The following is an 851865-nucleotide window of genomic DNA, read 5'->3' as shown; positions in this document are numbered from 1 at the left end:
GTGAAGCGGCGGAGTGATCCAGCCGTGGAGGTTGTGCGAGTGAGAATGCAGGCATGAGTAGCGAATCAGAAGTGAGAAACTTCTGCGCCGGATGACCAAGGGTTCCTGGGCTAGGCTAATCCGCCCAGGGTAAGTCGGGGCCTAAGGCGAGGCCGACAGGCGTAGTCGATGGATAACGGGTTGATATTCCCGTACCCGCTGTGATGCGCCCATATCGAATCCAGTGATACTAAGGGTCCTTAACCCCTGCTGTCCTTCGGGATGGTGGTGAGGGTGAACGCCTGGCCTGATCTGGTAGTAGGTAAGCGATGGGGTGACGCAGGAAGGTAGCCCATCCCGGGCGATGGTTGTTCCCGGGGTAAGCATGTAGGGCGGCAGATAGGCAAATCCGTCTGCCATGTAGCCTGAGATGTGATGCCGAGCCGATTGTGGTGAAGTGGGTGATCCTATGCTGCCAAGAAAAGCCTCTAGTGAGTGTCGTAGCGGCCCGTACCCGAAACCGACTCAGGTGGTCAGGTAGAGAATACTAAGGCGTTCGGGTGAACTGTGGTTAAGGAACTCGGCAAATTGCCCCCGTAACTTCGGGAGAAGGGGGGCCTCTGTTGGTGTAGGAGTTTTCCTCCGAAGCTGGTGGAGGCCGCAGTGGCCAGGGGGAAGCGACTGTTTACTAAAAACACAGGTCCGTGCGAAGTCGTAAGACGATGTATACGGACTGACGCCTGCCCGGTGCCGGAACGTTAAGGGGACCGGTTAGTGTGCCTTCGGGTATGCGAAGCTGAGAACTTAAGCGCCGGTAAACGGCGGTGGTAACTATAACCATCCTAAGGTAGCGAAATTCCTTGTCGGGTAAGTTCCGACCTGCACGAATGGCGTAACGACTTCCCCGCTGTCTCAACCACAGACCCGGTGAAATTGCACTACGAGTAAAGATGCTCGTTACGCGCAGCAGGACGGAAAGACCCCGGGACCTTCACTACAGCTTGACATTGGCGTTTGGAGCGTCTTGTGTAGGATAGGTGGGAGACTGGGAAGCCTCGACGCTAGTTGGGGTGGAGTCATTGGTGAAATACCACTCTGGTCGTTTTGAACGTCTAACCCGCGCCCGTGTATCCGGGTGGGGGACAGTGTCTGGTGGGTAGTTTAACTGGGGCGGTTGCCTCCTAAAGAGTAACGGAGGCGCCCAAAGGTTCCCTCAGCCTGGTTGGTAATCAGGTGTCGAGTGTAAGTGCACAAGGGAGCTTGACTGTGAGACTGACGGGTCGAGCAGGAGCGAAAGCTGGGACTAGTGATCCGGCATCGGCTTGTGGAAGCGGTGTCGCTCAACGGCTAAAAGGTACCCCGGGGATAACAGGCTGATCTTCCCCAAGAGTCCATATCGACGGGATGGTTTGGCACCTCGATGTCGGCTCGTCGCATCCTGGGGCTGGAGTAGGTCCCAAGGGTTGGGCTGTTCGCCCATTAAAGCGGTACGCGAGCTGGGTTTAGAACGTCGCGAGACAGTTCGGTCCCTATCCGCTGCGCGCGCAGGAGACTTGAGAGAGGCTGTCCCTAGTACGAGAGGACCGGGACGGACGAACCTCTGGTGTGCCAGTTGTTCCGCCAGGAGCACGGCTGGTTGGCTACGTTCGGAAGGGATAACCGCTGAAAGCATCTAAGCGGGAAGCTCGTCTCGAGATGAGGTCTCCCACCCTTTGTGGGGTAAGGCTCCCGGTAGATGACCGGGTTGATAGGCTGGAAGTGGAAGCGCGGTAACGTGTGGAGCTGACCGGTACTAATAGGCCGAGGACTTGTCCATAGATGTTCGCGTCGACTATGCGATTCAGAGACTGCAAACAGTCCTGCCCGCTGTGATGGTGGGTGGCTGGTTGTGTGTTTCATAGGGTTACGGCGGTTATAGCGGTTGGGAAACACCCGGTTACATTCCGAACCCGGTAGTTAAGCCTTCCAGCGCCGATGGTACTGCACTCGGGAGGGTGTGGGAGAGTAGGACGCCGCCGGACAATTTTTTGTGAGGAAGGGCTACCCCTTAACAGGGGTGGCCCTTTCTTCGTTTTTGGGGGTTGTTTCCGCGGTTGATTGGGGTTGTGGCCGCCGCTCGCGGCTGGTGGTTGTGGCCGGGGGCGGGGTTGTGGGTCGCCGGCCGGGGCTGGTGGTGGTGTTGTGTCGGCGATGGTTTGTGTGGTGGGTGTTTTGGGGGGTCCGGTGGGGCCCCTTTTTTGTTTTGGGGCTGTTTCTTCGGTGGGGTGGTGATGTCGGCGGGGTGAGGGTGCTGCTGTGGTGGGGGGGGATATTGAGGGCGGCGATTGCCGGCACCGGTCCCGAGAACCTGGTGGCGGGTGTGGGGTGCCGCGGCTGGTGTAAGGCGTTGGCGTAGGCGGCAATGGCGTGGATGGGGGTGTCTCTGCCGTGGGTCGTGTTGCTGTGGGGCGGGACGCGAGGATGGCTGCTCAGATCCGGTCGTGGTGGGTTATTGGAGCGAATGGTTGTCTGGTGACTTGCCAGTGACCGATACCCCGTGGATGCAATATCGTGCCGATCATGAGCCTTCCGACGCCGATGGAACCGAGGGACCCAAAGGAGATGCGGGCCTCGCATGAGGATCGCGACCGGGTCGCCGATGCGCTGCGGGTGGCCGCTGGGGATGGCCGGCTGACCATGGAAGAGCTCGAAGAGCGGCTGGAGGCGGCTTTCGCCGCCCGAACCTACGCGGACCTGGCGCCGCTACTGGGTGATCTGCCCGGGTATGGCTCGGGTGCGCTCGCCACCCTGAACCAGGCGCTCGCCGTTCCGCCAGTGCAGCCCAAAGATGTCGTGCACGTCAAGCGGGTCGGCGGCAGCGTCAGATATGAGGGGGTCTGGATCGTCCCGAAGAGGCTGGATCTGGACATGCGTGGAGGTTCGGTGCTCCTCGACTTCACCCGAGCGACGGTCGCGGGTACGACCACCGAGGTGAACGTGCGCATGCGCGGAGGGTCGCTGCGCATCATCGTCCCGCCGGGCTATGCCGTGGACGCCAACGAGGTGAGTATGCTCGGCGGCTCCGTGCGCGACCGGTCCGCCAAGAACGCGCCGCCGGACGTGCCGATCGGCCACCAGATCATCGTGGCCGGCGAGATCGCGGGTGGCAGTGTGGACATTCGCCCGCCTCGTCGCCCCGGCCGGCTGCGCCGCATGATCGGCCGGTCCACCAGGTAGCGGCGCTCAGCCCCGGGCGGGGACGGCCGGCCGTCGTTACGCCGCATCGCGGGGCCGGCGGGCCCCGCGTCCCCCGCATGCTTGGAGTCCGAAAGGAAGCTCAGCTGGAGATCAGGCGGTAGCCGACGCCGCGGACGGTTTGGATCATTTGGTCGTCCACGTCGCCGAGGCGGGCGCGGAGGCGCTTCACGTGGACCGCGATGGTGTTCGTGGACATGGCGTCGGAGGCATGCCAGACGTGTCGCATGATCTGTCCGCGGGTCACCGTACGGTCGGCGTTGCGCATCAGGTAGTGCAGGAGCTCGAACTCTCTGAGGGGGAGATGCACGATCTTCCCGCTGACCTTGACCTGGTAGGCGGTGACGTCCAGCGCGACGTTGCCGATCGTCAGTACGGTCCGCTCGATCTCCTGGCGCCGGAAGGCGGCCTGGACGAGGGGGAGTAGTTCGGGGGCGCGGTACGGCCGGGCCACGCAGGCTGTCGCCCCCGCGGCGAGGGCGAGTACGGCCTGCTCGGCATCGCTGCTGAAGTCGATGCCGAGCAGGACCGGTACGGCCCGCGCCAGCCGTACGGCGCGGACGAAGTCGAGCGGGCCGATGATGGGGAGCGAGGCGCTGATCAGGACGGCGTCGGGCTGGAGGGCGCCCGCCTGGAGCAGCGCCTGGGCGCCGTCGGCCACGCCGGCGACCTCGACGCCTTCGGGTTCAAGAGCTGCCGTGAGTTGCCGGATCAGGTCGTTGTCCGGATCGGCCACCAGGAGTATGGGTGCCGACCGAGTGTCCCCCACCACTGCGGGTACCGTCACCCGGGTTCCTCCACTTCGTTCCGTTCCGTTTCACGAAGAAGCCGGACCGCGCCCAGATTCGGGCCGGGGTCAGCCGAAACGGCCGGTGATGTAGTCCTCGGTCGCCTTCTCGCCGGGGTTGGTGAAGATCTTGGACGTGTCGTCCATCTCGATGAGCTTGCCCGGCTGGCCCTGGCCGGCCAGGTTGAAGAACGCGGTCTTGTCGCTGACGCGGGCGGCCTGCTGCATGTTGTGCGTCACGATCACGATCGTGTAGTCCTGCTTGAGCGACGAGATGAGGTCCTCGATCGCGAGCGTGGAGATCGGGTCGAGGGCCGAGCAGGGCTCGTCCATGAGCAGGACCTGCGGGCGTACGGCGATGGCCCGGGCGATGCACAGACGCTGCTGCTGGCCGCCGGAGAGGCCGGAGCCGGGCTTGTTGAGGCGGTCCTTGACCTCGTTCCAGAGGTTGGCGCCCTTGAGGGAGGACTCGACGATGCCGTCCAGCTCCGACCTGGAGAACCGCCCGTTGAGCCGGAGGCCGGCGGCGACGTTGTCGTAGATGGACATCGTCGGGAACGGGTTGGGCCGCTGGAACACCATGCCGATGGTCCGGCGGACGGAGACCGGATCCACGTTGGGACCGTAGAGGTCCTGGTCCTCCAGGCGGACCTTGCCCTCGACGCGGGCGCCGGGGACGACCTCGTGCATCCGGTTGAGCGTCCGCAGGAAGGTGGACTTGCCGCACCCGGACGGGCCGATGAACGCCGTCACGGTACGCGGCTCGATGGTCATCGTGATGTCCTCGATGGCCTTGTGCGCCCCGTAGTAGGCGTCGAGTCCGGAGACCTCGATCTGCTTGGCCATGTCCTAAGACCCTCTCTTCGCGGGCGAGCGCCACCACGCGATGAGGCGCGCCACCAGGTTGAGCAGCATGACGATCAGGATCAGGGTCAGTGCCCCGGTCCACGCGCGGTCGATCGCCGTGTCGGTCGGCCGTCCCGCCTGGTCGAAGACGTACAGGGGGAGGCCCATCTGCGGCCCGTTGAACGGGTTGTTGTTGATGGAGTCGGTGAAGAAGACGGTGAGCAGCAGCGGGGCGGTCTCGCCGGCGACGCGGGCGACGGCGAGCATCACGCCGGTCACGATGCCGGTGAACGCGGTGGGCAGCACGACCTTGACGATGGTGCGCCATTTCGGGACGCCCAGCGCGTACGACGCCTCGCGCAGGTCGTTCGGCACGAGGCGCAGCATTTCCTCGGCCGACCTGACCACCACGGGCATCATCAGGATGGACAGCGCCATCGCGCCGGCGAAGCCCGAGAAGGGCATGCCGAGGGCGAGGACCCAGAACGCCAGCACGAAGAGGCCGGAAACGACTGATGGGACGCCGGTCATGACGTCCACGAAGAAGCTGATCCACCGGGAGAGCCGGCCGCCGCTGCCGTACTCCACCAGGTAGACGGCGGTGAGCAGACCGATCGGCACCGCGATGAGCGAGGCGAAGAGGACCTGTTCCAGGGTTCCGATGATCGCGTGGTATGCGCCGCCGCCGGCGTCCCTGGCTCCGATGTTGCGCATCGAGTGGGTGAGGAACTCCAGGTCGAAGCGCGCCAGGCCGTTCTTGACGACGAGCCACAGCACCGACAGCAAAGGGACGACCGCGATGGCGAACGCGAGATAGACCAGCGCCTGGACGACGCGGTCCTTCACCCGGCGGCTGGTCGAGATGGGCTGGATGCCCGTTTGGACAGTGGTCATGCGGCCCTCGCGAACTCCTTACGGCGGGCAATGATCATGCGGGCGCCCATGTTCACCACCAGCGTGATCAGGAAGAGGACGAGACCGGACGCGATCAGCGCGCCACGGCCGATGGCGGTCGCCTCGCCGAATCCGTTGGCGATGTTGGCGGCGATGCTGTTGCCGTTCGGACCGAGGATCTGGAACGAGATCCCGAAGGTCGCGGGGAGGATGAGCGCGACCGCGATCGTTTCGCCCATGGCCCGTCCGAGGCCGAGCATCGCCGCGCTGATGATGCCGGGGCGGCCGAAGGGCAGCACCGACATCCGGATCATCTCCCACCGGGTGGCCCCGAGGGCGAGCGCGGCCTCCTCCTGCATCTTGGGCGCCTGGAGGAACACCTCGCGCGAGATCGCCGCGATGATCGGCAGGATCATGATCGCCAGCACGATGGATGCGGTCAGCATGGACTTGCCGACGACCTGGTCTCCGCCGAACAGCGGGATCCAGGCGAAGTACGTGTTCAGGAACTCCGACGGGCCGCGCATGAACGGCACCAGGAAGGTGACGCCCCACAGGCCGTAGACGACGCTGGGCACCGCGGCCAGCAGGTCGACGACGTAGCCGAGGACGGCGGCCAGGCGACGCGGCGCGTAGTGGGAGATGAACAGCGCCACGCCGATGGCGACCGGCGTCGCGATGATCAGCGCCAGGAATGAGCTGAGCACGGTTCCGAACGCGAGCGAGGCGATGCCGAACTGCGGCTCCACCGCGTTGGGGGTCCAGATCTTCTCGGTCAGGAAGTTCGCGGTGTTCGCCTGGAGCGCGGGGATGGCTTTGACGACCAGGAAGACGCCGACGGCCGCCATGATCGCCAGGAGGACGACGCCCGCTCCGGTCGAGGCGAAACGGAACGGCACATCGCCACGGCTGCGCCGGAAGGCGGACCGGCGCACGGCCGGTCCGCCTTCACGTGTAGGTGATGTCGTGACCATCTGGTTAGGAGATCGCCTCGACGGCGGTGCGAACCTTCGTGAGCAGGGTCGCCGGGAGCGGGGCGTAGCCGAGGCCGGTGAGCGCCTGCTGGCCCTCGTCGCTGGCCGTGTAGGTCAGGAAGGACTTGACCAGCTTGGTGTCCTCGGCGGACAGGCCCTTCTCGCAGGTGATCTCGTAGGTCACCAGGACGATCGGGTACGCGCCCGCGGCCTTGGTGGCGTAGTCGATCGACAGCTTCAGGTCGTTGCCGGTGCCGACGATCTCGGCCGACTCAACGGTCTTGGCCGCGCTCTCCGGGGTGAGCTCGACGAACTCACCGGAGCCGTTGGCGACCTTGGCCTTCTGGAGCTGCGAGTTCTCCGCGTACGCGAGGTCGACGTAGCTGATCGAGGCCTCGGTGCTCTTCACCGAGGAGGCGACCCCGTCGCTGCCCTTGGAGCCCTGGCCCTTGGCCTCGGCCGGCCAGGCCTTCGCCGGCTCGTACGGCCAGTCCGCCGTGGTCTTGAGGAACTTGGTGAAGTTGTCGCTGGTGCCCGACTCGTCCGAGCGGTGGAACGCCTGGATCGCGGTCGAGGGAAGCTTGGCGTCCGGGTTGTCGGCCTTGATCGCCGGGTCGTCCCACTTGGTGATCTGGCTGTTGAAGATGCCGGCGATCGTCTTCGGGGAGAGCTGCAGCCCGTCGACACCCGGGAGGTTGTAGACGACCGCGACCGGGCCGGTGACCATCGGAAGGTTGATCGCCTTGCCGGTCTTGCAACGGGCGTCGGCCTGCGCCGGCTCGCCCTTGTCGTCCTTCAGAGCGGAGTCGGAGCCCGCGAAGGCCACGGTGCCCTGGACGAACGCCTGGACGCCCGCGCCGGAACCGCTGGGCTGGTAGTTGAGGCTCACCCCCGGGTTCGCGGACTGGAAGGACTTCTTCCACTCCTCGATGGCGGGGCCCTGTGCGGAGGAGCCGGCCGCGTTGATGGTTCCCGACAGACCGCCGGCTGCGGCGGAGGAGCCGGCAGCGGGCGCACCACTGTCGGCGTCGGTGTTGTTATCAGTGCCGCACGCAGCGAGCGAAAGCACGCCGGCGATGGCGGCCGCGGCGAGCCGGCCTGCATACTTCACGGTTATGTCCTCCCACTTTGCTCTTTCAACAGGTAGGACGGTAAAGAGCCAAGGTGACTTAATCCCCCGTTAAAGGTGAACGGGTGGTGAACGGCCACAGTCGCTCTTGTGCCGATTCCCGTGGGGACACGGCGAGCTGGGACGATGAGCACATGAAGCGCATCTGCCTGGTCTGCCTGGGCAACATCTGCCGCTCGCCGATGGCGGAGTTCGTGCTCCGCCGCACGCTGGAGAAGCACGGCCTCGAGGTCGAGGTCGACAGCGCGGGCACCGGTGGCTGGCATGTCGGCGAGCCCATGGACGAGCGGGCGCTGGCGACGCTGGCCGAGGGCGGGTATGACGGCTCCACACACCGGGCCAGACGGTTCGACCCCGTCTGGTGCGCCGAGCGCGACCTCGTCCTGGTCATGGACGCGGAGAACCTGCGCGCCGTGCGCGGGATCACCCCGCCCGACGCGGATGTGCGGCTGTTCCGCTCCTTCGACCCCGCCTCGCCCCCGGGGGCGGAGGTGCCCGATCCGTACTACGGAGGCGGCTCGGGCTTCCGCGACGTGCTCAGGATGGTCGAGGCCGCCTCGGAAGGGCTGGCGACGTATCTTGCAGATCATTAGGGACCTGGGCTCCAGCCACGCCTGGACGCTGCACGAGGGCGAGATCGACGGCCGCCGGGTCTTCGTCAAGCGCGGCGCGGACTTGGCCTCCGAGGCGGCCGGGCTGCGCTGGCTGGCCGAGGCGGGGGCGGTCGCTGTACCCGAGGTCATCGAGGCCGGTGACGGCACGCTGGTCCTGGAGTGGATCGAGCCGGCGCACGCGAGCGCCGCCGCGGCCGAGCGATTCGGCCGCGAGCTGGCGGAGCTGCACCGCGCGGGCGCGCCCGATTTCGGCGCGCCATGGCCCGGCCACATCGCCGAGCTGCCCATGGACAACACGCCCGACCCGGACTGGCCGTCCTTCTATGTGCGGCGCCGCGTTCTCCCGTTCGTACGGCTGGCACGGGACGGCGGGGCGCTGACGGCCGCGGACGTGAAACTGATCGAGGAGGCGTGCGACCTCATCCCGGAGGTTTGCGGCCCCGCCGAGCCGCCGAGCCGCATCCACGGCGATCTCTGGAGCGGCAATGTGCTCTGGACGGCGTTCTCCGGCGGGTCCGGCGCGGAGCGGGCCGTCCTCATCGATCCGGCCGCGCACGGCGGGCACCGGGAGACGGACCTTGCCATGCTCGCCCTCTTCGGCGCGCCGCATCTGAACACGATCCTCGCGGCGTACCGCGAGGCCGCGCCGCTCGCCGACGGGTGGCGCGAGCGCGTGCCCATGCACCAGTTTCACCCGCTGCTCGTCCATGTCTGTCTGTACGGCGAGGCCTACCGCGGCAGCCTGCTGTCGGCGGTGTCGCAGATTCTCGCCCTGTGACCGGCGTGAAACGACGCCCTGACAGCTGAACCGGGATCAGTCCCGGTTCAGCAGCTTGAGCACCTCGTCGTGCAGCCGGCCGTTGGTGCAGACCATGCTGCCGGCCTCCAACGGGTCGTCGCCGCCGACGGCGGTGCAGGTGCCGCCCGCCTCCTCCACGATCACGGTGAGCGCGGCCATGTCCCAGGGCGACAGCTCGGGCTCGGCGGAGATGTCGACCGCGCCCTCGGCGACCATCATGTGCGACCAGAAGTCGCCGTACGCCCGCGTGCGCCAGACCCCGCGCATGAGATCGAGCATGTTGTCGAGCCGCCCCTGCTCCTCCCAGCCGGTGAGGCTGGAGTAGGAGAACGACGCGTCGGCGAGCCGGCCCACGCCCGAGACCGCGCAACGGGTGGCCTTGGTCAGGTTGCGGCCGGTCCACGCGCCGCCGTCCCTGACGGCCCACCAGCGGCGGTTGAGCGCCGGGGCGGAGACGACGCCGACGACGACCTTGCCCTCCTCCATCAGTGCGATGAGGGTGGCCCAGACGGGGACGCCGCGCACGTAGTTCTTCGTGCCGTCGATGGGGTCGATCACCCACGAGCGCATGCCGTACCCGGTCTTGCCGAACTCCTCGCCCACGATGGCGTCGCGCGGCCGGGCCCGGCGCAGGGTGCCGCGGATGGCCTCCTCGACCGCGCGGTCGGCGTCGCTGACCGGCGAGAGGTCGGGTTTGGTGTCGACCTTGAGGTCGACCGCCTTGAAGCGGCGCATGGTGATGTCGTCGGCGGCGTCCGCCATCACGTGCGCGAGACGCAGATCGTCGCTGTAGCCGGTCACGGGGACCCACGCTATCGCGTCCCGCGCCGGTCACATCAGATCAGGGATCGCCCCAAAATGTACTGCAGAGTAACATTCCGCCATGGATATCGGCGCTTTCATGCTCGACAGCGTGCCCTTCGCCCGGTTGCTCGGCATCTCCTTCGACTCGGTCGGCGTGGGGACGGCGACCGCCCGCCTGCCCGACCGCGCTGACCTGCACAATCACGTCGGCGGACCGCACGCGGGCGCGCTCTTCTCGCTGGCGGAGTCGGCCTCGGGCGCGGCCATGCTGTCAGTCTTCGGCGACGAGCTCTCCCGGGCCGTTCCCCTCGCGACCTCGGCCGAGATCCGCTACCTCAAGCTGGCCAAGGGAGAGGTGACCGGCACCGCGACGCTGCGGGCCGACCGTGCGGAGGTCGTGGCCCTGCTGGACGAGGGGAAGCGGCCCGAGTTCACCGTCGCGGTGGCGATCAGGAACGCCGACGACGTGGTCGTCTCCGAGGTGGTCGTCTCCTGGACCCTGCGCCCCAACCGTCAGCCGTAGCCTGATCGGCGGAAGGCCTCCGGTGTGGTGGAAACGTCCACCACACCGGGCACCAGAGTCCGCCCGGGCGCGTAGTGATAGATCGGAACGGTGTGATCGGTGGTGAGCTCCTCGTTCTTGGCCACGCCCGCGTTCTGCACGTCCAGAGCCACCCAGATCTTGGTGCGCTCGCCCAGGTTGGCCGTCTTGATCGTGACCGCGCAGGCGCTCATGGTGTTGGCGTAGTAGAGGTCAGAGCGCGTCGTCGCCGCCCTCACGGCTGGTGAGCAGCCGGCGCAGGGACTCCAGCCGGGTGGGATCGGCGTGCCCCTCGGCCACGAAACGGTCGAGGGCGCACCCGTCGCCGAGGTGCGTGCACCCCTTGGGGCACTCGACGGTCGCCTCGTTCAGGTCGGGGAAGGACGCGAGCACGGTCTCCACATGCACGTGCGCCAGGCCGAAGCTGCGCACCCCGGGCGTGTCGATGATCCAGCCGCCCTCGGGCAGCTCCAGCGCCACGGCCGAGGTCGAGGTGTGCCGGCCGCGACCGGTCACCACGTTGACGTGCGAGACCGCCCGCCCGGCGGTCGGGACGAGCGCGTTGACCAGCGTCGACTTGCCGACCCCCGAATGGCCGACGAGCACGCTGATCCGGTCTTCCATGTGGCCGCGCAGCTCGTCCAGCTGTCCGCCCTTGCTCACCACGACGTACGGCACGCCGAGCGGGTCGTAGAGCGCGACCAGCTCGTCGGCGGGCGCGAGGTCCGCCTTGGTCAGGCAGAGCAGCGGATCGATGTCGGCGTCGTACGCCGCGACCAGCAGCCGGTCGATCATACGGGGGCGCGGCGGGGGATCGGCCAGCGCGGTGACGATGACGAGCTGGTCGGCGTTGGCCACGACGGGACGCTCGATGTCGTCGGTGTCGTCGGCGCTGCGCCGGAGCATCGAGCGGCGCTCCTCCACCCGGACCACCCGGGCGAGTGTGTCCGGACGGCCGCTCACGTCGCCGACGAGGGCGACACGGTCGCCGACCACGATGCCCTTCCTGCCCAGCTCGCGCGCCTTCATCGCGACGACGGTGACGTCACCCACCAGGCAGGTGTAGCGCCCGCGGTCGACGGCCACGACGAACCCCTCGACGGCCTTCTCGTGCGCAGGGCGCAGCCGGGTCCGCGGCCGGGACCCCTTGCCCGGCCGGATCCTGACGTCGTCCTCGTCGTAGTGCCGCTTACTCAGTCTGTCCGTCCCTCTCGTGCGCCCGCGCTCCCGGCGCGGGTACGGCGTGCCCCGGTCACCGCGTGCCGGTGGCGTCCGTCGTGTCCGTAACGTCTCCCGAGCCGGCCAGCATGTCGGTCCACATGCGGGCGAAGTCCGGCAGGGTTTTGCCCGTGGTCGCGATGTTCTCCACCTCGACCCCCGGCACCGCCAGGCCGATCACCGCGCCGGCCGTGGCCATCCGGTGGTCCTCGTAGCTGTGGAAGACCCCGCCCGACAGCGGGCGCGGCCGGATCTCCAGGCCGTCGTCGGTCTCGCGGGCGTCGCCGCCGAGCCGGTTGATCTCGGTGGCGAGCGCGGCGATCCGGTCGGTCTCGTGCCCCCGGATGTGCGCCACGCCGGTGATCCGCGACGGGCCGTCGGCCAGCGCGGCGAGCGCGGCGATCGTGGGCGTCAGCTCGCTCACCTCGTGCAGGTCCGCCTCGATGCCGCGCACCCGGCCGGTGCCGGTAACACGCAGCCCTTCCGGCGTGCGCGCCACGTCCGCGCCCATCTCGGCGAGCAGCTCGCGGAGCAGGTCCCCGCCCTGCGTGGTCTCCTCGGGCCAGTCCGGCACGGTGACCGCTCCGCCGGTGACGAGCGCGGCCGCCAGGAAAGGCGCGGCGTTCGACAGGTCGGGCTCGACGACGACGTCCCGTGCCGCGATCGGACCCGGCTCGACCCGCCACACGTCGGGCGCGGAGTCGTCGACCTCGACCCCCGCCTCACGGAGCAGGTGCACCGTCATCGCGATGTGCGGCATCGAGGGGACCGGAGGCCCGCTGTGCCGTACGGTGACGCCCTTCTCGAAGCGCGGCGCGGCCAGCAACAGGCCGGACACCATCTGCGAGGAGACCGAGGCGTCCAGCACGACCTCGCCGCCCGTGATCGGCCCGCGTACGGTGAACGGCAGCGCGTCCGCGCTCACGCTCGCGCCTAGGGCGCGCAGCGCGCCCAGGATCGGGCCCATCGGCCGCTTGCGGGCGTGCGGATCGCCGTCGAAGAAGACCTCGCCGTCCGCGAGCGCCGCGACCGGCGGCACGAACCGCATGACGGTGCCCGCCAGGCCGACGTCGATCGAGGCGCCGCCCCTGATCGGGCCGGGGGTGACCGCCCAGTCCACGCTCGACACGCTCTCGTTCGACGCGGTCATCTCCGCGCCGAGCGAGCGCAGCGCCGCGACCATGAGGTCGGCGTCCCTGCTGCGCAGCGCGAGCCGTACGGACCCGGGGGCCTCGGCCAGCGCGGCCAGGAGCAGCACCCGGTTGGTCACAGACTTCGAGCCGGGCAGGCGGACCGTCGCGTGGATCGGCCCGGTCGCTACGGGAGCAGGCCACAGAGGCTGGGTCGGCATGGCTGAAAGCCTACCGGCAGGCCCGGGCCGCGTCGGGGTGCCGTTCGGCGGCCTGGATGGTGCAAGGTGGGGGGTATGTGCGGAAGGTACGCGTCCACCCGCAAGCGGGATGAGCTCCTGCAGGAGTTCGAGGTCGAGCTCGACACGGGCGAGGAGATCGGCCCGGATTACAACGTCGCACCGACCAAGCAGGTCTACGCGGTGATGAGCCGGGTGCCCAAGGAAGAGAGCACGGAGCGGCCGGTACGCCAGCTCAGGGTGGTCCGTTGGGGACTCGTGCCGAGTTGGGCCAAGGACCCGTCGATCGGATCGCGCATGATCAACGCCAGGGTGGAGACCGTCGCGGAGAAGCCGGCCTTCCGCAGGGCGTTCGCCTCGCGCCGCTGCCTGCTCCCCGCGGACGGCTTCTACGAGTGGATGAAGGCGCCCGAGGGGGCCAAGCCCGCGAAGCAGCCGTACTTCATCCATCCGGAGGACGGCGGCGTCATGGCCATGGCGGGGCTGTACGAGTTCTGGAAGGACCCCTCGCGCGCCGACGACGACCCGCTCAAGTGGCTGTGCACCTGCACGGTGATCACGACCGACGCCGAGGACGGGGTCGGCCACATCCACGAGCGCATGCCGATGATGATCGAGCGGGAGAGGTGGGCCGAATGGCTCGACCCCCGCGTGAGCGACGCGAGCCGGTTGCTGGTCCCCGCGCTCGCCGGGCGGCTGGCGGCCTATCCCGTCTCGACCGCGGTCAACAACGTCCGCAACAACGGTCCCGACCTCGTTGAGCCGCTCAAGGACGACGGCGACCGGGCCGTGCTCTTCTGAACGAGGAGTGAAAAGGCCGCACCAAGCGGGCATCCACTGAAGAAAGGGAGGCCGCGGGCTCCCTTCCGCAAAACCCATGACCCCGCCGGACGGAGTCGCCCACTTCTTACGGAAAGGCGGGCGGACGGACCTCGGCCGACGGGTCAGGCCGTACGGGTCACCCCTTCTTGCGGGCGCTGGCCACGAGGTGGATGCCCACCGTGTCCTCTTCCTCCGGCCGGGTCGCCAGCTCGGTGCGTACGAGCCGGGTCAGGGAGTTACCGCCGGAGGCGAGCACGTGATCGACCGTGGACGGCGACAGCACCGTGCGCGGCCGCACCCACTCCACCTCCAGCCCGGCGGCCGTCAGCAGCTCGCGGAGCTGGACGCTGGTGAAGCAGCGGGTGATGCTCCCGTCGGGCCAGGGCACAAGCATGACCTCGCCGGTCTGGCACAGGTGCGCCCAGTAGTTCTGCTCGGCGAGGATCGCCATGCCGAGGACCAGTGAGTCGACGCACACCAGCGTCCGCCCGCCCGGCTTCAGCACGCGGGCGACGTCCTCGATCACGGACTCGGCCATGATCTCGACCGAGAGGGCGCGCTCCTCCGCGATCACCGCGTCCACGCAGGCGTCGGGGAGGAAGCCGAGATCGTCGGCCCGGACCTTCTGCACGTGGCCGGACGCGTCGCGCAGCCACGGCTCGGACAGCCGTCGGAAGTCCATCACCTGGATGACCCGATGTCCCGCCCGTGCGGCCTGAGCCGTCCAGCGGCCGCGGCCGCCGGACAGGTCGAGCAGCAGGGAGGGGCGTTCGGGCAGCCATCGGCGGAGCTGTTCGGCGACGACCGCGTGATAGAAGGTCCAGTACGGCCCGAGCGCTCCCGAGCCGTTGAGTTCGTTGGCCGGAATGGGCAGCACGAGCGGCTCCTGGACTATGGCTACCTCAGAAAGCGACATGAGATAGCGGAAATCGGTTTCCGGGCTACCAGCCGGTACGTAGGTCCTTCCCCAAAGAGGGGTGTTCGTACCGCGAAAACGTACCGGGAACAGACTCTACGCCCGCCCTGTTGCAGTTGTGCATGAACGCGTTGCTCGCGCCCCTGGCCCAGGGGGAAGGCGCCACTACCCTGCCGGTATTCTCGGCTACGTACGGCGTCCTAGAGGGGGTGGGTCCGGTCTCCAAGACAGCTGAGGAGACTCTGGAGCAGCGCAGCGAGCGGTTCGAGCGCGACGTCATGCCGTATCTCGACCAGTTGTACTCCGCCGCGCTCCGGATGACCCGGAACCCCGCAGACGCCGAGGATCTTCTCCAGGAGACCTTCGCCAAGGCATTCGCCTCGTTCCACCAGTTCCAGGAGGGCACCAACCTCAAGGCCTGGCTCTACCGCATTCTGACGAACACGTTCATCAACAGCTATCGGAAGAAGCAGCGGGAGCCCAAGCAGGCCGGGACCGAGGAGATCGAGGACTGGCAGCTCGCCAGGGCCGAGTCGCACACCTCGACCGGGCTGAAGTCGGCCGAGGTCGAGGCGCTGGAGCACCTGCCCGACAGCGACGTGAAGGACGCCCTCGCCGCGCTCCCCGAGGATTTCCGCATCGCGGTGTACCTTGCCGATGTCGAGGGCTTCCCGTACAAGGAGATCGCCGACATCATGGGGACCCCCATCGGGACCGTGATGTCGCGGCTGCATCGTGGTCGGAGACAACTGCGAACACAGCTTGAGGACTACGCGCGCGCTCGCGGCCTGGTGCGGGACGAGGAGGGGCGATGAGCTGCGGCGACCACCACGACACCGACTGTGGTGAGGTTCTTGACCGGGTCTACAGCTACCTCGACGGCGAGCTGGACGACAGCAGGCGGGCCGAGATCCGTCAGCACTTGGAAGAGTGCGGGCCCTGTCTGGAGGAGTACGGCCTGGAGAAGGTCGTCAAGCAGCTCGTCGCCAAGCACTGCGGCTGTGATCCCGTGCCCGGGGACCTGCGCGACAAAGTCCTCGCCCGCATCGCGCAGGTACGAGCCGAGCTGGCCGATTAGGATCACCCCGTACACCTGACGAAGGGGCGGGAATGCGCGTACTGGTCACCGGCGGGGCGGGATTCATCGGCTCGAACCTCGTCGACCGCCTGTTGGCCGACGGGCACGAGGTCGCGGTGGTGGACGACCTGTCCTCCGGGAACACCCGCAACCCCGACGCCGCCCTGCACACGATGGACGTGCGGGACCCCGCCCTCGCCGAGACGGCCGGGGCGTGGCGTCCGGAGGTGGTCTGCCACCTGGCGGCCCAGATCAGCGTCCGCAAGAGCGTCGCCGACCCGCTGCACGACGCCCGGGTGAACGTCGAGGGCACCCTCAACGTCCTGGAGGCCGCCCGCCGCAGCGGCGCCCGCAAGGTCGTCTACGCCTCCTCGGTGGCCGTGTACGGCAGGCCCGCCGCCATCCCGGTGCCCGGGGACGCGCCCACCGACCCGCGCTCGCCGTACGCCGCTTCCAAGCTGAGCGGCGAGGTCTACCTGTCGGCCTACAGCGCGCTGCACGGGCTCGAATACACCACACTCGTGTTGTCCAACGTGTACGGCCCGCGCCAGTCACCCGAGGGCGAGGCCGGGGTGGTCGCGATCTTCACGGACGCGCTCCTCGCCGGACGCCCCACCATCCTGTACGGCGATGGCTCGCAGACACGGGACTATGTCTTCGTCGAGGACGTCGTGGACGGCTTCGCCCGCGCGTGCGGCTCCGCCGGGAACGGGCGCAGGTTCAACCTCGGCACCGGCGTGCAGACGACCGACCGCGAGCTGCACGCGTTCGTCGCCGCCGCGGCCGGCGCACCCGACGAGCCCGGCCTGGCCCCGGCCCGCCTCGGGGACCTGCCCGCCATGGCCGTCGATCCCGAGCCGGCCCGCGAGGGCCTGGGCTGGCGTCCCCGCACCGATCTCGCCACCGGCCTCAAGGCCACCGTCTCCTGGGCGCTGTCCCGCTCCTGAAACCGTTGCTGCTGAGACCGACGGGGTTTGCCGGGCCGGCGTGACGGGCACGTCACCGAGTTCCGGACGGTCGACGGCCGAACAGCCAGAGCCGGCGTTGCCGCCCCACCACGCGTGACAGCGGGAGGCGCGGGCGCGCGGGTGTGTCTCGAACCACCGGGCGAACCAGGGCGAATGCGCACAGCGTGATTGGTTGGTCACGGTTTGGCTGCGGTTCGCCGAGCTATCTGACCGGGCGCGCGGGCTTCTGTAGCCTGTGGGCGGATTTCGATGTGGAGGCAGCGATGTTCAACAGAGTGGCCACCAAGTTGCTGGCGGCGTTGATGCTGCTCACGCCCATGGTGGTGTTCGTGGCCGAGACCGGCGTGATCTCCGGGATCTCCTGGACCTGAGCCGCGAGGTGGCCGCATGCGGGAACTGCCGTGGCCGGCGAAGGTCTACTTCGTCGTACTGAACGCCGCCGCCGTCGCGCTGGTGGTCGAGAGCGCCGTCACCCCTGGGTGGTTCGACCAGGCCGAGCTGCCGACGCTCGTCGTGCTGGCGCTGCTCTTCCTGGTGTGTGAGTCCGTGCCCACGGTGCTCAACGTGCCGCAGGCCGCGATCTCGGTGAGCTTCTCCGCCGCGCTGGCGGCCGTCGTGCTCGTCGGCCCCGAGGGAGCGGCGCTGGTCGGGCTCATGGCGGTCGTCAGCGTGCGGCCCGGCCTGCCGGTGGTGAAGCGCCTCTTCAACGGCGCCCAGTTCGTGATCTGCGGATACGCCGCGGGTGTGGCGTTCGAGCTGGCCGGCGGCACCCCCGGCCTGCCGCGCGAAAACGACTTCCCCGGGGTGGTCGTCCCGTACGGCGCGGCAACGGCGGCGTTCGTGCTGATCAACTTCGCGCTGACCGCGGTCATCCTGCTGCTGGCCGAGGGCGTGGGGAAGGACCAGGTGCCGCTCCGCGGCACGGTGCAGATCCTGGGGTCCTATCTCGGCTACGCGACCTTCGGTCTGCTGATCGCCGGTCTGTGGGCGACCGTGCAGTCGATCTCGGCGGTGCTGGTCCTGATCCCACTGTTCGTGGCCCGCTGGGCGTTCGGGCACTATCACGCCCAGCAGCGCTCCTACGACGCGACGATCGCCGCGCTGTGCCAGGCGGTCGAGACGAAGGACTACTACACCCGGGGCCACTGCACCCGCGTCTCGCGGGCCTCGTCCATGATCGCCGAGGAGATCGGCATGGGCACCGAGCGCCTGCGCGCCATCCGGTACGCCGGGATGCTGCACGACGTCGGCAAGCTGGGCGTGCCGACCAAGGTCCTGCAGAAGGACGGCAAGCTGACCGAGGAGGAGTTCGCCGCTATCCAGCTCCACCCCATGCGCGGGCTGGAGATCGTGCACGGCATCGACTTCCTCGACGAGGCGTTCGCCGGGATCATGCACCACCACGAACGGCAGGACGGCAAGGGCTACCCCATGGGGCTCGCCGGGGACGAGATCCCCGAGTTCGCCCGCATCATCGCGGTGGCCGACGCCTTCGACTCGATGACGTCCGACCGGGCGTATCGGAAGGCGAAGTCGATCGAGGAGGCGGTGGCCGAGCTGCGCAAGGGCGCGGGCACCCAGTTCGACCCCGTCATGGTGAACACCTTCATCAAGGCGCTCGACCGGCACGGCTGGGAGCCGCCGCGCGCGGTGTCCGCGCCACCGGGGCCCGCGGTGGCCGCGGCCAAGGACCACGATGATCCCACCATGCCCATCCAGGTCATCTCGGAACGCTGAGGGCGAGGAATCATGACCGCCGCCAGGGCGATGCGCGGGCTCGATTCGGGCCAGTTGCTGTTGATCTGCGCCGCCGGGATGCTCACGGTGGCCGGGATCTCCCACACGGCGGCGGGCGGCCCGGTCGATCCGCAGGTCGCGATCGGCTTCGGCGCGCTGATCGCGGTGGGCGAGCTGGCCAGGCTCACCATGCCGGGCAACCGCGAGGTGGCGCCCATCTCCACCGCCGCGGCGATCGGCTACGCGCTCCTGCTCGACGTGGGCGGCCAGCCGGCCCGTCAGTCCGCGCTCCAGGTCGTCGCCGTCATGTCGGTCGGGATGATCGCCGGGGCGTTGCCGCACCTCGCCGTGGGCCGCCCGCCGCGCCTGGACGCGATCGCCCGGAGGCTGCTCGCCGGATCGCTGCTGGCCTTCGCCTACCGTCCGCTGGCCGGTTCGCTCCGCTCGATCGCGATAGACGGCAACTGGTGGCCGGCGCTCGGCGTGATGGCGGCCCTCGTCGGGCTCATGCTCACGGCCGACGTCGTGATCGCCGCCATGCTCCGGGCCGAGCAGGTCAGGACCGCCTTCGGTGTCGCCGTACGCGACGAGCTGCGGATGGCCGCGCCGCTGGGCGCGGCGGTGGCCGCCTCGGGGACGCTGCTCGCGCTCGCCGCGCACAGCATGAACATGACGGCGCTCCTGGTGTTCGCCGCGCCGCTGCTGGTGACCCAGGTGGCGTTCCGCAAGTACGCGGGCATCCGGGCGACGTACCTGCAGACGGTCCGGGCGCTGAGCCGGGTGACCGAGGTCGGAGGGTACGTCGAGCCGGGGCACTCCCGGCGGGTCAGCATGCTGTCGGTCGCCGTCGGCAGGGAGCTCGGCATGCCGGAGCCGCAACTGCTCGAACTCGAGTACGCCGCGCTCATGCACGACATCGGGCAGCTCTCCCTCAGCGACCCGATCCCGGGCGGGGCCACCGTCCTCACCGATCCTGCGCAGGCGAAACGGATCGCCGAGCTGGGCGCGGAGGTGATCAGGAAGACCGGCGTGCTGCACGGCGTGGCCGAGATCGTCCGCCGCCAGTGCGACACGGTGGACCACTCCCCGCCCATGCCCAGCCGGGTCATCAAGGCCGCCAACGCGTACGACGACCTGGTGGGGGGATCACCCGACCGGGACCGGGCGGCCGCGGCGCTGGAGCGGCTCAGGTTCGGCGTCGGCACCGAGTACGACCCCGCCGTGGTCGAGGCGATGGCCCGGGTGGTGGATCGGCTCACCGGGACGACCCGCTTGTAGCGCACCTCGCACCGGATCGGCCTGGAGCCGGGGCGATGGCCGTTGTTTTTGTGCCGACCCTACAGATTCCCCGTGCGCGTTCAGTCGGAATCAAGCGCAGGGGATCAGAGGGGCACCGCCGTAGGGTTGGCTGCGTGTTCGAGTCAGTTCTTGTCGCCAACCGCGGCGAAATCGCCAGGCGGGTCATCCGCACGGTCAGGCGCATGGGGCTGCGCGCGATCGCGGTCTATTCCGAGGCCGACGCGGACCTCCCCTTCGTGCAGGAGGCGGACGAGGCCGTGCTGCTCGGCCCGGCGAGCCCCGCGCAGAGCTACCTGGACGTGGAGAAGGTGCTCGACGCCGCCCGCAAGTCCGGCGCGGCGGCCGTCCACCCCGGCTACGGCTTCCTTTCAGAGAACGCCGACTTCGCCCGCGCGGTCATCGACGCGGGCATGGTCTGGATCGGCCCGGCTCCCGAGGCGATCGTCCAGATGGGCGACAAGATCAACGCCAGGAACCTGATGGAGAACGCCGGGATCCCGGTGGCCGCGGGCACCCGCGAGCCGGTGACCACGCTGGAGGACGCCCTGCGCGCGGCCGAGGAGGTCGGCTACCCCCTCATGGTGAAGACCGCGGGGGGCGGCGGTGGCATCGGCATGGGCGTCGCCTACGACGACGAGTCCCTGACCAAGGCGTTCGAGCAGGCGTCCAGGGCGGCCGCGCGATTCGGGGGCGGTGCCGCGATCCTGCTGGAGCGCTACATCGAACGCGCCCGCCACGTCGAGGTGCAGATCCTCGGCCTGGCCGACGGCACGGTGGTCGCGCTCGGCGAGCGCGACTGCTCGGTGCAGCGGCGGCACCAGAAGGTCGTGGAGGAGAGCCCGTCCCCGGGCATCACGCCCGAGCTGCGCGAGCGGATGCTCGCGGCGGCGGTGCGCGTCGGCGAGGCGGTCGGCTATCGCGGCGCCGGCACGGTCGAGTGCCTGGTCGACGCGGACAAGCAGGACTTCGTGTTCCTGGAGATGAACACCCGGCTCCAGGTGGAGCATCCCGTCACCGAGCTGGTGACCGGGAGCGATCTGGTCGAGCACCAGCTCCGCATCGCGGCCGGCGAGGTCTATCCCGTCGAGGTCGCTCCGCGCGGGCACGCCATCGAGTTCCGGATCTACGCCGAGGACCCGAAGCGGTTTTTCCCCGGACCTGGGAAGATCTCAGTCTGGGAGGAGCCGTCGGGCGAGGGAATTCGGGTCGATTCTGGATATGTCGCGGCAAACACCGTCACGCCGTTCTACGATCCGCTGATAGCCAAGCTCTGCGTTCACGCCGCCACCCGCGCGGAGGCGCTGGAGCGCGGCCGCGCGGCCGTCGCGGCGTTCCGCGTCGAGGGGCCGAAGAACAACCTGCCCTTCTGCGCCGAACTCCTGGACCACCCCGAGTTCGCGAGCGGGGACTACGACACCGGGCTGGTGTCCCGCATGCGGTCGTGACGCCGCGGGCCTGGTCGTGATGGACGCCGGTCCGGCGAGAGCGCCGGTCCGGCGAGTGGAATGACTGAAGAGGAGTTGTGGTGGCGGAAGTACGCGCCGAGATGGTGGCGAACGTCTGGAAGATCGTCGTCTCCGAGGGCGACACCGTGGCCGAGGGTGAGACGCTCGTCATCCTGGAGTCGATGAAGATGGAGATCCCGGTCATCGCCGAGGACGCGGGCGTCGTCGCCCAGCTCAAGGTCGCCGAGGGCGACGTCATCCAGGAGGGCGACCTGATCGCCGTCATCGAGTAGGCGCGAGGGTCAGAGCGCCGCGAGGAACCGCTCCCGGTCGACCACCACCCGCTCGATCCTCCCGGTGGCGACCAGCCGTCCGGTCTTGTCGACGGCGGTGATGGCGAAGCCGAGCCGCCTGCCGTCCACATCGGTCAGCTCGGCGGAGATCTCGACGTGCATGCCGACGGGGCTGGGGACGCGATGCTCCAGCTCGACCCGCGTGCCCACCGAGGTCTGGCCCGGCTCCAGGTAGCGCTGGACGGCCTTGACGGTGACCCCTTCGGCGAAGGAGAGCAGCCGCGGCGTGCCCAGGACGGGCACGTCCCCGCTGCCCACCCTGATTGCGGTGTCCTCTCGCTCCACCATGATGAGGATGTTGGCGCGCAGACCAGGAGCTAGCGTCATATTTTCCAGCCTAGTAGTCGTACGCTCGAAGGCCGTGAGCGAGTTCTGCCACCATTGTGGTGGACAGCCCGGCGAGGGAGACTACTCGGTCTGCGTCGCCGCCGTGCCCTGAGACGCCGCGCCACCCTCGTGGCGTCGCAGGTGCCTGGTCGCCCAGGTGAACCGGCGCGGATGGTCCGTCCGTTGTACTGAGCACGGGATCACTCGCGCGTAGGCTCCCGACAGGCGGGCTTCCGTGACCCGGGTGTGACATTCCCGAGACACGGGTCTGCTTGGTTGGACAACTCCGGGGAACTTGAGGGGGTATTGGGCACATGGTGGCCCAGGGGATGACGCTGGCGGGGCGCTACCGCTTGGACGCCCGGATCGGCGCCGGTGGCATGGGCGAGGTGTGGCGTGGTGAGGACACCGTTCTCGCGCGCACCGTCGCCGTCAAGGTGCTGCTCCCCGGAAGGCTCGACGACCCCGGCTTCGCCGTCCGCTTCCAGGGTGAGGCCCGGGCGATGGCGACCGTCAACCACCCCGGCGTGGTCGACGTCTACGACTACGGCGTGACCGACGTCCCCGGGGACGGGCCCACGGCCTACCTCGTGATGAAGTTCGTGGACGGCGAGCCGATCGACCGGCTGCTCACCCGCCTCGGCCGGATCGGCCCCGAGCCGGCCATGGAGCTCATCGCCCAGGCGGCGGCCGCCCTGCATGCCGTACACGAGCGCGGCATCGTCCACCGGGACGTCAAGCCCGGCAACCTGCTTGTCCGCTCGGACGGCACGCTGATGCTCACCGACTTCGGTATCGCGCGGGCCGACGCGGCGAGCCGCCTCACTGACGCGGGCATGGTCCTCGGCACCGCCGCGTACTGCGCGCCGGAGCAGGCCGAAGGCCAGCCTGTCACGCCCGCCGTGGACATCTACGCCCTCGGAGTCGTGGCGTACGAGTGCCTCGCGGGACGGCGGCCCTTCGACGGCGAGTCGCCGGTGGCGATCGCGCTGCAGCACATCCGGGACGAGCCGCCGCCGCTGCCGCGGGACGTGCCCCCGGCCGTGCGCATGGTGGTGGAGCGGGCGCTGCTCAAGGACCCGGCCCGGCGCTGGCCGGACGCGGCCTCGATGAGCGAGGCGGCGCGCAGGTCGGTGCTGCCCGATGCGCGGCAGCCCGCCCACCCGCAGTTCCCGCATGACACCGGCGCGGCGCCTGGTGGGCTCGACCTCGGTGGCCCGGCTTCGGACGGCTACTCCCCGGCCACCGGGGGATATTCCCCGGCCACGGGCGGCTACGGACCGGCGACCGGCGGATATTCCCCGGCCACGGGCGGGTACGGTCAGGCGACCGGCGGGTACGCGTCGGCCGACTACCCGACCGAGGCGGACCGCGCGTACGGCGCCGAGGCGTGGGAGGACCGTCCGGCCGCCCCGGGGACGGCCACCACGCCGGGGCCGAGGGGGTCGCGCCGCAGGAAGAGCCGGAAGGCCCCGATCGCGGCGGGCGCGGCCGGGCTCGCCGTCTTCGCCGGGCTGGCGGCGCTCGGCATCAACGCCCTGGCCGCGTCCGGCGACGAGCAGGTCAACCCGTCCTCGTCCGAGTCGGTGACCTATGAGACGGAGACGCCGACGACCGCCCCGTCGCCGCCCAGGGGACGGCAGCGCACCAAGACGCCCACGCCGACCGTGCAACCGCCGCCGACCACCGCGACCCGGCCGCCGCGCCCCTCGCCGTCACCGTCGGCGACGCCGACCCCGTCGCCCAGCCCTAGCCCCAGCCCGAGCGACGAGCCGATGGAGAAGGTGCCCTCGGTCATCGGGCTGACCGAGGAGAAGGCGACCGCCAGGCTGAGGAGCCTCGGGTTCAAGGTCAGGGTGAGCTCAGCCGGCGGCGACGGGATGTGCACGAAGGTCACCGGCCAGGACCCGAAGGGCGGGGAGGAGGCCCCCGAGGGCGCCACGCTCAAGATCGTGATCACCAAGATCCCTTGCGCGGCGCCGAGCCCGAGCCCGTCACCCAGCCTGTCGCCCTCGGCCACCCCGGACCCCAGCCCGTCGCCGCGCTAGATCACTAAATCCCGGTCGTGTTGCGCGGGTAGGCGACCGCGGGGTCGGTGGCGATGTTCACCAGGTACGGCACGCCGGAGTCGAAGGCGCGCCGCAGCGCCGGCCCGATCTCCGAGGGCGACGTCACCAGCTCGCCGCCGCCGCCGAGCGCGGTCACGACCTGGTCGTACCGGCACTGCGGCTGGAGGTCGGCGGCCACGTCGTAGCCGTACAGGAGCTGCATGGGGTGCTTCTCCAGACCCCACATGCCGTTGTTGCCGCAGATCATGACGACCGGCAGCCGGTGCCGGACGAGCGTGTCCACGTCCATCAGGGAGAAGCCGGCCGCGCCGTCGCCGAGAAGCAGCGCGACCTGGGAGGAGGGGCGGGCGAGCCGGGCGGCGATCGAGTAGCCGAGGCCCGTGCCCAGACATCCGTACGGGCCGGGGTCGAGCCAGTTGCCCGGGTTGCGCGGTTCGACGTACTTGCCGGCGTAGGACACGAAGTCGCCGCCGTCGCCGATGACCACCGCGTCGTCCGCGAGGATCTTGCCGAGCTCGCCGTAGATGCGCATGGGGTGGATCGGGTCGGCGTCGGAGGCGAGCAGCTCGGCGTCCCCGGCGATCGCCGCGGCGGACGCCTCGGCCAGCGTGGCCACCCACGGCGCGTACGCCTTCGGATCGACACCGGCGGTCGAGCAGGCCGCGGCGAGGCCCCAGAAGGTGAGGGAGAGGTCTCCGGCGGCGGATCCGGCCAGGCCGACGTGCGTGGCGAGCTGGGAGGCCGCGTCGGCGATGTGGACGACCTTGGCCAGGGGAGCGCCGTCCTTGCCGCCGAACCAGCCGTATCCGAGGCGGAAGTCAAGCGGCGTGCCGACAACGATGACCAGGTCGGCCTGCCCGAAGGCGCGACCCCGGGCCCGGGTGACGAGCAGCTCGTGCCCGGCGGGGAGGATGCCCCGGCCCTGCCCGTTCGGGATGACCGGCAGGCGGTACTCCTCGACGAAGTCGCGCGCGGCCTCCTCGGCGCGGTCCATCCACACGTCGGAGCCGAGGACCAGAACCGGCCGCTCGGCGGCGGCGATCAGCTTGGCGATGTCGGCGAGCGCGTCGGTGTCCGGCTCCAGCGGCGACGGGGAGAGCGTCTCGGTGTCCCGCGCGGGCGACGGCGCGAACAGGTGGTCCATGTAGAAGTCGACGAAGACCGGGCCGCGGTGCGGGGCGAGCGCCGTCCGGAAGGCCATCTCGACGTCCTGGCCGATCGTCTCGGCGCCGGAGCCGGTGAACGCGAGCTTGGAGATGGATTCGAACAGCGGCGGGTGGTCCATCTCCTGGAGCGCTCCGGAGCCCCAGCGGGACTGCGGCGCCCGGCCGCCCATGACGACGACGGGGGAGCCGTTGAAGTGGGCCGTCGCCACGCCGGAGACGCCGTTGGTGATGCCGGGGCCCGCGGTCAGCACGGCGAGGCCGGGGCCCCGGGTGAGCCGGGCGGTCGCCTCGGCCGCGAAGACAGCACTCTGCTCGTGCCGTACGTCCAGGATGCGCATGCCCTCATGCACCGCGCCGTCGTACAGGGGGAAGACGTGCCCCCCGGACAGCGTGAACATCGTCTCGACGCCGTAGGCCTTGGAAACGGCGACCGCGACGTCGCCCGCGTGCTTCGCTGCTGACTCCATGCCGGGAAACCTACCAGCCAGTCACATAGGGGGATAGATGAGTCGCCCCTGCCCGCTGGGCCGCGAATCTACACCTGAAACCGCGCTCTCCGCGGGCCTGGAACCCCCTTCGGCCGCCGCCTCCAGAATGAGAGGGACGGCCTACGTCACGGGGTGAGCCGGAGCGTCGATCGGAAGCGGGCCGGGTTGAACGTGCCGCCGAGAGTGGGGCCGAGCCCCGCCCTCGCCACGCGGGCGAACGCGGTGCGGTCGAGCGCGCCCGCGCCCTCGGGCAGCGCGCCGGCCAGCGGTCGCGCGGCGAGCATCTCCAGGTCGCCGATGTTGTGGCGCTCCGCGAGCCCCGGCTCGGCGGGCCAGCTTCCCACGACCACACCGGCCGGCTCGACGCCGCGGGCCGCCATCACCTCCAGCGTCAGGGCGGTGTGGTTCAGCGTGCCGAGTCCCGCCCGCGCGACCACGAGCACCGGGGCGTGCAGCAGGTGCGCCAGGTCCGGCAGCGTCCAGCCTTCGTCGTCGAAGCGGACGAGCAGGCCGCCCGCCCCCTCCACGATCACCAGCCGGTGCGACTCGGCGATCTCCCGGATCCGCTGGGCCGACTCCGCCAGGGAGACCGGCGGCAGGCCCGCCTCGCGCGCCGCGGCGGCAGGGGAGAGCGCCGCGGGGAAGCGGGCGAACTCGAACGTCGTCGTGACCCCCGAGAGCCGGATGACCTCGTCGAGGTCGCCCGGCTCGTCCGGCGCCACGCCGGTCTGCGCCGGCTTCACCACCGCCACCGCGACTCCGCGCTCCCGCGCCAGTACGGCCACAGCCGCGGTGACCACCGTCTTGCCCACCCCGGTGTCGGTGCCGGTGACGATGAGGATGCTCATCAGCCAACCCTAGGGGCTGGGCCTGCGCAGACGCGTGACGAACTTGTAGCGGTCGCCGCGGTAGAGCGACTGGGCGTACTCCACCGGGTGGCCGTCCGCGTCGAAGGCGTGCCGGGTGAGCAGGAGCATGGGCAGCCCCACGTCCACGCCGAGCACCTGGGCGTCGTACGGCGTGGCCAGGACGGTCTCGATGACCTCCTCGGCGTCGGTCAGCCGCACGTTGTAGGCGTTGTGCAGCGTCTCGTACAGCGACGAGTGGGCCTCCAGCTCCCGCCGCAGCCGCGGGAACCTGCGGGCGGACAGGTGCGTGGTGTCGATCGACATCGGCTCGCCGTTGGCGAGGCGCAGCCGGTGGATGCGCAGCACCCGGCCGCCCGGGTTGATCGCCAGCCGCCGGCTGAGCTGCTCGTCGGCGGTGATGTAGCTGATGTCCAGGATCTTGGTGTCCGGTTCGAGGCCCACGGTGCGCAGGTCCCCGGTGTAGGACGTGAGCTGGAGCACCTGGGCGACCTTGGGCTGGGCGACGAACGTGCCCTTGCCCTGGATGCGCAGCAGGCGGCCCTCCACCACCAGCTCCGACAGCGCCTGGCGCACGGTCGTCCGCGAGGTCACGAACCGCACGGCGAGCGTGCGCTCGGGCGGCAGCGCGCTGCCCGGAGGCAGGCTCTTGGTGAGTTCCAGGAGGCTCCGCTTGACGTCGTAGTACTTCGGGACTCTCGGCGCGTCCTCGGACAGCTCGGTCACGATGCCTCCCTCACGACGTCATCGATGGTTCGCCGGCTCACATGCCCACCTTCCGTTCGACCACGGCGGTGAGCGCCCGCCTGATCACCGCGAGGTCATCGGACCCCAGATTGGCCCGAGCGGTCAACCTCAAAGACGACCTCCCGTGGGGCACCGATGGTGGGCGGAAGCATCCCACGCGCACGCCGAGTTCCGCACACAGGGTCGCCGCGGAGACCGCGTCGCCGGGCCGGCCGAGCACGATCGGGACCACGGCGGCGGCCGGGTCGGCGGTCTCCAGGCCGAGCTCACGCGCCACCGCGGCGAGCGTCCGCGCCATCGACGACGCGCGTTCCGGCAGCTCAGGCTGCTCCTCCAGGATCTCGACGGCCTGGAGCGCGGCGCCCACGCAGGCGGGGGCGAGCCCGGTGTCGAAGATGAACGACCGCCCCGTGTCGATCAGCGTCTCGACTACCTCGGGGGCGCCGAGCACCGCCCCGCCCTGAGATGCGAGCGACTTGGAGAGCGTGACGGTTCTCACAATACGAGCATCCCTCGCGAGCCCCGCCGCGTATACCGCGCCCCGGCCGGATTCGCCCACCACGCCGAGCGAGTGCGCCTCGTCCACCAGGAGAAGAGCGCCGTGCCGGACGGCCGCCGCATGCAGGGCGGAAAGCGGCGCGAGGTCGCCGTCCACGGAGAAGACGGCGTCGGTGACGACGACGGCGTGCTCCTCGGCGCGCTCGCGCAGGGCCGCCTCCACGGCCGCCACGTCCCTGTGGGGGGTGACCACCACCCGGGCCCGGGACAGGCGGCAGGCGTCCACGATGGAGGCGTGGTTGCCCGCGTCGGACACCACCAGGCCGCCGCGGGCGAGCGCCGTCACGGCCGCCAGGTTCGCCAGATAGCCCGAGGAGAAGACAAGGGCGCGTGGAGCGCCGGCGAAGGCGGCGAGCCGGTCCTCCAGCTCCGCGTGCAGCCACGTCGATCCCGTCACGAGCCGTGAGCCGGTCGAGCCGGTGCCCCACTCCTCCGTCGCGCGTACGGCCGCCTTGACCAGACGGTCGTCCCGGGACAGGCCGAGATAGTCATTGGAAGCCAGGTCGATCAGACCGTCGTGGTCGGGGGTGCGCGGGCGCAGGGCGCGCCGCAGGCCCGCCGCCTCCCGGTCGGCGGAGGCCGCGCGCAGTCTGTCGAGTGGCCTACTCATGGGTGCATCTTTGCAGGTCGGGCGGGTGGATTCGCTTTCGGGCCGGTTCGGGACGCATGATGCAGAGGTGCCGACTCTCAGCGACATGGTGTACCGCCGAACCACGCTCGACGCCGCGGGCATCGAGTGGATGCGCTCTCTCGTCTCCGACTGGCAGTTGCTGGCCGACCTGTCGTTCGCGGACCTCATCCTGTGGATCCCGCGTAAAGAGGGAGCCGGCTGGGTGGCCGTCGCGCAGATGCGGCCGACCACCGGGCCCACCGTCTATCACGACGACATCGTCGGCATGGTCGTGACCGAGGGGGAGCGCCCCCTGATCGACGTCGCCTGGAACGAGCACCGGATCTGCCGCGAGGGCGACCCGGACTGGTCCAGCGGGGTGCCGGTCCGGGAGGAGACCATCCCCGTACGGCGCGGCCTCGACGGCGAGTTCATCGGCGTCATCCAGCGCTCGACCAACCTGTCCTCGGCCCGTACGCCGTCCCGGCTGGAACTGACCTATCTGCAGAGCGCCTCGGACATGGCCCAGATGGTGGCCGAGGGCAGGTTCCCGTTCCCGGAGGAGGAGCCGACCCTCGTCCGCTCGCCCCGGGTCGGCGACGGCCTGCTCCGGCTCGACCGGGCGGGCCGGGTGACGTACGCCTCGCCCAACGCGCTCTCGGCGTACCGGCGGCTCGGGCTGCAGGCGGACCTGGTCGGCGCGGAGCTGGGCCGCACCACGGCGGATCTCTGCTATTCGGACGAGCCGATCAACGAAGACCTGATGCACGTCGCGAGCGGCCGGGCCCCGAGGGAGACCGAGGTCGAGCGCGGCGGCATCGTCGTGCTGCTGCGGGCGATCCCGCTCGTGGTCGGCGGCGGCCGAATCGGGGCGCTGGTGCTGATCCGCGACGTGACCGAGCTGCGCCGCCGCGAGCGCGAGCTGCTGACCAAGGACGCCACGATCCGCGAGATCCACCACCGGGTGAAGAACAACCTGCAGACGGTGGCGGCGCTGCTGCGGCTGCAGGCCCGCAGGCTCGGCAACCCCGAGGGGCGCGAGGCGCTGGAGGAGGCGGTCAGGCGGGTCGGGTCGATCGCGATCGTGCACGAGATTCTGGCCCAGATGCCCGAGGAGATGGTCGAGTTCGACGACATCGCCGACCGGGTCGTCGCCATGACCGCCGAGGTTTCGGTGGCGCATGTGACGCCCAAGCGGATCGGCAGCTTCGGCGTGCTGCCGGCGGCGGTGGCGACGCCGATCGCGATGGTGCTCACCGAGCTGCTGCAGAACGCGGTGGAACACGGCTTCTCACACGCGAGCGGGAGCATCCAGGTGCTCGTGTCGCGGGACGCGGATCACCTGGAGGTGGTGGTGGCCGATGACGGAAAGGGCCTGCCCACCGATTTCGACCTGGAGGCGACGACGAGCCTTGGATTGCAGATCGTCCGCACGCTTGTGGTCGGCGAGCTGTCCGGACGGTTGTCCATTGCGCCGCGCGAGGGCGGCGGGACCGAAGTAATGATCAGCATTCCCGTACAAACGGGGTAAGGGCCGCGTCCTTCGGACGCGACCCTCGCCTTTCATGTGACCGAAACAACAGTGAAAAGAGAGCGCTGTTGTATTTGGCGCTATGCGAGATCTTCAGTGCGGGACCTCTGGGGGAGAAATTCAGACGTTCGCGCGGGCGCGGGCGCGGGCCGTCCGGCGCTTGAGCGCGCGCCGCTCGTCCTCACTCATCCCACCCCAGACGCCGGCGTCCTGACCGGACTCCAGCGCCCACTTGAGGCACGACTCCATGACGGAGCACTGCCGGCATACCTGCTTCGCCTCTTCGATCTGCATGAGCGCGGGGCCGGTGTTGCCGATCGGGAAGAAAAGCTCGGGATCCACGTCACGGCAGGCAGCGCGGTGGCGCCAGTCCATGCGTTCCACTCCTTCGTAAGTGGAGCCTCCGCGGCTCCTGACCGTCAACTTTGTGAAGTCTTTCACTAACTGCTGCGAACGTGCTCCCGGAACACGGGTAGTCCGGGATGGGTTCGTTGATCGCCGGGACCTCCAGGGAGCGGTGGCTTCCGGAAAGGTCCTACGTTCCGACGTCGAAATCAGCTTTTCAGGGACGCCAAGACCGCACAAGAGGTTTGGGAGAAGGTTTTGCCGGTTATGGCTGTCGGATTCGTCACACTATGACGGCATGTAACGGGCTAGACGAGGACTTGTAATGCGTCCGGGATAGACCGGAAAAGCACCCGTTCACGTTCTCCCAGGTAGTCCCCGTCCAACTGGAAGGCGATCGGACGGGAGGCGGAAAGGGTGAACTCCTCCTCGTCGTGAGCCTGGACCAGGTGCCGACCCGTCGGCAGGCCCGACCGCTCCCCGATGATCTGCCGTACCAGGCTGACGACCGTGCTCAACCGCATCTTCCGCAGCGCCAGCAGGTCCAGCCCGGTCTCGAACCCGGCCCACGGCGTCGGGTTGATCGGGTGGGACCCGGCGAAGGTCCACGGCGCGGTGTTGGACACGATCGCGATGAAGATCCGGCTCTGCGGCGCCTGCCGCGGACGCTCCAGCACCATGGCCGGACGGCGGCGATCGGTCAGGAAGTAGTGGTTGATCGCCGTCTTGACGTACAGGGCGGGCGTCGCCTTGCAGCCGGCACTCCGCAACCCCTCGACGGCCCGGACGACCTCGGCGTCGTACCCGAGCCCAGCGCAGAATGTGAAATAACGCGACCCGTGCGGGCCTGTCGGCGGCACTGCCCCCGCGTCGCCGTGTGAAACATCGTGGTCCCAGACGGCTTCGCCGAGCCCGATCGTGCGCCGGCGGCCGTCCCGCAGCGCCTCGAGGGCCGCTCCGGTCGCCTCGACCGGGTTGTTGGGCAGCCCGAGCGCCCGCGCGAACACGTTCGCGCTCCCTCCGGGGATCACGATCAGCGTGGGCCGCTCCGACGCCGGCGCGGAGGGCTGCCCGCGCAGCAGGCCGTTGGCCGCCTCATTGATGGTGCCGTCGCCGCCGAGCACGGCGACGGCGTCGAACCCCTTGGCGTGCGCCGTCCCCGCGATCATCGCCGCGTGCCCTCGGTAGCCGGTCTCCTCGACGGTCAGGTCCATGGCCGCGCCGAGCGCCCTCATCAGAACGTCACGCGTGCGATGGTTGGTCGAGGTCGCCTTGGGGTTGACGACAAGGAGAGCCCGCATGCCCTGAAGGGTAGAGCACGAACCATGCCCTACCGCCCAAGTTGTTAGTGTTGGCCGCTGTGAGCAGCCGACCCATGACCCTGACCGTCGCCTCCGCCGTCGTGGCCGTCGAGGGCCTCGTCTCCCTGATCCTCGGCGGCTACGTCGCCGTCGAGACGCTGATCGGGCAGCCGAGCGACATGACGACTTCCATCGCCGTCGCGGCCTTCGGGGTCCTGGCCGGCCTCGGCCTGCTCTGGGTCGCCTGGGGGGTTCTCCAGGTGCTGCGCTGGAGCAGGGGGCCGGGTGTGCTCACCCAGATCTTCGCGTTGCCCGTGGCGATCACGTTGATCCAGTCCCAGCAGTACACCTACGGGGTGCCGCTGGTGCTGGCCGCTGTGATCGCCCTGGTGACGCTCCTCGCCCCGCCGTCCACGAAGGCGCTGATGGGCGAGGACGGACCGCACGCGTCCTGAGCCGGACGGGCCAGGGAGGAAGCCCCTCCCTAGTCCTCGGCGGTCAGGCCCTCGCGAAGCTGGGCGAGGGTCCGGGCGAGGAGACGGGACACGTGCATCTGCGAGATGCCGAGCTCCGTCGCGATCTGCGACTGCGTCATGTTCCCGAAGAAGCGCAGCAGCAGGATGCGCTTCTCCCGAGGAGGCAGCCGCTCCAGCAGCGGCTTGAGGGACTCGCGGTACTCCACGCCTTCCAGCGACTCGTCCACGATGCCGAGCGAGTCGGACACTGCGGGCGCGTCGTCGTCGCCGGAGTCGGGCGCGTCGAGGGACACGGTGGAGTAGGCGTTGGCCGACTCCAGGCCCTCGAGGACCTCTTCCTCGGTCATCTGCAGGTGGGCCGCCAACTCGGCGACCGTGGGCGCGCGGCTCTCCCGCTGCGACAGCTCGCTGATCGCCTTGGTGAGCGACAGCTTCAGCTCCTGAAGCCGGCGCGGCACCCGGACCGCCCAGCCCTTGTCGCGGAAATGCCGCTTGATCTCTCCGACGATCGTGGGGGTCGCGTAGGTGGAGAACTCGACGCCGCGGCCCAGGTCGAAGCGGTCGATCGACTTGATCAGGCCGATTGTGGCGACCTGGGTGAGGTCGTCGAGCCACTCGCCCCTGTTGCGGAACCGGCGGGCGAGGTACTCCACCAGCGGGAGGTGGAGTTCGACGAGTTCGTCGCGGATGCGCTGACGCCTCGGATCGTCGGCCGGCAGCTCGACGAGTTCCCCGAAGAGCGCGCGGGCACGCACGCGGTCGGGCACCGCCGAGTCGCCCGAGGCCATGGCACGCGTCCTCTCCGTCACGCCGGCCTCGCTGCGCCTCGGCGCTTACGCAGCACGATCGCCATGTGATCGGGGGAGTCGGAGATGGCGTCCACGTCGTCGGCGAGCGCGGTGAGCACCATCCAGGCGAAGTCGTCGCGCTTGGGAGTGGTCACTCCGACCGTGTTGACCTCGACCCGGACCGTCATCTCCTCTCCGGTGAGCTCGAACTCGGCGACCAGATCGGTGCCGGGCACAGCCTGCCGCAGGAGCATCGCGCAGGCTTCGTCCACCGCGATGCGAAGATCCTCGATCTGGTCGAGGGTGAAGTCCAGCCGGGCGGCCAGCCCGGCGGTAGCTGTACGCAGCACTGACAGATAGGCGCTCACGGCGGGCAGCCGGACACTCACAGCGTCGCGGATCCCGGCCAGATCCACCGCAGGCGTCTCGGTTTCCTCGGTCACGTTCCTCCTCGCCCCATATCGAGCCGGCGCACTGCCGCTCACTGCAACCTACCGCCACTCGACCACGTTTGCTCGGCTTGGACGCGCCGATTGTCGCGATCTTGGAGGTCGTCACGGGGGAATCTCACGGTTCGGACGGCCCGGAAATACCGGACCCCGCGCGGTCGTGGACCGGGCGGGGTCTGGACAGTCTCAGGCTCAGGCGGCCTTGGTCTCCCAGAAGATCTTCGCGATCTCGTCGATCTTGCCCAGGAGCTCGTCGGCCTTCGCCACGTCGACGGTGCCCTTCGCACCGGCGGCGCCCGCGAGCTTGGTGGCGTCCCAGAACAGCTGGTGAAGCTGGGGGTACTGCTCAAGGTGCGGCGGCTTGAAGTAGTCGGTCCACAGAACCCAGAGGTGGTGCTTGACCAACTCGGCGCGCTCTTCCTTGATCGTGAGCGCGCGGGCGCGGAACACCGGGTCCTCGTTGTCGGCGTACTTGGCCATGATGGCCTTGACCGACTCGGCCTCAATGCGGGCCTGGGCGGGGTCGTAAACACCGCACGGCAGGTCGCAGTGGGCGGACGCCTCGTGCTTGGGCCGCAGCAGTCGTGCGAGCATCGGAATCCTTCCTTAATGCTGTGACAGCACTGTCCAGGTACCGACCTTACTCGTCTTGGAAATCTACGTGTGGAGGGGGATGTGCTCACCACGGTCCGCGTCGTCGGTGACTCGATGCTGCCCGTTCTGCGTCCCGGGGACTGCCTGCTCATACGGCGCGGCGCCGCCGTGCGGGAGGGCGACCTGGTGGTGGCGCGGCGGCCGCACGGCCTGATCGTCAAGCGCGCGTTCCGCCGTACCAGCGAGGGCTGGTGGCTCGAGAGCGACAACCAGAACGCGCCGGGACGGCGGGACAGCTGGGACTTCGGCGCGGTGCCGGAGTCCGACATCGTCGGACGGGTGGTGCTGCGCTACTGGCCGCGCGTCGCCTTCCGCCTCGCCGTGCCGCGCTTGCGCGCCCGGTAGTTCGCGACGTTGACGCGGTTGGCGCAGCGCTCCGAGCAGTAGCGGCGCGACCGGTTCGACGAGGTGTCCAGGTAGGCGTTGCGGCAGAGCGGCGCCTGGCAGATGCCGAGCCGGTCCATGCCGAGGCTGGTGACGACCGTCGCCAGGCCCATGACCGACCCCACGGCGAGGGTGTCGGCCACCCGTCCGCCCTCCGTCAGGTGCATGTGCCACGGCTGGTCGTCGTGGCCGGAGATCTGCGGGTGCACGGGATGACGGACGAGGAGGCCGTTCAGCCGCTCGACCGCGTCGGCCCCGTCGCCCCTCGCCGCGGACTCGAAGACGCCCGTCAGCTCCTCACGCAGCTCGCAGATGGCGTCGAGATCTCGGCGGTTGGCGCGCGCGGCGGCCTCTTTTCGGCCGGTTTCGGCGAGCAGTTCACGCAGGGAATCGAGGGATCTCAGCCGGTCGTGCTCGTTGACAAGGAGTACGGCGAGCTTGGCATATGAGGTGAAGTCCACGTGCGACCCACGGTTGTAAGTGATCAGACCGGACATCGAGTATTACATGCCGCGGCTACTGTTGCATACGCAATAAAACTGACACTTTGTTAACCCTCGCGCCTCGAGGGCCGCCATCTCATCATGTGGCACAATCAAACAACGGGTGACCCCCGTACCCCCCAAAGAGACGACCGTCAACGGCGACGGCCGCCGGGCGGCTACCGAAGCCCGGGCTGGACCGCTCTTGCGGCGTCTACCGAAGGAACTCCTCGTGACACTGGGGTCGCTGTGACTATTACTCCCGCTTCTCTGGAAGCTCTCGACGTCGATCCTGCGTTCGCCCTGCACCGCGGCGGCAAGCTCGAAGTCCGCTCCACCATCCCGGTCCGTGACGCTGACGATCTGTCCCTGGCGTACACGCCGGGCGTCGCCCGGGTCTGCACCGCCATCGCCGACAATCCCGAGCTGGTGAACGACTACACCTGGGTGTCGAACGTCGTCGCGGTGGTCTCCGACGGCACCGCGGTCCTCGGCCTCGGCGACATCGGCCCGGCCGCCGCGATGCCGGTGATGGAAGGCAAGGCGCTGCTGTTCAAGGAGTTCGCGGGCGTCGACGCCGTGCCGATCTGCCTCGACTGCACCGACGTGGACGCGCTGGTCGAGACCGTGGTCCGGCTCGCGCCCTCGTTCGGCGGCATCAACCTGGAGGACATCAGCGCCCCGCGCTGCTTCGAGGTCGAGGATCGGCTCCGCTCGCTGCTCGACATTCCGGTCTTCCACGATGACCAGCACGGCACGGCCATCGTCGCCCTCGCGGCGCTGCAGAACGCCGCCCGGCTGACCGGCCGCTCTCTGGGGGACCTGCGCGCGGTCATCGCGGGCGCCGGCGCCTCCGGCGTGGCGGTGACGCGCATCCTGCTGGGCGCGGGCATCGGTGACGTCGCGGTGGCGGACTCCAAGGGAGTGATCTACACCGGGCGGGACGGCCTCAACCCCGTCAAGGAGGCCCTGGCCAGGGACACGAACAAGGCCGGATTCACCGGCTCCACCGAGGAGGCCCTCAGCGGCGCCGACGTTTTCATCGGCCTGTCGGGCTCCACGGTGACCGAGGAGGCCATCGTGTCGATGGCTCCGGACGCGATCGTCTTCGCGCTGTCGAACCCGACGCCGGAGGTTCACCCCGAGGTGGCCCGGCGGCACGCGCGCGTGGTCGCGACCGGCCGGTCCGACTTCCCGAACCAGATCAACAACGTGCTCGCCTTCCCGGGCGTGTTCCGCGGCGCCCTCGACGTCCGGGCCAGGACCATCACCGAGAACATGAAGGTGGCCGCCGCCACCGCGCTGGCGGCCGTGGTCGGGGACGAGCTGTCCGAGGACTACGTGATCCCGTCACCGTTCGACCCCCGCGTCGCGCCCGCCGTGATCGCGGCCGTGGCCGAGCAGGCCCGGCTGGACGGCGTCGCCCGCCGCTGACATCGAAACGGGGGCCCGGCCATGTGGCCGGGCCCCCGTCTCATGTCCGTCGTTCCCAGAAGGGAGCGCGGAGGATGGCCGCGTTACTTCGTCTCGGTGATCCCGATCGAGCCGTCCTTCTTGACCAGCGAGCCGGACCAGAGGGAGAAGCCGGCGCGGTACACGCTGTAGGTCTCACCGTCGAAGTAGGCCGAGGTGATCATGTCGCTGCGGTGGTTGCCGTCGGTGTCGCCACCGAGGCTGGTCACGCCGTTGATGTAGCCGAGGCGACGGTTGCTGTTGTACTTGAGGATCCAGGGGCCGCCGGAGGAGCCGCCGGTCATCGAGCACTTGAGGCCGATCTGCTCCTCGACCTTCACGCTGCTCTCGACGATGGGGTAGACGGGCTTGCCGTAGCACCACTTCATCTTCTGGCCGGTGAAGACGTAGTTGCCGTCGTCGTGCGGCGCGGCCGGGTAGCCGAAGGCGAAGACCGGCTGGCCGACCTTCTGGTTGTACGCGAAGCCCTGGCCGCCGGCGTTGGCGCCGAGCGGGCCGAGGTCGACGAACGCGTCCTTCTTGGCGTCGTACCCGATGCCGTTGTAGACCGTGACGAACGCGTAGTCGCGGTCGAGGTCCTCGTAGACGTCGAAGTCGTAGTGCGTGAACGCCTGCTTGCCGACGTAGACGCCCCACGGGGCCCTGCCGTCGTAGTAGCCGGGGACGAAGACCCACTTGCTCACGGTCTGCCGGTTGGTGTCGATGTCGTAGACGCAGTGGCCGGCGGTGGCGACCATGTTGCGGTACTGCGACTGGATCGCCGACGCGGAGCAGGCGTAGAGCTCGTCGTCGATGACGAAGAACGCGCGGCCCACGGTCTTGGGCAGGTTGACGTTCTTGGACTTGCCGGCGGCCTTCTTCTCGTCGCCGATCGCCGGCACGACGCCCGGCTTGCCGTCGGCGGCCGGTCCGCCGGTGGAGACGTGCTTCGGCACGCGCTTGTGCTCGGCGCCGTATGCCTTGGCGGCCTTGAGGTTGGCGCCGCCGTCGGTGGTCCAGAAGTCGATGATGTCCGCGGCGTTCGCGGGGGAGGCGAGCTTGGCCTTCGACACGGTGGACGCGGCCGTGGCGGGGGTGACCAGGGCAGCGGCCAGAAGGCCGGTGGCGGCGAGGCCGCCCAGGGGGAGAAGCAGCTGCTTCTGCATGAGGGTTCGCTCCTTGCGCTGATGAGGGCCGCTACTGCGCCCCTATCGTCAGTAAAGGGATGGTAAAAAACCTACAGCACCCAATTAGGGGCCCTCATGTCCCGATATATGCGGAGCGGTTTGTTACAGAATGTTGATCTCGTTCGCGCCGTCACGGAAGACGCCGCCGGGCACCGCGTCGGAGCGGACCTTCCGGGCCGCGACGTAGACGCTGAAGAGCTCGCTGTCGAAGTAGGGCGACACGGCGGCGCCGCCGGACGTGGCGATGGCGACACCGTTCAGATAACCCAGCCGTCCGGTCTTGCGGTAGCCGATCAGCCAGGACGAGCCATCGGTCGTCCGGGACGACTTCAGGCCGAGCAGAGCGTTCGCGCGGATGGACGGATCCTGGAGCCGGAACGTCGCGCCGCGCACCGGCGGCGCGGAGTGTCCGAGTATGACGGTCCTGCGGCCGATCTCCTGGTTGTAGGCGAGTCCCTGGCCACCGACGCCGTCCCCGAGCCGGCCGCCGTCGGCCAGCTTGATGACGCGTCCCGGGGCGCGCGAGGGCTGCGGCGCGAGGCCGTTGTGGACGGCGACGAAGGCGTAGTCGCGGTCGAGGTCCCGGTACGTCGCGAAGTCGTGGTGGGTGAACGCCTGCTTCCCGGCGTACACGCCGAAGGGGGCCGCGCCCGGCTGGTAGCCGGGGATGAAGATCCATTTCCGCATCGGCGCGCCGTCGGTCTCTATGTCGAAGACGCAGTGCCCGGCGGTGGCGACGAGATTGCGGTGCGGGCCCTGGACCGAGGTGCCCGAGCACCAGTGGGGCTTGTCGTCGGATCCGACGAAGAAGACCCGGCCCGTGGTCCGGGGCAGGTTGACGTTCTTGGAGGCGGCGGTGCGGTTCCCGTCCTGTGCCGTCCGGTCCGGATCGGTCGTGTCCTGGGCCGGCTTGCCGCCGTCCGGTTTCGCGCCGTCCGGTTTCGCGCCGGGGGTTTTCCCGGCCGCGGTCTTTCCCTGCCCGGCCTTCTCCTGCGCCGACCCGCTGTCGGCGGGTCGTACGCCGCCCGGCTTGCCGTCCGGCGCCGCGCCGCGCTCCGTCTGCCGCGCGCTCACCTTGAGGCGCAACGCGTACGGCGTCGCGGCGGCGAGGGCGCGGCCGTCGCCGCCGAGCCAGTACGCCAGCACGGACGGGACCTGGGCCTCGGTGGCGAGGGGGCGGGTGGCGGCGATGTCGTACGCGTGCGCGGGCGCGCCGGAGGTGACGAGCGTGGCGGCGCAGAGCGCCCCGGCGGCGGCCGCCGTACGCGTGGCGGCCAGGACGACGCGCTTCACGGACGCTCCTCGCGCTCTCTGCGTGGACGCCCGCAGCGCCCTTTGCCTCGGTAAAAAGGAAGATTACCGTTCATTTGCCGTGGCATGGCACAAAACCTGGCTGCGCGCCAGGCCCTGTGCTCAGGCGGTCGGAGCGTGCCGGACGAGATCGTGCCGGGCGCGCGACACGGGTCGCCCCGGTAGTGGCCCGGGATGAAGACCCACGTGTCGAGGGTGGCCTTCCGGACCCGCGTAGTGGTCGGCGGCGGGGCCTTCCACCGACGACTTTCCGCTGACATAAGAACGGATGGCGGTTGCGGTCGCGCGAGGCTGGAAGAGTTTCCACTTCAGTAAGGACCGGGGGCGGGTGGTCAGGCCCGTCGATGATGGTGGAAGGGTTTCCGCCGGCAGGTGCAGCGCGTGGCGTGGCGCCGTTGAACGAGGGCCGTTATTTCGCAATTTCCTCGCTGAGGCGGTGGAGGTTTCGCCGCGAAGAATCGTCGGCGACGTAGCGGTTGTCGGCGCCGGCTCGCCGATGCTTCGACGAAATGACGTGAGCTCGTGGAAGAGGTGTGGAACGGGGCCGCCCTCCGATCCCACGGCCGGCCTTTCGCCGAGTTGTCCCTGCTGGCACGGGCACTTGGCCCTCCGTCCGGGCCAGGTCCGGAGGAGCTTGAACAGCTCCTCGACACCCCTGCGGCTCGCTCACGGATACCAGCCCCGCCCGCGTGGGATGGCCGGGATAAAAGGCCGGGGACGTCCTTGCCGCGTTTCCTGTGGCGCTTCTCGTGCTTTCCGGTGGAGGCGCCGCAGAAAAGGCACAGGGCCCGGCTGGAGAGCCGGGCCCTGCGGGTGATGCGATTGTGAGAGCAGGGTTTGGACCCCTGTCTCGGATCGCCGTGTTTCCGCGAGCGGAAATTAGGCGATCGAGCCGGACCAGTTGTTCTTGGCCGCGTTGTAGACGCCGGCCAGCTCGCCGTCGAAGTACGGGGAGAAGCTGGTGTCGTAACGGTTGTTTCCGTCGGTGTCGGAGACGCCGATGGTGACACCGTTCAGGTAGCCGACGCGGCGGCCGTTGTTGTAGTTCACCAGCCACGCGGAGCCGAGGGCGCCCTCACCGGTGAACGACGACTTGGTGCCGACGAGCTCCTCGCCCTTGATGGCCGGAACCTGGACCGCGAAGGTCTTGCCGTAGGTCCACTTGAGGGTGTGGCCGGAGTAGGCGTGGTTGCCGTCCGGGTGCTGCCCGCTCGGGTAGCCGAACACGAAGACCGGCTTGCCGACCTTCTGGTTGTAGGCCAGACCCTGCCCGCCGACGTTCGCACCCAGAGCACCCGCGTCCACGAACTTGAAGACGAAGTAGTGCTGGAACTCCTCGGTGCGGTTGCCGTTCTTGTTGAAGTCGTCGTAGTCCGGGCCGTACACGGAGGCGGTGTCACCGATGAAGGTGTCCCAACCGCGGTACTGGTCGTAGACGTCCTTGGTGACCTCCTGCCAGCCACCGATGTTCGCCCAGCCCGTGCCGCCGTTGTCCGACTTCTTCGGCACGTCGTTGCCGTGCGGCACGCCGTCGTGGGGCGTCTTGAGGCCGTTGTAGACCGTGACGAACGCGTAGTCGCGGTCAGCGTCCTCGTAGACGTCGAAGTCGTAGTGGGTGAAGGCCTGCTTGCCCACGTAGATGCCGTACGGGGTCTTGCCCTGGTAGTAGCCCGGGACGAAGACCCAGTAGTCCATCGTGGCCTTGTTGGACACGGTGTCGTACACGCAGCTACCCGCGGTCGCGACCAGGTTCTTGTAGGCCGACTGCACGGAGGTGGCGGTGCACCAGTGGTTCTCGCCGTCGCCACCCTTGAAGAACACCTTGCCGGTGGTCTTGGGCAGGTTGACGTTCTTCGACTTCGAGACGGTCTTCTTCTCGTCGCCGATGGCCGGCACGATGCCGGGCTTGCTGTCGGCAGCCGGGCCGCCCTTGGAGACGTGCTTGGCGACGGCCTTGGTCTCGGTGTTGTACGGCGTGGCGCCCTTCAGGTTCGCCGAGTCCTCGGCGTACCAGTAGGCCACGATGTTCTTCGCCGCGATGCCGGTGGAGGCGAGCGGCTTGCTGGCGACGTCGCCGGCGGCCTGGGCGGGGGAGGTCAGGCCGGCAGCCAGCATGCCGGTGGCGGCGACGATACCGCCGAACGCGAGAGCGCGCTTCATGGGGGGAACTCCTTGGTCTGTCGTGGGGCGCCTCATGCGCCCCATGCGTCAGTAAAGGACTGCGGGAAAGATACAGCCGCGCTCTTCCGGCGTGGAAGCGACTTCAACCGGGCCATTCCGCCGCCCACTCGGTGTAATTGTTCCGTTACCTTCTTGCGGAAGGCGGTCTTTTGCCCGCCGGATGGCATATGGGCAGATCAAGAGTGAAGCGCTCGCTTTGGTGATGATGTGACGCCACGGCCAGGGATCATGGACCGTGTGACCTAAATCACATCCTTTGGATGGCACCGAACCGACGTGTGGTCACGTCTAAGGGCCTCCGGAACGGCGAAGGCCCCGGGGCGGACGCCCCGGGGCCTTCAGTTGTCTGGAGCATACAGAGTGGGGAGGCGGCGCGCCCGCCGTTCCACTCAGGCGTCTCCAGAGAAAGGCACAGGGCCCGGCTGAAAGCCGGACCCTGTGTGAGTCAAGCGGTTGGGGCAGGGTTTGGACCCCTGACCCGTGACCACCTGGTTCCCGCAGGCCGGGAACTAGGCGATCGAGCCGGACCAGTTGTTCTTGGCCGCGCTGTAGACGCCGTAGGTCTCGCCGTCGAAGTACGGGGAGAGGCTGGTGTCGATCCGCTTGTTGTTGTCACGGTCGGCCACCGCGATGGTGACACCGTTCAGGTAGCCGACGCGGCGGCCGTTGTTGTAGTTGAGCAGCCACGCGGAGCCGAGCGAGCCCTCGCCGGTGAAGGAGGACTTGACACCCTGCAGCTCCTCGCCCTTGATGGCCGGCGCGGTGGCTGCGAAGGTCTTGCCGTAGCTCCACTTGAGGGTCTTGCCGGAGAAGGCCTGGTTGCCGTCCGGGTGGGCGCCGCTCGGGTAGCCGAACACGAAGACCGGCTTGCCGATCTTCTGGTTGTAGGCCAGGCCCTGGCCACCGACGTTGTCGCCGAGGCGACCGGCGTCGGTGTACTTCCACACGAAGTAGACCGTGTTGCCGTTCTCGTCCTTGTCCTCGTAGTAGCCCTTGCCGTGGCGGCCCTTCGAGGTGTCCGCCGCGACGTAGGCGTCGTACGTGGCCTTGTCGACCTGCTGGAAGCCCGCGTACTGCTTCCGCTCGTCGCGGGACATGCCCTTGAAGTCCTTGAAGCCGCCGGCCGGGAACTTCAGACCGTTGTAGACGGTCACGAACGCGTAGTCGCGGTCGCCGTCCTCGTAGACGTCGAAGTCGTAGTGGGTGTAGGCCTGCTTGCCCACGTAGATGCCGAACGGGGTCTTGCCCTGGTAGTAACCCGGGACGAAGACCCAGTGGTCCATCGTGGCCTTGTTCGACTCGGTGTCGTAGACGCAGTGACCCGCGGTCGCGACCAGGTTCTTGTACCCGGACTGGACCGAGGTGGCGGAGCACCAGTGCGGCTTCTTGTCCGCGCCGATGAAGAACACCTTGCCGGTGGTCTTCGGGAGGTTCACGTTCTTCGACTTGGCGGCAGCCTTCTTCTCGTCGCCAATGGCCGGGACGACGCCGGGCTTGCTGTCCGCAGCCGGACCGCCGGTCGAGACGTGCTTGGCCGAGACCTGGGTCTCGACGTTGTACGGCGTGGCCTGAACCAGGTTGGCGGCGTTCTCCGCCGCCCAGAACGCCACGATGTTCTGCGCGGCGATCTTGTTGGCGGCCAGCGGGGTGCTGGCGACGTCGCCGGCGGCCTGGGCCGGGGCGGCGAGGCCGGCGGCCAGGAGGCCGGCGGTGGCGACGAGGCCACCGAATGCGAGGGTGCGCTTCATGAGGGAACTCCTTGCGCTGTCGTGGGACGCCTCTTGCGTCCCATGCGTCAGTAAAGGGATGACCGGAAAGATACCGGCGCGATCTTGCGTGGCGAAAGCTGTCGGGTTGCAGTGGATCGCCTCGCAAAGTGCGGAGATCTTTTCGTTACCTTACGTTCGAATCTGATCCAGAAGATCGGGTGATCTTCATCTCCGCAGATCAACGCCGCAATCCGGGGCGAGATCGTCGCGGCGAAGTCGTTACATCGATAGACCCTGAAAAACCGCTGTGTGATGTAAAACACATTTCCGACATGGCACCGAAGTAGCCCCTCTCGCGTCTAACGCGCCCCTGAGGGTGCGACGCCTCCGGGGGTGGTTCGCCGGATCCTCATTCGAACGGGGCTCGTCGCACTCTGTCGGGGCGCTGTCGGGGCTCTGATTGTGATCAGCGGTCGCGGAAGGTGGCCTATTTGATGCTGTCCAAAACTGCGGGGAAGGAGGCGTCTCCGGTGGCGAATCCCCAGCGGGCGGGCTGCCCCGGCGACGATCGAGCCGACTCTCGGAGGATGGTGCCCTCGTCCGGGCTGTCCGGAATGCCGCGACTTTAGGTCCTGCGTCACCGTCCCCGGCGGAGCCGCCGCTCCTGTCGGGAAGAACCGCCAGGGCGTAGAGGGACCGACGGGACGTTCCTCGGCGGACAGAGACCGCGACCGCCACGGTGATCGCGAAGCGGTGCCATGGCCGTGGGGTTCAGGGAACCTGGCGAGGCTGGTGAGTCGCAGTGCTTGGCCGCCGCTCGGTGGCGCGGTGCGCCGCTGACATCGCGGCCGCTCATGGGTGCGGCGGCAACTGCCGCGACGTAGTCGTGGCGACAGCGCGCGCGACCCTCCAAGGCGTGATCGCGGCGAACTGGACCTGGTCAGCATCGATGGCTTCCGGGCAAAACGAAAGGGCCCGGCTGGAGAGCCGGGCCCTTTCGATGAAGCGAGGGTGAGAGCAGGGTTTGGACCCCTGCTCTCACGGGATCGCCGTGTTCCGCGAACGGAGACTAGACGATCGAGCCAGACCAGAGGTTCTTGGCAGCGTTGTAGACGCCGGCCAGCTCGCCGTCGAAGTACGGGGAGAAGCTGGTGTCGTAACGGTTGTTGTTGTCGGTGTCGGAGACGCCGATGGTCACACCGTTCAGGTAGCCGATGCGGCGGCCGTTGTTGTAGTTCAGCAGCCAGGAGGAGCCGAGGGCGCCCTCACCGGTGAAGGAGGACTTGGTGCCGACGAGCTCCTCGCCCTTGATGGCCGGGGCCTGGACCGCGAAGGTCTTGCCGTAGGTCCACTTGAGGGTCTGGCCGGAGTACGCGTTGTTGCCGTCCGGGTGCGAGCCGCTCGGGTAGCCGAACACGAAGACCGGCTTGCCGACCTTCTGGTTGTAGGCCAGGCCCTGCCCACCGACGTTGGCGCCCAGGGCACCGGCGTCGACGAACGAGCGGACGTAGTACTTACCGTCCTCGACCGGAAGCTGGACCCACGGCTTGTACTGGTCGTACTCCGCCTTGGAGACTTCCTTCTTCCCGATCTCCGGGTTGCCGTTCAGCGCCTTGATGCCGTTGTAGACGGTCACGAAGGCGTAGTTGCGGTCGGCGTCCTCGTAGACGTCGTAGTCGTAGTGGGTGAACGCCTGCTTGCCGACGTAGATGCCCCACGGGGTCCGGCCCTGGTAGTAACCCGGGATGAAGACCCAGTTCTCGAGGGTGGCCTTGTTCGCCTCGGTGTCGTAGACGCAGCTACCCGCGGTGGCGACCAGGTTCTTGTAGGCCGACTGCACGGAGGTGGCGGAGCACCAGTGCGGGTTCACGGCCTTGACGTGGAACTTGCCGTCAGCGCCCTTCTCCCACTTGAAGCCGTCGGAGAAGAACACCTTGCCGGTGGTCTTGGGCAGGTTGACGTTCTTGGACTTGCCGGCGGCCTTCTTCTCGTCGCCGATCGCCGGCACGATGCCCGGCTTGCTGTCCGGAGCCGGGCCGCCCTTGGAGACGTGCTTGGCGACGACCTTGGTCTCAGCGTTGAACGGCGTGGCCGCGATCAGGTTGGCGGCGTTCTCCGCCAGCCAGAAGGCGGCGATGTTCTTGCCGGCGACCTTGGTGGTGGCCAGCGGGGTGCTGGCGACGTCACCGGCGGCCTGAGCCGGGGCGGCGAGGCCGGCGGCCAGGAGGCCGGCGGTGGCGACGAGGCCACCGAAGGCGAGGGTGCGCTTCATTGGGGAACTCCTTGGGCTGTCGTGGGGCGCTTCTTGCGTCCCAGACGTCAGTAAAGGGATGGCCAAAACATACAGCGCGATCTTGCCGTGGAAACCCCCCAAACCATCGCCTTGAGACGACGCGGAACGGCGAGATCATCCCGTTACTTGGCTGACTCGACGAAAGGCGATTAGTCAGGTTTCGGACGCTCTTGTTTTCGCTGCTCGTCGCCCTGTCGCGAGATTCCGCGGTCGAGGTCTCTGTGAAGCGGCGCCGGGGCGTCTCGGAAAGCCTGTGGTGTAGATCACAGCGAATCCGGGGCACCGTATCGACGTGAGTCGCGTCTAAGCGCGAACTTCGGCCGATCTCTGTTGCCGGTCCGAATTTGGATGATCACTCAGTGCGATGATTTGCGCCCCGAAGTAGTCCGCATCGTCGGCCCGGGCGACTGCACTGCCGGGCTGCCATTCCGGCGGGCTCATGCGGCCGGGGCCGAGGCACGTCATCGTTCGTTTCCTGAAACGCCAAAAAGGCCCGGCCGGTGGCCGGGCCTTTCTGAACGAACTAACCGACAGGCTGCTTACTTGGGCGGCGCAGGCGACTCGCTGGCGCGCGGGATCGCCGGCGACTCGAACGGCGTGGCGATCGAGCCGGACCAGAGGTTCTTGGCCGCGTTGTAGACGCCCGCCAGCTCACCGTCGAAGTACGGGGAGAAGCTGGTGTCGTAACGGTTGTTGTTGTCGGTGTCGGAGACGCCGATGGTCACACCGTTCAGGTAGCCGAGACGGCGGCCGTTGTTGTAGTTCACCAGCCACGCGGAGCCGAGGGCGCCCTCACCGGTGAAGGAGGACTTGGTGCCGACGAGCTCCTCGCCCTTGATGGCCGGGGCCTGGACCGCGAAGGTCTTGCCGTAGGTCCACTTGAGGGTCTGGCCGGAGAACGCCTGGTTGCCGTCCGGGTGCTGCCCGCTCGGGTAGCCGAACACGAAGACCGGCTTGCCGACCTTCTGGTTGTAGGCCAGACCCTGACCACCGACGTTGGCACCCAGGGCGCCCGTGTCCTCGAACTTCCAGACGTAGTACTTCAGGCCGACGTGGCAGCGGAACTCCTCAAAGTCCCAGTCCTTGAACCACTTCGGGAAGTTGTCGTAGGTCTCCTTGGAGACCTCCTGCCAGGCGCCGGGCACGTCGGAGAACTTCTTGATCCCGTCGTGCGGCATGTTGAGGCCGTTGTAGACCGTGACGAACGCGTAGTCGCGGTCAGCGTCCTCGTACACGTCGTAGTCGTAGTGGGTGAAGGCCTGCTTACCCACGTAGATGCCGTACGGGGTCTTGCTCTGGTAGTAAGCGGGCACGAAGACCCAGTTCCGCATGGTGCTGGAGTTGGACTCGGTGTCGTAGACGCAGTGACCCGCGGTCGCGACCAGGTTCTTGTACGCGGACTGCACCGAGGTCGCCGTGCACCAGTGCGGCTTGCCGTCGGCGGCCCGGAAGAACACCTTGCCGGTGGTCTTGGGCAGGTTGACGTTCTTCGACTTGGCGACGGTCTTCTTCTCGTCGCCGATCGCCGGCACGACGCCCGGCTTGCTGTCCGGAGCCGGGCCGCCCTTGGAGACGTGCTTGGCGACGACCTTGGTCTCGACGTTGTACGGCGTGGCGTTGATCAGGTTGGCGCGGTGCTCGGCGAACCAGTAGCCGACGGTGTTCCAGGCGGCCATGCCGTTGGTGGCGAGGGCGTCGCTGGCGACGTCGCCGGCGGCCTGAGCCGGGGCGGCGAGGCCCGCGGCCAGCAGGCCGGCGGTGGCGACGAGGCCACCGAAAGCCATAGTGCGCTTCATGGGGAACTCCTTGGTCTGTCGTGGGGCGCTTCTTTTGCCCCATGCGTCAGGAAAGGGATGCCGAAAAGATAGCCCAGCCGATCGCCATAAGAAAGACCTAAAAATGGCTTTCCGGGAGGCCTGGCGGCCTTTCTTTGAAGATGACACGGCGAAAGAGTCCGTGTCGTCCGATCACCATTGGGCCAGGGGTGCGTTCCCGCAGATGGAGGCGTATAGAGGCACTTCTTCCCATCGTTGTCGTCTCCATGCAAAGGTATTTGTCAGACTGTGTCTGTGAGCTAAATCACGGGATTATCGGCCCGTTGGTCGGTAGTGAAATTCGGACAGTGTCGTTTTGTTGCCAGGGCTGGTTTACCTCGCGGCCCGGAAACTTTTGCAGAAATGATCGGAGGCCGTGGCCGATGTCTCGGACCTGTCGATAGGTGTTGACTGGGTCTCGGTCGCCGAGTTCGAAAGCGGGCGGTGTTTTTAGGGTCCGTCACAAATTGGAATGCAACAAAAAACGAAAGGGCCCGGCTGGAGAGCCGGGCCCTTCGATGAAACAGGTATGGATCAGGGTTTGGACCCCTGTGAGAGAAGGGTTTGGACCCCTGCTCTCGTTAGACCGCTGTGTTTCCGCAGAGCGGAGACTAGGCGATCGAGCCGGACCAGAGGTTCTTGGCGGCGTTGTAGACGCCGGCCAGCTCACCGTCGAAGTACGGGGAGAAGCTGGTGTCGTAACGGTTGTTGCTGTCGGTGTCGGAGACGCCGATGGTCACACCGTTCAGGTAACCCACGCGGCGGCCATTGTTGTAGTTCACCAGCCACGCGGAGCCGAGGGCGCCCTCACCGGTGAAGGAGGACTTGGTGCCGACGAGCTCCTCGCCCTTGATCTCCGGGGCCTGGACCGCGAAGGTCTTGCCGTAGGTCCACTTGAGGGTCTGGCCGGAGTAGGCGTGGTTGCCGTCCGGGTGCGAGCCGCTCGGGTAGCCGAACACGAAGACCGGCTTGCCGACCTTCTGGTTGTAGGCCAGGCCCTGCCCGCCGACGTTGGCGCCCAGGGCGCCGGTGTCGGCGAACTTCCACACGTAGTAGTGCGTCTTGCCGTCCTTGATCTCCACGCCCGCGAGACGGGTCGGGTAGTTCTTCAGGTTGGCCATGTACTCGGCCTCGGGGACCTCGGTCGCGCTGAGCTCGTAGGAACGGCCGTCCCCGGCGAGCTTGACACCGTTGTAGACGGTGACGAAGGCGTAGTTGCGGTCCGCGTCCTCGTAGACGTCGAAGTCGTAGTGGGTGAAGGCCTGCTTGCCGACGTAGACGCCGAACGGGGTCTTGCCCTGGTAGTAACCCGGCACGAACACCCAGTAGTTCAGCGTGGACTTGTTGGACTCCGTGTCGTAGACGCAGCTACCCGCGGTCGCGACCAGGTTCTTGTACTGCGACTGAACCGAGGTCGCGGTGCACCAGTGCGGGTTGACGGCCTCGTAGCGGGGCTTCTCCTTGGTGCCGACGTTCTTGAAGCCGTCAGCGAAGAACACCTTGCCCGTGGTCTTGGGCAGGTTGACGTTCTTCGACTTGGCGACGGCCTTCTTCTCGTCACCGATGGCCGGCACGACGCCCGGCTTGCTGTCGGGAGCCGGGCCGCCCTTGGAGACGTGCTTGGCGACGACCTTGGTCTCGGCGTTGTACGGCGTGGCCGCGATCAGGTTGGCCGCGTGCTCAGAAAGCCAGAAGGCCGCGACGCTCTCCGCCGCGACGCCGGTGGAGGACAGAGGGGCGGTGGCGACGTCACCGGTGGCCTGGGCCGGAGCGGCAAGGCCAGCGGCCAGGAGGCCGGCGGTGGCGACGAGACCACCGAAGGCGAGAGTGCGCTTCATTTGGGGAACTCCTTGGGCTGTCGTGGAACGCTTCTTGCGTCCCATGCGTCAGTAAAGGGATGGGGGAACCATACAACCGGCGGAGTCCCCTTAAAACCGGCATAAGCCAGCATTTCTCGGCGGGTTAGGTCACCTCGTCGATCATGACCTGGTCGGCCGTCCGGCGAGTGAGGCGAGGCTGTAGATATCGCCGCAGCTAGATGATCCTTTGGTGCTAGTTGCTGCGACACGTCCGCCATTTCGCTACTGCGACCCCACAAGTCTCCATGTGACGCAAATCACACAGGATGGACTCAGGTTGGACCTTTCGCCTCGCCGCCCCTGACTCCGCCAGACAGGACTGTCAATGCGTTGAGCTGCGGTTTTGTGAACTGACATTGACATTCAGCTGTCATTCAGGCGCGACCCGCCCACCGACGGCCCACTTCATTCCAAATGGCGCAGAATGCCGCTAAACGGACAGTGACGTCTTGCGGCTGGTAGCGGTTTACCGGTCTATCTATAAATTTCATGAAAAAGGGCCCGGCTTGGGAGCCGGGCCCTTCTCTCGCGTCAGGCGATGCTGCCGGACCAGACGTTCGCGGCGGCCTTGTAGATGCCGTAGAGCTCACCGTCGAAGTACGGCGAGACGCTGGTGTCGATCCGGTCGTTGCCGTCGGTGTCCGCGACACCGCTCGTGACGCCGTTCAGGTAGCCGATGCGGCGCGCGCTGCTGTAGTTGAACAGCCAGGCCGAGCCCGAGGAACCTTCACCGGTGAAGGAGGACTTCACGCCCACCAGCTCCTCGGCCTTCACCTCGGGCGCCTTGGCGGCGAACGTCTTGCCGTAGCTCCACTTGAGCGTCTTGCCGGAGTACGCGTAGTTGCCGTCCGGGTGGGACCCGCTCGGGTAGCCGAAGACGTAGACGCTCTTGCCGAGCTTCTGGTTGTAGGCCAGGCCCTGGCCGCCGACGTTGTCGCCGAGGCGGCCGACGTCGGTGAACCTGACGACGTAGTACTTGCCGCCCGTCGACTTGCGGATGTACGGACTGTACTTGTCGTAGGTGGCCTTGTTGACCTCCTGCCAGTTCCACTCCGCGGTGTCGAACCAGCTCGTGCCCGAGCCGGCCTTGAGGCCGTTGTAGACCGTCACGAACGCGTAGTCGCGGTCGCCGTCCTCGTAGACGTCGAAGTCGTAGTGCGTGAACGCCTGCTTGCCGACGTAGATGCCCCACGGCGCCTTGGCCTGGTAGTAGCCGGGGATGAAGACCCAGCGGTCCAGGGTGGCCTTGTTCGACTCCGTGTCGTACACGCAGTGGCCGGCCGTGGCCACCAGGTTGCGGTACTTCGCCTGGAGGGACGTGGCCGAGCACCAGTGCGGCCGGCCGTCGGAGCCGGTGAAGAACACCTTGCCGGTGGTCTTGGGCAGGTTCACGTTCTTGGACGTGCCGGATCCGCCCTTGCCGATCGGCGAGATGAGGCCGGGCTTGCTGTCCGCGGAGGGGCCGCCCTTGGAGATGTGCTTCGCCACCACCTGGGTCTCGTACGGCGAGGCGTTGACCAGATTGGCGGCCTTCTGGTTCAGCCAGAAGGCGACAACGTTCTTGGCGGCCATCCCGCTGGCGGCCAGCGGGTCGGTAGCCGTGTCGCCAGCGGCCTGGGCGGGTGCCACGAGGGTGCTGCCGATGAGGCCGGCGGCGGCGAGCCCCCCGAGAGGGAGAACCAGGCGCTTGACTCGGGTGTTCATGGAGCTCCTTGCGCTGTCGATAGACGCGAGAACGTCACATCCGTCAGTAAAGGGATGGTCAAAACACTACATGCGAGATCTTGCGGTTCCCGGCCATGTTGTGGACGGTTTCTCCGGCGGAGGAGCCGTGACGTTTCCGTGATTTTCCACAACCGGTGTCACTTGCGAGATCATTTCGTGATGTATGCGCTGGTGATCGGCTGGTGACGATCCGAGGTTTCGGTCCCGATCTCGAGATCATTTCGCTCGGCTGTGTGACGTAAATCACACAAATCCCCCGGCACCGATCGTCTGAAGATCACGTCTAACTTGCCCCAGAAGGGAAGGAATTCCTAGCCCGAGGGGTGGCTCTTCGCAACTGCCGGGAACGGTCCCCGCGTCGCACGCACGCCCCGCGCCACGGGTTGTCTGGCGCGGGCTCATGGTCGGGCGTGTTCACGCAGCGCCGTGCGGCCGCTGATTGCGATGGACGCGCAGCGGCAGAGGTGTGCGCACTGGAACGCCCCCGCGTACTGGCTGACGCCGGCGCTGCGGGGGCGAAATGGAGTGGCGGCGGAGGAAAGCTCCCGTGGGGCCGCCGGCCGCCCGATCAGGGCGGCGCGGCGGGAGATGTCAGGAGGTGGCCTGGCGTGCGGCCTGGAGGTAGACGCGCTGGGCGATCGTGTTGAAGTACGGCGTGGAGACGGCGTCGACCTTCCCGTCCCCGTTCAGGTTCCAGGTCAGGCTGGTCACACCGTTGATCCAGCCGGTGTGCTTGACGCTGTCGTAGCCGATCACCCAGGGGCCGCCGCTGGCCCCGGAGGTGAAGCCGCAGCCGGCCAGCCGTACGCCGTGTTCGAGCTGCCAGGTGGGCGCGCTGACCGTCTTCTTCTCGGTCGCGTTCGAGCAGGTCTTGAGCTCCTGCCCGTTGTACGGCCGGCTGCCGTCCGGGTGGGCGCCCGCGGGGTAGCCGAACACCCGGACATTCAGGCCGGAGCTCTTGTTCCAGGCGAAGCGGAACGCTCCCACCCGGTCCTCAAGGGGGCCCACGGAAACCGAGCGATACTTCACCTTGCCCGCCTCGGTGTACGGCTGCCAGGTGAAGCCCGGATAGACGGTGACGAACGCGTAATCCCGGTCGAAGTCGCCCTGCCCCTGGAAGTCCTGGTGCATGTAGAGCGTGTGCCCGACGAAGATGCCCGCGCTCGTCGCTCCGTTGGCGTACGACGGGATGAAGATCCAGTTCTCGACCGGCTTGTCCCGCGCGAGGGAGTAGGTGCAATGCCCCGCCGTCGCGACCAGGTTCTTGTACGCCGAATGCACCGCCGACGCGGAGCACCAGTACTCCTTGTCGTCGACCTTGAAGAAGACCTTCCCCACCATGGGCGGGGCGTCGGGCGTGGGGGCGATGGCCGGGGCGCGGAGAGGGGCCGACGCCTTGCCCAGCTCCGCCGCCGACGTGGTGGCCGAGGCCGTGGGGGACGGCTTGGTCTTCGGCTCGTAGCTGCTCGCCCGCTTCAACCGATCCGGGCTCCAGTACGACGCGACCTTGAGCATGTCCGCCTGCGTGGCGGCCAGGGCGTAGGAGCTGACATCACCCTTCAGGGACTTCGGTGGCACCGACGCGGCCACAGCGGCGGCGGGTGTGGCGGGCACCGGGACGGAGAGCACGGCGACCGCGCTCGCCGCGGCGAGGCCGCCGACGAGGCCGGATGTGAGTCGCCGAAACACTGTCTGCCCTTCTTCTTGGGTGGTAAGGGGTGATTTTTCCAGATCAGCATAGAGCACGCGAAGCTTCGTGACCTGGTTGTTATGAAACTGATGGAACCGATGGTATTCGCGAGACGTCAGATTTCGCCAGCGGCGCGGAGTGGGCGCTTGATCCGAGGGGGTCGGCCGGACAGGCTGTCGTCAGCCGAATCCGGGGGATTGACATGAGGCCACTTCTCGCACTTCTCGCCTTCACGACTGTCGCGATCAGCCCTGCGGGCGCCGCCGTCGCCGCCACCGTCCCACCTCCGTGGGGGCCGGACGCCAACGCCGACGTACCGGTCACCAGGGTCCACCCTATGAAGCCGCGGACCAAAGCGTTGGTGGTGACCGTGGCCAAGGGGCAGGCCGGGACGCCGCCCCAGCGCTACGCGTTGCTGAACTGCTCCTTCACGCGCGGCACGCACCCGGCGCCCAGCAGGGTGTGCCCGACGCTGGAGAGGGTCGGCGGGGATCCCGCCAAGCTCCAGCCCGATCCGGCCGTCGCGTGTCCGATGATCTTCGACCCGGTCACGGTGACGGCTTACGGGATCTGGAACGACGCCTACATCAGGTTCGAGCGCACGTACGGCAACTCCTGCCAGCTCCGCGCGACGACAGGTGCCATCTTCGCCTTCTGAGCGAGCCGCCGTGCGTGAAAGGGGTCCGGCACCGCCCGCCGGGCCCCTTTGCCGTGTCCGGGGCCGACCGCGTCCGGGGCGTGCGCGATCTTGATAGGTGAACGGAGTAATGTTCGGGCATGTTCGCCGTAACCGCCACGCAGACCGATCCTGACAACCCTCTCAAGGGGCTGACGCTCGGTGAGCGCCCTGATCCCACGGTCCCCGACGGCTGGACCACGGTCACCGTCAAGGCCGCGGCCCTCAACCACCACGACCTGTGGACGCTCAAGGGCGTCGGCGTCCGCCAGGACCGTCTGCCCATCATCCTCGGCTGCGACGCCTCGGGACTGGACGAGAACGGCAACGAGGTCATCGTCCACTCGGTGATCGGGACTCCGGTGAACGGGGACGAGACGCTCGACCCCCGGCGTACGCTGCTCTCAGAGGTTCACGACGGCACCTTCGCCGAGAAGGTGGCCGTCCCGAAGCGGAACCTCGTGCCCAAGCCGGCCGCGATCTCCTTCGAGGAGGCCGCCTGTCTGCCCACCGCTTGGCTGACGGCCTACCGGATGCTGTTCGACAAGGCCGCGCTGGAGCCGGGGTCGACGGTGCTGGTCCAGGGGGCGGGCGGAGGGGTGGCGACCGCGCTCATCGCGTTGGGACGCGCCGGCGGCTTCCGGATCTGGGCCACGAGCCGCTCGGAGGAGAAGCGGGCGCGGGCCCTCGAACTCGGCGCGGACCAGGTCTTCGAGAGCGGGGCCAGGTTGCCCGAGCGGGTCGACGCGGTCATGGAGAGTGTCGGCGCGGCGACGTGGGACCACTCGCTCAGCTCGCTGCGGCCCGGCGGCCGGATCGTGATATGCGGAGCGACCAGCGGCCTGGTCGCGCCCACGCAGCTCGCCCAGGTCTTCTTCCTGCAGCGCTCCATCATCGGCTCCACCATGGGGACGAGGGAGCAGCTCGCCAGGCTGGCCGTCTTCCTTGAGCAGACCGGCGTCCGCCCGATCATCGACCGCGTGCTCCCGCTCACGCAGGCGGAGGAGGGGTTCACCGCCATGCACGAGGGCGACGTCTTCGGGAAGATCGTCTTTACCGTGTGATCTCTCGGTCCGCGCTCGGCCCAGGTGAGATCTGCCCAAACGTGATCCGCCGGGCGGGGAGGGGCGTTCCCGAGGGGGCGGCACGGCGCGATCAGGTCGCGTGTGGCCGCTCTCGGGGACGCCCCGTTCCCGTTCCCCGGTGTGCGGAGAGCCGGAAGGGGGAGCGGCGTAGCCGCTCACCTGAACACTGAGCAGGCCCGGTGGGGGGTGTGCGGGCAGGAACGGGTTGCGCCAGCCGTACATGGCGGTGCTCAGGAGCGGAGCGTGTCGCGGATGCGGGCAGCGGCCTCGTCCAGGATCGTCCGGCACTCGTCGAGGGCGTGCTCGCTGATCCCTTCCTGATGAGCCTCACGCTGGACCTGTGCGACGAACTCGGCCAGCATCTGCCCGAACTCGGCGTCCGCCCGGCCGTGGGACGGGGGCGGACCCGCCAGGGACCAGGTTTCCGCCCAGATGCGGTCCCATTCACGCTGCCAGCGTTCGGCCTCGGCGCGCCACTGCTGCGTGTGGCGCTTCCACTCCTCCTTCTGCTGCTGGCGCTGACGCTTCCATTCGTCCTTCTGCTCACGCCAGGTGTCGCGGGTCTCCCGCCTGCCGGTCTGGTTGATGTCCTTGGCCATCTGGGTCAGTTCGTGCCGCAGCGAGCGGACCGTCTGGCGGACGTCCTCCTTCACCTCGCGGGCGATGTCCTGCACCGAGGCGGTGATCTCCTGCTCCAGCTCGGCCAGCTCGTCGAGGCGGTTGTTCAGCTCCGCCCGGCCCTTGTCGGTGAGTGTGAAGACCTTCTTGCCGTCCACCACCTCGTGGGTGACCAGGCCCTCCTCCTCCAGCCGGGCGAGCCGGGGGTAGATCGTGCCCGGAGACGGCGAGTACACCCCGAGGAACCGGTCCTGGAGCAGCCGGATCACCTCGTAGCCGTGCTTGGGGCTCTCTTCGAGCAGCTTGAGCAGGTACAGCCGAAGTCGGCCATGCCCGAAGACGGGACTCATGCCCACTCTCCGTTCCGATGGTTCGCGGATTCCTTGCTGAGCAGCGTGACGTCGCCGGAGATCGTGGTCGCCGTGACCGAGGCCATGCCGCCGCCGATCCGTCCGGTGAGCGTCTTCGCTCCCGGCCGGTCGTTGCTCTCCAGGTGCGGGAACGCCGCGTGGAGGTCGCCGGAGGCGGAACGCAGCGCCACGTCGGTGTCCACCGACTGCGGGAGCCGTACGACGATGTCGCCGGACACGCTGTTGAGCGTGATGTGGCCGGTCGGGGTGAGTTCGAGGTCGGCGGTGATCCGGCCGGAGACCGTGTTGGCGCGCAGCCGGTGCGGCTTTCCGTTGGCGACGGTCAGCTCGCCCGAGACGCTGGTGAACGAGAGATCACCGGCGAGGCCGCGGCTCTCCACCGAGCCCGACATCGTCTCGGCGCTCACATCGCCGGTCACGCCGTCCAGGACGATCTCGCCGGAGACGCTCTTGACGTTGGTACGTCCCTCGAAGCCGGCCACGACCGCGGACGCTGAGATCACGCCGACCTGCACCGGGCAGTCCTTCGGCACGGTCAGCGTGGCGACGGTGACGCGCTTCCCGGGGCGCAGCCAGCCGAGGACGCCGTCCCAGGTGAGGTCCTTGTACGCCACCGTGAGCCGGCCGTCCTCGTCGTGCGTGACCACGAGGGGCGGGGTGCCGGTGTCGCTGACCTCCAGCGTCGGCGGGCCGTCACTGGCGAGCACAGTCAGTTGCCCGGCCACGATGCGCACGCTCAACTGTGACACGGGCCCGAATGTGAGCTGCCCGGGTTTCTCGATCAGCCAGTGGGACATGGCCCGCCCTTTCGACGTGATGTTTCGCCGCCTCTGTGGGATCGGCGACCAACCCTCACAAGACACGATATGTCGTGTCTGCCGAAAGTCAAGATGTATCGCGTTTTGTCGCCTTCGCCGGAGCTGGATCCTTACGTGAGATGCGTCCCGTCCCGCGGCCCGGCCGACCGGGCCGCGGGGAGGGCCTATTCGTCCTCGTCGTCGAGGCGGGCGAGCCAGGTGGCCAGCCGCTCGATCGGGGTCTCGAACTCCGGATTGAGATCGACGAACTCGCGCAGCCGCTCCGCGAGCCAGCGGACGCTGACCTCCTCGTCGCCGCGCCGGTCGGCGAGCTCTTCGATGCCCCTGTCGGTGAAGTACATGTACCTCGCTCCTGATCGTCTCCATAAAGGGGAAGTCCCCCGCGGACCGGCCGTGGGGGACTTCTCTCGGGATGCCGTGGGCCCGGACGACTAGCCGAAGATCTCCTTGGCGATCGCCGCCAGCTCGGCGTCGTGCGCCGAGTGGGAGCCGGTCGCCGGCGACGAGTTCGCCGGACGGGAGACCCGGCGCAGCTTCCGGCCGTCGAGCAGCTCGGGCCGCTCGGTCAACTTCAGCGTGAGGTACGGCCACGGGCCCATGTTGACCGGCTCGTCCTGCGCCCAGATCAGCTCGGCGCTGCCGGAGTAGCGCGCCAGCTCCGCCTTCAGCGGGTTCTCCGGGAACGGGAAGAGCCGCTCGATGCGGACGATCGCGACGTCGGTCCGGCCGGACTTCTCCCGCGCGTTGACCAGGTCGTAGTAGACCTTGCCGGAGCACAGGACCACCCGGGTGACCGCCGCCGGATCCACCGTCGTGTCGCCGATGACCGGCCGGAACGAGCCGGTGGTGAACTCCGACGTCGCCGAGGCCGCGCCCTTGTGCCGCAGCAGCGACTTGGGCGTGAACACGATCAGCGGCCTGCGCCGGTTGGACAGGACCTGCCAGCGCAGCAGGTGGAAGTAGTTCGCCGAGGTGGTCGGCTGGGCGACGGTCATGTTGTCCATCGCGCACATCTGGAGGTAGCGCTCGATCCGGGCCGAGGAGTGGTCCGGACCCTGGCCCTCGTAACCGTGCGGCAGCAGCAGCACGACCGACGACCGCTGGCCCCACTTCTGCTCACCGGACGAGATGAACTCGTCGATGATCGACTGGGCGCCGTTGGCGAAGTCGCCGAACTGGGCCTCCCAGCAGACCAGGGCGTCGGGGCGCACCACGCTGTAGCCGTACTCGAAGCCCATCGCGGCGAACTCGCTCAGCAGCGAGTCGTACACGTAGAACTTCGTGGTGCCGTGGTTGAACGTCTTCAGCGGGGTGTGGTCCTCGCCGGTGACCCGGTCGACCAGGACGGCGTGCCGCTGGCCGAACGTGCCGCGGCGGGAGTCCTGCCCGACGAGACGGACGGGGTGGCCGTCGATCAGCAGGCCGCCGATGGCGAGCGCCTCGCCGGTCGCCCAGTCGATGGCGTCGTCGGTGATCATCGTGCCGCGGCGCTGCAGGATCGGCGTCAGACGCGGGTGGACCGTGAAGCCCTCGGGCAGGTTCAGCTGGGTCTCGATGACCCGCTTGACCGTCTCCTCGGAGATCGCCGTCTCGGTGTCCTCGTGCGACCACGGGATCACCTCGTCCGCCGGCGGCTTGACGACCGCGCCCGGCTCCAGCGGCTTCTTGGCCGCCTCGCGGGTCTCGGTGAACGCCCGCTCGAGCTGGTCCTGGTAGTCGCGCAGCGCCTGCTCGGCCTCTTCGACCGTGATGTCGCCGCGGCCGATCAGGGCCTCGGTGTAGAGCTTGCGGGTGGACCGCTTGGCGTCGATCAGGTCGTACATCAGCGGCTGGGTGAACGAGGGGTTGTCCGTCTCGTTGTGACCGCGACGCCGGTAGCAGACCATGTCGATGACGACGTCCTTGCGGAACGTCTGGCGGTACTCGTACGCGAGCTCGCCGACCCGGACCACGGCCTCGGGGTCGTCGCCGTTGACGTGGAAGATCGGCGCCTGGATCATCCGGGCGACGTCGGTGGCGTAGACCGAGGACCGCGAGCTGGCCGGGCTGGTGGTGAAGCCGACCTGGTTGTTGACCACGATGTGGACGGTGCCGCCGGTGCGGTAGCCGCGGAGCTGCGACAGGTGCAGCGTCTCGGCGACCACACCCTGGCCGGCGAACGCCGCGTCGCCGTGCACGAGCACCGGCAGGACGGTGAAGCCCTCCTCGCCGCGCTCCAGCAGGTCCTGCTTGGCGCGGACGACGCCTTCGAGGACCGGGTCGACCGCCTCCAGGTGCGACGGGTTGGCCACCACCGAGGCGGTGATCGTGCTGCCGTCGGGGGCGACGAAGTCGCCGGTCGCGCCGAGGTGGTACTTCACGTCGCCCGAGCCGTGCGCGCTGCGCGGGTCGATGTTGCCCTCGAACTCGCCGAACACCTGGGCGTAGGACTTGCCCACGATGTTGGCCAGCACGTTGAGGCGGCCGCGGTGGGCCATGCCGATGACGACCTCGTCCAGGCCCTCGGCCGACGCGGCGCTGATCACCGAGTCGAGCAGCGGGATCAGGGACTCGCCGCCCTCAAGGGAGAACCGCTTCTGGCCGACGTACTTGGTCTGCAGGAAGGTCTCGAACGCCTCGGCCGTGTTGAGCCGACGCAGGATGTGCAGCTGCTCGTCGCGGTTCGCCTTGGCGTGCGGCTTCTCGATCCGCGCCTGGATCCAGGCCCGCTCCTCGGGGTCCTGGATGTGCATGTACTCGATGCCGACGGTGCGACAGTAGGTGTCGCGCAGCACACCGAGGATGTCGCGCAGCTGCATCAGCGGCTTGCCGCCGAAGCCGCCGGTGGCGAACTCGCGCTCCAGGTCCCACAGCGTCAGGCCGTGCGACTTGATGTCGAGGTCGGGGTGCTTGCGCTGGCGGTACTCCAGCGGGTCCGTGGCCGCCATGAGGTGGCCGCGCACCCGGTACGCGTGGATGAGCTCCAGGACGCGGGCGGACTTCGCCACGTCGTCGTCGTGGGTGGCGGAGATGTCCTTCACCCAGCGGACCGGCTCGTACGGGATCTGCAGCGACTCGAAGATGTCGTCGTAGAAGCCGTTCTCGCCGAGCAGCAGCTGGTGGATCCGGCGCAGGAAGTCACCCGACTGGGCGCCCTGGATGATCCGGTGATCGTACGTCGAGGTCAGCGTCATGACCTTGCTGATCGCCAGGCGGTTCAGCGTGTCGACCGAGGCGCCCTGGTACTCCGCCGGGTACTCCATCGCGCCGACGCCGATGATCGCGCCCTGGCCGGGCATCAGGCGCGGCACGGAGTGGACCGTGCCGATCGTGCCGGGGTTCGTCAGGGAGATCGTGGTGCCCTGGAAGTCGTCCACGCCGAGCTTGCCGGCGCGCGCCTTGCGTACGACCTCCTCGTACGCGACCCAGAACTGGCGGAAGTCGAGCGTCTCGGCCGTCTTGATCGACGGGACGAGGAGCTGGCGGGTGCCGTCGGCCTTCTGCACGTCGATGGCGAGGCCGAGACCCACATGCTCGGGCTTGACGAGGACCGGCTTGCCGTCGACCTCGGCGTAGGAGTAGTTCATCTCCGGCATCGACTGCAGCGCCCGCACGATGGCGTAGCCGATCACGTGGGTGAAGGAGATCTTGCCGCCACGCCCGCGCTGGAGGTGGTTGTTGATGACGATGCGGTTGTCGATCAGCAGCTTCGCCGGGACAGCGCGCACGCTCGTCGCCGTCGGGAGCGCGAGCGACGCCTCCATGTTGAGCGCCGTGCGAGCCGCGGCACCGCGCAGCTTCTCCTCGGCGGCTCCGGCCGGGACGGGCGCCGGAGCGGCCGCCTTCTTCTCCGGCTTCTCAGCCCTGGCCGGCGGCGCGGTGGGCGCCTTCGCGGGGGAGGGGGCAGGGGTGGGAGGAGCGGCAACGGCGGTGGCGCCGGCGGCCGCGGGGGCCTTCCCGGTTCCGTTGTAATCAGCGAAGAAGTGCCACCACGCCTTGTCCACTGACTCGGGATCCTGCAAGTACTTCTGGTACAACTCGTCGACAAGCCACTCGTTTTGCCCAAAGCTTGCCAGCGGGTTAGTCCGCGACGACTCAGACGACACGGCGGAAATCGCCCTCTTCCGCAGATCGGCGTTGATGATAGAGAACTCGTCCAAGGCTACTCGCCCGGGACAGGGGGTGCGCCCGTCCGGTCGCAGGTCCCGGCCTATCCTCCCAGGACTGACCAAACAGGTCACGCCCGGGTAGCCCATCTGGGTGATGAGCCGATGCTTACCGCATGGTCATATCGGTGTTACCGGACCAGGCGGGACGCGATCCGAACACAGGGAGTGATCTCCTCCAACCGGGCCGTCAGCTCGTCTCCGGCGGCCGTCAGCTCGTCCAGCGAGAGCGGCTCCAGGCGTTCGAGGAGGAACAGGGCGTCCACGGTGTCCTCCGTGATGCGGGTCCGGACGCACTGCCGCCAGTTCCACCTGCGGCAGGTGACGCCCTCGTCGTCCCGCCAGACGACCTCGCCGATGCCCGGGTCGCCGAGGGCCTCGTCGGACGGCTCGTCGCCCGCGGCCCGGACCAGGCGCGCCGCGCCCCGGTAGTGGGCGAGGTCCTCGCCGCCGATCGGCAGGCCGTGCCGTACGGACACGGCGTTGTAGGCGTCGACCACCAGGTTGATCTCGGGGAGCGGCATCCGCCGGATCAGCGCGTCCACCGAGGGGCGGGTGCGCTGCGGCTTGGCGCCGAACGCCCGGTAGGCCGTACGCCACGCCTCGATCTTCGGGTCGTCGAGCTCGGGCGCCGCCTCCGCCGCCGCGTCCAGCCAGCCGCGCGACCGCTCGTCACTGGGGCCGTTGCCCAGGCCGTACGCGCAGACGGTCAGGACGGCGAAGTCCGGCCGCAGCTCGCGGACCGCCTCGTCCACCCGGATTGCCTCGATCATGCTGTACAGCCTACGTGCCACGGGGCATCCCGCCCGCCGTGGCATAGCGCAATCAATTGCTCGCGAAGCGTGACATCTCTTGGTCGGCGATGCGTACGGTAAAGGCTATGGAGCACGGGAAGCGGCCGCGGGCCAGGCACGCGGGAGATCCGGTGGGCATCGAAGAGGGGGACGGTCGCATCGTCATCCGGCGGCACCGCAGCCGCTTCGACGACGTCGTCGGCACGCTGCCCGGCTTCACCGAGGCCATGGACGTCGAGGCCGAGCGCGACGGCTGGGACTGATCTGGCCTGTTTCCGGCGCTGGTACGGCCGCCGCCCCGCGGACGGGGCGACGGCCGGGCCGGGGGATCAGGCGCAGGCGGCGCCGTTCAGGGTGAACAGGTCGGGGACGGGGTTGGCGCCGGGGGCGGCGACGAACGCCGAGATCCACGCGAGGGGCGCGTTCCAGTTGATCGTCAGCTCGTTGGTGGACCACGACTCGATGTCGTCGATGTGGCAGAACTGCGGCTCGCAGCCCTTCAGCTTCGCCTGCGCGACCGGGTCCTGGACGCCGGAGTCGAGGCCTCCGGCGAGCGTCCCGGGCGGCGGGTTCGGCAGGTCGGCGTTGAGCGAGTGGGCGTACCACCGGCTGTGCTGGTACAAATCGCAAAGAGATATTTGCAAAGTTCTCTTTGTAATGTTAGATCTGAAGCATGAACGACTCCTTCCATGTCACCGATCCACGCGCGCTCAAGGCCGTGGCCCACCCGCTCCGCGTCCGCCTCCTCGGCGCGTTGCGGAGCCAAGGGCCCGCCACGGCCACCGAGCTGGCCGCCATGTTCGGGGAGAGCTCCGGCTCGACCAGCTACCACCTGCGACAGCTCGCCAAGTACGGCTTCGTCGAGGAGGACAGCGAGCAGCGCGACCGGCGAGAGCGCCGCTGGCGGGCGGTTCACGCGTACACGTCGTGGAGCAACCTTGAACTGGCCGGAACGCCCGAGGGGCGCGAGGCGGTCGCCTTCATGCGCCGCAGGCAGCTCGAGCTGCTCAGGTCCGGTGTCGAGGCGTTCGACCGGGACAGCGCGTCCTTCGGCCCGGAGTGGATCGAGGCGGCCGGCATGTCCGACGACATCGCGCGGCTCACGCCCGCCTCGGTCGCGACGCTCTACGCGCGGGTCTCCGCCATGGTCAAGGAGCTTGAGGAGCACGACAAGGACGCGCCCGACACCGAGCGCGTGTCCGTGTTCGTCAGCGCCCACCCGGTGCGCGGCTATGTGGGGTGACGTGGTGAGCGCGGCGAGCGCGCGGAGGCGGTACGCCCTGGTCCAGTTCCTGATGTGGCTGCCGCCGGGGCTCATGATGGCGCCGATGGTGCTGCTGATGTCCGCCAGGGGGCTCGACCTGGGCGAGATCGGCCTGGTGGGGGCGGTGTACTCCGTCACCATCGTGGTGCTGGAGCTGCCGACCGGCGGGCTCGCCGACGTCGTGGGGCGCCGCACGGTGCTCGCGGTCGGCACCGGCTTCAGCGCGGTCGGCCTCGTCGTGATGGCCCTGGCCGACTCCGTGTGGCTGTTCTTCGTGGCCTCGCTGTTCAAGGGCGTCGCGCGGGCGCTGTCCAGCGGCCCCGCCCAGGCCTGGTACGTCGACGCGCTGCACGCGGCCGAGGGGCCGGACGCCGATCTCAAGCCCGGCCTCGCCGTGGGCTCCGCCGCGAGTTCGACGGCCCTGCTCGGCGGGGTGCTCGCGGGCGGTCTCGTGCCGCTGGTGCTGCCCGGTGACGAGGTGCTGCGGCTCTCGGTCCCGGTGTGGTGCGGCGCGGTCGCCGCGGCCGCCGCGCTCGTCGCGGTCGTCGTCGCGATGCCGGAGCCGCGTCGCTCGACATCGCGCGGCGGCCCCGCGCGATCGCGCGCGGCGGCGCGGTTGGGGGAGATCCTCACGGACGTCCCGCTGACGATCCGCGACGGCTTCCACATGGCGGTGCGCGACCGGGGCCTGGCCCGGCTGCTGCTGGTCTCGGCGGCGGGCGGGATGATGCTGGCCGCCATTGAGACGCTGACGCCGGTGCGGCTGGCCGAGCTCACCGGCCGGCTGGAGTCGGGGAGCACGGTCTACGCGTTCGTGGCCGCCGTCGGCTTCGCCGCGAACGCCGTCGGAAGCTCGGTCGCTCCGCTCGTGGCCCGGCTCCTCCGCACGTCCACCCGCGCCGCGGTCGCCGCGATCGCGGTGGCCGCCGCGTCGCTCGGCGGGCTGGCGGCGTCGGTCGCGCTGTCCGGCACGGCGGGCATCGTCGCGGCGGGCGTGGCGTACTTCCTCGTCTTCGCGGCGCTCTCCGTCGAGGAGCTGGTCCGCGGCGAGCTGATCCATCTGCGGGTGGAGTCGGCCCGGCGCGCCACGGTGATGTCCGTGGACTCCCTCCAGCTCCAGTTCGGCGGCCTGCTGATCACGCTCGGGCTGGGTCCGCTGACCACCGGCCTCGGCATCGGCGGCACCTGGGCGGCCGTGGCCGTCCTGATCCTCGTCTCGTCCCTCCTGTTCGTACGGCTCCCGGCCCGTCGGGTGGTCCCCGTACCCGCCCCGACTAGAACTTGATTCGGTAGCCGGGGCAGAATCGTTCCGGCGAAAGGGGCAGTGCCGATGAGCAAGCCGATGGTGACCGCGGCGAACGAGCAGCAGCGTGCGGCCTGGAACGGAGGGGCGCTGCCCGAAGTGGAGCGGGTGCGGCCCGGACTCTGGTCGATCCCGGTGCCGATCCCGATCAACCCGCTGCGGTACGTCCTGGTGTACGCGATGGAGTTGCCGGACGGCGTCGCGGTCATCGACGCGGGGTGGAACACCGACGAGGCGTACGAGGCGCTCTCCGCCGGCCTCGGCGTGGCGGGATACGCGATCACCGACATCAAGGCCGTGCTGGTGACGCACATCCACCCGGACCACTACGGCCTCGCGGGACGGCTCCGGGAGGCGTCCGGCGCGTGGATCGGGCTGCACCCCGAGGACGCCCGGCTGGTGCACGACCGCTACGACGAGCCGGGCATCAAGGAGCTCGCGGACCGGGGGCGCGAGTTGCTGCTCCGCTGCGGCGTGCCGGACCTGACGGCCCAGGAGCTCGCCGGGGCGTCGATGATGATGCGCAACTACGTCTCGACGGCCGTGCCGGACCGGCTGATCGAGGACGGCGAGCGCCTCGACCTGCCCGGCTGGAACCTGAAGGCCCTCTGGACGCCCGGTCACTCGCCGGGCCACCTGTGCTTCGTCGAGGCCGACCGCAAGCTGCTCTTCTCCGGCGACCATGTGCTTCCCCGCATCACGCCGCACGTGGCCGTCCACCCGCAGTCGGCGGCCAACCCGCTGGCGGACTACCTCGACTCGCTGCGGAGCGTCGGCAAGCTGGACGTGGACGAGGTGCTGCCCGCCCACGAGTACCGCTTCCTGGAGCTGTCGGAGCGGGTGGACTACGTGATCGGCCACCACGAGGAGCGGCTCGCCGAGGTCGCGGCCGTGCTCAAGGCGGCGGACGGCGTGACCTGCTGGGAGCTGGCCACCCGCCTCACCTGGTCGCGGCCGTGGGAGACGATCCCGCTGTTCATGCGGCGCTCCGCGACCAACGAGACCCTCGCCCACCTGGTGTGGCTGGAGGTCAGGGGCCTGGCGACCCGGGTCGCGGGCGAGCCCGACGTATGGCTTTTCGCGGAAGACCAGTAGGGGTCCACGGACCTCGGCCGGTCGGTCACTTCGCCGGAACGACGCCCCGTCAGGCGAGCCGTACGGCGCCGCGTCCGACGGCGAGCGGCAGGTCGAGGACCGTACGGATGCCCGGCGGCGCGGCGCACACTGAGGCGATCGAGTTGACGGCGTGCGCCGCCGCCCCGGCCAGGCCGTGCTCCACCTCGTCGATCGCCACCGCGATCGAGGGACGGCCCTGGATGTGGACGGCGAAGCCCGGCGGGGCCCAGCGCGACACCCGAGTGGCGTCCGCCTTGTAGACGCACTCGACGGTCATGAGGGGCCGTCCCCTGACCAGGCCGCTGAAGACCCACCGGGACGCGCAGACCGTGCCCGGCCGCACCACTCCCGCGGCGATCTCGAACTCGTCGGCGGCCAGGTCGTATTCGTCGCTCTCCTCGACGTCGTCGAGATCGACGCCGAGCGCGTGCGCGACGAGCTGCACGCTCTCGGAGAACAGCGCCCGCTGGAACGCCCGGAACGGCCGGACGGTCGCGGCGTAGTCCTTCGGCTCGCGGGCGAACCCGATCAGGTCCGTGACGATCTGGCGGGACGGATGGCCCCGGTAGTCGGACGACTCGCGCACGTAGATGTGGTCGATGCGGCCGGACAGCCCGCTCAGCGCGAGCGGCAGCAGGTCGCTCATGAACCCGGGGTTGATGCCGGTGCCGTGCAGCGACGTCCCGCCGCGCGCGCACGCCGCCTCCAGCCGCTCGACCAGGCGCGGGCCGTGCGCGCGGGGGTAGACGAATCCGGCGGTGGTGATCACGTTCTTGCCGGAGGACAGCAGGGCGCAGACGGCCTCCACGTCGCTCGCCGGATCGCCGCCGAAGTAGGCGGCGGGGAGCGGCATGTGCAGCACGCAGTCGGCGTCGAGCGCGAGGATCTCGTCGACGTCGTCGGTGCACCGGACCCCGGTGGCGCCGAGGCCCACCAGTTCCCCCGCGTCGACCCCGACCTTGTCCGGGTCGTAGACGAGGACCCCGGCCAGCTCGAAGTCCGGCCTGTTGATCACATCGCGGAGCGCGTACCCCCCGACTGCGCCGGTGGCCCACTGGACCACGCGCAGCGGTGGAGATGAGGGCATCGGGGGCCTCCCGTCAGGTGTGCCGTCGCTTTCACCCATGCCCGTGCGGGATCAAGGACTATAGCAGAAATTTACTGAGTCGATCACTATCTGCAACGGCAGATTGTCGTCTGATGTCCCTTACGGGAGGGGGAGTTATTGTTTGCACGGGAACCAGAATGTTGTTCTCTTCGGAAGGGTGGGACGGGATGTCCGATCTCAGGTTCGACGGGAAGGTCGCCGTTGTCACCGGCGCGGGCCACGGGCTCGGTCGCTCGCACGCGCTCCTGCTCGCCGAGCGGGGCGCGAAGGTCGTCGTGAACGACGTGGGCGGCGCGCTCGACGGCAGCGGCGCCTCGACCGGCCCGGCCGCGGAGGTCGTCGAGCTGATCATCAAGAACGGCGGCGAGGCGGTCGTGAACGCGGACAGCGTCGCCACCCCGGAGGGCGCCCAGGCCATCGTGCAGGCGGCACGCGACGCCTTCGGCCGGATCGACGTCGTCGTCAACAACGCCGGCATCCTGCGCGACAAGTCCTTCGGGAAGATGAGCGTCGAGGACTTCGACGCGGTTATCGCCGTCCATGTGCGCGGGGCGTTCCTGGTGAGCCGGGCCGCGTTCCCGCACATGAAGGAGCAGGGGTACGGCCGTATCGTCAACACCTCGTCGCCGGCGGGGCTGTTCGGCAACTTCGGTCAGGCCAACTACTCCACCGCGAAGATGGGGCTGGTCGGCCTGACCAAGACGCTCGGCATCGAGGGTGCCCGCGCCAACATCAAGGCCAACGCGATCGCGCCGATCGCCTGGACGCGGATGACCGAGACGCTGCTCCCGGCCGAGTTCGAGGCCAAGTTCACCCCGGAGCGGATCAGCCCGCTGGTCGCCTACCTCGCGCACGAGAGCTGCGAGACCAGCGGAGAGGTGTTCTCCGTCGGCGGCGGCCGGGTCGCCCGCGTCTTCGTCGCCGAGGGCCCCGGATGGCGGGACGACGCGATCACCCCCGAGGCGGTGCGCGACAACTGGGAGGCCGTCATGGCCGAGGAGCCGTACCTCCGGCCCACCACCCTCGGACAGCAGGGTGGCGCCTCGATGCAGGCGATGTTGTAACCCCGGCCTTCGCCGGATCTCCTCCCGTATCGGAAAGCTGTAACCCCGGCCCTGGCCGGATCTTCTCCCGTATCGGAGAACGGCCGGGTTCGCGGCTCCACGCCGTGACCCCGGCCCGCCGCCGGTCTCCTCGCGCGTCCGAGGCGGCCGGTTTCGCGGTCCCGCCCCGGCTCCCGCCGGTCGACCGGCGGGAGCCGGGGCGCGCTCAGCCGCCGGCCGACTTGAGGCGGTGGATCTCGGCGGCGGTGCTGTGCTCGGCCGCTCTGACGAAGCGCAGCACTGCGGCGAGTTCTTCGTCGGTGTAGCCGCTCACGTCATCCCGCGTTCGTTCGATCAGCCCCGCGTAGGCGGCCCGCACTCTGTCGAGGCCTTCCTTGGTGGGCTCGATGAGGATCCGCCTGCGGTCGCCAGGAGCCGGCACGCGGCGCACGCAGCCGGCGGCGACCAGCCGATCGATCATGCGCGTGGCCGAGCCCGTGGTGATGTTGACCCGCTTGGCCAGTGCTCCCGGTGTCGTGGGGCCCTGCTGGTCCAGCACGTACAGGCATTGCACATCGGTGTCGGAGACACCCAGGCTGGCCGCCACGACGTTGTTGAGCTGGACCACCAGGATCGCCCAGCTGGGCACCGCGGCCGTGATGAGCTCGTCGAGTAGTGCGCGTCTGTCCTGGTCGGACCCCGTCATCGTGGCTGTACCCCACTTAAGTCGCTGCTTTATGCAGTAATTCCGTGCTAGCGTTTGCTGCATAGAGCAGTAGTTGGCATCGTTACTGCTGTTCTATGCAGCAATGATATCGCATTCGTCCGATCCTGGAGTGCAGGCTCAGCGTGATCACCACTTCGTCCCGCCGCCACAGCGGCGCCACTCCCACCCCTCTGTCCGGAAGAGCCGCGGCCGTCGTCCTGGCCGCGGTCCTCATCGCCTCCTTCATGGAGCTGCTCGACGCCACGATCGTCAGCGTGGCGGCCCCCCAGATCGCCGCGGACCTGGGCGCCGGCGAGGCTGCCCTGCAGTGGACGCTCGCCGGGTACACCCTCGCCGTCGGAGCAGGTCTGATCACCGGCGGCCGCGTCGGCGACCAGTTCGGACGCCGACGGGTGTTCCTCCTGGGACTGGGCGGGTTCATGCTGGCTTCGGCCGGCTGCGGGCTGGCGGCATGCGCGTCGCGCAGGGTCTGGCCGGCGGACTGATGATCCCGCAGGTGTTCGGCGTGATCCGCGCCTCGTTCGCGCCGGAGGCGCGGGGCAAGGCGCTCGGCGTCTACGGCGCCGTGCTGGGCCTGGCCTCCGTGGCCGGTCCGCTGCTCGGCGGGGTCCTGACCGAAGCCGACCTGCTGGGCCTGGGCTGGCGGGCGGTCTTCTGGGTCAACGTGCCGATCGCGATCATCGGGCTGATCATCGGGATCCGCTTCCTGCCCGAGTCCACAGCGGCGGGCGGCGCCCGCCTGGATCTGCCCGGCGCGATGCTCGCCGCCGCTGCCTCGGTGCTTTTGCTCCTGCCCTTGGTGCAGGGCCGCGAATGGGGCTGGCCCTGGTGGGGGTTCGCCATCCTCGCCTCCGCGATCTTCGTCGCCGCCCTGTTCCTCCTGCGTGAACGGCGGCTCGCCGCACGTGGCGGTCAGCCCATCCTCGACCCCGCCCTGCTGCGCGTGCGCGCCTTCGCCGGCGGCCTGTCGGTGAGCCTGCTGTTCTTCGGGGCGATCGGCTCCTTCTTCCTCCTGCTGTCCCTCTACCTGCAACTCGGCACCGGCCGCACCGCGCTCGAGACCGGCCTGGTGATCCTGCCGTACGCCGTCGGCTCGATCGTCACCTCGGGCGTCGGCGCCCAGCTCGCGCACCGCGCCGGCCGCGCCCTGATCGTCTCCGGCGCCCTGGTCCTGGCCGCGTCCCAGGTCGTCCTGCTGCTGCTCGTCCGCGGCGGCGCCGCTCCCTCCTTCTGGGCCCTCGCCGCACCGCTGTTCCTCGGCGGTCTGGGACTGGGACTCACCGCCCCGTCCCTGATCAACGTCGTCCTCGCCGGCGTGCCGGGTAAGGACGCCGGCGCCGCGGGCGGCGTTCTCACCACCGTCACCCAGCTCGGCAACGCGCTCGGCGTCGCCGCCCTCGGTGCCGTGTTCTTCGCCCGGGTCGAAGGCTCCTTCACCGGCGCAGCCACCCCCCTCGCCGCCTACGGGGATGGCCTGACCGCGATCCTGCCGTGGCAGATCGCCTGCTACGTCGTCGCGGCCGCCCTGATGTTCCTCCTCCCCGCTCGCGCGCACGCGCCGCACGCATGACAGCGAGATCCACCACTGAGGGAGAGCCGATGACCGCCGCGCCCGATGCCGCCATCGACCCGTTCGCGATCACCACCCGCGGGCTCACCGAGCCCCATCCCGGCCGCGCCGCCATGCGCACGGCGGGTCCCATCGTCCGGGCCCAGGCCCCGGCCGGCGGCCCGGTGTGGATCATCACCGATGACGTGCTCGCCCGGGAGGCCCTCGTCCATCCCCGCATCGTCAAGGACCCCGCTTTCGCCCCTGCCGACTGGGAGCCGCGCCTCGCGGGGCTCGAACCGGCCGCCGCCGTCCAGCCGTCACTCACGACGTTCGACGGCCCGGCACACACCCGCCTGCGCCAGGCGCACGCCCCGCTGTTCACCGCCCGGCGCATGAGTGACTACGCCGAGAGGGTCGCCGCGATCGCCCGCTCCCTGCTGGCCGGCGCGGCCGGCGAGACCGGCGAGGCGGTGGACCTGACGGCGGACTTCACCACCCGGTTCCCGCTTACCGTGATCTGCGACCTGCTCGGCGTCCCGCTCGACCGCGTCGATCAGGCCATCGCCGCCTGCCGCCGCATGTACAGCGGTGACCCCGAGGAGGTCGGCAAGGCGATGGCCGCCTTCACCGACCTGGCCGCCGCCGCGCTGGAGGAGGGCCGCCACGGCCTCGCCGTCGAGCTCCGCGACCGGGTCCCCGGCGAGATCACTCGATCGCAACTTCACTACCTGCTCTTCACCCTGATCTACGCCGGGCAGCTGACCACCGACCCGTCGCTGGGCTTCCTGCTCGCACGTTTCTTCGGGGAAGACCACGCTGCGGCGGACGGGACCGCGGTCGAGGACCTCGTTCGCGACACGCTGCGCGAACACGCGCCGGCGCCCTTCACCCTCTGGCGCTTCACGTCAGCCGAGATCGACCTCGCCGGGCTGAGGCTCCCCGCCCGCTCTCCGATTCTCATCGACATCCAGGGCATCAACACCGACCCCCGGCGCTCGATCGGCCCGGACCTCACCTTCGGCGCGGGTCCCCACTATTGCACCGGCGCGCACGTGGCCCAGGTTCAGCTGCGCGTCGTCGTGGACGTGATCCGGGCCGACTTCCCCCACGCGAGGCTTGCCGTGCCGTACGCCGAGCTCCTTCAGGCCGACTTCGGCGGCATTCAGGGGAGCAGGCTGACCACCCTTCCGGTGCGCCTGCGCGGCTGAGACTTTTGCAGATTTCAACGAAAGTTATGCGGCCTACGTAGAAAAGGTCTTCACAGTTCCGCAGAAGAGGGGTAAGTTCGCGCCATCTCACTCCGATGCGGAGGCTTCGTGAAGCGCATGCGGCCAGAGAACGCGCACCAGGCGATGTTGTTGCGGCTCCTGCGGGAGGGCGGACGGTCCCGGGCAGAGCTGGGTGACGTGGTGGACCTGTCCAGGTCCAAGCTGAACGTGGAGCTCGACCGGCTGATCGAGCTGGGCCTCGTCGAGCCGGACGGGCTCGCCGAGTCACGCGGCGGTCGGCGGTCCGGCAAGGTACGGCTGTCGCGGCAGACGCGATTCGCCGGGATCGACATCGGCGCGACGTCGGTCGACGTCGCGGTCACCGACGGCGAGCTGAACGTCCTCGGGCATCTGAGCGAGCCGTGCGACATCCGGGAGGGCCCGGCCGTCGTGCTCGATCGGGCGGTCACCCTGCTGGGCAAGCTCCGCGAGCAGGGCCTGTACAGCCAGCTCCACGGCGCGGGCATCGGCCTGCCGGGCCCGGTCAGCTTCCCCGAGGGCGTCCCCGTCGTCCCGCCGATCATGCCGGGCTGGGACCGCTACCCGGTCAGGGAGGCGGTCAGCGAGGAGCTCGGCTGCCCGGCCCTGGTGGACAACGACGTCAACATCATGGCGCTCGGCGAGCTGCACGCCGGGCTGGCCCGGCAGGTCGGCGACTTCCTGCTCGTCAAGATCGGCACCGGCGTCGGCTGCGGCATCGTGGTCGACGGCAAGATCTACCGCGGCGTCTCCGGCAGCGCCGGCGACATCGGCCACATCAGGGTGGACGACGACGGCCCGATCTGCGCCTGCGGCAACTCCGGCTGCCTGGAGGCGTACTTCGGCGGCGCGGCGCTCGCCCGGGAGGCGACGGCCGTCGCACGGTCGGGCGGCTCGCCGTACCTGGCGGAGCGGCTCGCGGCGGCCGGGGAGCTGACCGCGCAGGACGTGGCGGTCGCGGCGGCGCAGGGGGACGCCGCGGCGATCCAGATCATCCGCGACGGCGGGCGGCGGGTCGGCCAGGTGCTCGCCAGCCTGGTCAGCTTCTTCAACCCGGGGCTCGTCATCATCGCCGGAGGCGTGGCCCGGCTCGGGCACGTGCTGCTCGCGGAGATCAGGAGCGTCGTCTACCGCAGGTCGCTGCCGCTGGCGACCGGCAACCTGCCCATCGTGCTCTCCGAGCTCGGCGACGCCGCCGGGATCGTCGGCGCGACCCGGCTCATCAGCGATCACGTCTACTCGGCCGGCTAGCCGGCCGTCCCTTCCCATCGCCGACTCCCGACGAACGCGCACCGCGTACGCGTAACGCCCCACCGCAGCAACTGGAGGCACCATGCCGGCGTCACCCCCCGACACGGCACCCCTGCTCACCATGCGGGGAATCGTCAAACGGTTCCCCGGCGTACGAGCCCTGGACGGCGTCGACCTCGAGGTCAGGGCGGGCGAGGTGCACTGCCTGCTCGGCCAGAACGGGGCGGGCAAGTCCACGCTCATCAAGATCCTCTCCGGCGCGCACCAGCCCGACGAGGGCGAGGTCCTGCTGGGCGGCGAGTCCGTACGGCTGGCCACCCCGACGGCGGCGATGCGGCAGGGCATCGCGACCATCTACCAGGAGCTCGACCTGGTGGACGGGCTCTCGGTCGCCGAGAACATCCTGCTCGGCCACGAGCGGGCCTCGTTCGGGTTCACCCGGCGCGGCGAGAGCAACCGGATCGCCGCGGACCTGCTGCGGCGGCTCGGGCACGGCGAGATCCCGCCCGGAACCGAGGTGGGACGGCTGCCCCCGGCCGCCAAGCAGATCGTCAGCATGGCCCGCGCGCTCTCGCACGACGCCCGCCTGATCGTCATGGACGAGCCGTCCGCCGCGCTCGCGCACGACGAGGTGGCCAACCTCTTCCGGATCATCCGCGAGATCACCGCCCAGGGCGTGGCCGTGGTCTACATCTCGCACCGGTTGGAGGAGATCCGCGAGATCGGCGACCGGGTCACCGTGCTCAAGGACGGCCGCACGGTCGCGGTGGGGCTGCCCGCCACGACCCCCACCGGCCGGATCGTCTCGCTGATGACCGGCCGTGACGTCGAGTACGTCTTCCCACCGCGCCCGGCGCCCTCCGGAGAGCGGCCCGAGGTGCTGCGGGTGGAAGGGCTGACCGTGCCCGGGGTCTTCTCCGACGTCTCCTTCTCGGTCCGTGCCGGAGAGATCGTCGGGCTGGCCGGGCTGGTCGGGTCCGGCCGCTCCGAGATCCTGGAGGCCGTGTACGGCGCCCGCCGCGCGTCCGGCCGGGTCCTGCTCGACGGCCGCGCCGTGCCACCCGGCCGGACGGCCGCGTCCGTACGGCTCGGCATGGGCCTCGCGCCGGAGGAGCGCAAGGCGCAGGCCCTGCTGCTCGACCAGAGCGTCACCCGCAACATCACGCTCGCCGGGCTCGGCCGGTACGCGCGGGCCGGCTGGATGGACCGGCGCCGTGAGGCGGCCGAGGCGGCCCGGCTGGCCGAGGCCCTCGACATCCGGCCGCCCGATCCGCGCCGGCCGGTGAAGACGCTCTCCGGCGGCAACCAGCAGAAGGCCGTGCTGGCCCGCTGGCTCGTCGAGCCGCGCAGGCTGCTGCTGCTCGACGAGCCGACCCGCGGCGTGGACGTGGGCGCCCGCGCCGAGCTGTACGCCGTCATCCGGCGGCTGGCCGACGAGGGCGTGGCGGTCCTGCTGGTGTCCAGCGAGGTGCCCGAGGTGCTCGGGCTCGCGGACCGGGTGCTGGTCGTCCGCGAGGGCCGGATCGTCCACGAGGCCCCCGCGGTGGAGCTCGACGAGCACCGCGTCCTCGACCTGGTCATGGTTTCGACGAACGAGGAGTCCCGCGTTGACTGAGGCGACCCCGACAAACGTGGCGAGAAGGCCCTTCCTGGGGAGGATCGGGGAGGTGCCGCACGTCGGCCTCGTCGCCGCGCTCGTCCTCCTGGCGATCGTCGGGCTGGCGACCCGGCCGGAGAACTTCGCCACCTCCTCCAACCTGGTGAGCATCCTCGCGCTCGCCTCGACCATCGGCGTGATCACGGTCGGCATGACGTTCGTGATCATCGGGGGCGGCATCGACCTGTCCGTCGGAGCGGTCATGGCGCTCTCCTCCGTCTGGGCCACCACCCTGGCCACCCAGTCGTACGGCCCGGCGGTCATGATCCTTTGCGCGGTCCTGGTGGGGACGGGGGCCGGGCTGGTGAACGGCTTCCTCATCGCCTACGGCCGGATGGTGCCGTTCATCGCCACCCTCGCGATGCTGGTGGCGGCCCGGGGACTGGCCCAGCGCATGTCCGGCCAGCGGACCCAGCTGGTGCAGCAGGCCAACACCGCGATCGTCGAACTGTCCACCACCCGGGTGCTCGGGCTGCCGCTGCTGGTCTACGTCTTCGCCCTGGTGGTGGCGCTCGGCTGGATCCTGCTCAACCGGACCACCTTCGGCCGCCGGACGTACGCCGTGGGCGGCAACCCCGAGGCGGCCCGGCTGGCCGGCATCGACGTCCGGCGGCACACGATGCTGCTGTACGGGCTGTCCGGCCTGTGCTGCGGGATCGCGGCCGTCCTCATCATGGCCAGGACGACCACCGGATCCTCCACGCACGGCGACCTCTACGAGCTGGACGCCATCGCCGCCGTGATCATCGGCGGCACCCTGCTCAGCGGAGGCCGGGGGACCATCATCGGCTCGATCCTGGGCCTCCTGATCTTCACCGTGATCACCAACCTGTTCATCCTGAACGGGCTCAACACCAGCGACCAGCTCATCGCGAAAGGCCTGATCATCGTCGTCGCCGTGCTGATGCAGCGGCGCGGCGCGCTCACCGGCACCTGACCCCCTCCCTTCCGACAGCGTCCAGGGCCGGGAGCGACGACTCGCGGCCCCGGCCCGGCACGCCCTCGATGACCTCTTCTTCAGCCAGCCATTCGCCCACCCCCCAAGGGCGAGCCGCCCTGGGGCTCCACGAACAAGGAGATTCGATGACCCAGACCCCTGGTCGCCGGGGATTCCTCCTCGGCGGTGCCGTACTCGGCGCGGGAGCGCTCGTCTCCGCCTGCACCAGCAACGAGCCGGCCGCGCAGCCCAGCGCGGCGGCGGCCGCGGCGACGACCGAAGCCGCCGCGGGCGGCAATGACCAGCCCGGCACCCAGGTGACGATCGGCTTCTCCGCGCCCGCCGCCGACCACGGCTGGATCGCGGCCATCGCCAAGAACGCCGAGGCCGCCGCCAAGCAGTACTCCGACGTGGTGTTCAAGCCGGTCGAGCCGACCAACGACATCAACCAGCAGATCTCCGCCGTGGAGTCCCTGATCCAGGCGAAGGTCGACGTCCTGGTGCTGCTGCCGAACGACGGCCAGCAGCTCAACCAGGTCGCCCGGCAGGCCATGGACGCCGGCATCCCGGTCGTCAACCTCGACCGGGTCTTCCCCGACAAGCTGTCGTACCGGACCTGGATCGGCGGCGACAACTACGGCATGGGCGTCGCGGCCGGGCATTACATCGGCAAGACGCTCAAGGAGAAGGGGGTGTCCAATCCGGTGATCGTCGAGATCCAGGGCATCGCCACGCTGCCGCTCACGCAGGACCGCAGCAAGGGCTTCGCCGACGCGCTCAAGAGCTACGGCTTCAGCGTCACGGCCAAGCAGGACGCCCAGTTCACCGTCGAGTCCGGCACCGAGGTCGCGGCGAACCTGCTGCAGGCGCACAAGAAGATCGACGCGATCTGGAACCACGACGACGACCAGGGCATCGGCGTCCTGGCGGCGATCAAGGAGGCGGGTCGCAGCGAGTTCATCATGGTGGGCGGCGCGGGCTCGGCGAACGCCATGCGGGAGATCCAGTCCGGCTCCGGCGTGCTGGCCGCCACGGTGACCTACAGCCCGACGATGGCCTCGTCCGCGATCAAGCTGGCCCGGCTCATCGCCCAGGGCAAGGGCATGTCCGACCTGACGGAGAACCAGGTCCCGCAGTCGATCACCCTCGCCTCCGAGACCGTCACCAAGGACAACGTCGCGACCTACCTCCCGCTGGGGTTCGAATCGTGAAGCCGCTGATCGGGGTGGGCCTGGTGGGTTACGCGTTCATGGGACGCGCGCACTCCCAGGCCTGGCGGAACGTAACTGCCTTCTTCGACCTGCCGGTGACGCCGTCGATGGCGGTGCTCGCCGGCCGGTCTCGGAAACGCGCCACGGCGGCCGCGGCCGAGCTGGGCTGGGCCGCGGTCGAGACGGACTGGCGCGAGCTGGTCCGGCGCGACGACGTGCAGCTCGTGGACATCTGCACGCCCGGCGACTCGCACGCGGAGATCGCGATCGCCGCGCTGGAGGCGGGCAAGCACGTGATCTGCGAGAAGCCGCTCGCCAACACCGTGGCCGAGGCCGAGGCGATGGCCGCGGCGGCGTCGGAGGCGGCGGCGCGCGGCGTGCGCAGCATGGTCGCCTTCAACTACCGCCGGGTGCCCGCCCTCGCGCTGGCCAGGAGGTTCGTCGCCGAGGGGCGGCTGGGCGAGATCCGGCACGTCCGCGCCCAGTACCTCCAGGACTGGATCGTCGATCCGGAGTTCCCGCTGGTATGGCGGCTGCGCAAGGAGCAGGCCGGCTCGGGGGCCCTCGGGGACATCGGCGCGCACATCGTGGACACCGCCCAGTTCGTGACCGGCCAGATGCTGACCGGCGTCTCGGCCATCACCGAGACGTTCGTCAAGGAACGCCCGCTGGCCGAGGACGCCGACGGGCTCTCGGGCGGGAGCCGTACGGGCGGGCGCGGGAAGGTGACCGTCGACGACGCGGCCCTGTTCATCGGCAGGTTCGACGGCGGGGCTCTGGGTTCGTTCGAGGCCACCCGCTTCGCCACCGGGCGCAAGAACGCCCTCCGGCTGGAGGTCAACGGCTCCCTGGGCAGTCTGGCGTTCGACTTCGAGGCCATGAACGAGCTGTGGTTCCACGACGAGACCGAGCCCGACGCCGGGTTCCGGCGGATCCTCGTCACCGAGCCCGGTCACCCGTACCTGGAGGCGTGGTGGCCGCCGGGGCACGGCCTGGGCTACGAGCACACCTTCACGCACGAGGTGCGCGACTTCCTCGCGGCGGTGGCCGCCGGGACCGACCCGTCGCCCTCATTCCAGGACGGCCTGCGGGTGCAGCGGGTGCTGGCCGCCGTCGAGGAGAGCGCGGCCAACGAGTCGCGCTGGACCCCGCTGTAACCGCCCTCGACATCCCTTGAAATTTCCCGACATCACGTGACATCACATGAAATCCCGTATTGGGAGGAACGAAGATGACGCGACCGATCACGTTGTTCACCGGGCAATGGGCCGACCTCCCCTTCGAGGAGGTGTGCCGGCTCGCCGCCGAATGGGGATACGACGGCCTGGAGATCGCCTGCTGGGGCGACCACTTCGAGGTGGACAAGGCCCTCTCCGACGACACGTACGTGGACCGGAAACGGGAGGTCCTCGCCAAGCACAACCTCGGCGTGTGGGCCGTCTCCAACCACCTCGTCGGGCAGGCCGTCTGCGACCACCCGATCGACGAGCGGCACAGGGGCATCCTGCCCGCGCGCGTGTGGGGCGACGGAGAGCCGGAGGAGGTGCGGCGGCGCGCGGCCGAGGAGATGAAGGACACGGCGCGGGCCGCGGCCAAGCTCGGCGTCTCCACGGTGGTCGGCTTCACCGGTTCGTCCATCTGGCACACCGTGGCGATGTTCCCGCCCGTCCCGCCGTCGATGATCGAGGCGGGCTACCGGGACTTCGCCGACCGGTGGAACCCCGTCCTGGACGTCTTCGACGAGGTGGGCGTGCGTTTCGCGCTTGAGGTGCACCCCAGCGAGATCGCGTACGACTACCACACGACCGTGCGGACGCTGGAGGCCGTCGGCCGCCGCCCGGCGTTCGGGCTGAACTGGGACCCGTCCCACATGGTGTGGCAGCAGGTCGACCCGGCGGGGTTCATCCTCGACTTCGCCGACCGGATCTACCACGTCGACTGCAAGGACACCAAGGTCCGGGTGGGCGACGGCCGCCGTGGCCGGCTGTCGTCCCATCTGCCCTGGGCCGACCTCCGGCGCGGCTGGGACTTCGTCTCGACCGGGCGGGGCGACGTGCCGTGGGAGGAGTGCTTCCGCGCGCTGAACGCCATCGGCTACGACGGCCCGGTCTCGATCGAGTGGGAGGACGCCGGCATGGACCGCCTCGCCGGGGCTCCCGAGTCCCTGGAGTACATCCGGCGGCTGAACGCCATCACCCCGCCGGAGGCGTCCTTCGACGCCGCGTTCTCCTCCGAGTGACCCCTGCTCGGTGAGTGGCCGCCGGGTTCGTTCCGGCGGCCCGGGACCTGCCCGCCGGCCTGGTCCGCCACCGAGTGCGCCCGCGGCGCCGTAAGGCCCGTCCGGCACCACCGGGTGCCGGACGGGCCTCGGTCGCCGGCGTTCAGTCCATGATCACGATCTGGCGCAGGACCTCGCCGTTCTTGAGCGCCGCGACGGCGTCGTTGAGGTCGGACAGCTTGATCCTGGAGCTGATCATGCTCTCCAGGTCGAGCTTGCCCGCCTTGTAGAGACCGGCGAAGAACGGGAAGTCGTGGCGCACGTCCGAGCCGCCGTAGAGCGAGCTGAGGACGTTCTTGCCCTCGAAGAGCAGGTTGAAGGCGGTCAGCGGCACCGTGTCGTCCATGGCGCCCGCGCCGACGATCACCACGTCGCCGCCGCGCCGGGTGGCCTGCCAGGCGGTCATGATCGCCGCCGACTTGCCGACCACCTCGAAGCCGTAGTCGAAGCCCTGGCCGCCGGTCAGCGTGCCGAGCGCGTCCATGAGCTGGTCCGGCGTGATCGCGTGCGTGGCGCCGACCTTCTTCGCCAGCTCGTGCTTGGACTCGAGCGGGTCGATCGCGAGGATCGTGCTCGCCCCCGACAGCCGGGCACCCTGGATCACCGAGAGACCCACGCCGCCACAGCCGACGACTGCGACGGTGGAGCCCGGACGCACCTTGGCCGTGTTGATCGCCGCGCCGACGCCGGTGGTGATGCCGCAGCCGATCAGCGCGGCCGCCTCGTACGGCACCTCGGGGTCGACCTTGATCGCACCCTGCCAGGGGACGACGATCTCCTCGGCCCAGGTGCCGCAGCCGGCCATGCCGAACGCCGGGGTGTCGCCGCCGTACCGGAAGCGCGCGTCCGTGAAGCTCTTCATCACGAACGTCATGCAGAGATGCGGCTGGCCGCCGATGCAGTGGGCGCAGTCGCCGCAGGCGGGCGTCCAGTTGATGATCACGTGGTCGCCCGGCTGGACCGAGGTCACGTGGTCGCCCACCTCGACGACCTCGCCCGCGCCCTCGTGCCCGGGGATCACAGGCAGCGGCATGGGCAGCACGCCGGAGAGCACCGACAGGTCGGAGTGGCACACGCCGGTCGCCTTGATCTTCACGCGGACGTCCGTGGGGCCGACCGGGGCGAGCGTGAAGTCGTCACGGATGTCCAGCTTGTCGTCGCCGACCGCGTGCAGCAGAGCTCCGCGCATTTGACCTCCTGGGGGGTTACTCGTCTTCGAGCGATAGGGCGGCTTTGGGACAGGAACGGACCGCGTGCCGTACGCGGGCGAGCATCTCCGCGGGCGGCTCGGGTAGCACGACGAGCAGCCGGTCGTCGTCGTCGAGTTCGAAGACCTCGGGGGCCAGCCCGGTGCACACCGCGTTGGCCTCGCACACCAGCTCGTCGACTTTGACCTTCAATGGATCTCCTTGGACGGGGGCCGCTGTTCCGGGGGGCGGGGAGGGATCACCCGGAGCCTTGGCCCGGCACCGCGGCGAGTTTCCGGTGATCCCAGGAGACCACCCGGGTCGGCTCGACGACGTAGCCGACGCGCTTGCGCCCGGTCTGCTCGACGTACGCCCGGAGCGGCTCGACGTCGTCCATCCGGGTCATCCGCCGGGTGACCTCCATCCCGATGCCGAGGACGCCCGCCGGGTCGTCGACCCGCCGGGCCACGCCGTACAGCATGACGCCGCGCAGCTCGGCGTAGTCGTCGCCGTCCTCGATCAGGCAGGTCACCCGCGGATCGCGTTCGATGTTGCGGGTCTTCTGGGCCTTGCCGTACGTCCAGAACGCGATCTTCCCGTCGACCAGGCCGTAGAACATGGTCACCATGTGGGGGGTGCCGTCGGGGTTGATGGTGCCGAGCTGGAGCTTGCGGGCTTCGCCGAGGAGTCCCGCGACCTCCTCGTCGGACATCGCGATCCGGGAGCGCTGGTTCACGCTGCAAAGTAGAACACGTTCCATCATGCCGGACAAGGGGACTCCCGAACCTTGTTCCGGTCTATCTGGGCTAGGCTCCCTGGCTTGCAGGCGACAGCCGTACAAGAAGGACGAACCATGCGGAAGGTGGCCGACCGGTGAACACCGTCACGATGCCCGCGGATATGCGATACGCGGCAGAGCGCGCCAAGGGGTTCATGCCGCCGGAAGAGGGTCTCGTCCTCTTCGAGCTCGCCCACGCGTACGGCTCGCGCGGCCCCATCTGCGAGATCGGGACGTACTGCGGCAAGTCGGCGGTCTATCTCGGCGCCGGCGCTCGCGCGGCCGGGTCGGTCGTCTTCACGGTGGACCACCACCGCGGCTCCGAGGAGATCCAGCCGGGCTGGGCCCACCACGACCCCACGCTGATGGACCCGTGCTTCGGGAAGATGGACTCGCTGCCGTTCTTCCGCCGCACCATCGCCACGGCCGGCCTGGAGGACGAGGTCGTCGCCGTCGTGGGCGCCTCCGAGACCGTGGCCCGGCACTGGAACACCCCGCTGGCCATGCTCTTCATCGACGGCGGCCACTCCGAGGAGCCCGTGACCCGGGACTACGAGGGATGGGCGCCGCACGTGATCGAAGGCGGCGCGCTGGTCTTCCACGACATCTATCCCGACCCCGCGACCGGAGGGCAGGCGCCGTACCGGGTCTATCTGCGCGCCCTCGCCTCGGGCGCCTTCACCGAGGTCCGCGCCGAAGGCTCGCTGCGCGTCCTCGAACGCGTCGCCCCGGGCATCTGACGCCCGGGCACGACCCTAGGCACGGGCGTGTTCGCAGCCGCAGTCGTCGGTGATGTGGATGTCGTACGCGCCTGCGGCGCGGAAGATCGAGGCCCCCGCCGTGGCTCCGGACAGCGCGTCGGCCGCGAGGATCACCGCGGCCGCCGTGTAGGCGGAGCGCTCGTGCGGGAAGTGCTTCTCGTTCACGAACTGCCAGCCCGTCCAGTACGAGCCGTCCTCGTGGCGCAGGTGCTGCATGTCCGCGAAGACGCGCAGGGCCCGCTCACGGTCGCCCATCGCGTCCAGGGTCAGCACCAGCTCGCAGGACTCGGCGCCGGTCACCCAGGGCTGGTCGGAGACGCAGCGCACGCCCAGCCCCGGCACGACGAAGGTGTCCCACTCCTCGGCGAGACGCTTGTCGCCCGCCGGCCCCCGTACGGCGCCGCCGAGGACCGGGTAGTACCAGTCCATCGAGAAGCGGCTCTTGTCGGCGAACGCCTCAGGATGCGCGGCGAGCGCGTGCCCCAGCTGGTCGGCGGCCAGCTCCCAGTCGGGCTGCGGGTCGCCGAGCCGCTCGCCCAGCAGGACGCCGCAGCGCAGCCCCTGGTAGATCGACGACGAGCCGGTGAGCAGTGCGTACGCCGCGGGAACGCCGTGCGCGTCGCGTTCCCACACGATCTCGCCGCGGGCCGTCTGCAGCTCGACGACGAAGTTGAGCGCCCGGCTGACCATCGGCCACGCGGAGGCCGCGAACGCCTCGTCGCCGGTCACGAGCAGGTCGTGCCAGACCCCGACGGCGACGTAGGCCGCGTGGTTGGACTCGCCGCCCCTCTCGACCGCCTCTCCGTTCACGACCTTCATCGGCCAGGAGCCGTCCCGCCGCTGGTGGCGGGCGAGCCAGCCGTACCCCCGGCGGGCCTCGTCCCGCAGCCCGGCCGCCGTCATGGCCATCAGGCACTCGACGTGGTTCCACGCGTCGATGTGGCCCTCGGGCCACGGCACGCCGCCCTCGTCGTCCTGGACCGCCGCGATGCTGCGTGCTGTGGCCACCACCTGATCCGCCGTTATCACTCCCGGGACGGCGGGGACGCTCATACGGGCTTCCGGACGTAGACGACCACGCTCTTGCCGATCAGCGGATTGAGCAGGGACTCCGCGATCCGGGTGGCGGCGGGACGCTTCATGATGTCCCACACGAGAAGCTCGTGGTACGCCTTCGCCAGCGGGTGGTCGTCGTTGTTCACCCCCACCGCGCATTTGATCCACCAGTACGGCGAGTGCAGGCCGTGCGCGTGGTGGTGGGAGCCGATCTCCAGCCCGGACGCCTTGAGCTTGGCCTGCAGCTCCGCCAGCGTGTAGATCCTGATGTGCCCGCCGGGCGCGGTGTGGTAGTCCTCAGACAGCGCCCAGCAGATGCGCTCGGGCAGGAAGCTCGGCACGGTGATGGCGGCCTGTCCGCCGGGCTTGAGCACGCGGACGATCTCCCGCATGGCGGCCGTGTCGTCCGGGATGTGCTCCAGCACCTCGGCCGCGATGACCCGGTCGAAGGACGCGTCGGGGAACGGCATGGCGAGCGCGTCGCCGACCACGGTCTCGCCGGAGGCACCCGGGGGGATCTGCCCCTCCTTGTCCATCGCGGAGAACATCGCGGCGACGCTTTCGAGCTCGGCCGCGTCCATGTCGAACGCCACCACGTCGGCGCCCCGGCGGAGCACCTCGAAGGCGTGCCGGCCGCCGCCGGCGCCGAGGTCGAGAACGCGGTCGCCAGGCCCGACGGGCAGCCGGTCGAAGTCGACGGTCAGCACTCCTGCCTACCTTTCCTGATCATGGGGGCATCCGGTCCGGCTTCGGGAACAGGCGCGGGCACGGGACGGGGGACGGGGACGGTTGCGCGCGGCGTGGTCCTAGGACGCGACGGCCGTACGGGCGGCGATGGCCTCGCGGTAGGCGTCGACGGTGCGCTGGGCGACGACCGGCCACGCGTAGCGCTCCATCACGCGGTCGTAGCCCTTGCGGCCGACCTCGGCGCGTTCCTCCGGCGAGTCGAGCAGGCGGCGCAGCACGGCGGCCAGCTCCTCGGGGTCGCCCGGCGTCACCTGGACGGCGGCGTCCCCGACGACCTCGGGCAGCGCACCGGTCCTGGAGGCGACCAGGGGCGTGCCGCAGGCCATGTGCTCCACCGCCGGGAGGGAGAAGCCCTCGTACAGCGAGGGCACGACCGCGACCTCGGAGGTGGCGATCAGCTCGGCCAGCTCCTCGTCCGAGATGCCGTGCAGGAACCGGACCCGGTCGTGCAGGGAGAGCTCGGCGACCAGCTTCTCGGTCGGCCCGCCGGGGGTGGGCTTGCTGACCACGGTCAGGTTCACCTCGCGCTCGGTGGCGAGCTTGGCGACCGCGCGCAGCAGCGTCGAGACGCCCTTCATGGGGGAGTCGGCGCTGGCGACGGCCACGATCGAGCCGGGCCGCTTCGGCAGGTGGGGGCGGGGGTGGAAGAAGCGGGTGTCCACGCCGAGCGGGATCAGCCGCATGTTGGACTGCGGCACGTTGAAGTCGCGGTGGATGTCCGCGAGGGATGACTCGCTGACGGTGAGGATCGGGCTGAGCCGGGGGGCGACGATGCTCTGCATACGGACGAATCCGTACCAGCGGCGCATGGAGAGCTTCTTCCAGCCTTTGGCGGCCTGCAGCTCGATGCGCCGGTCCACGCTGATCGGGTGGTGGATGGTGCCGACGACGGGGAAGAGCTTCTGGATCCCGAGCAGGCCGTAGCCGAGGGTCTGGTTGTCCTGGACGACGTCGAAGTCGCCCTGGCGCTTCTTGAGCTCGCGGTAGGCCCGCAGGGTGAAGGTGAGCGGCTCGGGGAAGCCGGCCGTCCACATCGTGGCCACTTCGAGCGCGTCGATCCAGTCGCGGTACTCGTGGAGCTTCGGCGTGCGGAACGGGTCGGCGTCGTCGTAGAGGTCGAGGCTGGGGACCTTGTTGAGGATGACGCCCTCGTCGAGCTCGGGATACGGCTGACCGGAGAAGACCTCGACGTGGTGCCCGAGGGCGACCAGCTCGCGGCTGATGTGGCGCAGGTACACCCCCTGACCGCCGCAGGTGGGCTTGCTGCGGTAGGACAGCAGCGCGACTCGCAGGCTCTCCGCCAAGGGGCACCCCTCTCCAGCTGTGCCCCCCTTGGGGCTGCCATAAAGATGACCTTAACCTCCGGACCCTACCAAGGGGGAGTGGAGGTGAAATTGGTCTCTCTTCGCGACTTCACCGGGCGCGAAGTGCGCAGTTAGCTTACCCGAATGCGGTTCGGTGGAACAGGTTCTAGTCTGCTGTCCGTGTCGCGACTGCGCTCAGATGGGGTCAGAGCGGTACATTCGCCTCTCATAGCTGCTTTCTCCGCTATCTCTGCGGACTTCGGAGAATTCGGGTGCCCCCCGATGCGAGGAGGATCCTTGGCCAGGCGTGCGCTGATCACTGGCATCACCGGCCAGGACGGCTCTTATCTCGCTGAACACCTGCTGCATGAGGGATACGAGGTCTGGGGGCTGGTGCGCGGCCAGGCGAACCCGAGGGTCTCGCGGGTGCGCCAGCTGCTGCAGGACGTCCAGCTCGTACGCGGTGACCTGCTGGACCAGGGGTCATTGATCTCGGCCGTGGAGAAGGTCCAGCCCGACGAGGTGTACAACCTGGGCGCGATCTCGTTCGTCCCGATGTCATGGGAGCAGGCGGAGCTGACCGCCGAGGTCACCGGGATGGGCGTGCTCCGCATGCTGGAGGCCATCCGGGTCTGCTCGGGGATCACCGCGGCCCGTGGCGCCGGATCCGGCCAGATCCGCTTTTATCAGGCTTCGTCCTCAGAGATGTTCGGCCAGGTGCGCGAGACTCCACAGAACGAGCGCACCCCGTTCCATCCCCGCTCGCCGTACGGCGTGGCCAAGGCGTACGGGCACTTCCTCACCCAGAACTACCGCGAGTCGTACGGCATGTACGCCGTGTCGGGCATCCTGTTCAATCACGAGTCGCCGAGGCGTGGAGCCGAGTTCGTGACCCGCAAGGTCAGCCTCGGCGTCGCGCGGATCAAGCTCGGCCTGGCCGGCGAACTGCGGCTCGGCAACATGGAGGCGCGCCGCGACTGGGGCTTCGCCGGCGACTACGCCCGCGCCATGCACATGATGCTCCAGGCGGCCGAGCCCGAGGACTACGTGATCGGCACCGGCCGTACGCACTCGGTGCGGGAGCTGGTCGAGGCGGCCTTCGGCGCGGCGGGCCTGGACTGGGAGCAGTACGTCGTGTGCGACCAGGCCCTGCACCGCCCGGCCGAGGTGGACCTGCTCTGCGCCGACCCGAAGAAGGCCAGGACGCAGCTCGGCTGGGAGCCGACGGTCTCGTTCGAGGAGCTTGTGGCCATGATGGTGGAGGCCGACGTCGCCCTCCTCGCCGGAGGCGGCGACCCCCACCAGGACTCCTCCTGGCCCTGATCTCAGGGGATGACCCGGCGCTCCCGCCCCTGAGGAGCGCCGGGCCCGCTGTCAGCGCAGGTGGACCGGCAGCGACTTGATGCCGTTGATGAAGTTGGACCTGAGCCGGGCCGCCTCGCCCGCCTGGCCGATCTTCGGGAACCGCTCGGACAGGACCTCGAACAGCACCCGGAGTTCCAGCTTGGCCAGGTGGTTGCCGAGACAGAAGTGCGCTCCGCCGCCGCCGAACCCGATCTGCGGGTTGGGGTCACGCCCGATGTCGAAGACGTCCGGATCGGCGAAGACGCCGGCGTCGCGGTTGGCCGAGGCGTAGAAGATCACTACCTTGTCGCCCTCGGCGATCTTCTGCCCGCGGATCTCGGTGTCCGCGGTGGCCGTACGGCGGAACAGGTTCACGGGGGACACCCAGCGGACGATCTCGTCGGCCGCGGTCCGGGCCATCGCCCGGTCGGCCACCAGCCGGGCCCACTGCTCCGGATGCTGGAAGAACGTGAGCATCCCGCCGGTCGCCGCGTTGCGGGTCGTCTCGTTGCCCGCGACGATGAGCAGCAGGACGAACAGGTTGAACTCGTCCTCGGTCAGCACCTCGCCGCCCTCGTTCGGCTGGATGAGCCGGGTGACGATGTCGTCGCGCGGATCCTCCCTGCGGGCCGCCGCCAGGCTCCCGGCGTACGCGTAGACCTCGGCCGCGGCGGCCTGCCCCTCCTCGGGCGTGGTCGCGTAGTCGGGGTCCTCGGCCCCGATGAGCCGGTTGGACCACTCGAAGATCTTGTCCCGGTCCTCGACCGGCGCGCCGAGGAGCTCGCAGATCACGTACAGCGGCAGCGGCGCGGAGATGTCCGTGACGAAGTCCAGGTCGGACTTGCCCTCGGCCTCGTCGACCAGACGGTGGCAGATGTCGCGGATGTGCTCTTCGAGCAGGGAGATCACGCGGGGCGTGAAGCCGCGGTTGACGAGGGAGCGCCTGCGAGTGTGCTCCGGCGGGTCCTGGTTGAGCATCATCATCCGCTGGAGTTCCCGCTCCTCCTCCGGCAGCTCGTTGAAGAGCGCCAGGCGGCGTGCCGAGGAGAAGAGGTCGGAGTGCCGGGAGACGTGCACGACATCCTCGTGCTTGGTCACCGCCCAGAAGCCCGGCCAGCCGAGTTCGGCGTCACCCTCGTGCCAGAACACCGGGGCGTTGTCCCGCAGCCATTTGAGCTGCTCGTGTGGCACGCCGTGCCGCGCGTAGTAGTCCTGGTCGACGACGTTGATTTGCACAGGAGTCACCTACTGGGGAGATGTGGCCTGGAGGTCGGGGATCGTGTCGGCGGGGGTGCGATCGGCCGCGCGCATCATGGGAGTTCGATCCCAATCAAACGCTTGGCGGATATTCTTTCTGGAACGTGTTCTATTACGCGGTGCTCTGCCCGTCAAGGAAGGGCGCCAACCGCGACGCCCGTACCGGCAGGCCGTACGGCTACGGAGATCTGATGGTTCGGCAAGGCCGGCAGCGGCGGGCCGGAGCGGAGTCGAGCACATGGAGGGACGGCGATGGGGGCGGCGTCGAGCTGGACGATGCCATGGCATGGCATGGCCGGAGCGGGAAGGGCGAGCTGAACGCTTCCGCGTGGTGATCGGGCGCGATCGCCTGGCGGCGCTATGTGATCTCCACCGTATATACGGCTTCGGTTAAGCCGGGTGCAAACGGCGGGGAACTTCGGGTCGGGTATCCCAAAATCGCCGCCGGTCGAGGTGTGTCGGGACGAAATTGCACGCGTTCCCCGTGGTCCGATGCTCGCGGTCGGCGGCGGCATTGGGACGCCGACCGGTCTCATGCCGATCACCGCTTCCCGTGGTCGCGCGCCGGCGCGCCGGAGAGGCGGTCCCACCTTCTGGGAGACATTCTGTGATCAAAGGTCCTGTTCGCGCCATCATGGCCGCGGCAGGGGTCTTCGTCGCCACCGCGGTGACCCCGTCCCTGCTCGAAGGGCAAGCCGAAGCCGCCCGCCAACCCGTTCTATTCGAGGAGCCTTTCACCGGCGCGACTGCCGATCCGCGTTTCGTCGCTTTCGGGTCGGCATGTCTGACCGGGGCACCGCGTAACGGGGTTCCTCCCATCGGCGCGCACGAGCTGGGCGGTTGCCGTTCCGACCCGCATGGACCGGTGCCACCGGGCAACGCGGCGCCGTTCGGGTTCCTGCAACTCACCGACGCGCACCTCGACCAGCGCGGCGGCGTCATCTTCGACGCGCCCATCCCGTCCAGGGACGGGCTGGACCTGACCTTCGAGCAGTGGCAGTACGGGAGCGACACTCTCGTGCCGGCCGACGGCATCAACTTCTTCCTGGCCGAGGCCGGTCGTCAGATCGCGCCCGGCGGCTTCGGCGGCAGCCTCGGATACGCGCAGCTTCTCCCGGACGACGATCCCGCCAACCCGTTCCTCCCGGGGGTGCCCGGGGGGTACATCGGAGTCGGGCTCGATGTGCTGGGCAACTACTTCGGCGACTGGGAGCATCGCGGGAACGGATGCCCCCCGGGGGAACGCTCACCGGCCGGCACGATCTTCCGTGTCCCCGCGCCCGGCCTGAACATGGTCACGGTACGCGGCCCCGGCGAGGGAGTCGAAGGGTACTGCTTCCTGACCGCCACGACCTCGAACTTCTCCGACGTCGGACCGTGGCCGTCCACCCTCCCCGGCAGCCTGCAGGGGCCGACGACCGCGGTCTCGAACAACCCGCAGCAGGCGGTGGAGGATCTGGAGCCGAGCCGGCGTACGGTGCACATCCGCATCACCCCGTCGCCCGACCCGGTCGTGACGGTGGCCATCGACTTCAACGACGGCAACGGCTTCCAGCCGGTCCTCGCCTTCGACGCTCCGGAGCCGGTTCCCGCGAACTACTCCTTCGGCTTCACCGCCTCCACCGGGCTGTTCAATGACGTACATCTGATCAGGAACCTCCGGATCGCCACCGTGGTGCCGCCGGAGCCCGAGCCGGAGCCCGAGCCCGAGCCAACGCGGCCGCCGAGGCCGCCGCTGACGCCGGAGGAGAAGGCAGCGGCAGCGGCCGAGGCCGCCGCTGCTGCGGCAAATCGTCCGAGGCACAGGCCGGTTCAGACCCGGGCCAAGCAGTCCCAGCACCAGTCGCACCGGGCATCCGGGCGACAGAACCAGCACAACCGGAACTCCTCCAGGAGCCGGTCACGCGGCTGAGGTAGACACCGAGGTCATAGGGCGGACGCGGCCGGTATCCGGCGACGTCCGCCCGCGCCGTCTCTCCCCGCGCCTCGTGGGTGAGAAGCCCGACCGGGCGGGTTTTCCACATCCCTCTGGTTATCCCCAGAACCACTTTCGGTCTCCTGCGGCCGGGCCGCCGGCTCCGATGCTGGGCCTCGATGTCGATCGGACCCAGGAGGAGCACATGATCCCCGTCATGCTCGCCGTCAAGCTCGGCACCGCGGCCATCGCCGGAGTGACCGTCACCGGCCCCGCGACGGAGACCGCGAAGGTTTCTGCGCGTGACACGCCGGTCCCGAGCCTCTGCGGTCCACCTGGGCCGCCACGTGGGCTCGAGAGCGGCACCTGGTCGCTGGAGGGCGCGACCGGCCGATCGCGGTACGGCGCTCGTAGTCGGCGGCCGGAAGAAACCGACGGCCGGCGTGGAGGCGACATCCGGACGGAGACCGCTTGGGCGGCAGGCGCCGGGGTCGCGGGCGCGGTCGGCATCCGAACCGCGGTGCCGATCTGGCGCTCAACCGGCGACGGGCCTCTCGTCGGCGGTTGGCCCCCGATCGGAGCGAGCGGTGAAGCCCTCGTTCGTTGGATCGAGCGCTGGGTGGCCCTGGCCCACACGGAGCTGTGGACACGGCAGGCGCAGCACTCCGCGGCTCTGCCCGCAGGCGCGACGACGGCCGTCGGGGAACAGCGGGCCGAGGGGGAGGAGTCGCTCCTCGGTGTCGCCGGCTCCACCCGTCCGGACCAGTTCGAGGACTGTGCGGAGACCCCCGGTGAGGCAGCGGCGGACGGCACGGCGACATCGGGAGCTCCGCCCGTGAAGGCCGGAGAACTCGGTCCGAAGGCGACCGGCACCCAGGGCGAGCCGGCGGTGGCGACGCGCGGTGATGTCGCGGTCAAGGCGGCGGAGAGCTGGCTCGGCACGCCATACACGTGGGGTGGCGGAGCGGCCGGTGGCCCGAGCAAGGGAGTCGGCAGAGGTGCGGCGCGGGTCGGATTCGACTGCTCCGGCCTTGTGATGGCGGCATGGGCCAAAGCAGGGGTCGAGCTCGGCCACTACACGGGCACGCAGTTCCGGCAGGGCAACAGGGTCGCTCTCGATGAGGTGCGCCCGGGCGATCTCATGTTCTTCGGAGGGAGCCGGGGCGACCCGACTCACGTGGGCTTGTACGCCGGGGGTGGCGCGATGATCCACGCCCCGAAGACGGGTGACGTCGTCAAGAAGGTGGACGTTCTCGGCTCCCGTCACTACATGACGACTTTTCGCGGCGCGGTCCGCCCCGCCTGACGCCCTGCCCGGGAAGCCGGTGCCCTGGGCGGAGCGAGAGTCAGGGCACCGGAAACCCGGACCAGGAGTCAGGAACCGGGGGTGGGGAGGAAGGGGGCCGGAAGCGTGGAGATCGAGGTCGGAAGTGGAGCGGCGAGGGCCGGAAGTGGAGACGTTGGGGATGTCACAGACGTTCGATGATCGTGGCGGTGGCGAGCGCGCCTCCGGCGCACATGGAGATCAGCGCGGTGGACGAGTCGGACCGCTCCAGCTCGTGCAGCGCGGTGGTGATCAGTCGGGAGCCGGTGGCGCCGACCGGATGCCCCAGCGCGATCGCACCGCCGTTGACGTTGACGCGGTCCATGTCGGGTCCGTGTACGGACGCCCACGACAGGACGACGGAGGCGAACGCCTCGTTCACCTCGAACAGGTCGATGTCGCTCGCCGTCATCCCCGTCTGCGCGAACACCTTGGCTGTCGCGTCCACCGGCCCGTCCAGGTGGTAGTAGGGCTCGCTGCCGACGAGTGCCTGGGCCAGGATCCGCGCCCGCGGACGCAGGCCCTGCCGTGCGGCGGCCTCCTCGCTCATGAGCAGCACGGCCGCCGCGCCGTCGGAGATCTGCGACGACGTGCCGGCCGTGTGCAGCCCCTCCTCGCCCAACACCGGGCGGAGCCGGGCGAGCCCCTCGACCGTGGTCTCGCGCAGCCCCTGGTCCCTGATGACGGTCTGGTTCTCGTCGGTCGGCTGTCCGTCCCCGTCGAGCACGGGCGCGACCACCGGGAGGATTTCGCGCTCGAACCGGTTGTCGGCCCATGCCTTGGCGGCCAGCCGCTGCGATCGGGCACCGAAGGCGTCCAGACGTTCACGGGTGATGCCGCGCCGCTGCGCGATCCGCTCCGCGGCCTGGAACTGGTTGGGAAGGTCGACCGACCAGTCGTCGGGCCGGGGCCGGGCGGGCTGCACGTTGCTCATCAACGGCTGCCGGCTCATCACCTCGACGCCGCAGGCGATGCCCACCTCGATGACGCCGGCCTGGATCATCGCGGCCACGAGGTGAACCGCCTGCTGGGACGATCCGCACTGGGCGTCGATCGTCGTCACGCCGGTCTGGTACGGCAGGCCGGCGTAGAGCCAGGCGTGTCGGCCGATGTGCCCGCCCTGCTCGCCCGCCTGGGTCACACAGCCCGCGAAGACCTGGCCGACGATCGCGGGGTCGATGCCGGACTTCTCGACCAACCCCTTGAGAGTGGTCGCCAGCACGGCCTGCGATTTCAGGCCGGCGAGCCAACCGTTCCGCTTCCCGATCGGAGTGCGTACCGCCTCGACAATCACCGGCGTGCCCACGGGGACCTCCTCCGTTTCAGAACCTTGTTCCAGTTCGGGACTGTAACTGGTTCCACATTTCGGTGGAAGGTCGGGGCCGGTCCGGTGAGCGGCCCGTGCCGAGCGGCGGACGTACGGCGCCGGCCGCCGAACGATCTCCGCGGGTCACCGGCCGTTTCGGGCAGGAGGGGGAGTGGGCTAGAAGTCCATCAGCAGACGAGCGGAGACGATTTCGAGCCGATGCTGGATCTGCTCGTAGGTCCGCAGCCCCCGAAGCATTTCGAGCAGCTCGTGGACCCACACGCTGGCGAGCGAGTTCGCGAGGGTGAGCTGGTCCTCCGTGGCCAGCTCGACGGTCAGTCCCTCTCCGGCGACGCGGAGCAGGAGCCTGGCCATCCGGTCGCCGAACGGCGTCTCCACCTCGGTCATGATCAGCGACCGGAGCAGCGCGTCGGCGAGCTCCGGCTCGCGCATCAGTCCCCGGGTGGCGCGCATCAGGACGTCGACGGCGCGCCCCGAGGCGGTCGGCGCGCTTGGCGGCCGGCGCTGGATGCTCGACTCCAGCAGATCGATCTCCTCGCCCACGACGGCCACGACGAGATCCATCTTGGACGGGAAGTAGCGATAGAGCGTGCCAAGCGCGACGCCCGCCCGCTCGGCGACGGTCCGCATCTGCATGGCCTCGACGCCGCCGCGTGATGCGAGGGCGGCCGCGGCCTGCACGATGCGCTTGCGCCGCTGGAGCTGACTACGGGTGCGGGCGCCGGGGGTGGTCGCGGCGGACGGGTGGTTCTCCACGCTGGCTGCCCCTTCCGGGACCGGCGTCGCGGCCTCGATGACGGCATGCGGACTACGCATAAGAACACGTTATCTGACTTCTTCCCCCTCCTGGACGGTTACTCACCAGTCACAACGAAGCTCGGTCTTGCATGACTTTCTTGGTGCCGTCGGATGCCCTGACAGATCAGAAAGAGCGCGCTCTGGACACGGATTAGAGCGTGTTCTACTTTGCGGGGGAGTGGCTGTGGAGGAGGCGACGGCCGGAGAGGTCCAGACAACCGCGCTCGGACAGCACCACCCACCATGATCCGGTTCGCTGACACGTTCGCCATCCGACGACCCCTGGAGATCCGATGGACTTCAATCTGGACGAGACGCAGACGGAGTTGCGCACCCTCGCGGCGGACGTCCTCGACCGCGCCGCGACCCACGCCGAAATCGAGGCGCACGAGGCGTCCGGCCTGCCGTACGACTCGAAGATCTGGGCGGCGATGGCGCAGGCCGGACTGCTGGGCGTGTGCCTGCCGGAGGAGGCGGGCGGCGCGGGGCTCGGCCCGATCGAGATGGCGGTGATCCTCCGGGAGGTCGGCGCGCACGTCGCTCCGGTGCCGGCGCTGTCCAGCCTGGTCGCCGCGCTCACCATCGGCCGGTACGGCACCGCCGCGCAGAAGGAGGCCCTCGCCCCCTTGGCCGAGGGGACGGCGATGCTGACGGTCGGGCTGCGCGAACCTGGCGCGGGCTTCGCGGAGCCGCCCGCGACGTCCGCCAGGGACGGTCGCATCACCGGGCGGATGAGCATGGTGTCCCACGCCGCCGCCGCGTCACGGATCCTGGTGCCCGCCCACGTGGAGGGGGCGGGCGTCGGGTTGTTCCTGGTCGATCCGGCCGCGGTCGCCGTACAGGACATGCCGCTGTCCACGGGAGAGCCGGGTGCGATGATCGCCATGGACGATGTGCCCGGCGAGCCCGTGGGAGAGGCGGACGGCCGCGCCTACGAGGCGCTCCGGCTGCACGCCCTCGCCGGGATCACGGCGACCGCCTCCGGGGTCCTCGCGGGCGCGCTCAGACTCACCACCGACTACATCAAGACCCGCAGGCAGTTCGACCGGGCTCTGGCCGAGTTCCAGGCCGTGAGCATGCAGATCGCCGACGTCTACATCGCGGCACGGACCGTCGACGTGGCCGTCTGGTCGGGAGTGTGGCGGCTGGCCGAGGGGCTGCCCGCCGAGGAGGACCTGGCGATCGCCGCGTACACCGCGTCGGACAGCGTGGTGCGGGCCCTGTACACCTGCCAGCACCTGCACGGAGGCATGGGGCTGGACGTGACCTACCCGCTGCACCGTTACTTCGCCTGGAGCAAACACGCCGCCAACCTGCTCGGCGGCGCGGAGGCCCAGCTCGACCTGATCGGAGCCCTGGTCTGATGTTCATCGAACTCACACGGGAACAACGCCGGATCCGCGACGAGCTGCGCGAATACTTCGCGGGCTGCATCACCCCGGATGACCGCGAGAAGATCTCGAAAGATCCGTTCGGGCCCGCGTACATGGAGCACTGCAGGAAGCTCGGCCGGGACGGCAAGCTGGGCCTCGGGTGGCCCAAGGAGTACGGCGGAGGCGGCTACGGCCCGCTGGAACAGCAGATCTTCGCGAACGAGATCGCCCTCGCCGAGGTGCCATATCCGATCATCACGGTCGGCACCGTGGGCCCGACCCTCATGCAGTACGGCACGGCCGAGCAGAAGGAGTTCTTCCTCCCCCGCATCCTGGCGGGCGAGTGCCACTTCGCGGTCGGATACAGCGAGCCGGAGGCGGGCACCGACCTCGCCTCGCTGCGGACCACGGCGGTCAGGGATGGCGACCACTACGTGGTGAACGGGCAGAAGATCTTCACCTCGGGGGCGCACCACGCGCAGTACGTCTGGCTCGCCGCCCGTACCGACCCCGCCGCGAAGAAGCATCGGGGGATCACCATGATGATCGCCGACTGTGCCGACCCCGGCTTCTCCTGGACACCGATCATCACGATGGACGGCCGGCACCATACGAACGCGACGTACTACAGCGACGTCCGCGTTCCGGTGGACATGGTGGTCGGGGAGGTCAACAAGGGCTGGGACCTGATCGTCAACCAGCTGAACCACGAGCGGGTCACGCTCGGCCCGGCGGGGCACATCGGTCACACGTACGTCCGGTTCCTCCGGTGGGCCAAGGAGAAGTCCGGCCGCGACGGCAGGCCCCTGATCGAGAACCCGGCGGTACGGCGGGCGGTCGCCCAGGTGTACGCGTACTTCCGGACCAATGAGCTGCTGAACTGGCAGGTGGCGGCCAACATGGACCTCGGGTGGCTGGGCGCTCCCGACGCCTCCGCCACCAAGATCTACTCCTCTGAGCGGATACAGGAAGCCGGCCGCATCGTCGGCGACACCCTCGCCCGGTACGGCGACCCGGGCGACGAGGAGACACGCGACCTGATCGAACGTGTCGATCGCGGTGTGAAGGGCGGCCTCGTCCTCACCTTCGGCGGCGGGGTCAACGAGGTGCAGCGGGAGCTCATCGCGATGCTCGGCCTCCAGCTCCCCAAGCCGCCCCGCTGAGCGCCCCGTCGTCCGGCCGCTCCGCCCGCCCCTTGGGCACGGAGGCCGTCTACAAGATCTACGCCGAGTCCTTCAGGGGGCCGGCCCCCTGGCCCCGGTCCAGGAGGAGGCCAGGGCCGGGGTCAACGCCGTGCTCGCCTGACGTCACATCTTGTGCAGGAAGGCGGTCCACTGCTGCCAGAACAGGGAGTTTCTCGTGGTGACGAACGCGTCCCTCTGCAGTTTGAGGCGGTACAGCGTGTCGAAGAGCGCGTCGCTGCCCTGCATGTTGCCGAAGTTCCGCCTCGATATCAGGCCCAGGTAGACCTTGAGCGCGGTCGCGTGGCCCTTGGCCTCGGCGATGAACTGGAACAGCGACCAGCCCAGCGAGTAGTTGAACGAGCGGTACTTGTCATCGTAGAAGTGCTCGTTGTTGGGCAGGTCCGCGCGCAGCAGGCCCTTGGCCAGGCCGTCACGGATCACCCACCGGTCGGCGGCCGCCGGGGTCCCGCGGCTCTCGATGTAGCGGGCGAAGCCCTCGACGGCCCACCGAGGCGTGGACAGGCTCAGCCCCGTGCCGGCGGCGCCGCCCACCGGGCCGAGTTCGATGTCGACCGGCTGCACCACCGTGGAGATCGCATGGGTGATCTCGTGCTTCATCACCCCCAGCGGGTTGTCCGCCTTGATGGCCATCTGCATGTTGACCACGATGCGGGAGCCCACGTAGTTGCCCGTGGCCTCGATCTTGTCGGCGGTGGCGCCGTGCAGGGGGATCTCCACGCCCTCCGACCAGGTGGGCGTGCCCGCGCCGAACCACTTCTTGTAGCTGGCGGGCCTGGCGGTCAGGAACAGGGCGAAGCCGGCGGGCGCCGGGTTGCCCAGCCAGTCGCGGCGCACCTCGGCGCTGGCCCTGGTGGCGACCTTGGCGTAGGTGGCGAAGTCGGGCACCGATCCGTCCGTGACCAGCACCACGTCCCCGCGCTTGGCGACGGTCAGCGGGGTCAGCTCCCACGGCGAGTCGTAGGTCGTCCCGCGGCCGTCGGTGTCGGGCCCGATGTCGACCAGCGTGTACTTCCCGTTCATCATCGCGAACAGGTAGATGAAATCGCTGGCGCTGCTGTCCCTGTCGACGCTGGCGATCTTGGAGAGCATGCGGACCTTGAAGCCGTCGGCGCCCTGCGGCAGCGTCTTGGTGTGGCGCTGGGGCTCGGCGACCAGCGGGCCGCTGCCAGGTCCGCTGGACAGCTGCAGGGTCTCCCACTTGAACTTGCGCAGGTTCGCGAAGTGCAGCTTCTGGCTCGCCATCAGCGCGGCGTTGGACGTGTCGACGTCCGCGAGCCAGGCCTGCTCGTCACCGGAGCGCAGCGCGGCGTTGCGGCGTTCGATGAAGCGCTTGACGTCGGCCTGCATGTCCGTGGCGTCGCGCGTCTTCTCCACCCCGGTCAGTACGCCGGGTAAGCGGCACCCGCCCAGCAGGAACACCGATCCGGTGAGCGTGAACAGGGCACGACGACGTGTCAGCACGTAGACCTTCCTCCATGGACGCCGATGGTCGGGCAGCAAATCAGGCAGTGGAGATCTACGGCTGCACTCGAACGAGGTGAAGATTAGCTGAGTGATCCGCGGCCGCGCCACCGAGTTGGAGTCACCAATGGCGCCTTCCGTGCCGTGGCGTCGTAGGCGTCGGTGGCCGTGCTGTGCCGCCGGCTCTCGCGGCGGTCTTTCGCGGGTCAGGGAGTGACGAAGGTCTGCATGGAGAAAAAGACGAGCATGGCGATCGCCACGCAGATCAGGAACCCGATGACTTCCCAGGCCCAGTCATAGTGACGCTCGCGGCGCCGGTGCGCCTTCCTCCTGGTCTGGTTCGCCTCGGCCGCTGCTTTGGCCGCTGCTTTGGCTGCGGCCTTGGCCGCCTTGGGTGTCGCCGCGGTGGCGTCCTCGGTCTCCGAGTCGGCCTTCGCTATGGACGGGGCCGCCGGGGTCGTCGTCTCAGCCGCGCTCTCCGCGACCTTGGCCGCCTGCTCGGCGGCGCGCCGCTTGGCTCGCCTGCCGCGCGGAGCCGCCGTTCCGCCGTCGGTCGTCGTGGCGATCTCGGCCGGCTCGGTGAGCTGGGCCGGGGCGGGCTTCCGCTCCGCGACACCGCTCGCGGCGGTGACCACCACCTCGGCCTCGGGCATCGGGGAGCCGGACAGGGCCGGGAGGGCCGACGTGGTGGACGTCTCCTCGGCGGAGCGGAACGCGGCGAACTGCAGCGTTTCGGCCGACATGACGGATCCCGCCGTGTTGGACGCCGGAGAAGTCGCCTCGGGCCGTACCGGAAGCGGCGCCTCCGCCGGAGACGGGACCATCGGCTCAAGCTGGGCCGGGAGCCGGGACTCGGTCCGTGCCGGGAACAGTGGCTCGGACTGGGCCGGGAGCCGGGACTCGGTCCGAACCGGGAACCGCGCCTCACGTCGAGCCGGGAGCTCGGACTTCGTACGGACCTGGAAGAGAGGATCGGCCGGGTCGACGCGTCCCGACTCGGTCCGTGCCGGAAACGCCGGCTCGGGGGTAACAGGGGGCGCGGTCTCGATCGGTGCCGGGAGCACCGCCCCGGACGCCGGAGTCGAGCCGGAAGCGGCTGCCCGGTTCGGTGCCGCCGAGGTTCGGGGTGAGTCCCAGATCGAGCCGGAAACGGCTGCCGGATCCGGGGCCGAAACCGTCTCCGTCCCCTGATCCATAGGAACGTCCGCGTCCGTAGGGGCGTCGGCGGGCTGGGACGAGACGGCGCGGCGCTTGCGCTCGGTGAACGCCGCCAGCAGCGAGGGACGCAGCCGGGGCATCGGCTCGGTCGTCGCCTCGTGCTTCGACCGGCGCCCCGGCTTCGGCGGTACAAGGGCCTCGGCGGGGAGCACGCAGGTGTTGGTCACCTGGTTGGGGTCGGTGAGCGGCAGCGGCCACGCGGGCGTGGTGGGCCACAGCTTCCGCGTCGGCAGCGTCGTCGTCGGGGTGGCGGCGGTCTCGTCGACCTCCTCCACCGGCAGGGAGGAGAGAACCCGGGCGCGCATCGCGGCGGCCGGGCGACGCCAGGGCAGCCGGGCCAGGACGTCCTCGATCGGCGAGACGACGATCGCGTCGTAGACTTCGGCGACGCCCACCGGCACGTACGGGGCCGACCGAGCCGCGGTCGTCGCGGTGATGAGAGTCTGGGAAAAGCGGCGGCGCGCGCTGAGTGTGAGCTCGGCCGCGGTGTCGGTGGCGACCTCGAACACCCAGGAGAGCTCACTGGTGGTCAGGCCGCAGACGGCGGACAGCAGGAGGACTTCCCGCTGGTGGGGACGGATGTCCCGGAAGACCCGCTCGATCAGCGCGGTGGCCGGGTCGGCGACCGAGTCGACGGCCGGGAGCGCGTAGCTGACGTCCCGGCGGTAGATCTCGCGCCGGGCCAGCGCGTACAGCGCGGCGCGGGCGGGGGAGGGGTCGGTCGGCACGCCCGTGAAGATGGACACAACGGCGTCGGCGGCGGAGCTGGTCTCGCCGAGCTGGTCGTGGCAGTAGGCGAACAGCCCGGCGGCGTGACGCTCGTAGAGCTCGGCGATCAGCTCACTGCGGGAGCGCTGATCAGTGAGCGGTGTTGTCACTGCCGGTTCCTCTGAGGTTGGTGCGAGTGCGGAGAGTGTAGTCAATCATGCCAAGACGTCACGGGGCCACCGCGGCATTCCCAAGGCCCTTTGATAGATATTTAGTAAGTAATTTAAGAGATCAATCATCCGTTCCATTTCCTCCAGAGATGGGACATGGCGGGCGAGATGTCCCGCATAAGCTGGCTGAGGGGGATCATGTGGCTGAGCAGAGCTCAGGGGAACGGTAGGGGCCTCGGGGTTGTTGACGTGATCGCAAACTTCCGGAGGACGAGGTTCCTGTGATCACATTTGAAGGCGTCACCAAACGCTACGACGACGGGACGGTCGCCGTGGACGACCTCAGTCTTGAGGCGCCCACAGGAGCGATCACGGTGTTCGTCGGGCCGTCGGGATGTGGCAAGACGACCTCGTTGCGGATGATCAACCGGATGATCGACGCCACGGGCGGCCGGATCCTCCTCGACGGCCAGGACGTGCGGCAGATCGACCCGCCCACGCTGCGCCGGGGCATCGGATACGTCATCCAGCAGGCGGGCCTGTTCCCGCACCGCAAGATCGTGGACAACGTCGCGACCGTGCCGTACCTGCTCGGGTGGGACAAGAAGCGGGCCCGCGCCCGCGCGATGGAGCTGCTCGAACGGGTCGGCCTGGACGCCGGACTCGCCCGGCGGTATCCCTTCCAGCTCTCGGGAGGCCAGCAGCAGCGGGTGGGCGTGGCCCGGGCCCTCGCCGCGGATCCGCCGGTGCTGCTGATGGACGAGCCGTTCAGCGCCGTCGATCCGGTCGTCCGGACGAGCCTGCAGGACGAGTTGCTCCGGCTGCAGTCCGACCTGCAGAAGACGATCGTGTTCGTCACCCACGACATCGACGAGGCGATCAAGCTGGGCGACACGGTCGCCGTCATGCGCGTCGGCGGCCGTCTGGCCCAGATGGCCGGGCCCGCGACGCTGCTCACCGAGCCCGCGGACGACTTCGTCCGCGAGTTCCTCGGCCGTGATCGGGGCATCCGCCGGCTGTCGTTCATCCCCGCCAAGGACATCCGGCTGGCCGCGGTCCCCGCCGACCTCGCGCTGGACGCCTCCGGCCACCCGCTCGGCTGGCGGACCACGGGCGGGCTCCTGCCGTACGGGACGTTCAATCCGGAGCGGGACTCGCTGCGCGCTGCGCTGGACGCGGCCCTGCTCGCGGTCAACGGCACGGCGGTCGCGGTCGACGAGGACGGCCGGGCGATCGGCGTCGCCACGCGGGAGGCGCTGGACGAGGTGCTCGGCCAGTACGCCGCGCGCCACACGACGCCGGCCCCGGGAGACTCGCGGCCCGAGGAAGCGCACCGGACGTCGGCGGCTGCCGCGCCGGGATCGGCCCCGGAGGTGCCGGCGGAGGCGTCGGGGCCCGACGGGCACGCGCCACCGGATCCCGGGCCGGGCGATCACACCGACGGGGAGGGTCCGCGTGGGTGACGAACCCTTGGTGCGCTGGGACTGGATCTGGCGCAACTGGGACACCGGCCGGCCGGACAGCATCCTCGCGCTGCTGGAGTCGCACATTGTCATGGCGTTCCTGCCCGTGCTCTTCGGGCTGTTGCTGGCGGTGCCCCTCGGCCTGGCGTGCGCCCGCTGGCGGTGGCTCTATCAGCCCACGGTGAGCGTGATGAACGTGGTCTACTCGCTGCCGTCGATCGCGATCTTCATTGTGATGCTCGCGATCACCGGCCTCGGGCAGGCGACGGTCATCGTGCCGCTGACGTTCTATTCGCTGGCGATCCTCATCCCGGCCGTGGTGGACGGGCTCACCTCGATCCCGGACCACGTGCGGAAATCCGCGGTCGCCATGGGGTTCACCCCGCTGCGCCGGCTGGTGCGGGTCGAGCTGCCCCTGGCCGTACCGGTCGTGCTCGCGGGCCTGCGGGTCGCCACCGTCTCCAGCATCAGCCTGGTCAGTGTGGGCGCGCTCATCGGCCAGGGCGGGCTCGGCTACCTGTTCATCGACGGGTGGCAGCGCCAGTTCACCACGCCGATCGTGGTCGGCATCGTGGCGACGGTCCTGCTCGCGGTCATCGCGGACGGCCTGCTCGTGCTGGCGCAGCGGCTGCTGACCCCGTGGAGGCGGGCGTGAACTGGCTGATCGACTTCTTCTCGAACCCGGCGAACTGGTCGGGGCCGGGAGGCATCCCCGCGCGCCTGCTTGAGCACCTGGAGTTCTCCGTGGTCGCGCTGCTGCTGGCGGCGGCTGTGGCGATCCCGCTCGGGCTCTGGGTCGGGCACACCGGCCGCGGCTCGTTCATCGTCGTGGTCAGCGCGAACGCCGCCCGGGCGCTGCCCACCCTCGGCATCCTTGTGCTGGTCGTGCTGCTCGTGGGGGTGGGCAGCACGTGGCCGGTGCTCATCCCGCTGGTCCTGCTCGCCGTCCCGCCCATCCTGGTCAACACGTACGAGGGCGTGCGGGGTGTGGACCCCGATCTGCGGGACGCCGCGTACGGCATGGGCCTGCGCGGGCCGCAGGTCCTCTTCAAGGTGCTCGTGCCGGTCGCGCTGCCGCTGATCCTGCTGGGCCTGCGCCTCGCGGCGATCCAGGTCGTGGCGACGGCCACGGTGGCGGCCTACGTGGGACTGGGCGGGCTCGGCCGCTTCATCATGGACGGCCTCGCGACCAAGAACTACACGATCACGATCGGCGGCGCCTTCCTCGTCGTCGCGCTGGCCCTGGCGGCCCAGGCCGGGTTCACGCTGCTCTCGCGAGTAGCGGTCTCACCCGGCGTCCGGCGGGTCCGGTAATCTATACTTTACCCCCCAATTATGAAGGGAATAGTGATGAAACGCCTTCTCAGTACCGTCGCGGTCGTGGTGACCGCGGCGCTCGCCTTGACCGCCTGCGGCGGCGGCGGGTCCGACCCCCTGTCCTCCGCCACCGCGTCCGCGACTCCGGGAGAGGCGAAGAAGGTGGTCGTGGGCTCCTTCAACTTCCCCGAGAGCGTGCTCCTCGCGTCGATCTACGCCCAGGGGCTCCAGGCCAAGGGCGTCACCGTCGAGGAGAAGCCCAACATCGGCAGCCGCGAGATCGTGTACGGCCAGATCAAGACCGGCGGCCTGACCGTGTTGCCTGAGTACGTCGGATCGCTGCTCGCGTTCGTGGACAAGAACAGCACGGCCAAGACCAAGGACGACATTCTTGCCGGGCTGAAGACGGCGCTTCCCGCGGAGTTGGAGGTCCTGCAGCCCGCCGACGCCGAGGACAACAACTCGCTGACGGTCACCAAGGAGACCGCGACGAAGCACAACCTGACCACGATCGAGGACCTGGCCAAGGTGTCCAAGGACTTCGTCGTCGGCGGCCCGCCGGAGTTCAAGGAGCGCCAGGAGAAGAACTTCGCGGACGCCTACGGTCTGGAGTTCAAGGAGTGGAAGCCCACGGGTGACGCGACCGCCGACGCGATCAAGAGCGGCGCCGTCCAGGTGGGCAACGTCTTCACCACCGACCCCAAGATCCTGCTGAACGACCTCGTCTCGCTGCAGGACACCAAGAACGCCTTCGGCGCGGACAACATCGCGCCCCTCGTCTACAAGCCGGGCGTGAACGACACCGTCACTTCCACGCTCGACGCCATCTCCGCCAAGCTCGACACCGCCACCCTCGTGACGCTGATGAAGCGGATCTCCGTCGACAAGGACGACCCGCCGGTGGTCGCCAAGGACTGGCTCTCCCAGAACGGCCTGGTCTGACCCAGGGCGCTCTCCCGTGGCGGCCGCCCGCGTTCCCGGTCCACCGGCGACGCGGGCGCGCCCGGCGGGGAGATCGGCCGGAGGCATAGGCTCTGACCGCAACGATCGGACGAGGTCGCGGGAGCGCGTGGTGGGCGAGTTCGTCGAGGCGATGGGGCAACTGGCCGCCGGCGTCTCGGTGGTCACCGTACGGGAGGACAGGGACGACGTGGGGGCCACGGTCTCCACGCTGATGTCGGTGTCGCTCGATCCGCCCCTCGTCCTGGTGAGCATCGCCTCCGAGAGCTACCTCACCGAGATGCTGCTGCGCCGGGACCGCTGGGCGGTCACCGTCCTCGCCGACGGGCAGCAGGCGATCGCCTCCCGCTTCGCCACGCCGGGCCGTCCGAGCGCCCGGTTGCTGCTGGCCGGCGCGCCCCACCACCGCGGGCCGCACAGTGAGGCGCTGATCGTGGACGGCGGTGTAGCCGCGTTGGAGGTGGAGACGTCCCAGGTGGTTCCGGCCGGAGATCACATGCTCTTCATCGCCTCTGTGGTGGCGGTCGACTACATCCATCCCGGGAAGGCCCCGTTCGTACGGCTCCGCGCGCGCTATCGGCCGGTGTCCTGATCTCGCTCACCCACCCCGGGTGTGACCTGCCCGTTTGGCGATGAATGCCACTTTGGTCCGGATCGCTGTGGCATGATCGAACGTCGATCGACGACCCACTTTTCAATCGACGACACGCTTTTCAATGGATGGTGCCACGGTGACGACAGCCAATCCTCCGGTCATCGTTGGCCGTTATCGGTTGATCCGTCCCCTTGGCCAGGGCGGGATGGGAGCCGTCTGGGAGGGGCACGACACCGTCCTGGACCGGCCGATCGCGGTCAAGGAGGTCATCCTCCCGCCCGGAGTCGGCGACGAGCAGCGCGCCGAGCTGATCGAACGCGCCACGCGAGAGGCGCGGACCGCCGCGCGGCTCAACCACCGGGGCATCATCGCCATCTACGACGCCGTCCAGCAGGACGACCGCCCGTGGATCGTCATGGAGCTCGTCCCGTCGCGGTCGCTGGACGACATCGTCACCGAGGACGGTCCCCTGCCCGCCGCCCGGGTCGCCGAGATCGGGCGCGAGGTGCTCTCCGCGCTCACCTGCGCCCACGCGGCCGGCGTCATCCACCGCGACGTCAAGCCCGCCAACATCCTGGTCGGGCGGGACGGCCGGATCGTCCTCACCGACTTCGGCATCGCCACGTTCGAGGAAGACACGTCGCTCACCAGGACCGGGATGGTCACCGGGTCGCCCAGCTTCATCGCCCCCGAGAGGGTCACCGGGACGCAGGCCGGGCCCGCCTCCGACCTCTGGTCACTCGGCGCGACGCTGTACGCGCTGCTGACCGGCAGGTCGCCCTTCCACCGGGACAGCGCGATGGCGGTGCTCGGGGCCCTCATCAGCAACGAGCAGGCCGACCTCGGCCAGGTGCCGCCCGAGGTCCGCCCCGCCCTCGCCGGGCTGCTGGTCAAGGACCCGGCGTATCGCGTCGGCGCGGAGGAGGCGGACCGGCTGCTGGCCGCGGTCGCCGGCCCGATGCCGGGCGGTCCGATGCCCGGCCCCGCGCCCGGTGGCGCGGTGCCCGGCGGCTTCGGGCCGTACGGCGGTGCGCCGGGTAACCGTGTTTCCGGTCCCTCGGCGCCCGGGATTCCCGTCCCCGGCGGCGCGATGCCGGGAGGTCACGCCCCACGCGGTGCCATGCCCGGCGACCGCATCTCGGGACAGTCCATGCCCGGGCTCGCCGTGCCGGGCGGTCCTCCGGCCGGAGGATTCGCGCCCAACGGCGGTGTGCCGGGCGATCGCGTCGCCGGGCCCTCGATGACCGGGCTTCCGATGCCCGGAGGCCCCGGGCCGGGCCGTACCCCGCCGGGAGGGCCGATGCCCGGCGCCGGGCGCGACGGAGCCTGGCCAGGGGGCGCGCACCCGCAGCACGCGCCTTCCGGACCCGGACCGAGGCCGCACCCCATGGGGTCGCCGACGCACCCGGCGTGGCGCGCGCGGACGTCCGGGTGGGGCCTGGGCCACTGGGCGCTGCTGGCCGCGGCTGTCGCCGTGGTGCTGGCCGTGGTGACGACGGTCGCCTGGAACCTCCTCGATGCCGCGACGGCGGATGGCGGGGTGGGCAACGACAATGCGTCAGCCGCGACGTCCACGCGGCCGTTGCCCCTCCAGCCGTTCTCCTCCGAGGAGGGGTGGAGCATCCGCGTGCCCAAGTCCTGGACGAACGGCCACGGCGAGTACGGCGTGCAGGGATGGTCGGACCCGAAGGGCCGCGCGGTCCTCACTGTGCAGGTGCTCGGCGGCGGCAGCGAGCCCATGGCGTACCTCAGCAAGCTGGAGCAGACTCTCAAGGCCAAGGGCGGCAACAAATACCGGCGGATCGATATGCGCGAGCTGTCCCTGGAGCCCGGTCAGGCGGCCGAACTGGAGTTCACCGCCTTCACCGCCAATCCCGACCCTGAGACCATCGAGCTCAAGGGCGGCTATCGCGAGGTCCAACGGGTGATCACCGCCGGGCCGTCGCGCTGCTACCTCCGCTGGCAGGTACGCGTGAAGAACTGGGACGCCTTCAAGCCGACGATGCAGTCCGTGTTCAAGTCGTTCAACCCCCCCGACTGAGCAAGCGCGTCCCCACTCGACGTCGTCAGCGGGAGGTGAACCGCTCCGCGCATGAGCCGATGGTCGCCGTCAGCCGACGGCGAGAACGCATCGGCGGCTGAAGGACAAGTACGGGTGTGAGGTCCCGATCGCGTGCCGCCGTACCGGCTTGTGCCGGGGCACCGCTCCGCCGGCCGCGCATCGCGGACGGCCGTCCCGATCTGATTCTGTGAGGTGGAAGTGCGCGTTTTCCTCGCCGTGGTGAGCAAGGTCAGGGCTCCGACGGGGTTCCTCGACCAGGTGATCCGACACGCGGAGAGCCTGGTCGACCAGTTCTTCCCGGTGCCGCCGGACACCGTCGCCGCCGTGGAGCGGCGATTTCCGGGGGCCGTGTTGCTCGGCTGGGGGAACGAGGGGGAGAGCGGCACCCGGCCGCCCCTGATCACGGCGACGGATTCCCGGGCCATCGGCGTCACCGGAACCCTGCTTGAGTGGAGCGCGACGCGTGATCTCCTCGACGCGTCATCGATGGGGGACACCGCCCACCGGACGCGGGGATGCTTCGCGGCGCTTCGCGTCGGGCCCGGGGAGATGACGGCGGTCACCGACATCACGCGGGCGTGCGGAATCTTCTACGCCGAGACCCCGGAACTGCATGTCGTGGGGACCCGCGCGCTGCTCGTGCACCTGATCGCACGCGGCGGCCGGCCGGTCAGGTGGGATGCGCCGGCCCTCCAGTCGATGGTGCGGCAGGGCTACTTCCTGTCCGACGAGACGCCCTTCGAGGGGGTACGCGCGCTGCCGCCGGCGACGACGCTGGAGATCCGCGACGGGGTCCGGACGGTCACCTCGGTCCCGTTGCCCGAGTCGGGACCCGTACCGTCGTCCCGCCGGGCCATGCGGGGTGCGATCGAGGGGCTCGCCGAAGCGCTGCTGGAGACGGTCCGGCCGCTCACCGACCAGGTGAATCTCGCGCTCACCGGGGGACGGGACAGCCGGCTCATGGCGGCCCTGCTCCACGCGGCCAAGGTCCCGTTCCGGGTGACGACCAACGGTCTGGACGACCACCCCGATGTGGTGATCGCGCGGCAGATCGCCGCGAAACTCGGGGTCGAGCACACGGTGATCCCGCCGAAGCGCACGGAGCAGCGGGACGCGGTGCTGGTGGAGCACCCGCTCCGCCGTACGTTCGAGGTGCTGCGCACGTGTGAAGGCATGACCTCCGCCTACGAGACCATCGTCGAGTACCTGCCGTACAGCTCCCGGCTGACCATGTCCGGGCAGAGCGGCGAGATCCTGCGCGGCGGGTTCCTCTACAGCCAGGGCAATCCCGCGCCCCAGGCGATGCGCCGCAGAGTGGACGCCTTCTTCCTGAAGGACGAGCACCTTTTCACGGAGGAGGCCAACGCGCACGCCCGGGACCTCGCCGCGCCCTGGCAGGAGCGGGCCGCGGCCGACCCCGCGCGGGTTCTCGACCACTTGTACGTCACCTATCGGGTGGGCAGGTGGCACGCGGCGGCACGCGCGGGATCCCTGAGGAGGGGAGACGCCGTGCAGCCTTTCCTCGACAACCGGGTGGTGGCCGCCGCGCTCGCGCTCGATCCGATGTGGCGCCGCTCGGAGGAGGTCGTGCACGAGCTGATCGGCATGTTCGCCCCGGAACTGCGGCGGATTCCGATCGAGGGCACCGAATGGAGGTTCAGGGCCGAGCGCGCTCCCTCCCGGTGGGAGTCCCTGCTCGCCCGGCGGCGGACACCCGCCCCGGCGACGCAGAAGGGCGCGGCGGTGCAGAAGGGCGCGACGAAGAAGAAGGGGGCGGCCGGCTGGAACTGGCGGACCAGCCCCGGCGAGCGGCTCACCGCGGTCCTGCGCGAGGGCGTGCTGGACGGCGACGTCCTCTGGGACATCGTCAGGAAGGACGCCGTCGAGGAGATGTTCGCCGCGCCGGCGGTCAAGCAGCCCGCCCTCGCCTGGAATCTCTACACGGTCGGCGCGATGCTGTCCGAGCTGTACCCCGGCAGCGCGCCGGACGGCTTGGACCCCGTCGAGGTGCTCATCCCCCGGTAGGGCGCTTTGCCGGCGGGCCGGGGGTGCGGACCCCGGCCCGCCCGCAACGTCAGCGGATGGTCCACCCGCCGGGGAGCATGAGCGGGCCGTACGCCGGGAGGCCGAGCTCGGCGGCCATGCGGGCCATCGGCCCCCACGCCTCCAGGCGGATCCTGGCGGCGGCCGACCGGTCCTCGCTCGACTCCGGCGGACGCAGCCGCTCAAGAGGGTGCATCCGCGGATATGTCCTGACCGGCGCGTCCACGGCGAGCCCGGCCTTCTTCCTGGCCAGGGCGAGGGCGTCCTCCAGGCCGCCGAGCTCGTCCACCAGGCGGCCCTCAAGCGCGTCGGCCCCGGTCCAGACACGTCCCCTGGCCAGCTCGTGCGCCCGGTCCCGGTCCAGCCCGCGTCCCTGCGCCACCTTGCCCACGAAGTCCTCGTAGATGCGGTCGAGCCAGGCGTTGACCCGGTCCCACTGCTGCCCGGAGAACTCGCGCGTGGGGGAGAACATGCCGGCGTTGGCCCCCTCGACCACCGTCTCCGTGACCACGCCGATCTTGTTCAGCAGGTCCTCGACGACCGGCTTGCCGCCGAACACGCCGATGGATCCGGTGAGCGTGCCGGGCTGGGCCACGATCACGTCGGCGGCCATCGACACGAAGTATCCGCCGGAGGCGGCGAGGTCGCCCATCGAGACGACGACCGGCTTGCCCGCCTTGCGCGCCAGCACCACCTCGCGCCAGATCGCGTCCGAGGCGACGTACGACCCGCCGGGGCTGTCCACCCGGAACACGATCGCCTTCACCCTGTCGTCCCGGCGGGCCGAGCGCAGCGCGGCGCAGATCGTGTCGGAGCCCATCGAGGTCCCGCCGCCGAGCGGGGAACGGCCGCTGCGCCCCAGGCGGATCGCGCCGAGGCCGTGGACCAGGGCGACGACGGGCTCGCCCGGGTGCGGGAGCTTCTTGGGCAGCGGGCCCCTCGCGTACCGGGCGACGTAGAGCAGGTGGGCGTCCCCGACCGTCTCGGTGTACACCTCGTCCCGATATTTCAGGGCATCGACGAGACCCGCCTCCAGCGCCTCCGCCCCGACGAACGGTCCCTGGTCGATCAGCTCGCGGACCCGCTCAGGGGTGAGGGAACGCGCGTCGGCGATGCCCTTCACGATCTGCTCGGTCACCGACTCGGCGATCCGGGTCACGGACTCGCGGTGCGCGTCGGTCATGTGGTTCTTGGTGAACATGTTGGCCGCGGTCTTGTACTCGTACCGCTGGCCGAGCTGGTACTCCACGCCGGCCTTGGCCAGCGCGTCCCGTACGAACCGCTGCTCCAGCGAGATGCCCGTCAGCCCGAGGTCGCCGGACGGCTGCAGGTAGACCCGCTCGCACGCGCTGGCCAGGTAGTACGGCACGGTGCCGGCGGCGAACTCCCCGAAGGTCTCGGCGAACGCGACGGTCAGCTTCCCGGCGGCGCGCAGGTGGAGGAGGGCGGTCCGCAGCTCCTGGACCATGGCCAGCCCAAGCGGGTGCCCGCCGATCTTGACGATGACCGCGCGTACCCGGGAGTCCTGGCGGGCCCGCTTCAGCCCGGAGAGCACGTCGGCCAGCCGCGCCTTGCGCATGGACAGGATCGCGCCCAGCGGATCGACCGGCGGCCCTTCGGTGAGGCCCTCGGTCAGGTCGAGTTCGAGGATCAGCGGTGCGGTGCGGCGCTGCCGCAGCCGGTCGACCGTATCGAAGATCGCTTTCGTCGCGTCCATAGTGCCACCATAAGTGACGGTTCTGGAGGTCCGGCGGGGTCTTGTCCCGTTCCTTCGGGTTTGCTCAGCTCTCCTCGTCCTCCCCGGTACGGCGCAGCCAGACGGTCGCCAGCGGGGGCATGCGGAGCCGCGCCGAGCAGGGGAGGCCGTGGTGCGGCTCCTCGACCGCCTCCACCGCGCCCATGTTGCCGACGCCGCTCCCCGCGTAGTCGTACGCGTCGGTGTTGACGACCTCCTCCCACCTCCCGGGCGTGGGCAGGCCGAGGCGGTAGTCCTCGTGCGGCGCCCCCGAGAAGTTGGACACGCAGGCCAGCACCGAGCCCGACCCGTCGTACCGCAGGAAGGAGAACACGTTCCCCTGGGCGTCGTCGGCGTCGATCCACCGGAAGCCGGCGGGGTCGCTGTCCAGCGCGTACAGGGCGGGCGTGTCGCGATAGGCCCGGTTGAGGTCGCGGACCAGCCGCTGCACCCCCTGGTGGAAGTCGAAGTCGAGCACCCACCAGTCGAGCCCCTTCGACTCCGACCACTCCGACCCCTGGCCGAACTCGCCGCCCATGAACAGCAGTTGCTTGCCTGGATGCGCCCACATGAAGCCGTACAGCGCGCGGAGGTTGGCGAAACGCTGCCACTCGTCGCCCGGCATCTTGCCGAGCAGCGACCCCTTCATGTGGACCACCTCGTCGTGCGACAGCGGCAGCACGAAGTTCTCCGAGTACGCGTACATCAGCGAGAACGTCATCTGATGGTGGTGGTACTGCCGGAAGATCGGCTCATGCGCGAGGTAGGCCAGCGTGTCGTGCATCCAGCCCATGTTCCACTTGAAGCCGAAGCCGAGACCGCCCAGGTGGACGGGGCGCGAGACGCCCGGCCAGGCGGTGGACTCCTCGGCGATCGTCACGATGCCGGGGACCTCGCGGTAGCTGACCTCGTTCATCTCCTTGAGGAACTCGATCGCGTCCAGGTTCTCCCGGCCGCCGTAGATGTTCGGCGTCCACTCGCCCTCGCGCCGCGAGTAGTCGAGGTACAGCATCGAGGCCACGGCGTCGACCCGCAGCCCGTCCACGTGGAACTCCCTGAGCCAGTAGAGCGCGTTGGCCACCAGGAAGTTGCGCACCTCGTTCCGCCCGAAGTCGAACACATAGGTGCCCCAATCCGGGTGCTCGCCGCGGTGCGGGTCCGCGTGCTCGTACAGCGGGGTGCCGTCGAAGCGGGCCAGCGCCCACTCGTCCATCGGGAAGTGCGCGGGCACCCAGTCGACGATCACTCCGATGTCCGCGCGGTGCAGCTCGTCCACGAGGTGGCGGAAATCGTCGGGTGTGCCGAAACGCGATGTCGGCGCGTAGTAGGAGGTGACCTGGTACCCCCACGAGCCGCCGAACGGATGCTCCGCCACCGGCATGAACTCCACGTGCGTGAAGCCCATCTCCTTGACGTACGCGACCAGCTCGGAGGCGAGGTCGCGATAGGAGAGGCCGGGCCGCCACGAGCCGAGATGCACCTCGTAGACGCTCATCGGCTCGGCCACCGCGGTGCGCCCGGCCCGCTCCGCCAGCCACGCGTCGTCACGCCACTCGTACGCGGACGTCTCGACGATCGAGGCGGTCGCCGGAGGGATCTCGGTGTGGCGGGCCATGGGGTCGGCCTTCTCACGCCACACCCCGTCCACGCCGAGGACCGCGAACTTGTAGTGGGTGCCTGCGCCGATCTCCGGGACGAACAGCTCCCACACGCCGGAGCGGCCGAGCGAGCGCATGGGATGCCCGGCGCCGTCCCAGTGGTTGAAATCGCCGATCACCCGGACGCCGAGCGCGTTCGGCGCCCAGACGGCGAACGCGGTGCCGTCGGTGTCCTCGTGGCGCAGCACGCGCGCCCCGAGCACCTCCCACAGCCGCTCGTGCCGTCCCTCGGCGATCAGGTGCAGGTCCACCTCGCCCAGCGTCGGCCAGTGCCGGTAGGGGTCCGCCGTCTCGTGCGGCGGAGCCCCCGGATAGGTGATCCGCAGCAGATAGTCCGGGATCTTGTCCAGACCCGGGACGGTCACCTCGAACACACCCGAGGCGACGTGGCGCATCTCGTACGCTCTGCCGTCCACGAGGGCCTCGACCTTCTCGGCGAGGGGGCGCAGCGTCCGGATCGTGACGCCGTCACGCTCCGGGTGCGCGCCGAGGATGGAATGTGGGTCGTGATGTGCGCCGCCGGCCAACCGCTCGAGATCCATTCTCTAACCCTGCCCCGCACCGCGCCGGACACCCATCCCCACGCGTGAAAGATCCGTGTTCTGTGCGTCCCGGTGGGCCGGCCCACGCGGCTTCCTGGGACTCCTGCAAGGCAGCCTGACCGTTCGCTACGGTTTCGCCGCGCGTAGTCGGACGATTGTGAAGAGTGAGGCCGGTGGTGCCGCCTCGGCTGCCGGTAGTATTTCCGGTACTACCAAGGGTAGGGTCGCTGGCGTGACAAGGAAGCTGTCCATCTCGGTGCCGGACGAGGTCGCCGAGGCGATCCAGGAGCTGGTCGACGCCAAGAAGGCCGATTCCGTGTCCGCGTTCCTCACCTCGGCGGCGATCAAGGAGATCGACCGGGCGTCCATGTCGCGCGTGGTCATCGACGCCGCGCTTGAGCGGGCCAGGGAGAAGGACCCGGAACGGTTCGAACGCTCCCGGCGCAAGATCGCCGAGTGGTTCGGGCAGGCCGACGGTGCCTAGTGGGCTGTCCGGGCTGGTGCTCGACCACACCGCGGTGCTCGCGCTGGCCCATGACAACCCGGACTTGGTCCACGTCGTGGATCAGGCGTACCGCACCGCCACGTCCCTCCTGGTGCCCACGACGTCGCTGGCCACCGCCTTGCTCGACGTCCAGGAGATCCACGAGCTGAACAACATCCTCACCATGCTGGATCGGATCACGGTCCTGTACGACGAGCTCTCCACCCGCCGCGCCTACAACATCCATGTCCGGATGTACGGCGAGGACGTGGTCAAGCCGGAGCACCGGCTCTCGTTCGGGCATGCCGCCGTATGCGCGACGGAACGGAACTGGCCCGTGCTCACCGCGGACGACGCGTCGTGGGGGTTCGCCGGACGCGAGGTCTCTCTGCTCATCGTTGAGATCTGAAGGCGGCGAGGGGGATCGGGAGCCAGGACGGGCGGTTGCGCGCCTCGTAGACCACCTCGTAGACGGCCTTGGACAGCTCCAGCGCGCGCAGCAGCACGGCGTCGTCGGCGGTGATCCGGCCCCCGCCCTCGGAATAGCCGGCGAGGAAGGCGGCCCGGTTGCGCGCCGACCACACATCGGCCCGCTCCTGCAGCGCGGCGCCCTCCGGGTGCCCGGCGAGCAGGTGGCGCGCCGCGTAGTCGAACGAGCGGAGCATCCCCGCCACGTCCCGCAGGGGCGAGTCCAGCCCGCGCCGCTCCGAGAGGGGCTGGCCCGGCTCGCCCTCAAAGTCCAGGACGACCCAGTCGCTCGGCGTCCGCATCACCTGGCCCAGGTGGTAGTCGCCGTGGACCCGCTGCACGGCCACCGTCCGCCCCAGATCGGCCAGCCTGTCGTACGCCGCGTGCGCCACCGACGCGTGCGCGGCGAGCTGGGGCACCTCGGCCACCGCCTCGTCCAGACGGCGGCGCAGCCGCTCGGCCATCCGCTTGACCTCGGGCGTCTCGATCACGCCGGTCGGGAACGCCGTCCCCAGCTCCCGGTGGACCTCCGCGGTGGCGATCCCCAGCCGGGACGCCTCGGCGGCGAAGTCGCCGCCCGCCTCCTCGGCGCTCACCTCGGGCGCGGACGCGTACAGGTCGCGGACGCTGGTCAGGGCCATCGCCCAGCCCTCGTTGGCGTTGGCGAGGAACTCCTGCATGATCGCCAGCGTGGTGGTCTCGCCGTCCAGCTCCGTGTCGATCCAGCCGTACGGCCGGGCGACGTGCGTGGAGCCGGCCGCGGCGAGCGCGCCGACCACCTCCAGCTCGGGGTTGACCCCCGGGGTGATCTGCCGGAACAGCTTGAGGATGTACCGGTCGCCGTAGACGAGCGAGGTGTTCGACTGTTCCGCGGTCAGCACCAGGCTGCGCAGGGAGGTGTCGATCTCGACGTCGGGGACGCGGTGGAAGGCGAGCTCCTCCTCCCGGCGGAAGGACTCCATCGCCTCCAGCAGGATCCGGGTCAGCTCCGCGTCGTGCGCCGCGTCGTAGGCGGCGCACTCGTCGCCGTCCCGTTCCCATGGCCCGATCAGTGCGTGTTTGAGCCGGTCGGGCAGGTTCGACCGCAGGCCGACGAGGACCTGGTACCGGGTGCACCGCTCGCCCTGCCGTACGGACAGGATGAGGTGCAGCAGGCTCGGATCGCCCGTCACGATGTCGGTGCGGTGTTCGATGGACAGGTCGTCGATCGCGCGCCCCTTGCCGGCGAACCACCGCTGCCCGGTGATCCAGCCGGCGAGGAGCTCCTGGAGCGAAGTCGTCATGCCTCCTTGGTGCCGACCGCGTCCTTCTCGGCCGCGTCGGGGGGTACTGGAAGGGTGAACCAGTAGAAACCATGCCCAGGAAGCGTCAGAAGATACGGGAGTTCGCCGACTGCCGGGAACGGGACGCCGCCCATGCACTCCACCGGCGTGGATCCCTCGAACCTGCGCAGGTCCAGCTCGACCGGCTGCGGGAAGCGGGACAGGTTGTTGACGCACAGCACCCGGTCGTTGCCCAGCTCCCTGATGAACGCGAGGACGCTGGGGTTGGAGGAGTTCAGCTCGGTGAACTCGCCGAGGCCGAACACCGCATGGCGCTTGCGGATCTCGATCATGCGCTTGGTGAAGTGCAGCAGCGAGCTGGGGCTCTTCTGCTGCGCTTCGACGTTGATCGCCTGGTATCCGTAGATCGGGTCCATGATCAGCGGCAGGTAGAGGCGGCCGGGGTCGCAGGTCGAGAAGCCGGCGTTGCGGTCGGGCGTCCACTGCATGGGCGTGCGTACGCCGTCCCGGTCGCCCAGCCAGATGTTGTCGCCCATGCCGATCTCGTCGCCGTAGTAGAGGACGGGGGAGCCCGGCAGGCTGAGCAGCAGTGCGGTGAACAGCTCGATCTGGTTCCTGTCGTTGTCGAGCAGCGGCGCGAGGCGGCGCCGGATGCCCACGTTGGCGCGCATCCGGGGGTCCTTGGCGTACTCGGAGTACATGTAGTCGCGCTCTTCGTCGGTGACCATCTCGAGCGTCAGCTCGTCGTGGTTGCGCAGGAAGATGCCCCACTGGCAGTTCTCCGGGATCTTCGGCGTCTGGGCGAGGATCTCGGAGATGGGATAGCGCGACTCCCGCCTGACCGCCATGAAGATGCGCGGCATCAGCGGGAAGTGGAAGGCCATGTGGCACTCGTCGCCGCCGGTCACCGGGTCGCCGAAGTACTCGACCACGTCGGCGGGCCACTGGTTGGCCTCGGCGAGCAGCACCCGGTCCGGGTAGAGCCGGTCCACCTCGGCTCGCACCCGCTTGAGGTACGCGTGGGTCTGCGGCAGGTTCTCGCAGTTCGTCTCGTTCTGCTCGAAGAGGTACGGGATGGCGTCCATGCGGAAGCCGTCGATGCCGAGGTCGAGCCAGAAGCGCAGGACCTCCAGCATGGCCTCCTGCACGGCCGGGTTGTCGTAGTTGAGGTCCGGCTGGTGGTGGAAGAAGCGGTGCCAGTAGTACTGGCCGCGCACCGGGTCGTACGTCCAGTTGGACGACTCGGTGTCCACGAAGATGATCCGGGCGTCCGGGTACTCCTCGTCGGTGTCGTGCCAGACGTAGAAGTCGCCGAACGGGCCCTCCGGGTCGTGCCGCGACGCCTGGAACCACGGGTGCTGGTCGCTGGTGTGGTTCATGACGAGGTCGGCGATGACGCGGATGCCGCGCTTGTGTGCCTCGTCCACCAGTCGGATGAAGTCCCCGAGGTCGCCGAAGTCGGGCAGGATCTTCATGAAGTCGGCGATGTCGTACCCGCCGTCCCGCAGCGGCGACTCGTACAGCGGCAGCAGCCAGAGACAGTCGACCCCGAGCCACTGCAGGTAGTCGAGCTTCTCGATCAGGCCGCGGATGTCGCCGGTGCCGTCCCCGTTGGAGTCGGCGAAGCCGCGGATCAGCACCTCGTAGAAGACCGCGCGCATGTACCAGTACTGGTCACGCGGCTTCTCCGGGGAGAAGGTGTTCGGGATCGGCTCGCCCAGGGCGTGCACCGAGCCGGCGGCGGGCTGTTCCACCGGCTCCTCGCTTGTCGTGGGGTCGCTTCGCTCAGTCAACTGTTGACTCCCCGGATGTGCGTCGCCGCGCTCATGGACGGTGAGGGGGCCCGCTGCGCAGCGTGAAGATGTGGGCAGGATGGACGTGCGGGTCGAGCCGCACGTAGTTGGACTGCCGCCAGCGATACGACTCGCCCGACAGCTCGTCGTCCACGACGAACTCGGCTTGCCAGTCGAGACCGAGGGCCGGCATGTCCAGGTGGACCGTGGCCTCGTGCGTGTTTTGCGGATCCAAATTGACGACGACCAGGACGACATCGCCTATTCCGTGCCGTCGTGTGGCCGTGTCATAGGCGCCGGGCAGTCGCTTTGAGAAGCAGATCAGCGCCGGCTGGTCGACGTTGTGAAACCGTAGGTTACGCAACTCCTGGAGTGCCGGGTGGGCTCTTCTCAACAAATTGAGCCGTGTGATGAACGGCGCGAGGCTGCGCCCCTCTCGCTCGGCGCCCACCCAGTCGCGGGGCTTGTACTGATATTTCTCGCTATCGAGGTATTCCTCGCTGCCGGGGCGGACCGGGGTGTTCTCGGCGAGCTCGTAGCCCGCGTAGACACCCCAGGTCGGCGACATCAGCGCCGCCAGGACCGCCCTGATCTTGAACGCCGGAACGCCGCCGTGTTGCAGGTATTCATGCAGGATATCCGGCGTGTTGACGAACAGGTTGGGGCGCAGGAAGTGCGCCGTCTCCTGGGACAGCTCGGTGAGGTACTCCTCGATCTCGGGCTTGGTGTTCCGCCAGGTGAAGTAGGTGTACGACTGGTGGAACCCGACCTTGGCCAGCGTCTGCATCATCGGCGGGCGGGTGAACGCCTCGGCGAGGAACAGCACGTCGGGGTCGGTGCTCGCGATGTCGGCGAGCAGCCGCTCCCAGAAGTTCACCGGCTTGGTGTGCGGGTTGTCCACCCGGAAGATCCGCACCCCGTGATCCATCCAGTGCCGGACCACCCGCTTGACCTCGGCGTAGAGCCCCTCGGGGTCCTGGTCGAAGTTCAGCGGATAGATGTCCTGGTACTTCTTCGGCGGGTTCTCCGCGTACGCGATGGATCCGTCGGCCCTGATGTTGAACCACTCCGGGTGCTCCTTCACCCAGGGGTGGTCGGGGGAGCACTGCAGGGCCAGGTCGAGCGCGATCTCCATGCCCAGCTCGCGCGCCCTGGCGACGAAGTCGTCGAAGTCCTCCAGGGTGCCGAGGTCGGGGTGGATCGCGTCGTGCCCGCCCTCCTCCGAGCCGATCGCCCATGGTGACCCCGGCTCGTACGGCTCGGGCGTGAGGGTGTTGTTGCGGCCCTTGCGGTATTGGTGGCCGATCGGGTGGACGGGCGGCAGGTAGACGACGTCGAACCCCATCCGGGCGATGGCCGGCAGCCGATTCCCCGCGGTCTTGAAATTTCCGGATTTGGGGGTGGCGCCCTCCGTGACGACCGCTCCCTCCGACCGGGGGAAGAGCTCGTACCACGATCCGAAAAGCGCCCGGCGCCGGTCCACGATCACCCGGTTCCTGCCGGATCTGGTGACCAGGGCCCGCAACGGGTGCGACGCGATCAGCGCCGCCGTCTCCGGAAGCTGGACGACCGAAAACCTGGCCCGCGGGTCCAGGTTGTCGTCGCGGAGCCGCGCCGCGATCGCGAGGAACGCCGCGCGGTGGCCGCACGTCCCGCCGTCGTCCACGCCCGGGCACTCGGCCGGCCGTACGCCGCGGGCGGCCCGGTCGAACAGCCGGGCGCCCTCCTCGCACATCAGCTCGGCGTCCATGTTGCGCGGGATCTTGATGCCGGCGTCGTGCAGCCAGGTGGCGATCGGATCGCCCCACGCCTCGACGCGGAACTGCCACATGCCCTCGTCGGGGAGCTGTACCTCCACGACCCAGCGGTCGGTGCCCGGCGCCGGCTCGCGCATGGGCAGCAGCCGGCCGGGGTTCCCGTCGGGGTCGATCAGGACGACCCCGGCGGCCACGGCGTCGTGCCCCTCGCGGAACACGGTGGCGCTGATCTCGAAGGTTTCGCCCGCGGCCGCCTTGGCGGGCCAGCGCCCGCAGTCGACGACGGGGTGGATGTCCAGGATTGGGATTCGTCCGATCATCGTCATTCACGTTAGCGACGGCACACCCGGTGCCGCCGGAGTTCCAAGGCAAGCGTCGATCTGTGGTTCTTCAAGGTGTTCTGTGTCATTCGGTGCATCGCGGTGGGAGTAGCCGGAGGGGCCGCTCCTACAGGGGGGTGCCCCAATGGCCCCCTTTTACCCGCGGGGAGGAGAGATCGCACCCGGTGTTCGTTCCTTTACCCGTGGTGCCTCGATTCCGGACAGGCCTGCCGCACGCTCGCAACGGAGATCACCGGCAGACTGGCGACTTGGTGATGTTTGAGGCGGTTTCTTAATGGTGAGAGCGGTAAGGAGCGTCTGACAAACGCCGCCCTGTGGCGAGCGCCGTACCGGCCGCGCGTGGCGGGGCGTGGGTTTGCCGGACGTGACCCGGGAGTGCCGGGCGGGCGTGGCGCGTGGCGCCGCCGATCCGCCGGGCATGACCAAGTGTTATGGCGCTCCCGCGCCTGGGAGGCGCTTTCGTGGACACGAGTGTTTTGGTCGCGCGCCGTGGCGCTGAGTAACTAGGGTCTGGCCCCGTGAGAGCAATCCGCAGGTTCACCGTCCGCACCGTCCTCCCTCCCGAGCTCGCGCCGCTGGGCGAGCTGGTCCACAATCTGCGCTGGTCATGGCACCCGGAGACGATGGATCTGTTCGCCGAGGTGGATCCCGAGGTCTGGGAGCGGGTCGGTCACGACCCCGTCGCGCTGCTCGGCGCGGTCGAGGCCGACCGGCTGCGCGCCCTCGCCCAGGACCGGCGGTTCCTCCGCCGGCTGGCCGACGCCTCGGACGACCTTCGCGAGTACATGACCGCTCCGCGTTGGTACCAGTCGCAGGACGGCGCGCCCGCCGCCATCGGCTATTTCTCGCCCGAGTACGGCATCGCCGCCGCGCTCCCGCAGTACTCCGGCGGCCTCGGCATCCTGGCGGGCGACCACCTGAAGGCCGCGAGCGACCTCGGCGTGCCGATCCTGGCCGTGGGGCTGCTCTACCGGCACGGCTACTTCTCGCAGTCGCTCTCACCCGAAGGCTGGCAGCTGGAGCACTACCCGTCGCTCGATCCCGGCGGCCTGCCGCTCACCCTCCTCAAGAACCGGGACGGCTCCCCGGCCAGGATCAGGCTCGGCCTGCCCGGCCCGCGCACCCTGCACGCCCAGATCTGGGTGGCCCAGGTCGGGCGGGTGCCGCTGCTCCTGCTCGACTCCGACGTCGCCGACAACGACGCCGCGGCCAGGGACGTGACCGACCGCCTCTACGGCGGCGGCGGCGACCACCGCCTGGTGCAGGAGCTGCTCCTCGGCATCGGAGGCGTCCGCGCCCTGCGGGCGTACTGCCGCATCACCGGGCATCCGGAGCCCGAGGTCTTCCACACCAACGAGGGGCACGCGGGCTTCCTCGGCCTCGAACGCATCCGCGAGCTCACCGAGGCCCGGCTCTCCTTCGAGGAGGCGCTCGAGGCGGTGCGCGCGGGCACCGTGTTCACCACGCACACGCCGGTTCCGGCGGGGATCGACCGGTTCCCGATGGAGATGATCGCCCGGCAGTTCGGCGGGGCCAACGCCTGGCCGACGGTGAACGTCGAGCGCATCCTGGAGCTCGGCGCCGAGCCGGACGCGGTGGACGGCGAGAAGGCCGTCTTCAACATGGCGGTCATGGGCATGCGGCTGGCCCAGCGGGTCAACGGCGTGTCGTTGCTGCACGGCGGGGTGAGCCGGGAGATGTTCCACGGCCTGTGGCCCGGGTTCGACATCGACGAGATCCCGATCGGCTCGATCACCAACGGTGTGCACGCCCCGACGTGGGTCGGCCGCGAGGTGATGGAGCTGGCCGACCGGGAGCTGCCGGGGGTGGTCGAGACGGGCCAGGGCTGGGACGCGGTGCAGAAGCTCTCCGACCACGAGATCTGGGACATCCGCGGGCGGCTGCGGGCCCGGCTCGTCGGGGAGGCGCGCACGCGCATCAGGCGCTCCTGGCGCGAGCGCGGCGCGTCGGACGCCGAGCTGGGCTGGACCGACGAGGCGCTCGACCCGGGCGTGCTGACGATGGGCTTCGCCCGGCGCGTGCCGTCCTACAAGCGCCTGACGCTCATGCTGCGCGACCCCGACCGGCTGCGCGCGCTGCTGCTGGACCCTGAGAAGCCGGTGCAGATCGTGATCGCCGGCAAGGCTCACCCCGCCGACGAGGGGGGCAAGAAGCTCATCCAGCAGATCGTGAAGTTCGCCGACGAGGAGGACGTGCGGCACCGCATCGTCTTCCTGCCCGACTACGACATGGCGCTGGCCCAGTTCATGGTCACCGGCTGCGACGTCTGGATGAACAACCCGCTGCGTCCCCTGGAGGCGTGCGGCACCTCGGGCATGAAGGCGGCGCTCAACGGGGGTCTCAACCTGTCCATCCGGGACGGCTGGTGGGAGGAGTGGTACGACGGCAACAACGGCTGGGCCATCCCGACCGCCGACGGCGTCACCGACCCCGAGCGCAGGGACGAGCTGGAGGCGACCGCGCTGTACGACCTGATCGAGCGCGAGGTCGCGGACCGGTTCTACGACCGGGCCGCGGACGGGCTGCCGCGGCGCTGGATGGAGATGGTCAAGCACACGCTGACCTCGCTCGGGCCGAAGGTTCTGGCCGGGCGGATGCTGCGCGACTACGTTGTCGATCTCTACACCCCGGCCGCCGGTTCGGCGCGGACCCTGTCCGAGGACGGCTTCCGGGACGCCAAGGCGTTCGCGGCCTGGAAGCTGCGGGTCACCCGCGCCTGGCCGGGTGTCCGGGTGGAGCACGTCGAGGCGTCCGGCATCGGCGACACCCCCGAGCTCGGCGCGACGCTCGAACTGCGCGCCACGGTCGCGCTGGGCGAGCTGTCGCCGGACGACGTGGCGGTCCAGGCGGCGTACGGCCGGGTCGGGGCGCACGACGAGCTGATCGACCCCGCGTGCATCACGCTGGCGCTGGAGTCGGTGGGCGACGACGGCCGGGCGCACTGCGTCGGCACGCTGCCGCTGGACCGGACGGGCGCCTTCGGCTACACGGTGCGGGTCGTGCCGCACCACCCGCTCATGGTCTCGCCGGCCGAGCTCGGCCTGATCGCCGTGCCGGAGGAGCCTGTGGGAATGACCAACGGCACCCTCCGCTGACCTTCCCTGACCGGTACGGCCGGCATCCGGGCGCTCCCCGCGGGCTCCACGCCCGCAGGAGGCAAACTGGATGAATCGAACGAACCGGTCCTGGGGGGATCATGAACGGTTGGACGTTCGAGGGGCAGCCGTCCGCGCTGGGGGGCGCGGCGGTGACGCTGGTCGAGGGCAGCTCGTTCTGCGTGTCCGACCGGAACGGCGACATCGTTCCGGGTGGCGCCCAGGGCGTCTACCACGCCGACACCCGGCTGCTCTGCCGGTGGGAGCTCCGGGTGGACGAGGCTCCGATCGAGCCGTTGCAGGTGTTGCCGGCCGAGCCGTACCACGCGGTGTTCCTCGGCCGGACCCGGCCGCGTCCCGGCCGCGCGGAGAGCAGCCTGCTGGTGCTGCGCGACCGGTACGTCGGCGGCGGGCTGCGCGAGGACATCACGCTGCGCAATCTCTCCGACGAGGCGGCCGGGTGCGTGGTCGAGCTGCACGTCGCCTCGGACGTGGCCGATCTGTTCGAGGTCAAGACCGACCGGGTTCACCATGTCCCCGACATCGACGTCACGACCAGCCCGGACGGCGTGCGGATCTACTCCATGAGCCGGGGCAGGGGGGTGGCGGTCCTCTCCGCGGGCGTGCTGGCCGTACCCGGCCTGCTGACCTTCCGGGTCGTCGTGCCCGCGCGGGGCGAGTGGCTCGCCGCGGTCCACGTGAACCCGATCATCGAGGAGGAGGAGTCGCAGGCCTGGTTCGCCGCCCTCGAACGGGCGGAACCGGCCGTACGGCGGGCCGACTGGGAGCGGCAGGTCCCGGAGGTCGTGACGTCGGACGCCTTCCTCACCCAGGCGGTGCGCGCCGCGCGGGAGGACCTCGGGTCGCTCCGGCTGTTCGAGGCCGAATATCCGGAGGATCCGCCGTCGATCGCGGCGGGCGCCCCCTGGTTCATGACCCTGTTCGGTCGTGACTCGCTGCTGGCCTCGTGGTTCGCGCTGACGCTGGACCGGTCGCTCGCGCTCGGCACGCTGCGCCGGCTGGCCCGGCTGCAGGGCACGCGGGTGAACCCGCTGACGGAGGAGGAGCCGGGCAAGATCCTGCACGAGCTGCGGTTCGGCGTGGCGACGCCCACCTCGCCGCTCGGCGGGAACGTCTACTACGGCTCGGTCGACGCGACGCCGCTGTTCGTGATGCTTCTCGGCGAGCTGCGCCGCTGGGGGCTGCACCGGCAGGAGGTCGAGGAACTGCTGCCGCCCGCCGACGCCGCCCTCGCCTGGATCGAGAACTACGGTGGCGCGGACGAGTTCCTCTGGTACTGCCGCAAGACCGACCAGGGCCTGATCCACCAGGGGTGGAAGGACTCCTTCGACGGGGTCAACTTCGCCGACGGCACGCTGGCCCGGCCGCCCATCGCGCTCGCCGAGGTGCAGGGGTACGTGTATTCCGCCTACATCGCGCGCGGCCACTTCGCCCACGAGGCGGGCGACACCGAGACGGAGCGGCGGTGCAAGGAGCGCGCGCAGCGCATCCGTGCGGCGTTCAACGAGCGGTTCTGGCTGCCGGACCGCGGCTACTACGCGATCGGGCTCGACCGCAGCGGCGTGCCCATCGACAGCCTCGCCTCCAACATGGGCCACTGCCTGTGGACCGGCATCGTCGCGCCGGAGCGGGCCCGGATCGTGGCCGGCCACCTGATGTCGGACGCGATGTTCAGCGGGTTCGGCGTCAGGACGCTCTCCACGGACATGGCCGCGTACAACCCGATGAGCTATCACAACGGGTCGGTCTGGCCGCACGACAACGCCATCGTGGCGGGCGGGCTGATGCGCTACGGCTTCGTCGCGGAGTCCCAGCGGGTCATCACGGCCGTCCTCGACGCGGCCAAGGCGTTCGGGGGGCGGTTACCCGAGCTCTACTGCGGGTTCGACCGCCGGGACTTCCCCGTGCCGGTGCCGTACCCGACGTCGTGCTCGCCGCAGGCGTGGGCCGCGGCGACGCCCATCCACATGTTGCGGACCCTGCTGCGGTTCGACCCGTGGGTGCCGTACCGGAAGCTGTGGATCGACCCGGCGCTGCCGGAGGGGTTCGGGGCGCTCAGCGTCATCGGCCTGCGCATCGCGGGGACGCGGGTCGACATCGAGGTCGGCGAGGAGGGCGTCGCCCGGATCACCGGCCTCCCGGAGGGCATCGAGATCATGCGCGAGGCGCGCTCCCCGATCAGCGCGATGGTCGTGAACGCCTGACAGCAACGGAGGCGGGAGATGGAAGCGTGCAATCCGCAGCGGAAGGGACACAGATCCGCCCCTCTTCGGATCGCCATGATCGCGCCGCCCTGGTACGAGGTCCCGCCGCGCGGTTACGGGGGCATCGAGTCGATGGTCGCCGACCTGGTCGCCGGGCTCGTACGGCACGGCCACCAGGTGACCCTGATCGGCGCGGGGCGGGGAGTGGACCTGCGCACGTACGAGCAGCCGCCGTCGCAGCGGATCGGGGACCCGGTGCCGGAGCTGCTGCACGCGGCCAAGGTGGAGCGGATGCTGGAGGACCTCGTGGTCGACGTGGTCCACGACCATTCGCTGGCCGGCCCGCTCGGTGCGGGGAGCCGGGCCGCGCCGACGGTGGTCACCTGCCACGGCACGGTCACCGGCGAGATGGGCGACTACTACCGGGCGCTCGACGCGAGCGTCGCGCTGGTCGCGATCTCCGCCGCGCAGCGCGCCCGCGGCGCGCACCTCGACTGGGTGGGCCGGGTGCACAACGCGGTCGACGTCGAGTCCTTCCCGTTCCGCGATCTCAAGGAGGACTGGGTCCTCTGGCTCGGCCGGTTCAACCCGGACAAGGGGCCGCATCTCGCGATCGAGGTCGCCCGCGCCGTGGGCCGCCGCATCATCCTGGCGGGCAAGCGCTCGGAGGAGATCGAGCACTCCTATTTCGAGGCGTACGTCAAGCCGCGGCTCGGCCAGGGGGTGCAGTACGTCGGTGAGGCGGACGCCGAGCTGAAGCGCGAGCTGCTGTCCAAGGCCCGCTGCCTGCTCTTCCCCCTCCAGTGGGAGGAGCCGTTCGGCATGACGATGATCGAGGCGATGGCCTGCGGCACGCCGGTCGTGGCGCTCGGCCGGGGGGCGGTCCCGGAGATCGTGGTGGACGGGGTGACCGGGTTCGTCCGGGGCCGGCTGGCCGAGCTGCCCGCGGCGGTCGAGGCGGCGGAGAGCCTGGACCCGGGGGCCTGCCGCGCCCACGCCGCCCGCCACTTCGACGTCCCCGTCATGGTCAGGGGGTACGAGCACGTCTACCGGCGGGTCGTCCAGGGCTGCCAGGCCGGATCACCCCGCGATCTTCCGTTGGCCCGGTCGTAGGGTGGTCACGCCACGGGAACGTGTGGCGATGCGTGTCGGCTAACCGAAGGGACGACGGTGTCATGGGCGAGTTCGTCAGCGTTGAGATCAGCGACCAGATCGCGACCATCCGGCTCGACCGGCCCAAGATGAACGCCCTGAACCGGCAGGTCCAGGAGGAGATCGCCGAGTGCGCCCGGGTCGTGGACGCGGATCCGATGGTCGCCGCGGTGATCATCTACGGTGGCGAGCGGGTGTTCGCGGCCGGCGCCGACATCAAGGAGATGGCCGGCATGTCCTACGCCGACATGGCGCTGCACTCCAGGGCGTTGCAGTCCTGCTTCACCGCCGTCGCCGCGATCGGCAAGCCCGTCGTCGCGGCGATCACCGGGTACGCCCTGGGAGGCGGTTGTGAGCTGGCCCTGTGCGCCGACTTCCGGGTGGCGGGGGAGAGCGCCAAGCTGGGCCAGCCGGAGATCACGCTGGGCATCATCCCCGGAGCGGGCGGCACCCAGCGGCTGCCCCGGCTCGTCGGCCCGGCCAAGGCCAAGGACCTGATCTACACCGGCAGGCACGTGGACGCGGCCGAGGCGCTGGCGATCGGCCTGGTGGATCGGGTGGTCCCGGACGACGAGGTCTACACCGCCGCGCTTGAGCTGGCCGCGACCTTCGTGGGCGGCCCCGCCGTGGCGATCCGCGCCGCGAAGCAGGCCATCGACCAGGGCCTGGAGACCGACCTCGACACCGGCCTGGAGATCGAGCGGCTGCAGTTCTCCGGTCTGTTCGCCACCGAGGACGCCAAGGAGGGCATGGGGGCGTTCGCGGAGAAGCGCCGCCCGAAGTTCACCGGCCGCTGACCGGAAAGCCGGGACCGCGCCCGTTCGCCTGATAGGGGAGCGGGCACGGAACCGCGCGAAAAATGGCGCGATAGTCGGCGCGGGCCGGCAAATAAATAGACTCCGAAAATTGCCAGACTTTGCCGCTATGGTGTCGGTTTATGCGGTTCATACGCGCACTGATCCCTGCCCGGCTCCGACGGGCGGCGCGCTCCCGGATAGACGCGCGGTACGTCACCAAGACAGAGCATCGCAAAGACGTGAAGGACGCTCTGTGGGAGGTCCAGCTGCTGCGCAAGGAGGTCGCGGCGCTGCGCGGAGAGGTCGACCAGATGAGGAAGGCGATCATCACCCCGCCCAAGGCCCCCACGCCCGATCCCAAGGGCGCCGACGCGCACCGGCTGGCGACCGAGACCGCCGACGCCCTCGACCGCCTGCTGCAGAACGAGATGCTCGTGTGGCAGGCGATCGACGCGCTCCGGGCTGAGCTGCGGACCGAGTCGCGGGCCCGGGAGACCGTGGCCGCGGACGTGGAGTAGCCGGTGCGTGTCACCTGGACGGCCGGGGAGTCGGCGCGGGACGGCGCGGGCGGATCGGACGACGGCGGGGGCGAGCGCGTCTGGCGGCTCACCTTCCTGCTCGACCCCGAGGACGCCACCACCGGCGTCTGCACCGACGGCCAGCGGATGGAACTGCGCACCAACTCCTGCCACGTACGGCTCCCGCCCGCCGGCCCCGCCGCGCCGTACGCGGGCCGTGGTGAGCCGTACGTGCACCCGGACCTGCTCGCGGCGGCGGCCTGGACGATGGCGGCGCCGTGGACGCGGCGGCGGGTGACCTTCGACCGGGCGATCTCCCCGGAGCTCGCCGAGGCCATTTCGGATGGCTGGGGCGTCGAGGCCGGGCCGGTCGGCGAGCGGCCGCGGACGGGGAGCCGGCTGGCGATCTCCTACAGCGGCGGCGCGGACTCCGTCGCGGTGGCCGCGATCCTGCCCGACGCCCCGCTGGTTCACTTCCAGCGCATCAGCCACCCCCGCGTCCCGAACCGGTGGACGCACTACCGCTCCGACGTGCTCGCCCGGCTCGCCGCGCGGACCGGGCGCGAGCTGACTGTCGTACGATCCGACCTGGAGTTCCTGCTCGCCAGTCCCCGGCCGGGCTATCCGGAGCATCACGCGGTCGCGGCGGGCGCGCTCCTTCTCGCCGACGAACTGGATCTGGGCGGCATCGCCATGGGCTACGAGCTGGGGTCCCGCTGGCTGGGCGGCGACAGATACCTGTGCAGGTACACCCCCGACAATCCGATGTGGGCGCCGGAAGGGAGATGGGGCCGGGTGTTCGACGCCGCCGGGCTGCCGGTCGTGCTGCCGGTCGGCGGCGTCAGCGAGGCCGTGACCATGCGCGTCGCGCTCGAATCCGAGCTCCGCGACCTGGTGCGCTGGTGCCTGCGCGGCTCCGGCGACGGGCCCTGCGGCACCTGCGGCAAGTGCCTGTACAAGGAGCTGATCCAGGCCGCCGTCGAGCGCCGCCCGCTTGCGACCTCGGTCACCGCGAAGGGCGCCGTCGCCCGGAAGTGGCAGGAGTCGCCGCCGTACGGTGGGCAGGAGATGATCGAGTACGGCTGCGCGCGGGTGCCCGGGATCGAGAGCACGCCGTTCGCCCGCGCCGCCGAGCTCCTTGGCGCGACGGAGGAGTCCACCCGCTGGCTGGACCACTGCTACCCGCCGGCGATCGAGGAGATCCCGGAGCCCTGGCGTGAGCGGGTCGCCGCGTACATGGAGGGTGTGGGATTGATGACCCCGGACGAGTGCGCCCGGGTGGAGAACTGGGGGATCGGGTGAAGATCTATCTGTCCGTCGACATGGAGGGCGTGACCGGGCTGACGGACCCGGAGGAGATGCACGCGGGCGGCCGCGGATACGAGCGCGGCTGCGAGCTGATGACCGGCGACGCCAACGCCGTCGTCGCGGGCGCCTTCGACGCCGGAGCCGAGTCCGTGCTGATCAACGACGCCCACGGCTCGACCAAGAACCTGCGGATCGACCTGATCGACCCGAGGGCGACGCTCATCCGGGGGCCGGGCAAGCCGCACCGGATGGGGCAGGGCCTCACGCCCGACTTCGCCGCCGCCTGCTTCGCCGGGTACCACGCGCGGGCGGGCGTCCAGCACGGTGTGCTCAACCACACCTGGATGGGCAAGGAGATCCAGAACGTCTACCTGAACGGCGAGATCTGCGGGGAGACCCGGCTGGTCGCGGGGTTCGCCGGGTCGCTGGGCGTCCCCGTCGCGCTGATCACCGGTGACGAGGCGGTGTGCGAGGAGGCACGCGAGCTGCTCGGCGACGTCGAGACCGTGGCCGTCAAGAAGGGTGTGGACCGCTTCTCCGCCGAGCTGCTGCCGCCCACGGTCGCCCAGGCCCGCATCAGGGAGGCGGCGACGCGGGCGATCGGCAGGCTGGCCGACTTCCGGCCGTACATCGTGGCTCCGCCGTACACGCTGGGGGTCGAGTGGAACTCGACCGCGATCGCCGCGGGCTGCGGGCTGGTGCCCGGCACTCGGCAGGTCGGTCCCCGGCACACCGAGTTCAGCACGGACGACTACCACGAGATCATGGCGCTCTTCGGCATCTTCGCCATGATCGCCGGATCGGTCGCGTGCGGCAGCGGCATCTACGGCTGAGGCAGGCGGCGTGACGACGACGGACAGCGGCGCGCCGAACGGCCGGGACGGCTCGGGCGGCTCGGACGGCGGTTCGGGCGGAGGCTTACCCGGCGGGCCGGGTAAAGGATCGCCGGGCGGCTTACCGGGCCGCGGGGGGAGGGGCCGCACCCTCACCCGGCGCGGGCTCCTCGTCGGTCTCGGCGCGGCCGGCGGCGCGGGCGCGATGTACGCCGCGATGGGCGCGCTCGGCCTCGCCCCCGACCGGCAGACCAGGGACTACACCCCGCCCCGAAAGTCCGACTTCACCTTGAACGGCCGGGCCGGGGCCACGGTCGTGATCCTCGGCGCGGGCGTCGCCGGGCTCGCCTGCGCGTACGAGCTGGGCAAGGCGGGCTACGACTGCACGATCCTGGAAGCGCGCGACCAGGTCGGCGGGCGCAACCTCACGCTCCGGCGCGGCGACCGGCTTCCCGAGATCTCCGGGAAGACCCAGGAGGCGACGTTCGGCGAGGGTGTCTACTTCAACGCGGGCCCCGGCCGCATCGCCCAATGGATGATCACCCTCGACTACTGCCGGGAGCTGGGCGTCCCGATCGAGGTGTTCGTCAACGAGAACCCCAGCGCCTACGTCTACACGAGCGGGATGCGGGCCCCGCTCCGGGCGCGCACCGCCCGCGCGGACACCTACGGCTACATCAGCGAGCTGCTGGCCAAGGCGACCCACACCGGCGCGCTCGACCGGCGGCTGACCGCGCAGGACAAGGAGCTGCTGCTCGATTTCCTCTCCGCCTTCGGCGACATCGGCGACCGGTACGCGTACACGGGGACCGGGCGCAGGGGCGAGCCCGCGGGCTCGCCGCCGTCCCTGAGCGAGGTGCTCGGCTACCGGATCGGGCGGTCGGTGAGTTTCGGGCTCGCCTACGACCAGGCCATGCCGATGCTCCAGCCCGTGGGCGGCATGGACGCGATCGTTACCGGGCTCGTCAAGGCGGTCGGGGCGGACCGGATCCGCACCTCGGCCCCGGCCACCCGGATCACCAACCGCCCCGACGGCGTCGAGGTCGCGTACAAGGGCGGGTCGATCCGGGCGGACTACTGCGTCGCCGCGCTGCCGCCGCACATCCTCGCGCGGATCCCCGGCAACCTCGACCGCCGCACTGTGGACGCCCTGTCCACGCCGAAGCCGCTGCCCTCGGGCAAGATCGGCCTGGAGTACCGGACCCGCTGGTGGGAGGAACAGGATCACATCTACGGCGGCGTCACCGAGACCGACCTCGACGTCCAGCACATCTGGTACCCGTCGTACGGCTTCCACGGCCGGAGCGGCCTGATCGTCGGCTACTACAACACCGGAGCCGCCGCCGAGCTCTACGGAGGGCTCGCCCACCCCGAGCGGGAGCGGCGCGCGCTCGCCCAGGGCACGAAGATCCACGGCGGCAAGTACGGCCATGGGCTCCGCTCCAGCGTCTCCATCGCCTGGCATCGGCAGCCGCACATCGAGGGCGGCTGGGTCGGCTGGCCGTCGTACGAGGGCGGGTTCGCGCACCTGCAGAAACCCGACGGCAGGGTCTACTTCGCCGGGGACTGGCTCACCCATCTCGTCGCATGGCAGGCCGGATCGTTCGAGTCGGCCCGTAATGTGGTCACCCAACTGCACGACCGTGTGTTGAAGGAGTCGTAGATGCTCGACTGGGTGCCCGCCGCCGACCGCGTCGACCTGCTCGCCGCCCCCGTGGCGGAGACGGCGCCGCAGACCGGCGTGGAGCTGAAGGTCGCCGAGATCGATCCCGAACTGTCCGACACCGCCGCGTTCTGCGAGCGGTACGGCGTGGCCCTTGAGGACTCGGCCAACTGCGTCATCGTCGCGGGCAAGCGCGGCGGCGAGGTCCGGTACGCCGCCGTCATGATCCTCGCCGACGACCGGGCGGACGTGAACGGCGTGGTGCGCCGCCACCTCGACGTCCGCAAGGTCTCCTTCGCCCCGCAGGCGGAGGCGGTCGCGCTGACCGGCATGGAGTACGGCGGCATCACCCCGATCGGCCTCCCCGCGGACTGGCCGGTGCTGGTGGACGAGAAGGTGACTCAGCGGGACTTCATCGTGATCGGCAGCGGCGTGCGGCGCTCCAAGCTGGCGTTGTCCGGCAAGGCGCTGGTCGAGGCGACCGGCGCGGAGGTGCTCCCCATCGCCCTCTGACCGTTCCCGCGCGGATTTTGTGCCGGCGCGGGAAACCTGATGCCGCCGCCATACGTTGTCATGACCAGGAATGTGGCGCGTTGGTTCAGTCATGGACGGTGCTTTAGTCGGTATGGTGCTTACGCCATGAATCAGGACGACCGACTGGGCCCCTACCGGCTGCTACGGCGGCTCGGTGAAGGCGGCATGGGCGTGGTCCATCTCGCCCTGGATCCGCACGGGAGGCAGGTGGCCATCAAGGTCCTGCGCCCGGAGGTCACCCAGGACGACCTCGCGCGCAGGAGGCTCTCGCGCGAGGTCGAGACCATGCGGCGGGTGCGCAGCCCGCACATCGCGGAGGTCCTCGACGCCGACGTGACCGGCCGTCGGCCGTACATCGTGACCCGCTACGTGCCGGGCCGCCCGCTCGACGAGCTCGTCAAGCAGGACGGCCCGCTCCCCGTGGACGCCCTGCTGCGGGTGGGAGCCGGCGTGGCCGAGGCGCTCGCCGCCGTCCACGGGGCCGGGGTGATCCACCGCGACCTCAAGCCGGGCAACGTCCTCATGCTCGACGGGCGTCCGGTCCTGATCGACTTCGGCATCGCCCAGGGCGTCGACGCGACGCGGCTCACCCAGACCGGGATGTTCATCGGCACGCCCGGCTACCTCGCGCCCGAGATCATCGAAGGGCACGAGGCCGGGCCCGAGGTGGACGTGCACGCCTGGGGCGGCACGCTCCTCTACGCCGCCACCGGCCTGCCGCCCTTCGGCAAGGGCACACTGGAGATGATCTTCTACAACATCACCTCCGGCAAGGCCAACGTGAGCGCGGCCCCCGCGCTGATCCAGCCGGTGCTGCGCGCGGCGCTCCAGCGCAACCCGGCCAGGCGGCCGACCGCGGCCGACCTGAGCCGGCAGGTCACCCAGCTCATGCCGCGCGCCGGCAGGGTGCGCGTGCCCGACGAGATCTCCACGGTGCCGAACGTCGACGAGACGACCGGCCGTTCGATGCCCGTCACAGGTGCCGCCATGCGGCCGGCGCGTCCCGCGGAGGCCCGGCCCGCGCCACCCGCCGACCCGGTGGAGACCCAGCCCGCGCCGCCCGCGAATCCGGTGGCGACGCCGCCCGCCCAGCCGCCCGCGGAGGAGTTCGTCTCGCTGCTCGACCAGAGCGCGTCGCCCGGCGGGGCCGGCGACCCGTTCCCGACCGTGCGGGTGACCGGCGACGACCTGCGCCGGGCCGGTCTGTCCGCCACCGGCGCGCCTGCCGCGGACGACGCGCCCACGCGGTACGCGCCGCCGACGGGCCCGGCCACGACTCCGCCTCCCGCGGCGGCGAGCCCGGCGGCCCCGCCGTCCGGGACGCCCTGGGCGCCCACGCCCGCGACCGGCGAGACCGACGTGCCCACCCGCCGCGTGCGGCCCGAGGAGTTGCGCGGCGCGAACGGCCCGCAGGCGCTCTTCGAGCAGGCGCCCGAGATCTACGAGCAGACGCCGCAGGTCGGACAGCCGCATCCCCCGCCCTTCCAGCCGACCATGCGCGTGCCGCCGCCGCCGGTGGCCGCCGCCGGCTCCGCGCCCGCCACGCCGCTCCAGCGCTCCAAGGCGTACGGCGTGGCCGCCGCGATGCTGCTCCTCCTGGCGGTCGCCCTCACAGTGATCGCGCCGCTGCTCGTCACGGTGCTCGTGCTGCCGATCACGATCCTGCTCCGCGCCGCCGACATCGCGCAGCCCCAGCTGAACGCGCGCAGGCCGCCCGCGGCCGCGGCGACGGACGTGGTGCGCGTGCTCGGTCGGCCCGACGCGTTGCTCAAGTCGGTCGGCATCACGATCGCGCTGGTGCCGTACGCGCTGATCCTCGGTCTTCCGGTGACGCTGCTGCTCACTGTGCTCGTCACCAAGATGTCCACGCTCGACGCGCTCAGCTGGGGGATCGCGGTGGCACTCTGGACGGTATGCGCGGGGCCGGGAGTGGAGGGTCCGAGCAGGCAGGTGCGGCGCACGATCGCGTCGCTGCTGCCGACGAGAAGTGCGGCGACGGCGCTGGCTTGGGGGGCCGGAGCGGTCGCCGCGGCGGTGACGGCGATTGCGCTCACCGGGCTGATGGGTAAACAGACAGGGGGACACTTCATGGGTCCCGTCAACGTGCCCTCGGTGGTGCAGGACCTGAACCAGTTGCGTAACAAAGCAGGGAATCAGTGACGGGGGACGGACATGTCGGCGACTGAGGCTCCGGAGCGGATCGGCCCTTACCGGCTGCTTCGCCAGCTCGGCGAGGGCGGCATGGGGGTGGTCCACCTTGGCTTGGACGAGGAGGGGCGCCAGGTCGCGGTCAAGGTGCTGCACCAGCACGTCGCGTCCGACCTCAAGGCGCGCGACCGGCTCACCCGCGAGGTCGAGACCATGCGGCGGGTGCGCAGCCCGCGCGTGGCCGAGGTTCTCGACGCGGACCTGATCAGCGACACGCCCTACATCGTGACGCGGTACGCCCCCGGGCGCACGCTGGAGCAGGCCGTCCTCGAAGACGGCCCACTGCCGGATGACGACGTCATCCGGCTGGCCCGCGGCCTGTGCGAGGCGCTGGTCGCCATCCACGCCGCCGACGTCATCCACCGGGACCTCAAGCCGGCGAACGTGATGCTCGTGGGCGGCGAGCCGCTGGTGATCGACTTCGGCATCGCCCACCTGGTGAACGCCACCCGGCTGACCCAGACGGGCATGTTCGTCGGCACCCCCGGCTACCTCGCGCCCGAGATCATCAGAGACACCGAGATCACCCAGGCGGCCGACGTCCACGCGCTGGCCGCCACCGTTTTCTTCGCGGTCTCCGGCAAGCCGCCGTTCGGGTCGGGCACGTTCGAGTCGGTCTGCTACAACATCCTCGAAGGCAAGGCGCAGATCGATCTCGCGCCGGCGTGGCTGCACGACTGGATGCAGAAGGCGCTGGCCACCGACGCCACCACCCGTCCCACGGCCTCGTCGCTCCTGCGGCTGTCCCGGGCCCTCGACCCGTCCGTCACGGTTCTGCGCGAGGTCGCCCGCGACGGCGGCACCAAGATCCTCGACGCGTCCGCGCTCAACGGGAAAACGCCGGTGGACGGCACCCGGATGCTGGACGACGCCGCCGTCTCGGCCGCGCAGGGCAGGCCGTCCGCGGGACGGGACGACGACAGCTACTCCGACCTGCTGCCCCCGGTGAACTACGTCGAGCCGGAGCGGACGCGCAGGGAGCCGCGTCAGCCGAGGCAGGCCCCCGCCATCGTCCCGCCGCCCCTCAACGGGTACCCGCCGGGGCAGCCGCCGCCGTACCAGCCGGGGCCGTCCTACCCGCCGCCGTTCCCGGACCAGAGGGTCGCCGGCTATCCGCCGCCTCCCGCCACGGGCGCCGGGCCGCAGGTCGCCCCGCCTCCGCACGTCGCGCCGCCCGCCACCCAGACCGCGCCTCCCGTCCCGACCGGCCCGTCCGCGCAGGCCCGGCCGTACGCGCCGGAGCAGGAGCGGCCGCGCTACCGCACCGGGCACCCGATCCTGGCCGGGCTGCTGCTCACCGTCCTGGTGGCGCTGGCGTGCGTCCTGCCGGTGACCGTGAGCCTGTTCGCGATAGTGGCCGCGCTCTGCCTCCGGGTGGCGCACTATCTGCTCGGCGACCTCGCCGCGCGCCGGTCGGTACGCGGCAGCAGCGGGGCCGACCCGATCCTCGCCGTGCTGGGCACGCCGTGGGCGCTGATCAAGTCGGCCTTCGCGACACTCGTGCAGGTGCCGCTCGCCGCGATGTTCGGCATGTGTGTGTGGGGCGTTCTGGTCTACATGGGCAAGATGGGCACGGATCCGGCCGCGGCCTACGCGGCCGGCGCCTTCGTGGCCGGACTGTTCGTGCTCCCCGGCGGAGGCGCGCCGCGCAAGGCGGTCGCCCGCGCGCTGACCGGCGCGATCCGCAGCCCCGGCGCGGGCATGGTGGTCGCCCTCGTCGTCGGCACGGTGGCGTTCTTCGCGGTCATGACGGCGCTCTCCGCCGGCCCGTCCTGGGTTCCGTGGCGCCCGCCGTCCGTGGCCATCGACGACGTCGTCGGCAGCCTGAAGGCAAGGGGCCAGGACACCGTCGTCAACTTGATCGGCGGACTGATCGGGGACATCACGAAAAGGATCGGTGGGGCAGTTCTCCCTTTCTAGACCTAACCAGTCCTTAGAGAGTCCTTTGGGACCGGCCGGGCACCATGGAATGGGGGGGCGAAGGGAGCGGGATGGGGTCGCCGAACGGTGGACAGCTCGGGCCGTATCGCCTGCTATCCCAACTCGGGGCGGGCGGATTCGGCGAGGTTCACCTGGCGCTCGACACCGAGGGAAGGACCGTCGCCGTCAAGGTCCTCCACCCGCACGTCGCGGCCGACTCGCTCGCCCTCACCCGGCTGGCCCGCGAGGTCGAGACCATGCGCCGGGTGCGCGGGCCGCACATCGCCGAGGTCCTCGACGCCTCCCTGAGCGGGCAATATCCGTACATTGTGACGCGGTACGTCCAGGGCCGCCCGCTGAGCTCGGTGCTCGCCTCACACGGCCCGATCCAGGGTGAGGACCTGCTGCGGCTCGCGCGCGGCCTCGCCGAGGCGCTGGAGTCGATCCACCGCGCCGGCGTGGTCCACCGCGACCTCAAGCCGGCCAACGTGATCCTCGCCGACCACGAACCCTTCGTGATCGACTTCGGCATCGCCTGCGCCCAGGACGCGGCCTCGGTGACCGCGTCCGGTGCCGTGGTCGGCACCCCCGGCTACCTGTCCCCCGAGGTGCTGGAAGGCGCTGAGGCGGGGCCGGAGGCCGACGTGTTCGCCTGGGCCGCGACGCTCGCCTTCGCCGCCTCGGGGCGGCAGCCGTACGGGAGCGGACCGCCGGCGGCCGTCGCGTACCGCGTGGTGCACCATGAGCCGGACCTGTCGGGCGTGCCGGACTGGCTCGCCCCCCTGCTGCGGGAGGGTCTTCAGGAAGACCCGGGATCCCGGCCGGTCGCCGCCGAACTGGTGGCGCGGCTCGACTCGATCGCCCCCTCGGTCGCGGCCGCCGCGCCGCCCACCCCGGCGCCGCTGCTGGCCGCCCCCATACCCCACGACAGGGGGCCGGACAGGTACGACGGGGGGCCGTCGCGCAGGCATCACGCCGACCACGTCAGGGACAGGGACGCCGTGCCGACCGCGATCTCCGGCGAGACGACCCGGGAGTGGAAGCCCCGGCGGGTGAACAACCGGCTCAGATCGGTGGAGGAGGCACGCGCCCGCCACCGGGAGCGGATCCGCAGACGCTGGGTGATCGGCACCGGCGTCTTCGCCGGGCTGATCGCCGCCGCGGCGAGCCAGTACTTCCCCGAGGTCTCCCTCCTGATCCTCGTGCTGTACGGCCTGGGCGTGCTGATCGACGCCGGGTTCGGGCTGCTGGCGAAGTCGCGGACGAGAGTGCTCGTCGATCTGGCCGGCGGGGCGGGCGTGGTCGCGCTGTGGGCGGTGCTGAGCAGCGTCTTCAGCCCGCTCACCCTGCTGCTCGCGGTGGGCGGCGTCCTCTTCCTCCTCACGATCATCGCGCTCGCGAGTTGATGGGGCTTGGGGTGCCAGTACCCCGCCAAGGGTCGTGGAACAAAGTTCGGTAAGGTGAGAGAGCGGGTCGTCCGGTGATGAAGAGCACACCGGGCGGGGCCGTACATCCTGGAGGTTTGCAGCGAAACTACCCGCGGGTAACATGTGGAAGCATCGGGCGCCCCGCTCGCGCCCGAAGCACCCGATGTAATCCAGCTCACGGGTACCTGGCAGTCTGAGCGGGGACGCGCATACCCCATGCGCGGCCAGCGTAGAGCCGTACGGAAACGGGAGGTCGGCCACCGGCCATGAACATCGTCGTCTGCGTGAAGCAGGTCCCCGACACTGCGACCGAGCGTAAGTTGAGGCCCGATGACAAGACGCTCGACCGGGACGCCGTCGACGGCGTCGTGAACGAGCTCGACGAGTACGCGGTCGAGGAGGCGCTGCGGCTCAAGGAGGCTCACGGTGGTGAGGTGACCGTTCTCACCATGGGTCCCGCCAAGGCCACCGAGACCATCCGCAAGGCCCTCGCGATGGGGGCCGACAAGGCCGTCCACCTGAGCGATGACGCGCTGCACGGCTCGGACGCCCTGTCCACCTCGTACGCCATGGCCCAGGCCCTGAAGAAGATCGGGTTCGACCTGGTCATCCTCGGCTCTGAGTCCACCGACGCCCGCACCGGCGTGCTGGCGGCGATGCTCGCCGAGCGGCTGGGCGCCCCGCAGCTCACGCTGGCGCGCAAGGTCGAGGTCAACGGCTCCGCCATCGCCATCGAGCGGATCACCGACTACGGCTACGACAAGGTCGAGGCCACGCTCCCCGCCGTCGTCTCGGTCGTGGAGAAGATCAACGAGCCGCGATACCCGTCCTTCAAGGGCATCATGGCCGCCAAGAAGAAGCCGGTCGAGGCGCTCGGCATCGCTGATGCCTCCGTCGACGCCTCCGCCGTCGGCCTGGCCGCCGCCTACAGCGAGGTGGCCGAGTTCGCCGCCGCCCCGCCGCGCGCCGCGGGCACGATTGTCAAGGATGAGGGCGACGGCGGGGTCAAGGCCGCCGACTTCCTCGCGTCGAAGAAGTTCATCTGAGGGGCCCCGAGATGAGTGAGATCCTGGTTCTCGTCGAGCACGTCGACGGAGAGATCAAGAAGGTCACCCTCGAGCTGCTGACCCTGGCCCGCACGCTGGGCGAGCCGTCGGCGGTGTGGGCCGGCCCCGGCTGCGGTGACGCCGCCAAGGCCAAGCTGGCCGAGTACGGCGCGGACAAGATCTACGTCGCCGACAGCGACGAGGTCGTGAACTACGTGGTCGCCCCCAAGGCCGAGCTGCTGGCCCGGCTGGTGGCGGACAAGTCGCCCGCCGCCGTCCTCGTGGCCTCCACCATCGAGGGCAAGGAGGTCGCCGGCCGGCTCGCCGTCAAGACGGACTCCGGTGTGATCACCGATGCCGTCGGCCTCGGCGAGGGCTTCGTCGCCGACCAGTCGATCTTCGGTGGCGGCGTCAACGTCCGCAGCCGCGTGACCAAGGGCACCCCGATCGTGGCGGTGCGTCCCAACTCCACCGCTCCCGTCGCCGCCGCCGGCGCGGGCGCCGAGGAGAAGGTCGAGGTCGCCCCGTCCGAGGCCGCCCGTGCCGCGAAGATCGTGGAGCGGGTGAAGGAGGAGAAGGGCGCGCGTCCGGAGCTCACCGAGGCCGCGATCGTGGTCTCCGGTGGCCGTGGCGTCGGCTCCGCCGAGAACTTCGCCATCATCGAGAAGCTGGCCGACTCCCTCGGCGCGGCGGTCGGCGCCTCGCGTGCCGCCACGGACGCCAAGTGGTACCCGCACCAGTTCCAGGTCGGTCAGACCGGCAAGACGGTGTCGCCGCAGCTCTACATCGCGGCCGGCATCTCCGGCGCCATCCAGCACCGGGCCGGCATGCAGACCTCGAAGACGATCATCGTGGTCAACAAGGACCCCGAGGCCCCGATCTTCGAGATCGCCGACTTCGGCGTGGTGGGCGACCTCTTCCAGGTCGTGCCGCAGCTCACCGAAGAGATCGAGAAGCGCAAGTAAGCTCCACGAGATCTACGAGCTCGACGGAACGGCGCCGCACGCATCGCGTGCGGCGCCGTCGCCGTAATGGCCCCGTTCGTTCCGTGTTCCACTGCCGCACGCCGGGATCCCCGCAGGGTGTCGAGCGCGCGGGACCTCAGCGGGCGGAGCGCGGGGCGGCTCCCAGGGCGCCCGCGACGACGCCCGCCATGGCCGCGCCGCCGAGGAGGGCCGGGCCGTGCAGGTCCGCCAGTACGGCGAGCACGAGCCCCGTCGCCACGACGATCGCGGGAAACACCGGGAGCGGCAGCCGGTTCCGATGGGCGATCAGTTGCGCTCCCGCCGCGCCGATGACCGCCGTGGCGACGATCACGGTGACGGAGCCGGTGAAGATCCCGCCGACCAGGAGCAGGGCGTAGAAGGCCGCCACGGATCCGGCGAACCGGTCCGCCCGCCCGAGCGCGACGGCCACGGCCAGCCCACCGGCCAGGCCGCACACCCCGATGGAGTTGCCCGCGTCCACCAGGCCGAGCCACGTGCCCGCGGCCTGCCCCGCGGCCGCGCCCGCCAGATAGCAGGCGATCCAGCGGACGGGCCCGAGGGCGCGTTCGGCGATGACGCCGAGCACCAGGAGCGAGACGAGGTTGAAGGCGGCGCCGACCGGGCCGCCGCCCTGGACCAGGAGCGAGGTCCCGAGCCGCCACCACTCGCCGTCCGCGATGCGGGCGGGATCGCGCCGCAGCGCGGTCTCCAGCGAAGGGAGAGCGAACTGCAGCAGGCTCGGGACCGCGGTGACGGCGAACGCGGCCGCCGTGGCAGCGGGGAACTTCTTCACGCTCGAAAGCGTGTCAAAGTCCCCGCGGATCCGGCAGGGGGAGATGCAGTCATCTCCCCGGGACAAATGTCACTCAGGCCGCGACCGGCAGCCTCTCCTCGGTCTCCATGCGGAGCTCGGCGGGAGCCGTGCGGGCCCTGGAGAGGAAGCGGGTCGCGACGGCGATCAGGACGCCGAGGACGACCGCGGTCACCATCGCCACGCGCAGGGACGTCGCGCCGGACAGGAAGCCGATCACCACGGGGCCGAGCAGCAGTCCTGCGTATCCCATGGCCCCAGCCTGCGCGATCGCCGGGCCGGGGGTGTCGGTGACGGTCCCCGCCAGCGACATGGCCATCGGGGAGATCGTCGCCACGGCGATGCCGACGAAGAGCATCGCGGACAGGGCGACGACCGCCGACGGAGCGACGACGACCACGGTGAAGGTCGCCGCCGTGGCCAGCCCGGAGAAGCCCATCAAGCCCGCCGCGCCGAACCGCATCCTGAGCCGGTCACCGGACAGGCGCCCGAGCAGCATGCCCGCCTCGAAGATCGGGTAGCCGAGCGCGGCCAGGGACTCGGGCGCCATGAGGGTGTCCCGCAGGAACAGGCCGTTCCAGTCCGCGACCACGCCCTCGACCATGAACGCGCCGAAGGTGATCGCGCCGAGCAGGTAGACGATCCTCGGCATCCGGCGGCGCGGCCCCTGCGCCTCCTCGGCGGTGACCCGGTCGGCCAGGTACGTACGGCTCAGCGCCACGGACACGGGCAGCGCCAGCGCGGCGACGATCGCCAGGTGCGCGGTCAGGGACAGGCCCGCCGCGATGGCGGCGGTGCCGACCAGACCGGCCGAGATCGCCCCCACGCACCAGCCCGCGTGCATGCCGCTCATCAGCGGCCTGCCGTACGCGCGTTCGACGGTCGACCCCTGGGCGTTCATGGCGATGTCGACCGCGCCGAAGGCCATGCCGAACATGAAGGCGGCCCCGACGAGCAGAGGGAAGGACGGGGCGAGCCCGACCAGCAGCAGCGTCGCCGCGCACAGGGGAGCGGCGACGCGCAGCACGCCTCCGCTGCCCGCTCTGGCCATGATCCCGCGCATTGACTGCATGGCCAGCAGCGCGCCGAGACCCCACGCGAGTAGCGCGAGGCCGACCGACGACTCGGGGATGCCGAGTTTGTCGGTCAAAGCGGGGATACGCACAGTAAACGTCCCGCAAAGCAAGCCGCCGAGCACGAAGGTGAGGATCGCCCCCCAGCGGGCCGTCCTCAAAGCGCGGGTCATTACAGGCTCCTATCTCAGTTGCGCGGAGGTCTCCAGGGGAGGAGAGCGTCGCGAGTTCCGGGTTCCAGGGGATGGAAGGGGTGGGGAGTGCGGCCATGGGCCGGATGGGTCAGGCGGCCCGAGATCGTTCGGGGTCCGCCTTGACGCGCGTCCAAGAACGTTCAATCACGTTCAGGTTCGAACGCGTTTACGTGCGTTCGAGCGCGCGGTGGAATGCGGGCGAACGTCGTCCGGCCTCGATCGGGGATCGAGGCGGGCGCGGTTCGCCGGTGGACGGCTGGAGGGGGTTAGAGAAGGTCGAGCAGGCGGCGGCGCAGCTCGGTGTACTCGAGCAGATCCGGCACGTGAGTGGCGACGTCCCAGATGCCCTCACAGGCGAGCCGTACGATCCGGGACATCCCCGGGTCGGGCTCACGGTCCAGGTCCTGGCTATGCCAGCGGGCCATCGCCTCGCGTAGCGGCACGAGGAGCGTGGGGTCGCCCGCCGCGCCGGTCACCACGGCCCATCGTCGGAGCCGGCCACTCTCGACGGCCTGGAAGGTCGCTTTGAGATAAGCCGTGGTGTAGTCGCTCTCGCTCTGCGCCTCGATGAGCGCGTCGAACTCGGCGATCAGCCGCTCGATCAGGCCCTTGATCAGGGCTTCTTTGGTGCCGAAGTGATAGAGAAGGCCGCCTTTGCTGACGCCGGCGCGCTCAGCCACCGCGGCCAGGGTGAGGCCCTGGGCCCCCTGGTCGCAGAGCAGGCTCTCCGCCGCATCCAACAAGTCGTCTCTTCTCACTCTGGTTACTGTACCGTCTGGACGGTTCAGCTGGCAATCCGGGGGGTGGCCTTGCCAGGGGCGCGGTTAGGCTTAGTTGGCTGAGGACAGATCGGGAGGGGTCGTGGGAACCGCCTATCTTGACCATGCCGCCACCACGCCGATGCTGCCCGAGGCAGTGGAGGCCATGACCGCGCAGCTCGGTCAGGTCGGCAACGCCTCGTCGCTGCACGCGTCCGGTCGCCGCACCCGCCGGGTGGTGGAGGAGTCGCGGGAGACCATCGCGAGCGCGGTGGGCGCCCGGCCCAGCGAGGTCGTCTTCACTTCGGGAGGCACCGAGGCGGACAATCTGGCGATCAAGGGGCTGTTCTGGGCGCGGAAACGCCGGCGCGTCCTGATCAGCGCGATCGAGCACCACGCCGCCCTCGACCCCGCCCACTGGCTGGGTGACCGGCACGGCGCCGTCGTCGAACTGCTGGAGGTCGACGAGCGCGGCCTGGTCCACCCCGAGACACTGCGCGCGGCCATCGCCCGCGACCCCGGCGACGTGGCCCTCGTCAGCGTGATGTGGGCCAACAACGAGGTCGGGACGATCCAGCCGATCCAGGTCCTCGCCGCCATCGCGCACGACCACGGCATCCCGTTCCACACCGACGCGGTGCAGGCGCTCGGCCAGTTGCCCGTCTCGTTCGCCGAGTCGGGGGTGGACGCCATGACGATCTCCGGGCACAAGGTGGGCGGTCCCATGGGCGTCGGGGCGCTGCTGCTGGCCCGGGGCATCGACCCCGAGCCCGTGCTGCACGGCGGCGGCCAGGAGCGCGACGTACGCTCAGGGACGCTCGACGCGCCCGCCATCGCGGGTTTCGCGGCGGCCGTCGAGACCGCGGTCAAGCACCGCGAGGTCACCGCCGAGCGGCTCACCGCCCTCCGCGACGACCTGATCGAGCGGGTACGGCAAGCCGTGCCGGACGTCATCCTCAACGGCGATCCGGTGAACCGGCTGCCCGGAAACGCGCACTTCTCGTTCCCGGGGTGCGAGGGCGACGCCCTGCTCATGCTCCTGGACGCCAAGGGGGTGGAGTGCTCGACCGGCTCCGCCTGCTCGGCGGGGGTGGCTCAGCCGTCCCACGTCCTGATCGCCATGGGGCAGGACAGCGCGCGCGCCCGCGGCTCGCTGCGCTTCTCGCTCGGGCACACCTCCACGAAGGCGGACGTGGACCGCCTCGCCGAGGTGATCGGCAACGTCGTCGAGCGCGCCCGCCGCGCCGGACTCACCTGAGCACCTCACTCATCACGGCACCCAACCACCACGCCCCGAGCCCGCGCGAGCACCATCCAGCGTCACGGCGCCCAACCATCGCGCTCGGGGCGCGGCGGTGTCTGGACTGAGGAGCGAGTGGGCCCGCGCGAGTGCCTGTGATCATTACGGCGCCGGACCATCACGCTCGGGGCGCGGCGGTGTCTGGACTGAGGAACGAGTGGGGAGCGAGGGACGAGCGACTCCGAGTGACGAGGGAAGACATCGACTGAGGGCGCCCCGAGCCCGCGCGAGCGGAGCGAGCGCAATAGACGCAGTGACGAGGGAAGACATCGACTGAGGGCGCCCCGAGCCGCGCGAGCGAAGCGAGCGCCATAAGCGCTGTCAGGTCAGGAAGTGCGCGACCGCGCTCCATGAGGGGTCGCTGTCGGCGTCGATCCAGGTTTGGCCCTCGTCCCAGCCGGACACCAGCTCCTGGATCCGGCTGGCGGCGTCGCTCGCCGGGTCGGCGTAGACGTGGAGTACTCGGGTGCCCTCCGCGCTCAGGTGCGCGACGAGAGCGGCACAGCCGTCCGCCTTGAGCCGGGCACTCAGCCGCTCCTCGAAGTCGCGCAGCGCGTCGAGCGAGGCGCCTGTGGGCTGCCCGTTCTCGTCGGCGTTCACGTACGGCAGCGTGACGCCGATGTGCTGGTCGAAGAGCGGGTGATCGACCGGACGGAGCGGGTAGAGCGCGGCGGCGGTCAGAGGGCGGCCGCCGGCGGTCTGGCCCTCCAGCAGAGCCCACTGCTCGTTGCGGAAACCGTCGGCGACGTCGGCGACCACGGCGGGGAGGTGGATCGCGGGGATCGCGTCGATCGGCTCGAACTCGGCCGCCACGATGTCGCCGACCCAGCGGGCCACCTCGTCCTCGCCGAGCAGCCGGTCGAGGGCGAGAAGGGTGACGTCCATCCGTGTCTCGTCATCCACATCCGGAAATATCGGATGAAATGCCGAAACGTCCACGCGAGGTGTCCCCGGTGGCACCCGCAGGCCGAGCACCAGCCGGTCGATGCCGAACGGCCGGCCCGCGACCTGCGTTGTGAACTCCGCCGCGAGCGGATCAGCCTGGCGCGACGGATGGAACTCCCACTCGGGATCGGCAGGCGCAGCCAGCGCCCACCGATGGGCGAAGGAGCGCAGCTCGGGGTCGCCTGCGGCACTGACCACCAGGGCGCGCGGTGCCGTGAGCCCCGCGACGATCTCCCAGACCAACGACGGGTGCAGCGCGGCGACGGCCCCGCCGATCGTCTCGTCGAGGCGCGCGGTGTCTCCCGCCTCGACCAGTGCGTCGATCTCGGGACGGGCGTCCCGCCACCAGGTCCAGAACTCCGTTATGGCCTCGGCCGGGTCCACCGGCTCGCTCTTGCGGCCGAACAGTCGCATGACCGCCGATCTTTTCAGGTCCCCACGCCGGGTGCCAACGCGGGAGCTGTGTCTATTTGCGCTCGCTCCGCTCGCGCGGGCTCGGGGCGCCTTGAGTCGATGTCTTCCCTCGTCACTCGGGGCTTCGTCCCTCAGCCCGCTCGTTCCTCAGTCCAGACACCGCCGCGCCCCTCTGCGCTTATTGGCCTCGCTTCGCTCGGCGGGCTCGGGGCGCCTTGAGTCGATGTCTTCCCTCGTCACTCGGGGCTTCGTCCCTCAGCCCGCTCGTTCCTCAGTCCAGACACCGCCGCGCCCCGAGCGTGATGGTTGGGCGTCGTGATGATTGACGGCGCTCGCGCGGGCTCGGGGCGCCCCCTAGCTGTCGTGTGTGCGGCCGATCGAGGGGGCGTCGGAGGCGGGTAGCCTGAAGGCCTATGGCTCTTCGTGTGCTGGCCGCCATGTCCGGCGGCGTCGACTCCGCGGTGGCCGCCGCTCGCATCGCCGAGGCAGGCCACGACGTCACCGGCGTCCACCTCGCCCTGTCGTCCAACCCGCAGTCCTACCGGACCGGCGCGCGGGGCTGTTGCACGATCGAGGACTCCAGGGACGCGCGGCGCGCGGCCGACGTGATCGGCATCCCCTTCTACATCTGGGACATGGCCGAGCGGTTCCACCGCGACGTCGTCGAGGACTTCGTCAACGAATACGCCGCCGGCCGTACGCCGAACCCCTGCCTGCGCTGCAACGAGAAGATCAAGTTCGAGGCGGTGCTCGATCGGGCGCTCGCGCTCGGATTCGACGCGGTCGCCACCGGTCATTACGCGCGCCTGGTCGACGGTGTGCTCAGCCGGTCGGTCGATCCGGCCAAGGACCAGTCGTACGTCCTCGGCGTGCTCACCAGGGAGCAGCTTTCCCACGCGATCTTCCCGTTGGGCGACTCCACCAAGGCGCAGGTGCGCGAGGAGGCCGCCCGCAGGGGGCTGACGGTGGCCGACAAGCCGGACAGCCACGACATCTGCTTCATCGCCGACGGCAACACGCGGGCCTTCCTCGCCGACCGCCTCGGGTCCGCCGAAGGGCCCATCGTCGACGCGCTCTCCGGTGAGGTCGTCGGCACCCACGCGGGCGCGTACGGCTACACCGTCGGGCAGCGCAAGGGCCTGCACATCGATCGTCCGGCGTCCGACGGACGGCCCCGGTACGTGCTGTCGGTCGAGCCGGTCTCGAACACCGTGACCGTCGGCCCGCGCACCGCGCTCGAGGTCACCTCGATCGTCGCGACCCGGCCCGTCTGGAACGGCCCTTCGGGCGAGCCGCGAGAGCCGATCGCCGGCTCGGTGCAGTTGCGCGCGCACGGCGAGGTGTACGGCTGCCGCGCTCAGCTCTCCGGCGCCGACCTGCACATTCACCTGGACGCCCCGGCCACGGGGGTCGCCGCGGGCCAGGGCGCCGTGCTGTACGACGGCGACACCGTGATCGGCTCGGCCACCATCGCCTCGGCGTCCTGAGTCCCTTCACCGGACTCCAGAGGACGTATGGCGCGGCCGCGGGCCGCATGGCGGTCCGGTGCGAGCCGTCTTGTCCCGTGTGCCCGAGGAGAGAGTCGGCCGGGCACACGGGCGGGGCGGGCTACGGCCGCTTCACGCCAGGTCGACGGACTCGCCGACGGGAACGCGCCGGATGTCGGCCTTCTGCTTGTCTGCCTCGGCGCCGAGCCAGCCGTCGATCAACTTCTGGCCGAACTCGTTCACCAGCCCGTCGTGCGTCGAGTACGCCCGAGCCGGACGCACCTCGCGCAGGTACTCCACCGTCTCCCTCAGCTTGAGCCAGGGCGCGTTGGTGGGGACGAGCAGGGTCGGCACCTCCACGCCCGGCGAGGTCAGCGCGTCACCGGGGTAGAACACCTCCTCGTCGACCAGGAAGCCGACATTCTGGACTACCGGAATGTCCGGGTGGTTGAGGGCGTGCCATTCGCCGATCACCTTCACGCCGAACCCGGCCGTGGTGAACGTGTCGCCGTCCCGCACCACCTGGACCTTCGCCGGGATCTCGCCGAACTGGTCCGCCACCGCCTGGCAGGTCCAGATCTCCAGATCCGGGCTCGCGGCACGCAGCAGGTCCGTGTCGACGTGATCGAAGTGTTCGTGCGTGATGAGGACGGCGTTCGCCCCGTCGAGGAGCCCTTCCCCGCTGAAGGCGCCCGGGTCGATCACCAGGGTCGCGTCGTCCTTCTCCAGCCGCCAGCAGGCGTGGCCGAGTTTGGTGAGTCTCATCGCAAACCTCCGAGGAAACCTCCGCCTTCGGGCGGAGGAGGAATTGGACTCCCTGCAGGGCGGGACAAAGGTAGACGATCCGCCATAAATCGAACAGGTGTACGATTCATGGCTGATCGCGTGACAGGGTGTGCGGCATGGCGCAGATCGTGAAGCGGGCCTACAAGTACCGCTTCTCCCCGACCCCCGGGCAGGTCGCCGAGACTCCTGCAGCGCCTTGTTGTAGACCAGGCGCACACACCCGAATGTCCGGGCAAGACTGTATGTCCGGCAGTGGGAGTGCGCCTGCGGCGTGGTCCACGACCGGGACGTGAACGCAGCAAAGAACATCTTGGCCGCCGGGCTGGCGGACAAGTAAACCGCCTGTGGAGCTGGGGTAGGACCTCAACGAGAGACCTCTCGGACGGGGCGCCCGGCGGTGAAGCAGGAAGCCTGACCGGTGACGGTCGGAATCCCCCTCGTTTGTGAGGGGGAGGATGTCAACCTCCCTAAGCTAATGGCGTGAACGACTTCCCTTGGGCTGAGGCAGCCGCCACCGGCGTCGGCTCGCATCCAGGAGACGACCACGTCGAGGCGCTCCGCGTGGTCTTCGGCGAGCTGTCGATGCCGTACCTGCCCGAGCTGCCGGGCCGGGGCGTCGGCGCGGACATGATCGGCAGGACGGCGTCGCTGCTGGTGGAGCTGCCCGTGGAGGTGCAGCCGTCCGGGTGGCGGTTCGCCGACCGGCCGGGGCGCGACCTCAAACGCGCTCGCGACCACCTCTCGCGCGACCTCGACGCCCTCGAAGAGGTCGCCCAGGGCTACACGGGCCCGTTGAAGGTCCAGGTCTGCGGGCCGTGGACGCTGGCGGGCGCGGTCGAGCTGCGGTACGGCGACAAGACGCTCGCCGACCCGGGAGCCGTACGCGATCTGGTGGACTCACTCGCCGAAGGCGTGGCCGCGCACGTGGCGGAGGTGCGCAGACGCGTGCCCGGCGCGGAGATCGTTCTGCAGGTCGACGAGCCCGGCCTGCCCGGCGTGCTCGCCGGAACGGTGCGGACCGCGTCCGGATTCGGGCGGCTGCCCGCGGTGGAGCCGGCGTCCGTGGCCGAGCGGCTCAAGACGGTGCTCCGCGCGGCCGAGTCGAACGGCTCCGCCCCTTTCCCGATCGTCCACTGTTGCGCCCCGAACGTCCCCTTCAAGGTCCTGCGTATGGCGGGTGTGCGTGGCGTCTCGCTCGACGCGGCGCTGCTGCGCCGCCGGGACGAGGACCACATCGGTGAGGCCGTGGAGGCGGGCATCGCGTTCCTGCTCGGGGTCGTTCCCGGGACGGACACCCGGCTCCCGGACATCGGCGTGGTCGCCAGGCCCGCGACGGAGCTGTGGCGGCGGCTCGGCTTCCCCCCGGCGCGGCTGGCCCGGCAGGTGGTGCTCACCCCCGCGTGCGGGCTGGCGGGAGCGTCCCCGGCGTACGCGCGCGCGGCGCTCGCCACCTGCGCGAAGGCGGCCCGGGTGCTGCGTGAGGACCCGGGCGAGTAGTCGTTCTCCAGGGTGATGACGCGCCGGGGTGGAGCCCCGCCGGGAAGGTATGAGCACGCCCTGTGCTCCCGTAGCGTTCTTCCAGGGGTCGTGACGAGGGGAATTGGCATGGACGCCGAGGTCGAGGGCGCGCCGGCGGCGGCGCGAGAGCGGCACGCGGAGCTCGCCGAGCTGGCCGAGGACGCCAACTGGCGTTACTACGTGCTCGACTCGCCGACCGTCAGCGACGCTCAGTACGACGCGTGGATGCGGGAGCTCAGGGAGCTGGAGCAGGAGCATCCCGATCTGCGTACGCCCGACTCGCCCACGCAGAAGGTCGGGGCGCCGATATCGACCGAGTTCGCCGCCGTCGAGCACCTTCAGCGCATGGAGAGCCTGGACAACGCGTTCGACGACGACGAGCTCACCGCCTGGCAGGCGCGGGCCGAGCGGCTGGCCGAGGCCGACCCCGCGCCGTACCTGTGCGAGCTCAAGATCGATGGCCTCGCGGTCGCGCTGCTGTACGAGAAGGGACGCCTGGTCAGGGGCGCCACCCGGGGAGACGGCCGCACCGGCGAGGACGTGACGCCCAACGTGCGCACCGTGCGGGGCGTGCCGCACCGGCTGACCGGCGACGACGTGCCCGATCTGGTCGAGGTGCGCGGCGAGGTGTTCCTGCCGGTCGAGGGGTTCCGCCGGCTCAACGAGCAGCTCATGGACGCGGGGAAGGCGCCGTTCGCCAACCCGCGCAACTCCGCCGCGGGCTCGCTGCGGCAGAAGGACCCCCGGGTCACCGCCCAGCGCCCGTTGCGGATGATCGTCCACGGCGTCGGCAAGTGGGAGGGCGCCGAGCCGCCGGTCACCCAGTCCCATATGTACGACCGGCTGAAGAGCCTCGGGCTCCCGGTCAGCGACCGATACCGGGTGGTCCGCGGTCTCGACGAGATCCGCGAGTTCGTCAAGTACTACGAGGAGCACCGGCACGACCCCGAGTACGAGATCGACGGCGTGGTGGTCAAGGTCGATCGGGTCGCGGTGCAGCGGGAGCTCGGCTCCACCAGCAAGTCGCCTCGGTGGGCGATCGCGTTCAAGTACCCGCCGGAGGAGGTGACCACCAAGCTCCGCGACATCCAGGTGGGCGTCGGGCGCACCGGTCGCGTGACGCCGTACGGCGTGATGGAGCCGGTGGTGGTGGCCGGGTCCACGGTCGAGCGGGCCACTTTGCACAACGCGTCCGAGGTGGTCCGCAAGGGAGTGCTCATCGGCGACACCGTCGTGCTGCGCAAGGCGGGTGACGTGATCCCCGAGATCGTGGGGCCGGTGGTGGATCTGCGTACGGGGGACGAGCGCGCGTTCGTCATGCCGACGCACTGCCCCGAGTGCGGCACCGAGCTCGCCTACGAGCGGGAGGGTGACGCCGACCTGCGCTGCCCCAACACCCGCGCCTGCCCGGCCCAGCTCCGCGAGCGGGTCTTCTTCGCGGCGGGGCGCAACGCGTTCGACATCGAGGGGCTGGGATACGTCGCGGCCACCGCGCTCACCCAGCCGCTTCCGCCGCAGGAGCCGCCACTGCGCACCGAGGCCGACCTGTTCGACCTCACCGTCGAGCGGCTGCTGCCGATCAAGTCGGTGGTCCTCGACCCGGACAGCGGGCTGCCCAAGGCCGATGCCGAGACCGGCGAGCCCAAGGTGGTGTCCTTCTTCGCCACCGTGTCCGGCGCGCCGAGCAAGAACGCGGAGAAGATGCTGGAGGAGCTGGAGCGGGCCAAGGACCAGCCGCTCTGGCGGGTGTTGGTCGCGCTGTCCATCCGGCACATCGGCCCGCCGACCGCGCGCGCCCTCGCGGCGGAGTTCCGGTCGCTCGACGCCATCGCGAAAGCCTCGGAGGAGGAGCTGGCGGCGGTCGAGGGCATCGGTCCCCGCGTCGCGGCCGCCATCAGGGAGTGGTTCGAGGTTGACTGGCACCGCGAGATCGTGGACAGGTGGCGGGCCGCGGGCGTCCGCATGGCCGACGAGCCTCCGGCCGATCAGGGCCCGCGCACGCTTGAGGGCCTCACCTTCGTGGTCACCGGCACGCTCGCCCGGTTCACCCGGGACGAGGCCGGCGAGGCCATCACCAGCCGGGGCGGCAAGGTGGCCGGCTCGGTGTCGAAGAAGACCGGCTTCGTGGTGGTGGGCGAGAATCCCGGTTCCAAGTACGACAAGGCCGTGAAGCTCGGCGTGCCCATCCTCGACGATCAGGGGTTCCAGGTTTTGCTGGAGCAGGGCCCCGAGGCGGCCGAGGCGGTCGCCAGACGCGGCGAGGGCTGACCGCTCCGCCGCCTCCACCGCGCTCGCCGCCTGCGCGGCCAAGACCGCGAGGTTTCCGACGGGCTGCTGTCGTTCATCGCTCCCTGCCACCGGGAGAACATCAAATTCTTCGGCTTCAATGACGTGGACATCGAGGCCGAGCTCGCCACGCTCGACGATGGCCGGCGTCCGCGCTTCTCAATAGAAAGATGATCGATATATATTGATCACATGAAATCGATGCAAGAGCCCACTTTCCTGATCCTGACCGCGCTCGCGGCCGGTCCGCAGCATGGGTACGGCATCATCGCGGATGTGGAGCGCATCTCCGGCGGCCAGGTACGCCTGCGCGCCGGCACCCTCTACGCGGCTTTCGACCGTCTCCAGGCGGAGGGTCTCATCGCCGAAGATCGCGAAGAAATCGTGGACGGCCGAGTGCGGCGCTACTACAAGCTCACGGGTGACGGCACGAGCAGGCTGGCGGCCGAAGCCGAGCGGATGCGCAGACATGCGCGCGCGGCAACCGTACGCCTGCGCGCCCTCGGGTCGGGAGGGACGGCATGAACCTGCTCGAAGCCCGCTACCGTCGCCTGCTGGCCTGCTACCCCCGCGATCACCGAGCGCGGCACGAAGAGGAGATGATCGGCGTCCTGCTGGCAGGGGCGCGGCTTGGCCAGACTCGGCCGGCCCCCGCCGACACGGTCGACCTGCTGTGGGGGGCACTACGCGTTCACGCTCGGCGGGCCTTTGGCAGTGTCTCGGCACCCACGTGGCGGAACGGGGCGGTCCTCGCCGTGGCACTGTGGCCATTTCTGATGCTGGTCGATGCGCTGGCGACTGCACTGTTAGTGGCGGCCGAGTCCCTGCACAACGTGGGCATTGTCGCGCTGCGGTCGATCTCGATCTCGTTAGTGGCCGAGCAGGTCGTGATCGCAGCCGTGCCCGTGCTGGCCGTGCTGCTCGGCCGCCGGTGGATCGCCGTACTCGGCGCGGTCGCGTTCGTGTTGCATCAGGCCGCCCACCCGAGCCTGCTGGGTCTGGACACGCTGTTCCTCCCGAACTACGGTCCTGTTCTGCTGGCCAAGCTGGTCGTGGTCGTCATCGCCTTCGTTCCCGCAGTGCACCGCGCGGTCAGGCGCATCCCCCGGCGCGCCTTCCTGCTCTGGGGGCCGCTCGCTCTGGTAGGGCTGACTGCCAGCAAGGCCATCGTGCGCTGGGTGGATGTCATCGCCCACCAGGACATCGTGACCTGGAAACCTGTGCCATGGCTGATCGCAGTTGCGCTGGCAGCCGGATATGCGTCCCGATCCGCCGTGGGCCGGCGGGCAGCGCTGCTGCTGTTCCTGCCCGCCGCAGCCCTCGGTGACCTTGGGGACCTGCCGTTCGTACCCACCTCCACGGCCCTCGCGCAGATCGGCTGCGCGGCCCTGGCCTTCTCGGCCGGGATGGCATTGGCCTGGTGCGCCGTTGGGGCCGCTTGGCATGATCTCCAGCCTGGCCGACCACGCGTGTGAGCCCCCACTGCGCAGGAGTACCTGGCCGTCGTGCCGCCTGGTGGTTCGCGGTGCTCGCGCTCTCGGCCGCCGACGCGCCATCTGGGGGGCACCGGCGGCCGAGGCGCCGTCGTGGCGGGCCGAATCAGTTCGCGGTGCAGGTGACCGAGGGAACGCCGGCCGTGCCCGACGAGGTGCCAGTGAAGCCGAAGGTGGTCGCCGTGTTCGGGGCCAGGGCGCCGTTCCAGCCCAGGTCCGTCACGGTGACGGCCGATCCGCTGCCGGACAGCGAACCGTTCCAGAGCTGTGTGATCGACTGGCCGTTGGCGTACGTCCAGGTGACCTTCCACCCGCTGATCTGCGCTGTGCCGGTGTTCTTCACCGACACCTCGCCCTGGAAGCCGCCCTGCCACTGGTTGACCAGCGTGTACGACGCCGTACAGGCCTTTCCGGCCGGCGGCGGGGACGGGGAAGTGCTCGGTGAGGGGCTCGTGGGCGGGCTGGGGCTGGACGACGGGCTCGGGGACGCGCTGGGCGAGGGGCTCGGGCCGCCCGTGGGCGGGGGAGCGGCCATGGCCAGGTCGTACGCCCGCTGGGGCACGAACTGCCCGGCGCCGGCGATGCACCCGTCCGCCTCGCCCGGGGGCTTGACCCAGAGGTAGGCGGCGATCGCGGAGTCGCCGGTGTCGATGGTGCTCCAGGTGCCGGTGGCCCGTCCGGCCGGGTCGCACCATTCGCTGCCGCTCGGGCCGTTGCCGTTGCGGCCGGTGTCGATGACCGCCTTCAGTCCGGAGGCGCCGGTGGCCGCGATGACGCTCTTGGCGTAGCTCACCAGGCCCGGCGTCGAGCGGTAGTTGGAGACGTTGAGGGCGATGCCGTCCGCGCTGCTTCCGACCTCGGCGCCGTTCAGCCGGGACGCCAGCTCGGAGGCGGAGAGCCATGCGTCGTGGCCGCCGTCGAAGTACACCTTGACCTGGGACGACGTGGCCTTGAACTTCTTGCCGGCGTACGCCATGGATGCCTTGACCTCGGCCTGCTGGGCGATGCTCATGCAGTTGGACATGATCGAGAGCGCGTCCGGCTCAAGGATGACGGTGGCCGGGCGTCCGCCGAGCCCCGCCGCGATCTGGTCGATCCACGCGCGGTACGCCGTGTGGTCCGGAGCGCCGCCCGCGCTGGCGCCACCGCAGTCGCGGTTCGGCATGTCGTACACGACCATGATCGGGATCTTCCCGGTCGCGGCGGCGGCACCGACGTAGGCGTCGACCTCGGTGCGTACGGTCGAGGGGTTGTACGACGCGAACCATCGCCCCTGCGGGGCGGCGGCGATCCGGTCCCTGATCACGGCGGTGCGGCTGTCGCCGGGGTTGGCCGCCACCCACTTGGCCGCGCCGGTCTGCGGGTCGACGTAGAACGCGGAGCTATCGGCCTGGGCGGCGGACGAGGCGAAGACGGCGGTCCCCGTCGCGACGGCCGCGGCCGCGGCGAGAACTGCCGCCATCACGGGCCTTTTACGAGACATGGCTACTCCATCCCGATTGTTTGGGAGCGCTCCCACGAATCCCCTGGATGGTACGGGCGGGATGGGGCGGCGAGGGAAGACCTTCCGCGCCCGCTCGGGACACCTAGCCTGAAAAGCCCAGGCAGTCGGACGGCCCTCCTTGGCGGCGATGTGAAACATTCACCCGCAAGTCGTGCATCTCATACTGCATGCCGCGACACGCAATGAAGCGCAAGAAATCCGTAGTAACGGAACGTGCCCAACCGGTTTCGCGAAGTGGCCCAGAGGCCGTACCCTCCCATAGTGGCCTCTTGGGGGGTTTGTTACCGATGACTGCAGCTTCCCGTAATCGCGCGCCGGCTTCCGCGATGCCGTCTTCACGCATCCCCGTTCCGGCCGGGATCTCGCTGCCCGCGAACTCGCCCTCCGGGGGGCGCGGTTCCTCGTCCGCGACGGGTTATCCGGCGGACACCCGCGACACCGGCCCCCGCCCCGGCTCGCCGCTGTGGAGCTACCTCGCCGGGGTCACCGCGATCGGTTGCACCGCCCTGGTCGTGGCCCAGATCCGCCTGGGGCTGGACGAGCTCGTCCAGATCGGGGGCACACCGCTGTTCTGGATGCTGGCCGCCCTGGTCGTGCTGGGAGAGCTGCGCCCGGTCATGGTCAGCTCGTCGACTCTGGTCGGGGGCACCCCCACGTCCACGATGTTCACCTTCGCCGTGCTGATGCACTACGGCCTGCCGATGGCGGCGCTGCTGCAGGCCGTCGCGGTGATCGTGAGCGGCCTGGTCAACCGCCGGGCCTGGCATCGCGTGGCGTTCAACATCGCGCAGGTGACGCTCGCCTGCACCGCCGCGGCCGTGATGCTCGGCCTGTTCGGCGTGCGTTCCACTCCTCTTCTGCCGTGGACGCCGCGCGGCGGGGACATCCCGGCCATCGTCGCCGCGGGCCTCGCCTACTTCGCGGTCCGCGCGCTTCTCGTCTCCGCGGCGGTCGCCCTGCACGAGCGGCGGCCGGCGCTCCGCGTGATCAGGGCCTCGATCGGGCCGCAGGCCCTCGTTTACGGCGCGCTGCTCGGGCTGGCACCGTTGGTGGTCGTGGTCATGTCCCACTCGCCCGCGCTGGTCCCGCTGTTCGTGGCTCCGCTGGCCGCGGTCTACTTCACCGCCACCATGTCCATGCGACGCGACCACCAGGCCATGCACGACGGCCTGACCGGGCTGCCGAACCGCAAGATGTTGATCCTGCGCACCGAGGAGGCGCTGGCCGAGGCCCGCGAGCGGGAGCGGGTCGGCCTGCTGCTGCTCGACCTCGACCGGTTCAAGGAGGTCAACGACACCCTCGGGCACCCCGTCGGAGACCGCCTGCTGCAGATCGTGGCCCACCGGCTCACCCACAGCGTCCGCCCGGGCGACGTCGTGGCCCGGCTCGGCGGCGACGAGTTCGCCGTGCTGCTGCCGTCCATCCGGGACGCGCACGCGGCCAAGGAGGTCGCCTCGCGACTCCGCGTCGCGCTCACCGAGCCGGTACGGCTCGAAGGCATGACCTTCGACCTGGACGCCTCGATCGGCATAGCGCTCTTCCCCGACGACGCGCCGGACTTCGAGCTGCTGCTCCAGCGCTCCGACGTCGCCATGTACCTCGCGAAGGAGGGCCGCACCGGCGTCGAGTTCTATCTCGCCGACAAGGACCGCAACTCGCCCGAACGGCTGAGCCTGCTCGGCGACCTGCGGCGGGCGATCGACACGGACGAGCTGGAGCTGCACTACCAGCCGAAGGTGAGCCTCGACGACGGCCACGTGGAGGGTGTGGAGGCGCTGCTGCGCTGGTGGCACCCGGTACGCGGCCCGATCTCGCCCGGGGAGTTCGTCCCGCTGGCCGAGCAGTCGTATCTCATGCGCGAGCTCACCAAGCACGTCATCGATCAGGCGCTCGACCAGGCGGCCGAGTGGTGGCACGCCGGGCTGGATGTGCCGATCTCGGTGAACGTCTCCGCGCGCGACCTGCTCGACTCGGGCCTGCCCGACCAGCTCGAAGCGGGGCTGGAACGGCTGGAGCTGCCCGCCGAGGCGATCCGCCTGGAGGTCACCGAACGCATCCTGATGACCGACCAGGCGTACACCGCCGACACGATCCGCACGCTGGCCGGGATGGGCGTGCAGCTCGCCCTCGACGACTTCGGCACCGGCTATTCGTCCCTGGTGCGGTTGCAGCGCCTGCCCGTGTCGGAGGTCAAGATCGACGGTTCGTTCGTACGGCGGCTGGCGGAGTCACCCGATGACGAGCGGATCGTGCGCTCGATCATCGACCTGGTGCGCTCGCTCGGGCTGCGGTCGGTCGCCGAGGGCGTCGAGTCCGGCGACATCGCCGCCCGGCTGCGCGACATGGGATGTCACGCGGGCCAGGGCTGGTGGCTCGCCGAGCCCATGCCCGCCGACGAGACCACGGTCTGGCTGCGCGCCCGGCTCAGCCCCGCCTTCACCAGCCGTCCCAGAGGCGTCGCACGGCTCACGCCCGGCGGCTGAGCCGGGTCCGATGACCGGCGCGTCCGTCCTGGCGGGAGGGGAGCGGGAGGGCCGGCGGCGAGGGCGCCCACGGGTCCCCGGCGGACGCCCTTCCGGGCGTGCGGAGGGCCGGCGTCGTCGGGCCGACGGCGCGCGTCGGTCTGTGGACAACGTCGGGCACGCTTGGTGACGAGCTCTAGGATGGCAGTGTCCACTCTCCATCCAGAAACGGGTTCGACGACTCATGTCCGCCATAACCCGCGACGAGGTCGCTCACCTCGCACGGCTGTCCAGGCTGGCGCTGGCCGACGAGGAGCTCGACCACTTCGCCGCCCAGCTCGACCAGATCGTCGCCGCGGTGGCCCGCGTCGCCGAGGTCGCCGCCGACGACATCCCGCCGTCCTCGCACGCGCTTCCGCTGACCAACGTCTTCCGTCCGGACGAGGTCCGGCCGAGTCTGACGCCTGAGCAGGCTCTTTCCGGCGCGCCCGCCGTGGAGGACGACCGCTTCCGCGTTCCCCGGATCCTTGGGGAGGAGGCATGACCGAGCTGCTCCACAAGACGGCCGCCGAGCTGGGCCGGCTGATCGCCGCGCGTGAGGTTTCCGCCGTCGAGGTCACCCAGGCCCATCTGGACCGCATCGCCGAGGTCGAGCCCAAGGTCAACGCGTTCCTGCACGTGGATCCCGAGACCACGCTCGCCCAGGCGCGCGCGGTGGACGAGCGGATCGCCGGCGGCGAGCGGCTCGGCCCCCTCGCGGGCGTGCCGGTCGCGCACAAGGACGTCTTCACCACCACCGACATGCCCACCACCGCCGGCTCCAAGATCCTCGAAGGCTGGCGCCCGCCGTACGACGCGACGGTGACGAGCCGGCTGCGCGAGGCGGGGCTGGTCATCCTGGGCAAGACCAACCTGGACGAGTTCGCCATGGGCTCCTCCACGGAGAACTCGGCGTACGGACCGACCCGCAACCCGTGGGACCTCTCCCGGATCCCCGGCGGCTCGTCGGGCGGCTCGTCGGCCGCGGTCGCCGCGTACGAGGCGCCCCTGTCCACCGGCACGGACACCGGCGGCTCGATCCGCCAGCCGGCCGCGGTCACCGGCATCGTCGGCATGAAGCCGACCTACGGCGGCTCGTCCCGGTACGGCCTGATCGCGTTCGCGTCGTCGCTGGACACGCCCGGCCCCTTCGCGCGCAACGTCCTGGACGCGGCGCTGCTGCACGAGGCGTTCTCCGGGCACGACGTGATGGACTCGACCTCGATCCACGCGCACGTGCCGCCGGTCGTGGAGGCCGCCCGCCAGGCCGACATCGCGGGGCTGCGCGTCGGCGTGGTCAAGGAGTTCGGCGGCGAGGGCTACCAGCCGGGCGTGCTCGCCCGGTTCCACGAGGCCGTCGAGCTGCTCGAGTCCCTCGGCGCCAAGGTCGTCGAGGTCTCCTGCCCGTCGTTCGGGTACGCGCTCCCGGCGTACTACCTGATCGCCCCCTCCGAGTGCTCGTCCAACCTGGCCCGCTTCGACGCCATGCGGTACGGCCTGCGTGTCGGCGACGACGGCACCCGCAGCGCCGAGGAGGTTATGTCGATGACCCGGGCGGCCGGGTTCGGGCCCGAGGTCAAGCGGCGCATCATGCTGGGCACCTACGCGCTGTCGTCGGGCTACTACGACGCCTACTACGGGCAGGCGCAGAAGGTCCGCACGCTGATCTCGCGCGACTTCGACGCTGCCTTCCACCAGGTGGACGTGCTGGTCTCGCCGACGACGCCGACCACGGCGTTCCCGATCGGCGAGCGGGCCGACGACCCGATGGCGATGTACCTCGCCGACCTGTGCACGATCCCGACCAACCTGGCCGGCAACGCGGCGATCTCGGTGCCGTGCGGCCTGGCCGACGAGGACGGCCTGCCGGTCGGCCTGCAGATCATGGCCCCGGTGCTCGGCGACGACCGCTGCTACCGGGTCGGAGCCGCGGTGGAGAAGGCGCTGGAGGACCGCTGGGGCGGCTCGCTCCTGACCAAGGCGCCCGCGCTGGAAGGACTGGGTTACCAGCATGGCTGATACTGAGACGCTCATGCCGTACGACGAGGCGCTGGAGCGCTTCGAACCGGTGCTGGGGTTGGAGACGCACGTCGAGCTCGGCACCGAGTCGAAGATGTTCTGCGGCTGCCCGACCGAGTTCGGGGCGCCGCCGAACACGCACGTCTGTCCCGTCTGCCTGGCGCTGCCGGGCTCGCTCCCGGTCGCGAACGCCGAGGCGATCGAGTCGACCATCCGCATCGGCCTCGCGCTGAACTGCACGATCGCTGAGTGGTGCAGGTTCGCCCGGAAGAACTACTTCTATCCGGACATGCCGAAGAACTACCAGATCAGCCAGTACGACGAGCCGCTGTGCACCGACGGCTACCTCGACGTCGTCGTCGACGGCCAGACCGTGCGGATCGAGATCGAGCGGGTCCACCTGGAGGAGGACACCGGCAAGTCGACGCATGTCGGCGGGGCCACGGGCCGCATCCACGGCGCCGACTACTCCATCGTGGACTACAACCGGGCCGGCATCCCGCTGGTCGAGATCGTCACCAAGCCGATCCCCGGCACCGACCGGCTCGCCCCCGAGGTCGCCCGCGCGTACGTGACGGAGCTGCGGGAGCTCATGCGCGCGCTCGGCGTGTCGGACGTGCGCATGGAGGAGGGCTCCCTGCGCTGCGACGTCAACGTCTCGCTCATGCCGCGCGGCGCGTCGGAGTGGGGCACCCGCACCGAGACCAAGAACGTCAACTCGCTGCGCAGCGTCGAGCGCGCGGTCCGCGGCGAGATCGAGCGCCAGGCGGCGATCCTCGCCGACGGCGGCCGCATCATCCAGGAGACCCGGCACTTCCACGAGGACACCGGACGGACCACGTCCGGCCGTTCCAAGGAGGAGGCGCAGGACTACCGTTACTTCCCCGAGCCCGACCTGCTGCCCATGGCCCCCGACCCGGAGTGGGTCGCCTCGCTCAAGGCCGAGCTGCCCGAGCTGCCCTCGGTACGGCGCGGCCGCCTTCAGGCGGAGTGGGGAGTGTCCGACCTGGACATGGCGGCGATGCACAACGCGGACGCCATCGACCTGGTCGAGGTGACCGTGGCCGCCGGGGCTCCCGCCGCCGACGCGCGCAAGTGGTGGATGGGTGAGCTGGCCCGTCGGGCCAACGAGGCCGGCAAGCCGCTCGCCGAACTGCCGATCACGCCGGCGGAGGTCGCGCGGGTGACCGAGCTGGTCGCCTCGGGCGCGCTGAACGACAAGCTGGCCCGCCAGGTCCTTGAGGGCGTGCTCGCCGGCGAGGGTTCCCCGGACGACGTCGTCGCCAAGCGCGGCCTTCAGGTCGTCAACGACGAGGGCGAGCTGCTGGCGATCATCGACAAGGTTCTCGCGGAGAACGCCGACGCGGCGGACAAGGTCCGTTCCGGCAAGGTGGCGGCTGCGGGCGCCCTGGTCGGCGGCGTGATGAAGGCCAGCCGGGGCAAGGCCGACGCCGCCCGGGCCCGCGAGCTCATCCTGGAGAAGCTCGGCGTCTCCTGACGCCAGGCCACTGGTCTGGAGCCGGCCGGGTCTGGCTCCAGACCGGTCAGGGCACGCGCGGTGGGGACCCCGACGCTTGGGACGCCGACGCTTGGAGGGCGGCCGCGATGACCGACGGCCGCCTCCGTGACGGCCCTACGCCACTGATCCCTCAGGCTGAGGCGGGCTGAGTGCTCGTCGCCGATCTCCGAGTCTTGTCATCTGATTTCCGGCATGTTCAGGAGAGGGTGCTTTAGGGTTAACTGAGCGGAGATGCCCCTGGGCCGGAGGAGACTTAGGCGTGCGGAACGCGGAAGCGTCCATCGGACCGCCGACGGATCCGTTCGCGGCGGCGCCTCCGCCTGAGTCCCCCAGAAAGCACCCGGTACGGCCCGCGTCCGGAACGCTGCCCCCCGGGGTGTCGGCCGACATCTTCGGCGGATCGTCCGCCGCGCCTCCTGGGCTGCGAAGCCCCGACAACCCGAACGACCTGAAGAGCCCGAACTCCTCGAACGGGCCCGGTGTCCCGGCGCCCGCTGTGGCTCCGGCGGTCCAGCCGTGGCCGGTGGCGGATCGCCCGGCGCGCGAGGAGCCGCCGCCCCGCACCGACCCACCCGAACCGGAGCCGGGGCCGGGCTCGCGCCGGAGACTTCTCAAGTTCGGCGTGCCTGCCGTGCTCGCCCTGCTGTTGCTCGCCTATCTGGTGCCCGCCGCGCTCATGGCCGGTCGAGTACTGCCCGGCACCACCGTCCTGGGCGTCGACATCGGAGGCCAGACGGAGGCGGAGGCCGTACGGATCCTGACGAAGAGGCTGTCCGGCCTGGCCCGTACGCCGGTGATCGTGAAGCGGGGCCTGGAGCGTGCCTCGGTCAACCCGGAGCAGGCGGGGCTCTCCCTCGACGCGGAGGCGACGGTCCGGCAGGCGTCGGGGGGTTTCCCCAGCCCAGGAGCGGTCTGGAACGCTCTGACGACCGGTCACGAGATCCCTCCGAAGATCGTGGTCAATTCGTCCCGGCTGGAGATCGCGGTCGCCAGGGATGTCGCGTCCGTCTTCGCCGCGCCCGCGCGGGAGGGCGGCGTCGAGTTCAAGGGGCTGACCCCGGTCCCGATCTACCCGAAGGCGGGTCGGCAGATCGACCAGGCCAAGGTCGCGGCCGACATCCGGCGGGCGTACCTCAACCCGGACGCGATGGTCGAGGTGGAGGTCGGGGCGGACGAGCCCAAGGTGACGCGGGCGGAGGTGCGCCGCGCGCTCGCCTGGGCGAAGCGTGCGGTCGCTGCCCCGGTCACGGTCACGGCCGACCGGGGGGCGGTGCAGATCTCCCCTGAGGCCATCGCCGCGAATCTCACGTTCACCGTGGACCGGGGGCGCGAGTTGCGGCCCGTCTTCGACGTGGGCCGGGCGCTGGACGGCGTGCAGGACCGGCTCATCGACCCCCGGCGGCTGCCTCGCGACGCCACGTTCACGATCATCGGTGGCAAGCCCACGCTGGTACGGGCGAAGGCCGGCCACACGCTGAACACGGCCCGCCTGTCCTCGGACGTCGTCAAGGCGATCACGGCGGGGAGCCGTACGGTGCGGGCCTTCGTGACCACGGGCCGGCCGGGCGTGACCGATGACGAGGCGCGCCAGATGGGGATCAGAGAGCGGGTCGGCAACTTCACCACGTCCTTCGCGTGCTGTCTGCCGCGGGTCACCAACATCAAGACCGCGGCGCGCGCGCTCGACGGCCAGCTGGTCCGGCCGGGGGAGTCGTTCTCGCTCAACGGGTTCCTGGGCAGGCGGGAGCCCACCGGAGGGTATGTCGGCGGCGCGGCGCCGACGCGGACCCGCGGGACGGCCGGGGCCGACGTGGCCGGCATCTCGCAGGTCGCGACCACGCTGTTCAACGCGGCCATGCGTGCCGGGCTGGAGGACGTGGAGCACACCCCGCACGACCACCACATCAGGAACTACCCCCCGGGCCTGGACGCGGCGGTCTCCTATCCGGGACCCGACCTGGAGTGGAAGAACGACTCGCCCTACGGCGTGCTGGTACGCGCGAGCGCCACGGACACCTCGGTGACCGTCGAACTCTGGAGCACCAAGCGGTACGAGGTCGAGTTCTCCGATCCGGTCCGGTCCCAGCAGGTCAACCCCGAGGTCCGTACGGTCGAGGGGCCCGGCTGTGTGCCGGTGGCCGGTCAGGCCGGGTTCACCGTCGAGGTCACCCGTACGCTCCGGCAGAACGGCAAGGTGGCCGGCCGCCAGACGTTCACGACCACCTACGCGCCGGAGACGACGGTCGTCTGCGCCGCGGCCCGCTGACGGCCCCTGGCCCGCTCCCACTGCGCCTGAGGGCCGCCAGGATGGCCGACGAGAAGATGACCGCCCTCCCACCCGCACTCTCTCGGCTCATCTCTTAGGGGGCCGGGGGTGCAGTGGGCGGAGCCCCCTACGATCTCGTTGGCTTAGCTATGAGCGGACGCGCTTGGTTGGCAGCCATGCAGTCAGGAGTGGCGCCAAGGTGCTGATCAGTGGGGCGCCGAAGATGCACAGGGTCCGTTCCCAGGGGTGGCCGAAGGTGCCGGTGGTCATGTCCTCGGACAGGAAGATGTAGTAGTCCCCATCGGGAAAGATCTCGACTGGCCAGCGTGGATGATCGTCTGTGGCTTGGCGGTGGGGCCAGAACCACCAGGCGGGGTGTTGCCAGTCGAGCACGAGCAGTCGCTGTGACGGGGCGAAGGTCCGGGTCATGGCCAGCAAGCCGAGGGCGTTGACTGCGTCATGGGCTGCCGCGAACTGGGCCGGCTTGCTGGTGAAGATGGGGGCCAGGTCGATGGTTACCGATGGAGTCGGCTCGTTGATTGCGGGTTCGCGGGACTGGTTGGGGCGAAATCTGAACCGGGCGTCGAATGGCGCCCAAAAGTCCTCGTAGTGGTCCAGATCGATCTCTTGCCAGGCCGGAAAAGTCACAAGGTGACCATAACTGGCGGATGCTGGCGAAATCGGGGTGCGCTTGAGCGCCCGTGCTGGAGTTTCTCCGCCTGGGGGAATGCGGTCGCCTCGTCGTAGGTCTGGCCAGTGGTCAGGCAGTGGTGGACGATGCCGAGCATGCGGTCGAACAGGTTGCGTTGCGCCGCGGCGTGGCGGTCACCATGTTCTGTGTAGCCGCAGCTCGTCGGCTCCCACGGGCCACCTGATTCTGCGTCAGGCCGGGTTCGAGGTGATCGAGTTCGAGGGCTTGGACCACATCGCTGGTCTGGCCACGGCTGATGTGATCGCCCCGAGGTTGTCCGCCGCCCTGGCCGCGGCGGGCTGGTAGACGCCTGGCTGACCCGATCTCGGGGCTTGCTCATAGCTACTTTGGGCTCATCGCACGGACCTGAGTGGAGGGCCGTTTCCGTCGGTGAGCCGGCGGGTTCCCCAGTGGCGGGCAATGATCAAGGCGGCCCCGGGGCGCCCATCCGCGGGGTGGTCAGACGTTGAGGGCGGCCCGCAGGGCGGTGGCGTAGGCGCGGGGGTGGGTGGTGTTGCCGTTGTGTCCGCCGGGGAACTCGCGCAGCCGCGTGCCGTGCAGGTCGGCCAGCGCGGTGGCGCATGTGCGGTCGAAGACGGTGTGCGGTGTGGTGCGGCCGACCGCCGGGACGATGCGGGTGGGCGTCTCCTTCAGGGCGGCGACATCGAGGGTGTCGCGGATGACCGCGGTGAAATCGTGCTCGATGAAGAAGGCGAAGTTGCGGACCCGCTGCGGGGTCATCGGCTGCGGGGTGAGGCCGGGTTCGGCGTCGGGGCTGGAGCGGTCGATGCCGAGGACGTCGGCGATCATCGCCAGAGCCGCCGGCAGGCCGTCTCGCCGGTGGATGTGCTGGATCTCTTCCAGTTCGCGTTCGTGGTGGGCGCGCTGCTCGGCGGGGAGCAGGCGCGGGCTGACCGTTTCGTGGGCGACGAGCGTGCTGATCTGTTCCGGGTACCGGACGGCCAGGTGGAAGCCGATGGAGGCGCCGAGGCTGCAGCCGAGCATGAGCACGGGCCGGTCGGTGAGCTCGGCCAGCAGGCGGTGGACGTCGTCGGCGTGCTGGGCCAGTGTCACGCCCTGCGCGGGGTCGTCCAGGGTGCTGCGGGACAGGCCGCGGCGGTCGTAGGTCACCACGGTGTAGTCGTCGGCGAGCTGGTCGACCAGGTCCGTGCTGCGTCCGGCGTCGCCCTCGCCGCTCTGGGAGATGAGCAGCATCGGGCCGGTGCCGTGGACCTCGTGGTAGAGCGTGGCGCCGGGCACGCGCAGCAGGCCGGTCGTCGTGGTGGCGGTCATGGACATCCCTTCGGGTCGGGCCGGTACGGCCGGGTCGTGATCGACCATAATCCATCATTTTAGATACATCAAGACTGATGTATCTGTCTTGATATATCTTGGGGGCATGAACGGAGTCGAGCTGTTCCTGCTGGGGCGGACCCTGATGAAGATCGGTGAGGAAGCCCTGCCCACCGAGGGCATAGGGCAGCACTCCACCAGCGTCCGGACGGTCCTGATCGTGGCCACCGATGTGCGCGCCCACCCCGGCAGCGCGGTGGGCGAGATCGCCGTCAGGACCGGTCTGCCGCAAAGCGCCGTGTCGGCGGCGGTCGCCCGGCTCCGCCAGGCGGGTGCCGTGGTCACCGAGCCCGACTCCCGCGACCGCCGTCGGCTCCTGATCCGCCCCGCCCCCGATGCCTCCCCACGCGTGGCAGAGGTCAGATCGGCTCCGATCGACGCCGCGCTGGTGACCGCCCTGGGCGCCGACGACCCGGAACGCGTGGCCCGGGTCGTGGCGCTCCTCGACGAACTCGCGCGGCACCTGAGCCCACAGGCGCTCGCCCGTCTACGCGGCTGAGGTCTCCGGCCACTGGAGCGGCGTCCGCGGCGCCTCCCGCCGGCCCGTGAAGGTCTCGGGCGGGTCAGTGAGTCGGGATGACGAGGATGCGGTCGTCGCCGGGGCGAGGGGTGCCCCTGCCGTCCTTGTTGCTGGTGGTCACCCACAGGCTTCCGTCGGGAGCCCTGGTGACGGCCCGCAGCCTGCCGTACTCCACAGTGAAGCGGGCGATAGGCCGCCCGACGGCGCCGTTCCCGGTGAGGGGGATCTGCCAGAGCCGGCGGCCGCGCAGCGCCGCCGCCCACAGGGATCCGTCGGCGTACGCGAGACCGGACGGCGACGCCTCGGCGGGGCGCCAGGTGAGCAGCGGGTCGGTGAACCGGCCCTTGCCGCCGAAGCCCTCGACCACGGGCCAGCCGTAGTTGTGGCCCTTCTCGATCAGGTTGAGCTCGTCCCAGGTGTCCTGGCCGAACTCCGTGGCGTACATGCGCCCCTGGGGGCTCCAGGCCATGCCCTGGACGTTGCGGTGGCCGTACGTCCACACGAGCGTCCCGAACGGGTTGCCGGGCGCGGGCTTGCCGTCGGCGGTCATCCGGAGGATCTTGCCGCCGAGTGAGTTCCGGTCCTGCGCCATCTCGCCCTGCCCGGTCTCGCCGGTGGAGGCGTACAGGTAGCCGTCGGGGCCGAACTCCAGCCGGCCGCCGTTGTGGATCCGGCCCTTCGGGATGCCGGTCACGATGGGGGTGGCGTCGGAGAGCCCGCCGTCGTAGCGATAACGAACGATCCGATTGTCATCATTTGCCGTGAAATAGACGAAGATGAGGTGATCGTCGGAGTATCGGGGAGAAACGGCGACGCCGAGCAACCCGCCCTCACCCTCGGCGGACACCCCGTCGATCACCCCCACCGCGCTGCTGCGTCCCTGGGGTGTGACGCGGAGCAGCCGGGCCGTGACCCGCTCGGTGACCAGGGCGTCGCCGCCGGGCAGGAACGCGACCCCCCACGGCACCGCCAGGTCCTTCACGAGCGTCCTCGGCGTGCCCGGAGGCCGGGCCTGCGCCGTGCCCGCCGGAGGCTCCGTGGCCGCCCCGCCCCTCGCCGCCCCGGTCGCCTGACCGCCGGAGGGCCCGGCCCCGTCGCCCATGCCCGCAGCAGGGGCGCAACCTGCCGCGATCGCGGCCACCAGCAGCGCGCCGACCACCGATCTCGACAATCTCGTACTACCCATCGTCGCGACCTCCTCAGTCCCCATACTGGTGCCCGAATTGGCGGGTTCCCTTAAGTTGGTCCCGTGAAGATCTGGGTCGCATCGGAGGACGTCGCCGACGGGCTGTCCGACCTGCAGGGGCTGGACATCGCGGTTTACGACGGCAGGGGACCGGTCCCCGCCGGGGTCGGCGAGGTGGAGGTGTGGGTGCCGCCGCTCGTGCCGGTGAAGGACGTCCCCGGCCTACTGGCCCGCATGACGAGCCTTCGGCTGATCCAGACCGTGACGGCCGGCGTCGACCCGTACCTGCCGCACCTGCCCGCCGGCGTCACCCTGTGCAACGCCCGCGGCGTCCACGACGCGGGGACCGCCGAGTGGGCCGTGGGTGCGATGATCGCCTCACTGCGGGACTTCCCCGCCTTCGCCGCCGCCCAGATGCGCGGATCCTGGACCTGGCACTACACGGGGGTCCTCGCCGACTCGACCGTCCTCATCGTCGGGTACGGCTCGATCGGCGAGGCGCTGGAACGGCGCCTTTCCGGCTTCGAGGTGGAGATCGTCCGGGTGGCCAGGAACGCGCGTCCGGGCGTACACGGGCTGGACGAGCTCCCCGAGCTACTGCCCAGCGCGGACGTCGTCGTGCTGCTGGTCCCGGCCACGGCCGACACGGCGGGCATGGTCGACGCGAGGTTCCTCGCCCGGATGAAGGACGGCGCGCTGCTGGTGAACGCGGCTCGGGGCTCGGTGGTCGACACCGACGCGTTGCTCGCCGAGCTGCAGAAGGAGCGGCTGCGCGCCGCGCTCGACGTGACCGCCCCGGAGCCGTTGCCGTCCGACCACCCGCTGTGGACCGCTCCCGGGGTCTTCATCACGCCGCACGTGGCGGGCAGCACCCCCGCCTCCCTCCGCCGGACGCGGACGCTCGTCCACGACCAGATCGCGCGGTACATCTCCGGCGAACCTCTTAAAAACCTCATCACGGGGCTCTACTGACCCGCGAAGGATTCCGGAAAGTGGCTGCCCCGTGACCTGCGGTCCGTACGGTGAGATCATCGTGCAGCTGGTTATCGGATCGGTGACGACTCGGCCGTTGTCGTCGCCCCGAACGGCGGCGGTGCGCAGACTGGCGACGTGACAGGGAGAGTAAAGCCGAGTCGATGGCGGGAGGGACTGCGTGACTCGCAGGCGTGACCCCAGGGTCCCGCTCACCGCCGTGTCCGGTCTTGGCGCGGCGGCGGTCGCGGCCGTCCTCATCGCCGGGGGCGCGTCGTCCGCGGTGGTCGCCGTGGTGGGTGTCGTCACCGGCCTGCTCGCCTTGGTCTCCTTGGTGCTGGCCTCCTCGCGGGTCGCGCCCGGGCAGCGGCGGCGCGCCGCCGCCTGGCGCTGGCTGGAGGCCGGCTCCGTGACCTGGCTCGCCGGCATCGGGCTGAGACCGGTCGCCGACGGCACGCCGTTCGTGCTGACCTTCGCCGACCTGCTGCTTCTGTTCAGCTCGTTACTCCTGATGATCGGCTGTGCCCTCACGGCGAAGCCCCCTCCGTACAGCAGGGGCGTGGTCAGGCAGGTCACGGACGCCTTCCTGACCGCGGCCTCGATCTTCGCCGTGGCCTGGGTGTGGTTCCTCGCCCCGATCTTCCACGGCATGGACGACGCCACCACGATCTTCTCCACATTGGCGCTGCCCGTCGTCTGCCTGCTGGCGACCTCCGGCGTGGCGCCCGCGATCATCGGCTCGCGGGCCGCCGACCGGTCGATCGGCCTGGCCGGCGTCGGCGTGCTCGGCGCGATCACCGTCGCGGAGTTCGCGACGGCGGTCGCCAGGCTGGACGGCGACGCGCCGTCGCTGGCCGTGAGCCTGGTCGCCCCCGTCGCGTTCCTGATCCTCGCCGCCGTGCCGTGGGTCGAGGTGCGCCGCCGCCGTCCGCTGCCCAGCGCGCTGTCGGCCGTCATCCCGCTGTTCCTCGTCGGTGTCGCCACGGTGGCGGTCGCCTTCCACGCGTTCACCGGGGACCGGGACCGGGTCCTGCCCGGCCTCGGCGCGGTGATCGTCCTCGTGCTCATCGGCAGGCTGATCCTGCTGGTGGTCGAGACGGCCGGGATGCGCCGCCTGGTGGACGTCGGGGAGCGGCAACTGCGCCGCCTCGCCGAGAACACCGGTGACGTGGTGCTGCTGTGCGACCACGACGGCGTGATCCGCGAGATCGGCTCCAGCGTGCGGAAGACGTACGGCTATCGCTCCGCCGACCTCGTCGGGCGGCCGCTGGTCGACTACATCCACCCCGAGGACGTGCCCACCATCCAGGTCCTGCTCCGGCGGCTCGACAACGACGGCGAGGCGGTGCTGGAACGCCACGAGAGCTGCCGGATCGCCTGCCGGGTCCGCGCCTCGGACGGCACCTGGCGGCCCGCCGAGTCGGTCGCCACCCGCCACGTGCGCAAAGAGGACCTGATCCTGGTCGCCGTGCGCGACGTCAGCGACCAGGTCGCCCTGCGCAACCAGGTGACCCACCTCACCTTCCACGACGGGGTCACCGGGCTGCCCAACCGGGCGTACTTCGAGGAGCGGGCCCGCGAGGTCCTCGCCCGCCCCGGCGGCGGCCGCACCGCCGTGATCTTCCTGGACCTCGACGGGTTCACCGGCGTGAACGACTCGGTCGGCCACGCCAGCGGCGACTACCTGCTCGGCCAGGCCGCCCGCCGGCTGCGGGCCGCCGTACGCGCCGACGACACCCTCGCCCGATGGGGCGGCGACGAGTTCGCCGTGCTGCTCGAAGGCGGCTCCTCAAGCAGCACCGACGCGCAGACCGCGATCGACCTGGCCGAGCGGATCGTCCGCGCCGTCTCGTCCGAGCCGTTCCGCGTCGCCGACCGCGACATGCCGCTGACCGCGAGCGTCGGCGTGGCCTTCGCCGAGGACGGCGTGCCCGCCGGAGACCTGCTGCGGAACGCCGACGTCGCCATGTCACGGGCCAAGGAGATGGGCGGGCGCCGGGTCGAGGTGTTCGCCGCGCACATGCACGCCGACGTCGTACGCCGCCTCGAACTCGCGGCCGACCTGCGGCGCGCGCTCCAGGAGAACCAGTTCGCCGTCGAGTACCAGCCCGTCGTCGATCTCGCCACCTCGCGGGTCACCGCCGTCGAGGCGCTGGTCCGGTGGTGGCGCGGCAGCGTGTTCGTGCCGCCCGAGCAGTTCCTCGGCCCCGCCGAGGACACCGGGCTGATCGTGCCGCTCAGCGAATGGATACTCAAAGAGGCCTGCCGTGAGGTGGCCGGCTGGCGGGAGTCCTCCTGGGACATCGGACTCTCCCTCAACCTGTCGGCCCGGCAGATCACCGCTCCCCGGTTCGTGGAGACGGTGTCCGAGGCGCTGGCCGAGAGCGGGTTGCCCGCCAGCGCCCTCACCCTCGAAGTGATCGAGGAGATGCTCGTCGAGGACGCCGAGGACACCGTGGCCAAGCTGTCCGAGCTGCGCGCCCTCGGTGTCCGGCTCGCGATCGACGACTTCGGCACCGGCTACGCCTCCCTGGCCTTCCTCCGCCAGTTGCCGGTGGACATGATCAAGATCGACCCGTCCTTCGTCTCAGGACTCGGATGTGACGAGACTCTCACTCTGCTCACGCGCACGATCGTGCGCCTCGGCCACGACCTCGGCCTGATCGTCGTCGCCGAAGGCATCGAACGCCCCGAGCAGCTCGAACTTCTCAGAGAGATGGGCTGCACGCGGGGCCAGGGCTACCTCGTCGCCCGCCCCATGTCCGCCCGCGGGGTCGACCACCTCATGCGCACCACCCTCCAGAACACCGCGTAGCTGTGTTTGACCGCCGCCCCCGAACAAGCGAGCACCATTGATCACGGCGGCCTCAACCATCACGCGAGGGGCGCGGCGGTGAAGTACCCGACGAGCGAGTGGGCGAGGTACGAGCCCCGAGCGAGGAGGGCACGAGCCGACTTCGGGCGCCCCAGGCCCGCGCGAGCGCCAACATTCATTACGGCGCCGAACCGCTCTGCGAGGGGCGCGGCGGTGTCTGGACTGAGGAACGAGTGGGGAGCGAGGGACGAGCGACTCCGAGTGACGAGGGAAGACATCGACTGAGGGCGCCCCGAGCCCGCGCGAGCGAAGCGAGCGCCGATAGACACGGTTGGGTGTGCGGCGGGACGAAATTGATCTCATATAGTGAGATCGGTGTCCGAGATAATTTGACGAGGGGCGCGCGCATCGGACATCGTGTAGCCATGCATCGCAGTGGGATTCTTGTAGTACTTCGCAGGCGCGCGGCCTGACGAAGCACTCGGTCCTGCGCGCGCCCCAGATCCGCATTCGCGGTCGGGGCATTTTTTATGCCAACACACAGACAGCTCAGCCACAAGGAACGAGCCGATGACCGAAGAGATGACAGGTGCCCAGGCCCTCGTGAGGGCGCTGGAGCACGTCGGGGTCGACACGGTGTTCGGGATCCCGGGCGGCGCCATCCTCCCGGCCTATGATCCCCTCTACGACTCGACCAAGGTCCGGCACGTGCTTGTACGCCATGAGCAGGGCGCCGGCCACGCGGCCGAAGGGTACGCGCAGGCCACCGGCAAGGTGGGGGTCTGCATGGCGACCAGCGGGCCGGGGGCGACGAACCTGGTCACCGCCATCGCGGACGCGTACATGGACTCGGTGCCGATCGTCGCCATCACCGGCCAGGTGGCGACGCCGATGATCGGCACGGACGCCTTCCAGGAGGCGGACATCTCCGGCATCACGATGCCGATCACCAAGCACAACTTCCTGGTCACCGACGTTGCGGACATCCCCAGGACGATCGCCGAGGCGTTCCACATCGCCTCGACCGGCCGTCCGGGCCCGGTCCTGGTCGACATCGCCAAGGACGCGCTGCAGAAGACGACCACCTTCTCGTGGCCGCCGGTCATGCAGCTCCCCGGCTACCGCCCGGTCACCCGTCCGCACTCGAAGCAGATCCGTGAGGCGGCGCGGCTGATCGCGGAGTCCAGGCGGCCCGTCCTCTACGTCGGCGGCGGTGTCCACAAGGCCAAGGCGGCGCCCGAGCTGCTGCGGCTGGCCGAGCTGACCGGCATCCCGGTGGTCACGACGCTGATGGCGCGCGGCACCTTCCCCGACAGCCATCGCCAGCACATGGGCATGCCGGGCATGCACGGCAGCGTCTCGGCCGTCGGAGCGCTCCAGCGCAGCGATCTGCTCATCGCGCTGGGCACCCGCTTCGACGACCGGGTGACCGGCGAGCTGTCCAGCTTCGCGCCGAACGCCAAGGTCATCCACGCGGACATCGACCCGGCCGAGATCTCCAAGAACCGGCACGCGGACGTCCCGATCGTGGGCGACTGCCGCGAGGTCATCACCGACCTGATCGCGGCCATCGAGCACGAGCACGCCGAGGGGCACAAGGGCGACTACGACGAGTGGTGGACGCTGCTGGACGGCTACCGCACGACCTACCCCCGCGGGTACGAGGAGTTCGCCGACGGCTCCCTGGCCCCGCAGTACGTCATGGAGCGGCTCAGCGCCATCGTCGGGCCGGACGCGTACTACGCGTCGGGCGTCGGGCAGCACCAGATGTGGGCGGCGCAGTTCATCGGCTACGAGAAGCCGGGAACGTTCATCAACTCCGGCGGCGCGGGCACGATGGGCTTCGCGGTGCCGGCCGCGATGGGAGCCAAGATGGGCAGCCCCGAGTCCGTCGTGTGGGCGATCGACGGCGACGGCTGCTTCCAGATGACGAACCAGGAACTGGCCACCTGCGCCATCGAGGGAGTGCCGATCAAGGTCGCCGTCATCAACAACGGTAACCTCGGCATGGTTCGTCAATGGCAGACCCTCTTCTACAACCAGAGGTACTCCAACACCGACCTGCAGACCGTCCGGCGGATCCCGGACTTCGTCAAGCTGGCCGAGGCGTACGGTTGTGTGGGGCTGCGTTGCGAGCGCCCGGAGGACGTCGACGCCACCATCCGCAAGGCCATGGAGATCAACGACGTTCCCGTCGTGATCGACTTCGTCGTCCACCAGGACGCGATGGTCTGGCCGATGGTCGCCGCGGGCACCAGCAACGACGACATCAAGTACGCCCGAGACATGGCGCCGAAGTGGGAGATCGAGGACTGATGAGCACGCACACGCTGTCGGTGCTGGTCGAGAACAAGCCCGGCGTGCTGGCGCGGGTCGCCAGCCTGTTCTCCCGGCGAGGCTTCAACATCGACTCGCTTGCCGTCGGGCCGACAGAGCACGACGACATCTCCCGGATGACCATCGTGGTCAGCGTGGAAGAACTCCCGCTGGAGCAGGTCACCAAGCAGCTCAACAAGCTGGTGAACGTCCTAAAGATCGTGGAGCTGGACACCGCGCAGTCGGTGCAGCGTGAGCTGATGCTGATCAAGGTGCGGACCGACGCGGACAGTCGGACCCACGTCCTGGAACTGGTCAACCTGTTCCGCGCGCGATGTGTCGACGTCGCGCCGGACGCGGTGACCATCGAGGTCACCGGCACGTTGGACAAGCTGGAGGCCTTCGTGCGGGTTCTTGAGCCGTACGGCATCAAGGAGCTCGTGCAGTCCGGCATGGTGGCCATCGGCCGCGGTGCCCGTTCCATCACCGATCGCTCGCTCCGTGCGCTGGACCGCACTGCATAGCCGAGAAAATCACTGAAAGGCAAGCAAGTGACTGAGATCTTCTACGACGACGACGCCGACCTGTCGATCATCCAGGGTCGGCACGTGGCCGTCCTCGGGTACGGCAGCCAGGGTCACGCGCACGCGCTGAGCCTGCGCGACTCCGGGGTGGACGTGCGCGTCGGTCTGCTCGAGGGCTCGAAGAGCCGCGAGAAGGCCGAGGCCGACGGGCTGCGTGTGCTCACGCCGGCGGAGGCCGTGGAAGAGGCTGACCTCACCATGATCCTCGCGCCGGACCACGTCCAGCGTGACCTGTACGCCCAGCACGTGCAGCCGAACCTGGTCGAGGGCGACGCCCTGTTCTTCGGCCACGGCTTCAACATCCGCTACGGCCTGATCGAGGCGCCCGAGGGCGTCGACGTCGCCATGGTCGCCCCGAAGGGCCCGGGCCACCTGGTCCGCCGCCAGTTCTCGGCCGGCCGCGGCGTGCCGTGTCTGGTCGCCGTCGAGAAGGACGCGACCGGCAACGCCTGGCCGCTCGTCCTGTCGTACGCCAAGGGCATCGGCGGCACCCGGGCCGGCGCGCTGAAGACGACCTTCACCGAGGAGACCGAGACCGACCTGTTCGGTGAGCAGGCCGTCCTCTGCGGTGGCGTCTCCGAGCTGATCAAGGCGGGCTTCGAGACGCTGATCGAGGCGGGCTACCAGCCCGAGGTCGCGTACTTCGAGTGCCTCCACGAGATGAAGCTGATCGTCGACCTGATGTACGAGGGCGGCATCTCGAAGATGTACTGGTCGGTCTCCGACAACGCGGAGTTCGGCGGCTACACCCGCGGCCCGCGCGTGGTCAACCAGGAGACCAAGCAGGAGATGCGCCGCATCCTGGACGAGATCCAGAACGGCCAGTACGCCCGCGAGCTGGTCGAGGAGTTCGACTCCGGCCAGGCCAACTTCAACAAGTACCGCGAGGAGCTCTCCGGCCACCCGATCGAGCAGACCGGTGCCAAGCTCCGTCCGATGATGAGCTGGCTCAAGTCCCAGTAGTCCGGATTACATGAATCGGCGCCGTCCCCGTCACCGGGGGCGGCGCCGACTCGTTTCAGCGTCGGGGCCGGCTCAACACTGGACCGGCTTGCGCCAGGAGCATTCGAGGCCGTCGTCCTGGGCCGCCGTCTCCGCGCGCAGCGTCGGCGCCGCCCCGTCCACGGGAGCGGTACGGGTGAACTGGGCCAGCCGGATCGCGATCCGGTCCTCCAGGTCGCGGGGCGCGCCGGAGAGATAGCCGTTCGTCAGGATCGAGAAGACCAGCGGTTCGCCCTCGGCGCTCGTGACGTATCCGGAGAGCGAGGTGACGCCGGTCAGCGACCCCGTCTTCGCGTGGACGTTCCCGGCGGCGGGCGTGCCGCGCATGCGGCTGCGCAGGGTCCCGCCGACGAACCGGTCCGCCTCTCCGGCCACCGGCAGCGCGTCGTACCAGGTCGTGAACCATGGCTTGTCCCTGAGCGAGACGAGCAGCGACGCGAGGCTCGACGGGGTGAGCCCGTCCATCCTGGACAGGCCGGAGCCGTCCCGCAGGAGCAGCGTCTGCACGCCGTTGGCCTTGGCGAACGACTCCGTCACGTCGAGGCCGGCCGCCCAGGTGCCCGCGTCGGAGACCTTGCGGCCCATCGCCTTGGTCAGGATCTCGGCGTGCATGTTGTTGCTGAGCTTCATGAAGGGGGTCAGCAACTGGCTGAGCGGCATGGACTCGTGCTCGGCCACGGTCTTGGCCCCGGCCGGGGTCGCGCCGTGGACGGTCGGGCCGATCACGCGCACGCCGTGGGCGGCCAGCCCCTTACGGAAGAGGGAGGCGGCGTAGAGCGTCGGGTCCCACACCGTCACCCACTCGTTGTACTGCTCGGACACGGTTCCGGTGACCACGACGGTGTTCCCGCCGTGCTCGCGCTCCACGAGAACGTCGGTGTCGGCGCCGGTCATCGCCTTGTTCACGATCTTCATGTAGTCGGTGTCCGGCTTCGTCGTCACCTTGGCCGGCTTGCCGGGACCGGCGCCGGGGCTGACCGACACGATGACCGTTCCCGCGTCGTAGTCGGTGTCGGGGGACGCCGTCAGCGCCGATATCTGGGCCGAGTAGTAGTACGGCTCGTCGTCCCACGCCCAGTCCGTGCCGAGGCGTACCTCGTCGAACCAGGTGTCGTCGGCGACCAGTTGACCGGTGACGACCTTGACCCCGGACGCGGCGATCTTGGCGGCGAGCGCGTCGTAGTCGGCGGCGAGTATGGTCGGGTCGCCGGTGCCGCGGAGGTAGATGTCCTTGCCCTTGGTCAGGACCTGGGTGCCGAACCGGTAGTCCGGGCCGAGCGTCTCCATCGCGGCAGAGGAGGTGAGCAGCTTGGTGTTGGAGGCGGGGGCGAACAGCTTGCCCCCGTCGAGCGTGTACAGGTCCTCGCCGGTGGTGGCGCTGCGCACGACCACGCCCGAGCGGGCCATCGTGAGCCGCGAGTCGCTGAGGATCTCGTCGATGTCGTGGACCAGGTCGGCGACGCCGGGGGCGGGGTCGAGCGCGTGGGCGGGGATCCCCGAGCCCGCGACGCCGCTGATCAGGACCAGTGAGGTCAGCGTGATCGAGGTTCGTCGTGATAAGCGCAAGATCACTCCAGACTGAGTGGGGCTTTCCGCGATCATGAGGAACCCAGCGAGCGTCATCAATACGGAAATATGCGTATATCGGGGGGGCTGGAGCCGAGCGTCCCGGTATGCGGGCGCGCTGGAAGCGGGGCGCGTCAGGCGGAGCTGGAGACCAGGAACGTGCAGTCGCCGAACGCGATCTCGTCCCCCGGACGCACCTGCGCGGGGCCCACGAGCCGCCAGCCGTTCAGCCGGGTGCCGTTGAGCGAGCCCAGGTCGACCAGGAGCCAGGCGTCGTCCTCGGCGCGGCGCAGCTCCGCGTGCATGCGCGAGACCGTCACGTCGGACAGCACCAGATCGCAGGCCGAGCCCCGGCCGACGAGGTAACGGATCCGGCTGTCGGCGGGGAGGGCGAGCCGGGGCAGCCGGGGGCGGCGCCAGGCGGACTCGATCCTGGTGGTGAGGTCCGACACCGAGGAGACCGCCTCGGTGATGCGCCGGCGCCAGCGGCCCCGCTGGGGCAGGTCGGAGACGAGATCGTCCAGCTCGCCCCTGTTGCGCGCCCGCAGCGCCATGTCGACGCGCCCGACGAAGGTCTCCATGGAGAGCCGCCCCTCGGCGGCGCGGTCGCGGAGCTCGCTGAGTGCACGCTCGCGGTCCCCATCGGACGCGCGAACCGGAGGGTGGGACGAGCTCATGTCAGGAGTATCCGCTGGGGGACACGAGGTGTCCAGCAGACCCTCACATTCCTGGCCTTTTCGATTAGCTTGCCGTTCGATCATGGGAAGGTGGCGGGTGGGGTCGGTCAGCTCCGGGCGAAGTCCTGCGTCCAGTACGGCCCGCCCGCCGCCGCCTGGCCCACGCCGATGTGGGTGTAGGCGCAGTTCAGCACGTTCGTCCGATGTCCCGGGCTGTCCATCCAGCCCTTCACCACCGCGGCGGCGGTCGAGTAGCCCTTGGCGATGTTCTCCGCCGCCGCGGTGAAGGCGAAGCCGGACGCCTTGATGCGCCGGCCGAAGTCGCGGCCGTCCTGCGAGGTGTGGCTGAAGTAGCCCTTCGCCGACATGTCCGCCGAGTGCGCGTAGGCCGCGCCGCGCAGCCGGGCGTCGTGCGTGAGCGGGCCGCAGCCGGCCTTGGCCCGCTCCGCGTTGGTCAGCCGTACGACCTCGTTCTCGAGCGCGGTCCCCACGGTGGGGCCGCCGGAGCCCTTGGCGCCGTCGGGATCGGGCGCGCCGCAGGCCAGGCGGGCCTGCCGGGACTTGGCGAGGTGGCCCCGGCCGTCCGTGACGACCGTGACGTACGTGCCGGGGGCGCAGGCGAGGCCGATCGTGAGCCGGCCGTTGCGGACGGATGTGGAGCCGCTCTTCACCGTCCGGTCCGGGCCCGGCAGCACCTTGACGATCCGGACGCGGACCCGGGTCCGCTCGGCGCAGCCGGTGCGCGTCGCCGCCGCCCGGATCTGCCCGTTCGGGGTGAGCCGCGGCGTGTCGGCGGCGACGCGGCAGTCGGCGCGGGTGGCCGTCGCGCCGGCGGGGGCGGCGGTCAGCCCGACCGCCGCCATGCTTCCGAGGCCCACGATGGCCAGGGCGGTCTTTCGCACGGTTCCTCCAGTGTTGGGGGTTACGACCTGGATGGAAGCAGCATTATGGACGCCCTTGAGGGTGTGATGACCGATAAACGATGGTCTTCGTAATTTCAGGCGTAGCGCGTAACTAGTCGCTTTGGTCCGGATTTTCGCTGGTCGCTGGCGTGTGGACCGATCCCGCTTCCCGGTGAAAGTCGGGTTGTCAAACGCATACTGAGTATGCATACTCAGTATGCATGACGATCCGGCACGGCCTCCTGGCGCTGCTCACCCAGGGGCCTCGGTACGGGTACCAGCTCCGCGCGGAGTTCGAGGCGTCCACAGGGGCGACCTGGCCGCTCAACATCGGCCAGGTCTATACGACGCTGTCGCGGATGGAACGGGACGGGCTGGTCGCCCCGGGCGAACAGGACGAGCAGGGCCGCGTGGTCTACAGCATCACCGACAAGGGCCGGGCGGACCTGGAGCGGTGGTTCGCCACGCCCGTCCGCCAGGCCGACCGGCCGCGCGACGAGCTGGTCATCAAGCTGGCCATGGCGATGACCGCTCCCGGGGTCGACGTCGCACGGGTCGTGCAGGCCCAGCGCTCCGCGACCATGCGAACCCTGCAGGAGCTCACCCGGGCCAAGCGCGGGGCGGGCGGCGCCCAGCGGCTCGTCCTCGACTCGATGATCTTCCAGGCGGAGGCCGAGCAGCGCTGGCTCGCGCACTGCGAGGCCGTCCTCGCCGCATCCCCCAAGGAGGGCGCATGACTTCACGTGATCCAGATCCCGACGCTTCCGCCGACGTCGTCGCGCGGCTCGTCGAAGTCACCCGGCAGCACGGCGACGGAGCGGGGGCCGTACGCGCGCTCAAGGGGGTGAGCCTCGACGTGGCGGCGGGAGAGCTGGTCGCGGTGATGGGCCCCTCCGGGTCGGGCAAGTCCACCCTGCTCAACCTCGCCGGCGGCCTCGACCGGACCACGTCCGGGAAGGTCGAGGTTGAGGGCGTCGCGCTGTCCGGGCTGTCCGCCGCCGACCTCGCCGCGCTGCGCAGGCGGCGGGTCGGATACGTGTTCCAGGACCTCAACCTCATCCCGTCGCTGACCGCCGCCGAGAACGTCATGCTCCCGCGCGAGCTGGACGGCGTCCGTACGGGGAGGGCGCGTCAGGAGGCGCTCGCCGCGCTGGAAGAGCTCGGCGCGGCCGACCTGGCCGACCGTTTCCCCGAGGAGATGTCGGGCGGCCAGCGGCAGCGGGTGGCGATCGCCCGGGCGCTGGTGGGCGAGCGGCGGCTGCTCCTCGCCGACGAGCCGACCGGCGCGGTGGACACCCTCGTGGGCGACGAGATCCTGGGAATTCTCCGGGGCCGGGCGGACGCCGGAGCCGCCGTCCTCGTCGTCACCCACGAGCCCAGGTACGCCGCCTGGGCCGACCGGGTGGTGTTCCTGAAGGACGGGGAGATCGCGGACGCGGCCGAGGCGGGGCTGGTGAGCGCCCGATGAGCCGCCCGCTCGGCGCACCCCGAGAGCGTCGCCCCGTCCCGGTCACGGGTGGGGAGGCGGCATGAGCGCCGTCCGCGCCGCCCTGCGGATCTCCCGCCGCGACATGTGGCGGGCCAAGGGTCGCAGCCTCCTCATCTTGGTCATGATCGGGCTGCCCGTTCTCGCCATCACCGCAGCCGCCGTATACACGTCCACCAGTGATCTCGATCCGCGCGAGCGGCTCCGCTGGGAGTTGGGATCCGCCGCCGCGCTGGTGACCGACACCGAGATGGCCGGCCCCGTCAGGCAGAACGCCGAGCGACCAGAACTGCTCACGGAGTTTTCTGGCACGACCCGGCCTCCCCTGGCGAAAGCCGAGATCGAGACGGTGGCCGGTCCCGGCGCCCGCGTGATCCGGTCCTTCGAGGGCTTCGGGGAGTATCAGGAGCGCGACGGCTACCGGGACGCCTGGATCAGCGAGGCGGACGCCCGTGACCCCGTCACCACGAGCAGGTTCCACCTTCTCGACGGCCGGTTCCCGCAGACGGAGGACGAGGTCGCGGTGAGCGACGTCGTCGGCGTGCCCGTGGGGAACGTCCTGCGTGTGACCAGGGACGGCATCGCCAAACGGGTGGTCGGTGTCGTGCGGGCGTCCCCGCCCAAGGTCAGTCACAACGTCCGGCAGATCATCACCCTGCCCGGCGCGCTGCTGGACGGCGTTTCCCACCAGAGCCGCTGGTTGATCGAAACGCGGCAGCCGGTGACGTGGGATCGGGTGCGGCAGGCGAACGACAAGGGGCTCACTGTGCTGTCGCGGGCCGTGCTCGACAATCCTCCGGCAAGCGCGGACGGGCAGGGCGATCTTGGGGGCTCCCCGACCTGGAATGAGACGCTGGTCGCCGCGGTCCTCGTGACCCAGGTCGTCCTGCTCGCCGGACCGGCCTTCGCGGTCGGGCTGCGTCGGCGGCGCAGGGAGCTGGCGCTGATCGCCGCCCAGGGCGGCTCGGCCCGTCACCTGAAGCTCATCGTGCTCTCCGACGGCCTGGTCCTGGGCGCGGGCGCCTCCGTGCTCGGGGCGGTCCTGGGTGTGGGCGTCGCCCGTGTCATCGTCGCCGCGGCCGGCCAGTGGCCCGATGGGGAGTTGGGGCCGTTCGACGTTCCGGTCGGGCTGGTCGCCATCATCGTCGCGCTCGGCACGCTGAGCGGGCTGGTAGCCGCGATCATGCCCGCCGTACAGGCGGCGCGCTGGGACGTGGCAGCGGCCCTCGCCGGGCGGCGTGACACCAGGCGCGACCGTGCCGGGCGACCGCTGCCGGGGACACTCGTCGCCGTGCTGGGCGTCGCGGCCCTCGTGTGCGCCGCGTGGAGCGGGCGGCTGGACGCCTTCATCGCCGGGGCGCTGCTCGGTCAGCTCGGCCTGGTGATGATCATGCCGTGGCTGATCAGGCGGATCGGTCCGCTCGCCGGGTGGCTGCCGCTGCCGCTCCGGCTGGCCGTACGCGACGGTGTCCGCAACCGCGGACGCACCGCCCCGGCTGTCGTGGCGGTCATGGCGGCGGCGGCCACGTTCGGCATGATCGTGGTCTCGTGGGACAGCAGCGCTGCCCGGAACGAGCAGCGCTATCGGGGCCCGTACGCGCAGGGGACGACCGCGATCTACGGGGCCGAGGTCACCGAGGAGTCGTGGCGGACGATCCGGGGCATCGCGGCGAAGACGTTGCCCGGCGTGCCGCTGGTCGAGGCCTTCACCCCCGTCGACGCGAAGGGGGAGCCGCTCCGCACTGAGCTGCAGGAGCGGGGGTGCGACGGATGCGGGTGGTACAACGCGTGGGGCGACCTGCCCCTGGGCGGGCCGGATCTGCTGCGCTACCTGCTGGGCCGTACGGACCCGGAGGCGGAGGCGGCGCTGGCCGCGGGCCGGGCCGTCGTCTTCAACCCCGCGGGCGTGCGGAACGGCGAGGTCGCGCTCACCCTGCCTCCGCTATCTCCGCAGCGCGGGATCACGGACGCGGAGCCGGCCCGGGTGTCCCTGCCCGCGACGTTCGTGCGGGTCGACGGTCCGACGACGGTCGCCGGAGTGGCTCCGGTGTCCGCGTTCACCTCACGCGGGTACGCGGTGCGGCTCACCCATCTCCTCGTCGATCCCCAGGTCAGGCGGCTGACGCCGGCCGAGGTACGGCGGCTGGACGGGCCGGTGCGGGCGGTGACGGCGAAGGTCGCGGTCGCGTCCGAGCGCGGCCCGGATAACCGGGGACTGCGCGCACTTCATCCGTTCATCATCGCGGCCGCGCTGATCGCGCTCGGCGCGACGTTCAGCGCGACGGCTCTCGCGGCGGCCGACTCCCGCGGAGACATGGAGACGCTCTCCGCCCTGGGAGCACGGCCGCGCACCCGCCGGGCGGTGGTCGCGGGACAGGCGGCCTTCATCGCCGGTCTCGGTGTACCTGTCGGCCTGCTGGCGGGGCTGGGGCTCGCCGCCGTCGAGTCCGCGAAGGTGGCGGTCATGTTCCAGGGAATGCCTTCTGAGATGGCGCCCAATGGGTATCGGTTCCCGGATCCGGGACTCGTGCTGGCCGTGCCGTGGGCGCAGTTCGTCGCCGTGGCGGTGGGCCTGCCCCTGCTGGCCGCCCTGGTGGCCGGACTGTTCGCCCGTACGCGGGTAAAGGTTTCGCGGCGGGTGGCATAAGACCCGGTTTCGCCGGAGTGGTGGCCCTGGTCATCCTGCTGACCGGGGCCATCTGCGGCGTCCACGCCGTCGCGGCGGCCACCCGCCTGCCGGGCGCGCTGGAGGCGGGGCCGTTCCTCAGGAGGGCGAAGGGGCGGTCGCCCGCGCCATGCGCTCGGCGCTCAGGTCGTACTTCAACGTCATGATCACGCCGGCCAGGGCGATCAGCGCCGGGACGACGGTCAGGCCGACGATCACCGCGGTGTGCGCACTGGACGGCTGGGTGACCGGGTTCGCCGGATCCGAGGAGATGAATCCCCCGATCGTGAGCACCGCGCCGTAGACCGTCACGCCGAACGCCTGTACCGCGCTCTCGACCGCCGTCCACAGGCCGGTGAAGACGCCGCCGCGGCGCTTCCCGCTCACCGCGCCGTCGTACGCGATGACGTCGGCGAGCATGGAGAACCCCAGAAGCTGCAACCCCGCGTAGCCGACCCCGACCAGCACCACGCACAGGTGCGCGTACAGCGCGCCGAACAGCGGCGTGGCGACGGCCAGCAGCGCGCCGACGGCGAACAACCCGCCGGAGAGGAGCATCGCGCCCCGCTTGTCCAGCCTGCGGGCGAGCCACACCCACAGCGGCATCGTGACCAGCATCGGACCGACCAGCGCGGCGAATAGCGTGCTCGTCGCCCCAGCGTTCTTCAGCGTGTACGCGGCGAAGTAGGGCGCGCCCGCGAGCATCACGCCCGCGGCCAGGGTCTGCGCGCTGCACAGGGCGAGCAACCACAGGAACGGCTTGGACGTGCGGGCGGCGGCGAGCTGGCCCCGCAGCGTGCCCTCGGCCTCCTGCTGACCGGTGAACGGAGCGCGGGCGGTGCCGAAGAACGAGCCGAACATGGACACCAGCAGGACCGCCGCGAAGATCAGTCCCATCTGGCGGTAGCCCTCCACGGACTTCCCGGCGATGGCGGGCGCGAGGATCCCGCTCATGGCGATCGCGATCGCGACGAAGACCATCCGCCACTGCAGCAGCGACGTCCGCTCGTGGTAGTCCGAGGTCATCTCGGCCGGCATGGCCTTGTACGGCACCTCGTACAGCGCGTATCCGGTGGCCGCCACCACGAACACCACCCCGACGAAGAGCGCGGCGGGGACGCCGGTCAGCGGCGGCCCGATGAACATCAGCCCGAAGGACAGCGGCAGGATGATCGACCCGGCGAGCATCCACGGGCGGCGCGGCCCCCACCGCGAGACCGTACGGTCCGACCACTGGCCGACCAGAGTGTTGATGACCAGGTCCCAGGCCTTGGGCAGGAAGACGATGATCCCGGCGAGCAGCGCGGGCACCGCCAGCACGTCGGTCATGTAGATGAGCAGGAGCAGGCCGGGGATCGCGGAGAAGTTGGCGGTGCAGAACGACCCGACGGCATAGCCGAGCCGAACGCCACGGGAGACGGTCAGGGGGGTGGGCGTCGCCGCCGGGGAGATCATGGCGTCATTCAAGCCGAGCAAACGCCCGGTCGGAAGATGCGCGCGGGAACGAAAAGGCGTCAGTCGGGGCCGGTCCGGGCGAGCGCCCGGACCGGCCCCGAGCCCAGGCCGGGCGTACGCCCGCGCACGCCGCCGCACCGTCGACGCCGCCGCGTGCCGAGGCGCGACGGCGACCGACCGTGCGAGCCGTCCGGCGGCCAGATCCCATCACCCGAGCCTGGGGGGTTCGAAGATCAGGCTCGGGAAACGGGACCTAACCGCGGGTGTCCGCGCAGACGACGTGCGCGGCGACCTCGATCATCCGGCGTTCCGTGTGGGCGTCGGCGACCCGGGCCATGAGCACCGGCGCTCCGCTGGCCGCGAGCTGGGGCAGCCGGGCCCGCACCCCGCGATGGATGTCGCGCACGATGTCCTCGGCCGCCGACGCGTGCACCTTGACGTGCAGCATCAGCCCGGTCGAGCCGGAGACCGTCCGCGCCTCGGAGATCCACACGTGGTGGACGAGCGGCAGGTCGCGCAGGATCTCCGCGAGCGCCACCCGCATCGCGGGCAGGATCGGGTGGCTGGTCCGGCGATAGCCGGGGTCGACCACCTGCATCGCACCGGACAGGTGCTGCCGGGGCGCGGGGATCCAGGCCGGCGAGATCGGGCCGGGCGCCGGCGCGGAGACGGGAGTGGGCGCGGGATCGGGGTCGGGAGCGGGAGGCGCCTGCGTCACCTGCGCCCGCGCGACGGTGGCCATCGCCCCCGTGGCGTACGCGTTGGGTGTCGAGGCGGATCTCGATCCGGACAGGGCGTGGGCGGCTCCGCTGCGCGCCGAGACCAGATAGCGCTGAAGGTCCTCGATGGGCACGGCGGCCGCGTGAGGGCCGGCGGCGTCGATCACGATCTCGCGCACGCCGGTGACGCGCTGGATGTCGAGGATGGTCTCGACGTCACACGCCGAAAGGGCGTGGCCGCCTCGATGCCGGGCGTAGGTCGCCGGTGCGGTGTAACCGAGCAGCACGCGCTCACCGCTCTGCGTCGTGCCGAGCACGACGGAACGGTCGGGCCGGACGGCTACCAGGATTCCCCATTCGGCAAGGGTCGCGAGCAGGCGCTGCGGGCTTCCGTGCTGCGCGAGCACGTCGCCGAGAGACGGGTTCCCGATGCTCATAGGCTGAACGATAGGTAGCGAACCATGGCTTATCAGGCTAATCGTGAAGAATGCGTGCAATCAATACCAAGATAGAGCCTGTCTGGATGGGATCGGTCCATCTTGGGTAAAGCCGCCAGTTGGCGAACACATGAGTGAATCTTACGATGCCCGCGAGTGCCGCTAGCTGGACCGTCTCGTATGCCGGGCGTTCGTGAGAGCTTTCACAAGCCCGGATAGACTCACGCGTGTCCGTGCAGCCGCACTTTCCTAAGGATCGCCAGTGAACAAGCCCGTCGTCCTTGTCGCAGAGGAGCTGTCCGAAGCCGGTCTGGCCGTGCTTGGCGCGGACTTCGAGGTCCGTCACACCGACGGTTCCGACCGATCCAAGCTGCTGCCCGCGCTCGCCGACGTCGACGCGCTGATCATCCGCAGTGCCACGCAGGTGGACGCCGAGGCGATCGCGCACGCGCCCAAGCTGCGCGTCGTGGCCCGCGCCGGGGTCGGCCTGGACAACGTCGACGTCGAGGCGGCGACCAAGGCCGGTGTCATGGTCGTCAACGCTCCGACCTCCAACATCACCAGCGCCGCCGAGCACACGGTCGCGCTGATCCTGGCCAGCGCCCGCAACGTCGCCCAGGGCCACGCCGCCCTCAAGGGCGGCGAGTGGAAGCGGTCCAAGTACACCGGCGTCGAGCTCGACGAGAAGGTCGTCGGCATCCTCGGCCTCGGCAAGATCGGCCAGCTCGTCGCGCAGCGTCTGCAGCCGTTCGGCGTCGAGCTGATCGCCTACGACCCCTACCTGCAGCCGGCCCGCGCCGCGCAGATGGGCGTCAAGCTGGCGTCCCTGGAAGAGGTCCTCCAGCAGGCCGACTTCATCACGGTGCACCTGCCCAAGTCCAAGGAGACCGTCGGTCTCATCGGCGACCGCGAGCTGCACATGGTCAAGCCGTCGGTGCGCCTGATCAACGTCGCGCGCGGCGGCATCATCGACGAGAACGCGCTCTACTCCGCTCTCAAGGAGGGCCGCGTCGCCGGCGCCGGCATCGACGTGTTCTCCAAGGAGCCCTGCACGGACAGCCCGCTGTTCGAGTTCGACCAGGTCGTGGTCACCCCGCACCTCGGCGCGTCCACCCACGAGGCGCAGGAGAAGGCCGGCACCCAGGTCGCCCGCAGCGTCAAGCTCGCCCTGGCCGGCGAGTTCGTCCCGGACGCCGTCAACGTCCAGGGCGGCGCGGTCGCCGAAGAGGTCAAGCCGGGCCTGCCGCTGACCGAGAAGCTCGGCCGCATCTTCACCGCCCTCGCGGGCGAGGTCGCCGCCAAGCTCGACGTCGAGGTACGCGGCGAGATCGCGGCGCAGGACGTGCGCGTGCTCGAACTGGCCGCCCTCAAGGGCGTCTTCACCGACGTCGTCGAGGACACGGTGACCTACGTCAACGCCCCGCTGCTCGCCAAGGACCGCGGCACCGTGGTCGAGCTGGTCACCAGCGGCGAGAGCCCCGACTGGCGCAACGTCATCACCGTCCGCGGTGTACTCGCCGACGGCCGCACCGTCTCCGTCTCCGGAACGCTCTCCGGCCCCCGGCAGATCACCAAGATCGTCGAGGTCAACGGCTTCGCCATGGAGATCGAGCCGACCGACCACCTGGCGTTCTTCACCTACACCGACCGTCCCGGCATCGTCGGCATCGTCGGCCGCGTGCTCGGCGAGCACGGCGTCAACATCGCCTCCATGCAGGTCGCCCGCGGTGAGAAGGGCGGCAAGGCCCTCACCGCGCTGACCGTCGACTCGGCCATCCCGGGCGACGTCATCGACCAGATCGTGGCCGCGGTCGGCGCCGACAGCGGCCGTACGGTCGACCTGGAGGACTGACCCGCCGTCCCGGAACAGCATCACACGAACCCGCTCCACCCCATGGTGGAGCGGGTTCGTTGTGTTTATGGCGCTCGCTTCGCTCGCGCGGGTTCGGGGTGGTTGTCTCGAATATTGAGATACTAGGTCGTCCTACGAGATTCTGGGGTAGGCTTTCGCACATGACGCGCCAGGTGTCCGTACTTATCACCTGCCGCGGCGGGGCCTGACCTAGGTCGGCCGACCCGCCGCGGTGTGTGGCGCTGCGCCGGTCGTGACTTCCCTTTCCGCCTTGAGGCGCGCGATCCGCGTCCTCGGCGGCGCCCTGATTCCGGATCCGCGACCGGATTCCGTTCAGTCCCGTTTCCGCAACGTACGAATGAGACTGTCATGTACGACATGTATCCCTGGAACAGCCCAGAAGACGTCCGCGACGAGGCCGCCGACGCGCTGCAGACCGCGCTCGACCGCCGTGACAACGGAGGGTCTCCGCAGCGCTGACCGCACCGGACCGCCGTGAGATCGGGGGGTCCCCGCAGCCGACCCCCCGGTGCTCACGTGGCGTTGCCGCGCCGGGCCAGAGAGTCGATGGCGACCGCGAGGGCGAGGACCGCGGCGGTCACCATGTACCGCACGGAGGAGTCGACGCTCAGCAGGAACATGCCGTTGGTGATCGACTGGATGACCAGGATGCCGAGCAGCGCCGCGTACGTCCGCCCCCGGCCGCCGAACAGCGACGTGCCGCCGATGACCGCGGCGGCGATCGCCATGAGCAGGATGTCGCTTCCGCCCGATCCCTGGTTGACGGCCGACAGGCGGCTGGCCGACAGGATGCCGCCGAAAGCCGCCAGCACGGACGACAGCACGAACGCCAGCACGCGGATCCGTGTCACGTTGATGCCCGCCCGGCGGGCCGCCTCGACGTTTCCTCCCACCGCGTACATCCACCGGCCGAACGTCGTGTGACGAAGGATCAGGTCGAGGACCACCACCAGCGTGCCGAAGATGACCAGCAGGAGCGGAACGCCGCGGTCCGCGGACATCACGAGCACGGCTCCCGCCAGTACGACCGCGAGGCCGCCCACCCTGGCGGACAGCCACCACATGGCGGTCACCGGGAGTTCCGCCGCGACCCTCCGTCGCCTGCTGATCACCCCTGACGCCGCGTAGACGGCCACCAGCCCCGCGGTCAGCGTCCAGGCCGCCCAGGCGGGCAACCACGTGTCGCTCAGCTTCGCGACGAATCCGTCGAAGGGCAGGTTGATGATGCCGCCCGATCCCAGCAGGTAGAGCAGCAGGCCCTGCCAGCCGATCAGGCCCGCCAGCGTCACCACGAACGACGGCATCCGGATCCGGGTGAACATCAGCCCGTGCAGAAGTCCGACGAGAGCTCCCGCCACCAGGGCGGCGAGGATCGCGAGGAGCGGATTCCAGTGCAGCCGTTCGGACAGGATGGCCATGACAACCGCGCACAGGCCGCTGACGGAGCCGGCGGACAGGTCGATCTCGCCGAGCAACAGCACCATGATGATGCCGAGCGAGATAGTCCCGGTCGCCGCCATCTGGAGGGCCAGGTTGGTGAGGTTCTCCGAGGACAGGAAGTGCTCGTTGAGCGATCCGAAGACGATCGCGATCACGATCAGCGCGCCGGCCACCGGCCACGCGCCGAGGTCCCCGTGCCGCAGTCGTTCGACGGCTTCCTTCGGTGTGTACGGCTTGCGCACCGGCGCCGTGGGGTTCGTCATGCTGCGGCTCCGGTGATCGCGGCCACGATCGCCTCCTGAGAGGCGTCGGCCGTACGGAACTCGCCGGCGTTTCTGCCCAGGCGGAGGACCACGACGCGGTCGCTGACCGCGCGCAAGTCGGCGAGGTTGTGGGAGATGAGTAGCACCGCCAGGCCGCGCTCGCGGAGCCGCCTGATGAGGTCGAGGACCTGGGCGGTCTGCTCGACCCCCAGGGCGGCGGTCGGTTCGTCGAGGATGACGAGCCGTGGCTCGCCGATCAGCGCGCGGGCGATGGCCACGGACTGGCGCTGGCCGCCGGAGAGCATGGCCACCGGCACCCGGATGTCGCGGATGCGCACGTCGAGCGAGGTGAGCAGGTCACGCGCGGATCGTTCCATCTGGATGTGGTTGAGGAACGACAGCCTCCGTCGCTCGGATCCGAGGAAGAGGTTGGCCACCACATCGAGGTTCTCGCACAGCGCGAGGTCCTGGTAGACGGTCGAGATGCCCAGCCGTTGAGCGTCGTGAGGGTTGCCGACGTGCACCGGCTCGCCGTCGATGCAGAGTCCGCCCGAGTCCGGGCTGACGGCGCCCGAGATGATCTTTACCAGGGTCGACTTCCCCGCGCCGTTGTCCCCGACCAGGGCCACCACCTCGCCGGGAGCGAGGTCCAGGCTCACCCCTTCGAGAGCCTGGACCGCGCCATATCGCTTGGATATGGCTCTCGCCGAGATCATCTACTGGATACCCGCCTTGGCGCACGCGTCCTTGAGCTCGGGCGTGCAGACGTCGGACGCCTTGTAGAAGTCGTCCTTGATGATGGTGTCGGCGATCTTGTCCGCGGTGACCGCGACGGGGTCGAGCAGGAACGACGGGATGTCCGCCGTGCCGTTGTTCACCTTGTCGGGCGCCGCCGGCTTCTCGCCCTTGGCCAGCGCGACCGCGAGCTCCGCCGACTTCTCCGCCTCCGCCCGGATGTTGAGGTAGATCGTCATGTACTGCTCGCCGCCGAGGATCCGCTGCACGGCCGCCAGTTCGGCGTCCTGCCCGGTGATCGGCGGCATGGTCTTGTACCCGGCCCGCTTCATGGCGGCGATGGCGCCGCTGGCCATGCCGTCGTTGGCGGACAGCACGCCCACGATGTTGTCGCGGCCGATCGCCGTGATGGCCTGCTCCATCTCCTGCTGTGCCTTGTCGGGGCTCCAGTCGGGTGTGTCGAACTCCCGTCCGATCTTGACCTTGCCGTCGAGGACGTTGTGCGCGCCCTTCTTGTAGTCGGCCGAGCTGGGGTCGGTGGGCGAGCCGTGGAGCATCACGATCTCCCCCTTGTCCGCCGTGCCGTTGGCGTTGAGCGCGTCGAGCAGTGCCTGGCCCTGCATCTCGCCGACGCGGACGTTGTTGAACGAGACGAAGTACTCGTAGTCGATGCCGGAGATCAGCCGGTCGTAGGCGATCACGGGGACCTTCTTCTGCTTGGCCTGGTTGACCAGCGGAGCGACGGCCGCGGCGTCCACGGCGTCGAGCACGAGTACGTCGGCCCCCTGCGTGAGGGCGGCCTCGACCTGCTGCTGCTGTTTGACGGCGTCCTGGTCGGCGTTGGAGTAGAGGATCTTGCAGTCGGGGCACAGCTCTCCGACCTTGGCCTCGAACAGCGGACGGTCGAACGCCTCGTAGCGCGTCGTCTTCGACTCGGGCGTGAACAAGGCGATGGTCTTGCCGGCGCCGCCCGCCTTGGCCTCGGACGGGTTCGTCTCCGTGGTGGAGCTGTTACCGCAGGCAGCGCCGAACAGAAGCGCCGCGACGGAGATGGCCAGCATTCCTCGTCGCATCGGAACGGGATTCCTTTCTATGACCCCGGGGGTTGATAAGTAAGGTAATTTACTATCAGCTCTATAGCCAGGGGTTGCGGAGAGATCACGTCACGGAGGAGCGGAATGGTGCGGGGCGATCCACTGGTGATCAACTGGCCCGCCTTCCGCAGTGGGCATGCCACTCTGGGGAATGTGCTGAGCATGGGCGGCGGGACCGCCAACACGACCAGCCTGCTCCGCGTGATGAACGAGCGCGCCGTGTTCGCGGAGATCTTCCAGCTCGGTAAGGTCTCCCGGCCGGAGCTGGCCCAGGCCACCGGCCTGTCCAAACCGACGATCTCGGTCGCCCTGGCGGATCTGGAGCGTGCCAGGCTGGTCCGCACGGTCGGGCTGCGTACGGGCAACGCCGGTCGTGCCGCTCTGCTTTACGAGATCCGCCCGCAGGCCGGCTGGGTGCTGGCCGTCGACATCGGCCGCGCCTACGTACGACTCGCGCTGGCCGACCTGGTGGGCGAGATCGTCGCGCGCAGGGACGAGCCGTCCCGGGCCGAGAGCTACGACGCCCTGCTCGCCCAGCTCTCCGGGATGGCGGCCGAGCTCACCACGGAAGCCGGTCTCACCCCCGGGGACATCACGCTGGCGGTCTTCGGGATGCCGGGCATCCACGACAAGGAGACGGGCGCGCTGCGCGTCGCCCCCAACCTGCCCGGTTGGGAGCTGCCCGGCGCGGTGGAACGGCTCGCGGAGGTCACCGGGTCCCCATACATCCTGGAGAACGACGTGGACCTCGCCGCCGTGGGGGAGGGCACGTACGGCCTGGGCGAGGGCGTTCCCCATTTCGTCTACGTCTCCGTCGGCACCGGCATCGGCATGGGCGTCGTCATCGACGGCAAGCTCTACCGAGGCTCGCGAGGGGCGGCCGGGGAGATCTCGTATCTGCCTGTCGGCGAGGGCGATCCCCGAGCCGACCCCGGACGTGGCATGTTCGAGTCGGTCGCGTCGGCCGACGGCGTGATCGCCGCGGCCGCCCGATTGGGTATGATCGCGGCCACCGCCAAAGACGTCTTCGACGCGGCCAGGGCGGGCGACGAGACCGCGCTCAAGGTCGTCGCCATCGAGGCGGATCACGTGGCGCACGCCCTCGCCGGGATCATCGCCGTGCTCGACCCGGAACTGGTCGTGCTCGGCGGTGGCATCGGAGCCCAGGCGGCCGATCTGCTCATCGGCCCCGTGACCGAGCGCCTTCCCGTTCTGGCGGCGTTGCGCCCGCCCCGGATCGAGGCGTCCACGCTGGGTGTCGACGCGGTTCTGCTCGGCGCCCTGGCGTTCGGTCTCGCCACGGCCCGTGACCTCGTCTTCGAGCGCGCGGTGGCGGCGACGCCGCCCGGATAGTGAGACGCTGTGTTCGATCTTCGAGACGGGCCGGTAAGGTACACGTATGGATTCGAGCAACATCCGTCTGGCAGTGATCCCGGGGGACGGGATCGGCACCGAGGTCGTCGCCGAGGGACTCAAGGTCCTCAACGCGGCCGGTGTCAAGGTTGAGACCACCGAGTACGACCTGGGAGCGAAGCGTTACCACGCGACCGGCGAGGTCCTTCCCGATGCCGTGCTGGACGAGTTGCGCGGCTATGACGCCATCGTGCTCGGCGCCGTCGGCGACCCGAGCGTTCCTCCGGGCATCCTGGAGCGCGACCTTCTGCTCAGGCTTCGGTTCGAGCTCGACCACTACGTGAACCTGCGCCCGGTCAAGCTCTTCCCCGGCGTGGAGACCCCGCTGGGCAAGGCCCGCCCCGAGGACATCGACATGGTCGTCGTCCGCGAGGGCACCGAGGGTCTGTACGCGGGAGCCGGCGGCACGCTGCGTCGCGGCACTCCGCACGAGATCGCGACCCAGGAGTCGCTCAACACGGCCTACGGGGTCGAGCGGGTCGTCCGCTACGCCTTCGAGAAGGCGGCCCAGCGGCCGCGCAAGAAGCTCACCCTGGTCCACAAGACCAACGTCCTCACCTACGCGGGTGACCTGTGGGCCCGTACGGTCGCCCGGGTCAGCCAGGAGTACCCCCAGGTCGAGACCGACTACTGCCACATCGACGCCGCCTCGATGTTCTTCATCACCCAGCCCGAGCGGTTCGATGTGATCGTCACCGACAACCTCTTCGGCGACATCATCACCGACATCGGCGCGGCGGTGGCCGGTGGCATCGGCCTGGCCGCCAGCGGCAACATCAACCCGGACCGGACCGCGCCGTCGATGTTCGAGCCGGTCCACGGCAGCGCCCCCGACATCGCGGGCCAGGGCAAGGCCGACCCGACGGCCACCATCCTGTCCATCGCCATGCTCCTCGACCACCTCGGCCTCACCGCCGCCGCGGAGAAGGTCGAGCGGGCGGTCGCCGAGGACCTCGTCGAGCGCCAGGGTGCCCGGGCCACGAGGCAGACCCGTGAAATCGGCGACGACATCGCCTCCCGAGTAGCCGGCTGAGCCGGGCCGCTCACCCCGTCTTTGCGCATGGCGGCCTGGTTAGGGCCGCCATGCGCTTTTTCGTACCCTCTTTTATGCCTAAGGTTTCCCGTAGGTCGCACAATGAATGTGCGACATAGAGAGAAGGATCGCGGCACATGACCAGCCAGCTCAGCTTCGACGTGCAGCTCAACCAGCAGGCCCGGACCGCGGCCGAGCGTGAGCAGGTACTGGCGAACCCCGGCTTCGGGCAGACCTTCACCGATCACATGATCTCCATCGACTACACCGAAGGCCGCGGCTGGCATGATGCGCGGCTGGAACCGTACGGGCCGTTGGTTCTGGACCCGGCGACGGCGGTGTTCCACTACGCCCAGGAGCTGTTCGAGGGGCTCAAGGCGTACCGCCAGGCGAGCGGGTCCGTCGTGTCGTTCCGGCCGAACGCCAACGCGGCCAGGTTCAACAAGTCCGCCCAGCGGATGGCGATGCCCGAACTGCCCGAGGAAGTGTTCGTCGAGTCGTTGGATCTGCTCGTCCAGACGGACAAGGAGTGGGTGCCGACGACCGAGGGGCACGGCCTGTACCTGCGGCCGTTCATCATCGCCACCCAGGTCGGGCTCGGCGTGAACTACCCGTCGAAGACGTTCCGCTACATGGTGATCGCCTCTCCCGCCGGGCCGTACTTCTCCGGCGGGATCAAGCCGGTCTCGGTCTGGCTGTCCACGGAGTACACCCGCGCCGCTCCCGGAGGCACCGGCTTCGCCAAGTGCGGAGGCAACTACGCGGCGGCCTTCGTCGCCCAGCGCCAGGCCGTCGAGCAAGGCTGCGACCAGGTCGTGTGGCTCGACGCGCACGAGCACCGCTACGTCGAGGAGATGGGCGGGATGAACATCTTCTTCGTCTTCGGCGACCGGCTGCTCACCCCCTCGCTCACCGGGACGCTCCTGCCCGGCGTGACCCGTGACTCGATCCTCACCTTCGCCGCCGACCTGGGCCTGAAGGCCGAGGAGGGCCGGCTCTCCATCGAGGAGTGGCAGGCCGGGTGTGAGTCGGGCGAGCTGACCGAGGCCTTCGCCTGCGGCACCGCCGCCGTGGTCACCCCGATCGGCAGCGTCAAGGGCGCCGACCGCTCCTGGACGATCGGTGACGGCACCCCCGGCCAGGTCACCCAGAAGATCCGCGAGGAGCTCATCGGCATCCAGTACGGCACCCGCCCCGACACGCACAGCTGGATCCACAAGGTCTGCTGACGCGGTCGCAGGCGCGCCATAAACGCGCGCCCGACGGCTCTGAGTACGACATGACAGGAGCCCGGCGACCTCACCCTCGCCGGGCTCCCTGGCGTACCTCCATCAGGCGGAGTGGAACGTACGGCTGCATCCCCTCCAGGTGGACGGCACAGCGCGATTGGCGCGACACGTAATGTAATCGCAAAGCTGGCCGTGTACCTGGAGTTCCGGGATGTCAGATCTTGCGGATGAGGGTGAGGCCGTCGGCGACCGGGAGCAGGGCGGTCGTCACTCGATCGTCGCTCGCGACGAAGTCGTTGAACTCCCGCATCGCCGGCACGTTGCCGCCCGCGCCGGGGTCCACGATCGCGCCCCTCTGCAGGGTGTTGTCCACGCAGATCATCCCGCCGGGGGCGAGCCGGGCCAGGATCTCCTCGTAGTACGCGCGGTATCCCCGCTTGTCCGCGTCGATGAACGCGAAGTCGAAGCTCGCCTCCTCGGGCATCGCGCGCAGCGTGTCCGCCGCCGGCCCGAGACGCAGCTCGATCTTGTGGGCCACGCCCGCCTTCTCCCAGTGGCGTCGCGCGACCGACGTCCAGTCCTCGCTCACGTCGCAGGCGATCAACCGGCCGTCCTCGGGCAGGCCACGGGCGATGCAGATCGACGAGTAGCCGGTGAACGTGCCGACCTCCACGGCCCGGCGGGCGCCGCTGACCTGCACGAGCATGGTGAGCAGCGTCCCCTGCTCCGGGGCGATCTGCATGACGGCGTCGCCGCCGGTCAGCCTCGCCGTCTCCTCGGCCAGGTTGAGCAGTACGTCGTCGGGCGGGGTGGTGTGCTCGACGGTGTACGCGGCGACGGCAGCGTCGACAAAGTTCTCGGCCTTCATGGCATCACCTTAGTTCCACGCCCAGCCGGAGATCCGAGATCCCGTCGGGCTTGGCATCTTTCCAGCTCACATAGGGTGTAAGTCGTAACACAAGATTGATGTCTCGGATCGTGAGACGAATGTACCGGCCGGGTCACGGCATGTGGCAGACTTCAAGGCACCATGTTCTACGGTCTGCTCATTATCGGCAGGCGCGCTGGCTGACATCAGGACAACGCCAGCGCGCAGACCTCTCACGTCCGTGAGGGGTCTTTTGTGTTTTCCGGCACAGAACGAGCGATGAGCGCGCGCGGCGAGGACCACCCCGCGAAGGAGAAACCAAGAAATGGCCGATGACCGCTTCCACGTGTACGACACGACACTGCGTGACGGGGCCCAGCAGGAAGGCTTGAACCTCACGGTCGCCGACAAGCTGGCCCTCGCTCGTCATCTGGACGGCCTCGGTGTCGGCTTCATCGAGGGTGGCTGGCCAGGCGCGAACCCGAAGGACACCGAGTTCTTCCGGCGGGCTCAGACAGAGCTCGACCTGAAGCATGCGCAACTCGCCGCGTTCGGCGCGACCCGCCGGGCCGGAGTGAAGGCCGCCGACGACCCTCTGGTGGCCGCGTTGCGCGAATCCGGCGCACCCGTTGTGACACTCGTCGCGAAGAGTCACGACAGGCACGTTGAGCTGGCCCTCCGCACCACGCTCAAGGAGAACCTCGCGATGATCCGCGACACCGTCTCCCACCTGCGTGCGGAGGGCCAGCGCGTCTTCCTCGACGCCGAGCACTTCTTCGACGGCTACGCCTCCAACCCGGCCTACGCACTGGAGGTCCTCCGTACGGCGGCCGAGGCCGGGGCGTCCGTCATCGCTCTCTGCGACACCAACGGAGGGATGCTCCCCGACGAGCTGGCCGACGTCGTCCACGCCGCCGTCTCCACCGGCGCGCGCGTCGGCATCCACTGCCACGACGACACCGGCTGCGCCGTCGCCAACACGCTGGCCGCCGTCAAGGCCGGCGCCACCCACGTGCAGGGCTGCGCCAACGGGTACGGCGAGCGCTCGGGCAACGCCAACCTGTTCACGGTTGTGGCGAACCTCCAGCTCAAGAAGGGGTTCGACCTCGTACCCCCGGAGTCGCTGCGGGACATGACCCGCATCGCGCACGCGATCACCGAGGTCACCAATGTCACGCCCAACTCACACCAGCCGTACGTCGGGACGTCGGCCTTCGCGCACAAGGCGGGCCTGCACGCCTCGGCCATCAAGGTCGACCCCAACCTCTACCAGCACATCGACCCGTCCAGGGTCGGCAACGACATGCGCATGCTCGTCTCGGACATGGCGGGCCGGGCCTCGGTGGAGCTCAAGGGCAAGGAGCTGGGCTACGACCTGACCTCCGACCAGTCCCGCCAGCTTGTCGAGCGCGTCAAGGAGCTGGAGTCACGCGGGCACACCTTCGAGGCCGCCGACGCGTCCTTCGAGCTGCTGCTGCGCGACACCGTCACCGGCGAGCGCCGGCGCCACTTCTCCGTCGAGTCCTGGCGGGTCATCGTCGAGCGCCGCCCGACCGGCGAGGTAGCGAGCGAGGCCACGGTCAAGCTGCACGCCAAGGGCGAGCGGATCGTCGCCACCGGCGAGGGCAACGGCCCCGTCAACGCCCTCGACAAGGCCGTACGGCTCGCGCTGGAGAAGCTCTACCCGGAGCTCGCCGGGGTGGAGCTCATCGACTTCAAGGTCCGCATCCTGGAGGGCACCCACGGCACCGACGCCATCACCCGGGTGCTCATCACCTCCAGCGACGCCACCGGCGACTGGTCCACCGTGGGCGTCGCCGAGAACATCGTCGAGGCGTCCTGGCAGGCCCTGGAGCAGGCTGTCACCTACGGACTCCTCCGCGCCGGTTACAGCGCCTGATCGCGCTCGCTGTGTCTATTGGCGCTCGCTTCGCTCGCGCGGGCTCGGTGCGCCTTGAGGCGATGTCTTCCCTCGTCACTCGGGGTCGCTCGTCCCTCGCTCCCCGCTCGTTCCTCAGTCCAGACACCGCCGCGCCCCGAGCGTGATGGTCCGGCGCCGTAGTGATTGTTAGCGCTCGGCGGGCTCGGGGGCCTCTTTAAGGCGGTGGTGGGGACCTCGTCTGAATCTCCCGTCGTGAAGGTGGCGGGGGATCAGACGAGGTCGGAGCCGGAGATCTTGAAGCTGGTCGGGCCGTCGGAGGTGTGGACGATCACCGAACGGCCCGAGCAGCTCACCTCGGGCTTCGCCGTGCCGGGCACGACGATCGTGAGCAGTGACGAGGCCGCGGGCGAGATCACAGCCGGGGCGGCGACCTTCTTCATGTAGGCGGGGGAGATCCACCCCTGGTAGGGGTTGGTCTGGCCGCGGACCACCTTCTGGCCGCCGATCGGCTTGCATGAGGGCAGGGCGAGCTGCACCAGCGTCGCCCGCCACGACCCCTCGCCGACCACGACGCGGCCGCCGCCGTTGGAGTACACCTTCAGCGACGGGTCGAAGTGCCACAGATTGCGCACCTTGCCGCCGCCCGTCGTGTCCAGCACCGCCATGACGTCCTGGTCGTGGTTCACGAGCACCGCCCTGGTACGGCTGACGCCGTACGCCTTGTCGGTCAGCGTGAACGACTGACGGTCCTTGCCGATCGAGCGGCGGACCAGCGACGTCGGCGTGCGGCCGTGGAACGGCTTCCCCACGACGACGGGGATGTTGTGCGCCTCGGGTGTCATCGTCCAGCGCCGGTACGGGGTGTTCTCGTAGGAGTGGAACCCCGCCTCGGTCAGCACGTCACGGCCCTGGGCGTAGTAGGTCACACCCAGGTGGTCCTCATGGCCGTGGAACTTCAGGCCCGGCCCGAACCTGATCGAGTAGTAGGCCGACTGCGGATCGCCCCAGGCCGTACGGCCGAAGACGTAGCCGGCCTTGAACACCTGCACGGTCTCGGAGGAGTGGGCGAACCCGGCGGGCTGGACGTCCGGCGCGCCGTCCCCGAGCGGCACCATGTACCCGTTGGGCTGCGTGGCGGCGCTGATGTGCTTGGGCAGGCCGTCCCAGCGTTTGGCGAGGTCGTCGGGCACCTTGAGGCCGCAGTCCTTGATGGTGTCCGTCGCGACGCGCAGCCGGTCGTGCACGTAGATCGCGTACCGCGGGGCCTGTTCCCTCAGCGATCCCTCGGAGTCGATGTCGAGCTTCATCGACTTGACCATGCGGGAGAGGGCGAGGTCCTTCCAACCCTTCTGGTTGTAGCGGCAGCCGATGCGCAGGAGGCCGATGTCCTGGTCGAGCCCGTGGTTGTGCCCGGCCTTGTAGAGGCGCGGGTCGGCCAGCAGCTTCGCGTGTACGGCGAGGCTGTTCTTGAGCCAGGCGTCGGGGACGTACCTGCTCAGGCAGACCAGCGCGGGGGCGCGCAGCGCGGTCGGGTGGTCGCTCCAGGCGTACTTGTTGGTGCTCCGGCCGCCGTAGGGGTTCTTCTCGACCCAGTCCTTGGCGATCTCGGTCGCGCGGGTGAGGTATGCCTGCTTGCCGGTGGTCTCGTAGTCGGCCACCAGCCGCCCCATCCACCGCAGTGACTGGAACACCATCTGCCACGACCGGCTCTTGTACGGGTCCAGCTTCCAGTCGATCTTTGCGCCGATCTTGACGGCCGGGCGGTCCAGGAAGGAGAGCTGCCCGCTCATCACGTCCTCGGAGGTCGGCGTCCCCGGCAGCCAGTCCCCCTGGCACTCGGGCGTACGGGTGGGGGTCTCGGCGGACTGGGAGGCCTCGGCGGGCACGGCGGCGAACGCGCCGCCGGTGAGGGCCAGCGCGGAGATCAGACCGAGGGCTCGAGCGCGGGTACGCACGCAAGATCCTTCCGGGGCACGGACGGGAGAGGGTGATCATGCTGGCCGAATGCCCGTTATCGGTCAAGTCGTAGATGGTCATTGTTAGCAGGATGTAAGGGGCATGCCGCCCGGCCCGCGCGACCCGATGTGTTCCGTCCGGTGCGGGGGATCTGTGCGCGACTTGCCGTGAACCCGCTGGACGCTTGACCTCATACAGGGACGGTCCGGGAAGGAGTCCCAGAAAGGAGGAAGCCATGATCAAAGGTGCGCACTGGCTGCTGTACAGCCACGACCCGGACGCCGACCGGGCCTTCCTCCGAGACGTGCTCGGACTGCGGAACGTCGACGCCGGGGGCGGCTGGCTGATCTTCCGCCTGCCGCCCGCCGAACTGGGGGTGCATCCCACCCGGGACCGGCCGATGTTCGACCTCTACCTGATGTGCGACCGGATCGCCGACACGGTCCGCGAACTGACGGCCAAGGGCGTGACGTTCACCCGGGAGGTCGGTGACGAGGGGTACGGCCTGGTCACCGGGTTCCGCCTGCCCGGCGGCGCCGAGATCGGCCTGTACGAGCCCCGCCACCCCACCGCCGTATAGGCGCGTCTAGTGGCCCGTCACCGAATCTTGGACGGGTAATTGATCTCCGGTGGTGAACCCGTCAGGCTGGCTACCTCTTCAACGTTGGGAGGTGGTCGTGGCTCGCCGACCGGAAGTGTTCGTCCGGCCGTTAACCATGGAGGAAGGCCGCAAGCTGCAGCGGATCACGCGGAGCGCGAAGGATCCGGTCAAGCTGCGGCGGGCGATCGTGGTGATGATGTCCGGCCAAGGCCAAAGCGTCCCGGACATCACCTCGTTGATGCAGGTCAGCGACGACTACGTGCGGGATGTCATCCACGCCTTCAACGAGAAGGGGTTCGACGCACTGGACCCAAAATGGAGCGGGGGCCGTCCGCGAGCGATCAGTAGCCAGGTGCGTGAACACATCTGCCTGATCGCCAAGACGGTCCCCGCCGAATGGGGCATCACCGGACACTCCACCTGGAGCCTGCGCACCCTGGCCGAGCACCTCATCACTCGCGGGGTGGTGGCGGCGATCAGCCGCGAGCACCTGCGGCGAATCCTCCGTAAAGGCGGGGTGAGCTGGCAGACCACCACGACGTGGAAGTCCTCCACCGACCCGCACTTCATCGCCAAGATGCAGCGCGTCCTGGACCTCTACGATCACCCGCCCGCCGATGGGCGGGTGATCTGCGTCGATGAGTTCGGGCCGTTGAACCTGATGCCTCGAAAGGGCAAGCGGTGGCGGCCGGCGGGTTCACCGGCCCGGCTGCGTGCCACCTACAACCGCTACAACGGCGTCATGCACATGATCGCCGCGCTCGACCTGGCCACCGGCAAGCTGTACTACCGGATCCGCAAGCGCAAGCGCTGGCGCGAATACCTGTCGTTCCTCAAGACGTTGCGGGCCCGCTGGCCTGGCGAGAAGCTGTATGTGATCGCCGACAACTACTCGCCGCACAAGCATCCCCAGGTCCGCACCTGGGCTGCTGACAACGATGTTGAGCTGGTGTTCCTGCCGACCTACGGCTCCTGGTTGAACTGGATCGAATCAGAGTTCGCCGCGCTGCGCTACTACGCGCTGAACGGCACCGACCACCGCACCCATGACGAGCAGAACGCGGCGATCGGCGCTTACGTGCGCTGGCGCAACGCCCGAGCCGAGCCCAAGACCAACTTCGCTGCCAGCTCACCGATCAGAAGCTGGACGAGTTACCCGGCCAAGGTTGCGTGACGGGCCACTAGTCGCGCTTGGGCGAGGCGCTCTGCACGACCTCGAAGGACCAGATCTCGGACGCGGACGCGGCCGGACCCTGGCCGTGCCCGTGACCCTGCCCCGGCCCGTGCCCGTGACCGTGACCGTGGCCCTGCGCGCCGGCCTCGGCGGCGGCCTGCGCGTGGCCGGACTGGAAGGCCCGGCTGCTCTGCCAGCGCTGGAAGTCCTCCTCGCTGCGCCAGCGCGTGTAGACCATGTACCGGTCCGTGCCCTCGACCGGCCGGAGCAGCTCGAACCACTCGAACCCGTCGGCCGCCTCCACCATGCCAGCGCGGTTGGCGAAGCGCTGCTCCAACTCCTCGCGCATCTCCGCGCTCACCGTCAACACGTTGATCTTCACGACCGACATCGCGGGCTCCTCCCGTGGATGAATTCCGACACGGCCACACTACGAGCCGTGCGGTTCGCCCCCGGGACGCGCCACGGCCTTCCATCCCTCGGGGTGCCACAAGCCGGGGGAGAGGTACGTGAGCAATCGGCAAGCGGCACTAGCCTTGTGACCGTGCGTATCGCGAGGTTCTCCAAAGGCGACGGTGTCGCCTTCGGCGTGGTTGAAGAAGGCGGCGAGGTCGTCGCCAGGGTCGACGGGCACCCCTTCGGCGGTGTCGAGTTCGCCGGGGACAGATATCCGCTCGCCGAGGTCAGGCTCGTCGCGCCGATGCTGCCCAGCAAGATCGTCGCAGTCGGCAAGAACTACGCCGACCACGCGCGCGAGATGGGAGGTGAGGCGCCGGAGGAGCCGCTCATCTTCCTCAAGCCGAGCACCTCGGTGGTCGGCCCCGGCGAGGCCATCGCGTACCCGTCGAAGCTGTCGCAGCGGGTCGACTACGAGGGCGAGCTGGCCGTGGTCATCGGGCGGCTCTGCCGGGACGTGCCGGTGGAGCGGGCGCATGAGGTGATCTTCGGGTACACCTGCGCCAACGACGTGACCGCGCGCGACCTGCAGCAGCGGGACGGCCAGTGGAGCAGGGCCAAGGGCTTCGACACCTTCTGCCCGATCGGCCCGTGGATCGAGACCGACCTCGACCCGGGCGACCTCGCCCTCACGACCAGCGTGAACGGCGAGCTCCGGCAGAGCGCGCGCACTTCGCTCCTGCTGCACGACATCCCGGCGCTCGTCGCGTACGTGAGCGCCGTCATGACGCTGCTGCCCGGCGACGTCATCCTGACCGGCACCCCCGCCGGCGTCGGGCCCCTGTCCGTCGGTGACGAGGTCAGCGTCGGCATCGAAGGAATCGGAACTCTCACCAACCGGGTGATCTCTCGTGACTGACCTGCGTGTCCGCTTCGCGCCCTCGCCGACCGGCATGTTCCATGTCGGCGGCGCCCGTTCCGCGCTCTACAACTGGGCGCTCGCCGAACAGTCCGGGGGCACGTTCGTGCTCCGCATCGAGGACACCGACGCGGCGCGCAACCGGCCCGAGTGGACCGAGGGCATCATCTCCGCGCTCGCCTGGATCGGCATCAGCGGCGACTCCCCGCACTTCGAGGGCCCCTACTTCCAGTCCGCGTACGAGGCGCAGCACCGCGAGGCGGCGGCCAAGCTCCTCAAGGACGGCAAGGCCTACCACTGCACCTGCACGCGTGACGACGTGAAGGCCAGGACGGGCTCGGAGCACCAGGGCTACGACGGCTTCTGCCGGGACCGCGGCCTCACCGAGGGCGCGGTGCGGTTCCACACGCCGGACGAGGGCGTGACCGTGGTGAACGACCTGGTCCGCGGGCGGGTCGAGTTCCCGAACGCGGCCATGGAAGACTTCGTCATCGTGCGCGCCGACGGGTCGCCGCTGTTCAACCTCGCCAACGTGATCGACGACATCGAGATGCGGATCTCCCACGTCATGCGCGCGGAGGAGCACCTGTCGAACACGCCCAAGCAGCAGCTCCTGTGGGAGGCGATGGGCGCCACGCCGCCGGTCTGGGCGCACGTCCCGGTCATCGTCAACGAGAAGCGGCAGAAGCTGTCCAAGCGGCGCGACAAGGTGGCCCTGGAGTCCTACCGCGACGAGGGATACCTTGCCGAGGCGATGGTCAACTACCTCATGCTGCTCGGCTGGGGCCCCGGCGACGACCGCGAGATCATGCCGTGGTCGGAGATGATGCCGATGTTCCGTCTGGAGGACGTGAACCCGTCCCCGGCGTTCTTCGACGAGAAGAAGCTGCGCGCCTTCAACGGCGAGTACATCCGGGCGCTGCCCCTCGACGTCTTCATCCAGCGCTGCGACCCCTGGCTCGACCCGAGCTGGGACCGGACGACCTTCGCCCGGGTGGCGGAGCTGGTCCAGACCCGCATCGCGGTGCTGTCCGAGGTCACCGCGAACGTGGACTTCCTCTTCCTGGAGGTCCCCGTTCATGACCAGGCGTCGTGGGACAAGGCGATGAAGCCGGGCGCGACCGAGATCCTCAACGACTACGCCGAGCGGCTGCAGGACGTGAACTGGGACCCCGAGTCGCTCAAGACCGCTCTGGAGGAGGTCGGCGCCGCGCACGGCCTCAAGCTGGGTAAAGCGCAGGCGCCGGTCCGCGTGGCCGTCACCGGCCGTACGGTCGGCCTCCCGCTGTTCGAGTCGATCGAGGTCCTCGGCCGCGAGCGCTCCCTGGAGCGGCTGCGTACGGCTCTGTCGAAGCTCTCCTGAACGCGGCGGCCGGCCGGCTATCCGGTCGGCCGCCGCGTCAGCGTCATCGTGAGCGCCAGCGAGAGGGCCGCCCCGGCGGCCATCGCGAGCCAGAGGCCGGTGACGCCCAGCGACGAGGAGCTCAGCAGCGCGGCGAGGGGCAGCTGGACCGCGAAACCCGCCAGCGTGGCGGTGAGCAGCCTGCCGCCCCTTCCGCTTGCCTGGAGCGCCCCGCCCATGGCGATGAGCCCGCCGAACGGCACCAGATAAAGGCTCATGCACCGCAGGAACCACACGGTCGCCCCGGCCACCGTGGCATCGTCGGTGAAGAGGGCGGCCGCCGGCACCGCACACATGTTGAGGATGAGCGCGGTGACGACGCCGGCGGCCAGGCCGAGCCGCAGTGATGTGCCGGTGGCGGCGCCACCACCTCGCGCCGTCCGGATCATCGCCGCCTGGCGCAGCGCGTAGAAGGCCATCGTCCCGGCCAGCATGATCTTCAGGCCGATGCCGTAGCCGGCCAGCGCGGGAACGCCGTGCGCGCCCACCAGGCCGGTCATCGCCATGCCGGTCAGGCTGCGCGCCAGGAAGTCGCCGGACATCGGCAGGCCCGTGCGCAGGAGGTCCACGCCGTCGGCTCGGTTCACCATGCGGTGCGCGCGCGGCGGCCGTTCGCGTGGCAGCCGTCGCACGAGCAGGGTGGCCGCCACCGCCAGCGTTACCAGCCGGGCCAGGACCGTGGCCAGCGCGGCGCCACGCACCCCCAGGTCGAAGCCGTAGATGAGCAGGGGATCGAGCCCGATGACCAGCGCGTTGCAGAGCAGCGCGGTCCGCATCGGCGTCGCCATGTCGCCGAGCCCCTTGAATATCCCGTCCACCAGCGTCTGAGCGAAGAAGACCGGGACCGCGGGGAGCGACACCAGGAAGAAGTCCGAGACGAGGGCAACGGTAGCGGCGTCTCCGGTGAAGAGCCGCGCCAGCGGTTCGCGGAAGAGAACGCCCGGCACGGCCACCACGAAGCCGAACAGCGCCCACAGGACCCACGCGGTACGAATCACCGGCGTGAGAGGTGATTCGCCCTCCCGCCTGCCGACCAACACGGTCGTGCCCGTCGTGAGGGCCAGGATCACGCCCAGGGCCAGGTGCTCGGTGGTGGTGGCGATCGTGACGGCGGCGACCGCCGTACTGCCCAGCCCCGAGACCCACAACGTGTCGATCAGGCCGACGGCCACGACAGCGGTCAGCAACTCGACGTAGACGGGCAAGGCCAATCGGATGAGCTTCATTCCATACCTCGATTCGAGCTATATCGATTAGAGGTATAGCGATACGATGCGCCCATGGCAAGCGGGGAGCTGGCGCTGGCGATCCTCGGCTTCCTCAACGAGGAGCCGATGCACGGATATGAGCTCAAGCAGCGGATCGCGGGGCTGAGCGGGCATGTCCGTCCGGTCAGCGACGGCGCGCTCTACCCGGCGATCACCCGGCTGGAGAGGTCGGGCCTGGTCGACCGGCGCGAGGAGGAAGGGGCCGCCGCGGCGCGGCGGCATGTGCTCTCACTCACCGGCAAGGGCCGGGAGGAGCTGTTCCGCCGGCTACGCGAGCCGTCCGACCTGGAGATCAGTGACCAGTCGCGGTTCTTCGCGCTGCTGACGTTCCTGTCGGCGCTTCCCCGGGAGGACCAGGTAACGGTGCTCCGGCGGCGGCTGGACTTCCTGGAGGCGCCCGCGAGCTTCTTCTACCGTTCGGGAAAGCCGGTCAGGGCCAGGGAGGTCGCCGACCGCTTCCGCCACGGCATGCTGGTCATGGCCCGCGAGATCGGAGCCGTGGAGAAGGCCTGGCTCAAGAGCGCCATCGCCGATCTCGCTGAACCAGGCCCCGGTCCGGCCGAAATCCCCGACCCATCTCCCGACCTGTCCGTACGCCATCCGTGAGCGCGCTCGCTGAGCCGTGCGAGCCCGGCGATCGGAGATCCAGGCGATCACAAGGGCTCGCGGCGTGACGGGACCGCGAGCCCACGCGTGATCAGGTACGGCGTCAGAGAAGGCCGCGGCGGGCGAGCAGGGGCTCGATCTGCGGGTCACGGCCCCGGAAGTCGCGGAACGCCGTCAGGGCCTCCACGCTGCCGCCCTTGGACAGCAGCCGCTGCCGGAACCGGTCGCCGTTCTCCCGGCGCAGCCCGCCGTTCTCCTTGAACCACTCGACCGTGTCGGCGTCGAGGACCTCGCTCCAGATGTAGGAGTAGTAGCCCGCGCTGTAGCCGCTCGACCAGATGTGCGCGAAGTAGGTGCTCCGGTAGCGCGGCGGCACGGCGGGCAGGTCCACGCCCGCGTTCCGCAGCGCCTCGGCCTCGAAGGTCTCGGCGTCGCCGCCCGTGTAGGAGGTGTGCCAGGCCCAGTCCAGCAGGGTCGCGGCGAGGTACTCGACCGAGGCGAAGCCCTGGTTGAACTTCTGCGACTCCAGCATCCGGTCCACGAGCTCCTGCGGCATGGGCTCGCCGGTCTCGTAGTGCTTGGCGTAGTTCGCCAGGATCTCCGGGTCGGTCGCCCACATCTCGTTGACCTGCGAGGGGTACTCCACGAAGTCCCTCGGCACCGCCGTACCGGAGACCCGGGGGTAGCGGACGTCGGAGAACAGGCCGTGCAGGGCGTGGCCGAACTCGTGGAACATCGTGTTGACCTCGTCGAAGGTCAGCAGGGTCGGCTCGCCCTTGACGATGTTGAGGTTGTTGACCACGACCGGGCGGGTGCCGTCCAGGTCCGACTGCTTGACCAGGCTGTTCATCCAGGCCCCGCCGCGCTTGGCGGCGCGGGCGAAGAAGTCCCCGAGGAACAGGCCGAGCGGCGAGCCGTCCTCGTTGAACACCTCGAAGACCCGGACGTCCGAGTGGTAGCCCTGCAGGTCCGCCCGCTCCCGGAAGGTGAGGCCGTACAGCCGCTGCGCCGCGTAGAAGACGCCGCGTTCCAGGACGCTGTTCAGCTCGAAGTAGGGGCGCATCCGGGAACTGTCGATGTCGTACCGGGCCTTGCGCACCTTGCCGGCGTAGAACTCCCAGTCCCACGGCTGGATCGGGTGCCCGGCGATCTCCTCCAGGTCGGACTGCTCCTTGCGGGCGTTGGCCACGGCCGGCGGGACGAGCCGGCCGAGCATCTCGGTGACCGCCTGCGTGGATCCGGCCGTCTGGTCCGCGAGGACATACTCGGCGTGGTTGGCGTAGCCGAGCAGCTTGGCCCGCTCCTCGCGCAACGTGGCGATCCGAGTGATCAGCTCGGCGTTGTCCGCCCCGCGGCCGACGGACGCCTTGTGGATCCGCTCACGCAGCTCCCGGTGGGTGAGCTCGGCGAGCGCGGGCTGGCGGGTGGGCAGGGTGAGGGTGACCAGGTAGCCGGCGTCCAGCCCCCGCTCCTTGGCGGTCTCCTGGAGGCCCTGTACGGCGTCGGGGGAGAGCCCGTCGAGCTCGGCGACGTCCTCGACGGCGACCGCCCGCGCGTTGGTGTCGGCGAGCAGGTTCTGGTGGAAGGTGGTCGCGAGGGTGGACAGCTCCTCGTTGAGCTCCCTGAGCCGCGCCTGCTCCTCCTCGCCCAGTTCGGCTCCCGCCCGGATGAAGTCGGTGAGGTAGCGGTCGAGGAGCCACTGCTGCTCCCCGTCCGCCGCCTGTACGGCCCGGATGCGGGCGAACAGCCGCGGGTTCAGGTGGATGGCGTCGCCGTGCGTGGACAGCTTGGGCGTGATGTCCTTCTCGATCTCCTGGACGCCCGGCGTGGCGTCGGAGGACGCCTGGTTGAAGAAGACCGTCGAGACCCGGTCGAGGAGCCGGCCGGACCGCTCCAGAGCCTCGATCGTGTTCTCGAAGGTCGGCGGCTCGGAGTTGTCCGCGATCGCCGCGATCTCGGCGAGATGCTCGGCCATCCCCTGCTCGAACGCCGGGACGTAGTGCTCCTCCCGGATCTCCTGGAAGGGAGGCAGTTGGTACGGCAGGGAGCTGGGGCTCAGAAACGGGTTCGCCGTCTGGGACATCGGGGGCTGCTCCTCATCGCTGTTCTCGACGCTGGTGGCTCTTCTCAGCCTGGCACAGCAGGGTCGTGAGCAGCGATGAGGAGCCACGCGGGCAATCGTTTTGGTGGTGAGCCGCAAGCTGGGCTATTCTTTCGGAGTCGCCAGCGAGCCCCAAGGGGCAAGCGAAACGATGGGGTATAGTGCAATTGGCAGCACGACTGATTCTGGTTCAGTTAGTCTAGGTTCGAGTCCTGGTACCCCAGCTGCATCCCTCCTTCGGGAGATGCTACGGATTCGGGTTCCCCCCGGTCCGATCACAGTGTGTACGGTCCCGTCGTCTAGTGGCCCAGGACGCCGCCCTCTCAAGGCGGTAGCGGCGGTTCGAATCCGCTCGGGACTACCACACACTGCGAGGTCCCGTCGTCTAGTGGCCCAGGACGCCGCCCTCTCAAGGCGGTAGCGGCGGTTCGAATCCGCTCGGGACTACCTTTTCTCCACCCCCGGAACATTCGTTCCGGGGGTTTTTCGTTTGTCGTGGTTCCATCTCCGGATCCCAGCGCGGTTGACTGGACAGTGCCGCTATCCAATAATTGGAGAGCTGGACTATCTAATTGGAGGTGTGTGGGGATGTTCACACTGCTGTCGGACGGCCGCGATGAGGTCGTCCCGGGTCTGACCGTCCCGGCCGGAGAGAAGGTCCTCGGCTGGGAGCGCAAGCCGCACGGCTGGTGCCTGGGGGACGCCTGCATACCGGCCTTCCGGGCCGCGGCCGCCGAGACCGCCGCCGGCACCGACCTGGTCGCGTTCGCCGGGCTGCTCGGGCGCGGCGTCGTGGTCGACCACGATGAGAGGCTGATCGCGGTCGGTGACGCGCGGATGATCAGTCCCGAGGAGGCTCCGGAGTTCGAGCTGGACGGCTTCCGTCTCGACGGCCTCCGCGGCACCAAGGTGGCGCTCGTCTTCTGGGCGTCGTGGTGCGGCTGCCGCTACGACCTGCCCGCCTGGGAGCTGCTGCACCGCGAGCTGTCCCCGGACGGCTTCAGCGTGGTCAGCGTCTCACTCGACCGGAACCGCGATGACGCCGCCCCGTGGATCGAGGACGTGACCCACCCGGCGCTGGTCGACACGGAAGGCGCCGTCGCCGAGATGTACGGCGTCATCAACGTCCCGACCGTCGTGTGGATCGACGAGGAGGGGCGGGTGGCCCGGCCGCAGGACACCATGACCGCCACCGACACCTTCCGCGAGATGAACGGGCTCTCCTCCGAGGCCGCCACGGCGGCCCTGCGCCGGTGGGTCGTCGAGGGCGAGTCCGGTCTGTCCGAGCAGGCCGTACGGGAGCACCTGCGCCTCCCGACCGAGGAGGAGCGGCTGGCCCGGCTGCACGCGCGCCTCGCCGCCTGGCTGTTCCGCCGCGGACGCGCGGACGCGGCGCGCGGGCACGCCCGCCGGGCGGCCGAGCTGGCGCCGCACGACGTCGCCATCCGCCGGGGGCTGATGCCGCTCGACGGTGTGGATCCGTTCGGGGACGGCTACTTCCGGCTTCGCGCCGAGCTTGAAGCGAGTGGGACGCCGATTTACCGGCCGCTGCCCGACTGGGCGGGGGAGCGGTGACGTGATGGGGCGGGTTGCGGTGCGCGGCACCTGGGTTCCAAAATCAGACTCATGACCACGACACTGCGCTCGCGCACGCACAGCTGGGCCCCGCCGACATTGCCGGGGGACGTCGCGGAGTTGAGCGGCCTGGAGTTCCTCCAGGCCATGCTCGACGGCCTGATCGCCGCTCCGCCGATCGCCGGCACGATGGGTTTCACGCTGCTGAAGGTCGAGCCCGGGGCGGCGATCTTCGAGGGGGAGACGGGAGAGCACCAGTACAACCCGATGGGCTCCGTGCACGGGGGCTACTTCGCCACCCTGCTCGACTCGGCCCTCGGATGCGCCGTCATGACCATGCTCCCGGCCGGGACGGCCTACACGACCACCCAGTTGAACGTGCACATGGTCCGCCCGGCCTTCGCGCACACCGGGCTTCTGCGGTGCGAGGCGAAAGCCCTCCATGTGGGCCGGAGCGTCGCGACCGCCGAGGGGCGGCTGGTCGGCTCGGACGACGGCAAGCTGTACGCGCACGGCACGACGACGTGCGCCGTTTTCGCGATGCGCTGATGGTCCCGCCGCCGGGAACGGGGACCGGCTCCGGGCGGCGGTCGTCGCGGACATGACAAGGGGACACGACCCCGCCGGATCGTGTCCCCTTCTCCGTGCCCTTCGGGGGCCGTGGACGCCGCCTAGCCGCGCGACCGGGCCTTGAAGAGTGCCCGCTTGGCGGCCTTGCCCACCTGCTTGTCCGGATGGGCCTCGGCGACGGCTTCGAGCAGCTCCTCCAGGTGCGGGTGCGGCACCTTCCAGATCACGTCGAGCAGGCCGATGATCTGCTGCGCGGGGCCGATGTCGTGCAGGCTGCTGACGAACTCCGCGCGGCCGAGGCCCGCCGAGATCGTCCACATGTCGAGGATGAGCCAGTGCGTGTCGGCCTGGGTGGGCTCAGGCGCGTCCTCGACGTCCAGCTGGGCGAGGTGCGTCGCGGCGTACGGCCGGAGCGAGGGCACCTTGAGCGCCTCGGTCCAGGCGGGCACGGCCACCTCGCCGAGGGCGCCGACCAGGCTGGCGGCCTGCACCCGGACCAGGGCGTCGGCCTCGTCCTCCGCGGCGGCTTCGAGCAGCTCGGTGGCGGCCCGGGCCGGGTCACGCAGGTCGAGCCAGGCGGCGAACTCCGCGTCCGCCTCCTCCTCCGGCAGGTCGGCGCTCAGCGTCAGCAGGTCGAGCGCGGTCATCGCGTCGATGGCGGGCCGGGCGTCGATGTCGATGTCGGCGTCGTCCACCATGTGGACCACGCCCTCCACGCCGAGAGGCGTGAGGCGCACCTCGTCGCCCTCGACGGTCACCATGCCGTAGCCGGTCAGCCAGGCGAGCACCGGCGCCAGCGGGTCGCCGGCGGCGGTCCAGGCGTCGGCGCCGAGATCGTCGTACTCGCCGGTCGCCTCGGCCAGCTCCCCGCGCAGCTCTCCGAGGGAGCGTGAGCCGCCGTTGACCAGCACGCGGACCAGCAGCGCGCGGGTCAGCCCCGACAGGGCGAGGGTCAGATCGTCGTCGTCCAGCTCGGGGTCGCCGTAGTCGATCGAGTGGAGGCCGAGCAGCCAGGCGTCGAGCACGTCGTCGTCGTCCTCGAACGGCCAGGCGGCGGTGTCGGGGTCGACGCTGACCGTGTCGTCATCGTCAGGGGCGAGGAACTCCAGGTCGATGGCGAGGTTCCAGAGGTTCCACAGCGACTGGGCGTCGCTCAGCCCGACGCTGAGCACCGCCTCCTTGACCTCTTCCTCGGTGAGCAGGGTCTCCTCGCCGACCTTGCGGCCGGAGCCGACCCAGAGCGCGAGATCGCGGGCCTGGGCGATGAGCGTGACCTCGCGGGCCGCCGCCGCCAGCTCGGTGTCCGGACGCAACCGGATCGTGGGCAGGTCGGCGATCTCGTCGGCGAAGGGTTCGAAGTCGCCGAGGCTCTCGTCCTCGTCGTCCTCGAACTCGTCCTCCTCCTCGTCCCAGTCGCGCTCGGCGAGCACGTCCTCCATCGCCTCGATGAAGTCGTCCTCGATCTCGTCGAGCTCGGACAGGAGGACGTCCACCGAGGCCGACCCCGTCGCCAGGCGGCCGGTCTCGGACAGGAACGTCAGATAGGACCGCAGCGCGGGGACCATGCCGTCGGCGGCCTCATCGGGGTCCTCGACGACCTGCGGAATGCGCTCAAGCAGGACGGCGCGCAGGTCGCCCGCCTTCCACAGCCCCACGTTGTCGCGGACATCCAGGCGATGCCAGAGAACGGCCGGGCCGACCAGGTCGGTATCGGTGCCCGGAGCGTTGGCGGGAGCCCAGAGGATGAACTCCTGCAGCAGTGGACGCAGTTCAGCGGCGGCTGCCTCAATGCGGTCTGTCACCCCGCCAGCCTAGGGCTAACCGGGCATGCTCTCTAATCAGTTAGCGCGTCGCATCGCCTCGGTGATCCGTTCCGCGGCGGCAACGACGGGGGCGGCGTGCATCCGGCCCGGCGTGCGGGTGAGCCGCTCGATCGGTCCGGACACGGAAACCGCGGCGATGACCTTGCCGCCCGCGCCCCGGATGGGGGCCGAGACGCTCGCGACGCCCTGCTCGCGCTCTCCCACGCTGTGCGCCCATCCTCGCCTGCGTACGCTGGCGAGCGTGGCGGCGGTGAACTTCGCGCCGCGCAGGCCGCGGTGCAGCCGGTCGGGCTCCTCCCAAGCGAGCAGTATCTGCGCGGCCGAGCCCGCGGTCATCGGCAACGCGGACCCGACGGGTACGGTGTCGCGCAGGCCGCTCGCGCGCTCGGCGGCGGCCACGCACACGCGCTCGTCACCCTGGCGCCGGTAGAGCTGGGCGCTCTCCCCGGTGAGGTCGCGCAGATGGGTCAAAACGGGCCCGGCGACGGCGAGCAAACGGTCCTCGCCGGCGGCCGTGGACAACTCTGAGAGCCGGGGTCCCAAGACGAAACGCCCCTGCGTGTCGCGGGAGACGATGCGGTGGTGCTCAAGGGCGACGGCGAGGCGGTGCGCCGTCGGCCGGGCGAGGCCGGTCGCCTGGACGAGCTGCGCCAGGGAAGCAGGCCCCGCTTCCAGGGCGTTGAGAACGAGGATGGCCTTGTCGAGAACTCCGACTCCGCTAGAGTTGTCCATCCCCCGATACTGCCGTCTCGCGATCCGAGACGCAAACCACAATAGCCCGGATTACCCGGTAGGCTTGTCCATATCCCGATATTTCCGTCTCATGATGAGAGACGTCGGGAGGTCGAACGCAAGGAGGCGTCACAACCATGGGTCGCACACTGGCCGAGAAAGTCTGGGAGCAGCACGTCGTGCGGCGTGCCGACGGCGAGCCGGACCTGCTGTACATCGATCTCCACCTCATCCACGAGGTGACCAGCCCGCAGGCGTTCGACGGCCTGCGCATGGCGGGGCGTACGGTGCGGCGGCCCGATCTCACCATCGCGACCGAGGACCACAACGTCCCGACCGTGCTCGGCCCGATCTCCGACCCGGTGTCGCGCACCCAGGTCGAGACGCTGCGCAAGAACGCCGCCGAGTTCGGCATCCGGCTGCACCCCATGGGCGACGCCGGCCAGGGCGTGGTCCACATCATCGGCCCGCAGTTCGGCCTGACCCAGCCCGGCATGACGATCGTCTGCGGTGACTCGCACACGTCCACGCACGGCGCCTTCGGCGGCATCGCGTTCGGCATCGGCACCTCCGAGGTCGAGCACGTGCTGGCCACCCAGACGCTGCCCGCGTACCGGCCGAAGACCATGGCCATCGAGGTCACCGGCGAGCTGCCGGTGGGCGTCACGGCCAAGGACCTGATCCTCGCCATCATCGCGAAGATCGGCACCAGCGGCGGCCAGGGCTACATCGTCGAGTACCGCGGCGAGGCTGTCCGCAAGCTCTCCATGGAGGGCCGGATGACCGTCTGCAACATGTCGATCGAGGCGGGCGCCCGGGCCGGCATGATCGCTCCGGACGAGACGACCTTCGCCTACCTCAAGGGCCGCCCGCACGCGCCGGCCGACGAGGCCTGGGACGCGGCCGTCGAGTACTGGAAGAGCCTGCGCACCGACGACGACGCCGTCTTCGACAAGGTCGTGGAGATCGACGCCTCCACGCTGACGCCGTTCGTCACCTGGGGCACGAACCCGGGCCAGGGCGCTCCGCTGGGCTCGGCCGTCCCCTCGCCGGAGGAGTTCGACGACCCGATCGAGCGGTCCGCCGCCGAGCGCGCCCTGGAGTACATGGGTCTGACCGCCGGGACGCCGCTGCGTGAGGTCCCCGTGGACACCGTCTTCGTGGGCTCCTGCACCAACGGCCGGCTGGAGGACCTGCGCGCCGCCGCCGACATCCTGCGCGGCCGCACGGTCGTCACCCGCACGCTGATCGTGCCCGGCTCCATGCTGGTCAAGAAGGCCGCCGAGGAGGAGGGCCTGGACCAGGTGTTCAAGGACGCCGGCGCCGAGTGGCGTGAGGCGGGCTGCTCGATGTGCCTCGGTATGAACCCCGACACGCTGAAGCCGGGTGAGCGCAGCGCGTCCACCTCCAACCGCAACTTCGAGGGCCGTCAGGGCAAGGGGGGTCGCACCCACCTGGTGTCCCCGCAGGTCGCCGCCGCGACCGCCGTCACCGGCAAGCTGACCGCTCCCGCAGACCTGGCCTAGGCCCTTTTCGAGGAAGACCACCGATGGAAGCCTTCACCACGCACACCGGCAGGGCCGTCCCCCTGCGCCGCAGCAACGTCGACACCGACCAGATCATCCCGGCCGTCTGGCTCAAGCAGGTCAGCCGTACCGGCTTCGAGAACGGGCTGTTCGCCGCCTGGCGGGAGGACCCGTCCTTCATCCTCAACAACCCCGCCTACCAGGGCGCCTCGATCCTGCTGTCCGGCCCCGACTTCGGCACCGGCTCCTCGCGGGAGCACGCCGTATGGGCGCTGCAGCAGTACGGCTTCCGCGCCGTGATCGCGGCCCGCTTCGGCGACATCTTCCGCAACAACTCGACGAAGATGGGCCTGCTCCCGGTCATCCTGCCCTCGGAGGTCGTGGAGCGGCTGCAGGCCGCGGCCGAGGCCGACCCCACCGTCGAGATCACCGTCGACCTTGCCGAGCGCGAGGTCAGGCTGGGCGCGGAGTCCTGGTCCTTCGAGATCGACGACTACACGCGCTGGCGGCTCATGGAGGGCCTGGACGACATCGGCCTGACCCTGCGTCACGCCGACGACGTCGCGGTGTATGAGAATGGACGGCAGCCATGGCTGCCGACGACTGTCTGAACGAGCTTCAGCTAGAGGACGACTACCTGGCGCGGGGGTTGCGTGAGGCGCACCGCCGCGTCCGGGCGATGGATGTACCCCATGAAGAGCGGACCCGCCTGACACACAGGCTGCTTGCCATCTGTAACGTGGCGAAACAGGACATGGAGCATGCAATCGCCCGGCTTGATGCCTTCATCGCCTATCTGGACGGCGAAGCCGACACGCCGAGTGGGCGAAACGCATCGCAGGGTGATTGAGTCCCATGCACGAGTCCCCTAATTTCAAGCGCGTAAGGGGGAGGAACCAATGAACAAGAAGGAACTCGTCGACGCGATCACGGATCGCGTCGGTGACAAGAAGACGGCCACCGAGGCGGTCAACGCGATCCTTGACGCCATTCAGCACGCCGTCGCGAGTGGGGACAAGGTTTCCATCACCGGGTTCGGCGCGTTTGAGATGGTCCACAAGCCTGCCCGCACGGCTCGGAACCCTTCGACCGGCGCGCCGATCAAGGTCGAGGAGAGCTGGGGGCCCAAGTTCCGCCCCGGAAACGACTTCAAGGAGCTCGTCAACGCAGGCGGGAAGAAGTCGGCCAAGAAGTAGCGGCGGTTTTCGGTTGAGGACGGCGTCCGGATGATCCGGGCGCCGTCCTGCTTTTCCCCGCCCCAAGCCCGCGCGAGCGCCAACATTCACTACGGCGCTGAACCATCACGCTCGGGGCGCGGCGGTGTCTGGACTGAGGAACGAGTGGGGAGCGAGGGACGAGCGACCCCGAGCGACGAGGGAAGACATCGACTGAAGGCGCCCCGAGCCCGCGCGAGCGAAGCGAGCGCAATTCAGTAGGGCATGGGGAAGGTGGAGAGGGTGACGTAGGTGATGCGGTCGCCGTCGAGGAGGATGTTCACCCGCTGGCCGGTGCGCAGCAGCCGCAGTGGGCCGGCGTCGAAGGCGGCGGTGTCGAACGGCAGCTCGGTGCCGTCGTCCAGGAACACCGACCCGCAGCGGGTCGCGTCGTCGAAGGTCTTCACCGTGGCCTGCACCTGATCAGCGTACTCGTCCCGACGCGGGGCGGATAATGCGTCGCCGCGAGGTGGGCGGGCCGGGCGGGGGTGGCGGAACGCGCCCGTACTGAGGCTCTTCGGGGTTGGCGCGCCGCCGCCCCGGCTCAGCTCGCGTCGGGCGGCTCTTCCACGTAGGACGCGAGGCCGCGCAGGATGATGTCGAGTCCGAGTTCGAAGCGGTAGTCGTTGGTCTCGTCCACCATGAGGTTCGCCACCGCGAGCATGTTGGGGAACCGGTCGGGCGGGAGCGCCCCGAAGTACGCTTTCATGTCGTCGCGGATCTCGCTCCATGACTTGACGTCCTCGCCCTCGTAGCGCTCCCGCCAGATGGCCTCCTCGGCGACGAAGCCGTCGATGTAGGTCGAGAGCATGTCTCCGGCGATGGCGGCGACGCGGTCGGGCAACCCGGTCGCGCGCAGCAGGGCGAGCAGCCTCTCGACATGCGGCAGGAGCTCGGGGGTGAACGGCGTCTGCCCCATGGAGATGCGGGCCATGTCGCGGTGGTGCTGCATCCGGGTGCGGCTCTCCCGCGCGAAGTTCTTGAGCTGCTCCTGCCAGTGCTCGGGGTCGTGCTCCGGTAGCTCGAAGCCGTCGAAGAGCCGGTGGTACATCAGCTCCAGCAGCTCGTTCTTGTTGTCGACGTGCGCGTAGAGGGCGGAGACCGTGACGCCGAGCTCGGAGGCGACCCGGCGCATGCTCAGCCCGTCGAGCCCCTCCTGGTCGAGTACGACGAAGGCGGCGTCGACGATGCGCTCGCGGGTGAGGGGGACGCGCGCCCGGGCGGGGCGCCTGCGCGCTCGCTCCCAGGGCGGTGTGGGCATGTCGCGCTCTGTCATGTGGCCTCCCGCCGCACATGGTAGTGAACATCGCTCACCAGGACCGAACGGCGATCGGGAACGAGATATATCTTGTGCGCCACACAGAGGCGATATATCTTGAGAACACCGCACGTTTCCAATGAACGATGTTCGATGATAGAACAGCGATCTGTTCAACTGAACAGTGTTCTCACTCTCACTCCTGGAGGAAACCATGACCACATCCGACGAGGCGGTGGCATCCGCACCGCCCACCCACGAGCCGGCGCCGTACAGATGGCGTTGGGCCGCTCTCTTCGTGATCCTCGCCGCCGAGGTCATGGACCTCCTCGACGCGATGGTCACCAACATCGCCGGGCCGACCATCAGGGCCGAGATCGGCGGCAGCGAGAGCACGCTTCAGTGGCTCGGCGCGGCGTACACGCTGGCCATGACGACGGGGCTGCTCACGGGCGGCCGACTGGGCGACATCTTCGGGCGGAAGAGGATGTTCGTCATCGGCGCCGGGGGATTCGTTCTCGGGTCGCTGCTGTGCGCCGTCGCCCAGTCGCCCGAGACGCTCATCTCGGCGCGCGTGGTCCAGGGCCTGTTCGGGGCCGTCATGCTGCCGCAGGGGCTGGGGATGATCAAGGAGATGTTCCCGCCCAAGGAGATGCAGTCCGCCTTCGTCCTGTTCGGCCCGGTCATGGGCCTGGCCTCGGTCGGCGGCCCGATCCTCGCCGGCTGGCTGGTGGACGCGGACTTCTTCGGCACCGGCTGGCGCATGATCTTCCTCATCAACCTGCCGTTCGGCCTGGCCGCGCTCGCCGGGGCCCTGCGCTTCCTGCCGGAGTTCCGCTCGCCGCACCCCCTGCGGTTGGACATCCCCGGCGTCGTCATCGCGTCGCTGGCGGCGGTTCTGATCGTCTTCCCGCTGGTCCAGGGCCGGGAGAACCACTGGCCGGTCTGGTCATTCGTGATGATCGGCGCGTCCGTCGTCGCCTTCGTGTTCTTCGGCTGGTTCGAGTCGCGTAAGAGCCGGGCCGGGGGCGACCCGCTGATCGTGCCGAGCCTGTTCCGCAAGCGCGCCTTCACCGGAGGCTTGCTGACCGGCATCGTCTTCTTCTCCGGCATGGCCGGGTTCATGCTGGTCTTCAACTACTACACCCAGATCGGGCTGGGCTACTCGCCGATCAAGGCCGGCCTCGCCGGAGTGCCCTGGTCGGTAGGCATGATCCTCGGCATGGGCATCATGCAGGCGGTCAAGCGGTTCGGCCGCAAGGTCCTGCACGGCGGAGCGCTCGTGATGGCTCTCGGCGCGGCCGGCGTCTACCTGACCGTCGACCTGGCCGGGATCGGCGTCACGCCGTGGCAGCTCGCGCCCGCCCTGATCGTGACCGGCATCGGCATGGGCCTGCTCATGGGCCCGTTCTTCGACATCGTGCTCTCCGGCGTCGAGCAGCACGAGACCGGCTCGGCCTCCGGCACGCTCACCGCGGTGCAGCAGCTCGGCAACGCGTTCGGCGTGGCCCTGCTCGGCACGGTCTTCTTCGACCTGCTCGGCCCGGTCCCCACCGGCACGAGCTTCGACCACGCCATGAAGGTCACGCTGTGGGTCGTGGTGGGCATGCTGCTGCTCACGTTCGTGGTCGCCTTCCTCCTGCCGAAGTACGCCCGCGAGGAGGACGCCCTCGAAGCGGAGCAGGCGAAGGAGGCCCTGTCCGCCTGAACTGAGATGCCCGTTCGATCACATCCGATCACATCCGGGAACCGTCGTCCGTGTGGCCGCGCGATCACCTCTCCGATCGCGTGGCCACGCCCGTTTCCCCATCCCGCCCGTACGGCGCGGCGCCGGTGATCGGGGGCCGGATCCGCGCGACCACGGCCGAAGTGGTGGCGGGCAGGCCCAGGGCGAGCGCCTCGCGCAGGTCTTCCACCGTGTCCACGTCCCTGCGGACGGAGGCGATGTCGTCCATGACCAGTTCCTTCGCTCCGCCGGAGAGGTGCCGGGCCTTCGACTCGCCGCCGAAGCGGGGCCGGAAGGGCACACCCGGCTGTACGCCGTAGAAGGTGGTCCCGACATCGGCCGCGTCGGGCACGAACGCCTGGTCGAACTCCTCGGCGGCCGCGAGGACCCGTTCCAGCTCCGCGGGGCGCAGCGCGGGCAGATCCGCCTGGAGCGCCCCGACGGCGTCGTCCGGCGCGAGCCGGACGGCCTCGGCGGCGCCGAAGCGCAGCGCGGTGTTGAGCCCCCGGTCGGGGTCGGTCACCACGTGGGCGCCCAGCGCGGCCAGCCGTTCCGCCGGAACCGGGTCCGCGGTGACGACGATCACGCGGTGGACGCGGGGGCAGCTCAGCGCCGCGGACACCGTGTCACACGCCAGCGCGACCGCCAGGTCGGCGCGGTACGGCCCCGCCGCGCCCGCCAGGCGGGTCTTCGCCCTGATGATGGTCTTCACCGGCACCACGAGGGTCCATCGTGTGAGCTGCATAACGTAAGCTTCCCGCCTCGACAGCGCCCGGAGCCAACCGGGAGACTTGGGGCACCCGCCGCCGGGAGCGGCGGATCAGTACGTGGAGGAGCGAGTGAGCGGACGACGGGGCGCGATGACGCGCGCCCGTGTTCCCGCCGGGAGGGGCGCGCGCAGCCGGCGCGGCGCGCCGTGGTTCCCCGTCCGGCCGGCACACGAGGAGTAGAAATGAAACGCCGTAGCCGTCCCTCCTGGTTCTGGGAATTCCTGGCCGTTCTGATCGTGAAGCCGCTGTCGCTCCTGCTGACCAAGCATGTCTGGCGCGGAGGGGAGTTCGTGCCCCGCTCCGGAGGTGTGATCATCGCGGCCAACCACATGTCGTGGTCGGACCCCCTCCTGCTCTCGCACTACCTGTACAACAACGGGCGCTGGCCGGTGATCCTCGCCAAGTCGGGGCTCTTCAAGATCCCGGTGCTCGGGCGCGTCATCACCCGGTGGCTGACCATCCCGGTTCACCGGGGCAGCACCGAGGCCACCCAGTCCCTGAAGACCGCTGAGCAGCGGCTCCGGGACGGGGGCTGCGTCATCTTCTATCCCGAGGGCACGATCACCCGCGACCCGGACATGTGGCCCATGGTGGGCAAGACCGGCGTGGCGCGGCTGGCGCTCGTGACCGGCGCGCCCGTGATCCCGGTCGCCCACTGGGGCGCCCACGAGCTCCTGCCGTACGGCGAGAAGAAGCCGCGGCTGTTCCCCCGCAAGACGTTCCGGGTGTTGAGCGGCCCGCCCGTCAACCTGTCGAAGTACCAGGGCCAGCCGATGCGCGGCACCGTCCTGCGCGAGGCGACCGCCGACATCATGTCCGCCATCACCACCCAACTCGCGGAGATCCGCAAGGAAGAAGCGCCGGAAATCCCGTATGACCCGAAAAACGCGGCTCACTCCTGACGAGCGCGTACGGTGAGAAGGGCGACGCGCGGGGAACGGGCACGACCGGCGAGCGGGCAGCGAGGCCGGCGCGGCGAGCGGCGAGTGGAACGGCCGGCCGGGAGACGAGGCCGTCTCGCCGGATTACGAGGAATGGTGAGCGAGCGGTGAGCAGGGCTGTCGTTTTCGGTACTGGCTCGTGGGGGACCACGTTCGCGATGATCCTCGCGGAGGCGGGCACCCCGACGATGCTGTGGGGGAGACGGGCCTCGGTCGTCGACGCGATCAACGAGAGGCATGAGAACCCGGAGTACCTCCCCGGGCTGCGGCTGCCGGAGAGCCTGCGCGCCACCACCGATCCGGTGGAGGCGATGGAGGGGGCCGACTTCGTGGTCCTCGCGGTGCCGGCCCAGACGCTCCGCGACAACCTTGCCGCGTGGAAGCGGTACCTCCCGCCGGACGCCGTTCTGGTCAGCCTCATGAAAGGCGTCGAGCGGGGCACCTGCAAGCGGATGAGCGAGGTCATCTGCGAGGTCGCGGGCGTGCCCCCCGAGCGGGTGGCGGTGGTCTCGGGACCGAACCTCGTCCCCGAGCTCGCCCAGCGGCAGCCCGCCGCCGCGGTGGTGGCCTGCTCGGACGAGGAGGTCGCGCGGCGGCTCCAGGACGCCTGCCACCTGCCGTGGTTCCGCACGTACACCAACCCGGACGTCGTCGGTGTCGAGCTCGGCGGCGCGGTGAAGAACGTGATCGCGCTCGCGGTCGGCGTCGCGGCCGGCATGGGGCTGGGGGACAACGTGACCGCGATGCTCATGACCCGCGGCCTCGCCGAGATCGCCCGGCTCGGCGCGGCGCTCGGGGCCGACCAGCACACGTTCGCCGGCCTCGCCGGCATGGGCGATCTGGTGGCGACGTGCAGCTCCCCGATGTCCAGGAACCGCACCTTCGGCGAGAATCTGGGGCGCGGGATGACCTTGGCCGAGGTCGTCGCGGTGACGAAGCAGACCGCCGAGGGAGTCAAGTCGTGCGAGTCGGTTCTTGAGCTGGCGAGGAAGCACGACGTGGAGATGCCCATCACCGAGGTCGTGGTCGGCGTGGTCCACGACGGGATGGCCCCGTCCGAGGCGGCGATGCTCCTGATGTCGCGTACCCCGAAACCGGAGCGCTACGGCGTGTAGCCCCATGAGGCGCGGGCGCGGGAGACTCGTGGAGAACTCCCGCGCGGTCCATAGCCGGCGGACGCGGAAGACCAGATCATGGACGTGACGCGGGCGCTCGACACCATGCGCTCGAACGGTTACACCCGGGCCTGACAAGCGGGTTCCCCGTCCGGAAGCGGTACATTCGAGCATCATGAACGAGCAGCGCGAGGTGCCTTCCCGGCCGATCCGAGTCGCCGTCGTCTTCGGCGGGCGCAATTCCGAGCACGCGGTGTCGCTGATGGGCGCGGGCAGCGTGATCGGCGCGATCGACCGGTCGAAGTACGAGGTCATCCCGGTCGGCATCGCTCCCGACGGACGCTGGGTCCTGGTGTCCGAGGGGCAGAGTTACGCGATTGAAGACGGCGATCTGCCGGTCGTCGGCGACTCCGGCACGGCGCTCGCTCTGCCGTCCGACTCCGGGTCGATCATCGCGCTCGACCCCGGGCAGATCCCGCGCTCCCTCGGTGAGGTGGACGTGGTCTTCCCGATGCTGCACGGGCCGTTCGGCGAGGACGGCACCATCCAGGGCCTCCTGGAGATGGCCGGGGTGCGCTACGTCGGCTCAGGCGTGCTGGCGAGCGCGGTCGGCATGGACAAGGCGTACATGAAGCTCGTGCTCAAGGCGGCGGGGCTGCCGGTCGGGCCGTTCGTCGTCGTCCGCGACCGCGACTGGCGCACCGACCGCGGGAGGGTGCTCAAGGAGGTCGAGGAGCTCGGCTGGCCGGTGTTCGTCAAGCCGGCCCGCGCCGGATCCTCACAGGGCATCTCCAAGGCGCACGACCTGGAGTCGCTGGAGGCCGCCATCGACGTCGCCCGCGAGCACGACCCCAAGGTGCTGGTCGAGGCCGCGATCGTCGGCCGGGAAATCGAGTGCGCCGTGCTCGAGTCCCTCGGCGACGCGCCGCCTAAGGCGAGCGTCCCCGGCGAGGTGCTGGTGCGGGGCGAGCGCGAGTTCTTCGACTTCGAGGCGAAGTACTACCCCGACCAGATGGAGCTCGCCGCGCCCGCCGACATCCCGGCGGAGACCGCCGAGGAGGTGCGCGCGATGGCCGTGCGGGCCTTCGAGGCGCTGTCGTGCGAGGGGCTGTCCCGGGTGGACTTCTTCTACACGCCCTCCGGTGAGCTCATCCTCAACGAGATCAACACGATGCCCGGCTTCACGTCGCTCTCGGTCGCGCCGCAGCTCTGGGCCTCGACCGGCCTGCCGTACGCGGAGCTCGTCGATCACCTGATCCGGCTCGCGCTCGAACGCCCCGCGGGGCTGCGCTGAGCCGGATCGGTCACTCGGGGATGGACGACTTGATCGGGCCGGCCAGATCCACCATGACGTCTCCGGGAACGTGCTTCCCGGAGATCGTCACCTCGACGTACGCCGCGCGGTTGATCGCGGTGAACAGCGCCGGGAGCTGGGGATCCTGGTACCAGGTGACGCCGTCGAGGTCGGTCGCCTGGTCCGTGGCGGCCATCGAGGCGGGCCGCTCCACTCCGCACCGAAGGGCGATCTCGCCCGCTCCCCACACCGCGACGTACGGCGAGGGCGGGTCACTCTCCACCCGCTCCACGCCGTCGAGCCGGTTGGGGAGCGCGGTGGCGAGCTTCTGGCACGCCGCGGCCGCGGGGCCCTCCGGCTTCGGCGGCTCCACCCGCACCGCGCCGGAGCAGGCGGAAAGGGACAGTACGGCGAGCAGCCCGGCCGCCAACGCGGCCGCCGGCCGGGCCGGAGGGATCAGTCTTCGCATCTCTTCCCAGGTCAGATGTGCACGATCGGACATGTAAGAGTACGCGTGATGCCCTCGACAGCCTGAATCTGGGCCACCACCAGCTTGCCCAGCTCGTCGACGTTGCGGGCCTCGGCCCGGACGATCACGTCGTAGGGACCGGTGACATCCTCCGCCTGGGTGACTCCCGCGATCCCGGCGATCTGGCCGGCCACATGGGCCGCCTTGCCGACCTCGGTCTGGATAAGGATGTAGGCCTGCACCATAACGCCCTCCGGATAGAGATCAGTGCCGGAGCGTACCGTACCTCGAATGCACTAGGGGTGTGCCATCACAGTCGGAGATCTTGGCGAATTCGGTGTAATCGGACGTATCGCTGGGCGATTGCCGCAGGGCGCGGCCGTGCTGCTCGGACCTGGAGACGACGCCGCCGTTCTGAGCGCGCCGGACGGGCGGGTCGTCGTAAGTACGGATCTCCTAATCGAGGGTAGGCACTTCCGTCGCAATTGGTCCAGTGGCTATGACATCGGCCGGAAAGCGGCAGCCCAGAATCTTTCCGATATAGCGGCTATGGGGGCCGATCCGACGGCGATCTTCGTCGGCCTGGGGATGCCCGCCGACGTCACCACCGACTGGCTGGACGCCCTCACCGACGGCTTTCGGGACGAGTGCGCGCTCGTCGGCGCGAGCGTGGCGGGCGGGGACATCTCCCGCTCCGACACGGTGGTGCTCGGTGTCACCGCGCTCGGCGACCTCGGCGGGAGACGGCCGGTGACCAGGTCGGGCGCCCTCCCGGGGGAGGTCGTCGCGGTCGCGGGCCGTCTCGGCCACGCCGCGGCGGGACTGGCGCTGCTCCAGGCCGGCCGGGTGGGCCCGGACGTCGTTTCCGGCCCGTCGGGTCCGCCGGAGGGGGTGCCGAGGGGCGGTGCGGAAGGCCGTGCGGTCGCCGGGGACGGTGGGATCGAGCAGCTGCTGTCGGCTCTCGTGGACGCCCATCGCCGTCCCCGCCCCTTGTACGCGTGCGGTCCCGGCGCGGCCCGGCTCGGCGCGACGGCCATGCTCGACGTGAGCGACGGGCTTCTGCAGGACCTCGACCACATCGCGGAGGCGAGCGGTGTCCGGATCGAGCTTGACCCCGGCGCCTTCCCCGTCGGCCCGGCGCTCGCCGCGGCCGCCCGCGCGCTGGGGGCCGACCCGCTGGAGTGGATCCTCACCGGAGGGGACGACCACGCGTTCGCCGCCGTCTTCCCCTCTGACGTACGCCTCCCGGAGCCGTGGCTGGTGATCGGCCGGGTCACGGAGGGCGAGGGGGTCCACGTCGCCGGGCGCGCCGACACGTGGGGCGGCTGGGACCATTTCCGTAATTCGCACGATTGATCGGGAAGCGTCGGGGGCGGTTCGCCCCGCCCGCGCACCGTATGGGCAAGGGTGGGGAAATGTCCTGGTTTGATAGGGGCATGACCTCCACTCCCGCGCGCGTCCTCACCATCGCCGGTTCCGACTCCGGCGGCGGCGCCGGCATCCAGGCCGACCTCAAGACGATGCTGGCTCTCGGGGTGCACGGCATGAGCGTGATCGCCGCGGTGACCGCGCAGAACTCGCTCGGCGTCCAGGGGTACTGGGAGCTGCCGGAGGAGGCGGTCCGGGCACAGCTCGACTCCGTGCTCGGCGACATCGGCGTCCAGGCCGTCAAAACGGGGATGCTGGCCTCGCCGGTGCTCGTGGAGATGGTCGCCCGCACACTCGCCGGCGTGGCGGCCCCCGTCGTGGTCGATCCGGTCGGCGTCTCCAAGCACGGGGACTCGCTGCTCGCGCCCGAGGCGGTCGAGACCCTCAAAGAACTGCTGCTGCCGGTCGCGACCGTGGTCACGCCGAACCTCTGGGAGGTCGAGCAGCTCACCTCGGTCAAGGTCGAGAACGAGGACGACCTGCCGCGCGCGGCCGAGGCGGTGCTCGCGCTCGGGCCGCGCTGGGCGCTCATCAAGGGCGGCCACCTGCCCGGCGACCCCGTGGACCTGCTGACCGATGGAGACCGGAGCTACCGCTTCGCCGCCGAGCGCCTCGACAACCGCCACACGCACGGCACCGGGTGCACGCTCGCCTCGGCCATCGCCTCCCGCCTCGCCCTCGGCGACGACCTGCCCGAGGCCGTACGGCAGGCCAAGGAGTACGTCACCGGCGCGATCGCGCACGGCTTCCCGCTCGGCGCGGGCATCGGCCCCGTCGACCACGGGTGGCGCTGGCGAATCGCCTGACCGGCCGGATGTGACCCGCGCGGGCGCCCGAGCGACCCGGAGCAGGGGCGCGGGCAACGCGAAAGCCCGCCACCGGATCGGTGACGGGCTTCGAAAGAAGTGAGGTCAGCGGGTGACCTTACCTGCCTTGATGCAGGAGGTGCACACGTTCATCCGCTTCGGCGTCCCGTTGACCGTCGCACGCACGGTCTGGATGTTCGGGTTCCAGCGGCGGCGGGTGCGGCGGTGCGAGTGGGAGACGTTGTTGCCGAAAGTCGGCTTCTTAGCGCAGACGTCGCAGACGGAAGCCACGGTCATCGCTCCTTCAGATCAGTCGAATCGGCCCGGTCCGCTGAGAAGCGGCTCATCCGAGCGTGCCGGGGCAACCGGCTGGCCACACGAGGATATCCGATGTCAGCCGTTGCACGCCAAACGGGATCCCGGCGAACGGGGATAATCTCGTAGCGACCAACGGTAGCGCATCTCGGCGGCGCCACGCGTGCGGGTCACCGGACCGAGGGGGCGACGTTCATGCTTGAGGTGCTCGACCCGCCCGCCGTACGCCGCTGGTCACGCCGGTGCGCGGACGCGCTCGGCCGGGCCAGGGCGGAGATAGACGCACTCAACGTGTTCCCCGTCCCCGACGGCGACACCGGGACGAACCTGCACCTCACCGTGCTCTCCGCGGCGGAGGCGCTGGACGGCCTGCCCGGCGACGCGGGGCGCGACCGGACCTGGCAGGCACTCGCCCAGGGGGCGCTGCTCGGCGCCCGGGGTAATTCGGGAGTGATCGTCAGCCAGGCGATCCGCGGGCTGGCCGAGGTGCTCGGACGCGCCGACGGGTGCGGAGCCGACCTGCGCCGGGCGTTGGCGCGGGCCGCCGAGATGGCCAGGGCCGCCGTGATGCGGCCGGTCGAGGGCACCGTGCTGACCGTTCTGTCCGCCGTCGCCGAGGCCGTGCGGCACGCCTCCGACGACCTCGGCGAGGTGGCGCGGATCGCGGCGGAGGAGGCGCGGAGGGCGCTGCGCCGCACCACGCGACAACTCGACGTGCTGGCCAGGAACCACGTGGTCGACGCGGGCGGCGCGGGCCTGGTGATCATCCTGGAGGCCCTGGCCGAGGTGGTCACCGAGGCGTTCAGCGAGCGGCACGAGGTCCCCGCCCCGGCGGCCGGGCGGGCCCCGGTCGAGGAGGCGTGGGAGAAGACCCGCGAGGCCACGCCGGGCTACGAGGTGATGTACCTCCTGGACGCGTCCGAGGAGGCGGTCGGCCGGCTCAGGAGCGAGCTGGACGCGCTGGGCGACTCCCTGGTGATCGTCGGCGGCGACGGCCTCTGGAACGTCCACGTGCACGTGGACGACGCCGGCGCCGCGATCGAGGCGGCGATCGCCGCCGGGCGCCCGCACCGCATCCGGGTGACCCACCTCGGCGGCCGGGTCCACGAGCCCGCACCGGCGCGCGGCGTGGTCGCGATCGCGGCGGGCGACGGCCTCGCCGCGCTCTTCCGGCGGGCCGGAGCCGTCGTCGTACGGCGCGAGCCCGGCGCCGCCCCGCCCCTCGCCGCGGTGCTCGCGGCGATCAGGGAGGCGGGCGGCGAGGTGGTGGTGCTGCCGAACGACAGCGGCGCGCACGCGGTGGCCGTGGCGGCCGCAGAGGTCGCCCGCGAGGAGGGGCTGACGGTCAGCGTGCTGCCGACCAGGGCGTCGGTCCAGGGGCTCGCCGCGCTCGCGGTGCACGATCCGCTGCGCCGCTTCGACGACGACGTCGTGGCGATGACCGATGCGGCGGGACACACCCGGCACGGGCACGTGTGGGTGGCCGACCGCGAGGCCGTGACCAGTGCTGGGCTGTGCCGTCCGGGCGACGTGCTCGGCGTCGTCGACGGCGACGTCGCCCTCATCGGCGCCGATCTCGCCGACGTGGCGGTGCGGGTCGCCGACCGCATGATGTCGTCGAGCAGCGAGCTGGTGACGCTGGTGACCGGCGCCGTCTCCGCCGCCGCCCCGGAGGAAGCCGTGCGGAACCATCTGGCGCGGGTGCGCCCGGACGTCGAGGTGGTCGTCTACGAAGGGGGACAGGGCGGCTACCCGCTGCTCATCGGCGTGGAGTGACGCCCCGGGGCGTCACCGGGGGGCAGGGCGGGCGCCCAGGTGATTTCTGTCGGTCACCGGCGGTAGAACTTATCTTCGTGACCGCGCGTCTTCCGGCCGTCGCGCCTCGCCTGCCGGGCGGGCGGGGCGTCGGGCCGCGCGCGGTCGCGGCGCAGGACACGATCCCGTCACGTGAGGGGGGCGCATGACGAGGTTCGACGAGCCGCTGAAGCGCGCGCTGGGCCGTACGGCCGGCCCGCTGGAGCGCGCGCTCGGCATCGCCACCGTGGGGGAGCTGCTCCGCCACTACCCACGGCGCTACGCCGAGCGCGGCGAGCTGACGCCGATCTCCTCGCTGCAGCACGACGAGCACGTCACGGTCGTGGCCCGGGTGGCGGCGCTGCAACGGCGGCCGATGAAAAACCGGCAGGGCACCTGGCTGGACGTCGAGGTGACCGACGGTCAAGAGCGGCTGCACCTCGCCTTCTTCGGCAAGGGCGCCTTCGTGGCGGAGCAGCGGCTGACCCCCGGCACCGAGGCGATGTTCTCCGGCAAGGTCAACGTCTTCCCGCTGCAGGCCGGCCGGCGCCGGGTCTCCCTCACCCATCCCGAGTACGAGACGGAGGAGATCGAGGACGTGGCCGAGTTCGCCGCCGCGCCGGTGCCGATCTACCCCTCCGCGCAGGGGCTGGCCACGTGGACGATCCGCCGGGCCGTACGCACCGTGCTCGACGTGCTGGCGCTGGACGACCCGCTCCCGGCCGAGATCAGGCACCGGCACGATCTTCCCGAGCTTGAGGTGGCGCTGCACCACATCCACCGGCCGCGGAGCCAGGCCGACATCTCCCTGGCCCGCGGGCGGCTGAAGTTCGACGAGGCGTTCCTGCTCCAGTCCGTGCTGGCCAGGCGCAGGCTGGCGGCCTCCGCCTGGCCGGCCCGCCCGAGGCCGGGGCGTCCCGACGGCCTGCTGCGCGACTTCGAGGGGCGGTTGCCGTTCGAGCTGACCGAGGGGCAGCGCCGGGTCGGCGAGGAGATCGCCGCGGACCTGGCCCGCGAGCACCCCATGCACCGGCTGCTGCAGGGCGAGGTGGGCGCGGGCAAGACGGTCGTCGCGTTGCGGGCGATGCTCCAGGTGGTCGACTCGGGCGGGCAGGCGGTGCTCATCGCCCCGACGGAGGTCCTGGCCCAGCAGCATCACAGGTCGATCATCGGGATGCTGGGAGATCTCGCGACCGGCGGCATGTTCGGCGGCACCGGCGTGACCCTGCTGACCGGCTCCATGGGCGCGGCGGCGCGGCGGAGCGCGCTGCTCGACGCCGCCTCGGGAGCCGCGGGCATCGTGGTCGGCACCCACGCGCTGATCCAGGAGCATGTCCAGTACGCCGATCTCGGCCTGGTCGTGGTGGACGAGCAGCACCGCTTCGGCGTGGAGCAGCGTGACGCGCTCCGCGAGAAGGGCGGCGGTGGCCGTCCCCACGTGCTGGTCATGACCGCCACCCCCATCCCGAGGACGGTCGCGATGACGGTGTTCGGCGACCTGGAGGTCTCCACGCTGTCGCAGTTGCCGTCCGGCCGCGCGCCGATCACCACCCACGTGGTGCCGGCCGCCGAGAAGCCGCACTTCCTCGACCGCGCCTGGGAGCGGGTGCGCGAGGAGGTCGGGCTCGGCCGCCAGGCGTACGTTGTCTGCCCCCGCATCGGCGACCAGGAGGGCGACGAGGGCGATCTCGGCAAGGAGGACGACGAGCGCAGGCCGCCGCTCGCGGTGCTCGAGGTGGCGGAGATGCTGGCCGAGGGCCCGTTGCACGGCATGCGGGTCGGCGTCCTGCACGGCAAGCTCCCCCCGGAGGAGAAGGACGCGGTGATGCGCTCCTTCACCAAGGGCGAGATCGACGTGCTCGTGGCCACCACGGTGATCGAGGTCGGCGTCGACGTTCGGAACGCCTCGGTCATGGTCATCATGGACGCGGACCGGTTCGGCGTCTCCCAGCTGCACCAGCTGCGCGGCCGGGTCGGGCGGGGCGGTCTGCCGGGGTTGTGCCTGCTGGTGAGCGAGGCCGCCGCCGGCACCCCGGCGCGTACCCGCCTGGACGCGGTGGCCGCCACCCTCGACGGCTTCGAGCTGTCCCGGGTGGACCTGGAGCAGCGTCGCGAGGGGGACGTGCTCGGGGCCGCGCAGTCGGGCCGCAGGTCGTCGCTGAAGATGCTGCAGCTGCTCCGCGACGAGGACGTGATCCAGGCGGCGCGAGAGGAGGCGAGCGCGCTCCTGACGGCCGATCCCGAGCTGGCGGACCATCCGGTCCTGCGGGCCGAGCTCGACGCCCTCCTGGGCGATGAGCGCGCCGAGTTCCTGGAGAAGGCGTGAACGACGACGGCGTGAACGGAGAGGCGCGAGAGGCGTGAGAGGCGTGAACGGCCCCGCCCGAGCGCTGATCGCGAAACGCGGCGGCCGATGGCCGCGCGCATAAGAATGACCCAGGGCCCAGCCTTGGGACGGCCTCCCCCCGAATGCCGTCCCCGGCTGGGCCCACCCTCGGGTCAGGTGCCGAGGGCGCCGGCGTGCGGAAGGGCTCACGACCACGCCGGCCGGCCTTCCCCTGGGTCACCTTGAAGGCCGCAGACTCATCATGCGGAACGCGGAGGCCGTGCGATACCGCTCTTACCCATTCGTCGCCCCCGCTTGCCCACTCTTGACCGCTCCCGATCCGCCCGGGGCCGCCCGGTGCGGGCGCACCGCCGTCCCGGACCCCCTTCCCGGAGCGGGACAATGAACAGATGACGCGGGTCATCGCAGGCAGCGCAGGAGGACGCAGGCTGGCCGTGCCACCGGGCAGGGGCACCAGGCCGACGAGCGATCGTGCCCGGGAGGGGCTGTTCTCGACAGTGGGGTCGCTTTTGGGATCGTTTGACGGGACCAGGGTCCTCGATCTCTACGCCGGGTCGGGGGCGGTCGGCCTGGAGGCGCTGAGCAGGGGCGCGAGCCACGCCCTCCTCGTCGAGTCGGACGCCAAGGCCGCACGGACCATCAGGCAGAACATCGCCACTCTGGGCCTGCCCGGAGCCGTGCTCAGGGCGGAGAAGGTCGAGCGGGTCTTGGCCCAGGGGTGTGCCGAGCCGTACGACTTCGTGTTCGCGGACCCGCCCTACTCCGTCGGCGACGAGGCCGTCACCCGGGTGCTGGAGGCGCTGCGCTCCGAAGGGTGGGTCGGCGAGGGCACGCTGGTCGCCGTCGAGCGCGAGTCCAGGGGGAAGGACCTGGTCTGGCCGCCGGGTTTCGAGGAGGACAGGGTCCGCCGTTACGGGGAAGCGGCCGTTTGGTACGGTCACGCAGCCGGGAACCCGTAAACCTGGGGGTGCGCCTTGCGTCGCGTCGTATGCCCGGGGTCGTTCGACCCCGTGACCAACGGACATCTGGACATCATCGGCCGGACCTCCCGGCTGTATGACGAGGTCGTCGTGGCCGTGTTGATCAATATTGAGAAGGCCGGCCTGTTCACCGTGGACGAGCGGATCGAGATGCTCGAGGCGGTGACCAAGGAGTACGGGAACGTCCGGGTCGAGAAGTTCCACGGGCTGCTGGTCGACTTCTGCCGCCAGAACGACATCCCGACGATCGTGAAGGGCCTGCGGGCGGTCAGCGACTTCGACTACGAGCTCCAGATGGCGCAGCTCAACTACCGCATGTCCGGTGTGGAGACGCTGTTCATGTCCACCAACCCGGAGTACTCCTTCCTCTCGTCGAGCAGACTGAAGGAGATCGCACGGTATGGTGGGGACGTATCCGGCCTGGTCCCTGACCTCGTCCAGCGGCTGCTCATCGAGCGGCTCAGGGGCTGACCAGCTGCTGGTATCCTTTCTATCCGGCCTTGCACGACGGCGGTGATTCGTCATGCCTAACGAGAGCAGGATGACTCTGCACAGCCTCGACCCCCGAGCCCCATGGGTGATCTCCACTCACGACCTGGGACGGCGACCGGGGTCGATGCGCAGGATCAGCCCGGTTCTTCCGGCACCGGCGGACCTCGCGGTCGGAATGATCGGCGTTCCCAAGAACGCCGACGTCGAGCTGGACATCCGGCTCGAGGCGGTGATGGAAGGTGTGCTCGTCACGGGCACGGCGCGGGTTCCTCTCAGTGGAGAGTGCTCGCGTTGCCTGGATCCGCTGACCTCGGAGATCGAGGTCGGGTTCCAGGAGCTTTTCTTCTACTCGGCGGAGGACGCCGGAGAGGACGACTTGCTCCTCGACGGCGAACTGCTCGATCTCGAGCCGATATTCCGCGACGCGGTGGTGCTCGCACTGCCGCTGAGCCCGATGTGCGGTGAAGACTGCCCCGGTCTCTGCGCGGAATGCGGGGTCAAGCTGGCGGAAGCCGGCCCGGACCACGGGCACGAGCGGATCGACGCGCGCTGGGCGTCGCTGCAGGGTTTGGTTGTGGACAAGAAAGACGATCAGGAGGGTTGACGTGGCCGTCCCCAAGCGGAAGATGTCGCGGAGCAACACCCGCGCCCGCAGGTCCCAGTGGAAGGCCGCCGCGGTCGCGCTCGTGAGCTGCCCCCAGTGCCGCTCGCCGAAGCGCCCGCACGTGGCGTGCCCGAGCTGTGGCACCTACAACCGTCGTCAGGTCATCGAGCCGTCGGCCTGATCGCGCGACAAGCGGAGCGGAACGCCGGCCGGGTCGTCAAGACGCCCCGGTCGGCGTTACCTTGCTTTCAGCGCGTACGGTGGCGGGCGGAGGCACGACGGCAGGCGGACGTGCCCGCGGCCGTGGTGGACGCCGGGAGGCCCCGATCAGCGGGGAACCGGCGCCCACCACGTCTTCGGGCTTATCACCGGACCAGTCACCGTGCGGCCTTGCCATGCACAGGTGAACAGGAGGAGCGGTGGGCGCAGCGATGAAGCCGGTAGCAGTCGAGATCGCCAGAGACGAGCTGGCACGCGAGATCGGCGTGGCACTCAGCACGGGCATCCTGGAGCGGGCGCTGACGCACCGGTCCTACGCGTACGAGAACGGTGGCCTGCCCACGAACGAGCGCTTGGAGTTCCTGGGGGACTCGGTGCTCGGGCTGGTGGTCACCGACACATTGTTCCGGGGGCACCCGGATCTTCCTGAGGGGCAGCTCGCCAAGCTGCGCGCCGCCGTGGTCAACATGCGCGCCCTCGCGGACGTGGCGCGCGGCCTGGACCTCGGGAAGTACCTCCGCCTCGGCCGGGGCGAGGAGGGCACCGGCGGGCGGGACAAGTCCTCGATCCTCGCCGACACCCTGGAGGCGCTGATCGGTACGGTCTACGTCGACAAGGGCCTGGACGAGGCGTTCCGCGTCGTGCACCTGCTCTTCGACCCGTTGATCACGCGGTCGGCCTCCCTGGGGGCGGGCCTCGACTGGAAGACCTCGCTGCAGGAGCTGACCGCCGCCGAGATGCTCGGCGTGCCGGAGTACCACGTCGCGGAGAGCGGCCCCGATCACGCGAAGTCGTTCGTGGCCACCGTCCGGGTCGGCGGCACCGAGTACGGCACCGGCGCGGGACGGAGCAAGAAAGAGGCGGAGCAGCAGGCCGCGGAGGCGGCGTGGACGGCGATCCGCGCCGTCCGCGAGGCCAAGGAAGGCGCCGGGCTCGGCCAGGGCTGAGCCGCGCTCCGGCACAGGTGAGTTGAGGGGACGGAATGCCTGAGCTGCCCGAGGTCGAGGTCGTCAGGCGCGGCCTCGAACGCTGGGTTTCCGGCCGGACGATCGCGTCGGCCGAGGTGCTGCACCCGCGCGCGGTGCGCAGGAACGCGGGTGAGCTCGCCGACCAGCTCAAGGGGCGCGAGATCCGTTCCGCCGAGCGGCGCGGCAAGTACCTGTGGCTTCCCCTCGGTGACGAGGGTGCCGAGCCTGGCGGGCCCGAGGGAGAGGCGGGGGAGGCCCTGCTCGCCCATCTGGGCATGAGCGGCCAGCTCCTGGTGATCGAGCCGGACGCCCCGCTGGAGAAGCACCTCCGGGTCCGGATCGGCTTCGCCGACGGTGGGTCCGACCTGCGGTTCGTCGACCAGCGCACGTTCGGCCACCTCCTTGTCGCGCCCCTGACGGCGCCCGAGCCGCCGTCGCGCGGCGGGCGGGTCCGTCCGGTGCCGGAGCCGGTGGCGCACATCGCGCCCGACCCGTTCGAGGACGTGTTCGACGAGGCGGAGTTCGCGGCCCGGCTACGCCGCCGTCGTACCGGGATCAAGCGGGCGCTGCTCGACCAGTCGCTGATCAGCGGGGTCGGCAACATCTACGCCGACGAGGCGCTGTGGCGGGCGCGGCTGCACTGGGCCCGGCCCACCGAGTCGCTGTCCACGAAGAAGATCGCCGAACTGCTCGGTGCCGCTCGCGCCGTGATGAGCGAGGCGCTCGACGAGGGCGGCACGTCCTTCGACAGCCTGTATGTGGACGTCAACGGCGAGAGCGGCTACTTCGACCGGTCGCTCGCCGTGTACGGGAGGCGGGACGAGCCCTGCCGCCGCTGTGGCACCCCGATCAGGCGGGAGGCGTTCATGAACAGGTCCTCCTACAGCTGCCCCCGGTGCCAGCCGCGCCCGCGAGACGCCCATCCCTGAGTCCGCGCCAGAGACCTCCGGGATACTGTGAGTCATGATCCGGTTGACGGCGTGGGTGCGCGGACGGGTGCAGGGTGTGGGGTTCCGCTGGTGGACCCGGGCCAGGGCGCTGGAGCTCGGACTGGCCGGTTGGGCGACGAATCTGTCGGATGGCAGGGTTGAGGTCGTGGCCGAAGGCCCACGGGAATCATGTGAGTCGCTCCTCGGGCTGCTCAGAAGCGGTGACACGCCCGGGATAGTGGACGGCGTTACAGAACGTTGGAGTGACGCAAAGGGCGGTTTGGTGGGTTTTGTCGAGCGATAGCCCTTCCTTCGGGCGTCGCAAATGCGGTATATTTACATGCCGAGAGTGTCGATCGGTGCGTCTGTGTGAAGCGTTCAACTTGACCGCCTCCAATACCGGTGCGACCCTTGAGAGGAACCACGCGCACCCCTCCCGCGGCATGAAGTGCGCGAACCAGTCTGGTCACTCAGCGTGGAGGACCCTTTACTATGGCGAAGGCTCTACTCGGCCACGTCGGCGGTCCTGATCCTCGGATGGTCTCCGAAATGCGCCGCCTCCAGCAGCGCATCCGGGACCTGGAGGCAGAACTCACCCGGCTCCAGGCACAGAACGACGCGCTGGCGGCGCAGTCTCGGGATGAGGCACTGGTCCGGCTGGAAGATCGCGAGCCGGCCCTCACCTGAGGCCGGAGGAATCACCGTCAGGGACGCCTGCCAAAGGCGTCCCTTGTCATTTGTGTAGCCCAATGCATTTTTGCGGCCGGTATAAACGCATTCGTCCCGATAGGCCTTCCCGTCGACGGTTCGATAATCCCGGTTCCGTACAAAATTGTCCCCAGGGGTATTCCATATCGGGCCCGTCGCGCGGCCCCCGGCACCGCTTCGGGTGATATCCGCTGCCTCCCGTCCCAGGGGACCGGTAGTCTTCCGGCAAAGCTGGGCAGGGAGGGGGCGGGTCGTTGTATCTGAAGACCTTGACCCTGCGCGGCTTCAAGTCCTTCGCCTCCGCGACCACCCTGCGGTTCGAGCCCGGCATCACCTGCGTGGTCGGCCCCAACGGCTCCGGCAAGTCCAACGTGGTCGACGCCCTCGCCTGGGTGATGGGCGAGCACAGCGCCAAGTCGCTGCGCGGCGGCAAGATGGAGGACGTCATCTTCGCCGGCACCTCCAGCCGGCCGCCCCTCGGCCGGGCCGAGGTCACGCTCACGATCGACAACTCCGACGGTGCGCTGCCGATCGACTACACCGAGGTGACGATCAGCCGCCTCATGTTCCGCTCCGGCCAGAGCGAGTACGCCATCAACGGCGACACCTGCCGGCTCCTCGACATCCAGGAGCTGCTCTCCGACTCCGGCATCGGCCGTGAGATGCACGTCATCGTGGGCCAGGGCCAGCTCGACCAGGTCCTGCACGCCGGCCCCGAGGACCGCAGGGCGTTCATCGAAGAGGCCGCGGGCGTGCTCAAGCATCGCAAGCGCAAGGAGAAGGCGCTGCGGAAGCTCGACGCGATGCAGGCCAACCTCAACCGCGTGCAGGACCTCACGACCGAGCTGCGCCGCCAGCTCAAGCCGCTGGGCCGCCAGGCGGAGATCGCCCGCAAGGCCGCCGTCATCCAGGCCGACCTGCGCGACGCCCGCCTGCGGCTGCTCGCCGACGACGTCGTCACCCTCCGCGAGATCCTCGAACGCGAGGCCGCCGACGAGGCGGCCGTACAGGCCCGGCGGGCCCAGGTCGAGGCCGACCTCGGGCGCGACCAGCGGCGTGAGGCCGAGCTGGAGGCCGTGGCGGCCGAGGCCCAGCCGCGGCTCACCGCCTCCCAGGAGACGTTCTACCGGCTCTCCGCCCTGCGGGAACGGCTGCGCGGCGTCGAAGGGCTCGCCCTGGAGCGCGAACGGCACGCCGCCGACGCGGCGTCGATCGAGCGGCGCGGCCGCGACCCCGAGGAGTTCGAGCGGGAGGCCGCCGAGGTCCGCGAGAAGGAGCGCGTCCTCTCGGAGGAGCTCGACGAGACGCGCGAACGGCTGTCGGCCGCGGTGGAGATCCGCGCCGAGGCCGAGGAGGCGCTGAGCCTGGAGGAGCGCAGGCTGGCGGCCGCCGCCCGGGCCGCGGCCGACCGCCGGGAGAGCCTGGCCCGGCTGCGTGGCCAGGCCGAGTCCGCCAGGAGCCGGGCCAGGGCCGCCGGAGAGGAGATCGGCCGGCTCTCCCGCGCCCTTGACGAGGCGCGTCTGCGGGCCGAGCACGCCCAGGCCGACTGTGACGCCCACGAGCTCGACGAGCCCGCCGCCGACCCGGCCCTCGCCGCCGAGCTGAACGGGGCCGAGGAGGGCGTGGAGATCGCCCGTGCCGCCGTCGAGTCGGCCAGGGCGCTGGTGGACGAGGCCAAGGAGGCCGTCGAGCGGGCCAAGGAAGCCGTCGCCGGTCCCCGGGCGGCGGTCGCCGCCGCCACGTCCGCGGTCGCCGCGGCCCGCGCCGCCGACCAGGAGTCGCAGCGCGCCGTCGCCGCTCTCGACGCCCGCCGCGAGACGCTGGAGATGAGCCTCGCCCAGGGAGCCGACGGTGCCGCCGCGCTGCTCGGCGCGGGCATCCCCGGCGTGCTCGGCCCCATCGCGACCATGCTCGCCGTACGCCCGGGAGCAGAGGCGGCCGTCGCCGCCGTGCTGGCCGCCGACGCGGTCGCCGTGGCCTCGCTGGAGGGGGCCGTCGCCGCGCTCGAACACCTGCGGGACGACGACGGCGGGCGGGCCGGGCTGCTGATCGCCTCGACCGACCACGAACGAGGCAAGGCGCGTCCCCCCGTGCCCATCGCCGGCACGGTCTGGGCCGCCGATCTCGTCACCGCGCCGGACGAGCTGCGCGCCGCCGTCGACGCCGTGCTGTCAGGGGTTCTCGTCGTCGAGGACCTCGCCGCCGCGCGCAAGGTCGTGGAGGGCCATCCGGGCATCCGGGCCGTCACCCGGGCGGGCGACCTGCTCGGTGTGTACGAGGCCGGCGGCGGCTCCGGCGACGGTGGCTCAGCCCTGCAGATGCGGGCCGCGCTCGACGAGGCGACCGTCGATCTGGAGGCCGCCCGCGCCACCGCGGAGGAGAACGCCGAACTTCTGGAGCAGGCCGTCGCCGCGGAGGCCGAGGCCCAGCTCGCGCTCGAGGCGGCGCAGGCGCGCGTGAACGAGGCCCAAGCCGGGGTCAGCGCCGTGCAGAACGCCGTCAACACCGCGCAGAACGGCCTCAACGCGGCCCAAGGTGTGCTGGACCGGGTCCGGTCCAAGCAGCGGGACGCCGACCGCCGGACGGCGGACGCGGCCAAGCAGCTCGCCCGGCTGGAGGCCGCCGTCAAGGCCGCCCATGACGAGAGCGCCCGGTTGGCCAAGTCCGTACAGGACGCCGAGGAGGCCCGGCAGGCCGCGGAGGCGGACGCGGCCGAGATGGAGGAGCGGCTGGCCGAGGCCGAGTACGCCCAGGAGCTGGAAGCCGAGCCCACCACCGAGAGGCGCGACGAACTGACCGCCGCCTGCGGCGTGAGCAGGCAGTCCGAGATGGAGGCCCGGCTCGCCGTACGCACGGCGGAGGAGCGGGTCAGAGGCATCGCCGGGCGCGCCGAAGGGCTGCTGCGCGCCGCGCAGCGCGAGCGCGAGGACCGCGCCCGGGCCGCCGCGCAGCGCGAGCGGCGGCGCAGGCAGGCGCAGATCGCCGCCGCCGTCGCGCGGGCCGCGCAGGCCGCGCTCACGGCGCTCGTCGGCTCCATCGACCGGGCGGCGGCCGAGCGCGACGAGGCCGAGCGGGCCCGCGGCGAGATCGAGGCGGAGCTCAAGACCGTGCGGATCCGCGTCCGGGAGCTCGGCGGCGAGCTGGACCGGCTGGTCAACCGGGCGCACGGAAGCGAGATGGCCCGCACCGAGCAGCGGCTGCGACTCGAACAGCTTGAGCAGCGGGCCTTCGACGAGTACGGCGTCGAGCCGGAGGCCCTGGTCGCCGAGTACGGCCCCGCGGTCCCGGTGCCGGGCGAGCCGCCGATCCCGTACGTCCGCGACGAGCAGGAGAAGCGGGCCAAGACGGCGGACCGTCAGATGACGCAGCTCGGCAAGGTCAACCCGCTCGCGCTTGAGGAGTTCGCCGCGCTTGAGGAGCGCCACGCGTTCCTGACGTCCCAGCTCGAAGACCTCAAGAAGACGCGCCGGGACCTCCTCCTCGTCGTCAAGGAGGTCGACGACCGGGTCGAGCAGGTGTTCTCCGCGGCGTACGAGGACGTGGCCCGCGAGTTCACCGAGATCTTCGGACGGGTCTTCCCCGGCGGCGAGGGCCGCCTCCTGCTCACCGACCCCTCCGACATGCTGACCACGGGGGTCGAGGTCGAGGCCCGCCCGCCCGGAAAGAAGGTCAAGCGCCTGTCGCTGCTGTCCGGCGGCGAGCGGTCGCTCACCGCGGTCGCCTTCCTGGTCGCCATCTTCAAGGCGCGCCCCTCGCCGTTCTACGTGATGGACGAGGTCGAGGCGGCCCTGGACGACACCAACACCCAGCGCCTGCTGACCCTCTTCGAGGAGCTGCGGGAGAACTCCCAGCTCATCGTCATCACGCACCAGAAACGCACCATGGAGATCGCCGACGCGCTGTACGGAGTCTCCATGCGCGGCGACGGCGTCACCCAGGTGATCAGCCAGCGCATCCGCGAAGCCCTCTGAAGATGCGGCGGTTGAGCGGGGCGTGCTGGAGCATCTGGGGGCGTCTGGAAAACTTGAGCGCGTGGAAGGTTACCTCGGCATCATTGTGATGGTCGTCGTCATCGCCGTACTGGCGGTGGGCGGCCTGTTCCTGTTCCGGCCCAGAGCCAAGGACCTCCCTCCGGTGGAGGCGCCGCCGGAGCCGCAGATCCCGGACCTGAAGGTTCCTCCGCAGGAGGGCCCGGTCGACCGGGAGGGCGGCACCATCACCACCCTTCCTCCGCCCGAGGAGGAGCTGCTCAAGGCGCCCGAGATCGAGGTGCCGCCGCCCTCGGCCGGCCGTATGGTGCGGCTGCGCACGCGCCTGTCCCGCTCCCAGAGCGTGCTGGGCAGGGGACTCCTCGAACTGCTCTCGCGCGACCGGCTCGACGACGAGGTCTGGGACGAGATCGAGGAGATCCTGATCACGGCCGACGTCGGCGTCGCGCCGACGCGGGCGATGGTCGAGGAGCTGCGGACCAAGGTGAAGGTCCTCGGCACGCGTACTCCGGAGGAGGTCCGCGGCCTGCTCAGGGAGGAACTGCTCAAGCAGATCTCGCCCGACCTGGATCGCACTCTGCACACCAAGTCGCCGGCGGGACGGCCCGCCGTGCTCCTGGTCGTCGGCGTGAACGGCACCGGCAAGACGACCACGACGGGCAAGCTGGCCCGCGCCCTGGTGGGCGACGGCAACACGGTCGTCCTCGGCGCCGCGGACACGTTCCGGGCGGCCGCGACCGACCAGCTGCAGACCTGGGGTGACCGTGTGGGCGCCGCCGTCGTACGCGGCCCCGAGGGCGGCGACCCGGCGTCCGTCGCGTTCGACGCGGTGGCCAAGGGCATCGAGGACAGCGCCGACACGGTCATCATCGACACCGCCGGACGGCTGCACACCAAGACCGGCCTGATGGACGAGCTGGGCAAGGTCAAGCGGGTGATCGAGAAGAAGGCCGTGGTCGACGAGGTGCTGCTCGTCCTCGACGCCACGACCGGCCAGAACGGCATGCGTCAGGCCCAGGTGTTCGCCGAGGCGGTGAACATCACCGGCATCGCCCTGACCAAGCTCGACGGCACGGCCAAGGGCGGCATCGTCATCTCGGTCCAGCGCGAGCTGGGCGTGCCGGTCAAGCTGGTCGGCCTGGGCGAGGGGCCCGACGACCTGGCGCCCTTCGACCCCGAGGTGTTCGTGGACGCCCTGCTGGGCGACTGAGCCTCGCCGAGACGGGCGGGATCGACGGCACCGTCCGATCCCGCCCGTCTTTTGCACTTTGTGATACGTTCGACGGCGCTGTGCGCTACCGCGAACTGAGGAGGTGAGACCGATCAACGCTGTGACAGGTCGGGACTCCCTCCCTCGCATGGCCTAGGGAGTGCCCGCAGAAGGCATCCCGAAAGGCTGAAACGCTATGCGCTTCACCTCTGAGACGTCGTGTGACGGTGTCTCCGAACAACTCTTCACCCTCGGTGAGATTCCCGGCGTGCTGTGGACGCCAGAAGGCGCCGCCGGTACGCGTCCCCTTGTCTTCATGGGACACGGCGGCGGTCAACACAAGAAGGCCCCCGGCATCGTGGCCCGTGCGCGCCGCTTCGTGGCCGAGTGTGGGTTCGCGGTGGTGGCGGTCGACGTGCCCGGCCATGGCGACCGGCCGAAGGACGAGGAGTACAACCGGATCGCGACCGAGAACCAGGCTCGCGCGGACGCCGGAGAGGATCTGGCTCCGCTGATCGCTGGGTTCCAGGCGCTCGTAGCCCGCCAGACTGTCCCGGAATGGCAGGCGGTCCTGGACGCGGTCCAGCAAGCCGAGCACGTCGGGGCTGGTCCGGTGGGCTACTGGGGCGTGTCGTTGGGTTGCGGACTCGGCGTTCCGTTCGTTGCCGCCGAACCCCGGGTCCGCGCCGCGGTGCTGGGCCTGGGCGGGGCGCAGGCATCGGCGGAGGCCGCCGCGAGAATCACCGTCCCGGTGGAGTTCCTGCTGCAGTGGGACGATGAGCGGATGCCGCGGGCCCAGGGCTTGGCGCTGTTCGACGCCTTGGCCTCGGCCGAGAAGACGCTGCATGCCAACCCCGGCAAGCACGTCGAGATCCCGGCATTCGAGCTGGACAGCACGCTGCGGTTCTTCGCCCGGCACCTCGGCTGATACTGCCGCCTGCGGTGCGACGCGCCGATCTGGATCCGCTCCCGATCGGCGCGCTCGCAACACTGGGGACCGGTCAGGTCTCCTCGTCCATGAGCAGGAAATCGGGCCGCGAACGGTCCCATTCCGGCGCGTCCAGCGTGTTGAGCGCCGCGAGGATCCGCTTCTCCTCGTAGACGAAGTGGGTCTCCATCAGCGCGGCGAGACTGTCCAGCTCGCTGCGCAGTACGACGGGGTCGGTCTCTCGGCCCAGGCCGTCGAGGAGGGCCTGTAGTCGCGTGAGGGAGTCCTCCACGAGCTGATGGTCGCGGCGCAACTCGTCCAGCACGGGGCGCAACTCGGGGAATCGCTCCGCGAGCACGGGGAAGGCGCCGCCGTCCTCGCCGACGTGGTGTCGCTGGAGGGCGGTGCAGAAGGTCAGGCAGTGGGCTCGCAGATCGCGGGGGCGGGTGCCTCCGGCGAGATAGGCGTCGACGTCCTCGCGGAGGGCGGCGAGCTCCTCCCGGAGCCAGAGGTGTACTTCGATCAACTGGTTGCCGAACGCCGCCAGGCGCTCGTGAGATGTTTCCATGGTGGTCCCATGTTCCGGCGCCTCCATGTCCTCGGCGATCTCCTTGCCGGGTACACCGCGACGCAGGCACGGACTACATCATGATCGCGGCCGCCGGTCAAATCGCCCGAACGTGACCAGTCGTCCGGCGCCCCGAGCCCGCGCGAGCGCCGTCGATCGTCACGGCACCCAACCATCACGCTCGGGGCGCGGCGGTGTCTGGACTGAGGAACGAGTGGGCCCGCGCGAGCGCCATCGATTGTTAAGGCGCCGGACCATCACGCTCGGGGCGCGGCGGTGTCTGGACTGAGGAACGAGTGGGCTGAGGGACGAGGCCCCGAGTGACGAGGGAAGACATCGCCTGAGGGCGGCCCGAGCCCGCGCGAGCGGAGCGAGCGCAAATAGACACAGTGACGAGGGAAGACATCGCCTGAGGGCGGCCCGAGCCCGCGCGAGCGGAGCGAGCGCAAATAGACACGGCCATGCCCCGGTTGCGCAGTTGTCATGATTTATCGGGAAATGACCATTACCAGCCTAGGTCTTGTGACCTGACGTGGTCCGTGTTGACATGGGCGTCGTTCCTCAGACGAGATCAGAGAGGCCCTGATGAAGAAGGTCGTTGTTCACAAGCCCGGCACGGTCCAGCTCTCCGGCCAGGCCAGCGCCAAGCACCACGCGTGAGCGACCGGCGAGACCTGCCGCCGTACGGCATGGTCTCGCCCTTCCGGGGGCGACGAGGGGAGCGCGTGTGCGTCATCTGTGGGTCCAAGGGCGGCGCTGGAACGGGGAACGTGACATACCCCCGCTCGTGGCTCCCCCCGTCGTCGTCGGTGTGACGGCCGGTCCGGCGCACGGCCGGTCGGCCGACCGCCCGGACGGTGGGACGGGTTCCGATCGGACCTTCCAGGGGATCCGTCCCGTCCCCGACGATCAGTCGGCCGTGCCCGGCCACAGGGCGGCGCCGTACACGGTCGCGAGCGCGCTGCTCCACGCGATCGTCCCTGGGGCGCGAAAGGAACTCGTCGACGCACACGACATCGAGATCCGCGCGGCGGCCCCCGGGTTGAGGGACGTTGTGCCGGCCGTGCGAGGGTCGCTCGCGGCGCACCTCCCCAAGGCGGAGCGGATCCTCGTCCCCGCGCCGCGCCGTACGCTCCGGCTCGCCAACGGGCTGGCGGAGTTCGTCCACGACCACCTCAAGGAGGTGGGGCCCGCCGCGCTCGTCGTGGAACGCGCCGACGTGGCCGACGAGACGGACCAGGAGTTCCTCGCCGTCCTGCTCCGCAGGATCGACCCCGCGCTGCTCACCGTCGTCGTCTGCGCCGAGAGCGCGGACCCCGTTCTCACCGCCGCGCTCAAGCGGCATGCCCTCCCCGTGCCGGACGGCGGTGCGACCGTCGCGGGAGGGAGCGGTCAGGAGGAGCACCACAGCTACCACGAGAGCCGGAGCGGGGACGAGCACGGGCCGGAGGTGGTGGAACGCTACTTCACCGAGGGCTTCCACCACGCGGCGGCCCGGCTCGGTGTGCGGGCGCTGGGCGGGGCCCACGCCGAGGCCGACCCGGACGCCGATCCGGACGCCTGGTGGTCGCTCGTCCACCGCACCGCGGGCGCGCTCGCGGCCGTCGAGCGGGAGGATGAGGCGCGGGCGATCCTGGACCGGGCCCGGCGGGAGAGCGCCGACCCCAAGAACCGGGCCACCGCCGCGTACGCGACCGCGATGCTGCTGATGCGGCATCACGACCCGGCGGCGCGTGACGTGGGCGAGGCGCTGTCGTGGATCGACGAGGCGGTCGCGATCACCTCGTCGCTGCCCGACCGCAGGGAGCGGGCCTTCCACCTGAGCTTCGACCTCAACGGCAAGGCGCTGGTGGTGATGCGCGCGGGGCGGCCGGAGGAGGCGCTGCGGCTGGTGGAGCAGGCGATCGAGCTCGCCGACCGCGACCTCGATCCCGGCGAGCACCCCATCCACCGGCTGGTCCTGCGGGCGAACCGGGGGCAGCTGACCGCGATGCTCGGCGACCCGGAGTGGGCGCTGGCCGACCTGGACGCGGCCGTCGCGGCCGACCCGGGATATCCCGACTACTACATCAGCAGGGGCAACCTGCTGCACCGGCTCGGCCGCCCGCAGGACGCCGTCGCCGACTACGAGACGGCCATGCGGGCCGGGCCGCCGTTCCCCGAGGCGTACTACAACCGGGCGGAGATCAGGTTCCAGGCCGGAGACCACGCGGGCGCGCTGGCCGACCTCGACTACGCCCTCGAACTCGACCCGGGGTTCGCCGACGCGTACGCCAACCGCGCCGGGCTGTTCGTCGAGTTCGGCGAGTACGGCAGGGCCCGCGCGGACGCGCTCCAGGGGCTCGCCCTCGACCCGCGCAACGCGTACCTGCTGTGTGTGCTGGGGCAGGTGGAGGCGGCCGAGGGCAGGCACGCCGAGGCGAGGAAGGCTTTCGACACGGGGCTGCGCCACGATCCGGCGCTCGCCGCGCTCTGGGTGAGCCGCGGGATCCTGGCGTTCGAGACGGGCGCGCCGGAGGACGCGGTGGCCGACCTCACCCGGGCGCTCGAATGCGGGGACGATCCGGCCGTACGGTTCAACCGGGCGGTGGCGCTCCGGGCGCTCGGCCGCGACGAGGAGGCCCGGGAGGACCTCCTGCGGGCGGCCGAGCTCGCCCCGGAGGACGAGGACATCCGGCGGGAACTGGCGGCCGTCAGGCCCGATTTGCCGTCCCGATCGGCACCACCAGGGGAGTGCCCGCCACCGGATCAGTGATGATCTTGGCGTTCAGGCCGAAGACCTCGGCCAGCAGCTCCTCGGTCAGCACGTCGGCGGGCGGGCCGGCCGCGATCACCCGGCCGTCGCGCATCGCCACGAGCCGGTCGGCGTACCGCGCGGCGAGGTTCAGGTCGTGCAGCACCATGACCACCGTCTTGCCCGCCTGCGCGTGTAGCTGATCGACCAGCTCCAGCACCTCGATCTGGTGCGCCAGGTCCAGGAACGTGGTCGGCTCGTCGAGCAGGAGGAGTCCCGTGCCCTGGGCGAGGGCCATCGAGATCCACGCCCGCTGCCGCTGCCCGCCGGACAGCTCGTCCAGCGGCCGGTCGGCGAGGTCGAGCAGGCCGGTACGCTCCAGCGCCTCGGCCACCGCGCTCTCGTCGTCCGGCGACCACTGGCGGTACCACGTCTGGTGCGGATGCCGTCCGCGGGCCACCAGGTCGGCGACCGTCAGCCCCTCGGGCGCGGCGGGCGCCTGCGGGAGGACGCCGAGGAGCCGGGCCACCTCGCGCGACGGCATCCGGTCGATCCGCTTCCCGTCGAGCAGCACCTGGCCGCCCAGGGGCTTGATCAGCCGTCCCAGGGCGCGTAGGAGCGTGGACTTGCCGCAGCCGTTCGGGCCGATGATCGTGGTGATCGTCCCGCTCTCGATGCCGAGGTCGAGCCCGTCCACGATCACCCGGTCGCCGTAGCCCAGGCGGATGTCGACGGCTTCCAACCGCGTGTTCACGAGCGTGCCTCCCGGCGGGCGCGGATGAGCAGATAGATCAGGTAGGGAGCCCCGAGTACGGCGGTGACCACGCCGACAGGCAGTTCCACCGGCGCGAAGAGGCTGCGCGCGGCGAGGTCGGCGGCCGACGTCAGGACGGCGCCGGTGACGGCGGACACCACCAGCGGCGGCTGGGCCACCCCGGCCAGGCGCAGCGCGATCTGTGGCGCCGCCAGGGCGACGAACGCGATCGGCCCGGCTGCGGCGGTCGCGACCGCCGCGAGCAGCACGGCTCCGAGCAGCAGCACGGCGCGGGCCGCGTTCAGCCGGACGCCGAGCCCGGTCGCCGTCTCGTCGCCGAACCTGAGCGCCGACAGCACCCGGGTCCCGGCCAGGCAGAGCGGCACCAGCACGACCAGCGCGTACGCCACGGGAGCGACGTGCTCCCAGCCGCGCCCGTTCAGCGAGCCGCTGATCCACACCATCGCGCGGGAGCTGTCGTTGACGTCGCCGGTCGTCATCAGCCAGTACTTGACGTTGGTGAACACGGCGGCGACGCCGACGCCGACCAGGACCAGGCGGTACCCGTCCAGCCCGCGCCGCCAGGCGAGCGAGTAGACGATCACCGCACCGATCAGGCCGCCGGCCAGCGCGGCGACGGGGATGCCGACACCGGCCAGGGCCCCGCTGGCCCCGCCGTACACGGTGCCGCTGCCGACGATCACCGCCACCACGGTCACGCTGGCTCCCGAGGTCACGCCGAGGATGTCGGGGCTGGCCAGCGCGTTGCGCGCGATCGACTGGGTGATCGCGCCGGAGAGTCCGAGCGCGGCGCCGACCAGCACGCCGGTCAGGGCGCGGGGGAGGCGCAGCTCGACCACGACGAAGTGGTTGCCTCCGGTGCCGGTCAGCGACGCGACGATCTCGCCCAGGGACAGCGGGAAGTCGCCGATCCGCAGGCTGAGCGCGACCAGGACCGCGATCAGCGCGAGCCCGGTGAGCCCGGCCGCCACGCCGCGCGGGCGGACCAGCCAGGAGATCTTGCCCGCCCGGTACGGCCGGGCATGCGGGAGCCGTACGCCGGTCACAGCCGCACCGGCTTCCTGCGGCGGACCAGCGCGACGAAGAACGGGGCGCCGATCAGGGCGAGCACCACCCCGGCCTCCAGCTCGCCGGGCCGGGCGACCACTCTGCCGACCACGTCCGCGAGCAGCAGCGCCGCCGCGCCGAGCAGTCCCGAGTACGGCAGCAGCCACCGGTGGTCGGGGCCGGAGAGCGCGCGGGCCAGGTGGGGGACGATCAGGCCGACGAACGCGAGCGCGCCGCACGCGGCCACCGCCCCGGCGGTCAGCAGGGTCACGGCGGTGATGCCGAGTGCCCGGGTCGCCGTGACGTTGCGGCCGAGGGAGCGCGCGACGTCCTCGCCCAGGGAGAGCGCGTTGAGCCCCGGCGCGTTCGCCAGCGCGAGCACCAGTCCGGCGGCGATGAACGGCAGGACCTGCCAGGCCACGCCCGCGCCCCGCCCGGCGATGGAGCCCGCCTGCCAGAAGCGGAAGACGTCCATGGCCTGCTCGTTCACGAGAACGAGTCCGGAGGTCAGCGCGTACAGGAAGGCGCTGACGGCGGTTCCGGCGAGCGCGAGGGTGAGGGGGCTCGGGCCGCCTCGGCCGCCGACGGAGCCGATCGCGAAGACGCCGACGCTCGCGACGAGGGCGCCGGCCAGGCCGAACCAGATGTAGCCGTACAGGTTCGAGACGCCGAACGCGATGATGGCGAGGACCATCGCGAAGGCCGCGCCCTGGGTGACGCCGAGCAGTCCGGGGTCGGCGAGCGGGTTGCGCGTGTGCCCCTGCATGAGCGCGCCGGCGACGCCGAGCGCGACCCCGGCCAGCAGGCCGAGGGCGGTGCGCGGGACGCGCAGTGTGCGGACGATGATGTCGCTCTCCGTCCCGCCGGGCGACCAGAGGGCGTGCCACACGTCGCCGAGCGGCACCGACTTGGCGCCGATCGCGACACTGAGCACGGCCCCGGCGAGCACCGCCGTGAGGAGCGCCGCGAGGACGCCCGCCCGCCGGCGTCGCGGGCGCAGGGCACTCATGGGTACGTGATCCCTCTCTCTGTCGCTTGACCGGGACGAGTATGTCAGGCTTAGGTGAGCCTTAGCTAATTTAGGGCCCCCTTACCTAAGAAAGGCCGGGTTTTTGATGAGAGCGCTTCGCGCCTTGGGCGCCGGGATCGTGCTGGCCATGGCGGTCGCCGCCTGCGGCTCGTCCACCACCGCGACCGACCCGGGGAACGCGAGCGGGACGACGGAGGCGACGTCGGCCGCGCAGACGGGGTACCCCCGGGTGGTCGAGCACGCCATGGGCAAGACCGAGGTGAAGGCGCAGCCGAAGCGCGTCGTCGCGCTCGACCAGAGCTTCGTCGACGCCGTCCTGACGCTGGACACCGAGGTCGTCGGCTACACGCAGTACCGGTCGATCGAGGAGAAGCTGCCCGACTATCTGCGGCCGGTCCTGGCCAACGCGGCGAACGCGGTGCCGGTGGGCACGCTGGAGGCGCCCAGCCTGGAGAAGATCGCCGAGCTCAAGCCGGACCTCATCGTGTCGGCCAAGGTCCGCCACGAGGCCCTGTACGACAAGCTCTCGGCCATCGCCCCGACCGTTTTCAGCGAGACCACCGGCGCCATCTGGAAGGACAACCTCCGCCTGGTGGGCAAGGCCCTGGGCAAGGAGGACCTCGCCGAGCAGCGGATCAGCGCGTACGAGGCCCGCGCCGCCAAGATCGGCGAGGAGATCAAGGAGAAGAACGGCGGGAAGATGCCGACCGTCTCCATCGTCAGGTTCGCCGGCGAGCCGACGGTCCGGCTCTACGTGGAGAACTCCTACTCCGGGGTCGTGCTCAAGGACGTCGGATTCCCCCGGCCGGAGGGGCAGCCGACCGTCACCGACACGATCATGGTGGAGATCAGCGAGGAGCGCATCGCCGACCTCGACGCCGACCACATCTTCGTGAGCTCGTACCAGGACCCGGCGGCGGACGAGACGAAGAAGAAGTTCACCGCCAACCCGCTGTGGGGCAAGCTCAAGGGCGAGAAGCACGACGTCTCCGACCAGACGTGGATGTCGGCGGTCGGCATGCAGGGCGCGCATGTCATTCTCGACGACCTGGCCGCGGCCTTCGGCGTGGACCCCGCCCGGCAGGCCTGAGGTCCGGCGCGTACGCCTACGCGAGACGCCGGCCGGGGGCGATGCGACCTGGCCGGAGTCTCGCGTAGGGGGGCGGGGCGGGGAGCGCGTGGGTTATGCGGGGGCGTGGAAGGCGCGCAGCTCCTCCAGGTGCGGCGCGATGTCGATGCCCTGGCGTTCGAGCCAGCCGTCGTCGCCGTAGGTGTCCCGGTAGCGTTCGCCGCCGTCGCAGATCAGCGTCACCACGCTGCCCCGCTCACCCGCCGCCCGCATCTCCTTGATGATCTGTACGGCGGCCGCCATGTTGGTCCCGGTCGACCCGCCCACGTCGAGGCGGGTGACCTCCTTGACCCACCGCATGGCGGCGATCGACATCGCGTCGGGCACCTGGGTCATCCGGTCGATCACCGCGGGCATGAACGACGGCTCGACCCGGGGGCGGCCGATGCCCTCGATGCGGGAGCCCGTCCCCGGACGCTCCTCGCCCGCGACCCAGGAGGGGTAGAACGCGGAGCCCTCGGGGTCGGCCACGCAGAGCCGCGTCTGGTGCCGCCGGTACCGGATGTAGCGCCCGATGGTGGCGGACGTGCCGCCGGTCCCCGCGCTCACCACGATCCACGCGGGCTCCGGATGCCGTTCCAGGGCCATCTGGTTGAAGACGCTCTCCGCGATGTTGTTGTTGCCCCGCCAGTCCGTGGCCCGCTCGGCGTAGGTGAACTGGTCCATGTAGTGGCCGCCGGTCTCCTCGGCCAGCCGCCGGGACTCCGCGTAGATCGCGCAGGGGTCGTCCACGAGATGGCACTTACCGCCGTGGAACTCGATGATCTCCCGCTTCTCCGGCGACGTGCTCGCCGGGATCACCGCGATGAACGGCAGGCCGAGCAGCCGGGCGAAGTACGCCTCGCTGACCGCGGTGGAGCCGCTGGACGACTCGATGATCGTGGTCGTCGGGCCGATCCAGCCGTTGGCCAGGCCATACAGGAAGAGGGAACGAGCGAGTCGATGCTTCAGTGAACCGGTCGGGTGGACCGACTCGTCTTTGAGGTAGAGATCGACGCCCCAGTGCGGAGGGAGCGGGAAGACATGCAGGTGCGTGTCGCAACTGCGGTTCGCGTCGGCCTCCACGGCCTGGATGGCGTCCGCCGCCCATCGACGGATGCCCGGGTCGTGCCGTTCCACGTATTCCATGCCATAACCCTAGCTAGTGAGGTTTGCCACAATTTCTACAGGATCGAGTAATGAGTGTTATTGTAATGAGACTTAGACGGGCCGCACGTGACTTCGCCGTGCCGGCCCACGTCCGCGGTGACCCCTCTGACCAGGCACGACCCTTAACACTTCGCTTACGAGTCCCCTGCAACGATGTCGAGCGACGTAACAGGTCCCGGGCGCCCGCATGGGTTCACGCCGGAGGGGTAGCGGGGGAGCAGTTTCGCGTAGGGGGATGGAAATGATCACGATGACCGATGAGCAGCGCCAGGCATGGTTCGAACGCGATGTCGTCCCGGTGACCGGTCAGCTTTACGCCTCCGCCATGCGTCTCACCCGCAACCAGGCCGACGCCGAGGACCTGGTCCAGGAGACGGTGGCCAAGGCGTACACCTCCTACCACCAGTTCCGTGAGGGCACGAACCTGAAGGCGTGGCTGCACCGGATCCTGACGAACAACTTCATCAACGACTACCGCAAGAAGCAGCGTTCGCCCAAGCTGTCCGCCGCCGAGGAGATCGAGGATTGGCAGCTCGCCGCGGCGGAGTCGCACATGTCCACCGGTTTGAAGTCCGCGGAGACCGAGGCGCTTGAGCAGCTTCCGGACAGCGCCGTCATGAACGCCCTGCGCGCCCTGCCCGAGGACTTCCGGGTCGCGGTCTACCTCGCCGACGTCGAGGGGTTCGCGTACAAGGAGATCGCCGACCGGATGGGCACCCCCATCGGCACCGTGATGTCCCGGCTGCACCGGGGCCGCCGCCAGCTCCGCGGCATGCTCGCCGAATACGCCCGCGAGGAGGGCGTCGTCCGCGTGCCCGTCGCCGCCTGACCGCACCCGCCGGCTGGGCCTTCGCTGCGGTCGCTCCCTTCCACTCCGCTCCCTCGATCCCGGTGAACGTTTACGGAAACGCATTAGGTGTGTGGCACGGCGATCAGCGCCACCGCGCTGAGCGCGAACCCCACCCCCGCGATCTGCACCCGGTTGAGCCGTTCGTCCAGCACGTACCGCGCGAGCAGTAGCGTGCTCGCGGGGTAGAGCGACACCAGCACGGCCACCAGGCTGAGCATCCCGCCGCGGGCCGCCAGCAGGTAGAGGATGTTGGCGGCCATGTCGAGCACGCCGGCCGCGATCGTCACCGGGAGTGCCCCCGGGATCGGGCGCAGCGTCCGGCGCGAGACGAGCGCCAGCAGCACGACCAGCGAGATCGACGCGATGCGCGCCCCGGCCAGCGGCCACAGGCCCGAGCCGGCCGGGGCCAGCTTGAGCAGCACGAAGAACCCACCGAAGCCCGCGCCTGACGCGAGCGCGCTCACGATCGGGCCGAGCCGGGCGCGGGACGGGCCGGCGGCGGAGTCGCGGCTCACGAGGAGCACGGCGAGCAGGCCGAGCGCGATCCCGACCATCGCGGTGACGGACGGCCGCTCGCCCTGGATCAGCCCGAACAGCACGGGGACCGCCATGGAGGTGGTCGCCGTCGTCGGCGCGACCACGGACATCATCCCCGACGCCAGGCCCCGGTAGAACAGAACGATGCCGGCGGCCCCGGCCACGCCCGAGGCCATGCCCCACAGCAGCGCCGCCGGGCTCGCCTCCCCGGGCAGGACGGGCATGAGGGCGCAGACCAGCACCAGCCCGCCGAGCTGGGAGATCACGACGACCGCGAGCACGCGGGATCGTCGCGTGGCCAGCCCGCCGAAGAAGTCGGCCGTACCGAAGATCACTGCACACGCCGTAGCGAGCGCCACTGCCGTCACCGCGCACCTCACAGTTCACTGAATTGCACTGTTCATACAACATGTTGAGTGCAACAGATTGCAAATCAGATTCACTAGGCTGTACCCATGCCGGATCTGGAGACGATCAGCGCGGCCATCGCCACCAACGTGCGCGGGCAGCGCGCCCATCGCGGGATGACACTCGACGAGCTCGCGGCCCGGTCGGGGGTGAGTCGCGGGATGCTCATCCAGATCGAGCAGGGCCGGACCAATCCCAGCATCAACACGCTGAGCAGGATCGCCGAGGCTCTCGGGGTCACGGTCGGCCGGCTCGTCGAGGTGTCCGAGACCCCCGTCGTCCGGGTCGTCCACGCCGCCGACGTGGTGACCTTCCGCCACGCGAGCGGGGGCGAGGCGCGGCTGCTGGTGGGCGCGGACGCGCCGGCCATCTGCGAACTGTGGGACTGGCGGCTCGGCCCCGGCGAGCACCACGACGGCGACCCGCACCCGGCCGGCACCCGCGAGATGCTCAGCGTCCTGGAGGGCGAGCTCACCCTCACCGTGTACGGCAAGAGCCACACGGTCGGGGCCGACGAGGCGGTCGTCTTCAGCGGCGACCGGCCGCATCGCTACGCGAACGAGGGGGACGGCCCGCTCCGCTTCATGATGGCCGTCATCGAACCCCGCGAGCAGGCCGACCAGCCTTATTGACGGTTCCGCCTGGCCGGCCGCGAACGACTCGCGTCGTGCCGTGATGCCGGGTTCTGGTTCTGGGTGGTGGCCGTCGTAGAGCAGCGGCGAGGTGACCGATGCTGAGCGGCTGGTCAGGGCGAGGCCAGCGCCTCTGTAGGGGCCAGGCGGCTGGCACGGATGGCGGGGTAGAGACCGGCCAGGCTGCCGATCAGCAGGGTCGCGACCAGGGCGCCGGCCGGCGCCCAGACGGGGATCACCATCGGCAGGGCCTGGATGGCCGTGTACACACCGGTCACCGCGGCGCCCAGGAACAGGCCGCCGAGGCCGCCGAGGCCGGACAGCAGCAGCGCTTCGGTCAGGAACTGGATGCGGATCTGCCCCCGCGTAGCGCCGAGTGACCGGCGCAGCCCGATCTCGGCCTTGCGTTCCAGGATCGAGATGATCATGGTGTTGGCCACGCCCACGCCCCCGACGACCAGGGCGACCGCGCCGAGGCCGAGCAGCAGGCCGGTCAGCGCCCGGTTTGTCGCCTGGCGAGCGGCGAGCACGTCGGACGGCCTGGACACGTTCACCTCGCCGGGCACCTGAGGTTTGGCGGTGGCGGCCAGCACGGCGCGCACCGCTTCCACGGCCGAGTCCTCGGTTCGGGTGTAGATCGTGGTCGGATGCCCGTCGAACGACAGGTACCTTGCGGCAGCGGGCCAGCCGATCAGTGCGGAGGAGTCCAACTCCGGCGCGAGCGGCACCGCGTCCAGCAAGCCGATGACGGTGAACCAGTGTCCGCTCAGGTACACCTGCCGTCCCAGTGCCGTGACGCCCAGCCGTTCGGCCGCCGTCGAGCCGAGCACGACGGCCGGGTACCGGGCCGTCGCGGCGTTGAGCCAGGTTCCTCGCGCCACGGTCGCCCCGATGAGATCGGGGACGGTGAGCTCTGTGGCGACGACGGCGATGCCGCCGCTCTCGGCGGCAGGGATCCGATCGTGACGGTACACGTGCGCGTCGGGCAGCAGCGCGGTGGCGGCGGCGCCCGTCACCGGGCGGATCCTGCGGATCATGGCCGCCGCTTCCTGCGGCAGCTGCGCCTGCTTCCCGAAGACGGTCTGGCCCGGCGCGACCGTGAGCAGGTTGGTGCCGAGCCTGGCCAGGGTCCGGTCCAGATCGGCTCTGCTGGAAGCGGAGATCCCGACGACGGACACCATCGCGGCGATCCCGATGGCGATGCCGAGGGCCGACAGGAGGGCTCGCAGCGGCCGGGTGCGCAGCCCGGCCCCGCCCACCCTGATCACGTCCCTGGCCGACAGCGCCGTCATGGCAGCACCCGCCCGTCCCGCATGCGCACCTGCCTGGGCAGGGCGTGCGCGATCTCCAGGTCGTGCGTGATCACCACGATCGTGGTCCCTGACGCGTTCAGCTCCCGTAGCAGCGCGAGCACGCCCGCGCCCGCCGCCGAGTCGAGGTTGCCCGTCGGCTCGTCGGCCAGCAGCAAGACAGGCCTGCGCACGGCCGCCCTGGCGATGGCCACGCGCTGCCGCTCGCCGCCGGACAGCTCGTGCGGCCGGTGCCGTACGCGATGGCCGAGGCCCACCTGGTCGAGCGCCTCCAGCGCGCGGGCGCGCCGCTGCCCGAGCGGCACCCCCGCATACAGCAGCCCGTCGGCCACGTTGTCCAGCGCCGACGCCCCTGTGGTCAGGTGGAACTGCTGGAACACGAACCCCATCCTGGTGGCCCGAAGCTCCGACAGGGCACGGTCCGGCAACGCGGCCACGTCCTGGCCGTCGAGGTGCACCCGGCCGCTGGTCGGCCGGTCCAAGGTGCCGAGGACGTGCAACATGGTGGACTTGCCCGACCCGGACGGACCGACGATGGCCAGCAGCTCGCCCTCCTCGATCTCCAGCCAGACGTCATCCAGCGCGATGACACCACCGGGGTAGGCCTTGGTGACGCCCTCGAGTCGCGCGATCATGTCGGCATCCCCACCTTCAGGCCGGCGGTGAGTCCCTGTCCCGACACCTCGACACGCCCGCCGGCGAACAGTCCCGTCCGGACCGGAACGATCCGGCCGTCCGCGAGCTCGACGCCGTACCCGCCCTCGGACAGTGCCAGGAGCGCCGCGACCGGCACCGTGAGGACGCCCTCGCGCACCTCGGAGACGAGCGTCACATCGACCGCCGCCCGGTCGTAGCCGACGGCCCCGATCGCCACGGTCAGCTCCACTTTCGTGGTCGTGCCTCCCTGATCGGAATTGACTACGAACTGCGCGGTCGCGACCTTTCCCTGGACCGGCTCGCCGGCCGGTGTCTTGACCGTCGCCGTCGCGCCGATCTTGGCCAGCCGGTATTCGGTCTCGTCCAGCCGTACGGTGACCAGGTGCTCGGTCCCGGTGACAGTCAGGAGTGGAGAGCCCGGATGGACGAGCGTCCCAGGCCCTGAGGTCTGGTCGTTGACGCGGATGGCGTCCGGCTGGAAGACGACCCGGCCGAACTCGACCATGCCGGTCTGCTTGACGCCGAGGTCCTTCTGCCACTTGCGTACGGCCTGCGCGATCTCCTTGCTGAATACGTCGTCAACGGTGAAACCGCGATAGCCGAGTTCGCGCAGGTTCTCTGCCAGCTGCCGGACATCGGCCCCTCGCACGCCGGACCGCAGCGTCCGGTAGGCAGGCACCTTGCCGTACAGGAGCACGGTGGGGACCTGGTCGACCTTGAACAGCACGCCACCGCGACGGACCGTCGAGCCGACGGCGGGGAGCGCGGTGACCGTGCCGGGAGCGGCCGCGGCGAGCGGGCGCTCGCGGCCGTAGCCCACGATCCCCGTGGCCGTCGTGGTGTCGGCCAGGTCCTGCTTGGTGACCTCGGCGACGGCGGCGGGCGCGGCGTCGCGGGTGGCCGGTTCGTCGCCGCGCCCGCCGAGCACGATCACCGCGATGGTGGCGCAGCCCGCTGCAAGGATCAGCAACCCGGCCGCGATCCGGCCGGTCATGCCGTGCGGCACTTTTCCATCGCGGCCTTGAACTTCGGGTCGTCAGGGCTGGCTCCGAGGGCTCCGAAATCCAGCTGGAGCCTTCCGCTGGGGTCGGGGTCAGGGAACTTGGGGTATCCGTTCTCGCGCATGCACTTTGCCTGCTTGCGCGCGCTATCGAGATCTTGAGTACTCGGTTTGCCTCCCTGTCCGCCGGGGAGGAGGTGACCGCACTTGGCCATCGCCGCGTCCATCTTCTCCTTCTCGGCGATGTCGCTGCTGACCTGGAAGCGGCCGTCGGTCGGGTCCTTGATGTCGATGCCTTCACCTCGCATGCACCGGGCGAAGGCCACCTCTCCGTCACCGGCGGCCGAAGGGCTCGCGGCCACGTTCGCCGTGGCGCCGCTCGCGGTGGCGACCCTGGGCTCGGGTTGGGCGCCGCAGGCAGTCAGGGGGAGGCCCACGGCGAGGAGCGTGATCAGCGTCTTCGTCTTCATGGCCCCGGAGTTCATCGCAGAGCCGATTACCGTGGCGTTAGCGCGAACGTTAACCGTGGCGATACACACAACCGGATAGAACTTCTGAGCGTGCGTGTTCTGATCGTTGAGGATGAACCGGTGCTGGCCGACGGCATCGCCGAGTGGCTGCGTCGCGACGCGCTGGCCGTTGACGTGGTCAACGACGGTGGCTCGGCGCTGGAGCGGCTGGAAGTGAACGACTACGACGTGGTCATCCTTGACCGTGATCTTCCTGCCGTCCACGGCGACGACGTGTGCCGATCGATTGTGGAATCGACCTCACGAACCCGTGTTCTCATGCTGACCGCTGCTGCGGCCGTACGGGATCGGGTGGCGGGCCTCCAGCTCGGCGCTGACGACTACCTGTCCAAGCCGTTCGCACTGGCCGAGTTGTCGGCCAGAGTGCAGGCGCTGCTGCGGCGCACCGGGCACATCACGCCTCCGGTCCTCAGCCGCCGTGGCCTCCGGATGGATCTGGCCAGGCGGGAGGTTTATCGCGACGGGCGTTACGTCGCGCTGTCGCGCAAGGAATTCGCCGTACTCGCCGAGTTGCTGCGCGCCGATGGGGCGGTGGTTTCGGCCGAGGACCTGCTGGAGCGGGCCTGGGATGAGCACACCGACCCGTTCACCGGCGTCGTGCGGGTGACGATTCTGAAGCTGCGCCGCAAGCTGGAGGTCCCTGTGATCGACACCATTCCTGGAGTCGGGTACCGCATCGCATGAAGAAGCTCACGATCAGGGCCAGACTGACCCTGGTATACGCGGCGTTCTTCCTGGTGGGCGGAGTGGTGCTGCTCGGCGTCACGACCCTGCTGGTGTCCCAGCAGGTGCCCTCGGCCATCAGCGGCAAGCACGTCCTGTCGTCCACGCCGTCTGGGCCGCCGATGGACGAGGGCCGGCAGATGCTGAGCGAACGGATCCGTACGGTGACCACCACGTCCCTGATATCGCAGGGCGCGATCGGGTTGCTGCTGGTCGGCGCGGCCTCGGTCGGGTTCGGCTGGCTGGTGGCGGGCCGAGCGCTGCAGCCCCTGCACCGTGTCACCGAGACCGCGCGGCGGCTGTCCGTGGGCGCGGGGCGGGGACTGCACGAACGGATCGTCATGGACGGCCCGCAAGACGAGGTACGCGACCTGGCCGACGCCTTCAACCTGATGGTGGAGCAACTGGACGCGGCCTTCGACGGACAGCGCAGGCTGGTCGCCAACGCCTCGCACGAGTTGCGCACCCCGCTGGCCATGAACAGGACGCTGGTGGAGCTCGCGGTCAGCAGGCCGGGTGCCTCGGAGGACTGCATCCAGCTCGGCACGTCGTTGCAGACCGTCAACGAACGGCACGAACGGCTGATAGACGGCCTGCTCACACTGGCCGACTCCGAGCACGGCATCACCGAGCGCACCCCCGTCGACCTGGCCGACATCGCCGGCCACGTCTGCGACCAGCTCGGCGTGCCCTGCGACGGCGCGGCCGCCGCGATCACCAGAGGCGATCCGATCCTGCTCGAACGGCTGGTGCAGAACCTGGTGGAGAACGCCGTCGAGCACAATGTGCCCTCCGGGCTCGTCTCTGTGACCACGGAGACTGTCGGCGAGGACGTGGTGCTGACCGTGGCCAACTCGGGGCCCATCGTGCCGCACTACGAGATCGAGTCGCTGTTCCAGCCGTTCCGGCGGCTCAACCGCGAGCGTACCGGTGGCGGGAGGGGATTCGGCCTCGGCCTGTCCATCGTGCGCTCCATCGCCCGCGGTCACGGCGGCTCGGTGACGGCCGTCCCTCGCGACGGCGGTGGCCTGGTGGTGACCGTACGATTGCCGGGCCCAGGCACCGCCTCGCCGCGAGAGGCCGTGTGACGCACGACGACCCGGCGGCGAAGCCATCGCCGAAGTCACCGGCGTCCTGCCTCACCCCGCCGCACCCACTGAGCGGCTTCACCGACAAACCGCCAAATACCGCTGGGGTGACTCGCGCCATCAAGCCATCAAAGTCGCAGATGTCGGTCATCACCCTTTCGGTGGTGACGGTGGGGTGGGGGAGCTTTGTCATAGCGTGATGAAGATGGTGGTGTGTGGGCGTTTGGCCGCCCCATTTCCTCGGGAAGTCATCCAGAGTGCGACTCACGGGGATCTCGACGGAGATGCCCGTAGCAACGGTCAGGCCAATATTCCTGCGAGGTAACGGGCTGGAGCCCCATGATTACTCCATGAGTTCTCCGGTCCTCGAACAAAAACTATTGATCCGTCCTTTCCGTGCCCTTCTGCGGCCACGGAGTGTGAGCGATGGCTGAGCCCGCGGACGCGATGGCGAAACTGCACGCCGAGCTCGCCGCCCTCGGCGTTTCCGACGCGTACGAGATCGGCGACGGCGTCACGCTGTCGGTCTGGATCGGCCTCGTGGTGAGCTATCGCGACGGGTTTTACCGCTGGCAGGAGGCCTCCGTGAAACGCCGTCACGTGGGTAGTGACCCTTCCGGATGTGCCATCCGGGTGGCCCGTAGATATGCCGATCTCCGAGCGAACGTGCCGCCCTGGTGGGAGGACCTGGCCAGGGTCATACGGGGGGACAAGGCCAGGGGATATCCCTGATCCCCGCCAGCTCGGGGGGAACACATGCGGGTCGGCCTCACCTGTCTGGCACTGCTGCTGGTGTCCGGATGCGGTGTCCTGTTGCCCCGCCCGTCGGCCGGGCCGCGCCCCGCCCCGACGCCCCGTCCGACCGGCCCGACCGGCGCGCAGCCGTCCCCGGCCCCCTCGTCCTCGCCTTCTTCCGCACCGAGCGGCACGCCCCGGCCGCCGCAGCCTCGCCACATCTCGTGCGCGCACGTCAAGTGCGTGGCCCTGACCTTCGACGACGGGCCGGGGAACTACACCTCGCACGTCCTCGACGTGCTCGCCAAGCACTACGCCCGGGCGACGTTCTTCCTGGTCGGAGAGATGATCCACAAGGAGGACCAGCCGGTGCTGCGGCGCATGGTCGCCGAGGGGCACGAGCTGGGCAACCACACGTGGGACCACCGCGATCTCACCTCGCTCAGTGACGCGGCGCTCAAACACGAGGTCGTCAGTACGGAGCGGCTGGTCAAAGAGGTGACCGGCGTTCGTATGCACGCCTTACGGCCGCCGTACGGAGCGACCGACCGCAGGGTGGCCGGTGAGGCGAAGCGGCTCGGGCTCGGACAGGTTCTCTGGGCGGTCGACACCCTCGACTGGCGCGACCGGGTGCCCAAGCTCGTCGTCCAGCGCAGCACGGCCGCGAAACCAGGACAGATCGTCCTGATGCACGACATCCACAAGACGACCGTGGAAGCACTGCCGCGCCTGCTGAACGTGTTCGACAAGAAGGGATTCACGTACGTGACCGTGTCCGAGCTCTTCGGCGATCTCAAGCCGGGAAAGCGGTACTCCGACCGATGAAGGGCTACGACTTCGAGGGGCCCGCGCTGGAGTTGGGCGCGCTGGTGGCGGACGGGCGGGCCGACCCCGCGGAGAAGATCAGGATCCCGCTCGGGATGATGAACCGGCACGGCCTGGTCGCCGGCGCCACCGGCACGGGCAAGACCAAGACCTTGCAGATGATGGCCGAGCAGCTCGCCGCGCAGGGCGTTCCGGTGTTCCTGGCCGACGTGAAGGGCGACCTGTCCGGCCTCGCCTCGCCCGGCGCGCCCTCCGACCGGGTGAGCGCGCGGGCCGCCGAGATCGGCCAGCCCTGGACCGGGAAGGCCTGCGCCACCGAGTTCTTCTCGCTCGGCGGCATCGGCGACGGCATCCCGTTGCGGGCCACGACGACCGCGTTCGGGCCGACGCTGCTGGCCAAGGTGCTCGGGCTGAACGAGACCCAGGAGTCCTCGCTCGGACTGATCTTCTACTTCGCTGACCGGCACGGCCTGCCGCTGCTGGACCTGAAGGACCTGGTCGCGGTCATCCAGCACCTCACCGACAACCCGGAAGAACTGAAGGGCGTCGGCGGGCTCGCCCCGCAGACCGCCGGGGTGATCCTGCGCGCGCTGATCAACTTCCAGGCGCAGGGGGCGGAGGCGTTCTTCGGCGAGCCCCAGTTCGACACCCGCGACCTGCTCCGTACGACGTCCGACGGCAGGGGAGTGATCTCCGTCCTCGAACTGCCCGCCGTACAGGACCGGCCGCGGCTTTTCTCGACCTTCCTGATGTGGCTGCTCGCGGACCTGTTCGAGGGGCTGCCCGAGATCGGCGACCCGGACAAGCCCACGCTCGTCTTCTTCTTCGACGAGGCGCACCTGCTCTTCGACGGGGCGTCCAAGGCGTTCCTGCAGGCGATCACGCAGACCGTGCGGCTGATCCGCTCGAAGGGGGTCGGCGTCTTCTTCGTCACCCAGACGCCCAAGGACGTGCCCTCCGACGTGCTGGGCCAGCTCGGTTCGCGCGTGCAGCACGCGCTGCGCGCCTTCACGCCCCAGGACGCCAAGGACCTGAGGGCGACCGTGTCCACCTTCCCCGCGTCGTCGTACAACCTGGAGGAGCTGCTCACCCAGCTCGGCATCGGGGAGGCGGTGGTGACCGTGCTGTCGGAGACGGGCGCGCCCACCCCGGTCGCCTGGACCCGGCTGCGCGCCCCGGAGAGCCTGATGGCCCCCTCGGACCCCGCCGTGGTCCGGCAGGTCATCGCCTCCTCCTCACTCCTCCCCAAGTACGGCACGGCAGTGGACAGGGAATCGGCGTACGAGATGCTGAACGCCCGGCTCGCCCCGCCAGCGCCCGCCCCCACGGCACCCGCCGAAACGCCGGAGCGGTGGCGGGAGAGGCCCGAGGAGCCACGGGAACGCCGCGGCGAGGCGCGGGAGCGGCCGGGGGAGAGGACGCCGCTTGAGGGGGTGCTCCGCTCGCCCGCGCTGCGGTCGCTGGCGCGTTCGGCGGCGTCCGCCCTCGGCAGGGAGATCACGCGGTCGATCTTCGGCACCGCCCGCCGCCGCCGCTGAGCTCCACCGCGCCGCCGGTTCCGGGTCCGACGCCCGCGATTTCCGAGGCCCGTTCCCCACCGGGTTGTACGGCTCGCGCGGTGGCGCGAGCCGTACCGGATTCACCGGGTCATCAGCAGCGCCAGCGCTCCGATGAGCAGCCAGGCGCCGATCTGTGTGGAGCACACGATCGCGGTGGCGAACTTCATGGCGGGATTCCCCCTCTCGGTGGGAGGCGCCGGGCCCCGTGGCGCTCTCCTCACGTTGATGGTGCCGCCGGCCTCTTGCGCTCTGCTTGGCGGTGACTTGGGGTGTCAGCGGAGCACGCCGCAGGCGATGCGGTTGCCCGTGTCGCCGGCTTTCAGGGTGGTCGCGTCCGCGCCCGTGGTGCCCGTCGTGTCCGCCGGATGGGTGTAGCGGGAGGGGATGTTCCCGTAGTTGTCCGGCAGCGCGTGGATGACGACGGCGCTGCCGTCCGCGTCGGCGAGCTGCGCGACCCGGAACCGGTCGGTGACGAAGGAGGCGCGGGCCGTGCCGTTCTGGCCCACGAGCAGCGCGGGCAGGTCGCCGTCGTGGCCGCCGTGCCCGCCGTGGCCGCCGGGTGTGGCGAGGTCGAGGTGCGCGCCCGCCGTGGCGAACGGGCTCCCGGTCGCCGGATCCACGGCCCTGGCGTCGCACCTGCCGGTGGTATGGACATGGAAGCCGTGGAATCCGGCCGACAGCCCCCAGACGCTCACGGTGATCCGGGTCGCCTGACCCTCGTCCTCGACGCGCAGCACGCCGACCCGCTTGCCGGCCGCGTCACGCAGCGTCGCGTCGAGTGGTCGGGCGATGTGGCCGGGCGCCGCCTCGGCGGCGGAGGATCCGATGACCGCCGTGCCGAGCGCGAGCGTCACGGCGAGCGCGAGGTGTGTCCTTCCGGGCATGGTCTCTCCCCTGCTTCGTGCGATGAGCGTCCTTCCGATTACCTTGCGTTACGAAGGAAACCACGCCTGACCCGTGCCCGGGGCGGGAAACGGCTCCGGGAACGCGAACGCCCGCCCCGGAACGACTCCCGTATTGGGAGCCGGCCGGGGCGGGCGTTTCGCTGTGATCAGTTGGAGCGCTTGGCCCGCGCGGCGGCCCGGCCGCGGATGGCGGCGTCGAGGACCACCTTGCGGAGGCGGACGGTCTCGGGCGTGATCTCCACGCACTCGTCCTCGCGGATGAACTCCAGCGCCTGCTCCAGCGACAGAACGCGCGGCGGGATGACCTTCTCGGTCTCGTCCGCCGTGGAGGAGCGCATGTTCGTGAGCTTCTTCTCCTTGGTGATGTTCACGTCCATGTCGTCGGACCGCGAGTTCTCACCGATGATCATGCCTTCGTAGACCTCGGTGGTCGGAGAGACGAACAGCGTGCCGCGCTCCTGGAGGTTCAGCATGGCGAACGCGGTGACCGGGCCGGAGCGGTCGGCGACCAGGGACCCGTTGTTGCGGGTGCGCAGGTCGCCGAACCACGGCTCGTACGACTCGAAGACGTGGTGGACCAGACCGGTGCCGCGCGTCTCGGTGAGGAACTCGGTACGGAAGCCGATCAGGCCGCGGGCCGGGACCACGAACTCCATCCGGATCCAGCCGGTGCCGTGGTTGGTCATGTGCTCCATGCGGCCCTTGCGTACGGCGAGGAGCTGGGTGACGGAGCCGAGGTACTCCTCGGGGCAGTCGACGGTGAGCCGCTCGACCGGCTCGTGCGTCTTGCCGTCGATCACCTTGGTGACGACCTGCGGCTTGCCGACGGTCAGCTCGTAGCCCTCACGGCGCATCTGCTCGACCAGGATGGCCAGGGCGAGCTCGCCGCGGCCCTGCACCTCCCAGGCGTCGGGCCGGTCGGTCGGGAGCACCCGCAACGACACGTTGCCGATCAGCTCCTTTTCGAGCCGGTCCTTGACCATGCGGGCGGTGACCTTGGAGCCCTTGACCTTGCCGACCAGCGGGCTGGTGTTGGTGCCGATGGTCATGGAGATCGCGGGCTCGTCCACGGTGATCAGCGGCAGCGGGCGCGGGTCGTCCGCGTCGGCCAGCGTCTCGCCGATCATGATCTCGGGGATGCCGGCGATGGCGATGATGTCGCCCGGTCCCGCCTCCTCGGCGGGCTTGCGCTCCAGCGCCTCGGTCATGAGCAGCTCGGAGATCTTCACCTTCTGCACGGTGCCGTCGGTGCGGCACCAGGCGACCTGCTGGCCCTTCTTGATCGTGCCCTGGTGGACCCGGCAGAGGGCGATCCGGCCGAGGTAGCTGGACGCGTCCAGGTTGGTGACGTGCGCCTGCAGCGGTGCGGTCGGGTCGTATACCGGGGCCGGGATCGTCGAGGTGATCGTCTCGAACAGCGGCTCCAGGTTCTCGGAGTCGGGCATCTCGCCGTCCTGGGGACGGTTCAGGGATGCGCGGCCCGCCTTGCCGGACGCGTAGACGATCGGGAAGTCGATCTGGTCCTCGGTTGCGTCGAGGTCCATGAAGAGCTCGTAGACCTCGTCGACGACCTCGGTGATCCGGGCGTCCGGCCGGTCGACCTTGTTGATGCACAGGATGACCGGCATCTTGGCCGACAGCGCTTTGCGCAGCACGAACCGGGTCTGCGGCAGCGGACCTTCGGAGGCGTCGACCAGCAGCACGACGCCGTCCACCATGGACAGGCCCCGCTCCACCTCGCCGCCGAAGTCGGCGTGGCCGGGGGTGTCGATGATGTTGAGCGTCATGCCCCCGTGCTTGACCGCGGTGTTCTTGGCGAGAATGGTGATGCCCTTCTCGCGCTCGAGGTCGTTGGAGTCCATGACACGCTCGTCGACGTCCTGGTTGGCCCGGAACGCCCCGGACTGCCACAGCATGGCGTCCACCAGCGTGGTCTTGCCGTGGTCGACGTGCGCGATGATCGCGATGTTCCGCAGGTCGTCGCGGCTGTTCAATGGCATAGTGGAGTCTCGCTCTGGTTCGTTGGGGCTGTCCGTCCGCGTCCCGGGAACCGGCTCGTGTCCCGCCGCGAGACGTCTGGCCGCGAGTGCGACCTTCAGATTTTAGTTGATGCGCGTTACCGCCGCGCGCCATGGTCGCACGATTTGGCACATACCCACGCTCGCCGCTGATAGTTTCACTGATGAGAGTCTCACGGATGATGGTCTCATTCATGAGCATATGAGGGCGTGGTGGGCGTGGTGCACGGGTTCATCGGCCGACAGCGGGAGCTCGCGCGACTCCACCGCTGGCTGGGAAAGACGGCGGCGGGTGGCGCGATCGGCCGTCCCGGGCGGGCGCTGCTCCTCAGAGGACGGCGGCGGGTGGGGAAGTCCCGGCTTGTGGAGGAATTCGTCGAACGTTCCGGCGTTCCTCACCTGTTCTTCACCGCGTCAGGACGGCCGATGGGTGAGGAACTGCGATTGTTCGCCGCCGAGGCGGCGGCCTCCACTCTCCCGGGGGCGTCTCTCTTCGATTCCGTGACGCTCGAATCGTGGGAGGCGGCGATGCGGCTGCTCGCGGCAGCCCTGCCCCAGGACGGGCCGGGCATCGTCGTCCTGGACGAGCTTCCGTACCTGATCTCCGGTGATCCGGGCTTCGAGGGGACCTTGCAGAAGGTCTTCGACAGAGAGCTTTCGCGGATGCCGGTGCTGCTCATCGGCATCGGCTCCGACCTCTCGATGATGGAGGCGCTCAACGACTACGGGCGGCCCTTCCACCAGCGCGCGACGGAGATGGTCCTGTCGGCGCTGGATCCGGCGGACGTCGGCGAGATGCTCGGACTCGGGGCAGCCGACGCGTTCGACGCGTATCTGGTGTCCGGTGGCCTGCCCCTGATCTGCGACGAATGGCCGAGCGGCGCCTCGCTGTGGGACTACCTGGCGGAAGCGGTCACCGACCCGACGTCCGCGCTGGTGGTCAGCGGTGAGAGATCACTCGCCGGAGAGTTCCCTCCGGAGGCCCAGTCCAGGGTCGTTCTCAACGCGATTGGTACGGGGCAGCGGACTTTCGGATCCATCGGCAGGGCCGCTGCGGGGGTGTCCCATGCCACGCTGAGCAGAGCGCTCCAGCTTCTCCTGGAGAAGCGGCTGGTCACAGCCGAGCTTCCGCTCTCGTCCCGGCCGTCCAGGGAGACGAGGTATCACGTCGCCGACGTCCATCTCCGCTTCTGGCTGGCTTTCATCTGGCCGGGGCTGCCGGAGATCGAACGCGGCAGGGGAGACCGGGTGCTCCACCGGATCCGCGCGTCGTGGACGTCATGGCGGGGTCTGGCGATCGAGCCGACCGTACGGGAGTCGTTGCGGCGCATGCCGGAGGGAACCCTCCCCACGGGCACGAACGCGGTCGGCGGGTACTGGACCCGTACAAACGATCCCGAGATCGATCTGGTGGGCGGCGACCGCGAGCCGATCTCAAAGAAGATCACCATGGTGGGATCGGTGAAGTGGCTGGAGGATCGCCCCTTCGACTCCCATGATCTGGCCGAGTTGGTCGTGCATCGGGCGAAGCTGCCCGGCGCGGACTCGGGTGTCCCGATGTTCGCCGTGTCACGCAGTGGCTCCGCGACCTCCGGGGTGACCGTTGTGGGGCCGGAGGAGCTGCTCCAGGCGTGGCGGAGCTGAGAAGTCGTGTGCTCCCGGACCGGGGGTGATCCCGCCTCTCCGAGCACGATCGGGGGAGGCGGGCTGTGGGAAACCTGCGGGAATCGCTGTCGGAGGCCGCGGTTACAGTTGGCTGATATGACCTTCGCTCCGGCCTTCGCGGCGATGCTGCGCACGTCGGACGGTGTGCGGATCGACGCCGCGCACACGCCCAACGACTCCCTCGACCTCGGCATCGTGATCGCCCACGGGTTCACCGGATCCTGGCGTGCCCCCTGTACGCGCCGCATCACGCACGTCCTGTCCCGGTTCGGCGGGGTGCTCTCCTTCGACTTCCGCGGCCACGGGCGCTCCACCGGCGAGTCGACGGTCGGCGACCTGGAGGTGTTGGACCTCGAGGCGGCCGTCAAGCACGCCAGGTCCATCGGCTATCGGCGGGTCGTCACCGTCGGCTTCTCCATGGGCGCCGCCGTGGCCGTACGGCACGCCGCGCTGCACCGGGGCGTGGACGGCATCGTCGCGGTGAGCGCGCCCGCGTGGTGGTACTACCGGGGCACCAAGCCGATGCGCCAGGTCCACTGGGCGATCGAGCGCCCGGAGGGCCGGCTCGCGGCGCGGTGGGTCAAGCGGACCAGGATCGCGTCCGGGCGCTGGGACCCAGTGCCGCTGCCGCCGTTCGAGGCGGCCGCGCTGATCACCCCCACGCCGCTGCTGATCGTCCACGGCGACGCGGACCCGTTCTTCCCGCTCGACCACCCGCACGAGCTCTACGGCAACGCCCGCGACCCGAAGGAGATGTGGATCATCCCCGGGTACGGTCACGCCGAGGCCGCGGCCACGCCGGACCTGGTGCGAAAAATCGGTTCGTGGATCGTGCGAACCAAACCCGTATAACGGTCGTCTACCAGAGTTGTGCGGATCAAAACCCTCGGGAGTGGTCCAATCCACCGATTAGGGGTGATCGGTGCGCACCATTGTGTAGTCATGGTGTGGCCCAGCGTCGCGGGGGCGCGCTGGGCGGGCCTCCCGGTCCCGTACGGGCCACGCGGCGCGCGAGGGAACACCTCGCGCGCCGCGCGCCGTACGGGATCGGTGGGGTGTCTCCCCGGCCCGGGGAGGCCGCCTCAGCCGAGACGGGCGATCGACTTGTACTCCAGGTAGGCCGACAGGCCCTCGGGGCCGAGCTCCCGGCCGAGGCCGCTCGCCTTGTAGCCGCCGAAGGGTGAGGACGGCTCCATCGTGTTCATCATGTTGACGCCGTAGGTGCCGGTGCGCACCTGGCGGGCGACGTCCATGCCGTGTTCGGTGTCCGCCGTCCAGACCGACCCGGACAGGCCGTAGTCGCTGTCGTTGGCGATCCGGATCGCGTCCGCCTCGTCGTCGTACGGGATCACCGCCAGGACCGGGCCGAAGATCTCCTCGCGGGCGATGCGCATGTCGTTGGTGACCCCGGCGAACACGGTCGGGGCGACGTACCAGCCACGATCGAACGGCCGATCGAGGCCGCCGATGACGGCCTTGGCGCCCTCGTCGAGGCCGGTCCTGATGTATCCCTCGACCCGCTCCTGCTGCCGCTTGGCCACCAGCGGGCCGATGCCGGTGGCGGGGTCGGCCGGGTCGCCGACCGGCTGGCCGGCGACCATGTCGGCCACGGCCTGCACGATCTCGTCGTATCGGTTGCGTGAGGCGAGGACGCGGGTCTGCGCGACGCACGCCTGGCCGTTGTTCATGAGCGAGGCGATCGACAGGAAGCCCATCGCGGAGGGCAGGTCGCAGTCGTCCAGGATGATGGCGGCGGACTTGCCGCCGAGCTCCAGGCTGCACCGCTTGAGCTGCTCGCCGCAGATGGCGCCGATGCGGCGGCCCGCCGCGGTGGAGCCGGTGAAGGCGACCTTGTCCACGCCGGGGTGGGAGACCAGGTGCTCACCCGCCTCGCGTCCGGCGGCCACGATGTTGACGACGCCGTCCGGGATCCCGGCTTCCTTGATCATCTCGGCGAGGAGGTAGGAGTCGAGCGGTGTCTCGGGGGCGGGCTTGACGACGATCGTGCAGCCCGCGACGAGCGCGGGGGCGAGCTTGGTCATGATGACGAACTGCGGGACGTTCCACGGCACGACGGCGGCGACGACGCCGACCGGCTCGCGGCGCACCGTGATGGGCCCGAACATGCCGGGCCGCTCGTCCTCGACGGCGTAGGTGGCGCCCAGCTCGGCGAAGTACTGGAGCATCCCGAGCGGCTGCGGGGCCTGGGCGAGCTGGGAGAAGGTGATCGGCGACCCCATCTCCAGGGTGATCACCTCGGCGATCTCGTTCTGCCGCGCCGCGTAGATCTCGGCGAGTTTCCCGACGACCGCGGCGCGCTCGGCCATGCTCATGCGGGGCCACGGCCCGTTGTCGAACGCCTCGCGCGCGGCGGCGACGGCGCGGTCCATGTCGGCCGCGGTGCCGTCGGGGACCCGCCCGACCACCTCCTCGGTGTGCGGGGACACGACGTCGATGGTCCCGGTGCCCGCGGGGGCCACCCAGTCGCCCCCGATGAAGAGTTTGTCGTGCTGAAGCATGGTGGTCCGCCTCCTGGTCGGGCGCGCCTCATTTGAGCGAATGCTTGGTTGGTAGACAGTCTGTGTGCCGTGGCGTCGCAGGACAAGTACCCGGCCGCCATTGGGACCGAATCATGTTCTGTCAGGGCTGGCAAGGCACTCCATATCCGGTCAAGTCCGGCAAACGCCTTAAAGCCGGACAGGATCCCCCGTTCAGGTGGCAACTATCAAGATCACCTTCTATAGTTTCGGACCGTCAGCAGGGGGGGATCACGTGCAACCGGGGCGCTGGGTCGGCCTGGCGGTGGTGTTCACCGCGCTCCTCGGCGCGCTCGCCATTCCCGGTGCCCAGGCCGCGCCGGACGAGCAGGCCAAGCTCAAGAAGCTCCGTGAGGAGGCCGCCGAGCTCACCAAGGCGTACCGCGGCGAGATCGTCAGCCTTGAGGACACCCAGAAGCTCGCGGAGAACTCCTCCGGCCGGGTGGCGCGGCTCAAGCGCTCTTTGGCCGCTGCCGAGCGCAAGCTGACGATGTTCGCCCAGACCGCGTACATGGGCGGAGGGATCGACGACTCCCTGCTCCTGATGCCGCAGGCCGACCTCGGCGCCTCCTCGATCGTCTCGTACCTTTCCAGCGAGAAGACCGAGCGGGTCACCTCGATCAAGACGCTGATCGCCGAGGAGAAGAAGGCGGCGAAGGACGCCGACGGGAAGATCGCTCAGCTGGAGCAGCACATCAAGGAGCTGAAGGCCAAGCAGCACGAGGTCGAGCAGAAGCTGGCCAAGTTCGGCTTCCAGGTCCCCGGCTCGTCGTCCGGCCTGACCCAGCGCCTGATCACGCTGCGCGCCGAGGTCATGCAGACGTTCCCGATGCCGTTCAGTGTGGGCTGCCTGCGTGTCGGCGACCCGGGGGAGCACGGCAAGGGCCGGGCCTGTGACTTCATGATGAGCGGCGGCGGCCGGATGCCCGACGCCGCGGCCAAGGCGCGCGGTGACGCCCTGGCCAAGTGGTGCATCGACAACGCCGACAAGTACGGGATCATGTACATCATCTGGCAGCAGCGCTTCTACGACATGCGTACCGGCGCGGGCTGGCGGATGATGTCCGACCGCGGAGGCATCACCGCCAACCACTACGACCACGTCCACGTCTCCGTGCTCTGATCCCGCGTACGGCATGTGCCGTGCCGGCGGCTCCACGGGGGGCATCCGAGGACGGCCGCGTGGAGGCGCGGCTCCGGATGCCGCGCGGGTCACCCGGCGATCAGCCGCTTCAGCCAGTGGTAGCTGGCCTTCGGGGTGCGCTTCTGGGTGGCGAAGTCGACGTGGACCAGGCCGAACCGCTGGTGGTACCCCTCGGCCCATTCGAAGTTGTCGAGCAGCGACCAGACGAAGTAGCCGCGGACGTCCACGCCTTCGGCCTGGGCCTGCCTGACCGCCGCGATGTGGCCGTCGAGGTAGTCGATCCGCTCCTGGTCGTCGATGCCCTCGTACGAGCAGCCGTTCTCGGTGATGTAGACGGGCGGGAGCGCCGCGCCGTACCTCGCCTTGAGGGAGACGAGCAGCTCGCGCAGCCCGTCGGGGACGACGGGCCAGCCGAACGCCGTGGTCGGGTAGCCGGTGATGCCGGCGTCGTCGAACGGCAGCGCGTCGGTGGAGGGGGCGGCGACGCGGGTGGGGTTGTAGTAGTTGATCCCCAGGCCGTCGAGCGGCTGCCCGATCGTTTCCAGATCCCCGTCGTGGATGAAATCCAGCTCTTCCACGCCGAACGCCGAAAAATCGGGATATGAGGCGGCGAAGAGCGGGTCGTTGAACAGGCGGTTGTGCAGGGCGTCGTACGCCTCGGCGGCGGCGAGGTCCTCGGGAGCGTCCGAGGCGGGCCACACCGGCGTGCAGTTGTTCGTGATCAGCACCTGCTCCGCGCCGTTCGCCCGCAGCGCGGACACGGCGAGGCCGTGGCCGAGGAGCTGGTGGTGCGCCGCGGGGAGGGCGTCGAGGAACAGCGTCCGGCCCGGCGCGTGGACGCCGAGGGCGTATCCGAACGTCATGTGGACGAACGGTTCGTTGAGGGTGATCCACATCGGGACCCGGTCGGCCAGCCGCTCCGCCACGATGGCCGCATAATCCGCGAAATATTGGGATGTATCGCGGTTGAGCCAACCGCCCTCGTCCTCCAGCGCCTGGGGGAGGTCCCAGTGGAACAGCGTCAGCGCGGGGGTGATCCCCTTCGCGCACAGGCCGTCCACCAGCCGGTCGTAGAAGTCGAGCCCGGCCTGGTTGACCGCGCCGCGCCCGGTGGGCTGGATCCGCGGCCACGCGACGGAGAAGCGGTACGCGTTGAGCCCCGCGTCGGCCATCAGCGCGACGTCCTCGGGCCAGCGATGGTAGTGGTCGCAGGCCACGTCGCCGGTGTGCCCGTCCCGGACCCGGCCGGGTTCGTGCGAGAACGTGTCCCAGACCGAGACGCCGCGTCCGTCCTCGGAGACCGCGCCCTCGATCTGATAGGAAGCGGTAGCCGTACCCCAGAGGAACATTGTCACCCTTTCGAATATGAGTGACGCTCATGTTAACGCGCAGGACATCCGGGCGGTAGAGAATGGGCGAATGACGAACGCCGCGGGTGGAACGCTGCGCCGCCGCCCCTCCCAGCGCCGCAGCCTCGAACGGGTCGAGCGGATGCTGGACGAGTGTGCCCTGTTGCTCGACGAGGTCGGCTACGAGCAGCTCACCACCAAGGAGGTCGCCCGCCGGGCAGAGGTGCCCATCGGGACCTTCTACCAGTTCTTCCCCGACAAGCAGGGACTTGTCCGGGCGCTCGCCCTGCGCAACCTCGACGCCTTCCTCGACCGGTTGGCCGCCCGGGTGGCGGGGGTCGCCCTGCGGGACTGGACCGAGGCCGTGGACCTGTTCATCGACGAGTTCGTCGCGATGAAACGGACGACGCCGGGCTTCGGGGTCGTCGACTTCGGCGAGATACTCACGACGCCCGGCGGCCCCCCGCTGCCCGAGACCCGGCGGATGCTCGACCGGGCCTTGGAGAACAACGTCATCGTGGCCGACCGGCTGCGCTCGCTTACCATCGAACTGCTCGGCGCCCCCAGGAACGAGGGGCTCGGCCGGGTGTTCATCGTCGCGGTCGAGGCGGCCGACGCCGTGCTCAAGCTCGCCTTCCGCGCCCATCCGCAAGGCGACCCGGACCTGATCGCCGAGTGCAAGCGCCTGGTCCGCCGCTACCTGTCCGAGCACCTCTCCGAGTCGGTCGTGGACGCCTCCGAGTCCGCCGGCCGCGCGTCCGAGGGTCCGGCCGAGCCGTCCGCCGAGCCGTCCTCCTAGGGCAAGACCCGCGAGCCGGCTTCCGCGCCGGAGATCAGGCGGGCTCGTCCAGCCGGGCGCGCAACGCCGGGTCCAGGTCCACCTCGACCAGCAGCTCGTCGAGCTGGGCCGCCGAGCTGGCCCCCACGATCGGCAGGATGCCCTGGGCGCGCAGCCAGGCCAGCACGACCTGGTTGCGGGTCGCGCCCAGCTCGCGCGCCACGCCGTCCAGAGCGGCGAGCCGCCGGGCCGTCCCGGGGTGGTCGTACAGTTCCGGCAGCGGCTTGGCGGTGTACGCGCCCGAGAGCAGCGACGAGTAGACCCAGAGCGTCAGGTCCGGCTCCGAGCGCACGTAGTCCAGGGTCTCCTCGGTCACCTGGACGTGACCGCCTTCCGGCAGCCGAACGCCCGGACGCGGGCGCAGGTAGGAATGCCGCAGTTGGAGGCAGGTGTACGGCGTCCGGCCGAGGTCGGCGGCGATCCGCCGGGCGCGCTCGACCCGCCAGGCCGGATGGTTGCTCGCGCCGAGCACGCCCACCTTGCCCGAGGCCGCCAGCTCGCCGAGCGCCTCGACGGTCTCCTCCAACGGGACGGAACGGTCCTCGATGTGCGCCCAGTAGATGTCGAGGCGGTCGAGGCCGAGCCGGCGCAGGCTGCCCTCGGCCGCCTCGCGGACGGTGGCCGCGGAGAGGCCCTCGGCTGAGTCGAGCGTGGTGTCGCCGGGGACGGTGGGACGCGCCCCGCACTTGGTGCTCACCGTGATCCGGTCGCGTACGCGGCGCGAGGCGAGCCACCGGCCGACCGTGCGCTCGCTCTCGTCCCCGGTCGCTCCTGGAATCCAGAAGGAGTAGTTGTTCGAGGTGTCCACGATCGTGCCGCCGCTCTCGGCGAACCGGTCCAGGATCGCGAACGAGGTGGCCTCGTCCACCGTGGTGCCGAACGGGAGGGCGCCCAACGCGAGTTTCATGGCGTACACGCTGCACGCTGGAGCGCACTCCAGCGCAACCGGTCGGACGACGACGCCGATGGCCGTGATCTCGAAAGACGTGCCCGGTCCCCGCGCTGGGCGGGGGAGATGTCGGTCATGCGCGGAAGTCGCCCGCGTGGTCTCGCGCCCAGGTCGCGAAGGTGCGCGCGGGGTGCCCGGTCAGCTCCGGCACGGCCCGGGTCGGCTCGACGGGAACGCCGTCGCTGGACTGCCACCAGTCCAGGAGGGAGTCGGCGTAGGAGGCGGGGATGTGCTCGGCCATCTCCTGCTTCCATTCCTCGCGGGTGACCTGCCGGAAGGGGAAGGGCCGGCCGGTCACCCGGCTCAGGATGTCGAGCTGCTCGGCGAAGGTCAGCGACTCCGGACCGGTCAGGGTGTACGGGCGTCCGCCCAGGCCGGGATCGGTGAGCACGGCGAGGGCGGCCTCGGCGATGTCGGCTTCGTGGATCGGGTCGCTGTGGGCGCCGGGGAAGGGCAGGCTGATCGGTCGGCCCGACCGCAGGCTCCAGCTCCACGCGAGCGCGTTGCTCGCGAACGCTCCCGGCCGCAGCGATGTCGAGTGGAGGGAGGAGGCGTCGAGCGCCCTTTCCACATCCAGGTGCGACGTGGCCAGTGGGCTCTTCTCGGCGTCCGGGGCGAGGACCGAGGAGGAGGACAGCAGCACGATGTGCTCGACGCCGGCGGCGGCGGCCTCCTCGGTGAACGCGCCGATGTGGGACGGCTCGGCGTAGAGGAAGACCGAGGTCACGCCATTGAGCGCGGCGGCGAAGGTGGACGGGTCGGTGAGGTCGCACCGGATGGTCTCCGGGCCGGCGGGCCGGCTGGACGCGGCGCGGACGGCGAGCCCGCGCTCACGCAGCAGGCCGATGAGGGTCCGGGCGACGGCGCCGCGGCTCCCGGTGACGAGAACGGTCATTTCGGTGACTCCTTTTCCGTGGTGGCCCGCCGGGGCCCTGCGCGGCCACGGGGGCGAGGACACACGTATCCCCGTTTGCGAAGCCGAATAGAATGCGAACGTGACGCAGATGCTTTGTCGCACACAATGTGTGTGAAGAAGTATCTGTGCGACGAAGGTAAATTTGAAGCATGGAGGTGCCGGGTGTCAAACCGGGCGGAGTTGCTCGCGCGCGTCGTGGAGGAGAGCCAGCGGCATTACGCCGCCTACAGCCTGTTCAACCAGGCGATGGCCGACCGGATCGGGCTGCACCCCACCGACGTGCAGTGCATCGCGCTGCTCGACCTGGAGCCCGGTCCGGTGACGACCGGGGAGATCGCCCGGCTCACCGGCCTGTCGTCGGGATCGGCCTCACGGCTGGTCGACCGCCTGGAGAAGGCGGGCTTCGTACAGCGGCAGCCTGACCCGCACGACCGCAGACGGGCGCTCGTCGCCCTGGCTCCCGACGCGGCCGCGCGCACCGCGGAAGCTTGGGAGGTCCCGGGCAAGGCGTTCGGCGCGGCGCTCGAGCGCTACACGGTCGAAGAGTTGGGGATCATCGCCGACTATCTCCACCGGACCGCCGAAGTGGGCCGTGACCAGGCTCGACGGCTGACCGTCGAGGCGGGGTAGCCCGCCACGACGCCTCAAGGTGCCCCGGGCGCCATGTGCCGCGCCTCGGCCCGGTCGGCTTGACCTGGAGCACACTCCACGTGCCACGATCGGAGGCGTGACCGCCTACACACCGGGACAGGCCGCCGAGGAGACCGGGTTCAGCCTGGACACGCTCCGCTATTACGAGCGCATCGGGCTGCTGGAGCCGATCGAGCGCAACGCCGTGGGGCAGCGCCGCTTCAGCGACGGAGACATCGGCTGGCTCGGCATGATCCGCTGCCTGCGGGACACCGGCATGCCGATCGCCGAGATGCTGCGCTTCGCCGAGCTCACCCGTGCGGGCGAGCACACGATCAGCGACCGGATCGCTCTGCTCGCGGCGCACGACCAGGCCGTCGAGGACAAGATCGCCGACCTGCGACGGCAGCAGGGGGCGATCCAGTACAAGATCCAGTTCTACAGGGACGTGCTGGCCATCCCCGACGGGCTCTGCGAGCGCCAGGACGAGCCCGCCTCCTGACCGGGGGAGGGCGCTCCGGGGTTCGATCCGTGGCTTGATGACTGGGGCGCCCGGCCCGCGGCGGCGTCCGCCGTCCCCGGGCCGGGCCTTGCCTCGGGCGATGTGCTCAGGTGGTGGCGGTCACGCGGTACGCCTCGGCTTGGAGGTTGTACAGCTCGGCGTAGATGCCGGAGAGCGCGATGAGCTCGTCGTGCGTGCCGTGCTCGGCGACCTGCCCATGGTCGAGCACGTAGATCCGGTCGGCGTAGCGGACGCTCGCCAGCCGGTGCGTGATGAGGAGCACCGTGCGCCCGTCGGCGTGCCGCCTGATCCGGTCGAAGAGCGCGTGCTCGGCCCGCGCGTCGAGCGCGGCTGTGGGCTCGTCGCAGATCAGCAGCGGCGCGTCCCGGTAGAAGCCACGCGCGACGGCGATCCGCTGCCACTGGCCGCCCGACAGCTCCTGGCCGTCCTTGAACCGCTTGTCGAGCAGCGTGTGGTAGCCGTGCGGCAGCTCGGCGATGACCTCGTCGGCCCCGGCCACCTCTGCCGCCCGGCGTAACGCCTCCTCGCCCTTCTCGGTGCCCATCGTGATGTTGTGCCGCGCGTTGAGCGGCCAGTGGCTGTGGTCCTGGGCGATCACCGCGATCTGTCCGCGCAGCAGGTGCGGGTCCACCCGGCTCAGGTCGGTGTCGTCCCACAGGACCCGGCCCCCGTCCGGGAGGTACAGGCCGGCCAGGATCCGGGACAGGGTGGTCTTGCCGGAGCCGTTCTCGCCGACGAGGGCGACGACCTCGCCGCGGTCGATCCGGACCGACACGCCGCGCAGGGCCGGCTTCTCCGCCCCGGGATAGTGGAATGTGACGTCCTCGGCGGCGATCCGCTCGAACGTCTCCGGCGGTGCCTCCTGCCGCTCCCGCGTCCGCTCCGTCTCGGCCGCCGCGCAGAAGTCGACGAAGTCGGTGAAGTAGAGCCCGTTCTCATAGAGCCGGTTCACCGCGTACAGCAGGTTCGAGAGCGAGTTCTGCCCTGAACGGATCGCCAGCACGGCGGTGCCGGCCACGGCGAGCGGCACCGCGCCGAACGCGAGGAGCAGCCCGAGCGCGACATAGATCAGGGCGGTGCCGAGGCCGCCCAGCGCCTCGCCGAAGAGGCGGGCGAACGTCTGCCGCCGGGCCAGCGCGACCAGGACCGCCTGCTCGGCGCGGGCCACCTGGTCGTAGACCCGGAGCAGGAAGCCCCGCATGGTGAAGGAGCGGACCTCAGCCGCGGTGGGCCGCACGGCGAGCAACTCGCTGACGATCCACTTGCGGCGGTAGGTGGGGACGAGCGACAGCATGGTGGTGTAGCGCATCCGGGCGGAGCGGACCGTCGACCACGCGTCGGGCAGGACGGCGATGACGAGCAGCGGCAGCAGCGCCGGGTGGAGGACGCCGAGGACGCCGACCGCGGCACCGAGGCCGATCGTCGCGGTGAGCACGTCGATCGCCGAGTCGACGACCGCGTCGGAGGAATCGACGCCGCGGACGCGGGCCCGCTGCAGGCTGTCGTGGAAGTCGGAGTCGTCGAAGCGGACCAGCGGGACGTCGCTGGTCACGCCGTAGAGCCGTTTCTCGGCGATGCGACTGACCTGGGGTTCGAGCCGGCTCTGCGCCCAGTTGGCCCCCGCCTGGAGGCTGGTGCGCACCGTCGCCGCCGCGCCGACGGCGAGCAGCGCGGGCAGCGCCGCGCGCACCCGCTCGGGCGTCGGCCCGGCCGCCAGGAGCGCCTGCAGCACGCCGGTGGTGGCCAGCAGTCCGAACGCGGTGAAGACGCCGGCGAGCAGGCTGAGGCCGATGGTGGCGGCCGTGTCCCGGCGGCTCGCCTCCCAGGCCATGCGTACGGCCTGGACGATCAACGCGGGCAGCCTGCGCGCGATGGTGAAGAAGCCGATGTCGCGCATCGTGTCGTCGTGCGCGTGCCAGAGATTGGCGCTGAGGTCGGCGAAGTCCGGAAGGTCGTCCGGTGACTCCGGCTGCCCGCCCGGCCCGGTCGCCGCAGGCGGTTTCCCGTCGTGTGTCGTGTCCGCTGTTCCGGTGGTTTCGGCGCTGTGCGGCGTGTCGGCCGTTCTCCCTTCGTGCGCTGCCTCCTCGGACCGGGCGCGCGGCGGCGCTTCGGCCGCCTGCTCGCCGGGCTCCAAGGAGGACCCTGATCCTGATGTGGGGCCTGTCTCCGGGCTCGCCCCTGCGCCCGCCCCCCGCGACGTCACAGTCATGGCAGTCAGTGTGACGAACGTCACTGACATTTCCCATCGGCGGCGGGTCGCCAGGAACACGACCCCGGAGACAGGCGATTCCCTCCGGTGCGCTGTATGCGGAGACGTTATCCGCGCGTAGCCGAAGTTCCCTTGACGCCCGACGGTGCGAGGTGGGTTGATAAAGGTTCTTGCTGACAACGTTGTCAGTGCTCGGGGGTAAGGATTTTCGACGACCACACACCCCGAAGGGATGTGCGATGAGGCGACGGTGGTTGGCGGCCGTGGCGGTCTCGATGGCGGGTCTGCTCACCCTTACAGCCTGTGGAAGCGGAGACAAGGCGGCCGGTGACGGGAAGTCCGGGCAGAAGAAGGTCGAGGTCTTCTCCTGGTGGACCGGCCCCGGCGAGGCCGATGGTCTGAAGGCCATGCGAGAGATCTTCGAGAAGAACAACTCCGACTTCACGTTCTATGACGCCGCCGTCGCGGGCGGTTCCGGTGACCAGGCCCGTGCGCTGCTGGCCAGCAAGCTCCAGGCCAACCAGCCCCCGGACACTTTCCAGGGCCACGCGGGCGCCGAGCTGCAGGGATACATCAAGGCGGGCAAGCTGGAGCCGCTGAACTTCCTCTATGACGAGCTCAAGCTGAAGGACGTGCTGCCGCAGGAGCTGATCGACCAGATCTCGGTCCAGGGTCAGGTCTACTCGGTGCCGGTGAACATCCACCGGTCCAACGTCCTCTGGTTCAACCCGTCGGTCCTCAAGGAGGCCGGGATCTCCGCGGCGCCCACGACGATCGACGAGTTCATCGCCGATCTGGACAAGGTGAAGAAGACCGGCAAGATCCCGCTCTCCATCGGCTCCCAATGGACCGCCGTCCACCTGCTGGAGAGCGTCCTGCTCGGCTCGCTCGGCACCGACGCGTACAACCAGTTGTGGACGGCGAACGCCGACTGGTCCGGCGCGAACGTGACGAAGGCGCTGGAGAACTTCAAGACGATCCTGTCGTACGCCGGGACGCCGCAGGAGGACTGGCAGCCGGCGGCCAAGCAGGTCGCCGACGGCGCGGCCGCGTTCAACGTCATGGGTGACTGGGCCTACGGCTACTTCCACAACCCGGCCCCCGGCGGCCTCGGCAAGACGTCCAAGACCGACTTCGACTGGGCCGCCTCTCCCGGCACGGACGGCACCTTCATGTGGCTGTCGGACAGCTTCACCCTGCCCAAGGGCGCTCCCAACCGGGACGGCGCGGTGGCATGGCTGAAGGTCGCCGCCAGCAAGGAGGGCCAGGACGCCTTCAACCCCAAGAAGGGTTCGATCCCGGCCCGTAAGGACGCCGACAAGTCGCTCTACCAGGACTATCTCGCCTGGGACCTGGAGCAGTGGGCGAGCGACAAGCTGGCGGGCTCCATCCAGCACGGCGTCGTCGCGAACGACGCCTGGCGCGCCGCGATCAACGACGCGGTCGGCCTCTTCCAGCAGGACCACGACGTCGCCAAGTTCCAGCAGGCGCTGGCCGACGCCGCCAAGAACAGCGGGCAGTGACCTGACCTCCGTACGGCGCGCGCCGGCTCCGGCTCCGGCTCCGGTCCGGCGCGCGCCGCGGTCTCGTCGCTCGCGGAGCACATCGGACGCGCCGCGGCCCACGGGCGGGCGCGTCCTCGACGTTGAGAGGTGCAATTGAGACGGGTGCGCAGGTGGCTGCCCGGTCTGCTCCTGGTGTCGCCGTCGATCGTCGCCATCGCGGTCTTCGTGTACGGCCTGCTCGGCTGGAACTTCAAGGTCGCGATGAGCGATCAGCACGACGAGATCTCCCAGGGGAGCTTCGTCGGGCTGGAGAACTTCACCGGCATCTGGGATCAGGAGCGTTGGGGGATCTCGGTCCGGCACGCGATCGTCTTCACGGTCGTCTTCGTCGGCGGGGCGCTCGTCCTCGGCTGGTTCCTGGCCTTCCTGATGGAGAAGGGCATCCGCGGGGAGGGCGGGTTCCGGGCGGTCTACCTGTTCCCCATGGCCGTCTCCTTCATCGCCACCGGCGTGGTGTGGCGGTGGCTGATGAACAGCGGCACGGGGGAGCAGGCGGTCGGGTTGAACAGCCTGTTCAGCCATCTCGGGCTGGGCTTCCTGGAATGGCAGTGGTTCCGCGACCCGGACTGGGGGATGGCCGCGATGGCGATCCCCGCGATCTGGCAGATGTCCGGATATGTCATGGCGTTGTTCTTGGCGGGCTTCCGGGGCGTGCCCGACGAGCTGCGCGAGTCCGCCCGGGTGGACGGCTGCGGCGAGTGGCAGGTCTACCGGTACATCGTGCTGCCGATGCTGCGCCCGGTGACCCTGTCGGCCCTGATCATCCTCGGGCACATCTCGCTGAAGGTCTTCGACCTGATCGTGGCGGTGTCCGGCAAACAGATCATCACCGATGTGCCGGCGGTCTTCATGTGGACGGCCGTCTTCGACTCGCACGACCCGGCCAAGGGGGCCACGATCGCGGCGTACATCGTGCTCTCGGTCGCCGTCTTCGTCATTCCGTATCTGGTGTGGAACGCGCGCAAGGGAAACAGACCATGAGCGAGCGAGTCGACGGACGCGGCGTCGAGTCGCCGCGCGGGGAGGAGTCATGAGCGTCGCGCAGGAGGTCGTACGGCGGGCCGACCCGGTGGCGCGGGCCCGGCGGCGGGCGGCGCTCGCCCGGTGGGTGCGGCCGGCGCTGCTGTTGGTCTTCGTCGTGGTGTTCCTGATCCCGGTCTACGTGCTGGTGGTGACCAGCTTCAAGCCGCTCTCGGAGGCCGACCCCTCCCAGGCGTGGAACCTGCCGAAGGTCTGGACGACCGAGGCGTGGAGTGTGGCGTGGGAGAAGCTCCAGCCCGGCGTTGTCAACAGCCTGCTGCTCGCCGTTCCGGGGTCGGTGATCTCCGCCGTCCTCGGCTCGATGAACGGGTACGTGCTGTCGAAGTGGCGGTTCCCCGGCGCCGACCTGGTGTTCACCCTGTTCCTGTTCGGCATGTTCATCCCGTACCAGGGCGTGATGATCCCGCTGGTCCAGCTCATGGTGAATCTCGGCGACGCGCTCGGCGTCCAGCTCTACGGCGGGATCCCCGGGCTGACGCTCACCCACGTGGTGTACGGCATCCCGATCTGCACGCTGATCTTCCGGAACTACTACGTGACGATCCCGGACGAGCTGGTCGAGGCGTCCAGGGTGGACGGCGCGGGCATGCTCCGGACGTTCTGGTCGATCATCCTGCCGGTGTCCGGCCCGGCGTTCGCCGTCGTGGTCATCTGGCAGTTCACGTCGATGTGGAACGACTTCCTGTTCGCCGTCTTCCTCACCGCGCCCAGCTCGTGGCCGACGACGGTCATGCTCAACAACATCGCGGGCGCGCAGACCGTGCCGTACAGCCAGCAGATGGCGGCCGCGATCCTGGCGTCGATCCCCACCATGATCGTGTACGTGCTGCTCGGCCGGTTCTTCATGCGCGGCCTCATGGCGGGCGCGCTGAAGGGCTGAGCCCCGGCTCGGACGGGGGATTCGAGGGCTCGCGGCACCATGAACGGCCCATGGCCGCGCGCTTGGCGCGGCCATGGGTTGAGCGCGCTCAGCTTTCGGCGATCCGCTTGCGGTACACGTCGTAGGCGGGCTTGGGCTGGTAGCCGCTGGTGGTCAGCCCGAGTTGGGCGGTCGGCTCAGCGCGGGCGGAGTCGGCGTCACGGAGACCGACCAGCTCGTAGTGGGTGACGTTGTAGCGTGTGGCCGCGGCGGCCACCGTACGGATCATGATGTCGAGCCGGGAGGCCTGGTCGTCGGGCGTGCGGTCGGGTCCGGTGGGGGTGCCGTTCTCGGCGACGTGAATGGGCACGTCCGGGCCGAGGTGGGCGCGGGGCATGCTCTGCTCGCGCAGATGGCGCAGTGCGTGCTCGGTGAGCCCGGCCAGGGCGGGTTCGGGCACGGGAGAGAAGGCGTCCGGGTAGAGCCCCAGGCCCACGTAGTCGACGTGAGCCGCGAAGTCCGCGGGTGCGAGGGCCTCCAGGTGCGCCCAGAACTCCTCGTCGCCGCCGAGGAACTCGGGTGGTTCGGCGACGGAGAAGCCGATCCGGACGTCACGGTGCCCGGCCGCGTCGAGCAGGCGGCGGGCGTGGCACGTCCCGGTGGTGAGGGCGTCGAGGACTCCGGGGGAGCTGCCGTCGATCCAGGGCAGCTTGAAGTTCGGCTCCAGGGTGATCTGCAGGAAGCGCGCGATGGCCCCGTATCGATGAACGGCCTGCTCGATGAAGGCCAGCCACCCGTCGAGGTCGCGCTCGGTGGGCAGGTAGCACAAGACCAGGTCGAGCCGGCGGTTCCCTGTGCTGTACCACTGGTCGGGCATGGTCAGCTCGCGCATCCGCCGCTCGGGCGCCAGGATCTGTGCCTTTTCGGGGTCTGCGGGCGTTCCCAGGAAGTGCACATATTCGCGGACGACGAAGGGCCGTCCGCCGCTCAGGCCGCCGACCAGGTCGTCGATGGCCGCGGGGTCGTCCGGCGGGCCCGCCGTAGCGGCCACCTGGTGGGCCGCGTAGATGCCGTACGTCAATCCGCTCATGCCTGTCCCTCCGCCGGCCATGCCAGCTCGCCGTCGTCGATGCGCGTGATCAGCGCGCGGATCCAATCGGCTTCGGCGCGTAGTTGGTGCAGGATGAAGTCGACCTCGATCATGGTGATCTCGGGCAGGCCGGGGTCGCTCGCCCGTTCCAGCTCCGCGATCCGCTCCTCCAGCGACTCCTGCCGCTCGCGCAGTACGTGTGGGGCCTCGGCTCGGTCGAGCGCGCCGAGATAGGCCAGGGCGTCCACGAACGCCGAGGTGGTCACCTTGGCCTCGCGGATCTGCCGCCGCACCCGTTCCTTGAAGACGTTCCAGCCCTGATCGGTCAGGGCGTAGACGGTACGCGCAGGGCGGTTGCCCGTCTGCTCGACGCCGGTCGGGCCCACCCATCCGGCCGCCTCCAGCGACCGTACGAGCGTGTAGACGGAGCCGCTTTTGGCGTTCAGGTACGGATAGCGCTCGTTGAGCGCGGCCGCCAGCGCGTATTGGTGCATCGGCTGCTCCACCAGGAGGCCGAGCAGCCGCAGGGTCAGTGGATTGTCCACCGCGGTCAAGGGCATGCCCGAATACTATCATTCGTATACGGCTATATGTATCGAAGTGGCGCGGCCCGCACCCCGGCGCGCGATCCTTATCTGCTCCAGCACACGCTGGAAGTGCGGGCTGTCCCCAAGCTGACCAGGGCTGATGATGCGGGCCGGCGGACGGCACCTCAGGCGGGGGGTCGCTCGCCCGATCCGCGTACGACGAGGCGGGTGGGCAGCTCCAGCCGCTGCGGCGGGCCGCTCTCGCCGGACAGGCGGCGGAAGAGCAGCTCCGCCACCGCCCGGCCCATGCCGACCGGGTCCTGCGCGATCACCGTGATGCCGAGCAGGTCGGCCGGCTCGAAGTCGTCGAAGCCGACGATGGCGACCGGCCCGGCCGACGACGCCCGGCCGGCGGGCGTGGGCCCCGCTGATTCGGCGAGGGCGCGCAGGGTGGCGACCGTGATCTGGCCGTTCCCGGTGAACAGCGCGGTCGGAGGGTCGGCGAGCCGGAGCAGGCGCCGCAGGTCGGCCAGTACCCGCGCCTGGTCGGGCCGCCCCATCGCGACCAGCCCCTCGTCGTACGGCAGGCCGGCCGCGGCGAGGGCTTCCCGGTAGCCGCGCAGCCGTTCGGTCGCCGTGAAGATCGACGGCGCGTCGGCGAGGAACGCGATGCAGCGGTGCCCGTGGGCGAGCAGATGCTCGGTGCCGGTGCGGGCGCCGCCGGCGTTGTCGCAGACGACCGTGTCGGCGTCCGGACCCGCGCCGGGCGGCCGGTCGGCGAACGCCACCGCGATGCCGGCCTCGACCTCGGGGGTGAGGTAGTCGTGATCGGTGCCCGCGGGCACGATGATCAGCCCGTCCACGCGCCGGGCGCAGAAGGCGAGCACCAGCTCGCGTTCGCGTGCCGGGTCTTCACCGGACGAACCGGTGAAGACCAGGCAGCCCTCGTCGAGCGCGATGTCCTCGACCGCCCTGCTCAGGCCGGAGTAGAACGGGTCGGCGACGTCCTCGATCACCAGGCCGATGCTCGCGGTGCGGCCGCGGCGCAGCGTCCTGGCGCCGTCGTTGCGCCGGTAGCCGAGGCGCTCGATGGCGGCGTGGACCCGCTCCGCCGTGGAGGCGTTCACGCCGGGCTCGTTGTTGACGACCCTCGACACGGTCTTGAGCGCCACCCCCGCGGCGGCGGCGACGTCGTTCATGGTCGGGCGACCGCGTCTCGTCTCTGACACATCCGGATCATCCCGCATTTCAGAGATGGTGACAACGTTGTCAATCCGGGTCACGCCGCCGATGACGGTGATCGGCGCGGAATTGCGTATCTTGATCGACGTCACGGACGAGATCGCCGCCGGGTCGGCGGCGTGCGCGGAAAGCGAGCGGGTCATGGAGGAAGCCATGGGGAAGCGGGTGCTGGTCGAGCGGCGCAGTACGGACCGGATCGCCCCGCCGCTCGGCATGTACAGCCACGCGGCGCGCGTCTCGCCGGCCGGCGCCGTCCTCCACATCGCCGGGCAGGTCGGCAACGCCCCCGACGGAACGATCGCCCCGGACGCGTACGGGCAGACCGTCCAGGCGCTGCGCAACATCGCCGCCGTCATCGAGGACGCCGGGGGGACCCCGGCGGAGGGGCTGGCCTCGCTGTTCACGATGGTCACGAGCCGGGAGGCGCTTCCCGACGTGCGTCGCGGCATCGGCGAGGTCTTCGCCGAGTGGTTCCCCGAGGGGGACCATCCCGCCAACTCCCTGTGCGTGGTGGCCGGGCTGGCCCGTGAAGACCTGCTGGTCGAGATCGCCTCCGTGGCGGTGGTGCCGGGATGACGCCCGAGCGACACCGCCGGCGAGGTCGACGCGATCTCTCTTGCCTCTTGATCGAGAAGGTCGGATAGTTCCTGTGCCGGGCGATCGGCCGGTGTATGCGTAGACCCACTGGGCAAGAGGTGAAATGTCATGACAACAGGCACCGTGCGGGACGCGACATTCGACGTGCTCCGCAGTACAGGCATGACGACGATCTTCAGTAACCCGGGATCCACCGAGGTCCCGCTGCTGGCGGGGCTGCCCGAGGACCTGGAGTTCGTGCTCGCCCTGCACGAGGGGTCCGTCGTCGGCATGGCCACCGGCTGGGCGCTGGCGCGGGAGCGTCCGGCGCTCGCGCTCCTGCACACCACCGCCGGGCTGGGCAACGCGGTCGGTGCGATCGCGACCGCCCGGGTGAACCGCGCGCCGATCGTGGTCGTGGTGGGCCAGCAGGACCGCCGGCACCTCGCCCTCGAACCCTTCCTGGCCGGGCGGCTGCACGGCCTGGCGGGGGACTACCCGGTCTGGGTGGACCAGCCGGCCCGCGCCCAGGACGTGCCGGGCGCGATCGCCCGCGCGGCGCACGAGGCGGTCACCGGGCGCGGCCCCGCGCTGGTCGTCGTCCCGATGGACGACTGGGCGGCCGACTGGGAAGGCACGGTCCTGGCCGCGCCCCAGGTCGTGGCGCGGCCGACGGCGGTGGACGACGCCGACCTCGCGCCGCTCGTCGCCCTGATCGAGGCCGCCGAGTCGCCGGTCATCGTCTCCGGAGCCGGCGCGGACTCGCCGCGGGTCTGGGAGGGGCTGGTCGCGCTCGCCGAGCGGCTCGGCTGCCCGGTGTGGCAGGAGTCGTTCGGGGCCCGGGCGGGCTTCCCCCAGGACCACCCGCTGTTCGCCGGGATCCTGCCCGCCGGGCGGGCCGGGCTGCGCGCCGCGCTCCGGCGGCACGACGCCGTCCTCGCGGTCGGAGCTCCCGTCTTCCGCCAGTACCCGTACGAGCCGGGGCCGCTGGTCGAGCCCGGCACCCGCGTCGCGATCGTCAGCGACGACCCGGCCGAGGTCCACCGCAGCCCCGCCGAGCTGGCCTTCCTGGCCGATCCGGGCGTGGTCGCGGCCCGGCTCGCCGCGCTGCTGCCGGCCCGGCCCCGCCCGGCGGAGGGCGTCGTGCGGGCGGCCGCGGCGCCGTCCCGGCCGGCACCGGGGGAGCCGCTCCGGGCGGCCCACGTCATGCACGAGCTCGCCCTGCGGCTCCCGCCGGAGGCGGTCGTGGTGGAGGAGACCCCGTCGTCCCGGCCGGACCTGCACCGGCTGATGCCCGCGCGGCGGCCGCTCGGGTTCCTCTCGGCGGCCATGGGCGGGCTCGGGTTCGCCCTACCGGCGGCGGTGGGGCTGCGCATGGCCGCGCCGTCCCGGCCGGTCGTGGCGGTGGCGGGGGACGGCTCGGCGATCTACGGGATCCAGGCGCTGTGGAGCGCCGCGCACTACGGCGTCGGCGCGCTCTTTGTCGTGCTGGCGAACGGCCGGTACGCGGTGATGGACCGGCTGGCGGAGAAGAACGGCGCGGGAAAGGCGCCCTGGCCAGCGTTCACTGAGGTCAGCCTGTCGGCGATGGCCCGTTCGTTCGGCTGTCCGGCGACCCGGGTGGACTCCTACGACGACCTGGTGGCGGTCCTCGACGAGATCGTCCCCGACCTGGGTTCCCGTACGGAGCCGCTGCTCCTGGAGGTAACGGTCATCCCTGATACCGAGTTTCGTCCTTAGGGGGCTTTTTCATGGCATTCACGGACTCGAAGGTCGGGACGGGATCGGTATTCACGCACGCCCAGTGGGTCACCACGCAGGAGGGCGGCACGGAATGCCCGTTCTGACATGCCCGGCATGAATAGGGAACGTTCGGCCGGGCCGGGCCGGGTGCTGCTGATTGTGGGGTTCGTCCTCGCGGCGCTGAACCTCCGGCCCGCGCTCGCGGGCGTGTCACCGCTGCTCAGCGACATCATGCGGGATCTCGGGCTCACCCCGGCCGCGGGCGGCGCGATCACCACGATCATGGTGGCCTGCCTCGGCCTGCTCGCGCCGCTGGCCCCCGCGCTCGCCGGGCGGATCGGCCTGGACCGCACGCTGCTCGTCGGCCTGATCCTCCTCGCCGCCGGGGTGATCCTGCGCAGCGTGGACGGCCTCGCCGCCCTGTACGGCGGATCCGCCCTCGCCGGGGCCGCCATCGCGATCATGAACGTCGCCATGCCGGCGATCGTCAAGCAGCACTTCCCGTCCAAGGTCGGGCTCTACACCGCGGTCTACGTCTCGTGCCTGGTGGCCGGAGCCGCCGGGGCCTCGGCCGGTATGGTCCCGCTGGCCGGCGAGTACGGCTGGCGGGCGGCGGCCGGATCGGCGGCGGTGCTCGCGGTCGTCGCCGCCGTGTTCTGGGCTCCGCAGGCGTTCCGCCGCCCGTCGATCAAGAAGGCGCCGGCCGGGCACCGGCCGCACCTGACGCTGCTCGGCAGCCGGATGACGTGGTTCGTGACCGCGTTCCTGGGCCTGCAGTCGCTGACGTTCTACGTCATGCTGGCCTGGCTGCCCACGATCTTTCAGGACGCGGGCCTCCCCGCCGACGAGGCGGGATACCTGCTCGGCCTGACGAACCTGGCCCAGATCGCGGCGACGCTGACCGTGCCCGCGCACGCGGGCAACGCGCGGTCGCAGGTGCCGCACATCGTGGTCGCGGTGCTGCTCACCGCCGCCGGGTACGTCGGGGTGCTGCTGGCCCCCGCGACGGTCCCCTGGCTGTGGATGATCATCCTCGGCCTGGGACAGGGCGCCGCCATCGCGCTGGCCCTGCTCATCATCGCGCTGCGCGCGCCGGATCCGGCCTCGGTGACCGCGCTCTCCGCCGTCGCCCAGTCCAGCGGGTACGCCCTGGCCGCGGTCGGCCCGATCCTGTTCGGCCTGCTGCACGAGGTGTCCGGGACCTGGACGCTGCCGCTGCTCGTCGGCCTCGGCGCGTGCGCCGTCCAGCTCCTGTTCGGCTGCCTGGCCGGACGCCCCGAGGACCGCCGGGCTCAGGCCGGATCGAGCGGACGCAGCTCGTCGGCGTAGCTGACCGACAGCCGGCGCATCATCCCGTCGTCGCCGATGGAGTACTGCCCCAGACGCCACAGGGGCGGCGAGTAGGCGTGGATCGACACGCTGCCGTGCTCGACGCCGGTCAGCCGGTGGATGTGGTCCGGCCCGAAGGAGAACGAGTCGCCCGCCGTGACGGTCGTCTCCAGGTGCCGGCCGCCGATCCTGGGGTTGCTCTCCTTGAGGGTGCCGTTCACCACCCGGACCGCGCCGGAGGAGACGTCGTGGTCGTGCCACCCGGTGTCGTCCTCGGGCCGCCAGCACAGCAGCCACACGTCCACGTACGCGTCCCGATGGAGCGAGGCGTAGTGGCGGCCGCCGCCCTCGCTCCCCTCGAAGCCGAGGTGCTCCTTCCACAGCTCGGGCCGGGCGGCGAGGTCGTCGACGAGCGCCGCCAGCTCCCGGCGGTCCAGCGCGCGGGCCGGCAGCCGCTCGTAGGGCGTGTCGCTCCCGGCGACCTGGGCTGTGGGCGTGCTCATGGCTGCGGTTCCTTTCCTGTCGGCGCCGTCGGGGGCAGCGGCGGTCGGGTGTGTGGTCGGGGGCGCTCGTGGGTGTGCTGGTGCGTGTACTGGTGCGTGTGCTGTTCGGGGTGCCGGTGGGCGCGTGGCAGCGGCTCCGGGCGCGCCGTCGGCCGCGCCGCCGCGTCACGCGAGCCGTCCAGCAGGCGCAGCGCGTTCGCCGTGCCGACGGCGTGGCGGGCCGCGGCGCCGAGGTCCGGCCACGCGGCCTCCGCGTACGGCTGGTCCGATCCGGTGACGATGACGTCGATGCCGAGCTCCCGGATCATCGCGTCGACGGCCCGCGGCCCGTAGGAGGACGTCTCGACGAACACGTCCGGGTCCACCCGGCCGCGGCCGGGTGCCCCCCGGTTCATGGCGCGTTCCGAGTGGAGCGGAGCCAGCCCGGCGAGCAGGGCGAAACAGACCCGCAGGGTGGGATGCCGGGGGCGCCCCACGGCTCGGAACGCGTACCAGGCCGCGTGCATCTGCTGCACGTACGGCACGACCGGGGCCCACCAGGGCGGACTCCCGGGCGGGGCGGCGGCCGGTCCCGGATGGACGAACAGCGGGAGCCCGCGCTCGGTGAGCACGTCGAGCAGCGGGGCCGCGGCCGCGAAGCCCGCCGCGTCCAGCAGCGCGGTGGCCGGGAGCTGGAGCCCGACGAAGCCCTCGTCCAGGGTGCGCGACAGCCGTACCGGATCGGGGTCGGTCACCGGGGCGGCGGCCCAGGCGCGGAACGGGGCGGGCAGCGCCCCCGCGTGGTAGGCGTCGATCAGCGGCCACGCCTCGTCCGGCGGCAGGTGCTCGATCCCGAGCGGGCTGGACAGGGAGACCAGGGCGAGATCCAGCCCCGCGGCCCGCTGAGCCCGGACGGCCGGGTCGTGGTCCGCCGGGTCCACCTCGTACGGCGGCTCGCCGTCCAGGAGGAGGGTCCAGCCGTCCAGGCGGGGCGGTGCGGTACGGCGGCGCAGGGCGTCGACGAACGGTGGCGTCCAGAGATGCTGGTGGACATCGATGCTCATCCTCACCCTCCCGGCTTCACGTTATTCCCTACCCATAATAAGGGTTATTGCGACCGGGGTGGCGGATGCCGAGTGTGTGCCGAGGTGAGACGGCCGCGCCGCCCGGCGACCGAGGAGCGGTCGGGGCGGCGCGGGCCGGTGATGCGGGGGGCGGGAACGGAGAAGAGGTGAGGCGGGCCGTCAGTCGTTGACGCGGAGGATCAGCTCCAGGATCCAGCTGATCACGCCGATGAGGATCGCGCCCCAGAAGGCGGCCATGAACCCGCTGACGTGGAACGGCAGTTTGAGCTGCTCGGACGCCCAGCTGGTGAGCAGGAGCAGGCCGGCGTTGACCACCAGTGCGAAGAGGCCGAACGTGAGCACGTAGAACGCGCAGCCCACGAACTTGATGACCGGCTTGATGACCGCGTTCACCAGGCCGAAGATCAGCGCGACCGCGAGCAGCGTGCCGATCTGTTTGGAGGTGGTGTCTGCGGTGAGCACGATGCCGTTCACCAGCTTGGTGGACGCCCACAGTGCGGCCGCGACGATCAGAACCTTGATGATGACCTTCACGCAAACGAGTCTTCCACGCCAGGGCGCGCCGTGGGCATGTCTGGGTTTCGGCAAAAGCCGACGGGGCTCGTCATTGGAGGGTTGGGAGGCGTCCGTTCCGCTGCAAAGAAGGTCGTCGCGTCGCGCCCGGGTGAGGAATGGCCCGTTTCTAACCGGACATCGAGCATTAATTGCCGCAAATCTGGGGAAATCACCTCGATGGGGGTGGGGAGGATGGACGTGGAAGAACTTGAGGGGCTGTCCGCCCGGGAGCTGCACGATCGCGCCGTCCGCTATGCCGTACGACACGGTGACCTCGGATTCCTCTGGCGTCTGCTGAAGGCGATTCCGGCGGCGGAGGCGGCCAGCGGAGATCGCGAGGAGACGGCCAACGACCTCAGCCGGGTGTCCGCGCTGCTCAGCGATGCCATGGCGGCGGGAGAGGGTCGTCTCGGAGAGGCGTTGCGTCCCGTCTACATCGCGTACCTCGCCGAGCACCCTGACGCGTGACTATGGGCGAGGGCCCGGCCGTCGGTGCATGATGGCGCCGTGGCCGACACACGTGTCCTCGTCGTGGACGACGAACCAGGGGTGCGCAACGCGGTCGCCCGCGCGCTGCGGCTGGAGGGATACCAGGTCGCCGGCGCGGCCGACGGCGTGACCGCCCTCGCCTCGATCATCGGAACCCACCCTGACCTGGTCGTCCTCGACGTGATGATGCCGAACATGGACGGCCTGGAGGTCTGCCGGAGGCTCCGCGGGAGCGGCGACCGCACCCCCGTGCTCATGCTGACCGCCCTCGGCGGCGTCGGCGACCGGGTCGTCGGCCTGGACGCGGGGGCCGACGACTACCTGATCAAGCCATTCGCGCTGGAGGAGCTGTTCGCGCGGGTGCGCGCCCTGCTCCGCCGTACGGCGCCGGCCGGGCCGGTCACGCGGTACGCGGACCTGGTGCTGCTGCCGGAGAACAGGCAGGTCCGGCGGGGCGCGCGCGTCATCGACCTGACGAGGACCGAGTTCGCGCTGCTCGACCTGCTCATGTCCAACGGAGGCCAGGTGCTCACCCGCGAGATCATCCTTGAACGCATCTGGGGATACGAGTTCACTCCGGGTTCCAACTCCCTGGAGGTCTACATCCGCTATCTGCGGCGGAAAACCGAGGCGTGCGGGGAGCCGAGGCTGATCCACACCGTGCACGGCCTCGGGTACACGCTCAGGGAGCAGTTGTGAAGATCCGCTGGCGGCTCGCCCTCGCCTCGGCGCTGGCCGCGGCGATCAGTGTGATCGTCGCCATCGTCGCTGCGTACTTGATCACCTGCCGGAGGGTCGAGAGCGCGCTCGGGAGCTACGACGCGTGGCCGGATCGGCCGCCGACCGGGGCGCTGGCCGCTTTGGGGGACGTCGACGATCTCGGCTGGCCGTTCCTCGCCGCCGCTCTCGGCGGGCTCGTGCTGTCGGGCGGCCTGGGCTGGATCGCCGCGTACACAGGGTTGCGGCCGGTCGGCACCCTGAAGGACGCCGCCGAGCGGGTCGCCACCACGCGCGACCTCACGACCCGCATCAAGGTCGGCAAGGACGACGAGCTGGGCAGCCTGGCCCGCAGCTTCAACACGATGCTCGACGCCCTGGAGCGTTCCGCCCGGGCGCAGAAACGCCTGGTCGCGGACGCGTCACACGAGCTGCGCACCCCCTTGACCGCGCTCCGGACGAACGTCGAACTGCTGATCAGGGGCGGTCTCACGCCGGGGGACCGCGATGAGATCAGCAAGTCGGTGACCGCCGGTCTCGAGGAGTTGACCGTGCTGATCTCCGACGTGGTCGAGCTGGCCAGGGACGAGGAGCCGGCCGCGCTGGTCGAGGACGTGCGTATCGACGAGGTGATCGCCCGAGAGGTGGCACGGGCCTCCGCGCACTGGCCGTCCGCGTCGTACCGGGTCTCGGTGCAGCCGGCGGTGGTGCGGGGCGTGTCCGATCGCCTGTCCCGGGCGGTGGCCAACCTGCTCGACAACGCGGGCAAGTACAGCCCGCCGGGAAGCGCCGTCGAGGTGCGCCAGGTCGGCGGCGTGGTGACCGTACGCGACCACGGGGCGGGGATCGCCCCCGAGGATCTGCCGCATGTCTTCGACCGGTTCTACCGGGCGCCGCGCGCGCGGTCCAGGCCCGGGTCGGGGCTGGGGCTCGCCATCGTGCGCCAGGTCGTGGACAGCCACAGAGGCAGCGTCTCGGCGAGCGCCGCCCCCGGCGGGGGCACGCTGGTCCGGCTTGACCTCCCCCTCCACAGGGTCGACCTCCCCGTGCGCGAGCCCGACGTCCCCCTCCGTGAGGGCGTATAAGCGCCCTGAGTGCCGTTTCCAAGGGGAGGCGGTGGGTCTTGCGTGGCCTTGTCGAAGGCCGCCGACCGAGGTGGAAACCCCACCGTGACATGACCCGCTCGTGGTGTGGCCGTCGGTACTGTGGAAGCAGGTCAAGGGGGCCATGGCTCCACCGATAAGACTTTTGCCGATAAGGACGCGGAGGGGGAACCGCGTCCAGACAGCGGGAACCGCCGGTGCCTTTGGGGAGGGTATCCCGGGCGGACCGCTTCAGTCGGGGCCGGGTAGTTGGGGGACTGCCCGGCCCCGACGTATGTCCGCCGTCGGTTCTCCTCCCGCACCCCGCCCCAAGCGGCGCTCGACCGGGACCGCCCGGGCTGACAGCGCGCGGGATCCCGGCACTGCGGCTTTCACCCGATCTGCGCGCTCGACGAGTGCCGGCGGCCGGTGCGGCTCCGGGGTCAGTACCGCACCCGGCTGGTCCTGGAAACGTTCTTCCTCAGCTTTCACCTGGGTACCTCCCGCCCCATTCCTGTTATGTTCTCGCCCGCTCCGTCGGGCCTTTTCCTGTTTGCTCGTTCTGATGTCGCGAGGGCCGCCAGTGCGCGGCCTTTTCGCGTTTCCCGGCCGGACCGCCGCCATGCGGCGGGCGGCCTTCGCGTCGCGATCTCGTACGGCGAAGCCCTTGCCGGCCGCCTCTCGCCGGTCGGTCGCCGTCGGTGACGTCCCTCGTCAGCGTCTTGATCGCTCCTCGGAGGGCCACGTTCCGGCGCTCTCCACTCTCGTGATGGCCCGCGCCCGCGCTCCGGGCGCAGGACTGGGGCGCGCAATGCCGCCGTTTTGCCTGGCGGCGCGGGAACACGCTGGTCGGCGCTTTACCTTATGGAAGCTCCCTTTGCCATTCGCCCGCGCGGAAATCCCGGTATACGCGCGGTTTCCGGCACATGGACGTGGCTGGCATTAGATCGTTTTTAGCCAACGTGGTAGATCTTTTGCCGTATTTGCGTGCTTTCGTTTGCTTTGTCATGTCTTGGTGTGTAGTGTCCATATTGCTGCCGACCGGTGGCTGGACTTTCAGAAGAGGAGACCTTGCGGGAGATCCCCGCCTGACCTCCGAATCCGGGTCCTCACGGCCCGTCCGCCCGACGCGATCATCGGCCCTCAACTGATGGACGCGTACAGCGCACGAAATGTGCATCTCAGTGGCGATCGACATCTCTCGACCCGCTCCGCGCCCCGTGCCTGGCCCGCCCTTGACCTAGCAGGCCTGATACACGACGCACGCGGCCGTCCCCTGTCGTCTCACGAAAGATCTCGATTTTTCATGAACACGCTGTTTGGCCTGCGCAAGAACCGGAAGCTGACCGCTCTGACCGCCGTCGCCGGCGCCGCCTTCGTCGGTGTCAGCGCGTTCGGTGTCACCGCGGCCAACGCTGCCCCCGCAGCGGTCGCCCCGGTGAAGGCCGCCCACACCTCCCAGGTCGCACAGGCTCCGGAGATGGAGCAGGCGATCTTCCATGGCAGCACCAAGGGTTCGTACTTCTGGGACGACGCCTCCGGTCGCCAGGGTGACACCGGCCTTCCCGCCATCGGCAAGCCGATGCAGAAGGGCCTGTTCTCCAGCCCGAGCTGGCCGCTCGGCACCGAGGGCTACATCATCTACAAGGGCAAGAAGGCCAAGTTCTTCATCGGCGACCGCGGCCCCGGTGTCCCGTCCGAGAGCGGCGTCATGCTCGACATCGATGGCAAGACCTTCGCCGAGCTGACCGGTGGCTCGTGGAACACCAACACGCTGACCGTCGAGAACAACGGCGACGAGGGCCACATCGAGATCGACTACGTCGTCACCAAGTGGGGCAAGGGCCCCGGCACCAAGGGCGCTCCCCAGCCCTTCTCCTCCGGCGCGTGGAGGGGCTGATTCAGTCCCGTTCGCCGGTGATCCCCTGAAGCTTGGCGCTCCCCGGGTCGTGGTCCGGGGAGGCGGCAACGAATGTGCGTGACGCCGTGGAGACTGCTAAGGTTACGAGCGTTCGCAGGCGCCGCTAGCTCAGTTGGTTAGAGCAGCTGACTCTTAATCAGCGGGTCCGGGGTTCGAGTCCCTGGCGGCGCACAGAACGAAAGCCCAGGTTGGCATAGCCGACCTGGGCTTTTCTCGTCTGTCGACCACCATGGCGAAAGCAGGGGCTGCGGGCCTCCGTTGATCGCTCGGGACGCGAGTCGCGGACCCGGCCGGCTGTCTGGTGTGGCCGGCTTCGGGAGGGGCCGGTCCCCGTGTCGCGTTCGGACGCGGGGACCGGCGAGAGGTCAGCCCAGCCGCTGCCAGAGCGCCGGGGTGTTCGGCGGCTCCCATCCGGTGAGAGCGGTGTGCGCCTGGAGGCAGCGGTAGCTCGCGCCACCGTAGGTGACCTGGTCGCCCGCGTTGTACGCGGTGCCGGCCGCCCAGGTGCCCGCCGGTGTGGTCGGGCTCGTCGACGGGCTCGGGCTGGGGCTCTGGCTCGGGCTCACCGTGGGGCTCGGGCTGGGGTCGGGGCCGTCGCCCACCTGCAGGTCGATGCAGGAGTAGAAGGCGTTCGGGGTGTCGGCGATGTTCCAGATGGCGAGGACCTTCTGCCTGCCGGTCCGGCCACCGAGGTTCACGTTGTGGGTGACCGTGGCGCCCGGCTGGCGGCCCCCGTCGTCGAACACCGCGACGCGGGTGCCGCCGATGTAGTACTCCCACGTGCTCGTGGCGTGGCGGGCGGTCAGCACCCAGTCATCCTGACCCTTCCACGGACGCCACACAGGCGTGAAAATTTGAGCGGGCTGCTCGCCGACGCCGGTCATAACGTGGGACACATCGATCCCGTCACTCAGTCTGGCGCTGGGGCCCCGACCTTGATGGGTCACGCACTGTTTGCTTCGAGCACGCCGGTCAGAATGTTCGGCTCCCGACCGAGGCCCCCGAGCAGCCCGCCACCACCCCCGGCCGACAAGGAGCGATCACCCCATGGCGATGAGAGAACCCGTGGAAGTCCCGGATGAGGAGCATGAACATCTCATCGAACGAGTCGCGGCGATCGATGTGGCCAAGGCGTTCGGCAAGGTGTGCACGCGGATACCGCACCCGTCCACGTCCGGACGCCGGGTGACCAAGGTGTGGGACGTGGAAGCCACCATGAACGCGGTCACCGAACTCAGCGACCGGCTGATCGAGTTGGGCGTGGAGAAGGTCACCGTCGAATCGACGGGCGACTACTGGCGGATCTGGTACTACGTGCTGGAGGCCCGGGGACTGAACGTGCAACTGGTCAACGCCCGTGACGTCAAGCACCTGCCAGGCCGGTCGAAAACCGACAAACTGGACGCGGTCTGGTTGGCCAAGCTCACCGAGAAAGGCCTGGTTCGGCCCTCGTTCGTACCCCCCAAGGAGATTCGGACGCTGCGTGACTACACGCGGATGCGCAGCGACCTGACCGCCGAGCGGACCCGGTACTGGCTACGGCTGGAAAAGCTACTGGAAGACTCCCTGATCAAGGTGTCGGCGGTGGCCAGCACACTGACCACAGCCTCCATCCGGGACATGATCGAAGCGCTCATCGCAGGAGAACGCAATCCACGGGTGCTGGCCGAGCTCGCCCGCGGCAGGATGCGCGCCAAGATCCCAGCACTGGTCGAAGCGCTCACCGGCCAGTTCGACGACCACCACGCCGAGATCGCGGCGCTGCTACTGGCCCAGATCGACGGTCTGGATGCGCAGATCGGCAAGCTCACCGCCCGAATCGAGCAGCTTCTAGACGATCTGCCTGCCGCGCAGCCACATCGCGCCTCGGGCGACAGCGGCCGGGACGGGAATTCTTCCACGAGCCCCAGTCACCATCCCGAGATCACCACGGCCAGTCAGCCGATGCTGTCGGCCGTGGAACGGCTCGATGAGATTCCCGGCATCAGCCCGGCGGTCGCTCAAGTCATCCTGGCGGAGGTGGGACTGGACATGAACCGGTTCCCCACCGCCGGCCATCTGGTGTCCTGGGCGAAACTATGCCCGCGAACGATCCAGTCCGGCGCCAAGAGCCCCACTGGCGGCCGGACCGGCAAGGGCAACCCCTACCTCAAGGGAGTCCTCGGCCAAGCCGCGGCCGTGGCTGCCCGGACCGATAGCTTTCTCGGCGAACGCTACCGGCGCATCGTCAAACGCCGCGGCAAGCTCAAGGCTCTGGTCGCCGTCGCCCGGTCGATCCTGGTCATCATCTGGCACCTGCTCGCCGACCCCACGGCCAAGTACTTCGACCTAGGAGCCGGGTACCACGCCGACCGCGTGAACAAGGACAAGAGGATCCGCACTTACGTCCGGCAGCTCGAAGCACTCGGTCTGACCGTCACCCTGACCTCGGCCGCCTGACCCATACCGCTGTGGCAAACCCCGAACCGGCGATCACCGGCGGGGTTCGCTGCCGCGCGCTGGCTGAGGTGGATCATTTTCCGGTCAGTTGAACTGAACGCTGTTCCCCACGCGGGTGGTCGGCCACGCCTTGCTCTCGTCGTCGAGCTGGGCGAAGCGGGCGTTTCCGCCGCTGCACGACCGTAGGCCCTTGGGGCCCTCCACGCTCTGCGGCTCGTAGATGATCTCGCCGCAGTTCGCGACGCGGCCCTCGGCGCACATGGCCTGCCTGCTGGGCGGCGACGACACGTAGCCGTGGGCCAGGGCGGGGGAGGCGAGGAAGAGCGTGCTCCCGGCGGCGATGATCGCCGACGAGAGGAAGATGACCGCTTTGCGCATGTCACACTCCTTCATGCTGGGGGTTAACCCTTAACATAAAGGAAAGTTTCTTAACAATAACGCCTTCGTTACCCCATCTCCAGATCGTTGTCGAGGGGCGGAGGGCCCTTCTTGATCCCGAAATGAGCCGGGCGGACGGGGCTCTCCCGCGCTCCGGCTCGCACGCTCCGGCGCCGGTGGCCAACGGACGTCGGCCACCGGCGCGAGATCGTGGTGTTCCGTTCAGAGGGCGATCTGCACTCCGGCGTACGCGAGCACACCGATGAGCAGCGATGAGGCGAACCCGAGCACGAGCGCCCGCGGTCCGGTACGCCGCAGCGAGGCCAGGTGGACGCCGGTGCCCAGGCCGAACATCGCCGCCGCGAGTAGCCACGTGTCGAGCGTCTTGATCGCGTCGAGGGCCGCAGGAGGCAGCAGGCCGGTGCTCCGTACGGCGACCATGGCGAGGAAGCCGACCACGAACAGCGGCACGATCGGCGGGCGCGCGCCACCCTCGACAGCGGTGCCCGCCCGGCGGCGCGCGACCCCCACGCCCGCCAGGAGCGGAGCCAGGAGCGCGACCCTGGTCAGCTTGACGACCACGGCGGCGCCCAGGGCGCCGGGTACGCTCGCGGCCGTCGCGACGACCTGGGAGACCTCGTGGACGCTCGCCCCGGCCCAGGCTCCGAACGCACCCGGATCGAGGCCGAGCGGCCCCCGGAGGAGGGGCAGCAGAAAGATCGCGAGCGTGCCGCAGATCGTCACCAGGCCGATGCCGGTCGCCACGTCCTCCTCGTCGGTGTCGGAGACGCTGTTCATCGCGGCGATCGCCGCCGCGCCGCAGACGGCCGTGCCCGTGGCGATGAGCAGCGACTGGCCGGGCGGCACGCCCATCCGGCGGCCCAGCCAGCGGGTGCCGAAGAACGTCGCGAGGGTGCTGACGACGACGGCGCCGAGCATCGGCCCGCCCAGCCCGAGCACGTCCGAGACCGCCAGTTGGAGGCCGAGCAGGACCACCCCGGCGCGCAGGACCCGTTTGGCGGCGAACCCCGTGCCGGCGCGGGCGCTCGGACGGATCAGCCCGGTGTTGGCCGCGACCACGCCGAGCAGGATGGCGCCGGTGAGGGGCCCGATCGCGGGGACGATCCGGTTGATCAATATGGCGAGCACGACTGCGGCGACGGTGAGCGCGAGCCCCGGCAGCAGCGGGGCGAGCCGCGAGCCGAGCGTCCGAGGCACTGCCGGTTCATCGGTGAGCAACTTTCCTCCACTCTCGTTGTGCTCACCACCCTCCCGTCGCAGGTGGCCGCTCGCTAGCCGCGAGATGGCGACGGGTCCATAGGATGTTTCTATGAGGCTGAACAACTGGCCCGATCTTGAGGCGCTCGCCCTGCTGGTCACGGTGAGCGAGCTCGGAGGGGTCGGCCGCGCCGCCCGCCAGCTCGGCATCTCCCAGCCGTCGGCGAGCAGCCGTCTGCGGACCCTGGAGCGGCGGCTCGGCGTGCCGGTGCTCCAGCGCCTGCCCATCGGCTCGCGGCTGACCGCCGAGGGCCAGATAGTGGTCGACTGGGCGCGTGAGGTGCTCGCCGCGGCCGACGCCCTGATGACCGGGGTCACGGCGATGCGGCGCGAGCGCGGCGCCGCCCTCCCGGTGGCGGCGAGTATGACCGTCGCCGAATATCTCGTGCCGGGCTGGCTCATCGCCCTTCGCCCGATCGAGCCGGACGTCACCGTGGGCCTGCAGGTCGTGAACTCGGCCCGGGTCGCCGAACTCGTGCTCTCCGGCGAGGCCGAGGTCGGCTTCGTCGAAGGACCCTCGCTGCCGGTCGGCCTCGCCTCCCGGCTGGTGGGCCGGGACCGCCTGGTGGTCGTTGTCTCGCCCCGGCACCCGTGGGCCCGCCGCCGTACGCCGCTGCGTCCCCGCGAGCTGGCGGCCACGCCCCTGATCGTCCGGGAGCCCGGGTCGGGCACGCGGATCACGTTCGAGACGGTGATGGCGCGCTACGGACCGCTCGCCGAGCCGCTCCTGGAACTCGGGTCGAACTCCGCGGTGAAGGTGGCGCTCGCCTCCGGCGCGGGCCCGGCCGTGCTCAGCGAACTCGCCGTCGGCGACGAACTGGCCGAGGGCAGGCTGGTGGCCGTCGCGCCCGAAGGCGTCGATCTCCAGCGGAAGCTGCGGGCCGTCTGGATCGAGGGGCGGCGGCTGGACGGTCCGGCGCGGTCGCTGCTCACCCTCGCCGCGCGCGGCGCCGCCACTCGTCGTCCGTCCGGATCCTGACCCTCCATCGCGCCGGTCCGGGCGGGACGGCCGGCGCGGTTCGACCGGCCGTCGCCGGGGTATTCGAGATCAGGCGTGTTGTCCACACGCGGCTTCCCGCGTGACGTCCGTCGCCCGTCGAAGGCTGGATCTGCCCCCCGGCGACGTCTGATCGGCGCCGTCCCGGCCGGGCCGTACGGGCGCGTGCGGGTTCGATCGGCGGTGCTGCGGGGGTGACCGGTTGGCCGGGTCGGCACGGCGTGAGGCGGCGCGTAGGGGGCCGCTTCGCGCATGGCTGATGGAGGGCCTCCAGCAGGAGGATCTGCGGGCCCTGGGGCCGCACGGCTCGCACTCCCCGGAGAAGCAGTACTCCTGGTGGCGCGTCATGTGCCTCACGGGGGTGGACTACTTCTCCAGCCTCGGTTACCAGCCCGGCATCGCCGCACTGGCGGCCGGGAGCGTCTCCCCGGTGGCCACCATCCTGCTCGTGCTGCTGACGCTGCTCGGCGCGCTGCCCGTCTACCGCCGGGTGGCCGTCGAGAGCCCGCATGGCCAGGGCTCCATCGCGATGCTGGAAGGGCTCGCGCCGCGCTGGTGGGGCAAGCTGGTCGTGCTGGCCCTGCTGGGTTTCGCGGCCACCGACTTCGTCATCACGATCACGCTGTCGGCGGCCGACGCGTCCGCGCACATCCTGGAGAACCCCTTCGTCCCGCGTGCGCTCTCCGGCCAGCAGGTCGCGGTCACGATCTTCCTGCTGGCTCTGCTCTCCGCCGTGTTCCTGATGGGCTTCACCGAGGCCATCGGCGTCGCCGTACTGGTGGTCGGCGTCTACCTGGTCCTGAACGCCGTCGTGGTCGTGCGGACGATTCTGTACATCCTGGCGCATCCCGGCCTGATCGTGGACTGGGAGCGGATGCTCACCGTGCAACACGCCAGTCCGCTGGGCCTGCTCGGCGTGTCGCTGCTGGTGATGCCCCGGCTGGCGCTCGGTCTGTCCGGATTCGAGACGGGCGTGGCGGTGATGCCGCTCATCAAGGGCGACCTGCCGGTACGCATCCGCGACGCCAAGCGGCTGCTGACCACCGCCGCGCTGATCATGAGCGTGTTCCTCATCTGCAGCAGCTTCGCCACGATCATCCTGATCCCGGAGAAGGAGTTCCAGCCCGGCGGCAAGGCCAACGGCCGAGCCCTGGCCTACCTGGCGCACGCCTACCTCGGCAACGGCTTCGGCACGCTGTACGACGTCAGCACCATCGGCATCCTGTGGTTCGCCGGCGCCTCCGCGCTGGCCGGCCTGATCAACCTCGTGCCGCGCTACCTGCCCAGGTACGGCATGGCCCCCGACTGGACCCGCGCCGTGCGCCCGCTGGTCCTCGTCTTCACGGTCGTCTCGTTCGCCATCACGCTCGCCTTCGGCGCCAGTGTGGACGCCCAGGGAGGCGCGTACGCCACCGGCGTGCTGGTGCTGTTCCTGTCCGCCGGCGTCGCCGTCACCGTGGACGCCTACCGGGCCGGACGGCGCGGCCGCACCCGGGTCTTCGGGCTGATCACCCTGGTCCTCGCGTACACGCTGGCGGACAACATCCGCGGGCGCCCCGAGGGCGTGAAGATCGGGGCGCTGTTCATCGCGGCGATCATCGTGATGTCGCTGATCTCGCGGGCCACTCGCTCCACCGAGCTGCGGGTGTCCGACGTGCGTCTCGACACGCTCGCCCAGGAGTTCATCGCCGATTCCACCGGCGAGATCCATCTGATCGCGAACGACCCGCGCCGCCGCGACCAGGCGGAATACAACGCCAAGCTCCGTGAGCAGTGGTACACGCACCGGCTGCGCAGCTCGGAGCCGGTCATGTTCGTCGAGGTCACCGTGCAGGACGCGTCCCAGTTCCGCAGCGAGCTGCGGGTCAGGGGGGACGTGCGCTACGGCCACCGGATCCTCCGCATCGAGAGCGCTACGGTGCCGAACGCCCTGGCCGCGCTCCTGCTGTACATCCGCGACCGCACCGGCGAGGTGCCGAACATCTACTTCCACTGGGGTGAGGGGAACCCGGTGCTCGCGATGCTGCGCTATCTGGTCTTCGGCGGCGGTGACGTGCCCGGGATGACCCGCGAGGTGCTGCGCGAAGCCGAACCGGACCCGGCGCGCCGCCCCCATGTCCACGTGGGCTGATCCATGGGTTGCCGGCCGTAGGAAAGACATCAACTTTCTCTCGAGGAACGTATATAAAGCATCAAGATCCCCGAAAAGCCGCAAATATCGCGATTTCCTGATAGAGGCAATCGGTGAGGATGGTGCGGTACGGGCCGTGCGGCGCGATTCGGTACGGGCCGAGTGGCGCTGCCCGCGACCGGCCGCGTCCGCCGCCAGGGCGAACCAGGCGGTGACCCGCCACGACCTAACCTGGTTCTGAAGGCGTAAGGAGATGAGGCACATGGCGCGTGGGCGGCTCCGGATCTACCTCGGCGCCGCTCCCGGAGTCGGCAAGACCTTCGCGATGCTCGGCGAGGGCCGCAGGGCGCAGGAGCGGGGCCGGGACGTGGTCGTCGGGCTCGTCGAGACGCACGGCCGCGCCCGCACGGCCGAACTGCTCGACGGCATGGAGATCATCCCCAGGAAGGCCCTCGTCTACCGGGGGATGACCCTCACCGAACTCGACGTGGACGCCGTCATCGCCCGCCGTCCCCGCGTGGTCCTGGTCGACGAGCTCGCCCACACCAACGTGCCCGGCTCACGCACCGCCAAGCGCTGGCAGGACATCGACGAGATCCTCGACGCCGGGATCGACGTCGTCTCCACCGTCAACATCCAGCACCTGGAGTCGCTCAACGACGTGGTCCAGGAGATCACCGGCATCCCCCAGCGCGAGACCGTCCCCGACGAGGTCGTACGGCGGGCCGACCAGATCGAGCTGGTCGACATGTCGCCCGAGGCGCTGCGCCGCAGGATGGCGCACGGAAACGTCTACCCGCCGGAGAAGGTCGACGCCGCCCTGTCGAACTACTTCCGGGTCGGCAACCTGACCGCGCTGCGGGAGCTGGCCCTGCTCTGGGTCGCCGGAAAGGTCGACGAGCAACTCGACCGCTACCGCGCCGAACACGGCATCGCCGGGACATGGGAGGCCCGCGAGCGCGTCGTCGTCGCGCTGACCGGCGGTCCCGAAGGCGACACCCTGGTGCGCCGGGCCACCCGCATCGCCGCCAGGAGCAAGGGCGCCGACCTGCTCGCCGTACACGTCACGAGGGCCGACGGGCTGGCCGGGCAGGACCCGGCGAGCCTGGCCAGGCAGCGGGCGCTGGTCGAGAGCGTCGGCGGCACCTACCACCAGGTCGTCGGCGACGACGTCCCGCGCGCGCTGCTCGACTTCGCGCGCGGGGTCAACGCCACCCAGCTCGTGCTCGGCGCGTCCCGGCGCGGACGGCTGGCGCAGCTGTTCTCCCGCGGCGTCGGCGTCACCACCACCGCCCTGTCCGGCTCCATCGACGTCCACATGGTGACGCACGAGGAGATCAGCAAGGGCAGGACCAGGGGCTCGCGGTCGCGGGCCGCCCTCACCCGCAGGCGACGGGTGGCGGGCTGGGTCCTCGCCGGGCTCGGCATTCCCGCGCTGAGTGCCCTGCTGGTGCCGTTCCGCGAGGAGCTGACCCTCCCGAGCGAGATCCTGCTCTTCCTGCTCATGGTGGTCGTGGTGGCGCTCGTCGGCGGCATGTGGCCGGCGATCACCGCGGCCGTGGTCGGGTTCGCCCTGCTCAACTGGTACTTCACGCCGCCCGTCTACACCTGGACGATCTCCAGCCCGGAGAACCTGCTCGCGCTGGCGATCTATGTGCTGGTCGCGGCCATGGTCAGCGCCGTCGTGGACGTCGCGGCCCGCCGTACGAGAGAGGCGGCCCGAGCGAGCGCGGACGCCGAGGTGCTCTCCACGCTCGCCGGGCACGTGCTGCGCGGAGAGGCGGCCCTGCCGTCCCTGCTCGGCCGGCTCCGGGAGACGTTCGGACTGACCTCGGTCACCCTCCTCGAACGCCGCGGCGGCCGGCAGCCGGCCGCGGGGGACCAGTCCGACCCGGATGCCTGGCGCATCGTCGCCACCACCGGAGGCCCGCCGTGCGCCTGCCCCGGTACGGCCGACACCGACGTGGTCATCGACGACGACCTGGTGCTCGTCGCGCGTGGCCGGCTGCTGGACGCGTCCGACCGCAGGGTCCTGGAGGCGTTCGCGGCGGAGGCCGCCATCGCGCTGCGGCAGGAGCGGCTGGAGGAGGAGGCCGAGCAGGCCCGGCCGCTCGCCGAGGCGAACAAGATGCGCACCGCCCTGCTCGCCGCGGTCAGCCACGACCTGCGCACCCCGCTCGCCTCGGCCAAGGCCGCGGTCGAGAGCCTGCGCAACACCGAGATCGACTGGACCGACGAGGACCGCGCCGAGCTGCTGGCCACCGCCGACGAGTCCTTGCTCAAGCTGGACCGGCTGGTGGCAAACCTGCTCGACATGAGCCGCCTCCAGGCGGGCGCGCTCGGGATCGCGCTGCGGCCGACCGCCCTGGAGGACATCGTGCCTCGGGCGATCGACGATCTCGGGCCGCTCTGGGACCGCGTCGACGCGGACATCTCGGTCGAGTTGCCCGAGATCACCGCCGACCCCGCCCTGCTGGAACGCGTGCTGGCCAACCTGATCGCCAACGCCGTGCGTTACAACCCCCCGGAGGAGAAGTTGCTGATCAACGCCAGCAGGCACGGTAGCCTCGTGGAGATCAGAGTCATCGATCGCGGCCCCGGCATCCCCCCTGAGGCGCACGACCGCGTCTTCCTGCCCTTCCAGCGCCTCGGCGACCGGGACAACCACACGGGTGTCGGGCTCGGGCTGGCCCTCGCGCGCGGGCTGACCGAGGCCATGGGCGGCACGCTGGTGCCCGAGGAGACACCCGGAGGAGGGCTGACCATGACCGTCACGCTGCCCATCGCCTGGACCACGGTCGCCGAGTACGCCTCCGGACACGAACATGCCCCACGCGGCGTCACCCCCGATGGCACTCCGGGGCCCGATGGCGGCACCTCCTCCACGTCCGGTGACGTGCCCGCGGCGGAGCGCCGATGACCAAGATCCTCATCGTCGACGACGAGCCGCAGATCCTCCGCGCGCTGCGCATCAACTTCGCCGCCCGGCACTACGAGGTGGCGGTCGCCGCGGACGGCGGCTCCGCGCTGCGCCAGGCCGCCGACTGGCATCCCGACCTTGTCGTACTCGACCTGGGCCTGCCGGACATCGAGGGCATCGACGTGATCCACGGCCTGCGCGGGTGGAGCCAGGTGCCGATCATCGTGCTCACCGGCCGTGTGGGCAGCGCCGACGCGGTCAGCGCCCTCGACGCGGGGGCTGACGACTACGTCACCAAGCCGTTCGGCCTCGACGAACTGCTCGCCCGAGTCCGCGCCGCCACACGCCGTGCGGCGGCGCAGCAGGCCGAGACCCCGGTGGTGCGGATCGGCGACCACACGATCAACCTGGCCGACAAGACGATCTCGAGCGGCGTACGGCTCACCCCGACGGAGTGGCACCTGCTGGAGATCCTGCTGCGCAACCCCGAGAAGCTGGTCAGCCAGCGTCAGATGCTCACCGAGGTGTGGGGCGCCACGTATGTGACGGCGACGCACTACCTCCGGCAGTACATGGCACAGCTCCGCCGCAAGCTGGAGCAGGATCCCGCCCACCCCGTGCACCTCATCACCGAGCCCGGCATGGGCTATCGCTTCCGCCCCTGACCGGTGACCGGTGACTGGCGGACGGCGGTGCGTTCCGTTCGCGATCGGAGGCCGGCGGCAGGGCCGGTGGCCACTCCGTCACCTGTCGGAGGTGGGAGGCGGAGCCGACGTATGAGATCGTGACGCTTGTGCGTGCGCCCAGGGCGAGAACGGAGAGCGGTCCAGCCGCCCCACCCGCGACTGTGACGGCCGGCCGAGCTCGGGCCGGATCTCGCCTCGCGTCGTCCTCGGCGGATCTCCTGCCTCGCCCGGCCGGGCCGTACGAGTCAGGCCGGAACCGCGTCGACGTCGGCGACGATGACGCTGATGTTGTCGGGGCCGCCCGCCTCGTTGGCCAGCTCGATGAAGTGACGCACGGCCTCCTCCCGATCGGCGACCGTGGTGAGCACACGATGCAGCGTCTCGGGATCGAGCACGGCGGTCAGCCCGTCGGAGCAGAGCAGATAGCGGTCACCGGGGTGCGCTCCGCGAAGCGAGAGGTCGGGGTCGGCCAGGCCGCTCGTCTCCACCGCACGCAACAGGAGGGACCGGTTGGGATGCTTCGCCGCCTGATCGGGGCTCATCCGGCCGTCGTCCACCAGAGACTGGACAAGCGTGTGATCACGGGTGATCTGGTACAGAGCGCCATCACGCAGCATGTACGCCCGCGAGTCGCCCACGTGGGCCAGCGCGAAGCGGGAGCCGTCCCAGAGCATCGCGGTGATGGTGGTGCCCATCCGCTCAAGGGCCGGATCGTGAACCGCCAGATCTCGCAACCTGCGGCTCGCCTCCTGCACCGCCTCGTCGAGGGCGGCGACGGCGTCCTCGGGGAAAGGCCCTTCTTCCAGGAGGGCGAGGGCGGAGATCGCCGCCGCGCTTGCCACCTCTCCGTGGCCGTGACCCCCCATCCCGTCGGCGATGGCGAGCAGTCGCTCGCCAGCGTGGAACGAGTCCTCGTTCTTCTTCCGGGAACGTCCGACGTCGGATCCCGCGGCGTAGCGAAGTCGGTTGTGCGTCATGCTTTTGAGTAAAGCACTGGTTGAATGACTTCACAAGCTCCAGCTAAGCTTGCTGTCATGAGCCACGACGCCACAGTGAACGCGGGCGACATCGCCCGCCTAGCCGACGTCGGGAGGGCCGCGGTGAGCAACTGGCGCCGTCGGTATGAGGACTTTCCCCACCCGGTGGGCGGCACCGCGTCCAGCCCGCTGTTCTCGCTGCCCGAGATCGAGGAGTGGCTGCGCAGGAACGGCAAGTCCTTCGAGGTGTCGCTGGGCGACCGCGTCTGGCAGGGGCTCAGGGCCGCCGTGGACGACCTCCGGCTGGGCGAGCTGAGCGGTTTCGCGGGGGCGTTCCTCCTTTACGCGCGACGGGATCCCGACGGCTGGCGCCGGCTCGCCGCCGCTCCCGACCTGGTCGTACGGCTGCCGCGCGAGGTCGCGGCGGCCACGGCCGACCTTCCGGTCCGGCCGGGGAGCATCCTGGAGGACGCGCAGCTCATCCGGTGGATCGCGGATCTGTCCGCGCTCCACGGACCCGCCACCGCGTTCGAGTTCGTCTGCGAGCGCTACGTGGAGGCGCACACCCGGCGGCTCGCGGTCACGCGGGGCGAGGTGGCGTCGCTCATGGGGCGGCTCGCGCGCCGGGCGTGCCCCGAAGGAGGCGCGATCCTCGACCCGGCGGTCGGTGTGGGAACGCTCCTGCTCGCCGTCTCGGACACCGCCGTCCTCGACGGCGCGCCGCCCGGTGCGCCGCCGGTGCGTCTGCTCGGCCAGGAGATCAACGAGACCTCCGCTCTGCTCGCCTCGCTGCGGCTCCTCCTGCGCGACGCGAACGCGCGCGTCGTGGCGGGCGACTCGTTACGGCACGACGGATTCGAGGGCGAGCGGGCGGACGTGGTGCTGTGCGACCCGCCCTTCAACGAGCGGGCGTGGGGCCACGAGGAGCTGATCGGCGATCCACGCTGGGACTACGGCGTGCCCCCGCGCGGCGAGCCGGAGCTGGCCTGGGTCCAGCACTGCCTGGCCCACGTGCGTCCCGGCGGCCTGGTGGCGATCCTGATGCCCGCCGCGGCCGCGGCCCGGCGTTCCGGCCGTAGGATCCGCGCGAACCTGCTCCGCGCCGGAGCCCTGTGCGCGGTCATCGGCCTGTCCGCCGCCGGGCCGGATCTCTGGCTGCTGCGCCGGCCGGAGGCGGGGGCGCCCTCCCCGGCGTCGATCCTGCTCGCCGACGCCTCCGACGACCTCTCGATCGTCGAGTCGGCCTGGTGGACCTACCTGGCCGACGCGGGTTACGGCGGCACGAGTCCTACGGCCGGCGAAGGTGCCGCCGGCACGGACACGGCCGGTCCCGCTGCGCCGGAAGCCGCCCGACGCGGGCGGTCCGCCGGTTCGGTGGCCGAAGGCCGGACGTCCGGTGGCGTTGCGAGGCAGGCCGCGGCGGTGGCCTCGGCAGGCGAGTTGCCGCGCTCTGCCCGGATCGTACGGATCATCGATCTGCTCGACGACGAGGTGGACGTCAGCCCGGCCCGGCACGTCTCCTCACGTGGCGACGCGCAGCGTTATCCCGCCGCCGGGCGCAGGCTCCGCGACCTCGCCGAGGTGCTGGCCGAGGCGGCGGGGGCGCTGCCCGACCTGGAGGTGCTGTCCGGGCGAGTCGGCCTCCCCACGACCGCCATCACCGATCTGGCCAAGGCCGGGATGGTGACGGTGCGGCATTCGGTGCTGAAAACCGCGGACAGCGGAGATCTCAACGTATTGACCGCCGACGACCTCGCCCGAGGCGGGACGCCGTCCGGTCGCTCCGGCAGTGAGCCCGGCATCGTCACGGTGGCGGCCGGAGACGTGGTGGCCTCGACGACGACCGCACGCGTGATCCACCAGCCGGGCGCCGTCCTCGGCCCGCAGCTCTCGCTTTACCAGGTGGATCGGTCCCGGCTCGATGCGGACTTCCTCGCCGGATTCCTGCGGTACGCGGCCGCCCGGGCGCACCCGGGAGCCAGCCGCGTCGACGTCCGCCGGGCTCGCGTCCCCCGGCTCCCGCTCGTCGAGCAGCGGGCGTACGGCGCGGCCTTCCGGCGGCTCGCCGAACTGGAGGACGCGATCAGGGAAGTGGCCGACGCGGGCGAGGCGTTGATCCGGCTGGGGTTGGAGGGGCTGGTTGACGGCCGTCTACGACCGCGCGCGTGAAGGTGTAGCTTTTCCCGAAAGTCCGACGGGAGGGGCGGATGGTCATCGGTGACCGGTATGAGCTGGACGACCTTCCCCTCGGCCAGGGCGGCATGGGGGCCGTCTACGGCGCCCACGACAGGCGTCTCGACCGCAAGGTGGCGGTGAAGTTCCTCCGCTTTCCGGGTGGTCATGACGAGGAGCTGGAGCGCCGGTTCATCCGAGAGGCGCGCATCCTCGCCCGCCTGGAGCATCCGGGCGCGCCCGTCCTCTACGACTTCGGCACGTACGATCAGCGCCTCTTCCAGGTGATGCAGTTCATCGAGGGCGTCACGGTCGCCGACCTGGTCAGCGAATATGGCCCACTCCCGGTCCCGTGGGCCGCGGCGATCGCCGCCCAGGCGTGCGCGGTGCTGACCGCGGCGCACGTGCTGTCCATCTGTCACCGTGATCTCAAGCCGACGAACCTGATGCTCTGCCCCGACGGCAGCGTCAAGGTCCTCGACTTCGGCCTGGCGATGCTGCGCGAGTCGGACGGCGCCCAGTTCACCCGGGTCGGGCAGATCCTCGGCACCCCCGCGTACATGTCGCCGGAGCAGATCCAGCGCGGCGTCGCCGGCCCGAAGAGCGATCTTTACGCTCTCGGCTGTGTCCTGCACGAGATGCTGACCGGCAAGCCGCTGTTCACGGGGCCGACCGAGTATGCCGTGTTCGACAAGCAGGTGAAGGAACGCCCGCCGTCGGTGCCCGACGTCCCGGTCGAGCTCGACCGGCTGATCGCCGAGCTGCTGGAGAAGCAGCCGGAGAATCGTCCCGCCGACGCCGTCACGCTCTACGAGCGACTGCAGCCTTTCTCCGTCGACCTGCCCATGCTGCCGGGCTTCCTGCACCCGCCCTCAGTGCCGAGTCCCGGCCGTATGTACGCGCGCATGGTCGGCCGCGTCCGCTGACCCAGGCCTCGGCCAGCGTCGGCTCCCCGCCCCGTTGGGACGCTCGATCGGTTCGGGCGGAATCGCGTGGCCGGGGCGAGGGGTGAGATCAGGCCCGCGGCGGCTCGCCGGTCGCTGTCCGGCCACGTGTACGGCTCCGCGTCGGCCGGGGCGGAGCCGTACGTGCATCCGGTGGCCGTCGAACCCGCATGAGCTGCGCTCATATACGTCGGGGTCGGACCGGAAACCAGGGATGGAAACACCCGGAACCCCGATCCGCGCCCCCCGCCGGGATGACACAAGATCACTCGCGCGACGGACGCCCGGCCAGGTGCCGCCCGCCTAGCTTGCTCGGTGCAACGGGGCGCATCAGGTGCCCCCGTACGGGAGAAAGGCGGGGATACGTATGAGCAAGACGCGTACCACCCTCGACGACATCGCGGCCTTCGGTCCGGAGCTCGACGAGGGTCAGCTTCTTCAGGTGAGCGGTGGCGCCAAGAGCCAGGTCATCGAGATCTGCGGCAACCACACGCACACCTCCGGCGACAGCAACTAGTTCGCCGCGGGGGCGCGACCGCGTCGCGCCCCCGTCCGGACCCCCGCCGATGATCCTCGTCCTGACCTCTGACGGAGATGAGCACGCCGACCGGGTCGTGAAACCGCTCATGACCGCGGGCGCGGATGTCGTCGTCTTCGATCCCGCCTCCTTCCCGACCGCCGCCACCCTCGAGATCAGCCACTCCGGGGACGGTTCGACCAGCCGGATGTTCGGCCGCGCGGGCCGCCGCCTCGTCCTCGACGAGTTGACCGCGCTCTGGTACCGCAGGCCCCTCGACCCGGTCGCGGATCCGAGGGTCGCCGCCCGCGACTACGTGGAGGAGGAGTGCCGCGTCATGGCCGAGAGCCTCTGGGACAGCCTCGGCTGCCTCACGGTTCCCGGCTCCCGGCCGGTCATCGACCGCGCGGCGCGCAAGCCGTACCAGCTCGAACTGGCCAGGCGGCTGGGCTTTGAGCTTCCCGCGACGCTGGTCACGACCGACCCTGAGAGTTTTCTCGACTTCTACGACCGGCACGAGGGCCGTGTGATCACCAAGCCCGTGCACGGCAACCAGCTCGAAGCGGAGGGAGAGCGGTTCGGCCGGTTCGCGGCCCCCGTCACCCCTGTGGACGTCGCCTACGCGGACGCCCTGCGCTTCTGCCCGGTCATCGTCCAGGCGTACGTGCCCAAGCGGGTCGAGATACGCGTGACCGTGGTGGGCAGGAAGGTCTTCGCCGCGGAGATCCATTCCCAGGTGAGCAACCACACCCGGTACGACTGGCGACACTACGACCCCGGCGCGACGCCCATCCGGGCGCACGACCTGCCGCCGGAGATCTCCCAGCGGTGCCTGGACCTGGTCGAGCGGCTCGGGCTGGCCTACGGCGCGATCGACCTGATCCTCACGCCGGACGGCCGCCATGTCTTCCTGGAGATCAATCCGAACGGCCAGTTCCTCTGGATCGAGGACGCGACCGGGCTGCCCATCGGCGCGGCGGTCGGCGAGCTGCTCATGAGCGGAGTGACGTGGTGACGGACGGACGGATGCTCGCCGAGGCGATCGACATGCTCGGCGCCGGTACGGCCGGGCACGACCTCGATGGCTTCAGGGCGCGGTACCCGGGGGCGCGGGTGCGGCTGGTCGCCCAGCGTGAGGAATATGACGGATCGCTCCATCACGCTCTGCTCATCAAGGAACGCGACGGCGCCACGATCTCCCTCTCATGGTGTCCCGACCGGGCGTTGCCCTGGCCGCTGCGCGGTGTCCACCGGGCCGGTGAGCACCTGCTGCTCCGGGTCAACGGTGTCGAGACCCCGGTGGCCAGGGCGATCGCCTGCCTGGACTTCATCTGGGACGAGTCGCGGCTGGCCGACCGCCTCGTCACCGACAGCCTCGTACGTGAGGTGCTGGAGGAGGAGCCCGAACCGCTGACCGACGCGGAGCTCCAGGGGGCGATGGACGCGTTCCGCCGGGCGCGTGGGCTGCTGACCGGCGGCGCGGTCCGGGCGTGGATGGATCGCAACCACATCTCCCACCACGAGCTGGAGGAGCTGGTCGTCCTTGAGGCGTCCGTGGCCAGGCTCCGGTCGCGGGTGGCCGCCGGCCGGGTCGAGGACTGGTTCGCCGCGCACGGTTACGAGTTCGACGTCGCCCGCGTCGCGCGGGTGGAGTTCACCGAAGGGCCGCGCGTGCCGGCCGCCGACGGGTTCCTCGACGCCGCGGAGCGGGCTTTCGCGGACGGCATGGCACGGCCGGGCGAGGTGTTCGCCACGCTGCGCAGAGGGGAGCTGAGCCCGGAGACGGCCGGCCGGGTCTTCGGAGCCGCGCCGGGGACGGTCACCGGTCCTTTCGCGACGGAACACGGTCACCTGCTGATCAAGGTGCTGGCCGTGGAGCCCGCCGTTCTCGACGGGACCGTGCGCGACCTCGTCGAGCGCCGGATCTTCGCCGAATGGATCGAGCGGCGCAGGAGCACGGCCAAGATCGAATGGTTCTGGGGGACCGCGGACCGGACCGCCGCGTCCGGCTCTTCCGGCGTCGCGAACTCGACCGGTACGGCCGGGCGGGCCGGCACATGACGGGACTTCCGTACCGGGAGAAGGCGGTTCACCACCACATGGCCGCCCGGCGGCGCGTCGAGCGGCCGTACCGGATCTCCAGGAGGCTCCTGGTCGGCCTGTGGATCTACGTCGGGCTGCTCGCGACGGCGATGGCGGCCGTGGTGCTGATCGGCGTCCTTCCCGCGCTCGGAGCCGGGCGATGAGGCGCGGGCGGGTACCGGTGATCAGGCAGGCCACGATGGCCGACTGCGGCGCCGCCTGCCTGGCGATGGTCCTCGGACACCACGGACGCCGCACGACCGTGCGCGAGGTCGGCGAGCACGTCCAGGTGTCGCGGGACGGGCTGAGCGCGTCGGCCATCGCGGAGGCCGCCAGGTCGTACGGTCTGCGCGTCAAGGCGTTCTCGCTCGCCCCCGAGCAGCTCGACGCGGTGCCCGGGCCCTTCATCGTGCACTGGGAGTTCAACCACTTCCTGGTCGTCGAGCGCTGGCGCCCGGACGTCGTCGAGGTCGTCGATCCCGCCTCCGGGCGGCGCAGGCTCACGCCGGAGGAGTTCGACGTCGGGTTCACCGGGGTCGTCCTGGCCTTCGAACCCGGCCCCGAGTTCGACGTCCGGGGTCCGCAGCGCCGCCCGTGGCGCCGGGACCTGGTCCGCGCCCTGCTGGCCCGCCACCGAGGCCTGCTGCTCCAGGCGTTGTTCGCGTCCCTGCTGCTGCAGGGCGTCACCCTCGTCCTTCCCCTGCTCTCCGGGCTCGTCGTCGACGAGGTACTTCCCGGAGGGAACCGCTATCTGCTGCGGATCCTCATCGTGGGGCTCGGCTTCGTGGTGCTCATCCAGGCGATCCTCATGTACCTCCGTACGGCCGTGCTGCTCATGTTGCGGGCGCGGGCGGACACCCAGTTCACGGCGGGTGTGGTCGGGCACCTGTTCACGTTGCCCTACCGGTTCTTCACCCTCAGGGGGACGAGCGACCTGGTCATGAGCACGCAGAGCGCGGCCAGCCTCCGGGCCATGCTCTCCGGCCAGGCGCTCTCCGCGCTGCTCGACGGTCCGATGGCCGCGGTCCTCATGACTCTGGTCCTCCTGGGCGATCCCGTGCTCGGGGGATGCCTGCTCGCCGTGGCGGTCGTCCAGGTCGCGCTGCTGCTGGCCACCCGGAGGCGGATCGCCGACCTGACCGGGCGCGAGCTGACCGCCGCCGCCACGACCCAGGGCCGGCTCATCGAGTCCATCGGAGGCATCGAGACCATCAAGGCGTCCAGCGCCGAATGGCGTGCCATGGAGCGGTGGTCCAGGATGTTCACCGCCCAGATGAACGCCGACGTGCGTCTCGGCCTGACCCGCGGGGCCCTGGATGCGGTCCTGTCGGGGATCAGGATCCTCGGTCCCGCGCTGCTGCTGCTCGTGGGCGCGTCACGGGTGCTCGACGGCGAGCTGACTCTGGGCACCATGCTCGCGCTCAACGCGCTGGCCATGTCCACCCTCACCCCGCTGACCTCGCTGCTGACCAGCCTGCAGGAGCTCCAGGAGGCAGGGGCGCACTTCGAGCGGCTGGCCGACATCGTCGAGGCCGAGCCCGAGCGGAGAGGCAGGAAGCGGCCGCACCTGCGCGGAGAGGTGGTCCTCCGGGATGTCGGATTCCGCTTCGACCCGCGCTCCCCCTGGACGGTCAGGAACGTGTCGCTCGCGGTCGGACCCGGGCAGAAGATCGCCCTGGTGGGCAGTTCCGGGTCGGGCAAGAGCACGCTGGGACGGATCCTGCTGGGCCTGTACCAGCCGGTCGAGGGTGACGTCTGGTATGACGGGATGCCTGCGTGGGACATCGACGCGCGCTGGTTGCGCAGCCGCTTCGGCGTGGTCACCCAGGAGCCGCACCTCTTCACCGGGACCATCAGGGACAACATCGGCCTGGCCGTTCCCGACGCCTCGCTGGAGCAGGTGGTGGCGGCGGCCCGGATGGCCTGCGTCCACGACGACATCATGGCCATGCCCATGGGGTACGAGACGATGCTCACTGAGGGCAGCGGCATCTCCGGCGGGCAGCGGCAGCGGATCGCGCTCGCGCGGGCGCTCCTGCCCCAGCCCAGGGTCCTGCTGCTCGACGAGGCGACGAGCCATCTCGACACCGCCGCCGAGGCCGCGATCGAGCGGAACCTCGCCTGGCTGACCCAGACCCGCATCGTGATCGCCCACCGGCTGAGCACGGTGCGCGACGCCGACCAGATCCTCGTCGTCGAGAGGGGCCGGATCGTCGAACGTGGCACCCACGACGAGCTGATGCGGTACGGCGGCCGGTATGCCGCCCTGACCGAGCGGCAGACCATCCGCTGACCAGCCGATTCGCCGCGCGGGCGAGGCCCACGCGCTGGAAGTCCCGGTGGGTGCGCGCCTATGCATCAACGGCGCGAACTTCCCAATAGTTCCCATTATTCGCATTGAATTCATGCTGACTTTTATTGCGGCTTTACGCAATAATTGCAGTTGTCTCTGGGGGCCGGGATAACGGTGGGAGTCAATGGCGCGGTTCGTCGATGCGGTGCTGGAGTTTCCGGCGGTGCTGTTCAGCTTCATGCTGATCGTCGTCATCGTCTATTGGGCGCTCGTGCTGCTCGGCGGACTCGGGATGGAGCTCCCCGACGATTTCCTCGCCGGTCTCGGCCTACGGGGAGTGCCGGGCGCCGTGGCGCTGTCGCTGCTGGTCGTGGTCGCCTGGTTCGTCAGCCTGGTCGGCGTGGTGCTGGCGGAGGGGCTTCCCGCTCGGTGGGCGGTGCTCGTGGTCGCGCTGCTGGCCGGATGGCTCTGCGCCCGTCTGGTCGCGCGGGCGAGCCGCGCCCTGTTCCCCGCGGTGGCTTCGCCGTCCCGGGCCGATTTCGTCGGCCGCATGTGCGTCATCCGCACGGGACGGGTCGGGCACGACTTCGGTCAGGCCGAGGTCACGGCCGATGACGGCTCCTCGGCCCTTGTGCAGGTGCGCCAGACCGGAGACGAGGATCTGCGTGCCGGCAGCTCCGCTCTGATCTTCGACTATGACCCGGAGGGCGAGTTCTTCTTGGTCATGCCTTACGACCTTCAATAGCAGGGATCTTCGATGGTGGATGTGATCAGCACCGGGACGGGCGTGCTTCTCGCCGTTCTCCTTCTTGTCGTCATTGGCGCGGTCGTCGTCGTGAGCCGCCTCTATCGCAAGGTCGAACAGGGCATGGCGCTGATCGTCTCCAAGACGCGGCGGGTCGATGTCACCTTCACGGGCGCCGTCGTGCTTCCCGTTCTCCACAAGTCGGAGGTGATGGACATCTCCGTGAAGACCATTGAGATCACGCGTACCGGGCATGAAGGGCTGATCTGTCGCGACAATATCCGGGCCGACATCCGGATCACGTTCTTCGTACGGGTCAACAAGACGGTCGAAGACGTGATCAAGGTCGCGCAGGCGATCGGCACGGTACGCGCGAGCGACGAGACGACCTTGCAGGAGCTGTTCAACGCCAAGTTCTCCGAGGCGCTCAAGACGGTCGGAAAGCAGCTCGATTTCGTCGATCTCTATACCAAGCGCGACGAATTCCGGGACCAGATCATCAGGGTGATCGGAACCGACCTGAACGGCTACAGCCTGGAGGACGCCGCGATCGACTTCCTGGAGCAGACCCCGCTCGCCCAGCTCGACCCGGCGAACATCCTCGACGCGCAGGGCATCCGGAAGATCACCGAGCTGACGGCGATCGAGCACGTGCGCACCAATGAGTACCAGCGCAACGAGGAGAAGGAGATCACCCGCCAGAACGTCGACGCGCGGGAGGCCATCCTCGAACTGGAGCGGCGGCAGGCCGACGCCGAGGCCAAGCAGCGGCGCGAGATCGACACCGTGCGGGCGCGGGAGGAGGCCGAGACGGCCCGGGTGCAGGCGGAGGAGCGGCTCAAGTTCGAGGCGGCCAACATCCGTACGGAGGAGCAGCTCGGCATCCAGCGCGAGAACCGCGAGCGGGAGATCCAGGTCGCGGGGAAGAACCGCGAGCGGGTCATCGCCATCGAGAGCGAGCGGATCGAGAAGGATCGCCTGCTGGAGGTGATCTCCCGCGAGCGGGAGACCGAGCTGTCGCGCATCTCCAAGGACAAGGAGCTCGAAGTCGAGCGGCGGGCCATCGCCGAAGTGACCCGCGAGCGGATCGCCGTGGAGAAGACGGTCGCCGAGCAGGAGGAGAACATCAAGCGCCTGCGCGTCGTCGAGGAGGCCGAGCGGGTCCGTCAGGCGCTGGTGATCCAGGCGGAGGCCGAGGCACAGGAGAACCTGGTCAAGGACATCAAGGCGGCCGAGGCCGCGGAGCAGGCCGCCGCGTTCAAGGCGCGCGAGGAACTCGTCCTGGCCGAGGCGCGGCAGCAGGCGGCCGAGCTCGACAGCCAGGCCAAGATCCGCCTCGCGGAGGGGCTGCGGGCCGAGGCGGCGGCCGCCGGGCTCGCCGAGGTGCAGGTACGTGAACGGGACGCCGAGGCGATCGAGAAGGTCGGGCGCGCGGAGGCCGCCGTGGAGCGGGAGAAGGGCCTGGCCGCGGCGCTCGCCGTCGGCGAGCGGCTCAAGGCGGAGGCCGAGGGCGAGCAGGCGAAGGCCCGCGCCGCTGCCGCCGCCGTGGGCGAGAAGCTGAAGGCGGAGGCGGAGGGCCTCAAGGAGAAGGCCGAGGCCATGGCGGCGCTCGACGAGGCGAGCCGGGGCCACGAGGAGTACCGGTTGCGGCTGGAGGCCGAGAAGGAGATCCGCCTCAAGCACATCGACGTCCAGCGGGAGATCGCGGACGCCCAGGCGACCGTGCTCGCCGCGGGCCTGGAGAAGGCCGACATCGACATCGTGGGCGGCGACACCGTCTTCTTCGACCGGCTGATGAACTCGATCACGGCGGGCCGGAGCGTGGACGGCTTCGTCGAGAACTCCGCGGTGACGCGGGCGCTGGCCGGGCCGTACCTGGACGGGACGGCGAGCCTGCCCGCGGACCTGCTGCGCCTCGTCGGCTCGGTGGACACCGCCGACGTACGGAACCTCACGCTCTCGGCGGTGCTGCTGAAGCTGATCAACGCGGGTGGCCCGGACGCGGGCAAGCTCCAGGATCTGCTGAGTGCCGCCCGCAGCCTCGGCGTCGCCGACCGGTCGCTCTCGGCCGTCGCCGCGGCGACGGGTACGGCGGCCGGCCCAAGAACCGGTGCACCGGCCGAAGCCGGCTCGGCGCCGGCCAACTCGGCGAAGCACTGACGGTGCGACACGGCACCGCGGACCACGTGACGCGCCCACGACAGCGCCCACGAAAGCACTGATGAGCACACCGATGAGCACACCCATGAGCACACCCATGACCGCACCGGCGAACGCGGGCGGCACACCGGCGGAGGCCGGGACCGGGCCGTCGGCCGCGCCCGCCGAGCTGGACTCCAGCACGTACGAGGTGCTGCGGGACAGGCTGGCCACGCAGGCGAAGGAGCTGCTGCGCCGGACCGAGGAGCTGAACGCGCGGCGGCTGGAGGTCTTCGGCGGAGCGGATTTCCGCCTGCTCGGCACCGCCCGCGTCCGCACCGAGAACAACTGCGTGCCCCGCGACAGCGTCTCGCTCGGCGAGGTCATGCTGTTCGGCTACAACGTGTTCATCGGGCTGAAGTCGGGGACCACTCCCCGGGACGTCTTCTCGTTCCACCGGTTCACCCGGGACGGGGACACGTTCCGGTTCGACGAGGTGCCGGGGCTGTTCGACGACCCGGCGTTCGAGCGGGACTTCGCCGAGCTGTACCGCTACTACAGCGAGACCAGGCTGTTGCAGCTCCGGCGGCTGGAGGGGCGGCTGCTGGCCGTGTTCCAGACCGGGCCGCAGGACATCCGGGTCCTGCGGTGGAGCGTCGCGACCGACGGCACAGTCCGCTATGTCGACAATCGGGGCGAACGCGACCACGTCTTCCCGCCGTCGCACGACTTCGAGTGGATCGAGACCACGCGGGACGACCACGTCCTCGGCCGCCATCCGCACATCTCGATCGAGGACGAGGTGTTCGTCGAGACGGTCGGCGGCGACCTCACCATCAAGATCGAGAACAACACCGAGACCGGTGAGGGCATCTACCGGGAACCGGTCGTGGAACCGCTGCAGAGCCTCGCCGACGCCGACGTCCACTACGCCAGGGTCGGGCCGCTGATCCTGCTGCGCGTACGGCCGTACAACGAGAAGGAGTGGCGCCACCTGGTGTTCAACACCAGGACCAGGAAGGTCGAACGCCTCGACGGCATCGGGCAGGCCTGCCAGCGGCTCCCCGAGGACCAGGGGATCATCTTCCCCGGCGGATACCACCTCACCACCGGCGCCGTGAAGACCTTCGACCTCGACGTCGCCGAGCTGGAGTTCGAGCGCGTCATCCGCTCGCCCAACGGCGAGGACGTGCTGTACGTGTTCCACGCGCGGGCGGAGGGCCGGTCGCTGCTCCTGCCGTACAACGTGATCCGCAAGGAGGTGAGCAACCCGATCACGTGTCACGGGTACTCGCTCTTCGAGGACGGCACGCTCGTGTACTTCCGGACGCCGGCGCCGGTCGCGGGCGAGCAGGGCCGGACGGTACGCGAGGAGCCGACCCGGGTCCACCTGATGCAGATCTGGCAGACGCCGTACGTGTCGGACGTGTTCGAGGCGGCCCGGCCGGTGGGCACGGGGCCGCTGGAGCGGATCGGCAACGCCGACCTGGTGCGCGGGATCTCCGACTGCCTCTCCGTCGTGCGGATGGCCGACGCGATGGAGCCGTCCGTTCCGGTGTTCGAGGGGCTCATCGCGGCGTGCGTCCGGATCGCCGACCAGTACCACTGGCTGGACGAGCACGACCTGCGCTCCGGTGTCGGGGCGGTGCGGGCGACCGCCGAGCAGGTGCTCGACGAGTTCGAGCGGGTCGAGTCGCTCACCGCGCAGGCCGCGGCCGCCCTGGACGAGGCCGCCGAGAACGTCGCCCTTCTCGCCCGGCAGGTGCGCGGAGAGGCGCCGGCGTCGGCGGGCGAATGGGTGGCGCGGCTGGCCGAGCTGCGCCGCGCCCAGGGCCGGCTCGCGACCCTGCGGGAGGTCCGCTACGTCGACGTCGAGCGGCTGGACGCGCTGGCGGGCCAATTCGACACCGAGATCGCGGAGGCCGCGCGGAGAGCGGTCGAGTTCCTCCGGGGTGCGGACGCGTTCACCGGATATCACGCGGACGTGGACCGGCTCACCGCCGAGGCGCAGGCGATCGGGACCGTGGCGGAATCCGGCCCCGTGGCCGAGCGCCTGGCCGGGCAGACCGAAGGCCTTGAGGTCCTGACCGAGGTCGTGGGCGGGCTGGACATCGCGGACGCGACCGTACGCACCGGCATCCTGGAACGCGTCGCCGAGGTGCTCGCGGGGATCAACCAGGCGCGGGCGACGCTCGCCGCGCGGCGCCGCGAACTGCTCGCGGGCGAGCAGAGAGCCGAGTTCGCCGCCGAGTTCGCCCTCCTCGGCCAGGCCGTCAGCGCCGCGCTCGCGCTCGCCGGCACACCGGAGAGCTGCGACGAGCAGATGGGGAGGCTGCTGCTCCGGCTGGAGGACCTGGAGTCCCGGTTCGGGGATTTCGACGACTTCGTGGCCAAGCTGGAGGCCAGGCGCGGGGACGTCTACGAGGCGTTCTCCTCGCGCCGCCAGACGTTGCTGGACGCCCGGGCCCGGCGCGCGGAACGGCTGGTCGCCTCCTCCGGCCGCATTCTGGAGAGCGTCCGCAGGCGCGCCGGGAGCCTCGGCTCGATCGACGAGGTGAACACGTACTTCGCCTCCGACCCGATGGTGGCCAAGCTCCGCGCGGTCGCCGACGAGCTGCGGTCCCTCGGCGACCAGGTACGCGCCGACGAGCTCGACGGGCGCGTCAAGGCGGCCCGCCTCGACGCGGGGCGGGCGCTGCGCGACCGGATCGACCTGTACGCCGACGGTGGCGAGACGATCCGGCTCGGCCGCCACCGGTTCTCGGTCAACACCCAGCCCATCGACCTCACCATGGTCCCGGTGGACGGGCGGATGGCGTTCGCGATCACGGGTACCGACTACCGGTCACCGGTGGACGACGAGGCGTTCCACCGCACCAGAGCGTTCTGGGATCAGGTACTCGTCTCCGAGTCACCCGAGGTGTACCGCGCCGAGCACCTGGCCGCGTCGATCCTCGACCTGGCCGAGTCGGCCTCCGGCGGCGGTCTGACGCTCGACGAGCTGCACGCCGCCCTCGCCGGAGGCGGGCTGCCGGACCTCGTCCGCCGCCTGGCCGAGACGCGGTACGACGAGGGGTACGAGCGCGGCGTCCACGACCACGACGCCGCCGCGATCCTCGGCGCGCTGCTCCCGGTGTACGCGCGTGCCGGGCTGCTGCGTTTCCCGCCGTCCGCGCGGGCCGCCGCCCAGCTCTTCTGGACCTTCGGCGCGGGTGAGGCCCAACGCGAGGCGTGGACCACCAGGGCCAGGTCGCTGGCCAGGGCGCGCTCCTTGTTCAGGCGCGGGGCGGACACGTCCGGCGCGCCGGACGCCCCGGCGGTCGACGGCGACGCCGTACGGGACCACGGCGACGCCGTACGGGATGACGGGGTCGCGGTACGGGATGACGGGGTCGGCGGCGCGATCGGGGAGCTGCGCGCGGAGTTCGCGTCGGCGATCGCCGCCTTCCTGCGCGACCGGGGCGTACGCCTGGACGACGCCGAGCCGGCCGGGGACTACCTGTTCGACGAGCTCGCCGCCTCAGAGGCGGGATTCACGACCGGCCCGCTCGCCCGGCGGCTGGTCGAGCGGTTTCGCGAGGCGCTCGGCGGGTCGGCCGCGCAGTTCGACGCCGAGCTCCGGGCCCTGGGCGACGACCTGGCCGCCAGGCACCAGCTCGTCATGGCCTGGCTGACGGCGTTCCTCGGCACGTCTCCCGATCTCGTGTCGCCGCTCCGGTCGGGAGCCGTACGGCGAGAAGGCGGCCGGCCGGGCACGGCGGCGGACGTGCGCGCCGGAGATCTCGCCGAGGCCGTCGCCGTCCTGCTCTGCGACCTGCCGCGACGCGAGGCGTCGATGTCGCTCACGGTCACCGTGGAGGGGCTGCTCGGGGCACACCCCCGGCTGAACGGACGGACCCTGACGCTGCGCCTCGACGAGGTCCTGGCCCGGACCCGGCGGTTCCGGACCGAACGGGTGCCCGCCTACCGGGCGTACCAGAAGCGGCGCGGCGAGCTGCTCGACCGGGAGCGGGTCCGGATGCGGCTGGACGAGTACCGGCCCAAGGTGATGAGCGCGTTCGTGCGCAACCGGCTCCTCGACCAGGTCTACCTGCCGCTGATCGGCGACAACCTGGCCAAGCAGCTCGGCGCGGCGGGGGAGGGACGGCGCACCGACCAGATGGGCCTGCTGCTGCTCATCTCGCCGCCCGGGTACGGCAAGACCACGCTGATGGAGTATGTCGCGAGCCGGCTCGGGCTGATGTTCGTCAAGATCAACGGCCCGGCGTTGGGGCACGCCGTCACCTCGCTCGACCCGGCGGACGCGCCGAACGCCACCGCCCGGCAGGAGATCGAGAAGGTGTCGTTCGCGCTGGAGTGCGGGAACAACGCGCTGCTCTACCTCGACGACATCCAGCACACCTCGCCGGAGCTGCTGCAGAAGTTCATCTCGCTCTGCGACGCCCAGCGCCGGATGGAGGGCGTCTGGAACGGCGGCACCCGGACGTACGACCTGCGCGGCAAGCGCTTCGCCGTCTGCATGGCAGGCAACCCGTATACGGAGTCGGGGCAGCGGTTCCGCGTCCCGGACATGCTGGCCAACCGGGCCGACGTGTGGAACCTGGGCGACGTGCTCTCGGGCAGGGAGGACCTGTTCGCGCTGAGCTACATCGAGAACGCGCTCACCTCCAACCCCGTTCTCGCGCCGCTGTCCACCCGCGACCCCGTGGACATCGAGCTTCTCGTACGGTTGGCGCGCGGCGACGCGGACGTGCGGGCCGACCAGCTCGCCCATCCGTACCAGAAGGTCGAGCTCGACCAGGTCACGGCGGTGTTGAGCAAGCTGACCCGGATCCAGCGGGTGGTGCTCGGCGTCAACCAGGCGTACATCGCGTCGGCGGCGCAGGCGGACGCCTCGCGAACCGAACCGCCCTTCCGGCTGCAGGGGTCGTACCGGAACATGAACAAGCTCGTGGAGCGGATCGTCCCCGTAATGAACGACGCCGAGGTCGAGGCGCTGATCGACGACCATTACGCGGGTGAGGCGCAGACACTGACGTCCGAGGCCGAGGCCAACCTGCTCAAGCTGGCCGAGCTGCGCGGCAGGATGAGCGACGAGCAGCGACGGCGCTGGGCCGAGGTCAAGGCCGGATATCTCCGCGCCCGTGCGCTCGGCGGCGACGAGGACGACCCGATGGTCCGGGCCGTCGGCGCCATCGGGCTCCTCGCCGACCGGGTGGGCGGCGTCGAGCGGGCCATCGACCGCACGACCGCCCACCCTCGATGAGCCTGGGCCGGCCGCCCCGCCCGCGTGAGGACCGCCCCAGCCGCCTCGCTGGGGCGTCGTGGGCGGCCCTCGTCTCTCTCAGGCGCGCCAGGCGGTGAGCACCTGGTCGATGCGGTCGCGGATGCGGTCCCGCGCGTCCTGCCGGGGAACCCCGGCCATCAGCAGGCGGTCGTAGTCGGTGTCCAGGTGGCGTACCGAGGCGACGACGGCCAGGGTGACGGCCCGCTCGTCGAGCACGCGGGCCGCGGCCGTGCGGCCCACGCGCCCGCTGCCGCGCAGCCCTGCGTGCAGGGCGATCGTCTCGGCGCGCTCCGGCGGGCACCCGGGGAACAGCCGCCGGATCTCGGCGGCGAGCTCGGCCTGGAACTCGACGTCTCCCGCTTCGCGCCGCAGCCGGTCTCGCTCGCGGCGGCGGAGCCGTACCTCCTCGTCGGCGAGGCACTGCTCCTCGGCGCGGGCCAGCGCCTCCTCTTCGACGAGGATGCCCTGCCGTTCGAACCGCTTTCTGCGGCGGTTGAACCGGACGACCACCGCCGACAGCACGCTCTCTTTCTTGGCCCGGCGGCTCAGCGCCGCGTTTCCGGCGGGCAGGAAGGCGAGATGGTCCATGTCCGCGCAGGTCAGGCAGTGTGGCCGGTCGTCTTCCATGATGTGGTGCGGCCCGGTGTCTCCACAGCCCGCGCAGGTCCATGGTTCGAGGGGCGCGACGACCGTCAGGTCCGGCGGCTGCGCCTCCCGCTCGGCGAGCCGCTTGCGCCGGGCCTCGCTCAGCTCCGGAGAGAACCAGTGGACCCGGAACGCGCGCTCCGCCTCCTCGCCGCCGTCGACGGTGAAGCGCAGCGGGCGCCGGTCCCGGCCGCCCGACACGTATGTGGACTCGCCCTGGACCAGCCCGCGCGCCAGCGCCCACTCGCGGAGGAGCGCCACGGCGTCGGCCATCTTGGCCGCGTTCACCGCGGTCACCCGCTCCAGACTGTCGGCCCGCCCCTGCCGCCACGTCTCGACGTCCCTGATATAGGACCACCGCAGGCCGGTGATCACGTCGATCGCCGTCACGTGCCCCCGCAGGGTCAGCGCCTCATGCGCCGCCCGGGCCACGCGCCCGGCCAGCCTGCTCCCCGTCGCCTCGTCGTTTCCCACCGCACAAGGGTGCCGCATCCCCAGACCGTACGGCGCCGCACCGGCCGAGCCTGTGGATAACGGCGGTCCTCAGCGCACGCTGCGGTACAGGTCCCGGGCGAGGGCGGTCAGCCGGGTCGCCGACGAGCCGTAGGACGCGCCGGCCGGTTGGGTGGTCAGCACCACCATGATGAACCGGTCGCCGATCACGCCGGTTGTGTGGAGCACGGGACGGCTGAAGTCCACCGCGTTGCCCCGCCGCAGACTCGCCGCACGACCTGTCGTAAGGCCTGCCGCGCGACCCGCGGTGAGATCCGACCTGAGACCCGCGGTGAGACCTGCGGTGAGATTCACCGCGAGACCCGCTGGTCCGGTCGTGACGGCGGTGAGATCGGTGGCGCTCGCCCCGATCGTGGCCGGGCCCGCCGCGCCCCTTGGCGCCATGCCGGTCGAGGAACTCGCGGAGCGTACGCATTTGACCGGCGGCACGGAGCCGTACCCCGACCAGCCCTGCTTGACCGCCCACGGGCGGGGGACACCGCGCGGGATGCCGAAATACTGGTCAAAACCGTCCGTCGCGCACTGTTGCGCCTGGCGCAGGTGGCCCATCACAGCGTCGCGTACGCGCGGCTGCGCCGTGTCGAGCAGGTATCGGTAGACCCGGGCGATGTCGAGGGCGCTGATCGCGGTGTATCCCCAGAACCCCGGCTTGGCGGCCGGGGGCGGCGCGGTGTCGGTCAGGCCGATCTTCCGGGACATGCGCTGGACGATCTTCCCCTGGCCGCCGCGCCGCCACAGCGCGGTCGCGGCGTCGTCGTCGCTGCCGCGCAGCATGGTGGCGAGCAGCGCCGCGTCGGCGGCCGGGATCGCGCCCTTCCGCCGTTCGAGGTAGTCGATCGCGATGAGCACCTTGACCACCGAGGCTGACCTGAACCGGTGATGGACCTGGCGATTCGCGATCACCTTGCCCGCCTGCCGGTCGAAGACGACGTAGCCCGCCGTCACCCCGGACGGCACCCGCACGGGCTGCGGCGCCGCGGCCGCGGCGGGCGCGGTCGCGCCCACGACGAACTGCGCGGCCGCCAACGGGGCGGCCAGGGAGACGGCCGCCCTCGTGAAGCGCTTCATCGGATCTCCTTGCGCGGGTTTGTCCAGGTCAGGGGGTGTTCTTCTCCGGGACGACGAGGAACGGGTCGAGCAGGCCGGGGAGGCCCGCCGCCGCGAGGTCGATCGCCTCGCTCATCGCCACGTCCGAGACACCGTAGCCCTGCCTGCCGGCCGCCGTGGTCGCCGTGAGCGTGGCCAGCCCCGCCCGGCGCTGGAAGAACGACCGGGTGACGTTCCAGCCGATGATCCCGTCGCGTTCCAGGGCGACCCGCCTGCGGACCAGCGATCCCCAGCGGGTGACCAGGTACTCGGGGGTCATGGCGTGCCCCAGGCTCCGGTAGCGGTCGGCCGCGAGCAGTGCCGCGAGCGGGAGGCACGCCAGGGCGGTGATCCAGGTCCAGGCCGGCACGCCCGCCCACTCCCACAGCGCCAGGAGCGCCAGCACGGCTAGGGCGTTCACGCCGAGCGCGCGGGTGAAGCGGCGGCGCAGCGCCGCGGGACCGTGCGGGACGAGAGGGACCGTGATCGGCGACGCCTCACCCGAAGACGCCTGACCAGAAGACGACTCACCTGGCGACGCCTCGCGCGGGGAGGCGGCGCCGGACGGACCGGGGGCGAGGATTACCTCGGCGAGCCGCTCGACCTCGGCGACCGGCGCGGGCGGCAGGAGCATCGAGCCGCCGCGCTGCGCGCCGCGCCCGACCCGCAGGCCGGTGGTCACCGCGATCAGCCGGGCCCCGCGTACGGCCCGCAGCAGCAGCGGCTCGCTGACCTCCACGCCGCGCAGCCGCCGCTCCTCGATCGTGGTCGCCCGGGCCGTGACGAGCCCCCGTGTGACGTGCAGCGTTCCCCCGGAGTGCCGGGTCAGCCGGAACCCCCAGAACGACAGGACGTACCCCAGCGTGGAGGCGACCGCCACGAAGACGATCAAGGCGACGACGGACGCCGTGATCGCGGTCCACACCGGGATGTCGGTGAACCATGCCCAGCCGTCGCGCAGCGCGCCGACCTGGCGCAGGTCCACGCCACCCTCGTTGATCAGCCGCGACAGGAATCCGGCGACGACGCCGATCGCGACGATGCCCGAGAGCGTGAACGGGGCGTACCTGATCCAGCGCGGCCGCAGCCGGGCCAGCTCGGTCTCCTCCTGCCCGGCATCCCAGGCGGGCGCCGCTCCGGTGGGCCACGCGTCGTTCCGGTGGGCGGCGGCGGTGACCGGCGCGGCGTCCCCGCGCGGATCAGCCGGTGATCCCCAGCTTGCGCCGTGCGGACCGGTCCCGGTCGCCGCATGTCCCGTGCTCGTGAGCGCGTCCGTCTCCGCCCACGAGGCCTGGCCGGAACCGGGGCTCGCGGCCGGATCGCCGTCCGCCGGGCCGGTCACCACGCCCGCCGAGGTCGCCGCGTACGGGCCGGGGGCGCCGGTCAGCGCTTCGCCGGCCCGCGCCGCCGCCGCGGGCCGGCGGTGCAGCAACTCCTCGCGCAGGTGGGCGGCCTCGGCCATGCCGAGCGCGTCGAGCTTCACCGCCCCGCCGCCCTTCTGGTCCGAGCGGCCGGTGCCGATCTCGACCCGCGCCAGCCCGAGCACGCGGTGCAGGATGTGCGAGGTGACGTCCACGGAGCGCACCCGGTCGCGGGGGACCGTCACCACCTGCCTGCGGAAGAGGCCCTTGCGCACCTGGACGTGCTCGTCGGTGATCCGGAACGTCGTGGTGAACCACTGGAGCACGCCGATCACGACCATCAGCCCCAGGGCGCCGAAGCTCAAGATGTGACCGGGGATGCCGCCGCGCGACCCGGCCACGGACAGCCCGAGCAGCGCGGGCACCGCGCGCACCGCCACATGGAACGGGTGGACGGCCAGCATCCGCGGGTGGAGCCGCCGCCACTCCTCGCCGCCGTCGCCGTTCACGTGGCGTCACCGGCGGTGGCCTGCGCGCTCGCGGTCAGCTCGTGGACGATGCGGTCGGCGGTCGCGCGGTCCAGGCCGCCGATCTTGATCGGGCCGGCCGCGGAGGCGGTGGTCACCGTGACGTTGGCCAGCTTGAAGAGCTGCTCCAGGGGGCCGCGCTCGCTGTCCACGGTCTGGATGCGCGAGACCGGGGCGATCCGCCACTCCTGCTTGAACCACCCGGACAACGTGTACACGGCTTCCGGCGTGGTCTCCCAGCGGTGCACGTGGTACCGCCACCGGGGCATGACGATCAGGTGCGCGGCGGCCAGGACCGCGGTGACGCCGAGCGCCGAGATCCGCAGCGTGCGCTGATCACCACCGTCGGCCACCATCCAGGCGACCTGCCCGCCGATGAACACCAGCCAACCCAGGCACGCCCGTACGGTCCAGTACCAGATCGCGGTACGGCTCACGCGGTGCAGCGGGGGACGGAGGGTGGTGGGGGTTTGCACGCTTATTACTCTGCCAGATCGCCCACCGCCGCATGCCGGTCAGCTCCACGTTCTCGCAGGACAAATGTCATGCGCGGGGCGGCAGCGTCGGTGTGATCGGGCGGGGCCGGTCCGCCGGGTTCGCGGTGTGCGACGGCGAGACGGCGAGGCGCTCCAGCGCCACGTCGATGGCCATGTCGAGCTGGCTGTCCACGCCCAGCGCGTACTCCCGGGGTGTGATGTCCACCTCGACGTCCGGGTCGGTGCCATAGTTCTCGATGCGCCAGCCGACGTCGTCGAACGCGAAGGAGAACTCCGGCTGCGTGGTCACCGTGCCGTCGGCCAGGTGGTGCCGGGGCCAGATGCCGACGACCCCGCCCCAGGTCCGCTTGCCGATCAGCGTCCCGAGCTTGAGCAGCTTGAACGTGTGGCAGAAGATGTCGCCGTCCGATCCCGCCCACTCGTTCGTCACCGCGACCAGCGGCCCGCGCGGCGACTCCGGCGGGTACGGCTCGGGCACGCCCCAGCGTGGGAAGTCGTACCCGAGCCGCCGGCGCGAGAGCTTCTGCAGCAGCAGGGCGGACACGTTGCCGCCGCCGTTGAAGCGGACGTCGACGATCAGCCCTTCGCGGTCGTACTCGGCCAGAAAACCGCGGTGGAACTCGGCGAAGCCGTGCGGCCCCATGTCCGGGATGTGCAGATAGCCGACCCTGCCCCTGGTCCGCTCGTGGACCAGGTTCCGGTTGGCGGTCACCCAGTCGCGGTACCGGCCGGGCGTCTCGTCCGCGAGCGCCCGTACGACCACCGCCCGGGTCTCACCGTCGCGTTCGACGGTCAGCTCCACCTCCTCGTCGGCGAGATTGACCAGGAGCTGGTTCGGCGTGGTGTGGGCGCCGAGCGGCTGCCCGTTGATCGCGATGATCGCGTCGCCGGGCCGTACGTTCACCCCGGGCCGGGTGAGCGGCGAGGTCGTGTCGGGGTCCCAGCGGTCGCCGGAGACGATCCGGGCGATGACGTGGCGCCCGTCGCGGTAGGACCAGTCGACGCCGAGCTTCCCCTGCCAGTAGTGCGGCCGCTCGCGGTACTCCCCGCCGGTCTCGTACGCGTGCGAGGTGCCGAGCTCGCCGAGCAGCTCCCACAGCAGGTCCGAGAACTCGCCCCGCGTGGTCACCCGGTCGACCAGGGGGAGATAGCGGTCATAGACGGCGTCCCAGTCGATGCCGGCCATGTCCTCGTCCCAGAAATGTTCGCGTTGCAGCCGCCACGCCTCGCGGAACATCTGCCGCCACTCCGCGTCCGGGGCCACCGAGACCTTCACCCGGTTCAGGTCGATCCACCCGCTGGTACGGCTCGGTGTGTCGTCGTCCGGCGGCTCCTCGCCCGCCTTGAGGACCCGCAGCCGGTCGCCCGCGCGGTAGAGCAGCGTGCTGCGGTCGCGGCCGAGCTGGAAGTCGGTCAGGCCGCTCACGAGGACCTCGGCCTTCTGCTTGGCGAAGTCGTAGCAGCGCAGGGTGGCGGGTCCGCCGAGTGTGGGGAACGTCGTGTAGACGACCTTGCCGTCGAGCCCCGCGACCCGGCCGTACCGGCCCTCCGGCAAGGGGAAGGAGATGATCCGGTCGGTGAGCCCCGCGGTCTCGATGACCAGCGGCGCCGGGGCCTCCTCGGCCTCGCCGCCCGGTTCCTCCGAAGCCCGGCCCGCGTTTTCCGCCGGTGTGGCCGTGGGTTCGGAGAGCGGACGGGGCTCGGGCACGAACGGCGACGGCACGTCCGAGCGCAACGCGATCGCGTACGGCCGCGTGCCGAGCGGGAAGCCGAGGTCGAACTGGAGCTCGTCGTAGACGGGGGTGAACGCCCGCTGCCCGATGAAGTAGAGGTAGCGGCCTCCCGGATCGAACGACGGCCGGTGGTCCACCAGCAGCGGCAGCGTCGCCATGAACGTCTCGCCGGTCTCGGCGTGGAACAGCTTGATCGCCGTGGCCTGCGCGGAGATCGGGCAGGCGTAGGCCAGCCACGACCCGTCGGGCGACCACTCCGGGTCCTCGATCGCCCCGAACAGGCTGGCCTCCACCTCGGTCACGCGTACGCCGAGCTCGTCGGCGAGGTGGGCGAGATCGACGACGAGGAGCTCGTTGCGGTGGTTGGTGACCGCCACCCGGTCGCCGGTCGGGCAGACGGCGAGCCGGTTCACCCGCCCGGTGTCGGCGGAGTCGAGCCGGATCGGCTCCGTCTCGCCGTCGGCCGCCAGGATGACCAGCACCTCGCGGTCGCCGTCGTCGCTGGCCGCCGCGATCAGCCGCCGATTGTCGTTCAGCCAGGTCAGGAAGCGGTAGCGGACGCCGTCCTGCACGCCGTGGCGGCGTACCGGCCCCTCCCAGTTGGCGAAGGAGAACGCCTTGCCGCGGGTGGTGATCGCGAGCCCGCTGCCGTCGGGGTTGAGCGTCGCGGTGTCCAGGTATTCCGCCGCCGAGACGAACCTGCGGTTGCGCTGGGTGCGCGAGCTGCCGAGCAGTACGTCGACCTGCCGCGCCTCGCCGTCGGACGGGTCGAGCAGGTAGACGGCGCCGTGGGCGTGGTAGACGAGGCAGCACCCGTCCGAGGACAGGTTGCGCGCGTAGTAGTCGCCGTGATCGGTGTGCCGTCGCAGGTCCTCGCCCTGCGGAGTACAGGAGTAGACGTTGCCGATCCCCTCGTGGTCGGACAGGAAGTAGATCCGGTCGCCGACCCAGCAGGGCGAGGCGAGGTTCCCGGGAAGCTGGACGAGCCGCTGGAACGCCCCGCGCCCGGTCGGGTCCACCCACAGGTCGCCCACTGTGCCGCCCCGGTACCGCTTCCAGCGCGCCGGGTCGGCCGTGTTGCGCCCCAGCACCATGCCGCACCGCCCCTGGCCCGGGGTGGGCGGGCCGTACGAGATCGTCCCGGCCGGGCCGTACGGCAGGCGTTCGGGCACGCCGCCGGGACGGACGCGGTGCAGCCACCGGTAGCCGTCGAACGGCTGGCACTCGTCGCTCGCGTAGACGACGGCGCCCGAGGGGTCCCAGCCGGTCACCACGGAGCTGGCGCCGTGGAAGGTGATCCGCCGGGTCGCCCCGCCCTCCGCGGGCATGACGTAGACCTCTTCCGGCCCCTCCTCGCGCCCGACGAAGGCGATGCGCCCCCCGTCGGGGGAGAACCGGGGGTACGTCGCCTCCGCCAGGCCCGCGGTCAGCCGGAAGGCGCGACCGCCGTCCGCGTGGACCATCCACAGGTCGTCCTCGCAGGCGAAGACGATGACGTCGCGAAAGATTGTCGGAAAGCGGAAGTACCCAGACATGCCGCCTCGTCGGGTGTCGCGGATGTGTCCGGATGGTCACGCCGTGAACCTGGCGGGCGGCGCCGGCGCGGGCGTGGCACGTCCGGGGCCGGGCCCGGATCGGGTGGCCCGGCCCTTCGGTCAGCTATTGGTTCTGCGGTTATTCGTTCTGAGTCGTCGGCCGCTCGTCCATGGAGCCGGTCGATCCGGACGACTTCTTGGACTGCTTGGCCGAGCGGGCCTGCTTGATGGCCGACTTCTTGGCCTTGCCCGTCGACTTCGCGGCCTTCTTCTTAGGTGTTTCAGCCATAATTCCCCCGTTTGGGCCATGATGCGAGCACATGTCCGCATCAACGCGATTGATACCCAATTCGGTTATTTGTCACCCCGTGACGAGGTTTGCTGACTCCAGGCCGGGCAGAGGTGCGGCATACGAGGCCCGACGAGCGCTGGGACAAGCCGATCCAGGTCGCGCGAGGGGCGCGGCGGTGTCTGGACTGAGGAGCGAGTGGGGAGCGAGGGACGAGCGACTCCGAGTGACGAGGGAAGACATCGACTGAAGGCGCCCCGAGCCCGCGCGAGCGAAGCGAGCGCAAATGAACCTCGTCTGAGGGGGCAGAGATGACGACCAGGGAGATGGGGGTCGACCCCCGGGAACTCGACGACGACGATCTCTTTCGCGAGATGCGCCATCTCCACGAGACCCGGACCGACACCCTCCTGCACGGATCCGACGACGCGCTGGAGCACCACACGATCCGGACCAGGCAGCTTGAGGGGGAGTACCTCAAGCGCTACCCCGAGCGGGACGTGGATCCGGAGCGCCTGCGCAGCGGAGCACGGCTGAGGTGAGCCGCCATGAGCAGAACGATGACAGGTCGGAGGGCGCGCGGCCGCGCCGGTGACGCCCCCGTCCGGGTCGCGGAGGCCCCCTGGCCGCTCGCCGACGTGCAGAGCGTGTACGACGACGACATGCGCGTGTACGAGACCGTGGCCGCGCTGGGCGTGGACCGGCGCCCGGCCACCGTCGCCGAGATCACCCGGCTCGCCGACCTCCCCGAAGAGTTCGTACGGCAGAGCCTCGATGTCCTGGTGGCCGACGGATGGTTGGTGCGCCGCCAGGGCGTCTACCTGGTGGGGCCCAACGACTGGAGCCTGGAGTACTGAGTCGCGACGCTGAACGCGGGCGGTGAATCCCGGCGTGACCACTGCCGACACGGCGAAGCCGCCGCACCTCGCGGAGTGCGGCGGCTTCGGTGCGGACGGGTGTCCGCGAGGGGAGAGCCCCCTTTACAGGGGAGCCTGTGACGGGAGAGCTCTGTGCTGCGGGGAGGCTCCGAAGACGTCGGAGTCGCCGACGTCAGCTGCAGGCGCTGGCGAAGGCCGCGCCGGCCTCGGTGACCTTCTTGGCGAAGTCGCCGACCTTGGTCGCGGCGTCGGCGGCCTTCGGGTCGATCTTGAGGGCGCCGAAGGAGTCGCCGAACTTCGTCAGCGCGCTCTGCAGGTCGCCGTCGGCCTTGCCGGCGATCTCCTTGAGCTTGGCCGCGAAGTCCGAGCTCGCCTTGTTGAACCCGTCGAAGTTCGTGCCGGCCGAGGCCATCGCGCCCTGGTAGTCCGTCATCGCCTTGGTGGTCTCCGCGCAGAGCGCCACCTTGTCAGCGCCTCCGCCGCAGGCCGAGGTCAGGGCGAGAACCGCGGACGCCGCGACGACGGCGAGAGAGTTCCGGACGATGCTCATTGATTGCCTTCCTAGTGATCTTTGAGACGGGGAGCGACGTTAGGGACGTCCCCTTGCAGGTCACTTACAACCCGCTTACAAAAGCAGAAGATCGTAAAGTACCGGTGTTGCCGGACCTATGCTTGCGCCCATGACGCGACGACTTGCCGAAGTTGCCAAAAAAGTGGGGGTGAGCGAGGCGACGGTGAGTCGCGTGCTCAACGGCAAGGCGGGCGTTTCGGACGCGACGCGGGAGGCGGTGCTCACCGCGCTTGACGTGCTCGGATACGAGCGGCCCACGCAGCTCCGCGGGGAGCGGGGCCGCCTGGTCGGCCTGGTGCTCCCGGAGCTGCAGAACCCGATCTTCCCGGCGTTCGCCGAAGTGGTCGGCGGCTCCCTCGCCCAGCAGGGGTTCACGCCCGTGCTCTGCACCCGTACCGTCGGCGGCATCTCGGAGGCGGACTACGTCGATCTCCTGCTGCAGCAGCAGGTGTCCGGCGTGGTCTTCGCGGGCGGCCTGTACACGCAGGCGGGGGTGGTGCACGAGCACTACCTCAGGTTGATCGACCGGCGGCTGCCGACGGTCCTCGTGAACGCGGCCGCCGACCACTGGGAGTTCCCCCGCGTGTCATGTGACGACTCGATCGCCGTCGAGCAGGCCGTGGGCCACCTGCGGTCGCTCGGGCACGAGCGTGTCGGCCTCGTCGTCGGCCCGCCCGACCACATGCCGTCCGTACGCAAGCTGGAGGCGTTCCGGGCGTCCGGCGGCGAGCTGGTCGAGCACACCATGCACTCGCTGGAGGGCGGCCACGCAGCGGCGGCCAAGCTGCTCGCCCGGGATGTGACGGGCATCGTCTGCGGCAGCGATCCGCTCGCGCTCGGGGTGGTCCGGGCCGCCCGCCGGCAGGGGTTGCGGGTGCCCCAGGACGTGTCCGTGGTCGGCTACGACGACTCCGCGCTGATGACGTGCGTGGATCCGCCGCTGACGACGATCCGGCAGCCGATCGAGGCGATGGGCCGGGCCGTGGTCGAGCTGCTGGTCAACCAGATCGACGGGACCGCGGTCGCGACCGGCGAGCTGCTCTTCGAGCCCGAACTGGTGGTGCGCGCCTCCACGGCCCGCCCCCGCGCCGCCGCCGGTTGACCGCCTGATTCACCCTGCGCCGCCGGTCGGCTCGGCCGGGGCGACCGTGGCGGTCGCTCCGGCCGGACGCGTACGCTGCGCAAGCGAACGCAAATTCTTACGCGAATTGTCGTATGCTTGCGTTCATGACACGACGGCTTGCGGAAGTGGCCAAGAAGGTGGGCGTGAGCGAGGCGACGGTCAGCCGCGTCCTCAACGGCAAGCCCGGCGTGTCCGACGCGACCAGAGAGGCCGTGCTCACCGCCCTCGACGTGCTCGGGTACGAGCGGCCCTCACGGCTGCGCGGGGAGCGGGGCCGCCTGGTCGGCCTGGTGCTCCCGGAGCTGCAGAACCCGATCTTCCCGGCGTTCGCCGAGGTCGTCGGCGGCGCGCTGGCCCAGCAGGGATTCACGCCCGTGCTCTGCACCCGTACGGTCGGGGGCGTCTCGGAGGCCGACTACGTCGATCTGCTCCTCCAGCAGCACGTGTCCGGCATCGTCTTCGCCGGCGGCCTGTACGCCCAGGGCAATGCGTCACACACGCACTACGAGCGGGTGCGGGAGCGGGGGCTCCCCATCGTGCTGGTCAACGCCGCCGTCGAGCACCTGCGCTTCCCCCAGGTCTCCTGCGACGACGTGGCCGCCGCCGAGATGGCGCTCGCCCACCTGCTGGCCCTCGGCCACCGTCGCGTCGGCATCCTGCTCGGCTCGCCCGACCATGTGCCGTCCCGGCGCAAGCTCGCCGCGTTCCGGGCGTTCGCGGAGGAGAAGGGGCTGGAGCTGGCCCCCGAGCAGGTCGAGCACGCGTTGTTCTCGATCGAGGGCGGCCACGCCGCGGCGGCCCGGCTGGTGCGGCACGGCGTCACCGGCATCGCCTGCGCCAGCGACGTGCTGGCCCTCGGCGCGATCCGCGCCGCCCGCCGGGCCGGGCTGTCGGTCCCGGGGGACGTCTCCGTCGTCGGCTACGACGACTCGGCCCTGATGAACTGCGCCGATCCGCCGCTGACGACCGTGCGCCAGCCCATCGAGGCGATGGGGCGGGCCGCCGTCGAACTGCTCGTCTCGCAGATCCGCGCGGGCGCCGTCCCGGGTGACGAGCTGCTGTTCGAGCCCGAGCTGGTCGTCCGCTCCTCCACGGGACCCGCGCCGGCCGACCCCGCCTGAGCCTGGTCTTCTCTCCCGCCCGCGTGGCCCGCCCGCGTGGCCCGCCCGCGTGGCCCGCCCGCGTGGCCCGATCCCGCATGGGCCGGTCCCGCCTGGTCCCGTCACGTCGGCCGATCCCGCCCGGGTAACCCCCTGGTCCGGGCCCGATGCCGCCCCTTCCCATGCCGCCGGCGATCGACGGGACCTGCCGTGGAGATTCGCATTGCTGTCACTTTTTTGCATCAGACACACCAGAGTCTTGCTCTTATATGTGTCGCTTTGTATGTTTCAGGCAAATGTCCGGCTCGTGGCCGTTCGATGAGACGGTGGGCGAGCGGGGGCGCCTAGACGGGTCGTGGTGTGCCGTTCCAGGAGGGAACAAGATGAAATCCCGCAACCTCTCGATACTGCTGGCGGCAGGCATCACCCTCACCGTCGCCGCCTGTGGCAGCGGCGGTGACGACGCGAAGGACAGTGCCAAGCCCGGCGCGTCGGCCGGGGCGGACGCCCCGGTCACGATCACGGTCGGCTGCAAGCCTCCGAAGAACAACGCCAAGGAAGCGGCCCAGTGGGACGCGGACGTCGCGGCGTTCCAGAAGCTGCACCCGAACATCACGGTCGAGGGCAAGGACGCGTTCCCCTGCATCGTGCCGGAGACGTTCCAGGCCAAGCTGGCCGGCGGGCAGATGGAGGACGTCTTCTACGTCTACTACACCGACGTCCAGAAGATCATCGCGGCCGGCCAGGCGGCGGACGTCACGCCGTACCTCGACAGCGTTCCCGCGCTGAAGAACATCCGCCCTGACGTCATGAGCGTCTTCAAGAGCGGCGACAAGATCTACGGCCTGCCGAGGGTCAACTACTCGACGGGTCTCGTCTACAACCGCAAGCTCTTCACCCAGGCCGGTCTCGACCCCGACAGCCCGCCCAAGACCTGGGCCGAGGTGCAGGAGGCGGCCAAGAAGGTCGCGGCGCTCGGCCCCGGCTACGTCGGGTACGGCGAGTACAGCGCCGGCAACACCGGCGGCTGGCACTTCACCTCCTCCATCTACGGCCGCGGCGGCGACATGGTGACGCCCGACGGCAAGAAGGCCGCCTTCAACAGCCCCCAGGGCAAGGCCGTCCTGGAGAACCTCAAGCAGATGCGCTGGACCGACAACAGCATGGGCACCAAGCAACTGCTGCGCTGGGAAGACCTCATGCGGATGATGGGCAGCGGCAAGCTCGGCATGATGATCGGCGCTCCCGACGTGGTCAAGGAGGTCAACAACACCTTCAAGGGCAAGTTCGACGACTACGGCGTGGCAGGGATGCCGGAGGCCACGTCCTCCCTCAGCGGCGGCGACGGCTACATGTTCAACCCGAAGGCCACCCCGGACCAGATCAAGGCCGGTCTCCAGTGGCTGGAGTACAAGTTCCTGACGCCCGGCCAGGGCCAGTTCAACTACGAGCGGGCCAAGGCGGACGGGCTGCCGGTCGGACTGCCGGACATCGACCTGTTCGGCAGCGCCGAGCCGGGCCAGAAGATCCAGGAGCTGCGCAAGCAGTTCGCGACGATACCCGTGGAGCACTTCCAGAGCTACGTCGACGCGAACGCGGCCGTCCAGTTCAAGCTGGAGCCGCCGAAGGCCCAGGAGATCTACGCGGTGCTCGACACGGCGATGTCGGCAGTGCTGACCAGGCAGGACGCGAACGTCGACCAGCTGCTCGCGGACGCGCAGAAGAAGGTCGACAACATCCTCGCCAAGTCGAGCTGACCTCGGCTCCGGGGCGTCGCCGACGCGCGGCGCCCCGGTGGTCACGTCGATTCAGGAGTCAAAACCGATGACCACAATCACCGTGCGGAGCTCGCGGCGGCGGGGCCGGGAGGCGATGAGGCGTGCCGTGCGCCGCAACCTCACGGCGTACGGGTTCCTCTGCGGGGCGCTCGTCTGCTTCGCGTTCTTCTCCTGGTACCCGATGATCCGGGAGTTCCTGCTCAGCTTCCAGAAGACGAACTTCGTCGGGCCGCCCGAGTGGGTGGGGCTGGACAACTTCCGCACGGTGACGGAGGACTCGGCGTTCGGGCCGGCCTGGATCAACACCGCGATGTTCACCCTGCTCGCGCTGGTCGCCGGATACGCCGTGCCGTTCGTGATCGCGCTGGTCCTCAACGAGCTGCGGCACGCCAAGGCGTATCTCAGGGTCGTCGTCTACCTGCCGGTGATGCTGCCGCCGGCCGTCGCGGTGCTGCTGTTCAAGTGGTTCTACGACCCGGGTCCCGGGCTGTTCAACCAGATACTCGACGCCGTCCACCTGCCCACGCTGAGCTGGCTCGACTCGACCACGACGGCGCTGATCTCGCTGGTCATCGTGTCCACGTGGATGAACCTCGGCACCGGCACGCTGATCTACCTCGCGGCGCTGCAGAGCATCCCCGGCGAGCTGTACGAGGCGGCGGAGCTGGACGGTGCCGGGCTGCTGCGCCGGGTCTGGCACGTCACGATCCCGCAGACCCGGCTGATCCTCCTGGTGATGCTGCTGCTGCAGATCGTCGCGACCATGCAGGTCTTCATCGAGCCGTACCTGCTGACCGGCGGCGGGCCGGAGAACGCGACCGTCACCGTCGCCTACCTCATGTACCAGTACGCCTTCAGCTTCGGGAACTTCGGCGGCGGCGGTGCGCTGGGCCTCATGCTCATGATCGTGCTGATGGTGTTCTCGGCCGTCTACCTGCGCGTCTCGCGGGACGACAAGAACTGAAGGGGAGTGGCACCGATGTCGAACCGCACGGCCGAGGCGTCCGGCGCCGACGTCCGCCCGGACCGGCGGGCCCCGCTCGGGCCGCCCGCGCCGGTACGGAGGAAGGGACGCCGTCGTCCGGGCAGGGCGGGGGAGCGGCGCGAGGTCCGGGGCCTGGTCTCGCCGTACACGCTGACCACCACCCGCGGCCGGATCGTCTACTGGACGGTCCTGGTCGCCGTGGTGACGGCGTTCACCGCGATCTTCGTCTTCCCGCTGTACTGGATGGTCACCAGCGCCCTGAAGTCGCCCGAGGAGATCGCCCAGATCCCGCCCTCGCTCTTCCCGGAGAAGATCGACTTCGGGGTGTACAAGGAGGCGTGGGACCAGCTCGACCTGGGCCTCTTCCTGCGCAACACGGTCGTCTACGCCGCCGGGGCCTGGCTGTTCACGCTGGCCTTCGACGTGTCCGCGGCGTACGCGCTGTCGAAGCTGCGGCCGGTGCTCGGCAAGGCGGTGCTGGCCATGATGCTGGCCACCCTGATGATCCCGCCGATGGTGATCCTGCTGCCCGCGTACCTGACGGTCAAAGAGCTGCCGATCCTGGGCTGGAACCTGCTGAACACGCCCTGGGCGATCTGGCTGCCCGCCGCCGCGAACGGGTTCTTCATCTTCCTGCTCAAGCGGTTCTTCGACTCGATCCCGCGTGAGCTGATCGAGGCCGCCGAGATGGACGGCGCCTCCCCCGCGCGGATCCTCTGGTCGATCGTGCTGCCGGTGTCGCGGCCGATCCTCGGCGTGGTCTCCATCCTGTCGGTGGTGAGCGTCTGGAAGGACTTCGTCTGGCCGCTGCTCGTGCAGCCGGACACCGACAAGATGCCGATCAGCGTCGGCATCTCCTCCCTTTCCGCTCAGATGCCGCAGAACGTTCTCATGGCCGCGCTCGTCATCGCCAGCGTCCCCGCCATCGTGGTCTTCCTGTTCTTCCAGCGCAGCATCATGGCCGGCCTCACCGCTGGAAGCCTCAAGGGCTGACACGGTCGAGCGTCCGCCGGTTCACCCATTTGTGTAAGGAGTTGTGTTCAGCATGTCCGGCAATGCCTCTCGGGGGACCACTCCACAACCCGAAGAAGAATGGTGGCGCGGCGCCGCGATCTACCAGGTGTACCTGCGCAGCTTCGCCGACGGAAACGGCGACGGCACCGGAGACCTGGCGGGGCTGCGGGCCCGCCTGCCGTACCTCGCCGATCTCGGTGTGGACGCGATCTGGCTCAACCCGTGGTACCCGTCGCCGATGGCCGACGGCGGGTACGACGTGGCCGACTACCGGGGCATCGAACCGGTCTTCGGCACCCTGCCGGAGGCGGAGGCGCTGATCGAGGAGGCGCACGCCCACGGCATCCGGGTCATCATCGACGTCGTGCCCAACCACGGATCCGACCGCCACGCCTGGTTCCAGGAGGCGCTGGCCGCCGGTCCCGGTTCGGAGGCCAGGAAGCGGTTCTGGTTCCGCGAGGGCGACGGCGACACCCCGCCCAACGGCTGGCGCTCCATCTTCGGCGGGCCCGCCTGGACCCGCGTCCCGGACGGGGAGTGGTACCTGCACCTCTTCGCTCCCGAGCAGCCGGACTTCAACTGGGAGAACCCGCGGGTCCGCGCCGAGTTCCTGGACATCCTGCGGTTCTGGTTCGACCGCGGCGTGGACGGCTTCCGCATCGACTCCGCCGCCGTGCTCCTGAAAGACCTGGACAGCGTGGAGGAGTCCTACACCGACCACGACGGCGTCCACGACATCTACCGGGAGTGGCGGCGGGTCTGCGACGAGTACCCGGGCCGCGCGCTCATCGGGGAGGTGTGGCTGCCCGACCAGGAGCGATTCGCCCGGTATCTCCGGCCGGACGAGCTGCACACCGCCTTCAACTTCGACTTCCTCTCCTCCGCCTGGGAGGTGGGGGCGCTGCGCCGGGCCATCGACCTGACCCTGGCGACGCACGTCCCGCTGGGCGCCCCCGCGACCTGGGTGCTGTCCAACCACGACGTCGCCCGCCCCGTCACCCGGTACGGCAGGGCCGACACGTCCTGGGACAACGCCGACCGCAGGGACGGCGCACCGCACGACCCCGAGCTGGGGTACCGCCGGGCCAGGGCGGCGGCGCTGCTCGCCATGGCCCTGCCCGGCAGCGTGTACGTCTACCAGGGCGAGGAGCTGGGGCTGCCGGAGGTGGAGGACATCCCGGGCGAGCTGCGCGAGGACCCCATGTGGCGCCGCTCCGGGCACACCGTGCCGGGCCGGGACGGATGCCGTGTGCCGCTGCCCTGGTCGGGCAGCGAGTCGCCGTTCGGGTACAGCACGGGCGAGCCGTGGCTTCCGCAGCCGGCCGCGTGGAAGGACCTCACGGTCGAGGCGCAGCGGGCCGATCCCGGGTCGATGCTGTCGCTGTACCGGGCCGCGCTGCGCCTCCGCCACGAGCGGCTCGGCGACGGCGCCATGACCTGGCTGCCGCTGGGCGACTCCGTGCTCGCCTTCACCCGCGACACCGGCGTGACCTGCGTCGTCAACCTCGGCCCCGACCCCGTGCGGCTGCCGCCGCACGAGGCGGTGCTGCTCGCCAGCGGGCCGCTCGACGGCGACCTCCTGCGCGCCGACACGGCGGCCTGGCTGGTCTGAGGCACGACGGGCGAAGGGCCCGGACGGGAGCGATCCCGTCCGGGCCCTTCGCCGTGGAGCGGCGTCAGGCGGGGAGTCGCCGGGCGGACGCGGCTGATTTTTGGGTCTTGACGATGGGCGGCCCGGCTGGTGCCATAGCAGCAAAAGTTAGGAAGCTTTCCTAACCTTCGCCCTGTCCTGGCCGCGCGGCCCCCCGTCCCCCCGCCCGGACGCGAGTCGTCCGGGCCTGACCGATCCCCGGGTCCGTACCGGCCCCGGCGCACGCCTCCAGCCGATCCTCGTCACGCACACAGGATGAGATGAGATGCGCATTCGACCATTGATCATCGTCGCGGGACTGCTGCTTCCCCTGGCCACGGCCCATCCCGCCGCCGCGGCGACGACCGTCTACCAGGCCGAGGACGCCACGCTCTCCGGGGCCTCGGTGGCCACCAACCACACCGGATACACCGGGACCGGATTCGTCGACTACGTCAACGCCGCCGGCGGCTACGTGCAGTGGTCGGCGTCCTCGGCCGCGGCCGGCCCGGCCACGCTGACCCTCCGGTACGCCAACGGCACGACGACCGCGCGCCCGATGGACATCGCGGTCAACGGGACCACGGTCGCGACCGGCGTGTCCTTCGCGGGGACCGGGAGCTGGGACACCTGGGCCGACAGGTCGGTCTCGGTCACCCTCAAGGCGGGAGCCAACACCGTCCGGGCCACCGGGACCGGCGCGGACGGCGGGCCGAACGTCGACAAGCTCACCGTGGTCAGTCAGGACGGCGGCGGCACCGGCCCGGCCGTGCCCTTCGGCAGTCACCAGTTCGCGTACGCGGCCGGGACGCTGCGCCCGACGGGCTCCCAGGCGACGCTCGACCAGAAGGTGATCGACTACTACACCACGTGGAAGTCCGCCTTCATCCGGCAGAACTGCGGGAACGGCTGGTACCAGGTGATCTCGCCGGACGCCGACCACCCCTACGTCGCCGAGGGACAGGGCTACGGCATGGTCGTGGTCGCCACCATGGCCGGGGTCGACTCCAACGCGAAGACGATCTTCGACGGGATGGTCAAGTACATGCTGGCCCACCCGTCCGTGCACAACCCCAACCTGCTCGCGGCCGAGCAGGACTCCTCGTGCAAGAGCGTCAACGGCTCCGACTCGGCCACCGACGGCGACCTGGACGTCGCGCTCGGCCTGCTGCTGGCCGACCGGCAGTGGGGGAGCTCCGGGACGTACAACTACAAGGATCTGGCCGTCAAGCACATCAACGCGATCAAGGCCAACGAGGTGAACCCGACGACCCACCTGACGCTGCTGGGCGACTGGAGCACCTCGGGCGACTCGCTGTACTACGTCACCCGCTCGTCCGACTGGATGATCGACCACTTCCGGGCGTTCAAGAAGGCCACCGGTGACAGCGCGTGGGACACGATCAGGACGGCGCACCAGAACCTGATCACCTCCCAGCAGGCGAATTACGCGTCGAGCACCGGCCTGCTCGCGGACTTCGTGGTCAACACGAACACCACACCCAAGCCCGCGCCGGGCAAGGTGCTGGAGGACGCGAACGACGGCAAGTACTGGTGGAACGCCTGCCGTGACCCCTGGCGCATCGGCGCCGACGCCGTGACCAGCGGCGACAGCGCGTCCCTGGCCTCCGCCCGGAAGATCAACACGTGGATCAAGAGCAAGACCGGCGGCAACGCGAACAGCATCGGCGTCGGGTACGCGCTGAGCGGCTCACAGATCAGCAGCGGCAGCGAGCCCGCCTTCTTCGCCCCGTTCGCGGTGACCGCGATGACGGACCCGGGCAGCCAGGCGTGGCTCGACGCGCTGTGGACGAAGATGGTCAACACGTCGTTCTCGTCCAACGACTACTACTCGGCCAGCATCCAGCTCCAGGTCATGATCCTGGCCTCCGGCAACTACTGGCTGCCGTGACCCGGCCGGCCTGAGGTCCCGAGCTCGAACCGTTCCCGGCAAGGCGTCCCGTCTTGCCGGGAACACCGTGTTTCAGGCGCGTGTTCCAGGCGCGGGTTCCAGGCGCGGGTTCAGGCGAGGGAGCGGGTCAGCGCGGTGTGGACGTCGTCGACGGCGCCGCCGAGCCGGCGCATGAGCGGGACGGACAGCATGCCCTCCCGCAGCCGGTCGTCCAGCTTGGTCCGGACGTGCGCCACGCCGTTGACGTCGCGCCCGTTGACGGAGTTGTGCAGCACCTGCTTGAGGTCCAGCGCCGCGTCCGGGCTGATCTCGGCGTCGGCCAGCCCGTCGGCGAGAACGACGTCGAAGCGGGCGACGGCGCGGTCCAGGGGGACCCGCCCCGAGGTGGCGAGCGGCAGCGCGGACACGTCGCGCTCGCGGCCCGACGTGCGGCCCGACGTGCGGCCCGACGTGCGGCCCGACGTGCGGCCCGACGTGCGGGCGACGGGCGACGCGACGGCCGGCGTCGGCGCGTCCGTCGTCGGCCGGGCGGCCACGATGCCGCTCCCCGCCGCGCCCAACTGCGACCACATCAGGACGCCGACCGCCACCGCCCCGGCCGCGGCGGCCGCCCCCCATCCCCGGCGGCGGTGCCCGTCCGGGGCCTGTCCCGGCGCGAGTGACTCGGCCACCTCGGCTACCTCGTCCGCACTCGGCCGTTCGGCGGGGTCGGGGGAGAGGCAGCGGCGGCACAGCTCGCCGATCTCGGCGGGCAGGCCCGCCACGTCCGGCACCGGGGGCGGGCCGTCGCGCCGTGCCGCCTCAATGCCCTCCCAGGTCGTCTCCGGGTACGGCGGGGCCCCGGTGAGCATCTCGTAGAGCAGCACGCCCAGGGCGTACACGTCCACCGCCGGGTCCGCGGTCATCCCGCGCAGCCGCTCGGGGGCGACGTACGGCGGCGTGCCGAAGTCGGCCACGAGATGGTCGTCGGCCTCGCCGGTGAAGGCCGCGATGCCGAAGTCGAGCAGCTTGGCCCCGTCCGGGGTGAGCAGCACGTTCTCCGGTGTGACGTCGCGGTGGACGATGCCGCGCTCGTGCGCGGCGGCGAGCACTCGCGCCAGCCGGGTCGCGATCAGCGTCGCCTCCGCCCAGGGCAGCGGTCCCTCGGTGACGCGGTCGGCCAGCGAGCGTCCCTCAAGGAGGCGCATGACCACGTACGCGGCGAGGCGGCCGCCGTTCGTGACGGTCTCGCCGTAGTCGTAGACCTCGATGGCGTCCGGGTGGATCAGCCGGGCGGTCGCCCTGGCCTCGCGCCGGATCAGCTCGCGGCCCGGGTGGTCCCCGTCCAGCGCGCCGTCCAGCACCTTGATCGCGACGGTGCGCTGCAGGGACTGGTCGAAGGCGCGCCAGATGACCGACATTCCGCCCGTCGCGATCCGCTCCTGCAGGAGGTAGCGGCGGGTCAGGACGTCGCCCTCGCGGAGCTCAGGACGATTCACGAACCACCAGTTCCGTGGGCAGCACCGGGTCGCCCTCGGACACCCTGGCCTCGGCCACCGAGGCGAGGAGCAGCTTGGCGGCGAGCGAGGCGAGCTCCTCGACGGGCTGGCGGACGGTGGTCAGGGTGGGGGAGGTGTGCCGGGCGATCGGCGCGTCGTCGAAGCCGACCACGGCGACGTCGTCCGGCACCTTGCGCCCGGCGCGGCGCAGCGTCTGCATGGCCCCGGCCGCCATGACGTCCGACGCGGCGAAGACGGCGTCCAGGTGCGGCGCCCGTTGCAGCAGCCACTGCATGGCGTGCGCGCCGGAGGCGTGGCTGAAGTCGCCGTACGCGACCGGCGGGTCGGCGACGCCCGCGTCGCGGAGCGTCTGGCGGAACCCGTCCAGGCGGTCCCTGGCGGCGGGGAGCGTCGGGGGGCCGGCGATGGTCGCGATGGCCCTCCGGTTGCTCAGCAGGAGGTGCTCGGCCGCCTGCCGCCCGCCGTCCTGGTTGTCAATGTCGACGTACGGCAGCTCGACGCCGTCCGGGGGACGGCCCGCGCAGCGTACGGGGATGCCCGAGGCGGCGAGGGTGACCGCGAGCGGGTGGCGCGATCGGGCGCTCACCAGGAGCACCCCGTCCACCGCCCCCGCGACCAGCGGCGGGGCGGCGATCGCCGTGGTCGCGGGTGTGGCGGTCATGACGACCATCGGGACGCCGTGCGCCGCCAGCGTGTCCTCGCAGGCGGACAGCAGCCTGGCGTAGAAGGGCTCGCTGAAGAGTCGCGGAGTCTGCTCGCAGACGACGGCGGCGATGATCTGGTCGGTGCGCCTGCCCCCGGAGCCGCGGGGCGCGCGCCGCCGTACGTAGCCGAGGCGGGACATGGCGTCGTGCACCTGACGGCGGGTGGAGGTCGTCACGCGGACCGAGCCGGTGAGGACCCGGGACGCGGTCGCCGGAGAGACGCCGGCTGCGGCGGCTACCTCCGCGAGGGTGGGAAGATCGGCCATTCCGTCTCCTCGGCCCGAAGTGTTACGGCTTGGGAGCGCTCCCAACGGAACGTATCACTGTTTCGTGCGTGTCAACAGAGGTTTCATCCGTATGAAACCTTTCGGAGTATTCGACCCCCGTTCGATATGGTCAGGGGCCTGCTGTCCTGTTGTTTTCGCGGCAGTTCGGTGGCAGTTCAATAGCAGTTCAGCGCGGGATTTCGCCGTGGAGAACGCGAACGTATTCCGGCGAACGGCGATGATGAAAGCGGGTTGACCGGCGACTTGACCATCAATGGTCGAACTGAGTGACGAAGGGCTGCGTGCTCGTCGCGGTAGGGTCCTTGACAACGAGATCACGGACCGGCGGACGCCTCTCTTTCGGTCTGTACCATTCTGGCCCCGCTGAGAAAGGTTCCTTCCGAGTGACCAGCTTTAGCCGGATCGTCCTGCCGGTCGCCGCGGGCGCGGTCGCGCTGACCATGCTCGCCGGGTGCTCCGGCTCCGGAACGGACGCCGCGGCTCCGTCCCCGTCGGCTTCGGCGGCGTCCGACGCCGTGGCCGCGTCGCCGTCGGCCGTCGCCTCGGACACGCCGTCCGCGGCCGGGGAACCGTCCGACTCTCCCTCCGAGTCTCCGTCCGATGCCGGGGACCCGGGTGACGCGGCGGGGCACAATGACGCGGACATCTCCTTCGCGAAGACGATGATCCCGCACCATCTGCAGGCCATCGACATGGCCGGGCTCGCCCGGACCCAGGCCGGCGACCAGTGGATCAGGGACCTCGCCGCGAAGATCACCGAGGCGCAGGACCCGGAGATCCGGACCATGAAGGGATGGCTGGACGGCTGGGGCGAGGAGCCCCTCCCGCGTGACCACGCGATGCCGGGCATGCTGGCCAAGGCCGATATCGCCAAGCTCGCCCAGGCCGACGGCTCCCCGTTCGACCGCCTCTTCATCACGCTGATGATCAAGCATCACCAGGGTGCGATCAAGATGGCCGAGGAGGAGATCGCCTCCGGTGCCTTCGCGGACGCCAAGGCGATGGCCAAGACGATCGTCGGCACGCAGAAGGCCGAGATCAAGGAGATGAAGGGCTACCTCGCCAAGCTGAAGTGACGGGCCGGCCCGCCTCGCTTTGAGCGCGGCCGCGCCTCCGGCGGTCCGTCGTGCTTCGCGCGACCGGCCGTCACCGGCGCGTGTGATGCGTATCGGCCTCAACCACCTGGCCTATTTAAGCGTCCGATATCTGCATAAAGTCGGCGCAGTGCGACCAGGAGAGTGACCGACGTGGAGTTCCGCCTGCTCGGCCCCGTGTCCGTGATCAGCGACGACGGGACCGTGCTCGACACCGGGCCGGCGCAGCAGCGGGCCGTGCTCGCGCTCTGCATGCTGGCCGTGCCCCGGCCGGTCAGCGCCGCCCGGATCGTCGACGCGCTCTGGTCGGGGGAGCCGCCGCCACGGGCGGTCAACACCGTCCAGGCGTACATCTCCAAGCTGCGCCGCGTCTTAGAGCCGGGGCGCACCCGGAGAGACAGCCCGTCCGTGCTGGTCAGCACGCCCGGCGGGTACGCGCTCGCCATGCCCGAGGACGGTTACGACCTGGGCCGGGCCAGGGACCGGATCGCCGAGGGGCGGCGGCTGCTCGGTGGCGGTGAGCAGGCCGCCGGCGCGCGGGAACTGCGGCGGGCGCTGGCCGAATGGCGCGGCGACCCCCTCTCCGGATTCGAGGACGAGCCCTGGGCGCGAGACGACGTCACCCACCTGGCCGAGCTGCGGCTCACCGTCGTCGAGGACGCGTCCGAGGCCGAGCTTTCCCTGGGCATGGGGCCGGAACTCGCGCCGGGACTGGCCCGGCTGCTGCTCGCCCATCCGCTGCGTGAGCGGCTGCGCCGGATCACCGCGCACGCGCTCTACCAGGCGGGACGGCAGGCGGAGGCGCTCGCCGTGCTCGCCGAAGGCCGCCGGATGCTCGTGGACGAGCTCGGCCTCGACCCCGACCCCCGTTCCCGGGAGCTGGAGCGGCGGCTCCTCTCCCAGGACCCCGCCCTCATGCCGGACCGTGTCGTGGTGACGGTGGCGGCGGACGAGTCGATCGGCCAGGCCCCGTGGGCGGGGAGGGCCGCGCCGACCCGGCTGATCGGACGAACGGTCGAAACCGAGGTGCTGCGCCGCGCCATCGCCTCCCCCGGGCACCGGGTCGTCCTCGTCGCCGGGGAGCCGGGCATCGGCAAGACCAGCCTGGCCGAGGACGCGGCCCGCCACGCCCCCAGGGCCGTCTTCGGCCGCTGCTGGGACGGCACCGGCGCCCCGCCGTACTGGCCGTGGGCGCAGGCGGTCCGCGAGCTGACCGGCCGGGGCGGCGAGCTGGCCGAGATCACCGACGCGACCGGAGAGTTCGCCCTCTACGAGGCGTTCGCCCGGCTGGTCGGCGGCCACGGTCCCGTGCTGGTCGTCATCGACGACCTCCAGTGGGCGGACGCCTCGTCGCTGCGACTGCTGGAGTTCCTGGCCGCCACCCGGTCGTGTCCGGAGCTGACGGTGGTGGCCACCTATCGCGACACCGAGGTCGGCGAGCCGCTCGCCAGGGCGCTGTCGACCCTCGTACGGCTCCCGCACGTCGAACGGGTCACCCTCGGGGGCCTGCCGGAGAAGGCGATCGCCGAATACCTCGAACGGGCGGGGGCCGACGCCACGCGGGCTGCCGAGGTGGCCAGGCAGACCGGAGGGAACCCGTTCTTCCTCGGCGAGGTGGTCCACCTCGGCGCGGACGCCCCGGGCGCCGTCGCCGACGTGCTGCGCGGCCGGATGGCCACGATGCCGCCGGGCGCGGCCGAGGTGCTCTCCGCCGCCGCCCTCCTGGGGCGTGAGGCCGAGCTCGGCGTCCTCCTCGACGTCGTGGACACACCGCGCGACCAGGTGCTCGACGTGCTGGACGCCGCCGTCCAGGCGCGGCTGCTGACCGAGCGCGGGCTGGTCTACCGCTTCGCCCACGACATCGTCCGGGACGTGCTCAGGGACGGGCTCGCGCCGTTGCGGCGTCGCCGCCTGCACGCCCGCGTGGCCGCGGTGCTCGAACGGCGCGGCACCCACCTGGCGGAGCTCGCCCACCACTACCGCGAGGGCCTGGTGATCACGGGGATGGCGGCCAAGGCCATCGAGTACGCCCGGCAGGCGGCGGCGCACGCCACCTCCCAGTTCGCGTACGAGGACGCCGCCGACCACCTGCGCCACGCGGTGCTGCTGACCGGGCGGCTCCCGGTGACCGACCTGGCGCTGAAGTGCGACCTGCTCCTCGACCTGGCGGACGCGCGGGCCGCGGCCGGCCTGACCACCCTGGTGCGCGCCTCCCTGGAGGAGGCCGCCGAGATCGCCGAGTCGCTCGGCGACGACGAGCGACTCGCCCGTGCCGTCCTCGGCTTCTCCGACCCGCTGGCCTGGGCGATGTATGAGGAGTGGGCCGCCGGAGACGCGCTCATCGGGCGCATCGAACGCGTCCTGCGCGCCCACGCCGGCGAAGGGTCGCCCTGGCGCTCGCAGCTCCTCGCGGCCGCGGCCGTCACCGGCTACTTCTCCCGTCCGGTGCCAGAGAGCACGGCCCTCGCCCAGGAGGCGGTGCGCGAGGCACGGCGGACGGGGGACGATCGCGCGCTGCTGCGCGGCCTCAGCGCGTACGAGATCCTCTCGCGGGGTGTCGCGACGCACGCCGAGCGCCAGGCGGTCATCGACGAGATGGCGGAGGTGGCCCGGCGCACCGGCGACCCGGTGTCTGAGTGGCTGGCCCGCGAGGCCGACTACGTCGAGCTGGTCAAACAGGGCGACGACGAGCGGGCGGGGCCGCTCCTGGAGTGGCTGCGCGAGACGGCGCGGCGGGTCCGCCAGCCTGCCCTGCTCAGCCTGGCGGCGTGGCTCGCCGCGATCCGCGTATACCTGCGGGGCGATCTGGAGGGAGCGCTCGCCGAGGCCGAGGAGGCGGCCCGGGTGCATCCAGAGGGCGCGCTCGGCAGGGACGACGTGGCCGTACGCGAGCAGGTCTTCCGTTTCCTGCTGCTACGGGCGCGCGGGGAGGCGACGGCGGCGCTCACCTTGGCCGACCGGATGCTCGCGGGCCGGCCGGGCCAGCCGGGCTGGCTGGTCCTGAAGTGCGTCGCCCTGCTCGACGCCGGCGGGCGCGCCGAGGCGGCGGACGTCCTCGCGGAGCTGGCGCGCGGGGATTTCGCCGCCGTCGAGGGCGATCTCGCCTACCGGTACATCCCCGAGTCGCTGAGCGAGGTGTGCGCGGAGCTGGGGGACGCCGCCGCGTCACGGGCGCTCTACGCGCGGCTCGCGCCGAACGCCGGGCGGCTACTCGGCTGGTCGGTGGCCGACCTTTGCCTCGGACGGCTGGCGCTGGCGTTCGGCGATCAGGAAGCCGCGGTCCGGCACCTTACGGCGGCCCGCGACCTGGTCGCCAGGTCGGGAGCCGTGCTGTACGAGCCCCGGGTGCGCGAGCTGCTCGCCCAGGTGTGCTGACGCGCGGGCGAGCAAGCGCGCGCCAAGGTGTGCGTGCCTGCGGTCTGTCGCGCGCCGTCCATGATGGAAGGGGTGACGCCCGCTGAGAGCGGGCTCGTGGAAGCGAGGTTCACATGACCGATTCCCGGCCGCATTTCTGGGCGGAGGGTGTCGTGGCTTCGTGGAATGACGAGGAAGGGCTCGGCATCGTCAGGTCCGGCGACGTGCCCGGCGACGTGTTCGTCCATTTCTCGATGATCTCCCAGCGAGACGCCGGGTACCGATCCCTCACGTCAGGCGAAACCGTCTACTTCACCTGGGAGGCGTTTCCCCAGGACGGTTGCCGGTTTCGCGCCATCGAGGTGCGTCGTCCAGGGGCCGGCCCGGATCATTCGCGCGCCGGAGAGTCGCGTGTGGGAGGGACCCAGACCGATGACGGCGCCTACGTCAGCCGGCTGCGTATCGAGTTCGACCACCCCGGCGAACCGTAACGCACCACCCGCCGCCCACCTCGTGCTGCTCACCGTCGCGGCGTCCTTCGGCTAGGTCGTCTTCCCCTTGGTCACCGCGGTCGCCACCATGGCGGGCGTGCTGGCACCGGTGGTCACGGGGGCATTGGTACAGCGAGCGGCGGATCCGGCCGAGGGATACGGCACGGTGTTGACCGTCGCGGGACTGCTCATGCTGGGGGGAGGCGCGCCGGCCGCGCTGGCCGTCCGCCCGGAGCTGGACAAGGAAAGGCTGGCTTCCCGATGAACATCACCGAGTACGCCGACAGCGTCTGGCGGGGCGAGCTCCCGGACAGCATCGTGCACACGGGACTCGCCGGGCAGGGCTTCGTCGAGGTCGCCGACGGTGTTGGCTTCCGCAGCGGGTTCGGCAACACGATCGCGGTACGCGAGGGCGGGAAGGTCACGCTCTTCGACACCGGCAACCCCTTCGACGCGGACCGGCTGCACGCCGAACTGCGGGCGTGGACCGACGAGCCGGTGACGACCGTGATTTATTCGCACGGGCACATCGACCACGTGTCGGGCGTGGGCCCGTTCGACGCGGAGGCCGACGCGGCGGGGCGGCCCAGGCCCACGGTGGTGGGGCATGAGGCGATCCCCGCCCGTTTTGACCGGTACATCCTCACGAGCGGCTACAACGCGGTGATCAACCAGCGGCAGTTCCAGACGCCGGACCTGACCTGGCCGACCGAGTACCGCTACCCCGACGTGACGTACCGCGACGAGCTGGCGGCCGGGCCCGTGGAACTCTTCCACGCCAAGGGCGAGACAGACGACGCGAGCGTCGGGTGGGTGCCGTCGCGGCGCATCCTGCTCCCTGGCGACCTGTTCATCTGGGTGAGCCCCAACTGCGGCAACCCGCAGAAGGCGCAGCGCTACCCGCGCGAGTGGGCCGTCGCGCTGCGCCGGATGGCCGCGCTCGGCGCGGAGACCATGCTGCCGAGCCACGGCGCCCCGATCTTCGGCGCCGACCGGGTCGAGCAGGCGCTGACCGAGACCGCGGAGTGGCTTGAGGCCATCGTCGAACGCTCCCTGGAGATGCTCAACGAGGGGGCCAGACTGGACGACATCGTCCGGGCCGTACGGCCTCCGGCGCGGCTGGCGGACCGGCCCTACCTGCGGCCGCACTACGACGAGCCGGAGTTCGTGGTGCGCAACATCTGGCGGCTGTACGGCGGCTGGTACGACGGCAACCCCGCCCACCTGAAGCCCGCGCCCGACGCCGTGCTCGCCGCGGCCGTGGCCGAGCTGGCGGGCGGCATGGAGCGGCTGTGCGACGCCGCGCTCAAGGCGCTGGCCGACGGCGACCAGCGGCTGGCGGGGCACTTCGCGGAGATGGCCGTACAGGCCGCGCCGGACGACCCAGGGGCGCACCTCGTGCGCGCCCGGGTGTACGCCGCCCGCGCGGCGTCGGAGGCGTCCCTGATGGCGAGGGGCGTGTTCGCCTGGGCGGCCGAGGAGTCACGGAAGGCCGCCGGAGGCGCCTGACCGGGAAGCGGCCCGGAACGACGGCCCGGAACGACGGCCCGGCAGCTGGACCCACCGGCTTCGCGCCACTCCCTGGGAAAACCAGGACACATGTCTTTAACATCGCCGAACTGTCGAAGTCCCCCGAGGGTGGGAACGATGGCGTGAGTGAACGAGGGCAGAGAGATTTGGCCGGGTGCCCCCTATCCGTTAGGGGCCGCCTACGACGGGGCAGGCACCAACTTCGCGCTCTTCGCCGAGGTCGCGGACAAGGTCGAGCTCTGCATGTTCGACGAGGACGACGCCGAGGAGCGGGTGCCGCTCACCGAGGTCGAGGGGTTCGTCTGGCACTGTTACCTGCCCGGCGTCGGCCCCGGCCAGCGGTACGGCTACCGCGTCCACGGCCCGTACAACCCGGCGCGGGGGCAGCGGTGCAACCCCGCCAAGCTGCTGCTCGACCCGTACGCGAAGGCGGTCGAGGGCGCGGTCCGCTGGGACCAGGCGGTGTACGGCTACCGCTTCGGAGAGCCGGACAGCCGCGACGGCAGCGACTCGGCGCCGTACATGCCGCGCGCGGTCGTGACGAACCCGTTCTTCGGCTGGGGACACGACCGGCCGCCGGCCACGCCGTACCACGACACGGTGATCTACGAGGCACACGTGCGCGGGCTGACGATCCGCCACCCGAGGATCCCGGAGCGGATCAGGGGCACCTACGCCGCGCTCGGGCACCCGGAGATCATCGACCATCTGACCGGGCTCGGGGTGACCGCGATCGAGCTGATGCCGGTCCACCAGTTCGTCACCGACCATGTGCTGGAGAAACGCGGCCTGACCAACTACTGGGGATACAACACCATCGGGTTCTTCGCCCCGCACAACGAGTACTCCAGCTCGGGCCAGCGCGGCGAGCAGGTGCTGGAGTTCAAGGCGATGGTGAAGGCCCTGCACGAGGCGGACATCGAGGTGATCCTCGACGTGGTCTACAACCACACCGCCGAGGGCAACCATCTCGGGCCGACGCTGTCGATGCGCGGGATCGACAACGCCAACTACTACCGCCTGGTGGAGGACCACCCGGCGTACTACATGGACACCACGGGCACCGGGAACAGCCTGCTGATGCGCAGCCCGCACGCGCTGCAGCTCATCATGGACTCGCTGCGGTACTGGGTCAGCGACATGCACGTGGACGGCTTCCGCTTCGACCTCGCCTCCTCCCTCGCGAGGGAGCTGCACGCGGTGGACCGGCTAAGCGTCTTCTTCGACCTCGTCCAGCAGGACCCCGTCCTCTCGCAGGTCAAGCTCATCGCCGAGCCGTGGGACGTCGGGCCGGGCGGCTACCAGGTGGGCAACTTCCCGGCCCGCTGGACCGAGTGGAACGGCCGCTACCGCGACACGATCCGCGACCTGTGGCGCGGCGAGCCGGCGGCGCTGCCGGAGTTCGCCTCGCGGCTGACCGGGTCGAGCGACCTCTACCAGGACGACAGCCGCCGCCCGGCCGCCTCGATCAACTTCGTCACCTGCCACGACGGGTTCACGCTCCAGGACCTGGTCTCGTACAACGTCAAGCACAACGACGCCAATGGCGAGGACGGCAGGGACGGCGCGGACGACAACCGGTCGTGGAACTGCGGGGTCGAGGGGCCGGCCGGCGGGCCGGTCCAGCGACTGAGGGAGCGGCAGAAGCGCAATCTCCTCGCCACGCTGTTCCTCTCCCAGGGCGTGCCGATGCTCTCGCACGGCGACGAGACGGGCCGCACGCAGGGCGGCAACAACAACGCCTACTGCCAGGACAACGAGACGAGCTGGGTGGACTGGTCGGACACCCGGGAGAACCGGCTGCTCCTGGACTTCACCCGGCGGCTCTCGCGGTTGCGTCGCGACCACCCCGTCTTCCGCCGTCGCCGGTTCTTCTACGGCAGGCCGGAGCGCGGCTCGCACGACGAGCTGAGCGACATCGCCTGGCTGACGCCGTCCGGCACGGAGATGACGGACCAGGACTGGCACAACGGCTATGCCCGGGCGCTCGCCGTGTTCCTCAACGGCGACGCCATCACCGAGCCGGACCGGCGTGGGCGGAAGATCACCGACGACTCGTTCCTGCTGCTGTTCAACGCCCACCATGACGTCATCCGGTTCACCGTCCCGACCGGCTTCGGCGAGATGTGGACCACCGCGCTCGACACGGCGCGGCCGGTCGTCGCCGACTCGCGTGTCTGCCGGGCCGGTGAGGAGGTGCCGGTGTCCGGGCGTTCGGTGCGGGTTCTGCGCCGCGCGGGATGGCCTGGCGGTGACGTGGTCGCGCCGTCAGTATGAGGACGAAGCCAGGGAGTTACGGATCAGGCGAGCGGCCGGTCCACGTGCCGTCCCGGCCCCCGGACCGCCCGGCACGAGGCCGGAGACACGGCGGGAGGGCCGCGCCGGCGTGGCCGGGCGCGCCCGGCGGGATCCGCGGAACACGACCGGGCCGGAAGACCCGACGAAGGGTGGTGCCGTGACCTCGACGTACCGACTGCAACTGACCCCCGACCTCGGATTCGCGGAGGCGGCCGAGCTGACCGGCTATCTCCGGGAGCTCGGCGTCGGCGCCCTCTATCTCTCGCCGGTCCTGCAGGCCGTGCCCGGGTCCGCGCACGGATACGACGTCACCGACCACGCCGCCGTACGGGCCGAGTTCGGCGGCCTCCCGGCCCTGCGCGCCCTGGCCGCGCGGGGCCTGCCGCTGGTCGCCGACGTGGTGCCGAACCACATGACCGTGCCGGTCCCGGAGTCGGGGAACGCGGCGTTGTGGGCGGCGCTCCGGGACGGGCCGGCCTCGCCGTACGCCCGGTGGTTCGACCTGGATTGGCCGGTGGCGCTCCCCGTGCTCGGCGACGACGTGGGCGACCTGTACGGGGGTGGGACCGGTAACGAGGGCGGGGCGGGGTGCGATGGGTTCTCCGTGGACGGCAACGTGCTGCGCTATCACGAGCACGAGTTCCCGATCAGGCCGGGCACCGAGGGCCTCCCGCTGCCCGAGTTGCTCAGGGCCCAGCACTACCGGCTGACCGGCTGGCGCGACAGCCCCGGTTACCGGCGGTTCTTCGACGTCTCCTCGCTGATCGGCCTCCGCGTGGAGGACCCGGAGGTCTACGACGCCACCCACGCGGTGATCCTCTCCCTGCTCGACGGGGGCGTGCTCCACGGCCTCCGGGTGGACCACCCGGACGGGCTGGCCGACCCGCGCGGCTATCTCCGGCGGCTGCGGCCCCGCGTGCCCGGGCCGCTGTGGGTCGAGAAGATCCTGATCGACGGCGAGCGGCTGCCGGAGCACTGGCCGTGCGACGGCACGACCGGCTACGACGTGCTCAACATGGTCACCCGGCTGTTCGTGGACCCGGCCTCCGCGGAGCAGCTCGTCAAGACGTTCGCCCGCCACACCGGCGTGACCGAGGACTACGAGACGGTGCGGCACACGGCGAAGAAGCACGTCATCGAGCTGTTCTTCCGCGGCGAGGTCGACCGGCTCATGGCGGCCCTGCTCGGCGCCCGGCCCGAGACCGGCGGTGACGCGGACGCGCTGCGCGAGGCGGTGGTCGAGCTGCTCGCCGCGATGCCGGTCTACCGGGCGTACGTCGATCCCGGCGAGCCGCCGCCGGTCGAGTCGATCCGCGTCGTCAGGGGCGCGGCGCGGGAGGCGGCCGCGCACGCCGACCCCGCGGCGGTCGCGCGTGTCGCCGACCTGGTCCTGTACGGCCCGCCCGCGGCGGTGACGCGGTTCCAGCAGACCTGCGGTCCGGTGATGGCCAAGGGGGTCGAGGACACCGCGCTCTACCGGTGGTTCCCGCTGGCCGCGCTGAACGAGGTCGGCGGCGAGCCGGACCGGTTCGGCGTGTCCGCGGCGGAGTTCCACGCGTTCTGCGCCGGGCTGCCGCCGCGCACGATGACCACCCTGTCCACCCATGACACGAAACGCTCGGAGGACGTGCGGGCCCGGTTGGCGGTGCTGTCCGAGATGCCGGATGAGTGGGCCCTCGCCGTCGACTCCTGGGCGGCGGAGGTGGCGTTCGACCCCCGGCTCGACTACCTGGGCTGGCAGACGTTGATGGCGTCCTGGCCGATCAGCGTCGAACGTTTCACGAAATATCTGCTCAAAGCGGCACGGGAGGCCAAGACGGCGATCTCCTGGCAGAACCGCGAACCCGGCTACGAGAACGGCGTCAGGGAGTTCGCCCAGCGGGCGATCGACGTCTGCGGCGGGTCGGTGGCTGCCTTCACGGCGGTCGTGGACCGGTACGCCCGGGTCAACTCGCTCGGCCAGAAGGCCGTCCAGCTGATGATGCCGGGCGTACCGGACGTCTACCAGGGCAACGAGATCACCGACTTCTCCCTGGTCGATCCGGACAACCGGCGGCCGGTGGACTTCCGCCGCCGCCGGGCGCTGCTGGCCGAGGTGCTCGCCCCCGGGGCCCGCCCCACCACCTGGGAGGGCCAGAAGATGCTGGTCACCGCCACCGCGCTGCGGCTCAGGAGCCGGCTCGACCCGGCCGCGCCGTACGCGCCGCTGGAGGCGGGCGAGCACGCGGTCGCCTTCGCGCGCGGCGACGAGGCGGTGGTGGTGGCCACCCGCCTGCCCGTGGGACTCGAACGGCGCGGCGGCTGGGGAGGCGAGACCCTCACGTTTCCCCGGGGCCGGTGGCGCGATCTGCTGACGGGACACGAGCACACCGGGCGCGTCCCGATGGGGCACCTGCTGTCCCGGTATCCGGTCGCGATCCTCGGGCGGTGACCTGTGAACGACCCCACGTACGACCCCATGCACCACCCCATGTACGACACGGCGGAGCACAAGGACGGGAGAGGCATGTTCGAGGTCTGGGCGCCCGAGGCGGAACGCGTGGAGGTCGAGTCGGGAGGCGTCCGGCGGGTCATGACGGCGGGTCCGGGCGGCTGGTGGCGCGGCACCGGCGCGGAGCACGGCGCCGACTACGCCTTCCACGTGGACGGGGAGGGCCCCTTCCCCGACCCGAGGACGCGGCGGCAGCCGTACGGCGTGGAGGGGCCGAGCCGGGTCTACGACCACGACCGGTACACCTGGAGCGACCAGGACTGGCACGGTCGCGACCTGCGCGGGTCGGTCATCTACGAGCTGCACGTCGGCACGTTCACCCCGGAGGGCACCTTCGCCGCCGTCGCGGAGCGGCTGCGGCACCTGGTGGACCTCGGCGCCGACTTCGTCGAGCTCATGCCGGTGGCCCCGGTCCCCGGCCGGCGCAACTGGGGGTACGACGGCGTCGACCTCTACGCGGTCAACGAGGTGTACGGCGGGCCGGACGGCCTGAAGGACCTGGTCGACGCGTGCCACCGGGCCGGGATCGGCGTGATCCTCGACGTGGTCTACAACCACCTGGGCCCGTCGGGGAACTACCTGTCGGCGTTCGGGCCGTACCTGCACGGGTTCAAGGGGTCGTACTGGGGCGACGCGATCAACCTCGACGGCCCGGGGTCCGACGAGGTCCGGCGGTACTTCATCGAGAACGCGCTGCAGTGGCTGCGCGACTACCACGTCGACGGCCTGCGGCTGGACGCGGTGCACGCGCTGCACGACCGGCGAGCGACGCACTTCCTGGAGGAGCTGTCGGCCGAGGTGGAGGCGTTGTCCACGAACCTCGGACGCCCGCTCACGCTGATCGCCGAGTCGGACCTGAACGACCCGCGCCTGGTCACCTCGCGCGAGGCGGGCGGACTCGGGATGCACGCGGCGTGGAACGACGACGTCCACCACGCCATCCACGCGGCGGTGACGGGGGAGCGGCACTCCTACTACGCGGACTTCGCCGACCTGTCCGCCCTGGCCAAGGTGCTCACATCCGGATATTTCCATGACGGAACCTATTCGTCGTTCCGTGGGCGGACCCACGGCAGGTCGGCGAACGGGGTTCCCGGCTACCGGTTCGTCTGCTGCGTGCAGAACCACGACCAGATCGGCAACCGGCCGCTCGGCGACCGGGTGGAGCCCGAGCAGCTCTGGGTCGCCGCCGGGCTGCTGCTGACCGCGCCGTTCACGCCGATGCTGTTCATGGGCGAGGAGTGGGGGGCCACGACGCCGTTCTACTTCTTCACCGACCACCACGACCCGGAGCTCGCCGCGGGCGAGGCCGAGCGGCGCAGGCGCGAGTTCGAGGGGTTCGGCTACGACTGGAAGGCCCCCGACCCGCAGGACGAGACCACCTTCCTGCGCTCCAAACTCGACTGGAGCGAGATCTCCGAGGACGGGGGGATGTCCCTGCTCGGCTGGTACCGCGACCTCATCGCGCTGCGCAAGACGCACCCCGACCTCGCCGACCCGCGCCTGGACCGGGTCAGGGTCCGCTTCGACGAGGAGCGCCACTTCCTCGTCATGGAGCGCGGCTCGCTGCGCGTCGTGGCCAACTTCGGCTCCTTCCCCATCCCGGTACGGCTCTCGCCGGGGGCCAGGCACGTGCTGCTCGCCTCCGACGACGCCGTCGGGGTCATGGGCGGCGATCTCTACCTCCCCGCCCAGTCCTTCGCGGTCGCGCAGATCTGATCCCGGCCGTCCCCGGGACGCCGGACGCTAGGACGGGCGGTCGTCGTGCGCGATGAGGGCGAGCTGGACGCGGTTCTCCAGGCCGGTCTTGGCGAGGATGCGGGAGACGTAGCTCTTGACCGTGCCGACGCTCATGTGAAGCTCGGCCGCGATGTCTCCGTTGGACATGCCCCGCCCGACCGCCGCGGCGACCTCGCGCTCGCGGCCGCTGAGCCTGGACAACAGCCTGTGGGCGTCGTCGCGGCGGCGGCTCTCCGTCTCCGGCGCCAGGTGGGCGATCAGACGCCGGGTCACGTCGGGCGACAGGATCGGCTCGCCGGCCGCGACCCGGCGGACCGCGTCCACGATGCCCTCCGGCGGGGTGTCCTTGAGCAGGAACCCGCCGGCCCCGGCACGCAGCGCGCCGAAGACGTGCTCGTCGGCGTCGAACGTGGTCAGCATGACGACGTGCGGCGGGTCGGGCCGCCTCCGCAGCAGCCGGGTGGCGTCGATCCCGTTCAGGCCCGGCATCCGGATGTCCATGAGCACCACGTCGGGCGCGTGGGCGTCGACCGCGGCCGCGACGTCGGCGCCGTCGGCCACGCCGCCCACCACGACCAGTTCGTCGGCGCCCTTGAGCATCAGCGTCAGCCCGGCTCTGACGAGCGGGTCGTCGTCCACGATCAGCACGCGTATGGCGCTCACGCCGGCCATGGTAGCCAGACCGTCAGCCGGAACTCGCCGTCCTCCGCCCCCGCCCGCTCGACCCGTCCGCCCGCCAGCTCGGCCCGCTCCCGCATCCCGGCCAGGCCGGCGCCCTCGCCCTGGCCCTCGCCCCGGGGAGCGTCCACGACGGGGTTGCGCACCTCGATGGTGAGTCCCCGGTCCGGCCCGCCGTCGAGGCGGAGGGTCACCGGCCGGGTCGGCGCGTGCTTGCGGGCGTTGGTGAGGGCTTCCTGGACGATCCGGTAGGCGGCCCGCGCCGTCGCGCCCGGCAGGTCGGGCACGCGTACGCCGCCGTCGTCCATCTCGACCGTCATGCCGGCCCGCCGTACCTCGTCGACCAGGGCGGGCAGGTCCGGTTCGGCCAGGACGGGTGCTTCCCGCAGCACCGAGATGACCTGGCGCAGCTCCTGCAGCGCCTGGTGCGCGTTGGAGCGCACGACCGTGGCCGCCTCGACCACCTCCGCCGGGTCGGCCCGCGCGTTGAATTCCAGCGCTCCCGCATGCAGCGCCAGCAGCGACAGCCGGTGCGCCAGCACGTCGTGCATCTCGCGCGCGATGGCCAGGCGTTCCGTGTGGCGGGCCCGCTCCGCGCGCCGCCGCTGCTCCTCCTCGGCCCTGCGGGCCTCCTCCACGAGCGACAGGACCAGCCGGCGGCGGGCCCGCAGGAGCATCCCCCAGCCGGTCAACGCCACCCCGAACAGCACCGCGACCAGCGCCCACACCGGATACGGCGCCAGCCCCGGCGGCCGCAGCCGGAACCGGGCCAGCGTCGCCGCGACGTAGGCCGCGCCCACCCCGAGCGCAACCACCGGGCGCCGGTACAGGGCGGCCATCAGCGTCGCGATGCCCGCCGCCACCGACGCCGAGGCCGCGGGCACCGACAGCGCCACGGCTGCCAGCGCCGTCGCGACCGGCCACCGGCGCGACCGCAACAGCGCCAGGGACGCCGCCGCGCCGCCGGCCACGTCCGCGACCAGGTACCAGGTGGGCGCCGTGCCGAGGTCACCTGCCACGACGACCGCCGCCGCGGCCGCCGCGCAGGCGAAGGTGCCCATCCGGGTCGCCCGGTCCCATCGGCTTCTGGCGGGGCCCGGCCGTACGTCTGCCACCACGGACGCCCAGCGTAATCAGGGCGGCCCGCCGACGGGAGTGACCAAAGTCGATGCCGAGATGTCACCTGGGTTGCCACGGACGGGACCCGGGGCGGCAGCCGCGAGCCCCGGGCGCGGACCACCCTGGCCGCATGACGACGAACCGGACCCGCGGCCGCTGGGCCGCGCTGCTGCTCGCGGTGATCACACCGCTCGTCGCCGAGTTCACCCTCGGCAACCCGCCACCGCGCATGGCCTGGCTCCTGCTGCTGTGGATCCCGATCTACGGCGCCGGCATCGTCCTGGTGCGCGAGCTGGTACGTCGCGCCGGGACGGGCTGGGCCGGGGTGCTGCTGCTCGGCGCCGCCTACGGCATCGTCGAGGAGGGCTTGGCGCTGCAGGCGCTGAGCAGCCCCACGATCTACGGCGCCGCCGGGTGGGCGCCCCGGATCCTGGGCGTGAACAGCGCCTACACCGAGCTGCAGCTCCCCTACCACGCGGTCTTCAGCGCCGCGATCCCGATCCTGCTGACCGATCTGATCGTCCCGTCCCTGCGTGACCGGCCCTACCTGGGCAGGGTCGGCACCTGGCTGGCCGGCGCGGTCTTCGTCCTCGGCGCGTTGTTGCTGCGGGTGACCGTGGTGACCTCCATCGACCCCGGATACCAGGCGCCGCCGGCGATGCCGGCGGGCTGTGCGGCCGCCGTGGTCCTGCTGACGGTGGCGGGCCTACGGCTGAAGCCTCGTCCGGGAATGTCCCCGGCCGGGCCGCCCCAACCGGTGGCGGCCGGGGTGTTCGGCGCGGTGGCCGCCTTCGGATACCTGGCGTTGCTGTTCCCCTTCGGCGGCGCGACCCAGCCCGCCTTCACCCACGGCGGATGGGTGGTCGTTCCCATGACGGCCGCGGCCGCGCTGGCCGTGGTCGCGGGGTGGCTCCTGCGCCGCTGGACGGCCGGCGGCCTGTGGACGGACCGGCACAGCCTCGGCCTGGCCGCCGGTGCCCTGGTCGCCCACACCGCGTTCGGCCTGATCTCCAACGCCGACACGGTGGCCGACCGGATCGGCCTCGCGGTCGTCGGCGCGGTCATGGTGTGTCTGCTCGCCCTGCTGGCCCGCCGGATCCGCCGGCCCCGCGCCGCCGCCCCCGGCAGGCCGTAGCGGCGTCCGACGCGGCTCCGATCGCGTCGGGTCAGCGGCGCGGTCCAGAGGTGTCTGGATAAATCGGGTGCTTTCCGGCGGGCCGTACGGGAATCTGGTCGCCATGCAGGCCACCGTGACCGTGACCCCGGCACAGCTTCCCGACGTGCTGCTGCACGTCGCGGTCGCGCGACCAGTGTTCCTCTGGGGAGCGCCCGGCATCGGGAAGAGCTCGCTGGTCCAGGCGTTCGCCGCGTCACTCGGGCTGGACTGTGTCACGCTGCTCGGCACCCAGCTCGCGCCGGAGGACCTCATCGGCGTGCCCCAGATCGTGGACGGCCGCAGCCGCTTCGCGCCCCCCGAGACCATCGCCAGGGACGAGCCGTACTGCCTGTTCCTCGACGAGCTCAACGCCTCGGCGCCCGAGGTGCAGAAGGCGTTCTACTCGCTGATCCTGGACCGCCGCATCGGCACGTACGAGCTGCCCGAGGGGTCGGTCGTCATCGGCGCGGGCAACCGGGCGGCCGACAACGCCCTCGCCAGGCCGATGGCGTCCGCCCTGGTCAATCGCATGGTGCACGTCCACCTGCGGGCGTCGGTCGACGACTGGCTGAAATGGGCGGCCGACCACGGCATCCACCCGTGGATCGTCGGCTATCTCACGCAGCGCCCGGACCACCTGTGGAGCGCCCCGCCGAAGGTGGAGGAGCCGTTCTCCACGCCGCGCGGCTGGCACATGCTCTCCGACGCCCTCCACTCCTACGGCCAGGGCATCGACGACGACATGCTGGGCGTGCTCGCCCACGGCACCCTCACCGCCGCGCACGCTTCGGCGTTCCGGGCGTACGTGAAGACGGTGCGGCACGCCTACGACCTGGACGCCGTGCTCAAGGGCGACGCGGGCTGGCCGCGCGACCCGGAGAACCGCGACCTGCTCTACTTCCTGGCCGAGACGTTCCGCGCGCGCCTCATCCGGGGGCTGCCGAGATCGAAGGAGCACGCTCCGCCGGACGGGAGGCAGCTCGCCTACCGGGCCAAGACGCTGCTCGTCGAGCTCGCCGAGATCTCACTCGAATGCGCCCAGCTCGTCATCGCCACGGGAGACGACGGCGCTCCGGTGCTGCCCTCGTGGTTCCTCGTCGAGGTCAGCCGGGACCTGCCCCGGCTCGCCGCCGCGCGGAGCTGACGTGGCCCGGCGCGCGAAGAAGGCGGACCCCTGGCGCGACGCCGTGCACAAAGGGTGGGACCTGATGGCGGCGCACCCGCTGTTCGGGACGCTGCGCGGCTACCTGTACGAGGCCCGGGACGGCGAGCTGCCCAAGGACGCGTGGGCGTACATCACGGCGGGCGGCAATGTGCACCACCACCCGAAGAGGCGGGCGGACCCGGCCGAGTGGGCCTGGGTGTTCGCCCACTGCCTGCTGCACGCCGGGTTCGGCCACCTCGACCCCCGCTCGGCCGCCGCCGAGGACCTGGGGCCGGACGAGGTCGTGCGATGGAACGGGCCGAGACGCGCGCCCTCGGCCGCCTACCGCGCCGCGTGCTGCCTGGCCGTCGACCGGTTCCTCCACACCCTGAAAATCGGCCGGCCGCCGGAGCCGCTGCCGCGTCCGCTCCCGGAGGAGGACGAGCGGACGCTCGCCGCGCGGTGGCGCGTCACCGGGGTGCCCGCCGACTACCGCACCACGGGGTTCCCGGACTTCTTCGCCGGTTCGGAGCAACTCGCCATTCGGCTCGACTTCCCACGCTCGTTCGCGATCGGGGTGTCGGCCGCCGCCACCCTGGCGATCGAGGTCGCGGGCGGCGCCAGGAGCTCGCTCGCCGACGGCGTCAAGAAGCCGTGGGACGTCGCCCTGGGTTGGTTCGTGTCGTCGTACCCGCTGCTGGGCGCGCTCGCGACCGGCATGACGATCGTCGCGGACGCGGACCTGACCCGCTCCTGGGACATCTCGATCGCCGCCGTCAACGCCCAGGCCGCCGAGATCTACATCAATCCGCTGGTGACGATGACGACGCACGAGTGGCGGTTCGTGCTGGCGCACGAGATGCTGCACGCGGCGCTGCGGCACGGCGACCGGGCCGGGTGGCGTGATCCGTACCTGTGGAACGTCGCCTGCGACTACGTCATCAACGGCTGGCTGGTGGAGATGGGTGTCGGGACGATGCCGGAGGGGCTCCTCTACGACCCGTCACTCAAGGGGCTGTCCGGCGAGGTCGTCTACGACCGGATCGTCGGAGACCTGCGCCGGATGCGCAAGCTGGCCACCCTGCGCGGGCGCGGGGTCGGCGACGTGCTGGGCGAGCCGCTGCCGCGTCCCGGGGCTCCGGGACGGTACGTCGACCTCGACGACTACTACCGGAACGCGCTCGCGAGCGGTCTCGTCTACCACCGCGGCACCGGCCGCGGCGACGTCCCCGCCGGCCTCGAGGAGGAGATCCGCGCGCTCGACCAGCCCCCGCTGCCGTGGGACGCCGCGCTCGCGCGCTGGTTCGAGGAGCACCTGCCCGCTGTCGAGCGGCGCCGCTCCTATGGCCGCGCCTCGCGGCGGCAGTCGGCCACGCCGGACATCCCGCGCCCCGGCTGGACCCGTCCCGAGGAAGTCGTGCGGCGGGCCACCTTCGGCGTCGTGCTGGACACGTCCGGCTCGATGGACGCGAAGCTGCTCGGCAAGGCGCTGGGCGCCATCGCCTCCTACGCGATCGCCAGGGACGTGCCGCGTGCCCGCGTGGTGTTCTGCGACGCCGCGGCGTACGACGCGGGATATCTCGCCGTCGAGGACATCGCCGCGAAGGTCCGCGTACGGGGCCGGGGCGGCACGGTCCTCCAGCCCGGGATCGATCTGCTGGAGCGGGCGGACGACTTCCCGGCGGACGGGCCGATCCTGGTGATCACCGACGGCGCGTGCGACGTGGTGCGGATCCGCAGGGAACACGCCTTCCTGATCCCCGCCGCGGCGTTCCTGCCGTTCCGCCCGAGAGGGCCGGTCTTCCGGATGACCTGACACCCGGGGGCGGGCACGGAACCGCGCCGCACCCGAACCGGTGGGCGTCTCGCCAGGGGTCTTACTGACGGGAGGCCCGCTCACTAGGATCCCGTCCATGGGTGAGAAACCGAACGTCGTTCTGTCGGGTCCTGTCCCCGGTGCTCCGGCACGGGTCGCCGGGCCGTTGCTGGTCCTCTTCTGGGCGTGCTCGGTGGTTCACCTGGTCGCGGGGCTCGCCGGGCTCGGCCTGGTCGACCCGGTGACCAAGGCCCTGTTGATGCCGCTCCTCGCGCTCTGGGTGCTCGCCAGGCGCGGCCCCGGGATCATCGTGGCGGCTCTCCTGGCCTCCACCGCGGGGGACATCGCGCTGGAGATCGACGGGATGTTCGTTCCCGGCATGGGGTTCTTCGCCGTCGCGCACCTCTGCTACATCACCTTCTTCGTGCGGAAGCGGCCCGGGTTCCGGACCTCCGCCGCATCCGATTCGGTGGGCCTCGGCGGAACGTCTGGGCGCCGACCGGTCCGGTGGTGGATGCCGGTGGCGGCCTACGCGGTGGTGTGGGCGGCCTTGGTCGCGTTCCTCTGGCCCGGACTCGGTGCGCTCCAGATCCCGGTCGCCGCGTACTCCCTGGTGCTCACCGCCACCGCGGTCACCTCGTCGTGGTACGGGCCGCGGGCCGGGGTCGGCGGCGGGTTGTTCTTCCTGTCGGACACGCTCATCGCGTTCGGGATCGCCGACCTCGATTTCCCGTACCGGGGATTCGTCATCATGGCCACGTACATCGCCGGCCAGTATCTCCTCGCTTCCGCCGTCGTACGCGGGGGAAGATGGGAACCCGTGAATTCCGGGTGAGTTCTCGAACGGGTTGTCGAGGGACATCGTGTGGGGCGGGGGTCTCGGTCCGCGCGAGGGCGAGAAGTACCCCGTTTGAGCTGTAGGCGGGAAATAACATCTATTGCCTGATTCGAGCGGGCAGGGATGATTTCGTGCATGCGCGCTCGTATGCGAAGGCTCATTCGTCCGCGCCGCCCCGCCGATGGATCCCTGGTGCGAAACCGTGAGTTTCGACTGCTGTGGCTCAGCTTCACGATGTCGGTGGCGGCCGATCAGATCTTCCCGGTCACGGTGACCATCGCGGCCCTGAACTCGGGTGGGACCGCATCGACCGTGGGCGCGATATTCACCGGCCGGTGGATCGCGCTGATCCTTTTCGCGTTGCTCGGCGGGTTGTGGGCGGACCGGCTGCCCCGCCGGACGGTCATGATCGTCTCTCTCGGCTTCCAGTGCTGCGCGGTCGCCGTCGGGCTGCGCGGCGACGCTCCCGCGCCGCTCCTCGCCGTCCTGGTCTTCCTCGTCGGGGCCGCGGAGGCGTTCCACCGGCCCGCGTACCAGGCGTGCCTGTCGTCCGTCCTCACCCCCGAGCAGCGCCCGACGGGCGTCGCGATGGGCGCGGTCTCCTGGCGGATCGGCGCCATCGTCGGGCCGGGGCTCGGCGCGTACGTGGTGACCGTCTGGTCTCCCCGGGTCGGGTTCTTCGCCGTGCTGGCGGCCTACGTGCTCGGCCTCCTCCTGCTCCTGCCGCTGCGGGAACCCCCGGTCGCCGCCGCCCCGCGTTCCTCGGCCGTACGGGAGATCGCGGACGGCCTCTCCGAGGTGCTGCGGCGACCCTGGGTGACCGGCGTCATCATCGCCGTCGCGCTCCAGCTCATGCTCACGGTCGCGCCCACGCAGGTCCTGCTGCCCCTGGTCTCCCGTGACACGTTCGGCGGCGACGCCGTGTACGGCACCGCCCTCGCCCTGCTCTCGGTCGGCGGCCTGGCGGGTGGTGTCGTCAGCATGAAATGGAAACCCGGCCGGGCCGGGTTGACCGGCGTCATCGGGCTCGCGCTGTACGGGGCCGTGCCGCTCGCTCTCATCTGGCCGGTGACGCCGGAGTTCCTGTACGGCTGCTACATCGTCGCCGGGCTCGGGCTGGAGATCTTCGCCGTGCAGTGGGTCATGAACCTGCAGCGCGAGATCCCTCCGGAGCGGCTCGCCCGGGTCACGTCGGTGGACTGGCTGGCCTCCTCCGTCATGATGCCCCTCGGGCTGGCGCTGACCGGTCCGGTCAGCGCGGCGATCGGCCGGTCGGCACTGCTGGTGATCGGCACGGTCGGCGGATTCGCCGTGCCACTCGCCGCTCTCTTTTTCCGTGGAATGACGCGTTTCCACAGCGACGTCGCTCCGGCCGCCCCGGACGGGGCGGAGGAGGCGACGCCGACATCACTCAAAGCGCCCTGACGAAGAGCTCGAAATCGGCGGTAAATCAGATCTTTCCCTTACGTGGCCGGTGATCTACTCTGACATCCGCGTCGGCCGCTAATTGGTCGGCAATGTCAATCAGGTGTGCGAAAAGAGGAAGCTCGTGAGCGAACTCAGGGACCTCGACGAGAACAAGCCTGCGGAAAACACCTCAGCCGAGGAAGCGGTCAAGATCGAGATCCGCCGGCTCGACCGGCTCGAAACCACCGTACGGATGAGCAACTCCACGGGAAACTGATCCCGTATCGCAGGCGGAGCCACGAGCGGAGGCCTTTCCGGCGCCCGATCGCGGCTCTCCGCGTTTCCTGGATCCCGTATGCCTTTATCTGACTTTCGGCGCGCCTTTTCCTTTCTTATCCGACCATTTCTTGGGGTGTCCGTGTCTTTTTTCCGGCTTCATCGTCGGCGTCCTCCGGCGTACGAGCGGGCGGGGAAATGGGAAAGCGCGCGGACCGCGTCGTGGAAAGCGCATGGAGACGGTGTCCAAGTGGCATGAGAGCGGTTTCACATCTTTACGGGAGGCCCGATTGCGGTTGCCGAGAATAAAGCCCGAGCATGCGGCCTATCGCCTTGACGACGGCCGGATACGCATCGGAGGCGACATCTACGGGCTGGCCCATGAAATCAACGACCCCCACGGCTGGGTGTGGACGGCCATCGAGGCGATGAACGGCACGCGCACCTGCGCGGACGTCGCCGAGGTGGTGCGTGCGGGCTTCCCGGAACTGACCCGGCACGACGCGGTGGCGATCGTCGCGCAGCTCGTCGGCACCGGCCACGTCGAGGACGCGGGAGCGACGGAGGCCCCCGAGCTGAGCCGCCGGGAGCGCGAACGTTACAGCCGGGGCCACGCGTTCTTCCGGTGGGCCGATCTCACCCCGCGCGAGCGCGGCTGGGACGCCCAGCTCAGGTTGCGCCGGTCGCGGGTGCTGCTGGTCGGCGTCGGCGGCGCGGGGGCGTCGGTGGCGCTGGCCCTGGCCGCCTCCGGAGTGGGAGCCCTGCATCTGATCGACGACGACCGGGTCGAGCTGTCCAACCTCAACCGGCAGCTCATCTTCGCCGAGGACGACATCGGCCGCCCCAAGGTGGAGGTCGCCGTCGAGAGGTTGACGACGCTGAACTCCGACATCGAGGTGTCCGGCGTGCCGGCGCGTGTCCGGGGCGAGGGAGACCTGGCTGACCTGCTGCCGGGGTTTGACGTGCTGGCGCTGTGCGCCGACGAGCCCAGAGGCGAGGACGGCATCCGCGTCTGGGCCAGCCGGGCCTGCTTCGCGGCGGGGGTCCCGTGGGTGGGCGGCGGCTACAGCGGCCCTCTCGTCACCACGGGCGTCTTCGTGCCGGGGCGAGGGGCCTGCTATGAGTGCATGCAGCGGATCGAGGACCGGAAGCGGACGGACGCCGCGTACCGTCCTGTCGATCTCGGGGGACCGGGCGCCATCGCCACATCGGCGGGGTTGTGCGGCAACCTCGTCGCCCAAAGCGTCCTTCGCGTCATCACCGGCGTGCCCCCGATCACCGCCGGCTTCATCCAGGGCACCAACCTCATCGCCCCGCAGCAGCCGATCTACGCCGAGTTCCCGCGCGGTGAAGCGGGGTGCTCCGTATGCACGCGGTGACCGGAGCGTCCCGCGTGCGGCTGCACCCGCTCCGAACGCGCCGCGACGGCGACGACTGGATCGTCGGACGGGTCGAGACCGGGGATTTCGTCTCTTTTCCGGACATCGGGCAACGGGTCATCGAGTTGCTGGCCGAGGGCGGGCCCATCGACGCCGTGGCCGCACGCGTCGCGGCCGAGACCGGGACCACCGTCGACGTGGCCGACTTCGTCACGGCTCTGATCGACGTCGGCTTCGTCGCCGAGATCGACGGACGGCCCACCGGCGACACCGAACGGGAGAGCCCCTCGCTGCCCTGGCTGAAGCCGCGCCATGTCCGGTGGACGCTGAGGTCGGGGGTGCACGCCGGGCTGGTGGCGCTCATCCTCTGCGGGCTGGCCGCCCTCGCCGTACGGCCGGAGATCATGCCGAGCCCGAGCATCATGGCCTGGAGCGAGTTCGGCACCGTCTCGCTGGTCTCCCAGATCGCCATCGCCTGGTCCCTGGTGATGCTGCACGAGCTCGCCCACCTGTGCACGGCGCGGGCCGCCGGGGTGCCCGGGCGGATCACCCTCGGCTCGCGCCTGCAGTTCCTCGTGGCGCAGACGGACGTCTCCGGCGTCTGGGGCGAGGAGAAGCGGGTCCGGATGACCGTCTACCTCGCCGGAATGGCCCTGGACGCCGCCATCGCCGCCGCCGGATTTGTCCTGTTGTGCGTTGTGTCGCCGGAGGAGGGCGCCCACACCGGCCTCTCCATCGTCGTGCTGACGCAGATCGACGCGATGAGCTTCCAACTCCTCATCTTCATGCGTACCGACCTCTACTTCGTGGCCCAGGACCTCGCCGGGTGCCGCAACCTGTACGGCGACGGCGTGGCGTACGGGCGGCACCTGATCGCCCGCCTGCTGGGCCGGGGCGGCGCGAACCCGCTGGCGCGCTTCTCCCGGCGGGAGCGCTTCGCGGTGCGCCTCTACACGATGCTTCTCGTGCTGGGCACGGTGGTGTGCCTGGCGGTCGCGACGACGATCGTGGTGCCGGCCCTCTCGGCCATCGCGATGCCCGCGATCGGCACCCTGCTGGACGGTGGCGAGGGGGCGGCGGTCGTCGACGCCGTGATCGTGGTCGCGGTCCTGGCCGGGGTCCAGGGGCTCTGGGTGCGCACGTGGTGGCGCAGGCACGGGTCCAGGGTCAGGCGATGGTTCGCCTCGGTCGTCGTGGTCCTGGCGGCTCCCATCCGGGCCGGTGGCGCCCGCCCGGCTGTGGATGAGCCGGAGTTTTCCACAGAGCGGCGTTCGGTTGAGTCGGGCCACCGCGCGTGACCGCAGGCTGGGGTCTCCAGGAGCGACAGGAGGACCTCATGAAGATCACCTATCCCGTCCCGGCCGAGACCACCTCGGTGTTCGTCGTCGCCGCCGATCGGCGGCCGGCCGATCTGGGCGCGGCCGTCCCCTGGCGGACGGGCGGGCCGCATCGGAAGGCGGCCGCCCGGGCGATCGGCACGCCCCGGCTGGACCTGCGGACGTTCCCCGCCGCGCAGTCACCGTGGCGGCGCACGAGTCTTGGTGACGAGGGGCGTGCCGCGCTCCACGCGGCCCGTCATCACATCGTGGTCACCGCCACCGCGCCCGTCGCCGGGCAGCCCGAGGCGGCGCAGGTCGCCAGGGCGGTGGCCCGCGGCGTCGCCGACACCTGTCGCGGCGTGATCGTCGACGTCCGCACCGGTGGCGTCGTGCCGCACACGGGATGCCAGGCGGAGCCGGGCGAGTTCCACCTTGAGGACGACTGGCTCGGCTGGAGCACGGACGTCGGCTCCGGCGGTTCCTGCCCGCCCTGCGATCCGGCGGGCAGCGGCGCCTGCACCTGCCTCACCGTCGCGACACGCGGGCTCCGGAGGTTCGGCCTGCCCGAGATCATGCTGGAGGGGGCCGCCTGCGTGCACGGTCTCTGCACCGTCTCCGTGCTCCGCAGCGTGGCGCGGTGTCTGCTCCCCGGGCATCTCGCGTGGAGCGCCGCGAGCCCCAAGGCGAGGTGCCGCTCGATCGGCGAGCACCTGTGGATAGGCGGCGCCGAGTCCGCGCGCGTCTCCGGCGCCCCCGATCTCGGCCGGCGACCGTTCCGGGTACGGCTCGGCAGTCGCGCCGACGGCTCCTGCCTCAGCATCGGCCCGCCGTCCGGCTTCGCCGGAACGCTCAATGACTGGCTCTGCCGCACTCCAGGCTTACTCGCCGCCTAGTCGTCACCGGCTGCACCGGCTGCACCGGCTGCATCGTCTGCGCGAGGGCGAGCGGGGCGCAGGGGTGAGGAGGGCGGGGGTGAGCGGGGGCGCGGGGAGTGCGCGAGGGGCCGGCCGTTCGCGGCGTGCGGGTTGAACGTGTCGAGGTCGCCTACGGGTTCCCGGCGAGACCCCGAGTGAGGCGGGGCGACCGGAGGCGGAAGGAGGTGGGGAACGCTGCCGGTCGCTCGTACGTCTTGTGGGATATGACCTCTTTTGACGCTCTTGACGAAGAGATCCGCGACGCCAGGGAGCGGGCCCGTCGCTGGGAGCGGCTGACCCGGCAGCGCGCCACTCTCGCCGGGCAGATCGACGAGGTCGCCCGGTTGCTCGCCGAGCTGGAGCGGCAGCTCGCCAAGGAGGATCGGGACGTCGTCAAGCTGGAGCAGGGCGGGTTCTTCGCCTCGCTCTTCGGCACCAAGGAGGAGCGGCTCGCCCGCGAGCGCGCCGAGGCGGAAGCCGTCCGGCAGCGCGTCCACGGGCAGCGCACCCGGCTGGAGTGGCTGGGCGCCGACCTGCGTACCGCCGAGGCGAGCCTCGCCGAGGTGGCGAGCGCCGACGGCGAGCTCAACGGGCTGCTCGCCCGCAAGGAGCGGATGCTGCTCGACTCCGACGACCCGCGCGGCCGGCAGCTGGCCGGGATCGCCGAGCAGCTCGCGCACGTCGAGGCGGATCTGCGTGAGCACGAGGAGGCGCGGCACGCCGGGATGGCGGCGGCCAACGGGGTCGGGCACGTCCTGCGCTCCCTCGGCGGGGCGCGCGGCGCGTCCACCTGGGACGTGCTCGGCGGCGGCACCATCGCCGACATGGTCGAGCACGGCCATCTCCGGAACGCCGACCAGGCGGCCTGGCAGGCGCAGCGAGCGCTCGACGTGTTCTCCCGCGAGCTGGCCGACGTCGGAGTCGTCGCGCACCCCCGGCTTCCCAAGGTGGACACGCGCTGGTTCGCCGACATGGTCTTCGACAACGTCATCGTCGACGTGTACCGGCATCAGAAGATCACGCGGACCGGCCAGGAGGTTCAGGAGGTGGCGCGCTGGATCGACGGCATGCTCGGCCAGCTCGCCGCTCAGTGCGAGGAACTGTCGCGGCAGCGGGACGCCCTCGCCACCCGCCGCGAAAACCTGCTCGAAGCCTGACGCCTCGCGTTCAGCCCAGGCCGGGAACGCCGCACAGACCGCACGCCCCGTCTGGGCCCACCTCGACCCGTACGGCCGCTCGGAGCCCGGCGTGTCCAACCACCTCCACCTCGGCCTGCCCGAGGTCGCGACGCCGGGACGACGGCACCGCGAAGGTGCTTCTCAGGTGGTGACCGGGGCGTCGGCGATCCAGGAGCCGTGGAAACCTGCCGGGACGGCCCGGGGCAGGTCGACGGCCGCTACCGGGGGTGCGGCCAGGTCCGCGGCGTCGAGCACCAGAAGCTGGGAGGCGCTGCCGTCGTGCCGGGTGGTGATCGACAGCAGCCAGCCGTCGTCCTCCCGGCGCGGACCGGTGGTGGCAGGTACGAAGACCGCCTCTCCGACGTAGATGCCCGGCTCCAGACGGTGACTGCTGACGCCGCCGCCGACGAGGTCGTATTTGACGATCGCGGAGTCGTCGCTGGTGTAGAGGTAACGGGCGGCACGGCCGACCCGCTCGTCGTCCAGTGTCGGGAACTCCACCGCGCGGTCGTCGAGCGGCTGCTCGGTGACGGTGCCGGCGGTGGGATCGAGAGTCCAGCGGTGGAGCCGCGCCGCGCCGTCGGGGGAGGCGGCCGCGGATGCGGCGGGGCCGGCCGGGTTCGCGGCGCCGCCCGCCATCCGCCAGACGGCGGTGAAGTCGGCACGGCTGTAGCGGACGGCGTCGAGTATGATACGCCCGCTGTCGTCCTCGTGGGCGTTGCCCACATGGAAGACGTAGCAGGGGGCGATGTCGAACCAGTGGACCGGGGCGTCGGGACGGTCGTGGCGCATGACCCCCAGCCGGGCGCCGTAGCGGTCGTCCCACTGGTAGGGCATGGTCGTGCCGACCAGATGCGGTTGGAAGGTGACCGGCAGGTCGAGCCAGACGACGTGGTGCTCGGTGACGGCGAAGTCGTGCATCATGGTGCCGCCTGGGACCGTGACCTCGCGGCTGTGTACGAGCGCGCCTGATGCGTCCAGCCGGTGGTATGTCAGGTACGGCGGGCGCACCCCATAGCCGAAGAAGTGCAGGTCGCCGGTCACGGGGTCCTGTTTGGGGTGGGCGGTCATGGCCGTGGTCAGCCGGCCCTCGAAGTCCACGGCGCCGACCGTGTCGAGGTCGGGGGTGATCTGGTGCGGCAGGCCGTTCTCCACCAGGGCCAGGATGCGTCCGGCGTGCTCGATCACATGCGTGTTCGCCGACGCCACCGCCAGGTCAGGGCGACCGTCGGGCCGCACGTTCGGTCGACCGGCGAGCTTGCCGGTGCGCACCCAGCGGTTGCGGTACCACTCGGCCCGGCCGTCGCGCAGCCGGACACCGTGCACCATGCCGTGTCCGATGAACCAGTGGCTGGATCGTTCGCCGGGCAGCGGGTTGGGGCCGTTGCGGAAGTAGCGGCCGGTCAGTTCCGGCGGCAGCGCGCCTGACACGGGCAGGTCGACGGCGTCGATCTCGTCGGGCACGGGAGTCAGGTAGGACATCTCAGCTCCTTCGTGAGGTCCCCCCGAGTGTCCACGTATCCAAATGGATATGTCAATTTGGATAGGTAGAGTGGAGTGCATGGCATTGCGATACGCCCTGCTCGGCCTCCTGTCGGAACGGCCCGCGAGCGGCTACGACCTGGCCAAGGCGTTCGAGGGCGAGCTTGGGTCCTACGCTTGGCACGCCGGATACAACCGCATCTATCCGGAGCTGGCGCGCCTGGTCGACGAGGGGCTGATCGAGCACGCCGATGAGGGGGCCAGAGGCCGCCGCACTTACGCGGTTACCGAGGCGGGGCGCACCGAGTTGCGCAACTGGCTGCTGACGCCACGCACGGGCGGCGCCGTCCGCAACGAGCCGGTGCTCAGGCTCTTCCTGCTGTCCGCGCTCGACCCCGAAGACGCCCGTAAAGTGCTGCGCGACATCGCCGACAGCAGCGAACGCCAGATCGCCGAGCTCGGCGAAGCGATGGCGGGGGACACACCGGTCTCACCCGATGGACGGCTCCCCTTCGGCTGGCTCGCCGCCGGCTACGGACTCCGCCAGTACGAGGCGGCTCACGACTGGGCCCTGTGGGCGCTCGGCGAGCTCGACAAGGTCACGCGCCGATCTCCCACGTCACACCCTTAGTGCCCGGGCGCACCGGCAAGTGGGCGCGGTACGCCGAGGTCGAGGGAGCTTCCCGGCGTTTCTGCCGCCGGTGGTGGTGAACTCGCGGTGATTTCCGGGGCCGACGCCCTTGCCTCGCCGCGCGAGGGCGAAGGAGAACATGTCGTCGTGGACGACACCGGGAGCGGCTGCCGTGGTCGCCTTCGGCGGTGAGCCGCCGGTCTGCCGGGGTCTTCTCCCGGATGTCCTCGCGGTCGAGCCGGGCGGCCGGCGCCGGCACCGCGAACGCTCATCGCACGGACCCCGAGCGGAAGGCCGGGGACGGGTGGAGTGCGTTTCCGGGTTGTTGGGCTGACCGTTGTGGTGGGTCAGCCGGGGGAAAGCGGAGTGGCGGGGGAGAAGCGGAGTGGACGGCGCGCCCAGTGTCGTGCTGAGCGCGCGTGCTCACTTCTCAGCGGTTGTGAGCCCGATGCCGGGCTCGCAGTGTGTGCTCAGTGCGCGTGGTCGTCGTGGTCGTGCTCGTCCTCGTCTTCGAGGATGCCGTCCGACGGCTCGACGCCGAGCATCGCCTCGCGGGGCTCCACGTCGGTCACGTGCTCGACCAGGCCGAGGACGTGGTCGGGCTCGATCAGCCACTGGAGGGCCGCCGCACCCGTGTCGTCCGCGTTGACCAGCTCGATCTGCTCCTGACGCTCATCGTCGTCAAGCTCGGCGTCCGGGTGGCTGATCTCCGCCAGGGCCGCCGCCTGCAACGCCTTAACATCCTGAACCTCGACCACCAGGTCGACCGTCAGTCGGAGGTAGCGTCCGGTATCCGTTTCATCGCTCATGGTGGTTGATCCTAGTGGCAGCGGTCAGGGGAGCTTCCACTCGACAGGGGCGGCGCCCTGCTGTACGAGCAACTCGTTGGCACGGCTGAACGGGCGAGACCCGAAGAACCCGCTCCGCGCCGAAAGGGGGCTGGGGTGCGCCGACTCGATGCACGGCACCTGGCCGAGCATGGGGCGCAGGTTCCGGGCGTCACGGCCCCACAGGATGGCCACCAGCGGGCCGCCCCGCTCGACCAGCGCGGTGATCGCCCGCTCGGTGACCTGCTCCCAGCCCTTGCCCCGGTGCGAGGCCGGCTTGCCGGGCATCACGGTCAGCACCCTGTTGAGGAGCAGCACTCCCTGCTCGGTCCACGGGGTGAGGTCGCCGTTGCCGGGCTTCGGATAGTCGAGGTCGGCCATGTACTCCTTGTAGATGTTCACCAGGCTGGCAGGCAGCGGGCGGACATCGGCGGCGACGGAGAAGCTCAGGCCGATCGGGTGGCCGGGCGTCGGATAGGGATCCTGGCCGACGATCAGCACGCGGACCTCGTCGAGGGGCTGCTGGAACGCGCGGAGCACGTTGGCCCCGGAGGGGAGATACTGCCGTTCTTCGGCGATCTCCTGCCGGAGGAAGTCACCCATGGCGGAGATCTGCTCAGCGACGGGTTCGAGGGCCGTGGCCCATCCGGCTTCCATGATTTCGTTTAAGGGACGCCCTGCCATGGTGGGGAAGCCTATCGGCTTTTCGGGATCAAGGATGAAGTGTCGGTACAACCGCTCGGGCGACAAATCTCTCGGCACGGCAGGGGCCCGGGCGCGTGCCCACCCCTGAGGGGCACGCGTCCGGGCCATACGAGCCGTCCGAGCCGCGGCCGCGGCTCCGGACCGCACGTCACCGGTCCGGAGCCGCCGCCGTCGCTTCGGGGCCTTACTTCACCGATCCGGCGAGCAGGCCCTGGACGAAGTACCGCTGGAAGGCGAAGAAGAGCACCAGCGGGATGATCAGCGACAGGAAGGCGCCGGGCGCGAGGATGTCGACGTTGGTGCCGAACTGCCGCATCTGGGACTGCAGGGCCTTGGTCATCGGCTGGTTGGCGCTGTCGGCGAAAACCAGGGCCACCAGCAGGTCGTTCCACACCCACAGGAACTGGAAGATCCCGAGCGACGCGATCGCCGGCTTGGCCAGCGGGAACACGACCGTCATGAAGATCCGCCACTCCGGCGCGCCGTCCATCCGCGCCGCTTCCAGGAGCTCGCGGGGGATGCCCACGAAGAAGTTGCGCAGCAGGAAGATCGCGAACGGCAGGCCGAACGCCACGTGGAACAGCACCACTCCGAGGATGGAGCCGAAGATGTCCAGCGCGCCGTACAGCTTGGCGATGGGGATCAGGGCGATCTGGACCGGCACCACCAGCAGGCCGATGACCACGAGGAAGATGGCGTCCCGGCCGGGGAAGTCGATCCAGGCGAACGCGTACGCCGCCATGGCCGCGATGCCGATGACCAGCAGCGTCGCGGGCACGGTGATCAGCACCGTGTTCCAGAACGACGAGGTGAACCCGGAGGCCAGCAGATTGCCGTAGTTCTCGAAGGTGACCTGGGCCGGCTTGGTGAAGAGGGTCCACCAGCCGGTGGAGTTGTTCTCCTTCTCGCCCCGCAGCGAGACGACCAGCAGGCCGAGTGTCGGGACGAGCCAGAACACCGCGATGAGGACCAGGGCCACCTGGAGCAGGCCCCCGCCGATCCGGTCGACGAGGCGCCCGAGGAGGCCGCGCTGGATCGCACGCGCGTGCCCCGCCTCGGTCAGGGTTGTCATCGCTCGTCCCTCCTGAACCGCCGGATATTGAAGATCATGAACGGCAGCACCAGGATCAGCAGGAAGATGGCGAGGGCGCTACCCATGCCCTGGTTGCCGCCACCGCCGAACGACACGCGCCACATCTCCAGCGCGATCACGTTCGCCTGCGGTTGCACGGAACCCGGCGCGATGATGAACACCAGGTCGAAGACCTTCAGCACGTTGATGACCATCGTGACGAAGACCACCAGCAGGACCGGTGCGAGGAGCGGCACCGTGATCCGCCGGAACACCTGCCACTCGGTGGCCCCGTCGATGCGGGCGGCCTCCAGCGCGTCCCGCGGGATCGCCGAGAGCCCGGCCGCGATCAGCACCATCGCGAACCCCGCCCAGACCCAGATGTACGCGCCGATGATCGCCGGAGTGATCAGGGTCGGGCCGAGCCAGGTGAGGCCGTTGAACGGCGCCTCGAAGTTCGACTGGGGAAGCCGTACGTCGTAGGAGCCCGCGGGCAGGTCGGAGAAGTAGAAGGTGCCGTCGGCGGCGGTCTCGGTGGTGGCCTTGACCTGGCCGCCCGCCACCGCCTCCACCGTGATCCCGGCGAGGCCCTTCTCGTCGCCGTCGATCTGGTTGACCGTGCCGCCGCCTCCGCGTACGACGTCGAGCCAGACGGTCCCGCTGAGGCCGGCCGCGCTGGCTGCCTTGGCCGGCGCGGCCTTCTCGACCGCGTCCGGCTTGAGGCCGACGAGCGGGATCAGGACCTGCTGGCCGGGCTGGACCGGCTGCCGGGTGACGACGTCGCCGTCCTTGAGTACCGCGGGGGCCTCGTCGTTCTCGCGGGGACGGGCCCCGGGATAGCCCTGGCCGCTGCTGAAGGTGTCGTGCACCGTGGTGATCACGGCGTTGGCGACGCCCTTGTCCGGGTCCTGCTCGTAGACGAGCCGGAAGATGACGCCGGCGGCGAGCAGTGAGACCGCCATCGGCATGAACAGGATGAGCTTGAACGCGGTCGCCCAGCGGATGCGTTCGGTCAGCACCGCGAAGATCAGGCCGAGCACGGTCACGATCAGCGGGGCCACCACGACCCAGATGATGTTGTTCCTGATCGTGGTGAGCGTGCTCGAGTCGCTGAAGATCGCGGCGTAGTTCTCCAGGCCCACGAAGCGGTCGCCGGCCGCGTCGAACAGGCTCCGGAAGATCGAGAAGATGATGGGGTAGATCACCCAGGCGGCCAGCAGCAGGAGCGCCGGGAGCAGGAAGAACACCGCGATCTTGGGCGACGGGCCGAGCCGCGCCGCGGCAGTGCCGGCGGCCGTGGGGCGGGGGGCCGTCGCGGTCTCGGTGTCGGTGTCGGTGTCGGTGTCGGTGGCCGGGGGCCGCGCGACGCCGGGTTCAGTCTCTGCCGGTCCGGGGGAGCCCCCGGCGACGTCGTCGCCGGGGGCCTGCGGGCCGTCCAACCGTTCGGTCACGGCCTTCTCCCCTTACTTGGTGTAGGCCTTGGCGGCGTCCGCCTCGAGCTTCTCCTGGATCCCCTTGATGTCCTTGGGGTTGCGCAGGAAGTCCTGCAGCTGCTTCCACTCGCCCTTGCCGTCCGTGCCGCCGAAGGCGCTCGGCGCGAGGTCGGACATGTCGTAGCGGACCGCCTCACCCGAGGAGATGATCGTCTCGGCGAGCTTCTTGGTCAGCTCGTTCGGGTAGTTGTCGGGCGAGACGTTGCGGTTCGGGGAGAGGTAACCCGGCTCCTTGGCCCAGACCTCGCCGCCCTCCTTGGAGGCCAGGAACTCCAGCAGCGCCTGCGCGCCCTTGGAGTCCTTCATGACCACGCCGACGTCGCCGCCGAGCACGACCGGAGCGGTGTCCCCGACCTTCGGGAACGCCATGATCTTCGCCTCTTCGCCGACCTGGGCGCCCGACTGGCCCACGGAGGCGGCGACGAAGTCGGCCTCGATGACCATCGCGGCCTTCTTCTGGCCGTAGACCTGGGTGACGCAGGTCGGGAAGTCGGTCTGCAGCGCGCCGGACGACCCGCCGAGCATGAAGTCCTTCTTGCCGAAGATCTGGGCCATCTTCTCCAGCGCGGTGGTGACCGACGGGTCGGTCCACGGGATCTCGTGCTTGGCCAGCTTGTCATAGTTCTCCGGGCCCGCCGAGGACAGGTAGACGTTCTCGAACAGGTCGGTGAGCGTCCACCCGGAGGCGGCGCAGAGCGCGAACGGGGCGGTGCCGGAGTCGGCCAGCGTCTGCGCGGTCTTGCCGATCAGGTCGTCCCAGGTCGCGGCCTCCTGGACGCCCGCGTCGTCGAAGGCCGACTGGCGGTACCAGACCAGGGACTTGTGCGCCGCCTTCACGAGCACGCCGTACACCTTGCCGCCCGCGGAGCCGAGCTCCTTCCAGTACGGCGTGTAGTTCTGGTCGATCTGCGACAGGACTTCGGGGGCGAGCGGCTTGAGCGCGCTCTGGTCGGCGTACTGCTGCACCAGGCCGGGCTGCGGCAGGATCGCCACGTCCGGCGGGTTGCCGCCCTCGATGCGCGGGCCGAGGTAGGCGCCGGTGTCCTCGCCCGTGGAGGCGTAGGTGACCTTGGCGCCGGTCTTCTCCTCGAACGCCCTGAGGACCTTCTCGAAGCTGGCCTGCTCGTCACCCGTCCACTTCGCCGCGACCTCGATGGTGGTGCCGGCGAGGGGCTTGGCCTCCGACGAGGCGGCGGCGTTTCCGGTGGTGGCGGGCTCGGACGGGGAGCTGCTGCACGCGGCTGCCGCGAGGGCGAGGGCGGCGGCCACACCGATCTTGAGCGGGGGGAGTTTCCGCATTGTCTATCCTCCGGTCTGAATGACCTCGCCGAGCTGCTGTTTCAGCTCGGTGACTGTTTCGTCGACGGGTTTGCCGAGGGTGAGCGCGCTGGAGACGGCGCTGGAGATGACCAGGCTGAGCTGGTTGTAGTCGGCGGTGACCGGCCTCGGCCGCGCTGAGAGGATCGCCTCCTTGAGCACGGGCAGGTACGGGAACCGCTTGATGAGCTCCGGATCGTCGTAGAGGTCGGCCCACACCGGGGGGAACGACCCCTGGGCGAGGACCAGCCGCTGGCACTCCGGTCCGGTGAAGTAGCGGATGAAGTTGAGAGCCGACTTCTGCCGCTTCGAGTACGCGCTGATGGCGAGGTTCTGCCCGCCCAGCGTGCTGGACCCCGGGCCGGTGCGGCCCGGGAGCCGGGTGACCTGGAACTTGCCGGCCACGGCGGAGTGCGTGGCCGGGCCGTACGCGTGCGGCCAGTTGCGGGTGAAGAGCAACTCGCCGCGTTGGAAGGCGAGCCGCGACTCCTCCTCCTTGTACGCGAGCGCCTCCTGGGGGATCCACCCCTCCTTGAGGCCGTCGACGAGGAAGCTGAGCGCGGTCCGGGCGGTGTCCGGGTCCATCGTCACGGTCCGCGCGTCCGACGAGAGGATCGTCCCGCCGGCCGAGTGGACCGCTTCCGTGAAGTTCACCGTCAGTCCCTCGTACGTCAGGAACTGACCCGCATATCCACCTATGTCATATTTCTTCCCCAGGCGCTTGGCCTGATCGCGAAGCTCCGCCCAGGTCGTGGGCGGTTTGAGGTGCTCCTTCTTGAGGAGGTCGGACCGGTAGTACAGCAACCCGGCGTTGCTCGTGAACGGCACGGCCCACAGCCGGTCCCGGTAGACGGCGGTGTCCACGACCGGACGCAGCAGCTTGCCCATGGGGAAGAGGCCGCGGTCCAGCGGGACGATCCACCCGGCGTCGGCGAACTCCGCCGTCCAGACCACGTCCAGCCCGAGCACGTCGTAGCGGTCGCTGTGCGCCTGGAGGTTGGCCACCATCTGGGCGCGCTGCTCGTCGGCCGCCTCCGGCAGTTCGAGCAGCGTCACCCGTTCGGCGGGATGGGTCTGGTTCCACCGGTCGAGCAGCGGCCGGAGGTACGCGGTCGTGTCGCGGCCGATGGCGAGCGTGATCGGACCGGTGCCCCCGGTGCCGTCTCCCTGCGCGGGACCTGGCTCGCCGCCGAACCCGGAACATCCCGCGAGCAGCAGGGTGGCCAGGAGCAGACAGCCGCGGCGAACCACGTGACCTCCGGATTAAGTCCGAGTTACATACGTGTTAGGTAGGTGCATGCATGTTATGCATAGCGATAATGTGGGCGTCAACGGGTGTATCCAGTCCGCTCGGTAACGTTCCGGTCACTACGCTCTGGGAGGTGTGCGCGTGCGGCTGCCGCTGCTGGCGCTCCTCGCGAAGGAACCTGCCCACGGCTACGAACTGAAGCATGCTCTCGAGAAGACGTTCGGAGACGCGTACCCGTCGCCGAACATCGGCCAGATCTACGTCACGCTCGGCCGCCTGGAGAAGGACGGCTTCGTCCGCGCCGTGGACGTCGAGCAGGTGAACCGGCCGAACAAAAAGGTCTACTACCTCACGGCCACCGGCCGCGAGGCGCTGGACAACTGGGTCGACGAGCCTACCGAGGGGCCGCGGGTGCGGGACGAGTTCTTCATGAAGCTCGTGCTCGCCCCGCTGACGGGCATCGCCGACCGGATGACGCTGGTCAACCGTCAGCGCCGCCACTACCTCTCGCTGATGCGGGACCTCAACGAACTCGCCGAGCGCACCGATCCGGAGAATCGGGTGGCTCTGCTGCTGATCGAGGGCGCCATGCTCCATCTGCAGGCCGACCTCGACTGGCTGGAACGCTGCCAGGAGGAACTTCCCTGATGCCCCCCACACCCCCCACACCCCCCACGCTCCGAACCTTCCGCGCATCGCGTACGCCTGAGAGGGGCCGGTCGTGACCGGCGCCCCCGCGATCAAGGCGATCAACCTCGTCAAGATCTACCAGTCCGGCGGCGTCCCGGTTCCGGCCGTCCGCGGCATCGACATGCGGGTCGAGAGCGGGGAGTTCGTCGCCATCATGGGCCCGTCGGGTTCGGGCAAGTCCACTCTCGTCCACATGCTCGGCGGGCTCGACGTCCGGACGAGCGGGGAGATCTGGCTGGACGGCACCCGCGCCGACACTCTCTCCGAGAGCGGGTGGGCGCTGCTGCGGCGGCAGAAGGTCGGCTTCGTCTTCCAGTTCTTCAACCTGGTCGCCAACATGACCATCGCCGACAACGTCGAGCTGCCCGCGCTGCTCGGCGGGGCGTCTCCCCGCCAGGCCCGGGAGCGGCGCGAGTACCTCCTCGGTGAACTGGGGCTCACCGAACGGGCCGCGGCCGCTCCCGCGCAGCTCTCCGGCGGCGAGCAGCAGCGGGTCGCGCTGGCCCGCGCGCTGGCCAACCAGCCCCGGCTGCTCCTCGCCGACGAGCCCACCGGCAACCTGGACAGCCGCAACACCAAGGACGTGCTGCGCCTGCTGTCCGACGTGCACAAGAAGGGCCAGACGATCGTCCTCGTCACCCACGACGCGCGGGTGGCCAGCATGGCCGACCGCGTGGTCAGCCTCCTGGACGGCGAGATCGTCGACGACGGCGCCCTGCCCAGGACGCGCCGCCGCCCGATGGGCACGGTCGGCGACGTCGTCGAGCTGCGAGGCTGAGGCGTGCGGGCGGAGCTGCGCTGGATCCGCGCCGACCTGCGGGCGCGCCGGGGGCAGGCGCTGCTCACGATCCTCACCGTCGCCGGGATCGTCACCGCGCTCATCACCGCCGCCACCCTGCTCGAAGACGGCACGAACCCCTGGCGCGGCCTGTTCACCCGGGGGAACGGCGCGCACATCTGGATCCACACCAAGGACACGCCCGACGTGGTCGCCCTGCGGTCGCTGGACGGCGTCACCGACCTCGCCGGGCCGTACCGGAGCGCGCCGGCCACCTTGGCCGCGCACGGGCGCAAGGTGCCCATCGCCCTTCAGGAGACGCCCGCCGCGTTCCAGGCCGTCGCGCGCCCGCTGCTGCGCGAGGGGCGCTGGCTTGACGTGCGCGACCCGGACGCGGTCGTGGTCGAGCGGTCGTTCGCGCGCGAACTGGGGCTGCGGCCGGGCAGCCCGTTCCCGGTCACCGGCCTGAACGGCGCCTCGCACGCGCTGGTGGTGGCCGGGCTGGCCGAGAGCGGCGACCAGGGTTTCTACCCCGACTGGGCTCCGGGCCTGGTCTGGACGCTGGCCGGGACGCTCAACGTGGTCGAGCCCGCCGCCGGTCGCACCGAGAGCGTCATCGGGTTGCGGCTCACCGACCCCGACGACACCGACCTCGTCGTGCAGCGGGCGGTCACCGTGCTGGACAACCAGGTGCAGCGGGTCTCCACCTGGCGCGAGGTGCGGGCCTCGATGGAGCTCGACAACCGGCTGCTCGGCCTGCTGCTCGCGCTGTTCGGCGTCGCGGGCCTGGTCGCCGCGGCCCTCGCCCTCGCCAACGCCACCGGCGGCCGGGTGCTCGGCCAGGTACGCGACATCGCCACGCTGAAGTCGCTCGGGTTCACCCGGCGCCAGGTGACCTGGACCCTGGTCGCCGAGCACGGCGTCCTCGGCCTGCTCGGGATCGTGCTCGGGCTGGTCGCCGGCCGGTTGATCACCGTGTACGCGCTGCCGGACACCGTGGTCGTCCCGCTCTCGCCCGGGCCGTTCGCCGCGATCGCCCTCGGCACGGGGCTGGTGGTCCTGGGCTCGGTCTGGGTGCCCGCCTGGGGCGGCGGCCGGACGCCGCCGATCCCCGCCACGCCGGCGGCGCCCCCGAGCGGCCACCTGTCCCGGCTGGCCCGGCTGGCCCTGCTCGTACGGCTGCCGCCCGCGCTGGTGCTCGGCGCGCGGGACGCGTTCACGCGCAGGACGCCGGCGCTGCTCACGGTGTGCGGGGTGGCCATCCCGATGATGATGATCGCCATCGGGCTCGGCTGCTGGGCGACGCTCGACGACTTCATCCGCCATCCCGAGCGGGTCGGCCAGGCGGCCGCGCTGACCGTACGCCCGGGAGACCTGGCGGCGGACGAGGCGCAGCGGCGGGCCGCGGCCGACCCGGACGTGGCGGCGGTCTATCCCGGAGCCGAGCCGGACGCGCTCGTGCCGTGGCAGACCAGGACGGTGCGCACCCGGGCGCTCGGCCGGTCCGCCGACCCCTATCCGTTCCCCGTCGTGGAGGGACGGATCTACCGGGACCAGGGCGAGGCGGTGGCCGGGCAGGGGCTGCTCGACCTGCTCGGCGTCCGCATCGGCGACCGGGTGCGGATGACGATCGGCGGCACCCCGCTGATCGTCAGGATCGTCGGCCGGGTCGTGGAGCCGGAGCACGACGGCGAGGTGCTGTCGTTCGGCCTGGACAGCCTGGCGGCCAAGGACGCGGTGCCGCAGTTCTACAACATCGTGCTGCGCGAGGGCGCCGACCCCGCCGAGGTGCGGACCCGGCTCCTCGGCATGTCGCTGGAGGTCTCCCCGGTGGTGAACCCGGCCGAGCGGCTGGCGATCATCAGGGTGATCATCATCGCGCTGGTCGTCGTGCTGGCGCTGATCGGCCTGGCGAACCTGCTGACCGCGAGCGCGCTCGGGCTGCGCGACCACGCGCCGGACCTCGCGGTGCTCAAGGCGATGGGACTCACCCCGCGCCAGGTCATGGCGACGCTGATGACCGGCACCGGCCTGCTCGCCGTCAGCGGCGTGGTCATCGGCACCGCGGCGGGCGCGCCGCTCGCGGCCGTGCTGATCGATCTGGAGGGCCGGGAGAGCGGTGTCGGAGCGGGGATCGGTCGCGCTCCCACACCGGGGATGCTCGCCGCCTCCATGCTGGTCGCGGTGGGCGCGTCCCTGCTCGTCACGCTGATCCCGGCCCGCCGGGCGGCGCGCGCCCGGGTTCCGCACAGCGCCCGCTGACCCTCCGTACGGCCCGCTGGACGCGTCGCCGAAGGCGACGATCAAGGGGGTTGCAAGCGGTCCGTCGCAGACTGTGCCAAACGCAGCCTGAGAGGATCTTTGCGATGGTCATCCCCCACGCCAGATCCGGCGGCCCGACCGCCGGCGCAGCCGTCCCTCCGCAGCTCTCTGCCGGCCGCCGGAGGCGGCCGAAGGTGACGCGAGCCGCACTCGCCCTGATCCTCCCGATCGCGGCCGCATCCATGATCAACGGCGGGGTCGCGGAAGCCGCGGCCCCGCAATGGCGGATCGTCCCGGGCACCACTCTCGGGCCGCACGGCAGTGGCCTGGTGGAGGTGGCGGCGACCGGCCCGGGGGACGCCTGGGCGGTGGGGTACGCCTGCACCGTGGAGAAGCACGTGCCGTGTCCGGCGATCGCGCGCTGGAACGGCGTTCAGTGGAAGAACGCGACCATGCCCGCCTACCGCTATCCGGCCGGGTACGACTCGGACATCTACACGTTCGACGCCGTCAGCGCGGCGTCCGGCAACGACGTGTGGGTGGTGGGCAATGGGCGCAGCGTGCGGGTCGGGCACTGGAACGGCGGGAGCTGGAGCATGTACCGGCCGTTCGGCGTGGCCGAGGACCCTGCTGGCTAACTTGTCTCAGGCCGCGAGAGCGAGTTCTGCCAGTTCGAGGCGGGCAAGGTGGCCGGTGCGGGTCCGATCGAGTGGGTGCCCGTTCCACCAGGCATCCAGGCGGATGAGGTTGAGCGCCACGGCGGAGAAGACGTGTTCGAGGTGGACCTTCGCCAGGCCCCGATAGCGGGCCCGGCGAACACCGGTGACCGCGACGGCCTGGCGCATGGTGCCCTCGACTCCGGCGCGGAGCTTGTATTTGTCCTGCCACTCCTTGCTGGTCTGATCGACACGGGCCTGGTCAAGAGCTTGTTGAAGTGGGCGGGCGCGGATGGTGAGCTGGCGTCCACCCTTCTTGGCCGAGGTGCACAAGGAGCGAACCGGACACGGCCGGCAGACCTCGCCGCCGAACTTGACCACGATCGCCGCGGTCTCGCGCTGAGTGCAGGGACTCCACGAGGAACTCGCCTGCCCTTGCGGGCAGATGACCTGCTCAGCGTCCCAGTCGATGGTGAACGCCGAGCGGTCGTAGCCGGCGGCGGCACGGGCTTGCGATGAGTGATCAAGCAGAACCGGGGTGACCAGCGCGATATCGAACCTCTTGCGCGCACTCACGAGGATTTCCGCGGACGGGTAGCCGGAATCGAGGTAGTGCTCGGCCGGCAGCAGCCCACGTGCCGCGAGCATCTGGTGGATCTTCTCGGTCATCTGGTTGTCGGGGACGGTCGCGTCCGTGGTGGCCACGTTCGTGATCAGGTTGGGCGGCACGATGTTCTCGCCGTTCTCGCCGTTCTCGCCGGGGGTGGGATGGCAGGTCTCGCTGATGTGGACCTTGTAGCCGTTCCAGAACAGGTCCTCGCCCTTGGCCGCCCACCGGGCATCCATGTCGTAGGGGGAAGTCAGCCGCCATCTGCCGGGCGGCAGTCCCTCTCCGCCGTCTTCGAGGGGCCGCCGCCGCTTGACCACCTCCCGCCCGCCTCGACCGGTGATGCGCACATAGTTTTGAACCAGCATGACCCGCAGCGCGTCGACAGCGGGCAGGTTCCGCAGCCAGACCGGGGAGAACGGCGCGTACACCGCCTCCAGCAGCACATACCCGTCGGTGCCGTAGGCGACCGCCAACTCCTCCCGTTTCGACTCCGAGGTCGGCAGCCGCCAGGAATCGACGCGGGCCCGGTAACGCTGCGCCCATCCGGGCAGCTCCAGGACCCTGCTCGTCCAGCCCGGATCAGCGGCCGAGATCGCCTCCAACGCGGCGCGCACACACTCACCGGCCAACTCCAGCCGGTTCAGATCCCGAACCGCGCTGATCACGTGGGTGGAGTCGGTCCGCTGCTTACCACCCGCCCTCACCAGGCCTTTCTCGCCCAGCTTGGCGAGGAGAAGGTCCAGGGCCTTCTCCTCCAAGCCGTGCTGGAGGACCCGGGTACGGAACTCACTCAGCACAGACGCGTCGAACCCGGGATCATCCAGCGCTAATCCGAGAGCGTATTTCCAGCTCAGGTCCATCCTCACGGTCTCGGCGGCTTGGCGGTCGGTGAGGTTGTCCACTCGCTGCAGCACCGTGATCAACGCCAGCCGTCCCGGTGACCAGCCTGGCTTGCCCTCGATCCCGAACGCGACCGCGAACTCCGCGTCGGCGAACAGTTCTCCCAGCTCATCACGGACTCGGACCGGCAATGGCTTCTCGCGTTTACCGCGATGCATCGCCTGGATCGCTGCCGCGATCTGCGGGTCGGGATCCGGCCACGGCCTCGGCTGCATCGACACCGACCACTCCATCCGCGGCCGGATGAGGGGAGAAACGGCCGCGCACGGCATGATCTCGGGCTATAACAGCTCAGGTCACGGACCCGACACCCGCGTGTCGCGAGTTAGCCAGCAGAGTCGCCGAGAACTACAAACTGTCCGACGTCGAGGTCGCTCGGGGACGGGTGTGGTTCGCCGGGACCACCAACGACGACCGCGGCATCATCCTGAGCTGGAACGGGCGCACGGGGTTCACCAGCGAGTCCATCCACAATGGCACCCTCGCTGCGGTGTCGGCCCGCAGCAGGACCGGCGAGATCTGGGCGGTCGGCCACTCGCGGAACACCGGCGGGCCTCTCGTCGTGCGGGGGACCGGGAAGGCCGGCGCCATGGACTGGAGGGAGATCTCCGTCCCGGCGACACCCGAGGGCAGTCTCACCCAGGTCTGGCCGATCAGCGCCGACGACGTCTGGGCGATCGGCCACATCGGCGCCGGCACCGGCGATCAGCTCACGATGTCGCAGCCGCTCGTCCTCCACTACGACGGCAGGTCATGGAGCCGGGTGCCCCTTCCGGTGAAGAAGGGCCGCCTCACCAGCGTCACCGCCGACGCGTCCGGAGACATCTGGGTGGCCGGCATCGACGCGTCCCATCCGAAGCAGGCCCTCTTCCTGCGGCGGTCGCGGGGCGGGTGGAGCGCGACGTACGGCCCCGACTTCCGGTTCGGCGAGGTGCGCGGGGTGTCCATCACCCGGATCCCCGGCTCGAACGGCATGTGGGCCGTGGGACGCGACGGCGACGGTGACGGCGGGAGAGACGGGGAGAAGACGACCACCCTTCGGTACGGCTGATCGCCGGACCCCGCCCGGCCGCGTGAGCGGCCGACCAGGGCTATGCGCGGCCGGGCCCCCTTCGCGGGCCCGGCTGCGCCTCACATCCGTCCGGGAACGGCGGTCAGGGGCGGATCGAGAACCAGTAGAACCCGTGGCCCGGCAGGGTCAGCAGGTACGGCCGCTCGCCGATGACGGGGAAGGGGACCCCGCCGCGGCATTCGATCGGCGTCATACCGGCGAACCTGCGCAGGTCGAGCTCGACCGGCTGCGGATGCTTGGACAGGTTGTTGACGCACAGCATCCGGTCCTCGCCCTCCTCACGGAGGAAGGTGAGCACGGCCGGGTTCGGCGACCACAGCTCGATGTAGTCGCCGGTGCCGAACACCGGGTGCTCCCGCCTGATCTGCAGCATCCGTCGGGTGAAGTGGAGGAGCGACGACTCGCTCTTGATCTGCGCCTCTACGTTGACCGACTGGTAGCCGTAGATCGGGTCCATCACGGCGGGCAGGTACAGCCGGCCCGGGTCCGCGTTGGAGAACCCGGCGTTGCGGTCCGGGCTCCACTGCATCGGCGTGCGGACCGAGTCACGGTCCTCCAGCCAGATGTTGTCGCCCATGCCGATCTCGTCACCGTAGTACATGACCGGCGAGCCCGGCATGCTCAGCAGCAGCGCGGTGAACAGCTCGATCTGGTCCCGGTCGTTCTCCAGCAGCGGGGCCAGCCGGCGCCGGATGCCGAGGTAGGCCCGCATCCGCGGGTCCTTGGCGTACTCGGCGTGCATGTAGTCGCGCTCTTCCTCGCTGACCGTCTCGAGCGTCAGCTCGTCGTGGTTGCGGAGGAAGATGCCCCACTGGGCGCTCTCCGGCAGCTTCGGCGTGCGCGACATGATTTCCGTGATGGGTTCCCGGTTCTCCCGGCGCACGGCCATGAAGATGCGCGGCATCAGCGGGAAGTGGAACGCCATGTGGCACTCGTCGCCGCCGGTCGTCGGGTCGCCGAAGTACTCGACCACGTCCTCGGGCCAGCCGTTCGCCTCGGCGAGCAGCACCCGGTCCGGGAAGAGCCGGTCCACCTCGGCCCGCACCCGCTTGAGGTACGCGTGCGTCTCGGGCAGGCCGGAGCAGGACGTGCCGTCGCGCTCGAAGAGGTACGGCACGGCGTCCAGCCGGAACCCGTCCACGCCCAGGTCGAGCCAGAAGCGGAGCACTTCCAGCATGGCGTCCTGCACGGCCGGGTTGTCGTAGTTGAGGTCCGGCTGGTGGTGGAAGAACCGGTGCCAGTAGTACTGGCCGCGCACCGGGTCGTACGTCCAGTTGGACTCCTCGGCGCCGATGAAGATGATCGGCGCGTCGGGGTAGCGCGTCGGGTCGTCGGACCAGACGTAGAAGTCGCCGAAGGGGCCCTCGGGGTCGTGCCGGGACGCCTGGAACCACGGGTGCTTGTCGCTGGTGTGGTTCATGACGAGGTCGGTGATGACACGGATGCCGCGCTCGTGCGCGGCCTCGATCATCTTGATGAAGTCACTGAGATCGCCGAACTCCGGAAGGATCTTCAGGTAGTCGGAGATGTCGTACCCGCCGTCGCGCAGCGGGGACTCGTACAGCGGCAGCAGCCAGAGGCAGTCGATGCCCAGCCACTTGAGGTAGTCCATCTTCTCGATGAGCCCACGCAGGTCGCCGGTGCCGTCACCGTTCGAGTCCTTGAAACCGCGGACCAGCGCCTCGTAGAAGACCGCCCGTTTGTACCAATGGGGGTCTTGGGAGGTGAAGTCCTCGATCTCGGGGGTGGGCATGAGGGCGCCGAGGCTGAGCCCGGCGGTCTCGCGAGCCGGCACGGGGGCGTGTCGGCTCGTGGATCCAGCGACCGGCGGTGCAGCCGGGATGAGGTTGCTGGGCGCCGTGACCTGGGGGGACAGGTCGGCGGCAGCCTCGGAAACGGGTTCCGGGCATGGCGAAGCAGCGTTCATCTGGTCTCGCTTGATGAAGAAGGGGTGGGGGTGGCCTGGTCACACTCCGCAGCTGTATGCCAGCTCATGCCATATACATAACAAGAAACTACCATCAGCCAGGGTTTGACAAGGAGTCGTTACCTTGTCCTGACAAGTGCTTTTCGTCTGTTGCCGTCTGGTCGCGCACGGTTATCTCGCTGTCGCCCGCAGAGTCGCCCGCGGAGTCGTGCGCGGGCGACGGCGGGGCCGCCGGAACGGGGTCGGCGGCGGACGAGACGCCGAGGTGCGGCGCGGGTCAGCCGAGGTTCCCCGCCCACGGCGGCGTGAGGTCGCCGAGGACGTCCTCGTAGTCGGCCAGCCAGGTGCCGAACAGCACCAGGCCGCGCAGCCAGAACCGGGAGTTCCATGAGCCGAACGACGCCAGCGCGTCCGGCCCCTCGGCCACGACGTCCAGCATCTGGGGCGACATCAGGCCGGGGATCGTCGCGGCCTTCAGCAGCATTCGGTGGTTCCACTCCCGGGCGACCGGGCCGTTCGAGCGCAGCGGCACCCGGCGGTGCGGGAGCGCGCCGTTGGTGGACGGCAGCGTCGCGACCTTGAGGTTGGCCGCCCGCAGGATCTCCCGGTAGAACTTGCCCCCCTCCTTGCGGGTGACGGGCACCGAGAGGGCCGCGTCGAAGAACTCCGGGTGCAGGAACGGGAACACCGGCGTGGCCTCCGGGCCCACCAGGTTGACCGGGGAGCGGGCGATGCCCCGGGCGGTGCGCGTGTGCAGCACGCTGAGCGGCAGCTCGGAACGGTGGCCGTGCAGCATCGAGGTCGCCCGGGTGAAGGCCGCGCGGACCCTGCCGTCCATCCAGCCGAGCGCGGCCTCGCCGAGGACGGGCATGTGCGGCTCGCCGGTCGCCAGCGCGGCCAGGAGCGCCTCGCGGCGGGAGGCGCCGGTCCCGGCGTCCACCGCGTCGGCGGTGATGAGGAAGTTCTTCATCAGCGGGCCGCCGGCCAGGCCGTCCACCACCGGCCGCCCCGCCGCGTGGACCTCGCGGGCGAACGGGGAGTACCAGGCGTGGTGGCTGGTCAGGTACTCCAGCCGTCGCGCCGCCCACAGCGCCTCTTCCGGGTATTTTTCGGGATATTGCGGGATAATTCGATGCGCCAGGCCGAGTTCCCGCGTGATGTAGCGCGCGAAGTCGATGTCGTTGTCCAGCCCGTCGTCCGGACTGGTCGTCCACGACTCGACGTCCATCTCCCTGGCCACCGCGACGCTCGCCAGCAGCCGCGAGTCGTACCCGCCGCTCACCGGGACCAGCACGCGGTCGTACGGCGCGAGGGCGTCGTGCAGCAGCGCGACGAGGTCGCCGCCGGTCACGCCCCGGTCGAACGGCTCCTCACGCACCCAGCGCGGCGCCCGCCGGTCCACCCGCATCCGCCGATCGGTCCGGGACCAGATCAGCGCGGACGCCCCCGGCAGCCGCTTGACCTGCCGGTACGGGGTGTCCTCAAGCAGCGGATAGGTCAGCTTGAGAATGGCGGCCCAGGCGTCCCAGTTCACCTCGTACGGCGTGCGCGCCAGGGCGAGCAGCGGCTCGATCAGGCCCGCGAAGTAGATCACGTCGCCGTCGGCCAGGTAGTAGACGTCGTCCAGGCCGAAGGCCCCGGTGTGCAGGATCACCTCGTCCGGCTCGTCGATCAGGCCGGGCGTCTCGTAGGTCTCGGCCGCGGACAGCCAGCCCGGCCGGGCCCCCGTCCCGGCGGGCACGCCCGGAAGCCCGCCTCCCGGAGCGGCGCTCGCCGTCAGGCGGCCGCCCCAGGCGAAGGCGGCGTGGCCGGAATCGCCCGCCTGGCCCCGCTCCCCGCTGTCCGCCGCGTCTGTCCCCGTGTCGTACGGGCGGATGGGCGCGGAGGTGAGGAGGGCCGCGTCCGGCGTCCGGTGGACCAGCCGTACGGCCGGGCCCGAGCGGGCCAGCACGTCCAGCCTGGCTGGATCGAAGGGCCCGATGGCACCACACACGTACGGCCTGGCCTGGTATCGCGGCCACTCACCTTTGCGCACCGTTTGCCCTCCTTCTACTTCGACGGGAGAGTCTACGGATTTAGGCCACCACCCAACGACGCGCGAAACCGCGCGGCCCGCCCATCCGCCGCCCTGGCGGGCTCACCGCCCGGCGACCTCCCACAGCGCGCCCACCGGCATGGCCCGCAGTTTCGGCCCGAAGAGGAGCCGGCGGGGGAATCTGCGTTCCCTCCCTTCGGGTTTTGTCGGTAGCTGCCGATAGCGTGGCGATCTCGTTACTGAACGTGGGAGGTGGGAGTGCGCAGGTCGTACAAGTTCTTGCTGCGCCTCACCGGCAAGCAGGCCGCCACGCTCGCGCAGTGCTTGGAAGATCACCGGGTGTTGTACAACGCGGCGTTGGAGCACCGCCGTACCGCTTACGGCAAGGCGGGCGTGGCCGTCCGCTACGGCGACCAGTCCGGCGAGCTGAAGCACATCCGCTCCGACGACCCCGCCGGTCAGGGCCGCTGGTCATTCTCCTCCCAGCAGGCCACGCTCCGCCGCCTGGACAAGGCGTTCGCCGCGTTCTTCCGTCGCGTCAAGGCCGGGCAGAAGCCGGGCTTCCCCCGATTCAAAGGACGCGGCTGGTTCGACACTGTGGAGTGGCCGAAGGACGGTGACGGCTGCCGATGGGACTCCCAACCGGAGCACCCGAGTGCGACCTTCGTCCGCTTGCAGGGCGTTGGGCACGTCCGCGTCCACCAGCACCGGGCCGTGAGGGGTCGGGTGAAGACGATCGCGGTGAAACGGGAAGGCAACCGCTGGTACGTGGTCCTGTCCTGCGATGACGTGCCCGCGCAAACCCTGCCCGCGACTGGCGCGGTCGTCGGCCTGGACATGGGCGTCGCCTCGCTCGTCACGACCAGCGACGGCGAGCATGTGGCCAACCCGCGCCACCTGCACGCGTCCGCCGATCGTCTCGCGGCGGCACAGCGGGCACTGGCACGCAAGAAGCGGGGCTCCAAACGCCGCCGCAAGGCCGCCGCACGTGTCGCCGCCCTGCACGCCAAGGTCCGCCGCCAGCGCTTGGACGGCACGCACAAGGCCGCGCTCGCCCTGGTCCGTGAATACGGCGTGATCGTGCATGAGGACCTGCGGATCGCGAACATGACCCGCTCGGCCACCGGCACGATCGAAGCCCCTGGCCGGAACGTGGCACAGAAGTCCGGGTTGAACCGGAGCATCGTGGACGCGGGTTGGGGGGTGTTCCTGACGGTCCTCGCGCACAAGGCTGAAAGCGCCGGTCGAGAGCTGATCGCAGTCGATCCCGCCAACACCTCCCGCACGTGCGCCCGCTGCGGGCACTGCGCGAAGGAGAACCGCGTCACCCAAGCCGAGTTCGCGTGTACGGCGTGCGGGCATACCGCGCACGCTGACATAAACGCGGCGATCAACATTCTCAGGGCGGGGCTTGCCCTTCGTGAGGCTGCGAGAGCGGCTTAGCGAGAAGCCGCTCGCTTCAGGGAGCGGAGGAGTCACGAGTACGAATCCCTCAAGTGGCCGAAGGGCGAGATGGCCGCTGGGCGTGTGGACGGATAGTCGCCGGGGGTGTGGCGAGATGGTCGCTACTTGCGTGGACGATTCGTCGCCGGTGTCGTGGACGATTTGCCGGCGGGTCGTGGCCGGATTCGCGGGGTATGTCGTGGTGCTTCGCCGGTAAGTTCATGATCGGCGGGATCTTGGGAGCTATGGAGCGCTTCGCGACGGTTCGGGGAGCTGAGATCGATCCAAGTGATCTGCGAATATTGTGGCTCCCGCCTTTTCGGACTACCGCGGAGTGACCCATGAGCGAGACGAGCGACCTCGAGAGCGTCAAACGCGCATTGGCGCAGGCCGTCGAGGAGGCCGCGGGGGCGGCGGAGCTGTCCCGGCTGCTCACCGAGTACGAGCGGCGGCTCGACGAGGTGGCGCGCTCGGAGGCCGAGGCACTGACGCGGATGCGCGAGGCCGAGGTGCGGGCGCGGAGGGCCGAGCGGCAGAACACGCAGCTCGCCAAGCAGCTGGCCGAGCAGCGCTACCAGACCGAGGTCGCCACCTGGAAGCTCGCCTCGGTGCAGGACAGTCGCTGGCTCAAGCTCGGCGACGCCCTGCACACCAAGAACCCCGGCACGGTGGCCCGGACCCTCAAGGAGCCGGTGAAGAAGCGGCCCGCGCCCAAGCGTTCCGAGTTCAAGCCGGAGCTGCCGGACGTCGGTGAGCCCCCCGCGACGCCGGCCGCGCCCGACCCGCGCGCGCCACAGGTCTCCGCGCCCATGGTCGACGGCTTCGAGGTGCCCAAGGGGCCGCTGGCCCGGCCGTACCTCACCGTGGCGTCGATCGTGGACCGGCAGACCGAGGCGCTGCTGCGCTACGAGTGGCGGCAGGTGACGAACTTCGGCCCCGAGAACTGGGCCGCGATGCTCGACCAGCACCAGCCGCACCTGCTCTTCGTCGAGTCCGTACAGCCCGGCCCGCGGCAGGGCAACGGCGGGCGCTGGCTGGAGGCCCTGGCCGGGGAGTCGCGGGCGCTGCGCGACCTCGTGGAGGCGTGCCGCAAGCGCGGCGTCAAGACCGTCTTCTGGCACTCCGCCGGCGCCGTCTCCCGCGCGGTGCCGGCCGCCGAGCACTTCGAGTACGTGCTGACGGCGACCGAGGCCCGGGTCAGGGAATGGAAGGCCGCGCTGCGCCACGATCGCGTCGGCGTCCTCCCGCTGGCCGTCCAGCCGCGCATCCACAACCCGATCCCCGCGATCGGCGGGCGCACCTCCGACGTCTTCACGCTCGGCCCGGTGGCGCTGCCGGTGCCGCCCGTCGAGGTGAGCGAGCCGGACCAGGCCGGCGCGGCGCCGCGGGCGGAGGCCGCCGAGCCCGCCCCGGGCGGCCGCGCCTGGCAGCCGCTCCCCGGGCAGGACGACGACAAGACGTCCTACGACGACGTGCTGACCGCGTACCGGCGGGCCGGGCTGGTGGTCGCCGTGGCCGACGCGGACGCGCGGGTGGTCGCGGAGATCGCCGCCTGCGCCACGCCCGTGCTCAGGCTGGCCGCGGGCGTCAAGCCCGAGGTGACCGTGGCGCAGGCCGAGGCGCTGCTCGCGGACGCCGCGGGCCTCGAACGCGAGGCCCACCTGGGCTGGCGGCGGACCGTTCCGGTCACGCCGCTGCTCGACCCGATGTTCGACGTGGTCGGGCTGCCCAACGTCCGCAACACCGGCACCGTCTCGGTCATCGCGGCCGTCCAGGGCGCGGCCGAGCTGGAGCACCTTCTGGACCAGATCGCGCGCCAGGCCCACGTGCCGGGGCAGCTCGTCATCGTGGCCGAGGGACTGGACGCCGGGCTGGTCGAGAAGAGCGCACGCCAGATCCTCACCCCGCTCCAGACCTCCGCCGAGGCCACCCCGGGGCTGTCGCTCCCGCAGGGCGTGGCCGTCCTCCAGGACCTCGTCGTACGGGTGCCGGACGCCCCGATGACGCGCGGCGCGGCGCTCGACCGGGCGCTGCGGATGGCCGAGGGCGACTACGTCGCGGTCTTCGACCCCCGCGACGTGTACGGCCAGCATTACCTGTCCGATCTGATCCGCTACTTCGGCTCGACGGAAACCGAGATCGTCGGGAAGGCGTCGTTCTACGCGCACCTGCCCGAGGTGGGGGCCACCCTCCTGCGCCAGCCGGGCGCCGAGCACAGGTTCCTGCCCGAGATCGGCGGCGGGACCCTGCTGGGCCGCCGCCAGGCGCTCGCCGAGCTCGGCTTCGCCGACGTCTCGGACGACTGGGACGAGACGCTCATGCGTCAGTGCCGGGCCGACGGGGTCCGGGTGTACTCGGCGGACCGGTACTCCTATGTCTGTGTGCGCGAGTCCGCCGTCGGCCGCCTGCTCGGCTCCGCCCAGCTCCAGGGCTACTTCCCCGTCGAGCCCCTCGCCCTGATCTAGGTCGGCCCCGCAACCGGGGATTTCGACCGGCATTAGGCTGCCGGGATGACTCCTGACCAGCTCGCCGAGCTCCTCGGGGCGCCGCCCGCGCCATGGGGATCGTGGGCGAGTGAGGCGGTCTACGGCTCGCCGGTCGCGTTCCGGGCCGCCTCGGGGCGGCCGCCGCGCGAGGTCGCCGCGGAGATCGCGGAACGGCTGCGCGAGCACCGCGGGATTCAGGAGGTCAGGGTACGGCCCGACGGGCTCCTGCTGATCGCGGTGACGGCGCCGGGCGAGGTCGCCGGTGAGATCGTGCGGAAGGGGCCGCCGGAGATCCGCGAGCCCGCCGCGCTCGCCCCGGACTTCCCCCGCACGTGGGACAACCCCGGGTTCGTCGTCCGGTACGCGTACGCGCGGGCGGCGGCGGTACGGCGCTGGGCGCGCGATCTCGGCGTCCCCGAGGAGGGGTTCCGGCCCGAGGCGCTGGACGATCCACGCGAGCGCGCCGTGCTGCGGCTGCTCGCCGAGCTGCCGAGCCGTATGACGAGCCGCGACCCGGCGTGGGGGACGTACGCGGGGCAGCTCGCGCTCGCCTACCACGACGCGCACGAGCACTGCCCGGCCGTGCCGTGGGGAGATCGGCCCGCGGGCGACGTCCACACCGCCCGGCTCCGGCTGGCGGCCGCCGTACAGGCCGTCCTGGCCGCGGTCGTGGCGCCCGCTCTGCCCGAACGACTGTGACGGCGTCCGGTGCCGGCTTCACCCGTCCTTCCACAGTCGTGCACCGCCGTCACGACCGTGGCCGGAGCGGAGGCGATCGGGGGAACACCGCAGGGGAGGGCGCTCCCGGGCCGCGGAAAAGGAGGTTCACTATCTTCGGGGCTTTGCAACGAATTTTTCGTTGGAACGATGATATTCCTGCATTTCATATGGTCATCTGTCTCGCCTATCGGTCATCCGTCTCGCCGTGCCGGTGGGGTCGGATAGCCTCGTTCGGGTGAGCCGATTCGCCCATTCCGCCGGTGACGGGCACGCCGAAGCGCTGCCCGAGGTACGTCCACCGCACGCCCCCACAGATCTGAACGCCCTCGATCCGGCGATCTGGACGCGAACGTCCGGCCGCATCGACGGTGCGATCACGATCGGCGGCGTCGACGTGCGCGATCTGGCGGCGCAGCACGGCACGCCGCTCTACGTGGTCGACGAGGAGGACTTCCGCTCCCGCTGCCGCGACTACCGCGCGGCGTTCAGCGACGGCCAGGTCCACTACGCGGGCAAGGCGTTCTTGTGCCGGGAGATCGCCCGCTGGATCCAGCAGGAGGACCTCGGCCTCGACGTGTGCAGCGCGGGCGAGCTCGCGGTCGCGCTGAGCGTCGGCTTCCCGCCCGAGCGCATCACGATGCACGGCAACAACAAGTCGCTCGCCGAGCTGGAGCGGGCCGTCGATGTCGGGGTCGGCCACATCGTGGTCGACTCGTTCGAGGAGATCGCCCGGCTCGGGTTCCTCGCGGAAAAGTACGGCACCCGTCCCAAGGTCATGATCCGGGTGACGGTGGGCGTCGAGGCGCACACGCACGAGTTCATCGCCACGGCGCACGACGACCAGAAGTTCGGCCTCTCGCTGAACAGCGGCGCGGCGGCGGAGGCGGTCCGGCGCATCCTGGCGCTGCCCCAGCTCGAACTGGTCGGCCTGCACTCCCACATCGGGTCCCAGATCACCGACACGGCCGGATTCGAGGTGGCGGCGCGCCGCCTCGCCGCGCTGCTCGTCCAGGTCAAGGAGGAGCACGGCGTCGTCCTGCCCGAATTGGACCTCGGCGGCGGCTACGGCATCCCGTACGTCCAGGGCGACGACGTCCTGGACGTGAAGGAGCTCGCGGACAGCCTGCGCGACATCATCATCAAGGCGTGCGAGGCGGCCGGCCTGCCCGTGCCCCGGCTGACCGTCGAGCCGGGCCGGTCCATCGCCGGGCTCGCCGGCGTGACGCTCTACGAGGTCGGCACGGTCAAGGACGTCGAGGGCCTGCGCACCTACGTCAGCGTGGACGGCGGCATGAGCGACAACATCCGCACCGCGTTGTACGGCGCGGACTACACCGCGACGCTCGCCTCCCGTGAGAGCGAGGCCGAGCCGATGCTCTCCCGCCTCGTCGGCAAGCACTGCGAGAGCGGCGACATGGTCGTGCGCGACCTGTGGTTCCCCGCCGACCTCGCGCCGGGCGACCTGATCGCCGTGGCCGGGACCGGCGCGTACTGCCGCTCGCTCGCCAACAACTACAACTACCTGCCCAAGCCGGCCGTCGTGGCGGTGGCCCACGGCCAGTCGCGCGTCATCGTGCGCCGGGAGACCGAGGACGACCTCCTGAGGGGACAACTGTGACCAAACCGCTGAAAATCGCGCTGCTAGGCTGCGGGGTCGTCGGCTCGCAGGTCGTCCGGCTCCTGCGCGAGCAGGAGAGCGATCTCGCCGCGCGCGTGGGCGCCCCGCTCGAACTCGCCGGGGTGGCGGTGCGCAAGATCGGCCGCAAGCGCGACACCGAGATCGACCCGGAGCTCCTCACCACGGACGCCGAAAGCCTGGTGACCCGTGACGACGTCGACATCGTGGTCGAGGTGATCGGCGGCATCGAGCCGGCCCGGTCGCTGATCCTGTCCGCGATGGCCTCGGGCAAGTCCGTGGTCACCGCCAACAAGGCGCTGCTCGCCGAGGACGGCGCGACCATCCACCGCGCCGCGCGCGAGAACAACGCCGACCTCTACTTCGAGGCCAGCGTCGCGGGGGCGATCCCGCTGCTGCGCCCGCTGCGGGAGTCGATGGCCGGTGACCGCGTACAGCGGGTGCTCGGCATCGTGAACGGCACCACGAACTACATCCTCGACAAGATGGACTCCACCGGCGCGTCGTTCACCGACGCCCTGGAGGAGGCCCAGGCGCTCGGCTACGCCGAGGCCGACCCGACCGCCGACGTCGAGGGCTTCGACGCCGCGGCCAAGGCGGCGATCCTCGCGGGCATCGCCTTCCACACCCGGGTCACCGCGGCGGACGTGTACCGCGAGGGCATCACCGAGATCACCGCGGCCGACGTCGCCTCGGCCAAGGCGATGGGATACGTCATCAAGCTGCTCGCCATCTGCGCGCGGTCCGACGACGGCGGGTCCGTGGGCGTCCGGGTCCACCCCGCGATGATCCCGAGGTCCCACCCCCTCGCGGGCGTCCGCGAGGCGTACAACGCGGTCTTCGTGGAGGCCGAGTCGGCCGGGCGGCTGATGTTCTACGGCGCGGGCGCGGGTGGCGCGCCCACCGCCTCGGCGGTGCTCGGCGACATCGTCGCCGTCGCGCGCAACCGCATCGCGAACACCCGGGGCCCCGAGGAGTCCACGTACGCGGATCTGCGGGTGCACCCGATGGGTGACAGCATCACGCGGTGCCACGTCTCCCTCGACGTGGCGGACAAGCCGGGCGTCCTCGCCAGGGTGGCCGAGATCTTCGCTAAGCACGACGTCTCCATCCAGACCGTCCGCCAGGAGGGCAGGGGCGACGACGCCCAGCTCGTCATCGTCTCCCACCGGGCCACCGACGCCGCGCTCCAGGCGACGATCGGGAGCCTGCGTGAGATGGACATCGTCCGCGCGGTCGCCGGCGTCATGCGGGTCGAAGGCGACGAGGCCCCGTAAAGAGGCCCCGTAACGAGGCCTGTAACGGGGCTCTCCGGCATCTCCTGCCCCTCGGGCCTCTCAATTCCGATATATCTGGGAATGTGAGGCGCGAGGGGCGCGCCCGTAGGCCGGAAGGCCGGACACCGCGGGGACGTGAGATGCGCAGAACACTGTGGGCGACACTCGCGCTCTCCGCTCTCGCCGCCTCGGTGTTCGCGGGGCCGGTCGCCCGGGCGGAGTCGCGTCCCGCCGTCCAGGCCGCGAGCCGCCCCGCCGTCGCGGCGGGGATCGCGGCCGCCGCCGTACCGGCGGTCAAACCGACGGCGAAGCCCGGGAAGAGCCCCAAGCCGAGGCCCGCGCGACAGCCCACGACGGTCGTCGCGCTCACCTTCGACGACGGCGACCGCAGCCATGCCGTGGCCGCGAGGCTGCTGGAGAAACACGGGCTGCGCGGCACGTTCTACGTCAACAGCGGCGATCTCGGGATGTCGGGCAAGCTCTCCCGCCGCCAGGTGACCGAGATCGCGAAGGCGGGCCACGAGATCGGCGGCCACACGGTGGACCACGAGCGGCTGACCGACCTCGACCCCGAGGAGCAGGCGGAGACGATCTGCGCCGATCGTCGCGCCCTCCTCGGAACGGGCCTCCAGGTGCGGACCTTCGCCTACCCGTACGGCGCGGTGGACGCTACCGCCCGGCAGGCCGCGCGGGACTGCGGCTACAACGCGGCGCGGACCATCGGCGGCATCGCCCAGCGGCCGTGCCGCGACTGCGTCGTGGCGGAGCCCGCCCGGCCCGAGCGGCCCTACGAGATCCGCACGCCGGGATCGGTCCGCGAGAGCACCACACTGGCGGCCCTGAAGGGCTACGTGATCCGCGCCGAACAGGGCGGCGGCGGCCTGCTCCCGCTGGCCTTCCACAAGGTGTGCGCGCGAGGCTGCGGCACCTTCTCGGTCCGTACGGACGTGCTCGACGGGTTCCTCGCCTGGCTGGCCAAACGTGAGGGGCACGGCACGGCCGTCCGCACGCTCGGGGACGTCACCGGGGGCCGGGTGCGCCCCGTCCCCGCCGATCCCGCCGCCCCGTAACACGGAGATGTCAGGTTGCGGGGGGTTCGGGGCGGTCGCGGAGCAGGCGGCGGGCCTTCCTGATCGCCCGGCGCACGACCGTCAGGTCGCGCTCGCGCCGCAGGCGGACCGCCTCGACCCGCCACCGCTCGGCCTTGCCCCGCCACCGGGCGGTGTCCGCCTTGCCCTTCGCGGCCTCCTTCCGCAGCCGGGCGACCTCCTTCTCCAGCGCCGTCAGGCGTGACTTCAGCCGTCCGCCGTCGATCTTGCGCTGGACGGCCAGCGCCTTCCAGTGGGCGGCCTCGGTGTTGCGGCCGCTCCGGGGCGGCCGGTCCGCCGGGTCGAGCCGGGTGAAACCCCAGGTCTCCCCGTCGAGCCACTCCACGCCGAAGGTCTCGTGGATCACATCGTCGAGGTGCTCGCCGTCCTCGGCCAGGCGCGCCGCCCGCGCGACGGACGACGTCCGTTCCAGGCGGGCGCACAACACGCCGCCGGCGTCCTCGTCCAGAGCCACGCACAGCAGCCCGAGGTCGCCCTCCTCGGCATACTTGATCAGCCGGTCGAGCGTGTCGGCCGCGACGCCCCAGCCGGGCGGACAGACCAGCCGGAACGGCGCGGGAGCCGCCGACGCGGGGGCGGAGGCGGCGAACCCGACCCGCCCGTCATGCGCGTAGCGGCCCCGGACGAGCCGGAGATCGAGCAGTGGGTCGTCCAGCGGCGCCCGCCGCCCGTCGTCCAGCGCGTCCCACGGGCCGGTCACGGTGACCTGGACATCCGGGAGCGTGCTGACGAGCGCGGCGTCCACGGTCCCCGCCACGCTCTCGTAGCCCGCCGCCGACGCGTTCACGAGCACCTCGACGTACGGCACGAGCCACTGCCGGCCGCCCTCGACCCGCAGGAAGCGCCGGTAGGGGATGCGGTCCGCGACGAACGGTGAGTTGTACCGGCGGACCTCGTCCCCGCGCCGCATGGCGGTCGGCGTGCCGAGATGCCAGCTCCGCGCCGCCCGGTCCGGCACGAACACCGCCCCCGCCTGGGTGAGGCGATATCCCAGCTCGGTGTCCTCGGCGAGGACCAGCGACGTGTCCAGGCCGCCCGCCGCGCGCAGCAGCCCGGCGGGGAGCGAGGCCGTCGCCCCGACGTGGACGCGGTGCAGGACGGAGCTGGGGGCGGTCCTGAACCCGTCGTGCTCGTCGACGAGGTCCTCCCACCAGTCGTGCGCCGCGCTGGACGGCAGATCGAACAGCGCGTCCGCGTTCCGCGCCTCCACCGCGCTCCGTACGTCCGAGGGGGAGGGCAGCCCGTCCGTCACGTCGGCGAACCGCAGTGTCCCGAGGACGACCAGGTAGTCGGCCAGGTGATGCCACCGCATGTGCGTCTCGACGTGCACCCGGTACGGGACGATGTCCGCGTCGATGCGATGGATCACGTCGCCCTCGGCGAGGGCCGTACCGGTCGCGAGGGCCCAGGCGATGCCCCACCCCCCGGGACGGGCCGGCACGAGGCGGGTACGGCTCGGCGCGATCGGGGGCACCCGCAGCGGCGCGCCGCTGCCGTCGTCCACGACGATCACTTCCAGGAGGTGGTCGGGGTAGCTCTGCCCGGCCAGCGCCGCCAGGGTGAGATCCAGCTTCTCCTGGCCGTTCCGGGCGGGGATGACCACGCTGACCGACAGGTGGGGCTCCCACTCGCCCGGCGCGGGCACGTCGAGGACCGCGTAGTCGTTGCGCCGGATCCGCGGAGCGCGGCCTGTGAACGGCGCCGACGGGGTCATGACGCGCCCTCGGGGAGCTCCATGAGGGCGCTCGGCCGGAAACCGCGCCACTGCCGCTTGTTCCTGCGCAGGAAGGTGCCGATCGGCTCGCGCCAGGTGTGCTGGGACGCCGGACCGCGCCGCAGCACGTACCCGAGGCCGTGGGTGCGGTACACCTGCCCGCCCGCGCTCTGCACGGCGTGCTGGAACTGGGTGTCCACGGCGCGGGGGAGCGGGCGGAAGCCGCCGACCGCGTCGAACGCCGCCCGCTCGGTGAAGATCGTGCCGCCCGCCACGAAGTTGGTGATCTGCTCGGTGACCTGGTCGCGGCGTACGGTGACGTCGATCGCCGCGAGGTGGACGAACTCCAGGGCCGCGCCCAGCACGTTCGCGCCGGTGTACGAGTGGGCGAGCAGCAGGTCGGCCAGGAAGTCCGGGCCGTACCAGTCGTCGTCGTCCATCTTCAGCAGGAACGAGCCGGACGCGCGGGCCGCCGCCCGGTTGAGCAGCGCCCCGAACGCGAGCGATGCCGCCCCCTCCACGACCGTGATCGGCCGCTCGAACGAGGCGACGGCCGGGGCCACGGACGGATGATCGCGCGGGATCCCGTGCAGGGCCAGGACGACCTCCAGTTCCGCGTCGCGCTGCCGGGCCGGCTGGCCGAGGGCGAAGGGCACCATCTCCGGGCGGCGGGTGGTCAGCAGCACGGACGTGAGCGGCCGCTGCCGGGCGGGGGCGCCGAGCCGCTCCCATCGGGCCTCGACGCCGTGGTCCCGGAGGGCGCGCCTGCGGAGCAGGACGCTGTGCTCCTCACGCCGCAGGTCGTCCTCCAGGTCCTCGGGCGTGACCGCGCGGAGCAGCCCGATGAGCCCGTCGCCGAGCGCCCCGGCCCACGGAGGGATCTCGCCGGCCAGCATCGGGACGCCCGCCGCCGCCAGCGAGGCGACCACCCGTGCGGCCGCGATCGGCCCCGTGTGGCCGTTCCGCCAGTCGATCCGCAGCCCGCGCAGCTGCCTGAGGCGGGCGACGTCGGTGACGGTGACGCACCCCGACGCGGCGAAGCGGGTGAGCACCTTCCCGTCGTGGACGGCGTTCCAGCGGCCGTCGGCCAGTTCGAGGCGGCCGACGCCCAGCGTGGGCGTGGTGACGAAGCCCATCGGATTGACCGACCGGTCGTCCACCGGGGGAAGCGACCGGACATCGTTCACATGTACGGCAGGCCGCCTGTTCGCGGCCTGCGTACCGACGGCCAGAGGCGCGGCCCCTCCGGGCTCGCCGAGGCGTTCCCAGCTCAGCTCCTCCAGGGCGGGGAGATCCACCACGGGCCCGTCCCCCTCCCAGGCGGGCAGGCCGTCCGGGAAGGAGGTGCGGAGCACCACGTCGCCGCCTGGAGCGCCGACACGTACGGGCAGGGGACCGCCCGGCTCCACCGGGGACGCGTTGGGGTCCCCTGGCCGCCAGTGGGCCGCGCCCGGCCCGGCCAGCGCCGCCACGGGGGCGGCGATGCCGTCGAGGCGGTTCCCCGCGAACGCGCGGGCGGTCGCGGCCACGGTACGCCCGGCCGGGGTCGCGGCGGAGAACCTCGCGTCCACCGCCCACGCGCCGCTCGCCGGCCGGTGGACTCTCAGCTCCGTGAGGGCCCGCCAGCGGTGGGCGGGCGTGAGTGACGGCGCGGGCGCCGGGTACCAGTACGGGGTCTCGGCGGTGACCACGATCACCCGTTCGGCGCGGGGCAGCAGCGTGTGCAGGGTTGCGGCCCGGCGCAGATCCGTCGGAGTGCGCGCGAGCACGAGGACCTCAGTCATCTCCTCGTCCGGCGGCGGAGCCGCCCCACCCGGCGGCGTCCCGGGGCTCTCCGGAGACAGGGCGCGCCGGGGGTCGCCGTCGAGGTCCACGAGGTGCCGGACGCCCGTGACGGCGAGGCTCTCCGGTGACTCCACTCCGACGCAGTACACGGCGACCCGCCGCCCCGCGCCGCGCCGTACGGCCTCGCCGATGATCCGCTCGAACATCACCGCCGCCTGAACCTCCGGCCGCGAACACCGCGAACACCGCGAACACCGCGAAGGCCGCGAACACCGCGAACACCGCGAAGGCCGCGAAGGCCGCGACCGGCGTCGGCCGCCTCCGTGTCATGGGCGTGCCGGAGTTCGGCCTCCAGCCGGGCCACCTCGGCCCGCAGCCGTGTGGCCTCGGAGCGCCACCTGGTCGCGCTCGCCCGCCACTTGGTCGGGTCGCCGCCCACCGGCTCGGCGTTCTCGTCCCGCACGACGCCGAAATCCTCCGCCGCCACCCAGATCGACCCGTACATCTCGTCCACCAGTGCGTCGGGGGCGTCGGCGCCCGGGAAACGGGCGGCGCGGGAGAACGCGGCGGTCCGTTCCAGCCTCAGCGCCGACACGCCCGCCGCGGTCTCCTGCACGATCGCCGACACGAGGCCGTACCCCCGGCGTTCGGCCAGCTCGACGAGCGACGCCAGGGAGTCGGGGCCGAGCACCCATCCGGCGGGGCAGGTGACCCGGAAGGGCGTGGGCGCGCAGCTCTCCGCCGCCGCCCGCGCGAAGCGCACCCTCGGCTCGTGCTCGTACAGGTTGTACGCGAGCCGGGTGTCGAGCATCGGCTCGTCGAGCGAGGCCCGGCGGCCCAAGGGCAGCTCGTCCCACGGGCCGAGGAGCACCACCGAGGTGTCGGCCACGGTCCCCGCCAGGGCGGCGTCCACACTGGCGCGCACCTGCTCGTACGTCGCGCCGTGCGCGTCGATCACCACCTCGACGTAGGGCACCGCCCAGTGGCGGCGGGGATGACGGCGCAGCCAGCGCAGGTCGGGGATCAGGTCGCCGAGGAACGACCAGTTGTGCCGGTGGACGTCGGCCTCCCGGCGCATGACCGTGGACGTGCCGAGGTGCCACGCCCGGGCCTCGGGGTCCGGGATGAAGACCGCTCCCTGCTGCGCGAGCCGATATCCGAGGTCGGTGTCCTCGGCCATGTTCAGCGACGTGTTCACGCCGCCCGCCGCCTTCAGCAGCCACGCGGCGACCGACGTTGTCGCGCCGGAGTGCAGCCGGTACGCCCCGGCGACCTCGTCGCGCAGCTCCCGCGTCGTGCCGAGCACCTCGGCGGTCCAGCCGTGCGGCCGCGCCTCCTCGAAGGCCGCCGCGTCCTCGTACGTCCCGGAGAAGACGGCCTCGGGCGCGGGCGGCGGCACGTCGTCGGCGACGAACCCCACCCTCCCGTGGACCACGGCGTAGCTCGCCAGGTGGTGCCACCGCAGGTGCGCCTCGATGTGGTCCCGCGCGAGGATCATGTCGGAGTCGACCCAGTGGACGACGTCCCCGCCCGCCGCCTCCGCGCCTGTCTGCCTGGCCCAGCCGCGTCCCCACCGGCCCTCGGGCACGCGTACGATCCGGGTCGCCTCGGGGGCGATGCGGGGGACGCGGAGCGCCGGGTCGCTGCCGTCGTCGGCGACGACGACCTCCGTCAGATCCCGGGGGTAGGTCTGCGCGGCGAGCCCGGCGAGCGTCCGGTCCAGCGCCTCCTGGCACTCGTACGCGGGGATGACGACGCTGACCGTCAGCCGGGGCTCCCAGGCGCCGAGCGCCGGGGGACGCAGGGTGCCGTAGTCGTTGCGTCGAACGCGCGGCATATCCGGAATTGTCATGGCGTGGCGCGGGTGAGTGTCACGAGCCCCTTGTCGGCCTCGTGCTCCACGGCTTCCAGGGGGAACTCGTCCAGCCAGCGCCGGACCGCCGCCCGCTCGTCGGCGCGGGCGGCGTCGTCGACGAGGATGCGCACGTCCTTCGCGCACCGGTCCAGCAGGGCGGGGACGGCCGGGTAGCGCGCCTGCGGTCCGGTCGCGCCGGGCGGGCCGTCCACGAGGAGCAGGCCGATCCCGTCGAGATCCCGCGTGGCGTCCTCGTCGTACCAGCTCCAGGACTCGGCGCCGTGCCGCCAGGGGCGCAGCGGGGCGTGCCGCACCTCCACGATGTGGGACAGTCCGTGGGCGCGCACCAGGTCGCGGGAGAGCGCGTAATAGCGCTCGTCGTGCTCCAGGGAGACGACCCGGCCGCCGCCGTAACGTTCCACGGTGTAGCCGAGCCAGACGGTCGACGAGCCGCTGCCGCACTCGACGACCAGCCGGGGCCGGTGCTCGCAGATGTGGCCGACCAGCCGGCGCAGCAGGTCGGGCGAGGCGGCCCACCCTCTCAGCTCGGGCAGCGGCGCCCGCGGCTCGATCAGCGACCGGAGATCGACGTACGCCTCGACCTGGCGGTACCCCTGCCGGAACTCCCTGGTCAGGGCCTTCTCGACGTGGTCAAGCCGGGTGCCGACGAGCGCGCCGGCGTCGCCCACGGCCTTCTCGATCTCCTGCCGGGCCAGCGTCGCGTTGACGCGGTCCTCCCCGAGCGAGGTGAGGATCGCGCGCAGGTCCTCCTCGCGGCGCGGGCCGCGCGCCTCGGCCGCCGCCGCGACCTGCTCCAGCCGCTCGGTGACGCTCCCGAGGGCGTTCGCGACCTTGGCGAGGGCGGCCTCCTGGCGCTTGACCCGGCCGTCGATGCGCAGCGCCTTCCCGTCCACGCGGCGTACGGAGAGGGCGACGAGGAACATCAGGCCGGTCGCGCAGATCAGGAGGCCGAGGGTCAGCCCGGCGAGGATTTCGACGATCTCCAGCAGGATCAGCACGGTCAACGCCGCCAGCGTCAACGCGCCGACCGCCGCGGCGGCCACGATGAGCCGACGGGTGGTGGGCATTCGTTGTCTACCTCCGTGGTACGTCCCGACGGCTCACCTGCGAGCGCGGGGCATCTCCCCGGATTCGCCCGCGCCGGCGTCAGGAGGACCTCGGCGGCGGTGCCGCCGCGCGCGTGTCGCGCGCCCTCTCCCCGCCTCGTGGCGCGTCCGTCCGGATCCGCTCGGGCGGCGGATCCGCGGAACAGTACCGAAATGGTCTACGGGACTGTTGTAGTCACGACTTCAGTGGAATTGTGATGATCACCGAACATTGCGGAATCTTCCGAGCTTCGGCGTATATGTATGGTCTAGCGATGTTTCGTAGGTAAACCATGGATAATTCCTGAAAGTTTCCTGATAGGACGGTCATGACGAGCCCTCAGGGGTTCCTGAGCAGTGCGGACGCGGAGCCGGCGCAGGCCACATGGGACGGAAACCGGTGGACGATCGCCGGAACGCCCTTCCCCGAAGAATCGCCAGGGGAGGCGGTGGCGCCGCTGCGCGCACACCAGAGCGTGCGCCTCGCCTGGCCCGCCGGCATTTTCGCCCACGCCGCCCCCACACCCGACGGCGAAACGCCGAATGACGCCGACGCCCGCCGATCTCTCGACGCCGTGCTGACGCTCGCGGCGGCCGGGGTGCCGCTGCACGCGGAGACGGTCCCGCGGTGGCTCGCCGCCGACGATCCCGCGCTGGCCGAGCTGCTCACCTCGACCGGCTGGCTCGAACCGGAGACCGACACGTCCGGGGTCTCCGTGGCCGCGCTCCGCCGGGAGGAGCACAGCGTGCGGCTCCGCCGCCACGCCCTCGCCGCCCGTCGTACGCGGGCGACCGTCAGCGTGATCATGGCCAGCAGGCGGCCGTCGATGGCGGGCTGGGCACTGGCCCAGATCGCCCGGCAGCGGCACGTGGACGTCGAGGTCGTCTTCGCCGCCCACGGCTACCCCGCCGACGTCGTACGGCGGGCCGCCAAGGGGCTGGACATCCCCGTCGAGGTGATCGAGGCGGTCGGCGACACGGTGTTCGGAGACGTGCTGAACGAGGCCGCGCGCCGGGCGAGCGGGGACCTCCTCGCCAAATGGGACGACGACGACTGGTACGGCCCCGAGCACCTCGCCGACCTCCTGCTCGCCCGCTCCTACTCGGGCGCGGACATCGTCGGCACGACGGCCGAGTTCTTCCATCTCGAACCGCTGAACCTCACCATCCGGCGCACCGACTACAAGAGCGAGGTCTGGAACCGGCACGTCGCGGGCGGCACCATCATGCTCGACCGCGCCGTGTTCACCGGCTTCCCCTCGGTGCCGCGCGCGGTGGACGAGGGGATGCTCACCGCGGCCGACGCGGCGGGAGCCCGCATCTACCGGACGCACGGCCTCGGCTACATGCTCAGGCGCTCGACGGCGGACCGGCACACCTGGCGGTTGCCGCTCGCCCACTTCCTGAAAGTCGCGACCAACCAATGGCGGGGCGTGCGGCCCAGCCACATCCTGGAGCCGGCCCATTGATGGAAACGCCCGTAAGCGCCCCCCGGGTCAAGGGGAACGACTATTCCCTCCTCACACCCGCTGAGATCGGCTCCTGGACGCCCCGGCTGTCGGTCAGCGTCGTCATCCCCGCGTACGGCGGGCAGGACAAGCTCGACCTCGTGCTCGCCGCGCTCGCCGTCCAGACCTATCCGGCGGAGCTGACCGAGGTCGTGGTCGTGGACAACGGCACCTCCCCGCCGCTGCGCCTCCCGGAGCTGCGGCCCGCCGGCACCCGGCTGATCAGATGTGAGGCGCCGGGCCGGGCCGACGCCAGGAACGCCGGGCTCGCCGCGTCCGGCGGGGACGTCGTCCACTGGCTGGACTCCGACGTCGTGCTGGAGCGGGACGCCGTCGAGGCGCAGATGCGCTGGCACCACCTCGCCCCCTACCTCTCCGTGACCGGATATCTGCGGTTCAGCGAGGCGCGGCCGCCCCGGCCCGCGCAGATCGCGGACGCCGCGGAGCTCGCGCCGTTCTTCGAACCCGCCGAGCCGCACTCCTGGATCGTCGATCTCGTCGGGCGCACGGACGGCCTGCGCGACGCGCGCCGGGCCTTCAGCCTGCACGTCGGGGGATCGACCTCGGTCAGCCGGCGGCTGATCGAGATGACCGGTCCGATGGACACCGGCCTCATGCTGGGCCAGGACACCGAGATGGGATACCGCCTGGCCCAGGCGGGCGCGGTCTTCGTCCCCGAGCCCCGCTCCCGGGCCTACCATCTCGGCCCCACGATGCGGATGCGCGACATGGACCGGGTCACCCGGGTCAGCCACGCGTTCATCCCCGACCGCGTCCCGCAATATCGCTGGCTCCGCTCCCACCCGGCCCGCCAGTGGCTCGTGCCGTACGTCGAGGTCGTCGTGGACGGCGCGGGCGCCTCCTACGAGGACGTGCGGGCCACGGTGGACACCGCCCTCGCCGGCACCGTCCCCGACGTGGGCGTGGTGGTGACCGGGGTGCCCGAGCCGGAGACCCGGGAACGGCGGGCGCCGCTGACCGACCCCTCCCTCGACCTGACGCTCGTCCACGGCATCTACGCCCACGAGGCGCGCGTACGGTTCACCCCGTCGGCCGCCCCCGCGCCGTTCCGGTTACGCGTCCCGGCGGGGTGGGCGCTGGGGGAGGACACCCTGGCGACGCTCGTCGACCTGATCGAGGAGCGCGGGCTGGGCCTGGTCGGCCTCCTCCTGTCCGAGGACGGCGACGGCCCCGGGGGAGGGGTGACGGTCGCGCGTCTGGAGCGTACGGCGGCGTTCAACCGGGCGACCTTCGTCCAGGAGCCCGGAGCGGCCGGACGGGCGGTCGGCGCCGGGAGAAGCGACGGGGAAACGGAGGCGCTGGACGACGCCGTGGCCGAGATGTTCGGCGCGGTGTGGATCGACGGGGCCCCCGTCGGCCTCCTCCCGGCGGACCAGGCGCCGGTTCCCGCCGGGCGGCGCAGCGCCTACCGGGCGAGGGCCGAGGCGCAGGCCGAGGCGGCCAAGCTCGCCAAGGAGGTCGAACGGCTGCGCGGCCAGGTGGGGAAGTGGCGCGACGAAGCCGCCAAGTGGCGCAAATCCACCGTGGAACTGCGCCGCGAGGTGAGCTCCCTGCGCAAGGAGGTCGGCACGTTGCGCCGCAAGCGGGGCATCAAGGCCATCGTCCGCCGCGTGATCTACCGCTAGTCAATGGCGGCGGTGTGGAAAGCCCCCTGGGTCCTCTGGTGATCCGCCCTCGGCCCCCAGGCCAGGGGGCCGGACACCGCTCGCACCTCACGGAGTGCTGGAGGCGCTCTGGCGCCCCGCAGGCGGGCAGATGTCGAGATAGGGGACGTCGATCAGATAGCGCCGCCATTCGGCTGGAGCGAGCGTGCGGCCCGCACGCTCGCACACGACCTCGGCGACCTGGTCCTCCGCCACCGGGATCTCCGACAATGTGCCCCGCCGGTCGATCGCGATCAGCCGGCGGCCGTCCGCGGTGAAGGCGAGGCCCTTGGCGGCGTCGCCGACGAGAGGGACGGCGGCCACAAGGCGCTTGGTCTCGACGTCCCACACCTGGACGAGCCCGCTCCTTCCGGACGTACCGATGACATTCGCGTCGTCGCCGTACGCCGCGACGAGGCTGCCGTCCGGGCTGAAGGCGAGGCTGACCGCGCTGATTCCCAGCGTTCCCCGCAGTGCCGGCGGGACCGGGGCGTACTGCTGGGTGTCCCAGAGGACGAACGTCCCCTCGCCGCCGCTGACGGCCACCAAGGGGCCGATCGGGCTTGTGGCGACGAGCCCGGCCGCACCGATCGTGGGGAAGCCCAGGTCGACCGGCCTGCCGGTGGCCGCGTCGAAGATCCTGCCGACGTCGGAGACCACCGACTTCCCGTCGCCGGTGTAGGCGACAGAGCCGATCGGCATGCTCAGTGGCACCTTCCTGATCGGTCGGCCGCTGCCGGCGTCGAGCTCCCAGAGGCGATAGACCGGCCGGCGTCCTCGCTGGAGATGCGCGAGCACCACGAGGAGCCTCTTGCCGTCCGCGGTGAAGGTGGCATCCGTCACCGCGTCGCCGTCCGGAACGGGCGTCCGCCATCGCAACCTGCGCGTGGCGACGTCCCAGGCACGTAGCAGATCGTTCCCCGAGATCCCGGTGACCACGGTGCGCCCTGACCTGTCGAAGACCACATCCCCGTTGGAGAACTCGGTGCCGGGCAGGACGCCCGAGTATCGGCGCGCTCGCACATCCCAGATCCGCAGCGGGGACTCGCCGTTCCCGTCGGTGGTGACGACCCAGCGGCCGTCGGGGCTGAGCCGCGGCTCCTCACCGATTCGCCGCATCGTGGACGTGGAGACGGGGGACCGCACGTCGAGGCTGACGACCTCGTCGTCCTGCAGGTAGCGGATGGTCCGTCCGTCGGGGTCGACCCAGACGTCGGACGGCACGCCTTCCGTGCGATAGCTGAAGAGCCGCGCGCCCGTCGCCACGCTCCACAGTCTGATCGACGCGTCGGCGAAGCCCACGACCAGCGTGCCATCGGCGCTGAACCGCACGCCCTTGTGCACGGCCCGGTCGACTTCGGCAGCCGATCCGTCCTCCGCCCAGGCCCACCACGCGGTGTCGTCCGCCCCCGGCGCCACCGGCACCGCCTCGCCCGTCGCCACATCGAATCTGGTGAGTTCGGCGCCGGCGCACAGCAGGTATCTGCCATCCCGGCTGAACGTGACGAGCGTGCCGCAGTCCTCGGGGAAGCGGGTGTCCTTCCCCAGCCCGGGCAGCCGGCGCACCTCCAACCCGCGGAGGCCCACACCCGCCACCATCCGGCCGTCCGGGGCGACGACCACGCTGTTCATCTGCCTCAGCGGGGTCTGCACGATCCTGCCGGTGCGGACGTTCCAGAGGACCGCGTCCTCGCTCTCCAGCTTGATCGCCACGATCGACTCGTTGCCGCCGAAGGCCGGCACCGCGCTCGCCCAGTCCTTGACGGGGTGCTCCGCGCGCTTCGCGCCTGTCATGGTGTCCCACGCGGTGACCGAGCGCTCCGTGACCACCACGAGCAGCTTCCCGCTCGGGCTCAGCTCGGCGGCGAGGGGCACGATCCTCGCGCCCGGCCATTTCCAGAACGCCCGGCGCCTGCCGGTGCGCACGTCGTAGACCGCCGTGCCCTCCTCACTGGCGCTCACCAGCGTGCGCCCGTCCTGGCTCACGGTCCGCACTCCGATGCCCTTGGCCGGCGGCTGCCGGAAAACGGCTCTCTCCGGACGGTAGAGCGAGGCCATCAAGCTCGCCCTGGTGTCGGCACCGGGCGCGAGACGCCAGCCGGCCACGCTCAACAGCATCGCCTTGACCGCGTCCGTGGTGCGCAGCCGGTCGGCCTCCGCGGCCACCTGCCTGCCGATGGCGATGTCGCGCCGGTCGTCGGCGAGCCCGCTCTGCCGTACGGCCACGCCGCCCGCGGCGAGGGCCGCCACGAGCAGCCCCGCCAGTGCGATCGTGGTGAGCCGGCGCCGGCGGGCCCGTTTCCTGGCCAGTGAGGTGCCCGCGGTGAGGAAGTCGCGCTCCCGCTGGGTCAGCGACAGGTGCTTGCGCCGGGTGGCGGCCCAGCTCAGTGCGCCCTCCAGGCGGCTGCCCTGCAGCAGGTCGCCGTCCCTGCGGCCGTTCTCCGCCCAATACCGTGCCGCGGTGGCGATCTGGCCGAGCAGGGCCAGCCCGTCACGGTCGGCCTCGACCCACATCCGCAGCCGGGGCCAGGCCCGCAGCAGCGCCGGGCGGGTGAGCCCCACGGCGCCGTCCTTCTCGCTGACCAGGTAGGAGAACACCCGCAGGATGTGCTCGACGGCCGTGGCCTCGCGCTCGGGCCGCCCCTCGATCAGCTCCTCCCTGGGCGCCAGGCGGCCTGACTCACGCCCGTCCTCGCCGATCGCGACCAGCCGCAGGAACACCTCGGGCGCCAGTTCCCGCTGCTCAGGGGCGAGCGCGCCATAGGCGTCCTCGGCGATCGTGCCCAGTGCTGGATCTGCGGTGTCGGGCACATGCACGCCCCTGGCCGTACGGGTGCCCTCCGCCATGAGCCCGGGGATGTCGCCGCCGTAGCCGCTGACCAGCGCGAGAAGCAGGCCACGAGAGGTCGGGCGGGCCTCGGGATCCTTCTCCAGCGCGGCCTCCACCAGCGGACGCATGCTGGGCGGGATGGCGCTCAGGTCCGGGTGCAGCGACAGCACCTTGTGCATGACAGCGCCCAGGGTGTCCGCCCTGAACGGGTCCTCGCCGGTGGCCGCGAACACCATGATCGCGCCCCAGGCGAACACGTCGGCCTTCGCGTCGGCGCGTTGGCCCGTGAAGACCTCCGGCGCCATGTACGTCGGCGTGCCGGCCACCTGGCCCGTCGCGGTGAGCGACATGTCGGCCGTACGCGCCACGCCGAAGTCGATCACGCGCGGCCCGTCAGGGGAGAGCAGCACGTTGTCGGGCTTGAGATCGCGGTGCAGGACTCCGGCCTCGTGGATCGCGGTCAGCGCGGTGACGATGGCCGTGCCGAGCCGGTGCAGGTCGTCACCGGTGAACCGGCGCCCTGCCGCACGCAGGCTCCGTCCCTCGACATATTCGCTGACGATGTAAGGCTTGCGCGCCTCGAGATCGGTGTGGAGGACGCGCGCCGTGCAGAAGGAGGCGACGCGCCGCGCGGCGGCGGACTCCCTGGCGAGCTGCTCACGCGTCCGCTCGTCGCCGGACGCATGCAGCACCTTGATCGCGACCCGGCGCCCCTCGCCGTCGTAGGCGTCGTAGACGACGCCCTGACCGCCCTCTCCCAGCCGCCCCGCCAGCCAGTAGTCACCGACGTGCTGGGGATCGCCGGGCAGCAAGGATTTCACAGCGGGTTGGATGCGGATCATTCCCGCAATGTTCCCCGCCTTCGGACCGGGGTTGTCACGGCGAACCCCGCCCGGGGCCGTACGGCCCCGGGCGGGGGATGGATCAGCCGAGGGGGACGCAGATCGCGTAGAACTCGACACTGATCGCCTTCTTCATCGGGTTCACGGCGACGAAGTCCCACGCGTCCTGGACGCCGCCGGGATCGTCGCGCGTGCTGCCGGGCGCGCTGACCGGGAAGGCCACCGGCTTGCGCGGGTCGTGCGCGCCGTGGAAGGCGTGACCGCCGCCCATCGCGCGTCTGCCCTTCCCGCACACCACGTTGGTGTCAAGGATTCCGCGGCCCGGGACCTTCCGCGTCTCCTTCACCACGGTCACCTCCGACCCGCGGAGCCCGCTCGACCCGCCGCTCTGGTCTGCCGAGGCGATCCCGCCCAGCGCGAGCGCCCCTATCGCCAGCACCCCGACTCCGGCGCCGATCAGTGCGATCTTCCTGCCCGGATGCCCGAGAAGCTCCATGTGATCCCCCTTGTCGATCTCATACGCACGCGGTTCGGCCGCCGGCGCCGTCGCGTCCGGCAAACGTTCCGATCATGAACCGTTAGATGCGGGGTTCTCCCGGATTGTTCTCGCGTTCGCCCCTCGGGTCAGTTCGCGCAGTGAGGCGCCGTCGATATCGCCGACCCCCGGTACGGTGATCTCCGCGCATGATGATCTTTGAATGGCAACCTAAGGTTGCCAAACATGGAGCCATCGGAATTACTCACACAGGCGCGGTCACGGTCGATCGATCCGGTGACCCCCTTGAGACCTCTCCGCCGCGATCACGCTGAGCGTCGAGCTGAGCCGTGACACGGACGCCCTGTACCGGTCCGTGGGGAAGTTCTCCAGCTCCGAGAGGATTACGCGGCGGCCCCGCTACGCATGGACACAGGCCGGAACGCTACGGATGAATCCGGTAGTGGGTCCGGATGGCGGTGCGCAGCCGCCGGACCCACGAGCGCTTCGCGCGCGGGCGCGCGGCGGGCCCGCGCGCCTCGGTGAGGCCCGCCATCGCCGACCTCATGTCCTTCTGAGGGGCCGCGGCCTGGACGGGGGCGGCCGGTGGTTCCGCCGCCGAGGGCCAGAACGCGTCCGCCGGGCTGTGCCGTACGCCGTGGGTCTGCCGGATGACGTCCGCGCGCGGCTCGCCCGGGCGGGCCAGCCGGAGGGCCCGTCCCACGGCCTCGGTGCGCTCCACGGTCGCGGTTCGGCCGTCCGGGAACGTGACGACGAGCATGCCGATCCGCTCGTCGAGCACCGTCTTGACCATCCGTTCCAGCGTCTCCGGCGCGAGCGGGACGTCCACCGGCCCCGAGTAGCGGAACGGCACGGGTGTCGCGCTCGGCGGCACGTCCTCGGCCAGCCGTACCCGGGGGTCGTCGGCGAACCCGGTCCGCAGCATGCGCAGATCGAACCCGGGCGCGGTCAGCACCGGATGGCGGCCGGACGGCAGCGCCGACCACGGCGCCACCAGCGTGACGGCGACGTCGGGCAGCGACCCGTCGAGCGCCGCGTTCACCGCCGCGCGGGTGACCCGCTCGCTCGCCTCGGCCACGCCCAGGACCACCTCCACGTACGGCACGCGCCAGCCGCGGCCCCGCTCCTTGCGCAGGTCGCGGCGGAGCGGCACGCGATGGGCCAGGTAGGGCTCGACGGTCCGCACCGTCGCCCCGCGGTCGCGCTGCTGCGCGGGCAGGCCGAGATGGACGGCGCGGGCCGTGAGATCCGGCACGAAGACGGCGCCCGCCTGGGCCAGCCGGTACCCCAGCTCGGTGTCCTCGCCCCGCTGGACCTCGGTGTCGAAGCCGCCGACGTCAAGGAAGAGCGTCCGGTGGAGGGACAGGGTGGGGCCGGTGCAGACGTGGTAGGGGTTCTTGCTGCTGCGCATCCCGTCCAGGCGGAGGATCGTCATCTCCGTCGTGCTGGGGATGGTCTTCTCGGGGTCGAACAGGCGGGTCAACGTGTCGCCGGTCACGGCCTCGTGCACCTCGGCGGCCGTGACGGGGCTCTCCTCGATGAACCGTTTGCCGCCGATCGTGACGAGAAAGTCGGTGAGGTGGTGCCAGCGCAGCAGGGCCTCAAGATGATCGCGGTGGAGGATCATGTCGGCGTCGACACGCTGCACGACGGTCCCGTCGGTGGCGGCGACGCCGGTGTTGACCGCGTGTCCCGGTCCCCAGCCGTCCGCGGTCGTGACGATCCGGGTGTTCTCCGGGCGGATCTGCGGTAATCGCAGCGGCAAGGCGCTGCCGTCGTCCACGATGACGACCTCTGTCAGATGGGCGGGGTAGGTCTGCGCCGCGAGCGAGGCCAGGGTGAGATCGAGCCGGTGCTGGCCGCCGTACGCGGGGATGATCACGCTGACCGGCACTTCCGGACGCCAACCGCCGATCGGCGCGGGGGCCAGGGGGGAATAGTCATTGTGCCGAATCCTCGGCCGGACCTCGTCGCCCGCCACGTGCCCCTCCTCGGTTGTCACCTGTCAAGTCAAGTCAGGGGATCGACCCTAGCGAAGTGAACTTGTAGTTCGCTGAGAGCGCGAAGCGCTGCTTGTCCCGCTATATCGGGCTCATGTCCAGAAATGTGTCCATAAGCTGGACGGTGGATCCCGCAGGTAGAGCGGTTGGCCGTAAACTCGATGGCCAATACCGCAGGTGGGCCCGTGTGGCGGAGCCCGCGTAGAAGGAGCGATCATGACCAGGGCTTGGCGTGGCCTCATCGAGGAGTACCGTGACCGGCTTCCGGTGACCACCACGACGCCCGTGGTCACCCTGCTCGAAGGCGGCACGCCGCTCGTGCCCGCCAGGCGCGTCTCCGAGATGACCGGCTGCGATGTCTATCTGAAGGTCGAGGGGCTCAACCCGACCGGCAGCTTCAAGGACCGCGGCATGACCATGGCCATCAGCAAGGCCGTGGAAGACGGAGCGCAGGCCGTGATCTGCGCCTCCACCGGCAACACCAGCGCCTCGGCCGCCGCCTACGCCGTACGCGCCGGGCTGACCTGCGCGGTGCTCGTGCCGCGCGGCAAGATCGCCATGGGCAAGCTGGCCCAGGCGCTCGTCCACGGGGCCCGGCTGCTCCAGGTCGAGGGCTCCTTCGACGACTGCCTGGAGATGACCAGGAAGCTCGCGGAGAACTACCCCATCGCCCTGGTCAACTCGGTCAACCCGTACCGGCTGCAGGGGCAGAAGACCGCGGCGTTCGAGATCGTCGACACGCTGGGCGACGCCCCGGACGTTCACTGCATCCCCGTCGGCAACGCCGGCAACATCTCGGCGTACTGGATGGGCTACAAGGAGTACGCCGCGGACGGCATCGCCACGAAGACCCCGCGGATGCTCGGCTTCCAGGCGAGCGGCGCCGCGCCCATCGTCAACGGCGCCCCGGTCACCCACCCGCACACCATCGCCACCGCGATCAGGATCGGCAACCCCGCGTCCTGGAAGCTCGCCGAGGCGGCGCGGGACGAGTCCGGCGGCGACATCCAGGCGGTGACCGACCGCCAGATCGCGGCGGCGTACAAGCTGCTCGCGCAGAGCGAGGGCGTCTTCGTCGAGCTCGCGTCGGCGGCGAGCGTCGCGGGCCTGCTGCAGGCCCACGAGCAGGGGCTGCTGACCCCGGGCCAGCGGGTCGTCTGCACCGTGACCGGCAACGGCCTCAAGGACCCCGACTGGGCCATCTCCGGAGCGCCCGCCCCGGTGACGATCCCGGTCGACGCCTACGCGGCGGCCACCGCGCTCGAACTGGCCTGACCCTGAGCAGTCGCGTGAACGGTGCCGGCCCCGCCCGCGCCGTTCACGGCCGCGTGCCGCGCGCCCTCCCCGTGGCGGCTGCCCGGGGACTCCATCTCACGAGGAGTTCGATGACAGGTAGCAGCAGCGTGGTCGTCCGGGTTCCGGCGACGAGCGCCAACCTCGGTCCCGGATACGACACCCTCGGCCTGGCGCTCGACCTGTACGACGAGGTCGAGGTCACGCTCTCCAACGACGGCGTGACGGTCGACGTTGAGGGACAGGGCGCCGGGGAGGTGGACCCGGGCGAGGGACATCTGATCGTCAAAACCATGCGGGCGACGTTCGACCGCATGGGCGTTCCGCAGCCGTCCGGCGTCACGCTCCGCTGCCGCAACCGCATCCCGCACGCGCGCGGGCTCGGCTCGTCCTCCGCCGCCATCTGCGCGGGCATCCTCGCCGCCCGGGCGCTCGCGCCCGCCCTCTCCGGCACGGCCGACCTGCCCGGCATGCCGGACGACGACGCGTTCGCGCTGGCCACCGAGTTGGAGGGCCATCCCGACAACGTGGCGCCGTGCCTGGCCGGCGGGCTCACCATCGCGTGGACCGAGCGGTCCGGCACTCCGCGTATGGTGAAACTGCCCCTGCACGAGGACGTCCGGCCGGTCGTGTTGATCCCGCCCTTCCGGTCGTCCACGAAGGAGGCGCGCGGGCTGCTGCCGAATGAGGTGCCGCATTCCGACGCCGCCGTCAACGCGGGGCGGGCTGCGCTGCTCGTCGCGGCGCTGACCCGGATGCCGGAGCCCGGCCTGCTTCTCGCCGCCACCGAGGACCGCCTGCACCAGGACTACCGCGCGCCTGCCATGCCGCAGACCGCTGACCTGGTACGACGGCTGCGCGCCGCGGGTGTTCCCGCGGTCGTCTCGGGGGCGGGTCCGACGATCCTTGCCTTTTCGACATCGGACACCGAGGATTTGATCGCACCAGAAGTGGGTACGGACTGGCTCATCCAGCCCTTGAACGTCGACCTGCATGGTGCGGGCGTTCAGTTTCCCGAGACACGCTGATGCCTCTTAGACCTCCAGGGAATAGCCGTGCGCGCTGGTGATGTTAGGCTGATAGCCGCACCAGATGCCCCCATGTTGGGTGCGTGCTTGTCATTCGCACATCGCTGCACTTCGCTCCGCGTCCTTCGACGCGGGCAGGGCGATTTTCCCGAAACCGTTTCCTCCCGTTGCCCCGATCGGCGCGGCGAGAGGTGGGGTTCTCGGAGGCATGCGCGTTCGAACCATTTCGACATCTGGCAGCTCGCGAATCCGGAGCGTCACCAACACCTGAGATTCGCGAAGCCCGACCCGGTCTGTCCCGCCGGGTCGCACCACCGGGACACCAGGACGCACGAGTCCGGTGCCCGACCCCTGGGAAGGACCCTTAGTTGAGCGACACCACCGAACTCCTCTCCGACGGCCAGGCCGCCGGCGACACCCCCACCACTGCCCCGGCTCGACCGCGTCGTCGCTCCGGCACCGGCCTGGCCGGCATGGTGCTGCCCGAGCTGCAGGCCATGGCCACCGGTCTCGGCATCACCGGGATCGGGCGGATGCGCAAGAGCCAGCTCATCGCGGCCATCCAGGAGAAGCAGGGGGCGACGGGAGAGGCGCAGGCGGAGCCGAAGCCGGCCGCGGAAGCGCCGGCCGCCGTCGCCGAACGCCCCGCTCGTGGTCGCAGGGAACGGTCCCGCGCCGCCGCGCCCGCGGCCGTGGTTGAGAGCCGCGAGGAGCAGCCCGTCGCCGAGCGCGTGGACAGCGCTCCCGCCGCGGCCCCCGCCGTCGCCGCCGCCTCCAGCGCCGTCACCGCGAGCGCTCCCGCCGTCGCGGACGCCCCGGCGGTCACCGAGCCCCAGGGCGACGCCCAGAACGAGACGCGCGGCGACAGCCGTGGCGAGCGCTCCGACCGTCGTGAGCGCCGCGGCCGCGGCGACCGGCGCGAGCGTTCCGACCGCTCCGCCGACCGCGACAGCCGTACGGACCAGCGGGCCGCCGACGCGGGCGACGCTCAGACGCGCGGCCGTGACCAGCAGAGCCGTGACGGGCGCAGCGACAGCCGCGCCGAGCGTGGCGAGCGCGCCGAGCGTGGCGACCGCGCCGAGCGTGGCGAGCGCGCTGACCGTGGCGACCGCGCCGAGCGCGGTGACAGCCGTGGCGACCGTGGTGACAGCCGTGGCGACCGCGCTGACCGTGGTGACAGCCGTGGCGACCAGGGCGACGACGCCCGGGGCCGCCGTGGCAGGTTCCGCGAGCGCAACCGCCGTGGCCGCGACCGCTTCGACAGCAACGAGCCCGTGATCAGCGAGGACGACGTCCTCATCCCGATCGCCGGCATCCTGGACATCCTCGACAACTACGCGTTCGTCCGCACCAGCGGCTACCTGCCCGGCGCGAACGACGTGTACGTGTCGCTGGCGCAGATCCGCCGCAACGGCCTGCGCAAGGGCGACGTCATCACCGGCGCCGTCCGGCAGCCGCGCGATGGCGAGCGGCGCGAGAAGTTCAACGCGCTCGTCCGCCTAGACACGGTCAACGGCATGGAGCCGGAGCAGGCCCGGCAGCGGCCCGACTTCAACAAGCTCACGCCGCTCTACCCGCAGGAGCGCCTGCGCCTGGAGACCGAGCCGAACGTCCTCACCACGCGGATCATCGACCTGGTCTCGCCGATCGGCAAGGGCCAGCGCGGCCTGATCGTCTCGCCGCCGAAGGCCGGTAAGACGATGGTGCTGCAGTCGATCGCCAACGCGATCACCCACAACAACCCCGAGTGCCACCTGATGGTCGTCCTCGTGGACGAGCGTCCGGAAGAGGTCACCGACATGCAGCGGTCGGTGAAGGGCGAGGTCATCCACTCGACCTTCGACCGTCCCGCCGAGGACCACACCACGGTCGCCGAGCTCGCCATCGAGCGGGCCAAGCGCCTGGTGGAGCTCGGTCACGACGTGGTCGTGCTGCTGGACTCGATCACCCGCCTCGGCCGCGCCTACAACCTGGCCGCGCCCGCGTCGGGCCGCATCCTGTCCGGTGGTGTGGACTCCACCGCGCTGTACCCGCCGAAGCGCTTCTTCGGCGCCGCCCGCAACATCGAGAACGGCGGCTCCCTGACGATCCTCGCCACGGCGCTGGTCGAGACCGGCTCCAAGATGGACGAGGTCATCTTCGAGGAGTTCAAGGGCACCGGAAACATGGAGCTCAAGCTCAACCGGTCCCTCGCCGACAAGCGGATCTTCCCGGCGGTGGACGTCGACGCGTCCGGCACCCGCAAGGAAGAGATCCTCATGTCGAAGGACGAGCTCCAGATCGTCTGGAAGCTGCGCCGGGTGCTCCACGCCCTCGACATGCAGCAGGCGCTGGAGCTTCTCCTGGAGAAGATGCGCGAGACCAAGTCGAACGCCGAGTTCCTGCTCCAGGTGCAGACGACGACGGTCAGCAACGGCCGCGACTGAGTTCCTGTACGGCGAAACGCCCCGGGTGGTTCCGACCACCCGGGGCGTTTCCCTTTCCGGGCGACGCTGTGGTTGTGGGATGTGTCAGGAGAGCCGCGGCGAAGGGGCGGTCCGGCCGCCCTCCGCCGGCGAGGGGTCGCCCCCGGGCCGGGAGCAGACTCCGAGCCGGTGCGTCCGGCGGTGAGGTACTTGACGTTCTTGCGCTGCCCGAGGATCCGGCCCGCCTCGCCGTACGCGGTGACGGTGACGTCGGGACTGTCGACGACAGTCGAGGGTTCGGAGCGAGCGAGCCGGATGAGGCTGTCCGACCGGCCGGCCACGAACTCCGTGAAATCGTCTCGTCTGCTGGGGTGCAAAGGTTCTCCTCGGGTCTCATCACCCATGGGGACGAGCGCGAGGTCCCGGTTCTATGGCGTGCTCGCCTCCGGGCATGAAAAAGCCCGCACGGTGTGAACCGTGCGGGCCTTTCCCGGTGCTGTACGGCTTGCGCCAGGGGTTGGTGACGCGAGGCGTGCAGATCCCCTGAGCCGCTACTTGACCGTGACGAGCTTGTAGTTGGAGTAGGAGCCGTAGGTCGAGCTGGTGCCCGTGGCCGACAGACGCCAGTAGCCGGTGTACTTCGGCTTGACGGTCTTGCTGAACTTACCGCTCGAGTTGGAGCCGACGTAGCCCACGAACGACCACTTCGAGGAGCCCTTCTTCTTGAAGTAGAGCTTCATGATCTTCTTGTTCCACCCGGTGGAGCCGCGGTAGACCTTGCCGGAGAGCTTGGTCGTCTTGCCCTTCTTCACCTTGGTGGGCGAGGCGGTCATCTTGATCTTCGACGTGGCCTTGGAGGAGCCGGACTTCCTGACCTCGAAGCCCTTGACGAAGCTGTAGGTCTTCGAACCACGGGTGACCGTGATCTTCAGCTGCCACGAGCCGGTCGAGGTGCTGTAGTCGAAGGCGGCCGAGTCGTGGTACGACTTGCCGTCCGTCTCCAGGCCGGTGCTGAGCGAGAAGTAGTCGTCGTAGCTCTTGCTCTCCAGCCGGACGTCGGTGACCTTCTCGTCGCCCGACTTCTCCAGCTCGAACGCGACGAAGACGTCGACTTCCTTGCCCGACTTCAGCGTGACGGGGTTCGGCGAAACGCTCGCCCCGTTGACCCGCGTCGCGGCCTTGACCTCGAAGGTCGTTTCCTTGGAATCAACCGGCGTGGTGGCGCCGTCGGGCGTCACGGTGACCTTGAGGGTCCACTTGCCACTGGCGGTGGTCGGCTTGTCGCTCGACGAGACCGGGATGGTGCCCTTGACCTCAACAGGACTTGCCGGCGGCGTCGGGGCCGGCGTGCTGTTGGCCAGATCGGTCAGCTGGGTGACCGTGGCGGCGTGCCCGGCGCTGCTGGTCTGCTCTCCCTCCTTCCAGAACTCCGCCTTGATGGTCGGCGCCTTGGTGGTGCCGCCATAGGGGTTGTTCACCTTGATGACGAAGGGGATGGTGTCGCTGCCCGTCGGCGGGATGAATGCCACCGAGGTGTCGACGGTAACGGAGGCGATGTCGGCCGCAGTCGCGCGCGCGGCGGCGCTCAGGGCACTCGCGGGGGAGGCTACGGTGATGGCCGCACCGGTAGCGAAGAGTGCTGCCCCCGTTGCGGCCGCTACTGCAAGCCGCAGGCTCTTCCTCATGGATACCCCTAACATTGGTAAAATTGAGGGAAAAGTCGGGTTATGGACACCGGAGCTTAGTGGTGCCTGTGAGGTGCGTCCACCCGGATGGTGAGGATGCTCCTCATTTACTGAGCCCTTTCCCGGATGTTCCACAATGTTGGGATATGGGCCACCAGCTGGGAACTCGAGAGTTATCCACATCCCGGGGTGTCCCTAGGGCATTCCGCCAAGCGTCACAGAAACTGATCTTCGACGCCGAAAGTGGCAAAGGACACATCACGCCAGGTCGACGGCGCTCCACTTTCCGGCGTCTCCCGCGGCGTCTGGTCAGGCCGCCTACCAGAGGTCGTGAGGACCCGGGAGAGCCGGGTCGCGTGATCCGCCGACATCCCGGCGGACGCCTCGTGTACAGGCGGGGAATAGTCGGCGGCGTGGAGCGGTTTCCTGATCTGGCACACTGGTAGCCGAACCGCAGCGGTACCGGTTCCCGCGCGCGCGTCCGTGTGCCCGACGCGCGCAAGCCTGCACGGGCGATCCTGCATGGTGAACAAGCGACCCGGCGACCGCGCCTAGCGTTAGGACTGAACAATGAAGGCCGAGATTCACCCGGACTACGTCGTCACCCAGGTGACCTGCACCTGCGGGAACAGCTTCACCACCCGCAGCACCGCCAAGAACGGTGTCATCCACGCCGACGTCTGCTCCGCCTGCCACCCGTTCTACACGGGCAAGCAGAAGATCCTCGACACGGGCGGCCGGGTGGCGCGCTTCGAGGCGCGCTTCGGGAAGAAGGCCCAGAAGGGCCAGTAGCTCTTCACAGACGCCGGCTCGGACCGCTTCTTTCGATTTCGACTAGAGGCGTGCCCGGGTCGGCGTTCTTCGTGATGGAGGCCGAATCCCGAAAGCCGTACCCAAGGAAAGGAGCGCGCGGTGAATCTTGACGAGATCATCAGTGAGTACGCGGATCTGGAGTTGAAGCTCGCCGATCCCTCCGTGCACGCCGACCAGGCCAAGGCACGGACATACGGCAAGCGCTATTCGACGCTCACGCCCATCGTCACGACGTACCGCGAGCTGGAGGGTGTCCGGGAGGACATCACTGCGGCGCGGGAACTGGCGGCGGAGGACTCGGCGTTCGCCGACGAGGCCGCCGAGCTGGAGGGCCGCATCCCGGCGCTGGAGGAGCGGCTGACGCACCTCCTGGTCCCGCGCGACCCGAACGATGACAAGGACATCATCATGGAGATCAAGGCGGGTGAGGGCGGCCAGGAGTCGGCCCTGTTCGCCGGCGACCTCCTGCGGATGTACCTGCGATACGCCGAGCGCGTCGGATACAAGACCGAGATCATCGACGCTCAGCACTCCGACCTCGGCGGCTACAAGGACGTCACGGTCGCGATCAAGGGCAGAGAGGGCGTCTGGGCCCGCCTCAAGTTCGAAGGCGGCGTCCACCGCGTCCAGCGTGTCCCGGTGACCGAGTCCCAGGGCCGCATCCACACCTCGGCCGCGGGCGTGCTCGTCTACCCCGAGGCCGAAGAGGTGGACGTCCAGATCGACGCCAACGACCTGCGGATCGACGTCTTCCGGTCGAGCGGCCCCGGTGGCCAGAGCGTCAACACCACCGACTCCGCCGTCCGGATCACACACATCCCGACCGGCGTGGTCGTGTCCTGCCAGAACGAGAAGAGCCAGCTCCAGAACAAGGAGTCGGCGATGCGCATCCTGCGGGCCCGCCTGCTCGTGATGGCCCAGGAGGAGGCCGAGGCGGCGGCCATGGCCGAGCGCAAATCCCAGGTGCGTACGGTCGACCGATCTGAGCGGATCCGCACCTACAACTTCCCTGAGAATCGCATTTCCGACCATCGGGTGGGCTTCAAGGCCTATAACCTCGACCAAGTCCTGGACGGGGACCTGGACGCGGTGATACAGGCATTGCTCGACGCCGAACTGGCGGAAAAGCTGGCCGCCCATTCGTAAGTGGACCTATGACCTTCCTGCTGGACGAGATAGCACTCGCCACCGCCCGGCTCGCCGAGGCGGGCGTGCCGTCACCGCGAACCGACGCCGAGGAGATCGCGGCCTTCGTGCACGGCGTGCCGCGCGGCAGGCTGCACACCGTCAAGGACGCGGACTTCGACGCCCTTTTCTGGGAGGGCATCGCGCGCAGGGAGGCCCGGGAACCGCTGCAGCACATCACCGGCCGGGCCTACTTCCGCTACCTCTCCCTCGAAGTGGGCCCCGGTGTGTTCGTCCCCCGGCCCGAGACCGAGGTCGTCGCCGGCTGGGCGATCGACCGGCTGCGCGAGATGGACGTCGCCTCACCCGTCGTCGTCGACCTCGGCACGGGATCCGGCGCCATCGCGCTGTCGATCGCGCAGGAGGTGGCGCTCGCCCAGGTCCACGCCGTCGAGGTCGACCCTGTGGCGTACGGCTGGGCCAAGCGGAACATCCTGGAGCACGGCCAGGGCCGCACGATGCTGCATCCGGAGGACCTCACCGACTGCCTGCAGGAACTGAACGGCAAGGTCGATCTGGTGATCTCCAATCCGCCGTACATCCCGCCGGGAGCCGTCCCGCGCGACCCCGAGGTACGCGACTACGACCCGTCGCGCGCCCTGTACGGTTCCGGACAGGACGGCCTCGACGAGGTCAGAGCGGTCGAACGCACGGCACGGCGGCTGCTGCGGCCGGGCGGGTTCATGGCCGTCGAGCACGCCGACGAGCAGGGCAATGCCGTCTACTGGCTCTTCTCCGAGGACAACGGCTGGCGTGACGTACGGCTGCGCCAGGACCTCACCGGGCGGGACCGCTTCGTCACCGCGCGCCTCGGGCAGGAATGAGAGCCGTGCCGTACCTGAGAAGGAGATGGGACGCATGAGCAGTAGGCGCTATGACTGCGCGAACCAGGGCGAGCGCACCTCCGGGTTGATCGACGCGGCGTCGGCCGTACGGGGGGGCGAGCTGGTGGTGATGCCGACGGACACCGTGTACGGCATCGGCGCCGACGCCTTCACCCCGTCGGCCGTGACCGCGCTCCTGGAGGCCAAGGGACGCGGCCGCGACATGCCGGTCCCTGTGCTCGTCGGCACGGTGCGCGCGGCGACCGCCCTGGTCGAGGAGTTCGGTCCGTACGGGCAGGACCTGGTGGACGCGTTCTGGCCCGGCCCGCTGACGTTGATCTGCCGGGCCAACCGGTCGCTGTCGTGGGACCTCGGCGACACCAAGGGCACCGTCGCCCTGCGGATGCCGCTGCACGCCATCGCGCTTGACCTGCTCAAGGACACCGGCCCCATGGCGGTTTCGAGCGCGAACCGGTCCGGTGCCGCGCCCGCCACCACCGCTGAGGAGGCGGAGGCACAGCTCGGCGACTCCGTCGCCGTCTACCTCGACGGCGGCAAGTGCGCCGACGACGTGCCCTCCACGATCGTGGACCTGACCAGCGCGGTGCCCCGTGTGCTGCGCAAGGGGGCGCTCTCCGTGGAGAAGCTGCGCGGTGTGGTGAGCTACATCGCGACCAGCGACTGACTCAACAGCAGCAAACCGGGTCAATCATGCCGTCTGGCTATCGAAGGCATGTCGGGCTAACGTCGCGGTTACGGTAAGTGCGCCGATGTCTTCGTGGAGGCGTGCCCATGCCCAAACTGGACGGGATGGATCCGAAGCTGGTCCGCGAACTGCTGGCCCACGTCAAGCAGGCCGCGAAGCGGATGGACGACATCGAGGCCCAGATCATCCGGCTCACGCGCGCCGCCGGCGTCGCCGTGCAGACGACCCACCGTCCCGCCCAGGTGGCGGACGCCTGCGGCGTGATGGTGAAGGACGTGGCCGCCCGGCTCGACCTCCTGGAAAAGAGGGAGAAGCAGTCGTCCGGGGCGGTCAGGCCCTCGTCGTCGTCCTCGGGCGGCGAGCGCGACATCACGAAACCGGCGGACGACCCCAAGGACGACACCGCCAAGAAATCCGAGTCGGACAAGGACTCGCATTCAGGCAAGGGGTCGGACTCGGCCAAGGGGTCCGACAAGGGGTCCGATAAAAGCTCTGACAAGGGCGCGCACGGCACATCCGAGGATTCGCCGCACAAGAAGGCAAAGTCTCCGGACCATGACACGTCCAAGGGGGCCGACGCCGAACGGGACATCACGCGGCCGGCGGACGACCCCAAGGACGGCGCAGCCAAGGACTCCAAGGACTCGGGCCGCGAATCCGGCGAGGAGACCGCCAAAGAGCACGGGAAAACGTCCGGCAAGGAGTCCGGGAAGGACGCCGGGCACGGGTCCACCGGCAAGGAGACGGACGGCCGGGGAAGCGCCGAGAATCCCGGCAAAGACCCCGGGAAGGCCAAGGAACACGCGCCCAAGACCGGCGGATCCTCCGGCGGGAGCAAGGCGACCGAAGAGCCGGTCCGGGTGGACATCGCGTCGAAGGACGTCGCCCCGAACACCACCACCGCCCCCGCCCCGAAGGTCGCCGTCGACAACCCCCATCCGGACGCCGTCTACGGCACCTGGACCGGCACCGACGCCGGAGGCGCGTCCACCGGCACGACGGGTGCCGGACATGCGTCGGCCGGGACAGGAACCGCGGGTGTCGGAGATACGTCCGCTGGGACGACGGGTGCCGGACATGCGTCCACCGGGACGGCCACCGGCGCCCCCGGGGCGGGAATCACCAGCACGACGGCAGACGGCGGCTCCGTGGGGTCGACAGGAGACGCGTCCACGAGCGCGACCGGCACCCCGGCGACGGGTACGGCCTCCGCAGGCACCGGCTCTGGGGTGATTCCCGCCGCCACGACCGACGGTGCGGCCACGAGCACGGCCGGGGGCGTACCGTCCGGCAGCACCGGGACACACGCGCCAGGCGCGCCCCTCAGCGGTGCCGACGGCGCGTCCACCGCCGCATCCCCCGCGTATGGCGATGGCGGGGCTGAGGTGCGGACGACCTCCTATGGCGAAACGGCAGCGGGCCCCGGAGGCGATGCGGGCGTCCCGGCTGCCGGCCAGCCCGGGGACGCGTCGGCGGGCACGGCCTCAACCGCCCCAGCCGCCACCGGCGGCGGTGCGGGTGCGGCCTCATCCGCGGGCGGCACAGGTGATGCCTGGGGGAGCTCGATCATCGGCACGACCGGTGACGCGTCAGCTGCCTCCTCCACGGGGGCGGCGACCACGGCCTCCGGCGATACCGGGACAGCGTCGCACGGCGTCTCCGGCGGCGTGGGCGGCGCGGGGACGGCGACGCAGGGCGGCTCCGCCGGCAGCGGCGGTCCGGCCGTGGGCGGCGCGGGGGCGACCCCGGGTGTCTCCTCGGGTGAGGGGACCGCGGTAAGCGGTGGAGCGCCCGGAGCCCCTGGTGCGACCGCGGGTGGCGGTGGCGGGGCGGCTGGCGGGGCGGCCGCGGGTGTCTCCGCCGGTGACGCCCCGGCTGTCACGGGCGCGGTGGCACACGGCGCCGACGGAGGGGGCGGAGCTTCGGTCGCCGGCGTGGGGCATTCACGGGACGATTCCCTCATCATCGACACGCCGTGGAAGGACCATCCGGACGACATCGATCAGACCGCCGGGCGGCAGGTGATCGTCGTGGATGGCGTGAAGGTCGTCTCCACGCCGATGAACCACGTCGCCGACGCTTCGCTCATCTCGGTGGACGGCAGCGCCGGAACAGGGGGCACGGGAGCTCACGGGGTCGGAACGCAGGGGAGCGGCGCTCACGCGGCGTCCGGTACGTCGCCCGGGCCGCACCCCGACGGTCCGCCGGGATTCGTCGAGCCCCTGGAGCCGACCCGGCAGAGCGTACGTCATGCGGGGCTGGCCCCCGGAGATCCTCTCGGAGACTACGTGGGAACGCCGGAGGACAACGTCACGGAGGATCCGTTCGCGACGGGTGGCGGTGACGCCGTTCACGGCACGCCGGACTCCGTGGACGCGGCGAGAGAGAAGGCCAAGGGAGGAAAGACGTGATCTATGGGGATCCGCCCGCGCCCACACCGCTCCAGCCGGGAGAGACGCCGCCCGCGCCGTCGGCCACGGATCTGCTCGCGCCCGGCGGCCAGCACACGACGTGGGTGTTCAACCCCGAATATCAGCGGCTCGTCGATCTCTGGCTCCAGGTTCTGCCGCTCATGGAACAGCTCACCGGATCTCTGGACAAGCCGCATCAGATGGCACGGAGCGCCGACGTCTGGGACGCCCCCGTGGCCAAGCGGTACGTGGACGACGTGACCGAGTGGCGCAACCGGCTGGCGATGTACCGGCAGGCCGTGCTGACCGCCATCAGCGACCAGGCCGCCGACACGCCGCGGTGGATTCCTGGGGGCGTCGGCGCGCCGCGCGCGTTCTCCTGACAGCTCGCCGCCGGGCAACGCCATGTCGGCCCGCCTTCCCCTGAGCCGGGCCGGCTCCACCCAAGCGGGTCACCGAAGCCGGTCGTCCTAACGACCGTGGCCGCCGTCACCGGCCCGGGTGTCCACGGCCCGGAGGAAACCGGAGCGCCCGAGGTCACCTGGAAGAAACCAGGTGCGCGTAGACGATCACATTGTCGAGGTAGTGTCCGCTTCCCCGGTCGAACGTTCCACCACAAGTGATCAGTCGCAGACCCGGGAAATCTGTCATTCCATACACTTTGGCCGTCGGAAAACGATCCTTTCGTGCGCTTTCTAGGGAATCGACGCTAAATGTGGCCTGTGTCCCGTCCTGTCGGGACACCTTCACGGTGTCGCCCGGCCGCAGGTCGCCGAGGCGGAAAAAGACGCCCGGCCCCTCCTTTGAGTCCACGTGCCCGACGATCACGGCCGGCCCGGTCGCTCCTGGCGTGGGGCCGAGCCGGTACCAACCTGCCTCGTCCACCCGGGAGAGCGGCGGCACCTCCAGCGTGCCGTCCGGGTTCTTGCCGAGCGTCATGAGGCTCGTACGCACGCCGATCTGCGGGATTTCCAGTCGTACGGGAGGCGAGGCGGGCATCGCCTTCGCGGTCGGCCTCTCCGGTCCGGCGGCCGTCGGCGCCGCCTCCGCGGTGGCGGCACTCCGGGGCGGAGCGGGTGGCGGAGACGGGCCGGCGGCGGGGGAGCAGCCGAGCGTGAACGCGGCGACGGACGCGGTGGCCAGGGTGAGAGCCGCGACTCCGCCCGCACCCCCGTGTCGCATCAAAATGCTCCGTTTTTGATCGTTTGCTGTGATTTAAGCAACACGACAGCATTTTGTCCCATAAGTCACAAATGTACCTTTAGGATCGTATGGAACGGTCTATAGAGCTTGTTCGGGACGGTCAGTGATGGTTCGGGTGGGTACCCGGCGCGCCCCTCATCAAATACGGCGCCTCGGCACCGAGGCGCGCGCGCACGGCGACCCCGGCCGGCATCGGGCCTCCTCGCGGGCAGGCGGGGCAGGCGGAGGCCACGACCTGCCCCCGGTGGACATCTCCGAGATGCGGGTCATCGTGCTCGTTCCCGCGCACAACGAGGAAGACCAGATCGCGGAGACCATCCAGTCGCTCCACCTCCAGCAGCGCAAGCCCGACACGATCATGGTCATCGCCGACAGCTGCACCGACGCGACCGAGGAGATCGCCCGATCGTACGGCGCCGAGGTGATCAGGACGGTCGGCAACCGGCACAAGAAGGCGGGTGCGCTCAACCAGGTGCTGGAGATGCTGCTGCCGGACCTGGACAGCCGGCACGCGGTGCTCGTCATGGACGCGGACTCGGCGCTCCATCCCGGGTTCATCCACAATGCGCTCGTCAGGCTGGCGCCGGGGAAGCTGGCCGCGATCGGCGGCACGTTCACCGGCAAGCCCGGGGGCGGCCTCGTGGGCATGTTCCAGCGGAACGAGTACGCCCGCTACGCCCGGGACGTGCGCAGGCTCCAGGGGAAGGCTCTGGTGCTGACCGGTACGGCGACGCTGTTCCGCGCCCTCGCGCTCAAAGAGGTCGTGTCCGCCCGGCGCGCCGGCCGCCTGCCCGGACGCGACCAGGTGTACGACGTGCGCGTCCTGACCGAGGACAACGAGCTGACCCTGGCCCTGCTGCACCTGAGGTTCCGCATCCTCTGCCCTGCCGAGTGCACACTCACCACAGAGGTCATGGAGACCTGGGCAGACCTCTTCAAGCAGCGTCTCCGGTGGAAGCGTGGCGCGCTGGAGAACCTCATGGACTACGGCTGGACGCGGGTGACCCTGCCCTACTGGGGGCGCCAGCTCCTGTCGCTCGTCGGCATCATCGTGATCTTCGCCTATCTCGGCGTGACCACATGGTCGATCGTCGTCGCGGGCGGACCGATGATTCATCCCCTCTGGCTGGCCGTCACGGTCATCTTCGTGATCGAGCGGATCGTGACCGTCAGCAGCAGGGGTCCCAAGCAGATGGCGATCGCGAGCCTGCTGCTCGTTGAAATGGTTTTCGACGTATTCCTGCAGATCGCTCAGGCGAAAGCCTTCTGGGACGCCGCATGGCGTAGAGAAAGGAAATGGTAAATGTACAACAATCCCCCTGTCGGCGGTGTGGCCGCCGGTTTCGGAGGCGGCGCGCTGTCGGCTCCCTTTGTCGGCGGGAACGCTTTCTGGATCGCACTGGGTGCCTTTACTCTGGCCTCCGCGGCGGTCGCGATCAAGCGGATCATCCCGAAGCGGGAGTCATGATCGCCGTTCGGTAATAGCCGGCTGCGTGTTCACGTAAACGGCCCGCCGCGGTGATCCCATGACGCTTCGCCGCAATTTCCCCGATATTCGGTAGAGCTTCCGTAAAGCCGGTTGGGGGCAGTCGTGGCGGGCAGGTCCGGGCTTACCGTTGAGAGAACGGTCATTTCTGCGATGTGAGCCCGGTCGATGAATGAGACGCACCCGTTCTACGGACCCGATTTCTCCCAACTGGCGCGGCAGGATCCCGAGGTCGCGCAACTGCTTCTGGACGAGCTCGCCCGGCTGCGCGGCGGGCTCCAGCTCATCGCGGGCGAGAACTTCACCTCGCCCGCCGTGATGGCGGCCCTCGGCTCCACGCTCACCAACAAGTACGCCGAGGGGTATCCCGAACGGCGGTACTACGCCGGCTGCGAGGTGGTCGACCAGGCCGAGCGGCTCGCCGTCGACCGGGCCAGGCGGCTGTTCCGCGCCGATCATGTGAACGTCCAGCCCCATACCGGGGCCTCGGCCAACTTCGCCGCCTACGCCGCGCTGCTCAAGCCCGGCGACACCGTGCTCGCGATGGCGCTGCAGCACGGCGGCCACCTGACCCACGGGTCCAAGGCCAACTTCTCCGGCCGATGGTTCGACGTCGTCTTCTACGGCGTGCGCCGGGACAACGAGCTGATCGACTACGACGAGGTCCGCGACCTCGCGCTCAGACACCGCCCCAAGCTGATCATCTGCGGCGCGGCGACGTACTCCCGGCTGATCGACTACGCGGCCTTCCGGGGGATCGCCGACGAGACCGGGGCCTGGTTGCTGGTGGACGCCGCGCACACGATCGGGCTGATGGCGGGGGAGGCCGTCCCGTCCGCGGTGCCGTACGCGGACGTGGTCACGTTCACCACCCACAAGACGCTGCGCGGGCCGCGCGGCGGCGGCATCCTCTGCACCGCCGAGCTGGCGCAGCGGATCGACCGCGCGGTCTTCCCTTTCGCCCAGAGCGGCCCGCTGATGCACGCGGTGGCGGCGAAGGCGGTCGCGTTCGGCGAGGCGCTGCGGCCCGAGTTCCGCACGTACGCCGCGAGGGTCGTGGAGAACGCGGCGGCCTTCGCCGAGGCGGTCACCACCGAGGGGTTGCGTCCCGTCTCCGGCGGTACGGACACGCACCTGGTTCTGCTCGACGTCCGCGGTGCGGGCGTGACGGGGGCGGAGGCGGAGGGCCGCTGCGAGGAGGCGGCGATCATCCTCAACCGCGGCGCCGTCCCGTACGACCCGGAGCCACCCACCATCACCTCGGGCATCCGGATCGGCACGTCCTGTGTGACCACCCAGGGCATGGGACCGGGGGAGATGAAAGAGATCGCCTCAGCCGTCGTGCAGGCAGTGTGCAAGCCTGGTGCTATAACGTCAGTGATCGAACGGGTAAGGGCGCTGACCGCCGCGCATCCGGCTTATCCCGGCGAATGAGGCGCTTCGCGGCCTTTTCCCGTCACAACTGGTCCGCCCAAGCGAGAAACTAGGTCCGTGCGCGAATATCTGCTCCTGGCGCTCGTCACGGCCGCGGTCACCTACCTGCTGGTGCCTCCGGTCCGGGTGTTCGCACTGCGCATCGGCGCGGCGCCCGAAGTGCGGGACCGGGACGTGCACACGGTGCCGATCCCGAGGCTGGGGGGCCTGGCGATGTTCGGCGGGATGGCCGCCGGACTGCTGCTCGCGACACACCTGCCTTACGTCGGGGCGCAGCTCGCCACAGGTCAGGCGGGGCAGACGGTGACCGCGCTTCTGGTGGCGGGCGGCGTGATCGTGCTGACCGGCTTCCTGGACGACTGGCTCGGCATGGACGCGCTGGTCAAACTGGGTGGTCAGATCGCGGCGGGCGGCCTGCTCGTGTACTTCGGGATGTACCTGCCCTGGCTGCCGCTGCCCAAGGACATGGGCGGCTCGACCGGGCTCGACCCCAACCTCCGCACCATTATCACGATCATGATCGTGGTGGTCGTGATCAACGCGGTCAACTTCGTGGACGGCCTGGACGGCCTGGCCGCGGGCATCGTCGGCATCGGCGCCCTGGCGACCTTCGCCTACTCCATCGCTCTCTCGCAGAGCAGCAGCGGGTCCCGCATCAACGTCACCGCGGCCATCGCGGCGATCCTGATCGGCATGTGCCTCGGCTTCCTGCCGCACAACTTCAACCCGGCCAAGATCTTCATGGGCGACACCGGGGCGATGCTGATCGGGATGCTCCTGGCCACGTCGCTCATCACGATCATCTCGTCGGTCGACTCGGGCGCTCTCGACCGGATGAACAAGTTCCCCGTGGTGTTGCCGCTGCTGCTACCGATCGCGGTGATGGTTCTCCCGTTGCTGGACCTGGTCATGGCGGTGGTCCGCCGAACATCCGCCGGCCTGTCCCCGTTCGCGCCCGACCGCGGCCACCTGCACCACCGGCTGCTCGACATCGGGCATTCCCAGCGCCGCAGCGTGCTGATCATGTACGGCTGGACGTTCCTGTTCTCATTCACGCTGGTCGGCCTGTCGATCGGCGGTGTACCGCTGATCCTGTTCCCGATCACCGTCGTGCTGGCGATCGCGGTGCTCATCCTGATGGCCTCGCCGCGGTGGCGCTCGCGCAAGGGCGAGCGGCGGCGCGGCAAGAACAAGCCCGGAGGCGGCGGCGCGAGCGGGCCGGGCGGCGGTCAGTCCTCCGCGTTCGGCGCCGACCCCTCCGATCCGGGTACGGCGGAGGCCAGCGCGACGAGGCACGCCCGCGCCACCACCCTCTGACCTCCGTACCGAACTCCTGGCCGTGGCGCCGCGAACTGGCAGGTAAAGGCAGCCCCCGCTGAGCTTGTGATAGCTTTCACTAGCAGGGATTCCACATGCTGGAATCTCTCTGGAAGCAATCGCTCGCTTGACAACCGGTTCATGGAGTTCCGATGCAGGCCAACGACGTGCGCGTGCTCAAGGGCGCCGCCCTCCCCACCCTCGCGGTGGGCCTGGTCGCCGTGGTCGTCGCGGTGATCCTCGCCGGTGTCCAGGGCGCGATCGGCGCGTTCATCGGCATCGCTCTGGTCGCGGTCTTCTTCACCGTCGGCCTGGTCGCGGTCTCATGGGCCGGCCGGATCTCGCCGCAGATGATGATGCTGGCCGCGATCGCGAGCTACGCGGTCAAGGTGCTGGTCATCATGGCTCTGCTCAAGGCCTTCGAGGGCGCGACCGCGTTCAGCCCCCGTGCGTTCGCGCTCACCGTCGTCGCGTGTACCGTGGCCTGGACGGTGGGCGAGATGCGCGGCTTCATGAAATTGCGGCTGCTTTACGTCGAGCCCGAGGCCCGGGTGCCCGGGCAGGGAAACCCGTGACCGGCGTCATGGCGCAGTCCGATATGACTAGTCCGGTCCCTGCCTGCTATCGTCGTGCCCGCGATGAGCGAAAAGGAGCGCAGCCCCGAACAGGACGGCCGCGACTTCGCCAACGCCGCCTGGTCGATTCCCAGCTACCTCATCTCGGGAATGATTATCTGGGGCGGCTCCGGCTGGTTGCTGAGCCGATGGTCGGGCGTGCACGCCTTCTTTCCGATCGGAATCATCATCGGGGTAGTGCTCGCGATCTACCTCGTCTACCTGAAGTACGGTCGCTGAACTCAGCTGACGGTCATCCCTCTGGGCAAGCCATCCTGATCCATCTCCACGTTGAAGGGAACGCCGCGTGAGCGCGCTGACGGTTCTCGCCGCCGACGAGTTCAAGGCCCCGGGGCTTGAACTGTTCGAATTCCCCCCGCTCTGGGACGGGGCTCCCTTCTGGCTGACGAAGCCGGTGCTGCTCGCTCTCCTGAGCTCGGTGGTCGTCATCGGTTTCTGCTGGTCGGCCTTCGCCAACCCCAAGCTGGTGCCGCGGGGCGTGCAGAACATCGGTGAGATGGGCTACACGTTCGTGCGCGACCAGGTGGCCCGCCCGTTCCTGGGCAAGGACGCCGACCGCTACATGGGCCTGCTGCTCAGCCTCTTCTTCCTGGTCTGGATCTGGAACCTGATGGGCGTCGTCCCCGTCCTCCAGTTCCCGGTCGCCTCGCACATCGCCTTCCCCATCGTGCTGGCGGTGTCCGTCTACGCGCTGAAGATCTACCTGGGCATGAAGCACCAGGGCGCGCTCGGCTACTTCAAGAACATGATGTTCCCGCCCGGGCTGCCCAAGCCGATCTACTTCCTGCTGGCTCCGATCGAGTTCCTCTCGAACATGATCGTCGCCCCCTTCACGCACGCGGTGCGACTGTTCGCGAACATGTTCGCCGGTCACATCATCATTGCGTTCTTCAGCATGGTGGGCTTCTGGTTCCTCTTCGAGAAGCTGACCCCGCTCGGAGCGCCGGTGGGAGTGCTGGGTGTCCTCTTCACGATCGCCATGACCGGCTTCGAGTTGTTCATCCAGTTCCTGCAGGCCTTCCTGTTCGCGCTGCTCGCCGCCATGTACATCGGCGGCTCCCTGCACGCCGAGCACTAAGACCCCTTCCCGCCTAGTCCAGACCGGTGACACCCTGCACCGGCCGTCCAGTAAAGGAAATGCAATGAGCGTTCTCGCTGAGGTCTCCGGCAACATCGGTTCGATCGGTTACGGCCTGGCGACCCTTGGCCCCGGCATCGGCGTCGGCCTCATCTTCGGCAACGGCCTCCAGGCCATCGCGCGCCAGCCGGAGGCCTACGGCCTGATCCGGCAGAACATGCTCCTCGGCTTCGTTCTGGTCGAGGCCCTTGCGCTGATCGGCCTCGTTGCGCCGTTCATCTACTGACGGACGAAAGACCCCTGACGGAAGGCTGCATCCATGAAAGCGGCAGCTACGCTTCTCGCGGCTGAGGGCAACAGCCCGATCATGCCGCACCTCTACGAGCTCGTCGTCGGCGTCTTCTCGTTCCTTCTCGTCCTCGTCGTCGTCGGGAAGATCCTGACGCCGCGCATCCAGAAGACGCTGAACGAGCGTACGGAGGCGATTGAGGGCGGCATCAAGAAGGCCGAGGACGCTCAGGCCGAGGCCCAGCGCACGCTGGAGCAGTACCGCGCCCAGCTCGCTGAGGCTCGCCAGGACGCGGCCCGCCTGCGGGAAGAGGCGCGCGAGCAGGGCGCCCGGATCAAGACCGAGCTCCGCGAGGAGGCGCAGGAAGAGGCGCGTCGCCTCGTCCAGGCGGCTCACGCGCAGATCGAGGCCGACCGGCAGCAGGCCATGGCGCAGCTGCGCGGTGAGATCGGTCGCCTGTCCACCGAACTCGCCGGCCGCATCGTGGGTGAGTCCCTGGAGGACGAGGCCCGGCAGCGCCGTGTCGTCGACCGGTTCCTCGAGCAGCTCGAGGGAACGCAGGCGGTTCGCTGATGTCGCGGCGAACCCGACGCGCTGAGCGCGGCGAACGAGGGGCGGTGATCGGCCGATGAGAGGTCTGAGCAGGGCTTCGCTCGCCGAGGTCGAGGAGCGGTTCAACGCTGTTGCCGGCTCCGCCGACCTCGGCACGCTCGCGGACGAGCTCATCGCGGTCGCCGGCCTGCTCGATCGCGAGCACGGCCTGCGCCGCAACCTTTCCGACCAGGCCCGCCCGGCCGCGCAGAAGGCCGACATCGTGCGGTCTCTGCTCTCGGGCAAGGTGAGCACGGCCACGCTGGAGACCGTGGTCGCCGCCGTCGAGGCCAAGTGGTCTCGGCCGGGCGACCTGGCCGACGCGCTGGAGCGGCTCTCCGTGATCGCCGCTTCCGCCGAGGCCGAGGGCCAGGGTCGTCTCGACGACGTCGAGGACGAGCTCTTCCGCTTCGGGCGGATCCTCGCGGCCAACCCGGAACTGCGGCGCACGGTGAACGACGCCACCGTTTCGGGCGACCGCAAGCGGGAGCTCCTCGGCTCGCTGCTGGCCGACAAGGTCGCGCCGACGAGCCTCCGGCTGGTCACCCAGCTCGCGGCATACCCGCGAGGACGTAGCCTGGAGTCGGGGCTCGACGAGTACGGCTGGATCGTCGCCCAGCAGCGGGAACGTCTGGTCGGAGTGGTGCGCAGCGCCATTCCGCTCGACGCGACCCAGAGGCAGCGCCTCGCCGCCTGGCTGCGTACCACGTACGGACGTGATGTCCACCTGAACGTCGAGGTGGATCCCAAGGTGCTCGGTGGCTTCTCGATCCGGATCGGCGACGACCTGATCGACAACACCATCGCAGGACGTATCGAAGAAGTACGCCGCCGGTTGGCCGGCTAGGCGAATAGGGAGACAGAAGAGAGATGGCGGAGCTTACGATCCGGCCGGACGAGATCCGGGACGCGCTTGAGCGCTTCGTCCAGGCGTACGAGCCGGAAGGCGCCGCGCGCGAGGAGATCGGGACCGTCGTCGACTGTGGCGACGGCATCGCCCATGTCTCCGGCCTGCCCTCGACGATGGCGAACGAGCTGCTCGAGTTCGAGGACGGCACGCGTGGCCTGGCACTGAACCTGGACGTCCGGGAGATCGGTGTCGTTATCCTGGGCGACTTCAGCAAGATCGAGGAAGGGCAGCAGGTTCGCCGTACCGGCGAGGTCCTCTCCGTTCCCGTCGGTGACAACTTCCTCGGCCGCGTCGTCGACCCGCTGGGCAACCCGCTGGACGGCAAGGGCACGATCGAGTCCGAGGCCCTGCGCGCCCTGGAACTGCAGGCCCCCTCGGTCGTGCAGCGGCAGCCGGTCAAGGAGCCCCTTGCCACCGGCATCAAGGCGATCGACGCCATGACCGCGATCGGCCGCGGCCAGCGCCAGCTGATCATTGGCGACCGTGGCACCGGCAAGACCGCGATCGCCGTCGACACGATCATCAACCAGAAGGAGAACTGGCTCTCCGGCGACCCGTCCCGGCAGGTCCGGTGCGTCTACGTCGCCGTCGGCCAGAAGGGCTCCACCATCGCCCAGGTGAAGGGCCGCCTCGAGGAGGCGGGCGCGATGGAGTACACCACCATCGTCGCCGCTCCGGCGTCCGACCCCGCGGGCTTCAAGTACATCGCGCCCTACACGGGTTCGGCCATCGGTCAGCACTGGATGTACCAGGGCAAGCACGTCCTGATCATCTTCGACGACCTGACCAAGCAGGCCGACGCCTACCGCGCCGTCTCGCTGCTGCTGCGCCGTCCGCCGGGCCGCGAGGCGTACCCGGGTGACGTCTTCTACCTGCACTCGCGTCTGCTGGAGCGCTGCGCCAAGCTCTCCAACGAGATGGGTGGCGGCTCGATGACCGGTCTGCCGATCATCGAGACCAAGGGTAACGACGTGTCGGCGTTCATCCCGACCAACGTCATCTCCATCACCGACGGCCAGGTCTTCCTCGAGACCGACCTGTTCAACGCCGGTGTCCGCCCCGCCATCAACGTCGGTGTGTCGGTCTCCCGAGTCGGTGGTTCGGCGCAGACCAAGGCGATGCGGAAGGTCGCCGGTACGCTCCGTCTGGCGCTCTCCCAGTACCGCGACCTCGAGGCGTTCGCCGCGTTCGCCTCCGACCTCGACGCCGCGTCCCTGGCGCAGCTCGAGCGCGGTCAGCGCCTGGTCGAGCTGCTCAAGCAGCCGCAGTACAGCCCCTTCCCGGTCGAGAAGGAGGTCGTCTCCATCTGGGCCGGCACCACCGGTGAGCTGGACGACGTCCCGGTCGAGGACATCCGCCGCTTCGAGAGCGAGTTCCTCGACTATCTCTCCGGCAACAAGGGTGTGTTCGACAGCATCCGCGAGACCAAGGAGCTCTCGGACGACACGATCACGGTCCTCAAGGACGCGATCACCGAGTTCAAGAAGGGCTTCACGACCTCGTCCGGCGAGCTGCTGGTCAGGGACGTGCCGGTCGAGGCGCTCGAGGCCGGCGAGGTCGGCCAGGAGAAGATCGTCAAGCACGTCCGCAAGTCCGAGAAGAAGTAACTCATGGGTGCCCAGCTGAGATTGCTGCGGCGGCGGATCTCGTCGGTCAAGTCCACCGCGAAGATCACCCGTGCGCAGGAGCTCATCGCCTCGTCGCGCATCGTCAAGGCGCAGCAGCGCATGCAGGCGGCGGTGCCGTACGAGCAGGAGATCACGCGGGCGGTGTCCGGCGTCGTCAGCAACACGGCGAGCGTCGACCACCCGCTGACCGTCGAGAAGGAGCAGCCGCACAGCGCGGGCGTGCTGATCGTCACCAGCGACAGCGGGTTCTGCGGCGGTTTCAACGCCAACGTCCTGCGTGAGGCTGAGGCGCTGCGCGGGCTCCTGGAGGAGCGCGGCATCCAGGCCGTGCCGTTCGTCGTCGGCCGCAAGGGTGTCACCTGGCACACCTTCCGGAACCGCGAGATGGGCGGCCACTGGGACGGCTTCTCGCGGCGGCCGTCGTACGCGGACGCCAAGATGATCGCCGACACGCTGATCGAGTCGTTCAAGGAGGAGAACGGGATCGACGAGATCCACATCGTCTCCACCGAGTTCGTCTCGATGCTCACGCAGAACGTCGTGGTCAGGCGGATCCTGCCGCTGGAGGTCGTGGAGTCGGAGGCAGAATCCGACGACACGATCCCGCCGTACTTCGAGTTCGAGCCGAACGCCGCGGAGGTGCTCGACTCGCTGCTCCCGCGGTACGTGGAGTCGCGTATCTTCAACGCGCTGCTCCAGTCGGCGGCGTCGGAGGAGGCCTCGCGCAGGCGGGCCATGAAGTCGGCGACCGACAACGCCAACGAGCTCATCCGCGTGTTCACCATGCAGATGAACCAGGCTCGGCAGGCTGAGATCACCCAGGAAATCAGCGAGATCGTCGGTGGCGCCAACGCGCTCGCTGACGCCGCAGCGGGGAAAGAGTGAGTAACCACAATGACTGTTGAGACCGCCGTGGCCACCGTTGGTCGCGTGGCGAGCGTCAAGGGTCCCGTCGTCGACGTGGAGTTCTCCGTCGAGGCGATGCCGGACATCTACAACGCGCTGAACGTCGACGTGACCATCGGCGGCGAAACCAAGACCCTCACCATGGAGGTCGCCCAGCACCTGGGTGACAACGTGGTCCGAGCCATCTCGATGCAGCCCACCGACGGCCTCGTTCGCGGCGCCGCGGTGACCGACTCCGGTGCGCCGATCTCGGTGCCGGTCGGCGACGTCGTCAAGGGCCACGTGTGGAACGCCCTCGGCGAGTCCCTCGACGTGCCGACCGCGTCGCTCCAGGTGACCGAGAAGTGGGGCATCCACCGTCCGTCCCCGGCGTTCGACCAGCTCGAGTCGCGCACCGAGATGCTGCCGACCGGCATCAAGGTCATCGACCTGCTCACGCCGTACGTCAAGGGCGGCAAGATCGGTCTGTTCGGCGGCGCGGGCGTCGGCAAGACCGTTCTGATCCAGGAGATGATCCGCCGCGTCGCGCTGAAGTTCTCGGGCACCTCGGTGTTCGCGGGCGTCGGCGAGCGCACCCGTGAGGGCAACGACCTCTGGCTGGAGATGGACGAGGCCGGCGTTCTCAAGGACACCGCCCTCGTCTTCGGCCAGATGGACGAGCCGCCGGGCACCCGTCTGCGGGTCGCGCTGTCCGCTCTGACCATGGCGGAGTACTTCCGCGACGTGCAGAAGCAGGACGTGCTGCTGTTCATCGACAACATCTTCCGGTTCACCCAGGCCGGTTCCGAGGTGTCCACCCTGCTCGGCCGTATGCCGTCCGCGGTGGGTTACCAGCCGACCCTGGCCGACGAGATGGGCGTTCTCCAGGAGCGCATCACCTCGACCCGTGGTCACTCGATCACCTCGATGCAGGCGATCTACGTGCCCGCGGACGACATCACCGACCCGGCGCCGCACAACGCGTTCGCGCACCTCGACGCCCAGACGGTGCTCTCGCGTCCGATCTCGGAGAAGGGCATCTACCCCGCGGTAGACCCGCTCGACTCCACCTCGCGGATCCTCGACCCGCAGGTCGTCGGCGACGAGCACTACGCGGTGGCCCAGGAGACGAAGCGAATCCTGCAGAAGTACAAGGAGCTGCAGGACATCATCGCCATCCTCGGCATCGACGAGCTCTCCGAAGAAGACCGGGTCACGGTCAACCGGGCCCGCCGCATCGAGCGGTTCCTCTCGCACCCGATGTACGCCGCCGAGGCGTTCACCGGCCAGCCGGGCGAGTTCGTTCCGCTGGACGAGACCATCGCCTCCTTCAAGGGCCTCTGCGCGGGTGAGTACGACCACCTGCCCGAGCAGGCGTTCTTCATGGTCGGCGGCATCGACCAGGCCATCGCCAAGGCGAAGGAACTCGAGCGCTAAGACGCCTCCGACGCCTGTACGGCTCCGCGTGAGCCGTACAGGCGTCTATCGAAAGGGAGCCCTGAAGTGGCAAAGCTTCGCGTTGGCGTCGTGTCGCCGGAACGTGAGATCTGGTCGGGCGAGGCCGACATGGTGATTGCGAAGACCGTGGACGGCGAGATCGGTATTATGCCGGAACACGCTCCCGTACTCGGGGTCCTCGTCGAGGGCGGTGTTCTTCGCGTCAAGCGCGGTGGCGAGAGCGACCTCGTCGCCGCGGTTCACGGCGGGTTCATCTCCGTCGCGAACAACGATGTGTCGATCCTGGCCGAGGCGGCCGAGCTCGGCTCCGAGGTCGACGTGGCCGCCGCGAGGGACGCGCTCCAGCGGGCGCAGTCCTCGATCGAGGCCGGCCAGGAGGACGCGGACATCCGTCTGGCGGCCAAGCGTGCCAGGGCCCGGCTGCGCGCAGCCGGGGAAGAGGTCTGATTCTTTTCTGAAGGAGGGCGGCGATGGTGGCGCTCGACGTTTTCGCCGGCGTTTCCCTTGTCGCTGCCCTCCTCGTCGTACGCGGTTTCGCCCTGGCCATGAGCCGGGGCAACGTCGTCTGTCGGGTACGTACGGGAAACCAGGGCTGGAAAGCCGGGGTAGCCCGCTACACCGGGGGAGAGCTGCACTGGATCCCGTTCTTCGGACTCCGCCTGAGGCCGCGCCACGCAATCGCGAGGCGCGGCCTTACGGTTTCCCGGCGCAGGCGTCTCGGCAGCGGCGAGGGGCCTGAGGGCTACTGGGCGGTCGAATGCTCCGCCGAACGCGGCCCGCTCGCCCTCGCCATGAGCGAGGACGCCCTCACCGGCTTCCTCGCCTGGATCGAATCCGCCCCGCCCAGCGCCTACCTGGACGCTGCTTAGGATTGCCGCGCCTCCGGCGCGGCGGGCTCGGTGCGCCTTCAGGCGATGTCGTCCCTCGTCACTGTGTCTATTTGCGCTCGCTTCGCTCGCGCGGGCTCGGGGCGCCCTCAGTCGATGTCTTCCCTCGTCTCTCGGGGTCGCTCGTCCCTCGCTCCCCACTCGTTCCTCAGTCCAGACACCGCCGCGCCCCGAGCGCGTGATGGTTGGGTGCCGCATCAGTTGCTCGTCTCCATGCTTCGGAGAGTGCGGGCATCGGCGGGACGCGTGAACATCCACCACATCCACACCTGGGCGGCCACCAGCAGTGGCGTGAGCACCAGCAGCGCGGGGGTGAGCAGAGCCAGCGTCGCGGGGTCCGCCGTGGACTGAGCGAGCGGCAACCGCAGCCCGGCGAAGACGCACAGCAGAGCCATTCCACCTGAGGTGAGGGCGAAGGTCACGCCCGCCCCCGAGGTTCCGGACAGTCCCCGCGCGCGGGTCCGCAGGCGTCCGCGCAGCCGCAGCGCCGCGAAGGCCAGCCCGTGTGTGGCGAAGAGCACGGCGATGGCCGGGATCCCCAGCAGCGCGGCGGGCTCCGTGAGGGGACGATCGACGACCCCGGAGAGGAAACCGGCGAACATCCACCCCCAGCTCAGCACCACCGTCCAGCTCCCGGCCACCACGGCGGTGTCGCACATGGCGCGCCAGGCGGCCCGGTCGACCCGCCCGCGTGTCCACAGCCCGACGTCCCGGACGATCCAGCCGATGAGCAGCGCGACGACGACGGGGTACAGCCCGCTGAGCAGCCTCCCTTCGAGGAGGGGGAAGGCGCCCGTGAGGACGCCCGCCACGGCCACCAGCCAGACCTCGTTGCCGAGGAAGAGCGGCGTGATCGTGGAGAGGACCCGGCGGCGCTCGTCCGCGGTGCGCCCGAGGTAGGGAAGCAGCATTCCGACGCCGATGTCCGCGCCGCCGAGGACGAAGTAGCCGACGGCGTAGAAGGCGAGAAGAAGGATTTCCATGTCTGTGCTCCGTATCGATGGCCGGACGAGCCTCAGAAGGCGATGACAGGCGCCGGTTCCGCCGGCAGAGAGGTACGGCCGATCGCGACGGCGTCCGGCCCACGGCGGGCGTGGCGGGCGAGCAGCCAGGTGTTGAGCACGATGAGCACGCCGAACAGCGCGCCGAACGCGATCAGCGACAACCGCACCGCCGCCGGGGACACGTCCGACAGCGCCTGCTCCGTGGTCAGCAGCCCGTACACCACCCACGGCTGCCGGCCCACCTCGCGGAAGACCCAGCCGGCGAGCATGGAGACGAAGGGCAGCGGAATCATCGCGGTCAGCAGCACGTGCCACAGCCGGAACCGGCGCACCGCTGCGGGGACCATCATGAGCAGGAAGTTCGCCATCGACGTGAACAGCAGCACGGCGAAGACCAGAAGCATCACGAAGGCGCCGCCCATGACCAGCCCGGTGGGCGGGAGGTAGTCACCCGAGCCGTGCGTCGCCGTCATCTCGGCCTGCAGCCGCGTCATCAGCTGGGTGTCGCCCTGGTACGCGGCCAGCTTCGTCGGCTGGAGGAGGCCGAACTGGAGGCCTCCGAACGAGGCGGTCGCCACCACCGCGGGCAGTGTCACGGACACGCCGATCCGCAGCGACTTGCGGAAGAACTCCTGCTCACCGGTCCGCCTGCGCAGGTGGTAGGCGCTCACCCCGGCCATGAAGCACGCGGCCACCACCAGCGAACCGCAGAGGATGTGCAGGAAGGCCCTTACGGCGGCGGGGTTGGTGAGCACGGCGGCCGCGTCGGTGAGCTGCAGCACGCCGTCCACGACCCGGTAGCCGACGGGGTTCTGCAGGAACCCGTTGGACACCAGGATCCAGTACGCCGAGGCGTAGGCGGTGATCGTGACCACCCAGAGCGCCGCCAGGTGGGCCCACCGGTTGAGCCGGTTCCAGCCGAAGATCCAGATCGCGAGGAACGTGGACTCGACGAAGAACGCCATGAGCGTCTCCATCGCCAGGGCCCCGCCGAACACGTTGCCCGCGAAGTGGGTGAGGCCGCTCCAGGTCAGGCCGATCTGGAACTCCATCACCAGGCCGGTGACGATGCCCATCGCGTAGTTGATGACGTACAACTGTCCCCAGAACCGCGTCATCCTCTCGTGCACGGGGCTGCGGGTCAGGGTGACCCAGGTCTGGACGACGGCCACCAGCGTGGCCAGGCCGATCGTCAGCGAGACGAAGAGGAAGTGGGATCCCGCCGTCAGGGCGAACTGCAGGCGGGCGAGGTCGAGCGTGTCCATGAACACAGGCTTCGGGTACGGCTCGCCGCCGCGCGTCCCGCCTGAGTGGGCAACGGCCGTACTCCGGAAGTCGCATGTCGCCGCGAGCCGTACTCCCCGGGTTGTGGCCAGGTGCCGGTCAGCCGGCGAGCCACCTCGGGGTGACCATGCCCGCCTCGTAGGCCAGCACCACGAGCTGGGCGCGGTCGCGGACGTTCAGCTTGGTCATGATGCGGCTCACGTGGGTCTTGGCGGTGGCCGGGCTCAGTACCAGCTCGGCGGCGATCTCGTCGTTGGACAGGCCCGCGGCGACCAGGGACATCACCTCGCGCTCACGCTCGGTCAGGCCGTTGAGCTCGGGACCGGGTTCGGGGCGCCGCACCCGGCCGGCGAACTCGGAGATCAGGCGCCGGGTGATCGACGGGGCGATCAAGGCGTCGCCCCTGGCCACGACCCGTACCGCGTGGATGAGCTCGATCGGCTCGGTGTCCTTGACCAGGAAGCCACTCGCGCCCGCGCGGAGCGCGCCGTACACGTAGTCGTCGAGGTCGAAGGTGGTCAGGATGATGACCTTCACCTCGGCCAGGCGCGGGTCGGCGGCGATCCGCCTGGTGGCCTCCAGACCGTCGAGCTCGGGCATACGGATGTCCATCAGCACGACGTGCGGGCTCGTCTCGCGGGCGAGCCGCACCGCCTGCGCGCCGTCGGCGGCTTCGGCGACCACCTCGATGTCGTCCTCGCCGCCGAGGATGGACCGGAAGCCGGCCCGCACCAGGGTCTGGTCGTCGGCGAGAAGCACGCGTATCACGGGGGGTCCTTTCAGGGGGACGCGGGTTGTGTCGGGATGCGGGCCAAGACGCGGAAGCCGCCGCCGGGACGAGGTCCGGCCTCGAACGAGCCGCCCAGGGCCGTGGCGCGCTCCCGCATTCCCTTGAGGCCGAAGCCGCCGCCGGACATCTTCTCGGCGGATGCCTCCACGTCGTGTGCCGTCGCGTCGCCGGACATGCCGTTGTCGATCTGTACGGTCACATCCTCCTCGCCGTAGTGGATGGTGACCAGGGCGGCGGCCCCGCCGGAGTGGCGGGAGACGTTGGTGAGCGCTTCCTGCACGATGCGGACCGCCGCGAGGTCGACCTCGGCGGGCAGGTCCCGTGCCTCGCCCACCAGTTCGGTCCGCACGGTGAGGCCGGTCCGCTCGATCAGTTCGTGCACGCGGGCGAGGCTCGGCGCCGGAGCGACCGGGGACTCCTCGTCGACCTGGCGGAGCACGCCGAGTGTTGCCCGCAGTTCCCGGAGCGCCTCCTTGCTGGTCTCCTTGATGGCGGCCAGCGCGGGCTCGGCCTGTTCGGGCCGCTCCTTGATCCGATGGAGGGCGGCGCCCGCCTGGACGTTGATCAGGGAGATGTTGTGGCCGATCACGTCGTGCAGTTCCCTGGCGATCCTCAGCCGCTCCTCGACGGCCCGGCGCAGCGCCTCCTCCTCCCTGGTCCGCTCGGCCTCGGCCAAACGCCTGCGGGCTTCCTCCAGGTAGGCGTGGCGGTTGCGCGTCACCCCGCCTATGGCCACGCTCGCCACCATCCACCCGGCGAGCAGGAGGAACTCGCTGTCGTCCAGGTGGCGGTTCGGGCCGAGGACCTCGCCGTAGCCCATCATGAGCAGCCCGACCGCGGCCACGGTGATCGCCGCGGCGAGATGTCCCAGGTCGGCGGCCGTGTACAGGGCGACCAGGACGGCCAGGAAGAGCGGGCCGTCCAGCGCCGCGAACGGGTAGTACAGGCCGCACGCCGCAGTCACCGCGACAAGGACCGGCACCGGGTGGCGTCGGCGGAACAGCAGCGCGGCGCAGGCGACGAGCGGAAGGAGCACATCGGCGAGGCGCGGTGTCACGTCCCGATTGACGATCCAGGTGACGGCTGTCCCGGCGAGGACGCCGGCGCTCACCAGGACGGTGCTGATGGTGCTCGCCGTGATCCCCCGAAGCTCTGAAATCACCACGAACGCACCCTAGAGCATCGCTCGTGGAGTGCCCACGGGGTCTGCCGGTCGCCTGCTCGGACGCGTGAAAGGCACGTTCAGCGCGTAGCGCCGGGGGTCCAGAGGATCTCGTCGCCGTCGGCGGCGATCCGGCACAGGATGAACATCAGGTCCGACAGCCGGTTGAGGTATTTCGCGGTCAGCGGGTTCACGTCGTCGTGGGCCTCCAGGGCGGCCCAGGCGGACCGCTCGGCCCGGCGGACGACCGTACGGGCGACGTGCAGGAGCGCGACGCCGGGGGTTCCCCCGGGCAGGATGAAGCTCCGCAGTGGCTTCAGATCCGCGTTGAACCGGTCACACTGCTCCTCCAGCCACGCGATGTAGGACTCCTCCACCCGCAGCGGGGGGTACTCCGGGTTCTCCTTGACGGGGGCGCACAGGTCGGCGCCGAGGTCGAAGAGCTCGTTCTGCACCCGTCGGAGGACGGCCGGGATGTCGTCGGGCAGCCCGCCGATCGCCAGCGCGACGCCGATCGCGGCGTTGGCCTCCTCCACGTCGGCGTACGCCGCGAGCCGTGGATCGGTCTTGGACGTGCGGCTCAAGTCCCCGAGTGTGGTGGTCCCGTCGTCGCCGGTCTTCGTGTAGATCTTGGAAAGAACGACCGGCTTGTCGTTGTCAGCACGCGTCATACGGGCCAGCGTAACGGTGCGCCGCCCGCCGCTCGGAGGCGCGATCCTCCGTCTCGGCCGGCCTTCTCGTGACCGCGTTCTCGCGCCCGGGCCGGACGCCCCCGCCAGTTGGTCATGCGTGACCAGGGCCGACGAATTATCGGTATCGCTTACCGATGGCCATACGGATTTCCACGCGGCGGCGCGGAGCTTAGCGTCTGGCGGCAATGAGGCGCGAAACGGTTCGCTCACCTCTTCGTCATGTTCTTTCACCCCCCGATTCCCCGTCCCGTCACCGCGTGACCCCTCGGCCCGCGCCCGCAGGCGCGCGCTCAGCGGTGGCCGGCCCGGGGAATCCGCCGAAAGGAGCACGACAGCGTGAAGCGCTTACTCGCGGCCGCCGTCGGCGTGGCTACCGCCGCGTCGGTGGCTTTGCTGGCCTCCCCCGCCGGCGCCGCCGCCCCACCGGGCCCCTCGAAGGACCGGTACAAGGCCCCTGAGCGGATCGCCGCGGACCCGGCGACGGTCGCCGCGGCAGATCCGGCGTCGCTCGCCGCGGCGGTGGCGGACAAGGCCGTCGCCAGCGGGATCGACGAGCTGAGAAGGGGACCCGACGAGGCGTACCGCCGTATCGCGGTGACGCCGAGCGCGGGCGACATGTACTTCGTCGCCTACGAGCGCACGTACAAGGGACTGCCGGTGGTCGGCGGCGACGCGGTCGTCGTGACGGACGCGGCCGGGCACGTCCGCGACACCGTGGCGGCGACGGGGCCGAGCGCGGCCGACGTGCCGACCAGCCCCAAGATCAGTGCCGCGCGGGCCACCGACGTGGCGAAGTCCAGACTGTCCCGCGTGGACGACTCCGCCGAGCCCCGCCTGGTCGTGCTGGCGTGGGGCGACGGGCCGCGGCTCGCGTGGGAGGCGACCGTTTCCGGCCTGGCCGACGGCAAGCCCAGCGTCCAGCACGTCTTCGTGGACGCCAAGACCGGCAAGGTCGCCGACTCCTACGACCTGGTCCGCGAGGGCACCGGCAACGGCTACTACTACGGCCAGGTCACCATCGGCACGAGCGGCTCGGGCAGCTCGTACTCGATGACCGACACGAGCCGGCCCGGCATCCAGTGCGGCGGCCAGACCGGTTCGGCCTACACCGGCACGGACGACGCGTGGGGCAACGGTTCGGGCACCAACCTGGAGACGGCCTGCGTGGACGCCCTCTACGCCGTGCAGCGCGAGTGGGACATGCTGCGCGACTGGCTGGGCCGCAACGGCATCAACGGCTCCGGCCGGGGCTACCCGGCCCGGGTCGGGCTGAGCGACGTCAACGCGTACTGGAACGGCAGCTACACCAATTTCGGGCACAGCCAGGACAACGCCCGGCAGGCGACGACCATCGACGTCGTGGCGCACGAGTTCGGCCACGCGATCTTCCAGACGACGCCGGGTGGCGCGGGCTCGGGCAACGAGAACGGCGGGCTCAACGAGGCCACCGGCGACATCTTCGGCGCGCTGACCGAGCACTACGCGAACGACCCGAACGACCCGCCGGACTACCTGGTCGGCGAGAAGGTCGATCTCGTCGGCAGCGGGCCGATCCGGAACATGTACAACCCGAGCGCGCTCGGTGACCCGAACTGCTACTCGTCCTCGATCCCGAGCACCGAGGTCCACTCGGCGGCCGGGCCGCTGAACCACTGGTTCTACCTGCTCGCCGAGGGCAACAACCCCGGCGGCGGCAAGCCGTCCAGCCCGATCTGCTCCGGCGGGCCGTCGTCGGTGACCGGCGTCGGCATCCAGAACGCCGGAAAGATCTTCCTGGGTGCGCTGAACCGCAAGACGTCCACGTGGCGCTACACCGACGCGCGCGCCGCGTCCGTGGCGGCCGCGATCGAGTTGTTCGGCGCCGGCAGCGCCGAGTGCAACACCACCAAGGCGGCGTGGAGCGCGATCAGCGTGGCGGCGGCGTCGAACGAGCCCGCCTGCGGCACCACCACCGGCGACTTCTCGCTCACGCTCACCCCGACGTCGGGCAACGCGCAGCCCGGCGGGCAGGCGACGGTCACGGTGAACACGCAGACCACCTCGGGCTCCGCCCAGACGGTCGCCCTCTCCGCGTCCGGTCTGCCGAGCGGCACCACGGCGTCCTTCAACCCGTCGTCGGTGACCTCGGGCGGCTCCTCGACGCTGACGCTGTCGGTCGGCGCCGCCACCGCGCCGGGCTCGTACCAGATCACGGTGACGGGAACCGGCTCGACCGCGCACAGCGCCACCTACAGCCTCGTGGTGGGGCAGGAGCCGGGCGGCAGTGACCCGCCGGATGTCAGCGTCACCAACGTCAAGGGCCACCTGACGCAGTTCCAGAGCATCGCCACGAGTAACGGCGGCACCCGCAGGTCCACCACCAACGGCTACCTGCAGTCGGTGCAGTACGTCGAGGACAAGCTGAAGGCCGCGGGTTACACCGTGACCAGGCAGAGCTGCACCTCGCGCTGCACCAGCGGCGCCGGTCCGAACCTGATCGCCGACTGGCCGGGCGGTGACGAGAGCCAGGTCATCATGTCCGGCGCCCACCTCGACAGCGTCTCGGCCGGCCCCGGCATCAACGACAACGGTTCTGGCTCGGCCACCCTGCTCGAGGTCGCGCTCACCCTGGCGAGCAAGAACCCCAGCCTGGCCAAGCACGTGCGGTTCGGCTGGTGGACCGACGAGGAGCAGGGCCTGAACGGCTCGGCCTTCTACGTCAGCTCGCTCAGCTCCACCGACCGGTCGAAGATCAAGGTCTACTACAACTACGACATGGTGGGCTCGCCCAACGGCGGCTACTTCATCAACAACATCACCACCGCCGGCGCGCAGTACCTGAAGGAGTTCTACGACAAGCTGAACCTCCAGCCCGAGGAGAACACCGAGGGCGCCAACCGCTCCGACGACGCCTCCTTCCGGAACGCGGGCATCGCCAGCTCCGGCGTGGCGGCCGGCGCCAGCTACACCAAGACGGCGGCGCAGGCGGCCAAGTGGGGCGGCACCGCGAGCCGGGCGTACGACTCCTGCTACCACGCCTCGTGCGACACCACGAGCAACATCAACGACACCATCCTCGACCGGGCGGCTGACGCGGCCATGTACGCGGTCTGGAAGCAGGCGGCCGGCACCGGCACGCCGCCGACGCGGGACTTCTCGATCTCCGCGAACCCGGCGTCCGGGACGGTGAAGGCGGGCGCGCAGGCCACCTCCACGATCGGCTCGGCCACCACGGCGGGCACCGCGCAGACGGTGAACCTGTCCGCGAGCGGTCTGCCGACCGGGGCCTCGGCCTCGTTCACCCCGCAGTCGGTGACCTCGGGCGGTTCGTCCACCCTGACGATCTCGACCGCGGCCACCACACCGGCCGGCTCCTACACCGTGACGGTGACGGGCGTCGGCGAGACCGGCACCCACACCACCACGTACGCGCTGACCGTCCAGAGCACCACGGACAACAGGACGTTCACCAACAACACGCGCGTCGCCATCCGGGACTGGTCGAACGCGCAGAGCACGATCATGTCCACGGCGTCGGGCGCGGCGGTGTCGCCGGTCAAGCTGTCCATCACCATCAGTCACCCCTGTGCCGAGGACCTGGACATCTGGCTCCGCGGCCCCAACGGCACCTGGTACCTGGTGGACGCGTACGGCGGCACGACCTGCACCCCGTACGGCACCAGGACCTTCTCGGTCCCGGTGAGCCAGAACGCGTCCGGCACGTGGGTGCTCGACATCGAGGACGTCTACCTCGGTGACCAGGGCTACCTGGACTCCTGGAGCATCACTGTCTGACCGCGGTCAGTAGTCGGGCCCCGGCCGGTCGTCCGGCCGGGGCTCGCGCACGTCGTTGCGGGTGCGCACGCCGAGCTTCTGCAACACCCGGGCGACGTGGGTGTCCACCGTGCGGCGGGACAGGAACAGCACCTCGGCGATCTCCCTGTTGGTACGGCCCAGGGCCACCAGCCTGGCCACCTCGGCCTCCCGGGGGGACAGGACGCCCGCCCTCCTGGTCCGGCGCGCCGGACCGGCCGCGCCGATCTCCCGCAGCAGGCGGCGGCAGCGGGCCGCGTCGCGGGTGGCGTCCAGCGCCGTGTACCGCTCGGCCGCGCGGGTGACGAGGGCGGCGGCCTCCTCGCGCTCGCCGAGGCCGAGCCGGGCGCCCGCCTCCGCCTCCGCGGCTCGCGCGGCGGCGTGCGGGCGGGGCATCCCCTCGTAGGCCGACTTGGCCCGCGCGTAGTGTCCCGCCGCCTCGTCGCGTCGTCCCTCGTGCTCGGCCAGTCCGCCGCGGGCCAGGTCGAGCGCCGCGTGCGCGGACGGCGCGGTCCTGCCGTCGACGCCCGCCGCCAACTCGGACACCAGATCGGCGGCCTCGTCCGCGCGTCCGGCCTTGAGCAGCGCCGCCATCGCCTGCGGGACGACCTGGTCGCCCCACACCCACAGGCCCTTGCGGCGCAGCCGGCCCACCGCCCATTCGGTCTCGGCCAGGGCGGCGTCCAGCGCGTCGCGGGTCAGGTGCAGCTCGATCAGGCCGGCGGACGCCGGCGCGGTCACCGGCAGGTATCCGGAGTCGGGGTCGCGCACGCCGGTCGCGTCGAGCTGTTCCCCGGCCTCCTGCCATTCACCCCTGGCCAGGGCGAGCATGCCGAGCACCAGCCGCGCCTCCACGGCCAGCAGCGGCGCCTCCACCGTCATCTCCACCGCCGCGACCGCGCGCTCCCGCAGCCCCTCCACCCGTCCGGTGAGCCAGTCGAGCCTGATCGACGACATCTCCACCAGGTACACCGGGTAGAGCGCCCCGCTCTCGTCGGAGATCCTCCTGCTGCGCGCCGCGTACTTCTCGGCCGCGCCGTAGTGGCCGAGCGCCGTCGCCGCGTCGCACAGGTTCGAGTACGCCCGCGCCGCCTGCCTGCGCACCGCCGCCGACGGATGGTTCTCCGGCAGCGCCGAGGCCAGGGTGAACGCGTGGGGTGAGCCCACCAGCATGGCCAGGGTGACCTTGTTGGCGTGGACGGCGGCGGCCAGCTCGGGATCCTGGTCCTCGCCGGACGCGAGCAGCCGCTCCGCCTCGTCCATCCACGCCTCGTGGATGTCCAGCGGCTCGCCGCCCCACGCGGGCAGCCCCAGCAGGGCCAGGCCGCGGGCGGCCAGGTCGGGCCGGTCGTGCAGCTCGGGCAGCGCGGCCAGGATCTCCTGCCGTCCCGCGGCGTTCGCGCCGGCCTGGTTCGCCAGCAGCACGCCCAGGTTGAGCCGCGCCTCGCTGCGGACGTGGCGGGACAGGAAGCCGTCCGACAGCAGATGCCGCAGCAGCCGCACCACCCGCCGGTACGACAGACCGACGGCGGCGATCCTGCTCAGCCGCAGCGCGAGTGGGCCGCGGGCGTCGCGCGGCAGTTTCGGGTCGGCCAGCATGCCTTCCAGCACCTCGACCGCCAGGGGCACGTCGCCGACGGCGGCGGCGTGATCGGCGGCCGCCGCGCCGTGGCGCCGCCAGGCGGCCAGGTCGCCCGCGTGCCTGGCGTGGTAGGCGAGCCGTACCAGCGGCGGCGGATCGAGCGCGGAGAGCGCCGTCATCGCCCGCCTGTGGATGGGCCGCCGGTCCGGCCCCGGGATCGCGTCGTAGGCGGCCTGCTGGGCGAGCGCGTGCCGGAAGCCGTACTGGCCGTCGGGGTGTTCGAGCAGGACGCCCGCCCGCAGCGCCTCCGACAGGCCGCTCTCGTGCGCGTCCGCGTCCGGGCCCTCCGCGCCGGCCACCGCGGCGAGCAGCGGCTCGTCGGCGGCGAACCGGAGCACGGCCGCCGCGCGGACGGCGCGCAGGGCGGCGGGGGAGAACCCGGCGAGCCGCTCGGCCATCGCCTCGCGCAGCAGCAGCGGCACGGGGATGCGGTCGAGCACCTCGGGCGCGTCCTCGCCGCCGGGTAACCGGCCCGTGTCGTCGAGCAGGGAGCGCACCACCTCCTCGATCACGAACGGCACTCCGGCGGTGCGCTCGTGCAGCCGGGTGGCGAAGTCATTCGGCACCGGGGCGCCGCCGAGCAGCGCGCTGGTCAGGCTTCCCACGGCCTCGACGTCGAGCGGGGCCAGCGTGATCACCTCGCTGCGCACGCCGGGCCGGCGGCGGTAGGCGCGCCCGAACGGCAGGCCGGGCACGGGGAGGTCCTCCCTGCGGAACGTCACCACCAGCGCCAGGCCCTCCGGTGGCTGGCCGGTGAGGAAGCAGAGCAGGTCCCGGGTGCCGTCGTCGGCCCAGTGCAGGTCCTCGACGACGAGCGCGGCGGGTGCCGCGGCGGCGAGCAGCGCGTGCACCGCGCGGAACAGCCGGTGCCGCTCGGCGCGCGCGTCGTCGAGCGGCGGCGGCGAGGGCGCGGGCGGCAGGTGCCCGGTGAGCTCGGGCAGGTATCCGCGCAGCGCCCCGGTCACGGGGTTGAGCCGGTCGCCGGCGGGCAGCGCGGCGGCGGCGTGGCGCAGCGCGTCGAACACCGGGCCGTACGGGAACGGCTCCCTGAGCTGCTGGCAGTGGCCGAGCAGCACGGTGCGGCGGTCGGCGCGTAACCGCTCGATCGCCGTGTGGACCAGGCGGGTCTTGCCGATGCCTGCCTCACCCTGCACCAGGATCACCGCGGGCGGGCTGCCGGCCGCCTGGAGGAGGGTCCGTAACTGGGCGTCGCGGCCCACCTGGGCCAGGGAGGCAGGGCCGGTCATGGGCGGCTCCGTAACAGCGCGGGTTTACTCCCCGTGTCGGAACTCAGTTATCCAATATCGATCAAGCATGGTCAACCCTCGCGTATCCCCGTAAGCCCGGTCGGTGCCGGGTCCTGCGACGTTCCGGCGTGAACCCGCTCAGACGCTCGGACCCGCCTTCTTGACACGGGCGCCCACGTAGCCGCCCGCCTGATGGGTGGCCGCTTCGTCGTCGCCGGCGTGCGCCAAACGGGCCAGGAACGACCACATGACATATGTCATCCGGAAGGTTTGATATCGACGTCTACAGGCGTCCGGCGGAGCGCGAAATGATCTGTCACATGTTGGAGACGCAGGAACTGCGCAAGACTTTCGGGACGGGCAAGGTCGCCCTGGACCGGGTGAGCTTCGCCGTACGGCCGGGCGAGATGTTCGGTTTCGTCGGCGCGAACGGCGCGGGCAAGACGACCACGATGCGGATCGTGATGGGCGTCATGCAGGCCGATTCCGGTGAGGTGCGATGGAAGGGCGCTCCGCTGGGTTTCGCGGAGCGGCGGCGGTTCGGCTACATGCCGGAGGAACGCGGCCTGTACCAGAAGATGCGGGTCGCCGATCAGGTCGAATACTTCGGGCGGCTGCACGGGCTGTCACCCGCGGCGGCCAGGAAGGCGGCCGGCGACCTGGTGGAGCGGCTCGGGCTCACCGAGCGCACGAAGGACGCGGTCGAGTCGCTGTCGCTGGGCAACCAGCAGCGGGTGCAGCTCGCCGTGGCCCTGGTCCACGACCCCGACGTCCTCGTCCTGGACGAGCCGTTCTCCGGGCTCGACCCGCTGGCGGTGGACGCGCTGGCCGAGGCGCTGCGCGAGCGGGCCAGGAGCGGCGTGCCGGTGATCTTCTCCAGCCACCAGCTCGAACTCGTGGAGCGGCTGTGCGACTCGGTCGGCATCATCTCCGCCGGGCGGATGGTCGCGAGCGGCACCGTGGACGAACTGCGGGCCGCCGAGGGGCGCAAGCTGCGTGTGATCGTCGCCGATCCCGAGCCGGGATGGGCGCAGGACCTGGCCGGCGAGCTGACCGTCGAGGGCGGTCGCGAGGTGCTGGTCACGCAGGACGACGACGACCAGCGCGTGCTGCGCGCCGCGATGCGCGCGGGACGGGTCGAACACTTCGGGGTGGAGCGTCCGACGCTCACCGAGATCTTCAAGGAGGCGGTGGCGTGAACGGATTGTTGCTGGTGGCCGGGCGGGAGATCCGGACCCAGGTGCGGTCGAAGTCGTTCGTCATCAGCCTCGTCATCTCGGCGCTGCTGGTCGGGGCGGTCGCGTTCGCGCCGAAGATCCTGGGTGGCTCGGACTCATTCAAGGTGGGCGTGGTCGCCTCCCAGCGGCTGCAGGTGTGGGGCGACGCCAAGGTCGAGTGGAAGGACTACGCCGACGAGGCCGCGGCCAAGCGGGCCGTGCTCGACGGCGACGTGGACGCGGCGCTCGTCGGCGGCACCAGGGTGCTGACCGACGGCCGGATCGACGACCAGCTCGGGCTGCTGCTGCAGAGCGCGCACCGCGAGGCCCAGATCGGCGCCGCCGGGGTCACGGTCACCCCGCTCGCCATGCAGTCCGTCGGCGCGGACACGCGCTACCAGAAGACCCGCACCGGCATCGCGGTCGTGCTGGTGGTCATCCTGTTCATGCTGGTCATCGGTACGCCGATGATGGTCGCGATGGGTGTGGTCGAGGAGAAGAGCAGTCGGATCGTCGAGATCCTGCTCACGTCGGTTCGCCCCGTGCAGCTCCTCGGCGGAAAGATCCTGGGGCTGGGGGTCGTCGGCCTGATCAACCTGGTCGCCGCCATCGCGGCGGGGTTGGTCGGCGCGCTGGCATCGGGACTGGCGGTCGACTTCCCGCCGGGGATGGCCGGCATCGTGGTCGGCGTGGTGGTGTGGTTCGTCCTCGGCTACCTCTTCTTCGCGGCGTTCGCCGCCATGCTGGCCTCGCTCGTCTCGCGGCAGGAGGAGGTCGGCAACGTCCTGACACCGATGACGATGACCATGATGGTGACGTACGGCGTGGCCTTCTACTCGACCTCCGACCCCACCGGCACCGTGGCCACGATCGCGTCGTTCGTCCCGCCGTTCTCGTCGATGGTCATGCCGGTGCGGGCGGCCGCGGCCGAGGTCCCCTTCTGGCAGGTGGCGGTCTCCGCCGTCGCGATGGCCGCCGCGGCCGTGGCGGTCGCGCTGCTGGCCGCGCGGATCTACGAGCGGGCCGTGCTGCGCACGGGCGCGCGGGTGCGGCTTCTTGACGTGGCCAAAGGTCGATAAAGTGGAGTAAATGGTGGCTGAGGGACTGAACCGGGCGCGCAAGGTCGTCCGATGGACGTTGAACGGGACGCTGATCCTGGTCTGGTTCCTGGTTGCCGTGACGACGGCGGCGGCGTTGGGTCTGGGAATCCTCACCTGGCCCCGCGCCCTCCTCGCCGTCGCCGGGCTCGTCGCCTTCAGCGTTTTCTTCTTCCGCATCACCGGCGCGGTCCTGGCCCACCGCTACCCGGTGCGCGACGTCGTGGCCGCCGGCGCCCTGTCGCTGGGCGTCACGATCGCCGGCGGCTCGCAGATGACCGGGTGGGGGTTCGTGCCGCTGGCGTGGCTGTCGCTCGCCGCGATCGGCGTGCCGCGCCGGGTCGCGGTGCTGCTCGGCGCCGGCACCGCCGTGGTGGTGGCCCCGTTCGGCGTGCTCGGGGCGCTGGCCGGCACGGATCCCAGCATTTCGCTGGACACGACCACCACGGCCGGCGGGGTGGTCGGCGTCATCGTCTACTACCTCGTGATGTGTTCACTCTTCCCCTGGACGAACCGGCTCTGGGTGTGGATCTACCGGCTCGCCGAGGAGGCCCACGCCGGACGGGAGGCCCAGGCGCGGCTGGCCGTCGCCGAGGAGCGGCTGCGCTTCGCCCGCGACCTGCACGACCTGGTCGGCCACCAGCTCTCCGCCATCGCGGTCAAGAGCGAGCTCGCCGTACGGCTCACCGGCGCGGACGCCGACGCGGCCAGGGATGAGATGGCCGAGGTTCGCGGCCTGGCCCGGACGGCGTTGCGTGAGCTGCGGGAGACGGTGCGCGGCTACCGGCGGCTCGACCTCGACGCCGAGCTGACGACGGTGCGCGGGGTTCTGGAGGCGGCCGGGGTGACCTGCCGCCTGCATCTGCCGCATCGGGAGGTGCCGGAGGAGGTGGCGCCGGTGTTCGCGTGGGTGGTCCGCGAGGCGGCGACGAACGTGCTGCGGCACAGCTCGGCGTCGCGATGCGACATCACGGTGCGGCACTCGGACGAGGAGGCGGTGCTGGAGGTGCGCAACGACGGCGCGGCTCACCGGGCGGAGGACGTCGGAAGCGGCCTGGCCGGGCTGGGCGAGCGCATGGCGGCGGTCGGGGGCACGCTGGAGGCGCGGCCCACGGGATCGGGCGAGTTCGTCCTGCGCGCGGTCGCCCCGCTGCCCGTGGAGGTCGGGGCATGATCCGCGTCCTGCTCGCCGACGACGAGCGGCTCATCCGGCAGGCGATCGCCATGCTGCTCGGCCTGGAGGCCGACATCGAGGTCGTCGCCCAGGTCGGTAGGGGCGACCTGGTGGCCCAGGCCGTACGGGAGCACGAACCGGACGTGCTGGTGCTGGACGTCGAGATGCCGGGGATGGACGGGTTGTCCGTGGCGGAGAGCCTGCCCGGCCGGGCGATGCTGATCCTGACCAGCTTCGGGCGGCCCGGATACCTGCGGCGGGCGCTCGCGGCCGGGGTGCGCGGATTCGTGCCCAAGGACGCGTCGGCCGAGGAGCTGGCCCGCGCCATCCGGAAGGTGCACGCGGGCGGCCGCTACCTCGATCCGGAGATGGCGGCCGCCGCGATGACCGCGGGGGAGAACCCGCTGACGGAGCGGGAGCGCGACGCGCTGGCCCTGGCGGGCAAGGGCGCGTCGGTGGCGCGGATCGCCGCCGAACTGCATCTCACCGAGGGGACCGTCCGGAACTACCTGTCCAGCGCCATCAGCAAGCTGGGAGGGGGAAACCGCATCACCGCGATCCGCGTCGCGCAGGACATGGGGTGGATCTGAGGCCCGCGCCCGGGCTCCTGCGTCGCGCTCGCCGATGTCAAGGGTGGAACGAGCTGCGGAAGATGTGGATCGCCGTGGCGACGAGCCGGTCCACGGGGGGAGCGGGGTCGCTCAGCACCCACTCGATGAGCAGCTCCGTGATGGCCCCGATCACGCCGAGTGCGAGCAGGTGGGACTCCAGCGGGGGGCGGTGCTGCACGTCGTCGACCGCGCGCTCGATCACCTTGCTGAACTCCAGCACGGAGCGCTGCCGGGCGCCGCTGAGGACGTCGCCCGCGCGGCGGACCTCCACGTGCATCACGCGGGCGCGCCGGGCGTCCTTCGTTACAAACCGGACGTACTCTCCGATGCCGGCCACGATGCGGTCGTCCAACATGGGCGGCGCCTGCTCGATGGCCGCCGACACGGAGGCGAGCGTCTCCTCCACGCATCGGTCGTAGACCGCGCGCATCAGGTCGTCGCGCCCCGAGAAGCACTCGTAGAACGCCCGGTTGGAGATGCGGGCGGTCGCGCACAGCCGCTCGATCGTCGTGCCGTGGAAGCCTGGATTGGCGAACAGCGTGTACGCGGCCGTGATCAACCGCTCTCTTCGGTCGGCCAGCCGTTGCTCGGCTGACATCCCCCGGTATTCGCGTCCCGCCACTACTTCACCTCACGCCGTCAATGACCCCCCAGAAGGAACCATTATGGACGCAAGATCCTTTATGCGAAAGTATCTATAAATTAGCGCTTTCGGCCGCCCGAAAGGAAGGACATTTACTTGACAAGCTGGTCAATTCACCCTTGTATTCGATCGTGATTCACCCTTTTACGGGGCGTAACGACGGTCAGATGAGGCCGCGGCCGAGCGCGGTGGTGACGGCCGCGGTGCGGTCGGAGACGCCGAGCTTGGCGAAGACGCGGAGCAGGTGGGTCTTCACCGTCGCCTCGCTGATGAACAGCTCGGTCCCGATCTCCGCGTTCGTCAGCCCTCGGGCCACGAGCGAGAGCACCTGCGCCTCGCGCGGCGACAGGGACTCGGCGACGGGCGCGCGCATGCGCGTGACGAGCTTCGTGGCGACGGACGGGGCCAGCACGGTTTCTCCGCGCACCGCCGACTCGACCGCGCCGAGCAGGTCGGCGCGAGAGATGTCCTTGAGCAGGTAGCCGGCCGCGCCCGCCTCGACCGCCCGCACGATGTCCTGGTCGGTCTCGTACGTGGTCAGCACGATCACCCGGCTCTCCGGGCGTTCCGCCAGGATCAGCCTGGTCGCGTCGACCCCGTCGCCCGACGGCATCCGCAGGTCCATGAGGATGACGTCCGGCCGCAGATCACGGGCGCGTACGACGGCCTCCTCGCCGGAGCCGGCCTCCCCGACCACGTCCACGCCTGGGGCGGACTCCAACATGCCGCGCAGGCCCTGGCGTACGACGGGGTGGTCATCCACGATCATCAGGCGGATCACGGAACGTCACTCTCCTTCTCGGGAATCGGCGGCGGCGCCGGGTCGGGCAGGGTGACGGTCAGCGTCGTCCCCGATCTGGTCGCCGTGCGTCTCGCCGGTCCTCTCGCTGGGCCGGCCACCGCGTCGGTCATGGAGCCGGTCTTCGGGGGCGTCGTCCCCGAACCGGTCACGTTCAACGCACCGCCCTCCTGCTCGACGCGGCTCCGCATGGCGCGCAGGCCGTACCCCGAGGTCGGGCCGGGGCCGAGCCCGCGCCCGTCGTCGCGGACCACCAGCGTCACCTCGGCCGCACCGTACACGAGGCGGACCTGGACGGCCGACGCGGCGGCGTGCTTGCGAACGTTGGCCAGGGCCTCCTGCGCCGCCCGGACCAGCACCACCTCGCTGTTGGCGGGCAGCGCGCGCGAGACGCCCTCGACCGCGAAGGACGCCTGGACGCCCAGCTCCTCGCCCAGCCGGGTGGTGAGTCGCCGCAGCGCCTCGTCCAGGGTGGACCCGTCCAGCGGGACCGGGCCGAGCGCCGCGACGAGGGCGCGCGCCTCCGCCAGGTTCTCCCTGGCGGTCTGTACGGCCAGCGCCAGATGCCGTGACCCCGGCGCCGCCCCCGGCTGCGACTCCGCGGCCTGGATGAGCATGATGATGCTGGTGAACCCCTGGGCGAGGGTGTCGTGGATCTCCCGGGCCAGCCGTTCGCGCTCGGTCAGCGCGCCGCGCTCGGCGGACAGGCGGGCGACCTCGGCGCGGCTGGCGGACAGCTCCTCGATGAGCCGCGCGCGTTCGGTGCTCTCGGTGATGATGCGGCTGATCCACGACCCGAGGACGCCGGCGAACGCGACGCCGATCAGGACGATGCAGACGAACCCGAGCTTCGCGGCGGTGCCGTACGCCGCCAGGAACATGCCCACGGGGCCGATGTTCAGCGCCAACAGCACCGCGACGGCCCGCCGGTCGCGCAGGAGCATGAACACCTGCGGGCAGAGCGCGAACAGCCCGATGGCCGCCGACGTCGTGATGATCGTGGCCGGGACGAAGGTCGCGATCATCACGCCCACATAGAGCAGGCCGCGGCGGTCGCGGGCGCCGCGTTCCCCGATCGCCGGGCGGCCGAGGAGCAGGTACCCGGCCGTGCAGCAGCCGAGCAGCGCGAGCGCGACCGCCCTGGTGACCGCGGTCAGGTCGTCGTCCGCGAACACGAGCGCGACCGTGGCCGCCAGCACCAGGGCGTAGAGCAGCTCCCAGCCGTGGAACGCCTTCCACGCGTGGCCGGCGCCGGGCGGGCCGTCCTCACAAGGGACGGCGATGCCCTCGGCGGAGAAGCGCCGGTCCCGGCGCCGGAACGCGCTCATCCGTCGCGACGGCCCTTCCAGCGGAAGGTCGTCAGGCACAGCACCAGACCCCCGATCACCCAGGCGGTGAGGATCAGGGCCACTCGGTCCAGTTCGTACGACTTCGTCAGCTCAAGCGAGGCGCCGTCGGCTCCGAGGAACACCGCGCGGAACCCCTGGCACATCCACTTCAGCGGGAACACCGAGGCGATGTTGATCAGCCACTCGGGCATCTGGGTGAACGGGATGAAGACCCCCGAGATGAACTGCAGCACCACGAACGGCATGCTGATGACCGCGGCGGCGCTCTTCGCCGAGCGGGGCAGGCTGCTCACCGCAGTGCCCAGCAGTGCCGCGCCGGTGACCCCGAGCAGGAACACCCAGGCGAAGGTCACCCAGCTCGACACCTGGCTGGGCAGGTCCAGGTCGTACATCAGGACCCCGATGGCCAGCAGGATCACGACCTCCAGGAACGCGATCACCAGCACGTTGATGATTTTGCCGATGAAGTAGGCGCTGCGCGGCATGGGCGTTCCGGCCAGCCGCTTCAGCGTGCCGTCGTCGCGGTCGCCCGCGATGCCGATGCCGAGGCTCTGGAAGCCGGCGCCCATCACCCCGGCCCCGATCAGCCCGGCGGTGTAGAGCTGCGACACGGTGACCCCGGACCCCTCCAGGGGGCCGGCGAAGATCGACCCGAACAGCATGAGCAGGATGATCGGGAAGGAGAAGGTGAACACGACGGCGTCCTTCTCACGGAAGAACATCTTCGTCTCCACCGCTCCGCGGGACAGGCCGAGCTTCAGCGCGGAGGGCATCGCGCGCGTGGCGGCCGTACTGGGGGCGGTGCCGGTGGCGGTGTCAGTCACGGGGGGCCTCGATCAGCTTCAGATAGATGTCTTCAAGCGTGGGGCGGTGAACAGCGAGGCCGGGGACCTCTCCGTCGTAGCGGCGGCTCAGCTCCACGATCGTCTTGGTCGGCGTGCTCGTCTCGACCGAGCCCTCCTCCCAGGTCACGACGGCCTTCGCGGTGTCCCGGCCGCCCAGCGTCGCGGGCTCGCCCTCCGCGACGATCCGGCCGCCCGCGATGACCGCGACCCGGTCCGCCAGTGCCTCGGCCTCGTCCAGATAGTGGGTGGTCAGCACGATCGTGCTGCCCGTTTGCGCCAGTCCCTCGATCAGCCCCCAGAACTGCCGCCGGGCCTCGGGGTCGAAACCGGTGGTGGGCTCGTCCAGGAAGATCAGCTCCGGGTTGCCCAGGATGCCGAGGGCGACGTCCACTCGCCGCCGCTGCCCTCCGGAGAGCTGGCGGACCCGCTTGTTCGCCTTGTCGGAGAGTCCCACGGCGGCGATCACCTCGTCGGGGTCCCTCGGGTTCGGGTAGTAGCCCGCGAAGTGGCGCACCGTCTCGAGCACGCTCAGCTCGGCGGCGTCGTTCGCGGTCTGCAGAACGATGCCGATGCGGGAGCGCCATTCCCGGGTCGGCCGGCCCGGGTCGACGCCGAGCACCGAGATCTCGCCCGCGTCCCGCTTGCGGTACCCCTCAAGGATCTCCACGGTCGTCGACTTGCCCGCCCCGTTGGGACCGAGGAAGGCGAAGACCTCGCCCCTCCTGATGTCGAGGTCGATGCCCTTGACCGCCTGGACGTCGCCGTACCGCTTGGTCAGCCCGCGGACCTCAATAGCGTTTGTCACGCCTTCAAGGATCTACCGGCGCTTTACGTCAGGACACCCCTGGACGACTGAATCCTGGTGTCCACCGTTCGGTGGACACCGGACGTCAGAAGAGTGTGGGATTCTCCGGCTCGATGCCGCGCAGCGCGTCGTAGTCGAGGGTGACGCAGTCGATGCCACGGTCGGTGGCCAGCACGCGGGCCTGGGGCTTGATCTCCTGCGCCGCGAAGATGCCCTTGACCGGGGCGAGCAGCGGGTCGCGGTTGAGCAGCTCCAGATAACGGGTCAGCTGCTCGACGCCGTCGATCTCGCCGCGGCGCTTGATCTCCACCGCCACCGTGCCGCCGAGGTGGTCGCGGCAGAGGATGTCCACCGGGCCGATGGCCGTCATGTACTCGCGGCGGACCAGCGTCCAGCCGTCGCCCAGCGTGGTGATGTGCTCGGCGAGCAGCTCCTGCAGGTGCGCCTCGACGCCGTCCTTCTGGAGCCCCGGATCGACGCCCAGCTCATGGCTGGAGTCGTGCAGCACCTCCTCAATGGTGAGGATGAGCTTCTCGCCGGTCTTGCCGTGGGTCACCGTCCAGGTGCCGTCGTCCTCGCGCAGCTTGCACGGAGGGTTCATCCAGTTGAGCGGCTTGAACGCCCGATCGTCCGCGTGGATGGAGACGCTGTTGTCCGCCTTGATCAAGATGAGGCGGGGCGCCATGGGCAGATGGGCCGTCAGCCTCCCCACGTAATCCACGCTGCACCGCGCGATGACCAGCCGCATAGCGGCCAACCCTACCGGTCGCGCCGCCTGCCCTCTGCCGGATCGGCCCCCTCTGCGAGACTGACCCCATGGCGCAGACGTTTGAGACTGTCGGTGTGGTGGGACTCGGCACCATGGGTGCGGGGATCGCCGAGGTCTTCGCCCGGTCGGGCCGCCGGGTGATCGGGGTCGAGGCCGACGATGTGGCCCTGGAGCGCGGTCGCGGCCACCTGGAGCGCTCGACCGGCAAGGCCGTCGCGAAGGGCAAGCTCACCGAGGACGCGCAGCGCGAGATCCTCGGCCGGGTCACCCTGACCACCTCCCGTGCGGACCTGGCCGACGCCGACCTGGTGATCGAGGCGGTCCCGGAGATCATGGAGTTCAAGCGCGTCCTGTTCGCCGACCTGGACCGCGTCTGCAAGCCGTCGGCGGTGCTCGCCACCAACACCTCGTCGCTGTCGGTCACGGCGATCGCCGCCGGCACGTCCCGGCCCGGCCGGGTGATCGGGATGCACTTCTTCAACCCCGCCCCGGTGATGAAGCTGGTCGAGGTGATCCACACCGTGGTCACCGACGACGGTCTCGCCGACGACATCGCCGCGCTCGCCCGGAGCCTCGGCAAGACCCCGATCACGGCCGGCGACCGCGCCGGCTTCGTGGTCAACCGGCTGCTGCTCGGCTATCTCAACCACGCCTGCGTCCTGCTGGAGGCGGGCGTCGCCGGCCGCGACGACATCGACGCCGCCATGAAGCTGGGCGTCGGGCTGCCGATGGGGCCGTTCACGCTGCTCGACCTGATCGGCCTGGACACCTCCTACGAGGTGTGCGAGGTCCTGTTCCGCGAGACCCGCGACCGGCGGCACGCGCCCGCGCCCGTGCTGCGCGAACTGGTCACCGCGGGGCTCCTCGGCCGCAAGACCGGCCGCGGCTTCTACTCCTACGGCGAAGCCGCCCCCGCCACACCCGAGGCCCGCCAGGCGGCCTCCGTGTCCACGGTCGGGATCGTCGGCGGCGGGCCGGAGGCGGCGACGCTCGCCACGGCCGTCGAGCGCGCCGGGTTCAAGCCCGTGGTCGCCGAAAGCGCCGACCTGACCCCGGTCGGCGACGCCGACGTGGTCCTCGCCCTGTCCGACCGCCCCGTCGTCGAGCTCGCCGTACGGCTGCCGCACCCCGAGCGGCTGGCCGGGCTGCACCTCGTCGGCGACGGCGTGGCCGAGGTCGCCTCCACCGTGCTGACCTCGCCGGAGACCACCGCGGCCGTACACGACCTGGTGCGGATCCTCGATCGCACCCCGGTGATGTGCGGGGACCGGGCCGAGTTCGTCGTCAACGCCCTGCTGTACGCGTATCTCAACGACGCGGTCCGCATGCTGGAGTCGGGGTACGCCTCCGCGGGCGACATCGACACCGGGATGCGGCTCGGCTGCGGATATCCGGCGGGGCCGCTGGAGATGCTCGACGCCATCGGCCTGGAGGCGGTCAGGGACGGGCTGCGCGCCCTTTACGCGGAGTACCGCGAGCCGGCGTTCGCCCCCGTGCCGCTGCTCGACCAGCTCGTCACGGCCGGCGTGCGCAGCATCCGGGAATACGCCGGCTGACCACTCGTTCTGACTGACATGACCCCCGTCGCGCCTTTCCTGCCCTCTGCCCTGCCGTACCCTTCCGTCCGTACGCGTCCCGAGTGGGCCGCGCGCGTCCGCGAGGAGGCCCGGTGAGCCCGCGCCGCGCCCGCCGTTCTGACGGCTCCTCGCGCCCCTCACGGCGTCCCGGGAACGGCGGACGCGGAGGAGACGGGGCCGACGACGAGGGCCTGGGCTTCGCCGGGCGGTTCGGCATCGGCCAGGTCGAGGAATGGCCCGACGGCGAGTGGCAGGTGCGGCGCATCATCGGCGGGGCGGCGGACAAGATCTACCGCTGCCCCGGTTGCGACCAGGAGATCAGGATCGGACTCGCGCACCTCGTCTCCTGGCCCAACTGGACCGGCGGCGAGAACGAGCGGCGCCACTGGCACACCGCCTGCTGGCGCAACCGGGTCAAGCGCGGCCCCGGCCGCACCCGCTACTGACGGCCGCGGCCGTCGGCGGGGTTTCACGGGCTATTCAGAAGAACTGTGCAGGAGGTTTGGCGATGGTGGCGGAGATCCGGGCGTCGACGGTGCTGCCCGCGCGGCGGGAGGACATCGAGCTGCACACGGCCGACGGGCTGACGCTGGTCGGTGAGATCGCGCTGCCCGAGGACCGGCCCCCCGCGGCCACGCTGGTCTGCCTGCATCCGCTGCCGACCCACGGCGGCATGATGGACAGCCATGTGCTGCGCAAGGCGTCGTACCGGCTGCCCGCGCTGGCCGACCTCGCGGTGCTGCGCTTCAACACCCGGGGCACCACCTCGGACCGGGGGACGTCCGAGGGCGCCTTCGGCCATGGTCAGGACGAGCGGTTCGACGTGGCGGCGGCCCTGGAGTACGCCGAGTTCCACGACCTGCCCCGCCCGTGGCTCGTCGGATGGTCGTTCGGCACCGAGCTGGCGCTGAAGTGGGGCCGGGACCCGCTCGTCGAGGGCGCGATCCTGCTCTCGCCGCCGCTCCACCGCGCGACGGACGCCGACCTGGACGCCTGGGCGGAGTTCGGCCGGCCCCTGGTCGCGCTGGTGCCGGAACACGACGACTATCTGCGGCCCGACGAGGCACGTACGCGGTTCGCCCGGGTGCCGCAGGTCGAGGTGGTCGGCGTCGAGGGCGCCAAGCACCTGTGGGTGGGCGAGCCGTACGTGCGGATCGTGCTCGACGAGATCGTCAAGCGGGTGAACCCGGCCGCGGGCCCCCTGCCCACCCAGGTCTGACGGAGCTCGTAGCCGGCATCGGAAGGCCGGCGGCCGGGCCCACTGGTCGAGCGAGCAGCGGGCCCGGGGCCGCTGCCGGACGAGGACGGCGTCTGAAGCGCGGACCGTTCGAATCGCGGGTGTCGTGCACCAGGGCGTCGGTTGGACCGCCGCCCTGGTCATCGTCGTCGTTCTGATTCCGCTGCGATCAGGAGCGCTGACCGGGCTGGTTCACGATCGCGGCTTCCAGCTGCGCGGTCAGGCTCACCGTGCCCGCCTTGAAGGTCTCCTTACTGCCATCGGCCCGCTCGTGTGTCCGGTCCTGCAGCCGCGTCGAGTTGGTGCCCAGATACCGGAAGGTCTGCGGGTCCAGGACGAGCGATTGCCGTGCCCCGTCGTTGTCGAGGCTGAACGCCACGCCTCGCCGTCCGTCGGCGACGGGCACGTCCTCGGTCATGGTGATGCCCTTGATCGTGGGCAGCGCGCGGAAGAGAGCGGCCCGCACCTCGGGGGCAAGCCACTGCTCGGCGATGAGCTGGTTGATCTCCATGAAGAGGATCTGCGGCGGGACGTGGCCGTTCAGTTCCTGCGGCCCCCGGCGGTCTTCGTCGAGGATGGCCGCCTTGATCCTGGCGATCACCCCAGCCGGGGTGACAGGAGCTTTGGCCAGCTCAGCCGGGTCGAAGACCGCGCTGCCCTGGAACATCAGCTTGCCGCCCTGGTACCAGGCCGACCGCTTGCCGTCCACGCTGGTCCACCGTTCCCAGGTGGCGTGCCGGTCCCGGTCGACGTCGGCTTCGACGCCGTCCAGCTGCAGTTCCTTGGTGTAGAGCCACTGAGCGGGGCCCGGCGCGGGCGTCGGGTCGCTCTCGGCCGCGCCGGCGGCACGCTCGCCCAGCTCGGCCACGCTGGCCACCGTCGCCATGCCCTGCTGGTCCCTGAGCGTCACGACGGTCCCGCCGACGACCAGGGCCAGAGCCGCCGCCACCGCGATCCGCCAGCCGAACCTTCTCGCGCCGGACGTGGCCGACTTGCGTGCGGCCTCCGGTTCGTGGATCGCTGTCATCAGCCGCGCTTTGGCAGCAGTCGCGGCGTTGTCAGTCATCGCCGGGGTGTTCCGGCGAAACTCCTTCAGTTCGTTCACTGCTGCTCCTCATCCCCTAGCACGTTCCTGGCCTTCTTCCGCGCCCGGTGCAGCCGTGACCGCACAGTCCCCACAGAAATGTCCAGCGCCCGCGCCACCTCCTCGTACGACATGTCCTCCCACGCCACCAGCAGCAGCACGTCTCGATGCCCGCGTGGCAGCGACGCCAGCGCCCCCGCCAGCTCACGGTCCCTGCCCTGCGCCGTCACCCGGCGCGTCACGGTGTCGTCCAGTGCCTCAGGCAGAGGGTCCACGCCGGTGCGGCTCAGCGCCCGCAGCAGCCGCTCCTCCTGTCGTCGATGTCTGGCGATCAACGTGGTGGCGATTCCGTACAGCCAGGGCCTGGCCAGCGCGAACGACGTGTCATACGTCCCGCGCCTGCGAAAGGCCGCCAGGAACGTCTCGGCCACAATGTCGTCGGCGGCCTGCGCGCCCAGCCGCCGCGCCGCGTACAGATGGATCTGCTGGGCGTAGCGGTCGAACAGCGCCGCGAACTGCTCTGGGTCGTGCGCCGAACGACGGATCAGTTCTCCGTCGTCGATCTCGACCGTCTCAGCACTCAACGCCTCTCCTTCGTGAGTAGGTATTTCACCGTGCTGTCTCCCGAAGGGCGTCACCGAGTTCCCCAAAGCCGTGACACGCGGAGATGTGATGCCGCCGTCCGCAGGCGGCCAGGTATATGCGCTACCACTCGGGCTCCGCTTGCAGAGATGGGCGTCACCAGGTGGTGCCGGGCAGAACCCCGCCGAGCGGAGTGCGTGTCCATCTGTGGCCGCCCCTCGCTGGCGTGGACGGCACCATCCCGTGGAGTTGTCCGTGCGGTGGGCCGACCGGCGAGGACATCGCCGGTCGGGGCCACTGGGAGTTGCGTATCCCGATCGCGTACATGCCGGAGGTCGAAGCGCTCTGACCTCGCCGGGCCTGGCGGGTCGAGAGCGGGGTCGAGTCCGCGGCTGAGGTCGGCCGGTCTCAGGTGGCCATCGAAAGGCCGGCCATTGGCCAGAGGATCGGTCGGGGGCGAAGGTCCGCCGTCCGTGCGCGGCGGCGGGCCGCGCGCCAGCGCGGCCCTTGATCCCTATAAGAACAATTCGGCAACGCCGACAGAACTCCAGTGCGGGGCGCTCACCGTTCTCGCTTCCTGCCCATCGCTAACAGCACAACGCGAAGGAGCAACCACAGGAGGCCGGCCTGCATCAGCCCGCCGGCGGTTGCGACGATGAGCGGCAGAACGTTCTGCATCCACGACGGCCCGACCTCGGCGTAGCAGAGTCCAGTCGCCTGGCAGAGATCGAGCAGGACGGTGCCCAGCGGGTAGGTGGCGGGACCTACGAACAGGAACGCCAGCCCGTTTCCTCCTCCTCGGATGAAAGACGGCAGGCTGAGAGCGGCGAGCCCTATGATCACGACGGCATACGCGCCTGCAAGGAACTCGGCCATGCTGAGAGGCCCAGGGGGATCCGACTTCGCCAAACTCCACACTCACGCGACGCCAGGAAACGGAGATCAGGCCACGAGCCTATGTGATCTATGGTCTCTGGGGCTTGCGGCGGTCGGCTGCTGCCTGCCGGGCACGACGCCAGGACCGTCCTGCGCTGGGACGGATACACCTGGGTGATCGTCCAGAAGCTGCCCGGTACGGCCGGGAGCCTTGCCGTCACCGCTGACAACGACGTGTGGGTCTTAGGCGACTACAAGGCCTGGCACTACAACGGCGCCACCTGGTCGGATCAGAGCGTCTCCTTTTCCGCCTACCGAGTCAGCGCCCGCTCCGCCTCCGACATCTGGGCCCTCGACGGCGACACCTCCTCGGTGCACCACTTCGACGGGAAGCTCTGGACCCGGGTCGACGTGACTGCGGCGCTGCCCAAGGCTCCGCCCCCGTCCGACGATTTCCCGCCCGACCCGACCGGTCCTCGGCTGACCGCCATCACCGCCGACCCAACCGGCATCTGGATCACGGGGGAGATCGGGGCGTCGTCGTTCCTGCTCTCCCAGACCGGTTCCGGCTGGCACAGCGAGGACACCTCCGCGAAGGCCGGACGCATGATCCGTGACCGCCCACCCGTCCCCGACGGCAAGGGCGGCCACTGGTTCTTCGGCTCCACCGACATCAACGGTGACGACTCCGCCCTCGCCCACCGCGCCCCCTCCGGCCACTGGACCAAGGTTCCGTCCGGCGGTGAACTGACCTCGCTGTCGGCCGTCCCCGGCGGCCCGCTCCTGGCCACCGGAGTGATCGGCAAAGCTTCAGGCGTCTTCCGTAACCTTCCTTGAAGAGGACCCTGCAGAAGCAACCAGTCGGACGTGACTTGACAGGTTAGGCAGATCGGATGTCTTAGCTTGATCTTTAACCTCACCCGTCGGTCGGCTGGGCGAGATGGCGGCGGCCTTTGGCGTTCGCCGGACAGCAGAGCGGCCCTGGCGTGATCATGTGCGTTGCTGAAGCACCCATGATCACCAACCAAGGCCGTAAGGATGAGTTTGCTAGACGATCCCGCCCGCGTCGAGTCGCTGACCGTGTTGTCCCGGTTCCGAACCGACCTGTATGACTGCTTGACCGCTCGGGCAGACGCGCTGTTCGAGCTCACCGACGCACTGCTGTGCGCCGACGGCGCGGTCAGATCTCTAGTCGATCTGACACTGACGCCCGAACACCGGCGCGGGCACGGCGCCCTCTACGACGGGCTGAACTGCGGCCGGATCGAGGAGAACCGGCTGCGTGCCGTCCTGACCGACCTGCCGATCCCCAAGACCGTCGACGGTCGGATCGTACTGGTCGTGGATGTCAGCCCCTGGCTGCGCTCAGACGCACCGACCAGCGCGGAACGCCTGTTCTGCCACGTCTACGGCCGCGGCAAGAATCAGGCCCAGCTGATCCCGGGCTGGCCGTACTCCTTCGTCGCGGCGCTGGAACCGGGCCGCACCTCCTGGACCGCAGTCCTGGACGCGGTCCGCCTGGGGCCGACGGACGACGCCACAGCGGTGACCGCCGACCAACTCCGCGCGGTCGTCGGACGTCTCGTCTCAGCTGGACACTGGCAGGCCGGCGACCCGGACATCCTGATCGTCATGGATGCCGGCTACGACGTCACCCGGCTCGCGTTCGTCCTGGCCGACCTGCCCGTCGAGGTGCTCGGACGGATCCGCTCCGACCGCATCCTGCGGCTGCCCAAGCCCTCCCGGCTGCCTGGCGCCATCGGCCGCCCGCCCAAACACGGCCCCGAGTTCGCCCTGGACAAACCCGCCACGTGGCCCGAACCTCAGCACACCACGACCACCGACACGACCCGCTACGGCACGGCGCGTTCCAGTAGTTGGGACCGGCTCCACCCCCGCCTCACCCACCGGACCAGTTGGCTCGACCACGAGGGCGAACTCCCGATCATCGAGGGCACCTTGATCCGGCTGCAGGTGGAGCATCTTCCCGGGGACCGTGACCCCAAGCCGGTGTGGTTGTGGTCCTCGGCCACCGGCATCACCGCCGCCGACGTCGACCACCGCTGGCAGGCGTTCCTGCGCAGATTCGATATCGAGCACACCTTCCGGCTGTTCAAACAGACCATGGGATGGACCGCCCCGAAGATACGCGACCCCGCAGCGGCCGACCGCTGGACCTGGCTGGTCATCGCCGCCTACACCCAGCTACGCCTCGCCCGCCCCCTCGCCGTCGACCTGCGCCGCCCTTGGGAGAAGCCCGTCGCGCCAGGACGGTTGACGCCCGCCCGGGTCCGGCGCGGGTTCCGGAACATCCGCGCGAACACCGCACTGCCCGCCAGCGCGCCGAAACCTAGCAAGCCCGGCCCCGGCCGGCCGCCAGGCTCCAAGAACCGCAGACCGGCACCCCATCACGACGTCGGAAAGACCAGCAAACGAGACCTCACCATGACCGCCCGACAACAGCGCACAGGTTAAAGATCAAGCTTAGAGCCTGTTAGCGATCGGTTTGGGTGGGTTGGCGTGTCGGCTCTGGAGACAGAAGAGGGCCACTTAAGCATCTGTGAACAGGCTCTGATATCCGGGCCGGATGCCACCGTGGGCGCCGAAGCGGTATAAACAGGAACAGTAGAGCTATGTTCTGTTCCAGTGGAGGCACCGTGCAGGCGTTCGATCTCTCGGGCAAGAAGGCGTTCGTCACAGGGGCGTCCCGCGGCATCGGCAGGGCCATCGCCCTCACGCTCGCCGAGGCGGGCGCGGACGTCGCGCTCGTCTCCCGATCCGCCGAGAGCCTCGCCCAGGTGGCCAAGGAGATCGAGGACCGCGGGCGCGCGGCCCACGTGATCCCCTGCGACGTGACCGACCGCGACGCCGTGGCGGGCGCCGTCCAGGCCGCGATCGAGGCGTTCGGCCACGTGGACGTCGTCGTCAACAACGCCGGAGGGTCGAGCTTCCTCGCCGAGTTCAAGGACCTGCGGCTGACCGGCTGGGACAAGACCATGCGGCTCAACCTGGACTCGGCGATGGCCGTCCTGCACGCGTTCGCCCCGCACCTGCTGGAGCGCGGCGGCGGGTCCGTCATCAACGTCGCCTCCGTCGCCGCCAAGGGCGCCCCCTTCCTCGCGCCGTACGGGGCGGCGAAGGCGGGGCTGGTCGCCCTCACCAAGACCCTCGCGGTCGAATGGGCGTCCCGGGGCGTACGGGTGAACGCGTTGTGCCCGGGCTGGACGGCGACCGAGCTCAACCGCAACCTGTGGGAGGACGAGAACGCGAGCAAGGCCACCATCAGCGGCGTCCCGATGGGCCGCTGGGGGACCGCCGAGGAGATGGCCCAGCCCGCGCTGTTCCTCGCCAGCCCGGCGTCCGCGTACATGACCGGCCAGGTGCTCTTCGTCGACGGCGGCCAGACCGCGTTGTCCTGACCGCTCGCGCACTCGACGTGACAGCGTGGGCCGACAGGCCATGGACGGCGATCGCGGGTTACGTTGGCCAGATGCGGCTCTACTCGCGATCAGCCGGTTCCGGGACACCCGTGGTCCTGCTCCACGCCTTCCCGTTCTCCTCGGCGATGTGGCAGGCGCAGCGTGAGGGGCTGGCGCGCGCCTGCACGGTGATCACTCCAGACCTGCGCGGCTTCGGCGGCTCACCCCTCGGAGACGACGCGCCCTCGCTCGACGTCATGGCCGACGACGTGGCGCGGCTCCTCGACCGCGAGGGGATCGAGCGCGCCGTGGTCGGCGGCCAGTCCATGGGCGGGTACGTCACGATGGCCTTCTGCCGTCGCCACGCCGACCGCCTGCTCGGCGTGATCCTCGCCGACACCAAGGCGGCGGCCGATCCCGCACCCGCGAGGGAGAACCGCGAGCGGATCGCCGCGGCGGTCCTCCGGGACGGTCCGGCCATCCTCGTGGACGAGGTCCTGCCGCCGCAGCTCGGCGCCACGACCGCGCGGCGCAGGCCCATGGTGTCCGGCCGGGTACGCGGCCTCGTCCAGTCCGCGCCGCCTCCGGCCGTGGCGTGGGCGCAGCGCGCCATGGCGGCCCGCCCGGACTCCTTCGACACGCTCCGCGCCCTGACGGCGCCCGCGCTGGTCATCGTGGGCGACGAGGACGAACTGTCCCCGCGGGCCGACGCGGAGGCGATGGCCGAGGCCGTGCCCGACGGCAGGATCGCCGTCATCCCCGAGGCGGGCCATCTGTCCGCGATGGAGAACCCCGAGGCGTTCAACCACGCCGTCGCCGACTTCGTCCGCTCCCTGCCCTGAACTCGGGCATGGCGAAGGGCATGGTGTGAAGCACGCTCCGCGGTTCCAGGCGTCCTGGCCCTGCTGGAGGAGGCTGCGGATCCCCGCGACACCGGGTGGGGAGAGCGGAGGTCGACGTGGGAGTCGGCCGGTTCGGTGCCCTTGCGGAAGCGGCGTCTCAGCCGTGGGTCGCGTTGGCGGCGCGGTGCCGCGAGGGGGTCGTTCCGTACCGGCTGACGAATGCCTGGCGGAGCGCCTCGGCCGTGCCGAACCCGCACCGGGCCGCCACGCGGGTGACGGGCAGGGCGGTCGTGGCCAGCAGGTGGGCGGCCGCCTCGGTCCGGGCCAGGCGGACGAAGCGGCCGGGTGACTGGCCGAGGTGGGTGAGGAAGAGCCGGGTGAGGTGCCGCACGCTGACGCCGGCGATCGAGGCGAGCGTGGCGGTGGTGAGGTCCGCGTCGAGGTTCGCGGTCACGTGCCCGACGACCCGCCTGACCACGTCGTGCTCGGCGGGTGACGCCGCGGTGAACATGCTGATCTGGGCTTGGTTGCCCGGCCGCTGGAGGTAGGTCACCAGGGCCCGGGCCACCTGCCGGGCCAGCCCCGCTCCGTGGTCCTCCTCAATGAACGCGGTCATCAGGTCGAGGGCGCTGGTCACGCCGGCGGCGGTGGAGATCGCACCGTCCCGAATGTAGATCGGATCGGCGTCCACGGTGACGGCGGGGTGGTGGGCGGCGAGTTGCTGGGCGAACTGCCAGTGAGTGGTCGCCCGCTTGCCGTCGAGCAGTCCCGCCGCGGCGAGCACGCTCGCTCCCGTACACACGGAGGCCACCCGGCGGCTCTCCCGCGCCAGCCGGCGTACGTTGCCGACAATCACCGGGTCCTCGGCGGCGCGCGTGTGGCCCCATCCGCCGGACACGATCAACGTGTCGATCGGGCCGATGGTCCGCTGCAGTGAGCCCTGGCTGTGCAGGGTCAGCCCCGACTGGCACGCGATCGGCTGCCCACCCGGGCTGACCACCGAAATCTGGTACGGCGGGCTCACCGAGCCGATCCGGTTGGCCATCTCCAGGCTGGTCGTGATGCAGGCGATGTCGAGCAATTCGGCGCCCTCATAACCGACCACGACAACCCGCCGCTCTGCCATCTCTGGATGGTAGGTCTGATCGGGTAGGCATCCCAAGTTTTCGGACATACTCTCCATGGGCGCTCGGCAGGGAAGTGGCCGGCCGGACAGGCTCGGGGTCATGACACATCCGATGCTTGATGACCGCAGGCCCGCTGCACGCCGGTCGGCTCCGCTGCCCCGCGTCGTGAGGGCGCTGGTGCGCCGGTGGCCGACATGGCTGGGAATCGCCTGCGCGTTCCTCTTCCATGTGGATGATGGACGAGCAGCCGGCGTCTTCGTGTTCGTCGCCGCGCTCGCCTATCTGACGACAGCGGTTCTGGACCGGCCTCGTTCCGCCTGGTTGACAGTGCTCGGGCTGACCGTCGTGGCGGTGGTCAGCCAGGTGCTGGGCGTCGGCTACGCCGTTGTGCTGGGCCCCGCCGCGCTCGTCATCTCCGTGATCGGCCTGGTCCGGGGGCAGCTACGCAGGCCGGGACTCTTCGCACTGCAGGCGCCGGCCATGCTGGTCTTCGGCGCCGTCGTACTGGCCGCCGCGCACGCGGGTTGGGCGCTGGGGAGCGCCGTGATGGCCGCCGCTCTGATCGCGCACGGGATCTGGGACATCTTCCACTTGCGCGCGAACCGGATCGTCTCTCGGTCCATGGCGGAATGGTGCGCGATACTCGACCTCCTGCTGGGCGTCGGCATCCTGGTCCTGCTGTGAATGACGACGCGGTCGTCGGCGGGAGAGCCCGGCCGGGAGAAGCGCTGGAGTCGCGAGCACGTTTCCGGCCGGACCGCACGTCCCGGTTGAGGGCATGCGGGGCAGGTCCGTTGGGCGAAGCGGGGGCTCCGGACGGCGGCGGGTCTGGAGCGCCGGTGTGGCGATGAGCGAGGGGCGGACGCGGCCGACGGGGTCACCGTCCAGGCCTGCGTCCCCTCCCTCTGCTTTCCTCCCTCAAGGAGCTCGCGGAGGCAATACTCCGCGTTGGCTCCATGTCGCTACCTTTGCAGTGCGACACCACGATTGTGATACAAACATGTGACCTGATCCGGCCAATGACCGGAACATGCCACGGAGGTGCCACGTTGTGGGACGCCATCGGCCTGGACATCCTCGAAGAACGGATCTACCGCCTGCTGCTCCGTGACCCCCGCTGCTCCGTCGAGGAGTGCGCGCGGCGGCTGGAGGCATCGCCTGACGCGGTCCGCGCCTCGGTGGACCGGCTCATGGAGCTCGGCCTGTTGGAGTCGGCCGAACGGCGCGGCCTGCGCGCGGCCGACCCGAGGATCGGCCTCGGCGGGGCGATCCGCCGCCGCCGCGCCGAGCTTGATCGGCTCAGCCTGGTGGCCGACGAGCTGGCCGCCGACTTCCAGGAGGGGCTGCTGCGCGCCGACCCGGAACGGGTGATCGAGGTGGTCGAGGGCAGCGCCGCCGCGAGCCGCCGGGTGGGGGAGCTGCTGGCCGGCGCGTCCAAGGAGGTGCTCGCGCTGGACGCCCCGCCGTACGCCGCATCCTCGGGGACGTCGATCAGCGCCGAGGAGGCGGTGCTGGCGCGCGGCGTGCGCTGTCGCGCGATCTACTCCTCCGCCGTGCTGGATCTGCCTGCCAAGCTCGACGAGATCCGGCAGATGATGAGCCTGGGCGAGCAGTCGCGGGTCCACGCCAACCTGCCGATCAAGCTGGTCCTGGTCGACGGCGTGACCGCCCTGCTGCCGCTCACCGGCAAGGAGGAGGGCGTCCACTTCACCTCCGTCGTCGTACGGCACAGCGCCCTCACGGACGCCCTCGTCGCCCTGTTCGAGACGCTGTGGCGCGAGGCGGCGCCCCTGGCGGGGGCCCCGTCCGTACCGGCTCTGGACGCGGTGGACCGGCAGATCCTGGAGTTGCTCGGGGTGGGGATGAAGGACGAGGCGATCCTGCGGCACCTCGGCATCTCCGAGCGGACGCTGCGGCGCCGGATCGCCTCGCTGCTCGGCCGCCTCGGCGCCACCGGCCGTTTCCAGGCGGGCGTCCAGGCCGCCCGCCGCGGCTGGATCTGAGGGCTGTGTCTATTTGCGCTCGCTTCGCTCGCGCGGGCTCGGGGCGCTGTGAGGCGATGTCTTCCCTCGTCACTCGGGGCCTCGCCCCTCAGCCCGCTCGTTCCTCAGTCCAGACACCGCCGCGCCCCTCGCGTGGTGGTTGGGCGCCGTCATCATTACGGCCCCCAACCATCACGCGCGAGGGGCGCGGCGGTGAAGTAACCGAGGGAACGCCCGGAGCGAGGAACGAGTGAGGACGTGACGAGGGCACGAGCCGACTTCGGGCGACCCGAGCCTGCCGAGCGAAGCGAGGCCAATAAACACAGTAGGGCCCGGCGGAGGTGATCCGCCGGGCCCTGCTCATGGTGTCGCCATAGCCGTCGACTGCCCCGTTAGCGCCGGGTGTTACTCCTGCCACCACTCGGCGTCGTCGTCGGCCTTGCCGTTGGTCTCGACGGGCTTGGCGACCGAGACCGGCTTGTCCGCGCTCGGCGCGGCGGACAGCGCGGGCTTGGCCGGGGCGGCCGCGACCGGCGCCGGCTCGGCGTCCATGCCCGGCAGCGGGGCGCCGCCGAGGAGCTGCCGAAGCTGGGCGAGGTGGCTGGTGATGCTGTCGCGCTGGCGGGTCAGCTCGTCGACCTGGCGCTGCATGGAGGTGCGGGTGCGCTCGGCCTCGTTCTTGGCGTCGGTCACGATCGACTCGGCGCTGGCCTTGGAGTCGGCCACGAGCTGGTCGGCGTTCTTCCGCGCGTTGGCGAGGAGCTGCTTGGCGTGCGAGTCGGCCTCGCGCCGGGTCTGCTCGGCCTGCTGGGTGGCCTTGCTGGCCCGCTGCTCGGCCGTCGCGGCGCGCTGCTCCGCCTCGGCGACGAGCTTCTGCGTGTTGGCCTGGGCAGTGGCGTGGCGCTCGGCCTCCTGCCGCTCGGCCTCCTCGCGCCGGGAGGCGAGCTGGATCTCGAACTCCGCCTCCTCCTGGGCCCGCTTGGCCTCGGACTCCTCAAGGACGCGCTGCGCCTGGGCGCGCATCTCGTCGGCCTGGCGCTTGGCGGTGGTGAGCACCTCGTCGCGCTCGCGCTTGGTGGAGGCCCGGAGCTGGGCGACCTCGCGCTCGGTGGTGGTGCGGAGCTTGGCGATCTCCCGCTCGGCGTCCGCCCGCTTCTCCGCGACCTCGTGGTCGGCGGTGGCCCGGACCTTCGCGACCTCGCGCTCGGTGGTCGAGGTCAGCTCGTCGGCCTCGCGCTTGGCGGTCGCGCGGATCTCCTCGGCGTCGCGCTCGGCCGTGCTGCGCATGTCCTCGGCCTCGCGGGCGGCGAGGGCGCGCTTCTCGGCGGCCTCGTTCTCGGCGGCGGCGCGCATGTCGGCGGCGTCCACCTTGGCCTGCGCCTTGATCTCGTTGGCCTCCGACCTGGCGGCCTGGACGAGCTCGGTGGCCTGTTCCTCGGCAAGACGAAGCAGCTGCTCAATGCGGGCGCCGAGACCGGAATAGGTCGGACGCTCCTGCTCCTGCAGCTGACGCTGCGAGTCGGAAAGCTCCCGCTGGAGCCCGCTCACCTGTTCACGCGCCTGACGCAGTTCTGTGTCGAGCGTCTTCAAGTGGTCGTGGACCTGGTGCCGGTCATAGCCGCGGAGCACCACGTCGAATTCCCGAGAAGGGGCGTCTTCAAAGAAATTGTTGAGTTGGGCGTCGATGTCGGACTGCATGAGGCTCGATCCTGGGTTGTCGAGACGGCTACACGGGCCGGACGGGGGGTTCGGACAGCCGAGGCGGGGTCCATCACGGGTCCTCGTCCGGTGATACGCCAGCGTACTCCGGTACTGCCGCGTTGGCCGCCCTCTCCGGCTTTATGTGCGACTTGTTACGTGTGAACCTTTCTTGCGTTCAGTGGGGTCAATGCCGCGCCGTCTCGACCAGCTCCGTCAGGACTCCTCCCACGTCTTTCGGGTGAAGAAACGCGATTGAGGCGCCCATTGAACCGTGCCGCGGACGCTCGTCGATGAGTTTTATGCCCTTTGCGGCGATATCCTGTAGAGCTTGCGTGACATCGGCCACTCCATAGCCAATGTGATGCATGCCCTCGCCGCGCTTCGCCAGGAACTTGCCGACGGCGGTGTCGGGGTGGAGCGGTTCCAGCAACTGCACGTACGACGCTCCGCTCGGCGCGTCGGCGACGTGCAGCATCGCCTCCCGGACGCCCTGCTCCTCGTTCACCTCTCGGCTCACGACGGTGAGCCCGAAGGTCGTCTCGTAGAACTCGATCTTCTCTTCGAGGTTGTGGCAGGCGATGCCCACGTGGTCGATCCTGAGCAGCATTTCCTCACTCCTCCGCGTCTGCGGTCCGCGCTCTCGCCACTTTGCCAGGTCCGGGAGATGTGGGCGACCACCATGGCGATCACTCGGACACTCCTGGGTATCGTGACATCGTCGCCCAGATCCCGTGATGGAGGCCCCATCCCATGTCCGGTTCCGTGATCGTCGCAGGAGCTCGTACGCCCATCGGGCGGTTGCTCGGTTCGCTCGCCGGCCTGTCCGCCGTCGACCTCGGCGGCATCGCCATCAAGGCGGCGCTTGAGCGTGCAGGCGTCGCCCCCTCAGACGTGCAGTATGTGATCATGGGGCAGGTGCTCCAGGCGGGCGCGGGGCAGATCCCGTCCCGGCAGGCCGCCGTGAGGGCGGGCATCCCCATGACCGTCCCGTCGCTGACGATCAACAAGGTGTGTCTGTCCGGGCTCGACGCCATCGCGCTGGCCGATCAGCTCATCCGGGCCGGCGAGTTCGACATCGTCGTCGCCGGCGGCATGGAGTCCATGACCAACGCGCCGCACCTGCTGCCCGGCCTGCGCAAGGGCGTCAAGTACGGCCCGGCCGGCGTCGTCGACTCCATGGCCCTCGACGGGCTCACCGACGCGTTCGACCAGCTCGCCATGGGTGAGTCCACCGAGCGGCACAACGCCAGGTTCGGCATCACCCGCGAGGAGCAGGACGAGTTCTCCGCCCGCTCGCACCAGCTCGCGGCCAAGGCCACCAAGACCGGCGTCTTCGACGACGAGATCGTGCCGGTCACCCTGCCGGGCCGCAAGGGCGGCGAGCCGATCGTGTTCTCGGCCGACGAGGGCATCCGCGGCGACACCACGGCCGAGACGCTCGCCGGGCTGCGGCCCGCCTTCGCCAAGGACGGCACCATCACGGCGGCCTCCGCCTCCCAGATCTCCGACGGCGCCGTCGCGGTCGTCGTCATGTCCCGGGCGAAGGCCGAGGAGCTCGGCCTGGAGTGGCTGGCCGAGATCGGCGCGCACGGCAACGTCGCCGGTCCGGACAACTCGCTGCAGTCCCAGCCCGCCAACGCGATCAAGCACGCGCTGGCCAAGGAGGGAATCACCGCCGACGACCTCGACCTCGTCGAGATCAACGAGGCGTTCGCCCAGGTCGTGCTCCAGTCCGTCAAGGAGCTCGACGTCCCGCAGGACAAGGTCAACGTCAACGGCGGCGGCATCGCCCTCGGCCACCCGATCGGCGCGTCCGGCGCGCGGATCGTGCTGACGCTCGCCCACGAGCTGAGGCGGCGTGGCGGCGGCGTGGGCGCGGCCGGCCTGTGCGGAGGCGGCGGCCAGGGCGACGCCCTGATCGTCCGGGTGCCCTCCCGCGACTGATCCGCGGCCTCTCCACCGCCCATTCCGCGGTCTTCCCCGTCTTTCCGCCGCCTCTTCGTGTCCGCCCCGCGGCCCGGCGCGCGCCGTACGCGCCGCCGGGCCCGCCTGAGATCGCGTGTCTAGGCTTGAACCGCGGGCGGCGAGCGATGCGGAGGTTGCCATGGACGTCGGGACGCTCGTGGCGGACGCGCGGCGCGGGCGGCCGCGGGCGGTCGCCCGGCTGATCACGCTGGTCGAGAACGCCGCCGCGGCCCCGGGCGGCGACGAGCGGCTGCGCGAGGTGATGGCGGCGTTCGCCACCGCGACCGGCCCCGAGGCCGAGGGCGGCCGCGGGCCGTACGGCGCGCGCGTGATCGGGCTGACCGGCTCTCCGGGCGTGGGGAAGTCGACCTCGACCGGCATGCTCATCCGGGCGTTCCGCAGGCGCGGCCGGCGGGTGGGCGTTCTGGCCGTGGACCCGTCCAGCCCGTTCACCGGCGGCGCGCTGCTCGGCGACCGGGTGCGGATGCAGGAGCACGCGACCGACCCCGAGGTCTTCATCCGGAGCATGGCGAGCCGCGGCCACCTCGGCGGGCTCGCCTGGGCCACCCCGCAGGCCCTGCGGGTGCTGGACGCGGCCGGGTGCGACGTGATCCTGGTCGAGACCGTCGGCGTCGGCCAGGCCGAGGTGGACGTGGCCCGGCTGGCCGACACCACCGTCGTCCTGCTCGCGCCGGGGATGGGCGACGGCATCCAGGCGGCCAAGGCCGGCATTCTCGAGGTCGCCGACGTGTTCGTCGTCAACAAGGCCGACCGCGACGGCGCCCAGGCCCTGGTCCGCGAGCTGCGGAACACGGTCGCGCCCCTGCGCGGACCGTGGCGGCCGCCGATCGTCTCCACTGTGGCGTCGAAGGGCGAGGGGGCCGACGACCTGATCGCCGCGCTCGACAAGCACACCGCGTACCTCGACGAGTCGGGGGAGCTGCGCCGCCGCCGGCTGGCCCGCGCACGGGACGAGATCGAGACCATCGCGCTGGCGCGGCTGCGCGCCCGGTTCGCGGCCGAGGGCCGCGAACGGCGGCTCGACCGCCTCGCGGAACGCCTGGTGGCGGCCGAGACCGACCCCTACACCGCCGCCGACGAGCTGCTCGCCGACCTCGGCTGAGCCGTCCGGCGGACGGTCAGGGTTCGGAGGAGTACTGGATCACGACGTCGGTGAAGCCGAGCGTCGTCAGCATGCCCTCCAGCATCGACCGGGTGTTCTGGTCGGCCCGCGCGCGCAGGTCGCTGGACGTGGCCGCTTCGGCGATCTTCTTCTCGGCCAGTACGTACAGCTCCTGCTGGTTCTGCGGCGAGGACGAGAGGAAGTCCGACACGCGGTCGAGCAGGCCGCGCTGCTGGGCGAACACGTACGACCGCCCGTTGTCCAGGTTGGGCTTCTCCAGCTGGGCGTGCGGGAGCCGTACGGTGACGGAGGTGCGGTCGGGGGAGACGGTGATGGCGTCCTTGGCGAGCGCGCCGAAGTCCACGTAGGCGTCGACGTTCCCCGCGCCCACGAAGAGGGTCCTGGTGCCCTTGATGGCGTCGGGCAGGAAGGCGGCGTCCTTCTCCAGATCGACGACGACCTGGAAGTTCCCGGTGGCGGCCTCGAACCGGCTCAGGTTGTGGATCGACCGCAGCAGCACGGGGCCGCTGCGGTCGAAGGTGCGCTCGCCGAACGGGTCGAGCCAGGAGAAGGCGAGCCGCGCGCCGACGACGAGGATCAGCACGACGAAGAGGAACCCGGCCAGCCACCGCCAGCCGCGCCGGGAGCGCCGGATCGGGGGTTCTGGGACCGGCGAGCCCTCGGGGGCTTGAGTCTGGCGGTTCACGGAGGGAATCTTCCCGAGATCGGCCCGAGTCTCACCTTCGCGCGGCATGTCGTGATCCGCCGGGTTCAGCGGACGCGGGAGCGCCGCCGGGCCGTCTCGCCCGCCCCGGGAGTGGGGGTCTCGTGGCGCGACGGGGCGGTGTCCTCGTGCTCGTACGGGGGGTTCATGGGGTAGCTGGGAGCGGCGGGGGGCTCCCGCCGGACGTCTCCGCCGAAGTAGCGGCTCTGCAGCCGGCAGGTGGCGAAGTCCGTGAAGAACATCCGCAGCCAGTCGCGGCGCTGCGTCTCGGTCAGCCGGGCGAACCAGGTGGCGGCGTGCCGGTGCTCGGGCAGCGGACCCGAGGGCAGCGGCTCGTCGCGCAGCCAGGCGACGACGATCGCGCGATATCCGCCGGCCGGGGAGCCGGGGCACGGCCGGGCCAGCCCTTCGACGAACTCGGACGCCGCCCGGTCCGCGTACCCGGCGTCGAGGTCGTCGACGTGGATGGGCACGACGCCCTTGCCGGCTTCCTCCGTGTCGGAGCGCGACCGCTGCTCCACCCGGTTGAACGCGGCGGGAGTGCCGGCCAGGCGGGCCGCGATCGTGGTGAACGTGCTGCCCAGCTCGCCGAGCCCGCCGCGCATCCCCGGATGCACGCACACGACGATCGGCCACTCCTGGCAGGTGTAGGCGATGTTCTCACTCGCCGCGACCTCCTGCGGCTCGCCCAGCAGCCGGGCCACCCCCGTGCCCGCGGCGAGCAGCGCGATCAGCGCGGCGGCCAGCGCGAGCGTCTGCCGGGTGATCAGTGCCGCCCATCCCAGCAGGATCGCGGTGGTGATGCCGACCAGCCACAGGGCCTGGTCGGTGAACGCCGCCGCCGGCATCATCCGCAGCGCGTCGTACGGGTCGTGCACCGCCGGCGCCAGTCGGTCGGCCCAGGGCGCGCCGCCGGCGAGCCACGTGAAGAGCGCGTACGTGCCGAAACCGGCGGCCAGCGGCGCGACGGCGACCGGGGCCACCCAGCCGACCACCCAGCCCGCGACCACATAAAGGGAGAGACCGGCGGCCCCCATGGCGACCCCGCCGGGAAGCGGGCCGTCGCCCTCCCCGGTGATCAGGGCGCGGACGGCGAGCACGGTCATGGTGGCGCCGAAGGCGCCCACCACGACCATGAGGATCGCGAGCGGCGGCCGTACCGCCTGCCACGTCGTGAGCGCGCGCAGGCGGTCGGCGCGGCGGCGGCGCGCCGCGACCCACGCGGCGAAGGCCGCGGCGACCGGACCGGTCAGCCGGAGCGACCCGATGACCGCGACCACGATGTTGTCCCAATCCATGACGCCTGGAATGAGGACGCTCCACGCGCTGACGAGCCCAAGCACGAGCAGCACGGCCAAAAGCACGACCGCGCCCTGCTTGAGTTCCTCGCGTGAAACGCCTTTTCGGCTATCCACGGCCGGGCGCGGCCCCCGGCCACGCCCAGGGCCGTGCGCGGCGCAGCGTCCGCGCCGTCACCTGCTTGTTGACCATCGAAAAACCCCCCGTGCGGGTGGGCGGCGGCGCGGACCGCGCCGGTCCCCGTGGCGCTGGTCGCAGGGCGCGCCCGCCGTCGCCTGCCGACTAGCAGACTTGGCTCGCGTTGCCCTCCGGGTTTGCCGCCGCCTCACCTTTTGACGTGGCAACCATAACGGAGCGTGATGTTTGACGCCGGAGTTCTGGGGTCAAGGAATCAATTTGGTTACACAGCGTACGCAGCGCAAACGGGACTAAGGTCGCGCTAACGTATCGCTGTGTTCATCTCGAAGCCGCTCAACCTCCCGTTCGACCCCATTGAAAGGGCCGCCGAGAGCTGGCGAGCGAACTTCGGGCCGTCCTCCGCGATGGCCGCCGTAACTTCGATCATGAGAGCCCACCAGATACTCCTGGCGCAACTGGACGCGCTGCTCAAGCCGTACGATTTGACCTTTGCGCGCTACGAGGCGCTGGTGCTGCTCACGTTCAGCAAGGCGGGCTCGCTGCCGCTCTCCAAGATCGGCGAACGGCTCATGGTGCATCCGACGAGCGTGACCAACACGGTGGACCGCCTGGAGCGGGCCGGGCTCGTGCGCCGGATGCGCAACCCGCGCGACGGGCGCGGCGTGCTCGCCGAGATCACCGACCGGGGCCGCGATGTCGTACGGCTCGCCACCGCCGATCTGATGGCCGCCGACTTCGGCCTCGCGATGTACGGCGAGAAGGAACTGGGCGAGATGTTCGACCTGCTGCGGATGCTCAGGGTCGCCGCCGGGGACTTCGCCGACTGAGACCCAGTCGGGGCCGGACGGCCTCCCGGCTGCCCGGCCCCGACGCCCCGACGCCCCGACGCGCCGGCGGACCGTGCGGTCCGCCGGCGGTCACAAGAGGGGCGCGGCCTATCGGCGGACGGCGTTCAGGGCGTCGACGATGCCCTTGCCGTAGAAGCCGTTGCCGCCCGTGCCGCCCTCGCACGTGTGCGTGTCGGTCACGGTCGAGCCGGACGGCAGGTGCCGCGTGTAGGTGAACGCCGCCGGGCTCGGGCAGGCCATGGGGGTGGCCGAGTCCAGCAGGATCCGCTCCACGGCGGCGGGGTCCATGGCCAGACGGGCCGGGCGCCGAGGGTCGTGCTTGCCGTACTTGCTGATGATCAGAGCGGCGACGCCGACAGCGCGCGGCGAGGCCATCGACGTGCCCTGGAGGTACTGGTAGTAGCCGCAGGTGGAGCCCTTGCAGTCCTTCACCACGTAGGGGACGGTCGGCTCGCCGTTCTCGTCGATCTCGCCGTTGGCGACGGCGAGCGCCTTCGGGTACGCGGCGAGGGTCGCCTTGCTGATGTCGCGCGTGTCGTCGGGCGTGTCGTACACGTCGCCGCCGGGAGCGGCGATGTGGACGAAGCCGTTGCCGTAGTTGGAGAAGTACGCCTTCCGCTTGCTGACGCCGGTCGACGCGACCGAGATCACGTGGTTGCCCTGGCCGGGCATCGACTTGCAGCCGGCCGGCGTGATCGTGCGGGGGTACGGCGCCCGGCCGGGCACGCTCGCGAAGTCCGGGCTGGTCGTGTCGACGTTGGTCTTGGTGTAGTCCATCGCCTCGTTGCCCGCCGCGCTGATCAGGGTCACGCCCCTGTTGTGCGCGTAGTCGAGCGCCCGCTGGGTCGCCTTGATGACGGTGGCCTGCTCGAGCTGGTTCTCGGGGGAGTCGGCCGGGTTGTCCACGCAGTTGAACAGCCACGGGTCGACGTAGTAGCTCATGTTCACCACGTTGATGCCGATGTCACCCGCGTAGGTGAGCGCGTCCACGGTCGGCTGCAGGAAGAAGTAGCCGGAGTCCTGGCCGGCCCGGATGTTCACGATCGTGACATTGGGGGCCACGCCCGAGACGCCGAGCTTGTTGATCGGGGACGCGATCGACGACGCGACGTGCGTGCCGTGGCCGTCGTCGTCCACGTCCACGGGGTCGACGCAGGACGCCACCTCGCAGGGGCCGTCCACCTCGTTGCCGTCGGCGTCCGTGGGGATGTCGACGGTGAAGTTGCGGCTCAGCGCCTTGCTGAAGTTGGGGGCGATGTCCGGGTGGGTGCCGTCCACTCCGGTGTCGATGATGCCGACGAGCACCCGCTTGTCGCCGCGCTCGTACTTGTGCGCCTCGTTCGCGTGGATCTGGTCAAGGTCCCACTGCAGATCGCTGAGCGGCTCGTTCGTGGGCTTCTTGCCCCTCTTGGCGTGTGCCGCGTCGGCCCTGCCCTCCTTCTCGACCGCCTTGGACTGGATGGCCCTGACCACGCCCGCCTGGAGCTTGGCGGTCTTGGGCGCGACGCCGACGGCGCGGTTGCGCGCCACCCCTTCGATCGCGGAATCGTCCCTGATCGCGGCGACGAATCCGCTGTTGGTCGTGGTGACCGTCGCCACGCCGACCGCCTCGTTGACCTTGACGATGGAACCGCCCGCGGCCTCGATCGCCTTCTGGGCGTCGGCCGCGTTCGCGCCTTCCTTGTAAAGGACGACGTACTCGGTCTGCACGGCCGGCTCGGCCGTGGTGCGCACCGCCTGCGCCGGCGACGCCAGCGTGGCCGCGGCGAGTGCCGCGGCCGCGGCGACGACAATGACGCGCTTCACATCCACCTCCATGGGGAGATCAACCATGCGCGTCTCATATTTCGGTAACGACGGCCCCTGTCATAGATCCGTGTTGCATTGCGGCCAAGGTGTGACCTTTGGCGCTGCGGTTACCCGAGTGGTGGTGCTATGGCGGGATTTAGTAGGACGTCCTAGTATTTTTCTGATGGGGGTGGGCACATGAACGCGGACGAGATCGAGGCCGGACGCGCCCGCTGGCAGGCGCGGTACGACGCGGCGATGGCACGCGGCCCCCGGAAGGAGCACCGGACGCTGTCCGGGCTGGAGGTGGCGCCCGTCTACGGGCCGGAGGGCGACGATCCCAGGTACGAGCGCATCGGCTGGCCGGGGGAGTACCCCTACACCCGAGGCCTGTACGCCACCGGATACCGGGGACGCCCCTGGACGATCCGGCAGTTCGCCGGGTTCGGCAATGCACGCCAGACCAACGAGCGCTACAAGATGATCCTCCGCAACGGCGGGGGCGGCCTCTCCGTGGCCTTCGACATGCCGACCCTGATGGGCCGCGACTCCGACGACCCGCGCGCCCTCGGCGAGGTGGGCCACTGCGGCGTCGCCGTCGACTCCGTGTCCGACATGGACGTGCTCTTCGACGGCATCCCGCTGGGCGAGGTGACCACCTCGATGACGATCAGCGGCCCCGCCGTACCGATCTTCTGCATGTACGTGGTCGCGGCCGAGCGCCAGGGCGTCCCCGCCGCGCGGCTGAACGGGACGCTGCAGACCGACATCTTCAAGGAGTACATCGCCCAGAAGGAGTGGCTGTTCCCGCCCGAGCCCCACCTGCGGCTGATCGGCGACCTGATGGAGTACTGCGTCGCCGAGATCCCGGCGTACAAGCCGCTGTCGGTCTCCGGCTACCACATCAGGGAGGCCGGGGCCACGGCCGCGCAGGAGCTGGCCTTCACGCTCGCCGACGGCTTCGGATACGTCGAGCTCGGGCTCTCACGCGGGCTCGATGTGGACGTCTTCGCCCCCGGGCTGTCGTTCTTCTTCGACGCGCACATCGACTTCTTCGAGGAGATCGCGAAGTTCCGCGCCGCGCGCCGCATCTGGGCCCGCTGGATGCGCGATGTGTACGGCGCCCGTACGGAGAAGGCCCGGTGGCTGCGGTTCCACACCCAGACGGCCGGCGTCTCGCTCACCGCCCAGCAGCCGGACAACAACATCGTCCGTACGGCGATCGAGGCGCTCGCCGCGGTCCTCGGCGGCACCAACTCGCTGCACACGAACGCGCTGGACGAGGTGCTCGCCCTGCCCTCGGAGAAGGCCGCCGAGATCGCGCTGCGCACCCAGCAGGTGATCATGGAGGAGACCGAGGTCGTCAACGTCGTCGATCCGCTGGGCGGCTCGTGGTACGTGGAGGCGCTCACCGACCGCCTGGAGGCCGAAGCGGAATCCATTTTCACGAAAATTCGGGACTTGGGGGGTGACGGCGCGATGACGTCCGGCATCCTGCGCGGGATCGAGGACGGCTGGTTCACGACCGAGATCGCCGAGTCCGCCTTCGACTACCAGCGCAAGCTGGAGAAGGGCGACAAGAAGATCGTCGGCGTGAACTGCCACACGTCCACCGTCGAGCAGCCGCTGGAGATCCTGCGGATCAGCCACGAGGTCGAGCGGGAGCAGCGTCGCGCCCTCGCCGCCCGCCGTGCCGTACGCGACCAGGCTGTCGTGGACGCCGCCCTCGCCGCCCTCGTCGCCGCCGCCCGATCGGACCGGAACATGATTCCGCCCATGCTGGACGCCGTACGGGCCGAGGCCACGCTCGGCGAGATCTGCGCCGCCCTCCGGGAGGAATGGGGCACCTACTCCGAGCCCGCGCGCTTCTGACGCGGTTCCCGCCGCCCGCGCGCGCCCGCCGCGACAGGGCTGTCGCGGCCCCGTCATGGAGCCGTTCCGCGCTGGGCGGAGCCCCCGGGCGCCCCGAGGAGGCACGGTTGGCATGGAACAGCCACGCGCGTACGGCAGGATTGGACTTATGGCAGCGGACTTCAACCGACCTGGATCGCTCTACGGCGCCGTGGACCTCGGCGCGCGCAAGCAGGCTCTGGAAGCGCAGGCGCGGCGCGAGACCGCCGCGCGTAACCCGGACGCGGCGGCGGCCACCGTCGTCGAGGTCACCGCGGCGACCTTCACAGCCGACGTCGTCGAACGCTCGATGAGCGTTCCCGTGATCGTCGAGGCCACCGTGCCGCGGGCCGAGCAGGTCCAGCAGTTCAGCCAGACGCTGGAGAAACTGGCGGCGGAGGCGGACGGCGCGTGGATCCTGGCCCGCGCGGACGTCGAGGCCAACCCGGAGCTGGCGCAGGCGCTGCGGATGCGCGCCGTGCCGACCGTCTACCTGGCCGTCCAGGGGCAGCTCATGCCCCTGTTCGAGGGCCCGCTCTCCGAGCCGCAGCTGCGTCAGGCGCTCACGCAGGTGTTCGAGCAGCTCGGCGTCGAGCTGGCCGCCCCGGGCGGGGCGGAGCAGCCGGCGGAGCCGCCGCTCGACCCGGACCTGGCCGCCGCGGACGAGGCCGTGGAGCAGGGCGACCTGGACGCCGCCCAGGCCGCGTTCGAGCGGCTCCTCGCCCGGGAGCCCGGAAACCCGGAGGCGAAGATCGGCCTCGCGGGCGTGGGGCTGGTGCGCCGCACGCAGGGTCTCGACCCGGCGGACGTGCTGGGCCGGGCCGCCGAGCAGTCCGGCGACGTCGGCCTCCAGACCCAGGCGGCCGACCTGGAGATGCTGGCCGGCGACGTGGACGCCGCCTTCGACCGGCTCATCCGCGTCGTACGGCGCAGCGCCGGAGACGACCGGGACCGGGCCAGGGTGCACCTGATCGGCCTGTTCGACACCCTGCCCGGTGACGACCCCGCCGTCTCCAAGGCGCGGCGCAACCTGGCGAGCGCGCTCTTCTGACCATGTCGGCCCGTTCCGGCCCGTGCCGTCTCCGGCGCGGGCCGGTCGGATGTGCCCCGGCCGGGGCGCTCGCCCGCGCGGAAGCCTTCGTCGCGACGTCTCCGTGACGCCGTGTCCCCGAAGGAGCGGATGCATCCCGCCGGGACCTGTAATGTGTGGACACTGGTGCGTCCCCGGCGCCGTCACGGACCGACAACGTCACGGTCTCCGGAGACGCGCATGCGCAGACAGCACATGACAACAGGAGCGTATTCACGTGGCCACCGTGCCGAGCGTCTCGTACTCGATCACCGTTCGTCTTGAGGTGCCGGCAGGCGGCAAGGCCGTCAGTCTCCTCACCCACGCGGTGGAGAGCGCCGGTGGTGTGATCACCGCGCTCGACGTCAGCACGGCCGGTCACGAGAAGCTCCGCATCGACGTGACCTGCGCCGCGAGGGACACCGATCACGCGCAGGCCCTGGTCGACGCCCTCGGCACGGTCGAGGACGTCGCCATTCACAAGGTGTCCGACCGCACCTTCCTCATGCACCTCGGCGGCAAGATCGAGATGCAGTCGAAGGTCCCGCTGCGCAACCGCGACGAGCTCTCCATGGCGTACACGCCGGGTGTGGCGCGGGTCAGCATGGCCATCGCGCGCAACCCCGAGGACGCCCGCCGGCTCACCATCAAGCGCAACTCGGTGGCCGTGGTCACCGACGGCTCGGCCGTCCTCGGCCTCGGCAACATCGGCCCGGCCGCGGCGCTGCCGGTGATGGAGGGCAAGGCGGCGCTGTTCAAGCGGTTCGCGGGCATCGACGCCTGGCCGCTCTGCCTCGACACCCAGGACGTCGACGAGATCGTGCGCACCGTCCAGCTGATCGCCCCCGGCTTCGGCGGCATCAACCTGGAGGACATCTCCGCGCCGCGCTGCTTCGAGGTCGAGCGGCGGCTGCGCGAGCTCCTCGACATCCCGGTCTTCCACGATGACCAGCACGGCACCGCGATCTGCGTGCTCGCCGCGCTGACCAACGCGCTCAAGGTGGTCGGCAAGGAGATCGGCGACGTCCGCGTCACGCTCGCCGGAGCGGGGGCGGCCGGGACGGCGGTCCTGCGCCTGCTGCTCGCCGGCGGCGTGCGCCACGTGGTGGTCTGCGACTACCTCGGCGCCGTCCACGAGGGGCGCGACGACCTCGACGAGTCGCTGCGCTGGATCGCCGAGCACACCAACGCCGAGGGATACAGCGGCGACCTGCGCGGCGCGGTCAAGGGCGCCGACGTCTTCATCGGCGTCTCCGCCCCCGGCATCCTCACCGGTGACGACATCGCGTCCATGGCCGAGGGCTCCGTGGTCTTCGCGCTCGCCAACCCCGAGCCGGAGGTCTCGCCCGACGACGCCAGGGAGCACGCGGCCGTGGTGGCGACCGGCAGGTCCGACTACCCGAACCAGATCAACAATGTGCTGGCCTTCCCCGGCGTCTTCCGCGGCCTGCTCGACGCCCAGGCCAACGTGGTCACCTCGGAGATGCTGCTCGCCGCCGCGAAGGCGCTGGCCGCCGTCGTGACGGACGAGGAGCTCGGCCCCAACTACATCATCCCGAGCGTCTTCCACCCCGACGTGGCGGGCGCGGTCGCCGCCGCCGTGCGGGAGTCGGCGGGCGGGCGGGCCCGCGGTTTCACGGAGGCCTGACCGGCCCCCGGCGGGCGCCGGATCCGCCGGGAAAGACGAAGTCGATGCCCGGGGCGGCGTGCGTGATTCCCGCCTTCTCCCTCATGATGGAGGGTATGGCGGAAGGGATCTACGTCGGTCGGCTGCTCGTCGCGACGCCACTGCTGGAAGACCCCAACTTCCGGCGCAGCGTCGTCCTCATCCTCGAGCACGACGAGAGCGGCGGCTCGCTCGGCGTCGTGCTCAACCGCCCGAGCGAGATCTCGGTGACGCAGGTGCTTCCTTCGTGGGACGCGCTGGTGACCGGCCCCTCCGTGCTCTTCGAGGGCGGCCCGGTGCAGACCGACAGCGCGCTGGCGCTCGCCGCCGTGCAGAGCGGCGGCGATCCGCTGGGCTGGCGTCGGCTGCAGTCGGGCCGGTCGGCGGCGTACCGGCTGGGCACGGTCGATCTCGACGCGCCGCCCGAGATCCTCGCCGGGGAGATCTCGCAGATGCGCATCTTCGCGGGGTACGCGGGCTGGACGTCGGGCCAGCTGCGCAATGAGGTTGAGGAGGGGGCCTGGTACATCGTCGACTCCGAGCCGGGCGACACCTTCCACGCCGACCCGTCGGAGCTCTGGCGTGCCGTGCTGCGCCGCCAGCAGGGGGAGCTCTCCTTCGTGGCGACCTATCCCGACGACCCCGAACTGAACTGACCGCGGAGCGGTACGGGTGAACGCGCGGGAGGCCGGACGCGCGGGGAGCGCGCCCGGCCGGTGCCCGGCCCGGTCAGCGCCGGGTCAGGCGGCCGTGCAGCTGAGGGACGGCGTGCCGTTCGCGCCGTCCGGGCCGTTCCGTGAGCCGAGGAAGCCGAACGTCGTGCTCGCCCCGGCGCCCAGGTCGCCGTTGTAGCTCACGTTCTTCGCGGTGACGCTCGACCCGCTCGACGTGATCGTCGCGTTCCAGGACTGTGTCACGGTCTGGCCGTCGGCGTAGGTCCACTTCACGGTCCAGCCGCCGATCGGCGCGCCGCCCGCGGCCACCGTGACCTCGCCCTGGAAGCCGCCCTGCCACTGCCCGACCACGGTGTACGACGCGGAGCACGCCCGCCCGCCGCCGGTCGGAGAGGCCGACGGGCTCGGGGACGGCGAGGGGCTGGCGGACGGCGAGGGGCTGGGGGAGCTCGACGGGCTCGCCGAGGGGGAGGGGCTGGGCGTGACGCCGCTGTAGACCGTGGCCTCCTTCGCCGTCTCCCCGATGCCGTTCGCGCCGTTGAACAGGCGCTGTCCCCAGGAGGTGAGCTGGCTGACGTTGAAGTTCGTCACCTGGTCGAGGTACTCGACACCGCCGCCGTTGCCGCTCCACGACCAGCCGAGGTAGCCGATGCCGCGCGCCTGCGCCTGCGCCATGATCGTGTCCTCGTCGGGGTCGCCGTCGGAGTGCAGGTTGCCGAACTCGCCGATCACCAGCGGCAGCCCGGCCGTCTGGAACGCCTGCAGGTAGGCGGTGATCTCGGCTGCCGTGTCGAAGACGCCGTACATGTGGATGGAGAAGACGGTGTTCTTCTGCGGGTCGGCGGCGAAGACGGTCGCGGCGGTGTCCCGCATGACGAAGCCCCAGTCCTGGCCCCAGTTCGGCGCGTCGACCATGAGCATGTGCTGGAAGCCCGCCGCGCGCATCCGGCTGATCGCGTTGGACGTCGCGGTGGTTCACGCGGAGGCGTTGTTGTTGCCGTACGGCTCGTTGCCGATGTTGATGACGACGTGGTTCTCCTGGCCGGCCAGGACACTCTTGAGGCCGATCCAGTAGTCGACTGCCTGGTCCAGGGTGTAGGCGCCGCTCTGCTCGCCGTACCCGGTGGTGTCGTGGTTCTCCAGCACGCAGATCAGCCGGTTCTGCTTGCAGAGGGCGATGACGTCGGAGACGTCGTTCGCGCTGTTGGCGGTCCACCGGCCGCCGCTCAGGACCACCCGTACAGTGTTGGCGCCGAGAGACTTGATCCCGGCGAAGGAGCCGGTCTGGCTTGGGAACCACGTGTGGGCGTGGCTGGTGCCGCGCATGATGAACTGGCTGCCGTTGGCCTCGTAGATCTTTCCGCCGCTCACCCGGAGGCCCACCGCGGCCTGCGCGGGCGCGGTGAAGGAGAGCAGCGGGATCAGGAGCGCGGCCAGGGCGGCGGCCGCGGCGGCGAATCGTGTACTCATGACCCACCTTCGATCGTGTCCTATGGGAGCGCTCCCAGGACGATAGGCGCGGGCCCTACGCCCGTGCAGGCGACGCGGGGCCGAGATCGAGGGGACGGAGGCTGGCCAGCGGGATCGGGGCGGCCGCCGATGAACGGTACATTGATCGAATTTCTGCGGAGAGGCCGAGCCGGGGCCCAGGGCCCCTTGGCCGGCCTCTCAGCGGTCCCAGCCGGGACGCAGGCAGCGCTCGGCGACGGCGAAGATCCGCTCCATGCGTTCGAGCAGAAGCGAGAGGTCGTCCGGGCCGTGTTCCAGGAGGACTCGGTTGATCGTGGCGAGGACCGACACCACGAACTGGGTGTGCAGATCGTCCACGCCGGTGCCGCGGCGGCGCGCGACCTCCTCGGCCAGCCGCCGTTCGCCCTGGGCGATCAGGCACATCTGCCCGGCGATCAGCGACGGGGTCTCCTCCATGAGCCGCCCCACCTTGACTAAGCGGTCGACCGTGGCCGGATCGCCGTCCCGCATCGTGGCCAGGGCGGTGCGCATCGCCCCCGTCACCGCCTGGTACGGTGACTCGTCCGCCGGCCGGGCGGCCAGCTCGCTCTCGAAGATCTCCTGGCCGTCGTGGCACGGGGAGAGCACGACCTCCTCCTTGGACGCGAAGTAGCGGAAGAAGGTCCGCGGCGAGACGTCCACGGCGGCCGCGATCTGGTCGACCGTCGTTATGTCGTACCCGTGTGTTAGGAACAGGTCGAGGGCAGCGTCGATCAGCGCGATCCGGGTCTTCTGCTTTTTGCGTTCCCGCAGACCCATGGTTGTCACCTTCACGAAACCCTCGTTTCATAATCTGCCACATGGCACCGTATGCCGGAAAAAAGAGTTTGTCATCTGTCATGAGGTGACATAAGTTACTCCGGTTGTCTTCTCTGGATATGGGGGGTCTCGATCATGGCTCAGGCGTTAGCCGTACAACCAGACGCGTCCGCGGGGAGCGGCAAGAGTCATCCGTGGATGACGCTGCTCGCGGTCTCGCTGGGCGTCATCATGGTGATGCTTGACGGCACCGTGGTCTCGATCGCGAACCCCGTGATCCAGGCAGATCTGAAGGCGTCGCTCTCTGATCTCCAGTGGGTGACCAGCGGCTATCTGCTCGCGCTGGCGGTCTTCCTCATCACCGCCGGCAAGCTGGGCGACCTCTTCGGCCACAAGCGGATCTTCCTGATCGGCGTGGCCGGCTTCGCGTTGACGTCACTGGCGATCGGCCTCAGCGGCTCGGTCGGCGCGCTGATCGCGCTCCGCGTGCTGCAGGGTCTCTTCGGTGCGATGCTGCAGCCCGCCGCGCTCGCGCTGCTGCGCTCCGCCTTCCCGGGTGAGAGGCTCAACATGGCGATGGGCGCGTGGGGAGCGATCATCGGCCTGTCCAGCGCCGGCGGTCCGATCATCGGCGGCCTGCTCGTGGAGAACGTGAGCTGGCAGTCGGTCTTCTTCATCAACGTGCCCGTCGGCGTCATCGCGCTCGCCGTCGGTCTGTGGGTGCTTCAGGAGAGCAGGGCGCAGACGCTGTCGCGGGTCGACTGGCTGGGCGTCGTGCTGTTGTCCGGCACGATGTTCTCGCTGGTGTGGGCGATCATCAAGGCCCCCGAGTGGGGCTGGGGCGACCCGTGGACCATCGGGTTCATCGCCGCGACCGTGGTGATCGGCGCGATCTTCCTGTTCTGGCAGTCCCGCGCGCGGGAGCCCCTGCTGCCGCTCAGCCTGTTCCGGAACGTCTCGGTCTCCATCGGCACCGGTCTGATGATCATGGTCGCGTTCTCGATGTTCGGCGCCATGTTCTTCCTCACGTTCTTTTTCCAGGGCGTGCACGGGCTGTCCCCGATGGACTCCGGTCTGCGGATGCTGCCGATGAGCGCCGGCATGATCGTCGCGTCGCCGCTCGCGGGCGTCCTCATCGGGAAGCTCGGCCCGAAGATCACCATCGCGGGCGGCATGCTGGTCACCGCGGTCGCGATGTTCCTGATGTCCCGGCTGGGCATGGACGCCGCGTTCATCGACACGGCGATCCCGTTCGTCCTGCTCGCGTTCGGCCTCTCGCCGGTCTTCGTCGGCGCGACCGAGATCATCGTGGGCAACGCGCCGGAGGACCTCAGCGGCGTCGCCGGCGGTGTGCAGCAGTCGGCCATGCAGGTCGGCGGCGCGCTCGGCACCGCCATCCTGGGCGCCGTCGTGTCGTCGAAGGTGGCGGAAATGTTCGTCGGCAACCTCGGTCCGGCCGCGTCGGGGATCTCGCCGAAGGATCTCGCCCTCATGGAGAAGGCCGCCGCCGTGGGCGTGGCCCCTCAGGGGCTTCCCGAGCCGATGGGCAGCCTCATCACCAAGGCGGCGCACCTGTCCTTCATGGAGGGCCTGCACCTCGGTTTCACCGTGAGCACAGGCGTCGCCGTCCTGGCCGCTCTCCTCGCCCTCTTCGTGAAGGCGGGCCGCAAGACGGAGGGCGCGCCCGTCCACGTGGGCTGACCCCGTCCCGCACCGTGCCGGCCACCCAGTGTGTGGCGTTCCTCCCAGGTGTGGCGCCTATCCGCCCCGCCGGTCCTCCCTCTCCCGGGCGGACCGGGCGGGGCGGTTTCCTTTCCCGCGTAAAATCGGTACTCGTGAGCGGTACGAAGATTCTTCCCGAGAGCGATGTCACTCCGAGGCTCTCGCACGGGGACGGCGACCACGAGCGGTTCTCGCACTACGCCGACAAGAACAAGATCACCGAGAGCATGGTGACCGGCACGCCGATCCGCGCCCTCTGCGGCAAGATCTGGGTGCCCAGCCGGGATCCGAAGAAGTACCCCGTCTGCCCGGAATGCAAGGAGATCTACGAGGGGCTGCCCAAGGGAGAGCCCTCCGACGAGTGAGTGTCGATCCGGGATGACCGCTCCCGGTGCGGCTAGCGTCAGCTGTCTGTCTGACCAGTCGTATCGGGGGAGCGAATGGCCCGGCGCGTGCTCGCCGTCTCTTTGGCATGTCTGTTCACGGTGTGCGGGTTTCCCGCCGAGAGCCGAGCCGGGTCCACCGGAGCCAGAGATGTGTGCCGGGCTCGGGCGCACCATGACGCCCCCGCCAGACTGGCGGAGCCGCGCGCTCCGGACACCCGGCAGATCCGCCGGATGTCCGCCGACCTTCACCGCCGCCTGGCACAGGTGAAGGCCACGAGCCGGAGCGGGCAGGTCCGGAAGGCCGTCGAGGTCATCACCGTGCCGCTGTGGGTGCACGTCATCAAGGACGGCGCGTTCGGCGCGCCGGACTCCGCGGTCCGCCGGCAGGTGGACGCGCTCAACGCCGCCTACGGCGGCAAGGTGGGCGGCGCCGACACCGGTTTCCGCTTCGACCTCAAGGGCATCACCCACACCGCCAACGCCCAGTGGTTCCGCGATCCCGTCGCGCACGAGGATCCGATGAAGCGCAAGCTCCGGACCGGCGGGCCGGAGACGCTGAACCTCTACGTCGGCCAGCTCAGCCAGCTCGTTCTCGGATACGCCACGTACCCGTACTGGTACAGGAACGAGCCGAAGCTCGACGGCGTGGTGATCGACTGGCGCAGCATGCCCGGAGGGCCGCTGGTCAACTTCGACCGTGGCTACACCGCCGTACACGAGATCGGCCATTGGTTCGGCCTGCTGCACACCTTCGAGAACGGCTGCAAGCCTCCGGGTGACTCCGTGGACGACACGCCTCCGGAGGCGTCACCCAGCCCCGGTTGCCCCGCGCGCAGAGACTCCTGCCCCTCCCCAGGTGACGACCCGGTCCACAACTTCATGGACTACGGGTACGACCGGTGCATGTACGAGTTCACCGCGGGACAGGCGGCCCGGATGCATGAGATGTGGGACACCTACCGCCGGTCGCGGGCCTGAGCCTGCCGGCGGCGAATGCCGGGATCCCCGTTGACGGGCGGCCGCGGGCATGACTAACTCCTGAGCAGCGCTCGTGCCGCCGGGCGCGGTTCAGGAGGCGCCGTGGACGAGGAATGGGCGCGCCGGGTGTGGCCGCCCTCCGACCAGGACGACACCGTCCGGCCCGACCCTCCGCGCGGCGGTGCCGTCCCGCCCGGCGCCGGTCCGGATGCCGCCGAAGGTGGTGGGACTGGGGGAGCCGGGCAGGGCGCCTTCTTCGACGACGACCTCGGCGAGAGCCTGCCGCCGTCGGCCAGCCGGTACGGCACGCCGACCCCGCCGCCGCGCCGCATGCCCCGCTGGCTCGTCCGCCTCATCGTCGGCACCCTCGCCTCGGCGGCGGCCGGCCTGGTGATCGGCGTGCTGGTCGTCACCGTCATGGGCGGCGCTCCCGCCGGTACGGTCGACGACCCGCTGGCCCGGGTCGCGTACGACCTGCCTCCCGGCTGGCGGGAGGGCGTCGTCGCTCCGGTCACCGGGTTCACGTCGGTGGCCGTCCACGAGGGGCAGGCCACGGTGATGGTCCGGCGTGGCGAGCGGGCGGACCCGGCCGACCCCCGCCCGGCGGTGGTTTCCCTGACCGATATGTACGGCCGGCTGCTGCTCCGCGGCGACAAGATCGACGTCGTGGACGACCGGGCGGTGACCGCGGGCTCCCGCCGGGGCTACACGCGTGCCCTGCGCGCGGACTACCGGGACGCCGTGAACCAGCCCGCCTTCCTCCGCGTGACATTGCTCGTGGACGCCGAAGGCACCAGCACCGTGCTCCTGGGGCTCGCCCACCCCGACGAACCGGTCGCCCGCGCGGAGATCGACGCCGTCATGGCCGCCGTACGCTGACGGATTTCCCCTCGTCCGGCATTCGGGCGGACGCGAGCCGCGGCCACACAACCGGCGCCCATCGTGATCATCGCCCCCAGCGCCGCCCATGAGGGGTGACGGCCCCCGCATCCGGCGTCGCCGGGCAGGTGGGGCGGTTGGCACGGACGACTGTGAGGCATTTCTCAGCGCCGCGGGCGCCGTAGCACAGCGGGACAATCGCCGCCAGGATCTCGACAGGTCGGCACGTCTTGTCGGTCGGGCGGGCTACTCTGAGGTCACTGTGAGGGAGCGAACCGATAGATACAGCATTGTTCCAACGGGATGGGGGAGGCGTCGTTGAGCGTATCCGCCGCATCGCATCTCTCGCCCTCCTATCCCGACCGCGCCGCCTGGGGCACCGCGCCCAAGCTGCGTGCCTGGCAGCAGGAGGCGTTCGACCTCTACCTCCGGCGTGAGCCGAGGGATTTCCTCACTGTCGCGACGCCGGGCGCGGGAAAGACCACGTACGCCCTGCGGATCGCCAGCGAACTGCTCTCGCGCGGCGTCATCAAGGCCGTGACCGTCGTCACCCCCACCGAGCACCTCAAGCGGCAGTGGGCCGACGCCGCCAGCCGGGTCGGCATCGCCATCGACCCCGAGTTCAAGAACAGCCAGGGCGCCACCTCGCGTGACTTCACCGGCGTCGCCATCACGTACGCCCAGGTCGCGATGCACCCGGCGTTGCACCGGGCGCGCACCGAGGCGCGCAAGACGCTGGTCATCTTCGACGAGATCCACCACGCGGGCGACGCGAAGTCGTGGGGTGACGGCGTCCGAGAGGCGTTCGAGCCGGCCACCAGGCGGCTGTCGCTGACCGGCACGCCGTTCCGTTCCGACGACAGCCCGATCCCCTTCGTCACGTACGTCGAAGACGGCGACGGCACGATGCGCAGCGCCTCCGACTACTCCTACGGGTACGGCCCGGCGCTGCGCGACGGGGTCGTGCGCCCGGTCATCTTCCTCGCCTATTCCGGTGAGATGAAGTGGCGGACGCGGGCGGGCGACGAGATCGCCGCCACGCTCGGCACCCCGCTGACCAAGGACCAGCTCTCCCAGGCGTGGCGGGCCGCGCTCGACCCGAAGGGCGACTGGATCCGCCAGGTCATCCACGCGGCCGACCGGCGGCTGACCGAGGTGCGCCGAGGCGTCCCCGACGCCGGAGGGCTCATCATCGCCTCCGATCACGAGTCGGCCCGCGCGTACGCCCGGCACATCAGGACGGTGGCCGGCGAGGGGGCCACAATCGTGCTCTCCGACGACCCGGACGCCTCCAAGAAGATCAAGGAGTTCACCGCCTCCCAGGCGCGCTGGCTGGTCGCGGTCCGCATGGTGTCGGAGGGGGTGGACATCCCCCGGCTCGCCGTCGGGGTCTACGCCACCAGCACCTCCACGCCGCTGTTCTTCGCGCAGGCGGTCGGACGTTTCGTCCGGGCCCGCAAGCGAGGCGAGATGGCGTCCGTCTTCGTGCCCAGCGTTCCGGTCCTGATGGGCCTGGCCGCCGAGATGGAGGAGGAGCGCGACCACGTCCTGGGCCGTGCGCAGGCCGAGGACGGGCTGGACGACTCCCTGCTCGAACGCGCCCAGCAGGAGCGCAACCAGCCGGACGCGCTCGGGGACGAGCTGCCGTTCCAGACGCTGGAGGCGTCCGCGACGTTCGACCGGGTGCTGTTCGACGGCGGCGAGTTCGGCACCGCGGCCGCGCCCGGCTCTCCCGAGGAGGAGGACTTCATCGGCCTCCCCGGGCTGCTTGAGCCCGACCAGGTGGCGTCCCTGCTGCGCAGGCGGCAGGCCGACCAGCAGGCCGCCAAGCGGCGGAAGGGCGCTCCGGAGCCCGCGCCCGCCCTCGCCCCGCACGAGCAAATGCAGGAGCTGCGCAAGGAGCTCAACGGCCTGGTCGGCGCGTGGAACCACCGCACCGGCCAGCCGCACGGCGTCATCCACGCGGAGCTGCGCCGCTCCTGCGGCGGGCCGGCGATCGCGCAGGCCTCGGCGGAGCAGATCAAGGAACGCATCGCCATGATCAGAAAGTGGGCCACCCAGCGGAGGTGAGCCCCCGCTCCTGATCGCGGCGAACGGTGTCTGTGGGGCCGGGTTCCGTACGGCCCGCCCCACAGCCTCGTGACGGCGGCGGCTACGGCGTCACCACGGCTCGCATCCGGTGGGGCGGCACGGCCTCACCGGCATCCATGCCGCCGTCCATGGCGGGCGGCAGGCGACGTCAGCCGTTCGACGGGCGTTTCTCCGGGATGCGGTGGCCGGTGCGGCCGTCGACGGCCAGCAGCCGGACGCCGGGGCGCAGCGGCGGCATGAGCGTCAGGTCGAGCGCCGCCCGTCCTTCGGCGACGTGTACGGGCAGCGTCCGGGCCTGCCGTCCCTGGATGTCGTCGCCGCGCGCGGGCCCCTCCTCCAGCCAGATCCGCAGCTGGCGGCCGGCGCGCCGGAAGGTCACCGTCGCCGTCCCGCACTGCTGGGGCGCCGCCGTCCAGTAGATCGTCATGCTCCGCACGCCTTCGTGCCCGCGCCGCTCCGGCCGTACGAACTCGGGGGCGGGAGCGCGGGTCGCGCAGGCGGGGGAGGCGGACGCGGACGGCGTGGGGGTGTGCGCCACGACGTCCCCGGACTCTCCGGCCATGCCGTGCCTGGCCATCTCGTGCGACGGCTGGTCCGTCCAGGCGACGGCCAGTGTGGCCGCCTCCAACGTCGCCAGCGTCAGCACTCCGGTCAGGCGGGCGAGCCTGGTCTGGTCGCGACCGAAGAGCCGCCAGATGCAGATGGGAGTGAGGACGAGCCAGGACAGGCCGAGCAGGAACGCGAACATCGACGCCGCCAATCGCGAGGAGTTGTCACTCTACGTAACACACCTCTCGCGCTTCGTGCGGGCCAAATTGAACATTCGCTCGCCATCCCCGCCTGTACGCCCCGCGGAAAGCCGGGGGAGACGAGCGCCTCGACGCGCCCCGCTTTCAGGGGGCTCAGGGGGCGGCCAGGAGGGCCTCCGTCCGCGGGGCCAGGGGCTCCGGCCGCGGGCCGGGGAGGTCAGCGGCGCACGATCGGGGTTCCGGTGAGCCGCACGCCGGCCTCGGCCATCTCGGCCAGCCCGGCCTCGGTCGTCTCCGGCGCCACACCCGCGGTGAGGTCGAGCAGCACCTGTACGGCAAAGCCCTGGCGGGTACCGTCCACGGCGGTGGCCCGTACGCAGTGATCGGTGGCGATGCCGACGATGTCCAGCGCGTCCACGCCGTGCCGGCGGAGCCAGCCGGCCAGGGTGGTGCCGTCGTCGGCGACGCCCTCGAAGCCGCTGTAGGCGGCCGCGTGGGCGCCCTTGCTGAACACTTCCTCGATCGGGGCGATGTCGAGTGACGGGTGGAATCCCGCGCCCGCCGTGCCGGCGACGCAGTGCGCCGGCCAGGTGTCCACGTAGTCGGGCCGCTCGGCGAAGTGGGGCCCGGGGTCGACGTGGTAGTCGCGGGTCGCCACCACATGGTCGTAGCCATGCCGTCGCGCGTACCGGCTGATCGCGGCGGCCACCTCGGCGCCGCCTCCCACCGCGAGGCTGCCGCCCTCGCAGAAGTCGTTCTGCACGTCCACGATGATGAGCGCGGATTTCATGCAAAACAGAGTAAAGCGACCGCGAGGGGACCGGCGTCGTCCTCATCCGCCGGTCCCCCCGGGATCAAGTGAAGATAGTAGGGATCGCGGGGTCTCCGGGGGAGAGGCTGTGCGCCATCGTCGGCAGCTCCGCCACCGTCGCGCGATGCCGCGCCCGCGCGTCCTCCAGTGGCTCGCGGCCCACGACCTCGCCGTCCCGGACGAGCTCCGCGAGCAGCGGCCGATGCCTGCCCTCCACCGGCTCGCCCGTGACGATCTCGGCCACGGCCGTGCCGTCCTCGACCGCGCGGTAGGCCCACTTGCGGCCACCCTTGCTGGGCTTGCCGACCGACTGCTTGGCCACCGGACGCAGCACTCCGCCGGCGTCCTCGCGGGCGACCAGCTTGTAGACGAAGTTCGCGGTCGGGTGGCCGGAGCCGGTCACCACGGAGGTGCCCACGCCGTACCCGTCGACGGGGGCGGCGGCGAGCGCCGCGATGGCGAACTCGTCGAGGTCGCCGGTCACGACGATCCTGGTCCGGTTCGCGCCGAACGCGTCGAGGATCCGCCGCACGTCCAGGGCGACCTCGGCCAGGTCGCCGGAGTCGATCCGCACCGCGCCGAGGTCGGGTCCGGCCAGCTCGACCGCCGTACGCACCGCCTTGGCCACGTCGTACGTGTCGACGAGGAGGGTCGTGCCGACGCCGAGCGAGTCGAGCTGGGCGCGGAAGGCGTCCTCCTCGGAGTCGTGCAGCAGCGTGAACGCGTGCGCGGCGGTGCCCGCGGTCGGCACGCCGTACAGGTGCCCGGCCATCAGGTTCGAGGTGGAGCCGAAGCCGCACAGGTACGCGGCGCGGGCGGCGGCGACGGCGGCGAGCTCCTGAGTGCGGCGGGAGCCCATCTCGATGATCGGCCGCCGGCCGGCCGCCTGGACCATGCGGGAGGCGGCCGAGGCGACCGCGCAGTCATGGTTGAGGATCGACAGGATCACGGTCTCCAGCAGGACCGCCTCGGCGAACGTGCCCTCGACGACCAGGACGGGTGACCCGGGGAAGTAGGACTCGCCCTCGCGGTAGCCGTACACCTGGCCGGTGAAGCGGTATCCGGCGAGGAACTCCAGCGTGCGCTCGTCGACGACACGGCCGGCGCGGAGGAACTCCAGCTCCTCGTCGCCGAACCGGAAGTTCTCCAGCGCGTCGAGCACGCGGGCCGTCCCCGCGACCACTCCGTATCGCCGGCCTCCGGGCAGGCGACGGGCGAACACCTCGAAGACCGCCCGGCGGTGCGCGGCTCCCCCGGCGAGGGCGGCCTGCAACATGGTCAGTTCGTAGTGGTCTGTGAGCAAGGCGCTGCTCATGGTCATCTGCACGTGTCGAGACTACGGCGGGTGTGGTGCAGGATGGTTACGTGGGTGCTACCGCTCCGATGGAGGTCGAACGTCCGTCGATGGACGTACGGCCGGATCTGCCGTGGCTGACGATTGTCTGGAATGATCCGGTCAATCTCATGTCGTACGTCACATACGTCTTTCAGACGGTTTTCGGCTACCCACGCCAGAAGGCGGAGAAGCTGATGATGGACGTGCATCACAAGGGCAAGGCGGTGGTCGCCAGCGGCAGCCGCGAGGAGATGGAGCGCGACGCCCAGACCCTGCACTCGTACGGCCTGTGGGCCACGGTCCAGCGGGACAGCTGATGGGTGTGGCGCGTGCGGGGCGGCCCCGAAGGTGTCGGATCGGTGGCGGGCGAGGAGTTCGTCCGCCGTACGGTGAACGGAGTGACGGGTGAGCACCGGCTTCACGCCCGCGGGCGAGGGTGTGTCGATCGTCCTCGACTCCGGAGAGGTGGCGGTTCTCGCGTCGCTCGTCTCCCAGATCCTCACCCTGGTCGAGCCTGGAGTGACGGGTGAGGACCCGCTGGAGCGGGCGCTCGGCATCGGCTCGGGCGAGGTCCCCTCCGATCCCGTGCTCGCCCGGCTGTTCCCCTCGGCGTACGCCGAGGACGACAAGGCGTCGGAGGAGTTCCGGCGCTACACCGAGGCGACGCTGCGCGACGGCAAGCGGGCCGACGCGCAGACGCTGCTGGACACGGCCGAGCCCGGCGTGGTGAAACTCACCGCGGAGCAGGCGGGGGCGTGGCTGCGCGCGCTCAACGACGTGCGGCTCGCGCTCGGCATCCGGCTGGAGGTCACCGAGCAGATCCACGAGGAGATGGCGGAGATGTCGGAGGAGGATCCGCGCTACCCCGCTCTCGCGATCTACGAGTGGCTGACCTACCTCCAGGACACGCTCGTCCGTGCCCTATGGTGAGGCCATGCTGACCATCGCGCGCGAACTGGTGGACAAGATCGTGGCCCATGGGCGGGCGGATCACCCGGACGAGGCGTGCGGCGTCATCGCCGGCCCGGTGGGCTCCGACCGGCCGGAACGGTTCATCCCGATGGAGAACGCCGAGCGCTCCCCGACGTTCTACCGCTTCGACTCCATGGAGCAGTTCCGGGTGTGGCGGGAGATGGACGACAGGGACGAGGAGCCGGTCGTCATCTACCACTCCCACACCGCGACGGAGGCGTACCCCTCGCGCACCGACGTGTCGTACGCGTCCGAGCCGAACGCGCACTACGTGCTCGTCTCGACGGCCTCGGAGGACGACGTGGAGTTCCGCTCCTACCGGATCGTGGAGGGTGTCATAACGGAGGAGCCAGTCAAGATCGTGGAGGCGTACGGCTAGACTGGCGTCATGCCTTTTGATGACGTCCGCCCCGGGCTGTCGTCGGCTGTCCTCCCGGGCCTGGTGTGTCCCGGATCTCCCGTGCAGAAGTTCCTCTTCGCGCACACCCCTTCTGTCGTCGTCTACGACTGTCGCTGAGTTCCGTTCCGCAGCGGAATCGCCGCCTGCCCGCCTCCGTTCCAATGAGGTGGGCTGTTCACCATGACGACCACTGATCAAGGAGACTGACCCGCGATGGCCATCGAGATCCGCATTCCGACCATCCTCCGCACCTACACCGGCGGCGCCAAGGCCGTGGACGGCACGGGTGCCACCCTGGAAGAGTTGATCGGCGACCTTGAGTCGCGTCACCCGGGCCTGCGGGACCGCCTGGTGGACGACTCGGGGCTGCGCCGCTTCGTCAACGTGTACCTCAACGACGAGGACGTCCGGTTCCTCGGCGGACTGAGCACGCCGGTCGCCGACGGCGACACGGTGACGGTGCTGCCCGCCGTCGCCGGCGGCGCCCGCTAGGCGAGAGCCGTACCAGCATGCGTTTCGACTCGCTGATCGACTCGGTCGGCCGCACGCCTCTGGTCGGCCTGCCGCGCCTGTCCCCCTCGGACGACGTGCGGATCTGGGCCAAGCTGGAGGACCGCAACCCGACCGGGTCGATCAAGGACCGCCCCGCGCTGTGGATGGTCGAGCAGGCGGAGAAGGACGGCCTGCTCACCCCCGGCTGCACCATCCTGGAGCCGACCTCCGGCAACACCGGCATCTCGCTGGCCATGTCCGCCCGGCTCAAGGGATACAAGCTGATCTGCGTCATGCCGGAGAACACCTCCGAGGAGCGCCGCCAGCTCCTGCGCATGTGGGGCGCCGAGATCATCTCCTCGCCGGCGGCGGGCGGCTCCAACGAGGCGGTCCGGGTCGCCAAGGGGCTCGCCGCCGAACATCCCGACTGGGTGATGCTCTACCAGTACGGAAACCCCGCCAACTGGCGCTCCCACTACGAGTCGACCGGGCCGGAGATCTTCGCTGATCTGCCGACGGTCACCCACTTCGTGGCGGGCCTGGGCACCACGGGCACGCTCATGGGCGTCGGGCGCTACCTGCGGGAGAAGGTGCCCGACATCAAGATCGTCGCGGCCGAGCCCCGGTACGGCGAGCTGGTCTACGGCCTGCGCAACGTGGACGAGGGGTTCGTCCCCGAGCTCTACGACGCCTCGGTGCTGACCACCCGCTTCTCGGTGACCTCGGCCGACGCGCTGCGCCGGACCCGGGAGCTGCTCGCGACCGAGGGGATCTTCGCCGGCATCTCCACCGGATGCGCCCTGCACGCCGCCCTCGGCATGGCGCGCAAGGCCGTACAGGAGGGGGAGCGGGCCGACATCGTGTTCATCGTGGCGGACGGCGGCTGGAAATACCTGTCCACCGGCGCCTACGAGGGCACCCTCGACGAGGCGGAGGATCGGCTCGAAGGCCAGCTCTGGGCCTGAACCCCTGGACGGCGTTTCGCTGATCTTCACGTCGGCGGGGATCCGTGAGACCCGCGCCGACACGTGACCGAGGGCCGGTTCCGATCTGATCGGAACCGGCCCTCGACGTTTTCCCAGGCCCGAACGGGTCAGTTGAACAGGACGCGGAGCGTGAAGCCGGCGTTCTCGCCGGAGATCCGGCCGCTGAGGCCCACCGCCCGCAGCACCTGGAGGTTGGCCCGCTCCTCGGCCTGCAGGTCGCCGAGATAGAACTCCTCGAACCGGTCGAGGTCGGCGTACAGGCCGAAGGTGGCGTTGTCGGCGCCGGGCACCGCCAGCCGGAACGCCTCTTCGTCGCCGAGGGCGCCATCGGTGGAGAGCGTCTTCGCGTAATCCTGCGAGGTCGCCACGACCAGCTTGCCGTCCCCTTCGGCCTTGACAAGCTCGGGCGCGACCCCGCCCTCGGCCGCGGACGACTCAAGCTTGGTCAGGACCTCGCGTGCCTTGGCCGGGTCGGTCCGCAGCACCACGCCGGCGTTCGGCTGGTCGCCGGTCAGGCCCTCACGGTCCACCGCCACGGTGGCGCTCTCGCCGAGCAATGTGACCAGGTCGTCCGGCAGCTTGATGCCGTACTTCTCGGTGGACTGGGTGAGGGTGCGACCGTCGGCGGTCTCCTCCACCGCCGTCCGCAGCTTCGCCCACTGCTCGCGCACCATGTCGCCCAGGCCGGAGACGCCGAACGCGGCGGCGGTGGTGGCGGGCAGCTCGCCCAGCTTGACGGGCTTGACGTCGGTCTCGGCCGGCTTGAGGCCGGTGCCGCTGACGAACCCCGTCAGCTCGGCGTAGTCGTCCCCGAACCTGAGGGCTCCGGTGAACCGGCTGTTCCGGACCAGTTCGGCCGCGGCTCCGTTCTGCGCCTCGCTCTTGGCGATCGCGCCCAGGTCGGCCCAGAAGGACAGCACGCCGGGCTCGCCGAGCGCGTCCGTGTCGCCGGCGAACCGCTCGTTCTCCGACAGCGGCGCCGCCTTCGCGTACTGGTCGGCTTCCGCCTGGCTGCGAGCGAGGATCGCGTATCCGTCGCGGAAGGCGATGCCCGACCCGCTCTCCTTCGTGCCGGCGCCCAGCTTGTTCAGGCCCGCGCGCGCCGCGGCCTCGTCCTTCACCTGTACCGCGAGCGCGACGCTCTCGCCCGCCCGGTCCTCGGAGGTCTGGGGCAGCACGGCGAAGCCCACGCGGTCGCCCAGCCAGGGCTCGACGTCCTTGGCGTAATCGACCCCGTCGAGCTCGCCGCCTGCCTCGCGGAGCACCTTGAACAGGGACTCGCGGGGATCGTCCCCGGAGAAGACGTCCTTGGTAACGGAGAACTTGCGCGCGATGCCGAACAGCGCGACCTTCTGGTTGGCCGCCGGGTCGAGGTCGAGCCGCAGGTAGCCGATGGCGTTGCCGGGAAGCACGTCGTGGGGCTGGGTTCCGCCGCCGCTGAGCACGCCGGCGGCCCACACGCCGCCTCCGCCGACGACGCACACGAGCACCGCCGCGACCAGCGCGATGATCCAGCCGCGGCCGCGCTTGGCGGCGACCGGCGGGCCGGGCGGCGTGGTCGGCGGGCCGAGCTCCTCCGGGTGCGGCCACTGCTGGGTGTGCCCGTCGCCGAAGGGCTGCTGCTGCGGGTACGGCTGCGGCCTCTGATTGGGGGTTGTCCGATCGGGATCCTGGCCGTGAGGGAACGGCGGGATATCGGCAGGCATCTCTCTCTCACATGTCCGGTGACAGTGGGCAACTCTCAACGTAAGTAGCAACCGTAGCGAAATGCGTGCAGTTCGGTTGACCCGAAACAGGGCGGATGTCGAGGAGCCGTTAAAGTACTGATTACTAGAACAACATTCGGGAAGCGGGGGCGCGGTGACCAAGTTCGACGAGGCGACGCAGGCGATCAAGGTGGACGACACGACCTACGACGTCTGCCTGGACGACGGATACGCCATCGGCGGCCCCCTCAACGGCGGCTACCTGATGGCGGTCATGCTGCGGGCGGTGACCGACTCCTCGCCGCACCCGCACCCCGTCTCGACCTCGGCCCAGTTCCTCAAGCCCATCCCGCCCGGACCGGCCACGGTCAGACTGGAGCGCCTCAAGACGGGCCGGACCGCCGCCATGACGCGCGCCACCCTCGTCCGGGACGGCGAGCGGTACATCGAGATCCTGGTCACCACGGCGACGCTGGACCCGCAGGCCGCGCCCCACTGGTCGGGCGCGCCCCAGGTCGCCATGCCCGATCTCGCCGACTGCCTGCGGCTTCCGCCGCCGAAGCCGGAGTCGAACATGACGCTCGGCGCTCAGGTGGACCTGCGGTTCGATCCGAGCTCGATCAGCTGGCTGCACGGCGCCCCGAGCGGACGGCCCGAGTCGCGGGCGTACTTCCGGATGGTCGAGCCGCAGGATCCGGACCCGTACATCATCGCGCTCGCCGTGGACGCGCTGCCGCCCGTCGTGTTCTCGGCCGGCGGCCGGGGGTGGGCGCCGACCGTCGAGCTGACCTGGTACCTGCGGGCGCTGCCCGCGCCCGGCTGGCTGACCGTGCTCGGCAGCGGCAGGCTGGTCAGCGACGGCTGGTTCGACGAGGAGATCGAGGTGTGGGACTCGGCCGGCCGCCTGGTCGCCCAGTCCCGCCAGCTCGCCCGCGTCGGCCGCGGCTGAGCCGGGGGCTGTGTCATGGACCCCCTGCTGCTCCGAGTGTGAGGCCCACGACGGCTCCGCCGCCCGAGCGGTTGGCGGCGAAGGGGGCACCGCCGTGGCGGTGTGCGACGTCCTTGACGATGGCCAGGCCCAGGCCGGAGCCGGGCAGGTCGCGGGTGGCGATCGCGCGGTAGAAGCGGTCGAAGACGCGCTCCAGGTCGTGCTCGGCGATGCCGGGGCCCCGGTCGCGGACCTCGATCCGGCCGGCCTCCATGACCAGCTCGATCGGTTCGGTGCCGTCAGGGTCGAACTTCGCGGCGTTGTCGAGCAGGTTGGAGATGGCGCGCTTGAGTGCCACCGGGCGCGCGGTGACCACGGCGGGGGCGGCGCGTACCCGGATCTCCCGCCCGCTGCGGCGCCTGGCCATGGCCGCCGCCTCTTCGGCGACGTCGGCCAGCTGGATCTCGACCGGCTCTTCGCCCTCGTGCTCGCCGGCGGCCAGCTCCAGGAGCTCGTCGACGAGGGTGGTCAGCTGGCGCGACTCCTGGGTCAAGTCCCGTAGGAGGTTCTCCCGCTCCGGCGGCGGCAGCTCGCCCAGGCGGGGCAGGATCGCGATGTTCGCGCGCAGGCTTGTGAGCGGCGTACGCAGTTCGTGCCCTGCGTCCTGGACCAGACGTTGCTGGTCGTGCTTGGCGTGGGCGAGACGGCCGAGCATGTCGTCGAAGGAGCGGCCGAGCCTGCCGATCTCGTCCTCGCCGGTGACCGGCACGGCCACCTCCAGCTTGCCGGTGGAGGCGACCTCTTCGGCGACGGCGGTCAGCCGGATCAGCCGCCGGGTGCTCCTGCGGGCCAGCCACCATCCGCCTACCGCCGCGATGACGACGACGGCCCCGGCCAGGAGCATGACACGCCGGCCCAGCTGGGCCAGGAGCCCGTCGGTGTCGCTGAGCCGCTGGGTGATTCTGATGGCACCACGGCCGTCGCCGAGTGGCATGGTGGCGGTGCGGTAGCGCACGCCGCCGATGGTGAACTCGCCCCGAGGCCCGTAGCCGGGCTGGCGGTCGGTGCCCGGCCGGTCCAAGGGGAGCGGGGCAGGGCGCTGCGCGGCGGACTCGGGACCCAGGATCTGGATGCTGATCCGGGCGGCCCGGAACAACTTGGGCAGCAGGTTCTGGCCGGGGTTGTCGGTGATGAGGTCGTCGGCCGCGAAGCGTCCCTGCCGCACCTGGATCCGCAGGTCGCTGACGATCCCCGCGAAGAGGGCCTTCTCGTCGGCGCGCACCATGTCGGCGGCGGTGTCGTAGCTCAGTCCGCCGACGAGCACGATGACCAGCGTTCCCATGGCGGCGAAGCCAAGCGCCAGAGTGGTGCGCAGGCTGCGACGGCTCATGGTCGCCTCAGGGCGTAGCCGACCCCGCGCACGGTGTGGATCAGCGGCGGCCGCCCGGGCACGTCCAGCTTGCGGCGCAGGTAGCCGACGTAGACGACGAGGTTCTTGGCCCCGGGGCCGAAGTCGTAGCCCCAGATGCGCTCGTAGATGGTGGTGTGGCTGAGCACGATGCCCTGGTTGCGGGCCAATAGTTCGAGCAGGTCGAATTCGGTGCGGGTGAGGGCGAGCTCGCACGGGCCGCGCCAGGCACGCCGGGCGGCGGGGTCCACGCGCAAGTCGCCGACCTGGATGACGGCGCCGTCCTGGCCGTGCCCGGCGCGACGCAGCAGCGCGCGCAGGCGGGCCAGCAGTTCGAGGGGTTCGAACGGCTTGGGCAGGTAGTCGTCCGCGCCGGCGTCCAGGCCGGCCACCCGGTCGGAGGTCTCGACCCTCGCGGTGAGCATCAGGATCGGCGTCTGGTCGCCTTCGGCGCGCAACACCCGGCACACGCCGAGCCCGTCGACGCCCGGCATCATCACATCCAGCACCAGCACATCAGGGCGGCGATCATGTGCGGCGGCCAGGGCCTGGACGCCGTCGGCCACGGCGATCACCTCGTACCCTTCCAGGCGGAGGATGCGCACCAGGGAGTCCCGGATGGGCCGGTCGTCCTCAGCGAGCAGCACGGTGTAGGTCACCACCGAATTGTGGCAATGACAGCACGTTTGTCGGTGATTTCTTGCCATCCTCTTGCCTTGCTCACGTGGTGCTGTAGCCCGGCCCGGCCACGCTGATGTGCCATGACAATGGACGACAACGCGGGAGAGCCCGTCATCCGGGTCGAGGGCCTGCGTAAGGAGTACGGCAGTGCGGCGGCACTGGACGGAGTCTCCCTGGAGATCCGCGCGGGGGAGTCCGTGGCGGTCATGGGCCCCTCGGGCTGCGGTAAGTCGACCCTGCTCAACATGGTCGCGGGCCTGGATCGACCGACCTCGGGCACGATCCTGGTGCACGGGCAGGATCTGGGCCGGCTGGACGAGACCGGCCTGGCGCTGTTCCGGCGCCGGCAGATCGGCATGATCTTCCAGTTCTTCAACCTCATCGACGACCTGCCCGCGCTGGACAACGTCGCTCTGGCCGCGCAGCTGACCGGCACCCCGGCCAGGCAGGCGCGCCTGCGCGCACTGGAGTTACTCGAGGAACTCGGCGTGGCCGGGCGCCGCGACAACTACCCGGCGACGCTGAGCGGGGGCGAGCGTCAGCGGGTAGCGGTCGCCAGGGCTCTGATGAACCGCCCTGCCCTCCTGCTGGCCGACGAGCCGACAGGAGCGCTGGACAGCGGCTCCGGCCGGCAGGTGATGGACCTGCTGATCGAACTCAACCGGCTCGGCCACACCCTGCTGATCGTCACCCACGATCCGCAGCTGGCCACCCGCTGCGCCACCCGGCTGGTCGAGTTCGCCGACGGCAGGGTGGTGCGCCAGAGCGCCCTGGAGACGACCCCATGAGCGCGGTGTGGCAGGCCGCGCGCGCGGCGGTACGGCGGCGCAGACTCCAGACCGTGGTGATCGGGCTGGTCGTGCTCGCTTCCAGCACCACCAGCATGCTCGCTCTGGGGCTGCTCGACGCCGCCACCTCCCCCTTCGACAAGGCATTCGGCCAGCAGAACGGTGCCCACGTGGTCGCCGTCTTCGATACCGCGAAGGTCTCGCGCGCCGAGTTGGAGAAGACCACCCGGCAGGAGGGCGTCGAGGCCGCGGCCGGTCCTTTCGACCAGTCGATCATCGTCGTCCCCAAGGGCTCGCCCGCCGTGCCCGCCGGACCTCTCGTCGTAGCGGGCCGGGCCGACCCCGCAGGTGCCGTGGACCGCGTCGAGGTCGTCCAGGGGCGCTGGCCCTCCGCCCCCGGAGAGATCGCCATCAACCAGGGCTTCAACGTCCCACCCAAGCCCGGCGCCCTGGGATCGAAGCTCAAGCTGCCCGGGGGAACGTCACTGACCGTCGTCGGCTTCGCCACCAGCATGAGCCGATCCGCCGGTGCGTGGGTGCTCCCCGAGCAACTTGCGCTCGCCCCGGCCACCAGCCAGATGCTCTACCGCTTCGCATCGGCGGCGACGGAGCAGCAGATCCGCACAAGCCTGGCCACCATCACCGCGGCGCTGCCGGAGGGGGCCTTGAGCAGCTCTCGCTCCTATCTCTCCGTCAAGGCGGCCTTCTCCGGCCAGAGTGAGGACTACCTGCCCTTCATGACGCTCTTCGGCGTCCTCGGACTGGTGGTCGCGGTCCTGATCGTCGGCAACGTGATCAGTGGCGCGGTCATTTCGGGGTTCAGGCACATCGGCGTGCTCAAGGCGCTGGGCTTCACCCCCAACCAGGTGGTCGCGGTCTATCTCACCATGGTCTGCCTGCCCGCCGTGGCCGGCTGCGTCCTGGGAATCACGCTCGGCGCCCTGCTGACCAAACCCGTTCTGCAGGCCGCCTTCGAGGGCATCGAGACCGGCACTGCCACCATCGGGATCAGCGCCTGGGTTCCGATCGGCGTCCTGATCGCCATGCCCGCGCTGGCCGGCCTCGCCGCACTGATCCCCGCACTGCGGGCGCGCCGGCTCTCGGCCACCCGCGCCCTCAACGCGGGCAGCGCGCCGCGCACCGGCCGCGGGCTGCGGGCGCAGCGCCTCCTCGGCGCGACCCGACTGCCGCGTTCCCTCAGCCTGGGCCTGGGCCAGCCGTTCGCCCGCCCTGGACGCTCCCTCATGGCCATGGGTGCCGTCACCGTAGCTGTGACCACGGTGACCCTCTCCACCGGCCTGACCAGCACACTCGTCGCCTTCGCCGAAGCCGGCGGCACCGGCGCGGCCACCGAGTTCTACGTGCGCGCCGGCAGGCCCGGACTCGGGCAGCCGACGCGGAAGCTGAGCGACCAGGAGACCGAGAAGATGCTCCGCGCCCTGCCCGGCACCCTCAAGGTCACCGCGGGCGTCTTCGTCGGCGTGGACCTGGCCGGCTACCAGCAGCAGCCGCTCGACGTGCAGTTCCTGCGCGGGGACACGCCCAGCCTGGCCGACCAGATAGTCAAGGGCCGCTGGCTGGAAGGACCGGGCGAGGTCATCGTCCCGCCGGCATTCCTGTCCCAGCGGGGCCTGAAGATCGGCGATGAGATCACCCTGACGCTCAAGGGCAAGCAGGAACCGGCCACCATCGTCGGAGAGGTCATGGACGGCGGGCCCCGCTTCATCTGGTCCTCCTGGCAGACGCTGGCAGCGCTCGCCCCGAAGATCCCAGCCGACCTCTACCACGTCCAGCTCAAGCCCGGCGCCGACCCCAAGGCCTACGCGAAGGCGGTCCGATCCGCCGATCCCGGACTGCGTGCAGAAATCGACGCGGACCTGGGCGAGTCCATCAGTACTCCCACTGTGGTCGGTTTCGCCTCGATCTTCACCGTGCTGCTCACGCTGGTCGCGGCGCTCGGCGTCTTCAACACCGTCCTGCTGAACACGAGGGAGCGTCGCCGCGACCTGGGCATGCTCAAATCGATCGGCATGACGCCGCGGCAGGTCACGGTGATGATGACGGCCTCCATGGCGCTTCTGGGCACAGTGGGAGGGCTGCTCGGCATCCCCATCGGGATCGCCGGACACCGCATCGCTGTGGACAGTGTCGGCTCGATCGTCTTCCCCGAGTCAGCGAAGGCGGTCTGGCATGTGCCGCAGCTGGCCCTGTTGACCCTCGCGGGCCTGGCGATCGCCGTCCTCGGCGCGTTCGCTCCCGCGCGGTTGGCGGCGCGCCTGACGATCTCCAAGGTGCTCCACACGGAGTAGCCGCTACGCGAAGCCACCCGGCGCGAAACCCACCGGCGGTGTGAGCATTCTTACCCTCAGCGAATCGCCGCCGGTCCCCTAACCTTGGGACTCATGCCGGAGAACAGCAGGCCGATCGGGATCTTCGACAGCGGGGTGGGCGGCCTCACCGTCGCCCGCGCGATCATCGATCAGCTCCCGCACGAGCCCATCGTGTACGTGGCCGACACCGCGCGCCAGCCGTACGGGCCGAAGGCGATCGCCGAGGTCCGCAGGTACGCCCTGGAGGTCATGGACCACCTGGTCGAGCACGACGTCAAGATGCTCGTCATCGCCTGCAACAGCGCCAGCGCGGCCGTGCTGCGCGACGCGCGCGAGCGGTACGACGTACCGGTGGTCGAGGTGATCCAGCCGGCCACCCGGCGGGCCGTACGCGCCACCCGCAACGGCAAGGTCGGGGTGATCGGCACGCGGGCCACGATCGCGTCGATGGCCTACCACGACGCGTTCGCCGCCGCGCCCGACGTCGAGCTGATCGGGGTGCCCGCGCCCCTGCTCGTCGACTTCGTCGAACGCGGCGAGACGATGAGCGACGAGCTCATCGAGGTGATCCGCGGCTATCTGAAGCCGATCCAGGACGCCGGCTGCGACACGCTGATCCTCGGCTGCACCCACTATCCGCTGCTCACCGGCGCGGTCTCGTACGTCGCCGGGGACGGCGTCACGCTCGTGTCCAGCGCCGAGGAGACGGCCAAGGACGTCTTCCGCATCCTGCACGACCGGGGGCTCGCCGGCGCACCGGGCGAGCCGCCGCGGCACGTCTTCCGCGCGACGGGCGAGACCGCCCTGTTCGAGCAGCTCGGGCGGCGCTTCCTCGGCCCGGAGATCCAGACGGTCGAGCTCGCCCCGGTCGGCGACGGCTCATCCGCGGGCTCGAAAGACGGTGTGGGAGACGGCTCTGGAGACGGCCGGCCGGCCTCCTCGGCTCACGGCGGCGACGGCTCCGGCGAGGGGAGGACCCGATGAAGGTCACGATCGTCGGCTGCTCCGGCAGCTTCCCCGGCCCGGACAGCCCCTCCTCCTGCTACCTGCTGGAGGCGGAGGGGTTCCGCCTGCTCCTGGACTTCGGCAGCGGCTCGCTCGGGGCGCTGCAACGGCACACCGGCCTCTACGACGTGGACGCGGTCTGCCTCTCCCACCTGCACGCCGACCACTGCCTCGACCTGTGCGCGTACCACGTCGTGCGGACCTACTCCCCGGACGGACCGCTGCCCAAGGTGCCGGTCCACGCCCCGGCCGACGCGTCCCGCCGGCTCAACGCCGCCTACGCGATGCCGGACGAACCCGTCATGGAGCGATCCTTCGACTTCGTACGGCTCCAGCCCGGCACCCGGCGCATCGGTCCCTTCGAGGTGGTCGCCGCGCCCATGAACCACCCCGTCGAGACGTACGGCTTCCGGGTCTCCCACGCCGGGCGCACCGTGGCGTACTCGGCGGACACCGGCGAGTCGGCGGAGCTCGTCACGCTGGCCCGCGACGTGGACCTGCTGCTGTGCGAGGCGTCCTTCGTCGAGGGGCCGGGAGAGCGGCCCGACATCCACCTCACCGGACGGCAGGCGGCCGAGCACGCGGCGCGGGCGGGGGCGCGGAGCCTCGTGCTGACCCATCTCGTGCCGTGGTACGACCCCGAGCGGGTACTCGCCGACGCGGACGCGGGCGGCTACCGCGGACGGACCGAGTTGGCCCGAAGCGGTGCGGTATATGACCTAGGGTGAAGGTCATGGCTCGTGCAGACGGACGTCGACCCGATCAGCTTCGCCCCGTGACGATCACCAGGAACTGGCTCGCCCATGCCGAGGGTTCCGTGCTCGTCGAGTTCGGCGAGACCAAGGTGCTGTGCGCCGCGACGGTGGAGGCCGGCGTGCCGCGCTGGCGCAAGGGCAGCGGCCTGGGCTGGGTCACCGCCGAGTACGCCATGCTGCCCCGCTCGACCAACACGCGCAGCGACCGCGAGTCCGTCCGCGGCAAGATCGGCGGCCGGACGCACGAGATCTCCCGCCTGATCGGCCGCTCACTGCGCGCCTGCGTGGACTACAAGGCGCTCGGGGAGAACTCCGTCGTCCTCGACTGCGACGTGCTGCAGGCGGACGGTGGCACCCGCACCGCCGCCATCACCGGCGCCTACGTCGCGCTCGCCGACGCGATCGCCTGGATGCGCGCCAAGAAGATGTGCCCGGGCAACCCGCTGGTCACCTCCGTGGCCGCCGTCTCCGTCGGCGTCGTCGGCTCCGCGCCGATGCTCGACCTGTGCTACGTCGAGGACGTCAAGGCCGAGACCGACATGAACGTGGTGATGACTGGCAAGGGCGACTTCGTGGAGGTCCAGGGCACCGCCGAAGGCGCGCCCTTCGACCGCGCCGCGCTGGACGGCCTGCTCGACCTCGCCGCCGCCGGCTGCGCCGAGCTCACCCGCCTGCAGACCGAGGCGCTCGCCTGAGCAGCCCGTACGGCCCGGCCGCCCCTGGCCGGTAGCAAGGGAGAAAGAATGCACAAGGTCGTCCTGGCCACCCGAAACGCCGGGAAGGTCGCCGAGCTGCGCGGGATCCTGGCCGAGACCGGCGCGCCGATCGAGATCCTGGGGATGGACTCCTTCCCCGAGATCCCGGACGTCGCCGAGACCGGCCTCACCTTCTCCGAGAACGCGCTGCTCAAGGCGCACGCCGTCGCCTCGCGTACCGGCCTGCCCGCGATCGCGGACGACTCCGGCATCTGCGTGGACGCGCTGAACGGCATGCCGGGCATCTTCTCCGCGCGGTGGGCGGGCGCCCACGGCGACGACAAGGCCAACCTCGACCTGCTGCTCGCCCAGGTCTCCGACGTGCCGGACGGGCGCCGCCATGCGCAGTTCGCCTGCACCGCCGCGCTCGCGCTGCCGACCGGCGAGGAGCACGTCGTCGAAGGCGTGATCGGCGGGGTTCTGCTCCGTGAGCCGCGCGGCACCGGCGGCTTCGGCTACGACCCGATCTTCGTGCCCGACGGCGAGACCCGGACGACCGCCGAGTTGTCGCCCGAGGAGAAGAACGCGATCAGCCACCGCGGCCGGGCCTTCCGGGCGCTCGCCGCCGACCTCCCCGAGCTGCTGCGCACGTCCGCCTGACCACGTCCCCGGAGCCGATCTCCGCATGGGCTCCCGGTCGTGGCCGCGGAGGCATACCGTCGGACGTGTGAACACGAACGCGAGAGGCCCGCGCCCGCCCGCGTGGGCCGCCGCTCTCGCCGGCGTGACGGCGGGGGCTGTGGGGCTCGGCGTCGCCGAGCTGGTGGCCGGGCTGACCACCGCGAGCGCGTCGCCGGTGGTCGCCGTCGGCGGCGCGATGGTGGACCGGACCCCCGCCGCGCTGAAGGATTGGGCGATCCGCACCTTCGGTGAGAACGACAAGACGGTCCTGGTCGCCGGCATCGTCGTCGTGGTCGCCTTGATCGCGGCCGCTCTCGGCCTGATCGCCCGATGGCGCGTCGGGTACGGCACCGCCGGTCTGGCCGCGTTCGGCGTGGTGGGGATCATCGCCGCGGTGAGCCGCCCGGACTCCGGGCCGCTCGACTTCCTCCCCTCGACGGTCGGGGCCGCCGCGGGCGCCTGGACGCTGGTCCTGCTCTTCCGCCGCGCGGGGGCCACCGCGCCGCCGGGCACTGAGCCGGCCCCAGAGCCAGGTACAGAGCCGGGTACGGCCGAGACGGGGACCGGGCCGGGCATTGGACGGGCCGAGCCGAGGACCCCCGCCGGGCCCTCCGTCAGACGGGCCGGGGCCGACCTCTACGCGTTCGACCGGCGCAAACTCCTGACCGGCGTCGCGGTCGGCGCGGGCGTCGCCGGGGCCGGCGTGGTGGCCGGGCGCCTGCTCGCCGGGCGCGGAGACGTCACCAGCGCCAGGAGAAGCGTGGCGAGGATGCTGCCGCGCCCCGCGGTCGCGGCGAAGCCGCTCCCCGCCGGGGCCGATCTGCGCATCAGGGGGCTGGCACCGTTCGTCACGCCCAATTACGAGTTCTACCGGGTGGACACCGCGCTGGTCGTGCCCGGCGTCGACCCCCGATCCTGGACCCTGAAGATCCACGGCATGGTCGACCGGCCGGTCGAGCTCACCTTCGCCGACCTTCTCAGGCGTCCCCTGGTGGAGGCGGACGTCACCCTGACCTGCGTCTCGAACGACGTCGGCGGGCCGTACGTCGGCAACGCCCGCTGGCTCGGCGCCCGCCTGGCCGACGTGCTGCGCGAGGCCGGGATCAGGCGCGACGCGGACATGCTGCTCAGCGTCTCGCAGGACGGCTGGACCAGCGGCACGCCGGTGGACGTCGTCATGGACGGCAGGGACGCGCTGCTCGCGGTGGCGATGAACGGCGAGGTGCTGCCCGCGGCCCACGGGTTCCCGGTGCGCCAGGTCGTCCCCGGCCTGTACGGCTATGTCTCCGCCACCAAATGGATCACCGAGATCAAGGTCACCCGGTTCGATGAGGACACCGCGTACTGGACGCCCCGCGGATGGGCCCCCCGGGCTCCGATCAAAACCCAGTCCAGGATCGACGTCCCTCGCGAAGGAGACAGCGTGCCCGCGGGCCGTACGACCGTCGCGGGCGTGGCGTGGGCGCAGCACCGTGGCGTGGACGCGGTCGAGGTCCAGGTGGACGGCGGCGAGTGGCGGCGGGCGACGCTGGCCGAGGTGCCCGGGCCGGACACCTGGCGGCAGTGGTCGATCGACTGGGACCTCGCCCCCGGCGGCCACACGATCGCCGTCCGCGCGACGGACGCCACCGGATACACCCAGACGGCGGCTGTCGCCCCACCTGCTCCGGACGGTGCCACCGGCTACCACACCATCAGAGTCCGGGCGGGTTGAACCGGATCTAACCGGCGAACCGGTGCGACCCGCCCGGGCGTGTGCGGGAATGAGGCCTGCCGGGGGCCGTCCCCCTCTAGCATCGGCATCCTGATACGCGCCTGAGTCGAGAGGAGCCGCGGCACGTGCCTCAGGAGATGACCCACCGGCAGTCCCGCTGGCAGTCCCACGGCACGTCCCGGTGGCGATTGCCGACCGGCGTCTACAACCCGGTCGTCGCCCCCGACGGCCGCCGCTGGCTCGACTACGAGAAGGCCGCGGAGGTGCCGGCGCCGGCGCCCGAGGAACCTCCGCTGCGGGTCCACGCGCCGATCGCGCTCGCCGGAGGCCGGGACTGGTTCGACCGGCCGACGCGCCCGCCCCGCCTCGACCTGGCCCGGCCGTACGGCGTGCCGGGCGGGCTCGCCGAGCCGGACTCGCAGGCGCAGCGGGACCTCGACCAGGCGGTCGGCGGGCGGTTCCCCGACCCGCGCGGGACCTGGATCCGGCTCATCAACGCCGAGGGGCCCTCGGAGAACCCGTTCCGCTCCACCAACGCCGTCGACTGCGCGCTTTCCGTGCTGTCCACCTGGCACGGCGAGCCGATCGTGGCCGCTCCGCGGCTCCCCGAGTACGACGAGAGCGGCGACCCCGTCCTGACCGGCGAGGCCAAGGGCGTGTCCCGGGCCGAGCGGTGGATCGGGCACCGGTTCGAGTACGTGGGACACGGCCGCCGCGCGTACGCCCTGATCGGCCGGCGGCTCCTCACCGGTGGATACGGCGCCGCCGCGATCCTCATCACCCGCTGGCCGAGCGGTGGCAGCCACGCGTGGAACGCCGTCAACAGCCATGGAGAGATCGTCTGGATCGACGCCCAGCGCGGCCACATGGCGGTCGAACCGCCGTACGCCGACGTGACGGGCGTCTTCAGCGTGATCATCGACCGGGAGGGGCTGCGTCTTTGACGGTCTCGCTCCAGAAGGCACGCGAACTGGCGAAGGCCTACTTCACCGGCCGGCCCGGCAAGGTGGAGATCTTCACCATCGGCCGCGTGTACGTGGCCTGGGCGCGCGGCGCGGACCCCGACGACCCCCGGTCGCTGCCGGAGACGGTCGGGGGCGGCTGTCTGGTCATCGACAAGGACACCGGCGAGACCATGGTCCGCCCCCTGCTCGCCCCGCAGGCCGTCGCCGACCAGTTCCCCCGCTGACCGGCCTTCGAACGGTACGGCAACGCCTCCCGGGGCGTCCCCGGGAGGCGTGTCCGCATGGTCGTCAGCTGCTGGCGAGCGAACCGACGATGGACGCCTTCGCCGCGCGCCGGGCGGGGAGGAGGGCGGCGACCACGCCGGCCACCCCCGAGAGGGCGACGAAGCCGAGGATCTGAAGGACCGGCGCCCGGAAGATGACGTCATTCACCATGGTCTGGGTCGCCGCCCACCCGAAGGCGACACCGAGGGCGACGCCCACCAGCGCTCCGATGAGGCCGAGCACGAACGCCTCGATCGAGAGCATCCGGCGGAGCTGGGGCCGGGTGAGGCCGAGCGCGCGCAGCAGCGCCGACTCCCGGGTCCGCTCGTGCACCGACAGCGACAGCGTGTTGGCGATGCCCAGCAGGGAGATGAGGACCGCCAGTCCCAGCAGGCCCGTGATGATCATCGTGATCATGTCCAGCGCCTCGTCGAACGCGCCCCGGGTCTCGGTCACGCTCTCCACCAGGACGGCCGGGTACGGCTCGGTCGCCGCCTCGACGATCCGGCGCGAGGTGTCGGCGGCCACGCCGTCCTTGACCTTGATCAGGACTGCCCGGTCCATGGCCTCGGGGAAGGCGGCGTCGAAGTCCTGCTCGGTCAGGCTCACGCCGTACACGGGCGTGGCCTGGTCGGAGAGGAGCGCGACGACGCGGTAGCCCTTGCCGGCCGCCTCCAGGGTGTCGCCGACCGCTACGCCGAGCTCCTTGGCGGTCCAGCTCGTCACCGCGGCCGTGCCCGGTCCGAAATCCTTCATCGACCCCTTGACCGGGGTGACCGTGAACTCCGGATCGTCGGTGAAGGTGCCGACGTTCACCGACTGCCCCTTGATCCTGGTCTTGGTCTCCCGGACCGCGACCACGGACCCGAACTCGGGCTTGGACCGCAGGTCCGCGGCCACCGTGCGCGGGATCGTCGCGTCGTGCTGCTGAGTGCCGATCATGTAGTCCACCGGGAACTGCGCGTCCAGCTGCTCGGAGACGGTCGCGCGGGTCGTGGTGGTGACCACGGAGATGAGCGTCATCAGCGTCACGCCGATGGTGAGCGCGACCGTGGTCGTCGCCGCACGCTTGGGGTTGCGCCGCGAGTTGTCCACCGCCAGCTTGCCCGGGACCCCGAAGAGCCGTGCGGGCAGCCAGCCGATGAACGCGCTCAACGGCTTGACGATCAGCGGTGCCAGGATCAGCACGCCGAGGAAGAAGACGCAGCCGCTCGCCATGACGGCCAGCAGGGCGTCCTGCCCGGGGTCCTTCGACACTCCCAGCGCCGTGATGCCCGTACCGGCCAGCAGGAAGAGCGCCCCGAAGACGATCCGCAGCATGCCGGCGCGGAAGGTGCTCTCCTCGACCTGGGCCCGCAGCGCCGCGATCGGCGCCACCCGGGTCGCCGCCCGGGCGGGCAGCAGAGCCGCCGCGACCGTCACGATGATGCCGACGACCAGGCCCACGACGATCGTCCGGGCGGAGAGGGAGACGCCGACCCCGGTCGGGATGGGGGCGTCCACCGCGCCCAGCACCGCCAGTGCCCCCGCGCCGAGACCGAGCCCGATGAGCAGGCCGAGCACCGAGGACAGCACGCCGACCACGACCGACTCCAGCAGGATCGAGCCGAAGACCTGCTTCTTCGTCGCGCCGATGCAGCGCAGCAGCGCCATCTCGCGGGCGCGCTGCGCCACCAGGATGTTGAAGGTGTTGTAGATGACCAGCGCCGCCACGAGCATCGCGATCACACCGAACAGCAGGAGGCCCATCCTGATGAACGCGGTGTCCATGTTGTTGGCCGCCGCCAGGTCGTCGGCGAGCTGCGTGCCCGTCTTGACCGTGTAGCCCGAGCCGAGCGCAGCGGCGACCGAGGCGCGCAGGTCCTCCGGAGATACGCCGTCGCCCCCGCGGACGTCGATCTCCCGGAACCCCTTCGCCCCCGTCATCCGCAGCGCGGTGTCCGCGGTGAAGCCGACCGCCCCCGTGAGGGACAGCTCCTGGTTGACGCCGACGTCGAACAGCCCGACCAGGGTGAACTGGTGCTTGACCTGCTTCGCGTCGAGCACCGTGATGGTGTCGCCCACCGCGAACTCGCGCGTCTTGGCGGTGTCCTTGTCGAGCACCGCCTCCGTGGCGGCGGCGGGCGACGCGCCCTCGACGACCACCGTGCGGTTGAGCGCGCCCTCGGGGACGGAGATCCCCGCCGTCGCCCTGCTCCCCGCGACCTTGCCGTTCTTGCCGAGGAGAGGGGCGGTGCCCTGCACGATGCACTGCGCGTCGGCGACGCCCCGCACCCCGCGTACCTTGGCCAGGTCGCCGGCGGTGAGGATCGGATCCTGCCGCCGGTCGGCCTTGTTCCCGTCGGGAAGCACCGCGACGGAGATCTTGGCGGCGTCCGCGGTGAACTTCTGCGCGAACGCCGCGTCGATCGTGTCCGTCAGCACGAACGTGCCCGCGATGAACCCGACGCCCAGCGTGATCGCGAGCGACGTGAGCAGCAGGCGCAGCTTGTGCGCCAGCAGCCCGGCCAGAGTCGTCCTGAACACGGCTCAGGCCTCCAGCTTCATCAGCGTGTCGAGGACGGTCTGCGCGGTCGGCTCGAAAAGCTCGGTCACCAGCAGCCCGTCCCGCAGGAAGATCACCCGGTCGGCGTACGACGCGGCGACCGGATCGTGGGTCACCATGACGATCGTCTGGTTCAGCTCGCGCACCGATCGGCGCAGGAACGCCAGCACCTCGGCGCCGCTGCGCGAATCAAGGTTGCCCGTCGGCTCGTCCGCGAAGATCACCTGCGGCTTGCTGATCAACGCGCGCGCCACCGCGACCCGCTGCTGCTGACCGCCGGAGAGCTGGGTCGGCCGGTGTCCCAGCCGCTCGCCCAACCCCACCGTCTCGATCACCCGGTCGAACAGGACCTGGTCGGCCTGCCGGCCCGCGATCTCCAAGGGGAGCCGGATGTTCTGCTCCGCGGTCAGCGTCGGCAACAGGTTGAACGCCTGGAACACGAACCCGATGCGCTCCCGGCGCAGCAGCGTGAGCTGCTTGTCGTTCAACTTCGTGATCTCCACGTCGCCGATGTGGATTTCACCCGCGGAGACCGTGTCGAGCCCGGCCAGGCAGTGCATCAGCGTCGACTTGCCGGAGCCGGACGGCCCCATGATCGCCGTGAACGCCCCCGTGGCGAACCCCACCTCGATCCCGCGCAGAGCGTGCACCGCGGCGTCGCCCTGGCCGTAAACCTTCTTGAGTCCCCTTGCCGTCACGGCCTGTCGGACGTCCGTAGTCATCGTCATGCGGCCAACGCTATGGCCGTGATCATGCGTTTCTCTCGGCTGGAGGAAGGGACCTGACCTGCCCCTTCCGCGCATCCGCGACGCCCGATGTACGACTCTCGGTGTACGTCCGTTGCTACTGAAGTCCACCGCTCGGCACGACCAGCCCGGTCTCGTACGCGTAGACGACGGCCTGGGCGCGGTCGCGGAGCCGCAACTTGGCGAGGATCCGGCCGAGATGCGTCTTCACCGTCGCCTCGGCCAGGTACAGTCGCGCGGCGATCTCCGTGTTCGACAGGCCCTGAGCCACGTGGACCAGCACCTCGCGTTCCCGGGCGGTCAGGCCGTCCAGGTCGCGCGGCGCGTCATTGTCGTCGGGGAGGTGGACGGCGAACCGCTCAAGCAGCCGGCGGGTCGTGCTCGGCGCGACCACCGCGTCCCCGGCGTGGACCGCCCGGATGGCGGTCAGCAGGTCGGCCGGCGGCACGTCCTTCAGCAGGAAGCCCGACGCCCCCGCCTTGATCGCCGCGAAGGCGTACTCGTCCAGGTCGAACGTCGTGAGGATGAGCACCCGCGGTCCGGACGACGAGGACGCGCAGATCTGGCGGGTCGCCTCCACGCCGTCCATACGCGGCATGCGCACGTCCATCAGGACCACGTCGGCCTCGATCGAGCGCACGGCCTCCACCGCCGCCGCCCCGTCCGCGGCCTCGCCGACGACCTCGATGTCCGGCTGTGCCCCCAGCACCATCCGGAAACCCGTCCGCACCAGCACCTGGTCGTCGACCAGAATCACGCGTATCACAGTTCCTCGCTTCGTCCGTTGGCGGGCCACCCCGGCTGGTTTGCGGCACTCCGGGGGATCGCGCCGCGTTGGGCACCTTCTGAGGCTCTCATGCCGTCTGGCCGATCGGGAGGCGGGCGGTCACCCGGAAGCCGCCTCCCGGGCGAGGCGCCGCGTGGACCGTGCCGCCGTACATCCCGACCCGTTCCCGCATGCCGATCAGACCGTGCCCGTCGTCCGCGCGCGCCGCGGAGGCGCCCCGCCCGTCGTCGGCCACGGTCAGCGTCACGTCGTGCGCGCCGTACTCCACCTGGACCGAGGCGCTGACGCCGGGGCCGCCGTGCTTGAGGGTGTTCGTCAGCGCCTCCTGGATGATCCGATAGATCACCAGTTGCTCTCCATCCGGCACCTCAGGCTGAGGGCCGGACCTGGTGAAGTCCACCGGCAACCCCGACGCGCGGACCTGATCGATCAGATCGGCGAGCTGCTCCAGACCCGGCTGCGGAGCGTACTCGCCGCCCGATGCGTGGTCGTCGCGCAGCACCCCCACCAGCCGTCGCATCTCCGCCAGCGCCTGCCGCCCCGTCGAGGACACCGCCTGCACGGCACGGCGGGCCTGCTCGGGATCGGTGTCGATGGCGTAACCGGCGCCGTCGGCCTGGACGACCATCACGCTGACGTTGTGCGCGACCACGTCGTGCAGTTCACGCGCGATCCGCGTGCGCTCGGCGGCGGCCGCGATGCGCGCCTGCTGGTCCCTCTCGCGCTCGGCGCGCTCCGCCCGCTCAAGCAGGCTCTCGACGTACCGCTGCCGCATGTTGACGTAGATGCCGCTGATCCAGATCGCGACGACGAACACGGTCGGCCCGGGCCAGTTGTTGAGGACGTCGGCGGAGGTGCGGACCAGCGAGAGGAAGATGCCGATCTCGGCGACCACGGCCGCCGCTATCGCCCATTTCAAGGGGCGGCGCGCGGCCACGCCGTACATCGCCACGAGGACCGCCAAGTTGACGGGCAGGACGGCGATCCCGACGGCCCACTGGACGAAGCACACGAGAGCGACGATCGCGAACGCGACGACCGGGTATCTCCGCCGCCAGATCAACGGCACCACGAGCATGGCACTGAGCAGCAGCAGCACGACCGGGCCGAACCTGTCTCTCCCGGACAGGTCCGCATAGGAGGAGGCGGACAGGGTGGAGAGCAGGCCGAGCATCGCCAGCGGTGTGAGAGCGAGCGTGTCAACGAGGAGGGAGTGGCGTCGCTTCCAGGCGCGCAGTCTGCCGAACACGGCACTAACGATAGGTAATCCGCAGGTAGGCGCGGTTCCCCCCTGTGACGGATCCCCGTCTACGACCCGGGTCGCATAGCGACTTGTCCACATTTACGCCACACTTACGGTTCGTCGGGCACTCTTTACAAGGGAGCCCTTGCGGGCGAGTAAAGGGAGATCTGTGTGATGGCGGATCGCGACGCCGGGTCGCGCGGTGCAGAGGATGAGCCGCGCGACCCAGACGGCCAGGCACTCGGGGATCGTCACGACTCCGGCCCGGCCACGGCGGCGCCTGCCGACTCCGCGGCGCAGCCGTCTTCTGGAGACGCCGGAAACGCCGAGCAGCCCGCCGACTCCACCGACGCCGCCGCGCGCACCACGCCCACGACCGCCGACTCGATGTCCGGCCTCGGGCTCAAGCCCTTCACGTCGCCGAGCGGAGCGCCGGGGCCGCGTCCCGGCGGGCCCGGACCCGCACCGACCTTCGCACCTCCGTACGGCCCGGCGACCACGCCGACGCACGCCCCCGGCCCGGCGCCCTACGGGTGGACGCAGGGACCCGGTCCGGCACGTCCGCCCGGGCCCGCGTCCGGGCCGGGAGGTATGCCCGCGTCCGGCCCTGCGGTCACGCCGATGTACGGCCAGCCCGCCGTCGTGGCCGGACCGGCTTTCGGAACGTACGCGTACGGCCCCGGCGGTCCCGGCTGGGCCGCGCCGGGATGGGCGACCACGGCCGGAGGGGCCGGAGCGGGCTCCGGCAGCCGGCCACAGTCGGCCGCCCACCGATTCGGCGCGTTCGCCCGCGGGCGAGGAGGCCAGTTCATCGTCGCCGGGCTGATCGGAGCGATCCTCGGCGGAGGCGCGGTCGCGGTCGGCACCGCCATCTGGAACCAGGAGCACGCGTACAGCGCGCCCTTCGAGAACGGCTACCTGGACGGTCGTGGCCAGCGGGACCGATCCTTCGGCGGGGGGCAGCGCATGAAGGACCTGCAGGAGCAGTTGTCGCAGCTCTGCCAGCAGACCGAGAGCGGGTTCCGCTGCGCGGTGCCCCGCTCCGGCCGCTCCGAGTAGCGCCCCTGCGCATGCCCCCGTCGATGAGGCGTGGCGCGGAATCGGCACTTCCGTCAAAGAAAAGCGAAAGCCGCCTCTGTGGAAAGAGGCGGCTTTCGCTTAATTTAAAATGTGGGGTCGGCGGGATTCGAACCCGCACTGTACGGCACCTAAAGCCGCCGTCTCTGCCGTTGGACTACGACCCCTGTGATTTTCCCTTGCCTGCGAAATTATCCGTTTGTGAATGACGGTTCGGGCAAAAGAATCGCAGATTCCCTGTTCTGTTGTCGAGCCAATTTCCGCTGATGTGGTCGGCGTGTAGCGTCGGCGACTGACCCAGCCAAGCGCCGCCTATCCTACAACGTGAGCACTCGTAGGGAACTCCTCCTTCGCGAAGGGCACGGCGTAGGAACGCCGGTCGCTGTCAAGAACTGCCCTTTGGCGGCATGACCAGGATCTCCGTCGCGGTTCGACGAGCGGGGGAGCATGTGCCCCGGCTATGTGCCTGGCCGAGGAAGTGCGAGGTCGATGCCGAAGTGTTTGAGGCGGCGGCTGATGTGCGCGTGCGTGCCCCCGGACCACCGGATTCGGAGATGGCGGAGCACATCGGCGATGCTGAGGGAGTTGGCGGCCGCCTCGGCGAGCAGTTCGGGGGTGTATTTGTACTTCGGGTTCGCCATGGCCCGAGCCTATTGAGCGGCACCGGCAATTTCGGTCGGTCCGAATTCGGAGCAAAATCGGAAATATCCATGATGCCGCCGGATCCGGCGTCCCGGGACAACGAAGCGGACATGAACATCCACGCCGTCGTCACGAGACGCCGGGCTCATCCGTGGGCGAGGAGGCGGCGGCCGATCATCTCGTACGGCCGCGTAGGCGGGCGGCGAGGCTGGCCAGTCCGCCCGGCAGGAAGTACACCATCACGATGAAGAGCACGCCGAGCACGAACAGCGGCTCGGACAGCGGCGCGCGCAGCGCCTCCGGCAGGCCCGCGACGGCGTCGGACGTGCCGAGCGCGGCGAGCCGGTGGTCGAGGTAGGTGTACAGCACGCCGCCGAGCATGGCGCCCCAGCGGCTTCCCGTACCGCCGAGCACCACCATGACCAGGAAGGCGAGGGTGAAGTTCGACGTCGTGATCTGCGGGCTCGATCCGCCGACCAGGAAGAGGTGGACGACCCCGCCCAGTGTCGCCAGGAATGACGCGATCACGAAGGCCAGCAGCCGGAACCGGTACGGCGGGAGACCGAGGACCGACACCCTGCGTTCGTTCTCGCGGATCGCCTGCCAGACGCGGCCGGGCTCCGACGCCACCACCCAGGCGATCACCGCCAGCACGACGATCAGGTAGCCGAGGGCGATCCAGTACAGATTCGCGGTGTTGGCCACGCCGGAGAGGAACGCCGGGATCGCGTCGGGCGCGAGCGGCAGCCCCTCCTCGCCGCCGGTGAGCCGCCCCGGATCGCTCATCACGAGGATCGAGCCGACCTGCGCGGTCGCGAGGGTCACCATGGCGAACGCGATGCCGTTCACCCGCAGCGCCACGGCGCCGAGGAGCGCGGGCACGACCAGGCCCACGAGTACGGCGAGCAGCAGCGCGGCGGGGAGGGTGAGGCCGAGCTTCGTCACGGCGATGTTGACCGTGTAACTGCCCAGCGCCACGTAGAGCGCGTGCCCGAAGGACAGCAGCCCCGTACGGCCGAAGAGCAGGTCGTACGTGGCCGCGAGCCCGGCGAAGACGAGGCAGACGGCGAGCAGTTGCAGCGATCCCGGGCTGTTGGCCGGGCCGGGCAGCAGCCCGGGCAGGTCCAGCGTCGAGAACGGCAGGATCGCCAGCACGGCGAAGGCGGCCACCGGCGCGCCGCGCCGTATCCAGCGGCGGCGGGGTGAGTCGGGACGCGGGCGGAGGTCGTCCGCGGTCGCGGTCTCGGAGGCGTCTGCTGTCGTGGTCACGCTGCCCTCCCTGCCAGGCCGCCCGGCCGGGCCAGCAGGACCACGGCGAGCAGGAGCACGACCGAGGCCTCCCCGACGCCCGCGGCCGCGTAGAAGCTGGTGAACTGCTGGACCAGGCCGACCAGCACGGCGGCGATCGCCGAGCCGGTGACCGAGCCCATGCCGCCGATGACGACGACGATGAAGGCGAAGATGAGCAGAGAGGTGCCCTGCCCGGGGGACACGTTGCCGAAGTAGACCCCGGCGAGCGCTCCGGCCAGCGCGGCCGCCGCGCCGCCGATGGCGAACACCAGCGTGAAGGCGGTGCGTACGTTGATGCCGAGGGCGGTGACCATGGTCCGGTCCTCGACGCCGGCCCGGACGATCAGGCCGAAGCGGGTCCGGCGCAGGAACACCTGGATCGCGACCAGCACCACGACGGCCGCGCCGATCAGCAGGAACCGGTCGTTGGGCACGATCGCGCCGAGGATACGCGTGGTCCCGGTGGCCCATTCCGGCCGGGGGAACGTCAGCGGGTCGGCGCCGAAGGCGGCCTGCAGCAGCGCCACCCCCGCCAGGCTGAGCCCGACGGTGACGAGCACCTGCTCGATCGTCCGGCGGTAGAGCGGCCGGATCAGCAGCGTCTCGACGAGTACGGCGGTCGCCGTGCCGGCCACGACGCCGAACATGACGGCGGGCACGAACGGGAATCCGAGGTGCGTCGAGGACCACCAGGTGCCGTACGCGCCGACGGCGAGGAACAGGCCGTGGGCGAAGTTCAGCACGTCGGCCAGTCCGAAGATGAGGGACAGCCCGGAGGCGATGAGGAAGTAGAGCGCGCCCAGGCCGAGGCCGGTGAGCGCGAGGAGCACGATGTTGCTCATCGAGTCTCCTCACGTGCGGGATCGCCGGGCCGCGGCCGTGAGAAGAGTGCGGAAGAGGTCACGCCACCCCCAGGAGTTCGCGGGTGAGGTCGGAGTCGGAGAGCAGGGAGGCGGCCTCGCCGGTGTGGACGACGGTTCCCTGCTCGATGACCACGACGTGGTCGGCGATCCGCCGTACGAGTGCGAGGTTCTGCTCCACCAGCAGGATGGGCACCTCGCGGGCGGCGCGTTCCAGCACGTCGGCCACCTCGGTGACGATCTTCGGCGCGAGCCCCTTGGTGGGCTCGTCGACCAGCAGCATCCGGTTGCCGTTGAGCAGGGTGCGGCCGATCGCGACCATCTGCTGCTGGCCTCCGGACAGGGTGCCCGCGCGCTGCGCGCCCCGCTGCTTCAGCTCGGGAAACATCTCGTAGACCAGGTCGTATCGATGCGGGCCGCGTCCGCGTTCGGCCAGCCGGAGGTTCTCGGTGACGGTCAGCCCGGCGAAGATGCCGCGATCCTCGGGCGCGTAGCCGAGGCCGCGCCGGACGATCGCGTGCGTGGGCAGTGCGCCGATCTCCTCGCCGTCCAGGCGTACGCTCCCGGTCTTCGGCACGATGCCGAGTACGGCCTTCAGCGTGGTGGTCTTGCCCGCGCCGTTGCGTCCGAGCACGGCGGTGACGCCGGTGGCCGGTACGGCGAAGCCGATGCCCTGGAGGATGTGCGAGCTGCCGATCCGCACGTGCAGGTCGGTGATCTCCAGCAGCGGTGTCACAGCGCCTCCCCGAGGTAGGCCTCCTGCACGACCGGGTCGGCCATGACGGCGTCCGGCGCGTCGAGGGCGAGCAGGCTGCCGTGGTGCATGACGGCGACCCGGTCGGCGAGGCCGAGCAGGACGTCCATGTGGTGCTCCACCATCAGCACGGTGCGGCCCTGTTCGCGGTGGACGGACCGGATCACCTCGGTGAGCGCGGGCACGTCCGCCACGCCGACCCCGGCCATCGGCTCGTCCAGCAGGATGAGGCGGGGGTCGGTGGCCAGCAGGATGGCGATCTCCAGCTTGCGCTTGTCGCCGTGGGACAGCGCTCCGGCGGTCTCGCGGGCCCGGTGGGCGAGCCCCACGCGTTCGAGAGCCTCGGCGGTGGCGAGCCACGCCGCGCGGTCCGACTCGGCCCGCCGCCAGATCCGCAGGCAGGTGCCGCGGTGCGCCGCGGCGGCCAGCCGTACGTTCTCGGCGACGGTGAGGGCGGGGAAGACGCTGGAGGACTGGAAGGTGCGGCCGAGCCCCTGGCGGGCGCGGCGGTGCGGCGGCGCGTGGGTGATGTCGCGGCCGTCCAGCTCGATCGTGCCGCCGGTCGACCGGGTCAGTCCGGAGATCAGGTTGAACAGCGAGGTCTTGCCGGCGCCGTTCGGGCCGATGACGGCGACGAACTCGCCCTCGGCCACGTCGAAGCCGACGTCGGAGACGATATGGGCCCCGCCCACCGCCCAGCTCAGCCCGCGTACGCGCAGGACCGGCCGGGCGGGGGCGGCGACGGTGCTGGTCACTTCTGCGCGGCCGCCGCGGGCGCGACGGCGTCGGCGTCGAGCTTCTTGACGACCTCGGCGGTGGGGGTCGCGCCGCCGGTCAGCTTGGCCTGGAACATCGGCTGGAGGAGGGCGTGGTCCTCGGCGCGTACGGTCATCGCGCCCTTGACGCCGTCGAAGCTCCATCCGGCGAGGCTCTTGACCATCGCGTCGGGGTCGTTGCCCTTCTCGGCGGCGTGCACGATCATCTGGGCGGCGGTGAAGCCGTCGCCGGTGAACAGGTCGACGGTGCCGCCGGCCTTGGTGACGCGCTCCGTCATGGCCTTCTCGACGTCGGTGCCCGCCGCGTCGGCGAAGTAGTGCGAGAGGAAGTTGACCTTGTCGGCGACCGGTCCGTACGCGGGCCAGGTGGCGGTGATGTCGAGGCCCGTCACGACGATCGTCGCGTCGAAGACGCCCTGCTGGCCGAGGGCGGTCCACATCGCCTGCGCGGTGGTGCCCGCCCAGGCGACGAACAGCAGGTCGGCCTTGGCCTCCTTGGCCTGGGTGGCGAACGGCGTGAAGTCCGTCGCGCTCGCCGGGACGAGCAGCGGCTCGACCTTCGCGCCCTTGGCGCCGAGCACGGCCTGCACGCCGGCCACGTTGGCCTGGCCGAACGCGCTGTCCTGGGCGAAGACGACGACCTTCTTGCCCTGGACGTCCCCGATGAAGGCGGCGGCGGTGTTGATGTCCTGCGCGGTCTGGCGGCCGGACCTGAACGTGTACGTGCCGGCGCCGGTGACCGCGTCGGTGGCGGCGGGGCCGGAGACGAAGAGCACCTTGTTCTGTTCGGCGATCGGCGCGACCTGGGTCGCGACGCCGGAGGAGGTGGAGCCGGCGAGGATCTTGTATCCCTTGCCGATCAGGTCCTTCGCCGCGGACACCGCCTTGGCCGGGTCTCCGGCGTCGTCCACCTCGGTGACCTCGACGGTCCGGTCGCCGATCTTCTTGCTTCCGTTCGTGGCGTAGTCGAGCCCGGCCTGGAAGCCCTCGACGTACTGCTTGCCGTACGAGGCGAGCGGTCCGGACTTGGAGTAGACGAGACCGACCTTGATCGGTTCCGTGCCGCCGCCGGTTCCCGAGCCGGCGGTGCCGGGGCTGCCGCACGCCGCGGCGAGGAGCAGGACCGCCGCGGTGGTCAGCGCCGCGGGAAGCCGGACCGGGTGACTCTTACGACCCATGGTCAACTCTTTTCTGCAGGCATGGGGGGAGATCGGGAAAGCGCAGGCGGAGAACCTGACCGGATTGGCGGAAAGGCTAGGCAAAGCGTGATCGCGGTTCCATGTGCCCTGTCCCCACAACGGGCGGGGATGTGGTGTTAGGCCCAGCCATCTCGCGCCCCCGCCGGATGCTTCCGAGTTCGCTCCACCGGTTCTCGTGCGCGCGGGCCGGCCCGCCGATGGGGGAGTCGGCGGGCCGGCGTGTCCGGTCCATACGTGGTGTGGGCGCGATGTGTCGGTCCGCCACGTGGCGGGTGGTGCTACAGGCGGGCGGCCGCCGGGGGGTTCAGCACTGGCCGTCGGCGAGCTCCCAGTAGCCCGGTCCGGTCTGCCGGAGCGTGTGGGTGACGAAGACGTTCCACAGGCCCATGGCGTCATCGGATCCGTTGGCGTAGGTGTATCCGCCCGACTGGTAGGCGCGGCCCGCGACCGTGTGGGCGTAGTTGCTGGCGGTCACGCAGACCGCGCTCGGGGTCGGCGTCGGTGACGGTGACGGCGACGTGCTGGGCGTGGGCGTGGGCGTCGGGCTCGGTGTGGGGCTGGCCGACGGGCTGGGGGTGGGGGAGCCGTCGAGGCCGAAGAACCGGGTGTCGTAATAGGCGGAGCAGATGGTGTCGAGGAAGTAGGCCCCCGCCGTGCCGCACTGGTCGGCCGCGCCGCCGGGATCCACCGGAGTTCCGTGCCCCATCCCGGCGACCTGGTAGAACCGGACCGCGTCGTCGCCGTACCGCTCCAGGGTGGTGCCGGCGGGCAGGCTCTCGGTGGACGTCGGCGTCTGGCCGACCCCGGCCACGTTGGTGAACTGGTCGCGCAGCTCCACGCCGTTGGCCTTGTTGACGACGTAGTCGGCCTGCCCGTGCCAGACGGCGACCCTGGGGCGCGGTCCCGCGTACCCCGGATAGGCGGCCCGGACGAGGTCGCCCCACTGGGCCGGGGTCTTGGCGACCGCCCCGGTCATGCAGGTGCTCGACGAGGCCGGCGGAGAGCATCGGTACGGCAGGCCGGCCACGACGGAGCCGGCCCGGAACAGGTCGGGGTAGGTGGCGAGCATGACCGCGGCCATCGCGCCGCCCGCCGACAGGCCGGTGATGGAGATGCGCGCGGGGTCGAGACGATAGGCGCTTGTGGCGTGGCCGACCATCTGCGCGACGGACAGCGCCTCCCCCTGGCCCCGCTTGATGTGGGCCTCCTGGTACCAGAGAAAGCAGTTGGAGGGGAAGGCGGTGGCGTCGATCCGCTCGGGGAGGATCAGCGCGAAGCGGTGCAGGTCGGCGAACTTCCGCCACCCCGAGTTGGTGAAGTAGTCATTGGCGGTCTGGGTGCAGCCGTGCAGGGCCACCACGGCGGGCGCGCCGTCGGGCAGCCCGTCGGGGCGGTAGACCCACATGTTGAGGGCGCCGGGGTTGGATCCGAACCCGGTGACCTTCTCCAGTCCGGCGGCCCGGGCGGGACGCGCCCCGGCGAGCAGGACGGCGATCAGCCCGAGCGCCGTGAGGGCGGCGACGACGGGCAGGGAGGCGGACACCCGCCGGCCGGGGTGTCCCGGCGGGCGGGTCGCGGGGCGGCTCGGCGAGTGTTTCTGGGGGGAGGACAGCGGCGCTCCGCCGTCGGGGAGTGGGATCACGAGCGGCTCCTCGTTCACAGGCCCGACATCTGCCCGTGACGGTATAGACGACCGCCGTTCCGTGATATGTGGTGTGTCCCCCGTTCGGCCGCCGCCGGAATATGGGATCGCGACGTGTGCGCCGCCCACACCGCGTCGCCGCGCCCACACCGCCGCGCTGTCGTCGGCGGGGGCCGGTGGCCGCCCCGGTCCGGCCCGCTCGCCGCGCGGCCGCCGTTTCGGGCGGCCCGGCGACCGCGACACGCCTCCTTACGCGGTCAGGAGACGCCGAGCTCCTTGAGCAGGCGGGCGACGTGACCGGTGGCCTTCACGTTGTAGAGCGCCTTCTCGATCTTGCCGTCGGCGTCGATGACGAACGTGGACCGGATGACCCCCATGATCGTCTTGCCGTAGTTCTGCTTCTCGCCGTACGCGCTGTACGCCTTGTGGACGTCCAGGCCGGGGTCGGAGAGCAGCGGGAAGGTCAGCGCGTCGTGCTCGCGGAACCGCTGGAGCTTGGCCGGGGTGTCCTTCGACACACCGAGGACGGCGAAGCCGTGGCCGGTCAGCGCGCTCAGGTTGTCGCGGAAGTCGCACGCCTGCTTGGTGCAGCCGGGCGTCATCGCGGCCGGGTAGAAGTAGAGGACGACCTTCCTGCCGCGGAACGACTCGAGCGAGACGTCGTTTCCGTCGGCGTCGGTAAGGGTGAAGTCCGGTGCGGCGTCGCCCGGCTCGAGCCTGCTCATCAAGTCCTCCTGCTATTGGACGGAAAAGCCCATGGTTCGCGCGCAACGCGGGTGACCCGCGAGGATGCGGGTAGGCGCTTATAAAGCTACCGGGTCGGCCGCCGTACGACGCGGCCACGTGAACTGGCAGACTGATCGGACATTTAGTACCACAGGAGGGGGTCGCCATGGCGGACACCGATCCCGATGCGCTTGAGCGGGAGATCGAGCGTACGCGAGTGGAGCTGGCTCGTACGGTCGACGCCATAGCTGACCGGGTGAGCCCGAAGCGCGTCGCCGAGCGGAGCGTGGCGAAGGTCAAGGCGAACGCGGAGCGCCTGGTCGGGGGTCAGCATCGGCAGGTCAGGCCGGGCGAGGAGGGGCAGGCCGGTGTCTGGGAGGAATACCCGCCCAGGGACATCAGCCCTGTCCTGATGGTGGTGGGCGCGGCCCTTGTCGTGGGTGCCGCCGTCCTCTTGCTCCGCCGTCGCAGGCGGAGCTGACCGCACGCGGAGCTGACCGCACGCCGGCGAGCCGGCAGAGCGCCAGAACGCACCAGGGCCCCTGATCGGAGACTCCCGATCAGGGGTCCTCGCATGGTCAGAGGAAGGTCTTGCCCTCGCCCCGATAGGTGGGGACCTCCTCCACCACCCGGTCGCCCTCGATCAGGTGCAGGCTGGCGAACCGCTCGCACAGCTCGCCCGCCTTGGCGTGGCGGAACCACACCCGGTCGCCGACCCGCAGGTCGGAGGCGGCGTCGCCGAGCAGCGGCGTCTGCACCTCGCCCGCGCCCTCGTTGGCGTCGTACCGCAGCCCGGCCGGCAGGTACGGCTGCGGCAGCCGCGTCGGCCCGGGGGACCCCGAGGCGTGGTAGCCGCCGCCGAGCACCGTCGCGATGCCGGGCGCGGGCTTGCGCACCACGGGCAACGCGAACAGCGCCGCCGGGTGCCCGTCGAAGTTGCGGTAGAAGTCGAACAGCCGCGGGTGGAAGAAGCCGGACCCGGCGGCCACCTCGGTGATCGCCTTCTCGCGCACGGTCGTCTCGATGCTGCCGGTGCCGCCGCCGTTCACGAACTCCAGGTCGGCGACCCGTCGTACGGCCTGCACGATCCGGCCCCTGCGGACGATCAGCTCGCGGCGTGAGCGCGCCTGCATCCAGCGGACGACCGTGCCGTACGGGCCGGGGATCTTGTCGCCGACGCCGGCGATCTGCGCCTCGTACGCCATGAGTCCGGTGAGGCGGAGGCCGGGGCGCCGGGCGATCTCGGCGGCGATCTCCGCGGCCTGCGCGGGCTCGCGCAGCGGGGAGCGCAGCGCCCCCGCCCGCAGCTTGCCGGCGAACGCGACGAATGCCGCGTCGATGTCCAGACATACCCGGATCTCGTGGGGCTGGCCCTGGAGCAGGTCCAGGTGCTCGGGAGAGTCGACCATCAGCGTGATCTCCCGGGCCGCGACCGGGTCGGCGCCCAGGGCGCGGATGGCGTGGCGGTCAGTGGTCGGGTAGGCCACGAGCACATCGCGCATCCCCGTGGAGACCAGCCAGAGCGCCTCGGGGAGGGTAAACGCCATAATCCCGGCGAATCCCTCCATCGCGAGGACGCGTTCAAGGATCGGGCGGCAGCGGATCGACTTACTGGCCACCCTGATCGGCTTGCCGGCCGCCCGGCGGGCCATGCTCTCCGCGTTCAACCGCAGCGCGTCGAGGTCGAGCACCGCGAACGGCGCCTCCAGGTGAGCGGTGGCCCAGTCCAAGCGCTGTCGGTCGTCCATGTCGGCAGCTTAGTACCGCTCTTCCGGAATATATGAGTCGGGTTCACATTAATCGCGGGGCAAATTTTGCGGCGGCGGACCTTCAAGATCCGGTCGATGGAGTGGTGCACCACCCCCGCCGATCTTTTGCGGTGTACGCATATGCACGTGAGCATGCCTGTACACGGGAAGTGGTGATCGGCCCGATGAGCATCGTCGAGGACATCCTCGCGGCCTCCCCGTCAGCGTCGGGGCGAACGGAACAGCGCACGCTGCGGCGCAACGCCGTCCGCGCGCTGCGGCCCGGGCGCGCTCCCGCGGGCGTCCTGGTCGCCGTCGTGATCGCCACGGCGGCGTGGACCGCGCTCGCGGTGATCATCGGGAGCCTCTTCGGCGCCCCCGCGGGGCCCCGGCTGGGCCGCCTGCTCTCGATCACGCTCGGTGACCCGGTCGTCCGGAGCGTGGCGAGCGCGATGGTCGTCCTCGGAGCGCTGCTGGTCGCCCTCGCGCTGACCCCCGGGCGTCCCCGGCTCGTCGCCGTGGAGACCACCGACCCGCATCTCGTGATCGGCCTCACCCGCAGTGGCCTGCGCCGTACGCTGGTGAGCGCGGCGCGGGGGGTCGAGGGGGTCGAGGCGGCCCGCGTCCGCATCCACCCGCGGCGCATCGAGGTGACCGTCGTCACCCGCACGCAGGGCACGGGCGAGTTGCTCCGCGCCGTCGGCACCGCCGTTGGGGACCGGCTCGCCGGCCTCGGCGTCCAGGGCCGTCAGGACGTCGTCGTACGGCTGCGCCGGGCGAGGGTGTGACGATGCGCGCGTACCTGGGAAACCGCGTCGGCATCCTCGTGGTCGGCCTGGCCCTGCTGGTGGGCGGCGTCGCCGTGCTGCTCGCCGCGGGCGAGCGGCCCGGGGACCCGGTGCTCGACCTGAGCTTCTTCACCGAGAACGCCTGGGCGCGGCCCTTCGGCGTTCTCGTGCCCCTGGTGATCGGCATCGTCGCGACGCGCTGGCTGCTCGTCGCCCTCGGCTGGGGGCGGATCGGCACGCGTACCGGCTCGGGGATCGCCATGCTCGGCGTGGCGCTCAAGGGCGTTCAGGGCATCGGCAAGCTGTACGTGCGGCTGGTCGGCGACAGCAGGATGCGGATCAGCATCGACCTCCTGCCCGAGGCGGACCCGGCCGAGGTGATCGGCCGGCTGAACGCCGAGGCGGTGTCACGAGTGCGCGGCCTGGTCGGCCGCGGAGACCTTCCGACGCTGGTCAGGCTGCACATCCGGCGCCGCTGACCGGCGGGCGCCCAGCGCCAGCCCGGCCGCGAGGCAGGCGAGCGGCACCACCGGCACGATGTAGCGGTGGTCGAAGGCCGCGATCATCGGCGGGGCGAAGAGCAGGGCCGCGGCGGCGGCCAGCGGCGGGATCACGGCCCACCGCCGCACGAACAGGCCGCCCAGCCCGATCAGCAGGATGACCGCGAGGAACGGCCCGCGCAGGTAGCCCTGCTCCTGGTAGGCGCGCAGCCACCCCGCCCACGGCTCCACCACCCGGCTCTCGCCCGAGGAGCCCTGGTAGGCGGTGGTGAGCTGCGTCGCGGTGCGCCCCGCGGACGCGATCTTGTCGGGGAACGGCTTCGCCGAATCAGGGAAGACGTACGCGCTCTGCGGCCCGGGGGAGGGGTAGACCCGGCGCTCCCACTCGAAGGCCCAGAGAGCGTCGCTCAACCCGGTGCGCAGGAAGTCGAGCGGCTGGCTGCGGATCGCCAGCGACGCGAACTCGCCGGCCAGCTCCTCCCGTTTCGCCCCGACGCGCTGGAGCGGGGAGGTGGCGTCCCAGATGTAGGCGGGCGCGGCCAGTCTCGGCTCGGTGGGGCAGAGCGGGGTGAGGCGCGGAGCGGGGTCCATCTTGGTGCAGTCGGCGAACGTCATGGTGCGCGACCACAGCCACGTGCTGCTGCCGCCCATGCCGTACGAGCCGTGTGCGCTGTGGAACCAGACGGCGTAGCCGCCGAGGACGACCGCCGCCGCCGCGACGCCCGAGACCAGCGCTCGCGCGCCCGCCCGGGTCAGCAGCAGCCAGACGGCGGCGATGACGATCAGCGGGAGCCCGATGGTCCGGGTGACGGTCGCCAGCGCCAGCAGCAACAGCGCCGCGGTTGCGGCCGTGACGGACGGTTTCGGCCGCCACACCAGGATCGCCACCCCGGCCACGGCCAGGAAGGTGAACAGCAGGTCGGCCATCATCAGGTGTTCGAGCTGGATCTGGTGGGCATCCAGGAGGATCGGCGCGGCGACCAGCGCCGCGATCCATCCCCGCAGTGCCGTACGGCGGCGCAGCATGACGTAGACGAGGACGGCGATGCCGATCCCGAGCAGATGCTGGACGATCACGACGGCCTGGATGTCGCGCAGCGGGCTGAGCAGCCACAGGAACAGCGAGTAGCCGGACGGGCGGGACGCCAGCGGGCGCAGATCGAGGCCCGAGCTCAGGTACGCGAACGAGTCGGCCCAGAACCACAGCGCCGGGCGGTAGCCGAGCACGGCCAGCGCCCGCAACGCCACGCCGAGCACGAGCAGGGCGGCGAACGCCAGGTGCGACCGCAGGAACGAGGCCACCTTCCCCCTTGCGGTTGCTTAACCGACCGACAAATCAGGAACCGCCAGGATAAAGCATGATCCTGTGAGGAAAGGCGTTGCCTTGGGGCGCCGAGCGCTGTCATGCCGGAGGCGTGACAATGAGCAGGCTCAGCGGGTGACGCCCTCCTGGCGGGTGAGGAGCCCGAGTTCGGCGCGGGTGGGCAGGCCCTCCCAGTCGCCGGAGACCGTGCAGGCGAACGCCCCGGCGGTGACGGCGGTGTCCAGGCGGGTCTCGGGCGGCGCGCCGGCGAGCAGTTCGGCGAGGTATCCGCCGACGAAGGCGTCGCCCGCGCCCACCGGGTCGAGCACCTCCACGGGTACGGCGGGGCGGACCAGCGGACGGCCGTCCACCAGCGCGGCGCACCCCTTGGCGCCCAGCTTGACGACCACCTGCGTCGGCCCGAGGTCGGCGAGGGCGGCGGCGAGGTCGAGCGGGTCGTCCTTGGCGGGCACGAACAGCTCGGCCTCCTCGATCCCGGCGAAGACCACGTCGCTGTCGGACAGGATGCCCGACAGCCGTTCGGCCGCGTGGGCCCGGCTCCAGAGCCTGCCCCGGTAGTTGACGTCGAAGGAGACGGTGACGCCGTGGCGGCGGGCCAGGCCGACCGCGTGGCGTACGGCCTCGGCGGCGGAGTCGGAGAGCGCCGGAGTGATGCCGGTGACGTGCAGCAGTCCGGCGCCGGCTATGGCGTCCTCGGCCACGTCGGCGGGGCTCAGCCGCGATCCGGCGCTGCCCGCCCGGTAGTACCAGACGTTAAGCGACTGGTTGGTGCGCCGTTCCTTCACCATGAGGCCGGTGGGCGCGCCGTCGTCGACGATTGCGCGTACGTCGAGGCCCTCGGCGCGCAGTTCGCGCAGCACCAGGTCGCCGAAACCGTCGGCGCCGACCCGGCCGATCCAGGTGACGGGGACGCCGAGCCGCCGCAGCGCGATGGCGACGTTGCTCTCCGCGCCGCCGACGCCGACGGCCATGCTCGGCGCGTGCCGGAGCGGACCGGTGCGCTCGGTGGTGAGCAGGGCCATGGTCTCTCCGAGCGTGATCGCGCCCCGCGGCTGCGGCTCACCCATCGCGCCTCCCTCCGTTCTCGGCGGTTTCCCGGCGGTCCCGCGAGTCGCGGGGCTCACGGCGGGGACACCCGGTGCTGGAGTCGGCGCTCGCCGCGTGGGCCCGGCACACCCGCGACGACGAGCCGGACGACCCCGCGGCCGCCCGGCTGCGCGCGGCCTGGTCGGGACGCCGGGACGCGGAGGCCGTACGGGCGCTCCTGCTCGTCCTCGGCGCCGCCGACCTCGCGGACGACACCGGCCTGGTCACCGCCGTGGCCGGGCGCCTGATCAGCACTCGATGACGTTGACGGCGAGGCCTCCCCGGCTGGTCTCCTTGTACTTGTCGAGCATGTCCCTGCCGGTGTCACGCATGGTCTTGATGGCCTTGTCGAGCGACACGAAGTGGCGGCCGTCGCCACGCAGCGCGATGCGGGACGCGGCGATCGCCTTGACCGACGCCACCGCGTTCCGCTCGATGCACGGGATCTGAACCAGTCCGCCGATCGGGTCGCAGGTCAGGCCCAGGTTGTGCTCGATGCCGATCTCGGCGGCGTTCTCGACCTGCTCAGGGGTGCCGCCGAGCGCCTCGGTGAGCCCGGCCGCGGCCATCGAGCAGGCCGACCCGACCTCACCCTGGCAGCCGACCTCGGCGCCGGAGATCGAGGCGTTCTCCTTGAAGAGCACCCCGATCGCCCCCGCGGTGAGCAGGAAGCGTACGACGCCGTCGTCGTCGACCCCCTCGACGAACCGCGTGTAGTACGACAGCACCGCCGGGATGATGCCGGCCGCGCCGTTCGTCGGGGCGGTGACGATCCGGCCGCCCGCCGCGTTCTCCTCGTTCACCGCGAGCGCGAACAGGGTCACCCAGTCCATCGCGCGCAGCGGGTCGCGGTCGGCCTCGGTCTGCAGGCGGCGGTACAACTGGTTCGCCCGCCGCCTGACCTTGAGCCCGCCCGGGAGGACGCCCTCCATGGAGGTGCCGCGCCGTACCGACTCGGCCATGACCGACCACAGGTGCAGCAGCCCCTCGCGGATCTGCGCGGGCGTGCGGCCGAAGGCCTGCTCGTTCTCCAACATGAGCGCGGAGATCGACAGGCCGGTCTCCGAGCACCGGGCGAGCAGCTCCGCCCCCGTGGTGAAGGGGTGGGGGAGCACGGTGTCGTCCGGCTTGATGCGGTCGGCGCCGGTGGCGTTCTCGTCCACGACGAACCCGCCGCCGACCGAGTAGTAGATCTTCTCGCGCAGGATCTCGCCCGAGTCGGTGAAGGCGGTGAACCGCATCCCGTTCGGATGGTGGGGCAGCGTGATCTTGCGTTCGAAGACGAGGTCGTCGCCGACGACGAAGGGGATCTCGCGGGAGCCGTACAAGGTGACCGTGCCCGACTCCCGCATGGCGGCGAGCCGCGCGTCGACCGTGTCCACGTCGACCAGTTCGGGCTTCTCCCCGGACAGGCCGAGCAGCACCGCCTTGTCGCTGCCGTGTCCCTTGCCGGTCAGGCCGAGCGAGCCGTACAGAATGACCTCGACGCGCGAGGTCTTCTCAAGTAGACCGTCCTGGTGAAGGCCGCGGGCGAACTTGTGCGCCGCGGCCATCGGGCCGCCCGTGTGGGAGCTGGACGGCCCGATGCCCACCTTGAACAGATCGAAGACACTGATCGCCATGATCCATGCCCTTATCTGGAAATCTCAGGGAATTTCAGGATTCGCCCGAGGTGAGGGTGGTGTACTCGGCGGCCGAGAGCAGGTCCTCCGGCTCGCCCTCCATGCGTACGCGGAACAGCCAGCCCTCGCCGTACGGGTCGGAGTTGACCAGCGAGGGGTCGTCCACGACCGCCGGGTTGGTCTCCACGATCTCGCCGCCGACCGGGGCGTAGATGTCGCTCACCGACTTGGTGGACTCCACCTCGCCGATCGCGTCACCGGCCTCGACAGTGCTGCCCACCTCGGGCACCTGCACGAAGACCACGTCACCGAGCTGCTCCGCGGCGAACGCGGTCACACCCACCGTCACGGTGAGACCGTCGTCAACGCCGGCCACCCACTCGTGCTCCTTGGTGTAGCTCAGCTCTTCGGGGATGCTGCTCACTTGCTCCTCCTGTAGAAAGGCAGATCAACGACGTCAACGGGCTCTTGGCTGCCACGGATGTCCACGGCCAGATTTCCCTTTTCGAGGGCGTCGGCCGAGACGTACGCCATGGCGATGGGCTTGCCAAGAGTCTGTGAAGGCGCACCGCTGGTCACCACGCCGACGACCTCGCCCTCCCGCGTGACCGGGTATCCGTGGCGGGGGACTCGGCGGCCGCGCGCCACCAGGCCGACCAGGCGCCGCTCGGGGGCCGGGTGCCCGGACAGCGCGGCCTTCCCGACGAAGTCGCCCGGCTTGTCGAACTTCACGACCCGGCCCAGCCCGGCGTCGAAGGGCGTCATCTCCGCGGTCAGCTCGTTGCCGTACAGGGGCATGCCCGCCTCCAGCCGGAGGGTGTCGCGGGAGGACAGGCCGCACGGCCGCACCCCCAGCTCCGCGCCCGCCTCGGTGAGGGCGTTCCACAGCCCGGCGGCGTCCTCGGGCCGGGAGAACAGCTCGAACCCGTCCTCGCCGGTGTAGCCGGTACGCGCGATCATGACCTCGAACCCGGCGACCGTGCCGGGGAGGCCCGCGTAGTACTTGAGCCCGACCAGGTCGGCGTCGGTCAGCTTGCCGAGGATCGCGGTGCTGTTCGGCCCCTGGATCGCGACCAGCGCGTACGCGTCCGACCGGTCTTCGACCTGGGCGTCGTACGACTTCGCGCGCTCGGTCAGCTCCTGTGCGACCTTGGCGTAGTTGGACGCGTTGGCGACGACCATGAAGTCCTCCGGCGCGAGCCGGTAGACGATGAGGTCGTCCAGCACGCCGCCGTCCTCCGTGACGATCATCGTGTATCTCGCCCGGCCGGGCTCGAGCACGCTCAGGTGGCCGACGAGGGCGTAGTCCAGCGCCTCTCCTGCCTGCGGGCCGGTGACGTGGATCTCGCCCATGTGGGACAGGTCGAACAGCCCGGCCGCGGTGCGCACCGCGTTGTGCTCGGCCGACTCGCTGCCGTAGCGCAGGGGCATCTGCCATCCCGCGAAGTCGGTGAGCGTGGCGCCGAGGCCTTCGTGAACCTCACGCAACGGGGTAGATCGTGACATGATCGCACCTCAGGAAGACGGATGAGAGCATCCTCCCCCTCTGTCATCGGTGCCTGAGAGCTTCGTCCGTTTTTTGCCGGACTTTCACCTTCGGCGAGGCCGGTCACGGCCTGCTTTCCAGAGGTCACCTGGCCCGCACGGTCCTTTGCCTTGAGAGGTTCGCGGGGAGGGCTTGCTCCTTCAGGGGACCTGACCGGCTTGTCAGGACGCTCTCCCGCACGGGTTCATTCGGTGCCCCGTCAGCCTAGTGGTCGGACGCCATCTCGCGAAACTGCCTACCGCCGCTCACCTCGGAGTAGGCCGCGCGCCTCCAGCGGCTCGTAGACCTCAGACCGCTCGCAATTCGGCGACCGACTGGACCAGGCCGCTTCTTTCGAGACTGGCCAGCACATCCTCGGCGGTGCCGGGCGGATTCCTCCAGGAGTCGGCGATCTGTTGCTCCAGGATCTGCTGAGTCCACTTCGCCTGCACGATGCCGGCCTGGGCGATCCTGATCAGGAGATCGCGAAGTGTGCTCGGGTACAGCACGCATGCGTCGTACACAACGGTGAAGACCACGTCAGTCGAGCCCTAGATCGCGTGTCATGGCCGACAGTTCGTCGGCGGCTGCTCTTCGGCGCTGGTCGTCCTTCCGTCTGTACTCCAGAAGTGACTCGGCGCGGACTCTTCTGTGTGTGCCCACCAGGCGATATTCGATCTCTCCTGCTTCGAGGAGGCCGATGAGGTAGGGGCGTGACACGTTGAGAAGGTCGGCGGCCTCCTGGGTCGTCAACTCGGCGTGTGCCGGCACCACGGACACGCCGCGACCGGCCGCCATATGGGCGAGTATCGCGGCAAGTAGTTCGACGGCGGCACGTGGCATCACCAGCTCCTCCCGCGTCTCCTCCGCCACGATGCGGATCCGCGCCGGATTGTCGGGGTGGCGCCGCAGGTAGCGGCGAACCCGATGAAGCGCGTCGCGAGCTGCGGCTGCGTCGGGGGAGTTCGGCTGGAGCGGAGCGGATGTCATGGTGCACCTCCAGACGCAGTATCCGACGCAATCGCAATAAACGCAATAGACGAAAGAGTCGCAACAGGCGCGGCCGTGTGTACGCCCGCGACGGCGAGGTGGCACGCCCTCGGGTAGCTCCCGGCCGCCGGGCGGCGGGCGTGGCGAGGCGGGCGACAGAGCGATCAGGAATCGAGAAGCGCCGGTCGGGGAGCCGCAACTAGCGTCATCGCCATGGCTTCCATCGAATCCGTCACCCTTGAGGTGGCCGACCCCACCGCCGTCGAACGCTTCTACACCGACGCCTTCGGATTGGACTCGCCGGTGCGCCTGCGGGCCTCGGAGGCGCCGACGACCGGCTTCCGTGGGTTCACGCTGTCGCTCACGGTGTCCCAGCCGGCCAACGTCAACAGTCTCATCGGCGCCGCTCTGGACGCCGGCGCGTCGCCGGTGAAGCCGGTCACGAAGTCGTTCTGGGGTTACGGCGGCGTCGTCCAAGCCCCCGACGGGACGATCTGGAAGGTCGCGACCTCGGCGAAGAAGGACACCGGCCCGGCCACCCGGCAGATCGACGAGATCGTGCTGCTGCTGGGAGCGGCGGACGTGGCCGCGAGCAGGCGGTTCTACGTTGACCGTGGCCTGGCTGTGGCGAAGAGCTTCGGCCGCAAGTATGTCGAGTTCGCCACGGGGTCGAGTCCCGTCAAGCTGGCGCTCTACGGGCGCCGTGCCCTCGCCAAGGACGCCGGCGTCTCTCCCGACGGCACCGGATCGCACCGGCTCGTGATCGGCAGTGACATCGGGTCCTTCGCCGACCCGGACGGGTTCGCGTGGGAGACCGCGTCGCGTTGAGCCGGGTGGCGCGGCCGCACCCGGCCCCGCCCCTCCTGTCCCGTGGTGGCTACCCGGCGTGCGGCCCAGATGCTCGCAGGCATCGATGAAAGGAGTTCTCTCATGTGTCACCCTTCGTGGACGCGCGCACTCAACGAGGCGCACCGCCGGGGCGACCTCGCGCAGCTGCGGCGCGGTCGGGACCGGATCGACCGGGAGTACGCGCAGCCGTTGGACATGGAGGCGCCGGCCGGCGCGCGCGACGGCGGGGATGTCGTCGTGCGTGGTGACGCAGGTGGCCAGACCGGTCCGGAATCGAGAGGTGCCGACCCCGAGCAGCGACCGGCCTGACCGGCGCGGACATCACCATTCGCACATGACGGCCCGAAGGCCCCCGGCCTTCGGCGCTCGCCGCGCTATCTGGGCCGGCTGTGGGTGGGGGTGGGGCTTCGGGACATGACGCTCGCGGTGTCCCGTGTGCCACCGGTCAGCCGGTCACCGGCCCAGGGCGCGCCATTCGGGAGCAAGGACCGCCCAGACCTGCTTGTCGTAGCGCACGCCCTCGTACGGCCATGCCTCGCGTCGCACGCCCTCCAGCGTCATGCCGAGCCGCTTGGCCACCGCTGAGCTGCGGTCGTTGTCGGCCCGGCAATGCCACTCGGCCCGGTGCAGCCCCCGGGACGTGAACGCCCAGTCCAGCAACACGCCACACGCCTGCGTGATCAGGCCGTGGCCCTCAGCGGACGGCTCCAGCCAGCAACCGATCTCACACGAGCCGAGAGCGGTATTGAAATCGGTGAACATCACACCGCCGGCCAACACTCCGTCCCGCCAGATGCCATATATGCGGGCACCGTCGCCGGCCTGGCGTTCGGCATATCGCTTGAGCGTGGCCCGCGCCCCGTCGACATCGTCGGTGACGAACGCGGACCCGACCCACGGGCGAATGTGCTCGCGAGCCCGATCCAGATGGTCGGCGAACTCCTCGGCATGCCAGACCTCCAGCCCACCAAGGCGAGCACCGTCGCGCAGCGGCAGCGAGAACATGAGGGCCTCCCATTCACATAACAAGTGTTATGGCAATGTACCGTGGCAGCGTGTCACGCACCAAGGGAGATCACGAGGCCCGTCGACGCGACGTCTCCGAAGCGGTCTGGCAGGCCATGGCCACCCGCGGCTTCGCCGGCCTGACCCTGCGCGCCGTCGCCGCCGAACTCGGCGCGACCACCGGCCTGCTCACGCACTATTTCCCCACCAAACAGGCCTTGGTGACGTACGCCCTCGACCTACTCGAACAGCGCACCGTCTCCCGCCCCCGCCGCCACACGGGCGAAGGTCTGGCCGCCCTCAGGGACGCACTGCTGGACATCCTGCCGCTGACCCCTGAAGCCGCCGACAGCAATCGAATCTGGGTCTCCTCCTGGGACGCCGCGCTCTCCGACCCCGCCCTGGGCACCGACTATGCCCGCAAATACGCCCAAAGCCGCGACAGGCTGCGCGAGCGGGTGGCCGCGGCCCAGAAGCTCGGCGACCTGCCTCCTGGCGACCCCGCGCCCATCGCGGCCGGCGCTCAGTCCTTCATCCTCGGCCTGGTGGTCCAGGCCCTGTTCGACCCGGCGGCGTTCCCGCCACAGCGGCAAGTCGAACTCCTGGACGACTACCTGGCCACCCTGACCACCCGTGCTGATGATCCGACGACGATCACTCGGCCCGATCCCGGCGGGGGCTCTGAGCACCGGTCGATCGCCGGCTGCTGTGGCCCTGGCATCGCCGAACGACGAGCGCCGCATCATCGCCGAGATGATGGCCAAGGGCACCTCACGGGTGGCCTGTAGATCGGCGGACCTGCGAGGCGCGTCGGCTCATGCGGTGGCCTGGTCGCCGGTGGTGGCGGTATGGATCGGGACGTCTCCCGAGGCGAGGTCGGCCAGGCGTTTCTCGGAGGCCGCGCCCACGGGCGCGTCGAGCCAAGTGGGCCGTCACGCAACCTTGGCCAGTCACGGCGTGTCACCCCACGCGAAACCGGTCCCCAAGGCAATCCGCCGTGCGAGTTCTGATCGCACCGGAAGGCGTTATCGGAATGAGATGTTCCGCCGTCGCGGATTGCCCAGGGATCGCCCAGAGGGCGGGGTATGGGCTGTTCGCGCGTCGTGATCCGCGAGCGAACAATAGGACAGGTGTTGCCGCCCGGAAAAGGCTGTGCCCCGGGTGGCATGCGATGCAGAGGCAACACCGGGGCTTAGGTAACTCACTGTAGCCCGACGAGCAGCGATGTGAAAGAGGGTAGATGGATCCAGCGGACGCTGCTCATCTCCGCGATCTCCTTTCGGCTGCTCGACTGGGCGAGTACGAGTTGGCAGCCGGAGGGGAGCCGGACATCGCCTTTCGGCTTCATTGCTGGAACACAGAGTTGGCCGCGGCCTTTTACGGGCCCCTGCAGTACCTCGAGATCGCTGTACGCAACGCGTTGCACCGTCAGATGGCGGGGATCTTCCAGCGGGACGACTGGTGGGATCACCCGGATGCCGATCTCAACTCGGTTGCCATGGCGAAGATCCGGGACGCGAAGGCGGTCGTCATGCGAACCAGGGCGAGCGTTCCGCCTGACTGCGTGGTGGCCGAGCTCGTCTTCGGATTCTGGGTCTCCCTGCTCACCTCGGGAGGTCGTCACAACTATGAACGCCGGTTCTGGCGGCCCGCCCTCTGCCGGGCGTTTCCCGGGTTCAGGGGAAGGCGGCGAGATCTCCATTCCGACCTCGACTACCTGCGCGTTCTCCGTAATCGGATTGCCCACCATCGACCGATCTACCACCGCCATCTGCGAGCTGATCATGACACGTTGCTGAGAACGCTCGACTACGTCTCACCCGCGCTGGCCGCATGGGTCGAAGCGCACAGTCCGGTGCCAGAGGTCCTGTCGCGCAGGCCCCTCATACGCTGAACTCACCACGGCAGCTCAGGCGGTGGCCTGGTCGCCGGTGGTTGCGGCGGTCTCAGAGCCAGCCACGCGCTGACGCTTCGGCACCGGCCTGGAACCTGGTGGTGGCGCCCAGCCGTTCGACGACCGCGGCGATCCGGCGGGTGGCGGTGCGCGCGCTCACCCCGAGCTGCCTGGCGATCGTCTCGTCCTTCAGCCCGGCATTGAGCATCCGGAGCACCAGGAGGTCCTCCTCGTCCGGCCTGTCGCCGACAGGTGGCGGGGCCCCGGTGAGCGGCTGGCCGCGCTCCCAGTAGGCGTCGAACAGCTCGATGAGCGCGTCGAGCAGGCCGGAGGGACGGATCAGTGCGACGTTGTCGTAGACGCCGTCCACCAGGGGCATCAGTGCCAGCCGCCGGTCGGCGATCCGCAGCTTGAACGGCAGGCTGGGCAGGAACCTGGACCGCTCACCCTCCTCGGCCAGCTGGAGCAGGGTCTCGAACCGGCCGGAGCGTTGTAGGGAATCCGGACAGTACACGACCCGGATGTCCACCCCGCGCGCGATCAGCTGCCGGGTGCCGGCGATCTCCGACTCGTTGGTGTCCGCCGAGTCGTCGGGCCGACCGATGTAGGGCGGCCGGTCGAGCACCAGCAACTCCGACGTGACCGCCCTGTTCAACTCCGTCATCTGCCGCTTCACCGCGTCCTCGCCCGAGAGGATCTCCACCAGGCCGGCCGGGTCGGCCCGCAGCCGGCCCGACTGGTAGAGCTGCGCGAAGTCGGCGACCGTGGTCCGGACCTCGGCCAGCCCCGCCTCGGCCTCCAAACGGCGCCTGTCGATCAGCCATCCGAGCGCCGCCTCGGGTGCCACCGGCTCGTACCTGCCCGGTCCGGTCCGTCGCAGCAGTCCGAGTTCGGCCAGCCGGGACAGTGTGTGCCGTACCCGCGCGGTGCTGACCCGCAGCAAGCCCGCCAGGTCGGCGACTGTGCGGTCGGGGTGGCGGAGCAGGAACCGGTAGACCTGTTCGTCGAAATCGCCGATGCCCACCGCACCGAGCACTGACTGGTCTTCCACCTACCACCTGACCAGATAGTGACGATTTTCGCCATGTGACCGAAATTGCCTGCACTATATCCCGGCAACATCCCGGCGACTGATCCGCACGGGCCGCTCACTTCTCCCTGCCTCCCGGCGACCTTGCCGCAGAGTGACAGTCACAGGCTCCTCAGGCGGTGACCTGGTCGCCGGTGGTGGCGGCGGTGTGGATCGGGACGTCTCCCGAGGCGAGGCCGGCCAGGCGTTCCTCGGCGGAGTCGATCACCTGCAGGTCGGCCTTGATGTGCGCGGCGGCGGCATCGATGAGCAGCGCGACGAGCGGGTCACCGGCGTGCGCGCGGCGCTGCCTGGTGAGCGCGCCGAGATCGGCCAGGTGGGCCTGCCGCTGGGCGGAGACGAACGCGGCCAGCTTCTCGGGGCCGAGCCGGCTCGCCCCGAGAAGCTTGAGGAACAGTTCGTCGCGGAAGCCGGAGGTGCGGACCCACGGGGTGGTGGCCCAGGTCTGCAGCTCCTCCGCTCCTCCGGGCGTGAGCTGGTAGATCGTCTTGTCGGGGCGGTCGCTCTGTGCGATGTGGTCGCGGACGACGTGCCCGTCCCGGACCAGGCGGTCGAGGATCTGGTAGAGGTGCCCGATGTTGAGCCCGCCCCACTGAGGTCCGACGGCCGCCTCGAACCTGGTCTTCAGCTCGTAGCCGTGGCTGGGGCCGTCGGCGAGGAGGGTCAGGACGGCGTGGCTGAGCGGCATCCGGAGCCACCTTCCTCAATTGTGACAATGTAGGACCTCCCATGCTGCCCTACATTGTGACAATGTACCGGTCATGGGAGTCGAAGTCAGCCTGCGAAGCGTCACCCGGAAGTACGCGTCGGCCGTGGCGCTCGACGAGGTGAGCCTGGACGTCGAGCCGGGAAGCGCGGTCGCGCTCATGGGGCCGTCCGGCGCGGGGAAGTCGACGCTGCTCCATCTGGTGGGCGCGATGGATCCGCCCGACGCCGGTGAGATCGTGGTCGACGGCGAACGCGTCCACGACCTGTCGCGGCGGGGACTCGACCGGTACCGCCGGCGTATCGGGTTCGTCTTCCAGCGCTTCCACCTGCTGCCCGCGCTCAGCGTGCTGGACAACGTGCTGGCCCCCGTGCTTCCCCGACGGGTGGATTTCGACCGCAGAGCCAGGGCCATGGAACTGCTGGAGGCCGTGGGGCTGGCCGACCGCGCCTCGGCCTTGCCGAGCCGGCTGTCCGGGGGCCAGCAGCAGCGGGTCGCCATCGCCCGCGCGCTCATCGCCCGGCCGCCGCTGCTGCTCGCCGACGAGCCCACGGGCAACCTCGACAGCGCCACCGGACACGAGATCGTCGATCTGCTGCTCACGCTGCGGGAGGAGCACGGCATGACCATGCTGATGGCCACGCACAACCCTGAGCTGGCGGCCGTCTGCGACCGCGTCGTACGGATGAAGGACGGGAAGGTCGTCTCCGACGAGCGGCTCACGCCGTCCCAGGACGTGCTCGACCGGATCGGACGGCTCGGATGATCCGCCTGGCGTGGGCCCGGCTCCGCCGGGAGTTGGGCCGTTCCCTCGTGCTGCTGGCCGGCATCCTCGTCGCGGCCACCGGGTCACCGTGCTCACCGGAACGGCCGAGACCCAGCGCCTGGAGATCGTCGGGACCGTCGGGAAGAACTTCCGCGCGCAGTACGACGTCCTGGTCCGCCCCAAGGGGTCGACCACCGAGCTGGAGCGGACCCGCCCGCTGGTGCGGCAGAACTACCTGTCGGGCATCTTCGGCGGCATCACCCTCGACCAGTACGAGAAGATCAAGCGGATCAACGGAGTGGATGTCGCCGCGCCGATCGGCATGGTCGGCTACGTCACCCGGGGCGGCTCGGCCAGCGTCGACGTCACCGACGTGCTCCACAAGGGTGACCGCACCATGCTGCGGGTGGACCAGACCCGGGTCACCGACCGCGGGCTCACCCGCATCCCCTACGGCGGCCCTCTCTACCAGTACGTCACCCGCCGCCCGGTCCGAGTGCCCCTCAACAAGCGCAGCGGCGGCGGTGACGTCAGGCTGCTCGCCAAGGAGAGCCTGGCATCGGGACGGGAGGTCGCCCTCGGCCCGTCGCTGCTCGACCAGACGGAGCGCGGCTGGGCGAACCAGAAGACGTTCCCCTTCGAAGGGGGCGCGCAGATCGGGTACTGGTCCACGAGCACGGCGTACGGCCTGGGAATGACGACCGAGGACATGTGGAGCCACCGGGGGACCCCGGGACGGGCCGTCGTCAGCGTCGACCAGGAGTTCCCTTTCCTGCTCGCCGCCGTCGACCCGGACGCGGAGGCCCGGCTGGCGGGACTGGACGAGGCCGTGGTCGCCGGCCGCTACCTCAGAGCGGAGGAGGAGTACCAAATACCGCTGACCGGAGGCGGCAAGGAGATCGTCCTTCTCGCTGCGGCGCGGCCGTACGCCGACCAGCGGGACGAGGTCGTGATCCGCAGGCTGCCCGCCGAGGCCGCGGGCAAGGTCGTCAAGGGGACGCCTGTGGGGACCCTGAAGAGGTACCTCGCCGCGCAGGACGGCGAGGTCGTCAAACGGGTGACACTGGACGCCGCCGACGCCTACGACAGCATGCTCGACGGGTGGCAGAACATCCCGAAGGGGCAGATGTCCATGCCCCTCACCCGCTTCTGGACGGCGGGGCCGACCGAGTACCGGGAGCTGGGAGACCGGCACGTCGCCGCCGTGCCGGTGGACAACGATCCGGCCGTCTGGAGGGACCCGGCCTTGGGCAAGGCGTTCGGGGAGACGGCGAACTTCTTCCTCGGTTGGGAGGGGCACGCGAACGCCCCAATGGGTGCGGCGGACGCGCAGTTCCGGCCGCTGCGTCCCACGTTCCTGCCGGACTGGGACACGCTGTCCACCCGGGTGATCGGGCGGTTCGACCCGGAGAAGCTGCCCGGGTTCAGCGAGCTGGCGGGGCTGCCGATGGAGACGTACCAGCCGCCCGCCGCCCGGCCCGGCGACAGCCGTACGGAGAAGCTGCTCGGCGGGCGAAACCTGCTGCCGAACGACAACGTCGGCGGATATCTCCAGACGCCGCCCCTGCTGCTGACCAACCTCGAAGGGCTGGGCCGGATCAACTCGGTCACCGGGGGCACGGCCCCGCTCAGCGTGGTCCGGGTCCGCGTCGCGGGGGTGACCGGCCCGGACGCGGTCAGCCGCGAGCGGATCAGCCAGGTGGCCAGGGACATCGTGGCGGCGACCGGCTTGGACGTGGACATCACCATCGGCTCGTCGCCGTCGCCGATGACGGTGGAGCTACCCGCCGGGTCGTACGGACGGCCCGCGCTCACACTTGAGGAGGGGTGGGTGAACAAGGGGGTGGCCTACCGGATCCTGACCGCGGCCGACCGCAAGTCGGTGATCCTCTTCACGCTCATCCTGGCCGTGTGCGGCATGTTCGTGGTGAACGCCGCGTCGGCCGCCGTACGGGCCCGCCGGGTCGAGCTGGGCGTGCTCGGCTGCCTCGGCTGGTCGCGCCCTCGGATGTTCGGCGCGGTGCTCACGGAGGTCGGCGTGATCGGCCTGCTCGCGGGCGGCCTGTCCGCCGCGCTGGCCGCTCCGCTGTCGTCGTGGGCCGGTCTGCCCGATCCGGGCGTGCGAGCCTGGCTGGCCGTGCCCGCGGCGTTGCTCCTCGCGCTGCTCGCGGGGCTGATGCCGGCCTGGCAGGCGTCGCGGGTGCCGCCGGTGGAGGCCGTCCGGCCGGCCGTACGGCTGCCGGGGCGGGCGAGGTCGCCGCGAGGCGTGACCGGACTCGCGCTCGCGGGGCTGACGCGGGCGCCCGGCCGGGCCGTGCTCGGCGCGTCGACGCTGACGGTGGCGGTTTTCGCGCTGACGCTGCTGCTCGGCGTGACGTACGGCTTCCGCGGCCGGGTCGTCGGTTCCCTGCTGGGGGACGCGGTCGTCCTGCAGGCGCGCACGGCCGACTATGTCGCGATCGCGGTCATGTTCGCGCTGGCCGCGCTGGCGTTGGCCGACGTGCTCTACCTCGGCATCCGGGAGCGGGACGCCGAACTGGCGGCGCTGCGGGCCACCGGGTGGTCGGGCGGCGCGATGGCCCGGCTGATCGTGACGGAGGGGGTCGCCATCGGTCTGGCCGGCGCGCTCACCGGAGCCGTCCTGGGGCTCACCGCGTCGCTCGCCCTGGCCGGTGAGCTGCCCGTCGTCGTGATCGCGGGGGCGGGGGTGGCCGGGGCTCTCGCGATCGCGCTGGCCGCGCTCGCCGCCGTGGCCCCCGCGCTGCTCGCCCAGAGGCTGCCGCTCGCCCGGCTGCTGGCCCAGGAGTGAAATGGCCAAGGGGTCAGATGCCGTAGCCGCCGTCGACGTCCAGCTTCTGTCCGGTGATGAACCGGGCCCGGTCGGAGGCGAGGAAGCAGACCGCCTCGGCGACGTCGTCGGCGGAGCCGAAGGTCCGCAGCGGGATGTTGCCCATCGCCACGTCGAGGGCGCGCTGGTCCAGGTCGCCGGACGCCAGCAGGCGGGCGGACATGCCGTCGGTGAGCATGCCGGGGCCGACGCAGTTCACCCGGACGCCGAAGCGCCCCTCCTCCGCGGCCAGCCCGCGCGCGAGCGCCTCCACCGCGCCCTTCGGCCCGGCCGACAGGCCGTCGCGGACGGGGTACCGGCGGGTCGCGGCGGTGGTGACGGCGACGATCGACCCCCGGGAGGCGCGCAGGGCGGGCAGCGCGCACCGCGCGACGGTGAAGAAGCCGGTGACGTCGGCGTTCAGCTGCTCGGTGAGTGCCGCCGGGCTGACCTTGGAGAGGTGGACCATCGGCACGTGCGGGCCCGCGGCGTGCACGAGGGTGTGGATCGCGCCGAGCCGCGTGACGATCGACTCGACGTAGGCGGCGACCGCGTCGGCGTCCGTGAGTTCCACGCGCGCGGCGGTCACGACGGCCGGATCCGCGCGTTCCGCCTGGTCCGTGCGTCCGGGGTGCACTGATCGCGCCTGGTCCGGCGGCCGTCCGGCGGGTACGGCGGTCGCCGGGCCGGCGGAGAGTTCCGCCACCAGCGCGTCCGCGGCGGCCGTGTTCGACCGGTACGTGAACGCGACCGCGGAGCCGCGCCGCGCGAGGTGGCGGCACACGGCCGCCCCGATGCCGCCGGAACCGCCGGTGACCACGGCCACGCCCGGCCTGCCGTCGAAGTCCCTCACTCCGCGAGCCTTCCTGCCCGAGCCTCACAAACAAGCGTTTGGTCAGATTAGGGACTTCCGGAACCGGTTCGCAACCCGGGGACCGGTTACGGCGACCCGAGGGCTGAACCCCTGTTCCTCGACCCCGGCTCGATCGGCTGTTCCGGCAGGAGAGGGCTTACGTCGCCAAGCCCGACCCGGCTCAGCCGGCGTGCAGCCTGGTGATGAGCTCATGCGCGACGTCCAGGAACTGATCGCGCGAGGACGTCGTCGTCTGCAGGTCGACGAACGCCTCGTGGGCACCGGCTTGGGCGAGGGTCAGCAGGTAGTCACCGATCTGCTGCACGGTTCCGGCGTGCGGCACCTGGTCGTCGGGCGCGGGAGAACCGGTGATCTTCGGATTGACGCGCACCACCATTCGCAGGGCCGACGGGTCCCGGTCGACGCGTGCCGCGGTCTGCAGCGCCACATCCCACAGGGAGGTCAGATAGGGCATGGGCATCGCCGTGCTCAGCCAGCCGTCGGCTCGCCTGCCGATCCTCTCCAGAGCCGAGGGCGTGTAACCGGCGAGCAGGATCGGGGGGCGCGGCCGCTGGAGGGGCTTGAGGTCGATGTGCGACGGCGGCACGGTCCAGAGCGCGCCCTTGTGCTCGACCACCTCACTGCTCCAGACGGCCTCCATCAGGTCGAGCGTCTCTTCGAGCCGGTCTCCCCTCCCCTGCCAGGGCACCCCGGTCGCGGTGTATTCGTCACGCAGCCAGCCGAGACCGATGCCGACGTCCAGCCGTCCGTGGCTGAGCAGGTCGAGCGAGGTCAGCATGCGGGCGAGCAGGACCGGCGGTTGCCACAGCGCGTTGAGCGTGCTGGTTCCCAGCCGGACCTCCCGAGTGCTGACGGCGGCCAGCGTCAATGCGGTCAGCGGGTCGAAGAACGTCGCGAAAGCCGGGGGGATCTCGCCGTCTCCTGCCGGGTAGGGATCGCTGGGTGCGAGCGGCAGCATAATTCGATCACCCGCCCACAGGCTGCCATAGCCCATGGCCTCCAGATCCGCGCTGGCCTGCCGGATGAAATCCGGGTCGGCGAAGGCACCGTACTGCGGGACTGTATATCCGATCTGCATGAGAAATTCCTTGATCCTTCGCCGTGGAAATCCGGGAAGAACTGAGGTGCACATTGCGTACGCATCTCGATACCTGGACGCTCCCGGTCTAACGTCCAGGGAGAGGCTAGGTAGCACCCCTTGGATATGACTTGTGCCGGGTTAGGGCGTGGCCTTGATGCCACAGTCCACCGCCTATGACAGGTTTCGCTCCTGGGCGACGGCGGGTGTCTTCGAGCACCTGATGTGATCGCCGAAGTCGCGGCCCGGTGTCAGACACGACCTAGCGGCCTCGGCGGGCGGCGGCGCGTACCAGGGCGTCGAAGAGGGGCGCGTGCTCGTCGGCCTCCGGGTGCCACTGCACCGCGTGGCCGAAGGGGTGGCCCTCCACCTCGACCGCCTCGATCGTGCCGTCGTCCGCCTCGGCGGTGACCGCGAGGCGGTCGCCCAGCCGGTCGACGGCCTGGTGGTGGTAGTGCGCGGGAGTCACCTCCTCGGCCTCGTAGATCTTGGCCAGGGCGGGCGAGAGCCGTACCGGGAGCCGGCCGAAGGCGCCGGGCGCGGGGGAGTGCCCGAGGTGGCCGACGACGTCGGGCAGGTGCTGGTGGAGGGTGCCGCCCATCGCCACGTTCAGCACCTGCATCCCCCGGCACACGCCGAGGAACGGCAGGCCGATGTCGAGGGCGCCGCGCACCATCCTGAACTCCGCCTCATCACGAAATTTCCGGATGTAGTCGGTCGTGTGGTGCGGTTCGGCGTCGTACCTGGCCGGGTCGACGTCACCGCCTCCGGCGAGGACCAGCCCGTCGATCCGCCCGGCCAGCCCGGCCGGGTCGCCCGCCGGGGGCAGGACGACCGGCTGCCCGCCCGCGCGGGCCACCCGCTCGACGTACATGTACGGCAGCAGTGCCGCCTTCATCTCCCAGACGGTGAACTTCGCCGGTTCGACGTAACACGTGATCCCGATGATCGGACGGGCCATGCCGCCGCCTTTCCTCGTGCTCCCCGATGGCGTGCCATGCGGACGCGCCCGGTCGCGGCGACCGGGCGCGTCCGCATGACACGAGCGATGTGATATCCGGCCTACAGCGGTGTGACGTACGCGCTGGAGATTCCGCCGTCGACCAGGAACTCGGCCGCGGTGATGAACGAGGCGTCGTCGGAGGCGAGGAACGCGACCGCCGCCGCGATCTCCTCCGCCCGCGCGAAGCGGCCGATCGGGATGTGGACCAGACGGCGCTGCGCGCGCTCGGGGTCCTTGGCGAACAGCTCCTGCAGCAGCGGGGTGTCGACCGGCCCCGGGCACACGGCGTTCACCCGGATGCCCTCGCGGGCGAACTGCACGCCCAGCTCCCGGGTCATCGCCAGCACACCGCCCTTGGAGGCCGTGTAGGAGATCTGCGAGGTGGCCGACCCCATCACCGCCACGAACGACGCCGTGTTGACGATCGACCCCTTGCCCTGGCGGCGCATGTACGGGATCACGTGCTTGCAGCAGTAGTACACCGAGGTCAGGTTGACCTCCTGCACCTTGCGCCAGGCGTCGATGCCGGTGGTGAGGATCGAGTCGTCCTCCGGCGGTGAGATGCCGGCGTTGTTGAAGGCGATGTCCACGCTTCCGAAGGCGTCGTGCGCCGCCTGGAACATCCGGACGACGTCGTCCTCGACGGAGACGTCCGCCTTGACGTACAGCCCGCCCACCTCGTCGGCGGCCTTGGTCCCCGCCACCTCGTCGAGGTCCACCACGACGACCTTCGCGCCCTCCTGGGCGAACCGGCGCGCCGTGGCGAGCCCGATGCCGCTGCCCGCGCCCGTGATGACGGCCACACGATCCTGCAAACGCTGCATAGGTCTCTACTCCGTTGCGATGAAGACGTTCTTGGTCTCGGTGAAGGCGGCGAGGGCGTCCGGGCCGAGCTCCCGGCCCAGGCCCGACTGCTTGAACCCGCCGAACGGCGTCCAGTAGCGCACGCTCGAATGCGAGTTGACCGACAGGTTGCCCGCCTCGACCGCGCGGGCCACGCGCAGCGCCCGGCCGACGTCGCGGGTCCAGATCGACCCGCTCAGCCCGTACGGCGTGGCGTTGGCCAGACGCACCGCGTGCTCCTCGCCGTCGAACGGGACCACCGTCACAACCGGCCCGAAGATCTCCTCCTCGTACGCCCGGCGGAACGCCGGAGCATCGGAGGAGCCGAGCGGGTCGAACCCGGGCGGGGCGGCGAGGACGGTCGGCGCGAACCAGTAGCCGCGGCCCTTCGGGCAGGCGCCCCGCGCGTACGGCGTGAGCCCGGGCCCGGCGAACGACGCGACCCGGGCGAGGTGTTCGGCGCTGACCAGCGGCCCCATCTGGGTCGCGGGGTCGAGCGGGTCGCCGACCCGGACCTCGCGCACCGCCGCCGCGAGCCGCTCCAGGAAGTCGTCGTAGATCTCGCGCTGCACGAGCAGCCGTGAGCGGGCGCAGCAGTCCTGCCCGGAGTTGTCGAACACGGCCATCGGCGCGGACGCGACGGCCCGGTCCAGGTCGGCGTCGGCGAAGACGATGTTCGCGCTCTTGCCGCCGAGCTCCAGCGTGACCCGCTTCACCCGCGCGGCGGCGGTGGCCCCGATGAGCCGGCCGACCTCGGTCGAGCCGGTGAACACGATCTTGGGTACGTCCGGATGCTCGACCAGCCGGGCGCCCGCGACCTCCCCGGCCCCGGGGAGGACCTGGAGCACCCCCTCGGGCAGGCCGGCCTCCAGGGCCAGCTCGGCCAGCCGGAGCGCGGTGAGCGGGGTCCACTCGGCGGGTTTCACGATGACCGCGTTCCCGGCGGCGAGCGCCGGGGCGACACCCCACATCATGATCACCATGGGGAAGTTCCACGGCACGATCACCCCCACGACGCCGAGCGGCTCGTGGAAGGTGACGTCCACGCCGCCCGGCACCGGGATCTGCGCGCCGTGGTGGCGTTCGGGCGCACCGGCGTAGAAGTCGAGCACGTCGCGGACATTGCCCGCCTCCCAGCGGGCGTTGCCGACCGTGTGCCCGGCGTTGGCGATCTCCAGCCGGGCCAGTTCCTCGGCGTGGTCGTCCACCAGGCGGGCGAACCGCCGCAGCAGCCGGGCCCGGTCGCCCGGCGCCGTCGCCCGCCAGGACGCGAACGCGGCCCTGGCACGCTCCACCGCGCGGTCGACCTCGGCCGCGTCGGCCATCTCGATGTCGGCGATCACGTCCTCGGTCGCCGGATTGACGATCTTCACAGTCGCTCGAACCCCCGGAAGAGCTCCCAGTCCGTCACCGCCGCGTCGAACGCGGCGATCTCGACCCTGGCGTTGTTGGCGTAGTGGTCCACGACGTCCTTTCCGAACGCCTCCTCGGCGAGCGCCGAGCCCTCCCACAGGGCGAGCGCGTCGCGCAGCGTGCCCGGCACCGTCGCGGCGCCCGACGCGTACGCGTTGCCGCCGCACGGCTCCTCAAGGGGCAGCTCGTGCTCGATGCCGCGCAGCCCGGCGGCGATCAGCGCGGCCACCGCGAGGTAGGGGTTGACGTCCCCGCCGGGCACCCGGTTCTCGATCCGCAGCGAGGGGCCGTGCCCGACCAGGCGCAGCGAGCAGGTGCGGTTGTCCACGCCCCACTTCACCGCGGTCGGCGCGAAGCTGCCCGGAACGAACCGCTTGTAGGAGTTGATGTTCGGCGCGTAGAAGAGGGTGAGCTCCCGCAGCGCGGCGAGCTGGCCCGCGATGAAGTGCTCGCCGACCCTCGACAGCCCGTACGGCTCCCGCCCCGCCATCACCGGCGCGCCGTCGGCGTCGCGCAGCGAGATGTGGACGTGGCAGGAGTTCCCCTCACGCTGGTTCGGCTTGGCCATGAAGGTGATCGACCTGCCCTCCTGGGCGGCGATCTCCTTGGCGCCGTTCTTGTAGAAGACGTGGTTGTCGCATGTCGTCAGCGCGTCGGTGAACCGGAAGGCGATCTCGTGCTGCCCGAGGTTGCACTCGCCCTTCGCCGACTCGACGTACAGGCCGGCGCCCTCCATGCCGAGCCGGATCTTGCGCAGCAGCGGCTCGATCCTCGCCGTGCCGAGCAGCGAGTAGTCCACGTTGTAGGAGTTGGCGGGGGTCAGGTCGCGGTAGCCGCGCCGCCACGCCTCCTCGTACGTGTCGTTGTAGACGCAGAACTCCAGCTCCGTGCCGACGAAGGCGGTCCAGCCGTACGCCGCGAGCCGCTCGATCTGCCGGCGCAGGATCTGGCGGGGGGAGGGTAAGACGTCGGAGCCGTCCTCCCAGACCAGGTCGGCCAGGAGCAGGGCGGTGCCCTCCTGCCACGGCACCCGGCGCAGGGTCGCCAGGTCGGGCCGCATCACGAAGTCGCCGTACCCCCGCTCCCAGGAGGACATGGCGTAGCCGTCCACGGTGTTCATGTCGACGTCCACGGCGAGCAGGTAGTTGCACCCCTCGGCGGCGTGTTCGAGCACCTCGTCGAGGAAGTAGCGGGCGGACAGCCGCTTGCCCTGCAGCCGGCCCTGCATGTCGGTGATCCCCAGCAGGACGGTGTCAACCCGGCCCGCCTCGATGTCCGCGCGAAGCTGCTCGACGGTCAGCACACCGCCTCCTCGGGGCGTCAAATGTCTGGAAACAGACCAATGGATGGATGCAAGCATCCGGCCCGGGCCCGCGTCAACCACCGGTGTGAGCTAATCTCGGCCGAAACGCCCTGTGAAGGATGGGATGGGGCCTCCCGTCCAGCGGTCGCCGGCGTTTCCCGCGGGCGCGCCGGGACGCGTTCGTACGGCGTCCGCACGCGGGTGGCCGCCCGAGAGTTGGGGCACGCGCGGCCGTTCCCCGGCAAGGTCCCCGAAAGCAGGCAGGTCACCGGGCAGGCCGCAACGGAAGGAGCCACCGTGGACGCGCCCTCGATGCTCCCGCTGCTGCGGCCGGTCAGGTCGGGCAACGCCTTCGAGGAGACCGTCGAGCGACTGCTCCAGGCGATCAAGCTCGGGGTCGTCGCGCACGGGGAGAAGCTGCCGCCCGAACGCGAGCTGGCCGCCCAGCTCGGCATCAGCAGGGTGACGCTGCGGGAGGCGATCCGCGCGCTGCAGGACGCCGCCTTCCTCGACGTACGGCGCGGCCGGTACGGTGGGGCGTTCGTCGTCTATGAGCCGCCGCGCCCGGAGAGCGGGGACCTGCGCCGGGCGGTCGCGGCGATGGGCCAGGGCGACCTGGAGGACGCGCTGACCTTCCGGATGGCGGTCGAGTGCGGCGCGGCCGAGGTCCTGGCGAGCGCCGAACTGTCGCCCGCGCAGCGCGCGACGCTCGTCCGGCGGCTGGAGGACGTGAACGAGGCCGCTCCGGAGGACTACCGGCGGCTGGACACGGCCTTCCACCTGTCGATCGCCGAGCTGACCGGTTCGTCGCTGCTGGCCGCCGCCTGCGCGGACGCCCGGCTGCGGGTGACCGACCTGCTCAACGCCATCCCGGTACTGGGGCCCAACATCGAGCACGCCTCCGTCCAGCACGCCGCGATCGTGGAGGCGATCCTGGCCCGCGACCCGGAGGCGGCCCGGCGGGCGGTGGCCGAGCATCTGGAGGGGACGGCGGCGCTGCTGCGCGGCTTCCTCGCCTGAGCCGGTCCCAGCCGGCCAGGCAGGCGGCCGGGTGACCGGTGGATCAGGGGGCGCCCTCAAGTGGGGCGAAGATTACGTAAGGGGGCAGGACCATCGCCGGGGGGCGTACGACATTGGCCGACTGGTTTCACGAGAGCGTGGTGGAGACGCATCGGCTGCCGCTGTTCTGCTTCTTCGTCGCGTTGATCGTGGCGTTCGTGTTCACGCGGATCAACGTGCGGTTGATCAGATCGCGAGTGCGCTGGTGGTTCGGAAACGTCAGCGTCGGCGAGATGCACATCCACCACGTCGTCTTCGGCGTGGTGCTCATGATGCTCGGCGGCGTCTCCAGTCTCGTCGTCTCGGGCATCTCCACCGGCTGGTACGCGTTCACGGCGGCGGTGTTCGGGGTCGGCTCGGCCCTCGTGCTGGACGAGTTCGCGCTGATCCTGCATCTGAGAGACGTCTACTGGTCGCGGGAGGGCCGCACCTCGGTGGACGCGGTCTTCGTGGCGGTCGCCGCGACCGGCCTGCTGCTGCTCGGCCTGCGTCCACTCGGCTGGGACACCTCTGACGGCACCCCCGAGGGCAGGTGGTTCGCGGCGGGCTTCCTCGTCGTGAACCTCCTCTTCGCCGTGATCACCTTGCTCAAGGGCAAGATCTGGAGCGGTCTTCTCGGGCTCTTCCTCCCGCCGATCGTCTACGCCGGCGCGGTACGGCTGGCCCGGCCCGGCTCCCCGTGGGCCCGCTGGTTCTACGCCGAGGGAGCCAGGCGGCCCAAGCCCCGGCGGATGGCGCGGGCCGCCCACCGGGAGGAGCGGTGGCGGCGGCCCGCCATCCGGATCAAGATCGCCGTCCAGGAGTTCGTCTCCGGCCGCCACGACCTCCCCGCGCCGCAGCGGAGAGCCCGCCGCCGGGAGCTCTCCACGGCCCACTGGCGCTTCCGCCTTCGCCGCCTTCCCGCGCCACGCCAGCGGTCCCGCGGCCTCGACATCCCGGCCGTGACCCGGCGGCGCGACCGCCGGGGCTGAGCCCCGAACGTGTATTGCCACCCCCAAGCGCCGGAAATTTCACGGCATGGGATGGTGGATGATCGTGGCTGAGCAAGCGGTGGGTGTCCAAGGGTTCATACGTCGGCATTTTCTGGACACGCGGCCGCTCGCGATCCCGCACTTCCGCCGACTGCTGTTCGGCCAGGCCCTCTCGTTCATCGGGTTCCAGCTCACCGCGGTCGCGGTCAGCGCCCAGGTCTACGCGCTCACCAAGTCGTCGTTGTGGGTCGGCATGCTCGGCCCGGTGGCGCTGGTGCCGCTGGTCGTGTTCGGGCTCTGGGGCGGCGCGATCGCCGACGCGGTGGACCGCCGCAAGCTGTTGCTCGTCTGCTCCCTGATCAGCTGGGCGGCCACGCTGGCGCTGCTCTTCAACGCGTTCTTCCTGTCGAACATCTGGCTGCTGATGGCGGCCGTCGCCGTGCAGTCCATCGGCGTGGCGGTGTCCTCGCCCACCCGCGTCGCGATCATCCCGAGGCTGGTGCCCGCCGAGCTGGTGCCGTCGGCCAACACGCTGAACTACACCCTGGGCAGCCTCGCCTCCGTGCTCGGGCCGCTGCTCGGCGGTTTCGTGCTCGCCCGAGGCGGAGCCGGCATGGCCTACCTCATCGACGCGCTCCTGTTCGGCGCCACCCTCTACGCGGCGGCCCGGCTGCCGCGGCTCGAACCGCTGGGCGAGTCCACCGCGCCGGGCGTGCGCGCGGTGGTGGACGGCCTGCGGTACATCATGGGCAATCCGGTCGTGCTGATGTCGTTCGTCGTGGACATCATCGCCATGGCCTTCGCGCTGCCGCGGGCGCTCTATCCCGAACTCGCCGCGACGCGCTTCGAGGGTTCGGAGATGGCGTTCGGCTGGCTGTCGGCGAGTGTGGCGCTCGGGGCGGTCGTCGGGGGCGTGTTCTCCGGCTGGGTGGGCCGAGTCCGCCGGCAGGGCGTGGCCCTGACCTTCGTCATCGCGCTGTGGGGGCTCACGGTGGCCGCCGCCGGGCTTGCCCAGCAGCTGTGGCTGGTCGTCGCGCTGCTCGCGGCGGGCGGTTTCGCCGACCTGGTCTCGGCGGTGTGGCGGCAGACCATCCTCCAGACGTACGCGCCGGACGAGATGCGCGGCCGTCTCCAGGGCGTCTTCTACGTCGTGGTCGCGGGCGGGCCGCGGCTCGGCGACATGAGGGCGGGAGCGACGGCCGCGGCGGTCGGCCTGGTGCCCGCCTGGGTGGGAGGCGGTGTGCTCTGCGCCGTCGCCGTCATCATCGTGGGCCTGTCCGTGCCCGCGTTCCGCGCGTACCGTCCTCGACCGCTTCAGGAGGCCGGCGCCCAGCGGTGATCCGCCGTCAACCTTCCGGGGCCGGGCACTACAGGCCGCTCCCGGGCGTTGATCACGGCAGCGTCGGCGGGCGAAGCGGCTCGTTCCCGTCATTTCTGGTGCGTCAACTGGTGTTGACGCCATGAACGGAGAACTGGTGGCTCTGGTGACCGAAGCGGAGGGGGACGACCCGCCGCGCGTGCTCCGGGCCGCCGCCGCGCCGCGCCGGCAGGTAAATCGGCTGGCCGCCGTGCGGGTACGGCGAGCCCGTGTGCAGGGGAGCTCATGGGGGCGGATAGCGCAAGCCCTGGAAGTCAGCAGGCAGGCGATCCACAGGAAGTTCGGCGGGGGGAGGCTGCCTGGGGGCCGCTGAAAATGTCCGGCATCGCCAAGCGCGGACCCTGGCGATTACTGATCGAGCAGATCCGTCCGCACAAGCGGGCCCTGCTGCTCGGCGGCGCGCTCAGCCTCGTCGGCAGTCTCGCCGGGCTCGCGATGCCGCTGCTGGCGAAGACCGTGATCGACGCCTTCGGGCAGGGGGCCGACCTGGTGGGCCCGATCATCGGGCTGTCGGTGGCGGTGCTGGCCGGCGCGGTGGTGTCCGCCGGGGGACGGTTCCTGCTCGAACGCATGGGCGAGGGCGTCGTGCTCGCGTCCAGGCGGAACCTCGTGGACCGGATGCTGCGGCTTCGCGTGGCCGACGTGGACCGGCTCAAGCCCGGCGACCTGCTCTCGCGGGTCAGCTCCGACACGACGCTGCTACGCAGCGTCTGCACCGACTCCCTGGCCGGAGTGGTCAGCTCCGTGTTCATGTTCGTCGGCGCCGTGGTGATGATGGCGATCATGGACTGGGTGCTCCTGCTGGTGACGCTGGGCGTGGTGGCCCTGGTCGGCGTCGCCGGCGCCTTCATCGCCCCGAAGATCAGACGGGCGTCCCTCCAGGCGCAGGAGGCGCTCGGCGAGATGAGCTCCACGCTCGACCGGGCGCTCCAGGCGTTCCGTACGGTCAAGGCGAGCGGCGCGGAGGCCCGCGAGATCGCGGCCGTGACCGTCGCCGCCACCCGGGCGCGGGACCGGGGCGTGACGGCCGCCGCGTGGAGCTCCGCCACGGACATCAGCGCGTGGATGGCGGTGCAGTTCGCGTTCCTCGCCGTGCTCGGCGTGGGCGGGGCCCGGGTGGCGAGCGGCGCGATGGAGATCTCGGCGCTGATCGCGTTCCTGCTGTACCTGTTCTATCTGGTCTCGCCGATCGGGCAGCTCGTGCAGAGCCTCACCCAGATGCAGAACGGCCTGGCCGCGGTGACCCGCATCGAGGAGATCGCCCAGCTCCCCGCCGAGCCGCCGGTCTCCGTCGTCGCGGGCGGCGGCGCGCCCGTCGGCGTCACCTTCACCGACGTCCGCTTCCGATACGCCGACGACCGGCCGGTGATCCACGACGGCGTGACCTTCGAGGTCCCGATGGGCGGCATGACCGCGCTCGTCGGCCCGTCGGGAGCGGGCAAGTCCACGGTGTTCGGCCTGGTCGAGCGGTTCTACGAGCCCGGCTCCGGGGTCATCGCCGTGGACGGCCGCGACATCCGCGACTGGCCGCTCGACGAGCTGCGCGCCGCGCTCGGCTACGTGGAACAGGACGCGCCCATCCTCGCCGGGACGTTCCGCGAGAACCTCACCTTCGCCGCCCCCGGCGTCACCGATGAGGAGATCGCGCACGCCCTCGCCCGGACGCGCCTGGACGACCTGGTGGAGCGGCTGCCCCAGGGCCTCGACACCGCCGTGGGCCACCGCGGCGTGCTGCTCTCCGGCGGCGAGCGGCAGCGGGTCGCGATCGCGCGGGCCCTGCTGCGCAGGCCGCGCCTGCTGCTCCTGGACGAGGCGACCTCGCAGCTCGACGCCGTCAACGAGCTGCGCCTGCGCGAGGTGGTGGCCGAGGTGGCGCGCGAGACCACGGTTCTGGTGATCGCGCACCGCCTGTCCACGGTCACCGGCGCCGACCGCATCATCGTCATGGAGGCGGGCCGGGTCCGCGCCTCCGGCACCCATGAAGAGCTGGTCGAGGCCGACGACCTCTACCGGGAACTCGCCGCCACCCAGTTCCTCGTCGCCTCCTGACGCGCCGTCCGGGATCCCGTACGTCCACGCCTGGACACACACAGGTTCGGAGGGCGCGGGATCCCGCACGCCCTCGGGCGGTCACGAACGCGCCGGTTCGCCTCGGTGGGAGACCGCGAAGTGGATAACCGGTGGACGGGACGTCGCCGATTTCACTAGGGTTCCGGCCATGTCCAGCCCCGAGGCGTCAAGACGCTAGCCGCCGGCTCTTTCGGTGGCTTCCTTCGCGATCACGCCATGTCGTCGTCGACGTCATCTCGTGATGGGGCTTTGTCGTGCCTGACGCGTAGCGCGTCCTGTTGCGGGCCCTCCTGACGTAGGGCACTTCCGCGGCGGTACGTCCGCCGCGCCTGGCCGCCACCGAATCGCCGTTGCACGGGCTGTCTTTCTCCCGGATCGGTTCTCGCCGTCCACCCGGTCTCATGGTGGCGGCCGACGCCGTCGTCCCGGGAGCCGTCACGCGCGGGCGGCCCGCGCCCCTGCCGGACCGGTGCGCTTCGCGCCGCCCGCTCCGGGCGCGGCGTCAGCCCGTCGCTTCCTCGTCATCTGTCCGCGACGCGGTAGTGGGGTCTTTTCATGCCATTCGCCATCTATATCCTCGGGCTGGCGGTCTTCGCCCAGGGGACGTCCGAGTTCATGCTGTCCGGCCTGGTACCGGACATCGCCGCCGATCTGAACGTGTCCATCCCGTCCGCCGGAGCGCTGACCTCGGCGTTCGCCGTCGGCATGATCGTCGGTGCGCCGTCGGCCGCGATCCTCAGCCTGCGCTGGCCGAGGCGTACGGCGCTGCTGGTCTTCCTGATCGTCTTCATGCTCGTCCACGTGCTGGGCGCGGTCACCACCTCGTTCGGCGTCCTGCTCGCCACCCGGGTGGTCGGGGCGCTGGCGAACGCGGGATTCCTCGCCGTGGCGATCGCGACCGCCACCGGCATGGTCGCCGCCGACGCCAAGGGCCGGGCCACGTCCGTCCTGCTCGGCGGCGTCACCGTCGCGTGCGTCGTGGGCGTGCCCGCGGGCGCCCTGCTCGGCCAGATGTGGGGCTGGCGCGCGGCGTTCTGGGCCGTGGCCCTGGTCTGCGTACCGGCCGTCGTCGCGATCCTGCGCTCGGTCCTGGCCACGGGGCCGTCCATGGGGCCGTCCATGGAGCCGTCCACGCAGCCGGACGGGACGGCGCAGGCCGGAGCGCAGGGGGAACGGGCCGCGGCCGGGCCGAGCGCCCGCCGGGAACTGCGGGCGCTGCGTGACCCCCGGCTGATCGTGACCCTGCTCCTCGGCGCCCTGGTGAACGGCGCGACCTTCTGCGCGTTCACCTATCTGGCTCCGTTGGCCACCGAGGTCGGCGGCTTCGGGAACGGGTGGGTGCCGGTCATGCTCGCGCTGTTCGGGCTCGGTTCGTTCACCGGAGTGACCGTGGCCGGCCGGATGTCCGACGCGCGGCCGGTGCGGCTCCTGCTGGTCGGAGGACCGGCCCTGCTCGCCGGCTGGCTCCTGTTCGCGGTCGCGGCCGGCAACCCGGTGGTGATGGTCGTGCTCGTCTTCGTTCAGGGGACGCTCTCGTTCGCCGTGGGCTCGACCCTGATCACGCGGGTGCTCTACGCGGCGGCCGAGGCGCCGTCCCTGGGCGGGGCCTTCGCCACCGCCGCCCTCAACGTGGGCGCCGCCGCCGGTCCCCTGCTGGGCGGCGTCGCCATCGGCGCGGGCCTCGGCTATCGCTCCCCGCTGTGGGTCGGCGCGCTGCTGGTCGCCCTCGCGTTCGTCATCGCTGGCCTGGTCCGGGCCGTACGGGCCGAAAGGACGCTCACCACCGTGTCCTGACTGGAGAGCATGACAGTCAGAAATGGCGTTCCGGATTGACTTAATGTCCGGTGACCTGCGGTTATGTGGAAGCCGTACGGACCCTTTACCGCGCTGACCCGGTGGAGGGGGGTTGGATCGGGGAGGACAGGAGGTGCGGAACCTCTCCTTCGCCATGGCCGGCTCCGGGGGTGAACGCGTGCGGTGCGTCCTGGAGCCCGGCTGTGGGCGGGGCGTCCCCCGTCTCGACGTGGGGTGCCCCGCCGCCGCCTTCCGCCGTATCCTTCGGGTGACAAACGTGAATGCCTTCATTCAGGAGGTCGCCCGATGCCCGTCGTTCGCGCGCCGCGCGGCAACACGCTCACCGCCAAGGGGTGGCCGCAGGAGGCCGCCCTCCGCATGTTGCGCAACAATCTGGACCCCGAGGTGGCCGAGCACCCCGAGCAACTCGTCGTCTACGGCGGCTCGGGCCGGGCGGCGCGGGACTGGCCGTCCTATCACGCGATCGTCCGCGCGCTGACGGGCCTGGAGGCCGACGAGACGCTGCTCGTCCAGTCGGGACGGCCGGTGGGCGTGATGCAGACCCACGAGTGGGCGCCCCGGGTGCTCATCGCCAACTCCAACCTCGTGCCCGACTGGGCGAACTGGGAGGAGTTCCGCAGGCTGGAGGCCGCCGGGCTCACGATGTACGGCCAGATGACGGCCGGATCCTGGATCTACATCGGCACCCAGGGCATCCTCCAGGGCACCTACGAGACGTTCGCGGCCGTCGCGGCCAAGAGGTTCGGCGGCTCCCTGGCCGGCACGATCACCCTGACCGCCGGCCTCGGCGGGATGGGCGGCGCCCAGCCGCTCGCGGTCACCATGAACGGCGGCGTCGCCATCTGCATCGACTGCGACCCGCGCAGCATCACCCGCCGGATCGAGCACCGCTACCTCGACGTCCACGCGTCCTCGCTCGACGAGGCGCTGCGTCTCGCGTACGAGGCGCGCGACCGGCGGGAGCCGCTGTCGATCGGCGTCGAGGCCAACGCGGCGGACGCCGTACCGGAGCTGCTGCGGCGCGGCGCGGAGATCGACATCGTGACGGACCAGACGAGCGCGCACGACCCGTTGATGTACCTGCCGCTCGGCGTCGCGTTCGAGGACATGGCGGCCGAGCGGGACAAGGACCCGGCCGCCTTCACCCGCCGGGCGCGGGAGGCCATGGCCCGGCACGTCGAGGCGATGGTCGGGTTCCAGGACGCCGGGGCCGAGGTGTTCGACTACGGCAACTCGATCAGAGGTGAGGCCAAGCTCGCCGGCTACACCAGGGCGTTCGACTTCCCGGGGTTCGTGCCCGCGTACATCCGGCCGCTGTTCTGCGAGGGCAAGGGCCCGTTCCGCTGGGCCGCGCTCTCCGGAGACCCGCGCGACATCGCCGAGACCGACCGCGCCATCCTGGAGCTGTTCCCCGAGAACGAGCAGCTCGCCCGGTGGATCCGGATGGCGGGGGAGAAGGTCCACTTCCAGGGCCTGCCCGCGCGCATCTGCTGGCTCGGGTACGGCGAGCGCGACCGGGCGGGCGAGCGGTTCAACGACATGGTGGCGTCCGGGCAGATCAGCGCGCCCATCGTCATCGGCCGCGACCACCTCGACTGCGGCAGCGTGGCCTCGCCGTACCGGGAGACCGAGGGGATGGCGGACGGCTCCGACGCGATCGCCGACTGGCCGCTGCTCAACGCGATGGTCAACGTCGCGTCCGGCGCGTCCTGGGTGTCGATCCACCACGGAGGCGGCGTCGGCATCGGCCGCTCGATCCACGCGGGCCAGGTCACCGTGGCCGACGGCACGGCCCTCGCGGGAGAGAAGCTGCGCCGCGTGCTGACCAACGATCCCGGCATGGGCGTGATCCGCCACGTGGACGCCGGGTACGAGACGGCCGTCACCGTCGCCCGCGAGCACGACATCCCGGTTCCCATGCGCGACGCCTCCGTTCCCGATCTTGGGGATGAGGAGGAGGGGGACGCCGCGTTGGGGGCAGTGTGAGTGGTGGACTTGACCGGCTGTTGGACGGCCGGCGGCTGTCGCCCGTCCAACGCCGGATCGCCCACTACCTCCGAGGGCACCTCGACGAGGCGATCTTCCTGTCCAGCGTCGAGCTGGCCGAGCGTGCCGGGGTCAGCCAGCCGTCCGTGACGCGCTTCGCGATGGCTCTCGGCTTCTCGGGATATCTCGACCTGCGCCACGCGCTGCGTCCTCTGGTCGTCGGCGGGAACGGGGCGGACGGCGGCGAGCCCGGCCGCCCCGAGCCCGACCGGCTGCTGTGCGAGGCGATGGACGGCGAGATCCGCAACCTGACCCTCGTCCGGGACCGGCTGGCCGCCACCGGCCCGGCCGCCGGTCTCGCCGGCTCCCTCCGCGAGGTCGGTACGGCCCTGGCCGCGTCCGAGCCGCTGCCGGTCCTCGGCCTGCGCGTGTCGAGCGGCCTCGCCACCACGTTCGCGTACTACGCCCGGCGCATCCACCCCGACGTGCGACTGCTCGTCCACGGCGGATCGGAGCTGACTGACGGCCTGTACGCGGCCCGCAGAGCCGGCGCCGGATGGCTGCTCGCCGTCATCCTGCCCAGATATCCGGCGGAGGCGGTACGGGCGCTGGAACAGGCGAAGGAACTGGGGCTGCGCATCGCCGTGATCACCGACCGGCCGGACGTTCCGTTCCCCGCCGACGTCGTGATGGACGCGCCGGTCGGGGAGCGGCTCGTGTTCGACTCGCACACGGCGCCGATGGCCCTGGCCATGGCGCTGGTGGAGGCGATGGCGGACGCGGCCCCGCTGCGGACCCAGGCCCGGCTCGACGAGTACGAGCGGATGGCCGACCAGACCGGCGTCTTCCACCCCTGACCTCGCGCCACGCCCGTACGGGGGCCATGGGACGCCGCTTCTCTCCGGGGCGGGGCGGGCTTACCTGACCCGCTCGGCGATCTTGGTGAATCTCTCCGGGAAGCGAGTGCTGAGGAGGACGGCCCCGATCGATACGGCGGCGGTGACGATGAGAATCCCGCCGGACACCAGGAGGTATCGCGTCCACCCGGCCGAGCCGAGAAGGATCCCCGCCAGGCCGGTGACCGCGATGGGAAGCATCACCATAATGAAGGTCTTTCTCCGGCGCTCACCGGCCGGCGTCCTGGCGGGGAGTCGGGGCAGCACTCCGAAAGCGATGATGAAAAGCAGCACCGCGCCGGAGAGTCCGGCGATACGCATCTCCTTGGTGGGATCGTCCACCGGGATTTCCGGCGTATCCCACCATCGTCCCGCCGCCATTATCTGGACGACCTTGTCTTCCCATTTGCGCACCAGGATCTCGTCGCCGACGGCAACCATCGACGACGTCCCGACCGGAAAGGTCACCTTGTACGGCCGGTCGCGGTCGAGCTCCTCGACTTCCAGCCGGGGATTCGACTGAGAGCCGCGGATGTTGGGCGGGTGGATCTTCTTCGTCACCCTCGCCCGGAGCTCATGGCAGTAGCTCGCGTTATCCCATTCCGCCGGCTCGGCGCGGCAAGGGAGCGCGCTCTGAAAACGCCGGTACTCGGCCGCGCCGTCGCCGATCTGCAGGAGTCCCACTGCCATGGTGAAAAACGCCAGGACCGCGAAGGCGATGGATTTTCCCACACCGGTCGACGCTCGTCGTTTCCCGCGCAATGTATGCCGCTCCGCTCTGGACCTTCGACGTGCTCGACGGATACGGCAGCGACCCTACAAGAGGAACATGCGCAGCCGGGTCTGCGTAAGACAGGGCCGTCGACAGCACACTCTGGAGTGACGATGTGTGGGTGGCCGACTCCGCTCCGGTGGAGTGCGGCCGCTCCGGAGTGGGCGGTCCGGGGTTATGGGAAAAGCGTCACTATGGTGGGCCATTGGCATCCTCCCCTTCGTAGACAAGGGGGATTCCAACCGTCGCCGGTCAGGCTTCCTGCTTCACCGCCGGTCGCCCCGTCCGAGAGGACATTCTCGTTGAGGTCTTACACCGGCTCCACAGGCGTTTTACGTGTCCGCCAGCCCGGCGGCCAAGATGTTCTTCGCGGCGTTGACGTCCCGGTCGTGGACGGCCCCGCAGGCGCACTCCCAGGTGCGGACGTTCAGTGGCATCTTCTCCTGCAACGCCCCGCAGGCCGAGCACAGCTTGGACGAGGGGAACCACCGGTCCACGACCACCAGCTCCCGCCCGTACCACTGGGCTTTGTACTCCAGCATCGACCGCAGCTCGCGCCACGACGCGTCGGAGATGGCGCGGGCCAGGCTGTGGTTCTTGACCATGGTGCGGACGGTCAGGTCCTCGATCACGACCGTTTGGTTCTCACGGACGAGACGAGTCGAGAGCTTGTGCACGTGGTCGCGGCGGCGGTCGGCGATCCGGGCGTAGACGCGGGCGACCGTGATTCGGGCCTTGGCCCGGTTCGCGCTGCCTTTGGCTTTGCGGGCCAGCGAGCGCTGCGCCTTGGCCAGCTTGCGCCGATCGGCCCGCTCATGCCGGGGGTTGGCCACCTTCTCCCCGGTCGAGAGGGTGACCAGGGCGGTGATCCCCGCGTCCACCCCCACCGCGCTGCCGGCCGGGTCGAGCGGGCGCATCTCCTCTTCGACGAGGATGGACACGAACCACCGCCCGGCCGGGTCCTTCGACACGGTCACGGTGGACGGCTCCGCCCCCTCCGGCAGGGGGCGCGACCACACGATGTCGAGCGGGCTGTTCATCTTTGCCAGCCACAGCCGACCCTCACGCCAGCGGAACGCCGAGCGGGTGTACTCCGCCGACGCGCGGGACTTCTTGCGGGACTTGAACGCCGGATACTTGGCGCGCTTGGCGAAGAAGTTCGCGAACCCGGCCTGAAGGTGGCGCAGGGCCTGCTGCAACGGCACCGACGACACCTCGCTGAGGAAGCCGAGTTCCTCCGTCTGTTTCCACGCCGTCAACGCAGCCGAGGATTGCTCGTAGGAGACGCGGCGGCCGTCCAGCTCGTAGGCGCGGGTCCGCTCCTGCAGGGCCTTGTTGTAGACCAGGCGCACACACCCGAATGTCCGGGCAAGCTCGGCGGCCTGTCCGGGGGTCGGGTAGAAGCGGTACTTGTAGGCCCGCTTCACGGTCTGCGCCATGCCGCACACCCTGCCACAAGATCAGCCAAGAATCGCACGCATGTTCGATTTACGACAGATCGTCTACCTTTGCCCTGCCCTGCAGGAGTCCAATTCCTTCTCCGCCTGAAGGCGGAGGTTTCCTTGGAGGTTTCTGGTGACGGAACGACCTGTTGCTTTGGTGACCGGAGCATCTCGCGGGGTGGGCGCGGCCGTCGCGCGGGCCCTCGCTCCGACGCATGATCTGCTGTTGGGCGGCCGCGACCGAGCCGCGCTGGACGCCGTGTGCGCCGAGCTTCCCGGCGCGCGGCCCTGGCCGGTCGAGCTGACCTCTGTCACCGCCTCCGACGTCGCGGGCTTCGACCGGCTTGACCTGCTCGTCCACAGCGCCGGCGTCGTACGGATCGGCGAGGTCGGGGAGGCCCCGGTCGAGGACTGGCGGTGGACCTTCGAGGTCAACCTGTTCGCGGTGACCGAGCTGACCCGGCTGCTGCTGCCCGCGCTGCGCGCGGCCCGCGGGCAGGTCGTCCTGATCAACTCGACCTCCGGGCAGCGGGTCAACCCGGGCTGGGGCGCGTACGCGGCGAGCAAGTTCGCGCTGCGGGCCTTCGCGGACGCGCTGCGTCTTGAGGAGCATTCGAACGGTGTGCGCGTCGCCACCATCTACCCCGGCCGCATCGCCACCGACATGCAGAAAGACGTGCGGGAGCAGGAGGGCGGCGACTACGAAGCGGCCCGGTACATCGCCCCGGAGTCGGTCGCCAAGGCCGTGCTCGCGGCGGCGACCGCCACCCCGGACGCCCAGATCACCGAGATCACGATCCGTCCCTCCGGCTTCCCGCCCGTCTGAGCCGAGGTGATGACCGGTTCCGGCTGAATGGGTCCATTCACTAGGATGGCGCCGTGCTTGAGGCTCTCTCGGAAATCGGGCGGAGCGCCCGTACCGGTGGATATCGCAGGGACGCCTGGTCCCCGGCCGACCTGGAACTGCGCGAGTGGTTCCGTCAGGAGGCGGCGCGGCGCGGGCTGGACCTGGACGAGGATCGCAACGGAAATCTCTGGGCCTGGTGGCGGCCCGCTTCGGCGGGCGCGTCCGCCGGAGACTCCGGGGTGGTGACGGGAAGCCACCTCGACTCGGTCCGGGACGGCGGCGCCTTCGACGGCCCACTGGGCGTGGTCTCCGCGTTCCTGGCCGTCGACCTGCTGCGCGCCCGCGGCTTCGAGCCGGTACGGCCGCTCGGCGTCGTCTGCTTCACCGACGAGGAGGGCGCGCGGTTCGGCGTGCCGTGCGTGGGCTCTCGGCTGCTCACCGGCGTGCTCGACCCCGACCGGGCGCGGCGGCTGACCGACGACGAGGGCGACACGCTGGCCGAGGTGCTGGCGCGGGCGGGCCGGCGCCCCGGGGATCTCGGCGCCGACCCCGAGACCCTGGCCAGGGTGGGGGTCTTCGTGGAGCTCCACGTCGAGCAGGGCCGCGCCCTCCGGGAGCCGGTCGGCGTCGCCGAGGCGATCTGGCCGCACGGCCGGTGGCGGTTCGACTTCCACGGCGAGGCGAACCACGCGGGCACGACCGCGCTGGCCGACCGGGACGATCCGATGCTCGCCTACGCCCGCGCCGTGCTCGACGCCCGCGCCGCCGCCGAGCGGCACGACGCCCTCGCGACCTTCGGCAAGGTACGCGTCGAGCCGGGCAGCGCCAACGCCATCCCGTCCCGTGTGTCGGCGTGGCTGGACGCCAGGGGCGCGGACGAGGAGCGGGTCCGCCGGCTGGTCGCCGATCTGGCGGCGAGCGGTCCGGGGGCCGCCGACGTGGCGTGCGAGTCGTGGACGCCCGAGGTCGTGTTCGAGGCGTCGCTGCGGGACCGCGTCGCCGCCGCCGCGTCCGCCGGCCTCGCGTCCACGGACTACACCCCCGGGTCCGGTTCGTGCGGGACAGCCGGCGTGGCCGCCGTGCCGACGGGAGCCGGACACGACGCCGGGGTCCTCGCGGTCGCCGGAGTGCCCACCGCGATGCTGTTCGTCCGCAATCCCACCGGCGTGTCGCACTCGCCGCGCGAGTTCGCCGAGCCCGCCGACTGCCACGCGGGCGTCGTCGCGCTCGCCGCCGTCCTGGAGGATCTGTGCCGGAGCTGAACGCGTCCGCCGGGACCGACCGAGGCGTCACCTACTGGTGCGAGATGGCGTGGCTGCCGCCCGGCGAGGTGGTGGAGTGCGTGTCCATCCGTGTGGAGGGCGCGCGGATCGCCGCCGTCCAACCCGAGGTCCCGCCCCCGCCGGGGGCGACACGGCTCGCCGGGCTGACCCTGCCCGGCCTCGCGAACGCCCACTCGCACGCCTTCCACCGGGCGCTGCGCGGGCACACCCAGGCCGAGCGCGGCACCTTCTGGACGTGGCGCGAGCAGATGTACGCCGTGGCGGCCGGGCTCGACCCCGACCGCTATCTCGCGCTGGCCCGGGCGACGTTCGCCGAGATGTCCCTCGCGGGCGTCACCTGTGTCGGTGAGTTCCACTACCTGCACCACGGGCCCGGTGGCGTGCCGTACGACGACCCGAACGCGATGGGTCACGCGCTCATCGAGGCGGCGCGGCAGGCGGGGGTCCGCATCGCCCTGCTCGACACCTGCTACCTCACCGGCGCGATCGGGCACCCGCTCGCCGGGACCCAGCTCCGTTTCGGGGACGGCGACGCGCACCGCTGGGCCGGCAGGGTGGAGACGCTCGGCCGCTCCCTGCGCGAGGCGCACGACGTGGTGGTCGGCGCGGCCATCCACTCGGTCCGCGCGGTGCCGCCGGAGCAGATGCGCGTGGTCGCGGAGTTCGCCAACCGGCACGCGGTCCCGCTGCACGCGCACGTCTCGGAGCAGCGCGCGGAGAACCACGACTGCGTCCAGGCGTACTCGGCCACGCCGGTCCAGTTGCTGCACGAGCACGGCGCGCTCGGCCCGCGCTCGACCGCCGTCCACGCGACCCATCTCTCGGAGGTCGACATGGCGCTGCTCGGCGGCTCGACCACGCACGTCTGCATGTGCCCGACCACCGAGCGGGACCTCGCCGACGGCATCGGCCCGGCGCGCACCCTGCTGGACGGCGGCTCGCCGATCACGCTGGGCTCCGACAGCCACGCGGTCATCGACCTGTTCGAGGAGGCGCGCGCGGTCGAACTGGACGAGCGGCTCGCCACCCGCCGGCGCGGCCACTTCCGCGCCGCCGAGCTGCTCGACGCCGCCACCGCGGCCGGACACGCGTCGCTCGGTTTCCCCGACGCGGGCTTGCTCGTCCCGGGCGCGTGGGCCGATCTGGTCTCCGTACGCCTCGACTCGGTCCGTACGGCGGGCACGACCAAGGGCGCGGCGGCCGAGACGGTCGTCTTCGCGGCCACGGCGGGCGACGTGCACTCGGTCGTCTCCGGAGGCCGCCGCGTGGTCGAGGAGGGGCGGCACGTGCTGGGCGACGTCGGCGCGCTCCTGCGGGACGCCGTCGCCGACGCCAGGGGATAGCGCGGCGGGCAGACCTGCCCGAACGGGAAGACGTCGACGATCAGGAAACGAGGGTGAGCGGGATGACATCAGACGCACCGGCCGGTGGGGCGACGCTCTTCGAGGACATCGGACTGCTCTTCACCGCCGACCCTGAGCACGAGGAGATCGCCGACGCCGCGCTGATCGTCGAGGACGGGGTCGTCGCGTGGATCGGCCCCTCGTCCGGACCGGGCGTGCCCGCCGCCGACCGGCGGATCGGGGTGGAGGGGCGTGCCGTCATCCCGGGGTTCGTGGACAGCCACGCGCACCTGGTGTTCGCCGGGGACCGGACCGCCGAGTTCGCGGCCAGGATGGAGGGCCTGCCGTACTCCGCCGGAGGGATACGCACGACCGTGGCCGCGACCCGCGAGGCGGCCGATGCCGCGCTGGCCGCGAACGCCGGCGCCCTCGTCGCCGAGATGCTCGCGCAGGGCACGACCACCGTCGAGATCAAGAGCGGCTACGGCCTGACCGTCGAGGACGAGCGCCGCTCGCTGGAGATCGCCGGGCGGTTCACCGCCGAGACCACCTATCTCGGCGCCCACGTGGTGCCGCCGGGCGTCGGCGCCGACGACTACGTCTCCCTGGTGACCGGGCCGATGCTGGAGGCGTGCGCGCCGTACGCGCGGTGGGTGGACGTGTTCTGCGAGCGGGGCGCGTTCGACGGGGACCAGAGCCGGGAGATCCTCGCCGCCGGCATCGGGGCCGGGCTGGGCGCCCGGATCCACGCGGGCCAACTCGGCGAGGGGCCGGGCGTGCGCATCGCCTGCGAGCTCGGTGCGGCCTCGGCCGACCACTGCACCCACCTGACCGACGCCGACGTGGCCGCCCTGGCGGACAGCGGGGTGGTGGCCACCCTCCTCCCCGGGGCGGAGTTCTCCACCCGCTCGCCGTACCCGGACGCCCGCCGGCTGCTCGGCGCGGGCGTGTCCGTCGCCCTCGCCACCGACTGCAACCCCGGGTCGTCCTTCACCTCGTCGATGCCGTTCTGCGTGGCGCTGGCCGTACGTGAGATGCGGATGAGCCCCAAGGAGGCGGTGCGTGCCGCGACCGCCGGAGGCGCGCGGGCGCTGCGCAGGACCGACGTGGGCGTGCTCAGGGTGGGCGCCAGGGCGGACCTGGTCATCCTTTCGGCTCCCTCGTACGTCCACCTGGCCTACCGCCCCGGCGTGCCACTGGTGGACCAGGTGTGGAAGGACGGCGCCCGCGTCGTTTGACGTCCTCCTCAGGGGGTAAACAGAACCGTTTCCGGGGCGGCGCCTCCTCCTTGAGTAGGACGCCGAAAACCATTCTCCAGTCGTATTAGTTCTGGGAATCTTTCTTGTGGCCAAATCGTTGATCGGGTCAGGACAAAGACGGCGGGAAAGCCCTGGCCTGGGCCGACTCGACTCGGACATACGGCGGCGGCGGAACGAGGTGCCATCGAATGGCGACGGGGAATCGGACGCACGACCAGCACGTCTCTGATCGGGACTTGCTGGGGACCTACCTGGCGGAAATTGGGCGGGTCCCCTTGCTGACCGCGGAACAGGAGGTGGATCTCGCCAAGCGCATCGAGGCGGGCCTCTTCGCCGAGCACCTGCTGGACAGCGGACGCGTCGAGCCCAGAGTTTCGGACGCGGCCGACGAGGAACTGGAACGCATCGCGATTTCGGGGCGGCGTGCGAAGGACGAGTTCATCCAGGCGAACCTGCGTCTGGTGGTCGCGGTGGCACGGAAATACTCCGGCCGGGGGATGCCGCTGATCGATCTTGTCCAGGAGGGGAACCTGGGCCTGGTCCGGGCCGTGGAGAAATTCGATTACCGGCGTGGTTACAAGTTCTCCACCTATGCCACGTGGTGGATCCGCCAGGCCGTGGGCCGGTCCATCCACGAGCAGGCGCGTCCGGTGCGGCTGCCCACCCACGCGGGGGAGCAGATGACCCGCCTGATGCGGGTCCGCCGCGACATGCTGGCCGAACTGGACGTGGAGCCGACCGACGCCGATCTCGCCGCGGTGCTCGACCTGCCGATCGAGCGGGTTCGGGAGCTGCGCCGCTGGGCGTCCGACCCGGTGTCGCTGCAGCTCGGCGTGGGTGACGAGGATGAGACGGAGCTCGGCGACATGATCGCCGACGAGACCTGGGCCGACCCGGAGCAGCAGGCGATGGCCACGCTGGAGCGGGAGCGCCTGGAGGTGTGGCTGACGGGTCTGGAGGGGCAGGCCCGCGAGATGCTCCGCTGGCGGTACGGCCTCGTGGACGGCCGCGAGCACACGCTCACCGAGGTGGGGGAGCGGTACGGCATCGGCCGTGACCGGGCCAGGCGGCTGGAGCGCGACGCGCTGCTGCGGCTGCGCAAGATGGCGGGCGCCGCGGCCTGAGCGCGGGCCGCGCGGCGCGGTTGAACGGCGTGGGCGGGGGCCCGCCAGAGTGAGTAGGGCGTGAGCGGAAGCGCGCACCGGTTCCGGTGCGCGCTTCCGCGCGTTCCAGGGCTTCCCGGGCGTGTCGCGCGCGTCCGGCGCGTCCCGGGTGAACCGCCGGCCGATCTCGCCGCGTCACCGTCACAACTCGCCCGCCTCGGACGGCCGGCCAAATTTTTCGATCAAGCGGGGCGTGATCTTCCCCGTGATCCGCCCAGTGATCTTCCCCGTGCTCTTCTTCGTTCCGCACATTCCGCGTAGTGCGGCTTCCTAATGCGTTCGCCGTTCGGTCCCTTTCCTAAATCCTGACACGCGCCTCGACCGGAAGTGAGCCTTCCGAAACGAATGCGAAACACCACGGTGGCGAGTTTCACAGAGATGAAACACATGAGGTGGCGGCGTGAAACGGCGGAAGAACAATCTGTGGCCAACGTCAGTGCGCCAGCCGGTCGACGATGCCCTGGACGGACGCAACTGAGCGCGTGAATAGCCGGCCACATGGCAATGTAAGGAGGGCCGCGATCGATGGACAAGATCGATACCGGCACCACGGCCTGGATGATCACAGCCACCGCGCTGGTGTTGCTGATGACTCCCGGGCTCGCGTTCTTCTACGGGGGCATGACCAGGGCGAAGAGCGTCCTGAACATGATGATGATGTCGTTCGTCAGCATCATCACGGTCAGCATCGCTTGGGTCCTCTACGGGTACTCGCTGGCCTTCACCAGCGGCGGCGACGGCGTCGTCGGCAAGCTCGTCGGCGGCCTCGACGCCCTCGGCCTGCAGAGCATCATCGACACCGCCACGAAGGCGGAGGGCGGGATGCCGAGCATGGTCTTCTCCGCTTTCCAGATGACCTTCGCCATCATCACGGTCGCGCTGATCAGCGGCGCCATCGCCGACCGGGCGAAGTTCGGCGCGTGGGTGCTGTTCTCGGTCGTCTGGGCGACGCTCGTCTACTTCCCCGTGGCCCACTGGGTGTGGGGCGGCGGCTGGCTGGCCGGTCTCGGCATCGAGGACTTCGCGGGCGGCACGGTGGTCCACGTCAACGCCGGAGCCGCGGGGCTCGCGCTCGCGCTGGTGCTGGGCAAGCGGGCCGGGTGGCGCAAGGATCCGATGCGCCCGCACAACCTCACCCTGGTCCTCCTCGGCGTCGGCCTGCTGTGGTTCGGCTGGTTCGGCTTCAACGCGGGTTCGGAGCTCGCCGTGGACGGCACCGCCGGCCTGGCGTTCATGAACACCCAGGTCGCCGCGGCCGCCGCGGCGGGCGCCTGGATCCTGGTGGAGAAGCTGCGCGACGGACACTCCACGACGCTCGGTGTGGCGTCCGGCGCGGTCGCCGGCCTGGTCGCGATCACCCCGGCCTGCGGCTTCGTCGACCCGTGGGCGGCCGTCCTCCTCGGCGCCGTCGCCGGAGCGGCCTGCGCGTACGCGGTGGGGCTGAAGTACCGCCTCGGCTTCGACGACTCGCTCGACGTGGTCGGCGTCCACCTGGTCGGCGGCGCGATCGGCGCGGTCGCCCTCGGCTTCATCGCCCGCTACCCGTTCGCGGACGGTCAGGAGAAGGGCCTGCTGTACGGCGGTCCGCTCGCGCAGCTCGGCGTCCAGGCGCTCGGCCCGGTGGTCGTCGGCCTCTACTCCTTCGCCATGGCGTGGATCATCGGCAAGATCATCGACAAGACGATGGGCTTCCGGATCGACCGGGAGGAAGAGGTCACCGGCATCGACATCACGACGCACGCCGAGACCGGCTACGACCTCGGCACCGTCCACGCCTCCGGCGTGGCCTCGCTCAACGGGCCGGCGGTCCCGGCCGAGGTCAAGAAGGTGGACGCATGAGACTCATCACCGCGGTGATCAAGCCGTTCAAGCTCGACGACGTCAAGGCGGCGCTTGAGCAGTTCGGCGTCAAGGGCATGACGGTCAGCGAGGCCAGCGGGTACGGCCGCCAGCGCGGGCACACCGAGGTGTACCGCGGCGCGGAGTACCAGGTCGACCTGGTCCCCAAGGTCCGGCTGGAGGTGCTCGCCGAGGAGGACGACGCCGAGGACGTGATCGACGTCATCGTCAAGGCCGCCCAGACCGGCAAGATCGGTGACGGCAAGGTGTGGTCCGTGCCGGTGGACACGGTGGTCCGGGTCCGCACCGGTGAGCGCGGGCCGGAGGCCCTGTAGCCGCATGGCGAGAGGGGACGCTCGCTCGTTCGCCACAGCGCGCAAGGAACGCGCGGCGGACGTCGACAGGTGGCTCGCCGATCTGCTCCGTGCGGCGTGCGCGTGGCCGTACGCCGAGGCAGGGCGGGACGGGGCGGGCGCCGCCGCCGGGATCCGGCCGGGGCGTGCGGAGCAGCGCGGCGTGGCCCGGGTCCGGGACGGGCGCGTCGCCGCCGATCGGAGCGCGTTCGACGGCGTCGCGCTCGTCGCGGTCGGCAGCCTGGGGCGGGGCGAGCTCGCCCCGGGCAGCGACCTCGACCTCGTCCTGCTGCACGACGGCCGGGACGACGTGGGCCGGCTCGCGGACCGCCTCTGGTACCCGATCTGGGACTCCGGCGTCGGGCTCGACCACTCGGTCCGCACGCTCGACGAGGCGGCCGAGGTGGCCCGCGAGGACTTGAAGGCGGCGCTCGGCCTGATTCAGGCCAGGCATGTCGCGGGCGACGCCGAGCTGACCCGGGCGCTGCGCGAGGCCGTGCTCGCCGACTGGCGCGCCCGCTCCCGGCGCAGGCTGGCCGAGTTGAGGGAGGCGGCCGACCGGCGGGCCGGGGCGAGCGGCGAGCTGGCCTTCCTCCTCGAACCCGACCTGCGCGACTCGCGGGGCGGGCTGCGGGACGTGCAGGCGATGCAGGCCGTGGCCGCCGCCTGGGTCGCCCCGGCGCCCGGCCCCCGGGTCCGGGAGGCGTACGAGCTGCTGCTGGACGCGCGGCACGCGCTGCACCTGGTCACGGGACGCGGCGCGGACCGGCTGGTGCTGCAGGAGCAGGAGGCGGTCGCGGGCAGCCTCGGCCTGCTGGACGCCGAGGCGCTGATGCGCCGCCTGGCCGAGGCGGGGCGCACGATCTCGCACGCGTTCGACGCGACCTGGCGGACGGTGGACCGGCTGCTGGCCGGCCCCGCGCCGCGGGGGCGGCGGCCGCTCGCCGACGGTGTGGTCGAGTACGGCGGCGAGGTGGTGCTCGCCCGGGGCGCCGAACCGCGTACGGATCCTGTTCTCGTGCTCCGCGCCGCCGCGGCGGCGGCTGGGGCCGGGCTGCCGATGGCCCCCGCGACGGTGTCCACACTGGCCGCGCAGTGCCCGCCGCTCCCTGTGCCGTGGCCGAAGGAGGCCAGGGACGCCCTGGTGTCGCTGCTGGGCGCGGGACGCGCCGCGGTGCCCGTATGGGAGGAGCTGGACCAGTCGGGCGTCCTCGTGCGCCTCATCCCCGACTGGGAGCGGGTACGGCACCGCCCGCAGCGCAACCCGGTGCACCGGTACACCGTGGATCGGCACCTGATCGAGACGGCCGCGGCGGCCGCCGCGTACACGCGTGAGGTGTCCCGTCCCGACCTGTTGCTCATCTCGGCCCTGCTGCACGACGTGGGCAAGGGATGGCCGGGCGACCACTCGGTGACGGGCGAGGTCGTCGCCAGGGACATCGGCTTCCGGATGGGCCTGCCGCGCGCGGACGTGGACGTCCTGACCCGGGTCGTCCGCCACCACCTCCTGCTGCCCGAGACGGCGACCCGGCGCGACCTCGACGATCCGCTGACCGTCTCCCGCGTGGCGGAGGCCGTGGGCTCCCGCGAGGTGCTGGAACTCCTGGCCGTGCTCGCGGTCGCGGACGGTGAGGCCACCGGCCCGGCCGCGTGGAACTCCTGGAAGGCGTCGCTGGTCGCCGACCTGGTGCGCCGGGTGCGGTCGGTGCTGTCCGGCGCGCCGCCCGCGCCCGCGCCGGTCCTCTCGCCCGAGCAGGCCGCGCTGGCCCGGCACGGCGGCGGCGCGGTACGGGTCCACGGCGGCGCGGTGACGGTGGTGGCGCCGGACCGTCCGGGGCTGCTGTGGCACGCGGCCGGGGTGCTGGCCGCGCACCGGCTCGTCGTCAGGTCGGCGGCCTCGGCGTCGGCCGGCTCGACCGCCGTGATCGAGTTCGCCGTCGTGCCCGAATACGGCTCGCCGCCGGACCCGGCGGCGCTCGAGGCCGACCTGCGCCTGGTGCTGGCCGGGCGCCTGGACATCGAGCGGCGGCTGGCCCGCCGGGCCGGCGCGATGCGGCGGTCGCGCGTCCCCGTCGCGCCGCCGCGGGTCACGCTGGTGGACGACGCGTCCAGCACGGCCACGGTGGTCGAGGTGCGGGCGCATGATCGTCCGGGGCTTCTGTGGCGAATTGGGCGGGCTTTCGGCGAATGTGGCCTTGACGTGAGAGCGGCCCGGGTGGAGACTCTCGGCGCGGAGGCCGTGGACGTCTTCTACGTCGTCGATCGGGCCGGCAGGCCTCTCGTGGACGTTGAGCAGCGAGGTGACGTGCGGCGACACGTGCTCGCCGCGCTGCGGTGACCTAGCTGGAGACGTGGCCGGAGACGCAGGGGAAAGACCCCTTACCAGTTGGTAACAATTCTGTGCGCCTTTGAGGGCGAATCGCCGGTAATCGTGACCTTGTGGTCGAATTGTCCGCGTTTGAGTAGCGATGTCACTTCATGCTGTCGGGATGCGTGAGGGCATCCCAGAATGGCGGGGCCGGTGAATACGGAGCAGCGAAGCGGCGCGGAGGAGACGGCGGGGACGCCGAGCCGCGCATGGGCGCGGCGCCTGGCACCCCGGAATTGGCGCGTTCCCTCCCGGCTGACCGCCTTGATCGTCGCGCCGACCCTGGTGGCGGTGGCCCTCGCGGGCGCCAAGGTCGTCGACTCGATGGACAGCCTGAACGCGTACCAGCGGACGAGCTCGGCCGCCGAGTACTCCGTACGGCTGCGCGACCTCTCCCAGCAACTCGCCATGGAACGCGACCTCGCCGCGCGCGGCGGCGACGCGAAGCGGGTCTACAACGTGGACGGGTCCACCAAGATCACCCTCGCCGACCAGCACGGCGTGGTCGACGGCCTCGCGCGGAAGGTCGCCGCCGACCTCGCGAAGATCGACGACGGCTACGGCGTGCGAGCCGTACAGCTCGCCGAGCAGGCGGGGAACCGGCTCTCCGGTCTGGAGAACGTCCGCGAGAAGGGCAGCGAGGAAGACTACGGCGGCATCATCGCCGGCCTGCTGCGGCTGCACGACGAGCTCGGCCAGAGTGGCGACGACGCCGTCGTCATCGCCGACATGCGGGCCCTGGGCGCGCTGGCCAACGCCAAGGAGGAGGCGTCGCGGCAGCGCCAGATGCTGACCAGGGAGCTGCTTGAGCCGCACCAGCGGTTCACCGCCTACGAGCTGCGCGACTTCATCGCCTCCCAGTCGCGCCAGCAGGGGTTCGTCGACCGCTTCTACGCCGAGACGAACTCCGCCGACGCGGCCTTCCTCGCCGGGCTCCTCAGCGACAAGAACGTCGTGGACACCGAGCTGACCAAGTCCTGGGCGATCACCCTGGCGATTCAGAACGTCTCCCTCAGCGGCTACAAGTCCAGGGACCGCATGCTGGTGCGCTGGTTCCAGCACAGCACCAAGACGATCGAGCAGCTCGCGGTCGCCGAGAAGCGGCTCTCCACGGCCGTCATCGACCGCGCCACCGGCCTGCAGTCGGCCGAGCAGCGCAACGCGCTGATCGCCGTCGGGCTGATCCTCGCGCTGCTCATGCTGGTCCTCGCCACCACCGTGCTCATCGCCCGCTCGATGGTCCGGCCGCTGCGCCGGCTGCGCGCCGAGGCCCTGGAGATCGCCGGAACCCGGCTCCCCGAGGTCGTACGGCGGATGCGCGAGTCGGACGACGCCGGGGCCGCCCCCGAGGTGCAGCCCATCGACCTCGGCACGGAGGACGAGATCGGCGAGGTGGCCCAGGCGTTCGACGAGGTGCACGCGCAGGCCGTCCGGCTGGCCGCCGAGGAGTCCCGGCTGCGCACCCACGTCAACGCCATGTTCGTGAACCTGTCGTGGCGGACCCAGACGCTCGTCGAGCGGCAGATCTCGCTGATCGACGGCCTGGAGCGCGGCGAGCAGGACGGCCGCCGCCTCGCCGACCTGTTCAAGCTGGACCACCTGGCCACCCGCATGCGCCGCAACAGTGAGAACCTCCTGGTCCTCGCCGGGCACGAGTCCGCGCGCAAGCGCAGCAAGCCGGCACTCCTGGTCGACGTCGTACGCGCGGCCCTGTCGGAGGTCGAGGACTACGAGCGGGTGAACGTGCGGGTCCACCGCTCCGCCTCGGTCGCCGGGCACGCCGCCAACGACTCCGTCCACCTGGTCGCGGAGCTGCTGGAGAACGCCATCTCCTTCTCGTCCGACCGCACCAAGGTCGTGGTGTCGAGCGACCGCATCGAGGGTGGCGCGGTGCTGCTCTCGGTGTGCGACTCCGGGATCGGCATGTCGCCGGACGAACTGGCCGAGGCCAACCGCAGACTCTCCGAGCCGCCCGCCGTGGACGTGTCCGTCTCCCGGCGGATGGGGCTCTTCGTGGTCGGCCGCCTCGCCCAGCGGCACGGCATTCGAGTCCAGCTCCGCCCGGGTGACTCCGGCGGGTTGATCGCCATGGTGTTGTTCCCCGCCACGCTCGTCGCCGGCGACGAGCGGAGCGCGCCCGCGCGTCCGGGCGCCGCCCTACCCGCGAGCGGCCAGAGCGGCCAGAGCGGCCAGAACGGCCAGCAGGGCCGCGCCCAGATCGCGGGGCCGGCTCCGACGCGGTCACCGGGCGGCGGGCTCGAACCGACCCAGGGCGGAGCCCTCCCGGCGCGGGGCGCCCGGGGCGCCGCCGTACCGGGTCAGCGGGACACCCGCACTCCCGCTCCTGGCGCCACCACCCCGGCCGGCGACGCGTCGCCGGGCCGGGCGAACGGACTGCCCACGCGCAAGCCCGCCGCCAGCGGCTTCTCGGCCGCCGGCGGCGCCCAGATCGCCCCCGGCGGGTTCTCCGCCTTCGGCGACCAGGGGCAGCAGGACACCGAGAGCTTCCCCGCCATCGGGACCGCCGGCCGGACGGCCGACGACGGCGCCGCGGCGCAGCCCGGCTGGAGCGCGCCGGCGGGCTACTCGGCCCGCCACTCCGACCAGGACGGACGTCCCGGCGCCGGGTCCTCCGACCCGGCCGGGCGCGCGGACCGGCCGGGGGTCGCGGGCTCGCGGCCGTCCGTCCCGGAGTCGCCGCTGAACATGCCCAGGTTCACCGAGGACTCGGGCGCCTTTCCCATCGGTGCCGCGACCCCGATGCCCTCGCCGGTCTCCGGCGACACGCACCTGGAGCGGGGGGACGAGTTCCTGCCGATCTTCGCCGCGGTCGAGTCCGCCTGGTTCCGCCGTCCCGCCCAGCAGGTCGCGGGCGCCGTACGCGCCGACGGCGGCGCGACCGGGGCGCGGGAGACACCGGGCGCCGAGCTGACCTCGGGCGCGGCCTCCGGCGCGACCGCGGCCCGGCCATCCGGGGACGGCGCGGCCCGGGGAAGTTGGGGATCCCAGGCGGACAGCGGATACCGGGCGGCCGCCGCCGCGAGCGCTCCCGCCACGGGCGGCGTCACGGACGCGGGCCTGCCGAGGCGGACCCCCAAGGCCAATCTGGTGCCCGGTTCGGTGGACGCGGTGACCAGCACTCCGGACGCGGCCAGACCGGCGGTCTCGCCCGACCTGGTTCGCAGCCGGCTGTCCAGCTACCAGCAGGGTGTACGGCGCGGCCGAGCCGACGTGTCCGGCTCCGGCGCCGCGCCCGGTAATGAGGAGGAGAGCTCGTGACCGCGCTCAGCGTTGAGGCACGCAGGTTCGACTGGTTGATCACGGAGTTCGTCGGCGGCACCCCGGGGGTCGCGCACGCCGTGGTGGTGTCGGCGGACGGCCTGCGACTGGCCAACTCGGACGGGTTTCCACCCGATCGCGCCGACCAGCTCGCCGCCGTGGCGGCGGGGCTGCTCAGCCTGACCGTGGGCGCGTCCCGCGTCTTCGACGGCGGCCCGGTGACGCAGACCGTGGTCGAGATGCAGCGCGGTCTCATGCTGATCATGGCGATCAGCGACGGCTCCTGCATGGCCGTCCTCGCCGCGGCCGACTGCGACATGGGCCTGGTGGCCTACCAGATGACGCTGCTGGTCGAGCGGGTCGGCCAGGTGCTCACCCCGGCGCTGCGCGCCGAGCTGCAGTCGGCCCGGCGCTGACCCGGGTCATAGGAGACATGAATGCGCCCTGGTGAGGCGGAAGAGGACGAGCCCCTCTTCCGTCCGTACGCCGTCACCGGCGGTCGCTCCGAGCCGCGTTATCACCTGGCGATGGAGACTCTCGTATCGTCGGTGACCCTGATGAGCGATGATTACACTCTGCTCAGCCCCGAGCAGGAGTCGATCATAGTGCTCTGCCGTTCCGTTCGTTCCGTCGCGGAGATCTCCGCGCTGCTGCGGGTCCCGCTCGGCGTGGCCCGCGTGCTCATCGCCGACCTGGCCGACGAGGGCCTGATCCGTCTGCACATGCCGCAGCTCAACCAGGGTCAGCCCGACGCCAACCTGCTCGAAAGGGTGCTCAGTGGACTTCGCCGGCTCTAGCCAGGGCTCTCAGCGGGGCCTGACCTCGACGAAGATCGTGGTGGCGGGCGGTTTCGGCGTGGGCAAGACCACGTTCGTCGGGGCGGTCTCGGAGATCATGCCGCTCACGACCGAGGCCGTCATGACCGACGCCAGCGCCGGCATCGACGACCTCGGTCTCACGCCCAACAAGACCACGACCACCGTGGCGATGGACTTCGGGCGGCTCTCCCTGGCCCAGGACCTGATCCTCTATCTGTTCGGTACGCCCGGCCAGCACAGGTTCTGGTTCATGTGGGACGATCTTGTACGCGGCGCGATCGGCGCCGTCGTGCTGGTCGACAGCCGCAGGCTGGCCGACTGCTTTCCCGCCATCGACTACTTCGAAGAGGCCGGGCTGCCCTTCGTGGTGGCGATGAACGGCTGGGACGGCTCCTTCCAGCACTCGATGGACGAGGTGAGGGAGGCGCTGTCGCTCGCCCCGCACGTACCCGTGGTCAAGACGGACGCGCGCTCGCGCGAGGCGGTGAAGTCCACGCTGATCAGCCTCGTGGAGTACGTGCTCCGCACGCGGGCGGGATACTGACGCCGCCGGCCTCCCGGCGCGTTCTCCGGCACGCTCCGGCCGCGGTGGGGGCCGGGCCGCGCGACATGCTGTGCCGGGTGTGAGAGGGAGCCGAAAAGGCTCGGCGGAGCGCCCCTTAATGGGGGCTTTTGTGGCTAAATGTCCGATTTCTGACCAGGGTCACAAGTCGCACCGTGTTGAACACGGATTCAAATCAGGTCGCCCACTGATCGCTAACACTGTCCGATAAGTCTTGCTTAAACCTGGTTGGGGCTGCAACACTCCTCCTTTGGCCTGCCCTTTGCAGAGCTCTCGAAGATCTGAATCCCGAAGGAGTTACGGTCGTGTCCCGTACCCGGTACACCCGCCGTCTTCCGGCTGCCGCCATCGTGGCCGGTCTTGCCCTCGCCCTGGCAGCATGCGGCTCGGAGGGCACAGGAGCCGGGGCGGCTCCCGCCGCGTCCGCCGACAAGCTGGACCCCAACGCGGACCTGAAGCAGCAGAAGCTCAACATCACCATCTGGGACGGCTACTCGCCCAAGGACCTTCCGGACAGGGTTAAGCAGAAGCTCGGCTTCCCCATCAACATCGCTATCCACGACACCAACGAGACGGCGATGGCCAAGCTCACCGCGTCGGCGGACAGCGGCTTCGACGTCGCCTTCGTCTCCGGTCAGTACGCCCAGGCGCTCAACGAGCAGGGTCTGCTCGAGCCGCTGCACCACGAGCTGATCCCCAACCTCGCGAACCTCTTCCCCGAGGCGTCCGAGCTGTCGTACGACAAGGGCAACAAGTTCTCGGTCCCCTACACCTGGGGCACCACCGGCATCTGCTACCGCAGCGACCTGGTGAAGACGGCGCCGACGAGCTGGAACGACATCCTCAACCCGGCGCCGGAGTACAAGAAGAAGGTCACGATGATGACCACCGAGCGCTGGCTGGCCCTGCCGGCCCTGAAGTCGCTCGGCTACTCCATCAACACCGCCGACGACGGCCAGATCGCCAAGGCGAAGGATCTTCTCCTCAAGGCGAAGAGCAACCTCCTCGCGTACGACGACACGACGTTCGGCGACCGGCTCAAGTCCGGCGAAGCCGTCATGGTCGAGGCGTGGGACGGTTGGTGCCCGGAGAACGAGAAGAACATCAAGTTCACGGTGCCGAAGGAGGGCAGCGACCTCTGGGCGGACACCATGGTGATCTTGAAGACCTCCAAGAACAAGGAGGCGGCGCACGCCTTCATCAACTACATCCTGGACCCCGAGATCCACAGCTGGCTGGCCGAGAACATCATGTACAAGGCCCCCAACAAGGCCGCGATGGAGAAGGTCAACCCGGCCACCCTCCAGTCGTTCCCGTCGCTCAAGATGAGCCCGGCCGACCTGCTCCAGGGTGAGTCGATCATCGACCTGGGCGCCGACTCGGCCAAGTACACCCGCCTGGCGACCGAGATCGCGGCGCAGCAGTGATCCTCCGCGGCTGACCTCGCGCGTGAACACATGGACCGGCGCCTCCCTTCAGGGGGGCGCCGGGACCGTTACAACGCAAGATCCGGCCGATATGGATCGCTCGGACGGACCCAAATGCGGTCCCAAACATCCCGTTCTGAGGGAATAAGGCCACGATTGAGCGCGGTGCGCGTTTGGCCGATCTGGTAATGGTGTGTTCCAATTACCCTCGCTTCAATGAGGTCCCAGGCGTCACATCCGCATCGCGGCTGGGGGCCATGGCTGCGCGTATATGACTTCGGCAAGAGGTTGCGAAAACCCGTGAGTACTCAAGAACCCAAGGCTGTCCCGCAGCCGGAGGCCGCACCGGCTTCCATGCCGGCCTCCGAGTCGGCGTCCAAGCGCGCTTCCGGGGACGGCGGTTGGTTCCGGCTGGGGAACTGGAGGGTGCGGTCCCGACTCATCGCGCTCATCCTGCTTCCCACGGTCGTCGGTGTGCTCCTCGGCGGCATCCAACTCGCCGACGCGGTCAACACATCGGTCCAATACCGGCGCATCAACGAGGTCGCGGGTCTGGTCCAGGCCGTGGGCGCCCTCTCGCACGAAGTCGCGGTGGAGCGCGACTACACCGCCTGGTACACGGCGACCAACCGAAGGCTCACCCGGCTGACCCAGGTGAAGAACATTCGGCAGGAGACCGACAAGGCCAAGCGGGTCGTCGTCGACAAGATCCAGCAGCTCGACAGCGGCCACTCCGCTCGTGTGCGGAACCGGGTCGAGGACATCCAGCGCTGGATGGACAGCCTCCCCGGTCTCCGCAAGCAGTTCGACTCCAACGGTGTTCCCGCCCGAGCCGTCCTCGGCACGTACAAGAGCATGATCGAGGCGTTCAACGGGCTGTCCGACGAGCTGCGCACCGCGACCGGCAACGACCGGATGTTCGCCGACGGCGTCGCCCTCGGCGCGCTCACCCGCGCCCAGGAGCAGCTCGCCCGGCAGCGTGGCATCCTCACCGTCGGTCTCGCGGAGAGGGCGTTCACCAACGACGACCTCGCCGACTTCCTCGGAGCCCGCCAGGCGCAGGAAAGCAACTTCGAGACGTTCCAGAAGGAAGCCTCGGCCGACGACGCCAAGTTCTACGCGCAGACGGTCAAGGGCATCCAGATCGAGAAGGCGTACTCCCTCCGAGCGAGCGCCCTCGCCCAGATGCGCGAGTACAACGAGCTCAGAGACCTGGACCGCACCCGCACCGACGACCTGCGCCTGTGGTTCGAGACGATGACCACGACCGTCGACAAGATGAACGCCGTCGAGCAGCGCCTCGCCGGGTCCGTCGTGACGCAGACGCAGTCCATGGCCGACGACGAGCAGCGCCGCGCGATCATCTCCGGTTCCGCGATCCTCCTGCTCCTCGGCCTGATGCTGCTGATCACCACCGCGGTCGCCGGTTCGCTCACCCGGCCGCTGCGCCGCCTGCGCCGCGAGGCCCTGGAGATCGCCGGTTCGCGGCTGCCGCGCACGGTCCAGATGCTGCGCGAGTCGCAGGACGAGTCGCTCAAGGTCGAGGTCGCGCCGATCCAGGTCACCACCCGCGACGAGATCGGTGAAGTCGCCCGGGCCTTCGACGAGGTCCACCAGGAGGCCATCCGCCTGGCGGGTGACGAGGCCCGGCTGCGCAGCAACGTCAACTCGATGTTCGTGAACCTCTCCCGTCGTACGCAGACCCTGGTGGAACGCCAGCTCGCCCTGATCGACGGGCTGGAGCAGGGCGAGCAGGACGAGAACCGTCTCGGCAACCTGTTCAAGCTGGACCACCTGGCGACCCGCATGCGCCGCAACAGTGAGAACCTGCTGGTCCTCGCGGGCCAGGAGCCGGCCCGCCGGTGGGGCCAGCCGGTCCCGGTCGTCGACGTCGTCCGCGCCTCCCTCTCCGAGGTCGAGAACTACGAGCGGGTGAGCCTGCAGGTGACCGCGGGCGGCGCGGTCGTCAGCCAGGCCGTCAACGACGTCGTCCACCTCGTCGCGGAGCTGGTCGAGAACGCCATCTCGTTCTCCCCCCGCGAGACGAAGGTCGTCGTGGCGAGCAACCGCATCGACGGCGGCGGGCTCATGATCTCCGTCAGTGACCTGGGCATCGGCATGACCGCCGAGGAACTGGCCCAGGCCAACTGGCGACTGGCCAACCCGCCGGTCGTGGACGTGTCGGTGTCCCGGCGCATGGGTCTGTTCGTGGTCGGCCGCCTCGCGCTGCGCCACGGCATCCGGGTGCAGCTCCGCCAGCAGGACGCGGGTGGCCTCACCGCCATGGTGCTCCTGCCCGAGGCGCTGCTCGGCCAGCAGGGCGGACCGGCCTTCCCCGGCATGCCGCCGGCCGAGCCCGCCGCGCAGTTCGGCGCCCAGTTCGACGCCGCCGCGTTCGGCGCGGCCCCGGCGCTGGGCAGCCCGACGTCCTTCGACGCCCCGAAGCGCACGCCGGTGATCGGCTCGGACGCGCCGGGCGTCGGCGCCCCCGGCGCCGACCCGTTCGAGCGCGGCCCGTTCGACACCTTCGGCCGGGACAAGGAGCCGTTCGCCAAGAGCGCGTTCGGTTCCGAGGGTCCCCGGGAGCCGGAGCCGCCGGTCCGCGACGCCTTCGAGGCGCCGGCCGCCCGCGACCCGTTCGATGCTCCCGCCACCGGGCGGAACCCGTTCGACCCGCCGCCCGCGACCACGCGGAACCCGTTCGATCCGCCTCCGTTCGAGCGCGGTGCGGACTCCGACCCCTTCGGGACGGGCCCGTTCGCCGCGGGCGCCCCGGAGCCGGAGCCGTTCGCGCCCAACCTCTTCGATCCGCCTCCGTACGAGCGCGGCAAGGCGACCGGAGCCCCCGTCGACACGCCGTGGCCCGGGCACCTGCCCGCGCCGGGCAGCTCCTCCTGGCCCACCCCGCCCGGGGACTCCGGCGGCTGGCCGGTCGCCCCCGCGACGGGGGACGCCTCCGGCACCGGAGCGTTCGAGTCGGACTCGGACAACACCGGCCCCCTCCCGGCGATCCGCAACTCGCCGATGGAGGACCAGCCGGAGGAGTTCCTGCCGATATTCGCGGCGGTCGAGTCCGACTGGTTCAGGAAGGTCGAGCCCGGTTCGGAGGAGGCCGTGAAGGACGCCGACGAGGAAGTCCGCGAGGCCGGCGAGGCCGACGCGCGGCAGTGGTCGTCCCCGGCCGACGCGGGATGGCAGGCCGCCAAGGCCGCCAGCGACCCGTCGCTCGGTGGAGTCACCTCCTCCGGCCTGCCCAGGCGGGTCCCCAAGGCCAACCTGGTGCCGGGATCCGCGTCGGCGATCGCCTCCAGCGGGGCATCGGCGTCGGCGACGCCGGCACCCCCGCCGCCCGCCCCTTCGCTCTCGCCCGACCGCGTACGCAACCGGCTGTCGAGCTTCCAGCAGGGCATCCGGCAGGGACGCGCGGTGGCGCGAGGAGAGGTCAGCGGTGAGCAGGGTTATCCAGGGGCGTCGCCGTTCATCGGCGGCGGCTCGGACACTGACAAGGAGGACGCATGAGGGAGATGAGCCAGGCGGCTCGCGGCATCAACTGGCTGATCACTGACTTTGTGAGCAACGTTCCCGGCGTGGCCCACACGGTGGTGGTGTCGGCGGACGGTCTGCCGCTGGCGTTCTCCGATGGGTTCCCGAAGGACCGGGCGGACCAGTTGGCGGCCGTGGCGGCCGGATTGATCAGCTTGACGCAGGGCGCCTCTCGGGTATTCGAGGGTGGCCCGGTCACGCAGACCGTGGTGGAGATGCAGCGCGGGCTGCTTCTGATCATGTCGATCAGTGACGGGTCGTGTCTCGCGGTCCTCGCGTCCGCGGACTGCGACATGGGTCTGGTGGCGTATCAGATGACGCTGCTGGTGGATCGTGCGGGACAGGTGCTTACCCCCGCGGTACGCGCCGAGCTCCAAGCGTCCCACCCCAGATAAAGGCGACGACAGGAGGACGTTGTGGCAGGCGGCGGCTGGACGGACGAGCCCTACCCGCCGGTGGACGACGCCCACCGGCGCTATGGCGGGACGAACCCGATTCCCCAACCCGGGCCGGCGGAGCCGAGTTCACTGGTGCGCCCATACGCGGTGACCGGTGGGCGTACGGCACCGCGTCTCCAACTCGCCATGGAGGCGCTCGTGTCCTCCATGACCTCGACTCACCAGGATCTGTCCACCCTCCCGCCGGAGCGGCAGGCGATCATCACGCTCTGCCGCCAGATCAGGTCCGTGGCGGAGGTCTCGGCGATGCTGCGGATCCCGCTGGGCGTGACCCGCGTGGTGATCTCCGACATGGCGGCGGAGGGGCTGGTGCACGTGCACCAGCCGCAGTTGGACGCTGGTAAGCCGGATCTGAACTTGCTTGAAAGGGTGCTCAGTGGACTTCGCAGGCTCTAGCCAGGGCTCTCAGCGGGGCCTGACCTCGACGAAGATCGTGGTGGCCGGCGGTTTCGGCGTGGGTAAAACCACGTTCGTCGGCGCGGTCTCGGAGATCATGCCGCTCACGACCGAGGCGGTGATGACCGACGCCAGCGCCGGCATCGACGACGTCGGTCTGGTGCCGCACAAGACCACGACGACGGTCGCGATGGACTTCGGCCGCGTCTCCCTGGACCAGGACCTGATCCTCTATCTGTTCGGTACGCCCGGTCAGCACAGGTTCTGGTTCATGTGGGACGACCTCGTACGCGGCGCCATCGGCGCCGTCGTGCTGGTCGACACGCGGCGGCTGGCGGACAGCTTCCCCGCGGTCGACTACTTCGAGGAGGCCCAGCTCCCGTTCGTCGTCGGCGTCAACGGCTTCGACGGGCAGTACCCGCACAGCGAGAACGAGGTCCGTGAGGCGCTGAGCCTCTCCGCGCACGTCCCGATCGTGCGGACCGACGCCCGCACCCGCGAGTCGGTCAAGACCACGCTCATCACGCTGGTCGAGCACGCCCTCACCATGCGGGTCGCCGTACCCGGCTGGGGCGGCCGCTGACCGAGCCCCGGCACGCGTACGCGCGCGCCGGGGCCGGCGTCCGTCAGGCGGGCAGTGCCTCGATCAGGCTCGCGCCGGCCGGCAGCGGCAGCACGCGGGAGAGCGCCAGGCCGGAGGTGGCGAGCAGCTCCGCGTACTCGCCGCGGGTGCGTTCCCTGCCACCGTGCAGGGCGAGCATCCGCAGGTCGACCTCCTTGCCGATGTGCGGGGAGTCGTCGTCGGGCAGCACCATCTCCAGCAGCAGCACCCGTCCGTCCGCGGGCATCGCCGCCCGGACGTTGCCCAGGATCCGCAGGGCGTCCTCGTCGCTCCAGTTGTGGATGATGCTCGCCAGCAGGTAGGCGTCGGCTGCGGGCACACCGGTGAAGAAGTCACCCGGCGCCAGTTCGCACCGGTCGCCGAAGCCCCGCGCCTCCAGTGACGCGCGGGCCCCCTCCACCACGTGCTCCCGGTCGAAGAGCACGCCGCGCACCGTGGGATGGGCCGCGAGCACCGCGGCGAGCAGGTGCCCGTTTCCGCCGGCCACGTCAACGAGGGTCTTCACGTCCGAGAAGTCGTAATCCGCCGCGAGCGCCGCCCCAATCGGCACGGCCCGGGTCTCCATGTAGTCGTTGAACTCCCGCGCCGCCTCCGGACGCGCCGCCAGGTAGTCGTAGTACGGCCCGTTCCGTACCACGAACACCGACCCGCCCCGCCGTACGGACTCGGGGAGCAGGCCGAGCGCCTGCCAGTAGCCCTCCTCCGCCATCACGCGCACGGCCGGCCGCATGCTTCCCGGCACGTCGCCGCGCATCACCTGGCCGGCCTCGGTCAGCTCGTACACGTGCGGAGCGACTGAGCGCACCACGCCTATGGCGGCGAGCTCGCGCATGACCCGGCCGAGGGCCGTGGCGTCCGCGTCGCAGAGGGCGGCCAGGTCGGTCACGCCGAGCGGGCCGGCGGCCAGGTGGTCGGCGCAGCCCAACTCGGCCATGGCGGCGAGGGCGCCGAACCGGGAGAGGCCGACGATGGCGTCCCAGACGGGCCCGGTGGAGTCGATCACTTCTTCTCCAGAACTGAGGTGGATTCGGTGGTGTGGCCGGTGCCGCCGCCCCGGACGAGGCGGCCGACCTCGGCGCGCAGCCGGACGAAGGCGTCGAGCTGTCTGGTCGCGATCTGGTCCCGCGTACGGCCGAGATCGATCACCAGGTCGGCCGCGACGACCGTCGGCGACTTGGTGAGCACGACGACCCGGTCGCCGACGTACACGCTCTCGTCGATGTCGTGGGTGATCAGCAGGATCGTCATGCCGTGGTGGGCGCACACGTTCAGGACCAGGTCTTCCAGGTCCTCGCGGGTCTGCGCGTCCACGGAGCCGAAGGGTTCGTCCATGAGCAGCAGCGACGGCCGATAGGCGAGCGCCCGCGCGATGGAGACACGCTGCTGCATCCCGCCGGACATCTCCCACGGGTACTTGTTCCCCGCGTCGGCGAGCCCGACCTGGTCGAGGGCGGCCATCGCGGCCTCCCTGCGCTGCTTCCGGTCCATGCCCTTGCGCCGCAGCGGCAGCGCGACGTTGTTCGCCGCCGACATCCACGGGAAGAGCGACCGGCTGTAGTCCTGGAAGACGATCGCCAGGTCGTCCGGCGTCCGCTCGACCGGCTGGCCGCCGAGTGTGATGCTCCCTCCGGACGGTCTGATCAGCCCGGCGACGGAACGCAGCAGCGTGGACTTCCCGCACCCCGACGGGCCGACGACGCTGACCAGCTCGCCCTCGGCCACGGAGAGGCTCACCCCGCCCAGCACGCGGTGCGGGCCGTACGAGTGGACCAGATCGGTGATCTTGAGCACGGGACCTTCCTAGGTAGTCTGCCTGGCACCCCGGTGCCAGGCCAGCACCCGCCGTTCCACCAGCAGGAACGCGGAGTTGAGCAGGTACCCGAGCACGCCGAGCAGCACGATGCAGCCCCACATGTCCGGATAGAGGTAGCTGCGCTGGGTGTAGAGCAGCCGGTAGCCGATCCCGTCGGTGCCCGCGAAGATCTCGGCGATGACCATGAGGATCAGCGCGAGGGAGAGCGCGAGCCGCAGCCCGGCGAAGATCTTGGGCAGCGCGGACGGCAGGACGACCCGCCACAGGCGCTGGGCCGCCGACAACCCGAAGATCCGAGCGGTCTCCAGATGCTGGCGGTCCACCGTGCGCGCGCCGTCGATCGTGTTGAGCAGGATCGGCCAGATCACCCCGAAGACGATCGTGGCGAGCTGGGCCGGGGTGCCGAGCTTCAGCAGGGCCAGGAAGAACGGCACGAGCAGCGGCGGTGGAACGGCCCGGCCGAACTGGATCAGCGGGTTCACATAGTCGGACAGCCGGGGCGAGCACCCGATGGCGATCCCGGCGGCGACGCCGATGACCGCGGTGAGCAGCCAGCCGGAGAACAGCCGGGCCATGCTGGGGCCGAGGTCGGCGAGCGCGCCGTCCGTCAGCAGGAGCCGGGACGGCGGGCCGGAGAACCACATCTCGTGCATCCGCGCGAGGACGGCCGACGGGGGAGGGAAGAACGGCTGCTCCGCCGCGCGCGTGACGACCTCCCACGCCACGAGCACGACGGGCACGAGCCACAGACGGCCGAGAGCCGCGATCACCTTCATCGGGCGCCTCCCGTACGGACGTGGTGCCAGCGGAAGAGGCGGCGTTCCACCGCCACCATCACGGCGTCGGCGACCAGGCCGAACAAGCCGGCCCACAGGGTGGCGGCCAGCATGAGGTCGATCCGGCTGCCGCTCGCCGCCTCGGTGATGTAGACGCCGACGCCCTCGGAGCCCCCCGCCATCAGTTCCGCGCTGATCGCCAGGATGACGGCGATGCCGGACGCGACGCGGATCCCGGTGGCGATGAACGGCGCGGCGCTGGGCAGCGCGACCCGGGCCAAAACCGGGATCGGACCGAAACCGAAACTCCGCAGCGTCTCCTTGGCGAGCGGGTCCACGTCCTTCAGGCCGTAGATCGTGTTGATCAGCACCGGCCAGGACGCCGCGTACACGATGACCGCCAGCTTCAGGTGCAGGTTGTCGCTGAAGAGCAGGATCGCCAGCGGGATGACCGCGACCGAGGGGATCGGCCGGAGGAACTCGATCAGCGGGCGCACCGCCGCCTCGGCCCGGGGCAGCGTGCCGAGCAGCAGCCCGGCGGGTACGGCCAGCGCGACCGTGAGCAGCAGCCCGAGAGCCCAGACGGTGAGTGTGGCGCCGGCGTCGGCGAGGAAGTCGGGGTCGGCGACCAGGCCGGCCGCCGCGCCGAGCACCACGGACATGCGCGGCAGGAACCGGTCGTCGACCAGCCCGCTCAGCCCGACGAGCTCGGCGACGGCGAGGAACCCCGCGACGCCGGCGGCGCCGCGGAGCACTCGTGCGTAGTTCATGATCTGAGGGTCGTCTCCGTCAGCTCGCCGGAGGAGCGACCATTATGGACTTCACGTCGAAGTCGCTCTTGAGGTAGCCGTACTCCTTCATGAGGGCCGCCACCCGTTCGAGCCGGGTCTCGCTCAGGGACGTGGGGTAGGAGCCGAGGGCGATGACCGCCGCGGTGGCCGCGTCGATCTTCGTGTAATCCGGAAGGACCTCTTCCACGATCTTTCGGTCGTTCGCCACGAGTTCCTGCGCCTTTCCGAGTGCGCGCTGGAATGCGGCCATGGTTTTCGGGTATTTATTGGCGACCGATTCTGTCGTCAGCCACCCGGCGACCGGAAGGTCCTGGGTGGGGCCGGTCATCTCGTCGGAGATGATTCGTCCACCCGCCTTCGACTCCACGGTGATAAACGGCTCGACCATAGCGGCAGCATCGACCTGACCGTTTTCCAGGGCGGCCGGCATGTCCGGATAGTTCTTCTCGACGAACTGGTCCTGAGTGGCCGTCACCCCGGCCACCTTCATCTGCACCTCGGCGGTGAACTGGCTCACGTTCCTGAACGTGTTGACCGCGATCTTCTTGCCCTTGAGGTCGGCGGCAGTTTTGATCGGGGAGTCCTTTTTCACCATGATGACGAAGGCCCCGGGCGCCGCGCCGTAGCTGTCGGCGACGTACTTGAACTTGCCCGCGCCGCTCTCCTGGGCGAGGAAGGTGCCGATGTAGGCGCCGAGCGTGAGGTCGATGCTGCCGCCGAGCAGCTTCTGGATGCCGACCGCGCCGCCCGCGACGACCTCGGGCTTGATGTCGAGCCCTTCCTCCTTGAAGAAGCCCCTCTTGATCGCGACCTGCAGCGGAGCGATGTCGGGGACCGGGATTGTGCCCACGACCAGCGTGGTCTTCTCCAGTCCGCCGCCGGCCGCGGCGCCGTCCGAAGACGGTGATGAGGTCTTATCTGAACCGCCGCAGGCGGCGAGGGCCAGCATGGCCGCGACGCCGACGGCGAAGGTTCGACCCATAAGTCGCATGGAGTCTCCTTGGCATGGGAAGAGGCGCGCCCGGCCGGGGACGATGATCGCGGAAGGCGGGCGACGGGCGAGAAGCGTACAGCAGCCTAAACTTCTTAACAGGGAATAAGTCGCCTATGTCGCCAAACTTGTCAATAAATCCACTATGTCCGATAATCGGCGGATGGCGAATTGGACCGGTTCCGCGCCAGGTCCCGGATTCGGGCGCGAGTCGCTCTCGCTGGTCCGTCCCAGGTATCGCTCTCCGCGCTCCCTCTCCCTCGCATTCGGCGGGCCTTTGGAGCGGTCTAAAATGGCCGATCGGTTTGGTTAATTCAGCCCTTTGTGCTCAAATTGCCCCTGACTCGTGGCAGGTTTCCCGAGCGAACCCCCTGCAAAGCCCTTTTGGAAAGACCAGCGCGAGAGGTTGCGACCTGTGAGGACAGCAACGATCGAGAGCGGTCGCCGCGCCGAGCCGAGTCCACCCGGCGAGCCGGTCGCCGGCGGTCCGCGCACCGCGAGCACATCGGAACCGGAAACCGGCAGCCAATGGGCGTTGAAGAACTGGCGCGTGCGCACCCGTCTGCTCGCGCTGATCGTGCCGCCCACCCTGATCGCGATGCTCCTCGGCGGCTTCCGTGTGTCCGGCTCCATCGCCGAGGCCGCCGAATACCAGCGGGTCCGTCAGGCGATCGAGCTGGTCGGCAGCATCGGGGCGCTCACGCACGAGCTCCAGCTCGAACGCGACATGTCCATCCGCTACGTCGCGCTCAACCGCCGCAGCGGCGCCTTCCTCTCGCCCGTACGCCGCCAGCAGGGCACCGTGGACACCGCCGTCGAGCAGGTACGGGTCAAGATGCAGGCCGCCGACGACGCCTTCGGCGGCATCGGCCGGCAGGATGTGGTCCGCGCCCGGGGCCGGCTGGGGGAGATGCCCGCCCTGCGGGAGACCGTGCTGGAGAGCCAGCTTCCGCCGCTGCCCGCGATCACCAAGTACTCCATCCTCATCTCCGACCTGCTCCGCCTGTACGACACCGCCGCCGAGGGGGTCGTGGACGAGGAGCTCAACGCGAGCATCAAGGCGCTCGGCTCCCTCGTCCGCGCCAAGGAAGAGGTGTCCAAACAGCGGGCGCTGCTGGCCGTCGGACTGGCCCGCCAGCAGCTCGACCCCTCCGAACTGGACGCGTTCACCGCGGCCCGCGCCGGTAAGGAGAGCGAGCTCGCCGGGTTCTTCGCCGAGGCGAGTACCGCACAGCGGCAGTTCTACAGCGACACGGTGACCGGCCAGAAGATCGACCGCGCCGCGTTCCTGGCCCAGCGCGCCCTCTCCATGGCGAAGTCCGGACGGCTGATCCGCGCGCTCGACCGCGGGTCCGACGAGCAGCGGTGGTTCGACGCGGCCAGCTTCCAGACCGACAGCATGCGCAAGGTCGGCGACGCGCTGACCGACACCATCATCGCCAAGAGCACCGCGCTGGAGCAGAAGGCCCGCTCCGGCGCCGTCTCCAACATCATCCTCGTGATCGGGCTCCTGCTGGTCGTCGTGCTCATCACCATCGTCATGGCCCGATCGCTCGTACGGCCGCTGCGCCGGCTGCGCACCGAGGCCCTGGAGATCGCCGGGCAGCGCCTGCCGGAGACCGTCCAGCGGCTGCGCGAGTCCGAGAACGCGGACGGTCCGCCACCGGTCCAGCCGCTCGGCGTCGCCTCGGCCGACGAGGTCGGCGAAGTGGCGCGGGCCTTCGACGAGGTCCACCGCGAGGCCGTACGGCTGGCCGGCGACGAGGCGCGGCTCCGCAGCAACATCAGCGCCATGTTCGTGAACCTCTCCCGCCGTACGCAGACCCTGGTCGAGCGGCAGATCGCCCTGATCGACGGGCTGGAGCAGGGCGAGCAGGACGAGAACCGTCTCGGCAACCTGTTCAAGCTGGACCACCTGGCGACCCGCATGCGCCGCAACAGTGAGAACCTGCTGGTCCTCGCGGGCCAGGAGCCGGCCCGCCGGTGGAGCCGGCCGGTCGAGGTCACCGACGTCGTACGCGCCTCCCTCTCCGAGGTCGAGGGCTACGAGCGCGTCGTGATCAACGTGCCGTCCGAGGTCGCGCTCGCCGGACAGGCCGTCAACGACGCCATCCACCTGCTCGCCGAGCTCGTCGAGAACGCGCTCTCCTTCTCCTCACGCGACACGCGGGTCATCGTCTCGGGCAACCGCATCGACGGCGGCGGCGTGATGATCTCGATCACCGACTCGGGCATCGGCATGGCCCAGGAGGAGATCTCCCAGGCCAACTGGCGGCTGGCCAACCCGCCCGTCGTGGACGTGTCCGTGTCCCGGCGGATGGGCCTGTTCGTGGTCGGCCGCCTCGCGCTGCGCAACGGCATCCGCGTTCAGCTCCGGCCGCACGACAGCGGCGGGCTCACCGCGATGGTGCTGCTGCCGGAGTCCCTCGTCGGGCACCACGAGCCTCCCGCCCAGTCGCACGCCGGCGCCTTCGCGGGCGCGATGGCCGGGCACGCCGCCGCGTACGCCGCGCCGCAGGAGGTCGGCGTGTGGGGCGCGCCGCCCGACCCGTCCGCCTGGGCCGGCCCGCCCGACCAGCCCTCCTGGAGTGGCCCGATCGACCCCTCTCCCTGGTCCGCCGCCTCAGGCGGCGTCCCCGGCGAGCGGTCCGACGCCGTGTCCGGCGGCTGGCAGCCGCCCGGCGCCGCGATACCACCCCAGGACACCCCGATCCGGATGCGGCCCAGGCGCGACCTCGGCGCCGAGGACGCCACCGGGCCGCTGCCCGCGCTGTCCGACCTGCCCATGGAGGCGGAGCCCGAGGAGTTCCTGCCGATCTTCGCTTCGGTGGAGTCGGCCTGGTTCCGCCGGACGCCCACGTCCGAGGACGACCCGGAATGGGGCCGCCAGGAGAACGTGGAGGCGGGCTGGCAGGCCGCCGACGCCGCGGTGCGCCAACCGGCCTCCGAGGGGAGCACCTCCTCCGGCCTGCCCAAGCGGGTCCCGCGGGCCAACCTCGTCCCCGGCACCGCCGGCACCTCCGGCACCGCCGCTTCCGGCGGTCCGGTGGCCTCCCCGCCGCCCGCCCTGTCCGCCGACCGCGTACGCAGCCGGCTCTCCAGCCTGCAGCGCGGCGTACAGCAGGGACGCGCGGTGGCCCGAGGCGAACTGAGCGAGGACCAGGGATATCCCGGCCCGACCAATGTGGAGGACGCATGAGAGAGATGAGCCAGGGGGCTCGCGGCATCAACTGGCTGATCAGTGACTTCGTGGGGTCGGTCCCCGGAGTCGCGCACGCGGTGGTGGTGTCGGCCGACGGCCTGCCGCTGGCGTTCTCCGACGGCTTCCCCCGGGACCGGGCCGACCAGCTCGCCGCGGTCTCCGCCGGCTTGATCAGCCTGACCCAGGGCGCCTCGCGCGTGTTCGAGGGCGGCGCGGTCAACCAGACGGTGGTCGAGATGCAGCGCGGGCTACTACTGATCATGTCCATCAGCGACGGCTCGTGTCTCGCCGTGCTCGCGTCCGCGGACTGCGACATGGGTCTGGTGGCCTACCAGATGACGCTGCTGGTGGATCGTGCGGGACAGGTGCTCACCCCCGCCGTACGTGCCGAGCTCCAGGCCTCAAACCCGAGGGGCTGAGCATGGACCAATGGGGGCAGCCGTACGGCGGCGCCCCGCTTCCCCAGGAGCCCTCCTCGCCGGTGCGCCCGTACACCGTCACGGGAGGCCGCACGGCTCCCCGCATGCAACTCGCCCTGGAGGCCCTGGTCTCCTCGGCCACGTCCACACACCTCGATCTTTCCGGCCGCCCGCCGGAATACCGCGCGATCAGCTCCTTGTGCCGCCAGGTGAGATCGGTGGCGGAGGTCTCGGCGCTGCTGCGGATCCCGCTGGGGGTCGTCCGCGTGGTGATCGCGGACATGGTGGCCGAGGGCCTGGTGCACGTGCACCAGCCCCAGTTGGACGCGGGCAAGCCGGATCTGAACTTGCTTGAAAGGGTGCTCAGTGGACTTCGCAGGCTCTAGCCAAGGCTCTCAGCGGAGCCTGACCTCGACGAAGATCGTGGTGGCCGGCGGTTTCGGTGTGGGAAAGACCACGTTCGTCGGGGCGGTCTCGGAGATCGTGCCGCTCACGACCGAGGCGGTGATGACGGACGCGTCCAAGGACATCGACGACGTCGGTTTGGTGCCGCACAAGACCACGACGACGGTCGCGATGGACTTCGGCCGGGTCTCCCTGGACCAGGACCTGATTCTTTACCTGTTCGGCACGCCCGGTCAGCACCGCTTCTGGTTCATGTGGGACGACCTCGTGCGCGGTGCGATCGGGGCGGTGGTCCTGGTCGACCCGCGGCGGCTGGCGGACAGCTTCCCCGCGGTCGACTACTTCGAGGAGGCCCGGCTCCCGTTCGTCGTCGGCGTCAACGGCTTCGACGGGCTGTACAGCCACTCGGAGGAGGAGCTGAGAGAGGCGCTCACGATCTCCTCCCGGGTCCCCATCGTACGGACCGACGCCCGCAACCGGGAGTCGGTCAAGAGCACGCTCATCACGCTGGTCGAGCACGCGCTCACCACCCACGTCGGCAGCCGCGGCGGCTGGTGACACCCCACGCTCGCGGCCCGCGGCCCGCCCCCGGCGCCGACGCCGGGGACCGGCCGCGCGATCCCGGCTCGGGCACGCATCCCGTACGTGCGGCTAGTCTGGGGGGCGAGCTCTTTACCGTCCACTCGCTTCGAGGCTGGCCAAACACGTGTTCGAGACGCTTTCCGACCGGCTGACTTCGGTCTTCTCCTCCCTGAGGTCCAAGGGCAGGCTTTCCGACGCCGACATCGACGCGACCTGCCGCGAGATCCGCATCGCCCTGCTCGAGGCGGACGTCGCGCTGCCGGTGGTCAAGGCATTCGTCGCCCAGGTCAAGGAGCGGGCGCGCGGAGTCGAGGTCTCCCAGGCACTGAACCCCGCCCAACAGGTCGTCAAGATCGTCAACGACGAGCTGATCGAGATCCTGGGTGGCGAGACCCGGCGGCTCCGCTTCGCCAAGAACCCGCCGAGCGTCATCATGCTGGCGGGTCTGCAGGGTGCCGGTAAGACGACCCTCGCGGGCAAGCTCGCCAGGTGGCTGCGCGACCAGGGGCACACGCCGCTGCTCGTCGCCTGTGACCTTCAGCGCCCCAACGCGGTCCAGCAACTCGCCGTGATGGCCGAGCGCGCGGGCGTCGCGGTCTACGCGCCCGAGCCCGGCAACGGCGTCGGCGACCCCATCGCCGTCGCCCGGCAGTCGCTCGACCACGCCAGGCGGCAGCAGCACGACATCGTCGTCATCGACACCGCCGGCCGCCTGGGCATCGACCAGGAGATGATGAAGCAGGCCGCGGACATCCGCGACGCGGTCACCCCCGACGAGGTGCTGTTCGTCGTCGACGCCATGATCGGCCAGGACGCGGTGAGCACCGCCCAGGCGTTCATGGACGGCGTCGGCTTCGACGGCGTCGTGCTGACCAAGCTCGACGGCGACGCCCGCGGCGGCGCCGCGCTGTCGGTGCGGCACATCACCGGCCGTCCGATCATGTTCGCGTCCACCGGCGAGAAGATCGAGGACTTCGACGCCTTCCACCCCGACCGCATGGCCGGCCGGATCCTCGACATGGGTGACATCCTCACCCTGATCGAGCAGGCGCAGAAGACCTTCGACGAGGCCGAGGCCGCCAAGATGGCGGGCAAGCTCGCCTCCGGTGAGGGCTTCACGCTCGACGACTTCCTCGAGCAGATGATGATGGTCCGCCGCATGGGCCCGATCAAGAACCTGCTCGGCATGATGCCCGGCATGGGGCAGATGCGCGACCAGCTCAACCAGGTCGACGACAAGGACCTCGACCGCATCGCGGCGATCATCCGGTCGATGACGCCGGGCGAGCGGCAGGAGCCCAAGATCATCAACGGCTCGCGCCGGGCCCGCATCGCCAAGGGCTCCGGTGTCACGGTCACCGAGGTGAACAACCTCGTCGTCCGCTTCTTCGACGCGCAGAAGATGATGAAGCGCATGTCCCAGGGCCTGGGCATCCCCGGCCTGCCGGGCAAGGGCAAGGCGCAGAAGGCGCAGAAGGTCAAGAAGGGCCGCAGGGTCAGCGGCGACCCCCGCAAGGCCGGGCAGGGCAAGTCGCCCGCCGAGCCCGCCGCCGACATGGGCGGCGCGCCGGGGCTCGGCGCGCTCGGCCGGCTGGGCGCCGGTCAGCTCCCGCCGGGGCTGGAGCTGCCTCCGGGGTTCGACCCGTCCAAACTGAAGTTCCCCAAGCAGTGACCCCGGCCGGGGCGCGTCGCTGATCGCGTCCTCGGGTGGCCGTCCCGGATCACCGGGCCGGCCACCGAGACGGTCGGCGGGGCCCCATCAGAGCTTGATTCCCGGCTCCATCGGCCGGACGTCGATCTTCCCGTCGCCGCAGACCTCGGCGGCGAAGGGGATCTCCAGGTGCGCCACCTCGTCCGGCGGGATGATCATCAGCCGGGCCGACCGGGGACAGGAGGACTCCGTCCCGGACGGCACCACGGTCCAGTGCAGGCGCGCGTGCGCCCCCGCTCCCGGCCGTAGCGTCACGCGGCGCGGCTGGACGGACTCCCTGCGGGTCCTGGTCCGCAGGGCGTCCCCGTTGCCGTCGATCATGATCAGGCCGACGAATCCGTAGACCCAGCAGGTTCGGCTCCCGGTGTTGGTGAGCACCAGCGGCGCGTACCGCTGCCCCGCGCCCGCGTCGGTCGTGCCGACGCGCGCCTTCAGCGTGCCGGTACGGCATCGCCCGGCCGGCGCGGAGGCGAGGGCGGCGGCGGGGGCCGCCGGGGCGGAGGCGTCCGCGGGCCCGGGCGCGGCCGGGAGGCGCGAAGTCATGGCCGCCGCGGCCGCCGCGGACGGGATGTCGGAGCGCTCGGAGGAGCCGGACGCCCGGGAAGCCGCGGAGCCGCAGGCGGCGGAGAGCAGGAGGCTGGCCGCCACCGCCGAGGCGGCCGCCGCGCGGGAGGTGCGGTTGATTCGCTGCATGTCATGTTCGATGCCTGGCTGCGGCGTTTTGTTCAGGGCTTTCTCCAGGTCCGCAACCGGCTGGGGCGACGCCGAGCACCCTGGATCGTCTGGCAGAATGTCATGTTGGAACATCGTGGCCAGGCGGGTGCCCTCTCACCCCCGCCGGTCGCGCCTGTCCCTCGAGCGGGTTCCCATCGTGCCCCACTCGATGTGACACCGCTCACTCACGCTCTGAAGCAGGAGAGACCACACCCGTGGCAGTCAAGATCAAGCTCAAGCGGCTCGGTATGATCCGCAACGCGCAGTACCGCATCGTCGTCGCCGACAGCCGCACCAAGCGTGACGGCCGTGCGATCGAGGAGATCGGTCTGTACCACCCGAAGGAGAACCCCTCGCGCATCGAGGTCAACTCCGAGCGGGCGCAGTACTGGCTGAGCGTCGGCGCGCAGCCGACCGACCCGGTCCTGAAGCTCTTCAAGCTCACCGGCGACTGGCAGAAGTTCAAGGGCGAGCCCGCCCCGGCGCCGCTCCTGGTCGCCGAGCCGAAGCCCGACCGTCACGCCATCTACGAGGCCGCGGCCAAGGAGGCGCTGTCCGCTGACACCGCCGGCGCCGCCACCACGCCCAAGAAGGCCAAGAAGACCGTGAAGGCCGACGAGGCCGCCGACGTCACCGAGGCCCCGGCCGGCGAGGAGAAGTCGGAAGGCGAGGCCTGAGGTGCTCGAGGAGGCCCTCGAGCATCTGGTCAAGGGCATCGTCGAGCATCCTGACGATGTCCGGGTTCGCGCTCGCCGCATCCGCACCGGGCGCGTCCTCGAGGTCCGGGTCCATCCCGACGACCTCGGCAAGGTCATCGGTCGCGGGGGCCGTACGGCCAAGGCGTTGCGCACCGTCGTGAACGCGCTTGCCGACGGCAATTACGTCCGGGTCGACCTGGTCGACCTGAACGAGGCCCGTTAAGAAGAACCTCATAGCCGGGGGACCCTCGCCAGGGGGTCCCCCGGCTTGCTTTCCGGCACGATCGGAGGAAGACGAGAAGTGCAGCTAGTCGTTGGCAGGATCGGCCGACCGCACGGGGTCCGCGGTGAGGTCACCGTCGAGGTGCGCACCGACGACCCGGAGCTGCGCTTCGCCCCGGGAACGGCTCTCGCCACCGACCCCGCCTCCGCCGGGCCGGTGGAGGTCGAGGGCGCCCGCTGGCACAAGGACATCCTGCTGCTCAGCCTGGTCGGCGTGGACGACCGCGACGCCGCCGAGGCGCTGCGCGGGACGCTGCTCGTGATCGACTCGGCCGACGTGCCGCCGTCCGAGGACCCCGACGAGTTCAGTGACCACCAGCTCATCGGGCTCTCCGTGGTCACCGCGGGCGGCGATCCGGTGGGCGAGGTCGCCGACGTGCTGCATCACGGCCAGGACCTGCTCGTCGTGCGCCGCCCGTCCCGCGGTGAGGCGTACGTGCCGTTCGTCAAGGCGCTGGTCCCCGAGATCGACCTGGAGAAGGGCGTGCTCGTGGTGGACGCGCCTCCCGGGCTGCTGGACCTCGACGAGGCCGAGTAAATGCGCGTCGACATCATCTCGATCTTCCCGGAGTACTTCGCTCCGCTGGACGTCTCGCTCATGGGCAAGGCGCGCGACCGCGGCATCCTCGACATCCACCTCCACCAGCTCCGCGACTGGACGCACGACGTGCACCGGACCGTGGACGACACGCCGTACGGCGGCGGGCCCGGCATGGTGATGAAGCCCGAGGTCTGGGGTGAGGCGATCGACGCGGTCATCGCCGAGGCCCTCACCGGGGGAGCCGACGCCGCCGGACCGTCCGTGCCGGGTGCCGGGGAAGCGCGTGCCGACCTGGGTGTCCCGGGAGAAGCCGGGGATGAGGCGGCGCACGAGGGCCTCCTCCTGCCGCGGATGATCGTGCCGACGCCGAGCGGGCGGCCGTTCACCCAGGAAGTGGCGCTGGAGTACGCCAAGGAGCCCTGGCTGCTGTTCGCCCCGGCCCGCTACGAGGGCATCGACTCCCGCGTCATGACCGAGTACGGCTCCCACCTGCGGGTGGACGAGGTGAGCATCGGCGACTACGTCCTCGCCGGCGGCGAGGCGGCCGTGCTGGTCATGGTCGAGGCCGTCGGCCGGCTGCTGCCCGGCGTGCTCGGCAACGCGGCCTCGGTGGCGGACGACTCGTTCGCGCCGGGCGCGATGGAGAACCTGCTCGAAGGTCCCGTCTACACCAAGCCGCCCTCCTGGCGCGGCCACGACGTGCCGGAGATCCTTCTGTCCGGGCACCACGGGAAGATCGCCCGCTGGCGTCGCGATGAGGCGCTGCGCCGTACGGCGGCGAAGCGGCCCGAGCTGCTCGCCCGGCTCGACCCGGAGGGCCTCGACAAACGCGACCGGCAGGTTCTCGACGAGACCCGCGGGCGGGCGGACACGTCCGGCGGTTGACCGGATGGGCGCTTCGTTTCGCGTGACGGCCGAAGATATGGCAGACTGAATCGCTGCTGCCGACTTCACCGTGGCGGCACGCGGCCGGGCGGAGATCCGGCCCCCAAGACGTATCAAGCCAAGCGCGCGTGTCCCCCTCGTCGTCGAGCCAGGCTCGGCCGGGTGGACCTCCGTGCGCTCATGTCAATGAGGAACCGCTGTCATGCACACGCAGATCCAGGAGCTCGAGAAGGCTGCCCTCCGCAGCGACGTACCGGCTTTCCGTCCGGGTGACACGCTGGAGGTCCACGTCCGCGTCGTCGAAGGCAACCGGTCCCGTATCCAGGTGTTCAAGGGCTTCGTCCTGCGCCGCCAGGGTGGCGGTGCCCGCGAGACCTTCACTGTCCGGAAGATCAGCTACGGCGTCGGCGTCGAGCGCACCTTCCCGGTGCACAGCCCGATCATCGAGAAGATCGTGGTCGTGACCCGCGGTGACGTCCGTCGCGCCAAGCTGTACTACATGCGCGACCTGCGCGGTAAGGCCGCTCGCATCCGCGAGAAGCGCGACGCCGCTCCGGCCGCCAAGTAAGGCGATCGACATGATGGCCCGTACCCCAGGGGTGCGGGCCATTTTCTTTTCCGTGCCTATGTCGCGTCGGCGACGGTCACGGTCAGGGACATCATCTAGGCTCGACAGCGATGACTAGCGAGACGCCGGATGCGGGCACGCGCCGCTCGGCCGAGGACGGGGTGGACGTGGTCGCGGAAGACACCCAGCAGGCAGCCGGAGACGGCAAGGAGAAGAAGAGCTCCTTCTGGAAGGAGCTGCCGGTTCTCATTGTGGTCGCCCTCGTGCTGGCCTTGCTCATCAAGTCCTTCGTGGTCCAGGCGTTCTACATCCCGTCCGAGTCGATGGAGAACACCCTGCTGGTCAACGACCGGGTCCTGGTCAACAAGCTCGTCTACCACGTGCGCGACATCGAGCGCGGCGACACGGTGGTCTTCTCCGGGGTCGATTCCTGGGAGGGCGAGGTGCCCCAGGAAAAGCCGTCGAATCCCGTCGCCGGGTTCTTCCGCTGGGTCGGCACCTCGTTCGGGCTGATCCCGGGTGAGAAGGACTACATCAAGCGGGTCATCGGGGTCCCCGGCGACACGGTGAAGTGCTGCGACGTCCAGGGACGGATCACCGTCAACGGGACGCCGATCGACGAGAAGTCTTACCTCTATCCCGGCGACGCGCCCTCGCTGTCGAACTTCGAGGTCAAGGTGCCGGAGGGGCGGCTCTGGGTCATGGGTGACCACCGGTCCGTCTCGCTGGACTCGCGGTCCCACCAGGGCGACCCGGGCGGCGGCACCATCCCCATCGAGCAGGTGATCGGCCGGGCTTTCGTCATCGTGTGGCCGTTCGACCGGGCCAAGGTCCTGCCGATCCCCGAGACCTTCAACCAGCCCGCGCTGCACGCCGTCGGAGCGCTGGGCGACGGCGCCGCGCCGGCGCTCCTGGGCTTCGTGGGTGCCGTCCCTCTCGTGGCTCTTAGACGTCGCCTGCGCGCAAGGCGGTAACCTGCCGCAGGTGACCATGACCGAAGAGAAGGATCCCCCCGCCAGGAAGTCTTCCGGCTGGCGCGACTCCATCCTGTTCACCCTTGGCGGCATCGTTGTGGCCGTGCTCGTGCACCTGTTCGTGATGCAGTCGTTCTACATCCCGTCCGGGTCGATGGAGAACACGCTGCTGATCAATGACAGGGTCGCGGTGAACAAGCTCGCCTACGTCCTCGGTGATGTGGAGCGCGGTGACATCGTGGTCTTCAAGGGGTGGGACGGCGAGGACACCATCAAGCGGGTGATCGGCGTCGGCGGCGACACGGTGAAGTGCTGCGACGCCAAGCGCCGGATCACGGTGAACGGGACGCCGCTCGACGAGGAGAACGTGTACCTCTATCCCGATGTCTATCCGTCCAAGCAGCGGTTCGAGGTGAAGGTCCCCCCGGGCCGGGTCTGGTTGATGGGAGACCATCGGAACAACTCCCGTGACTCGCGTGAGTACATCGACGATCCGTACAAGGGCACCATCTCCGAAGACGACCTGGTCGGCCGGGCGTTCATCCGGTACTGGCCGTTCTCCCGGTTCGGCCTTCTTTCCCGGCCGGAGACGTTCTCCAAGGTCCACTGATCGGCGGTGTCGTGCCCCTCGGCCGCTGCCGTACCGCACGGACGGAATGGGGCGTACGCTGCTGTTCGTCATGACAGTTGCGTATCGCCCGCGGCCGAGCGTCGTCCGGCGGGATTCGGGACTTTACGGCTACGAGCGGGCACTGACCCGGCGAGGGTTCACGCCGGTCGCCGGCGTGGACGAGGCCGGGCGTGGCGCCTGCGCCGGACCGCTGGTCGTGGCCGCAGTCGTCCTCGGACGCGAGATCGACGGGCTGAGCGATTCCAAGCTGCTCACGCCCGCCAGGCGCGAGCGGCTGTTCGACCTGATCGAGGCCAGGGCGCGGGCGGTGAGCGTCGTCGTCATCCCGCCTGAAGAGATCGACGCCCGTGGGCTGCACAGAAGCAACGTCGACGGCATGCGCCGCGCCGTCGCGGGCCTCGGCATGGACGTGGGGTACGTGCTGATCGACGGCTTCCCCGTGCCGGGTCTGCCCGCGCCGTCGCTGGCGATCTGGAAGGGAGATCAGGTGGCCGCGTGCGTCGCGGCGGCCTCGATCGTGGCGAAGGTGACTCGGGACCGGCTGATGCGCTCTCTGGACGACGCCCATCCCGAGTACGGCTTCGCGGTACACAAGGGATACGTGACGCCGGGCCATCGGAAGGCGCTGGCCGCGCACGGTCCCACCTCGCAGCACCGGTTCTCCTTCGTGAACGTCACCGGGACGCGTACGGGCGTCACCGTCGTGGTCGGTCGCGGTCTGACCGGGGAGGACGGGGAGATGCGAGAGAATGGAGCGGAGGCCGGTGTCGTCTGACCACGCGGCCTTGGTGGGGTGCGAAACAGGAGGACCGGAATGAGCGCAGAGGATCTCGAAAAATACGAGACCGAGATGGAGTTGCAGCTCTACCGGGAGTACCGCGACGTGGTCGGGCTCTTCACCTACGTCGTCGAGACCGAGCGGCGCTTCTATCTCACCAACTCCGTCGATCTCGACGTACGCACCGCTGAGAACGGCGACGTCTTCTTCGACGTGAAGATGCAGGACGCCTGGGTCTGGGACATGTACCGGCCCGCCAGGTTCGTCAAGAACGTCCGGGTTGTGACGTTCAAGGACGTCAACGTCGAAGAACTGGCCAAGCCGGATCTCGAGATGCCCAAGGAGGGCTTCTCCAGCTGACGACCGCTCCGTCGGCCCGGCATGGCCGCCACGGAGGGAACCCTGTGCGGGGCCGGCCACGGCCCCGCACGCGGGCGGCTCCTGCGTCGCCTGAGGCCTCATGCGGCGGCCCGATCTGCGGTCGGTAGCAGGCGAACCTGGCCGAGCCCGAGCAACAGGAGGGGGTCCAGGTAGGCGCTCCCGCGCAGCAGGCCCCAGTGCAGGCAGGGGACCGGGCAATGGCCGGGAAGATTCTCGGCGACGCCCAACGGGGTGCCGCTTTCCACGGCCTGGCCAGGGCGGACCGAGGCTCGGACAGGCAGGTACGTGGTTCGTAACCCGTCCGGGTGGATCACGGTCACGACTCCGCGCCCGGCCAGTTCGCCGGCGTATCCGACAACGCCTGGCCCGGCGGAACGGACCGTCTCGCCGGGCAGGGCCTGGATGTCCACCCCTCGGTGCCCGGCCAGCCATCGTTCCGGAGGCGGCTGGAACCGCCGGACCAGAACGGGGCGGCCCGACAGCGGCCACCGCCACCGGGGCGGGTCTCCCGCGTTGTGAGCCGAGGCCGACCACGGCGGCCGTGACCACGGTGACCATGAGGGCGGCCACGGTGCGGATGAGGATGGTGCCCGCGACCATGTCAGTGGCCGTGGCCATGGTGACCAAGGTGGCCATGACGGCGATGAGGACGACGGTGCCCACAGGAGAAGGGCCGCCATCACGGTCAGTAGGCGCATGGCAGCAGCGTGGCATCGGCGCGCGCCGTCCTCTCCAGCCGAACCGCGTTCTGTGGACAACGCGGTTATCGGTGGCGTAGTCGCCGGCAGTCAGGCGCGGGGGTGGGCCTGCCGGTAGACCTTGCGCAGCCGTTCGATCGAGACGTGCGTGTAGATCTGGGTGGTGGCCAGGGACGCGTGGCCGAGCATCTCCTGGACGGTGCGCAGGTCGGCTCCGCCCTCCAGGAGGTGGGTGGCGGCGGTGTGCCGCAGCCCGTGCGGCCCCATGTCGGGGGCGTCCTCGAGCTCGGCGAGTCGAGCGTGCACGACCCTCCGGACAGTGCCCTGGTCGATCCGGCCACCGCGCGCTCCGAGGAAGAGTGCGGGTCCGCTGCCCTCGCGGAGCAGCAACGGCCTCCCGCGTACGCACCAGGCGTCCAGGGCGCGGAGGGCGGGCAGGCCGAACGGCACGACCCGTTCCTTGCGTCCCTTGCCGAGGACACGCACGGTGTTGCGGTCGCGGTCCACGTCATCCACATCGAGTCCGCACAGCTCGCCGACCCGCACGCCCGTGGCGTAGAGCAGTTCGAGCATCGCGATGTCCCGCAGCTCTTTGGGACCGTCGACGGCTCGGCGCGCCCCGGTTCGCTCCGCCTGCGGCGTCCCGCGATCTTCGCGGTTGCCGGTGCGGCGGACCCCCAGGACAGGCACCGACTCGTCGGCGGTCGGCTCCACGGACGCGGGGACGAGGGCGCCGCCGGGGGCTGTGGCGGGTGAGGAAGCGGCCGACGGTGTCTCGGTGGGCGGGGTGGACCGTCCCCGGGCCGCGTCGTTCCGGTCCAGCAGCGCCCTGGCCTCGTCCTGATCGAGGACGACGGGCAGATGACGGGGCGACTTGGCCGTGCCCAGGAGCAGGCCGGGGTCGGTCGCCGTCCAGCCACGGCGATGGCAGAAGGCGGTGAAGACGCGCGCGCATGCGGAGCGACGTGCCAGCGTCGCTCGCGAGCGCCCGGCCTGATGCTGCCCGCCGAGCCACTCGCGAAGGACGGTGATGTCCAGAGCGTCGAGCGAGTCGTGTCCTGTCGCGTGGAGATGTCCGAGCAACGCGGTGACATCCCCCACGTACGCGCGAACGGTGTGCGGAGAGAGGTCCCTCTCCACCCGCAGGTGCCGTTCGAACTCGGCAAGCACGCTCTCGAACGCCCCGCTCGGGCTGGGGAGAGCACCGGATCTCGCGCCGTCGGCCATGCGGCTCATGGTAGACAGCCGCCCTGCCCGTGATCTCGGTCACCTGATTCATCCGTCCGGTTCGTGGCGCAGCCGCCAACCGCGGTCGCCGTGCTCCACGAAACCGGCGACGGCGAGCGCGCCGAGGCAGCTCAACGCGGTGGAGAGGTCCACTCCCGCGGAGACCGCGATCGCCGCGGGGCCGGTGCCCACGCGAGTGGGAACCGCTTCCAGCACCCGCCTGGTCTCGTCGTTCAGCGCATCTCGTGGATGGGCAGGGCCGCGTCGCACCAGGGCGAGGTCGCCGCCGATGGCCCCGACGAGTTCGGTGATCTCCTGCACCGAGGTCACACAGACGGCGCGTCCCTGCCGGATGAGATCGTGGCAGCCCTCGGACACCTCCACGGTGATCGGCCCGGGGACCGCCATCAGATGCCGGTTCAACTCGTTGGCGTGGGTCGCGGTGTTCAGCGCCCCGCTGCGGACGGCCGCCTGAACCACCACGGTGCCCCGGGACAGCGCGGCGATCAGACGGTTTCTGACCAGGAAGCGCGGCCGCGTCGGACGGGAGCCCATGGGGACCTCGCTGACCACCACGCCCTGGGACCGCACCACCTGGAACAGGTCCTGATGGGCCGTGGGGTAGCAGACGTCCGTGCCGCAGGCGAGGACGACGACGGTCGGCATCCCGCTCGCCAGCGCGCCACGATGGGCCGCCGCGTCGATGCCGTACGCACCGCCGCTGATCACGGTCCATCGCCTGTCTCCGAGCCCGGAGGCCAGCTCGGACGCCACCTGCACGCCGTACGCCGTGGCCGCCCGGGCCCCGACGATGGCGACGGAGCGAAGGCAGGCGAACCGCAGGTTGACCGTGCCGTGGAGCCACAGCCCGTACGGGCGGCGGTCGCCGAGATCGTCGAGCTGGGTGGGCCACTCCGGATCGCCGGGAACGACCACCCGGGCGCCCTGCTCCCGCCCTTCGGCGAGGTCGCGAACGGGGTCGGCGTAGCGGGCCGCCCACGACGCGGCGAGCCGATCCAGCGCGGGCGGGCGGCCCGCGGCCCGGGCACGGTTGATCTCCTCAGAGACGAACTCGGCGGCGAGGACGCCGCGGCGTGCCTGATCCGCCGCCGCCACGGCGCCGTAGCGCGCGATCAGCCTGCCCATCACCTGATCGCCGGGCTCGGCCATCCGCATGATGGCGACGCGGGCCGGGAGCTCCGCTTCCGGGACATCGTCCGTCCGGACGTCGTGGGCGAGGTCGGCGACCATCAGTCCGCCCCCAGCCACATCGCGAGAGCGGCCGACGTGTCGGACTCGTCGGGGCGGTCCTTGCCCGCCAGATCGGCGATCGTCCAGGCCACCCGGAGAACTCGATCGACACCGCGAGCGCTCAGCGTGCCGAGATCGAGGCCCCTGTGCAGGGGGGTGAGCGCCCTGACGGGCAGCCGGAAGTCGGTGTGCAGCGCCGCCGAGCCGACTTCCGCGTTGTTGCGCCAGGACGTGCCCGCCAGGCGGTTGAGCGCCCGCTCGCGCGCCGACCGCACTCGCTCGGCGACGGTCGTGCTCGACTCGGCGACATGCCGGTCCGCCATCAGCTCGGCGCGGGTGGCGCGGGCGACCCGCACCTTCACGTCGATCCGGTCGAGCAGCGGACCCGAGAGCCTGGCCAGATAGCGCCTGCGCGCGGTGGGCGTGCAGCGGCAGCGGTGGCCGGGCATGCCCGCCGCGCCGCAGGGACACGGGTTGGCGGCGAGTACGAGCATGAACTGGGCGGGGAACGTCACCGTGCCGGCCGCGCGGGCCACCGTCACCTGGCCGGACTCGAGAGGCTGGCGCAGCGAGTCGAGGACGCCGGTCGAGAACTCCGGCGCCTCGTCCAGGAAGAGGACCCCCTGGTGTGCGAGGGACACCGCGCCGGGCCGTACGAGACCGCTGCCTCCGCCCACGACGGCCGCGACCGTGGCGGTGTGGTGCGGCGCCACGAAGGGCGGCCGGTCGAGCAGCGGCCGGTCGGGTGGCAGCGTGCCCGCCACGGAGTGGATCGCTGTGACCTCCAGCGCCTGCTCGCGCTCCAGAGGCGGGAGGAGCGTCGGCAGCCGCTCGGCCAGCATGGTCTTGCCGGTGCCGGGAGGGCCGAGCATCCACAGGTTGTGACCGCCGGCCGCGCACACCTCCAGCGCCTTGCGCCCGGTGGCCTGGCCCGCGACGTCGCGGAGGTCGAGACGGGGACGGCCGTCTTCGCCGTCGCTCTCGCCCGCGCGCGGGGCGTCACCGGGCGCCGGCGAGGGTCCCGCGATCGCCACCGGCAGCCGGCGCGGCTCGTCCTCGCGGAGCCGCTCCACCAGCTCGGCCAGGCTCTCCGCGGGCACCACGGTGAGCTCGGGGACGAGCGCCGCCTCGGTCGCGTTCAGCGAGGGCACGACGATCGTGCGCGCGCCGGCCCGCGCCGCGGCCAGGGCGGCGGGGAGCACGCCGCGCACCGGGCGGACCCTGCCGTCCAGTCCCAGCTCGCCGAGGAAGAACGGCTGGGCGATGCGGTGCGCGGGGACCGCCCCTGCGGCGCCGAGTACGGCGATCGCGATGGCGAGGTCGAAGATCGAGCCTCGTTTGGGGAGGCTGGCGGGGGACAGGCTGACGGTGATCCGCGCGTCCGGCCACCCGAAACGGCTGTTGAGCAGGGCGGATCTGACCCGGTCACGGGCCTCGCTGATGGCGGTGTCCAGCAGGCCGATGAGATGCGTTCCCGCCAGCCCGCGGCCGACGTCCGCCTCGACCTCCGTGGAGAGTCCTAAAACCTCACACAGGGAACGTAGGCACGACGTCGATGTCCACCTGGCCCTTCCCATACGACGTGACCTTCACGGCGCGAATCAGCTTGCCCAGCATCGCCCGCCGGGCCGGGACCGCCAGCGTCTCCCATTCCTTGATCAGACCTTCGGCTATCTCGACCGGCGGCGCCACCGCCAACTCGTCCTCCGCCGCGAGCGACTCCAGCGTCTCGCCGAGCTCCTCCAGGCGACCCATCAGCTCGTCCCGTGCGGCTGCGTAGGCCACTTCTGGCACCAGCCCGGACGCCCGGTCGATGGTGAGCTGAGTCAGCGCCTTGTGGAGCTTCTGGCTTTCGCGCCGCAGCCGCTTCCGGTCGGCCTCCCGTGTCGTCTTCGCTGCCGTCCGCACGGTCACCATGGCGGCCCGCTCCTCGATGTCGAGCGCTGCTACCTTCTCCAGCCACGCCAAGACGTGCTTCTCGACCTTCGCCCGCGTTACCCAAGTTCCGGCACAGGCCCGGGACTTCTCGTACTTCGCGCAGGTGTACAGATATCCGCTCACGGTCGGCCCCTTCCTGTTGGGCCGGCCAGGATGCGCGTTCATCGGCCCCTCGCATCGCGCGCACCTCACCAGACCAGCAAGCGGATATACAGGCGCTTCGACTCGCGGCGGCAGCCGACGCCGGGTCTTCCGCGCGCGCAGGTAGCCCTCCCACGCCTCGCTCGTGACGATCGCCGGGTGGGCGCCCGGAACGAGGATCTTCTTACTGCAGGAGTGCGGCCTCCCGCACTTGCACACGTTGTCGTGTGTACGCAGCAGTCCGGCAGCGAACCCGGTGTCCATGAAGCGGCGGACGTTTCGCTGGCCCCATGGCATGCCCCGCGTGGTGAGCAGGCCCTTGCCGTTCAACCACATTGCGATCTTCAGGACGGATTGGCCGCCGTTGTAGCGGGTGTACATCTCCTCCACGATCGGGGCCGTCTCCGGGTCGGGGACGTACCCGACCTCGCACACGCCCGGTGGGCAACCCTGGGGGCACACACGGACCCCTGTGACCGTGGGCCGATGGTGCAGATACCCGAACCGCGGATGACCGTTGTGGGGGAGTCCGAGCCGCGCCCGGCGAGCATGAGCTTCTTTCCACTGGTCGCCGATCCGTTCGGACTCCCAGGCCGCGACCTCGGCCAGGACTCCACGCGTGAACCGGCCTGTGGAGGTGGACGTGTCGACTTCCTCGGTGGCGGACTCCAGTCGGCCGCCGGCGGCCTCCACGCGATCGAGATTGACTGCCCAGCCCTTGCGGTCCCGGCCGAACCGGGAGAACTTCCAGACGATCACGGCGGCGACGCCGCCGCTCTCGACGCGCTCGATGGCCGTCTGTACGCCCTTGCGAGTGAAGTTCCGGCCGGTGGCGTCCAGGTCCTCGATGAGGTCGTCCAGGATGTAGCCGCGGCGGCTGCAGTAGTCCTCGATGGCCTGGCGTTGAAGCTCCGGCGAGATCATCTCCTCTCGGGCCATCGACACGCGGATGTACCCGATGACTCGGGGGGCCTCGGTTGGGACCGCGTGGAGCTGTGAACGGGTGTTTCCCATGTCTGGCTCCTTGATGGGGGATCAGCGGCGCGCGAACCAGCGAGAGACCTCGGTTCCGTGCTCTGCCATCACCTCGGCGATCAGTTCGGTGCTGAGGTCGCGGATCAGCTCGACGTGGACGATGCCGCCCAGGAACTCGTAGCGGGCGAGGCGATTGCCGGAGAGGTCGCGCACCATGTGGATGCGCACGTCCAGGGATGGCACGGCGCTGGGGGCGGGGTGCATCGCGAGTTCGTTCAGGATGTCCTGGCTCACCGCGCTGACCACGGCCGGGAAGTCAGCGGAGGTCTGGCCCTCGTCCACGAACGCGACGACTCGTCCCGGTCGTACGCCGATGGCCATCGGCGCGCCCCCGATCGTGCGGGATGGGGTCCTGACGTATCGGACCGTTCCATTTATGGCACTTTCTATGGGCCTTGCGTTGATCATCTGCGTCACTGGCGTCACTCTCTGAACTCTCTGCGCCGAATCTCCCTCGGGGGACCGGGGGTTGCAGATGGTTTCTGCTGTAAGAGTGGGACGCGTGACGCTATCGAGGTGTTACCGGACAGAAAAGACCTAGTGGTGCAGGTAATCAGTCTGTGGCGGAAACGCTACTGTCCGTCCCGTTGGGGTTTGTCCATCATTCGCGCAATTTCGGAGGCCATTTCGGCCACCCTTCGGCGCTCCTCCGGCGTCAGGCTCGGTGGGACACTGACCGTAACCCACTCGGCGTCGCCCGTCTGTACGGTGGCGACCTCGTAGTCCAGGTACTGCTGGATGGCGCGCGCCCGGATCTCGTCCAGATCGACCCCGAGGCCGGCGGCCAGGGCGCGGAGCCGCCATAGATCCGGCGTCCGCCGCAGACGGCCGGATGCCACGTCTCGGATCCACTGGTCGGTCACCTGCTGGCCCGTCACTGGGTCCTCGGAGCGGGCGGCAAGAGCCTTGTAGCTGATGTCCTTGGATACAACATGGGCGCTGATGAAGTCACTCAGCGGCCTTCGTGGGGCCTCTCGGTCCTGCTGCTGGCTGGAAGGCATCCTGTACACACCCTCTCGCGCGGGTCCCTCGCCTAATCGTTGCATGATGCCTGCTAATTCTGTTGTCGGATCGTCACGCTCTGTGTAGCCCGAACAATATCTGTAGACAAGATGCTTGCATGAAATCGGGGTTAACCGGACAGGTTACTGTCACCTCCCCGACGCATCGGCGTCGCCTCTGGACTCGCATCTTGTCTACAGCTAGAGTGACAAAAAAATCTGTTGGCTCATTCGAGTCGGGAAGGTGGCGACGGTGGCAGGCAGGCCCGAGATGACCCTCAAGAGTTCCCAGCTCCTGCGGGCCATCATGGGAGAACGCAGTGCTCGCGCCCTCGCGCGAGAGCATTGCTTCAGCCACCAAGTTTTGTCACGCCTCGCGTCGGGCCGACGCACTTCGTGCAGCCGAGGGCAGGCCGAGGCGATCGCTCGGGCTCTCGACGTTCAGCTCGGCGATCTTTTTATGCCGAGCACGCCAACAAAAATTTTTGTCACTAAGGAGGCTGCCGCGTGATCGTGGCCATCCCCAAAGAGCAGGCCATCGCGGAGGCCGCGCAGATCTTCGCCGACGCCCGGGCGCGCCGCGACTCCCTGCCCGCTGATCAGGCCGCCGCCGAGGCGTACGTCCCCGGCGGCCCGTCCATCGAGCAGATCACCGACCTCATCAACCGGATGCGTGCCGACGTGCGTGCCAAGCGGCTCGCCGCCGCCTGACCCTCCACCCACTTCAAGGAGTCTCCGCAATGACTCTCACCACCACCAGCGTCCGCGCCGACCACCTCGGCGCCCGCGTCTGGGTCTGGACCTGCATCGTGAAGGACGAGCCCGAGGGCGACGCGCGATGACGATCCCCGAGCACCTCACCCCCGAGCAGCGTGACGAGCTGCTCGCCTCCATGACCGACCTTGAGTGCCGTCTCGCTCTCTGCGCGCTCGCCACCGGATGGCCAGCCGCGTTCGACGTCGCCGCCGCCGCTGTCGAGCGGGACCGCGCCCACGCTCGCCCCCGCACCACCAGAGGCGGCCGATGATGTCCCGCCGCCACCGCTCCGGCCGCCTCGCCGCCATCAAGGCGTGGTGGGAGCGCCGCCACCGCGTCTCCCGCGATCTCGACGCCTGGAACCGCCGTCTGCCCGGCGACCCGGCCATGTGGACCGCCGACATGGAGTTCGGCTCCTGGCACGTCGCCGCGCAGCTCAAGCGCACCTACCGGGACCGCGAGTCCCTGCTTCCCGCCCACCCGCACAAGGAGGACCAGTGATCGCGATCCTGGACGGCCGCCTCGAATGCGGCACCCCCGACTGCCAGAGCGTCTACGAGGACGCGTCCGCCATCGACAACCACCCGACCTACAGCATTCGCGAGGTGCTCCGGCAGGGCGCCGAGCGCACCGGCTGGCGCGTCTGCTCGGGCGGCCTCGACCGCTGCCCCGCCTGCGCCATCGGCCCGGCCGCCTTCCTCATCCCTGGCTGGGTCCAGCGGTGGACGCCGCCCGCCGAGGTGCCGCAGATGCTCCACGCCGACAGCGACCCCGACACCGGCGTCTTCGCCGTCGTCGGCAGCGAGGAGGCCGGACAGTGATCCGCTTCCTGGACGGGATGAGCGTGGAGGCCGCGGCCTGGTTCGCGTTCGCCGCTGTCCTCGCCGGTATCGCCCTCGGTGCCGTCGTCTGTCAGCTCGCCGCCATGGCCATCCGCGTCATCCGCAACCGGCGGGCCCGCCGCTTCACTGCGCAGGCCGACCAGGCGCTCTCCCTGCTCGACGACCTTCGCCAGGAGCCCAAGAAGGACGGCCGCCGATGACCACCTTCTGGCTCGTTCTCCTCGGTGTGGGCATCGCCGCCTGGCTGTGGGTGCTGGCGCGTGCCGACTACCCGGCCGACCCGCTCGGCACCTGGACGCCCGACATGGCGGATGCGTTTCGCGCCGAGCTGGCCAACGACGGCGAGGACCTGGAGGCGCGTCTCGTCCAGCATCACCTGGACCAGGCCGCCGCCGCCCTCGGCCGCGCTCGCGCCGTCCTCGACCAGCTCGCCGACTCGGACGAGTCGTACGTGGGTGCGCTCACCGAGCTGGAAGAGGCGCGGGCCTGCATTCGCGCCGTCCACCGCCACGCCGACGCGATGACGGGGGAGCGGGCGTGACAGACAACTTCGAGACCCCGTCCCGGCAGCACCCCGTTACAGGGGCGCGGGGCGCTGCCAGGACGGACAAGACGCTGCCCGCTCTGGGGGGTGCGGGCAGCACCTCCAGCCAGGCCGATGCTCCCGAACCGGGGGGTCCGGTCGAGCACGCCAGGCCGGAGCGGGGGCCCGCGGACGGAAGGGGGAAGCCGTCCGCGGGCTCCAAGCCCCGCCGCCGCAACAAGTCGAAGGAGATCGGCACCAAGGCGGAGACCGCCGTGGTCCGCCACCTGCGCGACCACGGCTTCCCCGGAGCCGAGCGCCGAGCGCTGAAGGGCAACCTCGACGAGGGCGACATCACCGGCTGCATTGGCGTGTGCTGGGAGGTCAAGGGCGGCGACGCTGCCCGAGAAGCCAGCTACCTAAAGATCGCCGACTGGTGGCGAGAAGCCGAGATCGAACGCGAGAACGCCGACGCCGATGTTGCTGTCCTCGTCGTCCAGCGACGCGGCTACGGCCTTGAGCGGGCCGGCGACTGGTGGGCCTACCTCGACCTGGCCACGGCCACGTTCCTTGCCACGGCGGGCGAAGGATTCCTCTCCGAAGAGGCCCCGAATGTCTTGGTCAGGATGCGTCTGGCCGACATCGTCCAGGCGCTCCGCTGGGCTGGATACGGCACGCCCCTCCTGGAGGTGGAGGAGTGAGCGCGACCGGCCGCACGTACCTGGAGAACGGCCAGGCCGTCACCGTCGTCATCTGGCCGAACGAACGGCGGGCCGACCTACCCGCACCGCTGCCGTACGTGCGTCTTCGCCAGCGCGCCCCGCGCAACGTCCTCATCCGGCGTCCGTCCGGCGACCTGGTCGTGCGGCCGTTCCGCGGCCTACGGGCCTGCGCCCAGGAAGTGAGAACCCCATGAGGAAGGCCGTCGCCCTCGTCCTGCTCGCCGTGCTCGGGCTGGCCTGCTGCGCCGCCGCGCTCATCGGCCAGGCCCGCCCGCCCGCGCCGCGCGAGGTCGTGCACACCTGGACGCCCGAAACCCCCTTCATCACCACCACGCCCCAGAACTGAGAGGAGAACGCTCCGATGCCTCTGGCCGCCACTATCAACGGCGTCATCGTCGACACGCACCGACACCGTGCCGGCGGACCCCACGTCGCCCTCTACAACGAGCGCGACGGCGAGCACATCCGCTGCTTCGACCCCCACAATGCGCGTCGTCTCGCCGCCGCGATCCTGGCCGCCGTCAACGACCAGGAGACGGTGAAGGTCGTCCCTGCGGACCTGCTTCTGCTCGCGCTGATGGGTGCCTTCAACGACGGCCGCACCAGCTTGGACGACTACGACGGCGACGACCTGCTGTGGCTTACCGACGCCCTGCACGAGGTCATCCCGGCCATCAACGCCGCCACCCGCCGCGACGTCGTCGCTGTCCTCCGCACCCGCGCCAGCACCGTCACGTACGGCCAGACGACGGCGGAGGCCAACGCGTACGCCCAGGGCCTGCACGACGGCGCCGCCCTCATCGAACTCGGGAGGACCGCGTGACCGTCCTGTTCACCCAGCCCGGCGCGCCAGAGGGCCCCGCACCCTTCACGGCCGCCGTCGCGCCCGCGCTTGACCGCGCCCCCACCAGCGAGCAGCAGGCCATCATCGACGCCGCCCGCACCGGCACGGACCTCGTCATCGAGGCCGGAGCCGGAACCGGCAAGACCACCACCCTGAAGATGGTCGCCGCCACCTCCGGCCAGCGCGGCCTCTACCTCGCCTACAACAAGGCGATCGCCGAGGACGCCCGCGCCAACTTCCCGCCCGGGACCCACTGCGCGACCGCCCACTCTCTCGCCTACCGCGCGGTCGGCCACCAGTACCAGAACCGGCTCAACGGGCCCAGGCTGCCTGCGCGTGAGATCGCCAGGATTCTCGGCATCCCCGCCGTCCTCGACCTCGGCAAGCACGGGCTCACCTCCTTCAAGGTCGCCCATCTGGTGATGGACACCGTGAGCAGGTTCTGCCACTCCGCCGACGTCCAGGTCGGGCCTGAGCACGTGCCCGCCGTGCCCGGCCTCGACGACGCCAGCAACCGCATGGCGCTGCGCGCCGCCATCACCCCGCTCGCCGCCCGCGCCTGGACGGACATCACCAACCCCGGCGGCCGACTCCGCTTCACCCACGACCACTACCTGAAGATCTGGGCCCTCACCCGCCCCGTGCTCTCCTACGAGCTGCTCATGCTGGACGAGGCCCAGGACGCCAACCCCGTCATCGCCGACGTCGTCGAGCGGCAACAGCACGCCCAGCGGATCCTGGTCGGCGACCGCTCCCAGGCCATCTACGGCTGGCGCGGCGCCATCGACGCCATGAGCAGCTTCGACGGAGAGCGCCTGGCGCTCACCCAGTCGTGGCGGTTCGGCCAGCAGATCGCCGACGAAGCCAACGTGTGGCTCGACCTCCTGGACGCGCCGCTCCGCCTCGCCGGCAACCCGCACCTCGACTCCAAGATCACCCGCCTCCCGGCCGCCCGCGCCATCCTCTGCCGCACCAACGCGGGCGCCATCGCCCAGGCCATGCACGCCCTGCGCGCTGGCCGCTCGGCCGCGATGGTGGGCGACGGCGTCGAGATACGGGCGCTCGCCGAGGCCGCCCGCGACCTGCGAGCAGGGAAAGGCACGAGCCACCCGGAGCTGATGGCCTTCAAGACGTGGACCGAGGTCCAGGACTATGCGGAGAACGATTCCGGCGGCACCGACCTGAAGGTCCTTGTCAAGCTGATCGACTCCCACGGGCCCGACGCCATCATCACCACCGTCGACCAACTCTCGAGCGAGCTCGTGGCCGACGTCGTCATCTCCACGGCGCACAAGGCCAAGGGCCGCGAGTGGCCCACGGTCCGCCTGGCCGACGACTTCCCCGAGATGCACGACGCGGAGACGGGCGAGCTGCGTCGGGCGGAAGCGATGCTCGCCTACGTCGCCGTCACCCGCGCCCAGGACGCCCTGGACCGCACCGCGTTGTGGGGCACCGGCCGAGACACCTGGCCGCAGGAAACCCTCCCGATATCCACAGACGAGCGAGATATCCACAGCCCGACGTCGGAGCCGAACGCAAGCACGCCCATGGCCCCAGACTCCGCGGCCGTGACCACCGCCGGGGACAAGGCCGCCCCGGCCGGGTCTGTCCAGCTGCCGCCCGAGGCCGCCAACTGGCTCGCCGCCTACAAGGAGGCCGAAGCCAACGAGGCCGCGTGGAAGGCCGTCAAGGAGCGCGCTGAGGAGCAGCTGAAGGCCATGCTCGGCGATGCCGAAGAGGCCACGCTGGGCGACCGCCCGGCCATCACCTGGAAGTGGTCCAAGCCTGGTGGCCAGCTCGACGGCAAGGCCCTCAAGGCCGACCACCCCGGCATCTACGCCGAGTACTACAAGGCCAAGAAGCCGGGCCGCCCCTTCAACCTCTTGGGGGAGTGGAAGTGACGACGGCCTTTAGCCAGCCGACCGCCGGATGGGCGTCCCCGGCGCTCACGGGTCTCGCCGCCGACATCGCCGCGCACGTCACCGGCGTCATCAAGCACACCAGCGCTAACGCCCCCCGATCTCGTCAGACCGCCATCGGCCCCAGCGAGATCGGCACCCCGTGCGTCCGCCGCCTGGCCTACAAGCTCCTCGACTGGGACCCGAAGCCCAACAGCGACACCGACCCGTGGGCGTCCATCGTCGGCACGGCCGTCCACGCCTGGCTGGAGCACACGTTCGGCCAGGCGAACTACACCCTGCCGGATGGCCGCCCCCGCTACGTCCTCGAACGCCGCGTCAGCGCGGACGCCAAGCTGTCCGGCTCCTCCGACCTGCTCGACCGGTACTTGCGGTGCGTCATCGACTGGAAGGTCCCCGGCTCCACCGCCATGACCGAGTACCGCAAGAAGCAGCACCCGGGCCTCGGCTACCAGACCCAGGCCCACACCTACGGCCTCGGCTACGCCAACGAGGGCGAGGACATCGAGCACGTCGCGATCGTCTTCCTACCTCGCGCGGGGCGTCTGGACGGCATCTACGTGTGGACCGAGCCGTTCCAACCGCTCATCGCCCAAGCCGCCCTGCAACGCCGGGACAACGTCATCGAGGCCATCAAGGGTCTGGACCCCGAGGCCAACCCCGCCATGTGGGCCCAGTTCCCCGCCACCGAGGCGTACTGCACGTACTGCCCCTGGCACCTGCCCAAGTCCACCGACCTCTCCCGGGGCTGCCCGGGAGCCAACCAGTAGATCAAGAAAGGGAAACCCCATGTCCTTCGGCTTCTCCCAGCCCTCCGCCGGATCCGACTGGAAGGCCGCCGACCACGTCGGCCACCTCATCCTCTTCTACGTCCGCGAGATCCGCGAGAACATCGTCACCACCTTCGGCAACTCCGACGCCATCGCCGTCGACCTGGTCGTCCTCACCGACCCCAGCGGGCCCCGCGCCGAGCCGCAGGTCCTCCTGTTCCAGAAGGCCCTCATCGGCTCTCTGCGCGGCAGCATCGGCAAGGAACCCGTCCTCGCCCGCCTCGGACAGGGCACCGCCAAGGCGGGCCAGTCCGCGCCGTACATCCTGCAGCCCTACAGCGAGCAGGACGCCGCGTATGCCACCACCTACCTGCAGAGCGTCGGCGGCAACCCGTTCCAGACCGCCCCGTCGTTCCAGCAGGCACCCGTCCCGCAGACCGCCCCGGCGGCTCCCGCTCCCGCGCCGCTCCCGCAGACGCCCGCCGCGCCTGCTCCGGCTGCGGCCCCGACCCTCGCCGCCCCGGCGGCCGGAGTGATCACCCTGCCCAACGGCCAGCAGGTCACCCCAGAGACCGCCGCCGCGCTCGCCCAGCTCGGCATGAGCATGCCACCCGCGCCCCCCGCCGCCTGACCGAGGCGGCACCACACCGCGGGCGGGTCAGGAGGCGGGTCCTGACCCGCCCGCCCCATTCCCAGCACCAAAACAGACGAAGCGGGGAAAAGCCTTGACCGAGAACGCCATCCTCCAGGCGGCCCATGACCTCCATGACGCCGGACTCTGCGTCCTCCCGGCTGCACCGGACGGGACGAAGCGGCCCGCCGTCCCGTGGAAGGAATGGCAGCACGCCCGGCCCGGCCCCGCGCAGCTCGACACCTGGTTCGCCCAGGGCAAGCACCAGGGCCTCGGCGTCGTCACCGGAGCCGTCTCCGGCGGCCTGGAGATGCTCGAACTCGAAGGCCGTGCCGTAGCCGAAGGCATTCTCGCCCAGATGACCGAGCTCGCCGACGCGGCCGGCCTCGGCGACCTGATTCGCCGCGTCTCCCACGGCTACATGGAGATCACCCCGTCCGGCGGCCTCCACTTCCTCTACCGCGTCCAGGGCCCCGTGGCCGGCAACACGAAGCTCGCCCGCCGCCCCGGCCCACCCGACCCGGACACCGGCCGCCCCACCATCGAAGTCCTCGCCGAGACCCGCGGTGAAGGCGGATGGGTCGTCCTCGCCCCCTCAGCCGGCTCCACCCACCCCAGCGGGAAGCCCTGGGCGCTCGCCGCCGGCGGTCCCGCCACCATCGCCACCCTCACCGAGGCCGAGCGTGACGCCCTCCACCACCTCGCGAGCGCGTTCGACGCCATGCCGCTCCCCACCCCGGCTCCGGCCGCGCCCGCCAGCTCGGCGCTGTTCACCCAGCCCGCCACCGGCCACGAGGACGGCGGCATCAGCCCCGGCGACGACTACAACGAGCGCGCCACCTGGGACGAGATCCTCATCCCGCGCGGCTGGACCAAGGTATGGGCCCGCAGCGACGGCGAAGTCCACTGGTGCCGCCCCGGCAAGACCAGCGGCACCAGCGCGACCACCGGCCGCGGCGGCGCCGACAACCTCTTCGTGTTCACCACCTCAACCGAATTCGAGACCGAGCGCCCGTATGACAAGTTCGGGGCGTACACGCTGCTCACCCAGGGCAGCACCAGCCCCGACGCGCTCAGCGCGGCAGCCAAAGCGCTCGCCGCCGCCGGGTACGGCCGCCGCCCCGAACCCACCCGCCCAGCCCCAGCAGCGCCAGAGCCGCCGGCCCCCGTCGTAGACGGCAACCTCGCCACCGTCCACCAGCTCCAGCCCCGCCTCACCGTCGTGGAAGAGCGGACGTACGCCCACTCCGACGACGGCCTCGCTCTCGACCTGATCGACCGCTTCGGAGACGTCATCCGCTTCTGCCCCGACCGCGGACGCTGGCTCGGATGGGACGGCACCCACTGGGAGTGGCAACCCGTCTCCGGCGGCATCGTCCGCGAGTACGCCAAGCGCGTCGCCCGCGCGCTGCCCGAGGGCGACAAGGCCGCCATCAACCACAAGAAACGCGCCCTGTCCGCCCTCGGCGTCGGCGCCATGCTCACCCAAGCCTCAACGGATACGCGCACCGTCGTCGCGTTCGACGACCTCGACGCCCACCCATGGGAACTCAACACCCCGGCCGGGATCGTCGACTTGACCACGGGCCAGCTGCAGCCGTCCGACGCCGCCCGCCTCCACACCCGCATCACCAGCTGCGCGCCCGACCAGGCCGCCGACGCAACCCTCTGGTGGCAATTCCTCAACGACACCTTCGGCGCCGACGAGGAGCTCATCGGCTACCTGCGCAGGCTCGTCGGATACTCCGCCACGGGCAGCGTCACCCGCCACATCCTGCCGTTCTGCGTCGGCTCCGGCGGAAACGGCAAAGGCGTATTCCTGGAAGCGTTGACGGCCGTCCTCGGTGACTATGCGACCACCGCGCCGAGCGGATTCCTGATGACCAAATCCCACCCACAACACGAAACAGAAATCGCCCGTCTGGCAGGCGTGAGAATGGTCATCTGCTCCGAAGTCGGAGACGACGACAGATTTGACGAGGTGAAAGTAAAGCAATTGACCGGCGGCGATTCCCTGACCGCCCGGTTCATGCGCCAGGACCATTTCACATTCACAGCGACACACAAACTGTGGCTCATGGGCAACCACCGCCCCGCCGTGCGCGCGGGCGGACGGGCGTTCTGGCGACGCCTCCGCCTGATCCCGTTCGAGCACGAGGTCCCCGAAGACAAGATGGTCGACGACCTGCAAGGAATCCTCGCCCGCGAGCACGGGCCCGCCCTGCTCGCCTGGATCGTCGCAGGCGCCGCCGAGTACGCCGCCGGAGGTCTCGCCGAGCCCGATCGCGTCAAGGCCGCCACCGCCGAATACGCCGCCGACCAGGACACCGTCAGCCGCTTCGTCGAAGAGTGCTGCCATCTCGCGCCCCTGACCCCGGACCACGTCCAGACCAGGACGACCAAGCTCCGCGACGCGTACGAGCGCTGGTGCATCGCTGAGGGCGAGACCCCCGTCTCCGCGAAGAAGCTCACCCAGGAGCTCGCCCGCAAATACAGCGTCGGGCAGGACCGCACCGCCGCCGCCCGGTCCTACACCGGCATCGCCCTCCTCGCGGATCCGTCATCGGACGCCGAGGCCGACAACAGCAAGATCGGAGACCCTGCATGGTGACCCCGGCATCCTCCCCAACCGTGGCCACCTCGCCCACGGTCTGCGATGACAGATGTGTCATCGCCTCCAAAGTGCTCATGACCTGCACAAACGGCCGTGCGAACCGTGATCCGATGACAGATGACGGATTCTCTCCGGTTCGCGCCTTCACACGCGTATGTACGCGCGCGTGTACGCGCACGCGTGAACGGCGTCAAGCGGGAGCACGTGTCACATCTGTCATTCGTCACAGCAGGTGGATCTGATCATGGTCGAGCACTTCATCTCCACGCCCGCCGACCTGATCGCCTGCCACCGCTGCGGACAGCCCACCCTCACCGGCTGGTCCGAGGGGCTCCTTGCCCGCGCCGACGTCACCCCCCTCGACCAGGTCGCCGAACTCGTCGCCCTCGTCGAAGGCCGCATGACCTACGACTTCCAGCCCATCGGACTCCCACGACGGCCCTACCTCATCCACCGGCACGCCTGGCGAATCCAAGCCACCCGGAAATGGCAGGTCGTCGCCGACCACCGATGCCCACCCGGGCTGCATTTCCCGCCACCACGAAAACCAGCAATGGAACTCGTCATTCCAATCGGCCAGCTCATTCCCGACAACCCGCAGTTCTGAATCAGGGGGAACAATGAAACTGATCTGCCCCGTTCCGGGGTGCAGCCACCCGATGCCCGGACACCTGCGGGTCTGCCGATCCTGCACAGCCGGAGTTCTGCGCGACCTCTCCGACGTGCCCAGCCTCGACCGGCACCTTGAACTCGCCCTCACCCGCCAGACCCACATGGGAGACGGTGCCGGCGGCCGTACAGCGGAGACCAGCACCCCTTGGGACGAGCGAGCCCGCGAAGCCGAACAGGTCCTTCGCTCCACTCTCACCGGCTGGACTCGAGTCCTGACCGACAGCGTCCAGCCCTACCGCGGCCCCATCTGCCGGACGAGCTGCGGGCACCGCTCCTGCGTCTATCTGTCCCTCGGGCGCATCCCCGCCGACACGCTGCCCGCCATGGCCGTCTGGCTGATGCGTCACCACGCTCAGCTCCTCGGCAGAGCCTCCGCAGACGAAGCGGTGGACGAGATCCGTGCCGCCGTACGGCAGGCCCGGCGCGCCATCGACCGGCCGCCCGGCGTCTGGTATGCCGGACCGTGCGGCGTAGAAGGCTGCCAGGCGGACCTGTACGCCCGCCACGGTGCCCGAACCGTCCACTGCCGTACATGCGCAGCGATCCACGACGCAGCGGCCCGTGAGGCGTGGCTGATGGAGCAGGCCGCCGATCACCTCGGCACCGCCACCGAGATAGCCCGCGCCGTACAGGGCTGGCACCCCGGGCTCACCCCGAGCACGATTCGGGGTTACGCACACCGAGGGCGGATCGTCAGCCGAGGAGCGGACGGGCTGGGTCGGCCGCTGTACCGCATCGGTGACGTCCTCGACCTCCTGCACGAAAGGATCTCGTCATGAGCATCTGGTCCAGCGTGCCCGGCCGCGACATCCTTGCCCTCGACGGTCACAGCGAGGCGGCGAACTACCGCGCTGAAGGTGAGGCCAACATTGAGATCGACGTGGCCACTACCAACGCGCACGACCACATCCGTCTGGCGCTCTGGGGAGGCTGCCCAGACGTGTGCGCGCTGCTGTCTCCCGAGACGGCTCGGCAACTCCGTGACCGCCTGTCAGCTGCGCTGGACCAGGCTTGACAGTGACCTGCGCGAACGCCATGCTGTGATCAGCTGAGAGTAATGGGCCCGCCACCGAGCGGGCCTTTGCTATTTCCCCGGCTCATCCCTTCCCGCCGCGCATCTGGCATGGGACACCTGGAGCCCACACAATGGCACGTCGCGAATGCCTCGACTGCACAACGCTGATCGGCTCCGGGACGCGCTGCCCACGGTGCGCAGCCCTACGGGAGCAGGCCCGAGGCACCACCACCGAGCGTGGTCTCGGCTGGCAGCACCAGCAGGCAGCAGCCCAGGTGCTCGCCCACGCAGACATCTGCATGATCTGTGGACTTCCACCGACCAGCGATGACCCATTGACCGCCGGTCACGTCGTCGCCCGCGTCCACGGTGGTCAGAGCACGATCGACAACCTGCAGCCCGAGCACCGCAGCTGTAACAGCAGCAAAGGTGCAGGTCAGACGAGGTGAGGGGGGGACCCCCACGGCGTCAAGATCATCGAGTCTCCTGACCCGCGCCCACCTGTCTTTTTGTCCGTACGACTCTGGCTGAACGGGCCAGGCCCCAGACCTGCACTTTCGGGAGGTGATCACTTATGGCCGGTATGGGTCCGCCTCCGAACCCGAACCGCAGGCGCCGCAACGCGCAGCCCGCGACGCTGAGGCTCCCGGCCGGCGGCCGTCAGGGGGAGACCCCACCGTGGCCGCTGCCGAAGGCGAAGAGCGCGGTCCGCGCCCGGCGAGAACTGGAGGTGTGGGCGGAGCTGTGGCGGACCCCGCAGGCGGCGGCGTGGGAGCGGCTGGAGTGGACGCGGACGGTGGCCCGCTACGTGCGGTACCTCCTGGCGGCCGAGGCTGGGGATTCCCGGATCGCCGCCGAGGTGCGCCAGATGGAGGACCGTCTCGGGCTGAACCCGATGGCGCTGCTCCGGCTGCGTTGGCAGATCGAGGACGACCAGGACGCCGAGGTCCATGAGCTGCGCCCCGCGGCCTCGGAGGGCCGGCGGCTGCGCGCGGTGGACCCGGAGTAGCCGATGCCGTGGCGTGGGCCGGAGGTCAAGGGCGAGTTCCCGACCTTGGGCTACCACATCGGGGACTGGATCGAGGGGAACCTGATCGTCCCGGACGGCGACCGGATGGGCCAGCCATACCTGCTCACTGACGAGATGTGGCACTTCCTGCTCCGGCTGTACCGGCTCCGGCCGGACGCGACGGCCGACATGGGCAGCGAGGCGTTTGTCTACTACGGCGCGCAGCTCGTGCGCCCGCAGAAGTGGGGGAAGGACCCGTTCGCGGCGGCCCTGATTTGCGCGCACGCGCTGGGGGAGGACCAGTTCGCCGGCTGGGATGCCCGCGGCGAGCCGGTGGCCCGGCCGCACCCCTCGCCATGGGTGCAGTGCGTTGCCACCAGCGAGGACCAGACGGCGAACACGTTCGCGCCCATCGTGACGATGCTGAGGGACGGCCCGCTGGCCGATTCCCCGGGCCTGGATATCGGTGAGACCCGGATCAAGCTTCCCGGCATCGGCTGGATCGAGCCCGCGACGTCCTCGGGCCGGGCCCGCCTCGGTGCCCGGCTCACGGAGGCCACGTTCACCGAGAGCCACCTCATGGTGGAGTCCAACGGCGGCGTGCTCCTGGCCAAGAACATGAAGCGCAACATCGCCGGCATGGGCGGCCGGTGGATCGAGATCACCAACGCGTGGGATCCCACCGAGCAATCCGTCGCCCAGCGCACCAACGCCGCGAAGGCACCCGGCGTGCTGATCGACTACCGGCCGCCCCGCGCCCGGGTGGACCTGGAAGACGACGCCGCGGTGCTGGAGGAGATCCGGTACGTCTACGGCGACTCGATCCGCTCCCGCGGCGGCTGGGTACGTGAGGGCCGGATCCTGGCCGACATCCGGGACGAGTCCACCGGGGAGAACGAGGCCCGTCGCTACTTCCTGAACGAGACGACCGGCGGCGCTTCCGACGCGGTGGACGGGATCCGGTGGGCGGCGCTCGCCCGGCCCGGCGAGGTCCTGGCTCCCGGGGCGAAGGTGGCGCTCGGGTTCGACGGCTCCCGCAATCGGGACGCCACATCGCTCGTGGCCTGCCGGGAGGACGGCCGGATCTTCCACCTGCGCACCTGGGAGTGCCCCAAGGACGCCAAGGAGTGGACGGTCCCGCGGATTGAGGTGGACCAAGCCGTGCGGGACGCGTTCGCCGCCTACAAGGTCGGCTACCTGTACGCCGACCCGTACCGGTGGCAGGACTACATCGACACATGGTCGGCGGCCTGGCCAGACAAGGTCGTGGAGTTCCCCACGAACGTGGAGGCCCGGATGGACCGGGCGATCGAGCGGTTCCTGACGGCGTACAAGGCCGGCGAACTCACTCACGACGGGGACGAGCTGCTGACGCGGCATGCGGGAAACGCGGCGCTGGCGAAGGGCAAGCGGAAGCCGCCCCGTGAGGACGGCGGGCTACCGGAGTTCTACCTGCGGGTGGTGAAGAAGCGTCACGGCGTGTGGATCGACGCGTTCGTGGCCGCGATCCTCGCCTACCACGCTCGGGGCAAGGCGGTGGAGGACGACGTATGGAAGGACAGCGTGGCGCCGTGGGTGATGTACGCATGACCGTGCCGCCGCTCTGGCTCACGGGCGCGGGGTTCGCGGTCGGCTGCCTCCTGGCCGTCGTCGGGGTCGCCCTGCTCGCTGGGATCGCGTGGGCGCTCATCGTGGGCGGGACAGCCCTGGCCGGGGCCTCGCTTCTGCTCATTCCTGTGGACGAGCGGGAGAGCGGTCAGTGAACCTCCTGCAGCGCGTGAGGCGGCGCCGTAAGGCGTGGTCGGAGTCGCCGTTCTGGGATGCCGAGCGGCTGCGGTACCCGCTGCTCGGCTCCTCCTCGCTGACCCCCGACCGGGAGCAGATCGAGAACGACTTTCAGGGCTACGTCGAGGGGATCTACAAGCGGTCCGGCCCGGCGTTCGCGCTGATGGCGGTCCGCCAGCACGTCTTTTCCGAGGCCACGTTCCAGTTCCGGCGCCGCCGCGGTGGCCGGCCCGGTGACCTGTTCGGCACGGACGCCCTGGCGCGGCTGGAGAGCCCGTGGCCAGGCGGGACGACCGGCGACCTGCTCAGCCGGATGATCCAGGACGCTGACTTGGCGGGCAACGCGTTCTATGCCTGGTACGCGGGCCGGGTCAGGCGGATGCGGCCGGACCGGGTCAGCATCGTTCTCGGGTCGAAGTCCGAGCCCGAGCTCTCCGCCGGGGTGCTGCCGCTGGACTTGGAGGTCGTTGCCTACCTCTACAGTCCGCGGGCGCTCGGCAGCGACGACGATGTGGTGCTGTTGCCGAGTCAGGTCGCGCACTTCGCGCCGATCCCTGACCCGGACGCGGCTTTCCGCGGCATGAGCTGGCTGACGCCGGTCCTGCGGGAGATCAGCTCAGATTCGGCGGCCACGAAGCACAAGGGCGCGTTCTTCGAGAATGCGGCGAGTCCCGCGATCGCGGTACGGCTCGATCCGTCCGTGACGCCGGAGCTGCTTGCCCGCTTCAAAGCGGTGATGGACGCCGAGCACAAGGGCGCTGAGAACGCGTTCAAGACGCTCTACCTGGGCGGCGGCGCGGATGTGACCCCGCTGACCATGGACCTACGGCAACTCGATTTCAAGGCCGTCCAGGGAGCCGGTGAGACGCGCCTCGCCGCGGCGGCCGGCGTCCCGGCGAGCATCGTCGGCTTCTCGGAAGGCATGCAGGGATCGAGCCTGAACGCCGGGAACTACGGGTCCGCGAAGCGCAGGTTCGTTGATGGCACGATTCGGCCGCTGTGGCGCAACGCCGCCGGGTCCCTGGCAAATCTGATCGACGTCCCGGCCGACGCCGAGCTCTGGTACGACGCCCGCGACATCGCGTTCCTGCGGGAGGACGCGAAAGACGCGGCCGACATCCAGCAGGTGAAGGCCAACACGATCCGCCAGCTCGTGGACGCCGGCTACAAGCCGGAAACCGTCGTGGCGGCCGTAGAAGCCGAGGACATGACGCTCCTGGAGCACTCCGGGCTGTACTCCGTGCAGCTCCAGCCGCCCGGCAGCGGGCAGATCACGCCGAGCACCGACCCGGCAGGAGGGCAGTGATGGACACCAAGGGCTTGCGGGTCGAGATCAAGGACGCCGACCGCGGGGAGATCACCGCGATCTTCTCGACGCTGGGCGTCAAGGACTCCGATGGGGACGTGACCCTGCCAGGCGCGTTCGAGGATGGCGCGGAGATGCCGATCAGCGCCTACGGCCACACCTCGTGGGCCGGTGCGCTGCCCCCGGGCAAGGGCCGAATCCGGACCACGAAGACCGAGGCAATCTTGGAAGGCCAGTTCTTCCTGGACACCACCCACGGGGCCGACACCTTCAAGACCGTGCAGCGCCTGGGGGCGCTGGGCCAGTGGTCGTACGGCTACGACGCGATCAAGTACAGCTACGGGGAGCACAAGGGCGCCCGCGTCCGCTTCCTGGAAGGTCTGAAGGTCCACGAGGTCTCCCCGGTCCTCCTCGGGGCCGGTGTGGGGACCCGCACTATCGGCGCGAAGAACGCGCCCATGAGCTTCGCCGAGGAGGCACGGCAGGTCCTGGCCGCCGTGACTGGCCTCGGTGACCGAGCCGCGGACGTCTTGGCGAAGCGGCTGGAGAAGGGCAAGGGGCTCGGCGCCGAGAGCGCCGGACTGCTGGAGCAGGTGCAGGCCGAGATGAAGCGTCTCGGCGAGCTGCTCATCCCCGAGTCGGAAGTCGACAGGGCCGACCTGGAGCGGGAGTTCCTGCGCATGGTCGCCCGCAACATCGCCAAGGAGAGGCAGTAATGACGATCACGTTCCCGGCCCTGGACGAGGCCGAGGGCAAGCTGAACCACGTCCGCAAGAGCCTGGCCGACGTATTCGCCGAGGCCGGCGAGACCCTGGACATGGACAAGGTGAAGTCCATCGAGGGCGACAGCGCGGCCAAGGTCGAGTGGATCCGTGCGAAGAACGCCGAGATCGACGAGCTCGCCGTGAAGGTGGAGGGCCTGCGCGAGGTCGGCAAGGCCGCGCAGAAGGCGCGCGAGGGCGAGAAGGGCGACCGGCCGGCGGAGCCCGGCGACGAGCGCGGCCAGCGCGACGCCGGGACGAAGTCGATCGGCGAGCTGTTCACCGCCTCGCAGGCGTACAAGGGGCGCCAGGGGTCCAGCGGGCCGGAGGCGCATCTCGACGTTGAGGTGAAGACGCTCTTCCAGACCACCGCGGGATGGCTGCCGGAGACGACCCGGACCGGCCGTGTGGTGCCGTTCGCGACCCGCCCGATCCAGGTCATCGACCTGATCCCGGGCAACACCACTGGGCAGGCGGCCGTGGTCTACATGGAGGAGACCACGTTCACCAACGCCGCGGCGGAGACGGCGGAGGGCGGCACCTACCAGGAAGCCGCGCTTGCGCTGACCGAGCAGACCAGCCCGGTCCGGAAGATCGCCGTGTGGCTGCCGGTGACGGACGAGCAGCTGGAGGACGAGCCGCAGGCCCGCGGCTACATCAACAACCGCTTGCCCTTCATGCTCCGGCAGAGGCTGGACGGCCAGATCCTGACCGGCAACGGCACCGCGCCGAACCTGCGCGGCATCCTCAACACGGTCGGCATCCAGACGCAGGCCAAGGGCACCGACCCGACGCCGGACGCGGTCTACAAGGCCATGGTGAAGGGCCGTGTGGTCGGCCGCGCGATGCCGGACGCGGTCGTGTTCCACCCGACGAACTGGCAGGACGTGCGGCTCCTGCGCACCGCGGACGGCATCTACATCTGGGGCTCGCCCTCGGAGGCCGGCCCGGCGCGCATCTGGGGACTTCCCGTCGCCGAGTCCGACGCCATCACCCTGGGCACCGCGCTGGTCGGCGACTTCGGGAACTTCTCCGAGCTCACCACTCGCCGCGGCGTCGACGTCCAGGTGACCAACAGCCACGGAACGTTCTTCATCGAGGGCAAGCAGGCGATCCGCGCCGACATGCGGGTCGCGCTCGTCATCTACCGGCCGGCCGCGTTCATCACGGTCACCGGCCTGTAAGGGCTTCGGAGGGGCGGCCGGGCTGGCTGCCCCTCCGGTCATCTCGAAGGAGGGTGAGATGCCGATCATCGAGGGGGCGCGCAAGCGCCCGTTCACCAAGGCCGGCGCGCCGGTAAACGGCGACTTCAACGGGCAGGCCGCGAAGGGCGACCAGTGCGCCGACACCACGAACGGCGTGCTGTACATCAACACCGGGACGCTCGCCGCCACGGTGTGGACGGTCGTCGGAGCGCAGACGTGACGCGAGCGGAGACGCGGCTGTGGCGCACGGTGGATGGCGGCCTGGTCGCGGACGGACACCCGGACGCCGAGAGCCTGGCGTACGCCGAGGGGGACGAGATCTCCGAGGCGGACCAGGAACGGCTGGTGGAGGAGAAGAAGGCGGGCCGGCCGACGAACAAGGCGCGGAAGGCCACGGAGGACAAGTGATCCTCGACCAGCCCGCGGACTTCATCACGGTCGCCGAGCTCAAGATGCACCTGAACAAGTCGAGTTCGGTCACCGTGGACGATGTCGAGCTGGCCCGGTTCGTGTCTGCGGCGTGCCGGATTGTGGTGGACCGCGTCGGCCATGTGTCGCCGGTCGCGGCGGTCACCGACCGGAGCGTCCGCCATGACCAGCTCGTGCTGGAGCATCGGCCGGTCGTCTCCATCACGTCGGTGGTGAAGCTCCCGGGCGGTGAGGCGGTCCCGGCCGCCGACGAGCTGGCCGGGACGAACGGCTGGTCGCTGACCTCTCCCGAGGGCGTGCTGTCCGTGGCCGGGATGTCGGGACGCCTGCGGGTGTCCTACATGGCAGGCCGGGACCCGATCCCCGGGCGCATCACCATGGCGGCGTTGGAGCTGGCTGCGCACCTGTGGCGCGGGTCCCAGCTCAACCAGGCGGGCGGCCGCCCGGCGCTCGGCGACAGTGACGCGCTGTCAGCCTCGGTGCGGCCATACGCGCTGCCGTACCGAGTGATCGAGCTGCTCGGTCTGAAACCCGCTGGTGTGATGATCCGCGACCAACCGTTGGTGGGCTGACGTGAGCACGATCCCGAACGTCCTGGACGACCTACTGCAGCGGACACGGCTGGCTCTCCCGGGCGTGCAGGTGCTCGACGGGCAGCCCGTCACGGACACAGAGCCCGACGTTGTGGCGATCGGCTTCACCGGCTCACCGGGCGAGGCGGCCGTGGACGCGACAGAGGACCGCGCGCAGCTCACCACATCGCCCGACAGGGAGCGCTACGGCATCACCTGTCTCGCGTCGTCCTGGCGCGGCGACACCGACGCCAGGGCTGTCCGGGATCGCGTCTTCGAGCTGCTGGCCGCGCTCCGTGGCGAGCTGCAACGGGATCCGACCCTGGGCGGGCTGGTGCTGTCCGCCCGCATGGCGGTGGTCGCGTTCGCGCAGGAGCAGACCACCGCCGGCCCGGTCGCGACTGCACAGTTCGAGATCCGCATCGATGCCTTCGCGAGGTGACCGGTGCCCGGTGAGATTCAGAAGCTCGTCGCCGACCTCAAGCGCGTTCCGATCGAACTCCGGCGTGAACTACGCCCCGCCGTACGGGCGGCCGCTCAGCGGGTCCTGGACGACGCGAAGGACCGGGCGTCGTGGTCGTCCCGGATCCCGGGGGCGATGCGGATCTCGGTGAGGTTCTCGGGGCGGATGGCGGGCGCCTCGGTTGTCGTATCGGCCGCCAAGGCGCCGCACGGCCGGCCGTACGAGCACCTTGGCGACCCCGGGTCGTTCCGGCATCCGGTGTTCGGCCACCGGGACCGATGGGTGTCTCAGCAGGCGAGGCCGTTCCTGTTTCCAGCCGCTCGGGCGAACCGCGACCGGGTCGCCGAGGAGATTGACCACGCGGTGGAGCAGTCGCTGCTCCGTACCGGATGGAGATGAGGAGGAGACGTGGCAGCACTGCCCACGAACGTGGTCCCGAACACGGGCCTACGGATCGACAACCTGTTCGTCAACGCATCGGCAGGCGGCGACGACTGTGTCGCTGGGCCGGGCGTGAACCTGATCGTGAAGAACGGCGCTGGTACGTCTGTCACGGTCACGCTGGCCTATCCGCAGCCGTACGACGGTGATCAGCCCGTGAGCGGCCGGACGTTCACGGTCCCGGCCACCAGCGGCGAGTTCGTCATCCCGGTGCGGGATGTCTACCGCAACCCGGCGACCGGCCGTGCGTCGATCAGCTACTCGGCGGCGGCCTCGGTAACGGTGGCCGTCGTGCGGACGCAGGTGGCGTGATGGCTGAGATCAAGATGACGCACCCGGAGATCGAGGGCGCCGAGATCGACGTGCCGGAGTCCAGTGTTCCGTTCCACCACGCCGCCGGCTGGGTGCTGGCTAACCCTGACACGGAACTCACACAAGAGGCGGCGATTCGCCATCTGGTGGACGCCGGATACGCCCCCGAAGCCGTCGCCGCTGTGCTGAAGGGGGGCCAGGGGGACGCCGGAGACCCGGGCGCCGAGGGCAAGCCCACGAAGGACACGACGCCGAAGGGTCGGCGCGGAACCGAGAAGGATGGTGACTGATGGCCGCTACGCCGATCACCGCATCGACCAGGTACATCAACCCTGGCGTGACGGTCGTCTACTGGTGCCCGAGCGTCGCGAACAAGAACTCCCCGACCAGGGCGGAGCTGAATGCCGGCACCGACCTGTCGCGGGAGATCGCCGACGTCTCCGGCTGGCAGACGACCTCGAACCAGGTGGATACGCCCGACATGGCGACCCGTTTCACGGGCAAGATCCCCGGGCGTATCTCGGCGGACGACTCCTCGCTGACCTTCTATGCGAGTCAGGACAGCATCGATGTGCGGTCTCTGCTGCCGCGGGACACCGCCGGGTTCGTCATCTGGATGGACGGGGGTGACATTGCCAACCGGAAGATGGATGTCTACCCGGTCCGTGTCTCGTCGGTCGGCAAGGCGCGTTCGGTGGGCGACGAGCCGGCCCGCATCACGGTCCAGTTCGCGGTCACCTCGCAGCCTGCCGAGGATGTGACGATCCCGGCATGAGCCTGCGCGAGAGGCTGCAGCAGCGGGCCAGACCCTCCGCGGTCTGGCCGCTGCGCATCGACGACCCGACCGAGGCGCGTGAGGCGCTGGAGCGGGCGGAGCACGAGCTGCGGGTCGCGGTCATCGCTCATACCGAGCGCGCGCCGGAGATCGCCGAAGCGGAGGCTCGGGTGGCGGCGGCTCGGGCCGCGCTCGCGGCCTGCTACGAGCCGATCGAGCTGGTCGCGCTCGCGCCGCCGGAGTTCGAGGCCCTCGCGAAGGAGCACCCACCCACGAAGGACGATGAAGCGTGGGCGGAGTCGTTCCCGAGGGCTCTCTTCCTCGCCTGCGTGCGCTCGGAGCTGACCCGGGATGAGTGGGCGGTCGTGCTCGACTCCCAGCTCTCGCAGGGGGAGAAGACCGAGGCGCTGAACATGGCGTTGCAGGCGAATCTGAGGGTGCCGGACGCCGGGCTCCCAAAAGACTGGACGTCGATCCTCAGCTAGAGCTGGAGCTGGAGGTCTGCGAGCTGTACGGCATCCGTCATAGCGAGTTCCTGTCGTGGTCGAGCGACGACCGGGACAAGGCGCTGTGGCGGCGTATCCGGGCTCGGCAGGCCTGCCCGACGTGCGGGACGCGGGCGGAGGAGTGGGACGAGCGTGTCGGCGGCGACCGGCACGCCTACGTCGCAACCGAGGTGCGTTGCCGGGGTTGCGAGGTCCTGGAGATCAAGCGGTCAGCGGTCAGCGGCGACGTGGGCCGCGGCGTGCATATCGAGCTACGACCGAGAGAGAGGGCGGCGGGTGGCAATCCAGCTCCGGCGTGATCTGCGGGTCAACATCGACGCCGACCCTGCCGGGTTCCAGCGCGGCATGAAGAGCGCGGAGGAGTCCGCCAGGACCTTCGAGCGGGAGCTTGCGAAGATCGAGGCCGCGCAGCGGCGGCAGCGCGAGCAGATGCACCGGGTTGGTGTCGGCTTCGCTATCGGTGGCGCGGCGATGGCAGCCGGGCTTGGGCTCGCCACCGCCGCCGCGATCTCATGGGAGTCCGCGTGGGCGGGCGTGGCCAAGACCGTGGACGGCAGCCAGTCCCAGATGGCCGCTCTCGAAGGCCAGCTGCGGGAGCTGTCCAAGGAACTCCCCGCCTCGCACAAGGAGATCGCGGCCGTCGCCGAGGCGGCCGGGCAGCTCGGCATCAAGCGGGAGGCCATCGCCAGCTTCACCCGCACCATGGTGATGCTGGGCACCGCGACGAACCTCAGCTCTGATGAGGCGGCGACAGCGCTCGCGCGGATCTCCAACATCATGGGCACCGCCCAGGAGGACATCGGCCGTCTCGGCAGTGCGCTGGTTGAGCTGGGCAACAACGGCGCCTCGACGGAGCAGGACATCGTGGAGATGGCGCTGCGGATCGCGGGCGCCGGTAAGCAGATCGGGCTGACCGAGGGGGAGGTTCTCGGCTTTGCCAACGCCCTGTCCAGCGTGGGCATCGAGGCGGAGGCCGGCGGCACGGCTATCTCGCGCGTGTTCATCAACATCGCGACCGCAGTCGATGAGGGCGGCGACCGGCTGGACGAGTTCGCCCGGGTGGCGGGCATGTCGTCGTCCCAGTTCACGGCCGCGTTCCAGCAGGACGCGGGCGGGGCGATCACATCGTTCATCTCGGGGCTGGACCGGATCAAGAAGTCCGGCGGGTCGGTCTTCTCCACGCTGTCCAACCTCGGGCTCGGGGAGATCCGCGTCCGGGACACCCTGCTCCGCACATCCGCGGCCGGCGACCTAGTCGCCCAGTCCCTGCGGATGGGCAACGAGGCATGGAAGGACAACACCGCCCTCGTCGAAGAGGCGTCGCGCCGCTACGAGACCACCGCATCCAAGCTAAAGATCGCGTGGAACCAGATCGACGACTTCGCCATCACCGTGGGCAATACCTTCCTCCCGGTGGTGGGCGCGGCTGCGGAGAAGACCGGCGCGTGGATCGACGTGATCGGGGACATGCCCGCGCCGCTACGGATCGCCGGGACGGCCCTCGGCACGATCGCGGCGACAGCGTCGCTCGTGGCGGGCGCGTTCTTCATGGGGGCGCCGAAGGTCGCCGCCTTCAAGGAGTCGCTCGACAACTTGGGGCCGCGCGCGCAGAAGTTCCACAAGGGCCTCAGCTCGATCGGAAGCTTCCTCGCCGGGCCGTGGGGCGTCGCGCTCGGCGCGGCCGTCGTCGGTCTCGGGCTGTGGATCGACCACCAGGCCGAAGCGGCGGAGCGGGCACGCGAGTGGGGCCGTGCCCTGGAGCAGGACGCCGGCGCCCTCGGAGCGAACACCCGCGCTCTCGCCGTGCATCGGCTGGAGCAAGAGGGACTCCTGAAGGTCGCCGAGGCCAACAAGATCAGCCTTGGGCAGTTCACCGACGCGATCATGGGCAACTCCGCGGCGCACGCCGAGGTCACGAAGCAACTCGACGCGATCATCGCCGCGAACAAGGCCAAGTACGACAGCGATCAACTCTCGTTCGAGGGCTACAAGGCCGGGGTGGACGGCGCAATCCAACTCCGCGGCGCGCTGCGCGGCCAGAACGAAGAGCTGACGGCCGCGCTGGAGGCGTACCGACGCCAGCAGGCCGCGCAGGCGGGCGCGGCCGGGGCCGCCCAGACCCACGCTGACGCGGAGAAGCTGCTCACCCAGCAGATGCAGGCAGCAGACACGACCGCAGACGAGCTGCGTAAAAGCCTGGACGCGCTGGTCGGCGGCCACATCAAGGCGGACGAGGCGACGATCTCCTACAACCAGGCGATCGCCGAGATGAGCCGAGCCCTGCAGAAGAACGGCGCCGACTTCCGGCTCACCAGCAAGGCGGGCCAGGAGAACACCGAGAAGACCATCGCCGCGGCGAAGGCGGCGGCGGACCGGATCGTCGCGTTGAAGGAAGAGGGCCGATCCAGCGAGTACGTGGCACGCGCCGCAGTGCAGCAGCGCGACGGGCTGATCAAGGCGGCGATGGCCGCCGGAATCTCCCGCGAAGAGGCGAAGAAGCTGATCGCCAAGTACTACGAGATCCCCAGCGAGATCATCACACGCATCAAGGCGGATACTGCGCAGGCTCGGGTGGCGTTCGGCACGATCTTCACGCAGATGCAGAAGATGGCCAACGGGGTCAGCATCCCTGTCCGCTACGTGCAGTACGGGCCGGGCCCGTCCCGCGTCGGGCCGGGCGGCGTGCTGGGCCAGCAGCCGTACATGCGCGCGAGCGGTGGCTACATCTCCGGCCCCGGGACCGGCACGAGCGACAGCATCCCAGCCATGCTCAGCAACGGCGAGTACGTGGTCAACGCCCGGAGCACGGCCAAGCACCGGGACCTGTTGGAGGCCATCAACGCCGGGCGGTTCGCCCGTGGCGGCCTGGTCCGCGGGTACGCGTCCGGCGGGGCGGTCGGTGGCGTGTCGGTGCCGCTCTCGGAGTTCGTGGACCGCTTCATGGGCGGCAAGGCCATGTCCAAGACCGACTACCTGAAGGTGGTTCGCGCGGAGAAGGACGCGGTCTCGCAGCTGCGGGCGGCGGAGCGGAAGCTTGCCGAGGACCGGCGCAAGCACCGGAGCGCGAAGACGATCGCTGACGACGAGGCGCGGGTCGCGAAGGAGCGGCGGGACCTGGCAACGGCGACGGAGAAGCTGAACGCGGCCTCGACGGTCTACAACCGGTCCAAGCTCAAGCCCACGGCCCGGCTGACCGCGTCCCTGGACCTGGGGATCAAGAAGGCGTTCATCCGCAACGTTCAGAAGATCGCCGACATGGGGTTCGGCGAGCTCGCTCAACAGCTGCTCGCGATGGGAGGGCCGGATGCGGAGAAGTATGCCGCGGACGCCGCCAAGCTCTCCAAGTCCAAGCTCAAGGCCCTTGAGGCGAAGGTGAAGACGGCGGCGAGCCAGCAGGCCAAGCTTGAGCAGCTGCCTGCCATCTTGAAGATCAAGGATGCGCTCAAGCACGGCGCCAAGTCGGTTCAGTCGATGATGCTCTACACCGGCTTGTCCGAGGACGAGATCGCCGCCGCGAACGAGGTCGGCCACCTCTTCGCGGCCGGGGGAATCATGCGGTACGCGTCCGGTGGCTGGCGGCCTGGCCCGGGGATCGCGACCCGGCCCACCGTGCTGTTCGGCGAAGGCAGGCATCCCGAGGGCTACGTGCCGTACGACCCGGCCTATCGGTCCCGAGCCATGGGCCTGGTGTCGAAGATGGCGGCCGACTTCGGCATGGGCGGCAGCGTCGTCAACCACATCGTCGTCAACGGCGCGATGGATCCGCTCGCCGTCGCTCGGCAGATCGAGCAGGTGATGACCAAGTTCTACAGGGCCAACGGCCGGTCCTCCACCAACATTCAGGTCCGGTGAGCTGATGCCGCACGCACCCATCGTCGAAGTCGACTGGCCGAACAGCGGGACGTGGACGGACGTCACCCGCTACGTCCGCGACGAGTCCGGCATCGTCATCACCCGCGGCCGGGGAGACGAGCAGTCGGACATCCAACCCGGCACCATGTCGCTGACGTTCCACAACGATGGCCGCTTCACCCCCGGGCTCGCGTCCGGCGCGTACTACCCGAACGTGAGGAAGAACCGGCCGATCCGCTGCCGCCTCGTCCGCTGGACGAAGAACATGGTCACCAACAGCAGCTTCGAGACGGACACGGCGGGCTGGGGGACGGGCGGAAGCGCGCCGCCCTCCATCGCCGTCTCCACTGCCCAGGCGTGGAGCGGCACGAAGTCGATGCTCGCCACGTGGGGCGCCGGCGGCGCGCTGCCGCTGGTGGAGACCACCGTCTACGGCTTCGAGATCGGGGAGGTCTACACCGCGTCGGCGTACGTGCGGGTGCCCTCCGGCGGGTCGCCGGCCGTGCTCCTGGCCGTCGCGGGCGGGGCGCTCAGCAACGCCTCCACCATGACGAACGCATGGCAGAGAATCACGCTGACGTTCACGGCCACGAACACCTTCCACACGCTCCAGATGTGGCCGGCTACCTCGCCGGCAGCCAGTCATCAGGTGTGGGTGGACGCGGTGCAGGTCGAGCGGGGAGCGCCGGCCAGCGCCTACAGCCGCGCGGACGCGACGATCAGCACGCGGTTCGTCGGCCGGGTGAACGAGTGGCCGGTCGAGTGGACCGAAGGTGCGACCCTGGCCCTGTCCGATGTGACCTGCACGGACGTGTTCAAACGGCTCGGCGGGCTCGACCCCATGCGCTCCCTGCTGGAAGAGGAGATGCTCTATCTCCAGCCCGATGCGTACTACACGCTCGGGGACGAGGCGGACTCCACGTCGGCGGGGGACACCTCGGGCAAGGGCCAGCAGAGCATGCGGACGTATCAGGTGTCCGGAGCCGGGGGCGTGGTCAGCTTCGGCGCGGAGGATGGCCCGTCCGTGGACGCGCTCCCGGCTCCCCGCTTCACGCCGTTCAGCTTTACCCAGGGCAAGGGGCTGCGCGCGGACTTGAAGCCTGCGACGGGGTCGCTCGTCATCGCGTGCTGGATCAAGACCACCGTGCCGGGGCGCGACTTCCTGCAGGTGTGCAGCCGGTACGGGGGCATCGGCGGGGCGGCCGTCGTGCTCAACGTGGACGCGGCGGACGGCACGCTGCGCGTGGCCGCGTTCCTGGGCGAGGACCTCGTGAGCGGCGACTTCGGCAACAGCCCGGGGATCACCACCAATCTGGCGGACGGCAAAGACCACCTGGTGGCGGTGCTACTCAAGTCGGACGGCGGCGTGTTCGCGTCAGTGGACGGCAACGTCGGCGCGAACGGCTTCAGCTACGGCAGCATCATCCAGCCCGACCTGTATGACCGGCTGGTCGCGGGTGGCTTCCAGTCGCCGGACGGCACCTCGAACCTGTTCGATGGCGTGCTCAGCCACGTCTGGTACGCGCGCCGTACGACACAGCCGGATTGGTCGTGGGCCTACTCAGCGGGCAGCGGAGTGACGGAGTCCACCGCAGACCGGTTCAACCGCGTTCGCGGGCTGCTGAAGCTCTGGGGAGTCATCAGAGGGTCGTCCACGACACAGATATCCGCCCAGGCCGCCGGGGGCGTGGTGCCCCTCCAGGCGCTGCGCGACATCGCTGCGGTGGAGGCCGGGCTCGTCTACGCGTCCCGGAGCGCGGCGGAAACCGTCATCTTCGAGTGTCGGAACTGGCGCTACAACCGGGCGCCGGCTGTCACGCTGACGGCGGCGGAGATCTGGGAGGGTCTCCGCTGGTCCGACGATGACCAGCCGATCGAGAACGACGTGACGAACCGGCGGGAGGGCGGCGCCGACCAGCGGGTGACGAATCAGGCGAGCATCGCCGACTACGGCATCTACACGGGCGGGTCCTCGCAGCCGTGGGCGTCGGACGCGGATGCCCTGGCGGATGCCCAGTGGCGCGTCTATAAGGGCGCCGACCCACCGCCGAGGGTCACTCAGGTGACGGTGGCGGCGTCCACCCTCGCCTCCTATGCCGCGGTGCTCGACCTCGATATCAGCGACGTGGTCAGGCTCACCGGACTCCCAGCACCCTCCCCGCAGGCGACGGTGGACCTGCACATTGAGGGCTACTCCGAGACCATTTCGCTCGTCCTGCACACGATCACGTACAACACGGGCCCGGCCGCGCCCAACCAGGTGTGGCAGCTCGGTGTGCCTGGCCGCTCCGAGCTGGGCGTCACCACCCGGTTCGCACTGTAGGGAGGGCTCGTGGCCGTACCTGTCAGCCCGGTTGCCGGCGCGATGGCCGACAAGGCGCTTTGGGACGCCGAGGTCTACGACAAGTGGACGGATGTGTACGCGGGCTGGACGCCGTACACGCCCGTCTGGTCGTGCTCGGCCACCGCGCCGAACCTCGGCAACGGCAGTTTGACCGGGGCGTACAAGGCGATCGGGAAGACGGTCGAGTTCCGGATCCGGTTCGTCGCGGGGAGCAGCACGGCTTTCGGTGACGGGCTGTGGAGCTTCTCCCTGCCACAGGGGTATGCGCCGACCGCTGTGCAGTCCGCGCCTGGCATCGCGATCAACGGCGCGGCTTCGGTGCGGTGGCCGCTTGCCTGCTGGCTGTCCACGGGGACGGGCGTCTTCCGGATGTGCGTCAACGGCACTGGCGGTATACGGACGAACGCCGGTACTCCGGCCAACTCCTCGCCTTTCCAGTGGTCCAACAGCGCTCAGGTCGTGCTCGGCGGCGTCTACGAAGCTTCGTAGGAGGAGAACGTGGCGGCACCCATCAGCCCGGCCTCGGCGGCGGTCATCGACGCGGCATTCTGGAAGCAGGAGATCACCGACCGTTGGACGGACCTGTACGCAGGGTGGACCGCGTACACGCCTGTCTGGACGGCCGCGACCACAAACCCGGGCCTCGGCAACGGGACCCTTCAGGGGGCGTACAAGCGGGCCGACGTCGGCAAGGCGGTCCTGTTCCGGCTCCGCCTGGTGATGGGCTCCACGACGACGTACGGCAGCGGCGCGTGGAGCTTCAGCCTCCCGCCGGGGCACAACGTGCAGGCGTTCCAGACGCTCGGCGGCCACGTCCACGACGTCCTGCCCAACTCCAACCGGTGGGCGGTCTGCGTGCTGCTATCCAACAGCGGCGGGATTGAGCGGATCGCGGTGGACGGCTCGACAGGTCTGGCGTCCGGCGCGCCGCACGCGTGGGCGGTCAACGACCAGCTCGTGCTCACCGGCAGCTACGAGATCAGCTAGGAGGCGCTCGTGGCGGATCCTGTCGCGCCGGCTGATGGCGCTTACATCAACAAGGCGTTGTGGGATGCCGAGGTGACCGGCAGGTGGTCGGACCTCTACAGCCCGTGGGCCGGCTACACCCCGTCCTGGTCGGCGGCCACCACGGCTCCGGTGCTCGGCAACGGCACGCTGACGGGGGCGTTCATCCAGATCAGCCGGACGGTGCATCTCCGGCTCAGGCTCGTCATCGGTAGCAGTACGAACGCCGGGGCCGGCGCCTGGTCGTTTTCGCTGCCGACCAACCATGTCCTGACCGCGATCCAGACGATCGGCGGTTTCGTGTCCAACTCGGCCGGGTCGGTCCGCTGGCCCGTGAGCGGATACCTGTCCAACGCGGGCGGGATCGAGCGGCTCGGGACGCTCAACAACATCCTCGGCCCCGCCGCGCCGTTCAGCTGGGCGAGCAACGACCAGCTCGTGCTCACCGGCAGCTATGAGATCACCGGATAAGGGGCACAGTGATCGAATTCTTGCCCGGGCAGGGCCTGATGTACCGGCCCGCGTGGGGGCCGACCGACACGACCCCGCGCGGCCTGCTCACCTACGCCCGCGAGGTCATCGTCGCGGCAGTCGCCGAGGCCGAGGACTGGCTGATCGAGCACGGCAGCATGACGCCCTGGGAGCTGGCCAGCACGAACCTGGCCGCGCGAACGGTGATCGCCTGGTGGACCCAGGAGTTCGGGTTCGTCCAGGAGACCCACCCTGATGCGCAGCTCGTCGTGGTCGTGAACATTCCCATGCCCGACGTGCCGCCGTCCGGGCCCGCGGAGCCCGAGCCCATCCCGGCGGACGGGGCGGGGGAGGAGTTGTGACGGACGTTCTCGACCCGGCCAGCCCGCGCGCGCTGCTGCGCCGGGTCAAGGCGTTGGAAGACCGCTTTCGGGCGCTCGCCGTGGTCCTCGCGGGCGGCCAGTACGCCGCAGACATCGGCGGGGCCCGTGACATCAACACGACCGGCGTGTTCCAGACGTACATGGGGGCGCCGTCCGTCGTCGTGGTTGTCCCGACCTCGGGCCGGCTGCTGGTCTCCTGGGGATTCCGCGGCTACAACAACCAGACCACGGCATCCACCGTACGGCTTGCACCTGCGATGTCCGGCGCGAACACGGTCACCCCGTCGCCCGGGGACTCCGGAGGCGCCACCGTCGTCATCGGATCGACGACGGCCACGACCCCGATTCCCGCAGACATGACGAGGCTGTTCGAGGGCCTGGCGCCCGGGACAACGACAGTGGCCCTACAGGCGTACATCTCCAGCGGCACGTCCGCGACCAACAAGATCAATGACTCATGGCTGCGCGTGGAGCCGCTGCCGTGACCGAGATCCTCGCCGCCTGCGTCGCCCTCGCCACCCTCGCCGGCGGCGGGACCGTTGTCGTCACGGTCATCCGATTCCTGAAGCGGCTCAGCGACGACCTGGACGACTGGCGGGGCGAGCAGGAGCGGCCAGGCGTGCCAGAGCGGCCGGGCGTTATGAAGCGGCTCGCCTCGATCGAGACACGTCAGGGCACCATCGAGGCCCAGCTACATCCCAACGGCGGGTCGAGCCTCCGTGACGCCGTCAACCGCACCGACAAGCGGTCGGAGCGCCTGGAGCAGCTGCTTGAGGAGCACCTGGCCGACCACCTGAAGCAGAGCCCCAAGGAGGGATGAGTCATGGTCGATCTCGTCACCCGCTTCGAGTGGGGCGCCCGTGCGCCGCGCGGCTCCTACAGCCTCCTGGCGTCCACGAAGGGCGTCAAGGTCCACTACACCGGCGGCAGGGTAGACCCGAAGATGCTCGACGACCACGACCTGTGCGTGACCGCCGTGCGGGACATCCAGGCGTTCCACATGAACGGCAACGGCTGGACGGATATCGGATACACCGCGGCAGCGTGTTGGCACCGGAAGGTGTTCATCGGCCGTGATCTCCACCATCTGCCCGCCGCCAACGGGGCCGGCCGCAACTCCGGTCACTATGCCGTGCTCGCGCTGGTCGGCAACGCGGGGTTGGTCGAGCCGACCGGGGACCTGCTGCTCGGCGTCCTGGACGCGATCGACTGGCTGCGAGCGAAGGGCGGCGCCGGACAGGAGATCAAGGGCCACCGCGACGGGTACAGCACGGACTGCCCCGGGCCCGCGCTGTACGCCTGGGTGAAGGCGGGCGCTCCGCGGCCCGGCGGCGGCGTGTCCCCGGCCACCGGCGGGCGGGTCCTGGCGTTCCCCGGGCGGCTGCTGAAGTACCCGCCGATCACGCGTGGCGACGACGTGCGCCGGTGGCAGAAGCAGGCGAAGGCGCTCGGCTATCAGCTCGACGTGGACGGCGCGTACGGGCCGGCGTCGCGGGCGGTGTGCCGAAAGATCCAGCGCGCGGCCGGGCTGGGCGACGACGGGATCGTCGGCAAGTTCACCTGGCGCGCGACGTTCGCCGCGAGACCCAAGTAGATGCGTCCCGCCGCCGGCGGGCTGTCCCCCGAGGAGGGGCAATGATCAAGGTTGGTTCGTCCGCCAAGGCCATCGTGGCGGCGTTCTCCGCCGGTACGGCCGCGCTCGTCACCGCGATGGGCGACGGCGCCATCGAGCCCGGCGAGTGGGTCACCGTGGCTCTGGCCGTGCTCGGCGCGCTGGGCATCACCTATGTGGTGCCGAACGCCGCCCAGTCGGAGCAGCGCCAGCGGTAGTCGCGCATAAACAGGTCCGCCCGCCCCTCTGGAGTGAGGGGGGCGGGCGCTGGAGATCGTCCCGAAATGTGGCTTCGACGACCGCTACCCCACCTAGCTGAGGGCCTTTTCCAGCTGCGCCTTGGTCATCTTCGACCGCCCCTTGATGTTGCGGCGCTTGGCCTCGGCGTACAACTGGTCGCGCGTGCGCCCCTTCGCGCCGGAGTGCGATCGCAGCCCGCCGCGTCGACCGGAAGAGATGTCGTTGATCGAGGTACGGCTGGCGGTCTTGGATTCCCCGGCCCGGGCGCGCTCCTTGTTCACCGTGCGAGCCGCGATCTCCTCGGCGAGGTCTTCGCTGCGGCCGCGCTCGCGCAGGCTTCCCTTGATGTGCTCGTACTGGCGTTCCCGCTTCGGGCTCGAACCCCGAGGCATAACCCTTGTCCCTTCGCGCGTCTCCTTCGCAAGGGCTCCGGGCCGGAGCCCTCACCTACGCCCATGCCCCCGACGCGACGGTTCTCACCAGCGAGTCACCCGGCACGTTTGAGCCCGCTCTCCCCTGTGGGAGAGCGGGCTCTCTTCGTCGTCGCGGGCTACTTGATCGGCGCCTTGGCCTTGAGCTTCCACCCGCCGCCCTTGCAGCCGTCCGGAAGCGGCGGAAACCGGTGCCCCTTCACGTCCGTGGACCACTGGTGCCCGCACCCGGAGTCGCATTCGTAGATCCCGCTCTCGGGGACGATCATCCCCGGGCGGTAACTCTCAGCATCCGTCATGATCTGCCACTGCCCGCATGGGCGGCGAACTCACAGGCGGGACGCTTGACTGCACCCACGAAACGTTCACGGCGGAGCTTAAGCTCTTACTAAGGAAGCCGCTCTTGGGCTGATCGCGCTCGCCCGCGATGGAGGTGACGAGAGTGGAGGCTTTCAGCGTTACGACAGAGTTTCGCCCTCCCTGGAAGGTGATCACAGTCGAGGGTGCCCTTGACTTCGACACCGAGGGCGCATTCCGCAGCATCGTGGAGGCGGTCGTGCATCAAGCACCGCCCCGCCTACTGTTCGACCTCACTGACGTGACCTTCATCGACCACAGCGGAGTCGACGTGATCCGTGACGCCTACTACGCGCTGGGCTCCGACGACCGGGTCGCCGTCTGCGGGCTTGGGCCACACATCCAGAAGGTCTTCATCCTTTTGGGCCTTGTCGGGCGTATCCCCACGTACCCGACGCGGTACGACGCCATCGTCTACGGTGGCTTGGACTAGCCCGGAACGTGCCTTCCTGCACGCTGTCGGCTACACGATCGCCCGCGCGTGAGGACGCTGCCGAGTTGGGTAGCGGGCCTTGAGCTGGCTTCCAGATGAACCGCCTGCCTGGAGATATCCAGGCGAAGCTCTGCTGATAGCAGAACGCCCCGCCGGTGGTGAACACCACCGGCGGGGCCGCTTCCACCGCCCGGGAAGTGATCAGGCTGAACGGGCGGCGGAAGCGAGTCTCTCGTCGAGAGACGGCTTACGGGAGCTCGACACGAGACCGAAGGCGACGAGAGCCGCCACTGCTATTGCCGCAAGGACGACAATCGCCTTGATCATCACTTCTCCCGTTATATTACTCTCCGTGCTGGGCACTACTCTCCGTAATGTCTCCGATGCTGTCGCCACCAAACGGGTCTCGGAGAAATCACTAGCCAGTCGGGGGAATCACATGGCGAACGTCGCCCTTGCCGCTCCAGATCCCATGGAGGCGTGGCTTCGGCAGCTACTTCGCCTCACAGGCGCCTGCGCAGCCGTACCCGAGCAGCGGGCCCATCTGCCCAGCGGTATCGCACCGCATGCAGTTGACGGCGAGGAGCGGCGCGCGGCTGATGCCTGATCCCTGCGCGGGCACGGCGAGGACCACTGTCCTCTCGGGCAGGGTCGGTCCGTCTCGTATGCCCTATGGCCTGGCGGTCGCCGAGGGCGCGCCAACGTGGCCCCAGCACGTAAGTACGCCGCGGGGCAGGCACTGGCGGTAGAGCGTCCAGTAAGAGCGGGCCCCGCCCTCAGTGAGCAGTCACAGCACCACAGAGGGCGGGCCGTTGAGAGAATCACCAGGTGGCCCGCGGGAGCGTCCGCCTGATGATGAGTGCCCGCACATTCCCCCGTTGGCGGGCACCCGTCGTGCCAAGTGGATCCTGCGTCATACCTTGGATGCTGTCCTGCGAGCTCGGGTGGGCTCCTTGCCTGGAGCCTCCCCGGCCAACGGCGCGGCGGACCGGGAGACATCATCGAACTCGCGCGCGGCCTCTCGGCTCACCTTGCCGACGACATTGCGGCCGCGGTTGGCCAGATCGTCATAGAACTCGGTGATCCTGGTGGTGGCGGCGGACCGGTACCTGCGCGGGTTCCTGGCCAGATCCATCACGTAGTTGCCTGCGCCAGCGATGGCGTAGAACGCCTTGGACTTCGTGATCTTCTTGAACTGGGTAGTGATCGGCATATGTCACTCTTCCCGTGCTACCCGTTGGGGCGTGGCCGGTCGGCCAAAGACCGTCCCGGCCCCGCCACTTCATGTAAGGGGTTCTGCCCACGATTCGGCGACCGATGACAGGATCCCCTCGCGTTCGGCCAGAAGGGAGCTGTGGACTCACTCACCACCGCCCGCTTCCTCGGCAGGCTGCTCGCCCTCGCTGGGCGCTTCCTCGGCAGGCTGCTCGCCCTGGGGCGCTTCCTCGGCAGGCTGCTCACCCTCGCCGGTCGGCTCCTGCGGCTGAGGCTCTTCGGATTCAGGGGCGTGCTCAACGTCGGTCACAAATATCACCTCCTCCCGCTGCGCTCGTAGTGCTGACGGCTGACTGCGCACCTCTTACTGGGAGACGGCAGGAACGGCGGCTCTCCTACAGGACGGGTCGAGCTTCTCTTGCGGCGGTGGCGGACACCTCACTGCGCGAGAAGGGCCCACTAGTGATGCCACCAGGCGCTTACCGCCCAGCATGGTAAGCAGTGGATCTTGTGCTGGACCTCCGGTGGAGCTCGGCCTCGTCGGTCGCGGGTCTTGACCTGGGTCGCGGCTCTCCCTGGCGGACGGGCTTGGTCACCATGCCAGGGCCGGAAGTCGTGTTGCGAGGGTTATCCCGTAGCAAGCTCGACGCTACCCATCGTGCGTTCAGGGGCGGACCACGGGAGGCGTTGAAGATGGGCCAGGAACGTCTTGCTTGTCCACGGCCAGACCATGCCAACCTGGGCAACGCAAAGAGAACCGGACCCCGCCACTTGCCAGGCGGTCACAGCAGTGAGCGGGGTGCCACACCTTCTACCCCGATCAAGATCTCAGTAAGGTGCACGGCTGCGCGTGGGATGCAAGCGCCACGCTTGTTGATCTTGTGGCCACGGGTGCCACGCCCGGGTGCCACACTCCTGCCACGCCAGGTGCCACGAAGGGGTGCCACGATCGTGGCACCCCTTCTGACCTGTAACTCCCTCCCCCAGCCCCCTTCCATGGCACCCAGGGGGTGCCACGCGATCAAGGAAGCTCGGGCCGCTCCGGCATCAGGTACACCTGGCGCTCGTCGTCGTAGCCGCCGAGCACCTCCGCCTCGGCGAGCTGCCGCAGCTTCTTCTGCACCCACGCCCGGGACATGTCCGTCGTCTCCCACAGCGGCTTGAGGTCCCCCGAGGAGAACTCGCGGGCGCCCTCGTCCCACATCTCCCGCAGCCGCGCCATGAGCGCCGCGCCACGCTCCTCAGCCGTCATCCGCCGGCCGGATGCGGCGAACTTCCACGGCGGGTCGCCCTCGGGTAGCTCCTCGATCTCGTCGTCCGCGTCGGCCTGGATGGTGGGGTCGGGGTCGTCGGTCTCCAGGTACTCGGCGCTCACGTGCTTCACGTCCTCGTCCTCGTCGTCCTCCTGGTCGGTCTCCGGGATATGGATCCCGCCGGTCTCCGGGTCGCCCAGAACCATGGCCAGCGCGAGCGCCAGCCCGCCCGGCGGAGTGAGCACCTTGTGCGTCTCGTCCTCGCGGGCCGCACCGACGATGCCGCCCCGCTGCATCGCCTCCAGCAGCCGGCGCACCTCGGCGTGCCCAACGCGCAGCTTGCGCTGCAGCATGGCCGGCGACGCGTACTGTGTGGCGACGACCAGCTCGACCGCCTGCAACAGCAGGTCACGGTCAACGGGAGGCCGTGCTGCCGTCGCGGCCGGCGCGGGGGAGATCCGGGCGAGCGCCGCAGTGGTCGGGTCCACCTTCTTCGCGGCGGCCGGGAAGCGGACAGCGTGCTCGCGCATCGCCGCGGACGCGCGCTCGTCATCGAACTCCCCGTCCTTCATGCCCCAGGCGTACGTCCGGAGCGGCATCGCGATCCGCTCCCGCGGGATCGTGGGCGCCCCGAGGTACGCCATGCCGGGCTGGCCGTTCTCCCACAGCTCCGGCCGCGCCCCCGCGTCCTGCATCGACTCCGACAGGCCGAACGCGGCGTCAGAGGACGACTGGACGCCGAAACACATGTTGCCGAGCTGGCCGCGCGCGATCGTCGGCATCTGTGTGTAGTCCGACCGCTGCAGGGACAGGAAAATCGAGCCGCCGCCGGACCGCAGTGCCTTGGCCAGGGACAGGAAGGACTCCATCTCCTTGTCCGACATCGAGTCGAAGATGTCGGGGCACTCCTCCAGCCAGATCACCCAGTAGGCGAGCCCACACCCGGGCTTCCACTTCTGCAGGCCCTTGGCTGCGAGCTGACTGGTGCGCTCCTTCACCTTGCTCTGGAGGTCGCGGAGCATCGCGCGGGCACCCTCGGGTGTGGTCTCCAGGCGGTGCAGCGAGGCGGCGAGTGGCCCGAGCGTCTGCGTGCCCTTCGTGACGTCGGCCGCGAACACCGCCACGTCATATCGGGTGATGGCCTCGCCGAGGATGTTCCAGCACCCGCCGATGGACTTCCCGGCGCCGGTCATGCCCATCAGCTGCAGGTGGTGCCCAAGGATGCGGTACTCGACGACGTCCAGGTCCTGCCAGACGCCGATCCGCAGTGGGTCCGCGATCGATCCGCCGGGCCAGGCCGGTCCGGGCCAGGGGATCGGCTTCTTCATCACGCGCGGGTCGGACAGGACGACGTCGGCCCGCGACGCATCGTCGGGGTCGATGGTGACGGTCAGCGATCCCGGGGGGAGCCGCATCCCGGACTCGAAGTAGGGCGCTTTCTTCTGCGCGTCCTCGGCGATCTTCTCCCCGGCGGGCAACTCCAACTTGGCCTTGATCTTCGCGTCGCCCTGCTCAACCGTCTTCATCTTCGCTCCGGGCATCGTCCCAGCCTGGTCGAAGAGGAACCCGAGCTTGTCATGGATGACGCCGGGGGAGTCCCAGCCCTTGCGGCGGATCGCCGTCCGGATGTCCCACGTCAGCGCCACAGTGATTCCGCCGATGACACCGAGACGCCAGATCAGCGGATGGCCCGGACCGGCGATCACGCAAGCGACCACCCACATCCCGGCCGTGAACGTGCTCGCTGTCGTGTGTGCCTTGCCCCACGGGCCGCGGGCGTGGGACTGGCCGTACGTTACGCCCGTGAGGACGAGCACGCCCATCGTGGTGAGCACGGCCGACCAGGCGACCCACTCCGTGGAGCCGCCGAGCGTGTTGTACAGGGCGACGCCGAGTCCGAAGACGAGCACGCCCACGAACCATGGCGTGGCGTAGAGCATCGCCTTGGAGACGGCGCGCGCGGCCAGGCGCTCCATGCTCGTGTCGGTCATCTCGGGGACCGCCGGAACGGCGGCCGTTCGCGTGGAGGCCATCAGTCGTCGTCCTCCCAGTTGAACTCCACCTTGCGCTGCTTCTCCGGCTTCGCCTGCGGGAGCACGTCCACGAACTCGCGCCGGAACTGCGCGTGGAACTTGACCAGTTCGACGGCCGCGCCGCGCTGCAGTTCGGCGGCGCGCTTCAGCCGGCGGATGACGCGGCGCGCGCGTAGCCGGACATCGGGCGCGCCGAACACTGAAAGCACGGGGTGGCCCTTGTAGGAGCGGACGAGCACGGCGTACAGCTCGTCCGAGCCCATCGCGAACTCCTCGCCGAGGTCGCGGGCGAGCGCCCGGCCGACCTTCGCGTACTCCGTGATGGACTTCGGCCCGGCCCAGGGGATGTTGGACAGCTCGGGGATCCGCTGGCGGCTGCTCATGACAGGTCCTCTCCGAGGGTCTCCCGCCACTGCGCGCGGGCCTCCTCGACGAACGGGCGGGCGCACCACGCCAGGCGGGGCACGCCGATGGCGGCCATGACGAGTGCGTCGGCTGCGCCCAGGGCGAGCACCAGGAGGTGCCCGAGAACGGCGAGCGCCAGGAGCAGCGGCCCGAGCGCGGCCAGGACCAGCTGGCGGACCTGCGCTCGCCGGGTGCCCACCGTCGTCACGACGTAGACCGTCCTCATCACGGGGTCGCCCCCGATCCAGAGCCGTTCAGCACGAGCGCCTTACCGTTGATCGAGGGGACCTGCATGGCAGCCCGCGCCGCCTCCACGCGCTCGATCTCGACGTCCGTCTTCACGTAGCCCGCCTGGCGCTCGCTGATCTGGCCGACCTCGGCGAGCTTCGCGCGCGACAGCTTCACGCCAGCGTCCAGGCACGCGGCGTACACCAACCGGGCGACCTCGTTCGGGTCCGGTCCCTCGGCGGGCGGCTCATCCTCCATGCGGTCGCCGGACGGCTCCTCAGTGGGCGTCCCGGACCGGTCGGCGAGGACGCGGGGGAAGAGCTGGCGGAGCACGTATACGAAGAGGTGCGTCCCGCAGAAGATCGTGCCGATCACCAGGGCCGCGACGACCGCGACAACTCCCCACGGCAGCGGCGGCATCACGCCGGACACCGGATTCGGGGTGGTCCAGCCGAGCCCGTGAAGGTACTGCAGGACTCCGCTCGCGACGGTGAAGAGGCCGACGATCGTGAGGGCATACCGGCGCGCGGTCGGGTCGTGCCGGAGGATCATCGCCGCGATGATCGCAATGACGATCAGCCCGTCAACCCCGATCCAGTACAGCCGAGCGGCGGCCGGCTCGATGTGCGCAGCGAGCGCCGTGTCCCGCAGCGGACCGAGCGCGGTGTGCAGGCCGACCGCGACGATCGCGAGGACCAGAGCGCCGAGGACGCCGACGCCGACGATGGCCCAGCGGGACCGGACAGGCGCCGGGACGGGACGGGGCGGCTTCACCGGGGCGATCCGACGCCAACGGGAGGGCCAGAGACGGGACAGAAGGCGGCGCCGCTCCTTGGCGTCGGTCTCGATCGGGTCTGGCGCGTCGATGGCGCGCTCGTTAGGGTCACGCATAACCCGGGACTCCTCCTTGTAGGTGTGTTTCGGGCCAGGTCCCGGCCGGTGCTTTGGCTCACCGGCCCGGGGCCGTTCTTGTTGTTGGGGGTGGTGGCCCCGGGCTTCCCCACGCTCGCCCCCCAGCGAGACGTCCCGGGACCACCGGCTCCGCGGTCGCGATGGCCAGCGATCAGCGGAGCAGCTCATACAGCGGGGGAGTGGCTACCGGGCTTCGCCGGTGAGAAGCCGCATCCACAGTTCCTCGGCCTGCTGATGCGGCAGGCGGGTGGTCTCGAACCACCCCCGGGCGTCTTGGCGACCGATGAAGAGCCGGCCTCCGCCCGTGAACAGGAAGTAGCGCGGTGCTCGGCACCGACAGGTCCAGCGGAGCGCCCGGCATCGCGGGCCCGGAGCGGCCTCTTTATGCCACTTGATCTCCTCGCGGGTGGCGAGGGCCTGGGCGACGTGTGGACCGTGATCCGCGTAGCCCATGAAGCTCACGTGCGGATCGTCTCCAACAGCCATTCCTGCTCGGCGAGCTGCTCGCCGAGATCGTCGGCGTCGGCCGCCCACAGGTTCATCGTCAGGTCGCGGCAAGCCTTGCGCTCCGAGTCATCGAGCTGCCGCTTCCGGGTCGCGGACGGCGATGGGACGTCACGGATCACCCAGTCGGAGCCGTACCGCTCCACAAGGTCAGTCAGGGTCATGCCTGCACGGTACGGCCCTCAGTTGGTACCTGTCTATATACCTGTATGTATCTGACCATGTCTCCAGAGATCAAAGTTGGGGCACTCAGGTACCCTCGTACGGTCCGACGTATGGCAGTGATCGATCCGGAGTCCGCAGTGCCCGTGTACAAGCAGGTGGCTCGCGCACTACGCGAGCGGATCGACCGTGGCGAGCTTCAGCCCGGCCGCGTGCTGCCATCCGAGCAGCATCTCCAGCAGGAGTTCGGCGCGGCCCGGGACACCATCCGGAGGGCGATCCGCCACCTGACCGAACTCGGGCTGGTCCACACCGTCCCCGGCCGCGGAACCTTCGTCCGCGCCGGAACCACGACCGTCACCGGCGAGCCCGGCATGAGAGTCTTCGCCCGCCCGGCGACCGATGCGGAACGGGCACGGTTCGACCTGTCCGAGGGATGCGCCTACATGCTCGTGGCGGAGAAGGCTGGGGGAGAGGCCGAAGCGTGGCCGGCCGACGCTGCCGAGGTCCGCATCTCGGAGTAGCTCAGTCCCCGAGCGTCAGTTCCAGCGGTTCCCGAACCTGTTCCGCCGTGTACTGGAGACGGCCGCGGTGGGAGACCTCGATGCCGTAGAAGTCCTGGCCCCCTGGGGCCTGGACCGTGAAGGGGAAGGCGCACCGTCGCGCGACCGGAGCGGCACCCTCTGGGAGGTGCCGTTTCCCTGCGCCGAGAGTGCCGAGGGCGAGCGTCTTCCCGGTCGCATCCGTGACAACGACCTGCGCGCCCTGTCGGATATCGCTGTATCCGGCCTCGAACATCGAGCATTCCTCGCCCTCGATGTTGTTCCACGACTGGCCGCCATGCACCGACAGGGTGCCCGAGATGGAGATGTCCGCGGGTTTCGGTGGAGCCGACGAGCAGCCCGCCGCGACGGCCAGGGCGAGGAGAGGGAGGACACGGCGCCGCATCGGTGACTCCAAGCAGTCGGAGGATGTCGTTCAGTAGACGCCCGTTCTGGCCGAGGCGTTGACGGGAGCACGCCCCCGGCTACAGCAGCCCGACTCCACCAGGTCAAGCCCGGCGTCGAAGGCAGACAGGTGATCCGGCGACTACCCTCCTATTCGCCAGGACTCCCCCTTGCAGATCCGCGGCCCATACGTATAGGTCTTGCCGCTCTCGCCGGTGGCGACCAGAAGGGCGCCATCCTCTCCATCACATCTGCTGTCGGCGAACCCGAAGGGTGCCCCCTGTCCAGGGCTAAGCGTCGCGAAACTCTGCTCGTTTGATTTCCACCTCACCGTCACAGTCTCCTGAGTGTTGTTGACGATATGGAACTGCTCTTCAAACCGGGGCTGGCAGGCACTCAAGGTCAGCGCACCGGCCACGGCCAGCCCAACGGTCCGCAGACGAATCCTGGACATGGATACACCTGCCCCTCGCGTAATCATCAACGCCTCTCCGGATCTTGCCCCGCCGGTCGGAACCGCGCCATCCCTGTCCAATGAGGCCTTTCATCCTGATGGCCTGGTACGGCTGACGACGGCAGGCTGGTGGAGAACGGTGCCCCGTGGAGCCCGTAGAAGCTTGCGGCGGAGTGATCCACCGGCCGCGGCCAACCCACGGGGTCACGGGCGGTGGGTTCTGCTCACCTCGGTTCGGGAACGACTCCGCACAGGTAAGTGGACTCCTCCAGCAACTGCGGCGTCACCGTGATCCCGGTGAGGCGCTCGGCCAGGAGGAACGACGGCCCTTCGTGGGGCTCGGCGATCGGGTAGATGGGGGAGCCGATCCGCTCCATGGTCTCTGCGAGTTCGTCCGGCATCTCCTCTGAGTAGCCTTCCTGGTGCGGGAACAAGAGCTGGATCTCTCCGTCCTCGATCCAGTGGGAGTAGCCTTCCTCGTGCGCAAACTCGAACCGGATCTTTCCGTCTTCGATCCAGTAGAAGTAGTCGATCGCTTTGACCTCGAGGTAGAAGTGGGAGACGAGGCGGGTGCCCGCTGACAGCGGCATGATGATCTCTTCGGTGATGCCGAGCCCGCCGAGAGCCTCGACGAGGAGCACCCAGTCGCCGACGGCGACGGCACCGAAGAACATGTTCTTCCCGTCGTAGCTGGAGTAGGCGGTCTTCGTCAGCTCATCAAGCGTCATGCGAGAGCAGTCTTCAACCCGGACGCCAAGCCGGGTCACCAGTTGCTCAGGCGTCAGGCCGCGGACGTAGGTGAAGCAGTAGGCATCCGCCAGCTCGGGGAAGCGCTCGCGGGAGAACCAGGAGTAGTCGTCAGGAGTCGCGATCATCCCGTCATGCTCGCAGCACCCACCGACACAACGGTTTAGAACCATCGGCATCGACCGTGTGCCCGGTGACGCCGATCAGTGTGACGCACCGGGTGCGTGCCACGGCCATGTCAGACCACCCCGCGCTCGTGCCGGATGGCGAAGTCGCCGGCGAACCGCTCCAGGGCGATCACGTCAACCCGTACGGATTCGAAACGCTCGTCCTGCTCGGCCAGCCAGCGGGCGGCGAGTGCCCGCAGGCGGCGGAGTTTCGCCTGGCCGATCGCTTCATAGGCCGTGCCGTGGCTGCGCCCTGAGCGAGTCTTGACCTCGACGACGACCAGCGCGCGGCCGTCCCGCGCCACGATGTCGATCTCGCCGGCCTTGCACCGCCAGTTGCGGGCGAGGACGGACAAGCCCCTGGATCTCAGAAACTCCGCGGCGAGCTCTTCGCCCTGCCTGCCCAGCTCGTCTTTGGCCGCCATGGGACCACCTCCGGTCCCAGACGTTCGCTCATCCGGGCCGGGCGCCGAGGGCGGCTAGGCCGATCTGTGGAAACTCCTCGGCCTGTGGACAACGGCTCGTCGAGTGGACAACGGCCCGTCCGGGGAACGCGTCAAGCCCGTCGCAGGGCGCTCGCGGCCTGGACGGTGTGCGCCAGCAGGAGAGCGGTCGTCACCGGCCCCACACCGCCCGGCACCGGTGTCAGCGCCCTGGCCTTCCCGCCGACGGAGGCGGCGTCCACGTCCCCGACCAGCCCGCCGTCCTCGGTGGGGTTGGTGCCCACGTCGACGACCACGGCGCCCGGCGCGACGTGGTCGGCCGTGATCAGCCCGATCCGGCCGGCCGCGGCTACCACCACGTCGGCCGCGGAGGTGACCGCCGCGAGATCCCTCGTATGCGAATGGCACACGGTCACCGTGGCGTTCCGGTCCAGTAGCAGATGGGCGGCGGGTTTGCCCACCACGGTGGAGCGGCCCACCACAGCCACGTGCCGGCCGGCCAGGTCGACCCCGTGATGCTCCAGGATCCGTACGACGGCTTCGGCCGTCGCCGGGGCGAACGCGGACAGACCGGCGGCCAGCCGCCCCAGGGAGAGGGGGTTGGCGCCGTCCACGTCCTTGTCGAAGCGGATCGCGAGTGCCATCTCCTGGGCGTCGACTCCCGGCGGCAAGGGGGTCTGCAGGATGATGCCGTGGACGCGATCGTCGGCGCTGAGGGCGTCGAGCGTACGGCGGATCTCCGGGCCGGTCGCCTCCTGGCCGAGGTCCACGACGTCGCAGGCGATGCCCACCTGCTCGGTGGCACGCGCGATCGAACGGACGTACCAGGCGCTGGACTCGTCGGCGGTGGCGACGACGACGGCGAGCGTCGGCGCGGTCCCGGCGGCGCTCAGTCGCGCGGCCTCGGCCGCCGTCTCGGACTTGATCACGGCGGCGAGTTCCCTGCCGGAGAGGACGGCGGCGGTCACTTCGCGATCTCCTCGCGCACGGCGGCGGTCACCCGGTCGGCGCGAAGGGCGATGTCGTCGACTGTGGCGGCCTGGGCCACCAGCTCCGCCCGCGCCGTCTCGTCCTTGATGCCGCTGAGGTTGATCTCGACGTTCACCCGGGCGGTGGCCGCCGCCGCCCGCGCCGCCTCCGCGGCGGCGGCGATGTCGGTGATGACGTTGCGGTTGCCGATCGGGAGCAGCTCCTCGGCCAGCTCGACGATCGTCCGGGCGACGCCGATCACCTCGGCCGGCGGCCTGCCCGCTTCGATCAGGGCCGCCGCGATGGCGGCGGACCTGGCGGCTTTCGCCTCGTCGGTGTCCCTGGGCAGCTTGTACGCGTGGGTGACGGCGGTGAACGCGGCCGCGTCCTCCCCGGAGAGCCGCAGCGCCGCGTTCCGCAGGCTGTCCGTCTCGGCGATGACGCGTTCAACGGTCGCCCGGTGGCCGGCGTACTTCTCACCTGTGCTGTAGCGGGCCACCATCCCCAGCAGGGCGGCGGCGTGCGCGGCGTGCAGGGCGGCGACCGCCCCGCCGCCGGGAGCCGGTACGCGGTCGGCGAGCCGGGCCAGGAAGTCGCTGATCTTCTCGTCGCGCATGAACGCTCGTCCTCCGTCAGGAATGGTCACCACGCGCGGTAAATCCTCCCACGTGCCGCTCGGCGGGCGACGACGACGGCCTCGGGTCGGGAGGAAGCAGGGAGGAAACTGTCATGGACGGCCAGGAGGGGGTCAGATGACGGAAAAGCTGATCGAAAGCCTCGGCGAGGAGGTCGGTGTCGACCTTCCCGATGTACGGATCACGGGGGTGGAGCCCCGCCTGCCGTCGGTGTTCCGCGTCGCCACGGCCGCCGCCGTGAGCGTGGGGGCGGTCACCGCCGCGGTGGCGCGGTACGGCACGCGGCACGAGGCGCCGGAACGGACACCGCCGGAGGTGAGCGTCGACGTGCGGCACGCCGTCGCCGCGTTCGTGAGCGAGCGGTGCTTCCGGATCGACGGCGAGAAGATCGGCCTGTGGGCGCCCCTGTCGGGCGACTACCGGACGTCCGGCGGCTGGGTCCGGCTGCACTGCAACTTCGACCACCATCGGGAGGCCGTGCTCCGGGCGCTGGGACTCCCGCCTGACGCCGACCGGGACGCGGTCTCCCGGGCCTGCGAGAGCCGGACGAGCGTGGAGATCGAGGACGCGGTGATCCGCGAGGGCGGGTGCGCGGCCGCCATGCGCAGCCGGAAGGAGTGGCTGGCCCACCCGCAGGCCGAAACGGTGGCCGGTACGCCGCTGGTGGCGCTCTCGCGCCTCGATTCCGCGGGGCCGTCTCCGGTCGGGACAGCACGCGCGGGCGGCCGGCCCCTGGACGGAGTGCGGGTGCTCGACCTGAGCAGGGTGATCGCGGGTCCGGTCGCGGCGCGGATCCTGGCGGCGCACGGCGCGGAGGTGCTCCGCGTCGGGGCCGTGCACCTGCCCGAGGTGCCCGGGCTGGTGGTGGAGACCGCGTTCGGGAAGCGGTCCTGCCACATCGATCTGCGGGCCGAGGCGGACACGCTGCGCGAGCTGGTACGGCAGGCCGACGTGGTCATCCAGGCGTACCGTCCCGGATCGCTGGCCGAGCGGGGGTTCGGGCCGGAGGGGCTCGCCGGGCTGCGGCCGGGCGTGGTGTGCGTCGAGCTCTCCGCGTACGGCTCGCGCGGCCCGTGGGGGCGGCGCAGGGGGTTCGACAGCCTGGTTCAGATGGCGTCCGGCATCGCCCACGAGGGTGGTGACGGGACCCGCCCCTCTTCTCTGCCGTGCCAGGCGCTCGACCACGCCACCGGGTACCTGGCCGCCTTCGGCGCCGTGGCCGGGTTGCTCCGCCGTGGAGACGAGGGGGGTTCCTGGCGGGTGGAGCTGTCTCTCGCCCGGACCGCGCGGTGGCTGGACGGACTCGGCAGGACCGACCGCGCCGAGTCCGCCGGCGGCGAACCGGGGGCTCGGGGTGGGCGATCTCCTGGAGAGCGTGGACAGCGCGTTCGGCCGGCTCACGTACGTGCGGCCTCCGGGTCGGATTGACGGTGCGGAGCCGTACTGGGCGAGTCCTCCGCCGCGGCCCGGCGAGCACCCCGCCGAATGGGCGACAGCCACAGGCTGACGATGCAGAGCAGCGATCCGGCCGCGCAGATCCAGAGCGCGGGACGCAGGCCGAGCAGCTCACCGAGCACGCCTCCGAGAATGCCGCCGAGGGCCATCACTCCCTGGGTGGCGAAGTTCGTCGTGGCGTTGACCCGGCCGAGCAGCCCGTCGGGCGCCTCCCGCATGGTGACCGAGCCGGAGCACACGCTGTAGGCCACGACGGCCACACCGGTGATCACCTCGGCTCCGGCGATCTGGCAGATGGCGAGCCAGAGCGGGCCGCCGGCCCCCGCCGTCGCGGCGAACCCGAGAGGGAAGAAGAGCACGGAGCCGAGGAGCACCTTGTTCTCGCCGAACCTGGCGGTCAGCCGGGGTGCGAGCATGGCGCCGATCAGGCCGCCGACGCCGAAGCCGATCGCCGCGACGCCCACCAGAGGCGCGGGCAGTCCGAGGATGTTCACCGCGAAGAGGATGAAGAGCGCCATCTGGGCCGCGCCGAGCACGTTCACGATCATTCCGGTGACGCAGAGCGCGCGCAGGACGGGGTGGTTCACCAGGACGCGCAGGCCCTCGCCGATCTCCCGGGCCAGCCCGCGCTTCTCGGTCGCGGCGCCGTTCTCGGGGGTCCGGATGGCCCGCAGGCAGACGGCGGACACCAGGAACGTGACCGCGTTGACCACGACCGCGATGGGTGCGGTGAGCAGGGCGACCAGCATGCCCGCCAGACCGGGCCCGCCCATCTGGGCGACGGAGAAGACCGACTGGAATCCCGCGATGGCCGCGGTCCGCTGCGGCTCGGCGACCACGGTGGCGAGGTGCGGTGTGTTGAAGGTGCGGAACACCACCGTGCACATGCCGATCGTGAACGCGACGGCGATCAGCCAGGGGACGCTCAGCAGCCCGGCGAGCCAGGCGAGCGGCACCGACAGCGCCGCGAGGCCGGAGATCAGCTCGCAGGCGACCATCACGGGCCTGCGGCGGGCCACGCGATCCGCCATCGCGCCGGACGGCAGGCCGACCAGCAGGAACGGGAACGTCGAGGCGGCCGTGAGTACGCCCATCTCGATCGGGGACGCGTCCAGCGTCACCGCGGCCGTGAGCGGCACGGCCAGCCTGGCGACCTCGCTGCCGGTCTCGGAAATGGCGCGGGCGGACCAGAGGAGCCGGTAGTCCCGTTGACGGCGGAGGGGGATCAGGGGAGTCGTCACAACTATGAAGGTAATACTTCATAGTTGTGAAAGCAATACTTCATATCATCCGGGGCGGTAGGTTCGAAGGCATGGCGAGTTCATGGCCGGAGTGGTCCCGGCAGGTCACCGACGCCCGCGTGTTGCGCGCGCTGGCGCATCCCGCGCGGCTGGCCATCCTGAGCCGGCTCCAGACGGAGGGGCCCGCCACCGCGACCGAGTGCGCGGAGGTCGCCGGGCTTTCCCCGAGTGCCTGTAGCTATCACCTGCGGCAACTGGCCAAGCACGGGTTGGTCGCGGACGCGCCTCCGCGGGGGGACGGCAGAGAGCGCGTCTGGCGGGCGCTCCAGCGCGGCTGGGGATTCCAGTGGTCGGAGGACGAGGCACCCGATCTCGTCGACGCGCAGAACGCCGTGGTCGACACGATCCTGGCGGAGGCGGACCGGCGGCTCGGCGACTACTTCGCCCATTCGGACCGTGAGTCCCTGGAGTGGAGGAACTCCGCCTGGCTCACCCACACGGTGCTGCGGGTGGACGCCGAGGAGCTGCGGGAGATCGCGGAGCGGATCACCGCGGTGATCGAGCCCTACCGCGTGACCGAGCGTCCCGCCGAGGACGCGCCGACCGGCGCCCGGCTGGCGGAACTCCACCTCCGGATCTTCCCCCGAGCGCCCCGAAGACAGCCGCCGCAGGCCGCCCCGCCCCCCGGTGGCGAGGAGGGTCAGGAGCCCTCCTGACACGCGGGAGCGGGCGCCCGCGCCCCTGTCGCAGAGCCGGTCGCGCGAGGGGCGATTCGCTCGCGATCGCCCAGGGTGGCGGTGTTCGGGACGGTCAAGTCCCCGGTCATCCGAAGGGACGGATCCAGGTAGACTGTTCGACGGCCTGCGGCATGCGGGCCGAATACGCACGCCCATTCATGAGTTGTCCCATCGGTCCGGTTCTTCCGGCTGGAACGACTCAGGGCGTCAGGGCGGGGGCAGTTGGGCTCCCGCACGGAACCGAGTTCTGGAGGACCATCACCATGGCTCCTGTCGTAACTATGCGACAGCTGCTCGAGAGCGGCGTTCACTTCGGCCACCAGACCCGTCGGTGGAACCCGAAGATGAAGCGCTTCATCTTCACCGAGCGCAACGGCATCTACATCATCGACCTGCAGAAGTCGCTCTCGTTCATCGACCGGGCGTACGACTTCGTGAAGGAGACCGTCGCGCACGGCGGCTCCATCATGTTCATCGGCACGAAGAAGCAGGCTCAGGAGTCCATCGCCGAGCAGGCCTCGCGCGTCGGCATGCCGTACGTGAACCAGCGCTGGCTCGGCGGCATGCTCACCAACTTCTCCACCGTGCACAAGAGGCTGCAGCGTCTGAAGGAGCTCGAGGAGCTCGACTTCGACAACGTGGCCAGCTCGGGGCTCACCAAGAAGGAGCTCCTGATGCGCCGTCGTGAGAAGGAGAAGCTGGAGCGCACGCTCGGCGGTATCCGGGACATGGCCCGCGTCCCCAGCGCCATCTGGATCGTGGACACCAAGAAGGAGCACATCGCGATCAGCGAGGCCAAGAAGCTTGGCATCCCGGTCGTTGCGATCCTGGACACCAACTGCGACCCCGACGAGGTCGACTACCCGATCCCGGGTAACGACGACGCCATCCGCGCCGTCAGCCTCCTCACCCGCGTCATCGCCGACGCGGTCGCCGACGGCCTCATGACCCGCGCCGGCGCCGGCCGCGGTGACGAGAAGCCGGCGGGCGTCGCCGCCGCCGAGCCGCTGGCCGAGTGGGAGCGCGAGCTCCTCGCCGGCTCCGGTGAGACCGCCGAGGCTCCGGCCGAGGCCGCCGCCGAGGCTCCGGCCGCCGAGGCTCCGGCCGCTGAGGCTCCGGCCGAGGCCGCCGCTGAGGCTCCGGCCGTCGAGACCCCGGCCGAGGGCGAGCAGCAGGCCTAGTTCCGGCTCGGTACGGCCCCGCCGTACGGCGCCGAAGGCTCCACAGGGTGGGCGTGTCCGACGGACGCGCCCACCCCGTCCACGAGACAACTGATCTCACGCCGACTCTGGGATCAGGAACGACTTCCCATCAGGGTTCCGAAGAGGAAAAAACATGGCTTCCGTGAACATGGCCGACGTCAAGCGGCTTCGCGAGCTGACCGCCGCCGGCATGATGGACTGCAAGAAGGCGCTCGAGGAGTCCGAGGGCGACTTCGATCGCGCCGTCGAGATCCTGCGCCTCAAGGGCGCCAAGGATGTCGGCAAGCGCGAGGCCCGCACCGCCTCCAACGGGCTCGTCGCCCTCAAGCAGGAGGGCGACTCCGCCGCCGCTCTGCTTGAGCTCAACTGCGAGACCGACTTCGTGGCCAAGGGCGAGCGCTTCCAGGAGCTCGCCGCCGACGTCGTCGCGCACATCCTCGCCACCCGGCCGAGCGACGTCCCGACCCTGCTCGAGTCGGAGCTGAACGGCAAGAGCGTCAAGGAGCTGCTCGACGAGGCCAACGCCGCGCTCGGCGAGAAGATCGAGATCCGTCGCTTCTCGGTGCTGGATGGCGGCTACGTCGGCGCCTACATGCACAGGACCGACCCGCAGCTCCCGCCGGCGGTTGGCGTGCTCGTCCAGCTCGACGCCCCGAACGCGGACGTGGCCAAGGACATCGCCCAGCACGCTGCCGCGATGGCTCCCAAGTTCCTCAGCCCGGACGAGGTTCCGGCCGACGTCATCGCCAAGGAGCGCGCGCTCTTCGAGGAGATGACCCGCGAGGAGGGCAAGCCCGAGGCCGCCATCGCCAAGATCGTCGATGGCCGGGTCAACGGCTGGTACAAGGACTTCACCCTGCTGCAGCAGGCGTTCGTGAAGGACAACAAGAAGAGCGTGGGCAAGTACGCCGATGAGGCGGGCGTGAAGGTCCTGGCCTTCACCCGCTACAAGGTCGGCCAGGCTTAGGCTAGGGACAAGACCCAGAAAAGCCAGGAGCTAATTGACCCGCAGAACCATCGAGGAGGCCGCCGTCGTGCAGGAGAACACCCAACCCGCTACGCCGGCGGCTTCGTCGCAGCACGGCCCGTTGCGCTGGAAGCGGGTGATGCTGAAGCTGTCAGGTGAGGCGTTCGCCGGAAGCGAGTCTCTCGGAATCGATCCGACCGTGGTCGCCCAGCTCGCCGACTCCATCGCCGAGGCCGTCCGCGAGGGCGTCCAGGTCGCGGTGGTCGTCGGCGGGGGCAACATGTTCCGGGGCGCGGCCCTGTCGGAGCGCGGCATCGACCGCGGCCGGGCCGACTACATGGGCATGCTCGGCACCGTGATCAACTGTCTCGCTCTGCAGGACTTCCTGGAGAAGCGCGGCATCGACACCCGCGTGCAGACGGCGATCACGATGCAGCAGGTCGCCGAGCCGTTCCTGCCGCGCCGCGCGATCCGGCACCTTGAGAAGGGCCGAGTGGTCATCTTCGGCGCCGGACTCGGGTCCCCGTTCTTCTCCACGGACACCTGCGCCGCGCAGCGCGCCCTGGAGGTCGGCGCCGAGGCGCTGCTCAAGGGCACCCAGGTTGACGGAGTGTACGACTCCGACCCGCGCAAGAACCCCGACGCCGTCCGGTTCGACCAGCTCGAATACGGTGAGGTGCTGACGCGGGGGCTCGGAGTCATGGACGCCACCGCGATCAGCCTGTGCATGGACAACGGCCTGCCCATCGTGGTCTTCGACCTGATGGGCGACGGGAACATCCTGCGGGCGGTCCGCGGTGAGAAGATCGGCACGCTGGTGAGTCCGGCAGGGAAATAGGGAGCCGCTGTGATCGACGAAACCCTCCTCGAGGCCGAGGAGAAGATGGACAAGGCGGTAACGGTCGCCAAGGAAGACTTCGCGGGCATCCGCACCGGCCGTGTCGCGCCCTCGATGTTCAACAAGATCAACGTGGACTACTACGGATCGCCGACCCCGATCCAGCAGCTCGCGTCGTTCCACGTTCCCGAGGCCCGCATGGTCCTCATCCAGCCCTACGACAAGGGCGCGATGACCTCGATCGAGAAGGCCATCAGGGACAGCGACCTCGGTGTCAACCCCGGCAACGACGGCGCCGTGATCCGCGTGGTGTTCCCCGAGCTGTCGGAGGACCGCCGCAAGGAGTACATCAAGGTCGCCCGGAACAAGGCCGAGAACAGCAGGGTCTCCGTGCGGAACATCCGCCGCCACGCCAAGGAAGTCCTCGACAAGCTGGTCAAGGACGGCGAGGCCGGTGAGGACGAGGTCCACCGCGCGGTGAAGGAGCTCGACGACCTGACCCAGAAGCACGTCGCCAAGATCGACGAGCTGCTGAAGCACAAGGAAGCCGAACTGCTGGAAGTCTAGGCATCGCCTGGGCACAGCCGTGATCCTTGTGCCGTGCTGTTCCCGCGAACAGCGCGGCACAGGGATCACGTGTATAGGGAGTAGAACGCGTTGGATGGAACGGCTGCTGGCGACCGAGGATCGGCCGAGGACATGAGCGCCTCCTCCAGCGACGGTCGGAACACGCCGCGGAACGGGTCACCCGGCGGCTCGCCCAACGGATCCGCGCCCGCACCGGGCGGCGGCCGCACCGGGCGCAACCTGCCGGTCGCGGTCGCGGTCGGCCTGGCGCTCGGCGCGCTGGTCATCGGCTCGCTGTACGTCGTCAAGGTGGTCTTCCTCGTCGTGCTCGCGGCGGCCGTGGGGCTGGGCGTTCACGAGCTGGTCCGGACGCTCGCCGTCCGCGACGTGCGCGTTCCGCTCATCCCGCTGCTCGCCGGTACGGTCGCCATGCTGGGCGGCGCGTACTGGGGCGGGCCGGTGTCCCTCGTCGGCGCTTTCGCGGTGACCGTGATGGTGCTGCTGGTCTGGCGCATGTTCCAGGGCATCGACGGCTTTGTCCGCGACGCCACCGGCAGCGTGTTCGTCGCCGTCTATCCGTCGTTGCTGGCCGGGTTCGTCCCGCTGCTGCTCGTCCCGGAGGACGGCCCGCACCGCGTGATTATCTTCATCGCTGTCACGATCAGCAGTGATATCGGGGGATATTTCGCGGGAATTCTCTTCGGCAAGCACAAGATGTCGCCGGTCGTCAGCCCGAAGAAGACCTGGGAGGGCTTCGCCGGCTCCGCCATCGCCTGCGTGGTGGTGGGTGCGCTGCTCGTCCACTTCCTGATCGACGGGGCGTACTGGCAGGGCGCGGTGCTGGGTGCGGTGGCGGTGGTCTGCGCCACCCTGGGCGACCTGATCGAGTCCGTGATCAAGCGGGACCTCGGCATCAAGGACATGGGCACGTTGCTGCCCGGTCATGGCGGCGTGATGGACCGGCTCGACTCGCTGCTCTTCACGCTGGTCCCCATATGGCTGCTGCTGCAGCTGTTCGTCCCCGCCTGACGGAGATCCGCCCGGCGGTTCCGCGTCACCCCCGCAGGTAAGCTACGAGGACGCCCGGCGACGGCCGTTCCGCAGGCGGCCCTTCCCTGACGGGAGCATCCCGAGGTGTCGCCCGGCGTCCTGGCCGGGGCCGCCGTGCCGTACGCCCGGAGGGGTCCCCGCGGGTCGCCCGGGGTCCGGCGGACGAGACGAACGAGAGATCGGAAGTGACCGCGTGAGCGAGCCGCAGAGCAGGAACGCCGCCCAGCTCACCCTCGTGGCACCGCGCCGCGCCAAGCCGCAGCGCCATCTGGCCGACATGACCATGGCCGAGCGCCGCGCCGCGGTCGCCGAACTGGGCGAGAAGCCGTTCCGCGCCGACCAGCTCTCCCGGCACTACTTCGCCAAGCTGACCGCGTCGCCCGAGCAGATGACCGACCTGCCGGGAGGTGTCCGTGAGCGGCTGGTGTCCCAGCTCATGCCATCGCTGCTGACCCCCGTACGCGAGATCACCTGTGACGGGGGCACCACCCGCAAGACGCTGTGGCGGCTGTTCGATGGCTCGCTGGTCGAGTCGGTGCTCATGCGCTATCCCGACCGCGCCACGATGTGCGTCTCGTCCCAGGCCGGATGCGGCATGAACTGCCCGTTCTGCGCCACCGGGCAGGCGGGCCTCACCCGGAACATGTCCACCGCCGAGATCGTCGAGCAGGTCGTCGCCGGAGCCCGCGAGCTCGCGGCGGGCGAGGTGCCCGGCGGCCCCGGACGGGTGAGCAACATCGTCTTCATGGGCATGGGCGAGCCGATGGCGAACTACAAGGCCGTCATCGGCGCGGTCCGCCGGTTCGTCGACCCCTCACCGGAAGGGCTCGGCATCTCCGCGCGCGGCATCACCGTCTCGACCGTGGGCCTGGTGCCGGCGATCGAGAAGCTGGCGGGCGAGGGACTCCCCGTCACGCTCGCGGTGTCCCTGCATGCCCCCGACGACGAGCTGCGCGACACCCTGGTGCCGATCAACACCAGATGGAAGGTCGCCGAGGTGCTCGGCGCGGCCTGGGAGTACGCCGCCAAGACCAAGCGCCGGGTGTCCATCGAGTATGCGCTGATCAAGGACGTCAACGACCAGGAGTGGCGGGCCGACCTGCTCGGCCGGCTACTCAAGGGCAAGCTCGTGCACGTCAACCTCATCCCGCTGAACCCGACGCCGGGCTCGAAGTGGACGGCCTCCCGCCCCGAGGACGAGCGCGCGTTCGTCCGCAGGCTGGAGTTCCACGGGGTCGCGGTCACCGTGCGCGACACCCGCGGACGCGAGATCGACGGCGCCTGCGGGCAGCTCGCCGCCGCCGCTCCCGAGGCCTGACCCCGGTCCCGAGGCCCGTCAGGGCCGCGTACGGCGCAGCCTGGCGTACGCGGCGAGGCCGATCAGCGGCCACAGCAGCGACCACGCGGCCAGGGCGGGGAAGTGGGCGAGCAGCTCGCCCTGGTGCGCCTCCCGCATCCACAGCATGAGCGGGACCGTGAGCCAGGGCAGCCCGGACAGGCTGAGCAGCAGCACCGTGAGATAGCCGAGGATCAGGGCCAGGGTCGATGCCGCCGGCGAGCCGAGGATGGGGCGGCTCGTCAGCGCGCCCAGCGTGGTGCCGACCAGGATGGCGAGCAGGTGCAGGCCGACGCCCGCCAGCACCGCGGCGACCTCCGGCCGGGCGGACAGGCGCAGGGTGAGCACGGCGAACGAGATCGCCGCCAGCCCGGCATTGAAGATCCACGCCGCGCCGAGCCCGACGACGGCCTCGCGGCGGCCGACGGCCGTGATGGCGATCATCCGCTGTTCGTCCGGCTCGTTGTCCAGGAGCCCGCGGGCCGCCCAGGCGAAGACCGGGATCAGGATGGCGGCCGAGTCGGCCATGGCTCCCAGCTCAGTGCCGGGGGGTAGCGGGGCCCCGTACAGGATCGCCAGGAGGACCAGCAGGCCGATGAGCGGCTGGAACGCTCGATGGGAGCGTACGTACGCGGCGAGCCGGAACCGGGTCAGGGCGATCACTCCGCCACCTCCGCCTCTGAGATCCGTACCGTGTGGCCCTCTCCGCGCAGGCGGTCTGCCAGCTCGCGGGCCCGGGAGAGCGTGACGACGACCTCAAGGATCGTCACGGCCTCGGGGGGACCGGAATCCGCCGGATCGTCCGGCTCCGCCCCCGCGACCTCGGGAGCGACCTCGCGGGCCGTGGTCCCGCCCACCTCGATGCGACGCAGACCGGGAAAGCCGCGCAGGTCGCCCTGATGGTCGCTGACGACCACCAGGCCGCCGCGCTCCGCCACCTCGCGGATGATCAGGGGGAGCTCCGCACGGGTCGCCGCGTCCAGACCGGCGAACGGCTCGTCGAGGACGAGCAGCCCCGGCCCGCCGAGCAGCGCCTGGGCCAGCCCGACCTTGTGCGCGCTGCCCTTGGACAGGTCAGCCAGCCGATGGCCCAGGAGATGGTCCATGCCGAGCCGTTCGGCCCACGTCTCCACCGCGCCGAGGTCGGTTCGGCGGATGCGCGCCATGTGCCGCAGATAGTCCGCCACGGTGAACGGCTGGTCCACGGGGAAACGCTCGGGGGCGTAGCCGACGACGTCCGGGCGATCGGCGATCGTGCCGTCAACGGGACGCAGCAGCCCGGCCAGTAACCGCAGGAGGGTGGACTTGCCCGCCCCGTTGCGTCCCACGATCTCGGTCACATCTCCGCGCGCGAAGGCCAGATCCACGTTGGAGAGCACCCAGGGAGCCTTCCGCCGATATCGGAAGGACAGATTTGAGACGCGCATAGGGTTCGCAGCCTATCCCGGCTCGCGCGGCCTTCCCGGTACGTCCACAATGGACAGGGTTTGGCGTGCCGGGCCCCGGGAGGACATGCGTGAACCGCTTTCCACGTGTCAGTGGAGTTCGGCTGGGTTATGACCCCGCTCAGGTGGACGAGCTCGTCCGGCGGATCGAGGGCACGCTGGGCCGTACCGATCTGGACGGCCCGCCGATATCGGCGGACGAGATCCGGTCGGCGGTCTTCCGGGTCAAGCGCGGCGGCTACAACGAGACGGCGGTCGACTTCGCGCTCGACGCATTCATCGTCGCCGTGGAGGCGCTTTCGGGCCGTCCCGCGCACAGCGACGGCGCGGCCCGCTCCGATGATCCGGAGACGCGTCCAGATCGCCGGTCCTCCGATCCGGCCCTCGCCGGCACAGAGGCCGCGAGTACGGACCCTGTATCCGTGGAAACGGAGCCGGCACCTGCGGAAGCGGAGCCTGTGCCTGCGGAAACGACGCCTGTCTCCGCGGAAACGGAGCCCGGGGACACAGGGGTTGTGGGCGGGGCGAGTCCGATGGGCACGACCGCCGATGTCGCGTCGTCCGATGTCGTGTCGTCCGATGCGGCCGCCGCCGACGGGGAAGTCCCGGAGGCGATCCCCGCCGCTCCCGGCGACGGGGAGTTCGCGCTCCAGGTGGAGCGCGTCGAGCGGGTGGCGTTCCGGCCGGGACGGCTCGGCATGGGCTACGTCGAGGACGAGGTCGACGCGTTCCTCGACCGTGTGGTGGCGACCCTGCGCGGCACCGCCGACCGGCCGGTGACGGCAGAAGAGATCAGGAAGGCGACGTTCGCCACGGTCGTCTTCAAGACGGGCTACGCCATCGCCGACGTGGACGCGTTCCTCGCCGAGATCGCCGGCGTCCTGGACCAGCGCTGACAGAGCGGTTTGGGCGTCCGGAGAACGTGGCTTGGTCGCCATGTGACCAAGAGGTACCGCCATATAGCACCATAGGGCGCATGCTGCACAGAAGATCCCCTCTCGCGGCGATCGCCGCCGCGGCCGGCCTGGCCCTGATCGCCCCCACCGCGGCGCACGCGGACACGTTCACCCCCGGCTCGTCCGGGCTCGGCGACCCGTACTTCCCGCACGCGGGCAACGGCGGGTACGACGTGGCGCACTACGACATCGCGCTGCGGTTCAGCCCGAAGACCCGCAAGCTGAGCGCCACGACGACGATCAGCGCCACGGCCATCCAGGGCCTGTCCCGCTTCAACCTCGACTTCTCCGGTCCGAAGATCAAGAAGGTGGAGGTGAACGGCAAGAAGGCCGCGTACACGCGCAAGGGCCAGGAGCTCGTGGTGACCCCGGCGAGCGGCCTGCCCTCGGGCGAGAAGTTCACCGTCAAGGTGTCCTACGCCGGCAAGCCGCGCGCCATCAACGACAAGGCGCTCGGCAAGGAGGGCTGGATCAACACCAAGGACGGCGCGGTCGTCCTCTCGCAGCCGGACGGTGCGCGGAGCTGGTTCCCGGCCAACGACAGCCCGGCGGACAAGGCGACATACGCGTTCACCGTCACGACTCCGGTGGGGGTGACCGTTCTCGCGAACGGCGAGCCCAAGCACTCCGGCATCTCGTCCGTACGCGGCGGCTGGACCACGGTGAAGTGGGAGATGAAGGAGCCGATGGCCACCTATCTGGCCACGGTGGCGATCGGCAAGTTCAAGGTCACCGAGAGCACCGTGGGCGGCGTGCTGAACATCACCGCCTACGACCCGTCGGTGGCGAAGAAGTCGAAGCACCTGCACCGGACCACGGCCAAGGTCGTCGGGTGGGGGTCGAAGCTCTTCGGCGACTACCCCTTCGCCTCAACGGGAGGGATCGGCGACAAGGTCGACGTCCAGTACGCGCTGGAGACCCAGGGACGGCCGGTCTACGACGGCGGCCCGTCGAACGACCTGGAGGTCGTGCACGAGCTGGCCCACCAGTGGTTCGGCAACAGCGTCGGCCTGCGGAGCTGGAAGGACATCTGGCTCAACGAGGGCTTCGCCAGCTACGCGGAGTGGCTGTACGAGGAGCAGCACGGCGGCCCCTCGGCGCAGAAGACGTTCGCGGGCCTCTACAAGAACAAGAGCGGGTTCTGGAAGATCAAGACCGGCGACCCGGGCATGAAGAACATGTTCGACTGGGAGGCCGTCTACCAGCGCGGGGCGATGACCCTGCACGCGCTGCGCAAGAAGATCGGCGACGAGACGTTCTTCTCGCTCCTGAAGACCTGGGCGGAGCGCAACCGGCACGCGACCGTCGTCACCCGGGACTTCATCGACCTCGCCGAGGAGATGTCCGGGAAGGACCTCGACCCCCTGTTCGACGCCTGGCTGTACAGCTCGAAGAAGCCCGCCCTCTGACGGCGGAGGTCAGGGGATGCGGCCGAGCTGCTGGGCGGCGCGCATGGCCAGCCACACCTCGGCGAATTCGCCGGTCGCGGTCAGGTCGCGGCCGGTCAACGCGCTGAAGCGGCGCAGCCGGTACGACAGCGTGTTGGGGTGGATGTGCAGCGCCCGCGCGGCGTCGTCGGTGCGCCGGTCCCGCTCCATCCACGTCTGCACCGAGGCGATCAGCTCGGACCCGTGCGCGGCGTCGTACCGCAGCGCGTCGCCGAGCACGTGCTCGACCAGGCCGGCCAGAACGCCCGGGTCCTCCGGCAGCCACCGGCCGGTCGTGTCGTCGCCGTACGACACGAGGGGCTGGCCGGACTCGGCGGCGCGGGCGGCGGCCCACCGCGCCTCCCGCTGGGCGACCTTGAGCGAGGAGCCCGGCGGGAGGGGACGGCTCGCGCCCGCCGCGACACCGGGGATCTCGCGCAGCGGCGCCGGGTCGTGCGCGAGCACGTAGAGGTCGGGGTGGAGCCCGAGCATCAGGTGGGGGTGCTCGTCGAGGGCCCGGACGACCGCGTCCTCGTCGACGTTCCTGACCACCAGGAGCACCACGTCTCGGTCGGGTGACATCCCCATCCGGGTCAGCCTGCGCCGCGCGGTGGCCGGGTCGAGCACGTCCTGGAGCAGCTCGGCCAGGGTCTCCGCGCCCTGGCGGCGCAGTGTCTCGCGCTCGTGGCGCACCATGGCGACCTGCAGCGCCGCGACCGTGGCGATGTGCTGGACGACGGCCAGCCCGGCGGGCCGGGCCCCTTCGCGCTCGAAGGCCACGAGGAAGCCGGCCGGGCCGCCGGGGGCGTTCACGGGGACCGCGAAGCCGCCGGGGATGGTCGGCGGGGCGTCCACGGACGGCGGCAGCGACGCGATGTCCGGCGGGACGGGCACACCGGGTAGCAGCGGCCGCCCCTGCGGGGTGCTCAGGTAGACGTCGTATCCCGACAGCCGTTCCAGCCGCCGGAAGAGCTGCGCGGGGTCGAGCCGCTCGGCGGCCAGCCAGCGCAGCGCGCCGAACACCTGCAACTGCGCGCCGAGCCGCTGCCGGGCGTCCTCCTGCACCGCCGCGGCCACCTCCTGCGCGACGGCGATGAACGGCACGGCCAGCGGGACCTCCAGGACCGGGAAGCCGCGCTCCTCGGCCGCGGCGAAGAAGGCCGGGTGGAGCGGCGGCACGTGGAGCCCGGCGCTCAGCGCGAGGGCGGCCACGCCCGCGTCGTCGAGCCGGTGCAGATACGCCCGCTGCCTGGCGCCGCCGCGGGGGACGCCGATGCCGGTGGTCATGATGACCTCCGAGCCGAGCAGCCAGGGCGTCGGGTCCTCCAGCTCGCTCACGTGCGCCCACGAGACCGAGCGGTCGAGGCCGCGTTCACCGGCCAGCACCCGGAGCTGGAGGGCGGGGAAGCGGACCAGGTCCTCCACCGTCAGCTTGTTGTCGCCCACAACTCCACGCTAGTTCTCCGTGGCCGCGCGACACCCTGCGGGTGCCGTCCTGACGGGGCGCGTGGCCACGCCCGGGGCTCCGACAAAATGCAAGATCGCGCTCCATATTGTCAGTGAATTCGCCTGTGCGCCCCTTCTGAAGCACGAAACGCCGCCAGAAATGGCATTTTTCGGGGAGTAAACGGCGACCCGGTGATCAGGTGCCGGCCGGGCCCTCGTCATCATGTCGCCGATGATCCCCCTGAAATGAGTACTTTCGTGTCGAACATTGATCTTTTCTCGCATGGCTTCATTACGCCCGCCCTGGCGTACGTGATGTCCGTGCTCGGCTCGCTGATCGGCCTGTTGATGGCGGGGCGGGCGCGTTCCGTCGCGGGCATGTCGCGGTTGTGGTGGTTGGCCGGAGCGGCGTTCGCGGTCGGCGGGACCGGTGTCTGGGTCATGCACTTCGTCGGGATGCTGGGCGTACGGGTCGAGGGCACCCCGATCCGCTACGACGTGGCCCTGACGGTCCTGTCCGCGCTGGTGGCGATCGTGGCCGCCGGGGGCGGTCTGGCCTGCGCGTTCCTCGGGGGAGGCCGGGGCGGCGCGCTGGCCGCGGGCGGCCTGCTGGCCGGGCTCGGCGTGGCGGGCGCGCAGCACATCGGCATGAAGGCGATGACGATGTCGGCGGAGGTGAGCGCCAACCCGGTGTTTCTTGCCGTCTCCGTGCTCGTCGCCGTGGTGGCGGCCTTCGTCGTCCTCCGGTCCGCCCGGCGCGCGCGGGGCCCGGTTCCGGTCATCGGCTCCGCCCTGGTGGTGGGTCTCCTGCTGAACGGCATGCACTACGCGGGCATGCTGGCGCTGAGCGTCCAGCCCGTGGAGCCGCAGGCCGCGCTGGCGGGCGCGCAGGCGGTGGACTTCCTGCTCCCCCTGATGGTCGGCGTCGGCCTGCTCACCATCGCCCTGCTCCTGGCGGTGTTCCTGTCGCCGTCGTCGCACGAGCTGCGCGAGGAGGCGGAGCTGGAGGCGATGATCGCGTCCCGCCGGGCGCGCAACGCCGACTGGATGAGCTGACCTCCCGGCGCGCAACGCCGACTGGATGAGCTAACCTCCCGGCGCCCTTTTCCGCCCGCCCGCGGCCTTCGCCACGGCGGGCGGGCGGAAAAGGGAACGAGGAGGCAGAAGTTATTACAGTTCGTCATGTTGAAAAAGAGAATCCCGGTTGCCTTGACGAGAAAGGCGACCGGGCTTTCGCGTGATTCATCTCATAGTCGTGGAACGCCGCCGGCGAATCGCGAGTGCTTCGGTCACGGTTCCCCGGCGGTAGCGTCGAATGGCGGATCCCGCATCCCGCCCCTTGTCGTGAGCCACAACCGGTGCAGCGCTTCTCCGTGTCTGCCCCAATTGTCGTCGCGGTCGGGTTCGCCGAAACTTGCTGGGATTACCACGCTGACCAGGAACCTCGCGTCCTGCAACCCTCAGAGGAGAAGCCGTGGCCGAGGCGCCGCCCATCACCGAGATCGAGACATACGGGGTCGAACGCATCCCAGACGTCGACCGCACGGCGCGGCCACTTGACCTCTTCCGGGTGGCGTTCGGCGGTGCGAACACCTTCGCCACCTGCGTGCTCGGCGCGTTCCCCATCCTGTTCGGGTTGTCGTTCTGGCAGGGGCTCGCGGCGACGCTGCTCGGCCTCTTCGTCGGCGCGTTGCTGCTCGCGCCGCTCTCGGTCTTCGGACCGACGAACGGCACCAACAACGCCGTCTCCTCCTCGGCGCATCTCGGCGTGCACGGCCGGGTGGTCGGCTCCTTCCTGTCCCTGCTCACCGCGATCGCGTTCTTCTCGATCTCGGTGTGGTCCTCCGGCGACGCCCTGGTCGGCGGCGCTAACCGGCTCGCGGGCCTGCCCGACACCGACCTGACCTACGCGGTCGCGTACGGCGTCTTCGCCGCGCTCGTGCTCACGGTCTGCGTGTACGGCTTCCGCTTCATGCTCTTCATCAACAAGATCGCGGTGGTGGCGGCGTCGGCGCTGTTCGTCCTCGGCGTCGTCGCCTTCGCGGGTGACTTCGACCCGTCGTACCCCGGGACGTTCGCGTCCACGGCCGATCCGATGTTCTGGCCGTCCTTCATCGGCGCGGCGCTGATCGTGCTGTCGAACCCGGTCTCGTTCGGCGCGTTCCTGGGGGACTGGTCGCGGTACATCCCCGCCTCGACCCCGCGCAAGCGCGTGATGACCGCCGCGTTCCTCAGCCAGATCGCGACCGTGCTGCCCTTCTTCTTCGGCCTGTCCACCGCGTCGATCATCGCGACCAAGGCCGCGCCGTACCTGGACCCGGCGGCGCCGAACTACGTCGGCGGCCTGCTCGCGATCGCCCCCGCGTGGTATTTCCTCCCGGTCTGCCTCATCGCGCTGATCGGTGGCATGTCCACCGGCACCACCTCGCTGTACGGCACCGGCCTGGACTTCTGCAGCGTCTTCTCCCGGTTCAGCCGGGTGCAGGCGACGGTGTTCATCGGCACGCTGTCCATCGTCTTCATCTTCATCGGCCGGTTCGCCGCGAACCTGACCACCAGCATCTCGACCTTCGCCACGCTCATCATCACCTGCACCGCGCCCTGGATGGTGATCATGATCCTGGGCTACGTCACCCGGCGCGGCTGGTACGACCCGGACGCGCTGCAGGTCTTCAACCGGCGGCAGAGCGGCGGCCGCTACTGGTTCACGCACGGCTGGAACTGGCGCGGCATGACCGCCTGGCTCGGCTCGGCGCTCACGGCCGTCCTGTTCACCAACATCCCCGGCCAGTTCGTCGGGCCGTTCGGCGAGCTCGCCGGCGGCATCGACATCTCGCTGCCGCTCGGCCTCGCGCTCGCCGCGCTCCTCTACCTCGGCCTGCTCTTCGTCTTCCCCGAGCCGCGCGCGGTGTACGGCCCGGCCGGCCCGCGTCTGGTGCGCGCGGCCGACACGCCGGTGCCGCCTATCGTGGAGGCCGGCGCGGCCCTGGCCGAGGCGTAGGGCGTGTCGCCGCATCAGGTCCTGCCGCCGCCCGGGGAGACAGCATGATCATCGATCTGTCGGTGCCGATCGAGACCGGCATGCCGGTCTATCCCGGCGACCCGGAGGTGGAGGTCCGGCCCGCGCTCACCGTGGCGGCCGAGGGCGTCAACGTCCTCGGCCTGCATCTCGGGTCGCAGTCGGGCACTCACGTGGACGCGCCGTACCACGTCGGCGACGGGCTCCCCACCCTCGACGAGCTGCCGCTCGACCGCTTCGTCGGCCCGGCGGAGGTCGTCGACGCGCGCGGCCTGCCTCCCCGCTCCCCGATCCCCGCCGCCCTCGTGGCACCGCGGCTCCGGGCGGGGACGATCCTGCTGATCGCCACCGGCTGGGCGTCGCTGTGGGGGAGCGAGGACTACCTCGCGCACCCGTACCTCACCCGGGAGGCGGCCGAACTGATCGTCGAGGCGGGCATCCGGACCGTCGGGATCGACGCGCTGAGCGTGGACCCCACCCCGGCGGAGGACTTCCCCGGCCACCGCGTGCTGTGCGGCGCGCACGCCGTCATCGCCGAGAACCTGCGGCACCTCGACCGGCTCGTGGACCACCAGGGGGCGGGCCACGAGATCGAGGTCTCCCTGCTGCCGCTGCGCCTGCGCGGCGCGGACGGCGCGCCCGTACGCGCCGTGGCACGGGTGAGACCGCGCGGACCACATGGGCCGCATGACACCTGTTCCGACCCCATCCTGCGAAAGGACTGACCAAGAATGACCGAGCCTCGGGGGCCCGTCGACTCCTCCCGCGTCCCGCGCTTCGCCGGCCCGGCGACCTTCGCCCGGCTGCCCCGCCTGGACGAGGTGGACCGAGCCGACGTGGCGGTCGTTGGCGTCCCGTTCGACACCGGCGTCTCCTACCGTCCCGGCGCGCGGTTCGGCCCCTCGGCAGTCCGCGAGGCCAGCCGCCTGCTGCGGCCCTACCACCCCGGCCTGGACGTCTCGCCGTTCGCCACCCAGCAGGTCGCCGACGCCGGTGACATCGCCTGCAACCCCTTCAACATCAACGAGGCCGTGGAGACCATCGAGGAGGCCGCCTCCGCCCTGGCCGCGGACGGCACCCGGCTGGTCACCATCGGCGGCGACCACACCATCGCGCTGCCGCTGCTGCGCGCCGCCGCGCGCCTCCACGGCCCGATCGCGCTGCTGCACTTCGACGCCCACCTCGACACCTGGGACACCTACTTCGGCGCCGAGTACACCCACGGCACGCCGTTCCGGCGCGCGGTGGAGGAGGGCATCCTGGACACCGAGGCGCTCAGCCACGTCGGCACCCGGGGCCCGCTGTACGCCAAGAAGGACCTCGACGACGACCGGCGGATGGGGTTCGGTGTCGTGACCAGCGCCGACGTGATGCGGCGCGGTGTGGACGAGGTGGTGGACGCGCTGCGGCAGCGGATCGGGGAGCGGCCGCTCTATCTGTCGATCGACATCGACGTGCTCGACCCGGCGCACGCGCCCGGCACCGGGACGCCGGAGGCGGGCGGGCTGACCAGCCGCGAGCTGTTGGAGATCCTGCGCGGCCTGGCCGGGGCCAACCTGGTCGGCGCGGACGTGGTGGAGGTCGCCCCGGCCTACGACCACGCCGAGATCACCTCGGTCGCGGCCTCGCACGTCGCCTACGACCTGGTCAGCCTCCTCGCCCTCAACAAGACGTCCTGACCGACCCCTTCAGACGTCGAAGCCGTCCGGCGGTCCGGCTCCAGGTTCCGGGCCGCCGACGCGGTGGGACAGGTCGATCGCCCGGGGCGGAGGGTTATCGGGTGCCCCAGCTGTAGGTCTGCTTGTGGAGCTTGAGGTAGACGAAGGTCTCGGTCGCCCGCACCGTCGGGATCGCTCGTATCTTGCCGAGGATCTCCAGGAGGTGGCTGTCGCCCTCGCAGACCACCTCGACCATGATGTCGACGGAACCGGCCGTGAGCACGACATAGTCGATCTCCTCTATGGAGGAGAGCTCCTGCGCGACGATGTCGAGGTCGCCCTCGCACTTGATGCCGATCATCGCCTGGCGGGGGAAGCCCAGCGTCAGGGGGTCGGTCACCGCGACGATCTGCATGACGCCCTGGTCGAGCAGGCGCTGCACGCGCTGTCGTACGGCCGCCTCGGACAACCCCACCGCTTTGCCGATGGCGGCGTACGGCTTGCGCCCGTCCATCTGAAGTTGCTCGACGATCTGCTTGGAGATGTCGTCCAGCACCACCGGACCGGATTTGCCGGTTGAGCGTACCTTGGGTGGAGTCGTCATCCCGGGGGAGTTCCTCTCTCGGAGGGGTCGAGTCACGCCTGACGCCCCCGTTACAGGGCGGTTCCTGACATGTTGCCTTCCTGGTGTTACATGCTGTCAGTTCCATCGATCCTGTCAAGCGATTTCGTAGCAGTTTGGTATCTTCACCACGAAATCCCTTGTTAAGGCCAAGTTATTCTGTCAGAGTCGCGACAACCAGCACACCTCCAGGAGGTCAAGGGTGACCACCCGTCTGCAGAACTTCGTTAACGGGAAGTTCGTCGACGCCGTGAGCGGCCGCTTCTCCGATGTGATCGACCCCACCACCGGTGAGGTCTACGCTCAGGCCCCCATCTCGGGCCAGGAGGACGTCGACGCGGCCTATGCGGCCGCCGCCGCCGCTTTCGAGACGTGGGGTCAGACCACTCCCGCGGAGCGCTCCACCCTGCTTCTCAAGATCGCCGACGCGATCGAGGCGCGGGCCGACGAGATCAACGAGGCCGAGTGCCGGAACACCGGAAAGCCGCGCGCCCGCATGGCGGAGGACGAGACGCCCATCGCCGCGGACCACTTCCGCTTCTTCGCCGGTGCCGCCCGGACCCTCGAAGGCCCGACCGCGGGTGAGTTCCTCGCCGACCACACCTCGATGATCCGGCACGAGCCGATCGGGGTCATCGGTCAGGTCACCCCGTGGAACTACCCGATGATGATGGCGGTCTGGAAGATCGCGCCGGCGCTCGCCGCGGGCAACACCATCGTCCTGAAGCCGTCGGACACCACCCCGGTCTCCACCGTCAAGCTCGCCGAGATCATCGGTGACGTTCTCCCCGCCGGCGTCTTCAACGTCGTCACCGGCGACCGGGAGACCGGCAGCCTCGTGGTGGGCCACCCCACCGCGTCGATGGTGGCGATCACCGGCTCGGTCGGCGCCGGCATGGCCGTCGCCCGCTCGGCCGCCGACGACCTCAAGCGCGTCCACCTGGAGCTCGGCGGCAAGGCCCCGGTCGTGGTCTTCGAGGACGTCAAGGACATCAAGGCCGTTGCGGAGGCGATCGCCGGAGCCGGTCTCTACAACGCCGGCCAGGACTGCACCGCCGCCTGCCGCGTGCTGGTACAGGAGAGCATCCACGACGAGTTCGCCGCCGCGCTGGCCGAGGCCGCCGCGGCCACCCGGCTGGGCGGGCTGGACGACGAGGAGGCCTACTTCGGCCCCGTCAACAACGCCAGCCAGCTTGAGCGCGTCTCGTCCTTCTTCGAGCGGCTGCCGGAGCACGCCAAGGTGCTCACCGGCGGTCACCGCGTCGGCGAGAAGGGATACTTCTTCGCGCCGACCGTCGTCGACGGCCTCCAGCAGGACGACGAGATGGTGCAGAACGAGGTCTTCGGCCCCGTCATGACCATCCAGACGTTCTCTGACGAGGCGGACGCCCTGGCCAAGGCCAACGGCGTCAAGTACGGCCTGTCGGGTTCGGTGTGGACCTCCGACCACGGCCGGGCGATGCGCATGTCCAAGCGCCTCGACTTCGGTGTGGTCTGGGTCAATACCCACATCCCGTTCGTGTCGGAGATGCCGCACGGCGGCTTCAAGCACTCGGGCTATGGCAAGGACCTTTCGGTCTTCGGACTGCACGACTACACGCGTGTCAAGCACGTGATGCACTACATCGGTGAATAGGCCGGGCGGCGCGACCGTACGGCCTCCTGAAAGAGGGATATGCCTGGAATGACAGAGATCCAGGCGGGTGCGGGGGTAGCCGGCGAGGCTACCTCCGACCAGGTGCCCGCCATCGAGCTCGACGAGGTCGTGAAGGAGTACGTCTCACACGGCGAGGTCGTACCGGCCGTCAAGGGCGTCAGCATGACCATCGGCGAGGGGGAGTTCTTCTCCCTTCTCGGGCCGTCGGGGTGTGGCAAGACCACCTCGATGCGGATGATCGCGGGCTTCGAGGAGCCCACCCGGGGCGTCGTCCGGCTCCACGGCCAGGATGTCACGAACGTTCCCCCGAACAAGCGTGACGTCAACATGGTGTTCCAGTCCTACGCGCTCTTCCCCCACATGAATGTCTGGGACAACGTCGCGTTCGGACTCAAGCGCAAGAAGGTGCCGGACGGCGAGATCCGGCGCCGCGTCGGCGAAATCCTGGAGATCGTCGACCTGGTCGGTCGCGAGAAACGGCGTCCCCGGGAGATGTCCGGCGGCCAGCAGCAGCGCGTCGCGCTCGCGCGGGCCCTGGTCAACCGGCCGCGCGCGCTCCTCCTCGACGAGCCGCTCGGCGCGCTCGACCTCAAGCTGCGCCAGCACATGCAGATCGAGCTCAAGCGGATCCAGCGCGAGGTCGGCATCACGTTCGTCTACGTGACGCACGACCAGAGCGAGGCGCTCACCATGAGCGACCGCATCGCCGTCATGAACGACGGTCTCGTCGAGCAACTCGCCGGCCCCCGGGAGATCTACGAGCGACCCGCGACCAAGTTCGTCGCGGGGTTCATCGGGACGTCCAACCTGCTCAGCGGTGTCGTGCGGGCAGTGAACGGATCCTCCGCCGTGCTCGCGCTCGGCCCCGATGACCGAGTCGTCGTGCCGATCAGGGAAGCCGTCGCCGAGGATGACACCGTCGAGCTGACCGTGCGCCCGGAGAAGATCACGATCTCCACCGAACGGCCCGAAGGCGACCTTAGCATGGTGGAAGGGACCGTCTCCGAGGTGGTCTACCTCGGGACCTCCAACAGCTACGCGGTCGCCCTGGCGGGCGGGGCGGAGATCACTGTCTTCCAGCAGAACGCGCACGACAGCACCACCACGGCCGAACGAGGCGACACGGTCTGGCTGTCGTGGCAGCCGCAGCACTCCTACGCGCTGCAGTAACACCTCTCGACACGGGAGCACGAACCCCATGAGTAACCCCTCAACACCTGACCCGTCGTTTCTCCGGGGTCTGACCCAGCGCCGCCTCGGCCGTCGCGACGCCTTCCGGGTGGCCGGTTTCTCCGCCGCCGGCCTCGCTCTCGCCGCCTGCGGGGTGAAGGGGAAGGGCGTGGCCCGCCCGACCTCCTCCGCACAGGCGCAGTCCGAAGTGGAGAAGTACTGGGCCGGCAAGGCGAAGAACGGTCGCATCGACTTCGCCAACTGGCCCCTCTACATGGACCCCGAACACCCCGAGCTGAAGAAGTTCACCGAGCAGACCGGCATCAAGGTGAACTACAAGGAGGTCATCCAGGAGACCACGAGCTGGTTCGCCAAGATCCAGCCGCAGCTCGCCGCCGGGCAGTCCATCGATTACGACCTGATGGTCGTCACCAACAGCATCCAGCTCACCCAGCTCATCAAGCTCGGCTATCTGGTGCCCCTCGACCACGACAAGCTGCCGAACTTCACCAAGAACGTCGGCGAGCGGTACAGGAACGAGTCGTTCGACCCCGGCAACGTCTACACCGTGCCGTGGGCCTCGGGCATGACCGGCATCGCCTACAACCCCAAGTACGTCGACACCCCGCCGACCAGCTACGCCGCGCTGTGGGATCCGAAGTACAAGGGCAAGGTCGGCATGATGTCCGACTCGCAGGAGATCGCCAACTTCGGCATGTTCGCGCTGGGCATCGACCCGGAGAAGTCCACTCCGGCCGACTGGCAGAAGGCCGCGGACAAGCTCCTGCAGCAGCGCGACTCCGGGATCGTCCGGAAGTACTACGACCAGTCGTACATCGACCCGCTGGCCAAGGGCGACATCTGGCTCTGCCAGGCGTGGTCGGGCGACGTCTTCCAGAAGAATCTCTCCGACGGCACGGACCTCAAGTTCGTGATCCCCGACGAGGGCGCCACGATCTGGACCGACAACTTCATGATCCCGAAGACGGCCGCCAACCCCGTGGACGCGATCACGCTCATCGACTTCTTCTACGAGCCGGCCATCGCGGCCAGCCTGGCGGAGTACATCAACTACGTCACGCCGGTCCCGGCGGCCCAGGAGGCGATCCTCGCGGACGCGGCGAAGGCGACCGGTGAGGACAAGAAGACGCTCGACATGATCGCCAACAGCCCGCTGGTGTTCCCGAGCGCCGACGTGTACGCGAAGCTGCGCACCTACCGGACGCTCGCGGACGCCACCGAGCAGAAGAAGTTCGAGAGCATCTTCCAGCCGATCACGACCTCATGAGAAGGCTGAGGGCGGCGCTGACGCCGTACGCGCTGATCTTCCCCGGCGGTGTGTGGCTCGCGATCTTCTTCGTGGTCCCCACCGTGGTCATGCTGTCGCTGTCGCTGCAGTCGGGCAACGTGGCCGACGGGTTCGTCTTCACCTGGAACTGGCAGTCGTACGTCGACGGGCTGACGAACTACCACGACCAGATCATCCGTTCGCTGGTCTACGGCCTGGCCGCGACCCTGATCCAGATCGTCATCGGCTTCCCCGTGGCGTACTGGATCGCGTTCAAGGGCGGTCGGCACAAGTCCGTCTACCTCTTCCTGCTGCTGCTGCCGTTCCTCGTGTCGTTCGTGCTGCGGACGATCTCGTGGCAGTTCCTGCTGTCGGACAACGGCATGCTGCTCGGCCCGCTGAAGGACCTGGGGCTGCTGCCCCACGACTTCCGCGTCCTGGCCACGCCGTACGCGGTGATCGGCGGCCTGGCGTACAACTTCCTGCCGTTCATGGTGCTGCCGATGTACGTGGCGCTGGAGCGGATCGACCCGCGGGTGCTGGAAGCGGCCAACGACCTGTACGCCAACAAGTTCCAGACGTTCATCCGGGTGGTGCTCCCGCTGTCGCTGCCCGGCGTGTTCGCCGGGGTGCTGATGACGTTCGTGCCGGCCAGTTCGGACTACGTCAACGCCTCGGTGCTCGGTGGCACGAACACCACGATGATCGGCAACGTCATCCAGAACCAGTACCTCGTCACACAGGACTACCCGACGGCCTCGGCGTTGTCGTTCACCCTGATGGCGCTGCTGCTGGTCGGCATCTTCGCCTACGCCAAGGCGCTCGGCACCGAGGACGTGCTGGAGGTGGCGGCACGATGAGGCTCGTTCGCGGCCGTTGGCTGCAGATCTACACCTGGCTCGTCATCGCCTGGCTGGTCGTCCCCATCGGGGTGATGGTCCTCTTCGGGTTCAACGACACGAAGGGCCGCTACAACAGCACGTTCCAGGGCTTCACCCTGAAGTGGTACGGCAAGCTCTTCGAGATCGGCGACCTGACCCAGGCGCTGGTGAACTCGCTGCTCATCGCCGTGCTGACGATGCTGATCGCGGGTGTGCTCGGCTCGCTCATCGGCCTCGCGCTCGGCCGGTACCGCTTCCGCGGCTCCGGGACGATGAACGTCATCATGTTCGCGGCCATCTCGTGCGCCGAGATCGTGATGGGCGCGTCCCTGCTGTCGCTGTTCGTCACCCTCGCCGTCCCGCTCGGCTTCTGGACGATCGTGATCTCGCACGTGATGTTCTCGATCTCGTTCGTGGCCATCACGGTGCGGGCGCGGGTGATGACGCTGGACGCCTCCCTGGAGGAGGCGGCCCGGGACCTCGGCGCGGGCACCTGGACGACGTTCCGGCTGGTGACGCTGCCCATGATCTTCCCGGGCGTGCTGGCCGGGTCGATGCTGGCGTTCGCGCTGTCCATCGACGACTTCGTCATCACCAACTTCAACTCGGGCGGCACGGTCACGTTCCCGCTGTGGATCTGGGGATCCACGCGGGTGGGCATCCCGCCGCAGGTCAACGTGATGGGTACGTTGATCTTCGCGGCCGGGTTGCTGATCGCCTTCGGCAACGCGCTCATCGCGCGCCGCCGCCGCTAGACCCCGGTTGAGCCCCCTCGCCGGGCGAGGGGGCTCAACCACTTCCACGTCACAGGCACTCAGGGAGAGGTGAGATCGGAGCGAGGGGGATCCCGCGCGTGACCGGCCATTCGGGGTCACGAAACCAATCAACACGTGACACGTAGGGAAGTGAAATCTGTGGATCCGCTGAAGGCGCTTGCTGACGCGGAGCGCACGCCGTACTGGCTGGACCGGCCAGGGGCACCGGAGCCGTCACCGCGGCTCACGAACGACACCACCGCCGACCTGGCCGTCATCGGAGGTGGATTCTCCGGTCTGTGGACCGCGCTGATGGCCAAGGAGAGAGACCCCTCGCGGGACGTGGTCCTGCTGGAGGGCAAGAGCATCGGCTGGGCCGCCTCCGGACGCAACGGGGGCTTCTGCGCCGCCAGCCTCACCCACGGCCTGACCAACGGCCTGGCCCGCTGGCCCGACGAGCTTCCCACCCTGGAGCGCCTCGGGCAGGAGAACCTCGACGAGATCGAGGCGACCGTCGAGCGGTACGGCATCCGCTGCTCGTTCGAGCGGACCGGGGAGATGAACGTCGCCACCGAGGAGTGGCAGCTCGAAGGGCTGCGCGAGGCCGAGCGCGCCGCCCGCGACCTCGGTTCCGAGCCCGTCTATCTGGACCGCGACCAGGTGCGCGCGGAGGTGAACTCACCCACCTACCTCGGCGCGCTGTGGGAGCGGGACGCCGTCGCGATGGTGGACCCGGCGCGGCTCGCGTGGGGCCTGCGGGACGCCTGCCTCCGGATGGGAGTGCGCGTCTTCGAACACACCCCGGCCAGGTCCGTCTCCGACGCCGGGGAGCGGCTGGACATCGTCACCCCGCACGGGACCGTCCGGGCCCGCCGGGTGGCTCTGGGCACGGGCGTCTTCCCGCCGCTGCTGCGCCGCCTGCGGCATTTCCTGGTCCCGGTGTACGACTACGTCCTGATGACGGAGCCGCTGCCGGACCACAAGCTGGCCGAGATCGGCTGGCGCAACCGGCAGGGCATCGGCGACTCGGCCAACCAGTTCCACTACTACCGGCTGACCGACGACAACCGGATCCTGTGGGGCGGCTACGACGCCGTCTATCACAACGGCGGCCTGATCAAGGACGGGTACGACCAGCGGGACGCGACCTTCGAGAAGCTGGCGCGGAACTTCTTCACCACGTTCCCGCAGCTCGACGGCGTCCGCTTCACCCACAGGTGGGGCGGTGTGATCGACACCTGCAGCCGGTTCGCCGCCTTCTACGGCACCGCCTACCGGTCCCGGCTGGCGTACGCGGTGGGATACACGGGGCTGGGGGTGGGGGCCACCAGGTTCGGGGCCAACGTCATGCTGGACCTGCTCGGCGGTGAGAGCACCGAGCGGACCCGGCTGCGCATGGTGCGGACCAAGCCGGTGCCGTTCCCGCCTGAGCCGGCGCGGTCGGGGGTCATCCAGCTCACCCGCTGGTCGATCGCGCGGGCCGACGCCCACGAGGGGCGGCGCAACCTGTGGCTGCGCACCCTCGACGCGATGGGGCTCGGCTTCGACTCCTGACGGCACGCGGCGGCGTCCTGCGCTCCCTCCAGGGGCGTAGGACGCCGTGTCAGCGGTCGAGACCGGTGAGCCAGCGCAGCGTGTTGCGGCAGGTGATGAGCTCCAGCGTGCTGTCGTCGGTCCCGGCGGCGCGCATCGCGGGGACGACCTCGTCGAACAGCCGGCCGTACCCGTGCCCGCCGTAGTCCCGCAGGTGCCCCTGCCGGGACACGCCGCTGCTCAGCAGGACGTGTGCCGCGTGGCCCGCCTCGACCAGCGCGAGCGCGTGCTCGGCCTCGGTCACCCCGACGTACGCGCCCACCTCGGCGATCTTGCGCTGGACGAGCGGGTCGGTCGAGCGGGCGCTCAGCCGGGTGGGCGGGACACCCTCGGCCAGCAGGGCCTCCAGGACGTCGAGGCCGTCGGCGGCCACCGGGAGGTCGGTGCGGGCCGAGGCCCGCGCGGCGGCGGTGAGGGCGCGCGCCTCGGCCGCGGTGGGCTGCTCGCCCCATGTCGCGGCCACGATGACGCCGGGCCGGGCGGCGGTGCCGTCGAGGCCGGTCCCGATCTCCTTGAGCAGGTCGGCGGTGAGGTCGTCCACGCCGTACCGGCGAACCAGGTCGCCGCTGAACGGCTCCGGGGCGAACCCGGTCGCGGCGACGACCGCGACCCTGGCCGCCGTGGCGATCCGCGCCAGCGCCGTCACGTCACGCCCCATGCCGAGGCAACTGTGCTCGACGACCAGGGCGAGCCCCCGCTCCCGGCCCAGCTCGGCCAGCTCGGAGGTGACGTGCGTCTCCTCGTCCAGCCAGCGGTACGGGTCGGAGTCGCCGCTCGTTCCCCAGCGCGTGTCGGTGCGCAGGTGCTCACCCGGAAGGACGGGTCCTTCGATCAGGGAGACGGGCAGGGCGCCCGTGACGGTCTGGACACGGGGGAAGTACGCCTCGGACATGCCGGGACACTAGCGGATGTTTCCCCTGGCGAGCGACCCAGAGGGGGTGGACGGTACGGCGCGGGCCGGACGACCGCGCGTGGCCGCCGCCGCCATGGCGAGCACGAGCACGACGTCGGAGATCACCAGGGCTCGCTCGGCGAGGCCGTAGAACGCCGCGCCGCCGATCGTTTCGGCGACGGGGGAGCCCGGACGGCCCAGCAGGTACGCGGCCAGGGCGAGCACGGAGCCCAGGCTGACCGCGTTGAGCACCCGGCCGGCCGTCCGCCAGCCCGGCAGCGCCCTGGTCTGCCTGGCCAGGATCCAGGCCGCGCACGGCAGGCCGGTGAAGACGAGAGCGATGGACCAGCGGTGGATCTCGGAGGCGTCGACCGGCCACAGGGCGGCCAGCGTCAGCGCCACCGCGACGCCCGTGAGCAGCACCCGCGCCGCCGCGCTCCGTGCCGGCTCGACCCTGGCCAGCGCGCTGACGAGTCCGGCGATGCCCGCCGTCAGCGAGAGGACGCCCAGCGCGAGCAGGGGACCGGCCCCCTCCACCCAGGCGTAGCCGGCGACCGGGGCGACCAGCGGGTCCACGGCGCCGGGGTAGGCGACGTGCAGCCAGATCATGACGCTGAGAGCGAGGATCGGACCCGCGACCGCGACCCGCCCACCCGTTCCGCTCACCGTTCCACAACTCCTCACCGGCGTGCTGCTCGCCCCCACGCCGCCGCCGGAGCGGGTATGGGGGATCACAACTGAGCCTGCTGCACGCCGGCGGTCGCGGCCATCGGGGATCACCCTGAAACGGGCGGGGATTCGCCGGTCCCGGTCTCAGGGACGCCTCAGGTCATTGTCTTGCCGCCGTTGACCGCGAGGCGCTGCCCGGTGACGAAACGGGCGCGGGGGGAGGCGAGGAAGGCCACGGCCTCGGCGACGTCGGCCGGCGCCCCCATGTGGCCCGCGGCCACTCCGTCCAGGTAGGCGTCGAAGTCCGCCGTGGACAGGCCGGCGTGCCGCTCCACCGGGATCCACCCCGGCTCCACGGTGTTCACCGTGATCCCGTAGGGGCCGAGCTCGCGTGCCCAGGAGCGGGTGAGGCCGTGCATCGCGGCCTTCGCCGACACGTAGTGCCCGAACTCCGGGTTGCCGAGGTCGGCGACCTCGCTGCCGATGTTGACGATCCGGCCCGCGCCCGCCTCCCGCATCGCGGGCAGTACGGCCTGCAGGATGAGCAGCGGCGCCTTCACGAAGAACCGAAGCTGGTCCAGGTGGTCGTCCCAGGTTTGCTTCTCGACCGGCAGCAGGGGTTGCGGGCCGGTCGCGTTGTTCACCAGGACGTCCACCTGGCCGATTTCGGCGACGCCCCGCCGTACGGACTCCTCGTCGGTCACGTCGAAGCGGGCGAGCCGGGCGGAGCCGCCGCCGGCGTGGATCCGCTCGACGACGCGGGTCGCCCCGGCGGTGTCGTGGGCATAGTTCACGGCGACGTCCCAGCCGTCGGCGGCGAGCCGCTCGGCGATGGCGGCGCCGAGCCCCCGGGACGCTCCGGTGACGAGTGCGGTACCCATCGGGCTCCTCTCGGTCCGGGAGGGACCGCCGCTGGCCCGCGATCTCCTCCGTCTGCGGGGAACGACCCTCTCACAGCGCTGTCGTGCCTCTGACGGGGAGGTGGGAGCGTTCCCAAAGTGCGTCGGAGGCAGGTTCAGTGCAGAAAGGAGCGGCTGCGCGGCGACCACGCGACCAGGCCGAGTCGATCCTCGGTCTCGACGGCGCGCCGGGCGTGGTCGCGGGCCGTCTCCTTGTCGCCCATGGCGGCGGCGAGACCGGCGAGCAGGCTGTCCACAGAACCGCCGCAGTCGAGGCCTACTCCGGCGATGGCGAGCTCGCCCGCGTGCGGGAGCAGCCTCGCGTAGAGGAAGGCGGGGTCGGGGACGCCGATCAGGGCCGACACCGTCGACCACAGCCCCATGGGGAACATCCACGTCCAGTCTTCCGGGGGTGGCGCGAACCAGCGGGCAGCCAGGCCGCGCGCCTCGTCCTCCCGGCCCGACTCGGCGAGCGCGAGAACCGCCGCCGGCCGGCTGATCGAGAAGCTCCATGGCACGTTCTCGGCCATGCCCAGCAGGGAGCCGGACATCGCCGCGAGGGCGCCCCGCGCCCGCGCCAGGGCGATGTCCGTGGCCAGCCGCGCCCAGGTGAGACCTGGCGCGCCGGTCAGTCCGATCAGCCGCAGGCCCTCATCCCTCAGCCTCTCGGAGTCGTCGCAGCGACCGGAGAGGAGGGCGGCCGTCGCCTCCGCCAGCCGGAGCTGCCCGGTCAGCTCGGGAGAGCGCAGCTCGGCGGCGAGATCCCGGCAGCGGGCCAGCTGCACGTCCAACGCCGTGAGGTCCCCCGCTCTCGTCACCTCGAAGACGCGTTGCACCCGGAACGCGAACTCGTCCCGGCGGGCGCCGCGCCGGGCGGCCAGGTCGATCGCCTCGATCGTCACCGGGGGCGTCCTGGCGAAATGGGACGGCCCATGGCACGCGTGCAGAAAGGCGTTGAACGCCAGCGCGAGCAGGTCCGGATCGTCGAGCCGCCGGGCCAGGTCGAGCGCCTGCTCGGCGTAGGCCGCGCAGTCGGCGACCCGGTCGCTGTAGCGCAGCTCCAGGCCGAGCGTCGCGAGGATCCGCACCCTGGCCGCGTCATCCCCCGCCGCCGCTTCCAGTTGGCTCTCCAGGAACCCGACCACGGCGGGTTCGTGCTCGCCGTACTCGCGGCTGCCCCACGTGGTGACCCCGATGAAGGCCGTCGCCGCCACGATCACCCGCGTCGGGTCGTCGAGGGCGGTGGCCAGCGCCACGGCCTCTTCGATGGCCTCGTGCGCCTTCGCGTGCTCGCCCGCGTCGCGCAGCGCCCGCCCCAGGTCCACGAGCACGTCACAGCGCATCGGCAGCTCGGCGCTCCCGATCAGGACGGCCGCCGCGTCGCGCAGGTGGGCGACCGCCTCCGACCAGGCCGTCTGTCGTACGGCGAGCGCGGCGGCGGCCCTGGCGTATCGCACTGACTTCTCCGGGTCGCCGAGCGGTCCCGCGGCGAGATAGTGCAGCGCCAGCGCGGTAGCGCCGGCGCCGGTGGCCTCCAGCGCGTCAGCGATGCGGGCGTGCAGCCCGCCGCGCCTCACCCTGCCGAGCGAGTCGTACAGGGCGTCCCTGATCAGCCCGTGGCGGAAGCGGTAGCCCCACGAGTCGGCGTCCTCCACCAGGAGCCCCGCGCCCAGTGCGGGATCGAGCGCCACGAGCAGCTCTTCACCGGTCATCCGGGCGGCCTGGGCGAGCACCGCCGGGTCGAGCGCCTCGCCCGCGACGGCAGCGAGCGTGAGCGCCTCGCGGGTACGCTCCGGCAGGGCGGAGACCCGCTGCGCGATCACGTCGCGCACGCCCTCCGGCACGCCGCCCACGGTGCCGCCGCCGCGCACCAGCGACACCAGCTCACCGAGGAAGAACGGGTTGCCGCCGCTGCGCCCGGCCAGCTCACCCGCCAGCTCCGGTTCTCCCGGGAGCGCCCGCTCGACATAGCGCGCGCACGCCTCCTCGGGCAGCGCTCCCACGGCCAAGCGCTCGACCGCCGGAGCGGCGAGGACGGTGCCGTCCCTGGAGGTCACCACGAACAGGAAGGGCAGCCGGGCGAGGTCACCCGCGATCAGCCGGAGCAGCTCCAATGACGACGCATCCGCGCCGTGCGCGTCCTCGAACACCACCAGCCGGCGCTCGGGCCCGGCGGCGAGGGCGGCCAGGACCGCCTCGTAGACCTGGAACCGATCCCCCTGGGGGAGCGGGCGCTCGCCGGTCACCACACCAAGGGCCGCGTTCGCCGCCGGGCCGCCGAGGTCGCGGAGGACCTGCGCCCACGGCCAGTAGGCGGGAGCGCTGGTGGCGTCCACACAGCGCACCCAAGTGGCCGGGACCCCCGACGCGGCGGCGAATCGGCGGGCCGACTCCGCCAGCGTGGTCTTCCCGATGCCCGGCTCGCCGGCCAGCAGCAGGCAGCCCCCGGCGATCCGCAGCCCCTCCACCCGGTCCCGCAGCACGGCCAGCTCACGCTCCCGGCCGACCGGCTCGTCCGGTGTGCTCGCGGCGGTGGCGGGCGCCGCCGGAGCGCTCTTCCACCGGCCGCCGACCGGCAGCGACGGGTCCTGGGCGAGGATCGCGGTCTCCAGGCGGCGCAGCTCCGGCCCGGGATCGATGCCGAGTTCGTCCGCGAGCAGGGTCCGGCACCGGTGATAAGCGGCCAGGGCGTCGGCCTGCCGCCCGTTCGCGTACAGCGCCCGTACGAGCTGCGCCCAGCGGCGCTCGCGCAGCGGTTGCCGCGCGATCATGCTCTCCAGTTCGGCCACGGCGCTCTCGGCTCGGCCGCCCGCCAGCCACGCCTCGACCCGATCCTCCGCCGCGGCCTCGTAGATCTCCATGAGCCTGGTCCGGTACGGCACGGCCCACGCGGCATCGGCGAACTCGGCGAGCGGCTCTCCCCGCCACAGCGCGAAGGCCGCCTCCAGGTCGCCCCGGGCCACCAGGTCCTCGAAGGCGAAGGCGTCGATGTGCTCGGGGGCGACGTCGAGGAGGTATCCGGTGCCCCGTGTCAGCAGGACCGCCGGGCGGTGGCGCGGCCTGCGCTCGGGCTCCAGCGTCTGCCGGAGCTGCGCGACGTACGCCTGGAGTGTTCCGAACGGCGTGGACGGAGGCCGGCCTCCCCAGAGCCGCTCGACCAGGGCGTCGGCGGGCACGACCCGGCCCACGTCGACGAGGAGCAGGGCCAGCAGAGCGCGGCGCATCCGGGCGGTGATGTCCAGCCGCCGCTCGGTGTTCCAGACCTCCAGATTGCCCAGCAAGCGGAAGGAGAGTGACATATCGGCAATTGAACGGGCACTGACTTGCGTCCCGCTAGTCCGAGTCCTTCAGTCGCGCCCAACCGCGCCCGTCCACGCTCGTCCCCATGAGAATTCTGCAGCCGGGAGACGCCGGATACGACCAGGAGACAAGCGGGTTCAACCTCGCGATCGCGCACCGCCCCGACGCGGTGGTGCCCGCGGAGTCGGCCGAGGACGTGATCGCCGCCGTACGCCGCGCCGCCGAGGCGGGCCGGCCCGTCGCGGTCATGGGCATGGGGCACGCGCCCGGCCTGCCCGCCGAGGGCGGCCTCCTCATCACGACGCGGCGGATGAACCGCGTCACGATCGACGCCGCCGCGCGCACCGCGCGGGTCCAGGCCGGAGCCCGCTGGGCGGACGTGGTCGGCCTGGCCTCCGAGTACGGCCTGGCGCCGCTCTCCGGGTCGTCCCCCGGGGTCGGCGTGGTCGGATACACCGTCGGCGGCGGCATCGGCCTCATGTCCCGCACGTACGGCTACGCCGCGGATCGCGTACGCGCCCTGGAGATCGTGACCGCCGACGGGCGGCTCCGGCAGGTGAGCGCCGACCAGGAGCCTGACCTGTTCTGGGCGCTAAGAGGCGGCAAGGTCACCCTGGGCGTGATCACGTCGATGACGTTCGACCTCCTGCCGCACGCCCACGTCTTCGCCGGAAGCCTGATCTACCCCGGAGACGCGGCGCGCCAGGTCTTCCGCGCGTACGCCGACTGGACGCGCGGCCTGACCGAGGAGACCACGACGTCCGTGGCGCTGCTTCGCCCGCCGGGTGGCGCGCCGCCCCTGGTCGCGCTCCGGGTCGTGCACACCGGCGCCGACGGCGACCGGGTGGTGGCTCCCATGCGCGCCGCGGCTCCGGTGCTGGCCGACGCGCTCGGCGACATGCCGTACCGGGACACGCACCTGGTCTACAACGACCCCGAGGGGCCGGTGCCCTCGTGGGGGCGGGGCATCCTGCTCGACGACGTGGACACGGACGCGGTGCTCGGCGCCGCCGGCGAGTCACTGGTGGTCGTCGAGATCCGCCATCTCGGCGGGGCGATGGCCCGCGACGCGGGCAACGCGGTCGGCTGGCGCGACGCGGCCTACAGCCTGTCCACCCACACCGTCGCCTCCCCGGAGGGGGCCAAGGCGGGCGACACCCTGATGGCGGTGGCCGGTCCCCGGCCCGCCCAGGTCAACCTGCTGGGCCTGACCGGCGACGCGCTGCGCGAGCAGCTCAGGGTCGCGTGGCAGCCGGAGACCGTGCGGCGGCTGGCGGAGATTCGCCGCGCCTACGACCCGCGGGGCGTCTTCCGCTTCGGTCACCCCGTGGAGTGACGCGGAGTTGACCGGCCGGCGGGACGGGAGCGCCCGCCGCGCCGTACCGCCCCGGTCCGCAGTGCCGTGCGAGGATCGTCGGCGGGAGGTGAGCCAGATGCGCGTAGTGATCGCGGGAGGCCACGGCAAGATCGCACTCCGGCTGGAACGGCTGCTCGCCGCGCGCGGCGACGAGCCGGTGGGGCTGGTACGCGACCCCGATCATGTGGACGACGTCCGGGCGGCCGGCGCCGAGCCCGTGCTGTGCGACCTCGAACAGGCCCGGCCGGAGCAGCTGGCCGAGATCCTGATCGGGGCCGGGGCGGTGATCTTCGCCGCGGGCGCCGGGCCGGGCAGCGGCGCGGCGCGCAAGGAGACGGTGGACCACCGCGGGTCGGTCCTGCTCGCGGACGCGGCCGAACGTGCCGGGGTCCGGCGGTTCATCCAGATCTCGACGATTGGGGCGGGCGCGCCGCCCGCGCCGGGGAGCGACGAGGCGTGGGTGGCCTACATCAACGCGAAGACCGCGGCCGAGGAAGACTTGCGCGCCCGGCCGAACCTCAACTGGACCATCCTTCGTCCCGGCCGGCTCACCGACGACAGGGGGACCGGCCTGGTGACCCTCGCGGACGTGCCGCTGGCGCAGCACGACCCGGTGCCCAGGGACGACGTCGCCGCCGTCGTCGCGGGGCTCATCGACACGCCGGAGACCCGGCACCGGGTCCTCGAAGTGGTGGGCGGGGGCACGCCGATCCCGCTGGCGATCCGGATCCTGCTCTTCCGCTGACGCGGTCGTGAACGGCTATGCGGCGGAACGGCTATGCGGTGGCGGCGTCGAGGTTGAGCCGGTGCAGCACGCGCCGGAAGCCCCAGACGGACACGGCGATCGCCAGCCCCATGGCGGCGGCCATGGCCACCGTGCGCAGCAGCATGAAGCTGCCGATCGACCCGTTGAGGAGCAGCCAGATGTTCCCCGCCGAGTTCGCGATCAGCACGAACGCCCAGAGAAGCGTGACCCGGACGAAGAATTGCCGGACCCGTTCGTGCTTCAACACGAACGCCGGCAGGTGGACGAAGTCCTGCGCGAGCTTGGCCAGCAGCGGCCGGCGCAGCCGCAGGGACGCGAGGAGGACCAGGCCGAGACAGATCGTGCCGACCTCGGGCTGGATCAGGTAGACGACGGCGCTGCCGGTCCAGAAACCGAGCGCGGCCTGGCTCGTGAGCGCGACCGCGGTCAGCACCATCGTGCCGGGAACGCGGGTGCGCCGGACGACGCGCCAGAGCATGCCCAGGTAGACCCAGGCCAAGGCCGCGACGAGGGCGCCGTTGAGCCCGATCAGAGTGAGGGTGGCGTAGAAGACGGCGAGGGGGGCGAACACCCCTTCAATCAGCATCGGCACCGCCTGTTTCAGCAGAGACGGCAGGTGCGGCGGCGTGAAGGGCTGGTGGTCCATGACTCTCCCTGGGGTGACGGCGCGCCCCGGCGATCTCGCGATCACCCGGGCGAGGCGTGCTGCGCGTCGCCCCAGGCGGCCTGGCGCCGTCGGCCCGAGGTGGTCGGTCACGGGACGACAGCCAGCTTTGAGCGGGTTTTTATGGAGATATGCCGTGGTATGTCCGATTAAACGGCGGTAAACGGCTCGCTATTCCGGCAGACCCGCGCTTTGCCGACCTCAGCCGAGGCTGGAGGTCGCCAGCTTGGCCCCGAAACCCAGGAAGAGCACGCCGACGCCGGAGGTCAGCCCGGCCGAGAGCCTGCGCCGCCGCCGGAACTGGGCGGACAGGAACGTGCCGCTGAAGATCAGCATCGACAGGTAGAACGCGCTGAAAATCTGCACGATCGTCCCCAGGATGAGGAACGAGACGGCCGGTGCGCCGTACGACGGGTCCACGAACTGGATGAAGAACGAGACGAAGAACAGGATCGCCTTCGGGTTCAGCAGGCTGATCACCAACGCCCTGCGGAACGGGTCGGCGGCGGACTTGCCGGCGGGCTCCGTCTCGATCGCCACGCCTTCGGCGGCGACAGACTCGGTCGCCATGCCGCCGGCGGCGACGGGCTCGGCGGCCGTCTCGGTCGCGCCGCGAGAGCGCCACGCCGACCAGGCGGCGCGCAGCATGCCGAACCCGATCCACGCCAGATAGCCCGCCCCGGCGTACTTGACGACGTTGAACAGCGTGGGGTTCGACTTGAGCAGCGACGCCACGCCGGCGGCGGACAGCACCATCAGGACCGTGTCGCCGATGAAGACTCCGGAGGCCGCTCGGTAGCCCTGTCGTACCCCGCGCTGGGCGGCCGTGGAGAGCACGTAAACCGAGTTGGGGCCGGGCAGCAGGATGATCAGGAACGCGCCGATGGCGTACGTCCAGATGTCGGTGATGCCGAAGAACATGGGGCGGGCTTCCTTTGAGTTCGCGGTGACGGACCTGTCGGCCGCGTGACCCGCGCCGGCATGTTCACTCGCAAAAGATGACATATCACGCTACCTGTCGGCGGGATTCCCGCACCCCTGGCGAAGAACCCTGGGGTCACCGGAAGCGGTAAGGAAGATTACCTATTGACCCGGTGGGAAAAGTAGGAAGAACCTGGTGGGCATGAGCCTTTGGACGCCTGATCCCACGTTCTACCCCTCGCCCCGGGACGCCGTCGCCGCTCCCCGGGAGAAGCTCGCCTACGTCGCCGCCTTCGACCGGTCCGCGGAGCGGCCGGACGCGCTGGCCGTCCTCGACACCGACCCCGAATCCCCGGCGTACGGCACCGTGGTCGGCTGGACGGACCTTCCGTACACGGGGGACGAGCTCCACCACTTCGGGTGGAACGCCTGCAGCAGCGCCCTGTGCCCCAACGCGCCGCACCCGCACGTCGAGCGGCGCTACCTGATCGTGCCCGGGCTGCGCTCCTCCCGGATCTACGTCTACGACACCAAGGGCCGGGTCAGCCCCGAGCTGGTCAAGGTCATCGAGCCTGAGGAACTGGGCAAGCGCGCCGGATACTCCCGCCCGCACACCGTGCACTGCGGCCCCGAGGGCCTGTACGTCTCGGCGCTCGGCGGGTTCGGCGAGGACGGGCCCGGCGGCATCGCGCTGCTCGACCACACCTCGTTCGAGGTGGTCGGCCGGTGGGAGGCCGACCGCGGGTCGCAGCACCTCGCCTACGACTTCTGGTGGCACATCAACCACGACGTGCTGGTGAGCTCCGAATGGGGCACCCCGTCCATGGTCGAGGACGGCCTGGTCGGAGAGCTGCTGCTCGGCCGCAAGTACGGCCACCGCCTGCACTTCTGGGACCTGCGCAAGCGCAGGCACGTCCAGGAGATCGACCTCGGCGACCAGCACCAGATGGTCCTCGAACTGCGCCCCGCCCACGACCCGACCAAGACGTACGGCTTCGCCGGGGTGGTCACCAACGTGGAGGATCTGTCCGCGTCGATCTGGGTCTGGCACCGCGAGGGCTCCCGTTGGGAGGCGAGGAAGGTCATCCACATCCCGGCCGAACCCGCCGCGCCCGAGGAACTGCCCGACATACTCAAGCCGTTCGGCGCGGTGCCGCCGCTGGTCACCGACATCGACCTGTCCGTGGACGACCGCCACCTCTACGTGTCCTGCTGGGGGACGGGCGAGCTGAAGCGCTACGACGTCTCCGACCCCTTCGCGCCGGTCGAGACCGGGTCCGTGCGCATCGGCGGCATCGTCGGGCGCGCTCCCCACCCGGCGGCGCCGTACGAGCGGCTCGCGGGCGGGCCGCAGATGATCGAGGTCAGCCGCGACGGCCGGCGTGTCTACGTCACCAACTCGCTCTACGGATCCTGGGACGACCAGTTCTACCCCGACGGGGTCGGGGCGTGGATGGCCAAGGTCGACACGGAGACGTTCACGTTCGACGAGCGGTTCTTCCCGCACGGCGACGACTTCCGGGGGCTGCGGCCGCACCAGACCCGGCTGCAGGGCGGCGACGCCTCCTCGGACTCGTACTGCTACCCATGACGCTGACCGCGGTCATCCTGCTGGGCGCCTTCCACGGGATCAATCCCGCGATGGGCTGGCTGTTCGCCGTGGCGAGGGGACTGCAGGAGCGCAGCCGTGACCGGCTCCTGCAGTCCCTCCCGGTGATCGCGCTCGGCCATCTCGCCTCGGTGGCCCTGGTGGCGCTGGTCGTCGGCGCCACCGGGTCCCTGGTGACGGGCACCGCGCTCTCGATCGGCGCGGGCGTGGTGCTCGTCGCCTTCGGCCTGTGGCGGCTGCTGTCCACGCGGCACTTCCGCTGGGTCGGCATGCGGTTGTCGCTCGGCCAGCTCGCCGCCTGGTCGTTCCTCATGTCGTCCGCGCACGGCGCCGGCCTCATGCTGCTGCCCGTGCTGACCCGCATCCCGGCCGGTCACCACGGCCACGCGATGTCCGGCGGCCTGTTCGTGGCCGGGATACACACGCTCGCCATGTTCGTCACCGCGGGAGTGGTCGCGCTCGCGGTGTACGAGTTCGCCGGGCTCACGGTTCTGCGCCGGGCCTGGTTCAACCTGGACCGGATGTGGGCCGTCGCCCTGGTCGCCGCGGGCGTGTTCACCCTGGTCCAGACGGCCTGGTGAGGCGGCTCAGCCGCCTCACCAGACGGTCCCTCTGCCGAGTTGAGCCGGTGGTTGGCGGGCCGGGGTGGGCCAGGACGAGACGATCGGATGGTCGTGGTTGCGCTTTGAGGATGAATTGGTCGCAAAGGTGACGGCTCCCATAGCAGGGCGAAGTGGACGGCTCGGCCATGCGCGGGTGCAGGATGTCCGCTGTGCGGATTTCTCTCCTGGGATCGTTGGAGGCCGTGAACCGTAGCGGCGAGCGGATCGCCCTGGGCGGACTGCGGCTCCGGGCGTTGCTCGCCGGCCTGGCGCTGGAACCCGGGAAGCTCCTCACTCAGGAGCGCCTCGCCGACATTCTCTGGGGCGAGGAGCAGCCGGCCAACACCGCGAACGCACTTCAGACCCTGGTCAAGCGACTTCGCGCGGCCATGGGCCTGCCCGGAGTGATCATGGCTCGTTCCGGCGGTTATCTCGTCGACGTCGATCCGGCCGATGTCGATGCCCATCGCTTTGCCCGGCTCGCCGAACGTGGTCACGCCGAGCGGGCGCCTGAGGCGGCCACCCGTGCGTTCGACGATGCCCTCGCGCTCTGGCGGGGCCCGGCGCTCGCCGACCTGCACGCCGTGCCGTACCTGGCGAACGCCGCCGCGCTGCTCGAAGAACGGCGGCTGGCCGTGATCGAGGCCCGGGCGGAGGCGTACCTGGCGCTCGGATGGCGGATCGACCTGTCCGCGGAGGCGGCGGAGCACCCGTTCCGAGAGCGGTTGCAAGGGCTGGCGATGCGTGCTCTGGCCGCGAGCGGCAGGCAGGCCGAGGCGCTCGCCCTCTACGAGAACACCCGCCAGGCGCTCGCCGAGGGGCTCGGTGTCGACCCGGGGCCTGATCTTCGCGACGCCCATCTCGCCGTTCTGCGGGGCGATTCGGTACGGCCGTCGCCCCCAGCAGCGGATAAAGCCTCGCCGCCCGCCTCGCCGGCCGCCTCGCGCTCGGCCGATCCGCGACGGCGGCAGGCGACCGCACGCGCGCCGCTGACCAGCTTCGTCGGGCGGGAAGAAGAGGTCTCCCATGTGGGCGACCTGCTGCGGGTCTCGCGCCTGGTGACAATCATCGGACCAGGAGGAGCGGGCAAGACGCGGCTCGCCGTCGAAACGGCACTCGGCATCACCGGCTCCGTGGCCGGCGGTCCGAAGCCTCATGCCTCGGCGGCGCTCGACACGCTTCGGATGGTGGAGCTCGCTCCCGTCACCGACCCGGTCGACGTGCCGCACGCCGTCCTCGACGCGCTCGGTGTTACGGCGGACCGATCGGCGGCGGGGGAGTGGCGAGCCGATCCCATCGACCCCGTCGCGCAGATCGTCGCGGCCGTGGGTACCCGGCGGCTCCTGCTCGTGCTGGACAACTGCGAGCACGTGATCGACGCGGTGGCATTGATCGCGCGTCGCCTTGTCGAGGAATGCCCCGGGGCGATCGTGCTCGCCACCAGCAGGGAACCGCTCAGGGTCCCGGGTGAGATGCTCGCGCCGATCCCACCGCTGCGGCTGCCGCCCGAAGGCGCGACGGTCGACGAGGCGCGCGACTGTCCGGCCGTGCGGCTCCTCCTGGAGAGATCTGCTGGCGCGCGGCCGGGGTTCACCCTCGACGAGTCGAACGTGAACTCCATCGTCACCATCTGCCGTCGTCTCGACGGCATGCCCCTGGCCATCGAGCTGGCGGCGGCGCGGCTGCGCGCTCTGACACCCGCGCAGCTCGCGATGCGCCTCGACGATCGTTTCCGCCTGCTCACCGCGGGCAACCGTACGGCCCTTCCACGGCATCAGACGCTCCGCGCCGTGGTGGAGTGGAGCTGGGACCTGCTGGACCCGAGAGAGCAGGAGCTGGCACGCAGACTCGCCGTTTTCGCAGGCGGAGCGACGTTCGACGACATCGAGCGTGTGTGCGGAGACGAGTGGCCGCTCAGCGCGATCGGAAGCGGTGCCGACCTGGACGTGCTGGAGCTCCTGCCGTCACTGGTGGACAAGTCCTTGGTCGAGATGGTGGACGACGGCCGATATCGGATGTTGGAGACGATCCGTGCCTTCGCTCTCGAACGGCTCGGCGAAGCCGGGGAACTCGATGTGTTCCGGCGACGCCATGCCCTGCGGTTCCTGGAACTCGTGGAGAGTGCCGAGCCGCGACTGCGTACGGCCGGCCAGATCGAATGGATCGACCGGCTGATCGCCGACCAGGATGACCTCCACGCCGCGCTCCGCTGGACGCTGGATCGCCGGGACGTCGAGCTGGCCGTACGGCTCTGCGGTTCGCTGAACTGGTTCTGGTGGCTCCGCGGCTATCGGGCCGAGGGCGCGGTGTGGGCCGAGCAGGTTCTCACGCTGGCGGGGGAGGAACCTTCCCCTGGCCTGGCCGGAGCGTACGCCAGCTGCCAGTTCGCGATCGACGTCACGAAGCTGGGCTCGCTGCTCGCCGATCCCGACCGGTTGAGGACCATGGCCGCTCGGATGGACGCGCTGATCGACCGCGCGGTCCGTGAGGGCTCCCTCCATCCGATGTTGCTGATCGGCAGGGTCGTCATGGCGTTCATGGGAGGACAGGAGGAGCACGGCCTCGCCCTGCTCGACGGCTATGTGCGCTCCGACGACCCGTGGTTGGCGAGCTCGGCCCACATGATCCGGGGCGGCTTCCAACCTGAGCGGGACCGGTCTCGGCAGGATCTGGAGGCGGCCGTGGCCGGTTTCCGGGCGATCGGCGAACGCTGGGGGCTCAGCGAGGCCCTGCTCGGCCTCGCCTCGCTCCACGCCGCCCGCGGTGACCTGCCGCCCGGCCTCATAGAGGAGGTCGCGGAGCTGACCTCCGAGTGGGTGAGCGCGGAGGAGGTGGTCTCCACACTGACCCGGATCGCGAGCCTGCGCGCACAGGCGGGAGACCTCGAGGGTGCCGCCGGCGACATCGCCCGGGCCAGGGCCGCCGTCACTCCCGACCTTCCCGCGCACGCCCTGGCCCAGCTCCGGATCGGTGAGGGCGAGGTGGCGCGGCGCAGAGGAGACCTCGACGGAGCGTTGCGCGTCTATGAGCAGGTCATCGCGGACCTGGGTCGAATCCCCGTGATCCCCCAGCAGGAGGCCTGGGCACACCACGCCTATGCCAGAGCTCTCGCTGAGAGGGGCGACTTCGCCGCGGCGCGGGAGCACCACCTGCTGGCGATCGACGCCTTGGGTGCCGCCCCTGACCTGCCCGTTCTCGCCTCGGCCGTCGCCGGATTCGCGATCACCCTGCTGCGCGTGGGCGACGCAGAGCGCGCGGTCGTGCTGTTCGGCGCGGCCGTCGCCATCCACCCCTCCGCCGGCGCCGACACGGATGTCGTGGCGGCGACGACGGCGGCCCGTTCGGCCCTGGGCTCCCGGTTCGACGAGGTGTACGCGCGCGGTGCCGCCCTGTCCCGTCAGGAGATCGACCGGCTCCTCCGCTCGACCTGACCGCCACGCACGACCAACCAGGACCGAGACGACACCTTTGACGCATCGGGCGAAGGCGGCACGCACACGATGCGACGAGCGGGCAGCCGCACGCGCGCGACGGACGGGATGCCTTCCTCCGGAGGACGGGCGCCAGAGGCCGGCGACCATTCGCGCGCCGCCTCGCATGGTGGCCCACTCTGTTCCGGCGACGACGGCCCGGCCGTGCCGCTCGTTGATGTCGGTGACGTCCATGGTCAACGGATCCGCCTGGTGTAGCTGTGGACGGCGAGTGGGAAGAAGACGGCGGCGATGGCGATGGCCCAGGCCAACGTGATCCAGGGGTGGGCTCCCAGCGGCCCTCCGGTGAGCAGGGCGCGCAGCGACGCGGCCAGGTGCGAAACCGGGTTCACGTCCATCCACCAGCGGAGCCAACCGGGCACGTTGGCCGCCGGGATGAACGCGGTGCTGCCGAACGTCAGGGGAAGCAGGACGGCGGTCGCCATGCCCTGCATCGAGGCGATGCTTCTGGCCTTGAGCCCGATCCACGCGGAGGCCCAGGACAGCGCGAATGTGAACAGCAGCACGAGGGTGACCCCGGCGAGCGTTTCCGCGAGTGAGGTGCGGACGCGGAATCCGACGACGAAGCCGGTGAGCAGCGATGCCGTGACGGTCAACAGCATGGTCAGAGTGTCGGCGAGGATCCGGCCGATCAACGGGGCCGACCTCGCGATCGGCAGGCTGCGGAACCGGTCGAAGACGCCGTTGCCGATGTCCTCGGCGAGATTCATGCCGGTGGTGTTTGTCGCGACCAGCGCGACCTGGACGAGCACGCCCGGCAGCAGGAACTGGGCGGTCCCCGTCTGGTTGCCCGTCATCACCCCGAACAGGCAGACGAACAACATGATCATGAAGATCGGCTGGAGCAGGAGCTGGACGAGCCGCCCGGGCTCATTGCGCAGCGGCACGAGACTGCGCCACGCGAGCGTGAGCCCCTGTATGAGCGCACCACTCCGGGGCCGGGGCCGATGAGAGGTGAGAGAGGTCATGCCATGCTCCTTCCGCTGGACTGCGACTGCCGAGACGACACGGTGGGGCGTGGCGCAGGCGGCTCTGACGATGGTGACGGCGCCTGCCGCGATGCGGACGCCGTTCCGCCCGTACCTGTGGACAACCGCGGGGCTGTGGACAACTCCGGAGCGGGAGCGCTGACGAGGGCGAGGAACGCCTCGTCGAGGCTCGGCCGCCGGAGCGCGTGTTCGGTGAGCGTGATCCCGGCGTCCTCCAGGCGGCGGAACACCTCGGGCACCATGGCCGGATCGACGATCGGCACGCTGAGCACGCCGTCCTCGACCGGCCCGTACGCGCGACCGGGCATCGCGCCGGACCGCTCGCCGGCCGTCCGCTCGGTCGCGCCCTCGGCCCGTTCCTCCGCCGCGGCCGTGCCCCCTGCAGGCCAGGACATCGCGTCCTTCGACAGCCGATTCGTCGCCTCAGCGGTGGCCGGCCGGTGGGTCGCCTGGCCGCGGGTCACGTGCGGCGTGACGCCGGTGACCTGGGTGAGGATGTCGTGCGCCTTCCTCAGATCCCGTTCGGGCCTGATCTCCAACCGTCGGTGTCCGGCCCGGCTCTTGAGCTGGTCGGGCGTCCCGTCGGCCGCCACCCGGCCGTGGTCGATGACCACGATCCGGTCGGCGAGTTGGTCGGCCTCTTCCAGATATTGCGTGGTCAGCAGCACCGTGGAGCCGCCCGCGACCTGCTCGCGCACGATGTCCCAGAGCTCGGTCCTGGCACGGGGGTCGAGCCCCGTGGTCGGCTCGTCCATGAAGATGATCCGCGGGTCGGCCACCATGCTCACGGCCAGGTCGAGCCGCCGTCGCATGCCTCCCGAATAGGTTCTCGCAGCCCGGTCGCCCGCCTTGGTCAGGCGGAAACGGTCGAGCAGGCCGACGGCCCGGGCCCGTGCGTCGGCCCGGCTCATCCCCAGCAGGCGGCCGATCATCACCAGGTTCTGTGTGCCGGTGAGGTTCTCGTCGACCGACGCGTACTGCCCCGTGAGACCGATCAGCTCGCGTACCCGGCGCGGCCGGGCGACCACGTCGTGCCCGCCGACGCGGGCGCTGCCGCCGTCGGGGGAGACGAGCGTGGCGAGGATGCGCACCGCCGTGGTCTTGCCCGCCCCATTCGGCCCCAGGACGGCGAGGACCTCCCCCGGGCGTGCCGTCAGATTGACCCCGTCGAGTGCCGTCTTGTCCCCATATCGCTTGATCAGCCCTTCGGCTTCGATCGCGTACGTCATGGAGTGAAGGTTCGCCGCCCGCGCTGGCGCCCGCCTGGCACCGCCCTGGCATCCCGCTGGCGGAGCCGCGCACCGGGGGATCGGCGTCCTCGGCCGGATTAGGCCTTGTCCGCCCATGGGCGCGGGGTTACGATCCCGATAACTTTTAAGAAACTTTATTAAAAGAACTCGCCGAAGTCCGTTCCACACCCCCTTCTCGAACGGAAGACGCCCATGAAGAAACCGCTGACCATCGGCGCGGTCGCGCTGCTCGCCGCCGCCGGCTTCCTCTTCACATCCGGTACGGCGTACGCCGCGAACATCGCTGTGAACCCCGGGTTCGAGGACGGGCTGTCGGGGTGGACGTGCTCGGCCTCGTCCGGCGCCCAGGCCGTCTCGTCGCCCGTACGCACCGGGTCGAAGGCGTTGTCCGCCATCCCTGCGGGTAGCGACACGGGGCGGTGCGAGCAGACGATCGCGGTGCGTCCTTCGACGTCGTACACGCTGTCGGCCTGGGTCCAAGGCAACTACGTCTTTCTCGGCGCGTCGGGCACGGGGGTGAGCGCGCAGACGTGGGCGGCGCCCGGATCGTCGTGGGCCCAGGTGACGACGTCGTTCACGACCGGTTCGTCCACGACGAGCGTGTCGATCTATCTCAACGGCTGGTACGGCCAGGGGGCGTACTACGCCGACGACGTGGTGCTGGACGGGCCCGGGGGCGGCCCCTCCCCGTCCGCGAGCCCCTCTGCCAGCCCTTCGGCGAGCCCGTCCGCGAGTCCCTCACCGAGTCCGAGCGCGTCTCCTGGCACATCTCCCAGTGCGTCTCCGAGCGGCCCTCCGCCCGGCGGCAAGCGGTTGCTGGTGGGCTACCTGCACGCGTCCTTCGCCAACGGATCGGGATATGTCCGGATGGCCGATGTGCCCGCTGAATGGGACTTCATCAACCTCGCGTTCGGCGAGCCGACCTCCGTCACCTCGGGCGCCATCCGGTTCACCCGCTGCCCGGCCACCGAATGCCCGACTGTCGAGAGCGACGCGGACTTCGTCGCCGCCATCCGCGCCAAGCAGGCGGCGGGCAAGAAGGTGCTGATCTCGATCGGCGGGCAGAACGGCCAGGTCCAGCTCACCACGACCGCCGCCCGCGACGCCTTCGTCCAGTCCGTCGCCGCGATCATCGACAAGTACGGCCTGGACGGCCTCGACATCGACTTCGAAGGCCACTCGCTGTCGCTCAACTCCGGCGACAACGACTTCAAGAACCCGACCACACCCGTGATCGTGAACCTGATCTCGGCTCTGAAGACCCTCAAGGCCAAGTACGGCCCGGGCTTCGCGCTCACGATGGCGCCCGAGACGTTCTTCGTCCAGCTCGGCTACCAGTTCTACGGCCCCGGCCCGAACGGCGCCGCGGACGCCCGCTCCGGCGCGTACCTTCCCGTGATCTACGCGATGCGTGACGACCTGACGTTGCTGCACGTCCAGGACTACAACTCCGGGCCGATCATGGGCCTCGACAACCAGTACCACACCATGGGAGTGGCCGATTTCCACGTCGCCATGACCGACATGCTGCTCACCGGCTTCCCCGTGGCCGGCGGCGCCACGTTCCCGCCGCTCCGTCCCGAGCAGGTGGCGATCGGCCTGCCGGCCGCGCCGTACGCGGGCAACGGATTCACCACGGTCGCCGAGGTCCAGAAGGCGTTCGGCTGCCTGGCGAAGGGCTCCGGATGCGGTTCCTACCGCCCGCACGGCGTTTTCCCCGGCCTGCGCGGGCTGATGACCTGGTCCATCAACTGGGACAAGTACAACGGCTACGAGTTCTCGCGCAGCCACCGCGCCTACCTCGACGCGCTCGGCTGATCTCCCGAACCGGGTGAGAGCTGCCACACTCTGACGTCTGCGAAGGCGGGCAGGTCGGATCCGACCTGCCCGCTACGGCATGTGGAGCGAGTCCCGGCGTCAGATAGGCCGGGAGTCCACCAAAACGGCCAGAGTGTTGCGGGCCAGATCCGCGTCCCGGCGGGCACGGTAGGCGGCCCAGCGCCCCGCGTCGTGCCGGGCGCTCCGCGAGGGGGACAGGAAGCCGATCGCCATCCCAACGAACGTGGCCACGCCAAGCACGATCCACAACCGCAACTTCATCACTACCCCCTGATATTGCTGTAGGTAATCACGCTACGACGCTCTGTCGCGAAAATCCCCGAAATCTTCCTTCCCCGGGTGGCCGATATAGCCACCCATCGGGCAGTCTTGGGACCGTTATGGATTACGCGATTCCCACGGGCCTCGTTCTCGTCACCGGTGTGCTGCTTGCTCTGCTGGCACAGCGGAAGGGATGGAAGCCGTCGCTGGCCGTCACTCTGGCCGTCGGCATCGGCTTCCGTGTCCTGATCATGGTGCTGTCGGCGAAGGACAGTTGGCAGCCGATCGACTTCGTGAACAGCTTCCGCCCGGCGGGTGAGGCGATCCTCAATCACCGCGACCCCGTGCTCGAAAGCAACGGTGGTTGGCACTTCCTCCCCACGATCCCGTACATGTACGGGCTGTTGCTCTGGCTCGGCATCCCGTGGGAGGTGGCGGGCCGGCTGGTGACGGTCGTCTCCGACATCGTGCTCATCCCGCTCGTGGGCAAGCTGGCCGGCGGCGCGACCGCGAGGCTCCGTGCGTTCCAGTACGCCTGCAACCCCCTCGCGATCCTGGTGGCCTCCGTGCACGGCCAGGTCGAGCCGGTCTCGCTGATGTTCGCCGTGGCGGCGTTCGTCGTGGCTCGCGGGCCGAACGGCTGGACGCTCCCCGAGACGCTCCCGTGGCGTCGACCGGCCGAGTTCCTGCGCCGCTTCACCCATCCGACCGACGCGGACCGGGCGGCGACCGGACGCGCCCTGTGGGCCGGAGTGCTCATGGGGATGGCCCTCTGCGCGAAGAGCTGGCCGGTCATCCTGGTGCCCGGCATGCTCATGTTCCTGCCCGGACTGCGCTCCCGGGTGGTCTCGCTCATCGGTGTGGGCCTGCCGCCGGTGCTGTTCCTGCTCACACTGCCGATCGGCGGCTGGACCGCATGGAACCAGCTACCCGAGGTGCTCAAGACGATCGGCCTGCGTCCCAGCGACGTCCGTCCGATCACCGGCGACTGGGGCTGGACCGCGGTGCTGAACGGAGGCGACTGGGTGCTCAGCCCCACCTCCCTCGAGATCGGCCAGTACCTCATTTACGCATCGCTCGTGGCCTGCGTGATCTGGTGGCGCAAGGCCGATCCCATCGACGTCACGACCGCGATCGTCCTGGCGTTCATGATCTTCACGCCGCGGCTGGGCGCGCAGTACCTCATGTGGTTCATGCCGTTCCTGGTCGCCCGGCCCACCCGCTGGGCGTGGCCGGTGATCATCGGCAGCACCGTCTGGGCGGCCATCGGCTATTTGGTGCTCACCCAGTTCACCGGCGCGAAATGGGGAGAGCTCCACTCGCCGTGGGCGATCAGCTCCATCGTGCTGTTCCCGGTGCTCATCGCGGGGATGCCGTGGAGCCGCCGCAGAGCGCTGCCGACTACGGCGCCGCAGCACGCGCCCACTGTCACGCCCGCCGTGCAGGAGCGCACGTCCCCCTGACACGCGCCCGGCCGCGGGTCACTTGACGATCAGCCGGATCAGGTGGCCGTGGCTCTTGAACTCGGGACTGTCGCCGTCCAGCACGCCCGTGACGCAGTCGAACACTCCAGGCCCGCGCTGCCGTACGAAGAAGGCGGACTCGGCGACCGCGGAGAGGAGGCGGATCGCGTCGCGGTGGATGCGCACCCCCTCCTGGTCGCCGGCCAGCGAGACGGTGACCTCGTAGACGCCGTCCGGGAGGAGCCGCTGCCCGGTGAGCAGCCACTCCGAGCCGCAGGCCCGGCGCAGGTGCGGCAGCAGGTGCACCTCGGGATCCTCGGTGACCCAGCCGTCCCGATTCATGCACTCCAGTAGCTGTCGGATCTCGGGATCCATGGCGGAGCCATCCGCGATCCCGGTCTGCCGCTCGTCGGTGTCCCATCGCCGCATGTTTCGACCATACGCGTCGCGATGCCGGGCACCAGGGGAGGCCGCCACGCGTCGTGCCAGGTCAGGCGGCTGCGTCGGGAGCCTTCGAGGCTGACGGCAACCGGCCGGACACGAGCGCGGCCGCCCACTTGCCGTTCGGGTCGCTGTCCACTAGCAGCGCGCGTACGAGCAGGCTGAGCGGGATCGCCAGCAGGGCGCCCAGCGGGCCGAGTACCCAGGTCCAGACGATCAGCGACAGGAACGTGATCGTCGTGGACAGCCCGACGGCGTCCCCCAGGAACTTCGGCTGGATGAAGGACTGGATCACCACGTTGATCGCGATGTAGGCGACGATCACCAGGATCATCGTCTTCGGGCCGCCTTCGAGCAGTCCCAGCAGCGCGGGAGGGATCAGGCCCAGGAAGAAACCGATGTTCGGTACATAGTTCGTGATCAGCGCGAAGACGCCCCAGAGCAGGGGGAGTGGAACGTCCAGCGCGTACAGGGCCACGATGTCCAGCGCCGAGCAGATCGCGCCGAAGATCGTCGAGACGATCAGGTATCGCCTGGTCTTGTGCGTGAACGTGGTGAACGCCATGATCAGGGCGGGCCGATCGTCGCGCGCGGCGGCCATGATGCGCGAGTAGATCGGTGCGTCCAGGCTCATGGCGAGCAGCATGATCACGATGAGGAAGAGGCTGGAGAACACCCCGAGCAGCCCGGAGAACACGCTCTGCGCCACGTCGATCAGCTTGCCGAAATCGATGGAGGAGAGCGCCCTGTTGATCTCGGCGGCGCCGTAGCCGAGCCCGGCCAGCCACTTCTGGAGGTCGGCGATGACCTGGTTGAACTGGTGCGCGTACGTCGGCGCGAGGATGGCGAGCTGGGCCGCCGCGAAGCTGAGGATGGCGATCATGCCGAGCAGCACCACGATCACGACCAGCAAGGGGATCGTCACGAGCATCCACCCGGGGGCCTTGCGCCGGTAGAGCCACTCGCGCAGCGGGGACACGGCGATGACGAGCGTCAGCGCGAGGATCACCGGACCGAGGATCGACTGAACCGCCTGCATACCGGCCAGGACGATGACGGCGGCGGCCGTACAGACCAACACGATCAGGGCCCGGGGAACACGCTGTTCAGCCATCTCCCGTTTCTACCCGATCGGGGGGCAAAGATCGATCGGCGCCCGGTTCGCGGGCGCCCGCCCCGCCGGCACGACTGTCGCCCGGCCTGTCCCGGCGTTTCGTGGCTCGAACACTCTGGGCTGCTGTTAATCTTTTCCAGTCGGCGCAGTCCGGCGTCTTCCCTCTCCTTCCGCTGAGCGGTTCAGGCATGGGACGGCGTGGGCTAAACTCGACAAGTCTCCTCAAACGATCAGTTTCGGGTCATTCGTTCGCGAAGCGGACAAGGATCTGGTAAGTTAGAGGGGTTGCCCCGGAAACGGGGCGGCTGCGATTCCTCTGGAGTTGCGCGGTTTGGGTCAAGTGCTCCGAAATGGGGCGGTTTGACACGGACCGGGCGACACGGAAGAATAGTAAACAGAAAGAACGAAGCGAATAACGCCCCGGAGCGGATGGCTCGGTTTCGAGTCTGAGGTGATGGTGGTCGCGTCCGTTTCTTGAGAACTCAACAGTGTGCTAAAAGCCAGTGCATGACGCACAACCCCGTCCTTACCTGCATCTTCGGGTGTGGGGGGATGGATTCCTTTGGTTGACATTCATGTCGAATGTTGGCCAGGAAAAACTCGAAAACATTGTTTGGAGAGTTTGATCCTGGCTCAGGACGAACGCTGGCGGCGTGCTTAACACATGCAAGTCGAGCGGAAAGGCCCTTCGGGGTACTCGAGCGGCGAACGGGTGAGTAACACGTGAGTAACCTGCCCCTGACTCTGGGATAAGCCTGGGAAACTGGGTCTAATACCGGATATGACTACTTCGGGCATCCGATGGTGGTGGAAAGTTTTTTCGGTTGGGGATGGACTCGCGGCCTATCAGCTTGTTGGTGGGGTAGTGGCCTACCAAGGCGACGACGGGTAGCCGGCCTGAGAGGGCGACCGGCCACACTGGGACTGAGACACGGCCCAGACTCCTACGGGAGGCAGCAGTGGGGAATATTGCGCAATGGGCGAAAGCCTGACGCAGCGACGCCGCGTGGGGGATGACGGCCTTCGGGTTGTAAACCTCTTTCAGCAGGGACGAAGTTGACGTGTACCTGTAGAAGAAGCGCCGGCTAACTACGTGCCAGCAGCCGCGGTAATACGTAGGGCGCAAGCGTTGTCCGGAATTATTGGGCGTAAAGAGCTCGTAGGTGGCTTGTCGCGTCTGCCGTGAAAGCTTAGGGCTTAACCCTAGGTCTGCGGTGGATACGGGCAGGCTAGAGGCTGGTAGGGGCAAGCGGAATTCCTGGTGTAGCGGTGAAATGCGCAGATATCAGGAGGAACACCGGTGGCGAAGGCGGCTTGCTGGGCCAGTTCTGACGCTGAGGAGCGAAAGCGTGGGGAGCGAACAGGATTAGATACCCTGGTAGTCCACGCTGTAAACGTTGGGCGCTAGGTGTGGGGACCTTCCACGGTTTCCGTGCCGTAGCTAACGCATTAAGCGCCCCGCCTGGGGAGTACGGCCGCAAGGCTAAAACTCAAAGGAATTGACGGGGGCCCGCACAAGCGGCGGAGCATGTTGCTTAATTCGACGCAACGCGAAGAACCTTACCAAGGTTTGACATACACCGGAAAGCCTCAGAGATGGGGCCCTCTTCGGACTGGTGTACAGGTGGTGCATGGCTGTCGTCAGCTCGTGTCGTGAGATGTTGGGTTAAGTCCCGCAACGAGCGCAACCCTTGTTCCATGTTGCCAGCACGCCCTTTGGGGTGGTGGGGACTCATGGGAGACTGCCGGGGTCAACTCGGAGGAAGGTGGGGATGACGTCAAGTCATCATGCCCCTTATGTCTTGGGCTGCAAACATGCTACAATGGCCGGTACAGAGGGTTGCGATGCCGTGAGGTGGAGCGAATCCCTAAAAGCCGGTCTCAGTTCGGATTGGGGTCTGCAACTCGACCCCATGAAGTCGGAGTCGCTAGTAATCGCAGATCAGCAATGCTGCGGTGAATACGTTCCCGGGCCTTGTACACACCGCCCGTCACGTCACGAAAGTCGGCAACACCCGAAGCCCGTGGCCCAACCGGTTTTCCGGGGGGAGCGGTCGAAGGTGGGGCTGGCGATTGGGACGAAGTCGTAACAAGGTAGCCGTACCGGAAGGTGCGGCTGGATCACCTCCTTTCTAAGGAGCATCTGGCTTCTACCGGCTTGACGTTGGTAGTTGTCCATGTCGTGTTCATCGGCGAGTGTCCGATGCGCGGCGAGCTCATTAGTGGAGCACTGGTTATTCAGTTGGTTCGGGTTTCCGGGCTGCTAGTACCGTCTGACCGTTCCTCGTTTCGAGGTTTGGTTGGGAGTGGGAACGTGGTTGTCGGGGGGCTGGGGCTGGCTGGGCACACTGTTGGGTCCTGAGGGAACGGGCGTTTGCTTGTCTCTCGTTGACGGGACCGGTCTTCTGCCATACCTGCCGGGTTTTCTGGTGTTGGTGGCGGGGTTGATTCGGTTGGCTGTTTGTTGTTTGTGAATTGCATAGTGGACGCGAGCATCTTTTGTGGCCAAGTTTTTTAGGGCACACGGTGGATGCCTTGGCATCAGGAGCCGATGAAGGACGTGGGAGGCTGCGTTAAGCCTCGGGGAGTCGCCAACCAGACGTTGATCCGGGGATGTCCGAATGGGGAAACCTAGCACCAGTTATGTGGTGTTGCCTCCGCCTGAATGTATAGGGCGGTTGGTGGTAACGCGGGGAAGTGAAACATCTCAGTACCCGTAGGAAGAGAAAACAAGAGTGATTCCGTGAGTAGTGGTGAGCGAAAGCGGATGAGGCTAAACCGTGCATGTGTGATAGCCGGCAGGCGTTGCGTGTGCGGGGTTGCGGGACCCTCTGGCAGTCTCTGCCGAGACTGCGAGAAGTGATAAACCTGTGGGATAGTCGAAGCCTCTGGGAAGGGGCGCCGTAGACCGTGAGAGCCGGGTAGACGAAATTTTGCAGGCTTCTTGAGGGGATCCCAAGTAGCACGGGGCCCGAGAAATCCTGTGTGAATCTGCCAGGACCACCTGGTAAGCCTAAATACTCCCTGATGACCGATAGTGAACGAGTACCGTGAGGGAAAGGTGAAAAGCGCCCCGGTGAGGGGTCGTGAAATAGTACCTGAAACCGTGTGCCTACAAGCCGTAGGAGCGTAGACGTCTTCGGGCGTCTGTGATGTGACTGCGTGCCTTTTGAAGAATGAGCCTGCGAGTTATGGTGTGTGGCGAGGTTAACCCGTGTGGGGGAGCCGTAGCGAAAGCGAGTCTGAATAGGGCGTTTGAGTCGCATGCTGTAGACCCGAAGCGGAGTGATCTACGCATGGGCAGGTTGAAGCGTGGGTAAGACTGCGTGGAGGACCGAACCCACCAGGGTTGAAAACCTGGGGGATGACCTGTGTGTAGGGGTGAAAGGCCAATCAAACTCCGTGATAGCTGGTTCTCCCCGAAATGCATTTAGGTGCAGCGTTGCGTGTTTCTTGCCGGAGGTAGAGCACTGGATGGCCGATGGGCCCGACAAGGTTACTGACGTCAGCCAAACTCCGAATGCCGGTAAGTGAGAGCGTGGCAGTGAGACTGCGGGGGATAAGCTTCGTAGTCGAGAGGGAAACAGCCCAGATCACCGACTAAGGCCCCTAAGCGTGTGCTAAGTGGGAAAGGATGTGGAGTTGCTGTGACAACCAGGAGGTTGGCTTAGAAGCAGCCACCCTTGAAAGAGTGCGTAATAGCTCACTGGTCAAGTGATTCCGCGCCGATAATGTAGCGGGGCTCAAGTACACCGCCGAAGTCGTGGCACTCACACGTTTGTGTGGGTGGGTAGGGGAGCGTCGTGCGACCGGTGAAGCGGCGGAGTGATCCAGCCGTGGAGGTTGTGCGAGTGAGAATGCAGGCATGAGTAGCGAATCAGAAGTGAGAAACTTCTGCGCCGGATGACCAAGGGTTCCTGGGCTAGGCTAATCCGCCCAGGGTAAGTCGGGGCCTAAGGCGAGGCCGACAGGCGTAGTCGATGGATAACGGGTTGATATTCCCGTACCCGCTGTGATGCGCCCATATCGAATCCAGTGATACTAAGGGTCCTTAACCCCTGCTGTCCTTCGGGATGGTGGTGAGGGTGAACGCCTGGCCTGATCTGGTAGTAGGTAAGCGATGGGGTGACGCAGGAAGGTAGCCCATCCCGGGCGATGGTTGTTCCCGGGGTAAGCATGTAGGGCGGCAGATAGGCAAATCCGTCTGCCATGTAGCCTGAGATGTGATGCCGAGCCGATTGTGGTGAAGTGGGTGATCCTATGCTGCCAAGAAAAGCCTCTAGTGAGTGTCGTAGCGGCCCGTACCCGAAACCGACTCAGGTGGTCAGGTAGAGAATACTAAGGCGTTCGGGTGAACTGTGGTTAAGGAACTCGGCAAATTGCCCCCGTAACTTCGGGAGAAGGGGGGCCTCTGTTGGTGTAGGAGTTTTCCTCCGAAGCTGGTGGAGGCCGCAGTGGCCAGGGGGAAGCGACTGTTTACTAAAAACACAGGTCCGTGCGAAGTCGTAAGACGATGTATACGGACTGACGCCTGCCCGGTGCCGGAACGTTAAGGGGACCGGTTAGTGTGCCTTCGGGTATGCGAAGCTGAGAACTTAAGCGCCGGTAAACGGCGGTGGTAACTATAACCATCCTAAGGTAGCGAAATTCCTTGTCGGGTAAGTTCCGACCTGCACGAATGGCGTAACGACTTCCCCGCTGTCTCAACCACAGACCCGGTGAAATTGCACTACGAGTAAAGATGCTCGTTACGCGCAGCAGGACGGAAAGACCCCGGGACCTTCACTACAGCTTGACATTGGCGTTTGGAGCGTCTTGTGTAGGATAGGTGGGAGACTGGGAAGCCTCGACGCTAGTTGGGGTGGAGTCATTGGTGAAATACCACTCTGGTCGTTTTGAACGTCTAACCCGCGCCCGTGTATCCGGGTGGGGGACAGTGTCTGGTGGGTAGTTTAACTGGGGCGGTTGCCTCCTAAAGAGTAACGGAGGCGCCCAAAGGTTCCCTCAGCCTGGTTGGTAATCAGGTGTCGAGTGTAAGTGCACAAGGGAGCTTGACTGTGAGACTGACGGGTCGAGCAGGAGCGAAAGCTGGGACTAGTGATCCGGCATCGGCTTGTGGAAGCGGTGTCGCTCAACGGCTAAAAGGTACCCCGGGGATAACAGGCTGATCTTCCCCAAGAGTCCATATCGACGGGATGGTTTGGCACCTCGATGTCGGCTCGTCGCATCCTGGGGCTGGAGTAGGTCCCAAGGGTTGGGCTGTTCGCCCATTAAAGCGGTACGCGAGCTGGGTTTAGAACGTCGCGAGACAGTTCGGTCCCTATCCGCTGCGCGCGCAGGAGACTTGAGAGAGGCTGTCCCTAGTACGAGAGGACCGGGACGGACGAACCTCTGGTGTGCCAGTTGTTCCGCCAGGAGCACGGCTGGTTGGCTACGTTCGGAAGGGATAACCGCTGAAAGCATCTAAGCGGGAAGCTCGTCTCGAGATGAGGTCTCCCACCCTTTGTGGGGTAAGGCTCCCGGTAGATGACCGGGTTGATAGGCTGGAAGTGGAAGCGCGGTAACGTGTGGAGCTGACCGGTACTAATAGGCCGAGGACTTGTCCATAGATGTTCGCGTCGACTATGCGATTCAGAGACTGCAAACAGTCCTGCCCGCTGTGATGGTGGGTGGCTGGTTGTGTGTTTCATAGGGTTACGGCGGTTATAGCGGTTGGGAAACACCCGGTTACATTCCGAACCCGGTAGTTAAGCCTTCCAGCGCCGATGGTACTGCACTCGGGAGGGTGTGGGAGAGTAGGACGCCGCCGGACAATTTTTTGTGAGGAAGGGCCACCTCTTAACAGGGGTGGCCCTTCCTTCGTTTTTCGGGGGCTGTTTTCTCGCCGGCTGGTTGGGGTTGTGGTCGCGGCTGGCGGCTGGCGGTTGTTGTTGGGGGTCCGGTGGTGGGCCCCTTTTTTGTTGTGCGGTGTTGGTTGTTGGCGGGTTTTTCTGTGTTGTGGCGGCTGGTGGTTGTGGCCGGGGGCGGGGTTGTGGGTTGCCGGCTGGTGGTGGTGGTGTCGTGTCGGCGGTGGTTTGTGTGGTGGGTGTTTTGGGGGGTCCGGTGGGGCCCCTTTTTTTGTTTTGGGGCTGTTTCTTCGGTGGGGTGCGGGTAGCCGCTCAGGCGGTCCAGGCGCGCTGTCTTGGGTGGCTGAGGGCTCGTCGTGCAGGGGGACAGGGCGCTGTACGGGTCACAAGGGTCGGAGATAGCGATTCAACCTGTGGTGGTGCCGGGCGGGGTGTGGGGGCTGCTGTGGTGGCGAGGGTTATTGAGGGCGATGGTTGCCGGTGCTGGTCCTGAGAGCCTGGTGTGCGGGTGCGGGTGCGGGTGCAGGTGGGGGTGCCGCGGCTGGTGGCAGGGCGGTGGCGTAGGCGGCAGTGGCGTGGATAGGGGTGTGTCTGCTGTTGGTCGTGTTGTTGTGGGGCGGGACGACGCGGGGCTGGCTGCTCGGTCGGTTGTGGTGGGTTTTGGCCGGGATACGGCGGGGGAGGTTGGCGCGGAGGCGGGGGTTGCGGAGGCCGGCGTAGGACCGTGCCATGTACCACCGTGCCCGCGATGGCCGCGGGAGCGGCATCACTGGGGCGTAACTATCACGGCCGGCCGGAGCAGCCCCCGCCGCAGCGCCTACGGACCCTAGCCCTGCGCAGCGCCTACGGACCTACGCCGTGCGCAACGCCGAGAGGGCTTAGCTCTGCGGAGCGCCTACGAACCCAGGCATGGCAGCAGCGTCTACAGGCTTTAGCCCTGCGTAACGCCGAAGAGGTTCAGCGGTCAGCCACGGCAGCTTCAATGGCCCCAGGCGGCAGCAGCGCCTAAGAGGCTCAGCGCCGTGCGATGGGGTCACGGTGACACGGCGGCGGTGAGCAAGGGGGTGATGCGGTACGGGATCTGGATGGAGAGGGCGATCGTCGTGTCCGTGCGCTGGACGGCGGGCGAGGCGAGGATGCGGGCGATGATCTCCTGGAGGTGTGGCGTGTTGCGGGCGACCACCCGGCAGAGGAGGTCGGCTTGGCCGCTCGTGCCGTACACCTCGAGGATTTCGGGGATCACGTGGAGTGCCTCGACGGCTTCGGCGAGCTTGCCCTGGGCGATCTGGAGCGACGCGAAGGCGAGGATCGGATAGCCGATCTCCTCGGTCATCACGGTGGGCCCGAAGTCGCCGATCACGCCCCGGGCGGTGAGCTTCTCCAGGCGGGCCTGGACCGTGCCGCGGGCGACGCCGAGGAGGCGGGAGAGCTCGGTCAGCCCGATCCTCGGGTTGTCACGCATCGTGATCAATAGCTTGCTGTCCAGAGTGTCGAGCATGAAGCTGACGTTACGCCGACACTGTGCGATTCGACCAGTCAAAAGTGGATAACGATGGCGATATTGAACGGTCCGTGTACCTGGACTGGTCGCTCTTGCCAGCCGAAAGCCGACTTGCTGTCATATCTAAGTATGTTCGAGGAAGCCCAATACTTCGCTCCCGTCGCCAAGCGGGAAGACGGCTCGGTCACCGTGGAGTTGGCGTCCAGCCACCCCGGATTCGCCGACGCGGTCTACCGTGATCGGCGCAACGCCATCGCCGCCCTGGCGCTGAACTATCAGCTGGGCGATCCCGTCCCGCACGCGGAGTACACCGAAGAAGAGCATCAGGTGTGGGCTCTGGTGTCACGGGAACTGGCGGCCAAACACCAGCGGTACGCGATCAGGGAGTTCCTGGACGCGACCGAGCGGCTGGGGTTGCCGAAGGATCACATCCCCCAGCTTCAGGAGGTCAGTGACCGCCTCTATCCGCTCACCGGGTTCCGCTACATCCCGGCGGCGGGTCTCGTCCCGCTACGGGAGTTCTACGGCGTGCTGGCGGACGGATACTTCCACTCGACCCAGTACATCCGGCACCATTCCGTCCCGTTCTACACTCCGGAGCCGGACATCATCCACGAGGTGATCGGTCACGCGAACACGCTGGCCTCGGACCGGTTCGCGGAGCTGTACCGGGTCGCGGGAGGGGCAGCGCGGAGAGTCGAGAGCGAGGACGCCCTCCAGTTCGTCTCGAAGGTCTTCTGGTTCACGCTGGAGTTCGGCGTGATGCGGGAGGCGTCGGAGCTGAAGGCGTACGGCGCGGGGATTCTCAGCTCGTACGGCGAGATCGAGGAGTTCAGGGGCATGGACATCCGGCCGCTCGATCTCAAGGCCATGGGAACGACGGAGTACGACATCACGAAGTATCAGGACGTGTTGTTCGAGGCGATGTCGTTCGACCAGCTCGAAGACGTCGTGGGGTCCTTCTGGGCGACCTGCGACGACGACAGCATCGCGCGCCTCCTCGCTGACGGCTGAGCCACCGGAACGGCGGTCGCCGCGCCGGAGCGGTGGTCGCCGCCCTGGAGCGGTGGTGGACACCCTGGATCGACACACTGGAACCGCGGTCTGACCGGCCCCGGAACAGGCGTACTGGAACAGCGGCTGAACCGTCGGGAGAACGGAAAGCGGCTCCTCGGGCACCGGCTGGGGCCGGGCCGAGGAGCCGCCGTGGCGTCGTCAGTGGCTCGTGCGGGCCTTACTCGGGCAGGACGAGCAGGGCGTCGCCGACACCGCGCTCGACGCCGTCGGACGGGCGGTTGACGACCTTCTTGCCGATCACCATGGCGCTGGAACCGCCGCCGTCCAGGTTGATCGCGTCGCGGGCGCCCAGCCAGCGCATGATCTGCGCCGCCTCGATGAAGGACGCGCCGACGCTGTTGCCCGGGTCCCGGCCGTCGACCACGGCGAGGATCAGCTTCCCGGACGCGGTCACTCCGGCGAGGGTGCGGGGGTGGCGGCGCAGGATCATGTTGACGTTGGCCATGCCGTCCCGGTTCGCGGTGATCGCGGTCTGGCCACCGCGGACCAGGCCGATCGCGCCGGCGATGACGCTGGTCTCCGGGGTGAGCGGGATCGTCCTCTTGGTCCGCAGGTCGGTGACGGTGGTCGTCACCTGGACGGTGGCGCCCTCCTCGGCGTACTCCCACAGCCAGTCGGCGGCGGCGCCGACGCCGTGCAGGACACGGGTGCCGCGCGTGACGGCGGCGCCGGGGGAGCGCACCGCGATGACCTTGCCCGAGGCGTCGAGCACGACTTCGGTGCCGTCGTCCTTGGGGGTCTTGGCGCCGAACTCCTCGGTGTACATGACCAGTTCGTCGGGCTTGGCGACCCGGTTCACCCCCGCGACGACGGCCTTGGTGCCACCGGCGTTCGCGACGACGCTGGAGGAGAGCTCGGTGATGCGGGCCGTGCGGCCCTTGAGGACGATGCCGATGCGACCGGCAACGGCTTCGCTGAGCAGCTTTCCGTTGACGACGGAGAGGCCGGTCGGGTCGCCACGCAGGTTCTTGAGGGTGTGGATGTCGAAGAACCCACCGTTGACGGCGACCGTGGCTCCGGCGGCCTTGGCCATCGAGGAGACCGTTTCACGCTTGGCGACGCTGACGCCGAGGGAGGACCGGAACGAGCCGCGGAAGGTGCGCGGGTCGATCGTGACCACCCGCATCGACCAGGGGCCGGAGGTCTGGAAGCCGTCGTCGCCGGTGTAGTCGACCTTGGAGCTGATGCCGGCCTTCTTCAGCTCCTTCACGACCTTGGCGGCCTCGTCCTTGTCCTTGAGGGACCAGGAGCCGACGTGGACCGACCAGAAGTCGGCGGCGGGGAAGTCGGCGACGGCGGGCCGGGTGAACTTCACGATGACCGGCGTCATCCCGGCGTCCTGGACGGCGACCGCCTGGGTCTGCGCGGTGGCTTCGGTCATGAAGTCCTTGCCCCCGGCGATGACGCTGACCGTGTAGCCGTCCTTGGAGGTGCCGTGCTTCACGGTGAAGTAGTCGATGCCGGGGCCGAGGGACTTGTGCGCCGACTTGGGGACGCCGGCCTGGCCGAGGGGGAATGCGGTCGTGGGCAGGCCGGTGACCGGAGCGGCGACGGCGCTGGACGTGGTCAGCCCGACAAGCGTCGGCATCCCGACGGCCAGGGCGGCGGCGCCGGCGATCAGGCGGCGTTTCATTGCGGTCTCTCCCATTCATGATCCGTAAAATGACCATGGTGGCGAGAAACGCAATGCGACGGGAGTGAAAACCGGTAATTATCGAAAAATGTGGCGAGATTCGCATCCGCAAATTCCGACAATTACGACACTCTCCCCTAAAGGGGACTAATCGCTAAGGGTGGTGGGAGTCGATCTCGCGGGCCCGCTGCATGAACTCCCGCGCCGAGTGCGCCTCGACGTAGACGAGTACGCCGTCCCGGCGGCGGGAGAGTCCCCAGTAGTGCGAGGTGGACTTGCCCCACCAGATCGTCCATCGGGGGAAGCGGGCGGACAGGGCGCGGACCACGGTGTCCGGACTGATCTCAGGTTCGCTGGTCGTCTGCACCCATCGAGAAAACCACATCGCACCGTGCGCACATCCCTACGGAACGTGGCCGGTGCGATAGGTCTTATACCTGGGTGGGAAAACCGCTCCCGCCGGGGTCAGGATCGGGAGTGGTAGACCTTCCGGAGCGTCTCGTGCACCGTCCAGGTCGTCTTGGCACCCTCGGCGAGCAGGCAGACGTCGCCGGGGCCGACCTCGACGGTCGCCCCGCCCTCGACCTCGATCGTGGCGCGGCCGGTGAGCACGACGAAGATCTCGTCGGCCTCGACGTCGGTGACCACGCCCGGCGTGATCTCCCATACGCCGCGACCCGGGCTGAGCTGCGCCAGCGCCACTCTCGGGTCACCGGAGACGATCTGGCCCGGGTCCAGGTCGTACGGCTCCAGCTCCACGTCGGCGACGGGGAGGGCGATCGCCCCGGCGGCGGCCAGGTTGTCGGAAATCATGTGGTCAGCACCTTTGCCAGAGTGGCCCCATCGAGGCCGGTTACGGTCAGATCGTCGGCCCCGGTCATGGTCTCGGCCGCGACCAGTGCGTTGACGATGGCTTCCTCGGTCGCCTCGATGACCGCGTAGAACAGCGGGTCGATGTACTCGTCGGAGAGCGCGGTCACCTGGTACGTGCGCGGCGTGGCCGAGTCCAGCGCAGCCGAGGGGATGTTCCTGTTGCCGGTGGAGAAGCACAGGAAGCCGTCGCCGCTGAAGTTCTCGCCCGCACCGCCGGTTCTGGCGATGCCGAGCCCGGCCCGCTGCGCGAGCCGCCTGCACTGGTGGGGGAGGAGCGGCGCGTCGGTCGCCACGATGCCGATGATCGAGCCGGCGCCCTCGTGCGCCACCGGCTCGGCGGGCAGCCGCTCGCCGACGTTGACCCCGTTGACCGTCAGCCGTTCCCTCTTGCCGTGGTTGGCCTGGACGAGGACGCCGACCGTGTAGCCGTCCACGACGCGCGAGGCCGTGCCGATGCCGCCCTTGAAACCGTGGCAGATCATGCCGGTGCCGCCGCCGACCGAGCCTTCGGCGACCGGGCCCCCACTGGCCTCGCGGTACGCCTGGTGGACGTGCTCACGCCGGACGTGCTGGCCGCTGATGTCGTTGAGCCGGCCGTCCCAGGTCTCACCCACGACCGGCTGTGACCACGCCGGCCTGCCGGTGCTGATCTCGAGTTCCACCAACGCGTCCCTGACCACGCCCACCGATGCGGTGTTGGTCAGGGCGATCGGGGAGGTGAGCACCCCGAACTCCTCCAGGACGGCCATGCCGGTGATCTCGCCGCAGCCGTTGAGCCAGTGGAGGCCGGCGTACAGCGGCTCGTCGAAGGTCGAGTCCCCGTGGGGAAGGATGACCGTCACTCCGGTGCGGACCGGGCCCTGACCGGTGGCCCGGGGCCCCTCGCCACTGATCAGCGTTGTGTGGCCGACGCGCACTCCGGCGACGTCGGTGATGGCGTTGTGCGGCCCCGGCGTTCCCGTGCCGATAACGATGCCGTGCTCGCGAGCCCTCAACGGGCCTCCCTTCGAAAGGATTCCAAGGCAAGCAGTGCCACGTGAAGTGACAGGCACGATTCAACATCGTCCAGGTCGGTGTCCAAAACGCGTTCGAGGCGGCGCAGCCGGTCGTAGAACGCCGGCCGGGACAGGTGGGCCTTCTGCGCGGCGACGGCCTTGTTGCGCCCGGCGTCCAGATAGATCCGCAGAATGCGGGTCAGGTCGCCGTTGCGCTGGGCGTCGTGGGCGAGCAGCGTGCCGAGCTCGCGCTCGGCGAAGGTCTGCAACCGGGAGTCGTCGCGCAGCAGGTGGAGCAGGCCGCGCAGCCGCAGGTCGGGCAGCCGGTAGAAGGCTCGCCCGTCAGGCTGGCGCACCGCCACGTCCGCCACCTGCTCGGCTTCGAGGAAGCTGCGTCGTACGTCCCTGATGGACTCGACCACGGAGCCGGCGGCGAGCACGAACGTGCCGGTGTAGGAGGTGCGCAGCCGGTCGGCGAGCGCGTTGAGCGCGGCCTCGGCCGTGAGGCGCGGAGGCAGGGGGATCAGCAGGCCGACGTGGTGCTGGTCCAGCGTGCCGACCAGGGCGGGGAGCTTGGCGTCGCGGCACGCCGCCGCGCCCGCCTCGGCCAGCTCCCCGAGCTGGGCCTGCTCGCCCAGCGCCGTGTCGGTGGGGCCGGTCAGCCGGATGACGGCGCTGACCAGCTTCCGCCCGGTGAGCGGCACGCCGACGGCGCGAGCCCGGGCGGCCGCCTCCTCCGGGTCGGCGTACGCGTGGGTCAGGATGCCGGTGATGATCGTGCCGTGGGCCTGGCGCTCCAGGGACTCCTGGTGGCGTTCGAGCAGACGGCTGAGCGCGAGCGTGGTGGCGGCCCGCTCGGCGAGCACGATGTCGCGGGGGCTGGGCTCGCCGTCGCAGAGCAGGATCAGCCGGCCCCAGTCCTGTCCCCGGGCGCCGACCATGGTGATCAGCCAGCCCGAGGCCGCGTCGTACGCGGTGCGCTCGTCGGGGGCGACCCCACGGGAGCGGGTCTCCCAGCTCGCCAGCAGTGTCCCCGTGTCGCGGCCGGCGGTGTCGCAGGCGAGCACCTGGTGGGCGAGGTTCTCCAGCAGGACCGGCCGGCCGGAGAAGCGGGCGACCTGGCCGAGCACCTCGGCCGGGGGCGCGCCCTCGACCGACAGCTCGGTGAACACCTCGTGCAACTGCTCGGACGCCCGCAGCTCCTGGAGCTGGATGTCGATGATCCGGGCGTGCACCGACTCGGTGATCTGCACGAACGGCGTCTCGCGGGCCAGCACGATCAGGGGCAGGCCGTGTTCCTCCGCCGCCTTGACGACCAGGCGGGGCAGCTCGCGCACGAACTTGCGTCCGAGCTCGACCACGAGGCCGGAGGCGCCGACCGCGGCCAGGTCGGCGATGTAGTCGGCGAGTTTGTCGGGCTCGTCGGGCAGGGCGACGCCGGTGGTGAGCACCAGCTCACCACCGCGCAGCATGGTGGCGATGTCGCTGATCTCGCCGACGTGGACCCAACGCACGCGGGTGTCCAGCCGGTCCGAGCCGGCCACCACCCGTGGGTTGCCACGCCGGACGGCGTCGAGCGCGAGCACGTCGGCGACCGTCGGAAGCATGTCCATGAGGCTACCTGATCATTATGTAAGGCCGATGCGGGCCAGCCTGACAGGATGACGCGGAGTCGACCCGCGTCTCCGCCACTAAGGGCTGGTCCTGGGCGGGTCCTGAGCGGCCCGCTCTCCGCCGGCCTGTTCGGTGCCGCCGGCTTCCGTGCCGCTCTTTTCCGCGCCACGCTTTTCCGCGCCGGAGCCGGGCCGGCGCGCGTCGAGGCCGTCGAGCAGTGCGACCAGGCCATAGTCGAAGGCGATCTGCCGCGCGACCAAGGGATCGATGCCGCTGGCGGTGTAGTCCTTGTATTGCTTGAGGAGGTCGGGGTGCCCGACCGCCAGTCCCTCGATCGTCGGCATCATCTCGTTCTGGGCCTCGCACGGGGAGTCGCCCGCGCGGTTCACCATGCCGCGCCACGCCGCCTCGGGTACGGCGGAGCCGAGGGTGTACGCGGAGACGGCCCCGACGGCGAAGTCGATGTCGATGCCTTGGAACCCGGCCTTCTTGCAGGCCTTGACCAGCAGGTCCACCATCGTCAGCGCGTTCGGCCCGATGCCCGGCAGCACTCCGATGAGCCCGACGGACCACGGGTGCGCGAGGATCGCCCCGCGCAGGCCCCACGCGATGGCCCCCGCGGTCTCGCGCCAGCTCGCCCCGACGGGTGTCGGCACCTCGCGGTAGACCTCGTCCATGGCGAGTTCGAGCAGTTCGTCCTTGTTCGCGACGTGCCAGTAGAGGCTGGTCGCCCCCGCGCCGAGCCGGGCGCCGAGCTTGCGCATGCTCAGCGCGTCGAGCCCCTCCGCGTCGAGCAGTTCGATGGCGGCGCGAACGATCTGGTCGCGGCTGAGCCCCTGCTCGCGCCGCCCCTTGCGTTCCCGGGTCCAGACGGAGGTGAAGGGCTTCGCTGACATCATCACAGGATATTTCCTCGCACGGCGTACGAGGTTTATCGTACAGTGTGCGATCTGAATCGCACACTGTACGAGGGGAAGAACGATGTCACATCCGCGCCGGTGGTGGATCCTCGGCGTTCTCTGCCTGAGCCTGCTTGTCCTCGTCGTGGACAACACCGTGCTCAACCTGGCGATCCCCGCGCTCATGCGGGACCTGGGAGCCAGTCCGTCGGACATTCAATGGATCATCGATTCGTACGTTCTGGTGTTCGCGGGCCTGCTGCTCACCGCGGGAAGCCTCTCCGACCGGTACGGCCGGCGCCGGATGCTCATCGTCGGCCTGGTCTTCTTCGGCGGGGCCTCCGTACTGGCGATGCTCGCGGCGCAGCCGTGGCAGCTCATCGGCGCGCGGGCGCTGATGGGCGTCGGCGGCTCGTTCATCATGCCGTCCACGCTGTCGATCCTGATCACCGTCTTCGACGAGTCGGAGCGGCGTAAGGCCATCGCCGCCTGGAGCTCGGTCGCGATGCTCGGCGTGATCGCGGGGCCGACGATCGGCGGGTTCCTCCTCCAGCACTACTACTGGGGCTCGGTCTTCCTGCTCAACGTGCCGATCGCCGCGCTCGCCGTCATCGCCGCCGTGGTGCTGATGCCCGAGACGCGCGGCTCGACCCGGAAGATCGACCCCGTGGGCGTCGTCCTGTCGGTCGTCGGCATGGCCGCCCTGGTGTGGGTCGTCATCGTCCTGCCCACCGACGGCCTGGACCCGCTCTCCCTCGCGGTCGCGGTGATCGCGCTCGCCGGGTTCGTGTTCTGGGAGCGCAGGGCCGAGCACCCCATGCTTCCGCTCGGGCTGTTCCGCGACCGGTCGTTCAGCGGCGCCTGCTTCTCCATCGTGCTGCTTTCCTTCGGCTCGGGCGCGCTGATGCTGGCGCTCACGCAGTACCTCCAGTTCGTGCTCGGCTACGAGCCGATGCGCGCGGGGCTCGCGCTGCTGCCGTACGTCGTGGCCGCGCTCGTGTTCAACGGGCTCGGCGCCGGGCTGGGCAAGAAGGTCAGCAACCGCACGCTGATTGTGGTCGGCCTGTTCGTGATGGCCGCAGGGTTCGGCGTGTTGTCCACGCTCACCGGCGGGTACGGCACGCTCATCACCGGCCTGATCGTCATGGGCGTCGGCGGCGGTCTCGCCGGTCCCGCGGCGTACGCGACGCTGATGGGCGCGGTGCCGGCCGAGCACGCGGGCGTCGGCTCCGCGCTGAACGACACCGTCCAGCAGGTCGGTATGGCGCTGTCGGTGGCCGTGCTCGGCAGCGTGCTGGCCGGGGCGTACACCGCGGCGATGCCGGAGTCGGCGCCCGAGGCGGCGCGCGACTCGATCAGCGGAGCGCTGGCTCTGGGAGATCCGTCGATCGTGGCCACGGCCAAGGAGGCGTTCGTGTCGGCCATGTCCGTCGGCTCCCTCGTCGGGGTCGGCTGCTCGCTGGCCGCCGCGGTGGTGGCGCTGCTGGTGCTGCGCCGCTCGGCCGCGGCGGGGACGCCGGCGGCCGATGCGCCCGTCGCGGGGGCGCCCACGGCGGGTACGCCGGCCTGATCCGTCGCTTCACCCGAGGTACGGCCGCTGCGCCCCGGCGGCCGTACCTCTATTTGTCCGGACATGCGGATGTCTTTTCGGGGGTTTCATCATGTAAGGCAGAACATGAGAACGCCGACATGGTGCGGGTGGGAGCGGAGGGCGCGAGGCGGGATACTCGACACCATGTCGGACCTTCTTGCCCGCCACCGCGCGGTAATGCCCAACTGGCTCGCCCTGAACTACGAAGAGCCCCTCGAGATCGTCAGCGGCAAGGGCAACCGTGTCGTCGACTCCTCCGGCAAGAGCTACCTCGACTTCTTCATCGGGATCCTGACCAACATGATCGGGTACGACGTGCCCGAGGTGCGCGAGGCCGTCGAGCGGCAGCTCGCCACCGGTGTGGTCCACACGTCCACGGCGTACCTGCTGCGCGGGCAGATCGAGCTGGCCGAGAAGATCGCCAAGCTTTCCGGCATCGAGGACGCCAAGGTCTTCTTCACCAACTCCGGCACCGAGGCGAACGAGACCGCGCTGCTGCTCGCCACCTACGCGCGCAAGTCGGACCAGGTCCTGGCCATGCGGCAGAGCTACCACGGCCGCTCCTTCGGCGCGATCAGCGTCACCAGCAACCGGTCGTGGAAGAACAACTCGCTCTCGCCGCTCAACGTGCACTTCCTGCACGGAACCGACCGGCACCTCGCCCAGTTCCGCGGGATGTCGGACGCCGCCTACATCGAGGCCTGCGTCGACGACCTGCGGCACGTGCTCTCCACCGGCGTGTCGAACAACGTCGCGGCGCTGATCGCCGAGCCGATCCAGGGGGTCGGCGGCTTCACCATGGCCCCCGACGGCCTGTTCGCGGCGTACAAGGAGGTCCTGGACGAGGAGGGCATCCTCTTCATCTCCGACGAGGTCCAGACCGGCTGGGGCCGGACCGGCTCCGCGTTCTTCGGCATCCAGAACCACGGCGTGACGCCCGACATGATGACCTTCGCCAAGGGGCTCGGCAACGGCTTCGCGGTCGGCGGCATCGTCGCCCGGCGCGACCTGATGGACGGGCCGCACGCGCTCGGCGTGGCCACCTTCGGCGGCAACCCCATCTCGATGGCGGCGGCGAGGGCTACCCTCGACTACGTCCTCGACAACGACCTGCAGGCCAACGCCGCCAAGACGGGCGAGATCATCATCTCCGGCCTGCGCGAGGCCGCGGCCCGGCTGCCGATCGTCAAGGAGGTCCGCGGCAAGGGCCTGATGTTCGCGATCGAACTCGTGGACCCGGGCACGAAGGCGCCCGCCCCCGCGCTGGCCGTCCGCTTCATGGAGGAGACCCGCAAGCTCGGTCTGCTCGTCGGCAAGGGCGGCCTGCAGGGCAGCGCGCTCCGCATGGCCCCGCCGCTCACCCTGACCGAGGACGAGGCCCGGGAGGGCCTGGACATCATGATCACCGCTCTGGAGACCGTCAACGATGAAGCACGTTAACCACTGGATCAACGGGACCCGCGTCTCCGGAGGGGGCCGCACCTCCGAGATCTTCAACCCGGCCACGGGCGAGGTCAGCGGCACCGTCGAGCTCGCGGCCATCGAGGACGTGGACGCCGCCGTCGAGGCGGCGAAGGCGGCGTTCCCCGCCTGGCGCGACGCGTCGCTGGTCAAGCGGGCCCAGATCCTCTTCCGCTTCCGCGAGCTGCTGGACCGGAACCGTGACGAGCTGGCCGCGCTGATCAGCGCCGAGCACGGCAAGGTGCACTCCGACGCGCTCGGCGAGGTCGCCCGCGGCATCGAGGTCGTGGAGTTCGCCTGCGGCATCCCGCACCTGCTCAAGGGCGGTTTCTCCGAGAACGTCTCCACCCGCGTGGACTCGTACTCCATCCGGCAGCCGCTCGGCGTGGTCGCCGGGATCACGCCGTTCAACTTCCCGGCGATGGTGCCGATGTGGATGTTCCCCGTGGCGATCGCCTGCGGGAACACGTTCATCCTCAAGCCGTCGGAGCGCGACCCCTCCGCGTCGCTGCTGATCGCCGAGCTGTGGAAGCAGGCGGGCCTGCCCGACGGCGTGTTCAACGTCGTCCAGGGCGACAAGGTCGCCGTCGACCGGCTGCTTGAGCACCCCTCCGTCGCGGCCGTCTCCTTCGTCGGCTCGACCCCGATCGCCCGGTACGTGTACGAGACGGGGACCGCGCACGGCAAGCGGGTCCAGGCGCTGGGCGGCGCCAAGAACCACATGCTCGTACTGCCCGACGCGGACCTGGACCTGGTCGCGGACTCGGCCGTGTCGGCGGGCTTCGGCTCGGCCGGCGAGCGGTGCATGGCGATCTCCGTCGTGCTCGCCGTGGACCCGGTCGGCGACGAGCTGGTGAGCAAGATCGTCGAGCGGGTCGGGAAGCTCACCATCGGCCCCGGCGACCAGCCGACGTCCGAGATGGGCCCGCTGGTCACCGAGGTCCACCGCGACAAGGTGGCCTCCTACATCGACCTCGGCCTGGAGGAGGGCGCCAAGCTCGTGGTCGACGGCCGCGAGACGCCCGTCCAGGGCGGGGCGGCCGCCGCGCAGACCCCGGGCTTCTGGCTCGGCCCCACCGTGCTCGACCATGTCCCGGCCAACTCCCGGGTCCACCGCGAGGAGATCTTCGGCCCGGTCCTGTCCGTCGTGCGGGTCAAGTCGTACGAGGAGGGCCTGGAGCTGATCAACACCGGCGAGTACGGCAACGGCACCGCGATCTTCACCAATGACGGCGGCGCGGCCCGGCGCTTCCAGAACGAGGTGGAGGTCGGCATGGTCGGCATCAACGTGCCGATCCCCGTACCGATGGCGTTCTACAGCTTCGGCGGCTGGAAGGCGTCGCTCTTCGGCGACACGCATGTCCACGGCGCCGAGGGCGTGCACTTCTACACCCGGGGCAAGGTCGTGACGTCGCGCTGGCTCGACCCCTCGCACGGGGGCGTGAACCTCGGCTTCCCGACCAACAAGTAACGGGGCGTACCGGCCGGACGCGCGCCGGGGCGTGGGAACACGCCCCGGCGCGCGTCGCCTTACTTGACGCTGCCGACGCCGCAGAGGAAGTAGGACTTCACCGTCTCCAGGCGCGGCGCGAGCACCGGGCTGTCCGGCCGCCACTCGTGCAGATTGACCACGCCCGGCTCGACCATGTCCAGGCCGTCGAAGAACGGCTCGATCTCGCTGGACACGCGCGCCACGAACTGCGCGGACGCGCTCCGGTAGATGCCCTCGACCGGAGGGGCGGACTCGGGACGTTCGTCCACCGCCACGTGCGAGATGACCATGTGGCTGCCCGGGGGCAGCGCGCTCCGGATCTGGGCGATGATGCCGATGGGGTCGTCGGAGTCCGGGATGAAGTGGACGATCGCCAGCAACAGCACGGCGATCGGCTCGTCGAAGTTCAGGTGGCCGCGCACCTCGGGGTGGTTCATGATCTCGCCCGGCTGCCGGAGGTCGCCCTCCACGACGACCACCTGGGGGCTGTCCTGCAGCAGGGCGCGGGCGTGGACGAGCACCTGCGGGTCGTTGTCCACGTAGACCGTACGGGCCTCGGGGGCTACCTCGGCGACCACCTGGTGCACGTTCTGCTGGGTGGGCAGGCCGGCGCCGATGTCGAGGAACTGGCGGACGCCCTGTTCGGCGAGGAACCGCACCGCGCGCTGCAGGAAGGCGCGGTTCTCCCTGATCCCGATCGGGATCTCCGGCACGTAGCGCAGGACCTGTTCGGCCGCCGCGCGGTCGGAGGGGAAGTTGTCCTTGCCGCCCAGGTAATAGTCGTACATCCGTGCCGCATTGGGAGTATTCGGATCAAACTCGACGCCCATCACGTCCCCTATTCATCGCTGATCCTCGCGCGCCGCGTACCGGGCTGAATTCACTGGAAAAGCTGAGATATCTGGATATCTGAGGAAAAGCTAGCTTATCGGGGTTTTGTGGTGCCATGATCGGGTCCGTGACTTCCCCGCCTCGCGTGCTGGGCGCACAGCTTGCGGACGGCATCTCCAAAGGAAACATGCGGGCTCTGCTGTTCCTCGCGACCGCGGGGACGGCAGTCGTCTCCTTCCTGCCGTCGACCCAGCCGCACATCCTCACCACCATCCTCGGCGTGCCCGAGTCGGAGCAGGGCACGATCGTCGGCCTGCTGACCTCGTCCGCCGAGCTCGCGATGATCCTCAGCCTGGCCTGGTACGGCGCGCTCGCCGACCGATTCGGCCGCCGCCTCATCGTGGTCGGCGGTCTGGCATTGTGCGCGATCGGTGCCCTGCTGTTCCCCTTCGCCGGCAACACCACCGTCCTCGTCGCCCTGAGGGTGATCTTCGGGCTGGGTGTCGCGGCCATCAACGCCATGCTCTCGACGATCGCCATCGACTACGTGCGTGAACGGTCGCGCGGCAAGTCGTACGGGCTCATCGGCGTCTTCGGCGGGCTCGGCGCGCTGATCGCGGTGCTGGTCGTGGCCAAACTGCCGCAGACCATGGAGAAGCGCGGCCTGGATCCGGTGGCGGCGACCCGGGTGTCGTTCCTGCTGATCGCGGCGGGCATCCTGCTCGTGGCCGGCCTCCTCTGGGCGACGCTCTCCCGGGTTCCCGCCGCGGCCACCACCGAGCGCACGCCGCTGGCCCGCCTGGTCCGCGAAGGGCTCGTGCTCGGACGCGATCCCGGCGTCGCGCTCTCCTACGCCGCCTCGTTCGTCGCGCGCGCCGACCTCGCCATCGTCGTGAGCTTCCTGTCGCTCTGGATCGTCAAGTACGCGACCGCCGAAGGCGGGCTGTCGAGCGCCGAGGCGCTGGCGAAGGCGGGTGCGGTGGTCGGCATCTCGCAGACCGTCGCGCTGGTGTTCGCGCCCCTCTTCGGCTGGCTGGGCGACCGCATGCGCCGCGAGGACCTGCTCATCCTGGCCCAGTTCATCGGCGCGGGCGCCTACCTGTCGACGCTGCTCGTCAGCGATCCCCTCGGCCCGGGCATGATGATCGTCGCCGTGCTCATCGGCATCGGCGAGATCGCCGGCATCACGACCGCGGGGCCCATGCTGGCGCAGCAGGTTCCCGCCGCGGTGCGAGGGACGGCGTTCGGGGTGCACACGCTCTGCGGCGCCCTCGGCGTCATGATCATCTCGGCGCTGGGCGGGGCACTCCACGACGCGTGGCGTCCCGCGGGGCCGTTCGTGGTCGCCGGCGTTTGCGGTCTGCTCGTCGCCGTCTTCGGCCTCGTCGTACGGCACCGCATCAAGGCCAGAGCCGACGAGGGGCCCGCGCGCGAGGCGCTCACCACGGTCTGAGGGGCGGCCTCAGGGAAGGCGGGACGGGACGGCGGCGCGCGAACGGGGTCGTCCCGCCGCCGCGCCAGTAGGCTCGGGACGTCCGTTTCCTAAGGGGGTCCGAGTGGCGATCCGTCCTGCCCGCCCTTCCCGTCGTGCCCACCCCGCCCGCGCCCCCCGGCGCCCGCGCACCGCCGCGCCGTGCGCCGCCATCGCCCTCATCGGACTGCTCGCCGCGGCCTGCGGCGCAACGGAGCCGACGACGGCCGGGATGGCCGCGACCACCCCCGCGACCAGCCCCGCCACCACGACTGTCACCACGACCGCCACCACGACGGCGACAGCCACGGCGACGCCGCATTCCCAGGGAGCGGGGACCCCGGCGGTCGGATCCGGGGCCGTGCCGCGGGCGCGCGCGACCGGCCCGTCGCCGAGCCCCACCTCGGCCACGCCGTCCAAACCGGAGAAGACCCCCACGCCGATCGCCTCGACAGGACCGGGGGAGGGCGCGGTCAACGTCCTCGCGCTCCCCGGATACGTCGAATGGGGCGGCACCGACCCCAAGGTCAACTGGGTGACGCCGTTCCAGGCGAGGACCGGCTGCAAGGTGAACCTGCGCACCTACGACACCGCCGCGGCGGCCGCCGGGGCGCGGCCGCTCGACCCCGGCTCGTTCGACGTGGTCGCCGCCCCACCCGAGGTGGCGGGCAAGCTGATCGACGAAGGCTCCGTCGCCCCGCTGAACACCTCGCTGATCGCGGCCTACCATGACATCCCCAAGCGGCTGCGCCGGCTGGAAACGCGTAAGGGCGACGCGTACGGCGTGCCGTACCTGTGGGGGGTCAACGAGGTCCTCTACGACTCCTCCAAGGAGGGGCCGAGGACGGCGGCGGCACTCTACGGCGGCACCGGCAAGGTCATGCTCAAGGACAGCCCGCTGACGATCGCCGACGCCGCCCTCGTGCTGAAGCGGCGCGGAGCCGACATCGAGGACCCCTTCCAGCTCACGCCGTCCCAGCTCGACGACGCGGTCAAGCTGCTGTCCCGTGGGAAGCCGGCCGGCCGCGTCTACTGGCGTGACCCCATCGAGGTCGTCCAGGGGTTCGCCTCCGGGTCCGTACGGCTCGCCCAGGGCACGCCGTACCAGCGGGACGTGCTGGCCCGAGGCGGTCGGCCGGTGAAGGCGGCGAGCGGGCCGGTGACCGGCTGGGCCGACGCATGGATGGTCTCCTCGGCGGCCGCCCACCCCTCGTGCGCGTACGAGTGGCTCGACTGGGTCAGCTCGGTGACGGTGCAGAAGGACGCGGCCGAGTGGGTGGGGCTGGCCCCGGCCAACAGCGAGGCGTGCGCCGGCCGTACGCGGCGGATCTGCGCGGACGACGAGTCGTTCGACGATGTTCACTTCGCCTCGCGCCCGGCGAAGAACTGCGCGGGCGGGGACGGGGTGTGCGTGCCCTATGGCCAGTGGGTCGAGCGCTGGAAGCGCCTCGTGGGCTGATCTCCGGCCTTCGGGGAGCGCTCAGGAGAACGCCCGGCTGCGGCGCTGGAGCGGAATCGCGCCCTCCGGGACGGGCAGCAGCGCCTCGGCGCAGTCGTCGCACGCGTGGACGGGCGCGTCGTCGGGAAGCCGGCCCACCAGAACCCGGGGTCGCGGCCATTTCTTGTGGCACACCACGCAGGCGTCACCTTCGAGTTGGGTCGCGGTCAGGCCCGCGGGGTCGAACGTCGGCACGAGCCTTCCGGCCCCTTTCGGATCCCACCCCATCGCGTTCCCCCTTCGCATACCCGAACCGTTATAACGCGGTTACGTCGTGTGATCGATTAGGGAGATGCCAAGCACGGGTTAAATCGCAGGCATGTGGCAGACCGTATAACAACAAAAGGGACACCCGGCGTGAAGCCGGGTGTCCCCCGTAAACCTTGCTTCCTACGCGACCGCGGCGATGGCCTTCTCCAGAATGGACAGGCCCTCCTCCAGCAGCTCGTCGGAGATGACGAGCGGCGGCAGGAAACGCAGGACGTTCCCGTACGTGCCGGCGGTCAGCACGAGCAGGCCCTCGGCGTGGCACCGGCGCGCGATCTCGGCGGTGGCGGCCGCGTTCGGCTCCTTGCCGCCGGGCTGCACCAGCTCGATCGCGACCATGGCGCCCCGGCCGCGGGCTTCGCCGACGATCTCGAAGCGCTCCTTGAACGCGTTGAGGCGGGAGAGCATGACCTCGCCGATGTGCGCGGCGCGCTCGACGAGCTTCTCCTCCTCGATGGTCTCCAGCACGCCGAGCGCCGCCTCGCAGGCGAGCGGGTTGCCGCCGTACGTGCCGCCGAGGCCGCCGCCGTGGACGGCGTCGAGCAGCTCGGCCCGGCCGGTCACGGCCGCCAGCGGGAGGCCGCCCGCGATGCCCTTGGCCGTGACGATGATGTCCGGGACGATGCCCTCGTGCTCGCAGGCGAACATGTCGCCGGTGCGGGCGAAGCCCGTCTGCACCTCGTCGGCGATGAAGACGATGCCGTTGGCCTTGCAGAACTCGACGATCTTGGGCAGGAAGCCGGGCGCCGGCTCGATGAAGCCACCCTCACCGGCGATCGGCTCGATGACCACGGCGGCGACGTTCTCGGCGCCGATCTGCTTGGTGATCATGTCGATCGCCTGGGCGGCGGCCTCGTCGGCGCAGTTCTCCGGACCGGTCGGCCAACGGAAGGGGTAGGCCAGCGGCGCCCGGTACACCTCGGGAGCGAACGGCCCGAACCCGTTCTTGTACGGCATGTTCTTGGCGGTCAGCGTCATCGTGAGCAGCGTCCGGCCGTGGTAGCCGTGGTCGAACACGACGACCGCCTGGCGGCCGGTCGCGTTCCTGGCGACCTTGACGGCGTTCTCGACGGCCTCGGCGCCGCTGTTCACCAGGAACGTGCGCTTCTCGTGGTCGCCGGGGGTGAGCGCGTTGAGCTTCTCGCACACCGCGACGTACGACTCGTACGGCGTGACCATGAAACAGGTGTGGGTGAAGTCGGCGACCTGCTTCTGGACCCGCTCGACGACGCGCGGCGCGGCGTTGCCGACGCTCGTCACGGCGATGCCCGAACCGAAGTCGATCAGGGAGTTGCCGTCCACGTCCACGACCACGCCGCCGCCGGCCTGGGTGATGAAGACGGGCAGAGTCGTGCCGACGCCGGAGGGCACGGCGGACTGCTTGCGCGAGAACAGCTCGCGCGACTTGGGGCCGGGGATCTCGGTGACGAGGCGGCGCTCCTGGGGAAGTCCGGGGCCGCCGTGCGGGGCAGTGCTCATGCCATCGACGGTACGGCCCACGTCCCGGCCTGCCGATGTGTCGCCGTGGCACAATGGTGATGTTCGTTTGTACCAGGTGGATAAGTCGAGGACGACATGGCGCCGACGCTGCGCAGAGTGACGGCGATGGCCCCGCTCCATCTGGAGGTCCTGGCGGGCGCGGCGGCGCTCGACCGGCAGGTCCGCTGGGTGGCGGTGAGCGAGCTCGAGGATCCCACACCCTTCCTTGAGGGCGGAGAGCTGGTCCTCACCACCGGCATGCGGCTCGACGCCGGTAACGCCCTGCCGTACGTGTCGCGGCTGGTCGCCAGGGGCGTCACCGGGCTCGGTTTCGGCGTCGGCCTGTCCCACGAGGATGTGCCTGCCGAACTGGTCGAGGCGGCGGCCGTGGCCGGGCTTCCGCTCATCAAGGTGCCGAGGGACACCCCGTTCATCGCGATCGGCAAGGCGGTCAGCGAGCTGCTCGCGGCCGAGCAGTACGAGGAGATCAGCCGCGCGTTCGCCGCTCAGGGCCGGCTCACCAGGGCCGCGCTCCAGCCGGAGGGCATGAGCGCCGTGATCGAGCGGCTCGCCCGCGAGATCGACGGCTGGGCGCTGCTCCTCGACCCCGCCGGGGCGGTGCGCCACGCCGCGCGCACGGGACAGCCGGCCGCGCGGGCCCACGCGCTGGAGCCGGAGCTGGCGCGGCTGCGCGCCCCCGGAGCTCCCTCCAGCATCGCCCTGTCCGTGCCGGGCGAGCACGTGATCGTGCAGCCGCTCGGTCGTCGCGGTTTCTTCGCGGTGGGCTCCGCGCGGCCGTTCACCCCCGTCGGCCACACCGTCGTCAACGCGGCCGGATCGCTGCTGACTCTCGGGCTGGAGCAGGGGCGCGAGCAGCGGGCGGCCGAGCGGCGGGTGCGCGCCGCCGTGCTGCGGCTGCTGCTCGCGGGGGAGCGCGCGGCGGCGGGCGAGACCGTCGCCGCGATGGGCGAGGAGCTGCCCGCCGAGCCGTTCGTCGTCCTCGCCTGCGACACCGACGAGCCTCTCGCCCACGGCTTCCCGTACGGGGGGCTGACCGTGACGCTGGCCGGCCAGGCGGAGGCCGAGGGCGTGATCGCGCGGGTGGCCCGGCGGGGACGGGTCGGCGCCAGCGGGCCGGTGGCGTACGCGGAGCTGGCCTTGGGGCTCGACCAGGCGGAACGCGCGCTGGCGTCGGCCGCTCCGATCGCCCGGTTCCCCGAGCTGGCCGGACAGGGTGTGCTCTCCCTGCTCGACCCGGCCGCCGCCGCGGCGTTCTCCGCCGCGCTGCTCGCGCCGCTGCGCGAGTACGGCTCGCGCGCCGATCTCATCGAGTCGCTCCGGGCGTACCTCGCCTGCAACGGGCACTGGGATGCGGCCGCGCAGCGGCTCGGCGTCCACCGGCACACGCTGCGCTACCGCATGAAGCGGGTGAGCGAGCTGCTCGGGCGGGACCTCGACGATCCCGCCGCGCGCGCCGAGCTGTGGATCGCGCTCAGCTACGGATCCGCCTGACCTCGCCTGACGGGGCCGGACGAGGTCAGCGGGACGACCGCGGCTCGTCGGGCCGGCGGGCCAGGAAAGAGGTGATCGTGGCGGTGGTCACGGTCTCGTACGTCTTGGTGTCGCGCAGGTGCCCGGCACGCTCCAAGCTGAGCGCTCCCTGGGCGGCCGCCCACACCGCGTCGGCGATCTTCCTGGGCTGGGTGGGGATGAGATACCCGGCGGCGATGCAGTCCGCGATCACCCGGTCGAGGATGTTCAGCGCGGCGCGGGCCAGCGTCCTCGCCCGCTCGCTCGGTGCGAAACCGGGGATCGCCTGCTCGAACATCAGGCTGTAGTACCCGGGATCGGCGAGCGCGGCCTCCCGGTATGCGGGCCCGAGCGCGACGAGGAACTCGAGCGGGTCGGCGCGCGGCGGGACGGCGGCCAGGCGGCGGCGAAACCGCTCGAACCCTTCGAGGTAGAGCGCCTCGGCCAACCCCTCCTTGCTGCCGAACATCGTGTAGATCACGGTCGTCGAGCAGCCGGCCTCCGCCGCGATCCTGCGGACGGTGAGGCTCTCCGGGCCGGTGGTGGCGAGCAGCTTGCTCGCGACGTCGAGGAGCCGGGTGCGCAGCTCGTCGTTATTACTACGCTGCCCGAGGGCGTAGGCGCCCTGAAGTCCCAGAGGCGCCGGCGTACCCATCAGCGACGAGCCCTTCCATCGATGGGGTCCGTGACGGACCCGGTTGAGACTTAACCATGCCGTTGCGCTTTCAAACCGCTCCGAAACTGAATTCATCACGAAATCGCGCCATATCTGTGACATAGCGTGGTGGCAGGGTGTTGTCCACATTGGCCAGTCATGGCCCGGTGATTGTGCGCCCCGGAGTAGGGCCGTCCCCCACCGGTTCGCATAGCGTCGTCGGCATGGACAGCAGCGCGAACGCCACCTCACCGATCCCCTTCTGGCTGGCCGGTCGTCCCGCGACGGGAGACGCCGAGCTGGAGGTGACCAACTCCCATGACGGCCGCGTCGTCGGCGTCTACTCCGTGCCGACGGCCGAGCAGGTCGAGCAGGCCGTCGCCGCCGCGGACGCCGTGCGCAAGCAGGCGGCGGCGCTGCCCATCCACGTCCGCGCCGACGCGCTCTCCCACGTCGCGCGCCGCCTCGCCGAGCGCGCCGAGGAGATCGCGCAGCTGATCAGCGGTGAGAACGGCAAGCCCATCTTCTGGGCCCGCGGCGAGGTCAACCGGGCGATCTCCACGTTCCGGTTCGCCGCCGAGGAGGCCCGCCGGTTCAGCGGCGCCGTCCAGCGCCTCGACACCGAGCCCGCCGCCCAGGGCCGCATCGCCTACGTTTCGCGCGTGCCGCACGGCCCGGTGCTCGCGATCACGCCGTTCAACTTCCCGCTGAACCTGGTCGCCCACAAGGTCGCCCCGGCCATCGCCGTCGGCGCCCCGTTCATCGTCAAGCCCGCCCCGGCGACGCCGCTGTCCGCGCTGGTGCTCGGCGAGATCCTGGCCGAGACGAACCTGCCCGAGGGCATGTTCTCCGTGCTGCCCGTGCCCAACGATCAGGCCGGCACGCTCGTCGAGGACCCCCGCCTGCCGGTCGTCTCCTTCACCGGCTCCGGCCCCGTGGGCTACGCCCTCATGGATCAGGTCCCGCGCAAGCACGTCACGCTTGAGCTGGGCGGCAACGGCGCCGCGGTCGTGCTGGCCGACGCCGACCTCGACTGGGCCGCGGCGCGGGCGGCGCTGTTCTCCAACTACCAGGCCGGGCAGAGCTGCATCTCCGTGCAGCGCGTGATCGTCGAGGAGTCGGTGCTCGCGCCGTTCACCGAGAAGCTTCTCGCCGCCGTGGACGCCCTCGTCACCGGCGACCCATCCGACGAGAAGACCCAGGTGGGGCCGCTCGTGTCGGTCGCCGCCGCCGAGCGGGTCGAGCAGTGGGTGAAGGAGGCCGTCGAGGGCGGCGCCCGCGTGCTCGCCGGCGGCACCAGGGACGGCGCGGCGGTGGCCCCGACCGTGCTCGCCGACGTCCCCGCGGACGCCAAGCTGGCCTGCGAGGAGGTCTTCGGCCCCGTCATGATCATCCAGCCGGTGGCCTCGGTGGATGAGGCGTTCGCCGCCGTCAACGATTCCAAGTACGGCCTGCAGGCGGGCATCTTCACCCGGAACCTCGACATCGCGTTCCGGGCCAACCGCGAGCTGGAGGTCGGCGGTGTGGTCATCGGCGACGTCCCGTCGTTCCGCGCCGACCAGATGCCGTACGGCGGGGTGAAGCAGTCGGGTGTGGGCCGCGAGGGCGTGCTCTCCGCGATGAACGACTTCACCTACGAGAAGGTCATGGTCATCACCGGCGTGACCCTCTAGATCTCGGGAAACGCGCCTGGAGATCCTTCATGGAGATCCGCCCGATCTCCAGGCGCGGCACGCCGAGCCCGTCTCTTCTCCGCCCGCTGCTCACGCCCGCTGGGCGGTGTCGAAGACCTGCTTGACCTCGTCGCCGAAATACGGGCCGTACATGCTGCCGGTGTCGTTGCTGTACTTGAAGCTGCTCACCGAGGTCAGCTGGCCCTGGCCGGTCACGGGGTCGAAGCCGCTGAACCACGGGCCCCCGCTCGCCCCGGCCGTGAGATCGCACTTCAGCCCCTGGTCCTGGGTCTTCTTGTACGGGTCGTCGGACGGCATGCCGGCGCAGTAGAGCAGGTGCTCGCCGTTGTAGGGCGGGTCCGCCGGGAATCCGAAGGTGTACGTCTGCCGGCCGCGCGCGGCGTTCCAGCCGATGGTCTGGGCCCCGACCGCGTCCGCGAGGTGCCGCCCCCCGCGGTTGCTCACCGCCACCATGCCGACGTCGTAGCCGTCGTTCGCGTCCCGCGCCCACGGCCCGGCGACGAACATCCGCCGCGCCGGGTAGCTGCCGTACGGCCGCCGCCCCGCCTCGTAGCCGGGGACGAACGTCCAGTTGTCCGCCCAGGCGCCCGTGCCGTCCTTGACGCAGTGGCCGGCGGTCGCCACGACGTCTCTGTTGGCGCTGCGCACCGCGGTGCCCGAGCAGACGAAGTCGACACCGCTCAGCGTGAGGAACACCCGGCCGACGGTCGTCGTGATGGCCCCGCCGCCGGGCCACGGGGTGCCTCTGGTCGCCGTGTTCACCGCCATGCTCGCCGGGCTGCCGACGGCGGAGCGCCGGACGATCGTCCGCTGGTCCACGCCCAGCGGGCGCACCGCGCTGAGCGGGACGGACCGCGGGGAGACCAGCCGCTCCGCGAGCGCGCCGACGCGCGCGACGGTGGAGGAGAGCAGGTCGATCGGGAGCGCCCCGGCCATCCGCTCGGGCGTCCAGTACGCGGCGGGCGCGGCGGCCGCGGTGTGATCGACGACGCCGGCGGGCGGGCTCGCCGGGGCGGGCGACCCGAGAAGCTCGGCGACGAGGGTGGAGATGGTGAAGAGGATGAGGCTCGGGGTCATGAAACGCGATTTTGCACTACGCATTGTATTTCTGTCGCTACTTTTGGTGAACATCGGTGCGTCGCCGCGCCTTCGTTCCCCTGACGTCCCGGGCGACGGCGATGGCGGGACAATGGGACGATGACTCCTGAATGCAGCCCGCGCCCCGTCGTCCTTCTCGGCTCCACCGGCTCCGTCGGCACCCAGGCACTCGACGTCATCGCCCGGAACCCCGAGAGGCTCCGGATCACCGCGCTCGCCGCAGGCGGAGGTCGGGTCGGGCTGCTCGCCCGCCAGGCCGCCGAGTTCCGCGCGGAGGCCGTGGCCGTCGCCGACCCGTCGGTCGTACCGGCACTCAAGGAGGCGCTGGCCGCGCACGGAGCGGCGCCCACGGTCCTCGCGGGCGCCGAGGGGGTGGCCGAGGTCGCCGCGTGGCCGTCCGGCGGCGCGGACGAGGGAGACCGGCCCATCGTGCTGAACGCGATCACCGGCGCGCTCGGCCTGACCTCGACGCTGGCCGCACTGGAGGCGGGCCGGGACCTGGCCCTGGCCAACAAGGAGTCGCTGATCGTCGGCGGGCCGCTCGTCAAGCGGCTGGCCAAGCCGGGCCAGATCCTCCCGGTCGACTCGGAGCACTCGGCGCTCGCGCAGTGCCTGTGGGCGGCCGGTCCGTCGGGAGCGGACGCGCGGACGGTGCGGCGGCTCGTCGTCACGGCGAGCGGCGGGCCGTTCCGTGGCAGGAAGCGCACGGAGCTGTGGGACGTCACGCCCGAGATGGCGCTCGACCACCCGACCTGGAACATGGGGCCGGTGATCACGATCAACTCGGCCACCCTGGTCAACAAGGGCCTTGAGGTGATCGAGGCGCATCTGCTCTTCGACATCGGGTTCGACCGCATCGACGTCGTGGTCCACCCGCAGTCGGTGATCCATTCGATGGTCGAGTTCGTGGACGGCTCGACGATCGCGCAGGCGAGCCCGCCCGACATGCGGCTGCCGATCTCGCTGGCCCTGGGGTACCCGGAGCGTGTGCCCGGCGCGGCGTTCCCCGTCGACTGGACCCGGGCGCACACCTGGACCTTCGAGCCGCTCGACGACGAGGCGTTCCCGGCCGTCTCGCTGGCCCGCCAGGTCGGCGCCCAGGGCGGTACGGCCCCCGCCGTCTACAACGCGGCCAACGAGGTGTGCGTGGAGGCGTTCCTGAAGGGTGCGCTGCCGTTCCCCGGGATCGTGGACACGGTCGCCCAGGTGGTGTCCGAGCACGTGACCGGCCAGGCGTCCACGGTGGAAGAGGTGCTGGCGGCGGACGAGTGGGCCCGCTCCCGCGCCGCCGAGCTGACGGCCTGAGGGACCCGGGAGCGGTCTCGCGCCCGTCCCGGGTCCCCGCGCCTCCGTCAGGCGGTCAGGCCGCCGTACAGGTGACGCTCGAAGGAGCGGTCACGGTGCCCGAGGCGTTGCCCAGGAAGCCGAACGTCGTCGAGGCGTTCGGGGCCAGGGAGCCGTTGTAGCTCTCGTTCTTCACCGTCACCGAGGCGCCCGCCTGGTTGCCGATGCCGTTCCAGACCTGGGTGATCGTCTGGCCGGACGGGAGTGTCCAGCCGACCGTCCAGCCCCCGATCGACGAGGTCCCGGCGTTGTGCACCGTCACCTCGCCCTGGAAGCCGCCCTGCCACTGGTTCGTGATCGCGTACGTCGCGGTGCAGCCGCCCGTTCCCGGAGACGTCGAGGGGCTCGGCGACGCGGAGGGACTGGGGCTCGTGGAGGGGCTGGCCGACGGGCTGGGGGAGGGGGTCGAGCCGCCCGGTCCCACCCCGGTCACCTCGCCGGAGCCGCCGTCGAACACGACGTCTGAGCAGCTGTAGAACGTCTCGTTGCTGTCCGACCGCTGCCACACGGTGTAGATGATGTGGCGGCCGCTCTTGCCCGACGGCAGCGTGGCGTTCCAGTAGTAGTACGCGTCCTCGTTGCCGGGGGAGCCGACGCTCGGTGGGTCGGTGACGCTGGAGAAGGGCGTGGACTCGAGGTCGTTCCAGGCGAGCGGCCTGGTCGGGCTCCACGAGTCCTTGGTGATGTACGAGCGGAACGAGCCGGGGTGGGCCGCCCACTTGTTGTACGTGAACCGCAGTGTCGCGCCGGAGGTCAGGTGCGTCACCGGCCAGTCGGCTCGTGCCAGGTCGAAGCCGCTGAAGTCGTAGACGACCGCGGCGCCGCTGCACAGCTTGCCGTCCGGGATGAAGCCCGACGTGCGGCCCGCGCCGTCCGAGCGCAGGACGGCGAACCAGTTGTAGAGCGCGTTCGTCCCGCTCTGGGCGACCGCGGCCGCGCAGGCCGGGTTGTTGGGGACGATGCCGCCGCTCGAGGTCAGGCCGTCCTTCCAGCACAGGTAGGTGCGGCTGCCCGGGACCATCGGCGCCCCGTGCGCGGACGCGGGGGAGACGACGAGCACGGCGACGACGAGGGCGGACAGGGCGGCGACGACGGTGGCGACGGTCGATCGTGACCGTGTTCTTCGTGGTGCTCCCACGGATTACCCTTTCGCGTGGTCAAGGCTGCCGCACGCGTGGCGCGGCACGGCATCGCCGGCGATGCGACGCCGCCGGCCGGAGGACAGCCGCTGACATACCGGACTATTTGCGCGTAAGCGCTCACGCGCTCCGGACACTAACCCGGGCTCGCGCGCCCGCCCAGGAAGGCGGCGGCCGCCGTACCGGCCACTCCGCGTCCCCGCAGCTCAGGCGGTCGTGCGCGGGCGCCGGGTGATGAAACCTTCATTGGCTGCGCGCGCTCCGCCGAACCGGACAATCCGGCCGCCGGGCTGGAGATCTTGGCGGACTCCCTAGACTGGGAGAGCCCGCACGCGGCCGTCGACCCAGAACCCAAGGTGCTGAAATGTCTGTTGATCTCGGGATTCCCACCGTAAGGACCCAGCCGATCGCCCAGCGGCGGGTGTCACGGCAGATCATGGTCGGCTCGGTCCCGGTCGGAGGGGACGCCCCGATCTCGGTGCAGTCGATGACCACCACGCTCACCGCCGACGTCAACGCCACCCTCCAGCAGATCGCGGAGCTCACCGCGTCGGGCTGCCAGATCGTCCGCGTCGCCGTGCCGTCCCAGGACGACGCCGACGCGCTCCCCCTGATCGCCAAGAAGTCGCAGATCCCGGTGATCGCCGACATCCACTTCCAGCCCAAGTACGTCTTCGCCGCCATCGAGGCCGGCTGCGCCGCCGTACGCGTCAACCCGGGCAACATCAAGAAGTTCGACGACAAGGTCGGCGAGATCGCCAAGGCGGCGTCCGACCACGGCGTCCCGATCCGCATCGGCGTCAACGCGGGCTCCCTCGACCCCCGCCTTCTCAAGAAGTACGGCAAGGCCACCCCCGAGGCGCTGGTCGAGTCGGCCCTGTGGGAGTGCTCGCTGTTCGAGGAGCACGGCTTCCGCGACATCAAGATCTCGGTGAAGCACAACGACCCGGTCGTCATGATCCAGGCGTACCGGCTGCTCGCGCAGAAGTGCGACTACCCCCTCCACCTCGGCGTCACCGAGGCCGGTCCGGCGTTCCAGGGCACGATCAAGTCCGCGGTGGCGTTCGGCGCGCTGCTCGCCGAGGGCATCGGCGACACGATCCGCGTCTCGCTCTCGGCCCCGCCGGTCGAGGAGATCAAGGTCGGCTGCCAGATCCTGGAGTCGCTGAACCTGCGCGAGCGCGGCCTGGAGATCGTCTCCTGCCCCTCCTGCGGCCGGGCCCAGGTGGACGTCTACACCCTGGCCGAGCAGGTCCACGCCGGTCTCGACGGCCTGAAGGTCCCGCTGCGGGTGGCCGTGATGGGCTGCGTCGTCAACGGCCCCGGCGAGGCGAGGGAGGCCGACCTCGGTGTCGCCTCCGGCAACGGCAAGGGCCAGATCTTCGTTAAGGGGCAGGTCATCAAGACCGTGCCCGAGTCGCAGATCGTCGAGACCCTGATCGAGGAGGCGCTGCGCCTCGCCGAGGAGATGGGCGTGGACGTCGACCTCGGCGACGACGCCCCGGGCCCCCAGGTCGTCGTCAGCTGATCGTTACACTCCGCAATATCTCGATTACAGCGTGACAGGCATCCTCGGATGCGCTGCGTGACCACACGGTGACCCACGCCAAGCTGTCCTCTGCCGTCTGAGCAGAGGGAGCGTGCGGGTGAGGCGAATCATCGGGGTGGTCGCGGGTGCGACGGTGCTCGTCACCGGAGCGGCGGTCACCGGAGCCGGCGGGGCCGGGGCGACGAGCGCCCGGACCCGCACGGCGATGCCGGAAGCGATCACGTGGGGGTCGTGTGAGGAGGCCAGGCCGGCCACCGGCGCGCTCGGCCAGGCGCTCGGCCGGATCGGCGACGCGGGCGCACACGTCACCCGGCAGGTGGCCGGGCGGCGGCAGGCGCCCGTCGGCGAGGTCGAGTGCGGCACCCTGCGCGTCCCCCTCGACTACACCGTGCCGGAGGGGCAGCAGATCTCGCTCTCGCTCAACCGGATCAAGGGGACCGCTTCGCGCGACGGCAACCACCTCGGCGTGATGCTGGTCAACCCGGGCGGGCCCGGCGCGCCCGGGCGCTCGCTGGCCAGGTTCGTCGCGGGCTCGCTCCCGCCGGACGTGGCCGCGCGGTACGACGTGATCGGCTTCGACCCGCGCGGAGCGGGGGCCAGCGAGCCCGCGCTGAGCTGCGTGGACCCCGAGCGCTTCTTCGCCCCGCCGCGGCTGGACAACGTGCCGCGCGACGCCGCGGAGGAGCAGGCGCTGGTCGGCCGCGCCCGCGAGTACGCCGACGCGTGCGGCAACCGCTGGGCCTGGTTCCTGCCCTACCTCACGACCGAGAACTCCGCACGCGACATGGACGCCATCCGGAGCGCCCTCGGCGAGGACAAGGTCAGCTATCTCGGCTACTCGTACGGCACCTATCTGGGGGCGGTCTACGCGACGCTCTTCCCGCAGCGGGTCAGGCGGCTGGTGCTCGACAGCGTCGTCGATCCCGCGGGCGTGTGGTACGCCACGAACATCGCGCAGGACTACGCCTTCGACCGGCGCCACCGGGACTTCCTCGACTGGGTCGCCCGGCACGACGACGTGTACGGCCTGGGGCGCACCAGGTCCGGGCTCGGCTTCGCCTGGTATTCCATGCGCTCCCGGCTGCGGAGCCGTCCGGCGGGCGGCGTGGTCGGGCCGAGCGAGCTGGACGACCTGTACACCGTGGGCGCCTATTCGAGCTCCGTCTGGCCCCGCCTGGCCCAGGTGTTCTCCGACTACGTCAAGAAGGGCGACACCGCGGGGCTCGTCTCCGCCTACCGCGCGCTGGTCGACAACGACGCCGCCGAGGAGAACAGCTACGCCGTCTACCTGGGCGTCCAGTGCCGCGACGCCGCGTGGCCGCGCGACTGGACCCGCTGGCACGCGGACACGACGCGGGTCGCCAAGCAGGCGCCGTTCCTCACCTGGCCGAACGCCGTCTACAACGCGCCGTGCGCCTTCTGGTCGGAGCGCGGCGGGACTCCACCCGCGGTGGGGACGGCGAAGCTGCCGCCGGTCCTGCTGTTCCAGGCCCGGCACGACGCGGCCACGCCGCAGGCGGGCGCGCTGCGCGTCCGCGGCCTGTTCCCGACCGCGCGGCTGGTCACCGTGCCGGGCGGCGACCACGGCGTGGCGTTGGCCGGGAACGGCTGCGTGAACCGCTATCTCGCCGCCTACCTGCGGGACGGGACCACGCCGCCGCGCCGGATCGGCCAGGGGGCCGACGCCGCGTGCGACGGCGCGACCGAGCCGCGGCCCATCACCCCGATGGCGGCGGGCGGGCCGAGCGGGCACGCGCTCCTCACCGAGCTGTTGATGGGGCGCGTCCGCTAACTTCCAAAATCGAGGCAGTCGCGTAGGCTTGGCCCCGTGATGCTGCGTACTTCGGCGTCGCGCGTCCTCGACGACAACGATCGCGAAGAGGTGCTGGCGCTCCTCGACTCCGATCCCGTCGCCAACGTCTTCGTCGCCTCCCGGATCAGGTCCGTCGGGTTGAGCCCGTCCCGGCTCGGGGGGCAGATGTGGGGGTACGGCCCGCGCGGCGGGCTGGTCTCGCTCTGCTACGCCGGGGCCAACCTGGTCCCGGTGAACGCCGGTCGCGATGCCGTGCACGCGTTCGCCGACCGCGCCCGCAAGCAGGGCCGCCGCTGTTCGTCGATCGTCGGCCCCGCGACCGCGGTCGAGCAGCTCTGGGAGCGGCTGGAGCCGCACTGGGGTCCGGCCCGCGCGATCCGCTGGGCCCAGCCGGTGATGGCCACCAGCTCCGCCCCCGCCGTCACGCCGGACCCGCTGGTACGGCGGGTCAAGCCCGAGGAGTTCGGCACTCTGCTGCCCGCCTGCGTGGCGATGTTCACCGAGGAGGTGGGCGTCTCCCCGGACAACGGGGACGGCGGCGCGCTCTATCGCGCGCGGGTGGCCGAGCTGATCCGCATCGGCCGGTCGCTGGCCCGCATCGACGACGGCCGGGTGGTCTTCAAGGCCGAGATCGGCGCGGTCACGCCGCAGGCGTGCCAGATCCAGGGCGTCTGGGTCGACCCGGAGCTGCGCGGGCACGGTCACGCCTCGGCCGGGATGGCCGCCGTCGTGGAGCAGGCGCTGAAATACTTCGCGCCGTTGGTCAGCCTCTATGTGAACGACTACAACCTGCCCGCGCGGGCGGTCTATCGCCGGGTCGGCTTCCGCGAGGTCGACACGTTCATGTCCGTGCTGTTCTGACCAGCCGGTCCATCAGGTGGTCGAGCTCGGCCACCGGGTCGAGGGTCAGGCCCGCGTGGACCGGGCCGGTCTGCACGATCGTGCTGCGCGGGGCGGTCAACCATCGGAACCGGCTGCCCGGGGCCTCGCCGTCGAGCGGCCCGGCGTCGTCGGTGCAGGCCAGCTCGTAGGCGTCCAGCGCGTGCCGTACGCCGGTGAGGTCGACGGAGGAGCTGAGCGCGCGCAGCCGGGCCTCGTCCAGCTCGACGCGGGCGCACAGGTAGCCGCGGGGCTGGCAGTAGAGGATCACCCCCACGTTGATCAGCTCGCCCCGCTCGACGCTGGGAATCACCCTGATCACGGCGTACTCGTAGACGTCGCGGCTCATCGGCCCTCCTCCCGCGCCGCCCGCCAGAAGCGGCCGATCGAGCCCTGCCGTCCGCGGTCCGGCGGAGGCGCGACGGCCGGGCTCGGCAGCCAGTCACGCGGGCCGTGCACGCGGGCGAGGAGGTGCTCGACGTATCCGTCGCGTACGGCCTGCGCGCCGTCGAAGCCGGGCTCATCCTCCAGCCACTCGTCGGGGATCAGCGCGGTCACCTTGTCGAGCAGGTCGCGGGTGACGCGCGGGGCCAGGTCGGCGTCGGCCGCGTCCATCTCGGTGGCGTACGGCCCGAGGACGTGGTCGCTCCCGTCGAAGGAGCGCCGGGGGTTGGCGGACCGCCAGTTGTGGTGGAACCAGAGGGCGGCGCCGTGGTCGATCAGCCACACGTCGCCGTGCCAGACGAGCAGGTTGGGGTTGCGCCAGCTCCGGTCGACGTTGTGGATCAGGGCGTCGAACCAGAGCAGGCGGGAGGCGAAGCCGGGGTCGGGCCGCCAGCCGAGCGGGTCGAAGCCGAGCGCGCCCGGGAGGAAGTCGATCGCCAGGTTGTGGCCGGCGCTCGCGGTCAGCAGGTCCTGGATCTCCTCGTCGGGCTCGCGCGCGCCGAGCTGCGGGTCGATGTCGATGATCTTCAGCTCGGGGGTGGCGAAGCCGAGGCTCCGGGCCAGCTCGGCGCAGACGATCTCGGCGACGAGGACCCGCCGCCCCTGCCCGGCTCCCCGGAACTTCACGACGTAGGTGCCGAGATCGTCGGCCTCCACGACGCCGGGAAGCGACCCGCCCTCCCTGAGCGGCGTCACGTATCGCGTGGCCGTGATCTGTTCCAGCACGCCGTAAAGGCTATCGGCTGCCGGCTCCGTTCCCGGCGCCCGCCGAATCCGGCGCTGAGGAGAGGGGGTCGTCCTGATTGGGGGCGTCTGGGGCGATCGTGGTAGGTATGGCGGGTGTCGCGGCTCTCCCCCCTACGGCCCGAGGATCCGCAGCGGCTCGGCGGCTACCTCCTGAACGGTCGCATCGGCGCGGGTGGGCAGGGCGTGGTCTTCCATGCCACCGGACCCGACGGTTCGCCGGTGGCGGTGAAACTGCTCCGCGCCCGCCTGACCGGCGAGGCCGGCGACCGGCGCAGGTTCGTCGGGGAGGTCCAGGCCGTGCGGCGGGTGGCCCCCTTCTGCACCGCGCGGGTCCTGAACGCCGACCTCGACGGCGACCGGCCCTACATCGTCAGCGAGTACATCGACGGCGTCTCGCTCCAGGAGCACGTCAGGACGTACGGCCCGAGGTCGGACGGCGCGCTGGACCGGGTCGCGGTGGGGACCGCGACGGCGCTCGCCGCCATCCACCGGGCGGGTGTGATCCACCGCGACTTCAAGCCGGCGAACGTCCTCATCGGCGCGGACGGGCCGCGCGTCATCGACTTCGGCATCTCGCGGCTGCTCGACGCCACCGCGACCACCGGCGGTCCGGTCGGCACGCCCGCCTATCTCGCGCCCGAGCAGCTCAGAGCCGAGCCCGTCGGACCCGCGAGCGACATGTTCGGCTGGGCGCTCACCGTGGCGTTCGCCGCGAGCGGGCGGCACGCCTTCGCCGCCGACACGTACGGCGCCATCCTCGCCCGGATCCTGTACGGCACGCCGGACCTCGGCCCTCTCGACGGCCCGCTCCGCGAGATCGTGGTCGCCTGCCTGGCGAGCGAACCGCGCGACCGGCCGACCGCGGAGGAGGTGCTCGGCCGACTGCTCGGAGGGGGAGGGGCGGCGGGTCAGGCGGGCCCTCCGGCTGTCCCGGAGGGCGTTCCGGCGCGGCGGCCGGGCGGGCTCCGGCGGCGGTGGCCCGTCCTGGTGGCCGGGATCGCCGTGGCGGCCGTCATCGCGGGGGGTGCGGTCTTCCTGGTGCGGGGCGGCGGCGCGCAGGGGGACGGCGGCGGCGCGGCCGACGGCATGTGGATCGGGGTGGCCCGCTATCCCGCGGCCTCCCGGACGTTCCCGATCGAGATCTATCTGTCCGGGGCGTCCCGAATGCGGTGGGGGGCGGACCTGCACTGCGAGGGACGGCTCATCCGGCGCGAGGGGACGGGAGGCGACCTCGTCCTGCGGCTGGACCAGGTGACGGGGGCGAGCTGCCATCCGGGGACCGTGGTGTTCCGGGAGAAGGACGACCGGTCGGCCACGGTCGATGTGATCAAGAATGGGTCGGACGAGGTCGCCTACACCGGCCGCCTCGCCCGCGACTCCTGACCATCGGCATCGTCGAGCACATGCGGGCGTCTTGGTCTCAGGATTCGTAGATCGCGAGCGCGGCGCGGGCGACGGCCTCCTCGACCAGCCCGGAGGGCAGTTCGGTGGTCTTGACGACGGCGGCCTGCACGCAGCCGAGCACCGCCCAGGCGCGCACCTGGATGGCGGGGTCCGGATCGTCTCCCGCCAGCCGCCGGTACAGCTCGTCGCGGAAGGTCCTGATCGCCTCGCCGGTGGTGCCGGGAGCGGCGTCGTCGGCGCCGCTGATGTCCTCCATGAGCAGCCGGACGACGGCGCGGTGCCGTACGGCGAAGGAGACGAAGGCGCGGATGTAGGCGGTGCGGTCGTCGCCGAAGTCCGTGCCCAGCAGCCGCAGCACGTCCTCGGCGGCGGGTGTGATGAGCTCGGCGGCCAGGCGGTCCTTCGGATGGAAGTGGTAGGCCACGGCGGTCTTGGTCAGGCCCACCGCCGCCGCGATGTCGGCCAGCGACGTGGCGGCGTACCCCCGCTCCGCGAACAGCTCGCGGGCGGCGGCCAGGATGCGGGATCGGGTGTCGTTCCCGGGGTCGAATGTGGTCATCGTCTCATTTTCTAGCGAGGCGCGGCATTCGAAGTGATTTGCGTCTTACGCTCGTCCTGTACGACCGTACAGGACGGCGTTTCAGGGACATGGCGGGGCGGTTCCCATGAGTTCGTTGCTAGGACGTCTCGGCGGCTGGTGCGCCCGGCACGGGCGGCTCGTACTCGCTCTCTGGGTGCTCGCGGCGGGCCTGCTGACCAGCCTCACCATGATCTTCGGCAGCCCGGTCAGCAACGACGTCGCCATCCCCGGAACGGACGCGCAGCGCGCGCACGAGCTGATGCGCGAGGGGTTCGGCCCCGGCTACGACGCGGGCGGCACCGTCCAGCTCGTCCTGTACACCGAGGAGGGCACGCTCCTGTCGAAGGAGCGTGAGAAGGCGGTCGGCGACGCCCTCGCCCGGATACGGCAGGTCCCCCACGTCGTCGAGGCGGAAACGCCGTACCGCATGGGCGGCATGGCGTCCAACCAGCGCATCGGCATGATCAGCGTGAAGCTGGCGGGCCAGGACGGCGCCAAGCAGGGCGAGACCGCGCACGAGCTCGTCACGGCGGCGGCGCCCGCGGCGGAGGCGGGCATCGAGGTGGTGGCCGCGACCTCCGGCTCGCCGGCCGACAAGGAGATCAAGACCGGTGTCAGCGAGATCATCGGCGTGGCCGTGGCGCTGCTGGTCCTGTTGTTCGCCTTCGGCACGCTGGTCGCCGCGCTGATCCCGATCTTCACCGCGTTGATCAGCATCGGCGTCGGGCTCGGCGTGATCGGCCTGCTCGGACACCTGGTCGACGTCCCCAAGTCCGCCTCGATCATGGCCACGATGATCGGGCTCGGCGTCGGCATCGACTACGCGCTGTTCCTGCTGTCGCGGCACCGCCGGCTGCTCGCCGACGGCGTTCCGGTGCGGGAGTCGGTCCGGCGCACGGTGGCGAGCTCCGGCGGCGCGGTCCTCTTCGCGGGCGGCACGGTCGTCATCGCGCTGAGCGCGCTGATGCTGGCCGGGTTCCCGCTGCTGCGCACGCTCGGCTGGATCACCGGCATCTCCGTCGTGTGCGCCGTGCTCACGTCGATCACCCTGGTGCCCGCGCTGCTCGGCCTGCTCGGGCACCGCGTCAACGCGCTGCGGCTGCCGCTGGTGGGGCGGGTGGCGAGCCGTCGCGGCGACGGGCCCGCCACCGGCTGGGCCGCGCTCGGCGCCTGGGTCGCCAAGCGCCCGTGGCGCGTGCTCACGGCCACCGTGGTCGCGCTCGCCGCGCTGGCCGCCCCGGCGGCGGCGCTGAAGCTGGGCGCGCTCGACCAGGGCTACTCGGACCAGGGCACCGCCGAGCGGCGGGCGTACGAGCTGGTGTCGGTCGGGTTCGGGCCCGGGGCGAACGGGCCGCTCATCGTCGTCGCCGAGCTGGACCGCGCGATCGCCGACACCGAGCCGGCCGACCCTCTCGTGCGGGAGCTGACCCAGAGGCTGCGGGACGCCTCCGGCGTCGCGCACGTGTCACCGCACAAGGTCAATGAGAACGGCAGGTCCGTGCTCGTCCAGGTGATCCCCGAGTACGCGCCGAGCGACTCGCGCGCCCTCGACGTTGTGTCCCAGGTGCGCGCGATCCGGATCCCGGGCGTACGCGTCCACGTTGGCGGCGAGGTCGCCGGGCTCGCGGACGCGGGGGACCGCATCATGGGCCGGACCCCGCTGGTGGTCGCGGTCGTCGTGCTGCTCAGCGCGCTGCTCCTGCTGCTCGCGTTCCGCGCCCCGCTGGTGGCGATCAAGGCGGCCGTGATGAACCTGGTGTCCCTCGGCACCGCGTTCGGGGCGCTGGCCGTCGTGTTCTCGATGGGCCTGGGCAGCCGGCTCGTCGGCATGGACCCGCCCTTCTCGCCGGACGGCACCTTCGTGAAGACGCTGTTCTTCTCGGTGCCGATCGACTACTACGTCCCGCTGATGCTGTTCGCGGTCCTCTTCGGGCTGTCGATGGACTACGAGGTGTTCCTGCTCACCGCGGTACGGCAGGCGTACACGCGGACCGGGGACAACCGGGCGGCCGTGGCCGAGGGGCTGGGCTCGACCGGTCGGGTGATCACCTCCGCGGCGCTGATCATGGTGGCGGTGTTCACCGCGTTCGTCGCCTACCCCGACCCGCTGGTGAAGGTGTTCGGCGTCGGGCTGGCGGTGGCGATCGCCGTGGACGCCACGATCATCCGCGGCTTCCTGGTGCCCGCGACGATGGTCCTGCTCGGGCGGCTCAACTGGTGGATCCCGCGCTGGCTGGACCGCGTGCTGCCGAACATCTCGATCGAGGGCCACGAGGACGAGCCGGTGGAGGCCGCGCCGGACCGGGACCTCACGACGGCCGGGCGGCACTGACCCCCGGCTCGCACGTCGCGCGGTACGGCACGTCGGGGACGAGCCGGGACCAGTCCCCCTCGGAGGGGCCGCCGCCGGCGCGCAGGCAGAGGGCGTGGACGGCGTCGTCCGGGTCGAGGTTCCGGGTCATGACGGTGCCGTCGGCGGCGACCGAGGACAACGTGCGGCCGTCCGGGCCGAACGCGACCACGACCACGTCGTCGGTGTGGTCGGTGAACGGCAGGCCGACCGGGCGGTGGGTCGCGACGTCCCACAGCCGGACGGTGTCGTCCGCGCCGGCCGTGGCGAGAACCCGGCCGTCCGGGGAGTAGGCGGCGGCGATCACCGGCTCCGTGTGCCCTTCAAGCGGGGGATCGATCGGCCGCCCGGTGCCGGGGTCCCAGATCCAGGCGCGCGCGTCGATCGTCGGGCCCACCTGTTCCGAGCAGGAGCACGCGTTCTCGCCGCGGAGGACCAGGCCGCCGCCGTCCGGGCTGAACGCGAGCGCCTCGCTGCTGTGCTCCCTGGCGAACGGCTTGCCCGGGGCGCCGGACGCGACGTCCCACAGCATGGTCCGCTCGGGATTGCCGAGCGTGAGCGTCCGGCTGTCGGGGCTCCAGACGAGCGTGGTCACCAGGCGCGCCGTCGTGTCTCCGGACGGCCGGAGCCGCGCCGTGTCGTAGAGCCGGACTTTGTTCCGCGCGTCGGACAGGGCGAACGTCTTCCCATCGGGGCTGAACGACAGGGCGTAAACCTCCTCCGGATTGTCGGAGGTGTTCTCGGGCAACAGGATCCGGTCGCGTTCGCGTCCGGCCCGCACGTCGATCAGCGAAACGACCGTGTTGGAGCGTACGGTCGCGAACGTCTTCCCGTCCGGCGAGAACGCCATCGCGGGGACCACGACGGCGGTGGGGTTGACCGTGTCCCACCGGGTCTCCCAGGGGCCCGCGACGTCGCGCCCGATCTGCTCGCCGGTCCGGCGGTTCCAGAAGCGCACCGCTTTCGCCGAGACCGTGGCGATCGTCGTGCCGTCCGGGCTGAACAGCGCGCCCAGCACCCGGCCGCCCGGTGCGCCGCCGGCCGTGCGCAGCCGTACCGGGTGGGTGAACGCGCCCGCGTCCAGCGTCCGGACGGTGCCGTCGAACCCGCCGACCACGAGCCGGTCGCCGTCACCGGAGAACGCGACCGAGACGGACGAGAATCCCGGATAGTCGAACCGGCCCAGCTCTCTCATCGTGACGGGGTCCCAGACCTGCACCGCCCAGCCGCTGGCCGTCGCCAGTACCGCGCCGTCGCGGCTGAACGCGGCGGTCGTGACGAGGTCCCGCTCGCCGGCGCCCCTCGGCCCATGGCCGGTACGCGGAGCGGCGGGCCGGCCCGGCGTCAGCGTGACGACGTCGAGACCCGCGGCGAGCGCGATCCGCGCGCCGCCGGGAGCGACGGCGATGCCCTCCGCGCTCAGCTCCCGGTCCGCCCGGCCGTTCTTCCCGGAGCCGAGCCGCGCGATCCGCTCGGGTCCGTCGAGCCGGTAGAGATCGACGTAGCCGTCCTCCTGCTGGAGCGCGGCGTACTCGCCCGCCGGGTCGGTCCCGATCCGGTACGCCTCCGGCAGCCCGGGGACCGGGGTCAGGTCCGGCAGCCGGAGCAGGCGCTCCCGGTCGCTGGTCGTGGTGACGAGGTGGCGCGGCGAAGCCGTGAAGCGGGCGAAGTCTCCCGGCACCTTCCCGCGCGATTTCCCCGTGGCCGCGTCCGTCACCCTGTACGTGCCGGCGGTGGATCCGAACAAGGCCAGCCGCCCGTCCGCGCTCAGCTCGCAACTGGACGCCCCCTGTTCCGGCCCGGAGATCGTGCTCGTACGCCGGCCGGACGCGACGTCCCAGAGTTCGAGTTTGCCGCCGGTCACCACCGCCTCGATGGCCCCGTCCGCGCTGTGGCAGGCGGCGTCGACCGACGGAGGGGCGAAGATGGCGAGCTCCCGCTGGGCCAGCGAGCCGAGCACGGCCGACCGGGCCTCGGCGGTGGCGGAGACGCGCCAGGCGGCGAGGCTCAGCCGCATCGCGCCGACCGGGTCCGGCTCGCGCAGTTCTCGCACCTCGGCGGCCAGGCGGTCGGCCACGGCGACGTCGCGGCGCTCGTCCGCCCTGGCCCGCTCCGTCTGGGCGACGGCGCGCTGCGCCACGGCGTCCCTGCGCTGAGCGTCGGCGTCCCGGCGCAGGACCTCCGTGAGGCCGCCGAGCGCGACCGAGACGGCGAGCAGCGTCGCCAGGGCCGCCACCGCCGTACGGCGGCGCCGGGTGCGCCGCCGGGCCAGGGACGCGCTCGCGTCGAGGAAGGCGCGTTCCCGCCGGTTGAGCGCGATGTGCCGGCGCGCGGTGGCCGCCCACTGCATGGCGGTGTCGAGCCCGGCGCCGCCGAGCAGGTCGGCGTCCTTGCGGCCGCCCGCGTCCCAGTCACGCGCCGCCAGACGGACGCGGTGGTGGATCGGAAGTCCGGCCCGCTCGTCGGCGATCCAGTCACGCAGCCGGGACCACGCCTGCGGCACGGCGGCGTTGGCCAGGCTCACCCGGCCGCCCACGCGGGTCACCAGGCCGGCGGAGACGAAGCGGTCCAGCACGGCGGCCGGGCCGGTCTGCTCGCCGTCGGCCGCCGGGCCGCGGGTCGCGCCGTCGTCGTGGAAATCGGCCTCCTCGACGGCGTACAGCTCGTTCTCCGGGCCGATCATGCGGAGCAGCATCCGCGGCACGGCGGCCCGCTCGGCCTCCGGCAGTGACGAGTACACCTCCTCGGCCGTTTCGCCCAGCTCGGGGGCGGGCGCGGCGAGCGTCTCGGGAGGCCGCACGGTAGCCGCCGTGTCGCTTCCCCGCGTGAGAAGCGATCCGCGTGGCGCCGCGGCGCCGCCGAGGAGGCCGAGCAGGAGCTCGCGTGAGGTCGGCCGCGCGCCAGGGTCCTTGCTGAGCGCCTCGGACACGAGCGCGCGCAGCGACTCGGGCAACGGGCTGAGGTCGGTGTCGGCGGTCAGGATCTGGTGCACGACCGCGGCGACGTTGTCCCGCTGGAACGGGGCCGATCCGGTCGCGGCGAACACTATTACCGCGCCCCAGGCGAAGACGTCGGCGGCGGGCCCGGCCGTCCCCCCGGAGAACAGCTCGGGCGCCATGTAGGCGGGTGTGCCGACGAGCCCGCTGTCGGCGGTGAGCGAGCTCTCCAGGATGCGGGCGATGCCGAAGTCGATGACCCGGAGCCCGTCCGGGCCGAGCAGGACGTTGTCCGGCTTGAGGTCCCGGTGCACGACACCCGCCTCGTGGACGGCGGCCACCGCCGTTGCCACGCCGGTGGCGAGCCGGTGCAGGTCGTCACCCGTGTACGCCCCGGCCCGCTCCACGGCCGAGCGCAGGCTGGGGCCGTCCACGAACTCGCTCACGATGTACGGCCGGTCACCGTCGAGATCGACGTGCAGGATCTTGGCGGTGCAGAACGATGACACGCGCCGGGCGGCCGCGACCTCCTTGGCCGGGGGTCGGCGCAACCCGTTCGCGTGCAGGGCCTTGAGTGCGACGCGGACGCCCTCCGCGCCGTACGCCTCGTAGACGATGCCCTGGCCGCCGCTGCCGAGGCGGCTCGCCAGCGCGTACTCCCCGATGCGCACGGGGTCACTGGGTAAGAGGGGGGTCGGACTCATGCGACGGCTCCCGGGCGATGAGGCGGTCTAGGTAGTTATCGACCGGGGTGCGCGAGATGTCACAGAGTCCGGGGAGTCACATCCGGGAGCGTGCCGACGGCCGCCCGCCGAGGATGCGGGCGCGGACGCGGCGGCGGGCCCGCATGACGCCGACGGCGAGCGCGGCGACCGCGACGGAGGCGACGACCGCCAGCGCGCTCACGTCGTACGGAGGGGTCGTGACGAGCTGCTGCGCCGACGCCTTGGTCGCGGAGATCGTCTTCCCCTGCTCCACCCGTTCCTTGATCTTCTCGGGGTAGCCGTAGCCGACGACGGAGTTCTGGCCGCGGACCTTGATGCTCACCCGGCCGCCGTCGATGTTGCCCTCGATCGTCTGGATCTTGCTGCCCATGACCTTGGTCACGATGCCCACGTGGTCGATGCCGCTGATCGTGCCGGTGCCGTCCCAGTCGTAGAACACGAGGGCGCCGGGAGTGGGCCGGTTGCCCCAGGCACCCTGCTCCTTGAACCACTCGGCGTGGCGGACGGTCCAGGCGAACTGGCCGAACCAGTCGTCGTAGCCGAGCTGGCGTGCGCCCCAGGACAGGAACATGTCGCACCAGGGCTGGTCGGAGTAGTCGGCGTCCTGCTCCACGTTGTTGTACCACTGGCCGAACTTGGTGTGGCCATTGCCTTGCGCGCTGTAACCGACCTGGGAGCGCAGCAGTTCCAGCAGCTTCGTCATCTCGGGGCTCATGCGGATGGGGGCCTCTGTTCGGTCGTTTGGTGTCCTACGTGACGTCGGAGGCTAGTCATCTCAAAAGGGATATTCAACGCCAGATATGGACAAACCCAAGGTTCTTTACCTAAACATGGCGAAATCACCCCAAATGCTGAGATGGATGGAACACGTTCTACAATCACCGGCATGACGATGGATCTCGCCCCCGAACACGACGAGGAGGCGCGGCTCTCGGCTCAGGCCGTGCTCGCCCAGCAGGTCAGAGAGCTGATGGACGCGGTGGTGCTCACCGATGTGCCCGGGGACGAGATGACCGCCGTCACCGCCGAACTCGTGGCGCTCACCGAACGGCTCAAGGCGGCCCGCCGCGACCGCCCGCCGGTCCCGGAGCTCACGAGGAACGGCTTCCGGCACCTCGGCAACGCCGTCACCGGCGCGTGCAACCCGCACGCCCTGCCGCTTGAGATCGAGCGCGACCCCGAGGGCGGCTCCCGTGCTGATCTGGAGTTCCGGCCCACACACGAGGGGCCGCCCGACAGCGTGCACGGCGGCGTCAGCGCCATGATCCTCGACCACCTGCTCGGCGACGCCGTCGCGGCGGCGGGCCGGGCGGGCATGACCGGCACGCTGTCGATCCGCTACCGCCGGCGCGTGCCGTACGGGCAGCCGGTCGTCGGCCGGGCCGCCGCGACCCGCGCGGAGGGGCGCAAGACCTGGGTGGACGGCACGATCAGCCTGCCCGACGGCACCGTGCTGGTGGAGGCGACCGGCCTGTTCATCACGCCGACTCCCTGGGTGAACGCGATCCCCGAGTGAGCCGGCGAGGGCGTCAGTAGCCGGCGCCGGTCAGGAGGCCGCCGTCGATCGTGAACTCGCTGCCGGTGCAGTATCCGGCCCGGTCGGAGGCGAGGAACGCCACGACGTGCGAGACCTCCACCGGCTCGGCGAAGCGCTTGATCACCATCGCCTTAACGAACTGCTCGCCGTCCACCTCGGCCATGAGCTCGGGGTTGCTGGTCATGGACGTGTTGATCGCGCCGGGATGTACCGAGTTGACCCGGATCTTGAAGGGGGCCAGCTCGCGCGCCGCCGCCTTGGTGAGGCCCCGTACGCCGAACTTCGACGCGGAGTAGGCCGACAGTCCGGCGGCTCCGATGAAGCCCTCGATCGAGGAGATGTTCACGATCGAGCCGGACCCGGCCGCCTTCATCGGCTCGATCACCGACTTGACGCCGAGGAACGTGCCCTTGAGGTTCACGTCGAGGACCCGCTGGTACTCCTCGACCGTCATGTCGGCGATCCGGCGGAACATCAGGATGCCGGCGTTGTTGACCAGAACGTCGAGCCGGCCGTACGTCTCGACCGCCGCCTGCACCGCGCGGTCCCAGTCGGCGGGCTGGGTGACGTCGTGGTGGAGGTAGAGCGCGCCGGTCTCGTCGGCCAGCGCCTTGCCCTCCTCGTCGGTCACGTCGCCGAAGACCACGCGGGCGCCCTCCTGGAGGAAGAGCCGGACATGTGACGCGCCCATCCCGCGCGCCCCACCGGTGATCAGCGCGACCTTGCCGTCGAGCATGCCCATGGCTTCCTCCCGCGTAGCGCCCGCCCTGTGGTCTCAACCTAGCGAACGCTTGGTTGACGGACAAGATCCGCGTGCTCGCCGTCCCCCGGCGTGTCGGCGCCCGGTGTGCCAGCGCCCGGCGTCTCCTCCGGCTCCGCGCACGGCGGCCCGTGCAGCGTGACCGACCTCGTCGCGCCGCTCCCGCCGGGCGACAGGGTGACGCTCACGCTCCTGACATCCTCGACGTCGCACCCCGCCTGTTTGAAGGACACCGAGAACGACGGCGTGTAGACCTTGTCCCCTTCCAGGATCTCCCGCCGGGTCTGCTCGGAGGTCGTCGTCCCCTCCGCGCCGCGCAGCCGCTGGGTGAACGTCGCGACGACGGTCACCGGCCCGGTGGAGCCGGAGGTGACCCCCAGGCGCAGCGCCGTGCCATCCCAGGAGCTGATCGAGACGGACGGCGGGGCGCACGCGGGGCCGGTGACGCGGGTCTCCTTCGTCTGCGCGCCATCGGCGGCGGCGGGTTCGGTCCGGATCCGCACCCCCAGCACGGCGGTCGTGCCGCACTCCACCTTGATCGGATCGGGTGTCAGCTTGACGGCGTACGACGTGTGTCCCGACAGGGTGCGCGTCTCGCGTGCCACGGTCGTGCCGTCCCGGGTGAACTCGGCGACCAGCTTGACCGGCCCGGTTCCTCCGGCTCCCTCGGTGCCGACCTCGACAGCCGCCGCGACGCCGTCCCAGCGGGTGATCGCCACGCTCCGTACGGCGGGCGCCGGGCAGGCCGGGCCCTTCACCCGGACGGTCGCGGTGGCGGCGCCTCCGCGCGCTCTGGGCACGGTCGCCGCCTCGACGCGGCGGTAGACGGACGTGCCGCAGGCGGGGTCGGCGAAGGCGTGCTGGACGGCGGGGGAGTAGGCGGTCGCGCCCTCCAGCGGCACGGTCTGAGCCGTCACCGGGCGCAGGTCGTCCGGCGTCGGCCCCTCGGAGAACCGGACACTCAGCGCCACCGCCCCGCCGGTCGTCGTGCGCACCCGGACAACGGCCGACCGTCCGTCCCACCCGGAGACGCCGAGATCGGTGACCGAGGGCGGCGCGGGGCGCGGCGTCGGACCCGTGTCCGGCGGGGTCGGCCTGCCGCCCGCGCCACCTGTCACGCTGCCGCCTGTCGTGTTGCCGGTCGGCGTGCCCGGTGGCTCTCGCGATGGCTCCTCCGTCGACGGCGAAGGCGGCCGCGGGGATGCCTTCGGCGTGCGCGGCACGGCCGGAGCGGACGGGGCGGGCGTCGCCGAGGCGGGCGGCAGGCGGCTGTCGTCCGCCACCGTCGCCTGCCGGTTCGCCGCCACCACCGCGGCCACCATGACCGCGGACAGCGCCGTCGCGCCGATCGCGAACCTGGGGGCGAAGTGGGCGAACCGGTCCGACAGCACGGTACGCGCCAGCGAGGTGCCCGCCTCGGACGGCGCGGCCGGCTGCGCCAGCGGGAACAGCAGGGCGAGCAGGGTCGCCAGTTCGGCGAGGTGCCGCCGACCGCGCTGCTCCCACTCGGGCCCGTACGCGGCCGCGGCGGCGGCCTCCAGGTCGGCGATGAACGCGCGGGCGGTGGGCGGGCGGTCCGCCGGGTTCTTGGCCAGGCCCCGCCCGACCAGCCCGCGCACCGAGGCGGGCACCTCCGAGACGGGCACGGGCGCGTTCTGGTGCAGGCGCCGCAGCCCCGCCGCGTGCTCCGCGCGGTACGGCCTGTGCCCGGTCAGGCATTCGAAGAACACGCAGGTCGCGGCGTACACGTCGGCCGCCGGACCGGCCGGGGCGCCCTCCCACTGTTCCGGCGCCATGTACGAGGGCGTCCCGGCGGGCAGGCCGGGGACGCCGCTCGGGGCCGCGATGCCGAAGTCGGACAGCTTGCTCGTGCCGTCCGCCTGGACCAGCACGTTCTCCGGCTTGTAGTCCCGGTGGACGACCCCGGACGAATGCGCGGCGGACAGGCCGGCCAGCGATCCCTTCAACACGACGAGCGCCGCCTCGGGACTGGTCGTGCCGTGCTCGGCGAGGATCCGGCGCAGCGAGACGCCGTCGACCAGTTCCATGACGATCGCCGCCCCGGCCACCGTCTCGACGTACTCGTAGAGCCGGACGATGCTGGGGTCGTTGATCTCGACCATGACCCGGGCCTCGCTCCGGAACCCGGCCAGGAAGCGCGGGTCCTCCCGGAGCTCGGGACGGAGGTATTTGACCGCGACCAGGGCGCCGGTCGTCTTGTAGGTCGCCAGCACCACCCGCCCGGCGCCGCCGGCGCCGAGCTCGCGCACCTCCCGGTATCCCGGAACCGTCCAGGCATTCATCCTTCCGAACTTCTCATCGGAAGGGGGGTTTGTCACCGATTGAGTAATGTCACCTCGGGGTTGTAGTGGTGGACGCCACCCGGAAGCGGATCCGCTGGCCGGGGCGGGCCTGGGCGGCGCGATCCACGTCGTCGCTGCGGACCACCGCGATCACCGGATAGCCACCCGTCAGCGGATGGTCGGCCAGGAAGAGCGTGGGCTGCCCCGACAGAGGCACCTGGATCGCCCCCGGCACCATGCCCTCGCTCGGCAGCTCTCCCTCGCGTGCCCGTTCGAGGACCGGCCCGCGCAGCCGGATGCCCACCCGGTTGCTGTCGGTCGTCACCTGGTACGGCTCGGCGCACAGCACGCGCAGCGCGTCGGGGGTGAACCAGTCGTCGCGCGGGCCGGGCAGGATCTCCAGGACGAGGTCGCCGTCGGCGGGTTCGGGCACCGGGGCGAGATCGACGGCGGGGAACACGTCGGGCGGCGGCCCGACCGGCAGCAGCTCTCCCGGCGCGGGCAGGTCGGGCCCCAGACCAGCGAGGACGTCCGTGGCCCTGGAGCCCAGCACCGGCGGCACGTCCAGGCCGCCCCGCACAGAGAGGTACGTCCGTACGCCGCGAACCGGGGGCCCGAGCTGGAGTGTGGCCCCGCACGGCAGGCATTCGACCGAGTGGTGCCCGATCGGCCACCGGGCGCCCAGCGGGCCGGTCACGGTCGCCGGGCAGGCGGCGCCCGCGAGCGCGATCAGCAGGCTCCCGTGCGCCCGCACGCACAGGCCGCCGAACGTCACCTCCAGCGCGGCCGCGCCCTCGGGGTTGCCGACGAGCCGGTTGGCCAGCCGCAGCGCGCCCCGGTCGGCGGCACCCGAGCGCCCCACGCCGAGGTCGCCGCGTCCCGGTCGCCCGAGATCCTGCACCGTGGTCATCGGCCCGGTCGCCACCACCTCAAGCAGCCGGTTCATGCCGGTTCCTCGCCGCCTCCGTGAACCGGACCCTGGTGCCCGGACGCAGCAGGGCGGGCGGGTCGGCGTCCAGATCCCACACCACCGCCTCCGTACGGCCGATGAGCTGCCAGCCGCCCGGGGACTCGCGCGGGTAGACGGCGCTGAACCCGGCCGCCAGCGCCACCGATCCGGCGGGCACGCGGACCCGCGACTCGGCCCGCCGGGGGACGGCCAGCCGCGGGTCGCCGCCGGTCAGGTACCCGAAACCGGGAGCGAAGCCGCAGAACGCGACCGTCCAGGGGGTGGCCGTGTGCGCCGCCACGATCTCGCGCTCCGCCAGCCCGGTCAGCGCGGCCACGTCTCTCAGGTCCGCGCCGTCGTAGACGACCGGGATTCGCACCTCGCCCGTGTCGCCGCGCGCGCCGGGCGCGGGCCGTACGGAACGGAGTGCGGACTCGATCGCGTGCGGCGTCGCCGGGGGCTCGAACCGGACCAGGAGCGTGCGCGCCGCCGGGACGATGTCGACGACGCCCTCCGGTGGGCTCGCGGCGAGGGCGTCGTAGAACGGGAGGACCTCGCCGAGGTCGTCCAGCTCGACGAGGAGGGCGCGGTCGCCGCAGCGGCGCAGGCGCATCGGGCCTCCCCTCAGACCTGGCTGAACGGCGTGAGGGCGACGCCCGCCGCCTCCAGGGCGGCGCGGACGCCGCGCGCGATGGCCACCGCGTCAGGGCTGTCGCCGTGGACGCAGATCGAGTCGCCGCGCACGACCAGCGGGTCTCCGGCCACGTCGGTGATGGGCTCGCCGCGCGCCATCCGCACGCACCGCCCGGCCACGACGCCGGGGTCGTGGACGAGGGCGCCCGGCCGGTCACGCGGCACCAGCGTCCCCTCCGGCGTGTACGCCCGGTCGGCGAAGCACTCGGTGACCGCGGTCAGCCCGGCCCGCTCGGCGCGACGCAGCCAGGCGGAGCCGGGCAGGCCGAGCACCGGCAGCCCGGGGTCGAAGGCGCGTACGGCGGCCACGACGGCGGCGGCCTGCTCCTCGTGCCACACGATCGCGTTGTAGAGCGCGCCGTGTGGCTTCACGTACCCGACCCGGCCGCCGGCCGCGCGGGCGAACGCCTCGAGTGCGCCGATCTGGTACAGCACGTCATCGGCGAGCTCGCCGGGCGGCACCTCGATGAAGCGCCGGCCGAATCCGGCCAGGTCGCGGTATCCGACCTGGGCGCCGATCGCCACGCCGCGCTCGACCGCGGTCTCGCACGTACGGCGCATGATCGACGGATCGCCGGCGTGGAAGCCGCAGGCCACGTTGGCGCTGGTGACGATCCTCAGCAGGGCGTCATCGTCGCCGAGAGGCCACCGGCCGAAGCCCTCGCCGAGGTCGGAGTTGAGGTCGATGCGGACGATGGGGTCAGGCACGATCAGCTCCAGAGGGCGGCTTGTCGGATGGATCGCCCTCAGGGAGAACGTAAGGATTGTTGAACAATCCGGCAATCCTTCGCGGGTAGATTCTGTCGATCGTCTGCTGTCGGGGAGACCCGTCGAGTCCTAAGCTCGGTGTCCCAGGTCTTGCGCGTTTCCCGAGAGAAGGGCTGCGGTGATGACCGCGACGGCGGAGTGGGCGAGCCGGCTGAGCGCCGCCAGGCCGGCGCTCGAACGGGCCAGCACCGCCGAGCTGGTCGCCGGCGTCCTGCGCGAGAGCGTCATCGAGGGCTCGCTCCCCCCGGGCACGCGCCTGTCGGAAGAGGTCATCGGCCAGGCGCTCGGCGTCTCGCGCAACACACTCCGCGAGGCGTTCCGGCTGCTCTCCCACGAGAACCTGCTCGTCCACGAGCTCCATCGCGGGATGTTCGTGCGCAGGCTGACCGCCGCCGACGTGGCCGACATCTATCGCATGCGGCGCCCGCTTGAAACCGCCGGCCTGCGCGCCGCCGGCTCCGCCCCGGCGGAGGCCGTACACGAGGTGGCGCGCCGGGTCGAGGAGGGCCGGGCGGCGGCCGAGGCAGGCGACTGGGGCGGAGTCGGCACGGCCAACATGCGCTTCCACGGCGCGCTCGCCGCGCTGCTCGGCAGCCGCCGGGTGGACGAGGCGATGGCCCGCGTCCTGGCCGAGCTGCGGCTGGCCTTCCACGCGGTGGGTGAGCCCCGGCCGTTCCACGAGCCGTACCTGGACGGCAACGCGCGCATCGCCGCCCTGCTCGCCGAGGGGAAGTACGAGCGGGCGGCGGACGAGCTGCTCGCCTATCTCGACGCGGCCGAGGCCCAGCTTCTCGCGACGTACGACGAGCGCTCCGCCTGACCCGGATCAGACGGCCGCGGAGAGCAGCCGCTCGCCCGAGCGGCGGGCCAGGTCGAGCGCGCGCGGCAGGTCCGCGCGGACCAGGCGGCCGCCCCGCTTGACCACTTCGCCACCGACGATCACCGTGTCGACGTCGCTCACGTCGGCGGCCGTCACGACGGCCCCGACCGGGTCGTGCGCCGGCGCGAGATTGGGCAGGTTCGTGTCCAGCATGACGAGGTCCGCCCGCTTGCCCGGACGCAGCGATCCGATCCGGTCGGCCATGCCGAGGGCGGTGGCGCCCTCGATGGTGGCCATGCGCAGGATGTCGGCCGCGGTCGGCCGCGTGCCGACGCCGTCCTCGAAGTGCCGGAGCCTGGCGGCGGCGAGCGCGGCGCGCATGACGCCGAACATGTCTCCCGGCACCGCGGCCACCGTGTCCACGCCGAGCCCGGTCGGGATGCCGAACCCGCGCAGCCGGCCTGTCTCGGGGGAGCCGTGGCCCATCTGCGACTCCACAGCGGGCGCGACCGAGGCCGTCCCCCCGCTGTCGGCGACCAATTTCATCGACCGGTCGGTGAAGCCGTTGGCGTGCACGAACATGACGTCGGGACCGAGCAGCCCGGCCGCGTGCAGCTGCTCCACCGGCTCCTCCCCGGTCGCGTGCAGGCTGATGCGGAGCCCGAGTTCGCGGGCGAGCCGCCAGTCGGCCACGGCCGCCTCGACGGAGCCGTACACCGGTCCCCACGCCGCGAAGGCGGGGGTGACCAGGCCGGAATCCCCTGAGGGGAAGTGCCGGGCGAAGACCCGCCGTGCCTCCGCCTCGTCCCTGGACGCGTCGTCGGTGCCCGGATGCGCGTACGCGAAGACCACGCGGGCGCCGGAGTCGCGGAGGCCCTCGACGGCGGCGTCGGTGTGCGCGGGGGTGAGCTGGATGTGCGACCAGTCGTACACGGTGGTGATCCCCGCGTTGAGCGCCTCGATGGCGCCCCAGAGGTTCGCGGCGTAGACGTCCTCGGGCCGGAACGCGGGGGCGAGCCGGCCGAGAACGATCGCCAGGTAGTCGCCGAGGGTGGCGTCGGCGGAAACGGACCTCAGCACGCTCTGCCAGACGTGGCGGTGGGTGTCGACGAAGCCGGGAAGCACGATCTGGCCCGTGGCGTCGATCACCTCCGCGCCGTCGGCGGGCAGATCGGGGCCGACCGCGGCGATCGCTCCGCCGGTGATGAGGACGTCGGTTCCCCGGTGGACGCGTACGTCCGGCTCCGTGTCGATCACGATGCCGTTTCTGATGAGCAGGCTCATGGGCAAAGACTCCATTTCAGAAAGCTTTTAAGAAAGCTTGTTGAAAAGCTATCAAGAGGCGCGGATATCCTCAAGCGCATGAACGAGGGGCGGGTGACCGGCCGGGATCGCGTCGACGCGATGATCGAGGCCTGGCGGGCCGAACTGCCGGAGGCGGCCACGACGCAGTTGGAGATCGTCAAGCGGGTTGGGCGGCTCAAGGCGCGGATCGAGACGGTCACCCAGGCCGTGCTCGCCGGATACGGCCTGACCTATGCGGAATTCGACATTCTCGCGACGCTCCGGCGGGCCGGGCGTCCGTACCGAGTCAAGCCCAGCACGCTCGCCACGCGACTGATGCTCACAACCGGCGGGACCAGCAACATCTTGCAGCGGCTGCTGGCCGCGGGCCTGGTCGAGCGCGAACCCGACCCCTCCGACGGTCGCAGCTCATGGGTCCGGCTCACTCCACAGGGGGTGGAAAGGGCCGAGGAACTGTCCCTCGCCACCACGGAGGCGCACAAGGACCTGTTCGCGGACGTTCCCGAGGAGACCGCGCGCGCCCTCGCCGACGTGCTGCGCGACGTACTGCTCGCCCTCGGGGACCGGCCCGACGACACGCCCTGCCGGAGAACGTGGCCGACTTGATCAGCCGGGTCTTTCTAGGTGAGCGAGCCGTAGACGGCTTCGGCGAGACGGTAGGCCCGGCGGCTGCCGGCCACCGACCCGACCATGCGGTTCATCGTGTACGCCATGGCGAGACCGTGCTCGACGTCCCCGAGGCCCAGGGAGCCACCCAAGCCGGTGTGGCCGAACGCCGACTCCACTCCGCGAGCGGGCGTGAGGAAGGTCATCGCCGGGCGCATGTAGCCGAGGCCGAAGGCGCTGTCCAGGTACAGGACCCGGTCGGGGCCGCCGACACGCGGGCGCATCGCGTTGCCCAGCGTGGAGGGTGCGAGGATCTCGCCCGCGACCAGAGCACGGTAGAAGCCGGCCAGCGCCCGCGCGGTGGTGACCATGCCGAGGGCGGGCCAGCCCGCGCGCAGGATCACCGGGTGGTTTCCGCCACCGGGCAGCTTATGGATGGGTGGGTTGCCGAGCGCCCGGTTCATCAGGCTGTCCTTGTCCCGTGTCGCGGCGGCCATCGCCGCCACCGGGCCGTCCGCGGCGGGGGGCTCCGCGACACCGGCTCCGCCCGCGGGGGCCGCACGCTCTCCGGTCCGGGCCGCTTGCTCTCCCGCTCGGGCCGTACGCTCTCCGGCGGAGAGGCGGGCGGCGCGAGCCGCAACGTCGGGTGGGGCGCCGAGCCAGAGGTCAAGCTGATGAGGCCCGGCGATCTCCGCCGCGACCAGCTCTCCCGTGGACATGCCGGTGACCCTGCGGATGAGCTCGTCGATCAGGAAGCCGTACGTCACGGCGTGGTAGCCGTGCGCTGTTCCGGGCTCCCAGAGTGGTGCCTGCGCGGCGAGCCGGTCCGCGATCGCGGGCAGGTCCTCGAACTCCTCCAGGGGGACCGGCTCCTCGATCGCGGGCAGGCCGGCCTGGTGGGTGAGGACGTGTTCGACGGTGACACGGGCCTTACCGTCGCGGGCGAACTCCGGCCAGTACGCGCTCACGGGAGAGCGGACGTCGACCAAACCCCGCTCCACGAGCAGCAGCATGGCGGTGGCCGCGACGGCCTTGGTGCACGAATAGGCGAGCACCGGTGTGCCGGCCTCCCAGGGGCGCCCCGTGTGCCGGTCGGCCACGCCGCCCCAGAGGTCGACGACGGGCTCGCCGTCGAGGAAGACCGCGAAGGCGGCGCCCAACTCCTCACCGTCGGAGAAATGCCGGTCGAAGACCTCGCGTACCCGGGAGAATCGCGGGTCGCAGTGTCCGGACGTGGTCACGGGGTGATCGCCGACTGTCATGGCCGTCCCTGTTCAGAAGCGCTCGCTCGGCAACCGACCTTAACAAGGGCGCCCCCTCCCTCCTAGAGGGCTGGACGACTGCCCGGGAGCACACGGGCACTGCGTCGTCGGGCTTCAGAAGGGCGGGATGTCAGGGCGGGATGTCGTGCGCCGGATCAGGTGGCGGGTCCGAGCCCACGGACTCCGCACCTGCTGTCGGCGCCGGAGCGGGCACCTCGTCCACCTCGTGGTGGTCTGTTTCCGTCTGGGGCCAGCTGTTGGGAGCGAAAGGTTCGGGCATCGGTTCGATGATCGGTGGCGGTTGGACCGGATAGATATGGCCGGTCCGGCTGATCCAGGTCAGGTGCCCTGAGCTGGTTTGTACGACCTGCCAGCCGTTGTCCCGCAGGTCATGGTCATGCGCGCATGCCGCGGCGAGGTTGCTGTCGGTCGTGGGACCGCCGTTCGCGTGCTGGCGGGTGTGATCCATCTCCGAGCGCGTGGCCGGAGCACGGCATCCGGGGTGCGAGCACACTCTGTCTCGGACCTCGATCCGTCGCCGCAGCCCAGCTTTCGGGAACCGCCGTCGCTCATCCCCGGCGGCGGTTCGGCGTCCGGTCACGGATCCTCGCGCGTGGTCAGCCGCCTCATCGACGGCTTCGTCGTATTGGCGCATGATGTCGGCGATTACACCGGCCCAGCCACCCTGGGCGTACATGTCCGCGCACAGTGCGCGCAGCAGCGACAACGGGAGCTGAAGCTCGACGATCCCGCGACGGCGAAGCGACCCCGACCTGGCGCGCAGGTCCCTACTTGGCCGGTCGTCACTTGGCCGGTCGTCCTTTTCCTGGCCGACAGCTGATGTGCGGGCAGGCGTCACCCCCGTCCCGGCCGCGCCCGCCGGGTCTGTCCCGTCCCCATCGCCGGGTGGGGAAGAAAGGGCGGGAGGCAACCCAAGACCGGGAGGCAAACCAGGACCGGGAGGCAAACCAGGATCGGGAGGCAAACCAGGATCGGGAGGCCAACCAGGACCGGGTGCTGGGCGGGGTACAGGGCGGCGGGGCCATCCCGCGGGACGGGCCCACCCTCTGGGGCGTCGCCGGGTAATCCCGGCATAGAGAAGCCGGCCCTCCTCGTCGCAGACGGCGAAGCGCCACTCGCCGCTGATCTGGCGTTTGGCAAGCCTGCGTGCCAACTGGGCGTGGATGGGTCCCCACCCGGCGAGTTCGCCGGGCAGGTCGTCCAAGTGCATCAACGTGGACACCTGGACCCGCAGCTCACCCGCCGCGAACCCAACCGGGCCCGCCCTGCCCCTCTCAACGTTGGTCCCGACGCCTGTCGTGCGGGTGGGGCCTGCACCCGGACCGCTGGAACCGCCTTCAGCACCCGTCCCCGAGGCCGGACCGACAGGGCCACCATCGCCAGAGCTGGGAGCAGAGCCGGGGCCTGCGCCAGGGGTGGGGCCTGGATCAGGACCGGTGTCGCCGTGGTCGTCGTCGTTGTCAGTCGGGTCGGCAGTCCTGGCTTGGCTGGCGTCACCGTCGATGTCGCCAGGGGTGCCGTCGGGGTCGCCGCTGCCGGTGTGGAGGCCGGTGGCGTCCTCAGCAGCTGCCTCGGCATCGCCGGTGTCGTCGAGGTCGACGGTGCCGAAGGGGTTGTCGGAGAGTTGGTCGTCGTGGTCGTTCTCATCACCCGCCGCCTTGCAGGCGGCCTCCTCGAACAGGACGGCGATGATGGCGTCGTCGTCCAGACCGGACATGCTCCCGTCCAGCAGGCCGAGGAACACATCCGCCCGCACGTGGTCGATCGGGGCGGGCAGTCCGGACCTCTTGGCTCGTACGGCGATGGCGTCCACACGGGCGATCGCGGCGGCGGCCTGGTCGACTGGCAACTGCTGGCCCATGATGCTGGCCGAGCCATCCGCGTGCCGGACCCCGATCACCCGCCGTTGCTGGACGGCCCGTTCGTACTTGCGGCGGGCCCAGGCAGGATCGGCGGCGATCAGCAGCTTCTTGATCTTCTCCCGCAGTTCGCTCGTCGTCCACTTCCCCGCCTTGGGCAGCAGATGGGCCGCCACAGCGCGGGCCAGTTCGACGGGGACGTCTTCGAGCCAGTCGCAGAACACCACGGCCCGCGCCTTGTCGATCAATCCCGCCGACAACGCGTCCCTGACGGCGGGGAGACGTACTTTCAGGTCGTAGGCGATGCCGTATTCTCGCTCGGCGGCGCGGCGGGTGAGCCGCAAAGCCGCTCGGATTTCGTCGGGGGAGTTATTGTCCGGTTCGGACATTTTCGCCATGCCGCTGGCGGAAATTTCGTACAGTCCGACTTCGGCCATCACGACGGCTTTCCGGGCTTGCACGTGTGCTTCGAGGCGGGCATAGGCTTGCATGACGGTGACGGCGTCGTAGCCGTCCAGCCTGGCGATGTCGATCTCGGCCAGTACGGCGGCCAGCTCGACGCCCGGGGCCATCTCGCCCAGGGTGTCGGGTATCGGCTGCCGTTCGACAATCACGCCGCAACGCTAACAACCGCCACCGACAAAAAACGCCGCCCCGTGAGCCTCTATAAAGAGGCCGGGAAGTATCTCCTGGAGCCACATATCCGACCGAGGAAAACGCTCCGATTTCCGTCAATATGCGGCATTTCGTAATGATTATAAAAGGCCAAGATGGGCTCTTGGGGGAAATCTTCGGAGTGGTCCGATAAGACGACTTTCCCCTATTGTGCCGCTCGTGGTGCGCCGGAGCGGCCGCCCTGGCGGGTCACCTGGGTCGTGTCGCCGCTCGGGCAGGGAGGGGCGCCGAGGATGCGGGTGGACTCCGACTCCTGGGCCAGGCGGCGCAGTACGTCGAACGCCTTGCCGTACAGCACCTCGCAGATCACCAGCGTCTCGACGGCGACATCTCGGGGGCCGTCGAAGGGGATCTTGGTGATGTCGAGGTCGCGGACGAGGTCGAGCGCGGCCGACGCGTACGGCAGCAGGTCCTCGTGAGAGGTGGGCATCCCGAGGCGCTTCAGCGTGACGACGCTCTGCGCCAGCTCGTCCCGTGTGGGAGCGAGTGGGTGGACGCTCCAGCCGAGGTCCGCGATCATGCGGTCGACCAGCTCTCTGGCCTCGCGCCAGTCCTCCTCCTCGGGGTGCGGCTCGACCGGCGTGGAGAGCGCGTAGTGCGCCGTGCCGAGCATGTCGTGGAAGTCGATCCGCTCGTCGTCCACGGCGGCGATGACCTTGCGGATCGCCGCGACCGGCAGTCGGCCGACCTCCAGTAGCGCCCTGATCAGCCGTAGCCGGCGCAGGTGCTCCTGGCCGTACTCCGCCCGCGTGGCCGACGTCTGGTCGCCCTGGTGGAGCAGCCCCTCGCGCAGGTAGTACTTGATCGTCGGGATCGGGACCCCGGATTCGGCGCTGAGCTGGGAGATTCGCATGGCTGGATAGTACTGCTTGCCAATATTACTCGATAGTTCTACTATCCAACTATTAGGTAGTGGGGCTATCCAATGGGAGGCGTCATGCGCATGAGTGCGCGCATGGAGGGCGACTTCGTCGTCTTTCTGATCGGCATGCGGATCAACAGGTTCCGGTCCCTGCGCAAGTGGCTGCCGGTCGCCATGGCCATGCCGCCGATGGTCAAGGAGCTGCGGGCGGACCCCGCGCACGGCCTGCTCGGCTTCGAGAGCTTCTTCAACGGGCGCACCACGCTGATGGTCCAGTACTGGCGCAGCACCGATCACCTCATCGCCTATGCGAAGAACCGCGAGGCGACCCACTGGCCCGCCTGGAAGCGCTTCTTCCGTGAGGCGTACAAGAGCGAGGCCGTGGGTGTCTGGCACGAGACGTACACGGTGAGCGGATACGAGACGGTCTACGTCAACATGCCGCCGTTCGGCCTCGGCGGGGCGGGTGAGCTGGTCCCGACCAACAAGATCGGCGACAGGGCGGCCGAACGGCTCGCCAGTCTCCGCTGACGCCGATCGGCCGCCCGAGGTGATCGTGAACCCGGAGTCAAGGATCTGTCGCGCCGCGATGTCGCTGGGTTACTCTCCGTACATATTCGGCACACCACCGGTCAACCGGAGCACGGAGAAGCAGCCATGGGCAGGCACAGGCGCGACAGGAGCCGACGCGGCGGGACGGGCATCGAGACCGTGGCCGATCTCATCGAGACCCTGGAGCGGTTCGACCCCGAGCTGGAGGTCCGGTTCGCGGTCCAGCCCCGGCTGCCGATGAGCTACGTCATCGGGCCGGTCACCGAGTACGACGACATCCTGTGGATCGGCGAGGCGGGGCTCGACGGCTACGTCCCGGACGACGCCGCCTTCCGGCTCGGCTGGCAGGAATGAGGTGCGACGGCCGGGTTCGCGCCGCACACGACACCGGGTTCCCACCGCCCACGATGGCCGGGTTCGCGCCGCGTGCGGCGGTCGGCGCGCCGCTCAGGTCGCGTCCGGCCGCCAGACGTAGCGGACGTCCGGCTCGCGCTCCTCGTTGTCGCGGCCGTCGGTGTGCTCGACCGCGACGAACCCGTTCCGCTCGTAGAAGCGGCGGGCCGGGCCGTTGACCTGGAACGTCCACAGCTCCAGCCCGTCCGGGCGGCGTTCCTTCGCCAGCGCCACGAACCGGTCGCCGATGCCGCGCCCGCGCCGGTCGGGATCGAGGTAGAGCTGGCTGAGGAGGCCGTCGCCGAGCACCATCATCCCGACCACCGTGCCGTCCAGCGTGGCGACCCAGGTCTCGCGCGCGGGCACGACAACTTCGCGGAAGTAGGCCCGGATCTCGTCGTCGGTGTGCGCCCGGCGCACCCCCGGCAGGGCGGCGTCGTACGAGCGCAGCCATACGTCGGCCACAGCGGGGGCGTCGGCGCCGGTCGCCCGGCGCAGGGTGACATCGTCCATGGTCATGACGGCCACTTTCCCAGCGGGCCCCGTCCCGGTGCACCCGGATTTCCCGCCGGGAACGCGGGCCGTCAGCCGATCTCGGCCAGAACCCGGGCGAGGCGCTCCCGGCTGCCCTTGTCGATCTCCTCGCCGGTCCACCCCTGCTCGATCGAGACGGTCGCGCCGCCGTGGAGGGTGAGGTCGGCGCGCAGCGGGGTCTCCGTGGTCACCTTCGCGGCGGCGATCTCCTCGTAGGACAGGAAGCGGTACCACTCGGCGAGCTTGGCCGCGGGCGCCGACTCGACGAGCCGGAGCATCCGCTGCCTGCCCTCGCCGGCGGAGCCCGGACCGGCCACCAGGACGAGGCCCGTGTTCAGCACGATCAGGTCGTACTCCGTGCCGTCCACCCGGACGTTGGCGAGGCCGGCGAGGACGGCGGAGCCGAACGTGCTCGGCGCCCGCTCGGCCTGCGTGGCCCGGCCGGCGTCGACGCCGAGCCGTTCCAGCTCGGCCCGGGCCTTGCCGACACCGCCCGGGGAGACGGCCAGCCTGGCGACCTCCTCCAGGGCGGGGACGACTCCCTCCGCCCCGGCGAACTCGGCGGGGCCGCTCCACGAGTGCCGCCACCCGGCGACGCCGGACTGTACGGCGGCGAGTCGCAGCACGGTGGTCAGCGGGCCGCCGAACAGCTCGCCGACCTCGCGGCGGGTGGCGGTGGGAAAGAACGGCTGCGCGATCTCGGCGAGCCGGCCGGCGGCGATCAGGTCGAACACGTCGGCCAGCCCGGCCTCCGGGCGCCCGGAGGTCCGCGCGACCATACGGAAGATCGCGTCGGCGTCCCGCTGAAGCGCCGCGCCCAGCGCCGCCGCGGTGAACATCGGCCAGGGGAGCACCGTGCGCTCACCGGTCTCGACCACCTCTTCCTGCAGCGCCCGCCCCGCCCCGGCCAGGTCGCCGACGAGTACGGCCGCGGGCCGTTCATCGGGCATGACCGGCGTGCGGGGGAGCGCGCGGATGGCGGCGATCCGCTCATTCAGCGGCGGATGCGTGTCCCACCGCGACCCCTTCTCCTCCGGAGTGCTCGCGCGCAACGCGTCCAGCTCGCCTCCGCGGCCCGCGTCCAGCTCGCCTCCGCGGCCCGCGTCCAGCTCGCCTCCGCGGCCCGCGACCAGCGCGCCGAATCCGGCGAACAGGTCGTCAGGGGCGAAGCCGGACTCCCAGCCGAGCTGGACGTACTCGTTCAGGAAGAAGTGCCACGCGGCGTCCAGGACGCGGATCTCGTGCAGCGCGGTCGCCGCGGCCTCGATCCCGGCGACCCGTGCCGACGCCCGGTCGGCTTCGAACTCCTGCCTCCGTGAGACCGCGTTGTCCGCCAGCAGGTAGAGCCGGGCGTACCCCTTGAAGATCCATCCGGACGGGTTGTAGGGACCGATCTGCCGCAGCGTGTGCGCGATCACCAGCCGGCCACGGTAGGCGGGCGCGGACAGTCGCGTGTGCTTGCCGGAGTAGTGGCCCAGCTCGTGCGCGAGTACGGCGCGCACCTGGGCGACCGTCATCGTGTGCAGCAGCGGCAGCCCGAGGCAGAGGCGGCGCCGCCCGCCGACCAGACCGAGAAAACGCGACTCCTCCTGCACGGCGGCGTTCACCTCGGGGATCAGCCAGATCTCGTCCGGCGCCCGGGTGCCCGCCTCGGCCGCCAGTTCCCGTACGGTCGCCCAGAGGAGCGGGGCCTCTCGGGCGGCGAGCGGCAGCCCGGTGGGCGGCTCGGGACGCGACCGCATCGCCCGCCATGTGCCCCGCCCGACGGCCAGCGTGCTCGCGGCGAAGCAGGACCAGACGAGCTTCACCGCGAGGGCGCCGGCGATCACCGTGGACAGCCAGAAGGCGAGTGCGACGGCGGCCGCGACCTGGGCGGCCGCGACCTGGGCGGCCGCGACCAGGAAGAAGCCGGCGAGCATGGCGAGGGAGAACCCGGCGCGGATCGTGCTGACCACGGTTGTTCACTCTCGACGGGCGATGTGGATCACCTATCTACCATGCGCACCACGCCTTTTCCGTCCTTATCCGGAAGAAGGTGCAACCCGGACGCATGCCCGCCGAAGGCGAGCCGATCTCAGGCCCGGGCCCACCAGGAGGCGGCGAGCAGTTCGGCGACCAGCGTCTCGGTGAGCAGGGCGACCTCCGGGTCGTCGTCGTGGCGGTACCGGATGGACGCGGCCTGGCCGTCCAGCTCGCCGCCGACCGCGAGCACCGTGGAGCCCCGCTGCCGGATCCACTCCATGGCCTGCTCGTCGTAACGGGAGCCGGGGAACATCAGCGCGCGGTAGTCGTAGGTCTTGGTGAGGTAGACGTCCACGTGCGCCCAGTCGCCGGTCTCGCACGCGTCCGCCTGGCGGCGCGGGCCCTCGCGGAACATCAGCGCGGACTGCTCCGCCGACGAGAGCCGCTCCGCGGGGGCGATCGCGTACACGCCGTGCGGCCCGTCGAGCACGTCGGAGGCCGTCTTCAGCCAGTCGTCGCGCCGGTCGAGGAGATCCGCGGTGGCCTCGGCCACGCGGCGGACGAGCGCGGGGACGTCGCCGCCGCCCGCGAGCCGGGACTTCAGCGCGAGCAGCAGGGCGAGGGTGTGCTGGAACGTCCGGCACGCGACGCCGCCGCGCTCCTCGCCGGCGGACATGGGTACGACCAGGTCGGCGCCCTCGGTCACCGCGGAGCCCGGCTTGTTGGTCATGGCGACGACGAACGAGGTCCCGGTGTAGCGGGTGAGCGCGTCGAGGGTCTCCCTGCTGCCGCCGGTCGCGGAGATGGCGACCACCAGCGTCCCCGGCCCCGGTACGGTGTGCGCGGCGGAGGCGTACTCGGCCACGGCGTCGATCCCGGAGGCGCGCAGCCGCGACGCGACGACGCCGGCGGCGTACCGGGAACTGCCCATCCCGAGGAAGACCACCCGGTCGATGCGCTCGGGCAGGCCCTCGAACGGGTCACCGGCCTCCAGCGAGTCGGCCAGCGCGCCCAGCGCCTCCGGCTTGGTCAGCAGGTCGGCCTTGAACAGCGCCGCGTCCACAATGCACTCCTATCTTTCTTTTTGTCCTATTTTGTCGTGACTTACTTGGTAAAGGCGGCGTCGGCGCCGTACCAGGTGCGGAGCACGCCCATCGGTGCGTACCGCCAGCGCAACAGGTGCCGGGCGGCATAAATCAGCTCGCGGCACTCCTGTTCGACCTCGAAAGGCCGGACCAGCGACCGGTCGAGCAAGTCGGAGCGCCCCGCCTCCGCGAGCCCGGCGGCGTACGCGGCGGAGAGCGCGGTCCGCGCCTCGGAGACCCACTCCGCGACACGCTCGGGGTCGGCGCCCCTGCGAAGGATCGCCACCTGGCCGACATGGTCGACGCTCGTGGTGAGCTGGGCGAGGTCCCGGGCGGCCGGCTGGAAGGCGCCGCCGCCCGGCGCCTCGGCCGACACCGTCGGGTTCCCGTCGAAGTCCACCACCGCGTAGCCGTCGCGCCACCGCAGGATCTGGCCGACGTGCAGGTCGCCGTGGATGCGGATCAGCGGGGTCGGGCCGGCCGTCGCCAGGGGCGCCAGCTCGCGGCGCAGCTCCCCGGCCCGGGAGGTCAGCCACGCGCCGTCCTCGCCGTCGGTCAGCGCGAGCGCGTCGCGCAGCGCCTCCTCCGCGCGCTCCGCCCACGCGTCGCCGTTGCCGTCGGGCGCGAGCCGTACCGGCTCGGGGAACACGGGGGACGGAGTCGCCATGGCGAGGTGCAGCTCGGCGGCCAGCGCGCCCAGGTCGGCGGCGAAGCCGGTGCGCCCGGCCTCGGCCTCGTCCACGCACCACTCCCAGCCGTCCCGGGCCTCCGGCAGGTACGCGGTCACCAGCGCGACCAGCGCGTCCTCCCAGTAGATGGCGGCGTACGGCGTGGCGGTGCGGGAGAAAGCGGACAGATGCGCCAGCAGGTCGGGCGCCGGCTGCGGCGCGCGGGACGGCCGCGGGAACCACTTGACGACTACGCTCTCGCCGACGATCACCGAGTGGTTCGTCTGGTCCACCGTGATCGCCCGCTCGCCGGGAGGCGGCGTGGGCAGCGGGCGGAAAGCGCGGACGGAGAAAGGACGCGGCGGCGTGACGCCCTCCGCGAGCGCCCGGACGACGGCTCCGGTGACGCCTTCTCCCGCGGCCAACGTGAGCGAACCGTCCGGTTCCTCGTGAAGGGTTGGCCAATGCCGTGCTTCGACCTGCATCTGTTGAATCTCGATTCAATAAGGCTTGTATCGCCAATGCTCACAATGCCTGGGAAAGTCTTGTCTAAGTTGACTTATCCTGCAACACTCTAAGCTCCCCACCGGAAGGAAGCTCTCGCATGTCATTTCGCGTGCCCGCCTTTGGGGCGATGGCACCATGAAGTCCACCGTACGAGCACGGGTGGTCGGTCGACTCGCCACCATGGGGCCAGGCTTCGGCTTCCTGATCGTCTTCCTGGCGGTCCCACTCGCCCTTGTGCTCAGCTACACGGTGTTCCGCCGCGGCAGGTTCGGCGGGGTCGTATATGAGGCGACGGGAGAGAACTTCACCCGGCTGATCGACCCGCTCTACCTCGACGTGGTCATCGGATCGGTGAAGCTGGCCACGATCACCACGCTTCTCGCCCTGCTGCTCGCGTACCCGACCGCCTACATGATCGCCCGGCTTCCGGCCAAGTGGAAGGTCATCGCGCTGGTCGCCGTCGTGCTGCCGTTCTGGACGAACTTCCTGATCCGCACGTACGCCTGGATCGTGCTGCTGAACTCGGAGGGCCTGGTCAACTCGGGACTCGACGCACTGGGTCTCGGCAAGATCGAGCTCCTCTATTCGGACGGCGCCATCGTCGCCGGCCTGCTCTACGCGTACCTGCCGCTGATGATCCTGCCCCTGTACTCGGCCATCGAGCGGCTGGACCCGCAGCTCCGCGAGGCGTCGGCGAACCTCGGCGCCCGCCCCATCAGGACCTTCTGGTCGGTCACCCTGCCTCTCTCGCTGCCCGGCGTGCTGACCGGCTGCGTCTTCGTCTTCGTCCCGAGCCTGGGCAACTTTGTGATCCCCGAGCTGCTCGGCGGCGGTCGCCGGATCATGGTGGGGAACCTGATCCGCGACCAGTTCCTCAAGGCCCGCGACTGGCCGTTCGGCTCGGTGCTGGCCCTGTCCGTGATCGGCGTCCTGGTGCTCCTGCTCTTCGCCCAGGCCTGGGCCAGCCGGAGGGTGGGCCGCGATGCGTAAGAACCGGAAGCAGGGGAACGGCTGGCTGCGCCTCCCCTTCTGGCTGACGTACGTCTTCCTGTACGTACCGATCGCCGTCGTCGTACTCATGTCGTTCAACCGGAACAAGTCGCCGTACGCGTGGGGCGGGTTCTCGCTGCGCTGGTACGGCCAGCTCCTCGAGAACGAGAAGATCCGCGAAGGCCTGATCAACACCCTGATCGTGGCGTTCGGCTCGACGGTCCTCTCGACGGTGCTGGGCACGCTGCTCGCGGTCGGCCTGGCGCGGTACAACAAGTCGCGGATGCTCGACGCGCTCTCGACGATGCCCGCGCTCCTGCCCGACCTGGTCCTCGCGATCGGCCTCCTCATCTTCTACGCGGCGGTCAAGATGACGCTCGGACTGCACTCGGTGCTGATCGCGCACACCGTGTTCGGCATGGCCTTCGTGACGGCCGTCGTACGGGCCAGGCTCAACCACGCCGACACCTCGATGGAGGAGGCGTCCCGCGACCTCGGCGCGACCCCGGTGACGACGTTCATGCGGATCACGCTGCCGACCCTGGCGCCGGGCATCCTGGCGGGCGCCCTGCTGGCGTTCACGCTCTCCATCGACGAGTTCGTGATCGCGTTCTTCACCGCCGCGCCCACCCAACCGACCCTGCCGATCGTCATCTACTCCATGGTGCGGTTCGGCGTCACTCCCGAGATCAACGCGTTGGCCACCCTGCTGCTCGCGGTGAGCTTCACCGTCGTGATCGCGGCCCAGCGCATGACCAAGCTCACCGAGGCACTCTCATGACACTTATCTCCATTGATGGCGTGAGCCGGCGCTTCGGCGAGGTGACCGCGCTCGACTCGGTCAGCCTGGAGATCCAGCAGGGCGAGTTCTTCGCTCTGCTCGGCCCCTCCGGCTGTGGAAAGACCACGCTGCTCCGCATCCTCGCCGGGTTCGAGCAGCCGGACGACGGCGCGGTCCGTCTGGACGGCGAGGACCTGCTCCAGATCCCCGCGCACCGCCGCCCGATCAACCTCATGTTCCAGTCGTACGCGCTGTTCCCGCACATGACAGTGGAGCGGAACATCGCCTACGGCCTGGAGCGGGAGAAACTGCCGAAGAAGGAGATCGGGGAGCGCGTCGCCGAGGTCCTGGAGACCGTGGGCCTCTCCGCGCACGCCCGCCGCAAGCCGCACCAGCTCTCCGGCGGGCAGCGCCAGCGCGTCGCCCTCGCCCGCGCGATCGTCAAGCGCCCGCGCCTGCTGCTGCTCGACGAGCCGCTGTCCGCACTGGACAAGAAGGTGCGCGCCGAGATGCAGCTCGAACTCAAGCGGCTGCAGCACGAGGTCGGCATCACCTTCGTGGTCGTGACCCACGACCAGGAGGAGGCCATGTCGCTCGCGGACCGCATCGCGGTCATGCAGGGCGGCAAGGTCGAGCAGGTGGACGCGCCCATCGCGCTGTACGACCAGCCGCGCACGCCGTTCGTGGCCGGCTTCATCGGCGCCAACAACATCTTCTCCGGCAAGGTCACCGAGGGTGGCCTCCACGTGGACGGCCTCGGCCTGCTGCCCGCGCCGAAGGGCGCGGACGGCGACGCCGCGCTCCTCGCCGTACGCCCGGAGAACATCCGGCTCACCCAGATCGCCCCCAAGGAAGAGGACGCCGCCGACGCCGCAGTTGAGGCGAAGGACGCCGCCGAGGTGACGGACGCGGCCGAGGTGAAGGACGACGCGGTCAGGACCGGCGAGGGCGCCGAGCCCAAGACGGAGGAAGCCGCCGCCGAAGCTGCCGAGGCCGTCGAGGCGAAGGCCGATGCCGAGGCTGAGGCTGAGGCTGAGGCTGAGGCTGAGAGCGACGCCGAGGCCAAGGATGAGTCCGAGGCCAAGGACGAGGCGAAGTCGGAGGAGACCGCCGAATCTGCCGCCGAGACGGAGGTGAAGGAGGGCGCGGTCAGGACCGACGAGGGCGCCGAGCCCAAGGCTCCCAAGTCCGCTGAGCCGGCCGTCGAGGCTCAGGTTGACGAGCCCAAGGGCGAAGCCGAAGCCGACGCTGACAGCGAGCCCGCCGTCGCGGACGAAGCCGAGCCTCAGGGCGACGCGGTGCCCGAGGTCGAATCTCAGGGCGACGCGGTGTCCGAGGACGCTGACTCCGCGGAGGGGGAGGCCCCCGCCGAGGCCGAGGCCGAGGCCGGTGACGGGGAGGACCTCCGGGCCGTCGTGAAGAGCGCCATGACCGGTGAGGTCACCGCCGAGGCGATGGCCGAAGTGGTTTCCAAGGCCGTCGCCGGAGTCGTGGCCAAGGTGGTTGCGGAGGTCGTGACCGAGGTCCTCGCCGACAACGACGCCAAGGCCAAGGCCGAGGAGCGGGACGAGACCGCGCCCGAGACCGGGGCCGCCGCCGAGGCCGCTCAGGAGCCCGCGCCGGAGACGGCCGCCGCCCCCGAGACCGTGGCCGAGACTGTCCCCGCCCAGGAGCAGGGAGCCGTGGCCGAGTCCGGCAACGAGAACGGGGCGGACGCCGAGCGCGAGACCGAGGGCCCGCTGCGCGGCACGGTCGTGGACGTGAGCTTCTACGGCGGCACGTCGCACATCGTGCTGCGCGTGGAGGGGCACGAGGGGCACGTGCTGGCGGCGACCCAGGGGGCGGCGCGGGTCAAGCCCGGCACCGAGGTCGGGATCGGCTGGGACGCCGCCGACGCCGTGCTCATTCCGGCCTGAGTTCGTGTCCTGTCGCGAGGCGGGCGTAGTCGAGGATGAGCTCCACGGCTTCGTCCGGCCCGATCGAGTGATGCCGGGCGATGATGCGGTAGCCATAGGCGTCCTCGAGGGCGACGAGCGTGCGGCTGATCGTCTCGGACGACTGGGCGAGCGTGAAGATGCCCTGGGCGGCCCCGGTTTCGAGGATCGTCTGGTACATCGACACCTGCCGGTCGAACAGCGTCGTCAGCAGCGTGCCGTACACCCGGTTGCGTCCGGCGGCGCCGCCCAGCTCGCAGAGCAGGCGCACGCCGGCGTCCTCGGGCCCCTCGGGCAGGCCGGACCTGATCGTGGTGATGAGCTTCTGAGCGGGGTCGGCGATGCCTCTGATCTTCTTGATCCGCTGCTCGTAGAAGCGTTCCATCCCGGCGTGGTGGGCCTCGATCAGCAGGTCCCTCAGGTCGGGATAGTGGTACAGCACGGCGCCGGAGGTGAGCCCGGCCTCCTCGGCTATCTGGTTGAGGTGGACACCCTCCGCGCCGTGTTGGATCATCGCCCGGCGGGCGGCATCGATGAGATCCATCCGCCGGTCCGCTCTGCTCTTGCGCTGGGCCATTCCATCCCATCCGATTTGAACGTACGACAACAACTGGCCCACCCATAATGTCCCAGCTATTGACGGCGCGCTAGATACCTATTTGAATCACGGTTCAACAAGCCAGGGAGTCCGGAGATGACAGACAAGCAGCTGACTATCCTTTTCATGCCCGAGAGCGCGTACGGGCCGACGAACAACTGCATCGGCATCGGAGACGTCCTGCGCAAGCGCGGTCACCGCGTGGTTTTCGCAGCGGAGGCGTCGTGGAAGGGCAAGCTGGCGGCACTCGGCTTCGAGGAGGACCTGGTCGACCTCGCGCCGCCGGCTGAGGAGGAGCAGGACGCGGGCCAGTTCTGGAAGGACTTCATCCGCGACACCGCGCCGGAGTACCGGAAGAGCACCTTCGCGCAGCAGGAGACGGTCACCAAGCCGATCTGGGACGCCCTGATCGACGGTGTGAAGTACTGCGAGCCGCAGCTCAAGGCCATCATCGAGCGCGTCCAGCCGGACGTGATCGTCGAGGACAACGTCATCACCTTCCCCGCGCTGCTCACGGCCGGCAAGCCGTTCGTGCGCATCGTCTCCTGCAACCCGCTTGAGGTGAAGGGCGCCGACATCGCTCCGGCGTACTCCGGCCTGCCCGCCGACGACAGGAGCGAGTGGGACGCCTTCCGCGCCGAGTACGACCGGACCCACCGCGAGATCTACACCGCGTTCAACGAGTGGGTCGTCGAGCAGGGCGCTCCGCCGCTGCCCGACCTGGAGTTCTTCCACGAGGGCGACGCGAACCTGTACGTGTTCCCGGAGATCGTGGACTATACCGACGAGCGTCCCCTCGGCCCGACGTGGACCCGACTCGACTCGTCGGTGCGTGAGACGGACGACGAGTTCACCCTCCCCGAGATCCCGGGTGACGGCCCCTGGGTCTACTTCTCGCTCGGCTCGCTGGGCTCCGCCGACGTCGAGCTGATGCGTCGCGTGATCTCGGTGCTGGCCAAGACGCCGTACCGGTTCATCGTCTCCAAGGGCCCGCTGCACGAGGAGATCGAGCTGGCCCCGAACATGTGGGGCGCCGAGTTCGTGCCGCAGGCGGCGATCATCCCGCAGGTGGACCTCGTCATCACCCACGGTGGCAACAACACCACCACCGAGGCGCTGCACTTCGGCAAGCCGATGATCCTGCTGCCGCTGTTCTGGGACCAGTACGACAACGCCCAGCGGGTGCACGAGAAGGGCTACGGCGTCCGCCTCGACACCTACAAGTTCGCCGACGAGCAGCTGGCCGGCGCCCTCGACCGCCTGCTGGGTGACACCGAGCTGCGTGAGCGGCTGGCCGCCCACGGCGCGGAGATCCGGCGCCGGGACGGCCTGCGCGTCGCCGCCGACGTGATTGAGAAGATCGCCGCCAAGTGAAAGCACTGAAGGACGCCGCTCCCCGGGTCTTCTGGACCGACAGGCCCGGGGCGCCGGCGTATCACCCGCTTGACGGACGGACCACCGCCGACCTGCTCATCGTCGGCGGTGGTTTCACCGGCCTCTGGGCCGCCGTGCTGGCGAAGGAGGAGAACCCGGCCTGTGACGTGGTCCTGGTCGAGGCGAAGTCGATCGCGTATGGCGGAACCGGGCGCAACGGCGGGTTCATCTCCGACTCGCTCACCCACGGGCTCAGCCAGGGGCTGAAGCTGTGGCCCGACGAGATGCGTACGCTGCTCGCCCTCGGCCGGGAGAACCTCGCGGCCATCGCCGCGTTCGTCGAGGCCCACGACATCGACGCCGACCTGCGCCTGTTGGGCAAGACGACGGTCGCGGTCGCCGCGCACCACGTCGCCGAGCTCAAGGAAGCCGAGCGGCTGCACCGCGAGCACGGTGAGGACGCGGTCTTCCTCAACCGTGACGAGATGCGCGCCGACGTGGACTCGCCGACGTACCTCGGCGGGCTGCGGCTGCGCGGCACCGGCGGCATCCTGGACCCGGCCAAGCTGGCCTGGGGCCTGGTCAGAGTGGCCGAGCGGCTCGGTGTCCGGGTCTACGAGAAGACGGCGGTCACGGGTCTGGAACGTTCCGGAGCCAAGATCCATGTCACCACCGGCTCCGGCGTGATCGACGCGGCGCAGGTGCTGCTGGCCACCAACGCGTACCCGCCGCCGCTGCGCAGGTTGAGCAACTTCGTGCTGCCGGTCTGGGACTACGTGCTGGCCACCGAGCCGCTGTCGGAGTCGCAGCGCGCGTCGCTGCGCTGGGCGGAGGGGCAGGGCCTCACCGACGCGGGCAACCAGTTCCACTACTACAGGCTGACGTCCGACGGCCGGATCCTGTGGGGCGGCTACGACGCCATCTACAACTTCGGCGGCACGGGGAGCGAACAGCGCGACGCCACGCACGAAGTGCTCGCGCGGCACTTCTTCGAGACGTTCCCGCAGCTTGACGGCGTGCGGTTCACCCACAAGTGGGGCGGGGCGATCGACTCGACCAGCCGGTTCACCCCGTTCTTCGGCACCGCCATGGGCGGCAGGGTGGCGTACGCGCTGGGCTACACGGGGCTCGGTGTCGGCGCTTCCCGGTTCGGCGCGCTGGTCGGTCTCGACCTGCTGGCCCGCCGTTCGACGAGGCGGACCGGGCTGCGGATGGTGCGCCGTCTGCCGGTGCCGTTCCCGCCGGAGCCGCTGCGCTGGCCGGTGGTCGAGGTAACCCGGCGGGCGCTGGCCCGGGCGGACGAGAACGCGGGTCGTCGCGGGCCGTGGCTGCGACTGCTCGACCGCTTCGGCGTCGGTTTCGACAGTTGATATCCGCGGTGAACGTATAACTTAGGCAATTTGCGACATTTGCCGTATTTGTGGCGAATGTCCGCAGGTCCATCGTGACCGATGAAAGAGGATGGCATGGCTACCCTGATCAATCCCGCGAACGGCCGGCCCGTCGAGGACGTGCCGGACACGTCGCCCGAGGGCGTGGCGGCGGCCGTACGAGCCGCGCGTGCTGCCTTCGAGGAGTGGCGGGAGACCACCCCGGCCGAGCGGGCGCGGGTGCTGCTGCGCTTCGCCGACCTGGTGGAGCAGGACGCCGAGGAGCTGACCCGGCTCGAGGTCGAGGAGACCGGAAAGCCGGCCCCGGTGTTCCGTGATGGCGAGCTGCCGTTCGGCGTGGACAACCTGCGGTTCTTCGCGGGAGCCGGACGCTCGCTCGACGGGACCGGCGCGGGTGTGCTCAGCGCCGGCTACACGTCCGTGCTGATCAGGCGGCCGGTCGGCGTCGTCGGCTCGATCGCGCCGTGGAACTTCCCCTTCATCATGGGGATCTGGAAGATCGGCCCGGCCCTCGCCGCGGGTAACGCGGTCGTCATCAAGCCCGCGCCGCAGACACCGCGCAGCACGCTCCGGCTGGCCGAGCTGTTCGCCAAGGCGGGCGCCCCCGAGGGGCTGCTGCAGGTGGTGACCGGCGACGCCGAAGTCGGGCAGGCCCTCGTCACCGACCCCGGCGTGGACATGGTCAGCGTCACCGGCTCCACGGCGACCGGCCGGGCCGTCATGCAGGGCGCGGTGGACGGTCTCAAGCGGGTCCACCTGGAGCTCGGCGGCAAGGCGCCCGCGCTGGTGTTCGCCGACGCCTCCCTTGAGGACATGGCGTTCGGCGTCGCCATGGGCGCCACGTACAACACCGGGCAGGACTGCACCGCCGCCACCCGCGTCTACATCGAGCGCTCCCGGTACGCCGAAGGCGTCGAGGCGCTGCGCGACGCGCTCTCCCGGGTGCGGCCCGGCGACCCGTGGGAGGAGGGCTCCGACATCGGCCCGCTGATCTCGCAGGCCCACCGCGACCGGGTGCACGGGTTCATCACGCGCGCCTCCGGCCGCGTGGTCTGCGGCGGTGCGCCGCTGGACGGGCCGGGCTTCTACTACGCGCCCACCCTCATCGCGGACGCCGACCAGTCCAGCGAGATCGTTCAGGGCGAGATCTTCGGCCCCGTGCTGGTCGCGGTGCCGTTCGACTCCGAGGACGAGGCGGTCCGCCTCGCCAACGACACGCAGTACGGCCTGGCCTCGTCGGTCTGGTCGACGGACGTGTCCCGGGCGCTGCGCGTGTCGCACCGCCTCGACGTCGGCGTCACCTGGATCAACGACCACCTGCCGATCGCCTCCGAGGCGCCGCACGGCGGCGTCAAGGGCAGCGGCTTCGGCAAGGACATGAGCCAGGAAGCGGTCCAGGAGTACTCGGTCACCCGGCACCTCATGATCAAGCACGCTGCCCCCCAGGCCAGGGACTCCTTCCGCCCCGCCTAGGGAGGGTTTCGTGGCTTCGGCGGCCACGTCGCGAGGGGCCATCCGGGCGACCGCGGCCGGCCAAATGGATCCACGAAACACGACCCGGGCATGCCTGTCGACCCGCTCTCCGGCTCCGTAGTCGGAGAGCGGGCCTCGTGGGAGACCGTCGTCCCCATGTCAGAACGCGGGCGAGCCAGTGCTGCGCCGGGTTGATCGTGCCAGGGCCCCTACCGGCTGGCCGGGGCGCGATCACTCCTTGATGAGGATTGCTGCCAGGCTGGATACCGCGGCGTTTGTACGAGCCAGGTCAAAGGCGGCGGGGTGGAACTGGTCGGCTGAGTCGAGGCCGAGCCATTCCAGCCGATCCTCATGCTCTTCGTGCTTGGGATCGGCGAGGATCTCAAGGAGGTAGTCGTAGCCCCAGATACCGCCGCAGTCCTCGGGTGGGCAGGCCCGGCGGCCGGTGAGGCAACGTGGGTAGGCGATGCCGGGCTCGGGTGTGGTGACGGCCTCGACGACGATGGTGTGCTCCCAGCCATCCCCGAAGTCGTAGGTGTAGCTGAGCCGGTCTCCCTGTCCGGGGGCTACCTGGTTGAGTCGCTTGGCGGAGGCGCTGTTGATCCGCAGTTCGCGGTCGGTGGCGCCGTAGCGGCCCAACGGGCTTTCGAAGACCCACATGTGGTAGTCCTCCCAGCCGAAGGCAGCTTGCATGACGTCGTGCAGCGCGCGCAGCGTGATCGCGGACGGGACTTCCAAACGCCGCCAGATCGGCGGCCGTGACCCGGCCAGCGTGACCTTGATCTGGTGGACTGTGAGGGTCGTTCGGGCACTGGAGGTTGTGCGCGGGGAAGCCATGACGGCATCTTGCCGTACCCATACCTGGCGCGCTCACCCGCTGCCGCAATGATCAACCGCGCTAGACACGTCCAGGGGCACGCCGACGCGCAGCCATTCACGGCGGCGTGGAATGACGATCAACGGACGTTGCTGGAGCAGTCGGCCCGATCGCGCGCCCAGTCATAGCAGTTGGTTCAGCGCCCCAAGGCCGCGCTGGCTGCCGCCGACGGCGCTTCACGATGGCCTACACAGACCGCTGCGGTTGCCGGGTGTGGATTACTCGTCGACTTCTACGGGGTCGTTGGTATCGGTCTGTCCGTCCGGTTGCGCGACGAAGCTTCCCATGCCCCGGACTGTGTAGATGGTGCCTTCGGCGCGGAGAGCCCGCATCACCTTATGGGCAGTCATGCGGGCGATGCCGAACTCTTGCATGAGGTCGTTTTCGCTGGGCACCCGTGATCCCGGGCGGTACTCACCCACCACGATGCGGTCGCGGATCACCCTGGCTACCTGCTCCCACCTGGGCTGATCCTCGCGGAACTCGATCACAGCACCACTGTAGGAATCGGTGATTCCCCATCGTCTTCCGGATGGCCCTATGGTGCCCTATAGACAAGCTCGCCAAATCTTCCTACCCTGGTCTCATGTCAACAGTCGGCTGCGACCTCGACAAGGTGCGGGACCGCTTCCCCGCATGGGTGTTCTTCCGTAGCGATGCGGGCGCCTTCTACGCCACCAGGCGCGGTGAGCGACTCTCCTTCGGAGATCGGAACCGGGCTTCAACAGACGGTCTGCGCTGATGACCTTCCGGCCTTCCTCGCCCTCCTTCGCGCCCAAGAAGCTCGCCGGTGACCGTACGCAGACCGCCTGGCTTTCAGGCGCCGCACAAGTTGGAAGTTCGGCCCCAAGAGCGGGATGGTCCGCTGGCCGGGGCTTTTGGACTGGTGGCCTCCCTGCGCACTGGGGGTGGGCGAGGAGGCCACCGCTGTACCGCGCCTGCCGGCGGCGCCTTCCCTATCCCGTCGGCGGGCGCCGCCCCCGCAGAGCCGCCCGCCCCCGAGTGCCCCTCTGCGGGGGCCACCACGGATTACGACGACGCTTCACAGTGAGGAGGTGACGACCGGCATGGCAATCGACGAGTTGCCCGCCGGGTATCACGGCGTCCACCCCGCACACCCGAAGGCCGGCTGGGAAAGGCTGGAATGGCGAGAGTGTCACCCGTGTGCGATTCGGATCCGGGTGCTTGAGCACACCTGCGAATGCCAGGACATCGTCTATGAGCTGTGCCAGGCCGGGGGCCTGCTCTTCGTCCGCCGCCACTATCGCGCCGCCGACGGCGCCGTTGTCACGGAGAGCGAGTGGCTCCGCGCCGTCCCTGCCCGGCGGCTGTGGACGAACATCCTGCTTGGTCATGTCCGATGACCACCCGAGACAGCCTGTTCCTATCTGCGAGGAGCGCGATGGAACAGACGAAGCGTCGAGATCAAGCTGCGTGGGGGAGCTCTGTCGGTCTCAGTACGCGGTTGGCGATCGCCTCACCTTCTCAGGCGTGGCCATGAACTCGGCCTCCAGGTCGCTGACGATCCGCTGGATGAGCGACCGCAGTCGCGCCCGCCTTTGGGTCAGTTCGTCCGCGAACGCCCGCGCCTGCGGCCCCACCCAGACCGTCTTCCCGGTGAAGGTCGCATGCGGCGGGTCGAGCGCCGCCTCCAGTTGCCTGGCATGCATGCGCACCTTTTCCAGCGCTCGCAAAAGTTCCTGCTTGCGAGGATTCGGCACCATGTCATCAGGGTTCGCCGTCAAACACCTCACCTTTCCTCTCCGGAATGGCGTGTGCAGTCTCCCGGCCCATATGAGATCGTGCGCTCAGGCGGCCAGACTCGGAGGATATTTCATGTCCCGTTCTCGTCACAGCTCTCCCGCGCGGCTCGTTGGAGCGGTCTCGGTGCTCGCCCTTCTCGTGGTCGCCTGCGGGGAGCGGGAACCCACGGTGGCCGAAGCCGCGGCGACCCTGCAAACCCACGTTTTGCGACTTCTCAAGGAACGCGGTGCGCTGAATGTCCGGGTAACGGATCCCGGCGGGAAGGACATCCCCTGCGGAGAGGACAGGGCGAAACGCACCTTCGCCGCCACCGGAGAGGGCGCTGAGCCGGAGATGGACCCCGGCTCTATGAACGATTTGCTGGTCGGCGCGTTAGGACGCACAGCCGACCATAAGTACCATTTTTCGGATCCTATGGCGAAGCCGTTCCGTTTGGTGAATGAGGTGACCAGGACTGTTCTGGTCTTGGATTCGGTGACAGGGCGGTACGTGGTCCGGGGGGAGACGGAGTGTCTCAGTCTGTCGTAAGTTTTCCCTCGTAGGCGAGTGCCCGCTGGTATCCGGTGTTCCTGTTCCCCTCGAAAAAGTCTGCTTCGGTGCTTGACAGGTAGCCCAGGGCGTGGGTCTGGGAAGTTCCCATCCCATTGTCGATCAACCATTGATCGAGAGCCTGACGGCCATTCTCGCCATGCTTGATGATCTCAACGAAAGGCAAGAGAGAGCCGTTCTTGTCTGTGATAAGAGACCCCTTGCCGTGGGAGGTCTGGGCAGGAGGAACCCGTGGTGTGAAACCTTGCTCCATGAGGAGGCCGGTGATGTTGTGCTTGCGGCCCAGTACTTCGAATGAGATGAGCTTCTGGAGCTCTTCTGTATCGTTTTCCGGCTCGTGCATCCACGTGTAGTACGCGGACGCTCCGGTGGAGAGCCCGGTCCAGATCACGGCACCGAACGGAGGGGCAAAACCGACGATTCCCATCGCCGTGCCGATCACAAAGCTCTCTGCGTCGTGTGCGCTCTTGGCCGCCTTATCTTTCGGCGTGAGCACCCGTACGGCGGCGGCAAGTTCGAAACCTCGGGTGTTGCCGAGCATTTTGAAGAGAGCGTGCATCGCAGAGGGGTCTCCCTTCTTTGTCAGTTGGGACACCCTGGGAAGGAGCCGTTGGGTGAGTTCGCCCATCCCCGCGTCGAACGGAACTCGCGATTCGGCCTGGGCCGCGAAGGTGGTCAGGAACCGGAACGTGTCCTTGGGGCTTAGCCGGAACGCGCCCCGCAACCCTGGAACGAGAACAGGCTCGAACACTCCGGGGGAGGGCAACCGAGCGCTGTCCATGGTCGCGTCCACGGCTTCGATGTCGGCGCCCAGGGTGATCTCCGGGGCGTACGAACCGGCGAGTTCCCCAAGGTGGACACGGGTCGCGTCATGCAGCGAGATGTCATCGACGGTAGTCATCACCGTGTAAGCGAAGAAGGCGGCCTCCCGGCTGTGTCCGCCCTGCTTCTCGTCGTAGGCGCCCGACATCGCGGCCAGCAGGCGCCCGAAGGCGTCGGCTGTCGTCCCGTCCCGCTGTGCCCGCTCGCCGAGCTTCACCAGGAATCCCGCCAGCTTGTCGCTCTCATCTCGCTCCGAGAACCCGCGCAGGAGCTCTTTCTCCCAGGCTGAGGGCGGGCCGAGGCGCGCCGCCTTGCCGACGGCCAACCGTGCCGCCGAGGGGTTGGCCGCGAGCAGGTCCATGAACGTGGAAAGGTTTCCGTTGGCGGCCGTGCTGTGAACCCGCTCCGTGAGCACGGCCGAAGCGATCCCGGCCAGCCATTCGGTCGGGTGCGGCCCCGGCTTCAGCAGGTCGACGACTCCGTCGAGGTCCTTTCCCGTACTCTTGCGCAGTTCGTTCGCGACCGCGGCGAGCCCGGGCACCTTTGTCCCGCCCCTGAGCGCGGTGGCGAACGCCGTACCGGCGACGTCGACCGCCTCATCGGAGAGACGGCGACGCAGAGTGGCGGCGAGCCGCCGCGTTCCCTCGGCTCCGAGAGCGGCGAAGAAGGCTGCGGTGAAGTTCGCGTCGTGCCGGTGGTTGCGGAGCGTCCCGATGACGGCGGTCATCCTGTCGGTGGGCGACGTACCTGTGAGAACGAGTTCATCCGGGTCGATGGCCACGAAGCGCTCGGCCAGGGCGGCGCCCTGACGTCGTGCGTCCCCGAGGGCGAGCAACGGTTTCTCCTGATATGGCCGCAAGCCCGCGCTGGGCAGCCACGGCAGGGTGACGTCGATGGTCTCCGCCCGCTGACGGAGCCGGGGGATCTGCTCCTCGGCCCAGCCGCCGATCTCTCTGACCGGGGCGAGGTCGGTGGCAGGCAGATCGACGGCGGCCAGCTCCCGGCGGATCCCTTCGGCGTGTTCGGCGACCACCTGCCCGGTCCGCTCCAGTTCGCTGATGAACCCGTTCATCAGCGACGGGTCGATGCCGGCGAACTCCGGAGCTAGCGGTCCGGCCCCTGACGGCAGGTGCGACGCGTCGTCCATCCCGCCATCATGGGCGAAGCGGCATCGGGATTCGAGAGCTTCCGAGCCGGATCGTCCACCGATGCGAGATCGTTCACACGCATCGCCGAGGGGGCCTGTCCGTTGGCCACCCCGTCCCCTCCCGGTGGGAACTAACGGCTGGGGAGGTTGCGGAGGGCCTCGCGGCGGCTCAGTCCGGAGATGCCGTGGTGGTCGACGTAGCGGACGACCTCGTCGGGGTTGGTCTTCGCGTACTCGCGGAGGGCCCAGCCGATGGCCTTGCGGGCGAAGAAGTCGATGTCCGACAGGCTCGGCTCGATGCACGCGTACAGCAGCGCCGGGTCGGTCCGCTCCTTGAAGGAGTTCTGGCAGAGGATGGCGGTGCGCCTCTTCCAGAGGTTGGGGTCGTACGCCCACTCCAGCATGAGCGGGCGCATGCTCTCCGGGTAGAGCCGCATCAGCGTGCCGATCCGGTTGATGGCGATGTCGTCCACCAGGTCCCACCAGGCGCCGGTGACGATCATCTCCTCGTACATCGGGAGCGTGTAGAGCGTCTGCCAGGAACGGTAGAAGCGGTGCGCGGACAGCTCGATCGCGGCGTACCGCTCCTCGCGGTATTCGGCCTCGCGCCACAACGCGAGTACTGCGCGGCGCCACTCGGGGGCCGATCCCAGGCGGTGCTCGGCGAAGACCCGCCTGAGCGCGGTGCGCCGGGGGACGGCCTGCACGCCCAGGAACGGCATGTCCGACTTCATGTACGCCTGCATCACCGGGGCCTTCGCCGGGTCGGCCGCCTCGGCCAGGGCGTGCCGTACGGCCTTGAGGAGCATCATGCGCTGTGGCTGGTGCGGTCACCGGTGGCGAGGCCGTCGAACAGCACCGTGATGTAATGCTCGGCCAGCGTTGTGGTGTTGAGCCGCCCGCCGGGGCGGAACCACCGCACCGCGACCCAGATCGTGTCGCGGATCATGCGGTAGGTGAGCTTGGGGTCGAGGTCGGCGCGGAAGAGGCCCTCGGCCTGGCCGCGCTTGATCTGCTCGACCCACATCCGCTCGACCTCGTCCTCGGCCTTGACCAGGTAGCCGAAGCGGTCGCCGGGGAGGGAGCGGAGGTAGTTCCAGTCGTTCTGCATCACCGTGATGGCCGCGCGGTGCGGCTCCAGCGTGCCGAAACCGACGCGCACCATCTCGGTCAGCGCGGTGCGGGCGTCGCCCGCTGTCTCCAGGACCGCGCGGTAGCGGGCGGTGAGATCTTCGAGGAAGGTGCGCAGCACCTCGTCGACGATCGTCTCCTTGGAGTCGAAGTGGTGGTAGAGGCTTCCGGAGAGGATCCCCGCCTCGTCGGCGATCTGCCGGACGGTGGTCGCCTGGAAGCCCTTGCGCGCGAAGAGCTCCGCCGCGAGCTTGACGAGGTGGTCGCGCCGCTCGGAGGCCGAGCCCGCGGTGGCCGCTCGTTTCGCCGTGCCCTGGCGCCTCACTGGGGCGGCGGTGGCGCCGCCGGAGTTCTTTCGCTGGTTCACACCACCCATTATGAAGGTCCGAGCAACGGCTTGCTCGCCTAAAAGCGGTGGAGAGTCACCTGCTCATCGCCGTCCAGATGTACTACCAAGCGCTTGCTACAATTCGGACTTGCGCATCCTGGCACCACCAAGGTCACATATTGTGCAAGATCCTCCCTATGGTGAAATTGGGGTACCCGTTTACCTTGGGAGTGGCATCGGGGGAGCCGCTTCCCGGCGGGATCATCTTGTGGACCCGTCTCGCCCCCGACCCTCTTGATCCCGTACGTCCCGGCGGCATGCCCGGCCGGACGGCCGCCGTGCGCTGGGAGATCGCGGAGGACGAGAAGATCGCCCGCGTGGTCCAGTCGGGCGAGGCCTCCGCGTGGCCGGACCGGGCGCACAGCGTCCACGTCAGGGTGGCGGGCCTGCGGCCCGGACGGGAGTACTTCTACCGGTTCTTCGTGGACGGCCACGAGAGCCCGGTCGGGCGGACCAGGACCGCCCCCGATCCCGGCTCGACCGCGCCCGTACGGTTCGCGGTCGCCTCGGGTCAGCGCTACGAGGAGGGCCGCTTCACCGCGCTGCGGCACCTCGCCGCCGAGCGTCCCGACGTGATCGTGCACCTCGGCGGCTACATGTACGCGGGCGCGACCGAACGCTCCGGGCCGGACGCGTACGTACGGCCGCTGGAATCGGAGGCGGAGTGCACGACCCTCGCGGCGTACCGGAACCGGTACGCGACCTACCGGACGGACCCCGACCTGCGGGCGGCGCACGCCGCGGCGCCGTGGTTGCCCGTCCTCGACGACCACGAGGTACGCGAGGGCTGCGCGGGCGCGCGGCCCGGCGACGGATCCAGTCCGGCCGCCTTCCTCAAGCGGCGTGCCGCCGCGTTCAAGGCGTACTTCGAGCACATGCCGCTGCGCGTCCGGCCGACCGGCGCGTCACTGCGCGTGCACCGCTGGCGGCCGTACGGCCGGGTGGTCGACCTCCTGCTGCTCGACACGCGGCAGCACCGCGACGGTGACGACATGCTGGGCGCGGAGCAGGAGGAGTGGTTGCGCACCCGGTTGGCGAGTGGGACCGCCCGCTGGAGGGTCCTGGTCCAGCCCGCGTTCTTCGGCCCGCGCGGTCTCACGGACGGGGACCCCACCGGGTGGGACGCCTTCCCGCGCAGCCGCGCCCGCGTGCTGGCGGACGCCCCGGAGGGCCTTGTCGTGCTGAGCGGAGACGCGGGCGACGGCTGGGCGGGCGACCTGCGGGCAGACCCGGCCGATCCGGGGTCGCGCGCCGTCGGCGTCGAGTTCTCCACCGCCTCGGTGTCGGCCGCGCCGCGGGTCGGCTCCCAGGCCGTCCTCGACCGCGACCCATGTCTCCGGCTTGCCACCGACCGCCGGGGTTACCTCACCTGCACGGCCGACATGGACGGCTTCCGCGCGGAGTTCCGCGCGGTGGATCACGTGGACCGGCCGGACGCCCCCGTCTCAACGGTGGCCCGGTACGAGATCGCGGACGGCAGGCTGCGCCGACTAGAGGCCGAATAGGGGCCGAACAGGAGATGCCACGCCAAATAGGGGATGAGGTGGGCTAGCGAATAGGAAACTTTCTTATTAGATTGCGGGCATGCGTGATCTGCTGCGCCTCGCCGACACTGTCATCCTGCCCGGCTTCCCCGGGACCGCGCCGCCCGACTGGCTGCGCCGGCGGCTGGCCGACGGCCTGGCTGGGGTCGTGCTGTTCTCGCGCAACGTCGAGAGCCCCGGCCAGCTCGCCGACCTGACCGCGGCGCTGCGCGCGGAGAACCCGCGGGTCCTCGTCGGCATCGACGAGGAGGCGGGCGAGGTCACCCGTCTGGAGGCGCGCACCGGCAGCTCCCGTCCCGGTAACTACGCGCTGGGAGTGGTCGACGACGAGGAGCTGACCGAGCAGGTCGCCCGCGACGTGGGGCGCGATCTCGCCGCCGCGGGCGTGAACCTCGACTTCGCGCCCGCGGCGGACGTCAACTCCAACCCCGACAACCCGGTCATCGGGCTGCGGGCGTTCGGGGCGGACCCCGAGCTGGTCGCCCGCCACACGGCCGCCTGGATCCGCGGTCTCCAGTCCGCCGGCGTCGCGGCCTGCGCCAAGCACTTCCCGGGGCACGGGGACACCGCGGTCGACTCCCACCACGGCGTTCCCCGCGTTACCGTCTCTCCGGAGGAGCTCGCGGAAGTGGAGCTGTGGCCGTTCCGGGTCGCGATCGAGCAGGGCGTCCGCTCGATCATGACCGGGCACCTGCTCGTCACCGCCTACGACGACGGGCTGCCCGCCACCCTCAGCCCCCGCATCCTGACCGGCCTGCTCAGGAACGAGCTCGGCTTCGACGGCCTGATCGTCACCGACGGGATCGAGATGGCCGCCGTGTCCGGCGCGTACGGGCTGGGCGGCGCGAGCGCCATGGCCGTTGCGGCGGGCGCGGACGCCGTGTGCGTGGGCGGGGAGAACTCCGACGAGGAGACGCTGGAGCACATCCGCCGCGCCATCGTGACCGCGGTCGTCGAGGGACGGCTGCCCGAGGAACGGCTCGCCGACGCCGCCGGGCGGGTCCGGCAGCTGGCGGCCTGGCACGCCTCGGCCACGGCCGCCGGGAGCGGAGCGAACGGCCACGCCTCCGGCGGGAACGGCGCGGGAGCCCCGGCGGAGGTCGGGCTGGTGGCGGCGCGCCGCGCCATCCGGATCACCCGGCGCGCCGGGGTGGCTGACGTGCTGCCGCTCACGGGGGCGCCGCACGTGGTCGAGCTGGCCCCTGAGACCAACCTCGCCATCGACCGGCACATGCCGTGGGGCACCGCGGAGCCGCTCGGGCGGATCCTGCCGGGTACCACCGCCATCCGGCTCCGCGAGGAGGACGTGGCCGACGGGGTGCCCCCCGAGGCGCTCGAGAAGGCGGCCGGGCGGCCGCTGGTCGTCGTCGTGCGGGACGCCCACCGCCACCCCTGGCAGATGGACACGCTGACCCACCTGCTCGCCGCCCGCCCGGACGGCGTGGTGGTCGAGATGGGGCTGCCGGGCCGTACGGACCTGGGGGCGGTGCACATCGCCACCCACGGGGTGGCACGCGTCTGCGGTCAGGCCGCCGCCGAGGTGCTGACCGGCCGCGTCTGATCTTCGTCCAGGTGCGCACGCCGCACCTGACCAGCGCCCTTTCCCCGCGTCATGCCGTTTCTCAGACAGAGGTCTTCCGACCCTGGACAGATCATCCGCGCTCCAGAACACTGTCGGGATTACGGTGCGAAAGGGTCGATAAATGGGGATCTGCGAGGGCCGGGTCGTCGTCGTGACGGGGGCCGGACGCGGCATCGGGCGCGCGCAAGCCCTGGAGTTGGCGCGTCAGGGTGCGAAGGTCGTCGTCAACGATCCCGGCACGAGTCCGTACGGCGCCGCCGGGGACGGCGGCCCCGCCCGCGAGGTGGCCGAGGAGATCCGCGCCAGGGGCGGCCAGGCCGTGGCGAGCTGCGACGACGTCACGGATTGGGACGGGGCGGAACGCCTGGTCAAGACCGCGCTGAGCGCGTTCGGGGGTTTGGACGTGCTGGTCTGCGCCGCCGGTTTCACCCGCGACCGCGCGCTGGTGGCCATGACCGAGGGCGACTGGGACGACGTGATCCGGTCCCACCTCAAGGGCTGCTTCCTGCCGATGCGGCACGCCTCCGAGCACTGGCGGGAACGGGCCGCGGCCGGGCACCCCGCGGACGCCCGTGTGATCACCACCTCGTCCGGCGCGGGCCTGTACGGCAGCGCGGGCCAGGGCAACTACGTGGCCGCCACCGCCGGCATAGCCGCGCTCACCCACGTGGCCGCCGCCGAGCTGGGACCGTACGGCGTCACCGTCAACGCCGTCGCGCCGGGCGCGGGCCGCGACCGGGTCGCCGGCACCGCCGAGGCGGGCGAGAACGACGCGGCGGCCCTGACCGCCTGGCTCGGGTCGGCCGGGTCGCGGCACGTCACCGGCCGGGTGTTCGAGGTGGGGGAAGGCGCGATCTCCCTGGCGACCGGCTGGCGGCAGGGCCCCAGCGCGGGCGGGGACAAGTGGGACCGCGCGGACGTGGGTGCCGCCGTGGCCGGGCTGCTCGCGCACGCCCCCGTCCCCGTGCCCGTGTACGGCTTCGCCTGACGTCCCCCGCGTGTCGCGTCCCCCGTGACATGTCCGTACGATTTCTTCGGTACTGACGCGACAGGATAGGAGCGCGATGAAGGTCGCCTACGTCACCTTCGCCGACCCGCTGGGGCACGACGACGAGCGGGAGACCGCGCTCGCCGCGTGGCTGGGGGAGGGCATCCAGGGCACGCCGGTGCGATGGGACGATCCGGAAGCGGACTGGGCCTCCTTCGACGCCGCGGTGGTCCGCTCCGCGTGGGACTACATCGAGCGGAGGGACGAGTTCGTCGCCTGGGCATACCGGGTCGGCGGGCTGACCCGGCTGCTGAACCCCGCGCCGGTGCTCGAACGGAACACCGACAAGACCTACCTGCGCGACCTCGGCGTGCCGACCGTCCCCACCCATTGGAGCCACGAGGGCATCCCCGAGTGGGACGAATACGTCGTCAAGCCGGCGATCTCGGCGGGCGCGCGGGACACCATCCGGACCGCCGACCGGGCCGTGGCCGAGGCGCACGCCGCCCGGCTCGCCGCCGAGGGGCGGACCGTCATGGTGCAGCCCTACCTGGACAGCGTCGAGCACGAGGGCGAGCTGTCGCTGCTCTACTTCGGGGGCGAGTTCAGCCACGCCGTACGACGACACCCGATGCTGGCCGGGGACGGCCAGGAGCTCGACCTGAACAACAGGGCGACGCTGCGCGACCCGGACGCCGACCAGTTCGAGGTCGCCGAGCTGGTGCTGAGCAAGGTGTCCGAGCCGCTGCTCTACGCGCGCGTCGACCTCGTGCGGATGCCGAACGGCGAGCCCGTGCTGATCGAGCTCGAACTCACCGAGCCGTACCTCTTCCTCCGCTACGAGCTGGACGCCCCCGGCCTGTTCGCCCGAGCCCTGGCCGAGATGCTCCGCGGCTAGCCCGGCGCGGGCGACCCGGCCGCGGCGTTCGCCGAATAGACCCGTCAGGATGATGCCCCACGGCCCCGCCATCAAGAAGCGGATCGCCGAGGTGCTGGACCAGAAGGCCCACTGAAGATCCGAACCTCTAGCCGCGGGGCAGGCCGAGCGTGCGTTCGGCGATGATGTTGCGCTGGATCTCGCTCGACCCGGCGTAGATGGTGTCGGCCCGGCTGAAGAGGTACAGCCGCTGCAGATCGTTCAGGTTGTACGGCTCGCCGTCGGCGACCAGCCCGGCCCGTCCCTGGACGGCCTGTGCCAGCTCGCCCAGCCTGCGGTGCCACTCCGACCAGTAGAGCTTCGCGATCGACACCTCGGGGCCCGGTTCACCCGAGCTGAGTGAGGTCATCGTGCGCAGGGCGTTCAGGCGCATGATCTCCAGCTCCAGCCAGGACTGGGTGAGCCGGTCGCGCAGCACCGGGTCGTCCACCGCGCCGGACCCGCGCGCGGCCTCGATCACCGCGGCCAGCTCCCGGCGGAAGCCGATCTGCTGGCCGAGCGTGGACGCGCCGCGCTCGTACCCGAGCGTGGCCATCGCCACCCGCCACCCGTCGCCGGGCTCGCCCAGGATGTTCGCGGCCGCCGTACGGGCGCCGTCGAAGAAGACCTCGTTGAACTCGCCGGTGCCGGTCATCTGCGTGATCGGCCGGATCTCGACCCCCGGCTGGTCCATCGGGACCAGCAGGTACGACAGGCCCTTGTGCCGCTGTGAGCCCGGCTCGGTACGGCACACGACGAAGCACCAGTCGGCGACGTGGGCGAGGGAGGTCCACACCTTCTGCCCGGTGACGACCCACTCGTCGCCGTCGAGCACGGCCTTCGTCTGCACGTTCGCGAGGTCGGAACCGGCGTCCGGCTCGGAGTAGCCCTGGCACCACAGCTCCTCGCCCCGCTGGATGGGCGGGAGGAACCGCTTCTTCTGCTCGGGCGTGCCGAAGTCGAGGATGGTCGGGCCGATCAGGCCCTCGCCGATGTGGCCGACCCGCGCCGGGGCGTTCGCCCGCGCGTACTCCTCGTAGAACACGACCTGATCGTCGAGCGACGCGTCGCGTCCGCCGTACTCGCCGGGCCAGCCGAGGCAGGTCCATCCGGCCGCGCCGAGGTGGCGCTCCCAGGCGACCCGCAGCTCGTGGCCCTCGTGCTCGCGGCCCGGCCCGCCGAGGCCCCGCGCGTCGGCGAACTCACCGGTCAGGCTGGCCTCCAGCCACTCCCGGACCTCGTGTCGGAAGCCGTCTGATGTCATGCGTGGAACCGTCCGTAATCTCCGCGGAAGAAGACGAGCGGATCGCCGTCCTCGTGCTTGTCGAGGCCGTGGACGCGGGCCACCACGATGACGTGATCCCCGGCCGGGAGCTCGGTCTCGATCGTGCAGTCGAGCCAGGCGAGCGTGCCGTCGAAGACGGGGCCGCCCGCGGGTGAGAGGGACCAGGACAGGCTGGCGAACTTGTCCCCGCCCTTGGCCGCGAGCCGGTCGCAGACGTGCCGCTGGGTTTCGGCGAGCACGTTCACGCACAGCCGCCCGGCCGCCTTCACCCGGGGCCAGCTCGTGCTGGTGTGGGCCACGCAGAACGCCACCAGCGGCGGGTCCAGGCTGACCGAGGTGAAGGAGTTGGCCGCGAGGCCGCATGGCTCGCCGGTCGCCTCGTCGATCGCGGTGACGGCGACGACTCCGGTGGCGAACCGGCCGAGGACGTTTCGGAAGTGCTTGCTGTCGGAGGGGAAGGCGTGCTGCCTGAGGCGGGCGTCCGGCCGGGGGCGGTGCCCGGCGGCCGAGGACGGGGCGTGCTCGCCGGCGGGATGGCGGTGACCGGGGCCGCGCGAGGAGGGACGTGCGGGGTCCGGCGTGAGCGGCCGGACCGCGTCGGTGCTCATCCTGGCGTTTCCTCCCTCGGCCCCGCCCTGCCCTGCGCTCACCTTAGCAAGCGCTTGGTTCGACGCGACAGCGATCCCCGCGGACATCGCGGCGACCCGCTCTGACCTGGACGTACGGACGTGGCCCGGCCCTGAGGGGACCGTGCCGTTCGGACGTGGAGGTGGCCCGAGGCTCAGTCGGGGTGGCGCGCCCGTCGGCGAGCGCTCGTACGCGGCCGGGCCTCCGCTGAATTTCAAGCCGATTCCGGCCGGTGTCATTCCCGGTGTCCCTTATGGGGTGTCGTGGGCCGCCGGTCAGCAGAGGAAGGGGCGGCTGGTTTCGGCCCGGATGCGCGCCCGTGGGCGGGGGGCGAAGTGACGTGACGCGTCCTGGCGGGCGTGGGGAGCCCGCCAGGACACGTCACGCTCCGGGCGGGACGGTCACGACCTCGGCGAGGGTTGAGGTCGTGGCCGTCGTTCATCGCGCGGAGTCCCGCGGCGGCCGGTCGTCCTCGCCGGGACCGGCCGATCCCGTTCGATGGCGCATGGTCAGCAGTGCGGCGCCGGCGTCGTCCACCCGGCGCGTCGCGACGACTTCACCGACATTCCCGGCGAAGGCCCCGTACGCGTGCCAGGCGGCCAGTTCGGTAAATACCGACGGCACCGACATCCCGCTTCCGTTGCTCTGGTAGGTGTGGGAAGCCCCTCGCGGCGCCCCCGCTCCCATTCGATGGATTTGTACCAACGTTTGGATGATGCGCGGTCCGCCCGCTCAGGTCAAGTGGTTGTTTGCACAAAGACGGAGATCGTCTAAATTTGTTGGAACAAAAGGGTAGATTGAGGGAAAATGGCACGATCGTCGCTCTACCAGCAGGTGGCCGCCGAGCTACGGAAGGCCATCTACGCGGGGGCGCTCGGGCCAGGCGACCAGATCCCCACCGAGGCCGAGCTCATGGAGGCCCACCGGGTCAGCCGGAACACCGTGCGGCTGGCGCTCGGCGAGCTTGAGAATGAAGGCCTGATCCTCAGGATGCGCCGCCGCGGCACCTTCGTCCGCGAGCGCCGCCCGCTCCTCATCCGTCCGCAGCACGAGCTGCTGTCCCTGGGCGCGGGCGAGCCCCGCAGCGACGCGTTCGTGCACGCCGTCACCTCCGAGGGCCGTGAGGCCGGGCAGGACATCGAGGTGGCCATCGTCGAGCCGCCGGAGGACGTGGCCACCCGGCTCGCCCTCGCCGACCAGGCCCTCGCCGTCGTGCGCCGCCGCCTCCGCTACGTGGACGGCCAGCCGTACAACACGAACGACTCCTACTTCCCGTACGTCATCGTCGCCGACTCGGAGATCGCCCGGCCCGGCGACATCAGGCGGGGCGGCAACCGGGTGCTCGAAGAGCTCGGGCACCCCCAGGTTCGCGTCGTCGACGACATCTCCGCCCGGATGCCCACCCCCGACGAGGCGTCCCGGCTCCAGATCGAGCCGGGCACCCCCGTCGTCATCTACGTCCGGGTCGGATACGACCCCGAGGACGTTCCCGTACGCGTCGCGGTGTCGGTGCTTCCCGCCGACAAGCACCTCATCAGATACGAGCTGGAAGCCCGATGACGCGCCACGGATCCCCCGTCGCCTGACGGGGCGTTCCCCCATGTTCCTCCCCGCGGGCGACCGCGGGGCCCGCTCGCCGTCGCATCAGTCACGGCCTGCCCCCTCCATGAGCTGGAGAAGGCCGCCATCCGGCGGGCGAACGCCGCTGGAAGGCCGCTCCCCCTAGACGCCCGCAGAGGCGGCGCGGAGGCGCACACCCTCCATTGGTGACTTTCCGTGTTTATCGCACCACAGAAAGGAATCGACCATGCCGTCCCACATCCTCCTCCCCGGCAAGTTCACCCTCCGCGGGGCCGTCCCCGACGACCTGCCCTCCGTGCTGTCCCTGCTCGCCGACGCCGCGCGATGGCTCGCCTCCCAGGGCGTACGGCAGTGGCCGGCCGACGGCTTCCCCGCCTCCCGGATCGAACCGCTCATCGAGACCGGCACGATGTACGTCCTCGACGACGGCAGGGGCGCGGCCGCGACCGTCGCGCTCGACGGCCACGCCGACCCCGAGTTCTGGGGGCGCGACGACCGTCCCGACACCGCGCGCTACGTCCACAAACTCGCGGTGAGCCGCGCGTACGCCGGAAAGGGACTGGGCGAGGCGCTCCTCGACTGGGCCGGGCTGCGCGCGGCGGCCGACGGGAGGCGCTGGCTGCGGCTGGACTGTTCCAAGGACAACCTCCGGCTGCAGCGCTACTACGCCGAACTGGGGTTCCGGCACGTCCGGACCGTGGACCTGGCCCACCGCGCGTCGGGCGCGCTCTTCGAGCGTCCGGCGGGAGCCACCGTGACATCCGCTCGCACAAGGTAGCGATCTCATGCTGAACGGGGCGCATGCCGTACAGCGTGTCAAACGGACCGGCTACTGTTCGGTACATGACCGCACCGCTGCTGGAAGTGATCGCGCTGGACGTGCGTGACGCCGTCGCCGCAGAGGAGGGTGGAGCCGACCGGCTGGAGGTCGTGTCCGACATGGCCTCCGGCGGGCTCACCCCCTCGGCGGACGTGGTCGCGGCCATCGCCGAGGTGTGCTCGCTGCCCCAGATGGTGATGCTCCGCGGCAACGCGGGCTTCACGGCCACCGCCGAGGAGCTCGACCGCCTTCGCGAGGAGGCCCGCGAGCTGGCCAAGGCGGGCGCGGGCGGCTTCGTCTTCGGATTCCTCACCGAGGAGGGCACGGTCGACCTGGAGGCGACCGAGGCGCTCATCCACGCGGTGGCGCCGCTCCCGTGGACCTTCCACCGCGCCGTCGACCACGCCGTCGACGTCCGGGCCGCCTGGCGTGCCGTACGGCTGTTGCCGAACCTGGCCACCGTCCTCTCGTCCGGCTCCCCGAAGGGGGTCGGTGAGGGGCTCCCGGTGCTGCGCGAGCGCACCGACGCCGGGGACGGCGAGATCATCTTGGCCGGAGGCGGGCTCAAGGAGGAGCACGTCCCCGCGCTGCGCCGGTGGGGCGTGCGCGCCTTCCACGTCGGCAGTCCGGCGCGCGAGTCGTGGGCGCACCCTGTGGATCCCTCCCGCGTACGTGCCTGGCGCCACATCCTGGACAGCGTTTGATCGAAGGGGCGATCCCCCAGCGACGGCCCGAAGGTCATCGCCTCAAGGGGAGCCCCAAGCCTGTCTCGCCCGAGGTGGGACGATCCAGCAGAGCGTGGTCGGCGCGTGCCAGGGCCGCCGCCATGGTCTTGATCGTGGCGGGCTCGTCCATGACGCCGCCGCCCGCCTCACGCCGCTGCTCCCAGGCCTCCACCCGCGCGCTGTACTCCTCGTAGTGCGCGAGATGGAACGCGTACACGGTCGCGTAGCGGCTGACGAGATGCGACGGGTGCATGTCCCAGCCCTGGTAGAAACCGTTCGACAGTGAGTGCGCCACCAACTGGGCGTGCCGGGCCCACAGGGCGTGGACGTCCTTCGCCGAGTTCGACGCGGGGAAGGCGGCCAGCGAGCCGTCGGCCAGCTCCACCCCGGTCCCCGCGAACGCGATCCGCATGATCTCCCTGGCGTGGTCGCACACGGGATGGTCCAGCCGTTGCTCGTGCGGCGGCAGCCCGCAGGCCGCGGTGTAGTCGAACACCCCGAAATGCGCGGCGGCCAGCCGTCCGCCGAGGGACGGCACCAGGTCGGGAGAGCGCAGCAGGAAGGCCACGGTCTGCGGGGCCTCGACCTGGATCTCGAACCGCAGGACGCACTCTGGCAGGCCCGCCGCGCCCTCCAGCGCCTCCAGGCAGCGCGCGAACTGCCGGAGATAGCCCTCCATCAGCACTTTCGGGAACGTGACCGTGAACCCTGGCGGCAGCTCGCCCACCCGCCTGAGCACCTCCGTGACGAAGCCGTCGAGCGTCCTGACACTGCGTACGGGGTCGCCGTCGGCGAACGACTTCACCCGCGGGCCCCACCGGCGCGGCAGCGTGCCCGCCCGCGCCATCGCCGCCACGGCCTCGGCGGCGCTTTCGACGTGCCGGTCCTCCTCGGCGTCGGGGCGCCGGCCGTACCCGTCCTCGAAGTCGATCCGCAGGTCCTCCACCGGCTCGATCCGCAGCTTCCTGCGGACCCGCTCGTGTACCGGCGCGGCCAGATCGGGGTCGAGCCCGCACAGCGGCGGCAGCTCCCCGGGGGAGAAGAGATGCTCGTGGAGCAGATCGGTGGCCGCGCGTCCCCATTCGTCCACGGTGGTCGCGGAGACCCGGTCGGCGGGGACGTACACCGTGTGCACCGGCTGCCAGGCCTGGTCCACCCCCGAGAACCGCGCCGCCTGCTCGCGGTAGGTCTCCTCGAAGCCCCCGATGAGGCCGGCCGGTTCGGGCAGGGTCGTCTTCATCGTTCGATCCTCGCAAATCGGGGCGAGGTCAGGAGGAGGCGCCCGCCGTGTCCCGGGGAACGCGGCCGCAGGCGGCCAGCATGGCGGGGCGGCCGACCAGTTTGACCCGCTCGCCGCGGCCCAGCGTGCGGGCCAGCTCGGCCTCGGCCGTCTCGATCGCGAGCCAGTCGTCGTATGTCACCGGCGTGATCCCGCGCGCGCTCAGCAGGTCGTCCAGCTTGGCGTCCGCGGTGCCGGGGACGGCTTCCGCGAGCAGGGTGCGCGCGGTCTCGGCGGCGTCGGACTTGTTGGTGCCGATCACGCCGGTCGGGCCCCGCTTGAGCCATCCGGCGACGTACTGGCGGTCGGTCCCCGTCACCTTGCCCGCGACGTTGGGCACGATCATGGTCCCGGTGTCGAACGGCACGCCGGGCAGCGCCACGCTCCGGTAGCCCACCGACCGCAGCACCATGTCCGCCGGGATGGTCTCGTACTCGCCGGTGCCGGTGACCCGGCCCTCCACCAGCCGTGTGCGCTCCAGCCGGAGGCCCTCGACCCGGGCGGCGCCGAGGATCTCGACCGGGCGTAGCCAGAAGCGCACGTCCAGCGCGCGCGGCCGGCCCGCCGGGACCCGCGTCGACCAGGACCGCAGCACCTCGACGTTCCCCCTGATCTGCCGGGAGAGCCCCTCGACGTCGGCGACCTCGACCTCGCTCGGGAGAGTGCGGACGTCGGCGTTGGTCACCTCGCCCAGCTCGCGCAGTTCCTTCAGGGTGAACTTGGCGTGCTCGGGCCCCCGGCGGCCGATCATGTGGATCCTGCGGACGCGGGAGGCGGCGAGCCGGTCGAGTACCTCCTCGGGCACGTCGGTGCCGCGCAACTCGTCGGCGGTCTTGGCGAGGATGCGGACGACGTCCACGGCGACGTTGCCGACGCCTATCACCGCGATCTCCTCGGCGTCGAGCGTGAACGCGTCGGCGGGGACGTCCGGGTGGCCGCAGTACCAGTTGACGAAGTCGGTGGCCGCCACGCTGCCGGGCAGATCCTCGCCCGGGATGCCGAGGTGCCGGTCCACCATCGCCCCCGTGCAGTAGACGACCGCGTCGTAGCAGGCCAGCAGGTCGTCGGCGGAGACTTCCGCGCCCAGCTCGAGGCCGCCGAGGAAGCGGATGCCGGGCGATTCGAGGACCCGTCGCAGGTAGCCCGCGATCGACTTGATGGACGTGTGGTCGGGGGCCACGCCGTACCGGACGAGTCCATAGGGGGTGGGCAGCCGCTCGAGCACGTCGATCTCGATAGGCTCGCCGGACTGCTTGGACAGGGCCTCGGCGGTGTAGATCCCGGCCGGTCCCGATCCCACGATCGCCACGCGCAACGTCACCATGGCCTCCAGGGCAGGCGTCCTTTACGTGATTCTTTACCACGAGGGCCCCGACGGGCCAGGTGGGCCGCGCCACCGGCGGAGGATGTCTTTCCCCGACTCGCCCCGCTGTACGGCACCGCTGTGTAGTACGGGGAAATGTCGCGAATGAGGGTTGCGTGGGGTTGCTGTGACGATCAAAGTTGATCCTCGTGGGCAAAAGGCGGAGAAACCCCGGGACGCACCAGCGGTCGGATGGCACGCTCCCAGACATGAGGGGATTCCGTAGGAGGCTGCCCGGCGCGCGTCCGGAGGACGGGTCGCTGCCGGAAGCGCGGCGCTACGAGGCGCTTGGCCGGGTGCTCGCCGCTTTGTCCGGAGACGCGGAGATGCGTGACGCCTGCCGCGACCTGACCTGGTGGCAGGCGGCGGACGAGAGCTGGCACATCGAGTGGGGCGACGGCCCGTACGCCTCGGAGGTGGCCGACCTGGTCGTCGAGCGGCTCCGCGCGGCGGGACCGGACGCGGGCCTGGCCGCGTCGTCCGGCCCGGCCACGCGCACGGAGGCGAACATCGACGTCATGGGCGTCGGCCTCCTGCTGCGCGCGGTCGATCCGCTCGGGCTGGAACGCCTGCGCACCACGCCGGGCCTGTGGCGGATGGCCGCGTCGATCAGCGCCGCCGACGGGGAGCCCGCGGGGCGCGGCGAGTCCCGCAGGCACTGGGAGGAACTGCTCGGCGGCTGACCGCCCGAGCCGCCCCGTCCGGCTCCCACCGATCAGAACGCGATCGAGCGCCGTCAAAGCGTGATCAGAGGATGGACCGGGCCAGCCGTGCCCGGTGCGCCTGCGGCGGCCCGAAGAGCTGGGCGTCGGAGGTCGCGCGCTTGAAGTAGCGGTGCGCGTCGTGCTCCCAGGTGACGCCGATGCCGCCGTGGATCTGGATGCTCTCGCCGGCCGCCGAGAGATAGGCCTCGGTGCAGTACGACCCCGCGATCGCGGCGTAGACGGCCAGTTCGCCGGCTGGAGCCGCGCAGGCCTGGTAGGCCGCCGAGCGGGCCGACTCCACCTGGAGCAGCACGTCGGCCAGCTTGTGCTTGATCGCCTGGAACGAGCCGATCGGGCGGCCGAACTGGTGCCGCTGCTTGGCGTACTCCACGGCCGACTCCAGGCAGCGGGCCGCGCCGCCGACCTGCTCGGCCGCGAGCGCCGCGACGCCCATGTCGCGCACCCGGTCGTGGGCGGCCGCGTCCCCGATCCGCCGGGCCGGGACGCCGTCGAAGGTCAGCTCGGCCAGTGGCCGGGTCTGATCCATGGTGACGAGCGGCCGGCGCGCGGAGGGCGCCGCCTCGACCAGGGCGTCGCCGACGTAGGCGAGCACCACCGCGCCGTCCAGCGCGTACGGCGCGACGCCGCTCAGGAGTCCGCCCTCCACGGACAGTTCCGCCTCGCCGGGGAAGACGACGGTGGCGGTCACGGTCCCGTCGGCGATGCCGGGCAGCAGGCGCTCCTTGGCCTCGTCGTCTCCCGACTCGATGATCGCGGCGACGGCCAGGACGGCGGTGGAGAGATAGGGGAGCGGCGACAGCGCCCGGCCGATCTCCTCGCAGACGACGGCCGCCTCGGCGAGTCCGCAGCCGGCGCCGCCGTACTCCTCGGGGACGGCCAGCCCGGCGACCCCGAGCTCTCCGGCGAAGCGGCGCCACGTGTTCTGGTCCGCCGCGCCGGGGTGGGCGTCGAGGAAGGATCGTACGGCGGCTCGCAGCTCGCGCAGTTCATCAGAAGAGGTCACGCGGGCAGGATAACAAGCGTTTGCTTGCCGCCCATTGCCTTCCCGTGGGGTATTTTGTCCTATTTTGAGGCATATATATACTCGCTATTGCCACTTTCGTAGGATTTCGGGGGATCGAGTGGCTGTGGCCTTGGACAAGCTCCGGCGTCGGGTTGTAGGCGACCTGCCGGGTGACTTCGCGGATCTGGAGCGGTGGGAGAACCGCATCCAGCGCGACATGCTGCTCGGACTCGCCATGGGCGTGGTCGCCGGGGTGCTCGCCGCCGTCTGCGTCAGGTTCGCCCCCGCGCAGGCCTCGGCCGCCGCGGACCCCTACCTCGTGGTCGCCGTCGTGATCCTTTCCGGCCGCCTGTCGCTCGGGTTCGGCTGGGCGCTGGTCAACTGCACCCTCACCGCGTTCGGCGCGCTGATCTCGCGGATCGTCTGCGCGGCCGTCATCGGTGGGCAGTCCCCTCTCGACGGCGGCGTGGCCGACTCCCTCAACCGGCTGCTGTTCCTCATGGTCCTGAGCGGCGTGCTCGCCTCCCTCACCCGGCTGCGGGACAGGTGGGGCGACGTCGCCGCCGGCGGCCTCGCCGTGCTCTTCCTGGCCGACGACGTGGACGGCTACCTGGCCCTGTTGAACGGCGTGGCGCTGCCGGTGTGGCAGTGGGGCACGGCGCTCGCGCTCGGCCTGGCCTCCGCACTGTGCCTGCGCCCCACCCTGCCGTCCCGGCTGCGTGCCTCCGGGGTCGCGTTCGGGCTCGTCGTGGTCTACGCGCTGACCGCCGTGTTCTAGGTCGTGTCTGACAAATCAAGCCCTGCTGCGCGCGGCCCAGCCGGCGCCTCGCTGCGTTGTCGTCGTCGGCCGTAGGCTCCGCTACGGCCTCCTCCTCCGCCTTGCGATGCATCCACCTGGATCCGCGCTCGCTACGGGCAGCATTTGTCAGACACTCCCTAGTCGCGTTCCGGGTTCGGACGGAGATCGACAGTAGAGCTCACGGCGGAGCCTGGGGATAACGGCGGGCACTTCGCGGCCGGGAGTGGATAGCCTTAGCACATCGTCTCTTATGAGATCTCCCATCACCGAGCGAGGAGTAGCCGTGCTGCTGCGTATGTCGACCCTGTTCCTGCGCACCCTGCGTGAGGATCCGGCGGACGCGGAAGTGCCGAGCCACAAGCTGCTCGTCCGCGCCGGCTACGTCCGGCGGGTCGCGCCCGGCATCTATTCCTGGCTGCCGCTCGGCAAGATCGTCCTGGAGAACGTCGCCCGCGTGGTGCGCGAGGAGATGAACCGGATCGGCGGCCAGGAGGTGCTCTTCCCCGCGCTGCTGCCCCGCGACTACTACGAGGCGACCGGCCGCTGGACCGAGTACGGCGACACGCTCTTCCGCCTGAAGGACCGCAAGGGCGCCGACTACCTCCTGGGTCCCACCCACGAGGAGATGTTCACCGACATGGTGAAGGGCGAGTACTCCTCCTATAAGGACTATCCGGTCACCCTCTACCAGATTCAGACGAAGTACCGCGACGAGGCCCGGCCCAGGGCGGGCATCCTGCGCGGGCGCGAGTTCGTCATGAAGGACTCCTACTCCTTCGACCTCGACGACGACGGCCTCAAGCACTCGTATGAGCAGCACCGCGAGGCCTACATCCGCATCTTCGACCGGCTCGGCATCGACTACCGCATCTGCTTCGCCATGTCCGGCGCGATGGGCGGCTCGGCCTCCGAGGAGTTCCTCGCGCCCTGCCCCACCGGTGAGGACACCTTCGTCGCCTGCCACAACTGCGGATACGCCGCGAACGCCGAGGCGGTCACCACGCCCGCGCCGCCCGCCGTGACGGCCGAGCAGCCCGCCCTCCGCGTCCTCGACACGCCGGACACCCCGACCATCGAGTCGCTGGTCGAGTACGTCAACGAGCACCACGGGCTCGGGATCACCGCCGCGGACACCCTCAAGAACATCGTGGTCAAGGTCCGCACCCCCGGATCCGACAAGGTCGAGGTCGTCGTCGTCGGCGTGCCCGGCGACCGCGAGGTCGACTTCAAGCGCCTGGAGGCGGCCCTCACCCCCGGCGTCCCCGAGATCTTCGAGGCCGAGGACTTCGCCCGGCACCCCGGGCTCGTCCGCGGCTACATCGGCCCGCAGGTGCTCGCCTCGCTGGGCCTCACCTACCTCGTCGATCCGCGCGTCGTCGACGGCTCCGCCTGGATCACCGGTGCGAACGAGCCCGGCAAGCACGCCGCCCACGTTGTCGCCGGCCGCGACTTCCAGCCCGCCGGCACCATCGAGGCGGCGGAGATCCGGGCCGGGGACTCCTGCCCGCGCTGCGCGCACCCGCTGTCCATCGACCGCGGCATCGAGATCGGCCACATCTTCCAGCTCGGCCGCAAGTACGCCGACGCCGCCGGGCTCGACGCTCTCGGCCCCGACGGCAAGCCGATCCGCGTCACCATGGGCTCGTACGGCGTGGGCGTCTCGCGCGCCGTCGCCGTGCTGGTCGAGCAGCGGCACGACGCCCTCGGCGTGGCGTGGCCGCGCGAGATCGCGCCCGCCGACGTCCACGTCGTCGGCACCGGCAAGGAGAACCAGATCGAGGTGGCGACCCAGATCGCCGAGGAGCTCGAAGCGCGCGGCCTGCGCGTCCTGGTGGACGACCGCCCCGGCGTCTCGCCCGGCGTGAAGTTCAAGGACTCCGAGCTGCTCGGCATGCCCACCGTGTTGATCGTGGGCCGGGGGCTGGCTCAGGGCGTCGTGGAGCTGCGCGACCGCGCCACCGGCGCCAAGGAGGAGATCCCGCTCGCCGAGGCCGTGGAGCGAGTGTTCGCGGCCTGCCGGGCCTGACGTACCCGAGGCATCGCCCGGTCCGGCACGGCCGGACCGGGCGCACTCATGGGGAGGCCGCGGGCACCGGCGTCGGCTCGGTCTTGACCGGCGGCGACCCGGTGGTCCGCTCCGCCGGCATCCCGGGGAACGCGGCCACCGCGGGCCGCCAGTCGTACGCGCGGGCGGCGCCCTCCTGCATCGCCTGGGCGGCGAGCCGGCGCAGCGAGGCGTCCCCGTCGCCGGCGAGTTCCAGGTAGGCGGCGACGACCCGCTCCTCGATCAGCACCGCGAGCCGTACGGCGTCGTCCTTGTCCTTCACGTCGAACGGGAGCGGGTAGGCGGGGTCCGCCTCCGGCGGTGTGCCGCCCCGTCGCAGGATCAGCATGCGCAGCCGGTCGCGGCGCGCCCGGTGGGCGTCGAACCCGGCCGTCGCCTTCGTGCGCAGCGCTCCGTCGGTCTTGCCGCCGATCACTCCGTAGGCGTACACGGCGGCGTGCTCGGCGGCGAGCGCCTTTTCGAGCGGGTCGATCATCGCAGCCTCCCGAGGGCGATCACGTGCACGGCCTCGCAGGCGCCGATGCTGGCGATGAGCTGGGACAGGGCAGGGGAGGCCCCCTCCGTCTGCCCGGGGCGCGCGGTCGCCGCGCGCCGTTCCGCGCGGCGCAGGTCGGTCAGCGAGACGGCGGACGCCGACGGTGACGGCGACCCGGACGGTGCCGCACCGGACGGAGCCGCGGACGCGGGGGCGGACGTGCCCGCGCCCCGCGGGAGCATGCCGCGCAACGCCGCCAGATGGGCCAGATGGCGTTGCTCGAACGGCCGCAGCTCGGCGGCCAGCTTCGTCAGGGAGAGCGCGGCCCCGTGGTACAGGGCGACGGTCTCCTCCTTGCCTGCGATCAGCGACCTGAGCAGCAGCGTCTCGGGATCAGGGGGCCCCGGCACGCGGGGTTTCACGGCGGGGGACGACGAGCAGCCCGAGACGAGCACCCCGGCCACCGCGACACCCAGCAACGAGCGCCTCGTCAGCGTCGATCCTCCGTCCACGAGACAGCATCGTACGGGGGGAGACGCCGTAGTCGGGGCCAGGCGTCGCGCTCTTTCCGCCCCGTGGTGTCGATAGGCTGTTGGCACATTCGGCGAGGTACGCCAATTGAATCAGGGAGGTCGGCATGGGCGAGGATGCTCGACGCGGCCGCCTTTTGGAGCTGCTCGGCCCGGTGGTCGCCGCCGAGGGGCTCGATCTGGAGGACGTGACGATCACTCCGGCGGGCAAGCGGCGGCTGGTCCGCGTGGTGGTGGATCGCGACGGCGGCATAAGCCTCGACGACGTGGCGGAGGTCAGCCAGGCCGTCTCCAAGGAGCTTGACGAGGCCGACGTGCTGGGCGGCAGCCCGTACGTGCTGGAGGTCACCTCGCCGGGAGTCGACCGGCCGCTCACCGAGCCGCGCCACTGGCGGCGGGCCCACGGCCGGTTGGTCAAGGCCGACCTGCGAGACGGCTCCTCCGTCGAGGGACGGGTGACCGGCGTCGACGAGTCCGGCGTGGAGCTGGACGGCACGCGCCGTATCGATCTTGCGGACCTGGCCAAGGGGCGGGTCCAGGTGGAGTTCAACCGGGCGGACGACGGCCACGGTGAAGATCTCGATGGCGACATCGAGGACGAGGGCTAAGGGGGAGCCTTGTGGACATTGACATGAGCGTCCTGCGCAGCCTGGAGCGGGAGAAGGACATCTCCTTCGACCTCGTCGTCAAGGCGATCGAGGACGCGCTTCTGATCGCCTACTTCCGTACCGAGGGCGCGGCGCAGAAGGCCAGGGCCGAGCTTGACCGCGCCACCGGTCACGTGACCATCTGGGCGGTCGAGCTGGGCGAGGGCGGTGAGGTGCTGAGGGAGTACGACGACACCCCCGGCAACTTCAGCCGCATCGCCGCGACCACGGCCAAGCAGGTGATCCTGCAGCAGCTGCGGGACGCGGAGGACGAGATCAACTTCGGGGAGTTCGCCAGCCGCGAGGGTGAGCTCGTCGCCGGGATCATCCAGCAGGGCAAGGATCCGCGGGTCGTCCTGGTCGACCTGGGGAAGATCGAGGCGATCCTGCCCCACAACGAGCAGGTCCCCGGCGAGGAGTACACCCACGGCGAGCGGATCCGCTGCTACGTGGTGCAGGTGAAGAAGGGGCCGAAGGGGCCGTCGGTGACGCTGTCGCGGACGCACCCCAACCTGGTGAAGAAGCTCTTCGCCCTTGAGGTGCCCGAGATCGCGGACGGCACGGTGGACATCGCCGCCATCGCCCGCGAGGCCGGCCACCGCACGAAGATCGCCGTACGCTCCCGCAAGGGCGGCGTGAACGCCAAGGGCGCCTGCATCGGCCCGATGGGTTCGCGTGTGCGCAACGTGATGACCGAGCTGCACGGCGAGAAGATCGACATCATCGACTGGTCGGAGGACCCGGCGGAGTTCGTGGGGAATGCCCTGTCGCCCGCGCGTGTTTCCCGTGTCGAGGTGGTTGACGCGGAGGCGCGCGTCGCCCGGGTGATCGTGCCCGACTACCAGCTCTCGCTGGCGATCGGCAAGGAGGGGCAGAACGCCCGCCTCGCCAACCGGCTCACCGGATGGCGCATCGACATCCGGCCGGACACCCAGGAGGCACCGGCCGATCCCGCTGATGCGTCGGCAAGGTAAGCTGGAGCATGGTGGCCAGGCGGCCCCGCTGAGAACTTGCGTGGGCTGCCGGGTTCGCACGGTCAAGTCCGAGCTGCTCCGCCTGGTCGTGGTCGAGGACGTCATCGTCCCCGACGTGCGAGGACGGCTTCCTGGGCGAGGTGCGTCACTGCATCCCGCGCCAAGCTGTCTGGAGCTCGCGATGCGTCGCCGGGCGTTCTCTCGTGCCTTCCGCACCGGGAGGACGCTCGATGTGACGCGTCTGAGTGACTACCTCGCGGGGCTTGACGCCCGGCGCTGACCGGGTGAATGGTTACCAATTGCCGATCTCACGGTAGGCATGGGGTCGGAACGAACTGTCATGTAAGGGACGCCGAGTTGATGGGCGGAGTCAGATTGCTATGAGCGCCTGATGAGCACGCGGCGATGAGTACGTCTAGGTAGCGACGGTCCGGCGGCCAGCCAGCCTCCCGGGCCGAGTAGGGAGTGCAGTGGCGAAGGTCCGGGTTTACGAGCTCGCCAAGGAGTTCGGAGTAGAGAGCAAGGTCGTGATGGCCAAGCTCACCGAGATGGGCGAGTTCGTGCGATCGGCGTCCTCAACGATTGAGGCACCGGTCGTCCGCAAGCTTACGGAGGCGTTCGGTAAGGGCGACTCCTCCAGGGGCGGCAAGCCGTCTCCCCGTCCGGCGCAGCCTCGGCCTGCGCCGAGGCCGGCCGAAGGCCAGGCCGCCGGCGCGCCGGCGCCTGTTTCTCAGTCTCCGGACGCCGGCGTCAGGCCGGTCCCCAAGCCGGGCCCGCGGCCCGCGCCCCGTCCGGTGCCCATGCCCCATCCGACGCAGCCCGCGCCCGAAGCGGTGCGGCCCGAGGCGGCGCGGCCCGAGGCGGCGCGGCCCGAGGTGCGTCCGCAGGTTCCGCGGCCCGAGGCCGCTCGGCCCGAGACCCCGCGTCCGGCCGCGTCCGGCCCCCGTCCGGGTGGCGGCGCGCCGAGGCCGGGCCCGCGCCCGGGTCCCGCGCCGCGTCCGGCCGCTCCGGGTGCGCCGACGCCATCCGGCCAGGCTCCGCGTCCGGGTGGGCCCAAGCCGGGCCCGCGCGGTCCGCGTCCGGGCAACAACCCGTTCTCGTCCACCGCGAGCGGCATGGGTCAGCGGCCTCCGCGTCCCGGCGCCCGCGATGGTGGCGAGCGCGGCGACCGCGGCGACCGTGGTCCTCGCGAGCCGCGGCGTGACGGCGCCCGCGACGGCGCGATGCCGCGTCCGCCGTCGGCGCGCCCGGGTGCTCCCGGCGCCGGTGGTCCGCGTCCCGGTCCGGGAGCGGGCGGTCCCCGTCCTGGCCCTGGTGCCGGCGGTCCCCGTCCGGGGCCTGGCGCCGGTGGTCCGCGTCCCGGTGGTCCGCGTCCGAACCCGATGATGATGCCGCAGGGCCGCCCGGCCGCTCCGGGTGGCGGTGCCGGTCGTCCCGGCGGTGGCGGCGGTGGCCGTCCCGGTGGCGGCGGTGGCCGTCCGGGTGGCGGTGCCGGTCGTCCCGGCGGTGGCGGCGGCTTCGGCGGTGCCCGTACGGGCACCGGCGGTCGTCCCGGTACGGGCGGTGGCCCGGGTGGTGGCGGCGGCGGTTTCGTCGGTCGTCCCGGTGGCGGCGGCCGCGGCCGCGGTGGCGGTACGGCGGGCGCCTTCGGCCGTCCCGGCGGACGTCCGACCCGTGGTCGCAAGTCGAAGCGGCAGAGGCGCCAGGAGTTCGACAACATGTCGGCTCCGTCGATCGGCGGCGTCCAGGCTCCGCGTGGCGGCGGGCAGACGATCCGTCTGCCGCGTGGCGCGTCCCTGTCCGACTTCGCCGACCGGATCGGCGCGAACCCCGCGTCGCTGGTGCAGATCATGCTGCACCTCGGCGAGATGGTGACCGCGACCCAGTCGGTCAACGAGGAGACGCTGCAGCTTCTCGGCGCCGAGCTCGACTACATCATCCAGGTCGTCAGCCCGGAGGAGGAGGACCGCGAGCTTCTCGAGTCCTTCAAGATCGAGTTCGGTGAGGACGAGGGCGACGAGGCCGACCTCGCGCCGCGTCCGCCGGTCGTGACCGTCATGGGCCACGTCGACCACGGTAAGACGAAGACCCTCGACGCGATCCGGCACACCAACGTGGTCGCGCGCGAGGCGGGTGGCATCACCCAGCACATCGGTGCGTACCAGGTGGCCACCGAGCACGAGGGTGAGACCCGCAAGATCACCTTCATCGACACCCCCGGTCACGAGGCGTTCACCGCCATGCGTGCCCGTGGTGCCCAGGCCACCGACATCGCGGTGCTCGTCGTCGCCGCAGACGACGGCGTCAAGCCGCAGACGATCGAGGCGCTGAACCACGCGCAGGCGGCGGACGTGCCGGTCGTGGTCGCGGTCAACAAGGTCGACAAGGAGGGTGCGGACCCGACCAAGGTCCGGGCCCAGCTCACCGAGTACGGCCTGGTGGCCGAGGAGTTCGGCGGCTCCACGCTGTTCGTGGACATCTCCGCCAAGCAGGGCCTCGGCATCGACAAGCTGCTCGAGGCGATCCTGCTGACCGCCGACGCCGAGCTCGACCTGCGGGCGAACCCGGACATGGACGCCCAGGGCCTGGCCATCGAGGCGCACCTCGACAAGGGCCGCGGTCCGGTGGCGACCGTGCTGGTGCAGCGCGGCACGCTCCGGGTGGGCGACTCCATCGTCTGTGGCGAGGCCTTCGGCCGCGTCCGGGCGATGCTGGACGACAACGGCGAGACGGTCGAAGAGGCCGACCCGTCGCGTCCGGTCCTGGTGCTCGGTCTGACCGCTGTCCCGCGCGCGGGCGACAACTTCATCGTCGTCACCGACGACCGGATGGCGCGGCAGATCGCCCAGCAGCGGGCGGCCCGTCAGCGCATCGCCGACATGGCGAAGTCCGGCCGCCGGCGCACTCTCGAGGAGCTGTTCAAGGACCTCGAGAAGGGTCAGGTCGACGAGCTCAAGCTCATCATCAAGGGTGACGTCTCCGGTTCGGTGGAAGCCCTCGAGGACGCGCTGCTCAAGATCGACGTCGGCGAAGAGGTCAACCTCCGGGTTCTGCACCGCGCCGTCGGTGCGATCACCGAGTACGACGTCAACCTGGCGGTGGCCGACGACAACGCCGTCATCATCGGCTTCAACGTGCGTCCGGAGGTCCGGGCGCGCGACCTGGCCGAGCGCGAGGGCGTCGACATCCGGTACTACTCGGTCATCTACCAGGCGATCGAGGAGATCGAGGCGGCCCTCAAGGGCATGCTCAAGCCGGAGTTCGAAGAGGTCAGGACGGGTACCGCCGAGGTCCGCGAGGTCTTCAAGGTGCCGAAGATCGGCAACATCGCCGGTGCTCTGGTCCGCTCGGGCACGATCACCCGCAACAGCAAGGCACGGATCATCCGCGACGGTGTCGTGGTGGCCGACAATCTCACCGTCTCGTCGCTGCGTCGCTTCAAGGACGACGCGACCGAGGTCCGCGAGGGCTTCGAGTGCGGTATCGGTGTCGGCTACAACGACATCAAGATCGACGACGTCATCGAGACGTTCGAGATGCAGGAGAAGCCGCGCGTGTGACGTGTGACGCCGCCGCCCCCGCCTGGTGCGGGGGCGGCGGCGTGACCGTCGTTCTGCGGTGAGAAATCGATGTACATCGGTGCTCTGACGTTGGACATCCTGCTCGGCGACGTGCGGTCGCTGAAGCAGAAGCGTTCCGTGATCCGCCCCCTCGTCGCCGAGGTGCAACGGCGGTTTCCCGGGGTGGCCGTGGCCGAGACCGGCCATCTTGACCTGCATCGCCGTGCCGAGATCGGTGTGGCCGTGGTGTCGGCCTCCGCGGCCAACTGCGGTGAGGTACTCGACGCCTGCGAGCGTCTCGTCGCCTTCCGCCCCGAGATCGAGCTGCTGTCCGCGCGACAGCGGCTTTTCAACGACGACGAAGAATAGACGGCCGTGCCCCGAGCGCGGCCGTGCCAGAACCGAGAAGGGGGAGCGCGGCCATGGACGCAGCGCGCGCCAGGAAGTTGGCCGACCGCATTCAGCAGGTGGTCGCCGAGATGCTGGAGCGACGGATCAAGGATCCGCGCCTCGGCTTCGTGACGGTGACCGACGCCCGGATCACCGCCGACCTCGGTGACGCGACGGTCTTCTACACCGTTTTCGGATCCGAGGTGGACCGGGCCGGCACGGCCGCCGCCCTGGAGAGCGCCAAGGGGATCATCCGCTCCGAGGTGGGCCGGCAGACCGGCCTGCGGCACACCCCCACGCTCACGTTCGTGCACGACCCGTTGCCTGACAGCGCCCGGCACATGGACGACCTGTTCGCCGTGGCCAGGGCCAAGGACGCCGAGATCGCCAAGCGGGCCGAGGGCGCGAACTACGCCGGCGAGGCCGACCCGTACCGCCTTGAGGAGGCCTACGACGGCGAGGCGGGCGACGACGAGAGTGACGACGAGTCCGAGCGCCCCGGCCACCGGGCGATCTGAGCGGACGCGGCGCGGAAGGTGACACCGGACGTGACACGGGACACGGGCGGTCGGGTCGAGTCTGCGGGCGGCATCCCGGCGCCCGACGAGCGGGACTGGGCGCGCGCGGTCGAGTTGATCGCCTCTGCGGACCGGATCGCGCTGGCCTGCCACGTGTCGCCGGACGGTGACGCCCTCGGCTCCATGCTCGGCTTCGGCCTCGCCCTCCGCGGCGCGGGGAAGGAGGTGGTCGCGTCCTTCGGCGACCGCCGCTTCGCTGTGCCGCGGCTGCTGCGTTTCCTGCCGGGGCAGGACCTGCTGGTCGATCCCTCGGACTATCCGGCCGGGCCGCCGCTGATGATGACCTTCGACGCCTCCACCGTGGAGCGGCTGGGCCTGCTCACCCCGCACGCGGGCCAGGCCGGGGAACTGGTCGTGGTCGACCACCACGCGTCGAACACCGGGTTCGGCACGCTGAACCTGGTCGACTCCACCGTCGCCGCCACGTCCGTCCTGGTCGAGGAGCTTGTCCGGCGCCTGGGACTGGCCGTGGACATCGACGTCGCGACCTGCCTCTACACGGCGCTGGTGACCGACACGGGCTCGTTCAAGTACTCCACCACGCCGGAGGTCCACGCGCTGGCCGCCCGGCTGATCGCGACCGGGCTGCGTCCCGACGAGATCGCGCGGGAGCTGTGGGACGGCGCGCCCTTCGGCTATCTCACCGTCCTCGGCGCCGCGATCGGCCGGGTCACGCTCGAACCCGCCGCTGCCGGCGGGCACGGCCTGGTCTGGACATACGTGACGCGGGCGGAGCGCGCCGCGGCGGCCCTGCCGTACGACGAGGTGGAGGGCGTGATCGACGTCGTCCGCCGGGTCGAGGAGGCGGACGTCGCGGTGGTGCTCAAGGAGGACGACACGGGCACGTGGAACGTCTCCACCCGGTCCAAGGGGGCCGTGGACGTGGGACAGGCCTGCTCGACCCTGGGCGGAGGCGGTCATCCGCGCGCCGCGGGTTTCTCCTCCCGCGAGTCGCCGCCTGACATCATGGCGGCCCTGCGCCCCCTGCTCTCGTCCTGACCGGGCGTCCCATCCACCTCTCTCGACCATCCCTGCTCGACCATCCCTGCGGAGGACCAGCGTCATGCGCACGGCCAAGGCCAGGCGAACCCCGCCCCCGAGCGGCCTCATCATCGTGGACAAGCCCGCGGAGTGGACCTCCCACGACGTGGTCGGCAAGATGCGCGGCGTCGCCGGCACCCGCAAGGTCGGCCACGCGGGGACGCTCGACCCGATGGCCACCGGCGTTCTGGTGGTCGGCGTCGAGAAGGCGACCCGCCTTCTCGGCCACCTCGCGCTGACCGAGAAGGTGTACGAGGCCACGATCCGGCTCGGCGTGAGCACCAACACCGACGACGCCGAGGGCGAGGTCGTGGCGACCGTGCCGGCCGGGCACGTGACCGACGAGGACGTCCGCAAGGGCGTCGCGGCGCTGACCGGCGAGATCAGCCAGGTTCCGCCCCAGGTGAGCGCGATCAAGGTGAACGGCGAGCGCGCGTACAAGCGGGCCCGCGCCGGCGAGGAGGTCGAGCTGGCCGCCCGCCCCGTCACCGTGTACGGCTTCGAGGTGACCGCGATCCGCCACGAGGGCGACGTGGTGGACGTGGACGCGGTCGTCACCTGCTCAAGCGGCACCTACATCCGCGCGCTGGCCCGCGACCTCGGGAACGGGTTCGGCGTCGGCGGGCACCTCACCCGGCTGCGCCGTACCCGTGTCGGGCCGTACACGATCGAGTCGGCGCGCACGATCGAGCAGCTTGTGGAGGAGTGCGTGATTCTCCCCATGGCGGACGCGGTGGCGGCGGCATTCCCACGCAGGGACGTGACCGAGGAGGAGGCGCGCCTGGTCGCGCACGGCGGCCGGCTGCCCGCCGCGGGGCTCGGCGCCGGTCCCATCGGCGTCTTCGCCCCAGACGGCACGCTGCTCGCGCTCGTTGAGGAGCGGGGGCGTACGGCCCGGCCGCTCGCGGTGTTCGTCCCGTGAGAAGAGGATCGGCGGGGGTTGGTTCCCGGCCAGGTGTCCGGGCATGGCAGTCTTGTCTACTGCCGGATCGCGTGTGAGGGAATCGAGGTCGAGGTGCAGGGCTGGCACGGACTGGACGACGTGCCCGAGGACTGGGGCAGATCCGTCGTCACGATCGGCGTGTTCGACGGGGTACATCGCGGTCACCAACAGATGGTGGCGCGTGCGGTGGACATGGCCGCGAAGCTCGGACTTCCCTCGGTCGCCATCACATTCGACCCGCATCCCGACGAGGTGGTCCGCCCCGGCAGCCACCCGCCGCTGCTCACCGACACGCGCCGCCGCGCCGAGCTGCTCATGTCGCTGGGCGTCGACGCGGTGTGTGTGATGCCGTTCACGGTGGAGTTCTCCCGGATGTCGCCGGACGAGTTCGTGCAGACCACGCTCGTCGACCGGCTGCACGCGGCCGGCGTGGTCGTGGGGGAGAACTTCCGCTTCGGCCACAAGGCGTCCGGCGATCTGGAAACGCTACGCACGCTCGGTGAGAAGTACGACTTCGTGGTGGAAGGCGTGCCCCTGGTGAGTGAGGGCGAGGCGATCTCGTCCACCCGCATCCGCGGGCGGCTGGCGGAGGGCGACGTCGAGGCCGCCGCGGCCGAGCTGGGTCGTCCGCACCGGGTCGAGGGCGTGGTCGTGCGTGGCCACCAGCGGGGGAGGGCCCTCGGCTTCCCGACCGCCAACGTCGAGTCGCCGCAGCACACCGCGATCCCGGCCGACGGCGTCTACGCCGGCTACCTGCGCTGCACCGAGTCGCCCTCGCGATACGAGGGGGAGCTCTGGCCCGCCGCGATCTCGGTCGGCACCAACCCCACGTTCCAGAACGTCGCCCGGACGGTCGAGGCGTACGCGCTGGACCGCGACGACCTCGATCTGTACGGCATGCACGTGGCGGTCGACTTCACGACGCGACTCCGCGACAATCTCAAGTTCGACTCGATCGAGGCGCTGATCGAGCAGATGCACGCCGACGTGGCCGAGGCCAGGCGGCTGACCAGCGGCTGAAGAGCGGCCGGTCACGCCCCGCCCGTCCCGGGTGGCGGAACGCGATGGTAGCCTTGCATGTCGGCCATCGGTGCGGGTGTATGTCCGCCGCGTGGCCGGGCTGGCACGGCGACTGTTGGCACGCACGGTCGTTCGCGAGCTGGAACCATCGTTACGCGTGCCTCCCAGAAAAGGAGATGCAGTGTCGCTTGACACCGCCACCACGAAGGCCATTGTCGCCGAGTACGGCGCCAGCGAGGGTGACACCGGGTCCCCCGAGGTCCAGATCGCGCTGCTCAGCAAGCGGATCAGCGACCTGACGGAGCACCTGAAGACCCACAAGCACGACCACCACAGCCGTCGCGGGCTGCTCCTGCTGGTCGGCCGTCGGCGCCGCCTGCTGAAGTACCTGCAGGCCAAGGACATCACCCGCTACCGCTCCCTGATCGAGCGGCTCGGCCTTCGTCGATAGGGTGAAAGGAGCGGCGATCCAACGCCGCTCCTTTCACATATCAGGTCAAAATAGGCCTACGGTTCGGCGAGTCGCCGCAGAAGCGGGCTTAGGACCGCGCAAACTTAATAGCCGAAAGGGAGAGGAGACCGGATAGTCTCCTCAACCCGACAGACAGTGCCCCGCGTCCGCACGCAAGCACACGCGCGATCCGCGGCGTGAGAGGGCCGGTCCTCGGTAGTGGCCCCCGGTCATGCGGCACAGCCGCGGAGGGAACCGGGCGCTTCGATCGAAGACCGGCACTGCACCTGACGGGGAGCCGGCAAAGGAAGGGGTAGGCCGGTCAGGCTGCCTTGACCGCAGCACACGGACGTGGGGGAGACCGACCCGAGAAGGAGGTCCCCCGTGGAGGGTGTCCACAGCACAGATGCCGTTATCGACAACGGCTCGTTCGGCACGCGTACCATCCGGTTCGAGACCGGCAGGCTCGCGCGCCAGGCGGCCGGAAGCGCCGTCGTCTACCTGGACGAGGAGACGACTGTCCTTTCCGCCACCACCGCGTCCAAGCATCCGAAGGAGAACTTGGACTTCTTCCCGCTCACCGTCGACGTCGAGGAGCGGATGTACGCCGCGGGCCGCATCCCCGGCTCGTTCTTCCGCCGGGAAGGGCGGCCGTCCGAGGACGCGATCCTCACCTGCCGCCTGATCGACCGGCCGCTGCGCCCGTCGTTCGTCAAGGGCCTGCGCAACGAGATCCAGGTCGTGGCGACCGTCATGTCGCTGCACCCGGACCACCTGTACGACGTGGTCGCGATCAACGCGGCGAGCCTGTCGACGCAGCTTGCGGGGCTGCCGTTCTCCGGCCCGATCGGCGGCGTCCGCGTCGCGCTGATCAACGGCCAGTGGGTGGCCTTCCCGACGCACTCCGAGCTGGAGGGCGCCACCTTCGACATGGTGGTGGCCGGCCGGGTCCTGCAGGACGGCGACGTCGCGATCATGATGGTCGAGGCCGAGTCCACGCGCGACACGCTGAAGCTGGTCGCCGAGGGCGACGCCGCGCCGACCGAGGAGACCGTGGCCCAGGGTCTGGAGGCGGCCAAGCCGTTCATCAAGGTCCTGTGCGAGGCGCAGTCGCGGCTGGCCAAGGTCGCCGCGAAGGAGACCGCCGAGTACCCGATCTTCCTCGACTACCAGGACGACGTCCTGGAGGCGGTCACCGCCGCGGTGCGCAGCGAGCTCGCCGCCGCGCTGACGATCGCCGGCAAGCAGGAACGCGAGACCGAGATCGACCGGGTCAAGGCCCTCGCCGCCGAGAAGCTGCTCGCCGACTTCGAGGGGCGTGAGAAGGAGGTCGCCGCCGCGTTCCGGTCGCTGACCAAGAAGCTCATGCGCGAGCGGGTGATGACCGAGGGCATCCGCATCGACGGGCGTGGCACCAAGGACATCCGGCAGCTCAACGCCGAGGTCCACGTCGTGCCGCGGGTCCACGGCTCGGCTCTGTTCGAGCGCGGTGAGACCCAGATCCTGGGCATCACCACGCTCAACATGCTGCGCATGGAGCAGATGATCGACACGCTCAACCCGGAGCGCACCAAGCGGTACATGCACAACTACAACTTCCCGCCGTACTCCACCGGTGAGACGGGCCGCGTCGGCTCGCCGAAGCGGCGCGAGATCGGCCACGGCGCGCTCGCCGAGCGGGCGCTGATCCCCGTGCTGCCGAGCCGCGAGGAGTTCCCGTACGCGATCCGCCAGGTGTCGGAGGCTCTCGGGTCGAACGGCTCGACCTCGATGGGCTCGGTCTGCGCCTCGACGATGTCGCTCCTCGACTCCGGTGTGCCGCTCAAGGAGATGGTCGCCGGCATCGCCATGGGCCTGATCGGCGAGGGTGACCAGTACGTCACCCTGACCGACATCCTCGGCGCCGAGGACGCCATGGGCGACATGGACTTCAAGGTCGCCGGCACCAAGGACCTCATCACCGCGCTGCAGCTCGACACCAAGCTCGACGGCATCCCGGCGTCGGTCCTGGCCGCGGCGCTGAAGCAGGCCAAGGCGGCTCGCCTGGCGATCCTGGACGTGATGCAGGAGGCCATCGACTCTCCGGCGGAGATGAACCCGACGGCGCCGCGCATCATCACGATCAAGGTCCCGGTCGACAAGATCGGCGAGGTCATCGGGCCCAAGGGTAAGATGATCAACCAGATCCAGGACGACACCGGCGCCGAGATCACCATCGAGGACGACGGCACGATCTACATCGGCGCCACCGACGGTCCGTCCGCCGAGGCCGCCCGGTCGCTGATCAACGGCATCGCGAACCCGCACATGCCCGAGGTCGGCGAGCGCTACCTGGGCACGGTCGTGAAGATCGCCGCTTTCGGGGCGTTCATCTCGCTGCTGCCCGGCAAGGACGGCCTGCTGCACGTCTCGCAGATCCGCAAGCTGCACGGCGGCAAGCGCATCGAGAACGTCGAGGACGTCATGAACGTCGGCGAGAAGATCCAGGTGGAGATCGCCGAGATCGACTCGCGCGGCAAGCTGTCGCTCGTCCCGGTCGAGGTCGTCGAGAAGGAGGCCGCGGAGAAGGCCGCGGGCGGCGATGAGGCGGCCGAGCCCGCCGAGGCGCCGCAGCAGCAGGAGGAGCGCTCCGAGCGTCCGCGTCGGCGCACCCGCGGCGGACGGGACGACCGCAACTCGTGACGACCACCATCCTCTATCCCGGCAAGGACGGTGCGGGGGTCATCCGCCGCACCGTCCTTCCCGGCGGTCTGCGAGTGGTGACCGAGACCATGCCGACGGTGCGCAGTGTCGCCGTCGGCATGTGGGTCGGCATCGGTTCCCGTGATGAGGCCCCCGAGCACATGGGGGCCACCCACTTCCTCGAGCACCTGCTCTTCAAGGGCACGTCCACGAGGGACGCCATGGAGATCTCGGCGTCCATCGAGGGCATCGGCGGTGAGATCAACGCGTTCACCGCCAAGGAGTACACCTGCTACTACGCGCGGGTGCTCGACGAGGACCTCCCCCTGGCGATCGACGTCCTGGCCGACGTCGTCACCTCTTCCCTCATCACCCCCGAGGACGTGGAGTCCGAGCGCGGCGTGATCCTGGAGGAGATCGCGATGCACGACGACGACCCGTCGGACGTCGTGCACGAGCAGTTCTCCGCCGAGCTGTACGGCGACACGCCGATCGGCCGGCCCATTCTGGGCAACGAGGAGTCGATCAACGCGCTCAGCCGCGATCGGATCCACGAGTACTACCAGCGCTACTACCTTCCCCCGCTGACGGTCGTCTCCGTGGCGGGCAACGTGAACCACGAGCGCGTGGTCGAACTGGTCGCCGCGGCGTACGAGCGCGCCGGCGCCCTGGCCCAGATCGCGCCGCCCGCGCCTCCGCGCCTCGACGGCCCCGGCGTCGAGCAGCGGTCCGGCGTCCGGGTCGTCGACCGGCCCACCGAGCAGGCCAACCTCGTGCTGGGCACCACCGGCGTCTCCCGCGGCGACGACCGCAGGTTCGCCCTCGGCGTGCTGAACGCGGCGCTGGGCGGCGGCATGTCGTCCCGGTTGTTCCAGGAGATCCGTGAGAAACGCGGACTGGCCTACAGCGCGTACAGCTACACCTCGCAGTACGCCGACACGGGCCAGTTCGGCATCTACGTCGGCTGCCTCCCCTCGAAGATCGACGACGTTCTGAAGATCTGCCGGGACGAGCTGTCCCGGATCCTCGCCGAGGGCATCACCGCCGAGGAGATCACCCGCGGCAAGGGACAGATGCGTGGCGGGCTGGTCCTCGGCCTGGAGGACACCGGTTCCCGTATGTCCCGGATCGGCAAGAGCGAGCTCGTCTACGAAGAGCTCATGTCCGTGGACGAGGTTCTCGCCCGGATCGAGGCGGTCACGCCCGAGGACGTCAGCGCCGTGGCGCAGGACATCCTCACCCGGCCGCTGACGCTCGCCGTCATCGGGCCGTACGCCGACAAGGACTTCAGCGGGGCGATCGCCTGAACCCGTGAGAGGGGCCCGGATCGTGGTGGTCCGGGCCCTTCGCATGTCCAGGGTCTTTCACCTGCCGGCGCCGCGCATGCTGCAGGTGAGAGCGTGAGGGGCGGTCGTGACGTCCGGGTATAGCCTTGGCCCGTGATTAAGGTGGGTGTTCTCGGCGCGCGTGGCCGCGTCGGCGTGGAAGTCTGCAAGGCCGTACACGCGGCCGACGACCTGGAGCTGGTGGCGGCCGTCGACAAGGACGATCCGCTGGAGGCGCTGGCCGGCGCCGAGGTGGTGGTCGACTTCACGCATCCCGACGTGGTGATGAACAACGTCGAGTGGTGCGTCACGCACGGCATCCATCCGGTGATCGGGACTACGGGCTGGACCCCCGAGCGACTGGACACGGTGCGTGCCCTGCTCACGGCCAACCCGGGGACGAACGCGTTGATCGCCCCGAACTTCGGTATCGCCGCCGTGCTGATGATGCACTTCGCCCAGCAGGCCGCCAAGTACTTCGACTCGGTGGAGATCGTCGAGCTGCACCACCCGAACAAGGCGGACGCCCCCTCGGGGACGGCGCGCCGTACGGCGGAGCTGGTGGCGGAGGCCCGCAGGAAGGCGGGCGTCGGCCCCTCCCCGGACGCGACCACCTCCGAGCTGCAGGGGGCCCGCGGTGCCGACGTGGACGGCGTACACGTCCACGCCGTCCGCCTGGCCGGTCTGATCGCCCACCAGGAGGTGCTGCTCGGCGGTGACGGAGAGATCCTCACCATCCGGCATGACACCATGAACCGGTCGTCGTTCACCCCGGGCGTGCTCCTCGGTGTGCGCCGGGTACGTGATCTTCCGGGGCTCACGGTCGGTCTGGAGAACCTCCTCGACCTATAAACCTCATCCACAGGCAGCCGCTTATCCACCGAACGAGCTTCGGCCCGCCACCCCACTTCCGCCTTCAGGAAGGCTGTCCCATGGGTCGCCGCCCGGTGGCCCTAACCGACCGCCCAGGGGAGAGGCATGACTGGCATTGGTTTCGAGGAGCGGGTCACCGCACTGGAACTCGACATGCAGTCCATGAAGATCATCATCGGCATGGTGGACAACAAGGTCGAACGGGTGCGCGCCGATGTGCGGCAGGCTCAGGCCGCCAACACGCGCATGATCCAGGCCGTACGCGACGACATGACGGAGTTCCGTCAGGAGGTCTCGGTCCGCTTCGACTCCGTCGACGCCCGGTTCGACGCGGTGGACTCCAGCTTCACCCATATCGACGCCAGGCTCGATCGGATGGACTCTCGCTTCGATGCGATGGATTCTCGTCTCGATCGGATGGATTCCCGCTTCGACGGGATGGATTCTCGTCTCGACCGGATGGACTCTCGCTTCGATCGGATGGACTCTCGCTTCGATGCGATGGATTCCCGGATCGATGAGATCGTCTCACTCATCAGGGGGATGGCCGACGGTCGTGCCCGAGGCGTCACATCCGTGAACTAGCGAAGGCCGATATGTGTACGGGGCGCCAGAGCGCCCCGTACACGTGCCTGACGGCTCCGCCGTCAGATTGCCCTTTGGTTTCGGCCCTCGCCGGCGCCTCTTGGTCAGAGGGCCAGGCCGAGGGTGAACAGGGCGCCGAAGGCGAGCTGGAGGCGCCCCGTCTGCTGCAGCGTCGCGATGAGCGCGGGCCCGGTCGCCCCTGAGCGCACCGTCTGCACCGGTGTGATGGCCAGCGGGAGCGCGAGCACGGCGATCGCGGCGAACGGGCGGTCGGGGACGACGCCGAGCGCGATCAGGAAGGGCACGATCAGCGCGGCCGCGTAAAGTAGGCGGGTCCGCCCGTCGCCGAGGACGACGGCGAGTGTCCGCTTGCCCGAAGGGCCGTCCGTCACGATGTCGCGCAGGTTGTTGACGACGAGGAGGGCGCAGGCGAGCAGGCCCACCGGGACGGCGGCGGCCAGGGCCAGCCAGGGCAGCCGCTCCAACTGGACGTATGTCGTCCCGGCGACCGCGACGAGGCCGAAGAACACGAAGACCGAGATTTCGCCCATGGCGCGGTAGCCGTACGGGCGGGAACCTCCGGTGTAGAACCAGGCCGCCAGGATCGAGAGGAGACCGACCAGCAGCAGCCACCAGGCGCGGGTGGCCACCACGAGTGCCAGGCCGGCGATCGCGGCCGCGAGGAAGCAGCCCAGCGCCGCCGCCAGCACCTCCTTGGGAGCGGCCGCGCCGGACCCGACGAGGCGCATCGGGCCGACCCGGTCCTTGTCGGTGCCCCGGACGCCGTCGCTGTAGTCGTTGGCGTAGTTCACGCCGACCTGCAGGGCCAGCGCCACGAAGAGGGCGAGGAGTGCCCGCCACCAGACGGCTCCGCCCTCGGCGACCGCTACGCCGGTGCCGACGGCGACCGGAACGACGGCTGCGGGAAGGGTACGGGGACGCGCGCCCGCGACCCATTGAGCTGGTGTGGCCACGTTTATACCTTTGTGAGATCACCGGAGAGTGGAAGCCCGCGCACGGCCACGACCATCCGCGGGCGTCCCGTCGTGCAACGGCTCAGGGTAGGACGTACCGACGGACACGACACGTCCACGAGGGCCGGAGAACCGACGGGGATCCTGCTCACGCTGGGGCAGGTCAGCTGATGTCGGTGCCGAGACGGATCATCCTGATGGGGCGGCCCATGTCGAGCACGCGCTCCGCCTCGTCCTCGCCCCACCCCGCCGACTCAAGGAAGCCGAGCATCGGGTGGTTGTCGGCGAACACCCAGGTGACGACGCTGCTGTAGCCGTCCTCGCGCAGGTGGTCCACCGTGGCATTGAGCAGGCGACTGCCGTGTCCGCGGCGGATGTGGTTCGGGTCGACGAGGAGGGTGAGCAACTCGGCGGTCTCCGACGGGCGCAGGTCGGGATCCTCGGCGGGGCCGTGCGAGGCGAGCCCCACGACCCGATCGGACGCCCGGGACGCCGCGCTGGCCAGGATGCCGCCGGGACCGAGCGCCGCGAACGCGTCAGTGTCGGGCACCACCCGCTCGACCGCGACGAGAACGCGGTGGCGCGGGGTGGGTGGTGAGAGGATCGCCTCGTCCCACTGTCGCCGCCACATCTTCTCGGCGGCGGGGCCGGTCATCTGCTCCAGCGGGCCGGGAGGGAGGAAGTCGCGATATCCGCACTTCCACGCCCTGATCTGGGTGCTCGTCACCGCGTCGACGTCTTCCAGACGGGCAGATCTAACACCCATGCGGCCGGCTCCTCTCTGTACATGTATCACCGTACTGGTCAGGAGATGCGAGACGAACCGTCCGCCTGGCGTCGTGCCCGATATGCCCGAGTTTTTGTGCGGTTTCCACACACCCGCATGGAACACCAGGATCGGGAGCGGTTCTTGGAAGAGTCTATGAAGGCCCACTGACACGTGCTCTCCGCGCACACCTTCAGTCGGGGCCACATCCCCTCGGCGTGGGCGGCGGGGATCGCGGCGGCGATCCGGGAGAGGCCCGCGCTCACCCCACCCTCCGAGGAGACCGCCGGAGCGCCGGAGGGACCCGGCGTAGTGGAGGTGGCCGAGTCGTGGGAGCCGGGCATTTCCGAGAGACCGGCCGTTCCCCGCGTGCCGGCGGCACGCCCTGTGTCGGCATCGCCTGGCGCGCCGGACGGCCCGAGCGTTCCCGATGATCCCGGACCACCGCGCGGGACGTACGCCGCCGGCTCCAGAGTGGGCACGCCTCCCACCAGCGTCACCCGCAGCGGGAACGTCGCCAGGGCCGCTTCCAGTCCCGCGCCGATCTCGTACGGCGTCGCGTCGTGGTTTCGGCGCAGCGCTTCACGGAGGCCCTCACGCAGCCGGACGGCGAGGACGAGGTCGTCGTCCGCCGCGCGGTCCGTGTCCTGGATCAGGTCGCGTTCCTGTAGCCATACGGTCAGCTCGGCCGGTGACGCGAGATCGTCGACGTCCGACTCGACGTCGTAGGTGTTCACGAAATCGCGAAGCAGCTCCGCGGGGCCTGTCATCTGCGTGATCCCCTCCTGCGACCACTGTATGGGAGGCGCAGACGGGGAAATGACCGCACTGTCCCCGGCCCGGGCGGCTGTGTTCCGAATGCCGACCGGACTCAGCGCCGCCCGAGGCGATGACGTGCGGTTGCAGAAACGCCGTGCCGGTCGACGCGGGCGGCCTGGCGGCGTTCGCCCGCCGGGGGCGCTTCCGTTCGATCAGCGTGTGTCCTGGAACACGGCGCCCAGGCGGCGCACGCCCTCGTCCAGCTCCGCGAGGCTCGACGAGGCGATGTGAGTGAGTCTGATGCGCGGTCCGGGAGGTTCTGACGGGTAGTAGATGCGGCCGGGGCTGACCAGCACCCCCTTGCGCTGCGCGGCCTCGACGACCGCCGCCTCGTCCGTGCCCTGGGGGAGGCGCACCCAGACGTGGAACCCTCCCTGAGGCCGGAGTTCGACCTCGGCCTGCGGCACGTACCGGGCCAGACCGGAGAGCAGCGCCCCCTGCCGCACCAGGATCTCCTGTCGTACGGCGGCGAGATGACGCCGCCACGCCGGTGAGCTGACGAACTCCAGCGCCGCCTCCTGCAGCGGCCGCGCGACGAAGAACGACTCGACCACCTGGCTCGCCCGCAGGCGGTGCGCCGCCGGGCCGCGGGCGATGACCCCCGCCACCCGCATGCTCGGCGCCGAGATCTTGCTCAGCGAGATGATGTGGACGACCGTGCCGTTCGCGTCCATCGAGCCGAGCGAGGGTGGGATCGGGTCGGCCCCGAGATAGCGGGCGTAGTCGTCCTCGATGACGAACGCACCCGCCGCCCGCGCGACCGCGAGCACCTGCTCCCTGCGTTCGAGGGGGAGAGTCGCGCCGGTGGGGTTGTGCAGCGTGGGCTGGCAGAGGAAGACCCGTGCCCCGGTGACGGCGAACGCCTCGGCCAGCAGGTCGGGCCGTACGCCGTCCTGGTCGACCGGCACGGCGGTCGCACGTAGCCCGGCAGCCTTGGCCGCCGCCAGCGCCCCCGGGTACGTGGGGGTCTCCACGAGGACGGGCCTGCCCGGAGCGGCCAGCGCGCGCAGGGCGTGGGTGAGCCCGGCCTGGCCGCCGCTGACCACGAGGACGTCGTCCGGCGTGGCCGTGCCGCCCGCCTCGCTCGCGAACCATCGCCGGAGCCCCGGGTCGCCGTTGAGGGGAGGCAGCGACCACGACTCCGGCCGTCGTACGGCACGGGCGGCCGCGGCGGACAGGGCCGAAAGCGGCCGGAGGTCGGGAGACAGATATCCGCCGGTCAACGGGATCACTCCGTCGGCCGGCCGGGCGAGGAGCCCGGAGACGGCGGAGTCGTCGACCATGCGGTCGTCGAGCGCCACGGTCTGCCAGGAGAGGTCGAGGGCCTCGGCCGCGCGCCCGCGCGCCGGGGCCACGAACGCTCCGCTGCCCGGCATGGTCACGACCCGGCCCTCCGCGCTGAGCTGCGCGATGGCGCGGGAGACGGTCACCGGGCTGACGCCGTGCCGCCGCATCAGCTCCCGGCTGGACGGCAGCCGATCGCCCGGCCGCGCGCGCTCCGTCTCGTCGCGCAGGATCGCCGCCAAACGGACGATACTGCTATCGTCATTCATGAGAGATAACGATAGCGCTATCGAGGCGGCGTCAGTAGCGGCGGGCCGCGCGGGAGCCGCCGCTCGGCGGAGCGCCTGGTTGGGCACCGTGCTCGCCTTGGTCGGCGTTGTGTCGTTCTCCGGCTCGTTCCCCGGCACCGTCTTCGGGATGCGGGGGTTCGACCCGTACCTCCTCACGTTCGCGCGCGCCGGTCTCGCCACCCTGGCGGCCGTCACCTGCCTGGCCCTGGCGGGCGCGCCGCTGCTGCCGCCGAGGCGGCACCTGCGGTCGTACCTCGTGATCGCCGTGGGCGTCGTCTTCGGCTTCCCGTTGTTCAGCGCCCTGGCTTTGCACGGCGGGGCGAGCACGGCCCACGCGGCCGTCGTGACCGGCCTGCTTCCCGCGGCGACGGCGGTGGGTGCGGTGCTACGCGCGGGGGAGCGGCCGCGGCCGCTGTTCTGGATCGCCTGCGCCGGCGGGGCGATCTCCATCACGGTCTTCGTCCTCACCCGCGGCGGCGGCCGTTTCGCCGTGGCGGACCTGCTCCTGGTGCTCGCCCTGGTCGGAGCCGCCGCCGGTTATACCGAGGGAGGGCGGTTGGCCAGGGAGACCCCTGGCTGGCGCGTCATCTCGTACTCGCTGGTTGTGGCCGCTCCGGTCACTGTGCCTGTCACCGTCGTGCTCGCGTTCACGACCGACCCGAGTCCGGACGCCGTCTCGCTGGGCGGGCTGGCCTACGTCGGCCTGGTCTCGATGTTCCTCGGATTCATCCCCTGGTACGCGGGTCTCGCCATGGGCGGGATCGCTCGCGCCGGGCAGGTCCAGCTCGCGCAGCCGCTGCTGACGCTGCTGTGGGCCTGGCTCCTGATGGGCGAACGGTTCGGCTGGGCGACGGTCGCGGCGGCTCTCGCCGTACTGGTGTGCGTGGCGGTCACCCAGGTGAGCCGCGGATTTGGGGCGAGGCGCCCGGGCCGGACCTGAGCGACCGTACACAGCCGGCGCTGTGCACCGATCATCCCGGATGTTCTGATCCGCGGTTCTCCAGACGTGCGCTTCCGAGGTCGTCCGTGCGGGGAGCGGACTCCCTGAGGGCGACCTCGGAAGCGGAGGAGCGCCGTAGGCGGCTGTGCCGGACCCGGCGTTCGCCGGCGTGCCCGGACGGGGCGCTCAGTGGGTGGGCGTGGGGTGCGCGGTCGGAGTGCCCATGTGCGGAGTCGTGGTGGCCGCCGCCTTCCTGAGCAGCGTCAGGTGCTCCTGGATGACGGGCTTAGCCTCCTGGGCCGTCTTCTTGACCTGCTCAGACTTGCCGGTCGACAGCTGCTTGTTGATGAGGGTCAGGACCTGGCGGTGGGTGGTCAGCTGCGACTGGACCCAGGCGTGGTCGAAGTTGGCGCCGCTCAGGCCGCTGACTTCCTTGAGCTGGGCCTGCTGCTGCTTGCTCGGCTCATGGGGCAGTTGGACGCCGACGTCCTTGGCCACCTGCCGGAGCTTCGTGTCGAGCCTGGTGTGATCCTTGATCAGCCTCGTTCCCAGGTCGCGTACCGCCGACGTGTGCCCCTTTTGCTGCGCCAGCCTTCCCGCCCGGATCTCCGCCAGGTTGCCCTGGTGGGCCTTGATGAGGAACATCTGGTCCTGTTCGCTGACGCCGGGGCTCGGGCTCGGACTGTGAGCGCCGGTGGGACTGGGGCTCGGTTGCGCGAACGCGCCGGTGGCCCCTGCCACCAGCGCGCTGATCACGATTGCCAGCAGAAGGACAATCCGTCTCACCATGAGATCCCCCCTGGACCTCTTGTCGGACGATCACGGCGCGGCCAGGACAGGCCGCCCGCATCCGGTCACTACCCGCCAAACCGCAGAAAAACGTCCCAAATGCCCTCAGTCCTGGGGCCAGTCCTCGCGGGGGGAGACGTACGTGCCCCGGTAGGGGACGGTGAAGACCCACTTCCGCTCGCGGAGAAGCGCGACGGCCTGCCGGACGGTGGCCTTGGCGACCGAGTGCTGCCGCATGAGGGCCTTCTCGCTGGGGATCGGCCGATTGGGGCTGAGTTCCTCACGCCGGATGCGTTCGGTGATCTCCTCGGCGATCTGCTGGTAGAGCAGGGGGCGGCGGTGGTTTCGCGGCGCGGTGTCGTCTCCGACGAAGGTTCCCTCACCCTGGATGGTGTGCACGAGGCCGAGTTCTCTGAGCTCCCGGGCCACCCGCCGAGCGGTCATGCGGGCGATGCCGTACTCGGCCTCCAGCTCGACCTCGCTGGGAACTGCGTCGCCTGCCTTCAGCTCACCGTGATCGATGCGCCGACGGATGATCTCAGCGACCTGCTTGTAGACAGGTATCGGTCCCTCTCGGTCAAGCACGCTTCAAGACTAGACGTATCGATACAAGTAGTTGATCGGTTCGGCTAATCCTTGGGCCAGTTCTCCTCGGGGGAGACGAAGCTGCCGCGCTGCGGGACCGTGTAGACCCACTTCTCCTCTCGGAGGAGCGCGATGGCTCTGCGCACGGTCTCACGAGCCACGTCGTACTGCTGCAGGAGGGTGGTCTCGCTCGGGATTGGGCGGCGCGGGCGGAGCTCTCCTTGGCGGATGCGCTCGATGACGTCATCCGCGATCTGCCGGTAGAGCGGTGTCCTCCGCGCCTCCCGGGGCGCCTCGCCCGGGGAGCCGACGAACGTGCCCTCGCCTTGAACCGTGTAGATGAGTCCTTCTTCGCGAAGCATGTGGAAGGCCCGCCTGGCCGTCGTGCGCGCCACGCCGAACTGACTCTGGATCGCCGCCTCGCTTGGGACCGCGTTTCCCGGAGCCAGTTCGCCGTGCAGGATCTGCTGCCGGATGATCTCGGCGATCTGCACGTAGAGGTGGGTGTCGCCATCATGATCGAGCACGTTCGGCAACATAGGCGACCGGTGTCGACCCATCCCGTTGAGCTATGTCGGTGCAGCCGAATGATTCCTCTAGATTAGACGGAAGGATACGACTAGACGTATCATCAATCGCGTGCGCCTTGAGGGGGAGGGGAGAGAAGGGGGATACGGCGCCAGCGCGTGTCGGTGACGATCACGTGGTCGAGGAAGCGCAGGCCGACGGTCTCGGCCGCCTCAAGCAGGCGTGCGGTGACCTCCAGGTCGGCCTGGCTGGGCTCAAGCGAGCCGCTGGGGTGGTTGTGGGCGAGGCCGAAGGCGGCCCCGCCGGAGACGAGGACGGTGGTGATGATGTCGCGAACGGGTGCGGGGGTGTGGTCGCTGCCCCCTTCGCTGGCCAGGGTCCGCCGCAGGACGTTGCCCCTGGTGTCGCAGACCAGCACGACCAGGCGTTCCCTCGCCTGGCCGTGCAGGAGCGGTGCCGCGGCGGCGGCCAGGTCTCCCGAGCAGGTGATGCGGGTCCGCTCCGGCTCGGCCTGGGCACGCCGTACGAGCTGGAAGGCGGCGGCGACGCGGGCGGCCTTGGCGGGACCCACGCCGGGAACCGCCAGCAGGCGATGGGCTTCGGCCCGGGCCAGCTCTCCCAGGTCGCCGCAATGGGCGATGAGCCGCGAGGCCAGCTCGACGGCGTTGGCGCCCTTGCTGCCCGAGCCGAGCAACAGCGCGAGCAGCTCGCGATCGGCGAGTGCGGCCGGGCCCGAGGCGAGCAGGCGCTCTCGGGGCTGGTCGGCCACGGGCAGATCCTTGACGCGCATCGCCACCTCCGGACGGGGAATCCGGATCGGTTCTACCAGCGGCCACCGACAGTCAGAGCTGGACCGGGATCCCGTAGACCAGGCGGAACCTGTCGCCCGGGACGACGATGTCACTGGTCTCGACCGGGCGGTCGCCGGTCCAGTGGGTGCGCTCGACGTGCATTACCTGGACCCCGGCCGGGAGTTCGAGCAGGTCGCTCTCGGTCGGCTGGGGGACCCTGACGTGAACGCTCTCGCTGATCTCGGTGATCTTCGTCCCGGAGATCGCCAGGCGTTCCAGAACACTCTTGCGCTCCGTCGTGCCCTCGTCGGGGGACTGCCCCAGGCTGAACTCCAGCAGCTCGTAGGAGGTGGCGAGCTGGATCGGTCGCCCGTCGCCGCGAACCACGTGAAAGACCTTGGTCACCTGGCTGCCCTGCCCGAGCCGCAGGCGCTGGGCGATTTCCGGAGGGGCCTCCGAAAGCTCGCTGCGCCAGCTCCAGGTGGGGCGATAGCCGCCGCCGTGAATCTCCGACGGCAGCGTGGCCAGGGTGTCGGGGAGGCGGCTTCGGTAGAGGGGGAGCAATATCGGTTTCTCTCGGACGCGGTGGCCGGAGCCGACGCGGCCGACGATGAGACCCTCGTGCGCGAGCACGCGCAACGCGTGCCGGGCCGCGGTCTCGCCGACGCCGTATTTCCGCGTGATCTGGTGACGTGAGGGGATCGGTGCACCCGGCGGCAGAGTGCCATCGACGATCTGACGTCGAATGTCCTCGACAACGCGCAGGTAGACCGGATCGGAATTGGCCATCATCCATCCCTGGGGGTGGGCTTTGATGCGGTCGCCCAATCTTGGCGTATCCGATGGACAACCCAGAGTAATGGTCCCTGTCTGTGACTCCAACTTTACGGATCAGATGGTGAAAGGTGCGCCGGAGATGGAGACGCCCCCCACGGCCGTTCCGGAAAACCCGATTCCCGAGCCGTATCACGGCGTTCACGTGGCCCCGGCGCAAAGGGGGCACGAGAAGATCCGCTGGCTCGCCCCGTGTCAGCGGAGCGACCGCGTCCGGGTTCGTCGGCATACGTGCGAATGCAAGGCGACGATCTATGAGTTGTGCCACTCCGGCGGTCTGCTGTTCATGCGCCGGATAGTACGTGGACCCGACGGGGCGCGGATCCACGAGAGCGATCGGCTCGTCACGGCCAAGATGGAGGCCCTTTGGCTCATGCTGCTGCTCGGTGAGGCCCGGTGACAGTGCGGTGGCCCACGCCAGCGCCGGCGCCCGGTCGGGGCGAGCTGCGGCTGGTGCCGCGCGCGGGGTACGGCAGGAGAGATGGCCGTGACCTGGCCGAGACCTGGCCGGGGCGCCCGTGACCTGGGAAAACGTCATCAGCCGTGAGTTTTGAAAAATTCTCGTCCGTTACGTGTAACGCGATCGTAAGACGCGGCGATTCTTGGAGTAGAGGCCGCTGATCTGTGTACCCCCGAGCACATATCAGCGGCCTCTTTCCATCCCGTCCTGACCCGGTCCGTACGGGGCCGTCCGGGTAACGGGGTGGCGAGGTCCACCGATTCCGAGGATCCGGGTAGCGTTCGGTCTATGGCATCGCCAACTGGAACCTCTGACGCCCCCTTCGGTCGCATGCTGACCGCGATGGTCACCCCGTTCGCCAAGGACGGAGCCGTCGACTATGAGGGTGTCCAGCGTCTTGCCGCCTATCTGGTCGACGAGCAGCGCAACGACGGACTCGTCGTGAGCGGCACGACCGGAGAGTCCCCCACCACCACCGACGACGAGAAGGAGCGCATCCTCCGCGCGGTGGTCGAGGCAGTGGGCGACCGGGCCACGGTCGTGGCAGGGGCCGGCAGCAACGACACGCATCACAGCGTGGAGCTCGCCCGGGTCGCCGAGCGCGCCGGAGCGCATGGTCTGTTGGTGGTGACTCCCTATTACAATAAACCGCCGCAAGAGGGCCTTTATCGTCATTTCACCGCTGTGGCTGACGCTACTGGTCTTCCAGTGATGCTTTATGACATTCCCGGCCGGACGGGGGTGCCCATCGCGACCGAGACGCTCATCCGGCTGGCCCAGCATCCCCGGATCGTCGCCGTGAAGGACGCCAAGAGCGACCTGTTCGCGGGCTCGCAGGTCATGACGGCCACCGACCTGGTGTTCTACTCCGGGGACGACCTGGTGAACCTGGCGTGGCTGTCCGTGGGCGCCGCCGGGTTCGTCAGCGTGGTGGGTCACGTGGTGGGCGCGGACCTCGCCTCGATGGTCGAGCGCTACCGGTCCGGGGACGTCGCCGGCGCCCTGGAGGTGCACCGCAGGCTGCTGCCCGTGGTCGCGGGCATCATGACGCGGACCCAGGGGGCGATCATGTCCAAGGCCGCGCTGCGGCTGATCGGCCAGGACGCCGGTTACATGCGGTTGCCGCTCGTCGACGCGACCGAGGAACAGATCGCGATGCTGCGCGTGGACCTCGTCGCGGGCGGCCTGAAGCTTGCAGATAGCTAGTAATGATGGAGACGAATGAGCAAGCGCATCACCAGACATAACGGTCGCGATCTCCGGGGGATCCAGCCGACCGGCGGGGAGAACCGGTGAACGGGGGAGCGATCGGAACCCGCGGTGGGCGGATCGAGGAGTTCGCATGAGCCATCCGCATCCTGAACTCGGGCCTCCGCCGCCGCTGCCCGCGGGCGGCCTGCGCATCGTCGCGCTTGGCGGTCTCGGGGAAATCGGCCGCAACATGGCGGTCTTCGAGTTCGACGGCCGTCTGCTCGTGGTGGACTGCGGGGTGCTCTTCCCCGACCCCGAGCAGCCGGGCATCGACCTGATCCTGCCCGACTTCGACTACATCCGCGACCGACTGGATGACATCGAGGCGGTCGTCCTGACCCATGCCCACGAGGACCACATCGGCGCGGTGCCGTACCTCCTGCGGGAGCGTCGGGACCTGCCGCTGGTCGGGTCGCGGCTGACCCTGGGCCTGATCGAGAGCAAGCTCACCGAACACCGGATGCAGCCGGTCAAGGTCGAGGTCGTCGAGGGGGAGCGGCGCCGGTTCGGGCCGTTCGAGTGCGAGTTCTTCGCGGTCAACCACTCGATCCCGGACGCCCTCGCGGTCGCGGTCAGGACGCCGGCCGGCATCGTGCTGCACACCGGCGACTTCAAGATGGACCAGCTTCCGATGGACGGGCGGCTGACCGACCTCGGCGGGTTCGCCCGGCTCGGGGCCGAGGGCGTCGACCTCCTGATGTCGGACTCGACGAACGCGGAAGTGCCCGGCTTCGTCACCAGCGAGCGGGACATCGCCCCGGTCATCGACGGCGTCTTCCGCACCGCCGAGAAGCGGATCATCGTGGCCAGCTTCGCCTCGCACATCCACCGCGTGCAGCAGGTCATGGACGCGGCGGAGAAGCACGGGCGCAAGGTGGCGCTGATCGGCCGGTCCATGGTCCGCAACATGGGGGTGGCCCGCGACCTCGGCTACCTCAACGTGCCCGCCGGGCTGCTGGTCGACTCCCGCGAGATCGAGGAGCGGCGGCCGGAGGACGTGGTGCTGATCTGCACCGGGTCCCAGGGGGAGCCGATGGCCGCGCTGTCGCGCATGGCCAACCGCGACCACCCCATCCGGATCGCCGCCGGCGACACGGTCCTGCTGGCGTCCTCGCTGGTCCCGGGCAACGAGACGGCGGTCAACAAGGTCATCAACGGCCTGAGCCGCTGGGGTGCCCGAGTCGTGCACAAGGGCAACGCCCGCGTCCACGTGTCCGGCCACGCGGCGGCCGGTGAGCTGTTGTACGTGCTGAACCTCACCAAGCCGTCGAACTTCATGCCGGTACACGGCGAGTGGCGGCACCTGCGGGCGCACGCCCAGCTCGCGCGGCTGACCGGCGTGCCCGACGAGAACATCGTCATCGCCGACGACGGCGTGGTGGTCGACCTCGTCGACGGTCAGGCGCGGATCACGGGGGCGGTCGCCTGCGGCTACGTGTTCGTCGATGGGACGTCGGTCGGCGACATCACGGACATCGCGCTCAAGGACCGCCGCATCCTCGGCGACGAGGGCTTCATCTCCGTCGTCGTGGTGGTCGACTCGACGACCGGCAAGCTGACCGGAGGCCCCGAGATCACCGCTCGCGGTTCCGGCATCGATCCGGACGCGCTCGACGGGGTCATCCCGCAGATCGAGGCCGCCCTTCAGGAGGCGGCGGCCGACGGGGTCGCGGACGTGCAGCAGATCCGCCGCGCGGTTCGTCGCACGGTCGGCCGGTGGGTGAGCGACACCTACCGCCGCCGCCCGATGATCATCCCCGTGGTGGTCGAGGTATAGCGAAAGGAGCACCGGGGACCGTGTGTGCCCGGTGCTCCTCGCCTTGTGCGACCGGTGCGCCGGCGCGTACGTTCGGAGCGATCATCGACGTACGGGAGGAAGGGGCCGCGTGACGGCCGAGGCGGATCAGGTCAGGGTCGTATACCGCAAGTACGGCGGGTCGCTGCACTGGAACCATCGGGCGCGCCTGCTCGGAGACGACGAGTTCGGCGTGTGGGTGGGGTGCCCGGCCGGGACCAGCGGCCGCAGGGGCGAGGAGCCTCCGGTCGTATGGGAGCGGCCGTTCGTGATCCTGTTCCCCCACCAGGCGTGGTGGACGGCCACGTTCAACCCCGCCGACCACAAGACGGCGATCTACTGCGATGTCACCACCGTGCCCGAGTGGCGCGACGGCGAGGTGACCATGGTCGATCTGGATCTCGACGTGCTGCGCTTCCAGGACGGCCGCCTGCATCTCGACGATGAGGACGAGTTCGCCGAGCACCAGGTGCTGTACGGCTATCCGGCGGAGATCATCGGCCAGGCGGAGCGGTCGGCCGCCTGGCTGATGGACGCGGTACGGCGCGGTGACGGCCCCTTCGGAGGGGCCCACGACCGGTGGCTCTCCCTGGTCAGCTGACGCCTTCCGGCGAAATCCCAGCAACCGAGATCGCGAAACGCGCCGCAGGCGGCCGTAGGGAGCAGGCCTTCAGGAGCGCTGCAGGGAGGACAGGCCCCACAGCTCGGAGATGCGTCCGTCGCGCACGCGGAAGAACTCCAGCATCATGGGCGACTGCTGTCCGGGAACGCCGTGCACGCGCGTGCGGACGGCGGCCGTGTCCCCTTCGACGACCATGTCCTCGACGGTGACGTGGGCCTCGGGGAAGGTCTCGTGGAGCCGCCGCCAGGCATGGACGACGCTGTCCGGCCCGGTGGTGCCCAAGGGGTGGCTGTAGAAGTCGGCCGTGAAGATGTTTTGGGCGGCGTCATGGTCGTGGGCGTTGAACGCCGCGTACATCCGTTGGGCCGCCGCCCGCACGTCATTGGTCATGGGTCTCCTGCCCGGTGATGTTCGCGCGGACGTGCCGCAGGACGCGTAGCACGGTCTCCTGCTCTTGTGTGGCGACGCCGTCCAGCAGCCGTTCTTGGTACGCCTGGTGTGATCGCTCCAGATCTGCGGCGGCCTGTTCGCCGGCAGGAGTCAGCGCGGCCAGGGTGTAGCGGTTGTCCGCCGGATCGAGGCGGCGGCCGGCCAGTCCTTCGCTCTCCAGTTCCTTGACCAGCCGGGTGATGCTCGCACCGTCGAGGCCCAGCGCCTGGCGCAGGTCGCTGTGGCTGGTCTCGCCCTCACGCCACAGCCGAACGAGCAACTGCACTCGGTGCGCACTCATCCCCACATGCCGGGCGAACGCCTGTCTCAGCTCAGAGCAGGCGCCGCCCAGCTCGCGGAAGAACCTGTCCTCGGACGTCTCGTCACGCACGTTCTCTTTATAGGGTCAACTCTTGATGAGGTCAAGAGTTCACCGTTGGAGATCAGCGCGGCAGGTCCAGGACGCCGTCCAAGTGGCGGGGCACCCGCAGCGGGTTGTCGTCGCGCAGCGCCTCGGGCAGCAGGGCCTGGGGAGTGTCCTGGTAGGCCACCGGCCTGAGGAAGCGGAAGATCGCCGCCTGACCCACCGAGGTCGTGGCCGGTTCGGTGGACGAGGGGTACGGCCCGCCGTGCTGCTGAGCCCAGGACACCGCGACGCCGGTGGGGTACCCATTGAAGATGAGCCGACCGGCGCGGTCACGCAGGACCGACAGCAGCCGCGTCGCCCGCTCCTCCTCGCCGGGCTCGCTGTGCAGGGTGGCGGTCAGGTTGCCGGGCGTGGCCGACAGCGCCGCCACCAGCTCGTCCTCGTCCTGGTACGTCAGCACGACGGTCAGCGGGCCGAAGCACTCCTCAAGGAGCAGCTCGGCGGCGTTCCCGTCGGAGAGCAGCGTGGCGGGGGCGGTCAGCAGGCGCGCGGCCACCTGCCGGTCGTCCCCGGGCTTGCCCGTGGCGGCGACGGTGACGCCGGGCAGCGCGGAGCGGGCGTCCGCCCCCGACGCGAACCCGCGGCGGATGTTGTCGCCGAGCAGCACCTGCGGCCCGGTCTCGGTGAAGTGCGCGGCCAGCGCCTCGACCAGCGCGCGACCCGCGTCCGTGGCGGGGGCGAGGACGAGGCCCGGCTTGGTGCAGAACTGTCCGGAGCCGAGCGTCGCGGACGCGGCCAGACCGGAGGCGATCTCGGCGCCGCGCGCCTGCGCCGCACCCGGCGTGACGACCAGCGGGTTGAGGCTGCCCAGCTCGCCGTAGAAGGGGATCGGCTCGGGCCGCGACTTCGCCACGTCGTGCAGGTGGCGGCCTCCGGGGACCGACCCGGTGAAGCCCACGGCCTTCACGAGCGGGTGGCGGACCAGGGCGATCCCGGCGTCCTGGCCGTGGACGAGCTGGACGACGTCCGCGGGCAGGCCGGCCTTGCGCGCTCCGGCGCGCAGTGCCGCCAAGGCGAGCTCCGAGGTCTCGGGGTGCAGCGGGTGGGCCTTGACCACGACCGGGCAGCCGGCGGCGAGGGCGCTCGCGGTGTCGCCCCCGCTGACGCTGAAGGCGAGCGGGAAATTACTCGCGGAGAACACGGCCACCACGCCGACGGGCACGTTCATCCGGCGCAGGTCGGGGCGCGGCGGCGTCGCCGAGGGGGCGGGCAGGTCGACGCGCACGTCCAGGAAGGACCCCTCGCGCAACGCCTCGGCGAACAGCCGGAACTGCCCGGCGGCCCGGCCCACCTCGCCCGTCAGCCGCGGCACGCCGAGCGCGGTTTCGGCGTCGGAGGCGGCGACGAGCGCGTCCCTGGCCGTCTCCAGTTCGGCGGCGATCGCCTCCAGCAGCTCCGCGCGTCCGCGCGGGCCCGCCTCGTCCAGCGCCCGCCGGGTCGCCTCGGCGGTACGGCAAGCCAGATCGACCTGATCAGCGGATGACTCGGCGAACTCGCCGCGGGGGTCGCCGGTGCGGGCGTCGACGCTCCAAAGGGTCATCGGTGTGGGTCTCCAATCACGATCTCACGCGGTCCGCCGGAGGGGCGCGGGCCAGGCGCTGGCGGCTGGACCCATCCTGCACCAGGCGGCTCGTGACAAGGTGACCGGTGTCATCGTCCTGTGGACAACCCCGCCGGCCTGAGGCGCGGCCGGGGCGGGCATCACCAGTCGGCCGCCCGACCGGTCCCGCGACCACCGGCAGCCGCACTCTGCGATCGAGCTCCCAGCTTCGCCGTGCCGGCGACTAGGGTCGGTACATGATCACGCTCATCACGGGCGCCGCGGGTCGCATCGGTGCCTGTCTGCGCGGGGGACTGCCCGCGCTCGGGCATCGTCTGCGCCTCACTGACCGGGCCCCGATCGAGGATGCCGGCGTCGAGCAGGTCGTCGGTGACATCACCGACCCCGCGACGCTCACCCGTGCCATGGAGGGCGTGCGCGCCGTCGTCCACCTGGCGGGCGACCCCTCGACGGCCGCGTCCTTCGACAGCGTGCTCGACGCCAATATCGAGGGGACGTACCGGGTCTTCGAGGCGGCGCGGCTCGCGGGCGTGGAACGGATCGTCTTCGCCAGCAGCAACCACGCCGCCGGGTTCACGCCGCGCCAGGAGTGCGCCCCGGCCGACACGCCCGTCCAGCCCGACTCGCTCTACGGCGTCTCCAAGGCGTACGGCGAGGCCCTGGGGCGGTACTACGCCGACCGGTACGGCATGCGCGTGGCCTGCCTGCGCATCGGCTCCTTCGAGCCCCGTCCGCCCGACGCCCGAGCCCTGTCCACGTGGCTCAGCCCGGGCGACATGGTGCGGCTGGCCCACGCCTGCCTGACGGCACCGGACCTGACCTACGCGCTGGTGTGGGGCGTGTCGGCCAACACCAGGGGGTGGCTCGACCTGGAGCCGGGACGGGCCCTCGGCTACCACCCGTGCGACGACGCGGAGGTCTACGCGGCCGAGTTGCCCGGGCTCGACGTCGCCGACCCCGACTACGCCTGGCTCGGCGGCCGCACCGTGGAGAGCTGACCGGCTGGAGCTCCCTTCGGCGTGCCTCCGAGATCTCGGCCGAGTCGCGCAGGTAACTTTGACATCATGGCCACCCGTACGTCCGGCAACGGTTCAGGGAAACGTCCCACGCCGCGGACCGGGTCCCGCCCGGCCGCCGCCAAGCGGACGCCGTCGGGGTCCCGCGGCCGGTCCGGGTCGGGTTCCCGCCCGTCCGGCTCCGGGTCCCGCTCGGCCCGCTCTCGTCAGGTCGCGACCGGCCAGGACCCGGTGAGCTGGGTCTTCCTCATGATCGGCAAGCTGGTCATCGGCGTCTGGTCCGTGATCGCCAACGGCATGGGTAGCGCCGTACGCGCTCTCGGGCAGGGCGCCCGCGACCTCGATCCGGCGCACCGCCGCGACGGCCTCGGCCTCTCGGTGCTCGCCGGCGCGATCGTGGTGGCCGCGATGACCTGGCGGGACACCAAGACCGGCGTCGCCGCGGTGGTCGACGCCGTCATCCACGGCACCGTCGGCGCGCTCACCTGGTCGGTGCCGTTCCTGCTCGGGCTGCTCGCCTGGCGCTTCCTGCGCCACCCCGACCAGAACGCGGAGACCGGCCGGATGGGCATCGGCTGGGCGGCGCTGCTGACCGGCATCCTCGGGGTCGTCCACGTGACGCACGGCACGCCGTACCCCTCGGGCGGGCCGAACGACGGCATGGACAAGATCTCGGAGGCCGGGGGGATGCTGGGCTTCCTCGTCTCGGCCCCGCCGTCGAGCATCCTGCCCGCGTTCATCACGATCCCGTTGCTGCTGATGCTGTCGGGCTTCGGCGTCCTGGTCATCACGGCCACCCCGGTCCACCGGGTCCCTGAGCGCCTCGCCGAGATCCGGCACATGCTCTTCCAGCGCCCGGACTCGGCCGGGCGGGGCTCCTCCGGCGACCGGTCCAAGTCACAGCGTCCCAAGCGCGTACGGAAGAAGCCGGGGACGCCCGACGGCGAGACTGAGGTCGGCGACAACGTCAAGCCGTACGACACCCCGGTGCTGTCGGAGGACGAGGGACGGCGCGCGGACCACGCGCCGGAGATCGTCCCCGGGCTGGTCGACGACGAGGCGGAGACCGCCGCGGCTTCGGCCAAGGCGCCCTCCCCGCCGCCGGAGCCGACCCCGGCGCCGCGCAAGGTCGAGCAGCTCGTTCTCTCGCCGCAGGCCGGGCCGTACACGCTGCCGGACACGCAGATGATGCGGACGGGGTCGGCGCCCAAGCCGCAGACGAAGGCCAACACGATCGTGGTCAACGCGCTGAGCAGCGTGCTGGAGCAGTTCAGCATCGATGCACAGGTGATCGGGTTCACCCGGGGGCCGACCGTCACCCGGTACGAGATCGAGCTGGGCCCGGCGGTCAAGGTCGAGAAGGTCACGGCGCTCACCAAGAACATCGCCTACGCCGTCAAGTCCGCCGATGTCAGAATCCTGTCCCCGATCCCCGGCAAGTCGGCGATCGGCGTGGAGATCCCCAACACCGACAAGGACCTCGTCTCGCTCGGCGACGTGCTGCGCTCCCAGGTGGCCCAAGCGGACCACCACCCGATGATCGTGGGCCTCGGTAAGGACGTCGAGGGCCGCACCATAGTGGCGAACCTCGCCAAGATGCCGCACATCCTCATTGCGGGCGCCACCGGCGCGGGCAAGTCGACCTGCATCAACGGCCTGATCACCTCGATCCTGATGCGGTCCACCCCGGACGAGGTCCGGATGGTGCTCGTCGACCCCAAGCGGGTGGAGCTGTCCTCCTATGAGGGCATCCCGCACCTCATCACGCCGATCATCACCAACCCGAAGAAGGCCGCCGAGGCCCTCGAATGGGTCGTCGGCGAGATGGACCGGCGCTACGACGACCTCGCGGCCAGCGGCTTCCGGCACGTGGACGACTTCAACAAGGCCGTACGCGCGGGCAAGCTCATCCCGCCGCCCGGCAGCGAGCGCGTCTACCAGCCCTACCCCTATCTTCTGGTGATCGTCGACGAGCTCGCCGACCTGATGATGGTCGCGCCGCGTGACGTGGAGGACTCGATCGTCCGCATCACCCAGCTCGCCCGCGCCGCGGGCATCCACCTGGTGATCGCCACGCAGCGGCCGTCCGTGGACGTCGTCACCGGCCTGATCAAGGCCAATGTGCCGTCCCGGCTCGCGTTCGCGACCTCCTCGCTCGCCGACTCCCGGGTCATCCTCGACCAGCCGGGCGCGGAGAAGCTGGTCGGGCAGGGCGACGCGCTGTTCCTGCCGATGGGCGCGAGCAAGCCCATGCGCCTGCAGAACGCGTTCGTCTCCGAGAAGGAGATCGCCGACGTCGTCGAGCACTGCAAGTCGCAGATGCAGGTCGAGTACCGCGAGGACGTGGCCGCCCCGGCCTCGGCCAAGCGCGAGATCGACGAGGAGATCGGCGACGACCTCGACCTGCTGATCCAGGCGGCGGAGCTGATCGTCTCGACCCAGTTCGGCTCCACGTCGATGCTGCAGCGCAAGCTGCGGGTCGGGTTCGCCAAGGCGGGCCGGTTGATGGACCTGCTGGAGAGCCGCAACGTCGTCGGTCCGAGCGAGGGGTCCAAGGCGCGCGAGGTCCTCGTCAAGCCAGATGACCTGCCGGGACTGCTCGCCGATCTGCGCGGAGAGTAGTCGGAATATTACGATATGGAGTGCTCGTACTGGGCCGTCTCGGATCAACTACTGATTGAATGGGATCAACTACGCGCCGTCGATGACGGGTGATGGTTCCGGCGTAGTCGTTTCGGGGGGCGGAAACTATGACCATAGGCGAAGCTCTGGCGGAGGCGCGGGAGCGCATGGGGTTGACGATCGGTCAACTCAGCCAGCGCACGCGCATACGCGAGACCGTGATCGAGGGCATTGAGCGGGACGACTTCTCGCTCTGTGGAGGCGACTTTTACGCGCGGGGGCACTTGCGCGCGATCTCCAGGGCGGTCGGGCTCGACCCCGACGAGACGGTCAGGCAGTACGACGAGTTGCGCGGCGGGTCCGTCATGTCGGTGCGCGCGTCGAGCGTGTTCAAGGCCGGCCGCTCCCTCGGGGCCCGGGCACGCAGGGCGTCCGGATGGACGATGGCGCTGGCGGTCGCCGTGGCCCTCGCCCTGATCTTCGGCATCGTCCGGCTGCTCGGCGGCGGTGGGGACGCGGTCCAGGAGACGGCGGCGCACACCCGGCGGGCGCCCGAGGCGCGGCACGCCCCGGCCAAACCGGAGAACGACATGGTCGTGCTCAAGGTCACCGCCAAGAGGTCGTCCTGGATCAATGTCAGGGACGGCGCGGGCCGCCAGCTCTTCCAGGGCACTGTCCCGAAGGGCAAGACGTCCACCTGGAAGGCGCGTGACCAGGTAAAAGTCGTCTTCGGCGACGCCGGTGCCTTCCATCTTGAAGTGAACGGCAAGGACCTCGGCACCCCGGGCAAGGGAGGGCAGATGCTGCGGCGCACCTACGGGCCGGGAGTCCCGGGTCCCCGCTAGGGCCCGACTCCCGATACCGTAGTTTCATCATGTCTTCTCGCCGAACCGTATCGCTGGTCACCTTGGGTTGCGCGCGCAACGAGGTGGACTCGGAAGAGCTGGCCGCGCGTCTCGAAGCCGCAGGCTGGCAGATGGGCGATGACGCGCCGGACGTCATCGTCGTGAACACCTGTGGCTTCATTGATTCGGCGAAGAAGGACTCGATCGACACGCTGCTCGCGGCGGCCGACTCCGGTGCCAAGGTGGTGGCGGCCGGCTGCATGGCGGAGCGTTACGGCGAGCAACTCGCCGAGGCGCTCCCCGAGGCGGCCGCGGTGATCTCCTTCGACGACTACACCTCGATCGGGGAGCGGCTGGACGACGTGGTGGCCGGCCGGGCGCTCAAGCCGCACACGCCGCGCGACCGGCGGCTGCTGCTGCCGATCTCTCCGGTCGAGCGGCAGGCCGCGCGGGCCCAGATCCCCGGCCACGGCGGTGACCTGCCGGAGGGCCTGGCCCCGGCCAGCGGCCCCCGCACGCTGCGCAAGCGGCTGACCGGCGGTCCCGTCGCCTCGCTGAAGCTCGCCTCCGGCTGCGACCGGCGGTGCAGTTTCTGCGCCATCCCGGCCTTCCGCGGCGCGTACGTCTCCAGGAGCCCTGAGGATCTGCTGGCGGAAGCGGGCTGGCTGGCCGAGCAGGGCGTCAAGGAGCTGGTGCTGGTCAGCGAGAACTCCACGTCCTACGGCAAGGACCTGGGCGACCTGCGGGCGCTGGAGGCGCTGCTGCCGCGGCTGGCGGCGACCGACGGCATCGAGCGGGTCCGGGTCAGCTACCTGCAGCCGGCCGAGGTGCGGCCCGGCCTGCTGGACGTGATCGCCTCCACCGAAGGCGTGGCGCCGTACTTCGACCTGTCGTTCCAGCACGCGAGCGGGCCGGTGCTGCGGCGGATGCGGCGGTTCGGCGACCCCCGGCGTTTCCTGGACCTGCTGGAGCAGATCCGCGAGCGGACCCCCGAGGCGGGTGTGCGCTCCAACTTCATCGTGGGCTTCCCGGGGGAGACCCAGGAGCACTTCGACGAGCTGGTGGCCTTCCTCCAGGAGGCCAGGCTCGACGTGATCGGCGTCTTCGGCTACTCAGACGAGGAGGGCACGGAGGCGGCGTCCTTCGACGGCAAGCTCGACCAGGAGGTCGTGGACGAGCGGGTCGCCATCCTGTCCGAGCTGGCCGAGGAGCTCGTCGCTCAGCGGGCGGAGGAGCGCATCGGCACCGACCTCGAGGTCCTCATCGAGGAGGATCTGGGCGACGGAGGCTACGAGGGACGGGCGGCTCATCAGGGGCCGGAGGTGGACGGTTCGGTCACCGTCCAGGGCATCGGCCTGGTGCCCGGGCAGATCGTCCCCGCCGTCGCCGTCGACTCGGAGGGGGTTGACCTGATCGCCCGGATCAAGGCCGGTCCATGACCGAGCGCAGCGAGCCTTCGATGACCGCCGCGAGTTCGCCGGAGATCATCCCGGAACCGCCGGCGCCGCGCCTCGCCGAGCCGGCGGAGGCTCCCGCTCGCCTGGTCAGCACCTGGAACATCGCGAACGCCCTGACCATCGTGCGACTGGCGATCGTGCCGGTCTTCACGGCGTTCCTCTTCATGGAGGGGGAGGGTTGGCGGTTCGCCGCCCTCGGGGTCTTCCTCATCGCCTCGCTCACCGATCAGCTCGACGGCTGGCTGGCCCGCCGGTACGGCCTGATCACCGACTTCGGGAAGATCGCGGACCCCATCGCCGACAAGGCGCTGATCGGGGCCGCGCTGGTGAGCTTGTCGCTGCTCGGCGAGCTGCCCTGGTGGGTCACCATTGTGATCATCAGCAGGGAGGCGGGGGTGACCCTGCTCCGGTTCATCGTCATCCGGCACGGCGTGATACCGGCCAGCTACGGCGGGAAGGTAAAGACCGTCCTGCAGATCGTGGCGATCGCGTTCTACATCCTCCCGCAGGCGCCCGACCTGCTGCGGTGGCTGTCCATGGGACTCGCGTTGGCTGTCACGATCGGCACGGGTGTCGACTATGTGGTCCGGGCGGTCCGGTTGCGTCAGGTGGCGAGGAGGTCGCGGGCCGCGTGAGGGGTTCAGCCGCAGCGCACATCCTGTCGCTGCTGGTCAGGCAGGGGGCCACCGTCGCGGTGGCTGAGTCTTTGACGGGCGGCCTGCTCGGGGCCGGGCTGACCGACCCCATGGGCGCCTCGGCCGCTTTTCGCGGCGGCGTGATCGCGTACGCGACCGAGTTGAAGACGAAGCTGCTGGGGGTTCCGGCCGACCTGCTTGAGCGGGAGGGGGCCGTGCATCCCGACGTCGCCGTCGCGATGGCCAAGGGGGTCCGCGACGTCACCGGGGCCGACTACGGCCTGGCGGTGACCGGGGTGGCCGGTCCGGACATGCAGGACGGCAAGGATGTCGGCACTGTCTACGCCGCGCTCTGCGGCCCGGACGGTCGGGTCTGGCATCGGAACATGGTGTTGAGCGGGTCGCGCGAGAGCATCCGCAAAGCCACCGCCCAGGAGGCCTTGGAGCTCCTGAGAGGTGTGCTAGAAGCAAATTTGGGGGAACAATCGGGGTGATTACCGCGTTACGTCACCAGCGAACATGCTCGCCACGGTCTGCCGCGGTGTCGCTCGATACGGGTACGGTGGAGCTGTGAGTGAGGTCCGTGAGCCATCGGCGAGGAGCAAGTCCGGGAAACGGCCGGGGAAAGGGCCGAACGAACCAATGATGACGGCGAGGACTGTGTACGAAGGGCGTTCGAAGAACGAGCGATACGAGGTGACCGCGCGGAGCGCCGTGAAGACGCCTGCGCTCGGGAGGGAGCGACAGATGGTCCTGCTGCGTCAGCTGCTCGGTGATGTGCTGCGGCGGCTGCGGGTGCGGCAGAACCGCACCCTGCGCGAGGTGTCCACTTTGGCGCGTGTCTCACTCGGTTACCTGTCCGAGGTGGAGCGCGGCCAGAAGGAGGCGTCCTCGGAACTGCTCGCCTCGATCTGCGGTGCTCTCGGTGTCCCGCTGTCCCAGGTGCTTCGTGAGGTTTCCGACCAGTTCGCGCTGGCCGAGCTGCAGCATGCGCCGGTGCTGGCCGACGTGCCCGAGCACGAGCGGCTGCCGATTCCGGAGACCGTCCCCGGTGGCCTGCCCGGCCCCGAGTTCGACGGCTTTCCCGAGGTCAAGGACATGGTCGCCGCCTAGTCTGCCTGACAGGCGCGGCACCAGTAGATCAACCGTTCGTACGACCGCGGCCCGAGTTCTCCACTGCTGACCGGGTTACCGCAACGCCGGCAGGGGCGGTGTGCCCTGCCATAAACGAAGAATGCCCGCCCTGGCCGGGAGTCGCCGGTGGTGACCGGGGCCGGAGCGTCTTTGCTCGCGTCCATGATCTGATGGGCGAGCGTCACCACGTTTTCGAGTTCGTCCGCCGACAGCGACCCGACCGTCCGCCACGGCGACAGACGCGCGAGGAAGAGCATCTCGGCTCGCCAGATGGTGCCGATCCCCGCCAGGTTTCGTTGGTCGAGCAGCGCCTCCCCGATGGTGGTCTCCGGCGCCTCATGGAGATTCCGCACAGCCGTCGCCGCGTCCCAGTCGGGGCCGAGGAGATCGGGCCCCAGATGGCCGACGACCAGGTCCTCCTTGTCCCGGGGCAGCAGGTCGACCACGCCCAGCTTGGTGCCGACGGCCTGCCATTCGACGTTGGCGAGGATCAGCCGTACGACGTCGCCGCGAGGGGCAGGCCGCCCGGCGGGGGAGATCCGCCAGGCGCCGTCCATGCGCAGGTGCGTGTGGATCGTGAGGCCGCCCTCCACACGGGTGAGCAGGTGCTTGCCTCGGGAGACGGTTTCCAGGACGGTGCGGCCGCGCAGGTCGGCGGTGGCGTGCCGGGGCACCCGGAAGTCCGATCGGGTGAGCGTCCGGCCGTCGAGCGCCCCGCGCAGCCGCTTGGCGGCCCGATAGACCGCGTCGCCCTCGGGCATCTCAGACCGGCGTGTGTGAATTCCACGCGGACGGGTCGGCGGCCAGGTCGGTGACCTTCTGGGGCAGCTCGCCCTTGGCGATCTGCTCCAGATTGACCTCTTCCAGAATGGCGCGCTCGCTGGCCCGCAACGCGATCCACACACGCTGGAGCGCCTCGGCCGCGCCGGTGTACCCCACGTGCTCGGGGCGCTCGCCGCGGACGTTGGCCAGCGGGCCGTCCACCGCCCTGATCACGTCGGCGAGCGAGATCTGGTCGGCCGGCCGGGCCAGGACGTAGCCGCCTTCCGGGCCGCGCTGACCGCGGACCAGCCCCGCGCGGCGCATCTGGAGCAGGATGTTCTCCAGATATTTCGGGGGCATCTCCTGACCCTTGGCGAGCTCGCCCACGGTTGTGGGTCCCTCGCCCGCGGCGGCGAGCTCGGCGGCGGCACGGAGGGCGTAGTCGACACGGGCAGAAAGTCGCATGTAGTCGATTATCCCGCCTGGTTGGGACTGGTTCGACGCCGCCCTCGGGCCGTACGCCCTCACTCCAGGCGGAGCCGTACGACGATCGGGAGATGGTCGGAGAACGGGACCCGCGGCACCCGGGCCTCGACCGCCCGCAGCCCGGGGGAGAGGAGCACGTGGTCGATGCGCTCGGTGGGCGCGTCGGCGGGCGACGTGGGCGGGTCGCCGAGCGCGAGCAGCGGGTCGGAGAGCCCGGCGGCCGTGAGGGCCCGCATCGCCGGATCGTCCGGCGTGGTGTTGAGGTCGCCGGCGAGGAGCACCGGCCGTGCCGTACCGCCTCTCGGCTGCGCGAGGGCGCGGACGATCGCGGCCGCCTCCGGTGCCTGCCCGGGCGGGGCCTGCAGGTGGGTGTTGACGATGCCGACCTCCGTGCCGCCGACGGTGAGCACGATCGCCTGGGCCTGGGCTCCGGTCGGGTAGTCGTGCCGGCCCAGGGGGTGCGAGACGATCTGCCGGACCGGCAGGTTCGTCAGCAGCGCGTCGCCCCAGAGCGGGTCGGCCGCGGGGGCGAAGTAGTAGCGCATGCCGAGGCCCGCGGCGATCCTGGCCAGGTCGTCGTGCCCGCCGTTGAGCATCCAGCCCCGGTCCACCTCGCTGAGCAGCACCACGTCCGGGCGCTGCGCGCGGGCCCAGTCGGCGATCCGGTCCAGGTCGAGCCGTCCCTTCAGGCCGAACCCCATGCGGATGTTGTAGGTGATCAGGGTGAACTCGGGCCCGTCCGCCGCCCGCGTGCCGGGGGCGGGCCGCCAGGCGAGCACCCCGGCGACCAGGGCCAGCGGCAGGGCGAACGCGAGCCACCGCATCGCCGGCCGCCCGGCCGGTACGGCGGGGCGGCGCCGGGAGATCCGCGTGCCCGTCACCGCGACCAGGACCGCGGCGGCGATCGGGATCACCACGTTGGGGAAGCCGAGGTTCGTGTCGTAGGCCGCGTAGTAGAGGAATGTGCCGACGAGGAACACCGCCATGCCGCCGAGGACGGCCGCTCCGTTCCTGGGTGGACGGCCGGTGGGGAGGTCGCCGCGCGCGGCCTGGCCGAGGCAGGCGCCCAGGACGACCGGCGTGACGATGACGAGGCCGCCCGCCAGGTCGGTGGCCTGGGCGGACACCGCGACGATCAGGATGAGCCCGGCCCAGCCGCTCCACGGGGCCGTCCGGGCGCACACGACGCCCCAGCACACCAGCACGACGCGCAGCGCCACGTCGAAGGACAAGAGCGCGGCCCAGTCCTGGCCGAGTTCGAGGAATCCGGGGCCGCCGGAGAACATGCCGGTGAGCATCAGGGCCGGACCGGCGAGGAGCCACACGGCTGCGGGGGCGAGGTCGCCCGGCCGGTGCGGGAGCCGTACGGACGTGAGGACGGCGGCCAGGAAGGCGGCGCAGAAGGTGAGTACGGCGATCCAGGGGAGCGGGCCGTCCCGCCAGACCAGGTCCATCCGGTCGAGCAGCAGGTGGACGACGGTGGAGGCCGCGAGCCCGGCCGCGATGCCGACGGGGGCGGCGTCGCGCGCGGCCGTGCGGGCGGCGCCGTACAGGAAGAGCAGGCCGGCGCACACGCCGATCGCGGAGAGGTAGAGCTGCGGGTCGCCGCCGTCGGTCGTCTGGAGGCCGATCCGGGCCGCGACCAGGGCGACGGCGCCGAAGAGCAGGATCGGGCGGACGCCCGTGAGACGCGCGACCGGTGCCGCGGCGAAGGGCAGCGCGAACCACAGCGCGGCGAAGAGTCCCATCTGTTCCGGTGGGGTCTCGCCGGCCCTGCCGTACAGGGTGATCAGGGAGGGCAGGAAGACCCGCAGCACGTCGCTGAGCAGCAGGACGCCCAGGGCGATGGCGACGGGGGTCGCGGCCCGGGGAGTGAGCCGGTCCACGATGGGGGTGTCGCGATTTTCGGTGACCTGTCCGGCCATGCGCTCTCCTCTGCCGAAGACATGAGCGATCCTCGTACTTCTTGATCGGGAGGGCAATAGCGAGGTCTCAGGGTTTCCGTCCGATGCGGGGGGATTGCCTGATCGCTAAGCTGGCAGGAAACTTTGCTGATTGGTCGCGGGCGCACCTAACGGATTTTCGGGGGCGAGCATGGAAAGTAGGACGGTGGAGCGACGTCCCGGCGTCCCGAGGCTGCTACGGGAGATCAACGATCGGGCCGCGCTCGAACTGCTCCTCGCCTCGGGCCCGCTCACCAGGGGCCAGATCGGCGAGCTGACCGGGCTGTCCAAGGTCACCGCGTCGCAGACGCTCGCCCGGCTGGAGGAGCGCGGCCTCGTCGAGGTCGTCGGCGAGCAGGCGGGCAACAGGGGCCCCAGCGCCGCGCTGTACGGCGTGGTCCCCTCCTGCGGGTACGTCGCGGGGCTGGACGTGGGCCCGCGGCGGGTCGCGGCGGCGATCGCCGACATCAACGGCAAGGTGGTCGCCCAGGTGACCGTGGAGCCCGGCGACCACGAGGACCCGGTCTCCGCGGTCCACAGCGCCGTCGTCAAGGCGTGCCGGTCGGCCAAGGTGGCGCTGTCGCGGCTGCGTGGCGTCGTGATCGGCACACCCGGCGTGGTGGACCCGCGGAGTGGCGACGTGCGGTTCTCCTTCGACCTGCCGCACTGGCACGAGGGCATCCACGCGGCGCTGGCCCGCGACCTGCGCCGCGAGGTCACCATAGAGAACGACGTCAACCTCGTGGCGGTCGCGGAACGTGCCAACGGGGCGGCCCGGAACGACGAGGACTTCGTGCTTGTCTGGGTGGGCCGCGGCATCGGCCTCGCCGTCGTCCTCGGCGGCCGGTTGCACCGCGGCCGGACCGGGAGCGCGGGCGAGATCGGCTACCTCCCCGTGCCCGGCGTGCCGCTGGCCGAGACCGTGAAGGCGACGCCCGGGCGACTGCCCTCGCTCGCCGGCGGCCTGCAGTCCCTGGTCAGCTCCGAGGCGGTGATCGAGCTGGCTCGCGAGTACGGGTTCGTCGGCGGCAGCGCGGCCGAGTGCGTGACGGTGGCGGTGGAGGCCGGGGAGCCCGGCGCGCCGCTGCTGGACGAGATCGCCTCCCGGCTGGCCCTCGGCGTCGCGTCGGTGTGCGTGGTGCTCGACCCGGGGCTGGTGGTCCTCGCCGGAGAGGTCGGCCGGGCGGGAGGCACGGAGCTGACCACGCGGGTGGAGGAGGCGGTCGCGCGGATCTGCCTGATCCGCCCCAAGGTGGCCACCACCGAGGTCGAGGGCAACCCGGTGCTCCGCGGCGCCGTCCTGGCCGCGCTCGAACAGGCCCGCGAGGAGATCTTCGCTTCTTAGCGCGTCCGGGTACGGCGAACGCCCGGCCGCGCGGGTGCACGCGAGCCGGGCGTCCATGCTGTTCCTGGAGCTAGACCGTGAGCAGCTCCACGGCCGCCTGGGCGTTGGCCCGCGCGGCTCCGTAGGTCGCGATGTACGCCGCCGCCCGGGGTCGCCAGACGGGCAGCCCCATCTCGACCACCACCCCGTCGGGGCGTTCGGCGAGGAGGGTGGACACGAGGTCGCGGCTGAGGGGGTACCGGTGCGCGTCCTTGACCACGATGACCAGCGAGCGGCCCTTGGCGCGGCCGAGCAGCTCGGCGGGCTGAGCCGCGTCCGGCTTGATCCGGACGATCTCGGCCTCGGGCAGCCACGGCGCGACGCCCCACGGGACGTCGCCGACCGCGATCGTCGGCGGGGTATCCACCTCGATCACGAACGGATCCACCAGGGGTGCCGGCGATCCGGAGAGGGTGACGGCGCGGCGGGCGGCGTCCAGGCCGATGATGTCGCTCTCCGCCGCCTCGTCGCGCGCGAGCGCGAACCACTCGCGCAGTCGCGCGACGCGGTCGGCGGCCTCCTCAAGGCGGGCGAGCGGCAGCCGGCCGTCGTCCACGGCCCGGATGATCTCGTCCAGGAGGCCGTGGATCTCCTGCTGTGTCGGGAGCGGTCCGAGGCAGAGCAGGTCGGCGCCCGCGGCCAGGGAGAGCACGGCGCCGCCGCCGAGTCCGACGCTCTTGGAGATCGCGTGCATGTCGAGGGCGTCGGAGATCACGACGCCGTCGTAGCCCATCTCCCCGCGCAGCAGCGTGGTCAGCGCGGCGGGGGAGAGCGTGGCGGGAGCCGTACCGGTGAGGTGGGGGACCGCCACGTGCGCCGTCATGATCGACTTGGTGTCCGCTTCGATGGCGGCGCGGAAGGGCGCCAGCTCGCGCTCCCAGAGGAGGTCGCGCGGAACGTCCACCCGCGGGATCTCCAGGTGGGAGTCCTGCCGGGTGGCGCCGTGCCCGGGGAAGTGCTTGACGCAGGCCGCGATCCCGAGCGCCTGCAGCCCGCGTACGGCGGCCACGGTGTGCCGGGAGACCAGCTCGGTGGACGCGCCGAAGGACCTGGTGCCGATCACCGGGTTGTCGTCCGCGGAGTTCACGTCGGCCACCGGGCCCATGTCGAGGTTGACGCCGGACCTGGCCAGGTCCGCCGCGATCGAGCGGTAGACCCGCTCGGTGAGTTCGACGTCGTCGACCGCGCCCAGCGCCGCGTTGCCCGGGTACGGGCTGCCGGTGTGGTACGCGATGCGGGTGACGTCGCCTCCCTCCTCGTCGAGCGAGATCACCGGGTGGCCCGCTCCGCCGAGCTGCGCGGTGAGGCGGGAGAGCTGCTCGGGGCTCTCCACGTTGAATCCGAAAAGGGTGACACCGCCGAGGCCGTTCTCCAGTTCGTGGAGGACCCAGTCCGGGGCGGTCGTGCCGGGGAAGGCGACGAGCAGCGTGCCGGCCGCGAGACGGTATAGCCCCCGGTTGCCGATGCTCGCGGAGAAGTCGGACATGGCTGTCTTCGGCTCCATGACTGTCGTGGTACGGCTCCCGCGGTGTGCCGGAGCCGTACGAGATGGTGTGAATGTCGCTGCTGGTTCAGCGCGCGGTGGTGAAGGGCGGGTTCAGCCCTTGACGGCGCCCGCGACGAGTCCGGAGACCATGCGCCGCTGCACCAGGAGGAAGAAGATGAGGACCGGGATGGTCATCAGCGTCGAGGCGGCCATGATGCCGCCCCAGTCCGTCGAGCGCTGGCCGACGAAGAACTGCAGGGCGACCGGCATCGTGTACTTGCCCTGGTCGTTGATCAGCGTCAACGCGTAGGCGAACTCGTTCCACGTGGTGATGAACGAGAAGATGCTGGTCGCGACCAGGCCGGGAGCCACCAGCGGGAACAGCACCCGCCAGAAGGTCGAGAACCGGCTGGCGCCGTCGATCCAGGCCGCCTCCTCCACCTCCTTGGGCACCGCGGCGACGAACGTGCGCAGCATCCAGACGGAGAAGGGCAGGGTGAGCCCGACGTTGATCACGACCAAGCCGATGAGCTGGTCGTACATGCCGAGCCGCTTCACCATGGTGAACAGCGAGATCAGCAGGGCCTCGGCGGGCACCATCTGCACGATCAGCAGCAGGATCAGGAACGAGGTGCGGAACCGGAACCTGAACCTGGCCACCGCGGTCGCGGCGAGCAGCGCGAAGGCCGCGCCGAGCGCGACGGCGCTGACCGCCACGATCGCGCTGTTCAGCAGGTACTGCCAGATCGAGTGCCCGGCGACGCCCTTGGTGAACACCCGGGAGATGTGGTCGAGCGACGGCGGGCTGGGGAACGGGATGAACTCGGTGGTGAAGATCTGGTCGTTCGGTTTGAACGCGGTGGAGATCATCCAGTAGACGGGGAACACCGCGAACAGGAACACGACGATCCCGGCTCCGTTGAGCGCGGCGCGCCCGAGACGCTTGCGGGTCAGACCGTCGTTCATCGGATGTCGTCCTCCGTCTTCACGATCTGCCGGACGTACACGAAGGTGATCACCAACAGGATGGCCGTCAGCACGACGGCGATCGCGGCGCCGATGCCCATCTTCGGCGGGTTGCTGAACGCCTCGGCGTAGCTCCACAGGGAGAGATTGAACGCGTCCCGGTTCACGGTGCCGCCACCCAACAGGTAGAGCTGGGTGAAGACCTTGAAGTCCCAGATGATGGACAGCACCATCAGAACCGAGAACACCGGCTTGAGCAGCGGGAAGGTGACCTTCCGGAACGTGGTGAAGGGGCCGGAGCCGTCCATCTGGGCGGCCTCGTACAGCTCGCTGGGGATGCTCTTCAGACCGGCCAGGACCGACACCGCGATGAACGGGAAGGCCCCCCAGACCACCATGATGACGAACACGAAGTAGATGGTGAGCGTGCTGTTGAACCAGGGGTGCCCGCTCCAGTCGGAGACCCCGAAGACCAGCTCGGACAGCCAGGTGGGGACCAGGTTCAGCGACCAGTTCACCACGCCGGAGTCCGAGTCGAATATCCACTTCCAGACCACGCTCTGCGCGGTGGGCGGGGTCGCCCAGGCGGCCATGATGCCGACGATGACGAGCATCGACATCTTCTTGCCGAGCTTGTTGAGCAGCAGGCCGACGAGCGTTCCGAGGATCAGCGTCAGGGCGACCGTGACGGCGGCGAACAGGATGGTGTTACGCAGCGACGGCCAGAACAGGTCGGACTCGAAGATGTGGGTGTAGTTGTCCACCCCCACGAACTCCGCGGGGCGCGGGTTGATCGCTTTGATCTGCGCCAGTCCGACCTTGTGGAAGGACATGTCGATTATCTGGTACAGCGGGTAGAGCAGCAGCGCCGCGATGACCAGGAGACCGGGCAGGAGCAGGACGTACGGAACGACCCAGTCGGGGAGCCCGCTGGATCTGTGCGGTGACTGTCGCGGGCGCCGCGCCGAGGCGGAGGAGTTCCCTCCGCCCCGGGACGCTGTCGACGTGTGAGTCGTCATGGCGTTACTGGTTGAGAATCGTCTCGAGCTCGGTGTTGGCGTCCGCCAGAGCCTGGTCGACGCTCTTCTTGCCGTCGATCACGGAGCGGGCCGCGTTCTGCAGCACCGCCTTGGTGTCGTTGGCCTCAGCCCAGTTGGGGCTGGCGGGGAAGCCCTTGGCGACCTTGAAGGTGTCGGTGAACGGCTTCTGCGCCGGGTCGCTGCCCAGCTCGGCGAGCGCGTCCGGGTAGAGCGGGAGCAGGCCGCCCTCCTTGGCGTACCGGACGCCGAACTCCTTGCCCGCGGCGAGCTTCAGATACTCGGCGGCCAGCTCGGGGTTCTTGGCGTCCTTCCAGATGGCGATGTCGTTGCCGCCCTGGAAGGCCGGGGCCGGGCCGCTGCCGTCCTTCGCGGGGAGCGAGAAGAACGCCATCTTCGACTCGTCGATCTTGCCCTTGCTCTGCTCCTTGATGGCGGCGATGTCCCAACCGCCGGTGACGTACATGCCGACCTTGCCCGCGGCGAAGCGCTGGGAGATGTCGACGGAGTTCTGGGTCAGGCGGCCCTTGCCGGAGACGCCGTCCTTGGCGACCAGGTCCGTGTAGAACTGGAAGCCCTCCTTGAAGGCGGGCTCGGTCAGCTTGCCGACCCACTTGCCGCCCTCGAAGGCGGCGAAGTCGCCGCCGGCCGACCAGACGAACGGCGAGAGTGACATGTTGGCGTCCGACCCGCCGTTGAAGGCGAAGCCGTCCACGTCCTTGCCCTGCTTCTCGACGATCTTCTTGGCCGCGGAGACCAGCTCGTCCCAGTTCGTCGGCACGGAGATGCCGAGCTTGTCGAACCAGTCCTTGCGGTACAGCACAGCCCGGGTGCCGCCGCCCCAGGGCGCCGCGTAGATCTTGCCGTCGATGGTCTCGTAGCTCCACAGGTTCTGCGGGATCTGCTGCAGGTCCGAGTCGCCCTTGGTCAGGTCGGTGATGTCGGCGAGCGCCTCCTGCTGCACCCACGCGGCGACCTGGTCGTTGCCGAACTCGGTGACGTCCGGGCCCTCACCGCCGGCGAGCGCGGCGGTCCACTTCTTCTGGGCGTCGGGCCACGGGATGTACTGGACCTTGGCCTCCGCGCCGGTGACCTCCTTGAACTTGGCGCCCAGGTCGGCCATGTACTTGTCGGAGACCTCAGTGGGAGCGCCGAGGCGCCACACGGTGAGGGTCTGCCCGGCGTACTTGGGGCCGGACGCGGCGTCGGACGCGGCGGCGGTCTGCTGCGTCGCGGGCTTGTCCTCGCTGCTGCAAGCGGCGAGACCCAGGGCCAAAGCGGCGGTCGCGGTGGTGGCGGCCGTGATCTTCACGAACTTCACGTTGGGTTTCTCCCTTCCCGGCTTCACGTCGGGGTGGCGCTCGGTTGGCGCGTCCCGTGGCCTGATCGCTTGCCTCCGGGGCGGCTGGGGCTAAACTAACAATAAACTTTATTAAAAAAACATGCCGTTAGCGGATCGTGACGAGAGGAGACGCGGCCGGTGTCACTACGACCGGGAACACCCCGGCTGCTGCGCCAGATGAACGACCGGGCCGCGCTGGAACTGCTCGTCGCGCACGGCCCGCTGACCAGGGGCGAGCTGGGTGAGCTGACCGGGCTCTCCAGGGTCACCTCGGGCCAGCTGCTGGCGCGGCTGGAGGAACGGGGTCTGGTGACCATGGCGGGCGAGCGGCCGGGCGGCCGCGGCCCCAACGCGGCGCTGTACGCCGTCGACCCGACCAGCGCGTACGTGGCGGCTCTGGAAGTGGTGCCGGACAGCGTCACCGCCCTCGTCGCGGACATCGCGGGGACGGTGGTGGCCGAGGTGACCGTCGACCCCAGCGAGGCCGCCGATCCGGTGGGCATCGTGCGCAATGCCGTGCTCCGCGCCTGCGCCACGGCGAGTGTGGACATGGCCCGGCTGCGGTCCTTCGTGATAGGCACGCGCGGCGTGGTCGACCCGGCGACCGGTGACGTGCGCTACTCCTTCGACCTGCCCGCCTGGCACGTCGGCGTCCTCGCCGGGCTGCGGGCCGAGCTCGGCGGGTCGGTGGTCATCGAGAACGACGTCAACCTGGTCGCCCTCGCCGAGCAGGCGTACGGCGTCGCCAAAGGTGTGGACGACTTCGTCATCCTGTGGACCGGCGTCGGTCAGGGGCTCGGCGTGATGCTGGGCGGGCGGCTTCATCGGGGCATCTCCGGCGGCGCGGGCGAGCTCGGCTGGCTTCCCGTCCCCGGTGAGCCGCTGCCGGCGGACGTCACGGACCCCCAGTCCGGCTCGTTCCAGCGGCTGGTCGGGAACACGGCCCTGGCCGAGATCGCGGCCGGGCACGGCCTCGCCGCCGCGCCCGTCACCGACCTCGTCCGGACGGCCGTCGCCACGGGCAACTCCGGCTTCCTGGAGGATCTGGCCCGGCGGCTCGCGGTGGGGGTGGCGGCGGTGGCGGTGGTGCTCGACCCCGGGCTGGTCGTCCTCAGCGGCGACATCGGGCGGGCCGGGGGCTGGGAGCTGGCCCGCCGGGTGGAAGAGGCGGTGGCCCGGATCTGCCCGAGCCGCCCCAAGGTCGCGGTCACCCAGGTCGAGGGCGACCCCATCCTGCGGGGCGCCCTGGTCGCGGCGCTGGATCAGGCGCGGGAGCAGGTCTTCTCGTCCACGGTCTGATCGCCTGCGGCAGCCCTCGGGTCCGCTCAGCCCACGCGTCGGCAAGAGCAGGGTAGGTTTTTGGTCATGTCTGACATCGTCCTCATCTCCGACCCCCGCGTGACCTCCCTGCCCGTCGAGGAGTGCGGCGAGCCGCTCCACGACGTCCGAGGCAGGCTCCGCGTGGACGGTCGTCTCGCCGATGACGCCGGGGCGTACGCGCACCTGCGGGAAGGGGTGCTGGCCCGGCTTGAGGACGCGCAGGCCCTGCTGCCGGCCGGGTACCACATCGTGGTCGTGGAGGGATATCGCCCGCCCGCGTTGCAGCGCACGTACTTCGAGGACTACAAGGACGAGCTCCGGGCGGCGTTTCCCGAAATGTCGCCCGAGGAGCTGCACAGCGCCGCCAGCCGGTACGTTTCGCCGATCGAGGTCGCGCCGCACACCGCCGGCGCGGCGGTGGATCTCACGCTGTGCGGCGACGACGGCGTCGAACTCGACATGGGCACCGCGGTGAACGACAACCCCGAGCAGAGCGGCGGCGCCTGCTACACCGACGCGCCCGGGATCGGCGACGACGCCCGGCAGAACCGCAAGATCCTCGGGGCCGCACTGGAGGCCGTCGGGCTGGTCAACTATCCGACCGAGTGGTGGCACTGGTCCTACGGCGACCGCTACTGGGCCATGACGGTCGGGGCCGATGCCGCTGTGTACGGCCCGGTCACGCTCTGAACCCTGCCGGGCGACTTGGGCGTGTCGGGTCTGGGTGCAGCAACGCCAACGAGATGGCGTCGGTCTACGAGATGCTCGCCGAGAGGCTGTTCGTTGATGCCCGTAGGTGGTTCTCTCTCGAACGCGCCCTCAGCCGCCAACTATGTGTATTGCCTATGCAGGCAGGGACGCGGCTGGCTGGGCCGGCCGAAAACCGAGTGCGACTGCCGGTGCTGTGGAATGTAAGACCACCGCCGCCTCCGGCGCCCTCGGCCATGTCCGCGACCGCTCCCCGGTGATGTGCACCCTCCCGCCTGGCGCTGTTCGTTAGCGACGACGGCGACACCCGCCTCAACCCGGCGGCGTGGGTGCTGTGGGAGCGTCGTGGGACTTGCTGTCGCGGCGGCGGTGTTCTTCTGGCCGGTGTGGACCGGCCAGACGATCTCCTACGAGGGCCGGCGACTGCACGTGTGGCTGCCGACCTGGATCTGCTCAGGCACCCTCGCCGGGACGAACCAGCCCGGACTCATAGCCGAGGACTACGGCGTGCACCCGGTCACGCAGGCCGAGCTTGGCGAGTATGCGGGTGATATGCGTCCGGACGGTCGTGGCGGAGATCACCAGCCGGTTGGCGACCTCCTGGTTGTTCAGACCCCGAGCCATCAGCGTGAACACCTCGAGCTCGCGCGCCGTCAGCATGGAGAACGCAGCCGGCGGGCGGCCCGGCGGCGGGGTGGCGAGGAACCGTTCAATGAGCCTCCGGGTGATGGCCGGCGCGAGCAGCGCCTCATCACGGACGACGGTCCGGCAGGCCTGGACGAGGTCGGGAGGGTCCACGTCCTTGAGAAGAAACCCGCTCGCGCCGGCGCGCAGCGCGTCGTGGACGAGGGCATCGTTGTCGAAGGTGGTGAGTACCAGGACCTTGGCCGTGGCGCTGGCCCTTGCCAGCTCACGCGTCGCGCCGATCCCGTCGAGCACAGGCATCCGGATGTCCATGAGCACGAGGTCCGGTCGGAGCTCGCGGGCGGCGGCGACCGCCTGCCGCCCGTCGGCGGTCTCGCCCACGACCTCGAGATCTTCCTCGGCCTCGAGAATGAGCCGGAACCCGGCACGCACGAGCGACTGGTCGTCGGCCAGCAGGATCCGGATCATGCCACGCTCACGGCCGGCACCAGGGGCAGCCACGCCCGAACGCGGAAGCCTCCGCCCGGCCGGGGCCCGGCCTCAAAGTCGCCCCCGCACAGCCGGGCCCGCTCCGCCATCCCGATCAGGCCATAACCGGCCCGCTCGGGCGCCCCGGGCAGGTGTACCCGCGACGCGGGCCGGGTAGCGCCGTCGTCCTCGACCGTGAGACGCACGGCATCTTCATCCACCACCACGAGGGCACGGGTGGGTGCGCCCGTGGCGTGGCGCATGACGTTCGTGAGGGACTCCTGAACGATCCGGTAGGCGGCCAGGTCGACCGCCGACGGCAGCCCGCCGACCGAACCTCTGACTGTCAGCTCAACCGGCACGCCGGCGGCACGCATGTCGTCGGCTAGGTCGCCGAGCAGGGCCAGGGAAGGACGAGGCCCGGCCGCGGGAACGCCATCGAGGCCCAGCAGGAACCGCAGCTCGGCGAGCGCGGACTTCGCGATGGTGCGCACCGAGGCGACCACTGAGCGTGCCGTGCCCGGATCGGACTCCACGATGTGCTCAACCGCGCCGAGCTGGACCACCACCACGCTGACAGTGTGTGCGAGCACGTCGTGCATCTCCCGGGCGATGCGGGAGCGCTCTGCATCCCTCGCCTCACGGGCCCGTTCCTCCCGCTCGTGCTCCAGCTCGCGGGCCAGGCGTCGCAGCTCGGTGATGCGCAGCTGTCGGTCCCGGATGGTGCGGCCCGCGAGCCAGGGCGCGAGCGTGATCAGCCCGGTGAACGCGAAGTCGGCCACTGTCTGTGACGCGGCGAACGGGATCGAGCCCCACACCAGGGCCAGGGCCGCGACCAGGCCGACGAGCGCCCGGCGGAGCGGGGCGTAGGCGGCGACCGAGTAGACGGTGAGTATGAGCGCGATCACGGCCGCATAGCCCTGGCTCGTGATGTCCGCGCCCAGGCCCTCCTGGACGAAGAGGGCCGACCACCCGATCAGGACGGCCAGCAGGGGCCGTCGGCGCCGCCACACGACGGGCGCCGTCATGGCGACCGAGGCGATCAGCGCCGTCGCGGCGCCGTCCCCGGCCATCACCTGCCCGGCACCGAGCGCGACGAGGACGGCGGCCACCGTGAAGTCCACGAGCCGCGGCCGGGCCCTCAGCCACTGCGCCAGGGCGTCGGCGCCGTTGTCGGTCATGGCACGAACCATAACGGCGCGCTGCCCCGTGCGGCATCGACCCGGGGAGGTAGCCGCATACGAGCAGGCTCGTATGCGGCTCGGCGTGACCTCCGACGATTCTGACGCCGGCCGTCCCTAGGGTCGGCGGCACCAACCAGTGCTCCCCCGGAGGTCCACATGTCACGCCGAAGCACCGCCGTCGCACTGCTCACCGCCGCCGTCACCGGCCTGGCCGGCACGATCCTCCTGCCGGCGTCCGCCGACGCCGCCGCCCAACTCGCCCTGATCGAGGCGCAGCCCGCCCGCTGGATGGGTGCGAACGTGCTGCTCGTCATCTCGTTCCTGTGCTTCGCCGGTGGCCTGTTCGGGCTCATCGGGCTCTTCCGCGCCCAGGGCTCGCGGCTCGTCGTCGCTGCGACGGTCCTCGCGGCGCTGGGGTGGGCGCTCCACATCGGTCCCGTCGCCTACGTGATGGCCCAGTACCCGCTCGCCCACCACCCGGACCGGGCAGGTGCGGCCGAGATCGCCGCGGCGATGTTTGCGGCACCGCCCTTCGCCGTGCTCATCGTTCCGGTGCTGCTGGCGACCGTCGTGGGCACCCTCATCCTCGTCGTCGCCCTCTGGCGGACGCGGCTGGCACCGCGGTGGGCGGCAGTGACGCTGGTGGCGGCACTGGCAGCCGACTTCGTGGCGCCCGACGCCGTGTCCGGGATCATGATGTTCGCTCTGATGGGTGTCGCGTTGGTCCCGTTGTCCGCACGGCTGCTCGTGCGGGAGACGACCGCCGGGGCCCCCGTGGCCACGCCGGCCTGACTCGGCCAGCCACGCGGCCATACTGGGCGTCATGGCGGCCTCGAGGGCTGGCCAGTAGATCGCTCCGATCGATGATCATGATTCCACTGCAGGAGCGGCGAGAAAACGCCGGGCTGCTCGGCGACGCGACCCAGCCTGAGTCGACGGGCGCCCCTCGTGGACCGGCGATCGGTTGTGGCTGGCCCCGCCTTCGATCGGCCACTGACAGTGATGATGTAGGTGAGCGTCTCCCGGTGGGGTCTGACCCAGCCTCTGACTGACCCCGGGTCTTCAACGCGATTTGTCGGCCTCGACCGGGAGACGCTCACCTGCACTCACCGGACGTGGCGGGGTGACTTCAGGAGCCTGGCCAGAGGCCCCATCACTGTCTTGTCCGTCCGTCCGTCCGCCCGGCTGGTGCGTGCCGTCCCTGCCCCCAGCCAATGTGAACAGGACGGCGATGACCCCCATTACACCCCAAGACCCGACGATCATCGAAGTCGCCGGTGGAGTCGACACCCACCAAGACACCCACACCGCAGCCGTGATCGACCAAGTAGGGCGCGTACTGGGCACCGAATGCTTCCCGGCCGACCCAGCCGGCTATGCCGCCCTGCTGGCCTGGATGCGTTTCTTCGGATGGCTGGTGCGGGTCGGTGTCGAGGGCACCGGCGCCTACGGAGCCGGGCTCGCGCGCCTGCTGCGAGACGAGCACGTCGAGGTGGTCG

General features: G+C 70.4%; 765 protein-coding genes, 5 tRNA genes, 5 rRNA genes, 7 pseudogenes and 2 riboswitches (2 of these 784 running past the window's edge). Of the genes and pseudogenes, 467 read left to right on the top strand and 315 right to left on the bottom strand.

The genetic code is table 11. From position 1 onward, the window contains the following. The 3 genes from ACQP1V_RS39100 to ACQP1V_RS39090 form a co-directional block, all read left to right on the top strand. Nucleotides 1-1795, top strand: a 23S ribosomal RNA gene (locus ACQP1V_RS39100) (it extends 1309 nt beyond the left edge of the window). An 88-nt stretch (nt 1796-1883) separates the two neighbouring features. Next, nucleotides 1884-2000: ribosomal RNA gene (gene rrf / locus ACQP1V_RS39095) — 5S ribosomal RNA — on the top strand. A gap of 538 nt (nt 2001-2538) precedes the next feature. After that, nucleotides 2539-3195, top strand: a complete 657-nt coding sequence (locus ACQP1V_RS39090) for a DUF1707 SHOCT-like domain-containing protein (protein ID WP_387415131.1) — start codon at nt 2539-2541, stop codon at nt 3193-3195. A gap of 100 nt (nt 3196-3295) precedes the next feature. Here the strand turns inward: ACQP1V_RS39090 and ACQP1V_RS39085 are convergent, their stop codons facing one another. From ACQP1V_RS39085 to pstS, 5 genes are all read right to left on the bottom strand, one after another. Further along, nucleotides 3296-4000 (bottom strand): response regulator transcription factor, encoded by a 705-nt coding sequence (locus ACQP1V_RS39085; RefSeq protein WP_433416013.1) that lies wholly within the window; start codon nt 3998-4000, stop codon nt 3296-3298. A gap of 69 nt (nt 4001-4069) precedes the next feature. Next, nucleotides 4070-4846, bottom strand: coding sequence for a phosphate ABC transporter ATP-binding protein PstB (pstB, locus tag ACQP1V_RS39080; protein ID WP_433416010.1), 777 nt, complete (start codon nt 4844-4846; stop codon nt 4070-4072). Between the two features lie 3 nt (nt 4847-4849). Beyond that, a complete protein-coding gene (gene pstA / locus ACQP1V_RS39075) occupies nt 4850-5740 on the bottom strand; it encodes a phosphate ABC transporter permease PstA (protein WP_067125907.1) in 891 nt (296 codons plus the stop codon). Beyond that, nucleotides 5737-6714 carry a phosphate ABC transporter permease subunit PstC gene (pstC, locus tag ACQP1V_RS39070; protein WP_433416007.1) on the bottom strand — a complete coding sequence of 326 codons (978 nt, stop codon included), beginning with the start codon at nt 6712-6714 and terminating at the stop codon, nt 5737-5739. The genes pstA and pstC overlap by 4 nt, the downstream gene beginning before the upstream one ends. 4 nt (nt 6715-6718) lie before the next feature. Then, entirely contained in the window at nt 6719-7825 is a 1107-nt protein-coding gene (gene pstS, locus ACQP1V_RS39065) for a phosphate ABC transporter substrate-binding protein PstS (RefSeq protein WP_433416004.1), read from the bottom strand. A gap of 152 nt (nt 7826-7977) precedes the next feature. On the opposite strand from pstS, the gene ACQP1V_RS39060 reads away from it, so the two are divergent. After that, a complete protein-coding gene (locus tag ACQP1V_RS39060; RefSeq protein WP_433416001.1) occupies nt 7978-8436 on the top strand; it encodes a low molecular weight protein-tyrosine-phosphatase in 459 nt (152 codons plus the stop codon). Beyond that, nucleotides 8423-9235, top strand: coding sequence for a fructosamine kinase family protein (locus ACQP1V_RS39055; protein ID WP_433415998.1), 813 nt, complete (start codon nt 8423-8425; stop codon nt 9233-9235). The genes ACQP1V_RS39060 and ACQP1V_RS39055 overlap by 14 nt, the downstream gene beginning before the upstream one ends. Before the next feature lie 36 nt (nt 9236-9271). On the opposite strand, the gene hisN is transcribed toward ACQP1V_RS39055, so the two are convergent. After that, complete coding sequence (gene hisN, locus ACQP1V_RS39050; protein ID WP_433426103.1) at nt 9272-10018, bottom strand: histidinol-phosphatase; 747 nt, start codon at nt 10016-10018, stop codon at nt 9272-9274. Nucleotides 10019-10139: 121 nt separating this feature from the next. Here hisN and ACQP1V_RS39045 point away from each other — a divergent pair, with 121 nt between their 5' ends. Beyond that, the gene (locus ACQP1V_RS39045) at nt 10140-10583 is read left to right on the top strand and encodes a DUF4442 domain-containing protein (protein ID WP_067125891.1); all 444 of its coding nucleotides are present in this window, start codon (nt 10140-10142) and stop codon (nt 10581-10583) included. Here ACQP1V_RS39045 and ACQP1V_RS39040 read toward each other — a convergent pair. The 3 genes from ACQP1V_RS39040 to aroA all read right to left on the bottom strand — a co-directional run bounded on the left by ACQP1V_RS39040 (nt 10574) and on the right by aroA (nt 13170). Then, nucleotides 10574-10795, bottom strand: coding sequence for a hypothetical protein (locus ACQP1V_RS39040; protein WP_433415995.1), 222 nt, complete (start codon nt 10793-10795; stop codon nt 10574-10576). The genes ACQP1V_RS39045 and ACQP1V_RS39040 overlap by 10 nt on opposite strands. A 19-nt stretch (nt 10796-10814) precedes the next feature. Beyond that, nucleotides 10815-11762, bottom strand: a complete 948-nt coding sequence (rsgA, locus tag ACQP1V_RS39035) for a ribosome small subunit-dependent GTPase A (protein ID WP_245658080.1) — start codon at nt 11760-11762, stop codon at nt 10815-10817. Between the two features lie 91 nt (nt 11763-11853). After that, a complete protein-coding gene (gene aroA, locus ACQP1V_RS39030; protein WP_433415992.1) occupies nt 11854-13170 on the bottom strand; it encodes a 3-phosphoshikimate 1-carboxyvinyltransferase in 1317 nt (438 codons plus the stop codon). A 75-nt stretch (nt 13171-13245) separates the two neighbouring features. On the opposite strand from aroA, the gene ACQP1V_RS39025 reads away from it, so the two are divergent. Further along, the gene (locus ACQP1V_RS39025) at nt 13246-13989 is read left to right on the top strand and encodes an SOS response-associated peptidase (RefSeq protein WP_067125883.1); all 744 of its coding nucleotides are present in this window, start codon (nt 13246-13248) and stop codon (nt 13987-13989) included. 157 nt (nt 13990-14146) lie between these two features. Here the strand turns inward: ACQP1V_RS39025 and ACQP1V_RS39020 are convergent, their stop codons facing one another. After that, the gene (locus ACQP1V_RS39020; RefSeq protein ID WP_387415115.1) at nt 14147-14887 is read right to left on the bottom strand and encodes a class I SAM-dependent methyltransferase; all 741 of its coding nucleotides are present in this window, start codon (nt 14885-14887) and stop codon (nt 14147-14149) included. Between the two features lie 248 nt (nt 14888-15135). Here ACQP1V_RS39020 and ACQP1V_RS39015 point away from each other — a divergent pair, with 248 nt between their 5' ends. From ACQP1V_RS39015 to ACQP1V_RS38985, 7 genes are all read left to right on the top strand, one after another. Further along, nucleotides 15136-15741 carry a sigma-70 family RNA polymerase sigma factor gene (locus tag ACQP1V_RS39015; protein ID WP_066950648.1) on the top strand — a complete coding sequence of 202 codons (606 nt, stop codon included), beginning with the start codon at nt 15136-15138 and terminating at the stop codon, nt 15739-15741. Next, the gene (rsrA, locus tag ACQP1V_RS39010; protein WP_067125872.1) at nt 15738-16004 is read left to right on the top strand and encodes a mycothiol system anti-sigma-R factor; all 267 of its coding nucleotides are present in this window, start codon (nt 15738-15740) and stop codon (nt 16002-16004) included. The genes ACQP1V_RS39015 and rsrA overlap by 4 nt, the downstream gene beginning before the upstream one ends. Nucleotides 16005-16036: 32 nt before the next feature. Beyond that, on the top strand, nt 16037-16951 hold the full coding sequence (locus ACQP1V_RS39005) for an NAD-dependent epimerase/dehydratase family protein (RefSeq protein WP_067125869.1): 915 nt from the start codon (nt 16037-16039) through the stop codon (nt 16949-16951). A 408-nt stretch (nt 16952-17359) separates the two neighbouring features. Beyond that, entirely contained in the window at nt 17360-18709 is a 1350-nt protein-coding gene (locus ACQP1V_RS39000) for an HD-GYP domain-containing protein (protein WP_433415988.1), read from the top strand. A gap of 12 nt (nt 18710-18721) precedes the next feature. Further along, nucleotides 18722-19987, top strand: coding sequence for an HD-GYP domain-containing protein (locus tag ACQP1V_RS38995; protein WP_387415109.1), 1266 nt, complete (start codon nt 18722-18724; stop codon nt 19985-19987). Between the two features lie 134 nt (nt 19988-20121). After that, nucleotides 20122-21453, top strand: coding sequence for an acetyl-CoA carboxylase biotin carboxylase subunit (locus ACQP1V_RS38990; RefSeq protein ID WP_433415984.1), 1332 nt, complete (start codon nt 20122-20124; stop codon nt 21451-21453). Nucleotides 21454-21533: 80 nt separating this feature from the next. Then, complete coding sequence (locus ACQP1V_RS38985; RefSeq protein ID WP_218001608.1) at nt 21534-21746, top strand: biotin/lipoyl-binding carrier protein; 213 nt, start codon at nt 21534-21536, stop codon at nt 21744-21746. 9 nt (nt 21747-21755) lie between these two features. Here the strand turns inward: ACQP1V_RS38985 and ACQP1V_RS38980 are convergent, their stop codons facing one another. Then, nucleotides 21756-22133, bottom strand: coding sequence for a thioesterase family protein (locus tag ACQP1V_RS38980; RefSeq protein ID WP_067125857.1), 378 nt, complete (start codon nt 22131-22133; stop codon nt 21756-21758). Nucleotides 22134-22462: 329 nt separating this feature from the next. Between ACQP1V_RS38980 and ACQP1V_RS38975 the strand changes: the two genes are divergently transcribed. Continuing rightward, a complete protein-coding gene (locus ACQP1V_RS38975) occupies nt 22463-24181 on the top strand; it encodes a serine/threonine protein kinase (protein WP_433415981.1) in 1719 nt (572 codons plus the stop codon). A 4-nt stretch (nt 24182-24185) separates the two neighbouring features. Here the strand turns inward: ACQP1V_RS38975 and ACQP1V_RS38970 are convergent, their stop codons facing one another. The 4 genes from ACQP1V_RS38970 to ACQP1V_RS38955 form a co-directional block, all read right to left on the bottom strand. Further along, on the bottom strand, nt 24186-25835 hold the full coding sequence (locus ACQP1V_RS38970) for an acetolactate synthase (protein ID WP_433415978.1): 1650 nt from the start codon (nt 25833-25835) through the stop codon (nt 24186-24188). A gap of 146 nt (nt 25836-25981) precedes the next feature. Continuing rightward, nucleotides 25982-26704, bottom strand: coding sequence for a dethiobiotin synthase (bioD, locus tag ACQP1V_RS38965; protein WP_433415975.1), 723 nt, complete (start codon nt 26702-26704; stop codon nt 25982-25984). Between the two features lie 9 nt (nt 26705-26713). Next, nucleotides 26714-27439 carry a GntR family transcriptional regulator gene (locus tag ACQP1V_RS38960; RefSeq protein WP_387415136.1) on the bottom strand — a complete coding sequence of 242 codons (726 nt, stop codon included), beginning with the start codon at nt 27437-27439 and terminating at the stop codon, nt 26714-26716. A gap of 46 nt (nt 27440-27485) precedes the next feature. After that, nucleotides 27486-28637, bottom strand: a complete 1152-nt coding sequence (locus tag ACQP1V_RS38955; RefSeq protein WP_387415099.1) for an 8-amino-7-oxononanoate synthase — start codon at nt 28635-28637, stop codon at nt 27486-27488. Between the two features lie 67 nt (nt 28638-28704). Here ACQP1V_RS38955 and ACQP1V_RS38950 point away from each other — a divergent pair, with 67 nt between their 5' ends. Continuing rightward, nucleotides 28705-30168, top strand: coding sequence for a sensor histidine kinase (locus ACQP1V_RS38950; RefSeq protein ID WP_387415097.1), 1464 nt, complete (start codon nt 28705-28707; stop codon nt 30166-30168). Between the two features lie 120 nt (nt 30169-30288). On the opposite strand, the gene ACQP1V_RS38945 is transcribed toward ACQP1V_RS38950, so the two are convergent. Then, nucleotides 30289-30543: a WhiB family transcriptional regulator gene (locus ACQP1V_RS38945; protein ID WP_067125837.1), complete on the bottom strand. Its 255-nt coding sequence runs from the start codon at nt 30541-30543 to the stop codon at nt 30289-30291. A gap of 278 nt (nt 30544-30821) precedes the next feature. Further along, nucleotides 30822-31814: a diacylglycerol/lipid kinase family protein gene (locus ACQP1V_RS38940; RefSeq protein ID WP_433415970.1), complete on the bottom strand. Its 993-nt coding sequence runs from the start codon at nt 31812-31814 to the stop codon at nt 30822-30824. 59 nt (nt 31815-31873) lie between these two features. On the opposite strand from ACQP1V_RS38940, the gene ACQP1V_RS38935 reads away from it, so the two are divergent. After that, on the top strand, nt 31874-32269 hold the full coding sequence (locus tag ACQP1V_RS38935) for a hypothetical protein (RefSeq protein ID WP_387415093.1): 396 nt from the start codon (nt 31874-31876) through the stop codon (nt 32267-32269). Between the two features lie 29 nt (nt 32270-32298). On the opposite strand, the gene ACQP1V_RS38930 is transcribed toward ACQP1V_RS38935, so the two are convergent. From ACQP1V_RS38930 to sodN, 3 genes are all read right to left on the bottom strand, one after another. Next, complete coding sequence (locus ACQP1V_RS38930) at nt 32299-33078, bottom strand: RNA polymerase sigma factor SigF (protein WP_174550665.1); 780 nt, start codon at nt 33076-33078, stop codon at nt 32299-32301. 17 nt (nt 33079-33095) lie between these two features. Further along, nucleotides 33096-33521, bottom strand: a complete 426-nt coding sequence (locus ACQP1V_RS38925) for an anti-sigma factor (protein ID WP_067125828.1) — start codon at nt 33519-33521, stop codon at nt 33096-33098. Between the two features lie 198 nt (nt 33522-33719). Further along, nucleotides 33720-34121, bottom strand: a complete 402-nt coding sequence (sodN, locus tag ACQP1V_RS38920) for a superoxide dismutase, Ni (protein ID WP_067125825.1) — start codon at nt 34119-34121, stop codon at nt 33720-33722. 81 nt (nt 34122-34202) lie between these two features. On the opposite strand from sodN, the gene ACQP1V_RS38915 reads away from it, so the two are divergent. Next, nucleotides 34203-34526 (top strand): S24 family peptidase, encoded by a 324-nt coding sequence (locus tag ACQP1V_RS38915; RefSeq protein WP_433415967.1) that lies wholly within the window; start codon nt 34203-34205, stop codon nt 34524-34526. On the opposite strand, the gene ACQP1V_RS38910 is transcribed toward ACQP1V_RS38915, so the two are convergent. After that, nucleotides 34472-35062, bottom strand: coding sequence for a CGNR zinc finger domain-containing protein (locus ACQP1V_RS38910; protein ID WP_387415088.1), 591 nt, complete (start codon nt 35060-35062; stop codon nt 34472-34474). The genes ACQP1V_RS38915 and ACQP1V_RS38910 overlap by 55 nt on opposite strands. A gap of 234 nt (nt 35063-35296) precedes the next feature. On the opposite strand from ACQP1V_RS38910, the gene ACQP1V_RS38905 reads away from it, so the two are divergent. Further along, a complete protein-coding gene (locus ACQP1V_RS38905) occupies nt 35297-36481 on the top strand; it encodes an NAD(P)-dependent malic enzyme (RefSeq protein ID WP_433219088.1) in 1185 nt (394 codons plus the stop codon). An 83-nt stretch (nt 36482-36564) separates the two neighbouring features. Here ACQP1V_RS38905 and ACQP1V_RS38900 read toward each other — a convergent pair whose 3' ends face one another. From ACQP1V_RS38900 to ACQP1V_RS38860, 9 genes are all read right to left on the bottom strand, one after another. Further along, nucleotides 36565-37665 (bottom strand): trypsin-like serine peptidase, encoded by a 1101-nt coding sequence (locus ACQP1V_RS38900; RefSeq protein WP_387415084.1) that lies wholly within the window; start codon nt 37663-37665, stop codon nt 36565-36567. 123 nt (nt 37666-37788) lie between these two features. Beyond that, nucleotides 37789-38979 carry a trypsin-like serine peptidase gene (locus tag ACQP1V_RS38895; RefSeq protein WP_433415964.1) on the bottom strand — a complete coding sequence of 397 codons (1191 nt, stop codon included), beginning with the start codon at nt 38977-38979 and terminating at the stop codon, nt 37789-37791. A gap of 897 nt (nt 38980-39876) precedes the next feature. Further along, on the bottom strand, nt 39877-41157 hold the full coding sequence (locus tag ACQP1V_RS38890; RefSeq protein ID WP_433415961.1) for a trypsin-like serine peptidase: 1281 nt from the start codon (nt 41155-41157) through the stop codon (nt 39877-39879). A gap of 530 nt (nt 41158-41687) precedes the next feature. After that, nucleotides 41688-42926, bottom strand: coding sequence for a trypsin-like serine peptidase (locus ACQP1V_RS38885; RefSeq protein ID WP_433415958.1), 1239 nt, complete (start codon nt 42924-42926; stop codon nt 41688-41690). Between the two features lie 1030 nt (nt 42927-43956). Continuing rightward, complete coding sequence (locus tag ACQP1V_RS38880; RefSeq protein ID WP_433415955.1) at nt 43957-45159, bottom strand: trypsin-like serine peptidase; 1203 nt, start codon at nt 45157-45159, stop codon at nt 43957-43959. A gap of 560 nt (nt 45160-45719) precedes the next feature. Then, nucleotides 45720-46976 (bottom strand): trypsin-like serine peptidase, encoded by a 1257-nt coding sequence (locus ACQP1V_RS38875; protein WP_433415953.1) that lies wholly within the window; start codon nt 46974-46976, stop codon nt 45720-45722. Between the two features lie 629 nt (nt 46977-47605). Continuing rightward, a complete protein-coding gene (locus ACQP1V_RS38870) occupies nt 47606-48832 on the bottom strand; it encodes a trypsin-like serine peptidase (RefSeq protein WP_433415950.1) in 1227 nt (408 codons plus the stop codon). A gap of 552 nt (nt 48833-49384) precedes the next feature. Beyond that, nucleotides 49385-50557 carry a trypsin-like serine peptidase gene (locus ACQP1V_RS38865; RefSeq protein WP_433415947.1) on the bottom strand — a complete coding sequence of 391 codons (1173 nt, stop codon included), beginning with the start codon at nt 50555-50557 and terminating at the stop codon, nt 49385-49387. 612 nt (nt 50558-51169) lie between these two features. Beyond that, on the bottom strand, nt 51170-52267 hold the full coding sequence (locus ACQP1V_RS38860; protein ID WP_433415944.1) for a trypsin-like serine peptidase: 1098 nt from the start codon (nt 52265-52267) through the stop codon (nt 51170-51172). A gap of 203 nt (nt 52268-52470) precedes the next feature. Here ACQP1V_RS38860 and ACQP1V_RS38855 point away from each other — a divergent pair, with 203 nt between their 5' ends. Both ACQP1V_RS38855 and ACQP1V_RS38850 read left to right on the top strand, forming a co-directional pair. After that, a complete protein-coding gene (locus ACQP1V_RS38855) occupies nt 52471-52926 on the top strand; it encodes an SSI family serine proteinase inhibitor (protein ID WP_433415941.1) in 456 nt (151 codons plus the stop codon). Nucleotides 52927-53045: 119 nt separating this feature from the next. After that, complete coding sequence (locus tag ACQP1V_RS38850; RefSeq protein ID WP_433415938.1) at nt 53046-54008, top strand: zinc-binding dehydrogenase; 963 nt, start codon at nt 53046-53048, stop codon at nt 54006-54008. Nucleotides 54009-54259: 251 nt separating this feature from the next. Here the strand turns inward: ACQP1V_RS38850 and ACQP1V_RS38845 are convergent, their stop codons facing one another. From ACQP1V_RS38845 to ACQP1V_RS38825, 5 genes are all read right to left on the bottom strand, one after another. Further along, the gene (locus ACQP1V_RS38845; RefSeq protein WP_433415935.1) at nt 54260-54997 is read right to left on the bottom strand and encodes a helix-turn-helix transcriptional regulator; all 738 of its coding nucleotides are present in this window, start codon (nt 54995-54997) and stop codon (nt 54260-54262) included. Next, complete coding sequence (locus ACQP1V_RS38840) at nt 54994-55767, bottom strand: DUF4097 family beta strand repeat-containing protein (RefSeq protein ID WP_433415932.1); 774 nt, start codon at nt 55765-55767, stop codon at nt 54994-54996. The genes ACQP1V_RS38845 and ACQP1V_RS38840 overlap by 4 nt, the downstream gene beginning before the upstream one ends. A 233-nt stretch (nt 55768-56000) precedes the next feature. Then, nucleotides 56001-56177, bottom strand: coding sequence for a DUF6104 family protein (locus tag ACQP1V_RS38835; RefSeq protein WP_169806502.1), 177 nt, complete (start codon nt 56175-56177; stop codon nt 56001-56003). A 90-nt stretch (nt 56178-56267) separates the two neighbouring features. Beyond that, nucleotides 56268-59921 (bottom strand): multifunctional oxoglutarate decarboxylase/oxoglutarate dehydrogenase thiamine pyrophosphate-binding subunit/dihydrolipoyllysine-residue succinyltransferase subunit, encoded by a 3654-nt coding sequence (locus tag ACQP1V_RS38830; protein ID WP_433415929.1) that lies wholly within the window; start codon nt 59919-59921, stop codon nt 56268-56270. A gap of 191 nt (nt 59922-60112) precedes the next feature. Then, entirely contained in the window at nt 60113-60754 is a 642-nt protein-coding gene (locus ACQP1V_RS38825; protein WP_433415926.1) for a B3/B4 domain-containing protein, read from the bottom strand. Nucleotides 60755-60861: 107 nt separating this feature from the next. Between ACQP1V_RS38825 and ACQP1V_RS38820 the strand changes: the two genes are divergently transcribed. Then, the gene (locus tag ACQP1V_RS38820) at nt 60862-61038 is read left to right on the top strand and encodes a hypothetical protein (RefSeq protein ID WP_433415923.1); all 177 of its coding nucleotides are present in this window, start codon (nt 60862-60864) and stop codon (nt 61036-61038) included. Between the two features lie 66 nt (nt 61039-61104). Here ACQP1V_RS38820 and ACQP1V_RS38815 read toward each other — a convergent pair whose 3' ends face one another. Further along, a complete protein-coding gene (locus ACQP1V_RS38815; RefSeq protein ID WP_433415920.1) occupies nt 61105-61398 on the bottom strand; it encodes a glycoside hydrolase family 9 protein in 294 nt (97 codons plus the stop codon). A gap of 50 nt (nt 61399-61448) precedes the next feature. Between ACQP1V_RS38815 and ACQP1V_RS38810 the strand changes: the two genes are divergently transcribed. Genes ACQP1V_RS38810 through ACQP1V_RS38800 form a run of 3 tightly spaced genes read left to right on the top strand, consistent with a single transcriptional unit; the run spans nt 61449 to nt 64437 of the window. Then, the gene (locus ACQP1V_RS38810; protein WP_387415055.1) at nt 61449-62018 is read left to right on the top strand and encodes an ArsR/SmtB family transcription factor; all 570 of its coding nucleotides are present in this window, start codon (nt 61449-61451) and stop codon (nt 62016-62018) included. A gap of 4 nt (nt 62019-62022) precedes the next feature. Next, complete coding sequence (locus ACQP1V_RS38805) at nt 62023-63324, top strand: MFS transporter (RefSeq protein WP_433415916.1); 1302 nt, start codon at nt 62023-62025, stop codon at nt 63322-63324. Nucleotides 63325-63369: 45 nt separating this feature from the next. Further along, on the top strand, nt 63370-64437 hold the full coding sequence (locus ACQP1V_RS38800) for an MBL fold metallo-hydrolase (RefSeq protein WP_433415913.1): 1068 nt from the start codon (nt 63370-63372) through the stop codon (nt 64435-64437). A 49-nt stretch (nt 64438-64486) separates the two neighbouring features. On the opposite strand, the gene ACQP1V_RS38795 is transcribed toward ACQP1V_RS38800, so the two are convergent. Then, nucleotides 64487-65545 carry an NAD(P)H-dependent amine dehydrogenase family protein gene (locus tag ACQP1V_RS38795; RefSeq protein ID WP_433415910.1) on the bottom strand — a complete coding sequence of 353 codons (1059 nt, stop codon included), beginning with the start codon at nt 65543-65545 and terminating at the stop codon, nt 64487-64489. Between the two features lie 188 nt (nt 65546-65733). Between ACQP1V_RS38795 and ACQP1V_RS38790 the strand changes: the two genes are divergently transcribed. Beyond that, nucleotides 65734-66630 carry an SDR family oxidoreductase gene (locus ACQP1V_RS38790; protein WP_433415907.1) on the top strand — a complete coding sequence of 299 codons (897 nt, stop codon included), beginning with the start codon at nt 65734-65736 and terminating at the stop codon, nt 66628-66630. A gap of 205 nt (nt 66631-66835) precedes the next feature. On the opposite strand, the gene ACQP1V_RS38785 is transcribed toward ACQP1V_RS38790, so the two are convergent. Beyond that, on the bottom strand, nt 66836-67315 hold the full coding sequence (locus ACQP1V_RS38785) for a MarR family winged helix-turn-helix transcriptional regulator (RefSeq protein ID WP_433415904.1): 480 nt from the start codon (nt 67313-67315) through the stop codon (nt 66836-66838). Nucleotides 67316-67458: 143 nt separating this feature from the next. On the opposite strand from ACQP1V_RS38785, the gene ACQP1V_RS38780 reads away from it, so the two are divergent. The 9 genes from ACQP1V_RS38780 (at nt 67459) to ACQP1V_RS38740 (ending at nt 77430) form a co-directional block, all read left to right on the top strand. Next, nucleotides 67459-67821 carry an MFS transporter gene (locus ACQP1V_RS38780; protein ID WP_433415901.1) on the top strand — a complete coding sequence of 121 codons (363 nt, stop codon included), beginning with the start codon at nt 67459-67461 and terminating at the stop codon, nt 67819-67821. Continuing rightward, a complete protein-coding gene (locus ACQP1V_RS38775) occupies nt 67788-68906 on the top strand; it encodes an MFS transporter (RefSeq protein WP_433415898.1) in 1119 nt (372 codons plus the stop codon). Before ACQP1V_RS38780 ends, ACQP1V_RS38775 begins: the two co-directional genes overlap by 34 nt. 29 nt (nt 68907-68935) lie before the next feature. After that, a complete protein-coding gene (locus tag ACQP1V_RS38770) occupies nt 68936-70096 on the top strand; it encodes a cytochrome P450 (protein WP_433415895.1) in 1161 nt (386 codons plus the stop codon). Between the two features lie 117 nt (nt 70097-70213). Beyond that, nucleotides 70214-71386, top strand: coding sequence for an ROK family transcriptional regulator (locus ACQP1V_RS38765; RefSeq protein ID WP_067126189.1), 1173 nt, complete (start codon nt 70214-70216; stop codon nt 71384-71386). Nucleotides 71387-71468: 82 nt separating this feature from the next. Next, the gene (locus tag ACQP1V_RS38760) at nt 71469-73001 is read left to right on the top strand and encodes a sugar ABC transporter ATP-binding protein (RefSeq protein ID WP_433415892.1); all 1533 of its coding nucleotides are present in this window, start codon (nt 71469-71471) and stop codon (nt 72999-73001) included. Then, the gene (locus ACQP1V_RS38755) at nt 72994-73980 is read left to right on the top strand and encodes an ABC transporter permease (RefSeq protein ID WP_067125766.1); all 987 of its coding nucleotides are present in this window, start codon (nt 72994-72996) and stop codon (nt 73978-73980) included. The genes ACQP1V_RS38760 and ACQP1V_RS38755 overlap by 8 nt, the downstream gene beginning before the upstream one ends. A gap of 146 nt (nt 73981-74126) precedes the next feature. After that, nucleotides 74127-75191, top strand: coding sequence for a substrate-binding domain-containing protein (locus ACQP1V_RS38750; protein ID WP_067125765.1), 1065 nt, complete (start codon nt 74127-74129; stop codon nt 75189-75191). Next, nucleotides 75188-76348 carry a Gfo/Idh/MocA family protein gene (locus tag ACQP1V_RS38745; RefSeq protein ID WP_433415889.1) on the top strand — a complete coding sequence of 387 codons (1161 nt, stop codon included), beginning with the start codon at nt 75188-75190 and terminating at the stop codon, nt 76346-76348. The genes ACQP1V_RS38750 and ACQP1V_RS38745 overlap by 4 nt, the downstream gene beginning before the upstream one ends. Before the next feature lie 74 nt (nt 76349-76422). Beyond that, a complete protein-coding gene (locus ACQP1V_RS38740; RefSeq protein ID WP_433219023.1) occupies nt 76423-77430 on the top strand; it encodes a sugar phosphate isomerase/epimerase family protein in 1008 nt (335 codons plus the stop codon). A 142-nt stretch (nt 77431-77572) separates the two neighbouring features. On the opposite strand, the gene ACQP1V_RS38735 is transcribed toward ACQP1V_RS38740, so the two are convergent. From ACQP1V_RS38735 to ACQP1V_RS38725, 3 genes are read right to left on the bottom strand one after another with little or no spacing between them, the layout of a single operon-like run. Then, the gene (locus ACQP1V_RS38735) at nt 77573-78658 is read right to left on the bottom strand and encodes a Zn-dependent alcohol dehydrogenase (RefSeq protein ID WP_433219021.1); all 1086 of its coding nucleotides are present in this window, start codon (nt 78656-78658) and stop codon (nt 77573-77575) included. A 16-nt stretch (nt 78659-78674) separates the two neighbouring features. Then, complete coding sequence (locus ACQP1V_RS38730) at nt 78675-78869, bottom strand: ferredoxin (RefSeq protein WP_067125758.1); 195 nt, start codon at nt 78867-78869, stop codon at nt 78675-78677. 46 nt (nt 78870-78915) lie between these two features. Then, complete coding sequence (locus ACQP1V_RS38725) at nt 78916-79392, bottom strand: pyridoxamine 5'-phosphate oxidase family protein (RefSeq protein WP_433415887.1); 477 nt, start codon at nt 79390-79392, stop codon at nt 78916-78918. A 152-nt stretch (nt 79393-79544) separates the two neighbouring features. On the opposite strand from ACQP1V_RS38725, the gene ACQP1V_RS38720 reads away from it, so the two are divergent. After that, the gene (locus ACQP1V_RS38720; protein WP_433227253.1) at nt 79545-80174 is read left to right on the top strand and encodes a class I SAM-dependent methyltransferase; all 630 of its coding nucleotides are present in this window, start codon (nt 79545-79547) and stop codon (nt 80172-80174) included. A gap of 15 nt (nt 80175-80189) precedes the next feature. Here ACQP1V_RS38720 and ACQP1V_RS38715 read toward each other — a convergent pair whose 3' ends face one another. From ACQP1V_RS38715 to ACQP1V_RS38705, 3 genes are all read right to left on the bottom strand, one after another. After that, nucleotides 80190-81248: a prenyltransferase gene (locus tag ACQP1V_RS38715; protein WP_433415884.1), complete on the bottom strand. Its 1059-nt coding sequence runs from the start codon at nt 81246-81248 to the stop codon at nt 80190-80192. Then, nucleotides 81245-81958: a class I SAM-dependent methyltransferase gene (locus ACQP1V_RS38710; RefSeq protein ID WP_387415034.1), complete on the bottom strand. Its 714-nt coding sequence runs from the start codon at nt 81956-81958 to the stop codon at nt 81245-81247. The genes ACQP1V_RS38715 and ACQP1V_RS38710 overlap by 4 nt, the downstream gene beginning before the upstream one ends. A 99-nt stretch (nt 81959-82057) precedes the next feature. Beyond that, nucleotides 82058-83302 carry a glycosyltransferase family 4 protein gene (locus tag ACQP1V_RS38705; protein WP_387415032.1) on the bottom strand — a complete coding sequence of 415 codons (1245 nt, stop codon included), beginning with the start codon at nt 83300-83302 and terminating at the stop codon, nt 82058-82060. Between the two features lie 297 nt (nt 83303-83599). Here ACQP1V_RS38705 and ACQP1V_RS38700 point away from each other — a divergent pair, with 297 nt between their 5' ends. Continuing rightward, nucleotides 83600-84625 (top strand): GDP-mannose 4,6-dehydratase, encoded by a 1026-nt coding sequence (locus ACQP1V_RS38700; RefSeq protein ID WP_433415880.1) that lies wholly within the window; start codon nt 83600-83602, stop codon nt 84623-84625. Nucleotides 84626-84676: 51 nt separating this feature from the next. On the opposite strand, the gene ACQP1V_RS38695 is transcribed toward ACQP1V_RS38700, so the two are convergent. Beyond that, complete coding sequence (locus ACQP1V_RS38695; RefSeq protein WP_387415028.1) at nt 84677-85882, bottom strand: cytochrome P450; 1206 nt, start codon at nt 85880-85882, stop codon at nt 84677-84679. A 125-nt stretch (nt 85883-86007) separates the two neighbouring features. Between ACQP1V_RS38695 and ACQP1V_RS38690 the strand changes: the two genes are divergently transcribed. The 3 genes from ACQP1V_RS38690 to ACQP1V_RS38680 all read left to right on the top strand — a co-directional run bounded on the left by ACQP1V_RS38690 (nt 86008) and on the right by ACQP1V_RS38680 (nt 89124). Further along, entirely contained in the window at nt 86008-86238 is a 231-nt protein-coding gene (locus tag ACQP1V_RS38690; protein ID WP_433415877.1) for a hypothetical protein, read from the top strand. Between the two features lie 530 nt (nt 86239-86768). Further along, nucleotides 86769-87815, top strand: coding sequence for a lectin-like domain-containing protein (locus ACQP1V_RS38685; RefSeq protein ID WP_433415874.1), 1047 nt, complete (start codon nt 86769-86771; stop codon nt 87813-87815). A 208-nt stretch (nt 87816-88023) separates the two neighbouring features. Next, the gene (locus tag ACQP1V_RS38680) at nt 88024-89124 is read left to right on the top strand and encodes a C40 family peptidase (RefSeq protein WP_433415871.1); all 1101 of its coding nucleotides are present in this window, start codon (nt 88024-88026) and stop codon (nt 89122-89124) included. Between the two features lie 163 nt (nt 89125-89287). Here ACQP1V_RS38680 and ACQP1V_RS38675 read toward each other — a convergent pair whose 3' ends face one another. Both ACQP1V_RS38675 and ACQP1V_RS38670 read right to left on the bottom strand, forming a co-directional pair. Continuing rightward, nucleotides 89288-90448, bottom strand: coding sequence for a steroid 3-ketoacyl-CoA thiolase (locus ACQP1V_RS38675; protein WP_433415868.1), 1161 nt, complete (start codon nt 90446-90448; stop codon nt 89288-89290). A gap of 177 nt (nt 90449-90625) precedes the next feature. Continuing rightward, the gene (locus ACQP1V_RS38670) at nt 90626-91285 is read right to left on the bottom strand and encodes a TetR family transcriptional regulator (RefSeq protein WP_174550660.1); all 660 of its coding nucleotides are present in this window, start codon (nt 91283-91285) and stop codon (nt 90626-90628) included. 275 nt (nt 91286-91560) lie between these two features. Between ACQP1V_RS38670 and ACQP1V_RS38665 the strand changes: the two genes are divergently transcribed. Both ACQP1V_RS38665 and ACQP1V_RS38660 read left to right on the top strand, forming a co-directional pair. Beyond that, on the top strand, nt 91561-92631 hold the full coding sequence (locus ACQP1V_RS38665; protein ID WP_433415865.1) for an acyl-CoA dehydrogenase family protein: 1071 nt from the start codon (nt 91561-91563) through the stop codon (nt 92629-92631). After that, entirely contained in the window at nt 92631-93803 is a 1173-nt protein-coding gene (locus ACQP1V_RS38660; RefSeq protein WP_387415020.1) for an acyl-CoA dehydrogenase family protein, read from the top strand. The genes ACQP1V_RS38665 and ACQP1V_RS38660 overlap by 1 nt, the downstream gene beginning before the upstream one ends. Before the next feature lie 144 nt (nt 93804-93947). On the opposite strand, the gene ACQP1V_RS38655 is transcribed toward ACQP1V_RS38660, so the two are convergent. Both ACQP1V_RS38655 and ACQP1V_RS38650 read right to left on the bottom strand, forming a co-directional pair. Further along, a complete protein-coding gene (locus ACQP1V_RS38655) occupies nt 93948-95306 on the bottom strand; it encodes a hypothetical protein (RefSeq protein ID WP_433415863.1) in 1359 nt (452 codons plus the stop codon). Between the two features lie 206 nt (nt 95307-95512). Continuing rightward, a complete protein-coding gene (locus tag ACQP1V_RS38650) occupies nt 95513-97402 on the bottom strand; it encodes a hypothetical protein (RefSeq protein WP_433415861.1) in 1890 nt (629 codons plus the stop codon). Nucleotides 97403-97683: 281 nt separating this feature from the next. On the opposite strand from ACQP1V_RS38650, the gene ACQP1V_RS38645 reads away from it, so the two are divergent. From ACQP1V_RS38645 to ACQP1V_RS38615, 7 genes are all read left to right on the top strand, one after another. After that, the gene (locus ACQP1V_RS38645; protein ID WP_433415858.1) at nt 97684-98865 is read left to right on the top strand and encodes an ABC transporter ATP-binding protein; all 1182 of its coding nucleotides are present in this window, start codon (nt 97684-97686) and stop codon (nt 98863-98865) included. Beyond that, a complete protein-coding gene (locus ACQP1V_RS38640) occupies nt 98858-99520 on the top strand; it encodes an ABC transporter permease (protein WP_387415013.1) in 663 nt (220 codons plus the stop codon). Before ACQP1V_RS38645 ends, ACQP1V_RS38640 begins: the two co-directional genes overlap by 8 nt. Then, nucleotides 99517-100179, top strand: coding sequence for an ABC transporter permease (locus tag ACQP1V_RS38635; RefSeq protein WP_433415854.1), 663 nt, complete (start codon nt 99517-99519; stop codon nt 100177-100179). Before ACQP1V_RS38640 ends, ACQP1V_RS38635 begins: the two co-directional genes overlap by 4 nt. A 36-nt stretch (nt 100180-100215) precedes the next feature. Next, nucleotides 100216-101124, top strand: coding sequence for an ABC transporter substrate-binding protein (locus ACQP1V_RS38630; RefSeq protein ID WP_433415851.1), 909 nt, complete (start codon nt 100216-100218; stop codon nt 101122-101124). Nucleotides 101125-101254: 130 nt separating this feature from the next. Further along, nucleotides 101255-101734: a flavin reductase family protein gene (locus ACQP1V_RS38625; protein ID WP_433415848.1), complete on the top strand. Its 480-nt coding sequence runs from the start codon at nt 101255-101257 to the stop codon at nt 101732-101734. 139 nt (nt 101735-101873) lie between these two features. Further along, entirely contained in the window at nt 101874-103778 is a 1905-nt protein-coding gene (locus tag ACQP1V_RS38620) for a serine/threonine-protein kinase (RefSeq protein ID WP_433415845.1), read from the top strand. Between the two features lie 213 nt (nt 103779-103991). Continuing rightward, the gene (locus tag ACQP1V_RS38615) at nt 103992-105824 is read left to right on the top strand and encodes an asparagine synthase-related protein (RefSeq protein WP_433415842.1); all 1833 of its coding nucleotides are present in this window, start codon (nt 103992-103994) and stop codon (nt 105822-105824) included. A 49-nt stretch (nt 105825-105873) separates the two neighbouring features. Here ACQP1V_RS38615 and sppA read toward each other — a convergent pair whose 3' ends face one another. Both sppA and glgB read right to left on the bottom strand, forming a co-directional pair. Next, entirely contained in the window at nt 105874-107559 is a 1686-nt protein-coding gene (gene sppA / locus ACQP1V_RS38610) for a signal peptide peptidase SppA (protein ID WP_433415840.1), read from the bottom strand. 64 nt (nt 107560-107623) lie between these two features. Next, entirely contained in the window at nt 107624-109777 is a 2154-nt protein-coding gene (gene glgB, locus ACQP1V_RS38605) for a 1,4-alpha-glucan branching protein GlgB (protein ID WP_433415837.1), read from the bottom strand. A 232-nt stretch (nt 109778-110009) separates the two neighbouring features. Between glgB and ACQP1V_RS38600 the strand changes: the two genes are divergently transcribed. Together ACQP1V_RS38600 and ACQP1V_RS38595 are read left to right on the top strand one after the other, a co-directional pair. After that, nucleotides 110010-110261 (top strand): ribbon-helix-helix protein, CopG family, encoded by a 252-nt coding sequence (locus ACQP1V_RS38600; RefSeq protein WP_387415002.1) that lies wholly within the window; start codon nt 110010-110012, stop codon nt 110259-110261. Next, entirely contained in the window at nt 110254-110670 is a 417-nt protein-coding gene (locus ACQP1V_RS38595) for a hypothetical protein (RefSeq protein ID WP_433415834.1), read from the top strand. Before ACQP1V_RS38600 ends, ACQP1V_RS38595 begins: the two co-directional genes overlap by 8 nt. Here ACQP1V_RS38595 and ACQP1V_RS38590 read toward each other — a convergent pair. From ACQP1V_RS38590 to ACQP1V_RS38580, 3 genes are all read right to left on the bottom strand, one after another. Further along, nucleotides 110654-112012 (bottom strand): maltokinase N-terminal cap-like domain-containing protein, encoded by a 1359-nt coding sequence (locus ACQP1V_RS38590; RefSeq protein ID WP_433415831.1) that lies wholly within the window; start codon nt 112010-112012, stop codon nt 110654-110656. The two genes, ACQP1V_RS38595 and ACQP1V_RS38590, sit on opposite strands and share 17 nt — an antisense overlap. Beyond that, on the bottom strand, nt 112009-113733 hold the full coding sequence (treS, locus tag ACQP1V_RS38585; RefSeq protein WP_433426100.1) for a maltose alpha-D-glucosyltransferase: 1725 nt from the start codon (nt 113731-113733) through the stop codon (nt 112009-112011). Before treS (ACQP1V_RS38585) ends, ACQP1V_RS38590 begins: the two co-directional genes overlap by 4 nt. 103 nt (nt 113734-113836) lie before the next feature. Then, the gene (locus tag ACQP1V_RS38580; RefSeq protein ID WP_433415828.1) at nt 113837-115882 is read right to left on the bottom strand and encodes an alpha-1,4-glucan--maltose-1-phosphate maltosyltransferase; all 2046 of its coding nucleotides are present in this window, start codon (nt 115880-115882) and stop codon (nt 113837-113839) included. 539 nt (nt 115883-116421) lie between these two features. Between ACQP1V_RS38580 and glgP the strand changes: the two genes are divergently transcribed. From glgP to ACQP1V_RS38510, 14 genes are all read left to right on the top strand, one after another. Further along, on the top strand, nt 116422-119019 hold the full coding sequence (gene glgP, locus ACQP1V_RS38575) for an alpha-glucan family phosphorylase (protein WP_387414995.1): 2598 nt from the start codon (nt 116422-116424) through the stop codon (nt 119017-119019). Between the two features lie 101 nt (nt 119020-119120). After that, nucleotides 119121-121244, top strand: coding sequence for an amylo-alpha-1,6-glucosidase (locus tag ACQP1V_RS38570; RefSeq protein WP_433415824.1), 2124 nt, complete (start codon nt 119121-119123; stop codon nt 121242-121244). A 75-nt stretch (nt 121245-121319) separates the two neighbouring features. Then, nucleotides 121320-122357 (top strand): glycosyltransferase family 4 protein, encoded by a 1038-nt coding sequence (locus tag ACQP1V_RS38565; protein WP_433415821.1) that lies wholly within the window; start codon nt 121320-121322, stop codon nt 122355-122357. Nucleotides 122358-122419: 62 nt separating this feature from the next. Beyond that, complete coding sequence (locus tag ACQP1V_RS38560) at nt 122420-123193, top strand: enoyl-CoA hydratase/isomerase family protein (protein ID WP_387414991.1); 774 nt, start codon at nt 122420-122422, stop codon at nt 123191-123193. A 239-nt stretch (nt 123194-123432) separates the two neighbouring features. After that, a complete protein-coding gene (locus ACQP1V_RS38555) occupies nt 123433-123711 on the top strand; it encodes a hypothetical protein (protein WP_433415819.1) in 279 nt (92 codons plus the stop codon). Nucleotides 123712-123714: 3 nt separating this feature from the next. Next, a complete protein-coding gene (locus ACQP1V_RS38550) occupies nt 123715-125013 on the top strand; it encodes a DUF6395 domain-containing protein (RefSeq protein ID WP_433415816.1) in 1299 nt (432 codons plus the stop codon). Beyond that, nucleotides 125010-125852 (top strand): M55 family metallopeptidase, encoded by an 843-nt coding sequence (locus ACQP1V_RS38545; RefSeq protein ID WP_433415813.1) that lies wholly within the window; start codon nt 125010-125012, stop codon nt 125850-125852. The genes ACQP1V_RS38550 and ACQP1V_RS38545 overlap by 4 nt, the downstream gene beginning before the upstream one ends. 10 nt (nt 125853-125862) lie before the next feature. Beyond that, a complete protein-coding gene (locus ACQP1V_RS38540; RefSeq protein ID WP_433415811.1) occupies nt 125863-127515 on the top strand; it encodes a flavin monoamine oxidase family protein in 1653 nt (550 codons plus the stop codon). Further along, entirely contained in the window at nt 127516-128028 is a 513-nt protein-coding gene (locus tag ACQP1V_RS38535; RefSeq protein ID WP_433415808.1) for a YbaK/EbsC family protein, read from the top strand. Nucleotides 128029-128154: 126 nt separating this feature from the next. After that, entirely contained in the window at nt 128155-130209 is a 2055-nt protein-coding gene (locus ACQP1V_RS38530) for a protein kinase domain-containing protein (protein ID WP_433415806.1), read from the top strand. A 12-nt stretch (nt 130210-130221) separates the two neighbouring features. Further along, nucleotides 130222-132177: a serine/threonine-protein kinase gene (locus ACQP1V_RS38525; RefSeq protein ID WP_433415803.1), complete on the top strand. Its 1956-nt coding sequence runs from the start codon at nt 130222-130224 to the stop codon at nt 132175-132177. Between the two features lie 71 nt (nt 132178-132248). Further along, the gene (locus ACQP1V_RS38520) at nt 132249-133583 is read left to right on the top strand and encodes a serine/threonine-protein kinase (RefSeq protein ID WP_433415800.1); all 1335 of its coding nucleotides are present in this window, start codon (nt 132249-132251) and stop codon (nt 133581-133583) included. A 287-nt stretch (nt 133584-133870) separates the two neighbouring features. Beyond that, a complete protein-coding gene (locus ACQP1V_RS38515; RefSeq protein ID WP_067125576.1) occupies nt 133871-134650 on the top strand; it encodes an electron transfer flavoprotein subunit beta/FixA family protein in 780 nt (259 codons plus the stop codon). 11 nt (nt 134651-134661) lie between these two features. Continuing rightward, nucleotides 134662-135615: an electron transfer flavoprotein subunit alpha/FixB family protein gene (locus ACQP1V_RS38510; protein WP_067125573.1), complete on the top strand. Its 954-nt coding sequence runs from the start codon at nt 134662-134664 to the stop codon at nt 135613-135615. 136 nt (nt 135616-135751) lie between these two features. Here ACQP1V_RS38510 and ACQP1V_RS38505 read toward each other — a convergent pair whose 3' ends face one another. The 3 genes from ACQP1V_RS38505 to ACQP1V_RS38495 form a co-directional block, all read right to left on the bottom strand. Next, on the bottom strand, nt 135752-136429 hold the full coding sequence (locus ACQP1V_RS38505) for a rhomboid family intramembrane serine protease (protein ID WP_387414977.1): 678 nt from the start codon (nt 136427-136429) through the stop codon (nt 135752-135754). 73 nt (nt 136430-136502) lie between these two features. Beyond that, nucleotides 136503-137597, bottom strand: a complete 1095-nt coding sequence (locus ACQP1V_RS38500; RefSeq protein WP_433415795.1) for an MFS transporter — start codon at nt 137595-137597, stop codon at nt 136503-136505. 383 nt (nt 137598-137980) lie between these two features. Further along, nucleotides 137981-138472, bottom strand: a complete 492-nt coding sequence (locus ACQP1V_RS38495; RefSeq protein WP_433415792.1) for a TetR/AcrR family transcriptional regulator — start codon at nt 138470-138472, stop codon at nt 137981-137983. Nucleotides 138473-138575: 103 nt separating this feature from the next. Between ACQP1V_RS38495 and ACQP1V_RS38490 the strand changes: the two genes are divergently transcribed. Beyond that, nucleotides 138576-139730, top strand: a complete 1155-nt coding sequence (locus tag ACQP1V_RS38490; RefSeq protein WP_084258347.1) for a cysteine desulfurase family protein — start codon at nt 138576-138578, stop codon at nt 139728-139730. A 363-nt stretch (nt 139731-140093) separates the two neighbouring features. Here the strand turns inward: ACQP1V_RS38490 and ACQP1V_RS38485 are convergent, their stop codons facing one another. Beyond that, complete coding sequence (locus ACQP1V_RS38485) at nt 140094-141131, bottom strand: DUF695 domain-containing protein (RefSeq protein ID WP_433415790.1); 1038 nt, start codon at nt 141129-141131, stop codon at nt 140094-140096. A 413-nt stretch (nt 141132-141544) separates the two neighbouring features. Here ACQP1V_RS38485 and mnmA point away from each other — a divergent pair, with 413 nt between their 5' ends. Beyond that, nucleotides 141545-142618, top strand: a complete 1074-nt coding sequence (mnmA, locus tag ACQP1V_RS38480; protein WP_433415787.1) for a tRNA 2-thiouridine(34) synthase MnmA — start codon at nt 141545-141547, stop codon at nt 142616-142618. A 132-nt stretch (nt 142619-142750) separates the two neighbouring features. On the opposite strand, the gene ACQP1V_RS38475 is transcribed toward mnmA, so the two are convergent. Continuing rightward, nucleotides 142751-143383: an MBL fold metallo-hydrolase gene (locus ACQP1V_RS38475; RefSeq protein WP_433426098.1), complete on the bottom strand. Its 633-nt coding sequence runs from the start codon at nt 143381-143383 to the stop codon at nt 142751-142753. 250 nt (nt 143384-143633) lie between these two features. Between ACQP1V_RS38475 and ACQP1V_RS38470 the strand changes: the two are divergent. The 5 genes and pseudogenes from ACQP1V_RS38470 to ACQP1V_RS38450 all read left to right on the top strand — a co-directional run. Beyond that, nucleotides 143634-143819 (top strand): annotated as a pseudogene (locus tag ACQP1V_RS38470) (zinc ribbon domain-containing protein); the annotation flags it as partial. Between the two features lie 65 nt (nt 143820-143884). Next, a complete protein-coding gene (locus ACQP1V_RS38465) occupies nt 143885-144901 on the top strand; it encodes a methionine synthase (protein ID WP_433415784.1) in 1017 nt (338 codons plus the stop codon). Between the two features lie 108 nt (nt 144902-145009). After that, on the top strand, nt 145010-147190 hold the full coding sequence (gene ligA / locus ACQP1V_RS38460) for an NAD-dependent DNA ligase LigA (protein ID WP_433426096.1): 2181 nt from the start codon (nt 145010-145012) through the stop codon (nt 147188-147190). A 210-nt stretch (nt 147191-147400) separates the two neighbouring features. Beyond that, nucleotides 147401-147733 carry a PadR family transcriptional regulator gene (locus ACQP1V_RS38455; protein WP_433415781.1) on the top strand — a complete coding sequence of 111 codons (333 nt, stop codon included), beginning with the start codon at nt 147401-147403 and terminating at the stop codon, nt 147731-147733. Then, nucleotides 147730-148683: a hypothetical protein gene (locus tag ACQP1V_RS38450; RefSeq protein ID WP_433415780.1), complete on the top strand. Its 954-nt coding sequence runs from the start codon at nt 147730-147732 to the stop codon at nt 148681-148683. The genes ACQP1V_RS38455 and ACQP1V_RS38450 overlap by 4 nt, the downstream gene beginning before the upstream one ends. Nucleotides 148684-148807: 124 nt before the next feature. On the opposite strand, the gene ACQP1V_RS38445 is transcribed toward ACQP1V_RS38450, so the two are convergent. Next, a complete protein-coding gene (locus ACQP1V_RS38445; RefSeq protein WP_433415777.1) occupies nt 148808-150184 on the bottom strand; it encodes a glycoside hydrolase family 6 protein in 1377 nt (458 codons plus the stop codon). A 347-nt stretch (nt 150185-150531) separates the two neighbouring features. Here ACQP1V_RS38445 and ACQP1V_RS38440 point away from each other — a divergent pair, with 347 nt between their 5' ends. The 5 genes from ACQP1V_RS38440 to ACQP1V_RS38420 all read left to right on the top strand — a co-directional run bounded on the left by ACQP1V_RS38440 (nt 150532) and on the right by ACQP1V_RS38420 (nt 158510). After that, nucleotides 150532-152688 carry a putative bifunctional diguanylate cyclase/phosphodiesterase gene (locus ACQP1V_RS38440; RefSeq protein ID WP_387414964.1) on the top strand — a complete coding sequence of 719 codons (2157 nt, stop codon included), beginning with the start codon at nt 150532-150534 and terminating at the stop codon, nt 152686-152688. 223 nt (nt 152689-152911) lie between these two features. Further along, the gene (gene gatC / locus ACQP1V_RS38435) at nt 152912-153211 is read left to right on the top strand and encodes an Asp-tRNA(Asn)/Glu-tRNA(Gln) amidotransferase subunit GatC (RefSeq protein ID WP_387414962.1); all 300 of its coding nucleotides are present in this window, start codon (nt 152912-152914) and stop codon (nt 153209-153211) included. Then, nucleotides 153208-154725, top strand: a complete 1518-nt coding sequence (gatA, locus tag ACQP1V_RS38430; protein ID WP_067125541.1) for an Asp-tRNA(Asn)/Glu-tRNA(Gln) amidotransferase subunit GatA — start codon at nt 153208-153210, stop codon at nt 154723-154725. The genes gatC and gatA overlap by 4 nt, the downstream gene beginning before the upstream one ends. Then, nucleotides 154718-156223 (top strand): Asp-tRNA(Asn)/Glu-tRNA(Gln) amidotransferase subunit GatB, encoded by a 1506-nt coding sequence (gene gatB / locus ACQP1V_RS38425; RefSeq protein WP_433415772.1) that lies wholly within the window; start codon nt 154718-154720, stop codon nt 156221-156223. Before gatA ends, gatB begins: the two co-directional genes overlap by 8 nt. A 280-nt stretch (nt 156224-156503) precedes the next feature. Continuing rightward, on the top strand, nt 156504-158510 hold the full coding sequence (locus ACQP1V_RS38420) for a VanW family protein (RefSeq protein ID WP_433415769.1): 2007 nt from the start codon (nt 156504-156506) through the stop codon (nt 158508-158510). A 147-nt stretch (nt 158511-158657) separates the two neighbouring features. Here ACQP1V_RS38420 and ACQP1V_RS38415 read toward each other — a convergent pair whose 3' ends face one another. Next, nucleotides 158658-159158: a DUF2716 domain-containing protein gene (locus ACQP1V_RS38415; RefSeq protein ID WP_433415766.1), complete on the bottom strand. Its 501-nt coding sequence runs from the start codon at nt 159156-159158 to the stop codon at nt 158658-158660. Nucleotides 159159-159660: 502 nt separating this feature from the next. After that, nucleotides 159661-160494: an alpha/beta fold hydrolase gene (locus ACQP1V_RS38410; protein ID WP_433415763.1), complete on the bottom strand. Its 834-nt coding sequence runs from the start codon at nt 160492-160494 to the stop codon at nt 159661-159663. 106 nt (nt 160495-160600) lie between these two features. Between ACQP1V_RS38410 and ACQP1V_RS38405 the strand changes: the two genes are divergently transcribed. Beyond that, entirely contained in the window at nt 160601-161053 is a 453-nt protein-coding gene (locus ACQP1V_RS38405; protein WP_433415760.1) for a MarR family winged helix-turn-helix transcriptional regulator, read from the top strand. 64 nt (nt 161054-161117) lie between these two features. On the opposite strand, the gene ACQP1V_RS38400 is transcribed toward ACQP1V_RS38405, so the two are convergent. Then, complete coding sequence (locus tag ACQP1V_RS38400; RefSeq protein WP_433415757.1) at nt 161118-162260, bottom strand: PQQ-dependent sugar dehydrogenase; 1143 nt, start codon at nt 162258-162260, stop codon at nt 161118-161120. Nucleotides 162261-162323: 63 nt separating this feature from the next. Between ACQP1V_RS38400 and ACQP1V_RS38395 the strand changes: the two genes are divergently transcribed. The 5 genes and pseudogenes from ACQP1V_RS38395 to ilvC all read left to right on the top strand — a co-directional run bounded on the left by ACQP1V_RS38395 (nt 162324) and on the right by ilvC (nt 169910). Then, nucleotides 162324-163232 carry a 2-hydroxyacid dehydrogenase gene (locus tag ACQP1V_RS38395; RefSeq protein ID WP_433415754.1) on the top strand — a complete coding sequence of 303 codons (909 nt, stop codon included), beginning with the start codon at nt 162324-162326 and terminating at the stop codon, nt 163230-163232. Nucleotides 163233-163413: 181 nt separating this feature from the next. After that, nucleotides 163414-166047 carry a putative bifunctional diguanylate cyclase/phosphodiesterase gene (locus ACQP1V_RS38390; protein WP_433415751.1) on the top strand — a complete coding sequence of 878 codons (2634 nt, stop codon included), beginning with the start codon at nt 163414-163416 and terminating at the stop codon, nt 166045-166047. 552 nt (nt 166048-166599) lie between these two features. Further along, nucleotides 166600-168363 (top strand): annotated as a pseudogene (locus ACQP1V_RS38385) (acetolactate synthase large subunit); the annotation flags it as partial. Continuing rightward, nucleotides 168363-168887: an acetolactate synthase small subunit gene (ilvN, locus tag ACQP1V_RS38380; RefSeq protein WP_433415748.1), complete on the top strand. Its 525-nt coding sequence runs from the start codon at nt 168363-168365 to the stop codon at nt 168885-168887. The pseudogene ACQP1V_RS38385 and the gene ilvN, both read left to right, overlap by 1 nt. A 36-nt stretch (nt 168888-168923) precedes the next feature. After that, nucleotides 168924-169910, top strand: coding sequence for a ketol-acid reductoisomerase (ilvC, locus tag ACQP1V_RS38375; protein WP_067126145.1), 987 nt, complete (start codon nt 168924-168926; stop codon nt 169908-169910). Nucleotides 169911-169982: 72 nt separating this feature from the next. Here the strand turns inward: ilvC and dacB are convergent, their stop codons facing one another. The 3 genes from dacB to ACQP1V_RS38360 form a co-directional block, all read right to left on the bottom strand. Then, nucleotides 169983-171521, bottom strand: coding sequence for a D-alanyl-D-alanine carboxypeptidase/D-alanyl-D-alanine endopeptidase (gene dacB, locus ACQP1V_RS38370; protein WP_433415745.1), 1539 nt, complete (start codon nt 171519-171521; stop codon nt 169983-169985). Between the two features lie 128 nt (nt 171522-171649). After that, nucleotides 171650-172192 (bottom strand): FHA domain-containing protein, encoded by a 543-nt coding sequence (locus ACQP1V_RS38365; protein ID WP_433415742.1) that lies wholly within the window; start codon nt 172190-172192, stop codon nt 171650-171652. Between the two features lie 107 nt (nt 172193-172299). Next, nucleotides 172300-173094, bottom strand: a complete 795-nt coding sequence (locus tag ACQP1V_RS38360) for a CAP domain-containing protein (RefSeq protein WP_433415739.1) — start codon at nt 173092-173094, stop codon at nt 172300-172302. A gap of 221 nt (nt 173095-173315) precedes the next feature. Between ACQP1V_RS38360 and ACQP1V_RS38355 the strand changes: the two genes are divergently transcribed. The 3 genes from ACQP1V_RS38355 (at nt 173316) to ACQP1V_RS38345 (ending at nt 177227) form a co-directional block, all read left to right on the top strand. Next, nucleotides 173316-173831, top strand: coding sequence for a PadR family transcriptional regulator (locus ACQP1V_RS38355; protein WP_387414692.1), 516 nt, complete (start codon nt 173316-173318; stop codon nt 173829-173831). Further along, entirely contained in the window at nt 173828-174562 is a 735-nt protein-coding gene (locus tag ACQP1V_RS38350) for an ABC transporter ATP-binding protein (protein WP_387414691.1), read from the top strand. The genes ACQP1V_RS38355 and ACQP1V_RS38350 overlap by 4 nt, the downstream gene beginning before the upstream one ends. A 61-nt stretch (nt 174563-174623) precedes the next feature. Beyond that, nucleotides 174624-177227, top strand: coding sequence for an FtsX-like permease family protein (locus ACQP1V_RS38345; RefSeq protein ID WP_433415735.1), 2604 nt, complete (start codon nt 174624-174626; stop codon nt 177225-177227). A 117-nt stretch (nt 177228-177344) separates the two neighbouring features. Here the strand turns inward: ACQP1V_RS38345 and ACQP1V_RS38340 are convergent, their stop codons facing one another. Beyond that, entirely contained in the window at nt 177345-178700 is a 1356-nt protein-coding gene (locus ACQP1V_RS38340) for an MFS transporter (protein WP_433415732.1), read from the bottom strand. Nucleotides 178701-178953: 253 nt separating this feature from the next. Next, nucleotides 178954-179856 (bottom strand): hypothetical protein, encoded by a 903-nt coding sequence (locus ACQP1V_RS38335; protein WP_387414686.1) that lies wholly within the window; start codon nt 179854-179856, stop codon nt 178954-178956. 262 nt (nt 179857-180118) lie between these two features. Here ACQP1V_RS38335 and serA point away from each other — a divergent pair, with 262 nt between their 5' ends. Then, a complete protein-coding gene (gene serA / locus ACQP1V_RS38330; RefSeq protein ID WP_387414684.1) occupies nt 180119-181708 on the top strand; it encodes a phosphoglycerate dehydrogenase in 1590 nt (529 codons plus the stop codon). 533 nt (nt 181709-182241) lie between these two features. Here the strand turns inward: serA and ACQP1V_RS38325 are convergent. From ACQP1V_RS38325 to ACQP1V_RS38315, 3 genes are read right to left on the bottom strand one after another with little or no spacing between them, the layout of a single operon-like run. Beyond that, entirely contained in the window at nt 182242-183432 is a 1191-nt protein-coding gene (locus tag ACQP1V_RS38325) for a sugar ABC transporter permease (RefSeq protein ID WP_433415728.1), read from the bottom strand. Further along, nucleotides 183429-184148: an ATP-binding cassette domain-containing protein gene (locus ACQP1V_RS38320; protein ID WP_433415725.1), complete on the bottom strand. Its 720-nt coding sequence runs from the start codon at nt 184146-184148 to the stop codon at nt 183429-183431. Before ACQP1V_RS38320 ends, ACQP1V_RS38325 begins: the two co-directional genes overlap by 4 nt. Then, nucleotides 184149-185240, bottom strand: a complete 1092-nt coding sequence (locus ACQP1V_RS38315) for an ABC transporter substrate-binding protein (protein WP_433415721.1) — start codon at nt 185238-185240, stop codon at nt 184149-184151. A gap of 435 nt (nt 185241-185675) precedes the next feature. Here ACQP1V_RS38315 and ACQP1V_RS38310 point away from each other — a divergent pair, with 435 nt between their 5' ends. From ACQP1V_RS38310 to ACQP1V_RS38300, 3 genes are all read left to right on the top strand, one after another. Beyond that, a complete protein-coding gene (locus ACQP1V_RS38310) occupies nt 185676-186614 on the top strand; it encodes an ROK family protein (protein ID WP_433426094.1) in 939 nt (312 codons plus the stop codon). A 46-nt stretch (nt 186615-186660) separates the two neighbouring features. Continuing rightward, complete coding sequence (locus ACQP1V_RS38305; RefSeq protein ID WP_433415718.1) at nt 186661-187707, top strand: 3-isopropylmalate dehydrogenase; 1047 nt, start codon at nt 186661-186663, stop codon at nt 187705-187707. 137 nt (nt 187708-187844) lie between these two features. Further along, on the top strand, nt 187845-188936 hold the full coding sequence (locus ACQP1V_RS38300) for a branched-chain amino acid aminotransferase (protein WP_433415715.1): 1092 nt from the start codon (nt 187845-187847) through the stop codon (nt 188934-188936). Nucleotides 188937-189150: 214 nt separating this feature from the next. Here the strand turns inward: ACQP1V_RS38300 and ACQP1V_RS38295 are convergent, their stop codons facing one another. Next, nucleotides 189151-189804, bottom strand: coding sequence for an O-methyltransferase (locus tag ACQP1V_RS38295; RefSeq protein WP_433415712.1), 654 nt, complete (start codon nt 189802-189804; stop codon nt 189151-189153). 325 nt (nt 189805-190129) lie between these two features. Between ACQP1V_RS38295 and cimA the strand changes: the two genes are divergently transcribed. After that, nucleotides 190130-191704, top strand: a complete 1575-nt coding sequence (cimA, locus tag ACQP1V_RS38290) for a citramalate synthase (protein ID WP_433415709.1) — start codon at nt 190130-190132, stop codon at nt 191702-191704. Nucleotides 191705-191955: 251 nt separating this feature from the next. On the opposite strand, the gene ACQP1V_RS38285 is transcribed toward cimA, so the two are convergent. Beyond that, nucleotides 191956-193641 carry a heparinase II/III family protein gene (locus ACQP1V_RS38285; RefSeq protein ID WP_433415706.1) on the bottom strand — a complete coding sequence of 562 codons (1686 nt, stop codon included), beginning with the start codon at nt 193639-193641 and terminating at the stop codon, nt 191956-191958. Between the two features lie 236 nt (nt 193642-193877). Here ACQP1V_RS38285 and ACQP1V_RS38280 point away from each other — a divergent pair, with 236 nt between their 5' ends. Then, on the top strand, nt 193878-194222 hold the full coding sequence (locus ACQP1V_RS38280; protein ID WP_067125456.1) for a VOC family protein: 345 nt from the start codon (nt 193878-193880) through the stop codon (nt 194220-194222). Nucleotides 194223-194319: 97 nt separating this feature from the next. Continuing rightward, nucleotides 194320-195417 carry an IS630 family transposase gene (locus ACQP1V_RS38275; RefSeq protein ID WP_433415704.1) on the top strand — a complete coding sequence of 366 codons (1098 nt, stop codon included), beginning with the start codon at nt 194320-194322 and terminating at the stop codon, nt 195415-195417. Nucleotides 195418-195424: 7 nt separating this feature from the next. Here the strand turns inward: ACQP1V_RS38275 and ACQP1V_RS38270 are convergent, their stop codons facing one another. Next, nucleotides 195425-195808: an antibiotic biosynthesis monooxygenase family protein gene (locus tag ACQP1V_RS38270; RefSeq protein ID WP_433415701.1), complete on the bottom strand. Its 384-nt coding sequence runs from the start codon at nt 195806-195808 to the stop codon at nt 195425-195427. Nucleotides 195809-195961: 153 nt separating this feature from the next. Between ACQP1V_RS38270 and ACQP1V_RS38265 the strand changes: the two genes are divergently transcribed. Further along, nucleotides 195962-196732: a fumarylacetoacetate hydrolase family protein gene (locus tag ACQP1V_RS38265; protein ID WP_387414671.1), complete on the top strand. Its 771-nt coding sequence runs from the start codon at nt 195962-195964 to the stop codon at nt 196730-196732. Next, nucleotides 196725-198095 carry a glutamate--tRNA ligase gene (gltX, locus tag ACQP1V_RS38260; protein ID WP_084258335.1) on the top strand — a complete coding sequence of 457 codons (1371 nt, stop codon included), beginning with the start codon at nt 196725-196727 and terminating at the stop codon, nt 198093-198095. Before ACQP1V_RS38265 ends, gltX begins: the two co-directional genes overlap by 8 nt. A 17-nt stretch (nt 198096-198112) precedes the next feature. On the opposite strand, the gene ACQP1V_RS38255 is transcribed toward gltX, so the two are convergent. Beyond that, nucleotides 198113-199360 (bottom strand): MATE family efflux transporter, encoded by a 1248-nt coding sequence (locus ACQP1V_RS38255; protein WP_433415697.1) that lies wholly within the window; start codon nt 199358-199360, stop codon nt 198113-198115. Between the two features lie 54 nt (nt 199361-199414). On the opposite strand from ACQP1V_RS38255, the gene ACQP1V_RS38250 reads away from it, so the two are divergent. Next, nucleotides 199415-200008, top strand: a complete 594-nt coding sequence (locus ACQP1V_RS38250) for a PadR family transcriptional regulator (protein ID WP_433415694.1) — start codon at nt 199415-199417, stop codon at nt 200006-200008. 103 nt (nt 200009-200111) lie between these two features. Here ACQP1V_RS38250 and ACQP1V_RS38245 read toward each other — a convergent pair whose 3' ends face one another. Then, entirely contained in the window at nt 200112-202091 is a 1980-nt protein-coding gene (locus tag ACQP1V_RS38245) for a M3 family metallopeptidase (protein WP_387414663.1), read from the bottom strand. Between the two features lie 170 nt (nt 202092-202261). Between ACQP1V_RS38245 and ACQP1V_RS38240 the strand changes: the two genes are divergently transcribed. The 5 genes from ACQP1V_RS38240 to ACQP1V_RS38220 all read left to right on the top strand — a co-directional run bounded on the left by ACQP1V_RS38240 (nt 202262) and on the right by ACQP1V_RS38220 (nt 204233). Continuing rightward, a tRNA-Gln gene (locus tag ACQP1V_RS38240) sits at nt 202262-202333 on the top strand. 64 nt (nt 202334-202397) lie between these two features. After that, nucleotides 202398-202473: transfer RNA gene (locus tag ACQP1V_RS38235), tRNA-Glu, on the top strand. Between the two features lie 10 nt (nt 202474-202483). Next, nucleotides 202484-202556 (top strand) — tRNA-Glu (locus ACQP1V_RS38230). A 141-nt stretch (nt 202557-202697) separates the two neighbouring features. Further along, nucleotides 202698-203684, top strand: a complete 987-nt coding sequence (locus ACQP1V_RS38225; protein ID WP_433415690.1) for a redoxin domain-containing protein — start codon at nt 202698-202700, stop codon at nt 203682-203684. 51 nt (nt 203685-203735) lie between these two features. Further along, on the top strand, nt 203736-204233 hold the full coding sequence (locus tag ACQP1V_RS38220; protein WP_433415687.1) for a PaaI family thioesterase: 498 nt from the start codon (nt 203736-203738) through the stop codon (nt 204231-204233). 122 nt (nt 204234-204355) lie between these two features. Here ACQP1V_RS38220 and ACQP1V_RS38215 read toward each other — a convergent pair whose 3' ends face one another. Further along, a complete protein-coding gene (locus ACQP1V_RS38215) occupies nt 204356-206056 on the bottom strand; it encodes a hypothetical protein (RefSeq protein ID WP_433415684.1) in 1701 nt (566 codons plus the stop codon). 36 nt (nt 206057-206092) lie between these two features. Next, nucleotides 206093-206809 (bottom strand): IclR family transcriptional regulator, encoded by a 717-nt coding sequence (locus ACQP1V_RS38210; protein WP_387414658.1) that lies wholly within the window; start codon nt 206807-206809, stop codon nt 206093-206095. 137 nt (nt 206810-206946) lie between these two features. On the opposite strand from ACQP1V_RS38210, the gene leuC reads away from it, so the two are divergent. From leuC to ACQP1V_RS38190, 4 genes are read left to right on the top strand one after another with little or no spacing between them, the layout of a single operon-like run. Further along, nucleotides 206947-208335: a 3-isopropylmalate dehydratase large subunit gene (gene leuC, locus ACQP1V_RS38205; protein WP_387414657.1), complete on the top strand. Its 1389-nt coding sequence runs from the start codon at nt 206947-206949 to the stop codon at nt 208333-208335. Between the two features lie 23 nt (nt 208336-208358). Then, nucleotides 208359-208946 (top strand): 3-isopropylmalate dehydratase small subunit, encoded by a 588-nt coding sequence (gene leuD, locus ACQP1V_RS38200; RefSeq protein ID WP_433415681.1) that lies wholly within the window; start codon nt 208359-208361, stop codon nt 208944-208946. After that, nucleotides 208925-209185 (top strand): hypothetical protein, encoded by a 261-nt coding sequence (locus ACQP1V_RS38195; protein ID WP_067125430.1) that lies wholly within the window; start codon nt 208925-208927, stop codon nt 209183-209185. The genes leuD and ACQP1V_RS38195 overlap by 22 nt, the downstream gene beginning before the upstream one ends. Nucleotides 209186-209234: 49 nt before the next feature. Then, nucleotides 209235-209531, top strand: coding sequence for an HU family DNA-binding protein (locus ACQP1V_RS38190; RefSeq protein WP_066942789.1), 297 nt, complete (start codon nt 209235-209237; stop codon nt 209529-209531). 233 nt (nt 209532-209764) lie between these two features. Here the strand turns inward: ACQP1V_RS38190 and ACQP1V_RS38185 are convergent, their stop codons facing one another. After that, complete coding sequence (locus ACQP1V_RS38185) at nt 209765-209968, bottom strand: hypothetical protein (RefSeq protein WP_387414653.1); 204 nt, start codon at nt 209966-209968, stop codon at nt 209765-209767. 125 nt (nt 209969-210093) lie between these two features. Then, entirely contained in the window at nt 210094-210825 is a 732-nt protein-coding gene (locus tag ACQP1V_RS38180) for a TetR/AcrR family transcriptional regulator (protein WP_433415679.1), read from the bottom strand. Between the two features lie 196 nt (nt 210826-211021). On the opposite strand from ACQP1V_RS38180, the gene ACQP1V_RS38175 reads away from it, so the two are divergent. Then, complete coding sequence (locus tag ACQP1V_RS38175) at nt 211022-212515, top strand: MFS transporter (RefSeq protein WP_433415676.1); 1494 nt, start codon at nt 211022-211024, stop codon at nt 212513-212515. Nucleotides 212516-212579: 64 nt separating this feature from the next. Here the strand turns inward: ACQP1V_RS38175 and cofC are convergent, their stop codons facing one another. Continuing rightward, on the bottom strand, nt 212580-213278 hold the full coding sequence (gene cofC / locus ACQP1V_RS38170; protein WP_433415673.1) for a 2-phospho-L-lactate guanylyltransferase: 699 nt from the start codon (nt 213276-213278) through the stop codon (nt 212580-212582). A gap of 207 nt (nt 213279-213485) precedes the next feature. Here cofC and ACQP1V_RS38165 point away from each other — a divergent pair, with 207 nt between their 5' ends. The 3 genes from ACQP1V_RS38165 to ACQP1V_RS38155 all read left to right on the top strand — a co-directional run bounded on the left by ACQP1V_RS38165 (nt 213486) and on the right by ACQP1V_RS38155 (nt 216653). Then, nucleotides 213486-214205 (top strand): lysophospholipid acyltransferase family protein, encoded by a 720-nt coding sequence (locus ACQP1V_RS38165; protein WP_433415670.1) that lies wholly within the window; start codon nt 213486-213488, stop codon nt 214203-214205. Nucleotides 214206-214351: 146 nt separating this feature from the next. Next, complete coding sequence (locus ACQP1V_RS38160) at nt 214352-215359, top strand: NAD(P)H-dependent glycerol-3-phosphate dehydrogenase (protein WP_433415667.1); 1008 nt, start codon at nt 214352-214354, stop codon at nt 215357-215359. Nucleotides 215360-215534: 175 nt separating this feature from the next. Beyond that, entirely contained in the window at nt 215535-216653 is a 1119-nt protein-coding gene (locus ACQP1V_RS38155; protein ID WP_433415664.1) for a D-alanine--D-alanine ligase family protein, read from the top strand. A gap of 10 nt (nt 216654-216663) precedes the next feature. Here ACQP1V_RS38155 and ACQP1V_RS38150 read toward each other — a convergent pair whose 3' ends face one another. Both ACQP1V_RS38150 and ACQP1V_RS38145 read right to left on the bottom strand, forming a co-directional pair. Then, on the bottom strand, nt 216664-217122 hold the full coding sequence (locus ACQP1V_RS38150; RefSeq protein WP_433415662.1) for a DUF3515 domain-containing protein: 459 nt from the start codon (nt 217120-217122) through the stop codon (nt 216664-216666). Between the two features lie 11 nt (nt 217123-217133). Further along, the gene (locus ACQP1V_RS38145) at nt 217134-217367 is read right to left on the bottom strand and encodes an Lrp/AsnC family transcriptional regulator (RefSeq protein ID WP_387414640.1); all 234 of its coding nucleotides are present in this window, start codon (nt 217365-217367) and stop codon (nt 217134-217136) included. Nucleotides 217368-217431: 64 nt separating this feature from the next. Here ACQP1V_RS38145 and ACQP1V_RS38140 point away from each other — a divergent pair, with 64 nt between their 5' ends. Both ACQP1V_RS38140 and thiD read left to right on the top strand, forming a co-directional pair. Next, complete coding sequence (locus tag ACQP1V_RS38140; RefSeq protein WP_433426092.1) at nt 217432-218478, top strand: thiamine-phosphate kinase; 1047 nt, start codon at nt 217432-217434, stop codon at nt 218476-218478. An 80-nt stretch (nt 218479-218558) separates the two neighbouring features. Next, nucleotides 218559-219356, top strand: a complete 798-nt coding sequence (gene thiD, locus ACQP1V_RS38135) for a bifunctional hydroxymethylpyrimidine kinase/phosphomethylpyrimidine kinase (RefSeq protein WP_433415659.1) — start codon at nt 218559-218561, stop codon at nt 219354-219356. Between the two features lie 105 nt (nt 219357-219461). On the opposite strand, the gene rpmB is transcribed toward thiD, so the two are convergent. Next, on the bottom strand, nt 219462-219647 hold the full coding sequence (rpmB, locus tag ACQP1V_RS38130; RefSeq protein ID WP_061255238.1) for a 50S ribosomal protein L28: 186 nt from the start codon (nt 219645-219647) through the stop codon (nt 219462-219464). A gap of 219 nt (nt 219648-219866) precedes the next feature. Between rpmB and ACQP1V_RS38125 the strand changes: the two genes are divergently transcribed. The 13 genes from ACQP1V_RS38125 to ACQP1V_RS38065 all read left to right on the top strand — a co-directional run bounded on the left by ACQP1V_RS38125 (nt 219867) and on the right by ACQP1V_RS38065 (nt 234839). Next, nucleotides 219867-221447, top strand: coding sequence for a DAK2 domain-containing protein (locus ACQP1V_RS38125; RefSeq protein WP_433415656.1), 1581 nt, complete (start codon nt 219867-219869; stop codon nt 221445-221447). Nucleotides 221448-221631: 184 nt separating this feature from the next. Continuing rightward, nucleotides 221632-223791, top strand: a complete 2160-nt coding sequence (recG, locus tag ACQP1V_RS38120) for an ATP-dependent DNA helicase RecG (RefSeq protein WP_433415653.1) — start codon at nt 221632-221634, stop codon at nt 223789-223791. 410 nt (nt 223792-224201) lie between these two features. Then, entirely contained in the window at nt 224202-224771 is a 570-nt protein-coding gene (rsmD, locus tag ACQP1V_RS38115) for a 16S rRNA (guanine(966)-N(2))-methyltransferase RsmD (RefSeq protein ID WP_433415650.1), read from the top strand. A gap of 15 nt (nt 224772-224786) precedes the next feature. Continuing rightward, a complete protein-coding gene (coaD, locus tag ACQP1V_RS38110; protein WP_067125385.1) occupies nt 224787-225263 on the top strand; it encodes a pantetheine-phosphate adenylyltransferase in 477 nt (158 codons plus the stop codon). Between the two features lie 70 nt (nt 225264-225333). Beyond that, a complete protein-coding gene (locus ACQP1V_RS38105) occupies nt 225334-225888 on the top strand; it encodes a YceD family protein (protein ID WP_067125382.1) in 555 nt (184 codons plus the stop codon). Between the two features lies 1 nt (nt 225889). Continuing rightward, nucleotides 225890-226069: a 50S ribosomal protein L32 gene (gene rpmF, locus ACQP1V_RS38100; protein ID WP_061255026.1), complete on the top strand. Its 180-nt coding sequence runs from the start codon at nt 225890-225892 to the stop codon at nt 226067-226069. Between the two features lie 250 nt (nt 226070-226319). Continuing rightward, nucleotides 226320-227054 (top strand): ribonuclease III, encoded by a 735-nt coding sequence (gene rnc / locus ACQP1V_RS38095; protein ID WP_387414628.1) that lies wholly within the window; start codon nt 226320-226322, stop codon nt 227052-227054. Nucleotides 227055-227089: 35 nt separating this feature from the next. Continuing rightward, on the top strand, nt 227090-228004 hold the full coding sequence (gene mutM / locus ACQP1V_RS38090; RefSeq protein ID WP_433218816.1) for a bifunctional DNA-formamidopyrimidine glycosylase/DNA-(apurinic or apyrimidinic site) lyase: 915 nt from the start codon (nt 227090-227092) through the stop codon (nt 228002-228004). A gap of 34 nt (nt 228005-228038) precedes the next feature. Further along, on the top strand, nt 228039-228308 hold the full coding sequence (locus tag ACQP1V_RS38085) for an acylphosphatase (protein WP_433415645.1): 270 nt from the start codon (nt 228039-228041) through the stop codon (nt 228306-228308). Between the two features lie 188 nt (nt 228309-228496). Further along, complete coding sequence (locus tag ACQP1V_RS38080) at nt 228497-228691, top strand: hypothetical protein (RefSeq protein ID WP_067125373.1); 195 nt, start codon at nt 228497-228499, stop codon at nt 228689-228691. A gap of 275 nt (nt 228692-228966) precedes the next feature. Then, the gene (gene smc / locus ACQP1V_RS38075; RefSeq protein WP_433415642.1) at nt 228967-232683 is read left to right on the top strand and encodes a chromosome segregation protein SMC; all 3717 of its coding nucleotides are present in this window, start codon (nt 228967-228969) and stop codon (nt 232681-232683) included. Nucleotides 232684-232744: 61 nt separating this feature from the next. Next, the gene (gene ftsY / locus ACQP1V_RS38070; RefSeq protein ID WP_433218812.1) at nt 232745-233911 is read left to right on the top strand and encodes a signal recognition particle-docking protein FtsY; all 1167 of its coding nucleotides are present in this window, start codon (nt 232745-232747) and stop codon (nt 233909-233911) included. A gap of 196 nt (nt 233912-234107) precedes the next feature. Further along, nucleotides 234108-234839: a dienelactone hydrolase family protein gene (locus tag ACQP1V_RS38065; RefSeq protein ID WP_433415640.1), complete on the top strand. Its 732-nt coding sequence runs from the start codon at nt 234108-234110 to the stop codon at nt 234837-234839. A 73-nt stretch (nt 234840-234912) separates the two neighbouring features. Here the strand turns inward: ACQP1V_RS38065 and ACQP1V_RS38060 are convergent, their stop codons facing one another. After that, the gene (locus ACQP1V_RS38060) at nt 234913-235407 is read right to left on the bottom strand and encodes a hemerythrin domain-containing protein (RefSeq protein ID WP_387414619.1); all 495 of its coding nucleotides are present in this window, start codon (nt 235405-235407) and stop codon (nt 234913-234915) included. A gap of 787 nt (nt 235408-236194) precedes the next feature. Between ACQP1V_RS38060 and ACQP1V_RS38055 the strand changes: the two genes are divergently transcribed. Next, on the top strand, nt 236195-238162 hold the full coding sequence (locus ACQP1V_RS38055) for a tetratricopeptide repeat protein (protein ID WP_433415637.1): 1968 nt from the start codon (nt 236195-236197) through the stop codon (nt 238160-238162). On the opposite strand, the gene ACQP1V_RS38050 is transcribed toward ACQP1V_RS38055, so the two are convergent. The 3 genes from ACQP1V_RS38050 to ACQP1V_RS38040 are packed head-to-tail and all read right to left on the bottom strand — an operon-like array spanning nt 238101 to nt 240972. Further along, nucleotides 238101-238895: an ABC transporter ATP-binding protein gene (locus tag ACQP1V_RS38050; RefSeq protein WP_433415634.1), complete on the bottom strand. Its 795-nt coding sequence runs from the start codon at nt 238893-238895 to the stop codon at nt 238101-238103. The two genes, ACQP1V_RS38055 and ACQP1V_RS38050, sit on opposite strands and share 62 nt — an antisense overlap. Further along, complete coding sequence (locus ACQP1V_RS38045) at nt 238892-239962, bottom strand: FecCD family ABC transporter permease (RefSeq protein WP_387414614.1); 1071 nt, start codon at nt 239960-239962, stop codon at nt 238892-238894. Before ACQP1V_RS38045 ends, ACQP1V_RS38050 begins: the two co-directional genes overlap by 4 nt. Further along, nucleotides 239959-240972 carry a FecCD family ABC transporter permease gene (locus tag ACQP1V_RS38040; RefSeq protein ID WP_433415630.1) on the bottom strand — a complete coding sequence of 338 codons (1014 nt, stop codon included), beginning with the start codon at nt 240970-240972 and terminating at the stop codon, nt 239959-239961. Before ACQP1V_RS38040 ends, ACQP1V_RS38045 begins: the two co-directional genes overlap by 4 nt. Nucleotides 240973-241078: 106 nt before the next feature. Here ACQP1V_RS38040 and ACQP1V_RS38035 point away from each other — a divergent pair, with 106 nt between their 5' ends. Continuing rightward, nucleotides 241079-242083 (top strand): ABC transporter substrate-binding protein, encoded by a 1005-nt coding sequence (locus tag ACQP1V_RS38035; protein ID WP_387414610.1) that lies wholly within the window; start codon nt 241079-241081, stop codon nt 242081-242083. A gap of 93 nt (nt 242084-242176) precedes the next feature. Here the strand turns inward: ACQP1V_RS38035 and ACQP1V_RS38030 are convergent, their stop codons facing one another. Then, entirely contained in the window at nt 242177-243250 is a 1074-nt protein-coding gene (locus tag ACQP1V_RS38030; protein WP_433415627.1) for a PLP-dependent cysteine synthase family protein, read from the bottom strand. A 262-nt stretch (nt 243251-243512) separates the two neighbouring features. On the opposite strand from ACQP1V_RS38030, the gene ACQP1V_RS38025 reads away from it, so the two are divergent. Then, on the top strand, nt 243513-244100 hold the full coding sequence (locus ACQP1V_RS38025) for a sigma-70 family RNA polymerase sigma factor (RefSeq protein WP_061255234.1): 588 nt from the start codon (nt 243513-243515) through the stop codon (nt 244098-244100). Between the two features lie 83 nt (nt 244101-244183). On the opposite strand, the gene ACQP1V_RS38020 is transcribed toward ACQP1V_RS38025, so the two are convergent. Further along, complete coding sequence (locus tag ACQP1V_RS38020) at nt 244184-245017, bottom strand: EamA family transporter (protein WP_433426090.1); 834 nt, start codon at nt 245015-245017, stop codon at nt 244184-244186. Between the two features lie 96 nt (nt 245018-245113). Between ACQP1V_RS38020 and ACQP1V_RS38015 the strand changes: the two genes are divergently transcribed. Next, nucleotides 245114-245698 (top strand): helix-turn-helix domain-containing protein, encoded by a 585-nt coding sequence (locus ACQP1V_RS38015; protein WP_067125345.1) that lies wholly within the window; start codon nt 245114-245116, stop codon nt 245696-245698. Between the two features lie 113 nt (nt 245699-245811). On the opposite strand, the gene ACQP1V_RS38010 is transcribed toward ACQP1V_RS38015, so the two are convergent. From ACQP1V_RS38010 to ACQP1V_RS37995, 4 genes are read right to left on the bottom strand one after another with little or no spacing between them, the layout of a single operon-like run. Further along, nucleotides 245812-246990 carry an ABC transporter permease gene (locus ACQP1V_RS38010; RefSeq protein WP_433415624.1) on the bottom strand — a complete coding sequence of 393 codons (1179 nt, stop codon included), beginning with the start codon at nt 246988-246990 and terminating at the stop codon, nt 245812-245814. After that, nucleotides 246987-247643, bottom strand: coding sequence for an ABC transporter ATP-binding protein (locus ACQP1V_RS38005; protein WP_387414602.1), 657 nt, complete (start codon nt 247641-247643; stop codon nt 246987-246989). Before ACQP1V_RS38005 ends, ACQP1V_RS38010 begins: the two co-directional genes overlap by 4 nt. Next, on the bottom strand, nt 247640-248659 hold the full coding sequence (locus ACQP1V_RS38000; protein WP_433415621.1) for a peptidoglycan-binding protein: 1020 nt from the start codon (nt 248657-248659) through the stop codon (nt 247640-247642). Before ACQP1V_RS38000 ends, ACQP1V_RS38005 begins: the two co-directional genes overlap by 4 nt. Beyond that, complete coding sequence (locus tag ACQP1V_RS37995; protein WP_433415618.1) at nt 248656-249204, bottom strand: hypothetical protein; 549 nt, start codon at nt 249202-249204, stop codon at nt 248656-248658. Before ACQP1V_RS37995 ends, ACQP1V_RS38000 begins: the two co-directional genes overlap by 4 nt. Nucleotides 249205-249225: 21 nt before the next feature. On the opposite strand from ACQP1V_RS37995, the gene ACQP1V_RS37990 reads away from it, so the two are divergent. The 5 genes from ACQP1V_RS37990 (at nt 249226) to ACQP1V_RS37970 (ending at nt 254104) form a co-directional block, all read left to right on the top strand. Next, the gene (locus ACQP1V_RS37990; protein ID WP_387414598.1) at nt 249226-249879 is read left to right on the top strand and encodes a response regulator transcription factor; all 654 of its coding nucleotides are present in this window, start codon (nt 249226-249228) and stop codon (nt 249877-249879) included. Next, nucleotides 249876-251006 (top strand): sensor histidine kinase, encoded by a 1131-nt coding sequence (locus tag ACQP1V_RS37985; RefSeq protein WP_433415615.1) that lies wholly within the window; start codon nt 249876-249878, stop codon nt 251004-251006. The genes ACQP1V_RS37990 and ACQP1V_RS37985 overlap by 4 nt, the downstream gene beginning before the upstream one ends. A gap of 426 nt (nt 251007-251432) precedes the next feature. After that, nucleotides 251433-251738, top strand: a complete 306-nt coding sequence (locus ACQP1V_RS37980; RefSeq protein ID WP_387414595.1) for a hypothetical protein — start codon at nt 251433-251435, stop codon at nt 251736-251738. Nucleotides 251739-251762: 24 nt separating this feature from the next. Next, on the top strand, nt 251763-252566 hold the full coding sequence (locus ACQP1V_RS37975) for a polysaccharide deacetylase family protein (RefSeq protein ID WP_433415612.1): 804 nt from the start codon (nt 251763-251765) through the stop codon (nt 252564-252566). Then, nucleotides 252563-254104, top strand: coding sequence for a helicase HerA-like domain-containing protein (locus ACQP1V_RS37970; RefSeq protein ID WP_433415609.1), 1542 nt, complete (start codon nt 252563-252565; stop codon nt 254102-254104). The genes ACQP1V_RS37975 and ACQP1V_RS37970 overlap by 4 nt, the downstream gene beginning before the upstream one ends. A 101-nt stretch (nt 254105-254205) precedes the next feature. On the opposite strand, the gene ACQP1V_RS37965 is transcribed toward ACQP1V_RS37970, so the two are convergent. The 3 genes from ACQP1V_RS37965 to typA all read right to left on the bottom strand — a co-directional run bounded on the left by ACQP1V_RS37965 (nt 254206) and on the right by typA (nt 257030). Continuing rightward, a complete protein-coding gene (locus tag ACQP1V_RS37965) occupies nt 254206-254346 on the bottom strand; it encodes a hypothetical protein (protein WP_387414590.1) in 141 nt (46 codons plus the stop codon). A gap of 51 nt (nt 254347-254397) precedes the next feature. Next, the gene (locus ACQP1V_RS37960; protein ID WP_433415606.1) at nt 254398-255009 is read right to left on the bottom strand and encodes a superoxide dismutase family protein; all 612 of its coding nucleotides are present in this window, start codon (nt 255007-255009) and stop codon (nt 254398-254400) included. 167 nt (nt 255010-255176) lie between these two features. Further along, entirely contained in the window at nt 255177-257030 is a 1854-nt protein-coding gene (gene typA, locus ACQP1V_RS37955; protein ID WP_387414586.1) for a translational GTPase TypA, read from the bottom strand. A 231-nt stretch (nt 257031-257261) separates the two neighbouring features. Between typA and ACQP1V_RS37950 the strand changes: the two genes are divergently transcribed. Together ACQP1V_RS37950 and ACQP1V_RS37945 are read left to right on the top strand one after the other, a co-directional pair. After that, a complete protein-coding gene (locus tag ACQP1V_RS37950) occupies nt 257262-258692 on the top strand; it encodes an ATP-binding protein (RefSeq protein WP_433415603.1) in 1431 nt (476 codons plus the stop codon). 117 nt (nt 258693-258809) lie between these two features. Beyond that, nucleotides 258810-259565 carry an alpha/beta hydrolase gene (locus ACQP1V_RS37945; RefSeq protein WP_433415600.1) on the top strand — a complete coding sequence of 252 codons (756 nt, stop codon included), beginning with the start codon at nt 258810-258812 and terminating at the stop codon, nt 259563-259565. A gap of 230 nt (nt 259566-259795) precedes the next feature. Here ACQP1V_RS37945 and ACQP1V_RS37940 read toward each other — a convergent pair whose 3' ends face one another. Beyond that, nucleotides 259796-261232 (bottom strand): aldehyde dehydrogenase, encoded by a 1437-nt coding sequence (locus tag ACQP1V_RS37940; RefSeq protein ID WP_387414581.1) that lies wholly within the window; start codon nt 261230-261232, stop codon nt 259796-259798. Nucleotides 261233-261485: 253 nt separating this feature from the next. Between ACQP1V_RS37940 and ACQP1V_RS37935 the strand changes: the two genes are divergently transcribed. Continuing rightward, a complete protein-coding gene (locus ACQP1V_RS37935; protein ID WP_433415597.1) occupies nt 261486-262373 on the top strand; it encodes a coiled-coil domain-containing protein in 888 nt (295 codons plus the stop codon). Nucleotides 262374-262462: 89 nt separating this feature from the next. On the opposite strand, the gene ACQP1V_RS37930 is transcribed toward ACQP1V_RS37935, so the two are convergent. Then, nucleotides 262463-263743 (bottom strand): GH1 family beta-glucosidase, encoded by a 1281-nt coding sequence (locus ACQP1V_RS37930; protein WP_433426088.1) that lies wholly within the window; start codon nt 263741-263743, stop codon nt 262463-262465. Nucleotides 263744-263813: 70 nt separating this feature from the next. Between ACQP1V_RS37930 and ACQP1V_RS37925 the strand changes: the two genes are divergently transcribed. Beyond that, nucleotides 263814-264542 carry a TetR/AcrR family transcriptional regulator gene (locus ACQP1V_RS37925; protein ID WP_433415594.1) on the top strand — a complete coding sequence of 243 codons (729 nt, stop codon included), beginning with the start codon at nt 263814-263816 and terminating at the stop codon, nt 264540-264542. A gap of 34 nt (nt 264543-264576) precedes the next feature. On the opposite strand, the gene ACQP1V_RS37920 is transcribed toward ACQP1V_RS37925, so the two are convergent. Next, a complete protein-coding gene (locus ACQP1V_RS37920; protein ID WP_433415591.1) occupies nt 264577-265488 on the bottom strand; it encodes an aldo/keto reductase in 912 nt (303 codons plus the stop codon). A gap of 115 nt (nt 265489-265603) precedes the next feature. Further along, nucleotides 265604-266425 carry an SDR family oxidoreductase gene (locus tag ACQP1V_RS37915; RefSeq protein ID WP_433415589.1) on the bottom strand — a complete coding sequence of 274 codons (822 nt, stop codon included), beginning with the start codon at nt 266423-266425 and terminating at the stop codon, nt 265604-265606. Nucleotides 266426-266608: 183 nt separating this feature from the next. Here ACQP1V_RS37915 and ACQP1V_RS37910 point away from each other — a divergent pair, with 183 nt between their 5' ends. Further along, nucleotides 266609-267076 (top strand): MarR family winged helix-turn-helix transcriptional regulator, encoded by a 468-nt coding sequence (locus ACQP1V_RS37910; RefSeq protein WP_387414571.1) that lies wholly within the window; start codon nt 266609-266611, stop codon nt 267074-267076. Nucleotides 267077-267173: 97 nt separating this feature from the next. Further along, nucleotides 267174-267578 carry a MerR family transcriptional regulator gene (locus ACQP1V_RS37905; RefSeq protein ID WP_387414569.1) on the top strand — a complete coding sequence of 135 codons (405 nt, stop codon included), beginning with the start codon at nt 267174-267176 and terminating at the stop codon, nt 267576-267578. Nucleotides 267579-267684: 106 nt separating this feature from the next. On the opposite strand, the gene ACQP1V_RS37900 is transcribed toward ACQP1V_RS37905, so the two are convergent. Beyond that, on the bottom strand, nt 267685-269496 hold the full coding sequence (locus tag ACQP1V_RS37900) for an ABC transporter ATP-binding protein (RefSeq protein WP_433426086.1): 1812 nt from the start codon (nt 269494-269496) through the stop codon (nt 267685-267687). A 551-nt stretch (nt 269497-270047) separates the two neighbouring features. On the opposite strand from ACQP1V_RS37900, the gene ACQP1V_RS37895 reads away from it, so the two are divergent. The 3 genes from ACQP1V_RS37895 (at nt 270048) to ACQP1V_RS37885 (ending at nt 273294) form a co-directional block, all read left to right on the top strand. Further along, nucleotides 270048-271331, top strand: coding sequence for an extracellular solute-binding protein (locus ACQP1V_RS37895; protein WP_433415585.1), 1284 nt, complete (start codon nt 270048-270050; stop codon nt 271329-271331). A 144-nt stretch (nt 271332-271475) separates the two neighbouring features. Next, nucleotides 271476-272354 carry a carbohydrate ABC transporter permease gene (locus ACQP1V_RS37890; protein ID WP_387414563.1) on the top strand — a complete coding sequence of 293 codons (879 nt, stop codon included), beginning with the start codon at nt 271476-271478 and terminating at the stop codon, nt 272352-272354. 49 nt (nt 272355-272403) lie between these two features. After that, nucleotides 272404-273294 carry a carbohydrate ABC transporter permease gene (locus tag ACQP1V_RS37885; RefSeq protein ID WP_433415581.1) on the top strand — a complete coding sequence of 297 codons (891 nt, stop codon included), beginning with the start codon at nt 272404-272406 and terminating at the stop codon, nt 273292-273294. An 88-nt stretch (nt 273295-273382) separates the two neighbouring features. On the opposite strand, the gene ACQP1V_RS37880 is transcribed toward ACQP1V_RS37885, so the two are convergent. The 3 genes from ACQP1V_RS37880 to ACQP1V_RS37870 all read right to left on the bottom strand — a co-directional run bounded on the left by ACQP1V_RS37880 (nt 273383) and on the right by ACQP1V_RS37870 (nt 276119). Continuing rightward, complete coding sequence (locus ACQP1V_RS37880; protein ID WP_433415578.1) at nt 273383-274363, bottom strand: hypothetical protein; 981 nt, start codon at nt 274361-274363, stop codon at nt 273383-273385. Further along, nucleotides 274360-274923 carry a PadR family transcriptional regulator gene (locus tag ACQP1V_RS37875; RefSeq protein WP_433415575.1) on the bottom strand — a complete coding sequence of 188 codons (564 nt, stop codon included), beginning with the start codon at nt 274921-274923 and terminating at the stop codon, nt 274360-274362. Before ACQP1V_RS37875 ends, ACQP1V_RS37880 begins: the two co-directional genes overlap by 4 nt. 152 nt (nt 274924-275075) lie before the next feature. Further along, nucleotides 275076-276119, bottom strand: a complete 1044-nt coding sequence (locus ACQP1V_RS37870; protein WP_433415572.1) for a LacI family DNA-binding transcriptional regulator — start codon at nt 276117-276119, stop codon at nt 275076-275078. Nucleotides 276120-276156: 37 nt separating this feature from the next. On the opposite strand from ACQP1V_RS37870, the gene ACQP1V_RS37865 reads away from it, so the two are divergent. The 3 genes from ACQP1V_RS37865 (at nt 276157) to ACQP1V_RS37855 (ending at nt 279780) form a co-directional block, all read left to right on the top strand. After that, complete coding sequence (locus ACQP1V_RS37865; RefSeq protein ID WP_433415569.1) at nt 276157-276708, top strand: RidA family protein; 552 nt, start codon at nt 276157-276159, stop codon at nt 276706-276708. 129 nt (nt 276709-276837) lie between these two features. Then, entirely contained in the window at nt 276838-278448 is a 1611-nt protein-coding gene (locus tag ACQP1V_RS37860; protein WP_433415566.1) for a thiamine pyrophosphate-dependent enzyme, read from the top strand. Between the two features lie 117 nt (nt 278449-278565). Further along, nucleotides 278566-279780: an MFS transporter gene (locus ACQP1V_RS37855; RefSeq protein WP_433415563.1), complete on the top strand. Its 1215-nt coding sequence runs from the start codon at nt 278566-278568 to the stop codon at nt 279778-279780. Here the strand turns inward: ACQP1V_RS37855 and ACQP1V_RS37850 are convergent. From ACQP1V_RS37850 to ACQP1V_RS37840, 3 genes are all read right to left on the bottom strand, one after another. Beyond that, nucleotides 279744-280283 (bottom strand): cysteine dioxygenase, encoded by a 540-nt coding sequence (locus tag ACQP1V_RS37850; RefSeq protein ID WP_433415560.1) that lies wholly within the window; start codon nt 280281-280283, stop codon nt 279744-279746. The genes ACQP1V_RS37855 and ACQP1V_RS37850 overlap by 37 nt on opposite strands. Beyond that, nucleotides 280280-281326 (bottom strand): amidohydrolase, encoded by a 1047-nt coding sequence (locus ACQP1V_RS37845; RefSeq protein ID WP_433415557.1) that lies wholly within the window; start codon nt 281324-281326, stop codon nt 280280-280282. Before ACQP1V_RS37845 ends, ACQP1V_RS37850 begins: the two co-directional genes overlap by 4 nt. A 180-nt stretch (nt 281327-281506) precedes the next feature. Next, entirely contained in the window at nt 281507-281881 is a 375-nt protein-coding gene (locus ACQP1V_RS37840; RefSeq protein WP_067125288.1) for a phage holin family protein, read from the bottom strand. 213 nt (nt 281882-282094) lie between these two features. Here ACQP1V_RS37840 and ACQP1V_RS37835 point away from each other — a divergent pair, with 213 nt between their 5' ends. The 5 genes from ACQP1V_RS37835 (at nt 282095) to ACQP1V_RS37815 (ending at nt 286282) form a co-directional block, all read left to right on the top strand. Beyond that, on the top strand, nt 282095-282370 hold the full coding sequence (locus ACQP1V_RS37835; protein ID WP_387414546.1) for a hypothetical protein: 276 nt from the start codon (nt 282095-282097) through the stop codon (nt 282368-282370). A 39-nt stretch (nt 282371-282409) separates the two neighbouring features. Further along, nucleotides 282410-283090, top strand: a complete 681-nt coding sequence (locus ACQP1V_RS37830; protein ID WP_387414544.1) for a response regulator transcription factor — start codon at nt 282410-282412, stop codon at nt 283088-283090. After that, entirely contained in the window at nt 283087-284193 is a 1107-nt protein-coding gene (locus ACQP1V_RS37825; protein WP_387414542.1) for a sensor histidine kinase, read from the top strand. The genes ACQP1V_RS37830 and ACQP1V_RS37825 overlap by 4 nt, the downstream gene beginning before the upstream one ends. A 1303-nt stretch (nt 284194-285496) precedes the next feature. Continuing rightward, a complete protein-coding gene (locus tag ACQP1V_RS37820) occupies nt 285497-286090 on the top strand; it encodes a hypothetical protein (RefSeq protein WP_387414539.1) in 594 nt (197 codons plus the stop codon). 118 nt (nt 286091-286208) lie between these two features. Next, nucleotides 286209-286282 (top strand) — tRNA-Lys (locus ACQP1V_RS37815). Nucleotides 286283-286476: 194 nt separating this feature from the next. On the opposite strand, the gene ACQP1V_RS37810 is transcribed toward ACQP1V_RS37815, so the two are convergent. Next, nucleotides 286477-286920, bottom strand: coding sequence for a carbohydrate-binding protein (locus ACQP1V_RS37810; RefSeq protein ID WP_433415553.1), 444 nt, complete (start codon nt 286918-286920; stop codon nt 286477-286479). Between the two features lie 256 nt (nt 286921-287176). On the opposite strand from ACQP1V_RS37810, the gene ACQP1V_RS37805 reads away from it, so the two are divergent. Continuing rightward, entirely contained in the window at nt 287177-288550 is a 1374-nt protein-coding gene (locus tag ACQP1V_RS37805; RefSeq protein ID WP_433415550.1) for an IS110 family transposase, read from the top strand. Between the two features lie 90 nt (nt 288551-288640). On the opposite strand, the pseudogene ACQP1V_RS37800 reads toward ACQP1V_RS37805, so the two are convergent. Both ACQP1V_RS37800 and ACQP1V_RS37795 read right to left on the bottom strand, forming a co-directional pair. Further along, nucleotides 288641-288928 (bottom strand): annotated as a pseudogene (locus tag ACQP1V_RS37800) (lytic polysaccharide monooxygenase); the annotation flags it as partial. A 222-nt stretch (nt 288929-289150) separates the two neighbouring features. Further along, nucleotides 289151-290167 (bottom strand): YeiH family protein, encoded by a 1017-nt coding sequence (locus ACQP1V_RS37795; RefSeq protein WP_433415547.1) that lies wholly within the window; start codon nt 290165-290167, stop codon nt 289151-289153. A gap of 91 nt (nt 290168-290258) precedes the next feature. Between ACQP1V_RS37795 and ACQP1V_RS37790 the strand changes: the two genes are divergently transcribed. The 4 genes from ACQP1V_RS37790 to ACQP1V_RS37775 all read left to right on the top strand — a co-directional run bounded on the left by ACQP1V_RS37790 (nt 290259) and on the right by ACQP1V_RS37775 (nt 296919). After that, nucleotides 290259-291185 (top strand): LysR family transcriptional regulator, encoded by a 927-nt coding sequence (locus tag ACQP1V_RS37790; RefSeq protein WP_387414533.1) that lies wholly within the window; start codon nt 290259-290261, stop codon nt 291183-291185. A 277-nt stretch (nt 291186-291462) separates the two neighbouring features. Next, on the top strand, nt 291463-293334 hold the full coding sequence (locus ACQP1V_RS37785; RefSeq protein WP_433415544.1) for an amino acid transporter: 1872 nt from the start codon (nt 291463-291465) through the stop codon (nt 293332-293334). Between the two features lie 262 nt (nt 293335-293596). Continuing rightward, the gene (locus ACQP1V_RS37780; protein WP_433415542.1) at nt 293597-296254 is read left to right on the top strand and encodes a DUF4118 domain-containing protein; all 2658 of its coding nucleotides are present in this window, start codon (nt 293597-293599) and stop codon (nt 296252-296254) included. Continuing rightward, the gene (locus ACQP1V_RS37775; protein ID WP_067125269.1) at nt 296251-296919 is read left to right on the top strand and encodes a response regulator; all 669 of its coding nucleotides are present in this window, start codon (nt 296251-296253) and stop codon (nt 296917-296919) included. Before ACQP1V_RS37780 ends, ACQP1V_RS37775 begins: the two co-directional genes overlap by 4 nt. Before the next feature lie 266 nt (nt 296920-297185). Here ACQP1V_RS37775 and ACQP1V_RS37770 read toward each other — a convergent pair whose 3' ends face one another. Next, nucleotides 297186-297917: a PP2C family protein-serine/threonine phosphatase gene (locus ACQP1V_RS37770; RefSeq protein ID WP_387414526.1), complete on the bottom strand. Its 732-nt coding sequence runs from the start codon at nt 297915-297917 to the stop codon at nt 297186-297188. A gap of 57 nt (nt 297918-297974) precedes the next feature. Between ACQP1V_RS37770 and ACQP1V_RS37765 the strand changes: the two genes are divergently transcribed. From ACQP1V_RS37765 to ACQP1V_RS37720, 10 genes are all read left to right on the top strand, one after another. Further along, a complete protein-coding gene (locus tag ACQP1V_RS37765) occupies nt 297975-300086 on the top strand; it encodes an HsdM family class I SAM-dependent methyltransferase (protein WP_433415538.1) in 2112 nt (703 codons plus the stop codon). Between the two features lie 38 nt (nt 300087-300124). Continuing rightward, nucleotides 300125-301015, top strand: a complete 891-nt coding sequence (locus ACQP1V_RS37760; RefSeq protein ID WP_433415536.1) for a serine/threonine-protein kinase — start codon at nt 300125-300127, stop codon at nt 301013-301015. A 385-nt stretch (nt 301016-301400) separates the two neighbouring features. Further along, a complete protein-coding gene (locus tag ACQP1V_RS37755; protein ID WP_157570127.1) occupies nt 301401-301550 on the top strand; it encodes a hypothetical protein in 150 nt (49 codons plus the stop codon). Between the two features lie 49 nt (nt 301551-301599). Next, nucleotides 301600-302565, top strand: a complete 966-nt coding sequence (locus ACQP1V_RS37750; protein WP_433415532.1) for an MvdC/MvdD family ATP grasp protein — start codon at nt 301600-301602, stop codon at nt 302563-302565. After that, nucleotides 302562-303611 (top strand): TIGR04500 family putative peptide maturation system protein, encoded by a 1050-nt coding sequence (locus tag ACQP1V_RS37745; protein WP_433415529.1) that lies wholly within the window; start codon nt 302562-302564, stop codon nt 303609-303611. Before ACQP1V_RS37750 ends, ACQP1V_RS37745 begins: the two co-directional genes overlap by 4 nt. After that, nucleotides 303608-303796 carry a hypothetical protein gene (locus ACQP1V_RS37740; protein ID WP_433415526.1) on the top strand — a complete coding sequence of 63 codons (189 nt, stop codon included), beginning with the start codon at nt 303608-303610 and terminating at the stop codon, nt 303794-303796. The genes ACQP1V_RS37745 and ACQP1V_RS37740 overlap by 4 nt, the downstream gene beginning before the upstream one ends. After that, nucleotides 303793-305925, top strand: coding sequence for a peptidase domain-containing ABC transporter (locus tag ACQP1V_RS37735; RefSeq protein ID WP_433415523.1), 2133 nt, complete (start codon nt 303793-303795; stop codon nt 305923-305925). The genes ACQP1V_RS37740 and ACQP1V_RS37735 overlap by 4 nt, the downstream gene beginning before the upstream one ends. A gap of 184 nt (nt 305926-306109) precedes the next feature. Then, nucleotides 306110-306670 carry a hypothetical protein gene (locus ACQP1V_RS37730; protein ID WP_387414515.1) on the top strand — a complete coding sequence of 187 codons (561 nt, stop codon included), beginning with the start codon at nt 306110-306112 and terminating at the stop codon, nt 306668-306670. A 12-nt stretch (nt 306671-306682) separates the two neighbouring features. Next, nucleotides 306683-308830 (top strand): flotillin family protein, encoded by a 2148-nt coding sequence (locus ACQP1V_RS37725; protein ID WP_433415519.1) that lies wholly within the window; start codon nt 306683-306685, stop codon nt 308828-308830. 97 nt (nt 308831-308927) lie between these two features. After that, complete coding sequence (locus ACQP1V_RS37720) at nt 308928-314075, top strand: DNA repair ATPase (protein ID WP_433426084.1); 5148 nt, start codon at nt 308928-308930, stop codon at nt 314073-314075. A gap of 78 nt (nt 314076-314153) precedes the next feature. Here ACQP1V_RS37720 and ACQP1V_RS37715 read toward each other — a convergent pair whose 3' ends face one another. The 6 genes from ACQP1V_RS37715 to ACQP1V_RS37690 form a co-directional block, all read right to left on the bottom strand. After that, nucleotides 314154-315215 carry a DUF2293 domain-containing protein gene (locus tag ACQP1V_RS37715; protein ID WP_433415516.1) on the bottom strand — a complete coding sequence of 354 codons (1062 nt, stop codon included), beginning with the start codon at nt 315213-315215 and terminating at the stop codon, nt 314154-314156. 69 nt (nt 315216-315284) lie between these two features. Next, nucleotides 315285-316322, bottom strand: a complete 1038-nt coding sequence (locus ACQP1V_RS37710) for a hypothetical protein (RefSeq protein WP_433415513.1) — start codon at nt 316320-316322, stop codon at nt 315285-315287. A gap of 28 nt (nt 316323-316350) precedes the next feature. Next, on the bottom strand, nt 316351-318210 hold the full coding sequence (locus ACQP1V_RS37705; RefSeq protein WP_433415511.1) for a PH domain-containing protein: 1860 nt from the start codon (nt 318208-318210) through the stop codon (nt 316351-316353). Further along, complete coding sequence (locus ACQP1V_RS37700; protein ID WP_433426082.1) at nt 318207-318710, bottom strand: PH domain-containing protein; 504 nt, start codon at nt 318708-318710, stop codon at nt 318207-318209. The genes ACQP1V_RS37705 and ACQP1V_RS37700 overlap by 4 nt, the downstream gene beginning before the upstream one ends. 61 nt (nt 318711-318771) lie before the next feature. Next, complete coding sequence (locus ACQP1V_RS37695; protein WP_433415508.1) at nt 318772-321993, bottom strand: S41 family peptidase; 3222 nt, start codon at nt 321991-321993, stop codon at nt 318772-318774. Nucleotides 321994-322132: 139 nt separating this feature from the next. Then, on the bottom strand, nt 322133-322282 hold the full coding sequence (locus tag ACQP1V_RS37690; RefSeq protein WP_433218678.1) for a hypothetical protein: 150 nt from the start codon (nt 322280-322282) through the stop codon (nt 322133-322135). A 311-nt stretch (nt 322283-322593) separates the two neighbouring features. On the opposite strand from ACQP1V_RS37690, the gene ACQP1V_RS37685 reads away from it, so the two are divergent. Further along, nucleotides 322594-322824 carry a DUF6158 family protein gene (locus ACQP1V_RS37685; RefSeq protein WP_067125234.1) on the top strand — a complete coding sequence of 77 codons (231 nt, stop codon included), beginning with the start codon at nt 322594-322596 and terminating at the stop codon, nt 322822-322824. A gap of 6 nt (nt 322825-322830) precedes the next feature. Further along, on the top strand, nt 322831-323139 hold the full coding sequence (locus ACQP1V_RS37680) for a hypothetical protein (RefSeq protein ID WP_433218676.1): 309 nt from the start codon (nt 322831-322833) through the stop codon (nt 323137-323139). 193 nt (nt 323140-323332) lie between these two features. On the opposite strand, the gene ACQP1V_RS37675 is transcribed toward ACQP1V_RS37680, so the two are convergent. Then, a complete protein-coding gene (locus tag ACQP1V_RS37675) occupies nt 323333-323710 on the bottom strand; it encodes a hypothetical protein (RefSeq protein ID WP_433415505.1) in 378 nt (125 codons plus the stop codon). A 130-nt stretch (nt 323711-323840) separates the two neighbouring features. Here ACQP1V_RS37675 and ACQP1V_RS37670 point away from each other — a divergent pair, with 130 nt between their 5' ends. The 7 genes from ACQP1V_RS37670 to ACQP1V_RS37640 all read left to right on the top strand — a co-directional run bounded on the left by ACQP1V_RS37670 (nt 323841) and on the right by ACQP1V_RS37640 (nt 333273). Further along, on the top strand, nt 323841-324833 hold the full coding sequence (locus ACQP1V_RS37670) for a LacI family DNA-binding transcriptional regulator (protein WP_067126090.1): 993 nt from the start codon (nt 323841-323843) through the stop codon (nt 324831-324833). A gap of 125 nt (nt 324834-324958) precedes the next feature. Continuing rightward, entirely contained in the window at nt 324959-325975 is a 1017-nt protein-coding gene (locus ACQP1V_RS37665) for a LacI family DNA-binding transcriptional regulator (protein ID WP_433415502.1), read from the top strand. A gap of 362 nt (nt 325976-326337) precedes the next feature. Next, nucleotides 326338-327711, top strand: coding sequence for an ABC transporter substrate-binding protein (locus tag ACQP1V_RS37660; RefSeq protein WP_433415499.1), 1374 nt, complete (start codon nt 326338-326340; stop codon nt 327709-327711). Nucleotides 327712-327778: 67 nt separating this feature from the next. Continuing rightward, on the top strand, nt 327779-328696 hold the full coding sequence (locus ACQP1V_RS37655; RefSeq protein ID WP_433415496.1) for a carbohydrate ABC transporter permease: 918 nt from the start codon (nt 327779-327781) through the stop codon (nt 328694-328696). 15 nt (nt 328697-328711) lie between these two features. Next, complete coding sequence (locus ACQP1V_RS37650; protein WP_433415493.1) at nt 328712-329710, top strand: carbohydrate ABC transporter permease; 999 nt, start codon at nt 328712-328714, stop codon at nt 329708-329710. Nucleotides 329711-329762: 52 nt separating this feature from the next. Beyond that, nucleotides 329763-331343, top strand: a complete 1581-nt coding sequence (locus tag ACQP1V_RS37645) for a glycoside hydrolase family 13 protein (protein ID WP_387414493.1) — start codon at nt 329763-329765, stop codon at nt 331341-331343. A gap of 304 nt (nt 331344-331647) precedes the next feature. Further along, nucleotides 331648-333273: a glycosyl hydrolase family 8 gene (locus ACQP1V_RS37640; protein ID WP_433415490.1), complete on the top strand. Its 1626-nt coding sequence runs from the start codon at nt 331648-331650 to the stop codon at nt 333271-333273. A 110-nt stretch (nt 333274-333383) separates the two neighbouring features. Here the strand turns inward: ACQP1V_RS37640 and ACQP1V_RS37635 are convergent, their stop codons facing one another. Together ACQP1V_RS37635 and ACQP1V_RS37630 are read right to left on the bottom strand one after the other, a co-directional pair. Next, nucleotides 333384-334751 (bottom strand): serine/threonine-protein kinase, encoded by a 1368-nt coding sequence (locus ACQP1V_RS37635; RefSeq protein ID WP_433415487.1) that lies wholly within the window; start codon nt 334749-334751, stop codon nt 333384-333386. Beyond that, on the bottom strand, nt 334738-335742 hold the full coding sequence (locus ACQP1V_RS37630; RefSeq protein WP_433415485.1) for a LacI family DNA-binding transcriptional regulator: 1005 nt from the start codon (nt 335740-335742) through the stop codon (nt 334738-334740). The genes ACQP1V_RS37635 and ACQP1V_RS37630 overlap by 14 nt, the downstream gene beginning before the upstream one ends. Nucleotides 335743-336146: 404 nt before the next feature. Here ACQP1V_RS37630 and ACQP1V_RS37625 point away from each other — a divergent pair, with 404 nt between their 5' ends. The 8 genes from ACQP1V_RS37625 (at nt 336147) to treZ (ending at nt 348740) form a co-directional block, all read left to right on the top strand. Continuing rightward, nucleotides 336147-336839, top strand: coding sequence for a DUF305 domain-containing protein (locus ACQP1V_RS37625; protein WP_433415482.1), 693 nt, complete (start codon nt 336147-336149; stop codon nt 336837-336839). A 162-nt stretch (nt 336840-337001) separates the two neighbouring features. Further along, nucleotides 337002-340232 carry a BTAD domain-containing putative transcriptional regulator gene (locus ACQP1V_RS37620; protein ID WP_433415479.1) on the top strand — a complete coding sequence of 1077 codons (3231 nt, stop codon included), beginning with the start codon at nt 337002-337004 and terminating at the stop codon, nt 340230-340232. A 152-nt stretch (nt 340233-340384) separates the two neighbouring features. Further along, nucleotides 340385-340702: a cold shock domain-containing protein gene (locus tag ACQP1V_RS37615; RefSeq protein WP_433415476.1), complete on the top strand. Its 318-nt coding sequence runs from the start codon at nt 340385-340387 to the stop codon at nt 340700-340702. 97 nt (nt 340703-340799) lie between these two features. Further along, nucleotides 340800-340967, top strand: a complete 168-nt coding sequence (locus tag ACQP1V_RS37610; protein ID WP_433415473.1) for a hypothetical protein — start codon at nt 340800-340802, stop codon at nt 340965-340967. Next, nucleotides 340964-342211 (top strand): alkyl sulfatase dimerization domain-containing protein, encoded by a 1248-nt coding sequence (locus ACQP1V_RS37605; protein WP_433415470.1) that lies wholly within the window; start codon nt 340964-340966, stop codon nt 342209-342211. The genes ACQP1V_RS37610 and ACQP1V_RS37605 overlap by 4 nt, the downstream gene beginning before the upstream one ends. Nucleotides 342212-342358: 147 nt before the next feature. Further along, entirely contained in the window at nt 342359-344509 is a 2151-nt protein-coding gene (gene glgX / locus ACQP1V_RS37600) for a glycogen debranching protein GlgX (protein WP_433415467.1), read from the top strand. A gap of 178 nt (nt 344510-344687) precedes the next feature. After that, the gene (gene treY, locus ACQP1V_RS37595) at nt 344688-346961 is read left to right on the top strand and encodes a malto-oligosyltrehalose synthase (RefSeq protein WP_433415465.1); all 2274 of its coding nucleotides are present in this window, start codon (nt 344688-344690) and stop codon (nt 346959-346961) included. Nucleotides 346962-346964: 3 nt separating this feature from the next. Beyond that, the gene (gene treZ / locus ACQP1V_RS37590) at nt 346965-348740 is read left to right on the top strand and encodes a malto-oligosyltrehalose trehalohydrolase (RefSeq protein WP_433415462.1); all 1776 of its coding nucleotides are present in this window, start codon (nt 346965-346967) and stop codon (nt 348738-348740) included. A 27-nt stretch (nt 348741-348767) separates the two neighbouring features. On the opposite strand, the gene ACQP1V_RS37585 is transcribed toward treZ, so the two are convergent. Both ACQP1V_RS37585 and ACQP1V_RS37580 read right to left on the bottom strand, forming a co-directional pair. Beyond that, nucleotides 348768-349433 (bottom strand): response regulator, encoded by a 666-nt coding sequence (locus tag ACQP1V_RS37585; protein ID WP_433415459.1) that lies wholly within the window; start codon nt 349431-349433, stop codon nt 348768-348770. Continuing rightward, complete coding sequence (locus ACQP1V_RS37580) at nt 349421-350557, bottom strand: sensor histidine kinase (protein WP_433415456.1); 1137 nt, start codon at nt 350555-350557, stop codon at nt 349421-349423. Before ACQP1V_RS37580 ends, ACQP1V_RS37585 begins: the two co-directional genes overlap by 13 nt. 131 nt (nt 350558-350688) lie before the next feature. Here ACQP1V_RS37580 and ACQP1V_RS37575 point away from each other — a divergent pair, with 131 nt between their 5' ends. From ACQP1V_RS37575 to ACQP1V_RS37530, 10 genes are all read left to right on the top strand, one after another. Next, nucleotides 350689-351693, top strand: a complete 1005-nt coding sequence (locus ACQP1V_RS37575; protein WP_433415453.1) for a hypothetical protein — start codon at nt 350689-350691, stop codon at nt 351691-351693. Between the two features lie 103 nt (nt 351694-351796). Beyond that, nucleotides 351797-352858 (top strand): ATP-binding protein, encoded by a 1062-nt coding sequence (locus ACQP1V_RS37570; protein ID WP_433415450.1) that lies wholly within the window; start codon nt 351797-351799, stop codon nt 352856-352858. Between the two features lies 1 nt (nt 352859). Continuing rightward, a complete protein-coding gene (locus tag ACQP1V_RS37565) occupies nt 352860-354674 on the top strand; it encodes a vWA domain-containing protein (RefSeq protein WP_433415447.1) in 1815 nt (604 codons plus the stop codon). Between the two features lie 97 nt (nt 354675-354771). Further along, the gene (locus ACQP1V_RS37560) at nt 354772-355509 is read left to right on the top strand and encodes a lysoplasmalogenase (protein WP_433415445.1); all 738 of its coding nucleotides are present in this window, start codon (nt 354772-354774) and stop codon (nt 355507-355509) included. A gap of 195 nt (nt 355510-355704) precedes the next feature. Further along, on the top strand, nt 355705-356937 hold the full coding sequence (locus tag ACQP1V_RS37555; RefSeq protein ID WP_433415443.1) for an MFS transporter: 1233 nt from the start codon (nt 355705-355707) through the stop codon (nt 356935-356937). A gap of 124 nt (nt 356938-357061) precedes the next feature. Next, nucleotides 357062-357196, top strand: coding sequence for a hypothetical protein (locus tag ACQP1V_RS37550; protein ID WP_433415440.1), 135 nt, complete (start codon nt 357062-357064; stop codon nt 357194-357196). Between the two features lie 289 nt (nt 357197-357485). Further along, nucleotides 357486-358574: a ThiF family adenylyltransferase gene (locus ACQP1V_RS37545; protein WP_433415437.1), complete on the top strand. Its 1089-nt coding sequence runs from the start codon at nt 357486-357488 to the stop codon at nt 358572-358574. Further along, a complete protein-coding gene (locus tag ACQP1V_RS37540) occupies nt 358562-359872 on the top strand; it encodes a hypothetical protein (protein WP_433415434.1) in 1311 nt (436 codons plus the stop codon). The genes ACQP1V_RS37545 and ACQP1V_RS37540 overlap by 13 nt, the downstream gene beginning before the upstream one ends. Before the next feature lie 38 nt (nt 359873-359910). Beyond that, on the top strand, nt 359911-360786 hold the full coding sequence (locus ACQP1V_RS37535) for a hypothetical protein (RefSeq protein ID WP_433415432.1): 876 nt from the start codon (nt 359911-359913) through the stop codon (nt 360784-360786). Nucleotides 360787-361031: 245 nt separating this feature from the next. Then, complete coding sequence (locus ACQP1V_RS37530; protein WP_433415429.1) at nt 361032-361964, top strand: hypothetical protein; 933 nt, start codon at nt 361032-361034, stop codon at nt 361962-361964. A 162-nt stretch (nt 361965-362126) separates the two neighbouring features. Here ACQP1V_RS37530 and ACQP1V_RS37525 read toward each other — a convergent pair whose 3' ends face one another. Beyond that, nucleotides 362127-363467, bottom strand: a complete 1341-nt coding sequence (locus tag ACQP1V_RS37525) for a carotenoid oxygenase family protein (protein ID WP_433415427.1) — start codon at nt 363465-363467, stop codon at nt 362127-362129. Nucleotides 363468-363546: 79 nt separating this feature from the next. On the opposite strand from ACQP1V_RS37525, the gene ACQP1V_RS37520 reads away from it, so the two are divergent. Beyond that, nucleotides 363547-364098 carry a PadR family transcriptional regulator gene (locus ACQP1V_RS37520; RefSeq protein WP_433415424.1) on the top strand — a complete coding sequence of 184 codons (552 nt, stop codon included), beginning with the start codon at nt 363547-363549 and terminating at the stop codon, nt 364096-364098. A 470-nt stretch (nt 364099-364568) separates the two neighbouring features. Here ACQP1V_RS37520 and ACQP1V_RS37515 read toward each other — a convergent pair whose 3' ends face one another. From ACQP1V_RS37515 to ACQP1V_RS37490, 6 genes are all read right to left on the bottom strand, one after another. Next, a complete protein-coding gene (locus ACQP1V_RS37515) occupies nt 364569-364907 on the bottom strand; it encodes a hypothetical protein (protein WP_387414459.1) in 339 nt (112 codons plus the stop codon). Nucleotides 364908-364931: 24 nt separating this feature from the next. Continuing rightward, nucleotides 364932-365609, bottom strand: a complete 678-nt coding sequence (locus tag ACQP1V_RS37510; protein WP_387411754.1) for a uracil-DNA glycosylase — start codon at nt 365607-365609, stop codon at nt 364932-364934. A gap of 205 nt (nt 365610-365814) precedes the next feature. Next, nucleotides 365815-366702, bottom strand: a complete 888-nt coding sequence (locus ACQP1V_RS37505; protein ID WP_387411752.1) for a carbohydrate ABC transporter permease — start codon at nt 366700-366702, stop codon at nt 365815-365817. Further along, nucleotides 366699-368153, bottom strand: a complete 1455-nt coding sequence (locus ACQP1V_RS37500; protein ID WP_433415419.1) for an ABC transporter permease subunit — start codon at nt 368151-368153, stop codon at nt 366699-366701. The genes ACQP1V_RS37505 and ACQP1V_RS37500 overlap by 4 nt, the downstream gene beginning before the upstream one ends. A gap of 12 nt (nt 368154-368165) precedes the next feature. Further along, complete coding sequence (locus tag ACQP1V_RS37495; protein WP_433415417.1) at nt 368166-369494, bottom strand: ABC transporter substrate-binding protein; 1329 nt, start codon at nt 369492-369494, stop codon at nt 368166-368168. Nucleotides 369495-369497: 3 nt separating this feature from the next. Then, nucleotides 369498-370763, bottom strand: a complete 1266-nt coding sequence (locus ACQP1V_RS37490; RefSeq protein WP_433415414.1) for an ABC transporter substrate-binding protein — start codon at nt 370761-370763, stop codon at nt 369498-369500. A 139-nt stretch (nt 370764-370902) separates the two neighbouring features. On the opposite strand from ACQP1V_RS37490, the gene ACQP1V_RS37485 reads away from it, so the two are divergent. From ACQP1V_RS37485 to ACQP1V_RS37470, 4 genes are all read left to right on the top strand, one after another. Next, nucleotides 370903-371409, top strand: coding sequence for a PadR family transcriptional regulator (locus ACQP1V_RS37485; RefSeq protein WP_387411747.1), 507 nt, complete (start codon nt 370903-370905; stop codon nt 371407-371409). A gap of 73 nt (nt 371410-371482) precedes the next feature. Beyond that, nucleotides 371483-372229, top strand: a complete 747-nt coding sequence (locus ACQP1V_RS37480) for an ABC transporter ATP-binding protein (protein ID WP_387411746.1) — start codon at nt 371483-371485, stop codon at nt 372227-372229. Nucleotides 372230-372232: 3 nt separating this feature from the next. Further along, on the top strand, nt 372233-374491 hold the full coding sequence (locus ACQP1V_RS37475; RefSeq protein ID WP_433415411.1) for an FtsX-like permease family protein: 2259 nt from the start codon (nt 372233-372235) through the stop codon (nt 374489-374491). A gap of 194 nt (nt 374492-374685) precedes the next feature. Beyond that, nucleotides 374686-375129, top strand: coding sequence for a hypothetical protein (locus ACQP1V_RS37470; RefSeq protein ID WP_433415408.1), 444 nt, complete (start codon nt 374686-374688; stop codon nt 375127-375129). Nucleotides 375130-375135: 6 nt separating this feature from the next. Here ACQP1V_RS37470 and ACQP1V_RS37465 read toward each other — a convergent pair whose 3' ends face one another. Continuing rightward, nucleotides 375136-376872: an IS1182 family transposase gene (locus ACQP1V_RS37465; RefSeq protein ID WP_433426080.1), complete on the bottom strand. Its 1737-nt coding sequence runs from the start codon at nt 376870-376872 to the stop codon at nt 375136-375138. 170 nt (nt 376873-377042) lie between these two features. Between ACQP1V_RS37465 and ACQP1V_RS37460 the strand changes: the two genes are divergently transcribed. Next, a complete protein-coding gene (locus ACQP1V_RS37460; RefSeq protein WP_433415406.1) occupies nt 377043-377708 on the top strand; it encodes a hypothetical protein in 666 nt (221 codons plus the stop codon). Between the two features lie 103 nt (nt 377709-377811). On the opposite strand, the gene treS (ACQP1V_RS37455) is transcribed toward ACQP1V_RS37460, so the two are convergent. Next, complete coding sequence (gene treS / locus ACQP1V_RS37455) at nt 377812-379482, bottom strand: maltose alpha-D-glucosyltransferase (protein WP_387411768.1); 1671 nt, start codon at nt 379480-379482, stop codon at nt 377812-377814. 451 nt (nt 379483-379933) lie between these two features. After that, a complete protein-coding gene (locus tag ACQP1V_RS37450) occupies nt 379934-381691 on the bottom strand; it encodes an asparagine synthetase B family protein (RefSeq protein WP_433415403.1) in 1758 nt (585 codons plus the stop codon). Nucleotides 381692-381949: 258 nt separating this feature from the next. On the opposite strand from ACQP1V_RS37450, the gene ACQP1V_RS37445 reads away from it, so the two are divergent. From ACQP1V_RS37445 to ACQP1V_RS37420, 6 genes are all read left to right on the top strand, one after another. Beyond that, nucleotides 381950-383134 carry an RNA-guided endonuclease InsQ/TnpB family protein gene (locus ACQP1V_RS37445; RefSeq protein WP_433415400.1) on the top strand — a complete coding sequence of 395 codons (1185 nt, stop codon included), beginning with the start codon at nt 381950-381952 and terminating at the stop codon, nt 383132-383134. Between the two features lie 341 nt (nt 383135-383475). After that, nucleotides 383476-385599, top strand: coding sequence for a hypothetical protein (locus ACQP1V_RS37440; protein ID WP_433415397.1), 2124 nt, complete (start codon nt 383476-383478; stop codon nt 385597-385599). A 45-nt stretch (nt 385600-385644) separates the two neighbouring features. Further along, the gene (locus ACQP1V_RS37435) at nt 385645-386319 is read left to right on the top strand and encodes an anticodon-binding protein (protein WP_433415394.1); all 675 of its coding nucleotides are present in this window, start codon (nt 385645-385647) and stop codon (nt 386317-386319) included. Between the two features lie 256 nt (nt 386320-386575). Continuing rightward, nucleotides 386576-387958: a diaminopimelate decarboxylase gene (gene lysA / locus ACQP1V_RS37430; RefSeq protein ID WP_433415391.1), complete on the top strand. Its 1383-nt coding sequence runs from the start codon at nt 386576-386578 to the stop codon at nt 387956-387958. Then, entirely contained in the window at nt 387955-389253 is a 1299-nt protein-coding gene (locus ACQP1V_RS37425) for a homoserine dehydrogenase (protein WP_433415389.1), read from the top strand. The genes lysA and ACQP1V_RS37425 overlap by 4 nt, the downstream gene beginning before the upstream one ends. A gap of 140 nt (nt 389254-389393) precedes the next feature. After that, nucleotides 389394-390323 carry a polysaccharide deacetylase family protein gene (locus ACQP1V_RS37420; RefSeq protein ID WP_433415387.1) on the top strand — a complete coding sequence of 310 codons (930 nt, stop codon included), beginning with the start codon at nt 389394-389396 and terminating at the stop codon, nt 390321-390323. A gap of 10 nt (nt 390324-390333) precedes the next feature. Here ACQP1V_RS37420 and ACQP1V_RS37415 read toward each other — a convergent pair whose 3' ends face one another. The 4 genes from ACQP1V_RS37415 to ACQP1V_RS37400 are packed head-to-tail and all read right to left on the bottom strand — an operon-like array spanning nt 390334 to nt 396804. Continuing rightward, nucleotides 390334-392076, bottom strand: coding sequence for a glycosyltransferase (locus ACQP1V_RS37415; RefSeq protein WP_433415384.1), 1743 nt, complete (start codon nt 392074-392076; stop codon nt 390334-390336). Beyond that, a complete protein-coding gene (locus ACQP1V_RS37410; RefSeq protein ID WP_433415381.1) occupies nt 392073-394067 on the bottom strand; it encodes a glycosyltransferase in 1995 nt (664 codons plus the stop codon). Before ACQP1V_RS37410 ends, ACQP1V_RS37415 begins: the two co-directional genes overlap by 4 nt. After that, the gene (locus tag ACQP1V_RS37405; RefSeq protein ID WP_433415378.1) at nt 394067-395698 is read right to left on the bottom strand and encodes a glycosyltransferase family 2 protein; all 1632 of its coding nucleotides are present in this window, start codon (nt 395696-395698) and stop codon (nt 394067-394069) included. The genes ACQP1V_RS37410 and ACQP1V_RS37405 overlap by 1 nt, the downstream gene beginning before the upstream one ends. Before the next feature lie 11 nt (nt 395699-395709). Continuing rightward, a complete protein-coding gene (locus ACQP1V_RS37400) occupies nt 395710-396804 on the bottom strand; it encodes a class I SAM-dependent methyltransferase (protein ID WP_433415375.1) in 1095 nt (364 codons plus the stop codon). A 347-nt stretch (nt 396805-397151) separates the two neighbouring features. Here ACQP1V_RS37400 and ACQP1V_RS37395 point away from each other — a divergent pair, with 347 nt between their 5' ends. Beyond that, nucleotides 397152-398291 (top strand): glycosyltransferase family 2 protein, encoded by a 1140-nt coding sequence (locus ACQP1V_RS37395; protein WP_433415372.1) that lies wholly within the window; start codon nt 397152-397154, stop codon nt 398289-398291. After that, nucleotides 398291-399976, top strand: a complete 1686-nt coding sequence (locus tag ACQP1V_RS37390; protein WP_433415369.1) for a glycosyltransferase family 2 protein — start codon at nt 398291-398293, stop codon at nt 399974-399976. The genes ACQP1V_RS37395 and ACQP1V_RS37390 overlap by 1 nt, the downstream gene beginning before the upstream one ends. A gap of 87 nt (nt 399977-400063) precedes the next feature. Here ACQP1V_RS37390 and ACQP1V_RS37385 read toward each other — a convergent pair whose 3' ends face one another. From ACQP1V_RS37385 to ACQP1V_RS37375, 3 genes are all read right to left on the bottom strand, one after another. Then, the gene (locus ACQP1V_RS37385; protein WP_433415366.1) at nt 400064-403645 is read right to left on the bottom strand and encodes a WD40 repeat domain-containing serine/threonine protein kinase; all 3582 of its coding nucleotides are present in this window, start codon (nt 403643-403645) and stop codon (nt 400064-400066) included. A 103-nt stretch (nt 403646-403748) separates the two neighbouring features. Next, the gene (locus ACQP1V_RS37380; RefSeq protein ID WP_387411714.1) at nt 403749-404162 is read right to left on the bottom strand and encodes a hypothetical protein; all 414 of its coding nucleotides are present in this window, start codon (nt 404160-404162) and stop codon (nt 403749-403751) included. Between the two features lie 424 nt (nt 404163-404586). Next, entirely contained in the window at nt 404587-406164 is a 1578-nt protein-coding gene (locus ACQP1V_RS37375; protein WP_433415362.1) for a glycosyltransferase, read from the bottom strand. 214 nt (nt 406165-406378) lie between these two features. On the opposite strand from ACQP1V_RS37375, the gene thrC reads away from it, so the two are divergent. The 3 genes from thrC to rho all read left to right on the top strand — a co-directional run bounded on the left by thrC (nt 406379) and on the right by rho (nt 410909). Beyond that, a complete protein-coding gene (gene thrC, locus ACQP1V_RS37370) occupies nt 406379-407437 on the top strand; it encodes a threonine synthase (RefSeq protein ID WP_067125096.1) in 1059 nt (352 codons plus the stop codon). A gap of 110 nt (nt 407438-407547) precedes the next feature. Continuing rightward, complete coding sequence (gene thrB / locus ACQP1V_RS37365; RefSeq protein ID WP_433415359.1) at nt 407548-408483, top strand: homoserine kinase; 936 nt, start codon at nt 407548-407550, stop codon at nt 408481-408483. Nucleotides 408484-408851: 368 nt separating this feature from the next. Continuing rightward, a complete protein-coding gene (gene rho, locus ACQP1V_RS37360; RefSeq protein ID WP_433415356.1) occupies nt 408852-410909 on the top strand; it encodes a transcription termination factor Rho in 2058 nt (685 codons plus the stop codon). A gap of 530 nt (nt 410910-411439) precedes the next feature. Here rho and ACQP1V_RS37355 read toward each other — a convergent pair. Next, nucleotides 411440-412417, bottom strand: a complete 978-nt coding sequence (locus ACQP1V_RS37355) for a hypothetical protein (RefSeq protein ID WP_433415353.1) — start codon at nt 412415-412417, stop codon at nt 411440-411442. 726 nt (nt 412418-413143) lie between these two features. Here ACQP1V_RS37355 and rpmE point away from each other — a divergent pair. The 6 genes from rpmE (at nt 413144) to ACQP1V_RS37325 (ending at nt 418895) form a co-directional block, all read left to right on the top strand. Continuing rightward, nucleotides 413144-413365, top strand: coding sequence for a 50S ribosomal protein L31 (rpmE, locus tag ACQP1V_RS37350; protein WP_067125081.1), 222 nt, complete (start codon nt 413144-413146; stop codon nt 413363-413365). Between the two features lie 120 nt (nt 413366-413485). Next, nucleotides 413486-414532: a peptide chain release factor 1 gene (gene prfA, locus ACQP1V_RS37345; protein ID WP_433415350.1), complete on the top strand. Its 1047-nt coding sequence runs from the start codon at nt 413486-413488 to the stop codon at nt 414530-414532. An 8-nt stretch (nt 414533-414540) separates the two neighbouring features. After that, nucleotides 414541-415395, top strand: coding sequence for a peptide chain release factor N(5)-glutamine methyltransferase (gene prmC, locus ACQP1V_RS37340; protein WP_433415347.1), 855 nt, complete (start codon nt 414541-414543; stop codon nt 415393-415395). Between the two features lie 34 nt (nt 415396-415429). Then, nucleotides 415430-416080 carry an L-threonylcarbamoyladenylate synthase gene (locus ACQP1V_RS37335; RefSeq protein ID WP_433415344.1) on the top strand — a complete coding sequence of 217 codons (651 nt, stop codon included), beginning with the start codon at nt 415430-415432 and terminating at the stop codon, nt 416078-416080. A gap of 107 nt (nt 416081-416187) precedes the next feature. Continuing rightward, nucleotides 416188-418512, top strand: a complete 2325-nt coding sequence (locus tag ACQP1V_RS37330) for a hypothetical protein (protein ID WP_433415341.1) — start codon at nt 416188-416190, stop codon at nt 418510-418512. Next, on the top strand, nt 418509-418895 hold the full coding sequence (locus tag ACQP1V_RS37325; RefSeq protein ID WP_245658052.1) for a hypothetical protein: 387 nt from the start codon (nt 418509-418511) through the stop codon (nt 418893-418895). Before ACQP1V_RS37330 ends, ACQP1V_RS37325 begins: the two co-directional genes overlap by 4 nt. 154 nt (nt 418896-419049) lie before the next feature. Here the strand turns inward: ACQP1V_RS37325 and ACQP1V_RS37320 are convergent, their stop codons facing one another. Next, on the bottom strand, nt 419050-419511 hold the full coding sequence (locus ACQP1V_RS37320) for a class F sortase (RefSeq protein ID WP_433227237.1): 462 nt from the start codon (nt 419509-419511) through the stop codon (nt 419050-419052). Nucleotides 419512-419830: 319 nt separating this feature from the next. Here ACQP1V_RS37320 and ACQP1V_RS37315 point away from each other — a divergent pair, with 319 nt between their 5' ends. The 15 genes from ACQP1V_RS37315 to ACQP1V_RS37245 all read left to right on the top strand — a co-directional run bounded on the left by ACQP1V_RS37315 (nt 419831) and on the right by ACQP1V_RS37245 (nt 432295). Further along, nucleotides 419831-421018 carry a glycosyltransferase family 2 protein gene (locus ACQP1V_RS37315; RefSeq protein ID WP_433415339.1) on the top strand — a complete coding sequence of 396 codons (1188 nt, stop codon included), beginning with the start codon at nt 419831-419833 and terminating at the stop codon, nt 421016-421018. Next, entirely contained in the window at nt 421019-421183 is a 165-nt protein-coding gene (locus tag ACQP1V_RS37310; protein ID WP_433415336.1) for a hypothetical protein, read from the top strand. A gap of 186 nt (nt 421184-421369) precedes the next feature. Next, the gene (gene glyA, locus ACQP1V_RS37305) at nt 421370-422635 is read left to right on the top strand and encodes a serine hydroxymethyltransferase (RefSeq protein ID WP_067125056.1); all 1266 of its coding nucleotides are present in this window, start codon (nt 421370-421372) and stop codon (nt 422633-422635) included. 57 nt (nt 422636-422692) lie between these two features. Continuing rightward, entirely contained in the window at nt 422693-423952 is a 1260-nt protein-coding gene (locus ACQP1V_RS37300; RefSeq protein WP_433415333.1) for a glycosyltransferase family 4 protein, read from the top strand. Between the two features lie 152 nt (nt 423953-424104). Next, entirely contained in the window at nt 424105-424527 is a 423-nt protein-coding gene (locus ACQP1V_RS37295) for a hypothetical protein (protein WP_433415331.1), read from the top strand. 63 nt (nt 424528-424590) lie between these two features. Continuing rightward, on the top strand, nt 424591-424806 hold the full coding sequence (locus ACQP1V_RS37290) for a hypothetical protein (RefSeq protein ID WP_067126044.1): 216 nt from the start codon (nt 424591-424593) through the stop codon (nt 424804-424806). A 67-nt stretch (nt 424807-424873) separates the two neighbouring features. Next, a complete protein-coding gene (gene atpB / locus ACQP1V_RS37285) occupies nt 424874-425665 on the top strand; it encodes a F0F1 ATP synthase subunit A (protein WP_433415328.1) in 792 nt (263 codons plus the stop codon). 64 nt (nt 425666-425729) lie between these two features. Then, a complete protein-coding gene (gene atpE / locus ACQP1V_RS37280; protein WP_066941240.1) occupies nt 425730-425951 on the top strand; it encodes an ATP synthase F0 subunit C in 222 nt (73 codons plus the stop codon). Between the two features lie 33 nt (nt 425952-425984). After that, entirely contained in the window at nt 425985-426527 is a 543-nt protein-coding gene (locus ACQP1V_RS37275; protein ID WP_433415325.1) for a F0F1 ATP synthase subunit B, read from the top strand. 55 nt (nt 426528-426582) lie between these two features. Further along, a complete protein-coding gene (locus ACQP1V_RS37270) occupies nt 426583-427392 on the top strand; it encodes a F0F1 ATP synthase subunit delta (protein WP_433415322.1) in 810 nt (269 codons plus the stop codon). A 23-nt stretch (nt 427393-427415) separates the two neighbouring features. After that, nucleotides 427416-429062: a F0F1 ATP synthase subunit alpha gene (gene atpA, locus ACQP1V_RS37265; protein ID WP_433415319.1), complete on the top strand. Its 1647-nt coding sequence runs from the start codon at nt 427416-427418 to the stop codon at nt 429060-429062. Nucleotides 429063-429065: 3 nt separating this feature from the next. Beyond that, entirely contained in the window at nt 429066-429968 is a 903-nt protein-coding gene (locus ACQP1V_RS37260) for a F0F1 ATP synthase subunit gamma (protein ID WP_067125036.1), read from the top strand. A gap of 9 nt (nt 429969-429977) precedes the next feature. Further along, nucleotides 429978-431405: a F0F1 ATP synthase subunit beta gene (atpD, locus tag ACQP1V_RS37255; RefSeq protein WP_387411682.1), complete on the top strand. Its 1428-nt coding sequence runs from the start codon at nt 429978-429980 to the stop codon at nt 431403-431405. Between the two features lie 66 nt (nt 431406-431471). Beyond that, on the top strand, nt 431472-431873 hold the full coding sequence (locus ACQP1V_RS37250; protein ID WP_067125025.1) for a F0F1 ATP synthase subunit epsilon: 402 nt from the start codon (nt 431472-431474) through the stop codon (nt 431871-431873). 23 nt (nt 431874-431896) lie between these two features. Further along, nucleotides 431897-432295, top strand: coding sequence for a DUF2550 domain-containing protein (locus tag ACQP1V_RS37245; RefSeq protein WP_387411680.1), 399 nt, complete (start codon nt 431897-431899; stop codon nt 432293-432295). Between the two features lie 215 nt (nt 432296-432510). Here ACQP1V_RS37245 and ACQP1V_RS37240 read toward each other — a convergent pair whose 3' ends face one another. The 5 genes from ACQP1V_RS37240 to ACQP1V_RS37220 form a co-directional block, all read right to left on the bottom strand. Further along, entirely contained in the window at nt 432511-433296 is a 786-nt protein-coding gene (locus ACQP1V_RS37240; protein WP_433415315.1) for a cytochrome d ubiquinol oxidase subunit II, read from the bottom strand. 32 nt (nt 433297-433328) lie between these two features. Beyond that, entirely contained in the window at nt 433329-434582 is a 1254-nt protein-coding gene (locus ACQP1V_RS37235; protein WP_433415312.1) for a cytochrome ubiquinol oxidase subunit I, read from the bottom strand. Nucleotides 434583-434700: 118 nt separating this feature from the next. Continuing rightward, nucleotides 434701-435369 (bottom strand): response regulator, encoded by a 669-nt coding sequence (locus tag ACQP1V_RS37230; RefSeq protein WP_433415309.1) that lies wholly within the window; start codon nt 435367-435369, stop codon nt 434701-434703. A gap of 11 nt (nt 435370-435380) precedes the next feature. Further along, nucleotides 435381-436556, bottom strand: coding sequence for a sensor histidine kinase (locus tag ACQP1V_RS37225; RefSeq protein ID WP_433415306.1), 1176 nt, complete (start codon nt 436554-436556; stop codon nt 435381-435383). A 77-nt stretch (nt 436557-436633) separates the two neighbouring features. Then, nucleotides 436634-437224 carry a cob(I)yrinic acid a,c-diamide adenosyltransferase gene (locus tag ACQP1V_RS37220; protein ID WP_433415304.1) on the bottom strand — a complete coding sequence of 197 codons (591 nt, stop codon included), beginning with the start codon at nt 437222-437224 and terminating at the stop codon, nt 436634-436636. Between the two features lie 357 nt (nt 437225-437581). Here ACQP1V_RS37220 and ACQP1V_RS37215 point away from each other — a divergent pair, with 357 nt between their 5' ends. After that, the gene (locus tag ACQP1V_RS37215) at nt 437582-441019 is read left to right on the top strand and encodes a M28 family peptidase (protein WP_433415301.1); all 3438 of its coding nucleotides are present in this window, start codon (nt 437582-437584) and stop codon (nt 441017-441019) included. Between the two features lie 6 nt (nt 441020-441025). On the opposite strand, the gene ACQP1V_RS37210 is transcribed toward ACQP1V_RS37215, so the two are convergent. Both ACQP1V_RS37210 and ACQP1V_RS37205 read right to left on the bottom strand, forming a co-directional pair. After that, entirely contained in the window at nt 441026-443926 is a 2901-nt protein-coding gene (locus tag ACQP1V_RS37210; RefSeq protein ID WP_433415299.1) for a helix-turn-helix transcriptional regulator, read from the bottom strand. 138 nt (nt 443927-444064) lie between these two features. Continuing rightward, nucleotides 444065-444187 carry a hypothetical protein gene (locus tag ACQP1V_RS37205; protein ID WP_433415297.1) on the bottom strand — a complete coding sequence of 41 codons (123 nt, stop codon included), beginning with the start codon at nt 444185-444187 and terminating at the stop codon, nt 444065-444067. A 59-nt stretch (nt 444188-444246) separates the two neighbouring features. Here ACQP1V_RS37205 and ACQP1V_RS37200 point away from each other — a divergent pair, with 59 nt between their 5' ends. Genes ACQP1V_RS37200 through ACQP1V_RS37185 form a run of 4 tightly spaced genes read left to right on the top strand, consistent with a single transcriptional unit; the run spans nt 444247 to nt 448004 of the window. Beyond that, the gene (locus tag ACQP1V_RS37200; protein WP_433415294.1) at nt 444247-445125 is read left to right on the top strand and encodes an ABC transporter ATP-binding protein; all 879 of its coding nucleotides are present in this window, start codon (nt 444247-444249) and stop codon (nt 445123-445125) included. Beyond that, nucleotides 445122-446222 (top strand): ABC transporter permease, encoded by a 1101-nt coding sequence (locus tag ACQP1V_RS37195; protein WP_433415291.1) that lies wholly within the window; start codon nt 445122-445124, stop codon nt 446220-446222. Before ACQP1V_RS37200 ends, ACQP1V_RS37195 begins: the two co-directional genes overlap by 4 nt. Nucleotides 446223-446232: 10 nt before the next feature. After that, nucleotides 446233-447414 carry a sensor histidine kinase gene (locus ACQP1V_RS37190; RefSeq protein WP_433415288.1) on the top strand — a complete coding sequence of 394 codons (1182 nt, stop codon included), beginning with the start codon at nt 446233-446235 and terminating at the stop codon, nt 447412-447414. Further along, on the top strand, nt 447411-448004 hold the full coding sequence (locus ACQP1V_RS37185) for a response regulator transcription factor (protein ID WP_433415285.1): 594 nt from the start codon (nt 447411-447413) through the stop codon (nt 448002-448004). The genes ACQP1V_RS37190 and ACQP1V_RS37185 overlap by 4 nt, the downstream gene beginning before the upstream one ends. Nucleotides 448005-448041: 37 nt before the next feature. On the opposite strand, the gene ACQP1V_RS37180 is transcribed toward ACQP1V_RS37185, so the two are convergent. The 6 genes from ACQP1V_RS37180 to nucS form a co-directional block, all read right to left on the bottom strand. Beyond that, nucleotides 448042-448647 (bottom strand): TetR/AcrR family transcriptional regulator, encoded by a 606-nt coding sequence (locus tag ACQP1V_RS37180; RefSeq protein ID WP_433415282.1) that lies wholly within the window; start codon nt 448645-448647, stop codon nt 448042-448044. Between the two features lie 184 nt (nt 448648-448831). Beyond that, a complete protein-coding gene (locus ACQP1V_RS37175) occupies nt 448832-449449 on the bottom strand; it encodes a response regulator (RefSeq protein WP_067124997.1) in 618 nt (205 codons plus the stop codon). Further along, the gene (locus ACQP1V_RS37170; protein WP_433415279.1) at nt 449446-450795 is read right to left on the bottom strand and encodes a sensor histidine kinase; all 1350 of its coding nucleotides are present in this window, start codon (nt 450793-450795) and stop codon (nt 449446-449448) included. The genes ACQP1V_RS37175 and ACQP1V_RS37170 overlap by 4 nt, the downstream gene beginning before the upstream one ends. Continuing rightward, on the bottom strand, nt 450792-451640 hold the full coding sequence (locus ACQP1V_RS37165) for an ABC transporter permease (protein WP_433415277.1): 849 nt from the start codon (nt 451638-451640) through the stop codon (nt 450792-450794). The genes ACQP1V_RS37170 and ACQP1V_RS37165 overlap by 4 nt, the downstream gene beginning before the upstream one ends. Next, entirely contained in the window at nt 451633-452466 is an 834-nt protein-coding gene (locus ACQP1V_RS37160; protein ID WP_433415275.1) for an ABC transporter ATP-binding protein, read from the bottom strand. Before ACQP1V_RS37160 ends, ACQP1V_RS37165 begins: the two co-directional genes overlap by 8 nt. Before the next feature lie 85 nt (nt 452467-452551). Next, nucleotides 452552-453214: an endonuclease NucS gene (gene nucS, locus ACQP1V_RS37155; RefSeq protein WP_433415273.1), complete on the bottom strand. Its 663-nt coding sequence runs from the start codon at nt 453212-453214 to the stop codon at nt 452552-452554. Nucleotides 453215-453282: 68 nt separating this feature from the next. Here nucS and ACQP1V_RS37150 point away from each other — a divergent pair, with 68 nt between their 5' ends. From ACQP1V_RS37150 to ACQP1V_RS37140, 3 genes are all read left to right on the top strand, one after another. Beyond that, nucleotides 453283-454791 carry a 3-hydroxyacyl-CoA dehydrogenase family protein gene (locus ACQP1V_RS37150; protein ID WP_433415271.1) on the top strand — a complete coding sequence of 503 codons (1509 nt, stop codon included), beginning with the start codon at nt 453283-453285 and terminating at the stop codon, nt 454789-454791. A 113-nt stretch (nt 454792-454904) separates the two neighbouring features. After that, nucleotides 454905-455258, top strand: coding sequence for an ATP/GTP-binding protein (locus ACQP1V_RS37145; RefSeq protein WP_433415269.1), 354 nt, complete (start codon nt 454905-454907; stop codon nt 455256-455258). Nucleotides 455259-455320: 62 nt separating this feature from the next. After that, a complete protein-coding gene (locus ACQP1V_RS37140) occupies nt 455321-456031 on the top strand; it encodes an alpha/beta hydrolase (protein ID WP_387411646.1) in 711 nt (236 codons plus the stop codon). 187 nt (nt 456032-456218) lie between these two features. On the opposite strand, the gene ACQP1V_RS37135 is transcribed toward ACQP1V_RS37140, so the two are convergent. The 3 genes from ACQP1V_RS37135 to ACQP1V_RS37125 form a co-directional block, all read right to left on the bottom strand. Then, a complete protein-coding gene (locus tag ACQP1V_RS37135) occupies nt 456219-457154 on the bottom strand; it encodes a CU044_5270 family protein (protein ID WP_433415268.1) in 936 nt (311 codons plus the stop codon). After that, nucleotides 457151-457717, bottom strand: a complete 567-nt coding sequence (locus ACQP1V_RS37130) for an RNA polymerase sigma factor (protein ID WP_387411642.1) — start codon at nt 457715-457717, stop codon at nt 457151-457153. The genes ACQP1V_RS37135 and ACQP1V_RS37130 overlap by 4 nt, the downstream gene beginning before the upstream one ends. A 559-nt stretch (nt 457718-458276) precedes the next feature. Further along, nucleotides 458277-458591 (bottom strand): hypothetical protein, encoded by a 315-nt coding sequence (locus ACQP1V_RS37125; RefSeq protein ID WP_433415265.1) that lies wholly within the window; start codon nt 458589-458591, stop codon nt 458277-458279. 90 nt (nt 458592-458681) lie between these two features. On the opposite strand from ACQP1V_RS37125, the gene ACQP1V_RS37120 reads away from it, so the two are divergent. The 4 genes from ACQP1V_RS37120 (at nt 458682) to ACQP1V_RS37105 (ending at nt 462852) form a co-directional block, all read left to right on the top strand. Then, complete coding sequence (locus tag ACQP1V_RS37120) at nt 458682-459428, top strand: hypothetical protein (RefSeq protein ID WP_433415264.1); 747 nt, start codon at nt 458682-458684, stop codon at nt 459426-459428. Between the two features lie 201 nt (nt 459429-459629). Further along, a complete protein-coding gene (locus tag ACQP1V_RS37115) occupies nt 459630-461066 on the top strand; it encodes an NF041680 family putative transposase (RefSeq protein ID WP_433415262.1) in 1437 nt (478 codons plus the stop codon). A gap of 182 nt (nt 461067-461248) precedes the next feature. Next, the gene (locus ACQP1V_RS37110) at nt 461249-462010 is read left to right on the top strand and encodes an SDR family NAD(P)-dependent oxidoreductase (protein WP_433415260.1); all 762 of its coding nucleotides are present in this window, start codon (nt 461249-461251) and stop codon (nt 462008-462010) included. Nucleotides 462011-462081: 71 nt separating this feature from the next. Next, nucleotides 462082-462852, top strand: coding sequence for an alpha/beta fold hydrolase (locus ACQP1V_RS37105; RefSeq protein ID WP_433415258.1), 771 nt, complete (start codon nt 462082-462084; stop codon nt 462850-462852). 157 nt (nt 462853-463009) lie between these two features. Here the strand turns inward: ACQP1V_RS37105 and ACQP1V_RS37100 are convergent, their stop codons facing one another. Beyond that, complete coding sequence (locus ACQP1V_RS37100; RefSeq protein WP_433415256.1) at nt 463010-463978, bottom strand: GlxA family transcriptional regulator; 969 nt, start codon at nt 463976-463978, stop codon at nt 463010-463012. 100 nt (nt 463979-464078) lie between these two features. On the opposite strand from ACQP1V_RS37100, the gene ACQP1V_RS37095 reads away from it, so the two are divergent. Together ACQP1V_RS37095 and ACQP1V_RS37090 are read left to right on the top strand one after the other, a co-directional pair. Further along, nucleotides 464079-464663, top strand: a complete 585-nt coding sequence (locus ACQP1V_RS37095; protein ID WP_433415254.1) for a hypothetical protein — start codon at nt 464079-464081, stop codon at nt 464661-464663. Nucleotides 464664-464998: 335 nt separating this feature from the next. Further along, nucleotides 464999-465982 carry a winged helix-turn-helix transcriptional regulator gene (locus ACQP1V_RS37090; protein WP_433415252.1) on the top strand — a complete coding sequence of 328 codons (984 nt, stop codon included), beginning with the start codon at nt 464999-465001 and terminating at the stop codon, nt 465980-465982. 384 nt (nt 465983-466366) lie between these two features. On the opposite strand, the gene ACQP1V_RS37085 is transcribed toward ACQP1V_RS37090, so the two are convergent. Continuing rightward, a complete protein-coding gene (locus ACQP1V_RS37085) occupies nt 466367-467659 on the bottom strand; it encodes a DivIVA domain-containing protein (protein ID WP_433218500.1) in 1293 nt (430 codons plus the stop codon). A 187-nt stretch (nt 467660-467846) separates the two neighbouring features. Beyond that, complete coding sequence (gene mce / locus ACQP1V_RS37080) at nt 467847-468269, bottom strand: methylmalonyl-CoA epimerase (protein ID WP_067124961.1); 423 nt, start codon at nt 468267-468269, stop codon at nt 467847-467849. Nucleotides 468270-468412: 143 nt separating this feature from the next. Between mce and ACQP1V_RS37075 the strand changes: the two genes are divergently transcribed. After that, the gene (locus tag ACQP1V_RS37075) at nt 468413-469606 is read left to right on the top strand and encodes an acetyl-CoA C-acetyltransferase (protein WP_433415250.1); all 1194 of its coding nucleotides are present in this window, start codon (nt 468413-468415) and stop codon (nt 469604-469606) included. Between the two features lie 160 nt (nt 469607-469766). After that, nucleotides 469767-470750, top strand: coding sequence for a methylmalonyl Co-A mutase-associated GTPase MeaB (gene meaB / locus ACQP1V_RS37070; RefSeq protein WP_433415248.1), 984 nt, complete (start codon nt 469767-469769; stop codon nt 470748-470750). 16 nt (nt 470751-470766) lie between these two features. Here the strand turns inward: meaB and ACQP1V_RS37065 are convergent, their stop codons facing one another. Both ACQP1V_RS37065 and ACQP1V_RS37060 read right to left on the bottom strand, forming a co-directional pair. Then, the gene (locus ACQP1V_RS37065; RefSeq protein ID WP_245658049.1) at nt 470767-471456 is read right to left on the bottom strand and encodes a DUF4230 domain-containing protein; all 690 of its coding nucleotides are present in this window, start codon (nt 471454-471456) and stop codon (nt 470767-470769) included. Nucleotides 471457-471521: 65 nt separating this feature from the next. Continuing rightward, the gene (locus tag ACQP1V_RS37060) at nt 471522-472826 is read right to left on the bottom strand and encodes a hypothetical protein (protein ID WP_433415246.1); all 1305 of its coding nucleotides are present in this window, start codon (nt 472824-472826) and stop codon (nt 471522-471524) included. 405 nt (nt 472827-473231) lie between these two features. Here ACQP1V_RS37060 and ACQP1V_RS37055 point away from each other — a divergent pair, with 405 nt between their 5' ends. Next, a complete protein-coding gene (locus ACQP1V_RS37055) occupies nt 473232-473738 on the top strand; it encodes a MarR family winged helix-turn-helix transcriptional regulator (protein WP_433426078.1) in 507 nt (168 codons plus the stop codon). Between the two features lie 108 nt (nt 473739-473846). On the opposite strand, the gene ACQP1V_RS37050 is transcribed toward ACQP1V_RS37055, so the two are convergent. Beyond that, nucleotides 473847-475565 carry a S8 family serine peptidase gene (locus ACQP1V_RS37050; protein ID WP_433415244.1) on the bottom strand — a complete coding sequence of 573 codons (1719 nt, stop codon included), beginning with the start codon at nt 475563-475565 and terminating at the stop codon, nt 473847-473849. A gap of 180 nt (nt 475566-475745) precedes the next feature. Between ACQP1V_RS37050 and ACQP1V_RS37045 the strand changes: the two genes are divergently transcribed. From ACQP1V_RS37045 to ACQP1V_RS37030, 4 genes are all read left to right on the top strand, one after another. Continuing rightward, complete coding sequence (locus ACQP1V_RS37045; protein ID WP_433415242.1) at nt 475746-477419, top strand: acyl-CoA mutase large subunit family protein; 1674 nt, start codon at nt 475746-475748, stop codon at nt 477417-477419. A gap of 148 nt (nt 477420-477567) precedes the next feature. Next, nucleotides 477568-478488 carry a co-chaperone YbbN gene (locus ACQP1V_RS37040; RefSeq protein WP_433415240.1) on the top strand — a complete coding sequence of 307 codons (921 nt, stop codon included), beginning with the start codon at nt 477568-477570 and terminating at the stop codon, nt 478486-478488. Nucleotides 478489-478744: 256 nt separating this feature from the next. Next, nucleotides 478745-480154, top strand: coding sequence for an NAD-dependent malic enzyme (locus ACQP1V_RS37035; RefSeq protein ID WP_387411616.1), 1410 nt, complete (start codon nt 478745-478747; stop codon nt 480152-480154). 95 nt (nt 480155-480249) lie between these two features. Further along, entirely contained in the window at nt 480250-480828 is a 579-nt protein-coding gene (locus tag ACQP1V_RS37030; protein ID WP_433218489.1) for a YqgE/AlgH family protein, read from the top strand. Between the two features lie 84 nt (nt 480829-480912). Here ACQP1V_RS37030 and ACQP1V_RS37025 read toward each other — a convergent pair whose 3' ends face one another. The 3 genes and pseudogenes from ACQP1V_RS37025 to ACQP1V_RS37015 all read right to left on the bottom strand — a co-directional run bounded on the left by ACQP1V_RS37025 (nt 480913) and on the right by ACQP1V_RS37015 (nt 483114). Then, nucleotides 480913-481437 (bottom strand): cellulose binding domain-containing protein, encoded by a 525-nt coding sequence (locus ACQP1V_RS37025; RefSeq protein WP_433426076.1) that lies wholly within the window; start codon nt 481435-481437, stop codon nt 480913-480915. 39 nt (nt 481438-481476) lie between these two features. Continuing rightward, a pseudogene (locus ACQP1V_RS37020) lies at nt 481477-482316 on the bottom strand (glycoside hydrolase family 5 protein); the annotation flags it as partial. Nucleotides 482317-482514: 198 nt separating this feature from the next. Continuing rightward, nucleotides 482515-483114 (bottom strand): TetR family transcriptional regulator, encoded by a 600-nt coding sequence (locus tag ACQP1V_RS37015; protein ID WP_433415239.1) that lies wholly within the window; start codon nt 483112-483114, stop codon nt 482515-482517. A gap of 135 nt (nt 483115-483249) precedes the next feature. Here ACQP1V_RS37015 and ACQP1V_RS37010 point away from each other — a divergent pair, with 135 nt between their 5' ends. The 5 genes from ACQP1V_RS37010 (at nt 483250) to ACQP1V_RS36990 (ending at nt 489149) form a co-directional block, all read left to right on the top strand. Beyond that, nucleotides 483250-484815: a DHA2 family efflux MFS transporter permease subunit gene (locus ACQP1V_RS37010; RefSeq protein ID WP_433415237.1), complete on the top strand. Its 1566-nt coding sequence runs from the start codon at nt 483250-483252 to the stop codon at nt 484813-484815. Between the two features lie 134 nt (nt 484816-484949). Further along, entirely contained in the window at nt 484950-485201 is a 252-nt protein-coding gene (locus ACQP1V_RS37005) for a DUF3039 domain-containing protein (protein ID WP_067124932.1), read from the top strand. A gap of 252 nt (nt 485202-485453) precedes the next feature. Next, the gene (locus ACQP1V_RS37000) at nt 485454-486200 is read left to right on the top strand and encodes a zinc metalloprotease (RefSeq protein WP_433415235.1); all 747 of its coding nucleotides are present in this window, start codon (nt 485454-485456) and stop codon (nt 486198-486200) included. A gap of 102 nt (nt 486201-486302) precedes the next feature. Next, on the top strand, nt 486303-487079 hold the full coding sequence (locus tag ACQP1V_RS36995; protein ID WP_433415233.1) for a hypothetical protein: 777 nt from the start codon (nt 486303-486305) through the stop codon (nt 487077-487079). Nucleotides 487080-487397: 318 nt separating this feature from the next. Next, on the top strand, nt 487398-489149 hold the full coding sequence (locus ACQP1V_RS36990; protein ID WP_433415231.1) for a DEAD/DEAH box helicase: 1752 nt from the start codon (nt 487398-487400) through the stop codon (nt 489147-489149). Between the two features lie 169 nt (nt 489150-489318). On the opposite strand, the gene ACQP1V_RS36985 is transcribed toward ACQP1V_RS36990, so the two are convergent. From ACQP1V_RS36985 to ACQP1V_RS36975, 3 genes are all read right to left on the bottom strand, one after another. Then, nucleotides 489319-489918 carry a hypothetical protein gene (locus tag ACQP1V_RS36985; protein ID WP_433415230.1) on the bottom strand — a complete coding sequence of 200 codons (600 nt, stop codon included), beginning with the start codon at nt 489916-489918 and terminating at the stop codon, nt 489319-489321. 218 nt (nt 489919-490136) lie between these two features. Next, nucleotides 490137-490709 carry a nicotinamidase gene (locus ACQP1V_RS36980; RefSeq protein WP_433415228.1) on the bottom strand — a complete coding sequence of 191 codons (573 nt, stop codon included), beginning with the start codon at nt 490707-490709 and terminating at the stop codon, nt 490137-490139. A gap of 64 nt (nt 490710-490773) precedes the next feature. Beyond that, a complete protein-coding gene (locus ACQP1V_RS36975) occupies nt 490774-492057 on the bottom strand; it encodes a nicotinate phosphoribosyltransferase (protein WP_433415226.1) in 1284 nt (427 codons plus the stop codon). A gap of 56 nt (nt 492058-492113) precedes the next feature. Here ACQP1V_RS36975 and clpS point away from each other — a divergent pair, with 56 nt between their 5' ends. From clpS to ACQP1V_RS36945, 6 genes are all read left to right on the top strand, one after another. Next, nucleotides 492114-492383 (top strand): ATP-dependent Clp protease adapter ClpS, encoded by a 270-nt coding sequence (gene clpS / locus ACQP1V_RS36970; protein WP_387411765.1) that lies wholly within the window; start codon nt 492114-492116, stop codon nt 492381-492383. An 88-nt stretch (nt 492384-492471) separates the two neighbouring features. Continuing rightward, nucleotides 492472-492996, top strand: a complete 525-nt coding sequence (locus tag ACQP1V_RS36965; RefSeq protein WP_067124914.1) for a DUF2017 domain-containing protein — start codon at nt 492472-492474, stop codon at nt 492994-492996. Nucleotides 492997-493000: 4 nt separating this feature from the next. After that, complete coding sequence (locus tag ACQP1V_RS36960) at nt 493001-493417, top strand: Mov34/MPN/PAD-1 family protein (RefSeq protein ID WP_067124911.1); 417 nt, start codon at nt 493001-493003, stop codon at nt 493415-493417. Between the two features lie 9 nt (nt 493418-493426). Further along, entirely contained in the window at nt 493427-493555 is a 129-nt protein-coding gene (locus ACQP1V_RS36955; RefSeq protein ID WP_387411598.1) for a hypothetical protein, read from the top strand. A 96-nt stretch (nt 493556-493651) separates the two neighbouring features. Then, nucleotides 493652-493930 carry a MoaD/ThiS family protein gene (locus ACQP1V_RS36950; RefSeq protein ID WP_067124908.1) on the top strand — a complete coding sequence of 93 codons (279 nt, stop codon included), beginning with the start codon at nt 493652-493654 and terminating at the stop codon, nt 493928-493930. A gap of 17 nt (nt 493931-493947) precedes the next feature. Beyond that, nucleotides 493948-494895 (top strand): PLP-dependent cysteine synthase family protein, encoded by a 948-nt coding sequence (locus ACQP1V_RS36945; protein ID WP_067124906.1) that lies wholly within the window; start codon nt 493948-493950, stop codon nt 494893-494895. A gap of 128 nt (nt 494896-495023) precedes the next feature. Here ACQP1V_RS36945 and ACQP1V_RS36940 read toward each other — a convergent pair whose 3' ends face one another. Further along, a complete protein-coding gene (locus tag ACQP1V_RS36940) occupies nt 495024-496622 on the bottom strand; it encodes a DUF3352 domain-containing protein (protein ID WP_433415223.1) in 1599 nt (532 codons plus the stop codon). Nucleotides 496623-496776: 154 nt separating this feature from the next. Between ACQP1V_RS36940 and ACQP1V_RS36935 the strand changes: the two genes are divergently transcribed. Beyond that, nucleotides 496777-497571 (top strand): thioesterase family protein, encoded by a 795-nt coding sequence (locus ACQP1V_RS36935; protein WP_387411594.1) that lies wholly within the window; start codon nt 496777-496779, stop codon nt 497569-497571. A 13-nt stretch (nt 497572-497584) separates the two neighbouring features. On the opposite strand, the gene ACQP1V_RS36930 is transcribed toward ACQP1V_RS36935, so the two are convergent. Continuing rightward, a complete protein-coding gene (locus tag ACQP1V_RS36930) occupies nt 497585-498940 on the bottom strand; it encodes an ATP-binding protein (protein WP_433415221.1) in 1356 nt (451 codons plus the stop codon). Further along, nucleotides 498937-499617 carry a response regulator transcription factor gene (locus ACQP1V_RS36925; protein WP_433415219.1) on the bottom strand — a complete coding sequence of 227 codons (681 nt, stop codon included), beginning with the start codon at nt 499615-499617 and terminating at the stop codon, nt 498937-498939. The genes ACQP1V_RS36930 and ACQP1V_RS36925 overlap by 4 nt, the downstream gene beginning before the upstream one ends. Before the next feature lie 102 nt (nt 499618-499719). On the opposite strand from ACQP1V_RS36925, the gene ACQP1V_RS36920 reads away from it, so the two are divergent. The 9 genes from ACQP1V_RS36920 (at nt 499720) to ACQP1V_RS36880 (ending at nt 508796) form a co-directional block, all read left to right on the top strand. Next, a complete protein-coding gene (locus tag ACQP1V_RS36920; RefSeq protein ID WP_067124892.1) occupies nt 499720-500427 on the top strand; it encodes an ABC transporter ATP-binding protein in 708 nt (235 codons plus the stop codon). Continuing rightward, nucleotides 500424-502736: an ABC transporter permease gene (locus ACQP1V_RS36915; RefSeq protein WP_433415217.1), complete on the top strand. Its 2313-nt coding sequence runs from the start codon at nt 500424-500426 to the stop codon at nt 502734-502736. Before ACQP1V_RS36920 ends, ACQP1V_RS36915 begins: the two co-directional genes overlap by 4 nt. Nucleotides 502737-502829: 93 nt before the next feature. Further along, nucleotides 502830-503741, top strand: a complete 912-nt coding sequence (gene murI / locus ACQP1V_RS36910; RefSeq protein WP_387411585.1) for a glutamate racemase — start codon at nt 502830-502832, stop codon at nt 503739-503741. After that, nucleotides 503738-504490: an MBL fold metallo-hydrolase gene (locus tag ACQP1V_RS36905; RefSeq protein ID WP_433415214.1), complete on the top strand. Its 753-nt coding sequence runs from the start codon at nt 503738-503740 to the stop codon at nt 504488-504490. The genes murI and ACQP1V_RS36905 overlap by 4 nt, the downstream gene beginning before the upstream one ends. Before the next feature lie 5 nt (nt 504491-504495). Next, complete coding sequence (gene rph, locus ACQP1V_RS36900) at nt 504496-505212, top strand: ribonuclease PH (protein WP_067125962.1); 717 nt, start codon at nt 504496-504498, stop codon at nt 505210-505212. A 48-nt stretch (nt 505213-505260) separates the two neighbouring features. Beyond that, complete coding sequence (locus ACQP1V_RS36895; RefSeq protein ID WP_433415212.1) at nt 505261-505872, top strand: XTP/dITP diphosphatase; 612 nt, start codon at nt 505261-505263, stop codon at nt 505870-505872. A 67-nt stretch (nt 505873-505939) separates the two neighbouring features. Beyond that, entirely contained in the window at nt 505940-507607 is a 1668-nt protein-coding gene (locus tag ACQP1V_RS36890) for a sulfite oxidase (RefSeq protein ID WP_433415210.1), read from the top strand. Between the two features lie 125 nt (nt 507608-507732). Then, a complete protein-coding gene (locus ACQP1V_RS36885) occupies nt 507733-508551 on the top strand; it encodes a toxin glutamine deamidase domain-containing protein (RefSeq protein ID WP_433415208.1) in 819 nt (272 codons plus the stop codon). Continuing rightward, nucleotides 508548-508796, top strand: a complete 249-nt coding sequence (locus ACQP1V_RS36880; protein WP_387411577.1) for a hypothetical protein — start codon at nt 508548-508550, stop codon at nt 508794-508796. The genes ACQP1V_RS36885 and ACQP1V_RS36880 overlap by 4 nt, the downstream gene beginning before the upstream one ends. Nucleotides 508797-508860: 64 nt before the next feature. On the opposite strand, the gene ACQP1V_RS36875 is transcribed toward ACQP1V_RS36880, so the two are convergent. The 4 genes from ACQP1V_RS36875 to ACQP1V_RS36860 all read right to left on the bottom strand — a co-directional run bounded on the left by ACQP1V_RS36875 (nt 508861) and on the right by ACQP1V_RS36860 (nt 514163). Then, a complete protein-coding gene (locus tag ACQP1V_RS36875) occupies nt 508861-511362 on the bottom strand; it encodes an ABC transporter permease (protein ID WP_433415205.1) in 2502 nt (833 codons plus the stop codon). A 3-nt stretch (nt 511363-511365) separates the two neighbouring features. After that, entirely contained in the window at nt 511366-512109 is a 744-nt protein-coding gene (locus ACQP1V_RS36870; RefSeq protein WP_067124871.1) for an ABC transporter ATP-binding protein, read from the bottom strand. 115 nt (nt 512110-512224) lie between these two features. Continuing rightward, entirely contained in the window at nt 512225-512893 is a 669-nt protein-coding gene (locus ACQP1V_RS36865) for a response regulator (protein ID WP_433415203.1), read from the bottom strand. A gap of 88 nt (nt 512894-512981) precedes the next feature. Continuing rightward, nucleotides 512982-514163, bottom strand: coding sequence for a sensor histidine kinase (locus ACQP1V_RS36860; protein ID WP_433415201.1), 1182 nt, complete (start codon nt 514161-514163; stop codon nt 512982-512984). A gap of 168 nt (nt 514164-514331) precedes the next feature. Between ACQP1V_RS36860 and ACQP1V_RS36855 the strand changes: the two genes are divergently transcribed. Further along, the gene (locus ACQP1V_RS36855; protein WP_433415199.1) at nt 514332-515216 is read left to right on the top strand and encodes a hypothetical protein; all 885 of its coding nucleotides are present in this window, start codon (nt 514332-514334) and stop codon (nt 515214-515216) included. A 112-nt stretch (nt 515217-515328) separates the two neighbouring features. On the opposite strand, the gene ACQP1V_RS36850 is transcribed toward ACQP1V_RS36855, so the two are convergent. From ACQP1V_RS36850 to bcp, 9 genes are all read right to left on the bottom strand, one after another. Next, nucleotides 515329-515401, bottom strand: a tRNA-Leu gene (locus tag ACQP1V_RS36850). A gap of 291 nt (nt 515402-515692) precedes the next feature. After that, the gene (locus ACQP1V_RS36845; protein WP_433415197.1) at nt 515693-515875 is read right to left on the bottom strand and encodes a hypothetical protein; all 183 of its coding nucleotides are present in this window, start codon (nt 515873-515875) and stop codon (nt 515693-515695) included. Nucleotides 515876-516050: 175 nt separating this feature from the next. Further along, nucleotides 516051-517145, bottom strand: coding sequence for a branched-chain amino acid ABC transporter permease (locus ACQP1V_RS36840; protein WP_433415195.1), 1095 nt, complete (start codon nt 517143-517145; stop codon nt 516051-516053). Then, a complete protein-coding gene (locus ACQP1V_RS36835; RefSeq protein ID WP_387411565.1) occupies nt 517142-518008 on the bottom strand; it encodes a branched-chain amino acid ABC transporter permease in 867 nt (288 codons plus the stop codon). Before ACQP1V_RS36835 ends, ACQP1V_RS36840 begins: the two co-directional genes overlap by 4 nt. 58 nt (nt 518009-518066) lie before the next feature. After that, on the bottom strand, nt 518067-518762 hold the full coding sequence (locus ACQP1V_RS36830) for an ABC transporter ATP-binding protein (RefSeq protein ID WP_433415193.1): 696 nt from the start codon (nt 518760-518762) through the stop codon (nt 518067-518069). Continuing rightward, entirely contained in the window at nt 518759-519535 is a 777-nt protein-coding gene (locus tag ACQP1V_RS36825) for an ABC transporter ATP-binding protein (protein ID WP_433415191.1), read from the bottom strand. The genes ACQP1V_RS36830 and ACQP1V_RS36825 overlap by 4 nt, the downstream gene beginning before the upstream one ends. Beyond that, the gene (locus ACQP1V_RS36820) at nt 519532-520734 is read right to left on the bottom strand and encodes a substrate-binding domain-containing protein (RefSeq protein ID WP_433415189.1); all 1203 of its coding nucleotides are present in this window, start codon (nt 520732-520734) and stop codon (nt 519532-519534) included. Before ACQP1V_RS36820 ends, ACQP1V_RS36825 begins: the two co-directional genes overlap by 4 nt. A 325-nt stretch (nt 520735-521059) precedes the next feature. After that, nucleotides 521060-522397: an extracellular catalytic domain type 1 short-chain-length polyhydroxyalkanoate depolymerase gene (locus ACQP1V_RS36815; protein WP_433415187.1), complete on the bottom strand. Its 1338-nt coding sequence runs from the start codon at nt 522395-522397 to the stop codon at nt 521060-521062. Nucleotides 522398-522654: 257 nt separating this feature from the next. Next, a complete protein-coding gene (bcp, locus tag ACQP1V_RS36810) occupies nt 522655-523122 on the bottom strand; it encodes a thioredoxin-dependent thiol peroxidase (protein WP_387411559.1) in 468 nt (155 codons plus the stop codon). A gap of 167 nt (nt 523123-523289) precedes the next feature. Here bcp and ACQP1V_RS36805 point away from each other — a divergent pair, with 167 nt between their 5' ends. Continuing rightward, nucleotides 523290-523604, top strand: coding sequence for a DUF3618 domain-containing protein (locus ACQP1V_RS36805; protein WP_067124845.1), 315 nt, complete (start codon nt 523290-523292; stop codon nt 523602-523604). A 97-nt stretch (nt 523605-523701) separates the two neighbouring features. On the opposite strand, the gene ACQP1V_RS36800 is transcribed toward ACQP1V_RS36805, so the two are convergent. Further along, entirely contained in the window at nt 523702-524871 is a 1170-nt protein-coding gene (locus ACQP1V_RS36800) for an amino acid deaminase/aldolase (protein ID WP_433415185.1), read from the bottom strand. A gap of 185 nt (nt 524872-525056) precedes the next feature. Here ACQP1V_RS36800 and ACQP1V_RS36795 point away from each other — a divergent pair, with 185 nt between their 5' ends. Further along, entirely contained in the window at nt 525057-525659 is a 603-nt protein-coding gene (locus tag ACQP1V_RS36795; RefSeq protein ID WP_433415183.1) for a DUF6286 domain-containing protein, read from the top strand. A gap of 2 nt (nt 525660-525661) precedes the next feature. Beyond that, nucleotides 525662-526138, top strand: coding sequence for a hypothetical protein (locus tag ACQP1V_RS36790; RefSeq protein ID WP_387411555.1), 477 nt, complete (start codon nt 525662-525664; stop codon nt 526136-526138). Here the strand turns inward: ACQP1V_RS36790 and ACQP1V_RS36785 are convergent. Both ACQP1V_RS36785 and ACQP1V_RS36780 read right to left on the bottom strand, forming a co-directional pair. Continuing rightward, nucleotides 526067-527461, bottom strand: coding sequence for a hypothetical protein (locus tag ACQP1V_RS36785; protein ID WP_433415180.1), 1395 nt, complete (start codon nt 527459-527461; stop codon nt 526067-526069). The genes ACQP1V_RS36790 and ACQP1V_RS36785 overlap by 72 nt on opposite strands. A 129-nt stretch (nt 527462-527590) precedes the next feature. Next, nucleotides 527591-528550, bottom strand: coding sequence for a sugar kinase (locus ACQP1V_RS36780; protein ID WP_433415178.1), 960 nt, complete (start codon nt 528548-528550; stop codon nt 527591-527593). A gap of 71 nt (nt 528551-528621) precedes the next feature. On the opposite strand from ACQP1V_RS36780, the gene ACQP1V_RS36775 reads away from it, so the two are divergent. Continuing rightward, entirely contained in the window at nt 528622-528831 is a 210-nt protein-coding gene (locus ACQP1V_RS36775) for a hypothetical protein (protein WP_433415176.1), read from the top strand. Here the strand turns inward: ACQP1V_RS36775 and ACQP1V_RS36770 are convergent. The 5 genes from ACQP1V_RS36770 to ACQP1V_RS36750 all read right to left on the bottom strand — a co-directional run bounded on the left by ACQP1V_RS36770 (nt 528818) and on the right by ACQP1V_RS36750 (nt 532706). Then, nucleotides 528818-530191 (bottom strand): L-serine ammonia-lyase, encoded by a 1374-nt coding sequence (locus ACQP1V_RS36770; protein ID WP_433415174.1) that lies wholly within the window; start codon nt 530189-530191, stop codon nt 528818-528820. The genes ACQP1V_RS36775 and ACQP1V_RS36770 overlap by 14 nt on opposite strands. 34 nt (nt 530192-530225) lie before the next feature. After that, nucleotides 530226-530615 carry a glycine cleavage system protein GcvH gene (gene gcvH, locus ACQP1V_RS36765; protein WP_387411547.1) on the bottom strand — a complete coding sequence of 130 codons (390 nt, stop codon included), beginning with the start codon at nt 530613-530615 and terminating at the stop codon, nt 530226-530228. Continuing rightward, on the bottom strand, nt 530612-531697 hold the full coding sequence (gcvT, locus tag ACQP1V_RS36760) for a glycine cleavage system aminomethyltransferase GcvT (protein ID WP_433415172.1): 1086 nt from the start codon (nt 531695-531697) through the stop codon (nt 530612-530614). The genes gcvH and gcvT overlap by 4 nt, the downstream gene beginning before the upstream one ends. Before the next feature lie 30 nt (nt 531698-531727). Beyond that, a riboswitch (glycine riboswitch) is annotated at nt 531728-531825 on the bottom strand. Further along, nucleotides 531826-531924: riboswitch (glycine riboswitch) on the bottom strand. Between the two features lie 100 nt (nt 531925-532024). Further along, nucleotides 532025-532255, bottom strand: coding sequence for a hypothetical protein (locus ACQP1V_RS36755; protein ID WP_433415170.1), 231 nt, complete (start codon nt 532253-532255; stop codon nt 532025-532027). Nucleotide 532256: 1 nt separating this feature from the next. Then, nucleotides 532257-532706 carry a helix-turn-helix domain-containing protein gene (locus ACQP1V_RS36750; protein ID WP_387411543.1) on the bottom strand — a complete coding sequence of 150 codons (450 nt, stop codon included), beginning with the start codon at nt 532704-532706 and terminating at the stop codon, nt 532257-532259. Between the two features lie 213 nt (nt 532707-532919). Here ACQP1V_RS36750 and ACQP1V_RS36745 point away from each other — a divergent pair, with 213 nt between their 5' ends. After that, a complete protein-coding gene (locus ACQP1V_RS36745; RefSeq protein ID WP_387411541.1) occupies nt 532920-533534 on the top strand; it encodes a glyoxalase in 615 nt (204 codons plus the stop codon). A 102-nt stretch (nt 533535-533636) separates the two neighbouring features. Further along, a pseudogene (locus ACQP1V_RS36740) lies at nt 533637-533765 on the top strand (AraC family transcriptional regulator); the annotation flags it as partial. Between the two features lie 243 nt (nt 533766-534008). Here ACQP1V_RS36740 and ACQP1V_RS36735 read toward each other — a convergent pair. Next, on the bottom strand, nt 534009-534560 hold the full coding sequence (locus ACQP1V_RS36735; protein WP_387411540.1) for a GNAT family N-acetyltransferase: 552 nt from the start codon (nt 534558-534560) through the stop codon (nt 534009-534011). A 50-nt stretch (nt 534561-534610) separates the two neighbouring features. Between ACQP1V_RS36735 and ACQP1V_RS36730 the strand changes: the two genes are divergently transcribed. Both ACQP1V_RS36730 and ACQP1V_RS36725 read left to right on the top strand, forming a co-directional pair. Next, nucleotides 534611-535348, top strand: a complete 738-nt coding sequence (locus ACQP1V_RS36730; protein WP_433415167.1) for a TetR/AcrR family transcriptional regulator — start codon at nt 534611-534613, stop codon at nt 535346-535348. Between the two features lie 452 nt (nt 535349-535800). Continuing rightward, nucleotides 535801-536454, top strand: a complete 654-nt coding sequence (locus tag ACQP1V_RS36725; protein WP_433415165.1) for a hypothetical protein — start codon at nt 535801-535803, stop codon at nt 536452-536454. 52 nt (nt 536455-536506) lie between these two features. On the opposite strand, the gene ACQP1V_RS36720 is transcribed toward ACQP1V_RS36725, so the two are convergent. Continuing rightward, complete coding sequence (locus ACQP1V_RS36720) at nt 536507-537505, bottom strand: helix-turn-helix domain-containing protein (protein ID WP_433415163.1); 999 nt, start codon at nt 537503-537505, stop codon at nt 536507-536509. Between the two features lie 151 nt (nt 537506-537656). Next, nucleotides 537657-538232, bottom strand: a complete 576-nt coding sequence (locus tag ACQP1V_RS36715; protein WP_433415162.1) for a PadR family transcriptional regulator — start codon at nt 538230-538232, stop codon at nt 537657-537659. A 73-nt stretch (nt 538233-538305) separates the two neighbouring features. Between ACQP1V_RS36715 and ACQP1V_RS36710 the strand changes: the two genes are divergently transcribed. Then, a complete protein-coding gene (locus tag ACQP1V_RS36710) occupies nt 538306-539016 on the top strand; it encodes an ABC transporter ATP-binding protein (protein ID WP_433415160.1) in 711 nt (236 codons plus the stop codon). Between the two features lie 88 nt (nt 539017-539104). After that, nucleotides 539105-541825, top strand: coding sequence for an FtsX-like permease family protein (locus ACQP1V_RS36705; protein ID WP_433415158.1), 2721 nt, complete (start codon nt 539105-539107; stop codon nt 541823-541825). 13 nt (nt 541826-541838) lie between these two features. Here the strand turns inward: ACQP1V_RS36705 and ACQP1V_RS36700 are convergent, their stop codons facing one another. The 6 genes from ACQP1V_RS36700 to ACQP1V_RS36675 all read right to left on the bottom strand — a co-directional run bounded on the left by ACQP1V_RS36700 (nt 541839) and on the right by ACQP1V_RS36675 (nt 548414). Further along, complete coding sequence (locus tag ACQP1V_RS36700; RefSeq protein ID WP_433415156.1) at nt 541839-542696, bottom strand: SDR family NAD(P)-dependent oxidoreductase; 858 nt, start codon at nt 542694-542696, stop codon at nt 541839-541841. A 181-nt stretch (nt 542697-542877) separates the two neighbouring features. After that, nucleotides 542878-543795: a TIGR03619 family F420-dependent LLM class oxidoreductase gene (locus ACQP1V_RS36695; protein ID WP_433415155.1), complete on the bottom strand. Its 918-nt coding sequence runs from the start codon at nt 543793-543795 to the stop codon at nt 542878-542880. Between the two features lie 262 nt (nt 543796-544057). Continuing rightward, a complete protein-coding gene (locus ACQP1V_RS36690; protein WP_433415153.1) occupies nt 544058-544756 on the bottom strand; it encodes a gamma-glutamyl-gamma-aminobutyrate hydrolase family protein in 699 nt (232 codons plus the stop codon). Between the two features lie 101 nt (nt 544757-544857). After that, nucleotides 544858-545622 (bottom strand): 3-oxoacyl-ACP reductase, encoded by a 765-nt coding sequence (locus ACQP1V_RS36685; protein WP_433415151.1) that lies wholly within the window; start codon nt 545620-545622, stop codon nt 544858-544860. A 6-nt stretch (nt 545623-545628) separates the two neighbouring features. After that, nucleotides 545629-546966: an aldehyde dehydrogenase family protein gene (locus ACQP1V_RS36680; protein WP_433426074.1), complete on the bottom strand. Its 1338-nt coding sequence runs from the start codon at nt 546964-546966 to the stop codon at nt 545629-545631. 44 nt (nt 546967-547010) lie between these two features. Beyond that, nucleotides 547011-548414, bottom strand: coding sequence for a glutamine synthetase family protein (locus tag ACQP1V_RS36675; protein WP_433415149.1), 1404 nt, complete (start codon nt 548412-548414; stop codon nt 547011-547013). A 255-nt stretch (nt 548415-548669) separates the two neighbouring features. Here ACQP1V_RS36675 and ACQP1V_RS36670 point away from each other — a divergent pair, with 255 nt between their 5' ends. The 7 genes from ACQP1V_RS36670 to ACQP1V_RS36640 all read left to right on the top strand — a co-directional run bounded on the left by ACQP1V_RS36670 (nt 548670) and on the right by ACQP1V_RS36640 (nt 558493). Further along, nucleotides 548670-549377 carry a FadR/GntR family transcriptional regulator gene (locus ACQP1V_RS36670; RefSeq protein ID WP_067125943.1) on the top strand — a complete coding sequence of 236 codons (708 nt, stop codon included), beginning with the start codon at nt 548670-548672 and terminating at the stop codon, nt 549375-549377. Nucleotides 549378-549490: 113 nt separating this feature from the next. Beyond that, nucleotides 549491-550387 carry a hypothetical protein gene (locus tag ACQP1V_RS36665; RefSeq protein WP_245658043.1) on the top strand — a complete coding sequence of 299 codons (897 nt, stop codon included), beginning with the start codon at nt 549491-549493 and terminating at the stop codon, nt 550385-550387. Between the two features lie 64 nt (nt 550388-550451). Next, nucleotides 550452-551726, top strand: a complete 1275-nt coding sequence (locus ACQP1V_RS36660; protein WP_433415147.1) for an MFS transporter — start codon at nt 550452-550454, stop codon at nt 551724-551726. Nucleotides 551727-552080: 354 nt separating this feature from the next. Then, nucleotides 552081-553814, top strand: a complete 1734-nt coding sequence (locus tag ACQP1V_RS36655; protein ID WP_433415145.1) for an ABC transporter ATP-binding protein — start codon at nt 552081-552083, stop codon at nt 553812-553814. 576 nt (nt 553815-554390) lie between these two features. After that, on the top strand, nt 554391-555629 hold the full coding sequence (locus ACQP1V_RS36650; protein ID WP_433415143.1) for a Cmx/CmrA family chloramphenicol efflux MFS transporter: 1239 nt from the start codon (nt 554391-554393) through the stop codon (nt 555627-555629). 306 nt (nt 555630-555935) lie between these two features. Then, a complete protein-coding gene (gene hutU, locus ACQP1V_RS36645; RefSeq protein ID WP_433415141.1) occupies nt 555936-557636 on the top strand; it encodes a urocanate hydratase in 1701 nt (566 codons plus the stop codon). Beyond that, the gene (locus tag ACQP1V_RS36640) at nt 557633-558493 is read left to right on the top strand and encodes a MurR/RpiR family transcriptional regulator (RefSeq protein WP_387411514.1); all 861 of its coding nucleotides are present in this window, start codon (nt 557633-557635) and stop codon (nt 558491-558493) included. The genes hutU and ACQP1V_RS36640 overlap by 4 nt, the downstream gene beginning before the upstream one ends. Before the next feature lie 60 nt (nt 558494-558553). Here ACQP1V_RS36640 and ACQP1V_RS36635 read toward each other — a convergent pair whose 3' ends face one another. After that, entirely contained in the window at nt 558554-559294 is a 741-nt protein-coding gene (locus ACQP1V_RS36635) for a hypothetical protein (RefSeq protein ID WP_433415139.1), read from the bottom strand. 262 nt (nt 559295-559556) lie between these two features. Further along, nucleotides 559557-560743: pseudogene (locus ACQP1V_RS36630) on the bottom strand (RNA-guided endonuclease InsQ/TnpB family protein). Nucleotides 560744-560879: 136 nt separating this feature from the next. Here ACQP1V_RS36630 and ACQP1V_RS36625 point away from each other — a divergent pair. The 17 genes from ACQP1V_RS36625 to ACQP1V_RS36545 all read left to right on the top strand — a co-directional run bounded on the left by ACQP1V_RS36625 (nt 560880) and on the right by ACQP1V_RS36545 (nt 582267). Next, nucleotides 560880-561572: an SDR family oxidoreductase gene (locus ACQP1V_RS36625; RefSeq protein ID WP_387411511.1), complete on the top strand. Its 693-nt coding sequence runs from the start codon at nt 560880-560882 to the stop codon at nt 561570-561572. Between the two features lie 53 nt (nt 561573-561625). After that, nucleotides 561626-562855: an allantoate amidohydrolase gene (locus ACQP1V_RS36620; protein WP_433415136.1), complete on the top strand. Its 1230-nt coding sequence runs from the start codon at nt 561626-561628 to the stop codon at nt 562853-562855. Continuing rightward, complete coding sequence (locus ACQP1V_RS36615) at nt 562843-564219, top strand: formimidoylglutamate deiminase (protein ID WP_387411507.1); 1377 nt, start codon at nt 562843-562845, stop codon at nt 564217-564219. The genes ACQP1V_RS36620 and ACQP1V_RS36615 overlap by 13 nt, the downstream gene beginning before the upstream one ends. A 62-nt stretch (nt 564220-564281) precedes the next feature. After that, nucleotides 564282-565457, top strand: coding sequence for an imidazolonepropionase (gene hutI, locus ACQP1V_RS36610; protein ID WP_067124745.1), 1176 nt, complete (start codon nt 564282-564284; stop codon nt 565455-565457). A gap of 209 nt (nt 565458-565666) precedes the next feature. After that, complete coding sequence (locus ACQP1V_RS36605) at nt 565667-566602, top strand: sigma-70 family RNA polymerase sigma factor (protein ID WP_067124743.1); 936 nt, start codon at nt 565667-565669, stop codon at nt 566600-566602. A gap of 564 nt (nt 566603-567166) precedes the next feature. Then, nucleotides 567167-568480 (top strand): ammonium transporter, encoded by a 1314-nt coding sequence (locus tag ACQP1V_RS36600; protein WP_433218347.1) that lies wholly within the window; start codon nt 567167-567169, stop codon nt 568478-568480. Further along, a complete protein-coding gene (locus ACQP1V_RS36595; protein ID WP_012888521.1) occupies nt 568477-568815 on the top strand; it encodes a P-II family nitrogen regulator in 339 nt (112 codons plus the stop codon). Before ACQP1V_RS36600 ends, ACQP1V_RS36595 begins: the two co-directional genes overlap by 4 nt. Nucleotides 568816-568819: 4 nt before the next feature. After that, nucleotides 568820-571171, top strand: a complete 2352-nt coding sequence (locus ACQP1V_RS36590) for a [protein-PII] uridylyltransferase (protein WP_433415133.1) — start codon at nt 568820-568822, stop codon at nt 571169-571171. A gap of 294 nt (nt 571172-571465) precedes the next feature. Then, a complete protein-coding gene (locus ACQP1V_RS36585) occupies nt 571466-574480 on the top strand; it encodes a nitrate- and nitrite sensing domain-containing protein (protein WP_433415131.1) in 3015 nt (1004 codons plus the stop codon). Further along, nucleotides 574477-574896 (top strand): roadblock/LC7 domain-containing protein, encoded by a 420-nt coding sequence (locus ACQP1V_RS36580; RefSeq protein ID WP_387411498.1) that lies wholly within the window; start codon nt 574477-574479, stop codon nt 574894-574896. The genes ACQP1V_RS36585 and ACQP1V_RS36580 overlap by 4 nt, the downstream gene beginning before the upstream one ends. 21 nt (nt 574897-574917) lie before the next feature. Next, nucleotides 574918-575277: a DUF742 domain-containing protein gene (locus ACQP1V_RS36575; RefSeq protein WP_387411497.1), complete on the top strand. Its 360-nt coding sequence runs from the start codon at nt 574918-574920 to the stop codon at nt 575275-575277. A 19-nt stretch (nt 575278-575296) separates the two neighbouring features. Then, the gene (locus ACQP1V_RS36570; protein WP_067125940.1) at nt 575297-575842 is read left to right on the top strand and encodes a GTP-binding protein; all 546 of its coding nucleotides are present in this window, start codon (nt 575297-575299) and stop codon (nt 575840-575842) included. Nucleotides 575843-576165: 323 nt separating this feature from the next. Beyond that, nucleotides 576166-577287, top strand: coding sequence for a polyamine ABC transporter substrate-binding protein (locus ACQP1V_RS36565; RefSeq protein ID WP_433415129.1), 1122 nt, complete (start codon nt 576166-576168; stop codon nt 577285-577287). A gap of 426 nt (nt 577288-577713) precedes the next feature. Continuing rightward, complete coding sequence (locus tag ACQP1V_RS36560) at nt 577714-580806, top strand: nitrate- and nitrite sensing domain-containing protein (RefSeq protein WP_433415128.1); 3093 nt, start codon at nt 577714-577716, stop codon at nt 580804-580806. Further along, the gene (locus ACQP1V_RS36555; protein WP_433415126.1) at nt 580803-581225 is read left to right on the top strand and encodes a roadblock/LC7 domain-containing protein; all 423 of its coding nucleotides are present in this window, start codon (nt 580803-580805) and stop codon (nt 581223-581225) included. Before ACQP1V_RS36560 ends, ACQP1V_RS36555 begins: the two co-directional genes overlap by 4 nt. Before the next feature lie 21 nt (nt 581226-581246). Continuing rightward, the gene (locus tag ACQP1V_RS36550) at nt 581247-581684 is read left to right on the top strand and encodes a DUF742 domain-containing protein (RefSeq protein ID WP_084258247.1); all 438 of its coding nucleotides are present in this window, start codon (nt 581247-581249) and stop codon (nt 581682-581684) included. Beyond that, on the top strand, nt 581665-582267 hold the full coding sequence (locus ACQP1V_RS36545; RefSeq protein ID WP_084258245.1) for a GTP-binding protein: 603 nt from the start codon (nt 581665-581667) through the stop codon (nt 582265-582267). Before ACQP1V_RS36550 ends, ACQP1V_RS36545 begins: the two co-directional genes overlap by 20 nt. Before the next feature lie 43 nt (nt 582268-582310). Here the strand turns inward: ACQP1V_RS36545 and ACQP1V_RS36540 are convergent, their stop codons facing one another. The 5 genes from ACQP1V_RS36540 to ACQP1V_RS36520 are packed head-to-tail and all read right to left on the bottom strand — an operon-like array spanning nt 582311 to nt 586635. Beyond that, complete coding sequence (locus ACQP1V_RS36540) at nt 582311-583309, bottom strand: methyltransferase (protein WP_433415124.1); 999 nt, start codon at nt 583307-583309, stop codon at nt 582311-582313. Then, entirely contained in the window at nt 583306-584097 is a 792-nt protein-coding gene (locus ACQP1V_RS36535) for an ABC transporter ATP-binding protein (RefSeq protein ID WP_433415122.1), read from the bottom strand. Before ACQP1V_RS36535 ends, ACQP1V_RS36540 begins: the two co-directional genes overlap by 4 nt. Nucleotides 584098-584106: 9 nt before the next feature. Then, the gene (locus ACQP1V_RS36530) at nt 584107-584895 is read right to left on the bottom strand and encodes an ABC transporter permease (RefSeq protein ID WP_433415120.1); all 789 of its coding nucleotides are present in this window, start codon (nt 584893-584895) and stop codon (nt 584107-584109) included. Then, nucleotides 584892-585665, bottom strand: a complete 774-nt coding sequence (locus ACQP1V_RS36525) for an ABC transporter permease (RefSeq protein ID WP_433415118.1) — start codon at nt 585663-585665, stop codon at nt 584892-584894. The genes ACQP1V_RS36530 and ACQP1V_RS36525 overlap by 4 nt, the downstream gene beginning before the upstream one ends. A gap of 19 nt (nt 585666-585684) precedes the next feature. Next, the gene (locus ACQP1V_RS36520) at nt 585685-586635 is read right to left on the bottom strand and encodes an ABC transporter substrate-binding protein (RefSeq protein ID WP_433415116.1); all 951 of its coding nucleotides are present in this window, start codon (nt 586633-586635) and stop codon (nt 585685-585687) included. Between the two features lie 457 nt (nt 586636-587092). Between ACQP1V_RS36520 and ACQP1V_RS36515 the strand changes: the two genes are divergently transcribed. The 5 genes from ACQP1V_RS36515 to ffh all read left to right on the top strand — a co-directional run bounded on the left by ACQP1V_RS36515 (nt 587093) and on the right by ffh (nt 592957). Further along, nucleotides 587093-589876 carry a nitrate- and nitrite sensing domain-containing protein gene (locus ACQP1V_RS36515; protein WP_433415114.1) on the top strand — a complete coding sequence of 928 codons (2784 nt, stop codon included), beginning with the start codon at nt 587093-587095 and terminating at the stop codon, nt 589874-589876. Further along, nucleotides 589873-590298 carry a roadblock/LC7 domain-containing protein gene (locus ACQP1V_RS36510; RefSeq protein ID WP_067124701.1) on the top strand — a complete coding sequence of 142 codons (426 nt, stop codon included), beginning with the start codon at nt 589873-589875 and terminating at the stop codon, nt 590296-590298. Before ACQP1V_RS36515 ends, ACQP1V_RS36510 begins: the two co-directional genes overlap by 4 nt. A gap of 2 nt (nt 590299-590300) precedes the next feature. Continuing rightward, complete coding sequence (locus tag ACQP1V_RS36505) at nt 590301-590684, top strand: DUF742 domain-containing protein (RefSeq protein WP_067124698.1); 384 nt, start codon at nt 590301-590303, stop codon at nt 590682-590684. A 19-nt stretch (nt 590685-590703) separates the two neighbouring features. Continuing rightward, nucleotides 590704-591261, top strand: coding sequence for a GTP-binding protein (locus tag ACQP1V_RS36500; RefSeq protein ID WP_387411757.1), 558 nt, complete (start codon nt 590704-590706; stop codon nt 591259-591261). Between the two features lie 148 nt (nt 591262-591409). Further along, a complete protein-coding gene (gene ffh / locus ACQP1V_RS36495; protein ID WP_387411481.1) occupies nt 591410-592957 on the top strand; it encodes a signal recognition particle protein in 1548 nt (515 codons plus the stop codon). Nucleotides 592958-593044: 87 nt separating this feature from the next. Here ffh and ACQP1V_RS36490 read toward each other — a convergent pair whose 3' ends face one another. After that, the gene (locus tag ACQP1V_RS36490) at nt 593045-593689 is read right to left on the bottom strand and encodes a DUF4232 domain-containing protein (RefSeq protein WP_433415111.1); all 645 of its coding nucleotides are present in this window, start codon (nt 593687-593689) and stop codon (nt 593045-593047) included. 236 nt (nt 593690-593925) lie between these two features. Here ACQP1V_RS36490 and rpsP point away from each other — a divergent pair, with 236 nt between their 5' ends. The 9 genes from rpsP (at nt 593926) to ACQP1V_RS36445 (ending at nt 599427) form a co-directional block, all read left to right on the top strand. Beyond that, nucleotides 593926-594387, top strand: a complete 462-nt coding sequence (rpsP, locus tag ACQP1V_RS36485) for a 30S ribosomal protein S16 (protein WP_433415110.1) — start codon at nt 593926-593928, stop codon at nt 594385-594387. 1 nt (nt 594388) lies between these two features. Then, on the top strand, nt 594389-594631 hold the full coding sequence (locus ACQP1V_RS36480) for an RNA-binding protein (protein ID WP_067124687.1): 243 nt from the start codon (nt 594389-594391) through the stop codon (nt 594629-594631). A 78-nt stretch (nt 594632-594709) separates the two neighbouring features. Then, entirely contained in the window at nt 594710-595228 is a 519-nt protein-coding gene (gene rimM / locus ACQP1V_RS36475) for a ribosome maturation factor RimM (protein WP_067124684.1), read from the top strand. After that, nucleotides 595229-596116, top strand: a complete 888-nt coding sequence (gene trmD / locus ACQP1V_RS36470; protein ID WP_433415108.1) for a tRNA (guanosine(37)-N1)-methyltransferase TrmD — start codon at nt 595229-595231, stop codon at nt 596114-596116. Between the two features lie 202 nt (nt 596117-596318). Next, nucleotides 596319-596684, top strand: a complete 366-nt coding sequence (gene rplS, locus ACQP1V_RS36465) for a 50S ribosomal protein L19 (RefSeq protein ID WP_387411471.1) — start codon at nt 596319-596321, stop codon at nt 596682-596684. A gap of 110 nt (nt 596685-596794) precedes the next feature. Then, complete coding sequence (gene lepB / locus ACQP1V_RS36460; protein ID WP_387411469.1) at nt 596795-597658, top strand: signal peptidase I; 864 nt, start codon at nt 596795-596797, stop codon at nt 597656-597658. A 16-nt stretch (nt 597659-597674) separates the two neighbouring features. Then, complete coding sequence (gene lepB, locus ACQP1V_RS36455; RefSeq protein WP_067124672.1) at nt 597675-598268, top strand: signal peptidase I; 594 nt, start codon at nt 597675-597677, stop codon at nt 598266-598268. Nucleotides 598269-598338: 70 nt separating this feature from the next. Then, nucleotides 598339-599064, top strand: a complete 726-nt coding sequence (locus ACQP1V_RS36450) for a ribonuclease HII (protein ID WP_433415106.1) — start codon at nt 598339-598341, stop codon at nt 599062-599064. Nucleotides 599065-599103: 39 nt separating this feature from the next. Beyond that, nucleotides 599104-599427, top strand: a complete 324-nt coding sequence (locus tag ACQP1V_RS36445) for a DUF2469 domain-containing protein (protein WP_030511723.1) — start codon at nt 599104-599106, stop codon at nt 599425-599427. 98 nt (nt 599428-599525) lie between these two features. On the opposite strand, the gene ACQP1V_RS36440 is transcribed toward ACQP1V_RS36445, so the two are convergent. From ACQP1V_RS36440 to ACQP1V_RS36410, 7 genes are all read right to left on the bottom strand, one after another. After that, nucleotides 599526-599858, bottom strand: a complete 333-nt coding sequence (locus ACQP1V_RS36440) for a peptidoglycan DD-metalloendopeptidase family protein (protein ID WP_433415104.1) — start codon at nt 599856-599858, stop codon at nt 599526-599528. Nucleotides 599859-600236: 378 nt separating this feature from the next. Further along, nucleotides 600237-601373, bottom strand: coding sequence for a tyrosine recombinase XerC (locus tag ACQP1V_RS36435; RefSeq protein WP_433415102.1), 1137 nt, complete (start codon nt 601371-601373; stop codon nt 600237-600239). 48 nt (nt 601374-601421) lie between these two features. Next, nucleotides 601422-602624, bottom strand: coding sequence for a DNA-processing protein DprA (gene dprA, locus ACQP1V_RS36430; RefSeq protein WP_433415100.1), 1203 nt, complete (start codon nt 602622-602624; stop codon nt 601422-601424). After that, nucleotides 602624-604201 (bottom strand): YifB family Mg chelatase-like AAA ATPase, encoded by a 1578-nt coding sequence (locus ACQP1V_RS36425; protein ID WP_433415098.1) that lies wholly within the window; start codon nt 604199-604201, stop codon nt 602624-602626. Before ACQP1V_RS36425 ends, dprA begins: the two co-directional genes overlap by 1 nt. Further along, entirely contained in the window at nt 604152-605717 is a 1566-nt protein-coding gene (locus ACQP1V_RS36420) for a recombinase family protein (RefSeq protein WP_433415096.1), read from the bottom strand. Before ACQP1V_RS36420 ends, ACQP1V_RS36425 begins: the two co-directional genes overlap by 50 nt. Before the next feature lie 21 nt (nt 605718-605738). Next, nucleotides 605739-606059 (bottom strand): hypothetical protein, encoded by a 321-nt coding sequence (locus ACQP1V_RS36415; protein ID WP_433415094.1) that lies wholly within the window; start codon nt 606057-606059, stop codon nt 605739-605741. A gap of 251 nt (nt 606060-606310) precedes the next feature. Beyond that, nucleotides 606311-606739 (bottom strand): hypothetical protein, encoded by a 429-nt coding sequence (locus tag ACQP1V_RS36410; RefSeq protein ID WP_433415092.1) that lies wholly within the window; start codon nt 606737-606739, stop codon nt 606311-606313. A 271-nt stretch (nt 606740-607010) separates the two neighbouring features. Here ACQP1V_RS36410 and ACQP1V_RS36405 point away from each other — a divergent pair, with 271 nt between their 5' ends. From ACQP1V_RS36405 to ACQP1V_RS36190, 44 genes are all read left to right on the top strand, one after another. Further along, nucleotides 607011-607250: a helix-turn-helix domain-containing protein gene (locus ACQP1V_RS36405; RefSeq protein ID WP_433426071.1), complete on the top strand. Its 240-nt coding sequence runs from the start codon at nt 607011-607013 to the stop codon at nt 607248-607250. Beyond that, nucleotides 607247-607450 carry a hypothetical protein gene (locus tag ACQP1V_RS36400; protein ID WP_433415090.1) on the top strand — a complete coding sequence of 68 codons (204 nt, stop codon included), beginning with the start codon at nt 607247-607249 and terminating at the stop codon, nt 607448-607450. The genes ACQP1V_RS36405 and ACQP1V_RS36400 overlap by 4 nt, the downstream gene beginning before the upstream one ends. Before the next feature lie 127 nt (nt 607451-607577). Continuing rightward, nucleotides 607578-607766 (top strand): hypothetical protein, encoded by a 189-nt coding sequence (locus ACQP1V_RS36395; RefSeq protein WP_433415088.1) that lies wholly within the window; start codon nt 607578-607580, stop codon nt 607764-607766. After that, a complete protein-coding gene (locus ACQP1V_RS36390; protein WP_433415086.1) occupies nt 607766-607996 on the top strand; it encodes a hypothetical protein in 231 nt (76 codons plus the stop codon). The genes ACQP1V_RS36395 and ACQP1V_RS36390 overlap by 1 nt, the downstream gene beginning before the upstream one ends. Beyond that, nucleotides 607993-608316: a hypothetical protein gene (locus ACQP1V_RS36385; RefSeq protein WP_433415082.1), complete on the top strand. Its 324-nt coding sequence runs from the start codon at nt 607993-607995 to the stop codon at nt 608314-608316. Before ACQP1V_RS36390 ends, ACQP1V_RS36385 begins: the two co-directional genes overlap by 4 nt. Next, complete coding sequence (locus ACQP1V_RS36380; RefSeq protein ID WP_433415080.1) at nt 608313-608537, top strand: hypothetical protein; 225 nt, start codon at nt 608313-608315, stop codon at nt 608535-608537. The genes ACQP1V_RS36385 and ACQP1V_RS36380 overlap by 4 nt, the downstream gene beginning before the upstream one ends. Next, entirely contained in the window at nt 608534-608878 is a 345-nt protein-coding gene (locus ACQP1V_RS36375) for a hypothetical protein (protein WP_433415078.1), read from the top strand. The genes ACQP1V_RS36380 and ACQP1V_RS36375 overlap by 4 nt, the downstream gene beginning before the upstream one ends. Further along, a complete protein-coding gene (locus tag ACQP1V_RS36370; RefSeq protein ID WP_433415076.1) occupies nt 608875-609561 on the top strand; it encodes a hypothetical protein in 687 nt (228 codons plus the stop codon). The genes ACQP1V_RS36375 and ACQP1V_RS36370 overlap by 4 nt, the downstream gene beginning before the upstream one ends. After that, entirely contained in the window at nt 609558-609776 is a 219-nt protein-coding gene (locus tag ACQP1V_RS36365; protein WP_433415074.1) for a hypothetical protein, read from the top strand. Before ACQP1V_RS36370 ends, ACQP1V_RS36365 begins: the two co-directional genes overlap by 4 nt. Next, nucleotides 609773-609928 carry a hypothetical protein gene (locus ACQP1V_RS36360; protein WP_433415072.1) on the top strand — a complete coding sequence of 52 codons (156 nt, stop codon included), beginning with the start codon at nt 609773-609775 and terminating at the stop codon, nt 609926-609928. Before ACQP1V_RS36365 ends, ACQP1V_RS36360 begins: the two co-directional genes overlap by 4 nt. 15 nt (nt 609929-609943) lie before the next feature. Next, the gene (locus ACQP1V_RS36355) at nt 609944-610405 is read left to right on the top strand and encodes a hypothetical protein (RefSeq protein ID WP_433415070.1); all 462 of its coding nucleotides are present in this window, start codon (nt 609944-609946) and stop codon (nt 610403-610405) included. Further along, nucleotides 610402-612327, top strand: coding sequence for a UvrD-helicase domain-containing protein (locus ACQP1V_RS36350; RefSeq protein ID WP_433415068.1), 1926 nt, complete (start codon nt 610402-610404; stop codon nt 612325-612327). The genes ACQP1V_RS36355 and ACQP1V_RS36350 overlap by 4 nt, the downstream gene beginning before the upstream one ends. Then, nucleotides 612324-613115: a hypothetical protein gene (locus ACQP1V_RS36345; protein ID WP_433415066.1), complete on the top strand. Its 792-nt coding sequence runs from the start codon at nt 612324-612326 to the stop codon at nt 613113-613115. Before ACQP1V_RS36350 ends, ACQP1V_RS36345 begins: the two co-directional genes overlap by 4 nt. 19 nt (nt 613116-613134) lie before the next feature. Further along, nucleotides 613135-613746: a hypothetical protein gene (locus ACQP1V_RS36340; RefSeq protein WP_433415064.1), complete on the top strand. Its 612-nt coding sequence runs from the start codon at nt 613135-613137 to the stop codon at nt 613744-613746. 94 nt (nt 613747-613840) lie between these two features. Next, nucleotides 613841-616357 (top strand): phage/plasmid primase, P4 family, encoded by a 2517-nt coding sequence (locus ACQP1V_RS36335; protein ID WP_433415062.1) that lies wholly within the window; start codon nt 613841-613843, stop codon nt 616355-616357. A gap of 247 nt (nt 616358-616604) precedes the next feature. Beyond that, nucleotides 616605-616967: a hypothetical protein gene (locus ACQP1V_RS36330; protein WP_433415060.1), complete on the top strand. Its 363-nt coding sequence runs from the start codon at nt 616605-616607 to the stop codon at nt 616965-616967. A gap of 52 nt (nt 616968-617019) precedes the next feature. Continuing rightward, entirely contained in the window at nt 617020-617811 is a 792-nt protein-coding gene (locus ACQP1V_RS36325; protein WP_433415058.1) for a hypothetical protein, read from the top strand. Continuing rightward, on the top strand, nt 617808-618047 hold the full coding sequence (locus tag ACQP1V_RS36320; protein ID WP_433415056.1) for a hypothetical protein: 240 nt from the start codon (nt 617808-617810) through the stop codon (nt 618045-618047). The genes ACQP1V_RS36325 and ACQP1V_RS36320 overlap by 4 nt, the downstream gene beginning before the upstream one ends. 131 nt (nt 618048-618178) lie before the next feature. Continuing rightward, nucleotides 618179-618496, top strand: a complete 318-nt coding sequence (locus ACQP1V_RS36315) for an HNH endonuclease (RefSeq protein WP_433415054.1) — start codon at nt 618179-618181, stop codon at nt 618494-618496. A gap of 125 nt (nt 618497-618621) precedes the next feature. Beyond that, nucleotides 618622-619056 carry a hypothetical protein gene (locus ACQP1V_RS36310; RefSeq protein ID WP_433415052.1) on the top strand — a complete coding sequence of 145 codons (435 nt, stop codon included), beginning with the start codon at nt 618622-618624 and terminating at the stop codon, nt 619054-619056. 3 nt (nt 619057-619059) lie between these two features. After that, nucleotides 619060-620646, top strand: a complete 1587-nt coding sequence (locus tag ACQP1V_RS36305) for a hypothetical protein (RefSeq protein WP_433415050.1) — start codon at nt 619060-619062, stop codon at nt 620644-620646. Then, nucleotides 620628-620819 carry a hypothetical protein gene (locus ACQP1V_RS36300; protein ID WP_433415048.1) on the top strand — a complete coding sequence of 64 codons (192 nt, stop codon included), beginning with the start codon at nt 620628-620630 and terminating at the stop codon, nt 620817-620819. Before ACQP1V_RS36305 ends, ACQP1V_RS36300 begins: the two co-directional genes overlap by 19 nt. Further along, nucleotides 620816-622147 carry a phage portal protein gene (locus tag ACQP1V_RS36295; RefSeq protein WP_433415046.1) on the top strand — a complete coding sequence of 444 codons (1332 nt, stop codon included), beginning with the start codon at nt 620816-620818 and terminating at the stop codon, nt 622145-622147. Before ACQP1V_RS36300 ends, ACQP1V_RS36295 begins: the two co-directional genes overlap by 4 nt. Next, on the top strand, nt 622147-622863 hold the full coding sequence (locus tag ACQP1V_RS36290; RefSeq protein WP_433415044.1) for an HK97 family phage prohead protease: 717 nt from the start codon (nt 622147-622149) through the stop codon (nt 622861-622863). Before ACQP1V_RS36295 ends, ACQP1V_RS36290 begins: the two co-directional genes overlap by 1 nt. Beyond that, nucleotides 622863-624092, top strand: a complete 1230-nt coding sequence (locus ACQP1V_RS36285; RefSeq protein ID WP_433415042.1) for a phage major capsid protein — start codon at nt 622863-622865, stop codon at nt 624090-624092. The genes ACQP1V_RS36290 and ACQP1V_RS36285 overlap by 1 nt, the downstream gene beginning before the upstream one ends. A gap of 58 nt (nt 624093-624150) precedes the next feature. Next, nucleotides 624151-624333, top strand: coding sequence for a hypothetical protein (locus ACQP1V_RS36280; RefSeq protein ID WP_433415040.1), 183 nt, complete (start codon nt 624151-624153; stop codon nt 624331-624333). Beyond that, on the top strand, nt 624330-624521 hold the full coding sequence (locus ACQP1V_RS36275) for a hypothetical protein (RefSeq protein WP_433415038.1): 192 nt from the start codon (nt 624330-624332) through the stop codon (nt 624519-624521). Before ACQP1V_RS36280 ends, ACQP1V_RS36275 begins: the two co-directional genes overlap by 4 nt. After that, a complete protein-coding gene (locus tag ACQP1V_RS36270) occupies nt 624518-625114 on the top strand; it encodes a hypothetical protein (protein WP_433415036.1) in 597 nt (198 codons plus the stop codon). The genes ACQP1V_RS36275 and ACQP1V_RS36270 overlap by 4 nt, the downstream gene beginning before the upstream one ends. Nucleotide 625115: 1 nt before the next feature. Then, the gene (locus ACQP1V_RS36265) at nt 625116-625556 is read left to right on the top strand and encodes a hypothetical protein (RefSeq protein ID WP_433415034.1); all 441 of its coding nucleotides are present in this window, start codon (nt 625116-625118) and stop codon (nt 625554-625556) included. 3 nt (nt 625557-625559) lie between these two features. After that, entirely contained in the window at nt 625560-625976 is a 417-nt protein-coding gene (locus ACQP1V_RS36260; protein WP_433415032.1) for an HK97 gp10 family phage protein, read from the top strand. A gap of 9 nt (nt 625977-625985) precedes the next feature. Further along, the gene (locus ACQP1V_RS36255; RefSeq protein WP_433415030.1) at nt 625986-626330 is read left to right on the top strand and encodes a hypothetical protein; all 345 of its coding nucleotides are present in this window, start codon (nt 625986-625988) and stop codon (nt 626328-626330) included. Then, on the top strand, nt 626330-626620 hold the full coding sequence (locus ACQP1V_RS36250) for a hypothetical protein (protein ID WP_433415028.1): 291 nt from the start codon (nt 626330-626332) through the stop codon (nt 626618-626620). The genes ACQP1V_RS36255 and ACQP1V_RS36250 overlap by 1 nt, the downstream gene beginning before the upstream one ends. Before the next feature lie 47 nt (nt 626621-626667). Next, nucleotides 626668-627105, top strand: a complete 438-nt coding sequence (locus ACQP1V_RS36245) for a hypothetical protein (protein ID WP_433415026.1) — start codon at nt 626668-626670, stop codon at nt 627103-627105. Continuing rightward, nucleotides 627102-627590: a hypothetical protein gene (locus tag ACQP1V_RS36240; RefSeq protein ID WP_433415024.1), complete on the top strand. Its 489-nt coding sequence runs from the start codon at nt 627102-627104 to the stop codon at nt 627588-627590. The genes ACQP1V_RS36245 and ACQP1V_RS36240 overlap by 4 nt, the downstream gene beginning before the upstream one ends. Nucleotides 627591-627887: 297 nt before the next feature. Beyond that, nucleotides 627888-631463, top strand: coding sequence for a phage tail tape measure protein (locus tag ACQP1V_RS36235; RefSeq protein WP_433415022.1), 3576 nt, complete (start codon nt 627888-627890; stop codon nt 631461-631463). 4 nt (nt 631464-631467) lie between these two features. Further along, entirely contained in the window at nt 631468-633786 is a 2319-nt protein-coding gene (locus tag ACQP1V_RS36230) for a carbohydrate binding domain-containing protein (RefSeq protein ID WP_433415020.1), read from the top strand. A gap of 9 nt (nt 633787-633795) precedes the next feature. After that, nucleotides 633796-634296: a hypothetical protein gene (locus ACQP1V_RS36225; protein WP_433415018.1), complete on the top strand. Its 501-nt coding sequence runs from the start codon at nt 633796-633798 to the stop codon at nt 634294-634296. A 9-nt stretch (nt 634297-634305) separates the two neighbouring features. Further along, on the top strand, nt 634306-634794 hold the full coding sequence (locus ACQP1V_RS36220) for a hypothetical protein (RefSeq protein WP_433415016.1): 489 nt from the start codon (nt 634306-634308) through the stop codon (nt 634792-634794). 9 nt (nt 634795-634803) lie between these two features. Continuing rightward, on the top strand, nt 634804-635283 hold the full coding sequence (locus ACQP1V_RS36215) for a hypothetical protein (protein ID WP_433415014.1): 480 nt from the start codon (nt 634804-634806) through the stop codon (nt 635281-635283). An 8-nt stretch (nt 635284-635291) separates the two neighbouring features. After that, a complete protein-coding gene (locus ACQP1V_RS36210; protein ID WP_433415012.1) occupies nt 635292-635645 on the top strand; it encodes a hypothetical protein in 354 nt (117 codons plus the stop codon). Next, entirely contained in the window at nt 635642-636151 is a 510-nt protein-coding gene (locus ACQP1V_RS36205; RefSeq protein ID WP_433415010.1) for a hypothetical protein, read from the top strand. The genes ACQP1V_RS36210 and ACQP1V_RS36205 overlap by 4 nt, the downstream gene beginning before the upstream one ends. Beyond that, nucleotides 636148-636486: a hypothetical protein gene (locus ACQP1V_RS36200; protein WP_433415008.1), complete on the top strand. Its 339-nt coding sequence runs from the start codon at nt 636148-636150 to the stop codon at nt 636484-636486. The genes ACQP1V_RS36205 and ACQP1V_RS36200 overlap by 4 nt, the downstream gene beginning before the upstream one ends. A 3-nt stretch (nt 636487-636489) precedes the next feature. Continuing rightward, nucleotides 636490-637260 (top strand): peptidoglycan recognition protein family protein, encoded by a 771-nt coding sequence (locus tag ACQP1V_RS36195; protein WP_433415006.1) that lies wholly within the window; start codon nt 636490-636492, stop codon nt 637258-637260. A gap of 41 nt (nt 637261-637301) precedes the next feature. Further along, the gene (locus ACQP1V_RS36190) at nt 637302-637496 is read left to right on the top strand and encodes a hypothetical protein (protein ID WP_433415004.1); all 195 of its coding nucleotides are present in this window, start codon (nt 637302-637304) and stop codon (nt 637494-637496) included. A 93-nt stretch (nt 637497-637589) separates the two neighbouring features. Here the strand turns inward: ACQP1V_RS36190 and ACQP1V_RS36185 are convergent, their stop codons facing one another. Both ACQP1V_RS36185 and ACQP1V_RS36180 read right to left on the bottom strand, forming a co-directional pair. Further along, nucleotides 637590-637910 carry a hypothetical protein gene (locus tag ACQP1V_RS36185; protein WP_433415002.1) on the bottom strand — a complete coding sequence of 107 codons (321 nt, stop codon included), beginning with the start codon at nt 637908-637910 and terminating at the stop codon, nt 637590-637592. Between the two features lie 158 nt (nt 637911-638068). Then, nucleotides 638069-638248, bottom strand: a complete 180-nt coding sequence (locus ACQP1V_RS36180; RefSeq protein ID WP_433415000.1) for a hypothetical protein — start codon at nt 638246-638248, stop codon at nt 638069-638071. A gap of 143 nt (nt 638249-638391) precedes the next feature. On the opposite strand from ACQP1V_RS36180, the gene ACQP1V_RS36175 reads away from it, so the two are divergent. Then, nucleotides 638392-638739 (top strand): STAS domain-containing protein, encoded by a 348-nt coding sequence (locus ACQP1V_RS36175; protein ID WP_433414998.1) that lies wholly within the window; start codon nt 638392-638394, stop codon nt 638737-638739. A 913-nt stretch (nt 638740-639652) separates the two neighbouring features. Here the strand turns inward: ACQP1V_RS36175 and ACQP1V_RS36170 are convergent. Further along, nucleotides 639653-639952, bottom strand: a complete 300-nt coding sequence (locus tag ACQP1V_RS36170) for a hypothetical protein (RefSeq protein WP_433414996.1) — start codon at nt 639950-639952, stop codon at nt 639653-639655. A 141-nt stretch (nt 639953-640093) separates the two neighbouring features. On the opposite strand from ACQP1V_RS36170, the gene ACQP1V_RS36165 reads away from it, so the two are divergent. After that, a complete protein-coding gene (locus ACQP1V_RS36165; protein WP_433414994.1) occupies nt 640094-640294 on the top strand; it encodes a hypothetical protein in 201 nt (66 codons plus the stop codon). Between the two features lie 681 nt (nt 640295-640975). Here the strand turns inward: ACQP1V_RS36165 and ACQP1V_RS36160 are convergent. The 6 genes from ACQP1V_RS36160 to ACQP1V_RS36135 form a co-directional block, all read right to left on the bottom strand. Next, the gene (locus tag ACQP1V_RS36160; protein WP_433414992.1) at nt 640976-643240 is read right to left on the bottom strand and encodes a DNA translocase FtsK; all 2265 of its coding nucleotides are present in this window, start codon (nt 643238-643240) and stop codon (nt 640976-640978) included. Next, entirely contained in the window at nt 643240-643623 is a 384-nt protein-coding gene (locus tag ACQP1V_RS36155; RefSeq protein ID WP_433414990.1) for a hypothetical protein, read from the bottom strand. The genes ACQP1V_RS36160 and ACQP1V_RS36155 overlap by 1 nt, the downstream gene beginning before the upstream one ends. Beyond that, entirely contained in the window at nt 643620-643871 is a 252-nt protein-coding gene (locus tag ACQP1V_RS36150; RefSeq protein WP_433414988.1) for a hypothetical protein, read from the bottom strand. The genes ACQP1V_RS36155 and ACQP1V_RS36150 overlap by 4 nt, the downstream gene beginning before the upstream one ends. After that, entirely contained in the window at nt 643871-644764 is an 894-nt protein-coding gene (locus tag ACQP1V_RS36145) for a hypothetical protein (RefSeq protein ID WP_433414986.1), read from the bottom strand. The genes ACQP1V_RS36150 and ACQP1V_RS36145 overlap by 1 nt, the downstream gene beginning before the upstream one ends. Nucleotides 644765-644968: 204 nt before the next feature. Next, nucleotides 644969-645247, bottom strand: a complete 279-nt coding sequence (locus tag ACQP1V_RS36140; protein WP_433414984.1) for a hypothetical protein — start codon at nt 645245-645247, stop codon at nt 644969-644971. Beyond that, a complete protein-coding gene (locus ACQP1V_RS36135) occupies nt 645244-645453 on the bottom strand; it encodes a hypothetical protein (RefSeq protein ID WP_433414982.1) in 210 nt (69 codons plus the stop codon). The genes ACQP1V_RS36140 and ACQP1V_RS36135 overlap by 4 nt, the downstream gene beginning before the upstream one ends. 111 nt (nt 645454-645564) lie before the next feature. On the opposite strand from ACQP1V_RS36135, the gene ACQP1V_RS36130 reads away from it, so the two are divergent. After that, nucleotides 645565-645975 carry a GntR family transcriptional regulator gene (locus ACQP1V_RS36130; protein ID WP_433414980.1) on the top strand — a complete coding sequence of 137 codons (411 nt, stop codon included), beginning with the start codon at nt 645565-645567 and terminating at the stop codon, nt 645973-645975. A gap of 1 nt (nt 645976) precedes the next feature. On the opposite strand, the gene ACQP1V_RS36125 is transcribed toward ACQP1V_RS36130, so the two are convergent. From ACQP1V_RS36125 to ACQP1V_RS36105, 5 genes are all read right to left on the bottom strand, one after another. Next, nucleotides 645977-646399, bottom strand: coding sequence for a hypothetical protein (locus ACQP1V_RS36125; protein WP_433414978.1), 423 nt, complete (start codon nt 646397-646399; stop codon nt 645977-645979). Between the two features lie 677 nt (nt 646400-647076). Further along, nucleotides 647077-647727: a DUF6461 domain-containing protein gene (locus tag ACQP1V_RS36120; protein ID WP_433414976.1), complete on the bottom strand. Its 651-nt coding sequence runs from the start codon at nt 647725-647727 to the stop codon at nt 647077-647079. A 110-nt stretch (nt 647728-647837) separates the two neighbouring features. Next, a complete protein-coding gene (locus tag ACQP1V_RS36115) occupies nt 647838-648191 on the bottom strand; it encodes a YraN family protein (protein WP_387411460.1) in 354 nt (117 codons plus the stop codon). A 131-nt stretch (nt 648192-648322) separates the two neighbouring features. Continuing rightward, nucleotides 648323-649177 carry a bifunctional 5,10-methylenetetrahydrofolate dehydrogenase/5,10-methenyltetrahydrofolate cyclohydrolase gene (locus ACQP1V_RS36110; protein WP_433414973.1) on the bottom strand — a complete coding sequence of 285 codons (855 nt, stop codon included), beginning with the start codon at nt 649175-649177 and terminating at the stop codon, nt 648323-648325. Next, nucleotides 649174-649794, bottom strand: a complete 621-nt coding sequence (locus ACQP1V_RS36105; RefSeq protein ID WP_433414971.1) for a cyclodeaminase/cyclohydrolase family protein — start codon at nt 649792-649794, stop codon at nt 649174-649176. Before ACQP1V_RS36105 ends, ACQP1V_RS36110 begins: the two co-directional genes overlap by 4 nt. 136 nt (nt 649795-649930) lie before the next feature. On the opposite strand from ACQP1V_RS36105, the gene ACQP1V_RS36100 reads away from it, so the two are divergent. Further along, nucleotides 649931-651241, top strand: coding sequence for a CoA transferase (locus ACQP1V_RS36100; RefSeq protein WP_433414969.1), 1311 nt, complete (start codon nt 649931-649933; stop codon nt 651239-651241). Here the strand turns inward: ACQP1V_RS36100 and ACQP1V_RS36095 are convergent. After that, nucleotides 651211-652509 carry an MFS transporter gene (locus tag ACQP1V_RS36095; RefSeq protein WP_433414967.1) on the bottom strand — a complete coding sequence of 433 codons (1299 nt, stop codon included), beginning with the start codon at nt 652507-652509 and terminating at the stop codon, nt 651211-651213. The two genes, ACQP1V_RS36100 and ACQP1V_RS36095, sit on opposite strands and share 31 nt — an antisense overlap. Nucleotides 652510-652580: 71 nt before the next feature. On the opposite strand from ACQP1V_RS36095, the gene ACQP1V_RS36090 reads away from it, so the two are divergent. The 7 genes from ACQP1V_RS36090 (at nt 652581) to rlmN (ending at nt 659188) form a co-directional block, all read left to right on the top strand. Next, on the top strand, nt 652581-653225 hold the full coding sequence (locus ACQP1V_RS36090; RefSeq protein WP_433414965.1) for an ArsR/SmtB family transcription factor: 645 nt from the start codon (nt 652581-652583) through the stop codon (nt 653223-653225). Nucleotides 653226-653509: 284 nt separating this feature from the next. Further along, nucleotides 653510-654427, top strand: coding sequence for a 30S ribosomal protein S2 (gene rpsB / locus ACQP1V_RS36085; protein ID WP_433414963.1), 918 nt, complete (start codon nt 653510-653512; stop codon nt 654425-654427). Nucleotides 654428-654581: 154 nt separating this feature from the next. Beyond that, on the top strand, nt 654582-655415 hold the full coding sequence (gene tsf / locus ACQP1V_RS36080) for a translation elongation factor Ts (RefSeq protein WP_387411448.1): 834 nt from the start codon (nt 654582-654584) through the stop codon (nt 655413-655415). Nucleotides 655416-655554: 139 nt separating this feature from the next. Then, the gene (gene pyrH, locus ACQP1V_RS36075; protein ID WP_433426069.1) at nt 655555-656253 is read left to right on the top strand and encodes a UMP kinase; all 699 of its coding nucleotides are present in this window, start codon (nt 655555-655557) and stop codon (nt 656251-656253) included. A gap of 9 nt (nt 656254-656262) precedes the next feature. Then, a complete protein-coding gene (frr, locus tag ACQP1V_RS36070) occupies nt 656263-656820 on the top strand; it encodes a ribosome recycling factor (RefSeq protein WP_067124630.1) in 558 nt (185 codons plus the stop codon). A gap of 132 nt (nt 656821-656952) precedes the next feature. Next, the gene (locus ACQP1V_RS36065) at nt 656953-657849 is read left to right on the top strand and encodes a phosphatidate cytidylyltransferase (protein ID WP_433414961.1); all 897 of its coding nucleotides are present in this window, start codon (nt 656953-656955) and stop codon (nt 657847-657849) included. A 214-nt stretch (nt 657850-658063) separates the two neighbouring features. Continuing rightward, a complete protein-coding gene (gene rlmN, locus ACQP1V_RS36060) occupies nt 658064-659188 on the top strand; it encodes a 23S rRNA (adenine(2503)-C(2))-methyltransferase RlmN (protein ID WP_067124628.1) in 1125 nt (374 codons plus the stop codon). Between the two features lie 18 nt (nt 659189-659206). Here rlmN and ACQP1V_RS36055 read toward each other — a convergent pair whose 3' ends face one another. Next, complete coding sequence (locus ACQP1V_RS36055) at nt 659207-659869, bottom strand: hypothetical protein (RefSeq protein ID WP_433414958.1); 663 nt, start codon at nt 659867-659869, stop codon at nt 659207-659209. Next, on the bottom strand, nt 659866-660585 hold the full coding sequence (locus ACQP1V_RS36050; RefSeq protein ID WP_433414956.1) for an ABC transporter ATP-binding protein: 720 nt from the start codon (nt 660583-660585) through the stop codon (nt 659866-659868). Before ACQP1V_RS36050 ends, ACQP1V_RS36055 begins: the two co-directional genes overlap by 4 nt. A 191-nt stretch (nt 660586-660776) precedes the next feature. On the opposite strand from ACQP1V_RS36050, the gene ACQP1V_RS36045 reads away from it, so the two are divergent. Both ACQP1V_RS36045 and ACQP1V_RS36040 read left to right on the top strand, forming a co-directional pair. Then, nucleotides 660777-661547: a DivIVA domain-containing protein gene (locus tag ACQP1V_RS36045; RefSeq protein ID WP_433414954.1), complete on the top strand. Its 771-nt coding sequence runs from the start codon at nt 660777-660779 to the stop codon at nt 661545-661547. Between the two features lie 80 nt (nt 661548-661627). Further along, entirely contained in the window at nt 661628-663016 is a 1389-nt protein-coding gene (locus ACQP1V_RS36040; RefSeq protein ID WP_433414952.1) for a M1 family metallopeptidase, read from the top strand. 9 nt (nt 663017-663025) lie between these two features. On the opposite strand, the gene ACQP1V_RS36035 is transcribed toward ACQP1V_RS36040, so the two are convergent. Beyond that, on the bottom strand, nt 663026-664480 hold the full coding sequence (locus ACQP1V_RS36035; RefSeq protein ID WP_433414950.1) for a PucR family transcriptional regulator: 1455 nt from the start codon (nt 664478-664480) through the stop codon (nt 663026-663028). A gap of 258 nt (nt 664481-664738) precedes the next feature. Between ACQP1V_RS36035 and ACQP1V_RS36030 the strand changes: the two genes are divergently transcribed. From ACQP1V_RS36030 to speB, 4 genes are all read left to right on the top strand, one after another. After that, entirely contained in the window at nt 664739-665536 is a 798-nt protein-coding gene (locus tag ACQP1V_RS36030; protein ID WP_433414948.1) for an MHYT domain-containing protein, read from the top strand. Nucleotides 665537-665954: 418 nt separating this feature from the next. Further along, entirely contained in the window at nt 665955-667481 is a 1527-nt protein-coding gene (locus ACQP1V_RS36025; protein WP_433414946.1) for a purine-cytosine permease family protein, read from the top strand. Nucleotides 667482-667525: 44 nt separating this feature from the next. Continuing rightward, nucleotides 667526-668224: a cyclase family protein gene (locus tag ACQP1V_RS36020; RefSeq protein WP_433414944.1), complete on the top strand. Its 699-nt coding sequence runs from the start codon at nt 667526-667528 to the stop codon at nt 668222-668224. A 6-nt stretch (nt 668225-668230) separates the two neighbouring features. Then, nucleotides 668231-669178 carry an agmatinase gene (speB, locus tag ACQP1V_RS36015; protein WP_387411432.1) on the top strand — a complete coding sequence of 316 codons (948 nt, stop codon included), beginning with the start codon at nt 668231-668233 and terminating at the stop codon, nt 669176-669178. Nucleotides 669179-669272: 94 nt separating this feature from the next. Here the strand turns inward: speB and ACQP1V_RS36010 are convergent, their stop codons facing one another. Continuing rightward, nucleotides 669273-669761, bottom strand: a complete 489-nt coding sequence (locus tag ACQP1V_RS36010) for an Lrp/AsnC family transcriptional regulator (protein WP_387411430.1) — start codon at nt 669759-669761, stop codon at nt 669273-669275. A 220-nt stretch (nt 669762-669981) separates the two neighbouring features. Here ACQP1V_RS36010 and ACQP1V_RS36005 point away from each other — a divergent pair, with 220 nt between their 5' ends. The 6 genes from ACQP1V_RS36005 (at nt 669982) to ACQP1V_RS35980 (ending at nt 677084) form a co-directional block, all read left to right on the top strand. Further along, the gene (locus ACQP1V_RS36005; RefSeq protein WP_433218255.1) at nt 669982-671415 is read left to right on the top strand and encodes a gamma-aminobutyraldehyde dehydrogenase; all 1434 of its coding nucleotides are present in this window, start codon (nt 669982-669984) and stop codon (nt 671413-671415) included. Nucleotides 671416-671463: 48 nt separating this feature from the next. Further along, nucleotides 671464-672606 (top strand): ABC transporter ATP-binding protein, encoded by a 1143-nt coding sequence (locus ACQP1V_RS36000; protein WP_433414941.1) that lies wholly within the window; start codon nt 671464-671466, stop codon nt 672604-672606. A gap of 28 nt (nt 672607-672634) precedes the next feature. Next, entirely contained in the window at nt 672635-673894 is a 1260-nt protein-coding gene (locus tag ACQP1V_RS35995) for a polyamine ABC transporter substrate-binding protein (protein ID WP_387411425.1), read from the top strand. After that, on the top strand, nt 673891-674754 hold the full coding sequence (locus ACQP1V_RS35990; RefSeq protein WP_433414939.1) for an ABC transporter permease: 864 nt from the start codon (nt 673891-673893) through the stop codon (nt 674752-674754). The genes ACQP1V_RS35995 and ACQP1V_RS35990 overlap by 4 nt, the downstream gene beginning before the upstream one ends. Next, on the top strand, nt 674751-675530 hold the full coding sequence (locus ACQP1V_RS35985) for an ABC transporter permease (protein WP_387411421.1): 780 nt from the start codon (nt 674751-674753) through the stop codon (nt 675528-675530). The genes ACQP1V_RS35990 and ACQP1V_RS35985 overlap by 4 nt, the downstream gene beginning before the upstream one ends. A 159-nt stretch (nt 675531-675689) precedes the next feature. Then, nucleotides 675690-677084, top strand: a complete 1395-nt coding sequence (locus tag ACQP1V_RS35980) for an NAD(P)/FAD-dependent oxidoreductase (protein WP_433414937.1) — start codon at nt 675690-675692, stop codon at nt 677082-677084. A 49-nt stretch (nt 677085-677133) separates the two neighbouring features. On the opposite strand, the gene ACQP1V_RS35975 is transcribed toward ACQP1V_RS35980, so the two are convergent. From ACQP1V_RS35975 to ACQP1V_RS35960, 4 genes are all read right to left on the bottom strand, one after another. After that, nucleotides 677134-678015 (bottom strand): aryldialkylphosphatase, encoded by an 882-nt coding sequence (locus ACQP1V_RS35975; protein WP_433414935.1) that lies wholly within the window; start codon nt 678013-678015, stop codon nt 677134-677136. Between the two features lie 9 nt (nt 678016-678024). Next, a complete protein-coding gene (locus tag ACQP1V_RS35970) occupies nt 678025-678681 on the bottom strand; it encodes a DUF998 domain-containing protein (protein WP_433414933.1) in 657 nt (218 codons plus the stop codon). 158 nt (nt 678682-678839) lie between these two features. Further along, on the bottom strand, nt 678840-679565 hold the full coding sequence (locus ACQP1V_RS35965) for an SDR family oxidoreductase (RefSeq protein WP_387411415.1): 726 nt from the start codon (nt 679563-679565) through the stop codon (nt 678840-678842). Between the two features lie 134 nt (nt 679566-679699). Then, nucleotides 679700-682882 (bottom strand): BTAD domain-containing putative transcriptional regulator, encoded by a 3183-nt coding sequence (locus ACQP1V_RS35960; RefSeq protein WP_433414931.1) that lies wholly within the window; start codon nt 682880-682882, stop codon nt 679700-679702. 86 nt (nt 682883-682968) lie between these two features. Between ACQP1V_RS35960 and ACQP1V_RS35955 the strand changes: the two genes are divergently transcribed. Both ACQP1V_RS35955 and ACQP1V_RS35950 read left to right on the top strand, forming a co-directional pair. Further along, complete coding sequence (locus tag ACQP1V_RS35955; RefSeq protein ID WP_387411412.1) at nt 682969-684219, top strand: FAD-binding oxidoreductase; 1251 nt, start codon at nt 682969-682971, stop codon at nt 684217-684219. A 97-nt stretch (nt 684220-684316) separates the two neighbouring features. Further along, complete coding sequence (locus tag ACQP1V_RS35950; RefSeq protein ID WP_433414929.1) at nt 684317-684985, top strand: SDR family oxidoreductase; 669 nt, start codon at nt 684317-684319, stop codon at nt 684983-684985. Nucleotides 684986-685016: 31 nt separating this feature from the next. Here ACQP1V_RS35950 and ACQP1V_RS35945 read toward each other — a convergent pair whose 3' ends face one another. Both ACQP1V_RS35945 and leuE read right to left on the bottom strand, forming a co-directional pair. Beyond that, nucleotides 685017-685652 (bottom strand): VC0807 family protein, encoded by a 636-nt coding sequence (locus ACQP1V_RS35945; protein WP_387411408.1) that lies wholly within the window; start codon nt 685650-685652, stop codon nt 685017-685019. Between the two features lie 219 nt (nt 685653-685871). After that, nucleotides 685872-686591, bottom strand: coding sequence for a leucine efflux protein LeuE (gene leuE / locus ACQP1V_RS35940; protein WP_433414927.1), 720 nt, complete (start codon nt 686589-686591; stop codon nt 685872-685874). Nucleotides 686592-686793: 202 nt separating this feature from the next. On the opposite strand from leuE, the gene ACQP1V_RS35935 reads away from it, so the two are divergent. The 3 genes from ACQP1V_RS35935 (at nt 686794) to ACQP1V_RS35925 (ending at nt 692233) form a co-directional block, all read left to right on the top strand. Continuing rightward, nucleotides 686794-688182 (top strand): selenium-binding protein SBP56-related protein, encoded by a 1389-nt coding sequence (locus tag ACQP1V_RS35935; protein WP_433414925.1) that lies wholly within the window; start codon nt 686794-686796, stop codon nt 688180-688182. Further along, a complete protein-coding gene (locus ACQP1V_RS35930) occupies nt 688179-688781 on the top strand; it encodes a hypothetical protein (RefSeq protein WP_433414923.1) in 603 nt (200 codons plus the stop codon). Before ACQP1V_RS35935 ends, ACQP1V_RS35930 begins: the two co-directional genes overlap by 4 nt. A gap of 224 nt (nt 688782-689005) precedes the next feature. Beyond that, complete coding sequence (locus ACQP1V_RS35925) at nt 689006-692233, top strand: BTAD domain-containing putative transcriptional regulator (protein ID WP_433414921.1); 3228 nt, start codon at nt 689006-689008, stop codon at nt 692231-692233. 236 nt (nt 692234-692469) lie between these two features. Here ACQP1V_RS35925 and ACQP1V_RS35920 read toward each other — a convergent pair whose 3' ends face one another. Beyond that, nucleotides 692470-693261 carry an ABC transporter permease gene (locus tag ACQP1V_RS35920; protein WP_433414919.1) on the bottom strand — a complete coding sequence of 264 codons (792 nt, stop codon included), beginning with the start codon at nt 693259-693261 and terminating at the stop codon, nt 692470-692472. Beyond that, on the bottom strand, nt 693258-694511 hold the full coding sequence (locus ACQP1V_RS35915) for an ATP-binding cassette domain-containing protein (RefSeq protein WP_433414917.1): 1254 nt from the start codon (nt 694509-694511) through the stop codon (nt 693258-693260). The genes ACQP1V_RS35920 and ACQP1V_RS35915 overlap by 4 nt, the downstream gene beginning before the upstream one ends. Nucleotides 694512-694724: 213 nt before the next feature. Between ACQP1V_RS35915 and ACQP1V_RS35910 the strand changes: the two genes are divergently transcribed. After that, a complete protein-coding gene (locus tag ACQP1V_RS35910; protein WP_433414915.1) occupies nt 694725-696350 on the top strand; it encodes a chitinase in 1626 nt (541 codons plus the stop codon). 99 nt (nt 696351-696449) lie between these two features. On the opposite strand, the gene ACQP1V_RS35905 is transcribed toward ACQP1V_RS35910, so the two are convergent. Continuing rightward, on the bottom strand, nt 696450-696602 hold the full coding sequence (locus ACQP1V_RS35905; RefSeq protein WP_433414913.1) for a hypothetical protein: 153 nt from the start codon (nt 696600-696602) through the stop codon (nt 696450-696452). A 149-nt stretch (nt 696603-696751) separates the two neighbouring features. Here ACQP1V_RS35905 and ACQP1V_RS35900 point away from each other — a divergent pair, with 149 nt between their 5' ends. Beyond that, nucleotides 696752-698095 carry a hypothetical protein gene (locus ACQP1V_RS35900; protein WP_433414911.1) on the top strand — a complete coding sequence of 448 codons (1344 nt, stop codon included), beginning with the start codon at nt 696752-696754 and terminating at the stop codon, nt 698093-698095. A gap of 18 nt (nt 698096-698113) precedes the next feature. Here ACQP1V_RS35900 and ACQP1V_RS35895 read toward each other — a convergent pair whose 3' ends face one another. Together ACQP1V_RS35895 and ACQP1V_RS35890 are read right to left on the bottom strand one after the other, a co-directional pair. Then, on the bottom strand, nt 698114-698524 hold the full coding sequence (locus ACQP1V_RS35895) for a hypothetical protein (RefSeq protein ID WP_433414909.1): 411 nt from the start codon (nt 698522-698524) through the stop codon (nt 698114-698116). 61 nt (nt 698525-698585) lie between these two features. Further along, complete coding sequence (locus ACQP1V_RS35890) at nt 698586-699650, bottom strand: AI-2E family transporter (RefSeq protein WP_433414907.1); 1065 nt, start codon at nt 699648-699650, stop codon at nt 698586-698588. A gap of 610 nt (nt 699651-700260) precedes the next feature. On the opposite strand from ACQP1V_RS35890, the gene ACQP1V_RS35885 reads away from it, so the two are divergent. The 3 genes from ACQP1V_RS35885 to rrf (ACQP1V_RS35875) all read left to right on the top strand — a co-directional run bounded on the left by ACQP1V_RS35885 (nt 700261) and on the right by rrf (ACQP1V_RS35875) (nt 705462). Continuing rightward, nucleotides 700261-701782: ribosomal RNA gene (locus ACQP1V_RS35885) — 16S ribosomal RNA — on the top strand. Nucleotides 701783-702153: 371 nt separating this feature from the next. Next, nucleotides 702154-705257 (top strand): 23S ribosomal RNA (locus ACQP1V_RS35880). An 88-nt stretch (nt 705258-705345) separates the two neighbouring features. Continuing rightward, nucleotides 705346-705462: ribosomal RNA gene (gene rrf, locus ACQP1V_RS35875) — 5S ribosomal RNA — on the top strand. The 16S, 23S and 5S rRNA genes sit together here, the layout of an rRNA operon. 1067 nt (nt 705463-706529) lie before the next feature. On the opposite strand, the gene ACQP1V_RS35870 is transcribed toward rrf (ACQP1V_RS35875), so the two are convergent. After that, complete coding sequence (locus tag ACQP1V_RS35870) at nt 706530-706994, bottom strand: Lrp/AsnC family transcriptional regulator (protein WP_433414905.1); 465 nt, start codon at nt 706992-706994, stop codon at nt 706530-706532. 132 nt (nt 706995-707126) lie between these two features. On the opposite strand from ACQP1V_RS35870, the gene ACQP1V_RS35865 reads away from it, so the two are divergent. Continuing rightward, the gene (locus tag ACQP1V_RS35865) at nt 707127-708011 is read left to right on the top strand and encodes a phenylalanine 4-monooxygenase (RefSeq protein ID WP_433414903.1); all 885 of its coding nucleotides are present in this window, start codon (nt 707127-707129) and stop codon (nt 708009-708011) included. A gap of 220 nt (nt 708012-708231) precedes the next feature. On the opposite strand, the gene ACQP1V_RS35860 is transcribed toward ACQP1V_RS35865, so the two are convergent. From ACQP1V_RS35860 to ACQP1V_RS35835, 6 genes are all read right to left on the bottom strand, one after another. Next, complete coding sequence (locus tag ACQP1V_RS35860; RefSeq protein ID WP_433414901.1) at nt 708232-709707, bottom strand: phosphodiester glycosidase family protein; 1476 nt, start codon at nt 709705-709707, stop codon at nt 708232-708234. 154 nt (nt 709708-709861) lie between these two features. Further along, nucleotides 709862-710074 (bottom strand): hypothetical protein, encoded by a 213-nt coding sequence (locus tag ACQP1V_RS35855; RefSeq protein ID WP_387417620.1) that lies wholly within the window; start codon nt 710072-710074, stop codon nt 709862-709864. Nucleotides 710075-710172: 98 nt separating this feature from the next. Next, nucleotides 710173-710520 carry a cupin domain-containing protein gene (locus ACQP1V_RS35850; protein ID WP_157570357.1) on the bottom strand — a complete coding sequence of 116 codons (348 nt, stop codon included), beginning with the start codon at nt 710518-710520 and terminating at the stop codon, nt 710173-710175. Beyond that, on the bottom strand, nt 710517-711575 hold the full coding sequence (locus ACQP1V_RS35845; RefSeq protein ID WP_387417619.1) for a P1 family peptidase: 1059 nt from the start codon (nt 711573-711575) through the stop codon (nt 710517-710519). Before ACQP1V_RS35845 ends, ACQP1V_RS35850 begins: the two co-directional genes overlap by 4 nt. Further along, nucleotides 711572-713182 (bottom strand): PucR family transcriptional regulator, encoded by a 1611-nt coding sequence (locus ACQP1V_RS35840; protein ID WP_433414898.1) that lies wholly within the window; start codon nt 713180-713182, stop codon nt 711572-711574. Before ACQP1V_RS35840 ends, ACQP1V_RS35845 begins: the two co-directional genes overlap by 4 nt. Nucleotides 713183-713266: 84 nt before the next feature. Then, complete coding sequence (locus ACQP1V_RS35835) at nt 713267-714085, bottom strand: TetR/AcrR family transcriptional regulator (RefSeq protein WP_433414896.1); 819 nt, start codon at nt 714083-714085, stop codon at nt 713267-713269. 85 nt (nt 714086-714170) lie between these two features. Here ACQP1V_RS35835 and ACQP1V_RS35830 point away from each other — a divergent pair, with 85 nt between their 5' ends. From ACQP1V_RS35830 to ACQP1V_RS35820, 3 genes are all read left to right on the top strand, one after another. Beyond that, nucleotides 714171-715658, top strand: coding sequence for an MFS transporter (locus ACQP1V_RS35830; RefSeq protein WP_433414894.1), 1488 nt, complete (start codon nt 714171-714173; stop codon nt 715656-715658). Between the two features lie 165 nt (nt 715659-715823). Next, the gene (locus tag ACQP1V_RS35825) at nt 715824-717119 is read left to right on the top strand and encodes an aspartate aminotransferase family protein (RefSeq protein ID WP_387417615.1); all 1296 of its coding nucleotides are present in this window, start codon (nt 715824-715826) and stop codon (nt 717117-717119) included. Continuing rightward, complete coding sequence (locus tag ACQP1V_RS35820; protein WP_433414892.1) at nt 717106-718611, top strand: CoA-acylating methylmalonate-semialdehyde dehydrogenase; 1506 nt, start codon at nt 717106-717108, stop codon at nt 718609-718611. The genes ACQP1V_RS35825 and ACQP1V_RS35820 overlap by 14 nt, the downstream gene beginning before the upstream one ends. A 59-nt stretch (nt 718612-718670) precedes the next feature. On the opposite strand, the gene ACQP1V_RS35815 is transcribed toward ACQP1V_RS35820, so the two are convergent. Continuing rightward, the gene (locus ACQP1V_RS35815) at nt 718671-719462 is read right to left on the bottom strand and encodes an SAM-dependent methyltransferase (RefSeq protein ID WP_433414890.1); all 792 of its coding nucleotides are present in this window, start codon (nt 719460-719462) and stop codon (nt 718671-718673) included. 128 nt (nt 719463-719590) lie between these two features. Here ACQP1V_RS35815 and ACQP1V_RS35810 point away from each other — a divergent pair, with 128 nt between their 5' ends. Continuing rightward, nucleotides 719591-720916: an MFS transporter gene (locus tag ACQP1V_RS35810; protein ID WP_433414888.1), complete on the top strand. Its 1326-nt coding sequence runs from the start codon at nt 719591-719593 to the stop codon at nt 720914-720916. A gap of 103 nt (nt 720917-721019) precedes the next feature. Beyond that, nucleotides 721020-722393 (top strand): extracellular solute-binding protein, encoded by a 1374-nt coding sequence (locus tag ACQP1V_RS35805; RefSeq protein ID WP_433414887.1) that lies wholly within the window; start codon nt 721020-721022, stop codon nt 722391-722393. A 21-nt stretch (nt 722394-722414) separates the two neighbouring features. Here ACQP1V_RS35805 and ACQP1V_RS35800 read toward each other — a convergent pair whose 3' ends face one another. Continuing rightward, nucleotides 722415-722627: a hypothetical protein gene (locus ACQP1V_RS35800; protein WP_433414885.1), complete on the bottom strand. Its 213-nt coding sequence runs from the start codon at nt 722625-722627 to the stop codon at nt 722415-722417. Between the two features lie 195 nt (nt 722628-722822). Further along, nucleotides 722823-724178: a 4-aminobutyrate--2-oxoglutarate transaminase gene (gene gabT / locus ACQP1V_RS35795; protein WP_387417610.1), complete on the bottom strand. Its 1356-nt coding sequence runs from the start codon at nt 724176-724178 to the stop codon at nt 722823-722825. A gap of 96 nt (nt 724179-724274) precedes the next feature. Here gabT and ACQP1V_RS35790 point away from each other — a divergent pair, with 96 nt between their 5' ends. Continuing rightward, the gene (locus ACQP1V_RS35790; protein WP_433414882.1) at nt 724275-725690 is read left to right on the top strand and encodes a PucR family transcriptional regulator; all 1416 of its coding nucleotides are present in this window, start codon (nt 724275-724277) and stop codon (nt 725688-725690) included. A 25-nt stretch (nt 725691-725715) separates the two neighbouring features. Here ACQP1V_RS35790 and ACQP1V_RS35785 read toward each other — a convergent pair whose 3' ends face one another. Next, on the bottom strand, nt 725716-726363 hold the full coding sequence (locus ACQP1V_RS35785; RefSeq protein ID WP_433414880.1) for a TetR/AcrR family transcriptional regulator: 648 nt from the start codon (nt 726361-726363) through the stop codon (nt 725716-725718). A 224-nt stretch (nt 726364-726587) separates the two neighbouring features. On the opposite strand from ACQP1V_RS35785, the gene ACQP1V_RS35780 reads away from it, so the two are divergent. Further along, nucleotides 726588-728036 carry an aldehyde dehydrogenase family protein gene (locus ACQP1V_RS35780; protein WP_433414878.1) on the top strand — a complete coding sequence of 483 codons (1449 nt, stop codon included), beginning with the start codon at nt 726588-726590 and terminating at the stop codon, nt 728034-728036. A 90-nt stretch (nt 728037-728126) separates the two neighbouring features. On the opposite strand, the gene ACQP1V_RS35775 is transcribed toward ACQP1V_RS35780, so the two are convergent. Beyond that, the gene (locus ACQP1V_RS35775; RefSeq protein WP_433414876.1) at nt 728127-729134 is read right to left on the bottom strand and encodes a trypsin-like serine peptidase; all 1008 of its coding nucleotides are present in this window, start codon (nt 729132-729134) and stop codon (nt 728127-728129) included. 120 nt (nt 729135-729254) lie between these two features. On the opposite strand from ACQP1V_RS35775, the gene dxr reads away from it, so the two are divergent. After that, nucleotides 729255-730460 (top strand): 1-deoxy-D-xylulose-5-phosphate reductoisomerase, encoded by a 1206-nt coding sequence (dxr, locus tag ACQP1V_RS35770; protein ID WP_067133042.1) that lies wholly within the window; start codon nt 729255-729257, stop codon nt 730458-730460. A 55-nt stretch (nt 730461-730515) separates the two neighbouring features. On the opposite strand, the gene ACQP1V_RS35765 is transcribed toward dxr, so the two are convergent. Then, a complete protein-coding gene (locus ACQP1V_RS35765; RefSeq protein ID WP_433414874.1) occupies nt 730516-731637 on the bottom strand; it encodes a lytic polysaccharide monooxygenase in 1122 nt (373 codons plus the stop codon). 365 nt (nt 731638-732002) lie between these two features. Between ACQP1V_RS35765 and ispG the strand changes: the two genes are divergently transcribed. The 3 genes from ispG (at nt 732003) to ACQP1V_RS35750 (ending at nt 735861) form a co-directional block, all read left to right on the top strand. Further along, nucleotides 732003-733166: a flavodoxin-dependent (E)-4-hydroxy-3-methylbut-2-enyl-diphosphate synthase gene (gene ispG / locus ACQP1V_RS35760; protein ID WP_387417601.1), complete on the top strand. Its 1164-nt coding sequence runs from the start codon at nt 732003-732005 to the stop codon at nt 733164-733166. Between the two features lie 118 nt (nt 733167-733284). Beyond that, on the top strand, nt 733285-734979 hold the full coding sequence (locus tag ACQP1V_RS35755; protein WP_433414872.1) for an alpha/beta hydrolase: 1695 nt from the start codon (nt 733285-733287) through the stop codon (nt 734977-734979). 39 nt (nt 734980-735018) lie between these two features. Then, complete coding sequence (locus ACQP1V_RS35750) at nt 735019-735861, top strand: GNAT family N-acetyltransferase (RefSeq protein WP_387417624.1); 843 nt, start codon at nt 735019-735021, stop codon at nt 735859-735861. Here the strand turns inward: ACQP1V_RS35750 and ACQP1V_RS35745 are convergent. Continuing rightward, nucleotides 735842-736228 (bottom strand): DUF3037 domain-containing protein, encoded by a 387-nt coding sequence (locus ACQP1V_RS35745; RefSeq protein ID WP_433414870.1) that lies wholly within the window; start codon nt 736226-736228, stop codon nt 735842-735844. The two genes, ACQP1V_RS35750 and ACQP1V_RS35745, sit on opposite strands and share 20 nt — an antisense overlap. Continuing rightward, nucleotides 736225-737049, bottom strand: coding sequence for a HipA family kinase (locus tag ACQP1V_RS35740; protein ID WP_433414869.1), 825 nt, complete (start codon nt 737047-737049; stop codon nt 736225-736227). Before ACQP1V_RS35740 ends, ACQP1V_RS35745 begins: the two co-directional genes overlap by 4 nt. 114 nt (nt 737050-737163) lie before the next feature. Between ACQP1V_RS35740 and ACQP1V_RS35735 the strand changes: the two genes are divergently transcribed. Then, complete coding sequence (locus ACQP1V_RS35735) at nt 737164-738453, top strand: serine/threonine-protein kinase (protein WP_433414867.1); 1290 nt, start codon at nt 737164-737166, stop codon at nt 738451-738453. A gap of 37 nt (nt 738454-738490) precedes the next feature. On the opposite strand, the gene ACQP1V_RS35730 is transcribed toward ACQP1V_RS35735, so the two are convergent. Next, complete coding sequence (locus ACQP1V_RS35730) at nt 738491-739033, bottom strand: TetR/AcrR family transcriptional regulator (protein ID WP_433414865.1); 543 nt, start codon at nt 739031-739033, stop codon at nt 738491-738493. Between the two features lie 106 nt (nt 739034-739139). On the opposite strand from ACQP1V_RS35730, the gene ACQP1V_RS35725 reads away from it, so the two are divergent. Then, nucleotides 739140-741386, top strand: coding sequence for an MMPL family transporter (locus ACQP1V_RS35725; RefSeq protein ID WP_433414863.1), 2247 nt, complete (start codon nt 739140-739142; stop codon nt 741384-741386). On the opposite strand, the gene ACQP1V_RS35720 is transcribed toward ACQP1V_RS35725, so the two are convergent. Continuing rightward, nucleotides 741364-745044: a WD40 repeat domain-containing serine/threonine protein kinase gene (locus tag ACQP1V_RS35720; protein ID WP_433414861.1), complete on the bottom strand. Its 3681-nt coding sequence runs from the start codon at nt 745042-745044 to the stop codon at nt 741364-741366. The genes ACQP1V_RS35725 and ACQP1V_RS35720 overlap by 23 nt on opposite strands. A 76-nt stretch (nt 745045-745120) precedes the next feature. After that, nucleotides 745121-745768: a CHAP domain-containing protein gene (locus tag ACQP1V_RS35715; RefSeq protein WP_433414859.1), complete on the bottom strand. Its 648-nt coding sequence runs from the start codon at nt 745766-745768 to the stop codon at nt 745121-745123. 183 nt (nt 745769-745951) lie between these two features. Here ACQP1V_RS35715 and ACQP1V_RS35710 point away from each other — a divergent pair, with 183 nt between their 5' ends. Beyond that, nucleotides 745952-746581, top strand: a complete 630-nt coding sequence (locus tag ACQP1V_RS35710; protein ID WP_433414857.1) for a PaaI family thioesterase — start codon at nt 745952-745954, stop codon at nt 746579-746581. Nucleotides 746582-746594: 13 nt separating this feature from the next. Here the strand turns inward: ACQP1V_RS35710 and ACQP1V_RS35705 are convergent, their stop codons facing one another. From ACQP1V_RS35705 to ACQP1V_RS35685, 5 genes are read right to left on the bottom strand one after another with little or no spacing between them, the layout of a single operon-like run. Then, on the bottom strand, nt 746595-747344 hold the full coding sequence (locus ACQP1V_RS35705; protein WP_067133006.1) for a glucose 1-dehydrogenase: 750 nt from the start codon (nt 747342-747344) through the stop codon (nt 746595-746597). Between the two features lie 38 nt (nt 747345-747382). Beyond that, nucleotides 747383-749665, bottom strand: a complete 2283-nt coding sequence (locus ACQP1V_RS35700) for a protein kinase domain-containing protein (protein WP_433414855.1) — start codon at nt 749663-749665, stop codon at nt 747383-747385. Between the two features lie 49 nt (nt 749666-749714). Next, complete coding sequence (locus ACQP1V_RS35695; RefSeq protein ID WP_433414853.1) at nt 749715-750611, bottom strand: biotin-dependent carboxyltransferase family protein; 897 nt, start codon at nt 750609-750611, stop codon at nt 749715-749717. Continuing rightward, nucleotides 750595-751227, bottom strand: coding sequence for a 5-oxoprolinase subunit B family protein (locus ACQP1V_RS35690; RefSeq protein ID WP_387417589.1), 633 nt, complete (start codon nt 751225-751227; stop codon nt 750595-750597). Before ACQP1V_RS35690 ends, ACQP1V_RS35695 begins: the two co-directional genes overlap by 17 nt. An 11-nt stretch (nt 751228-751238) precedes the next feature. Further along, nucleotides 751239-752015, bottom strand: a complete 777-nt coding sequence (locus ACQP1V_RS35685) for a LamB/YcsF family protein (protein ID WP_387417588.1) — start codon at nt 752013-752015, stop codon at nt 751239-751241. A 181-nt stretch (nt 752016-752196) separates the two neighbouring features. On the opposite strand from ACQP1V_RS35685, the gene ACQP1V_RS35680 reads away from it, so the two are divergent. After that, complete coding sequence (locus ACQP1V_RS35680) at nt 752197-752895, top strand: GntR family transcriptional regulator (RefSeq protein ID WP_433414850.1); 699 nt, start codon at nt 752197-752199, stop codon at nt 752893-752895. 6 nt (nt 752896-752901) lie between these two features. Here the strand turns inward: ACQP1V_RS35680 and ACQP1V_RS35675 are convergent, their stop codons facing one another. Continuing rightward, entirely contained in the window at nt 752902-754179 is a 1278-nt protein-coding gene (locus ACQP1V_RS35675; RefSeq protein ID WP_433414848.1) for an amidohydrolase family protein, read from the bottom strand. A gap of 78 nt (nt 754180-754257) precedes the next feature. Between ACQP1V_RS35675 and ACQP1V_RS35670 the strand changes: the two genes are divergently transcribed. Next, nucleotides 754258-754806, top strand: a complete 549-nt coding sequence (locus tag ACQP1V_RS35670; protein ID WP_433414846.1) for a MarR family winged helix-turn-helix transcriptional regulator — start codon at nt 754258-754260, stop codon at nt 754804-754806. A 14-nt stretch (nt 754807-754820) separates the two neighbouring features. Here the strand turns inward: ACQP1V_RS35670 and ACQP1V_RS35665 are convergent, their stop codons facing one another. From ACQP1V_RS35665 to ACQP1V_RS35655, 3 genes are all read right to left on the bottom strand, one after another. After that, entirely contained in the window at nt 754821-756068 is a 1248-nt protein-coding gene (locus ACQP1V_RS35665) for a serine hydrolase domain-containing protein (protein ID WP_433414844.1), read from the bottom strand. Between the two features lie 130 nt (nt 756069-756198). Then, nucleotides 756199-758562 (bottom strand): DUF222 domain-containing protein, encoded by a 2364-nt coding sequence (locus ACQP1V_RS35660; RefSeq protein ID WP_433414842.1) that lies wholly within the window; start codon nt 758560-758562, stop codon nt 756199-756201. Nucleotides 758563-758768: 206 nt separating this feature from the next. After that, entirely contained in the window at nt 758769-759476 is a 708-nt protein-coding gene (locus ACQP1V_RS35655; RefSeq protein WP_433414840.1) for a MerR family transcriptional regulator, read from the bottom strand. A 90-nt stretch (nt 759477-759566) separates the two neighbouring features. Here ACQP1V_RS35655 and ACQP1V_RS35650 point away from each other — a divergent pair, with 90 nt between their 5' ends. Further along, the gene (locus ACQP1V_RS35650; RefSeq protein WP_387417409.1) at nt 759567-760016 is read left to right on the top strand and encodes a DUF4188 domain-containing protein; all 450 of its coding nucleotides are present in this window, start codon (nt 759567-759569) and stop codon (nt 760014-760016) included. Nucleotides 760017-760142: 126 nt separating this feature from the next. Continuing rightward, a complete protein-coding gene (locus ACQP1V_RS35645) occupies nt 760143-760391 on the top strand; it encodes a hypothetical protein (protein ID WP_067132978.1) in 249 nt (82 codons plus the stop codon). Nucleotides 760392-760484: 93 nt separating this feature from the next. On the opposite strand, the gene ACQP1V_RS35640 is transcribed toward ACQP1V_RS35645, so the two are convergent. The 4 genes from ACQP1V_RS35640 to ACQP1V_RS35625 all read right to left on the bottom strand — a co-directional run bounded on the left by ACQP1V_RS35640 (nt 760485) and on the right by ACQP1V_RS35625 (nt 765104). After that, nucleotides 760485-760949, bottom strand: coding sequence for a GNAT family N-acetyltransferase (locus tag ACQP1V_RS35640; RefSeq protein ID WP_067133183.1), 465 nt, complete (start codon nt 760947-760949; stop codon nt 760485-760487). 65 nt (nt 760950-761014) lie between these two features. Further along, nucleotides 761015-762919 carry a M48 family metallopeptidase gene (locus ACQP1V_RS35635; RefSeq protein ID WP_433414838.1) on the bottom strand — a complete coding sequence of 635 codons (1905 nt, stop codon included), beginning with the start codon at nt 762917-762919 and terminating at the stop codon, nt 761015-761017. Nucleotides 762920-763038: 119 nt separating this feature from the next. Continuing rightward, nucleotides 763039-763989: an SIS domain-containing protein gene (locus ACQP1V_RS35630; RefSeq protein ID WP_433414836.1), complete on the bottom strand. Its 951-nt coding sequence runs from the start codon at nt 763987-763989 to the stop codon at nt 763039-763041. 41 nt (nt 763990-764030) lie between these two features. After that, a complete protein-coding gene (locus ACQP1V_RS35625; protein WP_433414834.1) occupies nt 764031-765104 on the bottom strand; it encodes a hypothetical protein in 1074 nt (357 codons plus the stop codon). A gap of 217 nt (nt 765105-765321) precedes the next feature. On the opposite strand from ACQP1V_RS35625, the gene ACQP1V_RS35620 reads away from it, so the two are divergent. Genes ACQP1V_RS35620 through potA form a run of 3 tightly spaced genes read left to right on the top strand, consistent with a single transcriptional unit; the run spans nt 765322 to nt 768873 of the window. Beyond that, entirely contained in the window at nt 765322-766176 is an 855-nt protein-coding gene (locus tag ACQP1V_RS35620; RefSeq protein WP_067132965.1) for an ABC transporter permease, read from the top strand. Further along, entirely contained in the window at nt 766169-766957 is a 789-nt protein-coding gene (locus tag ACQP1V_RS35615) for an ABC transporter permease (RefSeq protein ID WP_067132962.1), read from the top strand. The genes ACQP1V_RS35620 and ACQP1V_RS35615 overlap by 8 nt, the downstream gene beginning before the upstream one ends. Nucleotides 766958-766977: 20 nt before the next feature. Next, nucleotides 766978-768873 (top strand): polyamine ABC transporter ATP-binding protein, encoded by a 1896-nt coding sequence (gene potA / locus ACQP1V_RS35610; RefSeq protein ID WP_433414831.1) that lies wholly within the window; start codon nt 766978-766980, stop codon nt 768871-768873. On the opposite strand, the gene ACQP1V_RS35605 is transcribed toward potA, so the two are convergent. Then, nucleotides 768860-769435 (bottom strand): TetR/AcrR family transcriptional regulator, encoded by a 576-nt coding sequence (locus ACQP1V_RS35605; RefSeq protein ID WP_245658287.1) that lies wholly within the window; start codon nt 769433-769435, stop codon nt 768860-768862. The genes potA and ACQP1V_RS35605 overlap by 14 nt on opposite strands. A 150-nt stretch (nt 769436-769585) precedes the next feature. Between ACQP1V_RS35605 and ACQP1V_RS35600 the strand changes: the two genes are divergently transcribed. From ACQP1V_RS35600 to ACQP1V_RS35590, 3 genes are all read left to right on the top strand, one after another. Then, nucleotides 769586-770863, top strand: a complete 1278-nt coding sequence (locus tag ACQP1V_RS35600) for a glycosyltransferase (RefSeq protein ID WP_433414829.1) — start codon at nt 769586-769588, stop codon at nt 770861-770863. Beyond that, nucleotides 770860-772233: an NAD(P)/FAD-dependent oxidoreductase gene (locus ACQP1V_RS35595; RefSeq protein WP_433218114.1), complete on the top strand. Its 1374-nt coding sequence runs from the start codon at nt 770860-770862 to the stop codon at nt 772231-772233. The genes ACQP1V_RS35600 and ACQP1V_RS35595 overlap by 4 nt, the downstream gene beginning before the upstream one ends. 96 nt (nt 772234-772329) lie before the next feature. Continuing rightward, nucleotides 772330-773727, top strand: coding sequence for an aminobutyraldehyde dehydrogenase (locus ACQP1V_RS35590; RefSeq protein WP_067132950.1), 1398 nt, complete (start codon nt 772330-772332; stop codon nt 773725-773727). A 231-nt stretch (nt 773728-773958) separates the two neighbouring features. Here the strand turns inward: ACQP1V_RS35590 and ACQP1V_RS35585 are convergent, their stop codons facing one another. Together ACQP1V_RS35585 and ACQP1V_RS35580 are read right to left on the bottom strand one after the other, a co-directional pair. Further along, the gene (locus ACQP1V_RS35585; RefSeq protein WP_433414827.1) at nt 773959-774564 is read right to left on the bottom strand and encodes a plasmid pRiA4b ORF-3 family protein; all 606 of its coding nucleotides are present in this window, start codon (nt 774562-774564) and stop codon (nt 773959-773961) included. Nucleotides 774565-774822: 258 nt separating this feature from the next. After that, nucleotides 774823-775095 carry a GntR family transcriptional regulator gene (locus ACQP1V_RS35580; protein WP_433414825.1) on the bottom strand — a complete coding sequence of 91 codons (273 nt, stop codon included), beginning with the start codon at nt 775093-775095 and terminating at the stop codon, nt 774823-774825. A 95-nt stretch (nt 775096-775190) separates the two neighbouring features. On the opposite strand from ACQP1V_RS35580, the gene ACQP1V_RS35575 reads away from it, so the two are divergent. Together ACQP1V_RS35575 and ACQP1V_RS35570 are read left to right on the top strand one after the other, a co-directional pair. Beyond that, nucleotides 775191-775346: a hypothetical protein gene (locus ACQP1V_RS35575; protein WP_433414823.1), complete on the top strand. Its 156-nt coding sequence runs from the start codon at nt 775191-775193 to the stop codon at nt 775344-775346. Between the two features lie 325 nt (nt 775347-775671). After that, entirely contained in the window at nt 775672-775968 is a 297-nt protein-coding gene (locus ACQP1V_RS35570) for a hypothetical protein (protein WP_433414821.1), read from the top strand. Between the two features lie 90 nt (nt 775969-776058). Here ACQP1V_RS35570 and ACQP1V_RS35565 read toward each other — a convergent pair whose 3' ends face one another. Continuing rightward, a complete protein-coding gene (locus ACQP1V_RS35565; protein ID WP_157570351.1) occupies nt 776059-776349 on the bottom strand; it encodes a hypothetical protein in 291 nt (96 codons plus the stop codon). Nucleotides 776350-776491: 142 nt separating this feature from the next. Between ACQP1V_RS35565 and ACQP1V_RS35560 the strand changes: the two genes are divergently transcribed. Then, nucleotides 776492-776896: a hypothetical protein gene (locus ACQP1V_RS35560; RefSeq protein ID WP_067132937.1), complete on the top strand. Its 405-nt coding sequence runs from the start codon at nt 776492-776494 to the stop codon at nt 776894-776896. On the opposite strand, the gene ACQP1V_RS35555 is transcribed toward ACQP1V_RS35560, so the two are convergent. From ACQP1V_RS35555 to ACQP1V_RS35545, 3 genes are all read right to left on the bottom strand, one after another. Continuing rightward, nucleotides 776883-778886 (bottom strand): hypothetical protein, encoded by a 2004-nt coding sequence (locus tag ACQP1V_RS35555; protein ID WP_433414819.1) that lies wholly within the window; start codon nt 778884-778886, stop codon nt 776883-776885. The two genes, ACQP1V_RS35560 and ACQP1V_RS35555, sit on opposite strands and share 14 nt — an antisense overlap. Nucleotides 778887-779017: 131 nt before the next feature. Continuing rightward, a complete protein-coding gene (locus tag ACQP1V_RS35550) occupies nt 779018-779698 on the bottom strand; it encodes a DNA alkylation repair protein (protein WP_433414817.1) in 681 nt (226 codons plus the stop codon). After that, nucleotides 779695-780393, bottom strand: a complete 699-nt coding sequence (locus tag ACQP1V_RS35545; protein WP_433414815.1) for a TetR/AcrR family transcriptional regulator — start codon at nt 780391-780393, stop codon at nt 779695-779697. The genes ACQP1V_RS35550 and ACQP1V_RS35545 overlap by 4 nt, the downstream gene beginning before the upstream one ends. A 182-nt stretch (nt 780394-780575) precedes the next feature. Here ACQP1V_RS35545 and ACQP1V_RS35540 point away from each other — a divergent pair, with 182 nt between their 5' ends. From ACQP1V_RS35540 to ACQP1V_RS35525, 4 genes are all read left to right on the top strand, one after another. Continuing rightward, nucleotides 780576-781910, top strand: a complete 1335-nt coding sequence (locus ACQP1V_RS35540; RefSeq protein WP_433426066.1) for an alkaline phosphatase D family protein — start codon at nt 780576-780578, stop codon at nt 781908-781910. A gap of 79 nt (nt 781911-781989) precedes the next feature. After that, nucleotides 781990-783510, top strand: coding sequence for a glycoside hydrolase family 3 protein (locus ACQP1V_RS35535; protein ID WP_433414813.1), 1521 nt, complete (start codon nt 781990-781992; stop codon nt 783508-783510). A gap of 142 nt (nt 783511-783652) precedes the next feature. Continuing rightward, a complete protein-coding gene (locus tag ACQP1V_RS35530; RefSeq protein WP_433414811.1) occupies nt 783653-784519 on the top strand; it encodes an SDR family NAD(P)-dependent oxidoreductase in 867 nt (288 codons plus the stop codon). A gap of 76 nt (nt 784520-784595) precedes the next feature. Beyond that, nucleotides 784596-785417, top strand: coding sequence for an ATP-grasp domain-containing protein (locus ACQP1V_RS35525; RefSeq protein WP_433414809.1), 822 nt, complete (start codon nt 784596-784598; stop codon nt 785415-785417). Between the two features lie 127 nt (nt 785418-785544). On the opposite strand, the gene ACQP1V_RS35520 is transcribed toward ACQP1V_RS35525, so the two are convergent. The 3 genes from ACQP1V_RS35520 to ACQP1V_RS35510 form a co-directional block, all read right to left on the bottom strand. After that, a complete protein-coding gene (locus ACQP1V_RS35520; protein WP_433414807.1) occupies nt 785545-786699 on the bottom strand; it encodes an acyl-CoA dehydrogenase family protein in 1155 nt (384 codons plus the stop codon). Next, nucleotides 786696-787328 (bottom strand): flavin reductase family protein, encoded by a 633-nt coding sequence (locus ACQP1V_RS35515; RefSeq protein ID WP_433414805.1) that lies wholly within the window; start codon nt 787326-787328, stop codon nt 786696-786698. The genes ACQP1V_RS35520 and ACQP1V_RS35515 overlap by 4 nt, the downstream gene beginning before the upstream one ends. Before the next feature lie 457 nt (nt 787329-787785). Beyond that, nucleotides 787786-787977 (bottom strand): hypothetical protein, encoded by a 192-nt coding sequence (locus ACQP1V_RS35510; protein WP_433414803.1) that lies wholly within the window; start codon nt 787975-787977, stop codon nt 787786-787788. Between the two features lie 177 nt (nt 787978-788154). On the opposite strand from ACQP1V_RS35510, the gene ACQP1V_RS35505 reads away from it, so the two are divergent. The 3 genes from ACQP1V_RS35505 to ACQP1V_RS35495 all read left to right on the top strand — a co-directional run bounded on the left by ACQP1V_RS35505 (nt 788155) and on the right by ACQP1V_RS35495 (nt 790452). Beyond that, nucleotides 788155-788907, top strand: coding sequence for a GntR family transcriptional regulator (locus ACQP1V_RS35505; RefSeq protein WP_433414801.1), 753 nt, complete (start codon nt 788155-788157; stop codon nt 788905-788907). 247 nt (nt 788908-789154) lie between these two features. Beyond that, the gene (locus ACQP1V_RS35500; protein ID WP_387417433.1) at nt 789155-789706 is read left to right on the top strand and encodes a GNAT family N-acetyltransferase; all 552 of its coding nucleotides are present in this window, start codon (nt 789155-789157) and stop codon (nt 789704-789706) included. Between the two features lie 65 nt (nt 789707-789771). Continuing rightward, a complete protein-coding gene (locus tag ACQP1V_RS35495; protein ID WP_433414799.1) occupies nt 789772-790452 on the top strand; it encodes a copper homeostasis protein CutC in 681 nt (226 codons plus the stop codon). A gap of 34 nt (nt 790453-790486) precedes the next feature. On the opposite strand, the gene ACQP1V_RS35490 is transcribed toward ACQP1V_RS35495, so the two are convergent. Together ACQP1V_RS35490 and ACQP1V_RS35485 are read right to left on the bottom strand one after the other, a co-directional pair. Next, nucleotides 790487-791713: a DUF6986 family protein gene (locus ACQP1V_RS35490; protein ID WP_433414797.1), complete on the bottom strand. Its 1227-nt coding sequence runs from the start codon at nt 791711-791713 to the stop codon at nt 790487-790489. Between the two features lie 28 nt (nt 791714-791741). Continuing rightward, nucleotides 791742-793076, bottom strand: a complete 1335-nt coding sequence (locus tag ACQP1V_RS35485) for an FAD-dependent oxidoreductase (protein ID WP_433414795.1) — start codon at nt 793074-793076, stop codon at nt 791742-791744. A 248-nt stretch (nt 793077-793324) separates the two neighbouring features. Between ACQP1V_RS35485 and ACQP1V_RS35480 the strand changes: the two genes are divergently transcribed. Continuing rightward, the gene (locus ACQP1V_RS35480) at nt 793325-793798 is read left to right on the top strand and encodes a hypothetical protein (protein ID WP_433414793.1); all 474 of its coding nucleotides are present in this window, start codon (nt 793325-793327) and stop codon (nt 793796-793798) included. A gap of 64 nt (nt 793799-793862) precedes the next feature. Here the strand turns inward: ACQP1V_RS35480 and ACQP1V_RS35475 are convergent, their stop codons facing one another. Beyond that, complete coding sequence (locus ACQP1V_RS35475) at nt 793863-794843, bottom strand: acyl-CoA dehydrogenase family protein (RefSeq protein ID WP_433414791.1); 981 nt, start codon at nt 794841-794843, stop codon at nt 793863-793865. Nucleotides 794844-794961: 118 nt separating this feature from the next. On the opposite strand from ACQP1V_RS35475, the gene ACQP1V_RS35470 reads away from it, so the two are divergent. Beyond that, on the top strand, nt 794962-795621 hold the full coding sequence (locus tag ACQP1V_RS35470) for a hypothetical protein (protein ID WP_433414790.1): 660 nt from the start codon (nt 794962-794964) through the stop codon (nt 795619-795621). A gap of 304 nt (nt 795622-795925) precedes the next feature. Continuing rightward, entirely contained in the window at nt 795926-797668 is a 1743-nt protein-coding gene (locus tag ACQP1V_RS35465) for a proline--tRNA ligase (protein WP_433414788.1), read from the top strand. A gap of 46 nt (nt 797669-797714) precedes the next feature. On the opposite strand, the gene ACQP1V_RS35460 is transcribed toward ACQP1V_RS35465, so the two are convergent. Both ACQP1V_RS35460 and ACQP1V_RS35455 read right to left on the bottom strand, forming a co-directional pair. Next, the gene (locus ACQP1V_RS35460; RefSeq protein WP_433414786.1) at nt 797715-798182 is read right to left on the bottom strand and encodes a ferritin-like domain-containing protein; all 468 of its coding nucleotides are present in this window, start codon (nt 798180-798182) and stop codon (nt 797715-797717) included. After that, on the bottom strand, nt 798179-798694 hold the full coding sequence (locus ACQP1V_RS35455) for a hypothetical protein (protein WP_433414784.1): 516 nt from the start codon (nt 798692-798694) through the stop codon (nt 798179-798181). Before ACQP1V_RS35455 ends, ACQP1V_RS35460 begins: the two co-directional genes overlap by 4 nt. A 125-nt stretch (nt 798695-798819) precedes the next feature. Between ACQP1V_RS35455 and rimP the strand changes: the two genes are divergently transcribed. The 14 genes from rimP to ACQP1V_RS35385 all read left to right on the top strand — a co-directional run bounded on the left by rimP (nt 798820) and on the right by ACQP1V_RS35385 (nt 813781). Beyond that, nucleotides 798820-799320, top strand: coding sequence for a ribosome maturation factor RimP (rimP, locus tag ACQP1V_RS35450; protein ID WP_067132886.1), 501 nt, complete (start codon nt 798820-798822; stop codon nt 799318-799320). A gap of 11 nt (nt 799321-799331) precedes the next feature. Beyond that, the gene (gene nusA, locus ACQP1V_RS35445; protein ID WP_084258884.1) at nt 799332-800333 is read left to right on the top strand and encodes a transcription termination factor NusA; all 1002 of its coding nucleotides are present in this window, start codon (nt 799332-799334) and stop codon (nt 800331-800333) included. Continuing rightward, on the top strand, nt 800317-800613 hold the full coding sequence (locus tag ACQP1V_RS35440) for a YlxR family protein (protein WP_067132880.1): 297 nt from the start codon (nt 800317-800319) through the stop codon (nt 800611-800613). The genes nusA and ACQP1V_RS35440 overlap by 17 nt, the downstream gene beginning before the upstream one ends. A 190-nt stretch (nt 800614-800803) precedes the next feature. Next, nucleotides 800804-803893: a translation initiation factor IF-2 gene (gene infB / locus ACQP1V_RS35435; RefSeq protein ID WP_433414782.1), complete on the top strand. Its 3090-nt coding sequence runs from the start codon at nt 800804-800806 to the stop codon at nt 803891-803893. A 69-nt stretch (nt 803894-803962) separates the two neighbouring features. After that, the gene (locus ACQP1V_RS35430) at nt 803963-804262 is read left to right on the top strand and encodes a DUF503 domain-containing protein (RefSeq protein ID WP_067132874.1); all 300 of its coding nucleotides are present in this window, start codon (nt 803963-803965) and stop codon (nt 804260-804262) included. 53 nt (nt 804263-804315) lie between these two features. Further along, the gene (gene rbfA, locus ACQP1V_RS35425) at nt 804316-804801 is read left to right on the top strand and encodes a 30S ribosome-binding factor RbfA (protein WP_067132871.1); all 486 of its coding nucleotides are present in this window, start codon (nt 804316-804318) and stop codon (nt 804799-804801) included. A gap of 30 nt (nt 804802-804831) precedes the next feature. Continuing rightward, the gene (locus ACQP1V_RS35420) at nt 804832-805860 is read left to right on the top strand and encodes a DHH family phosphoesterase (RefSeq protein WP_433414780.1); all 1029 of its coding nucleotides are present in this window, start codon (nt 804832-804834) and stop codon (nt 805858-805860) included. A 64-nt stretch (nt 805861-805924) separates the two neighbouring features. Continuing rightward, a complete protein-coding gene (gene truB, locus ACQP1V_RS35415; RefSeq protein WP_387417447.1) occupies nt 805925-806824 on the top strand; it encodes a tRNA pseudouridine(55) synthase TruB in 900 nt (299 codons plus the stop codon). A 93-nt stretch (nt 806825-806917) separates the two neighbouring features. After that, nucleotides 806918-807865 (top strand): bifunctional riboflavin kinase/FAD synthetase, encoded by a 948-nt coding sequence (locus ACQP1V_RS35410; protein ID WP_387417454.1) that lies wholly within the window; start codon nt 806918-806920, stop codon nt 807863-807865. 181 nt (nt 807866-808046) lie between these two features. After that, on the top strand, nt 808047-808316 hold the full coding sequence (rpsO, locus tag ACQP1V_RS35405) for a 30S ribosomal protein S15 (RefSeq protein WP_030450882.1): 270 nt from the start codon (nt 808047-808049) through the stop codon (nt 808314-808316). Between the two features lie 384 nt (nt 808317-808700). After that, nucleotides 808701-810998: a polyribonucleotide nucleotidyltransferase gene (locus ACQP1V_RS35400; protein WP_433414778.1), complete on the top strand. Its 2298-nt coding sequence runs from the start codon at nt 808701-808703 to the stop codon at nt 810996-810998. Continuing rightward, nucleotides 810995-812305, top strand: coding sequence for a M16 family metallopeptidase (locus ACQP1V_RS35395; protein ID WP_433414776.1), 1311 nt, complete (start codon nt 810995-810997; stop codon nt 812303-812305). The genes ACQP1V_RS35400 and ACQP1V_RS35395 overlap by 4 nt, the downstream gene beginning before the upstream one ends. 132 nt (nt 812306-812437) lie before the next feature. Then, nucleotides 812438-813175: a 4-hydroxy-tetrahydrodipicolinate reductase gene (dapB, locus tag ACQP1V_RS35390; RefSeq protein WP_433414774.1), complete on the top strand. Its 738-nt coding sequence runs from the start codon at nt 812438-812440 to the stop codon at nt 813173-813175. A gap of 126 nt (nt 813176-813301) precedes the next feature. Then, nucleotides 813302-813781: a hypothetical protein gene (locus ACQP1V_RS35385; RefSeq protein WP_433414772.1), complete on the top strand. Its 480-nt coding sequence runs from the start codon at nt 813302-813304 to the stop codon at nt 813779-813781. A 104-nt stretch (nt 813782-813885) separates the two neighbouring features. Here ACQP1V_RS35385 and ACQP1V_RS35380 read toward each other — a convergent pair whose 3' ends face one another. From ACQP1V_RS35380 to ACQP1V_RS35365, 4 genes are all read right to left on the bottom strand, one after another. Further along, entirely contained in the window at nt 813886-814755 is an 870-nt protein-coding gene (locus ACQP1V_RS35380; RefSeq protein WP_433218040.1) for a 1,4-dihydroxy-2-naphthoate polyprenyltransferase, read from the bottom strand. 163 nt (nt 814756-814918) lie between these two features. Beyond that, a complete protein-coding gene (locus tag ACQP1V_RS35375) occupies nt 814919-815521 on the bottom strand; it encodes a GNAT family N-acetyltransferase (protein WP_387413550.1) in 603 nt (200 codons plus the stop codon). 38 nt (nt 815522-815559) lie between these two features. After that, nucleotides 815560-816291: a CGNR zinc finger domain-containing protein gene (locus ACQP1V_RS35370; RefSeq protein WP_433414770.1), complete on the bottom strand. Its 732-nt coding sequence runs from the start codon at nt 816289-816291 to the stop codon at nt 815560-815562. Between the two features lie 201 nt (nt 816292-816492). Beyond that, nucleotides 816493-817893, bottom strand: a complete 1401-nt coding sequence (locus ACQP1V_RS35365; RefSeq protein WP_433414768.1) for a PLP-dependent aminotransferase family protein — start codon at nt 817891-817893, stop codon at nt 816493-816495. Between the two features lie 88 nt (nt 817894-817981). Here ACQP1V_RS35365 and ACQP1V_RS35360 point away from each other — a divergent pair, with 88 nt between their 5' ends. Continuing rightward, nucleotides 817982-818854 carry a DMT family transporter gene (locus tag ACQP1V_RS35360; protein ID WP_433426064.1) on the top strand — a complete coding sequence of 291 codons (873 nt, stop codon included), beginning with the start codon at nt 817982-817984 and terminating at the stop codon, nt 818852-818854. A gap of 186 nt (nt 818855-819040) precedes the next feature. On the opposite strand, the gene ACQP1V_RS35355 is transcribed toward ACQP1V_RS35360, so the two are convergent. The 5 genes from ACQP1V_RS35355 to ACQP1V_RS35335 form a co-directional block, all read right to left on the bottom strand. Beyond that, nucleotides 819041-819643, bottom strand: coding sequence for a DUF4142 domain-containing protein (locus ACQP1V_RS35355; protein ID WP_433414766.1), 603 nt, complete (start codon nt 819641-819643; stop codon nt 819041-819043). Between the two features lie 105 nt (nt 819644-819748). Further along, the gene (locus ACQP1V_RS35350; protein ID WP_433218028.1) at nt 819749-820228 is read right to left on the bottom strand and encodes a GntR family transcriptional regulator; all 480 of its coding nucleotides are present in this window, start codon (nt 820226-820228) and stop codon (nt 819749-819751) included. 44 nt (nt 820229-820272) lie between these two features. Beyond that, complete coding sequence (locus ACQP1V_RS35345) at nt 820273-820755, bottom strand: GntR family transcriptional regulator (RefSeq protein WP_387413559.1); 483 nt, start codon at nt 820753-820755, stop codon at nt 820273-820275. A gap of 104 nt (nt 820756-820859) precedes the next feature. Continuing rightward, nucleotides 820860-821546: a RadC family protein gene (gene radC, locus ACQP1V_RS35340; protein ID WP_067132829.1), complete on the bottom strand. Its 687-nt coding sequence runs from the start codon at nt 821544-821546 to the stop codon at nt 820860-820862. Nucleotides 821547-821598: 52 nt separating this feature from the next. After that, nucleotides 821599-822336: a GntR family transcriptional regulator gene (locus ACQP1V_RS35335; RefSeq protein WP_387413561.1), complete on the bottom strand. Its 738-nt coding sequence runs from the start codon at nt 822334-822336 to the stop codon at nt 821599-821601. Between the two features lie 127 nt (nt 822337-822463). Between ACQP1V_RS35335 and ACQP1V_RS35330 the strand changes: the two genes are divergently transcribed. From ACQP1V_RS35330 to ACQP1V_RS35315, 4 genes are all read left to right on the top strand, one after another. Beyond that, on the top strand, nt 822464-822781 hold the full coding sequence (locus tag ACQP1V_RS35330; protein WP_433414763.1) for a hypothetical protein: 318 nt from the start codon (nt 822464-822466) through the stop codon (nt 822779-822781). 348 nt (nt 822782-823129) lie between these two features. After that, on the top strand, nt 823130-824047 hold the full coding sequence (dapA, locus tag ACQP1V_RS35325; protein WP_387413562.1) for a 4-hydroxy-tetrahydrodipicolinate synthase: 918 nt from the start codon (nt 823130-823132) through the stop codon (nt 824045-824047). A gap of 136 nt (nt 824048-824183) precedes the next feature. Next, the gene (locus ACQP1V_RS35320; RefSeq protein ID WP_433414761.1) at nt 824184-825869 is read left to right on the top strand and encodes a ribonuclease J; all 1686 of its coding nucleotides are present in this window, start codon (nt 824184-824186) and stop codon (nt 825867-825869) included. 109 nt (nt 825870-825978) lie between these two features. Next, nucleotides 825979-826488 carry a DUF402 domain-containing protein gene (locus ACQP1V_RS35315; protein WP_387413566.1) on the top strand — a complete coding sequence of 170 codons (510 nt, stop codon included), beginning with the start codon at nt 825979-825981 and terminating at the stop codon, nt 826486-826488. A gap of 69 nt (nt 826489-826557) precedes the next feature. Here ACQP1V_RS35315 and ACQP1V_RS35310 read toward each other — a convergent pair whose 3' ends face one another. From ACQP1V_RS35310 to ACQP1V_RS35300, 3 genes are read right to left on the bottom strand one after another with little or no spacing between them, the layout of a single operon-like run. Next, a complete protein-coding gene (locus ACQP1V_RS35310; RefSeq protein WP_387413568.1) occupies nt 826558-826899 on the bottom strand; it encodes an ester cyclase in 342 nt (113 codons plus the stop codon). After that, nucleotides 826889-827329 (bottom strand): MarR family winged helix-turn-helix transcriptional regulator, encoded by a 441-nt coding sequence (locus ACQP1V_RS35305; RefSeq protein ID WP_433414758.1) that lies wholly within the window; start codon nt 827327-827329, stop codon nt 826889-826891. The genes ACQP1V_RS35310 and ACQP1V_RS35305 overlap by 11 nt, the downstream gene beginning before the upstream one ends. A gap of 52 nt (nt 827330-827381) precedes the next feature. Beyond that, nucleotides 827382-828905 carry an aldehyde dehydrogenase (NADP(+)) gene (locus ACQP1V_RS35300; protein WP_433414756.1) on the bottom strand — a complete coding sequence of 508 codons (1524 nt, stop codon included), beginning with the start codon at nt 828903-828905 and terminating at the stop codon, nt 827382-827384. 257 nt (nt 828906-829162) lie between these two features. On the opposite strand from ACQP1V_RS35300, the gene ACQP1V_RS35295 reads away from it, so the two are divergent. The 7 genes from ACQP1V_RS35295 (at nt 829163) to ACQP1V_RS35265 (ending at nt 836614) form a co-directional block, all read left to right on the top strand. Next, nucleotides 829163-829924, top strand: a complete 762-nt coding sequence (locus tag ACQP1V_RS35295; RefSeq protein WP_433414754.1) for an NAD-dependent epimerase/dehydratase family protein — start codon at nt 829163-829165, stop codon at nt 829922-829924. Between the two features lie 66 nt (nt 829925-829990). Beyond that, nucleotides 829991-832564 (top strand): DNA translocase FtsK, encoded by a 2574-nt coding sequence (locus tag ACQP1V_RS35290; protein WP_433414752.1) that lies wholly within the window; start codon nt 829991-829993, stop codon nt 832562-832564. Nucleotides 832565-832692: 128 nt separating this feature from the next. Continuing rightward, a complete protein-coding gene (locus ACQP1V_RS35285) occupies nt 832693-833409 on the top strand; it encodes a helix-turn-helix domain-containing protein (RefSeq protein ID WP_433414750.1) in 717 nt (238 codons plus the stop codon). Nucleotides 833410-833438: 29 nt separating this feature from the next. Continuing rightward, the gene (gene rimO, locus ACQP1V_RS35280) at nt 833439-834848 is read left to right on the top strand and encodes a 30S ribosomal protein S12 methylthiotransferase RimO (protein ID WP_067132799.1); all 1410 of its coding nucleotides are present in this window, start codon (nt 833439-833441) and stop codon (nt 834846-834848) included. Continuing rightward, on the top strand, nt 834845-835501 hold the full coding sequence (gene pgsA, locus ACQP1V_RS35275; protein ID WP_433414748.1) for a CDP-diacylglycerol--glycerol-3-phosphate 3-phosphatidyltransferase: 657 nt from the start codon (nt 834845-834847) through the stop codon (nt 835499-835501). The genes rimO and pgsA overlap by 4 nt, the downstream gene beginning before the upstream one ends. After that, nucleotides 835498-835995: a CinA family protein gene (locus tag ACQP1V_RS35270; RefSeq protein ID WP_433414746.1), complete on the top strand. Its 498-nt coding sequence runs from the start codon at nt 835498-835500 to the stop codon at nt 835993-835995. The genes pgsA and ACQP1V_RS35270 overlap by 4 nt, the downstream gene beginning before the upstream one ends. A gap of 253 nt (nt 835996-836248) precedes the next feature. Beyond that, nucleotides 836249-836614 (top strand): helix-turn-helix domain-containing protein, encoded by a 366-nt coding sequence (locus tag ACQP1V_RS35265; RefSeq protein ID WP_061257752.1) that lies wholly within the window; start codon nt 836249-836251, stop codon nt 836612-836614. On the opposite strand, the gene ACQP1V_RS35260 is transcribed toward ACQP1V_RS35265, so the two are convergent. Genes ACQP1V_RS35260 through ACQP1V_RS35250 form a run of 3 tightly spaced genes read right to left on the bottom strand, consistent with a single transcriptional unit; the run spans nt 836611 to nt 839808 of the window. After that, the gene (locus ACQP1V_RS35260; RefSeq protein ID WP_433414744.1) at nt 836611-837396 is read right to left on the bottom strand and encodes an Fpg/Nei family DNA glycosylase; all 786 of its coding nucleotides are present in this window, start codon (nt 837394-837396) and stop codon (nt 836611-836613) included. The genes ACQP1V_RS35265 and ACQP1V_RS35260 overlap by 4 nt on opposite strands. Before the next feature lies 1 nt (nt 837397). Then, on the bottom strand, nt 837398-837862 hold the full coding sequence (locus tag ACQP1V_RS35255) for an RrF2 family transcriptional regulator (protein ID WP_067132790.1): 465 nt from the start codon (nt 837860-837862) through the stop codon (nt 837398-837400). A 59-nt stretch (nt 837863-837921) separates the two neighbouring features. Next, nucleotides 837922-839808, bottom strand: coding sequence for an endonuclease/exonuclease/phosphatase family protein (locus ACQP1V_RS35250; protein ID WP_433414742.1), 1887 nt, complete (start codon nt 839806-839808; stop codon nt 837922-837924). Nucleotides 839809-839992: 184 nt separating this feature from the next. Here ACQP1V_RS35250 and ACQP1V_RS35245 point away from each other — a divergent pair, with 184 nt between their 5' ends. Further along, a complete protein-coding gene (locus ACQP1V_RS35245) occupies nt 839993-841171 on the top strand; it encodes an ROK family transcriptional regulator (RefSeq protein WP_387413585.1) in 1179 nt (392 codons plus the stop codon). Between the two features lie 70 nt (nt 841172-841241). Here ACQP1V_RS35245 and ACQP1V_RS35240 read toward each other — a convergent pair whose 3' ends face one another. The 4 genes from ACQP1V_RS35240 to ACQP1V_RS35225 all read right to left on the bottom strand — a co-directional run bounded on the left by ACQP1V_RS35240 (nt 841242) and on the right by ACQP1V_RS35225 (nt 846020). Then, complete coding sequence (locus ACQP1V_RS35240) at nt 841242-842714, bottom strand: glycoside hydrolase family 3 protein (RefSeq protein WP_433414740.1); 1473 nt, start codon at nt 842712-842714, stop codon at nt 841242-841244. Between the two features lie 93 nt (nt 842715-842807). Next, entirely contained in the window at nt 842808-843662 is an 855-nt protein-coding gene (locus tag ACQP1V_RS35235; RefSeq protein ID WP_387413587.1) for a carbohydrate ABC transporter permease, read from the bottom strand. Continuing rightward, a complete protein-coding gene (locus tag ACQP1V_RS35230; protein ID WP_433414737.1) occupies nt 843659-844681 on the bottom strand; it encodes a carbohydrate ABC transporter permease in 1023 nt (340 codons plus the stop codon). Before ACQP1V_RS35230 ends, ACQP1V_RS35235 begins: the two co-directional genes overlap by 4 nt. A gap of 4 nt (nt 844682-844685) precedes the next feature. Further along, entirely contained in the window at nt 844686-846020 is a 1335-nt protein-coding gene (locus tag ACQP1V_RS35225) for a sugar ABC transporter substrate-binding protein (protein ID WP_433414735.1), read from the bottom strand. A 159-nt stretch (nt 846021-846179) separates the two neighbouring features. On the opposite strand from ACQP1V_RS35225, the gene ACQP1V_RS35220 reads away from it, so the two are divergent. Continuing rightward, the gene (locus tag ACQP1V_RS35220; RefSeq protein WP_433414734.1) at nt 846180-847340 is read left to right on the top strand and encodes an ROK family protein; all 1161 of its coding nucleotides are present in this window, start codon (nt 846180-846182) and stop codon (nt 847338-847340) included. 66 nt (nt 847341-847406) lie between these two features. Continuing rightward, the gene (locus ACQP1V_RS35215) at nt 847407-848051 is read left to right on the top strand and encodes a M15 family metallopeptidase (protein ID WP_433414732.1); all 645 of its coding nucleotides are present in this window, start codon (nt 847407-847409) and stop codon (nt 848049-848051) included. Between the two features lie 471 nt (nt 848052-848522). Here the strand turns inward: ACQP1V_RS35215 and ACQP1V_RS35210 are convergent, their stop codons facing one another. Together ACQP1V_RS35210 and ACQP1V_RS35205 are read right to left on the bottom strand one after the other, a co-directional pair. Beyond that, the gene (locus tag ACQP1V_RS35210) at nt 848523-849182 is read right to left on the bottom strand and encodes a response regulator (protein WP_433414730.1); all 660 of its coding nucleotides are present in this window, start codon (nt 849180-849182) and stop codon (nt 848523-848525) included. After that, a complete protein-coding gene (locus ACQP1V_RS35205) occupies nt 849179-850363 on the bottom strand; it encodes a sensor histidine kinase (protein WP_433414728.1) in 1185 nt (394 codons plus the stop codon). Before ACQP1V_RS35205 ends, ACQP1V_RS35210 begins: the two co-directional genes overlap by 4 nt. A 159-nt stretch (nt 850364-850522) precedes the next feature. On the opposite strand from ACQP1V_RS35205, the gene ACQP1V_RS35200 reads away from it, so the two are divergent. Both ACQP1V_RS35200 and ACQP1V_RS35195 read left to right on the top strand, forming a co-directional pair. Further along, a complete protein-coding gene (locus ACQP1V_RS35200) occupies nt 850523-851158 on the top strand; it encodes a DUF4386 family protein (protein WP_433414726.1) in 636 nt (211 codons plus the stop codon). A 439-nt stretch (nt 851159-851597) separates the two neighbouring features. Continuing rightward, nucleotides 851598-851865: pseudogene (locus ACQP1V_RS35195) on the top strand (IS110 family transposase); its annotated part runs 146 nt beyond the window's last position; the annotation flags it as partial.

The sequence above is a fragment of the Microtetraspora malaysiensis genome, assembly GCF_050947145.1.
GTDB classification, from domain to species: Bacteria; Actinomycetota; Actinomycetes; order Streptosporangiales; family Streptosporangiaceae; genus Microtetraspora_A; species Microtetraspora_A malaysiensis.
Note: the sequence above shows the minus strand (reverse complement) of the source record. Positions and strands in the feature narration are given on the sequence as shown.

What these genes read in the sequence shown, in the direction of transcription:
- ACQP1V_RS39090 (WP_387415131.1), top strand. Translation starts at nt 2,539, where the DNA reads ATGAGCCTTCCGACGCCGATGGAACCGAGGGACCCAAAGGAGATGCGG.
- pstB (WP_433416010.1), bottom strand. Translation starts at nt 4,846, where the DNA reads ATGGCCAAGCAGATCGAGGTCTCCGGACTCGACGCCTACTACGGGGCG.
- pstA (WP_067125907.1), bottom strand. Translation starts at nt 5,740, where the DNA reads ATGACCACTGTCCAAACGGGCATCCAGCCCATCTCGACCAGCCGCCGG.
- pstC (WP_433416007.1), bottom strand. Translation starts at nt 6,714, where the DNA reads ATGGTCACGACATCACCTACACGTGAAGGCGGACCGGCCGTGCGCCGG.
- ACQP1V_RS39060 (WP_433416001.1), top strand. Translation starts at nt 7,978, where the DNA reads ATGAAGCGCATCTGCCTGGTCTGCCTGGGCAACATCTGCCGCTCGCCG.
- hisN (WP_433426103.1), bottom strand. Translation starts at nt 10,018, where the DNA reads ATGGCGGACGCCGCCGACGACATCACCATGCGCCGCTTCAAGGCGGTC.
- ACQP1V_RS39045 (WP_067125891.1), top strand. Translation starts at nt 10,140, where the DNA reads ATGGATATCGGCGCTTTCATGCTCGACAGCGTGCCCTTCGCCCGGTTG.
- ACQP1V_RS39040 (WP_433415995.1), bottom strand. Translation starts at nt 10,795, where the DNA reads ATGAGCGCCTGCGCGGTCACGATCAAGACGGCCAACCTGGGCGAGCGC.
- aroA (WP_433415992.1), bottom strand. Translation starts at nt 13,170, where the DNA reads ATGCCGACCCAGCCTCTGTGGCCTGCTCCCGTAGCGACCGGGCCGATC.
- ACQP1V_RS39025 (WP_067125883.1), top strand. Translation starts at nt 13,246, where the DNA reads ATGTGCGGAAGGTACGCGTCCACCCGCAAGCGGGATGAGCTCCTGCAG.
- rsrA (WP_067125872.1), top strand. Translation starts at nt 15,738, where the DNA reads ATGAGCTGCGGCGACCACCACGACACCGACTGTGGTGAGGTTCTTGAC.
- ACQP1V_RS39005 (WP_067125869.1), top strand. Translation starts at nt 16,037, where the DNA reads ATGCGCGTACTGGTCACCGGCGGGGCGGGATTCATCGGCTCGAACCTC.
- ACQP1V_RS39000 (WP_433415988.1), top strand. Translation starts at nt 17,360, where the DNA reads ATGCGGGAACTGCCGTGGCCGGCGAAGGTCTACTTCGTCGTACTGAAC.
- ACQP1V_RS38995 (WP_387415109.1), top strand. Translation starts at nt 18,722, where the DNA reads ATGACCGCCGCCAGGGCGATGCGCGGGCTCGATTCGGGCCAGTTGCTG.
- ACQP1V_RS38980 (WP_067125857.1), bottom strand. Translation starts at nt 22,133, where the DNA reads ATGACGCTAGCTCCTGGTCTGCGCGCCAACATCCTCATCATGGTGGAG.
- ACQP1V_RS38975 (WP_433415981.1), top strand. Translation starts at nt 22,463, where the DNA reads ATGACGCTGGCGGGGCGCTACCGCTTGGACGCCCGGATCGGCGCCGGT.
- ACQP1V_RS38970 (WP_433415978.1), bottom strand. Translation starts at nt 25,835, where the DNA reads ATGGAGTCAGCAGCGAAGCACGCGGGCGACGTCGCGGTCGCCGTTTCC.
- bioD (WP_433415975.1), bottom strand. Translation starts at nt 26,704, where the DNA reads ATGAGCATCCTCATCGTCACCGGCACCGACACCGGGGTGGGCAAGACG.
- ACQP1V_RS38955 (WP_387415099.1), bottom strand. Translation starts at nt 28,637, where the DNA reads ATGAGTAGGCCACTCGACAGACTGCGCGCGGCCTCCGCCGACCGGGAG.
- ACQP1V_RS38945 (WP_067125837.1), bottom strand. Translation starts at nt 30,543, where the DNA reads ATGGACTGGCGCCACCGCGCTGCCTGCCGTGACGTGGATCCCGAGCTT.
- ACQP1V_RS38940 (WP_433415970.1), bottom strand. Translation starts at nt 31,814, where the DNA reads ATGCGGGCTCTCCTTGTCGTCAACCCCAAGGCGACCTCGACCAACCAT.
- ACQP1V_RS38930 (WP_174550665.1), bottom strand. Translation starts at nt 33,078, where the DNA reads ATGGCCTCGGGCGACTCGGCGGTGCCCGACCGCGTGCGTGCCCGCGCG.
- sodN (WP_067125825.1), bottom strand. Translation starts at nt 34,121, where the DNA reads ATGCTCGCACGACTGCTGCGGCCCAAGCACGAGGCGTCCGCCCACTGC.
- ACQP1V_RS38910 (WP_387415088.1), bottom strand. Translation starts at nt 35,062, where the DNA reads ATGTCCGGTCTGATCACTTACAACCGTGGGTCGCACGTGGACTTCACC.
- ACQP1V_RS38900 (WP_387415084.1), bottom strand. Translation starts at nt 37,665, where the DNA reads ATGCAGAAGCAGCTGCTTCTCCCCCTGGGCGGCCTCGCCGCCACCGGC.
- ACQP1V_RS38890 (WP_433415961.1), bottom strand. Translation starts at nt 41,157, where the DNA reads ATGAAGCGCGCTCTCGCGTTCGGCGGTATCGTCGCCGCCACCGGCATG.
- ACQP1V_RS38885 (WP_433415958.1), bottom strand. Translation starts at nt 42,926, where the DNA reads ATGAAGCGCACCCTCGCATTCGGTGGCCTCGTCGCCACCGCCGGCCTC.
- ACQP1V_RS38880 (WP_433415955.1), bottom strand. Translation starts at nt 45,159, where the DNA reads ATGAAGCGCACCCTCGCCTTCGGTGGCCTCGTCGCCACCGCCGGCCTC.
- ACQP1V_RS38875 (WP_433415953.1), bottom strand. Translation starts at nt 46,976, where the DNA reads ATGAAGCGCACTATGGCTTTCGGTGGCCTCGTCGCCACCGCCGGCCTG.
- ACQP1V_RS38870 (WP_433415950.1), bottom strand. Translation starts at nt 48,832, where the DNA reads ATGAAGCGCACTCTCGCCTTCGGTGGTCTCGTCGCCACCGCCGGCCTC.
- ACQP1V_RS38865 (WP_433415947.1), bottom strand. Translation starts at nt 50,557, where the DNA reads ATGAACACCCGAGTCAAGCGCCTGGTTCTCCCTCTCGGGGGGCTCGCC.
- ACQP1V_RS38855 (WP_433415941.1), top strand. Translation starts at nt 52,471, where the DNA reads ATGAGGCCACTTCTCGCACTTCTCGCCTTCACGACTGTCGCGATCAGC.
- ACQP1V_RS38850 (WP_433415938.1), top strand. Translation starts at nt 53,046, where the DNA reads ATGTTCGCCGTAACCGCCACGCAGACCGATCCTGACAACCCTCTCAAG.
- ACQP1V_RS38845 (WP_433415935.1), bottom strand. Translation starts at nt 54,997, where the DNA reads ATGAGTCCCGTCTTCGGGCATGGCCGACTTCGGCTGTACCTGCTCAAG.
- ACQP1V_RS38835 (WP_169806502.1), bottom strand. Translation starts at nt 56,177, where the DNA reads ATGTACTTCACCGACAGGGGCATCGAAGAGCTCGCCGACCGGCGCGGC.
- ACQP1V_RS38825 (WP_433415926.1), bottom strand. Translation starts at nt 60,754, where the DNA reads ATGATCGAGGCAATCCGGGTGGACGAGGCGGTCCGCGAGCTGCGGCCG.
- ACQP1V_RS38820 (WP_433415923.1), top strand. Translation starts at nt 60,862, where the DNA reads ATGGAGCACGGGAAGCGGCCGCGGGCCAGGCACGCGGGAGATCCGGTG.
- ACQP1V_RS38810 (WP_387415055.1), top strand. Translation starts at nt 61,449, where the DNA reads ATGAACGACTCCTTCCATGTCACCGATCCACGCGCGCTCAAGGCCGTG.
- ACQP1V_RS38800 (WP_433415913.1), top strand. Translation starts at nt 63,370, where the DNA reads ATGAGCAAGCCGATGGTGACCGCGGCGAACGAGCAGCAGCGTGCGGCC.
- ACQP1V_RS38795 (WP_433415910.1), bottom strand. Translation starts at nt 65,545, where the DNA reads ATGCCCTCATCTCCACCGCTGCGCGTGGTCCAGTGGGCCACCGGCGCA.
- ACQP1V_RS38790 (WP_433415907.1), top strand. Translation starts at nt 65,734, where the DNA reads ATGTCCGATCTCAGGTTCGACGGGAAGGTCGCCGTTGTCACCGGCGCG.
- ACQP1V_RS38785 (WP_433415904.1), bottom strand. Translation starts at nt 67,315, where the DNA reads ATGACGGGGTCCGACCAGGACAGACGCGCACTACTCGACGAGCTCATC.
- ACQP1V_RS38775 (WP_433415898.1), top strand. Translation starts at nt 67,788, where the DNA reads ATGCGCGTCGCGCAGGGTCTGGCCGGCGGACTGATGATCCCGCAGGTG.
- ACQP1V_RS38770 (WP_433415895.1), top strand. Translation starts at nt 68,936, where the DNA reads ATGACCGCCGCGCCCGATGCCGCCATCGACCCGTTCGCGATCACCACC.
- ACQP1V_RS38765 (WP_067126189.1), top strand. Translation starts at nt 70,214, where the DNA reads ATGCGGCCAGAGAACGCGCACCAGGCGATGTTGTTGCGGCTCCTGCGG.
- ACQP1V_RS38760 (WP_433415892.1), top strand. Translation starts at nt 71,469, where the DNA reads ATGCCGGCGTCACCCCCCGACACGGCACCCCTGCTCACCATGCGGGGA.
- ACQP1V_RS38750 (WP_067125765.1), top strand. Translation starts at nt 74,127, where the DNA reads ATGACCCAGACCCCTGGTCGCCGGGGATTCCTCCTCGGCGGTGCCGTA.
- ACQP1V_RS38740 (WP_433219023.1), top strand. Translation starts at nt 76,423, where the DNA reads ATGACGCGACCGATCACGTTGTTCACCGGGCAATGGGCCGACCTCCCC.
- ACQP1V_RS38735 (WP_433219021.1), bottom strand. Translation starts at nt 78,658, where the DNA reads ATGCGCGGAGCTCTGCTGCACGCGGTCGGCGACGACAAGCTGGACATC.
- ACQP1V_RS38720 (WP_433227253.1), top strand. Translation starts at nt 79,545, where the DNA reads ATGCCCGCGGATATGCGATACGCGGCAGAGCGCGCCAAGGGGTTCATG.
- ACQP1V_RS38715 (WP_433415884.1), bottom strand. Translation starts at nt 81,248, where the DNA reads ATGAGCGTCCCCGCCGTCCCGGGAGTGATAACGGCGGATCAGGTGGTG.
- ACQP1V_RS38680 (WP_433415871.1), top strand. Translation starts at nt 88,024, where the DNA reads ATGATCCCCGTCATGCTCGCCGTCAAGCTCGGCACCGCGGCCATCGCC.
- ACQP1V_RS38670 (WP_174550660.1), bottom strand. Translation starts at nt 91,285, where the DNA reads ATGCGTAGTCCGCATGCCGTCATCGAGGCCGCGACGCCGGTCCCGGAA.
- ACQP1V_RS38665 (WP_433415865.1), top strand. Translation starts at nt 91,561, where the DNA reads ATGGACTTCAATCTGGACGAGACGCAGACGGAGTTGCGCACCCTCGCG.
- ACQP1V_RS38660 (WP_387415020.1), top strand. Translation starts at nt 92,631, where the DNA reads ATGTTCATCGAACTCACACGGGAACAACGCCGGATCCGCGACGAGCTG.
- ACQP1V_RS38630 (WP_433415851.1), top strand. Translation starts at nt 100,216, where the DNA reads ATGAAACGCCTTCTCAGTACCGTCGCGGTCGTGGTGACCGCGGCGCTC.
- sppA (WP_433415840.1), bottom strand. Translation starts at nt 107,559, where the DNA reads ATGGACGCGACGAAAGCGATCTTCGATACGGTCGACCGGCTGCGGCAG.
- glgB (WP_433415837.1), bottom strand. Translation starts at nt 109,777, where the DNA reads ATGGATCTCGAGCGGTTGGCCGGCGGCGCACATCACGACCCACATTCC.
- ACQP1V_RS38590 (WP_433415831.1), bottom strand. Translation starts at nt 112,012, where the DNA reads ATGACGACTTCGCTCCAGGAGCTCCTCGCCGGCTGGATCACCGGGCAG.
- ACQP1V_RS38580 (WP_433415828.1), bottom strand. Translation starts at nt 115,882, where the DNA reads ATGATCGGACGAATCCCAATCCTGGACATCCACCCCGTCGTCGACTGC.
- ACQP1V_RS38570 (WP_433415824.1), top strand. Translation starts at nt 119,121, where the DNA reads ATGAACGGTTGGACGTTCGAGGGGCAGCCGTCCGCGCTGGGGGGCGCG.
- ACQP1V_RS38565 (WP_433415821.1), top strand. Translation starts at nt 121,320, where the DNA reads ATGATCGCGCCGCCCTGGTACGAGGTCCCGCCGCGCGGTTACGGGGGC.
- ACQP1V_RS38560 (WP_387414991.1), top strand. Translation starts at nt 122,420, where the DNA reads ATGGGCGAGTTCGTCAGCGTTGAGATCAGCGACCAGATCGCGACCATC.
- ACQP1V_RS38535 (WP_433415808.1), top strand. Translation starts at nt 127,516, where the DNA reads ATGCTCGACTGGGTGCCCGCCGCCGACCGCGTCGACCTGCTCGCCGCC.
- ACQP1V_RS38530 (WP_433415806.1), top strand. Translation starts at nt 128,155, where the DNA reads ATGAATCAGGACGACCGACTGGGCCCCTACCGGCTGCTACGGCGGCTC.
- ACQP1V_RS38525 (WP_433415803.1), top strand. Translation starts at nt 130,222, where the DNA reads ATGTCGGCGACTGAGGCTCCGGAGCGGATCGGCCCTTACCGGCTGCTT.
- ACQP1V_RS38520 (WP_433415800.1), top strand. Translation starts at nt 132,249, where the DNA reads ATGGGGTCGCCGAACGGTGGACAGCTCGGGCCGTATCGCCTGCTATCC.
- ACQP1V_RS38515 (WP_067125576.1), top strand. Translation starts at nt 133,871, where the DNA reads ATGAACATCGTCGTCTGCGTGAAGCAGGTCCCCGACACTGCGACCGAG.
- ACQP1V_RS38510 (WP_067125573.1), top strand. Translation starts at nt 134,662, where the DNA reads ATGAGTGAGATCCTGGTTCTCGTCGAGCACGTCGACGGAGAGATCAAG.
- ACQP1V_RS38485 (WP_433415790.1), bottom strand. Translation starts at nt 141,131, where the DNA reads ATGCGACTGTTCGGCCGCAAGAGCGAGCCGGTGGACCCGGCCGAGGCC.
- mnmA (WP_433415787.1), top strand. Translation starts at nt 141,545, where the DNA reads ATGGCTCTTCGTGTGCTGGCCGCCATGTCCGGCGGCGTCGACTCCGCG.
- ACQP1V_RS38475 (WP_433426098.1), bottom strand. Translation starts at nt 143,383, where the DNA reads ATGAGACTCACCAAACTCGGCCACGCCTGCTGGCGGCTGGAGAAGGAC.
- ligA (WP_433426096.1), top strand. Translation starts at nt 145,010, where the DNA reads ATGGACGCCGAGGTCGAGGGCGCGCCGGCGGCGGCGCGAGAGCGGCAC.
- ACQP1V_RS38455 (WP_433415781.1), top strand. Translation starts at nt 147,401, where the DNA reads ATGAAATCGATGCAAGAGCCCACTTTCCTGATCCTGACCGCGCTCGCG.
- ACQP1V_RS38450 (WP_433415780.1), top strand. Translation starts at nt 147,730, where the DNA reads ATGAACCTGCTCGAAGCCCGCTACCGTCGCCTGCTGGCCTGCTACCCC.
- ACQP1V_RS38445 (WP_433415777.1), bottom strand. Translation starts at nt 150,184, where the DNA reads ATGTCTCGTAAAAGGCCCGTGATGGCGGCAGTTCTCGCCGCGGCCGCG.
- ACQP1V_RS38440 (WP_387414964.1), top strand. Translation starts at nt 150,532, where the DNA reads ATGCCGTCTTCACGCATCCCCGTTCCGGCCGGGATCTCGCTGCCCGCG.
- gatC (WP_387414962.1), top strand. Translation starts at nt 152,912, where the DNA reads ATGTCCGCCATAACCCGCGACGAGGTCGCTCACCTCGCACGGCTGTCC.
- gatA (WP_067125541.1), top strand. Translation starts at nt 153,208, where the DNA reads ATGACCGAGCTGCTCCACAAGACGGCCGCCGAGCTGGGCCGGCTGATC.
- gatB (WP_433415772.1), top strand. Translation starts at nt 154,718, where the DNA reads ATGGCTGATACTGAGACGCTCATGCCGTACGACGAGGCGCTGGAGCGC.
- ACQP1V_RS38410 (WP_433415763.1), bottom strand. Translation starts at nt 160,494, where the DNA reads ATGACCGCCACCACGACGACCGGCCTGCTGCGCGTGCCCGGCGCCACG.
- ACQP1V_RS38405 (WP_433415760.1), top strand. Translation starts at nt 160,601, where the DNA reads ATGAACGGAGTCGAGCTGTTCCTGCTGGGGCGGACCCTGATGAAGATC.
- ACQP1V_RS38400 (WP_433415757.1), bottom strand. Translation starts at nt 162,260, where the DNA reads ATGGGTAGTACGAGATTGTCGAGATCGGTGGTCGGCGCGCTGCTGGTG.
- ilvN (WP_433415748.1), top strand. Translation starts at nt 168,363, where the DNA reads ATGAGCACGCACACGCTGTCGGTGCTGGTCGAGAACAAGCCCGGCGTG.
- ACQP1V_RS38365 (WP_433415742.1), bottom strand. Translation starts at nt 172,192, where the DNA reads ATGAGCTCGTCCCACCCTCCGGTTCGCGCGTCCGATGGGGACCGCGAG.
- ACQP1V_RS38355 (WP_387414692.1), top strand. Translation starts at nt 173,316, where the DNA reads ATGACGATCCGGCACGGCCTCCTGGCGCTGCTCACCCAGGGGCCTCGG.
- ACQP1V_RS38350 (WP_387414691.1), top strand. Translation starts at nt 173,828, where the DNA reads ATGACTTCACGTGATCCAGATCCCGACGCTTCCGCCGACGTCGTCGCG.
- ACQP1V_RS38345 (WP_433415735.1), top strand. Translation starts at nt 174,624, where the DNA reads ATGAGCGCCGTCCGCGCCGCCCTGCGGATCTCCCGCCGCGACATGTGG.
- ACQP1V_RS38340 (WP_433415732.1), bottom strand. Translation starts at nt 178,700, where the DNA reads ATGATCTCCCCGGCGGCGACGCCCACCCCCCTGACCGTCTCCCGTGGC.
- ACQP1V_RS38335 (WP_387414686.1), bottom strand. Translation starts at nt 179,856, where the DNA reads ATGAGCATCGGGAACCCGTCTCTCGGCGACGTGCTCGCGCAGCACGGA.
- ACQP1V_RS38325 (WP_433415728.1), bottom strand. Translation starts at nt 183,432, where the DNA reads ATGACGAACCCCACGGCGCCGGTGCGCAAGCCGTACACACCGAAGGAA.
- ACQP1V_RS38320 (WP_433415725.1), bottom strand. Translation starts at nt 184,148, where the DNA reads ATGATCTCGGCGAGAGCCATATCCAAGCGATATGGCGCGGTCCAGGCT.
- ACQP1V_RS38315 (WP_433415721.1), bottom strand. Translation starts at nt 185,240, where the DNA reads ATGCGACGAGGAATGCTGGCCATCTCCGTCGCGGCGCTTCTGTTCGGC.
- ACQP1V_RS38305 (WP_433415718.1), top strand. Translation starts at nt 186,661, where the DNA reads ATGGATTCGAGCAACATCCGTCTGGCAGTGATCCCGGGGGACGGGATC.
- ACQP1V_RS38300 (WP_433415715.1), top strand. Translation starts at nt 187,845, where the DNA reads ATGACCAGCCAGCTCAGCTTCGACGTGCAGCTCAACCAGCAGGCCCGG.
- ACQP1V_RS38295 (WP_433415712.1), bottom strand. Translation starts at nt 189,804, where the DNA reads ATGAAGGCCGAGAACTTTGTCGACGCTGCCGTCGCCGCGTACACCGTC.
- cimA (WP_433415709.1), top strand. Translation starts at nt 190,130, where the DNA reads ATGGCCGATGACCGCTTCCACGTGTACGACACGACACTGCGTGACGGG.
- ACQP1V_RS38280 (WP_067125456.1), top strand. Translation starts at nt 193,878, where the DNA reads ATGATCAAAGGTGCGCACTGGCTGCTGTACAGCCACGACCCGGACGCC.
- ACQP1V_RS38270 (WP_433415701.1), bottom strand. Translation starts at nt 195,808, where the DNA reads ATGTCGGTCGTGAAGATCAACGTGTTGACGGTGAGCGCGGAGATGCGC.
- ACQP1V_RS38255 (WP_433415697.1), bottom strand. Translation starts at nt 199,360, where the DNA reads ATGAAGCTCATCCGATTGGCCTTGCCCGTCTACGTCGAGTTGCTGACC.
- ACQP1V_RS38250 (WP_433415694.1), top strand. Translation starts at nt 199,415, where the DNA reads ATGGCAAGCGGGGAGCTGGCGCTGGCGATCCTCGGCTTCCTCAACGAG.
- ACQP1V_RS38245 (WP_387414663.1), bottom strand. Translation starts at nt 202,091, where the DNA reads ATGTCCCAGACGGCGAACCCGTTTCTGAGCCCCAGCTCCCTGCCGTAC.
- ACQP1V_RS38225 (WP_433415690.1), top strand. Translation starts at nt 202,698, where the DNA reads ATGTTCACACTGCTGTCGGACGGCCGCGATGAGGTCGTCCCGGGTCTG.
- ACQP1V_RS38220 (WP_433415687.1), top strand. Translation starts at nt 203,736, where the DNA reads ATGACCACGACACTGCGCTCGCGCACGCACAGCTGGGCCCCGCCGACA.
- ACQP1V_RS38210 (WP_387414658.1), bottom strand. Translation starts at nt 206,809, where the DNA reads ATGGACAACTCTAGCGGAGTCGGAGTTCTCGACAAGGCCATCCTCGTT.
- leuC (WP_387414657.1), top strand. Translation starts at nt 206,947, where the DNA reads ATGGGTCGCACACTGGCCGAGAAAGTCTGGGAGCAGCACGTCGTGCGG.
- leuD (WP_433415681.1), top strand. Translation starts at nt 208,359, where the DNA reads ATGGAAGCCTTCACCACGCACACCGGCAGGGCCGTCCCCCTGCGCCGC.
- ACQP1V_RS38195 (WP_067125430.1), top strand. Translation starts at nt 208,925, where the DNA reads ATGGCTGCCGACGACTGTCTGAACGAGCTTCAGCTAGAGGACGACTAC.
- ACQP1V_RS38190 (WP_066942789.1), top strand. Translation starts at nt 209,235, where the DNA reads ATGAACAAGAAGGAACTCGTCGACGCGATCACGGATCGCGTCGGTGAC.
- ACQP1V_RS38180 (WP_433415679.1), bottom strand. Translation starts at nt 210,825, where the DNA reads ATGACAGAGCGCGACATGCCCACACCGCCCTGGGAGCGAGCGCGCAGG.
- ACQP1V_RS38175 (WP_433415676.1), top strand. Translation starts at nt 211,022, where the DNA reads ATGACCACATCCGACGAGGCGGTGGCATCCGCACCGCCCACCCACGAG.
- cofC (WP_433415673.1), bottom strand. Translation starts at nt 213,278, where the DNA reads ATGCAGCTCACACGATGGACCCTCGTGGTGCCGGTGAAGACCATCATC.
- ACQP1V_RS38165 (WP_433415670.1), top strand. Translation starts at nt 213,486, where the DNA reads ATGAAACGCCGTAGCCGTCCCTCCTGGTTCTGGGAATTCCTGGCCGTT.
- ACQP1V_RS38155 (WP_433415664.1), top strand. Translation starts at nt 215,535, where the DNA reads ATGAACGAGCAGCGCGAGGTGCCTTCCCGGCCGATCCGAGTCGCCGTC.
- ACQP1V_RS38150 (WP_433415662.1), bottom strand. Translation starts at nt 217,122, where the DNA reads ATGCGAAGACTGATCCCTCCGGCCCGGCCGGCGGCCGCGTTGGCGGCC.
- ACQP1V_RS38145 (WP_387414640.1), bottom strand. Translation starts at nt 217,367, where the DNA reads ATGGTGCAGGCCTACATCCTTATCCAGACCGAGGTCGGCAAGGCGGCC.
- thiD (WP_433415659.1), top strand. Translation starts at nt 218,559, where the DNA reads ATGACCTCCACTCCCGCGCGCGTCCTCACCATCGCCGGTTCCGACTCC.
- ACQP1V_RS38125 (WP_433415656.1), top strand. Translation starts at nt 219,867, where the DNA reads ATGCTTGAGGTGCTCGACCCGCCCGCCGTACGCCGCTGGTCACGCCGG.
- recG (WP_433415653.1), top strand. Translation starts at nt 221,632, where the DNA reads ATGACGAGGTTCGACGAGCCGCTGAAGCGCGCGCTGGGCCGTACGGCC.
- rsmD (WP_433415650.1), top strand. Translation starts at nt 224,202, where the DNA reads ATGACGCGGGTCATCGCAGGCAGCGCAGGAGGACGCAGGCTGGCCGTG.
- ACQP1V_RS38105 (WP_067125382.1), top strand. Translation starts at nt 225,334, where the DNA reads ATGACTCTGCACAGCCTCGACCCCCGAGCCCCATGGGTGATCTCCACT.
- rnc (WP_387414628.1), top strand. Translation starts at nt 226,320, where the DNA reads ATGAAGCCGGTAGCAGTCGAGATCGCCAGAGACGAGCTGGCACGCGAG.
- mutM (WP_433218816.1), top strand. Translation starts at nt 227,090, where the DNA reads ATGCCTGAGCTGCCCGAGGTCGAGGTCGTCAGGCGCGGCCTCGAACGC.
- ACQP1V_RS38085 (WP_433415645.1), top strand. Translation starts at nt 228,039, where the DNA reads ATGATCCGGTTGACGGCGTGGGTGCGCGGACGGGTGCAGGGTGTGGGG.
- ACQP1V_RS38080 (WP_067125373.1), top strand. Translation starts at nt 228,497, where the DNA reads ATGGCGAAGGCTCTACTCGGCCACGTCGGCGGTCCTGATCCTCGGATG.
- ACQP1V_RS38065 (WP_433415640.1), top strand. Translation starts at nt 234,108, where the DNA reads ATGCGCTTCACCTCTGAGACGTCGTGTGACGGTGTCTCCGAACAACTC.
- ACQP1V_RS38060 (WP_387414619.1), bottom strand. Translation starts at nt 235,407, where the DNA reads ATGGAAACATCTCACGAGCGCCTGGCGGCGTTCGGCAACCAGTTGATC.
- ACQP1V_RS38040 (WP_433415630.1), bottom strand. Translation starts at nt 240,972, where the DNA reads ATGAGTGCCCTGCGCCCGCGACGCCGGCGGGCGGGCGTCCTCGCGGCG.
- ACQP1V_RS38035 (WP_387414610.1), top strand. Translation starts at nt 241,079, where the DNA reads ATGAGAGCGCTTCGCGCCTTGGGCGCCGGGATCGTGCTGGCCATGGCG.
- ACQP1V_RS38030 (WP_433415627.1), bottom strand. Translation starts at nt 243,250, where the DNA reads ATGGAATACGTGGAACGGCACGACCCGGGCATCCGTCGATGGGCGGCG.
- ACQP1V_RS38025 (WP_061255234.1), top strand. Translation starts at nt 243,513, where the DNA reads ATGATCACGATGACCGATGAGCAGCGCCAGGCATGGTTCGAACGCGAT.
- ACQP1V_RS38015 (WP_067125345.1), top strand. Translation starts at nt 245,114, where the DNA reads ATGCCGGATCTGGAGACGATCAGCGCGGCCATCGCCACCAACGTGCGC.
- ACQP1V_RS38010 (WP_433415624.1), bottom strand. Translation starts at nt 246,990, where the DNA reads ATGACGGCGCTGTCGGCCAGGGACGTGATCAGGGTGGGCGGGGCCGGG.
- ACQP1V_RS38005 (WP_387414602.1), bottom strand. Translation starts at nt 247,643, where the DNA reads ATGATCGCGCGACTCGAGGGCGTCACCAAGGCCTACCCCGGTGGTGTC.
- ACQP1V_RS38000 (WP_433415621.1), bottom strand. Translation starts at nt 248,659, where the DNA reads ATGACCGGCCGGATCGCGGCCGGGTTGCTGATCCTTGCAGCGGGCTGC.
- ACQP1V_RS37985 (WP_433415615.1), top strand. Translation starts at nt 249,876, where the DNA reads ATGAAGAAGCTCACGATCAGGGCCAGACTGACCCTGGTATACGCGGCG.
- ACQP1V_RS37980 (WP_387414595.1), top strand. Translation starts at nt 251,433, where the DNA reads ATGGCTGAGCCCGCGGACGCGATGGCGAAACTGCACGCCGAGCTCGCC.
- ACQP1V_RS37975 (WP_433415612.1), top strand. Translation starts at nt 251,763, where the DNA reads ATGCGGGTCGGCCTCACCTGTCTGGCACTGCTGCTGGTGTCCGGATGC.
- ACQP1V_RS37970 (WP_433415609.1), top strand. Translation starts at nt 252,563, where the DNA reads ATGAAGGGCTACGACTTCGAGGGGCCCGCGCTGGAGTTGGGCGCGCTG.
- ACQP1V_RS37960 (WP_433415606.1), bottom strand. Translation starts at nt 255,009, where the DNA reads ATGCCCGGAAGGACACACCTCGCGCTCGCCGTGACGCTCGCGCTCGGC.
- typA (WP_387414586.1), bottom strand. Translation starts at nt 257,030, where the DNA reads ATGCCATTGAACAGCCGCGACGACCTGCGGAACATCGCGATCATCGCG.
- ACQP1V_RS37945 (WP_433415600.1), top strand. Translation starts at nt 258,810, where the DNA reads ATGACCTTCGCTCCGGCCTTCGCGGCGATGCTGCGCACGTCGGACGGT.
- ACQP1V_RS37940 (WP_387414581.1), bottom strand. Translation starts at nt 261,232, where the DNA reads ATGCTTCAGCACGACAAACTCTTCATCGGGGGCGACTGGGTGGCCCCC.
- ACQP1V_RS37930 (WP_433426088.1), bottom strand. Translation starts at nt 263,743, where the DNA reads ATGTTCCTCTGGGGTACGGCTACCGCTTCCTATCAGATCGAGGGCGCG.
- ACQP1V_RS37925 (WP_433415594.1), top strand. Translation starts at nt 263,814, where the DNA reads ATGACGAACGCCGCGGGTGGAACGCTGCGCCGCCGCCCCTCCCAGCGC.
- ACQP1V_RS37920 (WP_433415591.1), bottom strand. Translation starts at nt 265,488, where the DNA reads ATGAAACTCGCGTTGGGCGCCCTCCCGTTCGGCACCACGGTGGACGAG.
- ACQP1V_RS37915 (WP_433415589.1), bottom strand. Translation starts at nt 266,425, where the DNA reads ATGACCGTTCTCGTCACCGGGAGCCGCGGCGCCGTCGCCCGGACCCTC.
- ACQP1V_RS37900 (WP_433426086.1), bottom strand. Translation starts at nt 269,496, where the DNA reads ATGCGCGACATCGGCTTCTTCACCATCGCGCGCAGGCTGCCCGCGTTG.
- ACQP1V_RS37895 (WP_433415585.1), top strand. Translation starts at nt 270,048, where the DNA reads ATGAGGCGACGGTGGTTGGCGGCCGTGGCGGTCTCGATGGCGGGTCTG.
- ACQP1V_RS37885 (WP_433415581.1), top strand. Translation starts at nt 272,404, where the DNA reads ATGAGCGTCGCGCAGGAGGTCGTACGGCGGGCCGACCCGGTGGCGCGG.
- ACQP1V_RS37880 (WP_433415578.1), bottom strand. Translation starts at nt 274,363, where the DNA reads ATGAGCGGATTGACGTACGGCATCTACGCGGCCCACCAGGTGGCCGCT.
- ACQP1V_RS37875 (WP_433415575.1), bottom strand. Translation starts at nt 274,923, where the DNA reads ATGCCCTTGACCGCGGTGGACAATCCACTGACCCTGCGGCTGCTCGGC.
- ACQP1V_RS37860 (WP_433415566.1), top strand. Translation starts at nt 276,838, where the DNA reads ATGACAACAGGCACCGTGCGGGACGCGACATTCGACGTGCTCCGCAGT.
- ACQP1V_RS37855 (WP_433415563.1), top strand. Translation starts at nt 278,566, where the DNA reads ATGAATAGGGAACGTTCGGCCGGGCCGGGCCGGGTGCTGCTGATTGTG.
- ACQP1V_RS37850 (WP_433415560.1), bottom strand. Translation starts at nt 280,283, where the DNA reads ATGAGCACGCCCACAGCCCAGGTCGCCGGGAGCGACACGCCCTACGAG.
- ACQP1V_RS37845 (WP_433415557.1), bottom strand. Translation starts at nt 281,326, where the DNA reads ATGAGCATCGATGTCCACCAGCATCTCTGGACGCCACCGTTCGTCGAC.
- ACQP1V_RS37835 (WP_387414546.1), top strand. Translation starts at nt 282,095, where the DNA reads ATGGACGTGGAAGAACTTGAGGGGCTGTCCGCCCGGGAGCTGCACGAT.
- ACQP1V_RS37820 (WP_387414539.1), top strand. Translation starts at nt 285,497, where the DNA reads ATGAACACGCTGTTTGGCCTGCGCAAGAACCGGAAGCTGACCGCTCTG.
- ACQP1V_RS37790 (WP_387414533.1), top strand. Translation starts at nt 290,259, where the DNA reads ATGAGGCTGAACAACTGGCCCGATCTTGAGGCGCTCGCCCTGCTGGTC.
- ACQP1V_RS37785 (WP_433415544.1), top strand. Translation starts at nt 291,463, where the DNA reads ATGGAGGGCCTCCAGCAGGAGGATCTGCGGGCCCTGGGGCCGCACGGC.
- ACQP1V_RS37780 (WP_433415542.1), top strand. Translation starts at nt 293,597, where the DNA reads ATGGCGCGTGGGCGGCTCCGGATCTACCTCGGCGCCGCTCCCGGAGTC.
- ACQP1V_RS37775 (WP_067125269.1), top strand. Translation starts at nt 296,251, where the DNA reads ATGACCAAGATCCTCATCGTCGACGACGAGCCGCAGATCCTCCGCGCG.
- ACQP1V_RS37770 (WP_387414526.1), bottom strand. Translation starts at nt 297,917, where the DNA reads ATGACGCACAACCGACTTCGCTACGCCGCGGGATCCGACGTCGGACGT.
- ACQP1V_RS37765 (WP_433415538.1), top strand. Translation starts at nt 297,975, where the DNA reads ATGAGCCACGACGCCACAGTGAACGCGGGCGACATCGCCCGCCTAGCC.
- ACQP1V_RS37760 (WP_433415536.1), top strand. Translation starts at nt 300,125, where the DNA reads ATGGTCATCGGTGACCGGTATGAGCTGGACGACCTTCCCCTCGGCCAG.
- ACQP1V_RS37755 (WP_157570127.1), top strand. Translation starts at nt 301,401, where the DNA reads ATGAGCAAGACGCGTACCACCCTCGACGACATCGCGGCCTTCGGTCCG.
- ACQP1V_RS37750 (WP_433415532.1), top strand. Translation starts at nt 301,600, where the DNA reads ATGATCCTCGTCCTGACCTCTGACGGAGATGAGCACGCCGACCGGGTC.
- ACQP1V_RS37740 (WP_433415526.1), top strand. Translation starts at nt 303,608, where the DNA reads ATGACGGGACTTCCGTACCGGGAGAAGGCGGTTCACCACCACATGGCC.
- ACQP1V_RS37735 (WP_433415523.1), top strand. Translation starts at nt 303,793, where the DNA reads ATGAGGCGCGGGCGGGTACCGGTGATCAGGCAGGCCACGATGGCCGAC.
- ACQP1V_RS37730 (WP_387414515.1), top strand. Translation starts at nt 306,110, where the DNA reads ATGGCGCGGTTCGTCGATGCGGTGCTGGAGTTTCCGGCGGTGCTGTTC.
- ACQP1V_RS37725 (WP_433415519.1), top strand. Translation starts at nt 306,683, where the DNA reads ATGGTGGATGTGATCAGCACCGGGACGGGCGTGCTTCTCGCCGTTCTC.
- ACQP1V_RS37720 (WP_433426084.1), top strand. Translation starts at nt 308,928, where the DNA reads ATGACCGCACCGGCGAACGCGGGCGGCACACCGGCGGAGGCCGGGACC.
- ACQP1V_RS37710 (WP_433415513.1), bottom strand. Translation starts at nt 316,322, where the DNA reads ATGAAGCGCTTCACGAGGGCGGCCGTCTCCCTGGCCGCCCCGTTGGCG.
- ACQP1V_RS37695 (WP_433415508.1), bottom strand. Translation starts at nt 321,993, where the DNA reads ATGTCTGGGTACTTCCGCTTTCCGACAATCTTTCGCGACGTCATCGTC.
- ACQP1V_RS37690 (WP_433218678.1), bottom strand. Translation starts at nt 322,282, where the DNA reads ATGGCTGAAACACCTAAGAAGAAGGCCGCGAAGTCGACGGGCAAGGCC.
- ACQP1V_RS37685 (WP_067125234.1), top strand. Translation starts at nt 322,594, where the DNA reads ATGACGACCAGGGAGATGGGGGTCGACCCCCGGGAACTCGACGACGAC.
- ACQP1V_RS37680 (WP_433218676.1), top strand. Translation starts at nt 322,831, where the DNA reads ATGAGCAGAACGATGACAGGTCGGAGGGCGCGCGGCCGCGCCGGTGAC.
- ACQP1V_RS37675 (WP_433415505.1), bottom strand. Translation starts at nt 323,710, where the DNA reads ATGAGCATCGTCCGGAACTCTCTCGCCGTCGTCGCGGCGTCCGCGGTT.
- ACQP1V_RS37670 (WP_067126090.1), top strand. Translation starts at nt 323,841, where the DNA reads ATGACGCGACGACTTGCCGAAGTTGCCAAAAAAGTGGGGGTGAGCGAG.
- ACQP1V_RS37665 (WP_433415502.1), top strand. Translation starts at nt 324,959, where the DNA reads ATGACACGACGGCTTGCGGAAGTGGCCAAGAAGGTGGGCGTGAGCGAG.
- ACQP1V_RS37660 (WP_433415499.1), top strand. Translation starts at nt 326,338, where the DNA reads ATGAAATCCCGCAACCTCTCGATACTGCTGGCGGCAGGCATCACCCTC.
- ACQP1V_RS37655 (WP_433415496.1), top strand. Translation starts at nt 327,779, where the DNA reads ATGACCACAATCACCGTGCGGAGCTCGCGGCGGCGGGGCCGGGAGGCG.
- ACQP1V_RS37650 (WP_433415493.1), top strand. Translation starts at nt 328,712, where the DNA reads ATGTCGAACCGCACGGCCGAGGCGTCCGGCGCCGACGTCCGCCCGGAC.
- ACQP1V_RS37645 (WP_387414493.1), top strand. Translation starts at nt 329,763, where the DNA reads ATGTCCGGCAATGCCTCTCGGGGGACCACTCCACAACCCGAAGAAGAA.
- ACQP1V_RS37640 (WP_433415490.1), top strand. Translation starts at nt 331,648, where the DNA reads ATGCGCATTCGACCATTGATCATCGTCGCGGGACTGCTGCTTCCCCTG.
- ACQP1V_RS37630 (WP_433415485.1), bottom strand. Translation starts at nt 335,742, where the DNA reads ATGGCCGATCTTCCCACCCTCGCGGAGGTAGCCGCCGCAGCCGGCGTC.
- ACQP1V_RS37605 (WP_433415470.1), top strand. Translation starts at nt 340,964, where the DNA reads ATGAACATCACCGAGTACGCCGACAGCGTCTGGCGGGGCGAGCTCCCG.
- ACQP1V_RS37585 (WP_433415459.1), bottom strand. Translation starts at nt 349,433, where the DNA reads ATGGCCGGCGTGAGCGCCATACGCGTGCTGATCGTGGACGACGACCCG.
- ACQP1V_RS37575 (WP_433415453.1), top strand. Translation starts at nt 350,689, where the DNA reads ATGACGACGAACCGGACCCGCGGCCGCTGGGCCGCGCTGCTGCTCGCG.
- ACQP1V_RS37570 (WP_433415450.1), top strand. Translation starts at nt 351,797, where the DNA reads ATGCAGGCCACCGTGACCGTGACCCCGGCACAGCTTCCCGACGTGCTG.
- ACQP1V_RS37560 (WP_433415445.1), top strand. Translation starts at nt 354,772, where the DNA reads ATGGGTGAGAAACCGAACGTCGTTCTGTCGGGTCCTGTCCCCGGTGCT.
- ACQP1V_RS37540 (WP_433415434.1), top strand. Translation starts at nt 358,562, where the DNA reads ATGCACGCGGTGACCGGAGCGTCCCGCGTGCGGCTGCACCCGCTCCGA.
- ACQP1V_RS37535 (WP_433415432.1), top strand. Translation starts at nt 359,911, where the DNA reads ATGAAGATCACCTATCCCGTCCCGGCCGAGACCACCTCGGTGTTCGTC.
- ACQP1V_RS37530 (WP_433415429.1), top strand. Translation starts at nt 361,032, where the DNA reads ATGACCTCTTTTGACGCTCTTGACGAAGAGATCCGCGACGCCAGGGAG.
- ACQP1V_RS37525 (WP_433415427.1), bottom strand. Translation starts at nt 363,467, where the DNA reads ATGTCCTACCTGACTCCCGTGCCCGACGAGATCGACGCCGTCGACCTG.
- ACQP1V_RS37520 (WP_433415424.1), top strand. Translation starts at nt 363,547, where the DNA reads ATGGCATTGCGATACGCCCTGCTCGGCCTCCTGTCGGAACGGCCCGCG.
- ACQP1V_RS37515 (WP_387414459.1), bottom strand. Translation starts at nt 364,907, where the DNA reads ATGAGCGATGAAACGGATACCGGACGCTACCTCCGACTGACGGTCGAC.
- ACQP1V_RS37510 (WP_387411754.1), bottom strand. Translation starts at nt 365,609, where the DNA reads ATGGCAGGGCGTCCCTTAAACGAAATCATGGAAGCCGGATGGGCCACG.
- ACQP1V_RS37505 (WP_387411752.1), bottom strand. Translation starts at nt 366,702, where the DNA reads ATGACAACCCTGACCGAGGCGGGGCACGCGCGTGCGATCCAGCGCGGC.
- ACQP1V_RS37495 (WP_433415417.1), bottom strand. Translation starts at nt 369,494, where the DNA reads ATGCGGAAACTCCCCCCGCTCAAGATCGGTGTGGCCGCCGCCCTCGCC.
- ACQP1V_RS37465 (WP_433426080.1), bottom strand. Translation starts at nt 376,872, where the DNA reads ATGCAGCCGAGGCCGTGGCCGGATCCCGACCCGCAGATCGCGGCAGCG.
- treS (WP_387411768.1), bottom strand. Translation starts at nt 379,482, where the DNA reads ATGCCCACCCCCGAGATCGAGGACTTCACCTCCCAAGACCCCCATTGG.
- ACQP1V_RS37440 (WP_433415397.1), top strand. Translation starts at nt 383,476, where the DNA reads ATGAGCGAGACGAGCGACCTCGAGAGCGTCAAACGCGCATTGGCGCAG.
- ACQP1V_RS37435 (WP_433415394.1), top strand. Translation starts at nt 385,645, where the DNA reads ATGACTCCTGACCAGCTCGCCGAGCTCCTCGGGGCGCCGCCCGCGCCA.
- ACQP1V_RS37420 (WP_433415387.1), top strand. Translation starts at nt 389,394, where the DNA reads ATGCGCAGAACACTGTGGGCGACACTCGCGCTCTCCGCTCTCGCCGCC.
- ACQP1V_RS37415 (WP_433415384.1), bottom strand. Translation starts at nt 392,076, where the DNA reads ATGACCCCGTCGGCGCCGTTCACAGGCCGCGCTCCGCGGATCCGGCGC.
- ACQP1V_RS37410 (WP_433415381.1), bottom strand. Translation starts at nt 394,067, where the DNA reads ATGTTCGAGCGGATCATCGGCGAGGCCGTACGGCGCGGCGCGGGGCGG.
- ACQP1V_RS37405 (WP_433415378.1), bottom strand. Translation starts at nt 395,698, where the DNA reads ATGCCGCGCGTTCGACGCAACGACTACGGCACCCTGCGTCCCCCGGCG.
- ACQP1V_RS37400 (WP_433415375.1), bottom strand. Translation starts at nt 396,804, where the DNA reads ATGCCCACCACCCGTCGGCTCATCGTGGCCGCCGCGGCGGTCGGCGCG.
- ACQP1V_RS37395 (WP_433415372.1), top strand. Translation starts at nt 397,152, where the DNA reads ATGACGAGCCCTCAGGGGTTCCTGAGCAGTGCGGACGCGGAGCCGGCG.
- ACQP1V_RS37390 (WP_433415369.1), top strand. Translation starts at nt 398,291, where the DNA reads ATGGAAACGCCCGTAAGCGCCCCCCGGGTCAAGGGGAACGACTATTCC.
- ACQP1V_RS37380 (WP_387411714.1), bottom strand. Translation starts at nt 404,162, where the DNA reads ATGGAGCTTCTCGGGCATCCGGGCAGGAAGATCGCACTGATCGGCGCC.
- thrC (WP_067125096.1), top strand. Translation starts at nt 406,379, where the DNA reads ATGACCAGGGCTTGGCGTGGCCTCATCGAGGAGTACCGTGACCGGCTT.
- thrB (WP_433415359.1), top strand. Translation starts at nt 407,548, where the DNA reads ATGACAGGTAGCAGCAGCGTGGTCGTCCGGGTTCCGGCGACGAGCGCC.
- rpmE (WP_067125081.1), top strand. Translation starts at nt 413,144, where the DNA reads ATGAAGGCCGAGATTCACCCGGACTACGTCGTCACCCAGGTGACCTGC.
- prmC (WP_433415347.1), top strand. Translation starts at nt 414,541, where the DNA reads ATGACCTTCCTGCTGGACGAGATAGCACTCGCCACCGCCCGGCTCGCC.
- ACQP1V_RS37335 (WP_433415344.1), top strand. Translation starts at nt 415,430, where the DNA reads ATGAGCAGTAGGCGCTATGACTGCGCGAACCAGGGCGAGCGCACCTCC.
- ACQP1V_RS37330 (WP_433415341.1), top strand. Translation starts at nt 416,188, where the DNA reads ATGCCCAAACTGGACGGGATGGATCCGAAGCTGGTCCGCGAACTGCTG.
- ACQP1V_RS37320 (WP_433227237.1), bottom strand. Translation starts at nt 419,511, where the DNA reads ATGCCCGCCTCGCCTCCCGTACGACTGGAAATCCCGCAGATCGGCGTG.
- ACQP1V_RS37310 (WP_433415336.1), top strand. Translation starts at nt 421,019, where the DNA reads ATGTACAACAATCCCCCTGTCGGCGGTGTGGCCGCCGGTTTCGGAGGC.
- glyA (WP_067125056.1), top strand. Translation starts at nt 421,370, where the DNA reads ATGAATGAGACGCACCCGTTCTACGGACCCGATTTCTCCCAACTGGCG.
- ACQP1V_RS37295 (WP_433415331.1), top strand. Translation starts at nt 424,105, where the DNA reads ATGCAGGCCAACGACGTGCGCGTGCTCAAGGGCGCCGCCCTCCCCACC.
- ACQP1V_RS37290 (WP_067126044.1), top strand. Translation starts at nt 424,591, where the DNA reads ATGAGCGAAAAGGAGCGCAGCCCCGAACAGGACGGCCGCGACTTCGCC.
- atpE (WP_066941240.1), top strand. Translation starts at nt 425,730, where the DNA reads ATGAGCGTTCTCGCTGAGGTCTCCGGCAACATCGGTTCGATCGGTTAC.
- ACQP1V_RS37275 (WP_433415325.1), top strand. Translation starts at nt 425,985, where the DNA reads ATGAAAGCGGCAGCTACGCTTCTCGCGGCTGAGGGCAACAGCCCGATC.
- ACQP1V_RS37270 (WP_433415322.1), top strand. Translation starts at nt 426,583, where the DNA reads ATGAGAGGTCTGAGCAGGGCTTCGCTCGCCGAGGTCGAGGAGCGGTTC.
- atpA (WP_433415319.1), top strand. Translation starts at nt 427,416, where the DNA reads ATGGCGGAGCTTACGATCCGGCCGGACGAGATCCGGGACGCGCTTGAG.
- ACQP1V_RS37260 (WP_067125036.1), top strand. Translation starts at nt 429,066, where the DNA reads ATGGGTGCCCAGCTGAGATTGCTGCGGCGGCGGATCTCGTCGGTCAAG.
- atpD (WP_387411682.1), top strand. Translation starts at nt 429,978, where the DNA reads ATGACTGTTGAGACCGCCGTGGCCACCGTTGGTCGCGTGGCGAGCGTC.
- ACQP1V_RS37245 (WP_387411680.1), top strand. Translation starts at nt 431,897, where the DNA reads ATGGTGGCGCTCGACGTTTTCGCCGGCGTTTCCCTTGTCGCTGCCCTC.
- ACQP1V_RS37240 (WP_433415315.1), bottom strand. Translation starts at nt 433,296, where the DNA reads ATGGAAATCCTTCTTCTCGCCTTCTACGCCGTCGGCTACTTCGTCCTC.
- ACQP1V_RS37235 (WP_433415312.1), bottom strand. Translation starts at nt 434,582, where the DNA reads ATGGACACGCTCGACCTCGCCCGCCTGCAGTTCGCCCTGACGGCGGGA.
- ACQP1V_RS37220 (WP_433415304.1), bottom strand. Translation starts at nt 437,224, where the DNA reads ATGACGCGTGCTGACAACGACAAGCCGGTCGTTCTTTCCAAGATCTAC.
- ACQP1V_RS37210 (WP_433415299.1), bottom strand. Translation starts at nt 443,926, where the DNA reads ATGACCGGCCCTGCCTCCCTGGCCCAGGTGGGCCGCGACGCCCAGTTA.
- ACQP1V_RS37205 (WP_433415297.1), bottom strand. Translation starts at nt 444,187, where the DNA reads ATGACATATGTCATGTGGTCGTTCCTGGCCCGTTTGGCGCACGCCGGC.
- ACQP1V_RS37200 (WP_433415294.1), top strand. Translation starts at nt 444,247, where the DNA reads ATGTTGGAGACGCAGGAACTGCGCAAGACTTTCGGGACGGGCAAGGTC.
- ACQP1V_RS37190 (WP_433415288.1), top strand. Translation starts at nt 446,233, where the DNA reads ATGGTGGCTGAGGGACTGAACCGGGCGCGCAAGGTCGTCCGATGGACG.
- ACQP1V_RS37185 (WP_433415285.1), top strand. Translation starts at nt 447,411, where the DNA reads ATGATCCGCGTCCTGCTCGCCGACGACGAGCGGCTCATCCGGCAGGCG.
- ACQP1V_RS37170 (WP_433415279.1), bottom strand. Translation starts at nt 450,795, where the DNA reads ATGAGCGCGTTCCGGCGCCGGGACCGGCGCTTCTCCGCCGAGGGCATC.
- nucS (WP_433415273.1), bottom strand. Translation starts at nt 453,214, where the DNA reads ATGCGGCTGGTCATCGCGCGGTGCAGCGTGGATTACGTGGGGAGGCTG.
- ACQP1V_RS37150 (WP_433415271.1), top strand. Translation starts at nt 453,283, where the DNA reads ATGGCGCAGACGTTTGAGACTGTCGGTGTGGTGGGACTCGGCACCATG.
- ACQP1V_RS37140 (WP_387411646.1), top strand. Translation starts at nt 455,321, where the DNA reads ATGGTGGCGGAGATCCGGGCGTCGACGGTGCTGCCCGCGCGGCGGGAG.
- ACQP1V_RS37125 (WP_433415265.1), bottom strand. Translation starts at nt 458,591, where the DNA reads ATGGCCGAGTTCCTTGCAGGCGCGTATGCCGTCGTGATCATAGGGCTC.
- ACQP1V_RS37120 (WP_433415264.1), top strand. Translation starts at nt 458,682, where the DNA reads ATGGTCTCTGGGGCTTGCGGCGGTCGGCTGCTGCCTGCCGGGCACGAC.
- ACQP1V_RS37115 (WP_433415262.1), top strand. Translation starts at nt 459,630, where the DNA reads ATGAGTTTGCTAGACGATCCCGCCCGCGTCGAGTCGCTGACCGTGTTG.
- ACQP1V_RS37105 (WP_433415258.1), top strand. Translation starts at nt 462,082, where the DNA reads ATGCGGCTCTACTCGCGATCAGCCGGTTCCGGGACACCCGTGGTCCTG.
- ACQP1V_RS37100 (WP_433415256.1), bottom strand. Translation starts at nt 463,978, where the DNA reads ATGGCAGAGCGGCGGGTTGTCGTGGTCGGTTATGAGGGCGCCGAATTG.
- ACQP1V_RS37095 (WP_433415254.1), top strand. Translation starts at nt 464,079, where the DNA reads ATGACACATCCGATGCTTGATGACCGCAGGCCCGCTGCACGCCGGTCG.
- ACQP1V_RS37090 (WP_433415252.1), top strand. Translation starts at nt 464,999, where the DNA reads ATGACCGGAACATGCCACGGAGGTGCCACGTTGTGGGACGCCATCGGC.
- ACQP1V_RS37085 (WP_433218500.1), bottom strand. Translation starts at nt 467,659, where the DNA reads ATGCAGTCCGACATCGACGCCCAACTCAACAATTTCTTTGAAGACGCC.
- mce (WP_067124961.1), bottom strand. Translation starts at nt 468,269, where the DNA reads ATGCTGCTCAGGATCGACCACGTGGGCATCGCCTGCCACAACCTCGAA.
- ACQP1V_RS37075 (WP_433415250.1), top strand. Translation starts at nt 468,413, where the DNA reads ATGTCCGGTTCCGTGATCGTCGCAGGAGCTCGTACGCCCATCGGGCGG.
- meaB (WP_433415248.1), top strand. Translation starts at nt 469,767, where the DNA reads ATGGACGTCGGGACGCTCGTGGCGGACGCGCGGCGCGGGCGGCCGCGG.
- ACQP1V_RS37045 (WP_433415242.1), top strand. Translation starts at nt 475,746, where the DNA reads ATGAACGCGGACGAGATCGAGGCCGGACGCGCCCGCTGGCAGGCGCGG.
- ACQP1V_RS37040 (WP_433415240.1), top strand. Translation starts at nt 477,568, where the DNA reads ATGGCAGCGGACTTCAACCGACCTGGATCGCTCTACGGCGCCGTGGAC.
- ACQP1V_RS37030 (WP_433218489.1), top strand. Translation starts at nt 480,250, where the DNA reads ATGGCGGAAGGGATCTACGTCGGTCGGCTGCTCGTCGCGACGCCACTG.
- ACQP1V_RS37015 (WP_433415239.1), bottom strand. Translation starts at nt 483,114, where the DNA reads ATGGGTCTGCGGGAACGCAAAAAGCAGAAGACCCGGATCGCGCTGATC.
- ACQP1V_RS37010 (WP_433415237.1), top strand. Translation starts at nt 483,250, where the DNA reads ATGGCTCAGGCGTTAGCCGTACAACCAGACGCGTCCGCGGGGAGCGGC.
- ACQP1V_RS37000 (WP_433415235.1), top strand. Translation starts at nt 485,454, where the DNA reads ATGTCCGCCGACCTTCACCGCCGCCTGGCACAGGTGAAGGCCACGAGC.
- ACQP1V_RS36985 (WP_433415230.1), bottom strand. Translation starts at nt 489,918, where the DNA reads ATGTTCGCGTTCCTGCTCGGCCTGTCCTGGCTCGTCCTCACTCCCATC.
- ACQP1V_RS36980 (WP_433415228.1), bottom strand. Translation starts at nt 490,709, where the DNA reads ATGAAATCCGCGCTCATCATCGTGGACGTGCAGAACGACTTCTGCGAG.
- clpS (WP_387411765.1), top strand. Translation starts at nt 492,114, where the DNA reads ATGGAGGTCGAACGTCCGTCGATGGACGTACGGCCGGATCTGCCGTGG.
- ACQP1V_RS36960 (WP_067124911.1), top strand. Translation starts at nt 493,001, where the DNA reads ATGCTGACCATCGCGCGCGAACTGGTGGACAAGATCGTGGCCCATGGG.
- ACQP1V_RS36955 (WP_387411598.1), top strand. Translation starts at nt 493,427, where the DNA reads ATGCCTTTTGATGACGTCCGCCCCGGGCTGTCGTCGGCTGTCCTCCCG.
- ACQP1V_RS36950 (WP_067124908.1), top strand. Translation starts at nt 493,652, where the DNA reads ATGGCCATCGAGATCCGCATTCCGACCATCCTCCGCACCTACACCGGC.
- ACQP1V_RS36945 (WP_067124906.1), top strand. Translation starts at nt 493,948, where the DNA reads ATGCGTTTCGACTCGCTGATCGACTCGGTCGGCCGCACGCCTCTGGTC.
- ACQP1V_RS36940 (WP_433415223.1), bottom strand. Translation starts at nt 496,622, where the DNA reads ATGCCTGCCGATATCCCGCCGTTCCCTCACGGCCAGGATCCCGATCGG.
- ACQP1V_RS36930 (WP_433415221.1), bottom strand. Translation starts at nt 498,940, where the DNA reads ATGAGCCGTCGCAGCCTGCGCACCACTCTGGCGCTTGGCTTCGCCGCC.
- ACQP1V_RS36920 (WP_067124892.1), top strand. Translation starts at nt 499,720, where the DNA reads ATGACAATGGACGACAACGCGGGAGAGCCCGTCATCCGGGTCGAGGGC.
- ACQP1V_RS36915 (WP_433415217.1), top strand. Translation starts at nt 500,424, where the DNA reads ATGAGCGCGGTGTGGCAGGCCGCGCGCGCGGCGGTACGGCGGCGCAGA.
- murI (WP_387411585.1), top strand. Translation starts at nt 502,830, where the DNA reads ATGCCGGAGAACAGCAGGCCGATCGGGATCTTCGACAGCGGGGTGGGC.
- ACQP1V_RS36905 (WP_433415214.1), top strand. Translation starts at nt 503,738, where the DNA reads ATGAAGGTCACGATCGTCGGCTGCTCCGGCAGCTTCCCCGGCCCGGAC.
- rph (WP_067125962.1), top strand. Translation starts at nt 504,496, where the DNA reads ATGGCTCGTGCAGACGGACGTCGACCCGATCAGCTTCGCCCCGTGACG.
- ACQP1V_RS36895 (WP_433415212.1), top strand. Translation starts at nt 505,261, where the DNA reads ATGCACAAGGTCGTCCTGGCCACCCGAAACGCCGGGAAGGTCGCCGAG.
- ACQP1V_RS36870 (WP_067124871.1), bottom strand. Translation starts at nt 512,109, where the DNA reads ATGACGATGACTACGGACGTCCGACAGGCCGTGACGGCAAGGGGACTC.
- ACQP1V_RS36855 (WP_433415199.1), top strand. Translation starts at nt 514,332, where the DNA reads ATGGCGGATCGCGACGCCGGGTCGCGCGGTGCAGAGGATGAGCCGCGC.
- ACQP1V_RS36845 (WP_433415197.1), bottom strand. Translation starts at nt 515,875, where the DNA reads ATGGCGAACCCGAAGTACAAATACACCCCCGAACTGCTCGCCGAGGCG.
- ACQP1V_RS36835 (WP_387411565.1), bottom strand. Translation starts at nt 518,008, where the DNA reads ATGAGCAACATCGTGCTCCTCGCGCTCACCGGCCTCGGCCTGGGCGCG.
- ACQP1V_RS36820 (WP_433415189.1), bottom strand. Translation starts at nt 520,734, where the DNA reads ATGGGTCGTAAGAGTCACCCGGTCCGGCTTCCCGCGGCGCTGACCACC.
- bcp (WP_387411559.1), bottom strand. Translation starts at nt 523,122, where the DNA reads ATGAGCAGGCTCGAGCCGGGCGACGCCGCACCGGACTTCACCCTTACC.
- ACQP1V_RS36805 (WP_067124845.1), top strand. Translation starts at nt 523,290, where the DNA reads ATGGCGGACACCGATCCCGATGCGCTTGAGCGGGAGATCGAGCGTACG.
- ACQP1V_RS36800 (WP_433415185.1), bottom strand. Translation starts at nt 524,871, where the DNA reads ATGGACGACCGACAGCGCTTGGACTGGGCCACCGCTCACCTGGAGGCG.
- ACQP1V_RS36795 (WP_433415183.1), top strand. Translation starts at nt 525,057, where the DNA reads ATGAGCATCGTCGAGGACATCCTCGCGGCCTCCCCGTCAGCGTCGGGG.
- ACQP1V_RS36790 (WP_387411555.1), top strand. Translation starts at nt 525,662, where the DNA reads ATGCGCGCGTACCTGGGAAACCGCGTCGGCATCCTCGTGGTCGGCCTG.
- ACQP1V_RS36780 (WP_433415178.1), bottom strand. Translation starts at nt 528,550, where the DNA reads ATGGGTGAGCCGCAGCCGCGGGGCGCGATCACGCTCGGAGAGACCATG.
- ACQP1V_RS36770 (WP_433415174.1), bottom strand. Translation starts at nt 530,191, where the DNA reads ATGGCGATCAGTGTCTTCGATCTGTTCAAGGTGGGCATCGGGCCGTCC.
- gcvT (WP_433415172.1), bottom strand. Translation starts at nt 531,697, where the DNA reads ATGTCACGATCTACCCCGTTGCGTGAGGTTCACGAAGGCCTCGGCGCC.
- ACQP1V_RS36750 (WP_387411543.1), bottom strand. Translation starts at nt 532,706, where the DNA reads ATGACATCCGCTCCGCTCCAGCCGAACTCCCCCGACGCAGCCGCAGCT.
- ACQP1V_RS36745 (WP_387411541.1), top strand. Translation starts at nt 532,920, where the DNA reads ATGGCTTCCATCGAATCCGTCACCCTTGAGGTGGCCGACCCCACCGCC.
- ACQP1V_RS36735 (WP_387411540.1), bottom strand. Translation starts at nt 534,560, where the DNA reads ATGTTCTCGCTGCCGCTGCGCGACGGTGCTCGCCTTGGTGGGCTGGAG.
- ACQP1V_RS36725 (WP_433415165.1), top strand. Translation starts at nt 535,801, where the DNA reads ATGGATCCAGCGGACGCTGCTCATCTCCGCGATCTCCTTTCGGCTGCT.
- ACQP1V_RS36715 (WP_433415162.1), bottom strand. Translation starts at nt 538,232, where the DNA reads ATGCCGCTCAGCCACGCCGTCCTGACCCTCCTCGCCGACGGCCCCAGC.
- ACQP1V_RS36710 (WP_433415160.1), top strand. Translation starts at nt 538,306, where the DNA reads ATGGGAGTCGAAGTCAGCCTGCGAAGCGTCACCCGGAAGTACGCGTCG.
- ACQP1V_RS36695 (WP_433415155.1), bottom strand. Translation starts at nt 543,795, where the DNA reads ATGCAGATCGGATATACAGTCCCGCAGTACGGTGCCTTCGCCGACCCG.
- ACQP1V_RS36690 (WP_433415153.1), bottom strand. Translation starts at nt 544,756, where the DNA reads ATGGCCCGTCCGATCATCGGGATCACGTGTTACGTCGAACCGGCGAAG.
- ACQP1V_RS36685 (WP_433415151.1), bottom strand. Translation starts at nt 545,622, where the DNA reads ATGCAGCGTTTGCAGGATCGTGTGGCCGTCATCACGGGCGCGGGCAGC.
- ACQP1V_RS36680 (WP_433426074.1), bottom strand. Translation starts at nt 546,966, where the DNA reads ATGGCCGACGCGGCCGAGGTCGACCGCGCGGTGGAGCGTGCCAGGGCC.
- ACQP1V_RS36675 (WP_433415149.1), bottom strand. Translation starts at nt 548,414, where the DNA reads ATGCTTGCATCCATCCATTGGTCTGTTTCCAGACATTTGACGCCCCGA.
- ACQP1V_RS36670 (WP_067125943.1), top strand. Translation starts at nt 548,670, where the DNA reads ATGCTCCCGCTGCTGCGGCCGGTCAGGTCGGGCAACGCCTTCGAGGAG.
- ACQP1V_RS36655 (WP_433415145.1), top strand. Translation starts at nt 552,081, where the DNA reads ATGTCCGGCATCGCCAAGCGCGGACCCTGGCGATTACTGATCGAGCAG.
- ACQP1V_RS36650 (WP_433415143.1), top strand. Translation starts at nt 554,391, where the DNA reads ATGCCATTCGCCATCTATATCCTCGGGCTGGCGGTCTTCGCCCAGGGG.
- hutU (WP_433415141.1), top strand. Translation starts at nt 555,936, where the DNA reads ATGCCCGTCGTTCGCGCGCCGCGCGGCAACACGCTCACCGCCAAGGGG.
- hutI (WP_067124745.1), top strand. Translation starts at nt 564,282, where the DNA reads ATGACATCAGACGCACCGGCCGGTGGGGCGACGCTCTTCGAGGACATC.
- ACQP1V_RS36605 (WP_067124743.1), top strand. Translation starts at nt 565,667, where the DNA reads ATGGCGACGGGGAATCGGACGCACGACCAGCACGTCTCTGATCGGGAC.
- ACQP1V_RS36600 (WP_433218347.1), top strand. Translation starts at nt 567,167, where the DNA reads ATGGACAAGATCGATACCGGCACCACGGCCTGGATGATCACAGCCACC.
- ACQP1V_RS36595 (WP_012888521.1), top strand. Translation starts at nt 568,477, where the DNA reads ATGAGACTCATCACCGCGGTGATCAAGCCGTTCAAGCTCGACGACGTC.
- ACQP1V_RS36590 (WP_433415133.1), top strand. Translation starts at nt 568,820, where the DNA reads ATGGCGAGAGGGGACGCTCGCTCGTTCGCCACAGCGCGCAAGGAACGC.
- ACQP1V_RS36575 (WP_387411497.1), top strand. Translation starts at nt 574,918, where the DNA reads ATGCGCCCTGGTGAGGCGGAAGAGGACGAGCCCCTCTTCCGTCCGTAC.
- ACQP1V_RS36555 (WP_433415126.1), top strand. Translation starts at nt 580,803, where the DNA reads ATGAGGGAGATGAGCCAGGCGGCTCGCGGCATCAACTGGCTGATCACT.
- ACQP1V_RS36530 (WP_433415120.1), bottom strand. Translation starts at nt 584,895, where the DNA reads ATGAAGGTGATCGCGGCTCTCGGCCGTCTGTGGCTCGTGCCCGTCGTG.
- ACQP1V_RS36525 (WP_433415118.1), bottom strand. Translation starts at nt 585,665, where the DNA reads ATGAACTACGCACGAGTGCTCCGCGGCGCCGCCGGCGTCGCGGGGTTC.
- ACQP1V_RS36520 (WP_433415116.1), bottom strand. Translation starts at nt 586,635, where the DNA reads ATGCTGGCCCTCGCCGCCTGCGGCGGTTCAGATAAGACCTCATCACCG.
- ACQP1V_RS36510 (WP_067124701.1), top strand. Translation starts at nt 589,873, where the DNA reads ATGAGAGAGATGAGCCAGGGGGCTCGCGGCATCAACTGGCTGATCAGT.
- ACQP1V_RS36505 (WP_067124698.1), top strand. Translation starts at nt 590,301, where the DNA reads ATGGACCAATGGGGGCAGCCGTACGGCGGCGCCCCGCTTCCCCAGGAG.
- ACQP1V_RS36490 (WP_433415111.1), bottom strand. Translation starts at nt 593,689, where the DNA reads ATGCAGCGAATCAACCGCACCTCCCGCGCGGCGGCCGCCTCGGCGGTG.
- trmD (WP_433415108.1), top strand. Translation starts at nt 595,229, where the DNA reads ATGCGCGTCGACATCATCTCGATCTTCCCGGAGTACTTCGCTCCGCTG.
- rplS (WP_387411471.1), top strand. Translation starts at nt 596,319, where the DNA reads ATGCACACGCAGATCCAGGAGCTCGAGAAGGCTGCCCTCCGCAGCGAC.
- lepB (WP_387411469.1), top strand. Translation starts at nt 596,795, where the DNA reads ATGACTAGCGAGACGCCGGATGCGGGCACGCGCCGCTCGGCCGAGGAC.
- lepB (WP_067124672.1), top strand. Translation starts at nt 597,675, where the DNA reads ATGACCGAAGAGAAGGATCCCCCCGCCAGGAAGTCTTCCGGCTGGCGC.
- ACQP1V_RS36450 (WP_433415106.1), top strand. Translation starts at nt 598,339, where the DNA reads ATGACAGTTGCGTATCGCCCGCGGCCGAGCGTCGTCCGGCGGGATTCG.
- ACQP1V_RS36445 (WP_030511723.1), top strand. Translation starts at nt 599,104, where the DNA reads ATGAGCGCAGAGGATCTCGAAAAATACGAGACCGAGATGGAGTTGCAG.
- ACQP1V_RS36435 (WP_433415102.1), bottom strand. Translation starts at nt 601,373, where the DNA reads ATGGCCGACGGCGCGAGATCCGGTGCTCTCCCCAGCCCGAGCGGGGCG.
- dprA (WP_433415100.1), bottom strand. Translation starts at nt 602,624, where the DNA reads ATGGTCGCCGACCTCGCCCACGACGTCCGGACGGACGATGTCCCGGAA.
- ACQP1V_RS36425 (WP_433415098.1), bottom strand. Translation starts at nt 604,201, where the DNA reads ATGGGAAGGGCCAGGTGGACATCGACGTCGTGCCTACGTTCCCTGTGT.
- ACQP1V_RS36420 (WP_433415096.1), bottom strand. Translation starts at nt 605,717, where the DNA reads ATGGGAAACACCCGTTCACAGCTCCACGCGGTCCCAACCGAGGCCCCC.
- ACQP1V_RS36415 (WP_433415094.1), bottom strand. Translation starts at nt 606,059, where the DNA reads ATGGCCATCGGCGTACGACCGGGACGAGTCGTCGCGTTCGTGGACGAG.
- ACQP1V_RS36410 (WP_433415092.1), bottom strand. Translation starts at nt 606,739, where the DNA reads ATGCCTTCCAGCCAGCAGCAGGACCGAGAGGCCCCACGAAGGCCGCTG.
- ACQP1V_RS36405 (WP_433426071.1), top strand. Translation starts at nt 607,011, where the DNA reads ATGACCCTCAAGAGTTCCCAGCTCCTGCGGGCCATCATGGGAGAACGC.
- ACQP1V_RS36395 (WP_433415088.1), top strand. Translation starts at nt 607,578, where the DNA reads ATGACGATCCCCGAGCACCTCACCCCCGAGCAGCGTGACGAGCTGCTC.
- ACQP1V_RS36390 (WP_433415086.1), top strand. Translation starts at nt 607,766, where the DNA reads ATGTCCCGCCGCCACCGCTCCGGCCGCCTCGCCGCCATCAAGGCGTGG.
- ACQP1V_RS36375 (WP_433415078.1), top strand. Translation starts at nt 608,534, where the DNA reads ATGACCACCTTCTGGCTCGTTCTCCTCGGTGTGGGCATCGCCGCCTGG.
- ACQP1V_RS36360 (WP_433415072.1), top strand. Translation starts at nt 609,773, where the DNA reads ATGAGGAAGGCCGTCGCCCTCGTCCTGCTCGCCGTGCTCGGGCTGGCC.
- ACQP1V_RS36355 (WP_433415070.1), top strand. Translation starts at nt 609,944, where the DNA reads ATGCCTCTGGCCGCCACTATCAACGGCGTCATCGTCGACACGCACCGA.
- ACQP1V_RS36340 (WP_433415064.1), top strand. Translation starts at nt 613,135, where the DNA reads ATGTCCTTCGGCTTCTCCCAGCCCTCCGCCGGATCCGACTGGAAGGCC.
- ACQP1V_RS36330 (WP_433415060.1), top strand. Translation starts at nt 616,605, where the DNA reads ATGGTCGAGCACTTCATCTCCACGCCCGCCGACCTGATCGCCTGCCAC.
- ACQP1V_RS36325 (WP_433415058.1), top strand. Translation starts at nt 617,020, where the DNA reads ATGCCCGGACACCTGCGGGTCTGCCGATCCTGCACAGCCGGAGTTCTG.
- ACQP1V_RS36320 (WP_433415056.1), top strand. Translation starts at nt 617,808, where the DNA reads ATGAGCATCTGGTCCAGCGTGCCCGGCCGCGACATCCTTGCCCTCGAC.
- ACQP1V_RS36315 (WP_433415054.1), top strand. Translation starts at nt 618,179, where the DNA reads ATGGCACGTCGCGAATGCCTCGACTGCACAACGCTGATCGGCTCCGGG.
- ACQP1V_RS36310 (WP_433415052.1), top strand. Translation starts at nt 618,622, where the DNA reads ATGGCCGGTATGGGTCCGCCTCCGAACCCGAACCGCAGGCGCCGCAAC.
- ACQP1V_RS36305 (WP_433415050.1), top strand. Translation starts at nt 619,060, where the DNA reads ATGCCGTGGCGTGGGCCGGAGGTCAAGGGCGAGTTCCCGACCTTGGGC.
- ACQP1V_RS36290 (WP_433415044.1), top strand. Translation starts at nt 622,147, where the DNA reads ATGGACACCAAGGGCTTGCGGGTCGAGATCAAGGACGCCGACCGCGGG.
- ACQP1V_RS36285 (WP_433415042.1), top strand. Translation starts at nt 622,863, where the DNA reads ATGACGATCACGTTCCCGGCCCTGGACGAGGCCGAGGGCAAGCTGAAC.
- ACQP1V_RS36280 (WP_433415040.1), top strand. Translation starts at nt 624,151, where the DNA reads ATGCCGATCATCGAGGGGGCGCGCAAGCGCCCGTTCACCAAGGCCGGC.
- ACQP1V_RS36250 (WP_433415028.1), top strand. Translation starts at nt 626,330, where the DNA reads ATGGCTGAGATCAAGATGACGCACCCGGAGATCGAGGGCGCCGAGATC.
- ACQP1V_RS36240 (WP_433415024.1), top strand. Translation starts at nt 627,102, where the DNA reads ATGAGCCTGCGCGAGAGGCTGCAGCAGCGGGCCAGACCCTCCGCGGTC.
- ACQP1V_RS36230 (WP_433415020.1), top strand. Translation starts at nt 631,468, where the DNA reads ATGCCGCACGCACCCATCGTCGAAGTCGACTGGCCGAACAGCGGGACG.
- ACQP1V_RS36195 (WP_433415006.1), top strand. Translation starts at nt 636,490, where the DNA reads ATGGTCGATCTCGTCACCCGCTTCGAGTGGGGCGCCCGTGCGCCGCGC.
- ACQP1V_RS36190 (WP_433415004.1), top strand. Translation starts at nt 637,302, where the DNA reads ATGATCAAGGTTGGTTCGTCCGCCAAGGCCATCGTGGCGGCGTTCTCC.
- ACQP1V_RS36185 (WP_433415002.1), bottom strand. Translation starts at nt 637,910, where the DNA reads ATGCCTCGGGGTTCGAGCCCGAAGCGGGAACGCCAGTACGAGCACATC.
- ACQP1V_RS36180 (WP_433415000.1), bottom strand. Translation starts at nt 638,248, where the DNA reads ATGACGGATGCTGAGAGTTACCGCCCGGGGATGATCGTCCCCGAGAGC.
- ACQP1V_RS36170 (WP_433414996.1), bottom strand. Translation starts at nt 639,952, where the DNA reads ATGCCGATCACTACCCAGTTCAAGAAGATCACGAAGTCCAAGGCGTTC.
- ACQP1V_RS36160 (WP_433414992.1), bottom strand. Translation starts at nt 643,240, where the DNA reads ATGGCCTCCACGCGAACGGCCGCCGTTCCGGCGGTCCCCGAGATGACC.
- ACQP1V_RS36155 (WP_433414990.1), bottom strand. Translation starts at nt 643,623, where the DNA reads ATGAGCAGCCGCCAGCGGATCCCCGAGCTGTCCAACATCCCCTGGGCC.
- ACQP1V_RS36150 (WP_433414988.1), bottom strand. Translation starts at nt 643,871, where the DNA reads ATGAGGACGGTCTACGTCGTGACGACGGTGGGCACCCGGCGAGCGCAG.
- ACQP1V_RS36145 (WP_433414986.1), bottom strand. Translation starts at nt 644,764, where the DNA reads ATGCGTGACCCTAACGAGCGCGCCATCGACGCGCCAGACCCGATCGAG.
- ACQP1V_RS36135 (WP_433414982.1), bottom strand. Translation starts at nt 645,453, where the DNA reads ATGACCCTGACTGACCTTGTGGAGCGGTACGGCTCCGACTGGGTGATC.
- ACQP1V_RS36130 (WP_433414980.1), top strand. Translation starts at nt 645,565, where the DNA reads ATGGCAGTGATCGATCCGGAGTCCGCAGTGCCCGTGTACAAGCAGGTG.
- ACQP1V_RS36125 (WP_433414978.1), bottom strand. Translation starts at nt 646,399, where the DNA reads ATGCGGCGCCGTGTCCTCCCTCTCCTCGCCCTGGCCGTCGCGGCGGGC.
- ACQP1V_RS36120 (WP_433414976.1), bottom strand. Translation starts at nt 647,727, where the DNA reads ATGATCGCGACTCCTGACGACTACTCCTGGTTCTCCCGCGAGCGCTTC.
- ACQP1V_RS36115 (WP_387411460.1), bottom strand. Translation starts at nt 648,191, where the DNA reads ATGGCGGCCAAAGACGAGCTGGGCAGGCAGGGCGAAGAGCTCGCCGCG.
- ACQP1V_RS36105 (WP_433414971.1), bottom strand. Translation starts at nt 649,794, where the DNA reads ATGCGCGACGAGAAGATCAGCGACTTCCTGGCCCGGCTCGCCGACCGC.
- ACQP1V_RS36100 (WP_433414969.1), top strand. Translation starts at nt 649,931, where the DNA reads ATGACGGAAAAGCTGATCGAAAGCCTCGGCGAGGAGGTCGGTGTCGAC.
- ACQP1V_RS36090 (WP_433414965.1), top strand. Translation starts at nt 652,581, where the DNA reads ATGGCGAGTTCATGGCCGGAGTGGTCCCGGCAGGTCACCGACGCCCGC.
- rpsB (WP_433414963.1), top strand. Translation starts at nt 653,510, where the DNA reads ATGGCTCCTGTCGTAACTATGCGACAGCTGCTCGAGAGCGGCGTTCAC.
- tsf (WP_387411448.1), top strand. Translation starts at nt 654,582, where the DNA reads ATGGCTTCCGTGAACATGGCCGACGTCAAGCGGCTTCGCGAGCTGACC.
- pyrH (WP_433426069.1), top strand. Translation starts at nt 655,555, where the DNA reads ATGCTGAAGCTGTCAGGTGAGGCGTTCGCCGGAAGCGAGTCTCTCGGA.
- ACQP1V_RS36065 (WP_433414961.1), top strand. Translation starts at nt 656,953, where the DNA reads ATGAGCGCCTCCTCCAGCGACGGTCGGAACACGCCGCGGAACGGGTCA.
- ACQP1V_RS36040 (WP_433414952.1), top strand. Translation starts at nt 661,628, where the DNA reads ATGCTGCACAGAAGATCCCCTCTCGCGGCGATCGCCGCCGCGGCCGGC.
- ACQP1V_RS36020 (WP_433414944.1), top strand. Translation starts at nt 667,526, where the DNA reads ATGATCATCGATCTGTCGGTGCCGATCGAGACCGGCATGCCGGTCTAT.
- speB (WP_387411432.1), top strand. Translation starts at nt 668,231, where the DNA reads ATGACCGAGCCTCGGGGGCCCGTCGACTCCTCCCGCGTCCCGCGCTTC.
- ACQP1V_RS36010 (WP_387411430.1), bottom strand. Translation starts at nt 669,761, where the DNA reads ATGACGACTCCACCCAAGGTACGCTCAACCGGCAAATCCGGTCCGGTG.
- ACQP1V_RS36000 (WP_433414941.1), top strand. Translation starts at nt 671,464, where the DNA reads ATGACAGAGATCCAGGCGGGTGCGGGGGTAGCCGGCGAGGCTACCTCC.
- ACQP1V_RS35995 (WP_387411425.1), top strand. Translation starts at nt 672,635, where the DNA reads ATGAGTAACCCCTCAACACCTGACCCGTCGTTTCTCCGGGGTCTGACC.
- ACQP1V_RS35990 (WP_433414939.1), top strand. Translation starts at nt 673,891, where the DNA reads ATGAGAAGGCTGAGGGCGGCGCTGACGCCGTACGCGCTGATCTTCCCC.
- ACQP1V_RS35985 (WP_387411421.1), top strand. Translation starts at nt 674,751, where the DNA reads ATGAGGCTCGTTCGCGGCCGTTGGCTGCAGATCTACACCTGGCTCGTC.
- ACQP1V_RS35975 (WP_433414935.1), bottom strand. Translation starts at nt 678,015, where the DNA reads ATGTCCGAGGCGTACTTCCCCCGTGTCCAGACCGTCACGGGCGCCCTG.
- ACQP1V_RS35965 (WP_387411415.1), bottom strand. Translation starts at nt 679,565, where the DNA reads ATGGGTACCGCACTCGTCACCGGAGCGTCCCGGGGGCTCGGCGCCGCC.
- ACQP1V_RS35960 (WP_433414931.1), bottom strand. Translation starts at nt 682,882, where the DNA reads ATGTCACTCTCCTTCCGCTTGCTGGGCAATCTGGAGGTCTGGAACACC.
- ACQP1V_RS35955 (WP_387411412.1), top strand. Translation starts at nt 682,969, where the DNA reads ATGAGAATTCTGCAGCCGGGAGACGCCGGATACGACCAGGAGACAAGC.
- ACQP1V_RS35950 (WP_433414929.1), top strand. Translation starts at nt 684,317, where the DNA reads ATGCGCGTAGTGATCGCGGGAGGCCACGGCAAGATCGCACTCCGGCTG.
- ACQP1V_RS35945 (WP_387411408.1), bottom strand. Translation starts at nt 685,652, where the DNA reads ATGGACCACCAGCCCTTCACGCCGCCGCACCTGCCGTCTCTGCTGAAA.
- leuE (WP_433414927.1), bottom strand. Translation starts at nt 686,591, where the DNA reads ATGTTCTTCGGCATCACCGACATCTGGACGTACGCCATCGGCGCGTTC.
- ACQP1V_RS35935 (WP_433414925.1), top strand. Translation starts at nt 686,794, where the DNA reads ATGAGCCTTTGGACGCCTGATCCCACGTTCTACCCCTCGCCCCGGGAC.
- ACQP1V_RS35930 (WP_433414923.1), top strand. Translation starts at nt 688,179, where the DNA reads ATGACGCTGACCGCGGTCATCCTGCTGGGCGCCTTCCACGGGATCAAT.
- ACQP1V_RS35920 (WP_433414919.1), bottom strand. Translation starts at nt 693,261, where the DNA reads ATGACCTCTCTCACCTCTCATCGGCCCCGGCCCCGGAGTGGTGCGCTC.
- ACQP1V_RS35915 (WP_433414917.1), bottom strand. Translation starts at nt 694,511, where the DNA reads ATGACGTACGCGATCGAAGCCGAAGGGCTGATCAAGCGATATGGGGAC.
- ACQP1V_RS35910 (WP_433414915.1), top strand. Translation starts at nt 694,725, where the DNA reads ATGAAGAAACCGCTGACCATCGGCGCGGTCGCGCTGCTCGCCGCCGCC.
- ACQP1V_RS35900 (WP_433414911.1), top strand. Translation starts at nt 696,752, where the DNA reads ATGGATTACGCGATTCCCACGGGCCTCGTTCTCGTCACCGGTGTGCTG.
- ACQP1V_RS35895 (WP_433414909.1), bottom strand. Translation starts at nt 698,524, where the DNA reads ATGCGGCGATGGGACACCGACGAGCGGCAGACCGGGATCGCGGATGGC.
- ACQP1V_RS35890 (WP_433414907.1), bottom strand. Translation starts at nt 699,650, where the DNA reads ATGGCTGAACAGCGTGTTCCCCGGGCCCTGATCGTGTTGGTCTGTACG.
- ACQP1V_RS35870 (WP_433414905.1), bottom strand. Translation starts at nt 706,994, where the DNA reads ATGCTCGACACTCTGGACAGCAAGCTATTGATCACGATGCGTGACAAC.
- ACQP1V_RS35865 (WP_433414903.1), top strand. Translation starts at nt 707,127, where the DNA reads ATGTTCGAGGAAGCCCAATACTTCGCTCCCGTCGCCAAGCGGGAAGAC.
- ACQP1V_RS35860 (WP_433414901.1), bottom strand. Translation starts at nt 709,707, where the DNA reads ATGAAACGCCGCCTGATCGCCGGCGCCGCCGCCCTGGCCGTCGGGATG.
- ACQP1V_RS35850 (WP_157570357.1), bottom strand. Translation starts at nt 710,520, where the DNA reads ATGATTTCCGACAACCTGGCCGCCGCCGGGGCGATCGCCCTCCCCGTC.
- ACQP1V_RS35840 (WP_433414898.1), bottom strand. Translation starts at nt 713,182, where the DNA reads ATGCTTCCGACGGTCGCCGACGTGCTCGCGCTCGACGCCGTCCGGCGT.
- ACQP1V_RS35835 (WP_433414896.1), bottom strand. Translation starts at nt 714,085, where the DNA reads ATGTCAGCGAAGCCCTTCACCTCCGTCTGGACCCGGGAACGCAAGGGG.
- ACQP1V_RS35830 (WP_433414894.1), top strand. Translation starts at nt 714,171, where the DNA reads ATGTCACATCCGCGCCGGTGGTGGATCCTCGGCGTTCTCTGCCTGAGC.
- ACQP1V_RS35825 (WP_387417615.1), top strand. Translation starts at nt 715,824, where the DNA reads ATGTCGGACCTTCTTGCCCGCCACCGCGCGGTAATGCCCAACTGGCTC.
- ACQP1V_RS35820 (WP_433414892.1), top strand. Translation starts at nt 717,106, where the DNA reads ATGAAGCACGTTAACCACTGGATCAACGGGACCCGCGTCTCCGGAGGG.
- ACQP1V_RS35815 (WP_433414890.1), bottom strand. Translation starts at nt 719,462, where the DNA reads ATGGGCGTCGAGTTTGATCCGAATACTCCCAATGCGGCACGGATGTAC.
- gabT (WP_387417610.1), bottom strand. Translation starts at nt 724,178, where the DNA reads ATGAGCACTGCCCCGCACGGCGGCCCCGGACTTCCCCAGGAGCGCCGC.
- ACQP1V_RS35790 (WP_433414882.1), top strand. Translation starts at nt 724,275, where the DNA reads ATGGCGCCGACGCTGCGCAGAGTGACGGCGATGGCCCCGCTCCATCTG.
- ACQP1V_RS35785 (WP_433414880.1), bottom strand. Translation starts at nt 726,363, where the DNA reads ATGGGTACGCCGGCGCCTCTGGGACTTCAGGGCGCCTACGCCCTCGGG.
- ACQP1V_RS35780 (WP_433414878.1), top strand. Translation starts at nt 726,588, where the DNA reads ATGGACAGCAGCGCGAACGCCACCTCACCGATCCCCTTCTGGCTGGCC.
- ACQP1V_RS35775 (WP_433414876.1), bottom strand. Translation starts at nt 729,134, where the DNA reads ATGACCCCGAGCCTCATCCTCTTCACCATCTCCACCCTCGTCGCCGAG.
- dxr (WP_067133042.1), top strand. Translation starts at nt 729,255, where the DNA reads ATGACTCCTGAATGCAGCCCGCGCCCCGTCGTCCTTCTCGGCTCCACC.
- ispG (WP_387417601.1), top strand. Translation starts at nt 732,003, where the DNA reads ATGTCTGTTGATCTCGGGATTCCCACCGTAAGGACCCAGCCGATCGCC.
- ACQP1V_RS35750 (WP_387417624.1), top strand. Translation starts at nt 735,019, where the DNA reads ATGCTGCGTACTTCGGCGTCGCGCGTCCTCGACGACAACGATCGCGAA.
- ACQP1V_RS35745 (WP_433414870.1), bottom strand. Translation starts at nt 736,228, where the DNA reads ATGAGCCGCGACGTCTACGAGTACGCCGTGATCAGGGTGATTCCCAGC.
- ACQP1V_RS35730 (WP_433414865.1), bottom strand. Translation starts at nt 739,033, where the DNA reads ATGACCACATTCGACCCCGGGAACGACACCCGATCCCGCATCCTGGCC.
- ACQP1V_RS35725 (WP_433414863.1), top strand. Translation starts at nt 739,140, where the DNA reads ATGAGTTCGTTGCTAGGACGTCTCGGCGGCTGGTGCGCCCGGCACGGG.
- ACQP1V_RS35720 (WP_433414861.1), bottom strand. Translation starts at nt 745,044, where the DNA reads ATGAGTCCGACCCCCCTCTTACCCAGTGACCCCGTGCGCATCGGGGAG.
- ACQP1V_RS35715 (WP_433414859.1), bottom strand. Translation starts at nt 745,768, where the DNA reads ATGACGAAGCTGCTGGAACTGCTGCGCTCCCAGGTCGGTTACAGCGCG.
- ACQP1V_RS35710 (WP_433414857.1), top strand. Translation starts at nt 745,952, where the DNA reads ATGACGATGGATCTCGCCCCCGAACACGACGAGGAGGCGCGGCTCTCG.
- ACQP1V_RS35705 (WP_067133006.1), bottom strand. Translation starts at nt 747,344, where the DNA reads ATGGGCATGCTCGACGGCAAGGTCGCGCTGATCACCGGTGGGGCGCGC.
- ACQP1V_RS35700 (WP_433414855.1), bottom strand. Translation starts at nt 749,665, where the DNA reads ATGAATGCCTGGACGGTTCCGGGATACCGGGAGGTGCGCGAGCTCGGC.
- ACQP1V_RS35695 (WP_433414853.1), bottom strand. Translation starts at nt 750,611, where the DNA reads ATGAACCGGCTGCTTGAGGTGGTGGCGACCGGGCCGATGACCACGGTG.
- ACQP1V_RS35690 (WP_387417589.1), bottom strand. Translation starts at nt 751,227, where the DNA reads ATGCGCCTGCGCCGCTGCGGCGACCGCGCCCTCCTCGTCGAGCTGGAC.
- ACQP1V_RS35680 (WP_433414850.1), top strand. Translation starts at nt 752,197, where the DNA reads ATGACCGCGACGGCGGAGTGGGCGAGCCGGCTGAGCGCCGCCAGGCCG.
- ACQP1V_RS35675 (WP_433414848.1), bottom strand. Translation starts at nt 754,179, where the DNA reads ATGAGCCTGCTCATCAGAAACGGCATCGTGATCGACACGGAGCCGGAC.
- ACQP1V_RS35670 (WP_433414846.1), top strand. Translation starts at nt 754,258, where the DNA reads ATGAACGAGGGGCGGGTGACCGGCCGGGATCGCGTCGACGCGATGATC.
- ACQP1V_RS35665 (WP_433414844.1), bottom strand. Translation starts at nt 756,068, where the DNA reads ATGACAGTCGGCGATCACCCCGTGACCACGTCCGGACACTGCGACCCG.
- ACQP1V_RS35655 (WP_433414840.1), bottom strand. Translation starts at nt 759,476, where the DNA reads ATGCGAATCTCCCAGCTCAGCGCCGAATCCGGGGTCCCGATCCCGACG.
- ACQP1V_RS35650 (WP_387417409.1), top strand. Translation starts at nt 759,567, where the DNA reads ATGAGTGCGCGCATGGAGGGCGACTTCGTCGTCTTTCTGATCGGCATG.
- ACQP1V_RS35645 (WP_067132978.1), top strand. Translation starts at nt 760,143, where the DNA reads ATGGGCAGGCACAGGCGCGACAGGAGCCGACGCGGCGGGACGGGCATC.
- ACQP1V_RS35640 (WP_067133183.1), bottom strand. Translation starts at nt 760,949, where the DNA reads ATGACCATGGACGATGTCACCCTGCGCCGGGCGACCGGCGCCGACGCC.
- ACQP1V_RS35620 (WP_067132965.1), top strand. Translation starts at nt 765,322, where the DNA reads ATGAAGTCCACCGTACGAGCACGGGTGGTCGGTCGACTCGCCACCATG.
- ACQP1V_RS35615 (WP_067132962.1), top strand. Translation starts at nt 766,169, where the DNA reads ATGCGTAAGAACCGGAAGCAGGGGAACGGCTGGCTGCGCCTCCCCTTC.
- ACQP1V_RS35605 (WP_245658287.1), bottom strand. Translation starts at nt 769,435, where the DNA reads ATGGATCTCATCGATGCCGCCCGCCGGGCGATGATCCAACACGGCGCG.
- ACQP1V_RS35600 (WP_433414829.1), top strand. Translation starts at nt 769,586, where the DNA reads ATGACAGACAAGCAGCTGACTATCCTTTTCATGCCCGAGAGCGCGTAC.
- ACQP1V_RS35590 (WP_067132950.1), top strand. Translation starts at nt 772,330, where the DNA reads ATGGCTACCCTGATCAATCCCGCGAACGGCCGGCCCGTCGAGGACGTG.
- ACQP1V_RS35585 (WP_433414827.1), bottom strand. Translation starts at nt 774,564, where the DNA reads ATGGCTTCCCCGCGCACAACCTCCAGTGCCCGAACGACCCTCACAGTC.
- ACQP1V_RS35575 (WP_433414823.1), top strand. Translation starts at nt 775,191, where the DNA reads ATGTCAACAGTCGGCTGCGACCTCGACAAGGTGCGGGACCGCTTCCCC.
- ACQP1V_RS35570 (WP_433414821.1), top strand. Translation starts at nt 775,672, where the DNA reads ATGGCAATCGACGAGTTGCCCGCCGGGTATCACGGCGTCCACCCCGCA.
- ACQP1V_RS35555 (WP_433414819.1), bottom strand. Translation starts at nt 778,886, where the DNA reads ATGGACGACGCGTCGCACCTGCCGTCAGGGGCCGGACCGCTAGCTCCG.
- ACQP1V_RS35550 (WP_433414817.1), bottom strand. Translation starts at nt 779,698, where the DNA reads ATGATGCTCCTCAAGGCCGTACGGCACGCCCTGGCCGAGGCGGCCGAC.
- ACQP1V_RS35545 (WP_433414815.1), bottom strand. Translation starts at nt 780,393, where the DNA reads ATGGGTGGTGTGAACCAGCGAAAGAACTCCGGCGGCGCCACCGCCGCC.
- ACQP1V_RS35535 (WP_433414813.1), top strand. Translation starts at nt 781,990, where the DNA reads ATGCGTGATCTGCTGCGCCTCGCCGACACTGTCATCCTGCCCGGCTTC.
- ACQP1V_RS35530 (WP_433414811.1), top strand. Translation starts at nt 783,653, where the DNA reads ATGGGGATCTGCGAGGGCCGGGTCGTCGTCGTGACGGGGGCCGGACGC.
- ACQP1V_RS35525 (WP_433414809.1), top strand. Translation starts at nt 784,596, where the DNA reads ATGAAGGTCGCCTACGTCACCTTCGCCGACCCGCTGGGGCACGACGAC.
- ACQP1V_RS35520 (WP_433414807.1), bottom strand. Translation starts at nt 786,699, where the DNA reads ATGACATCAGACGGCTTCCGACACGAGGTCCGGGAGTGGCTGGAGGCC.
- ACQP1V_RS35515 (WP_433414805.1), bottom strand. Translation starts at nt 787,328, where the DNA reads ATGAGCACCGACGCGGTCCGGCCGCTCACGCCGGACCCCGCACGTCCC.
- ACQP1V_RS35510 (WP_433414803.1), bottom strand. Translation starts at nt 787,977, where the DNA reads ATGTCGGTGCCGTCGGTATTTACCGAACTGGCCGCCTGGCACGCGTAC.
- ACQP1V_RS35505 (WP_433414801.1), top strand. Translation starts at nt 788,155, where the DNA reads ATGGCACGATCGTCGCTCTACCAGCAGGTGGCCGCCGAGCTACGGAAG.
- ACQP1V_RS35500 (WP_387417433.1), top strand. Translation starts at nt 789,155, where the DNA reads ATGCCGTCCCACATCCTCCTCCCCGGCAAGTTCACCCTCCGCGGGGCC.
- ACQP1V_RS35495 (WP_433414799.1), top strand. Translation starts at nt 789,772, where the DNA reads ATGACCGCACCGCTGCTGGAAGTGATCGCGCTGGACGTGCGTGACGCC.
- ACQP1V_RS35490 (WP_433414797.1), bottom strand. Translation starts at nt 791,713, where the DNA reads ATGAAGACGACCCTGCCCGAACCGGCCGGCCTCATCGGGGGCTTCGAG.
- ACQP1V_RS35485 (WP_433414795.1), bottom strand. Translation starts at nt 793,076, where the DNA reads ATGGTGACGTTGCGCGTGGCGATCGTGGGATCGGGACCGGCCGGGATC.
- ACQP1V_RS35480 (WP_433414793.1), top strand. Translation starts at nt 793,325, where the DNA reads ATGAGGGGATTCCGTAGGAGGCTGCCCGGCGCGCGTCCGGAGGACGGG.
- ACQP1V_RS35460 (WP_433414786.1), bottom strand. Translation starts at nt 798,182, where the DNA reads ATGATCGACCCGCTCGAAAAGGCGCTCGCCGCCGAGCACGCCGCCGTG.
- rimP (WP_067132886.1), top strand. Translation starts at nt 798,820, where the DNA reads ATGGGCGAGGATGCTCGACGCGGCCGCCTTTTGGAGCTGCTCGGCCCG.
- ACQP1V_RS35440 (WP_067132880.1), top strand. Translation starts at nt 800,317, where the DNA reads ATGCGTCGGCAAGGTAAGCTGGAGCATGGTGGCCAGGCGGCCCCGCTG.
- ACQP1V_RS35430 (WP_067132874.1), top strand. Translation starts at nt 803,963, where the DNA reads ATGTACATCGGTGCTCTGACGTTGGACATCCTGCTCGGCGACGTGCGG.
- rbfA (WP_067132871.1), top strand. Translation starts at nt 804,316, where the DNA reads ATGGACGCAGCGCGCGCCAGGAAGTTGGCCGACCGCATTCAGCAGGTG.
- truB (WP_387417447.1), top strand. Translation starts at nt 805,925, where the DNA reads ATGCGCACGGCCAAGGCCAGGCGAACCCCGCCCCCGAGCGGCCTCATC.
- ACQP1V_RS35385 (WP_433414772.1), top strand. Translation starts at nt 813,302, where the DNA reads ATGACTGGCATTGGTTTCGAGGAGCGGGTCACCGCACTGGAACTCGAC.
- ACQP1V_RS35375 (WP_387413550.1), bottom strand. Translation starts at nt 815,521, where the DNA reads ATGGGTGTTAGATCTGCCCGTCTGGAAGACGTCGACGCGGTGACGAGC.
- ACQP1V_RS35370 (WP_433414770.1), bottom strand. Translation starts at nt 816,291, where the DNA reads ATGACAGGCCCCGCGGAGCTGCTTCGCGATTTCGTGAACACCTACGAC.
- ACQP1V_RS35365 (WP_433414768.1), bottom strand. Translation starts at nt 817,893, where the DNA reads ATGAATGACGATAGCAGTATCGTCCGTTTGGCGGCGATCCTGCGCGAC.
- ACQP1V_RS35355 (WP_433414766.1), bottom strand. Translation starts at nt 819,643, where the DNA reads ATGGTGAGACGGATTGTCCTTCTGCTGGCAATCGTGATCAGCGCGCTG.
- radC (WP_067132829.1), bottom strand. Translation starts at nt 821,546, where the DNA reads ATGCGCGTCAAGGATCTGCCCGTGGCCGACCAGCCCCGAGAGCGCCTG.
- ACQP1V_RS35335 (WP_387413561.1), bottom strand. Translation starts at nt 822,336, where the DNA reads ATGGCCAATTCCGATCCGGTCTACCTGCGCGTTGTCGAGGACATTCGA.
- ACQP1V_RS35330 (WP_433414763.1), top strand. Translation starts at nt 822,464, where the DNA reads ATGGAGACGCCCCCCACGGCCGTTCCGGAAAACCCGATTCCCGAGCCG.
- dapA (WP_387413562.1), top strand. Translation starts at nt 823,130, where the DNA reads ATGGCATCGCCAACTGGAACCTCTGACGCCCCCTTCGGTCGCATGCTG.
- ACQP1V_RS35320 (WP_433414761.1), top strand. Translation starts at nt 824,184, where the DNA reads ATGAGCCATCCGCATCCTGAACTCGGGCCTCCGCCGCCGCTGCCCGCG.
- ACQP1V_RS35310 (WP_387413568.1), bottom strand. Translation starts at nt 826,899, where the DNA reads ATGACCAATGACGTGCGGGCGGCGGCCCAACGGATGTACGCGGCGTTC.
- ACQP1V_RS35300 (WP_433414756.1), bottom strand. Translation starts at nt 828,905, where the DNA reads ATGACCCTTTGGAGCGTCGACGCCCGCACCGGCGACCCCCGCGGCGAG.
- ACQP1V_RS35295 (WP_433414754.1), top strand. Translation starts at nt 829,163, where the DNA reads ATGATCACGCTCATCACGGGCGCCGCGGGTCGCATCGGTGCCTGTCTG.
- ACQP1V_RS35290 (WP_433414752.1), top strand. Translation starts at nt 829,991, where the DNA reads ATGGCCACCCGTACGTCCGGCAACGGTTCAGGGAAACGTCCCACGCCG.
- ACQP1V_RS35285 (WP_433414750.1), top strand. Translation starts at nt 832,693, where the DNA reads ATGACCATAGGCGAAGCTCTGGCGGAGGCGCGGGAGCGCATGGGGTTG.
- rimO (WP_067132799.1), top strand. Translation starts at nt 833,439, where the DNA reads ATGTCTTCTCGCCGAACCGTATCGCTGGTCACCTTGGGTTGCGCGCGC.
- pgsA (WP_433414748.1), top strand. Translation starts at nt 834,845, where the DNA reads ATGACCGAGCGCAGCGAGCCTTCGATGACCGCCGCGAGTTCGCCGGAG.
- ACQP1V_RS35265 (WP_061257752.1), top strand. Translation starts at nt 836,249, where the DNA reads ATGGTCCTGCTGCGTCAGCTGCTCGGTGATGTGCTGCGGCGGCTGCGG.
- ACQP1V_RS35260 (WP_433414744.1), bottom strand. Translation starts at nt 837,396, where the DNA reads ATGCCCGAGGGCGACGCGGTCTATCGGGCCGCCAAGCGGCTGCGCGGG.
- ACQP1V_RS35255 (WP_067132790.1), bottom strand. Translation starts at nt 837,862, where the DNA reads ATGCGACTTTCTGCCCGTGTCGACTACGCCCTCCGTGCCGCCGCCGAG.
- ACQP1V_RS35250 (WP_433414742.1), bottom strand. Translation starts at nt 839,808, where the DNA reads ATGGCCGGACAGGTCACCGAAAATCGCGACACCCCCATCGTGGACCGG.
- ACQP1V_RS35240 (WP_433414740.1), bottom strand. Translation starts at nt 842,714, where the DNA reads ATGGAGCCGAAGACAGCCATGTCCGACTTCTCCGCGAGCATCGGCAAC.
- ACQP1V_RS35235 (WP_387413587.1), bottom strand. Translation starts at nt 843,662, where the DNA reads ATGAACGACGGTCTGACCCGCAAGCGTCTCGGGCGCGCCGCGCTCAAC.
- ACQP1V_RS35230 (WP_433414737.1), bottom strand. Translation starts at nt 844,681, where the DNA reads ATGACGACTCACACGTCGACAGCGTCCCGGGGCGGAGGGAACTCCTCC.
- ACQP1V_RS35215 (WP_433414732.1), top strand. Translation starts at nt 847,407, where the DNA reads ATGTCTGACATCGTCCTCATCTCCGACCCCCGCGTGACCTCCCTGCCC.
- ACQP1V_RS35210 (WP_433414730.1), bottom strand. Translation starts at nt 849,182, where the DNA reads ATGATCCGGATCCTGCTGGCCGACGACCAGTCGCTCGTGCGTGCCGGG.
- ACQP1V_RS35205 (WP_433414728.1), bottom strand. Translation starts at nt 850,363, where the DNA reads ATGACCGACAACGGCGCCGACGCCCTGGCGCAGTGGCTGAGGGCCCGG.
- ACQP1V_RS35200 (WP_433414726.1), top strand. Translation starts at nt 850,523, where the DNA reads ATGTCACGCCGAAGCACCGCCGTCGCACTGCTCACCGCCGCCGTCACC.